The sequence below is a fragment of the Bacteroides mucinivorans genome (assembly GCF_034654355.2).
Taxonomy (GTDB): Bacteria; Bacteroidota; Bacteroidia; order Bacteroidales; family Bacteroidaceae; genus Bacteroides; species Bacteroides nordii.
Map to the genome: position 1 here is coordinate 4,556,047 of NZ_CP178179.1, position 922,746 is coordinate 5,478,792.

At 40.6% G+C, this 922,746-nt stretch carries 621 protein-coding genes, 9 tRNA genes, 15 pseudogenes and 1 riboswitch (2 of these 646 cut by a window edge); of the genes and pseudogenes, 322 read left to right on the forward strand and 323 right to left on the reverse strand.

From position 1 onward, the window contains the following. A protein-coding gene (locus VCM39_RS17540; RefSeq protein ID WP_322932781.1) for a fimbrial protein crosses the window boundary here: on the forward strand, positions 1-1,290 show its end. 1,524 nt of this gene lie to the left of the window's left edge; the window shows 1,290 of its 2,814 coding nt (coding positions 1,525-2,814); the start codon falls outside the window, past its left edge; the stop codon is at positions 1,288-1,290. Between the two features lie 22 nt (positions 1,291-1,312). Continuing rightward, entirely contained in the window at positions 1,313-1,576 is a 264-nt protein-coding gene (locus VCM39_RS17545; protein ID WP_322932782.1) for a hypothetical protein, read from the forward strand. A 120-nt stretch (positions 1,577-1,696) separates the two neighbouring features. On the opposite strand, the gene VCM39_RS17550 is transcribed toward VCM39_RS17545, so the two are convergent. Both VCM39_RS17550 and VCM39_RS17555 read right to left on the reverse strand, forming a co-directional pair. Beyond that, on the reverse strand, positions 1,697-3,625 hold the full coding sequence (locus VCM39_RS17550) for a hypothetical protein (RefSeq protein ID WP_322932783.1): 1,929 nt from the start codon (positions 3,623-3,625) through the stop codon (positions 1,697-1,699). A 10-nt stretch (positions 3,626-3,635) separates the two neighbouring features. Beyond that, a complete protein-coding gene (locus VCM39_RS17555; protein ID WP_221649305.1) occupies positions 3,636-5,474 on the reverse strand; it encodes a sensor histidine kinase in 1,839 nt (612 codons plus the stop codon). Positions 5,475-5,624: 150 nt separating this feature from the next. Here VCM39_RS17555 and VCM39_RS17560 point away from each other — a divergent pair, with 150 nt between their 5' ends. From VCM39_RS17560 to VCM39_RS17665, 22 genes are all read left to right on the forward strand, one after another. Then, positions 5,625-6,122, forward strand: coding sequence for a hypothetical protein (locus tag VCM39_RS17560; RefSeq protein ID WP_221649304.1), 498 nt, complete (start codon positions 5,625-5,627; stop codon positions 6,120-6,122). An 88-nt stretch (positions 6,123-6,210) separates the two neighbouring features. Further along, entirely contained in the window at positions 6,211-7,833 is a 1,623-nt protein-coding gene (locus tag VCM39_RS17565) for a flotillin family protein (protein ID WP_221649303.1), read from the forward strand. 102 nt (positions 7,834-7,935) lie between these two features. Beyond that, positions 7,936-8,604: a DUF5715 family protein gene (locus VCM39_RS17570; protein ID WP_322932784.1), complete on the forward strand. Its 669-nt coding sequence runs from the start codon at positions 7,936-7,938 to the stop codon at positions 8,602-8,604. Between the two features lie 278 nt (positions 8,605-8,882). Continuing rightward, on the forward strand, positions 8,883-9,932 hold the full coding sequence (locus VCM39_RS17575; RefSeq protein WP_221649301.1) for a PhoH family protein: 1,050 nt from the start codon (positions 8,883-8,885) through the stop codon (positions 9,930-9,932). Between the two features lie 101 nt (positions 9,933-10,033). Beyond that, a complete protein-coding gene (locus VCM39_RS17580) occupies positions 10,034-10,975 on the forward strand; it encodes a phosphoribosylaminoimidazolesuccinocarboxamide synthase (RefSeq protein ID WP_025866533.1) in 942 nt (313 codons plus the stop codon). Positions 10,976-11,086: 111 nt separating this feature from the next. Further along, complete coding sequence (ubiE, locus tag VCM39_RS17585) at positions 11,087-11,824, forward strand: bifunctional demethylmenaquinone methyltransferase/2-methoxy-6-polyprenyl-1,4-benzoquinol methylase UbiE (protein ID WP_221649300.1); 738 nt, start codon at positions 11,087-11,089, stop codon at positions 11,822-11,824. Positions 11,825-11,909: 85 nt separating this feature from the next. Next, positions 11,910-12,653 carry a shikimate dehydrogenase family protein gene (locus VCM39_RS17590; protein ID WP_002559399.1) on the forward strand — a complete coding sequence of 248 codons (744 nt, stop codon included), beginning with the start codon at positions 11,910-11,912 and terminating at the stop codon, positions 12,651-12,653. 7 nt (positions 12,654-12,660) lie between these two features. Further along, complete coding sequence (locus tag VCM39_RS17595; RefSeq protein ID WP_289293227.1) at positions 12,661-13,623, forward strand: alpha/beta hydrolase; 963 nt, start codon at positions 12,661-12,663, stop codon at positions 13,621-13,623. 42 nt (positions 13,624-13,665) lie between these two features. Next, the gene (locus VCM39_RS17600; protein WP_289293226.1) at positions 13,666-14,586 is read left to right on the forward strand and encodes a TPM domain-containing protein; all 921 of its coding nucleotides are present in this window, start codon (positions 13,666-13,668) and stop codon (positions 14,584-14,586) included. 72 nt (positions 14,587-14,658) lie between these two features. Beyond that, on the forward strand, positions 14,659-15,240 hold the full coding sequence (locus VCM39_RS17605; protein ID WP_221649297.1) for a LemA family protein: 582 nt from the start codon (positions 14,659-14,661) through the stop codon (positions 15,238-15,240). Between the two features lie 310 nt (positions 15,241-15,550). Further along, the gene (locus tag VCM39_RS17610) at positions 15,551-16,717 is read left to right on the forward strand and encodes an AIR synthase related protein (RefSeq protein ID WP_221649296.1); all 1,167 of its coding nucleotides are present in this window, start codon (positions 15,551-15,553) and stop codon (positions 16,715-16,717) included. Positions 16,718-16,819: 102 nt separating this feature from the next. Further along, entirely contained in the window at positions 16,820-17,932 is a 1,113-nt protein-coding gene (prfA, locus tag VCM39_RS17615) for a peptide chain release factor 1 (RefSeq protein ID WP_322932785.1), read from the forward strand. A gap of 106 nt (positions 17,933-18,038) precedes the next feature. Then, positions 18,039-18,872: an orotidine-5'-phosphate decarboxylase gene (gene pyrF, locus VCM39_RS17620; RefSeq protein WP_322932786.1), complete on the forward strand. Its 834-nt coding sequence runs from the start codon at positions 18,039-18,041 to the stop codon at positions 18,870-18,872. Next, positions 18,869-20,098, forward strand: coding sequence for an HD domain-containing protein (locus tag VCM39_RS17625; protein ID WP_221649293.1), 1,230 nt, complete (start codon positions 18,869-18,871; stop codon positions 20,096-20,098). Before pyrF ends, VCM39_RS17625 begins: the two co-directional genes overlap by 4 nt. A gap of 140 nt (positions 20,099-20,238) precedes the next feature. Beyond that, positions 20,239-21,282, forward strand: coding sequence for a UDP-3-O-(3-hydroxymyristoyl)glucosamine N-acyltransferase (gene lpxD / locus VCM39_RS17630; protein WP_221649292.1), 1,044 nt, complete (start codon positions 20,239-20,241; stop codon positions 21,280-21,282). A 3-nt stretch (positions 21,283-21,285) separates the two neighbouring features. After that, positions 21,286-22,671, forward strand: coding sequence for a bifunctional UDP-3-O-[3-hydroxymyristoyl] N-acetylglucosamine deacetylase/3-hydroxyacyl-ACP dehydratase (locus tag VCM39_RS17635; protein WP_221649291.1), 1,386 nt, complete (start codon positions 21,286-21,288; stop codon positions 22,669-22,671). A gap of 76 nt (positions 22,672-22,747) precedes the next feature. Then, positions 22,748-23,515: an acyl-ACP--UDP-N-acetylglucosamine O-acyltransferase gene (gene lpxA / locus VCM39_RS17640; protein WP_221649290.1), complete on the forward strand. Its 768-nt coding sequence runs from the start codon at positions 22,748-22,750 to the stop codon at positions 23,513-23,515. Between the two features lie 137 nt (positions 23,516-23,652). Beyond that, positions 23,653-24,213, forward strand: a complete 561-nt coding sequence (locus VCM39_RS17645) for an IS1096 element passenger TnpR family protein (protein WP_221649289.1) — start codon at positions 23,653-23,655, stop codon at positions 24,211-24,213. A gap of 93 nt (positions 24,214-24,306) precedes the next feature. Next, positions 24,307-25,206: a tRNA (adenosine(37)-N6)-dimethylallyltransferase MiaA gene (miaA, locus tag VCM39_RS17650; RefSeq protein WP_221649288.1), complete on the forward strand. Its 900-nt coding sequence runs from the start codon at positions 24,307-24,309 to the stop codon at positions 25,204-25,206. A 61-nt stretch (positions 25,207-25,267) separates the two neighbouring features. Beyond that, the gene (locus VCM39_RS17655) at positions 25,268-27,310 is read left to right on the forward strand and encodes a sensor histidine kinase (RefSeq protein ID WP_322932787.1); all 2,043 of its coding nucleotides are present in this window, start codon (positions 25,268-25,270) and stop codon (positions 27,308-27,310) included. A gap of 128 nt (positions 27,311-27,438) precedes the next feature. Then, entirely contained in the window at positions 27,439-29,949 is a 2,511-nt protein-coding gene (locus tag VCM39_RS17660) for an AsmA-like C-terminal region-containing protein (RefSeq protein WP_322932788.1), read from the forward strand. Between the two features lie 149 nt (positions 29,950-30,098). Continuing rightward, positions 30,099-30,713, forward strand: coding sequence for an L-threonylcarbamoyladenylate synthase (locus VCM39_RS17665; RefSeq protein WP_196039631.1), 615 nt, complete (start codon positions 30,099-30,101; stop codon positions 30,711-30,713). An 80-nt stretch (positions 30,714-30,793) separates the two neighbouring features. On the opposite strand, the gene nagB is transcribed toward VCM39_RS17665, so the two are convergent. The 5 genes from nagB to VCM39_RS17690 form a co-directional block, all read right to left on the reverse strand. Beyond that, entirely contained in the window at positions 30,794-31,606 is an 813-nt protein-coding gene (gene nagB / locus VCM39_RS17670) for a glucosamine-6-phosphate deaminase (RefSeq protein WP_195349152.1), read from the reverse strand. A 158-nt stretch (positions 31,607-31,764) separates the two neighbouring features. Next, entirely contained in the window at positions 31,765-32,958 is a 1,194-nt protein-coding gene (locus tag VCM39_RS17675) for an FprA family A-type flavoprotein (protein ID WP_221649285.1), read from the reverse strand. A gap of 118 nt (positions 32,959-33,076) precedes the next feature. Continuing rightward, positions 33,077-34,051 carry a TIGR01212 family radical SAM protein gene (locus VCM39_RS17680; protein WP_221649284.1) on the reverse strand — a complete coding sequence of 325 codons (975 nt, stop codon included), beginning with the start codon at positions 34,049-34,051 and terminating at the stop codon, positions 33,077-33,079. A gap of 47 nt (positions 34,052-34,098) precedes the next feature. Then, positions 34,099-34,923 carry a LytTR family DNA-binding domain-containing protein gene (locus tag VCM39_RS17685; RefSeq protein ID WP_221649283.1) on the reverse strand — a complete coding sequence of 275 codons (825 nt, stop codon included), beginning with the start codon at positions 34,921-34,923 and terminating at the stop codon, positions 34,099-34,101. Between the two features lie 9 nt (positions 34,924-34,932). Next, positions 34,933-35,670 (reverse strand): LiaF transmembrane domain-containing protein, encoded by a 738-nt coding sequence (locus VCM39_RS17690; protein ID WP_221649282.1) that lies wholly within the window; start codon positions 35,668-35,670, stop codon positions 34,933-34,935. A gap of 595 nt (positions 35,671-36,265) precedes the next feature. Here VCM39_RS17690 and VCM39_RS17695 point away from each other — a divergent pair. The 3 genes from VCM39_RS17695 (at position 36,266) to VCM39_RS17705 (ending at position 40,709) form a co-directional block, all read left to right on the forward strand. Continuing rightward, positions 36,266-38,476 (forward strand): S9 family peptidase, encoded by a 2,211-nt coding sequence (locus tag VCM39_RS17695; protein WP_289293377.1) that lies wholly within the window; start codon positions 36,266-36,268, stop codon positions 38,474-38,476. A gap of 205 nt (positions 38,477-38,681) precedes the next feature. Beyond that, positions 38,682-39,524 carry a lipoyl synthase gene (gene lipA / locus VCM39_RS17700; protein WP_255585471.1) on the forward strand — a complete coding sequence of 281 codons (843 nt, stop codon included), beginning with the start codon at positions 38,682-38,684 and terminating at the stop codon, positions 39,522-39,524. Between the two features lie 66 nt (positions 39,525-39,590). Then, entirely contained in the window at positions 39,591-40,709 is a 1,119-nt protein-coding gene (locus VCM39_RS17705) for a hypothetical protein (RefSeq protein ID WP_322932790.1), read from the forward strand. Here the strand turns inward: VCM39_RS17705 and VCM39_RS17710 are convergent. From VCM39_RS17710 to VCM39_RS17720, 3 genes are all read right to left on the reverse strand, one after another. After that, positions 40,675-41,379, reverse strand: a complete 705-nt coding sequence (locus tag VCM39_RS17710; RefSeq protein ID WP_221649279.1) for an SAM-dependent methyltransferase — start codon at positions 41,377-41,379, stop codon at positions 40,675-40,677. The genes VCM39_RS17705 and VCM39_RS17710 overlap by 35 nt on opposite strands. Before the next feature lie 133 nt (positions 41,380-41,512). Continuing rightward, positions 41,513-42,520: a gliding motility lipoprotein GldB gene (locus VCM39_RS17715; protein ID WP_221649342.1), complete on the reverse strand. Its 1,008-nt coding sequence runs from the start codon at positions 42,518-42,520 to the stop codon at positions 41,513-41,515. A gap of 24 nt (positions 42,521-42,544) precedes the next feature. Next, entirely contained in the window at positions 42,545-43,402 is an 858-nt protein-coding gene (locus tag VCM39_RS17720; RefSeq protein ID WP_002559373.1) for an enoyl-ACP reductase, read from the reverse strand. Positions 43,403-43,729: 327 nt separating this feature from the next. Between VCM39_RS17720 and VCM39_RS17725 the strand changes: the two genes are divergently transcribed. From VCM39_RS17725 to VCM39_RS17745, 5 genes are all read left to right on the forward strand, one after another. Then, entirely contained in the window at positions 43,730-45,340 is a 1,611-nt protein-coding gene (locus VCM39_RS17725) for a glycoside hydrolase family 28 protein (protein ID WP_221649278.1), read from the forward strand. A gap of 207 nt (positions 45,341-45,547) precedes the next feature. After that, positions 45,548-46,768, forward strand: coding sequence for a DUF4861 domain-containing protein (locus VCM39_RS17730; protein WP_221649277.1), 1,221 nt, complete (start codon positions 45,548-45,550; stop codon positions 46,766-46,768). 114 nt (positions 46,769-46,882) lie between these two features. Beyond that, on the forward strand, positions 46,883-47,569 hold the full coding sequence (locus tag VCM39_RS17735) for a hypothetical protein (protein WP_322932791.1): 687 nt from the start codon (positions 46,883-46,885) through the stop codon (positions 47,567-47,569). Positions 47,570-47,765: 196 nt separating this feature from the next. After that, positions 47,766-49,442, forward strand: coding sequence for a glycoside hydrolase 43 family protein (locus VCM39_RS17740; RefSeq protein ID WP_221649275.1), 1,677 nt, complete (start codon positions 47,766-47,768; stop codon positions 49,440-49,442). Between the two features lie 126 nt (positions 49,443-49,568). Beyond that, positions 49,569-50,222, forward strand: coding sequence for an HAD family hydrolase (locus VCM39_RS17745; protein WP_322932792.1), 654 nt, complete (start codon positions 49,569-49,571; stop codon positions 50,220-50,222). Positions 50,223-50,301: 79 nt separating this feature from the next. On the opposite strand, the gene VCM39_RS17750 is transcribed toward VCM39_RS17745, so the two are convergent. Then, the gene (locus tag VCM39_RS17750; protein WP_322932793.1) at positions 50,302-51,207 is read right to left on the reverse strand and encodes an alpha/beta hydrolase; all 906 of its coding nucleotides are present in this window, start codon (positions 51,205-51,207) and stop codon (positions 50,302-50,304) included. A 159-nt stretch (positions 51,208-51,366) separates the two neighbouring features. On the opposite strand from VCM39_RS17750, the gene VCM39_RS17755 reads away from it, so the two are divergent. From VCM39_RS17755 to VCM39_RS17795, 9 genes are all read left to right on the forward strand, one after another. Further along, a complete protein-coding gene (locus VCM39_RS17755) occupies positions 51,367-52,668 on the forward strand; it encodes an acetylxylan esterase (RefSeq protein ID WP_221649272.1) in 1,302 nt (433 codons plus the stop codon). Positions 52,669-52,826: 158 nt separating this feature from the next. Continuing rightward, positions 52,827-56,114: a TonB-dependent receptor gene (locus VCM39_RS17760; protein WP_322932794.1), complete on the forward strand. Its 3,288-nt coding sequence runs from the start codon at positions 52,827-52,829 to the stop codon at positions 56,112-56,114. Between the two features lie 26 nt (positions 56,115-56,140). After that, positions 56,141-58,210, forward strand: a complete 2,070-nt coding sequence (locus VCM39_RS17765; RefSeq protein ID WP_322932795.1) for a RagB/SusD family nutrient uptake outer membrane protein — start codon at positions 56,141-56,143, stop codon at positions 58,208-58,210. An 11-nt stretch (positions 58,211-58,221) separates the two neighbouring features. Then, entirely contained in the window at positions 58,222-59,946 is a 1,725-nt protein-coding gene (locus tag VCM39_RS17770) for a hypothetical protein (protein ID WP_322932796.1), read from the forward strand. A gap of 88 nt (positions 59,947-60,034) precedes the next feature. Next, complete coding sequence (gene xyl3A, locus VCM39_RS17775) at positions 60,035-62,629, forward strand: xylan 1,4-beta-xylosidase (RefSeq protein ID WP_322932797.1); 2,595 nt, start codon at positions 60,035-60,037, stop codon at positions 62,627-62,629. A 9-nt stretch (positions 62,630-62,638) separates the two neighbouring features. Beyond that, a complete protein-coding gene (locus VCM39_RS17780; RefSeq protein WP_322932798.1) occupies positions 62,639-65,104 on the forward strand; it encodes a glycoside hydrolase family 95 protein in 2,466 nt (821 codons plus the stop codon). Between the two features lie 356 nt (positions 65,105-65,460). Then, positions 65,461-67,947 (forward strand): SEL1-like repeat protein, encoded by a 2,487-nt coding sequence (locus VCM39_RS17785; protein ID WP_322932799.1) that lies wholly within the window; start codon positions 65,461-65,463, stop codon positions 67,945-67,947. 52 nt (positions 67,948-67,999) lie between these two features. Continuing rightward, a complete protein-coding gene (locus VCM39_RS17790; RefSeq protein WP_221649267.1) occupies positions 68,000-69,766 on the forward strand; it encodes an HSP90 family protein in 1,767 nt (588 codons plus the stop codon). A 9-nt stretch (positions 69,767-69,775) separates the two neighbouring features. Next, positions 69,776-70,834, forward strand: coding sequence for a hypothetical protein (locus VCM39_RS17795; RefSeq protein WP_221649266.1), 1,059 nt, complete (start codon positions 69,776-69,778; stop codon positions 70,832-70,834). Between the two features lie 221 nt (positions 70,835-71,055). Here VCM39_RS17795 and VCM39_RS17800 read toward each other — a convergent pair whose 3' ends face one another. Continuing rightward, positions 71,056-72,585, reverse strand: a complete 1,530-nt coding sequence (locus VCM39_RS17800) for a glycoside hydrolase family 28 protein (RefSeq protein WP_221649265.1) — start codon at positions 72,583-72,585, stop codon at positions 71,056-71,058. Between the two features lie 204 nt (positions 72,586-72,789). Here VCM39_RS17800 and VCM39_RS17805 point away from each other — a divergent pair, with 204 nt between their 5' ends. Further along, entirely contained in the window at positions 72,790-77,160 is a 4,371-nt protein-coding gene (locus tag VCM39_RS17805; RefSeq protein WP_322932800.1) for a two-component regulator propeller domain-containing protein, read from the forward strand. Positions 77,161-77,297: 137 nt separating this feature from the next. Continuing rightward, complete coding sequence (gene xyl3A / locus VCM39_RS17810; RefSeq protein WP_322932801.1) at positions 77,298-79,901, forward strand: xylan 1,4-beta-xylosidase; 2,604 nt, start codon at positions 77,298-77,300, stop codon at positions 79,899-79,901. A 361-nt stretch (positions 79,902-80,262) separates the two neighbouring features. Here the strand turns inward: xyl3A (VCM39_RS17810) and VCM39_RS17815 are convergent, their stop codons facing one another. Then, positions 80,263-80,601 carry a hypothetical protein gene (locus tag VCM39_RS17815; RefSeq protein ID WP_322932802.1) on the reverse strand — a complete coding sequence of 113 codons (339 nt, stop codon included), beginning with the start codon at positions 80,599-80,601 and terminating at the stop codon, positions 80,263-80,265. Next, positions 80,598-80,870 (reverse strand): hypothetical protein, encoded by a 273-nt coding sequence (locus VCM39_RS17820; protein WP_221649261.1) that lies wholly within the window; start codon positions 80,868-80,870, stop codon positions 80,598-80,600. The genes VCM39_RS17815 and VCM39_RS17820 overlap by 4 nt, the downstream gene beginning before the upstream one ends. Positions 80,871-81,390: 520 nt before the next feature. Between VCM39_RS17820 and VCM39_RS17825 the strand changes: the two genes are divergently transcribed. Continuing rightward, on the forward strand, positions 81,391-82,299 hold the full coding sequence (locus tag VCM39_RS17825) for an Rpn family recombination-promoting nuclease/putative transposase (protein WP_221649260.1): 909 nt from the start codon (positions 81,391-81,393) through the stop codon (positions 82,297-82,299). Between the two features lie 302 nt (positions 82,300-82,601). On the opposite strand, the gene VCM39_RS17830 is transcribed toward VCM39_RS17825, so the two are convergent. The 8 genes from VCM39_RS17830 to VCM39_RS17865 form a co-directional block, all read right to left on the reverse strand. Further along, positions 82,602-85,931, reverse strand: a complete 3,330-nt coding sequence (locus tag VCM39_RS17830) for a pectinesterase family protein (RefSeq protein WP_322932803.1) — start codon at positions 85,929-85,931, stop codon at positions 82,602-82,604. A gap of 227 nt (positions 85,932-86,158) precedes the next feature. Continuing rightward, a complete protein-coding gene (locus VCM39_RS17835; protein WP_322932804.1) occupies positions 86,159-87,733 on the reverse strand; it encodes a hypothetical protein in 1,575 nt (524 codons plus the stop codon). 21 nt (positions 87,734-87,754) lie between these two features. After that, the gene (locus VCM39_RS17840) at positions 87,755-89,401 is read right to left on the reverse strand and encodes a DUF5123 domain-containing protein (protein WP_322932805.1); all 1,647 of its coding nucleotides are present in this window, start codon (positions 89,399-89,401) and stop codon (positions 87,755-87,757) included. A 20-nt stretch (positions 89,402-89,421) separates the two neighbouring features. Further along, positions 89,422-91,446, reverse strand: coding sequence for a RagB/SusD family nutrient uptake outer membrane protein (locus VCM39_RS17845; RefSeq protein WP_322932806.1), 2,025 nt, complete (start codon positions 91,444-91,446; stop codon positions 89,422-89,424). Positions 91,447-91,458: 12 nt separating this feature from the next. Continuing rightward, positions 91,459-94,659, reverse strand: a complete 3,201-nt coding sequence (locus VCM39_RS17850) for a TonB-dependent receptor (RefSeq protein WP_322932807.1) — start codon at positions 94,657-94,659, stop codon at positions 91,459-91,461. Positions 94,660-94,896: 237 nt separating this feature from the next. Beyond that, positions 94,897-99,387 carry a two-component regulator propeller domain-containing protein gene (locus VCM39_RS17855; RefSeq protein ID WP_407934699.1) on the reverse strand — a complete coding sequence of 1,497 codons (4,491 nt, stop codon included), beginning with the start codon at positions 99,385-99,387 and terminating at the stop codon, positions 94,897-94,899. Between the two features lie 319 nt (positions 99,388-99,706). Beyond that, complete coding sequence (locus VCM39_RS17860; protein WP_221649252.1) at positions 99,707-100,858, reverse strand: dienelactone hydrolase family protein; 1,152 nt, start codon at positions 100,856-100,858, stop codon at positions 99,707-99,709. Between the two features lie 15 nt (positions 100,859-100,873). After that, positions 100,874-102,601, reverse strand: coding sequence for a pectinesterase family protein (locus tag VCM39_RS17865; protein WP_221649251.1), 1,728 nt, complete (start codon positions 102,599-102,601; stop codon positions 100,874-100,876). A gap of 121 nt (positions 102,602-102,722) precedes the next feature. Here VCM39_RS17865 and VCM39_RS17870 point away from each other — a divergent pair, with 121 nt between their 5' ends. Then, on the forward strand, positions 102,723-103,064 hold the full coding sequence (locus tag VCM39_RS17870) for a cupin domain-containing protein (protein WP_221649250.1): 342 nt from the start codon (positions 102,723-102,725) through the stop codon (positions 103,062-103,064). Between the two features lie 307 nt (positions 103,065-103,371). On the opposite strand, the gene VCM39_RS17875 is transcribed toward VCM39_RS17870, so the two are convergent. Together VCM39_RS17875 and VCM39_RS17880 are read right to left on the reverse strand one after the other, a co-directional pair. Next, positions 103,372-104,328 (reverse strand): pectinesterase family protein, encoded by a 957-nt coding sequence (locus VCM39_RS17875; RefSeq protein ID WP_322932809.1) that lies wholly within the window; start codon positions 104,326-104,328, stop codon positions 103,372-103,374. Further along, positions 104,325-105,527 carry a glycoside hydrolase family 105 protein gene (locus VCM39_RS17880; protein WP_289290949.1) on the reverse strand — a complete coding sequence of 401 codons (1,203 nt, stop codon included), beginning with the start codon at positions 105,525-105,527 and terminating at the stop codon, positions 104,325-104,327. The genes VCM39_RS17875 and VCM39_RS17880 overlap by 4 nt, the downstream gene beginning before the upstream one ends. Positions 105,528-105,814: 287 nt before the next feature. Between VCM39_RS17880 and VCM39_RS17885 the strand changes: the two genes are divergently transcribed. The 3 genes and pseudogenes from VCM39_RS17885 to VCM39_RS17895 form a co-directional block, all read left to right on the forward strand. Next, complete coding sequence (locus tag VCM39_RS17885) at positions 105,815-107,329, forward strand: MFS transporter (RefSeq protein WP_221649247.1); 1,515 nt, start codon at positions 105,815-105,817, stop codon at positions 107,327-107,329. A gap of 84 nt (positions 107,330-107,413) precedes the next feature. Continuing rightward, positions 107,414-110,122, forward strand: a pseudogene (locus VCM39_RS17890) (AAA domain-containing protein); the annotation flags it as partial. A gap of 162 nt (positions 110,123-110,284) precedes the next feature. Next, positions 110,285-110,905, forward strand: a pseudogene (locus VCM39_RS17895) (DEAD/DEAH box helicase); the annotation flags it as partial. A 306-nt stretch (positions 110,906-111,211) separates the two neighbouring features. On the opposite strand, the gene VCM39_RS17900 reads toward VCM39_RS17895, so the two are convergent. After that, positions 111,212-112,069, reverse strand: a complete 858-nt coding sequence (locus VCM39_RS17900) for an AraC family transcriptional regulator (protein ID WP_221649245.1) — start codon at positions 112,067-112,069, stop codon at positions 111,212-111,214. A gap of 112 nt (positions 112,070-112,181) precedes the next feature. On the opposite strand from VCM39_RS17900, the gene VCM39_RS17905 reads away from it, so the two are divergent. Then, the gene (locus VCM39_RS17905; RefSeq protein ID WP_322932811.1) at positions 112,182-112,871 is read left to right on the forward strand and encodes an HAD family hydrolase; all 690 of its coding nucleotides are present in this window, start codon (positions 112,182-112,184) and stop codon (positions 112,869-112,871) included. Between the two features lie 89 nt (positions 112,872-112,960). On the opposite strand, the gene tatC is transcribed toward VCM39_RS17905, so the two are convergent. The 4 genes from tatC to VCM39_RS17925 all read right to left on the reverse strand — a co-directional run bounded on the left by tatC (position 112,961) and on the right by VCM39_RS17925 (position 117,782). Further along, positions 112,961-113,746 (reverse strand): twin-arginine translocase subunit TatC, encoded by a 786-nt coding sequence (tatC, locus tag VCM39_RS17910; protein WP_195349371.1) that lies wholly within the window; start codon positions 113,744-113,746, stop codon positions 112,961-112,963. A 2-nt stretch (positions 113,747-113,748) separates the two neighbouring features. Beyond that, the gene (locus VCM39_RS17915; RefSeq protein WP_002559342.1) at positions 113,749-113,979 is read right to left on the reverse strand and encodes a twin-arginine translocase TatA/TatE family subunit; all 231 of its coding nucleotides are present in this window, start codon (positions 113,977-113,979) and stop codon (positions 113,749-113,751) included. Between the two features lie 183 nt (positions 113,980-114,162). Further along, positions 114,163-116,700, reverse strand: coding sequence for a bifunctional UDP-N-acetylmuramoyl-tripeptide:D-alanyl-D-alanine ligase/alanine racemase (locus VCM39_RS17920; protein ID WP_322932812.1), 2,538 nt, complete (start codon positions 116,698-116,700; stop codon positions 114,163-114,165). A gap of 128 nt (positions 116,701-116,828) precedes the next feature. Then, positions 116,829-117,782 (reverse strand): GSCFA domain-containing protein, encoded by a 954-nt coding sequence (locus tag VCM39_RS17925; protein WP_221649242.1) that lies wholly within the window; start codon positions 117,780-117,782, stop codon positions 116,829-116,831. A gap of 240 nt (positions 117,783-118,022) precedes the next feature. On the opposite strand from VCM39_RS17925, the gene VCM39_RS17930 reads away from it, so the two are divergent. Then, a complete protein-coding gene (locus tag VCM39_RS17930) occupies positions 118,023-118,676 on the forward strand; it encodes a DUF4840 domain-containing protein (protein WP_289290936.1) in 654 nt (217 codons plus the stop codon). A gap of 759 nt (positions 118,677-119,435) precedes the next feature. On the opposite strand, the gene VCM39_RS17935 is transcribed toward VCM39_RS17930, so the two are convergent. After that, on the reverse strand, positions 119,436-119,606 hold the full coding sequence (locus tag VCM39_RS17935; protein ID WP_289290935.1) for a hypothetical protein: 171 nt from the start codon (positions 119,604-119,606) through the stop codon (positions 119,436-119,438). A 175-nt stretch (positions 119,607-119,781) separates the two neighbouring features. Here VCM39_RS17935 and dxs point away from each other — a divergent pair, with 175 nt between their 5' ends. The 15 genes from dxs (at position 119,782) to VCM39_RS18010 (ending at position 136,029) form a co-directional block, all read left to right on the forward strand. Next, the gene (dxs, locus tag VCM39_RS17940; protein WP_221649240.1) at positions 119,782-121,743 is read left to right on the forward strand and encodes a 1-deoxy-D-xylulose-5-phosphate synthase; all 1,962 of its coding nucleotides are present in this window, start codon (positions 119,782-119,784) and stop codon (positions 121,741-121,743) included. Further along, positions 121,712-121,882 (forward strand): hypothetical protein, encoded by a 171-nt coding sequence (locus VCM39_RS17945; protein ID WP_221649239.1) that lies wholly within the window; start codon positions 121,712-121,714, stop codon positions 121,880-121,882. Before dxs ends, VCM39_RS17945 begins: the two co-directional genes overlap by 32 nt. A gap of 55 nt (positions 121,883-121,937) precedes the next feature. After that, a complete protein-coding gene (trkA, locus tag VCM39_RS17950; RefSeq protein WP_221649238.1) occupies positions 121,938-123,278 on the forward strand; it encodes a Trk system potassium transporter TrkA in 1,341 nt (446 codons plus the stop codon). Positions 123,279-123,377: 99 nt separating this feature from the next. After that, entirely contained in the window at positions 123,378-124,829 is a 1,452-nt protein-coding gene (locus VCM39_RS17955; RefSeq protein WP_289290931.1) for a TrkH family potassium uptake protein, read from the forward strand. 249 nt (positions 124,830-125,078) lie between these two features. After that, positions 125,079-125,453, forward strand: a complete 375-nt coding sequence (locus VCM39_RS17960) for a hypothetical protein (RefSeq protein ID WP_289290930.1) — start codon at positions 125,079-125,081, stop codon at positions 125,451-125,453. Between the two features lie 148 nt (positions 125,454-125,601). Beyond that, on the forward strand, positions 125,602-125,952 hold the full coding sequence (locus VCM39_RS17965; RefSeq protein ID WP_221649235.1) for an NADH-quinone oxidoreductase subunit A: 351 nt from the start codon (positions 125,602-125,604) through the stop codon (positions 125,950-125,952). After that, positions 125,943-126,530 carry an NADH-quinone oxidoreductase subunit B gene (locus VCM39_RS17970; RefSeq protein WP_002559332.1) on the forward strand — a complete coding sequence of 196 codons (588 nt, stop codon included), beginning with the start codon at positions 125,943-125,945 and terminating at the stop codon, positions 126,528-126,530. Before VCM39_RS17965 ends, VCM39_RS17970 begins: the two co-directional genes overlap by 10 nt. Before the next feature lie 97 nt (positions 126,531-126,627). Beyond that, positions 126,628-128,220: an NADH-quinone oxidoreductase subunit D gene (locus tag VCM39_RS17975; protein ID WP_221649234.1), complete on the forward strand. Its 1,593-nt coding sequence runs from the start codon at positions 126,628-126,630 to the stop codon at positions 128,218-128,220. Positions 128,221-128,357: 137 nt separating this feature from the next. Next, the gene (gene nuoH / locus VCM39_RS17980) at positions 128,358-129,434 is read left to right on the forward strand and encodes an NADH-quinone oxidoreductase subunit NuoH (protein ID WP_002559330.1); all 1,077 of its coding nucleotides are present in this window, start codon (positions 128,358-128,360) and stop codon (positions 129,432-129,434) included. 65 nt (positions 129,435-129,499) lie between these two features. Further along, positions 129,500-129,970, forward strand: a complete 471-nt coding sequence (locus tag VCM39_RS17985; protein ID WP_002559329.1) for a 4Fe-4S binding protein — start codon at positions 129,500-129,502, stop codon at positions 129,968-129,970. 92 nt (positions 129,971-130,062) lie between these two features. Then, positions 130,063-130,575 (forward strand): NADH-quinone oxidoreductase subunit J, encoded by a 513-nt coding sequence (locus VCM39_RS17990; RefSeq protein WP_221649233.1) that lies wholly within the window; start codon positions 130,063-130,065, stop codon positions 130,573-130,575. A gap of 153 nt (positions 130,576-130,728) precedes the next feature. Beyond that, entirely contained in the window at positions 130,729-131,037 is a 309-nt protein-coding gene (nuoK, locus tag VCM39_RS17995; RefSeq protein WP_025818955.1) for an NADH-quinone oxidoreductase subunit NuoK, read from the forward strand. Positions 131,038-131,083: 46 nt separating this feature from the next. Next, a complete protein-coding gene (gene nuoL, locus VCM39_RS18000; protein ID WP_289290921.1) occupies positions 131,084-133,012 on the forward strand; it encodes an NADH-quinone oxidoreductase subunit L in 1,929 nt (642 codons plus the stop codon). Positions 133,013-133,060: 48 nt separating this feature from the next. Then, positions 133,061-134,545 carry a complex I subunit 4 family protein gene (locus VCM39_RS18005; protein WP_289290920.1) on the forward strand — a complete coding sequence of 495 codons (1,485 nt, stop codon included), beginning with the start codon at positions 133,061-133,063 and terminating at the stop codon, positions 134,543-134,545. Between the two features lie 41 nt (positions 134,546-134,586). Beyond that, the gene (locus VCM39_RS18010; protein WP_322932813.1) at positions 134,587-136,029 is read left to right on the forward strand and encodes an NADH-quinone oxidoreductase subunit N; all 1,443 of its coding nucleotides are present in this window, start codon (positions 134,587-134,589) and stop codon (positions 136,027-136,029) included. Positions 136,030-136,236: 207 nt separating this feature from the next. Here VCM39_RS18010 and VCM39_RS18015 read toward each other — a convergent pair whose 3' ends face one another. Further along, positions 136,237-139,053 carry an ATP-binding protein gene (locus VCM39_RS18015; protein ID WP_289290916.1) on the reverse strand — a complete coding sequence of 939 codons (2,817 nt, stop codon included), beginning with the start codon at positions 139,051-139,053 and terminating at the stop codon, positions 136,237-136,239. A gap of 217 nt (positions 139,054-139,270) precedes the next feature. Between VCM39_RS18015 and VCM39_RS18020 the strand changes: the two genes are divergently transcribed. Beyond that, positions 139,271-142,069 carry a TonB-dependent receptor gene (locus VCM39_RS18020; RefSeq protein ID WP_322932814.1) on the forward strand — a complete coding sequence of 933 codons (2,799 nt, stop codon included), beginning with the start codon at positions 139,271-139,273 and terminating at the stop codon, positions 142,067-142,069. Between the two features lie 25 nt (positions 142,070-142,094). Beyond that, complete coding sequence (locus VCM39_RS18025; protein ID WP_322932815.1) at positions 142,095-143,606, forward strand: hypothetical protein; 1,512 nt, start codon at positions 142,095-142,097, stop codon at positions 143,604-143,606. Positions 143,607-143,803: 197 nt separating this feature from the next. On the opposite strand, the gene VCM39_RS18030 is transcribed toward VCM39_RS18025, so the two are convergent. The 14 genes from VCM39_RS18030 to VCM39_RS18095 form a co-directional block, all read right to left on the reverse strand. Then, entirely contained in the window at positions 143,804-145,006 is a 1,203-nt protein-coding gene (locus tag VCM39_RS18030) for an AGE family epimerase/isomerase (RefSeq protein ID WP_322932816.1), read from the reverse strand. 259 nt (positions 145,007-145,265) lie between these two features. Beyond that, the gene (locus tag VCM39_RS18035) at positions 145,266-146,633 is read right to left on the reverse strand and encodes an MFS transporter (protein ID WP_221651471.1); all 1,368 of its coding nucleotides are present in this window, start codon (positions 146,631-146,633) and stop codon (positions 145,266-145,268) included. 110 nt (positions 146,634-146,743) lie between these two features. Beyond that, the gene (locus VCM39_RS18040) at positions 146,744-147,922 is read right to left on the reverse strand and encodes a glycoside hydrolase family 130 protein (RefSeq protein WP_221651470.1); all 1,179 of its coding nucleotides are present in this window, start codon (positions 147,920-147,922) and stop codon (positions 146,744-146,746) included. A 39-nt stretch (positions 147,923-147,961) separates the two neighbouring features. Next, positions 147,962-149,065: a glycoside hydrolase family 26 protein gene (locus VCM39_RS18045; protein ID WP_221651469.1), complete on the reverse strand. Its 1,104-nt coding sequence runs from the start codon at positions 149,063-149,065 to the stop codon at positions 147,962-147,964. Positions 149,066-149,089: 24 nt separating this feature from the next. Continuing rightward, the gene (locus VCM39_RS18050) at positions 149,090-151,390 is read right to left on the reverse strand and encodes a glycoside hydrolase family 3 N-terminal domain-containing protein (RefSeq protein ID WP_322932817.1); all 2,301 of its coding nucleotides are present in this window, start codon (positions 151,388-151,390) and stop codon (positions 149,090-149,092) included. Positions 151,391-151,487: 97 nt separating this feature from the next. Beyond that, positions 151,488-152,864 carry a glycosyl hydrolase gene (locus VCM39_RS18055; protein WP_322932818.1) on the reverse strand — a complete coding sequence of 459 codons (1,377 nt, stop codon included), beginning with the start codon at positions 152,862-152,864 and terminating at the stop codon, positions 151,488-151,490. A 13-nt stretch (positions 152,865-152,877) separates the two neighbouring features. Beyond that, a complete protein-coding gene (locus VCM39_RS18060; RefSeq protein ID WP_322932819.1) occupies positions 152,878-155,166 on the reverse strand; it encodes a hypothetical protein in 2,289 nt (762 codons plus the stop codon). A 26-nt stretch (positions 155,167-155,192) separates the two neighbouring features. Next, on the reverse strand, positions 155,193-156,440 hold the full coding sequence (locus VCM39_RS18065; RefSeq protein WP_221651465.1) for a glycan-binding surface protein: 1,248 nt from the start codon (positions 156,438-156,440) through the stop codon (positions 155,193-155,195). Between the two features lie 20 nt (positions 156,441-156,460). Beyond that, the gene (locus VCM39_RS18070; RefSeq protein ID WP_221651464.1) at positions 156,461-158,146 is read right to left on the reverse strand and encodes a RagB/SusD family nutrient uptake outer membrane protein; all 1,686 of its coding nucleotides are present in this window, start codon (positions 158,144-158,146) and stop codon (positions 156,461-156,463) included. Positions 158,147-158,164: 18 nt separating this feature from the next. Then, a complete protein-coding gene (locus VCM39_RS18075; RefSeq protein WP_322932820.1) occupies positions 158,165-161,350 on the reverse strand; it encodes a TonB-dependent receptor in 3,186 nt (1,061 codons plus the stop codon). 146 nt (positions 161,351-161,496) lie between these two features. After that, positions 161,497-162,768 (reverse strand): acetylxylan esterase, encoded by a 1,272-nt coding sequence (locus VCM39_RS18080; protein ID WP_322932821.1) that lies wholly within the window; start codon positions 162,766-162,768, stop codon positions 161,497-161,499. Continuing rightward, positions 162,765-163,994, reverse strand: coding sequence for a glycoside hydrolase family 27 protein (locus tag VCM39_RS18085; protein WP_221651461.1), 1,230 nt, complete (start codon positions 163,992-163,994; stop codon positions 162,765-162,767). Before VCM39_RS18085 ends, VCM39_RS18080 begins: the two co-directional genes overlap by 4 nt. Before the next feature lie 14 nt (positions 163,995-164,008). After that, entirely contained in the window at positions 164,009-164,998 is a 990-nt protein-coding gene (locus VCM39_RS18090) for a glycoside hydrolase family 5 protein (RefSeq protein WP_289291681.1), read from the reverse strand. Positions 164,999-165,008: 10 nt separating this feature from the next. Beyond that, positions 165,009-166,301 carry a hypothetical protein gene (locus VCM39_RS18095; protein WP_322932822.1) on the reverse strand — a complete coding sequence of 431 codons (1,293 nt, stop codon included), beginning with the start codon at positions 166,299-166,301 and terminating at the stop codon, positions 165,009-165,011. A 186-nt stretch (positions 166,302-166,487) separates the two neighbouring features. Between VCM39_RS18095 and VCM39_RS18100 the strand changes: the two genes are divergently transcribed. Then, a complete protein-coding gene (locus tag VCM39_RS18100) occupies positions 166,488-167,474 on the forward strand; it encodes an aldo/keto reductase (RefSeq protein ID WP_322932823.1) in 987 nt (328 codons plus the stop codon). A 36-nt stretch (positions 167,475-167,510) separates the two neighbouring features. Here VCM39_RS18100 and VCM39_RS18105 read toward each other — a convergent pair whose 3' ends face one another. The 4 genes from VCM39_RS18105 to VCM39_RS18120 all read right to left on the reverse strand — a co-directional run bounded on the left by VCM39_RS18105 (position 167,511) and on the right by VCM39_RS18120 (position 171,677). Then, the gene (locus VCM39_RS18105) at positions 167,511-168,404 is read right to left on the reverse strand and encodes an AraC family transcriptional regulator (RefSeq protein ID WP_289291685.1); all 894 of its coding nucleotides are present in this window, start codon (positions 168,402-168,404) and stop codon (positions 167,511-167,513) included. 27 nt (positions 168,405-168,431) lie between these two features. After that, positions 168,432-169,688: a mechanosensitive ion channel family protein gene (locus tag VCM39_RS18110; protein ID WP_221651456.1), complete on the reverse strand. Its 1,257-nt coding sequence runs from the start codon at positions 169,686-169,688 to the stop codon at positions 168,432-168,434. A 62-nt stretch (positions 169,689-169,750) separates the two neighbouring features. Further along, positions 169,751-170,749, reverse strand: coding sequence for a DUF4435 domain-containing protein (locus tag VCM39_RS18115; protein ID WP_221651455.1), 999 nt, complete (start codon positions 170,747-170,749; stop codon positions 169,751-169,753). A 94-nt stretch (positions 170,750-170,843) separates the two neighbouring features. Beyond that, positions 170,844-171,677: an AAA family ATPase gene (locus tag VCM39_RS18120; RefSeq protein WP_221651454.1), complete on the reverse strand. Its 834-nt coding sequence runs from the start codon at positions 171,675-171,677 to the stop codon at positions 170,844-170,846. Between the two features lie 92 nt (positions 171,678-171,769). Here VCM39_RS18120 and VCM39_RS18125 point away from each other — a divergent pair, with 92 nt between their 5' ends. Next, positions 171,770-172,684: a DMT family transporter gene (locus VCM39_RS18125; RefSeq protein WP_221651472.1), complete on the forward strand. Its 915-nt coding sequence runs from the start codon at positions 171,770-171,772 to the stop codon at positions 172,682-172,684. Between the two features lie 90 nt (positions 172,685-172,774). On the opposite strand, the gene VCM39_RS18130 is transcribed toward VCM39_RS18125, so the two are convergent. The 12 genes and pseudogenes from VCM39_RS18130 to VCM39_RS18185 form a co-directional block, all read right to left on the reverse strand. Next, positions 172,775-174,127: a threonine/serine ThrE exporter family protein gene (locus VCM39_RS18130; protein ID WP_221651453.1), complete on the reverse strand. Its 1,353-nt coding sequence runs from the start codon at positions 174,125-174,127 to the stop codon at positions 172,775-172,777. 113 nt (positions 174,128-174,240) lie between these two features. Beyond that, positions 174,241-175,335, reverse strand: a complete 1,095-nt coding sequence (meaB, locus tag VCM39_RS18135; protein ID WP_221651452.1) for a methylmalonyl Co-A mutase-associated GTPase MeaB — start codon at positions 175,333-175,335, stop codon at positions 174,241-174,243. Between the two features lie 18 nt (positions 175,336-175,353). Next, a complete protein-coding gene (locus VCM39_RS18140; protein WP_195660940.1) occupies positions 175,354-176,421 on the reverse strand; it encodes a DUF1573 domain-containing protein in 1,068 nt (355 codons plus the stop codon). A 270-nt stretch (positions 176,422-176,691) separates the two neighbouring features. Continuing rightward, positions 176,692-182,364: an alpha-2-macroglobulin family protein gene (locus VCM39_RS18145; RefSeq protein WP_322932825.1), complete on the reverse strand. Its 5,673-nt coding sequence runs from the start codon at positions 182,362-182,364 to the stop codon at positions 176,692-176,694. A gap of 141 nt (positions 182,365-182,505) precedes the next feature. Continuing rightward, a complete protein-coding gene (locus VCM39_RS18150) occupies positions 182,506-182,754 on the reverse strand; it encodes a DUF86 domain-containing protein (protein WP_322932826.1) in 249 nt (82 codons plus the stop codon). A 108-nt stretch (positions 182,755-182,862) separates the two neighbouring features. After that, positions 182,863-183,156: a nucleotidyltransferase family protein gene (locus VCM39_RS18155; RefSeq protein WP_221650407.1), complete on the reverse strand. Its 294-nt coding sequence runs from the start codon at positions 183,154-183,156 to the stop codon at positions 182,863-182,865. Positions 183,157-183,256: 100 nt separating this feature from the next. Beyond that, positions 183,257-184,270 (reverse strand): porin, encoded by a 1,014-nt coding sequence (locus VCM39_RS18160; RefSeq protein WP_322932827.1) that lies wholly within the window; start codon positions 184,268-184,270, stop codon positions 183,257-183,259. 91 nt (positions 184,271-184,361) lie between these two features. Further along, on the reverse strand, positions 184,362-184,769 hold the full coding sequence (locus VCM39_RS18165) for a DUF2141 domain-containing protein (RefSeq protein ID WP_322932828.1): 408 nt from the start codon (positions 184,767-184,769) through the stop codon (positions 184,362-184,364). Between the two features lie 12 nt (positions 184,770-184,781). Further along, a pseudogene (locus VCM39_RS18170) lies at positions 184,782-186,723 on the reverse strand (TonB-dependent receptor plug domain-containing protein). A 102-nt stretch (positions 186,724-186,825) separates the two neighbouring features. Continuing rightward, positions 186,826-187,710, reverse strand: coding sequence for a LytTR family transcriptional regulator DNA-binding domain-containing protein (locus VCM39_RS18175; RefSeq protein ID WP_289291699.1), 885 nt, complete (start codon positions 187,708-187,710; stop codon positions 186,826-186,828). Between the two features lie 866 nt (positions 187,711-188,576). Continuing rightward, positions 188,577-190,034, reverse strand: a complete 1,458-nt coding sequence (locus tag VCM39_RS18180; RefSeq protein ID WP_007484065.1) for an aminoacyl-histidine dipeptidase — start codon at positions 190,032-190,034, stop codon at positions 188,577-188,579. Positions 190,035-190,054: 20 nt separating this feature from the next. Then, the gene (locus VCM39_RS18185; protein WP_221650397.1) at positions 190,055-191,041 is read right to left on the reverse strand and encodes a lysylphosphatidylglycerol synthase transmembrane domain-containing protein; all 987 of its coding nucleotides are present in this window, start codon (positions 191,039-191,041) and stop codon (positions 190,055-190,057) included. 70 nt (positions 191,042-191,111) lie between these two features. Between VCM39_RS18185 and rsmA the strand changes: the two genes are divergently transcribed. The 4 genes from rsmA to VCM39_RS18205 all read left to right on the forward strand — a co-directional run bounded on the left by rsmA (position 191,112) and on the right by VCM39_RS18205 (position 196,937). Next, on the forward strand, positions 191,112-191,930 hold the full coding sequence (rsmA, locus tag VCM39_RS18190) for a 16S rRNA (adenine(1518)-N(6)/adenine(1519)-N(6))-dimethyltransferase RsmA (RefSeq protein ID WP_289291704.1): 819 nt from the start codon (positions 191,112-191,114) through the stop codon (positions 191,928-191,930). Then, entirely contained in the window at positions 191,911-193,602 is a 1,692-nt protein-coding gene (locus VCM39_RS18195; protein ID WP_322932830.1) for a phosphoethanolamine transferase, read from the forward strand. The genes rsmA and VCM39_RS18195 overlap by 20 nt, the downstream gene beginning before the upstream one ends. Before the next feature lie 19 nt (positions 193,603-193,621). Beyond that, positions 193,622-194,962 carry a magnesium transporter gene (gene mgtE, locus VCM39_RS18200; protein ID WP_221650394.1) on the forward strand — a complete coding sequence of 447 codons (1,341 nt, stop codon included), beginning with the start codon at positions 193,622-193,624 and terminating at the stop codon, positions 194,960-194,962. 121 nt (positions 194,963-195,083) lie between these two features. Further along, positions 195,084-196,937 (forward strand): DUF349 domain-containing protein, encoded by a 1,854-nt coding sequence (locus VCM39_RS18205; protein ID WP_221650393.1) that lies wholly within the window; start codon positions 195,084-195,086, stop codon positions 196,935-196,937. A 136-nt stretch (positions 196,938-197,073) separates the two neighbouring features. Here VCM39_RS18205 and VCM39_RS18210 read toward each other — a convergent pair. After that, positions 197,074-197,144: transfer RNA gene (locus VCM39_RS18210), tRNA-Gln, on the reverse strand. A 307-nt stretch (positions 197,145-197,451) separates the two neighbouring features. Between VCM39_RS18210 and rsfS the strand changes: the two genes are divergently transcribed. The 3 genes from rsfS to VCM39_RS18225 are packed head-to-tail and all read left to right on the forward strand — an operon-like array spanning position 197,452 to position 200,703. Continuing rightward, positions 197,452-197,811: a ribosome silencing factor gene (gene rsfS, locus VCM39_RS18215; RefSeq protein WP_221650392.1), complete on the forward strand. Its 360-nt coding sequence runs from the start codon at positions 197,452-197,454 to the stop codon at positions 197,809-197,811. 9 nt (positions 197,812-197,820) lie between these two features. Next, on the forward strand, positions 197,821-199,851 hold the full coding sequence (gene ftsH / locus VCM39_RS18220) for an ATP-dependent zinc metalloprotease FtsH (protein WP_221650391.1): 2,031 nt from the start codon (positions 197,821-197,823) through the stop codon (positions 199,849-199,851). 12 nt (positions 199,852-199,863) lie between these two features. After that, positions 199,864-200,703, forward strand: coding sequence for a phosphatidate cytidylyltransferase (locus VCM39_RS18225; protein WP_322932831.1), 840 nt, complete (start codon positions 199,864-199,866; stop codon positions 200,701-200,703). Between the two features lie 76 nt (positions 200,704-200,779). Here the strand turns inward: VCM39_RS18225 and VCM39_RS18230 are convergent, their stop codons facing one another. The 3 genes from VCM39_RS18230 to surE all read right to left on the reverse strand — a co-directional run bounded on the left by VCM39_RS18230 (position 200,780) and on the right by surE (position 203,518). Continuing rightward, positions 200,780-201,523 (reverse strand): NigD-like protein, encoded by a 744-nt coding sequence (locus VCM39_RS18230; protein WP_221650389.1) that lies wholly within the window; start codon positions 201,521-201,523, stop codon positions 200,780-200,782. Positions 201,524-201,614: 91 nt separating this feature from the next. Further along, entirely contained in the window at positions 201,615-202,751 is a 1,137-nt protein-coding gene (gene lpxB / locus VCM39_RS18235; RefSeq protein ID WP_322932832.1) for a lipid-A-disaccharide synthase, read from the reverse strand. After that, positions 202,751-203,518, reverse strand: coding sequence for a 5'/3'-nucleotidase SurE (surE, locus tag VCM39_RS18240; protein ID WP_221650387.1), 768 nt, complete (start codon positions 203,516-203,518; stop codon positions 202,751-202,753). The genes lpxB and surE overlap by 1 nt, the downstream gene beginning before the upstream one ends. Positions 203,519-203,905: 387 nt before the next feature. On the opposite strand from surE, the gene VCM39_RS18245 reads away from it, so the two are divergent. The 5 genes from VCM39_RS18245 (at position 203,906) to VCM39_RS18265 (ending at position 210,089) form a co-directional block, all read left to right on the forward strand. Continuing rightward, the gene (locus VCM39_RS18245) at positions 203,906-204,673 is read left to right on the forward strand and encodes a ParA family protein (RefSeq protein ID WP_002559290.1); all 768 of its coding nucleotides are present in this window, start codon (positions 203,906-203,908) and stop codon (positions 204,671-204,673) included. A 9-nt stretch (positions 204,674-204,682) separates the two neighbouring features. After that, positions 204,683-205,573 (forward strand): ParB/RepB/Spo0J family partition protein, encoded by an 891-nt coding sequence (locus VCM39_RS18250; RefSeq protein WP_002559289.1) that lies wholly within the window; start codon positions 204,683-204,685, stop codon positions 205,571-205,573. Next, complete coding sequence (locus tag VCM39_RS18255; RefSeq protein WP_322932833.1) at positions 205,574-206,449, forward strand: DUF5683 domain-containing protein; 876 nt, start codon at positions 205,574-205,576, stop codon at positions 206,447-206,449. A gap of 26 nt (positions 206,450-206,475) precedes the next feature. Further along, entirely contained in the window at positions 206,476-207,771 is a 1,296-nt protein-coding gene (locus tag VCM39_RS18260; protein ID WP_322932834.1) for a lytic transglycosylase domain-containing protein, read from the forward strand. 68 nt (positions 207,772-207,839) lie between these two features. After that, on the forward strand, positions 207,840-210,089 hold the full coding sequence (locus VCM39_RS18265; protein WP_221650384.1) for a RelA/SpoT family protein: 2,250 nt from the start codon (positions 207,840-207,842) through the stop codon (positions 210,087-210,089). A 43-nt stretch (positions 210,090-210,132) separates the two neighbouring features. Here the strand turns inward: VCM39_RS18265 and VCM39_RS18270 are convergent, their stop codons facing one another. After that, positions 210,133-210,477, reverse strand: a complete 345-nt coding sequence (locus VCM39_RS18270; protein ID WP_002559285.1) for a MerR family transcriptional regulator — start codon at positions 210,475-210,477, stop codon at positions 210,133-210,135. 2 nt (positions 210,478-210,479) lie between these two features. Then, on the reverse strand, positions 210,480-211,448 hold the full coding sequence (locus tag VCM39_RS18275; RefSeq protein WP_221650383.1) for a M23 family metallopeptidase: 969 nt from the start codon (positions 211,446-211,448) through the stop codon (positions 210,480-210,482). Between the two features lie 192 nt (positions 211,449-211,640). Here VCM39_RS18275 and alaS point away from each other — a divergent pair, with 192 nt between their 5' ends. From alaS to VCM39_RS18315, 8 genes are all read left to right on the forward strand, one after another. Further along, entirely contained in the window at positions 211,641-214,259 is a 2,619-nt protein-coding gene (gene alaS, locus VCM39_RS18280) for an alanine--tRNA ligase (RefSeq protein ID WP_221650382.1), read from the forward strand. Between the two features lie 195 nt (positions 214,260-214,454). Next, positions 214,455-216,671, forward strand: a complete 2,217-nt coding sequence (locus VCM39_RS18285; RefSeq protein ID WP_322932835.1) for a GH92 family glycosyl hydrolase — start codon at positions 214,455-214,457, stop codon at positions 216,669-216,671. 16 nt (positions 216,672-216,687) lie between these two features. After that, positions 216,688-217,242, forward strand: coding sequence for an RNA polymerase sigma-70 factor (locus VCM39_RS18290; RefSeq protein WP_002559281.1), 555 nt, complete (start codon positions 216,688-216,690; stop codon positions 217,240-217,242). Between the two features lie 51 nt (positions 217,243-217,293). After that, the gene (locus tag VCM39_RS18295) at positions 217,294-218,292 is read left to right on the forward strand and encodes a FecR family protein (protein ID WP_221650380.1); all 999 of its coding nucleotides are present in this window, start codon (positions 217,294-217,296) and stop codon (positions 218,290-218,292) included. Between the two features lie 67 nt (positions 218,293-218,359). After that, positions 218,360-220,636: a GH92 family glycosyl hydrolase gene (locus VCM39_RS18300; protein WP_322932836.1), complete on the forward strand. Its 2,277-nt coding sequence runs from the start codon at positions 218,360-218,362 to the stop codon at positions 220,634-220,636. Positions 220,637-221,099: 463 nt separating this feature from the next. Next, positions 221,100-224,474, forward strand: a complete 3,375-nt coding sequence (locus tag VCM39_RS18305; protein ID WP_322932837.1) for a SusC/RagA family TonB-linked outer membrane protein — start codon at positions 221,100-221,102, stop codon at positions 224,472-224,474. A gap of 20 nt (positions 224,475-224,494) precedes the next feature. Then, positions 224,495-226,318: a SusD/RagB family nutrient-binding outer membrane lipoprotein gene (locus VCM39_RS18310; RefSeq protein ID WP_322932838.1), complete on the forward strand. Its 1,824-nt coding sequence runs from the start codon at positions 224,495-224,497 to the stop codon at positions 226,316-226,318. Between the two features lie 90 nt (positions 226,319-226,408). Continuing rightward, positions 226,409-230,719, forward strand: coding sequence for an endo-beta-N-acetylglucosaminidase (locus VCM39_RS18315; protein WP_322932839.1), 4,311 nt, complete (start codon positions 226,409-226,411; stop codon positions 230,717-230,719). A gap of 559 nt (positions 230,720-231,278) precedes the next feature. On the opposite strand, the gene VCM39_RS18320 is transcribed toward VCM39_RS18315, so the two are convergent. The 3 genes from VCM39_RS18320 to VCM39_RS18330 form a co-directional block, all read right to left on the reverse strand. Then, positions 231,279-232,100, reverse strand: a complete 822-nt coding sequence (locus VCM39_RS18320) for a hypothetical protein (RefSeq protein ID WP_221650375.1) — start codon at positions 232,098-232,100, stop codon at positions 231,279-231,281. A gap of 19 nt (positions 232,101-232,119) precedes the next feature. Further along, positions 232,120-232,887, reverse strand: coding sequence for a hypothetical protein (locus tag VCM39_RS18325; RefSeq protein ID WP_322932840.1), 768 nt, complete (start codon positions 232,885-232,887; stop codon positions 232,120-232,122). A 61-nt stretch (positions 232,888-232,948) separates the two neighbouring features. Further along, positions 232,949-234,367 carry an ATP-dependent DNA helicase gene (locus tag VCM39_RS18330; RefSeq protein WP_221650373.1) on the reverse strand — a complete coding sequence of 473 codons (1,419 nt, stop codon included), beginning with the start codon at positions 234,365-234,367 and terminating at the stop codon, positions 232,949-232,951. 95 nt (positions 234,368-234,462) lie between these two features. Here VCM39_RS18330 and VCM39_RS18335 point away from each other — a divergent pair, with 95 nt between their 5' ends. From VCM39_RS18335 to VCM39_RS18345, 3 genes are read left to right on the forward strand one after another with little or no spacing between them, the layout of a single operon-like run. Beyond that, positions 234,463-235,149, forward strand: coding sequence for a hypothetical protein (locus VCM39_RS18335; protein ID WP_221650372.1), 687 nt, complete (start codon positions 234,463-234,465; stop codon positions 235,147-235,149). After that, complete coding sequence (locus VCM39_RS18340; RefSeq protein ID WP_322932841.1) at positions 235,112-235,921, forward strand: DUF3822 family protein; 810 nt, start codon at positions 235,112-235,114, stop codon at positions 235,919-235,921. Before VCM39_RS18335 ends, VCM39_RS18340 begins: the two co-directional genes overlap by 38 nt. Beyond that, entirely contained in the window at positions 235,912-236,445 is a 534-nt protein-coding gene (locus VCM39_RS18345; protein WP_221650371.1) for an RsmD family RNA methyltransferase, read from the forward strand. The genes VCM39_RS18340 and VCM39_RS18345 overlap by 10 nt, the downstream gene beginning before the upstream one ends. A 365-nt stretch (positions 236,446-236,810) precedes the next feature. Here VCM39_RS18345 and cls read toward each other — a convergent pair whose 3' ends face one another. From cls to VCM39_RS18360, 3 genes are all read right to left on the reverse strand, one after another. Continuing rightward, a complete protein-coding gene (gene cls / locus VCM39_RS18350) occupies positions 236,811-238,250 on the reverse strand; it encodes a cardiolipin synthase (protein WP_221650370.1) in 1,440 nt (479 codons plus the stop codon). A 335-nt stretch (positions 238,251-238,585) separates the two neighbouring features. Further along, positions 238,586-241,405 carry a TonB-dependent receptor gene (locus VCM39_RS18355; protein WP_322932842.1) on the reverse strand — a complete coding sequence of 940 codons (2,820 nt, stop codon included), beginning with the start codon at positions 241,403-241,405 and terminating at the stop codon, positions 238,586-238,588. A 74-nt stretch (positions 241,406-241,479) separates the two neighbouring features. Next, positions 241,480-241,884, reverse strand: coding sequence for a hypothetical protein (locus VCM39_RS18360; protein WP_002559266.1), 405 nt, complete (start codon positions 241,882-241,884; stop codon positions 241,480-241,482). Between the two features lie 81 nt (positions 241,885-241,965). Here VCM39_RS18360 and aroB point away from each other — a divergent pair, with 81 nt between their 5' ends. Further along, positions 241,966-243,027 carry a 3-dehydroquinate synthase gene (gene aroB / locus VCM39_RS18365; RefSeq protein ID WP_221650367.1) on the forward strand — a complete coding sequence of 354 codons (1,062 nt, stop codon included), beginning with the start codon at positions 241,966-241,968 and terminating at the stop codon, positions 243,025-243,027. A gap of 38 nt (positions 243,028-243,065) precedes the next feature. Here aroB and VCM39_RS18370 read toward each other — a convergent pair whose 3' ends face one another. Continuing rightward, on the reverse strand, positions 243,066-245,753 hold the full coding sequence (locus VCM39_RS18370) for an ATP-binding protein (protein ID WP_221650366.1): 2,688 nt from the start codon (positions 245,751-245,753) through the stop codon (positions 243,066-243,068). A 20-nt stretch (positions 245,754-245,773) separates the two neighbouring features. Next, positions 245,774-246,640, reverse strand: coding sequence for a helix-turn-helix domain-containing protein (locus VCM39_RS18375; RefSeq protein ID WP_221650365.1), 867 nt, complete (start codon positions 246,638-246,640; stop codon positions 245,774-245,776). 289 nt (positions 246,641-246,929) lie between these two features. Between VCM39_RS18375 and VCM39_RS18380 the strand changes: the two genes are divergently transcribed. Continuing rightward, positions 246,930-247,003: transfer RNA gene (locus VCM39_RS18380), tRNA-Pro, on the forward strand. A 149-nt stretch (positions 247,004-247,152) separates the two neighbouring features. Here the strand turns inward: VCM39_RS18380 and VCM39_RS18385 are convergent. From VCM39_RS18385 to VCM39_RS18395, 3 genes are read right to left on the reverse strand one after another with little or no spacing between them, the layout of a single operon-like run. Continuing rightward, positions 247,153-247,620 (reverse strand): DUF4625 domain-containing protein, encoded by a 468-nt coding sequence (locus tag VCM39_RS18385; protein WP_289297177.1) that lies wholly within the window; start codon positions 247,618-247,620, stop codon positions 247,153-247,155. Further along, on the reverse strand, positions 247,617-249,776 hold the full coding sequence (locus VCM39_RS18390; RefSeq protein ID WP_323673978.1) for a TonB-dependent receptor: 2,160 nt from the start codon (positions 249,774-249,776) through the stop codon (positions 247,617-247,619). Before VCM39_RS18390 ends, VCM39_RS18385 begins: the two co-directional genes overlap by 4 nt. A 48-nt stretch (positions 249,777-249,824) precedes the next feature. Continuing rightward, complete coding sequence (locus tag VCM39_RS18395; RefSeq protein ID WP_322932844.1) at positions 249,825-250,154, reverse strand: hypothetical protein; 330 nt, start codon at positions 250,152-250,154, stop codon at positions 249,825-249,827. A gap of 236 nt (positions 250,155-250,390) precedes the next feature. On the opposite strand from VCM39_RS18395, the gene aroA reads away from it, so the two are divergent. From aroA to VCM39_RS18430, 7 genes are all read left to right on the forward strand, one after another. Further along, positions 250,391-251,620 (forward strand): 3-phosphoshikimate 1-carboxyvinyltransferase, encoded by a 1,230-nt coding sequence (aroA, locus tag VCM39_RS18400; protein WP_322932845.1) that lies wholly within the window; start codon positions 250,391-250,393, stop codon positions 251,618-251,620. Positions 251,621-251,728: 108 nt separating this feature from the next. After that, positions 251,729-252,151, forward strand: a complete 423-nt coding sequence (locus VCM39_RS18405; protein WP_195350515.1) for a phospholipase — start codon at positions 251,729-251,731, stop codon at positions 252,149-252,151. Between the two features lie 56 nt (positions 252,152-252,207). Continuing rightward, positions 252,208-252,999 carry a metal ABC transporter permease gene (locus tag VCM39_RS18410; protein WP_007484033.1) on the forward strand — a complete coding sequence of 264 codons (792 nt, stop codon included), beginning with the start codon at positions 252,208-252,210 and terminating at the stop codon, positions 252,997-252,999. Next, entirely contained in the window at positions 252,996-256,088 is a 3,093-nt protein-coding gene (locus tag VCM39_RS18415) for a tetratricopeptide repeat protein (protein ID WP_322932846.1), read from the forward strand. Before VCM39_RS18410 ends, VCM39_RS18415 begins: the two co-directional genes overlap by 4 nt. A 188-nt stretch (positions 256,089-256,276) precedes the next feature. Next, positions 256,277-257,851: a bifunctional response regulator/alkaline phosphatase family protein gene (locus VCM39_RS18420; RefSeq protein WP_322932847.1), complete on the forward strand. Its 1,575-nt coding sequence runs from the start codon at positions 256,277-256,279 to the stop codon at positions 257,849-257,851. Positions 257,852-258,212: 361 nt separating this feature from the next. Then, positions 258,213-258,626, forward strand: coding sequence for a tRNA (adenosine(37)-N6)-threonylcarbamoyltransferase complex ATPase subunit type 1 TsaE (tsaE, locus tag VCM39_RS18425; RefSeq protein ID WP_221650360.1), 414 nt, complete (start codon positions 258,213-258,215; stop codon positions 258,624-258,626). 5 nt (positions 258,627-258,631) lie between these two features. Beyond that, complete coding sequence (locus tag VCM39_RS18430; protein ID WP_002559253.1) at positions 258,632-258,844, forward strand: immunity 17 family protein; 213 nt, start codon at positions 258,632-258,634, stop codon at positions 258,842-258,844. Positions 258,845-259,068: 224 nt separating this feature from the next. Here VCM39_RS18430 and VCM39_RS18435 read toward each other — a convergent pair whose 3' ends face one another. The 7 genes from VCM39_RS18435 to VCM39_RS18465 form a co-directional block, all read right to left on the reverse strand. After that, on the reverse strand, positions 259,069-259,572 hold the full coding sequence (locus VCM39_RS18435) for a hypothetical protein (protein ID WP_289297170.1): 504 nt from the start codon (positions 259,570-259,572) through the stop codon (positions 259,069-259,071). A 530-nt stretch (positions 259,573-260,102) separates the two neighbouring features. Continuing rightward, positions 260,103-261,416 (reverse strand): DUF58 domain-containing protein, encoded by a 1,314-nt coding sequence (locus VCM39_RS18440; RefSeq protein ID WP_322932848.1) that lies wholly within the window; start codon positions 261,414-261,416, stop codon positions 260,103-260,105. Positions 261,417-261,757: 341 nt separating this feature from the next. After that, positions 261,758-262,780, reverse strand: coding sequence for an AAA family ATPase (locus VCM39_RS18445; RefSeq protein WP_407934700.1), 1,023 nt, complete (start codon positions 262,778-262,780; stop codon positions 261,758-261,760). A gap of 19 nt (positions 262,781-262,799) precedes the next feature. After that, complete coding sequence (locus VCM39_RS18450) at positions 262,800-264,125, reverse strand: DUF4350 domain-containing protein (protein ID WP_322932850.1); 1,326 nt, start codon at positions 264,123-264,125, stop codon at positions 262,800-262,802. After that, positions 264,122-264,742, reverse strand: a complete 621-nt coding sequence (locus VCM39_RS18455) for a DUF4129 domain-containing protein (RefSeq protein ID WP_322932851.1) — start codon at positions 264,740-264,742, stop codon at positions 264,122-264,124. The genes VCM39_RS18450 and VCM39_RS18455 overlap by 4 nt, the downstream gene beginning before the upstream one ends. A gap of 10 nt (positions 264,743-264,752) precedes the next feature. After that, positions 264,753-265,688: a hypothetical protein gene (locus tag VCM39_RS18460; protein ID WP_322932852.1), complete on the reverse strand. Its 936-nt coding sequence runs from the start codon at positions 265,686-265,688 to the stop codon at positions 264,753-264,755. Beyond that, positions 265,669-266,631: a stage II sporulation protein M gene (locus VCM39_RS18465; protein WP_195571464.1), complete on the reverse strand. Its 963-nt coding sequence runs from the start codon at positions 266,629-266,631 to the stop codon at positions 265,669-265,671. The genes VCM39_RS18460 and VCM39_RS18465 overlap by 20 nt, the downstream gene beginning before the upstream one ends. A gap of 100 nt (positions 266,632-266,731) precedes the next feature. On the opposite strand from VCM39_RS18465, the gene VCM39_RS18470 reads away from it, so the two are divergent. After that, positions 266,732-267,463, forward strand: a complete 732-nt coding sequence (locus tag VCM39_RS18470; RefSeq protein WP_025867536.1) for an RDD family protein — start codon at positions 266,732-266,734, stop codon at positions 267,461-267,463. Between the two features lie 172 nt (positions 267,464-267,635). Here the strand turns inward: VCM39_RS18470 and VCM39_RS18475 are convergent, their stop codons facing one another. The 3 genes from VCM39_RS18475 to dnaE form a co-directional block, all read right to left on the reverse strand. After that, complete coding sequence (locus tag VCM39_RS18475) at positions 267,636-267,971, reverse strand: hypothetical protein (RefSeq protein ID WP_002559241.1); 336 nt, start codon at positions 267,969-267,971, stop codon at positions 267,636-267,638. 25 nt (positions 267,972-267,996) lie between these two features. Further along, positions 267,997-268,311, reverse strand: a complete 315-nt coding sequence (trxA, locus tag VCM39_RS18480) for a thioredoxin (RefSeq protein ID WP_007484014.1) — start codon at positions 268,309-268,311, stop codon at positions 267,997-267,999. A gap of 72 nt (positions 268,312-268,383) precedes the next feature. Beyond that, complete coding sequence (gene dnaE / locus VCM39_RS18485; RefSeq protein ID WP_323673979.1) at positions 268,384-272,178, reverse strand: DNA polymerase III subunit alpha; 3,795 nt, start codon at positions 272,176-272,178, stop codon at positions 268,384-268,386. A gap of 163 nt (positions 272,179-272,341) precedes the next feature. On the opposite strand from dnaE, the gene VCM39_RS18490 reads away from it, so the two are divergent. The 3 genes from VCM39_RS18490 (at position 272,342) to VCM39_RS18500 (ending at position 274,098) form a co-directional block, all read left to right on the forward strand. After that, positions 272,342-273,028, forward strand: coding sequence for a phosphatidylserine decarboxylase family protein (locus VCM39_RS18490; protein ID WP_002559238.1), 687 nt, complete (start codon positions 272,342-272,344; stop codon positions 273,026-273,028). Between the two features lie 12 nt (positions 273,029-273,040). Further along, complete coding sequence (gene pssA, locus VCM39_RS18495; RefSeq protein WP_322932854.1) at positions 273,041-273,748, forward strand: CDP-diacylglycerol--serine O-phosphatidyltransferase; 708 nt, start codon at positions 273,041-273,043, stop codon at positions 273,746-273,748. Between the two features lie 62 nt (positions 273,749-273,810). Then, positions 273,811-274,098, forward strand: a complete 288-nt coding sequence (locus tag VCM39_RS18500; RefSeq protein ID WP_221650352.1) for a DUF4834 family protein — start codon at positions 273,811-273,813, stop codon at positions 274,096-274,098. A 64-nt stretch (positions 274,099-274,162) separates the two neighbouring features. On the opposite strand, the gene VCM39_RS18505 is transcribed toward VCM39_RS18500, so the two are convergent. Further along, positions 274,163-274,597: a nucleoside deaminase gene (locus VCM39_RS18505; RefSeq protein ID WP_221650351.1), complete on the reverse strand. Its 435-nt coding sequence runs from the start codon at positions 274,595-274,597 to the stop codon at positions 274,163-274,165. Positions 274,598-274,603: 6 nt separating this feature from the next. Continuing rightward, the gene (locus VCM39_RS18510) at positions 274,604-274,837 is read right to left on the reverse strand and encodes a hypothetical protein (RefSeq protein WP_002559234.1); all 234 of its coding nucleotides are present in this window, start codon (positions 274,835-274,837) and stop codon (positions 274,604-274,606) included. Positions 274,838-274,935: 98 nt separating this feature from the next. Between VCM39_RS18510 and VCM39_RS18515 the strand changes: the two genes are divergently transcribed. From VCM39_RS18515 to VCM39_RS18525, 3 genes are read left to right on the forward strand one after another with little or no spacing between them, the layout of a single operon-like run. Then, positions 274,936-275,301 (forward strand): YraN family protein, encoded by a 366-nt coding sequence (locus VCM39_RS18515; protein ID WP_221650350.1) that lies wholly within the window; start codon positions 274,936-274,938, stop codon positions 275,299-275,301. Between the two features lie 4 nt (positions 275,302-275,305). After that, positions 275,306-275,662: an MmcQ/YjbR family DNA-binding protein gene (locus VCM39_RS18520; protein WP_221650349.1), complete on the forward strand. Its 357-nt coding sequence runs from the start codon at positions 275,306-275,308 to the stop codon at positions 275,660-275,662. Next, the gene (locus VCM39_RS18525) at positions 275,646-276,410 is read left to right on the forward strand and encodes a biotin--[acetyl-CoA-carboxylase] ligase (RefSeq protein ID WP_289297160.1); all 765 of its coding nucleotides are present in this window, start codon (positions 275,646-275,648) and stop codon (positions 276,408-276,410) included. Before VCM39_RS18520 ends, VCM39_RS18525 begins: the two co-directional genes overlap by 17 nt. Positions 276,411-276,445: 35 nt before the next feature. On the opposite strand, the gene VCM39_RS18530 is transcribed toward VCM39_RS18525, so the two are convergent. Then, positions 276,446-277,126, reverse strand: a complete 681-nt coding sequence (locus VCM39_RS18530; protein ID WP_221650347.1) for a tetratricopeptide repeat protein — start codon at positions 277,124-277,126, stop codon at positions 276,446-276,448. Positions 277,127-277,264: 138 nt separating this feature from the next. On the opposite strand from VCM39_RS18530, the gene VCM39_RS18535 reads away from it, so the two are divergent. Next, positions 277,265-278,593 carry an MATE family efflux transporter gene (locus tag VCM39_RS18535; RefSeq protein WP_221650346.1) on the forward strand — a complete coding sequence of 443 codons (1,329 nt, stop codon included), beginning with the start codon at positions 277,265-277,267 and terminating at the stop codon, positions 278,591-278,593. Positions 278,594-278,613: 20 nt separating this feature from the next. Here the strand turns inward: VCM39_RS18535 and VCM39_RS18540 are convergent, their stop codons facing one another. Further along, positions 278,614-280,467, reverse strand: a complete 1,854-nt coding sequence (locus tag VCM39_RS18540) for a T9SS type A sorting domain-containing protein (RefSeq protein WP_221650345.1) — start codon at positions 280,465-280,467, stop codon at positions 278,614-278,616. Positions 280,468-281,155: 688 nt separating this feature from the next. Beyond that, the gene (locus VCM39_RS18545) at positions 281,156-282,157 is read right to left on the reverse strand and encodes an IS110 family transposase (RefSeq protein ID WP_322934266.1); all 1,002 of its coding nucleotides are present in this window, start codon (positions 282,155-282,157) and stop codon (positions 281,156-281,158) included. 449 nt (positions 282,158-282,606) lie between these two features. Here VCM39_RS18545 and pyrH point away from each other — a divergent pair, with 449 nt between their 5' ends. Next, a complete protein-coding gene (gene pyrH, locus VCM39_RS18550; protein ID WP_002559227.1) occupies positions 282,607-283,317 on the forward strand; it encodes a UMP kinase in 711 nt (236 codons plus the stop codon). A 106-nt stretch (positions 283,318-283,423) separates the two neighbouring features. Here pyrH and VCM39_RS18555 read toward each other — a convergent pair whose 3' ends face one another. The 4 genes from VCM39_RS18555 to VCM39_RS18570 are packed head-to-tail and all read right to left on the reverse strand — an operon-like array spanning position 283,424 to position 293,296. Next, positions 283,424-287,092, reverse strand: coding sequence for an endo-beta-N-acetylglucosaminidase (locus tag VCM39_RS18555; protein WP_289292455.1), 3,669 nt, complete (start codon positions 287,090-287,092; stop codon positions 283,424-283,426). A 26-nt stretch (positions 287,093-287,118) separates the two neighbouring features. Further along, the gene (locus tag VCM39_RS18560) at positions 287,119-288,099 is read right to left on the reverse strand and encodes a hypothetical protein (protein ID WP_322933938.1); all 981 of its coding nucleotides are present in this window, start codon (positions 288,097-288,099) and stop codon (positions 287,119-287,121) included. Between the two features lie 11 nt (positions 288,100-288,110). Continuing rightward, entirely contained in the window at positions 288,111-289,763 is a 1,653-nt protein-coding gene (locus VCM39_RS18565) for a SusD/RagB family nutrient-binding outer membrane lipoprotein (RefSeq protein ID WP_221650905.1), read from the reverse strand. A gap of 11 nt (positions 289,764-289,774) precedes the next feature. Beyond that, positions 289,775-293,296, reverse strand: a complete 3,522-nt coding sequence (locus VCM39_RS18570) for a SusC/RagA family TonB-linked outer membrane protein (protein ID WP_322933939.1) — start codon at positions 293,294-293,296, stop codon at positions 289,775-289,777. Between the two features lie 733 nt (positions 293,297-294,029). Between VCM39_RS18570 and frr the strand changes: the two genes are divergently transcribed. The 7 genes and pseudogenes from frr to VCM39_RS18605 form a co-directional block, all read left to right on the forward strand. Then, positions 294,030-294,590: a ribosome recycling factor gene (gene frr / locus VCM39_RS18575; RefSeq protein ID WP_002559226.1), complete on the forward strand. Its 561-nt coding sequence runs from the start codon at positions 294,030-294,032 to the stop codon at positions 294,588-294,590. Between the two features lie 103 nt (positions 294,591-294,693). Next, on the forward strand, positions 294,694-295,626 hold the full coding sequence (gene rsgA, locus VCM39_RS18580) for a ribosome small subunit-dependent GTPase A (protein WP_323674041.1): 933 nt from the start codon (positions 294,694-294,696) through the stop codon (positions 295,624-295,626). A gap of 128 nt (positions 295,627-295,754) precedes the next feature. Further along, the gene (locus tag VCM39_RS18585; RefSeq protein ID WP_221650903.1) at positions 295,755-296,834 is read left to right on the forward strand and encodes an efflux RND transporter periplasmic adaptor subunit; all 1,080 of its coding nucleotides are present in this window, start codon (positions 295,755-295,757) and stop codon (positions 296,832-296,834) included. A gap of 12 nt (positions 296,835-296,846) precedes the next feature. Then, positions 296,847-299,924, forward strand: a complete 3,078-nt coding sequence (locus tag VCM39_RS18590; protein ID WP_322933941.1) for an efflux RND transporter permease subunit — start codon at positions 296,847-296,849, stop codon at positions 299,922-299,924. 9 nt (positions 299,925-299,933) lie between these two features. Next, positions 299,934-301,283, forward strand: coding sequence for a TolC family protein (locus VCM39_RS18595; protein WP_289292445.1), 1,350 nt, complete (start codon positions 299,934-299,936; stop codon positions 301,281-301,283). 187 nt (positions 301,284-301,470) lie between these two features. Next, positions 301,471-302,565, forward strand: a complete 1,095-nt coding sequence (gene pelA / locus VCM39_RS18600; RefSeq protein ID WP_322933942.1) for a pectate lyase — start codon at positions 301,471-301,473, stop codon at positions 302,563-302,565. 336 nt (positions 302,566-302,901) lie between these two features. Further along, positions 302,902-304,356, forward strand: a pseudogene (locus VCM39_RS18605) (family 43 glycosylhydrolase); the annotation flags it as partial. Positions 304,357-304,517: 161 nt separating this feature from the next. Here VCM39_RS18605 and VCM39_RS18610 read toward each other — a convergent pair. From VCM39_RS18610 to VCM39_RS18645, 8 genes are all read right to left on the reverse strand, one after another. After that, positions 304,518-306,671 (reverse strand): alpha-N-acetylglucosaminidase, encoded by a 2,154-nt coding sequence (locus VCM39_RS18610; protein WP_322933944.1) that lies wholly within the window; start codon positions 306,669-306,671, stop codon positions 304,518-304,520. Positions 306,672-306,684: 13 nt separating this feature from the next. After that, on the reverse strand, positions 306,685-307,845 hold the full coding sequence (locus VCM39_RS18615) for an acyltransferase (RefSeq protein WP_289292439.1): 1,161 nt from the start codon (positions 307,843-307,845) through the stop codon (positions 306,685-306,687). Positions 307,846-307,949: 104 nt separating this feature from the next. Further along, on the reverse strand, positions 307,950-309,602 hold the full coding sequence (locus tag VCM39_RS18620; protein ID WP_221650896.1) for a fumarate hydratase: 1,653 nt from the start codon (positions 309,600-309,602) through the stop codon (positions 307,950-307,952). An 879-nt stretch (positions 309,603-310,481) separates the two neighbouring features. Next, entirely contained in the window at positions 310,482-312,980 is a 2,499-nt protein-coding gene (galB, locus tag VCM39_RS18625) for a beta-galactosidase GalB (protein ID WP_289292437.1), read from the reverse strand. A 5-nt stretch (positions 312,981-312,985) separates the two neighbouring features. Next, on the reverse strand, positions 312,986-314,977 hold the full coding sequence (locus VCM39_RS18630; protein ID WP_322933945.1) for a family 20 glycosylhydrolase: 1,992 nt from the start codon (positions 314,975-314,977) through the stop codon (positions 312,986-312,988). A 98-nt stretch (positions 314,978-315,075) separates the two neighbouring features. Next, complete coding sequence (locus VCM39_RS18635; RefSeq protein WP_221650894.1) at positions 315,076-317,034, reverse strand: RagB/SusD family nutrient uptake outer membrane protein; 1,959 nt, start codon at positions 317,032-317,034, stop codon at positions 315,076-315,078. Positions 317,035-317,052: 18 nt separating this feature from the next. Continuing rightward, positions 317,053-320,304: a SusC/RagA family TonB-linked outer membrane protein gene (locus VCM39_RS18640; RefSeq protein WP_221650893.1), complete on the reverse strand. Its 3,252-nt coding sequence runs from the start codon at positions 320,302-320,304 to the stop codon at positions 317,053-317,055. Positions 320,305-320,327: 23 nt separating this feature from the next. Further along, positions 320,328-320,816 carry a hypothetical protein gene (locus tag VCM39_RS18645; protein ID WP_221650892.1) on the reverse strand — a complete coding sequence of 163 codons (489 nt, stop codon included), beginning with the start codon at positions 320,814-320,816 and terminating at the stop codon, positions 320,328-320,330. Between the two features lie 299 nt (positions 320,817-321,115). Between VCM39_RS18645 and VCM39_RS18650 the strand changes: the two genes are divergently transcribed. From VCM39_RS18650 to VCM39_RS18660, 3 genes are all read left to right on the forward strand, one after another. After that, the gene (locus VCM39_RS18650; RefSeq protein WP_221650891.1) at positions 321,116-322,177 is read left to right on the forward strand and encodes a hypothetical protein; all 1,062 of its coding nucleotides are present in this window, start codon (positions 321,116-321,118) and stop codon (positions 322,175-322,177) included. Between the two features lie 84 nt (positions 322,178-322,261). Further along, on the forward strand, positions 322,262-324,823 hold the full coding sequence (locus VCM39_RS18655) for a LamG-like jellyroll fold domain-containing protein (RefSeq protein ID WP_322933946.1): 2,562 nt from the start codon (positions 322,262-322,264) through the stop codon (positions 324,821-324,823). A gap of 115 nt (positions 324,824-324,938) precedes the next feature. Continuing rightward, positions 324,939-326,075, forward strand: coding sequence for a glycoside hydrolase family 18 protein (locus VCM39_RS18660; protein WP_322933947.1), 1,137 nt, complete (start codon positions 324,939-324,941; stop codon positions 326,073-326,075). A 17-nt stretch (positions 326,076-326,092) separates the two neighbouring features. Here VCM39_RS18660 and VCM39_RS18665 read toward each other — a convergent pair whose 3' ends face one another. The 11 genes and pseudogenes from VCM39_RS18665 to VCM39_RS18715 all read right to left on the reverse strand — a co-directional run bounded on the left by VCM39_RS18665 (position 326,093) and on the right by VCM39_RS18715 (position 351,424). Beyond that, complete coding sequence (locus tag VCM39_RS18665) at positions 326,093-330,034, reverse strand: two-component regulator propeller domain-containing protein (RefSeq protein WP_322933948.1); 3,942 nt, start codon at positions 330,032-330,034, stop codon at positions 326,093-326,095. A 450-nt stretch (positions 330,035-330,484) separates the two neighbouring features. Next, on the reverse strand, positions 330,485-332,479 hold the full coding sequence (locus VCM39_RS18670; RefSeq protein ID WP_322933949.1) for a family 20 glycosylhydrolase: 1,995 nt from the start codon (positions 332,477-332,479) through the stop codon (positions 330,485-330,487). A gap of 37 nt (positions 332,480-332,516) precedes the next feature. Next, positions 332,517-334,372, reverse strand: a pseudogene (locus VCM39_RS18675) (alpha-L-fucosidase). A 190-nt stretch (positions 334,373-334,562) separates the two neighbouring features. Beyond that, entirely contained in the window at positions 334,563-336,479 is a 1,917-nt protein-coding gene (locus VCM39_RS18680) for a RagB/SusD family nutrient uptake outer membrane protein (protein ID WP_322933952.1), read from the reverse strand. A gap of 16 nt (positions 336,480-336,495) precedes the next feature. Then, entirely contained in the window at positions 336,496-339,759 is a 3,264-nt protein-coding gene (locus VCM39_RS18685; RefSeq protein ID WP_322933953.1) for a TonB-dependent receptor, read from the reverse strand. A 15-nt stretch (positions 339,760-339,774) separates the two neighbouring features. Next, positions 339,775-342,336, reverse strand: a complete 2,562-nt coding sequence (locus tag VCM39_RS18690) for a LamG-like jellyroll fold domain-containing protein (RefSeq protein WP_322933954.1) — start codon at positions 342,334-342,336, stop codon at positions 339,775-339,777. 150 nt (positions 342,337-342,486) lie between these two features. Next, positions 342,487-343,548 (reverse strand): hypothetical protein, encoded by a 1,062-nt coding sequence (locus VCM39_RS18695; protein ID WP_322933955.1) that lies wholly within the window; start codon positions 343,546-343,548, stop codon positions 342,487-342,489. Positions 343,549-343,883: 335 nt separating this feature from the next. Continuing rightward, positions 343,884-344,057 (reverse strand): hypothetical protein, encoded by a 174-nt coding sequence (locus VCM39_RS18700; RefSeq protein WP_322933956.1) that lies wholly within the window; start codon positions 344,055-344,057, stop codon positions 343,884-343,886. After that, a complete protein-coding gene (locus VCM39_RS18705; RefSeq protein WP_322933957.1) occupies positions 344,054-344,560 on the reverse strand; it encodes a hypothetical protein in 507 nt (168 codons plus the stop codon). The genes VCM39_RS18700 and VCM39_RS18705 overlap by 4 nt, the downstream gene beginning before the upstream one ends. 11 nt (positions 344,561-344,571) lie before the next feature. Further along, entirely contained in the window at positions 344,572-350,961 is a 6,390-nt protein-coding gene (locus tag VCM39_RS18710) for an RHS repeat-associated core domain-containing protein (protein WP_322933958.1), read from the reverse strand. 19 nt (positions 350,962-350,980) lie between these two features. Next, on the reverse strand, positions 350,981-351,424 hold the full coding sequence (locus VCM39_RS18715) for a T9SS type A sorting domain-containing protein (RefSeq protein WP_221650882.1): 444 nt from the start codon (positions 351,422-351,424) through the stop codon (positions 350,981-350,983). Positions 351,425-352,886: 1,462 nt separating this feature from the next. On the opposite strand from VCM39_RS18715, the gene VCM39_RS18720 reads away from it, so the two are divergent. Further along, a complete protein-coding gene (locus VCM39_RS18720) occupies positions 352,887-356,852 on the forward strand; it encodes an ATP-binding protein (RefSeq protein ID WP_322933959.1) in 3,966 nt (1,321 codons plus the stop codon). Positions 356,853-356,914: 62 nt separating this feature from the next. Here VCM39_RS18720 and VCM39_RS18725 read toward each other — a convergent pair whose 3' ends face one another. The 11 genes and pseudogenes from VCM39_RS18725 to VCM39_RS18775 all read right to left on the reverse strand — a co-directional run bounded on the left by VCM39_RS18725 (position 356,915) and on the right by VCM39_RS18775 (position 377,766). After that, positions 356,915-358,906 carry a DUF4954 family protein gene (locus tag VCM39_RS18725; RefSeq protein ID WP_289292420.1) on the reverse strand — a complete coding sequence of 664 codons (1,992 nt, stop codon included), beginning with the start codon at positions 358,904-358,906 and terminating at the stop codon, positions 356,915-356,917. A 102-nt stretch (positions 358,907-359,008) separates the two neighbouring features. Further along, the gene (hflX, locus tag VCM39_RS18730; protein WP_321029049.1) at positions 359,009-360,274 is read right to left on the reverse strand and encodes a GTPase HflX; all 1,266 of its coding nucleotides are present in this window, start codon (positions 360,272-360,274) and stop codon (positions 359,009-359,011) included. A 39-nt stretch (positions 360,275-360,313) separates the two neighbouring features. After that, on the reverse strand, positions 360,314-360,850 hold the full coding sequence (locus VCM39_RS18735) for a hypothetical protein (RefSeq protein ID WP_322933960.1): 537 nt from the start codon (positions 360,848-360,850) through the stop codon (positions 360,314-360,316). A gap of 118 nt (positions 360,851-360,968) precedes the next feature. Beyond that, positions 360,969-362,819, reverse strand: a complete 1,851-nt coding sequence (locus VCM39_RS18740; protein ID WP_322933961.1) for a thiol protease/hemagglutinin PrtT — start codon at positions 362,817-362,819, stop codon at positions 360,969-360,971. A 191-nt stretch (positions 362,820-363,010) separates the two neighbouring features. Then, the gene (locus VCM39_RS18745) at positions 363,011-364,456 is read right to left on the reverse strand and encodes a RagB/SusD family nutrient uptake outer membrane protein (RefSeq protein WP_289292413.1); all 1,446 of its coding nucleotides are present in this window, start codon (positions 364,454-364,456) and stop codon (positions 363,011-363,013) included. 21 nt (positions 364,457-364,477) lie between these two features. Further along, the gene (locus VCM39_RS18750) at positions 364,478-367,363 is read right to left on the reverse strand and encodes a TonB-dependent receptor (protein ID WP_322933962.1); all 2,886 of its coding nucleotides are present in this window, start codon (positions 367,361-367,363) and stop codon (positions 364,478-364,480) included. Positions 367,364-368,160: 797 nt separating this feature from the next. Continuing rightward, the gene (locus tag VCM39_RS18755; protein ID WP_322934255.1) at positions 368,161-369,990 is read right to left on the reverse strand and encodes a C10 family peptidase; all 1,830 of its coding nucleotides are present in this window, start codon (positions 369,988-369,990) and stop codon (positions 368,161-368,163) included. 102 nt (positions 369,991-370,092) lie between these two features. Further along, on the reverse strand, positions 370,093-370,878 hold the full coding sequence (locus VCM39_RS18760) for a hypothetical protein (RefSeq protein ID WP_322934256.1): 786 nt from the start codon (positions 370,876-370,878) through the stop codon (positions 370,093-370,095). 44 nt (positions 370,879-370,922) lie between these two features. Then, on the reverse strand, positions 370,923-372,443 hold the full coding sequence (locus tag VCM39_RS18765; protein WP_321029046.1) for a RagB/SusD family nutrient uptake outer membrane protein: 1,521 nt from the start codon (positions 372,441-372,443) through the stop codon (positions 370,923-370,925). 37 nt (positions 372,444-372,480) lie between these two features. Then, positions 372,481-375,435: pseudogene (locus VCM39_RS18770) on the reverse strand (SusC/RagA family TonB-linked outer membrane protein); the annotation flags it as partial. A gap of 1,149 nt (positions 375,436-376,584) precedes the next feature. Next, the gene (locus VCM39_RS18775; RefSeq protein WP_321029045.1) at positions 376,585-377,766 is read right to left on the reverse strand and encodes a site-specific integrase; all 1,182 of its coding nucleotides are present in this window, start codon (positions 377,764-377,766) and stop codon (positions 376,585-376,587) included. A 451-nt stretch (positions 377,767-378,217) separates the two neighbouring features. Between VCM39_RS18775 and VCM39_RS18780 the strand changes: the two genes are divergently transcribed. From VCM39_RS18780 to VCM39_RS18795, 4 genes are all read left to right on the forward strand, one after another. Next, entirely contained in the window at positions 378,218-381,388 is a 3,171-nt protein-coding gene (locus VCM39_RS18780; RefSeq protein WP_321029044.1) for a TonB-dependent receptor, read from the forward strand. A 24-nt stretch (positions 381,389-381,412) separates the two neighbouring features. Beyond that, positions 381,413-383,062 (forward strand): RagB/SusD family nutrient uptake outer membrane protein, encoded by a 1,650-nt coding sequence (locus VCM39_RS18785; RefSeq protein ID WP_322933671.1) that lies wholly within the window; start codon positions 381,413-381,415, stop codon positions 383,060-383,062. 35 nt (positions 383,063-383,097) lie between these two features. Beyond that, positions 383,098-384,018 carry a hypothetical protein gene (locus tag VCM39_RS18790; protein ID WP_321029042.1) on the forward strand — a complete coding sequence of 307 codons (921 nt, stop codon included), beginning with the start codon at positions 383,098-383,100 and terminating at the stop codon, positions 384,016-384,018. 131 nt (positions 384,019-384,149) lie between these two features. Next, positions 384,150-385,985: a thiol protease/hemagglutinin PrtT gene (locus VCM39_RS18795; protein ID WP_322933670.1), complete on the forward strand. Its 1,836-nt coding sequence runs from the start codon at positions 384,150-384,152 to the stop codon at positions 385,983-385,985. A 348-nt stretch (positions 385,986-386,333) separates the two neighbouring features. Here VCM39_RS18795 and VCM39_RS18800 read toward each other — a convergent pair whose 3' ends face one another. The 6 genes from VCM39_RS18800 to VCM39_RS18825 form a co-directional block, all read right to left on the reverse strand. Continuing rightward, positions 386,334-386,843, reverse strand: a complete 510-nt coding sequence (locus tag VCM39_RS18800; protein WP_322933669.1) for a hypothetical protein — start codon at positions 386,841-386,843, stop codon at positions 386,334-386,336. Positions 386,844-387,026: 183 nt separating this feature from the next. Further along, positions 387,027-387,671 (reverse strand): MarC family protein, encoded by a 645-nt coding sequence (locus tag VCM39_RS18805; protein ID WP_002559196.1) that lies wholly within the window; start codon positions 387,669-387,671, stop codon positions 387,027-387,029. A gap of 58 nt (positions 387,672-387,729) precedes the next feature. Continuing rightward, positions 387,730-388,422, reverse strand: a complete 693-nt coding sequence (locus VCM39_RS18810; protein WP_321029039.1) for a YjjG family noncanonical pyrimidine nucleotidase — start codon at positions 388,420-388,422, stop codon at positions 387,730-387,732. Continuing rightward, entirely contained in the window at positions 388,422-389,279 is an 858-nt protein-coding gene (locus tag VCM39_RS18815; protein ID WP_007483952.1) for a hypothetical protein, read from the reverse strand. Before VCM39_RS18815 ends, VCM39_RS18810 begins: the two co-directional genes overlap by 1 nt. 35 nt (positions 389,280-389,314) lie before the next feature. Further along, positions 389,315-389,989 (reverse strand): 16S rRNA (cytidine(1402)-2'-O)-methyltransferase, encoded by a 675-nt coding sequence (rsmI, locus tag VCM39_RS18820; protein WP_322933668.1) that lies wholly within the window; start codon positions 389,987-389,989, stop codon positions 389,315-389,317. Positions 389,990-390,002: 13 nt separating this feature from the next. Further along, positions 390,003-390,578 carry a hypothetical protein gene (locus tag VCM39_RS18825; protein ID WP_322933667.1) on the reverse strand — a complete coding sequence of 192 codons (576 nt, stop codon included), beginning with the start codon at positions 390,576-390,578 and terminating at the stop codon, positions 390,003-390,005. 113 nt (positions 390,579-390,691) lie between these two features. Here VCM39_RS18825 and VCM39_RS18830 point away from each other — a divergent pair, with 113 nt between their 5' ends. The 10 genes from VCM39_RS18830 to VCM39_RS18875 all read left to right on the forward strand — a co-directional run bounded on the left by VCM39_RS18830 (position 390,692) and on the right by VCM39_RS18875 (position 397,944). Beyond that, entirely contained in the window at positions 390,692-391,291 is a 600-nt protein-coding gene (locus VCM39_RS18830; protein WP_002559191.1) for a thymidine kinase, read from the forward strand. A 13-nt stretch (positions 391,292-391,304) separates the two neighbouring features. Continuing rightward, positions 391,305-392,444, forward strand: a complete 1,140-nt coding sequence (locus tag VCM39_RS18835; protein WP_321029036.1) for an AI-2E family transporter — start codon at positions 391,305-391,307, stop codon at positions 392,442-392,444. Positions 392,445-392,537: 93 nt separating this feature from the next. Next, positions 392,538-392,610 (forward strand) — tRNA-Lys (locus tag VCM39_RS18840). Positions 392,611-393,151: 541 nt separating this feature from the next. Beyond that, positions 393,152-393,829 carry a hypothetical protein gene (locus VCM39_RS18845; RefSeq protein ID WP_322933666.1) on the forward strand — a complete coding sequence of 226 codons (678 nt, stop codon included), beginning with the start codon at positions 393,152-393,154 and terminating at the stop codon, positions 393,827-393,829. After that, complete coding sequence (locus VCM39_RS18850; protein ID WP_322933665.1) at positions 393,826-394,206, forward strand: hypothetical protein; 381 nt, start codon at positions 393,826-393,828, stop codon at positions 394,204-394,206. Before VCM39_RS18845 ends, VCM39_RS18850 begins: the two co-directional genes overlap by 4 nt. Then, the gene (locus VCM39_RS18855; RefSeq protein WP_289292611.1) at positions 394,203-394,469 is read left to right on the forward strand and encodes a nucleotidyltransferase domain-containing protein; all 267 of its coding nucleotides are present in this window, start codon (positions 394,203-394,205) and stop codon (positions 394,467-394,469) included. The genes VCM39_RS18850 and VCM39_RS18855 overlap by 4 nt, the downstream gene beginning before the upstream one ends. A gap of 74 nt (positions 394,470-394,543) precedes the next feature. Next, entirely contained in the window at positions 394,544-394,669 is a 126-nt protein-coding gene (locus VCM39_RS18860) for a hypothetical protein (protein WP_289292610.1), read from the forward strand. Between the two features lie 463 nt (positions 394,670-395,132). Further along, positions 395,133-396,074 (forward strand): lysophospholipid acyltransferase family protein, encoded by a 942-nt coding sequence (locus VCM39_RS18865; RefSeq protein WP_289292609.1) that lies wholly within the window; start codon positions 395,133-395,135, stop codon positions 396,072-396,074. Continuing rightward, positions 396,071-397,426, forward strand: coding sequence for an MATE family efflux transporter (locus VCM39_RS18870; protein WP_289292608.1), 1,356 nt, complete (start codon positions 396,071-396,073; stop codon positions 397,424-397,426). The genes VCM39_RS18865 and VCM39_RS18870 overlap by 4 nt, the downstream gene beginning before the upstream one ends. Positions 397,427-397,704: 278 nt before the next feature. Beyond that, on the forward strand, positions 397,705-397,944 hold the full coding sequence (locus VCM39_RS18875) for a hypothetical protein (RefSeq protein WP_002559183.1): 240 nt from the start codon (positions 397,705-397,707) through the stop codon (positions 397,942-397,944). Positions 397,945-398,080: 136 nt separating this feature from the next. On the opposite strand, the gene VCM39_RS18880 is transcribed toward VCM39_RS18875, so the two are convergent. Next, on the reverse strand, positions 398,081-400,498 hold the full coding sequence (locus VCM39_RS18880; RefSeq protein ID WP_322933664.1) for a glycoside hydrolase family 3 N-terminal domain-containing protein: 2,418 nt from the start codon (positions 400,496-400,498) through the stop codon (positions 398,081-398,083). A gap of 188 nt (positions 400,499-400,686) precedes the next feature. After that, on the reverse strand, positions 400,687-401,589 hold the full coding sequence (locus tag VCM39_RS18885) for a mechanosensitive ion channel family protein (RefSeq protein WP_322933663.1): 903 nt from the start codon (positions 401,587-401,589) through the stop codon (positions 400,687-400,689). Positions 401,590-401,725: 136 nt separating this feature from the next. Then, a riboswitch (TPP riboswitch) is annotated at positions 401,726-401,824 on the forward strand. Here VCM39_RS18885 and VCM39_RS18890 point away from each other — a divergent pair. The 3 genes from VCM39_RS18890 (at position 401,822) to VCM39_RS18900 (ending at position 405,344) form a co-directional block, all read left to right on the forward strand. Further along, positions 401,822-404,095 (forward strand): TonB-dependent receptor, encoded by a 2,274-nt coding sequence (locus VCM39_RS18890; RefSeq protein WP_322933662.1) that lies wholly within the window; start codon positions 401,822-401,824, stop codon positions 404,093-404,095. (Overlaps the previous riboswitch by 3 nt.) A gap of 17 nt (positions 404,096-404,112) precedes the next feature. Continuing rightward, positions 404,113-404,679, forward strand: a complete 567-nt coding sequence (gene pnuC, locus VCM39_RS18895; RefSeq protein WP_322933661.1) for a nicotinamide riboside transporter PnuC — start codon at positions 404,113-404,115, stop codon at positions 404,677-404,679. 56 nt (positions 404,680-404,735) lie between these two features. Continuing rightward, entirely contained in the window at positions 404,736-405,344 is a 609-nt protein-coding gene (locus VCM39_RS18900; protein WP_322933660.1) for a thiamine diphosphokinase, read from the forward strand. Positions 405,345-405,668: 324 nt separating this feature from the next. Here VCM39_RS18900 and thrC read toward each other — a convergent pair whose 3' ends face one another. The 3 genes from thrC to thrA form a co-directional block, all read right to left on the reverse strand. Then, positions 405,669-406,970 (reverse strand): threonine synthase, encoded by a 1,302-nt coding sequence (thrC, locus tag VCM39_RS18905; RefSeq protein WP_322933659.1) that lies wholly within the window; start codon positions 406,968-406,970, stop codon positions 405,669-405,671. Positions 406,971-407,126: 156 nt separating this feature from the next. Beyond that, positions 407,127-408,350: a cofactor-independent phosphoglycerate mutase gene (locus VCM39_RS18910; RefSeq protein WP_322933658.1), complete on the reverse strand. Its 1,224-nt coding sequence runs from the start codon at positions 408,348-408,350 to the stop codon at positions 407,127-407,129. Between the two features lie 100 nt (positions 408,351-408,450). Then, positions 408,451-410,886 carry a bifunctional aspartate kinase/homoserine dehydrogenase I gene (gene thrA / locus VCM39_RS18915; protein ID WP_234130624.1) on the reverse strand — a complete coding sequence of 812 codons (2,436 nt, stop codon included), beginning with the start codon at positions 410,884-410,886 and terminating at the stop codon, positions 408,451-408,453. A 394-nt stretch (positions 410,887-411,280) separates the two neighbouring features. Here thrA and VCM39_RS18920 point away from each other — a divergent pair, with 394 nt between their 5' ends. From VCM39_RS18920 to VCM39_RS18945, 6 genes are all read left to right on the forward strand, one after another. Continuing rightward, on the forward strand, positions 411,281-412,318 hold the full coding sequence (locus VCM39_RS18920; protein ID WP_289292602.1) for an asparaginase: 1,038 nt from the start codon (positions 411,281-411,283) through the stop codon (positions 412,316-412,318). 228 nt (positions 412,319-412,546) lie between these two features. Then, entirely contained in the window at positions 412,547-413,914 is a 1,368-nt protein-coding gene (gene radA / locus VCM39_RS18925) for a DNA repair protein RadA (RefSeq protein ID WP_263666178.1), read from the forward strand. Positions 413,915-413,965: 51 nt separating this feature from the next. Then, positions 413,966-414,340: a GxxExxY protein gene (locus tag VCM39_RS18930; RefSeq protein WP_322933657.1), complete on the forward strand. Its 375-nt coding sequence runs from the start codon at positions 413,966-413,968 to the stop codon at positions 414,338-414,340. Between the two features lie 42 nt (positions 414,341-414,382). Further along, on the forward strand, positions 414,383-415,999 hold the full coding sequence (locus tag VCM39_RS18935; RefSeq protein WP_322933656.1) for an NAD(P)/FAD-dependent oxidoreductase: 1,617 nt from the start codon (positions 414,383-414,385) through the stop codon (positions 415,997-415,999). A 17-nt stretch (positions 416,000-416,016) separates the two neighbouring features. Further along, positions 416,017-416,745, forward strand: a complete 729-nt coding sequence (locus VCM39_RS18940; RefSeq protein ID WP_289292599.1) for a hypothetical protein — start codon at positions 416,017-416,019, stop codon at positions 416,743-416,745. Between the two features lie 4 nt (positions 416,746-416,749). Continuing rightward, complete coding sequence (locus tag VCM39_RS18945; RefSeq protein WP_289292598.1) at positions 416,750-417,343, forward strand: response regulator transcription factor; 594 nt, start codon at positions 416,750-416,752, stop codon at positions 417,341-417,343. Here VCM39_RS18945 and VCM39_RS18950 read toward each other — a convergent pair. Next, positions 417,340-418,110, reverse strand: coding sequence for a phosphatase PAP2 family protein (locus tag VCM39_RS18950; protein ID WP_322933655.1), 771 nt, complete (start codon positions 418,108-418,110; stop codon positions 417,340-417,342). The two genes, VCM39_RS18945 and VCM39_RS18950, sit on opposite strands and share 4 nt — an antisense overlap. A gap of 796 nt (positions 418,111-418,906) precedes the next feature. On the opposite strand from VCM39_RS18950, the gene VCM39_RS18955 reads away from it, so the two are divergent. Both VCM39_RS18955 and VCM39_RS18960 read left to right on the forward strand, forming a co-directional pair. Continuing rightward, positions 418,907-420,337: a polysaccharide lyase 6 family protein gene (locus VCM39_RS18955; RefSeq protein WP_322933654.1), complete on the forward strand. Its 1,431-nt coding sequence runs from the start codon at positions 418,907-418,909 to the stop codon at positions 420,335-420,337. Between the two features lie 85 nt (positions 420,338-420,422). Beyond that, positions 420,423-422,837: a TonB-dependent receptor gene (locus VCM39_RS18960; RefSeq protein WP_323674023.1), complete on the forward strand. Its 2,415-nt coding sequence runs from the start codon at positions 420,423-420,425 to the stop codon at positions 422,835-422,837. A 465-nt stretch (positions 422,838-423,302) separates the two neighbouring features. On the opposite strand, the gene VCM39_RS18965 is transcribed toward VCM39_RS18960, so the two are convergent. The 4 genes from VCM39_RS18965 to VCM39_RS18980 form a co-directional block, all read right to left on the reverse strand. Then, positions 423,303-424,298, reverse strand: coding sequence for a hypothetical protein (locus VCM39_RS18965; RefSeq protein WP_323674022.1), 996 nt, complete (start codon positions 424,296-424,298; stop codon positions 423,303-423,305). A 17-nt stretch (positions 424,299-424,315) separates the two neighbouring features. After that, entirely contained in the window at positions 424,316-426,145 is a 1,830-nt protein-coding gene (locus VCM39_RS18970; protein ID WP_221650338.1) for a peptidase U32 family protein, read from the reverse strand. Continuing rightward, positions 426,142-427,059, reverse strand: a complete 918-nt coding sequence (metA, locus tag VCM39_RS18975; RefSeq protein WP_221650337.1) for a homoserine O-acetyltransferase MetA — start codon at positions 427,057-427,059, stop codon at positions 426,142-426,144. Before metA ends, VCM39_RS18970 begins: the two co-directional genes overlap by 4 nt. Before the next feature lie 159 nt (positions 427,060-427,218). Then, the gene (locus tag VCM39_RS18980) at positions 427,219-427,920 is read right to left on the reverse strand and encodes a porin family protein (RefSeq protein WP_007483866.1); all 702 of its coding nucleotides are present in this window, start codon (positions 427,918-427,920) and stop codon (positions 427,219-427,221) included. 153 nt (positions 427,921-428,073) lie between these two features. Here VCM39_RS18980 and VCM39_RS18985 point away from each other — a divergent pair, with 153 nt between their 5' ends. Together VCM39_RS18985 and VCM39_RS18990 are read left to right on the forward strand one after the other, a co-directional pair. Then, positions 428,074-428,244, forward strand: a complete 171-nt coding sequence (locus VCM39_RS18985) for a DUF362 domain-containing protein (protein ID WP_002559159.1) — start codon at positions 428,074-428,076, stop codon at positions 428,242-428,244. A 170-nt stretch (positions 428,245-428,414) separates the two neighbouring features. Next, a complete protein-coding gene (locus VCM39_RS18990; protein WP_322933651.1) occupies positions 428,415-430,688 on the forward strand; it encodes a CotH kinase family protein in 2,274 nt (757 codons plus the stop codon). 128 nt (positions 430,689-430,816) lie between these two features. On the opposite strand, the gene VCM39_RS18995 is transcribed toward VCM39_RS18990, so the two are convergent. From VCM39_RS18995 to VCM39_RS19010, 4 genes are all read right to left on the reverse strand, one after another. Then, positions 430,817-432,010 (reverse strand): pyridoxal phosphate-dependent aminotransferase, encoded by a 1,194-nt coding sequence (locus tag VCM39_RS18995; RefSeq protein ID WP_221650335.1) that lies wholly within the window; start codon positions 432,008-432,010, stop codon positions 430,817-430,819. An 82-nt stretch (positions 432,011-432,092) separates the two neighbouring features. After that, positions 432,093-433,307 carry a bifunctional 3,4-dihydroxy-2-butanone-4-phosphate synthase/GTP cyclohydrolase II gene (locus VCM39_RS19000; RefSeq protein WP_221650334.1) on the reverse strand — a complete coding sequence of 405 codons (1,215 nt, stop codon included), beginning with the start codon at positions 433,305-433,307 and terminating at the stop codon, positions 432,093-432,095. Positions 433,308-433,318: 11 nt separating this feature from the next. Continuing rightward, positions 433,319-435,220, reverse strand: coding sequence for an LptF/LptG family permease (locus VCM39_RS19005; protein ID WP_322933650.1), 1,902 nt, complete (start codon positions 435,218-435,220; stop codon positions 433,319-433,321). Positions 435,221-435,299: 79 nt separating this feature from the next. Continuing rightward, positions 435,300-435,686: an START-like domain-containing protein gene (locus VCM39_RS19010; RefSeq protein ID WP_002559154.1), complete on the reverse strand. Its 387-nt coding sequence runs from the start codon at positions 435,684-435,686 to the stop codon at positions 435,300-435,302. Between the two features lie 223 nt (positions 435,687-435,909). On the opposite strand from VCM39_RS19010, the gene VCM39_RS19015 reads away from it, so the two are divergent. From VCM39_RS19015 to VCM39_RS19040, 6 genes and pseudogenes are all read left to right on the forward strand, one after another. Further along, positions 435,910-435,983 (forward strand) — tRNA-Met (locus VCM39_RS19015). Between the two features lie 340 nt (positions 435,984-436,323). Next, positions 436,324-439,146, forward strand: coding sequence for a TonB-dependent receptor (locus VCM39_RS19020; protein WP_322933649.1), 2,823 nt, complete (start codon positions 436,324-436,326; stop codon positions 439,144-439,146). Positions 439,147-439,207: 61 nt separating this feature from the next. Next, complete coding sequence (locus tag VCM39_RS19025; protein ID WP_122200964.1) at positions 439,208-440,140, forward strand: metallophosphoesterase; 933 nt, start codon at positions 439,208-439,210, stop codon at positions 440,138-440,140. Between the two features lie 514 nt (positions 440,141-440,654). Further along, positions 440,655-441,053 carry a bactofilin family protein gene (locus tag VCM39_RS19030; protein WP_025866819.1) on the forward strand — a complete coding sequence of 133 codons (399 nt, stop codon included), beginning with the start codon at positions 440,655-440,657 and terminating at the stop codon, positions 441,051-441,053. A gap of 33 nt (positions 441,054-441,086) precedes the next feature. Next, a pseudogene (locus VCM39_RS19035) lies at positions 441,087-441,436 on the forward strand (outer membrane beta-barrel protein); the annotation flags it as partial. A 438-nt stretch (positions 441,437-441,874) separates the two neighbouring features. Then, positions 441,875-441,979 (forward strand): annotated as a pseudogene (locus VCM39_RS19040) (restriction endonuclease subunit S); the annotation flags it as partial. On the opposite strand, the gene VCM39_RS19045 reads toward VCM39_RS19040, so the two are convergent. From VCM39_RS19045 to VCM39_RS19070, 6 genes and pseudogenes are all read right to left on the reverse strand, one after another. Then, the gene (locus tag VCM39_RS19045) at positions 441,945-442,697 is read right to left on the reverse strand and encodes a DUF2971 domain-containing protein (protein ID WP_322933648.1); all 753 of its coding nucleotides are present in this window, start codon (positions 442,695-442,697) and stop codon (positions 441,945-441,947) included. The pseudogene VCM39_RS19040 and the gene VCM39_RS19045 sit on opposite strands and share 35 nt — an antisense overlap. Positions 442,698-442,748: 51 nt before the next feature. Further along, positions 442,749-443,927, reverse strand: coding sequence for a restriction endonuclease subunit S (locus VCM39_RS19050; RefSeq protein WP_322933647.1), 1,179 nt, complete (start codon positions 443,925-443,927; stop codon positions 442,749-442,751). Continuing rightward, positions 443,928-444,338 (reverse strand): hypothetical protein, encoded by a 411-nt coding sequence (locus tag VCM39_RS19055; RefSeq protein ID WP_322933646.1) that lies wholly within the window; start codon positions 444,336-444,338, stop codon positions 443,928-443,930. A gap of 4 nt (positions 444,339-444,342) precedes the next feature. Beyond that, positions 444,343-445,974, reverse strand: coding sequence for a class I SAM-dependent DNA methyltransferase (locus VCM39_RS19060; protein ID WP_322933645.1), 1,632 nt, complete (start codon positions 445,972-445,974; stop codon positions 444,343-444,345). A gap of 2 nt (positions 445,975-445,976) precedes the next feature. After that, positions 445,977-449,147, reverse strand: coding sequence for a DEAD/DEAH box helicase family protein (locus tag VCM39_RS19065; protein WP_322933644.1), 3,171 nt, complete (start codon positions 449,145-449,147; stop codon positions 445,977-445,979). 567 nt (positions 449,148-449,714) lie between these two features. After that, positions 449,715-449,970 (reverse strand): annotated as a pseudogene (locus VCM39_RS19070) (Arm DNA-binding domain-containing protein); the annotation flags it as partial. Positions 449,971-450,258: 288 nt separating this feature from the next. Between VCM39_RS19070 and VCM39_RS19075 the strand changes: the two are divergent. The 3 genes from VCM39_RS19075 to VCM39_RS19085 are packed head-to-tail and all read left to right on the forward strand — an operon-like array spanning position 450,259 to position 452,532. Next, entirely contained in the window at positions 450,259-451,251 is a 993-nt protein-coding gene (locus VCM39_RS19075; protein ID WP_322933643.1) for an ATP-binding protein, read from the forward strand. Then, on the forward strand, positions 451,236-451,679 hold the full coding sequence (locus VCM39_RS19080) for an HTH domain-containing protein (protein WP_322933642.1): 444 nt from the start codon (positions 451,236-451,238) through the stop codon (positions 451,677-451,679). Before VCM39_RS19075 ends, VCM39_RS19080 begins: the two co-directional genes overlap by 16 nt. Positions 451,680-451,689: 10 nt before the next feature. Then, positions 451,690-452,532 carry a hypothetical protein gene (locus VCM39_RS19085; RefSeq protein ID WP_322933641.1) on the forward strand — a complete coding sequence of 281 codons (843 nt, stop codon included), beginning with the start codon at positions 451,690-451,692 and terminating at the stop codon, positions 452,530-452,532. Between the two features lie 592 nt (positions 452,533-453,124). On the opposite strand, the gene VCM39_RS19090 is transcribed toward VCM39_RS19085, so the two are convergent. From VCM39_RS19090 to VCM39_RS19185, 20 genes are all read right to left on the reverse strand, one after another. After that, entirely contained in the window at positions 453,125-453,337 is a 213-nt protein-coding gene (locus VCM39_RS19090; RefSeq protein WP_322933639.1) for a hypothetical protein, read from the reverse strand. A 305-nt stretch (positions 453,338-453,642) separates the two neighbouring features. Beyond that, positions 453,643-455,613 (reverse strand): hypothetical protein, encoded by a 1,971-nt coding sequence (locus VCM39_RS19095; protein ID WP_322933638.1) that lies wholly within the window; start codon positions 455,611-455,613, stop codon positions 453,643-453,645. 10 nt (positions 455,614-455,623) lie between these two features. Beyond that, positions 455,624-456,655, reverse strand: coding sequence for a T9SS type A sorting domain-containing protein (locus VCM39_RS19100; protein ID WP_322933637.1), 1,032 nt, complete (start codon positions 456,653-456,655; stop codon positions 455,624-455,626). Next, the gene (locus VCM39_RS19105; protein ID WP_322933636.1) at positions 456,655-458,388 is read right to left on the reverse strand and encodes a hypothetical protein; all 1,734 of its coding nucleotides are present in this window, start codon (positions 458,386-458,388) and stop codon (positions 456,655-456,657) included. The genes VCM39_RS19100 and VCM39_RS19105 overlap by 1 nt, the downstream gene beginning before the upstream one ends. Before the next feature lie 60 nt (positions 458,389-458,448). Next, a complete protein-coding gene (locus VCM39_RS19110) occupies positions 458,449-458,847 on the reverse strand; it encodes a DUF3244 domain-containing protein (RefSeq protein WP_322933635.1) in 399 nt (132 codons plus the stop codon). 141 nt (positions 458,848-458,988) lie between these two features. Next, positions 458,989-460,686, reverse strand: a complete 1,698-nt coding sequence (locus VCM39_RS19115) for a hypothetical protein (RefSeq protein WP_322933634.1) — start codon at positions 460,684-460,686, stop codon at positions 458,989-458,991. A gap of 27 nt (positions 460,687-460,713) precedes the next feature. After that, complete coding sequence (locus tag VCM39_RS19120) at positions 460,714-462,417, reverse strand: T9SS type A sorting domain-containing protein (RefSeq protein WP_322933633.1); 1,704 nt, start codon at positions 462,415-462,417, stop codon at positions 460,714-460,716. A 55-nt stretch (positions 462,418-462,472) separates the two neighbouring features. After that, positions 462,473-463,075 carry a T9SS type A sorting domain-containing protein gene (locus VCM39_RS19125; protein ID WP_221650323.1) on the reverse strand — a complete coding sequence of 201 codons (603 nt, stop codon included), beginning with the start codon at positions 463,073-463,075 and terminating at the stop codon, positions 462,473-462,475. Between the two features lie 740 nt (positions 463,076-463,815). Next, on the reverse strand, positions 463,816-467,556 hold the full coding sequence (locus VCM39_RS19130) for an endo-beta-N-acetylglucosaminidase (protein ID WP_322933632.1): 3,741 nt from the start codon (positions 467,554-467,556) through the stop codon (positions 463,816-463,818). Between the two features lie 69 nt (positions 467,557-467,625). Then, positions 467,626-469,485 carry an Ig-like domain-containing protein gene (locus VCM39_RS19135; RefSeq protein ID WP_322933631.1) on the reverse strand — a complete coding sequence of 620 codons (1,860 nt, stop codon included), beginning with the start codon at positions 469,483-469,485 and terminating at the stop codon, positions 467,626-467,628. A gap of 26 nt (positions 469,486-469,511) precedes the next feature. Then, positions 469,512-471,251, reverse strand: coding sequence for a SusD/RagB family nutrient-binding outer membrane lipoprotein (locus VCM39_RS19140; protein WP_322933630.1), 1,740 nt, complete (start codon positions 471,249-471,251; stop codon positions 469,512-469,514). 14 nt (positions 471,252-471,265) lie between these two features. Next, positions 471,266-474,634 carry a SusC/RagA family TonB-linked outer membrane protein gene (locus VCM39_RS19145; protein WP_322933629.1) on the reverse strand — a complete coding sequence of 1,123 codons (3,369 nt, stop codon included), beginning with the start codon at positions 474,632-474,634 and terminating at the stop codon, positions 471,266-471,268. A gap of 524 nt (positions 474,635-475,158) precedes the next feature. Continuing rightward, complete coding sequence (locus VCM39_RS19150) at positions 475,159-476,598, reverse strand: ATP-binding protein (protein WP_025866810.1); 1,440 nt, start codon at positions 476,596-476,598, stop codon at positions 475,159-475,161. Positions 476,599-476,655: 57 nt separating this feature from the next. Then, entirely contained in the window at positions 476,656-477,783 is a 1,128-nt protein-coding gene (locus tag VCM39_RS19155; RefSeq protein ID WP_025866809.1) for a sensor protein KdpD, read from the reverse strand. A 198-nt stretch (positions 477,784-477,981) separates the two neighbouring features. Beyond that, entirely contained in the window at positions 477,982-478,740 is a 759-nt protein-coding gene (locus tag VCM39_RS19160; protein ID WP_322933628.1) for a hypothetical protein, read from the reverse strand. A gap of 12 nt (positions 478,741-478,752) precedes the next feature. Then, the gene (locus VCM39_RS19165) at positions 478,753-479,322 is read right to left on the reverse strand and encodes a K(+)-transporting ATPase subunit C (RefSeq protein ID WP_025866807.1); all 570 of its coding nucleotides are present in this window, start codon (positions 479,320-479,322) and stop codon (positions 478,753-478,755) included. Between the two features lie 11 nt (positions 479,323-479,333). After that, positions 479,334-481,382, reverse strand: coding sequence for a potassium-transporting ATPase subunit KdpB (kdpB, locus tag VCM39_RS19170; RefSeq protein ID WP_263666094.1), 2,049 nt, complete (start codon positions 481,380-481,382; stop codon positions 479,334-479,336). A gap of 9 nt (positions 481,383-481,391) precedes the next feature. Further along, positions 481,392-483,098: a potassium-transporting ATPase subunit KdpA gene (gene kdpA / locus VCM39_RS19175; protein WP_221650320.1), complete on the reverse strand. Its 1,707-nt coding sequence runs from the start codon at positions 483,096-483,098 to the stop codon at positions 481,392-481,394. Between the two features lie 7 nt (positions 483,099-483,105). Beyond that, complete coding sequence (gene kdpF, locus VCM39_RS19180) at positions 483,106-483,186, reverse strand: K(+)-transporting ATPase subunit F (RefSeq protein ID WP_081504715.1); 81 nt, start codon at positions 483,184-483,186, stop codon at positions 483,106-483,108. 602 nt (positions 483,187-483,788) lie between these two features. Continuing rightward, the gene (locus tag VCM39_RS19185; protein WP_221650343.1) at positions 483,789-485,132 is read right to left on the reverse strand and encodes a sigma-54-dependent transcriptional regulator; all 1,344 of its coding nucleotides are present in this window, start codon (positions 485,130-485,132) and stop codon (positions 483,789-483,791) included. A gap of 274 nt (positions 485,133-485,406) precedes the next feature. On the opposite strand from VCM39_RS19185, the gene VCM39_RS19190 reads away from it, so the two are divergent. From VCM39_RS19190 to VCM39_RS19205, 4 genes and pseudogenes are all read left to right on the forward strand, one after another. Next, positions 485,407-486,735, forward strand: coding sequence for an aspartate kinase (locus tag VCM39_RS19190; protein WP_221650319.1), 1,329 nt, complete (start codon positions 485,407-485,409; stop codon positions 486,733-486,735). An 84-nt stretch (positions 486,736-486,819) separates the two neighbouring features. Beyond that, a pseudogene (locus tag VCM39_RS19195) lies at positions 486,820-488,469 on the forward strand (FAD-dependent oxidoreductase); the annotation flags it as partial. Between the two features lie 87 nt (positions 488,470-488,556). Continuing rightward, positions 488,557-489,279, forward strand: a pseudogene (locus tag VCM39_RS19200) (DsrE/DsrF/DrsH-like family protein); the annotation flags it as partial. Positions 489,280-489,295: 16 nt separating this feature from the next. Continuing rightward, on the forward strand, positions 489,296-489,652 hold the full coding sequence (locus VCM39_RS19205) for a MarR family winged helix-turn-helix transcriptional regulator (RefSeq protein ID WP_289292776.1): 357 nt from the start codon (positions 489,296-489,298) through the stop codon (positions 489,650-489,652). 118 nt (positions 489,653-489,770) lie between these two features. On the opposite strand, the gene VCM39_RS19210 is transcribed toward VCM39_RS19205, so the two are convergent. Next, positions 489,771-491,069 carry a S28 family serine protease gene (locus VCM39_RS19210; RefSeq protein ID WP_322933626.1) on the reverse strand — a complete coding sequence of 433 codons (1,299 nt, stop codon included), beginning with the start codon at positions 491,067-491,069 and terminating at the stop codon, positions 489,771-489,773. Positions 491,070-491,246: 177 nt separating this feature from the next. Between VCM39_RS19210 and VCM39_RS19215 the strand changes: the two genes are divergently transcribed. Beyond that, entirely contained in the window at positions 491,247-491,879 is a 633-nt protein-coding gene (locus tag VCM39_RS19215) for a DUF4136 domain-containing protein (protein WP_251235243.1), read from the forward strand. Positions 491,880-491,897: 18 nt separating this feature from the next. After that, complete coding sequence (locus VCM39_RS19220) at positions 491,898-492,527, forward strand: porin family protein (RefSeq protein ID WP_002559122.1); 630 nt, start codon at positions 491,898-491,900, stop codon at positions 492,525-492,527. A 113-nt stretch (positions 492,528-492,640) separates the two neighbouring features. Here the strand turns inward: VCM39_RS19220 and VCM39_RS19225 are convergent, their stop codons facing one another. Genes VCM39_RS19225 through VCM39_RS19240 form a run of 4 tightly spaced genes read right to left on the reverse strand, consistent with a single transcriptional unit; the run spans position 492,641 to position 500,302 of the window. After that, the gene (locus tag VCM39_RS19225) at positions 492,641-495,643 is read right to left on the reverse strand and encodes a glycoside hydrolase family 3 N-terminal domain-containing protein (protein WP_407934710.1); all 3,003 of its coding nucleotides are present in this window, start codon (positions 495,641-495,643) and stop codon (positions 492,641-492,643) included. 14 nt (positions 495,644-495,657) lie between these two features. Further along, the gene (locus VCM39_RS19230; RefSeq protein ID WP_322933624.1) at positions 495,658-498,672 is read right to left on the reverse strand and encodes a glycoside hydrolase family 3 N-terminal domain-containing protein; all 3,015 of its coding nucleotides are present in this window, start codon (positions 498,670-498,672) and stop codon (positions 495,658-495,660) included. Then, entirely contained in the window at positions 498,669-499,502 is an 834-nt protein-coding gene (locus VCM39_RS19235; protein ID WP_289292792.1) for a bifunctional metallophosphatase/5'-nucleotidase, read from the reverse strand. The genes VCM39_RS19230 and VCM39_RS19235 overlap by 4 nt, the downstream gene beginning before the upstream one ends. Before the next feature lie 32 nt (positions 499,503-499,534). After that, a complete protein-coding gene (locus VCM39_RS19240; RefSeq protein WP_322933622.1) occupies positions 499,535-500,302 on the reverse strand; it encodes a 5'-nucleotidase in 768 nt (255 codons plus the stop codon). Between the two features lie 155 nt (positions 500,303-500,457). Here VCM39_RS19240 and rplS point away from each other — a divergent pair, with 155 nt between their 5' ends. From rplS to VCM39_RS19280, 8 genes are all read left to right on the forward strand, one after another. Continuing rightward, positions 500,458-500,811 (forward strand): 50S ribosomal protein L19, encoded by a 354-nt coding sequence (gene rplS, locus VCM39_RS19245; RefSeq protein ID WP_195348863.1) that lies wholly within the window; start codon positions 500,458-500,460, stop codon positions 500,809-500,811. Between the two features lie 187 nt (positions 500,812-500,998). Beyond that, positions 500,999-501,559 carry an RNA polymerase sigma-70 factor gene (locus VCM39_RS19250; protein ID WP_195348862.1) on the forward strand — a complete coding sequence of 187 codons (561 nt, stop codon included), beginning with the start codon at positions 500,999-501,001 and terminating at the stop codon, positions 501,557-501,559. A gap of 263 nt (positions 501,560-501,822) precedes the next feature. After that, positions 501,823-502,758: a FecR family protein gene (locus VCM39_RS19255; protein ID WP_322933621.1), complete on the forward strand. Its 936-nt coding sequence runs from the start codon at positions 501,823-501,825 to the stop codon at positions 502,756-502,758. 200 nt (positions 502,759-502,958) lie between these two features. Then, positions 502,959-506,456: a SusC/RagA family TonB-linked outer membrane protein gene (locus VCM39_RS19260; RefSeq protein ID WP_322933620.1), complete on the forward strand. Its 3,498-nt coding sequence runs from the start codon at positions 502,959-502,961 to the stop codon at positions 506,454-506,456. Positions 506,457-506,480: 24 nt separating this feature from the next. After that, complete coding sequence (locus VCM39_RS19265) at positions 506,481-508,337, forward strand: SusD/RagB family nutrient-binding outer membrane lipoprotein (protein WP_289292770.1); 1,857 nt, start codon at positions 506,481-506,483, stop codon at positions 508,335-508,337. Between the two features lie 31 nt (positions 508,338-508,368). Continuing rightward, on the forward strand, positions 508,369-512,163 hold the full coding sequence (locus VCM39_RS19270; protein WP_322933619.1) for an endo-beta-N-acetylglucosaminidase: 3,795 nt from the start codon (positions 508,369-508,371) through the stop codon (positions 512,161-512,163). 79 nt (positions 512,164-512,242) lie between these two features. Next, the gene (locus tag VCM39_RS19275) at positions 512,243-513,292 is read left to right on the forward strand and encodes a hypothetical protein (protein ID WP_289292768.1); all 1,050 of its coding nucleotides are present in this window, start codon (positions 512,243-512,245) and stop codon (positions 513,290-513,292) included. 310 nt (positions 513,293-513,602) lie between these two features. Next, the gene (locus tag VCM39_RS19280; protein ID WP_289292767.1) at positions 513,603-515,900 is read left to right on the forward strand and encodes a LamG-like jellyroll fold domain-containing protein; all 2,298 of its coding nucleotides are present in this window, start codon (positions 513,603-513,605) and stop codon (positions 515,898-515,900) included. 667 nt (positions 515,901-516,567) lie between these two features. On the opposite strand, the gene VCM39_RS19285 is transcribed toward VCM39_RS19280, so the two are convergent. Beyond that, positions 516,568-517,545: an ROK family protein gene (locus tag VCM39_RS19285; RefSeq protein WP_002559109.1), complete on the reverse strand. Its 978-nt coding sequence runs from the start codon at positions 517,543-517,545 to the stop codon at positions 516,568-516,570. Between the two features lie 176 nt (positions 517,546-517,721). Between VCM39_RS19285 and VCM39_RS19290 the strand changes: the two genes are divergently transcribed. The 6 genes from VCM39_RS19290 to VCM39_RS19315 all read left to right on the forward strand — a co-directional run bounded on the left by VCM39_RS19290 (position 517,722) and on the right by VCM39_RS19315 (position 525,354). Next, entirely contained in the window at positions 517,722-518,438 is a 717-nt protein-coding gene (locus tag VCM39_RS19290) for an ABC transporter ATP-binding protein (protein ID WP_221650310.1), read from the forward strand. 132 nt (positions 518,439-518,570) lie between these two features. Then, a complete protein-coding gene (locus VCM39_RS19295; RefSeq protein ID WP_221650309.1) occupies positions 518,571-519,830 on the forward strand; it encodes an ABC transporter permease in 1,260 nt (419 codons plus the stop codon). A 154-nt stretch (positions 519,831-519,984) separates the two neighbouring features. Beyond that, positions 519,985-521,229: an ABC transporter permease gene (locus VCM39_RS19300; RefSeq protein ID WP_289292765.1), complete on the forward strand. Its 1,245-nt coding sequence runs from the start codon at positions 519,985-519,987 to the stop codon at positions 521,227-521,229. Positions 521,230-521,293: 64 nt separating this feature from the next. Next, a complete protein-coding gene (locus tag VCM39_RS19305; RefSeq protein WP_289292764.1) occupies positions 521,294-522,397 on the forward strand; it encodes an efflux RND transporter periplasmic adaptor subunit in 1,104 nt (367 codons plus the stop codon). A gap of 18 nt (positions 522,398-522,415) precedes the next feature. Then, positions 522,416-523,729: a TolC family protein gene (locus VCM39_RS19310; protein WP_221650306.1), complete on the forward strand. Its 1,314-nt coding sequence runs from the start codon at positions 522,416-522,418 to the stop codon at positions 523,727-523,729. Between the two features lie 44 nt (positions 523,730-523,773). Beyond that, the gene (locus tag VCM39_RS19315) at positions 523,774-525,354 is read left to right on the forward strand and encodes an ExeM/NucH family extracellular endonuclease (RefSeq protein WP_322933618.1); all 1,581 of its coding nucleotides are present in this window, start codon (positions 523,774-523,776) and stop codon (positions 525,352-525,354) included. A gap of 84 nt (positions 525,355-525,438) precedes the next feature. On the opposite strand, the gene VCM39_RS19320 is transcribed toward VCM39_RS19315, so the two are convergent. Beyond that, positions 525,439-525,939 carry a DUF3836 domain-containing protein gene (locus VCM39_RS19320; RefSeq protein WP_221650305.1) on the reverse strand — a complete coding sequence of 167 codons (501 nt, stop codon included), beginning with the start codon at positions 525,937-525,939 and terminating at the stop codon, positions 525,439-525,441. Positions 525,940-526,201: 262 nt separating this feature from the next. Here VCM39_RS19320 and VCM39_RS19325 point away from each other — a divergent pair, with 262 nt between their 5' ends. Genes VCM39_RS19325 through VCM39_RS19335 form a run of 3 tightly spaced genes read left to right on the forward strand, consistent with a single transcriptional unit; the run spans position 526,202 to position 529,625 of the window. Continuing rightward, positions 526,202-527,629 (forward strand): O-antigen translocase, encoded by a 1,428-nt coding sequence (locus VCM39_RS19325; RefSeq protein WP_322933617.1) that lies wholly within the window; start codon positions 526,202-526,204, stop codon positions 527,627-527,629. 17 nt (positions 527,630-527,646) lie between these two features. After that, entirely contained in the window at positions 527,647-528,531 is an 885-nt protein-coding gene (locus tag VCM39_RS19330) for a glycosyltransferase family 2 protein (protein WP_322933616.1), read from the forward strand. Beyond that, the gene (locus VCM39_RS19335) at positions 528,528-529,625 is read left to right on the forward strand and encodes a hypothetical protein (RefSeq protein WP_322933615.1); all 1,098 of its coding nucleotides are present in this window, start codon (positions 528,528-528,530) and stop codon (positions 529,623-529,625) included. Before VCM39_RS19330 ends, VCM39_RS19335 begins: the two co-directional genes overlap by 4 nt. Before the next feature lie 20 nt (positions 529,626-529,645). On the opposite strand, the gene VCM39_RS19340 is transcribed toward VCM39_RS19335, so the two are convergent. Genes VCM39_RS19340 through VCM39_RS19350 form a run of 3 tightly spaced genes read right to left on the reverse strand, consistent with a single transcriptional unit; the run spans position 529,646 to position 532,102 of the window. Next, entirely contained in the window at positions 529,646-530,746 is a 1,101-nt protein-coding gene (locus VCM39_RS19340; RefSeq protein ID WP_221650339.1) for a DegT/DnrJ/EryC1/StrS family aminotransferase, read from the reverse strand. Further along, complete coding sequence (locus VCM39_RS19345; protein WP_322933613.1) at positions 530,739-531,719, reverse strand: GNAT family N-acetyltransferase; 981 nt, start codon at positions 531,717-531,719, stop codon at positions 530,739-530,741. Before VCM39_RS19345 ends, VCM39_RS19340 begins: the two co-directional genes overlap by 8 nt. Next, positions 531,716-532,102, reverse strand: coding sequence for a sugar 3,4-ketoisomerase (locus tag VCM39_RS19350; protein WP_002559095.1), 387 nt, complete (start codon positions 532,100-532,102; stop codon positions 531,716-531,718). Before VCM39_RS19350 ends, VCM39_RS19345 begins: the two co-directional genes overlap by 4 nt. Before the next feature lie 277 nt (positions 532,103-532,379). On the opposite strand from VCM39_RS19350, the gene VCM39_RS19355 reads away from it, so the two are divergent. After that, on the forward strand, positions 532,380-534,344 hold the full coding sequence (locus VCM39_RS19355; RefSeq protein ID WP_322933612.1) for a biosynthetic peptidoglycan transglycosylase: 1,965 nt from the start codon (positions 532,380-532,382) through the stop codon (positions 534,342-534,344). Between the two features lie 151 nt (positions 534,345-534,495). Here VCM39_RS19355 and VCM39_RS19360 read toward each other — a convergent pair whose 3' ends face one another. The 5 genes from VCM39_RS19360 to VCM39_RS19380 all read right to left on the reverse strand — a co-directional run bounded on the left by VCM39_RS19360 (position 534,496) and on the right by VCM39_RS19380 (position 538,020). Further along, a complete protein-coding gene (locus tag VCM39_RS19360; RefSeq protein WP_322933611.1) occupies positions 534,496-535,704 on the reverse strand; it encodes a hypothetical protein in 1,209 nt (402 codons plus the stop codon). Between the two features lie 10 nt (positions 535,705-535,714). Beyond that, entirely contained in the window at positions 535,715-536,386 is a 672-nt protein-coding gene (locus tag VCM39_RS19365) for a DUF4476 domain-containing protein (RefSeq protein WP_322933610.1), read from the reverse strand. Then, on the reverse strand, positions 536,383-536,712 hold the full coding sequence (gene bamE / locus VCM39_RS19370; protein WP_221650297.1) for an outer membrane protein assembly factor BamE: 330 nt from the start codon (positions 536,710-536,712) through the stop codon (positions 536,383-536,385). The genes VCM39_RS19365 and bamE (VCM39_RS19370) overlap by 4 nt, the downstream gene beginning before the upstream one ends. A 45-nt stretch (positions 536,713-536,757) precedes the next feature. Next, positions 536,758-537,063 carry an outer membrane protein assembly factor BamE gene (gene bamE / locus VCM39_RS19375; protein WP_221650296.1) on the reverse strand — a complete coding sequence of 102 codons (306 nt, stop codon included), beginning with the start codon at positions 537,061-537,063 and terminating at the stop codon, positions 536,758-536,760. Between the two features lie 123 nt (positions 537,064-537,186). Beyond that, entirely contained in the window at positions 537,187-538,020 is an 834-nt protein-coding gene (locus tag VCM39_RS19380; RefSeq protein ID WP_221650295.1) for a S1 RNA-binding domain-containing protein, read from the reverse strand. 274 nt (positions 538,021-538,294) lie between these two features. Between VCM39_RS19380 and VCM39_RS19385 the strand changes: the two genes are divergently transcribed. From VCM39_RS19385 to VCM39_RS19400, 4 genes are all read left to right on the forward strand, one after another. Continuing rightward, the gene (locus tag VCM39_RS19385; RefSeq protein WP_221650294.1) at positions 538,295-539,296 is read left to right on the forward strand and encodes a malate dehydrogenase; all 1,002 of its coding nucleotides are present in this window, start codon (positions 538,295-538,297) and stop codon (positions 539,294-539,296) included. 105 nt (positions 539,297-539,401) lie between these two features. Then, positions 539,402-540,205: a helix-turn-helix domain-containing protein gene (locus VCM39_RS19390; protein ID WP_289292756.1), complete on the forward strand. Its 804-nt coding sequence runs from the start codon at positions 539,402-539,404 to the stop codon at positions 540,203-540,205. Positions 540,206-540,307: 102 nt separating this feature from the next. After that, the gene (locus VCM39_RS19395; RefSeq protein ID WP_025866783.1) at positions 540,308-540,679 is read left to right on the forward strand and encodes a VOC family protein; all 372 of its coding nucleotides are present in this window, start codon (positions 540,308-540,310) and stop codon (positions 540,677-540,679) included. 173 nt (positions 540,680-540,852) lie between these two features. After that, on the forward strand, positions 540,853-542,160 hold the full coding sequence (locus tag VCM39_RS19400) for an MATE family efflux transporter (RefSeq protein WP_322933609.1): 1,308 nt from the start codon (positions 540,853-540,855) through the stop codon (positions 542,158-542,160). Between the two features lie 157 nt (positions 542,161-542,317). Here VCM39_RS19400 and VCM39_RS19405 read toward each other — a convergent pair whose 3' ends face one another. From VCM39_RS19405 to VCM39_RS19415, 3 genes are all read right to left on the reverse strand, one after another. Next, positions 542,318-543,250 carry a DMT family transporter gene (locus VCM39_RS19405; RefSeq protein WP_221650291.1) on the reverse strand — a complete coding sequence of 311 codons (933 nt, stop codon included), beginning with the start codon at positions 543,248-543,250 and terminating at the stop codon, positions 542,318-542,320. Between the two features lie 175 nt (positions 543,251-543,425). Next, on the reverse strand, positions 543,426-544,577 hold the full coding sequence (locus VCM39_RS19410; protein WP_007482973.1) for an ISAs1 family transposase: 1,152 nt from the start codon (positions 544,575-544,577) through the stop codon (positions 543,426-543,428). Between the two features lie 579 nt (positions 544,578-545,156). Beyond that, positions 545,157-546,398 (reverse strand): MFS transporter, encoded by a 1,242-nt coding sequence (locus VCM39_RS19415; RefSeq protein WP_221650290.1) that lies wholly within the window; start codon positions 546,396-546,398, stop codon positions 545,157-545,159. 468 nt (positions 546,399-546,866) lie between these two features. Between VCM39_RS19415 and VCM39_RS19420 the strand changes: the two genes are divergently transcribed. Together VCM39_RS19420 and glsA are read left to right on the forward strand one after the other, a co-directional pair. Further along, entirely contained in the window at positions 546,867-548,303 is a 1,437-nt protein-coding gene (locus VCM39_RS19420; RefSeq protein WP_221650289.1) for a glutamate decarboxylase, read from the forward strand. Positions 548,304-548,494: 191 nt separating this feature from the next. Further along, on the forward strand, positions 548,495-549,457 hold the full coding sequence (gene glsA / locus VCM39_RS19425) for a glutaminase A (protein WP_221650288.1): 963 nt from the start codon (positions 548,495-548,497) through the stop codon (positions 549,455-549,457). Between the two features lie 73 nt (positions 549,458-549,530). Here the strand turns inward: glsA and VCM39_RS19430 are convergent, their stop codons facing one another. Next, a complete protein-coding gene (locus VCM39_RS19430; protein ID WP_221650287.1) occupies positions 549,531-550,304 on the reverse strand; it encodes a potassium channel family protein in 774 nt (257 codons plus the stop codon). A 192-nt stretch (positions 550,305-550,496) separates the two neighbouring features. Between VCM39_RS19430 and gadC the strand changes: the two genes are divergently transcribed. After that, entirely contained in the window at positions 550,497-552,092 is a 1,596-nt protein-coding gene (gadC, locus tag VCM39_RS19435) for a putative glutamine/gamma-aminobutyrate antiporter GadC (RefSeq protein ID WP_221650286.1), read from the forward strand. A gap of 176 nt (positions 552,093-552,268) precedes the next feature. Here gadC and VCM39_RS19440 read toward each other — a convergent pair whose 3' ends face one another. Then, positions 552,269-553,507: a sensor histidine kinase gene (locus tag VCM39_RS19440; RefSeq protein WP_221650285.1), complete on the reverse strand. Its 1,239-nt coding sequence runs from the start codon at positions 553,505-553,507 to the stop codon at positions 552,269-552,271. Between the two features lie 205 nt (positions 553,508-553,712). Here VCM39_RS19440 and VCM39_RS19445 point away from each other — a divergent pair. Both VCM39_RS19445 and VCM39_RS19450 read left to right on the forward strand, forming a co-directional pair. After that, positions 553,713-553,785 (forward strand) — tRNA-Phe (locus tag VCM39_RS19445). 14 nt (positions 553,786-553,799) lie between these two features. After that, positions 553,800-553,872: transfer RNA gene (locus tag VCM39_RS19450), tRNA-Pro, on the forward strand. Between the two features lie 169 nt (positions 553,873-554,041). Here VCM39_RS19450 and fucO read toward each other — a convergent pair. From fucO to VCM39_RS19590, 28 genes are all read right to left on the reverse strand, one after another. After that, complete coding sequence (gene fucO / locus VCM39_RS19455) at positions 554,042-555,196, reverse strand: lactaldehyde reductase (protein ID WP_279209421.1); 1,155 nt, start codon at positions 555,194-555,196, stop codon at positions 554,042-554,044. 9 nt (positions 555,197-555,205) lie between these two features. Further along, a complete protein-coding gene (locus VCM39_RS19460; RefSeq protein WP_322933251.1) occupies positions 555,206-558,472 on the reverse strand; it encodes a DUF4450 domain-containing protein in 3,267 nt (1,088 codons plus the stop codon). A gap of 160 nt (positions 558,473-558,632) precedes the next feature. Then, on the reverse strand, positions 558,633-560,744 hold the full coding sequence (locus VCM39_RS19465; protein ID WP_322933250.1) for a hypothetical protein: 2,112 nt from the start codon (positions 560,742-560,744) through the stop codon (positions 558,633-558,635). 231 nt (positions 560,745-560,975) lie between these two features. Continuing rightward, the gene (locus VCM39_RS19470; protein WP_322933249.1) at positions 560,976-563,057 is read right to left on the reverse strand and encodes a RagB/SusD family nutrient uptake outer membrane protein; all 2,082 of its coding nucleotides are present in this window, start codon (positions 563,055-563,057) and stop codon (positions 560,976-560,978) included. 11 nt (positions 563,058-563,068) lie between these two features. Beyond that, positions 563,069-566,311, reverse strand: coding sequence for a SusC/RagA family TonB-linked outer membrane protein (locus VCM39_RS19475; RefSeq protein ID WP_221650280.1), 3,243 nt, complete (start codon positions 566,309-566,311; stop codon positions 563,069-563,071). Between the two features lie 240 nt (positions 566,312-566,551). Further along, positions 566,552-567,478, reverse strand: a complete 927-nt coding sequence (locus tag VCM39_RS19480; RefSeq protein ID WP_221650279.1) for an AraC family transcriptional regulator — start codon at positions 567,476-567,478, stop codon at positions 566,552-566,554. 543 nt (positions 567,479-568,021) lie between these two features. Further along, the gene (locus VCM39_RS19485; RefSeq protein WP_322933248.1) at positions 568,022-570,868 is read right to left on the reverse strand and encodes a glycoside hydrolase family 2 protein; all 2,847 of its coding nucleotides are present in this window, start codon (positions 570,866-570,868) and stop codon (positions 568,022-568,024) included. A gap of 242 nt (positions 570,869-571,110) precedes the next feature. Next, complete coding sequence (locus VCM39_RS19490) at positions 571,111-574,143, reverse strand: LamG-like jellyroll fold domain-containing protein (RefSeq protein ID WP_322933247.1); 3,033 nt, start codon at positions 574,141-574,143, stop codon at positions 571,111-571,113. A 51-nt stretch (positions 574,144-574,194) separates the two neighbouring features. After that, complete coding sequence (locus VCM39_RS19495) at positions 574,195-575,907, reverse strand: hypothetical protein (RefSeq protein ID WP_221651158.1); 1,713 nt, start codon at positions 575,905-575,907, stop codon at positions 574,195-574,197. Between the two features lie 19 nt (positions 575,908-575,926). Then, the gene (locus tag VCM39_RS19500; RefSeq protein ID WP_322933246.1) at positions 575,927-579,013 is read right to left on the reverse strand and encodes a SusC/RagA family TonB-linked outer membrane protein; all 3,087 of its coding nucleotides are present in this window, start codon (positions 579,011-579,013) and stop codon (positions 575,927-575,929) included. Positions 579,014-579,082: 69 nt separating this feature from the next. Then, positions 579,083-580,705: a fasciclin domain-containing protein gene (locus VCM39_RS19505; protein ID WP_322933245.1), complete on the reverse strand. Its 1,623-nt coding sequence runs from the start codon at positions 580,703-580,705 to the stop codon at positions 579,083-579,085. Positions 580,706-580,716: 11 nt separating this feature from the next. Continuing rightward, on the reverse strand, positions 580,717-582,270 hold the full coding sequence (locus tag VCM39_RS19510; protein WP_221651161.1) for a fasciclin domain-containing protein: 1,554 nt from the start codon (positions 582,268-582,270) through the stop codon (positions 580,717-580,719). Between the two features lie 16 nt (positions 582,271-582,286). Beyond that, entirely contained in the window at positions 582,287-583,771 is a 1,485-nt protein-coding gene (locus tag VCM39_RS19515) for a RagB/SusD family nutrient uptake outer membrane protein (RefSeq protein WP_322933244.1), read from the reverse strand. Positions 583,772-583,787: 16 nt separating this feature from the next. Beyond that, complete coding sequence (locus VCM39_RS19520; protein ID WP_322933243.1) at positions 583,788-587,057, reverse strand: SusC/RagA family TonB-linked outer membrane protein; 3,270 nt, start codon at positions 587,055-587,057, stop codon at positions 583,788-583,790. Positions 587,058-587,073: 16 nt separating this feature from the next. Beyond that, positions 587,074-589,326 (reverse strand): fasciclin domain-containing protein, encoded by a 2,253-nt coding sequence (locus VCM39_RS19525; protein ID WP_322933242.1) that lies wholly within the window; start codon positions 589,324-589,326, stop codon positions 587,074-587,076. A gap of 17 nt (positions 589,327-589,343) precedes the next feature. After that, complete coding sequence (locus VCM39_RS19530; protein ID WP_322933241.1) at positions 589,344-592,259, reverse strand: LamG-like jellyroll fold domain-containing protein; 2,916 nt, start codon at positions 592,257-592,259, stop codon at positions 589,344-589,346. Positions 592,260-592,431: 172 nt separating this feature from the next. After that, positions 592,432-594,429: a T9SS type A sorting domain-containing protein gene (locus VCM39_RS19535; RefSeq protein WP_289292741.1), complete on the reverse strand. Its 1,998-nt coding sequence runs from the start codon at positions 594,427-594,429 to the stop codon at positions 592,432-592,434. 699 nt (positions 594,430-595,128) lie between these two features. Beyond that, positions 595,129-598,131: a LamG-like jellyroll fold domain-containing protein gene (locus VCM39_RS19540; protein ID WP_322933240.1), complete on the reverse strand. Its 3,003-nt coding sequence runs from the start codon at positions 598,129-598,131 to the stop codon at positions 595,129-595,131. Between the two features lie 239 nt (positions 598,132-598,370). Beyond that, complete coding sequence (locus VCM39_RS19545; RefSeq protein ID WP_322933239.1) at positions 598,371-599,669, reverse strand: glycoside hydrolase family 105 protein; 1,299 nt, start codon at positions 599,667-599,669, stop codon at positions 598,371-598,373. Between the two features lie 20 nt (positions 599,670-599,689). Next, complete coding sequence (gene rhaD / locus VCM39_RS19550) at positions 599,690-600,499, reverse strand: rhamnulose-1-phosphate aldolase (protein ID WP_002559058.1); 810 nt, start codon at positions 600,497-600,499, stop codon at positions 599,690-599,692. A 146-nt stretch (positions 600,500-600,645) separates the two neighbouring features. Then, positions 600,646-601,677, reverse strand: a complete 1,032-nt coding sequence (gene rhaT, locus VCM39_RS19555; protein WP_322933238.1) for an L-rhamnose/proton symporter RhaT — start codon at positions 601,675-601,677, stop codon at positions 600,646-600,648. Between the two features lie 128 nt (positions 601,678-601,805). Then, a complete protein-coding gene (locus VCM39_RS19560) occupies positions 601,806-603,065 on the reverse strand; it encodes an L-rhamnose isomerase (protein WP_323674000.1) in 1,260 nt (419 codons plus the stop codon). Next, positions 603,059-604,516, reverse strand: coding sequence for a rhamnulokinase (gene rhaB, locus VCM39_RS19565; protein WP_289292737.1), 1,458 nt, complete (start codon positions 604,514-604,516; stop codon positions 603,059-603,061). The genes VCM39_RS19560 and rhaB overlap by 7 nt, the downstream gene beginning before the upstream one ends. A 15-nt stretch (positions 604,517-604,531) precedes the next feature. Continuing rightward, positions 604,532-605,956, reverse strand: coding sequence for a glycoside hydrolase family 28 protein (locus VCM39_RS19570; RefSeq protein ID WP_322933236.1), 1,425 nt, complete (start codon positions 605,954-605,956; stop codon positions 604,532-604,534). A gap of 96 nt (positions 605,957-606,052) precedes the next feature. Then, the gene (locus tag VCM39_RS19575; RefSeq protein WP_289292735.1) at positions 606,053-607,582 is read right to left on the reverse strand and encodes a glycoside hydrolase family 28 protein; all 1,530 of its coding nucleotides are present in this window, start codon (positions 607,580-607,582) and stop codon (positions 606,053-606,055) included. A 31-nt stretch (positions 607,583-607,613) separates the two neighbouring features. Beyond that, positions 607,614-609,446 (reverse strand): hypothetical protein, encoded by a 1,833-nt coding sequence (locus VCM39_RS19580; RefSeq protein ID WP_322933235.1) that lies wholly within the window; start codon positions 609,444-609,446, stop codon positions 607,614-607,616. After that, positions 609,439-612,192: a glycosyl hydrolase gene (locus VCM39_RS19585; protein ID WP_322933234.1), complete on the reverse strand. Its 2,754-nt coding sequence runs from the start codon at positions 612,190-612,192 to the stop codon at positions 609,439-609,441. Before VCM39_RS19585 ends, VCM39_RS19580 begins: the two co-directional genes overlap by 8 nt. A gap of 87 nt (positions 612,193-612,279) precedes the next feature. Beyond that, a complete protein-coding gene (locus tag VCM39_RS19590) occupies positions 612,280-614,808 on the reverse strand; it encodes a glycoside hydrolase family 88 protein (RefSeq protein WP_322933233.1) in 2,529 nt (842 codons plus the stop codon). A gap of 359 nt (positions 614,809-615,167) precedes the next feature. On the opposite strand from VCM39_RS19590, the gene VCM39_RS19595 reads away from it, so the two are divergent. The 9 genes from VCM39_RS19595 to VCM39_RS19635 all read left to right on the forward strand — a co-directional run bounded on the left by VCM39_RS19595 (position 615,168) and on the right by VCM39_RS19635 (position 623,141). Then, positions 615,168-615,563, forward strand: coding sequence for a hypothetical protein (locus tag VCM39_RS19595; protein WP_255586231.1), 396 nt, complete (start codon positions 615,168-615,170; stop codon positions 615,561-615,563). 65 nt (positions 615,564-615,628) lie between these two features. Beyond that, the gene (locus VCM39_RS19600) at positions 615,629-616,597 is read left to right on the forward strand and encodes a hypothetical protein (protein ID WP_413544812.1); all 969 of its coding nucleotides are present in this window, start codon (positions 615,629-615,631) and stop codon (positions 616,595-616,597) included. Between the two features lie 1,260 nt (positions 616,598-617,857). Continuing rightward, complete coding sequence (locus VCM39_RS19605) at positions 617,858-618,052, forward strand: hypothetical protein (protein WP_195660559.1); 195 nt, start codon at positions 617,858-617,860, stop codon at positions 618,050-618,052. A gap of 383 nt (positions 618,053-618,435) precedes the next feature. Continuing rightward, on the forward strand, positions 618,436-618,909 hold the full coding sequence (argR, locus tag VCM39_RS19610; protein ID WP_221651168.1) for an arginine repressor: 474 nt from the start codon (positions 618,436-618,438) through the stop codon (positions 618,907-618,909). Between the two features lie 36 nt (positions 618,910-618,945). Then, positions 618,946-619,503 (forward strand): GNAT family N-acetyltransferase, encoded by a 558-nt coding sequence (locus VCM39_RS19615; RefSeq protein WP_002559039.1) that lies wholly within the window; start codon positions 618,946-618,948, stop codon positions 619,501-619,503. A gap of 15 nt (positions 619,504-619,518) precedes the next feature. After that, positions 619,519-620,724, forward strand: coding sequence for an argininosuccinate synthase (locus VCM39_RS19620; protein WP_221651169.1), 1,206 nt, complete (start codon positions 619,519-619,521; stop codon positions 620,722-620,724). Between the two features lie 6 nt (positions 620,725-620,730). Further along, positions 620,731-620,943: a PspC domain-containing protein gene (locus tag VCM39_RS19625; RefSeq protein ID WP_221651170.1), complete on the forward strand. Its 213-nt coding sequence runs from the start codon at positions 620,731-620,733 to the stop codon at positions 620,941-620,943. Then, positions 620,936-621,904, forward strand: a complete 969-nt coding sequence (gene argC / locus VCM39_RS19630) for an N-acetyl-gamma-glutamyl-phosphate reductase (RefSeq protein ID WP_221651171.1) — start codon at positions 620,936-620,938, stop codon at positions 621,902-621,904. The genes VCM39_RS19625 and argC overlap by 8 nt, the downstream gene beginning before the upstream one ends. Before the next feature lie 115 nt (positions 621,905-622,019). Next, the gene (locus VCM39_RS19635) at positions 622,020-623,141 is read left to right on the forward strand and encodes an aspartate aminotransferase family protein (protein ID WP_221651172.1); all 1,122 of its coding nucleotides are present in this window, start codon (positions 622,020-622,022) and stop codon (positions 623,139-623,141) included. An 869-nt stretch (positions 623,142-624,010) separates the two neighbouring features. Here the strand turns inward: VCM39_RS19635 and VCM39_RS19640 are convergent. The 10 genes from VCM39_RS19640 to VCM39_RS19685 form a co-directional block, all read right to left on the reverse strand. Continuing rightward, a complete protein-coding gene (locus VCM39_RS19640; RefSeq protein ID WP_122201013.1) occupies positions 624,011-624,637 on the reverse strand; it encodes an RNA polymerase sigma-70 factor in 627 nt (208 codons plus the stop codon). 108 nt (positions 624,638-624,745) lie between these two features. Beyond that, positions 624,746-626,092 (reverse strand): glycosyl hydrolase family 28 protein, encoded by a 1,347-nt coding sequence (locus VCM39_RS19645; RefSeq protein ID WP_322933230.1) that lies wholly within the window; start codon positions 626,090-626,092, stop codon positions 624,746-624,748. Positions 626,093-626,117: 25 nt separating this feature from the next. Then, on the reverse strand, positions 626,118-628,898 hold the full coding sequence (locus VCM39_RS19650) for a glycoside hydrolase family 3 C-terminal domain-containing protein (protein WP_323673999.1): 2,781 nt from the start codon (positions 628,896-628,898) through the stop codon (positions 626,118-626,120). A 105-nt stretch (positions 628,899-629,003) separates the two neighbouring features. Beyond that, positions 629,004-631,316 (reverse strand): glycoside hydrolase family 3 N-terminal domain-containing protein, encoded by a 2,313-nt coding sequence (locus tag VCM39_RS19655; protein WP_322933228.1) that lies wholly within the window; start codon positions 631,314-631,316, stop codon positions 629,004-629,006. A gap of 21 nt (positions 631,317-631,337) precedes the next feature. Further along, on the reverse strand, positions 631,338-632,645 hold the full coding sequence (locus tag VCM39_RS19660) for an FAD-dependent oxidoreductase (RefSeq protein ID WP_322933227.1): 1,308 nt from the start codon (positions 632,643-632,645) through the stop codon (positions 631,338-631,340). A gap of 23 nt (positions 632,646-632,668) precedes the next feature. Beyond that, positions 632,669-634,108, reverse strand: coding sequence for a hypothetical protein (locus VCM39_RS19665; protein WP_122201018.1), 1,440 nt, complete (start codon positions 634,106-634,108; stop codon positions 632,669-632,671). Positions 634,109-634,129: 21 nt separating this feature from the next. Then, the gene (locus tag VCM39_RS19670) at positions 634,130-635,422 is read right to left on the reverse strand and encodes an FAD-dependent oxidoreductase (protein WP_322933226.1); all 1,293 of its coding nucleotides are present in this window, start codon (positions 635,420-635,422) and stop codon (positions 634,130-634,132) included. A gap of 18 nt (positions 635,423-635,440) precedes the next feature. Next, complete coding sequence (locus VCM39_RS19675) at positions 635,441-637,024, reverse strand: RagB/SusD family nutrient uptake outer membrane protein (RefSeq protein ID WP_322933225.1); 1,584 nt, start codon at positions 637,022-637,024, stop codon at positions 635,441-635,443. A 25-nt stretch (positions 637,025-637,049) separates the two neighbouring features. Continuing rightward, positions 637,050-640,280: a TonB-dependent receptor gene (locus VCM39_RS19680; protein ID WP_322933224.1), complete on the reverse strand. Its 3,231-nt coding sequence runs from the start codon at positions 640,278-640,280 to the stop codon at positions 637,050-637,052. Positions 640,281-640,354: 74 nt separating this feature from the next. Next, positions 640,355-641,362: a FecR family protein gene (locus VCM39_RS19685; RefSeq protein WP_182416600.1), complete on the reverse strand. Its 1,008-nt coding sequence runs from the start codon at positions 641,360-641,362 to the stop codon at positions 640,355-640,357. Positions 641,363-641,625: 263 nt separating this feature from the next. Here VCM39_RS19685 and proC point away from each other — a divergent pair, with 263 nt between their 5' ends. From proC to VCM39_RS19715, 6 genes are all read left to right on the forward strand, one after another. Next, a complete protein-coding gene (gene proC / locus VCM39_RS19690; RefSeq protein WP_221650276.1) occupies positions 641,626-642,399 on the forward strand; it encodes a pyrroline-5-carboxylate reductase in 774 nt (257 codons plus the stop codon). Positions 642,400-642,504: 105 nt separating this feature from the next. Continuing rightward, a complete protein-coding gene (locus tag VCM39_RS19695) occupies positions 642,505-643,059 on the forward strand; it encodes a helix-turn-helix domain-containing protein (protein ID WP_195660556.1) in 555 nt (184 codons plus the stop codon). Between the two features lie 7 nt (positions 643,060-643,066). Continuing rightward, positions 643,067-644,722, forward strand: a complete 1,656-nt coding sequence (locus tag VCM39_RS19700) for an AMP-binding protein (RefSeq protein WP_289292721.1) — start codon at positions 643,067-643,069, stop codon at positions 644,720-644,722. Between the two features lie 314 nt (positions 644,723-645,036). Further along, entirely contained in the window at positions 645,037-645,237 is a 201-nt protein-coding gene (locus VCM39_RS19705; protein ID WP_221650274.1) for a DUF2007-related protein, read from the forward strand. 523 nt (positions 645,238-645,760) lie between these two features. Beyond that, the gene (locus VCM39_RS19710) at positions 645,761-646,396 is read left to right on the forward strand and encodes a hypothetical protein (RefSeq protein WP_221650273.1); all 636 of its coding nucleotides are present in this window, start codon (positions 645,761-645,763) and stop codon (positions 646,394-646,396) included. A 26-nt stretch (positions 646,397-646,422) separates the two neighbouring features. Further along, positions 646,423-647,280, forward strand: a complete 858-nt coding sequence (locus VCM39_RS19715) for a thiol-activated cytolysin family protein (RefSeq protein WP_221650272.1) — start codon at positions 646,423-646,425, stop codon at positions 647,278-647,280. A 180-nt stretch (positions 647,281-647,460) separates the two neighbouring features. On the opposite strand, the gene VCM39_RS19720 is transcribed toward VCM39_RS19715, so the two are convergent. The 10 genes from VCM39_RS19720 to prmC form a co-directional block, all read right to left on the reverse strand. Further along, complete coding sequence (locus tag VCM39_RS19720; RefSeq protein ID WP_320935843.1) at positions 647,461-648,393, reverse strand: DUF3137 domain-containing protein; 933 nt, start codon at positions 648,391-648,393, stop codon at positions 647,461-647,463. Between the two features lie 10 nt (positions 648,394-648,403). Beyond that, the gene (locus VCM39_RS19725) at positions 648,404-648,955 is read right to left on the reverse strand and encodes a LemA family protein (RefSeq protein ID WP_323673998.1); all 552 of its coding nucleotides are present in this window, start codon (positions 648,953-648,955) and stop codon (positions 648,404-648,406) included. Between the two features lie 128 nt (positions 648,956-649,083). Then, positions 649,084-649,167: transfer RNA gene (locus VCM39_RS19730), tRNA-Leu, on the reverse strand. Between the two features lie 14 nt (positions 649,168-649,181). Continuing rightward, positions 649,182-649,254, reverse strand: a tRNA-Gly gene (locus VCM39_RS19735). Between the two features lie 517 nt (positions 649,255-649,771). Continuing rightward, positions 649,772-650,221: a hypothetical protein gene (locus tag VCM39_RS19740; RefSeq protein WP_221650264.1), complete on the reverse strand. Its 450-nt coding sequence runs from the start codon at positions 650,219-650,221 to the stop codon at positions 649,772-649,774. 20 nt (positions 650,222-650,241) lie between these two features. After that, a complete protein-coding gene (argH, locus tag VCM39_RS19745) occupies positions 650,242-651,582 on the reverse strand; it encodes an argininosuccinate lyase (protein ID WP_221650263.1) in 1,341 nt (446 codons plus the stop codon). A 173-nt stretch (positions 651,583-651,755) separates the two neighbouring features. Further along, positions 651,756-652,166, reverse strand: a complete 411-nt coding sequence (locus VCM39_RS19750; protein WP_221650262.1) for an SRPBCC family protein — start codon at positions 652,164-652,166, stop codon at positions 651,756-651,758. Between the two features lie 96 nt (positions 652,167-652,262). Continuing rightward, entirely contained in the window at positions 652,263-652,901 is a 639-nt protein-coding gene (gene pyrE / locus VCM39_RS19755) for an orotate phosphoribosyltransferase (protein WP_221650261.1), read from the reverse strand. Between the two features lie 80 nt (positions 652,902-652,981). Beyond that, positions 652,982-653,461 (reverse strand): regulatory protein RecX, encoded by a 480-nt coding sequence (locus tag VCM39_RS19760; RefSeq protein WP_025868077.1) that lies wholly within the window; start codon positions 653,459-653,461, stop codon positions 652,982-652,984. Next, the gene (prmC, locus tag VCM39_RS19765; protein WP_221650260.1) at positions 653,458-654,294 is read right to left on the reverse strand and encodes a peptide chain release factor N(5)-glutamine methyltransferase; all 837 of its coding nucleotides are present in this window, start codon (positions 654,292-654,294) and stop codon (positions 653,458-653,460) included. The genes VCM39_RS19760 and prmC overlap by 4 nt, the downstream gene beginning before the upstream one ends. Before the next feature lie 54 nt (positions 654,295-654,348). Between prmC and ribD the strand changes: the two genes are divergently transcribed. The 8 genes from ribD (at position 654,349) to murI (ending at position 663,204) form a co-directional block, all read left to right on the forward strand. Beyond that, a complete protein-coding gene (gene ribD / locus VCM39_RS19770) occupies positions 654,349-655,389 on the forward strand; it encodes a bifunctional diaminohydroxyphosphoribosylaminopyrimidine deaminase/5-amino-6-(5-phosphoribosylamino)uracil reductase RibD (protein ID WP_221650259.1) in 1,041 nt (346 codons plus the stop codon). Between the two features lie 138 nt (positions 655,390-655,527). Next, complete coding sequence (locus VCM39_RS19775) at positions 655,528-656,934, forward strand: DUF6242 domain-containing protein (protein WP_322933222.1); 1,407 nt, start codon at positions 655,528-655,530, stop codon at positions 656,932-656,934. Positions 656,935-656,999: 65 nt separating this feature from the next. Beyond that, on the forward strand, positions 657,000-657,704 hold the full coding sequence (locus VCM39_RS19780; RefSeq protein ID WP_002558991.1) for a DUF6089 family protein: 705 nt from the start codon (positions 657,000-657,002) through the stop codon (positions 657,702-657,704). Between the two features lie 5 nt (positions 657,705-657,709). Beyond that, the gene (locus VCM39_RS19785; RefSeq protein ID WP_221650257.1) at positions 657,710-658,444 is read left to right on the forward strand and encodes an isoprenyl transferase; all 735 of its coding nucleotides are present in this window, start codon (positions 657,710-657,712) and stop codon (positions 658,442-658,444) included. A 25-nt stretch (positions 658,445-658,469) separates the two neighbouring features. Continuing rightward, positions 658,470-661,118: an outer membrane protein assembly factor gene (locus VCM39_RS19790; protein ID WP_289291052.1), complete on the forward strand. Its 2,649-nt coding sequence runs from the start codon at positions 658,470-658,472 to the stop codon at positions 661,116-661,118. A gap of 26 nt (positions 661,119-661,144) precedes the next feature. Beyond that, positions 661,145-661,660 (forward strand): OmpH family outer membrane protein, encoded by a 516-nt coding sequence (locus tag VCM39_RS19795; protein ID WP_221650255.1) that lies wholly within the window; start codon positions 661,145-661,147, stop codon positions 661,658-661,660. A gap of 56 nt (positions 661,661-661,716) precedes the next feature. Beyond that, the gene (locus tag VCM39_RS19800; RefSeq protein WP_002558987.1) at positions 661,717-662,232 is read left to right on the forward strand and encodes an OmpH family outer membrane protein; all 516 of its coding nucleotides are present in this window, start codon (positions 661,717-661,719) and stop codon (positions 662,230-662,232) included. 129 nt (positions 662,233-662,361) lie between these two features. Further along, on the forward strand, positions 662,362-663,204 hold the full coding sequence (gene murI, locus VCM39_RS19805; protein WP_221650254.1) for a glutamate racemase: 843 nt from the start codon (positions 662,362-662,364) through the stop codon (positions 663,202-663,204). Between the two features lie 88 nt (positions 663,205-663,292). Here the strand turns inward: murI and VCM39_RS19810 are convergent, their stop codons facing one another. Further along, positions 663,293-664,063, reverse strand: coding sequence for a fimbrillin family protein (locus VCM39_RS19810; protein WP_221650253.1), 771 nt, complete (start codon positions 664,061-664,063; stop codon positions 663,293-663,295). A 24-nt stretch (positions 664,064-664,087) separates the two neighbouring features. Continuing rightward, positions 664,088-666,049: a sensor histidine kinase gene (locus tag VCM39_RS19815; RefSeq protein ID WP_221650252.1), complete on the reverse strand. Its 1,962-nt coding sequence runs from the start codon at positions 666,047-666,049 to the stop codon at positions 664,088-664,090. 314 nt (positions 666,050-666,363) lie between these two features. On the opposite strand from VCM39_RS19815, the gene VCM39_RS19820 reads away from it, so the two are divergent. Next, entirely contained in the window at positions 666,364-666,597 is a 234-nt protein-coding gene (locus VCM39_RS19820) for a DUF2007-related protein (RefSeq protein WP_002558983.1), read from the forward strand. Here the strand turns inward: VCM39_RS19820 and VCM39_RS19825 are convergent. After that, positions 666,566-667,717, reverse strand: a complete 1,152-nt coding sequence (locus VCM39_RS19825; protein WP_289291046.1) for a pyridoxal phosphate-dependent aminotransferase — start codon at positions 667,715-667,717, stop codon at positions 666,566-666,568. The two genes, VCM39_RS19820 and VCM39_RS19825, sit on opposite strands and share 32 nt — an antisense overlap. A 188-nt stretch (positions 667,718-667,905) precedes the next feature. Between VCM39_RS19825 and proB the strand changes: the two genes are divergently transcribed. The 3 genes from proB to VCM39_RS19840 are packed head-to-tail and all read left to right on the forward strand — an operon-like array spanning position 667,906 to position 671,245. Then, positions 667,906-668,988 (forward strand): glutamate 5-kinase, encoded by a 1,083-nt coding sequence (gene proB / locus VCM39_RS19830; protein WP_195448772.1) that lies wholly within the window; start codon positions 667,906-667,908, stop codon positions 668,986-668,988. Between the two features lie 16 nt (positions 668,989-669,004). Further along, entirely contained in the window at positions 669,005-670,255 is a 1,251-nt protein-coding gene (locus VCM39_RS19835) for a glutamate-5-semialdehyde dehydrogenase (protein ID WP_322933221.1), read from the forward strand. Between the two features lie 33 nt (positions 670,256-670,288). Next, on the forward strand, positions 670,289-671,245 hold the full coding sequence (locus VCM39_RS19840; RefSeq protein WP_002558979.1) for an acetylornithine carbamoyltransferase: 957 nt from the start codon (positions 670,289-670,291) through the stop codon (positions 671,243-671,245). Positions 671,246-671,347: 102 nt separating this feature from the next. Here VCM39_RS19840 and VCM39_RS19845 read toward each other — a convergent pair whose 3' ends face one another. The 7 genes from VCM39_RS19845 to rpmH form a co-directional block, all read right to left on the reverse strand. Further along, a complete protein-coding gene (locus VCM39_RS19845) occupies positions 671,348-673,513 on the reverse strand; it encodes a pectate lyase (RefSeq protein ID WP_289291042.1) in 2,166 nt (721 codons plus the stop codon). Between the two features lie 219 nt (positions 673,514-673,732). Next, a complete protein-coding gene (locus tag VCM39_RS19850) occupies positions 673,733-674,128 on the reverse strand; it encodes a rhodanese-like domain-containing protein (RefSeq protein ID WP_025867691.1) in 396 nt (131 codons plus the stop codon). 33 nt (positions 674,129-674,161) lie between these two features. Then, positions 674,162-675,307: a 1-acyl-sn-glycerol-3-phosphate acyltransferase gene (locus tag VCM39_RS19855; protein ID WP_221650248.1), complete on the reverse strand. Its 1,146-nt coding sequence runs from the start codon at positions 675,305-675,307 to the stop codon at positions 674,162-674,164. A gap of 6 nt (positions 675,308-675,313) precedes the next feature. After that, the gene (locus tag VCM39_RS19860; protein WP_221650247.1) at positions 675,314-676,300 is read right to left on the reverse strand and encodes a D-alanine--D-alanine ligase; all 987 of its coding nucleotides are present in this window, start codon (positions 676,298-676,300) and stop codon (positions 675,314-675,316) included. Next, the gene (locus VCM39_RS19865) at positions 676,297-677,373 is read right to left on the reverse strand and encodes an RluA family pseudouridine synthase (RefSeq protein ID WP_221650246.1); all 1,077 of its coding nucleotides are present in this window, start codon (positions 677,371-677,373) and stop codon (positions 676,297-676,299) included. The genes VCM39_RS19860 and VCM39_RS19865 overlap by 4 nt, the downstream gene beginning before the upstream one ends. 40 nt (positions 677,374-677,413) lie before the next feature. Further along, positions 677,414-678,052: a PASTA domain-containing protein gene (locus VCM39_RS19870; RefSeq protein WP_221650245.1), complete on the reverse strand. Its 639-nt coding sequence runs from the start codon at positions 678,050-678,052 to the stop codon at positions 677,414-677,416. Positions 678,053-678,470: 418 nt separating this feature from the next. Further along, positions 678,471-678,632 (reverse strand): 50S ribosomal protein L34, encoded by a 162-nt coding sequence (gene rpmH / locus VCM39_RS19875; RefSeq protein ID WP_002558970.1) that lies wholly within the window; start codon positions 678,630-678,632, stop codon positions 678,471-678,473. A 191-nt stretch (positions 678,633-678,823) separates the two neighbouring features. On the opposite strand from rpmH, the gene efp reads away from it, so the two are divergent. Then, entirely contained in the window at positions 678,824-679,390 is a 567-nt protein-coding gene (gene efp, locus VCM39_RS19880; RefSeq protein WP_002558969.1) for an elongation factor P, read from the forward strand. A 137-nt stretch (positions 679,391-679,527) separates the two neighbouring features. Next, positions 679,528-680,925 (forward strand): alkaline phosphatase, encoded by a 1,398-nt coding sequence (locus tag VCM39_RS19885; protein ID WP_221650244.1) that lies wholly within the window; start codon positions 679,528-679,530, stop codon positions 680,923-680,925. 73 nt (positions 680,926-680,998) lie between these two features. Here VCM39_RS19885 and VCM39_RS19890 read toward each other — a convergent pair whose 3' ends face one another. The 3 genes from VCM39_RS19890 to VCM39_RS19900 all read right to left on the reverse strand — a co-directional run bounded on the left by VCM39_RS19890 (position 680,999) and on the right by VCM39_RS19900 (position 682,596). Further along, positions 680,999-681,241, reverse strand: coding sequence for a winged helix-turn-helix domain-containing protein (locus VCM39_RS19890; protein WP_221650243.1), 243 nt, complete (start codon positions 681,239-681,241; stop codon positions 680,999-681,001). 245 nt (positions 681,242-681,486) lie between these two features. Continuing rightward, entirely contained in the window at positions 681,487-682,251 is a 765-nt protein-coding gene (locus VCM39_RS19895) for a UDP-2,3-diacylglucosamine diphosphatase (protein ID WP_221650242.1), read from the reverse strand. A gap of 33 nt (positions 682,252-682,284) precedes the next feature. Beyond that, on the reverse strand, positions 682,285-682,596 hold the full coding sequence (locus VCM39_RS19900) for an iron-sulfur cluster assembly protein (protein WP_221650241.1): 312 nt from the start codon (positions 682,594-682,596) through the stop codon (positions 682,285-682,287). Positions 682,597-682,866: 270 nt separating this feature from the next. On the opposite strand from VCM39_RS19900, the gene VCM39_RS19905 reads away from it, so the two are divergent. The 4 genes from VCM39_RS19905 (at position 682,867) to VCM39_RS19920 (ending at position 687,284) form a co-directional block, all read left to right on the forward strand. Continuing rightward, on the forward strand, positions 682,867-684,381 hold the full coding sequence (locus tag VCM39_RS19905) for a tetratricopeptide repeat protein (RefSeq protein ID WP_322933220.1): 1,515 nt from the start codon (positions 682,867-682,869) through the stop codon (positions 684,379-684,381). A gap of 167 nt (positions 684,382-684,548) precedes the next feature. Further along, the gene (locus VCM39_RS19910) at positions 684,549-684,923 is read left to right on the forward strand and encodes a DUF3244 domain-containing protein (protein ID WP_002558963.1); all 375 of its coding nucleotides are present in this window, start codon (positions 684,549-684,551) and stop codon (positions 684,921-684,923) included. A 54-nt stretch (positions 684,924-684,977) separates the two neighbouring features. After that, complete coding sequence (locus tag VCM39_RS19915; protein WP_322933219.1) at positions 684,978-686,603, forward strand: hypothetical protein; 1,626 nt, start codon at positions 684,978-684,980, stop codon at positions 686,601-686,603. Between the two features lie 237 nt (positions 686,604-686,840). Beyond that, a complete protein-coding gene (locus VCM39_RS19920) occupies positions 686,841-687,284 on the forward strand; it encodes a hypothetical protein (protein WP_002558961.1) in 444 nt (147 codons plus the stop codon). A 50-nt stretch (positions 687,285-687,334) separates the two neighbouring features. On the opposite strand, the gene radC is transcribed toward VCM39_RS19920, so the two are convergent. From radC to VCM39_RS19955, 7 genes and pseudogenes are all read right to left on the reverse strand, one after another. Next, a complete protein-coding gene (gene radC / locus VCM39_RS19925) occupies positions 687,335-688,030 on the reverse strand; it encodes a RadC family protein (RefSeq protein ID WP_322933218.1) in 696 nt (231 codons plus the stop codon). Beyond that, on the reverse strand, positions 688,027-689,016 hold the full coding sequence (locus tag VCM39_RS19930) for a glycosyltransferase (RefSeq protein ID WP_322933217.1): 990 nt from the start codon (positions 689,014-689,016) through the stop codon (positions 688,027-688,029). The genes radC and VCM39_RS19930 overlap by 4 nt, the downstream gene beginning before the upstream one ends. 104 nt (positions 689,017-689,120) lie before the next feature. Further along, complete coding sequence (locus tag VCM39_RS19935) at positions 689,121-690,317, reverse strand: acetate kinase (RefSeq protein ID WP_322933216.1); 1,197 nt, start codon at positions 690,315-690,317, stop codon at positions 689,121-689,123. Positions 690,318-690,336: 19 nt separating this feature from the next. Next, a complete protein-coding gene (gene pta / locus VCM39_RS19940; RefSeq protein ID WP_002558957.1) occupies positions 690,337-691,356 on the reverse strand; it encodes a phosphate acetyltransferase in 1,020 nt (339 codons plus the stop codon). Between the two features lie 133 nt (positions 691,357-691,489). Beyond that, a complete protein-coding gene (locus VCM39_RS19945; RefSeq protein ID WP_322933215.1) occupies positions 691,490-693,040 on the reverse strand; it encodes a hypothetical protein in 1,551 nt (516 codons plus the stop codon). A 59-nt stretch (positions 693,041-693,099) separates the two neighbouring features. Beyond that, positions 693,100-693,388: pseudogene (locus tag VCM39_RS19950) on the reverse strand (DUF4384 domain-containing protein); the annotation flags it as partial. 30 nt (positions 693,389-693,418) lie between these two features. After that, positions 693,419-694,102, reverse strand: coding sequence for a hypothetical protein (locus tag VCM39_RS19955; protein WP_289291020.1), 684 nt, complete (start codon positions 694,100-694,102; stop codon positions 693,419-693,421). Positions 694,103-694,309: 207 nt separating this feature from the next. On the opposite strand from VCM39_RS19955, the gene VCM39_RS19960 reads away from it, so the two are divergent. The 4 genes from VCM39_RS19960 to VCM39_RS19975 are packed head-to-tail and all read left to right on the forward strand — an operon-like array spanning position 694,310 to position 697,335. Continuing rightward, on the forward strand, positions 694,310-694,648 hold the full coding sequence (locus VCM39_RS19960; protein ID WP_002558953.1) for a CidA/LrgA family protein: 339 nt from the start codon (positions 694,310-694,312) through the stop codon (positions 694,646-694,648). Further along, positions 694,645-695,340 carry an LrgB family protein gene (locus tag VCM39_RS19965; protein WP_322933214.1) on the forward strand — a complete coding sequence of 232 codons (696 nt, stop codon included), beginning with the start codon at positions 694,645-694,647 and terminating at the stop codon, positions 695,338-695,340. Before VCM39_RS19960 ends, VCM39_RS19965 begins: the two co-directional genes overlap by 4 nt. Positions 695,341-695,394: 54 nt before the next feature. Further along, a complete protein-coding gene (locus VCM39_RS19970) occupies positions 695,395-696,312 on the forward strand; it encodes a DUF2156 domain-containing protein (protein ID WP_289291015.1) in 918 nt (305 codons plus the stop codon). Positions 696,313-696,321: 9 nt separating this feature from the next. Continuing rightward, on the forward strand, positions 696,322-697,335 hold the full coding sequence (locus VCM39_RS19975; protein WP_322933213.1) for a GNAT family N-acetyltransferase: 1,014 nt from the start codon (positions 696,322-696,324) through the stop codon (positions 697,333-697,335). Between the two features lie 355 nt (positions 697,336-697,690). Here VCM39_RS19975 and VCM39_RS19980 read toward each other — a convergent pair whose 3' ends face one another. From VCM39_RS19980 to folP, 4 genes are all read right to left on the reverse strand, one after another. Beyond that, on the reverse strand, positions 697,691-699,010 hold the full coding sequence (locus tag VCM39_RS19980) for a TldD/PmbA family protein (RefSeq protein ID WP_289291011.1): 1,320 nt from the start codon (positions 699,008-699,010) through the stop codon (positions 697,691-697,693). 111 nt (positions 699,011-699,121) lie between these two features. Further along, a complete protein-coding gene (locus VCM39_RS19985) occupies positions 699,122-700,660 on the reverse strand; it encodes a TldD/PmbA family protein (protein WP_289291009.1) in 1,539 nt (512 codons plus the stop codon). A gap of 16 nt (positions 700,661-700,676) precedes the next feature. Then, the gene (gene cdaA, locus VCM39_RS19990; RefSeq protein ID WP_289291059.1) at positions 700,677-701,441 is read right to left on the reverse strand and encodes a diadenylate cyclase CdaA; all 765 of its coding nucleotides are present in this window, start codon (positions 701,439-701,441) and stop codon (positions 700,677-700,679) included. Between the two features lie 44 nt (positions 701,442-701,485). Then, on the reverse strand, positions 701,486-702,340 hold the full coding sequence (gene folP / locus VCM39_RS19995; protein WP_289291007.1) for a dihydropteroate synthase: 855 nt from the start codon (positions 702,338-702,340) through the stop codon (positions 701,486-701,488). Between the two features lie 220 nt (positions 702,341-702,560). Between folP and VCM39_RS20000 the strand changes: the two genes are divergently transcribed. Continuing rightward, positions 702,561-703,859 (forward strand): UDP-N-acetylmuramoyl-tripeptide--D-alanyl-D-alanine ligase, encoded by a 1,299-nt coding sequence (locus VCM39_RS20000; RefSeq protein ID WP_289291005.1) that lies wholly within the window; start codon positions 702,561-702,563, stop codon positions 703,857-703,859. 4 nt (positions 703,860-703,863) lie between these two features. Here the strand turns inward: VCM39_RS20000 and VCM39_RS20005 are convergent, their stop codons facing one another. Continuing rightward, the gene (locus VCM39_RS20005) at positions 703,864-704,271 is read right to left on the reverse strand and encodes a VanZ family protein (RefSeq protein WP_322933211.1); all 408 of its coding nucleotides are present in this window, start codon (positions 704,269-704,271) and stop codon (positions 703,864-703,866) included. A gap of 103 nt (positions 704,272-704,374) precedes the next feature. Here VCM39_RS20005 and VCM39_RS20010 point away from each other — a divergent pair, with 103 nt between their 5' ends. After that, entirely contained in the window at positions 704,375-705,742 is a 1,368-nt protein-coding gene (locus tag VCM39_RS20010; RefSeq protein ID WP_289291002.1) for a sodium-dependent transporter, read from the forward strand. 6 nt (positions 705,743-705,748) lie between these two features. Next, on the forward strand, positions 705,749-706,654 hold the full coding sequence (locus VCM39_RS20015; RefSeq protein WP_322933210.1) for a helix-hairpin-helix domain-containing protein: 906 nt from the start codon (positions 705,749-705,751) through the stop codon (positions 706,652-706,654). A gap of 181 nt (positions 706,655-706,835) precedes the next feature. Here VCM39_RS20015 and VCM39_RS20020 read toward each other — a convergent pair whose 3' ends face one another. The 3 genes from VCM39_RS20020 to VCM39_RS20030 all read right to left on the reverse strand — a co-directional run bounded on the left by VCM39_RS20020 (position 706,836) and on the right by VCM39_RS20030 (position 710,439). Further along, on the reverse strand, positions 706,836-707,492 hold the full coding sequence (locus VCM39_RS20020) for an ABC transporter ATP-binding protein (protein WP_322933209.1): 657 nt from the start codon (positions 707,490-707,492) through the stop codon (positions 706,836-706,838). Between the two features lie 101 nt (positions 707,493-707,593). Then, the gene (locus tag VCM39_RS20025; RefSeq protein WP_322933208.1) at positions 707,594-708,304 is read right to left on the reverse strand and encodes a tRNA threonylcarbamoyladenosine dehydratase; all 711 of its coding nucleotides are present in this window, start codon (positions 708,302-708,304) and stop codon (positions 707,594-707,596) included. Then, positions 708,304-710,439 (reverse strand): cation:proton antiporter, encoded by a 2,136-nt coding sequence (locus VCM39_RS20030; protein WP_322933207.1) that lies wholly within the window; start codon positions 710,437-710,439, stop codon positions 708,304-708,306. The genes VCM39_RS20025 and VCM39_RS20030 overlap by 1 nt, the downstream gene beginning before the upstream one ends. A 143-nt stretch (positions 710,440-710,582) precedes the next feature. Between VCM39_RS20030 and VCM39_RS20035 the strand changes: the two genes are divergently transcribed. Continuing rightward, a complete protein-coding gene (locus VCM39_RS20035; protein ID WP_221650235.1) occupies positions 710,583-711,593 on the forward strand; it encodes an aspartate-semialdehyde dehydrogenase in 1,011 nt (336 codons plus the stop codon). Positions 711,594-711,691: 98 nt separating this feature from the next. On the opposite strand, the gene VCM39_RS20040 is transcribed toward VCM39_RS20035, so the two are convergent. The 12 genes from VCM39_RS20040 to VCM39_RS20095 form a co-directional block, all read right to left on the reverse strand. Beyond that, positions 711,692-714,151, reverse strand: coding sequence for a phosphodiester glycosidase family protein (locus VCM39_RS20040; protein ID WP_322933206.1), 2,460 nt, complete (start codon positions 714,149-714,151; stop codon positions 711,692-711,694). A gap of 68 nt (positions 714,152-714,219) precedes the next feature. Then, entirely contained in the window at positions 714,220-716,646 is a 2,427-nt protein-coding gene (locus tag VCM39_RS20045; protein WP_322933205.1) for an Ig-like domain-containing protein, read from the reverse strand. A 6-nt stretch (positions 716,647-716,652) separates the two neighbouring features. Beyond that, positions 716,653-717,519: a hypothetical protein gene (locus VCM39_RS20050; RefSeq protein ID WP_221650232.1), complete on the reverse strand. Its 867-nt coding sequence runs from the start codon at positions 717,517-717,519 to the stop codon at positions 716,653-716,655. 30 nt (positions 717,520-717,549) lie between these two features. Continuing rightward, positions 717,550-720,033 carry a phosphodiester glycosidase family protein gene (locus VCM39_RS20055; RefSeq protein WP_322933204.1) on the reverse strand — a complete coding sequence of 828 codons (2,484 nt, stop codon included), beginning with the start codon at positions 720,031-720,033 and terminating at the stop codon, positions 717,550-717,552. A 28-nt stretch (positions 720,034-720,061) separates the two neighbouring features. Then, positions 720,062-722,506 (reverse strand): phosphodiester glycosidase family protein, encoded by a 2,445-nt coding sequence (locus VCM39_RS20060; protein WP_322933203.1) that lies wholly within the window; start codon positions 722,504-722,506, stop codon positions 720,062-720,064. A gap of 62 nt (positions 722,507-722,568) precedes the next feature. Beyond that, positions 722,569-725,004: a phosphodiester glycosidase family protein gene (locus VCM39_RS20065; RefSeq protein WP_322933202.1), complete on the reverse strand. Its 2,436-nt coding sequence runs from the start codon at positions 725,002-725,004 to the stop codon at positions 722,569-722,571. Positions 725,005-725,149: 145 nt separating this feature from the next. After that, the gene (locus VCM39_RS20070) at positions 725,150-726,589 is read right to left on the reverse strand and encodes a T9SS type A sorting domain-containing protein (RefSeq protein ID WP_322933201.1); all 1,440 of its coding nucleotides are present in this window, start codon (positions 726,587-726,589) and stop codon (positions 725,150-725,152) included. A gap of 58 nt (positions 726,590-726,647) precedes the next feature. Next, entirely contained in the window at positions 726,648-729,437 is a 2,790-nt protein-coding gene (locus VCM39_RS20075) for a family 10 glycosylhydrolase (protein ID WP_322933200.1), read from the reverse strand. An 82-nt stretch (positions 729,438-729,519) separates the two neighbouring features. Next, a complete protein-coding gene (locus VCM39_RS20080) occupies positions 729,520-731,178 on the reverse strand; it encodes a PKD domain-containing protein (RefSeq protein ID WP_322933199.1) in 1,659 nt (552 codons plus the stop codon). A gap of 21 nt (positions 731,179-731,199) precedes the next feature. After that, on the reverse strand, positions 731,200-732,045 hold the full coding sequence (locus VCM39_RS20085) for a hypothetical protein (protein ID WP_221650225.1): 846 nt from the start codon (positions 732,043-732,045) through the stop codon (positions 731,200-731,202). Positions 732,046-732,071: 26 nt separating this feature from the next. Beyond that, the gene (locus tag VCM39_RS20090) at positions 732,072-733,727 is read right to left on the reverse strand and encodes a SusD/RagB family nutrient-binding outer membrane lipoprotein (protein ID WP_221650224.1); all 1,656 of its coding nucleotides are present in this window, start codon (positions 733,725-733,727) and stop codon (positions 732,072-732,074) included. Between the two features lie 14 nt (positions 733,728-733,741). After that, positions 733,742-736,762, reverse strand: a complete 3,021-nt coding sequence (locus tag VCM39_RS20095; protein WP_221650223.1) for a SusC/RagA family TonB-linked outer membrane protein — start codon at positions 736,760-736,762, stop codon at positions 733,742-733,744. Positions 736,763-737,251: 489 nt separating this feature from the next. On the opposite strand from VCM39_RS20095, the gene VCM39_RS20100 reads away from it, so the two are divergent. From VCM39_RS20100 to VCM39_RS20260, 33 genes and pseudogenes are all read left to right on the forward strand, one after another. After that, entirely contained in the window at positions 737,252-738,100 is an 849-nt protein-coding gene (locus VCM39_RS20100) for a hypothetical protein (protein ID WP_002558923.1), read from the forward strand. Positions 738,101-738,935: 835 nt separating this feature from the next. After that, entirely contained in the window at positions 738,936-739,850 is a 915-nt protein-coding gene (locus VCM39_RS20105) for a hypothetical protein (protein ID WP_322933198.1), read from the forward strand. Positions 739,851-739,861: 11 nt separating this feature from the next. After that, positions 739,862-743,743: a T9SS type A sorting domain-containing protein gene (locus VCM39_RS20110; protein WP_322933197.1), complete on the forward strand. Its 3,882-nt coding sequence runs from the start codon at positions 739,862-739,864 to the stop codon at positions 743,741-743,743. 298 nt (positions 743,744-744,041) lie between these two features. Continuing rightward, positions 744,042-744,164, forward strand: coding sequence for a hypothetical protein (locus VCM39_RS20115; protein WP_413544813.1), 123 nt, complete (start codon positions 744,042-744,044; stop codon positions 744,162-744,164). Between the two features lie 12 nt (positions 744,165-744,176). Beyond that, complete coding sequence (locus VCM39_RS20120) at positions 744,177-744,590, forward strand: hypothetical protein (protein ID WP_322933196.1); 414 nt, start codon at positions 744,177-744,179, stop codon at positions 744,588-744,590. 872 nt (positions 744,591-745,462) lie between these two features. Next, positions 745,463-746,629 carry a DUF1343 domain-containing protein gene (locus VCM39_RS20125; protein ID WP_322933195.1) on the forward strand — a complete coding sequence of 389 codons (1,167 nt, stop codon included), beginning with the start codon at positions 745,463-745,465 and terminating at the stop codon, positions 746,627-746,629. Between the two features lie 57 nt (positions 746,630-746,686). Continuing rightward, complete coding sequence (locus VCM39_RS20130; protein ID WP_025868141.1) at positions 746,687-748,135, forward strand: sodium:solute symporter; 1,449 nt, start codon at positions 746,687-746,689, stop codon at positions 748,133-748,135. Between the two features lie 37 nt (positions 748,136-748,172). Next, positions 748,173-750,032: a PQQ-binding-like beta-propeller repeat protein gene (locus VCM39_RS20135; protein WP_322933194.1), complete on the forward strand. Its 1,860-nt coding sequence runs from the start codon at positions 748,173-748,175 to the stop codon at positions 750,030-750,032. A gap of 23 nt (positions 750,033-750,055) precedes the next feature. Further along, entirely contained in the window at positions 750,056-751,522 is a 1,467-nt protein-coding gene (locus tag VCM39_RS20140) for a glycosyltransferase family 2 protein (protein WP_221651237.1), read from the forward strand. 8 nt (positions 751,523-751,530) lie between these two features. Then, complete coding sequence (locus VCM39_RS20145; protein WP_322933193.1) at positions 751,531-752,469, forward strand: DUF4922 domain-containing protein; 939 nt, start codon at positions 751,531-751,533, stop codon at positions 752,467-752,469. After that, positions 752,466-753,815, forward strand: a complete 1,350-nt coding sequence (locus VCM39_RS20150; protein ID WP_322933192.1) for a SpoIID/LytB domain-containing protein — start codon at positions 752,466-752,468, stop codon at positions 753,813-753,815. The genes VCM39_RS20145 and VCM39_RS20150 overlap by 4 nt, the downstream gene beginning before the upstream one ends. A 10-nt stretch (positions 753,816-753,825) precedes the next feature. Continuing rightward, positions 753,826-755,133 (forward strand): MFS transporter, encoded by a 1,308-nt coding sequence (locus tag VCM39_RS20155; RefSeq protein WP_289292287.1) that lies wholly within the window; start codon positions 753,826-753,828, stop codon positions 755,131-755,133. Positions 755,134-755,154: 21 nt separating this feature from the next. Further along, positions 755,155-756,393 (forward strand): DUF1343 domain-containing protein, encoded by a 1,239-nt coding sequence (locus tag VCM39_RS20160; RefSeq protein ID WP_263663382.1) that lies wholly within the window; start codon positions 755,155-755,157, stop codon positions 756,391-756,393. A 2-nt stretch (positions 756,394-756,395) separates the two neighbouring features. Continuing rightward, positions 756,396-759,278: an FAD-binding and (Fe-S)-binding domain-containing protein gene (locus tag VCM39_RS20165; protein ID WP_322933191.1), complete on the forward strand. Its 2,883-nt coding sequence runs from the start codon at positions 756,396-756,398 to the stop codon at positions 759,276-759,278. A 36-nt stretch (positions 759,279-759,314) separates the two neighbouring features. Continuing rightward, on the forward strand, positions 759,315-760,478 hold the full coding sequence (locus VCM39_RS20170) for an acyltransferase family protein (RefSeq protein WP_002558896.1): 1,164 nt from the start codon (positions 759,315-759,317) through the stop codon (positions 760,476-760,478). Continuing rightward, positions 760,475-761,311: an ATPase gene (locus tag VCM39_RS20175; RefSeq protein WP_195348708.1), complete on the forward strand. Its 837-nt coding sequence runs from the start codon at positions 760,475-760,477 to the stop codon at positions 761,309-761,311. The genes VCM39_RS20170 and VCM39_RS20175 overlap by 4 nt, the downstream gene beginning before the upstream one ends. A 15-nt stretch (positions 761,312-761,326) precedes the next feature. Beyond that, entirely contained in the window at positions 761,327-762,142 is an 816-nt protein-coding gene (gene murQ, locus VCM39_RS20180; RefSeq protein WP_195449385.1) for an N-acetylmuramic acid 6-phosphate etherase, read from the forward strand. Between the two features lie 206 nt (positions 762,143-762,348). Beyond that, positions 762,349-764,115, forward strand: coding sequence for a serine hydrolase (locus tag VCM39_RS20185; RefSeq protein ID WP_322933190.1), 1,767 nt, complete (start codon positions 762,349-762,351; stop codon positions 764,113-764,115). A gap of 68 nt (positions 764,116-764,183) precedes the next feature. Next, positions 764,184-765,353, forward strand: a complete 1,170-nt coding sequence (locus VCM39_RS20190; RefSeq protein WP_002558892.1) for a T9SS type A sorting domain-containing protein — start codon at positions 764,184-764,186, stop codon at positions 765,351-765,353. A gap of 4 nt (positions 765,354-765,357) precedes the next feature. Then, a complete protein-coding gene (locus tag VCM39_RS20195; RefSeq protein ID WP_195349719.1) occupies positions 765,358-768,924 on the forward strand; it encodes an RHS repeat protein in 3,567 nt (1,188 codons plus the stop codon). Beyond that, a complete protein-coding gene (locus VCM39_RS20200; protein WP_322933189.1) occupies positions 768,921-772,295 on the forward strand; it encodes a DUF6443 domain-containing protein in 3,375 nt (1,124 codons plus the stop codon). The genes VCM39_RS20195 and VCM39_RS20200 overlap by 4 nt, the downstream gene beginning before the upstream one ends. Further along, the gene (locus VCM39_RS20205) at positions 772,252-772,740 is read left to right on the forward strand and encodes a hypothetical protein (protein ID WP_229127753.1); all 489 of its coding nucleotides are present in this window, start codon (positions 772,252-772,254) and stop codon (positions 772,738-772,740) included. Before VCM39_RS20200 ends, VCM39_RS20205 begins: the two co-directional genes overlap by 44 nt. A 205-nt stretch (positions 772,741-772,945) precedes the next feature. Further along, a complete protein-coding gene (locus VCM39_RS20210) occupies positions 772,946-773,263 on the forward strand; it encodes a DUF1493 family protein (RefSeq protein ID WP_223381766.1) in 318 nt (105 codons plus the stop codon). An 89-nt stretch (positions 773,264-773,352) separates the two neighbouring features. Further along, complete coding sequence (locus tag VCM39_RS20215) at positions 773,353-773,772, forward strand: hypothetical protein (protein ID WP_025868332.1); 420 nt, start codon at positions 773,353-773,355, stop codon at positions 773,770-773,772. A 26-nt stretch (positions 773,773-773,798) separates the two neighbouring features. Next, positions 773,799-774,191 carry a hypothetical protein gene (locus tag VCM39_RS20220; protein ID WP_044158618.1) on the forward strand — a complete coding sequence of 131 codons (393 nt, stop codon included), beginning with the start codon at positions 773,799-773,801 and terminating at the stop codon, positions 774,189-774,191. A 10-nt stretch (positions 774,192-774,201) separates the two neighbouring features. Next, a complete protein-coding gene (locus VCM39_RS20225) occupies positions 774,202-774,618 on the forward strand; it encodes a hypothetical protein (protein WP_025868330.1) in 417 nt (138 codons plus the stop codon). A 62-nt stretch (positions 774,619-774,680) separates the two neighbouring features. Next, positions 774,681-775,094, forward strand: coding sequence for a hypothetical protein (locus tag VCM39_RS20230; protein WP_007483576.1), 414 nt, complete (start codon positions 774,681-774,683; stop codon positions 775,092-775,094). 3 nt (positions 775,095-775,097) lie between these two features. Next, complete coding sequence (locus VCM39_RS20235) at positions 775,098-775,514, forward strand: hypothetical protein (protein WP_025868329.1); 417 nt, start codon at positions 775,098-775,100, stop codon at positions 775,512-775,514. Positions 775,515-775,598: 84 nt separating this feature from the next. After that, positions 775,599-775,769, forward strand: a pseudogene (locus tag VCM39_RS20240) (hypothetical protein); the annotation flags it as partial. 352 nt (positions 775,770-776,121) lie between these two features. Further along, a complete protein-coding gene (locus VCM39_RS20245) occupies positions 776,122-776,376 on the forward strand; it encodes a hypothetical protein (RefSeq protein ID WP_223381764.1) in 255 nt (84 codons plus the stop codon). A 21-nt stretch (positions 776,377-776,397) separates the two neighbouring features. Then, on the forward strand, positions 776,398-776,826 hold the full coding sequence (locus tag VCM39_RS20250) for a hypothetical protein (RefSeq protein ID WP_025868370.1): 429 nt from the start codon (positions 776,398-776,400) through the stop codon (positions 776,824-776,826). Positions 776,827-776,978: 152 nt separating this feature from the next. Beyond that, positions 776,979-777,233, forward strand: a complete 255-nt coding sequence (locus tag VCM39_RS20255) for a hypothetical protein (RefSeq protein ID WP_322933188.1) — start codon at positions 776,979-776,981, stop codon at positions 777,231-777,233. Between the two features lie 138 nt (positions 777,234-777,371). Beyond that, the gene (locus VCM39_RS20260; RefSeq protein WP_025867069.1) at positions 777,372-777,800 is read left to right on the forward strand and encodes a hypothetical protein; all 429 of its coding nucleotides are present in this window, start codon (positions 777,372-777,374) and stop codon (positions 777,798-777,800) included. Between the two features lie 187 nt (positions 777,801-777,987). Here VCM39_RS20260 and VCM39_RS20265 read toward each other — a convergent pair whose 3' ends face one another. From VCM39_RS20265 to VCM39_RS20315, 11 genes are all read right to left on the reverse strand, one after another. Beyond that, on the reverse strand, positions 777,988-778,674 hold the full coding sequence (locus tag VCM39_RS20265; protein ID WP_007483570.1) for a Crp/Fnr family transcriptional regulator: 687 nt from the start codon (positions 778,672-778,674) through the stop codon (positions 777,988-777,990). Positions 778,675-778,724: 50 nt separating this feature from the next. Continuing rightward, complete coding sequence (locus VCM39_RS20270) at positions 778,725-779,993, reverse strand: alginate export family protein (RefSeq protein WP_322933187.1); 1,269 nt, start codon at positions 779,991-779,993, stop codon at positions 778,725-778,727. A gap of 6 nt (positions 779,994-779,999) precedes the next feature. Beyond that, entirely contained in the window at positions 780,000-780,791 is a 792-nt protein-coding gene (locus VCM39_RS20275) for a cytochrome c biogenesis protein (protein WP_289292299.1), read from the reverse strand. Continuing rightward, the gene (locus VCM39_RS20280) at positions 780,788-782,029 is read right to left on the reverse strand and encodes a cytochrome c biogenesis protein ResB (protein WP_289292300.1); all 1,242 of its coding nucleotides are present in this window, start codon (positions 782,027-782,029) and stop codon (positions 780,788-780,790) included. The genes VCM39_RS20275 and VCM39_RS20280 overlap by 4 nt, the downstream gene beginning before the upstream one ends. Positions 782,030-782,311: 282 nt before the next feature. Next, a complete protein-coding gene (nrfA, locus tag VCM39_RS20285) occupies positions 782,312-783,790 on the reverse strand; it encodes an ammonia-forming cytochrome c nitrite reductase (RefSeq protein ID WP_221651224.1) in 1,479 nt (492 codons plus the stop codon). A gap of 94 nt (positions 783,791-783,884) precedes the next feature. Then, positions 783,885-784,472 carry a cytochrome c nitrite reductase small subunit gene (gene nrfH / locus VCM39_RS20290; protein ID WP_322933186.1) on the reverse strand — a complete coding sequence of 196 codons (588 nt, stop codon included), beginning with the start codon at positions 784,470-784,472 and terminating at the stop codon, positions 783,885-783,887. A gap of 210 nt (positions 784,473-784,682) precedes the next feature. Next, positions 784,683-785,204, reverse strand: a complete 522-nt coding sequence (locus VCM39_RS20295) for a biotin/lipoyl-containing protein (RefSeq protein WP_322933185.1) — start codon at positions 785,202-785,204, stop codon at positions 784,683-784,685. Between the two features lie 14 nt (positions 785,205-785,218). After that, positions 785,219-786,730: an acetyl-CoA carboxylase biotin carboxylase subunit gene (gene accC, locus VCM39_RS20300; protein WP_322933184.1), complete on the reverse strand. Its 1,512-nt coding sequence runs from the start codon at positions 786,728-786,730 to the stop codon at positions 785,219-785,221. 21 nt (positions 786,731-786,751) lie between these two features. After that, positions 786,752-788,296 (reverse strand): acyl-CoA carboxylase subunit beta, encoded by a 1,545-nt coding sequence (locus VCM39_RS20305; RefSeq protein WP_195348718.1) that lies wholly within the window; start codon positions 788,294-788,296, stop codon positions 786,752-786,754. A 461-nt stretch (positions 788,297-788,757) separates the two neighbouring features. Next, positions 788,758-789,393 (reverse strand): FKBP-type peptidyl-prolyl cis-trans isomerase, encoded by a 636-nt coding sequence (locus VCM39_RS20310; protein WP_221651221.1) that lies wholly within the window; start codon positions 789,391-789,393, stop codon positions 788,758-788,760. A gap of 11 nt (positions 789,394-789,404) precedes the next feature. After that, entirely contained in the window at positions 789,405-790,946 is a 1,542-nt protein-coding gene (locus VCM39_RS20315; protein WP_002558859.1) for a glycine--tRNA ligase, read from the reverse strand. A 183-nt stretch (positions 790,947-791,129) separates the two neighbouring features. Between VCM39_RS20315 and VCM39_RS20320 the strand changes: the two genes are divergently transcribed. The 9 genes and pseudogenes from VCM39_RS20320 to VCM39_RS20360 all read left to right on the forward strand — a co-directional run bounded on the left by VCM39_RS20320 (position 791,130) and on the right by VCM39_RS20360 (position 806,449). Then, a complete protein-coding gene (locus VCM39_RS20320; RefSeq protein WP_221651220.1) occupies positions 791,130-793,781 on the forward strand; it encodes a DNA gyrase/topoisomerase IV subunit A in 2,652 nt (883 codons plus the stop codon). A gap of 116 nt (positions 793,782-793,897) precedes the next feature. Then, positions 793,898-794,761 (forward strand): DUF3316 domain-containing protein, encoded by an 864-nt coding sequence (locus VCM39_RS20325; RefSeq protein ID WP_221651219.1) that lies wholly within the window; start codon positions 793,898-793,900, stop codon positions 794,759-794,761. Between the two features lie 78 nt (positions 794,762-794,839). Further along, a complete protein-coding gene (locus VCM39_RS20330) occupies positions 794,840-795,844 on the forward strand; it encodes a S41 family peptidase (RefSeq protein ID WP_221651218.1) in 1,005 nt (334 codons plus the stop codon). 83 nt (positions 795,845-795,927) lie between these two features. Beyond that, a tRNA-Leu gene (locus VCM39_RS20335) sits at positions 795,928-796,009 on the forward strand. 62 nt (positions 796,010-796,071) lie between these two features. Further along, positions 796,072-796,956 (forward strand): annotated as a pseudogene (locus VCM39_RS20340) (carbohydrate kinase family protein); the annotation flags it as partial. A gap of 461 nt (positions 796,957-797,417) precedes the next feature. Further along, entirely contained in the window at positions 797,418-800,471 is a 3,054-nt protein-coding gene (locus VCM39_RS20345; RefSeq protein WP_221651216.1) for a SusC/RagA family TonB-linked outer membrane protein, read from the forward strand. Positions 800,472-800,584: 113 nt separating this feature from the next. After that, entirely contained in the window at positions 800,585-802,114 is a 1,530-nt protein-coding gene (locus VCM39_RS20350) for a RagB/SusD family nutrient uptake outer membrane protein (RefSeq protein ID WP_221651215.1), read from the forward strand. Between the two features lie 452 nt (positions 802,115-802,566). After that, positions 802,567-804,930 (forward strand): annotated as a pseudogene (locus tag VCM39_RS20355) (glycoside hydrolase family 3 N-terminal domain-containing protein); the annotation flags it as partial. 160 nt (positions 804,931-805,090) lie between these two features. Then, positions 805,091-806,449, forward strand: a complete 1,359-nt coding sequence (locus VCM39_RS20360; protein WP_321028845.1) for a glucoamylase family protein — start codon at positions 805,091-805,093, stop codon at positions 806,447-806,449. Positions 806,450-806,907: 458 nt separating this feature from the next. On the opposite strand, the gene VCM39_RS20365 is transcribed toward VCM39_RS20360, so the two are convergent. Further along, positions 806,908-810,507 carry a hypothetical protein gene (locus tag VCM39_RS20365; protein ID WP_322933183.1) on the reverse strand — a complete coding sequence of 1,200 codons (3,600 nt, stop codon included), beginning with the start codon at positions 810,505-810,507 and terminating at the stop codon, positions 806,908-806,910. Positions 810,508-810,739: 232 nt separating this feature from the next. Between VCM39_RS20365 and VCM39_RS20370 the strand changes: the two genes are divergently transcribed. Next, entirely contained in the window at positions 810,740-811,165 is a 426-nt protein-coding gene (locus VCM39_RS20370; RefSeq protein WP_322933182.1) for a hypothetical protein, read from the forward strand. A gap of 83 nt (positions 811,166-811,248) precedes the next feature. On the opposite strand, the gene VCM39_RS20375 is transcribed toward VCM39_RS20370, so the two are convergent. Next, positions 811,249-813,786: an outer membrane beta-barrel family protein gene (locus VCM39_RS20375; RefSeq protein ID WP_322933181.1), complete on the reverse strand. Its 2,538-nt coding sequence runs from the start codon at positions 813,784-813,786 to the stop codon at positions 811,249-811,251. Between the two features lie 500 nt (positions 813,787-814,286). Here VCM39_RS20375 and VCM39_RS20380 point away from each other — a divergent pair, with 500 nt between their 5' ends. The 6 genes from VCM39_RS20380 to VCM39_RS20405 all read left to right on the forward strand — a co-directional run bounded on the left by VCM39_RS20380 (position 814,287) and on the right by VCM39_RS20405 (position 825,139). Continuing rightward, positions 814,287-815,999 carry an ISL3 family transposase gene (locus tag VCM39_RS20380; RefSeq protein ID WP_322934259.1) on the forward strand — a complete coding sequence of 571 codons (1,713 nt, stop codon included), beginning with the start codon at positions 814,287-814,289 and terminating at the stop codon, positions 815,997-815,999. A gap of 804 nt (positions 816,000-816,803) precedes the next feature. Further along, positions 816,804-819,113, forward strand: coding sequence for a hypothetical protein (locus VCM39_RS20385; protein ID WP_322933839.1), 2,310 nt, complete (start codon positions 816,804-816,806; stop codon positions 819,111-819,113). An 11-nt stretch (positions 819,114-819,124) separates the two neighbouring features. Continuing rightward, positions 819,125-820,312: a DNA/RNA non-specific endonuclease gene (locus VCM39_RS20390; protein WP_321028849.1), complete on the forward strand. Its 1,188-nt coding sequence runs from the start codon at positions 819,125-819,127 to the stop codon at positions 820,310-820,312. A gap of 11 nt (positions 820,313-820,323) precedes the next feature. Next, entirely contained in the window at positions 820,324-821,358 is a 1,035-nt protein-coding gene (locus VCM39_RS20395; RefSeq protein ID WP_322933840.1) for a hypothetical protein, read from the forward strand. 15 nt (positions 821,359-821,373) lie between these two features. Next, entirely contained in the window at positions 821,374-824,118 is a 2,745-nt protein-coding gene (locus VCM39_RS20400) for a carboxypeptidase regulatory-like domain-containing protein (protein WP_221650720.1), read from the forward strand. 28 nt (positions 824,119-824,146) lie between these two features. After that, positions 824,147-825,139: a DUF5689 domain-containing protein gene (locus VCM39_RS20405; RefSeq protein ID WP_322933842.1), complete on the forward strand. Its 993-nt coding sequence runs from the start codon at positions 824,147-824,149 to the stop codon at positions 825,137-825,139. Between the two features lie 182 nt (positions 825,140-825,321). Here VCM39_RS20405 and VCM39_RS20410 read toward each other — a convergent pair whose 3' ends face one another. The 5 genes from VCM39_RS20410 to prfB form a co-directional block, all read right to left on the reverse strand. Beyond that, positions 825,322-826,617 (reverse strand): MgtC/SapB family protein, encoded by a 1,296-nt coding sequence (locus VCM39_RS20410; protein WP_221650722.1) that lies wholly within the window; start codon positions 826,615-826,617, stop codon positions 825,322-825,324. Between the two features lie 50 nt (positions 826,618-826,667). Then, positions 826,668-827,135, reverse strand: coding sequence for a CYTH domain-containing protein (locus tag VCM39_RS20415; RefSeq protein WP_221650723.1), 468 nt, complete (start codon positions 827,133-827,135; stop codon positions 826,668-826,670). A gap of 341 nt (positions 827,136-827,476) precedes the next feature. Next, on the reverse strand, positions 827,477-828,535 hold the full coding sequence (locus VCM39_RS20420; protein ID WP_221650724.1) for a porin: 1,059 nt from the start codon (positions 828,533-828,535) through the stop codon (positions 827,477-827,479). A 141-nt stretch (positions 828,536-828,676) separates the two neighbouring features. Continuing rightward, positions 828,677-828,811, reverse strand: a complete 135-nt coding sequence (locus VCM39_RS20425) for a hypothetical protein (RefSeq protein WP_002558839.1) — start codon at positions 828,809-828,811, stop codon at positions 828,677-828,679. 72 nt (positions 828,812-828,883) lie between these two features. Further along, positions 828,884-830,003, reverse strand: a protein-coding gene (gene prfB / locus VCM39_RS20430; protein WP_221650725.1) for a peptide chain release factor 2 whose coding sequence is annotated in 2 segments (ribosomal slippage) — positions 828,884-829,939 and positions 829,941-830,003 — 1,119 coding nt in all. Because the reading frame shifts where the segments join, the coding sequence is not laid out codon by codon here. Positions 830,004-830,184: 181 nt separating this feature from the next. On the opposite strand from prfB, the gene VCM39_RS20435 reads away from it, so the two are divergent. After that, a complete protein-coding gene (locus VCM39_RS20435) occupies positions 830,185-833,106 on the forward strand; it encodes a M16 family metallopeptidase (RefSeq protein ID WP_322933843.1) in 2,922 nt (973 codons plus the stop codon). 82 nt (positions 833,107-833,188) lie between these two features. Here the strand turns inward: VCM39_RS20435 and VCM39_RS20440 are convergent, their stop codons facing one another. From VCM39_RS20440 to VCM39_RS20460, 5 genes are read right to left on the reverse strand one after another with little or no spacing between them, the layout of a single operon-like run. After that, positions 833,189-835,231 (reverse strand): hypothetical protein, encoded by a 2,043-nt coding sequence (locus VCM39_RS20440; protein ID WP_322933844.1) that lies wholly within the window; start codon positions 835,229-835,231, stop codon positions 833,189-833,191. A gap of 3 nt (positions 835,232-835,234) precedes the next feature. After that, complete coding sequence (locus tag VCM39_RS20445) at positions 835,235-836,515, reverse strand: hypothetical protein (protein ID WP_322933845.1); 1,281 nt, start codon at positions 836,513-836,515, stop codon at positions 835,235-835,237. 40 nt (positions 836,516-836,555) lie between these two features. Next, positions 836,556-837,284 (reverse strand): DUF3823 domain-containing protein, encoded by a 729-nt coding sequence (locus tag VCM39_RS20450; RefSeq protein ID WP_221650729.1) that lies wholly within the window; start codon positions 837,282-837,284, stop codon positions 836,556-836,558. A gap of 33 nt (positions 837,285-837,317) precedes the next feature. Next, positions 837,318-839,093, reverse strand: a complete 1,776-nt coding sequence (locus VCM39_RS20455) for a RagB/SusD family nutrient uptake outer membrane protein (protein WP_221650730.1) — start codon at positions 839,091-839,093, stop codon at positions 837,318-837,320. Positions 839,094-839,106: 13 nt separating this feature from the next. Beyond that, complete coding sequence (locus VCM39_RS20460; RefSeq protein ID WP_221650731.1) at positions 839,107-842,280, reverse strand: SusC/RagA family TonB-linked outer membrane protein; 3,174 nt, start codon at positions 842,278-842,280, stop codon at positions 839,107-839,109. A 214-nt stretch (positions 842,281-842,494) separates the two neighbouring features. Between VCM39_RS20460 and VCM39_RS20465 the strand changes: the two genes are divergently transcribed. The 6 genes from VCM39_RS20465 (at position 842,495) to VCM39_RS20490 (ending at position 854,892) form a co-directional block, all read left to right on the forward strand. Continuing rightward, positions 842,495-843,220 (forward strand): T9SS type A sorting domain-containing protein, encoded by a 726-nt coding sequence (locus VCM39_RS20465; protein WP_221650732.1) that lies wholly within the window; start codon positions 842,495-842,497, stop codon positions 843,218-843,220. Positions 843,221-843,347: 127 nt separating this feature from the next. After that, positions 843,348-846,152 carry a hypothetical protein gene (locus tag VCM39_RS20470; protein WP_221650733.1) on the forward strand — a complete coding sequence of 935 codons (2,805 nt, stop codon included), beginning with the start codon at positions 843,348-843,350 and terminating at the stop codon, positions 846,150-846,152. A gap of 28 nt (positions 846,153-846,180) precedes the next feature. Further along, positions 846,181-848,448, forward strand: coding sequence for a GH92 family glycosyl hydrolase (locus tag VCM39_RS20475; protein WP_221650734.1), 2,268 nt, complete (start codon positions 846,181-846,183; stop codon positions 848,446-848,448). A 95-nt stretch (positions 848,449-848,543) separates the two neighbouring features. Continuing rightward, on the forward strand, positions 848,544-852,593 hold the full coding sequence (locus VCM39_RS20480) for a two-component regulator propeller domain-containing protein (protein ID WP_322933846.1): 4,050 nt from the start codon (positions 848,544-848,546) through the stop codon (positions 852,591-852,593). A gap of 99 nt (positions 852,594-852,692) precedes the next feature. Then, positions 852,693-853,751, forward strand: a complete 1,059-nt coding sequence (locus VCM39_RS20485; protein WP_221650736.1) for a glycoside hydrolase family 130 protein — start codon at positions 852,693-852,695, stop codon at positions 853,749-853,751. A 1-nt stretch (position 853,752) separates the two neighbouring features. Beyond that, positions 853,753-854,892 (forward strand): SGNH/GDSL hydrolase family protein, encoded by a 1,140-nt coding sequence (locus VCM39_RS20490; RefSeq protein ID WP_289291602.1) that lies wholly within the window; start codon positions 853,753-853,755, stop codon positions 854,890-854,892. 65 nt (positions 854,893-854,957) lie between these two features. On the opposite strand, the gene VCM39_RS20495 is transcribed toward VCM39_RS20490, so the two are convergent. Further along, a complete protein-coding gene (locus VCM39_RS20495; protein WP_322933847.1) occupies positions 854,958-856,763 on the reverse strand; it encodes an AMP-dependent synthetase/ligase in 1,806 nt (601 codons plus the stop codon). Positions 856,764-856,852: 89 nt separating this feature from the next. Here VCM39_RS20495 and VCM39_RS20500 point away from each other — a divergent pair, with 89 nt between their 5' ends. After that, positions 856,853-857,920 carry a M20 family metallo-hydrolase gene (locus tag VCM39_RS20500; protein ID WP_289291599.1) on the forward strand — a complete coding sequence of 356 codons (1,068 nt, stop codon included), beginning with the start codon at positions 856,853-856,855 and terminating at the stop codon, positions 857,918-857,920. 181 nt (positions 857,921-858,101) lie between these two features. Further along, positions 858,102-859,229, forward strand: a complete 1,128-nt coding sequence (locus VCM39_RS20505) for an ATP-binding protein (RefSeq protein WP_323674035.1) — start codon at positions 858,102-858,104, stop codon at positions 859,227-859,229. A gap of 3 nt (positions 859,230-859,232) precedes the next feature. Here the strand turns inward: VCM39_RS20505 and VCM39_RS20510 are convergent, their stop codons facing one another. Continuing rightward, positions 859,233-860,360, reverse strand: coding sequence for an aldose epimerase family protein (locus VCM39_RS20510; protein WP_289291621.1), 1,128 nt, complete (start codon positions 860,358-860,360; stop codon positions 859,233-859,235). Positions 860,361-860,373: 13 nt separating this feature from the next. Continuing rightward, positions 860,374-861,846: a glycoside hydrolase family 125 protein gene (locus VCM39_RS20515; protein WP_323674034.1), complete on the reverse strand. Its 1,473-nt coding sequence runs from the start codon at positions 861,844-861,846 to the stop codon at positions 860,374-860,376. A gap of 285 nt (positions 861,847-862,131) precedes the next feature. On the opposite strand from VCM39_RS20515, the gene VCM39_RS20520 reads away from it, so the two are divergent. From VCM39_RS20520 to VCM39_RS20535, 4 genes are read left to right on the forward strand one after another with little or no spacing between them, the layout of a single operon-like run. Beyond that, on the forward strand, positions 862,132-864,195 hold the full coding sequence (locus VCM39_RS20520; RefSeq protein WP_322933851.1) for a beta-L-arabinofuranosidase domain-containing protein: 2,064 nt from the start codon (positions 862,132-862,134) through the stop codon (positions 864,193-864,195). A gap of 26 nt (positions 864,196-864,221) precedes the next feature. Next, complete coding sequence (locus tag VCM39_RS20525; protein WP_322933852.1) at positions 864,222-866,021, forward strand: glycoside hydrolase family 2 protein; 1,800 nt, start codon at positions 864,222-864,224, stop codon at positions 866,019-866,021. A 21-nt stretch (positions 866,022-866,042) separates the two neighbouring features. Next, positions 866,043-867,221, forward strand: a complete 1,179-nt coding sequence (locus VCM39_RS20530) for a glycoside hydrolase family 76 protein (RefSeq protein WP_322933853.1) — start codon at positions 866,043-866,045, stop codon at positions 867,219-867,221. Positions 867,222-867,249: 28 nt separating this feature from the next. Next, positions 867,250-870,864 carry a glycoside hydrolase family 38 C-terminal domain-containing protein gene (locus VCM39_RS20535; protein WP_322933854.1) on the forward strand — a complete coding sequence of 1,205 codons (3,615 nt, stop codon included), beginning with the start codon at positions 867,250-867,252 and terminating at the stop codon, positions 870,862-870,864. 365 nt (positions 870,865-871,229) lie between these two features. Here the strand turns inward: VCM39_RS20535 and VCM39_RS20540 are convergent, their stop codons facing one another. The 4 genes from VCM39_RS20540 to dut are packed head-to-tail and all read right to left on the reverse strand — an operon-like array spanning position 871,230 to position 875,314. Beyond that, positions 871,230-872,543, reverse strand: a complete 1,314-nt coding sequence (locus tag VCM39_RS20540) for a murein hydrolase activator EnvC family protein (RefSeq protein ID WP_221650745.1) — start codon at positions 872,541-872,543, stop codon at positions 871,230-871,232. Then, on the reverse strand, positions 872,540-873,100 hold the full coding sequence (locus tag VCM39_RS20545; protein ID WP_221650746.1) for a DUF4292 domain-containing protein: 561 nt from the start codon (positions 873,098-873,100) through the stop codon (positions 872,540-872,542). The genes VCM39_RS20540 and VCM39_RS20545 overlap by 4 nt, the downstream gene beginning before the upstream one ends. Further along, on the reverse strand, positions 873,097-874,851 hold the full coding sequence (locus tag VCM39_RS20550; RefSeq protein WP_289291593.1) for a tetratricopeptide repeat protein: 1,755 nt from the start codon (positions 874,849-874,851) through the stop codon (positions 873,097-873,099). Before VCM39_RS20550 ends, VCM39_RS20545 begins: the two co-directional genes overlap by 4 nt. 28 nt (positions 874,852-874,879) lie before the next feature. Continuing rightward, the gene (gene dut / locus VCM39_RS20555; RefSeq protein WP_322933855.1) at positions 874,880-875,314 is read right to left on the reverse strand and encodes a dUTP diphosphatase; all 435 of its coding nucleotides are present in this window, start codon (positions 875,312-875,314) and stop codon (positions 874,880-874,882) included. 140 nt (positions 875,315-875,454) lie between these two features. On the opposite strand from dut, the gene VCM39_RS20560 reads away from it, so the two are divergent. After that, positions 875,455-876,783 (forward strand): deoxyguanosinetriphosphate triphosphohydrolase, encoded by a 1,329-nt coding sequence (locus tag VCM39_RS20560; protein ID WP_322933856.1) that lies wholly within the window; start codon positions 875,455-875,457, stop codon positions 876,781-876,783. Here VCM39_RS20560 and VCM39_RS20565 read toward each other — a convergent pair. Beyond that, positions 876,755-877,753: a GNAT family N-acetyltransferase gene (locus VCM39_RS20565; RefSeq protein WP_221650750.1), complete on the reverse strand. Its 999-nt coding sequence runs from the start codon at positions 877,751-877,753 to the stop codon at positions 876,755-876,757. The genes VCM39_RS20560 and VCM39_RS20565 overlap by 29 nt on opposite strands. A gap of 35 nt (positions 877,754-877,788) precedes the next feature. After that, positions 877,789-878,607, reverse strand: coding sequence for a 1-acyl-sn-glycerol-3-phosphate acyltransferase (locus VCM39_RS20570; protein WP_322933857.1), 819 nt, complete (start codon positions 878,605-878,607; stop codon positions 877,789-877,791). A gap of 257 nt (positions 878,608-878,864) precedes the next feature. Between VCM39_RS20570 and VCM39_RS20575 the strand changes: the two genes are divergently transcribed. The 12 genes from VCM39_RS20575 to VCM39_RS20630 all read left to right on the forward strand — a co-directional run bounded on the left by VCM39_RS20575 (position 878,865) and on the right by VCM39_RS20630 (position 894,654). Beyond that, the gene (locus tag VCM39_RS20575; protein WP_002558810.1) at positions 878,865-879,368 is read left to right on the forward strand and encodes an RNA polymerase sigma factor; all 504 of its coding nucleotides are present in this window, start codon (positions 878,865-878,867) and stop codon (positions 879,366-879,368) included. Positions 879,369-879,643: 275 nt separating this feature from the next. Next, positions 879,644-880,423, forward strand: coding sequence for an IclR family transcriptional regulator (locus VCM39_RS20580; RefSeq protein ID WP_221650770.1), 780 nt, complete (start codon positions 879,644-879,646; stop codon positions 880,421-880,423). A 20-nt stretch (positions 880,424-880,443) separates the two neighbouring features. After that, a complete protein-coding gene (locus VCM39_RS20585) occupies positions 880,444-882,219 on the forward strand; it encodes a cytochrome D1 domain-containing protein (protein WP_322933859.1) in 1,776 nt (591 codons plus the stop codon). A gap of 23 nt (positions 882,220-882,242) precedes the next feature. Next, positions 882,243-883,337, forward strand: coding sequence for an endoribonuclease L-PSP (locus VCM39_RS20590; RefSeq protein WP_221650771.1), 1,095 nt, complete (start codon positions 882,243-882,245; stop codon positions 883,335-883,337). 61 nt (positions 883,338-883,398) lie between these two features. After that, complete coding sequence (locus tag VCM39_RS20595; protein WP_322933860.1) at positions 883,399-884,136, forward strand: hypothetical protein; 738 nt, start codon at positions 883,399-883,401, stop codon at positions 884,134-884,136. Between the two features lie 34 nt (positions 884,137-884,170). Further along, complete coding sequence (locus tag VCM39_RS20600) at positions 884,171-888,163, forward strand: SUMF1/EgtB/PvdO family nonheme iron enzyme (protein WP_289291589.1); 3,993 nt, start codon at positions 884,171-884,173, stop codon at positions 888,161-888,163. A gap of 140 nt (positions 888,164-888,303) precedes the next feature. After that, positions 888,304-890,763, forward strand: coding sequence for a cytochrome c biogenesis protein CcsA (gene ccsA, locus VCM39_RS20605; RefSeq protein ID WP_289291587.1), 2,460 nt, complete (start codon positions 888,304-888,306; stop codon positions 890,761-890,763). Positions 890,764-890,800: 37 nt separating this feature from the next. Next, positions 890,801-891,115 carry a hypothetical protein gene (locus VCM39_RS20610; RefSeq protein WP_002558803.1) on the forward strand — a complete coding sequence of 105 codons (315 nt, stop codon included), beginning with the start codon at positions 890,801-890,803 and terminating at the stop codon, positions 891,113-891,115. 31 nt (positions 891,116-891,146) lie between these two features. Beyond that, positions 891,147-892,163, forward strand: a complete 1,017-nt coding sequence (locus VCM39_RS20615) for a dihydroxyacetone kinase subunit DhaK (RefSeq protein ID WP_289291586.1) — start codon at positions 891,147-891,149, stop codon at positions 892,161-892,163. A gap of 12 nt (positions 892,164-892,175) precedes the next feature. Beyond that, a complete protein-coding gene (locus VCM39_RS20620) occupies positions 892,176-892,793 on the forward strand; it encodes a DAK2 domain-containing protein (protein WP_322933861.1) in 618 nt (205 codons plus the stop codon). Positions 892,794-892,827: 34 nt separating this feature from the next. Further along, positions 892,828-893,700: a 3-hydroxy-5-phosphonooxypentane-2,4-dione thiolase gene (lsrF, locus tag VCM39_RS20625; RefSeq protein ID WP_025867106.1), complete on the forward strand. Its 873-nt coding sequence runs from the start codon at positions 892,828-892,830 to the stop codon at positions 893,698-893,700. Between the two features lie 66 nt (positions 893,701-893,766). After that, on the forward strand, positions 893,767-894,654 hold the full coding sequence (locus VCM39_RS20630) for a hypothetical protein (RefSeq protein WP_322933862.1): 888 nt from the start codon (positions 893,767-893,769) through the stop codon (positions 894,652-894,654). 755 nt (positions 894,655-895,409) lie between these two features. Here the strand turns inward: VCM39_RS20630 and VCM39_RS20635 are convergent. The 8 genes from VCM39_RS20635 to VCM39_RS20670 all read right to left on the reverse strand — a co-directional run bounded on the left by VCM39_RS20635 (position 895,410) and on the right by VCM39_RS20670 (position 900,882). Further along, positions 895,410-896,060 (reverse strand): hypothetical protein, encoded by a 651-nt coding sequence (locus VCM39_RS20635; RefSeq protein WP_322933863.1) that lies wholly within the window; start codon positions 896,058-896,060, stop codon positions 895,410-895,412. Continuing rightward, the gene (locus VCM39_RS20640; protein ID WP_322933864.1) at positions 896,038-896,619 is read right to left on the reverse strand and encodes a hypothetical protein; all 582 of its coding nucleotides are present in this window, start codon (positions 896,617-896,619) and stop codon (positions 896,038-896,040) included. The genes VCM39_RS20635 and VCM39_RS20640 overlap by 23 nt, the downstream gene beginning before the upstream one ends. A gap of 242 nt (positions 896,620-896,861) precedes the next feature. After that, the gene (locus VCM39_RS20645) at positions 896,862-897,521 is read right to left on the reverse strand and encodes a hypothetical protein (RefSeq protein WP_221650760.1); all 660 of its coding nucleotides are present in this window, start codon (positions 897,519-897,521) and stop codon (positions 896,862-896,864) included. Between the two features lie 443 nt (positions 897,522-897,964). Further along, complete coding sequence (locus tag VCM39_RS20650) at positions 897,965-898,258, reverse strand: hypothetical protein (RefSeq protein ID WP_221650761.1); 294 nt, start codon at positions 898,256-898,258, stop codon at positions 897,965-897,967. Between the two features lie 172 nt (positions 898,259-898,430). Further along, the gene (locus tag VCM39_RS20655; protein WP_221650762.1) at positions 898,431-898,967 is read right to left on the reverse strand and encodes a hypothetical protein; all 537 of its coding nucleotides are present in this window, start codon (positions 898,965-898,967) and stop codon (positions 898,431-898,433) included. Positions 898,968-898,995: 28 nt separating this feature from the next. After that, positions 898,996-899,259: a hypothetical protein gene (locus VCM39_RS20660; RefSeq protein WP_322933865.1), complete on the reverse strand. Its 264-nt coding sequence runs from the start codon at positions 899,257-899,259 to the stop codon at positions 898,996-898,998. Further along, positions 899,260-899,712: a hypothetical protein gene (locus VCM39_RS20665; RefSeq protein ID WP_322933866.1), complete on the reverse strand. Its 453-nt coding sequence runs from the start codon at positions 899,710-899,712 to the stop codon at positions 899,260-899,262. 147 nt (positions 899,713-899,859) lie between these two features. Beyond that, on the reverse strand, positions 899,860-900,882 hold the full coding sequence (locus VCM39_RS20670) for a FecR family protein (RefSeq protein WP_221650764.1): 1,023 nt from the start codon (positions 900,880-900,882) through the stop codon (positions 899,860-899,862). Between the two features lie 361 nt (positions 900,883-901,243). Between VCM39_RS20670 and VCM39_RS20675 the strand changes: the two genes are divergently transcribed. Further along, complete coding sequence (locus VCM39_RS20675) at positions 901,244-901,807, forward strand: RNA polymerase sigma-70 factor (protein WP_002558789.1); 564 nt, start codon at positions 901,244-901,246, stop codon at positions 901,805-901,807. Here the strand turns inward: VCM39_RS20675 and VCM39_RS20680 are convergent. Beyond that, positions 901,802-902,230 (reverse strand): hypothetical protein, encoded by a 429-nt coding sequence (locus VCM39_RS20680; protein ID WP_322933867.1) that lies wholly within the window; start codon positions 902,228-902,230, stop codon positions 901,802-901,804. The two genes, VCM39_RS20675 and VCM39_RS20680, sit on opposite strands and share 6 nt — an antisense overlap. 133 nt (positions 902,231-902,363) lie before the next feature. After that, positions 902,364-903,404: a hypothetical protein gene (locus VCM39_RS20685; RefSeq protein WP_322933868.1), complete on the reverse strand. Its 1,041-nt coding sequence runs from the start codon at positions 903,402-903,404 to the stop codon at positions 902,364-902,366. Between the two features lie 660 nt (positions 903,405-904,064). On the opposite strand from VCM39_RS20685, the gene VCM39_RS20690 reads away from it, so the two are divergent. From VCM39_RS20690 to VCM39_RS20760, 15 genes are all read left to right on the forward strand, one after another. Then, positions 904,065-904,520, forward strand: a complete 456-nt coding sequence (locus tag VCM39_RS20690) for an HU family DNA-binding protein (RefSeq protein ID WP_321028797.1) — start codon at positions 904,065-904,067, stop codon at positions 904,518-904,520. Between the two features lie 147 nt (positions 904,521-904,667). Next, positions 904,668-905,588, forward strand: a complete 921-nt coding sequence (rsmH, locus tag VCM39_RS20695; protein ID WP_322933869.1) for a 16S rRNA (cytosine(1402)-N(4))-methyltransferase RsmH — start codon at positions 904,668-904,670, stop codon at positions 905,586-905,588. Positions 905,589-905,656: 68 nt separating this feature from the next. After that, positions 905,657-906,019, forward strand: a complete 363-nt coding sequence (locus tag VCM39_RS20700; RefSeq protein WP_221651526.1) for an FtsL-like putative cell division protein — start codon at positions 905,657-905,659, stop codon at positions 906,017-906,019. Between the two features lie 78 nt (positions 906,020-906,097). Next, on the forward strand, positions 906,098-908,197 hold the full coding sequence (locus tag VCM39_RS20705; RefSeq protein ID WP_323674036.1) for a penicillin-binding protein: 2,100 nt from the start codon (positions 906,098-906,100) through the stop codon (positions 908,195-908,197). A gap of 60 nt (positions 908,198-908,257) precedes the next feature. Continuing rightward, on the forward strand, positions 908,258-909,709 hold the full coding sequence (locus VCM39_RS20710) for a UDP-N-acetylmuramoyl-L-alanyl-D-glutamate--2,6-diaminopimelate ligase (protein ID WP_322933871.1): 1,452 nt from the start codon (positions 908,258-908,260) through the stop codon (positions 909,707-909,709). A gap of 77 nt (positions 909,710-909,786) precedes the next feature. After that, positions 909,787-911,055, forward strand: a complete 1,269-nt coding sequence (gene mraY / locus VCM39_RS20715) for a phospho-N-acetylmuramoyl-pentapeptide-transferase (protein ID WP_322933872.1) — start codon at positions 909,787-909,789, stop codon at positions 911,053-911,055. Between the two features lie 170 nt (positions 911,056-911,225). Continuing rightward, positions 911,226-912,560 (forward strand): UDP-N-acetylmuramoyl-L-alanine--D-glutamate ligase, encoded by a 1,335-nt coding sequence (gene murD, locus VCM39_RS20720; RefSeq protein ID WP_221651523.1) that lies wholly within the window; start codon positions 911,226-911,228, stop codon positions 912,558-912,560. A 29-nt stretch (positions 912,561-912,589) separates the two neighbouring features. Continuing rightward, complete coding sequence (locus VCM39_RS20725; RefSeq protein WP_221651522.1) at positions 912,590-913,882, forward strand: FtsW/RodA/SpoVE family cell cycle protein; 1,293 nt, start codon at positions 912,590-912,592, stop codon at positions 913,880-913,882. Positions 913,883-913,955: 73 nt separating this feature from the next. Continuing rightward, positions 913,956-915,068 carry an undecaprenyldiphospho-muramoylpentapeptide beta-N-acetylglucosaminyltransferase gene (gene murG / locus VCM39_RS20730; protein WP_289291558.1) on the forward strand — a complete coding sequence of 371 codons (1,113 nt, stop codon included), beginning with the start codon at positions 913,956-913,958 and terminating at the stop codon, positions 915,066-915,068. Further along, positions 915,065-916,459 (forward strand): UDP-N-acetylmuramate--L-alanine ligase, encoded by a 1,395-nt coding sequence (gene murC, locus VCM39_RS20735; RefSeq protein ID WP_289291556.1) that lies wholly within the window; start codon positions 915,065-915,067, stop codon positions 916,457-916,459. The genes murG and murC overlap by 4 nt, the downstream gene beginning before the upstream one ends. Before the next feature lie 30 nt (positions 916,460-916,489). Continuing rightward, positions 916,490-917,227: a cell division protein FtsQ/DivIB gene (locus VCM39_RS20740; protein ID WP_221651519.1), complete on the forward strand. Its 738-nt coding sequence runs from the start codon at positions 916,490-916,492 to the stop codon at positions 917,225-917,227. 58 nt (positions 917,228-917,285) lie between these two features. Beyond that, positions 917,286-918,719 carry a cell division protein FtsA gene (gene ftsA, locus VCM39_RS20745; protein WP_221651518.1) on the forward strand — a complete coding sequence of 478 codons (1,434 nt, stop codon included), beginning with the start codon at positions 917,286-917,288 and terminating at the stop codon, positions 918,717-918,719. An 81-nt stretch (positions 918,720-918,800) separates the two neighbouring features. After that, positions 918,801-920,114 carry a cell division protein FtsZ gene (gene ftsZ / locus VCM39_RS20750; RefSeq protein ID WP_002558771.1) on the forward strand — a complete coding sequence of 438 codons (1,314 nt, stop codon included), beginning with the start codon at positions 918,801-918,803 and terminating at the stop codon, positions 920,112-920,114. Positions 920,115-920,190: 76 nt separating this feature from the next. Continuing rightward, the gene (locus VCM39_RS20755) at positions 920,191-920,640 is read left to right on the forward strand and encodes a GatB/YqeY domain-containing protein (protein WP_221651516.1); all 450 of its coding nucleotides are present in this window, start codon (positions 920,191-920,193) and stop codon (positions 920,638-920,640) included. Positions 920,641-920,899: 259 nt separating this feature from the next. Then, positions 920,900-922,746, forward strand: partial view of a SusC/RagA family TonB-linked outer membrane protein gene (locus VCM39_RS20760; RefSeq protein ID WP_289291549.1) — the 5' portion only. It continues 1,342 nt past the right edge of the window; only the first 1,847 of its 3,189 coding nucleotides appear in the window; its start codon is at positions 920,900-920,902; the stop codon falls past the right edge of the window.

The window sequence follows — 922,746 nt, forward strand, 5'->3', positions numbered from 1 at the left end:
AACGATGGAAAGACGTATTATTACACAATTTTCATTAACGAGTACTATTATACAGAAGCACCGGCAAAAGCTAACTGGCCTGATAAAAATCATTTATGGAGATATTTTGTGAATCAGGATGATCGTAAATTAATGTTGTTTTTGTCCCCTAAAAATAGCGCTGATAAAGAAAGTAGCTATTCTAAAGCTTCACATATGTTCAGGCAAAGATCTATCCAGACGTATTACAGTACCGAAGTACTAAATAACAATGGAAATGCTTTAGGAATGGAACATGTGAATGAAACGGGAGCACCCGATTGGGGGAATGGTAACAGCAGTGATCGTGGAAACGGATTTTTGAATACTAACAAATACTTCTTTACAACAACAAGTTCTAGAAACAGGACCTGGGAGTACTTTGTGAACTATTCCATATCTGATGACTACAAATATACCTATAAAATGAAAGATGTTGCTGCAATAGCCGAGTGTCTGTCAAGAAACAGAGATGAAAACGGAGATGGCAGAATTGATCTGGACGAATTGAAATGGTATTTGCCAGCAACAGATCAATTAGCATCCATGTTTCTGGGAGCCAAAAGTTTACCATCACCACTATTTGATGACAGATCTGTTAGTAGTGTGACGTATGATGATGGAAATAATCACTATATCACAAGTAATAAACAAAAGATATGGGCGGAAGAAGGATGTTCATTTGGAGGAATAAGCAGCTATGGTTCAAAAAACTACCCTAAATTATTAAGATGTGTCCGCAATTTAGGATTATCCAATGAAGATGCAAAAAGTAAAGTAGTATCTCCGGCCTATACATACAATTCCCAAAATAAGGTTTTCATTATGGACCAATTGACCAGTCAAAACAAAAGAACTGGTAAAACAACGGGGGAATTAGATTTCCATGATAATTTCGATGACATCAACAGACCTTATAAAGCTTTCCAAATGGCAAGTACTTTTATTGGAGGGCGAAATACTGATTGGTACACATTATTTGATATAGGAGTAAATCATTTAAGTAAATGCAAAGATCTCACAGAAGGTGGTCATAAATGGAGAGCTCCCAATCAACGTGAGTTTATGATTATGTTTCTTCAGAATGCAAGTAATGTAATAAATAACAATAATAGAGGATTTACGCGTACCCATTGGAAATATGACGAAAGCAGACATTTTGGACTTAATGGACTTCTTTTATTCTTAGATAATGATGGAAATTATGATAGAACCATACGTTGCGTACGTGATGTGGATGTAAATGCAAACGGAAGTGTTATCAACGATTAATCAAAAATACAATATTATGGAAATGCTTGATATTCTAACACGTGAATCGGAAAACACACAGCAAGTGTATGTGTACGAAGAAAATGGTCACTGGTACGCCTATGAGCGTTCGGCCCAACTCGTCAAGAGGATACTTAAAGGACTTGTAAAAATCAGGCAATTCATCAATAGCACATATGATATTATTCTCGACCGGGTAGAAGTTGATCTAACGACACTTATCGAAAAATGTCCTGTTACTCTATGTTCTGACTCGGAAATAGTGATTGAATGTCCTGAAATATAAGATTATAAAAGAGAGATAACATCCCTTTTTAACAAGAATATATTGTTTGTTTTGTTTGTGTTCCTCACTCCACTTACCAATACCGTCTGAGAAGATAGTGGTAAGTGGGTGGGGATTTTTTTATTTCTGCAACAGAGGGATAATCAAACAAACAGAATTATTTTCCAGACTCACTTCATAACATCCACCAAAATGTTCTGCCAATAGCCGGTTCACCTCATTGGCAATGCTTATTTCCTGTAGCTGCTGCCCGGAGGAAAGTATAGAACCTGTGACACATGTCCGCATATAACTTCCATCTTTTATAGTTTCAATAATCAAAGAAAGTTTACCGGGAGATGTCAGAACTGCATTATTGAAAATCTCCTGCAGACGCACAACATCTATATAAACCGGAAAGGCAACACCCTGAGGAAGTGAAACAGTCAAACGTTCCCGGATACTATCAGGCAGAGTGTCGAGCCAGCTACGGATAACCATTAAAAGATCAACATTTTCTTCTCTGTATTTCATCATCCCGGCCTCAAGTCTCGAGAGATCAAGGATATTGTTAATCAGCTCCATCAATTTAGTAGAAGTCTTATCTATAAATTCGGAAACTCTCTTCCTTTCCTCCATGTCTATTACATTATCAGTAGCCAATGCCATAGAGCCATCCACCACTTCGTTCAACGGACGGCTGATAGCCGTGCTGATAGTGGATAGAAAAAGTTCTTTGGCAACATTGGCTTGCTCTGTTTCTTCTGCCATCCGCCGCATCTCCCTTTCTGATTTATGGAGATGCTTTCTGATGCAATAAGTATGAATAATGAAAATAATGAGGATGATAAAAACAACACCTGTCAAAATAAGGAATACCAGTTGAGTAGTATGCTCAATTTTCTCTTTTTCAAGTAAGAGTAAATCAGCATTATAATCTTTCTTTAATTGCTCTGTCTGTTTATTGAGTGTAGCTATATTGATAGAATCACGGATCATAAAAGCCTGTTTATAAATAACCAAAGCCTCATCTATACGATTTAGCTGGTTAAGCATCAATGCTTTTCTGAAATTCATAGTACTATACATACTTGGAGAAGATTTCTTAAAAATCTCCCGCAATGGTTCTAACTCTGCCAGAGCCTTTTCCAGTTGTCCGGATGCCTGAAAATAATCATAGCGAGCCTGAGAATAGTAGTAATCAAAGGTTCCATAACCAACCATATTATATTTCTCGGCCAAATGCAAATATTTTTCCGCCTGTGATAAGTCTACTTTTGTGTAATAAGATAAATAGGAGATATAAGTCATCATCAACCAACCTCTCAGCCTCGCTTCAGTACCTGGTTCTTTACGAATAATCTGATTCAGATAATTATCTTGTATTTTAATCCATTTAATCCAATTAGGAAAATCATTCAACTCTTCATATGTAGCAATAAGAGATCTGTTTATTTCAATAACATATCCTTCATTAATTTTCAAAGCTGCTTTATATGCTTTCTTTAAGACATCAGCGGCTTCTTCAATTCTATATGTTATACGATAAATATTGGCCATGCATTGATAAGCAAGGGTGATGCCAACAGGATTATTCAGTTTTTTTGCCTCCTGCAACATCTTGTTTGCTTCTTTTTCTTCCAACTCATACTCTGATGTAACCATTAACATATCAACTACACAACGCTTCCCTTCAAACAGTTCTGTATACAGTTTTGCTTTTCGGGCAATCGGCTCCATCATCTTCATCCAACGATTGACCCCTTCCGGATTATAATTATTGTAATCCATAAACATAAATGCAAGATAAGCCCTACAAATATACCGGTCATTTTTCATAGCTTTTGCTTCCTCCAAAAGCCTTTGGATATAATACAATTCAACCAAAGGACTGCTGACTGTCCGTGTTAATTTATTCAGAATTTCAAGACGGGTGGTATCATTAGCCTGAGTTTTACTCAACTGGTGAAGTAATATCATTTTCTCTTTTTCGGAACCGCTTTCAGCATATGACTTTATACAAAAGCCAGCAAACAGCAAGACTAAAAAAATAGTAATCATTGTTTTCATATTAGAATACTTATTGGCGTTCATTATTGAGAGGATGAGTAAAAACAAAGCGGGTACCATCGGTATACGAAGAATCAATCCAGATTTTTCCTCCTATATTTTCAATAATCAACTGACAAATAGAAAGTCCCAACCCAGCACCCTGTACACCTTCGTGCAATTTTTCGAAACGTTCAAATATATGTGGTTGTTTTTCCAATGGAATACCACACCCTGTATCTTCAATAGTAAATATGGCTTCCCGACGTTCTTCATCTTTATCAAGCTTCAACACGATCCGACCTTCCTGCGTAAATTTAGTAGCATTAATAAGAAGGTTAATAAGTACTTGTTGTAAACGTCCGGAATCTGTATAAACATCCAAACTATCCAAAGAAGTCTCGAAACTAATGGCAGCTGAAGTACGCTTCACTTTTTCCACTGTATCAATCACATTTGCACACAGAACCAATACGTCGCAATGTTCAAACGTAAAACGAATATTATCTTCCTTTAATGCTGATAAGTCCGCCACATCATGGAATAACTTCAATAACAATTCGGAATTTTGTTTAATCAGATCACCACATTGTTGGCGGGTTTCATTATCTAATATACTCTCAGAAGCAAGCAAATTAGCAAACCCTACAATAGCGTTCAGAGGGGTACGCAGTTCGTGACTCATATTCGAAAGAAAAAGATTCTTGGATTGAATAGAATATGCTGTCTCCTGCCGGGTTTTCTCTAACTTCTCCCGTGACAGTTCCAGTCGTTTGTTCTTTTTAAGGGATATGTAAACAAGTAAAACAGCAACTATTAAAATAACAAATGAAAATAAAAGAATCCAGGTCAGCATCTTATTATGCATGGCTGCATTTTCTAATTCCATCTGGTCAACCCAATAGGCAACATGCAAAGAATCTATTTGCTGTGAATAATATACCATATTCAATGAATCAGACAAATTGAATGCTCTATCATACATATTACAGGCCTCTTTTCTTGCTCCTAATTTCTCCAACAGAACAGCCTTGTCAATAAGTACATATTTATATTCATTCATATTCCCGTTTTTCAACACCACTGTTACAATAGAATCACAGTATGTGAGAGCCTCTGCATACTCTCCTGATAATTCATAAAAACGAGAAGCAATATTATAATACCACCGATCAAAAGCTACGTCAGCCAACCTCAACTCTTCTACTTGCTTCAAGCTCAAACGGGATTGTTCCAGATTTTTTATGCCAAGATTATAAAAAGCCTGATAACATTTAAGATAAAATATATAATCACCCTTATTTTGCAAATCAACTTTGTCGAGCAATTTGCCGGCCTCAATCAGATAATGCTGTAACTCCTCCATTTTTTCCAAAAGAGTACAGACGTGCATCTGCTGTATTAATAAACGGATTTTTAAATCATCATCATTCAAATCCTGCAACTTTTCTTCAGCCTCCAAGAAAGCTGTATAAGCCTGTTTACTTTCATTGGAATGCATAAAAGTAATGCCCATAGCTTGTATGGCTAATGCTTTTCCCAAATCGGAATTTAAATCACGGGCCAACTTATACATCTGCTGAGCCTTACTCACAGCCAAACCAACTGTTCCTCTTAAACAATTGGCATTGACTTCTATCAATTGAACACGGAACATATTGTCGTAATCTCCGGCATCACGAGTTCGTTTTTCTACTTTTGTACAAAGTTCAATAATACATTCATCCGGAACAGAACTACTATAATTCAGATTTTTACTGGCAAGAGCATAAAGGTGATACAATTCTGCATCATTGGAAACGGGAGTTGCATTCAACAAACAAGTGATAATACTCCCTAATAAGAACGCTAATAAAGATTCCTTCTTCATAAAATAGTACGTGCCTTTATTTTGTTTGCGGTACAATGGAACAAAGATAAATAAAAAAAAATATCATTTTCATTTTTGATTACTATAATTCAGATCAATTTATTTATCTTTGAGGCAACGATACATAATACATTAAATATATTGAACGCCATGAGTAGTAATATTTTTCTAATCATCGCACTTGTCACGACAGGTATTTTCGCCATTCAGTTTATCTTATCCATCTTTTTCGGTGATTTTGATGCTGACGCAGATATTGACACAGACATAGGCAGTGTAGTCTCTTTTAAAGGATTGACCCATTTTGGTATCGGATTCGGATGGTATATGTATCTGCAAAAAAGTACGGATGCTACGGCATATATTATTGGTATACTCGTCGGATTGCTATTCGTATTTGCTGTGTGGTATCTCTATAAAAAAGCCTATCAGTTACAGCAAGACAATCACTCAGAAAAAACGGAACAGCTTGTAGGGCGGGAATGTACTATCTACTTCAGCCGGGGTGAAGGAAAGTATACAGTACAGGTGAACCGTGATGGTGCTATGAGAGAGGTAGATGTTATATCTGAATCAACAAAAAACTACCAAACAGGAGATAAAGTTGTCATTGCTTCTTATAAAGAAGGAACACTTTATATTAGTTGACAATGGACAGTTGACAGTGGACAATGGACAGTGGACAATGAAAATCTCAATAACTCAGAAACTCAAATAACTTAAAAACTCAAATAACATGACTCAGGAAATGATGATTATGGCTGCTATTCTGGTGGCAGTTATCCTACTTACGTTTATCGGAATCCTTTCCCGCTACCGTAAATGTAAAAGTGACGAAGTACTCGTAGTTTACGGAAAAACGGGTAAAGACAAAAGATCGGCAAAACTCTATCATGGTGGTGCTGCCTTCGTATGGCCTATCTTGCAAGGATATGAATTCCTGTCAATGAAGCCAATGCAGATAGACTGCAAACTAACAGGAGCACTATCAGCACAAAATATCCGTGTAGATGTACCAACCACTATTACTGTAGCTATCAGTACTGATCACGAAGTAATGCAGAATGCAGCAGAGCGTATGCTGGGCCTTACAATGGATGATAAACAGAACTTGATTACAGATGTGGTATACGGACAGATGCGTCTGGTTATTGCCGACATGACAATTGAAGAACTGAACTCTGACCGTGACAAATTCTTGTCAAAAGTAAAAGATAACATTGATACTGAACTGCGTAAATTCGGTTTATATCTGATGAATATCAATATCAGTGATATTCGTGATGCAGCCAACTACATTGTCAATCTGGGTAAAGAAGCTGAAAGTAAGGCATTGAACGAAGCACAAGCAAACATCGAAGAGCAGGAAAAACTGGGTGCTATCAAAATTGCAACTCAGATAAAAGAACGCGAAACAAAAGTTGCCGAAACCCGTAAAGACCAGGACATCGCCATTGCCGAAACAAAGAAACTACAGGAAATTTCAGTTGCTAATGCAGACAAAGACCGTATCTCACAAGTAGCAATAGCCAATGCCGAAAAAGAGGCACAGGTGGCAAAAGCGGAAGCAGATAAGAACATACGTATCGAACAGGCAAATACGGAAAAGGAAAGTCGCGTGGCAGAATTAAATTCTGACATGGAAATTAAACAGGCAGAAGCTGCCAAAAAAGCAGCTATCGGGCGAAATGAAGCGCAAAAAGAAGTTGCCAAATCAGACGCAGAACTGGCTGTAACACAAGCTAATGCTGATAGAGAAGCTGGAGAAGCTGCTGCAAGATCAGAAGCTGCCGTGCAAACAGCCCGTGAGACTGCACAGAAAGAAGTGGAAGAAGCCAAAGCTAAAAAGGTGGAATCATCATTGAAAGCTGAAAAAATAGTACCGGCAGAAGTAGCCCGACAAGAAGCTATCCTGCAAGCAGAAGCTGTGGCAGAAAAAATAACCCGCGAAGCAGAGGCTCGCGCTAAAGCTACATTAGCACAAGCAGAAGCAGAAGCAAAAGCCATTCAGATGAAGCTGGAGGCAGAAGCGGAAGGTAAAAAACGTTCGTTGCTGGCAGAAGCAGAAGGTTTCGAAGCCATGGTGCGTGCAGCAGAATCTAACCCGGCTATCGCCATCCAATATAAGATGGTAGACCAGTGGAAAGAAATTGCCGGTGAACAGGTAAAAGCATTTGAACATATGAATCTGGGAAATATCACAGTATTCGACGGAGGAAACGGTAGTACAGGCAATTTCCTTAGTTCGCTGGTGAAAACGGTAGCACCAAGTCTGGGAGTTCTCGATAAACTACCGATTGGAGAAACTATGAAGGGAATTATAAACCCGGATAGCAAAGAAGAAGAAAAGAAAAAGTAATGTGCCAATATAATTAATGTGCCAATGTGCCAATTGGCTGCGCAATGTATGTACAGCTGAATTGGCTATTGGCACATTATTAAATTAGAAATAGAATTTATCATGCGTTTTCATCATTATCCAGTCTATTTATTCTTATTTATAACTCTCATAAGTCTTGCCGGATGCAAGGAAAAAGACAAATCGCTCAAACTAAACGAGCCACGAAATATAAAAGGGGTCATCAGTTATAAACGTTCATTTGGCGATCTGAACGATATTCACCTTAAAGCAGCACAAAGTTTAGGAATTCGCCCGTTAACTTCACGAGAAGAAGCTGAACGAATGAAGGAAAAGCTGGTACATATCAAAAGCAATGACTGCTATACCGTTGATTCACTTACACATTCCATTCCTTTCCTGGTACCACGCGCCAGTGACTTACTTAACACGATAGGAAGCAATTTTCTTGATTCACTCACTGCAAAAGGATTAAACCCAAATCAAATAGTCATTACTTCTGTCCTCCGCACAGAAGATGATGTAAAACGTTTGAGACGCAGAAATATCAACGCATCAAAAAACTCGGCCCATTTCTATGGAACAACATTCGATGTGAGCTGGAAACGCTTCAAAAAAATCGAAGACGAAGACGGACGACCTTTACAGGATGTCAGTGCAGACACATTGAAACTTGTATTGTCGGAAGTTTTGCGCGACCTGAGAAAAAAAGATAAATGCTATATAAAATATGAGCTGAAGCAAGGTTGCTTCCATATCACAACAAGATAATGAGCAAGGCTCACCACAGAGTACACAGAGTTCTATTTATCTGATGAAATGCAGATTAATGCGAATTGACGCAGATTAAAAAAGGTGTTATTCTATCTCTAAAGTCTCTACCTTTGCGAAAATTTGCGTTCATCTGTGTTTTAATCAAATATCGCCTGCCGAACCTCCCCGTGTGGGAAGCACTCGTAACCATACGTTGTAAATTTATTCTGCCAGAACATCTAAAGTATCCAAACCTTTTCACTAAATTTGCGGATATTTTTCTTTAATACAGCTCAATGATAGAAAAACTGATTGTTCTTGAGGATATTGATCCGGTTATTTTTTACGGTGTAAACAACGCCAACATACAGTTAATTAAAGCTTTATATCCAAAGCTACGCATTGTTGCCCGCGGCAATGTTATTAAAGTTCTGGGCGACGAGGAAGAAATGTGTGCCTTCGAAGAAAATATCATCAAACTTGAGAAATATTGTGCCGAATATAACTCATTGAAAGAAGAAGTTATTATCGACATTATCAAAGGAAACGCTCCGCAGGCTGAACAGACGGGAAATGTGATTGTATTCAGTGTAACCGGAAAACCTATTATCCCCCGCAGTGAAAACCAACTGAAATTAGTACAAGGGTTTGCTAAAAACGACATGGTGTTTGCCATCGGTCCCGCTGGGTCGGGAAAAACTTACACAGCGATAGCGCTCGCCGTTCGTGCACTTAAAAATAAAGAAATCAAAAAAATAATCCTCAGCCGCCCTGCCGTAGAAGCCGGTGAAAAATTAGGTTTTCTTCCCGGTGATATGAAGGAGAAGATAGATCCGTATTTGCAACCTCTTTATGATGCCTTGCAAGATATGATTCCTGCCGCAAAGCTAAAAGAATATATGGAACTTAATATCATCCAGATCGCTCCGCTCGCCTTCATGCGCGGACGTACACTGAATGATGCCGTCGTGATTCTGGACGAAGCGCAAAATACGACTACTCAACAGATAAAAATGTTTCTTACCCGTATGGGCATGAACACCAAGATGATTGTGACCGGAGATATGACACAGATCGACCTCCCCACTTCACAAACATCGGGTTTAGTACAGGCACTCCGTATATTGAAAGGGGTTAAAGGGATCAGTTTTGTCGAACTAAACAAAAAAGATATCGTACGCCATAAATTAGTAGAGCGTATTGTAGATGCCTATGAAAGGTTTGACAAAGAAAAAAAGGCGGCAAGAGAAGAACTAAGAGCCACAAGCGAGAATGCAGAGGTAACCGGTAACAAGCCCAAAGCTAAAAAAAATAAGCCCGAGCCCGATACCAAAATCCTCTCGTAAATTAGTCTGACTCCAGTCGTAAATAGTGAATCGTCAACATACCTATAGTTATAATAAAATGATGGTCATGACCGTAGGGAATAAATTGTAAATTAGATAAGATGAAAGCATTAACTAAAACTGAATTCAACTTTCCGGGACAGAAAAGCGTGTATCACGGAAAAGTACGTGATGTTTATAACATCAACGGTGAAAAACTTGTGATGGTAGCTACCGACCGTATTTCGGCCTTTGATGTAGTGCTGCCTGAAGGTATTCCTTACAAAGGGCAAATGCTGAACCAGATTGCTGCCAAATTCCTTGATGCAACAACTGACATCTGCCCGAACTGGAAACTTGCTACTCCTGACCCAATGGTTACGGTAGGTGTACTTTGCGAAGGTTTTCCTGTTGAAATGATTGTACGTGGTTATCTTTGTGGTAGTGCATGGCGTACTTACAAAAGTGGTGTACGCGAAATCTGTGGAGTAAAACTTCCGGATGGAATGCGCGAAAATGAAAAATTCCCGGAACCAATCGTAACTCCTACTACCAAAGCAGAAATGGGATTGCATGACGAGGATATCTCCAAAGAAGAAATCCTGAAACAAGGTCTGGCTACCCCTGAAGAATACGAAATCCTTGAAAAATATACACTGGCACTCTTCAAACGCGGAACAGAAATCGCAGCTGAACGTGGGTTAATACTCGTTGATACGAAGTATGAATTTGGTAAACACAATGGTACTATCTACCTGATGGATGAGATCCACACTCCCGATTCAAGCCGTTATTTCTACTCAGAAGGTTACCAGGAGCGTTTTGAAAAAGGTGAAGCACAAAAACAACTCTCTAAAGAATTCGTACGCGAATGGTTAATGGAGAACGGATTCCAGGGTAAAGACGGACAAAAAGTACCTGAAATGACACCGGAAATCGTACAAAGCATTAGTGACCGCTATATCGAACTTTTCGAAAACATCACCGGAGAAAAATTTGTTAAGGAAGATACGAGCAATATAACAGAACGTATATTTAAGAATGTTTCTACGTTCTTAAAATAGTTGAAAATCGAAAGTTGAAAGTTGAAAATTAGCTGCGCTATTATACTGCATAGCAACTTCCAATTCTCAACTTTCAACTTTCAATTTTTAACTTTCAATTTTCAATTAAATATGAATTACCCCCAGGAACAAATCAAGCCTTACGCCACAGATGGCAAAAAAAGTGAACAGGTAGAACAAATGTTCGACAACATCGCTCCTGCGTATGACATGCTTAATCATACCCTCTCACTGGGCATCGACAAAAGCTGGCGACGTAAAGCGATCAACTGGTTACGTCCTTTCCACCCGCAGCGTATCATGGATGTAGCTACCGGTACTGGTGACTTTGCTATCCTCTCCTGCCGTATGCTCCAGCCCAGGCAGCTTATCGGAACGGATATCTCTGAAGGTATGATGAATGTGGGGCGTGAAAAGGTAAAAAAGGAAGGTCTCGCAGATAAAATATCTTTTGCCCGTGAAGACTGTACCTCCCTCTCGTTCGCTGATAACAGTTTTGACGCTATCACTGTAGCCTTTGGCATTCGTAATTTTGAGGATCTGGATAAAGGACTTTCCGAAATGTGCCGTGTACTCACTCCCGGAGGACACTTGGTGATACTGGAGTTAACAACCCCTGACCGTTTCCCAATGAAACAACTATTTGCTATTTACTCCAAAATTGTCATCCCTGTTTTAGGCAAATTATTTTCTAAAGACAACAGTGCTTACCACTACCTGCCACAAACCATCAAAGTTTTCCCGCAAGGCGAAATCATGACGGACATTATATCGAAAGCAGGATTTAGTCAGGTACAGTTTCGGCGACTGACATTCGGCATCTGTACACTTTATACAGCAACCAAATAATATACCAATGCGCTACTACAAATAACAAAAAAAGATGTGGCACACAGTAATTGACACATTGGCATATTAAATAATTATTAATTCTATGCAAAAGTACGGTTTAATTGGTTATCCGTTGAAACATTCGTTCTCTATCGGATATTTCAACGAAAAGTTCCGCTCAGAAGGGGTTGATGCTGAGTATGTGAATTTCGAAATCCCCAGTATTAATGACTTCATGGAAGTCATTGAAGAAAACCCTAATCTATCAGGATTAAACGTAACAATTCCCTACAAAGAACAAGTGATTCCGTTTCTGGATTCTTTGGATCCGGACACTGCCAAAATCGGTGCAGTAAACGTTATCAAAATAATCCGCCAGCCCAAAGGTAAAGTTAAGTTGGTTGGCTATAACTCCGATATTATTGGTTTTACACAGTCTATACAACCGTTATTACTTCCTTCACACAAGAAAGCTTTGCTTCTGGGTACAGGTGGTGCATCCAAAGCTGTATTTCACGGACTAAAAAATCTGGGTATTGAAAGTGTATTCGTTTCGCGTACACACAAACCGGGTATGTTGACTTATGAAGAGCTAACCCCTGAAGTTATGGCCGAATATACAGTTATCGTTAACTGTACTCCTGTAGGCATGTATCCCAAAGTTGATTTTTGTCCCAACATTCCTTACGAATATCTCACACCAAACCATTTACTCTACGATTTGTTATATAATCCAAACGTTACGCTTTTCATGAAAAAAGGAGAAGAGCGGGGCGCTATTACAAAAAACGGATTAGAAATGCTCCTTCTGCAAGCATTTGCAGCCTGGGAGATATGGCATAAGTAATTATTATATGAGGAAGGAAACAAAAAAGAACTGGATAATAGGTGCAATTATTTTTTTGCTGGTGCTTACTGGTTGTACTGTCGGTGGAAGTTATTATATGCTTAACTTCTCATTAACCCCCAATGCAAAGATACGCGCCAAAGATGCCGATTCATACGAGTACATGTACTCTAACTACCCCTTCCTGCGCCCCTGGGTGGACAGTCTTAACAAGGTAAATGCCCTGAGAGATACATTCATCCTAAATCCCGAAGGGATACGGTTACATGCATATTATATTGCAGCTCCCAAACCAACAAAGAAAACAGCTGTTATTGTACATGGCTATACCGATAATGCCATACGTATGTTTATGATTGGTTATCTGTATAATCATGACCTGCAATTTAACACTCTTCTGCCGGACTTACAACATCAGGGCGAGAGCAGTGGTCCTGCCATACAGATGGGCTGGAAAGACCGGCTCGATGTAATGCAATGGATGCACGTAGCTAATCATATTTATGGCGATAGTACACAAATGGTAGTTCATGGCATTTCAATGGGTGGTGCCACCACTATGATGGTGGCCGGAGAAGAACAACCGGAGTTCGTACGATGCTTTGTCGAGGATTGTGGCTATACCAGCGTATGGGATGAATTTTCACACGAATTGAAATCATCATTCCACCTGCCCAAATTCCCTTTGATGTACACTACAAGCTGGCTTTGCGCACAAAAATACGGATGGAACTTTAAAGAAGCATCTTCACTGAAACAAGTAGAAAAAGCAGAACTTCCCATGTTCTTTATACACGGTGATAAAGATACTTATGTACCCACATGGATGGTTTATCCTCTTTATGAAGCAAAAGCGGATCCAAAAGAGCTTTGGATCGTCCCGGGAGCTACACATGCTGTCTCTTATAAAGAGAACAAAACAGAATACACGAACCGGGTAAAAAACTTCGTTGACAAATATATCGAATAAAAGAGAATAGTAGCTATATTTGTGGCAATAATAAAGACCATTATGAAGCAAATACTCACTTTTATACTTCTTACGCTGTTCTATCTGCCCTTGCAAGCACAAGAAAAGATATACACAGTAGACAACATCCCCAAAGTACATTTACAGAATAAATTTCAATATGTATGCAATCCTGCCGGTATCTTGTCACAAGCCGCATGTGACAGTATTGATCGTATGCTTTACAATCTGGAAGAAACGACAGGTATAGAGACGGTAGTTGCCGTAGTACCTTCCATCGGTTCGGAAGATTGTTTTGAGTTCGCTCACCAACTACTCAATAAATGGGGAGTCGGGAAAAAAGGAAAGAATAACGGATTGGTTATTCTCTTAGTGACCGACCAACGTTGCATACAATTCTATACTGGTTATGGGCTGGAAGGCGATTTGCCGGATGCAATCTGCAAACGAATACAAACGAAATCAATGATTCCTTATCTGAAAGTAGAGAACTGGAACGAAGGGATGGTGAATGGTGTACGCGCTGTGTGCCAACGCCTTGATGGTTCAATGGAAAATGAGAATACCTCCGACGAAAATGAGATTTCCGGACTGGCAATCCTATTGGCAATCATAGGTTTCATCGGAGTAGCATCCGTCATCAGTATACTGGCCATAAGAGCAAGTACCCGTTGTCCTCAGTGCGGGAAACATAAATTACAACGTACAGGCAGTACACTGATATCCAGACGCAATGGAGTAAAAGTAGAAGATGTAATATATACCTGCCGTAACTGCGGGTACACAGTGGTACGCCGTCAGCAGTCATACGACAATGACTATCACGGAGGAGGCAGAGGTGGCGGAGGTCCGTTCATCGGCGGTTTCGGAGGCGGTAGCTTCAGTGGCGGTGGAGGCGGTTTCAGTGGAGGCAGCTTCGGTGGTGGAATGGGTGGCGGCGGCGGAGCCGGCTCACGTTTTTAATACTTTGTGTTCCCCTATAGAGAGCAAGAGATAGAAATAAAAAATGAAAATACAATAATAACAAAGAAAAAAATGAAGAAATCAATTATCATTATCATTGCAGTAGTGGCAGTTATCGTTATATGGGCTGTCAGTATGTACAACGGATTGGTTACAATGGACGAGAACGTAAATAGCCAGTGGGCAAATGTAGAAACACAGTATCAACGCCGTGCCGACCTCATCCCCAACCTGGTAAACACTGTAAAAGGATACGCTTCGCACGAGAAAGAAACACTTGAAGGTGTAGTAGAAGCACGTAGTAAAGCTACTCAGATGCAGGTCAATGCAAGTGATCTTACTCCCGAAAAATTAGCAGCATATCAGAAAGCACAGGGAGCAGTAACTTCAGCATTAGGCAAATTACTTGCTATTACAGAAAACTATCCTGATTTGAAAGCCAATCAAAACTTTCTTGAACTTCAAGCCCAACTGGAAGGCACTGAAAATCGCATCAATGTAGCACGTACTAATTTCAACAATGCAGCACAGGCATATAATACAGCTATCCGCCGTTTCCCAAAAAGCTTGTTTGCAGGTATGTTTGGTTTCGATAAACATGTTTATTTTGAAGCAGCCGAAGGTACTGAAGCAGCTCCGGAAGTGAAATTTTGAATTAAAAAGAGTTAGTTGCTGAAAGAACGGGAAGCTATAGAGTAGCTTTATTAAGTCAGACAGCAATTCGATTAAAACGCAGATTAACGCCAATTATCGCAGATTGAAAGTTTATCTTTTTGCGAGAATCAGCGTTAATCTGTGTTTTATTGTAATCTCTTATTTCTACCTGCTAACACCCCAAAAACGACCTGTTAAATATGACTTGTGTTCCGGTTAACTGATTAACTGGTCAACTTGTTAACTTATTAACTTGTCCGTACAAAAAAAAAGCCGTACTTTTGCCGCCGTATACAAAATCCTATAACTCATGAGTAATCAACGATACATGATGCGGGGCGTTAGCGCATCAAAAGAAGATGTGCACAATGCCATCAAAAACATTGACAAAGGTATCTTTCCTCAGGCATTCTGTAAAATTATTCCTGATATCCTGGGAGGAGACCCGGAGTATTGTAACATTATGCATGCCGACGGTGCCGGAACGAAATCTTCTCTGGCTTATATGTACTGGAAAGAGACAGGTGATCTCTCCGTATGGAAAGGCATTGCACAGGACGCACTGATTATGAATATCGACGACCTACTTTGTGTAGGAGCTGTTGATAATATTCTCGTATCATCTACCATCGGACGTAATAAACTTCTCATTCCCGGAGAAGTTATTTCTGCAATCATCAACGGTACAGATGAGTTACTTGCCGAGCTCCGTGAAATGGGGGTAGGTGTATATGCAACAGGTGGTGAAACCGCCGATGTGGGTGATCTTGTACGTACTATCATTGTAGACAGTACTGTCACCTGCCGCATGAAACGTTCCGATGTTATTGATAATGCCAATATCCGTCCGGGTGATGTAATTGTAGGCCTCGCCTCTTACGGACAGGCTACTTACGAAAAAGAATATAACGGGGGTATGGGTAGCAATGGATTGACCAGTGCCCGCCATGATGTGTTCTCCAAATACCTGGCAGAAAAATATCCTGAGAGTTATGATGCAGGTGTTCCCGAAGAGCTTGTTTATTCAGGTGGACTGAAGCTGACAGACGAAGTGGCAGGTTCTCCTGTTAATGCCGGAAAGTTAGTTCTTTCTCCCACCCGCACATATGCTCCGGTTGTGAAAAAGTTGTTGGATGCTTTACGTCCCGATATCCATGGTATGGTACATTGTTCGGGTGGTGCACAAACCAAAGTGCTGCACTTTGTTGATCAGGTACGTGTAATAAAAGACAATCTATTCCCTGTTCCTCCCCTGTTTAAGACTATCCAGGAACAAAGCGGAACAGACTGGGCAGAGATGTATAAAGTATTCAATATGGGTCATCGCCTTGAAGTATATATCTCTTCCGAACATGCCGCAGAGGTGATTGCCATCAGCGAATCGTTCGGTATCCCGGCACAGATTGTAGGACGTATTGAAGAGAGTGATAAAAAAGAACTGATAATAAAGAGTGAATTCGGAGAATTCAGATATTAAATAATGTGCCAATATGCTGATGTGCCAATGTGCCAATTACTATGCAGCACATGCGCAGCCAATTGGCACATTGGCATATTAGCATATTGAATAATTATTTTTATGACAGATAACAATAACATATTAGAGAAACTAGACGGCCTCGTAGCCCGTTTTGAGGAAGTATCTACCCTCATCACCGACCCGGCAGTGATTGCCGATCAGAAGCGTTATGTAAAACTAACCAAAGAATATAAAGAACTTGACGACCTGATGAAGGCCCGCAAGGAATATATACAGACCCTGGCCAATATCGACGAAGCCAAAGATATACTTTCTAATGAATCGGATGCTGAAATGCGTGAAATGGCTAAAGAAGAGCTGGATAAGAGTCAGGAGCGTCTGCCCGAATTGGAGGAGGAAATCAAACTATTGCTTGTACCTGCCGATCCGCAAGACAGTAAGAATGCCATCCTTGAAATTCGTGGTGGTACGGGTGGTGATGAAGCTGCAATTTTCGCAGGTGATCTTTTCCGTATGTATGCCAAGTTCTGTGAAACTAAGGGTTGGAAATTAGAAGTATCCAGTGCCAATGAAGGAGCTGCAGGTGGATATAAAGAAATTATTTGTAGCATTACGGGAGATAATGTATACGGAACTATGAAATACGAGTCCGGTGTACATCGGGTACAACGTGTACCTGCTACCGAAACACAAGGACGTGTACATACCTCTGCTGCTTCTGTAGCTGTACTTCCCGAAGCCGAAGAGTTTGATGTTGTTATCAACGAAGGAGAAATTAAATGGGACACTTTCCGTTCCGGTGGAGCCGGCGGTCAGAACGTAAATAAGGTTGAATCCGGTGTTCGCTTGCGTTATATCTGGAAAAATCCAAATACAGGCGTGGCCGAAGAGATACTTATTGAATGTACTGAAACCCGTGACCAACCCAAAAACAAAGAACGTGCCCTTGCCCGTCTGCGCACATTTATCTATGATAAAGAGCACCAAAAGTATGTTGACGACATTGCCTCCAAACGTAAGACAATGGTTTCTACAGGTGACCGTTCTGCCAAAATCCGTACTTACAACTATCCGCAAGGCCGCATTACCGATCACCGTATCAACTATACCATCTATAATCTGGCTGCTTTCATGGACGGAGATATCCAGGAGTGCATCGATAAATTGACGGTAGCAGAGAATACAGAACGACTTAAAGAAAGCGAACTTTAGCAAATAGTGAGTAGCGATTAGTGAGTAGTGATAAGTGGCTGCGCTATTACACTGCATAGCACTAATCACTACTCACTAATCATTAACCCTTAATCCCCATTTCAAAATGAACAAATTAGAATTATTTGAGAACATTAAACGTAAGAAATCATTCCTCTGCGTTGGTCTCGACACAGATATCAAGAAAATACCTGAACATCTTCTCAAAGAAGAAGATCCTATCTTCGCTTTTAATAAAGCAATAATTGACGCAACTGCCGACCTGTGTATTGCTTACAAACCCAATTTAGCTTTCTATGAGAGCATGGGTGTAAAAGGTTGGATTGCCTTTGAGAAAACAGTAAAATACATCAAAGAAAATTATCCGGACCAATTCATCATTGCAGATGCAAAACGTGGTGATATCGGTAATACATCTGCTATGTATGCCCGTACATTTTTTGAAAAACTGAACATAGACTCTGTCACAGTAGCCCCATATATGGGTGAAGATAGCGTAACACCATTTCTCACTTACGAAGGCAAATGGGTAATCCTTCTCGCTCTTACCAGTAACAAGGGTTCACATGACTTTCAGCTGACAGAAGATCCCAATGGTGAGCGTCTCTTCGAAAAAGTGCTGCGTAAATCACAAGAATGGGCCAATGACGAACAAATGATGTATGTAGTAGGTGCTACTCAAGGACGTGCTTTTGAAGACATTCGCAAAATCGTTCCCAACCACTTCCTGCTTGTACCAGGCGTAGGAGCACAAGGCGGTTCACTCGAAGAAGTATGTAAATATGGTATGAACAGTAGCTGCGGGCTAATCGTAAATTCTTCCCGTGGTATTATCTATGTAGATAAAACAGAAAAATTTGCAGAAGCCGCAAGAAAAGCAGCACAGGAAGTACAAATGCAAATGGAAAAAGAGCTGAAAAGAGTGATCACTCCCTTATGACTTACGAAAGAAAGATAATAAACGATCCTGTATTTGGATTTATCAACATACCGAAGGGGCTTCTGTACGATATCGTACGGCATCCCCTTTTACAACGTTTAACCCGTATTAAACAGGTAGGTTTGTCGTCCGTGGTATATCCCGGAGCACAGCATACTCGCTTCCAACATTCATTAGGTGCTTTCCATCTGATGAGCGAAGCTATCATGCAGCTTGCTTCTAAAGGAAACTTTATCTTTGACAGTGAAGCCGAAGCTGTACAAGCAGCTATCCTGTTACACGATATCGGTCATGGTCCTTTCTCACATGTACTCGAAGACACCATCGTGAAGGATGTGTCTCACGAAGAGATTTCCCTCATGCTTATGGAACGCATGAACAAGGAAATGAACGGACAACTCAGCCTTGCCATCCAGATATTCAAAGACGAATATCCCAAACGTTTCCTTCACCAACTTGTCAGTGGACAACTCGATATGGACCGTCTGGACTATCTGCGTCGTGACAGTTTCTATACCGGCGTCACAGAAGGGAATATCGGTTCAGCCCGTATCATCAAGATGCTTGATGTGGCCGATGACCACCTCGTTGTTGAATCCAAAGGCATCTACTCGATCGAAAACTTTCTTACAGCCCGTCGTTTGATGTACTGGCAAGTATATCTGCATAAAACCTCAGTTGCCTATGAGCGGATGCTTATCAGTACCTTATTGCGTGCTAAGGAACTTGCCAGCCAGGGAGTAGAGTTATTCGCCTCACCAGCGTTTCATTTCTTTTTGTACAACAATATCAGTCCCGATACATTTCGTAATGATCCTGAATGTCTGGAGAATTTTATCCAGTTGGACGACAATGACATCTGGACCTCTCTTAAAGTATGGAGTAATCATCCGGATAAAGTGCTCTCCACACTTAGCCTTGGAATGATCAACCGCAATATTTTCAAAGTTGAAATTTCTCCTGACCCCATTAGCGAAGAACGAAAAAAAGAATTAACTTTGCAAATAAGCCAGCAACTAGACATCTCACTTTCCGAAGCGAACTATTTTGTTTCTACCCCCAGCATCGAAAAGAATATGTACGAACCGGCAGATGACAGTATTGATATCATTTATAAGGACGGCACTATCAAAAATATAGCCGAAGCATCGGATATGTTGAATATCTCATTGCTCTCCAAAAAGGTAAAGAAATACTATATCTGCTACCATCGTTTGCATAAGTAGGTATAAAATATTCATTAAAGAGTAAGGAAATATAAAAAAAAAGTCCGTTATTTGTGCTCTGATAGAGATATACGTGCAAATGTAGCCTCTATTTGATATATTAAAAACGGAAAAAAATCATATAATAATAGAGTAAAGACATGGAGTTCTCGGCTAAGCAAATTGCAGCATTTATCCAAGGTGAAATTATAGGAGATGAAAACGCAACCGTACATACGTTCGCTAAAATAGAAGAAGGAATACCCGGAGCGATTTCATTTCTGTCCAATCCGAAATATACATCTTATATATATGAGACACAATCCAGTATTGTACTGGTGAACAAAGATTTTGAACCGGAACATGATATAAAGACCACACTAATCAAAGTGGATAACGCCTATGAAAGTCTTGCTAAATTGCTCAATCTCTATGAAATGAGTAAACCAAAGAAGCATGGTATTGATTCACTGGCATTTGTTTCTCCAAGTGCCCATATCGGCGAAAATGTATATATCGGAGCATTTGCCTACATTGGCGAGAATGCCATTATCGGAGACAATACCTTAATCTATCCACATACTTATATAGGTGATGGTGTGAAAATAGGCACCAATTGTACCCTTTATTCGAATGTAAATGTATACCATGATTGCCATATCGGTAACGAATGTGTTCTGCATTCCGGTGCGGTTATTGGTGCAGATGGTTTCGGTTTCGCCCCCACCCCGCAAGGGTATGAAAAAATCCCTCAGATCGGAATTGTAATCCTTGAAGACAAAGTAGATATAGGTGCCAATACCTGTGTAGATCGCGCCACAATGGGAGCTACCGTAATACATAGCGGTGTTAAGCTGGACAATCTGATACAAGTAGCTCATAATGACGAAATAGGTTCTCACACTGTAATGGCAGCTCAAGTGGGCATTGCCGGATCCACAAAGATAGGAGAATGGTGTATGTTTGGCGGACAAGTAGGTATCGCAGGACACATCAAGATAGGTGACAAAGTGAACCTTGGCGCACAATCGGGTGTACCGGGAGATATCAAAGCCGGTAGCCTGCTGATAGGTACTCCTCCTGTAGAACCAAAGCAGTACTTCAAGTCATTCATCATACAAAAAAAATTGCCAGAACTGCAGAAAGAAGTAAATAGTCTGCGTAAAGAGCTTGACGAACTAAAACAACAACTATTAAATAAGTAACCAATGCTGAAACAAAAAACTCTGAAAGATAGCTTTTCACTGAGAGGAAAAGGTCTTCACACTGGTCTTGACCTGACTGTAACGTTTAATCCTGCCCCCGATAATCACGGGTATAAAATACAACGTATTGATTTAGAAGGACATCCCACCATCGACGCTGTAGCAGACAACGTAACAGAAACAACCCGCGGTACTGTATTGTCTAAGAATGGAGTAAAAGTAAGCACCGTTGAACATGGAATGGCAGCACTCTACGCCTTAGGCATCGACAACTGCCTCATTCAGGTAAATGGTCCGGAGTTCCCTATTCTGGACGGTAGTGCACAATATTACGTACAAGAAATTGAAAGAGTCGGAACAGAAGAACAAAGTGCTGTAAAAGACTTTTATATCATTAAATCAAAAATTGAATTCCGTGATGAAGAAACCGGCTCATCCATTATTGTATTGCCAGACGAAAACTTCAGTCTGAATGTACTGGTTTCTTATGATTCCACTATCATTCCTAATCAGTTTGCTACACTGGAAGACATGGCCAAGTTCAAAGACGAAGTAGCTGCCAGCCGTACTTTCGTATTTGTTCGCGAAATCGAACCGCTTCTCTCGGCCGGACTAATTAAAGGTGGTGACCTGGACAATGCTATCGTTATTTACGAACGTAAGATGTCACAGGAAAACTATGATAAACTGGCAGACGTAATGGGAGTTCCCCACATGGATGCCGAACAACTGGGATACATTAATCACAAACCATTGGTATGGGCTAATGAATGTGCCCGTCACAAACTCTTGGATGTTATTGGTGATCTTGCCCTCATCGGCAAACCTATTAAAGGCCGTATCATAGCTACCCGTCCGGGACATACCATCAACAATAAGTTCGCCCGCCAGATGCGTAAAGAAATTCGCTTGCACGAAATACAGGCCCCCATATACAATTGTGACGAAGAACCGATCATGGACGTAAATCGTATCCGCGAACTACTTCCTCATCGTTATCCGTTCCAGTTAGTAGATAAGGTTATCGAGATCGGCGCTAACTATATCGTAGGTATCAAGAACGTCACTTCCAACGAACCATTTTTTCAAGGCCACTTCCCCGAAGAACCTGTAATGCCGGGTGTTCTTCAGATAGAAGCAATGGCGCAAATTGGCGGTCTTCTTGTGCTCAACTCTGTAGACGAACCGAACCGTTACTCTACCTATTTCATGAAAATAGATGGCGTGAAATTCCGTCAGAAAGTAGTACCCGGTGATACCCTTATCTTCCGTGTAGAATTACTTGCTCCTATTCGTCGTGGTATCTCTACAATGAAGGGGTACGCATTTGTGGGTGAAAAAGTAGTATGCGAAGCGGAATTTATGGCTCAAATAGTAAAAAACAAATAATTACTGAATTGAAACCAGGAGTTGAAATACTATTTGTTTCAACTCTCAACTTTCAACTCTCAACTCTCAACTAATTATGATAAGTCCCTTAGCGTATATTCATCCCGAGGCTAAGATCGGGGAAAACGTAGAGATTGGTCCTTTTGTTTACATTGACAAAAATGTGGTCATTGGTAATAACAATACCGTTATGCCCAATGCCAACATTCTATACGGTTCTCGAATCGGTAACGGAAATACCATTTTTCCGGGTGCTGTGATTGGTGCTATCCCACAGGATCTCAAGTTTCGTGGTGAAGAAACCACAGCCGAAATTGGTGATAACAATATCATTCGTGAGAATGTAACAGTCAATCGCGGTACTGCAGCCAAAGGTAAAACAATAGTAGGTAATAATAACCTGCTAATGGAAGGAGTACATGTAGCACATGATGCTATTATTGGCAATGGCTGCATCATCGGCAACTCTACGAAAATGGCAGGAGAAATCATTATTGATGACAACGCAATTATCAGTGGTGCCGTGTTGATGCATCAATTTTGCCGTGTAGGCGGATATGTAATGATACAAGGAGGAAGCCGTTTCAGTAAAGATATCCCTCCTTACATTATTGCCGGACGTGAACCAATTACTTATAGTGGCATTAATATCATCGGCCTGCGCCGTCGTGGTTTTAGCAACGAAGTAATAGAAAACATTCACAATGCCTACCGCATCATTTACCAAAGCGGACTGAATATCACAGACGCATTGGCAAAAATAGAGACAGATGTTCCAATGAGCCCGGAAATTGAATACATCGTAGGCTTTATTCGTAATTCAGAACGTGGAATTATAAAATAAGTTATAAGGTTATGATATTATAAAATGATGGAGTTATAGAACCATTATATACATTATATTCACTATAATAATTATAGCACTATAACTTTATAACATCATAACCCGATAACATTAAAACTCTATAACTTTATAACATTATGATATACAGATTTACAATCATATCTGATGAAGTAGATAATTTTATCAGAGAAATACAGATTGATCCGGAAGCAACATTTTATGACTTCCATGAAGCAATACTAAAATCAACAGGTTACACCAATGACCAGATGACCTCATTCTTCCTTTGTGACGACGATTGGGAGAAAGAAAAAGAAATCACTTTGGAGGAGATGGACGACAATCCTGAGATGGATAGCTGGGTAATGAAAGATACTACTCTGAGCGAGCTAATTGAAGATGAGAAGCAAAAATTGCTGTATGTATTTGACTACATGACAGAACGTTGTTTCTTTATCGAACTATCAGAAATCATTACCGGTAAAGATATGCAAGGTGCCAAATGTACTAAAAAGTCCGGAGAAGCTCCTAAACAAATTATGGACTTTGAGGAAATGACTGCCAGTACTGGTTCACTCGATCTGGACGAAAACTTTTATGGCGATCAGGATTTTGATCTGGAAGACTTTGATGCCGATGGTTTTGACATGGGTGGCGGTGCAGCAGATGCAGGAACATTTGAAGAAGAAAAACTTTAATCAATTGACAATTGATAGTTGACAATTGACAGTTAGTAGCTGTACACTGCATAGTAACTGTCAATTGTCAACTATCAACTTTCAACTAAAATAATGACTGCTCTTATAGTCCTCATAGGCCCTACCGGCGTTGGAAAAACAGAACTTAGTCTCCGGTTGGCGGAACACTTCCACACGTGTATTGTTTCTGCTGACTCAAGACAACTCTATGCCGATTTAAAGATAGGTACAGCAGCTCCTACCTCAGATCAACTCAATCGTGTACCTCATTATCTGGTAGGCACTTTAAAACTGACTGATTATTACAGTGCCGCCCGTTATGAAGAAGAAGCATTAGCCACACTCGACAATCTATTCCGCCAATATGATACTGTCATCCTTACCGGAGGCTCTATGATGTACATAGACGCTATCTGTAAAGGTATTGACGACATCCCCACTGTAGATACAGAAACCCGCGAACTGATGTTACAGAGGTATGAAACAGAAGGGCTCGAAAAGCTCTGTGCTGAACTAAAACTATTAGACCCCGAATATTACAGGATAGTAGACCTAAAGAATCCTAAACGCGTGATTCATGCGCTCGAGATCTGTTACATGACAGGGAAAACCTATACATCTTTTCGTACGCAACAAAAAAAACAACGTCCTTTTCGCATTATCAAGATAGGACTAACCCGTGACCGTGCCGAACTTTACGACCGTATCAACCGCAGGGTAGATATCATGATAGAAGAAGGATTGCTTGAAGAAGCCCGAAGCGTATATCCCTACCGTACTCTCAACTCACTCAACACCGTGGGATACAAAGAAATGTTCAATTATCTGGATGGTACCTGGGAACTACCTTTTGCCATCGAAAAGATAAAACAAAATTCGCGTATCTACTCACGCAAACAAATGACATGGTTCAAGCGGGACGAAGAGATACAATGGTTTCACCCTGAACAGGAAACTGAAATACTGGATTATATCAACACAAAAATACAATAAGAAACAAGTATTCAAAAAGATTCTTAGATTCCTTTTTAACACAGACTTAAATACATTTATTATGAAGAGATTAATACTTCTTTGTCTCAGTATCCTCTTGCTTTTCACCGTTCATGCACAAAATAAAGAACAGCAACAGTATGATTCCATCATGACTATCATGAAAGACAAATCTATTCCTCTGTTAGAACGATATTACATGACCGGAGATATAGAGTACCTTTCGCGTGAGCATCAGATTGAAATAATGAAACAGCTAATTCCGGAAGCAAAAAATCTGGAAGATAAAGCTGTTGTAACGCGTTTATATTCCATTATCTCTCTCTTCAGAACCCAGTTGAGTCATATGGAAATTGCTAAAAATTATCTGGACAGTGCATTTATTTATGACGGAAAATTCGCCAACAATAATATCTCCGGCATGATGCATTTTGTTGCAGGTAATTATTATATGGCACAAACAGATTTTGTAGAAGCTCAAAAGAATTATTATAAGGCTGCTGAATATTTTAATAAGAATGAGCAAAAGCCAAGTATCCTGACAGATGTATATTATGATTTGTCTACAATCTACATCCTGTGGAGAGATGAAAAAGGATTAACCGAATTGATGAAAGATATGGAGCACTCTCCTGTTGATTTCCCCTTTCAGCATATTTTAAAACTAACTGTACAATCACAGTATTATTATGCGCATTACATAAACACGGAAAACACAGCTTATTTAGATTCTGCTGCTATCTACAACAATCTGGCATTCGATATTTACAACACAACAGATAATCCGTACGATGTAGGATACCAAATTGCCGATAATTATCTCTCGCAAGCACTTATTTATTGTTTACAAGGGAAAATAGCAGAAGCACAAAAATGTTTGGCCACAGGACAAAAGCTTATAAATCCAAAGTTATTAGATTCAGACGCCCGGATCCTTTTTATTTCGGGGACTATCTCTTTCTATCTAAAAGATTATCCAAAGGCAGAAAAGAACTTATTGGCAGGATTACAAAAGTTAGAGACGCTGAGTGAAGAGAAGAAAATTAATTATGATGAATCCATCAGTTCTTCCTATCAAATATTAGCTCAAATATATGAGGAACAGAAACTTTATGATAAAGCACTGGCAGCAGAGCGTAAATCCATTGATTATGCCACTCGTTTAAACGATAAAAATAATCGCAAAGAAATAAACACACTGCGTGTGAAGTATAATTTGGATCAAGCTGAACGTAGTGTGAAACAGCTTTCAGTACTCAATGAACAAAGAAAACGTGTCAACCTGCTTGCAATAGGAATGATAATACTGGCATTAATCACTATTATCCTGTTAGTGATTCGTCATCGTTCACGTCAAAAGATGAATGCTCATTTATTGCAAATTGCAGAACTAAAACAACAGGAAGCAGATTTAATGATCGAACTCCAAAAATCCAAACTGGAAGAAAAAGAAAACGAGTTTCAAACCATTCTCAATGAATCCAAACAACGTCATGTACAATCTTATCTTGAAGGTCTGGAGGCAGAACGGGAACGACTGGCAACCGAACTTCACGATGATGTATGTAACAATCTTATGGCGCTTGAAATACAAATACGGGCACAGTATAAAGAGCAAGAGGGTGCAACACCAACGATAGTAGAGACGCTGACAGAAATTCGCAATCGGGTCCGTACAGTTTCACATGAACTGATGCCTCCCACATTCCAATATGCAACACTGGACGAAATGCTGGAAGATTTCATAACTCACCTCAATCTGCCTGAAAAAACAAAAGCTGAGTACCGATCAACTCCGGGCACGGATTGGAACAATATCCCTTCAGAGATTGGTTTTGAATTCTACAGAATAACCCAGGAAGCTATTAACAATGCAATAAAATACGCTTCGGCCCACAAAATATCAGTAGAACTGAAACTTGAAGATCATCAACTCTCTATTACAATAGAAGATGACGGTAAAGGATTCGATACTGAAAAGAAAACAAAAGGAATCGGGTTGCATACCATAGCACAGCGTATCCAATCTATCAAGGGTACGTTTGAATTGACATCTCACACAGGCGTCGGTACGAAGATAGTAGCAAAAATCTCGCTTGCATAGATACAATACAGTTTTTCTCCATCTCAAATTTATCAGTCTGTGACTTAAATTCATAAGTCACAGACTGATAAATGAAAAAAAATCAGTAGCTTTGCTATCTCAATACGTTTAATCAAAAACCTGCAAATATGAAAAAAGGTCTGAAAATTACAGCAATCACATTAGGAGTACTCCTGCTGCTGATGCTTATTCTTCCTTTTGCTTTCCGCGGTAAGATAGAAAGCATAGTAAAAACAGAAGGAAATAAAATGCTTAATGCACAGTTTGATTTCCGTAGTCTGGATATTAGTCTGTTTCGTAATTTCCCCAAGGCATCAGTTACTCTTAATGATTTCTGGTTGCGCGGTGTTGGTGAATTTGAAAAAGACACTCTCGTACAAGCGGGTGAAGTAACAGCCGCTATCAACCTTTTCTCTCTTTTCGGAGATAGCGGTTATGACATTTCTAAAGTACAGATAACAGACACCCGGCTACACGCCATTGTACTTGCAGATGGCCGGCCCAATTGGGACGTAATGAAGCCCGATAGTACAGTTACCGATACCGCAGAAGAGCCAAGCAGTTCTCCGTTTAAGATACAACTTCAACAGTTTGTCATCAAAAATATGAATCTCATATACGATGACCGTCAGGCAAATATGTATGCAGATATCCGTAATCTGAATGCACTTTGCTCCGGAGACCTGGGAAGCGATCGTACAACCTTACAATTGGAAGCAGAAACGGAAGCGCTTACCTATAAGATGAACGGCATCCCCTTCCTTTCTAATGCCAATATTTATGCGAAAATGGATGTAGATGCCGATCTTGCCAACAATAAATATACATTGAAAGAGAATGAATTCCGGTTGAATGCCATCAAAGCAGGTATCGATGGTTGGGTAGCCCTGAAAGATCCTGCCATAGATATGGACCTCAAACTGAACACCAACGAAGTAGGGTTCAAAGAAATTCTATCTCTGATCCCTGCTATTTATGCCAAAGATTTTGAAGGCTTAAAGACAGAGGGTATTGCCACACTTTCTGCCGACATAAAAGGTACGATGGTAGGTGACAGCATTGTACCCCAGTTCAATGTAGCAATGACAGTGAAAGACGCCCTGTTCCGTTATCCTTCTCTCCCGGCAGGTGTAGATCAGATTAACATCAATGCAGAAATTAAAAATCCGGGAGGAGCTATTGACCTCACCACAGTGAGTATTCGCCCGTTTAGTTTCCGACTTGCCGGAAACCCATTCAGTGTGACAGCCGAGATAAAAACACCGATCAGTGATCCGGACTTTCATGCCGAAGCAAAAGGAGTACTCAATCTGGGCATGATCAAACAGGTATACCCATTGGAGGATATGGAACTAAACGGTACTATCAATGCAGACATGCAGCTCGCCGGAAAAATGTCGTACATCGAAAAAGAACAGTATGAACGTGTACAGGCTTCCGGAACAATCGGACTCACCTCAATGAAACTGAAGATGAAGGATATGCCGGATATAGATATCCACAAGTCACTCTTTACTTTCACTCCCAAGTACCTGCAACTAAGCGAAACAACTGTCAATATCGGTAAGAACGATCTGACTGCTGATAGCCGTTTTGAAAACTATCTGGGTTACGCACTGAAAGGAACAACATTGAAAGGGACGCTCAATATCCGCTCCAATCATCTTAACCTGAATGATTTCATGACAGCCACAGCAGATACCGTTACACAGGTGACAACTGCTCCGGCAGATAGTATAAGTGGTATCATTGAAGTGCCCCGTAATATTGATTTCCAAATGGATGCCAATCTGAAAGAGGTACTGTTTGATAAGATGGCTTTCACTAATATGAACGGAAAGTTGGTCGTTAAAGACGGGAAAGTGGATATGAAGAATCTTTCTATGAACACGATGGGTGGCAATGTGGTTATGAACGGCTATTACTCTACGGCTGATGTTAAAAAGCCGGAAATGAATGCAGGATTCAAACTCAATGGATTGAACTTTGCCCAGACATACAAAGAGCTTGATATGGTGCAACAACTCGCACCTATCTTCGAAAATCTAAAAGGAAACTTCTCCGGTAGTATGAAGGTACAAACCATCCTGGATGCCGCTATGAGTCCTGTACTCGAAACAATGCAGGGTAACGGAAGCCTTTCTACCAAAGACCTCAGTCTGAGCGGAGTAAAGGTGATTGACCAAATAGCCGAAGCCGTGAATAAACCGGATTTGAAGGAGATGAAGGTTAAAGATATGACGTTGGATTTCACCATCAAAGACGGACGAGTGGCAACACAGCCATTTGACATCAAACTGGGCGACTATGTAATGAACCTCTCCGGAAGTACAGGATTGGATCAGACAATAGACTATTCTGGTAAAATCAAACTGCCCGCTTCTGCAGGTGACCTTGCCAAGTTAACAACACTCGACCTGAAAATCGGAGGATCGTTTACTTCACCCAAAGTGTCTATTGACACTAAGAGTATGGCAAACCAGGCGGTAGAAGCCGTAGCTGATAAAGCAATCAGTGAGTTAGGAAAGAAATTGGGTCTGGACTCTGCCGCCACAAATAATAAAGAGGACCTGAAAGAGGCAGTAAAAGAAAAAGCTGCCGAAAAGGCACTGGACTTTTTAAAGAAAAAACTAAAATAGTGGTTAGTGATTAGTGATTAGTGGTTAGTGATTAGTGATTAGTGCCATGCGGTGTAGTGACATAACTCACTAATCACCATTGATTCTTCCACTATTCACTTATCACTAATCACTAATCACTTATCACTAATCACTAACCACTACTTATCATGCTTCTGAAACTTTACGAAAAGAATAATAATCCACAGGACCTGCAACAGGTGGTGGATATTTTGAATGATGGCGGCCTCATCATCTATCCTACCGATACGATGTATGCAATTGGTTGTCATGGATTGAAAGAGCGTGCCATTGAACGTATTTGCCGTATCAAAGAGATTGATCCACGTAAGAATAATCTTTCTATTATCTGTTATGATCTGAGTAGCATCAGTGAATACGCGAAAGTTGATAATAATACGTTCAAACTGATGAAACGTAATTTACCCGGACCATTCACCTTTATTCTGAACGGAACAAACCGGCTTCCCAAGATCTTTCGAAACAGGAAAGAAGTAGGTATTCGTATGCCGGATAACAATATCATTCGTGAGATAGCCCGCCTGCTTGATGCACCGATTATGACAACGACTCTACCGCACGAAGCACATGAAGACCTGGAATATGCAACAGATCCGGAACTGATAGATGAAAAGTTCGGAGAGATAGTAGACCTCGTGATTGACGGAGGAATAGGAGGAATAGAACCGTCAACAGTAGTTAGTTGTACAGAAGGAAGTCCGGAAATAATCCGGCAGGCCAAAGGAATACTGGAAGAGAATTAAAGCTGGAATACTAAAAATTAAAGCTGCGCAGTGGATAAATAATTCCTACTGCGCAGCTTTTAATTTTTAACTTCTAAATCTTATTTAATCAAAGATTTTGCATCCAGATGATCGGCTTCGATATCTTTAAAGTAGCGATATGTTCCTACTTTCAGTTCTTCTGTAGCAGCATCGTCACAAACGATGATACCTTTCTCATGCATCTGTAATGCACTGATTGTCCACATCTGAGTGATAGCTCCCTCTACTGCGTGATACAACGCACGAGCTTTGTTATGACCATTCACGATAATCATTACTTCTTTTGCAGACAATACAGTCCCTACACCTACCGTCAAAGCAGTCTTAGGCACTTTATTGATATCGTTGTCAAAGAAGCGTGAATTAGCAATGATTGTATCTGTAGTCAACGTTTTCTGACGGGTACGTGAAGTCAGTGATGATCCCGGCTCATTGAATGCAATATGTCCGTCCGGTCCGATACCACCCATAAAAAGATCTATACCACCATATGACTTTATTTTCTCTTCATAACGGGCACATTCAGCATCCAGGTCAGCAGCGTTTCCATTAAGGATATTCGTGTTTTCAGGTTTGATATCAATATGACTGAAGAAATTATTCCACATGAAAGAGTAGTAACTTTCCGGATGTTCTTTCGGCAATCCTACATATTCGTCCATATTGAAAGTGACTACATTCTCAAAAGAAACAATACCTTTCTTATTCAAATCAATAAGTCCTTTGTACATACCCAGAGGAGAAGAACCTGTAGGACATCCCAATACGAATGGTTTCTCTGCTGTAGGATTGGCTGCCTTAATTTTAGCGGCAACATAATGTGCTGCCCATGAAGAAACGGACTGATAGTCCGGCTGAATAATTAATCTCATAAGTTTATATTTTTAATCGGTTAGTAATAATGTTATAGGGTTATGGAGTTACAGGATTGCAGGGTGGTAAATAGACAGAAGGGTTAAATTGCTAATTTATAACTCTACAACTCCATAACCTTATAGCCTTACAACTTTATAACTCTATAATTCCTCCCTTAGTTCTTCTTTAAACGTTCCGCCATTGCCCGTGCCAGATTTTCACACTGCGCGTAGGTAATGTCTCTCATTGCCTGTTTCATCTCTACCGGATCTCCCACTACTTCAAACTTGCTCTTTTCAGCAAATTCAGCCATACGCTTCACGGCAGCACCTGCCCAGGTAAAAGAACCAAACAGACCAAGATAACGCCCTTTCAGCTCGCGTATCAATATCTTCGAAAGTAAAGACTCTATTTCCGGGAATATCTGGTTACTATATGTCGGTGAACCAATGATTAATCCTTTATATTTAAAGATATCTGCCAGAATATAAGACGCATTGGTCTTGCTTACGTTATGCATCACGATATTTTTAATACCTTGTGCCGATAGTTCCGCAGCAATAGCTTCGGCCATTTGCTCGGTATTGCCGTACATACTTCCATAAGCAATGACCACACCCTCATCGGCATCATAACGACTCAGCTTATCATAAACACCTATTACCTTCGGAATGTTATCAGTCCACACCGGACCATGAGTAGAGCAAATTACAGAGATAGGCAGTCCGCCCAGTTTTTGCAAAGCCTTTTGTACGGGGTTACCATATTTTCCCACTATATTAGAATAGTAACGCACCATTTCATCCCAATAATGATCCGTATTAATACGGGTATCAAGGAAGCCACCGTCCAAGGTACCAAAGCAACCAAATCCATCTCCGGAGAAAAGAATACCATCTGTTTCGTCAAAAGTCATCATTGTCTCCGGCCAATGCACCATTGGAGTGAGATAAAAACGAAGTTTGTGTTTTCCAAGCGCAAGGAAGTCACCATCTTTCACCAGATATTGTTCACCTGTTACCCCATAGAAGCCCTCAATCATGCCGAAGGTTTGCTTATTGCCTACAATTACGATATCAGGATAATGTTGTTTGATCAGCCGGATGGAGCCCGAATGGTCCGGTTCCATATGATTTATAATTAAGTAGTTAATAGGACGGTCACCAATTACTTGCTTTATTTTATGAAGAAAAACCTCAAAATAGCAGATATCTACTGTATCGACCAAAGCTACCATTTCATCATCAATCAGATAAGAGTTATATGAAACTCCGTATGGCAGCGGCCACATCCCCTCAAAGAGATGTTTGTTACGGTCGTTTACTCCTACATAGTGGACGTTTCCTTTAATTCTTGTTTTCTGTTCCATCTTAAAATTAATGTTTAATGATTAACGATTAATGATTAACGATTAATGATCAATGTTTAATGATCAATGGGCTGTACTATTATGTACATGGCATTGATCATCAAACATTAATCATTATTTATCGATCATTATTCATTCTGTCCTGCAAAGATACTTTTTTTTTCGTAACTCCGTATCTCTTGCCTTGATATGCCCCCCTTTCTTTCATTCTTTTTTGAACTCGGGCTGTAAATTCATAATTTTTTAATCCCCAGTCGGGAGCTATTAGTAATTCACGGGGAGATTGTGAGACGAAGCGCTCTATGACAAGATCGGGACGCAGATGTTCTACATAATCTATTACAAGATCTATATATTCGTTCACATCATTAAAAAGGTGGAAATCAGAAGGGTTTTGTTCATATTCGTGAGCCATACGCGTACCACGGATCAACTGTAGCTGATGCATTTTCAAAGTGGTAAGCGGTAATTCCGAAAGCACGCCGGCTTGCGCCACAATAGCATCATGAGACTCTCCCGGGAGTCCTAAAATCACATGCCCGCCAGTAAGAATACCACAACCGGCTGTACGTTGTACCGCCTCCACAGTAGTGGCATAAGTATGCCCCCGGTTGATGCGCCTCAGCGTTTCATCACAAGTAGTTTCAATGCCGTACTCCACAAGAAGAAAAGTCTGGCGGTTGAGTGTTTCAAGATAACGAAGAAGATCCTCCGGCATACAATCCGGACGAGTGCCGATGACAAGTCCTACCACCCCGTCAACACTCAGTGCCTCTTCATATTTCCGCTTTAAACTTTCGAGTCCGGCATAAGTGTTGGTGTATGCTTGGAAATAGGCAAGGTATTTCATCGAAGGATATTTATGGGCAAAGAACTGTTTCCCCTCTTCTAACTGTACGGAAACCGTTTTTTCGGTCCGGCAGTATTCCGGATTAAACGTTTGATTGTTGCAATACGTGCAACCTCCCTGCCCCTTGGTTCCATCCCGATTGGGGCAGGTAAAACCGGCATTCAGGGATATTTTCTGTACTTTATAAGGGAAATAACGCCTCAGAAACTGCGGAAATTCGTTGTATAAAGGTTGCTCAGTCATATGCTTCGTTGCTTAGAGAGAACAAACATAAGAAAATCCAGGGAATACTACAAGTCTAATCGTGTTTTCAGCAGCTTATAACCGGAAAGGCTCACCCGGAGTTTATCTCCGTTCTTTAGCAGCAATCTGTAAGTCTCTTTCCCGAAAAGTTCTACACGTAGTATTTGCGTCACGTTTACGATGGTAGATCGATGTACCCGTACGAATTGGGTTGCAGGCAGATGTTTTTCAAGATACTTCATTGTCAGCTCCTTTACGAACTGCCCTTCAGGAGTAAATAATGTGACATAATCTCCACACGCCTGAACATAAATTAAGTCATTCGTTGCAACCAGATGAATACGCGCTCCATCCTTTACTGTGATGCGATCCAGATACTCTTCCACTGATTGAGAAGAAGTGTCCGCAGCTTCTTCTTCATTTTGCCGGTCTTCAACTTCCGCTATTTCCTCGGCAGGAAGACGAAGTGCCTGCAAGGAGTAATATTTGTACCACATCATTACATTCGTCCAGCACAATGCACCAACCAGTACCCGGAACGGCAGAGTATCGGCAAAAGGCAAATAAGAACTTCCGGCCATCGTCTCGATCCATCCCTGCAAAGCAAATCCGCCAGCCAGCCAAAAGAGTATCGCCAATACGGATACTATTATTTCTGTTTGCACCGATGATACAAAACCGATAACAAACCATGATAAATAAGCCAAGCCACAAAACAGTCCTACTGAAACCGCTCCGTCCACAAGTGCAGACAATAAGCCAACACCGGCATAAGCTGTCAACAGCCATGCCTGTACCCCTATTGCAACTAATACCATCAATAAAACAGGTATCCATCGTCGGGAAGATTCCATTATAGGATGTGCTTGCATCTTCGTTTATCAGCCTTTAATTTCTACTCCTCCGAAAGAGACATTTCCCATTACTACAAGGCTGCGGCTTTGGTCTATATTTACTCCCGGAATACGTTTATCTTCGCAACCTCCCAGAAAAGCATTGGCTTGTAAATCAACCCGCCAGTCGAGAGGCACATAAATTTCTATCCCACCAAAATTACATTCTACTTCAATGTAGGTTTCCCCTTCGGATATATTCGTACGCCGCAAGTCGAGCACAGTCCCACCAAAAGTATTACGGATCGTTGCCCCCTTGAATACCTCATCAAGCACTACCTGCTTTACGCCTCCGAATACATTGTCCGAGCGCACAAAACCATCGGCCGAACTAGTCTGCTTATTACCAAAAGTCTGTTCGCCCCGCGTTTTCCACTCTTTATGACGATTGGGACGATAAAAGAAGAAGATGCCCAAACATACCAATACAACAGGCCAAAGCACTGCACTCGCATTGACGGGCATCCAGGGCAACCACCCCAGACGGGGCATAATGAAACAAAGACCAACCACAAACAAGATCAATCCGGTGAACATCTGACGGCGAAGAATCGAATAGGCACCCAACACAATCAAAAGCATCGGCCAGGATACAACGATACGAAATAAATCATTGGGAATAAATCCCAGATTACGACCCAACAGCATAATTCCGGAGACTATAAAAATGCTGGCCACCAATTGCCTGCCCGTCAATCCCGAAGGAGATGTAGATTTCTTTTCCATAATTCTATTTTCTATTTTAATTCGATGATACGTTTTCGAGCTTTACTATTTGATGTTGCAAAGATAAACTGTTCAGGGACTTTCGGGAACACTTTACCGTTTATTTCCGTCCCAAAATCGATGAATACAGGAGTATATCCGGCGAAACAGGGAAATAAAGAAAGAAATCTGCTCCTCGTTCAGCCAATCTGTTAGGGGAGAATGACAAGATTCACTCGTTCCGGCATACACTCAGCGACGTTCGTTGGTTAGGTCACCGGTGAAGGTTCCCTCTCTCACCGGGGAACATTGTTTTAGATGTACATGTAAAGCTACCCCACATGCACATGTCGTACTGCTCCACATGTACATGTCGTACTGCTTTACATGTACATCTAAAACAAAGAAGCACTACGACCTTCGATACATTCGATTACAACTAACCGGACGAAACCTCTAACAGAACACCAATATGCCTTACTATAATAAAATCTGTAAAAGGGAATTAATAAAGATAACGAGTACTGGCGAACGATAGATAAAAAAGTATCCTTTCTTTGACGAATTTCAGTTTATTACTAACTTTGCAGGAATAAGAAGCAAAAACTAAGAAATAATGAAAAAGATAACCCTTACCCTTCTACTTTTCCTTGCTTGCGTGGCAGGTATGGCACAAGGTAGTAAAAAACTCGACCTGAAGGATATAACTTCCGGTAAATATCGTCCGGCAAGCATTCGGAACGTAGTCCCAATGCCCGACGGTGAGCACTACACACAGATGAATGACGAAGGTACCCAAATCACCAAATACTCTTTCAAAACAGGAGAACCTGTAGAAGTAATCTTCGACGTGGCCAAAGCCCGCGAGTGTGATTTCAAACACTTTGACAGTTATCAGTTTTCTCCGGATGGGTCCAAACTGCTTATCGCAACTGAAACAACGCCCATTTACAGGCGTTCATATACAGCCGTACATTACTTATATCCCTTGAAACGTAATGATAAAGGGGTAACGACAAACAACATTATTGAACGGCTTTCTGACGGGGGCCCTCAACAAGCCCCCGTTTTTTCTCCTGACGGAACAATGATTGCTTTTGTACGGGATAACAACATCTTTCTGGTAAAAACACTCTATGGAAACAGTGAGAGCCAGGTGACGGAAGACGGCAAACAGAATGCAGTACTCAATGGCATTCCCGACTGGGTATATGAAGAAGAGTTCGGATTTAACCGGGCACTCGAATTCAGTGCCGACAACTCAATGCTGGCTTTTATCCGTTTTGATGAAACGGAAGTTCCTTCGTACCAGTTCCCACTCTTTGCCGGAGAATCACCGCACATCAACGGGCTGGAAGATTATCCGGGAGAATACACTTACAAATATCCGAAAGCCGGATATCCGAACTCCAAGGTAGAAGTACGTACTTTCGATATCAAATCAAAAGTAACCCGCACGATGAAGTTGCCATTGGATGCCGACGGATACATCCCTCGTATCCGTTTCACGCAAGACCCTAACAAGCTTGCCATCATGACGCTGAACCGTCATCAGAATCGTTTCGACATGTACTTTGCCGATCCGCGTTCAACTGTTTGCAAACTGGCATTGCGCGATGAATCACCCTATTATATCAGCGAAAACGTATTCGACAATATTCAGTTCTACCCCGAAAACTTCAGTTTCCTCAGCGATAAAGACGGATACCCGCACCTCTATTGGTACAGCATGGGAGGGAACTTGGTAAAGCAAGTGACTAAAGGTGCTCATGAAGTAGAATCGTTTCTGGGATATGACGAGGCCGATGGTAGTTTCTACTTCATCAGCAACGAAGAAAGCCCTATGCAACAAGCTGTTTACAAAATAGACCGTAAAGGTAAAAAGACCAAGCTGTCTCAAAAAGCAGGTATGAACAGTGCTTTGTTCAGCCCCACAATGAAATACTACATCAATACATACACCAACCTTGACACTCCGGCTGTTATCACCCTGAATGACAACGAAGGTAAGACGCTGAAAACATTGGAAGCCAACAATGCACTTAAACAAAAACTGGCACAAGTAGCACTTCCCAAGAAAGAATTCTTCAAGTTTAAGACTTCCCAGGGAGTAGAATTAAACGGCTGGATGATGAAACCGGCAGACTTCTCTGCATCCAAAAAGTATCCGGTACTGATGTATCAGTACAGCGGTCCGGGATCACAACAGGTGTTGGATAACTTCGCCATCAGCTGGGAAACCTATATGGCAAGTTTAGGTTACATCGTTGCTTGTGTAGATGGACGTGGTACCGGTGGACGTGGTACAGAATTTCAAAAAAGTACTTACCTGAACCTGGGTGTAAAAGAGGCCAAAGATCAGGTGGAAGCAGCCAAATATCTAGGTACACTCCCTTATGTGGATAAAAACCGCATTGGCATCTGGGGCTGGAGTTACGGCGGATACATGGCAATAATGAGTATGAGCGAAGGAACTCCGGTATTCAAAGCAGGGGTAGCTGTGGCTGCACCAACCGACTGGAAATTCTATGATACCATCTATACAGAACGCTTTATGCGCACGCCAAAGGAAAACGCAGAAGGATACAAAGCTGCATCTGCTTTCACACGTGCCGATAAACTACACGGTAATCTCCTATTGGTACATGGTATGGCAGATGATAATGTTCATTTCCAGAATTGTGCCGAATATGCCGAACATCTGGTACAACTGGATAAACAATTCGACATGCAGGTTTACACCAATCGTAATCATGGTATTTATGGTGGCAATACCCGCCAACACTTGTACACGAAACTGACCAATTTCTTTTTAAATAACCTATAAAGTAATGAATTATGAGGGTGTCAAAAGCCGGATCAAGCTATCAATATGTAACTTTAGAAACACAGATTAACGCAGATCAGCGCAGATTTAACTTAATCTTTGCGTAAATTAGCGTTAATCCGCGTTCTAATAATGGCTGATTTTACTCTTGACACACCTTCCTAATTCATAAATCATAACTCTCAAACCATAAATCATACATCCAATGAGAAAGCCCGAATGGCTGAAGATAAATATCGGTGCCAATGCACGTTACACAGAAACAAAGCGTATTGTAGAAAGTCACTGTTTGCACACCATTTGTAGCAGTGGCCGTTGTCCGAACATGGGAGAATGCTGGGGAAAAGGTACAGCTACTTTTATGATAGCCGGTGACATCTGCACCCGTAGTTGTAAGTTCTGCAATACACAAACCGGTCGCCCGCTCCCGCTGGATGTCAACGAACCAACGCATGTAGCAGAATCCATCGCACTAATGAAGTTATCGCATGCCGTAGTAACCTCCGTGGATCGTGACGACCTCCCCGACCTTGGAGCTGCCCACTGGGTACGTACCATCACCGAAATAAAAAGAATAAACCCGGAAACAACTCTTGAAGTACTGATACCCGATTTTCAGGGACGGATGGAATTAATAGATCCTATTATTTCGGCGCATCCGGAAATCATTTCACACAATATGGAAACCGTACGACGTATCAGTCCGTTGGTACGCAGTGCAGCCAACTATGATACCAGCCTTAAAGTTATCCACCGGATAGCCAGTAGTAACACTACCGCAAAAAGTGGCATCATGGCAGGGTTGGGAGAAACTCCGGCAGAAGTAGAAGAACTCATGGATGACCTTTTGGCGGCCGGATGTAAAATTCTCACCATCGGACAATACCTGCAACCCAGCCATCGGCACTATCCGGTAGCAGAATACGTCACTCCCGAACAATTTGCCGCATATAAGAAAATCGGACTGGAGAAAGGCTTTGAGCAGGTAGAAAGCGCTCCGCTCGTACGTTCTTCCTATCATGCGGAAAAACATGTGAGCAAATTTTAACTTTCAACCCTCAACTTTAAGCCATATTAGTTTGTTTTATAGGAAACAGACAAAATGTATACTAAAATGAGTCATAAAGGAATATTGTCTTCCGCATTTAACATGTCATTGGGATACATCCCCGTTATCATTTCCATAGTTTTATGCGAATTTATAACGCAAGACACTGCAATCTATATCGGAACAGGTATCGGATTACTTTATTCGTATTGTTCAATGCATCGTAAGGGAGTGCGGATTCCTAACTTTATCCTTTACATTTCTACAGCCACCCTGGTATTACTAACCATAGCAGCGTTAATTCCAGGTGACTATGTTCCTCCCGGCGCTCTGCCAATGACAGTGGAGGTAAGCATTCTTATCCCGATGCTGATTCTTTACCTGCATAAAAAAAGATTCATCAATTATTTCTTGAAAAAGAAAGAGATTTGTTCCAAACGTCTGTTTGCCCAAGGTGCAGAATCAGCCATTGTATCTGCACACATCGTATTGATACTGGGAGTGTTACACTTTATCGCCATTAGTCTGGGAATATTTTTCGTACACCCTCTTGAAAATCCGGCAAAGTGGATCATATTCAATCTCCTTCCTCCCGCCATTTTTGTTTTGGCTATTATCTTCAACCAGATCAGCATCCATTACTTCAATAAGTTGATGGCGCATACCGAATACGTACCCATTGTCAATACTCAGGGAGATGTGATAGGGAAGAGTCCGGCGCTGGAAGCTCTTAATAATAAAAATAGCTATATCAATCCGGTGATACGTATCGCAGTGGCCTCGCACGGAAAACTATTTCTTTGTGAACGCCCTCAAACAGCTACGTTGGATAGAGGTAAAATGGATATTCCAATGGAATGTTACCTCGGCTTCGGAGAATCACTTGCCGAAGGTTGTCGAAGAATTTTACACAATACCTTTCCTGGTATCAACGGATTGAAACCGACATTCAGCATCATGTATCACTTTGAAAATACCGTGACCAACAGGCTCGTCTATCTTTTTGTTCTTGATATAGAAGATGACTCTATCCTTTGCAATCCGCAATTTAAAGGTGGAAAGCTTTGGCAGTTCCAGCAGATAGAACAAAATTTAGAACGTAACTTCTTCAGTAAATGCTTTGAAGAAGAGTACGAACACTTGAAAGATATTATTGGTATAAGAGAAAAATACAGGGAATTTTAGATAGTTCGGGAACCTTTCCTTTCCATTCTTTCACTGTTTTTGTGCGAATGTATTCGCCTTCACAAGTTATATTGGCAGCAATGCAAAGCCGTGTCTGCGGACGACAGTTCTGCAAAATATCTTCAACCATTTTGTTATTGCGATAAGGCGTCTCAATAAAAAGCTGCGTCTGGTGCTCAGCATAGACACGTTGCTCAAGCATCTTTATTTTCTTTACGCGTTCGGTTGGTTCGATAGGTAAATAGCCATGGAATGCAAAACTTTGTCCATTAAAACCAGAAGCCATCACAGAAAGTATAATCGAGGAAGGTCCTACCAACGGAACTACTTTCAGATTCTTGCGCTGAGCAATGGCAACAACATCCGCCCCCGGATCTGCGACAGCCGGACAACCAGCTTCCGAAATCACTCCCATAGAAGCTCCCCCAATCAACGGTTTCAGATAGCCGGAAATGTCTTCAGGAGAAGTATGCTTATTCAACGTATAAAATGTCAGAGTATCAATATCAATCTCCCGGTCTACTTTCTTCAGAAAGCGACGCGCCGAACGAATATCTTCAACGATAAAATGACGGATATCAAGAATGATTTCTTTATTATAAGAAGGCAATACGGACTCGATAGTAGTATCACCCAAAGTTACAGGAATGAGATAAAGAGCAGTTTCCATGAGAAATAATGAATTAAATAATGTGCCAATATGCTAATATGCCAATGTGCCAATTGGCTGCGCTATATTTAACGAAAATATGCCGAATGGTAATTGGCACATTGGCATATTGACATATTGGCACATTATTCTATTATTTATAACCTGATTCTTGTAGCATACGATGATAGTCAGTAGTCTCCAGCAATTGCTGTAAGCTGACATCTTTATGCTTTTTCATATACGAAGAAACAATACATGTACCCATCCAGGTACCAATCAATGCCGGAGCATTCTCACCAAAGAAGGCAGTAAACGGTGCAGGTTTCATATACTTACGCACTATCATCGGATCACGTGCATAGAGATGCTGATTTGCCAGCATATACTCCCATACATTCCTTTCGTTCTCCTTGCACCACTTTTCTTCTGCATCGCCATAGCCCATAGCCTCACCTGTAGAACGATATCCCAGTATTTTTTGCACTGCATAATTTATCTTACCAGAATGCAACATCATATCGAGCAGACAACTTCCTTCCTGAAAAGGAAAAGGATACTTACTCATCAGATAGAATACAAAACAATCGGGCACAATGCGGTCAGGTCGCATAGAACGGCACTGATAATCGTAATAAAAACGTTTATATAAAGGATAATCCTCCCCCATATACTTATCCAGACTAATGCCAAGTAAAGTATCCGAAAGAACTACCGATTCATTGAATGCCGAAATTTGTGAATAGACATTTGGGATTTTGATATCGGGAACCTCTTTCTTCAGTCTTTCAAAACCTTTGGTCAACCCTTTCTCTACATCTTCCAGATCAGGGAAACGAGCTTCCACATCTGCCATCAGTCGAAGCAAAGTAGTATCCGAATAAAAAGTCCGAAGCCGCAAAGAAATGGTATCATCATTAACCTGCCCCAACCCAAGAACCTCTTCAATCAAAATCTTGGTAGGCTGACGGTACTCCATATTCATTTTTTGCAGAGCGGAGAAACTATTGGAACGCACATACTCGTTCAGCAGCTTATCATAGCGAACTATGGAAATCCCATTCTCCTCATTATGCAATAGCGTATTCTCCCCCGTACCCATCCGACAGGCTACGGCGAATACACATAATATAATAAAGAGAAGAGGATTTCTTAGTCTTATCATTTTTATAACTTATAATGCTTCTTATCCGTAAATGATATTTCCTTCTTCATCTTTATACTCATCGAGTCCCTTCTCATAAGTAGCCATTGCACGAAGACTCATACCTACACTGGAGAAACCACCATCGTGATAGAGATTTTGCATAGTCACTTTACGAGTAAGATCAGAGAACATTACGATACAGTAGTCAGCACATTCATCAGCAGTAGCATTACCCAATGGAGACATACGATTAGAGAAATCGAAAAGTTTATCCATTCCCTTCACACCCGAACCTGCTGTAGTAAATGTGGGTGACTGGGAAATAGTATTTACACGCACACTATGTTCACGCCCGTAAATATAGCCAAAACTACGGGCGATAGACTCAAGCAGTGCCTTTGCATCCGCCATGTCATTATAACCATAGAATGTACGCTGAGCAGCCACATAACTCAAAGCAAGAATTGAACCATAATCTGCAATAGCGTTCAACTTTTTGGCAGCCTGAATCATTTTATGGAAAGAAACAGCTGATATATCCAACGTTTTCTCCAGCATTCCATAATCAAGATCATCATAAGTACGTTTTTTACGTACATTAGGAGACATGCCTATAGAATGAAGAACAAAATCAATCTGACCGTGCAACACATCCATAGAAGTTTTAAATACATTCTGCAAATCTTCTACACTGGTAGCATCAGCAGGGATAACTTCACAGTTCAATTTTTCGGCCAGAGCGTTTACTTCGCCCATACGTATGGCCATAGGAGTATTTGATAATGTAATAGTTGCACCTTCTTCTACGGCTTTCTCTGCTACCTTCCAGGCAATAGACTGGTCGTTCAGAGCACCGAAGATAATACCTCTTTTTCCTTTCAACAAATTGTAACTCATACCTTTTAAATAGTTAAATTAGGTTGCAAATATAGGAACTTTCTGCATAAAAACACGAGAAGTGTGCAAAGAAAAGCCGAAAATGACAAAAAATCCACCTAAACCAACAGATTGTACACATCTAACGGGATTATCGACTCTATATTTGCACCAGATAATTAAGAGGTTTTTTCATAATATTTATTTAAGGTTAGAATTAGGTTAACATGAATCTTATTATCCATTCCGGTAGATCGCTCGGGAGAGTAGTCTGCCAAAGGATAATAAACCTCTTCGGTTATCAAGTGAAGACAACCCTTAGTATTAATCCATAGAAAGATAATTTAAATGAACACATTAACGAAAAAGCTCCTGCTGTTAACAGCTATATGCCTCCCCCTCTCACAAGGGAATCGGACATGCGCTCAAGAAGGAAATGTAATTGACAACAGTATTTATAAGGATCTCCCTTTTGATATGCCTATTGTAGAGCAACCTGCATTTCCGGACTATACAATAAGCATTGTTGCATTCGGAGCTAAAAATGACGGGAAATTTCTAAACACAAAGGCCATCAATGAAGCAATTAAAGCTGTCAATGCCAAAGGCGGAGGTAAAGTTGTCATTCCGGAGGGATTGTGGCTAACGGGTCCTATCGAACTTCTGAGTAATGTAAACTTATATACAGAACGTAATGCAATGATTCTTTTCACAGATGACTTTGATGCATACCCTATAATAGAAACCTCCTTTGAAGGATTGGAAACACGGCGTTGCCAATCTCCCATCTCGGCACGCAATGCAGAAAACATAGCTATCACAGGATATGGAACATTCGACGGATCGGGAGATAGCTGGAGACCGGTTAAAAGAGACAAACTTACTGCTTCTCAATGGAGTAAGCTTGTCAAATCGGGTGGTGTAACGGACGCAGCCGAAAAGATATGGTATCCAACAGCCGGTGCATTGAAGGGTGCCTTAGCGTGTAAAGACTTCAATGTTCCCGAAGGGATAAACACTGATGAGGAATGGAATGAAATCCGTCCCTGGTTACGCCCGGTACTACTCAATATTGTAAAAAGTAAGAAAGTGTTGCTGGAAGGCGTTACATTCAAGAACTCTCCCAGCTGGTGTCTACATCCATTATCATGCGAACATATCACAATCAATAATGTAAAAGTATTCAATCCCTGGTATTCTCAGAACGGAGATGCACTTGATCTGGAATCCTGTAAGAATGCTCTTATCATCAACAGTCTGTTTGATGCCGGAGATGATGCGATCTGTATCAAATCCGGAAAAGATGAGGACGGTCGCCGCCGCGGAGAACCTTGCCAGAATGTATTAGTAAAAAACAATACAGTACTACACGGGCATGGTGGTTTCGTAGTGGGAAGTGAAATGTCTGGAGGTGTAAAAAATATATACGTAACAGATTGTACTTTCCTAGGTACAGACGTAGGTCTTCGTTTCAAAAGTACCCGTGGGCGTGGTGGAGTAGTAGAAGGAATTTACATCAATAATATTAACATGATTAACATTCCGAATGAACCATTGCTTTTCGATTTGTTCTATGGTGGTAAGGGGCCGGGAGAAGAAACAGAAGAAGAACGTGCAGCAAATACGAAAACAGATTTGCCACCCGTAACCGAAGAGACTCCTGCATTCAAAGATATCCATATTACAAATATTAATTGTAAAGGCTCCGGGCGTGCCATGTTTTTCAATGGGTTACCCGAAATGCCTATCCAGAATATAACAGTGAAAAATGTTGTAATTACAGATGCTGCCGAAGGCGCTGTTATCAGCCAGGCAGATGGCGTGACTTTAGACAACATCTACATCGAAACGCAAAGTAACGGGCCCACACTCCAAATAAAAAATGCAAAGAACATTCGGATAGATGGTAAACTACATAAGCAGGTAGGTGCTCAGGGCACCAATCTAACCCTAAAGTAAAACCACATTTACATAGATTAGATCAAAGCAGACAGTCCTTTTATCATCACTAACAGGGCTGTCTGCTTTTTTTAGCTTACATTTGCAGAGGAGTTCGCCACAGTAAAACTGAGTTTCTATTATTAACAACCAGGCAATTCTCTGTACAACTCTGTGATAAACAAACGACATTGACATTCACTCAACAATAAAACAATAAAGAAAAACATGAAAAGAAACCTTTTTACCGCTTTATTATTTCTATGTTCCTGCCCGTTAGTAGTTCTGGCACAGAGCAATGAAAAGACAATCACAGTAGAAGTGAGTAACCCCTGGAAACAGGCAAAATCTGATGAACCGGTAGTAATCAACCTAAAGGATATCAACCCCGGATTTCGCATTAAATCAGCAACAGTAATAGATGGTACTACAGAAATACCATCACAACTGGATGACCTGAATGGAGATCGCCGCGCAGATGAACTTGCATTTGTTATCGATTTGCCTGCCAAAGGTAAGAGAACACTGAAAATCACCCTGTCATCAGAAAAAAGTAATAAACAATACGAACCACGTGTATATGCAGAAATGATGGTAAGTGATAAAAAAGGAAAGCATGTTCCTGTTCATTCCGTGACCATCCCGGGTACTGCCAACATCTATAACCAGATGCACCACCATGGTCCTGCATTTGAATCGGAACTGGTAGCCTACCGTTTATACTTTGACCATAAACAAACCGTAGATATCTACGGAAAATTCAATAAAGGCTTTGAGATTAAAGAATCACAGTTTTATCCTACCGATGAACAATTGGCACGTGGTTTTGGTGATGATGTACTACGTGTAAGCGGTAGTTGCGGCGTAGGTGCACTAAAGGGTTGGAATGGAAAAAAAGCACTGCACATAGAACCTGTAAGTACACTCACAGAGAGTATCATTGCTTACGGTCCTGTCCGTACTATTGCTGAAATAAAAGTAACCGATTGGCAATATCAAGGTTCTGAATTGAATATGACTACCCGTTATACCCTCTATGCCGGGCACCGCGACATGAAGGTAGAAGCTCTTTTTGAAGAACCTCTGAAGGATGAAATATTCTGCACCGGTGTACAAGACATTGAAGGTTCCGTATCTTATTCTGATCATAAGGGGCTTATCGGTTGCTGGGGTACAGACTGGCCCGTAAATGATACTGTAAAATATGCAAAAGAAACTGTAGGGTTAGCTACTTGCATACCACAGAAATATGTAGTAAAAGAAGTGAAAGACAAACCCAACTATCTCTATACCCTAACAGCCAAAGGAGATAACCATTTCTCATATCACACCACATTTACTTCAATGAAAGAAACATTCGGCTACAAAACTCCGGAAGCATGGTTCGCCTATATTCGTGAGTGGAAAGAAGGGTTGGAACATCCTTGTGTGATCAAAATAAAGCAATAAAAACAAATATTACACCCTATTCGAACAAATATTACCCATTGCGAGAGGTAATACTTCATACTTTTGTACAGTAATAAACAAAGAACATTATTGTATAACTTAAAAATTATTATTATGAAGAAACAATTACTTCTCGCAATGGCTTTCGTAGCTGGCGTATTTACAGCGAATGCACAGGAATGGAATTTCAGTAATTTCACAGCTGGTGATTTTGCAGAAACGACTACTGTTGAAGGACTAACAATTCATGCATCTTCTGCAAAAAAAGTATCAATTGATGGTAGCAACAAAACGTTTGATGACTATACTTTTACCCAACGTTTAAAATTCGGAGGAACAGGTAGTTTCGATGCAGAAACGGGTGAAGCTGTCGATAGAGTATTATCATTCCCAGTAAGTGGAAATGCAACTATTACTATAATAGGTACACATGCATCCAGCTCTGGAGATCCGCGTAACCTCATGGTAACAGCAGGTGGTAAAGAAAATGAAGTAGGTTCAATGGAAGTTCTTCCTGGGGGAGACCTTGTAAAAAAGGTAATTTCTTATACAGGAGAAGCAACAACTATCTACATCTTTTCGGCAAGTAGTGGAATAAACTTGTATCTTCTTTCTGTAAAAGAAGATGGAGGAGGAGATCCTACTGGCATTTCGTCTGCAGAGACTAATAAACAAGTAATCGCTACAGAATATTATAATGTTCTTGGTATGAGACTGAGCGAACCTGCCAAAGGTTTGAACATTATCAAAAAGATTATGGATGATGGTTCTTCAGAAACAACCAAAGCATACATGGAATAAGTTTCTATTCAAAAATATAACTGCAAGTGCCCTTACCTGTTTAAATGCAAGTAGGGGCATTTTAGTATCTAATTATTCCACATTAATGCACAATAAATCCTCCAAAGCAATCGATTATTCATCACTGCTTTCATCTGGAAGACTTATATTTGTAACCAAGAATTCTATAACATAACTAAATAATAAAAAACAATCCATGAAAAGATTAGCACAGACCTTAGGCCTCTGCCTATTAATGACAACCCCGGCCATAGCACAGAAAAGTTATGTGTCCGAAGTATGGGTTGCAGACCAGGGAAACGGAACATATAAAAATCCAATCCTTTATGCCGATTATTCCGATCCGGATGCCTGCCGTGTAGGAGATGATTTCTATATGACTTCATCCAGCTTCAACTGCCTCCCCGGCCTGCAAATTCTTCATTCAAAGGATCTTGTAAACTGGAACATCATAGGTGCTGCTGTTCCTTACGCCCTCCCTCCCATCGAAACTCCCGAACATCCGGAACATGGCAATCGTGTATGGGCACCAGCCATCCGCCATCATAACGGAGAATTCTATATCTTTTGGGGAGATCCTGATCAAGGTGCATTCATGGTGAAAGCACGTGATCCGAAAGGCCCTTGGAGCGAACCAGTACTTGTAAAAGCAGGAAAAGGTATCATCGACACTTGCCCTTTATGGGATGAAGACGGTAAGGTATACCTCGTACACGCCTATGCAGGAAGTCGTGCCGGACTAAAAAGCGTCATTGCTATCTGTGAACTGAATGCAGATGCTACCAAGGCCATCACACAGTCAAGAATTGTATTTGACGGACATGAAGCCCACGAAACCTGTGAAGGACCTAAATTCTACAAACGAGGTGATTACTATTATATATTCCATCCGGCAGGTGGTGTACCAACAGGTTGGCAGGTTGTTCTTCGTTCTAAAAATGTCTACGGTCCATATGAGTGGAAAACAGTATTAGCACAAGGTAATACTCCGGTCAATGGTCCTCATCAGGGAGCATGGGTAGATACTCCAACGGGAGAAGACTGGTTCCTGCATTTTCAGGATGTAGGTGCATACGGTCGTATCGTACATCTTCAACCGATGAAATGGATAAACGACTGGCCAGTAATCGGTAATGATACAGACGGAGATGGTTGTGGCGAACCCGTACTAACCTATAAAAAACCAAATGTCGGTAAAACCTATCCTATCTGTACACCACAAGAAAGTGACGAATTTAATGAATACACACTTTCTCCACAATGGCAATGGCATGCCAATATCAATGAAAAATGGGCATACTATGCAGGTGATCATGGGTATGTACGTCTTTATTCTTATCCGGTAGTGAATGAGTATAAAAACCTTTGGGATGTAGCCAACTTACTACTACAGAAAACTCCTTCAAATAACTTCACTGCAACAATGAAGCTGACTTTCAAGCCTACAACCAAATACAAAGGTGAACGTACCGGACTTGTAGTTATGGGTCTGGATTATGCCGGATTAATTCTTGAAAACACGGATAAAGGGCTTGTGCTCTCACAGTTAAGTTGCAAGAAAGCAGATAAAGGAACACCGGAAGAAGTAAATGAAGCTATTGATTTACAAAACAACACAGTATATCTGAGAGTTAAATTCAGCAGTGACGGTAAGAAAATCGGTAAAAGTGAAGGTGGACATGACCTTATAGTAATGTGCGACTTCAGTTATAGCACCGATGGTAAAAAATTCCAGAAATTAGGAAAACCATTCCAAGCCAGAGAGGGCAAATGGATCGGAGCTAAAATAGGAACATTCTGCACCCGTCCTGCCTTGGTAACGAATGACGGTGGCTGGGCGGATGTTGACTGGTTCCGTATCACAAAGAGATGAAACGGGAAGCTTTAGAACTATAATAACTGTTTCAAGTAAATGCATTTATGCCTCTGCAAAAAGAAACTATTGCAGGGGCATATTTGTTTTCCTACATTTGCAGAACGATTACTAAAATAAAGAGAAATGAAGAAACTTGTTATATTCGATTTAGACGGAACACTACTAAATACGATCGCCGATCTGGCAAACAGTACGAACCATGCACTTAAAAAATTGGGATATCCTATACATAAAATAGAAGAATACAACTTCATGGTAGGTAACGGAATTAACAAACTCTTTGAGCGTGCCTTACCGGAAGGAGAAAAAACAGAAGAAAATGTACTCCGTGTACGCCAGGAATTCGTACCCTATTATGACAAACACAATGCGGATGAGAGCAAACCATACCCCGGAATTGCAGTCTTATTAGAAGCACTACAGACCCAAGGGATACAGTTGGCAGTTGCGTCCAATAAATATCAGGCAGCTACAGAGAAGCTCGTAGCCCATTATTTTCCAAACATCCGGTTCGTAGCTGTACTGGGACAACGGGATGGAGTGAAAGTAAAACCGGATCCAACAATTGTGGAAGATATCTTGCGAATAGCAAACGTTGAAAAAAAAGAAGTTCTCTATGTCGGAGATTCGGGCGTAGATATGCAGACTGCCATCAATGCAGGAGTCACCTCTTGTGGAGTTACCTGGGGATTTCGTCCACGTACAGAATTGGAAGGCTTCCACCCGGATTACATTATAGACACAGCGGAAGTAGTGAAATCAATGATTAGTGATTAATGATTAGCGGTTAGTGATTAGTGATTAGTGCTATGCAGCGTGATTATAACGCAGCCTGCTAATCACTTATCACTTATCACTAACCGCTAATCACTCCCTCCAGCCATTTCTCAACCAGTATGGGCCATTGATTAGTTGTCCCCGGATTATTACGTAAAGCGATACTATGCCCTCCTTCCGGAAAAACATGCAGAGTTGTTTTCTTTATATCCACTCGTTTCAATGCAGTATAGTAGAGAATGCTGTTGAGAGAAGAAACAGACCGATCATCAGTAGCATGTACAATAAAAGCCGGTGGAGTCTGATTTGTCACACGTTCATCACAAGAAAACTGATGCAACAATTCCGGTGACGGGTCCCTTCCCAAGAGATTATCCCGACTTCCTTTATGAGCCATTTCCCTCATTGAAATCACAGGAGAAATAAGTATCGTAAAGTCAGGACGGAAAGACTCTTTATCCAATGCATCTCCTCCAGCCCCCCAATCTTCTGAAAATGTAGAAAGACAAGCCGAAAGATGCCCTCCTGCCGAACACCCCATTACTCCTACCTTATCGACATCAATACCATAATCTGCCGCATGAAAACGAATGTACCTCATTGCACGTTGTGCATCTTCCAAAGGAGCCTGATAACTCACTATCACATCCGGTGATTGCGGCATACGATGATTGAGAACAAAAGCAGTAACCCCAAACGTATTGAACCATTTAGCCAACTGCCATCCACTAATCTGATAAGCCAGACGTGCATATCCTCCACCTGGAATAATTAATACGGCAGTCTTCTTATTTTCTGCTTTCGAAGGTTCAAAAACATACACTCCAGGTGTACCTACCTGATATACCCGTTCATTAGCAATACTATCTTTCACAGTAATACCTTTATTGTTTGGCATGTTATTATTCCATATAGGATAAAAAGTCTGTGCAACACCTATTTGAAACATTCCTGCCAATAACCAAAAGCATAAGCCTCTTTTCATTTCATTTATACGATTAATAAACTCAGAGTGACAAAGATAGTATAGCTTTTTTATTTCAAGGTAGAATAATTGGTACATATACTCGTAAAAAGAAACATTATTTCTACAAAAAGCTACGCAAACTCCATTAACTTTGTTTCAACATTTAATAATTGTATCATGAACCAGAAAAGCATACTACTCATTCTTACTTTATTGTACTGTCACGTAGCATCTTTCGCTCAAAAGACAAATATCAAAGACTATGTCCATATCGAGATTACTCCCGATCACGACGATTGGACATACCGTACAGGCGAACAGGCATCATTTACTATTCGAGTTATACGTGGAAACATAATGCTCAAAAACATTCCACTCACCTATGAAATAGGTCCCGAAAAACTTCCTCCTAACCAAACAGGAAGTAGCGATCTGAAGAATGGTAGCTTTAAAGTGAAAGCCGGTACAATGAAAACGCCCGGTTTCATCACTTGTCTTTGCCGTACAAAGGTAGATGGTATTATCTACTCCAACTATGTAAATATAGGGTTTAGCCCAGAAAAGCTACAAGCAACCACTACACTTCCCGAAGATTTCACCAAGTTCTGGGAACGTGCCAAAGCAGAAACAGCCAGCATACCGATGGAGCCTCTAATTACTCTGTTACCCGAACAATGTACTCCGGAAATAAATGTATACCATATCCGTTTACAACACTATCAGAAAGGAAGTTATCTTTATGGTATCCTCTGTATACCTAAAAAGTCAGGTAGATACCCGGCTGTTCTCCGTGTACCGGGAGCCGGAGTAAAGAAACAACCGGCAGAAATGAAACTTGCAGAAAAAGGAATGATCACCCTTGCCATCGGTATCCATGGCATTCCGCAAACACTACCGGATAACCTGTATGCCGATCTGAGTAAAGGTGCATTAAACAACTATGCCTTCTATAATCTCGATAGTAAAGATCACTATTACTATCGTCGCGTATATACCGGCTGCATACGTGCGCTCGATTTTCTGTGTAGCCTGCCCGAATATGATGGGGAGAACTTAGGTGTCATCGGTGGAAGTCAGGGCGGTGCATTGGCAATGGTTACTGCCGGATTAGACTCCCGAATAAAGGCACTCGTAGCTTTCTATCCTGCTCTTTGTGATGTGACCGGTTATCTTCATGGGCGTGCGGGAGGATGGCCAGCCATGTTTGCCCCTCAAAATCAGGTATTGAACAATAAACCCGAAAAGATTGAAACGTCCCGTTACTATGATGTCGTCAATTTCGCACGCTTTATTCAGGCACCCGGATATTATTCGTGGGGGTATAATGACCCGACCTGTCCTCCTACTTCCACTTTCTCTGCCTACAATGTCATCACTGCTCCCAAGCAGTTGTTCATTGCTCACGATACAGGTCACTGGCGTACAAAAGAGCAGGACATAGTGACCAATAATTGGTTCTGTAAACAGCTGATTAAGTAGTACTTTTCGTCTTAAAACAAAAAATACCACCCTAAAAACAAATATTGCACATCTCATAGTTCACATCCGTATACTTTTGTAGCGATCAATTAACACTCTACATGGGTGTAACTAAGAAAAACAATCATTTTAATAAACTAAAAGTAAACATGCAAAGAATGTCTAACCAAGTGAAAAACATGCGAATCGTGCTGCTTATGTTATTTGCAGCTCTATCGCTCAGCGTTTCCGCGCAAACGATTACTCTCAAAGGTAATGTGAAAGATGCGACCGGTGAACCTATAATCGGTGCTTCTGTCGTAGAAAAAGGAAATACCACGAACGGTACCATTACCGACTTGGATGGTAATTTCAGCCTAAAAGTTCCTTCCAAAGCTAATGTTATCATATCTTACATAGGTATGAAAACTCAAGATGTTGCAGTCAAAGGACAAAATTCAATTAATGTGATATTGTATGATGACGCCCAATCCCTTGATGAAGTGGTAGTTATCGGCTACGGAAGTGTTAAGAAAAAAGATTTAACTGGTTCTGTCAGTACCGTACAAGGTAGTGAACTTGCCAAGATTCCTGTAAGTTCTGCAGCACAAGCATTAACCGGTCGTCTGGCTGGTGTACAAATTACAACATCAGACGGTTCTCCCGATGCAGAAATGATTATCCGCGTACGCGGTGGGGGTTCAATCACCGGAGATAACTCTCCTTTGTACATCGTAGACGGATTCCCTGTATCGAGTATTAGTGACGTAGCTCCGGGAGATATTCAAGACATCACAGTACTAAAAGATGCTTCTTCAACTGCCATCTATGGTTCACAAGGTGCAAACGGTGTAGTATTAATTACAACCAAAAGTGCAAAAGGAGGAAAGACTCAAGTTTCTTATAATGGATACATTCAAGGCAAAAAGCTATTAAGAAAAATCGATGTAATGAATCCTTACGAATTCGTAATGTTCAACTACGAAAAAGCTGCTATGAGAAACAGTATTTCAAGTTTTGAGAAACGTTTTGGAGCGTTTGGAGACCTTGACCTTTATAAATACCAAGAAGCAGCCGATTATCAAGATGAAATGTTCGGTCATCCCGACTTATCACAATCGCACAATATCAGTATAACTGGTGGCAATGACAAAACTAAATTCTCATTAAGCGGTACTTACATTAATGATGGTAGTTTGATGAAAGACAACGGTTATAACCGTTTTAATCTGAATTTCAAGTTAAATCACGAAATTACCAAAGGTTTAAAACTTGATTTCGGTACGCGTATATCTGACACTACTGTTAAAGGCGTAGGTACAGGTGGTGGTACTTATAAGATCCGTTCTTACGATGCTTTGATGAAAGCACCAGTTAACGGTTTCTATGATTTCACAGATGTAGATACAAGTGACATGAGTGACGAAGAGCTCGAACAATACCAAAATGATACAATGACTTTACAAGAAAAAGTAGATCAATATTGGAGAAGAAAACAAGAACGACGTTTCAACTTTACAGGAGGCGTAACTTGGAATATTCTGAAAGGTCTTACTTACCGTCTTGAAGGAGGATATGATTATACATTTTTCCAACAAAAAGACTGGTATGGTGCAAAAAGTAGTAAAGCTATTCAGGATGGTAATAAGTTGCCAATGGGCGAATGGAATAAAAAAGACACTTATAAATACCGTATTACCAATACAATAAACTGGAAACATTCGTTCAATCAAATACATGACGTTGATTTAATGGTCGGACAAGAAATTGTAGTAAGTAATAACGAATCTAACACCATGGTCGGAAAATATTTCCAAAGCGAAATTACTCCAGAGAAAATGTTTGCAAGTATGGCATCCAATTCTGGTGAGACAGGTTCAAGAACTATCAGTAGTACATTGGGACAACCTGATAAAACAGCTTCTTTCTTCGGTCGTTTAAATTATGGCTATAAAGACAGATATTTAGCAACTGTTACTGTACGTGCGGATGGTTCCAGCAAATTCATAAGAGGCAATCGTTGGGGTATATTTCCCGCTGCCGCCCTCGCATGGCGAATTAGTCAAGAGGAATTTATGGAACCAACCCAAAATTGGTTATCGAACTTAAAGCTTCGCTTCAGCTATGGGCAAGCTGGAAACAACCGTATTGGTAGTGGTATGTACGAAACACTTTATAAGGCATATTCATCATCCAAATATTATGGAGCCGGAGGTTACCTAAATCCTCACTACACGCTTGCCAATTCGCAAATGGCCAATCCTAACCTGAAATGGGAAACGACAATCACACGAAATGGCGGTTTAGATTTTGGATTTTTACACGAACGGATATCAGGTACACTGGATTTCTATTGGAATACAACAAAAGATTTGTTAGTTGAGAGACAAATTGTAGCTCCGGGATACTCCAGCGTACAAGAAAACATAGGCCAAACTTCAAATCGTGGTGTCGAACTAAGTTTAAATGCAACCATTATTCAAACAAAAGACTTCATGTTATCTGCCAATTTCAATATTGGTATCAACAGAAACAAGGTTGACAAATTAGCCGGTACAAACGAAATGTCTTACAACTCAGGTGGTTTTTCATCAGATACCAAAGAACAAGACGATTATCGCGTAATAGTAGGTGAGCCATTAGGATTGGTTTATGGTTTCGTTTATGATGGAATTTATGGAGTAGATGATTTCGTGACCTACACTGATGCAAATGGTAGAACTCAATTCCAGTTCGATAATAAAGGTAATTTTATACTAAAAGAAGGAATACCTAACAATAGTTATCTATCTGGATCAAATGCTGGAGTACGTCCCGGCGCTATGAAACTAAAAGATCTTGATAAAAGCGGTGACATAGACAAAAATGATCGTCAGATCATTGGTCGTACTGCTCCTAAACATACAGGTGGTTTTGGTCTTAATGCAACTTGGAAAGGTTTAGATTTATCAGTTATGTTTAACTGGGTATACGGTAATCAGATCTATAATATGGACAAAATTGCAAGTACACAATCCTACCGAACAACTTACGCCAATCTACGTGAATATATGGGCGCTGGTTCTGCCTGGACATACTTAGATCGTACATCGGGTGAAATAGTAACTGATTATGAAACATTAAAATCGATGAATGAAAACAAAAGTTACTGGTCTCCTTTGACAATTCCGGACGGAAATCCATTAGTTACTTCATGGGCTATAGAGGACGGTTCCTATCTACGTTTGCAAAACCTAACATTAGGATATACCTTACCTAAAGAATGGACAAAAAAATTTGCTTGTAGTCAATTACGTCTTTATTGTACATTAAATAATGTATGGACTTGGACCAACTATAGCGGATATGACCCAGAAGTCAATTCTTCTATCCGTAATAGTAAAACAAGTGGTATTACTCCAGGTGCTGATTATTCAGCCTATCCTAAGGCTTTCTCGTGGACAGCGGGTGTTAACATTACATTCTAATCATTTTCAATTAACATTATTATAAAATGAAAAAGCGACTATTATATATTGCAGCTATAATAAGTACAATGTTCCTGAGTACTTCATGCAACGACTTCCTTGATACGGAAACTCTATCAAATGATTCCCAAGAGTATCTGTGTTCAAACCCTACGGACGCCCGTAAAATGGTTAACCATATTTATTCATTCTTCTGTGAAGATACATATACCTCCCGTATGTCTAACGCCTGGATGCAGAATACCGACGTCGAGATGTTCTTTGTTAGCAAAGCACAAGCGATTGCTCATAATGACCGTCGTGGTATTTGGGCATTAAACGCCGGAGATTTTAATGACATCAAAAATTGTTGGGAGCACAACTACAATGCTATTGACTTCGCCAATCAAGTAATAGAAGGAATAGAGGCCAGTGACATGTATAAAAATGGAAATGCAGAAATGAGTCAATTATTGGGTGAAGCTTATTGTTTGCGTGCCTATCGTTATTTTCTGCTTTGTAATTTTTGGGCAGATGTCCCCTTCTCCATCACTCCTTCTAAATATGGAGAAAACAACAATACCCCTCGTGTAGACAAGAATATTATTTATTCTCATATCATTCAGGATCTTATTAATGTAGAAGGTTCAATGAAATGGGCAGATAAACTCGAGAATGGTGTAGAACTAATGAACCGTGAGTTTGCTATGGGCTTTATAGCTAAATTAGCAATGTTCCGTGCCGGATATTCTATGCAAGTAGACGGTACTATGAGCCGTTGTACTATAGATGGCCAAATCACTCCTGTTACCTATACAGACGAAAATGGCGTTAAACAGACTGCAAGTGCCAGTGATGATTTCTATAAGTTGGCACAAGCCTATTGCCGCAAATTAATCAAAGAAAAGGACCGTGCTCTGACTAATGATTTCAAAAGTATCTTTTATAATCAAATAAACTCATCCAGCAGTGCTAATGGTGATGTTCTTTACGAAAATGGTTTTGTTCAGAATGGTGGTGGCGATGTTGCTTGGTGTATAGGTGTTACCGTAACAGGAGGTAGTAAAGGTACAACAACTATTCAAGTAGGCCTTTCTCCTAAATATGCTTGTTCATTCGATAAAGAAGACCAACGTCTTGCAGTAACTTGCGCTAATTATAAATTCTTAGGAGATAATACGCAAAATGCATGTGATCCTACTGGTATTACTATTGGTAAATGGTGTCGTATGGATATGACTACCTCTAGTGCAACTAAAAATACAGGGGTTAACTGGCCAGTACTTCGTTATGCAGATGTACTGTTATTACTTGCCGAAGCTGACAACGAAATTAACAATGGGCCGACAGACGAAGCTAAGCAAATGTTGAAACGGGTACGCGAACGTGCATTTGCAAATGCAGAAAGTAAATCTCAGAAAGTTGACGAGTACATTAATCAACTAACATCCTACAACGATTTCAAGCAGGCGATCATAAACGAACGTGCATGGGAACTTGGAGGTGAATGTATCCGTAAATTCGACCTTATACGTTGGAATGAATACGCTAAAGCAGCTGTACAGACTATTGAATGGATGATTGAAGAAGGGAAGAACGCCCAACAATTGGAAGAAGCTAACGGAGAATTTATATACAACAAAGATTTGGAAATAGCAGATACTGGTGTGGCCAACTCCCTTTACTTTCAATTCGAGAATGGAATGTTAAAGTTTGACAATGATATCTTCACGGCACGTGATGCAAAAGTTGAACCTTATAAGAGCGCAGAAACAATCAAGGATGACGAGATTAAATCAGGATTTACCAGTGCAAAAGATAAAATGTATCGTATAGATTTTGCTAAAAAGTTTATCTCTTCATCATCTACTGACCCAACAACTAATAAACCTTACGGACAAGACGAAAATGGTAATGACATAAAAAAAGGTACGGTATTAGAAAGTGCATTGTATAGTTTCTATGGGATTACCGATGGAGTATTAATCAATGGAACAGAAGATCTTTCTTCTTTGGTGAACAAACCGGCTCCTTACGTTATGCCTATCCCTTCATCTAAGGTTTCTAACAGTGCAGGAGTTTTGTCTAACGATGGATATGGAATCCGTAATAAATAAAAAAGAACGATATGAAAGCGATTAAATATTTCAAATATATTGTATTAAGTCTGCTCATTGGAGCAGGCTTAGCAAGCTGTAACGATGATGATCTGGGAACGACTCCCCGCCTATTCAGACCTGTGGCCACTATTGAATCACAAAATAATAATATAGTTGTTACCTGGGATAATATAAAAGGTGCCTCCTCCTATGAAATCATACTCTTTAAAATGACAGGAGAAAACGAAGACGGTACATTGGTCGGCACGAAATATGACGAAGCCACTACTTCTACTTCTCCTTATACTTTCGAAGGAGTAGAATGGGATGAGAAGTATGGTGTTAAGATCAAAGCTATCGGTTCAGAACTCCAATCTGAATATTATGAGACAAAAGCAATCAGTGTAGTATACCCTACAAAATTAGTTAGTATCCGTACAATTGATATTGCTGCCCTACCTACCTGGTCAAGTGGGGGAAATCAAATTACAGCGCTAGAAATCACTCCAACAGAAATTGAAGGTGAACCAATCATCGTTTCTATTACCGACGAAGAATATGCTTCCGGACAAAAGGTTATTTACGGTTTGAAACCCAATACTGCCTATACCTTAACAGCATATTCGGGAGAAGAACTGATTAGAGCCAACTATGAAGGAAAATTGAACTTTACCACTCGAGAATCCGAAAATTTCGATGAGAAATATGGAGAAGGAATGTATATAGACTTACGCGGTTATGATGATCCTAACATTCTAATTTCAGAAGAAGTGAAAGCAAAATTAGATGAAACAGAAGGATTGACCGTTGTTCTTCAAGGAGGATACCAATACAAAACAAGTAGTGATACTCCGCTAAAATTCAAAAAATCAGTTAACTTCATTACTGGTTTATCTCTCGAAGGTAATGCGATTATTGTACAAAGTGGAGCAATGCAATCAGAAAGTGGAGCGAATATAGCAAAACTTTCATTCACCGATATTGACTTCATTAGTGATAAAGCAAACGAATTACCTATAGCTGAATGGACAGATAAAGGGTTTGGAGGCCGACAAGTATATAATGTAAACGGTAGTAAATCGATGGTAGGAGAACTCACCTTCAAAAACTGTCGCATTGAAGGATATCGTGCTATTGCACGTCTCCAAGGTGAAGATGGTATAAACAGAGTATTATTTAACAGTTGCATCATCAATGGTATTGGTGACCAAGCCGTTGTCACGACCAACAATAAAGCTGCTGCCACAATGGATGAAATTGATTTTATTAACTGTACTATTACCAATATCGTACAATTATGCGACTTACGTTCTAGCAAGAATTCACCTACACTGACTGTTAGCGATTGTACATTTTGTTATGCTCCGGTAGACAGAACTGATAAAGCAGACTGGGCCCTGTTCCGTATGGGAAGCAATACCGTTTCTTTAATCGTCGAAAATACAGTATTCGGACCTTCGATGCAGGCAACAGCAGCAGATGGTTCTGTAATTACTCCGTACGTTGCAGGTAAAGGCTCTATCTTCCTTAATGGAACAGATGGAACAGCCGGAGTAAAAAACTCTTATCGTACAAATTTTGAATGGACTAAAGTAGGAGATAAAGCTCTAACTTATCCTTTAGATGGGCTTATTACCATAGCTACAGACGAAAAAGGTTTATTCACTGCCCCAACCGCGGAAGAAGAAAACTATATGTTTAATTTCACCTTTGATGGTATATCCTCATCAGGAGCCCTCAAATGGAGAAAATAGAATTTAAGTACCCGTAACAAGAAAGGGAGTAGATTGGTGATCTACTCCCTTTCTTCTTTATCACCTAAATTTATAGAAAAAACAAATCATGAAATATACATTTACTCATATTTTACGAACAGCAACATTAACTATCATTATTGGTTTAACCGCCACTACCTATTCCCAATTACCTTATCAAGATCCCAATTTGACTCCTGAACAAAGAGCTACCGACCTATTACAACGTCTCACTATAGAAGAAAAGGTATCATTAATGCAAAACAACTCACCTGGCATTCTCCGGTTAGGAATTAAACCATACGAATGGTGGAATGAAGCCTTACATGGTGTAGCACGTGCCGGGCTGGCTACCGTCTTCCCGCAAACCATCGGTATGGCAGCATCTTTTGACGATACACTTATTTATGAGGTTTTTAATGCTATATCTGATGAGGCAAGAGCCAAAAATAGACACTTCAACACATTAGGACAGTACAAACGCTATCAAGGACTAACTATGTGGACGCCTAATATTAATATTTTTCGTGACCCACGTTGGGGACGCGGGCAAGAAACTTATGGTGAAGATCCTTATCTGACAAGCCGCATGGGAGTAGCTGTAGTAAAAGGTCTACAAGGTCCAGATAGCGCCCGTTATAATAAGTTACATGCTTGTGCGAAACATTTCGCCGTTCATTCTGGTCCAGAATGGAACCGGCATAGTTTCAATGCCGAAAATATCATTCCAAGAGATCTATGGGAAACCTATCTTCCGGCATTCAAAACATTAGTACAGGAAGCTGACGTTAAAGAAGTGATGTGTGCTTACAATCGTTTTGAAGGAGATCCTTGTTGTGGCAGTAATCGCCTGCTGACACAAATTTTACGTAACGAATGGGGATTCAAAGGGATTGTCGTATCTGATTGTGGGGCCATATCAGACTTTTGGGGAACAAAAAAACACAACACTCACCCAGATGCTGCGCATGCATCCGCTGAAGCCGTGTTAAATGGAACTGATCTGGAATGCGGAAGCAATTACCGAAAGCTTACAGAGGCCATAAAAGCCGGAATTATTTCTGAAAAACAAATAAGCGTTTCTGTAAAACGATTGTTGAAAGCCCGTTTTGAACTTGGAGAAATGGAAAATATTCATCCATGGACACTTCCTTATAGTATTGTCGACAGCCCTAAGCACCGGTGTTTGGCATTAAAAATGGCTCATGAAACGATGACACTCCTACAAAACAAAGGAAATGTTCTACCACTTGACAAACAGGCCCGAATAGCAATAATCGGGCCTAATGCAAACGACTCAGTAATGCAATGGGGTAATTATAATGGAACACCATCGCATACAAGTACTCTGTTATCTGCATTTCGAAAGAGACTACCAATTTCCCATCTTATTTATGAACCGGTATGTGGACTAACTGACAGTATTACTTACAACAGTTTATTTGATCAATGTAGTTACAATGGAAAACACGGATTCTTAGCCTCTTATTGGAACAATCCAGATTTTGAAGGAGAAGCAAATGCTATCACTCAACTCTCTACACCATTCCGTTTCACTACTTTAGGAGCTACAGCATTTGCACCCGGAATAAAGTTAACAGAATTCAGTAGTTGTTATCAAACAGTGTTCCGTCCTCAAAAATCGGGAAATGTGATTTTCCGTTTTCAAACGAACGGAAATATCCGAGTAAGTATTAACGGAGAAGAAGTCATTAAAACTGGTAATATTAAGAATCCGAAAAATCTATATACTCTACAAACCGAAGCCGGGAAAAGCTATAAAATCAAAATTGATTTTAAGCAAGTAAAAGATGAAACTTATTTCAACTTCGACTTAGTTGAAGGACTTCCTCTCAATATAAGCAACACACTCGAAAAACTCAAGGATATTGATATTATAATCTTTGCAGGAGGTATCTCCCCATCATTGGAGGGTGAGGAGATGAATGTATCTGCCACCGGATTCAAAGGAGGTGATCGAACAGATATCGAATTTCCAGCTGTCCAACGTAAAGTATTAGCAGCCTTAAAAGAAGCTGGTAAAAAAGTTATACTTGTCAATTTTTCCGGCTCAGCTATGGCACTAACTCCAGAAACAAAAAGTTGTGATGCTATCTTACAAGCATGGTATCCGGGTGAGGAAGGTGGAACGGCTATTGTAAATGTACTTTTCGGTGATTATAATCCCGCCGGACGACTTCCTATCACATTCTATAAAAGTATCGATCAACTTCCAGACTTTGAAAACTATTCAATGAAAGGACGTACCTACCGTTATATGCAGGAAGAACCTCTTTTTCCTTTCGGTTACGGACTCAGTTATACTACCTTTGCCTTCGGTAAAATCCATATAAACAAAAATAGCCTTTCTGCCGGAGAAAAGGTTACACTCCATATACCTATTAAAAACATTGGCGATAGAGATGGAGTAGAAGTGGTACAAATCTATATTCAAAGACAAGCCGACAAAGAAGGTCCAGTGAAAACACTACGTGCATTCAAAAGAGTAGAAATACCCAAAGGAAAAACGCAGGAGGTAAAGATAGAGCTACCATATGTAGCTTTTGAATGGTTCGATCCAACTACCAATACAATGCGTCCTATTCAAGGAGAGTACAATATATTATATGGAAATAGTTCCAGAATGAAAGATTTACAATCTGCTAAAATACAAATACAGTAAGAAAGAAATATGAGAAATTTAATGATTACTTGCTTTATTGTTCTAACAGCTAACAATATACAAGCACAAGACAAACATCTGAAACTATGGTATGATCGCCCTGCTACCCAATGGGTGGAGGCTCTGCCATTAGGAAACGGACGGATCGGAGCCATGGTTTATGGTGACGTGTTACACGAAGAGTTTCAATTGAATGAAGAGAGTATATGGGGAGGCTCTCCTTACAACAATGTCAATCCAAAAGCGAAGGAAGCTCTGCCTCGAATTCGTCAATTGATATTCGAAGGTCGAAATAAAGAAGCACAAGAAATGTGTGGACATGCTATCTGTTCACAAACAGCCAATGGAATGCCTTACCAAACTGTAGGTTCATTACATCTTGATTTTGAAGGAGTTAATAATTATTCCGATTATTACCGTGAACTCGACATAGAGAAAGCAATAGTCACTACGAGATTTACCTCTGAAGGAGTAACTTATACCCGAGAGGCTTTCACTTCTTTTCCCGATCAACTACTTATTATTCGCCTGACAGCTTCCCAAAAAAGAAAAATCTCTTTTACAGCACGATACAATACTCCGTATGGCAAGGATATAATACGAAATGTATCTTCCCGAAAAGAACTTCAGTTGCATGGAAAAGCCAATGACCACGAGGGTATTGAAGGAAAAGTACGTTTTAGTACTTTAACACGAGTCGAACATAACGGTGGATACACAGAGACTATTGCCGACACTCTGTTACGAATAAGTAATGCCAACAGCGTAACATTGTATGTATCTATAGGAACAAATTTTATAAATTACAACGATGTATCCGGCAATGCTTTAAAAACAGCACAGAATTATTTGAAAAATGCTGGAAAGAATTATCAAAAAGCCAAAGAAACTCATTGCTCTACTTACAGAAAATGGTTCAACCGTGTTTCACTTGACTTAGGTAGCAATGCACAATCTTTTAAACCGACTGATGTACGAGTGCGGGAGTTTACTTCCACATTTGATCCTCAGCTGGCAGCTCTTTATTTTCAATTCGGGCGCTATCTTCTGATATGTAGCTCCCAGCCCGGCGGACAAGCTGCTAACCTTCAAGGTATCTGGAACTATCAATTACGTGCTCCGTGGGATGGAAAATATACTACCGATATCAATGTGGAAATGAACTATTGGCCGGCAGAATCCACTAACTTACCAGAAATGCACGAACCCTTCCTGCAACTCATAAAAGAAGTAGCCGAAAAAGGTAAACAGAGTGCCGCCATGTATGGTTGCCGTGGATGGACACTTCACCATAACACAGATATCTGGCGATCAACTGGTTCGGTAGACGGCCCGGGATATGGCATCTGGCCTACTTGTAATAGTTGGTTCTGCCAACATTTATGGGACCACTATCTGTTCTCCGGCAATCGCGATTATCTCACAGAAATATATCCTCTCATGCGTAGTGCTTGTGAATTCTATCTTGATTTCTTAATACGTGACCCCAAAAACAACTGGTTAGTAGTATCTCCTTCCTACTCTCCGGAGAATCGTCCAGTAGTGAACGGTAAACGTGATTTTACAATAGTGGCCGGAGCCACTATGGATAATCAGATGGTAAACGACCTCTTCCGTAATACTCTGGAAGCAGCTTCTCTGATAGGTGAATCTTCAGCTTTTATAGATAGCCTGCAAACCGTAATCCAAAATCTGGCTCCCATGCAAGTAGGACGCTGGGGGCAATTACAAGAATGGATGGAAGATTGGGATAATCCTCAAGATCGCCATCGTCATACTTCACATCTATGGGGATTATACCCGGGACGTCAGATTACTCCTCGCACACCTATCCTCTTCGAAGCTGCTAAACGTACGCTTGAAGGACGTGGAGATCATTCCACTGGCTGGTCTATGGGATGGAAAGTCTGTTTTTGGGCAAGACTCCTCGACGGAAATCATGCCTACAAACTAATTACCGAACAACTTCATCCTACTACTGACGAGAAAGGACAAAACGGAGGAACTTACCCTAATCTTTTTGATGCCCATCCTCCTTTCCAAATTGATGGGAACTTCGGTTGTACAGCCGGTATATCCGAAATGTTTGTACAAAGCCATGCAGGTAGTGTGCACCTGCTACCCGCATTACCCGATGTATGGAAAAAAGGAAGTATAACAGGGCTTCGCTGCCGTGGCGGATTCACAATAGATGAATTGAACTGGGAGGATAACCAATTGCAATCCGTTCGAATCACTTCATCTATAGGAGGAACACTGCGTATCTGCACGACTACTCCATTAATATTCAACGGAGAAAAGCTTGAGGTGACTCAAACTCCGGAATGTGATAATCCACTGTTGAAAAGTCAGCCAATACGCCGTCCGCTAATTGCAGTCAATGCTCCAATCAATACAACCACATTGAATAAAAACTATATATATGATATAAAAACAGTAGCCGGGAAAAGCTACCTATTAAGAAAAGCAAAATAATAAAGTAGATTATAAGGATAACTGCGGACAAGCCAACCATATAAAAAATCAACTCATCTTTGTGTGACAATAAAACAAGCATTACAGTTATAACTTGAATTCACTCTTTTCTGTGAGTTGTTTTTACAAACACTTCTCATCCTCCGTTTTTTTGATATGAATATCAAAAACGGAGGATAAGATAACCTCTGATTTAGTCCTATTTACAACCAATCCGCAACTACCCAATAGATCCGTCTGCTACTTCATTTCTCAACATACAAGTCAGCCAAACAAAATATTATATCCTCTTCTTTGCCCTAATCCCATAATATTTGTACATTGCGACGACTAAAAACCTCAAAGACCCAATTATTATGGAAATGAATAAAGAAAATTTCGAAAAACTACTCAACCAGATCAAAGCATCCGGAAAGCCTGCTACCGAATGGTTTGGCAAATATACACACGATATATTAATGCATCCCGATAATTGGTGGGAAGCTCTTGCTGTATGTGAATATGCATTAGATAGTAAAGAAAATGAGAAACAAATAGCCGAATTCTTTCACCACATATTTCAGGCCTATGATTGTAATGTAGAGGCAGACCTGAACGACGAAGAATACGCATTCTGGTGGGAAAAGGTACAGGAAACTTGTGACCGTGTAGGTGAGTTTGCAGGTGTAGGACTTGTGCAGAAAGGCTCGCAATATGCCGAAGCACGTTATGGCCTGCGCGATACCAGTAAGTTAGTAGCTTATTACGAAAAAGCTGCTGATATGGGAGACGAGAATGCACAAGCCACTTTTGCCTTTTGGAAATATATGGGTTATTACTGCGAAGCGGACAAAGCTGAAGGTGAACGCCGTTTTGCCACTCTTACCACTCCCGAAGGACTGCATTGGAAGAAATTCTACGAAGCTTGCATCGAGAATTGTGCCGGACATGAAGAAAAAGCATGGGAACTCCGCCAAGAGTTACTGAAGGAACTGCCTGAAGGAGATAAAATGCGTGCCAATATATATGCTATTATTGGCGATGAACTTGATAATGACGAAACAAAAGTTGCCGAGCAAGCTGAGTACTATAAAAAAGCATTAGCTGTAGTACCTAATTTCTATGTTCAGAAAAATCTGGGTACACTCTATTTTAGGAATCCGGAATTAGGAAAAACACAGGAACAAGCTTTCGAGTTATGGGAGGGTGCATGGAAAGCCGGCGTATGGTCAGCAGCCAACTTTTTGGGATATTACTATCAGGAAGAGCCCTGGTTAGATATCCCAAAAGCTATTGAATGGCTGGAAAAAGGAATGCTTTATTGTGAACCGTATTGTGCATATGAACTTGCATTAATCTACCTCTATAATGATGAGTATCAGGATATAGAACGTGGATTATACTGTCTCGAACGATGTGTGGAAGATAATTACATACAGGGAATTGAAAGTCTCGCCATGGTTTACTTTAATGGAGAACTGGTGGAAGAGGATATCGAACGTGCTCACGAACTATTACTGAAAGCTACCGAACTGAATTCCGGAAGTGCTGCATACCGCATCGGATGGATGTATGAACGTGGTATCCTCTCAGAAAATCCTGACTATGAAAAAGCTCTGGAATATTATGAAAAGTCCGCTGCATTGGAAAACAATGATGGATATTGCAGGGCCGCTCTCTATCTGGCAAACGGTTATGCCGGAATAACAGATAAAGCTAAATCCAAAGAGTATTATGAAAAAGCAGCAGCACAAGGTTCTCCTTATGCACTTGTGGAATTAGGTTTCCTCCAGGAGAATGAACAGAACTATGAACAGGCATTCGAATTATTCAATAAAGCTGCCGAACAGGAATATCCTTATGGCATGTACCGTGTGGGCTACTACCTGAGTGAAGGAATAAAAGGTGACGCCCAACCCGAAGAGGGGGCAGCCTGGTACCTCAAAGCTGCCGAAGCCGGTGATACAGATGCTATGTTTGCTATAGGGCGTTGTTATAAAAACGGATATGGTGTGGAAGAAGATCCCGACAAAGCACTCGCCTGGTATCAGAAAGGAGAAGAAAAAGAAGAGCCCCGCTGTATCACAGAACTGGGATTAGCATATGAAAACGGTTACGGTGTAGAAGAAAACCCGCATAAAGCAGTGGAATACATGACCAAAGCCGCCGGACTAAACTATGGGTATGCCCAGTTCAAAATGGGCGATTATTATTTCTATGGTTACGGTCCCTGCCTGGAAGATAACAAACAAGCAGTAGAATGGTACGAAAAAGCAATTGCCAACGGCAATGCACTTGCTATGCTCCGTCTAGGAGAATATTACCTTTACGATTATGACAAGCTAAATGAAAGTGAAAAAGCATTCACCTATTTCAAGCAGGCGGCAGAACAGGAATTCTATAATGAAGGAATGGGTATTTGCTATGAAATGGGCATCGGAGTAGAAGAAAACGAAACGGAGGCCTTCAAGTACTACACCCTTGCCGCAAACAATGGTAATACAATGAGTATGTATCGTACCGGCCTCTGCCATTATAATGGTGTAGGTGTTAAACAAAACCTTCAGGAAGCCTTCCGTTGGTTCAATGACGCCGCCGGAAATGAAAACATTCATGCCTGTTACTATGTAGGTAAAATGCTAATGTATGGCGAAGGATGTACTCCCAATGCAGAAAACGGCTTGCAATGGTTGCAGAAGGCAGCAGAAGCCGGTAGTGACAAAGCCCAGTTTGAGTTGGGAAATGCTTACCTGAGTGGAAATGGTGTAGAAGAGAACGATGAGATCGCCATGGAATGGTTTGAAAAAGCCGCTGAGAACGGAAACGAAAAAGCATTAAAAATAACAGGAAGAAGAAAAAGATGATGAGATTTATGAAGTATGACTTGACTTATAAATCCCATAAATCCTAAAAATCATGGAGAACGAAAATAATAATCTATTCCAGGTCAATCTAAAGGGGATGATTGCCCTGCTATCGGAACATATCTATAGTAACCCCAACACATTTGTCCGCGAACTGCTTCAAAACTGCGTAGATGCTATCACCGCCCTGCACAATATTGACGAAAATTATTCCGGACGTATTGATGTATATCTCAATGACGACGGCTCATTAACTTTCCAGGACAACGGTATCGGACTGAAAGAAGAAGAGGTATACCGCTTTCTGACCGTTATCGGTGAAAGCTCCAAACGAGAGACTCCCGATGCCGACGATTACATTGGTCGTTTTGGTATCGGTTTGCTATCATGTTTCGTAGTAACCAATGAGATTACAGTAGAAAGTCGTTCGGCAATGGGCAAACAAGCCGTTCGCTGGTGTGGAAAAGTAGATGGGACCTATCAGACAACCCTTCCCGCTGAGGAATGGCCTATCGGTTCACGTGTCATTCTGATCCCGAAAAAAGAATGGAGCCATCTCTTTGAGTACGAAACTTTCAAAAAGATTCTTCAAAACTACGGAGAAGTACTGCCCCACCCTATTTATCTGCATAATCAAGGTAAAGAAGAGTTGGTAAACACCCCTGCTCCCGTCTGGCTGGATCCCAAAGCCACTCGTAAAGAACTTCTTGATCACGGAACCAAAGTATTTCAGTCATCTGCTCTCGACGTCTTCCACATTCATACAGAAAATGGTAAAGTGAACGGAGTACTCTATATACTTCCGTTTCGTACCCAGTTCTCTGTACGCAACTCCCATAAAGTCTATTTAAAACGTATGCTGTTGAGCGAAGATGATTGTAACCTATTACCTCCCTGGGCTTTCTTTATCCGTTGCCTCATCAATGCCGACGGCCTGTTGTCTACCGCTTCAAGAGAGTCTTTTGTCAGTAATGACCAGCTAAAAGATGCACGTAAAGAGATAGGCAACGCCATTAAAGAATATCTGAAAGGACTGATAGAAAACAACCGGGAAATGTTCAACAAGATTCTCGACGTACACTACTTTCATATTAAAGCAATTGCAGCGGAAGACAATGAACTTCTCCGGCTATTTATAGACTACCTACCGTTTGAAACAAGCAAAGGAATGCGCAACTTCGGAAATATTCGTTCTACGGACAACGTTATCCGTTACACCCGTAATCTTGAAGATTTTCGTCAGGTTCGTCGTATTGCAGGTTCGCAAGGTTGGTTGGTCATCAATGCGGCCTATACCTTTGACGAGACATTGCTGAAGAAATCGGCCCGTCTCTTCCCCGAACTGACTCTGGAAGAAGTCTCTCCCGCCCGTTTGCTCGAACAGTTCGCAGAAGTAGAGGCCAGTGCAGAACATATCGATTTTGAAAAGAAAGCCAGCGAGTTATTGAAGCCCTTCGGATGCATCTGCCGTTTAAAGCACTTCACTCCGGCCGATACTCCTGTTATCTTCGTTGCCGAAGAGAAAGAAACCGGTACAAAAGCGGCTAATAATCCGCTGGCAGCCGTATTAGGTGCTATTAACGCGCAAAAACAAACTCCTCCGACGCTGACATTCAATGCCGACAATGAAATGGTACAAACGTTACTGAAAATCAAAGGAGACAACAAACTGTTTCAGCATATCATACATATACTTTACGTACAGGCATTGTTACAAGGCCGCTATCCGGTAAATAGCGAAGAGATGACCCTCTTCAACCATTCACTCAGTGAGCTTATGACTACTAAAATGAATGACTTTATAAACTTCCTAAATTGAGAAAGCATTATGAAATACACCCTCGAAATACAAAAAAGATTACTACAAGTAGAAAATGGTAACCTGTCTCCTCACGAGAAAGTCCTTTTATTGAAAGAAGCTATCCGCATAGCCGATGAGAATGATGATCCACAGTGGGCAGTAGAGATGCGTCTGGACTTGATTTACGAACTGAATCTGCTCTCTCAGGCCGAAGAAGAGATAGCCGTATTCTCCCGTATACTGGACGATTACGAAAACAATAAAGATCTTATCTCTGAAAATGATATCCTTTGGAAATATAAGTGGATATGCGGAGCAGCTTTCGACATACCTGAGGTATCCCAATCACAGATAGATGCTATACTCGAAGATTTTAAAATCCGCACGTTGCGCAACGGATATTCGGCCCGTGCGTACTATCACCTGTTATTCCTGCACTACAACAGAATGCGGCAGTATGATCTGGCTAAAGAATATGCAGACAAAATGCTAAGCGAAAAGTTAGATGATATGATGTGCGAAGCTTGTGAACTGAATCTCCTGTTAGATTACTATCTGGAAACCGGACAATTTGATGAAGCCTATCATCGTGCACAACCGCTTATCAATAAACAAGTCACTTGTTACGAAGCTAATTTAAGAGCATTTCTGAAACTCGCTTATTATGCACAGAAAGCCGGAAAACCAGAAATAGCTTCCGATATGTGTGCCCGTGCAGAAGAGGCATTGGCAGGGCGCGAAAAAGACGAATACCTGCTACTTTACATCGGACAATTTATTACCTATAACTTCATGGTCAATCCGCAACGTGGCTGGGAGTATGCCGAACGTTGTATTCCCTGGAGTCTGAGAACAAGTAAATACAAGAAGTACCGTTTTGGTTGTGACATGACCGAAGCCCTGAAATATGAATCACGCCCGGAAGTAAAGCTGGAGTTACCGGAAGAATTCCCGCTTTATAATGATAGTGGGATATATAATGTAGAAGAATTGCGTACTTATTTCTATAACCAGGCAAAAGAGCTGGCACAACAATATGACGCACGCAATGGGAATAAAGGACATATGGAAAGGTTAGAATATTAATTTAATAATGTGGCAATATGCCAATTGGTATATCGGCATATTGCCACATTATTCACTAAGTAATCGTTCAAAATTATATGATACTATTATTGAAACGCAGAAATTCGCAGATTCACGCAAAGAATATCATCGCTCAAGTATAGCGCAGCTATTTAATCTGCGATCATTTGCGTTTTAATAAAATGCTGCCATAGTATGAATAAAATTTGAAGTAGTACTTATCAATTATTCACCTCATTGTACCCTTTCAAAACTTCACTATCTGATTCTTTCAGAAATTCCTTTACCAATTGCATCCCAAAGCAATTATTAACAACAGTATTCTTCACCTGTTCCAATTCAATTACCGACTGTCCGGGAAGAGATTTCTTTGAACGAACATCGTTCAACATAACCCCGTCACACAGTCTGAATCGAAATGAAGGACCCTTCTTTACTGTAAAATCCACATTATAGAAACGAAGATTCGTAGCCATCTCCGCCTCAAACCCTTCTTCCGCTTCCATATTTATATTCGAGAATGATAGTTCATCTATCGGCATTTCTTCAATACCCTTCACATATCCTACCCGTTTGATACCCGAACCCGTAATATTGCTCAAATGTATATTACGGAATACGGGAGTACGTTCGCTTACAGGTTCCGGCTTGGAATGTTTATCATAAAACAGATCAAAGATAAACGCATTACGCGAAATATTCTTCATCACAATATTGTCTACCCTGATATCTTCTACCACTCCACCACGTCCACGCGAAGCTTTCAAACGGATTCCGGCATCTGTTCCGTCAAAAATACAATTCGATATCACGACCTTTTTCACTCCACCGGACATCTCACTGCCGATAACAACCCCGCCATGCCCGGAGAGCATAATACAGTTGGTAATAGTCAGATTTTCACAAGGTCTTCCGTACTTACGTCCATCTGCATCGCGTCCCGATTTAATGGTAATACAATCATCTCCCACACTAATAAAACAATCAGAGATACGTACATTGCTGCAAGAGGTAGGATTGATACCGTCCGTATTGGGGCCTTTTGGGTTTGCCGAAGGATTTTTGATAGTCACCCCGTGTACTGTGATATTATCACAAAATGCGGGGTTGATAGTCCAGAAAGGAGAATTAATAATTTTCACATTCTCAATCACAATATTAGTACATTCAAAAAACTGGATGAAAGGAGGACGAAACATACGTCGTTCCAATGACGGCTTATAATACTCGGAAACCTCCAGGTCTTTATTAGCATCCACCCACATTTGTTGTAACTTTGTCAGAGAAGGCAGTTTACCGCCATTTTCTTTCAGTGTTTTCTTCGTATCACTTTCCCACGACCACCATTTGAATCCGTTCCCATCGAGCGTCCCTCTCCCGGTAATGGTGAGATTATCTGCACCGTCAGCATAAATCAAAGGAGACAGGGTATTCATCACCGTACCTTCCCAACGAATCCGTACAAACGGAAGATAATCCTCAAAATGATCGGAGAAACGAAGTGTTGCCCCCGATTCTATATTCAGTGTGATATTGCTTTTCATACGTATGGTGGCAGTAAGATATGTACCTGCCGGAAAATAGATTGTTCCACCTCCCTCTGCAGCCGCCTGCTCGATGGATTTATTAATCAAATCCGTACAAGGTTTCACACCGGTGAGGTCAGCCCCCAACTGTTTCATATCAAAAGTACGGGCGCCAGCCATGACAGTAACCCACAACAACAAGATACAAATAGATAATTGTTTCATTGACATACAAGTATTTCTTCATTGGTTTCGCACACAAAGATATGCGCTTATTTTCCCTGTAAGGAGGAATATCCGTGCAACATAGAGGAGACAAGGTGGAAAAAACGTGCAAAAGGTCGTATTTTTCGGTTAATGCGTCTCTCCACCTTCTTTATATAATACGTTTTCACTATTTTTGCTCAATTCATTTCAATCTGTAATAGTATGAAAAAGCACCTGTTATTTTTCTCGTTTCTGATAATCCTCTTCCCACTGACAGCCCAGCCACTCTGTCAGATAGAATACTTCACCGCAAATAACGGATTATCGCAGGGTGTAATCACCGCCATACTACAAGATCAGAAAGGTTTTATGTGGTTCAGTACCTGGAACGGACTGGATAAGTTCGACGGTTACAGCTTCAGGAATTACAAAGCATTTCCGGGAGACGGCTGTATGCTAACCAACAATCGTATCGTCTTTATCACCGAAAGTAAATACGGTAATATCTGGTGCCAGACTTATGATGGGCACATTTTTTTGTTCGATACCAAAGAAGAAAAGTTTATTGACGTATTGCAATCTATTGAGGAAGAAACCAAACATATAAACCTCGTCAAACAATTTTACGTATTATCTAAGGGGGTAACCTGGGTGGTGTGTGACAAGGGATTCAATTTTAGAATAGTAGAAGAGGAACTCTATAAAGAAAAAAGCAACAAAGCAGTGACACTTTACAGTCCTTTCAATCAGGGATTGAAAGGAGAAAACGTTTTCAGCATCTATCAGGATGCCGACGGAGACGAATGGATACTGACCGATAAGGGGGTATCCGTGGTTGGTAGAAAAAAAGCAGACAGTGATTTTCCATTCAACTTTATTAAGGAGGTAAACGGACGGATATATCTGGCCTCTACATCAGGTAAATTGGCTGTCTATGATTCTAAAACGGAAAAAGTGAAGTTTACGGATATCCCCTATTCCCTGCAAACAGTATACGCCCTGACTCCTATCGGAGCCAATACGCTTGCACTTGCCACAGATAACGGACTGATTCTGTTTGATACTCAAGAGAAACAGTTCAGCCAGATCAATCTACAAACACCCACACAACCCTCCAACACTGCACTGTCCGTTTATAAAGACCATACAGGAGAACTTTGGATATTCTCAATAACTCCGGGCATTATACGCATCAATCCCGCTAACGGTGAAAAACAACATCTCGCTACTCCACCGAATGAAGTCGTAAAACACGGACGTGCCAATCGTAATGTTCTTTTCGAGGACCGGGCAGGAGTACTATGGCTCATTCCATACAAGGGAAACTTCAGTTATTACGACCGGAAGACCCAACAACTGAAACCGTTTTATACCGCTCCAGGCGATTCACAATCTGCTTTTACTCCGAACATTCGTTACTACCATGCCGACCGGCAAGGAAACCTCTGGTTTGCCGACACACGGGGGGTGGAACGCATGTCCTTTTTCCCACATTCCTACCAACAAAGCCCCATCGACTTTGGAACAGAAATCCGGTCTTTCCTGTTAGACAGCCGAAAGCGCCTTTGGGTTGCATCGAAAAACAATCACATTCGCGTCTATTCTCCCGAAGGAGAACTACTGGGCTTCGTTTCTCCACAGGGAATTATCAGTCCCAACAAAGTACCATTCTTCAGTAGCGCCTATTGTATGATAGAAGACAAAGACGGAATCATCTGGATCGGAACCAAAGAGGAAGGATTGTTCCGCCTGAAAGCAACCTCCGGAGAACGCTTCACCGTACAACAATTTGTTCATCAACAAGAAGATAAATACAGTTTGAGTAATAACAGTATCTACTCAGTTTATCAGGATAGCCGGGGACGCATCTGGATCGGATGTTTCGGAGGAGGTATCAATCTGCTGACAGAATCACAGAGTGGCGAAATCCGTTTTATCCATAGTAACAATGAACTGAAAAACTTCCCCGGAAGCCATTTTATGAAAGTACGCTGCATCACCGAAGCTCCGGGAGGCATTATCATGGCAGGAACGACCGAAGGATTACTCACTTTCTCTAACAACTTCGAGCAGCCGGAAGAAATTAAATTCTACCGGAACGTACGGATACCGGGTACAGCTACCAGTCTGGGAAGTAATGATGTGATGAATATATACACCGATAGCCGAAAGACAACCTATATAGCAACCTTCACCGGAGGGGTCAGCAAAGCACTTTCTTCCAATCTACTCAGTGACAACATTGAGTTCAAGACTTATACCATCAGAGACGGGCTGGCATCGGACCTTGTACTTTCTATGATAGAAGATCAACAAAAAAATCTTTGGATTGTCTCTGAAAATGCTTTGTCAAGATTCAATCCGGAGCAAGAAACCTTTGAAAATTATGGAAGTAACTTCCTTCAACAAGAGTTCAACTTCTCGGAAGGTGTTCCTGTAACCAATGTCCGGCAGCAACTGGTATTCGGTTCAGACAAAGGTATCATCGAAATACATCCACAGGAAATAAAGAAAAACGATTATGTCCCTTCCATCGTTTTCACCGGTTTGAAAATACAAGGCAGTCAGTCACCTACCGGCATTGACGATCTGGAAGAACTACTCCTGACACCCTCGCAGAGGAATGTTACCTTTCAGTTTGCAGCACTCGATTATGTAGCTCCTCAAGAGATACACTACGCCTATCGGCTGGAAGGGTTGGAGACGGAATGGAATGATGCCGACAAAAACCGTTCGGCAAGTTACATCAATCTGCCGGCAGGAGAATACCGCCTGCAAGTACGTTCTACCAATAGTGACGGCGTATGGGTAAACAATGTACGTACATTAAGCGTAAAAGTATTGCCTACCTTCTGGGAAACTCCCTGGGCGTGGGTACTCTACATTGTGTTATTCATCGCATTTACCAGTACCATTGTTTACATTCTTTTTTATATCTACCGCCTGCGCCATCAGGTAGATATCGAGCAACAACTTTCGGATATCAAACTCCGGTTCTTCACCGATATATCGCATGAACTACGTACGCCTCTCACCCTCATAGCCAGTCCGGTAACGGAAGTTCTGGAAAACGAACCACTCTCACCAACAGCACGGGGACACCTTACACTCGTACATAAAAACACAGAACGCATGCTCCGTCTGGTCAATCAGATACTGGACTTCCGTAAGATACAGAACAAGAAGATGAAATTACTGGTAGAAGAGAGTGACCTCATCCCGCTTTTACAGAAAGTCATGGAGAGCTTCCGGCTGATTGCCGAAGAAAAACAAATTAAGTACCGAATGGATACCCATATTGAAGAATTGCATATGTGGGTAGACCGTGATAAATTTGAAAAGATATTCTTCAACCTGCTATCTAACGCTTTTAAATATACGCCTGCCGGAAAGTCTGTCATCGTCCGCGTCATTGCAGATAAAGAAAATGTAACCCTGTCCGTAGTAGACGAAGGAATTGGTATTGATCCCAACAAACAAAAATCACTGTTTCAACGATTCGAGACATTGGCACGCTACAACATACTACAGCCCTCATCGGGCATCGGACTATCCTTAGTCAGAGAACTGGTCGAACTGCATCACGGAACAATCGAAGTAGACAGTCAGCCGGATAAAGGAAGCCGGTTCAGTGTAAAGCTACCTCTACGTCGCGAAATATTCGAACAAGATCCTCAGGTAGAATTCATCCTTGAAGACAGTAATTTTTCAACTCCATGCGAAGCGTTACCGGAGCAGCCCACAGAGCCGGAAACGGTTTCTCCGCCTGAGGGAAGTATACCGGATGACAGCGAATCTCTTTCTATCCTCATTGTAGAAGACAACCGGGAACTACGCACTTTCCTGCGGAATATCCTCATAGAAAAATACACCGTAATAGAAGCTACCAATGGGCAGGAAGGCTTTGAACGTGCACTGCAAACCGTACCGGATATCATCATCAGCGATGTCATGATGCCGGTTATGGACGGACTTGATATGGTAAAGAAGATAAAGGCTAACCGGGATATCTGTCATATTCCAATGATTCTATTATCTGCCAAATCATCTTTGGACGACCGCATTGCAGGACTTGAACAAGGCATTGACGACTATATAACGAAGCCATTCAGTGCCACCTATCTCAAAACCCGTATCACATCGCTGCTTCAGCAGCGGCAGTTACTACAAGAGATATACCTGAATAATCTTTCGAAAGAAAAGAGACTACCGGACAAAAACGAATTACTCCCGACACAGCCGCAAGTAACACCTTTCGACGAGCAGTTCATGCAACAGGTAATGCAGTATATAGAAGAACAGATGGATAACTCGGAACTGACCATAGATGATTTTGCTAATAAATTGTTGCTAAGCAGAACCGTATTTTACCGCAAACTGAAATCAATCGTAGGACTGACTCCGGTAGATTTCATTCGTGACATACGTATCAAGCGGGCGGCACAACTCATTGACAGTGGCGAGTTCAATGTATCGCAAGTGGCCTACATGACAGGATTCAGTGATCCGAAATACTTTAGTAAATGTTTCAAAAAACAAATGGGAGTGACTCCAACCGAATATAAGGACAAACAGAAAGTAACGGTTGCATAAGTAGAAAATGGTGGTTACACTTCGTCTGTCCCCCTTTTCTACCAGATATTCCCCCGCTATACGGCCAAAAGCGCGTACTATTGCAAAAGAATATAAACCCTATTACATAAAGTTCATTTAAAACAAAGTAACAGATTATGAAACACCCATTTACCGGCGGCCGTGCCGGAAGAACAGTGGCAATAATCATAGGTATTGGTTTTACTACCCTCCTATCTGCACAGTTGCCTTATCAGAATTCCAACCTGACTCCCGAGCAGAGAGCTACCGACCTTCTACAACGCCTTACTCTTGAAGAAAAAGCATCACTCATGCAAAATGCTTCACCCGCTATTCCCCGGTTAGGAATAAGGCCTTATGAATGGTGGAACGAAGCCCTTCACGGAGTGGCACGTGCCGGACTGGCAACTGTATTTCCGCAAACCATTGGTATGGCAGCCTCATTCAATGACTCATTATTATATAAAGTATTTAATGCTGTATCTGATGAAGCCAGAGCTAAAAACCGGGCCTTCAACGACCGGGAACAGTACAAGCGTTATCAGGGACTGACAATGTGGACGCCCAATGTCAATATCTTCCGTGATCCTCGTTGGGGACGTGGACAAGAGACGTATGGAGAAGACCCCTATCTGGCAAGCCGCATGGGGGTAGCGGTAGTGAAAGGATTGCAAGGTCCGGACACAGCCCGTTATGATAAGCTGCATGCCTGTGCCAAGCACTTTGCCGTACACTCCGGCCCTGAATGGAACCGCCACAGCTTCAATGCCGAAAATATAGCACCACGCGACTTATGGGAAACCTATCTGCCCGCATTCAAAGTACTGGTACAGGAAGCTGATGTAAAAGAGGTCATGTGTGCCTACAATCGTTTTGAAGGCGATCCTTGTTGTGGCAGTAATCGTCTACTGACACAGATACTCCGCAATGACTGGGGCTTTAAAGGTATCATTGTATCCGATTGTGGAGCCATCTCCGACTTTTTCGGGAAGAAGAAACACAATACCCATCCCGATGCTCCCCACGCCTCAGCCGATGCTGTTCTGAACGGAACGGATCTGGAATGTGGCGGCAATTACCGGACACTACCCGAAGCGGTCAAGGCAGGACTTATCAGCGAAGAACAAATAAACACCTCTGTCAAACGATTGCTGAAAGCCCGTTTCGAACTGGGTGAGATGGAAACAGACAATCACCCGTGGGCCCTCCCTTATAGTGTGGTAGATTGTCCCGAACACCGTAAGCTTGCCCTGCAAATGGCACGCGAAACGATGACTCTCCTGCAAAACAAAGACAATCTGTTGCCTCTGGATAAGAAAGTCAAAGTAGCCGTAATAGGTCCGAACGCCAACGACTCAGTAATGCAATGGGGTAATTACAACGGAGTACCTTCAAAAACAGCGACACTACTCTCGGCAATACAAGCCAAATTACCCGCTTCGCAAATCTACTATGAACAAGTATGTGGTCTGACGGACGACATCACACTCAGTAGCTTGTTCAATCAATGCAGTGATGACGGCAAACCCGGATTTTCTGCCAGTTACTGGAACAATAAGGAATTCAAAGGCACTCCCGATGCAACTGCTCAACTCTCCACTCCTTTCCGCTTTACCACCTTGGGAGCCACTGCATTTGCTCCGGGAATAGAACTAACCGGTTTTACTTCCCGCTATCATACCGTTTTCCGTCCTGTTAAGTCGGGAAGTGCCATTTTCCGTGTTCAGACCAACGGCAACATTAAAGCATCCGTGAACGGAGAAGAAGTACTGGACCAGACCAATATCAAGAACCCCGAAAACTTATATACCCTGCAAGTAGAAGCCGGCCAAAGCTATGACATCGACCTGCAATTCACACAAATAAAAGACGGTGCTTACTTCAACTTCGACTTGGTAGAAGAGACTCCCCTAAACCTGAATGCCACACTTGCCCGGTTGAAAGATGCCGACGTGGTCATTTTTGCCGGAGGCATATCACCTCTGCTCGAAGGAGAAGAGATGAAGGTATCGGCACCGGGATTCAAAGGAGGAGACCGTACAGATATTGAATTGCCCGCTGCACAACGCAATGTACTGGCTGCATTAAAAAAAGCAGGTAAGAAGATTGTATTTGTCAACTTCTCCGGTTCGGCTATGGCACTGGCCCCCGAAGCCGGGAACTGTGATGCCATTCTGCAAGCCTGGTATCCGGGACAGGCAGGTGGAACTGCAGTTGCCGATGTATTATTCGGAGACTATAACCCTGCCGGACGATTGCCAATCACCTTCTACAAACATACGGAACAGTTACCCGATTTTGAGGATTACTCTATGCAAGGACGCACTTACCGGTATATGAAAGAAACTCCTCTCTTCCCATTTGGATACGGACTAAGTTATACTACTTTCTCTTATGGTAAAGCCCAAGCAGATAAAAATCTACTGAGCAAAGGAGATAAACTGAACCTCAGCATCCCTGTTAAAAACACCGGGAAGAGAAACGGAGAAGAGATCGTGCAGGTGTATATCCGTCGCCCGGCAGACAAGGAAGGCCCGGTAAAAACACTTCGTGCTTTCAAAAGAGTAGAAATAGCCCAAGGGAAAACAGAAAATGTAATGATAGAATTGCCTTATTCGGCTTTTGAATGGTTTGATGCTACCACCAACACCATGCATCCGCTCAGTGGAGTGTATGAGATACTATACGGTAGCAGTTCCAAAGCAGAAGATTTGCATTCCTTACAGGTACGTATACAATAAAATAGCTACTACCATAAATAAAAAGCCAAACGAGGATGTGTCTGATTTTTGAAGTACACTGTATCAGCACATCCTTTTGTTTTCCACAACACCCTCAATCTCAAATTATCAAAACAGGCATTATCTTCTCTATGGGAAATACCCGAAGAACTCTCTTACTACATTCCACAAGTTACAATTCAGTCTTTATAGCATTGATTAACAAGCCATTGAAAACATGCATTCTTTGTATTACAAAAGTACGTACTTAAGTATGTGTTAAATGTACACTTTTATACCCTAAAAGTACGTACTTTATGTATACAAAAGTGTACACTTTTGCATCGACAAAAGCAGAAGTTAAAATTTCCCGTTAACAATGTTAATGAGAAACGATTCTTTTTCCCCGTTTCTTTATCCATATATAAAGCCATTTTAATGGTTTATACTTAAAAAGTCTCTTTGATACAATGGATTTTGCAACAGTTAATTTAGTAACAGTTTCTTTCCCGTATTTTTCTTCATCTGCCCTGGCAAGTTCTAAGGCCGAACATAGCAGACAATAGCCACATTTCAGATTTAAGAAAGAAAGGTCTTTCCAATCTTCCTCAGAGTCTATTTCTTCATAGTAGACTCTCAAGAAATCATAAACATTCCCGGACTTTTCCATATCTGTTTTCATCAGACAGGGACAATCATGAATATCGGAAATCCATTTCATGGCATCTGATATATAGTGGAATGTTTCTTGTCTGAGTTGTCTATCCGTTCAAACAGTTCATGCAGACACATGATGCGAACCGCTTCTTTATCTGCTATTTTACAACACTCTATTTCAGATATTTTTACTCGGAGATTCCGGATTGTTTCATCCTGTCGCTCAATACGTATCCACATCATGGCGATGACAGGCAATAACATAAAGTATAATAGAATAGCTACTATGCCAACGATGTGAAGTTCTCCCGATAAAGAAAAGCTGTGCCTCATATTGTTTGTTTTTAAAGTTAGAAATGGGCACAAAAAAAACGTGCCACACCCAATATTAGCCAACCAGAGGTACAGCAACGAACCACGATACGCCTATATACTGAATGGGCACGCATATTGTTCGTTAAACAACATACATATCCCATTTCAGTTTGAGCGTATCGTTTTGAAAGTTGCTGTTTTCTGGTTGATACCAAACTGAATACTAATAAAAAAGTGATACTTAAATTAAGTATCACTGCAAATATAGCGAAAAGAAAATATACTGCAATAATAAAGAAGTATTTATGTGAGAGTTTTGAATATACTTCACCACAGAGTCTCATGTCGTTTTTTATTAGAAATTGTGGTTCTGTGTTCCCCTGTGGTAAATTTGTAATGGATTTGTTGTAGTGAGTTCAATACATTATTTCTCAAAAGCGATCTGAATTTTGATACGGTTATCCTGAATAAGATTACTTTCATCCACATTATCTAAAAAAAAGTCGTAGCTTTGCAATAACTTAAAAAACAGAATGATATGGTACAGCCGGACAAATACATACGGTTTGATTGGGCAATAAAGAGACTCCTCCGCCAAAAAGCCAACTTTGGTGTGTTAGAAGGTTTTTTAACCGTTTTATTGGGCGAAGAGGTGAAAATCATCGAGTTACTGGAAAGCGAAAGCAATCAGCAGACCAGTGATGATAAATTCAACCGTGTAGACATCAAAGCACGTAACAGCAAGGATGAGATTATCATTGTAGAGATTCAAAACACCCGTGAGCTCTATTATCTGGAACGCATTCTCTATGGAGTAGCAAAAGCGATCACAGAACATATCTCCCTTGGCGAACGCTATTATGAGGTGAAAAAGATTTATTCCATCAGCATCTTGTACTTCGACATCGGTAAAGGAAACGATTATCTGTACCACGGTCAGAACATCTTCACTGGAGTGCATACAGGAGACCGCCTTGAGGTGACCACTAAAGAGAAAGATGCCTTAGTACATAAGCTGCCTGCCGAAGTCTTTCCGGAATACTTCCTGATTCGTGTAAATGAATTCAATAAAGTAGCCGTCACTCCTTTGGAAGAGTGGATTGAATATCTGAAAACAGGATGTATCCGTGCCGATACCAAAGCTCCCGGTCTGGAAGAGGCTCGTGAAAAACTGATCTACTACAATATGTCTAAGGAAGAACGACATGCTTATGATGAACATCTGAGTGCCATGATGATACAAAATGACGTATTGGATGGGGCAAAACTGGAAGGACTCATAGAAGGGCGTGTAGAAGGACGTGTAGAAGGACGTATGGAAGGACGTGTAGAAGGGCGTATGGAAGGGTGTATGGATATGGCACGTAATTTAAAGAAATTAGGAGTCTCTACAGCTATTATCATGGAAAGTTCCGGGTTGTCAGAGCAAGAAATAGAAAAATTATAACCAATATAAAGCTGCCTTTTTACTATAAAGAAGGCGTATACAAATAACAGGTTCTTTTATTCTTCTGATTTAAGATTTGCAAGTGCTCAACTCAATAGTTACAGACTTGAGCACTTGCGAAAGTTAAGAGCCTGTTTAAATTTTCTTCAAATAGGATTTTTCAGCTTCTTTTGAGTTTATTTCCGGTCTATTTTTCCGTTTTTAGTCGTCACATAGCCCGCTATGCTCCTCGTAAAAACGAAAAAATATCCTCAAAAATAACTCTCAAAAGAATGCTGAACAAAATTTAAACAGGCTCTAAGTTATTTATTAAATATTTTCTCAGTATTCACACTGCCGTCGCTCTTATAATGCCGAACGATAGTAATCCCCTTGACCGGAGCCTGTATTTTCAAACCTTCTACTGTGTAATATTCGGTTCTGATAATATCAGTACCTACTAATGTATCTTCAATACCTACACCCGAAGAAGACACACCGCTCAGACCTCCGTATTCATTGACAGCCTGAACTGTATATTTAGCTATCGGATCGTAATCATAGGACGTTTCTGTGGTGAAACAAATAACATTGCCATCTTTGGATATTGCATAACAAATGGCAAAAGGAACAGCCTCCCAGGTTATTTTACCATTCGTAATCTTCACTACCGGAGCTGCACAAGCTTCGGTTCTCAAAACCGGTTGCCATGCATCTTCACCGGTCAGTATGTTCTTCACTGTATATTGGGCAGCTTCTTCGGCAGTCAATACAGCTTTGGAATAACCTTCTACTTTCTTGTCACCATCCATATAATAATAGTAAGTATTGCGGTTGCTCAGGTCTACCGGATTTCCATTCTTATCCATTGTGTTGTATTCGGCCCAGAGAGCAGGAAGTCCCCCCATTGTCTGATACCAGCCGGTTGCAGGGATAGACACTTCGGCGATAGTATTGATAAAAACAGTTTTCGGATTATTATGCCAGGGACGACCCAGCCAGATGGAATAAGTAGAAGGATCACTGACACGGTCAGTAGTAATCTTATTATTCATAAATACATATCCCCACTTTGTAGATGCACCATGGCTGGGTGCTACAATGTATCCACCTGCCGGACGGACAATATTCAGAATACAATCGTCAAAGTATGCATCACCACCTCCATAAATAAAGTCGACAGCACCTTCTATGAAGCAGTTCTTCAGGTAATGGCGATGTGCATTATTCTTAGTTGAAGTAAGATAAGTATCCTGATAACTCAGAAGTCTGCATTTGTTTAAGATAATACGGTCATTGTTGGTGTACAAAGCCAATGCCTGCGGACCTCCGTTCTTTTCAACACCCCAGGAATTCTCTAAAGTAATATTCTCAAAATAACAATCGGCAGCCTGACAGACTACGGTAGCACCGTCGGCTACTCCATAAGTGGGAATCGAAGGATCTGATGTACCCCCACAAAGGCGATCATCTGAGATGATAACCTCATCGGCAGTCTGGCCAATAAAATGTAAGTACGGTTTTGAATCCGGAATATTAACGTGTCCCTTGTAAGTACCCTTCTTTATAAAAATCAGGTAAGGTTTCACTTGTCCGGCAGGCGCTGCATCGATCGCTTCCTGTACAGTAGTATAATCACCTGTACCATCTTGTGCGATAACAACATCAAAGATACGTGCCTCCGGCTGAATACGTTCCATAGTTGTGAAAGTCAGTGTGCAACCTTTGAAAACATTGCCATGTTTGTCAGTCACTGCACCTTCGGGCATAGTGAATGTATAAGTGGTATTATAATCCAGCGCACTGTAAGGAAAAACAACTGTTTTACCACTGAATGTTCCTTTCAGAACTTCACCTCCTAAAGTACAATCACCCGTACCTGCCTGGACTCTCTTGTCAAAGGTCAGAATGATAGATCCTCCGGCCGACACACCTGTATCGTTTTTCTGCGGAATGGAAGCTACCAATACCGGAGGTGTAGGATCGATGATACCGTCCTCGTCTCCCGTTACAAAAACATCTGTTATACAGGTTCCGTCAAGACCGGAAGGAGTACCTACAATAGCAGATGTCACATCGGGACGGAAACGAACATACACTTTTTCTTTTCCATCGCACTCTGAAGGTAAATTAAAATGACCCGTATACCAAGACTTCGCTGCTTCAAGGGTGATAGTTCCCAAACGAGTGTAGGTAACACCATCTACAGAATACTCGACATTCTGAACAGAAAAAGCGTTGTAGTTGCAACCCATTGTTGCCGATACTTTCACGTTGCTGTAACCCAATGTCTTAAATGATACTTCATAATAATACAATTCACTCAAAGGCAACGGGGCATTTTCGGTCACTGTATTTACACGCAACGCTTTCCAGCAGACAGCACAATACATATCGTTGTAAGGACCATTGGCGACTCCCTTCGGCAACCAGCTTGAAGTCGTTTTATCTTCTTTGTGCAAAGAGAGTAAACCGGCATTTTCCGTATCACTCTTATAGTCGGCAGGACGTTCGCTGCCCGGTTCATCCTGATACATATCCCACCCCACTATAAAGTCACAGGCACTGAACTTAGCAGTAACATTCTGATCCTGATGCATGGTAATTGTACGAACTTTAGCAGTAGAATTGTCTTCCCAGTTCAGAAAAGTAAAAATCGGATTATTTATAGCTGTCAAAGAAATCTCGGTTCCTTCTTCATACATCATTTTACCATTAATCTCAGTACCGGCCGGAGAGATTGTAACCAGATTAGTATTTGCTCCGCCTTCGAGATTCACATTCAGTGAATAAGTATTCGTTTTGCTATAATTTGCAATCAAAACAGTATTCTTCTCTATCCTGAAGTTATAAGGATTGGAATCGGATATAATAGTTCCTTCTGTATCTGCCCAATGCAGAAAATGATAACCAAAGTTCTCTGTTGCAAAAGCCGTAATAGCCGTACCTTCATCATAACGTTCGGCAATCGGGTTTAAAGTGACCTGTCCTGCATTCACATCAGAAAGTGATAGTGCGCAAGTATAAGACTCTACATCCTCTGCCTCTCCGGAAACAATACCTTCCAACAGAATGCCGGTCAAGCCAATTGTTTTGTTATTGGCCAAAGTGTAGACAGAAATTGAAATATCAAAGGCCCCTTCTTTTACCTCATATCCCTTGATGTCATAAGACAATTCAGTATAAGGAATGTCTTGTCCGCTACGCCCCAGTGTGGTGACATCAGCCAATGTGGTAACATTATCTCCGTTCGCACACCTGATAATTAAATTACCTCCGCTCGTACCAAAGCGGCAAGCCGCAAAACTGATTCTTGTCGGTGTGAAAGTGAGTCCTTTCTTAGGTATTACAGTAAACGTCACATCATCCGAACCATCTGTAGCCGCAGTACCATGTTGTTCTCCCGGTCTGATTTGAGAGAATGTCAGGTTCCCGGATGTCCCTGTGGATGGCATGGAGAGGTTGCTACCTAATTTAAAAGAGGTGGCAGAGAATATATTATCGTGAGAGACAGTAGCAGAAGTTTCATTGGCCGGACCACTTGTAAAAGGCCATACAGCTGTCAGAGTGACTTCATCTGCTCTTAACCCTATTGGGATACAGAACAAACAGCTTAAAAGAACAAAAGCTTTCAATAGGAATACTCTTTTCATGATTTTCATTTTTTAGTTAAACAAAAGTTTGATTATCAGACACAAAATTAAGTTCTTCCTATAACCCGCAGGGGGACAATTGTACGCAAATGGAGGAAAATACGACACCAATGAATAAAAAAGATCCGGACTCATCCCAAGCCCGGACCTTACACATGCAAAAGTTAGCTGATCAAGCTATTACTTTAGTTAAACACGGTTTTACTGAACCACAAACTTTTTACTTTCTATTCATTGACTTTATTCTGCTTTTCGGTAATATCACTAACCAGACTATTCATATAAACTTCAAGATTAGTGTATCCTTCTTTACTCAAAGTCTTTGCGTTACCATCAGAAGTATTATTCGGATCCAATCCGTTTTTAGTCTCCCATACATCGGGCATACCATCCCCATCCGAATCTTTCAACTCATCGGCTGTCACACCTCCGTCAGACAATGTAGGCCAGGGACTGGTTGCCCCTTCAGGCATTACGTCCGAAGGTAAATCGATCAAACCGGGAGCGTCGGCAGCACCTTCGGTCACAGTTCCGGTATAGGTGGCAGTTCCTTCCTTAGTCTCTTTTGCGATACGTTCGTCGATGATGTCTCTTTGTTTTGAACATCCGGCATACGCCAGTACCAGGTCAAATGCCTGTTTTGCAGTATGTGTGGTAATCACATCAGCATCAAGCGGGAGTGTTAGGCGAATCGTGTCACGGGTTACCGCAGTGAACAGTCCGTCATTTCTTGAATCGTCAATCTGCTCATACATACCTTTTGTCCAGTTGTCGTTGGTCACCTCATCCGTACCTTCCATCACGTTTCCGTCTACATAATATTTCCCCCATACATGCAGCATCGGGGCAAATGCCGGATAGGTAGCCACATATTCCGCAGTACGGATACCAACTCCGGCAATACGATAGCGAACCGCCTTTTTGACAGGAGTGGCAGGACCCGGTTTATAGTAGTTGTTTACAATATTCACCTTCATACCTTCGCCGCCATAGCATCCGTTGCCTGCCCAGTTATAAATCACATTGTTTCTCATATCCATGTGTTCACGTTCCTGAGTAAACGGGCGCGGGCCAAGGCGTGGCGCACGGCTCTCATGATGTGCCAGCAAGTTATGATGGTAGGAAGCGCCGGCACCACCCCAGTTACCACCATATCCGTGTTTACCTTTTCCATGACCGGCTGTACGCAGGCTCTCGGAAATGATACACCATTGAACAGTCAGATTCTCACCTCCGTATACGGAACAGCACTCATCTACCGACCAACTGATGGAACAATGATCTACAATGACATTTTTGTTTTCCATACCTCCCAGTCCATCGGGTTCACCGCCTCCTTCATTACCTACGCGAAAACGCAGATAACGGAGAATGACGTTACTGGCTTTGATCGTCACCGGATAGGTAGCAATACAGATCCCCTGTCCCGGAGCTGTCTGACCGGCAATGGTCAGATCTCCGTTAGTGATATTCAGATCACTTGTCAGGAAGATCGTTCCGGCTACGTCAAACACAATGGTTCTTGCACCACTTTGCGAGATTGCATAACGCAACGTTCCCGCCTTTGTACCGTCTTCCAAAGTGGTCACATGATACACTTTTCCTCCCCGTCCGCCAGTGGTCATCCGTCCGAATCCTTCGGCACCCGGAAAGGCACAGGGATTTCCGGTAGGTTCCGGTTCAGGCTCTGGTTCAGGGATTACTACTCCTGTAGGAGGATTAAAAAACTGTTCTGTTTCGGAGCATCCTCCCAATAGGAACGGGAGGAATGCACACAAGTATATAAAATTCATTTTATTCATAACGTATCTGTTATTTTAGATTTAATTAGACTTGTTCCATCTGGGATCTCCTGCCACCCCTTCACCGGGGAATTTAACACCGGGTTTAAAATGGAAATCACCATTGACAGGATCGGTAAACAGATCCTCCGCCGTACCGGAGAAGGTATTGATATTGGCAAACGGACGACTTGTATTCAACTTCACTTCGGAAGTGAGGTAACAAGTGGCAAAATCCAAATATTTGTAATTACTATATCCGCAACCCAGTTCTGTGTTTTTATTAGGACCGGCAATGATCAGATTGGTCACAGCTATCTCCGTAGGTTGTGTCTGAAAACGGAAGAAATTGCTGGCTCCGAACTCGTTATTGTAGATGGTGCATTTATCAAATGTTATATCGTCCACTACACCCCTCGCATCAATCAATGAACCCATCTCTATAAATGTACAGTTGGAGACGGTTACAGTCCCGAGATCTGCCGGATTAGCAACAATCAGTGCATAACCATTGTTGGATACGTGGTCGATGATACAATTATTGAATACTACAGCGTCCAGTTTTACCCCCGATGTTGTGCAACGTACCACTGAACGATTATAATTGGATATATTACATCCTGTGAAGCTGACCGTCTTAAACTGATTAGCACCAAAACTGAAAAGATAGTTACTCAGTTCACCATCTAAGGCAAGCTTATCAAACGAAACGGATTGTACAATCTCATTCAAGGATACAGCCCCTAATTTCAATAAAGGTAATTCGCCTGTTGCCGAAAGTGTACCCGCAAACGCCAGATTCTCAATACCACCCGGAATGATAATACCGTCAGGATCGCTCTCGCTTTCTTTTATACCGATATAGTTATAAGTTTGTCCACCTTCAAAGATTAAAGTCAGACTGGTTGCACCTTCTTCTGCACATCTTCTTAATTCAGCATTAATCGGAGTATCGGGCATAATAGTAAGAACCACTGAATTGGGAATACCGGAAGTACGGAAGGAGACTTCTCCACGCTTGTTCTCTCCGTTGAATGCATAAACAGTATAAGGAGTACCACCTTTCAAACCTCCCAGAACGTACATACCTGCACTCAAATCGACTCCTGCTTCCTGCAGATTGATACGTCGTTCTGTCTCCATTATCAGTTCACCTGTACTGCTATTCCTCTCCCAAATTACAAATTCCGTCAGCTCATTAACCGGAGTCCAATAAAGAGTTACTTTGTCAATCTCCGGAACATTACTTGTGAATATCTGTTCTTTGGGAGTTTCAAAGAAAAAACTTACATAGCCCGATTCAACCAACGCTCTACTGATTGCTTTCATACGAACGGAATACTTGGTTACTCCTTTCAGATTATTAAACCAAGTACGGTATTCTACTTTCGTCTGGTTAGAATCATCCGAATAGACAGTCAGCGTATCAGCTAAAATCGTATCGGTACGCACAATGTGATTAAACTGCAAACTATCTTCACTAAACTCGAATATATATACGGAAGCATTCACTACCTTGTTGTAACTGATCTCGACAGCAGTTGCCTTTACTGATTTACTTTCAAATGCCAACGGACGAAACAGTCGGTCGTGACTCGAATCTATACCCCAATCATTGATCTCGTCATCACAACTCACCATAAGAGTGCATGACAAGAGAGCGAACAGCAGACTTATTATATTTTTCATATTCATTCTTCTTAAAATAATTAATAACCGTAAGAATTGCTCACATGGCCCTTACTTTCATAAACATCCTGATTATAGATAGCAAACAAATGTCTGTTATTACATTTACCGTTACCCATTGTCTTGGTCACCATGATATCGCGGATATCCGCGCCGTATTGGAGCTGGCTGTAGAAAGAAGAGTAGTCATAGTTTGCCATCAAACCGGATGCTGCACATAATACACTGACATATGCACCCAGATGGGCTGTGGGTTTCTTCTCACTGTATTGATGACGTCCCGATCCCCATTGAACCTCCGTATAAATGCTCTCATCGGGATTACCAGGTAATTCTTTGTAAAACTCAATCGACTTATAATCTATAAACTCGGGCAATGCAGGATCTTCATATTTATAGTAGACGCTTGTGGGAATATCGCCCGGATTAAAATTCTTATCAAAAATGGTAAATGGCTGAGTACCGTCCATCATCAGGCAAAGCGTTTGCTTCATCTCTTCAATCTTTTCATCCAGTATTCCCCAACGGATCAAATCCATTTTACGTACTGCTTCTCCTCCAAATTCCCATGCACGCTCATTTACAATGGCATTGAAAAAGTTAGTATCATATTGTTTGATTTTAGGAGAACCTGCACCAAATGCACGTTCGCGTACCTGTTCCAGTGCTTCGCGGGCACTGATATGAGCTACTTCACTTTTAGACTCAGGACCATAGAGTTCATTCCGTGCCTCGGCATACATCAGCAGAATGTCCGGATAGCGCATGATAATCCAGTTAATACCATTGCCAAGACGGTTGGTTGCCGTACTTAGAAGCGATTTCCAGCCGTCTGATGTCCAGAAGAAGTTCCATTTATTGAGTGACATATTGAGCATATCACCTTTGATGGTTTCTTTCGTATCATTGTTGGGATAAGAGGCCCAGGTCACTGCATAGTCTCTGCGCAAATCATCCCGGTCAAATGAATAAAAGTAATAGGCATGTGAAGAGACATAATTTCCGCCCATACTACGACCATTTGTATATTTGGTATTGGTACCCATACCGTACCCCATCAGGTTACCGATGTCACCAACCTGTCCCATCCCCATGGCTACTTCAAACAGGTTTTCATTATAACTGTTCAAATCTAAGTGGCATACTGTTTTCCAGATATCTCCATAATCAGGATCAAGTTTATGAGGGTTATCTGCACTGCCTATAACACTAGCACATGCCTGCTCGGCTATCTCATAATATTTTTTCCAGTCTTTGCGGCGTCCTGTATAGTAACCGTTCAAATCGGCAATTCTTGGATGATGCTCTACGTTTGCATCCGAGAACTGATTGGCATCACGTACAGACCATCCTCCGGCAAACAAAGCGACACGTGCCAGCAAACCTTGAGCAAAGCCTTTCGTAACGCGTTCACTGGTATAACCATCCTGCCCCATCCACGGCAGGTATTCGGCTGCTTCCTGCAGATCTTCTATAATCTTGTCATAAATAACATCGCGATCTGTCTTTCCAATGTACACATTAGACAAGTCGGAATTCGCCGTTTGTTCCTTATAAGGAACATCTCCCCAATAACGAACCAGCTCAAAATAGGCCAATGCACGCAATGTCAATGCCTCTCCCAGATAAACCTGCATTGCCTTCTTTTCAGTCTCCATCAACGGGGAATTACGAATGCCTTCAACAGCAGTAGCAGCCAACTCTGCCATACGGAAACCATCCGTCCAGCGGCAACGATATTCATAGATATCACACCAGAAGTGTTGGAATCCGGTTTCTCCGGAGTTGTAACCGGTCTCGGCAAATCCTCTATACCCTTCGATATCCGAATATCCCTGCCAGTTGATAGACATACGTCCTTTATATAAATTATCGCTGGCGAGCGTAGCATATACTCCCATCAATGCGGCTTCCGTCATAGACTTTGTGGTATATACGGTTTCGGGGCTCAATACAGAAGGAGATTCTGTATTCAGATAATCCTCGCATGAGCTGAATAAAAGCACCACACACAGGAATAAAGTATATATATTAATTCTTTTCATGGTTTGTTTAAATTAAAATGTGACATTAAGACCAAAAATATAACTATGACATTTCGGATAAGCTGAGATATCCTTACCGGGAGTCAGATTGTTGCCGGAAGTACTGACCTCTGGATCTTGCCCGCTGTAAGCAGTCCACGTTTTCAGGTTATTGGCCGTAAAATAAACACGAAGATTCTGTACGGCGAACTTTTGAGTGAACAGTTTGGGTAATGTATAACCGATTGTCAGGTTACTGAAACGGAGGAAAGAACCATCTTCTACCGCCCAGTCTGTAATTATGGTAGAATTAGTAAGCGGATGCCAGATACGTGCATTCTGATTCAACTCCATCAGACGTTGCGGATTGGCATCATTTCCATAATAAATGTTTTTGCCGGTTTCGGGATCAACTGTAAGGAATCGGTTTTCCATAGACATAATTGAACTTAGATTCTGGTACTTCTTACTTCCGGCATAGGTTGTATAATCAATCTTACCGGCATTAAGAATATCATTACCATATACCCAGTTGAACATGGCAGAAAGGTCGAATCCTTTCCAAGTTGCATTCAGGCTGAAGCCACCGGTATGTTTTGGTAATGCATTACCAATCACCTGACGGTCGTTCTCAGCAGTAATCTTTTTATCGCCATCAAGGTCTTTCAATTTGATATGACCGGGACCGTAATACTTTTCACCTCGTGACATCAGGTCGTAGCAGTCTACCACTCCCGGATTAATCTCCCATGATTTAGTAACCTCATTGAAAGTAAAATCATCAAATCCATACATACCCTCTGCCACATATCCATAGATCAATCCGAGCTGTCTGCCCACGATAACGCGGTAGTCGTCTTTACCTATATCGGCCGTATTGGATGAAACGATCATTTCGTTATTTCCGTCCAATGCATCTACACGATTTTTATTGAAAGAGATATTGAAGTTGGCACTCAGGCTAAAATTCCGGGTCTCGATAATTGTTCCGTTCACAGTTAATTCCAGACCTTTATTAGTAGTCTGGCCAAGATTCTGGTACTGGCTTTCATAACCGGAATGTGAAGGCAACGGTACTTTCAGGATCAAATCTTTGGTAATGTCTTTATAGAAATCCAAAGTCACATTCAGCCGGTTGTTGAAAAATCCCAGGTCGAAACCTAAATTAGAAGAATACTTGGTTTCCCAGGTCAAGTTCTCATTACGAAGTACCGTTGAAGTCTTTAATGAGCCGGTTGATTCTTCTCCCGGATAATAAATCTTATTGGCAGATGTTTCAAAAGCATAATTCTGACGCCAGTAAGAGCCTACACGGGCATTACCGGCAAGACCATAACTTAAACGAAGTTTCAAGTTACTCAACCAGTCCTGGGTGGGCTCCATAAAGTCCTCTTCGGAGATTCTCCATGCCAAAGCGGTTCCTGGAAAAAATCCCCACTTTTTGCCGGGGGAAAATACGTTGGTACCATCTTCACGGGCAGTGACCGTAATATAATAACGGTCGTTGTAAGAATAGTTGGCACGCCCAAAGAAAGAACTGGTACGGGCCGGTTCATTGATTGTGGTATAGGTAGGTTGTTCCTTACCCATATTCCACATAGCCAGAATATCTTGTGCTGTAAAATCATTTGGATAGAACATAGACTTTATACTCATATCTATCTTCTGGCTATGGTTAAGTTCGGTACCAAGCAATGCGTCAAAGCGGTGTTTCTTTTTCTTTAGTTTGTATTCCAAAGTTGCAGTACCTCCATAGCTGTTCCCCTTCATCGTTGAACGATTGGCTACCGGCATACCACCGTTATTCTTAGCCTCTCCGGTATTGTTGGTGTAGATGTCATCCGTATCATCATACATATAGGTATAAGAACCTTGTGCACGGAACCTCAACCCCTTTATGATATCCCAGTTGAAAGCAGCATTATATACATTGGAGAAGCGGTTCTGCTTTTTGTAGTTATTCACAATATTATAATAGGGGTCATTCAGGTCGGTCAGGTCTTCCGAATTATAGATATCCCCTCCCATGTCATCTTCGGATAGTGCGCTTAAAGTACCGATCGGTGCATATTTCACAATGTTGCGCAAGCGGTTTCCGGTAGATACTTTCGGACCGTCAATCGTAGTCTTGGACAAGCGCATGCCCAACTCTACAGATAGTTTTTTACCTATATTCTTATTGATTTTTGCGTTTACATTGTCACGAGAAAAGTTAGAGGTCTTCATGATATACGATTCATCATCGTGAACATAACTTACACTATATTTCAGATCTTCCGTACCCCCTTTGATGCTTACATTATAATTCTGTTTGACACCGGTATTACCGAACATTACATCCTGCCAGTCGGTACCTGCTTTAGAAAGATAAATATCAATGTCCTCCCACCGGCCGAAACGGCCAAACCATCCGGCACTTGCACTCGGATCCAGTTCACGCTGATAGAATACATATTCATAAGGTGAAAGCATGTCGTTCATATTATACACATTGCTGAATCCGACCGAAGCGCCAAACTGGATTTCCGTTTTACCGGCTTTCCCGCTTTTGGTTGTCACCAGCACAACACCATTTGCTCCTTTAGCTCCATAGATGGCTGTTGAAGAAGCATCCTTCAAAACATCAATTGTTTCAATATCGGTAGGAGAAATATCATTGATATTTTCCACCTGAAATCCATCGACTATAAAAAGAGGTGAGTTATCCTGCGTAACAGAACCACCACCACGCACAAGTATTTTGATTTCGGCATCCGGAGATCCTTCGGTAGTGGTTACATTTACACCGGCAAGGCGTCCGGTGATAGCTGATGCGGCAGAGGTTACAGGAATATCTTTCAATGTTTTTTCACCTACCGAAGCAATTGAACCTGTCAAATCTCCTCGTTTACTTGTACCGTAACCGATAACAACCACTTCATCCAATGCCTGGGCATCATCACGAAGTACTATTTTCAATACCTTTCCGGCCACTGCATCTACCTCGTGGGTAGTCATACCAATGTAAGATATAACCAGTTTTTTCCCCTTCCCGGAAACATTCAAAGAGAAATTACCATCCAAATCAGTAATGGTACCATTGCTCGTTTTTCCCTTTTCAACAACGGAAGCACCAATGACCGGTTCTCCGTCCGAATCGGTCACAATTCCTTTTACAGAAATGCCTTGTGCTAAAACTCCCAGAGGGATTATCAACAGCATAGCCAACAGCCATGCTAATCGTCTGTTTTTCATTTTGTAAGACTTTTGTTTCATGTTAACAATACTAAAGTTGATTATGGGGCAAAGTTCTGTAATTTAGGACTCTTAATAGGGTAATATTTAGTTGAAAAGGGGAACTATTTCGACTGCTATGCACAAAAAAAGAGGGTGCAACACAAAATGTTACATCCTCCATATTGGTAAACCAGTAAAAAAACAATTTATCCACCTCCTCTCGTTTCGGAGGAAATTAGATTAGTTACCTAACAATTAATTATACTTTTTCCCAAGATTGTCTCTATACTCGGTTGGTGTCATACCAAGTTTAGACTTAAAGCATTTACTGAAATAGCGCGGATCATTAATACCTACCATATAGGAAATCTGCGTCATATTGAACTCACCTGTTTCTATCAATTGAGCGGCACGGTTGATGCGCATCTCTTTTATAAACTCAATCGGAGCCAGGCCCGTCAATGTCTTCAGTTTTTTGAAGAAAACAGAACGGCTGACTGCAACTTCTCGCACCAGATCATCCACCACCAGATCACCATTATCCATATTTGCTTCCATAAGTTCAACCAGTTTATCCATAAACTTACGGTCGTTGGGAGACATATCCGGAAGCTTTTCTTCCTCCGTAGCAGCTTCTTCTGAGGTTGATAAAGAAGAAACATGCGTATTATTCATCAGATTGTCTCTATAAAGACTTTGCAGTTTCCGACGCTGGGAAAGCAGATTCTCAACACGTGCCTTCAGATAAGTAGCACTGAAAGGCTTCGTTATATAATCGTCTGCACCATACTCCAACCCTTCCAACTTACTTTCGATAGAAGTCTTAGCCGTCAGCAAAACAATAGGAATGTGACTGGTAGTCATATCGGCACGCAATTCTTTAGTCATTTCGATACCGTCTTTCTCGGGCATCATAACATCGCTGATAATAATATCCGGCACAAACTTGAGTGCTTTACTCCAACCCTCCATGCCATCTGCAGCTTCTACCACCCGATACATTGAGGAGAAAATAGTACGCAGGAATGCACGCAGCTCCTGATTATCTTCTACCAGCAACATTACTTCCTTATTGGAGCTTTCCTCCGGCTCTTCATCCTGCATCCCGGTTTCCGGATTTACAATCGGAATAACGGAAGCCGTTGCATCCATCACAGGGACAGGAATAGTCATGGATGTAGTAGTAACAGCATCTTCGAGAATAAATTCAACCGTTTCGTCATAATGTTCCTTTCCTTTGAGGAAATCTACCTTGAAACAACTACCTTCACCCAGTTTGCTATCAACAGAAATAACAGCTTTATGCATCTCTACCAACTCTTTCACTAATGAAAGGCCGATGCCGGTACTTGCCTGATTGAACAGATTTTTATCTACCAGGTTTTCAAAACGAACAAAGAGAGATTTCTTCTTATTCTCAGCAATACCAATGCCCTGATCCTGTACTCCTACAGAAACAGTTCCTTCATCTTCATGAATAAACACACGGATCAATTTTCCGCCCGGTGTGTATTTAAAAGCATTGGAAAGCAGGTTAAAGACGATCTTCTCCAATTTATCTTCATCTACCCAAAGGTAAAGTTCATCCTTTTCTGTTTCAAACAGGAAATCAATGTTGTGCTCCTCGGCCAGTGATTCAAAATTATCCATCACCTTACGTACGAAAGCTACTATATTGACACGCTGTACCTGCATCTTCATCTTCTTATTCTGAATCTTCCGGAAGTCAAGAATCTGATTAACCAGGTGAAGCATACGATTCGTGTTACGCTCTACAACTACCAACTGTTCGCGGGCATCTTCCGGTAATTTAGAATTCTTCAATACATACTCTACAGGGCCGGCAATAAGTGTCAGCGGAGTACGAAGTTCGTGAGATATATTGGTAAAGAAACGCAGCTTAATATCCGAAACCTGCTGTTCTACAGACACTTCATGCTTCAACCGGTAAATGGTAAAGAGGATATAAACAGCCACAAAGATCACAAGCAGAATAAACAATACATAAAGGAAATAGGCCAGTGGGGTTTCCCAGAATGACGGCAGTACTACGATGTCGAGAAACCGGGTATTGTCCACCCACACACCGTCACTATTGGTAGAACGTACTTTAAATGTATAGTGTCCCTTCGGCAAGTTAGTATAGGTGGCATTGCGTAGCCGGTCGGCATACGTCCACTGATTTTCAAAACCTTCAAGAATATAGGCATACTGAATATTCTGCGGATTCGTATAATCGAGTGCTGCATACTGAATGGCAAAAATATTTTCTTTATGAGAAAGTACCAGTTCTTTGGTATCGTCCAAGCCTACCTTCAATACTGATCCTTCGCCCGGAACAATGTCCTGATTGGCTATCACCAACTTAGATAATACAATAGGAGGTACAAAGCTACTCTTATTGATAGAATCGGGAGCGAACATGAAAATACCATTACTGGCACCAAAAAGCATATCCCCCATGGAAGTTACTGCTGAAGCTGCTTCACTGAAACGTACACGGAAAGTAATACTACGGTCGTCATAATTCTCAAAACGCTCTTCACCGGGAATGAATTTACTGATTCCATTCTCTGTACTCATCCATAAATTCTGCTTCTTATCCTCACGAATGGAAAGCAACACATCAGAAGGTAGCCCATCAAGTACGGAATAAGATTTGAACACTCCGTTTCCATCTTTATCAATAGAAAGAAGTTTATTGAGACCTCCTCCAAAAGTAGCAAGGTAAAGCTCCTTCTTCTTTGTGGCAATAATCCAGTGCACATCATTATTACTCAAGCTCTTTGCGTCATTCGGATTACGAGAGAAGTGATGGAACTGAATCTCTTCGGGAGTTTTAAAATTCTCATCAAAGGCAACTGCCCCGGCTGTGGTTCCCACCCAGAGATACCCATTGTTGTCCGATGTAATGAAACGGGTTTTATAGCAAAGGTCAATCGGATATCCTTTCAGGTTATTACGGTGATTGACAAAAATAGTATTGCCGGCTTTATCTTTTGATATATAGTTAATTCCGTTGGCAAAGGTTGCTACCCAGATTCTCCCGTTATGATCCTCGTAAACGCAATACACATTATCATTACTCAGACTATACATATCATCTTCATCATACTGATAACGGGATAATTTGTAAGATAATCCATTGGGTGCAACCGGCTCGGCACGTACCAATCCATCACCCTTTGTAGCAATCCAGAGTATTCCTTTCGAATCCTGAGTTATATCATAGACCGTACCTTTCATTGGTACACCGGAAAGTGAAACATTACCTGCTTCGGTCAGGAAACCCATATATTTATGGTTTTCATCATACACTCGAAGACGCCCATCTTTCAATCCAACCCATATATTTTTATGCTTATCCTCACATAGTGCACGTACTTCATTGCTTAATGATTCATAACTATGCTCTTCGGGAGTCAGCATACTAAACTGAACTGAACGAAAAGTAACCTTTTCCAATCCCTTTGAATGAGTACAAATCCACAAATTGCCCTGCTTGTCCGAAAAAGTAGAGTGAATTTTATTGGAGAAACGCCAGTCGCTACTTCCTAACTCATCATAAAAAGGCACAAGGCTCTGTTCCTTACGGTCGTAAAAAGAGAAGCCTCCACCATAGGGATGCACCCAAAGGTATCCGTTAGTATCTTCGTGAATATGAAAAGAAGGGCGCGAACGGTCGGCAGCAGTAGGCTCTACACGCATCTGCTCCCGTTTTAAGATCCCGGTAGTCGGATTGAAATGAACTACTACTCCGGGTTCTTCCTGCTCAAACCATACTTCGGAAGATTTATCTACATAAGCCGAAATAATAGGTGCGGAAGGCAAATTACGACAAGTAATATGGGAATAATGTATGTGTTCTTTGGTTTTCAAATTGTAGGTAAAGAAACCATCAGTAGAAGTGGCTATAACGACCTTATCTCCTCCTACCGCACTGATAGCAGCAATACGCGAACGAGTAGGAAGTTCAAGTAACTCAAACTGACCGTTCTTTTTCTGGTAACGCCACACGCGCCCCCTATCCGAACCAAAACAAATCTCCGCATCATCCTCCTGTACAGCATAGAATGCCTGTTTGGGATCAGAAAACCGTTCTTTAGTCTCTACAAAATAGGAAACCGGATTTTTCTCTCCCGGACGAATTAGCCCTAAGCCATTATCCGTCAGTATCCATTCATTATTGTTAGCATCCTGATATACTTTAAAAACTTTTGTAGCAGGGAAAAGACCGGATTTTGCCGAATAAATGTCAGTAGAGAGATGGTTTGTCCCAGCAGGAGTAGTCACACGGATGGCACCATCATTCTCGGTAAGCAACCAAACGGTCCCGCAAGGAAGTACAGTGATGGTATTTACATTGGAAGTACTACCCGGTTGGCCGGCAGCAGGCACTTGTTCGAAAGTCTCCGTACGCGGATCAAAACGATGAGCACGGTTATCATAAGTCAGCAACCACAAAAAACCGCTGGGGTCTTCGTACATTCGGTCGACACGATTGTTAGTCAGGCTGATAAAACTTCCCTGGCGTGCTTTATAAGTCTTAAAAGAGTATCCATTAAAGCGGTTTATTCCATCCCAGGTAGAAAACCAGAGATTCCCTTTATGATCTTGTAAAATGCTCATTACAGTGTTCTGAGACAGACCGTCCTCCGAAGAATAATGGGTGAAGAAACAGCTACGCTGGGCATCAGTCGCCAGCGCGATACTCAAAAATGCTATCAGAAATAAGATTCTTCTCATCATTTTATAAACTTCCATGCTGTAAAGATACAAATTAAACCGAATTTCACTGTGTTTTTGTATCCTTTTTAACAAGGTATTAGCATGAAAAGGAATAGATAATATGGTAAGCTACAAGCTAAAGTTTGTTAGTTTAGGGTTTATTTTATACTGGCTAAGATCCAAAGGTTATTATCAGTGTGCCATAGATTGTCCGGTGTTGTACTTTGTCTTTCTCAGAAAGTAACGTTTCCTTTCCCGGTGTGCAGTCTTGTTTTACATGTACATCTAAAACAATAACACTATTTAATAGAAGACTGATTAAAATCTAAGCAGGAATTTAATTTGTAAGTTGCTTATTAAAGAATGCCAGTATCTCCTCCTGCATCTCTTTACTACAGAAGTGAGGTAAATCCCATAGTCTGGTAATCAGTTTATCATCGGCTGACTGGTTCTTCCAAACCCGGTGCAACTGTGCATAAGCATCTTCTACAGCCGGAACCGGGAAGAGTTTATCCTTCCGTCCGTTAAAAAAAAGCATCGCTTTGGGACAGGCTATAGAAGCAATGTGAGGATAATCCAGATAACGCCTTAATCCGGGAAGTACATTGGCATAATTGGAATCTCCTTTACCACGCCCATAGTCAGGAGAAAGTTGATACTCCGTCGTAGTAAGCCAACAAACAGCCGCTCCGGCTTTTATTTTATCAGACAGAGCCGAAAGCATCCAGGATCGATAGGCACCCATCGAGAATCCCATACAACCGATTCGATTGGCATCTACTTCTCCCAAAGAAGCCAGAAAATCTGTGGTATAGATATCTTCATAAGAAATAAATCCACTCCAGCTACGCCCCAACATCTCAAAGCTACAAGCCAATGCCTGCTGACTTTCATAACGTACGCCTTCCTTGCGCCCGCGTTCTCCCCAGAAAAGGGCATCAATGGAAATCACCACATAGCCTTTGGAAGCCAGGTAATCACCTACATACTGATCATCATAACATTGATGTACCCATTTGTCAGCGTCCGACAACACAAGAGAATCGACACCGAAAGGACGAATCATTTTCTCTTTTCCAATGGAGAAATGCGCTCCGTGGTCGTGGAGTAATACAATGGCAGGAAAAGGTCCTTCCCCCTCAGGTACCAATAAATAGGCAGGTACACGAGAATAGGCAGAAAGATTGAAACAAATCTTACGGGCTTCATATCCGGAACGATACTCTATAGACACTACCTCCATATTATATTCGCTGGCAACAGGAGGTGGAGTCAACATGGCATCCAATACAGTAGCACGAGCGGTTTTCCGCCAAATGGAAAAATCCTTCAACGGACTATTTCCCCAAGCCATAGGATAGGTAAGCTCCTGTTTTATCTGATCGAGGAAAACAGGATACTCTTTCTCTATTTCATAAGAAGACACCTCTTGTGCCGTACTTGCTAATGAAACAAAGATCAATAAGCAAAAGCAGATTCGTTTCAACATTCGCATTTACTTTTATTATCGCACTACTTTTACCAACGCATTTCCATTCTTTACCGGATTCCATCCATCTTCTCCAACTAAGATTTCTTCTATCTGGTATCCTTTCAGTTTTTTAAGCTGATGGGAGAAAGTGGCACGAGCCTTTGGATTGGCGCCCTCTCCAAAGCTCTCATATTCGGCATAGAATACCGTTTTCTCTGCATCCTTTTTCCCCCAGTTATGCCATCCGGCAGGTTGTATGTGTTTGCCTAAATTGCAACGAATAAATACTGCCTGTGCATAGGGACGCCATGGACGGGAAAGATAAACACCTTTCACACCATCATCGGCAGTGAGCGTACAGTCATAGAACACATAGCCATACTTCTTTCCTGCCTCCGTAGAAGGGGCTGTAACATACCCATCTCTCTTGCTATGAATATGGCAACGATTGAAGACAGCAGTAGACCAGCCAAATATGAAATCGACAGAACCTTCTATATAACAGTCTTCATAATACTGACGACTGTTTTTTCCGTATGTATAAAGGGTATCCTGGAAACCAAGAAACCGGCAGTTTTTAAAAAAGATCCGATCAGCAGAAACAAAACAAGCTACGGCTTGCCCAACAGGTCCGGCAGTATTTTCAAAGGTGATGTTCTCTGCATAAAAATCAGGAGCATAAATATAGCAGGTAGATGATCCGGAAGTTCCTTTGGTCTCTCCGAAAACATTCTTCTTATTGGCATAATCATCATAAGAAATCACAGCACCTTCCTGTCCTATCAGTGAAATATTAATCTTACTCTCGGGTACTACGACCTTTTCTTTGTATATACCTTTGCGAACAAGAATAGTAGTACGCACATCCTTACGGAAATCAGGCACTGCATCTATAGCCTCCTGGATAGTGAAGAAATCACCACTGCCATCCTGCGCCACCACATAATTGTAATGACGGACATACTTTGCCAGTTCAGGAACTACTTTTGCAATGGCATCTACCGCCAAACCAGCTACTACACGTCCCCCATATACATTGAGATGCGTATTATCTTCACGTCCTTTCGGGAAAGCCGGTACTTTATCGGGAGATACCCACATGAATAGTTTTTTAGATTCTACCGGTCCCAATCCCTGCACCAGATCATGAGTAATCTTATTCATGTCAATGAAAGGCACTCCCAACTCTTTTGCCACATTGCGGGGAGACTCAAGATAGGCACCATGTGTATCAAATAAAGTATCACCTTCCTGAACCGGTTCTGTTTCTCCGGCATCGTGACGTGTATCCTTGGCTATACTTTCATCCAACGGACGGACAAAATTACGGCGTACAATTGCATTGCAAAGGATGGGTATTCCTCCTTTAGCCCGAGTTTCATTTACAAAACGGCGCAGATTAGCGTCAAAAGTTGTTCCTGGTACAGTGTGCCGATCCTCTTTGGGCTTTTCATCGTTATGTCCGAACTGAATAATAACATAATCGCCTTTATTCACCTGGGAAATCACTTTGTCCCAACGCCCTTCATCAATAAAGCTTTTAGAACTGCGTCCGTTTACCGCATGATTGTCAATACGTACTTCTTGACTGAAGAATCCGGGTAGCATCATCCCCCACCCACGTTCCGGATTACCACCTGTGATATTTTTGTTAGCCATTGTAGAGTCGCCTATCATAAATATGGTAAGCACTGGTTTATCTGCTCTGAAGGCAGATAGAAGAAAAAATAAACTCAATAGAGCTACCAGTTTCTTTTTCATTTTTGTCGAACTTATTTATATTGTTGTGCAAACTTACAGAGTTTTTAATTGAATGGCGTATAAAAACCGTTGTTTTAGGTGGAATAATTGTATATTTGGACAGGTTTTTAAAATTTGAAGTATGAAAACAAGAAGTAAAACATTCATTTTAGAAAAGGAAAAAGTATGGGAACCGGCAGGCGAAGGGGTTGTTCGCCAAATTATGGGATACGACGGACAAGTAATGCTGGTAAAGGTAAAGTTTGAAACGGGAGCTATAGGAACACCGCATACTCACTATCATACTCAGACTACATACGTGGCAAGTGGTAAATTTGAATTCACCGTAAATGGTGAAAAACAGATAGTAGAAACCGGAGACGGTGTTTATATTGAACCTGATGCAGAACACGGATGCGTTTGTCTGGAAGCCGGAATACTGATTGACTGCTTCAGTCCAATGCGGGCAGACTTCTTAAAATAAAAAGAAATAGAGGGTGCACAGGGAAACTGGTACACCCTCTTCTGCAAAGAACATCATCCCCGTAAGTCATCACGACTTTACTGCGGAGGGGAGACTTCTCTTTTATTCTATAATTACCATTTTTTGATTTTCCACCAATACGGAATTGTATGGGTATAAGAGTAAGAATCTGTTTTCTATGTTTCTTATAGTTATCAAAAAGGTAACAATGGATTCTCATACCACCATCGGATACAAATCTATGGGAGATATCGTTCTATGTTGTGTAGAAACTGATTAATTATGTGGAAATATTGTGTTCTTTCAACTATTTATACGGATACCAATTGCTACTATCGGTGAAAATATTCTCAATAGTGTAACGCAAAGCTTCTTTAGGGGTCAATTGTTTTGCCCACTTCACTCTCCCGGCGGTTATAGCGCCCTCACCGGTATTTCCAAACTCAGCATAACGGGCTGTCTTTTCATTTGCTTCATTGCGCCAATTGTCCCACCCTTCAGGACGGATATGACTTCCAAACTCACAATTGAGGAAAGTAGTAGATGCGTATGGACGCCAGGGACGCCCCAAATACACTTTAGTTACTCCGGGAGCAGCGGTCAGTTTACAACTTTTGAATACATAACCGAACGCTACATTTTCAGGAGTAGAAGCTGCTGTTATATAAGAATTTCGCTTACTATGGATAGTGCAACGCTCAAAGAGAGCCGTAGCAGGACCAAAGATAAAATCGGTAGTTCCTTCTATGTAGCAACTGGTAAACAGCAAACGCGCCCCTTCTCTGCCGGTATATATCGTATCCTGATTTCCCAGAAAACGGCAATGGATAAACATCAACCTGTCACCTTCTGTATGTAGCGCTACCGCTTGCCCAAGCGGAGCCGCATTATTCTCAATGGTCAGGTTCTTGAAAGTAATGTCATTTCCTTCTACCTTAATAGTATAAGTACGAAAAGTACCCATCTTATTAATATTGGCATGATCATCATACGTAATAATAGTACCCTCGGCACTCTCACCTACCAGTTGTACATTCTTAACCCACGAAGGAATAACCAGCTTTTCTTTATAAACCCCATCCTTTATATATATAGTAACGGTGTAATCCATAAAAGCACGAACAGCCTCCACCGCCTCCTGAATAGTACGATATTCTCCGGTACCATCACGTGCCACTACAATCGTATCTTGTTTCTGCTGTGCTTGTACCGTTCCGATACAAGCCAACAGCAGCAACAGACTTACTCTCACTAACCTTCTCATTGTTTCTTCTGCAAACGTTCATACTCAAGACTCGCCATAATGAATGGCCCTACAGCTTTCGGGTCATTATCACGAATCGTCTCATTAATATAATAATCATAATCTCCCGAACGATAGTTCTTTCCACCCAGTCCGGCAACGGCACAAGCTTTCGTTATAGTCACCAAACCGTCATTGTCTACTTCAATAAAGTTATCCAGAATACCTTTATACCCCTTCAATGCCACATCCAAATAAGACTGATCAATATATCCCATACGTACCGCTTTAAATAAAGCATATACAAACATAGTTGAGCAGGAAGATTCAAGATAATTTCCTTTCTCGCCACTCTTGTCGAGCACCTGATACCACAATCCGGTTTTCGGATCCTGAATTCGTTTCACCTGAGTTGCTATATTATTAAGAATGACAAGCATTGAATCACGTCCTGCTTCATGTTTCGGAATAAAGTCGAGTGCGTCTACAAAAGCCATCGCATACCATCCCATAGCACGTCCCCAGCTATGTTTAGATTGTCCTGTTACGGGATCGGCCCAACGTTCTTTGCGACTCACATCACAAGCATGGCGATACAACCCATTCTGCGGATCATAAGTGTGACGGGCTACAGTAATAAACTGATTCACTACATCTGCATAATCCTTCACCTGATTGTTGCGAAAAGCATATTCTGCGTAAAAAGGAGAAGCCATGTAGATACCATCAAGCCACATCTGATTGGGATAAATCTTTTTATGCCAGAAACCACCATCCTCATTGCGTGGATGCGTGTCAAGCTGACTACGCAACAAATCAATTGCTTTCTTATACTTCTCATCTTTAGACTCTTCATAAATACGGAAAAGGAATTTCCCGGAATTCAGACGGTCAATATTGTATTCTTGCAATTTATAAGTAACAATGCTACCATCATTATGAATCATCGTATCAGCATATGCCAGTGCATAATCAACTATTTTTTTATCACCATATGTATCATATACATCAAGCATTGCCTGAAGCTCCAGTCCATGACAGTAGTCCCATTTCAGTTTAGGCTGAAAATCAAGTTGCCAGGATTCGGGACAACGAATCATCTCCGACTCCGTCATTCGAACGGACCAAGGCAGTTTATCACTTACTTTCTGAGCAGACAGAGAAACAGAACAGAGCAAAGTTCCCAGGACAAAAATTTTACAAATCGAATTCTTCTTCATTCTCATTTTGGTTATCGGTAATTAGATTTATTCCTTGAATGGGACAAAGATAGCGAGTCTTTTTTTATACGGTGTGTAGATTTCGATTCAAATAGTGTATTTATAAGTTTTCGTGCGCGCAAACATTAAATTCGTGTGCGATAACGTAGTTTTTTAGCGTTTTTGGACAATTTTGGTAGTATTCAGACAAAATTTACAGCAAAAGAGACAATAAATATGTTGATTTACATCAAATAATGTGTATTTTTGACCCCAGAATCAGAACTAATAATTTTAAATCATTTATCATGAGTACAATTCAAAATGCGATGGGTAAAATGACAAACTACAGATGGACCATCTGCGCTATGTTATTTTTCGCGACAACAGTTAACTACCTCGACCGTCAGGTGCTATCGCTGACGTGGGATGAATTTATCAAACCTGAATTCCACTGGGACGAATCACATTACGGTACTATTACCTCTGTATTTTCCATTGTATATGCAATCTGCATGTTGTTTGCAGGACGTTTCGTTGATTGGATGGGAACAAAGAAAGGTTTCCTTTGGGCTATCGGTGTATGGTCACTAGGTGCATGTCTTCATGCAGTCTGCGGTATAGTAACTGAGCATGTAGTGGGTCTTCACAGTGCTGCAGAACTGGCTGCTGCAACAGGTACTGTTGTAGTTACTATTGCTACTGTCAGTATGTATTGCTTCCTGGCTGCCCGCTGCGTATTAGCACTCGGTGAAGCCGGTAACTTCCCGGCAGCTATTAAAGTAACAGCTGAATACTTCCCTAAGAAGGACCGCGCTTATGCAACTTCTATCTTTAACGCCGGTGCTTCTATCGGTGCGTTGATTGCTCCGTTAACCATTCCTGTTCTTGCCAAATTCTGGGGTTGGGAAATGGCATTTATTGTTATTGGTGCCCTCGGTTTCATCTGGATGGGTTTCTGGGTGTTCATGTATACTCCTCCCGCAAAGAGCAAACACGTGAACAAAGCTGAGTTGGAATACATCGAACAGGACAAACACGAAGTAGGTGGCACTTATGTAGAGGAAAAGAACGAAAAGAAGATGAAATTCTGGCAGTGTTTCAGTTACAAACAGACTTGGGCATTCGCTTTCGGTAAGTTTATGACAGACGGCGTATGGTGGTTCTTCCTCTTCTGGACTCCTTCTTATCTGTTCACACAGTTCGGCATTAAGACTTCAAGCGGTCTGGGGATGGGATTGATTTTCACGCTGTATGCAATCACCATGTTATCTATCTATGGAGGTAAACTTCCTACTATCTTTATTAATAAAACAGGTATGAATCCGTATGCAGCCCGTATGAAAGCGATGCTGATTTTCGCATTCTTCCCGCTGGTGGTATTGCTGGCTCAACCGCTGGGTACTATTTCTCCATGGCTTCCTGTTATTATGATCGGTATAGGTGGTGCTGCTCACCAGTCCTGGTCGGCAAATATCTTCTCTACCGTAAGTGATATGTTCCCCAAAACAGCTATTGCAAGTATTACCGGTATCGGTGGTATGGCCGGTGGTTTCGGTTCTATGATCCTTCAGAAAGTAGCAGGTAACTTATTTGTATATGCTTCCGGTTCAACAATAGTAGACGGAAATGAAGTGGAAATGACTCCTGACTTACTGGCCCAGGGTGCACAGTTCGTACGTCCGGCTATGGAATTTATGGGATTCTCGGGTAAACCAGCTGGTTATTTCATTATCTTCTGCGTTTGTGCAGTAGCTTACCTCATTGGCTGGATTGTAATGAAAGCACTGGTTCCGAAATACAAACCTATCGTACTGGAATAATCTTTCACACACAAAATTTATAAATAGCAAAGAGCTGTATCAACGAATGGTTGATGCAGCTCTTTTTTTCCTTATCTTTGCCCCATGGAAAAAGAGGAAATCACAGAGTCTTTCGACATCCTGCTTACTGCTTGTCGTACTCAGGACGACAAACTTGGCGTAGCTTATAAGCAAATGCGCGACCTGCTCGAGCGTCTTTGTCGCAGCCAGATGCCAAACGAAAGTCTGCAAATGACCGATCTATCTGCACGGATTAGTTTCGTAGCAGCACGTACCGAATTATCCGTTGTAGAACAGAACCGTCTGCATACCTTCCGTCTCACCTCAAATGCCGTATTAAACCGAAGAGAAGAACCCAAACGAGAGAAACTACTACGTGATGTAAAAACTCTTGCCTTTTTCTTGAAGAAACTCTCCGGAACTGATATCCCCGAAACATTGTACCGGCTACTCCCTAAAGCAGATGCTACTTATATCGTTGCTCCACCGGCTCACAAACGAGTAGAAAGAATGCGGGTTTGTTTTCAATATTCGGATGAATTCTTTTTGTATGTCAATCCGCTGGATAGTATTGCGGACGAGCCACTGCGAGTGCACTACAATATTCCACAAATAAATGAAGAGTTTGCAGAGACCTGTAAACTTCTCTGGCGACATGCACAAATCAATCTGCTCGATGTAGCCATCGACAAGGAAGGAATACTCACTCCCTCTTTCATCGTTCTTGAACCGGATTATCTGATAGATATCAGCTCGTTGGCAGAATGCTTTCGCGACTACGGGCACCATCCTGCCAACTATCTGCTGGCCCGTTTGCAGCCTATAGAGAATGCACGTCCTCTACTCCTGGGAAATATTGCCAACCTCTTTCTGGACGAATGGATCCATGCGGATGGAGAAGTGGACTATCTTTCGTGTATGCAGAAAGCTTTCCGCCGTTACCCTATCGAACTGGCAGCTTGTGCCGATTTACAGGATAAGGAAAAAGAGCGACAGTTCTTTGACGATTGCAAAAAACATTTTGAACATATCCGGGAGATAGTAACCGATACTTTCCATGCCCCCGGTTATGAAATGGATAAGACAGATGCCGTACTGGAACCTTCTTATATTTGCGAAGCATTGGGGTTACAGGGACGTCTGGACTACATGCAGCGGGATATGTCATCATTCATCGAAATGAAATCCGGAAAAGGTGACGAATACAGTATCCGTAACAAGGTAGAGCCCAAAGAAAATAATAAGGTACAGATGCTTCTCTACCAGGCAGTACTCCAATATTCGATGAAAATGGATCACCACCGGGTAAGAGCTTATCTGCTATATACGCGTTATCCGCTACTTTATCCTGCCCGCCCGTCATGGGCAATGGTACGCCGAGTTATCGATTTGCGCAATCGCATTGTAGCCGACGAATATGGTATCCAGCTACGCAACAGTCCGGAATATACAGCCGAAAAGTTACAGTCAATCAATGCCAAAACACTAAATGAACGAGGACTTCAGGGACGTTTCTGGGAACAATTCCTTCGTCCTTCCATTGACATATTTGCCCAGCGCCTCGCTACACTCTCCTCTTTGGAACAGGCCTATTTTTACACAATCTACAACTTCATCACCAAAGAACTATATACCTCCAAATCGGGTGATGTAGATTATGAAGGCCGCACAGGAGCTGCTGCTTTATGGCTTTCAACACTAGCAGAAAAATGTGAGGCCGGAGAAATTCTATATGACCTTCGTATTAAAGAAAACCATGCCGCCGATGAGCACAAAGCGAGTATTATCCTATCCAGAGGAGACATTCGGGAAGAAGCCTTACCTAATTTCCGCCAGGGTGATGCCATCGTTTTATATGAACGCAACACGGATACAGACAACGTCACCAACAAAATGGTATTCAAAGCCAACATAGAATCTCTCACCGAAAATGAAATACACATCCGGCTGAGAGCTACTCAGCAAAACACTTCCGTTCTTCCTCATGAAAGTCTGTATGCCATTGAGCATGACACAATGGATACTACTTTCCGGAGCATGTATCAGGGATTGTCTGCTTTTGCATCGGCCACCCAAAAGCGCAGAGATTTACTGCTTGCCCAGCGCCTTCCCGCTTTCGATGAAACTTTTTCCACCCGTATTTCTACTGCACCGGATGACTTCAGCCGTATTGCCCTTAAAGCACAGGCAGCACAGGATTACTTTCTGCTGATAGGACCTCCGGGTACGGGAAAAACCTCTTGTGCCCTAAAAAAAATGGTGGAGACTTTCTATCAGGAAGAAAATACGCAAATTCTCCTCCTGTCATATACCAATCGTGCCGTAGACGAAATCTGTAAATCCCTCTCTTCTATAAAGCCTGAGGTAGATTTTATCCGTGTTGGTAGTGAACTCTCCTGTGACGAAGCCTATCGCAACCACCTGATAGAAAATGAACTTGCCCTCTGCAGCCGCCGCTCTGAAGTGGTGGAGAGAATCACCCGTTGCCGGATATTCGTAGGTACAGTAGCCTCTATCTCCGGCAAACCGGAATTGTTCAGACTAAAAACTTTTGATGTAGCCATTATTGACGAAGCCACTCAAATACTTGAACCACAGTTATTAGGCATCCTCTGTGCACGTAGCACAACAGGCAACGATGCCATTGGCAAATTCATCCTTATCGGAGACCATAAGCAGCTGCCGGCCGTAGTTCTTCAACGAGAAGAGCAGTCAGAAGTACATAACGAACAGTTACGTGCCATCGGGTTGACAAATCTCAAAGATTCTCTCTTTGAGCGTCTTTACCGAACCGTTAGAGAATTGACAATGGACAGTGGACAATTGACAGTGAACAGTGGACAGTGGACAGTGGACAGTGGCTATGCAGCATGCAAACAGCGCAGCAACTGTCCACTGTCAATTGTCAACTGTCAACTGCCTAACTGTCAACTGTCCACTGTCAATTGTCAATTCTCCTTCGACATGCTCTGCCGGCAAGGACGTATGCACCCGGAAGTAGCTCTCTTTGCCAATCGTACTTTCTACGAAGGACGTCTGCTCCCTGTAGGACTCCCTCACCAACAGGAAAATTCACCAGCCATTACCCGCCTTGCTTTTTATCCCTCTGAGCCGGAGCCTGCTGGTGCTTCAGCCAAAATAAATCATTCCGAGGCACGTATTGCAGCCCGTTTGGCTCTGACAATCTATCAAAGAGAAGGAACAGAAAACTTTAATACGACACGTACTTTGGGGATTATCACCCCCTATCGTAGTCAGATAGCGCTTATCAAACAAGAAATAGCCCGGCTGAACATCCCTGCGCTCAATGAAATATTGATTGATACCGTAGAACGGTTTCAGGGAAGTGAACGGGATATTATTATTTATTCATTCTGCGTTAACTACCCTTATCAGCTCAGATTCCTCTCAAATCTGACAGAAGATAATGGAATATTAATAGACCGTAAACTGAACGTAGCCATGACCCGTGCCCGAAAACAAATGTTTATCACCGGAGTTCCTAATCTACTGAAACTAAACCCGATCTACCTAAGCTTAATAAAACTGGCAAATGAACAAGTTTGTTTTAAATAACGTTTGCAATCATTAGCCTTTATTTTTTCTTTATGCGGTTTATTAACACCTAAATAGCGAACAAACCGCTATATTTGCGCTACGTTTTTTTCATAGAGATTTAGATTTAAGGTTAGAAGAATTGCGGAAGTCGTGAGACTTCCCTTTTTTTCGCTTTAACGTTTACTGCCACCAAGAATTCAATCTATATTGAATTCGCTTCAATCTAGGCAAGTAAACAAGAAAAGCCCCTTCGAGAGAAGAGGCTTTTTATGCTTCCTGCAGAGAGAAGTATGCCAGATGGCATTTATCATCCATTCGGATAGGCTATTCTACCGGTATACATATTTCCGTCAATAACTCTTCCGGAGGAGTCGATTCCGGACTATTCAGATAGGATTCATACCCACGTGAATTGCTGACTGTATAGCCACCCTGTGGTATCCAATGCCCATAAATGGTGTCATACACAGCACCCAAATTAGCATAAGGCCCTTTGTAGCGAAATACCAGGTACTTCCCTCCCGAAATCTCTTTCACGCCGATCTCTCCTTTGGGCTGCACAGGTGAGGGTACAGTAAAACAGACATCCGTCCGTAGATTCTTCGGCTCGGTCACCTTCGGATCATCATGGTAGATACAAATATATTCCATATAGCGGGTATCTATTTTCTCTTCACTCACATAAGCATATAGTTTCTTCCATGCTTCGCAATATGCCAAAGCCATATACGCTCCTGTCAATCGGACATAAATTACCTGTTTCGGTTGCTGTTCGCGTACCTCCATTGTCACATCCAGTGCCAGGTTTATTTCTAATGGTTTCATAATAACGTGGTCTTTATTGTTTCTATACTCATTGGGTGAAATACCATAGAACTGCTTAAAGATTTTCGACAACGAAGAAGGAGAACCATAACCTATCTGATAAGCAATATCACTCACAGACATTGTACTGTAACGTAGTAACCGGGCTGCAGTCTCGATCCTTGTGCGTACAATAAATGCTCCTAACGGTTCATGCAAAAACGCTTTCATAATACGGTGGAAATGATAGGGTGAGAAATGGGAAATTTCGGCCAGTTTTTCCAGGTCAATCTCTTCACCCAAATGATTGTTAATGTACTCCACCACAATGTTGACACATCTGTGATACTCTTCGGTTGTTGATGTTCTTTGCTCCATATTCTTTGATTATTTCACACTGCAAAGATAGACGTACTTATCAAAGGAATCTTTTCCAATCTTGCTAATTTAGAAGATTATTATGTACTTTTGCCATAAACATACAAAAAAGATGAAAGATATAGAGATTATAGCATTCGACGCTGACGACACACTATGGAGCAACGAACCTTTCTTCCAGGAGATTGAACGGAAATTTGCCAATTTATTAAGTATATACAAAGACACAAAAGAAATTTCTGCCGAACTATTCAAAACAGAAATGAATAACCTGGAAAGTTATGGCTATGGAGCAAAAGGATTTACGCTGTCGATGATAGAAACTGCCCTACGTATCAGTAATCACAAAGTATCAGCCGAAATAATAAACGAGATCCTGTCTTTGGGCAAGTCGCTGCTCAATATGCCGATAGAATTATTGCCAGGAGTAGAAGAAACCCTCCGAACATTAAAACAAAGCAATCGCTACCGGTTAATAGTAGCTACCAAAGGAGACCTGCTCGACCAGCAACGGAAACTGCAACGTTCAGGGCTGGCTTCTTATTTCGATTATGTAGAAATCATGTCGGACAAAACTGAAAAAGAATATACTAAGTTAATAAATACACTGCAAGTAACCCCCGAAAAATTCATGATGATAGGTAACTCCCTAAAATCAGATATCCACCCGGTATTAGCCATTGGCGGATACGCGGTGCATGTACCGTTTGAGGTGATGTGGCAACACGAAGTTGTAGAAAACTTCGAGCATCCCAGACTCCGAAAGGTAAAAAGGATGGGGGAGATAGTGAACAGTGATTAGTAATTAGTGATTAGTGAGCAGTGATTAGTGATTAGTGATTAGTGAGCTGCGCTATGATCCGCATGGCACTAATCACTAATCACTGCTCACTAATCACTCTTTTTGTCCTTAATCATCAAGATACTCATTTCATAAAGCAGATAGAGAGGAATAGCCACAACGCTTAATGTAAACGGATCACCTGTAGGAGTAATGATGGCAGCAGCTATTACAATCACAACAATTGCATGCCGACGATATTTCCGGAGAAATGTTTTATTGACAAGCCCCAACAGTGATAGCAACCATGTGACCAAAGGCAATTCAAATGCCAGTCCCATACAGAGTACCAGCATCATAAAATTGTCTATATAAGAATTTAATGAGATTACATTTTCGATCTCCGCACTAAGCTGATAGGTAGAAAGAAAACGAAGTGTAAGCGGATAAACCATAAAGTATCCCAGCAATACACCTAGAAAAAACATAACTGTACCTATACTAAGCGCTTTCCTCACTCCACGCCTCTCTTTGGGATAAAGCGCCGGATTGATAAAACGCCATATTTCAAAGAAGATATAGGGCATAGCAGTCACTACCGACATCCAGAAGGCGGTAGACATATGTATAAAGAAAGGAGCTGCCAAATTGATATTTACCAGCTTTACTTGAAATTCCTGCGTAAAAAAGTCATCCGTCAGGTCAAACTTCTCGCCAATATACCTCAACAGATCATAGAACACGAAGTCATTGTGGCAAGGAGCCAGCACTACGCTGTCAAACAAATAAGGCATAGCGATGAAATATCCCACCGCCAACACAAACCAGACTCCAATGACACGAAACAACACCCGGCGCAGTTCATCCAGATGGTCCCAGAAAGTCATTTCAGCCATGGTTATTTCTTATCCTTGTCCGTTGTTTTAGCCGGTTCGTCAATCTCGTCCTTCGCTTTATTGATTTCATCTTTCGCTTCATTCACACCGTCTTTGAAGCTTTTCACACCTTTGCCAAGGCCACGCATCAGCTCAGGTATCTTCTTTCCACCAAAAAGTAACAGAATTACGAGTGCAATAATAATCCATTCGGAACCACTGGGCAGGAAGCCTAATAATAACAAGTTTATCATAAGATATATAGTATATATAAGTTTTTCGGGACAAATATAGTGATTTCACCACAGAGGACAAAACCTTTAACTCCTTTATGGAGTTAAAGAAAAGGAAGAAGGGAAAAGAGTGGAGAGGGGAAAAGTGCCATGTGGCATAATAGCGCAGCCTCTTTCCTTCTCCCCTCTCCATTCTCCATTCTCTTATTCCTGATAATACACCCTCTTCACCCGCGTAGAGATGCTTGTGAGGATTTCATAAGGAATAGTATCCAATGTATCCGAAAGCACAGTTATAGGCAGTTCATCACCAAAGATAATGGCTGCATCCCCCTCCTGGCAATCGATACCGGTTACATCAATCATACAGACATCCATGCAAATATTACCTACATAAGGAGCTTTCTTCCCATTCACCATACAATAAGCATGTCCACACCCTAAATGACGGTTCAACCCGTCTGCATAACCGATTGGAATAGCAGCAATACGCGAAGCCCGGGTCAGATGTCCTTTCCGGCTATATCCCACCGTATCTTCTGCAGGCACATCCCGTATCTGCAGAATAGTAGTTTTAAGCGTACTGACATTATTTATAATAGAGTTATCAATCGGGCTGACTCCATAAAGTCCTATACCCAACCGAACCATATCAAATTGTGCATCAGGAAAACGTTCTATTCCTGCCGTATTGCAGATATGTCTCAGGATTTTATGCGGAAAAGCAGCCTGCAGCTCTTTGGAAGCCCGTTCGAATATCTCAATCTGCCCACGTGTAAAAACATCGAACTGAGGAGAATCACTCCCTACAAAATGGGAGAATACCGAACGCGGAATCAGCGCATTCTGATTCTTCAACCGACGTATCAGCACAGGCACTTCTTCTTCGGAGAAACCCAAACGATGCATGCCCGTATCAAGTTTGATATGTACCGGGAAGTTTGTAATGCCTTCTTTCTCCGCCGCTTTTACCAGCGCATCGAGCAAGTGGAAGTTATAAACTTCGGGCTCGAGCTTGTAATCAAACATTGTCTTGAATGCAGTCAATTCCGGATCCATAATCATAATAGAAGAAGTAATACCCGCTTTACGCAGTTCCGCTCCTTCATCGGCCACGGCCACGGCCAAGTAATCCACCTGGTGTTCCTGCAATGTTTTGGCTATCTCATAAGAACCGGCTCCATAGGCCGAAGCCTTAACCATACATACCATTTTCGTTGCAGGCTGAAGCATAGAGCGATAATGGTTCAGATTGGCTACCATGGCTCCTAAATTTACCTCCAGTATTGTTTCGTGTACTTTCAGCTCCAACCTGTCAGAAACAAGATCAAAATTGAATGTACGTGAACCTTTAATCAGTATCACCTCATCATGCAGATTCTGAAACACATCCGACTCCATCAACTCTTCCGTAGTATGGAAGAAATACTTCTCTATCTCAAAACGGGCAGCACTGGAAAATATCTCCGGTCCCACGCCTATTATTTTGTCAATGCCACGGCTTTGTACCAATTGAGCTACTTTGCGATAGAGAGTAGTGGTACTTTGTCCGGTCTCTAATATATCCGACAAGATGAGCGTACGTTTCATCCCTTTTCCTTTTACTTCAGAACGCCTTACTAAGAAGTCAAGAGCAATATCAAGTGATGCCAGATCAGAATTATAACTATCATTGATAAGTACACATCCATGTTTCCCCTCTTTCACTTCAAGACGCATAGCCACAGGTTCGAGCCGCACCATTCGTTCTGTGATCTGATCGGCAGGCATCATCAGATAAAGGCAGGCAGCAAGGCAATTCAGTGAGTTTTCAATAGAAGCATCATCTATAAAGGGGATACAGAAAGTATTATCCATCTCCAGATAACGATAAGAAATAACTGTATGATCTTCCTTTTTCAGTATCCTGCTTATATACAAAGGACGTTCTGCATCCCGGCAGCTCCATGCTATCTCACGGGCAGTGAGCATTGACTTGCTCACACAATTGCTTATCAGCTCATTGTCGGCATTGTAAATTACGACATCACAATTTTTAAAAAGGCTCAGTTTTTCCATACACTTCTCCTGCAAAGAAAAGAAGTTCTCCTGATGTGCCCCGCCAATATTGGTCAGGATGCCAATAGTTGGCTTTATCATATTCTGTAAAGCACGCATCTCTCCCATCTCAGAGATACCAGCCTCAAAAATTGCCAATTCAGCTTCTTCATTCATCTGCCATACGGAGAGAGGAACGCCAATCTGAGAATTATAACTACGAGGCGAACGTACAATCACCCGATCCGGACTCAACAATTGATGCAACCACTCCTTTACAATCGTTTTTCCATTACTTCCGGTAATACCGATAACCGGTATCTGAAACCGTTCACGATGTAGTTCCGCCAGCTTCTGAAGAGCCTTCAGAGGATTACTGACGATTAGAAAATTGACAGCTGACAGTTGACAATTGACAGTTGCTGCGTTGCCCGCATGCTGCATAGCAATTGTCAATTGTCCATTGTCAACTGTCAATTCATTAAACTCTTCCTGAGTAACAACAAAATTTCGTACACCACGTTCATAAAGATCAGGAATATAGCGTGCTCCTTTATTTCGTTTGGTAGTCAGGGCAAAAAAAAGAGTTTCTTCGGGGAAGCTGAGAGAGCGACTGTCAGTCAACAGCCAGTCAATAGTTGCTTCAAGAGTACCCACCCTGCGGGCACCTATACATTCGGTTATAGTTTCAATCGTATACAACATAATAATTATTCAATTTAATAATGTGCTAATATGACAATGGCCAATTGGCTGCGCTATATTTTCCGAAGACATGCCGAATGGTACATTGGCATATTGGCACATTGTCATATTAGCACATTATTCCTACATTATTCAAACTCTAAGTACGGGTATTTTCGGTTAAGTCGTTCTATTTTTAACACAATTTGTCCTAAAAATCTTTTATGTTCCTCTGAGCCCGGATGAAGGGGGCGGTGTGCCTGCGCTTTGCGGATACTTTCACATTCTTCCATAATCTTTTTTGTTTCGTCAGAGAAGAAAGCTTCGGAAAAACGCTCCCACAAATAACGGATAGCCACGGGAGACGGATGCAACATGTCATCGGCATAAAAGCGATAGTCGCGAAGCTCGTCAAGTACAATCTCATAAGAAGGAAAATAGAAAACGAACTCAGGGAAAAGAGTTTGTAGTTGTTCGGTAGCCAGCAACAGGGTGGCTTTACTAATCTGATTGGCATGCATACCATCCCGTATATGCCGGATGGGACTAACAGTAAGAAGTACCTTCAAGCCGGGATTCTGTTCCCGAAGTTCACGAAGCAAGCATGTATATTCATTCACGATCTCTTCAACTGTAAGCTTTCGGCGTACAAATAACTTTTCCGGCTGTTTATGGCAGTTTGATACAATGCGCTTATCTTCTCCCTGTTCATACACCCAGGCTGTTCCCCAGGTGAGCAGCAGCCAATCGACATTCTTTATTCGGGCATGAGCCTGTTGCAAGCGCGTATTGATATTCTGTAATACATCATTCGGCGATGCCGCCGAAAATGCTCCGTGATGCATCGCACTATGCCAGCAGTCGCGAAAGAAAAATAAATCGGAAGTCGCATATGTTTTTCCCGAAAGTATTTGTCTTAATGCCTCCGAGACAGATAATGGGTTATATAGTATCCCAAAAGGGTTGATATCACAACGAAAGAAATTATCTTTCAGCAAATTGCCGATATTCTCTGCAAAACAGGACCCTAACAGTAATAATTGCCGGGCATGAGTGATAGGTGGCAATCCTTTGGGTAATTCAACGAGGGTGGTAAAGTTCATAATAATATGCCAATTGAATAATATGCTAATGTGCCAATTGGCTGCGCTGTATTTTACGAAACCACACCAAATGATAATTGGCACATTATTAATACGGCGAAAATATAGAAAAACTCCGAAACAGAGAAGAGGCAAATAAGTTTTTTAGCCGATAAGGTGCAGTATTTCTTCAAAACCAACATTTATATAATCGTACGTACACCTTAATTTATTGAAATAATAATCTAATTTTTTATCCAAATGAAAATCGTAAATAACTCGAAAAGCATAAGAGTAAACCATCTCCTGAGAGTAACCAATTATAGCAAAACTGTTATTGCCGCTCTGACATTGACATTCGGTATAACAACATTTACTGCCTGCAGTAACGACGGAGATACGCCCGAGGTGATATCCGTAAAGGATGTAGAAGGTAACTATGTGGGTAAAGCAAGCATTACATTCATTGAATCGAGCACTTCGCCAACCCCAATTCCCCAAATAGAAGTGGAGGCCACGCTCAAAGAAGATACAATCTACTTCGGAAAATTCCCGACTGATGTCTTGATAACCAGCATTGTGGGAGAAGAGAAAGCACCCGATATCATTGAACTCGCAGGTGATATCAGCTATAAAGTAGGCTACAAACCGGCATTCAATGAAGGTTACACGCAAATATTGCAGACTTTAGATCCTAAACCTCTGATATTTACAATCGAAATTCCTTCTGAAGAAGAAGGCCAACCGGATGTTATGGAAATAGAAGCAACGATTTCTGCTACGGACAAAGGAGTATTCACCTATCAGGGCAAGACACTGAAATTCAAATTGATAGTTGAAAATGCTAAACTCAATGGAGAACCTTGCGAGGGTATCTCAGTGGAAGATATAGTATTCGAAATGAATAAGAAATAGGATTCTTCGTCAATTTAATTAAAAACAGAACCTTAATGGACTGATGAGCCGACCTTGTTAACCCTAAATGTAATGTCAGGATGGAATTAATAAATGTTTCAAAAAAATGCAGTTATACTGTCTTTTTATTCTTATATAACTGATTTTCATGACACCTTTATTCTAATTATTGCTATAACTGGAGAATAAACTGCATAACAATATTAATTATTATGCGTGTTCCGTTGTATAATCTTTCTCTTTTGGATAGTTATGCACATTTAATCGGCATGTTATCCTGATTTTCCCGGTATGATAAGTTCGGTTTCTCTACGAGGAACAATCCGAACCTCGTAGAGAAACGCCCCGAGACTCTACGAGAAAAAAATAAAACCGTCTTAAATAACGTTTTCCGACGCTAACTGACGAGTAAATTCGCTCCAATCTAAACTATTAAAAGTATAATCAAAAAATTCATAAAGCTATATTATGTAATGAATATCCCAAGAAATAAGATATTTTCATCATGTAATCCTCCGTAAACCGTACAATGGGAATAATCAAAGCCGGAAATGACGAAGATTTTTATCACTTGTGAGAAACCGTCCCTTAATTAGAGGATTACAGAGAATCAGAAATATCACTTTGTCAAATTGTAAATAGGCATGCACTGTATTTTTCCAACATTCAGAACCATACAAAAATAAATCTTTCAACTAAATTGCCAAAGAACCACAAATAGCATAGAAAAAGGATTGCCGAAAAGTAAAGTCCCCGCCCCTACCAGATAGAGGTCAATAAATAATTCAACTCATATTCTTTTATACCTCTTTCAATAACATGACTGGTATCATACCAAAGTATTCTGTTCTGATCGGAACGAAGGGGTATGTAAAAATCCCGTTTGGAATCTTGTATAAAAGAGCACGCTAAGCCTGTTTCGTTTTTCATGTCATTTTATTGTTTCTATTTGTAAAAGAGCTGTATTACAAGAGTATATTTGCAGAAATCTCCGGCACGTATTTACAATAATTTATACAAAAATACATCATTTCTGCTTTTTCCAATTAAAAAAGAACGTCTTTCCTTTTCTTTTCGTATTTTTGCATATCAATTCAGTCAGAACATGAAAAATGAACCCACATATAACTTGCTAAACGCCCTGAATACTCCCGAAGATTTGCGACGGCTCACGCCTGAACAATTGCCTGAGGTATGTGACGAACTAAGGCAAGACATTATCAAAGAAGTTTCCTGCAACCCGGGCCATTTTGCCGCCAGCCTGGGAGTGGTGGAGCTCACGGTGGCTCTGCATTATGTATTCAATACACCTTATGACCGCATCGTTTGGGATGTGGGGCATCAGGCTTACGGACACAAAATTCTCACCGGACGCCGCGACACCTTCTCCACCAACCGGAAACTGGGAGGCATCCGTCCCTTCCCATCGCCCGAAGAGAGCGAATATGATACGTTTACTTGTGGGCATGCCTCAAACTCCATTTCGGCTGCGTTGGGTATGGCAGTGGCAGCCATGAAAAAAGGAGAACTGGGCCGCCACGTAGTAGCTGTCATCGGCGATGGTTCAATGAGTGGCGGACTGGCTTTTGAAGGGCTCAACAATGCATCGGCTACCCCAAACAACCTGCTTATCATACTGAATGATAACGACATGGCTATTGACCGTAGCGTAGGTGGAATGAAACAATACCTGTTCAACCTGACCACCTCCAACCGCTACAATCAATTACGGTTCAAAATCTCACGCCTGCTTTTCAAAATAGGACTGCTGAACGAAGATCGTCGGAAAGCACTCATCCGCCTGGGAAATAGCCTAAAATCACTTGTTGCCCAGCAACAAAATATTTTTGAAGGGATGAATATCCGTTATTTCGGTCCGGTGGACGGACATGATGTGAAAAATATTGCCCGCATCCTACGAGATATCAAAGATATGCAAGGACCTAAAGTACTCCACCTGCACACCCTGAAAGGGAAAGGATTCGAACCGGCAGAAAAGCATCCGGGTATCTGGCATGCACCCGGTAAGTTTAATCCGAAAACAGGAGAACGCCTGGTTGCCGACACAAACGGATTACCGCCACTCTTCCAGGATGTCTTCGGACATACCCTGATTGAGCTAGCACAGCAAAATCCACGCATCGTAGGAGTTACTCCTGCCATGCCTACAGGATGTTCCATGAACTACATGATGGAGCAGATGCCGGACCGTGCATTCGATGTCGGTATAGCCGAAGGACATGCCGTGACCTTCTCCGGCGGAATGGCAAAGGACGGCATGCTGCCTTTCTGTAATATCTACTCCTCTTTTATGCAACGGGCTTATGACAATGTAATTCATGATGTAGCTATTCAGAAACTGCCGGTGGTGCTGTGTCTCGACCGCGCCGGTCTGGTAGGCGAAGACGGCCCAACGCATCACGGTATGTTCGATCTGGCGTATATGCGTCCGATACCCAACCTGACTGTAGCGTCGCCCATGAACGAACACGAATTACGCAGACTGATGTATACCGCCCAACTGCCCAATAAAGGCCCATTCGTGATACGATATCCACGCGGACGAGGAGTATTGGTAGACTGGAAATGTCCATTGGAGGAAATTCCTGTAGGACGTGGAAGGAAACTGAAAGAAGGAAACGACTTGGCTGTCATCACCATTGGCCCCATAGGCAACACAGCCGCCAAAGCCATAGCGCGGGTAGAGAAAGAACAACCCGGAAGAAGCATCGCTCACTATGACCTGCGTTTTCTTAAGCCACTGGATGAAGAGCTACTTCATGAAATAGGGAAACAATTCAGACACATCGTGACCATAGAAGACGGAATCAGAGCCGGAGGTATGGGCAGTGCGGTGTTGGAGTTTATGGCAGATCACGAATACACTCCCGAAATACGACGCATAGGTATACAAGATCATTTCGTAGAACATGGAACAGTTGCACAGTTGTATGCACTCTGCGGATTGGATGAAGAAGGAATAGTGAAGGAGTTAGAGAAGGGAGAAGTAGAAAAAATGAAAAAGTGGGAGAAAGATGACAAAGAAAGAAGCTATCAAGCTGTTTGAAGAGAAAAAGGTACGTGCCATGATGGAATATAAAGTAAGTGCTGGAAATAAATTAAAACGCAGATTAACGCAAATTTTCGCAGACGGTAAGGCTACGCTATATTTGAGAAAAGATATTCTTTGCGTTAATCTGAGTTAATCTGAGTTTCAAGACTTGTTTAATACTTAGAACAAAAAAACAGCAATAAGTAGAAATGAAAATAATCATAGCCGGTGCCGGTAATGTAGGCACACACCTCGCCAAATTATTATCCCGCGAGAAGCAGGATATCATATTGATGGACGACGACGAAGAGAAACTCAGCGCGTTGAGTAATAACTTTGACCTCATGACTGTCACCGCCTCCCCTTCTTCCATCTCGGGACTGAAAGAGGTAGGAGTAAAGGAAGCCGATCTGTTTGTAGCTGTCACCCCGGACGAGAGCCGGAACATGACAGCCTGTATGCTGGCTCATAACCTGGGAGCGCTGAAAACAGTAGCCCGCATTGATAACTACGAATACTTGTTGCCCAAAAACAAAGAGTTTTTCAAGAAACTGGGCGTAGACTCATTGATTTACCCCGAAATGCTGGCAGCCAAAGAAATAGTATCATCTATGAGAATGAGCTGGGTGCGCCAGTGGTGGGAGTTCTGTGGCGGAGCGCTCATCTTGATCGGTGCCAAGATGCGTGAAAAGGCCGAAATTCTGAATATACCGCTTCATCAGTTGGGTGGCCCCACAATTCCTTATCACGTGGTTGCCATCAAACGAGGTACGGATACAATCATCCCCCGGGGAGATGATGTTATTAAACTGAATGACATCGTCTATTTCACTACTACCCGTAAATACATTCCCTACATACGTAAGATAGCGGGTAAGGAAGATTACGCCGATGTGCGTAATGTAATGATTATGGGTGGAAGCCGTATTGCCGTACGTACAGCCCAATATGTGCCGGATTACATGCAAGTGAAAATCGTAGATAATGATATCAGTCGTTGTAACCGACTCACAGAATTGCTGGACGACCGTACCATGATTATCAACGGAGACGGACGCGACATGGATCTGCTTATCGAAGAAGGATTAAAAAACACAGAGGCTTTCGTAGCACTGACCGGAAATTCGGAAACGAATATTCTGGCTTGTCTGGCAGCTAAACGTATGGGTGTTGACAAAACAGTAGCAGAGGTAGAGAACATCGACTATATCGGTATGGCAGAGAGCCTGGATATCGGTACAGTCATCAATAAAAAGATGATTGCCGCCAGCCATATCTATCAAATGATGCTGGACGCAGATGTCAGTAATGTAAAATGCCTTACATTTGCCAACGCAGATGTAGCTGAATTTACAGTTAAAGCTGGTTCTAAAATAACCAAACATCTCATCAAAGATTTAGGATTGCCCAAAGGAACCACCATTGGAGGTATGATCCGTAACGGGGAAGGTATATTAGTGACCGGTGACACACAAGTAAATGCAGGAGATCACGTAGTGGTGTTCTGCTTGAGTATGATGATAAAGAAAATCGAGAAATACTTTAATTAATGGACAGTTGACAATTGACAATTGACAGTTACTATGCAGGATGATAACGCAGTAAACTATTAATTGTCAACTGTCAATTGTCAACTGTCAACTAAAGAAATGATTAATTCAAAAATGATATATCGCATCATAGGGTTTCTGTTATTAATAGAGACTGCTATGTTGTTGTGCTGCGGAGGAGTGTCATTGCTCTATCGGGAAGACGATCTGCCAAGCTTCCTGCAATCGGCAGGTATTACGGCATGTGTAGGATTTCTGTTGCTTCTTATCGGACGGGGAGCAGAAAAACGTCTGGGACGTCGTGACGGATATGTCATTGTCAGTGTAGCCTGGGTAGCTTTTTCACTTTTCGGCATGTTGCCATTTTATCTGAGTAGCTATATACCCTCTGTTACAAATGCTTTCTTTGAAACGATGTCCGGTTTCAGCAGCACAGGAGCAACCATACTGAATGACATCGAGCGCCTGCCACACGGACTTCTTTTCTGGCGTAGCATGACGCAGTGGATCGGAGGATTGGGAATCGTATTTTTTACAATCGCCGTACTTCCCATTTTCGGAGTAGGCGGTATTCAGGTATTTGCAGCCGAAGCCAGTGGCCCCACACACGATAAGGTACATCCGCGTATTGGTATCACAGCCAAATGGATCTGGAGTATTTATGCCGGACTGACAGGGGCACTTATCATTTTGCTGATGCTGGGAGGTATGGATGTGTTCGACAGTATTTGCCATGCATTTGCTACTACGGGAACAGGCGGTTTCTCCACCAAACAAGCCAGCATTGAATATTATCATTCTCCTTATATAGAATATGTAATCTCTATATTCATGTTTGTATCGGGGATAAACTTCACCTTATTATTATTGTTTGTCAACGGTAAATTCAGGAAGTTTATTCATGATGCCGAATTAAAATGGTATCTCTGGTCGGTCATAGGCTTTACCGCTTTCATCGCAATAGTACTTTATTATAATAGTTCAATGGGAGTTGAAGAGGCTTTTCGTAAGTCGCTTTTTCAGGTAGCCTCCCTGCACACTTCTACCGGCTTTGCAACAGCAGACTATATGACATGGCCTTCTGTGCTGTGGGGCACACTAACCGTTATTATGATTATAGGAGCTTGCGCAGGAAGTACTACAGGAGGAATGAAATGTATCCGTTTATTGATATTGGCTAAGATATCCAGAAATGAATTCAAACATATTACACATCCCAATGCAGTGCTTCCGGTGCGTGTAAACAAACAAGTGATATCACCTTCCATACGCTCCACGGTACTGGCATTTTCTTTCTTGTATGCAGTGCTGATTGTTGTCGGCACTCTGGCAATGATGGGCATGGGAGTAGGTTTATTAGAGTCATTGGGATGTACTATATCGAGTCTGGGAAACATGGGGCCGGGCCTCGGTCTGTGTGGCCCTGCTTATTCGTGGAATGAACTGCCCGACATGGGAAAATGGTTAATGTCATTCTTTATGTTACTTGGACGACTCGAATTGTTCACCGTATTATTATTGTTTAGTTCGGATTTCTGGAAAAAGAATTAGAACCTGTTCATATCAGTGAACCAACGTCGCGCTATGTTCTCATGGTACACGAATAAAACGGATAACAACAGAACTTTTTATTTATTGGTTATCAAAGAGAAAGAATATCTTATCTGTTATCATCCATTTATTCATCTTATCCGTGTGCCATAGAAATTTGTAGTGAGTTAAAAAAACCTTTTTTGTCATGCGGAGATTGCAAAAAGAATGAATTTAAATCCTATATTTGCAGCCGTTTAAGGAAGAAACATGAAACAAAGCTTAAAATATGGTATATTTTTAATATTTGCTTTGCTACTCCATTCAGCTATGATGGATGTAACAAAGGAGATTGCTATACCTGATATTCACAGCTACGAAGAATGTTCCATTTCACAGGCCCGTCCCGTGCGAAATGCTATTGAAAAAATTTATCATTTCTATTCTGTACTTTCCTGCGAAATGGGTTATAGCGACCTTTCACACGTGCCTACCGATAAAAATTTTATCAGGCTGACTGTACGCCAGTGTGAATACAAAGGTCTTATTCCTCCCGATTGTATCTATTCATCGCATCAATATACGCACAATCCTGCAGACCCGATAGTGTTCTACATATACGGGCAGAGGAAAATCTTAATTTAGTTTTACCTCCGGATTACACAGGTACGCAATGTCATTGTGCAATGTATTCTATTTCACTTATCTGTGTCAGTCTGCGTAATCTACGGTGAATTTCACCTTCCGTTTAGTTTCAGAAAAACGTTTCTCAATCTAAATATATACTTGGATTATGAATTTTACATTGTTAGTTGTTGTTTTGCTAACGGCAATTGCATTTGTCGGCGTGGTTATAGCTCTATCAAGAGCCATATCTCCACGGTCATATAATGCACAAAAGTTCGAAGCTTATGAATGTGGTATTCCTACACGTGGAAAATCATGGATGCAATTCCGTGTGGGTTACTACCTGTTTGCTATCCTGTTTCTGATGTTCGACGTAGAAACAGTATTCCTCTTTCCATGGGCTGTAGTAGTACGCGACATGGGCGTACAGGCACTCGTAAGCGTCATCTTCTTTTTAGTAATATTAGTGCTGGGACTTGCTTATGCCTGGCGGAAAGGAGCTTTGGAATGGAAATAACCAAAAAACCAAAAATAAAATCTATCCCGTATGAGGAATTTATCGACAACGAATCGTTGGAGAAGCTGGTTCAGGAACTCAATGCAGGCGGAGCAAACGTCTTCGTGGGAGTGTTGGACGACCTCATCAACTGGGGACGCAGCAACTCGCTGTGGCCACTTACTTTCGCAACCAGTTGTTGTGGTATCGAATTCATGGCACTGGGTGCCGCGCGTTATGACATGGCCCGTTTCGGGTTTGAAGTAGCCCGTGCCAGTCCGCGTCAGGCAGATATGATCATGGTATGTGGTACTATCACAAACAAAATGGCACCGGTACTGAAACGTCTGTACGATCAGATGGCAGATCCGAAATACGTGATTGCCGTAGGTGGATGTGCCGTTAGCGGCGGACCATTTAAGAAGTCTTATCATGTACTGAACGGAGTTGACAAAATCTTACCGGTAGATGTGTATATTCCCGGATGTCCGCCCCGCCCTGAAGCTTTTTATTATGGCATGATGCAGTTGCAGCGCAAGGTGAAGATTGAAAAATTCTTCGGCGGAACAAATAGAAAGGAAAAGAGAAACAGTGAGTAGTGGTTAATGATTAGTGATTAGTACCATGCGGCGTATATTCATTCACTAATCACTACTCACTTATCATTAATCACTTATCACTAATCACTAATATAGTATGCAAGAAATTAAATATATTGAACCCGCAGCGTTGCGTAAAGAAATGACACGCTTGCGAAACGAACGGAAAATGGATTTCCTCGAGAGCCTCACCGGTATGGACTGGGGAGAGCCTAATGAAGGTGATGCATCGGACGCAATCCGTGGATTGGGAGTGGTCTACCATCTGGAATCTACAACAACCGGAGAACGCATCACTATAAAAACATCTACTCTCAACCGGGAAAATCCGGAAATTCCTTCTGTATGTGATCTTTGGAAAGCAGCAGAGATGAATGAACGTGAGGTGTACGATTTCTTTGGTATTGTCTTTTCAGGTCATCCAGACATGAGACGTCTTTTCCTGCGTAATGACTGGATAGGCTATCCGTTACGCAAGGATAATGATCCGGAAAAGGACAATCCGCTCTGCATGACAAACGAGGACACCATTGATACTACAACAGAAATAGAACTAAACCCGGACGGAACGATTAAAAACAAAGAAACCATTCTCTTTGGAGACGAAGAGTATGTAGTAAACATCGGCCCACAGCACCCGGCAACACATGGTGTACTCCGTTTTCGCGTATCACTGGAAGGTGAAATTATCCACAAGATAGATGCCAACTGTGGTTACATCCACCGGGGTATCGAAAAAATGAACGAAAGCCTCACCTATCCGCAGACACTGGCGTTAACGGATCGTCTCGACTATTTAGGAGCACATCAGAACCGACATGCCCTGTGTATGTGTATTGAGAAGGCAATGGGGATCGAAGTAAGTGATCGTGTGAAATACATCCGCACCATTATGGACGAATTGCAACGCATTGACTCTCACTTGTTGTTTTACGCCTGCCTATGTATGGACCTGGGGGCACTGACTGCTTTCTTCTACGGTTTTCGCGACAGAGAAAAGATACTGGATATTTTTGAGGAGACCTGTGGCGGCCGACTAATTATGAACTACAACACCATTGGTGGTGTACAGGCCGATCTGCATCCGAATTTCGTAAAACGGGTAAAAGAATTCATTCCTTATATGAGAGGGATCATTCACGAATATCATGACGTATTTACAGGCAATATAATCGCTCAAAGCCGCTTGAAAGGTGTAGGTGTATTGAGTCGCGAAGATGCAATTTCATTTGGTGCTACCGGTGGTACGGGACGTGCCAGCGGATGGGCTTGTGATGTTCGTAAACGTATCCCTTACGGAGTATATGACAAAGTAGATTTCAAAGAAATTGTCTATACGGAAGGCGATTCTTTTGCCCGCTACATGGTACGTATGGATGAGATCATGGAAAGTCTTAACATCATAGAGCAATTGATTGACAACATCCCCGAAGGTCCTTTCCAGGAGAAGATGAAACCAATCATCCGTGTCCCCGAAGGTTCATACTATGCTGCTGTAGAGGGGAGCCGTGGTGAGTTCGGTGTTTATCTTGAAAGCCGGGGAGACAAAACTCCTTACCGTCTGCACTATCGCTCAACAGGATTGCCATTGGTAAGTGTAGTCGATACCATCTGCCGTGGAGCAAAGATAGCCGACCTGATTGCTATCGGAGGAACATTGGATTATGTGGTACCGGATATTGACAGATAAAGAAATTTACGATTGGACGATTTACAATTTACGATTTGGCTGTGCAAAAACGGGAAGAGTAAATGGTAAATGGAAAAATCGTAAACAAAGAGTGTTTTAAATCGTAAATCGTAAATCGTCAAATTGTAACTATAAATATGTTTGACTTTAGTATTGTAACAAACTGGATACACCAAATGCTGACTTCTGTCATGTCGGAAGGGTGGGCTGTATTCATCGAATGTGTGGCAATAGGGGTATGCATCATACTGATGTATGCGGTATTGGCCATTGTACTTATATATATGGAACGCAAGGTGTGCGGATTCTTCCAATGCCGTCTTGGTCCGATGCGTGTAGGTCCCTGGGGCTCTATACAAGTAATATGCGACGTGTTGAAAATGCTCACCAAAGAAATTTTCAATCCGAAAGGAGCAGACCAGTTTCTCTATAATCTGGCTCCGTTCATGGTGATTATCGCCTCTTTCCTCACCTTTGCATGTTTACCTATCAATAAAGGTATGGAGGTACTCAACTTTAATGTGGGCGTATTCTTCCTGTTGGCAGCTTCAAGTGTAGGCGTGGTAGGTATCCTGCTTGCCGGATGGGGCTCCAACAATAAATTCTCTCTTATCGGAGCAATGCGTAGCGGTGCACAAATCATCAGTTACGAACTCTCCGTAGGATTGAGCATCCTGACAATGGTAGTACTGATGGGTACAATGCAATTCTCTGAAATAGTAGAAAGCCAGGCCAATGGCTGGTTCATTTTCAAAGGACACATTCCGGCAGTAATTGCATTTATCATCTATCTGATTGCCGGTAATGCCGAATGTAACCGTGGTCCATTTGACCTTCCCGAAGCGGAAAGTGAATTGACGGCTGGTTATCATACAGAATATTCGGGTATGCACTTCGGATTCTTCTATCTGGCAGAATACCTGAATCTCTTTATCGTATCGGCTGTAGCTGCTACTATCTTCCTCGGAGGATGGATGCCGTTGCACATTTCAGGACTGGACGGATTTAATGCAGTAATGGATTATATACCGGGATTTATCTGGTTTTTCGCAAAGGCATTCTTTGTAGTATTCCTACTGATGTGGGTGAAATGGACTTTCCCGCGTCTGCGTATCGACCAGATTCTGGCATTGGAATGGAAATACCTGGTACCTATCTCATTATTGAACCTGCTACTAATGGTATTAATCGTAGTCTTTGGCCTCCACTTCTAGTGCTTCCCGCACGGGGAGGTGCGCCAAGCGATAAGAGCAATAAGTTAAATAAGAACTATAGAAGAATGAAAAAAGAAGAATATACATATTTAGGAGGTCTGTTTAATGGTATCGGCACGCTGCTGACCGGTATGAAGACCACTATGAAGGTGTACTTCCGCAAGAAGATTACAGAGCAATATCCGGAAAACCGGAAGGAGCTGAAGATGTTCGACCGTTTTCGCGGCACACTGAATATGCCACATAACGAAAACAATGAACATCATTGTATAGCCTGCGGATTGTGTCAGAACGCCTGCCCGAACGATACGATAAGTATCACTACCGAAACAATCGAAACAGCAGAGGGCAAAAAGAAAAAAATACTTGCCAAATACGAATACGACCTCGGTGCATGCATGTTTTGCCAGCTTTGTGTAAACGCTTGTCCACATGATGCTATTACGTTCGACCAGAACTTTGAACATGCCGTATTTGATCGTTCGAAGCTTGTCCTACAGCTAAATCACGAAGGCAGTAAAGTAATAAGTAAATAACGATTAACGTTTAGTAATTAGTGATTAGCAAGTTGCGGTATCTTCTCACTTCCTTATTAATCACTTATCACTGAACACTAAACACTAAATTCATGGAATTTACACTTGAAACAGTAGTATTCTACTTTCTGGCCGTATTCATCTCAGTGATGTGTATCATGACGGTGACAACACAACGCATCGTGCGTTCGGCCACTTACCTGCTTTTCGTACTATTTGGTACGGCAGGTATCTATTTTCTGCTGGGATACACATTCCTGGCTTCGGTGCAGATAATGGTTTATGCCGGCGGTATTGTGGTACTCTATGTATTCTCCATCCTGCTAACCAGTGGAGAAGGCGACCGTGCCGAAAAGCTGAAACGAAGTAAACTCGTAGCCGGATTGGGGACAACAGTAGTAGGAGCAATCATTGTGCTGTTTATTACACTTAGCCACCGCTTTGTATCTGTAGGCAATCCTGAACCTGTAGAGATAACAATCAAAACAATAGGACATGCATTGCTATCAGGAGACAAGTACGGATATATTCTACCATTCGAAGCAGTCAGTATCCTATTATTGGCCTGCATCGTGGGTGGATTGTTAATTGCACGTAAAAGATAAAAAGATTGACGATTGGACGATTGACGATTAGACAATTGAAGTAAGCCCTTCATAGCCTCGTAAATCAGAGGTAGTTTCAATCGTAAATAGTAAATCGTAAATCAAAGTAATCTCAATCGTAAATAGTAAATCGTAAAATCGTAAATAGATATGATGATACACATGGAATATTATCTGGTGGTTTCAACCATCATGATGTTTGCAGGAATTTACGGATTCTTTACACGCCGCAACACGTTGGCTATACTGATATCCGTAGAACTAATGCTGAATGCAACAGATATCAACTTCGCTGTATTCAACCGTTTCCTTTTTCCGGATGGTCTGGAAGGATATTTCTTCGCACTGTTCTCTATTGCTATCTCAGCCGCAGAAACAGCAGTCGCTATCGCGATCATGATCAATATCTACCGTAATATCCGAAGTATCCAGGTGAAGAAACTGGATGATATGAAATGGTAAGAGGGAGAACTTTTAATTTTTAATCTTCAATTTTTAATTTAATCAAATGGAATATACAATATTAATACTTCTCCTGCCTTTCCTCTCTTTCCTGTTATTAGGAATCGGAGGTAAATGGATGACACATCGCACAGCGGGTATCATTGGCACTACTGTGCTGGGAGTGGTAGCTGTGCTGTCATACGTCACTGCAGTGCAATACTTCTCGGCTCCACGCCTGGAAGATGGTACGTTTGCTACATGGATACCTTATAACGTTGAATGGCTTCCTTTCACAGAAACACTGACATTCAATCTGGGAATTTTGCTCGATCCTATTTCAGTAATGATGCTCATTGTCATCTCTACTGTATCACTGATGGTACACATCTACTCCTTCGGCTACATGAAAGGAGAAAAAGGATTCCAGCGTTATTATGCCTTTCTGAGCCTGTTTACCATGTCAATGCTGGGTCTGGTAGTAGCTACCAACATTTTCCAGATGTATCTGTTCTGGGAGCTGGTAGGTGTTTCTTCTTATCTGCTCATAGGTTTCTACTATACCAAACCAGCAGCTATTGCAGCAAGTAAAAAAGCATTTATCGTTACCCGCTTTGCCGATCTGGGCTTCCTGATTGGTATCCTTATCTACGGATATTATGGAGGTACATTCGGTTTCACTCCCGACACGGTTTCACTGATCAGCGGAGGAGCTTCCATGCTGCCTTTAGCACTGGGACTGATGTTTGTGGGTGGTGCCGGTAAGAGTGCCATGTTCCCGTTACATATCTGGTTGCCGGATGCGATGGAAGGCCCAACACCTGTATCCGCCCTGATTCACGCTGCAACCATGGTGGTAGCCGGAGTATATCTGGTGGCACGTATGTTCCCATTATTCATTGCCTATGCACCGGATGTATTGCACTGGATAGCTTACGTAGGTGCATTCACTGCATTTTATGCAGCGAGCGTAGCTTGTGTGCAGAGCGACATCAAGCGCGTACTTGCTTTTTCTACTATCTCACAGATAGGATTTATGATTGTTGCCCTCGGAGTTTGTACTTCTGCCGATCCGCATCATGGAGGGCTGGGTTACATGGCTTCTATGTTCCACCTGTTCACACATGCTATGTTTAAAGCATTGCTGTTCCTCGGTGCAGGTAGCATTATCCATGCGGTACATTCCAACGAAATGTCGGCTATGGGCGGATTGCGCAAATATATGCCTGTGACGCATATCACATTCCTGATTGCATGTCTGGCCATTGCCGGTATCCCTCCTTTCTCCGGTTTCTTCTCTAAAGATGAGATTCTGGCAGCCTGCTTCGCTTTCAGCCCGGTTATGGGTTGGATTATGACTGTGATTGCGGCAATGACAGCGTTTTACATGTTCCGCCTTTACTACGGTATTTTCTGGGGCGGCGAGGCGCCGAACCGGGTTTCGTCAAGCGATGATAGCCACCACACTCCACATGGAACCGGAGGAGTTCACCCTCATGAGAGTCCGTTGGCTATGACTATCCCTTTGATATTCCTGGCACTTGTCACCTGTGGAGCAGGATTCATTCCTTTCGGACATTTTATCTCGTCCAACGGGGAATCCTATACCATCCATCTGGATTGGACGGTGGCAGGAACAAGTATTGTTGTTGCCCTTTTGTCTATCGCACTTGCCACATTTATGTACAAAGGCAAGAGCCAGCCGCTTGCCGACAGTTTACAACACCGCTTTTCCGGTCTGTGGACAGCTGCTTATCATCGCTTCTACATTGATGATGTGTATCAGTTCGTCACTCACCGGATTATTTTCCGTTGCATCAGCAAACCCATTGCCTGGTTTGACCGTCATGTGATAGATGGTACATTCAATTTCATCGCCTGGGCTGCCAATGCAGCAAGTGATTCGATCCGTGGCTTACAAAGTGGTCAGGTACAACAGTATGCTTACGTATTCCTTTGTGGAGCACTTGCACTTATCCTGTTGCTTATTCTCTGAGAGTAATTTCAATCGTAAATAGTAAATCGTTAAATTGTAAATATAAAGATGAATTTCTTATCAATTTTCGTACTAATTCCCCTTCTGATGCTGTTTGCTCTCTGGCTCAGCCGTAGCATCGCGCAGATACGCACGGTAATGGTAGTCGGCTCTTCGGCACTGTTGATTTCGGCCATTGCGTTAACAGTAGGGTATTTGCAGGCACGCGCCGGTGGAGATACCTCCGAGATGCTTTTCCGGGCCGACACAGTCTGGTATGCGCCCCTTCACATAGCTTATTCCGTGGGTGTCGATGGTATCTCCGTAGCTATGTTGCTACTTTCGGCTGTCATCGTATTTACCGGTACATTCGCCTCCTGGCGTTTGCAGCCACTTACCAAAGAATACTTTCTGTGGTTCACCTTGTTGTCTATGGGTGTATTCGGGTTCTTTATCTCAATAGACCTGTTCACAATGTTCATGTTCTATGAAATAGCACTTATTCCGATGTACCTGCTTATTGGTGTATGGGGATCGGGACGCAAAGAATATGCAGCCATGAAGCTGACGCTGATGCTGATGGGCGGTTCTGCCTTTCTGTTGATAGGTATTTTAGGCATCTTCTTCGGATCAGGTGGAACAACAATGAATATCCTTGAGATAGCACAGTTACACAATATCCCCTTCTCACAACAATGTATCTGGTTCCCGCTTACGTTCCTCGGATTTGGTGTACTGGGAGCTCTTTTCCCGTTCCATACATGGAGTCCCGACGGTCATGCTTCGGCACCGACAGCTGTATCTATGCTCCACGCTGGAGTTTTGATGAAACTGGGAGGTTACGGTTGTTTCCGTATTGCCATGTATCTGATGCCGGAAGCTGCCAACGAACTAAGCTGGATATTCCTGATTCTGACGGGTATCTCTGTTGTGTATGGTGCATTCTCAGCTTGTGTTCAGACAGACCTGAAATACATCAATGCCTACTCTTCCGTAAGCCACTGCGGCCTGGTGCTTTTCGCTATCCTGATGATGAATCAGACAGCCTGCACAGGTGCTGTACTCCAGATGCTTTCACACGGATTGATGACAGCCCTGTTCTTTGCTCTTATCGGTATGATTTACGGACGTACCCACACACGTGACGTCCGCGAGTTGAGCGGGTTAATGAAAGTAATGCCGTTTCTTTCGGTATGTTATGTTATTGCCGGTCTTGCCAATCTGGGACTCCCGGGGCTAAGTGGCTTCGTGGCCGAGATGACTATCTTTGTTGGCTCTTTCCAAAATGCCGGTGTATTCTATCGCACCATGACAATCATTGCTTGTACAAGTATTGTTATCACGGCAGTATACATTCTGCGTCTCGTAGGTAAAATACTCTACGGAACCTGTACCAACAAACATCATCTGGCGTTGACAGATGCTACCTGGGATGAACGCTTCGCAGTGATCTGCCTCATCATTAGTGTAGCAGGTCTGGGATTGGCTCCGTTCTGGATAAGTGATATGATATCCGGCAGTGTTCTGCCTGTAGTATCCAACTTAATCCCGTGATCTCTCTTTAATTTTTAATTATTAATTTAGATTTGATAGAAATGGATTATTCACAATTTCTATATATGAAAGAGGAGTTATCACTGATAGCAGTTATCCTCATTGTATTCCTGGCCGACTTGTTTATGGATCCGGAAAAGCGAAATACTCCCGGACATGCACGTTTTGCAACTCTGCTTCCTATCGCGTTGCTGATCATTCATACGGTTATCAACCTGGTACCTGCAGCCGATAATGCGGAAGCTTTTGGCGGAATGTATCAATATACGCCGATGCAAACCATCATCAAAGCAGTGCTTAACATCGGCACGATTATCGTATTCTTCATGGCTGCCGAATGGCTGAAGCTGGAAGATACAGCAATCAAACGCGGTGAATTTTATATCATGACACTCTCCACTTTATTAGGTATGTATCTCATGATATCTGCCGGACACTTCCTGATGTTCTTCATCGGCCTGGAAACAGCCAGTATTCCGATGGCAGCACTGGTTGCCTTCGACAAATACCGTCACCACTCTGCCGAGGCTGGTGCCAAATACATTTTGACAGCCTTATTTTCAAGCGCTTTATTGCTGTTTGGCTTATCGATGATTTATGGTACTTGCGGTACTCTTTACTTCAACGACCTGCCTGCACACATTGATGGTAATATGTTGCAGGTAATGGCATTTGTATTCTTCTTTTCCGGTATGGGATTCAAACTCTCTCTGGTTCCTTTCCATCTCTGGACGGCAGACGTATACGAAGGTGCACCGAGTGTGGTAACAGCCTATTTAAGTGTAATCTCGAAAGGTTCGGCGGCCTTCGTACTTCTCACAGTACTGATTAAGGTATTTGCCCCGATGATAGCAGACTGGCAAGAGGTTCTTTACTGGATCACAATTGTATCTATTACAATAGCTAACCTGTTTGCGATCCGCCAGCAGAACCTGAAACGTCTGATGGCATTTTCCAGTATCTCTCAGGCAGGATATATTATGCTGGGTGTGATTGGTGGTACAGCTTCCGGAATGTCTTCACTCGTATACTACGTATTGGTTTACGCAGTAGCCAATTTAGGCGTATTCGCAGTGATTACTATTGTAGCACTCCGCAGCCAAAGATTTACGCTCGAAGATTATGCAGGACTTTATAAGACAAACCCGAAACTGGCATTCATCATGACCTTGTCTCTATTCTCATTGGCAGGCATTCCACCGTTTGCGGGATTCTTCTCTAAATTCTTCATCTTCATGTCAGCATTCCAGGCAGGTTTCCATCTGTTGGTGTTCATAGCGCTGATCAACACTGTAATTTCATTATATTATTACCTGTTGATAGTGAAAGCCATGTACATTACTCCTTCAGACAATCCTGCACCGACATTCCGCAGTGACAACTGTACAAGAATAGGTTTGGCACTTTGTGTATTGGGTATTGTAGGCTTAGGTATTGCAAGTGTAGTTTACCAGACAATAGATAAGTTCGCATTCGGACTGTAAAGGCCGGATGATCATCTTTCAAAGCAGAATATCAGAAGCCTGAGAAAGTTATCAACATATAACTTCTAAACGCAGATTACACAGATGGTCGCAAATTAAATCTAAGTTTTGCGATAATCTGTGTAATCTGCGTTTTTTAATGCAACCGTCATTCCGTGTAAGTGTAACCATCACTTCGGGGTAAGTGCCGATAGCTTCAAGCTGTCCTTACACTATCGGCAATATAAACCAGAAACAGGAACCTTTACCCGGTTCAGACTCCACTCCTATCTCACCATGCAACTGATCTATAATACTCCGGCAAATAGAAAGCCCCAAACCGGTACCATGAACAAATGAATTCAGCTTCACAAAACGATCAAAAATCTGTACCCGGTATTCTTCTTCTATCCCAATACCGGTATCAGATACATAAAAACGAATTCTGCTATCTTCCAATTGTTCATATCCCACTTTAATAGTCCCTTCCGAAGTAAACTTAGCTGCATTATTCACAAAGTTAGAGATAACCTGGTGCAGACGATTACGATCACTCATAATATAACATTCCGGCAAATGTTTATCAAATACCAGCTTTACTGTTCCGGTGGTCTTTCCTTTCATACTACGTACAATGTCCTCACATAATAAGTTTACATTCACCTCTGTAATGGTAAATTCAAAAGTACCAGCTTCTATCTTCGACAAATCAAGGATATCCGAAATCAACTGCAACAATAATTCATTGTTCTCTTCAACAATACCTATGTACTGTTTACGTTCTTCCACATCCTCAGTCTCTACCAGTAATCCGGAGAAACCCACAATAGCATTCAGCGGAGTACGTATTTCATGGCTCATATTGGCAAGGAAAGCACTTTTCAAATGGTCAGCTTCTTCTGCCTTTTCTTTGGCATCAATCAATTTGACCTCAATCTCTTTCATTTCCGTGATATCGTAATTGATACCTATTATCTCTATCAATCCTTCTTCGGGAGCATAATGAGACATCATAATGTTCATACGCACCCAATTCCATTCAGAAAACTCCGGAGCTTTAGAATCCAACATTTCTTCTGCTGTCTTATGCACGCGGACTTCACTACGAAAACTTTTACTGCGTCCTTCTATTACCTCCTGATAGAAATTAAGAATCTGCTTTCTATCATCCGGATGTATTTTACTATATACGCCCACAATGTCTGTCAAGGGAGTATCTTCTTCCTCTCCCATATTCTTAAACCACTGCTTTATAGCATACCCTTGCTTATCAAGAAGATTAAGCTTCGCATAGCCCACTTTTGCATAGTCAGAAATCAAAAGGAAGAAGTTTTCAAAGTCCTGTATCTTTTTAATAGCATCCAGTTGCTCGGTATTATCCATATTCAAGAATATATACCCGAGAAACTTACCATCCTTGCCAAAGAACTTACTGACCTTGGTATAGAGAGCTATATATCCTTTTCTTTCAGATTCATAATATTCTCGTATGCTGGTAAACGTATAATTCATACGAAAATCCAGCTTTTCTTCACTGCGCATCCTTTCTCTGATTTCATCCGATATATTCGGATTATCAAATACATTAACGCCCAATACATCTGCTTTGTCACGAACTCCGAATATTTCCATGTCTTTATTGTTAATATCAATCATGAAACCATTCTGATCATAGATTTCTATACCAACAGGTATATTAGCAAAAACTATACTCAAGAGTTTTTCACTACGATCCAGTGCCTTGTGTGCCTGTTCAGTCTCTGTTATATCAACAAAAAGTGCCACTATCTCATCTTTTTCTGGAGAATAAACAATACAACGGCTATTTTTACCGGACACAGGAAAAGAGACCTCTAATTCTTTATAACCGTTCCCATCTATAATATCAGCAATGTAGTTCAACTTATGCTGATAGTTGGTATGCAGTTCACTGGCATATTTTCCTATATAATCAGTGTTCGGAATCCCCATCAGATCAGTACACATCTGATTCGTATCAGTGACCAGATAATCTACCGGTTTACCGTCAACACCACGCACAATACTTATATGAATATATCCGATAGGCATATAATGAAACAAATTATGCATGAAAGCCTGCTCGTGTTTAGCCTCATCCCGTGCATTACGCAGTTCGGTACAAATACTAATTATATTGGCCAATGAAGAGAGCCACTGGCAATCGTCATTGCTCCACACGCGAATACGCTTGACTAAGTCTATCCCCAGATATCCACGTATTCTTTCACCAGATTTAAGAGGAACAACCAGTAATGATTTAATATTCTGCCGGCTAAGAATATCAAATTCAGCCGGAGCTTCTTCCTTCAGGTCTTCAACAGAATTAAGGACAATTGGCTGCCCGGAAAGAATTCTCTCCGTCCACCATGGAAGTTGCTGAGCCGGGATATTCTGCAAAATATCAATTTCCGGTTTTACTCCTTCTGCCAGGACCTCAAAAATGCAACTATGATGTTTACACTCCTCGTCGTACTCAAAGATATAGGCACGATCTCCCTGGAAAAACTGAAGTATATCATTCAATATATTATTGATACCAGGCGTAGCATCTGTTTCCTGAATAAAATAATAGAGTGACTGAGATATAGAGTTTTGCCTGGCCAGTTGCTCATTAGTACGTATGGCAAGTCGTACCGCCAAGTCTTTTTCTGCCCCTTCTACCTGACGAATATAACCAAAGGCAATTAACTCACCAGTCTCATTCATTTTCTTAGAACCCAGATGTGAATGAATCCAGATTTCCTTTCCATCAATAAGAAAAGGATAGGTCTGATCATATGCATCAATATACGACAAAGAGATAAACTCACGTTTCGTGCGTTCATAATAATCCTGCCGGATCAGACGAGAAAACGAATTAAAACTTATTTCATCGTTTTCCAGTTTAAGTAAATCGCAAATATACTCAGAACAACGAAAAGTTCTGGTAGTAAAATTGGCCTCCCACCAGCCTATTTGTGCTAAAAAAGTAAGCTCACGCAAACGGTCGTAATCGTCGCATTGAAAGTTTGTAGAAACGGGCATATTATACAATTATCTATATCCGGCAAAAGTAATTAATTAATTATATATTATAGCACTAAAAGTATTTTTTTGCATACAACATTCTCGTATATCGAAAAACCCATAAAGACACCTGATTGTAACAGAAGTGCAAACCAATTGTATTTCAAGTGTATTACCCATGTAATCCCTTCTCCGCAACTTTGCAACGTCAAAAGAAATACATCAATTAATGAATATGAAAAAAGCATTTAGAACAGCAATTTCGTTCTTCTTTTTACTCACCGCACTGGCTTTTGCAGCACAAGCAGGTAACATTCACGGTACAATCACAGACCGAACTACAAACGAGCCACTGACCGGAGCAACCATACAACTTTCAGGGACCACACTCGGAACTGTTGCCGACATAGACGGCAAATACCAATTCAACAATCTCAAGAGTGGTGTATATACACTCGAAATAAGATATATAGGTTATAAAGACATCATACAGAAAGAGATAAAGGTCACCAATGCACCACTCATACTTAATTTTGAGATGGAGTCTGATGCACAGACGTTGAATGACGTCACCGTTGTGGCACGCATGAAAAGAAATACCGATGTAGCAATGATGACCGACCAACGCCGAAGCCTGGTAGTACAAAGCGGAGTATCGGCCCAGCAAATCAGTAAAACACAAGACAAAGACGCTTCGGAAGTTATCAAGCGGGTACCGGGTGTATCCATTATCGATGAGAAGTTTGTTATGGTACGCGGACTCTCGCAGAGATATAATAATGTATGGATAAACGGAGGGGCTGTGCCCAGTTCGGAAGCCGATTCACGTGCTTTCTCATTCGACATTATTCCCAGTTCACAACTTGACAACATGGTGATCGTGAAAAGTCCTGCACCGGAATATCCCTCGGACTTCACAGGAGGTTTTATTCTGATCAATACCAAAGATATGCCAAGTGAAAACAGCTTTAACCTCTCTGTGGGTGCGGCAGTAAATGACAATACCCATTTCAAGGATTTCTACTATAATAAGGGAAGCAAAACCGATCTGCTTGGTTTCGACAACGGGCTACGTTCACTACAAGGAGGTATCGACAAAATAATGAATACTTTCGATGGTAAGGCCGTGGACCTGATGAATAACGGATTGAACAATGACTGGACCGTAAAAAGCAAAAAGCCCCTGCCCGATTTGAAACTAAATACTTCCTACAGCCACATCTGGGATACGGAAAGCGGACGTAAATACGGTCTATTGGTTACACTGAACTATAGTAACACCTATAAAACTTACAAGGATATGGAGAATTCCCTGTTCGGAGCTTATGACGTAACTCACGACCACTCAGTATATCTACGCAGAAGCATAGACAACCAATACAATAACGACGTGCGCCTCGGAGCCATGGCAAATCTTACTTTCCAACCCAAAGACAGCCGTCATCATTTTGAATTCAAGAACATTTTCAACCAGCTTGGCAAGAGTCGGTACACCACCCGCGAAGGTATAGATGCACAAAGCAATAATGAACGGAGCATGGAATATTACTACTCCAGCCGGACTACCTACAATGGGCAATTCACCGGGAAACATACCTTTGACAACGGCAAACTGGATTGGAGTACCGGATATGCATACGCCAACCGTAATATGCCCGACCGTCGCCGCATCCTGTTGAATGATGAACTTGAAAAGGACAGGATAGGGCTAACCAGTGGTTCGGATATCAGCCGTGAGTTCTACAAGCTGGACGAACACATTGCTTCGGCCAACATCAACTATCAGCACGAATATTCTTTCGGTACATTCAATCCGACACTGAAAGCCGGTGCTTACAGCGAATACCGCACACGTGAGTTTACCACCCGCCGCTTCTATTATAACTGGAATCAGGCAAGCAACACACTTCCGGCTGACTTTCGCTATATGGATATGATAAATACCGTATTACGTCCGGAGAATTATGGTTTAGACAAACTTCACCTCTTTGAAGAACCCAACAAGCTGAACGATTACAGTGGAAATAATATCCTGGCAGCCGGATACATAGGGGCTAATCTGCCTTTGGGAGCTTTCAATATTTACGCGGGAGTACGTTATGAGTACAATCAAATGGAATTGATCAGCAATACCCGCTCTACAGCCAAAAGCCCCCAAAGCAAATACTATACCAATAATGACCTGTTCCCCTCTCTGAACATCAGCTATGAGCTAACGGAAAAGCAACAATTGCGTCTGGCTTACGGAAAGTCTGTCAACCGTGCCGAATTCCGTGAAGTTTCCAGTTCCGTATATTATGACTTCGATCTGGCAAGTCCGGTAGAAGGAAACCCGGACTTAAAATCTGCGTATATTCAGAATATAGACTTCCGTTATGAGTATTATCCTTCCGGCGGAGAGGTGATCTCAGTAGCACTTTTCTACAAGAACTTCCAGAATCCGATAGAGTGGACTTACACCGTAAACGGAGGAACAGACCTCACCTATTCTTATAAGAATGCCAAAGCAGCCAACAACTATGGTATCGAACTTGATATCCGTAAGAACCTCGGCTTTATCGGCCTGAAAGATTTAAGCTGGACTTTCAACGGAGCATGGATCAAAAGTAAGGTAGAATTCGACAAGAACAGCATTGAGCTTGACCGCCCCATGCAGGGACAATCTCCTTACCTCATCAATACAGGCCTTTTCTATCAGAATGAAAAGCTGGGACTGAATGCTGCCGTACTTTACAACCGTATCGGAAAACGCATTATCGGAGTAGGCCGCAGTGTAGGAAGTGCCGGAAGTGAAAACACCAACAACTTACCCAATTCCTATGAGATGCCACGCAACACGATAGACCTTTCTCTAAGTAAGAAGTTCGGCCGCTGGGAAGTGAAAGCCGGTGTACGCGATCTGCTTGCCGAAAAAGTTTACTTCAAACAGGTATCGGAGGTACGCAAAGGTGACGTGAAGTCCGAACATGAAGAGATCACCCGCGCTTATCAGCCCGGAAGAAATATTAATCTGAGTATTAGTTTTAATCTATAATTCATCACTTAAACAAAGAATGACAATGAAAAAGAGTATGTTTGCAGCCCTTTGCCTCTCATCTATATTGGCACTTGGCACCATAACAAGTTGTAGCGATAACGAAAGTGCTCCTTCTTACTTTATCGATCCGAATGAAGACACCAACATTAAAGATCTGAAAGTACTCTTCGGCAATAATGAGGGTGCACAACAATGGGAAGTGAAACAGAACGTACACATCACCAAAGGTACGTATCTCATGAAAGGCTGGTGTTACATCACTGACGGAGTAACGGTAACCATTGACCCGGGTACGGTAATCCGTGGCGACAAGAGTACAAAAGCCGCTTTGATTGTAGAGCGTGGTGGTAAACTGATTGCCGAAGGTACAGCCCAAGAACCGATTGTAATGACTTCCATGATGAAAAAAGGTCTCCGTCGCCCGGGTGACTGGGGTGGACTCATCATTTGCGGAAAAGCAAATAACAATCAGAAAGAGCAGCAAATAGAAGGTGGCCCCAGAACCAAACATGGAGGCAATGACGATAACGATAACTCCGGTATCTTCAAATATATCCGTGTAGAGTTTGCCGGTTTCCCTTTTGAAAAGGATAAGGAAATCAACGGTATCACTTTCGGTTCGGTAGGTAAAGGTACGGTAGTAGACCACCTGCAGGTTTCCTATTCTAATGACGATTCTTTTGAATGGTTCGGCGGAAGCGTAGACTGCAAGCACCTGATTGCTTACAAAGGCTGGGACGACGATTTTGATACAGACAATGGATTCTCCGGAAACGTACAATTCTGCCTGGGCGTGCGTGACCCGAAAATTGCAGACGTATCACAGAGTAACGGATTTGAGTCGGATAACTGTGCTGACGGTAATATCGCAGCCACCCCTACCACAACAGCTGTATTCAGTAATGTTACCTTTGTAGGCCCGGCCACAAAACTCAACGCTGATTTCCAGAATACTTCGGACTACATCAATGCCGGTGATCTCTACCCCAATAACAACTCCGGTCTTGGTAAATTCCAGTCGGCTATGCAGATACGTCGCAGCAGTAACCTGAATTGCGTTAATTCCGTAGCCATCGGCTGGCCTATCGGACTGATCATTGACGGTGAAAAAGGGAATACGGTTGAATCGGCCAAAGAAGGGAAGATCGTATTGCAAAACATCTATCTGGCTTTGGGCAAGAACTCGGTTGTGGGTACGGATGCTAACAAGAAGTACGAAGATGTACTTGGTACATACAGTGACGGTAAGATTACTTACGACGAAACAAAACCATCTTATTCCAGTACTTTCTTCAAAGCACAGAAAGGAAATACAGTGTTTGAAAACGAAGACGATCTGAAACTAACCGACACGAAAAACGTAGGACAGAAGTATGCACCAACAAGCGAAAGCCCACTGCTGGGTAAAGCTTCGTTCGATGCCGTACCCAATGCTACTCAACTGGAAAAGGTTACTTATATCGGTGCTTTCTCCGCACAAGACAACTGGATGGATAACTGGACCAACTTTGATCCGGAAAATACAGACTATTAGTGCTTCCCGCACGGGGAGGTACGCCAGGCGATGAGACTATTTAAATATTAGATAGATAGGATTGCCCGGTGTAGGGAGTTGTTTTACATGTACATGTAAAGCAGTACGACATGTACATGTGGGACAGTACAACATGTACATGTGGAGCAGCTTTACATGTACATGTAAAACAACTCCGCATGCCGGGCAACAAACCATTACTCTACGAGGCAAAGCCTCATCAGTACTTCCATACACATACGCCCGTTATGATAAGGGCATTTCCAGAAACCGGCTTTATCGTCTTCGCGGTTCACTGTGCCATCGGCACGGATACTCCAATACCATTCACCATTCTCCCGGTCTATGAGATACTTCCTGATAAAATCCCAGCAGGCAATGGCCTTTTGCAAAGCCCCCTTATCATTGAAATGCTGGAAAAGGTTCATATAGCCAACCACTGTCTCAGCTTGTACCCACCAATGACGGTCGGCATCTACCCGGTAAGTATCGGGATTCTTTTCATAAATCATCCCTCCTTCCGAAGTAAACCCTTCAGAAGCTGCTATCGCTATTTGTTTCACAATCGGTTCTACCTTTGCCAGCAAGTCTTTGTCGCCCAGCTCCAATGCGGCCTCATGAATAAGCCAGGAAGCTTCAATATCATGACCGTAAGAAACAATCCGGTATTTACTATTCCAGTCATCATCAAAAAAGAGTTGCAGGTGACCTGTTTCCCGATTTAGTATTTTATCGGTAAAAATCAGGATAAGATTATACAGTTGATTTTTCAGTCGTTCATCTTTCCACACCCGGTAAAGGTTGGTATAGGGTTCGAGAATATGAAGATGAGTGTTCATCGTTTTACGCTCATTGGCATCTTTCTCGCTGAGACGCATGTCTTCTATTTCATCCCACTCGCGGGTGAGGGCTTCACAATAACCATTTTTCACAGCGTCAAAGCTATGCGCTTCAATGCTCTCAAAGAGGCGTACGGCATAGTCAAGAGCTTCCTTATCTTCGGTAGCGCGATTATATTCACTCAGCCCATAAATAGCAAAGCCGAGGGCATAAATCTGTTTCTTTGTATCGAGCGGCGCTCCTTTGCAGTCAAGACTCCAATAAATACCACCAAACTCTTTATCGTAAAAGTGGTGAATAATGTACTCTTTGGCACGGGTGGCCATAGCAAGGTATTCTTCTTTTTTCAACAAACGATATGCGGCGGAGTAAGTCCACAAAATGCGGGCATTAAGGATAGCTCCTTTCTCTGCTTCGGGCACCCGTTGTTCCATGCCGGTGATACGCCCGTAGAAACCACCGTTCTCTTCGTCCACCATTCGGTTCATCCAATAGGGCAGGATATTGGTAGTAAGTACCTCCTGCACCTCTTGCTTCAAAGTTGATATAGATTGATTCATATTTGTATGATTTTGAGTGTATTTCACCACAGAGGACACAGAGGACACAGAGCTTTAAATCTTTATTGAAACGCAGATGAACGCAGATTTTCGCAAAGGGAAATAACGATAAAATAAAGAACTACAGTTTTTTAATCTGCGTTCATCTGCGATCATCCGCGTTTCATCAGAGAAAATAATATCTCTGCGCCCTCCGTGTCCTCTGTGGTGAACTGATTCATTTCGGATCAGGTTTGAATTACTGATTCGTATTACTTTTTTAATTCCGTTTTCTCTCCAGTTCTACCGTGATGTCTTTCATCTTCTTCTCACTCAACGGATACATACTGATAAATAGTACACTCAGCACTGTACCTATTGCCGGCAGGAAGCTCAGGAACATTTTAATGCCATGAATCGCTTCGGCACTCTGTACAGCATTGGCCTTGAAACCAAAATAAGCAAGTAACCAACCGGTGATAGCACTACCGATTGCCCAACCGAATTTCTGGCTCATGGAGGAGGAAGAGAATATCAGTCCGGTAGCCCGATTGCCGGTTCTCAACTCAGAATAATCGGCACAGTCGGCGTACATAGACCATAACAGTGGGAAAATGCTTCCGGCACAAATACTAATCAGTATCTGGAAAACGAATATCAGTGCAATGTCTCCCTTTCCAAACCAATAGAAGATGATGCTCAGTACAGTAGCAATCACCATGGCACCCATGTAGGTAGCTTTCTTACCAATACGGTTGCTGAGTGGAGCAGCAAGGACTACCCCTACGATATTGGCAACCTGGCCTACTGCCAGATAAAGCCCACTTAACACAAACGAGACTCCGAAGAAGGAAACAGTAGCATAATCTTCCTCCACAATGAAGTACTTGAAATAGTAAACCGTGGCCCCGTCGCGAACAGAGTTGAAGATCAATGCAGCAATACCTGCACCGAGCAGAATCCACCAGGGTTTATTGTGAAGCAAATCTTTCACATCTTCCTTCAACGGGCTTTGCGCTTCCTTGATAGGTTTCACCCTTTCGCGCGTCAATGCGAAACAGCCATAGAACAGTATCGTACACATGACTGCTATGACTATCACACTCATCATCCAGCCGTGTTGCTCACTGTGTCCCTGGCTAAAGTAATTCACCATCGGCATAAACAGCAACAGAGCTATGAAGCTGCCGATATAGGCAAATGTCATGCGATAAGTAGACAGTGTATTCCGCTCCTTCGGATCAGGACTCATCACTCCCAACAATGAAGCATAAGGCACATTGATAGCAGAATAAATCATCATCATCAGCGAATAAGTGACATAGGCGTATATCAATTTGCCGGTATCACTCAGATCGGGAGTAGTGAACGTCAGTATGCCAATCAGCCCGAAAGGAATGGCAAGAAACAGCAGATAAGGACGGAACTTTCCCCAACGGGAATGAGTACGGTCAGCAATGATTCCCACGATCGGATCGAAAGCCGAATCCCAGGCACGGGTAATGAGAAACATAGTACCGACCACAGCAGCCGGAAGTCCGAAGACATCCGTATAGAATATCATCAGGTAAGAGCCAAACAGTTTCCAGAACATGGACGAAGCCATATCACCGAAACCATAGCCTATTTTTTCTTTAAGTTTTATCATGGTAGAAAAAGAGTAATTAGTGATGAGTGAGTAGTGATTAGTGATAAGCAATTAGTGAGTAGTGATTAGTAGGCTGCGCAATTATACCGCATGGCACTAATCACTCATCACTACTCACTAATCACTATTTTCTTGTTTTTCTCTATCATCCTCTTCAGCGTCTCCACCGAAGCAGAAGAAAAAAAGCCATCCTGCGGTGTATGCAGGCAGTAGTCCACCAACTTATCAATGGTAGATGTAGCTACATGCATACGGGTATCCGAAGAGGCATAATAGATAAACACCGTTCCATCTTCATCAGCAATCCAGCCGTTACTGAACAATACATTCGATACATCACCGATACGCTCTTCACCCTCCGGAGCCATAAAATATCCGGCAGGGGCGGCAATCAGCTTCGTCGGATCTTTCAGATCAGTCATATACATATATAATACATAACGCAATCCGGCAGCACATCCGCGAACCCCATGAGCCAAATGTAACCAGCCTTGCGGGGTCTTTATCGGGTGCGGTCCCTCTCCATTCTTCACCTCTTTAATAGTATGATAATAGCGTTTGTCTATAATAACTTCTTCTTTCACCTCGGCATGCGTCATGTCATCTACCAATGCCCAACCGATACCGCCACCACTTCCGGCATCAATAAATCCATCTTGCGGACGGGTATAAAGTGCATATTTCCCCTCAACGAACTCCGGATGCAACACAACATTACGCTGCTGGCTCTTTGTTTTCAGATCCGGAAGGCGTTCCCAGTTCTTCAAGTCCTTGGTACGGGCGATACCGGCTGTAGCCGTTGCCGACGACAAATCTCCTGCCGGAGCATTATCGTCAGGTCGTTCGGCACAGAAGATACCATATATCCAACCGTCCTCATGAGCGGTAAGGCGCATATCATAAACGTTCGTTGCCGGAACAACATCTTCAGGCATCGTCACCGGATAATCCCAGAAACGGAAATTATCTACTCCGTTAGGACTCTCTGCAACGGCAAAGAACGATTTACGGTCAGCACCTTCCACACGTACCATCAACAGATACTTTCCGTTCCATTTGATGGCACCGGCATTCATGGTTGCATTCATGCCGATACGCTCCATCAGATAAGGATTCGTCTTCTCATCCAGATCATAACGCCAGAATACCGGCGTATGGGCAGCAGTCAGCACAGGATGTTCATAACGGGTAATAATACCATTTCCACCTTTCATCGGATTGTTTTTGCGGGCGAGGAATTCCTCATGTTCGGCCAGCAAGGTAGCAATTTTGTCTTTAAATAGGCTCATAATCGAAGTCTTTTCTGTTTTATAATTTAGTTTGATAGTTTATTTCGTAACGTACAGTCCATTCACATCACCAACAAAAAGAGTGTTGGGAGCCTGGTAGAATTTCACAAAATCCGCTGCGGATATTTGTCCGGGATAAGGAGCATAATAATGATTATCCCGTTCACGAGCATTACGCCACACCAGTACATAGCTGATTGGATATTTGCTGATAACCGGCATCAGCGTCTTCGTCCACCATGTAGAATCAGGAATTGTTTCAAAACCAGTTTCGGTGATAGCAATAGGTTTATTGTGTACTCTACCTACTTCTGTCAGAATAGCCAGTGATTTGTCCAGTGTCTCCATATACTTCTGACGATCGAACTGATACGTATCAAAACCGATAAGGTCGATGATTTCATCCCCCGGGTAACGCTCCAGATACTCGGTACTATCATTGGGTTCCGAACCGGGAGAATAGGCATAAAGCAGGTTATTAACACCTTTCTCCTGCATACGGTCATAAGTCATCTTCCACAAAGCTTTATACTGGCTGGTTGTGCAAAGATTCTGCCCCCACCAGAACCAACTCCCGGTATGTTCATGCCACGGACGGAAAAGCACAGGAACTTTCGTGCCATCTGCCCTGGTAAGAGAATTCATAAAAGCGGCTACTTTATCGAGCCAGCCAAGAAACATCTCATGATTCACACCACCGGGAAGGATAGAAGCTACTACCGTAGTATCGCTCACATCCCAGGAGTCTTTACCGGTCAACGGATTGTCAAGATGCCAACTGAGAGAACTCATACCACCCCGGTTATATTGTGCAATGATTTCATTCTTCACTCTCTCAAAAGAAACATTATCCAGATTTCTGTCTCCCCCCAGTTCGATGCGTCCGAGATCGAAGGACATCACAGCAGGATAATCACCACAAACACTTTTTACATCACTGCGATCCGGATCATCCTCCCAGCCGATACCATACACCGGATCATCATGATGCCCGAACATAAATCCTTGTGCAGGTATGCGTTTCAGGTTCTCCAACAGAGCTTCCGTTTCCTGGGTTCGTTCCATTTTCTTTTTGTTTGTATCACACGATGTTATGCCCAAAGCTAAGACCATCGTAGCAATTAAAAGGTTTCTCTTTTTCATATCGGTTCGTATCATTCGTTTCTGTTATTTTACTGTAAAGGTCTCTTTCAGTAACACTTCATCGGCAGAGGAAGGTCCTGCCATCACTATAAACTCGCCAGGCTCCACTCCCCATTTCATCTTCTTATCGTAAAAAGCCAGTTTATCGGGTGTTATAATAAAGTTCACTACTTTACTCTCACCTGCTTTTAATGCAATACGGGCAAAGTCTTTCAACTCCTTCACCGGACGGGTGACACAACTATAAGTATCACGAATGTAAAGCTGTACAATCTCCACTCCGTCACGGTCTCCTGTATTTGTCACCTTCAGGCTGACACCTACACTGCCGTCTTTGCTGATTTCTGTCTCCGTCAGTTTCAGATCTTCATACTTATACGTAGTGTACGATAAGCCGTGTCCGAACGGGTAAAGCGGTGTACTTGGCTGATAGGCTGCATAAGGATGGAAATATTGAGACGGTTTGTGATTATAAATCATTTGTAACTGTCCTACACTCTGCGGGATGGTGATTGCCAGTTTTGCCGAAGGATTCACCTTTCCATACAATATTTCGGCAACAGCTTGTCCACCATACATCCCCGGTGCCCATGCCTCAACAATAGCAGGCAGATGTGTGGCCGCCCATTGTACCCCAAGCGGACGCCCATTGACAAGTACAAGAATAGTCGGCTTGCCCGAAGCAGCCACTTTCTCTATCAACTCATTTTGTAAACCTACCAGACTGATATCCGAACGGTCTGTATCTTCTCCGTCTGTCCGTTCTGTCCACCGGAAGCGCATCATATATTCTCCGGCTACTACAATGTTCAAATCTGCATTCCGGGCACGTGCAGCGGCTTCAGCTACTTTCTTCGGATCCATATTACGTGGATCCCAACCCTGATCTACAAAGTCAAACTTCACACCGGGAGCCACCTGTTGCAAGCCTTCAAGAATGGTCGTTACATTCTCCGGCTTCTCAGGAGCACTCCAATCACCTAGAATATTCTGGTCATCGGCATTGATGCCAGTCACCAATACCCGTTTATATTTGAAAGCATCCAGAGGCAGGATACCTTCATTCTTCAATAACACAATGCCATTACGGGCAGCCTCCAAAGCAGTCTGGCGATGCTCGGGACAAAGCCGGATCTTCATACTCTGCTCTTCATCAGCATACGGATTTTCAAAAAGTCCGAGACGGAACTTTACTTCGAGGATACGACGCACTGATTCATCAATACGCGATTCCGGAATTCGGCCTTCTTTTACCAGTTCCGTTACCATCTCGTTCCAATGAATGCCGTGCATGTGCATATCCATACCGGCCATGATAGATTGATAGAAGGCTTCCTTTAAATTGGGAGCAGTAGCATGCAGATCGTGAATATGTTCAATGTCCATCCAATCGCTCACCACAAATCCGGGGAATTTCCATTCACCCCGAAGTACCTCTGTCATCAGCCATTCATTTTCGTGGCAAGGTATGCCGTTGAGTTCATTGTGAGCTGTCATCAGTGACATGGCTCCCGCATCCACTCCTGCTTTGAAGGGAGGGAAGAACACCTCGCGCAGGGTACGTTCCGAAAGATCGGTTGGCGATCCGTTTGTTCCGTTTATAGGCTGACTCCCTCCTACAAAGTGTTTGATACAAGCCAGCACATCTTCCGGGCTGTCCAGGTTCTGCTGATATCCCTTTACAGTCTGTACCCCTATCTGTGTAACGAGATACGGGTCTTCACCATACGTCTCTCCTACCCGCCCCCAACGGGCATCACGTGCTACTTCCACATTGGGATTGAATGTCCAGTGCATATTCATGGCTCGCATTTCCTTTGCCGTTTCCCGGGCTATGCGACGTGCCATTACCGTATCAAACGAACAGGCGAGATTAATATTGGTGGGATACACCGTATTATCCGGTGCATTGGCATTGCCATGGATAGCATCGATACCAAAAATAACGGGTATTTGCAAACGGCTCTTCATGGCAAATGACTGAAGATAATTGGCTTCTTTCAATGTCAACACATGAAGAAAAGAGCCTATCAATCCTTGTCCGGTCCACTCTTCTATATCCTTTTCCGTAAATCCGGGATAGAAAGCATTGGCCGTATTATTCTTCAAGTCCTCCTCTTTCATCACCGCGCTGTTGGCTTTGATATGTTCCACGCCTACAAACTGATTCATCTGGCCTACCTTCTCTTCCAACGTCATACGACTCAGCAAATCTTCCACCCGGTCTTTCACAGGTGCCGAAGGATCTTTATATACTTCTCCTTTCCCGCCGGAGCAAGAACTGAGTATCATTCCTATTGCTATTGTCATTATAATATTTCTCATAATTTTATCTTTTGTTCTTCCCACACGAAGAGGTACCATTGCTTCCCGGTGCTTCTATTCCCACCGCCTGGCGCACTTCCCCGTACGGGAAGCACCGCTATTTCATGGATGGGATATTTTCTCTTGTGATGACATATGTCTGGTTCATAGCATCCTGCCACCATGCATCATCGGCATGCTGTATCGCGGCTCCTTCACCATCATACCATGGCATGAAGTACAACCATCGTGCTCCTGCATCCCATTGTGCAGATAGTTTTGCCATAGAAGCATTGTTATCCATATAGGCACCGCATTCGCTCAATGTTATCATTTTACTGCCATACTGTTCCGCCAAAGCAGTGTATCCAGCTACGGCATCAGTGGCTTCTTTTCCATAGAGGTCACGCCCGATAATGTCTACATATGAATCACCCGGATACCATGCCTGGTCACCACTTTCGCTGGTCCATACCCAAATTAAATTGTTCAGTCCTTGTGCCTGGAAGGTATCAAACATAGCCACCCATAGTTTTTTGAACGAACCGGCATCTTTTCCCCACCAGAACCAGCCACCGGCAGCCTCGTGGAAAGGACGCCAGATAACAGGTATACCAGCTTCCTGCAACAGTTTCAGATGGGTAACAACTTTGGCCAGATCATCGGCAAATACTTTATTCTCCCAAGTGCCTTCAACCGTGGCGTTGGCTGCGTCAAAATGATTGTTTGCACTGTTAAAGCTGTAAGATATCTCATCAGCCCCCGTATCTGCATTCTGCGGATCGGAAGTAGGAACATTCCAATGCCACATCGCAGCTACCAGTCCACCCGCATCCCACCAGTCCTTAACGACGGAAATATCCGAATAGTCAATCCAGTTGGAAGGTGATGCATATAAGTGGATATAGTCAAAGCAATTCATTGCCGGATATTTACCGGTCAGAGTATGTACCCGTTCGGCCTGTCCGATATTCCAGTTTACATTAGCCATAGTAGCAGACAAGGTCTTCTTTCCGTAGTTCTCTAACAAAAAATCATATACCTTCTGCGCTGCCGGCAAAGCATTCGGAGTACACAGGGTAGTTACAATCGTTGGATTGGCTACAGTTGTGAAGTTAATAACAGCTTCGGTAGCCCCCACTTTTGTAGGGCCTATGATAACCCCTTCGGGAATTACCAGTTTATAGTTCTTTCCCTTTTCCAGTCCTGTGGCTTGAACGGTCACCTTACTGAGTGAAGCAGACACGCTGGTGATAGTAGCACCTTCCAAGGTCACCCGGCTATGTTCTGCCGAAGGGGAAAATACATTCTGATTGTAAGTTAATTCAAAGGTGATGTTACCCTCCGGCAGATCAATACTTCCATTTGCAGGAGTACTACTGACCATTCGGGCAGGTTCCAGTGTGGCAATCACCGGTTCTTCGATATCGTTGCAGGCCGTTGCCAGATACATTCCGGCAACAGAAAGTAATAGGACATATAATAACTTTTTCATACTCTTAGCTTATTTACTTAAGTTCGACTTTGGTCAGTGTGTAGTTACATCCCGAAATGATCAATCCATTGGTGGTCAGCTCGGCCAACATCGCATCATCGATTATAAATTCATGACCGGTAGCATCAGCAGCTAAATCCACCATCTTTAGATCGGGCCAACCAGCTGTATTCTTTTTCAATCCCACTTGCCAGTAAGTGACTGATGGTTCGAGGTCTTTAATACTAACAACCAGCGTTTTTCCAACTTTCGCATTGACAAACAAGGAAGCATCCATTTGTACCGAACCGCTCCAGCCTCCCATCACCTGCTCTCCTTGCCAAAGAGTTTCAGTAGCCGAGGCTCCACCTCCGGTAGTGATAACAGAAATCTTACTGATAATGGCCTGCTGACCGGTAATGATCATTCCTTTTCCATAAGCCCCGGTCTGGCAGATTGCCAACATGGCAGCATCCATTGAGAAGGTAAAGTCCCGATCATCCGGAGTAAAATCTACGCATCCCCATTCATTAGGAATCACCTCACCCAAAGCAGGAAATGCAACCCAGTTACCGTTCATTACCTTTAGTTGCGGAGCAGTACCGGTAGGAGTAAAATAAATCTTAACCTTAGCACCGGCCGACAGGCTTGCAAAGACACTTGTCTCCAGTGAAACATTTTCTCCCCAGCTCGTTCCTAAATCTACAGCTCCTTCAAAAACAACGGTTTCTATTGTACCCGAACCTACAACATCCATAGTATAGGAAATTTCTCCATTGGAAGAAATAAGCGTAATTGTAGTCTTACCGCCTGCATTATTAGGAATAAGCATGTAAAGAGTGGAAGCTTGCAGAATATACTGTGTGTTATTACCATTTACACGGACATTGGTTAGTTTGTCACCATTTTCTATCTCAACCGGCAGGATACTTCCGGCAGTGATTTTTGTTTCTGTATCGGGCAATATAGGAATATAGCAGAATATCGGTTTAGTCACCTCCAATGAAGCACAGATCACTGTTTCGCTATTTTTCATCGTCAGTATCACTTCACCGCTTGCAGCATCTACCGGCACGTTCACTTTCAACTGATCAGTGTCTGTTGAAGTCACTTCAACTGTTTTGTCACCACTGAAGGTGACAGAAGCCACCAAATTCAAATTCTTACCTTGCAACACGACCTCATTACCGGCAGCTACAGGAGCTGGATTATAAGCCTGTACCTCAGGTTTCAATGTAGAAATGACTACCGGAGCAGACACATTACCACTTGCCGTATTCAATACCAGTTCACCACTGACTGCCATTTCGGGCATGAGAACTTTTATCTCTGTTGCTGTCACAGATTGGGGCTTTACTGCTGTTTCCACACCCGGGAAAGTAACTGTAGTGGTCAGCTCCATATTCACACCTTTAACAGTAATCACATCCCCGGCTTTCAAATCGGTTGCAGGACTTACGACCAACTCTGCCGGAACAGCTACTCCGATGTTGGCAATAGCTACTTTTACACCAGAAGGAGCAATCATCGAGATAGCACCATCAGTAACACCTTCGGGTAATGTGAATGAGAGTTCATCTTCATTTATTTCAAATTCCACCGGAGTATCATCAGATAATACAACAGAAGTTAGCAAGTCAATGTCCTTCACAGTTACTTTGATTTGTGTACCCGGCTTTACATCAGTCAGATTCAGCACACTCTCCACAGACGGCAGTACCACCTGTAATTCTTCCTCTGATTCCAGTTCAACAGGAATTGTTGCATTATCTGCCAGAGTAATAATACCGGTTTGTGCTTCACGAGGCACCACTACCACAATCTTCTCCCGTTCATGTGTGATGAACTCATCAGCGCCTACCTCTACGTCTTTAGCAAAAATCACCCGTTTCATCAGATTGAGATATTCACCTTCAATTGTCAACTCATCGCCAGGCTTTACCGGAGAAGGAGATATTGAGGAGATGGAAATGGGCTCTGTATAGGAAAGTTGTGATTTAGAAACAAGTTCCACTCCTCCGACTCCCTTCAGTCTCACATAACCCACTACAGCATTCTGAGGAATCACAACTTTGATATGCTGATTATCGACTACTTCGATATCTGTAATTTCTATATTATCGGGTAACACCACGCTCGTGACACGATCCAGGTTCCTGCCGATAAAAGTTAACTTACTACCACGCAGGGCTGGACTGGGCCCGAAAGCCTCCAATAGTATGGCACCGGACTCATCATCATCGTTGTTGCATGCCGTGAAAGTCACAGAAAGAACAATGAGCGCCACCCATATCATTTGATTGAATATTCTATTGAGTTTCATATCTTTCATATTTATAATTAAATTTATCATTCGGCTTCTACAACACGAACATTATCAATGTAAAAGGTCGGGGTACATTCTGTTCCGGCTACACCGCCTTTACCTACAAACAGGGTGATTCCTGAATAATGACCGGCTGCTTTCACGCCTACTTCCGCTCCGTCTCCATTATACTTAAAGTCACTCATCGGAATGGTTACCGTAGTCCAACCATTAGTAGTATAAGAGCCGGTAGCAGTCCAAGGCATCCACAATGCACGCGGATAGGTAGCATCAGACATATAAGCATTATTAGGATTCCCTCCTGTAGCACCACCCTCCTGCCAGTTCAGCCACACTTCATCGGCACCGGTAAATATAATCTGAAAGGCCGCAGCCGACCATACGTCCGGAATATTAACCTCAAACTTCAACACATATTTATCCAAAGTGCCTGCATTGAAGAAATCAGAATCAGTAGTACGGTACGTCCAGCGTTCATAACCAAAGTTACTGTCATCCCAGGTGTCATCACTCATCTTACCTTTGAAAATCAGATACTGCCCGCTAATACCCTCTTCGGTACCATAACCTGCACCGGCATGCCAACCATGATTGTAACCACCGTCAGGGAAGAGAGTGTCAAAGTCAAGAATAATATTACGATTGTCACGAAAGTTAAGAGAACTCTCGCCAGTACCATATACTGAAGTTACTCTAACAGGACCAGGTTGTGCACCGGCAGGTACTTTTACGGCAATATTGTTCACATCATGACTGACTATTTCACCATCTACATCTCCTGTAAAAGTAACCTTCAACGGATTAGCATCCTCATTGACAAAATACAATCCCTGGATATAGGCGATATCACCTTCGGCGACATATTCACAGGTCATCGATTTAACCGACGGGACAGGAACTTTCGTCTCAAATGAATAGTAACACGAATCATTATTAGTATACAGTTTTATCAAATCCTGCTTTTCACCCGGAATACCGGAAGGGATACTAACGATAATGGCATTATCCGTAACAAAATTCGGATTTAGCTTGACCTTCTGATCATTGAAGTAAATGGCATTTACACCACCCAAATGTTCACCGATAATGGCAATGCGATCGCCCAGATAAGCACTCGTCAATAAAGAGTCTGAAACTGCAGCATCGCAAGGACGGATGTATCTCACCAAGGGAGCACCACCGTTCGCACCCCTTCCATCATCATCAGAGCATGCACCGAAAAAGGTTAGCGTTAATACTGCAAGAGCAATGTTGAATATATACTTATTCATAATCTTCTTAAACTTAGAGGTTAAAATTGATAATCTACAGGGTCCCGGGTAATGGAAGGAGTCTTGGTTATTGTCTCCGCCGGAACAGGTAATACCAGATTACCGGCACCGATTGTTATCTTTGCTATATCCGGATTGATATAGAAGATAGAACCTTTACCTCTTGGATCATCATTCGGATTGAGAGAAGTGAAACCGCCATGGTAAGCGCCCACAGCATTGCGTTCCTGCCAGGTAAACTGACCATTGGAAACATACTGACGCTGGCGTTCCATGCCATTCAGGTAAGCAAGCGCCTTATTCATGTCACGATACGCAATACGCTTTACATCAAAGAAGTTTATACTTTCAAGGGCAAACTCCACGCGACGCTCTTTTATCAGTTCATCATAGGTTATGGTTGTTTTTTCCCAGGGAAGTCCGGCACGCAAACGAATCTGTTTGAATACATCCAGTGCCAACACATCGTTTGTAGAAGAACCGGCACCAATACATGCTTCTACATAACAAAGATAGATATCGGCCAGACGCAACAGATAAATGTTATTTCCGGCATCCTGATTGGAAGCTCCGGCCAAACCGCCACAGTCGTCATTCGCACCTATTACATATTTTCGGACATGGGCCAGCATTTCGTTGGACGACTCTGTACTCTCATCTTCGGAGAAGTTGCTGTACGTATAACCGCCACCACCCAGATTTCCATACTGATCGCCATTGCGCATGTAAGTATAGTAACGGCGAAGATCACCAGTTTCAAATGTTTCCTGCAAACTCAGTGTAGGACCTTTACCTGATCCCCAGGAAGATCCTAAAGTAATCAAAGCATTACGGGAGAGGGATACATTGCGACTGTTACCGTAACCATATCCGTCATTCGTACACTGAATGGCAAACAAAGACTCTGAGCTATTGTTTCCTGCAGGATAAAACAGTGTTGATAAATCTCCGTAAAGACTAAATCCGCTCTTGTTTATCACTTCGGCTGCATACGCTTTAGCCTTCGCAAAATTATCGGCAGATGCACCGTCAGACAAGTGAGACGCCATTGTGAGGTGTAACTTTGCCAACATTCCGATAGCAGTATATCCGGAGCAACGCCCTGCCTGAAACGGAGAAGCCGGAAGATTATCCTTAGCAAATTCCAGATCCTGACGAATGAATTCATAAACGCTTGCCTGTTTATTACGGATCACCTGATCACCGGAAATGTTATTGTCGGTAATGATAGGCACATCCTGCCAATATTCAGTGAGCAGATAGTAAGCAATACCGCGAATACAACGTGCTTCGCCAAGCGCACGATTAATGATCGTTTCAGAAATCCCATTCGTGCGGGCTGCATCCGGCATGCCATTGATGATGTTATTGCAGTAAGAAACAACACGGAAAAGGCCATTCCAACCTTGTGTCAGATAAGTGTTACCATTCTGGAAAGTCATATAATAGAACTGTCCTTCCTGGTCAAATGTATAAAAAAGATCACCTGCCAATTCATCACCTGCCATCCACATAAAGTTCATATGGAAGTCTTGCCAGACAAAAGCACTGTAAAGAGAAGCTGTATTTGCATTGATTGCAGCCTCCGATGTATAATAAGTTTCCAGCACCTGTTCGCTTTCAGGTACAATAGTCAGGAAATCAGCACAAGACGATGTCACCGCTAACAGAGACGACAGACAAATTGTTTTAAATATATTTTTCATATTCGATAATCCTTTAAGTTAGAACGTAATGTTTGCACCCAATGTATATACACGTGGCGAAGGATAACGACCCATATCCACATTGGACAGGCCTACCTGCTGGTTGTATGAACCTATTTCCGGATCAAGACCGGAATATCCGGTAAAGGTGTACACGTTTTGCGCATTAAAATAGAGTTTACAGTTTACCATTCCAATCTTCTTCAGCCAGACTTGAGGGAAATTATAAGCCAATGAAATATTCTGGATACGCAGATAACTACCATCTTCAATCCAACGGTCACTCATACGATTATTACCATTAATATCATTTCCGCTCCAACGGGGAAGGGAAGAAGTTCCATTGATGAGATAACAATTATCAGCATTCTCCACATCGGTATTGATACCGTCATAATAACCCAGTCTTGCACGGTTGAGCACAGTAGCTGACTGATTGTCCCACTGTGACATCAACCCTTCTGTTTTTACACGAACATAGTTAAGAATATCCCCACCTACCGCTCCGGTCAGTCCGATACCAAGTTCCCAGTTCTTGTATGTAAAGGTATTGGTAAAGCCAAATGTAAAATCAGGATTCGGATCACCGATAATAGTCTGGTCATATTCGTTGATAACACCGTCGGGTACACCATTCGGACCACTGATATCTTTAAACTTCACGTCTCCGACCCATGCACCGGTTGTACGGTGTACACCTACTCCTTCGGGCAAGGCATGGGTACGCAGTTCCTCGGCATTTTCAAACAGTCCGTCTGTAAGGTATCCATAAAATACACCGATAGGCTGTCCTACCTTAATCATAGAAACGGTCTGGAAACCGGCATACCAATCCAGTTTACCATAAATGGTGGTACCCAGTTCATCCAATTCTTTCACCTTATTGCGATTGATAGAAACAGTGAGGTTTGAATGCCAGTTGAAATCTTTTGTAGCAATATTGTGTGTGTTCAAAGAGATATCAATACCTTTATTGTCAACCTTTCCTATATTCATAAAAGGTGTTTGGATATCCGTCCATCCGGAACCTCCCAAAACGGGAGACACAGAAGGTTGCAACAACAAATCTTTGGTTGTCTTATAATAAGCATCCACAGTCAGATCAATCCTCCCGTTGAATAATCCCAAGTCGATACCCGCATTATATTGTACAGAAGCTTCCCACTTTAAATCCGGATTTGCATTGTTTGCCATGCGGTATGCCGTACCAAAAGCAGAAGGAAAAGCTACCATGGTAGACCCATATCGGTACGTTCCGATATTATCACTACCCACCTGGCCATATCCCAAACGAAACTTCAGATTGGATAGCCATTTCTGAGTCCCTTTCATAAAGTCCTCTCCTGTCACACGCCAGGCTGCCGCAAATGAAGGAAAATATCCCCAACGGTTATTAATTCCGAATTTAGAAGAGGCATCGGCACGTAAAGTTGCAGTCAATAAATAGCGGTCGGCATAATTGTAATTGGCACGTCCGAAAGCGGAAACTTTCGTGGCAGCGTCTTTCCAACCACTATTGGAAGTGAATACACCATCAGCACCGATTACATGAATATCATTAGATGACAATTGATTCTTTTGCAACTGTGTACCTTCCCAAGAAGATTTGGAGGATTCCATACCTGCCATAAAGTTGATATTGTGTTTACCGAAACTCTGATTGTAAGTAGCATATCCCTTCCATATCCAATAAAGACTATGTTCTTCACGTTGCATAATCATGATATCGGTATTCTTTAACTGACCATATTCGTAGCTGGGTTTGAAACCTTTGTTCAGATTATTGGAACCATCAATACCAAACTCGGTACGGAAATTGACATATTTGTTAAAGGTGATCAAAGCATAGGCATTCCCCATGAAGCGTTCACGTAACAGGGTGTTAATCTGGTCGTTTGTCAAAGCAACCGGATTGTAAATAGATGAACCGTTTACTGATTCGGGGCCGGCATAATTGCCATCAAAATCATACACCGGAACAGACGGAGACATTAAAGCAGCCTGCATCACCACCCCATTGATACCATCGTTGTTAATAATTGACTCATTGGTACGAGAGTAAGAAAAAGAGCCACCCATCTTAATATATTTATTGAATTCACTATCCAGGGTCATACGGCCGGTATAGCGTTCAAAGTTTGAATTAAGCAGCATACCGTCTTGTCCCATATAACCAACAGAAAATGCATATTGAGTTTTGTCAGTACCACCGTTCAAAGAAAGATTATGACTATGCATCCAGGCATTACTCGTTACGGCATCTTGCCAGTCAGTACCTTTGCCCAGTAAAGAAGGGTCCAGATAGGCCACATCCACATTAGGTAATACACCTTCTTCATAAAGTTGCTTTTGATAGGTTCCGAATTCACGAAGATCCATCATATCAATTTTCCCGGTACGTTGCTGAAGTGCCGCATATCCATCATAAGTGATATTCGTACGTCCCTTATTCCCACGTTTTGTAGTGATAATAACAACACCATTGGCACCGGAAGTTCCATAAATTGCCGTAGCCGAAGCATCTTTCAATACAGACATGGAGACAATATCACTTGGAGAGATAGAAGCCAGGGGATTTACTACATTCTGTCCGTTGGAGCCACCCGACCATTCAAATCCGGCAGTAGAGGTACCTTCACCACTCATCGGTATGCCATCAATAATGTAAAGAGGTTCATTAGTGCCGTTGATGGAGCTTGCACCACGGATACGAATGGAATTGGCCGCCCCCGGAGCACCGGAATTGGCTGCAACCTGCACACCGGCGACGCGTCCTTGAAGCATCTGGTCTACATTGGTTACAATAGATTCTTTCAGCTTATCACCTGAAAGGTTGGCTACGGAACCGGTCAGATCACTTTTCTTCATCGTACCATAGCCTACTACCACTACTTCGTCCAGCATTTCCGAATCTTCCTTCAACGCCACGGTTACCGACTTTTGACCGGATTGTAATGTAACTTCTTGCGTCTTATAACCAATACTGGAGAATACAAGAATTTTCTTTCCCTCAGGAACATTCACACTAAACCGACCATCAAGGTCGGCAATAGCACCTACCGTAGTGCCTTTCACCAAAATATTGGCCCCGATCAGAGGAGAACCGTCATTCGCATCAGTCACGATACCGGTAACGGTGGTTTGTTGGGCCGTCACATAGCTACTCATCAGGAGTGCTATCAGAAACAACATAATGTTCTTCATATCAACACATAGATTTAAATAAATGATTTACATTTTTACGTTAGCAAAGGTAGGAGCAAGTGGTAAAAGAGACAAGTACAATATTATCATATACTAATACAATTCTACCACTTATAATCTTTACACTCTTTGTTTAGAGCAGACTCTTACTTTCTACTCCTTTTACGCATCTGTTTTTCAAAGAAGTCCATCTTTGTTTTCCACCAACTTTCAGGTGTATTGTGCCCGTTCAAAGGATAAATATGGTACTCTTTCTCAGTTGATATACGGTTGTAACCGGAGAAGTTTGTATGTGGCGGACAAACTTCATCCTGAAGGCCAACGCCCATAATAACCGGACACTTTATCCAACCGGCAAGGTTCTTTATATCAAAATAAGACAAAAGCTGATACAATTTTGCATCACTTATCCCCATCTCTTTCTGCTTTTGAAGAACAGGTTCTGCCGGCCAATGAACAATCTTGAAGTAATCGGGATAGTCAGAAAGAAAAGGAATGGTAGGAGCAATGGCACAAAAACGATCATCGAGAGCAGCAGCGGCAAGAGTAAATGCTCCACCTTGACTACCTCCTTCGGCAAAGATATAGTCAGTATTCACTTCAGAACGGCTGGTAACGAAATCAATGGCACGAATTAAATCCATAAAGGCACCCCGATAATAATAATTTTCTTTGGAATCCAGTCCATAGGTTATCCAGTCGCCATAGGTATTGACCGGTTCTTGCAACCCTTGCCCACGGGTGGACAATACAAATTCTACATAACCGGAAGTACCACCGGGAACCCAGGGTTTTGAGCCATATCCCATATAAGAGATAATAGCCGGATATTTCCCTTTCTTTGCAGGAGTAGAATAAAAACCGGATATCTCAACACCACCCAACGATTTCATTTTCACCCGATAGAGCCTGCGCTCTGTATTGGAAGAATCAGGAATCAAAGTTAACTGATATTCGGGGACTATCTCCGCCAAATCCGCTTTCGCCTTTTCCCAAAAATCTTTCAAATCGGGTTGATTATCAGGCAGAGAAAGGATACTTTCGGGTTCATATCCAATAGTAAAGTTTTTAATCATCCGTCCATCCTCAGAAAGAGCACAACGATAAAAACCCGGCGCAGGAAGGGTAAACGAAAATGTGATCTCTGTAGAATCTCCCTTCTGTAAAAGAATTGACTGAGAAAGGGCCAAGAGTGGCTGATGCCGGTCTGTAGAAATATCCAACTGTAAAACAGCCGGAAGGGTCACCTCTTTATGGTTAGCAACAACCACCTGAATAACAGGATTGGCTGGCGAATAAAAAACCCAATCATTCGTTTGTTTCACCTCATAATCCAAATTGGGTTTTACCTGATCCGACTGTGCAGATAAAGTTAGTGAATACCCTAACAAACATAAGTTTACTAACCAACTTTTCATTTCTTTGTTTTCTTATTAAGAGTAAGACGATATAATACCACATCATGACCAGGAACAATAACACGCTTCACTTTCCGGGTATTACCTTCGTCCTCTTTTGTCCAAAGATTGCGTATATTATATACTTTAGAGTCAAAATTAGTAAAACGCTTTGCTACCTCATCATACAAATTGAACTTCTGCCAGTCAATGCTATACTCTTGAGAGGTGGTGGTACGATTGAGAATACAGAAAGCCCACTCATCATTCACTAATGGTTTGAACCAGAATTCCAATCCGTTTTCTGAAGCAAACTTCAAGCCTTGAATACCCAGACTGTCCTGATCAAGTGCAATTACTTCCTGATTCATAATAATCTCTTTCGTATCCTGGTTCATGTTACGAATGTCATTCCCAAGGATCAGTGGTGCAGCAAGCATACACCACATGGAAAAGTGAGCACGATCTTCACTAACAGTCTGTCCATTGCCAACCTCCAACATATCAGGATCATTCCAATGTCCCGGACCAGCATACTTGCGAAGTCCATTCTGCATGTCAAGTATCTGAAGTACACCAAAAGCTTTCCAACCCGGATGCTCATCTACACAATCGAAACAATTATAAATATCTCCCGTTGTACGCCAAGAATGTCCGGTTTCGGAAGCCCACTCCCAAGGTTTGCTATGCCCCCACTCACACATGCTGAAGTAAACCGGACGTCCGGCAGCACGAAGTGCATCACGCATCAAGTTATAAGCTCCCACCGGATTAATGTCTTCGGATTCACACCAGTCATATTTCAGATAGTCAATTCCCCATTTAGCGTATTGCAAAGCATCCTGATATTCATGACCGAAGCTACCCGGACGTCCACCACAAGTTTTTCTGCCAGCATCCGAGTAAATACCCAGTTTTAATCCTTTAGAATGTACATAATCAGCGAGTGCCCTGATACCTGATGGAAATTTAACGGGATCTGCCTGAATAAATCCAAGGCTATCACGTTCGCCATGCCAACAATCATCCAGATTCAGATAGATGTATCCGGCATCTCTTAATCCTGTTTCCACCATTGCGTCGGCAATGCCTCTGATTATTTCTTCGTTTATATCACAGGCAAATTTGTTCCAACTGTTCCAGCCCATTGGCGGAGTATCAGCCAATCCTTCAAATTTCTGCGCCTTCACTCCGAAGGGTATACACAACAATGCCGCTAATACAGCGACTAAAGTAATCTTTCTCATAATTTTATGTTTTCTTATTTCGTTAATTTCAATTCGTCACGAATGATCGTACCCCACTCCTTCAGATCACTATCCTTCCAATCTCCTTTAGAAGAGCCGTATTTCTGAATCATAGAACAGGTTTCATCTTTATCGGCTATGGACCAGGCAGCCCAACTGATGCTGTGTTTTTTCATCCACTCCAACCACCTGCCCCACTCTCCGATATTGATGGGGCCATCACCTGTAGCCTCCATTCCGGCACATTCGGATACAAACAAAGGAAGTCCCTTCTTCAAAGCATAATCCGCGCGGTCACGAAGCTCCTGTCTGTGAGTTGATGCATAGAAATGTAGAGTATACATGATATTGGTATAGCCGGTTATAGGATCGTCTGCAGCCAAATGAACGTCCTGGTCCCAATGGGGAGTGCCTATCAGAATAAGTGCTTCCGGATCAATGGTACGAATAGCATGGATAATTTCTGTCGAATAGGCCTTTACATCTATCCAGGAATCTTCAACCGGTTCATTGAATATTTCATAAATCACGTTTGGGATCCCTTTATAACGAGTGGCCATCTGCGTAAAGAATTGTCTGGCTTCTTCGGTACGGATGCTATGACTATGCCAATCTATAATCACATAAATGCCACTGGCAATTGCAGCATCCGCAACCGTAGTAATGCACTGAAGAGCCTGTCCCGGAGAGTGAATGTAAGCACCTTCCGGTTCTACTCCCATAGCTGCCCTCACAAGTGAGCATCCCCAGTCATCATGCAGAAATTGGACGGTAGAAGCATTGTAGAATCGGGGCCACCAATTATGCCAGCCATAACTCACCCCTTTTAATACAATACTTTCGCCTCTTTCATTAACAAGAGAGGTTCCTCGCACTGACAGGCAACCATTCCGTTCCACCACCGTTTTCTTCGTTCCCGATCCCAACTCTCCTATTTCTGTAGCGCATCCTGTTGTAGTAACACTGCCAATCAAAAAGAATAATCCTATTAATAGGTACTTCATAACTTACAGATTATTTTAGTTTTACACTGGCTGCTTTCACAATATCTACTGTGCTATCTGTTGCAAAAACAGAATTCAGTCCTTGTTCTTCTTGTGCCGGATCACCCGTATAGTCATCGCCTTTCTGCCAAAACACACGCTCGGAAGAAGAAGTTGCAAAACCACCCCATGCCCAGAAGTTACATCCGGCAAATAATCCACCGGAAGCATCTTTATCAGAAATCAGACCAAACACATAAGAATAGTACGCATCTCTTGCGCCGGTAGTACTTTCTTTCGAGAACTGAAAACCATCACGGGGGAAACCAAATTCTTCAAGAACCAGCGGTTTTCTGTACTTACGAGCCACTACCAGATGATCATCAATATAAGCTTTGGTCTTGACTTTTGCTGTTTCAAGTTTTTCCTGTAAACTATCTTTAGGTGCCCACCCCCAGTTATAGGGCCAAATATGAATATTCATATAATCGACATTCGGATCAGCATGAATCTGCTCAAACAGAGCCATATCCTGTTCGCACCCCCACATCCCCTCACTACCGGTAGACACCAGATGATTTCTGTCCAATGACTTGAGTTGAGCTGCCACCTGTGCAATCCAGGCAGCAAACAGTATTTTGTTTTCATCAGAAAAAGCACGAGGTTCATTACCTACCTGCCACGACATAATGGTCGGATCATCCACATATTTTATATTCGTATATCTATTGACACGGCTTACCATATCATTCACATAATTGGCAAACAAAACCTTCGCACTATCCGATTGCTGAAACAGTTTCACATATTCCATATAAGCCGGCCATCCATCTACTGCCGGCACAGGTGCTTTACCATAACCTGCCCATTCGAGATACTGTCCATATCCACCACTCCACTCCCAGGAGTTATTCAAATAAAGTACAGCTAACATTTTACGCCTACTCATTTCGGCCAGTAAATAATCAAGTCCGGCTAAAATAGTATCATTATATACTCCGGGAGCTATTTGCAAGGTAGGTTCTACTTTGGCAGTAACACCCCGATTACCGTCAGAGCCCACTAATATACGAAGATTATCTACCCCGATACTTTTCAAAAAATCCAGCTCTTTACGAAGGCGTTGGCGATCTCCTCCCTCACCTTCGGAACCGAGTATCGCTCCATACCAGAAATTAGTACCTACGTAATAATAAGGTGTATCATTACGCATAAACTGCCCGTTTTCTACGCGGACGAAAGGAGAAGAAATGAGGGTCTGTTTTGGAGTACAAGCTCCCAATAAAGTAATAGAAACAACAAAGAACGCAATTTGCTTTAGCATAATTATCAGATTTAAAATGATATTACAAAAATAGTGCAGTTGAAGTTAAGTATCCAGTATTATTTTATCATTTCATTATACTATTTGACTTTTCAGTAAATAGTAAAGTCTTTTTTGCTGCTTTTTTAGTATAAAAACCATATCTTTGTTTACATACTTAGATATGTAAACCTAATAATTACAAATATGATAAACCCTGTTTATTCACCCGACAACGAGAGATACAGTAACGGTATGAAATACCGCCGTTGTGGTAAAAGCGGAATTATGCTCCCGGAAATTTCCCTGGGGCTGTGGCATAACTTCGGAGATGTAGATACATTTGCCAACAGCCAGCGAATGGCACATTATGCTTTCGACAAAGGAATCACTCATTTCGATCTGGCAAATAACTACGGGCCTTCCTATGGCTCGGCAGAAGAAACGTTCGGTGAGATTATGAAAAAATCATTCCTCCCTTACCGGGATGAGCTGTTTATCTCTACGAAAGCCGGACACGATATGTGGCCGGGCCCTTACGGAGAATGGGGATCAAGAAAATATCTGATGGCAAGCCTCAACCAAAGCTTGAAACGTATGAATCTGGATTATGTGGATATTTTCTATTCGCACCGTTATGATCCGGTGACTCCATTGGAAGAAACATTGCAAACATTGGTAGATATTGTCCGCCAAGGAAAGGCTTTGTATGTAGGTATCTCCAAATACCCGAAAGAAGCTGCTGAGTTTGCTTACAAATATCTGGCAGAAAGAGACATACATTGCTTGCTCTATCAAGGAAAATATAACCTGTTCAACCGGGAACCGGAAGAAGAGGGTATCCTTCAACAAGCCAAAGAAAATGGTACCGGATTTATTGCATTCTCTCCCTTAGCACAAGGATTATTGACGAACCGATACATCAATGGCATTCCCGAAGATTCACGAATGGCCCGCGGAGGTTTCCTGAAAAAGGAACAACTCACAGAAGAAGTTTTAAGCAAAATCAAAGTACTGAACAAAATGGCAGAGGAACGAGGACAAACCTTAGCAGAGATGGCTCTGGCATGGGTTCTAAAAGATGATTTAGTAACATCAGTCATCATTGGTGCCAGCTCGGTAGCCCAACTGGAAGATAATCTGAAAGCAATAAGAAATACCTCATTTACAAAGGAAGAATTAAGGAGGTTATAGGATTATGAGGAGGTAGGGTTACAACCCTACCACTTCTCACACGATCTTCTTCTTTTTCCTGTAATTCTCCCGAAACTCCTTAGGAGAGCATGCCTTTTTCTTCTTAAATATCCGGTTAAAATTAGAGAGGTTATTGAATCCGCAATCATAGCAGATCTCGGCTACAGACATGGTAGAGTCTACCAACAAGCGAGCGGCAAACCCAAGACGGATATCAATAATATAATCAGAAAGACTCTTTCCGGTACGAAGTTTGAAAAAGCGGCTAAAAGAAACAGCAGTCATTCCTACCATATCTGCCAGATTATTCAAACGAATCTCCTCTTTATAGTGCTCATTGATATATTCCTGTACCTTCTGTACCCTCCGACTATCAGCATGGACATCGATCTTCGCAAAAGAAGAACTGGACAATGTACGGGATTCCTCCTCAAAGAGAGAAAGCTCATACAGAATAGTCATGAACTTAAGCACAGCATAAAATCCTTGTTTTTCAGAAGCTAATGTATCGAGCATGGAATACACTTTCATAATGGCAGACATAGGGAAGCAGAGTCCTTTTTGCGCACGTTCCAACATCCGGCGAATAGAATCGAACTGATTCTTATTAATGAAGTTTTTAGAGAAAAGATCAGAAGAAAACTGAATAGTTATCTCGCGTATCTCTTTTGAGTTGCATTCGTTTTGCTCCCAGACATGCTCCAGATCCTGCCCGGTAATCAACACCAGATCATAATCGCCAATTACTTCCGCAGAGTCACCTACAATCCTACGTACTCCAGCAGCCTTCTCACAAAAGTTCAGTTCAAATTCGGCATGATTGTGAATAGGGTATGTAAATTCCGTCTTATACCGCTCGGCTATATAAAAACAATCTTTGTCAGAGAGTGGAGTAATCTCACGGATAATATAACTTTGCTGCGCATTCATTGTTGTAAATAGTATTAATCTAAATTCTTAATTATTCCTGCTTAACGCCCTGAAATCTTCTCCTGTAGGATTCTGGAATACATGCAAATCAAATTCCGGAATAATGGCAAGCACATGATCGAACACATCGGCTTGAACGCCCTCGTAAGGAATCCAGGCTTTGATGGACGAGAAGAAATAGAGTTCGAGAGGAATACCTTGTTCGGTGGGTTGCAACTGACGCACCATACATGTAAGATCCTGGTTGACTGCCGGAAGACTTCTCAGATAATTAGTCAGATAGGCACGAAATACACCCAAATTGGTTTGGCGACGGCCATTCACTAACACAGAGTTGTCTATTCCATGTTCTTTGTTATACTCTTCCACTACCTTCTCCGTCTCTTCGATATAGTCTTTCAGCAAACGTATTTTCCGGTATTTTGCCAACATCTCCGGAGTACAAAACTTCACACTGTTCATATCAATCCTGATAGAACGCTTTATACGTCGTCCTCCGGACTCCTGCATACCTCGCCAATTCTGAAAGGAATCACTGACCAAAGCATAGGGAGGAATAGTGGTAATGGTATTATCCCAATTACGTACCTTTACGGTATTCAAAGTTACTTCAATCACCGTTCCGTCGGCCCCATACTTCGGCATTTCAATCCAGTCTCCCACCTTCAGCATATTGTTGGCAGAAAGTTGAATGCCCGAAACGAAGCCCATAATACTGTCTTTGAATACCAACATCAGGACAGCGGCAGAAGCTCCCAGACCGGTAAGCAGCACCATTGGCGATTTATCAATCAGAATACTGACGATAATAATACCACCAATAAAGAAGAGAATGACCTGAACCGTCTGTAACAATCCTTTCAAAGGACGGTCGCGAAACTGCTCACGCTCGCTGTATACATGATAAAGTGCAGAGAGAAGTGCACTGATAAACTTTAAAAAGACTGCAATGATATAAATCATGCAAATACGTAATATAAAAGTCAGCAGACCGGCATTGGATATGGCAAGCGGTAGCAGTATATACAGAATGATAGGTGCCACCAGATGGCTGAGGTAAATCATCACTTTACGATCAAACACAACGTCATCCCATGTGGCCTTTGTTTTTTTCACAAGCCGGGTAACCGTCGTCAAGATAACATGCTTGCAAATGGCATCTCCCAAAAAAGCAATAGCCAAAATGATAACTAAAATAATAGCGCTCGTTAAATCATCAGTCCATGACTCATTAAATCCCCATGACTGGAGAATTTCCTTGATTATACCTGTAATTTTTTCCATTGTTATACTTTATCTGCCGTTATAATAGGGCAACGGCAAAACACCCTGTTTGTTTCACGTCACTACCCTTTCTCCAGGAATTCCCTTACGTCGTCGCGTAACCATTGGTGAAGATACAGTGCTTTGTATGCACTATTCTTCTTCAACATGATTTCTACGTTTATCTGACTGTTCTGATAACAAGTCAGTTCATTACGAAACTGTTCATCATGTTCTGCCAATTTCTTTATCTCCTGCTCCCGCTCTCTGCGAAGAAGCGTACAAACCGGTATCAGAAGTTTCATCACTACATTATCCATTATATGATGCCCTTGAATATAGAGATAAGTTGTTTCTGGAACCAATCCCAACTTTTCCAGTTCGGAACCCAAGGCATCCACCCGACTAATATAATGAGGAAAACGGGTTTGCAGTTCCGATAGTTTGGCAGAGACCGTCCTTTGTAAAGCTTCCAGACATCGTTCAGGATGCCGCAGATTGACGTCCAATAACCGGATATATGTATTAAAATCACTCATAGGAAACGTGTGTGTATCATGCTGCCGATAGAACCAGACGTTCCAAAGAAAAAGAGGATAAGTTATTTGGGAATATCTCCGCATGAAAGCAGCAAAGTCAATCAACGGACGGTCATTCAATGTGGCCTGTACACATACCTCATGCAAACTCTCTGCAAAGCAATGATGATTTTCGATGGCATAGGTATAGGTCTGAAAGATATATCTGTTTCTGTTTATCTTCCGGGAAGTAGCAGTGGCTCCCTGCAAAAGAAAATCATAATCACTATCCACACAGGCGATGAGGCTTTTTCCTAATTCGGCCGTATTCAGAGTATTCATTAGTACCATCTTCTTCCCCTTTGCCAAAGAGGTGGCCGAAGGAAGCATTACCTGAAAATAATATTCATCATTCTCAAACTCCTCAAACAACGTGCGCCAGAAAGGCACGTCGTCATAACTTTCCACATAAGCTACGATTCTCCGGCGTGTGTTCTTGGGATAAAGCTTATGGGCGGCACTAAAGTAAGAGGAAGTCAGATTGTCGCGTAGGGTTTGAGCCATGCCATGTGAGATTTACGATTGGACGATTTACTATTTACGATTGAAATTACTCTGTATTCTCAACTGTCAACTATCAACTGTCAATTGTCAACTGTCAATTGTCAACTACATTCGTTGTAATATCGGTTACTTCGGTGACAGCATCGAGCCAGCCCTCCATAATGAGGGCAGGCGAATGAGTGGTCAGTATTATTTGTACATTGGGGTTCAGTTCACGAATCATAGCGATAAGCTTCTGTTGCCACTCGATGTGGAGCGAGGCTTCCGGTTCATCCATGAAAAGAACATAATGTTCATTGTCCTGCACCAATACAGTCAGCAAGATAACAAGCATCTGTTTTTCGCCGGAAGAGAGTTTATAGGGCAATAAGAGCTCACCATCCTGGTAAAAAGCAATATCATTCCGCCTCCGGTCTATTTTCTTTCGGGTATAGCTGAACAGTTCATCTATCTGATCCTGAAAGCGTTTTTTAGCCAACGATAAAGTAGCTGCCCTTTTCCGTTCATCTTCATCATTACCGGCAAGAAGTTCAATCATTTTATTGCCTATATTCACCTGATAATCCAGATAACGGCGTTGCAAAAGATAGAGCTGCCAGTCAAGTTCAGACTTTACATTCTTATCAGCCATCCGGGCAGTAAAATCACCCATAATAAGAGGGCGGTCATAACTACGGATTACATCATAAGGAATATAAGTAGCTTCGGGATCATCAAAGTAAATATCTACCCCGTCTTTCATTCCGTTCTTCATCTCACCGGAAAGGTCCTCCAGATAACCTACAGAGCGATTTAAGATAGTTGTTTTACCAACACCATTAATGCCGGAAAGGATATTCACGTCAGGGCGCAGGTCCCAGGCAATATTAAATCTTTTCCATAACCCTTTTATTTCAATACGCCGGATATATTTGGCTTGTTTTTCCATGCTATTCTTGCTTTATATCAAGGCAAATATAAACAATTCAAATGATAAATTGGTTACCTTTGCAGCAGTTTTCAATAAAGGTCACTAAAAAGATGAATATCAACAAGAACGTACAAGGACATCTGTTTGCCCTTACTGCCAATGTGATGTGGGGACTAATGGCTCCCATCGGGAAATTTGCTTTGCAAGAGTTTTCTGCTCTTTCGGTCACTACTTTTCGAATGGTGGGGGCAGCTGCCGCTTTCTGGATACTCTCCGTATTTTGTAAGCAGGAATATGTGAATCATAAGGATATGCTCAAAATATTCTTTGCATCCTTGTTTGCATTGGTATTTAATCAGGGAGTTTTCATTTTCGGATTATCACTGACTTCTCCTATTGACGCCTCTATTGTAACTACCACTCTGCCCATCATCACAATGATTGTAGCAGCCATCTACCTGAAAGAACCGGTTACAAACAAGAAAGTATTAGGTATCTTTGTCGGAGCAATGGGAGCATTGATACTCATACTAGGCAGTCAGATTTCAGGAGATACCAATAGCAGTATCTGGGGAGACTTACTCTGTCTGCTGGCACAGCTTAGTTTCTCTATCTATCTAACTGTATTCAAAGGGCTTACCCAGCAATATTCTGCTGTTACCATCAATAAATGGATGTTCATTTATGCTTCTATGTGCTACATCCCATTCTCTTATCAGGATGTGGCAGCAATTGAATGGAGTACAATTTCCGTACCCGCCATCTGGCAGGTTTTATATGTGGTATTGGGGGGAAGTTTCATCGCCTATATCTGCGTAATGACAGCGCAGAAGTTACTCCGCCCTACAGTAGTTAGTATGTACAACTATGTACAGCCAATCATCGCGTCTATCGCGGCAGTAGTCATGGGTATCGGTACCTTTGGCTGGCAAAAAGGAATTGCCATCGGTCTGGTATTTCTGGGTGTATATATCGTGACACAAAGCAAGTCGAGGGCGGATTTGGAGAAGGAAGGAGGATTATAGTGATTAACGATTAGTGATTAGTGATGAGTGATTAGTGGCTGCGCTTTATCACTCATCACTAATCACTAACCACTAATCACTAACCACTCATCACCATTCTATAAACTTCCCCCTCGCCTTTCTCTTTGCCAGTTCTTCTTCCAGGAATTTCTGGCGGTCTTTGGCAATATAACGACGGGCAAAAATGTTAGGGACAGCTACGCCTAAGGCTATGCAAAGAATAATAAGAGCAGAATTGATACCGTTGTAAAAGGCAACTGTTACTTCACCTACTACGCCGTGCATGCCGATGAGTCCCAACAAAGAGCGATACATCAATACACCGGGAATCATAGGGATAACGGAAGGAATGGTCAATACGTGATTGGGAACATGAAACCAATGAACAGCTTTCACGGCAATCAGACTGACTACAAAACTACCCATAAATGAACCGATCACCGGTCCGAAACCTAACTCGAAATTCACAAAATTACGTGTGCACACAGCAATGATACCACCTACGGCTACCACCCAAAGTAAACGACGCTGAATATTGAATATCATAGAGAAACCCATTGCAGCAATTGCAGCAGCAATCGCATATACATAATAAGGATCGTGGGGAATCATACTCAATTCACTGAACTTTTTATCAATACTGACATCCTCCACTACACATAAACGGATAGCAAGAACAATACCGAAAGCCATAGCTCCCACCATCATAGCGGTATTAGCAGCACGCGTGATGCCCACCAGCAGATAATTGTCTATCATATCATCCACAAAATTGATTAACGGAACCCCCGGAACAATAAACAAGGCACAGGCCAAAAGCGGATGATAAGGAGTAGACGAGAGTCCGCTAAACGAAGAAGCATAAGCCAGACAAGTAGAAACAAAAGCCGCGATGGCAATACTCATATATACATTGATACCAAACTCCATGCACCGAGCCCGGACACGGAAACCGATAAAAGCACAAACAGAAGCCAGTAAGAAGGCCATCCAGTCGCAACCAAACAGCTTGCAAAAACCTCCACAAGCAAAACCGGCACCAATGGCTACCAGATAAGGAATGTAATTACGCGGACGGGAGCAGATTTTCTCCAGTTCTTCTTCATACTGATCCAAAGAATAATCATGTTCAATAGCCCGCCAGGATAGTTTACTAACCTCAGAAATGGCAGTCATATTAATACCATGCTTCTCACACTTCTGAAATTTAGAAAAAGAGTGCGCCTCATCACTGACATTCACTACCAGCATTGTATAGCTTACATCAATATGAAGTTTATCTTCCGGCAACCCCAAATAAGCAGCTACACGCTTCATATTGCGTACAATCCGATTTGTATCCGCAGCACTTTCTACCAATAATTTACCAGTACGAAGCAACAAGTCAAGTTTACGCCTCAGCAACAAAGCTTCTTCCTGCTCAATCACATTATTATTCGTCATCTTTGTATATATATAATGATATTATTCTTTTAGGGGCACAAAGGTACAATTTCCTTTTCAAAAAAGCCCCACCCAAGAGTGAAAGATGACAGATAAAAAGTGAATAAATATCCTTATTTTCTCAATTCTTCAAAATAGGTATCCAATAATGTCTTTGCTGCTATAAAAGAGGTCAGATTACCGCCAAGCACTTGTTGTTCTTTTTCATATAGCATCGATTCAATCTTTACATTATGATAAAAGCTATCGCGAAGCTGCTCATTAATACTTTCATACATCCAGTATTTACTCTGCTCATTGCGTCGATATTCAAAGTATCCGTTCGCCTTCACAAAGTCGATGTATTCATAAACCATATCCCATATCTCCTTCACACCTATGTTATAGAAACCGGAATACGTCAAGACCTGTGGTGTCCAGCCAGAGTCGGGAGCCGGGAAAAGATGCAAAGCATTGCGGAATTGGGATGCAGCCAGCTTGGCTTTATCTATATTGCTTCCATCGGCTTTGTTGATGACAATACCGTCCGCCATTTCCATGATACCACGCTTAATGCCCTGAAGTTCATCTCCTGTACCTGCTAACTGAATCAGCAGGAAAAAATCGACCATAGAGTGCACAGCCGTTTCACTCTGCCCCACTCCCACTGTCTCTACAAAAATCTTATCGAAACCGGCGGCTTCACAAAGAATGATCGTTTCACGGGTTTTTCGTGCTACTCCTCCCAATGAACCTGCTGAGGGACTGGGACGAATAAACGAATTGGGATGTACCGATAGTTGTTCCATACGGGTCTTATCCCCTAAAATACTCCCTTTACTACGCTCACTACTCGGGTCGATAGCCAACACAGCCAGCTTACCTCCCTTTTCGAGCACATGCAAACCAAATACATCGATCGAAGTACTCTTTCCGGCACCGGGTACACCACTAATCCCCACCCGAATGGAGTTTCCGGAAAATGGCAAGCACTTTTCTATCACTTCCTGAGCTATAGCCTGATGTTCGGGCTTCACGCTTTCCACCAAGGTCACTGCCTGACTGAGGATCGTTATATTTCCTTGTACAATCCCTTCTACAAACTCTGCTACAGAGCGCTGACGCTTCTTCGGCTTACGCTTCAGATAAGGATTTACCGATGAAGGCTGCTCAATACCTTTGTTGACAACCAGTCCTTTATATTCTTCGCTGTTTTCCGGATGTTCCATGGTAATGATATTTAGGGATTATCGTTTTATATTAATTTCTACTTTCGGTCGCGCCGGGTCATTCGTGATCATCAGAATACGTAAGTGGTGTTTCTTCTTGCCTGTATTCTTTTTATGAATGGTAACCCGCAGCTTGGTACTTGCACCCGGTTGAAGAACCGTCTTTTTCAGGCTCACTCCTACCGAGGAATTGAATACCTGCAATTTACTGATCTGCAAAGGTGCTTTGCCCGTATTTGTAATAACAATATCATGAGAGGCTTTGTTCTTCTTAGCCAACCGCGCACTGAGGTCAATGTTGTCTTCAGACAAGCGGATGGCAGGTGCATTCAGGCTGTCCTGCATGGTCATACCCGAGAAGTCCGGAAGAAGAATAGCCGAAACAGGAATCTCATTCTCCTCGCTCACCTTATCACCGGCAAAACGAGCCAGATAGACAGAAGTCTGTGTCAGGCCAAGATCGGTGAGTTGTTTCGTATCAAGCGTTAGTTTGATCTTTCCTTTCTTTCCTTTCAGAACCACATCCGGCGTTCTTTCCATTTTCAGGTAGGGAGGAAGATGCATCAGTACAGGTTCGTAAGGACGGTCCGACAAATTCACGACACTGAATGTAATGGTCGGTTTTTCTCCCCGGTGTGCATCCGGGAAATCAAATTCGGTACGATCCAAACGGATAGAACCAATAGCATAGGGATGTGTTTTTGCAAAATCCGTAACTTCCTGCACCACTTCACCTACAAATTTCAGATATACCAGACTGGGCTGTGCATTGCTGTAAATACCAATCGTTTTTTCAAAATGACCAAGGGCTTTGGCATCAAAAGTTGCACTGACAGTACCTTTTTCGCCGGGAGCAATCGGCTTTTTCGTCCAATCGGCAACCGAACAGGCACAAGATGTGGTGACATTGGTCAGTACCAATGGCTTATCTCCGGTATTGGTAATGGTATATTCTACAGTTACAGGATGTTTCCATTCTATTTGCCCAAAGTTATGCGTCTCTTTATTGGACGAAAGACGGGGTTGGGCAATGGCAGACAAAGTGATAATAAAAACAGTTAATATAGAGAGTATACTGCGTTTCATGCTTTATATATTATATTTGAAGCACAAATGTAGGAGTTTTCGACGAGATATGGAACGGATTGAAAGGAATATTAATAGTGATTAGCGGTTTAGTGAGTAGTGATTAGTGGGCTGCGCTGTTATAACGATAAAACGCAAATTAACGCAGATTGACGCAAAGACAAGAGATTACGACTCTTTCTCTTCATATTCTTTGCGAAAATCTGTGTTAATCTGCGTTCCAATACAATCAGTATTTTATAATAAGTGCAACCGTCTTCGAATCAGCACTTATTTCACCGTCACTTTCATTGAAGTAGAGTGGGAAACATACTCCGGAGCATAAGCACTCTGGAGCGTTGCCAATCCGGTTTCATACGTTCCGGAACGACTGACACGGTAGCTGTATTCCAATACAAAGACTCCCTTACCCAATCCGTCAAAGAAGAAATTGGTAGATGCATCTTTTATATCGACATAATATCCAAATCCATTGTTCCAACGATAACCGGAAAGTGTTTCTATAGGTTCAAAACAAGCAGCACGCTGATCTTTCAGTTGGATGAAATCCATCGGACGATCCAGGCGAATCGTCAAACGTGAAACAACCTTGTCGCCAACAACAAGTTCCGTACCGGCTGTAACAGGCTGCAACTGACGAACGTTATTCACCAAGCGTTCTACATACAGTTTCTTATCTACATTCAACTCACCACCTTGCTGTTTCACCTGGCTCATATCTTCCTGATATTGTGCATAAACAGCTCCCCAGGCTATTCCGGCATCTCTTTTCTCAACAGTTACTTTACGGGCGTCTACCACTTTCTTATCAGTAAATGTCTTCTTGATATATCCTAATCCGGGAACGGTTGTCTTGGCAGGTGAAAGTGTTTCCAGCACTTCATTGGCAATAATAATACGTACATCTCCCTGACTTTCGAGCAGCTTGGTACCACCTTGCAACAATGCATAAACAGCATCTGCAGTAGTCACCGGAGAATCCCATGCCTGTGTCTGTTTCTGTTTCAAAAGCCAGAGTTTCATTTCCTCTACCGTTGACGAATCGCCGGAAACAAGTTCAAGGGCTTCCATCACCATCACATGTGCCGGGATTTGCAAACCGCCCCATGAATACGGGTTCTCATTGAAAGCAAAGAACATACCCTGTTCATCCGTCTTTGTCAAAAACTCCTTCAAAGAAGCTATGAATTCCAACGCTTCTTTCTTATGTCCGGCCTTCTCCAGAACAATGGCAGCAAGTGCCTTATCGGTCATAGAACGGGTAGTCAGCGTTTCGGCTACTTTTGAAAGGAAGTAATTGTAAGCAGTCTGATTCTCTGCAAGTGGGATCTGCTCACCGGAAATAGCAATAAGGTAGAGATATTTCAATGCTGAAGCAGAAAGCCCTTTCACTTTATCGCCATTCTTCTCTGCCTTACGGATATTTTTATACTCTTCCAGCGCTTCTTTATTGAGGAAGCTGAGAGCAGTACGCTGCATAACCAAAGCATCTCCCTCCAATGGTTTACCAGTCAGCATGGCAAGACGGGCATTCAACTCTACAATATAATTGGTGATATACCGGCTACCATTCATTCCTTTATACCATGCCCAGGAACCGTCGGGCTGCTGAAGTTCCTTCAGACGAGTAAGGGCTGTGATATTATTATTGCGTATATTATTCAGGTCGAATAACGTTGCAATACGCTCTTTCTGCTCTTCTTCGGTTTTCGCTTCCATTACCCAGGGAGACTCGGACAAAAGAATATTCTTCACTTCCTGATTCTTTTGCAGGTTGCTAAGGAATGTTTCTTTCGTTCCACCTTGCAGTTTCCAGCTATCAAACACAGCTTTAATACGCGGCTGTGAGTTCATAATGTACGAAGCTAATGTATTTGCATAATAAGCAGTAGCCCAGGAGATAGCATCACTATTATCGGGCATGCTCAGTGAAGGTAAAGCCTGTATTGCATACCAGGCAGGATTACCGGTGAACTCGATGGTCAGGCGGCGGTCAGTTGCCGACTTACTGTGGTCGTTGAACAAACTGTCGAGTGAGAAAACCCGTGTCTCTTCTCCACGAACAGGCATCGGCACAGTCTCTACCAGATTGGCCTTATTACTGAGTACCGGTAACAGATGCTGTTCACCATCACTGAACGAACCACCGTCAGCAATCATACGGCACCCCAATACATCATACTTATCCGTAACGGTAAACAGGAAATTAACACCGGTAGTGCGTCCGGCTTCTACAGCAAACTTCTGTTTCTGTGTACTGATTATCTTCTCCGTCATCGGATCAAAGAGAATAAAACTGACTGTTCCGGCAAGGTTCTTTCCGGTAAGGTTTGCCACTGAGGCAGCAACAGAGGTCTTATCACCTACACGGACAAAACGGGGCAGATTCGGTGTCAGCATAAACTCTTTGCTGGTCACTGCCGATCCGTCGATCATTCCAGTCAGCATGCCTTTGGTATGGGCATATCCACGGAAGTTCCAGCGGGTAAGGCTTTGTGGCATAGTAAATGAGAAAGAGACTTCGCCCTGCTCATTGGTCCGAAGTTGCGGATAGAAGAAAGCAGTTTCCGCAAAGTTTGTACGCAGTTCTTCCGTAGCCTCGGGAAGAGTTTCTCCCGCTGCTCCTTCTGCCAGTTCTTCTGTGAAAACAACATCAGCTTTATCACTGGCAGCTTCTTTTGATACCATAGACATCATCGGAGCATTTGCTTCGGATTTCGCTAAGCCTCGTATTCTTACGCCACCCCGCCTCGTATTATAGACCGAAAGCAGCTCTTCAATTCCCGAAAAAATAACAATAAACTGATCATATACCATAGGAGCTACCTTCAGGCTCTTATACGGAAACCAATAATTATAAGAGTTCATTCCCCAATACCCATCCATCCAACGGGTAGTAGGTACTGAGAGGTTATAAAATACCTGCAAGCTCTGATCTCCTTTCCATATTTTATCCAACGAAGCATCGTACATGGTAGCTAACATCTCGGCCATGGCCGGCATTCCTTGTGGAGTTTTAATCGTGAGTTTCCACTCTTCCTCCTGACCGGGACGCAGTTTGTCACGGAACACGTCCCACTTCATCGTCAAGGTTTTGTCCGGCAGACGCTTTGTCATTCTCACCGTTTGCTGATTGACTCCACCGTCTTTTACAAAACAGAATGTAGCAGACAATCCATTGCCATACGCCTCTTTATAGGGGAATTCAAAACGTTCTATAGAATCGGACAGGCGCAATATCCTGCTTTCGAGCATTGTATTGCCACTAAATAGATTCATCATGACGTATGCATCTTTCTTTGAAGTACCCAAATAGAATACAGCCGGATGCGCAGCATCAAACGATGTATTCTCGGCATAATACCATACCGGAATATTTACCGGAGGACGTTTGTCAGCAATTGAGAAGAGAATAACTTCTTCTTTATTAGTCACTTCCCGTCCCTGGTCATCTTTTGCAGACATCACTAACAGATATTCTCCCGAAGGCACGGAGGCCCATCCCGGAAGAAGTGTCTCCTTATTGGATACAAAAGTTCCGGTAAAGGCCGGAGTCCCCTTTATCACATCTTCGGATTTTGCACCGTCTGCAACCGGATACAGTTTATAAGTCCCTTCCACACTCACAGGCTGCCCATCAAGATTGGTAGCAATAAAAGTAAGTCGGATGGAATCATCTTTGCATAGCGGATTCTGAATGTTAGCTCCCAATGTCATGGAGCGATTGCCTACACTCACGTTATAAGAGGAGGTCTGTGTTTCTCCTGCCAGATTAGTGACCGTTGCATCTATCCGGAAAACATAATACCCTAAATCCATCTTCTTATCACCTTCCAGCAACACCGGAACAGTGAATTGTCCGTCTTCGTTGAGTAACACGCTCCCCGAAGCAATGGGTTCTACACCCGTCTGTACCCCTCTCCAACCGAAACGTAAGAAACGGGTAACGGTGTAATTTACCGGTAAATCCTGCAACGAAACACCACTAAAGGTTTTAACAGAGCCTTTTACATCCACCTTATCACCCAGGCTGTAAGATCTTGTCAGTTTATCGAAAGTAATATCAAAGGTAGGACGTTTGTACTCTTCCACACGAATCGTTGTTGTACCTTTTTCTGTAGAAAGTGTAAATGTACCGTTCATACAGGCAGCGGGTAATGTAAAATCTGTTGCAAAAGAACCAAACTCATTGGTCCGAAGTTCTCTCCTACCTACTTCCTGTCGGTTGGCATCGGTAAGGGTCAACGTATAAGTACGGTTAGCTAACACATTGGCTGTATCCAGTTGCTGCTCATAAGCAATCCCTTTCACATAAACCGTTTGTCCCGGACGATAGAGTAAACGGTCCGTCAGAAGTGTTACACACTCAGTCGGCTTACCGTCGCCATAATAAGCATAATAGCGACCTCTATAAATACTTTGCAAAGGCATTGCAATATCCTGCCCTTTAGTAGCAGTCAGGTAGTGATATTCGCCTTTATAAGGGAACTTAGCTTTTCCTTCCGCATTGGTAGTGAACTCCGTCAGTTTCTTTTCATCATTGGTATAAAGTGTAATAACAGCTCCTTCAATAGGTTGCCCGCTCATACAGTCGAGGGCTATCACTTCATACTGATCACCCGGCAAACGTAATGTCAATACCTTGAAGCGTGTCACATTCAGTTTGCTTTCACTGTTTTCTCTTGCTTTGCTATCGGGAACAATACGCATCACATAGCTACCTTCTGCGGGAGCTTTGAAGGTGAAAACAGTATCCTGTTCCTGATAGTTTTCGGGACGAAGCAAAGAATAATGTTCTTCTGCCACTAACTTCTTCTCTTGATACAAACGTACAGTAAAACCATCCAAATTCTTATGGTTGACCATCAACTTCATGTCGGCACCGGGATAAGCGACTTCATCAGCACGTACATACAAAGCGGGATTCAGAATCTCCAGTTTCAGATTCTTTAAAGCATTGATACGTTTGTAGCCCGGATACAGCCTGACAGCCTCATCACAAATCTGTAAAGCCATTGCCTGTTGTCCTTTCTCAATAGCATATCTTGCTTTAGCCAAATAAACTTCGGCACAGATATCATGAGCTTTAAACTCAGTCCGTAACTTGTCAAGTCCGGCCAGATAAGGGTCTTGCGTCAACCCTATCAACTTTTGTGGCGCACGGTAGGGAACAAAGGTATTATCGGAGTTACGCCGCCAGTCCAGATAATTGAGCATGGTGAGCACGTAGCCATCATCCATATTAACCCTTTTGTAAGTATCAAGCATCTCCTGATAGATATTCTCAATGCCGGCATTCACAACAGAGTCTTTATCCAGCCCATTTACATTTCTCAATGCATCTACTCCACGACTACCCAACAGATGAAGCATATCGTGGCGATAATATTCGCTGGCATCACCTAACTCTACAAACGGGATATAGATACGTGCGGACGTAGCCAATAACAACTCTTTGTCTTTCAAAGCCTCTGTAGTATGCTGCATCACCTGTTGCACAAACATATTTCCGCTCCATTCACGTATATCAGCAGAAGGAGTTTCATCCACAATATTCGGCCGTTGGAATATCTGCCAGCGGTTACGGGAGGCATAGTCGGAGTAGATACCCGCTATCAACGAATTCAGTACGGCACGGTCCATCGGTTTTTCCGCAGTCTTAGCCCACTGCTCCAGCCCGTTCAGGCTTACATAAAAGCTATCGGGAGTCAGTATCTCGCGGTACTTCATCCGCCACGTGTATGCTTTCAGCATTTGCGGAGAGTTTTTCTCTGTTTCCGCCTTCTTATAAATCTCGTTTGTCAACTGAATAACTGTTTGTGGCAGACTTTTCTGTTCAGCCTGATCCACTTGTTTCCATAATTTGTCAAACGTCTGCGCATTTGCCCAGGGGGCTACTCCTAAAGCAAGCAATACCATCATGCAAATCTGTTTTATTCTCATATGTTCAAAGTTTAAGTCACTTTATATTAGAACAAAGAAACAGAATAAAGTTTAAAGAATGGCACTTTTTAGCTTAAAAAAAATGTAGGGTCTTTTTTAGACTCTACATTTTTATATAATTCTCTATCGTATATTATTGAATTATAGTTCTTCCTTTATAAGCAATATTGTCTCTTTCAAAGGAGGAAGGTGTTTACGTATCACTGTCCAGATAATTTCATAATCAATATTGGCATATTCATGCGAAATAATATTCCGTAAACCAGTCACTTTACGCCAGGGAATCTGCGGATACCGGATAAACAAAGCCTGTCTGGTCTTATCGTCAATGGCTTTTATTGTCTCACCAATAACCTGCAAACGCAAAATACAAGCATCAAGTATTGTCATCCCCCACGGTGTTTGCAAGAAATCATCAATATTCTGAAACTCTTACACCGCTCCTCAATCACTTCAACAGACTCTAATATTTGAGCTAACTTATCCGTAATTTCCTCTTTAAATGTAGATTCCATCCTGTTCTATTCTTTTAAGCAATAAATCACGCAACCCTTTTCGCAAACGAAGCAAATCAACTTTGCAGCCACACAGAGATTCAAGTGCTTCCCGAATATCAAACATCGTGAACGGATCTGCCTCTTCCAACTCTACGAACACATCTAAATCGCTATCCAACCGATGCTCCCCCCGGGCAACAGAACCAAAAATACCGATTGAGCGAATGCCATATTTAGAGGCAAACTTCTCTTTAAATTGCCTAACATCAGCTATATATTCATTTTTAGTTTTCATCATTCATTCTCAACTATTAGTAACATGATGCGTAAAGATACAAACTATTGAATAAATAACAGAATCTTTTGAAAAAAAACAAATAGTTATCCTCCTTCAGTCAAAACCGTACCTGCACCTGAGCCTGTACCAGATCCGAAGGATCGTTATGTTTCGGACTCAAACGAGTATATTGAACCTGAAGACGACACTTCGGATAAAACCAGTATTGTAAACCAGCCATATAATTTGATTGCTTATCTTCTGCAACGACATCCCGGTTTAAATATTCATAAGAAGCAACGGCTTCCACATTACGAATAATCCGGACACATCCCGTAGCATATCCCCCGTTACTTTTCACATCAGCATCTTTGCCTAACATAAACTCCGTACGCAAGCTCGCCTTTTCTCCTGTTAAGAAAGCTCCCACACTCCAGCGGTTGCGCCGGTAGTTTTCACCCGGTTCTATTCCATGAATTGGTGCTCCCGCAACCGAATGCCCCTTACCGATAACAAAGGAAGTACCCACAGTAAGCCACTCTAAAGGGTTCACCGACAGATAACCCACTACATCCTTTTGAGAATTCTTATCTTTTGTGTTTATACCTTGCCCGTTCATCAACGCCACTTTATAAGTCAGCAGTTTTTTAAACAAATCGCCATAAATCATCAAACCGATATCCCGCCCCCCGCTTGCAGAACAAAGAACATCACTTCCATTGATACCAACCAGATAACATGCCGGTAAAGAATAGCAATTTATCAGTTCCACCGTTGTAGGTGATAACTGATTTTCCATGGTATAGGGTGTTTTAAACTGCCCTACGCGAACAGAAAATCCCGGCAGGAACTGATAACTTGTATATAATTCCTGCAGGGAACTGACTGCAAAGTCATACATAAAATAACATGACCAACGTTCTGTAATCTTCCCGTCCGCCATAAAAATAACCCGTTTGATATCAAATGTATTATCCGGATCGGCTGCACTGTTATAGGTATATCCCAACTGGGCATATGCCGATAAGTTAATACGTTCTTTCAGGGTATTCACCACTTTACCCAATGTCTCTTGTGCCACCAGAGAGCAGGAAAATAGAAACATAAATAAAATAAAAAGTGTGTTTCGCATAGCAATTATCTTAATAAAGGCATAAATAGCTTTACTTTTTGTTGTCGGCACAAATATATAAAAAAAACAGAAAGAAAGCTTTGATAATAAACTATTTCAACTGAATCTTCATCATCATATCCTGCCTGAACTCAAAAACGCACTTCTTATAAGCTGGTGCTCCCATTACACCTTCAGCATTATTACTGAAGCCAAACTTCTCCGTCGGACGTCCGAAAGAGCCGGTATCCAATACTCCATTCTCATTCTCATCCTGAAACAATGAAATGGCATACGTACCGGCAGGTAGTCCCTGACAGGGAACGACCATAACCGAATCCTGCACCGGCACTCTGAATCCAAATACAGGTTTCTTCATGAATGACTCCGTAGAGTTGTAAATACCAACATAGAGATACCCTTTCACGTTCTCTACACCTTCTACTTTCAAGGTTAATGTCTGAGCACTACCTATTACACTTGCAAAAACTAAAAATAAGAAAATCAGATTTGTTTTCATAATCACATGTATTTAAAAATTAGAAACATCATAAGCAGCTTTCTTACCTAAGGTGATGAAGACACCGAGATAGAAGAAATGATCACTGGAAGCTCGTAACGGGACACCATCTATTCGTCCGAACTCATTCTTACGGCAAAGTATATTGGTGGCCGAAGCATGTATAATTATCTTCTTAGTAGCCAGAAAAGTAATGCCTAAATCAAGGCTGTTATATGGTTTTGCTTCATCATTCATCAGACCGGGACGATTGGGATTATGATATGGACGCCCACTCGCAATCCCTTCCGTAAGGCCAATAATAGTACGCAGCCTGGGAATAGTATATTTCAATACCAAAGAAGCATTATGGCGGGTGCCATACTGCGGAGTAGTCAGTTCACTGTACTCCAAACATTTGCGTTTAGATAGATTGAAGGAATAAGAAAGATAATACTCAAAGTTTTTTAATAAAGAACGATCTTCAAAATAAAGATCAATTCCTTTACTGTTCCCATATCCGTCCGAAGTGAGACCATCGGGAGTAAAAAGTGTAAGACGATTGTACCTTTTGTAATATACCTCTGCTTTATAGAAACGCCCTGCTGCTTCGTACAAAACTCCTACATTATACTGTTCACAAGCTTCGGAACGCAAAGAAGTCTGTTGTGCCAGATATTTATTATCTGCCGATTGGGTATAACGACCCAACGTAGCTGAGAATACAATCTCATTCCAGGTATAACGAAGTGCCAGACGGGGAGAATAACTTATCTTCCGGTTCAGAGATGTATACTCGGTTCTGAAAGAGAGTTCGGCTTTCAAATTCTCAAACGGATAAAGAGTAGCTGTAACAAATCCGGCTTCTACCGTTGGGGCAATATTCTTTTGAGCGGCAAGAAGCCCGAAAGAATAGCGAGTTCTATATTGGCGAAGGAAAGATTCCACTCCCATATCCAGTTGCAAAAAAGGGCGCAAGCGTTTAGTCAGCTTTGCTTTCAGATGTAGTTCGCTCTGACGTTCGTTCCAATTGTCATCGCTTACAGCAGCTCCCCCTACTTTTCGATCAAAAAAAGAGTAAGCTACTCCGGCAAACCAGTTCCAACCGGAAGACGTTTTCGTACGGATGGTGGCATTCAAATAGACATTGTCTTCTTTCAGGCGGAACAGACGACAGTCTTCACCGGTATAGTTAGAAAAATCTGTCCGGTCATAGCCGGCATATATCTTAAAAATTACATTCTCAGCAGGTAGATAACGAAACTGGGTAGCTCCCGAAAACAGTTCATATGGTTTCTCAAAGTTTACTCTTCCCGGATATACTTTATTATAAAAAGCAAGATTCTGATAATCGAGATTCAAAGCAATAGAGCCTTTTCTAAAAGAGCGATTCCCGCCACCACCTATACCAACAGTAGAAGGGCTCATCCCCACTTTATTAATCGGGCTGTCATCTTTCGTTTCCAAAGGAAGTACAGCCGATAAGGCTTCACCATACTCTTGTGAATGCCCGCCTGTAGAGAGATTGATACCACTGAACATAAAGGGGGAATACCGTCCGCGTGCCGGGGTATTTGTACCGGTAGTGGTATAAGGATTGAGAACGTGCATACCGTCTATATAAGTTTGCGTTTCGTCACTGCTTCCACCGCGTACCAGCAAACGTCCGCTTTCTCCCTGTATTTGTGTACCGGGAAGGGTCTTCAATGCCTGATACAGATTACCGCTTGCTCCTCCCACAGTTACCAGTTCCACAGGTTGCATATTACTCCAACGACTGTTCATTTGGGGAGTTTTGCTTCCTTTTACTACCACTTCATCCAGTGAAACACTATCTGAAAAAGAGGTAAGAAATATTGTGTCTTTTACTGCTACCTGCGACTGCACATGAACAGAAAAGAGAAACAAAGCTACGATTGAGATAAAAAACAGATCTTTCATTTTTTTGCTTGCTAATGTTTTCACCGGCAAACATAAAGGAAAGAACAGAGGGAAAAAAATATCCGGGACAGACAGCCCGGATATGTGATAAATGACCTATTCGTTGTGACGAATTGCTTTGTTTTGTGACGAACGGCTATGCCTCATTCATGTTCTCTATCAGTGTTTTGATCTCTTTGCTATAAGCACGTGAAACGGGTATTTCCTCTTCACAGCCATCGAGCGAAAGACGATATCCCTGCGAGTTTCCACTCACCCGGGACACTGCGTGTAAGTTGACCAGGAATGCACGATGACACTTAATAATAAAAGGATAAACAGCCGTTGCCTCTTCAGCCTGCTTCATTGTCATACGTAGCAGCTTTCTTACCGGTTCATGACTCTTCCGATAAGTTATCTTCACATAATTACCATCCGCCTCTACAAAAAACAAATCGGATGTATTCACTTCCAATACTTCTTTGACACCACCTGCAAAAAGAATCACAGTATCCTCCCGCTCCACTCTTTCAACATTTGCAGTAGCAGCCGATCTCTGAAGATGCAAATTCATTTCTGTAGCTTCTTTGAGATGGAAGGCCAATAGCCGGTTTCGGTTCAGCAAGATAAAAAGTACAGAGGGAAAAAAGCCTATGATCACCGTACAAAGCAGGAAGCTGTAAAAAATATCCAGGCGAAATCCCCAATTGAATACAATGGCGGAATAAAGCCAGTTTCCAATGGCTATAAAAAAGAAAATATATACCTGACTAAGAATATGTTTCCCAACCGTCCAGCGATCATCCTCATAATACGCCGGAAATAACGCAGGGAACAAATAAACCGGAATACAGAGAAACACTGCTGTCACTGCCATATATCCCAATAAGATACCCAATTTATGATGTCCGATACTGCTTATACCAAACGGCTGTAACAAAGCTAATATTAAAAACACAATAACAGATGAGATCACTGCAATCTTCCAGCGCTGATAAAATACAGGATAAGGACTATTAAGGTAATTAAGCAGTTTTTTCATGCGAATATCTTTTATCTACTACAAAGTAAAGCATTTGTTACCATAACTGAAAAGAATCACTCAAAAAACAATCGGAGCGTTTTTGATCACTCCTCAAAGAGTCATAGAATACTATAAACAAGCTCCTACCGATACTATAGTTATCAAAAAAAGAATTATAAATATTCGAAAGAATGAATCAAAGAGCTGAATAAGATCGTCACAATAATCTTAAACCACTGATTTTCAACAAGAATAGGATCACAAAGACAAGGTATACAAAAGTGTACACTTTTAAAGTACAAGGTTGTACACTATAGTCACGCAAAAATGTACATTTATAGAGTGCAAAATTGTACACTCTTGCCTACGAAAGTTATATCGTTAAAATTTTGCATTAACAATGTTAACCTATAGACACACCATAATAGGAATTACATTCAGCCAAGCACAATGTTTGTAAAGATTTATAATATATCAATAATTAATAGAAAGAATAAAATACAACACTTTAATGATAAAAAGACTCAACACGCATCACTATTTACAACAGTCTATATATCAAGATGTTACATTTCAGCATTTTCACTCTACGAGAAACGAGTAAAAACTCTACGAGAAACGACCCATTTCTCGTAGAGTTTCGACCAGATCATCGTAGAGAAACCTAATAAAGATTTATAAAATATGACATTCTTATATAAAAGAGGAACAGCAGCCAATCCTACATTGTAACGAAAAACAAAAAAAGTAACACAATACCTCTCTTACCGCACATAGTAATAGAAGATTGTATTTATTAAACAGATTCTTATTTACTCAAAAAGCCCTGTCCACCAAGTTAAGTGGGCAGGGCTTGTATACTTTGAATGAGTTCTTTTACATATTTACTTCACCGGAGTCTGTTCTAATGTAGCCACCAGGAAGTCATAGAATTTTTGCACAGTAGGAATCAATGCACGTTCGTCCGGAGAGTGCGGTGAACGCAATGTAGGACCAAAGGAAATCATATCCAGTCCCGGAATTATAGCACCAATAATACCACACTCCAATCCGGCATGAATTACTTTCACAGCAGGTTCTACGCCAAACTGTTTCTTATAAGATTCTTTCATTGCATGCAAAATCGGAGAATTTACATTCGGTTGCCAACCGGAATATCCACCTGTCATTGTTACTTTCATTCCGGCCATAGAGAAACAGCATTCAAGACTTGTAGTCAAATACTCTTTCATACTGTCACTTGAGCTACGAGCAAGAATTTTGATATCTGCTTTACCACCACCAATACTAATAATAGCCAGATTAGAAGAAGTTTCTACAGTATCAGGAACGGTAGGAATCATACGGGTTACCCCATTCTGGCAGGCAAAGATAGCATCTACCAGATTATCCTGAATTTCTTCCGGAATCTGCCCCGCAGGCATATCTACCCGTTCGGCCTTGAAACTGATAGGAGTTTCGATAGCAGAAAACTCTTCATTGAAAAGGTCCTCACAATATTTTACCAGGCCTAACAGCTCTTCTTCATTTTCAGCAGGAATAGTAACGATGGCAGAAGCCTCACGCGGAATAGCATTACGCATATTTCCACCCTCCCAGCAAGACAGGCGGGCTTCGTAAGTGGCAATTGCTTCGCGAACAAAACGTACAAGCAACTTATTAGCATTCGCACGTCCCTGATTGATTTCCAGTCCGGAGTGTCCACCGCGTAATCCCTTCAATGTGACCTTGATGGCAATATCACCCTCTTCGGGTTCCACCTCTTTATATTCAAGCGTAGCTGTAACATCCATACCACCTGCACAGCCGATATAGAGTTCGCCCTCATCTTCCGAATCCAGATTTAACAGGATTTCTCCGTTCAACGTTCCCGGCTTAAGTCCGAAAGCACCATACATCCCTGTCTCTTCATCCTTTGTGATAAGAGCTTCCAATGGACCGTGTTTCAAATCTTTGGCTTCCAGAACAGCCATGATAGCAGCTACCCCCAGTCCATTATCGGCACCCAGCGTAGTGCCTTTGGCTTTCACCCAGTCACCGTCTATATAAGTTTCAATAGGATCTTTTTCAAAATCATGTATTGTATCATTATTCTTCTGAGGCACCATGTCCATATGAGCCTGTAAAATTACTCCTTTACGGTTTTCCATACCCGGAGTAGCAGGTTTGCGGATAATAACATTACCAACTTCGTCTACAAATGATTCCAGTCCCAGGCTGTTTCCGAAATTAAGAAGAAACTCAGTTATTCTTTCCATATGTCCCGACGGACGCGGAATCTGAGTTAATGAATAAAAATGCTTCCACACATTCTGTGGAGCTAAAGAGAGGATTGTACTCATAACGAATTAATTTTAGGTTCTTATTTTCGTTGTCTATGAGTTAGTGGTAAAGCCACTAAACCATATATTCCCAACAAAACTACTAAAAAGGTTTGAATTCCGTGTACAATCAAGGCAAATATTCCTGCATCAGTTGCATTTACTCCGTAAAGCATCATCATCGAGATAACAGCAAAATGCCAGGGCCCGGCTCCGTTGGGAGTAGGAACGATAACAGCAAATGTACCGCCTACAAACATAACAAGTGCGGCAAGAATACCTAGATGAGCGGTAAACCCAAAACAATAGAATGTGAGATAAAAGTGAAAAAAATAACAAACCCAAATAAGGATTGTATACAAAATGAAAAGAGGAATATTTTTCACATTCTTCAAAGACATCACTCCTTCCCAAACGTTAAGGACAACTCCTTTTACTTTTTCAAAAAAAGACAACGCTCGCATCAAATAGTAAAGAAGTACTATTACTCCAATAATGCAAAACAAAACGATATAGAACCATACAGATGTCAACAAGTGAACAATGGAAGGAATCTTAGTCCCGGTTTCTTCAAAGAAAGTGAGAAAAACAGGCATCTGTAATAAGAATGTGATACCAGTAATAAAAACGATGCAAATAGTATCAATCAGCCGTTCGGTAACTACCGTACCCAAAGATTTTGCAAACGAGACATTATCATATTTGGCAAGGACACCACAACGGGACACTTCTCCTACCCGAGGTAATATAAGATTGGTAGCATAGGAAATGAAAATAGCATTTACACAGTCGCTCGTTTTCGGAAAAGCTCCCAAAGGTTCCAACGTTTGCTTCCAGCGCCAACCACGAAAGACATGACTGAATACACCAAATGCTAATGAAAAAAGCATCCACCACCAGTTTACGCCATGCCGTAGCACATCACCTGCCTTTGCAAAATCGAAGTCACGATAGACCCAGTACAAGATAAAGCCTCCCAAAACCAGTGGTAAAATAAGTTTCAGAGCCTTTTTTATTAGTTTCTTCATTCTTAATTCTTTATTCTTCAAGTAAAAGAATTACCTTTGTCGACTGCAAAAGTAACTATTTAGTTGATAAATGAAATTAGTAAAGCCTAAAAAGTTTCTCGGACAGCACTTCCTGAAAGACCTTAAAGTGGCACAGGATATTGCCGACACTGTTGATACGTTTCCTACACTTCCTATTCTGGAAGTTGGGCCGGGAATGGGTGTGCTCACACAGTTTCTTGTGAAAAAGGAACGCCCGGTGAAAGTAGTAGAGGTAGATTATGAATCGGTAGCCTATCTGCGCGAAGCTTATCCGTCACTGGAAGACTGTATTATTGAGGACGACTTTCTCAAAATGAATCTGCAACGTGTCTTTAATGGCAACCAGTTCGTGTTAACCGGAAATTATCCTTATAACATATCCAGTCAGATTTTTTTCAAGATGCTCGAAAATAAAGATCTGATACCTTGTTGTACCGGTATGATTCAGAAAGAAGTTGCCGAACGTATTGCAGCAGGGCCGGGAAGCAAGACTTATGGTATTCTCAGCGTATTGATACAAGCATGGTATCGGGTGGAATATCTCTTTACGGTCAGCGAACATGTCTTCAATCCGCCCCCAAAAGTAAAAAGCGCCGTAATACGTATGACACGTAATGAAACAGTTGAACTGGGATGTGACGAAAAACTATTCAAACAAGTAGTAAAAACCACTTTTAATCAACGTAGAAAAACATTACGTAATTCTATTAAACCAATATTAGGCAAAGAATGTCCGCTGACGGAAGATGTTTTATTCAATAAACGGCCGGAACAACTATCGGTACAGCAGTTCATTGACTTGACTAACAGTGTAGAAGAAGCTCTAAAGAGTCACAAGGCAAAGATCGATGTTGACAATATGGAATAAAATAAATAAAGATACACTGGAAAAAGGAAGAATAGGAATCTTATTTTTTATCCTATTCCTTCCTTGCCTGTCCAGCCTGTTCATGTCTGTCGATATACAAAAAGAATTCAGTGACAGGATTGGCTATCTACTTCTATATACACTTGTATTATTGCTTCCTCTTTCTTTTTTGAAGAGCAAAATCTATTTCCTTTTTGAAGGTATTTTCCTATTATTTGCACCAATTGAGATAATGCATCTGAAACTGTTAGGAATGCCGGTTTCGTCCCCATTCATAACCTCCATGCTTCAAACAGACTTCAAAGAGAGCATGGAAGTTCTGTCTTCTTTCAAATTAGAAATTATCATAATGCTGTTAGTATGGGGGATTTACTTTATACAAGTATATAAAATTCCAAACCGCTACTTAGGAACTAAATGGTTTCGCATAGCTTTAATTCCCCTTTTCATCATCTGGAATGTTACTCTGTTTGCAAATACATTCCTGTCATCCCCTTCCGGCAGCACTTTTTCGGGACGTTTGGTAGTCAGTTCGTACCGGGTTGTGCACCAGTATTATAAAATCTTTCCCGTGAACTTGTTCCTATCTTATACCAAGCATCTGAAAGACAACTCGGAGGTCAAGGCCATGAATGAAAGATTAAAGTCGTTTAAATTTGACGTACAAAGTCTGACTCCACCCAATGAAAAAGAAATATATGTTCTGGTTATCGGAGAATCTGCCCGTGCAGACCATTTCTCTATAAATGGCTATGAAAGAAAAACAACTCCACTACTTGAGCATACAGAGAATCTGGTTAGCTTTGGAGATGTACTTTCTACAGCCAATATTACGGTCAGAGCACTTCCATTATTGCTAAGCCGTGCTACTCCGGAATCACCGGAGATAGCATATCAGGAAAAAACACTTCCGGAAGCGTTTAAAGAGTGTGGTTTTTCTATAGCGTGGATTGCCAACCAATCTTTCAATGATCCCTACGTTCTTCGGATTGCTCATAACTCAGACTACCATCACTTTGAATTAGTAGACTACGGTGCCGACAACAATTATGATGAAAAATTATTGCCTCAACTGGATAAAGTACTTGCTTGTAATAAGCAAAAGCAATTTATTATAATTCATACATTGGGCAATCATTTCAAATATAACTACCGACATCCCGAAAACTTTGCAAAGTTCAAACCGGCAATGCCTAAGGATTTTAGTTACAATGAGATTAATAAAGATAAAAAAACAATTGTCACTAATTCATACGACAACTCGGTTCTGTATACTGATTTTATATTATCCGAAATCATAAAAAGGGTACAGCAACAATCATGTATAGCTGCTGTCAGTTACATTTCAGATCATGCAGAAAATCTATATGATGACGGTACCGAAGAATTGATGCATAGTAGCCCAAATCCGAGTCGGAATGAAGTACACGTGCCCTTTATCATATGGCTTTCTGATTGCTATAGAAAACAGTTTCCGGAAATATATGATATATTGAACAGTCACAAAGACAGTCCAATCAGCTCCAATAACTTATTTCACACAATGCTGAAGATTAGTAATATCACCTATCCGGATGAAAAGTCCGATCTCAGCATTACATCCGAAGAGTTTCAGGGAGACAGTATCAGAGAAGTATTAACACCCAATGGAAAAATAGTATATCTTCATTAAATATCAGATATAAATTAAGATGAACGAGGAATACATAGACAACGTCAAACAACTTATTGAGCAAAAAGATGCTAATAAGGTTAAGGAATTTCTTATCAACCTTCATCCGGCTGATATAGCCGAGTTGTGTAATGACCTCAACCCGGAAGAGGCCCGTTTTGTCTACCGGCTGCTCGACAACGAGACCGCTGCCGACGTATTAGTGGAAATGGACGAGGACGTTCGTAAAGAATTCCTCGAAATTCTACCTTCAGAAACAATCGCCAAACGTTTTGTTGATTACATGGATACGGACGATGCCGTAGACCTGATGCGAGAACTTGATGAAGAAAAGCAAGAAGAAGTTCTTTCACATATTGAAGACATAGAACAGGCAGGCGATATCGTCGACCTTTTGAAGTATGACGAAGATACAGCCGGTGGTTTGATGGGAACTGAAATGGTGCTCGTTAACGAAAACTGGAGTATGCCGGAGTGCCTGAAAGAGATGCGTCAGCAAGCAGAAGAACTGGATGAAATCTACTACGTATATGTAATAGACGATGACGAGCGGCTACGTGGTATTTTCCCTTTAAAGAAGATGATCACTTCACCTTCCGTATCAAAAGTGAAACACGTGATGCAGAAAGATCCGATCTCTGTACATGTAGACACACCCATTGACGAAGTTGCCCAAATCATTGAAAAGTATGACCTTGTAGCCATTCCGGTATTAGATAGCATCGGACGACTCGTCGGACAGATCACCGTTGACGACGTAATGGATGAAGTACGTGAACAATCAGAACGTGACTATCAGTTAGCTTCCGGACTTTCACAAGACGTAGAAACAGACGATAACGTTCTTCGTCAAACCACCGCACGTCTTCCCTGGCTACTTATTGGTATGTTGGGCGGTATCGGTAATTCCATGATATTAGGAAACTTCGATGCAACCTTTGCCGCCCACCCTGAAATGGCTCTCTATATCCCACTAATCGGAGGTACGGGAGGAAATGTCGGAACACAATCTTCAGCACTCATCGTGCAGGGATTGGCTAACAGTTCTCTCGATACTAAAAACACTTTTAAGCAAGTTACTAAAGAGGCAATAGTAGCATTAATCAATGCAACAATTATTTCTTTATTAGTATATACATATAATTTCATTCGCTTTGGCGCCATGGCAACCGTTACCTATTCTGTATCTATCAGTTTATTTGCAGTAGTAATGTTTGCTTCTATTTTTGGTACTTTAGTCCCGATGACACTTGAAAAGCTTAAAATAGACCCTGCCATTGCTACAGGACCGTTTATAGCCATCACAAATGACATTATCGGCATGATGCTTTATATGGGAATTACTGTTTTATTGTCCTAAATGAAAGATAAATAAAAAAAAATCAGGCAAAAAAGTATGAAGTAATCGTTTTATTTCATTAATTTGTGACCTAATGTAATAAAGAAGGAGTTAAATCCCCATTTCCTAAAACAAATATACAATGATGGACTCTCATGACACTAACCAACCTTTGAATCCAGGGGAGTTAGAAGAAGAAAAGAAAACAGTTGAGGTTTCTGAAACTATAACAGAAACTCCAGCCGAAGAAACAAATGCTGAAAAACAACCCGAAACAGCTCCTCGGCTAGTAACAAAAGAGGAAGTACTTGCACGGATGAAAGAACTTGCTCAAGATGCAGAAAATGCCAACAAGCAAGAATTGGACAGTTTAAAGCAATCTTTTTATAAGATACATAATGCCGAACAGGAAGCGGCCAGGAAGCTATTTGTTGAAAATGGCGGTTCAGAAGAAGACTACGTACCACAAAGTGATGCGATAGAAGAAGAGTTCAAAAATGTGATGGCTGTTATCAAAGAAAAAAGAGGCGCCCAGATTGCCGAGATGGAAAAGCAGAAAGAAGAAAATCTGCAAATCAAGCTTTCAATCATAGAAGAGCTCAAAGAATTGGTAGAATCGCCTGATGACGCTAACAAATCATATACAGAATTCAAAAAGCTACAACAGCAGTGGAATGAAACCAAATTGGTTCCCCAGGCTAAAGTAAACGAACTCTGGAAGAACTATCAGCTATATGTAGAAAAATTCTATGACATACTGAAGCTTAACAATGAATTCCGCGAATATGATTTCAAGAAAAATCTTGAGATAAAGAATCGTCTTATCGAAGCAGCTGAGAAACTCGCAAACGAAGAAGATGTTGTTTCGGCTTTCCATCAATTACAGAAGTTACACCAGGAATTCCGTGATACAGGTCCTGTAGCAAAAGAACTTCGTGATGAGGTATGGAACCGCTTTAAAACAGCATCTACAGTAGTCAATCGTCGTCATCAACAGCACTTCGAAGCTTTAAAAGAAGCCGAACAACATAATCTGGATCAGAAAACAGTGATTTGTGAAATCGTAGAAGCTATCACATACGACGATTTGAAAACATTCTCAGCCTGGGAAAATAAAACCCAGGAAGTTATTGCTCTGCAAAACAAATGGAAAACAATCGGTTTTGCACCGCAAAAGATGAATGTGAAAATATTCGAACGCTTCCGTCATGCCTGCGATGACTTTTTCAAGAAAAAAGGAGAGTTCTTCAAAGCATTGAAAGAAGGAATGAACGAAAATCTGGAGAAGAAAAAAGCGTTGTGTGAAAAAGCAGAAGCGTTGAAAGACAGTACCGACTGGAAAGCAACAGCCGACGCATTGACCAAATTGCAGAAAGAGTGGAAAACGATCGGACCAGTTTCAAAAAAATACTCAGATGTAGTATGGAAACGTTTTATTTCTGCTTGTGACTATTTCTTTGAACAGAAAAATAAAGCAACTTCTTCACAACGTTCTGTCGAAATAGAGAACATGGAGAAGAAGAAAGACATTATCAACCAGCTAACCGCTATTGACGAATCCATGGATACGGAAGAAGCAGGCAAACAGGTTCGCGAACTGATGAAAGACTGGAACGCCATAGGACACGTGCCATTCAAGGAAAAAGATAAGCTGTACAAACAATACCATACTTTGATTGATCAACTGTTCGAGCGTTTTAATATAAGCGCTTCAAACAAGAAATTGAGTAATTTCAAATCCAACATCAGTAGTATTCAAGGAGGAGGATCACAAACTCTATACAGAGAACGCGAAAAACTGGTTCGCGCATATGAAAATATGAAAAGCGAACTCCAAACTTATGAAAACAATCTTGGTTTCCTGACATCTGCTTCTAAAAAGGGAAATAGCCTGTTAACGGAACTCAATCGAAAAGTAGACAAGTTGAAAGCTGATCTGGAATTGGTTTTGCAGAAAATTAAAGTAATTGATGAATCAATTAAAGAAGAAGAGTAAACAAAAAGCAGTAAAAATATAAAAAATAAAGGGAATGCATCAAAAAACATGAATGATTGCATTCCCTTTATTTTTATATAGGTTTTAGCTTATAAAAAAAACGTGAAACATCTCAAAGATACTTCACGTTTTCTTGTTGGGCTATCTGGACTCGAACCAGAAATGACAGGACCAGAATCTGTAGTGTTACCATTACACCATAGCCCAATACTTATTTTTCAACGGTCAACCTAATTGTTTCTCGTTTGCGGGTGCAAAGATACAAAGAATTTGGAAACTTCAAACAATTCACATATTTTTTTTGCAAAAAATCAATGATGCTCTCCCTATTTTAAAGGATACATCCCTAAAAAACACAAAAAAAGAAGAGTTTTACGACATAACTTTCTTTGATACAAGAATTCAGCGTATATTTGTAACCTATATCATGTTAATATAGCAAGAAACAAAGATAAGAGCTTCCTTGTTATACATAGAGAAGTAAAAACATTGATTATTAAATTTCAACCGATAAATGAACGAGACGAAAATATTAATTGAAAAGATAACAGAAGGAATTCAAGAAAAAAAAGGTAAAAACATCGTTATAGCCGACCTGACAAATATTGGCGATACAATATGTAAATATTTAGTAATTTGTCAAGGTAACTCACCTAGCCAAATAACAGCCATCGTTGATTCAATCAAAGATTTCACCCGAAAAGGTACAGACATCAAGCCATTTGCAATAGATGGCCTGCGAAATGCCGAATGGGTAGCTATGGATTATTCAGATGTGCTGGTACATGTATTCCTGCCTGAAACCAGAAATTTCTACAATCTGGAAAATCTTTGGGCGGATGCCAAGTTAACAACGATCCCCGACATTGACTAATTTTTCAATATGGAAGATAACAACAAGAAACCCAATAAAGTAAATATGCCCAAGTTCAACCTGAACTGGATGTATATGATTATAGCCCTGATGCTCCTGGGCCTTTGGTGGAGTAATCAAGGGGGGACTATAAGCAAACAGATTCCTTACGACGAATTCCAACAATACGTTCGTGAAGGTTATGTCAGTAAAGTAGTAGGATATGACGACAGCTCGGTTGAAGTGTTTATCAAGCCACAGTTCGTAGGCAAGGTATTTAAACAAGATTCAACCCGCGTTGGCAAAAATCCTATGATTACCACTGAAGCTCCCACACGTGAGAGTCTTGGTAATTTCATTGATGCTCAAAAACAAGAAGGCCATTTTGATGGTTCCATAAGCTATGATAAAAAGAACAACATTTTTGGTTCTATCCTGATAAACTTTTTGCCTATCATCTTCCTCATCGGACTCTGGATATTCTTTATGCGCCGAATGAGTGGTGGAGCGAGCGGAGGTAGCGGCGGAGTATTCAATGTAGGAAAATCCAAAGCACAACTTTTTGAAAAAGGTGGTGCCATTAAAATCACATTTAAGGATGTGGCAGGACTTGCCGAAGCCAAACAAGAAGTGGAAGAGATTGTAGAATTCTTGAAACAACCACAGAAATATACTGACCTTGGTGGTAAAATACCTAAAGGTGCATTACTGGTTGGTCCTCCGGGAACAGGAAAAACCCTGCTTGCCAAAGCAGTGGCCGGCGAAGCTAATGTGCCATTCTTCTCTCTGGCAGGTTCAGACTTTGTTGAAATGTTCGTTGGTGTAGGTGCTTCCCGTGTTCGCGACCTCTTTCGTCAGGCAAAAGAGAAAGCTCCTTGTATCATCTTTATTGATGAAATTGACGCAGTAGGGCGTGCCCGTGGTAAAAACCCGGCAATGGGAGGAAACGATGAACGTGAAAATACATTGAATCAGCTCTTAACAGAAATGGACGGTTTTGGTTCTAACAGTGGTGTTATTATCCTTGCCGCTACCAACCGTGTAGACGTATTGGATAAAGCTCTTTTACGTGCCGGACGTTTCGACCGTCAAATCCATGTAGACCTGCCCGATTTAAATGAACGCAAAGAAGTATTTGGCGTACACCTTCGTCCTATTAAAATAGATGATAGTGTAGATGTAGATTTACTGGCTCGTCAGACACCAGGATTCTCAGGAGCAGATATTGCTAATGTATGTAATGAAGCTGCCCTGATTGCAGCCCGCCACGGAAAGAAATTTGTCGGTAAACAAGATTTTCTGGACGCAGTAGACCGTATCATTGGTGGTTTAGAAAAGAAAACAAAAATAACTACCGAAGCCGAACGCCGTTCCATTGCATTACATGAAGCAGGTCATGCTGCCATTTCCTGGCTACTTGAATATGCCAATCCGTTGATTAAGGTAACTATTGTGCCGCGTGGTCGTGCATTAGGCGCTGCCTGGTATTTGCCGGAAGAACGTCAAATCACCACCAAAGAGCAAATGCTTGATGAAATGTGTGCCACTTTGGGTGGACGTGCTGCAGAAGATTTATTCCTTGGAAGAATCTCAACCGGAGCAATGAACGACCTGGAACGTGTCACCAAACAATCATACGGTATGATTGCTTATCTTGGCATGAGTGACAGACTGCCTAATCTGTGTTACTATAACAATGATGAATATTCTTTCAATCGTCCTTATAGTGAAAAGACAGCTGAACTGATTGATGAGGAAGTGAAAAAGATGGTCAATGAACAATACGAACGGGCTAAACAGATTCTATCCGAACATAAAGACGGACACAATCAACTGGCTCAATTGTTGATAGACAAAGAAGTTATCTTTGCGGAGGATGTGGAACGTATCTTTGGTAAACGTCCATGGGCATCACGTTCTGAAGAAATCATGGCAGCTAAAGAAAGTAAAGACGCTGCAGATGCAGAGAAAGCTCTTGAAAAGAAAATAAACGAAGAGAAAGAAGCAAAAAAGGAAGCTGAAGCCTCTGCAGAAGCATCGGCTACCGAATTACAAAATTAAAATCTAAATACGTTGAAAAGCAATTTTATACAAAGAGCGATCACTGGAGTGCTATTTGTAGCCATATTGGTAGGATGTATTCTCTATCACCCATTCAGTTTCGGAGCACTTTTTATAGTAATCAGTGCTCTGACGATACGGGAATTTGGTAGTCTGATCAATCATATAGAAGGTGTCAGTGTCAATAAGAACATTACTATGCTGGGCGGAGCTTATCTATTTTTGGCTATTATGGGATTCTGTATTGATGCATCAGACTCTAAAATATTCCTTCCTTATTTACTTTTGCTTCTCTACATGATGATTAGCGAACTGTATCTGAAAAAGGAAAATCCTGTGCTCAATTGGGCTTTCTCCATGCTGAGCCAACTATACATTGCATTGCCCTTCGCTTTATTGAGTGCATTGGCTTTTCATAATAATCCGGAAGATTCCTCTGTAAGCTACAATCCGATATTGCCGTTATCTATTTTCGTCTTCATCTGGCTGAGTGATACAGGAGCTTATTGTGTAGGCTCATTAATAGGAAAGCATCGTCTTTTCGAACGTATCTCCCCAAAAAAATCGTGGGAAGGTTCTATTGGAGGAGGCATTGTATCAGTAGCTTCATCTTTTGTATTTGCTCATTTCTTCCCTATTATGAGCGTAGCAGAATGGGCGGGACTCGCATTGGTAGTAGTAATTTTTGGTACTTGGGGCGACCTTACGGAGTCATTACTAAAACGTCAGCTTCACATCAAAGACTCCGGTTCTATTCTTCCGGGACATGGTGGAATGTTAGACCGGTTTGATAGCGCCTTGATGGCAATACCTGCAGCAGTAGTTTATCTGTATGCATTGACATGGATTTAAAAAAGATTCATATATAGAAACGGGCCTGTCTCCAACAGCAAAGACAGGCCCGTTTTAATTGAAAGCTAAGTAAATACTATTCTGTCTTACCTGCTTCCAGCGTGTTATAATCAAGGTTCAGAGCTATTTTGGGTACAGACATCGCTTCTTTCACGTTAAACGTCAACTCAACTTCACCATTCACGGATGAATTCAGCTTCAACTTCAATCCCTTCTTTCCTTCAAAGTCCAGAGAGTTCAGATTAAATGAAACGGGCTCATAACCAAACCAACCAGATAGATCGTTATGCGTATTATAGCGATATTCTAAATGGATATATCCATCATCTTCTGCTTTCTCTATTGTATTACGTACCAGACTAACCAGGTGCGGACTATAGACAGGCCTATTCTGTTCGAACACAAGATTCAGATATCCATTAGCAATCCAGATATCACCTTTAAGAATAGAGACCGGATCGTTACCTATCTCTTCTTCATTTTCTGCTGTTAAATCTTCCACCTGCTTCGTTGTAACAGGAAATAGATTCTCTACTTTAACAGCCATGTCATACTCCCCATAATTATCATACAAAGGATTGAAAACAACAAGCATACGTTTACCGTCTACCGGTTTAAATCCATAAACACTTGTTGCAGCCGGCCAAAGACTCCCATAATTATCGGATTCTAAATAATACGTATCACCACTCACGACACGGACCGTAGCCCAGCTCCCTCCACGTTGTCCGATAGAATATCCATCACTCTCATCACATGATTGCAAAGCAGGAATTAATACCAACAACAACACCAAGAAAAAACAATTCAACTTTTTCATATATGTATTCCTTTCTTTTTTGTTTCTATCAGATAAATAAAAAAGCCGGGCATTTACTGCACCGGCTTTAGATTTATTATCAAAAGATAGTTTATTTTTTAAGCAATTTCATCATTTCACGAGCAGCATGCCGGGGAGCTCCGGCTGGCCCAAGACGTTGAGCCATAAATTCATATTCATCCAACATCTTCTGGCGATACTCCTTATCAAACAAAAGTCGTTCCAACTCTATTTTCATATTCTCAACCGTCATTGTATCAGCAACGAGTTCCTTTACCACTTCACGATCGGCTATCAAATTAACAAGAGAGATAAACTTTACTTTCAGAATATGCTTACGCAAAAAGGACACAAACTTGCCGCATGCCAAATAATAACATACCACTTGAGGAATCCGGAAAAGCGCTGTTTCCAATGTTGCTGTACCAGAGGTAACAAGTGCAACATCAGAATGTTGCAAAAGCCGGTAAGTCTGATTAAAAATAATCTTCACCTGTGCATCACCTACATATTGCTGATAATATTCAGGAGCAATAGAAGGAGCTCCCGCCAGCACCAACTGATAACCAGGAAAAGCAGAAGCCGCTTTTAACATACCGGGAAGATTGTCTTTTATCTCTTGCTTCCGACTTCCGGCAAGAAGAGCAATAACCGGTTTATCCTCCAGATTATTGTCACGAATAAAATCTCCAAAATTCTCCGAATGGGAATCACAAAAAGCAGTCACCTCATCTACCGTAGGATTACCAACATAGTGTATCGGATAATTGTGCTTCTTTTCAAAAAACTCAACTTCAAAGGGAAGGATGGAAAAAAGCTCGTCAACATCACGTTTAATGTTCTTTATCCGATATTCCTTCCAAGCCCATATTTTTGGCGAAATATAATAATAAACAGGTATTTGAGTATGAGAGTGAATAAACTTTGCAATATTCAGATTAAAACCGGGATAATCCACTAAAATAACAACATCCGGATTCCAGGATACTATATCTTCTTTACAACGCCTCATATTGGCAAAGATAGTGCGCAGATGCAACAACACAGGAATAAATCCCATATAAGCCAGCTCTTTATAATGCTTCACCATCGTTCCTCCAACAGCAGCCATCAAGTCACCGCCAAAGAAACGAAAATCGGCCTGCGGATCCTCTTCTTTCAATGCAGCCATCAGATGAGAGGCATGCAGATCACCGGAAGCTTCGCCAACAATGAGGTAATATTTCATTATTCAAACCATTTATTCAGTTCATTCATAAACTCATAATCCGTCACATCCACTTTGGTCGGAGTGATGGCAACATAACCATTAGCAAGTGCCCAATGATCATTTTTCTCATTCTCCGGTTCATCATCTGTAAACTCTCCTATCAGCCAGAAGTAATTGCTATCTCCTTTTCGGGGACAAGCTTCCCATTCATTAGTCCATCGCCCCTTAGCCTGTTCACAAACCTTAATTCCCTTAATTTCCTTTGTATCAGGAAAATTCACATTAAGGCAAGTTAATAAAGGTAATCCCTTGTCTAATACTTGAGAGGCTATTTGACGAATATACGGACCTGCAGAGTCAAAATCGGCTCCGGGATCATGACTACAAAGAGAAAAGCCAATAGAAGGAATTCCATTCAGACACCCCTCAATAACAATTCCCATCGTACCGGAATAATGAACATTCGTGGCCGAATTATCACCATGATTAACACCTCCTACCACCAAATCGGGTTTCCGTTCAAGTACTGTATTCCAGGCCAGTTTAATACAATCAGCCGGTGTACCCGAACATTTGTATACGGTCAATCCTACCTCTTTACGAACTAACTGATAATGTACAGGTTGCGTCACAGTAATTGCACATCCACTACCCGAACGGGCAGTATCGGGCGCCATAACTACAATTTCGCCTAACGGACGAAGAAACTTTATAAGTTCACTTATACCTTTTGCCATGACACCATCATCATTAGAGATGAGTATCAAAGGCCGCTTATTTTCCATAATAATCTCCTTAGTCTTTATAATTCAGTACAAAAGTAGCAAAAAGAACGTTTATCACCAACTCTCCCCTTTTTTAAACCTTCATCCAGACTTTGCAGATATTTAGTTATACGCATTCAGAGAAGGTACAGGAGTTATTATTTACTTTCCGGTATAATCATTTGCAGGCGTTTACAAATCTTAATCTTCTGCAAGTGAGTAAAAAAGGGGCCCGTTATTTAATATAAATATGTATATTTGCAGGCCAGGAAAAGGAATACATAAAGATTTCATTGTTCAGTTATTAACAAAACAGATGACTTATCAACAGAATCAGTAAAGTTTCTCTTTTTTCGTAGGTGCTCTGAGTTATTATCACTTATTTCGCAGCCGATAAAATTAGATAATATGGGAAAAATAATTGCTTTGGCCAATCAAAAAGGCGGTGTAGGTAAAACAACGACTACGATTAATCTCGCAGCCTCACTTGCTACACTCGAAAAGAAAGTACTGGTGGTTGACGCAGACCCACAGGCAAATGCTTCATCCGGTCTGGGAGTTGATATTAAGCAATCAGAGTGTACAATCTATGAATGTATTATAGATAGAGCTGATGTACAGGATGCTATCCATGACACAGAAATTGAATCACTGAAAGTCATCTCTTCACATATCAATCTGGTAGGAGCAGAAATAGAAATGCTAAACCTGAAGAACCGCGAAAAGATATTGAAAGAAGTATTAACCCCTTTGAAAGAAGAATATGATTATATATTAATAGACTGTTCGCCTTCATTGGGACTCATCACTATTAACGCACTAACTGCTGCCGATTCTGTAATCATCCCTGTACAGGCCGAATACTTTGCTCTCGAGGGGATTAGTAAATTATTGAATACTATCAAAATTATAAAATCCAAACTAAATCCTGCACTGGAAATAGAAGGATTCTTACTGACAATGTATGACTCACGCCTGCGTCAGGCCAATCAGATTTACGATGAGGTAAAGCGCCATTTCCAGGAATTGGTATTCAAGACCGTAATACAGCGTAATGTCAAACTAAGTGAAGCCCCTAGTTACGGTATACCAACCATCTTATATGATGCAGAATCAACCGGAGCCAAAAACCATATGGCATTAGCACAAGAAATTATCAACAGAAATAGTAAATAAACGAGGTATATGGCAACACAAAGAAGAAATGCATTAGGCCGCGGGCTAGACGCTCTGCTTTCAATGGATGAAGTAAAGACCGAAGGTTCTTCGTCTATTAATGAGATAGAGTTGTCACAAATCTCAGTTAATCCTAATCAGCCACGTCGGGAGTTTGACGAAACGGCGTTACAGGAACTGGCAGATTCTATCTCTGAAATCGGTATTATCCAACCTATCACATTGCGTAAACTTACGGAAGATGAATACCAGATTATTGCTGGAGAACGCCGTTACAGAGCCTCACTTAAAGCGGGGCTAAAAACAATTCCAGCCTATATCCGCACAGCCGATGATGAAAACGTAATGGAAATGGCGCTGATTGAAAATATTCAGCGTGAAGACCTTAACGCAGTAGAAATAGCCCTTGCCTATCAACATTTGCTGGAACAATATGAATTGACTCAGGAACGTCTCAGCGAACGAGTGGGTAAGAAACGTACTACTATTGCCAACTATTTGCGCTTGTTGAAATTACCGGCACCAATTCAGATGGCATTGCAAAACAAACAAATTGACATGGGACATGCCCGCGCATTAATTACGTTGGGAGACCCTAAACTGCAAGTAAAAATATTCGAAGAAATATTGGAGCACGATTACTCCGTACGCAAAGTAGAAGAGATTGTAAAATCACTGAGCGAAGGAGAAACCGTAAAAAGCGGAACACGCAAAATCACACCAAAGCGTTCCAAACTACCCGAAGAATTCAACATGTTAAAGCAACATCTTTCGGGATTCTTCAACACCAAGGTACAGTTGACCTGTTCTGAAAAAGGAAAAGGTAAAATCAGCATCCCTTTCAACAACGAAGAAGATTTGGAACGTATCATGGAAATCTTCGACACGTTAAAGAAGTAAATGACAAGGAAATATAAGATATACAAACCATATATCATCACCCTGCTCCTCTGTTTTCTACAGGTAGCAGGGATTGATGTGTATGCACAAGAACCTGCTAAGGTTACACCACACGACTCCATAACAGTACGTGAAGCACCTAAAGCACGTGCGCGCCGGCACCGCGAAATCAATAGCCCGGCAGAGAAAGATTCTTTGACCGTAAACAGAGCCCTACTCAATAGAGATAGTATCACAGCACTTAAAATAGATAGTATCCCAATGCAGGCGGTAGCTCCTATAGTAGCTGATAGCCTGGATAAGGTTAATAAAAAGAATCTCAAAGAGATAGAAACAACTGTAGTTCTACCTCAACCCAAAGATACCGTACCTCCTACCCTGCCGGAGAAGATATGGACTCCTAATCCGACAAAAGCCACTTGGCTGGCAATCGTTTTCCCCGGAGGAGGACAAATTTACAATCGTAAATTCTGGAAACTTCCCATTATTTATGGAGGATTTGCCGGATGTGCTTATGCACTAAGCTGGAATGGAAAGATGTACAAAGATTACTCGCAAGCTTATCTGGATATCATGGACAGTGACCCAACAACCAACAGTCATCTTGACATTTTGCCTCCTGCAGGTTATTCAGACAGTCAGGCCAAAGAAGTTTTACGAAAACGTAAAGATATGTTCCGTCGCTATCGCGATCTTAGTATATTCGCTTTTATCGGCGTATATCTGATCTCTGTAATCGACGCTTATGTTGATGCAGAATTATCGAATTTTGATATTACCCCGGATCTAAGTCTGCGGGTTGAACCAACAATTATTAACGACCAATTCCGCCCGATGAATAAATCGGTAGGTGTACAATGTAGCTTTAGGTTTTAAAAACAACTGAAGATCAACAACTAAGAATGAAAAAACTAAAAAACTATTACCCCTTTATTCTCTTTTTCCTGTTAGCAAGCACACAGGTAAAAGCACAAAGTGTAGACGTTATTATCAAAGAAAACGGAACCGAACGCCAGGAAAGTATTGACCTTCCCAAAAGTATGACTTATCCGCTTGACAGCCTGCTTAATGACTGGAAAGCTAAAAACTATATCGATTTAGGTAAAGATTGCAGTACTTCTGAAGTGAATCCACTGTTCAGTGATTCCGTATATATTGACCGACTTTCGCGTATCCCTGCCATCATGGAAATGCCGTATAATGAAATTGTACGTAAATTTATTGATATGTATGCAGGACGTCTACGCAATCAAGTTTCTTTTATGCTGAGTGCCTGCAACTTTTACATGCCTATTTTTGAAGAAGCACTCGATGCCTATAACCTTCCACTGGAACTCAAATATCTGCCTATTATTGAATCAGCCTTAAATCCTTCTGCCGTATCCCGTGCGGGGGCTTCTGGCTTATGGCAATTTATGCTGGCTACAGGTAAGATGTATGGACTCGAGTCAAATAGCCTTGTGGACGAACGCCGTGACCCGATTAAGGCAACCTGGGCGGCAGCACGTTATCTGAAAGAGTTATACGCCATATATGGTGACTGGAACCTTGTTATTGCCGCTTATAATTGCGGCCCGGGAACTATTAACAAGGCTATACGCCGCGCAAACGGAAAAACAGATTATTGGGATATATACAATCTCCTACCCAAAGAGACTCGCGGATATGTACCGGCTTTTATTGCAGCCAATTATGTAATGACCTACTACTGCGATCATAATATTTGCCCAATGGAAACAAATATTCCTGCCAGTACAGATACGATTCAAGTAAATAAGAATTTGCACTTTGAACAGATCGCAGACATCTGCGGAGTTAGTATCGAACAGATCAAAAGTCTTAATCCCCAATATAAAAAGAACATAATTCCGGGAGATAGCAAATCCTACACGCTTCGCCTACCACAAAGCCACATCAGTATATTTATTGATCAGCAAGATACTATTTATGCTCACCGGGCTGATGAGTTATTCAGAAACCGGAAAACGATTGCTATCAATGATAATACTCCACCGAGTAATACAAGGGCAAAAGCTTCTGCCGGAAAAGGAACACCCACCTATCACAAAATAAAAAGTGGGGAAACACTGGGAACCATTGCAGCTAAATATGGAGTTCGCGTAAAAGACATTCAAAACTGGAATGGACTACGAAATACCAAGATTGCGGCTGGAAAACAACTGAAAATATACAAATAAATACATCTTTGCTTGCATCGAGTTGAAAATTGCTTATTTTTGCAGAAAGCAATGAAAAGATGACATTTATGGATACTAATATACCCCCAAAAGAACTGGCAGAAGAAGAGATGATCGATCAGGCGTTTCAGGAATTACTGAACGATTATCTTGCAACCAAGCATCGTAAACGTGTTGAGATTATAACAAAAGCATTCAATTTTGCCAATCAGGCACATAAAGGTATTAAACGCCGTTCCGGTGAGCCTTATATTATGCACCCGATAGCAGTTGCCAAAATTGTATGCAACGAGATAGGTTTAGGTTCAACTTCTATCTGTGCAGCCTTACTTCATGATGTCGTAGAGGATACAGATTATACAGTAGAAGACATTGAGAACATCTTTGGCCCTAAGATTGCACAAATTGTAGACGGACTTACCAAAATATCCGGTGGTATCTTTGGCGATCGTGCATCGGCTCAGGCAGAAAACTTTAAGAAGCTATTGCTCACTATGTCGGACGATATTCGTGTAATCCTTATTAAGATTGCCGATCGTCTGCACAATATGCGTACACTGGGCTCCATGTTACCCAACAAGCAATATAAAATTGCAGGAGAAACACTTTACATCTATGCCCCTTTAGCCAATCGCCTGGGATTGTATAAAATAAAAACAGAACTGGAGAACCTCAGTTTCAAGTATGAACATCCTGAAGAATATCTGGAAATTGAAGAAAAGTTAAATGCCACTGCTGCCGAGCGAGACAAGGTATTCAACGACTTTACCGCGCCTATCCGGGAGCAACTGGATAAAATGGGATTAAAATATCGCATACTGGCACGCGTCAAATCCATTTATTCTATATGGAATAAGATGCAAACCAAGCATGTACCTTTTGAAGAAATATATGACCTGCTCGCTGTACGTATAATCTTTGAACCCAGAAATCCGGAAGAAGAGCTAAATGACTGTTTTGATATATACGTATCTATCTCCAAAATATACAAGCCTCATCCTGACCGCCTGCGCGACTGGGTAAGTCACCCTAAAGCCAATGGATATCAGGCACTGCATGTTACCCTGATGGGCAACAACGGACAATGGATTGAAGTCCAGATTCGTAGTGAGCGCATGAATGACGTTGCGGAACAAGGATTTGCCGCTCATTGGAAATACAAAGACGGAGGTGGTAGTGAAGACGAGGGAGAACTTGAGAAATGGTTGAAAACCATCAAGGAAATACTGGATGATCCTCAACCGGACGCTATTGACTTTCTGGATACAATCAAACTTAACCTGTTTGCTTCTGAAATATTTGTATTCACACCAAAAGGTGAACTCAAAACTATGCCTCAGAATTCTACTGCACTGGATTTTGCTTTCTCATTGCATACAGACATTGGCAGTCACTGTATCGGTGCAAAAGTAAATCACAAGCTGGTCCCTTTGAGCCACAAACTACAAAGTGGTGACCAGGTGGAGATTCTAACGTCCAAATCACAACGTGTACAACCCCAATGGGAGATATTTGCCACCACGGCGCGAGCTCGTGCCAAAATAGCAGCTATTCTACGTAAGGAACGGAAAATTAACCAGAAAGAAGGAGAAGAGCTTCTTAACGAATTTCTTAAAAAAGAGGAAATCCGCCCGGATAATGTAATCATTGCAAAGTTATCCAAATTGCATAACATGAAGGATGAGGAAGAACTCTTTGTAGCCATAGGGAACAAAAGTATTATTCTGGGAGATGCTGACAGGAATGAATTAAAAGAAAAGCAAAGTAGTAACTGGAAAAAATACCTGACTTTCTCTTTTGGGGGAGGTAATAAAGAAAAACAACCGGAAGAGAAAGAGGTACAGGAAAAAGAAGCTATCAATCCAAAACAGATATTGAAGCTTACCGAAGAAGCGTTACAGAAGCAATATATCATAGCAGAATGCTGTCATCCTATTCCGGGAGACGATGTCCTGGGATATATAGACGAAAATGACCGCGTCATCATCCACAAGCGCCAATGTCCGGTGGCAGCCAAACTGAAAAGTAGTTACGGCAACCGTATTATTGCCACTGCGTGGGATACACACAAAGTACTCTCTTTCCTTGTGTATATTTATATCAAAGGTATAGATAGTATGGGACTTTTAAACGAAATCACTCAAGTCATTTCACGACAACTCAACGTAAACATTCGTAAGCTGGATATAGAAACCAATGACGGCATCTTTGAAGGGAAAGTACAACTCTATGTACACGATGTAGATGATGTTAAAGCGATCTGTGACAACCTGCGAAAAATTCAGAATATTAAATCTGTAACGCGTGTAGAGAACTAGAAATATTAAAAATCGAATGATAAGTTAAAGAACCGGACAACGTTTATCGTTCGTCCAGTTCTTTTTTTATAGACAGTAATTCTTCTCTGATATCTTTCAGGCGATTGACTATTTCGAAGTTACGAATGGTAGCCTCTCCATTATCTTTTAATTTCTGACGTGCACCAGGCAGAGTCATTCCTTTCTCCTTTACCAAATGATAAATTAGCGCAATAGTATCCACATCTTCCTTACGGTACTGACGTACCCCCCGCCCACTTGTCTTAGGCGCAATCTGAGGAAATTCTTTCTCCCAAAAACGAAGCAAAGACTGATTTACATCAAACATCTCTGCAACCTCAGCGATCGAATAATATAACTTAAAATTCTTATCTGTATTAATGCCCATCTTTAGTCAAATACTTTACCGTGGTTAGCGGCCAATTGAATCATCTTATCATAATCTTCCGCACTCAAATCCATAAAATAATAATTCACCGGATTCATCACCTGCCCTTTAAAGTGTACTTCATAATGCAAATGAGGTCCCGTGCTTTTACCTGTACTCCCTACTCCGGCAATAACTTCACCACGTACTACCTTTTTTCCAAGTTTCGTTCTGTATTCTCTGAGATGAGCATACCGTGTGCGATATCCAAAGCCATGGTCTATTTCAATCGTATTACCATACCCAGTCTCCCACCCCATCTTAACAACCACTCCATCTCCGGTAGCATACACATCTGTCCCGGGATTGGCAGAGAAATCCATACCGGCATGGAACTTAGCAGTACCATAAATAGGGTCAATACGTGTTCCGTATCCGGAAGCCGTCTTCTTTAAGTCTTTATTCGAAATCGGCTGAATGGCCGGCATACATCTAAGCATTTCATCCTGATTTTTGCACATTGCCACTACATCATCAAACGATTTAGACTGGATATATAATTGTTTAGTAAGTAAATCTAATTTTTGTGTAGTATTCACAACCAATTTAGAATTTACCATATCCATCAGCGCTTCATAACGATTAGTACCGCCATATCCCGCTTTACGAATAGCCGGAGACACCGGATCAGCTTGTAAAATAACACGATATAAGTTATCATCACGCTGCTGTACATCCTGCAATACTCCCAGCGCATCATCCAGCCGACGAGAAAGCACATTGTATTGTGCCTGTAAACGACTGTTTTCCATCCTCAGCTCTTTTTCGGAAGGAGAACCGAAAATGAGCAACAGTACAATAAAACTACCGGCTCCCAGTCCCATACCGATAAAAAGACGACGGAGAATACTCAATGCCCGTTGCCGGACAGTAGGATAAATTCGGTCGTAGGTCTGTGTTCGCGGATTATAGATGTAGTAAACTTTGCGCATCTTAGGAAATATTTCGATGGTTAATGGGGCAAAAATAATAAAAACAAGCTATCTTTGCACTGTTTTTTAAGTTTTTATATTTTTGAGTTCTTTACTTTTTAAGTTATTAAGATCTTCAAAGAACTCTTTCCATACATTCAGTATAAACTTAAAAACTTGAAGTCTGAAAAACTAACAAAGCTAAAAAGATATATGTTGACTGCAAAAGAGACCAGAGATTCATTCAAGAATTTCTTTGAGTCGAAAGGACATCAGATTGTTCCATCGGCTCCAATGGTGATTAAAGATGATCCAACCCTCATGTTCACCAATGCGGGGATGAATCAGTTTAAAGATATTATTTTAGGTAACCACCCGGCAAAATACCACAGAGTTGCGGACTCACAGAAATGTCTTCGCGTAAGCGGAAAGCACAATGATCTTGAAGAGGTGGGACATGACACATACCATCACACCATGTTTGAGATGCTGGGTAACTGGTCATTTGGTGATTATTTCAAAAAAGAAGCCATCAGTTGGGCATGGGAATATTTGGTAGATGTATTGAAACTGAATCCGGAATATTTGTATGCTACAGTATTTGAAGGTAGCCCCGAAGAGGGACTGGAACGGGACAACGAAGCTGCTTCTTACTGGGAACAATTCCTTCCGAAAGACCACATCATCAACGGCAACAAACATGATAACTTCTGGGAAATGGGTGACACCGGTCCTTGCGGTCCTTGTTCAGAGATTCACATAGACCTTCGCCCGGCAGAAGAACGTGCTAAGATTTCCGGTCGTGACCTTGTTAATCATGACCATCCTCAAGTAATCGAGATCTGGAATCTTGTGTTTATGCAATATAATCGTAAAGCCGATGGCAGCCTCGAAGCACTTCCTGCCAAAGTTATTGATACAGGTATGGGCTTTGAACGTCTCTGCATGGCATTACAAGGCAAAACATCCAACTATGATACGGACGTATTCCAGCCAATGATCAAAGCTATTGCACAGATGGCTGGTGTTGAATATGGAAAAGATAAACAACAAGATGTGGCGATGCGTGTTATTGCCGACCACATTCGTACGATAGCCTTTTCTATTACAGATGGCCAATTGCCGTCAAATGCAAAAGCCGGTTATGTAATCCGCCGCATTCTACGCCGTGCTGTTCGTTACGGATATACTTTCCTCGGACAAAAACAGGCATTTATGTACAAACTCCTTCCGGTATTAATCGAAAATATGGGTGAGGCTTATCCGGAATTGATTGCACAAAAAGGATTAATTGAAAAAGTTATCAAGGAAGAAGAAGAAGCCTTCCTGCGTACTTTGGAAACAGGTATCCGTCTGCTTGACAAGACTATGGCCGATGCCAAAGCAAGCGGAAAGACAGAAATCAGCGGAAAAGATGCTTTTACTCTATACGATACATTCGGTTTCCCTCTTGACCTTACAGAATTAATTCTCCGTGAGAATAATATGACTGTGAACATCGAAGAATTTGATGCCGAAATGCAACAGCAAAAACAACGTGCCCGTAATGCTGCCGCAGTAGAGACAGGTGACTGGATTATCCTGAAAGAAGGAACCAGTGAGTTCGTTGGTTATGATTATACTGAATATGAAGTATCAATCCTCCGTTATCGCCAGATCAAACAAAAAAATCAGACCCTCTATCAGATCGTACTTGACAGTACTCCTTTCTATGCCGAAAGTGGTGGTCAGGTAGGTGACACCGGCGTATTGGTAAGTGAATTTGAGACGATAGAGATTATTGATACTAAAAAGGAAAATAACCTGCCCATCCATTTCACCAAGAAACTACCGGAACATCTGGAAGCTCCTATGATGGCGTGCGTAGATACAGATAAACGTGCTGCCTGTGCAGCCAATCACTCTGCCACCCACTTGCTGGACGAAGCACTGCGCGAAGTTTTAGGTGAACATGTAGAACAAAAAGGATCATTGGTAACACCTGAATCTCTACGTTTCGACTTCTCTCATTTCCAAAAAGTAACAGATGAAGAAATGCGTCGGGTAGAACACCTTGTGAATGCCAAAATACGTGCCAATATTCCTCTCAAAGAATATCGCAACATTCCTATTGAAGAAGCTAAAGAGCTGGGTGCTATTGCTTTATTTGGTGAGAAGTACGGTGACAGAGTTCGTGTTATCCAATTCGGATCATCGATCGAATTTTGTGGTGGTATACATGTTGCCGCTACCGGAAGCATTGGTATGATAAAGATCATTTCTGAAAGTTCTGTCGCTGCTGGAGTACGCCGTATTGAAGCTTATACAGGTGCAAGAGTGGAAGAAATGCTGGATACCATACAAGATACACTGAATGATCTTAGAGCTCTTTTCAATAATACTCCCGATCTGGGTATCGCAATCCGCAAGTATATTGATGAAAATGCCGGATTAAAGAAGCAGTTGGAAGACTTTATGAAAGAAAAAGAGGCCTCGGTAAAAGAACGCCTACTAAAGAACGTACAAGAAATCAATGGTTTCAAAGTCATTAGATTCTGTGCTCCCATACCTGCTGAAACAGTGAAAAACATTGCTTTCCAGCTCCGTGGAGAGATTACAGAAAACCTATTCTTCGTAGCTGGTACTCTTGATCATGAAAAACCAATGCTAACAGTCATGATCAGTGATAATCTTGTAGCCAGCGGATTGAAAGCCGGAAATCTGGTGAAAGAAGCTGCTAAACTGATTCAAGGTGGCGGTGGTGGACAACCTCACTTTGCAACTGCCGGTGGTAAGAATCCGGACGGATTAAATGCGGCAGTGGAAAAAGTGCTGGAATTAGCTGGAATTTAAATCTAAAAATCAAATAAAAAGTAAGGGGTGTACCAACAAATCGAATGGTACACCCCTCTTTTTTTCTCTTTATATCCTCCAAACAGGAAAAATCCTCTATTTATTAACTACAAAGTTCTAACTTTATGTCACTTATTCATCTTATATTTTTTAAATTTGTGCTTTGAAACGATGTTAATCACTAACACCCATTGTATGAAAGCACTCTATACACCTCTCCTCCTTGTATTAATCCTCACAGCTTGCACTTCTTCTCAAGAAAAAGCATCTACAGACTACACCCAATATGTCAATCCTTTCATTGGTACTGATTTCACTGGCAACACATATCCCGGGGCACAAGCTCCGTTTGGCATGGTTCAACTCAGCCCGGATAACGGACTTCCCGGATGGGACCGCATATCGGGGTACTTTTATCCGGATAGTACCATTGCCGGTTTCAGTCACACTCACTTATCAGGCACAGGTGCCGGTGATTTGTATGATATTTCTTTTATGCCTGTCACCCTGCCTTATAAAGAAGCAGAAGCCCCATTAGGAATACACTCTAAATTCTCTCATAACGATGAATCGGCAACAGCCGGCTATTATCAGGTATTATTAAAAGACTACAACATCAATGTAGAGCTTACTGCTACCGAACGTTGCGGTATTCAGCGTTATACCTTTCCCGAAGCCAAAGCCACTATCTTCCTCAATCTGAAAAAAGCTATGAACTGGGACTCTACCAATGATACCCAGGTTGAAATAGTGGACTCTGTCACGATACAAGGTTATCGTTTTTCCGACGGATGGGCACGTGACCAACATATTTATTTCCGTACCCGTTTTTCAAAGCCTTTCACATCTGTACAAATAGACACTACTGCTATTGTAAAAGATGGTAATCATATCGGAACAGCCACTATAGCTCGTTTTGACTTTGACACACAGAAAGGTGAACAAATCATCGTCAGTACAGCGATTTCCGGTGTAAGTGCGAAAGGAGCGGCTAAAAATTTATTATCAGAAGTGCCCGATGACAACTTTGACAAATACCGCAATCTTACCCACGATAACTGGAACAGGCAACTTTCTAAAATTGAGATAGTAAGTAATAGCACCGATGATAAAGTAAACTTCTATACAGCACTTTATCATTCGATGATCGCTCCTACTATTTACAGTGATGTAGACGGGACTTATTACGGCCCGGATAAAAAAACTCACAAGACCGACGGATGGGTAAATTACAGTACCTTTTCTCTATGGGACACTTTCCGCGCAGCACATCCTCTTTTTACCTATACCGAACCGGAACGTGCTAACGACATGGTAAAATCTTTCATTGCTTTCTACGAGCAAAACAAACGCTTACCGGTATGGAATTTCTATGGAAGTGAAACAGACATGATGATTGGTTATCATGCCGTGCCCGTTATCGTTGATGCTTATTTGAAAGGAATAACAGATGTGGACCCGGAAAAAGCGTTGGAGGCCTGTATAGCTACTGCCAACATTGACAATTATCGGGGTATCGGGGTATATAAAAAATTAGGTTATGTCCCCTATAATATTGCAGACAGCTACAATGCAGAAAACTGGTCTTTATCTAAAACACTGGAATATGCATATGATGACTACTGTATTGCCAAAATGGCAGAAAAGATGGGCAAAAAGGAGATCGCTGACGAATTCTACAAACGTTCTCTAAACTATAAAAACCTGTACAACCCTGCAACTTCTTTCATGCAACCCAAAGATGATAAAGGAAACTTTATCAAAAACTTCTCACCAAACGAATATACCCCGCATATCTGCGAGAGTAACGGATGGCAATACTTCTGGTCTGTACAACAGGATGTCGACGGACTTATCACCCTTACCGGTGGTAAAGAGCGTTTTGCTCAAAAGCTGGATAGCATGTTCACTTATCATCCTTCAGCAGATGATGAACTGCCTATATTCAGTACCGGTATGATCGGTCAGTATGCGCATGGCAACGAACCCAGCCATCACGTTATTTATCTGTATAATGCTGTAGAACAGCCCTGGAAAACTCAACAATACGCAGCCAAAGTGATGCATGAGCTTTATCAGAACTCTCCTGCCGGACTTTGTGGAAACGAAGACTGTGGGCAAATGTCCGCCTGGTATGTGTTCAGTGCAATGGGATTCTATCCGGTAGATCCTGTTTCCGGAAAATACGAAATTGGTACTCCTCTTTTTCCGGAAATGCAGATGCACCTGTCAAACGGTAATACATTTACAGTACTCGCTCCCACTGTCAGTAAAGAGAATATTTATATACAAGCTGCCAAACTTGACGGTAAACCTCATAATAAAAGTTACATCACCCACGAACAGATCATGGAAGGTGCAACTCTTGAATTTGAAATGGGTAATACCCCCGGTCCGGTATGGTATAAGTAACCTAAAAATACTATGAATGAAGGACGATTTTGATATCACTTACAAAGCTCTTTTTCGTAAGTACTATCCCAATCTGCTCTTCTACGCTACACGTCTGGTAGGTGAAGAGGAAGCAGAAGATGTAGTACAAGATGTCTTTGTAGAACTTTGGAAACGCAGAGATTCCATGGAGATAGGGGAACAAATACAAGCATTCCTCTATCGGGCTGTATATACCCGTTCGCTCAATGTATTAAAGCATCGAAACATTGAAAGCGGATATATTGCAATAGTAGAAGAAATTAACCAGAAACGTGTTGAATTCTATCAACCGGATAATAACGAAGTAATCCGGCGAATAGAAGACCGTGAATTAAGAAAAGAAATTTATGATGCAATTAATGAACTCCCTGACAAATGCAAAGAGGTATTCAAGCTGAGCTATTTGCACGATATGAAAAACAGGGAAATAGCAGATGCAATGGGCGTCTCGCTACGTACAATAGAAGCACACATGTACAAAGCACTAAAATATCTACGCGGACGCCTGGATCATCTAATATTCTTATTCATCTTATTTTTTCTAAGATAAGTAAGTGTTTTTATTGATTGAGTTGTTCCTATTTATATAATGAAAGAAAAAATGAATAATCTCAGCGAAGAAGTAATAGCTAAGTTCCTAATGGGAAAATGTACCGAAGAGGAACTTATTCAGGTTAATCTCTGGATAAAAGAATCAGATGAGAATGCACGTAAGCTATTCCGGATGGAAGAAATATACCATCTGGGCCGAGAAAACCATGCTTCTGACAAAAGGAAGATGGATCTGGCTGAAAAGAAATTATATAAGAGACTGACCGAGGAAGAGAGAAAACAAAACAAGGTATTACGAATTCAGCACTGGATGAAATATGCAGCTATTATCACCCTTATCCTACTAACTGGTACGGGAGCAGGCTACTGGATTTACAACAGTGACCTGAACAGCAATCTGGTAATAGTTGCAGCATCCGATGGAAATGTAGAAGAAATACAACTACCGGATGGTACAAAAGTATGGCTGAATCAATCGGCCACATTAAAATATCCCCGGACATTCTCTGCAAAGGAACGAAATGTCTACCTGGAAGGTGAAGCTTACTTTGAAGTAACCAAGAATCGGGCAAAACCATTTATTGTACAAAGTGAAGCCATGAGAGTCAGAGTATTGGGAACCACTTTCAATTTCAAATGTAACAAAGCATGTACATCAGCCGAAGCAACATTGATTGAAGGTGAAATTGAAGTAAAAGGAAACAATGACGAAGGAATGGTTATTCTTTCTCCGGGACAGAAGGCCGAACTAAACAGAGCTACAAAACGGTTAATTGTAAAACAGGTAGACAGCAAACTGGATGCAGTATGGCATGACAATCTGATACCTTTTGAGAAAGCAGATATTTACGGCATTGTAAAAACGCTGGAACGTTTCTATGACGTAAAAATCATTCTGGCCCCCGATATAAAAATAGACAACACATACTCGGGTGTATTAAAAAGAAAAGACAGCATAGAGTCTGTCTTAAACTCATTAAAGAATTCAATTCCAATTGACTATAAGATTGTAGGGAACAATATATTTATATCAGCTCAAAGTAAATAGAAAAAAATCAATTATTATCTTTGCCCTAATTTTAATACACATCATAAAACACTAAATTCATAGTATTATGAAGAGACTTATTTTATTAATCTGTGCTATAAGTAGCACACTCTTTATTCAGGCAAAAGACTGGACACAATATGTCAATCCCCTGATGGGGACTCAGTCCAGCTATGAACTGTCAACCGGGAATACCTATCCTGCCATATCCCGGCCCTGGGGAATGAACTTCTGGACTCCTCAAACCGGTAAGATGGGTAACGGATGGCAGTACGTTTATACAGCCAATAAAATTCGTGGTTTCAAACAAACTCATCAACCCAGTCCATGGATTAACGACTATGGCCAGTTTTCTATCATGCCCGTTGTTGGCAAGCCGGAGTTTGATGAAGAAAAACGTGCCAGCTGGTTTTCACATAAGGGAGAAGTAGCCCGTCCGCACTATTATAAAGTATACCTTGCCGAACATGACGTTGTTACTGAGATGACTCCAACGGAGCGTGCGGTTCTTTTCCGCTTCACCTTCCCGGAGAATGAACACTCCTACATTGTTGTAGATGCTTTCGACAAAGGTTCATACATAAAAGTATTACCTGAACAAAACAAAGTTATTGGTTATACAACCCGTAACAGTGGCGGTGTTCCTCAGAATTTCAAAAATTATTTCGTTATCGAATTCGATAAACCTTTCACATACAAGGCTACCTTTGCCAATCAATCTCTAAACGAAAATGTACTTGAACAAACGGCAGACCACACAGGAGCTGTCATTGGTTTCAAAACCCAAAAAGGAGAAATTGTGCACGCCCGTATAGCTTCTTCATTTATCAGTCCGGAACAAGCGATGTTAAATCTGCAAGAGCTCGGTAACGACAGCTTCAATGCGCTTGTGCAAAAGGGTAAAGATGCCTGGAACGAAGTTTTGGGTAAAATAGAAGTGGAAGGTGGAGATCTCGACCAGTACCGCACATTCTATTCATGCCTCTATCGTTCACTTCTTTTCCCACGTAAATTCTACGAGTTGGATGCCAATGGTAATCCTGTTCACTACAGCCCATACAACGGTGAAGTACTACCGGGCTATATGTATACGGATACTGGATTTTGGGATACATTCCGTTGCCTGTTTCCCTTTCTTAACCTAATGTATCCATCCATGAATAAAGAGATGCAGGAAGGTCTTATCAATACATATAAAGAAAGTGGCTTCTTCCCCGAATGGGCAAGTCCGGGACACAGGGGTTGCATGATTGGAAACAATTCCGCTTCGGTGCTCGTAGATGCATATATGAAAGGTGTAAAGGTAGATGATGTAAAAACATTGTACGAGGGACTCATACACGGTACCGAAAATGTTCATCCCCAAATATCATCCACAGGCCGCCTGGGACACGAATATTACAACAAACTGGGATATGTGCCCTACGATGTAAAGATCAATGAGAACACGGCCCGTACACTGGAATATGCATACAATGACTGGTGTATTTACCAGCTTGCCAAAACACTAAACCGTCCTAAGAAGGAACAAAAGCTTTTTGCACAGCGTGCCATGAACTACCGTAACGTGTTCGACAAAGAATCCAATCTGATGCGCGGACGCAATAAAAATGGTCAGTTCCAATCTCCTTTCTCACCACTGAAATGGGGAGATGCATTCACCGAAGGCAATAGCTGGCACTACTCCTGGTCTGTATTTCACGATCCGCAAGGATTAATAGACCTTATGGGAGGTGAAACATCATTTGTCAACATGCTGGATTCCGTGTTTGCCGTTCCTCCCTTGTTTGATGAAAGCTATTATGGACAAGTGATTCACGAAATACGTGAAATGACAGTTATGAATATGGGTAACTATGCACATGGCAATCAACCCATTCAGCATATGATCTATCTATATAACTATGCCGGACAACCCTGGAAAGCCCAATACTGGTTGCGCCAGGTTATGAATCGCATGTACACTCCCGGTCCTGACGGTTATTGCGGAGATGAAGACAACGGACAGACATCGGCATGGTATGTGTTCTCTGCATTAGGCTTCTATCCTGTATGTCCCGGGACAGACGAATATGTACTTGGCGCACCGTTATTCAAGAAAGCAACTCTCCATCTGGAGAATGGCAACAATCTGGTAATTGATGCCCCTGACAACAATAATGATAATATATATATAGAATCACTCCTGTTTGATGGTACTGACTATACAAAGAATTACCTGAAGCATGGAGATATACTCAAAGGTGGAGTCATAAAATGCAATATGGGCAGTCAACCCAATTTGCAAAGAGGTACGCAACCTGCTGATTTCCCTTACTCCTTCTCAAAAGAGAAAAAGAATTAATAACTCATCCGAACTAAAACTATCGGTCCACGTGTAATATCACAGCGATAGTTTCTATTCACTCCCTTTACTCTCAAACGTTTTATGACGCTTGCAGGTAAAGGGAGTGATTCGCATTATACCTTATTGTTGTTTCAATGCTTTGAGAATTTTGTTTCATCGTATTGAAACAACTTTCTCAACCTATTGAGAAAAGTTTCTCAACCTATTGAAACAAAATTCTCAGACTAATGAAACAGAATGAAACAATGCAAGACCAAACGTATCTCCCGTTAGGAAAAGCCATATTATATAAGTTCTGACAGCCGGAGACCCCATATCCGGACAAAAACAAAGTTTATTTTAAAAAAACACAGATTTACAGTAAGTGTTATTTTCGTCATTATTGTTTCATATATAAACGGGGATAATAATACCTCTAAGGATTAAGATATAACAATTGTATAACCATTAAATTTTTTGTATGAAAAGCAATCATTCTTTTCGAAGCTCCAAATTATGCCGAGCTTTATTGATTCTTTTACTCATGGTAGTTCCGGTGCAATGGAGCATGGCTCAGTTGAACCTTAATACACCTCATACTACCTTAAAAAGCATTATTCAACAGATCCAGGCACAGTCAAAGTTTCAGTTCTTTTATGACGATAAACTGTCTGATATTTCAGTAGAACCGTTGTCATTAAAAAACGCAGCTGTAGAAGATGTTTTGAACCTGGTACTGAAAGGGAAAAATATTACTTTCAAAATTGAAGACAATATTATCTATCTTTCTGAGAAAAAGGATCAGAACAACAAAGAACAACAAACCGGAAAAGAAAAAAACATCAGCGGACAGGTCGTTGACGAATCCGGTGAACCACTGATCGGGGTGAATGTACTGGTAAAAGGAACCACAAACGGAGTAATTACAGATTTTGATGGAAATTACGCATTAGTAACCAATGAAGTAAACCCCGTTATCACATTTTCTTATATTGGATATAAGTCACAGGAGATCCCGTTCAAAGGACAGAATATAATCAACCTGACCCTGCAAAGCGACACCCAGATTATTGATGAGGTAGTAGTGACCGCTTTGGGCATCAAACGTGAAAAAAAGATGCTTGGGTACGCCGTTCAAGACGTAAAAGGGGATGCGCTGACATCTACCGGAGATGCTCAGGTAGCCAATGCCCTGCAAGGGAAAGTAGCCGGATTATCTATCAACTCATCTACAACAGGTCTTGGCGGCTCTGCCAAAATCACCATCCGTGGTAACTCTTCTTTAGCAGACAACAACCAACCTCTCTGGATTGTAGATGGTGTACCTTTCACCGAAGAAAGTTATTCGGGTGCTTCAATGTATGGTGGAGTAGACCGTGGTAGCACTTCATTCGACATCAACCCTGAAGACATTGAATCCATTTCCGTATTAAAAGGACCAAATGCAGCAGCCCTCTATGGGTCGCGTGCCGGTAATGGTGTGATCCTGGTTACAACCAAAAAGGGAACAAGAAAAGACGGATTTGGTGTCAATTATTCCGGAACTTTCACATGGACGCAGGTTGCTGATGAGCTGGAACGCCAAAAGAAATACGGACAAGGAAATAATGGTGAATATTCACCTCAATCGATATATAGCTTCGGTTCTGAATTGGACGGAAGTTTAAAGACAGCATGGAATGGTGCAGAAATACCCTATTTGAACTATGGCAGTAAAATGAAAGACTACTTCAACACCGGTTTTTCACAAAACCACAGCGTAGCCATTGGAAACATGAAAGAGGATGCACACTTCCGTACCTCCTTCGGATATTCAAATGCGGATGGTATGTTCACCGGAGAATCTTTGCGCAAAATCAATATCGATCTGAATGCAGGTATGAAAATGAACAAATATCTGTCAATGGATGCCAAAGTTTCACTGTCAAACACGAAAGCAGAAAACCGTCCGACTTATGGTGCATACGGAGAAGTTTCGCAATTGCTCCTTGTACCCAATAACATACGCCTTTCTGACTTGTCACAATACTCAACCCCCGAAAAGTTTCATGTGAACTGGACTCCTCCTACCACTGAGTACCTGAATCCATATTACGTGAACAAACAGCGTCAGAATCAGGATGAACGCTGGCGCGCATTCGGTTTCTATAACCTGAAACTGAACTTTACAGATTGGTTGTATCTCTCTGCAAAATACGCATTTGACTATTATCGTACCCGCATTGTAGAATCGGATCTTTCCAACGGTACGAAATATAATACAATGCAGGAAATAGAAGAAGACCGCCTGACTCGTCAGGAAGAGAATCACTTTGAATCGAATGCAGAATTTCTACTGATTGGAAACAATAAATTCGGTGAAAAATTCCAGCTTAATTACATGGCGGGTGCCAACTTTATGTACAGTGACCAGAATATATACGGTGGTGATGTAGAAAATATGACCTACAAGAACCAATGGTACTGGAACTTTGCCAATAATATCAACAACGTAACAGAAAACGGTTGGCGCAGAGCTACCAATTCTGTATTCGGTTCTGTACAGATGGCTTACAATGAGTATGTATCTCTGGATATTACAGCCCGTAATGACTGGTCATCAACATTGCCAAAGGATAATAATTCTTACTTCTATCCCTCCTTCAATCTGGGATTTGTTGCATCCGACTTTGTCCGTACACATTGGAATAAAATGCCCGAATGGATAACTTTCGCCAAAGTACGCCTTTCAGCAGCTAAGGTAGGTAAAGACGCTCCTCCATACGCAATTTATAACCGATGGGAAGGTGGATATCTGAAAGGACAGGCTACAAAACCGGAATTATCATCGACCAAGGCCAACAACAATCTGAGACCTGAAACATCCTGGTCTTACGAAGCCGGGTTAGATATGAAATTCTTAAATAATCGTTTAGGATTCGACTTTACCTATTATTATACCCGAACTACTGACCAGATTATGACGATTCCGGAAGCTGCTCCCTGGAAGCTCCGCTGGATCAATTCCGGATTAATCGTCAATAAAGGTGTCGAAGCCATGATCTATGCGACTCCTGTACAAACAAAAGATTTCACATTCAATCTGAACGTAAATCTTTCTCACAACACATCGACTGTAAAGGAACTGAATGAAAAGAAAAAGCATATCTATTTTGAAGGCGATCAATTCATGCCTGTATATGTGGGTGCAGTAGAAGGAGGCAAATTAGGCGATATCTATGCCAAGCGAATGTATAAAAGAGACGAAAACGGTCAGATAATAATGAAGAACGGAGTACCTGTATTTACAACAGATGAGCAGTACAGCCTCGACCATCCGATTGGTAACATACAGCCGGACTTACTAATGTCTGTAACTCCCAGCTTCACTTATAAAGGCTTCACCCTGTCGGCTTTATTCGACATGAAATTCGGAGGAGATGTGGTTTCCGTATCCGAAGCAATCGCTACCAGCCATGGTATTTCCAAACGTACGGAACAAAGAGGCGAACTACTATTGCCGGGAGTGAATGAAGATGGTACTGTCAACACACAAAGAATTGATGCCCAACTATTTTATCAGGCAGTAGGCGGACGTCAGCAGGCTGTTGCAGAAGAATTTGTTTATGATGCATCTTTCATTCGTCTGAAAGAAATTTCGTTCGGATACTCTTTCCCAAGCCTGCTTTTAAGAAAAACGCCTGTTTCCAGTCTGAGAGTATCATTCGTTGGACGAAATCTGGCATATCTGATGAAACATACCCCCGGAACAAGCCCGGAAGGTGGATATGACACAAGTATGTTCTCACAGGCACTTGATTTCTCATCACTGCCCTACTCACGTACTTTTGGTTTCAGTATCAATGTTGGTTTCTAAAATTCTAAAAACAAATAGTTATGTTACAATATAAATCCAAATTAAAGAAGTTACTCATCGCTTCTATACTTTTCCCGGTATTAACAGGTTGTCACGACTTCTCTGACTTAAATCAGGATCTGTACAATCCTCCTTACGTGGAAGGACAAGAACAGCCAGACCCGGATCCCGAACCAGAACCGGAGGGAAAATATGCAGACTTAAATATTAACTATAAAATATCAGACGAAGATATCCAGCAGTTAAAAGAAGGACAGGCCAATGCAGGAACAATTTTCAGTTCATTGACCTATGAAGGCTGTTACAACGACTATCAGATCACAACCAACCTGACACATGATATGTACAGCGGATACATAGCCAACAATAATCCTAACTTCAGGTTTAACTCACCAAACTATGCTTATACAGATGGCTGGTCGGCAAAACGTTGGGATCATTTTTATGCGGACAGAACCGTACGTGAATACTCTCATCTACTGAAAACTTTTAAATTCGTAGACTACGAAAAATATAAAAACGCATTTTATATTACACGTATATACTGGGCATTTCTGGCATCTATGCAAACTGACACCTATGGAGATATTCCTTTGTCGGCCTATGTACAGGCCAAAGTGGTAGAAGGAGATGTCCCCTATGATACTCAGGAAAAAGCATACGATATTATATTCCGTTTATTGGAACAGGCAGTAGACAGTATTGTACCCAATGCATGTGCATTCAAATTCAACCCAGCCGACGATAAATGTTATAGCGGGGACGAAGAAAAATGGCTACGTTTTGCCAATACCCTACGTTTACGCCTGGCACTCCGTATCTCTAACGTAGATCCCGAAAGAGCCCGTCAGGAAGGAGAAGCTGCCATGAGCAACTCATGGGGATTGATGCAAAGTGATGCCGACAATATGCACACTGTTCCACGCCATGCACCGGTTGAACAAGGAGGAATCAATGACGGTGGTCAGGAGAATGTTCTGGCAATGTGCAGTTTTGCATACAATGGAGACTGTGTTTTGGCTAAAGATCTGGAACTGGGATACAAAGAACAAAGTTCCGGAGGTACCAAATATGTTGTCATTGATATGGCAACCGGTCCGCAGGAAAAGGTAATAGATCCGCGTTGTGCAATATCATGGTGGAGACCAACACCCCTGGATGAACTGAAGAACAATATGGAGCGGCCTTTTGATGACTTCACAGGATGTGAAATCGGAAGCTATGATATCAGCCATACAGAAACCGTAGCAAAATACAGTGTTACCCGTACAGATATAAAGAACTCAAAAGTACTTGATCCTCTGAAATGGTTCAGTTATGCACGTGAATCAGTGTGGTTGAGCTATGCCGAACAACAATTCCTGTTGGCAGAAGCCTCCCTGAGAAACTGGTCGGGTGCCAGCAAATCACCTCAACAGTATTTTGAAGACGGCATACGGGCATCTATGAATTATTACAAAATATCATCTGCCGATACAGAAAGTTATATTAATGGTCTTAAAATTTACGGAAGCGATGTAGAGAACCCATTTACGACCAACAACAAAGAAGGTATGCTGGAGCAGATTATCACTCAAAAATGGTTAGCAGTTTTCCCTAATGGCAATGAAGGATGGGCAGAGTTTCGCAGAACAGACTACCCACGTCTTAGAAACATTCTGAACAACAACTCCGAAGATGTACCTACCGGGAAGTTTATAAAGAGAGTCCTATATCCATATAGTGAAAAAGACAATCCCAATAAGCCGGAAAGTAAAAATAAGCAATCGACACGGGTATGGTGGGATATTGCCGATACTAACAACGACAGAGGGGAAAGAATGACTCCCAATAACTTTCGCTAATAAATAAAAAAAGTCCTGCTTTGCTATTAGGTAAGGCAAAGCAGGAAACAAATAATCAATACCTATTATTAATTTCTTAATTTAAGTATTATGAGCACCAAAAGATTACTCTCTGCATTAATCATGCTATTTGCAGTATTTTGTGTAGCCGTGGCACAACAACCGTATGGTGGATGTTGGCATCCGGATAATATTAAAGACTGGTCACCGGAAAAAGATCCGGATGCCAAGTTCAACCGCAGCACAGTACCTTTGCAACCACGATTCCTCGATGCCTCCATCAAAGCAAATGCCAACCAGCATGCAGAAGGAAAAGTTGCAGCTTGTCTGACAATGAATCCGATGTGTAGCCAGACTCCGTCACAGGGAGCCGATAACTTCATTGGTTATAACCCAACTTATTGGCAATACATGGACCTGCTTATCTGGTGGGGTGGTTCTGCAGGTGAAGGTATCATCATTCCTCCATCAGCACCTGTTACTGACATAGCACACTTAAATGGTGTCAAAGTGTTGGGACAGTTATTCTTCCCTCCCGGAGCATTCGGAGGACAAGTTGAATGGGTAAAACAAATGTTAACTAACGAAGGTGGTACATATCCATACGCTAAGAAGATGTATGAAATTGCTGCTTACTATGGTTTCGATGGTTGGTTTGTCAATGAAGAAACCGGCGGCGGTAATTCTTCTGAGTGGACTGCATGGGTTGATTACTTCAATCAATGTGCCCAGGAAGGCGGTCATCCGGAAATGGAAATTCAATGGTATGACTGTGGAACTTCAATCGGAGGCTATGGAGATATGATGAAATTACATAATACATCTTATTTCTTGAATTACGGTAGCCCTTCAAGCAGCAACATATCTTCACAGATGGCAGCTATGGAAGGATTAGGTTTCTCTAAAGAAGAGTGTTTCGGCAAACTGTATTTTGGTATTGAAGTAGCACAAGGTGGTATGAACGGAAATGCCAGTTATTTCAAGAATCTTTTCCCGGCAGATAAACATAATGGTTCCATAGACCTTTTCAATCCGGAAGAGCCTATCTGGAAAGAAGTCGTAAAAGATTATCTGGGAACAGCAGATGCTTGCGGTACAAAAGCATATACGGCTATGAATAAAGTATTCAGTAATGAATCTCGCTACTGGACCAATGAGCAACATGACCCCTCCAATACAGCCGCACGTGATGGTGGTTACTTCCCGGGATTTGCAAATGCACTTATCGAACGTTCTACTATTCAGAATTTACCGTTCATAACTTCATTCAGTGCCGGTTTAGGAAAACACCGCTTCGTTAACGGAGAGAAAAAGGGAACACAAGACTGGTACCATCGGGGTATGCAGGATATCATGCCAACATGGAGATGGTGGGTAGACGTAGCAGCGGATCGTAAAAGCGACCTTGCTTTCTCATTGAACTGGGATGATGCCTACAATATGGGAACAAGTATCAATGTTAAAGGTACCTTAGCTGCGAATGTTGATTACCTGACCCGCCTGTATAAAACAAAATTATCAATATCCAATGGCGATAAATTGCAGCTCGTATTCAAAGGCGCAACGGCCTCAACGATACAAGTAAAACTTGGGGTTGCAGAAAACAACAACGAATTTACTACATTCAACTTAGGATCAGCCACAACATCCAACGGTTGGAATGTGGCTACAGTAGACCTTTCGTCACTGGCAGGAAAGACTGTTTCAGTTATCGCATTGAACTTTAAATCTGCTACCCAACAAGCTTACGAACTGACATTAGGACAATTAGGTATCTTGCCAGCAAACTATGCACCGGCTTCAACCCAAATATCCAATCTTACTATATTGAATGAACTGACACAAGATGGTGGTGACATTCGTGCCGTATGGGATGCCTCAACTTCCAAAGATGTACACCATTACAATGTATACATGACTCGTAACGGAGAGAAGAAGTTGGTTGGTCAAACTCGTAACGAAGGATTCTATATTTCTAAGTTTGCACGCACTTCCATCGAAGAAAAAAGTGTTACAGTAGCAGTAACAGCTGTAACGAATGACCTTAAAGAAGGCAATGAAATAACTACAATTGTTGAGTATCCTGCTCTGGATAAGCCGGTAGTAAGCCTGAAGGCAAGCAAAACATTGTTAAACGCGGGCGAAGAGATTACAATTACAGCCAATGCCACTAACTTCCCGGAATCTTATCAATGGACTATTCCTGAAAACACAGAAAAAGTATCTCAGGAAGATAATACGCTAACACTGAAATTTAATAAAGAAGGCATATACAACATCACTGTAGCAGTCAGCAATAGTGAAGGAACAACCGAGAAAACCGTTCAGAATCTGATTGAAGTGTCAGACGCCAAAGCGGGAGCATTAAGTATTATTTCGGTTGGCAAAACAATTCATTCTGCCAGCGGTTCGCTTCCTCCGGAAGATCCTACAAACTTGATTGACGGAGTAGAAGTACCTGGTAGTACCAGAGATAAATGGTGTATTGGTGGCAAGAAAGAACATTGGGTAATTATCGACCTTGAAAAGTCCTACCAGATTTACCGTTTCCGTATATTCGACTGTGGACATAAAGAAAATTATTCTGACAACTTCAAGAACTTCAGGATTTGGGTAAGTAATGATGCTGAAACATGGACCGAACCGGTAGTAGACGAAAAGGGACGTCCTGAGAACACTAAAGATGATTACATTGCACCAATAGTAGGGCGTTATGTAAAATTCATGCCTTACGATGAGGATGCCCCAATCACAATACGTATATGGGAATTCGAAGTATTCGGTCTTGAAGGTGGTCCGCTCTTCTCTTTGCCGGCAGATAAGACAATAGATATCAATACCACTGAAGATATAGAGATAAAATATGATTTGAACGGAGACGAAGAAACAGATAACTTTGGCGTAAAAGTATCCTCAGACAACGAAGATATTGCAGCTATAAGCGACTTCAATGTAAACAAAGCAACTCAGACAGTTACCTTTAAACTTACTGCCAAGAAAATGGGTGCAACAAACCTCTCTGTGAAAATGACAAATGGTGAATGGGAAAACGAAAAGATATGCAAAGTTGAAGTAGAGGATCCGGCATATACCAATGTATTATCCGGAAAAACAGCTTCGGCATCATACTGGTATTACGGTTCAACCTGGCAAAGTGCAGATACACCAGTATTAACAGACAATGATCTTTCAACAACATGGGATGCTTTGTGTTACACAAGTGGCGAGAATGTAATTATCACATTTGACTGTGGTGAAATATATAACTTCGCAAAAGTAGCCTTTAAAGCACAGCAGATAGCCTCAGCTATAAAAGTGTATATTGGACTCAAGAACTCGGATGATTCTTATGAATTAGCTGCAAACTACACTCCTACCAGTGAGGTTTCAAGTGTAATGACAAACGATATGTTCGGAAGATATCTGAAATTGGTTGTAACCGCACCAGCGTATGCTTATTTCAAAGTAGCAGAAATAGAAGCTTATGGCAAGTTGTATGAAGGTGAATTACCGGAAGAACCTATCTTTGCATCCATCAATATAAATTCTGGTTTCAATGTAGACGTAGTGGCAGAAGCAACTCCTGTATCCGGTCTGTTCAGCGATGGACTCGATGATCAGGGATGGATTCTCTACGGAGCAAACGTACAGGACGAAGGCTCATTACCCGCTAATGGTGCCGTTACATCTAAAAATGGTATTGAATACCAGCTGGCAGATTATACACAAAATAATGCAACACTCTTAAAAGAAGCAAATAGTGCAACATTAGAGTTTGAAACGGAACAAAGAGCCAACAGTCTTTACTTCTTGGGTATTAGTGCCAATGGTACATCTACAGTATCAGTGACAGCGAACTACACAGACGGTACATCGGCATCAGCAGGTAGTATTACTATCGGTGACTGGTTCGGAAGTAATGAATCTACAGTGGGTGTTTATGGTTTGGGACGTGTTGGTACAGGTATTACATCGGAAGCAACTGCCGATAAGATTGATACCCGTTATCAGTTCCGTTTATTCGAATGTCCGGTTCAGGTAGATCCTACTAAGAAAGTTCAATCAGTAACATTAAATAAAGTAAGCGGAGGATATCCTGCAATTTTCGCTATTGCTAAAAAGGAGATACCAGTAGGTACAGGTGTTGAAAACAACACCGAATCGGGCAAAAATGGTTTGAACATTTATCCGACTCCTGTACGTAATGGAGAAACTTTATATGTTGAATCTGCTGATGCAAGATCAATTCAATTAGTAACCATGCAAGGTGCAGTATTGTTGCAGAAACAAGCAACAGAAAATGTAACAGAACTCCCGATAAACGGAATTGCACAGGGTATTTACCTATTGATAGTAACTGGCAATGATGGTAGCCAAACAGCTAAAGTGGTCGTCAAATAACCTTGATTGATTCTTTAAAAAAAATCATTTTTAGTAAAGAGACTGTTTCATGCGTTGAAGCAGTCTCTTTTGATTTCTCCTTGCTACTTTATTCTTATTTTTGATAGTTTAAACATAATATATCATTCACTATGAAAATACTTTATGCCATCGTATCTGTCACATGTTTTATTTTTAGCGCATGTACACCCTCTTGCTCTTCTGATGTTTCTTCACCGGATGGAAAGATCAGGTTATGATTCAGTCTGACTAATGACAAACAAATGACCTATCAGGTTACTGTTAATGACACTCTGGAAATTATCATGGCTAAAGGAGGAGGACAGGCCATAACATTTATACCTGCTTTATAAATTCAACCTGTAAAATAAGTAGTATTTCAAATTTAGTTCATACTATGTGACAGCGTTTTATTGAAACGCAAATGATCACAGATTTTCGCAGATTAAATGGCTGCGCTATACTTGAGAGATGATATGCTTTGCGTGGATCTGCGATAATCTGCGTTTCAATAATAGTATCATATAATTTTGAACGATTACTTATAAAAAAAATTCTCTTATAAGTCTTCGAGATATATTTTATATCCCCTATACACTCTGGTACCTACCGGACATTCCACAGTACATTGAGATGTCACATCTTCATACAATTGCAAAGCATTCGTATCAGTACTACGTGTTTCCGGTTCTTCCCTTATAGATGTCGTAAATTGATATTCCTTATCATCAAATATAAAAGAGAAGCCCATTTTTTCTTTGTCATTCACCATTATCAATTTCCAGCTATAGCTACCGATAGCGGGAGTTTCTTTAAAATTTTCATGATAAACACGAAGTAGCCCTTCATCCCTCCATGTTTCAAATTTCCCAGACACCAATTCAAAGCCACCATTAATTGCAACCGGAAAAGTCTCTTTCATTCCATCGGCTATTTCAACTTTTTTTTCATCCGTCACCTCTCCATTGACAATGATTCCTTGAGCATTCACTACCATCCTCTTTCCATACTCTCTGACTTTAACTTTCAGTACAGCAGTCTTACCATCGCCATCAGAAATGATTATCGTTGCTTCACCCAATGTTTTAGGAGTAATTTGTAATCTCTTGTACTTCTCAGAAACAGTCATTACAACAGCAACAACTGCTTCATTCGTATTACCGGCTATTGAATAATCTCCGTTCCCACCATCAATGCCAATAATTTCCCCCTCAGGTTTTATTGGATAAAGACTTACAGAAGAAATCAAATTAGCACATGTTCCAGTCTGATATATAGGAGCATCACCTGTAAAAAAAACAATATCACGTTTATCATCACTACACGAAGCTATACTCAAGCCCAACATAGCTAACAATAGAATAGTATAAATGTATTTCATCTTTATATAAAGGGTTTAGTTAGTCATTAACAGCTAAACGTACTTTCTGGGCACGTTGTACTAATTTTATAGCAGGATAATCTGCTCTATACCGGTCAGTAACATCTTCCACCAAATAAAATGGAATCCGGTTTTCTGTGCGGGTGACCTCTTGAAATCCGGTTTCACTATACATTACCATATAATGAATGTTTTTCCCATCAAAAGTCAAATCATAATATTCATGATCACACGTAAAAGTACCTTCTTCCATCTTTCCATCCGGTGTACAGACTGTCAGTTTTCCTTTTTTCTTTTCTGAATAAGTTAAACGATAATAACCACCCTTTCTCAGAAAAACATCATCATAAAGATGCTCGACAATAAGCAAACTATCTTCCTTACTCACCCCTTCTATATGATTCAGCTCTCCACTCCATACATCCAATGTACGTACCGAAGTTCCTACAGTGACGGGAATATATATTTTATCACCTTTCTCACTGGATACAGTCACAACCGCCTTCCCTTGTTTTAAAGGATATACTGATAAATAAGAGTAAGATGCGCCTTCCGGAATTACCTTTTCTGCCTTAACAACAGCCTCATCACTGGAAACTACTGTCCAATCGCCACCGTCCTTTACTTCTAAAGCTTCAAGACTAAGAATTCCCAAATCCAGACTTGCACAAGGTTGATAACCGGAAATCACTTGTCCGCCCAATGGCCGAAGAACCTGAAACTTCTCATCATCCTGACAAGAGACCAAAAGGAGGGAACAGAGAAAGAGTAATAGTTTTGTCTTCATAAAAGTTATAGTTTTAGTTATTTACAAACAAAAGTAATTGTTTCGTCTGTAAATCGTACAATCAAACAATTTGTTCTTTCGGGTAATTAACTAAATACAACGTTTGGGTGGCACGCGTAAAAGCAGTGTAAAGCCAACGAAAATAATCAGGTGTCAAATACTCATCCGTCATATATCCCTGATCTAAAAACACATTCTGCCATTGGCCACCCTGCGCTTTATGACAAGTAATTGCATAAGCATACTTCACCTGCAAAGCATTATAATGTGGATCCATCTTCATTTTCTTCATACGGTCACGTTTGACAGGAATATCCGCGTAATCTTCAAGAACACTGTAGAATAAACGGTCATTCTCTGTTTTCGGTAAAGCCGGAGCATCCGAATGGAGGGTATCCAACAACAAATTTGCTTCCAGCTCAAAATCCTCATGGTCCGGAAAGGTCAACACGACTTCTGCAAAACGAAAATCATACAATTCGCGCGTACGACGTACACGACGAACAACAGCAATCTCTCCATTTGCTATAAAATCCATTTCCTTACTTTTTTCCGTCCAATAATAGTTATTCCTGGCTATCATAAGCATATCACCGGTATTCAACTCATCCTCCCGATACAATATCTGTGCCCTTATACCTTTATTATATATATTAGCCCGTTTATTGGAACGGCAAACGACAATCGTTTCATCCATACCATCCCGTTCATAACAAGCAGTAAGCGTATCGATCAGCTCTCCCCCCGGAACCGTCCTTATATCAGCAAAACCCGAAATCCGGATTTTAGGAAGAGAATTACATTCATCTTTCGCTATTAATTCACGGAGACGGGTGGCATTCCATAAAATACCGGAATCCTGTACCTGTCTCACTACTTGTGTCAAATCCACCTCTCGCACTTCAAGGCCATATCCTTTCAATGCATTTGTGAAAAGTGCCGGACTTTGCTCTTCTCCTACAGGAGGAAGCTGGGCCGTATCTCCCATCAATAACAAACGACAACCTGTACCAGAGTAAACAAACTGTATCAGGTCGTCCAGTAAACGTCCTGTACCAAACATAGCTCCTGACAACCCTTCATTAGAAATCATAGAAGCCTCATCTACTATAAATAAAGTATGTGTAGCAAGATTGTCATTCACAGAGAAATTACTTATTTCATTCGAAAAAGACTGTTGCCTGTATATCTTTTTATGAATTGTAAACGCAGGGTGTCCTGCATAAGCAGAAAATACTTTAGCAGCTCGTCCTGTAGGAGCCAATAAAACTGATTTTTGCTGTAACTTATCCATTGTTCTCACCAATGCTCCCACCAATGAAGTTTTACCAGTTCCGGCATACCCACGAAGTACAAACACGGCATCATTGGTCTGAGAAAGCAGAAACTCTGAAAGAGATTTTACAGCTATTTCTTGTTCAAAAGTTGGTTCATAAGGAAAATTTTCCTTAATTTGCCTTTCTAAATAGTTATTTATCATTTTTGTACGAGAAAAAAGTTCCCGGAACTATAGAATTTAGATTTATTTATTTTAATTTTGCGATGCGAATATAACAACTAAAAAACATATTTATCATGAAAACAGTATTTAATATCGTATTAGGTCTGTGTGCGCTTGCTTTGATCTATATCTGCTATTCGAGCATCATGGGGCCTATCAACTTTGAAGAAGCTAAGAAGCAAAGAGATCAGGCAGTTATTGCACGCTTGATCGACATTCGTAAAGCACAGATGGAATTTCGTAATCTAAACAAAGGTCAGTATACTGCCAGCTTTGATACATTGATTGACTTTGTAAAGAACAAGAAACTTCCTTTCCTTTATAAAGTTGGTGAGTTGACAGATAAGCAGTTAGACGATGGTATGACAGAGAAAAAAGCAATGGCTATCATCAACAAAGCTAAGAAAACAGGTAATTACAGCGAAGTTGAAAAGATGGGGCTTACAAACTTTAAGCGTGATACAATGTGGGTAGCCGTATTGGATACAATCTATCCGAGAGGTTTCAACGCTGATTCAATGAGATACATTCCTTTTGGAAATGGCGCTCAGTTTGAAATGGCGATCAAGAATGATACAGCTAAATCAGGTGCTCCGATCTTTATGTTTGAAGTAAAGGCTCCATACGATACTTATCTGAATGGTCTTGACAGACAAGAAATTGCTAACTTGAAAGATCTTCAGACTAAGTTAGGTAAATACTGTGGTTTAATGGTAGGTTCTATTGAAAGTCCTAATAACGGTGCCGGAAACTGGGAATAATAAAATAGACTATAGTAAATCGGAACAATATACATTATCCATCCGTCTGAGTACGGATGGATTTTCTTTTTCTATCTATAATCCGATTTACGAAAGTTCACTCTCTTTTTTTGAAAAAGAGATCACCCCTTCATTGTCTCTCACAGCGAATCTAAAGCAAGTCTTTCGTGAAACGGAGTTATTAACCCTACCTTACAAACGGATTAATATCCTGATGGCAGGCAATCGTTTTACTCCTGTTCCTTCAGAGCTTTTCGACAACGAACAAACAGAAACACTGTTTTATCACAATCATCCTAAAAAGGAAAATGAAACAGTGCTCTATAATGTTTTACCAAGAAATAATATAACAATTATTTTCGGAATGGATAAAAGTGCTTTTCTATTCCTTAAAGAGCAATATCCCGAAGCACGATTTTATTCACAAGCCAGTCCATTGAGTGAGTACTTTTCAACCAAAAGCCGGTTGGGCAATAGTAAAAAAATGTATGTATCCTTGCGTAAAGATGCTATTGATTTGTTTTGTTATGAACGTGGACATCTGTTACTGGTTAACTCCTTTGAATGTAAACGTACTTCCGATCGCATTTATTATTTACTTTATGCCTGGAAACAGCTGGATTTTAATCAGGAACGGGATGAACTTCATCTTACCGGTATTCTGGCAGATAAAGAAATACTAATAAAAGAATTACGAAAATACATTCTTCAGACATTCATAATGAGTCCTGAAACTAATATTGATATGCAAGCCCTATTAACATGCGAGTAATCAGCGGAATATATAAAAGAAGAAGATTTGACGTACCACGTACGTTCAAGGCACGCCCCACAACAGACTTTGCTAAAGAGAATTTATTCAATGTACTATCCAATTACATTGATTTTGAAGAAGGAATAACTGCTCTCGACTTGTTTGCCGGAACAGGCAGTATCAGTATAGAATTAGTATCACGGGGATGTGACCGGGTGATCAGTATAGAGAAGGATCGTGATCATCATTCCTTTATCTGCAAAATAATGCAAGAAGTGCAGACAGATAAATGTATCCCCATCCGTGGTGACGTATTTAAATTCATCAACGGAGCACGAGAACAGTTTGATTTTATCTTCGCCGACCCCCCTTATGATTTGAAAGAGCTGGAAACCATACCCGAATTGATATTTAAGAATAATCTTCTGAAAGAAGGAGGGTTATTTGTATTGGAACATGGTAAACAGAACAACTTTGAGGATAATCCGCATTTTATAGAAAGAAGAGTATACGGAAGCGTAAACTTCTCTTTTTTCAGATAAAAGCAAAATAAAGTTTTAAGGCGATAAGGTTATACAGTAAAAAGAAGGTTTGTACGACAAATGCATAGTTGTCAAAAAAGTAATTACACGTTTTTTTAAAGAATACATGTAAGATTAGGACAGGGACACTTAATCCGATGTAACATCCTGATTTATAGCGAATATAATCCTATACTTTAATGATCGGTAAGACTGTACACTTATCCGAGTGTTAATTGTACACTTTTGTCATACAAGAGTGTACAATCTTGACATACTAAAGTGTACACTCTTACAAAACAGCCCTCTAATGGTTAAAAAGACAATTAACAATATTAACAAACGATACATTTGTCGGATGAGCCTAAAAGAAGAGACAGTGTATATTAAAGTAAGGGAGCAAGCAATCGCACTACTGACTCTAATGCTTTCTGAGGCCAAGGACGTTTCACCCAGTTTTTAAGGAATACCTGAGTACTTTCTCTTTGATCAGTCATGAATATCTCCTTCATCTGTAAAGCAGTCTCCATATCATACATAAAAGCATTTACCTCAAAATTATGTTCAAAACTACGAAAATCCAGATTGGTAGATCCAACCGTAGAAAGCATATCATCTGACACCATTAATTTAGAATGTAAAAAACCTTTTTTATAGAAGTAGACTTTTACTCCCGCCTGAAGCACATCTGCCAAATAAGAGCGAGATCCTAAATGGGTAATCCGGTTATCAGCATGCTCAGGTAACATCAAGCGGACATCTACGCCGGACAATGCAGCTGTTTGCATAGCTGCCAATATTTGCTCGGTAGGAAGAAAATACGGAGTCTGCATATAGAAATACCTTTTTGCACCCGAAATGGCCATCGTCAATCCTTGCATAATCTCTTTCCAAGGACCCACAGGCTCACTCGTCACAATCTGTACCAATGAGTCACCATATGAATCTATTTTCGGAAAATACCGGGAGGCAGTAATAAGCGTACGATCCACAAAATACCAATCGAGCAAAAAGGCACTTTGTAAGCCATGCACAGCTTTTCCCTGAAGCATTATGTGAGTATCCCGCCAAATTCCCCAGGACAATCCCCGCATATAACGCTCGGCCAAATTCATACCTCCGACAAAGCCGACCACACCGTCAATGACTACTATTTTCCGATGATTCCGATAGTTCACTCTGCTCGTAAATAACGGGAACCGTACTTTCAGGAAACTACGCACTTCAATACCAGCCTCTCTCATCACTTCAAAAAAAGTATGCGGTACATGCCAGCATCCCACATCATCATATATCACCCGTACTTCCACTCCGGCACGCGCCTTTTCTATCAGTACATCTCTCACCAAACGTCCGATTGAATCATCTTCAAAAATGTAATACTCCATATGAATGTGCCGCCGAGCCTTCTGCAACTCGCGCAACAGAGCCTGGAGTTTAGAATATCCGCCGGTAAATACCTCCACCCGGTTTCCTTCAAAAGGAAGAGCCTGATTGGTATGTTGAAACAATTTAATGAGACGATCATACTCAGCTGGTAATATAGAGGGATCCTGTGCCAGATATTCTGCCATCGGCTTTTTCAGAAGCCGTCCATAACTTTTCTTTCCAATGATACGTTCACGGCGTTGACTACGCCCGAAGAAGAAATAAAAAACCAGACCTACGATAGGAAGGAACATCAAGACCAATATCCAGGCCATAGTCTTTACCGGGTTACGATTGTCGAGTATTACAACAATAATCGTACCGATAATGGCTCCGAAATAAACAATATCGAAAGCCACTGTTGCTATTTGGCTGAATATAAGATTCCAATCAATCATAGTAGCAAATGTAGAGAAAAGGATTGGTATATCAAAGTATATGATTCATTAGATTAGATTCAACTAAGACTTCGGGAATGGAAGCTATAATCAAACAGATAAGAAGCCATAAAGGAACGATGTACGAGATGTGCATGTCGTACTGTATGAGATGCACATGTTGAGCAGCTCCACATGTGCATCTGGTACTGCACGAGATGCACATCTCGTACATCGTTCCTCACTGGGGAAAGGAGGACATCTTGAAAAGAAAAACTGGCATTGTATAGAGAAAAAAGGTTCATGGTCCTATAATAGGACCATGAACCTTTTTTCTCTATACAATTACTGTGAACTTAGAAACGGGGGCGCCCTCCACCATAGCCTCCGCCATGACCTCTGCCACCACCAGGTCCCATACCCGGACCACGCCGTCCGGCAGCTTTACCACCAAGTGTATTGAACCGGTAAACAAAGTGCACCATAAAATAACTGCCCAATGTATTGTATTCCGTATCACTCATCTGTGTTTCACTGATAGAACGGCTTAAGTTACTTTGCTGTTTCAATATATCGTATATTTTAAACCGAAGCGTTGCTGAATTATTCTTAAGAAAGTTCTTAGAGATTTGTGCATTCCAGATAAGCTCGTTGTCATTGAATCCTCCGGTATATCCATCCTTAAAACGGCAATTAATATCAGTTGAGATATGAATTTCCCAAGGAAGATTTATATTGGTATCCCCTCCCACATAGTAATCAAATGTTTCACGATTACTATTCTCTTGCTTGCTGTTGCGCACCAGATTGTAATTAACCGATCCATTGAGTGACACATCAAAAAGATCGGAACGATAACTACCATTCAAACGCTGTCCGGCTCCAAAGTTGTGTGTAGTACTTAGCTCCTGATTCGCATCTTTACTTTTTCCCACAGTAGTATAGCTGACTGCATCACTAAAACGGGCATTCGTATTGGTAGATATAATAAACTTTTTATTCTTCAATGGAGTATTAAACGAAAAATATCCCCGGGTATTCCAGTTACCATTCACATTTTCTTTCCTATAAGTACGAGCACCAGTCTGAGGATCATATGTCATCTTGTTAGCCACAGAATTAAGCGTATTAGAATAAGATAAATTAAGATTAAAACTACGCATTGTTTCCGGAGTGAACTTATTATAGTACAACATAAAGTTATTGCTGAATGAAGGTTTTAAGTTCGGGTTACCATAGCGTAAATTCATCGGATCGGTGATATCAATTACTTCCTGCAAATCTTCGATATCAGGAGTATTACTCCGACCGCGATAACGGAATGTGAGCACATGCTGTTTTGTGAACATATAACGGAACATAACAGAAGGAGCCCAATTCAGCACATCTTGCTGAGGTAAATGTTTGTCTGAATTTGGGCCGATAGTTGTTTCACTCAATGAAGATTGGGGAGTAAGCCCAACACCGGCACTATACATCATTTTCGGATGAATACCACGCAGCGAGATATTGGCAGTATGTGTATCATAAAAGTTTTCTACACGGGTACTCAAGTTGTTATCATATCCCCGTTCCAGATACTCCGGATAGGGATAAACATTAATACTATCATAAACTAAAGATTGGGCCAACTGTTTGCGATGAGAGAATTCATACCGAAACTGTAGGAAGTGATTCTTAAATACAGGTTCGGTATAAGAAGCAGATACACTCCAGTTACGACTGTCACTCGTACGATTCGTATATCGGGCAATATCTGAAACACTATCCAGTTCAAAGAATTCTGTACGCGATTCTGAGTAGCTGTCCGTTTCGCCATCGCTATAACCAAAGCGAGCGCCTACATACAGGTTTCTTCCTTTATTGTTTAAGCGACGAAACATCATCAAACTTCCATTCAGTGAATAGTTATCGCTATGTGAAGAGGAAGAAGCTATCTTAGCGTTCACCGGATCATGTACATTGTTCCAAGTGTCCGACCCTGAAGCACTTTCCGAATCAGTTTTAGAATAGCTCGCATTAGGACGAAAGATAATAGTGGTCAATGTATCCGGACGCCATTCCAGACGAAAGTCAGCACGTACATCATGACGTTTACGTCGGGAAGTATTTTCGCTGGCACCATATGAAGACTGCTCTCCAAGGAATGTTTCCGTAGATGTCTTCCGACGAGCATCGTTATCAGAGTAACCATACTGCACATTACCTCCCACCTGTACCTTCTTCGTATCTTTAGCAAAATTAATACCCAACGAACGTGCAGTAGTAATACCCGAACCGGCATTCCCTCCGCTCAGTCCCGCACCGGCATCGCCAAATTCAGAAAATCCTTTGTTATTCGTATTATTGGCCGAACCAATGATAGAGATACTTGCATCATCTTTGAACCGGCTGACCATTGCTCCTGCTTCATAACGTTCTTCGCTACCATAACCGGCTATAAGGTTTCCAATCCAACCTTTTTTCATTCCTTTCTTTACGGTAAGGTCAAGTACGGCTTCTTCTTCACCATCATCAATTCCGGTAATACGAGCCATATCACTCTTCTTGTCATAAGCTTTCACCTTTTCAACCATATTAGCGGGTAGATTCTTCATAGAGACACTTGGATCATCCGAGAAAAATTCTTTCCCATCCACCATGATCTTCTTAATTTCTTTACCATTAAGAGTAATCTTACCATCTTTATCCACTTCAGCCCCCGGTATCTTCTTGACCAGTTCTTCCAACATAGCTCCTTCTGCCACACGATAGGCCGAAGCATTATATTCGGTAGTATCTGCTTTCACTACCACAGGAGGAGCTTCTGCCGTAATGACAGCTTCGCTCAACATCACTGCATCGGGATGCAACGTGATAGTACCCACATTCTTTGCTGGTGCCTTATCCGATAGCTGGAGAGGAAGTTCCTGAGTAATAAATCCAATGTAAGAGATTCTCAATACATACTTTCCGGCTTTCACCTTGGGTAATGTGAAAGCACCCTGTTTCTGTGTAGTAATGCCCGCTGCCTGAGTACTATCAGGTAGAGCAAGTAATTGAACCGTTGCCATCTCGACAGGTTCTTTCGTGTCTTCTTCAATCACACGTCCGGAGACGGTGATATTTTTGTTTTGTGCAAATGAGGAGAGGGTACATAGCAGCAACAGTACCATCCAGATAGATAATTTTTTCATCAGCCTATGCGTTTGTAATAATAACAATTGCTTTTTTGACAATTGGCAACGCAAAAGGTTTAATGAGACTACAATTATCTTTTAAATATTTTATCTACCATTGCCTTTTTCATCCCGAATTCAAGGCAAAGAACATTCATAATGAGGAAAGTCAAAAAGGAAGAAGTATCTACCGTTATTAAGTCTCCGGTAGCTACCCGATAAAGCATTCCGCCAAAAACAAACAATACGGTAAGAAAGATAGCATTACGTGTAGCTGAGTTACGTATTTGCTCCGTCTCACGACTCTCACTTTTGGATAAAGCAAAAATAATCATCAATGCACCCACTATCATCAGGAGCTTAGTACATTCCTTGTAAAACAGAAGATTAGTATCAGTCACTTTTCCCATCATCACGAGAATAAAAGGGATAAAAAGAGCGAAGACCAGGATTACATATCCCAGAGGACGGCAATAGACAGGTAGTAATGCTTTCATTGATTTGACGTTTTAATGAGACAAAAGTAAGCAAAAAAAGATATTTTATATACTTTTGCAGTAGAAAAAGCAAATTGAATTATGAGTAAGCAAGAAGTTATCCTATGTAAGAATCTGGAGTTGAGTCTTGGTCAGGCCATAGAAAGGTGCCCGTACGACCGCCTGTTCATCCTGACTGATGAACATACTCACCGACTTTGTATGCCTCAAATGAAGGAAGTATCTTATCTGAAAGATGCAATCGAAATAACAATTGGAGCGGGTGATATACACAAAACGCTGGAGACCCTGGCTTCCGTATGGCAAGTGCTGAGTGATAAGGGAGCTACCCGGCATTCGCTGCTCATTAATTTAGGGGGAGGAATGATAACAGACCTGGGAGGTTTTGCCGCCGCCACTTTCAAGAGAGGATTTGCCTACATTAATGTTCCTACTACATTATTAGCGATGGTAGATGCATCTGTTGGAGGGAAAACCGGGATTAACTTCAACGGACTAAAAAACGAAGTTGGCGTATTTGCTCCTGCAAACTGCGTACTGGTCGAAACAGAATTCCTTCGGAGCCTGGACACTCAAAACTTTTTCTCCGGCTATGCGGAGATGTTGAAACACGGACTCATCAGCAATACAGCTCACTGGACAGAATTGCTCAATTTTAATACAGAAAGTATTGATTACAGCTATCTGAAACAGCTTGTAGGACAATCTGTACAGGTAAAAGAGAATATTGTTGAACAAGATCCCTTTGAACATGGTATACGTAAAGCATTGAACCTGGGACACACCGTAGGACACGCATTTGAAAGTCTGGCACTCGCAGAAAACCGTCCTGTTCTTCACGGATATGCTGTGGCATGGGGAATTGTCTGCGAACTGTATCTGTCACACCTTAAAGCCGGATTTCCCAAAGACAAGATGCGACAAACCATACAGTTTATAAAGGAGAACTATGGCATTTTCGCTTTCGACTGTAAACAATACGAACAACTTTACGCTTTCATGTTACACGATAAAAAGAACAAAGCGGGAGTAATTAACTTTACTTTGCTGAAAGATATCGGAGATATCAGCATTAACCAAACTGCTGATAAAGATCTGATCTTTGAGATGTTCGATTTCTATCGGGAATGTATGGGAATATAAATTTAATGTATAAGTAAGTTTGCAGTAGTTTACTCTCTCTACTGCAAATTTACCTCTTGATAGGGTATTGTAAACCAGAAAGTGGCCCCCTTACCCTCTTTTGATTCAACTCCAATTTCACCTCCCATACATTTCACAATCGTTTCACCTATTGAGAGTCCCAGTCCAATACCCTGAACAAAACTATTCAGTTTCACAAAGCGTCCGAATATCTTTTTTTGATATTCTTTCGGGATGCCATGTCCGGTATCAGTGACGTAAAAACGAAGCATACCATTATCTAACCGGGAAAAACCAAAATGCACACTTCCTTCAGCAGTGAACTTAATCGCATTGGAGATTAAATTATTCAATACCTGTATCAGCCTGTTACGATCTGCATTAACATAACACTCGGCATGCTGGTCATCAAATTTCAATGATAAATGAGCAGTATTAGCTTTCGGACGAAAAGCTCTTTCCAACTCTCTCATCATGTCATCCAGATAGACATTAGAAGTTACAAGTTCCAATGCTCCTGCCTCAATCTTCGACAGATCAATAATATCATTAACCAATTGAAGCAACAATTGATTATTGTGCTCTATGATACGTAAATACTCCTTACGTTCTTTCTCCGTTTGAACGGTATCGAGTATGCTGGAAAATCCAATAATAGCATTTAACGGAGTACGTATTTCATGGCTTATATTAGCAATAAATGCCGACTTAAGCCGGTTTGCCTCTTCAGCTTTTTCCTTTGCAACAATGAGTTCTTGCTCCATCTTCTTTCTGTCAGTAATAACCAAAACAGAACCGATAAGAGCAAGTGGTTGCCCCTCTTTATCCACCTCATCAACTACAGCCCACGTTTCTACCCAGTCATAGTCTCCTTTTGAAGCTGCAAAAACGCGAAACTGTTCATTCACTTTTTCTCTTTTACCATCCTTCAGTTCCTGAAACAACTTCTTCACACGTTTTATATCCTCACTATGAATACTTTTCATAATTTGTGAAACAGGAACAGCAAAAGCTCCTTCTTTCACAACAAATCTTTCATCGTCTTCAATTAGCTTACTTTTATCAAACCAAACATTATCCTCCTTCAAGCTCCATTTCCAAGGAGTAATATCAGCAATACCAAGTGCCATAGACAATTTATGATTAATCGTTCGTAAGGATTGGCGTGTATGAATTAGTTCTGTAGTATCCATGCAGAAAACATTAACCACTTCCGGAAGATTGGAAACCATAACAAGTACATCATAGTTATGCCCATTCATCGCATGCATTGAAAAAGATACTGGTTTTTGTTCCCGATCGGCCATCCCCATATATTCTTTTAGTTTGGCAAAAACCTCTGAACTATTCAATACACTCCCCCGTTTGTTTAAAGCATCTTCTTTCTTATAAAAATGTCTTTCAAAACTTGGATTAACGTCGCTAATTACATAATCATCAACTTTCCCATCTTCTCCTTTTATCAATCTGCACCTCAGATAAAGAACAGGCATGTCATTGAACAAATTATTGTAATTGCTCATCAGCTGAATCTGCTTTGATTGCATTTTACGAATATTACTCAGAAAATAGATACGTACTAATAAGATAATTATTCCAAAAAGTACACACAGCAATATAGTAGCCAAGATATATTTATTCTTCTCGATAAAACTCACAGGCTTGTAATAAAAAAACGTGTTCGGAGGGCAAAGGTCAGGATATAAATTAGCTCTAAGCAATTCTTCATAATTGAAAACCGGCCCGGCATAAACCTTCGTTGCAGGTATATCAGATGCCTTTACTCCACTTAATATCTTATGACTAATATTGGCTATGGCTTTGCTGATATCTTTCGACAAAGAAAAATAACCGCCTAACAAACCAGTCTGCCCAATCATATCAGTCAATGTAAATATCGGTTGTGCAGAATATTGATTTATCCTCTTATAGGTACGTGGTAACAACGCCACATCAGCGGAAGACGAATCATAGTTTTCCCATGCCGAATATAATATTCCCGTATTTTTATCAGCTTGTTTGAGAGAATCAATTACCTCTTTTATATTTTCCTGTCCTTCAGTAAAAAAGCGTAATCGCAAATCCGGAAAATATTTCACCACAGTTTCTGCTACCTCCTGCCGATTTTGAACACTAAACCATCTACGATCTGATATAAAGATCAGCTTATTCATATTCGGTATCTGCTGATACATCAAATCAATTGTTTCTTTTACATAAAACGGTGCATAAACTAAAGTTATATTACGCCCTTTTATAATATTTCGTATTGGTATTTGTTCTTCACGGGTTATAGATGTCTTCTGCAAATAAGCATCAACAGGACCGATGTAGTTTTTCTCTGTAAACAAAATAACCGGTGTATCTTTCCACCGCTCCTCCAACTCTTTATGAATCAGGGCCCATGTATTCCCCCCCATAATAATAATAAGTCTCGGATTACTGTTTTCATATTTAGCAAACAAATCCCTTCGGATTGTATCCATCCGTTGTTCATCATATATCCGCATCAAATTAAGGTTTTCAGATGCTATAGTCATACCTTTATATTCGACAGGCAATTTATATATAAGTTCACTAATAATGTGATTGCTTAAAGGCGAAAGAGCCGAATTAGCATTGATAAAAAGGATACATTCCTCTTTCACAAGCGAACCTACCGCAAATGAATTGAGGAGGAAGAAGTGTAGAAGTACAATTGTATATACAAATCTTCGTTTTAACATAAAATTATCTCTTGTTTGTTTCATTTCTGCATTCTATACTCTAAAAGTGACATTCCGGTATGTTTCCTGAAAAAACGTCCCAGTGACGACTGATTTGCAAAATTTGTCTTAATAGCAATTTGCTGAATATTTAAAGTTGAATTCTTAAGCAAAGCTTTAATCTCTAAAACCATATACTCAATTATCCAATCTTTAGCCGTTTTCCCGCTCACTTCTTTAATAACCGCTGACAGGTATTTAGAAGTTATGCATAGTTTATCAGCATAAAAAGCCACCTCTCTATTCTCCTTATAATATAACATAATCAGTTTAAAGAACTGATTAGCCAATTCTTCTTTACGGGCATCCGGCTTTGTTCCTCCCATCAATAAGGAACTATCAAGATAGGTATTATACAAATCAAGATAAAAGAACCTCAACAAATGTATCAATGCCTCTCTCCGATAGGCAAACTGTTCCCGCTTTACCCGATCAGAAATTAAGTTAAAATAGCCATAAAAGCCAGCAACCTCACGTTCATTTAAAGGAAACCAGAAATGGCTTCTCATATACACAAAAAAATGAGGAGAAAAACGGCGCATCCCACTTAGAATATCATCATAAAAAGTGGACGAAAGATTGAGAGTAAGCGTTAAAAAGTCATCACTAATATCTGTACATGAAATAAGTTGCCCCGGAAAAAAAACAGCCAATTGATTTTCAGACAATAAATGTTCATTATCATGTATATTAATACGTGCGCTGCCCTTCAAACAAAAAACGATCAGCCCTATCTGGGTATAAGAGGGATAAGTAGTCAAAGGAAGATATTTCAAATTTCTACAAATTCTGAATTCTTCACCAAAAGCATTAATCTCTAATATCTCTTTTTTTATTTTGTTTGTCATTTGCCGATTATGTATTAATGCACAAAAATATAATATAACCAACTTTTATATAGCAAAGACAGGAATCTTGGTATTATATTACAGAAAAAAAGTCCATGCTATTTAGATTCTTTCATAAACAAACTGGAGCCCTTTAAAGTTTTATAAAGAAACATACTACAGTTTTTTTAGCAACTCCTTTATACTTTAGCAATTGACTCATTTTCAACACACAATAGACTTGAAATAAAATAATTTATTCGATTCCCTTGCTATTTCAAAATAAAGCACTACTTTTGCATCCGCAATTCGGGATGTAGCTCAGCCCGGTAGAGTACGCGTCTGGGGGGCGTGTGGTCGCAAGTTCGAATCTTGTCATCCCGACTGAATTGAAAAAAAGGTTAGTAATTTTATGATTACTAACCTTTTTTATTTAGGCTATTGTATCCGGAAGTGCACTATATAATCTTTGTATATATAACATTCTTTTTAATAAGGAACAGTGCAACTTTCAAACAATTGCTTTTTTCAGACTACTCGTCATGATCTTCGTCTGCCGTTGTACTAAGTACTATATTACGGGCAATATAAGTTTCATTGCCTGCTGCATCCGTACAATATACCATTAAATGATAATCTCCCGGAGTTGCATCTGCAGGAATTACTATATCGTGATGATGAATATGTACATTCTTCTTGTTGGAAACGTCATACGAACGGTTAAAAACAAATGGAATTCCTCCTTCTGCTCTGGTTCTTCCATGCGAATGATGATCAAAATTATTATGGATATCTATTTTATAGGATTTCAACATAATGTTATCCGAAAGATCCATTTCAAAGTGTACTCCTTTTTTCGAACCAATCAATAAAGCTTGTCCCTCAGCAGGCTCATGAAGGTCAATCACCGGTTTGGTTGTATCACTATCTTCCTTATCACAAGAAAAAAATGCAAGAACAGAGATAACTAATATAGCTGTGAAATAAATTTTTGTTTTCATTTTAATAACTGTTTAATGGGTACTTTAATTAATAATTGAAAGTTTCTTCCCGGTTCAGGAATTTCCATCTTCCGGTAAAAACTAAGATGATTGTAATAACGGGTATCGAATATATTCCGGGCAGTCAGAGTTATTTCTACCTTCGTCCCTCCTCCTATCGGAAAATTCAGAATTCCTCCAAGGTGAAACAAGTTAGCTCCCGGAGTGCGGTCTTCATTACGATCTACACGGTTTTGTGAAGCAATAGATTGCCACTCGGCATAAACTGTAAATAGGTTCTTCTGCCAGGTTAGTACGTTACGCATAGAAGCAGGAGGTGAAAAACTAAGTGGTATATGCTCGTCACAATTATAAGTATAAACATACTCACCGGAAAAACGATAATTCAACCGACGCAGGAAATCGATACTAAACGATGCTTCTATCCCTGCAAACAGAGCTTCTGCACCTGTATACCGATAAATTTGCCCGGCATGGGGTAATACAGACCATTCACCGGTGGGATGTAGAAAGATATAATTACTGAACCAACTCACATATGGGGAAACAGACACGGATAGTCCTTTTCGTTCAAAAAGATAAGAAGTATCCAGTTGCCATCCCTGTTCGGAAGCAAGCAAAGCATCTCCCTGTTCATGACGGAAAGTACCATGATGTACTCCATTAGAGGCAAGCTCATTGGCTCCGGGCAAACGAAAGCTACGCCCTAAATTCACTTTTACCAAATGCGCCGGTAGCGGGCTCCACACAACTCCCAACGAAAGAGAATAGTCTCCGAAACGACGATCTACCTTATGACTATTCCAGCGATAAAAATTCACTTGCTCACTATTATACCCCTGACCTTCCAGATAAGTAGCCAGGTAGTTATCTTCATGAGCCGAAATATGAATTGTACCATAATCATAACGTATTCCTCCCGAAACAGAAAAGGAATTATTCGGACGATAGGTAGTGAGCCATAGCAATCCGGTAGAGAAACGATGATATTCCGGCAACAAAAAAGAGTATCCGGAAATACTGTTCTGCTGATATTGACTATCCCAGCCAGCAGTATGTTCCCAGGAAGAAGAACCGAACAAACGCAGCTTAACCGAAGAGCTAAAAGTATGAAGCATAAAAGCTAATTCTTTATCAGGATCTTTTTCCGGCAGAGGCTGTGTTCCATAATGTGTATGAAAAGCACTCCACTCTTCCCGATGATTGTTCTGATAACCGAAATCGCCGGATAGCAGTATACTTTCCCAAGCATACTGCTGATGGGTGGTAAACTTCAAATGATTCACTTGGCTAAAAGGCAACTCAATATTACGACTATCCCCATCATCCTGCAGACGGGAAATATCGGGTATACCATGTGCTCCGGGAAAAAAACCATTCTTCTGAAACACATTACTAACCGCATAATCAGACTTGTAGTCCTTGTGATGATACTGAGTAAAGAAACTGACATTGCGTTCAAACCCAGCTGTATTCTTTAGTTTCCGTCCATACAACGGCATCTTTTGAGTGAGATAAATCACTGTATCTGCCGGCACACGATAATCTCCGAAATGTTGCTCAGAATAACGCATTTTCGTAAACCATGCATTCTTCCTGAATCCTAACATAACAGAACCTCCTACCGTTCCATTAACCGACTTTCCCAAAAGTGCCGCTTCACCAAAGAATTGATTAGTCAAGGGAACAACAGCAGGTGTTATATCGATCACTCCCCCCATAGCATCACTTCCGTAAAGAAGTGAAGAAGGGCCTTTCAGTACATTAACGGCATCCACGTTGAAAGCATCCAATTCCAATCCATGGTCTGCACCCCATTGTTGCCCTTCCTGTTTCACACCATTTTCCAATACTACAATCCGGTTAAATCCCATCCCCCGGATCATTGGTTTAGAGGTGCCTACACCGATGTCCATTGCCTGTACACCAGGAATATTGGCCATCGCCTGCATAAGATTACCTGTAAAATTCTTCCGCAAAAAGTCTTTGTTCGCAACATCTACCGTAAGTGCAGTCTTTTTCATCTGATGTTGTTGATACGACTCCGTAACCACCACTTCAGACAAAGACACACTCTTGATTGAATCGGACTTTTGCGCATGGACAGCCAGGGCAAAGCATAGCCCTAACACGCCCGAAATAATTCCGATACGCATCATTTACAATTTATTGTTTATAATACTGTGAAAAGATTATATAGATAATTATGCCATCGGAGGTGCACGCAAATAATGTGAATAAGAAAGCGTATAAGCTATCTTTTCGGGGTAAGTAACACGTTCATAGGAAATGAGCGGTAATATAAGAGTAAAATCAAATGATATGGCTTCCGTAAAAAGAGAAAAAGAAAATTGACAGATAAGACAGTCATCACAAGCATTATGAGAATGGTGAGAATGATGAGTGTCCGAACAAGAAGAAGATACAGCATTATCTTCTCCGTGATGATGGAGTGCCTTCACCACAAAGAAAGGCATGAATGTTGCAAGCAACAACCATGAAATGCAGACTCTTTTTCTAATATTCCTCTTCACCGGGTCTTTGTTTTTAAGTTGATAAGTTATAGGGTTATAAATACATCAATAAGGGAATGTCGCAAAGGTATGTATCCACCTCTATATATGCAACTATATTGTATATCTTTTCATAAAACAGACCTTATTTTACCAATAGATAGGTATATTAATACATCTACTACCCTGATAGTTGAATTATGCAAAAATAAATCCTTATTTTTGCACATATATTAATCACTATTCAAATTATGACCATGCGTTACAAACTATCAGCTCCCTCTGTAATGAGGACCACTATACAACTCCCTGCCTCCAAAAGTATCAGTAACCGTGCACTCATCATTAATGCACTGGCCCAGGGGACAACTCCTCCATGCAATTTGTCCGACTGCGATGATACATTAGTAATGATCAAAGCACTGGCAGAAAATAACGAAACCATAGACATCATGGCTGCCGGAACGGCGATGCGTTTTCTTACCGCATACCTAAGTACTGTACAAGGCACACATATTCTCACCGGAACGGAGCGGATGCAACAACGCCCGATACAAATACTGGTCAATGCACTCCGTGAACTGGGTGCACAAATAGAATATGCCGGTAAGGAAGGTTTTCCTCCTTTACGTATTCATGGAACTGAACTAAAAGGCAACGAACTAACCCTGAAAGGCAATGTCAGTTCACAGTATATTTCCGCCTTGCTGATGATCGGTCCGGTTCTGAGAAACGGATTACGCCTGCATCTTACCGGTGAAATCATCTCTCTCCCGTACATCAACCTTACATTACAACTGATGAAAGAGTTTGGTGCAAAAGCCGCATGGACTTCGGAAAACAGTATCGAGGTAGCTCCGAAATCCTATACTCCGGTATCCTTTATGGTAGAGAGTGACTGGAGTGCCGCTTCCTACTGGTATCAGATAGCCGCCTTGTCCGAGCAGGCAGAAATTGAACTCATCGGTTTGTTCCGTAACAGTTATCAGGGAGACAGTCGCGGAGCCGAAGTATTTTCACGGCTGGGCATAACAACTGAATTTACTCATGAAGGTGTACTTCTCAAAAAGAGCAACAGACTTGTCGAGCAGCTAAATGAAGACTTCGTTGATATCCCCGACCTGGCGCAAACCTTTGCTGTGACCTGTTGCCTGCTCGACATTCCATTCCGATTCACAGGATTGCAAAGTCTCAAGATAAAAGAGACCGACCGTATCTTTGCGCTAAAAGCAGAACTCCGAAAATTGGGATACATACTCCAGGATGCACAAGACAGTATATTGATTTGGGACGGTGAACGCTGCCAACCCGAAGCACAGCCCGTAATACAAACTTATGAAGATCATCGTATGGCAATGGCTTTTGCTCCGGCAGCACTGCGTTTTCCGGAAATGTACATTGCAGAGCCACAGGTTGTTTCCAAATCTTATCCTGCTTATTGGGAGAATCTGAAACAAGCAGGTTTCCAAATAGAAAATAAAGAATGAAACATTACAAGGTTACCTCAATTTCTCATTTCTCTATAATCTGTGTTAATCTGTATCCTCTGTGGTAAATAAATCAGTACCTTTGCACAAAATGAGAGATTTAGAATTATGTGGATACTGATCGTAAGTCTGTTGCTACTCACCCTCGTAGCATTAATTGCCGGACACATCCGCAACAGAAGGTTGCAGAAAAAGATAGAAAACGGAGAGTTGGAAAGCTTTCCCGAAGTGAAAGAAGCAGACATAGAATGTTGCGGACAACATGAAGTCTGCGAAAAAGACAGTTTGCTGGCTGCCGTCAGTAAGGAGATAGAATATTATGATGATGAGGAACTGGATCAATTCATTGGCCGGGCACCGGAAACATACACGGAGGAGGAAATGGAAATGTTTCGTGATGTATTCTATACGATGCAGGAAACAGATGTAGCCGGTTGGGTTCGTAGCCTGCAACTAAGAGGTATCAACCTTCCCGATAATCTGAAAGACGAGGTATTCCTTATCATCGGAGAACGGAGAATGCATCCCTGATTATAATAAGTAGTACCTTTCTGCCGTTATTAATAATTAGTAAGTTAAGTATCTGAATGGATCTGTTACAATATACCTTTTTTCAGCATGCCCTCCTGGGTAGCCTGTTGGCCAGCATAGCCTGCGGTATTATCGGCACTTACATAGTGACGCGCCGGCTGGTGTTTATCAGCGGAGGAATTACACATGCTTCATTCGGCGGTATCGGCCTGGGTTTATTTGCAGGTATATCGCCCATTCTTTCGGCTGCCGTGTTTTCGGTATTATCAGCTTTCGGAGTTGAGTGGCTCAGTAAGCGAAAAGATATGCGTGAAGATTCTGCCATTGCAGTATTCTGGACACTCGGAATGGCATTAGGTATTATGTTCAGTTTTCTTTCACCCGGATTTGCACCGGATTTATCAGCCTATCTGTTTGGTAATATTCTGACTATCACAAGAGGGGACTTGCTAATGCTGGGATTACTGGCTATAGTACTTATCATCTTCTTCTGCCTGTTCATCCATCCTATTATCTATGTAGCATTCGACCGTGAATTTGCCCGCTCCCAGGGAATTCCCGTAGCAGTATTTGAGTATTTGCTGATGATGTTCATAGCACTGACAATTGTTTCTTGCCTGCGCATGGTTGGTATTGTATTGGCTATCTCATTACTTACTATTCCACAAATGACAGCCAATCTGTTCACTTATAGTTTTAAACGGATTATCTGGTTATCTATCGGTATCGGCTTTTTGGGATGTCTGGGTGGGCTGTTCGTTTCTTATCACTGGAAAGTACCTTCGGGAGCCTCTATCATATTTGTATCTATCCTTATTTATGCCGTATGCAAAGTGATAAAAAGATGAATAATATGAATAATGTGCCAATGTACCAATGTGACAATGTGCCAATTGGCTGCGCTATGATCCGTAAGGTAATGGGCTGCGCTATGATTTGCAAGGTAATTAGCACATTAGCACATTGGCACATTGGCACATTATTTATCATTGGCATATTATTTACCGGCTGTTCTACCAAGAAGAACACAGCGGGAAGCCGTTTTTATCATGCAATGACTACCCGGTATAACGTATACTTTAACGGAAACGAAGCATACAAATCGGGATGCAAAGCTATTGAACAGGGCAACAAGGACAACTATATGGAGATGATCCCACTCTATCCTATTGGCAATAAATCAACTGTGGGAACCGGCAGTGGTGATTTTGAACGGGCTATAGAAAAATCCCAGAAGGCTATCGCAGTACATTCCATCAAACGGAAGCCTCAACGAAAACAGGGCAAACGCTACACGGAAGAGTACAAACAATGGCTGGCACGCCGGGAATTCAACCCTTTTCTGCACAAGGCCTGGATGTTAATGGGGAAAGCACAGTTTCAGAAAGGAGACTTTCCCGAAGCAGCTGCAACATTCTCATACATTGCGCGCCTATACACCGGTCAACCCAAGATTACAGTAGAAGCACGTATCTGGCTTGCCCAGTGCTATACACAGATGGGATGGTATTATGATGCAGAAGATGTTCTTCTAAAAGTAAATAACGACAGTCTACCCTATACCCTCGCTCCTGCCTATTCACGAACATACGGGCATTATCTGCTGGGTAGCCAACGCTACCGGGAAGCGATCCCGCATCTGCTTACTACCATTAAAAATGAAAAGAATAAGCGGCAGAAGGCGCGCCAATACTATCTCCTGGGACAAGTATACCAGCTTCTGCAAGATCCCGCCAAAGCCTATCAGGCTTACGGAAAGGTTATCAAATTGAGCCCTCCCTACGAAATGGAGCTAAATGCACGTATCCGCCAAACAGAGGCCTTCCCGGCCGGGGAGGTGCGCCAGGCGGCGGAAATAAAGAAGGCGACGGATAAGCTGAGACGGATGACACGGAGTGATAAGAATAAGGATTATCTGGATCAGATTTATTATGCACTGGGGAATATTTACCTGGCGGCGGGGGATACGGTGCAGGCGATTAAGGAATATGACTTAGGAGTAGAGAAGAGTACACGCGGAGGGGTGGAGAAAGGGATTCTACAACTCACGCTGGGCAATCTCTGCTGGGAGATGGGGCGGTATGTGGAAGCACAAACGGCTTACTCCGACGCTATCGGGTTGTTGGAGAAGACGCATACGCAATATGAAGAGATCACGAAACGTTCTGAAATACTGGACGAACTGGTGCCCTACTCTACGGCTGTGGAGTTGCAGGATAGCCTGCAACATCTGGCATCACTGGATAGTGCCGCACGGATGGTGGTGATCGACACATTGATAGCCCGTGTCATCCGGAAAGAAGAGGAGGCGAAACGGCTGGCAAAAGAAGCCGAACGGGATGCACTGCGTGAGTCTATTGCTGCCGAAAACGCCGCCAATGCCCCACAGCAACCTATTACAACGCAACCTACAATACCTACGGGAGATGACTCCTGGTATTTCTATAATTCGCAAGCAGTAACACAAGGTAAAGCTGACTTCCAACGGCTGTGGGGACGACGTAAACTGGAAGATAACTGGCGGCGGAGAAACAAAACAGTGGTTGCCCTGGACGATTTCGAACCGGTCAACTACGATGAAGCGGCGCTTCCCGCGCAGGAAGATACGATAAGCAATGAAGAGGGCTCTCAGATATCCACGGAGGGAGATGCGGCAGGCAATAAAGAGAATGATTCTCAGCTTCCTGCTGATACGACTTCTACCGCTGCTATCGATGAAAAGAATCCGATCTTCTACCTGCAACAGATTCCGTTGACGGAGGAAGCAATGGCTGCCTCTAACGAAATCTTGTCAGACGGTCTGTTCAACATGGGAATGATATTCAAAGACAGAATGGAGAACTTCCCTCGCGCTGAGCATTCCCTCGGACGGTTGATTCATAACTTCCCGGACTTCGGCCAACTGGATGTGGCATACTATAATCTTTATCTCATGCTGGGACGTATGGATCGCATGGCAGATGCCAACCTATATAAACAGGAACTTATAGACCGTTTCCCGGATAGTAAGTATGCCAAGATGCTCGCCGATCCTGACTTTGCCTACATCGCCGTACATGGCAAGCACCTGGAAGATTCGCTTTATGCCAATACTTATAAGGAATACATGGCAGGCAATTACAAACAGGTAGTGGCCAATGCGGAATACTCTTTCAACAAATATCCAATGGGGCAGCATCGTCCGAAATTTATGTTCCTGCATGCCGTAAGTGCCTTGCAGGTAGGGAATCAGAAGCAATTCCTGGCCGAGCTGAAAGAGCTTGTGCAACAGTATCCGGAAAATGAGATCACCGATCTTGCCGCCCACATCCTGAAAGGGGTACAGGAAGGGCGTCTGCTGGCAGAAGGCAGTATCTCCTTTGGTAGTATCTGGTCGCGCAGAAGTGCGGAAGACCTGGCAGACAGTACGCGTATAGCCGGAATGGACAGTACGCATGTCTTTACTGCCGAACGTAATACACCTTACTTATTCATACTGGCCTACGAAGAAGGAAAAGTAAACGAGAACCAACTGCTTTACGAAGTAGCCCGTTACAACTTCTCATCCTTCATGGTGAAGAACTTTGACCTCTCCTTCTCCCACGACCGGGGTATCGGACGACTCGTCATCAGTTCATTTGCCAACTATGAGGAGGCACAGTATTACCAACGTCAGCTTTACGCTGACCCACATATGAACGAACGTCTCAGTGGAATGCGGGCCGTCCTTATCTCACAAGCCAATTATGAACTGTTGAACCAATTCTATAGTTTCGACGATTATGATGTGTTCTATAAGAAGACATTCGATCCTTATCCGACGGAAGAAGAAGTACCCATCGATGGAAGTACACTGGATGAACCCTTACTGAACCTTCCACCCGTCGATGAAACCACCCCGGCAGAAGAAGATGAAGGTGAAGAGATACAACAATCCCCCGGCACCAACTACTTCTAGGCGGCGCTTCCCGGCGCTTCCCGCGCGGGGAGGTTCGACAGGCGATGGTGGCCATATGATAGTGTTTATCGCTTGACGTACCTCCCCGTGCAGGAAGCACCGACAGGCGATGGTGGCAGAATAATAATAGCAATAATAATTGCGCAGCCAAATAGTAAATAGTAAATAGCTAAATAGTAAATATCAAGATGAAGAATGACCGATTACTCTGGGTAGACGACGAGATAGACCTTCTCCGTCCCCATATCCTTTTCCTCGAGTCGAAAGGCTACGAGGTACATACCGTCAGTAACGGACAGGATGCCCTCGACCGTTGCCGTGAAACGGACTATGATCTCATCTTCCTTGATGAGAATATGCCCGGCATCAGTGGCCTTGAAACGCTGGCACAGATCAAAGATATCTCTCCGACCGTACCTGTTATCATGATAACCAAAAGCGAAGAAGAAGATATCATGGATATGGCTATCGGTAGCAAGATAGCCGATTACCTGATCAAACCCGTCAACCCCAATCAGATACTTCTTTCGTTAAAGAAGAATCTGCACCGCCGTGACATTGTTTCCGAAGTAGCGCAAACAGCCTATCAGCAGAACTTCGGTAAGATAGGTATGCAGATCAATGACTCTCTCACTGCCGATGATTGGGTGGAGCTTTATCGCCGCCTCGTATACTGGGAGCTGGAACTGGAAGCCAGTGACAGCCCTATGAGCGAAATGCTTTCCATGCAGAAAACGGAAGCAAACACGGCCTTTACCAAGTTCATCAAGAAAAACTATATCGACTGGATGAAAACGATGGATCCCACACGCAAAGGAAATGCTGTGCAGGAAGCTCCCATGATGAGTCCGGACTTGATGAAACGTACCATCTTTCCTCTGCTGGATCAGGGGGAGAAAGTGTTTTTCCTTGTGTTGGACAACTTCCGCTATGATCAGTGGCGCGTAGTTGCCAGTGAGCTATCCGAGCTTTTTACTTTCGAGGAACAGCTCTATTTCAGTATCCTGCCCACTGCCACGCAGTATGCCCGTAATGCTATCTTCTCCGGATTGATGCCGGATCAGATCGCACGCATGTTTCCCGACCTGTGGGTGGACGAGGATGAGGAGGAAAGTAAAAACCTCAACGAGGCTCCGCTGATACAGACTTGTTTCGACCGTTTCCGTCGGCAGCACACCTTTTCTTATCATAAGATAAACGATGCGTCTGCCGGAGAACGTCTTGTGGGTCAACTTCCACAACTGATGCAGAATGACTTGAATGTGGTAGTATTCAACTTTATAGACATGTTAAGTCACACACGTACGGAGAGTAAAATGATACGTGAACTGGCTTCGACAGAGGCTGCATACCGTAGTCTTACACTATCCTGGTTCCGCCATTCGCCGGTACGCGACCTGCTTAAAGAACTGGCAGCACGAAAGGTGCGTGTAGTTGTCACCACGGACCACGGTAGCATCCGCGTAGACAATCCGATCAAAGTACAGGCCAATAACGGAGAGATTAATACGAATCTGCGTTATAAGCTATCACGGAATATGTCCTATAACCCGAAACAGGTATTTGAGATCAGCCGCCCGGCAGATGCTTTGCTGCCATCACCTAACGTCAGCACGAAGTACATCTTTGCCAGTGGACACGACTTCCTGGCCTATCCGAACAACTTCAACTACTATGTGTCATATTACACCAATACCTTCCAGCACGGAGGTATCTCCATGGAAGAAATGATCATCCCCCTCATCACCCTAAAACCCAAATAGCGCTTCCCGCGCGGGGAGGTGCGCCAGGCGGTGCTTCCCGGTGCTTCCCGATGCTTCCCACATGGGGAGGTTCGCCAAGCGGTGCTTCCCGCACGGGGAGGTTCGACAGGCGGTGATAGCAGTAAGAGAAGAGTAAGTAGTCAAATAGTAAATAGTACAGCGCAGCCAAATAGTAAATAGTAAATCGTCAAATAGTAAATAGTATAGCGCAGCCATTTAATCTGCGAAAATCTGCGATCATTTGCGTTTCAACAGAATGTTGTCATAATATAGACTAAATCTGAAGTCCTGCTTAGTACAGCGCAGCCAAATAGTAAATAGTAAATAGTAAATCGTCAAATAGTAAATCATCAATAACTTTATGGAAATAAAAATTGAATCATTAGATCAGATACACGAAGCCGCCCGCGAGTTCATTACTGCGATGGGTGATAATACCGTGTTTGCCCTCTACGGAAAGATGGGAGCAGGAAAAACAACCTTTGTAAAAGCTCTTTGTGAGGAATTGGGTGTTTCGGATGTGATTACTTCCCCTACATTTGCTATTGTCAACGAATATCGTTCGGATGAGAACGGAGAACTGATTTATCATTTCGACTTCTACCGTATCAAGAAGCTGAGTGAAGTATATGATATGGGTTACGAGGATTACTTTTATAGTGGTGCCCTCTGTTTTATCGAATGGCCGGAACTGGTGGAAGAGCTTCTGCCGGGCGATGCTGTAAAGGTGACGATAGAAGAACTGGAAGACGGCAGCCGGAAAATTATTCTTTAATACCGATGACACCGCATTATTTTATTCTGGGACTGTTTGCCCTTGCAGGCATCCTTTCATTGCTTGCCGCAGTGCTCAACTGGGGATGGTTCTTTACCGCACACAATGCCCAGGCTGTAGTACGACGGATAGGACGCTCCCGTGCACGACTTGTGTACGGAGCACTCGGATTGCTACTGATCGGGATGGCCATCTACTTCTTCCGGTCACTGAGATAATCAGAGGAGAATTTGCCACAGGAGTAGTACCGGGCTTTAGGAAGTGGCAGTAGATCGAAAACAGAGATGGCAGTAGATAAAAAAAGCAGATAAACGTAGATTTCCATCTATAAGAAGATGATTTTAGCATATTGCATCCTCGTCTCTTATCTTCGGAAATCTACGTTTATCTGCTTTTTAATAATCCCACCTCGTGAAGCTCAGCGTCACATTCCGGCAAGCTATTATACCGAAGGATCCTCCCCTTCGCCTTCACCGCCTTCGGAGCCGCTACCACCGGACGAAATCCCCTTTGCCTTGCGGTAATCGGTCAGTGAGGCATAGTTTACACCTTCTTCCAGCACACCTCCGTTCTGATATTTGAGTTGCTGGATAATGTTCTGTCTGAACTCTTTGGAGGGAGTGAACAGGATACGGGGATTTTTAATCATCACCCCGGCATTAAAATCGTTGATATTTTCCACTCCATCACTTTTGAAGGTAATGCGCAGTGTCCCAAGGTCACCTACTTTTACGGTATGGCCCTGCAAGAGCTGTTCGCTGGCATATTTCCCTAATAAATCCAGCGCAGCTTCCATTTCGATGGGAGCAGTACTGGTGTTCTCTGTGGCCGAACGGGTCATTGCTTTAACACTTTGTGCTTCCCGAGTTTGAGGGACAGCATACCACTTTTTAGGTACATCCGGCTTTGCTGGATTTCCCTTCTTCACAAGATTGAATTTCTGCATAACTTGTCTGCTTTTTAATTGTTTATAATGTCTGTGCGGCATATTAAATGGCACAGTTGTTCTGCTTTCAGAAATACACTGATGTCATACTTTATGACACCAATAATGTCAGACTTTATGATATCAATAATATCGTGCTTAGTGACACCGTTAATGTCATGTTCAGTGACATCAGTATGTCATGCTCAGTGACATCAGTAATGTCATACCCGGTGACATCAGTAATGTCATACCCGGTGACATCAGTGTGTCATAACAGGTGACATCAGTGTGTCATAACGGGTGACATCAAGGAACTATTTATCGTAGGCGTAAGTGCATTAGTTTCAGATACATACGTATATCATATCTGATAATTACAGAGGCGTCTTGATCAGTGACATATGTGTATCATTTCCGATAATAGGGATAAATCTTAAAGGAAGACAGACGAAGGTTATGTCAATCGCAAATATAACGATTCTTTTAATAAGATTAAGATTTCTTCCTATTTGTTTTCCTGTTTTTTCAATCTTTTTCTGTGGAGTGTCTTAAATAAGTTGCCTGGATTTCATCTCTAAATATTTATTGAGCACATCAATAGATAACTTATCGGGGGTAGTGAGTACGGAATAGATGCCGTTCTGTTTTAACGTAGTAACAATGAGACGCTTCTCATACGCAAACTTTTCGGCAATAACTTGCCGGTAATACCCTTCGGTATCTACCGGTTTCTTCGAGATATACTCTTTCAGATCAGCATCTTCAAAAAACACTACCAGCAAACGATGCTGCCGGGAAAGCTGCTGCAAATAAGCCAATTGACGGTTCATACTGCCAAGACTGCCGAAGTTGGTATAGAGCACCAACAGGCTCCGTTTGTTTACATGTTTGGCCAAATGCACACAAAGGGCCGAGAAGTCCGTTTCTCCAAACGTCGTCTCCTGTGCATACAAACTTTCAAGCAAGGTCTGCATCTGCCCCGCCTGTTTGGAGGCAGGAACAAACGTATCGAAATGCTCATTAAAAGTAACCAGTCCGGCTTTATCATCCTTGCGCATGGCAACATAAGAGAGCACAAGAGAGGCATTGATAGCATAATCCAGCAATGTCACTCCCTGAAAGGCTTGCTGCATGACGCGTCCCTTATCAATCACATTGTATATCTGCTGCGAACGCTCGTCCTGGTATACATTCACCATCAGTTGATGCCGCCGGGCACTGGCTTTCCAGTTGATAGTACGGTAATCGTCCCCTTTCACATACTCTTTTATCTGCTCAAATTCAGTCTGATGTCCTACTCTCCGGATCTTCTTGATACCCAATTCCGTAAGATTATCGCTCATAGCAAGCAGTTCATAACGATGAAGCATCAGATAAGAAGGATATACTTTTATCTTCTGCTGTTTACCGCAGGACAGACGACGCTCTATCAACCCCAGGCGGGTAGAGGCAAACACACGAATCATTCCGAAATCATATACACCGCGATGGTTGGGACGCAGATAGTAAACAATCGTTTTTGCCTGTCCGCTATCAAGGGAAAGCTTGAAACAAATATCACGCTGCTGAAAGATCACAGGCACTTCATCTATTACCGACAGATGGACCGGGAACGGATAACGGCTCTCCACTCTTAATTTAACCTCATTGTTATCACCATTAGAAAAGCGGTCGGTACACGCGCGGGAAGCCTCGATACCCTTCGTACGATAAAGAAGAAAAACGTCTGCCACCACTGCCAGAGCAAGCAAAAGCAATGTTATCTGTCCCAACAGGAACAAAGAACCAAACAGGTATCCTCCGCATAGCAACAGAATAACAAGAATGGAAAACATATAAAAGCGACGAGATAGGAATAACATAGGGAACTACGATTTTTAATTGAAAATTGAAAGTTGAAAATTGAAAGTGAGCTGCGCTGTTATGCTGTATGATGACTTTAAAGTGTTAATGATTTAGTTTAGGGGTGAAAGATTACTTAGTTGAAAGCTTATTTAGTTGAAAATTGGAAGTTGAAAATTGAAAGTGAGCTGCGCTGTTATGCTGTATAATGACTTTAAACTATCAACAATTTAGTTTAGGGTTGAAAGCTGAGAGCTTATAAAGCCGAAGGCTAAAGGCTAAAGAAAACTACTATGCAGCATAACAGCGCAGCTCACTGTCAATTGTCAATTGTCAACTGTCAATTAAATAAGCTGTCAGCTTATTTCGGAACTTCCACCTTATCAATAAGTCGTTGCGTTACTTTGACCGGAGAGTAGCCCTCCATTTCCGCTTCGGCCGTCAGGATAAGACGATGCTGAAGCACGTAGGGAGCAACAAATTTAATATCTTCCGGGGTTACGAAGTCACGTCCTTGCAACAGAGCATAGGCTTTGGAAGATTGTAACATAGCCACCGAAGCACGAGGCGAAGCTCCTAAATAAACGGCTTTACTGGTGCGGGTCTGCTGTACAATAAGAGCGATATACTGCAACAATGTACGATCTACAAATACCCGATCCATCAGGCGACGAAGTGTAAGAAGTTCATCACGGGTAATTACCGCACGGATATCTTCCAACTTCACTAAGGTGGCATTTGTATGATGACGTTCCAAGATATCGACTTCCTCTTCCAAGGATGGATAATCCATGGTTATCTTCATCAGAAAGCGGTCCAGTTGGGCTTCGGGAAGCTTATACGTTCCTTCCTGCTCCACAGGGTTCTGGGTGGCGAGGATCGTGTAAAGTTCTCCCATCCGGTAAGTAGTGCCGTCAATACTCACCTGACGCTCTTCCATCACTTCAAAGAGGGCGGATTGCGTCTTGGCAGGAGCACGGTTTATTTCGTCCACAAGTATCATATCGGCAAACACAGGGCCGCGATGAAAATCGAACTCATTTGTTTTCATGTTGAAAACTGTAGTCCCCAACACATCACTCGGCATAAGGTCAGGAGTGAACTGAATGCGGCTAAAGTCAGCATCAATCAGGCGGGCGGTCAGGCGGGCAAGCAATGTTTTTGCTACACCGGGCACTCCTTCTATCAGTACATGCCCATTGGCAAGAATGGCTGTAAGTACCAAGTCTACAGTATGTTCCTGCCCCACTATGACAGAAGCAATCTGTGACTTAAGAGCTTCTATTTTCTCTCCAAAAAGAGTCAGATCAGTACGTGGAGCCTCGCTCTGTACTTCTTCCGAAGGAAGGGCAGGAGGTGTAACTTCTGCTAAAGGTTCATTCATATCATTCATAATCTATCTGTTATATCCGATTCAATATTTCATTCATACCATCTATATAGTCTTTCATCTCTTGTTCCCAAGCTTCCCGCTCTCCCCGGACAATGGGGCGAAGTCTGGCAAACAGTTTGGCAATCTTCTCCTCTTCCAATCCCGTCTTGCCCGCTATCTTGCGGCAAAGGACCGTATCATTGCTATCATCTTCTATGTCTATCTGTATTTCGCGCCGCAAGGCCTCAGCAAAATAAGTGAACTTCTTACGAACGAGGTCGCCATGCTCTTTCTTCTGGAAATAGAGTGTACCGATCAACTCGGTAAACTCCAACGTCTTATTCTCCGGCTGGCGGATAACAGGTATCGGCCTTTGACGCCGCCGTGCAGTGAATATCATAAAAAGCAGAATGGTAAACATGGTAAGGTACAATCCCCAGCGAAGAGCCGTCTGAGACAGGAAATACCGGAACGGCGATTGCTGTTCATATTCAGCTTTGGTATAGGCTTCCGTGCGATACAAAGGCAAGTCTTTTGCCAAAGAAAGCAGACGGAAAATATAAGCGGCATTGTTTCCATCCAGCATCCCGTAGTTGGTAAACAGCAAGGGAGTGGAAATAAGAATGATTTCTCCCTTTCCCACCGGCCGACGAATAGCTACCGGACCACAGGGTAGATTGACAGCCAATCGTGCTGAATCCTGTGATTGAGGCAAAGAATCTTTCAACGCTTTCCGTATCTCGTCATTAAGAGACAAAGTGATCGAATCTCCAGTCCTGGACGCAGCACTGCACTCTCTTCTCACCAACGGGATGGAAAGTGAATCGTACTCTGTGAAGTATACATTGCAGAGATGGGAATAAAACTCAAACTTCGCTTCCGGGTAAGGATTCACAGAGTCAGGCAACCAATAAAGTGTATCACGGCGATTGAACTCACTGACGGACTTTTTCAGTTCGGACGGACGGAACCAGGTGTACGTCATATCATATCCCAATGTGTCCGACAAAGAGAAAGCAGTAGCTGCCAGTATCACCTTGTTTCCTCTCTCGGCAAGACTCATGATTGCCTTCCTGTCGGTTTTTGTAAAGCGGAAGTTCTGGGCCACAGCAAGTATTGCCAGTGGTTCGCCTGTCGTATCATTCGCGAAGTTATAGAAAGTCCAGTCATTGCAGTAATAGTCTTTAGGCCAGGAGTCAGCCACCACATCATCAAAAATGGCACATCCGAAAGGTTGATAGTCGTTCTGGCTGAAAGTAGGATTCCAGACAAACTTCTTGGGCAAATTGTATTCTACCAGAAACATTATTGCCAGAAGGACGACTATAATAAGAGTAAACCAATGGCTGGTTTTCATGACATGCCTCCTTTCATGATTTCTCTCTGCAAAGTCTGCATCTCATGAAAAAGTACTTCGGTTGCCTCAAAATTACCATACCGCACCCGGAGGAAACGGTTGGTCAGTTCGCGAAAAGGAGTCCGCAATGCATTTGCCTTTAATTCATAAGTATATTCCGTCGGAGTTTTATAAGGTTGCCAATCTATCTTTTCAGCATCACTCAATTGTTTCAGTGTCTGCAGGTAAAGCAAGCGCACCGCTTCCCGGTACTCATTGTGCAACATAGCTGCACTTATCTCCTTCTCAAAATCGATCCCGTAAATGGTGTCTTCTTCGACATGATAGGCCAACTTCTTTCCCGAACGCATAAAGAGTTCCGGACGTTTTTTGTATAGGAACCAGATCAACAACAGTACTATAAGTATAAATAAGCCCGCCAGCACAATCTCAGTATACTGCTCGGCAAACTTACTTCCAAATATTTTCTGCAACAGCTTCCCTAACCACAAATTAAGCCACCCGATCAGATCGACCTCGGGGGTCTGTAATTCACGGTTATAGTCGTACTCAGAACCACTTTGCCAAATAGCAACGGTTGCGGTATCATAAACTAAAGTATCGGCAGGTGCAGTCATCCAAAGAAAATCAGAGCTTGTCGAAGTTATCAATATCCTCTTCTACAGAAACACTATCCACCACTTCCGAAGCATGGCCATACTGATAGGCCAGACCAATAAGTGAGAAGATCATTGACAAATAGGTACCAAAGGTCTGCAAAATACCCAACAGATAAAGGAAAAAGCTATAGAGTGGAGATACAGTAACTACATTGCCCCCTTCACTCATGGCAAAGAAATATTTCACGATCGTAGCCACATACCAGGGTAACATAGTAATACCTTGCAGAATACTGGCAATGAAACTCATAATCAACATAATGAGAAAGACTCCTCCCCAAGTGGCAAACCCTAAACGAAACGTCTTTTGGAAAGCTGTTACGATACTCACGTTTTCAAACAGATAGATCGCAGCAAACAGTCCCATGGGAATGCCACAAGCTATCAACAAAGGGATCGTGATAATCAAAGTAAATGGAGTCAATACAACCAGCCCTATTATTATTGCCAAAGTAACAAGGTACAACATGAAAAAGAATAAAGTCAGCTTCAGCATCCTGCCCATATTCTTCATCAGTAAAGGACGCAAGACAGAAAGAGTAATACCTTCGAGGCGTTCTTCGCGCTCATTATAAGTCCTCATCAATGTATAAACCAGTGCGGTAAGCAGAATCACACCAATCATATAACAAAGAATGGTCAATCCGTAATTTACCCAAAACATCGCCCCGAATATAGCAAACGGATTACTGCTACCAGCTTGTATGTTGGAGGAAAGACTCATGGTGCTGCCCATCAAACCATTCAAACTTAATGCCTGCACAAGGCATAAAGGCAATAGAAGGTAAGTTGTAAACTTAAACAAAGGCTTCCAGTTCTCCTTTATAAAATCGAACGAGGCGTTCATCTTCTCTCCAAAGGTACGCTTCGCATACAATACAATTCTAGCTTTCTGTGACTCCATATGACTTTCTGTTTGGTAAATAAATATAATAAAATATGATAAATGCAAGTGAAAGAAGAATAATACCTAACCTCAACACTGTAGGGAACTCGGTATGACGGGTGAGAAACCCTTCAATAAACCCCGCCATAATAAACACAGGAACTGTACCTATCACTATTTTCAATCCCCGCTTCGCACCACGGCGGAAAGACTCTGCACGGGAGTAAGTCCCCGGAAAAAGCCAGCCATTTCCCAAAGCCAACCCAGCAGCTCCCGCCACGATAATAGCCCATATTTCAAGCGTTCCATGCAGCCAGATTGCAAGCATGGATTCGGCCAACAACCCTTCTCCATAAAAGAAAGTCTGAAAAGCTCCCAACATGATTCCATTGGAAAGAAGCATGTAGCCGGTACCGAAACTTGTGAGCAAACCCATAGCAAAGCAGTTGAAAGATACCATGATATTGTTCAGCGTAATACCCAGAAACATCGGCATCTCTTCCGAACCATTATATACTGCCATCGGCTGACCGTTGGCAATGTTTTCAAGTGTCATATCTACATAGCCATTACCCAGTATCAGCCGTACAAAATCCGGATCGTTCCAGGCAGAGATAATACCGATAACCACACTGGCAGCAAAGATAAGAAAAGACACCAACAGCTCCTTACGGGCATCGTGCATAGTCTGAGGCACTTCGCGCGTCCAGAAAGTAATGATACGCGTCCACTTCTCCCGTTTATTACGGTAGATCACATTGTGGAGGGCTGAAGCCAGATTATTAAGATAAATAGTGATACGCGAAGAAGGATAATGTGTCTGGGCAAAAGCCAGATCGGCAGTCAGTTCCGTATATGCGTCGGCAAGCCGGTCCGGATTAAGCTTGTCAGCTTTCTCCACAACCTTCTCTGTCTCTTTCCATTTTTCAATGTTCCGGCGGATAAACGTAACTTCTTTCATTGTTTAGGGGAGTCCGGATAGAAGTTTTGTCCGAATCCGAAGCAAAAGTAAGAGAAATATGATATATTTGCAACGGAATCACAAAAATGTTTAAAAAGAAATGGCAGAATCCACCATTATTACAGGACAGTTCGTACGCATCAGCCAAACGCCTGCGAGTCTTGGCGAGCGTATGCTTGCTCTGCTGATCGATTATACCTTTTTATTTATATATGCAGTAGGGCTTAGCCTCACGTTAGCTTACCTCAATGTACATGCCTTTTCCGGTTTCTCCGTTTTCTTCTTTTTCCTGATTATCTATGCGCCGATTCTTACTTATTCGCTCCTTTGTGAAATATTCAATCGTGGGCAGAGTTTAGGAAAGCGGCTTCTCAATATACGGGTAGTCAAGGCGGATGGATCAACACCAAGCCTTAGTTCTTATTTACTCCGGTGGTTACTATTCCCCATAGACTTACCGATTACAGGAGGTTTAGGGGTCATTTTCATTCTGCTCACCAAGAATCACCAACGTCTGGGCGACCTTGCCGCCGGCACTATGGTAATAAAAGAAAAGAACTACCGGAAAATACAAGTCAGCCTTGACGAATATGATTATCTGACCAAAGGTTATCACCCGGTGTATGTATCGGCCGCCGACTTATCTCTGGAACAGGTCAATGTAATAACCAAAACACTGGCATCGGGCAAAAAAGACCGCCCGCGTCGTGTCAGGTTACTGGCAGAAAAAGTTCGCTCCCTGTTATCCATTAAGCAAACGGAAGGGAACGACGAGAAATTCCTGCAAACATTATTGAGAGATTACCAGTATTATGCACTGGAAGAAATATAACTCCACAAGTAAACTCAGCCATCATAAAAACGCAGATTAACGCAAATATATCGCAAAGATCAAGTTCTGATCTGCGATAATTTGCGTTAATCTGCGTTTCCTTCTAAAGTTATCTGGTAATAGCTTTATCAGAACTTTAACGGGGTTTCACTGTAGAAAATCCGGAGACGAATTACTCCACTTGTCCCAGAGAGTTTCCATATTCCATTTCTCCCTGAACTACAAACAGCATTTCTTCAGGATCAAATTCACCCATTTCATCCTTTTTAGCCTCCTTCACGATGTAGTCCACCACCTTTTCCAAATCAATGTCAATAAAGCCATCTTCATCGGGTTGTGCATCCAGAATACCACTTTCTGAGTAATATTCATCAATCAGATCAAGAAAATAGTAAAGCTCATCATCCGAGAACTTTTCCTTCAATTCCTGAGGCAAATAATTTTTGATGAACTCGATGGTCTTTTCGTCATCGGCATCAGCGAGTAAAAAATCGTCTTCCAGTCCCATAATCTTAATTTGTTAAGTTGAAAGCTTATAATAAGTTCTTCACTTTCTCTACAAAAACAGGTTTGCCCACAGCACCTACCTGCTTATCCACAATTTCTCCGTTCTTAAAGAAAAGAACAGTAGGAATATTGCGAATACCATATTCTGCGGCCATGTCACTATTTTCATCGACATCACATTTGCCGATAATGACCTGTCCTTCAAACTCTGTTGCCAATTCGTCGATGATAGGACCTACCATCTTACAAGGACCACACCAAGGGGCCCAAAAGTCAACAACAACCGGTTTCCCTTCTGCAAGAATTTCCTTATAGTTGCTGTCAGTAATTGCTAAAGCCATAATTTTAAAAGTTAATAGTTAGAAATTGGTAGCCGGAAGTTTATAGCCTCCAATGCTACGGTGCAAATATACTTAATTTATCCGAAACTCAAGTTCGGGTCGTTCTTTTAAATAGGAGATTAATTCTTTCCCTACAGATAGTTTTACCGGACGGGATATCAAATCAACATGCATCTTTTCATCCCTGTCTGTCACTTTAAAATAGAGCTCGGTATTCCCGGGATGATCTTTCGTCAGTGAAGACAGTTCGGCAATCATAGCTGAATTCAAAACAGACAACGGTATCAGAATTGTTATCTTTTCAACCAGTTTCTCCTTCACATCAGGGAGTAGTTCCATGGAAGTGATTTTAATATCCAATTCCTCGGGACGCCACTGTTTGGGTTGGCAACGGGCTTTAATGAAAAGGAAAGTTCCTTCACCCAGATACCCCTGATAGGTAACCCAGTCATTCCCCCAAAACGGCAACTCTGCCGAACCGGAGTAATCTTCTATCTTGGCAATACCATATGGATTACCATTCTTACTGATCCCTCTACGCACACTGGTCACTATTCCTCCCATTGTTATCTCACGCCCGGCGAGTGCTGACTTATCTTCAAGCTCAGCCATATGTGTATTACAAACATGATCGAGCACAATAGCATATTCGTCCAGCGGATGTGCAGAAAGATAAATGCCTACCAGGTCTCTTTCCCTGTTCAAACGTTCCAAATCTCCCCAACGTTCAGCAGGAAGAATTTCAGGAGTAGCAATATCAATCACGTTTTCTCCTCCAAACAGTGAATTCACCGCTGCAGCCTTATCTGCCTGATAACGGTTACCATAACGCATCAGCGTTTCAAGGAATACTTCTCCTTTTGAATTTACAGCAAAAAACTGCTCACGCTTCAGCTCAGGAAAACTATCAAATCCACCCGACAATGCCAGGCACTCCATATTCTTCTTATTGCAAGCATTCAGATTGACACGCTGTACAAAATCGAAAATGCCCTTAAACGGACCGTTTGTCCGGCGCTCTTCGATTATACTTTGTACAGCCGACTCTCCTACTCCTTTCACGGCTCCTAATCCAAAGCGAATATCACCCTGCTTGTTTACCGTAAATTTGAGATTACTTTCGTTCACATCCGGACCAAGTACCTGTATTCCCATCGCCTTACACTCATCCATCAGCTTTGTGATATCAGTAATGTTAGACAAACTTCGGCTCATAACGGCAGCCATATACTCCGAAGGATAGTTCGCCTTCAAATAAGCAGTCTGATAAGCCACCCATGAATAACAGGTAGCATGCGATTTATTAAACGCATACGAAGCAAACTTCTCCCAGTCGGTCCAGATCTTCTCAAGCACCTTTGGGTCATGTCCGTTTTTCCGTCCGCCCTCAATAAACTTCGGCTTCATATGATCCAACTTATCACGCAACTTTTTACCCATCGCTTTACGCAATGCATCGGACTCACCGCGGGTAAAGTCGGCCAGCAAACGAGACAAGAGCATCACCTGTTCCTGATACACAGTAATACCATAAGTATCCTTCAGGTATTTCTCCATAACAGGAATGTCATATTCAATCGGCTTACGCCCATGTTTACGGTCGATAAAATCAGGAATATAATCCATTGGACCCGGTCGATAAAGAGCATTCATGGCAATCAGGTCCTCAAAAGTAGAAGGTTGCAACTCACGTAGATATTTCTGCATCCCCGCAGATTCAAACTGGAACGTACCGATGGTTCGTCCGTCACTATATAATTTATAAGTAGCAGGATCCTCAATAGAAATCGTATCAATGTCCAGTTCAAAATTTCTACTTAACCGGATATTCTCAACAGCTTCCTTAATAATAGATAAAGTCTTCAATCCAAGGAAGTCCATCTTAATCAATCCGGTATCTTCAATCACCGAACCTTCATACTGGGTTACGAGCATCTTCTCGCCCGTTTCCTTATCATCGGCGGTACTTACCGGTACCCAATCGGTGATATCATCACGACAGATGATCGTACCACAAGCATGTACTCCCGTACCGCGCACATTACCCTCCAGCATTAAAGCATACTTCAAGGTATCACGTACCAACGGATCAGGCGACGCCTCGGCTGCTTGCAGTTCGGGTACATAATCGATAGCATTACGCAGGTTTAATTTCTTTTCAGGGATTTTATCGGGAACGAGCTTTGCCAGACGGTCCGATTCGGACAAAGGCAGTTTCTGAACGCGCGCTACATCTTTAATTGCCAGCTTTGTGGCCATCGTACCATATGTAATGATATGTGCCACCTTCTCATGCCCATACTTTTCTGTTACCCACCGAAGTACTTCGCCACGACCGTCATCGTCAAAGTCAATATCAATATCCGGCAGTGAAATACGATCCGGATTCAGAAAACGTTCAAACAGCAAGTCATACCGGATCGGGTCAATCTTCGTAATCTGCAAACAATATGCTACAGCCGAACCGGCAGCCGATCCACGTCCCGGACCAATAGAGACTCCCATACTGCGTCCTGCTGCAATAAAGTCCTGTACAATCAAGAAGTAACCCGGAAAACCCATCGTCTTCATAATATGCAACTCAAACACAAGCCGCTCTTTTATCTCCGGGCTTAAAGGATCTCCATAGAATTTCTTCGCTCCGTCAAATGTCAGCTTCTTCAGATAATCCGCTTCAAGCTTAATACGATACAATTTGTCGTACCCACCTAATCGCTTTATCTTATCCAGGGCCGCGTCTTCACTCAGTACTACATTTCCATTTTCGTCCTGCGTAAATTCGTCGAAAAGATCTTTCTCTGTATATTTCTGCCGATACCCTTCTTCCGTTCCGAACTCTTCGGGAATGGCAAAAGTGGGCATGATAGGAGCATGGTCAATGGAGTAGTACTCCACTTTATCGAGAATCTCAAGCGTATTACTCAAAGCCTCAGGAACATCAGCAAAGAGCTCATTCATCTCTTCACGCGTTTTCATCCATTCTTGTTTGGTGTAAAGCATACGCTTCGGATCATCCAGATCTTTACCCGTACTCAAACAAATAAGACGGTCATGTGCTTCCGCATGTGCTTCCTCCACGAAATGAACGTCGTTAGAGCAAATCAGCTTAACATTATACTTTTTAGAATATTCGATGAGGTGACTGTTTACATTCACCTGCAATGGATACGCTTCATGATTGGCGCGAGGAACAGTAGCCTTGTGTCGTTGAAGTTCCAGATAATAATCTTCTCCAAAGAGGTTCTTGTACCATTGGATGGCTTCCTCGGCCTCATCCAGCAAACCCTGCGTTATCTTTTTAGGCACTTCGCCACCCAAACAGGCTGAGCACACAATCAAGCCTTCGTGATATTTCTCCAGCTCATTCCGGTCGGTACGCGGACGCATATAATATCCGTTAGTCCAGGCATGTGATACCAGCTTTATAAGATTATGATAACCTTTTTCATTCTTCGCCAGTACTATTAAGTGGTAACCGCTCTGATCCGGCTTTCCCTCTTTTTTATCCATAGTACGACGAGCCACATACATCTCACAGCCAATGACGGGCTTAAACAGTTTTGCTTCGGCTTCAGCTATTTTAGCTTTACAAGCAGCAATTTCCGCTTCTTTATCTTCGCATTCCACTTTACCGGATTCGATGGCAGCAATACGTTTTTTCTGCTCTTTTATCTCTCCCTTTGGTCCACCATTTTTCTTATTGACATAGTTAGTAAATTCCTTGATACCGAACATATTTCCATGATCGGTTACGGCAATTCCCTTCATCCCATTTTTCATGGCTTTATCTACCAAAGCACTGACGCTGGCCTGACCATCTAAAAGAGAATATTGGGTATGAACATGTAAGTGAACGAAATCCTGCATAATGAATAGGTTGATGATTTTAAGCCATAAAATTACAATCTCTGGGGTTACTAACAAAAATAATGCCCAAAAAGTTATCAACATTTGTATTTCTATGCTCATTTACTTGCTGGATTTTTAAATTAACTATATTTTTGCAGACAATTATCATTAAACAGTGCACATGGGCAGACTAAAGAAATTAAAAAAAATACGTATTCACCGTGAAGGTACTCATATTCTGTGGGGAGGTATCATCTTTCTACTGTTAATTAATGCGGCTCTTTACTGGGGAATAGACTGTAAAATACCATTTTATCTGGTGGCTTTGGCCAGTATCATTGTCTACGGATTGATGGTAAACTTCTTCCGTTGTCCAAAGCGTCTTTTCGGAGGAGAAACCGAGAAGATTGTTGTTGCGCCGGCTGATGGAAAGATTGTGGTTATTGAAGAGGTAGACGAACACGAATACTTCCATGACCGTCGTCTCATGATATCTATCTTCATGAGTGTACTGAATGTACATGCCAACTGGTATCCGGTGGATGGAACCGTAAAGAAGGTAGCCCATCACAATGGCAAGTTCTTGAAAGCCTGGTTGCCAAAAGCCAGTACAGAGAACGAACGTTCAACGGTAGTTATTGAAACTCCGGAAGGAGTGGAAATTATGGCACGCCAAATTGCCGGAGCATTAGCCCGCCGTATCGTCACTTACGCAGAAGTAGGTGAAGAATGCTATATTGACGAACATATGGGATTTATCAAATTTGGTTCCCGTGTAGATGTATATCTCCCATTGGGCACAGAAGTTTGTGTTACTATGGGACAATTAACCACCGGTAACCAGACGGTTATCGCCAAACTGAAATAAAAAACTGTCACAATGACAAATGCCCTAAAGAACTATATACCCAATACAGTAACCTGCCTGAACCTTTTTTCCGGTTGTATTGCCTCTGTCATGGCTTTCGAAGCACGTTATGACCTGGCTCTTACTTTTATTATATTAAGTGCTGTTTTTGATTTCTTTGATGGCATGTTGGCACGTACTCTCAATGCACACTCTCCTATCGGAAAAGACCTTGATTCGCTTGCCGATGATATAAGCTTTGGTGTAGCCCCTTCATTCGTTATCTTTTCACTATTAAGAGAAATGCACTATCCGGCAAATATCGAAGTGATTGCTCCCTATCTGCCATATGCTGCTTTTCTTATCTCTGTTTTTTCAGGCTTACGATTGGCTAAATTCAATAACGATACTCGCCAAACCAGCTCTTTTATTGGCTTGCCGGTTCCGGCTAATGCATTATTCTGGGGTGCTTTGATTTATGGTGCCCATGACTTTCTGGTATCCGAAAGTTGCCATCCTGTATATATCCTGCTATTAGTCATGCTTTTTTCATGGCTATTGGTATCAGAGATTCCCATGTTCTCTCTCAAATTCAAGAGTTTATCCTGGAAAGACAATAAAGTTAGTTTTATCTTTTTAATCGTATGCATTCCCTTGTTGGTCTTCTTAGGCATCAGTGGATTTGCGGCAATCATCTTGTGGTATATCATACTTTCACTTTTTACAAGAAAAAATAGATAAACATTCCTTTTGGCACGTTTGTTGTACTATCAGTTTCAAACAACGTATAAAACTAATAGCTCATGTTTAATCTTCTTGGATTCTTTTTTATTCTAATAATAGCCGTCCTCGTTATTGGCGTTTCAATTGTAGGAAGTATCTTGCGAGCCCTTTTTGGCTTCGGACGTCGTTCTACATCCAGCACACGTACTTATACCACTACGAACGAAAGACAGCAACAACAAAACTCCCAAAGAAGAGAACAAGAGGAGGAAAGCGTAACAGAAGATGATTTTCAACCCCGGAGACACAAAAAGATATTCGCTAAAGATGAGGGGGAATACGTTGATTTTGAAGAAATAAAGGAATAATGTGCTAATATGCCAATGTGCCAATTACCATGCGGATGATAGCGCAGCATAATTGGCATATTATTCACCTTTTTGCCGCAAAGAACTCTTTCATCAAAGCAGCACATTCATCGGCCAATACACCTTTTACCACTATTGTCTTGGGATGCAATGCTTGTGCAGCATACTTTTGATAACCACGTTTCTCATCTTCTGCTCCGAAAACAAGTTTTCCTGTCTGTGCCCAGGCAATGGCTCCGGCACACATGACGCATGGTTCCACTGTAACATATAACGTACATTCATTCAGATATTTACCACCAAGAACATTGGCAGCAGCAGTGATTGCCTGCATTTCGGCATGGGCAGTTACATCATTCAGGGTTTCAGTGAGGTTGTGAGCACGACCAATAATCCGCTCTTTACAAACAACCACAGCCCCCACAGGCACTTCACCTCTGTCGGCAGCCTTTTGCGCCTCTATGAGCGCTTGTTTCATAAAATAAGTATCGTCCAGCATAGGGTTTCAACGCCTCATATCGTGTTCACCAAAAAGAGTAGGATAATCCTCCTCCATATTTTTATGAATAAACATGAGAATCGTCTCACGAAGCCAACGTGATTTATTCGTTATCTTATATTTCTCCAGATAACGATCCACAATCAATTGTTCATCTTCGCTTAGTAAAATGCTCATTCGCCGCTCACGTTTAGTGAGTTCAACATGCATCTTAAGGCCTTTTTTAGCTCTCTTTCCCATATTCTCTGCAAAATTACTTTTACTTCTGTAAAAACAAAGAATAAAAAGAGTATTTTTGCATATTAACTGCCAAATTCCGAATTTTAACTGCTAAATCTATGGCTTCACACAATGAATTAGGAAAAGCCGGAGAAGATGCCGCTGTGGCCTATCTGGAAAAGAATGAGTATATCATTCGTCATCGTAACTGGCGAAAAGGACATCTTGAACTTGACATTGTGGCAGCCAAAGACAATGAACTTATTGTAGTGGAAGTTAAGACCCGTAGTGATGCAAATATCATGCAACCCGAAGAGGCCGTTACTGTGCAGAAAATCAAGCATACCGTAAAAGCGGCAGATACTTATATCAGGATTTTTCAGCTTGATGTACCGGTACGTTTCGATATTATCACAGTTGTAGGAAAAGCAGGAGATTTTAAAATAGAACATATAAAAGAGGCGTTTTATCCGCCCATATTTTGAGCGTATGAATGTAGAAAAAGCAAGAGAATATTGTATAAGCAAGAAAGGAGTAACAGAATGTTTACCTTTTGATGATGTATCACTCGTAATGAAAGTGATGGATAAAATGTTTGCTCTGATCGATCTGGAGGGAACTAATAGTATTTCTCTAAAGTGTGACCCGGAATATGCAATCGAGCTTCGTGAGCGTTATTCTGCAGTTAATGGGGCTTATCATTTTAATAAGAAATACTGGAACAGTGTCTGCTTTGACCAGGATGCAGACGATCGTCTGATAGAACATCTGATAGACCATTCTTACGAAGAAGTTTTAAAAAAGTTTACCAAAAAATTGCGTGCCGAATATGATGCACTTCCCTGAATCATTTCCCGTGTCTCTGATTTATCTGGAAGAGACAGAGTCAACTAATAAATACCTGAATGAGATCTGTAACAAACAGTGTGTCGGAGAGTTGACAACTGTTACCACAGACTTCCAAACCTCGGGGAGAGGACAACGTGGGAATAGCTGGGAATCTGAGAGGGGACAAAACCTTATGTTCAGCTTTGTACTCTATCCTGCCTTCCTGAAAGCCCGCAAACAATTCCTGCTCTCCCAGATTATCTCTTTGGCCATCAAAGAAGAGCTGGACACACATGTTTCTGATGTCTCCATCAAATGGCCGAACGATATTTACTGGAAAGATAAGAAGATTTGCGGCATGCTTATCGAGAATGATCTGACAGGAACTCATATCAGCCGGAGCATTGCGGGTATTGGAATCAATATCAACCAGGAAGCATTTACCAGTCCGGCTCCCAACCCGGTATCTTTAAAACAAATCACAGGACAATCTTACAGCCCTGAACAGATATTAGCTTCTACCATGAGACGGATAAAAGACTACTATGCGTTACTGCAAACAGAGAACGAAAGTGTAAACACTCTCATAGCCGACCGATATGCCGGATCTCTTTTCCGTAAAGATGGATTTCACCGATACACCGATGCCAATGGAAAGTTTCTGGCCCGCCTTCTACGTGTAGAACCGGACGGACGGCTTATTCTTGAAGATCAGATCGGAACGGAACGAACCTATCTATTCAAAGAGGTACAATATGACATATAATAAGCTGCTAACAAGAATCTCTCTGCCCGCTCCGCTTACTTCATTTCAACTTCCAGTTTCCTTATTTTCTCCAGCGTTTTCATAACCTCTGTTGATGGAAACTGGCGGACTACGTTCTGCAGATATTCTTTCGCCTTACCATATCTTTCAGTCATAAGCCGGCTCAACCCATCCTTGTAACGAGCATACTGCATACGGGTGGGAGAATTAATTTTCTTATAATCACGTATCAACTGCTGCTTCTCCTGTTCAGCTTTCAGATAATAATAATTACCGACAAAGATATTAGCAGCCAGATTATTTGCATCCAGCGAGAGCACTTTCTGATAGGTCTGTAAAGCCTCTTCTTCTTTCCCTCTGCATACTTCTGTCTCTGCACAAGTCAAAAGCCACTTTATATCATTAGGGAACTTTTGAAGAAGCTCTTTACAAAACAAATAAGCCTTATCGTAGTTTCGTGCATTTTTATAATGAAGCGTCAACTCCTGAGCCATTTTAGCACTGACATTGCTATTCTTGTCTACACTTGTCCAATAAAACATCTCAGACTTATCAGCATTAAGTTGAATAGCCTGACGGAACAAGCTGACAGCCTGCTCCCATTGTTCGGCAGCCATCGCTTCCGAAACCTTCTGCAACACATCTCCGGCAACCTGTGCCGAAAGTGCAAACGGAAAAGAAATCAAAAAAGTAAAAAGTAAAGTTAAGGCTCTCATTTCATTAATACTTATTTAGTTAAGCACCTTGCAAAGATAACGTTTTATTCTCATTTTGTAAGTACGAACCAATTAAATAGAGTTATTGTTCAGTTAAATTTCATGATATATATTTTTTAATCTAACTTTGTCTTCAGAATGAGCAAAAAGAGATCGATCAATAACGGAAACAGGCGCATCCTTGAGATTGCGATACCCTCTATCATTTCCAATATTACAGTCCCATTGCTGGGATTGATTGACGTCACGATTGTGGGGCATCTGGGGGCACCTGCTTATATCGGAGCGATTGCGGTAGGTGGTCTGCTGTTCAATATCATTTATTGGATTTTTGGGTTTCTGCGCATGGGTACAAGCGGAATGACCTCACAAGCTTACGGAAAGCGAGATCTGGACGAAGTAACCCGTCTGTTACTACGTTCTGTTGGTGTAGGGTTATTTATCGCCTTTTGCCTGTTATTACTTCAATATCCCATCCAGAAAACGGCCTTTACCTTTATTAAAACCAGTCGGGAGGTACAAGAACTCGCTACTCTCTATTTTCGTATCTGCATATGGGGAGCACCTGCCATGCTCGGACTTTATGGCTTCGCCGGATGGTTTATCGGCATGCAGAACTCCCGATTTCCTATGTATATCGCCATTACGCAAAACATAGTAAATATTGTAGCCAGCCTAAGTTTTGTTTACCTGCTGAAGATGAAAGTGGAAGGTGTTGCCCTTGGTACTCTCATTGCCCAATATGCCGGTTTCTTCATGGCACTTCTGTTATGGATATATTATTATAAACCGTTGCGAAAACGTATCACTTTAAAAGGAATCTGGCAAGGGCAGGCAATGTCCCGTTTTTTTTCTGTAAACCGGGACATATTCTTTCGTACACTCTGCCTGGTGATTGTCACCATCTATTTCACCTCGGCCGGAGCAGCACAAGGTGAAATTGTACTTGCTGTAAACACGCTTCTGATGCAGTTATTCACCCTCTTTTCCTATATTATGGATGGATTTGCCTATGCCGGAGAAGCATTGGCCGGTAAATACATTGGTGCCCGTAACCGGATAGCACTACATCAGACAGTACGCCAATTGTTCAATTGGGGTATAGGACTTTCAGTTGTCTTTACGCTACTCTATGCTATCGGAGGCAAGTCTTTTCTCGAACTACTTACCAATGAGCCTACAGTGATCGACGAAGCAGGCAACTATTTCTATTGGGTACTTGCCATCCCTCTGGCTGGTTTCTCCGCTTTTTTGTGGGATGGTATCTTTATCGGAGCCACAGCCACCCGGCAAATGCTTGCCTCGATGCTTGTGGCTTCCGTAAGTTTCTTCGTTACCTATTATGTTTTCCACGCCCAAATGGGAAATCATGCTCTATGGCTGGCTTTTCTGGTCTACCTTTTCCTCCGGGGAGTTATACAGGCGTTTTTGTCGAAAAAGATTCTGAATAATATCCCGGATACTTAACCACACATGCTCCGGAGCCCTTATTCTACATAAACTTTCGTAGTATAATCCGCCCCACCTTTTATCTGAACATTTACCACATAGACACCTGAAGTCAACACATGGCTCTTGACAACCTCCCCGGTAGTGACGGCAAATGATTGCAACTGCGTACCATTTACATTATATATATTCACGTGCCCCATATCCTCCGAAGAAATCACCACTCTTCCTTTTTCTGCCGATACACGTGGTTGCTGTTCACCGTTTTTTGCGATAGTTATCCCTGTAGCTTTCTTACGAGCTGCCAACTGCGCATCGTAAAGTGACTGCGGCTGCAAACCTTTTTTCTTTTGTCCTTCTATGTATCCGGTAGTATATACACTCGTATTACGGTATTTACGGATAGTATTTGCCGTACAACCAATCGCATAGTTCTGTCCGGTAGGTACTTTATCCAGATAAATCATCCCCTGTTGCACATCGCAATTCCAGAATACACTGTTGGTTCCTCCCCAACCATGTCCGCTACCCATATTATCACGTAGGAACATGCCTATTTTACCTGCATTATTTTTCACCGTACCTACTTCTTTCCAGTTGTCAAACAAAATTCCCTGCGACCAAAGCCGGTGTCCTTCGGAAGATGCCAATGAAAGCTCCGAACGGAAATTCTGAACTACGATACCACTTACTGTAGCACACCCATTAGACAGATAATGATGGCGTCCGTTACGTCCATAGCAGTTTTTAAGCAGTACTAATTGGGAACGATGATACGTTTCAAAATTATAATAAGTCCCTCCGGTACACAATCCCGACGGGTCGATAGAGTAACAATCTTCTATCGTACTACGTGTAGTAGAAGTTATTTTAATTCCTGCATGGATGAATCCGGTCAGTGATACTCCCTTCACCCAACTGTTTTCCAATGAACTCATGTAAATACAGTTCTGATCGGCATTAACTTTAGAACTACTCGGTGTGCGTTCAAAAGAGATATGCAGATTCTCTATACCTATATTATGACGTATGGTTGTAGCATTATTTATCTTATAAATATAAGCTTGTGAATACGTCTTGTCAAGTGTATAAAACAGCGGAGCATCCAGTGTGATGGTATTCCCTTCCACCTTCGTCACATAGCGGTGATAGGACATATCTACGTCCTTTGCCTTCCATTTCATAGAAGCATCGGTGTTCCGGTTCGAATTTCCACCATACCACACAGCCTCCAGCCAGGCTTCCGTTGTAGGGTACTTCACGCAAATAAGATCGCCTGGTTTGTATGCACTTGCATCTGCCACTTCCAAACTATAATCTCCCGGCATCACTTTCTCCGTGGTAACATTCGTACGGTTGCTTCCCGAACCATTCCCCCAGTTATGTGCCGAACTGTTTCCCATCAATATCAATCGTTTCGCTTTCTCTTTGGCATTTCTTCCAAAAAGCACTGTAGAGTCTGTCGTTGCATAACAGTTGCCTTCACCGCGTAAGATCACTCCGGGATAAGTCATATTAATCGTTCCGTCTACATTATATCGTCCCGCTTTAAGTAGCACTACCCCACGTATACCATTTCCATCGGGTGTATAAGCCCCTACCTTATTAATAGCAGCCTGTATGTGTGCCGTATTATCTGCTGAAGCATCCGGAAGAGGGCTAATGGTCTCTGTCCGGTCGGGCAAATCGATCACCGGAATAGGTTCCCCGTTCTTATAACCCGCCTGACTGAAATCTGGCAAAACAAACCCGTCGGCATCCCGCACATAGGTAAGCGAACCATCATCGCTCATCTTCAATAGTTTTGACTGCCAGGGTTCCTGAGCTTGAAGTACTCCTGTACACAATGTAAAGGCAATTCCTAAAGAAAGTAATTTTGTATTGTTTCTCATAATAATTAATATTTCGACCTCTGCAAAGAAAGGTAATATCTCCTATATTGCTTTGCAGCATTATTCCAAATACTATTAAGATTATCTCAAAATTATCGGTGAGATTAATTTAAATAATTTGCTGATACGCCAATACATCAATGCCTTTCAACGCTACAACGATACCAATTGTATATTGACATAGTAGTATATTGGCAGATTATCCATCAATTTTGAGTAAAGCGCCATCTACCATTGCCATCTATTTCTTTCTCTGGTATTGATAAAGTTCTATCTCATAGAGTAACGTATTGATCCCCGGTATGTAACGTTGTTTTAGATGTACATGTAAAGCAGTACGAGATGTGCATGTCGTGCAGCTCCACATGTGCATGTCATACCGCTTTAGATGTACATGTAAAACAATACTGCCCACAGGGAAAAGGAACGTTCCTTTCTGAGAAAGACAAAGTGCAATACCGGGGAAGGATAACGATACTGCTTCGAGGGACTTCCGATATCAAAAAGATACGCCCGATAACATTCACTACCTAATAGGGTTTTAAGTGCATTTCACCACAGAGGACGCAGAGAACACGGAGTTTTAAATCTTTAATGAAACGCGGAATTCTAAGACCTGCGCAAATATTTGTGCAAGAAAAAACAGTTAAATAAGTTAAATGGGTTGCTATCTAGTGTAGCAGCCTGTTTAACTTTTATATGTATTCAACTCCACAAACGGCGTTCCTCTTTTGACAACTGCAAACATTCTACATATCAATTTAAACTTCACAGCATTCAATACCACTCCAAAAGCTTTTCCCTGCATTGTCTTACGAATATAATATTCTTTCAATTCCTTGTCCCATACAATTGCAGACTTTGCAGCTTGCGAAAGGTCCGCTTTCAAGAGTTTTGCCCCTATATGGGAAACTCTGGTGGCCCCCTTGACTGAGGTTCCCGAAGTATGTTCAAAGGGGGCAATGCCCAAGTAACAGGCATACTGTCTTGCCGTTTCAAACGCTTCAAAGTTATTTGTGTGTATGAGGGTGGAAATGGCATTGACACTTCCAATCCCCTTTATGCCGGTCAGCAATTCATAATTTTTTGCAATAGCCGGATCTTTTCCGACCAGTGCAATCATTTCTTCTTCCACAGTTTTAATTTCTCCTTCCAACACATCCACCATATTTTGAGCGCGTAGCAGAGTACTTGTTCTGGGACGTTCCTTGTTGTCAGTCAACAAGGCCTTATATTCAGCCTGCTGTGTGACAAAGCGCTTCCTCTCAGCCGACAAGTCCTGCAAACGAAGTACGGTACTTCCTGAAAGTTTAGAATAGGTAAGTTCTTCCCGATGAAGATAGGTGAAATAGGCAATCCCTTCGGCATCCACCTTGTCGTTTTTGCCACGAACCAGACCTAATGAACGTTTCAGATGCAAAGGGTTAAACGTACAGTAATCGATCTGGTGTTTTTCCAAATAAAGCCGCAAATCAAAACTGTAAGTGCCTGTATGCTCCAGACCGACAACGATCTGGTCAAGTGCTGCCTTTTTCTTTTTAAGCCAGGATAGTAAGGTATCATATCCTTCCTTGCTGTTGGATAACTGTTTGTAATTCTCAGTGTCCGCATGTTTCTTTGCAGAGTCATAAATAACCACATCCAATGTTTTTTTGGATACATCAATGCCGATAAACCAATTCTTTTTCATAATTTTGTTGCACCATTATTGTTAACCATAGGTTGAACTCACTAAATCCTTTAATAGGCTAACGACCTAAAATTCTAATTGGGACGATTCAACTGAAAAGGAAAGCAGGACTAATTCTGCGTATAGGACTTCTGCCTAGATAACGCAATAGGTCACCTGCTTTCCTTGGTTAACTTGTTTTAACTACAAAGATAATATTTCAACCTCTATTTATTATGATGCAAATCTAAAGGATTAACGCAGATTAAAAGACTGTGGATCTTTATTATCTATTTGTTTCTCTTTGCGAAAATCTGCGTTCATCTGCGTTTCAATAAATCATCGCTTAGTGTACCTCCCCGTGCGGGAAGTACTCATGTCTATTCAGATCCGAATCAAATAGTATACTAATCTGCATGATTATGGCAAAATAATCATGTATATTTGCGCAAACTAATTATAAGAACAATATGGCAAAATACAAAAGAATCCTGTTGAAGCTCAGTGGTGAGAGCCTGATGGGAGAAAAAAAGAGTGGAATCGACGAGAAAAGACTCGCCGAATATGCAGCACAGATAAAAGAAATTCATGAACAAGGTGTACAAATAGGCATCGTCATAGGTGGTGGAAACTTCTTCCGTGGGCTCACAGGAGCCGGCAAAGGTTTCGACCGTGTAAAAGGCGATCAAATGGGTATGCTGGCAACAGTTATGAATAGCCTTGCCCTTAGCTCAGCCCTCGTTGCCGCCGGTGAAAAGGCCCGCGTACTGACAGCTATCCGCATGGAGCCTATCGGCGAATTCTATAGCAAGTGGAAGGCGATTGAATATATGGAAGCCGGTGAAATCGTTATCATGTCTGCCGGAACAGGAAATCCGTTCTTCACAACCGATACCGGTTCTTCTCTGCGCGGCATCGAAATAGAAGCCGACGTAATGTTGAAAGGTACCCGTGTAGACGGGATATACACCGCTGATCCGGAAAAAGATCCTACTGCTACAAAATTCGATGATATCACTTATGATGAAGTGTTGAAACGTGGCTTGAAGGTGATGGACCTCACGGCTACTTGCATGTGCAAGGAAAATAATCTCCCGATTGTAGTATTCGATATGGATACAGCAGGAAATCTGAAAAAAGTAATCAACGGAGAAGAAATTGGCACGGTGGTACACAATTGACAATATATGTATAAACAAGATAGAAAAGAGGATGTATCCGAAAATTGGACACATCCTCTTATTCTTTACTTATACAAACATGTATATAACTTCTTCTTGAAGATGTTTATTCTTTAACTACCTTGAATGACTTCACATCTTTACCGCCTTTGGTTACTCGTACGTAATACATACCTTGTTCACCTACGGAAAGTTGTTTTATATCACCCATAACAGCATCAACACCTAATGTTTTCACAAGTTGCCCTGCGCTCGTATAAACATATACAACATAATTTCCGCTTTCTGCAAAAACCAGATTAATTACGTCTTTAAATGGATTCGGATACATTCTAAGTTGTACGGTTCCGGTCTCTTCTATACCTGACCCGCCAGTACCAATAACCACACAATCAGAAACAGCCGTTGTTACTTTTCCATATACATTTTCCAATGTAACCTGTGCATCATAAGTACCATCTGTAGCATAAGAAACCTTAGCTGTACCGGCTTCGTCATTTTGCTCTTTCATTGTAGCACCATTCAAATTCCATGTAGTAGCAGAGGTTATCTCCATTACACCAGTTCTGAAAGGAACTCCTGTAGACATTTGAGGAGCGGTAACAGGAACATCGTTGTCGACTTTTTCGATCGTTTTTACAGTAGTTACAGCACCTTTATAAGTACCTTCGGAACCAAAGTTTTCAAAATAGCCTTCTTCGTCAGGATCCGTTTCAAAATTGAAATAGCCCACTAAACCAGCCGGTAATTCATCAATATCAGGATCAAAACCATTCATTGCAGCTACTACTTCATCGTCTGTAACAGCACGATTATAGAACTGGATTTCATCTAAAGAACCAACAAATCCACTACGGCTTGCAGCACTACCTCCGAAACGAGGAGTACCCTTTCCCTCATAAGAGTGTGGGCCTGTGTATTGATCTACTAATTTACCATTAAAATACATTTTAGTTGTATTCCCATTGACACTGAATGCAATATGTGCCCATTTATTAGGAATTACTTTATAGTCTTCTGCTATAGTTCCTTTATTACCTGCATTCCCAAGCAGACGAACCCATATATAATTTTCGGGAGCAATGTCTACCCATACATCTCCCCAAGCATTTTTAGGCCAACCATCTGCATAGTTGCGTTGGCTATACAAAGCTGTTCCTTCAGAAGCGGGTTGTACGTTTTCATCTATTTTCATCCAAAAAGCAATCGTAAACGGGGTCTTATTACAGAGTTCTATCGGAAGAGTAAATGATTGCACATCTGTCAAATGAAGACCTCTTGAAACGGTACCGTCACGTTTTACACCTTCGTAACTGAAAGTTACATCTTCATTTACGGCAGCAACCTTCTTATCAACGTTCAAACCGGTCAATTCATTGATACCCCCTGTTTCCTCAGGGGTAACCTGAACGAAACCGCGATACATAGTTGCTACACCACCAATCGTAACTTCCATATCATAGAAACCAACTTCATTCAAAGAAGTAGTAAACTCTGTAACATCAGCAAATGTACCGGCATCGGTTGCATCCGTAGCTTTCTTCAATTTGAATGTAGCAGGAGCATGAGTTACATCATAGAATTTAACTGTAAATTCCTGACCTGGTTTTATAATCTCTTTATCTATAGTGATTGTCTCAATAGGATCTACTACACGTTCCATCTTTTCGGACCAAACGATAGCACTACGTTCTCCTGCCGGATTGACTGCACAGATACCAACTTGTACCGTTTTGTCTTCAAGAGCAGACGGAGCACCAACAATATAAGCAGCCCATGAAGTAGTTGCAGTACACAAAATAGGTTCTGAACTTTCATTCTCGCGTACATAAACTTCGTAATACCAAGCATTTACATCATCATTGTAAACTGGAGTACCTTCAGCTTCATTGATATCCTTATCACCACAACGCCAAATAACTTTCACATCACTTGAATTGAAATGTCCGCCCAATACTTCTGCATGAGTAATGGTAATATCAGCAGGTGTCATTGTCAGAGCTGGATCAATAATAGACATTTCACCCAACAATAATTCATAACTAGGAGTAGTATTCTGTATGTCCAATGCAATACATGCAATCTTATCACCCGCATTCACACCTACTTCGCTAAGCTTAACTTTGGCAGTAAACCACTCACCAACTTTCGCTACGTCCGGTAATGAATAGGAAACAAAATTATTTTCACTACCCGTTTTAGAGAAACAAAGTGCTAATTTAGGACTTGTACCGCCATTTACCATTTTATAAGTTACACTGACTTCACAACCATCGGTGACATCCAATTCCGTTTTGAAAAGACGAACTTTAGAATTTGCCGTAGCACCATGGATTTTCAATGCAGAACCACCATACCATGCATCGTCAAATGTGAAATTCAGATTAATAGCATCTGCAGGAACCGAAGTAGCTTCAGTCCACGAATTAGTGATCCACCATCTCCATGTCGGTAAGAAGTCTTGCATACCGATATTATACCATTTATTACCGAATGTTGTCACACCTTCATTCTTAAAGAAAGTACCATTACCTAAGTTGAAACGAGTCACAAACGGAAGAGTATTCAACGTACTCTGAGCATTTACAAACGCTGCGATACCATGGAAACCTTCCAGGTCGGCTTTGCCAAAGCCACGGCGTTCATTGTTTATATTCGGACAAATAGCAGGATTACGTTTGCCTCCGGAGAAGAACATCTCAAGTTTTTCCTGATATAAATTCTGGATAGCTAAATCTGAGGTTCCGTTTTCTGTAGAGGCCTGATGGATTACATTATCATCATGAGCACCCCATAACCCGATAGAGAATGGCTGATCTTTCAGTAGTACCCAGTTTCCATCTGCACCTGCATTGTTATGCAAACCTCGTCCTTGAATATCCATACCCGCATATACATCATAAGTATTGCGTTGCAGTTTTTGAGCTGTAGCCAAAGAGGTAGCCAATTTATTCGGATTCCAGTTGTAGTTCAAGAAGTAAGCATCTGTAACAGCCTTCCCATCTTTTGAGAACCACTCATCGTTTCTGTCACTTAATTGGTCTGTCCAGGACACATATCCGTCATTTGTCTGAGATTCATACCAAATCACTTTAAAATGCCAGTCTATTTCTGTAGCAGCATCATGACAGGCTGCAAAAAAGCCTTTCAAATTATCAGCCAAAGGTTGTCCCAGCCCCCCTTCAGGATTAACACCTACTCCATCGAGTCCATAGAATTTCAATATCTGAACGAATTTCTTGGCATACTTAAATTCACTCCCCTCCTTCTTAACCAGTTTTTGTAATTCCGGACTTACAGAACCCTCAAAGAATATTAAACAACCCGTCATTACCCCATTTTTATGAGCAACGTCATTGAATACTCCCGGAACACGAATCCAACCATTGGACCAGTTACCATGATAATCCAGATATTGCCACATACTGAAATTATCAGCATTAAAATTGTAACGCGGCAACGGCCCCCATACTTTAGAGTTCTCCCCAACAGGACACCACCATAAAACCTTGCGTTCGTCACCTCTTGTGGGGACAACCTGAGTCTTGTCATTCTTTATACGAGCCTTAGGACGTACACGTGAAACAAAAAAGTTTTCATCAATATATCCCGACTTATCACTGAAAGGTTTTCCTGGCTCCCATGTATCAAGCATTTCACTCCAACTTGCACCCATATCCACCGCATAGTCCAGTGTATAGGCTGGAGCAGTCTGCGCATTAGCTTCTATAAATAAAGAAGCTAAAATACTTGCAAAAAGTACCTTTTTTTTCATTGCATCATTTTTTAATGGTTAATAATTTATTTAATAGCTTTTGTCAGCTCTTTTTCAATAGCCTGAAATACATAAATCCCCGAACGTCTCATCGTAAATCTCCATTTACCTTCATTTGCAGGAGTTTTAGCCTCATCCAGTACCAGTGTATAAATGTGTGTATCCGGATCAAAAAACTCGTTACTTAATGTACGTGTTTCCTTTTTGGTGGTAATAGGAGAAATAATTGAAATTTTATCTTCCTTCTCCTTCACTTGATCTAACTTGAAAAACACTTTGTATTTACCATCAGCATCGGCTGTAATAGGGGCATCATCCAGAAATCCTTTTTTAATAAATTCAAAAGTTGTAAGTTCTTCCTTTAAACCAAACTCCCAGCGTTCAATAAAAAGTTTCCAGGTTCCATCCGATAGGAAATCCTTAGGTAGTTGTATCTGTAAATTCTGAATGACTGCAGGCAATTTTTCATCATCAGCACCAGTCGCCACTTTCACCTGCCGGAAGTCTTGTGATACAAAAACCAGCGAATCGACAGATTGTCCCGACCAACCGCTTGCCTTAATATTCAGAAGATCTGCATAGGTATCTACATCAATTTCCTTATCTGCTAATAATACACAGTTGATTTTCCCTACATTTTCTTCTTCTTTATCACGACGTACAATTAGATCCCATTCGCCTACACTCCATTCATCCGTACGGGATGTTGTTATAAATACATGTTCAGGATCATAATTTAACTCACCCTCGGCAACATCCAATATTTCCGGATAGCTCCAATTCATATACATATTTACGCCATCTTTACGTAGCAGGATTTTATCAACTGGCTGGATACCGGGGAGATAAACCTTAAATGCGACTTCCTGGCCAATAACCACTTCACTTTTCTCTATTTTAAAATCTGAAACTAAATTAGCCGCTGAATAAGATACTTCTGTATTGTCATTACACGAAAACAAAAATATACTTACAATCACACTTACTATAACAATATATTTTTTCATAATTATATTAATTAAAAATTAGCAATATCTGTATCCCACCATAAACGGGTTGATTGTTGATCAGGACCATTTAATACCGGTATAGCAGAGGTTTCAATGTCCGCTTTATTTTCACTATCTCCTCCCACAGCATATGGAATACGAAGTATCCCAACCAAAGGATCGATACTTCCATCACCGTCAGCGAACGAACCTTTCACCGGTGCAATCATATGAGGATACCCCGTACGTCTCATATCGGCCCATGCAACAGCCGACATCGGGAAAAGAGCAATCCATTTTTGAGTGATGATCTTTTCAAGCATGACCTCTTTGGAGTCGTTGTTACTCCATTTATTGCAAACATTCATAACTCCTTCTGCATTGTTCCGCAAATCGTAATAATCTCTGTAATCTGCTGATATTACACTCTCTGAAACGATGTATTGATCGTATTTATCACTAAATCCAAATTCTTTAAAACTGGTTCTGACACCTTCGTTATAGAAGTGTTCAGGAGTACCTCCCATTGCCCAACCCCTCAATGCACCTTCAGCACGCAAAAAGTACACTTCGGAAACTTTAAATATTTCCAATGGCTTCTGAGAGAAGTTGGTAGAGAGTTTAGAAAAAGACAAGTAAGTAGGAGATGTATTCGGGTCTTCGGTTAAGGATCCGTTTCTCATAGATAAATAATCAGAATTTGTATCTAATACTTTACGTCCGGATATATCATAGATATCAGCTGAGTTTTTTGAAAAAAACTCTTCTAACATCGGATGTCCTGTACGCTTTAATATATTATGCAAATTCGCGTTCAAACGACTATCTACCCAGTTACTGGATATCTTAAATAAAGGATGTCTGTCCAAATACAGTTTATATACATCAAGCGCTATATCATTATCCGAAGCTTCCAAAACGCCTGATTTAATAGCTTCTTCTGCTATTCTTTGAGCCTTATCCGGAGCTGCTTTTACCATATTCATAGCCATCCGTAAGCGCAAGGAGTTTGCAAACTTTATCCAGTTATCTACTTTACCACCCGCAATTTTATCCATGGATGAAATCGTTCTATCCAATTCAGCATCAGGATTCTTTTTGTACTCAAACAAAATGTCAATATCGCGTTGCAAGTCCAAGAAAATGGAGTCGTAAATGTCTTCAACCGAATTGTATGTCAAAGGATGCTCTTCTTTTAATACTTTATAATCATTGTATGGAAAAGGACCATGCACTCCTGAATACAAATGGGCTTCGTAGGAATATAGAATATTGGCTATTGCACCAAGAGGTTCAGCTTTCAACGTTTTTGCAGAAGCCATTACAGGTACTACTTGTTGAGCAACCCAAGTCATGTTTGCTTTAGGGCCAGAAGCAAAATCGTCATTTATTACATAAGTAGATTTGATACGACCCTGAAAATTATGCGGCAAGCACATATACCCACAATAATTATCCATATGCAGGTTAAATTGATATTGGTACTTGTGTTCACGTTTATCAATCAGAAGCTCTTGAGCAGTAATAAGTAACCCGGCAGCGGTGGAAATACTTGAGACCGAATCCGTAGCATGCTCCATCGTAGAATTAGACTTCAAGTTGTCAACTACACCATCATAACATCCTGTTAATACCCAACCGGATATTACTGAAAATAATATTATCTTATTTAAATATTTCATATCTTTATTTATTAAAATGAAGCCTTTAAATTAATACCGAAGCTCCGTGTTGTAGGCAGACTGAAACAGTCAATTCCACCAAATCCGTTACTTGTAGAAACAGATACATCCGGATCAACTGGTGATTTTTTATAAATGAAAAATAAATTACGCCCTACAACAGAGACAGACAGATTTTTACCATTACCAAACAGACTACGGAATGTATATCCCATTGAAAGTTCACGCAGACGTAAGTTAGTTGCATCATAAGTATACTCGGATAATGCAGCCAGTCCACCACCTATTGTTTGATAATAATCTTGTGCTGATGCTATTTGACCATCACCCATAATTATACCAGGAACGGCTTGTTGTACAATATTACCATCAACAATAGATTCTTTCATATATACAATTCCCCGGTCGCGAGCATCACCAGATCGCTTAGAGACCCCGTAGTAATCAAGTTTGGCCTCTGTTAAAGACACGATCTTGCCACCGACCTTACCATCAATCAAGAAATAAAGTGAGAAGTCCTTATAATTGAAAGTATTGTTCCATCCAAAATTTACTTTAGAGTTTGCATTCCCAATATAGGTACTACAATCATTAGTAATCACAGGAGCGCCATATCGGTCAGTTATGATCTTACCATTCTGATCACGTTTTATGGTATTAGCATATAAATCACCATATGGACGACCCTTCCGATAAATAATCTTAAGACCGGATTCCTGTCCTAAGTCAATCGTAATATCCTTATCATTACCATAAGTTTGTAAGATTTCATTATCATTATATGAAATATTAAAACCTGTTTTCCAGGACCAGTCCTGGTTTATCATCCAATAGTAATTAGTAGTAAATTCAAAGCCACGATTACGAACACGTCCGCTATTTATCGGTCTTGAACCTGCCGTTGCCGATGACACTGTTAAATATTGATTGTGCATAATACTATTATAGAGAGTCAGATCCCAGTCCCATGCATTATTGAAAAAACGTCCTTCGAATCCCAACTCTGTAGATGTCACGGTTTCTGGTCTTGGATCCTCAAATCGTGTAAACTTTTTCGCCCCATATCCTCCTGTATTAAAGTCATAAGGTAGCTCATCAAATAAAACATTTGGAATAGAATTACCGACCTGACTGTATGATAGACGAACCTTTAATAAATTCACCTTATCACTCGTAAACTTAAAAACGTCATTTAACAGGACGTTTCCACCCAGTGCATAATAAGCATAGCTAGGCGATGTGCCATAAGGTACAAACTGCTGAAATGCTTGCGACCAGTCATTACGAACACTAAAATCAACATAGGCCATCTGTTTATAACCAACAGAAGCCGTTGCATATACAGAATGCTCCCAATTTTTAGATTTATTCAATTCGTTCTTATATAGAGATGGGTTCTTGATATTTTGAGGATCGTAAACATTCGGAATAGCTGTTGTATCTCCCATCGTATAATATAAGGACAACTTCCGATTGTTGATTTCCTGCATACTTCCACCAACATTTACAGACAGATCAAAGTCTTTTATACTTTTCGCATATGAGATTAACCCGTCAATAAATATCTGTGTATCAGTCTGTCTATCTGTATAATAAACTGAATTATAGAAGTTTTTACCTCTCGTACCGTGATATGTCTCCCCTTCATTACGGACATTATTCACATCATAATTCATACGAGCCTGTGCAGACAACCCCTCCATGATATTCACTTTTGCAGAAATAGAAGTATAAAAACGATCCAGATATGCTGTGTTAATGATACGATTAGCAGTCCAATATGGAGAGTTACCGTTTTCTTCCGTTTGCCAAGGCCATACCTGGATAGGACCTTCTCCCGTTTTACGAGGAGTTTTTGTCCCTGTTGAGTTTGTATACCAATTTTCTGAGTTTAATGCATATAATGCTCCATAGGTTTCTTGATTATCTTTAAAATAGCGAATATCCGCATTACGTGGCATCAAATACAAATTATACAATGGATTACCAAAGTATCCCGAAGAAGGTTTATTCTTGGATTCCTGTTTTACGTAATTTGCAGAAAAGCTAAGTTCCAATTTGTCTTTAAATAATTTAAAATTATTTCTAAAAGAAAAGATGTGTCTGGAAAAAGTATTATTAGGCATCATTCCTTTAGCTTGTGTATTTCCATAAGAAAAGTAACTTTGGGAAATTGCATTTCCTCCCGTTATTGAAATTGTATTATTAAAATTCGTTCCCGTCTTCAGGAAATTCCCAATATTGCTTTGCGCACTGTTGCGTGCATAAGGAATATCTTCTAAAGTTCGATCAGAAAGGCGACCAATAGCCCCTCCCCAAGAGGTGGTAGTTAATCGTCTTGAATAAGTTGGATTTATTATCTGACTGCCGTTCGCAAAATAACCATTTGTGAAATATTCAACTCCTGCTCCATAATTATCCTGAAATTCCGGAGTAACCAAAGGAGTCTCAAACAAAGAACTACTGGATACATCAACAGATACTTTTCCTTCATAGCCTTTTTTAGTTGTAATCAGTAGTACACCATTTGCGGCACGGCTACCATACAAGGCTGCAGCATTTGCTCCTTTTAAAACATTAATACTCTGGATATCATCCGGGTTGATATTAGATAAACCATCACCACCGTCATGTCCGCCACCATAAGCAATATTGCCCTCAATCTGTCCTTGATTATGGTCGGCCATAGGAATACCATCTAATACAATCAATGGAGAATTGGTTCCTAAAATAGAAGCATTACCACGTAATAGAATTTTAGATGAACCACCCGCTCCTGTTGAATTAGGAGTGATCACCAATCCTGCTGTTTTACCTTGCAGTGCATTTATAAAATTTGCATCTTTTGCGCGTGTCAACTCTTTACCGTCTACCTTTTGAGTTGCATATGTCAGTGATTTAGCAGCACGTTCAATTCCCATAGCAGTAACTACCACCTCATTTAGCATTTGGGTATCTTCTTCCATTACGATATCGAAAGATTTAGTATTGGCAACAGGAAGACTTATTTTCCGATAACCGATATAGGAAATTTCTAATACTGCATTGTTATTAGCCACTTCAATAGAATAATCTCCGTTTATGTCGGTAATAGTCCCGTTAGCGGTACCTTTAATCAAGACACTTACACCAATTAGTGGTTCTCCGTGTGTATCGGAGATATGTCCTTTGATAACACGTTTGTTCTGCGTTACAGTATTTACAGTTTCCCCTTTATTTGTAAATAGTACTAAATACTTGTCACGAATAGAATAAGAGGCACCTGAATTCTTTAATAAACGTGTCATCACAACTGATAGCTTTTCATGAGAAGCTCTGATTGTGACCATCTGATCAGGATTTACATCTTTTGTATTATAGACAACAGAAAGAGAGGCTTGATGCCCGATTTCAGTTAAAACCTTACTCAATGAAGCATTTGTAAAGTCTAAATTCAATAATACATCTTGTGCAGAAGCGCTCAACACTGTTGGAGCCAGAAGAAAAAGGAATAATAGCAAGATTCGGCTCTTGCCCTTTGTAATTTTTTTCATTTCATATTCTTTTAACGTTAACAATTCCTAGAATTATCTCAATATCAAACTTCGGTATAGAAAATAGTTTGTGTGTAATCTATAATTCTTTATCAAATTACATATTAATAATTTAAACGTTTTATATAATACAATCCATTTAATAAACTTACTAAAGAAAAAGAAAAAAAAATCATTTAATTACATTCCATCATTTTCAACGAGATGATAGGACACTTCAGCTTAACTATTTCGATTATCCAACATACTTTATTGACAACCTATGTCTTAATTATATATTCTTTGGTAAGAAACAAACAAACTTATATCCACTCATTTCGTATACTTTGGGGAATCTATATCTATATTACCTAATAGACATAAATCCCGTATCGTGCACTTAAAACATCCGGATGTTTTCCTAAAGAACATGGGGATGTTGTACATAAAAACATCCCCATGTTTTATATAACAACATGCGGATGTTATTGAAAGAGAAGTCTTATATAAAGATGAACAAGAAGCTATGGTACAACCTGGTACATCCATATATTGTTGTACTACAAAAAGCTACGAAATAGCCTGGGTATAAACACCAACCAGTTACCGATCAAACAAGGCTGATTTTTCTGCCTTTTTCATTATTTATAACTAACAGCCTGCTTTCTCTTTCCATTATTGTTGCAGATAAGCAAAAAATAATCTACTTTTGTTCTTCATTCAGTAAATAGTAAACTATATAAAGCAAAAGAATATGATAGACGTAAAGACTTGTATCAACGATTCACAAGAGAAAATGGATATGGCCATTATGTACCTGGAAGAGGCACTGGCTCACATCCGCGCCGGTAAAGCAAGTACCAGATTGCTGGATGGAATCCGTGTAGATTCTTATGGAAGCATGGTACCTATTAGTAATGTAGCTGCCGTAACCACTCCGGATGCACGTAGCATTACTATCAAACCGTGGGATAAAGGTATGTTCCGTATCATTGAAAAAGCAATTATTGACTCTGATTTAGGCATTATGCCCGAGAACAATGGTGAGATCATCCGTATCGGTATCCCTCCTTTGACAGAGGAACGTCGTAAGCAACTGGCAAAGCAGTGTAAAGCTGAAGGTGAGACAGCTAAAGTAAGCGTACGTAATGCCCGCCGTGACGGTATTGACACACTGAAGAAAGCCCTGAAAGAAGGTCTTGCAGAGGATGAACAGAAGAATGCAGAAGCCAAACTGCAGAAAATCCATGATAAGTATATCAAGCAGATTGATGATATGCTGGCTGAAAAGGACAAAGAAATTATGACAGTGTAAATTAGTAGTTAAGTAATCAAGTAGTTAAGTAGTAAGTAGCAGATGTTTCTGTTTGTATCCTACTTAACTACTTGACTACTCACTACTTGACTACTAAAGAATGATGAGAGGACTGGTAATAAAGAATACAGGGAGCTGGTATCAGGTAAAAACTGATGACGGGCAGTTTATCGAATGCAAGATAAAGGGAAATTTCCGTCTGAAAGGAATACGTAGCACCAATCCTGTTGCTGTGGGCGATCGTGTTCAAATCATACTAAATCAGGAGGGTACTGCTTTTATCAGCGAAATAGAAGACAGAAAGAACTACATCGTTCGCCGTTCCTCCAATCTTTCTAAACAATCTCACATCCTTGCTGCCAATCTCGACCAGTGTATGTTAGTGGTGACGGTGAATTACCCCGAAACATCCACAATCTTCATCGACCGTTTTCTTGCCTCGGCAGAAGCCTATCGTGTACCGGTAAAGCTGATATTCAATAAAGTAGACGCTTACAATGAAGATGAACTGCATTATCTGGACAGCCTCATCAACCTCTATACAAATATCGGTTACCCCTGTTTCAAAATCTCAGCTAAAAAGGGAGAAGGAATTGATATCATCAAAGAAGAGCTGAAAGGACGGATTACTCTATTTTCCGGGCATTCGGGAGTGGGGAAATCAACTCTGATCAATGCCATACTCCCGGAACAGGAAGTAAAAACCGCTGAAATATCTGCATATCACAATAAGGGAATGCATACTACTACTTTCTCCGAAATGTTTGCTGTAGAAGACGGAGGCTATATCATCGACACTCCGGGTATCAAAGGATTCGGAACCTTCGACATGGAAGAAGAAGAAATAGGACATTATTTCCCGGAAATATTCAAATTTTCTGCTGACTGCAAATACAACAACTGTACTCACAGGCACGAACCCGGCTGCGCAGTCCGGCAAGCCGTAGAGCAACATTACATCAGCGAATCACGTTACACCTCTTATCTGAATATGCTCGAAGATAAAGAAGAGGGAAAATACCGTGCCGCCTATTGATTTATTAACTCTTTTTCACTCACTGCGTATTAAACTATCTTCCCAATCGCCTGTCTAAATTAAGACGTTATATACTATACTTAACAGGTACACAACACCACACCGCGTACCTATAATATAAAACATACATGGACAAGAGGATTAAATGGGGTATTATCATCATCGTAGGCGCCGGATTGATAGGAGGTGGCATCTACTCGCAAATGCCTAAACAAAACGCCGAACTGGCAGCAGCCGACAAAGTAACCCAAAATCAAAAGGGAGGTAAAAAGATTCTGAATGTAAATGCACGGATTATAAAGCCGCAATTGCTTACAGATGAAATACGCATCAGCGGTAGCCTGCTACCCGATGAAGAGGTTGACCTTTCATTTGAAACATCGGGAAAGATTGTAGAAATCAACTTTGAAGAAGGCAGTGCCGTAAAAAAAGGCCAACTATTGGCTAAAGTAAACGACCGGCAACTGCAAGCACAACTACAGCGCCTTGTCTCCCAACTGAAGCTGGCAGAAGACCGTGTATTCCGCCAGAATGCCCTGTTGGAAAGAGATGCTGTCAGCAAAGAAGCTTACGAACAGGTAAAAACAGAACTTGCCACACTGAATGCCGATATAGATATTGTCAAAGCAAACATAGCACTGACAGAACTTCGTGCCCCGTTTGACGGCGTTATCGGTCTGCGACAAGTCAGCGTAGGAGCCTATGCCTCTCCCAGTACCATTGTAGCCAAACTAACCAAGATATCTCCGTTGAAAGTAGAGTTTGCAGTACCAGAGCGATATGCCGGGCAAGTAAAAAAAGGAGCAAACCTGACCTTCCACCTCGAAGGGCAACTTGACGGGTTCGATGCCAAAGTATATGCCACCGAGTCAAAAATCAGTGAGATGCACTCACTAACCATACGTGCACTCTACCCCAACAGTAGTGGTAGTGTACTTCCCGGTCGTTATGTAAGTGTTCATTTGAAGAAAGAAGAGATTCCCAACGCAATTGCAGTACCTTCGGAAGCGATTGTCCCCGAAATGGGAAAGGACAAAATATACCTTTACAGAAACGGAAAAGCACAACCGGTAGAGATCTCCACCGGCATACGTACCGAAGCTGAAGTACAGGTACTAAGAGGTCTGCAAGTAGGCGATACTATTATAACTTCGGGAACACTGCAACTTCGTACAGCACTACCTGTCACTCTTGATAACATTGATTAAACCAGCCGCCTTATGAATATATCCGAATTAAGCATACGCCGGCCGGTATTATCGACGGTACTGACAATCATTATCCTCCTCTTCGGGTTCATCGGATACAGCTATCTTGGTGTACGCGAATATCCGTCGGTGGATAATCCCATTATATCGGTATCCTGCTCCTACCCCGGTGCAAACGCTGATGTTATTGAAAATCAGATCACAGAACCACTGGAACAGAATATCAACGGTATTCCCGGTATTCGCTCTCTGTCGAGTGTCAGCCAGCAGGGACAATGTCGTATTACGGTAGAGTTTGAGCTTTCCGTCGATCTGGAAACAGCGGCCAATGATGTGCGTGACAAAGTATCACGTGCCCAGCGCTATTTGCCCCGCGATTGTGATCCTCCTACGGTATCAAAAGCCGATGCCGATGCCATGCCTATCCTTATGGTAGCCCTCCAGAGCGAAAGACGTTCGCTACTGGAACTGAGTGAAATAGCCGACCTTACCGTAAAGGAACAGCTTCAGACAATTGCCGATGTAAGTAGCGTATCTATCTGGGGTGAAAAACGTTACTCCATGCGTTTGTGGCTGGACCCTATCAAAATGTCCGGTTATGGTATCACGCCTATCGATATAAAGAATGCAGTGGACAAAGAGAATGTGGAATTGCCTTCGGGTAGTATCGAAGGAAACACCATAGAACTGACGATTCGTACGCTGGGTTTGATGCATACGGCAGAAGAGTTCAACGACCTCATTATTAAAGAGGACAATAATCAGATTGTTCGTTTCAGTGATATTGGTCGCGCCGAATTGGGTCCGGCAGACATCAAAAGTTACATGAAAATGAACGGAGTCCCCATGGTTGGTGTAGTTGTCATCCCCCAACCGGGTGCTAACCATATCAAGATTGCCGATGCAGTGTACGACCGTATGGAAAGAATGCAAAAAGATCTTCCGGAGGATGTGCACTACAACTATGGATTCGATAATACCAAATTTATCCGTGCTTCCATCAATGAAGTAAAACAAACAGTGTACGAAGCATTTGTACTGGTTATCATCATCATTTTCCTTTTCCTGCGCGACTGGCGCGTGACACTCGTACCGTGTATTGTGATCCCCGTTTCACTGATTGGCGCATTCTTCGTCATGTACCTGGCGGGATTCTCTATCAACGTGCTTTCGATGCTTGCGGTAGTTCTGTCGGTGGGGCTTGTGGTGGATGATGCAATTGTTATGACCGAAAACATTTATGTCCGGATTGAACAGGGTATGGCACCGAAAGAGGCAGGAATCGAAGGAGCCAAAGAAATTTTCTTTGCCGTTATCTCCACTACGATTACGCTGGTAGCCGTATTCTTCCCTATTGTGTTCATGGATGGTATGACAGGACGGCTCTTCCGGGAGTTCAGTCTGGTTATTTCAGGATCGGTTATTATATCTTCTTTTGCAGCATTGACTTTCACACCGATGCTTGCTACCAAACTGCTGATAAAGCGTGAAAAGCAGAACTGGTTTTACAGAAAAACAGAACCATTCTTTGAAGGAATGAATCGCCTATATAGCCGTTCGCTGGCAGCATTTCTGCGGAAACGCTGGTTGGCATTACCCGTTATCGCCGTTACTATCGGAATCATTGTATTCTTATGGGACTATATTCCTGCAGAAATGGCACCGCTGGAAGACCGTTCTCAAATCAGTATCAATACACGTGGAGCAGAAGGTGTAACCTATGAATATATACGAGATTATACAGAGGACATCAACGACCTTGTCGATTCCATTATTCCCGATGCAGAATCCGTAACTGCCCGTGTTTCAAGTGGTAGCGGTAACGTACGTATCACACTGAAAGATATGAAGGACCGTAACTACTCACAGATGGACGTAGCCGAAAACCTGTCTAAAGCAGTACAGAAAAAGACCATGGCACGCTCGTTTGTGCAGCAGTCTTCTTCTTTCGGAGGACGACGCGGAGGTATGCCTGTACAATATGTATTGCAAGCTACCAATCTGGAAAAACTTCAGGAAGTACTGCCGAAGTTTATGGCAAAAGTATACGAAAACCCGGTATTCCAGATGGCCGATGTCGACCTGAAATTCAGTAAACCCGAAGCACGTATCAATATCAATCGTGATAAAGCCAGCATTATGGGAGTCAGTACCCGCAACATTGCCCAAACCCTGCAATATGGATTGAGCGGACAGCGTATGGGCTACTTCTATATGAATGGGAAGCAATACGAGATTTTAGGTGAGATCAATCGTCAGCAACGTAATAAACCTGCGGACCTGAAAGCCATCTATGTACGCAGCGACAACGGAGACATGGTACAGCTTGACAATCTGATAGAATTGACAAACGGTATCGCTCCTCCGAAACTCTACCGCTATAACCGTTTCGTATCGGCTACGGTTTCTGCCGGACTGGCAGATGGTAAGACTATCGGACAAGGACTGGACGAAATGGATAAAATAGCCAAAGAGACGCTGGACGATTCGTTCCGTACGGCACTGACCGGAGATTCAAAAGAATATCGCGAAAGTTCATCAAGCCTGATGTTCGCCTTCGTTCTGGCTATCTTCCTGATTTATCTGATCCTGGCCGCCCAGTTTGAAAGTTTCAAAGACCCATTGATCGTGATGCTGACAGTACCGCTCGCCATTGCCGGTGCCCTGATCTTCATGTACTTCGGTGGAATAACAATGAACATTTTCAGCCAGATTGGTATTATTATGCTTATCGGACTGGTAGCAAAGAATGGTATCCTTATTGTGGAGTTTGCCAATCAGAAACAAGAAAGCGGCGAAGACAAGATGAGTGCCATCAAAGACGCTTCTCTGCAACGTCTGCGCCCTATCCTGATGACAAGTGCATCTACCATATTGGGACTTATTCCACTTGCTTTTGCTACCAGTGAAGGTTGTAACCAGCGTATTGCCATGGGTACGGCAGTAGTAGGCGGAATGCTTATCTCTACGCTGATGACGATGTACATCGTACCGGCCATATACAGTTATATTTCAACGAACCGGAGACTCACGCCTGTCCTTTCCAAAAGCGAGGAAGACGAAACAGCTCCAACGACGCCCCATAATTAAGTAAGAAAGATGGATAAGAAGAAACTTTTAATCTCCCTACTCGCTCTCTGTACCTGCTCTCCCTTCCTTGGAAGAGGTTTCGGAGGTGAGGTATCAGCACAAGAGGTCTATACTTTGAAGTCCTGTCTGGAAAAGGGATTACAAAACAACTATTCACTACGTATCATTCATAACGAAGAACAGGTGAGTAAGAATAATGCTACCCCGGGGAATGCCGGTTATCTGCCTACTCTCGACTTCTCAGCCGGATATAAAGGTACGGTGGACAACACGCAGACCAAAGTACGCGAAAGCGGAGAAACGATCAAAGAAAACGGTGTATTTGACCAGACAATCAACGTGGGACTCAATCTCAACTGGACTATCTTTGACGGATTCAACATCCAGGCAAACTATAAGATATTGAAAGAGCTGGAACGCCAAGGTGAGACCAATACACGTATTGCCATTGAAGATTTCATAGCGAGCCTTGCCGCCGAATACTATAACTACGTTCAGCAAAAGATTCGTCTGGCCAATCTGCATTATGCCGTGAAACTTTCCAAGGAACGGTTACGCATTGTAGAAGAACGTTATCACATCGGAAACTTCTCCCGACTGGACTATCAGCAAGCCAAAGTAGACTTCAACGCAGATAGTGCCAAGTATATGAAACAGCAGGAGCTATTGCATACCTCACGTATCAATCTGAATGAACTAATGGCAAATGCCAATGTAGACCAGCCGCTCTCTATCGTAGATTCTATTATCAGAGTCAACGCCAACTTAAACTTTGAAGAATTATGGGATGCGACTCTGGCTACCAATGCCTCTTTGCTAAAAGCTGATCAGAATACTACGATAGCCCAACTGGACTATAAGAAGATAAACTCCCGCAACTATCCGTATCTGAAACTAAATACCGGCTATGGATATACGCTCAATAAGTATGATATAGCTGCCAATAGTCAACGTGGTAATCTGGGATTCAATGGTGGGTTGACTGTAGGTTTCAATATATTCGATGGCAATCGCCGCCGGGAAAAAAGAAATGCAAGTATTGCCATTAAGAATGCCCGTTTGCAACGTCAGGAAGTGGAGCAGGCCCTACGGGCTGACATCAGTAACCTATGGCAGGCCTATCGCAATAATCTCAAAATGCTGAATCTGGAACGTCAGAATCTTGTTGCAGCCAAAGAGAATCACGAAATTGCCATGGAACGTTATATGCTTGGAGACCTTGCAGGTATCGAGATGCGCGAAGCCCAGAAAAGCTTACTTGATGCCGAAGAACGTATCCTCTCTGCCGAATATGATACCAAACTTTGCGAAATCTCGCTGTTACAGATTAGTGGTAAAGTATTGAAATATCTGAATTAGTGATAAGTGAGTAGTGATAAGTGATTAGCTGGCTGCGCAATTATACCGCATGGTACTAATCACTTATCACTACTCACTCATCACTAATTATCAATTTTCCCCCTATATAAAACAATTTTTACCGTCCCTTTCTTCCACTTTCCGCTACCTTTGCCTCCATACAATAAGTTTTAAACAATAACAAACCATGAAGAAATTAGTATTGATGGCTTTGTCATGTTTCTGCCTGACAAGCCTTTCTGCCCAAACGGACAATAATTACAAAGAAAAGCATCCTTATAAAGACTGGGTAAAAATTGCACCGCAGTTTGATGACGCTTTCTTCAAAACGCCGGAAGCCACCCGCATTGCCGACAATGTATTGCTCTATCAACAAACTACCGGAGGATGGCCCAAAAACATTTACATGGCTGCCGAATTAAACAAAAAAGAACGCGCAGAGGCACTCAAAATGAAAGAAAATGTAAATTTGAGTACCATTGACAATAAAGCTACCATTACAGAGATTAATTACCTGGCCCGTACCTATTTAGCTACTCAGGACGAGAAATATAAAGACGCTGTACTCCACGGATTGCAGTACCTTTTTGAAGCACAATACGAAAACGGAGGATGGCCACAGTTTTACCCCCGTTCCAAAGGATATTACATTCACATCACGTACAATGATGATGCAATGATCAATGTAATGAAACTCCTGAGAGACATTACTAAAAAGAAAGCTCCTTATACCTTCCTACCCGATTCTATTATTCAAAAAGCCCAGGTAGCTTTAGACAAAGGAGTGGATTGCATTTTGAAAACCCAGGTAAAACAAAATGGAAAATTAACCGTATGGTGTGCACAGCACGACCGCGAAACACTTGCTCCTGCCAAAGCACGTGCCTATGAACTCCCATCACTGAGTGGACAAGAATCTGATGACATCGTATTGTTCCTTATGTCGCTCTCTAAACCTTCACCGGAGGTGGTCACATGTGTTGAAGCAGCAGTAGAATGGTTCAAAGAGTCGGAAATAAAAGGATTGAAAAAAGAATACTTTACTAATGAAGAGGGTAAAAAAGACTACCGGATGGTTCCTTGTACAGACTGTGCCCCTTTATGGGCACGTTTCTATGAGTTAGATACCAACCGTCCTTTCTTTTGTGACCGTGACGGGATCAAAAAATATGATATCTCGGAGATTGGGCACGAACGCCGCAACGGATACAGTTGGTACAATAACGGTGGATTGAAAGTATTAAAGAAATACGAGGAGTGGAAGGAGAAATTGCAGAAATAATACTGCCTTTCAGTTAAGCCTCAAGATAACCGTTCCCATTGTTTGCAATAACACCTTGTAAGTTGTAAGCAATGGGAACGGTTATTAAATAACAGAGCTATTTTCCTCCACCAAGGTATGAAATGAACAATATCTCCAATCCTTCTATTTACGATGGAGGGTTATTTATTTCTTTGTATGAGACAAATGAGCACAAAATAGACAGGATTGTATCATTAAGCAGCAAGCAAATGAATTACTTTTGCCTATCGTTTAATAATTCAAAATACAAATCCTTTAAATCAAACAAACCGTATGACACAACTCCCCTCATCAAAACTTGTTTGGAGAAACACATTGCCAGGTCTCTTTTCCCTCTTATTAATCTTCTTGTCGAACTCCCATCTTAGTGCACAAGAGTATCCAAAGCTGATTCTGCCGGGCGATTATCCCGATCCATCTATCATGCGCGATGGTGACGATTATTATATGACACATTCTCCCTTTACTTATAAACCGGGACTACTCATCTGGCACTCGAAAGACTTGCTGAACTGGGAACCGATAGTCCGTGCCCTACCCGACTTTGAGGGTTCGGCATGGGCCACCGATCTGCTTAAATACAAAGATACCTACTATGTATACTATCCTTCGGCAGGTACAAACTGGGTGATCTGGGCAAAAGATATCAAAGGTCCTTGGAGTACCCCCGTCGACTTGAAAGTTAGTGGAATCGACCCGGGACATATAGCCGATGAAAACGGCAATCGGTATCTGTATGTGGACAATGGAGCAGTCATCCGCCTCACAGACGATGGGTTGGCCACCATTGGTGAGAAAAGGAAAGTGTATGACGGTTGGAAATATCCTGACTCATGGGAAACGGAGTGTATGTGTCTGGAAGCTCCGAAGTTGAACTATCACAATGGTTACTACTACCTTACTTCGGCACAAGGAGGAACTGCCGGTCCTGCAACGAGCCACATGGTTGTTTCTGCCCGGTCAAAGAACATTACCGGTCCCTGGGAAAACTCCCCATACAACCCCATCGTGCATACATATAGCGCGGCAGACGATTGGTGGTCTAAGGGACACGGTACGCTGGTGGATGACGTTAATGGCAATTGGTGGATATTCTATCATGCTTATGCCAAAGACTATCACACATTAGGGCGGTCTACCCTGATGGAACCTATCGAATGGACAGCAGACGGATGGTTTCGTACCAAACAGACCGTTACACCGATAGTGACACGGCAGCAGATAAAGCACGGCATGGAACTTTCGGACAACTTTAAAAACCCAGAATTAGGTCTACAATGGACTTTCTGGAAAGAGTATGCCCCGCAGGCAGTTTCGATTGAACGGGGTACACTGTGGCTGAATGCCAATGGAGAGACGCCTGCCAATGGACGTACCTTGTTGGTGAACGTAGGAAATAAACAGTATGAAGCGCAAGTGGAAATCAAAGTAGGCAAAGCGAATACAGCCGGACTAATTTTATTCTACAACGAAAAGGCTTATGCCGGAGTCGCTTCCGACGGAATAAAGTTCACTCTCTATCTCAATGCGGAAAAGAAACTGGAACTTCCCAATACATTGGGCAAGCACTTTATCGCCAGAATACGAAATCAAGGCAATCGTGTAACCATCGCTGTTAGCAAGAACGGGAAAAAATGGATTTCGCTAATAGACAATTTGGATGTATCTGCTCTGAACCATAACAATCAAGGGGGATTCTGCTCCCTACGCGTGGCACTTCTCTCTACCGGAGAAGGCAGAGCCGGCTTCAGCCGTTTCCGCTATCGTGACAATTTTTTGTAAGAGCAAGAAGTGAGTTACTTTACAACGGATGAAGGTAGTACATTGATATTATGTAGTCATCCCTTAAAAGTATATTTCAGCGAAACATCTCCTGCAATGAGTGCTTCGCTGATTAAAAATACCGACTATTTATCCATGTAGAAAAGGAACTAAAAGCAATCCCCAAGAACTTGTTTCGCAGTATCCACACAGCCTCCTTCCGGTTCAGCTTGATACGGATTCGTTCTTTTTACCCAAGCTTCTTCCACTGCGTAGAAATCTGTTTCCGGAATCGTTTCCCCTTCCATCTTACGGGAAAGATTATCAAAGTATAGCTTCCAACGCACATAATAGAAATCTTTCAGCAGACCGTTCCACTCCTTATGTGCATAATCCCGAAGACCTCCCCTTTCGGCAGCATTCCGGTTTCCCCAAGTGGTAACCTGTACACGGGCATTCCATTCGTACAACGCTTTCTCTTCAGGAGTAACACCCAAAGCACGAGCGCTGTTAATCCATCCTCCCAACCGAAACTCTGCACGAGTACCCAACAATTGATCCTGCAACAGTATCAGATTCAGGAATTTCTGAGAAGCCATTGCAAAAAGTTCTTTATCACCTGCACGATAAGCAGCCGTAACCGCTTTCTGCATCAGCCTTCCTTTCTCAGCAATAGCCTGACGAACAACATCTACCAAATCGTACTCAAAGTTAGTATTCCCTCTATACCGGTCGGCCACAGAAACCATCAGACGGACAGCCTCTATCACCTCTTGCGGGTCATAATAATCTTTCATTTCCGACCAACTGGAGACCTGATAAACATCCAATCCCGGACGGGCACAGAACACCGACTCATGTGTTCCTTGCTGGGTCAGCTCCTTCGGAGCATTATAGATAGAATTTGCCAGCTTGCCCCAGGCCAATTGCAGAGCCGGTTCGTCTTTACCATAACGTGCTTTAACATATCCTTTCAACCAGTCTTCTTTCGTAAAACGCTCCGGACGCCAAGGCAACTCCATCAACAGTTCGTACATCACAGGATTGTTTTCTATCCCTTCGGGTGTCATGCCTACTCCTTTCAGAGTAGCGCAGGCCCGGAGATTTTCTTTCGCTAAGTAGTAGTTATCGATCACGTTGTCCATCTTCCCATGTAATCCGACATTGGCACCATAATTCAGTAACATACAATATACCCAATTATGCTTTCCATATCCATCTTTACGATACCACTCTGATTCCGGGTCACCCCATTGCGGCCGGCACTCACTTGTGAGATCAAGTATTAATAAATCTCCGGTATCCAAATTCTTAATCATATCAGGACGAGGATTTGCCTGCCACGCTTGAATCACCCAGACAGCTTTCGGATTCGCCTTCTTCATGGCTTTCATTACAGCTTTACCTACAGCATCCAAATTAACACCGTCCGTATTCCCCCCCTCATGGAAAGGATCCATTGAATAGTAGTTTGCCTTGCCATATAGTTTTTCCAGCTCTTTGTAATAGAGTGATGATATCTCTTCAAAACGCGAATCGTCAGGTTGAAGAAAAGCAGGGCGACGATAACCACACCACACACCGGGATCGGAAACATTCAAACCTAACTTTGCTTTTGCATTGTGAGGCACCATTCCACAATATCCCGGCAGGACGGGTTCTATCCCATACTCATGCATTCGTTTCAGAATTTTCTTCTGAAGTGACACCTGCTGTGTATACCAATGATCCGGATTCGGGCCACCCCATCCTTCAAGATTATTCATCAGCCACCAGGCAAAGAAGCCCGGTCCTGAGATGAACTCATTTATCTCCGTCTTGTTATATCCCAGTTTCTGAAGCACATTATACCATACTGTTTCCGTTCCGGTGATCGCCAAAGGAAGATTGATACCGTGCAATGCCATCCAGTCAATCTCTTTCTCCCACCGTTCCCAGTCCCAGAATGCCATGGAATAGGAGTATGTACAATAATTCAGATCATAACGCCACGGTAATTTCGTCTCATGGCGCTCTTTCTTCATTACAGGAGGAAGAACATCCGGCAGTGTAGCTGTCATCCCGTTCCATGAAAGATGAATACCGGCATAATACTTCAGATACCAGTTCAGCCCGGTTGCTATGCTGACAAAGTTATTTCCCCGAATCACCACCCGGCTACCTTTCTGGTCAAGTTCAAAGAAGTCGGTATCAGACTTCACCTCTTCAATAATAAACTTCTTTGAAGCTCCTCTATCGATACGCTCTAATAAGCCTGAGATGGGAGAAGCTGAGACGATGGTTGTAATCACAGCTAACAGCAATACTACACCAATCCGTTTCATTGTATTCTATAAATTAACCGACAATGTATTTCGCACCTTTACTAAAATACCGATAAATCATCGCTACAAAGAGCCATGAGATACAGAATGCCACCACGGCAGCGAGTGGAATCTGGATACTTATAGGAACGTTCAGGGCTCTCATAAGAAGTACGGAAGGTCCGGTCAGGAAGTAATGAACCATATAGATACCAAAGCCACAAAGTGTAAGATTGGCCAAAGCTTTCCGTACACGTTCCGAACGAATCTCCGCTTTCTTTGCCAGCATAAACACAGGAATCGTCATCATCACCACATTGATAGAACAGTAGGTGAAGAAGAGTTCGTACATTTCGGGCGTACATTCCGGCAATGCAGAGATATGGCGGAAACCAAAGAATGTAATAACATAGCCAACAATAAACATCGGGATGCCGATAGCCAATGTCTTACTCAAAGACCAATCAAGATTTCTCAGATAATGTCCCAGTAACAGATAACCATTGAATCCGGCAAAGGCATAGAGCATGCCAAAGGAATTCCAGGAACAAGTACCCCACAGATATTGAGCTACAAACTGATTGTAGTAAGGCAAGAATAGCGTGATTCCCCATACCAACAGAAACCAGAGTTTGGCACGTTCGGATGCCTTCTCCACCCAGGCTGAGAAAATGGGCATATAAAGATAAAGTCCGATCAGCAGATAGATATACCACATGTGTACAGCCAGAATAGAGAAATTGAAAGGTATCTCCAATATATATTGAACAGCCACAGAGAGCGACTGACGCATTACATCTTCTCCGGCATAAGGGAAGAAATCAAGTACAACCTGAGGGCTAAGTCCTAACAGCCCGGTCACCCACGGAAAAATATTGTAAATAACCGACCAGATAAGGAAAGGGAACAGCACACGCGGAATACGCTTCTTATAAAATACAGAGGCATCGCCACGTACCGGTAACAGCAAAGCGCCGGTAATCATAACAAATAAAGGAACACACGGTCGTAACGCCGCACCATAAACAGCTCCCCAGAATTTGATTTCATCAATATTGGGAGCGTCGCCCGGATAAAAATTGAAAGGGTCCGTGCAATGGCAGCAGACCACGGTAAACATGGCTATCAGTCTTACGACATCCAGCCAGACAATGTGATTCTTTTGTTGCAGTAGTTCAGTCGGTGCTTGTTTCATGATATGTATAAGGTGTTAAATTATAAAAAGGGCACCTGTACTAATCTAAAATACAGATGCCCAAAAAGTTACTCAAATGTTACAGATGATACATAGTCGCGGCATTACTTACCTTCGCAACTACCACCTGCACAACGCGGTTTAATCTGTTTGAAAAAGTCATTGCCTTTATCATCTACCAGAATGAATGCCGGGAAGTTTTCTACTTCAATCTTCCAGATAGCTTCCATACCCAGTTCGGGATATTCCACACATTCAATGCTCTTGATATTGTTCTGAGCAAGGATAGCTGCAGGGCCACCGATAGAACCCAGATAGAAACCGCCATACTTCTTACAAGCATCAGTCACCTGCTGGCTACGATTACCCTTGGCAAGCATAATCATACTTCCACCGTGACTCTGGAACAACTCTACATACGAGTCCATACGTCCGGCAGTAGTGGGGCCCATAGAGCCACAGGCCATTCCCTGAGGAGTCTTGGCAGGACCGGCATAGTAAATCGGATGATCCTTAATATACTGAGGCAGATCCTCACCACGGTCCAAACGTTCTTTCAGCTTAGCATGAGCGATATCACGACCTACGATAATTGTTCCGTTAAGTGACAGGCGGGTAGATACCGGATACTTAGTGAGTTCTTTCAGAATCTCCTGCATCGGACGGTTCAGATCAATCTTAACCGCATCGCCTTCACCTGTATTGCGGAGCTCAACAGGAATCAGGCTACCCGGATTTTCATCCAGTTTCTCAATCCAGATACCATCTTTATTGATCTTACATTTAATATTACGATCGGCAGAACAAGATACGCCAAGACCTACCGGACAGGAAGCACCATGACGGGGCAAACGGATGATACGTACATCATGTGCCAGGTATTTACCGCCGAACTGTGCACCAAGTCCTATGCGCTGAGCCTCAGCCAGTACTTCTTTTTCCAGTTCGATATCACGGAAAGCACGACCGTACTCATTTCCGGTAGTAGGCAGTTCGTCATAATAATGTGTAGAAGCCAGCTTCACGGTCAGCAGATTCTTCTCAGCCGAAGTACCCCCAATCACGAATGCAATGTGATAAGGAGGACAGGCAGCTGTGCCCAACGTCTTCATCTTCTCCACAAGGAAAGGAACCAGCGTACCCGGATTCAGGATCGCTTTTGTTTCCTGATATAAATAAGTTTTATTGGCAGACCCACCTCCTTTGGTCACACAAAGGAATCTGTACTCCATGCCTTCTGTTGCCTCAATATCGATTTGGGCAGGCAGGTTACATTTTGTATTCACCTCATCGTACATGTTCAAAGGAGCATTCTGAGAGTAACGCAGGTTCTCTTCGGTATACGTTTTGTAAACACCGAGTGAGAGTGCTTCTTCGTCACAATAGCCAGTCCATACCTGCTGTCCTTTTTCACCATGCACGATAGCCGTACCGGTATCCTGGCAGAAAGGCAATACACCTTTAGCTGCAACTTCTGCATTACGCAGGAAAGTGAGTGCTACGTATTTGTCGTTATCACTTGCTTCGGGATCGCTCAGAATCTTTGCCACCTGCTCGTTGTGCGAACGGCGCAACATGAACGATACATCACGGAAAGCTGTATTAGCCATAGCCGTGAGCCCCTCTTTCTCTACTTTCAGAATCGGATTTCCTTCAAACTCGCTTACCGATACATAGTCTTTGGTAAGCAGATAATACTCAGTCTTATCTTCTCCATGTTCAAACATGGGTTGATACTTAAACGGAGGTGTTGCCATATCTTTACTTTTTATTACGTAATGTTAGTTAGTGAGGCAAAGGTAATAATAGTTTTCCGAAGTACAGAAAATGGAGGGCTAAAAAAGATAAACAGAAAAAGGCGGTTACCGGGAGAATCTTGTCAAGAGCAGATTTATTGATTCTTAACTGAAAAGAGGACATTTCGGGAGAAAATGGCTGTTACATTGCAACACAATAGCATTTGCATCGCAACATACCGGGAAATGCATCGTAACATAGTAACAAACGAACCGTTACATGCCGAGATATTTTCGGTAAGTACCGGGAAGAATTGTAGAAAACACCCTACTCACAAACGTTCTATTGGCTATATACATAAAAATAAGGAGAAAGCTTAGACTTCCTCCTTATATGTGTAGTTTAACTGAATCTACTTTATAGTTACAGTGACAAAGATACGATATAAAATGTAAAAGTCAAGTTTCCGAAAGTTTATTTTAGGCGAATGGCTCTTATTACTTTCCACAAGACTATAGAAAAATTGACTAATCCTATCAAAATTACAATAGAAAATTCGATATACTGCTCTTTTGCTGGATGAAAAAATATATATAAGAGCGTAAACAAGCATACATATGCTATGGAATATACAAAGAAAAGAATTAAGAATAGTATATTATAAACTTTGTTCTCCCAAAACAGCCGCAAGACGCACAATGCCAATGCAATGGCTGCCGACACAACAACCTCCATCATCCCCATGCCTCTACACAGCAAGAGTAATAAAGCTTGAATCATCCAGTATATAGCCCATATTCGTTCCATAATCAATCTTTGCTAACTTTCATAAATCGCGCTAATTTAATAAGAATAAACGTATATTTACTAATTGGCCCCAAATTAATCAACAAGATTTTCTATCGGCTTTCAATCACAAGAGTAGCTTTCTTCAATCCTTTACCGGTAACTTCCAATACAATTTTCCCTGCATTATCCGAAGATTGCACTATTGCTGTCATCATGCCATTGAAAGCATGCATCTGAGGCAAGTGAAACAAATCCAGACAAGCGGGATCTCCATTGGCTCCTGCACGATAAGTACCTGCACCTTTTACTTTAAAGTTTAACAGATGCCCCGCACCAGGACAAAGGCTACCCTCTTTATCAACAATCCGCACAGTTACAAAAGACAAATCTTTTCCGTCAGCCTGAATTTCTTTCCTGTCGGGAATCAACTCAATATGGTGGGGCACGCCAGCAGTATGTATCTCTTTCTCAGCGACTGCCTTCCCATCCTTATCATAAGCCACAACCTTTATCGTACCCGGCTCGTAACGGGTATCCATCCACATTAACCGATAACGTTTCTGACGTTTGAATTCACGCATAGAAACAGAGTCTTCGCTATTGAATAAGGTGACACTCATGTCTTTGGTACGCTTACCCTGACTTTTACCATTAATAAACAGTTCGGCCGAAGGATAATTGGTATAAACAAAAACCGGAGTTACTTCTCCTTCACGCCCTTTCCAATTCCAATGCGGAAGAATATGTAATGTTTCTTTCTCCCCATTCCAATGGCTGCGATATAAATAATAACGATCTTTAGGTAAACCGGCAAGATCTACTATACCAAACAAAGAAGAGTGGCTGGGCCAATCGGTATAGTAAGGAGTAGGTTCACCTAAATAATCAAAACCAGTCCATACAAATTCACCAATACAATAAGGTAAATCTTCGTGCTGAATGAAATCATCTTCGGGCAGATTGGACCAGGCACAGAATTCTACATCGTAAGAAGAGGCTTGATGATCATCATACTTCTTCATATCCTGACGTACTACCGGGAATTTATAAACTCCCCGGGAACTAACCGTAGAAGCCGTTTCACTACCAAGTATTATTTGTTGCGGTAGCTTTGCATAATTTATCTGATATCTGTGCGGACGATAATTAAAACCGGGAATATCCAAAACAGCAGCCATATTGTTTTTTATAACCACATCCGGTGCATCCATTCCCATAGTTACCGGACGTGTAGGGTCTTCCCGATGGCATATATCCTGTAAATAACGGGTTATTTTTGCTCCTAACTCCGCATTGCTCCACTGCTCGGTAACTTCATTTCCGATGCACCACATAACAATACTCGGATTGTTCCGAAACTGGTGTAACAAGTTAATCATGTCTTTTTCCGACCATTCTTTAAAATTCTGATGATAACCGTTCACACATTTAGCCTCCATCCACTCATCGAAGGTTTCAGCCATCACCATCATCCCCATTTCATCACAAGCTTTTATCAATTCGGGCGCAGGCATATTATGAGAAGTACGAATGGCATTACAACCCATTTCTTTCATAATACGAATCTGCCGACGAATAGCTGCATCGTTTACAGCACCACCCAATGGCCCTGAATCATGATGTATGCAAACTCCTTTAAAATAAGTCTTCTCACCATTCAGAAAGAATCCTTTATCGGGGATAAACTCGAGTGAACGAATACCAAAAGTAGTTACATGTTCATCTAACAATGTTTGCCCGGAATATATCCTGGAATATGCTTTATATAAATCAGGAGTATCAGGCGACCATAGTAAAGGTGATTTCACTATGAAATTCTGTTCGAAAACATTCTCATCACCATATTCTAATAACTTTTCTCCATGATCTATTATCCTGCCATCCTTATCCTTGATTTCTGTAATAATACGATATCCTACTGAGTTTGGCATGCCTGCATCCAATCTCGTTTTCAAATTCACTTTGGCAAAATCTTTATTTACTACCGGAGTAGCCAATTGTGTCCCCCATACCGGAATGTGTACCGGATTATTTATCCGTAAATGCACATTACGATACAAGCCTGCTCCCGGATACCACCGGGAAGATTCCGGCTTATTTTCCAAACGGACTGCTAATGTATTAACGACCTTTTCTTTTAAATAAGGAGTTACATCTAAATAAAAAGAGTTATAACCATAGGGCCAGTATCCGACCTTATTACCGTTAACATAGACCTGAGCATGGCTCATGGCACCGTCAAAAATCAAAGTAGCTTTTTTATCTTTCGTAAATTCAGGAACTTCAAATTTCAGGCGATACCATCCTGTACCTACAAACGGTAATCCTCCTGTCCGTCCGGCATGTGCCATCTCAGTTTCCTGTCCATCCTGCACAATCGCGACCTTCTGCAGGTCATTATTCCTATCGAAAGGACCATAGATAGCCCAATCATGGGGGATTGTAACCGTTTGCCACGAAGTATCATCACAATTGGCAGCACTAAAACCAGCATTGTCTTCACGGGTAAACTTCCAGCCCTTCTCTAAATAATGTTCTGTGCGAACCTGTGCTTCTGCATACCAAAGCTGCACAATTAAAATAAGTAGTAGATTTATTCTTTTCATCATAAGAGTTACTCTTTACAATAGTTATAAACTTTAAAATTACTAATATGGCTCCTGAACTTCCCAGCCTTTTCCAGTGGAAACACAAGCGTCCGGTAATACTCTAATGAATCTTTTCCCTGGTTATAATAATTCATTTGAATATTCATATGATCTATTACTTTGCCATTCACTTTTAACGTAGTAGAACAACTGTCTCCACTGATCTGTATATGATCATTCTCTCCGTCACGAACTTTATATCTGAACGTATTCAAATAGCCATCGCGTGCAAACCCTAATAATCCACAGATCGGATCGGACAAATAAAAAACAGCATTAGGTGAGCGGAACAGTTCTGTTCCTTCTGTTTCATTCATTGATTGAAGGTCAAAAGAAACTGTATAATTATAACCAATCTCAGTCAGCCCGATCGCAGAACCAGGAGTTATCTCTTCTGTTTCATATACCAATGACGTCCCATCTCCCACCCGTGCCAGTTGATTCACTCCGGGTGCTTCACTCAGTATTTTGCGCTTTTTATTGAAATCGGCAAAAGATAAAGATGCCTGATCCCTTGTCCACGTTTTTACTGATAGCGTTTGCATGGCAGGAAATATCCGATGATGAATATCTTTAATAGAAATCCCATTCCCAACATGGTCATTCCATAAAGCAAACATTCCCCCAAGAATAGCCGGATTGTCCTCAGCCAAAGCTTCTCCTCCAATCTGTCCAGGGGTCCATTCTTCATACAACTGCTTCAAATTCAAATAGTCATGGTAATAAGGAGCACCCGGAACAATATATAACAATCTGTCCGGAATACTAATCAGCTGATATCCCTCTGCAATCATGTCTTTGGGGTTGGCAAAACCAATGGACCAGTTACTCATGATAACGTTTTCCGACTTAACCGGGGTTTCTCCTTTGGCATGTGTCAATGCTCCCCATAGACAGGCTTGTTTACCATAACTTTCTACCAGACGAATGTAATGATCGGTAAAATACCGGAATTTTTCCACCACTTTCCGGTCTTCATTAGAATATTCATCCGTACCGATGTGGACACGTTTTCCACAAAACACCGGATCATCTCCTTCCAGATATTCTTTGAAAAGTCCGTCTAAAAAATCATAGGTTTTAGACGAAAAAAGATCCAGATGATCCATCCCATATTTCTCACTACCTATTTCGGGCATATATTGAGAGAAACATAATGAATGTGCAGGTACATCGATCTCCGGAATTATTTCAATTCCATAATTCACAGCCCACTTCTGAAACTCCCGAAACTCAGCCTTTGTATAAAAGCCATCAAAAGCAGTCAAACCCGGATAGGTATCGGACTCCAGTCGGAAAGCAGCATATGTCTTACCCCAGTTATGATCAAAATATTGCTTAAATCCATTATCATTCAAATGAATTTGTAGCGTATTCATTTTATAATAGGACATCACTTTCACCAGATCATTCAGATAAGACATCGGAATAAACTTACGTCCGCAATCGAGCATAAAGCCACGGATAGATGAGTCGGGATAGTCGCGGATAACTCCTCTTGGGATTCGCTGATTATCATTCTGTTCTGCGAGTTGTAATAGTGTACGGGTTCCCCAATAGATACCGATAGCCTCAGGTGCAGATATCACTACACGATCTGATAAAACAATCGAATATCCCTCTTTACCTAAATGTTTATCAGGATGTAATACGATTTCAATATCACCAACCCGGGATGCTCCGGAGACAATCTGTAACTTTCGATTAAACATTTTATAATAATCATCAGATAATTGCTGTGCAATACGTACTAAATCCGGCTGCTTCTGATTATACACAATTCTCGAACCTTCATCGAATGTAAAATAGCCTTTCTTTACCGTCCATTCCTTTAGTTCAGGAATAACAAATGGCTTATCTGTAACTTTTGCTATGCAGAAATCGCATAACAAGCAAAACATAATTAACAGAATATTTCTCAATGTATCAAGCATGGTTCTCTTTCTTTTAATCTTCATCTCAAAACTGTAATTCATTAATAAACAGAGCCTCAGGGGCATTACATTCTGTGCCGAAGAGACTCCATTAAAATATTTACTTCCACAAAAGAAATCTATTAATCATAGTCATATTCATCATTACCTGCAGCCACGCCAGCACTCTTATAAGGCCATCCAGGACTCTGATAAATAGTAGATGTAGAAGCATCTGAGTTTTGAGATGTCATAATAATTTCACTTACAGGTACGGGATCCAAATAATGTGCTTTCGGGAAGTTATAACCGCCATAAGCTTTATCCGAAATATATCTTCGGTGAGGACAAATACGTGCACCATCACTTTCCGGACTAACAACACCTGCTTTGTTTAACTCAGACAGGACATAACGAGTATAAAACTGATCCCAAAGATTGAAACCCCTCATCACATACCCTTCATTATCATCCATTGGATTTTTATTTCCTTTCGCATTCATCATATCCAAAGCTCTCCAACGGCGTAAATCATCCAAACGGAATCCTTCGGCAATAAATTCACATCTACGTTCACGACGGATGTTATACAAGGTCTTATCTATCAATATCCCTTTAGACCACACAGCCAAATCATTCTCTTTATCCAAGTCGGTATGATCGATTGTATATTGATAATTAACATTTACCTTTGCCCGAGTTCGCAAAGCTTCCCAAAAAGTTTTACAATAAGAATCTAATGCATTATGTCTTTCGTAATAAGCTTCCATATAAATCAGATAAGCTTCTGCCAAACGAAATATTGGAGTATCCGTAATTCCTTTGGAAAATTCATTGGCCTGCTCTGGATTCGTAACATGATACTTACGAATTTCATACCCCGTGGGAGAACCTGTTTCAGTAGTGTTAAGGATACGTGGTATCCCCAGATAAGATGCAGCAACATTATCGTAAGCTTCCACATTCAAATCACCAGGTTTATTAACGGATACTACCAAACGCTCATCACGATCTATCATCTCCGTTACAATAGAAGTATCTCTACGTTCTTCCACATATTCATCTGAAGCATAAATTGGTAATCCATCTTTCATTAAGAAAGAGTTCACTAATGCTTGTGTATATCCACAATTATTAGAACCGGCAGCCAATAGTTTTGGTACACTGTGAGCTACCGCCCCAACAGCATATTTTTTCACCAATATCATTTCTGAAAGCTTCTCCGTGCCGGTAGAATTGAATAAAGCCTCATAATTATCGGAGAGCGTTCTACCCTCTGAAGCTTTTTGCGCATATTCAATAGCTAAATCAAAAAAATACTCAATTTCTTTTTCAGCACTGCCACTCTTAAAAGCAAAATCAGGATGTGCTTTCGCGCCAAACCATTTAGGATTACCAGGGACAAACACTGTATTCGCATGGTACTTCTCCCACGTAGCCTCAAACAATGCCACACGTGCCAACATCAATTGGGCGCAAGCTCTATTCAAACGATTCATCTGAGGAGCAGCTGGTTGTAATAATCCACATGCAGTAATTAAATCATCGATAGCAAAACGTGCTACTTCATTACGAGGTTGCCGTATACTAACCAACTTCAATTCTTCTTCATTATCACTTGGAACTTTATTTATAATCGGAGCATCGCCAAAGGATTTCAGTAATCTGAAATGCTCATAAGCCCTAAAGAAATAGAATTCACCCAGATAATGATTAATATCGGCTTCTGGCCCACTTATTACACCAGCTTTCATTCGTTCCTCTATCAAAGCAATAAAGTAATTAATTTCACGGAGATCCCCAAATTTCCATTCACTATTTTCCAAATCAGGTGTAACTCTACTGCCTGGATAAAAATTAGAATCCGACCATCCTCCACACTGATTGTCGCTATTGTTGTCTACAGTAAATAATCCATCTTTCTGGGGTTCATTATTTCCCGGAAAAAGCTCATAAAAGTTATTTGCAGCATCCCGCAAATCAGTGGAAGTATTGAAATAAGTAACCGAAGAACCAAAATCCAGCGGGGTACGTTGCAAAAAGTCATCGCAGGAAGAAAGCAACCCCATTGTAACCAATACTATTATTATATTTTTTTTCATTTCTATAATCCTCATTATTTAGAATGTTGCAGATAAACCAATTGAATATGTACGGAACATTGGATAAGTCATACCCGGCCCCCAAGTTGCCGATGACAATCCGATAGCTTCCGGATCATAAATACGCAAAGGAGAGAATGTCAGAAGATTTTCACCAGATACATAAACACGAAGTTTCTTAATAATTTTGCTCACCCTCAGATTTTGAGGTAAAGTATAACCAATAGTAACATTCTTCAAACGCAAGTATGCCCCATTTTGAAGATAATAATCATTCACCTGATTGTTTGCAGCATCCGTCCGGGGACGAGCGTAATAAGCATCCAGATTCTCACCAAAATAGTTATCTGCATACCTGAAATAATCCATATGTTCTTTGGCTATTGGACGGTCATAGGCATCTCCTATACCATCAAAGTTACTAGCTGTAAAATACAAATCTCTTTTACCGATACCCTGCCAGAACATACTGAAGTCGATAAATTTCCACACCAATGAACCACGAAATCCATATTGATATCTGGGAGTAGAATTACCAATCACATCTAAGTCGCCACGATTATCCCAAGTATTAGAACCATTGTCAATTTTGCCATCATTATTCAAGTCCTCATACATAAAGTCACCACCTCCCCATACTTTAGAAAAAGCGCTTTGGTCGTGTCCGGCTGCAATCCATTCATTCATTTCATCATCATTCTTAGCAATACCGTGCACCCGATATCCATAAATATCACCAAAATGTTTACCTGTAAAAAACTTACCTTCTTTCAATGGTTTATCGGCAGAATCATACTTCAGTATCTTTTCAGTATAGTCACTCACCGAAGCGCTAATCTCATAACTCCAATCGGAATTAATACGATCACGCCAAGCTATTTCAAGCTCCCATCCTGTAGTACGAAATTCAGCATTGTTTGTATCAGGCACCTCTGCTCCAAAAACATTAGGCAACGCTTTGGCAGGACCAACCATCTCCTCCGTAGTACGTTGGTACCAGTCAAAAGATGCACTCAAACGATTTGACAATAACGCGATATCAAGACCTAAGTCTATCGTTTTAACTGTTTCCCATGTTATACTGGTAGAAAATGGCTTCGGTGCAAGAATACTCCCTATTTGAGAACCATCAAAAGTATATGAGGGAGTCCCAGTTTCTACATGTTCAAAATATGGATATATATTTTTTGTATTCTGATTACCCAAAGAGCCATACGATGCTCTAAGTTTCAACATATCAAATCCTTTATCTCTCAAGTTTTCAAAAAAGTTCTCCTGAGCAATATTCCATCCGGCCGAAAAAGAGGGAAAGTATCCCCAACGTTGATTCGAAGGAAAACGGGAAGCAGCATCCGTACGGAAGTTTGCTTCCAATAGATAGCGGTCATTCCATGAGTAATTAATACGAGCAAATATACCGAGAGTAGCCCAATCGCCTTTACTATTGTAACCAATAAGATTACTTTCACCAGAAGTTGACGGAAGAAATGGAGTATCATCAAGAATAACTCCCGTGCTTCCCACGGCTACTTTGTTAGTTTTATAGTATTCAAGTTGTGTACCCAGCAACACTTTAAAATAATGTTTACCAAACTTTTTCTCATAATCCGTTCTGGCATTTGCATTATAATAAGTTATATGCGTATTCTGCTCCTCATACCAACGGTCTCCAGCAGCCGGTTGTATATCAAAACCACCATCTTTGACCTTATAGTCTCCACTACTAAGTCCCTTGAAAACAGGTATATATCTTTCCTCTCCGTTAGGTAATACTTCTTGTAATTGTTTAATCTGACGAGTATAAGTAGGTGTTTCAATACGGTTAGAAAAGTCAACGTATATTTTCCAGTCCTTTACCGGTTCAATAGTTAACTTAAACTGGTTGTAGAATAATTGATTATTAGAAACCTGCTGCCCTCCATCACGCAACGCCGGAACAAAAGAATATGCATTATAATCACCGTTTGGCATAGTTAGCGGAGTTGTAGGAAACAGTTTACTTAGATTTCTAAAAAACAAATCATTCATAGCAGAAGGTTTGTCAGTAGTTTCAGACGTCAAACGTGTATTCCATGCAAATGAAATTTTATCATTGATTGTGAAGTTAAAGTTACCATTCACAGAAAGTGTATTATACTCATCTTTCATATAGTTATATAAACCGTTTTGTTGGTAATATCGTCCCGAAACATAGTATGTCAACTTATCATTGCCACCACTTAAATTCACATTATGTTCCTGAGAGTAAGATATTTTTTTCAGGTAAACATCATACCAATTTGTATTGGCCCATGTTCCACTTTCCCATTCCCAATCATCCATAATCGTTTCACCACGAGGTCCTGTACCCCATTCTATATGTTTATCATTACCATCTTTATCATACATCTTTTGTCCTTGCTGATAAGCTAAAATCTTGTCCAGCATACCCTGTCCAAAAAGAGCACCGCCACCAGCATTCTGATTAGCATCGTTAGAAACCAATGCGTGTGTATATGAATCGACCATATGAGGAGTATTCAACGGATTTTGCATACGGATATTTCCGCTATAAGTGACAGCAAGCCCTTTCTTACCTTTCTTTGTAGTAACCAAAAGTACACCGAACGGAGCACGTGAACCATAAATAGAAGCAGCGGCTGCATCTTTCAACACTGAAATATTCTCAATATCATTCGGATTTACCAGAGACAAATCACCTTCAATACCATCAATCAACACCAAAGGATCTCCTTTGGACGATGTCCCTACTGTACCCGTACCACGAATATTTATATTCATTTTTTGTCCGGGGGCTCCTCCATTATCATTCGTAATACTCAAACCTGCTACAGCTCCTTGCAAGCCAGAGACGACATTGGTTATCGGGCGTGCATCCAGTACTTTTACATCAACACTTTTCACTGCACCTGTCAGATTCTCTTTCTTCTGCGTACCGAATCCAACTATAACCACTTCATCAATCATCTTTGAGTCTTCAACCAATTTAATACGCAAACTGTTTTTATCTCCTACTGATACTTCTTGTTGGGCATATCCGATAAAAGAAAAAATAAGATTGGATTTTCTACTTGGTACTTTAATCGTAAAATTACCATCTATATCAGTTATTGTACCTGTTGTACCATCCTTTAGAGTAACATTTACACCCGGAAGCCCCATATTCTCACTGTCGACTACTATCCCTGTGATTTTTAATTCTTGTGCAAAAACTGTTGTTGCACAAAACATTAAGCAACACAAAAATAATTTAATAAATAGACTTTTCATTTTGACATAATATTAGATGATGTTTAATAATTTCCCTTCTGAAAAATGACATACTTCTTCACACAGGAAGAGTCACCTGTTGTAAAATAGATATAAGCGCGACGATCCTTAACACTCGTATTTACTTTTACGCTTGAAGTTGTAGTAGAATTACCTCCCCCAAAAGTAGGTTGCGGATTTGCGAGCCAGGTTATTGAACCTGTTGCTGCCCATGCTTTTTGCTTTGAGAGCTTCCAGCTTGCATTGGATGTAATATGGAATATAAAATCAAAAGCCTCTTTATCCAACACAATTGAATCTCCTGTTTTTTGAAGAATCTTTTTAGAACGAAGTAGGGTATCGACATCCAAATTAGTTCTGTCAAGAGGATAAGCTTTGAGAACGACACCTGACGCATCTTTGACTTCAATCTCCATGGTAATTTCTTTTTTAGAATTAGAGTCATCATCGCAAGCCCAGAAAAAAAGAAATAGCATTGCAAAAAATAGTGGAATAATAAATTTGTTCTTCATAATAATTAAAATTAAGTTCACTTCAAATTTGGGAACAAAAGTATGCAGACACTCTTCTTTCGACATCAGACAACGTCTAAAATATATCATAAATCATATATAATGCTCTAAAAGCTAAAAACAAACAATATAATAACAATACCTAACCACATGTTTTATCAGATTTAGCAAATTTCTGACTTCTTTGAGACAATAACGGAGTTCACCCCACGAAACGATTCGGATATTTGCATCCAGAAAAGACAATGATAAACTGTCTTTTTTATAAACCGATTTATTAACCATATTATTTTTTTATTATGAAGAAGATTACATTATTTTCAATGCTAATTTCATTAGCTATCACTAACGCTACATTTGCTCAAGAAAATGTAGACGTAACTCCTGCTAAATTTGTATTTGCTAATCAGGAAGTAGGACCTTTTGTATATGATGGAGTGGCAGAGGCAGAGTATACTACTAATGCAACAGCTAAAAATCCTGTTTATAAAAGTGATGCAGGTGGTTATACCTACCTGATGGGATGGGGAAAGTTTAATGTCAAAAACGGTATAGATCAAGGAAATACTCCTTATATGCGTACTATGAGTAACATTATAGACTTAGGAGGAGAAGTAGGTAAAGTACTGTGTTTTAAAGGGCATGCATGTACGGACGAAGTATTTAAATACGGTATTAAACCGAATGCAAGCCAACTTGTTGGTGATATAGAATGGCCAGCCATGGCACTCTTTTTAGGATATAAAATGAGTGGTGCTAATTATCAAAATAAAGAATATAAAGCACGTTTATCCATAACATGGAGAATTTGTCTCCCGGCAGACGATTATTCAGATGATTCTAAAGCATTTGCAATACGAATGAATGATTATAGTATCAATACCAAACCATTTAATAACTATGGTGACGAATTACTTGCTTATACCTATGAAACGGAAGATGCTGATACATGGTGTACACAAGAAGGGGATTTCACTTTCAATGGTGATGATGAACAAGTGCCCCTCCTCATCAAATTCTCATTCGATAAATTTGTAACTACGAGTGCTTTATTAATTAAAGAAATCAAAATAACAATCAACCCCACCGGAGAGCCCGTCACAGTAGCACACAAAACATTAACGATGAATCCAGCACCAACTGCTATTCAAAATCAAACAGTTTCTTCATACAATTATTCTGTAACTGGTAATAACCTATACATTGGTAATCTGTCTGGTGAAAAGATTACAGTATATAATACTTTAGGAGCAATGATTACTTCATTTACTGCTACGCAATCTACCGAAAATATCTTATTAAAAGATAACGGTATCTTTATCGTGCAAGTAGGTAATGAAAGATTTAAAGTATCTAAGTAAAAACTAAAATTAAAAGAAGTTCGTCAATTCTAAATTCCGGATTGGCGAACTTTTTTCATAATAAACTATATAAAAAAAATGCTTATGAAACGACACATCTTGTTTTTCTTTCTATTATCAAGCGCCGTATCCTCTTTTGCACAAATAGAGAATTATGCGTTCAAATTTACGGATTCAGGAAGTATCAATTGCGGTTCTATCACTTCATTAAATAATAAAGATACATACACCCTTCAGTGTTGGATATCTCCTTCAGTATGGACACAAGGAGCCTGCATCTGGAAACGAGGTACTGAAACAGAGTTTATGGGATTGAAATTGGGAAATGAAGGAACCCTTATCTACAAGGCAGGAAATCAAGAATTGCCAATCACATCAGAAGCACTTAAAACTAATGTCTGGACTCAGATTACAATTATGCAATCACAGGAAGGGATCAATGTATGGATCAATAATATGAAAGTAATTTCCAATACAACGGCTATGAACATTCCCGCCAGTGAAGCAGATGTAGAAATTGGGCACAATTATACAGGACGCATCGATGAAATACGTTTCTGGAATACCAATATTGATACCAACTATCTCTTATGGCAAAACACGGTGAATTCTTTCCATCCTAATTATCAAAATCTGGTAGCATATTATAAAGGAGATCAAAAAAACTGTATACAAAAACTATATGATTATACCAATGTCCATCATGGTAAACTAAATGCAGGAGTTACCCGGGAAAAGGTGACAGACAATCCATATTTTGAATACAAAATATTAACCGCATACACCAATATTACACGTTTTTTTGATCGTAATATCCAAAAAGAAAATTACCTGATGGCTAATGATATTATCATCTTAGGTATTGAAACAAACAACAAAGGAGAAGCCTATTTATCTACCCCTAACAACCATGCAACAATTATCAATGGAACATATCTGAAAGATTTCAAGGAACACTCTGGTGTATTGTCTCTACAAGGAGAAGGTGCACAAATAAATGCTGGTCTAAGGGCCTTACACCCAGAAGACGGATGGTACAAAAAGAAAAATCAATATTCCCTCTTAACATGGATTTATCTTGAAAAATGGACCCAAGGTGCTTATTTATTCCGTAAAGAACGTTCTGCAACGGAAGGTTTTTCTGTACGCTTGGGAAATGAGGAGAAGCATGAGTTAATTGTCAGGTTGAACGGAACAGATTATATTTGGAAAGATTTAGGAACAACAAGTAAACCCTATCTCAAAACCGGCGAATGGATGCATATCGGTATAAGTACCTCAACTGCAAGTGCTACCAGTGCTGTTCCGGGAAGAGAAAAGCAATTATTCAGGGTAGGTTTTAATGGAAAATCTCGTTTTCCTGACGAAGGGCCATCAATAATTCTCGATTCTGATCTATCAATTTACAGCGATGTTCCCCTAATTATCGGAGAAAATTTAAATGCCAAACTAGATCAGACCACCGTATGGCATCGGGAATGCAGCTCTGATTATATGAAAAAAGAGATGGAAGAAGGAATGGCAATGCCTTCCATCGGAGGCTATATTGATGAAGTATATGCAGCCTGTGCCACGACCTACTATCAATATGATGATCCGGAATGGTTAGGATATGACTCCTTCTCAACGGACGAATTCATAAAAATTATGCGTTCCGCTTTCGAAGGAAGAACCGGCTATACCATGAGACTGGGTATCTCAGGACATGATAATTGGCAAAACACGTTAGGAGACGCTGCTAAACGTGAAAAAATGGCCAATCAGATAAAAGAGATAGTAGATGCCACCAAAGTAGATGGAGTAGAGACGGATATGGAATGGGCTTACTCTAATCCGGGAGTAACCAATTATTCTAATCTCATCGCTTTATTAAAAGAGAAAATGCCGGATAAAATTGTTTCATCTTCACCTCATGCCGTAGCTTATAACTTAAACCAAAATGCGATTGATGCTGCTAATAGATTCTCATTCCAGGTATATACCAACAGGCAGTTCTTCACAATGGATGGATTCAAAAGTGCATATAATGGTATTAAAAATAAATATCCTAAGAATAAAATTGTACTCTCTTATGGTGCAACTACTTCAACAGGAAGTGCCAGTGGAGTAGAAAATGGCTATAGAAGTGTCATCGGTTATGATCCCCGTCCGGACGTCACAAGTATAACAACTCCCGATGGAAATAATTATCTGGTATGTAGTGTCAACCAGGTAAAAGAACGAGCTCAATTTGTTATAGACAACAATTTGCCAGGACTAATGTACTGGGATATGGGGAATGACTTAGCGGCAACAAACGAATTATCACTATGTCGTGCCGTAAATTTTGTAATGGCATCCAATGTAGATTACCTCTATACAGATGAGAATATGCCAACTGGAGTAGAAGCAGTGCACCAAAGCAACAAACAGCACATTATTTATCCTAATCCGGTAAGTGATTACTTCACCTGTACATTGCCTAATGATGAACGAATTGTGAACTTGTCTATTTATACACCCGAAGGAAAGCTCATCACGCAAAAATCATATTCGGAGGAAAACTCTGTAACGCAAAACTGCCAACAATTGGAACGCGGCATTTATATAATCTCGGTTTTGAATAGTAAGGGAAGAAGATATTCTCAGAACCTCATAAAGAGGTAGGATAACAACGTCTTTTTTCTAAATAGAATTAACAGTAGTCAAAGAAATAGTAATTCGGGTCATTACTGTTAATTCTTTTTTCATACATTTAAAACTCTATCAATATACAACTACCATGAAAAGAATCATCCTGTTACTTATGTATGCATTCATTGCAGGAAGAGTAATGAATGCCCAATCTTCACAGCCTCAATTACCCGATTTTATCCACACAACTTATTCAGTAGGAGGATCATTGCATAACACAAAAGAAATAGAATGCTCAGATTATGATACATTTCAGTTTATTTACCTTATGGCTGCTCCACAATGGAATGAAATAGATTTCGATGTATCAATGGATAGCATATATCAACATGCTAACTTATTTGAGTATGAAAAGGCACCTTATGGGATGCCTCTTGTTCCTCAAATGATCAATACCGCTCATGAAAAAGGAACCAGAGTATTACTTTCTTTTGCAGGAGAAGGTTTTAATGCGATTGTTGAGAATACTTCCAGGCGAAAAAAGTTTATCAATTATATGATACGGCTAATAGATAAACACAATTATGATGGAATTGAGATAGACTGGGAAACCGGAGTGGAATTAGGCTTGCATGCGATCTTTATACATGAAATTCGCACTGAACTAAACAAACTGTCAATCCTCAAAAATAAATACTATTACTTAACCACCGCCCTTCACTATTTCCAGCGATATGATCAAAAGTTAGCAAATAAGGTCAGTAAAGATGTGGACTGGATTAATATTATGACTTATGATATGGGAGGAGGCATATGGGGAAACACTGCCACTCATAATACTCCGTTAGCAGAGATCAAAACATCATTAGAACATTGGAAAGTGTTCAGCCCGAAACAATTATGTATCGGACTCGCAAACTATGGTTTCCGATACAAAAACATTATGCCTGGGCAGAAGATAGAAGGTAAATTAAATCAGTATGGTCAATACTTCAGCTACAACGATTTTCTACCTCTTCTCAATCAAGGATGGAAAGAAGAATATGACAAGACCGAACAGGTATCCTATTACTTCTCTCCTGATCGAAAAGAATTCATCACAATGGAAAACCCGTCTACAATCTTAGAAAAGATTAAATGGATTACCCGACAAGGTTACAGAGGAGTATTCTGGTGGGAGTTTCACTACGATTTCATACTACCGGATGATTCTGCTACTAAGGGTAAACATCATTTAATCGATATCGTTTCCGGTTATCTCAAACCAAAATCATCCGTTCAATAATAACTTAACACGATAAATTATCTCTTCTCCTTTCCCTCCTGAGCATTCTGGCGAAATTGAGAAGGGGTAACCCCTTTTGCCTGTTTGAATACCGAACTGAAATAACGCTGATAACTGAAACCTGCTTGTTCGGAAATCTCTGTTATACTCAGATCGGTGTTCAGTAGCAAATCAATAGCTTTGTCTATCCTGAACTTGTTGATATAGTCATTCACCCCCATATCAGTTAATACCCTTACTTTATTATACAAACTTGCCCGACTCATTGCCATATTATCAGTCAAGAACTTCACATCTAATTCCGGATTATCGATATTATCACAAATCAACTTATTCAATTTCAACAAGAATCGTTCATCTACGTTACTAATAGTACTCTCTTGGGCAGTTGGTAATAATGAACTGTCTCTATAACGCAGTTTTATCTTTTCCCGGTTTTTAAGAATATTCTTCAATACGGTTACAAGTAGTTCTGTTTCAAATGGTTTTGGTAAGTATGCATCAGCCCCCATCTTATATCCCAGCATATTACTTTCCGTATCATTTCTCGCAGTTAGTAAAACGATTGGTATATGACTAATATCCAAATCATTTTTAACTGTTTGGCACAATTCAAATCCATCCATTTTAGGCATCATAACGTCGCTAACAATAATATCCGGCATGCGGTTTCTGATCACTTCCATTGCTTCACAACCATCCATTGCCGCATAAACATGTAGAAAATGTTCTTGCAGAATTTCCTGAAGAAACTTATTCATATCCAGGTTATCTTCAACAATAAGCACGGAATATTTTTTTGCACCAGATGTCTCCGGTTCTGATTTTACAGGATCTTCCAAATGCAACAACTCATTCAGATAGGGTTTAGGTTGACAATTAATTACGGTTGTCATCCCCTGCAAACATGGCAAATCGAAATAAAATGTAGCTCCCGGAGCTTCACCGTTATCAAATGCACCAATTCTTCCCTTATGCATTTCTATTAATACTTTTGAATAAGAAAGTCCGATTCCGCTACCACTCCGCTCAAAATTCCCCCGGTAGAAACGGGTAAATAATTTATTTGAATCAACATCTTTCAAGCCAATACCCTGATCACTTACTGCGACTCTCACCATTTGTTCCTCACGTAAGAAACAAGTGGAAATAGTAACTAATGTATCCGGAACACTATATTTAAGAGCATTCATTAATAAATTAGACAAGACGATCTCACATTTCGTCCGGTCAAAAGATACTTCAGATATATCATTGTCAAAATGATAATCTATACGGATATTTTTTGCAGAAAACTCATTCAGGAAATCATTTCCAATATCATTGATCCATTGATTCAGATTATGAGATTCAAGTCGTAAAGAATCTTGTCCGACTTCCATCCTACGCACATCCAGAACCATATTAATCATCTCTTTCATTTGGCGGGCACATTTAAAAATCCCAAACAGTTCTCGCTTTAAATCGGGATTACCTATATTTTCTCGTTCTAAAATTCTTTTCAGAGGGGCATAGACCAATGTCAAAGGTGTCCGCAATTCATGACTCACATTGATAAGAAAGCGTATTTTCTCTTCATCAACTTCCTTTTCATGTTCTTTCATTTTCCATTTCAACTGGTTTTTATTTTTGCGGATAATCATATAAGCAATAAAAATGACTAAGAAAATACCACATAAAACACATCCGCCAATAAACCAGCCGGTTTTCCATATTGGTGGAATAACCGATATATGTAGTATGGACACCGGGGTACTCCAACTACCATTTTGAGAACTGCACGATACCATAATAGTATAGTCACCCGGCGATAGAGATACTAAGTTCAAAGAATGATTATAACTTTCAACATACTGATTATTAATTCCTATAATATTGTACTTAAATATTTTCTTTCTGAAAACATCTGTCTCCTTAGTATCCAGTTTTATTTCTATGGAGTTGGTATTCCAAGGTACAGTGATGGAATTTTCATCGCTTCTATTTACTTCACTCAAGCGGGATACTCCATTGACTACAACATCCACCAGTCTCACAACCGGAAGAACATCTGACTCAAAAACTATATCCTCATTAATACAAATCAGACCATTATTCCCTCCTAAATACAAAGTATTACTATCAGACTTATACAAAGTCATAGGAAACAGTTCATTAGGATAAGCACCATCCGATTCACCCAAAATAATAAACTTATTCTCAACCGGGAAATAACAAAACAGCATATTCTGTGCCCCCACCCAAAGACGCCCCCGATCATCATAACGCAAAGAAGAGACACTGTGAAATAAAGCTGTCTCTATTTTTTTCATCGTATGGTCTGAGAGATCAAACTGATACAGCCCCTCGTATGTACCTATCCAAATAATATCTTTCCCATTATAAGCTGCAGATACCAGATTTAAACTTCCATGATTATCATATACAACTTCTGATTTACCAGTATTACAGTCAAGCTTTAAAATATGATATTGTCCAAGAAGGTAAGCAATCGAATCACCGGTTGTTATCTTCTGAAGTAGTTTGCGATAGTAAATATCAACATTATCGGTAGTAGAAAAAGTTTTTGAAAGCTTATCATAAATATAAATATCCTTTCCTAATATCAGGATCTTATCCTGCATACATTGATCTAAATACACGGAACTTCCAGCAAGGCATTCTTCGGCATTTATAACTGGGTCAACAAGAAGAAACGGAGTTAACTGACTTGTCTTCTTATTAAATAAATAAAGTCCCTTTCCAAAGAGAGAAACAAGCAACTCATTTTGAGAATAACCAGTAATGGAAACAACCTTATTAGAATAAGTTCCCAGATGATGAGTAAACTTCCGCACATTGGGGTTATAAGAGTTAATCCCTCCCCCATCTGTACCAATCCATAATGTTTTATCAGTATCTTCAAATAAACTAACTACAACTTCATTACTCAAACCATAAGGTACATTTAACGGAACATTTTTATAAGTCCGGATAAAAACTTCCTTAATCCTTAATAAGCCTCCTCTGATACTTCCAGCCCAAAGAGTATTATCAGCATCATTGTATAAACATAAAATAGAGTTTTCCGGTAAAGAATAGGAATTACCTGGTTCCTCCCTTATAACCTCTATTTCTCCATTTTCCTGATTGTATATATTAATTCCACCACCATCTGTAGCTACCCAGATTTTTCCATCACGCTCAATTATATCTAAAATAATATCATTGGTTAACTTGGAGTTGTTTTGTTTTATATGGAGCACTTGTTGCCCTTCAAAGTTAAAGCAGAATAATCCTTGTTCATATGGTGACAACCAAAGTTGTCCACACTTATCAACATAAATAGCTGTTATATCTTTTTTCTTAATAAATGAAATTTCTTCCAGCATTTGCTTTTCTGTATCATAGACATAAATTCCATCATATCGGCTGGCAAGTATCAATTTATTATTCGTCCATCTCAAGATATGGTTATATTCTATTTGAGGTAGATTGTTTCGTAAAACAAGTTTTTCAAGTTGTTTTGTTTTATATCGATAAAAATATGACTCACCAAACCCTCCAAATATGATTCCGTCGGCATCACAATGAAAGGAATACACTGGAACAGATTTATTATCTAATAAAACCGGGATAAAATTATCATATTCTCTATCATAAATAACCAATCCTTTAGATGTTCCAATCCATATGTTATAACAGGCGTCCTCGGCAATAAAATTAATATAATTATCCGGCAAAGAATTAGCAGATCCCTGATGATAATAACTAATCAATTCATATTGAGTAAACTTATTGAGTCCATTTTTCGTACCGATCCAAATTGTACCATTATGATCATTCAATATACACAAAACCGTTGACTGTGACAATCCTTGTTCAGTAGATATCTGCTTAAAGCAGTAATCTTTAAAGTTACCTTGCGCTTTACAGAAATAGCAAAGCAACAATAAAATCAATGCCAGGATATATTTCATACGTCCAGTAATAACCATAAAAATCTAACAATTAAGTATATATAAAACCGGGAGTTATTTAGATGTCAAAGATACAGAAAATAAATATCATAAAAGCATCTTATAAAATCTAATATATATATTTAAATAATATCATATACTAAAATTTATCCGTAAATAGAGTCTGATCTCAATAAAGCAAATCATTCATCATTGGAAGTATAATATCAAACTAACTACAATATACGACCAAAAACATATAAAGGAGAAAAAGTGTACTTTCTCCTTTATATGTTCCAGCTATGAATCTATTTCATTATAAAAAAGTGACGATATACAATCTTACTGTTTAGGCCTCGGTAAACAATTAATTTATCAAATTAAGATAATAACCCCGTATATATCAAATACAAGTACATAAGAAATATAATACTACTAATAATATACATTCAAGTTCTTTATTATATAACTTTACTCTTTACAATAATTATAGACTTTCAAATTCTCTACCCGGCTCTTAAAATGTCCGGCTTCTTCCAACGGGAAAACCAACGTGCGGAAATACAACATAGAATCCTTCCCACAGCTAAAGTAACGCATCTTCGGCTCCAGCTGGTCAATCAATTTCCCATCTATCTTAAGAGTCGTTGTACGAGATGTGCCTTCTATCTGAACATTTATCTTTTCGCCCTCCCGAATCTTATATCTGAAAGTATCCAGGTAACCATCGCGTGCAAAACCCAAAAATCCATTGATCGGATCGGCCAGATAAAAAACTGCATCCGGCGAACGGAAAAGTACAGTACCCGATGCTTCTTTCTGACCTGTCAAATCAAAATTCACCGTGTAACCATATCCTATTTCCTGTATCTGATTCTTACTACCCGCCGGAACATCCGTTTTCCGGTAAACCAAAGAACCCGGTTTGCCTACCCTACCCAACAGATTCACTCCCGGTGCTTCACTCAATGCAGCACGAGTCTCATTAAAAGTGCTATAAGGTATAGTCGTGTTTTTGCCTGTCCACATTTTCACAGCCAAGGTCTGTAATGCCGGGAAGGTACGATAATGAATATCTTTCACCGTTATGCCATTACCCACAAGATCATTCCACAAAGCGAACATACCACCCAAGATAGACGGATGTCTCTCTTCAAATCTCTCATTTCGGCCTATTTTAGCCGGTGTCCACTCTTTGTATAACTTTTCTTCGTCCAGATAATCATGATAGTAAAAAGCACCCGGTACAATATAGACATCCCAATCGTACATACTCACCAATTGGTATCCTTCCGCAATCATTTCCTGAGGATTAGCAAAACCAGGATTCCATAAACTCATGACCACCTGATCTGCCTTGACCGGAGTACTACCTTTTGCATGAGTCAATGCCCCCCATACACAAGCCTGCTTGCCATATTGCTCTACCAGACGAATATAGTGATCTGTAAACTCTCGAAACTTCTCAACCAATTCGGGTGTTTCATTGGAATATTCATCCGTACCCACATGTACTCGTTTACCACAGAATACTGGCTCGTCACCCTCCAAATATTCTTTAAACAGGGTGTCTATAAACGGATAGGTCTCCGGTGAGAACAGATCCAGATGATCCATACCATACTTCTTACTTCCTATTTCGGGCTTATAACGTGAAAACGCCAAAGAATGTGCCGGGACATCGATCTCCGGAATAATTTCAATCCCCAGTGCCATTGCCTGTTTCTGCAAATCGATAAATTCTTTCTTGGTATAAAAACCGTCATAGGCCGTCAATCCGGGATACGTATCCGATTCCAACCGAAAAGCCGAATAAGCATTCGTAAAGTCATCATCGAAGAATTTTTTGTGTCCGTTATCATTCAAATGAATTTGCAGGGTATTCATCTTGTAGTAAGACATGATTTTAACCAAATCCTGCAAATAAGACAAAGGAATAAACTTACGTGCACAGTCTATCATGAACCCACGAAGGGGGTAGTCGGGATAATCCCGGATCTGCCCTTTAGGCAAACGATAATTATCATCTTGTTCTGTAATTTGTAACAAAGTACGAGTTCCCCAGTATATGCCTTCAGACTGAGGAGCCGATAAAAGCACTTTATCGGTTATTTTAATAGAGTAACCCTCTTTTGCCAGTTGTTTATCCGGCTTCAATGTCAATGCAATATCACCGGCTTTTGCCCTATCGGCCACGATTTCCGGTCTCCACTGAAACATTCTGAAGCAATCGTCGGCCATCAGTCCGGCAATACGAAGTAACTCCGGTTGTCCGGCATCGTACACAATTCTTGTATGGCTCCCTAAAGTCATATATCCTCCGGATGCTTTCCATTCTTTCAACTCCGGAATTACAAAGGGTTTCTTCTCTCCAGGAGCGGCCATCAATGCAACACTCATTAAGGAACAAAGTAACAACAATGCCCCTCTTCTTTTATAGATAATACTCAATATAAAGTTTCTCATCCTACTATTTTTAATCATTAAACAAAAAGTAATATTCCTATTTAGTCAGAATACCAATCTCTCCGATAGTAACCAATTGTTTACCATCAATTTCCGTCAGTGGTTCCAGCTTTAAGAAACGGGCAGATTGCTTCTGCCAATGAACAAACTGAGGCAAAGGATTATGCATAATATTACTAAACTCTCCACTTACGTCGCACTTCGTCCATTGCTTTCCGTCTTGGCTCAGATATACATTATATGTATAAATGGTTCCGGACAAATCGTCTCCCAATACCGGAGCATATGAGAACCCGGTGATCTCTATCACTTTTCCACAATCAATAACCAGCGGTTCCTGCGTTTCACTTCTATAGAAAGTTTCCCGTTTTCCATCTACCGCTTTCGCCATTTCCGGATTATCCCCGATCATTCTCAATCCGTTTACATCCGAAAGATTCATGTTTGCCTTTTGTCCATCCAATGGACGGGCATAATAGACTCCCACATTTGACAAACAAAAATCATTACGCGAAGCGGTAACCGTCAATCTCAAACGGGTAGCATGTACATCCGCGAAACGGAGCAATCGTTTATATCCCACAGTTGTTCCTTCACCCAGCAATTTCCATTCTCCATTCTCTTCTGCCTCTACCTTAAAACCTTCTATGCGCTGTCCTCTGGCGATGTCTTCCTGTAACATCAATACATTTATACATGCATCCGGAGCTAATTCGTAAATCCGTTCGCTACCCGGTTTACCTTGCCACAATTGTTCCTTGTCCGCTATAAAGTTTTGTGCAAATGTTTCTGCCAGATAATCGGAAAGTTGTTTGATACGCTGGACATCCACTTCATGTAGCAAACCCCGTGTATCCGGAGGTATATTAAGTAACAATACAGAGTTATATCCCACAGATTGAAAATAAATATCCACTAATTTATCCAATGATTTCACCTGACTATCCTGTTCGGTATGATAGAACCATCCCGGACGAATAGATACATCTACTTCAGAAGGATACCAGAATAGTTCGGAAGCTTTGGCAACCAATGCACGGCCATAATATCCAACTCTTGATTTACTTTCTCAGAACGGAGATATATACCCGGCACTAAAGCAGTTGCTCCCCATTCAGTCTCACGACCGAATCCTTTTTCATTTCCTACCCAACGTACATCATCGCCCATAATAGCCATCACAGCATGAGGTTGTAACCGGGTAATCGTCTGATAATATGCATCCCAATCATATTCTTGTTTCTTCCCATTCGGTCCCTCCGCACAAGCTCCGTCAAACCAGACTTCATGGATTTCTCCATAATTACTCAACAATTCTGTTAATTGCCGGATAAAGTATTCATTATATTTAGGAGAATCCCCATAACAATCGGCATGTCTGTCCCAAGGTGACAGGTAAACACCAAATTTCAGTCCATACTTGTCGCAAGCATTACGCAATTCACGCACCACATCTCCTTTTCCATCTCTCCAGGGAGAAGAAGCAACAGAGTATGTTGTAGTAGCCGTGGGCCACAAACAAAATCCATCATGATGTTTGGCTGTCAGAATAGCCATTTTAAAACCAGCATCTTTCAAAGCTTTCGCCCATTGTTCTGCGTTCAATTCTGTCGGATTGAATACCACAGGATCTTCTTTTCCATCTCCCCACTCACGACCGGTAAAGGTGTTCACTCCAAAATGCAGGAAGGCCGTCAGTTCCATCTGTTGCCATGCTAATTGTTGTGGAGAAGGGACAAGTCGGGAGGCCATATCCATCTTTTCTTCCGTTGTAGCTTTTTCAGGAAAAGTCACATGTTTCACATAATAAGTTTCTTTGGAGCCGCAGCCGGTTATAAGAAATACACATGCGGTCCATGCCAGCAACTGTTGTATAATCAATCTTTTTATCATACATTTATATTCTTAAAAAGAAGTGGTGGACAATATACGATTATCTCATCATTTACTGCCCACCACTTTCAAGATTTATTTATAAAGACCTATCGAAAGACTTTATCTAATCAATTAGGACCAGAAGAAAAAGACAAAGAAGGTATTTTAGAATCTGTCAGGGGCCAGATTCTAAAGCCTCTCTCTATTCTTAATAACCCGGATTCTGATTTCCTATATTAACATCGTCATTTGTACTCAATTCACCTTGAGGAATAGGAAGCAGTTGATTACGTACCAGATAAGTGTTCCAATCTTCCTGCCCATCATTCGGATACCAATACTCTCTCCAATCTGATTTATAGTTATTCGCTACACCATGCTCATAGCAAGCCTTGGTTATTTCATGGTTGTTGTTCCGTTCAAGGATTTTCTGTCTCCACGCGATACCACGACGACGCGTATCTGTAAATCCGTCATACTCAGCAGCCAATTCAAAAAGGCGTTCGTGGAATATTTTCTCCCGAATCTGTTCTGACGTCAGGAGGTTGTCCCAATCCTTCGGATATATGCTGACCTTACTTCCCGAATGACGGGCACGATATAACACCTTATTTACCAATGAGATTGCGGTACCTTTATTTCCCAATTCATTCTCTACATCGGCCATAAGCAACAGAAAGTCAGCATAACGATATACATACAAATTATTATTAGCATAACGTCCGGTGCAATCGGTAGTAAAATATTTATAAAAATAAGGCCAGTCATTAATATTCCAGTCAGCTGGCCCTTTCGTCTTTGCAAAATTAGCTTTCAAAGTAGAATCGAGTTCAGCAATTGCCGGATTACGAGGATCGGCATAGGGTCCGCCAATCCGATAATCAATAGAATCGATAACTGTAAATTTCTTTTCAACAATAGGCACTTTTATTTTTATAGGGCGACCTGCAATAATCGTATCTCTCATTTCCCAACCCACGGTATCTTTCACATTTTTCGTAACCAGCGGATAAGCAGAAGTATATTCCCCCGCAGGTACACCGTTTTCATATTTCTCGTAGAGAGAAGTAAATGTAATTTTCAGGCGTGGATCATCCTGGTAAGTACCATGTGCCCAATCATAAAATGACTTATTAGGTTGAGAACGTCCCCAAGTTTCACCCGGTGAACAGTTTTGCGGAGAAAAAGTCCAGTGCAATGAGTTGTAACCGACATTCTCAGAAGTATTACCGGTAGCATCAACTACAAAAACAAATTCTTTAGAGAAAGGTACTCGTTTACCTCCAAAAAGTGTTTTCATGCTTGCTTCCAGTTCAAATCCTCCCTTTTCAATCACCAGGTCGCCATACTCTTTTGCTTTTGTGAAATAGCTCTGGCTACTCTGCATTTCTGGCCAGGCGTTTTTCAATTCACCATTAGCCCATACATCTCCCTGCTCAGCAGCCCATGCATTACATCCCAATATCCAATACAATTTGGTAAGATATGCGTAAGCCGAATACTTACTGGGAGCTGTAGGAGTGCCACTGGCCAAACTACTCGTCTCACTTAAGTCAGCGGCAGCTTCCGTCCAGTCTGTTGCAATCTGATCAATCACTTGCTGGCGTGAAGCACGTGGAAGAGCAATGTTACTGCTGGTAGACGGTTCCAGACGCAAAGGTACCCCTCCGTAAAAAGCTAACAGATTATAGTAACAAACCGCTCGCATAAACTTTGCCTGTGCCACCATATTGGGTTTAGTTGTCCAGTTGCCGGACTCACTATCATTACAACTATTAATAAATATATTGCAATTGGTAATAGCCTTATACAAAGCTCCCCATACTAAATCATTAAACTCATTAGCCACCGGAATAAGGCCTGCTGTATATTGACAACGATTGTCCGAGGTTTTATAAGATGTCCAGCATAAACCGGAAGCTTCCGTATTGACTTCCGGTATCAACTGAGCAAACCCTCCTTGGGTAGCCATCGTACCATAGATGCCGTTTAATGCCAATTGTGCGGCAGACTCACTCTCATAAACCACTTTCGAGTTAAGCGTATATTTCGGATCTTCGTCCAAGCAGGAACTAAACAGACTTACAAAAAACAATATATATACTATACTATAAAACTTTCTCATAATCAGATCTTCTTTTTTAGAATGAAACATTAAGACCGAAGATAAACGAACGAGTATGAGGATAAGAGCTCAAGTCTATCCCCGGGCGTGTTCCGTCAAAGGCAAAAGTATTCACTTCAGGATCATAACCGGAATAATTGTTAATACAGAACAAATTCTTTGCCGATGCAAAAACCCCTATATTTGAGAAGCGGATTTTCTTAACCCAGTTTTTAGGCAAATCATACCCTAAAGTGATATCCGTGCAACGAAGGAAACTACCATCTTCTACATAGCTGTCAAATACAACTTGCGGAACAGTTGAGTTAGGCGATGTCGTAGTACGACTATAATTAGCTGCTCCGTTCCAGGGATTCTCTTCATGGTACATATTACGATAGGACTCGGCCAGAACCATACCGTTGGATTGAGAAGGGAAATTATAATAACGTGCATTAGCATTCAAAATATCATTACCATAGACCCCGTTAAATGCCAATGACAGTGTCAAAGATTTCCACGTAAAGCTGGTTTGGATTCCATACGTAAAGTCCGGATTCGGATTACCTATAATCGTTTTATCCTTTTCATCGATTTTTTTATCCCCATTGCGATCTACAAACTTTAAATTACCAGCTCCCAATGTACCTACCGAGTTGGTCACTTGTGACAGGTAGGGATCATTCTCCTGAATAATTCCGTCCGTCTGATAGCCATAAAATAATCCGGGCGCATGGTCTGCCACAAAAATATTGGCCTCATGGAAATGATTTCCCAAAGAAGCGCCCAGATAGGCCTTCCACATACGAGAACTACCATCATCATTTACCCCCCACTGCTCTTCAGGCAAACCAAAGTCGAGAATCTTCCCTCTGTTAAATGAAATATTTCCGGAAAGTGACCAAGTAAAGGTACGATTACGAATAATATCACCATTCAAAGAAACCTCAATACCTTTATTGCGAAGTTTACCTTGATTAACAGTCATACTTTTATATCCGGTAGAGGGTGGAAGATCTCGTTGAATCAAAAGATTACTGGTTGTTTTAGAATATACATCTACACTACCGCTGATCCGGCTATCCAAAAAAGCAAAATCCATACCGATATTATAAGAAGCGGTAGTTTCCCACTTCAGACCTTCATTAGCTAACTTGTTCACGATCAAACCGATCAGTTTCGTCCCGTCTCCTGAAGCCGATTGAGCCGGTTTGCCGTCATCACCCAAAGAAGCATAGGGAGCAAACGTACTATAAGAGCTAATAGACTGAGATCCGGTCTTACCATAACCGGCACGGATCTTCAATTGATTCAGCCAACTCACATCGTGCATGAATTTTTCCTGCTCCATACGCCACGCCACAGTAGCAGCAGGGAAATAGGCCCAACGGTTACCTTCTTTAAACTTACTGGAACCGTCGGCACGGATAGAAGCTGTCAGCAAATAGCGTCCGTTGAGAAAAGAAAGATTAGCGCGTCCCAGTGCAGACAGCAATTGGTAGTCATCCTGTAGCGGCTGTTTATATTCTTTATTACCAGCAAGATGTAATCCGTTAGAACGAAGGTCAAAAACGTTAAATTTATTACCTACCACTACTTTACTCAAAGAAGTATAAGCATCATATGTCACACCTGCTGTAGCATTGATAGAAACAATATCTTTCACTTCGTGATTAAACTGCAGCATATTCTCTACTGTATAGTTGCTTCGATCAAAGGAAGATTGGGTCACATATCCGTGCTGTATAGAACCTTCATACAAAGGCAGTCCATACCAGCGGTCACGATCTTGCAAGCTTATATTCCCCCCCGCACGTAAGTTGTAACTTAACCACTTAACGATGTTCCAGCTTAAGTCAATAGAACCACGGAATGTCTTCTCGGTTGTTTTATCATCAAATTCGTCTACCCAGGTCCACACGGTAGCACGAGAAGCTATATCTGTAATCTGATCCAGCTCCTCCTGTGATTTATTATATGGAGCTGAGGACAATGCAACGCCGGAAACAGCTCCTGTAGCACCACCTACGGAATTACCGCCAGCCATCATATCATTATCCTTAATAGACCCATTCAATGATATAGCCAGTTTTATTTTTTTAGATAAATCGGCATTTAAGTTTAAGCGGAAGTCTCCTTGTTTCAGACCGGTTCCTTGCACCAGCCCTTCAATATCCTTATAAGAGGCAGAGGCAAAATAGGTTACTTTATCGGTACCTCCATTCAAGGTTACTGCATAATTCTGCGAGAAGGAGGTACTATAAATTTCCTTTTGCCAGTCTATCTGCTGTAACCGGCTCCACGGTTCATTCAATTTAGAGTCTTCACCATTCTTACGCCACACATCATTATTTTCATCGATAAAATACTTATAATAATCATTCCACACTGTTTCACCGGTCACTTTATCAACCTTCCACAGTCCTTCATTAGGAGAAACACCTCCACGAATCAGCGAATAAACAGCATAATCATGCAGGTTCATCATTTCCAGCAAGTTACTGGCATCCGTTATTGTAAAATTGGCAGAGACATTCACCGACGTTTTTCCCGATTTACCCTTCTTTGTGGTAATCAGGATAACTCCATTTGCACCACGCGAACCATAAATAGCTGTTGCCGAAGCATCCTTCAACACCTCAATGCTCTCTATATCATTGGGATTCAAGGAGCTCAATGCATTGGTAGCAATGGCGATATTATCATCGCCGGTAGAAGCAAACTCACCCGTAGAAGCTTGGGGAATATTATCAATCACATACAAAGGCTGGTTATCGCCTCGTAAAGAGTTGGCACCACGAATCGTAACAGAGCTGGCTGCACCCGGAGCATCGACAGAAGTGCCTACACTCAAACCGGCTATTTTACCTTGTAACATATTGTCTATGGAAGCCACTTTACTGGCCTCATTTTCATTGGGACGGTAAGAACCGATAGCACCGGTCAGATCACTCTTCTTCATCTGTCCATATCCCACCACCACTACTTCGTCCAGCATTTCGGAATCTTCTTTCAGAATTATATCGAACACTGTTTTTTTACCTACTTTAATAGTCTGTGTCTGATATCCTATAAAGCGGAACTCCAAAGTTGACTTGTCTGACGGAACCGAGATACTAAAATTACCATCAATATCCGTCACAGTACCATTAGCAGTCTCTTTAACTAACACACTTGCACCCGGTATTCCATACCCATCCTCTCCCTTGACGGTTCCTTTGATCATGATCTGAGCAAAAGAAACAGTAGAAAAGAGCAATACACATAGTAATGTTACTACACGCAGTTGTCTATTTTTCATAAGTATTCTATTTAATTATTTATATAGCTTGATTGATTCACTCTTATTCCCGTCATTCACGCAAATCAAATAAACTCCCTTTGGCAGTTCGCCCCATTCAATAGTGGTTTCTTTCTGCTTCAATATTTCTTGCCGACATAAAACACCACTGTCATTATAAATACTGCATACGGCATGTGATATTCCATCGGCAAGTACAACGACAAAACCCATATCATCACCCGAACGCATAATGCTACACAAACTTGAAGTGCTATTTTTAAGTTGCTGAATGCCCACTACCGGCCCTGTCTTCACCTGAGTTATCAAAGTATCTACGTTAGAAGCGATAATGTCATTCTGTGCCCGTATTAAGCTCTTATAATCACTCACACGCAGGTCATTGGCCATATCAAAATACATCGTGCCCAAACACCTATTATCGAGAATAAAGTTCTGTTTGCGTTTCACCTGATTCACGCCATTGAAATAATATCTGTCCATCCATATATTCAGGTCAGGATCATAATTATCGTCATTCATACCTAACTTCTCAAAAAGATCCTTGTATCCGGCTTCTGAGCCGTCCACCAACAAAACACCATAGGAAAGCACTAATTTATCTTTCGGGTATCCGTAATCGATAAAATGTTTATAAGCAGCTTCATAATAATCCCACGTATACGTACTGGTTTGAGGACCATATAACTGCATTGTAAAATAATCAATTCCCGGATCGGTTAACAGGCTCTTATCCAAAGTATATGAATAATCGTGTTGGGAAACAGAGAATATTTTGTCATCCTCTCCTGCCATCACCTCATCTATCAGCCTACGGATCACTGGATTCAAGATATTATAATAATGCCATTCAAGATCGACATCAATACCATCAAAATAAGGTAGTAATTTCTTTGCATCGGCAATCAAACGGTCTACATTTTCTTTCTTATTCAGTACGCCGCTCCACTTATCACCCTCGGGATAGATAAGTCCCATCCGTATCTTCATACCACGATGGTTGGCGTAATAATCTTTCATGAAATCAATCATCCCCGTAAAGCTTTGCGAGTCTTTTCCGATATGATCCGGATCATCGCCCTTCCAATAAGCATTCAGGAAGATATTGTTCCACTCACCTACATTCAATTTATAAGGATTAGTAGCATCATTCTCCACACTACCAGCACGGCCAGAGCCCCACACCATCCATTCATCCATTTTGCCGTCAAGGTTTTTACCCAATACAACCGGCGTTCCTTCCAGTGCAGGTATAGCGGAAATATTCATGCCATTTCCACTCAGTTTAACACCGCTTAAACCATTAAAAATAGTGTAATCAACTCCGATTTGAATAAGATTGAATGAGAGGCGCGTATTAGTAATATCCGCCACAACACTTGGAGAAAAATACACAGATAAATAATGCCATTTCCCTATCTCGACTTTATTACTCAAGGTTCCGACAGTTCCATTAAGATCTACTACAATATCTTTCGTTGCTTCATTGCCCAGCCGTACTTCAATACATTCAGTGTCAGACTTACGCTTGGAAAACAACAAAGCCCCTTCTGTCCAATTATCAATATAAATCCAACCTTCCAGTGTACCTACGCCTACAAGTTCGCGTCCAAATCCAGTTCCCGAACTATAAAACAAATCCCCATCCGCAGCTGTCATTCCGGCACCAGCTCCTTGAAAATCCATTATACCCTTTCGTCCTTCAAACTCTTCCAAATATCCTACATTGACCGCTTCTGCAGAATTATCCGCATATTCTGTTTTTAAAGAACCGTCTTTCTGAACCTTTGCGGTCAGTATGATCAAATCATTTGTCATAAGAAACATATCACGATCAATATTGGGGCGGTCTATGAAACGAATAAGATTAGTATAACCGGTAGATACACGATAACGGAATTCGGCATTATCAGTAACCGGTACTCTACTTACAGAATGAAATGTTCCATGATATGCCAGTTTGTAATCCACCAGATTTTCACACAAATCCTGATCACCTTTCCAATAAGCAACCAGTGATTCATAATTAGGATTGAACTTATTCAATGTATTCCGCCAATAGAGTTCTTTCTGTCCCAACGCTTTGTTCCAGATACGAATTTCATCCAATTCTCCCTTAAATCCTTTTCCTATAAAACCAGCTCGTTCGGAAGCAACCGTTAAGGTGGCGGGCAATGTTCCCGATATGGCATCCGAATAATCTACATTATTAATATATACTTTAACCATTCCGCTGGCCACACAAACAGAAACTTGTGCCCACTGACCTAAAGAGAAAGTATAACTATTTAACGTTACACTTTGTTTGCCCGAAGTCACAACCAGTTTTCCAGCTGCATCAAGATGTAAGGAGAGATTATCCTGATAAAACAGTTGTGCGTTGGCCGACAAAGCTTCAGGTTTAATCCATGCCTGAAAAGTTACTTCAGAGCTATTATTTAATTCTTTGATAACGGAGGTTTCCACATAGCCAGTACCTTCAGCATTTTTTAATGCATAATTTACAGTCTGAGCCGAAACGGTCAATGCTGATACACCACACAGCAGACCTACGAAAAAAGAAAGAGATTTCTTCATGCTTGACTAATATATAAAGATGAGTTAAAGATTAACAAAAGAAAGAGGTATTTATCGAGTTAAGAAAGTCAGGAGCATTCTTCACTGAGATACTCCCACTTTCTTTTCAAAAGAGTATGTATATTTTTTAATACACAACTATCACTTCAATTAATAAATCACTTTACGAGTCATATCACCGGTTTTCACAATATAAGCACCTCTTTCGTTTACAGGAATAGTAGTCACAGTAGCATTAGGAAATACCTTTTCAATCAATTGTCCGGCAACAGTGTACACTTCAATCGGAGCAGTAGCATCTATTACAGATATGCCATTATCGTTTGCAAAAACAATCACGTTATCTTCATATTTAGTATATGAAATACCTGTCGGAGCGTCGGTCCAGTCAACAGCATCTATCTTTAATTGTCCCCCCAAAGTAGCCTCCGTAATCCTTTCTATTTTCAAATCATCAAACATCAGGATAGATTGGTTAGCAATTGTTCCACCAAGTCCTAATTTAATTAAAAGAGGAGTAAAATCATAGTCAGCAGCTGAATTCGAAGTGATTTCTACTTCAAACTGATAATTTGTCCAATAGCTATTAAAATCTTTTATTGCAGATAAATGGAAATTACCATCAGTATTTGTACCACCTAAAAATGGTTTATTATCCCACCAAGAAGTTCCAAAATAACAATTAATATCTACTGTGTTAGTAATATCTTCATTTAAAACAACACGCATAGGGATAGATATCCTATACATTCCTATAGGCAGATCTTTTTGAGAAACGACATATACATTAGGGGCACTCATGCTTTCAGCATTCTTTACAGCGCGAGCGTCTGTTGCAGTAGATGCATTCCCCTGATAAATCATAATATTACCTAATTTTCCACCATCTACAATTTGGAACGCATGATAAAAAGCTTCCAGATTAGCTTTCTGACCGGCAGTCATATCTTTATAAGCAATATCTCCTGCTCCTGTCCAATTAGCAACAGAGAAGCCGCCTTCTAGATTATCCGCCCACCGAAATCCTTTACCAAGAGCGTCATCTCCTTTAAAGTTTCCTCCTATAGCTGATGACTCTCTAATAAATAAACCATCAGCGCTGCCCTTCGCCAATTTGTCAAACGACCAATTTTTAGGACTAACATCGACCTGTGCCATTACACCTGTTGCTACAAATAAACCTGCAGCCACCATAAGTAATACTTTTTTCATAATACATTAATTTTTATGTTAAACAATAAATATAAGTAAGCAGTAAATCTGCTATCTTTAAACTTTTATTCCACTCTCCTTTTAATAAGAGAAAGAAATTTTATACCTCCGGCAGTAAACGATAGATAAAAGGAAGAAAAGACCATTTCATAATGTACATCTTCTTATAGATCAAGTTTACCAAAGGATGCGATTGCTTTAAATAAGATTCTTTAATTAATCGCATTGCAAATGTATGCGCTTTATATTATCTTCATGTTTTAAATAGCTCAAACTTTTTTTCAAATTTGTCCAATACAAACAATTCCGGACGATTTGAAACATTATGGGACAAATTAGAACATTATGCGAATCAGCAGTTGGTTATTGAGTTCAAAGCTGATCAAGTAATGAATCAGTTCACCATAGAGGGCACAGAGTTTTAGATTTTTATTGAAACGCAGGAACCATCGCTTGGCGTACCTCACCGTGCGGGAAGCACTCAAAGCAGTTTCTAAACAGATAATCATTTTAAAGATATTTTAATTGTATCTTTCAATAGAGGTTTTTCTTTGCAAATGATATAATCACTCGGGAGAATTGTTATCTCCTTTTTCGTCTCTTTAAGAAAAGAAATATCAAATGATACGAAAACAATCTCATCGGCTTCGATTTGATATATATTCTGCTCAATTTGTTTAGTTCTCCGACTAGTCTGCTTCTTACTACGATGCATAAATCGAACATTATTTACAATAAAACCATCGTTTTTTAGAATTTTAAAAGAATCCGTATGCAGTACACCATTACTTGTATTAAAATTATATTTCAAAAATATAGTATATTGACTTGGATTTTTCATCTGATAGCCTAAAGCTACCAAACTAAATTCGCCACATTCTGAATTCAATTTTAATGAATCAATTCCGTTAATTTTTATAGGAGTAGCTAAATCTCCATGATAAAACACATCCATACAAGAATAACAAAATATCATTACTAAAATAAAAACTATTTTTTTTATTATCTTCAATCTGCTTTTAATTACCACCAATATTTTGTATCCGCTTGTGTTTCAAAGAAATTTTGTATACCAATAAGGGTTCCATGTCTAACAACAGAATTTAGTCCATGCATAAAATAATTCAAAAGAAAAGCATCTCCCATAGAACGGGATTGCCATAAATGGTGGAGTTCATGTGAATACAAATTATTTAAATTCGAGTTACCAATAATAGCATGAGCACCAAATCCAGTATCCCAAATCTTGGGTGAATAAAAGTGATCAACGCCTCCACCACTATAATTTAATGACAAGTTCTTCCAGTCAAAACTAGCATTTCCACCAAATGCCAAATTTATCAACCCAAAAGCATTTGTTGCAATATTCCCTATATTATTCTGCCATTGCAATAACTTTTGTCCTTTCCCTATAGTCAAGTTAACAGGTCCAACTCCTAAAGAGACTTTTGAAAAAGGATTATCCCCTTGTGCCCAGTTTTTACCTATCGAACGTCCCACTGTCCCTATCATCTCATAACCTAATTTCCCCGACAACTGCCCAATATTTGATGTAGAGCCAAAACCTTTTACCATTCCCAAGCCTCCGGTAGCAGTCCAAGCGCCAGAAGCCATACCTACGAGACCGGACTTCCACGCTCCGTCCCAACCACCACCTGAAAGGGCATTTATTCCAATATTTATTGAGCCACTATTCAACATCGTACTAACCAAACCTGCCGTCTTTGTTGGAACACTCACACCAGCTGCCATTGTTGTCATACCTGTAGCACCTATCGCTGCCGAAAAACCATATCCAAGTGTAGCACCAATCACGCCACCAGCTATAGCACCTTTCCAACAATCCGGTTTCCAATTCCAAAATGCAGCCGTATGAGACTGAATAGATGCTCCTACATAAGCCCCTACCACTGCACCTATTATCACCGGAACAAACCACGCAATCTCTCCCGTTTGGTCCCTATACATCAATGGATTATTCAAGCAATAGCTATAACGATTAAAACTTTGGCTATTTTCCAGCATCTGCACATATGGATCCGGGCTCAAAAAACGACCTAATAATGGATCGTATAAACGAGCGTTCATATTTATCAATCCGAATATAGATAAATGCTCATGCCCAGTGTAACCACGATTTAGAAATAATGATGGCTCACTTCCGGGAGCATATACAGATTGAGTTTCAGGATTACATAAACGCCCCCAAGCATCATAACTCAATTCTTGCACCACATTTCCAGAAGAATTTGTTATGTGCGTAATACTTCCCAAATAATCACGACAAATATAGTAAATATTCCAAGAACCATTCTCCTTTACATAAACCGCTGGAGCGGAATATGCATCCCCACCGATATACAATAAACTTTTGGAGTCATCTTTTTCATAACAACCTCCTAAATAATAGCGATATTGTTGGTTAATGCTACTCGGGGCTATTGTCATTTTTACACGATTTCCATTTGCCTTATAAACAAATGTAGCCGTAGTATTATTCTCAGTAATTGTTACCGGTCGTCTAAAAGAATTATAAATAACATTTTGGTTACTTTTTGGAACTAAATAACCGGTATAAGAAACGAACTCGGTGATAGCATATGGCTTTGAAGTATTCGTATATTTTAGGTCACCAATTCCCACTATTTTGATTACATTACCTTTCGAATCATAATGATTCTGCATATTTTCAAAATCAACCAAACGGTTCAAATTATCATAGTCAAAATGCTCTGTTTTATTACGAATTGCGTCCGTACGAGTAAATAAATAACCATACCGCGCATTAAACAAATATTTTGAATGCCGTATAGAGCCCACTTGACGTTCTGTAGGAAACCCGTAATTGTCATATTTATAAGTACGAGTTAATGGCCCGGTTGAAACAATTGTAGGTTTTCCCAACTCATTTTCACTTGCTAATTTCCATATCGAAGTTGTACCCAATTTTATTTCTGTCAGATAACCATTCATATAAATACGATTTTCCTCCATTACAGAACTATCATCAGACGTTTCATAGATGATTTTTGAGAGGTTATCATCAGTATTATAGGTATAAGTACGTTTCAACCAAACACTATCCGGAGCATATTCTATCTCAGTAGCAATTCGCCCAAATTTATCATAAGTATAATACTTTGATGTCCCATTAGTCGAAATCTCCTTTTCCAGGAATTTCGTTATAACATTATATTTACATATAGTTTCAAATTCGGGACGTTTTACTCTTAAAATGCGTCCATCCAATGTAGAACTAGATAATTTTGTTTTACCATTAGCATCCGTCTCTCTTATATCTCTTTGATTACCACTAACGTTTTCTGAGTAACTTTGCGTACCTGCACTCGGGTCTATAAGTTTGGTCCGCCGCCCATAGGTATCATACTCAAAAGAAGTAACAACATCTCCCGGAGCTATTATTTTCTTAGGTTGCCTATCCGGCCGATATTCATAGGTAATTGTCCCTCCCAGATCGGAAACGGCTGTCAATAATCCACTCTTATCGTAAGTTCGGGTAGTAGCCATTCCCCTTGTATCAGTAGTAATCACTTGATTCCCTGAATAATCGGTAGTACTTATTCCACCAGAAGCTTCTGTTACGGATATCGTACGGTCATAATTATCATAACTATAAGTAGTCCATAGTGAGGGTTGAACTTTAAATGGTTGAGAAACCCTTTTCACACGTCCATATTCATCATATTCGGTAGCCGTATATTGCCAGCTTCCATCAAACCGCTGGTTCCCACTCCATACTTCCCGGTTCAAAGCATCATAATACGTCTCCTTTTTAGGTTGTCCAACTGTTATTTCTGTCACAGAGTATATTCCCATTGAAGGGCTCCATGAATAAGTTACATCCTTTTTTATATCATAACGTGTCGCGGAACTACGATTAAATAACCGAACCTGTGATAAATGGGTTGCACTATAGCTATAATGAAAAATATTAGATAGAAAATCTGTCATGGAACTAACTCTTCCCCACTCATCATAATCATAGCGAGTAGTCCGTCCTAACATATCAGTCTCCGTCTCAATATCTCGATTCAGATAATACGTATACGTACTTCCTTGAAACGCCGTACTTGTATATGGTGCACTCATCTCTGTAAGTACATTATTATACTCATTATAGGTCCACCGTATCTCTTCTGTCTTATTACCGTTCGTTTTAGTAATCTTACTCTCAGGTAGCACAGTACCTGATTTATAAATAATTTCTTCCGATTGAGTCCAGGAAGTTCCATCACGGTTATCCGTTACAGTCTTTAAAAGAGGAAGTCCAATCCAATAGTGTTCGGTTGTGACCAGATTCTGATAAGTTTGTACTACATTCGTTTGTATTACATTTGAAGTCTGTACATCCGTATAAGCAGTTACTTCGGATACAGGATTACTATATCCATCGTAGCTGTATGTTTTTGTAACAGTCGTATTTTTCAGTAAGTTTTTAACAGAAACCCTAACCGGTCTGACTGTAGCTTTTTTATTAGCGGTAACTCCCACATAATAGACATTATTAGTTTCTACTGTAGGGGTAATCTCTCTTACCGGTACTCCGAACCTCAAAGGATCATACGTTTGGGAAGAAACTACTCGGTTACGTAATTTATCATACGCTTCCATATTTTTCATTCCGGTAAAACCTAATCCCTGACGATGAAAAATAGCCTCTTTATAAGTGTACGACAGATTACTTATCAATGAACCGTTGAGTAAGGTTTCCCGCGAAGCTGTTACCCACAAAGGACCGTTGAAATCAGTATATGGGAAAGTAGCTTCCGTACCTTTTACATAAAACCCAAAAGGGCTTCCGTATTCACGTCCATTCAAACGCTGATAATAGTTACGATGTACCACCCCGAAACTATTAACCATACCCGTCAGTAAATATTGTTTCGCCCCATTAATCATACTATTTACTTTCACCAACCTCGGCCCTTTCACAGCTAATAAAAAATTATAATAATTGGACGTAGCAACAGAAGAGGGCACAATATAACTATCCTTGGGAATACCCACAAAAGTAAGTCCGATTGAAAAGGAACCATTTTTATTAAGCCAGGCATCTACACTTGCAGCCGTATTGGCCGATTCATGCCTTATCAAATCGACCAAGCCGTCAGCATCCACATCTTGTAATGCATAGTGCTCATCTGTCCGGTATTCCATAAGTTCTTGTTGGGTTTTAACCAAACCACTACCGGTAGAAAGATAAGTATCCCATACTGTCCCATTATGATAGGGTATCGTTGTCGCCACTCGATAAGCAGCACCATGTTTAGGACATTCACCATTAACGAGAGGCTTTCTGCAATTGACGCATTCATTGACATATCCTATGGGATAATGGCACTGCGGACATACATCACTATTCGGATAATGCCAAAGGCATGCCGGGCAGTATTCGGAAGTTTTTGTCAAAACATCCAGATTTCCCCACTCATCATAGGATTTAACCGGAGTAACAACAAAATCCACTTTGCCATCCCCATTCACATCGCCAAGCATTAAGTTTCTATTTCGTAATTTATTAATATTCAAATCCGGATATGTGAATAGTTTATTCAATGAATAGGCTCCATTGGTTATTTTAAAACTATAAACATCCATTCCACTTTCATGCAAATGGCAGAGATCGGTTTTTCCGTCTCCATCCACATCCATTGGAATAACCATATCCTTTTTAACATTAAAATTAAAAACATGAGCATTGAAAAGGGTTCGTCGACCGGATAAATCAAATAGCATGCACTTTGAATCCAACTCTTTCTCGAGGGGATGGTACATAGACACTGCCAACACTTCAATTTTCCCGTCCCCATTATAATCACCCGGCAGATAGGTTTTAGGCCAAAAACTCTTATTATTTATATGCGTTACAGCATCGCTGGTAAATGTAAAAGTAGACTCCAGACTCATGGAATTTTTTAAATCCGGCTTATAGGTTTTTATCGTAACCACATCCCGGTCGTCAACCAAAGTGTTGTTAATCTTCAAGATTTCATCGCCGGATTTTCCATCCACATCTGCCGACAATAACGCCTGAAAACCATCCTCAGCCAAAAGCTTGGTAGGCGAAGGAGCAACACTACCCAGATTTTGGTAAACCAACAATTCCTGCTCCGGAGCAAATTCAGAAAAATAGTAATATACAGAATGTTGAAAAGTACTGCTCGGCTTATAATAAGAAGAACAAGGGCTCTTATCCGGATAGACTATTAAGGCGTCGTCATCGGAACCGTAATCAAATTTTCCTTTATTTACTATTACTGATACGGATTCATCATAATGCATCATTAATCCGACTTCCTGCTTCTGAAGCTTTTCCGTTGTATTATCACTATATCCATAGTAGAACTTCAATGGATTCAGATGCCCTCTTCCAATCCCAGTCAATAATGACACTCTATCCGTCTGATAAGTAAAAGAATATTCATCAACAAAATCTCCCTTATCCCAGCATTTTATTTTATCGAGCAAACATGACAACTTAAACTCCATACCATTCTGATAACCGGATATAATATCAGCACGTGATTTATAAATAAAATCCATCTCTGTGATAGACATATCAAATGAAGAATGGATTCCGGAATAGATTTTCGTTATATAGCTATGATTGTCAATCGTTTCATATTCGTAGGTATTATAATTTCCCAAAGCATCTTCAAATCGTGTAATAGGAAAAGATATATTACTGGTATTGCTATACATGGCTTTACTCCCATCCGGATATTCTACGGTAAAAGAGTTTATAGTATTTCCGGACACATCGGCCTTTATACGCATATTTCCACGTTCCGGCTCATAAGTATTTACCTGCCCTGCCACCGGAAGTAATCTCATGCCATCCAAAACAAATGCATCATTTGTATTAAATGTCATAAGTTCAGTCACTCCATCATAATAAATGCTCTTATCAATCCGGGTAATAGATGATAAGCCATTAATACTCCAACCATATCCCAATACATTATTTCCTCCCTGACTATTGTAAGCTATGGAAATTTCCGGATTAAAGCCATTCCGTATAGGAGTAATTTCAATAGGAACATTGTAAGTAATAGCTCCTGTAGACGCTACTTCAGAAGTAAAAGGTATCTCACCTACCGTATATTTAGTATCGACAGTTACAGAAGTAGGAATATGAGCATGCGTTTCCTCCGCCAATAAAGGGGTAACCATTTCAGTTTTGAAGGTATTATTTGCATCTGTATTCCGGACCGGATGTTCAATGCGAATAATAGAATCCGGAACAATAGAACTGAGGCTATCTACAGTAATTCGCCAATGTTTAGACTGTGAACCGATACTATAAGTCTGAGCATTTATATGAGAAACGAAACAAAAACTTAGAATCCCAAAGACGTAACAAGGGTATAAAAATGTATTTTTCACTTTCATAATATTGAGATATTAAAGGCTATTCTTTGATAATTTTCCACGCAGACTGCATCTGTCCGAAAACCAGCTTCATGATATATACACCCGGAATGAATTCCCGCATAGAGATCACTGTTTCCGTTGTACGAACTGTTTCTTTCAACAACAGTTTCCCCTGCATATCATAAAGTTGTAATGTGCCGACACCCGGTTCCGGTAATCCGGACAAGCTAACAGTTAAATCTGTTATTACAGGAGTTGGATAAACACGAATATTCTCTCTGGATAGTTTATTTTCCCAAGTATCATTCTCTAAAGAATCATTTTCGATAAAAGGAGAAAAAGATCGGGAAGTTACCAAAAGACGAGAAACCCGGTTACCGGCACTGTCATAAGAATACTGTAACTGCACAGTTTGTGCAGAAACATTTGTTCCAACAGCAATAGTTGCTGAAAATAACAAGAAAAGGAAAAAAGTTTTCATAGCATGTAGTATTAATAATGTTAACTCAAAAAGGTATTATCTAATTAAGGTTCTTTATGTTGGGCAATAATACGAAATCAAAAATATTCCGATGTTTCAAATCATTCAACTTTTTTCTAAAATCATTCTTTAAAGGATATTCAGGACAATCTCGGGCATATTTAAACAATTTGAAACATCAAAATAAAAATAAATATGATTCAATAGGAGTATAATATTCTATTTCCAGAGTAATATACGGAATTAAAAATCGATATTCACAAAATACTCATATTTCCAAGGATTCGGCAAACCGATGCAGTAGAATGTAGAACGGTAGTTTACTCCGATTCCGAAAAGCTTGCAGAAATTTCCATAAATATGAAGTAGAGTACCGATTGCATATTTTTTATAACTTAGTTCCTATATGAGAAAAAGATTCCTCAAAAACGACATGGCATATTTTCGGTTCATAAATCACTAATAACCAATACTTTTAAAAAAAATATTTATAAATATTATAAAAGTGTACACTTAAGCATGTGTTAATGGCGCTTCTATTAGATGCTAAAAGTATACACTTATACATACTAAGATTGGTTTCTTTGCCAATTTAGTTGAAAGATTTATTCTTGTACGGTTCTGAGTATTGTACGATAGAAATATACAGTACATGCCTACTTACAATTTGACAAAGTGACATTCCTGATCCTCTGGAATCCTCTAATTACGAGAAGGTTTCTCACAGGTGATAAAAATCTTCGGCATTTCCGATTTTGATTATTCCTATTGTACGATTTTCGGAGAATTATATAACAAAAGCATCTCGTTTTTTCGATCTTCATTACACAATTCAATATCATCAGTTTATTTGATTATACTTTTAATAGTTAAAAATGGAGCGAATTTAGCTATCAGTTAGCGTCCAAAATGTTTTTTAAGGCGGTTTTTATTTTTTCTCGTAGAGTCTCGAATCGTTTCTCTACGAGGTTCGAGTCGTTCCTCGTAGAGAAACCGAACTTATCATACCGGGGAAATTAGGATAACATTCCGGCTGAATGTGCATAGTTATCCAAACAAAGAAAGATTATACGACAGAATGTGCATAATAATTTATATTATTATGCAGTTTATTCTCCAGTTACAGCAATAATTAGAATAAAGGTGTCATAAAAATCAATCATATCGAAACAAAAAGACAGGATAACTGCATTTCTCAAAACCTTTATTAATTTCATCAGGATAGTACATTCAATACACCAACATCAGTTCATTAGGATTACGCTTTCAACTAAATTGATGAAGAACGCTAATAGTATATACTTTGGCATGCTTCAAATATAGAGTTAAAGATATGAGTTAACAATATTAATAACAATACAACAACATTATCTTGTAATTAAAAACTCATTATTATCTTGCACTTTTTGTTTATCTGTTACATTTGTTTTAATTTTGTCCAGACAAATTTGAAAAACCTATTATGAGAAACTATATAAATGTACTAACCAGCTTATGCCGGTTCGTCGGATGTATTCTACTAATACAATGCACCGTTTCTCCTTCATACGCTTTCCCTGACTATTATTTTAAACAATTATCTTTGAAAGAAGGTCTTTCACAGACAACAGTCAATTGTATACTCAAAGATTACAAAGGAATAATCTGGATAGGAACCCGAATGGGCCTAAACCGTTTCGATCAATACGAACTTAAAAATTACTTTTACGATTCGTATTCTCTCAAATCTCTACCAGACAATGATATCTGCTTTCTCAAAGAAGACTCCCAACTCAACCTATGGATAGGAACCCAAGAAGGACTATCGCTATATAACCGGGGAGAAGATAATTTCACTCTATTATATTATAACAATGCTCCGGTACAGGCAAAAGCCGCCTGTTTGTTAGATACTGGAGTTCTATTTGCCGGAACAGGCCTTTGGATATATAGTTATGCCGATCAGCAGTTGCACAGCCTCCCTGTTGTTAATAATGGAAAAGCTATCAGTGACTATTTTACATATATCAAACCCTGGAAAGAAAACATATACATAGTAGGAACACAATGGAAAGGGGTCTATCTATATCATGCAGACAGTCACCAACTAACTCCTTTTGCCCCATGCCAGGAACAACATATCAGTTCCTATTTTCTGGATGAACACAAAAATCTATGGTTATCGCCCTATGGCAAAGGAATTGTATGTTATGACGTAAATGGTCATGAAATCGGCCGCTATTCAACACGAAATTCGGAGTTGTGCAACGATATCATATTAGATATGCTTACTTATAAAGATGAGTTGTGGATAGCTACTGATGGAGGTGGAATTGCACGTTTTCATCTTGCCACCAACACTTTCCGTACAATTGAATACCAGACTGGAAACAGTAACTCACTTCCAGCAAATTCTATAAAGAGTCTATATGTGGATCATTCACAGAATTTATGGGCAGGTACTATCCGAAGTGGACTTCTAAACATCCGTGAAGTATATATGCACACTTTTCAGGATGCACCATTAAACAATATTTATGGACTAAGCAATAAAACTGCTTTATGCTTGTATGAAGAGGATAATTTCATGTATGTAGGAACGGACGGCGGTGGCATTAACCGCTTGAATCAGACAGAAAACACATTCATGCATTATCCTGCCTGCAGCAAAGAGAAAGTAGTATCGATAGCAGGATATAGCCAGCAAGAGTTAGTTGTTTCTTTTTTCGGAAAAGGGCTTTATTTTTTCAATAAAATGACAGGAGTTTGCCGTCCATGTAACTTTATGGACCAAAATCTTAGAGAGCAAATCAATTCTACAGGAATAGGCATCAACATACATCAATTTTCTCCGGACAAATACTACATACTGGCAGAACAGGTATATATCTATAACCTAAAAACAGCCCAGCTTATTCCTCTCCAGATGGAGGGCATAAGAAAAGATACAGATACTCCTATCAGTAATCTGAAAGTGATTGCCTCAACCGACTCGGTAGCTTATCTATGCGGAGTCAAGAATATTTTCAGAGTGGACAATCGGACTCAAACTTTATTCCCAATTTATTATACCAATGTAAACGTCACCATCAATGGGGTATGCAACGATCCTCAAGGGGATTTTTGGATGGCAACCAATCGGGGACTAATGAAATACAACCAGAAAAATAAATCGGTCGACAAGATAGAGACTTCTTTATTCAGTGAAGCAAGAACAGCCATTTACGACCCTACAGGAAGAATATGGGTAGGTGCTCGCAACATGCTGTTTGCTTATTCAATATCAGAGAAGCGATTCACTATTTTTGATGAAAACGATGGTGCTTTAGCCAATGAATACATGTACACCAATAGCCCGATATCCCAGTCGGGAGATATTTATCTATGTGGAGCGAACGGTTTGTTACGTATCTGCAAAGGCTATCCGTTTAAAGACAGTAACACCCCTACCATAAAACTAATGGATGTGGAACTGAACGGAGCAATCATTACAAATCAGGTTTCGGAAACAGGCGAACTGACTATACCCTATCACTATACATCACTTATCATAAAATTAATAAGGAACGAAGAAGATGTATTTCGACGGAGAATATACAGGTTTCACATTTCAGGTCTGGCACGTGATATTGAATCGTATGCACCTTCGTTGGCACTTTATTCGCTCCCTCCCGGCCATTATGAAGTGTCTGTTTCATGTAGCAACCGAAATGGTAGCTGGACAACAACGACGCCGATACTCAGCTTAAAGATCCCTACCCCCTGGTGGCAAAGTCCCTATCTTAAACTGTTATTAATTGTCTTTTTTATAGCTATCTGCATTTGTTATGTTATTTATTACAACCGTAAAAAAGAACGAAAATTGCAATGGAAACTAAAAGAACATAAACAGAATATGAATGAGGAAAAAATACGTTTCCTCATCAATATGAGTCATGAGTTACGGACTCCTCTTATGCTTATATATGCTCCACTCAAACGCGTGTTAAGTAAAGACATAATAACCGACAACAAATTGAAAGAACAGCTGGAAAGCATATGTAAACAAGTTCGAAGAATGAAAAATCTAATAGAAATGGTATTAGATGTACGCCGTATAGAAATGGGACAAAATGTATTACATCTTTCTACTGTCCCTTTCAACAAATGGCTGAAAGACATTGCCGATAGCTTTACAGACGAATTCACCAATAAAGGAGTACAACTGATATACAATCTGGATAGCCTGATTACTGATTGGACATTTGATACAAACAAGTGCGAAATGATCGTATCCAATCTACTGGTGAATGCTTTGAAATTTACTCCGGAAGGAAGTACAGTCGTCTTAACAACGCGAAAAGAAAAAGGATATATATGTATTTCGGTAACCGATGAAGGTATCGGACTGGATGAAGAAGATATGAAACATCTTTTTGTACGTTTCTATCAAGGAAAGAAATCTAAAGAAGGAAGTGGTATCGGATTATCTTATGTAAAAGTCTTAGTAAAATTACAAGGAGGTAAAATTAATGCATATAACAACGAAAAAGCGGGAGCAACTTTCTATTTCGAACTACCGGAAAGAGAAAGTGAGAAAGCCTTAGAACAATCTATAAACATATCACTCAACGATATACTACGCTTTCCCGAGAGAGAAAAGCAAGAAACGAACAAGGAAGAAGAACCGTTCGACGCAAAGAATTACTCTATACTAATAGTAGAAGATAATATAGAGCTATGTAATTTCCTCAAAGAGGCCATGAAAGAATATTTCCAGAACACATATACAGCTAACAATGGAAAAGATGCATTTAAGATTGCCACACAGAAATTGCCTGATATCATTGTGAGTGATATCATGATGCAAGGAGGAGACGGATTAGAACTTTGTCAGCAAATCAAAAGAACAGAAAGTACATGTTTCATTCCTGTTATTCTACTCACTGCCCGAACGGATATCGAAAGTACAGCTTTCGGATACAAATCGGGTGCCGATATTTATCTGACAAAACCATTTGAGGTAGAAGAGTTAGTTGTAATAGTACATAACCTATTAAAAAACAGAAAAATACTGCAAAAGCACTATCGTAATCACTCCAATGGCATATCAATAGAAGGAAAAGAACCAAGCAATGCAGATGAACAATTTTTATTCAAATTAAATGGTATTATTATAGAAAATCTAAACAATCCAGATTTAGATGTAGACTTCATTGCTGAAAGAATGGGAATGGCGCGAACCACACTTTATAACAGACTAAAAGCTCTGAACTATATGGGTATCAATGATTGCATCAATAACTTCCGCATAGAAAAAGCAATACAAATGTTACGCGAAACAAATTGCAATATGCTTGAAATATCAGAAGCGGTAGGATTTAGCAGTCAACGTTATTTCAGTACATTCTTTAAAAAAATGGTAGGTTGCACACCTACCAAATACAGAGAAGAAAATCTTCAAAAATAAGTATCTTTCAATATCTATCATCACAGAATACTCTGTGGTGATAGATATCCTATTTTCGTCTTTTACCCCAACTGCCCGATACGATTTATCAATTCATCGCCCAAAGCATTCTTATCATCAATATGTTGCAATACAGCGGTTACAAACGGATTACTCTCAAAATCACCACGCACCTGTTCAAAGTCAAGTTTCATTTCATCATCAGAGCCATCGGCACCAAAGCCAGTCATTGAAGACAGGGAAAACTCCTTGCGTGCATCACTATAGACCATACGATCCAGCCCGATAACAGCTTCTTTCCAGGAACGTACAATATCAATAATATCTTTAGCAGTAATCGTTTCGGGATCGAGTCCGTAAAACTCCTGTATCTTACCATACGCCCACGTCCACTCGTAGGTATAGTAATTATTATGCATCTCAGAGAAACAGGCATTGATTTCTTTCAGACGATTGATTTCTCCACTCTCAATGCCACACATCAGTTTCTCTATCTCACTCTTCGGAGCAATTAATCCGGAAATATCCACCCATTCGCCCGTACCTATTTCAGTATCCGGTTTCAAGCGTTCACGAATATCTTCATTGCTTTGGAAGTTAATACCTTCGAGGCGTTTAATAATAGAGTTACCCAAAAATTTATGAATAGCTATCTCATAAAAACGAATACCACTGTTAAGCGAAGAATTCTTTATTTTAGCACTTTGGTAAGAGTATGTCTCCGAAGTTTCACCCGATACACGCTTCAAATCTTTCAGAATAGTACGTCCTGCAAACATCTTCTGAATGGTATAAGGACTCAATAGATTATAGTTAATATAATCCAGCTTGTTCGGATCCTTTCGTTTATCACGCTTCGGCCATTTCTGAGCGTCACGAATGGTTCCTACACTACGCAAATTAACTCCAGGGACAAGGAAAGTGGTATTCTGTTGTTCTATCAGATAAGAGAACGGCAGATTAGATGTATCCGCATGATTCACGTGACGCCCCATTACCAAAGAGAAAGCTCCTACACGCGCCGGCCAGAGAATATAAGAATCAGAAGTTGTTTTCGCGCCCCGTTCCATTGTTCCCTGATGGATAGGACCTAATTTGTACATATGATTACTTTGATTAGAGCCTGAACCAGCATTCATGAATGAAAACATACCGGCAATCAGTAAAGTTGATTTATGATGTGTCACCGTATAAGGTCCGGCAAAAATAGCACATGCTTCACCGTTTTCTCCCTGACAATTACTGAAAAACAAAGAGTCCGAAGCCGAATAATTATGTCCCAGTCTACAAGCTTGTCCTATAAAACAACGGGTCAACATCGTTCCGTCATCAATATGCGAACCGGAAGAAACAATGAAATCGTCACAAATGACTCCATGCCCGATGTGCACCGGAGCAATTGCATTACTATTAATACTGCCATTTGACAAACGACAAGTCCCGCATATATGACAGCAATCTCCTATCCGCACATTTTTAATAGAACCGGTATTGAGTATCATGACCCGATTTCCGATTGTTCCGACAGTAGAAGCATGCTTATTGGAATAATAATCGGTAATTTCCTTCATACGACTGATAAGTTCCGGGCGATGACGGTACAGAGCCAGAATATAGGCCTGATGTGCCGAAAGTTTGTCATTGATCAGTACTTCCCGTCCACCGGTTTCATTCAATACGGCAACTTCTACTCCATTACCAAAAGTGGTACGACCATCTACAAGAATAATATCAACATTCTCAATAAATGCATCGTCTCCGATTTCATAGTTCGCAATGTAGTTCTGAATGTTTTCAATACAGCAGTTATCTCCTACTGTTACGTTGTGCAAGGTGACATGCCGTAGCCCGGAATGTTTCTTAATTCCACCCGGCAAAATAAACTCCGACTGGAAAACTCCGAGTTTTACCTCGCCTGAGAAGCGGGTATGGTGCACATACTCGGTAGTAAAGTCCTTGGCCACAGAGATTTTTCCCCAATCATCAGCCAGACACGACTGGCTCTTCAACTGAAGCACTTCGTCTTCAGTCAATCTTCTGTAATCTTTTCCCATAAATAAAATAATTTGCCAATTTGCTAATATACCAATGTGCCAATACCTTTCGGTGGCATAGCGCAACCAATTGGCACATTGGCATATTGGTACATCGAATAATTATTCTTCCTCTTCTTCCTCGTAAGTCTGATAAAGAAAATCATTATAGGGATACTTCTGTACGTGTAGTTCTTTTACGCGTTTATAAACAACACTCTTCAGTTCTTCTATGTTGATTCGTTCGCGGGCGGAAATAAAGAGGCAATTATCCTCCATTTTAGCCATCCACGTCTTCATCAGTTCTTCGAGTGTTAAGTTTTCCTTTGTTTTGGGGGTAAGGTCGTCAGCCGCTTTCTCTATATAAGTATAAGCGTCTATTTTATTAAAAATTAATATCATTGGTTTTCCGGCACCACCGATATCAGCCAGTGTTTTGTTCACCACTTCAATCTGTTCTTCAAAACCGGGATGAGAAATATCTACAACATGTAGTAGCAGGTCGGCTTCACGCACCTCGTCGAGGGTAGATTTGAAAGAGTCTACGAGGTCTGTGGGCAACTTACGAATAAATCCTACAGTATCGGACAACAAAAAAGGCAGATTTTCTATAATCACCTTACGCACTGTAGTATCGAGCGTAGCGAAAAGCTTATTCTCTGCAAATACTTCGCTCTTGGCCAAAAGGTTCATGATAGTTGACTTTCCTACATTAGTATATCCTACAAGAGCTACACGGATCATACGCCCACGGTTCTTACGTTGCGTAGATTTCTGTTTATCAATCTCAGCCAAACGCTCTTTAAGCAATGACATACGATTGAGGATAATACGGCGGTCCATTTCAAGCTGCGTTTCACCTGGTCCACGAAGTCCTACCGAACCTCCTTTACCACTACCCGAACCTGAACCACCACCCTGACGTTCAAGGTGAGTCCACAAACGTTGCAAACGAGGCAACATGTATTTATACTGCGCCAGTTCCACCTGTGTTTTAGCATTGGCAGTCTGGGCACGCATAGCGAATATATCGAGAATGAGCGAAGTACGATCTAATATCTTAATCTTCAGCTCCGCTTCAATATTACGTATCTGTTTGGCAGAAAGTTCATCATCAAAGATAACCATTCCTACTTCCCGTTCGTTTTCTTCTTCGTTTAGGATATATTCCTTTATCTCTTCCAGTTTTCCTTTTCCCACATAAGTTACAGAATTGGCTGTCGGTAACTTCTGGGTAAACTTTTTCACAACTTCCGCCCCAGCCGTCTCGGCAAGGAATTCCAGTTCGTCAAGGTATTCTTTCGTCTTACGTTCATCCTGCGTCTGCGTGATAAGTCCTACGAGTACCGCTGTTTCGACCTGAGCTTCGGAGATTATAAATTCTTTCATTCTTTATTCTTATCTATAATAATGTGCGCAAATATATAGTTATTTTTGCAGAAAGCCTTGTTCTATAAGTTTATTTAATTCAGAAACAATGTTTTTATAATCTGCCCGGCGTCCACACTCATGCCATTCGGTTAAAGGATATTTATCATGAATATGTGTCATCAATTCCTCCATAGAGGGTGCACTGGCCAATTGACTATACTCCTCGTATGTATAGGAAAGAAAGACGACATTCCGGTTAATACCTCTATTGTCCAGCCAATAGCCTTTTTCCAGAAGTGTAGGTAAACACAGTTTGTCACCAATACGAAGGTCACGCGGGTGCGGATAAGAAACAATAGTGGTACGGGCATCATTCATGATAACCGGAACCAGGTGTGAGTAGTCCTCCCTCGTTTTATAAATATACACAGGAGGAGAGCTTATAGAGGGCGCTCCACCTTTAGGAGAAGTCGTTGTAACTATTATCTGGCTATCCATGTTTTGATTTTTTTGTGGTTGAATACCCGGAGTACGGCAAGCACCTGCCAACAACACAATACACATACATCCTGATAAATAAAGGCTTTGTTTCATACAACTGATTTCACGATTTTAAACAAAAATAGTAATAAAAAGCAAAACCGGCAAGTGAGAATGCCATTTATCTCAAACTTGCCGGTTCAGTATAATCAGAAGTACGCTCTTAAAACAATCACTTTATTACAAATTTATTACTACCAACTCCTTCTGTAGTAATAGCTCTCAAAATATATATACCCGGAATATAATCTTTACAAGACAGGCTAAATTCCATATTTCCATGGCATTCTGCCCCTTCCAACAAATGTCCTTGCATATCATAAATCATCAGTCTGGTCATTGCGACAGAGGATTTCACTATGATTCGATCATCCCTATATATAACTGTAACGGGTACTATATTATCTTGTTCAACATGATTTATTCCTGTCAGATCTTCTTTGACAAGAATCTCCGTAGAGACTTCGCTTCCTCCTTTTACGCTTTCCCACTCAAAATCATTCTGATTATCTCTGGCTCTGTACACCATCCTGATCCGATCGCCTCCAACAAGTGTCTCAGTAATTTTACAAGAAAAAATAACTCCATTACCTGATATTTGCCCTGCTGCATTCATCGCACTCAGGTCAATATTTTTAGAATCCGATATAAGTTGTTTCACCTTTCCCTGTTTATCTACCAAAGCCAAAGCTACGATTCCGGAAAAGTCACGAAGACCGGCATTCGTTATAAATCCAGCTTTCACCTTAAACGAAGTGTTAAGACGAAAATCAGTCTCTGTAGTTGTCAATCCGGCAAAAGCTTCTCCGGAACTTGTTGTTCCATCAAAAAAATATAGCAAATCACGATAACCGGAACCGGATTCGGCTTTCTTTATGCCGACTACAGCATCCTGCCCTATCGAAAATCCTCCCCCTGAATTACCTCCGATACCCTGCTGATCGGGCTCCAAAGTAGATAATAAATAATATCCATTGGCCATGCCGCCCCATCCCCAATTAACATGATATCTATTAGCCTTGTAACCATCAAAAACGAACTGATGTCCTTCTCTTTTGGAATTACTGCCACCATAGATCACAAGCCGTCCCTCGTCCAACTCTTGTTTCAATAAAGCGTCCCACTCATCATCCGTATACCACTCCCGTTGCAATACAGCCATACTTTTATCATATTTCATATACTCTATCATCCCCCTGGCTGCTATCAAAGTAAAGGCTCCACTTCCATTTGGCGCATATTCCATCTGCGACAACACCCCACAGTGATACATCAATGTTGCTACAGCATCAGCTTGCGTTCCTACATACTTTCCTATCTCATATACATTCAACATTTTATCCCACTGATATGGAACATTATAGGTTACAGATAACTGACTTCCATATCTGGAAGGAGTATAAGTACATGTCCCGCCGCTTCCCTGATCCGGCCAACGATTGTATTTCATTACAATAGCCAGTGCAGTTGCAACACAACCTGTAGGAGTAGAACTTCCGGATATTTTGGGGCATAAGTTATTATAAGGAGCATTCTGATTCCAAAGAGCTGTATTCAATAAAACCTCTTTTTCTGCATCATCAGCCAAAGTCCCGCGTTGCAATTGTTCCCAAAGTTTCATAACCGATTCAGACGGAGTTATATGCTGTTCTCTGGCCCAGTTAATCTGTTCACGGTAATATTGCATCCACCCCTGTAGATTGGAAGGCATATTTTCTACTTCAAATTCTCCGGCATCACTATAAGCCAGTACAGGAGATGCTACATCATCACCCGCAATAATGATAAAACCTCCTTCCGGTATACGATTAAAAACATGAAAGGCTGGTGATGAGGTCGTTGCACGTGTTTGTACATCCTCACCATCCCAGACATACTCCAGTTGCATACTACCACCTGCCCGGGTAGTTTCGTGAATTCCAAAGAAGTTACGAGCCAGTTGTTCTGCTTTTGACACAGGCACATTGTCTGCCCATGATAAAGAGAAAGTGAATAAAAAGAGCCAGAATAGATTACGTTTCATAAACACTTTATTTTGAGAGTGGTTTGTAACGCCACAAATATAATACATTAATTTATTTAAGCAGAATATCAATCCTATATACTTTTGCATTAGGTAAGGAAAAATAGAGGTCATTCTTTCACAAGAACGACCTCCCAAAACACTTTATTTATAATTATAGCCACCTTATTATATATGGCTAGAATTCCAACTTAATTATACTCCGGATTTTGCTGAATATTTGTGTTAGCATCTATTTCAGCTTGTGGTATCGGCATAATGGTACGATAATCATTCCAGTTAACTGTCACCAAGTCAGTTGCATTCAAGAAATGATTTCCACCTTTACGGGTGATTTCGATACCTTGACGAAGTACATCATATAAACGGTGTCCTTCTAATACCAACTCTTTACGACGCTCTTTCATTATCAAATCCAAGGTAGCTGTAGTTTTTACAGTTGCAGAATTAGCACGACTCTGAATCTTATATAAGTAATCGTCTGCCAATGTCTGATCCGGAGCAGATTTCTTCAATGCAGCTTCAGCACCAATTAAATAGATATCAGATAAACGAATGACACGTACATTATTAACAGCTACTGAGCCTGCACGTCCCGGATATTTATTAATAGTACGTTTCGTGCCATTTTTATCCGTAACCAATAAACCTAAACGCACATCATTAGGATCCTCATTCAACAAATCAAGAAAATCCTTAGTGGCCACAACAGCTCCGTACTCAGAAGGAGCAACCACAGCTCCCCAAAGTTCACGGCCTCCTGCATAAGTGGTACTGGATAAAGCCAAATCAAAAATAGACTCACTCGTTTCTTCCAGTTTCCACGAATCTACATAATCTGAATTTTTAATCAGTTCATAAGGCCCATTCTCCACTACGTCTTTCGCATAGCCATAAGCAGCTTCATAATCACCTTTATAAAGATTGACACGAGCCAACAATGCTTTTACAGCCCATCTATTAAAGTGACCGTAATTTTTGTTCTCATCAATAAAGCTCAATGCATCTGTTAAATCCTCTAATACAGCTGCATACCCTTGAGCTACAGTCTGACGCGCAGGAAGTTCTGCAGCAGTTAATACCTCCTTCACAACCGGAACTCCCAAAGAAGCGCCATTATCTTTCAGATAAGGAGCTCCGTAAGTTATCAATAAGTTAAAATGGGCCAATGCACGGATGGCTAAGGCTTCGCCTTTTGAATTCTTAACCACATCAGACATTGGAACCTCTCCTTTATCTATTGCTTCCAGTAATACATTGACACGGTTGATAACTGCATAAGGAGGAAACCAAAGATCGTCGGGAGCATTATTCTGACGATACGTGTATCGATAGTATTGTTCTGTACGATCACTTGTTTTGTTCGTCTGCGTATCGTCTCCTCCTACTTCTGCACGTGCTATAAAATCAACTCCATAATAATAATAGCTGGTGTTATCTTTATCAGATACGCTTATCAATCCTGCATAGGCTCCATTCAAAGCTGTTTTTGTATCCTCTGCAGTAGTAATGGCTCCATCACTAACCAAAGAATCAGAAGGTAATGTAGTAAGGTATCCATCACAGGAAGTGAGGCATACGGAAGTCGCTACAATGACCGTCGTAAAGATTGATTGTATATTCAATTTTTTCATCATTTTCGTTTTTTGCATTAATAATTATAATCCAATTTCAATACCGAATGTCACACTTCTCAAAGTAGGAAATGCAAATGTCGGAATACCATCAATCGGTTGCTCCGGATCTACATTTTTATAAGAAGTCCATGTCAGCAAGTTACTTCCCGACACAAACAGACGTACATTTTCCATTTGTGCTTTGCGGGTCCATCTTGAAGGAAGTGTGTAGGAGAGACTCAAACTCTTCAAACGAAGATAATTAAGATCTTTCATAAAACGTGAACTTCCATAATTACCGTACTGATAGTTATTGATACGTCTTGGAACATCCGTTTTATCACCGGGCTTTTGCCATCTGTCTAACTGATCAATAGAAGAGTTATAGAAAATTGTATAACCATCTGTATCAGTAATACTTGTTCTCATTGTATCGAATACCTTTCCTCCGAGTGAGAAGTTAAAGAGCATATTCAATTCAAGTCCATTCCAAGAGAAACTATTTCTCCATCCACCGGTAAGTTTCGGATCGGGTTTACCTATAATAACACGCTGAGCTTTAGCGGGATCCGTAGTCAATTCTTTATTCAAACTACCATCAGCATTTTTCGTATTCAGCACCCATAATTCTTCACCTGTTTGCGGATCTACACCTGCCCATTCACGGCTCCACCAGGAATAATAAGATTCGCCTTCGCGCAGTATACTCGTACCATCAATAATATCTTTACCTTCATACAATTTGGAGATTTTGTTACTGTTGTGTGATAGAGCAAGCCCGGAAGTCCATTTCACAGATGTATCTTTGAAGATATCTACGTTGATGTCCACCTCAACACCTTTGTTGGTCATCTCACCCACATTTTTCAGCATCGTTTTAAATCCAACGACCATAGAAGTAGGTACATCTTGCAACAAATCGGTTGTCTTACGTGAGTAATAGTCAAAACTCACACTTACCCGATCAAAGAAACGACCATCAAAACCAATATTAAAGTTTTTATTCTTTTCCCATGACAAATCCGGATTGGGAACAGATACAGGAGCAGAACCGGCAATATCCTGGTAGTTATAACCGTAACCATACAAACTCAGATGTTCATACAGAGAATTGGGTAATGTTCCATTAATACCATAAGAAGCACGTACTTTCAAGTCATTAATCTGATGTATGTCCTTCATAAATTTCTCTTGCGTTAATCTCCATGCTGCAGATACAGACCAGAAGTCAGCCCAACGATTGTTGGCACCCAACCGGGAACTTCCATCACGACGATAGTTTGCCGAAACATAATACTTATTATCATAGTCGTAGTTGACACGTGATAATAAAGACAACAAATGGTCTTCTGTATAATAAGCCATACCTTCTGCCGGAGTAGAAGCATTAACAGACTCAGGCAATTTATCATGAGGATAACCGGTAGAAGCTGCTCTAACCGCTTCCTTTTTGCGATCATCTACATCCCAACCCACAAGTACATCAAGATTGTGTTTTTCTTTGAATGTTTTAGCGTAATTCAATGTAGTTGAAGAATATACATTATGATACTGATACGGATAAGTTGCTCCAAGTCCATTTAGCAACTGTCCATTATTAGAATTTACCGGCCAATAAGTTATAGATGTATTATTAACATAGTCATAACTTACAGTTTCTTTAAGAATTAGTCCATCAATAATTTCGTAAGATGCCCATAAACTATTAAAGCTTCTGAATACTTTCGACTGATTTTTATCCAGGTTAATATCTTCTACAGGGTGCGTATGCGGAAAGACTTGCTGTAAAACCGGATGCAGATAATAATTCCCGTTTTCATCATATATAGGCATATTAGGGGTACAAATGAAGCTCTGCAAAAAGAAAGGATTAGCATAAGCAGTACCTTCGCTTGTTACCGAAGAATTCTGTTTAGACAAAGAAATGTTAGCTCCCATCTGCAATTTGTTATCAGCCGATTTGTGAGTTGCATTTACACGTCCGATAAATCCGTCTATAGATGAAGTTTTGGATTTTCCATCTTCTTTTTTGTATGCCAAAGAGGCAAAGAATGAATTACGCTCGTCTCCACCTTGTGCCGAGAATTCATAATTTTGTGAGGAACCATGTTTACGGAAAAAAGCATCTTCCCAATCTACGTTATAATTAGAATCTGCATAAAAGTCAGCATATTCCTGAGCATAAGCTCTTGCCTCTTCATCCGAAGCCGGACCGTTATAGTTTCCATTTTCATCGGGTATACCGTACAGAGTAGCCTCATTATAACATGCTTCATATGTTAACTCATGACGTTGCTGTCCATTCACATTCTTTCTGTTTTTCATTGCCCAATCAGAGAATCCCCAATTCGCTTTGAAGTTAATTCTTGTTTTACCCACTTTACCATGCTTGGTAGTAATCAAAATAACTCCATTAGCTGCACGTGAACCATACAATGAAGCAGCTGCAGCATCCTTTAACACAGTAATATTTTCAATATCACTCGGATTAATAGAAGCCATTACATTAAATGCTTTAGAGTCACCACCTACAGCTGACACAGCAATATCACCAGAAACGACAGGAACTCCATCTATTACATACAACGGATCATTAGAAGCATTCATTGAACCCGTACCACGAACTCTGATTTGTAAACCAGCTCCCGGCTGACCACTTGTTGAGTTCACCGTAAGTCCCGGGGTTGATCCTGCTAATGCCTCTTCGAATGAAGTTACAGGAATATCTTTTAATACTTTATCTCCACTTACCGTAGAAGCAGCTCCCGTAAATGATGATTTTTTTGTAGTACCATAAGCAACTACCATTACTTCGTCAATCATCTGTGAATCAGACTTAAGTATAACTCTCAGATTCGGTTTAATAGCCACCTCTTGCGTCTGCATTCCGATGTAAGAAATTTGCAAAGTCTTTGCAGAACTAAACATCTTTATAATATTATAATTATCAGTATGTTATGATTACTTGTGTGAACTTTGCGTTATAGTATTCATGCTATATTATTGCTTGAAAATCAATTATATATATATTGTCGTGAAAAAATATAAGTATATATGAGATACCAGTTTGAGATTTAAATATGAGTTTAATCAATTAGTAATCAGATGGAAATAACTCATGCAAGCAATAATTTGAAATACTATTTCCTTGCTTTGCAATTAACAATCTCCAATAATGTCAATCATTATTGCAGTTGTGAAATTATTTTACGATAAAAGATATTAAGAAAAGATGTTATAATGACATTGATTAAATATGTAATAATATATTATCGAATTAACACCTTTATAATTGCCTTATGATGTGTGTATAAAATATACCGATATTTAATCTACGAGACAAGAATCACAAGCATGATAAAATGTTAACTTGAAATTGCAATTACATTGATTATTACTACTTTTACCCAGTAGTTTATTATAGCATTTGGGATTCAATCATCCATTATAGCAAACATAAGGGACAGCTAAGCTTTGATCAGCCCCTTGTGTTTGTTATAATATATGTTCCGGCTTAGTTACTTTTATTGATTATGGAAATATATTTCTACTAATTCATAAATGATGTTTTATGGTCCGTCTACATTCATGTAATTGGATGACAGGACATGGTATGGGTTGTTAACTTCTCCATAGAGTTTTCTCTTGATAAAGAAAACGCGGATACCGATAAAATGAAATACTCTCAAAATTCCGAATGGAATCCAAACAAGTTTTTATTCTGTTTACTTTATTATTACCTTAGCACTACTCATTCCAGCAGATGTGACAACTTGTACAATATATGTCCCACCAATACAATCGGAATATGATAATGTATAATCTACACTTTCAATCCCCTTCTTTTTTTTGATTATTCGCCCCTTCATGTCAACTAAAGAAAACTCAAGGATAGGTATTGGAGATTTTATATAAATAGTTTTAGCCATGTCATTTGCAACAGCAATAAGATTTACATCTGAAAAATCAACGTTTTCAATCACAGAAACAGGCAACTCTTTTACTATAATTTCTGTTATCGTGTCTCTATCCCCTCGTACTCTCTTCCATTCATTCCCATCTTGACTTTTATACATCATCCAAATCCGATCGCCCTCTTCAGGAATATTAGCTATTGAACATGAAAATACATTTCCGCTTCCATAGCCTATCTTTAAACCATTCACAGAAACTTCACGAGTAATGAATTCTTTTATGTTCCCATGCTTATCGACTAAAGCCAAAACAATCGCGCCAGAAAAATTGCGTATACCATAATTTATATAAAAACCGGCTTTTACAGTAAATCTAACTCGAGGGATAAAATTCGTCTCTGTAGTCGTCAGCCCGGAAAACATTTCACCAGATTCCGTAAATCCAGACATAAAAGCTAAATTATCACAATAACCGGATCCCTCTTCGCTTTTTTTTACTCCTATAACAGCATCCTGTCCTACAGTGAACCCTCCTCCTGTATTACCTCCTACTCCCTGAGAATCAGGATCCAGTGCCGACAGTGAATAATAACCATTCGCTGTGCCACCCCATCCCCAATTGACGTGGTAATCATTCTGTTTATAACCATCTAACACAAACTGGTGTCCTTCCTCTTTGTTATTACTACCACCATATATGACAAGACGTCCTGCGTTAAGTTCCTTCTTTAAAAGACCATTCCACTCCGCTTCCGTGTACCATTCACGAGATTGCAAAGTCATACTTTTATCATATCTCATATACCGAACCATTCCACTCATTGCCGTTAGGGTTAGAGCTCCGCTTGATCGGGGAGTATAGTCCATCTCCGAGAATACCCCACAGTGATACATTAGTTGTGAAACAGCTTCTGCCTGATCAGCCGAATAATTTCCTTTTTCATATTTATTCAACATATTATCCCAATCATAAACAATGTTATAAGTAGCAGAAAGAGTCTGTCTATATTGTTTCGTTGTATACTGAAAAGTCATTCCGCTTCCTTGATCAGGCCATCGATTATATTTCATGACAATAGCCAGGGCTGTTGCAACGCAACCGGTTGGGGCCTGTGTGCCGTTTATAGTCGGACACAACAAATTATAAGGTGCAGTCTGATCCCACAAAGCGGTTTCAATCAATACCTCTTCCGAATTCTTTGCTGAATCTATTTCATCCCTTAATCTTTCCCAAGCCCAAATCGTTTCTTCATCAGAAACAATATTTTCCTCACGTGCCCAATTAATTTGCTCGCGATAATATGCCATCCATGATCTTAGATTATCCGGCATATTTTCTACATGGAAACTGTTGACGTAACTATAGGCCAATATTGGTTTTATTATATCATCTCCAGAAACAATAACAAACCCATTACCACCAACTTTATTAAATACATAATAAGCCGGAGAGTCATTCGTTCGAGTATACATATCTTCACCTGTCCAAATCAAACTTACATCTATTCCATTAGTCCTTGTTTGTGTATCGGCATCGGTCAAAACAAATTTGGCTATTTTCTCTGCTGTTATCACATCGACATTTTTTGCAAAAAAAGAAAATGGAATACAACAGAACACTAAAAATAAAAAACATTTCATAACTCTTTATTTTTCTAATAATGAAAACTGTGATTATTTATAGAGACAAAAGTCCTCCTACATAAAATGTAAGAGGACCTTAATATTATTCTAAATAATCACTTACCATATAAACGAGTCATCTTTCCAACCGAAATTGCCGGCATCTACATAATAATAATGGCTAAAATATGCCGTTTTCGTAGTTTCTACAAAAGAAGAATAATTAATATCCGGATCCAAATATAAAGATACCATATTGTAAGTAGGATGAATATATCCAGTTACAAAATCATATAAACCATTAGAATTCAATCCGCCAGACAATGAAATACTACCATTTTCAGCAACAGAAAATTTGTAATCATAACCTTCGGCAAACAATTCCGGAAATTTATATTTGTCAAATCCTTCCGCTTTATATAATTCTTGTGGCCACGAACCAAATAATCCGGATGTAAAAGTTCCAGTTGCAAAAAGTTGCCAATTATAATCTTTATTTATTGTCAAAGTGAATGTTCTGATTTTTCCCTGAATCGGATTTTCCGGAACGTTTAATTTTATAGAGTAATCTTCTCCAACAGCTAATTTTGTTCTATCAAAAGACACTTTTATAGCAGCTTCATAAGCACCATCAGCAAATTCCACATTAGTAGGAACTGTAAATAATCCACTAACATCCTCCTTCACCAACGGAATGGTTGCTGCCCCAGTAGAATTAGCACGGAGCAGCAATACTTCGAATTCTTCCGGATCATCCGTACCAAATGTATAATTAGCAGAGGCCTCATTAAAAGCGACCTCTGTATTAGTCGCATTGTATATAGTACCATCTGTTGCATTTTGATCACATGCGATCAAAAAGAGCATTATAAAACCAATAGCACCAAAATATTTTATTTTTCTCATAATTTCATACTTTAAAAATCTCTTATATTAAATATAATATCTCATTATCTAGGATTTTGATCGGCTATATTTATATTGGTGTTGCCATCAAACTCTTTTTGAGGAATCAAAGTAACGAACAGGTTGTCGCCAGGTTTCAATGCTTTCTTAGAAGGATGATTGGTTCCATTATAATTACGATCATAACCTAAATTTAATCGGCAAAGATCAAAAGCACGTCCCATACCTTCACTCCATAGTTCTACACGGCGTTGGAATAATATCTCATCCATTAAGGTCATAAATGCTCCGTGAGTATCCGTATTGTAAGTTGCTGCATTAGTGCGGGCTTCCAATACAGCACCATAATTGGTATCACGCTTATCTCCCAATTCTTTCAACAAATTACGGGCAGTCGGGTAATCATTTTGCCGACATGCAGCTTCGGCTGCGATTAATACCAACTCTTCCGCACGCAAATAAATAACATCTCCCAAATAAGTTGAGAAATCAGAGTAGCGGAATTTAACTTGACCATAAGGATAATATTTAGAAGTTTCCGGATCTTCCCACCAAGTTCTTTTACGGATGTCAGTATCTGGAATCACTTTCCAAAGCCATGCATCAATACACTGTTGAGCTATTTTACCATAACCACCCTCCGGATCCATATGTGACAAAAATGCTCCGTAAGGTCCGGTCTGGTCAGCTATAACCTGGAATCCCCACATAATACTCGGAGCTTTACAATTATTAAACTGGCCAAGATCTGTCATAGAAGCAACTCGGGTCAATCCAGGCTTTTCAAGAGCGGCATTCGCATATTTGGCAGCCGCCACCCAGTCCTCCTGAACTTGAGCAGCCCGTGCCCATAAACCATAAGTAACATAGAGATCGACATTCGTCGGATTCGCCTGTGCTATACCGGCGGCCTCAAACAAATCAACCGCTGTCTGATAATCATTGTTAATTCTTTCAAAAACATTCTCAACAGTTCCACGAGGTTGTCCTACAGTATTAGCAGAAGTAGCCTCCGTATAAATAGGTACTCCCGGGGTCTGTTTATTTACTGGATAATTTCCTTTACAGAAAAAATTGTATAAACAAAAATAAGCAAAGCCTCTGACTGTATATGCTTGTGCCAATACAGACTGCCCTTTGGCACCAAATGATTTCAACTGATCGGCAGCGTCAATTACATAGTTTACTTGTGAGATTATGGTATAATAAAAATTCCATTGAGCATATTGACGACCACTGGAAGTTGTCCAGTCACCATCTGTCGAGAATGAATAATCATAGAAAAACCAACCTTGTCCCTGATTAGCCATTAAATGATCCTCCCCTTGAATATCTTTAACCAGTGTCATCGCCATAAGACCGGGATTTTCATGGCTCCAATTGTCAGACCAACCATTAATAAATAAACTTCGATAAACTCCGTTCATAGCCACCTGTGCAGCATCGGCATTCCCAAAAATAAGACTTCCGGACACTTTATCCGTAGGATTTGTATCAAGCGCGTCACTACAAGAGCTAAACGAGCAAATCCCCACTAAAGTCAATATATATAATATTTTTTTCATCTTTGACATTTTTATAGTTTCAATCATTTGATTTACATTAGAATTTCACATCAACACTAAAAGAAATAGTACGCGAAGGAGTGTAAACATATGTAGTACCGCCAGTCATACTATATTGAGGATCCATGCCCTTTAAATGTGTAAATACATATAAATTATCAGCAGTTACTGCAAATCGCAAATTCTGAAAACCAATTCTTTTAATAACTTTTACAGGAAGTGAATACCCCAATGTAATATTCTTAATGGAGAAATAAGAAGCATCAATCAGCATATCATCTGTCGAAGCATAATTTTTACCAATTTGATAACGCGGTATATCTGTTACATCTCCCGGTTTCTTCCATGCCCTTTCCAAGTTGATATGTTTAGCTTGTCCTGCGTAATAAAAACTCATAAGATTTTGATAAACACCATCAATCATCTCTCCACCAATAGAGTAATTGGTTGCAATTGACAGATCAAAACCTTTATATTGTAATTGCGTACTAATAGATCCAAATAAATCCGGAATTCTATTACCGGCAACAACGCGAGAAGCTTGAGCATAAGTTTCATTTGTAGTGATATAAGGTTCAACTGTATTACCTTTACTATCAACCGTAGCCCAATAAAGTTGATCACCCGTCATCGGATCAACACCTGCTGAACGAGAAACATAATAAGAATAGATAGGCTCACCTTCACGAATTATCTGACTACCGCTAAGTATGTCTTTTCCGTCATCCGTCAATTTCAACACTTTGTTTTTTAATGTGGAAGCCATAACCGTCAAATCCCACTGAAAGTCATTGGTTTTCATTAAACGTCCTGTAATACTCGCTTCAAAGCCACTATTTCTCATGCTACCCGAATTTCTGTAATATCCCTCAAAACCGGATGACATCGGAAGAGGATAGTAAAGTAACATGTCTGTAGTTTTACGTGTATACCATTCGAGGCCCACCTGCAATCTTTGATTCCAAAAAGCAGCTTCCACACCAATATTAAAATTATGATTATTTTCCCAAGAAACTTCTTTATTGGCCACAGAACTTACAATTGCCCCCGACTCACTACCATTAGAATAGCTTAAGTCGTAAAGAGACTGCCATGCATAAAAATTACTATAGCCATCGGCATCCAAAAGTCCATCATTACCTTGCACACCATAACTTGCTTTTACAGAAAGATTATTCAACCAAGTGAAATCTTTCATGAACTCTTCCTCTGAGATACGATAATTAGCACCAACTGACCAAAAATCTCCCCAGCGATTATCTTTATAGAAACGTGAAGAGCCATCACGGCGATAACTACCGGACAGATAATATTTATCCGCATAATTATAGTTTATACGTCCAAAATATGACTCAATACGATACTGTTTACTTGCCCCACTTGTGCTGTAAACAGTTGAAGCAGCATCCAATTCATAAAGCCCTCCAAAAGGGAAACCGGTTTTTGTTCCACTTAAAGTATTACTCTCATATGCATACCATTCGTGAGCAACTAAAATATCAAAATTATGCTTATCAAAACCTCTGTTGTATGTTAGTATCTGATTGAATGTATATCCTAACGAATTAGAGTTCTGCTTAATAGCGCGCCCTTTGGAAGTAGCCGCATTCCCAAAAAACGGATTATAATAAACCAAAGCATTTGCATTGTAGTAATCAAGACCAAAATTAAGTGATAATTTAAGACCTTGAGTCCATCCATTCTTTAAATCACCAAAATCTAAATGAGTACGTGCTGACAAGTTATCTGCAACTGTACTGTATTTATCATCATATAATGTAGCGACAGAGTTAAAGTTCTGCTGCTGTCCGGTAGGACGGTTATCACCATAGTCAAACTGTTTATTTCCGTCGGCATCCAAAATAAATGCTCCACCGTTAGTCTTATCTCTCTGATACACGGGAAAAATAGGTCCCATAAGAGAAGCTGAGTACCATACATTACTTGAAGAGCTTGTAGCAGTTGCTGCGGTATTAGATATGTTACGTGCAAAATTTGCCCCCAAACCTGCACTTAACCATTCGACAGGTTTAGTTTCAATATTAGTTCTCCCTGAATAACGTTGGAAGTTTGTTGTTTTTAATATCCCATCTTCATTTACATATCCCAGTGAGAACATATATTGTGTTTTTTCCGTACCTCCGTTCAAATTGAAAGTATATTCATGACGCAATGCATTATTGCGAGTTACCTCATCCATCCAATCGTCTTCCCACATTAAGGTAGCATCATTACGTATTTTACCTGTATTAATATCAATCAAATCAGAAATAGCATAATTAAAAGGATTATATTGTTCTTTTTCTCCAAATATTTTAGTCGCACCAGAAGCCATTTCTTGCAAAGCAGCCATTCCCGCTTGTCCAGATGGAATTCCATCCGCTATTTGTTGATTGTAAAAAGCCGAATATAAAGCTTCAACATATTGTTTGGAATCCATTGTTTCATATCTGGGGAGCGACCGACTCGATAAGCCGACAGAAGCTTTGAAATTAACTTCCGTCTTACCTTTTACACCTTTTTTGGTTGTTATCATAATAACTCCATTCGCTCCACGTGAACCATATAATGCAGCAGCAGAAGCATCCTTCAAAATAGTAATATTTTCGATATCATCAGGACTAATAGCCGCTATAGAACCATCATACGGTATACCATCCACTACATAAAGAGGGGTTTTACTGGCATTGATTGATCCCATACCACGAATATAAATAGAAGACGAAGAACCCGGCTGTCCACTACCCGTTGTTGCTTGAACACCTGGTGCTAATCCGTCAATTGCTTTCGTCACATTGGACATCTGGCGTTTTTTTAATTCACCCGATTTTACTGTTGCGGCAGAACCGGTAAATGATGTTTTTTTTGTAGTACCGTAAGCTACTACCATCACTTCATCAATTACCTGTGCGTCAGATTTTAATATAACTTTTACAGTCGGTTTAATAACTACCTCCTGTGTTTGCATACCAATAAACGAAATCTGCAAAGTCTTTGCAGAACTTAATACAGCTTAACTGATTTATAATAAGGGTATTGTGTATATATTTAGGACTTGGCTTTATGGATATAAATACATGTATATATTTCTGATAATCAGACACATATATAGATAGAACATTATTCGTTATTAAATAATATCGATACTCAGTTTATCATCAAATTATAAGCTTAATAAATTGATATACAAGTATAAATATTCTGTAGTAAATATTATATGAGATACTAATATAGTACTTTACAGTTATTAAATTCACTCAAAGTTAATTTTGATTATGATCATAATGTATTTATTAGCAACAAATTATAAAGGAATCACTATAATACAAGTTTTTTGTTCATGTGAAAGCCATGTAAAATTTTATCTTATTTTTCAAGTTGCATTATTCATCAGCTAATCCCTAAACGAATAACTCTAATTCTGATTGAAGTATTCTTCTTGATTTTGTTACTTTTTATTAAATATGTATATAATAAAATTTTGGTAATGGTTGTTCTCTTGAAAAACAATGTTGCAAAATACAGTTTGGAAAAACTGCTATTTATTTAATAAAGTATTCCGGCTCACTTATAGATTAACAATGTTAATCCATATTTCGAAGTGTATTTTACAAAATAGTAAACTATGCATTGTTATATGATAAAACAATGCATAGTTATGTATAGAAAAGTACGTATTTTATAATGCTTTAAATACGTACTTTTGATGTTAATATAATATATACTTTCAAGACGCTGATAATTAATCATATAGACATCTTTTATATATTATAGATTGTACCATTCCACTCCATTTAATTAAATTCAAAATAGAAAATAAATATCATTTTGATAAGCCTCTCGTGTTGAAAAGAAACAATACATATACAAAGTTGAAATACTTTTTGCACAAAGATCCATCTATACAGCATAGCTTCCTCTATAAAGAAGTTTTTGATTCTCAGAGAATGAGATCTTTTCGTAGAGAGTCGTAACGTTTCTCACAGAGAAATTGTACTGTGTTGTGAACGTTTAATTATTAAAACGGTAATATTTATCTTTGCACAAATGTCCATTGGCTTTTCATAGTAAATGAACACCTATTGTGTTTCAGGAATGGCAATCTTTACTTAAGAATATCATCTTAACGTCCTATTATATCTCACAATGGGGAACGTTTTGAGCTTTTGGCTTTTTCCAAATCTCTCACAATGGTCATATCCATAACATTTGTATAAACTTGGGTGGTCTTGACGCTTTTGTGACCCAGTAATTTCTGGACTGTTGTAATATTTACTCCATTGTATATCAACAAAGTAGCATTCGTATGTCTGGCTGTATGAAAAGATACCTTTTTGTTTATCCCTGCCAGTCTTGATATAATAAGTAATTCCTTATTCACATTTGAATTATCTCTGAGTTTAAAAAAATCAGAAAGATTATCCTGATATTTATTTAGAATCTGAAGTCCTTTACCTTTAAATAACAGATATAAAGGAAGCCGTACTTCTATACGGGTTTTGATTGTCTTATATATAAGCCAGGTATCTTTTTGTATTTTTACAATGTTTTCAGCAGTCAAATTTACAAAATCAGAATACCTCATTCCGGCATAACAACAAAACAGAAAAGCGTCTTTTGTTTTTTCCAATCGCACATACTTATCTCCCAAGTCTAATTTTTCTATCTTATAAAGCTCATCTGGTGATAAATGAGTATGCTTATTTTCCACGCTCTTTATTTTATATTTTCTGAAAGCGTACTTTTGTATCTCCATATATTCCTTATTTATAGCTACATTAATATGCCGCTTCAAATGTTTCATGTGTTTAGCTATTGTATTCACATGGTATCCTTTACTTTGCAAATACTGGTCAAAAGAAGATATAAATTCGAAAGTTAATTCTGTGAAGGAGATGTCCTTTTTGTACTTTCTCAATAGTTCAAGCGTCGAAAGATGATTCTGTTTAGTACTTTCTTTCAATCTGGAGTTTAGAATTTCTTTACGAAAAAAAGCCAGGAAAGATTCTTCTTCTCCTTGTGAGGTTACTAATGCATCTTTTAAGGCATCCAATGTTATTGATTTTTTCTGTTGCCACATACCTAACTCTTTTTTCTCAATTTCAGCCATGTATTCATAAATCATTCGATTAAGCGCATCTGCATTCGGATGATTCCGGACTCTTCTCCTTTTGGCATCCCATTGATCTGGTTTTAAATAAACCTTAGTTGAGAAGTATTTTTTCTTTCTATTCAGATAAGCTTCTATCTGAACTAATGCCATTCCCCTTTTATTTAGGTTTTTCTTTCTGTTAAACACTAAATTGTAGATAATTTTTTCCATAAATTTGATTTTGTATTAATACTATAAACAAATAAGACGTATATATGTGCAATATAAGAACTGAATAAGTTTTAATATCTGCTAAAAGCTTGCGAAGCCAGTTAGATATTATCCATAGTCGTTTAAAAAAAATGTGGAATTTTTGTTTATAAAGCTTTCTCTTAGATCAAAAAGGATATTTTTTAGCTAAAATTAGTGGTAAATAACAGAAAATACACAGTTGGAATGTACTTTTTGTCAACACAACATGTTAGCATCAGGTATGCTATTTAGGTTTTTTAATCCATGATTATATGCTGTTAAGCATTATTTTACACCTTTTGATAACAAATTGTTATTAACACATGGTTTTTTTACAAAAACAATTGCTCGTTTCATATTTATTAATATATTTGCATTTTGTTAGAGTAAAGAAACAATTAATGTAAAGTTAAACTTTAAGAGAGAATTTATGAAAAGAAAATTAATGCTGTTATTGACCTGTCTTTTTGTAGGCATAGGTCTAGTAACTGCCCAAACTCAGAAGATTACAGGTGTTGTAATTTCTGAAGAAGATGGGCAACCAGTTGTTGGAGCCTCTGTATTAGTAAAAGGTACCAATTTGGGTACCATCACTGATGTAGATGGTAATTTTACTTTGTCGAGCGTACCAAGTTCTGCAAAGACTTTGCAAATTTCTTACATCGGAATGCAGACGCAAGAGGTGGCTATTAAACCGAATCTGAGAGTTATACTTAAGTCCGATTCACAGATGATTGACGAAGTAATGGTAGTAGCATATGGTACGGCGAAAAAGTCATCATTTACCGGATCTGCATCTACTGTGAAAGCTGATAAACTGGCGGAACGTTCTGTTTCAAATGTTACGAATGCATTGGCTGGTCAGGTTTCCGGAGTACAAACCACTTCAAGTAATGGTCAACCGGGTAGTGCTGCAACTGTTCGTATCCGTGGTATTGGTTCTATGAGTGCAAGTAACTCTCCATTGTATGTAGTAGATGGAATTCCTTTTGACGGGAGTATTTCTTCTATCAATCCACAAGATATCGAAAGCATGACTGTACTGAAAGATGCTGCTGCAAATGCGATCTATGGTGCGCGTGGTGCTAACGGTGTTATTTTGATTACAACTAAAAAGGCTGATTCCAAGGAAGCGGTTATTACAGTAGATGCCAAATGGGGTTCTAACCGCCGGGCGGTTCCTAATTATGATGTAATGAGTGACCCGGCTATGTACTATGAAACAATGTATCGTGCGTTGTACAATTCAAAAGTATATAATGGTGGTAGTGCAACTGAAGGCTATGCACATGCTGATGCTGCATTGCTTGATGATAAAAATGGTGGTTTGGGCTATTTAGTATATACCGTTCCAGATGGAGAAAAACTGATTGGTACAAACTTTAAGCTTAACCCGAATGCGACTTTGGGTTATTCGGATGGAAAGTATTATTATAAACCGGATGATTGGTACGATGAAGCTTTCGGCAATTCAAACCTTCGTCAGGAATACAATGTATCTGTTGCAGGAGCATCGGATAAGTTGAATTATTATATGTCTGCTGGTTATCTGGATGATTCCGGTATTATCCCAGGTTCAGGTTTTACTCGTTTCACAGGACGTGCAAAAGCAGATTATCAGGCAAAAAAATGGTTGAAAGTAGGTGCTAATGTAGCATATACCTATTATAATATACAGTCACCTTCCGGACAGACTACATGGGGATCAAGTGGTAACTTGTTCCAGCTTTCCAATATGATTGCTCCTATTTATCCCGTATATGTACGTAACGCGGATGGAAGCATCCAGGTAGATCATCGTGGATTAACTGTTTATGACTTTGGTTCTTCTACCAATTTTGTGCGTCCAAGTATGTCTGGTAATCCATTGGGGACACTGGATCTGGATAAGCAAAATGCTTATACTGACGTAATAAACAGCAAATGGTATGCAATATTAACTCCGATCGAGGGCTTATCTATCACGGCTAATATTGGTGCAAACGTACGTAACCAGCGTAGTAACGAGTTATCAAATCCGTTCTATGGTTCAAGTGTAAGTAGTGGCGGAGCTGTTTATGTGGCTCATTATCGTGAATTTGCAATCAACCAACAGTATTTGGCATCTTATAAGAGAACTTTTGCCGATCTGCACAACTTTGACGTTTTGGTGGGTTATGAATCATACAATCTGAAACTTCAGGAGTTACAAGGTAGTAATACTAAAATCTATAATCCGACTATCGGCGAACTGAATAATGCAATTGCATCTCCTCCGCGTGTAGCTTCTTTCACCAATGAGTATACCACCATGGGTTATCTGGCTCGTGTTCAATATGATTATGATGAAAAGTACTTTGTTAGTGCTTCTTATCGTCGTGATGCTTCTTCTCGTTTCCACCCGGACAACCGTTGGGGTAACTTTGGTAGCGTGGGTCTTGCATGGCTCATCAATAAAGAGAACTTTATGAGTAATGTGAGCTGGATAGATATGCTGAAATTTAAGGCAAGTTATGGTATCCAGGGTAATGATAATTTAGGAAATTACTATGCATATGCTGATCAATATTCTGTAACCAATAGTAATGGAGATTTTGCTGTTTCATTCAGTTATAAAGGAAATAAAGACATTACCTGGGAAACTTCGTATGCATTCAATACCGGTTTTGATTTCGAATTTTTTGGTAACCGCTTGAATGGTACGGTAGAATATTTTAATCGTAAAACAGTTGACTTACTCTACAATCAGCCAGTACCTATCTCTATGGGATATGCTACAATTCCGATGAACGTAGGTTCTATTGTTAATCAAGGTATTGAAGTTGATTTGAATGGAGTTCTTTATAAAAATAATAATATAGAGTGGCTTGCTAACATCAATGCAACTCATTACAAAAACAAGATAACTGATCTTGCCGAGTCTGCTAAAAGAAACGGTGGTATAAAATACAGTAATGCTATTTATCGTGTTGGCGGTTCTTTATACAACTCCTATTTACCCGTATATGCAGGTGTAGATCCTAAAGATGGCCAGGCATTGTATTATATAGATCCTGATAATGGTGACTATACAACAACGAATGACTATTCAAAAGCAAAACAATCTGACTTAGGAAGCACTTTAGCTAAAGTATATGGCGGTTTTGGTACGCAATTGAATGCTTATGGTGTAGATTTCTCTGTTCAGTTCTCTTATCAGCTTGGCGGTAAATTGTACGATGGAACTTACGAGGCATTGATGCATCGTGGTGACATGGCAGGAACAAACTTCCACAAGGATGTATTGAAGGCATGGACGCCGGAAAATCCAAATTCAAACTATCCACGTCTCTGTGCTTCAGATAATACCAATCAAAAACAATCGTCAAGATTCCTGACCAGCTCGGATTATTTAAGTCTGAATAGCGTAATGTTAGGATATACTTTCCCTAAACGTTGGTTGAACACATTGGGCGTTTCAAGTTTACGTCTGTATGTTGCCGGCGAGAATTTAGCTGTTATCTCCGGAAGAAAAGGTCTTGATCCACGTCAATATTGGGGCTTAGGTAGTTCTACTACTTCTGGTAGTTTTAATTATTCAGCTTTGAGAACTATTTCCGGTGGTATTACTTTGAAATTCTAATGTTAATAACTAAACAATGAAATTATGAAAATGACAAATAAATATTTAGTCCTTATCTTAGGAGGTACAATGATCGCGTCCTGTGCTGATCTTGATACTATCCCCGAAGGCGGAACATTTACAACTGAACAAAAACAGGAAGTTGTTGAAATGATTCCCGAACGCTTGCAAGCCGATGTAACCGGTATGTTTTCAAGTATAGCAGCAGCCTACAAAAATGTGTTCACTTCTGCACGTGATGATGACTTTGGTTATCCGGCAGTATGTCTTTCTCAGGATTTGAACGGACCGGATATGGTGGCAAGCAACTCGGACTATAACTGGTTTAGCACATGTAGCGAGTTTTCTGATCGTAGTGATACATATGCCAACCCTTATATGCGCTGGGCTTTGTTCTACAATCAAATAAAGCAGGCAAATGATATATTGAAATCTATTCCTGCTGACACTGAGAATACAACATTGCTCCGCTACAAAGCACAAGCTAAAGCAGTCCGTGCATTCGACTACTTATGTTTAGTTCCTTATTTCCAATTTAAATATAAAGGGAATGAAGATAAACCAACAGTTCCATTGGTAACCGATGTTATGGAAGGAGACCCTTCCAGCAACCCACGTGCAACTGCAGAGGCTGCCTACAAGTTAATCATGGATGATTTAACGGATGCTATTAATATCTTAAAGAATCTGAACTATACCCGTTCTTCAAAATCAGAAGTGGATTTGAATGTTGCTTACGGTCTTCGTGCACGTGCTAATTTATATATGGAGAATTGGGCTGACGCTGCATCTGATGCGAAAGAAGCTATGAAAGGTTACACTCCTTACAGCCGTGAGGATGTTTCAAAGCCTGCATTTATTGATCACAAAGATCCCAACTGGATATGGGCAGCTATTATAACAGAAACCAATATTGCCCGTCAGCTCACGAGCTGGCCGGGAGCATACAGTTCTTTCTCGGCCAAAGGTTATGCTACCGGACAGGGATGCTATAAAGCTATTAACAACTTGTTGTACAGAAAAATATCACATACTGATGTACGTAAAGGCTGGTGGGTAGACGAAAATCTACACTCAGATAATCTGGCCAGTTTGAACTGGGGAGATGCTATTGGCGATGAAATAGCTACGCTGGCTATTCCGGATGTAAAAGTTCCGTTCATCCCTTATACTAATGTAAAGTTTGCACAATACGGTGGAGTAGGTAATGACAAGAATGCCGGCGACTGGTGTATGATGCGTTATGAAGAGATGTTACTGATTCAGGCAGAGGCTACAGCCATGGCAGGAGACCTGCCCGGAGGTAAAACAATTCTGGAGAATTTTGTAAAGGCTGAGCGTGACCCTAATTATGTATGTACTGCTGCAGATGCAACTGCTTTCCAGAATGAAGTTTGGTTTCAGCGCCGTGTAGAGCTTTGGGGTGAAGGATTCTCTATGGCTGATATCATGCGTTTAGGCAAGAATATTGTACGTGTCAGCAGTGCAGTAACTACAAACTTTCCCAATAACTTTGCATTCAATATGGCATCTAATGACGGTTGGTTGCTGATGCGTATACCACAAGACGAGACTAACAGTAATGCTGGTATTCCTTTGTCTGCGAATAATAATGACGGCCGTCAACCTCAGCCAGGAGAAGGTACCGGATTGAAAGATGGCGTAACAGACTGATAATAATCATCGATTTTTTAATAACGTAGAAGAATATGAAAAAATATATCAAAATAGCAATATTCGGAGTTCTATCTTGGGCTCTTGGTGCTTGCTCTGACAGTGTAGAGAGAGACCCGTCTCCAACGGTAAGTCCGGACTGTGTTGGCGCATATTTCTCTGAAACCAATACTTATAATTATGAACTTGATCCGGCTATAACGTCAATAACCCTGACAGTAGGTCGTGACAAGTCGGATGCAGCAGTTACCGTGCCGGTGAAAGTTATATCTAATTCAGACAATATTTTTGTAATCCCTGAATCTGTTTCTTTTGCTGCCGGTGAATCTGAAACAACGTTGGAAGTAACTTTCCCGAATGCAGAAATGGGAACAGAATACAGCTTTGAAATAACTTTTGATTCTGAATATATTAACCCGTATAAGGGAGCAAGTTTATCCAGAACTGTTATGCAGCGCATCAAATGGGAAAGCATTGGCATGGGAGTTTATGTTGATGGTACCGTTTCAACATTCTTTGGAGTAAGCCCTATGGCAGTAGGACTTGAAATAGAAAAGGCCGATTTGGGTAGTTCAATAAAATACCGTTTCTATAATGCTTATGCACCTGCAGAGTTCTATATTAGTAAAGATCCTGTTATCTATGATGGATATCCTTATAACGAAACTTTCTTAGGGGATCGTTTGTTTGTACTGACATCAACGATTGACGGAGTATCTATGCAAGTTGCAAAAACGGGCTTGGATCTGAATTATGGAGAAATGGTTATCGGAAGTGTTTACGGAAACTTGTCGAATGACATAAAAACCTATCCATTAGGTACAATTACAGACGACGTAATAACATTCCCACTCAATTCTCTTTTCATTCAGGATAATGATGGGGCATCTCCGGCCAGTAAGAATGAAACAAAGCTCTACCTCAGTATTGATGCTTATAAAGCAAGTCTTCAATAACAAAAGAAGCTATATTATAGCTGAGCTTTGATAGAATGAAATCCCCTTGCTCCAAGAAAAAGTAAGGGGATTTTTTATTTAAAAATTGAACGTTGTCAGATATTGCAACCATTTTATTAAAAAATATATTTATGAAACGTAATCTGTTTTGGCTTTTTTTATTTTTCTCCTCTTTTTTGTGGGGAGATAATGTTACAATATCACAGGCAGAACAATTGGCCCGAAATTTCTTTGGAGGCCGGACAACAACTCGTTCTGCAGAAACAGGTCTGGAATATGTATGGAATGGCGAAGATGTACAAACGCGTACCAATACCGCCCCTGCTTTCTATGTTTTTAATCGTACTTCCGAAGGAGGTTTTATTATTATTGCGGGCGACGATGCAGTAACTCCGGTATTGGCGTATAGTTATACCGGAAAGTTTGCAGTAGAAAATATGCCTTCCAGCCTGCGAGACTGGATGGGGTATTATCGTGAACAAATCAATTGGGCCAAAGAGCAAGATATTGCGCCTTCCAAATCAATTACAGCCCTTTGGGATCAGTTGCAGCGGGGAACACTTTCAGATGATACAGAGGGAGAAGTATTGTTATCAACAGCCCTTTGGAATCAGGATGCTCCTTATAATAAGTTGTGTCCTAATATAGATAATGTAGTTGCCCCTACGGGTTGCGTAGCAACAGCTTTAGCTATTACAATGAAATACAATCGCTGGCCCGATCAGGGAAGTGGAGCAACCTGTACATATACTACACGGACTTATCAAAGAACTCTTTCTGTCACTTATGACAAGGTTTATGCCTGGGACGATATGCCCGATGTTTACCTGGAAGGTAGATATACAGCAACGCAAGCCAATGCGGTAGGACGGTTGATGTATCATTGCGGCGTGCTCTCCCAAATGAACTATACTCCACAAGAGAGCGGAGCTTACACCCCGATAGCTGCCCGGGGAATGGTAGACTATATGAAATATGATAAAAGTCTGGCTGTATTAGAACGGGAATGGTATACCAGTGATGAGTGGGATGAAATTTTGAAAAATGAGTTGAATGCCGGACGCCTTGTCATCTATGGAGGTAGTAACGCGAAACAGGAAGGACACCAATTTGTTTTCGATGGATATAGAGCTGATAGATATCATGTCAATTGGGGATGGGGCGGCATGGCTAATGGGTACTATTTATTGTCTACCCTGGAACCCGACCAACAAGGCATCGGAGGAAATACAGGGGGAGGATTCTCCATTGGTCAAAATGCAATCGTTGGTATAAAAAAAGCTGAAACCGGTTCAAGTTACCGTGATATGTTAGCTTTCTTCAAAGGTACTTCAGGGGGAGTTGCTTATTCAGGACTATCTACTACAGAAACAGACTTCCTTCCGGGAACAACTTTTGATGTAACTGCTGCATTCATAGCAAATTATGGTATTCGTAATTTCACAGGAGTAGCAGCTTTAGCACTGGTCGATAAAGCTGGAAATGTGAAGGAATTTATATCTAATGAGTATACATTTTCCAAACTGGAAGCAATGAATAGTAACGGAAGTATATCGGGTTCCGGAATCGGACTTCGTTGTACTATTACTCAAACTCCTGAACCGGGGGATCGAATCTGGTTAATGTATAAGGCCAATGATGTCAATACCTGGGATAAAGTGAAAGGCGGACGAGATGTAACTACTGAAATCATTGTCAGAAAAGAGGCAACTGGATTGAATAGTATAGAACAGGATAACACACCGGATATTATTGTTTTGAATAACAATAATCAAATTACCGTAAAATCTTCTGTGACAATGAAAATACTTACAGTCTATGATATGGAAGGACGTTTGTTGGAAACGATAGAATGTCCTCAACTAAAAGAATTTACTTTCTCCTGCGAGAGTTATACTCCTGGTATTTATATACTAAAGGTTCTTACTACAGAAGGAGTTATCAGTAATAAATTCATAAAGAAATGATACATCATTAAGAAGAATACTTATTGAAGTATTGCAAACCGGTAAATCGGGCATCTACTGCTTTCGTATTTACCGGTTTTTCTCGTAATATTACTCAACATATTTATAGCATAAAAGTAACCTTCCCGATGTATATGGTGGTTTATCTACCTCTTTGACAGTTTATGGATTTGATCTCAACATCAATACAGCTTTTTCCATCGGAGGCTATGTATATGATAGTGGTTATACTTCATTGATGGAGGGGGGACAAGAAGGATCGAACTGGTCAACTGACATTTTTGCAAGATGGACTCCGGAAAACAAACAGGCTACTCTCGTTACCCATTATTGCAGATATCCGATTTATCAACCAAGTTTATTAAAAAAATCAGTCTTTAGAATTGGCATCTGCCCATCATATAACGTATGTTTTAATCCCCAATAATATCCTTTCATATATTCCATAATAGTTTCATTTTTAATATCATATGAATTAATAAAACGAATTCTATCTTTCACCCAAGAATCTACATTAAGGAAAGATAGCCATAATCCGTCTAAATCATAAGATGACACCACGTTACCAGTACCACGATCTATATGATACACTACATAATATACTTTTTCTATCTTAGCATACTCCAATAAATGTTCTATAACTTCATTTATTGCATCTTGATATCCCTTTTCATAATCAGTAAGTGGAACTATTGGCTTTTCAGGAAAAGTATCCTTTGGCAAACAACCCTCGCATGGAAGAATGGGAGTTGGATCCGGATCAAGAGAAGAAAATACTTCTAATCGATTTATAGACTCATCGCAAGAGAAGAAAATAAACAACAAACAGCCACTAATGAAATAAAATAATGTTTTCATAATAATTGATTTTTTAAAATAAGTACTATATCTTAATTAAATGATAATATCATTGAAACGCAGATTATCGCAAATTCACACCTCCAATACAGCAAGCCATCTAATCTGCGATCATTCACGTGGCAATAAAAAGCTACCATAGTATAAATTAAATATGAAGTACTACTTATATAATTATTTTCCCTACATCATTCCCTCTTTCAATATCCCGACTAAAATAGGTCTTAATCCACTGACAAAACACTCCACAGCAATCACCATCAGGATAAGTCCCATTAAACGCATCATTACATTATTACCCGTTTCACCCAAAACCTTAACCAAGCGGGTTGAAGCACGAAGAATAAGAAAAGTAATAAAGTAAATCAATGCAATCATCCCTATCAGAACACTTTTCATTTCGATAGTGTGAGAGTCCTCCATCAGCACAATGGCATTGGCAATAGCACCCGGTCCACACAACATCGGAATAGCTAAAGGGGTAATCGAAATATCATCGGCATAAGTTTTGATCTCTTCGTCTTTCAACTTCATAGGCGTATAGCGTGCCTGCAACATATCAAAACCAATTTTAAAGATAATGACTCCACCAGCAATACGGAATCCATTGGTAGAGATACCAAAAAATTTAAAAAGGAGTTGCCCTGCAAACACAAAAACCATTAGGGTAAGAAAAGATACAATCGTTGCACGTCGCACAATTGCACGCCGCTCTTTATCCGTCATTCCATGTGTCATCGTCAGAAATACAGGCATCGTACCCAAAGGATTTGTCAACGTAAAAAAGGAGGTAAAACACAGTAAAGCAAAAGGCAAAAGAGTTTCCATAACAGTTGTATCTTTATACGTTATTTTTCAACGCAAAAGTACGACTTATCTATAAATACTACAATATTTCCAACAAATCTTTCAGGTCTTGCAGTTGATAAGTAGGCTGGAAAGAAAATTCGGTACGGCCGGAAACATTGTAAAAGGCCTGGTGCATCCCTACCCCATTGGCCCCTACGATATCGGCATCCCAACTATCCCCGATCATCAATGATTCACGCAACTCTGATTGAGTAGCCGAAAGTGCAAAATGAAAGATCTGAGAAGCTGGTTTTAAAAGTCCAATGTCATCTGAAAGAATTACTTTTTTAAAATAAGATTCAATTCCCCCGGAACACATTTTACGATATTGAAGTTCGCGAAAGCCATTGGACAAAATATAGAGATTATAGCGCGAAGCCAGTTTATCAAGCACCTCCTTCGCATGAGGCATCAACCGCCTTTTAGTTGGGATAACGGCAAAAAAGTCATCTGAATATGCTTTCGCTAAAGCAGAATCGCCAGCGCCCACTGCCTCAAGGGGATACAGAAAGCGCTGACGATTGAGTTCCTCTTTTGTGATCTGACCGTTACCATATTCCATCCACAATTCTATATTACGCCGTTGATAAAGCGAATAGAAATGCTCAAAGGAATCAAAGAAAGCATCCAGCTTATACTTATAATACATCTCTTCGAATGTATCATGTGCATTTGCCGAAAATGCCCAAAGTGTATCGTCTAAATCAAAAAAGAGATTTTTATACTTCATTATTTAACCTGGATAACTAAATATCTGGATACACTCCAAAATTCTTTTGGATTTGTAATCTTCAAAGTCAGTTGTCCCTTATCATCTTTTACCAATTCATAAGAACCGGCAGGATGAGTAGTTAATAACTCTGCACGTTTTGAATATAATTTAATTTCTTTAGTGGTACGGATATCAATCTGAGTAAAATAATCCTTATTGAAATCTGCATTTTTCAATACATCACCACTTTGAAGAATTTTCTGAGACTTCAATTCTGACTTCGTACCAAATACAAACCATGCAGCATTGATTGCTTTATCCTGTTCTGCCACAGTCTTAGCTTTTGCTTCATTTTCAGCAGCAAGAGACTCTTTGTCAGCAGCAAGGCCACTAACAGCAGCATCCAATTCCTGAATACGGATATTTTTAGAAGCAAGTTCAGCCTGTAATTCTTCGATACGTTGTTGTTTGGCAACCAGCTCCTGAGTTAAAGACTCAACCGCTTTCTTCAGCTGAGCAGAATTGTTCTTACTGCTCTTCAACATAGCCTGCAATTTAGCAATCTGAGCTTTGTTCTCTTCCATTTGTTTAGTAATAAATTCAATATCAGAAGCAATCTGCTGTTTTGCAGATGATGAATTTTCTGTTATTGTGCCACGCTGCAAGTCTACACGGCTCTCAGCATCGTTTATCTGGCGGAAACCTTCCTGAATTTCATTAAATGTTCCCATCATTTCGTCCAACTCGGCATTACGCTGTGTCAGCTCTATCAATAAAGAATCATTTTCAGCTTTAAGGTCTTTACTACCACCTTTAAAGCCATCACACGAAGCCAACATGGCCGCGCATACAATTAAAACTGCTAACTTTTTCATACGTTTACGTTTTTACGTTTTTTAAATGAAGTTATTTAATCGTCTATTCCTGCAATTACAATTACTATCTCACCACGGGGATCAGTCTCGGTAAAATGCTCGATCAGTTCAGTCAAATTACCACGAACAGTCTCTTCGTGGACTTTAGAAATCTCCCGGGACACACTGCCCTGACGTTCCGGACCAAAATATTCCGCAAACTGTGTCAGTGTTTTCAACAAACGATGGGGAGATTCATAAAACACCATCGTACGGCGTTCCTCTACAAGAGACTTTAGCTTCGTCATACGTCCCTTTTTTGGGGGGAGAAAGCCTTCAAAACAAAACTTCTCGTTAGGCAATCCTGAAGCTACCAATGCCGGAACAAAAGCTGTTGCTCCTGGCAAACATTGTACTTCAATACCATTACGCACACATTCACGTACCACAAGAAACCCCGGATCAGAAATACCAGGCGTACCAGCATCCGAAATCAAAGCCACCGTTTCACCAGCCTTTATTCTATTAACAACGCTCTCTACCGTTTTATGTTCATTAAACTTGTGATGAGATTGCATTGCATTCTTTATTTCAAAATGTTTCAGCAATATTCCGGAAGTACGTGTATCCTCAGCCAGAATGAGGTCAACCTCCTTCAGTATCCGGATAGCCCGAAAGGTCATATCCTCCAGATTTCCTACCGGCGTGGGTACTACGTATAATTTTCCCATATTCATTATCGGATTAATTAAAATACTTTTTGAGAAGTTCCTGAAAATCAATCATAGCCTCATTCTCTTCATCCACATTTATCTTTGATAACAAAAAAGCAATGGCAGCATCCAAAGAACTCATCTCAGAGATCTGCTCTATAACCCGATTCATCTGTTCACTATCACCATTAAATAATTCACGCGAAAAGCGGAAAGAATCATTCAAACTAATAGATCGCCGTAAATCCGTCACCGGTCTGATACGCTCTCCCAATATAGATCCTGCAGAAACAATATTTATTGTCTCCTGCACCTCTATTGGGGCTTGAGACTCTACTACTTGTAAAGCCTCTTTTTCTTCTTCCACCTCTTCGAGAACAGTTTCTTCTACTTCTTTTTCTGTTAGAATGGGTTGAATGATCTCTTCTTCAACAGGCTTCTGTACAGTATCCAGCTCTGTCAACATTTGATCCAACCTATCACGCATTTGCAGAACATTCCGCTTCAGCACTTCGCGTAAGGTCCCATTAGGCTCACGTTCGAAAGCCTCCATCAGGTACTTTAGCTCCTGGATATCCAATTCTATGTTGGTCAATAGTGCTTGCATACTCTTCTTGTTTACCTTTTTGTAGATGCCGCAAATGTAGAAATAAATAATGAAAAAACATCAGAAAGCGAACAAAAGTGTTATTTTTGCAACCAAATATAACACACTAAATCATGGTATTATTTTCAGAAGATCACATACAGGAAACCAGAAGAAGAGGAAGAATAGAAGTTATTTGCGGCTCTATGTTTTCGGGAAAAACAGAGGAGTTAATACGTCGTCTCAAACGTGCTAAGTTTGCTCGCCAACGTGTAGAAATTTTCAAACCTTCTATTGATGTGCGTTATTCCGAAGCCGATGTCGTTTCACATGACAGTAACGCAATCTCCTCTACTCCTATTGATTCGTCAGCCAGTATATTATTATTCACATCTGAGATTGATGTAGTAGGTATAGATGAAGCACAGTTTTTCGACAGCAGTCTGATCGATGTATGTAATCAACTGGCAAATAATGGGATAAGAGTAATCATTGCCGGGCTGGATATGGATTTTAAGGGCAATCCTTTTGGGCCAATGCCCGGACTGTGTGCCATAGCCGATGAAGTTTCAAAAGTACACGCCATTTGCGTTAAGTGCGGCCAATTGGCTTCCTTTTCACATCGAACTGTAAAAAACGACAAGCAAGTAATGTTGGGAGAAACAGCCGAGTATGAGCCCTTGTGCCGCGAGTGCTATTTGCGTGCTTTAGAAGAAGATAAAGAAAAAGGATAAAAGATCAATAAATATGGAAAGGAAGAAAATAACATTCGACAGCTTTATACGTGGTTCAATCTGTTGTATTCTTATTGTTGGAGTATTAATGCTGGTCGAAAGGCTGAGCGGAGTATTGTTACCTTTCTTTTTGGCATGGCTCATTGCCTATATGATTTATCCGCTGGTTAAACTCTTCCAATACAGGTTACGTTTAAAAAGCCGGGTACTTTCTATCTTTTGTGCGTTATTCTCCATTACAGTAGTTGGAGTTACCGCTTTTTACTTTCTGGTACCTCCACTGTTAGAAGAATTTGGAAAGGTGAAGGATCTTTTGGTTATTTACTTCACCCACGGTATAGCCGACAATTCAAATGTACCGAAAAGCCTTGCTGATTTTATTCAGGAAAATATAGATATGAATGCCTTGAGCCGTATTCTCAGCGAAGAAAACATAGTTAATGCTGTAAAAAGTACAGTGCCTAAGCTTTGGATGTTATTATCTGAATCTATAAACTTCTTATTCAGCATTCTGGCGTCTTTTATAATCTTATTATATGTAGTATTTATCCTATTGGATTACGAGTCAATTGCCGAAGGCTGGATACACTTGTTACCTGCCAAATATCGTACTTTCACTACTAATCTGATTAAAGATGTTCAGAATGGCATGAATACTTATTTCCGTGGACAGGCTCTCGTCGCTCTCTGTGTAGGTATATTATTCAGTATCGGTTTTCTCATTATAGATTTTCCAATGGCTATCGGATTAGGGTTATTTATTGGTGCATTAAATATGGTGCCTTATCTTCAGATTATTGGTTTCCTGCCTACTATTATGTTAGCTATTCTTAAAGCGGCTGACACCGGACAGAATTTCTGGATCATCATTGCCTCAGCCTCAGCTGTCTTTATTGTTGTTCAAATTATCCAGGATACATTGATTGTCCCCAAAATTATGGGAAAAATAACCGGATTAAATCCAGCTATTATTTTACTCTCACTTTCTATTTGGGGATCATTGATGGGAATGTTAGGTATGATTATAGCACTCCCATTAACAACATTGATGCTCTCCTATTATCAACGTTTCATTATTAACAGAGAAAGGATAAGTGATTCAAACCTGGAATACACTGAGGATCAGCAACGTGGAGGAAAAGATAAAAAATAGTACAAACTTTTTTATAGCTTTTACTTGCAAATATAAAAAAAGTCACTACCTTTGCACCCGCAATCAGGAAATAACTGATTTGCAATAAGGATTGATTCGCTAGCTCAGCAGGTAGAGCACAACACTTTTAATGTTGGGGTCCTGGGTTCGAGCCCCAGGCGGATCACTGAAAACAGAAGAAGAATCAAGCAAATCCCTGATAATCAGACATTATCAGGGATTTCTTTTTTCTGGCAGGTAGCAGAAAATAGCCGTTTCAAGCATATTATCGGTGGATAAATCGTGGGACTAAAATTTAATTGAACAATCTCCAGACTGTATGCAACTGCGAACATAATTCATACATAAAGTATTTACGGTATCTGAAACCAATAATCTACCCTACAGAACAAATATATCACAATAGAAAGAACCTATTCCAACAGGCAAAACAAAGATTTAACAAACTATTCAACTACAAACGAGAACTAAACCAAATCTTTTGAATACTACAATGCCATGAAGAACGGAAGTGTCTCCAATCAACTCAACATCCAGGAACGGCAAATTTCCGACGCAAGAAGAAAAACAGATATACAGGAGTTAATTAGACTGTTTCACAAATAATTGTTACTTTTGCGGATGGTGGTGTTATGTTATTCTTACTGTATATTGCATATCTTAGATAACTTATTGCACCAGTCTCGAAATTATGTATATTTTTCAACATGAGCATAAATACAGAAGTTAAAAGAAAATTATGGGCCTCCTCAGGAGGATACTGTGGCAAACCAGATTGTCATGCAGACCTATTCCCATTTTTTGAAAGTGGAGAAATAACAAATATAGAAGAGCTTGCACATATTATAGGACAAAGAAAAAATGGACCAAGAGGCAAATATAATTTACCAATAAGCCAACGGGATGAATTTGAAAATATAATACTCTTATGTCCAACTTGCCACACAACTATTGACAAAAAACCACAGTTATTCCCTAGCGATACTATAAAACAATGGAAAAAGAACCATATGGAAAGTATTAAAAATCTTTTCCATGCACCCAAATTTGATTCACGAGAAGAAGCAGCAAAATACCTAAGACTATTATTCGCAGAGAATAAGGCAATATTTGACAGGTATGGCCCTCACTCTGAAAATGCGAAAACGAAGCAGATGGAAACCGAATTAATGTGGGAAAAGCTATCGATACAAAAGTTATTACCAAATAATAGAAAAATAGAGTCAACAGTTGAACAGAATCAAGAACTTTTAAGCGATAATGAATTCAGCTTATTTATAGAATTTAAATTGCATAGAGCAGGTTTTGAGTACAATAAAATTTCCGGAGATGTAAACTCTACAGTTCCGACCTTTCCAATTGACTTTGAAAATATATTTCAATGAGAGAAAAAAACATAGAAAAAGTCGCTCCATCAAGTAAAACCTTTTTTAAGAATGGTATGAATGGGCATTCAGCAGTAAGATGTATTACTGATTTAGGAAACAACATGTATCTAATAAGCAGAACCGACAATAAACCAGATATTAAGGTTTTAGTAGCTGATATCTACATTGCAGGCGAAGCTGATATACTTGAAATCAGTTCTAATTTGCATGATATAGATTGTATTGTCCTAATTGGATTTTATAATCGGTATTCAAATGAAGCCAAAGAATTGGCCAAATCAATGAATGTAGGTTTATTTAACTATAGAGAGTTCTTTGGAGCTATCCATTATAGCGGCAATGCTTTTATTGATTATATACGAAAGGAAAGATGATTAAATTAAGTATCCCCCCTCAAAAACACTTTGACCACTACCTTTTTGGATCGGTTTTATACTCAGAGAATCCGTCTGATATTGATATTGCAATAATCTATGACAAAAAATTTATTAGCCCACAAGACGCTATTCAATATCGGCACAAATTGATTGAAAATCTGTCTAAGTCTACACCGCTAGAAATTGACACAATCCTTCTTTCAAAAGAAGAAGAAATTGAAGTTGAATTTCTATCAAATGCTAAACATCAAAAGATTTAAAACTACCTATAACACGCGGTTTGTCGGCAATCTCGGGCAGAATATTACATAAAGTATGTATGGGGCAATAGGGTATGCTTTCTGAGATTCCCGAATTACCCAATACCGAATTTCGTGGAAGTAATATTGTTTGGTTAAGAGATGGTTCTGTAAGTGGCTCTCTTGATTTCTTTTCATTAGCAGGAACAGAGGCCTTTTAAAACCTGATGAAATGCAGTATGTTTGAGTGAGAACTCTCTCTGTCGTTTACAAGTTCTGTTATACTCCGTATCCTAATCAAACAAGATACAGAGTATAGTAGTAGAAGTGTAATCACTAAAAAAGACTAAAAAAGGTACTTCGGAATTTGGTCGTCACAGAAACAATGCCCAACTTTGCACCGCAAAACAAGAATAAACATATAATTCCTCATCGGAGGGCATTATGTACAACTATAGTGCCGGATAAGATGAATGGTAGAAAAATCATTCATTTTATCCGGCACTTTCTTTATCAAAGAACGAGCCAGAGTGGAAATTAAATATTGAAAAGATATGGAAATAGTAAATAAAAAAAAGACAAAGCTAGCAAAACCAGATTTTGTATTTATCAAAATAGTGGTCGTGGAAACACTAAATCCTGCTCCATACCACTTTATGTATAACCATCTAAATATATAGAATTATGAATATCTTGTACTCAACGGTATATCTGATCTGCTATGTGATATCCTTACTTCCCTTCTGGGCCTTATATCGGATATCCGACATTTTTTACGTTCTACTCTACCATCTTCTTAAATACAAGAGAAAAATCGTTCGTAACAATCTTTGTATATCTTTTCCTCATAAGGATAAGCACGAAATTCTTACTATAGAAAAAGAGTTCTATGCCTTTCTATGCGATCAGTTTGTTGAGACTATCAAGCTATGCTCCATTTCAGAGAAAAGAATAAGTAAACGTATGCTCTTTGAAGGACTCCCTGAAATGGTAAATGAACTGAAAAATGAAAACAAGAATTTCGCTTTTCTCTATATGGGTCATTATGGCAACTGGGAATGGTTATCACTACTTGCAACCCAAGTTCATAAACAAAACTCACAGATATTCAACGGATATATCTATTATCCATTGAAAAACAAGGTGTTTGATAAGATACTCCTAAAACTACGGAGTCGGTTGGGTGGGAAAAATATCACAATAAAAGAAACTATCCACCGAATCATTGAATTAAAAGAAAATTCCCGAAAAGCAATAATTGCTTTTGTATCCGATCAGGCGCCACTATGGAGTGGAAAGTACCATTGGAGTAACTTCTTCCAGTGGGAAACCCCGGTAGTTACCGGTGCCGAACAAATGGGAAAACATGTGGACGCACTCATCTTTTATGCAGAGATGGAGCGCATCAAAAGGGGATATTACCGATGCAAAATCAGTCGTATGATAGACGACATACAGCAATATGCTGACTATGAAGTAACCGACTTATTTATGAGCAAACTGGAACAATCCATACATAAAGCTCCATCATACTGGTTGTGGACACATGACAGATGGATACGTACCCGGGAAGAAATTATGGTCTGGTACAAAAGAATTATACATAAAAAAGAAAACGTTCGATGAAAAAGTTAAATCTGACACAAGGTAACGTACCTAAAGTACTATTACAATTTGCAGTACCTTTTCTAATAGCAAATATATTACAGGCACTCTATGGAGGGGCCGATCTCTTTGTTGTGGGCCAATATGATAATTCGGCAAGTGTAGCAGCCGTAGCTATCGGCAGTCAGGTAATGCAGACCATTACGGGAATTATCCTCGGCATTACAACAGGCACTACTGTACTGATCGCTATAGCAACCGGCTCAAAAGACAACCGGCAGGTAGCTTCCACAATCGGGTCATCTGTGTGGTTATTCTCAATTATAGGAATTGTACTAACCCTGGTAATGACACTTTACCACAGTCAGATAACCGAATGGATGCATACTCCACCCGAAGCGATGTCTGATACGAAAAGTTATATTCTGGTCTGCTCAACCGGCATTCTGTTTATTGTGGGATACAACGTTGTATGTGGTATCCTACGTGGTTTAGGCGATTCAAAAACTCCACTTTATTTCGTAGCATTGGCGTGTGTTATCAATATTGTTCTCGACTTTATATTAGTCGGATATTTCCATCTTGGAGCTACTGGAGCAGCCATTGCCACCGTAACGGCACAAGGAGTCAGTTTTACCACTGCACTTTGGTTCCTTTACCGAAGAGGGTTTCATTTTGAGTTTACACGACGCGATATCCGTCTAAACAGAAGTTTATCGAAGAGAGCTCTGACGCTAGGGGCTCCCATTGCATTGCAGGATGCCCTCATCAATATCTCATTCCTATTAATTACTGTTATCGTAAATCAAATGGGTGTTATTGCATCTGCATCTCTGGGTGTTGTCGAAAAAATCATCGTATTCGCAATGTTACCTCCAATGGCCATATCATCTGCAGTGGCAACGATGACAGCACAAAATTATGGTGCCGGACTTGTACAGAGAATGAATCAATGTCTTCTCTCCGGGATAGGGTTCGCTCTTATCTTCGGAGTTACAGTTTGCCTATATTCGCAATTCCTGCCAGAAACACTTACGGTATTTTTCACCAAAGACCCTATGGTAGTAGCAATGGCTGCTGAGTATCTGAAGGGATATAGTATCGACTGCGTCATCGTTAGTTTCGTGTTCTGTATCAATTCTTACTTCAGCGGACAAGGAAACTCAATATTCCCTATGATTCATAGTTTGATAGCCACTTTTCTGTTTCGTATCCCACTCTCATACTGGTTCAGTCAAATAGATAGTTCCTCATTATATATTATGGGATTTGCACCACCTATATCAACAGTTGTGTCTTTACTGATATGCATCTGGTATTTGAGATATACGAAAAACAGACGTTTGAAAGAAGGTATAATAACAACCATTTAACCAACTTTATTAACAGCTTATCCAAGTTATTCACAACCTAACTCATTATTATTGTTCATAAAGTATGAATAACAGATAAAAGAATCGGATAATCAACAAATTACCCTGTTAATAACTTTGTTTAAATACCTATTTTCTCCCTGTAATAATCCGTGAGAATAGCACATATGAGACCGATGAATCAACCCATTTACCTGGTGATACATTACCCCCGATGAACTGAACTTTCTTCATTGCTGGTATGTTATAACAATATAAACATTAAAAACATTGCGGTTATGGAAAAATATCTAATTCACAGTAACGAGCTACACCTGATTGATAAAGCAAAAATCCATCAGGCTGTAGAAAAGATGGTAGAGTCTCTCGACATGGCAGCAGGGTCAACTTCTTGTTTCGACTTGTACAAAGTAGTGGAAACCTATTTTACAGACCTGGATAAACGGAAAAAGATGAACCATCTCCTGGGTATCACAGATACAGCCGAAGAGATAGAAGAAGAATTTGGAGTATGCTAACTTAATAAAAAATATCAGTACATATAAAGAAAAAGAGTCTTTAAAAAACTTTATACACTCAATAAAAAACAGCGTCACGAAGATTGCCATAATCTTCGTGACGTTGTTTTTTCATATCCTATATCATCCGTTTTTATTACTCGATGAGCGTAAACTTCTTTTTAAGACGGATATCTTCCGAGCTGGCTCCCACGCGTACTTCAAATGTACCCGGTTCAACTGTCCACTCCATATTCCGGTCAAGTAATTCCAAATCCGCGGGTTTCAGGGTGAAATGCATACGTTTCGTTTCATTGGGTTGCAATAAAACACGTTGGAAACCACGCAAACGCGAATCATAGGTCACTACACTACTAACCAAATCACGTACATAAAGCTGCGCCACTTCCTCTCCTGCATATTTCCCTGTGTTGGTAACATCAAAAGAGACCTGTACTTCACCCTGTGTCCCTTTGGCAGGAGCTGTCACTTCAAGATTACTGTAAGCAAAAGTTGTATAGCTAAGTCCATAACCGAAAGGATACAAAGCCCCCAGTACCCGTGTACTTCCGCTACCATTGGGACCAGATGAAGGTTGAGTACCATGCGATCCTTTCTTAAACGGAAAGTTTAATTCAATCTGTCCCACTGATTTCGGAAAAGTAACGGTCAGTTTACCTCCCGGATTATAATCACCAAACAGCGTTTCTGCAATAATCTTCCCACCCTGGAAACTCGGGAACCAGGTCTCAAGGATAGCCGGTAAATTCTGATTTTCCCAATTGATAGTAAGTGGCTGACCATTGACAAGCACCAGTACTATCGGTTTTCCTGTGGCATGTAGTGCTTGCAGAAGTTCACGTTGACGTCCGGGTAGCTCAAGTGAAGTACGAGAGCGGCTCTCTCCTACACGGTATTCGTCTTCACCCATCACGGCAATGATCACATCGGCAGACTGTGCTTCCGCAACAGCCTTATCCATATCTGCCACTTCCTCTGCTGTAAGCACTGCTGGCAACACTTCACTTGCAGGCCATTCCTTATCTATTATATTACAACCTTTTGAGTAGACAACTTCCGCATCTCCTTTCAAATAGTCTTTGATACCCTGAAGTACAGTAATAGTTGACAAACCGTTCGGACCATAGCGGCTAATCATAAAGTTATCTTCATCTGCCAGCGGTCCGGTAACCAATACTTTCTTTATCTTTTTCTTATTTAACGGTAACAGTTGTCCGTCGTTTTTAAGCAGGACCAAAGACTGACGTTGCATCTCCCTTACAAAGTCCAAATGCTTATCTGCACCTGCCATTTCATCTGCCTCTTTCGGATTATCCCGGTAAGGAGCATCAAATAATCCCAGACGAAACTTCACTGCCAACACTTCACTCACACGTTTGTCAATCGTCGCCATTGATATCTTGTTTTCTGCCAGCAAACGACGAATTGGCAAGATGAAATCAGCCGGAGGTGTAAAATGAGTGCGCACATTCAATCCCGCTTCCAACACCTGTCGTACAGCTTCGTCATAATCTTCGGCTACCTGATGTTTGGTATGAACAAATTCCACTGCCTGACTATCGCTCACCACGTATCCGTCAAAGCCATATTCTTCACGTAATAACTTTGTCAGGAAATAGTAACTTGAAGTCACCGGCTCCCCATTCCAATCATTATAACTACTCATCACCCCCATCGGATGCGATTGTTGTATCACATGTTTAAAAGGATACAGATAAATTTCGTGCAACTCACGGGGAGTTACATGAGGGTCGGTCCGGCAGTTTCCATCCCTACCACCTTTAGGACTACTGTATACAGCAAAGTGTTTCAGAGTAGCTGCCACTCCTTGTGACTGAATGCCATCTACCATTTGCACGCCCAGTTCGCCAATAAGATAAGGATCTTCTCCATAACATTCCAGTGTACGCCCCCATCTCGGATCACGCACCACATCAAGAATAGGCGCATATACATTGGTATATCCTAATACGCGAGCTTCTTTACCCACAATTTCTCCCGCTTCACGTACCAGTTCTGCATTCCAGGTACTTCCAATTGCTATCGGAGCCGGAAGCGGTGTTGCTTTTGTATGATTAAGTCCATGAATACCCTCATTAGAGAAATCAACAGGAATACCCAGACGCGTCTCTTCAATAAACCAACGTTGGGTTTCATTGATAGCCTTTACATGATTGGAGAAAGGAACAATAAGATGGGGTACCCGTTTGGCACCTCTTCCTACTCCGTTGAGTTGCTCATCGATATTAGCAATACCATCTTTCCAGATAGCTTCTTTCCAGGCAGGAGTAGGCAAAGAGTCTTTCAGAACGCGCCCAAAGCCATAAAGTGTAGCAAGCTGACAACTTTTCTCTTCTACCGTCATCTGTGAAAGTAAATCCTTTACTCGTTTTTCAACAGGTTGCGAAGGGTCTTCAAAGATATCTTTCACACCATTCTTATTAAAATCAATCCACCCTTTTTTATAGATTGATTTGGAGGACGACTGTGCAGAAACAACTGAAACACACTGCCCAGCCCAAGCAATGCATACTAAAAGAAGTAATTTTTTCATATATCATTATATAAGAGTTTGACCGCCTGCAAGGCGGATAGGCTGCAAATATAATAATTAATTCCAATTCACCTATAATCAAGATATTACATTTTGTGTGCGCCCACACATGTTATAAAGCAACAAACGGTGAACAAACTGCGTTATCCACAGATATTCACCGTTCATGGTTTTATCGTTCACTATCTTTAGTTTCCCTGATGTACAGTAAGTTGCGGGAATGGAAAATTGATGCCCTTTTCGTTGAAGGTGTTATAAATAGCCTTATTGATATCAAAGTAAACGCCCCAATAATCAGAGGTTTTCACCCATACACGGATCACAATATTGACACTGCTTGCATCCAGTGCATGAAGAGCAATAAAAGGCTCCGGAGTATCCAATATACGATTGTCGGCAGCCAGTACTTCACGTACCACACGGTCTACTTTATCATAATCTTCACCATAATCCACACCAACGACCCATTCCACACGGCGGGTTTCCTGTGTATTATAATTCGTCACTACACCACTGCTCAACGCACCATTCGGTACGTAAACCAATTTATTATCTCCCGTAGTCAGAATGGTATGAAATATCTGTATTTCTCTGACAGTCCCCGAGAAGTTCTGACTCTCAATCCAGTCACCCACCTTATAGGGTTTAAATAACAAAATCACCAGTCCCCCTGCAAAGTTCTGAAGATTACCGGATAATGCCATACCGATAGCCACACCGGCAGAGGCCAGTAACGCTGCAAATGAGGTAGTTTCTACACCCAATGCACCAACAACTGAAATAATCAGAAGTATCGTCAACAGAATATTTACAAGACTCTTGACAAATGTCTTGATACTTACATCTACATGCCGCTTGTCCATCATCCGGGCAGCCAATTTGTTCAGCATCGATACAAGGAAGCGTCCTACGATAAAAACAAGCACCGCTTTCAGGATACTTCCGCCGGCACGCACACCGGCATCTATGAGCTGTTGAGTAATAAGAGATATTTTATCTAGACCGTCAGCATTAGCAATAGCCTGGTCCAGATTATTGGCGGCAACCTGCAGAGAATCGGTTACAGCCTGAGTAATTTGTAATAATAGCATAATTAGTTTCTTATTTTGAGTAAATAATCCAGGTTTGTAATTTCAATCATAACAAGTTACAAAGTTACTTTGTTTTAAGTAAATATAAAAGTTTTTTTTGCTTTCCTCATCCGAAAGCACTAATTTTGCCAACGATTTCACAATACAGGGGTGCCTTAACATGACGGGCTGAGAACATACCCATAGAACCTGAACCGGGTAATGCCGGCGTAGAGAACGAATAAATTACACAATGAAAAAGAATCTATTAGCTGTTGCCTTTCTAATGGCAGCCAGCATCAACATCTTTGCACAAACGAGCGCCAAAGATAGTTTAAGAGTAGTCAACCTGCAAGAGGTACAGGTAGTATCCACCCGTGCCACTTCTAAAACTCCGGTGGCATACAGTAATATTTCTAAAAAAGAGATCCGAAAACAGAACTTCGGACTTGACCTGCCTTTTCTGTTAACGACCACCCCATCGGTACTTACCACATCGGATGCCGGAAGCGGAGTAGGCTATACCAGCATTCGTGTACGCGGTACAGACGCCACGCGTATCAATATTACAGCCAACGGCATTCCTATGAACGATGCAGAGAGCCATTCCATCTTTTGGGTGAATACCCCCGACCTGGCTTCTTCACTCGAAGATATGCAAATCCAGCGCGGAGCAGGCACATCGACTAATGGCGCCGGAGCATTTGGCGCAAGTATCAATTTGCGTACAGCCGGCATTCCTTCCAAAGCATACGCCGAGGTTTCCGGTTCTTACGGATCATTCAATACACATAAGGAGACGGTTAGCGTAGGTTCCGGGTTGATAGGCAATCATTGGGCCTTTGATGCACGCGTGTCGAATATACAGAGTGACGGATATCGCGACCGTGCCACATCAGATTTGAAGTCGTACTTCCTGCAAGGAGGATATTACGGTGAAAATACGACCCTGAAGTTTATCACTTTTGGTGGCAAAGAGAAAACTTATCATGCCTGGGACGGTATCAGCCGGAAACAATTGGAGACTGACCGTACCTATAACCCAAACGGGGCCATCAAAGACGACAACCTGAACAAAGGAAACACCATAGGATTTTATGACGACCAGACGGATAATTATAATCAGACGAACTATCAGCTAATATTCAATCACCTGTTTTCTTCCGAATGGAATCTGAACATTGCCCTGCATTACACAGATGGTTTCGGATATTACCAGGAGTATAAGAATGGACGGACACTGGAAGAGTACGGACTAAAACCATTCTACCTTCCCGGAAACACAGAAGCGCAAACTAAGACCAATCTGGTACGCCAAAAGCTCGTAGACAGCGGCTTTGGTGGCGGCGTATTTTCTGTTGATTATAAAAACGAGAAGCTAAATGCCTCTCTGGGTGGAGGCTTGAATCGTTATAGTAACGATCATTATGGCAAAGTAATCTGGGTAAAGAATTATACTGAAGCGCTGAATCCGGATCACGAATACTATCGCAACAATGGTAGTAAGACAGACGGAAACATCTATGCCAAAGCCAATTATCAAATAGCCGGAGGATTGCATGCTTATGCTGACCTGCAATATCGTTACATCAATTACAAGATAACGGGAGACAATGATAAATGGGATTGGACTGCAGAACCCGGACATCTCCAACGCCTGAACGTAAACGAGCACTTCAGTTTCTTCAATCCTAAAGCCGGCTTATTCTGGCAATTCAACCCATACCACAGCGCTTACGCTTCTTTTGCCGTAGCCCAGAAAGAACCTACACGTAATAACTATACCGACGGACTATTCGAAAAACTTCCCCGTCCGGAAAAGATGTTAGATTATGAATTAGGATATACTTTCCGCAACAGTTGGTTCACTGCCGGAGTGAACCTGTATTATATGGACTATACCGACCAACTGGTACTAAATGGAAAAGTAAACGATATCGGTGAAGCAATGGCAGAAAATGTCAAAGACAGTTACCGCATGGGAATAGAGCTCTCTTTAGGCGCCCGTATCACCGACTGGCTACGCTGGGACATCAACGGGACATGGAGTAAAAACCGCATTAAGAATTACACCGGTTATGTGAGTGACTATGATGACAACTGGGATGAACTTTATACTCAAACAGCTATTTATGCGGGGGATACTCCCATTTCTTTTTCTCCTTCGTTTATGGGAAACAGCCTGATCGGTTTTAATTATAAAGGTTTCGACGCATCCTTGCAATCACAATACGTCAGCCGTCAGTATCTCGACAATTTCGGTTTAGAGGAGAACTCACTCGATCCATCTTTCGTGAGTCATCTTAGTTTAGCTTACAGTTTCAAACTGCCTTCTGTTAAACAAATCACTGTCGGTGCCACTATCTACAACCTCTTTAACACGAAGTACGAAACCAACGGATACTCACAGAATGCTGCTGTTTATGAAGGAGGAGATAAGAATCAAAAAGCTGCCCTCTCTTACGACCCACGTTTTTATCCGATGGCAGGAACTAATGTACTGGCACACATAGCAATTAGATTTTAAATAAACCAAGTACAACCATGAACTACCTCGAAATCATTGGTACCCTCATTGGGCTGCTCTATCTTTGGTTAGAATACCGGGCGAGTATTTATCTGTGGATAGCAGGTATCATAATGCCTGCCATCTATGTTTTTGTGTATTACAGAGCCGGACTATACGCCGATTTTGGTATCAATATCTATTATCTTCTCGCAGCGGTTTATGGCTGGCTGGTATGGAAGTACGGCAATAAGGCACACGAAAAAGCAGAGTTACCCATCACTCATATTCCGTTAAAGTATCTTCCTGCTCTGATGGCTGTATTCATTATCACCTTCATAGGTATCGCTTTGATACTGATTAACTTTACCGACAGTAATGTTCCCTGGCTCGACTCATTTACTACCGCACTGAGTATCATCGGCATGTGGATGCTTGCCCGTAAATATGTAGAACAATGGTGGGCATGGATACTGGTAGACGTGGTATGCTGCGGCCTCTATATCTACAAAGATTTGTATTTCACCTCCGGACTCTACGGACTTTATTCAATAATCGCTATCTTTGGCTTCCTCAAATGGAAAAAAATGATGCCTAAACCATAACTCCGGCAGAAATAAGTACGGAATGCGTTTTACATCTCTCTTATTTACAAATGAATATGACAACAGAAGCAGTTATTCTCGGCAATGGTGATTACCCCTCACATCCATATCCACTGAATGTATTATCACAAGCTCCATACGTAGTTTGCTGTGACGGCGCTGCCAACGAGTACATTCGCCGGGGTTTTCGCCCGGATGCTATTATCGGAGACGGCGATTCGCTCTCTCCCGAGAATCGGGAACGGTTTGCCGGAATCTTCCACCATGTGAAGGATCAGGAGACAAATGACCAGACCAAAGCCATCCGTTTTTTGCAGGCACAAGGAAAACGGCAGATCGCCATTGTAGGAGCTACAGGCAAGCGTGAAGATCACACGTTGGGTAACATCAGCCTGTTAATGGACTACATGCAGGAAGGGCTTCAGGTGCAAATGATAACAGATCATGGTATTTTTATCCCTGCCTGTAACACACAGGTATTCACTTCGCAACCGGGACAACAGGTTTCTATTTTCAACTTCGGAGCAACGGGATTACAGGGAGAAGGGTTAGCCTATCCGCTAAGCGATTTCAGTAATTGGTGGCAGGGTACCTTAAATGAAACCACCGAATATGAATTTTGTATTCATGCAACAGGAAAATACCTTGTATTTATAAACTTCTGAGTGCTTCCCGCACGGGGAAGTACGACGAGCGATGATTGCAGGTTGTTGTGTAATATTACTTCCTGCGTACTATCCGAAGTGCCAAAAAGAGAACCTGTAATATGCTGACTATCAATATATAAATAGAACAACTTTCTCCTCGGAGCCGAGCAGCTTTCTCCTCGGTGCCGAAGGGGTTCCTCCCCGGAGCCGAGCCCCCTCTTCCCCGGAGCCGAGCAAGACACGCGACTCCGGGGGAGTATCTAATGTAAAACAATATAACTTTATTGAAGGCTTTCCTTGAATCTCACTCAGGTACTTTTCATGCATCCGGCATCTTTGTTTTTAAAGAGCAAGCAGATAATTCTTGAAATCAGCAAATTCTTTTGTCATCGGCAAACTCTTCTTCTCACCTTTCATGAAGGCTTGCAGCTTAGCAGGAATCTCTACTTTATCTCCAACAATTCCTTCTACCGTATCCAGGAACTTAGCCGGATGTGCTGTTTCAAGAAACACACCGGTTTCTCCGGGCTTCAGCCCCTCTTCGAGGGCACGATAACCACAGGCTCCATGCGGATCGAGTAGGTAATGAGTATCTTCATACGTTTTCTTTACCGTTTCACGAATTTGTTCATCGGTATAAGTTGTCCCGGTTATCTCAGCCGAAATGGCAGCATGCGAACCACCATAAAGATCGAGCACACGGGCAAAGTTACTCGGATCGCCCACATCCATGGCATTTGCAATAGTGGCAACAGATGGACGCGGATTATACTTACCCGTTTGCAGATACTGGTAGAAAATATCATTCTTATTATTAGCAGCGATAAAGCGTTTCACGGGTAACCCCATCTTTTTGCCAAAGAGTCCGGCTGTGATATTGCCAAAGTTACCACTGGGCACACAGATCACGGCATTATCCGCCTTTCCGGCTTTCTTCAATTGTGCATAAGCGTAGAAATAATAGAACGCCTGAGGCAGAAAACGAGCCACATTAATAGAGTTGGCACTGGTCAGTTGCATATGTTCATTCAGTTCCTTATCCATAAAGGCAGACTTCACAAGCGCCTGGCAATCATCAAAAGTACCATCCACTTCGAGAGCGGTAATATTCTGTCCTAAGGTAGTAAACTGCTTTTCCTGTATTTCACTGACTTTCCCTTTGGGATAAAGCACATAGACATGAATACCGTCCACTCCGAGGAAACCATTGGCAACCGCACTACCGGTATCACCGGAAGTAGCCACAAGTACATTCACCTGCTTTTTGCCCTCTTTACGGATAAAGTAACCCAGCAAACGTGCCATGAAGCGGCCACCTACATCTTTAAAGGCAAGCGTAGGACCGTGGAACAATTCGAGTGAATAGATATTATCTTTCACATGTACCAACGGCACATCAAAGTTCAATGTATCATAAACAATCAGTTTCAATGTATCTGCCGGAACGTCTTCTCCAAAGAAAGCATCGGCTACACGATAGGCTATCTCCTGAAAAGTAAGCGTATCAATGGTGTCATAAAACTCCTGAGGCAGTGGTTTAATCATTTCGGGCATAAAGAGCCCTTTATCGGCAGCCAAGCCCTTCACTACGGCTTCTTCAAGAGTAGCAACAGGAGCCTGGCGGTTAGTGCTGTAATATTTCATAAGTGGTATTTTAAATTTGGTTTATACTGAGTTAGTGATGAGTGATTAGTGATAAGTGATTAGTGCTGTGCAGCGTCAGTGCCATTGCGCAAGCCCACTGTCAATTGTCAACTGTCAACTGTCAATTGTCAACTGTCAACTGTCAACTGTCAATTGTCAACTCTTCACGGGTAGTGCCATAAATTCGTTAATAAATTCATCTGCCTTCATCAGTCCGTACACCCCGTCACAAGCGGCCACTTCGTCATAGGTCTGTACTTCGTCCGGTGTAATGCCCGGATACCAGATAAGAAACGGAATAGGTTCGTTGGTATGGGTACGAAGTTCGCAAGGGGTAGGATGATCGGGCAATACAGCAATGGCTACCGGTTCGTCCCAATCCTTCACAGCTTCATAGATAGGGCCAACAGCACGGCTATCCAGGTTTTCAATTGTAAGAAGTTTCAACGGAATATCTCCTTCATGCCCCGCCTCATCACTGGCTTCGATATGGAGATAGACGAAGTCATCCGTCTTCAATGCTTCCAGTGCAGCTGCCACTTTGTTTTCATAATTCGTATTATAGAGTCCGGTTGCTCCTTCCACCGCAATGCGGCGAAGTCCGGCATAGTATCCGATTCCATTTATCAGATCGACCGCCGAAATAACAGCTCCTCTTTTCACCTGAGGGAAAGTATCGGAAAAAGTATCCATTTGCGGACGGTATCCCGGGCTCCAGGGCCAGATACTATTGGCAGGGTCTTTGCCTTCGGCCATACGTTTCAGATTCAGCGGATGATTCTTCAGCAACTCCTGCGATTTTAAGATCAGTTCATTAATAAGATCTGCTGTCTCCCGGGCTTCCGGCACTAACGGTTTCACCATCAATGGGCGAAAAGGCTTTAAAGGTACGTCATGAGGCGGCGTACAATCCAGCTGTTTATTTCCGTCTTTGATGACCAACAGATGACGATATTGAACACCGGTATGGAAACGTACGCGATCATTACCTAAATGTTCCTGCAGATATTGAATCAGCACATCGGCTTCTTCAGTAGAAATATGTCCGGCGGAATGATTTTTTATATTATCCCCTTCAATACAGATGATATTGCAACGCACCGCCATCTCTCCCGGTTGAAGTTCCACACCGATACTTGCTGCCTCGAGCGGACCGCGTCCTTCATATACCTTCGGAAGATCATATCCCAATACCGACATATTGGCTACTTCACTGCCAGGATGAAAACCATCCGCTACAGTCTTCAACCGTCCATTACGCCCCATACGGGCGAGTTTATCCATATAAGGCGTTTTTGCATATTGCAGGAGCGTCTTGTCTCCCAATGACTTTACAGGCCAGTCGGCCATGCCGTCACCTAATATAATGATATGCTTCATTTTCTTAATTGACAATTGGCAGTGGACAATTGACAATTAACAAACCAACTGCAACAAAGCGCAGCAACTGTCAATTGTCAATTGTCAACTGTCCACTAAATTAAACGTTCGCTATACTCATAATATCCGCAAAGACTCCCGCTGCCGTCACACCTGCACCGGCACCATATCCCTGAATCATCATCGGATACTCTTTATAACGCTCTGTAGTAAGCAGGATAATATTGTTACTGCCTTCCAGTCCGTAGAACGGATGATTGGCCCCTACTTCCTGTAAGCCCACAGAAGCCTTCCCGTTTTCGAGCGTAGCAACAAAGCGCCAGTGTTTATTTTCTTTCTCCAATACCTGACGACGGGCTTCAAAGTCTGCATCCAGACTCGGAACACGCTTCCAGAAATCATCCAACGATCCTTCAAAGAAATCATTCGGGACAAAAAGATTCTTCTCTACATCTTCCTGCTCCAGTCTATACCCGGCTTCGCGTGCTAAGATCACTAACTTACGGATTACATCTTTACCACTCAGGTCGATACGTGGATCCGGTTCGGAATAACGCTCTTCCTGTGCCATCTTTATCGTACGGCTAAATGGGATATCAGCACTGATCTTATTGAATATATAGTTCAGCGTACCACTCAGTACAGCTTCAATCTTTAATATCTTGTCGCCACTATGAATCAGGTCATTGATTGTATTGATGATAGGAAGTCCTGCCCCTACGTTCGTCTCAAACAGATATTTCACACCACGCTGACGGGCTATCTGCTTCAATTCGCGATAGTTCTCGTATTTGGAGGAAGCAGCAATCTTATTGGCAGCCACTACCGACACATTGTGCAGCAACAGATCTTTATAAAGCGAGGCTACATCCGGACTGGCAGTACAATCCACAAATACAGAATTGAAAATATTCATGCCGATAATCTCATCACGAAGAGACTCAAGCGTACTTTCGGTACCTTTCGCTTCCAACTCTTCCCGGTAATTAGCCAGGTCAAAACCCTGACGGCTGAACATGGCTTTCGTAGCGTCAGCAATACCTACCACATGGAGTTTCAAACCGTTTTCTACTTTCAGCTTTTCCTGCTGACAGCGGATCTGCTCTATCAGACTACCTCCTACCGTACCAATACCACAGATAAAGAGATTCAGCACCTGATATTCGGACAGGAAGAATGAATCATGAATCACATTCAATGATTTGCGCAATGATTTGGAGTCAACTACAAATGAAATATTTGTCTCCGAAGCTCCCTGTGCACAAGCTATCACATTAATACCATTACGTCCCAATGTACCGAACAATTTACCGGCAATACCCGGTGTGTGTTTCATGTTCTCACCCACAATTGCTACAGTAGCCAGATTTTTCTCTGCCTGAATAGGAGATATTTCACCCATTTCTATCTCTTTGGCGAACTCCTCATTCAACACCTCACAAGCCAGATCGGCGTCGGCATTACGTACACCGATAGAAGTACTGTTCTCAGAAGAGGCCTGAGATACAAGAAATACGCTGATACCATTCTTTGCCAGAGCCTTAAAGATACGATAGTTAACACCAATAACACCCACCATACCAAGACCTTGCACAGTAATCAGGCTGGTGTCATTGATAGAAGAAATACCTTTAATCGCTTTCGTCTGCGGATCGGAAACCTCCTGTTTGATAACCGTGCCCGTACCTTCGGGATTGAATGTATTCTTTATTAATATAGGTATATTCTTATGACAAACCGGGTAAATAGTAGGCGGATATACCACTTTGGCACCGAAGTTACAAAGTTCGGTAGCCTCCACATAACTCAGTTCGTTGATAGTATAAGCGGTAGAAATCACACGTGGATCGGCTGTCATGAATCCATCTACATCGGTCCATATCTCCAGGCTATCAGCATCCAGAGCAGCAGCAATGATGGCCGCTGTATAATCCGAACCACCCCGTCCAAGGTTAGTAACATCCCCCGTCACCTTGTCCGATGAAATGAATCCCGGTACCAGCGATACTTGCGGAATCACCCGGAAAGCTTCTTTCACCAATTGGTGCGTCAGTTCGGTGTCAAGTGTGTGTTTGGAATGTTTTCTTTCTGTCTTTATAAAAGTGCGCGAGTCAAACCATTGGGCACCTTCAATCAGCTGCGCTACAATGATAGAAGAGAGGCGCTCGCCATAACTTACAATGGTATCCGATGTTTTTGCAGAAAGGTCTTTTATCAGATAAATACCCTGAAAAATATCTTTCAGCTCATTAAGCAGTTCACCTACCTGACGTTGCAACGAAGCCTGATATTCACCTGCGGGAACCACTTCTTTAATCATCTCCACGTGGCGATAAACAATTTCGCGGAACTCACCTTCGTAGGCCGAATCACCTACAGCGGCCATTTTAGAGGTATTAATCAACTTATCGGTAATGCCGCCCAATGCGGAAACAACTACAATAACCGGTTCTCCGGCCGACTCTACTATTCTCTTTACGCTTAAAATGCTGTTCACGGAACCTACGGATGTTCCGCCGAATTTCATTACTTTCATGCAGATACTTTATATTTTCAATGCTTCCTTTTCCGGAAACAATGGTTTATTTACAACTAAAATACTAAATTTGAATTTGCTTACTTCCTGTAAGCGTGATTCACGTAGAAACACAAATACTATCCCTCAACCCCTAAGGGTCATGGTGCACATGGATGTGACTGTATGCGGATAGTACTTCATCATAGTCATTGTTTCTCGTTACTATTTGATAAGATGTCGCAAAAGTAACAATAAAAACATTCAATCTATCACTTTTTGCGATAATTTTCTAATAAAAAGATTTTCTCTGTGGAGCAGTGGCAAATTAGCGCGTTGCACTTTTCTGACATTTTGTTATAAAATATAAGATATATAATTATCTTTGCAGTATTCAATTGCATAAAATACGCTTATGAACCCTTCAAATACTTCCGTATTGTTAATATACACCGGTGGCACGATTGGAATGATAGAAAATGCCGAAACCGGAGCATTGGAGAACTTCAACTTTGAACAGTTGCAGAAGCACGTCCCCGAACTTCAGAAATCAAACTGCAGCATTGATTCTTACCAGTTTGATCCTCCAATGGATTCATCGGACATGGAACCCGAAGCATGGCGGAAGTTAGTACGGATCATTTACGATACATACGATCAGTATAATGGTTTTGTTATCCTGCATGGTACGGACACAATGGCTTTCACAGCCTCAGCATTGAGCTTCATGCTCGAGGGACTAAGTAAACCGGTCATTCTCACAGGATCACAACTGCCTATCGGGGTGCTGCGTACGGATGGTAAGGAAAATCTGATGACGAGTATAGAAATAGCTGCTGCTCAGGACAAACATGGTAATCCGCTTGTCCCTGAAGTATGTATCTTCTTTGAAAATCATCTGATGCGGGGCAATCGTACTACCAAAATGAATGCTGAAAACTTCAATGCTTTCCGTTCTTTCAACTATCCGATACTGGCAGAAGTGGGAATACATATCAAATACAATTATTCTGTTATCCATACCATTCAGGAGAAACAGGAACTGAAACCACATTATTTGCTCGACACCAACATTGCCGTATTAAAACTCTTTCCCGGCATACATGAGAATGTAGTAGCAGCCACACTTACCATCGACGGATTAAGAGCCGTGGTATTAGAGACCTATGGTTCGGGCAATGCGCCCCGTAAGCAATGGTTCCTCCGCCTACTGCGTGAAGCAAGTGCACGAGGAATTGTGATAGTCAACGTCACTCAATGCAGTGCCGGAACAGTGGAAATGGAGCGATATGAAACCGGTTATCATTTGTTGGAATCGGGCATTGTCAGCGGATACGACAGTACCACTGAATCCGCTGTCACCAAACTGATGTTCTTACTGGGACACGGATACAGCCCCGAAGAAGTGCGGGAACAAATGGCACGCCCCATAGCGGGGGAGATTACATTATAATTCACCACCGTTTTCACCACAGAGGACGCAAAGGACACAGAGCTTTAAGTATTGGAATCATTAGTCCCTAACCGTTAAGATTTTAATTACTCTGTGTCCTTTGCGTCCTCTGTGGTGAAAACAATGGTGAATTTATGACTAATATTAAATAAAACTCTGTGAGACTCTGCGTTACTCTGTGGTGAATTTACTACTTTTGTCCATCTTATAAAGTAAAGGACAAAAAGAATGGCCAAAGAAAAAACCGTATATGTATGCAGCAATTGTGGACAGGACTCTCCCAAATGGGTAGGAAAATGTCCTTCGTGTGGCGAATGGAACACGTATGTAGAAGAGATAGTCCGGAAAGAACCGACAAACCGCCGCCCCGTATCGGGCATAGAAACAGCCAAAGCCAAACCTATTACTTTAAATGAAATAGAAGCAGATGACGAGCCACGTATCGACATGCACGACGAAGAGTTAAACCGTGTATTAGGGGGTGGTCTTGTCCCGGGTTCACTGGTACTGATAGGTGGTGAACCGGGCATCGGGAAATCGACTCTTGTACTTCAAACAGTACTGCGTATGCCCGAAAGACGTGTCCTTTATATCTCCGGCGAAGAGAGCGCCCGGCAATTAAAATTACGTGCCGATCGCCTGACAACTGCTTCCAGTGATTGCCTCATCGTGTGTGAAACCTCTCTGGAGCAGATCTATGTACATATCAAAAATACCAATCCCGATTTAGTCATCATAGACTCTATACAAACCATTTCTACAGAGAATATCGAATCTTCTCCCGGTAGCATTGCACAGGTACGTGAATGTTCGGCATCCATTCTCCGTTTTGCCAAAGAAACACATACGCCGGTACTGCTTATCGGACATATCAACAAGGAAGGCAGTATTGCCGGACCAAAGGTACTGGAACATATCGTAGATGCCGTACTTCAGTTTGAAGGCGATCAGCATTATATGTATCGTATCCTGCGAAGTATTAAAAACCGCTTTGGAAGTACAGCAGAACTGGGTATTTATGAAATGCGGCAAGACGGGCTCCGACAAGTCAGTAACCCGTCGGAATTGCTCCTTTCGCAAGACCACGAAGGTATGAGCGGTGTAGCTATTGCCTCTGCCATCGAAGGGGTACGCCCATTTTTGATTGAAACACAGGCATTGGTCAGCTCTGCCGTATATGGTAACCCGCAACGCTCTGCCACAGGTTTCGATCTTCGCCGTATGAATATGCTGTTGGCTGTACTCGAAAAACGGGTAGGCTTTAAACTGGCACAAAAAGACGTATTTCTCAACATTGCCGGAGGACTGAAAGTGAATGATCCCGCCATTGATCTTGCCGTTATCAGCGCTATCCTCTCCTCCAACATGGATGCATCTATCGAACCGGAAGTTTGCATGGCCGGTGAGATCGGACTATCCGGTGAAATACGCCCGGTAAACCGGATCGAACAACGCATCGGTGAAGCAGAAAAGTTAGGATTTAAACGCATCCTGTTACCTAAGCATAATCTGCAAGGAATTGATACAAAGAAAATAAAGATAGAGTTGGTACCGGTAAGGAAGGTGGAAGAAGCATTCAGGACACTATTCGGATGATTCACCACAGAGGACACAGAGGGCACAGAGTTCAATTTAGAAAACAAAGAAATGGAAGATATTAATATACTCACTAATAAGGTTCTTGGTCTTGCTTTTGAAGTACACACACAATTAGGGGCGGGATTATTGGAAAGTACATATGAAACCTGTCTATATCACGAACTTATAGAAACAAATATACAAGTAGAAAGACAAAAAAAGCTGCCAATCATTTACAAGGGCATCAAACTGGACACCGACTACAGGATAGACTTATTAATTGATAAGCGGCTTATTATAGAGTTGAAAAGTGTAGAGGCATTACAGCCTGTACACTCAGCTCAAATATTAACATATATGAAGCTTAGTAATCTCAAATATGGATTATTACTGAACTTCAATGTACCAAGGCTCAAAAATGACATTAAGCGTTTTATATTATAAACTAATTAAACTCTGTGACCTCTGCGTCCTCTGTGGTGAATCATGATACAAGAATACCAGTTACGTCTACTCCCCGAAACAGCTGCCAACGAGCAGCGATTAAAGGAATATTTATCAAAAGAAAAAGGATTAAGTTTTAAGAATATTACTGCTACACGTATTCTGAAACGAAGTATTGATGCGCGGCAACGTACTATTTTTATCAATCTGAAGGTACGGGCCTATATTAATGAAATGCCTGCGGATGATGAATACGAACGAACCGTATATAATAATGTGGAAGGCAAGCCACAGGTTATTATAGTGGGTGCAGGTCCTGGCGGACTATTTGCAGCTCTGAGACTTATTGAATCAGGGCTTCGCCCCATTGTGGTAGAGCGTGGAAAAGATGTACGCGAACGTAAAAAAGATCTCGCACTGATAAGCCGGGAACACGCTGTAAATCCGGAATCAAATTATAGTTTCGGAGAAGGAGGTGCAGGAGCCTATTCTGACGGAAAACTTTATACCCGAAGTAAAAAACGGGGAAATGTAGACAAAATACTAAATGTATTCTGCCAGCATGGAGCTTCTACTGCAATTCTTGCCGACGCACATCCGCATATCGGTACAGACAAACTGCCACGAGTCATTGAAAACATGCGTAATACCATTATCAATTGTGGAGGTGAAGTGCATTTTGAGACACGAATGGATGCACTGATCATCGAGAACGAGGAGGTAAAAGGTATTGAAACAAATACAGGAAAAACATTTCTCGGTCCGGTAATACTGGCTACAGGACATTCGGCACGTGATGTATATCGCTGGCTGGCAACCAACAACGTAACGCTTGAGGCAAAAGGAATAGCCGTTGGTGTCCGTCTGGAGCATCCTGCAGAATTGATAGACCAGATACAGTATCACAATAAAAACGGTCGGGGAAAGTACTTGCCTGCTGCCGAATATAGCTTCGTAACACAGGTAGAAGGACGAGGTGTATACAGTTTCTGTATGTGTCCCGGCGGCTTTATCGTTCCTGCTGCCAGCGGCCCCGAACAGGTGGTAGTCAACGGAATGTCTCCTTCCAACCGTGGTTCACGATGGAGTAATTCGGGGATGGTGGTAGAGGTACAACCGGAGGACTTAGACAATGGACAGTGGACAATGGACAATGGACAGTTGGCTGCGCAGTCCAATTGTCAATTCTCAACTGTCAAATCTCAACTCCTAAAAGTGTTATATTTTCAGGAAGAACTGGAACGGCAAGCCTGGTTACAAGGTGGGATGAGGCAAACGGCTCCGGCACAACGCATGGTGGACTTTACACGAAAGAAACTGAGCTATGATTTACCGGACTCCTCCTATAGTCCGGGATTGATATCTTCCCCCTTACACTTCTGGATGCCGGAGTTTATCAGTAAACGCTTGTCACAAGGCTTTCAGCAATTCGGACGGATGAGTCACGGTTTTCTTACCAACGAAGCAGTAATGATCGGAGTAGAAACGCGTACTTCTTCTCCTGTGCGTATTGTACGCGATAAAGATACGCTGCAGCATGTAACAGTCCGCGGCTTATTCCCTTGCGGTGAAGGAGCAGGATATGCGGGAGGAATTGTATCTGCGGGAGTTGACGGAGAACGTTGTGCAGAAGCAGTTGCAAACTATTTAAATCATTAATTCAATAATTGAGAGTTATGAAGAACATTATTTTTTCTCTAACTATAGGAGTAATTCTCCTATTTAAATCAGTATCATTCAATTGTTATGCACAAGCCGATACCACCTTTCTATCTAAAAATGGAAACAGAAAGGTATATATCGAAAACAACAGAAAATCAGAAGCTTTCCAAAAATTACTCGACCCCACAATTCAAGAAAAAGCCTATCCGGAACTGAGACAATACAGACTGGAAGAACTGAAAGAAAGCGAGAAGATATTAAAACAGGCTCATCCACAAACTATTACAAAACATAATTTATATGAACTGCCGGAAGATTGGATCGCTCTTCATTCTTATAAAGGGAAATACTATGTTTATTCTCCATGCCAAATAGAGACTCCTACAAACCGGTGGCTCACAGATTCTTGCCTTTACTATAAATACCTGGACGGTCCTTTTCCTGTAATCATTAAATCAGTGGAAAAGAAATCTGCTAATCTATATGATATAAAATTATGGAATGTCATTCAACATCCGGATAACAGTCTGGCTTTGGATGAATTGCAGATCCACATCATTGATGAGAAAAGAAAAATTTCTATTTGGGAATATAAAAGTTATCAAGGTGAGTCAACCTACGAACTGCTAATACCAAGGAAATCAGCACAGTATTTCGATTTAATCGTTTGTGACTGCCAAGACTTAGATAGTGAATTTGATTTTGATTCCATAGATCTTCCAAACCTTATTTTATCTCATTAAACCTATGAACCACAAACCTGAAATCGCTATCGTTGAAGCGAATACACTTACAGCACTCGGTCTGAAAATGATATTGGAAGAGATTATTCCAATGGCAATTATACGTACTTTCCATAGTTTTGGTGAGCTGACGGATGACACTCCCGACATGTATGCGCACTATTTTATAGGCGCACAAGTATATGTGGAGCACAATGCTTTTTTTCTACCCCGGAAAAAGAAAACAATTGTTCTGGCAGGAGAAAGCCACTCTCTCCAGCTATCTGCCGTACGCGTACTGAATATTTATCAATCAGAAGAGCAGTTGGTGAAAGATATTCTGAAACTTCACCAACATGCTCATCACGACGGACATCCGGCTGAGGCCATACCACCAATGCCAGTTATTGAACATGAATTGTCTGCACGGGAGATTGAAGTGCTTGTATTGATAACCAAAGGTCTCATCAATAAAGAGATAGCTGATAAACTAAATATCAGTCTGACCACTGTTATCACCCATCGGAAAAATATTACGGAGAAACTGGGTATCAAATCTGTCTCCGGGCTAACAATTTATGCCGTAATGAACGGCTATGTAGAGGCTGACCGGATTTAAAAAAGTACAACGATCATACCACCGTATTCCTTTGAAAAATGATTGTAATAAGGAGAAGCAGCCAGATTTACTCTACTCTTTTTCTTATCCAACCCAAACAATTTCTTTTCAAAAGGCAGGAGCCAGTATCCAATCCGTGCACTTAATATACCAATTCCTGCACCGGCCAGAACATCATTGCACCAATGTCGTTCATTATAAAGTCGCAGGAAGGCTACCCCACAGGCAATAGTATATGCACCTATACCATAAAGCGGAGAGGAATCTTTATACTCCATCCGAACCAACTCAGCTCCCATAAAAACGGTGGCAGTATGTCCCGAAGGAAAGGAATTAAAAGCTGTTCCGTCCGGACGTTGTTCATCTACCGCCCACTTCACCGCATTAACCATAATCCCCATAGCTGCATAAGAAGTGGTAGTAATCAATACACGGTCCACATAACTGTGCTTAGCCTTTGCCCCCAGCAGACTTAATCCGAAGTTCGCAATAACGGGTACATATTGTATATAATCATCGGCATGAAAATAGCGTCCATTGCGCCATCCGGCAATGTCATCACGCACCTCCCTGTTCAGAGATTTCAACCAGGGATTGGCTACTCCAAGTGCCCCTACAGTGATGAGTGAAGCAGGTAGTATTAATTGTGAAGGACGGAAGGAATGGCCCCGTTCAGTGATTTTCAGAGAGTCTGTCGAAGCCGTTTGTGCCCACAACTGAAACGGGCATAGTAATATTATAAGAAGAAAAAGCAATTTGATTTTCATCTTTTATTGTTGTAAATAAAATGAATACTGAATGTTAACTGTCGCTGTGCATTTCTGTCTCAGAAACACAACAGGTACACATCCGCTTCAGCCTTTACAACTTCAAAAAAGAGGAAAGCAAAACAAGATCCGCCCCATTGCATTCCCCCGGTCATATAAAAATTCTTGGTCGTTTTTTCTATAAGAGAAATGCAAATGAGTTATTTCTAACTGTTATATGTCGTTTGATCTTATTTATACCATAGGCAATACTGTTTTAGAAGGGATTAATAAAAAAAGTGTGTTCCCGACACTATCCAGACTATAGTTAGGTACGACCAAGTAACCTATGACCGACTGAATATATCGATGGAACACACCCTGTTTCAGGGCGCATCCACAAAGCATATTCTTTCGGTCCGTTAAAATTGGTCGTTTCACTATAGAAAGAATGACAATGCAAACACTCCGTATCTTGTTTTTTTTATCTTTAAATAAAGACTCTACTTTATTTAATGTTTATCGAAAGACAAAAATAAGAATATCTTTCTTTATAGACAAACTTTATTTGCATAATCCTTATAAACCAGATACAGGAGTAAGTCCCCCTATTTTCAGATTCGCATATACTCCCAATGCATATTCTGTTATTTCAATATATATTCGGAATATTTCGTCTAAATTCCGCAATAACCCCTTACCTCATATGTATAACAAACAAATATTGAGTTATATCTTACAGAAAGCGATATAATATTGCAAGCTTGCAGCCAGAGAGTTTTGTACCTTAGCATCCTAAAATTATAGATTGATTATTATGAGAAAATTATTGTTACTGCTAGTAATTCTGAGTTGTAACCCTCTTCTGGCAAAAAAGTACTATTTCACCCCCGGGGAGAGTGAATCTTTGAAAAGGATATTAAGTGAAGGGAAACTACTCCCTGGTGACGAAGTCATTCTTAAAGACGGAGTTTTCAAAAATCTGCAGAAAGTGCTCTTCCAGGCAAAAGGAACTGTACAGGATTCAATAAAACTGAAAGCCGAGCACCCCGGAAAAACAATCATATCGGGTGCATTGGATTTTAAAGTCTATGGCGAATATCTGCAAATAGAAGGTTTGTGTTTTCTGAAAGCATGGGCATTGGCTTTCAATATGATTGATTTTCAGAAAGAAGCAGGGAAGTATGCTTCACACTGTCGTTTCACCAATTGCGTGATTGATGACTGTAACGATCCGGACAAGAGTGAACAGCCTGCAACAAACGGACAGCAACCCGCTTCCGTGAGCGAATACTGGCTCGGACTCCGAGGCGAAAACAACCGGGTAGACCATTGTTACTTTGCCAACAAACGAATTGGCGGATTGGTACTGCAAGTATGGCTCGATGAAGATAATCATCTGAATAATCACCAGATAGATCACAACCTGTTCGGTATGCGTAAACCCTATGGTGGAAACGGTGCCGAGATCATTCGCATCGGGCATTCATGGTCTTCTCAACTGGAATCACGTACCGTTGTAGAAAACAATGTATTTCTGCACTGCGACGGAGAGAGTGAAATCATTTCGGTAAAATCGTGTCATAATGTACTCCGTCGAAATCTGTTTTATGAGTCAAGAGGAGGTTTGGTATGCCGGCACGGTCATTACAATGTGCTTGAATCCAACACCTTTATCGGTAATAATATAAAAGGTACAGTAGGAATCCGCATTATCAACCAAGGACATACAGTATATGATAACTACATGAGTAAACTGAATGGTTTCGGTCTGTTGGTACGCATTGGCATCTTTGAGAAACCTACTGCCGATACAGACATAAAAAAAGAACCGTTGACCTCTTACCACCGGGTAGAAAATGTAGATATCGCCTATAACCATTTTATCAACTGCCGGGTGTTGGAATTCGGTTCGGGTAAAGGAGATAAAGCTCCCCGTAACCTACGTTTTGCCAACAATACCATCTACAACTCAACTCCGAATGTGAGAGTCTTTCAACCGGAAGAGGTTATGCCGGGCATTACTTTCCTGGATAATACTTATTATTTTGAAAATAAAGAGCCAATCGGGCTACCCGGATTTATGGAAGGTAAAATACCAGATACCCTCTTAACTTTAGAGAATGAAAAAGTAGAAAAATCTATCAACGGAATAGGTCCGGTGTGGTATGCGCCCAATACTGCTGAGATAACTTATATAAGGAATAAAGCGCTTCCCGGAGTTACGGCAAGCGATGTTAATTATTAAAACACAGATAATTTGCATAATCCTAATAAATGAGGATTGTGTAACTGATAAGTTTCCCGTTCCTTTGCAAGCAAAATAATATATGATGAAAAGAAACAGTATTCTAATTGCTCTAACTCTCTTGACGGCAAGTACCGTATGGGCCGAAGAAGTACCTAAAGACACGATTAAAGTAGTAGACGTAGAAGAGGTGCTCGTTATTGCATCACCCAAAGAAAACCGCAAACTCCGCGAATTGCCTACAGCCAGTACCCTCCTGTCACAACACGATATGCAAGCCAATCAGGTAACTAATCTGAAAGGTCTGACAGCACTGGTCCCTAATCTGTTTATCCCCGACTATGGTTCAAGGTTGACATCAGCCATTTATATCCGTGGTATCGGTTCACGCATCAACACTCCTTCAGTGGGACTTTATGTAGATAATGTTCCTTATATAGACAAATCAGCCTTCGACTTCAACTATGCGGATATTGAACGTATCGATGTACTTCGTGGGCCTCAGGGAACACTGTACGGACGTAACACCATGGGAGGACTTATCCGCGTACACACTAAATCGCCATTCAGCTATCAGGGTACAGACCTTAGACTGAGTGCCGGGACATATGGTAATTATAACGCATCAGTAACTCACTATCACCGTATGTCTGAGCAATTTGCTTTCTCAGTCGGAGGATTTTACGAACATGCAGACGGTTTTTTCAAAAACTCTGCTCTCAACAATAAGAAAATAGACCGTAGTAACGCCGGAGGCGGACGTATCCGCAGTATCTATTTACCAACAGAAAACCTGAAACTCGACTTTAATGTAAATTATGAATATAGCGATCAAGGCGGATATCCATATTTCTATACAGGAAAAGTTAACGAAGAAGAAAGGAAAAAAGATACCCGTAAAGATAAAATCGGACTGATTTCATATAATGACGAAAGTAGTTACTATCGCAGCCTGCTGAATGCAAGTGTCAATATCGAATATCAGGCACAGAACTTCATCTTAAGTGCAGTAACAGGCTATCAACATCTTAAGGACCGGATGTTTCTTGATCAGGATTTTACAGAAAAAGATATTTTTAATCTGGAACAGAAACAGAAGTTAAATACCATTTCCGAAGAGATTGTACTCAAATCCAAGCCAGGTAGAAGATGGCAATGGGCAACCGGAGCTTTCGGTTTTTACCAATGGTTACACACCAGTGGTCCTGTACTGTTTAAACGGCAAGGCGTGGAAGAAATGATCGAAGATAAAGCCAACGAGAACTTCCCTAATTCACCTATGGCCCCAAGCATGAAAATGACGATTAATAATGAAACACTAAACATAGGAGGAAGTTTTGATACGCCCTCTTTGAGTGGAGCCATCTATCATCAGTCTACTTTCAATGATCTTTTTGTAAAAGGGTTGTCAGCTACTGTCGGGTTACGTCTGGACTATGAAAAAACATCTATGAAATACCGTTCTATCAGTGAACCAATCGATTTCGACTTCAGTATTTCGATGCAACGTCCTCCGCTTAACCTTTCAGACCAGCACATGAAAGCACCTTCCACGTTCATTGGAGAGTTAAGCAATGACTATTTGCAATTATTGCCTAAGTTCGCTCTTCAATATGAATGGAAAAAAGGAAATAGTGTATATGCTACTGTTTCACGAGGATATCGTTCGGGAGGATATAATATCCAGATGTTCTCTGACCTGGCTCAGACCGAGTTCCAAAGAAACATGATGTATACGGTCAAAGAGAATGAAAAAATAGATGATCCTCAATATGGGGCAATGATAGACAAAATGATTGATGGAATGATACCTGAAGCAGTCGATGTAAAGGCAGCTACCAGTTACAAACCGGAATACTCATGGAACTATGAAGCCGGTGCACACCTTACTTTATTGGAAAGTCGTTTATGGGCCGACCTTGCAGCTTTCTATATGGATACCCGTGACCAGCAAGTAGCTAAATTCTCGGAAAACGGATTCGGACGTATAACGATTAATGCCGGCAAGAGCCGGAGCTATGGTGCAGAAGCTGCCATACGCGCTGCTATTACCGATGCGCTCGGATTGAATGTGAGTTATGGATATACCTACGCCACATTTACAGATTATGTGACCGAAAAAAAGCAAGGGAAGGAAAAAGTAGATGTTTCTTATAATGGCAATTATGTCCCCTTTGTCCCCAAACATACCCTCAGCGTAGGTGCACAATATATCTTCCGTATCGCCCCACACCACTGGCTGGATCGCGTACAGATAAATGCAAACTACAATGCTGCCGGACGTATCTACTGGACAGAAGAGAATAATGTCAGTCAGGCATTTTACGGAACTCTGAACGGACGTGTCAGCCTGGAAAAAGGGAATGGTGCCATTGCATTCTGGGTACGTAATGCATTGGACAAAGAATATCAGGCATTTTATTTTGAATCAATGGGCAATGGATTTATGCAAAAAGGACGTCCCATGCAACTGGGAGTAGATGTACGTTGCCGCTTCTAAAACACAATCGTAATCGTCTAAAAACCAGCGTTTATAAGAGTGTACACTTTTGTTATACAAGAATGTACACTCTTGTCATACTAAAATGTACATTCCTGCTATACTAAAGTGTACACTCTTGCATTCCTTCATTTTACTTGCAAAAAAAATCATTACATCAAGATTATCTGAAATACGCTGTTCATTCTCTGTGTTGTCACATCTTATATCCGGTCGATATATATGTCGTAGAGAAACGTAGTGAAACTCTACGAGAAAAAACGAGACCACATAGTACATTGATACACAACCATTTAACAATCCATAAATTTGTCTACTATTTTCACTATCAAAATCTATTTTCTTTCTATTTTCAAAGCCTTGTAAGCTATCTGAAATAATTACAAGGGAAACAGCCATAAGAAGATAAATCAAGAAGCAGCAGTGTAACCAATCAGTATGTTACCATATTACCACGCTGGCACATTATTCGTTTATAGCTCCACAATGCGGACAGACTCCCTTCTCCCGTAATTTCCCGCCACAACGTCCACACCGGTATTTATACCCGCTACTTTTATGCAGTTTTTTCGCAAACAGCCACACAAAGCAGAAAAGAAAAAGATAACCGATATAAATGTGTGTAGTCAGAATAAAAAAGAAATAACAGAAAATACAGCAAGAAGTCAATCCAAGCAAATAGAAGACAGCGGCAGCCGAAGTCAGTTGCCGGAACAGATCATCGAGCACTGCCAGAAAGACAATAAGAAAAATCCAGATGCTCAACAGGAACACCGACAAAACAAGCGGTACCTTAAAAGGTGAAAGTGTAGGATTAAAATAAAAATGTTGCCATGTATCAGGTACAAAGACCTGCATCGACTCATAAATTGTGGCACTAAACGCCATCAACAGACAAAGAAAAAGCGGATAAATACTATCAATGTCATTGAAATAAACCATCTGTAGTTGCTTCCGCCGAAAAGCACGAAAAAGATAAACACCCACGAACAAGGCAAAGACAATCACAAAATAAGAGGCATGGGTATCACTGAACAAATAAATAAACTGAGATATACTATCGGTAGGTACAAAAGACTTTATCAATTCCGTTTCACGCATCCATCCCTGGATTTCCTGTGAATGGGCCAGTTTTACCCATATACTATCCACGCTGTCTGCCGGATGAACAGCGAACTCTGCTACTACAACACGGTCTCCCCGGTGAAGACTGACAAAAGAATCCTTCACAGGCAAACGTTCCAAAACAACAGAATCTGTTTGTACTTCCAGATTCGTGTTATAGGTATAATGCCGTTCAAATAAATAAGTAAGAGAATCCTTCGCCCTATCGCTCATTCCTTCGGCAGAAAGATCGGGACGGGGATAATGGCAGGCTGCAAACAAAAAAAGAGTCATCACAGAGTAGCACAAAGCAACACAAAGCTTCCTGAAATTGCTCTTCGTGTTACCATGATTCATTCTATGATACCTTGTTTTCATAATGCGGCACTCACTTTCATCTGACAAATCTTACAATCAAATGATAGCCGGAAACGTTTTCCATCCGTCCCTACCAAGTAATAAGGTTCTTTATAGGGCGAGCGTTCACGCTGGTGAACAGGACACCAACCCATACTATAACGCAAGCAATGTTTGCAAAACATAAGGACAGCCTCTTCCACCGCCTGTTTCTCATAAGCAGGCGCAATATCTTTCACACCATGATCCTGATAGAAAGAAGCAGCACGGGTGTTCATCACATTGCCTAAATAAGAAAGCGTCTGTTGCGGATAAGCGTGTGTGGTTGGTTTTAAGACAGCCAGTTCACGATGAAATGTCATTCTGCGGACAGCTATCAGTTTATCGACCACCTGCCTGCGCAGATCGGAAAGTACAGAGGCCGGAATAAACCAATTCCCGGTAAAGTCAATATCTATCCGCATTGCCTCAAAGGGAGTATTTCCCAGTTTGGATAGCTGGTTTTTGAGATTATCCTCCTGGGGGGTACGGGCAAGTTCCTTATCACGAGGCAATGTAAGCGTCACACTATTATCATCTTCATCTGTCATAGTAAGGGAGAACCCAAAGTTATTCTCCGCCAGCAAAATAGAAACGGCAATCTTTCTTTCAGAAGATTTACGGGCAAGCACGCGTTCGAACTCCTGATCAAAATTACGATACAATACAGTCCGGGGTTTAATACGGGGCATCTCCTGCGGATACAGCTTATTGCCATCAACGCGATTGATACGAAATCCTTGTAAACGCCCCTGTTCATCAATGTAACAAACGCCATCACCGTTATTAAAAGATTTCAGCCCGGCCACCGTAAGATAGTTTCCACGAGTCTCTTTCATCGTACCCATTTCTTCTCCTAACGACTTGGGAGTATCAAAAGAAAAAATCTCTTTACTCCGACCCTTCAAAAAATAATGCGTAAAACCACGGCTAAAGCTCTTATCCAACTGAGGTTTAAACTCAAAACGACAGGAACCGGAAGAGGCACGGACATACTCTTTACGCCGGGTGAAAATGGTATCCAGTTTCTGACGATAGGCAGCAGTAACATTTTTCACATAAGAGACATCCTTCAACCGTCCTTCAATTTTCAAAGAAGTGACTCCGGCATCCAGCAATGCCTCCAGTTCCTCGCTTTGGTTAAGGTCTTTCAGCGAAAGTAAATGCTTATCTTTCACAATTGTCTTACCATCAGCATCGACCAGGCTAAAAGGCAAACGGCAGAATTGCGCACACTCGCCACGATTGGCACTCCGGCCAAAACAGGCTTGACTAACATAACACTGACCACTATAACTGACGCACAAAGCACCATGTACAAAGACTTCAAGCGCCGTGTCAGGGCAGGCTTCGTGTATTTTACTTATCTCCCGCAAAGAAAGTTCACGGGCAAGTACTACCTGACGGAATCCCGTATCGGCAAGAAACTTAACTTTATCCGCCGTCCGGTTATCCATCTGTGTACTGGCATGCAACGGGATAGGCGGCAAATTTAATTGCGTGATCGCCATATCTTGTACGATCAACGCATCCACTCCTATCCGATACAATTCTCCTATCATCTCTTCTGTCTCTTTCAACTCTTCTTCTTTCAGAATTGTGTTGACAGTGACATAGATACGTGCATTGTACAGATGCGCATGCTCTACAAGGGCAGCAATATCATCCAACGAGTTGACAGCAGCAGCACGGGCACCAAACTTTGGTGCACCAATATATACAGCATCCGCTCCGTGGTTAATAGCTTCTATTCCACATTCCAGATTCTTAGCCGGAGCCAGAAGTTCTATTTTACGCTGCTTTATCATTTAATATCATTAATATCGTAAGGAGTTTCTTGATAAACAAAGTAGTTCAACCAGTTTGAAAATAACAAATTGGCATGAGCACGCCAACGCACAACAGGCCCCTTCTCCGGATCATCGTCTATATAATAATTACGCGGCACATCAATCGGCAGTCCTTTTGCCAGATCCCGCCTATACTCCGTATCAAGCGTTAACGGAGAATATTCCGAATGCCCGGTTACAAAGAATTCGCGCCCTCCACGAGCCATTACCATATATACTCCTGATTCATCCGATTCGGAAAGCAATGTCAATTCAGATACTTTAAGAATATCCTCTTTACGCACTTCCGTATGACGGCTGTGAGGAACATAAAAAGTATCATCAAATCCACGGAAGATAGCTTGCAACGGATCGAGGGTACGGTGCTCGAAGATACCGAACATCTTTTTATCTAAAGCATATTTAGGAACACCGTAATGGTGATACAAACCAGCCTGAGCCGCCCAGCAAATATAAAGCGTCGAAGTGACATGCGTACGTGCCCAATCGAAGATTTCCATTATCTCATCCCAATAACTGACTTCTTCAAAGTCCATCTGCTCCACCGGAGCACCGGTAATAATCATACCATCATACTTCTCGCCACGCATTTTATCAAAGTCCGTATAAAAGGTCTTCATATGTTCGACAGGCGTATTCTTGGATGTATGACTCTTTATTTTCATAAACGAGATTTCCACCTGGAGTGGTGTATTGGACAACAGACGCACCAGATCAGTCTCTGTGGTTATTTTCAATGGCATCAGGTTCAGAATTACAATCCGCAACGGACGTATATCCTGTTGTGTCGCACGCGAGTTGTCAATCACAAAGATATTTTCTTCCTTCAGCAATTCTATCGCAGGTAGCTTATCAGGTAAATTTAATGGCATGAGGGTATTTACTATTTACGATTTAACGATTTACGATTGCCATTCGGCAAATTCTTTGCAAAAATAACGATTTCACCACAGAGTAGCACAGAGTTTCACGGAGAAATATGTTCAAAAAGGATAAAACTCTGTGAAACTCAGTGCTACTCTGTGGCGAACTTATTCGAAGTAGAAAGTCAATACGATCATCCGGGACTTTACTTTATCCAGAGATTCGGTGAACTTCATTAATGATTTATCAGTAAGATCAGGGCGCTTTTTCTCCAGCAGGTTGGCTAATCCGAAGCAGAATTTCAACTCTGGTATCAGCTTAAAAAAAGGAAGATATAAGTCACAGCCAAGGCCGACTTCGATATAACAATCAAAAGGCTTCACCAACAGCGGACGGGCATTTTTTACACTCAAATCAAAGGTAGGACTAAGGCCAAGCATCGCATAAGGACGATAGTTATTGAAGCGTTCGGCGCTGAATTTCATATCAATAGGGAATGCAAGGTAAGCCGATTTTACATTTTGAGAAACCGTTTCACCACTTGTCTGCTCACGGAATACCACTCTCTTATCACCAAAATGAAGCGTGGGAATCAGGCGGAGCGCCATGTATTTATTCAAATATAATTCTCCTAACACACCGACCGAAAATCCCGGAGAGTATTCGGGTACATCAGCAAACCAGACCTGCCCGTCCTCGGTGACATAACCATTGTTTACAAACTTAAGATCCTGCATATGGATACCTGCCAGAAAACCATAATGCCAGATCCGCTGGTCAATATACGGGCGGTTCTGTACCTTACGCTTTTGGGCAGAGGCACCTGCCACCAACAGCGAAACTATGAGAAGTAACACGATTCGTTTCACAATAATAAAAACGATTTTATAGTTAAATTATTGTTTCGCTTATTTAGAAGCGGTACAAATTAAAGGATTTTAATCAAGATTGAGATCAACTAATGAATAAAACGTGTATTTTTGCCCAATAAATTAGTACTAATAATTTAAATTTTAAAGAAAATGGCTTACGTAATTAGTGACGATTGTATTGCTTGCGGAACTTGTATTGACGAGTGTCCGGTAGAAGCTATCTCTGAAGGCGATATCTACTCTATTAACCCGGATGTATGTACAGACTGTGGCACTTGTGCTGATGTTTGTCCTTCTGAAGCAATTCACCCGGCTGAATAATACAATCAGACAAAAGAACTGTGAAAGCTGCTTTTCCATTTCAGGGAAGCAGCTTTTTTTATTGATACGCACATCCGCAGAAGAAAAAAGAACCACCAGCTAAGTGTTTTCCTCCCATCCGCTGTTTTATCTATATAAAGAACCTTTTATTACCTAATAACATCAATATCATGAGAAAATTACTACTACTCTCATTACTCCTTTCTTCTTCTGTCTGTGCCCAACGGGCAGACAATTACAAACCCGATAATAAAAATGTGGTTTTCACTGAGACAAATCTTCCTATCGTATTCATCAATACACAAGGACAAATAATTGATCGGGACAACCGGATTACTGCCAAAATGAAAATAATAGATAACGGTGAAGGTGAACTGAATTACATGGATACCATTGCCCACCCCAACCAGAAAGCGGACTATACCGGGTATATAGATTTAAAATATCGTGGCAACTCTTCTTTTACCAACTCCGATAAGAAGCCGTATGCCATCCGCGCATTAGACAAACCATTGGAAGATGGTGGCAAAAAGCAAAAAGTATCTATGCTTGGCATGGGCAAAGACAATGACTGGGCACTATTGGCGCCATATGCAGACAAAAGTATGATCAGAGACGTGTTTGCCTTCACCCTGGCAAGACCTTTTTTTGAATATGTACCTACCGGAAAATACTGTGAAATGATCATGGACGGTACTTATTACGGAGTGTTTATTTTATCTGAAAGAGTAAGGAAAGGTAAATTTCGTTTAGATCTGCCGGATCCGGGTGATAGTGATGATGCTCTGACAGGAGGCTACCACATGGAAGTAGACAGGGATGACGAACCGGTTTATTACTCTAAGCATACTCCGGTCAATTCAAAAGGAACTCCTATTTATGGAAAGAAAATCTCTTTCCAATATAAAAACATGGATCAGGATGAGTTTAGTAAAGCACAATTAAACTATATCCATGGATACATTGACGCTTTTGAAAACAGTCTGGCTGCCACCGATTATAAGAATCCGGAAACCGGATATAGAAAATATATCGACGTCACATCTTTTATAGATTATATGTTGTCAACAGAATTTTGCCACAACGTAGATGGTTATCGCCTGAGCACTAACCTATATAAATACAGAGACAGCAAAGACCCTAAATTCAAAACATCTTTATGGGATATGAATTTAGGGTTTGGTAATGCAGACTATAGTGAAGGCTGGAGATCGGATACATGGGCATACAACTTCAATGATGTATCACCGGGTGACAATCAGTTAGTCCCGTTCTGGTGGTATAAGTTACTCAAAGACGATTCTTTTATGAAAGAGGTAAAAGAACGCTGGGAACTGTATCGTGAAACGAGCTATTCCGACGAACACATCGAACAAACCATTGATTCATTGACTGCATTATTAAATGCCAAAGGAGCACAAGGACGTAATTCACAAGCCTGGCCAAGATGGGGAAGATACGTATGGCCCAACAAGTACGTAGCAAAATCTTATGATGATGAAATATCTTATCTGAAAAGCTGGATAAACGAACGGCTGATTTTCATGGACAGAGCTTTTCTTGGAAAAGAACCCGAAACGCCGGAATATACTCAGCTGGTCGTTAGTTCAGGATTCAATGAAGATGTTATAGCAGAAGCACTTCCTGCCGTCAGTTATTCTACAACCTCTCTCGATAATCAAGGCTGGATTTATTATTCTTCGGCAGTTCAGGAACAAGGATCATTGCCTGCTGACGGTACTATTATTTCCAATACCGGTGTCAAATACCAGCTTGCTGCATATGACAAGAAAAATGCCGCCGTATTAAAAGAAGAGGCTGCAATAACCCTGCATTTTGAGGGTACTCCACAAACTGAAGCTCTGCATCTCCTATCAACCTGTACAGACGGTAGTTCCTTAATAGACGTAACCGTATATTATACAGATGCTACTCATTCCAATACCCAGACTGTTTCGGTAGGTGACTGGTTCAGTGATGATCCCACAGGCAAGGCTGTATACAATCTGGACAGGATTGCCCTGACCGGTGACAAGCTGGACGGACGCCGCAGATTCTGTATGTTTGAACAGAAAATAGCTACTAACAAAAATAAAGTAATAGCATCTCTGAAAATCGAAAATGCAGGAAACGGGCATCCAAGTATATTTGCCGTCACAAAAGAAGGAAAAGAGTCAGGTGGAACTGTGGGAATCGGCAATACCGTTTGCAGCAATACAGCAAGTGTATACCCCAACCCTATTACCAACGGTGAGGCATTAACCATTGAAACAATCTCAGGTTCATCTATCCGATTGACTACAATGCAAGGAGCTACCCTAATACAGTTAAAAGCAACAGATAATGTTATAAAATTGCCAGTCAATAACCTTTCTCAAGGTATATATCTATTAACCATCACCAATAATGCAGGTAAACAAATCTTCAAAATAATAATGAAATAAAGTCAGCCCCTCCTGAGTGATAAAATAAAAACAACCTGTATCAATCCAGAACCCAATGTTCTGTACCGATACAGGTTACTCTATCTTTTGTACTTATCAACCGAATGATAAACATCCGGAATCACCTATTATTTCAGTTTTGCCAATGCTTCCTTAATACGACGAATAGATTCAACAATATTTTCGTCACTTGTAGCATAGCTCATACGAATACACTCAGGAGCACCAAAAGAAGCACCACCCACACAAGCTACATGAGCAACTTCCAATAAGTACATAGCCAAGTCGTCAGAATCAGCAATAGTACGTTCGCCATCTGATTTACCAAAGAAGTAGTCACATTTCGGGAACAAGTAGAAAGCACCTTCAGGAACATTCACTTCAAAGCCCGGAACTTCCTTCGCCAACTTCACAATAAGGTCGCGACGACGTTCGAATGCTTTACGCATCTCTTCTACCGGAGCCTGAGAACCTGTATAAGCAGCTTCAGCAGCTTTCTGAGATACAGAACAAGGTCCTGACGTATATTGTCCCTGCAGTTTATTGCAAGCTTTCACAAGCCATTCCGGTCCGGCTATAAAACCGATTCTCCATCCTGTCATTGCATAAGCTTTTGATACACCATTTACGATTACGGTACGTTCCTTCATTTCAGGGAACTGAGCAATACTCTGATGTTTGCCAATATAATTGATATGTTCGTAGATTTCGTCAGCAATAACAATTACCTGCGGATGTTTAGCCAATACAGCAGCCAATCCGGCAAGTTCTTCCTTGCTATAAACCGAACCTGTAGGGTTAGACGGTGAGCAAAGAATCAAAGCTTTGGTCTTCGGAGTAATAGCCGCTTCAAGCTGTGCAGGAGTAATCTTGAAATCCTGCTCTATACCGGCAGTAACGATAACCGGAGTACCTTCAGCCAACTTCACCATCTCAGGATAGCTAACCCAATAAGGAGCAGGTACAATCACCTCATCACCCGGATTTACCAATACGAGAACTGCATTACACACAGATTGTTTTGCACCATTAGCACAAGATATCTGAGCGGCTGTATATTCCAGACCATTCTCTTTCTTCAACTTCTCTACAATAGCGTTACGCAATGCCGGATAACCCGGAACAGGAGAATAACGTGAGAAATTATCATCTACAGCTTTCTTTGCAGCTTCTTTGATATGATCGGGAGTATTGAAATCGGGTTCTCCCACACTCAGATTAATTACATCAACGCCTTGTGCTTTGAGTTCGTTACTCTTCTGCGACATAGCAAGTGTTGCCGACGGCGACAAGCTGTTCAAACGGTCTGATAACTGATTCATTTTGTATCTATTTTATTATTGTTGATTGAAAATCGCTGCAAAATAAGCTAAAATATTTGATATATGAAAGCAAATCTCCATTTTACTTGTTAAAATGCAGCGTATGTCCCATACGTTCTTTCTTTGTTTTCAGATATCGTTCATTGTAAGGATTAGGAACTGTTTCAATGGGTACATTTTCTACAATTTCAAGCCCATACGCTTCAAGTCCCACACGCTTTATGGGATTATTAGTCATCAGACGCATTTTATGAACACCCAGTTCACGCAAAATATGCGCTCCAACACCATAATCACGTTCATCGGGATCAAAGCCAAGATGGATATTAGCGTCTACCGTATCATACCCTTCTTCCTGAAGTTTGTAAGCTTCCATCTTATGCATCAATCCAATGCCTCTCCCTTCCTGATTCATATAAACAACCACTCCTTTGCCGGCAGCATCAATCATCTCCAGAGCTTTATGCAACTGTTCTCCACAGTCACAGCGACAAGAGCCAAAAATATCTCCTGTCATACAAGATGAATGCACGCGTACAAGAATAGGTTCATCTTCACTCCAGGTGCCTTTAAAGATGGCAACGTGTTCCATTCCGTTTGATTTCTGTCGGAAAGGAATCAGGCGGAAATTTCCATATTGAGTAGGCATATTAACTTCTACCCCTTTCTCCACAAGCGATTCCATGTGCACACGATAAGCTATCAGATCCTTAATAGATATGATTTTGAGTCCGAATCGTTTAGCCACTTCCATCAACTGCGGCAAGCGTGCCATAGTGCCGTCTTCATTGATAATCTCAATCAGAGCAGCAGCAGGATAAAGCCCTGCCAACTTAGCAAGATCCACACTTGCTTCCGTATGTCCGGCACGGCGAAGCACACCACGCGAACGGGCACGCAACGGATTGACATGTCCCGGACGACCAAGATCGGTAGGCTTGGTATTAGGATCGGCCAACGCACGAATCGTAGCAGCACGATCATGCATAGACACTCCCGTAGTACAACCCGGCAACAAATCAACAGTTACAGTGAAAGGAGTCTCATAAATAGAAGTATTAGCAGCCACCTGCATATCCAACTCCAGTTCTGCACAACGCTCTTCTGTTATAGGTGCACATAACACACCACGTCCGTGTGTCATCATGAAATTCACTTTCTCCGGAGTTATCTTTTCGGCTGCGATGATAAAATCACCCTCATTTTCACGATCCTCATCGTCTACTACGATTACGAAATTACCTTCTTTAAAGTCGGCAATAGCCTCATCAATCGTATTCAATCTTATTTCTTCCATACTATATCATGCTATAAATTATTATTCTCATTAATTATAAACTGAACACTTTCATTGTTCTTTATAATCCGTTCTATATCCCGGGCAAGGCGTATACGGAAAATCCAGATACGGAAGTAGAAAAACAATCCTATCGGAACAATGATTCCTGCCAACAGATTCAACCAGTAAACATGGAACGGACGTACGTGCGCCGTTACAGGTATCACCGGATAGTTATTCAAAGCGGTCAGCAAAGTGAAGGACTTAGAATTTGATAATTCTTCAACTAACGTTTCAAGGTGTTCATTGATAACTTTTATATCATCATCGTCACCAGTAGTCATCCAAAGCTTAAAATAATTAGGTGCCTTTTTCAACTGACGTTTACTTATATAGGTACGGCACTCTGCCGTAAGAGCTGTCAACTCAGATGAAATCCGCGTATAATCCGGGTCGTGAATGATCACCTCCTTCTTGAATAAGTGCCGTACGCTACGAATTCCCACAATACGCTTGAACCACGCAACGTAAGCATCGCCATTCAGCACAACAGAGTCATTATTGGATTTGTAGGTAAGAAAAGCCCCAAGCGGAGCCAAAATAGAGGAACTGAGCCACATCCCCATCCATACAACCCACTTCCCGTCACGTGCCATCTTGAACCCGCTATTATCTATCACATAATAAATAATAAACACCAATACGGATACAATGACAGGCATACCCAGTCCACCTTTACGAATGATACCTCCAAGTGGTGCACCGATGAAAAAGAACAGCAGGCAAGAGAGAGAAATTGTTATTTTCTTATGCCATTCGGTCCTGTGTCTGCGTATCTGGTAATCATTCCCATCCATCGTATAGGTCTTAAAGCTGTAATCTCCCTGCAAGCTTTCAGCACGGCTTGTAGCCGAAGAAAGGATTTTCTGCTTCTGCATCAAAGTAGCAGCTTCAAAGAGGCTGTCCACATTGTATAAGCTCATATTAGCCCTTTCTATTTTAAGTGTATCCTCTTTGGAAAGTCCTGTCGGCCGACTGTAAACGCCCCCGATAACTTCCTTATAATACTGCCGCCCGATGCTGTCGCCCACATATTTCATGGAGTCAATAGAAGCCTGCAATGTCTGCATACTTTTGGTGGTCGCCTGATTGCTCATGATACTTGCGTCGGCCATATTAAAATCCGAGTCAAATTCAATAATCGTATGTTTTTCCCGGAAAGATTCACGCCGGTAAGGTACATTTTGTGCCTTTACATTCTGACTCTTCAGATTTTCAAACAGTTCTCCACTATAAAGATGCAGGTGTAGATGTTGCTTGTCGGCAGTCATTTCCATACGCCCCGAATCCGCATAAATGATATGTGCATTCTCTGCGCCATCTTTAAAATTATAGATCAACACATCATACAACATACCGGTTTTGCGATCCTTCTTACCTACTTTAAGGTTATAATCGGGAATTTCCGAATAGAAGACACCCTCCGGAATATCCAGTTCCGGTGACTTCTGTTTCATCGAAATCAACAACGTCCCCAGCTTTCCCTGGGCAATAGGACCAATAACATTCTGAAAATAAAAGGAGATAGCGCAAATAATACAGACAAGTATAATGAGAGGACGCATAATCTTAAGCAAAGAAATGCCCGCCGCTTTCATGGCGAGCAACTCATAACGTTCTCCAAAATTTCCGAAAGTAATAAGTGATGCCAATAGTACGGCCAATGGAAGTGACAAAGGCACCAGAGTCAATGCCGAATAAAAGAAGAACTGAGCCATCACACTCATCTCCAACCCTTTTCCGACAAGCTCATCCACATATCTCCACAGAAACTGCATCATGAAGATGAAGAGACAAATGAAGAATGTGCCGACAAAGAGTAGCAAAAAACTCTTTACAATAAATATATCTAATCTTTTTATGCGTAGCATCTTACTATTCGTTTCGTACGATTGAGATGCAAAATTAGCACAAAAAAAGGAGTGCAGAAAGTTTTTAGTTGAAAGTTAACTAAAAACCACAAGTTCTTCTCAATTTATTTACCTGAGACTCCCACAGTTCCTTCATATCATCTACCTCATCAGGTTCGGCAAAATCAACGATCTCCAACACAAAATCTCCTGTGAGTTCATTATAATTCATCTTTATTTCAAAATAATCCCGCTCGTTTTCGTCGTCCAACCAGCGGAAACGTATAAAAGAATAAGCACGTATAGCTATAATTTCAGCGTCTCGTTGTTCTGTTTTTCCCCAATGAAACTCCACGATTTTATCATTTGACACAACTTTGTCCGCAAACCAGTCCTCCAGACCGGTCGGTGTGCTGATTGCCGACCAAAGAATATTTTTAGAGGTCGCATTCAAAAGATATTCTAAACGAATTTTCTCTCTTTTCATAGTTACATTTACTTAATTTGTGTGTGCCAAGATAAATACTTTTTTCTAATTACACAGTATAAATCAAACACTTTATTTCTTTATGCTTTCATTTCTCAGTCCCAATGTACCAATTTATCGCAGATTACATATGGGTTTCTAATAGAAAAAACAGAAAAAAACGACAAATGTTTTGGAGTTTTAAAAAAAGTATCTATCTTTGCACCCGCAATCGAGAAACGATGGCGGGATAGCTCAGCTGGTTAGAGCGCATGATTCATAATCATGAGGTCCCCGGTTCAATCCCGGGTCCCGCTACTACAGAAAATAGCGTTTGGGAGGCTTCCACTCTTGGGCGCTTTTTTATTTCACTACATTCCTCTTCTTTTTTTTCATTATTAATCCACAGAGTTATTAACAAGGTTATCAACAGGTGTACTATAAAGTTATCAACAGGGTAACGAATTTATATACAACAAATTAACTTCACGCCACATACTGCCCGTAATTATTAACTCACAATATATAAACAACCAACTTCAGATAACACCGACACACAAACGAAACATATTTGTTACCGCATCTTCAATATCCAGCAAAGAAAATGAAATATGATCCCCCTACTTTTGCGGTATATTATTAACGCATACTAACAAATATGAAACGACTCGTTAAATTAGTCTCATTGATTCTCTTATTTTTAAACATGAGCAGCAATACTTTCGCCGAAGAGAAAGTAAATGTAGTCAAGCAAGGAACAATCCGCGGACGAATCATCGATGCTTCCAAACAAACACTCCCCGGAGCATCTATCTATATTGAAAACTTACGCACGGGAGTAACAAGTGACGTCAATGGATATTACACATTTTCCAATCTGAATCCAGGCACCTACACCATAAAAATCAGTTACGTCGGCTACTCACCGGTAGAGATGAAAATTACGATTCCTGCCGGAAGGACTTTGGAAAAAGATGTTGTACTCAACGAAGGATTAGAGCTACAAGAGGTAGTAGTAGGAGGCGCTTTTCAAGGGCAACGCCGGGCTATTAACTCACAAAAAAACAGCTTGGGTATCACCAACGTTGTTTCTGCCGATCAGGTGGGGAAATTCCCCGACTCAAACATCGGAGACGCACTTAAACGTATCTCAGGTATTAATGTACAATATGATCAGGGCGAAGCTCGTTTCGGACAAGTTCGCGGAACCTCTGCTGATTTAAGCTCGGTCACGATCAATGGTAATCGTATTCCTTCCGCCGAAGGCGATACACGTAATGTACAGTTAGACCTTATCCCGGCGGATATGATACAAACCATTGAAGTAAATAAAGTAGTAACCCCGGATATGGATGGAGATGCCATTGGCGGATCGATCAACCTGGTTACCAAGAACTCTCCTTACAAACGTACAATCACTGCTACTGCCGGAAGCGGATATAACTGGATCAGTGAAAAAGCCCAACTCAACCTGGGTTTTACCTATGGTGATCGTTTTTTCAATGATAAACTGGGTGTCATGCTTTCTGCTTCCTATCAAAATGCTCCCTCAGGATCTGATGATGTAGAATTTGTTTGGGATACAGATTCAAAAGGAACAATCTGCCTGACTGATTACCAGATTCGCCAATACTACGTAACCCGTGAGCGCCAAAGTTACTCGGCAGCATTCGACTGGGATATAAACGCAAATCATAAGTTATTCTTCAAAGGAATATTCAACAATCGCAATGACTGGGAAAACCGGTATCGCCTTACTCTGAAAGATTTGAACAAAGATGTTAATAAGAAGAAAGAAGGCGCAGTTGCCGACAACAAGGCCTCTGTACGCCTACAGACAAAGGCTGGAAGTCCAAACAACCGTAACGCCCGCCTCGAGCGTCAGCGTACGATGGATTTCACTCTCGGTGGCGAACATCTTTTCGGCAAGTTATCCATGGACTGGAATGCCTCTTATGCCCGTGCCTCAGAAGAGCGTCCCAACGAACGCTACCTGGGATATGAACTAAAGAAACAGAATTTCGACATAGACCTGAGCGATATAAGAAGACCCTATGCTTCAGCACAAGCCGGTTCGACGCTTATACTTAATAATGATTTCTCCCTGCAAGAACTTACAGAGCAGCAGGAAGATATTGTAGAGAAAGATCTTAAGTTTTCAATGAATTTCAAACTACCATTAGTGAAAGGATTCTATAGTAATCAGTTGCGATTCGGAGCCAAAGTAGTAGACAAGAGTAAAGACAAAGATCTGGAGTTTTATGATTATGAGCCAGTGGACGAAAAGGCTTTTAATTCAAATAGTTTTTCCAATACCAGCGAACAAAACAGAAATGGATATATGCCCGGAGAAAAATACAAAGCAGGGACATTTATCAGTAAAGAATATGTGGGAGGGCTCGACCTGAACAACAGCAGCCTGTTTAATAAAACAGAAAATCTGGAAGAGCTGGCAGGCGAATACAAAGCACGTGAAACAGTTACCGCCGGCTACCTTCGTTTCGACCAGAACTTCGGTAAGAAACTTAGTGCAATGGTAGGTTTGCGTCTGGAAAATACCCATTTGAAATACAACGGACGCAAACTGACACTGAACGACGATGGCGATCCGGAATCATTGACTGTTACCCCGGATGTAAAAGACAGCTACCTGAACGTTTTACCTTCCGTCTTATTGAAGTACAACGTCAGTGAAGATTTCAAGATTCGCGGTTCATTCACCGAAACACTTTCGCGCCCCAAATACTCAGCATTGATACCGAATGTAAATATCAACAACAAAGACAACGAATTGACACTTGGTAATCCGGAATTAAAACCGACCACTTCGTTCAACTTCGATCTGAGTGCAGATTATTATTTCAAAAGTGTAGGACTTGTCAGTATTGGTATATATTACAAAGACATCAATGACTTCATCGTAACCCAGACAGTCAGAGGATATGAGTATGAAGGCAATTCTTATGATAAATTCATGCAACCCCGCAATGCAGGAGATGCCAATTTGTTAGGTGTAGAAGTAGGCTACCAACGGGATTTCGGTTTCATCGCTCCCGCCTTAAAGTGTGTTGGATTCTACGGAACCTATACCTATACACATAGCAAGGTGAACAACTTCAACTTCACCGGACGTGAAAACGAAAAAGACCTGAAACTGCCCGGATCACCGGAACATACAGCCAATGCATCTCTCTACTTTGAAAAAGGAGGACTCAACGTACGCTTATCTTACAATTTCGCATCCGATTTTATTGATGAAATGGGTGAAAGCGCTTTCTACGACCGTTATTATGATAAAGTAAACTACATGGATGTAAACGCCAGTTATACTTTTGGTAAAAAACTGAGAACAACTTTTTATGCCGAGGCTAACAATCTGCTAAACCAACCTCTGCGTTATTACCAGGGAATATCAGAACGCACCATGCAATCAGAACATTATGGTGTAAAGGTAAATGCAGGAGTCAAAATAAATTTCTAAATCTCTATAAAAAGACGCAAAGCAAGTATCTATTAATAATCAAAAAGGAACAATTTATAAAATGAAAACAAAAAGCCTTCTCGTTCTTCTGTTTATCACAATCTGTACAATAGGATATGCACAAAAGAGCGACTATTCCATCTTCGATAAAAAATTCAATTTCTATATTGCCAATGATCTGGGACGAAACGGATATTATGACCAAAAGCCAATTGCCGAACTAATGGGAACAATGGCAGAAGAAATCGGTCCTGAGTTCGTTGTTGCCACCGGAGATATTCACCATTTCGAAGGTGTACGCAGCGTCAATGACCCTCTATGGATGACAAATTACGAATTAATCTATTCGCATCCGGAGTTAATGATCGACTGGTTTCCTGTATTGGGAAATCATGAATATCGCGGTAATACCCAAGCCGTACTTGACTATAGTAATATAAGCCGCCGCTGGTCCATGCCTGCCCGCTACTACACCAAGGTATTCAATGAAGAAGGTACAACCGTCCGCGTCGTTTGGTTGGATACTGCCCCCATCATTAATAAATACCGCAATGAAAAAGAGACTTATCCGGATGCCTGCAAGCAAAACAGAGAAAAACAGCTCGCCTGGGTAGACTCAGTACTGACCGCAGCCAAAGAAGACTGGGTAGTTGTAGTAGGACACCATCCTATCTACGCCGAAACTCCCAAAGATACCAGTGAACGAGACGACCTGCAAAAATATCTGGATCCCATCCTGAGAAAACATCATGTAGATATGTATATCTGCGGACACATTCATAACTTCCAGCATATCCGCGTATCAGGAAGCGATATTGACTACGTTGTCAATTCAGCCGGCTCACTGGCACGTAAAGTAAAACCGATCGAAGGAACACTGTTCTGTAGTCCGGAACCTGGTTTTTCTGTCTGTTCTATTGATAAAAAAGAATTCAACCTGCGTATGATCGATAAAAAGGGGAACGTACTTCATACAATAACCCGAAAGAAATAAATTCTACTCTTATAAAAAACACACAACTCAAGGGTACTCCATTCGTGATGAAAGGAGTACTCTTTTTATTTAAACTCAATTATAGGAAATTCAAAAATAACCGTTATCTTTGCACCTCCAAACAAGAGAATCTTTCTTTTTTCTCCCTATCCCATTCTTTATCCACAAAGTTATGAACAATGTTATCAACAGGTAGACGCTAAAATTATCAACAAGTTAATATCCTCATTATCAAACAATTGGATTCTTTACGCATCATTTATCATAATTACATATTCACAAACCCACAAACAGATTCATACCACCGCCCTTTCAAATACCTGGTAATTTTAAAAGAGCTAAAAATCTTTTCCAATTGAGATATTATCAATCAAAACATAAATGCTCTTCAATATATCCCTACACATTCCAAATAAAAATAATATTAATATTTATTATTTTACTATTTTTGCAATATCATTCGATATTTAAGCAAATAAACAATATATAGCATAAACATTAATATAAAATCGTCATGTTTGGAAAAAAGAAAGATGAAAAAAATTCCCAGATACAGTCTGAGCCCCTGAAACTGACAACTATAGCTATGGGGACAGTTATAAAAGGCACAGTTGATGTAGAAGGAAGTTTAAGAGTAGATGGTACTATAGAAGGAAACGTTTCCTGTCACAAAACCATGATATTGGGTCCACAAGGAACAATCATAGGAAATGTAACCTCTGTTTCTGCAATATTACATGGTATCCTGAAAGGAGATATACATACGGAAGAAGAATTAGTGTTGAAATCAGGATGTTCAATGAAAGGAGATATTTACACTTGCAAGTTAGAAATAGAACCGAAAGCACTCTTTAACGGTGCTTGTAAAACAATGGAAGAAAATATACAGCCACAAGGACAATCACTTGAATAATCCCAGATCAATCTGACTTCATAATCATAAGATCGGCTTGCACCAGATGTAACCTTTTTCTTTCCTAAGGATAAAGTCACCGGATTAGATGTAAACGCAAATTTCCACTATGTATTTAACTTTAAAGAAGATGGCCAGGAGTTTTCCGTTTATCCCCTTGCCGGCATCGGTATGCAAAACAATTTTTATAAAAAAACAATGTTGAAATAAAAGGGAAAGAGATTGAAATAGATCGAAGCAACTCTACTAAATTTGCTTTCAATCTGGGAGGAGGAATCACTCTTCCACTTTCCGAACACAGTTATTTGAATGCCGAAGCCAAATTTATGTTTGCCAAAGATGATAACGTAGTAATCATGTTGGGTTACGGATATAAATTCTAAAAACGTAATCATGTAGTCAAAATGTAACGGGAATTATCCTAAATCCTGAATAATTCCCGTTTGGTATATAAACCACTTTACCATCGAAAAATACAATAAATCTATAAAGACATCACCGTACTTAATTATTAATTCGCAAAGTTATCAACAACGTTACCAACAGGTTATTCTAAAGTTATTAACAGCCTAAAACCTTCATTATCATATATTTGAAATCCATATACACAGTTTATCATAATTACAGATTCACAGACCTACCAACATACTCACCTCACTGCCCTTTCAGATACTTGATAGTCTTAAAAGGAATACCATCTTTATTGTATAGCCGAAGTATATAAATCTCTTGATTAAGTTCTTTCAAATCATCCCAATTGGTTATCTGGAAGCGGACAACGCTATGCGTTATCCGTAGAAGCACTTGATTCTTTTCCTGTTCCAATTATTCCACTGCATGAACAAAAACGAATTGGCGAAATATTTTCTGCATTAGATAAAAAGATTGAGCTTAACCGTGCAATAAATCAGAATTTAGCGGCTTGATAAATTCTGGTTGTAGTCTAAAGGCATCGGCATCTACACGCATTTGATAAAGATTGATGTGTGGGTTAAGTTTCTTACGGACAAACTGAATTATTTTTTCTTTCTCTTGCTCATCTATGTTGACACCAAAATAAATCGACTCAAAACATTCTCCTTTCAACGGCATATAATGGTGTATCTCTCGCCAATCCCATGTTTCCTTAGGATGTTTTGCCTGTTGAGGAGTAAATACTGCATACATAGGACTTGGTTTTGGTATGACTAATCTTACTTCTTGTTCATATTCCCAATCCTTTGCTTTTGTTCCCCATTGGTAACTACATCTATCATAAGTGTTATTATATGCGTTTGGACGCTCTATTATATCCTGATATTGAACATCTATAACAAGTGGTTCAAGATATATTGTACCAAACATCGGTGGAACAGATTCCATCACTTTGTCTATGTCAAGTCCTATACAAACACCTTTGTGATTATAGCAATAGTGACTCCACATGAGTAATGAATCATTAACTTTAGACAAACTGCATAACCATGTGTCGTTACGCAAATTAAGAGCGTCATTTTCTTCTCTTTCTATCCACCACTCCTTGGGTATCCATCCTTGGAGTTTAGTATCAGGTACATTCGAATAGTCAATTAATTTAGGATGACAATCAAAAGGATCATTCAATTGAGAAGCATTGGTAAATTGGAGATTCTGATTTCCAATCATACACTTTGCACCAATTATATCCAAATATTTATAGAGAATGCGAGACATTTTTTATTCTATCGCTATTTGTCCATTCATTAACAATGGTAAGAGTTTGTCACGTTGTTTTATTAGTAGAGTTATTTCTTGCGTATTTTTCTTAATCAGCTTCATTATGGGGCTGATTTTGTCACAATATAATGATATGACTTCTTCATTTGCAATACATAACATAGTACTCTCTATATCAGAAGTAATAATTGATTTGAAAACAGAACCGCTCCCTTTTGCTTTGAGATTATCAATAAGTTGGGCGGTCAAAAAGTACAAATATTCATATTTTCCTGTTTTTGCCCTTAGAGCGTAACAGGACTGATTCATAGCCATTGGTGTTCCTACTATAACTAATTTTCCAATAGATCCTCTTGCCGTTATAATTACAGTATTTTCTTCAAATAGAGAAGAAGAACAATGTTTCAAACCAATTTCGGTAATTGTATCTGCTGTATGTAATTGGAACATTGAGCCATCATAATCAGTTGGACCAAAGAAAGGTATATGTCCGCAATCCCAATATTCATTAATCTGTTTGCTTGGTGTTCCGCCACTTAAAATATCAGCAATTAAACAAATGTTATTAGAATTCCATTTTTCTGGTATCTCACGTTTCAACTTATCATTCCAAACCATCTTTCCACCACTTGACTTGTATGGCTTACCCTCTTCGTTTGGAAAGTCAAACTGTACAAACCAGTAATCGTATAGTTGCTTGGCAAGGGCTTCTAAATTCTGATTTATCGCACGATTAAGTTCTATTTTACGGTTAATATTTGACAATACTGACGCTATACGTTTTTGGCAAGTTATATCTTTATGAAATGGGACAATCAAAGAATGAACAATATTTCTATCAAGAGATGGGACCACACTACTTTCTTTTGCGAACATTTTATCCAAATGTAGATTCTTAAGAAAGTAGTACAAATATTGGGGATTATTTCCTTTGAAATCTTTTACAAACAAGGCGGTATTATGCGCCCAAGTAGCCTGTTCATAATAATGCACTTTCCCAACACTGCCACTTCGTCCTACTGTAATACAGGGATAATTACTACGTGCTGTGTTATGATAACCAATAATACCATTTGAACCAGCAACAATCACATCTCCCATTTTCATTTGAGAAGAAGGCAAATCATATCCCCTTTGTAACTCCAAAATTTCCCCCAACTTATATTTTCTCAATTTCATTTACTGTATTGCTTTATGAATATAATCTTGAATCAGAAACAGATTCATCTCGATCTCTTTACGCTTAGTCAATAGCTGATTAAGATACGCTTTTTGTTTCGCTTTTTCTTGTGCGGCTATAATATGGTCAATTCTTGCTCCTCCTACAAAAGGATATACAGTATCAACTTTCATCTGTACATCTTCAATTTGGCTGTCTAATTCTACAAGTTGCTGCTGATATTTTCGCTGTGCTTCTACTATGTCCAAATTATTTGCCGCCACAAACACATCAAGCAAGTGGCGAATAGCTTTAATCTGTTCCTGTGCATCTTTCGATGAGCTGCGAGCAACACTTAGCGCAACAATTACAGCAATTGCACTAATTATAGGGCTTAATAGTGTAGCCCATTGGATTAAATCGTTAAGCATAGAACTATTGGTTAATTTTCAATGTCTTCAACTGTGCTATTATCTCCTTTTCAAGCCGGTGGCTTTCTGCGAATTGTTCTGAGAGCGTCTTTTCGTAGCCTGCCATACGCTTATTGAACTCCTCTTCAGTAATATCGACATACTCAATCTTGATGTCAAAATACTGCCCGGCTGAAAAGCTATATCCTTTCTCCACTACTTCTGCATAGGCAGGAGTAACAGAGAATTGGTCTGTCGCTTTTTCGTTTCGGAAAGTATCTACAATCTGTGCGATCTCATAGAGACGAAGATTGGTCTTTTGGTTCTTTCCAATTTTTACGGTTTCACCGAGTTTGCTTGCATCGATAAACACGGGCTTTTCGGTCTTATTTTTATCAATGAAAACTACGCTAACATTCGTACCCGTATTAGCGAATACGTTACTCGGCATGCTTACTACGCCTTTCAGTATTTTGTTATCCACAAGATGTTTGCGGATTTTGAACGCAATACCATTTTTGGCTGTAATGAATCCGGTAGGCACAACAATAGCTCCTTTACCTGTTTCTTTCAGACTGTAAAGCAAGTGTTGGAAGAAGCACAAATAAATTTCCATGCCTTTCTTATCCTTATTGGGTATGTTGGGAATGCCCGCAAAGAAACGCCCACGATAATGGTCGGCTTTGAGGTCGGAATGGTACTCGGAGAAATCGAGCTTGAAAGGTGGGTTGCTGACGATATAGTCAAACTTACGAAGTTTGTGTCCTTCTTTGTGATATGGGTGCTTCAGCGTATTTCCTTGTATGACATGTGTCAGAGAATGGCTCATACTGTTCAATATAAGATTTAGCATTAACATAGTCGAAGACTTGTCACTAATATCCTGTGTGAACACCGTGCAGTTTTGTTCTCCAATTTGATGGGCGAGGGCAATAACAAGCGTACCCGTCCCTGCCGAGGGATCGTAGCAAGTCACACTCTTTACGTCCTCATTCTCATTAACGAGCAATTGAGCCATGATAGAGGCAATGGCGTGAGGCGTATAGTATTCAGCATAATTGCCACCACCGTTGGAGTTGTAGTCCTTAATGAGGTATTCGAAAATGGTGGAGAAGAAATCATACCCGGCAGCAAAAGCCGCTTCAAAAGAGAAACTTGCCACATCGCCGATTAACGATTTGCAAAAGCCGTTTTTCTTGGCAGAACCTCCTGTTATCACTTCCGAAAGCGGTTTCATAATGGAAATACGGGTTTCGTCCTCGTTGAGAATGTAAAAAATCTCCTCATTGGTGTCAGCGATAGCCTCCAACGTCGCATCAAATAAAGACGCAAAATTATCCTCATTCTGACGTTTAGCGAGATACGGAATAAGATGTTCTTTTTTCAATACAATAGTATCAAGCATCATGTCGCACATTTCCTCATATTTATCATCGGATAGTTGCTCCAACGCCTCATAAACATCTTCTGCATCAACAAGTTCGGGTAGTATGCGTTTTGCCTCATAAATAAATTTATCATTGAGAAACTTATATAGAAAAGTTTCTACGATAACCGTATATTCATTTCCGCTGTTACCAAGACCAATATTATTTGTTGTGCTTTTCAGACGGTCGATAAGTTCTTTGGTCTGTTGCTTTATAATGTCAATACTCATAATCAGTATATAGTTTGATATTCTTTGAAAATAACGTCACTAACATATTTACGAGCCGGGCGCTCCGTAGAAATCTGCGCATCCTTAAAACGGCGGGTGACGTAAGTTAATATGTTTTTGGTAAAGTAAGCCGGTGTTTCAACAATCGCCTCGTTGTGGAAGAAAGCATCGTCTACATCTTCTTTTATGAGGAGCAAGACAGCCGTAACCTGCTCTTTCTTTTTTGTCCAAGCATAGGTGCGAGGTTCGGTATGCTCTTGTTCTTCTCTGTCGGCTCGTTCGGCCAAACGTTTTTCGATACGCACGAACTTGGTATCGCCATTATAGGCAATCGCCCGCAACGCATCACGCTCGTTCATTTGTCGAATGCGTTTTAGTATGCTGTTAATATTTTGGACACGGTCGTGCATATTAAACTCACTTTCCGATTCCATTTCCTTCTTCTTGAAAAGTGCGAGGAAGTCAGCAAGAATAGAACGATATTCTGGGTCATCGGGATCGACACAAGCATTTAATTGGTTACGTGTGTGAGCTACTGACTGTTTATATTGCTCTTGAAGTTCAAGTTCTTCTTCGCCTTTTTTGTAAAACGAGAAGTGTATGTTCTCCAAAGTGGCATTCAGCAGTTGCTTAACGCTTTCACGGTCGTTCGAGTTCTGCTCATATGAAAGAAGATCGAGACGATTGCGCGTCGCTTTGATAAAATTTGATATTTCGGGTATATCGACAATCTTTTTCGCTTCCGGACTTTCCTGTGAGATTAGCATATTCTGCATACTGCGCAGGATTTCCAAACTTTTGTTGATGGTACGGACGGTGGCAAGGTCATCTACCAAATTGAGCTGGCGAGAAAATATTTGAGGATTGGTCAAGTCGTAGTCAGCCAAAGTTGTTTTAGCATCTGCAACATTTTTCATTGCTTCCTCAATGGTAACAAACAGCTTATCTATAGAAGAGATACTTTCTTGACCGACCTCCTTTTTAAGTTCTTCTTGGTAGTCCTTTTTCGTCTTACTATATTCCTCCTCGATATTTGCAAAATCCACAACATGTCCAAACTTCATTGCCTTATACGGACGATTGACGCGCGTAAGTGTTTGCAGTAGATTATGCTCCTTGACCATACGATGCAAATATAACTTCTTCAATCGCGGAGCATCAAAGCCTGTTTGTAGCATTTGAAATACGATGAGTAAATCAACTTTTCCGTCTTTAAATAAGTCAATCCATTTGGAACGAGCAGATTTAGAATTTCCATAACTGTCAAACAAAATAAGGGCGGCACGGTAACGTCCTTTTCGAGGCACAGTCTTCTTGACCTCAATTTCATTAGCCGAGATACTGCGGTAGATTATTTGCCCATCCTCGCCCGTATAATTATCAAGTTCCGAGTCATCGGCATAGTTTTTCAGAAACAGCTGATACATCATTATTGCTTGTTCTTTGCTGTTGCATACAGCAAGTGCCCCCAATGAAGGGTCGGAATACTTGCTTCGAAACTCCTGCAAATCGTTAATTATGTAGTCGAGTAACGGATGTACATAGTTTTCGTGGGCATAGACATCGACTTCTTTAACAGTTTGCTTTTTTACCCTTATGCTGTTAAGGGCTTCTTTCATTGTTATCTTAAAGTTCGATCCGATATCTTCGCGTATGAGCCGAAGCGTGTAGCCATCTGCAATAGAAGCATTGTAATAATATGTATGAATATAATCACCAAAAATATCTTTAGTGTTATATCCTTCGCCGATTATGGGTGTACCTGTCAATGCTATTTTGATTGCATTCTCATCGCTCGCAATCAAATTTTTTAAAAAACTACCTTTGGGGTTATAATTACGGTGTGCCTCGTCAATAAAATAAATGCGTTTTACCTTGACGTTATACGCATTTTTGGCGAGTGCTCGGCTGTCCTTAGAGAACTTTTGGATATTGACAACGGTTATTTCCAATTTTCCGTCTTGGTTTTGGGTAGTTACACCATCTTTTATAAGATTAGCAAAGTCCTCCTTACTTTGAATAGGATTTACTTTAAGTCCTCTGCGGACAAACTCTTTTTGTGCCTGCTCTAAAAGATCAATACGGTCTACAATAAAGAAGAATTGCGGAACTATGCCTTGACAAGAATAATAATCGGTCAGGTATTTGACATTGAAATATGCAAGCGCAGTCTTTCCGCTACCTTGAGTATGCCAAATAATACCCTTACGCTCCTCCTTATCAAGATGGCGTTCAATCGCTTTTGTTGCGAACACTTGAGGATAGCGCATAATGTGCTTTTGTAATCCGTTGGGATGATCTACATAGGCTATTCCATAGCGCAAGAAAAAGTAAAAACGCTCAAAACTAAACAGGCTCTCACAAATTCGTTTGGTCGGTGTTTCTACTTTGCAGTTCGTTTTGTACTCACTATTGTTTTTATATTGAGGCACATTGTTGTCACGCAGCAATATTTCTTCATCCTTGGCAGATACCTGGTTATATCTTTTCTGAATAGGGAAACTGCTTTGCCCTTCCTCACGAAAGCAATTATAAAGGGTATTGGTTTTGCCAATAGTGGCATAATATGCACCTTGTTTGAGTTGTTCATCATATTCCATGTCATTGCTAAATACCATAATTTGTGTGATATTCAAATAACGACGGAAACAAGGATTGGCAAACCTCGTCTTCATACGGCTACGCTCGGCATCGATCCCTTCATGATTATTCTCCTTTTTTACTTCAATAAAAGCAAGCGGCAAACCATTGATGAAAATGGTAATGTCTGGGCGGAAATTGTCACTTGCCAAATCGCCACAAGTCATTTCTGTTGCCACTTGGAATGTGTTGTTACGAATGAAGTTCGTGGAAGAAGACAAGTCTATTATTTTGTTCGTGGTGTCAAGCAGTATTTCTTTGTAGAACTGCCTACCGAGATCATCGTTATTAAGTGACTTCTGAATGCGATGAAGCATAGCGTCTGCGTCTTCTTGTGTAGATAGAGGATTCAGACGTAAATAGGTTTCCGAAAACGGTTTTAACAAAATGTTTGTAAGAGTATCTGATTCTACTTTAGGAACGTGTACGTATTTAGTAGACAGTCCCTTTTGAGATATATATTTATACCCCATTCCTATAAGATGGATGAGAGTGGGGAATTTTACTCTGCTATCTTCACTAAATGCACCCATTGCTTTTTCGTATTATTAAAGCAAAACACCTTCACTATCTTTGCGAGGCTGACCAAAGCCTATTAGACTGTGAAGATATATTGTTGTTAATATTTTATTTCAGGTCATTAACGCATTATTTAGCAAATGCAAAGTTAGCACTTTTTATTGAGTTCTATTGCGTATTTGAGAATTGAGTTTATAAAAATCGTTGCAGAACGATATAAATATCAGGTTCAATATTTTAGTTTTAACGGCTTTTTGATATGTCATCACGCTTACCAACAGCTATAAAACTTGCAATCCGCAAATAATGAAACAAAAAATGTCGTTTTCTCTTTTCGTCCGTATATTATCCTTGTCTAACAGTGCCTTGTGCAGCCTTTCAGCCCCAAGTGAACCAATATTAAGGACAAAAACGGTTATTGTCTTGAGATTGTAAATCTCCACACAGCATTTTTTCGATATGAGATTGGTGCACTTTATCTCGTAATCTCTCAAAACTTCGCTCTTGTAGAGAGCCTTTATCTCTGCCCTAAATGTTGAAGCAGGAATCCCGAATAATTAATATATTTTCTACTCGCTCATAGCGGTTTTACTATATCCGTTTGTCCTCATCTGTTTTTGATAATATCGGTTTACTGCTACTTGGATTTTATCAACGACAATGTTGATACTCTGCGTTTCAACACTTTTATCTGAAGCACGATTGTTTTTACGTCCCACAAGCGTAGGAAAAATCTATCTTACAGCAGAACTATTTTATCTCTCCGTCTACTGTAAGGCGATATATCAAAGGTAGGTTGCCGTTGGGCTTTTTCACATAGAATAATACTTTGAATATGCTTCACATAACTCAACTCTTTTTGAAATTACAAAATTAAATTATAGTGAGTTATCAACAACTAAGCAAATTTGCACAAAACACAGAAAAAAGAGATACTTAAAAAAAGTTCCATTCCACACGATAATGAAGTGGCAACTGAAATTTTGCGCTGTTTAGCTTATAAACAGTTTCAGATGGCTTAACGCTTTTCGCAAATTTGCGATTCTGTTAGGTGTTTATTTTATCCTTGTAAGTTTCTAATATTTTTTTGCTACAAAAAAAATATTGTCTAACTTTGTATTTGAAATGACGAAAGAAGAACTTGTAACACGGCTACGTGACATAGAATGGGACGATTTCGAAGTCAAAGCTGCAAAATCAGAATTGCCGAAGAATATCTGGGAAACCGTAAGTGCTTTCTCAAATTGCTCCGGCGGTTGGATTGTGCTTGGTGTGAAGCAGTTTGATAAGTCTTTTGAGATTAGCGGTGTTGACAATATCGAGAAACTTGAACAGGATTTCTTTGGGACACTACGTTCCAAGAAATTCAATGTTCCTCTTTTTGCAACACTTCATCGTTATGAGATTGACAGTAAGAATATCATAGCCTTTTATATGCCGTCATCAGAGGTCAAGCCTGTTTATTTTGGTTCCCTCGAAAACACCTTTATCCGCATGGGTAGCGGTGACCAAAGAGCAACACAACAGGAAATAATGTCAATGATTCGTGACCAGTCTTTTGGTATCCAGTCGCAGAAATCCATACCTGATACCAACATTGATATGCTCAATCGTGATGCACTGGCTGATTTTAGAGGTGAGGTACGTCATTGGGGATTAGTTTCACATCTTGACAGCGTAAGTGATGAAGAATTTTGTAAAGGAGTAGGCATTACCGACCATTTCGGACAACTTACCTTTGGTGGCTTAATAATGCTTGGAAAGAATCCATATACCTTTAATTTTGTCCCGACATTCTGTGCTGACTATGTTGAGATACCCGGTGTAGGTGTAGAGGCGATGACGAATAATTACACATACCACATACCTGAACAACAAAATCTTTGGGAAGCCAGCCGGGTTATTCTTCGCCGCCTCCGTACTCTTGTCAATACGCCAATGGTTGGCATCAACGAGCGCGGACAATCTGTCGAGGATTTTCTGAATACAACATCCTGCGTGAGGCAATGGCAAATCAAATGGCCCATGCCGACCATTTCAGTCCTCGCCGCAGTTGTATTCATGTTTTCGATGACCGGATTGAGTTCCTTAATCCTGGAGGTATGCCGATGCCGTTGAATGTGATGGAAAATTCGTTTGAGTCGCAGCCACGCAATCCGGTAATCGCAAAGCTATTCCGGCTTGCACACTTGTCAGAAAACCTTGGTTATGGACTCCGCAAGCTCAAACGTTGGCAGGAAATAACCGGTCGTCCAATGCATATTGAAACGACAATTAATTCCGTAAAAGTTACTTTCGATTTCCAGACCCGTGAATCGGAGACGAGCGATGTCGCTAAAAGTGTCGCTATAAACTTGACGGAACGCCAGCAACAAATCATAACTCTAATCAGCAAAAATCCACAGACAACTAGAGCCGAGATTGCCTTTACCATTGGTGTTTCTGCAAAAACAATTGAACGTGAACTCGCCACCCTATCCGAAATAGTCCGCTATGTCGGTTCCAAAAAAGGAGGGCATTGGGAAATTATAACTTATGGTAACTAATCAATGTATTATGGAAACAATAATTATTATATCAATAATTTGTCTTACGCTGATAGCATTAGCGGGTTGTGTACTGTCTTACTTCCGGATAAAATCAAAGCAGTCAACAAGTACAATCTCATACATATTTTGGGGAAGTGTTATCCTCAGTGTTTCAATAGCCATATATTCTCATTATTATTATGATAATGAAAAGGTTTTAGATTTCTTCTCTTTGGCCTCTGCAATTATTTCGATAATTCTCGCTATTATAACAATTGTCTATTCTTTTTATACGAACAGTAGGTCTAACGGGCAAATTGAGATACTTAATAAAGCTGCCCAAGATGTTCAACGGGCAAGTCAATCGTATGCAGAAAGTGCTGACAGCTTGGAAGCTAATATTGTTAAGATTATTAGCACGATTAATCGTGTTGAAGCAAAAACTGATAGAATTTTAATACATTCATTATCCGAAGGTTCAAAAGCGACAAATGATATAGATCCTAATGATATCCATAATAATTTTGATATCAGAAAATATATACAAACCTTTGTGGCTATTTCATCTCCTTTAGGTATCATCGCAATGTATGCCTGCATTTTGTCTCATGAAAGAATGATGCCATTTCACATATCCTTATTATCTTCTGATGCAGACAATACAATGTATTGTGCAGGATTCTTAATCGCTACGACAGGCACAGGTATAGTTAATTCTACAATCGATTTTAACACAGGAATGATTACTGTTATTAATTATGTTAATGTAGTGAAGTCTGATATTGAAGAATGGATGAAATCGCAACCTCAACAAGGATCCTTGCATGACCTTAAAGAAAAAATTGATGCTTATTTTTCGCAACAGAAATAATTTTTCAACCAAAATAGGTAGATGATTCCATAGACAGTTATTCCTTTCTGCCTCGTGAAATAGATATATTCTTTCTGTCGTTGTATCTCCACTTCTTCGGGAGTCATTTGTAATATCGCAAATCTTAAAGTCAGGCTTATCCCTTTGACTGTATAGATGTAGATTAAAAAGTTTAACATCTAAAGACATTTACGGTATGATTTGACAAGTGCCGCAAAGTTTGTTTCATTCAATGACGATTACTTTAGCTTGATTTTCCATGTGAATTTTAGTTTTTTCCTCTTTGAGGTGGGAGGAAGAATAGTAGTAGCTATCATTCTCTTCAAAAAGGATATCAATGGAGGACAAAATGAAGAAGATTATATGATAAAAATGGGCTGACAATTAATGCCAACCCTTCTCTAAAATGTACAGATTAACTTGTAAGCATCAAAAACATTACCTATCTTTGTCTAGAGAGATATTTGAAATTATGCAAAACAACGCAATGGGTAGTTGGACTTTCACTACTATATCGTTACCTGTACCTTTTAACAAATAGTTTTAATAGCTGATTTTCAAAAGATTAAAATGAACTACTTTGTTTTATTACTTAAAAGCTATAACTTTCATAAGCAGAAGCAAATCCATCCTCTTCAATTCTTCCACATACAATCTTTAAGCCCGATTGTTCTTGAATCTCTCTTCCAACAAGCGATATCTCTGAAAACCGGCTATTAATCGGCAAAGATTCCGTATCGTTCTTTTGTGCAAAGAGAGTACAACTAAGACTAATTAACAGCAGCATAATAATTCGTGCTTTCATACACTATTTCCTCTTTTAAAAATTTAGTACTGGAAAAAAACGGTCGATCCCCCGCATCCATTCACATTTTGTCATCATCTTCCATGTATCACAAAAATAGTTATTTTTTTTCATTCTTTTACCTTTTTAGTTCAAAACGTACAGCCGTATGTACTATTCTTTCTAAAATGACATCTGCAAACATTTAATAATACATTGATTGAAAATATTTATAATTAAAGAGTCACTGAAAAGAATATTCTTCTTCCAATGACTCTCCGTTCACATAAAATCTCCCTCAAGAATCTACAAGAACTTATATATTATTACCTAAAAAATTTAAAATTATGAGTTTTATTATAAATATCACATACAGATAACACGTAAAACCCTTTATTCAAACCATTCACATTAATTTCATTATTCTCCATACCAGTATCTAATGTAACATCTTTTTGCATAGAAAAATCATCTACTTTATAAATACTATAAGACTGAATCAACTGTTTTTCTTTAAGCCTCATATTAGTAGAATGAATCTTTATGTAATTGTCATAAAGAGAAAAATCCATCCGAAACATTGGAGGTTCTAAAGCTGACACTGTTAAAATTTCACTCTTAACACTTCCATTATCATTATAAGCAATTATAGTAAATTGTGAAGAGAACTCTTTATCAACAGTTGCTGTAAAATAACCTTTTTTAAAATCTTTTATTTCATATTTTTGAGGATAGGTTTCTCCTTCATCCAGTTGTTCTACTATAATTTTATTAGTGCCTTCTAAATCATTTATTGCAATTTTAATAGTTCTGGCATATTCATCTACAGAGCTGTAAGTAGTAGGCATAATTTTCACAAATTGCATTTTGGGCTTCTGAGGTAGAAAGTCTAAAACATAGTATTTGGATAGACCGGAAAATATCACATAATCAAAATATGGTTCATAACCATACTGTGATATCCTACATCTTAAATATCCATCATAAGTACGTGCATAGTCATCCACATTCTTAAAATCCAAACTTGCCATATCAACATGTAAAGGTATTTCATATGGAGTACGTAGTTCATATAAAACATCCCATGTACCATCTTTTTTTAGAAAACTAATATTCCACCCGGCTTTACCTGTACTACCATCTACACTTAAATTGGGATGATATGGTTGGCAATATTCATATAGAAAACTCTTTGCTGCCTCTCTATCATTATCGTCTAAAGTAGCATAAAGCAAAGGAGCTTCATTAATATTTTGTGAGTTGACGACTTGCATCTTGCCTAAATTATTCATTTTTATTTCTCCTTGATATGGAATAACCTCACCTGTTGAGGAAGATAATTCCCCACTTCCTCCCCCGCCACCTACAGCTCTGAAAGGTACCCACTTTAACCCATAATTAAATAAATCCGTATAATTATCTGATATATTACGAACTACACTACCTCGCCCTATTTGATAAGATAATATTTCCGTTAATCTTTTAGTTGAATCCGGAATAAAATAATTCAACGACACACCTTTTACCCACGGATCAGGTGCATATAATTTTAATTTGTTACCATAATCAATATTTATGTCCAATGAACCTTGAGTACCCTTTTTGTAAGCTTCATATACATCTGATGTTCCTACACTGTTTGCTATAATTTGTTCGAAAGGAGTCAACGTCTTTCCACTAAAATCTAATGTTTTTCTAATAGGATCACCATAATTTTTGCTGCAAAATCCCAAAAAGTGTGCTATATCTCTGAGTGCTATAGTTACAAAATCATATTTATCAGTAGACTGAGGATACAAAGAAAAAGAGAAATCATCTATCCTATTTTTATTATACGTAATAGTTCCATCTCCTCCCTCTATCCATTTTGCATTTGCAAATTTCGGATCTAAGAATTGTGGTCCAAACCTTTCACCCATATACACCCCTTTTATACGTGTATTTAAAACTAATTCATTGTAATCATCTATAGTTCCTTTAGCAGTAACCTCCGACAATGGATTAGAACTTGAAAAAATATTGCCAACTTTTGCCGTTATTCTTATCGGCAATGCGGTTGGAGTCTGTTCCTCCCATATCTTACAAGCGTATTCAAATGCACCTTTCATTTCATTAGTCCAATCCCCTTCATAGGTAACTATGAACTTCGTGCCACCTCCGATTCTCCTTACAGCCGGTACATCCGAACAAATTCCCAAATATTCATCAAGAACGTATGGATATGTGGTATTTGTAGTTGTTTGGGTAAAACTACACAAAGCATAACCCAAAAACAAAATCAATAACATTTTCTTCATACACTATTTTTTAGTTGATTAAAAATTTCCGAGCAATAACTCTCTTATTCACTGTAATATGAACAATATAAATACCCTTTTTAAATTCCGGAATGTATATACTCTGAGTATCTGTTTGTAATTGTTTTACTATAGTTCCGTCAAGTTTCAATATCATGATTTCTTTTAGACCCAATAATCCCTTAAAACACAAAGTTTGTTCTATTGTATCATAATATACATTAATAACATCCTCACTCTGAACATTTATAGATGTCACTAATTCCACCCATTTCTCATATTCTTTCAATAGTTCAGGATCATTCACACATTTATACATCCGTATCGTATCCCGAGATGTTACGAAACCATAATCATTCTCAGCTTTCAATATGTAATAATCGTCCCAGCCAATAATCATATCATCAAAAAACATATTTTTAACTCCTGCATCTATTTCGACTTTCTCATTAGGGTAATAGTATGATGTAGAAATATATGGATTTCCTTCTTCTCCCCACTTAATAATATATTTTTTTTCACGTGAAGAAGTAAAATAAAAGTTCAATATTGGATTGGTAAATTGGTACCATGTCCAATCAAATCCGTCGCACTCTAAAGTTGCATTTTTCAATACCGGCATTGATGGTAGCAAATTTAATCGTATGGGAAAACAATCGATAACGTTACCTGCAATATCTTGAGAAACAATATTTCCCTTAAAATAAACAGAAGAATCATTTTCAAAAACATAATGTTTTAAACCATATTCAATATCACTCTTTAAATCTTGTATATTCAATTCCTTTATTGAAAAAGAGAAAGATCCATAATGTCCATCTTGCTCTTTTATATTATACCCCCCCGCCTTACTATCCAATTGAAGCACCCATCTACCACAAAGACTACCATCACTTAAAGAAAATGTACATACATCTTCTTCGAAGAGAACACCATCTCTTTGAATAGTAGCTCCTGTTCTAAAACTTCCGTAAATTTTAGACTGAGAATAGGTATTGTTAAAAGAACAAACCACAATTAATATTAAAATAATTAACCGCATTACATCTTCATATATTTAATTGTTTTGAAGCAGATACTATTACTATCATAAAATTGAAGTATATAAATATCCTTATCAAGTTTATTTAAACTATCTATCTCCTTAACTTGCATAACATACTTACCTTCTTTCGTGAATACTTTTATAAAAGAAACATTCATAAACTCACGAGACACTTGTGAGTTTTTTGTCAAATTATATTCCGCAAAAGAGCTACTAATTAAATTCTCCAAAGTAATAATAACCTCATCCTCTCCATACTGATTTTCAACACTAAGAATAACCCATGCATAATCAAAAGTATTTATGCCACTCCTATGCACATGTGCAACATAAGGTTCTTCAACTATCTCTATCTCCAAAAAAGGAGAATAATCTTCTTTAACTCCAACACTTAAATAATCTTTGCCGACATAATGGACTGCAAAATCAATACTATAAGTCGTATTTGTTTCATTTATAGTCTTCACAATTTCACTATAAGAAATAATTTTAGGCTTCAGTTCCAATGTTATATTATACAAAGCAATCGTTTCCTCTCCATTAATTATACATTTAAATGTGATCAAACCGTTTATATCACCATCGACGTTTATGGCATACTTATTAATGTCTTCAACAGCCGGAATTGTAAAAGTAGCAGCATTAGATGTAGCTACTACATCTTCACCTCCATCTTTTAAGGGAAGAGTATAAGTCCATTGAGATTGACTAATTGAATATCCTGAATAATTTTCCACTTTAAAGTTATTACTTTCATAAGCTGAAGCAATTCCATTATCACTTAGATTTTGACCAACTATTTTAATATGAGATTGTTCCCGTATATTCCATCCAATAGCATGTAGTACCTCCAACGTCCGATCGTCAACTCGCAAAAATTTCTCTCCACTTTGTAAATCATAAGACATTAAAGAATTCTTATCGCTAAAATATTGCAAAGAGCGATATGGTTCAAAGCCTGTCGAAGGAGCGTAAAGTTGATATGCAGCATCATTTTTTAATGCATAAACCGCCCCGGAATTAGACAAACAGAAATCTTTTAACTCTTGATTCTCTCTTTTGGTATTAGGAACATCCTCTAACCTTTTAGTTGGAGTAAAAATCAACTTATCAAAAATAGAATACCCATCAGTAGAATAAAATGTAATTCCTCGTGATCCTCCCCTGTCTCTTACACTTGACCCAAAGCCTATTACATGTGCTATACTTCTAAATATAGCATAAGTAAGATTATTAGTTCCGGGTTTGATTTTATTACTATAACCACAATCCCATGTTGTATATTTATTAATATGTATAGTAGCATCTAAATCATCCACATTGACACTCAGTCCCAAATACTTAGCCAAACATTGAGGATAAAAAGTCTTATTTTCCTTATCAGTCCAATATAGGACGTCAGTACCAATATCATAGTCTTCAGCAATATCCTCATATTCGAAATACAGAACAATCGTTGCATTATTATCCAAATAGCTTTGCCAATTACTAACAGCCACGTCAATGCAGATCCGCATACTATCTGGCATATTTGATGATGTATTAGCAATAATCTTGCCCCTACGTTCACTACTAAGTCTTTCAGACTTAGGTAAAATAGTTTCTACTGTATTAGGATCAGTACCAACAGCAAACTTATCAAAAAAAGTAAATACCTCTGTTTGTTGTGCATTTAATAACTCAACAAATATAAGTAATACAGAAATAAGTAAATAAAAATGTTTTTTCATAAAGCTTTATCTTATAATATGTATATCTGAAAAACAATAACTTTCCTAAAAAAGAATTATTTACTTCACTTCAAATGATCCATAAATATGTCCTCCATACGAATTTGTTAGTTCTAACAAATAGACTCCAGAAGAGTAAGCCTCAACAGAAATGCTATATTTCTCGGGATTATTAATCAGAAGAGAATGAGAATATATAGTCTGATTAGCTTTGGAAATAGCTATCGAGACATCGCCTGCTGCTTCCAGAAACTCGAGAGAAATAATGGAATTTTCCAAAGATGCAGTTACAGGTATAAAAGGTACAGAACGATTGTCTTTATCTATATCATCATCACCTTTCCAATGTCCAGAAAAAGAAATTTGCTCCCATAATGAGATAAACCCACCATCATTCTCTTGTGCAATAATTGTACAACTAAAACAAACTAATAAAAATAGAATAATTCGTGCTTTCATCTTTTGCTTTTTTTCATGTTTTTGTTGTACAAAAGTAGAAAATTGGTTTCAACAAACAAAAAATAAGACATGGACTAAAAAACGGACTATACACATCTATTAATCAATAACATAAAAAGAAAACATTCTAATACAGGTGGACTATTTAGACTTATGATTTCGATATTTTTGCAAAAAAGTTTCTATTGAATCTTCTTTTACTAATTCTAAACGCTCCTTTAAGCGCGATTTTGCTTTAAATATTGTATGTTCATCTTTACTATCAAAAAGAATCATTAATTCTTTAGTCGTAAATCCTAAAAACAGAAATGTTAGAAGTTTAATATCATGTTTGGTTAATTGATTATATTCACTCTTCAATTTGATTAGAGAATCATTACAAAGACAATTCACTAAATTAAATATTTTATCCCACTCCTTAGGTGTTAATTTTTCTACAAGTACCTCCCCATTCTTTAACATCTTAACCAATATGGTAATATCCATTTTATTACGTAACTCTTCATTTTCTGTAGTCAACACTTCTATTTTTCGGGATAATTCTTTTACTTCACAATCAACATGGGCATTCGTTTCCCCCCGCTGTTGCTTATACATTTCAATTTCATTCTGAAAAAAGATTATTTTCTTATTATTCTTTTCTATTACTTTTCTGGTTTGTATTACTTCTAATTTTACACGCCCATATCTAACATAGAAAAAATACACTATCCCGGAAAATAAAATCACAACAATCAGATAAATAATATGTAAGACCCTCTTCTCTAATTTACCCCGTAACACTTCGGTTTCAAATTCTTCCTTTTGGTATTTAGCCTGAAGCTGTACCAACGCTTCTCGCTTTCTATCATTTTCAGCCATATATAATAAAGAATCTGACCGTTCTTTCAAAATAAGAGCATGTTGATAATCATGATCTGCCTTAGCCAACTCTGCCAAACACCCATAAGCTTCGGAAGCAGTAAATAGATTATCACTATTCAAACAAAGTTTTAAATACTTCGTTGCATCTTGTTTATGTCCCATTAATTGATATAAACGCCCTAAGGACATATAATGAAGTACAAGTCTATCTTTATTAGGTTCTTCATCGAGAATCCTCAGAAAAATTTCTTCAGCTCTGGAATATTGTTTTTCAAAACAATACATTTTTCCAAGTATTTTAAAAGCACTAATTTTCAACCGAATTGGATTATTTGTTAGTAAGTGCAAACTCGTCATTGTATATTGATAGACACTATCCATCTCCTGTTTTAAGAAAAAAGAACGTGCCATCATTTGATAAGTATAGGCTGCCCCTAATGTATCTTTTGCCTGGTAATAATAAGAAATAGCTTGACGACAACAATAAATAGCCTCATTATAGAATGATTGTTCTTTATTTAAAACTGACATATCTGTAAACATCAATCCCATTATCTTATACTCTTTCGTATCCTTCAAAACTCGCCGGACTTCCCAATAGACTTTCATAGCCCGCGTAGTTTCCCGTTTTCCTTGAAGTACACGTCCATAATAGTACAATGCTTTACCATATTTACTTTTATCCTTTTTCTTCTTGAAATAATCTATGGCAAAAGTAATAGAAGAGTCAGCAGACAAATCCATATAATTCTTATCACGTGCCTGAGTCAGTAACAACACATAATCTGCACGTTCCTGACCTGACAACTTATCGGGATAAGATATTTTCCTTAATAGATTTAATGCACTATCAGGGTATACTTCCATACACTGCTCCGCTTGCCGAAGAGTTACTATGACCTCTTCTGGTGCAGAGGAACAAGCAACGAAAACTGCAATGAGAAAAGAAAAAAAGAAAATGCAATTATATTTCATTCACAAAAAGGATTAAAAGTGAAGGTCTTACGGACAGATCTTCTTCGTTACTACTTTTCCATCTGAATAGGTAATTGTCATGATATAGACTCCTCTCGATAGATGATTAACATCCTCATAATTTTCTGTTTGAAGGAGAGGCCTTCCTTGTATATCCCTTACTTCAACTTGTAAAATGCTTGATTCTGCTGTGACCTCTATGATCGGATCGGGATTCATCTGGCTTGGAATTTCTACCGTATAATGCGCTTTTCCTATTTTATTTTTTAATTCCAGATCAACCCAGGCCTTTCCGTCCTTATGAATATATTCAAAATGCAATTTAATACTATACAACTCGTCGTAGGAGTGAGAATTAACAAGGATACCAAACTCTTCAGATTGTTCAACATACAGATAATCAGCACCCGTGTAAAATGCTACTACATCAAGACTATAAAAGTTTGTCCCGGGATTCGGAGTTATAGCATCTACTTTTACCGATACAAAAGTAGGTTCAGTAGCAAAATACACATAGAATGTTTCAGACTTCTTTTTCCCATCGGCAGTAGTAGCAGTCAAACTGATCTTACCCTTAATATCTGCATTAATATTCTTATTATACTTCGTTACATCATCTATCTCATCTATACTGAAATCAGAAGAATCTCCTGTTTTGATAGTGACAAAATTCATTTCGTTATCCAGCAGCTCATACTTCCACGCATAATTCGTTATACTCCCCGAAGTGGTTTCGGCATAAAAATTATAGCTTTGAGAAGAAGAAGCAATACCCGTATCATCAATGCCTTCCGCTATTATTTTTAAGTCGCTTTCAGGTTCTTTCCAGCCAATTGTTCTGAGAACTCCCAATACGATCTCATCTATTTGCTGAATCTTATCTCCTGTCCTGGTATTGTATGACATCAAGTCACCATCAAAATATAGATAATTCAAGTAATTATAACGTTGGAACCTGCGAGAAGTATACAACCTGAAGCTTTCATTAGCAGACGTTTTACAATAAACACGCTCTTCCGACACAAATGAAGAAAGTTCCTGGCTTGCAACTCCATTATTCGGCATTTCATTCAGACGGACATTATTGGAGTCAACAATCAGATTATCAAAAGGAGAGAAACATCCCTCTATAGAGAAAATAATGCCATGTGACACATCATTTACAACCGATGAACCAAAGCCTAACGAGATGGCAATGGCACGTAACATGGCTGTTGTGAAATTCTTCTTATCCACAGCCTTTCCGTTAAAACTATACTCCCAATCCGTGTCTTCATTAATCAGGATAATAGCATCCTCGTCATATACACGTTCGTCATCAGTTAAGAAATTCTGGTAGTAACTGTTGGGATATGTTATTTTCGCATCGGGGAATGAAGTATATCTCACCTGAGCCTGAAAATCGGCAGCTTCTGCTCCCAACTCTTTTTTCTCAAACTTCAAAACTACATTTTCAGGAATATATAACTTTTCTTCCCAGAGTAGTGCGGCGGCCTTTATACAATGCTGCATTTCATCATCTATTCCGGCTCCACATATTACTTTAATCACTCCTCCAAAATCACTACTCAAACGTTCTGTTCGAGGCAAACAAGGTTTCATGATTTGCGATCCCCACGGAGTAGTATTCATATGTCCTTCGAATACTAAAATTGTATCTTGCTGAGCCATAGTTAAACCTATACTCTGTAGTGTCAACAAACCAACCAAAACTAACAAACATTTTTTCATAGTTTTAAATATTAGAAGAAATAAACAATATTCAGTACCAGAACAATAAATGTCCTCATCGACAAATCTTCCTCGTTACTACTTTTCCATCTGAATAGGTAATCGTTACGATATACATTCCTCTCGATAGACGATTAATATTCTCATAATTTTCAGTGTGAAGAACAAGCCTTCCTTGCATATCCCTTACTTCAACCTGTGAAATACTTGATTCCATTGTTACTTCTTCTATGGAATCAGGTTTCATCTGATTGGGAATTTCAACTGTATAAGACGTTGTTCCCACATTGTTCTTTAATTCTAAAACGACCCAGACTCTTCCACCCTTGTAAATATTTTCAAAGTGAAGATGAACGATGTACGGTTCTTGATAAGAACGCGATCTAATTACAATGCTGAACTCTTCATAGAGTTCTGCATAAAGAGATTCAGCACCACGAAATTCGGCTGTTAGGTCAAGATTATAAAAATTTGATCCGGGAATTGGAGTGATGGCATCTACAGTCACGGAGATAAAGACTGGTTTATCTGTCTCTTCCAAAGCAGTTGACCGAAATTCCTCTAATGTATTTAAATCACCTTTCATGTCACGGGACATCACAAAGCTTGTGCCCTGCAGTGTCAACAAACAAACCAAAATCAATAAATATTTTTTCATAGCTTTAAATATTAGTAAATAAGGAAACTCTATCACAACGATAACAGAAGCAGTTTGCTTCACTCCCAGACATCAATCATAAGTATATCCTCCTAATATTCCTATGATACAGAATAGCATAACATGAAAGTTACAACATAAGGCAATCCTATAATTATACCTCACTCGTAACTAAGTAAGATATCAAACTTTACAAAAGTAATAAAAATTAAAGGGAACGAGTCTTTTATCTTTGAATAATATGTAACTTTTTAAGTTAGAACAAACAGAATAGTATAAGTTTCAAAGAGTTTCAAGCCGTTGAGAAAAAATTCTCAATATATAGAGAAGAAATTCTCAACGTATTGAGAAAAGATTCTCAATGCATTGAAACTATTTTCTCAATACATTGAAACAAACTGTATCATGCTTTCAACCGAATAACAAACCGACTACCTTTGCCCAGTCTGCATGCCGCCATGTGCTTCTACAAAAACTTTAGAGATACAAAAAATCGACATATATCTAAATTTAACGATAGATATATGCCGATCTTATTAGCGATGATTCAAGAAAAATTTCTCAGTGCCCTCAAAAGAACACCTCTCCCGTCATTATATTAGGGATAGCTTTAACTCATTGATTTTTTTATTATTAAAAAGTAAAAAGAGAGGAGCAACCATACATGATTTTTCCAAATCATATATCAGCAACACTCCTCTCCTATTAAATACAGACCCATACAAGGTCAGGTCCTTATATTATTTTTTAATCACTTTCAGTGCTTTCAAGATTTTAGCATCCTGTTTGATATTAATGAAATAGATACCAGCAGCACCATTTACTGTCAAATGAATATCTCCACCATTGGCAACTGTAGTTTCTTTGGCTTCAATCATCTTTCCGGTAGCATCAAATACTTCTATAGAATACGTACCTTCATTAGCAAAGCGAACATTCAACTCATTTACAAATGGGTTCGGATAAGCATTGTAGGCTATGCCTAATTCACTGTCTGAAATACCAACACCTTTCGTTACTGTTACCGAACGATAAGTTTTGGATACTGATCCCCAACCATTTTCTAACGTCAATGTAGCATTAAACTCTCCCTCTGACGGATAAGCAGCAACAACATTACCAGATTCACCGGTTCCGGTTACTGCACCTTTTATCTGAGCCTCTTCCAACTTCCAAGTCGGTTTAGTCTCAACCTTAAAGATACTGCCAGAAATGAATGGGGCTCCGGTTCCATAAGTAATGTCTACCGGGACATATTGATTAACGCCTTGAGAAACTGTCTTAATTTCAGTCATATAACCTTTTAGGTTCTTGTTGCTTCCCGTACTGAAAATTTCATTATTTTCATTCGGTTCCGTTTCAAAGTCCCAATAACCAATCAACGATTCAGGAATCGTAGTCAGATGTTCCATTGATTTTTTCACTTCATCTGCCGTCAAACCTTTGTTGTATAATTGGAATTCGTCCAAATAGCCGTCAAATCCTGCTCTGTTGGCAGCAATACCTCCAACCATAATTGTATAAGCATTCTTCCAGTCCTTAACATTCGTTATACCACCGCCTGAATTAATCAATTTTCCATTAACGTATAAAGATACATCACGACCGTTTTTATAATCTACTACAAGAGCCAAATGATACCACTGATTGGGGACAAAAGAAAAGTCCTCTGTAATAATTTTAGTCTCTGTACCAGCACCAGATTCCCTTTTCTTCAAGCTAAAGTCTAACTTATTATCTTCTGTTCGTATATGAGTCCAAAGCCATCCCCAGTCACTATCAGGCCAGCGATCCTCGGCAGCACGTATATTCAAAAGATGTGTGCCGTTACTAACATGGTTGAATACAGCCGGTTTGAACCAGAAAGCAATTGTAAACGGTGATTGGCTGGTAAAATTCAACTGATCGGCAGGAACTCCAAAAGCAATCTCATTTAATCTCAAACCACGTGAAACATATCCGTCTGCATTACGTCCGGTATATTTGTATGTTACCTCTTCACCTGTTGATATTGAGATAGCATCTTCGCTATCATTGGCTGTCAATGTCTTAATTTCAGGCATAGCACCCACTTCTTCTGATGAAATCTGAATCAAAGCCTGATGTAACTGTACATTTTCTCCAGAAGTAACACGAAGATCATAAATGCCGATATTAGAAAGAGAAGTCTCAAGAGAGATAGAGCTCGGGAAACTTTTTTCGACAGCACCTGTCTGAGCATTCAGTATTTCCCATTTATCAGCCGGAGCATGAGTCGGGTCAATATATCTAATGGTAAACTGCTCATTGGCCTTAATAACCGGTTTGTCTATTTCGAGCCCTTCTACTGTTTCATTTTCGGGAGTATTCAACCATTCGGTCCATGCTATTCCTGATTCGCTCTTACCATCTAAAGCAACTGCTGAAACTCCAATTTTTACTTTCTTAGCACCAGCTACATCAAACGGAGCACTCACTACATAAGCAGCCCATGAAGTAGTAGCCGTACACATTACAGGCTCTCCACCCTCCTGCTGCATATAAATCTTATAGAACCAAGTATTCACATCGTCGTTATAAACAGGTGCTTCAGGATGAGCAGCATCACGGTCTTTCATTTTGAAGAATACCTTGAAATCTAATCCTTTATAATTGGTAGTCAACAGTTTTTCACCAGTAATAGTCGGTTGATTCGGAGTTACAGCCGCAGAACGGGTCAATGAGATCTCTCCAATCAATACCTTAAAATCGGCTGATGTATCCGTAAATCTCAAAGCAAGCATAGCAAGTGTTTTATCATTCAATCTCAAATTAGTAGGCAGTGTACCTACTTTAATTGTTTTCTCAATCCATTCCTTGCTCGAAGAAATATTATTGGCAACAGCAGCAGAAACTTCTGTTTGTTCAGCTCCTTCTGCCGAACAAGCTACAGCCATTGAACCTGTACCGCTTAGCACTTTATAACGCACAGTCAATACATCACCGCTTTTCAACGAATATTTTGTTTTAAACAGATGCAGATATTCAGTATCTGTCTCTCCTGAAACAGAAAGACATGAACCACCAAACCAGGCATCATCCCAAGTAAACTCAGCTTTCAACCCTTTAGTCGGTACATCTTTTTCAGGATCTCTCCCCATAAAGCTGGAAGTAAACCACCATCTCCAAGTAGGCAAATAGTCTTGAATACCGATGTTGTACCATTCATTATTGAATGTAGTCTCACCATTTACTTTAAAGAAAGTTCCATTTCCCAAATTAAAATAGGTAACAAAAGGTTCTGCAGCTAAATTATCAGACCCTAATACACTACGAGCTGTAATGAATTTAGAGAATCCATGGAAATCTGTTGCAGTGGTAGAATGTCTAAGAATATTTTTAATAGCTAAATTATTTACCGGATTATAAGTAGAGCCTGTAAACACATTCTCACTTATCTGCTGATATGTTCTTTGTTTGGTCAACGGACTGGAACCCAATTCGCCTCTACCTTCAAAAATCATATTCATATTGTGAGCTCCCCAAATACCAACAGAAATTTCGGCGTCTTTTAAAGCATTCCAGTCGGCTACAGATCTACCTTGGAAATCCATACCTCCATATACATCGTAAGAAGAACGTCCTTCAAAACTTTTAGCTGTAGACTGAGAAGTAGACAAACCTGCTGCACCCCAATTATAATTCATAAAATACGCATCAGATGTAGGATTGCCGTTCCAGTGAAACCAATCTTTATTTGATGAACTAAGGGCGTCTGTACCACCTAAAGAACCTCCACTGGCCATCAAAGAATACCAAGCATTGGTAAAAGAAGGCCAGTTAGCTTCTTCACGTTTTGCAAAACTTTGAGACAATAATGTTTTTAATCCATCAGCAGTCAGACCACTACCCATACTAAATTCCGAATTATAGCCAATACCATCAATACCATAATAGCGCAAAAATTTCAACAGTTTATCTGCGCCACCATCAATCATGGCTTTCATGGTCTGTCCGTGTCCTTTATCGGTAGCAGTAATCGTTGAAGCCCAAGGCACAGAAGCCAATGTAGATGTCCTCACACCATTCTTGTGACAAACATCGGTAAAAGCACCAGCCATACGAATCATAGGAGCAGTCCAGTTACCATAGATATCCACATAACTCCACATACTGAACACTTCCGAATCAAAGAAATAAGAAGGAAGTGATTTCCATCCGCCACCATCAGCTGTACCGATTGGACACCACCACAACAATTTTCTATCCGGAGTCATATTCGGATCAACCTGTGTAGCAGAGTTTTCGAAACGTTCTTTCGGTTTCACGCGAGAAATAAAGAATTCTTCATCTTCAGCAGCATCCGAAAATAAAGGACTCCCCGGTTGCCAATTGGAATAGGCTTCATAAAAAGGAACACTCTTGCTCTCATTCACATACATCGGATGTGATGGAACTTGGGCGAACGCTGCACCACTCATCAATAGGCAGGCCCCCACACAATAATGTCTGATTTTTTCCATAAATATAAAATAATTAGATTACGTTCCGGAGCAAAAGTACCCCGGAACAAAAAAGATATTAAAAATAAATTATATGTTAACAATGCCGCTAATAGTAGCCTGTTTACTTGGAATTCCAACTTTAAGGTTAAATATCAACTTACCTCCTTCGATTTTTAATGTACCGCTTAATAAATTGACAGTTGCCCCAGTTGCATTATAAAGTACTTGTCCAGACAAGTCTTTTCCGATCGTATAGGTATGATCCTGTGATAGATTTATAGCCCGGTCAAAAGTGAAACTCAAATAATTTGTATAGTTTTCAACAGCCAGCTCTTCATCAATATAAACATCAAGTTTGCTTTTCGTTTCCTGATAATATACAAATTTATTGCCAAGAGATACATTATAAATTTCAATGTCGGCAGCATCTATCACCTCAATCGTTTTCTTAGCTTTCACTGTATTGCCCTTATCATCAGTTATTGTAGCCGTAATAGTAGCATTTCCAGCGCCAACCGTACTTACCACTCCCTTATCATCAACAGTGGCAATCTGCACATTAGAAGAAGCCCAAACAATCTTATTATCCGGAACAGAACTTACATTTGCCTTAATTGTAGTTGTAAATTTGGCAGATTCACCCACGTAGTAAGAACTGGCAACACTATTACTAAATTCAATAGAAGAAACCTTTAACAAAACTGTAAAACGGCATTTAGCACTCTTATCTCTTGCCGTAGCAATAATATCCACTGCACCCGGCGACTTGAACACAACATGACCATCATTTCCTACTGTTGCAATACTCTCATCAGATGATCTCCACTCAATAGGCCAGTAGTCTGTAATACCGAAAGGTGCCACCTCAACTTCGGAAAGCAAATCATAAAAAAGCACATCTTCAATTGTATATTGCTCAGTAAGCATCGCCACAGACTCTACGTAATAGTCATTTTTATCATATACTTCGCAATTTGCCGTCACCTTCCGTCCTTCTGCTTCCACAGTTACCACAGCATTTCCCGGCACTCCTCCGGAAGTCACTACAACGAGAAATTCATTCTTTTTTTCCGGATTCATTTCGTACTTATTCACAACCAGACCTTCACCTGAGGTGGTTACTTTAAAATCTAAATCCGCAATAGTCTTATCATCATCCGGATATGCCCGATAATATACAACAATCGTATCTTTTCCTTTCTTATCATTATTAATAGTAAACTTAAAGCTGCTTTGATCTATTTCCGTAATATCCGCACCGGTGAAATCTGCCAACGACAAATACAACTTCACTTTTACATACACCTTACATTCTATAGTGGCATTTCCCAGCTTGGCAGTTACGACCACAGGCTCATCTTGTTGAATATTTTGCGGATGAATACCTAATTTATAAGTACCTTCCTGAGTTGTTTCTTGTAACTTACTTACATTATCTACCAACAAAACAGATTCATCTGAAGAAATAAATTCCAATGGATAAAGTTTCATTAAGTCGGGATCGATATTTAGCACCAACGAATCAGAAATAGTACTTGGATTGATATAATACGCTTCCTGTTCAAAAGAGAATTCCGGATTGTTCGGTCCATTACGATCTGTCACCGACACAACAGCCAATAAATAACGTCCGTCTTGAAGAGTTGCTTTAATCTTTGCCTCTCCTTTTTGGCGTCCTGTAACTACACCTTCTTCATCCATCGTAATCACATTTCCCTCAACGCCTTCTTCCGGTGTCTCTTCTACTATAGTCCAAACTACTGATCCGGAGAAAGTCTCTCCACCATCAGCAAGTACCTGGAACTGATAAGAGTCATTCGGGTGCAATGTTACCGTAGTCTTTGACATCCTGACATATGCCACATCGTCGTCTTTACAGCCTATCAAACTTAAGCAGGCAACGAACAACGTCAATATATTATAAAACACAAATTTCTTAGTCATCATAAAATCTTTTAATTAACAGTTAGCAATTAGAAATTTTTCGGGATGATACGATTATTCTTATCCCGTCCTTCTGTTTGTATATCCCACCACACACGTGTTCCAGCAGTATTAGCTCCTCCAAGTGCAGCTTCAATGTACGGAATATTCACTTGTTCATTTGAAGTACTTTCTCCAAACGGTATACGACGTATCTGCAATTCATTATCAAATGACTGATCCGGCCAATTCCTCGGGACTCCGTTTACTTCTGCAACAACCGGAAATAATCGGGGATATCCTGTACGGCGGAATGTAGTCCATGCTTCAGCAGATTGGGGGAAGTTAGCAATGTATTTCTGAGTAATGATTTTCTCCAACTTCACTTCATCAGAATCACTCTCATCCCATTTTACTCCAACCTGAACACCACGGGTCTGATCAGTTTCACTAAATTCAGGCTGATAATAATCCTTATAAATAATTTTTGTGTTGGCAGACGTCTGTTTAAGATAAGCATCGGCCTCACCTGCCAATCCGTTCTCTGCAAAGACTTGCCTAATACCTTTCTCATAAAAGTCCTTAGCACTGGTACCTCCTACGTTCCAATTTCTCAACTTAGCTTCAGCGAGTAAAAAATAAATTTCAGTCACTTTGAAAAAATTACGCGGCATATATTTAACCTGGAATTTTGAATATGCTTTATATCCATTTTCTGCCGGAGCAGGATCAACAGAACATCCTTGTCGCATCCCTACACACTCTTTTGCAACATCCAAAACTTTCTTTCCTGTTGTTTTAGAGTTAATAACTGCTCCGTTTTTAGAAAACCATACTTCCAATAACGGATTATTGTAACGCTTCATAATGTTCTCTAAAGAAGCTCCCAAGCGCGAATCTTCCCACTCCGAACTAATTTTATGTAACGGATGCTGATAAGTATTGCCATCATCTACAGGTAATCCAAAATCTTCAGTAATCAAACCCAGTTCGTCAGTAACAGCACTTTCTGCAATAGTCTGTGCTTCTCCAGGATTGACCTTAACCATGTTCAATGCCATCCTGAACCGTATTGAATTGGCCAATCTTACCCAATTCTTCCAATCTCCTTTAGAATAACCATTTTTTTCCCCTTCCACACGTTTCAACATCTCAGCAGAAGGTTTACTTTCTTTCAATATCGTAATCGCTTCATTCAAATCACTAAAAATGGCCTTATACGTCTCTTCACATGATATATATTCAAGCGGATTAGTCTCTTTCAAATTACGGTAATCATTATATGGAATCGCACCAAAGAAATCAACCAGTTCGTGCATACTGTATGCATATAAAATTTGAGCTATCGCTTTCCATTCTGGTTTCCCATGACTTTCACCAAAGAAATAAGCATGGTATAACTGAGGAAATAATTTCTGGCTCTCACCAAGAGGACCACCATAATAGCCATTCGGATAATCATATGTATGGTATAAAGGTTGTCCAAAGTCGAATTTACTTTTTGACACCGTACAATAGCCTGCAAATACATCTATATTGGTGTTGCGCTGATATTGATATTTATGCTCTCTAAAGTCAATAACATATTCCATTGCCTGACGCAACTCACCTTCCAATATTTCATCGGAAACATCCCCTTTGTCAATTCCATCATCTCCTGAAGTTCCATTCTGCTTTTCGTCAATAACTTGCCAATCAGGATAATCAAAAGCGTCTCCGCAGCTTCCAATAGATAAAGAAGTGACTCCCAATAAACCGCCAAGGAAAATTGATTTATATATTTTTTTCATAATCAAATTATCAATTAATAGGTTAATTTTATATTTAATCCAAAACTACGAGTTGTTGGTAGTGTAAAGGAATCCACTCCACCAAAAGCATTAGCAGCCGTAGCGGAGATATCCGGGTCGACCGGAGAATCTTTATACAAAAATCCAACATTACGTGCTATCAAAGACAGGGTTAAATGCTTCGAAGAGCCTAACAAATCATAGAATGTGTATCCTAAGGATATTTCACGAAGTCTCACATTTGTTCCATTATAGATACAGTCTAAATGTGCTCCTCCAACTGTTTCATAATAGTTACGAGCTGTAATTTGCTGGCCATCAGGTAAAGTTACCATACCATTGTTTGCTAAACGTGCCTCCGCACTTCTTTCAGACAAACCGGCAAAATCCATCTCTGCCTGAGTTAGTGAAATCACTTTTCCACCAACCTTTCCATCAAGTAAAAAATAGAGAGAGAAATCTTTATAACTAAAAGTATTATTCCATCCGAAATTAAATTTTGCATTAGAATTACCAAGATAACGATTATATTCACTTGTCAATACGGGTTTACCATCCTGGATTTTAATTTTGCCATTATTATCATATACAAAACCTTTTCCATATAAATCTCCATAAGAACCACCTTTCACAAATTTAGTCTGAATCTCAACCCCACTCGCACTCATAATACAGTCGTCAGTTGTACCATCCAAAGCTGTATATGTTTCCAATATTTTATTATCATTATACGATAAATTCACACCGGTAGTCCATCTAAAATCCTTAGTAGAAATAGCATTGTAACTGGCAGTAAACTCTATACCACGATTTCTTGTTTTACCTGAATTTATCGGTTTTATCTGTCCCGAAGCCGTAGTAATTCTCATAAATTGATTTTCCATGGTACTTTGATATACAGTTACATCAAAATTCAATTTATTACTAAATAAAGTAGCGTCCAAACCTACCTCAAAAGCACGTGTTGTTTCCGGTTTCGGATTATCAAAAGTCGGATTTCTTGCCCCTATATTACCTGTCAAAGGATTAACAAATTGTGCTGCATAAAATTCTGCCGGAATGGAGTTACCTACTACACTATAGGATGCTCTCAATTTCATTGCATCCACCTTAGGCATTTCAAAAGGTAACAACTCTTTCAACAAAAGATTACCACCGACTGAATAGTAAGGAAAACTTTTATATTTACCGGCATCTGCAAATTGCTGAAACGCTTTTGCCCAATCATTACGGAAACTGACATCAATATATCCCTTATCCCAAAATCCGACCTGAGCTGTTGCAAAAATTGCAGTTTCCCAATTAGTAGTAGGAGTTAAGTCTTGACCACTCAACAATGAGCCTTTATATCCCTCTTTATTAGAGCCTAAAGCTCCGGGTATAGGATAAGGTATATTAGGAGAAACGTATGTATTATCATTTGTTTTAGTCATATAAATAGAATGATCCTTAATACGTTTGAAGCTGGTACCAGCTGTTGCATTAAATGTGATTTTGTCTTTAAACTTATCTGCATAAGTCAATAAATAATCGGAATAAATTTCACGATGAGAGCTTCTAGCCCCCCAATAAGTAGCACCCAATGTTTGATTCTTAGCTACACGAATAGTAGCTAATTCAAGTACTGTATTTTCATCATGAGTTTTATCCAAACTTACACGTCCCTGAGCCGACAAGGTTTCCAAAATCTGATATTTAGCAGTAAAAGAAGCCATAATACGATCACGGAAAGCTTCATCGGAAATCGCATCTAACATAAAATAAGGATTATTTATATAAGCATTATTTACCCATGGGAAATTTTGCACAGCAGTTCCCGCTAAATTAGGATTCACTACATCATTTTCTTCATTTGGATTAAGAGCCTCATTATACACCAACGGATCATCTTTACCCGCAATATACGTTCTATTCTTATCAAAATATCGTAAATCGATAGCATTAGGAGTAAGATACAATCCTGGTAACGCACCTTTAGCTTTACCTATAACGGGACGATTTATCGTTTTCTGAGTGATGTAGTTCAAAGATAAATCCAATTTCAATTTATCATTCAGCAAGTTATAACTTTGTTTAAAGAGAAGATTATGTCTCACAAATTTATTCTTATCCATCAGACCTTTCTGTACGGTATTTCCATAAGAAAAATAAGTGCTGGAATGTTCTGTTCCTCCATTCAATGAAATCGAGTTATTATAAGTCTGCCCTGTATTAAAAAAATCAGTTACATTATTTCTTGGATTCTTTGTCAAATAAGGAAACATAGCCAACTGATCATCTGTTATATCCGATAGTTTATTGCCCCAAGCATTATAACGTACTTCACTACCAACAATTTCCGGAGCAAATGTATCTTGTTGCTTCGGATACACCAGTGGTGTCTCCAAAGTTATATTACTGGAAAAATCAACTTTAACCTTGCCTTCACGTCCGCTCTTAGTAGTGATAATAATAACACCGTTATTAGCAGCACTACCATATAACGCAGCAGCGTTAGGCCCTTTCAAGATAGATATATTCGCAATATCATCCGGATTAATAGTAGAAAGCAAGTCACCATCATCACGAGAAGCAGCCATAAGAATTTCTTGAGACTGACTGGACATTCCATTTGACATCGGAATACCATCTAAAACGATTAGAGGTTGGTTATTACCCAAAATAGAACTTTGACCACGAAGTGTTATCTTGGAGGCACCACCACCAGCTCCTGATGAATTAGGCGTAATTGTTAAACCAGCGCTCTTCCCTTGTAACGAATTTACAAAATTCACATCCTTAGCACGCGTAAGCTCTTTACCTCCAATTTGCTGAGTTGCATAAGTCAGAGACTCGGATTTACGTTCGATACCCATTGCAGTAATAACAACTTCTCCTAATTGCTGCGAATCTTCTTTCATTACTACATTAAAAGACTTAGTCCCTGCTACAGATAATGTAATTGTCTTGTAACCTATATAACTGAATTCCAATATAGGTTTATCGCCTGTTACTTCAAGCGTATAATTACCGTTCAAATCTGTAATAGTACCAATCGTAGTACCTTGTATTTTAACACTCACACCAATAAGAGGTTCGCCTGTCTCATCAGATATTGCACCTTTTATAGAACGTTTATCTTGCTGTAGAGCAATTTGTGGAGTACTTTTATCCTTGGAAGAATACAAAACAAGATAGTCATCTTTTACTGTATAAACCGTATTTGTGTTTTTCAGCAAACTAACCATAACAGAAGCTAATCTCTCTTTGTTAACTTTTACCGAAATAATTTTGTCAGGGTTAATATCTTTCGTATTATACACAATACGGAGTGAGGTCTGCCTACCAATTTCATTCAAAACCTGACTTAGAGGAGCATTCGAAAAGTCTAAACTGACTCTCATCTCTTTTTGCTCAGTTGCACTCAAAAAAAATGGGATAATTAGAAATAAGAGTAATAGCAAGAATTTAATCTCGCCCTTTGATTTTTTTTTCATTTATCATTCTTTTAAAATTAACAAAATAATAGTTATCTTCATTTGTATATACAGATCTTGCAATAATACCCTCTCAGCTGTATTAAATACATTTATTTATGTTTTTCAACTGTTATAATATACATAAGTCCATTATTCATTATATAATACAATTTAGTACTAAAAGCTACTAAATAGTAATTGAAAAAAAAATATGGATTCTTTTATTAAATTAAGCCACCAAGAAATCTTCAAAAGCAGAAAATAGATCTATTACTCCTAAATAGAATTAAAGATGTGTTATATTAAGCTGAGTTACCTTAAGGAACGAGTCTTTTATCTTTGAATAGTATGTAACCTTTTAAGTTAGAACAAACAGAATAGAATAGTATAAATTTCAAAGAGTTTCAATGCATTGAAACATTTTTCTCAATGCATTGAAACAAGTTGTATCATGCTTTCAACCGAATAACAAACCGGCTACCTTTACCCAGTTCACTCTCTACAGTCAACGTGCCGCCATGTGCTTCTACGAAATCCTTAGAGATGGAGAGTCCCAGGCCGCTGCCTTGCACTTTAGTGCCGGGTACACGAAAATAGCGGTCAAAAATGCTCTGATGATAACGAGGATCGATACCTTTACCAAAATCCTGTACATAAAGCTCTATCTGGTCACCTTCTTGCTGAGCACCAATAACCACACGTCCGTTCTCTCTTGAATAACGAATGGCATTACTTAGCAGATTGGTAAGTACCCAGGCTATTTTTTCACTATCTACAAACAATTTGCCGATCTTCTCTTCCGGATATTCCACTTCAATCTGTATATTGAACTTATCGGCCTGAACCTGATTGGCCTTGATAGCATATTCAATCAGTTCAATGGGCTTCGTGATCTTAGGCATCATCTGGAGTTTTCCGGCTTCTACCTGAGTCATATTCAGCAGTTCGCCGGTAATCTCCAACAGGCGCTGGCTACTGTCTTTAATGCTCTTAGACAGCTGTTCCTGCTCTTCATTCAACGTACCCACACGTTTATCTTCCAGTAGTTGAAGGCTCATCATGATAGCAGAAATAGGAGTCTTCAACTCATGGGAAATGGTAGAGATAAATGTGGTTTTAGCTGAATCCAGCTCTTTAAATTCGGTGATATTCTTCAGAAGGATAACATCGCCCAACTTATGAGGTTCGTCTTTATCGGCATTGGTATTGTTGATAGGGATATAGGCAGCCTTGAAATAGCTCTCTTTATTATCTGCATAAATTTTCAATGGTTCTTTCTTATCGCCGGGGCTAACGAGTTCGCGAATCAAGCGACGGAGAAGGTCATTCTTCAAAGAAAGCTCTTCGGCAGATTGGCGGATCACGTTTTCTCTTTTCAAATTGAGCACATTCAGTGCCTCGTTGTTGATGAAAAGAATTTCACGCTCGGTATTCAATCCGATAATAGGCTCATTGATACTATTGACAATGGCTTCCAGAAACTTTTTGGCTGAAAGGATATCGGCAAGCGTACTGGCCCGATACTCGGTGAGACGTTCTGCCATACGATTAAAACTATCAGCAACTTCCCTGAATTCTTCACTGCTTTTCATATCAAGGCGCTTTTCGTAGTTATGATTGGCTATTTCAAGAATACCTTGTTTAAGCTCAAGAATAGGTCTACTAATGGAACGCGGTAACCAAAAAAGCAGAACCAGACCTGTGAGTACACAAATACCTCCTGTAACAGAGATCCATAATAAAGCCCGTTCGAGGGCAGGCAGTGCAGCAGGACTGTCGGGGTCCGTAGCAGTCAGTAGCTGTAGGTTGACAACAGATAGAGTTACCAATAAAATAATCATTCCGGCCAGTATCCCGATTCCGAAAAGCAATTTCGTTTTTATATTCATGATTTAAAGAAGTTTTTTAGTTTGTGAGTTCGTGAGTTCTTTAGTTTACTTACAAACTCATTCCACTGCAAGTATAATCAAATCTACGTTTGCTTGTGCCAGATTTGCCAAAAACTTTTTATAGGCGAACACTGCACAAAGGGCATTCGAGACACGTAAGCGGGGGCTTCCCATACAGATAGTTGTTATCTGCCTCTCACGACACGTCCGGACAATGCTTCCAAGTACATCCTTCGACTGTACCTGAACAACTTCTCCCCCCAACTCAGCTACCAATTTAAAATGATTTAATAAATGACGTTGGCTGGCAAGATCTATCCGGTCCATACTCTCACGGGGCGTCTGCACATAAAGGGCAACAAAGGTGGTATTGTAACGGGTGGCCAGACGGGCTGCTTTACGGATAATACGCCGGGGCGTCTTTTCATGGCTGCTAATACAAGCCATAAACTTTTCATGCCGGACACCCATACTCATTACAACTTCGTTCTCTACTTTTTTTTCTACACGCAACGCTACCTCTTTCAGAGCGAGTTCGCGTAACTGAAGGATATTCTCCGTTTTAAAGAAGTTATTCAAAGCTACCTGAATTTTATCCGGACGATATATCTTTCCGGCTTTCAAACGGGTTATCAGTTCCTCGGCGGTAAGGTCGATATTCACCACTTCATCTGCCTCTTGTAACACACTATCGGGAACACGTTCTTTTATTTCGATGCCGCAAATGTCCTGCACTTCTTCGTTTACACTCTCGATATGCTGAATGTTGATGGCAGAGATTACATTAATGCCCTCATCAAGCAGTGTCAGTACATCCTGCCAACGTTTCTCGTTCAAACTACCTTCAACATTGGTATGTGCCAACTCATCTACAATCACGATTTCCGGGTGGATACGGATGATGGTTTCAAGGTCCATCTCTTCCAGTTCTTTCCCTTTATAAAAAATCTTCCGCCGCGGAATCAGCGGCAAGCCCTCTATGAGTGCCTCTGTCCCGGCACGCCCATGTGTTTCGATGTATCCTATCTGCACATCTACCCCGTTATCGAGTAAATCATGTGCTTCCTGAAGCATACGATAGCTCTTACCTACACCGGCAATCATCCCGATATAGACTTTAAATTTTCCCCGGCGTGACTTCTTTATCAGATCCAGGAAATGCTGTACACTCTCTTCTCTATCCATACTTCTATATATCTATTTTTCAACCCCATAAAGCTGTGTCAAAAGTCTAAAAAAGCTATCAAGCTGCAATTCAATAACGCGGATTAACGCAAATTATCGCAGATTTAATTTAATCTTTGCGTTAATTTGCGTTTTAATAATAACGAGTTTTACTTTTTACACATCCTCAAGATACTAATTAGTTATGCCAGAGTTTAGTTAAGGTTTTAAAGTAATGCCGAAAACCAAATGGGCATCTTCCATACGTGGATTCCAGATGGCTTGTGCAAAAACCGGCAGGGAAAACCGATCACTAAACCGGATGGCAGTTGTTCCTTTCAAAGCAATATTGGTCACTGCAAAACCATTGCAATTGTACTGAGGAGCAGTGTAGGGAACAATGCCACACGTTACATTCAGATCTACTGTCTTCACACTGAACGGATAGTTGAGTTCCATATAAGAGGAATAATTCTGTTTCATTTCTCCCCGGTCATTCTCCTTTTTATCCTGTCCGGCAAACATCGTGTACCAGGCAATTGAAAGCGGAAACTTTTCAACCGGCAGCGTATAAGCCAATCCTGCTTCAAAGTGATGTGCTGTTTCATGGCTTTTGAATTTAAAATAATTACCCGTCCCTTGCCCGGGCCACCAAAGGTCTGCCACTGAAAGGGTCAGTCCTGTACTTCCAAAAGCATAAGCAGCGGTCAGGTCTATTTCTTTATTCGCTCTTCCTTCTGAGGCCTGACAACCATCGAAATCGGTTGATCCCCAGGCCGTCAATGAAAAGCCACCGATAGTAAAGCCTAAGGTTGGCTGGATACTGGCTCCGGTCTGATACATTCCACGCCATACATATGAACTGACTAAGTCGCCCTGTACGGTAAATTCCTGTGCCTGTGTGTTGGTGGTTGCCATTAAGCAACCAACTACAGCTACCAATGAACCTAAAAATACTTTCTTACTAAAAACCTTCATATACTACAATGTTTATTTTGCTTTTTCCAAAGCAATGTTCAGTTTCAATACATTCACTTTCTCTGTTCCAAAAAGTCCTAATAAGGGCTTTTCTATCGTTTTGTCGACAATCTCTTTTACCTGTTCCTCATGCATCCCACGTGCCTGTGCCACTCTTTTCACCTGTACATAAGCACAAGTAGGGGTGATATCCGGATCGAGTCCCGATCCACTGGCAGTTACCATCTCGGCAGGAACCTCACTACGGTTCAAGTAGGGATGATGAACGAGGAAGGTATCAATGCGGGCTTCCAGTTCTGCCAGATATTCGGGATTCGTAGGCCCTTTGTTACTACCGGAAGAACTCGTAGCGTCATAGCCATCTCCGGCACAGGAAGGACGACCCCAGAAATAAATATCTTTTGTGAAATTCTGCCCCACATTGGCAGCACCGACCACCTTACCATCCAATGTTGCCACTTCGGCATTTCCTTTATTCGGTCCTGCCACCTGTGCAAAAAGCCAAAGAATAAGGACATAAAACACTGCAAAGAATACGCAGAACGCAAGCGTTATTTTAAATGATTTCAATAAAGTTTTCATCGTCATATTATTTAAAAGAATAAACTTACTACCAAATCGATCAACTTAATCCCGATGAAAGGTACAATTACCCCTCCCAATCCGTATATCAGCAGATTACGGCGAAGCAGTGCACTGGCACCTATCGGTTTGTACTGTACTCCCTTCAAAGCAAGTGGAATCAGGATCGGAATAATGATAGCATTGAAAATTACAGCCGACAGAATAGCACTCTCCGGACTATGCAAGCCCATGATATTGAGCGCTGCCAACTCGGGGATAGCCACCATAAACAAAGCAGGTACAATTGCAAAGTATTTGGCTACGTCGTTGGCTATCGAGAATGTGGTCAGTGTACCGCGTGTCATCAGTAGCTGTTTACCGATCTCCACAATCTCAATCAGCTTGGTAGGATCATTGTCAAGGTCTACCATATTACCGGCTTCTTTGGCTGCCTGTGTGCCACTATTCATTGCTACGCCCACATTGGCTTGTGCCAGTGCAGGAGCATCATTCGTTCCGTCGCCCATCATCGCCACCAGTTTGCCGGCTTCCTGTTCTCTCCGGATGTATTCCATTTTATCCTCCGGTTTGGCTTCGGCTATGAAATCGTCTACTCCCGCCTTTTCTGCAATATATTTGGCAGTCAGCGGATTATCTCCGGTCACCATAACGGTTTTCACTCCCATCTTACGCAGGCGTTCAAAACGCTCCTGAATGCCCGGTTTGATGATGTCCTGCAACTCTATCACCCCGGTAACCTGCTGATTGACGCATACCACCAGCGGTGTACCCCCATTGCCGGAAATAGCTGCAATAGTCTCTTCCACTTCCTTTGGAAAGGTGTTCCCGGCCTTTTCTACAATCCGGCGGATAGCGTCAAATGCCCCTTTGCGAATCTGGGTACCATCGGACAGATCAACGCCCGAACATTTCGTTTCGGCAGTAAACTTAATCATGCGCGCGCCGGTTGTGTTCAGGTTCCGCATTCGCATCCCCGACTCACGTCCCAATTCTACAATCGATTTACCTTCGGGAGTTTCATCGGACAGAGAGGCCAGCAGGCAGGCTTCTACAAAACTACGTTCGTCTACTCCCGGTGCCGTATGGAATTTGGTCGCTTTACGGTTACCAATGGTTATCGTACCTGTTTTATCCAATAGCAGCGTATCAATGTCTCCGGCTGTCTCAACGGCTTTACCGGATTTAGTAATTACGTTGGCACGCAACGCACGGTCCATACCGGCAATGCCAATGGCAGAAAGTAATCCTCCGATAGTGGTCGGAATGAGGCAGACAAACAGTGAAAGAATGGCAGCAATAGAAATGGTTGTACCCGGATGATCAATGTTAGTATAATCGGCAAAAGGAATCAGCGTGATACAAACAATCACGAATACCAGCGTAAAACCTGCCAGCAAGATAGTCAGGGCAATTTCATTCGGTGTTTTCTTTCGGCTGGCACCTTCTACGAGGGCAATCATCTTATCAAGAAAACTCTCACCCGGTTGCTGAGTCACCAATACTTTAATGTTATCCGAGAGTACCTTCGTTCCACCCGTCACCGAGCTTTTGTCTCCTCCGGCTTCTCTGATAACGGGTGCTGACTCTCCCGTTATAGCACTCTCGTCGATGGAAGCTAATCCTTCAATTATCTCACCGTCGGCAGGAATCGTATCTCCGGCTTCACAAACAAAGATATCTCCTTTCTTTAGCTTTGAACTGCTCACGGTCTGAAGTTTATCACCTGTCATCAATTTTGCAGGAGTCTCTTCGCGCGTCTTACGCAAACTATCTGCCTGTGCTTTGCCCCGTGCTTCGGCAATGGCCTCGGCAAAATTGGCAAACAGCAAAGTGGCAAACAGAATAACGAATACCAGCAGATTGTATCCGAATGAACCGTAATGATCTCTGTTTAGGGAGAGGATGGTAACCACCAGCATAATAACCGTTACTATCTCCACTGTAAACATAATCGGATTCATCATCATCGTTCGTGGATTCAACTTCACGAATGATTGCTTTAAACTCTCTATGACTTGCTCCTTTTGAAATAAAGAAGCCGATTTATTCTTTTTCATACTCTTTACTTATAGACTAAAATGTTCAGCAATCGTACTCAAGGCGTGTACCGGGAAGAATGACAAAGCAGCGACGATAAAAATAACTGCAAACGTCATGACGCCGAAAGTTGCTGTATCTGTTTTCAATGTGCCGGCGCTCTCGGGGATAAACTTCTTCTGAGCCAGCAAACCTGCAATAGCTACTTGCCCGATGATAGGAATGAAGCGACTGAGAATAAGTACAATACCGCAGGAATAGTTCCAGAAATAAGTATTATCACCCAAGCCTTCAAAACCGGAACCGTTGTTGGCAGCCGAAGAGGTAAACTCATAAAGTTGTTCGCTCAGCCCATGGAAACTGGGGTTATTGAGCCAGCCTCCTTCACTCGCCACAAAATCCGGATGATGTGCATATAGATAGCTGGACAGAGCTGTACCAACAAGAATCACAAACGGATGGAGTAGTGCCACAATGGTAGCTATTTTCATTTCACGGGCCTCTACCTTCTTTCCCAGAAATTCCGGTGTACGTCCCACCATTAATCCGCTGATAAATACAGCTATTATGATAAAGGTGTAATAGTTCATCCATCCCACACCAACACCACCAAACCAAGTGTTTATCTGCATGTTCAGCATCTCGATCAACCCACTAAGCGGCATAGTAGAGTCGTGCATACTATTTACCGATCCGTTGGAAGTCACCGTAGTTGTCACGCTCCACAGAGCACCGGAGGCTGAGCCGATACGTACTTCTTTTCCTTCCATAGCTCCACCGGACTGGGCAATTCCCATTTCGTCGATACGCGGATTACCACCCATTTCCTGGCTTACGTTGATAAAGACTCCTACCAGATAGGCTGCCAACATAACTCCAAATATGCTATATGCCAGTTTCTTACGTTTAATGTAGAATCCGAAGGCAAAGACCATTGCCATAGGAATAATCAGGATAGACCAGCATTCTACCACATTGCTCAGGAAAGTAGGATTCTCCAGGGGATGTGAAGAGTTGACTCCAAAATACCCTCCCCCATTCGTACCCAGTTGTTTGATCGGTACGATAGCTGCCGTAGGCCCTTGCGAAACCATTTGCTCCTGTCCTTCCAGCGTGGTTACTTTCATCTTACCGTCAAATCCCATCGGCGTACCCTGTAAGATAAGGATAAAGCCCACAATCAATGAAAGCGGCAACAGGATACGTGTACAACTCACTACCAACAGTTGCCAGAAATTACCAATTGTTTTCGTGGTTTTAGCAGCCATCGCCTTCATCATGCCCGCCATAGCAGCCATACCGGTTGCAGCAGTTATAAACTGGAAGAGCATAATTACGAACAACTGCGTAAAGTAAGTCAGCCCGCTTTCGCCGCTATAGTGCTGCAAGTTGCAGTTGACCATAAAACTAATACAGGTATTGAATGCCTGATCGGGTGTTTGCGGCCCGTTCCCATCGGGATTTAAAGGAAGCCACCCCTGAGAAATCAAAAGCACCATTCCCCAGAAGAACCAGAATGCATTCAGAATCAATAATGATTTGAGGAATTGTTTCCAGTTCATCTCTTCCTGCGGACGGATGCCGCATACTTTATAAATTATTCTCTCAACAGGAGCCATGAAGTCCGACCAGGTCTTCTCTCCTTTATAAACCTTAGCGATGTACTTTCCTAACGGATAGGCAAGTACCACCATCAGGATCACCTGTAAAACTACACCTAAAATTTCTGTATTCATTGCTTCATTAAAATTTTTCCGGTTTGATGAGTACGTACATCAGATAACCGAAGATTGCGATACCTATCACAAATAGTATTGTATACATAAATCTAATTCTCCCTTTCTTTAAATCTTCTCAAACCAATCCACACATTTCCAAAAGAGCCAGAAGCAGGCAAAGCCGCTCAAGAGGCAGAAAATAAATGATACTGTAATTCCCATGTTTTTACCTTGTTTTAATTGTTACTAATTATTTTTACCTGATTTACTGTGTGCCAATTGCGTGCCAAAAGCGGAAAGAAAGTAATAAAACAATAAGTATCAACAGATTACATCACAAAGCATTTAAAAGAAGAAACAGCGCTACCCTTCCATTTTGAAAAGGATTGCACTGTTTTGAAAGAATGGAAAGCGTTGTTCCATTAAAGGGTTCGTCAGGGATGTCGTAAACAAACCTATCGAAGCTCGTAGAGGAGCGTTGTTTTACATGTACATGTAAAGCTGTACGACATGTGCATGTCGTGCTGCTCCACATGTGCATGTCGTGCTGCGATACATGTACATGTAAAACAACGTTCTCCGGTGAGAAAAACAACACTCCTCTACGAGATAAGGAAAGTATCCCGGTGAGTAAACACACGAAGGAAGGTGAGAGTAATATGCCATGCCAACGCAGTCCTATTGGCACATTAGCATATTGCCACACTATTATAGTTTATATTCCTCGATTTTACGATACAACGTGGTAAGTCCTATTTTAAGCAGACGCGCCGCTTCTGTTTTGTTCCCTTTGGTATACTCCAACACACGGGCAATATGCCTGCGCTCCATGGCAGATAATTCAAAACTCCCCGGTACAGCCTCGTCAGACTGCTCATAATGACAATTCTGTATTTCCAGCGGAAGGTCGCATACCTCCAGGCACTCTCCATCACATACAATGAGGCTACGCTCTATCACGTTACGCAGTTCGCGTATATTTCCCTTCCACATTTGCTGGCAGAGTGCTGCAAGATATGCCGGAGACATCCCGGTCACCGGATGGGAGAGCTTTTCGGAGAAACTACGCACAAAAGCCTCAGCAAGAATCCTGATATCTCCCGCTCTTTCGCGAAGGGATGGCAAGTGTACCTGGAAAACCGAAAGACGATAGAATAAATCTTCCCGAAAACGTCCGGCAGCAATTTCCTCCGGTAAATTCCGGTTAGTGGCAGCAATGATCCGGACATTCACCCGGGTGGGTTTCGTATCACCAATCTTTATATATTCGCCGGTTTCGAGAATACGGAGTAACTTGGCCTGTAATTCAAAAGCCATCTCCCCCATTTCATCCAAAAAAATAGTTCCGTTGTTTGCCTCTTCAAAAAGCCCCTTCTTATCTTTCAATGCCCCGGTGAATGATCCGGCCCTATGACCAAACATTTCACTTTCCAGCAAGTCTTTGCTGAACGAAGAACAATTGACGGCCACGAAGTTCTGCTTGCCCCGCTTACTGTTATAATGTATAGCTTGTGCAAAAACTTCTTTGCCTGTTCCTGTTTCTCCGGTCAACAATACCGGCACATCAGTCACAGAAACCTTCCGGGCCAACTGTACAGCCTCTTTCAACGGTTTCGATTCACCCAGAATAGACTCGAAGGAGTACATCTGTCCCACCTTCTTTTCCAGTTTTTCAAGGCGAACATTCATGCGTGCTTTCTCCACAGCCCTGCTGATAAGAGGGATAATCTTATTGTTATCATCTCCTTTGGTGATATAATCGAATGCCCCATTTTTGATGGCCTGTACGCCATCCGGGATATTTCCATGAGCAGTCAACAGGATTACCTCCGTATTGGGAGCCGCCTTTTTAATAGCTACTACCAAGTCCACACCATTCCCATCGGGAAGAAATACATCACACAAAGCTACATCGGGGGAGTGAAGTTCCAGTTGCTTTAAAGCCGATTTGCAGTCTCCGGCCTGGCACACTTCATAACCTTCTAATTCCATCATTCGCGCCAACAGGCTACGAATCTGGGTTTCATCATCGATAATAAGAATCTTACTCATGATTTCATAAGAGCGGTAAAAACAGGGTGCGCAAATATACAGCTTTTCAACAGACTGCCAAAGATTTTGGTATGCCATTTGATTTTTTATATGTGAGAAGCAGAGTGGAGAAAGACTTACAAATAGCTCCGAAGCACTTGTAAAGGCATTTGGAGGATATAACTCCCGAAACCGGAACCTTCCGCTCCCCTTTCATTTTGATAAAAACGAACTGAAATGAAATGGTACTTCCCAAACGTATAACTAATAATACAATCACTTAAAAACAAAAACAATGAAAGTCTGTAAATTTGGTGGAACCTCTATCGGTTCTGTAGAAAGAATGAAAAATGTGGCCAACCTGATCAGTGATAATGACCCTAAGATCGTTGTACTATCGGCAACCGCCGGTACAACCAATCATCTGGAGGAGATAGCTTCCCACCTATTCAACCGCGAAATAGACGAAGCACACGACGAAATAACCAGACTTGAATTCAAGTTTATAGATTTCGCCAACGAACTGTTGGAGGATGATTGCATCAAGCAGGAAGCCATAGATTATATCCTGGACCGATTCCGCAGACTCTGGAAGTCTATCCGGGATACATTCACCTCTGCCGACGAGAAAGAAATTGTAGCACAAGGCGAACTTATCAGCACTGCACTGATGAGTTTCTACCTCAAAGAGCAGAAGCGGCACAATGTACTCCTTTCTGCCTTCGACTTTATGCGTACGGGACCTGAAGGAGAACCCGATCTTGAATATATCAGCCAGCATTTGCAAGAGGCACTACAGCATAATAAGGGTATTTCACTCTTCATCACCCAGGGATTTATCTGCAAGAATGCTTATAATGAGACGGATAACCTGAAACGAGGTGGCAGTGACTATACCGCTTCGCTTATCGGGGCAGCTATCAACGCCGAAGAAATTCAGATATGGACAGACATTGACGGCATGCACAACAACGACCCGCGCATCATAAAAAACACCACGCCTGTGAAGAAACTGAGTTTTGAAGAAGCAGAACGCCTGGCTTATTTCGGAGCAAAAATACTCCATCCTTTTTGTATCGCTCCGGCCCGGGAGAAGAATATACCGGTACGTCTTCTCAACGCCATGGAGCCACAGGCAGAAGGCACGCTTATATCAAAAGCACAAGACGATAATATCATTAAAGCCATTGCCGCCAAAGACTCTGTTTTTCATATCAAATTCGAATCAAACAACCTGCTGCGCCCATACCTGTTCATCAGCAAAGTATTCAGTACTTTTGCCAAATACAGAACTCCGCTCTGCCTGCTCACTTCCTCCAATACCGCTATTTCCATCGCCACCGACACCAATGAGGCTCTCACGCACATCATTCGTGAACTGTCAGCGTATGCCACAGCGTACCTGGAAGATCACATGTCGATTGTTTCTGTCGTAGGTAATATGAAATGGCAGTTCACCGGGTTTGAAGCACGGATCATGGAAGCCCTGAAAGATATTCCATTGCGTATGATTTCATACGGCAGTACCAACAACGATGTATCTGTAGTAGTGAAAGCCGTTGATAAACAGAAAGCCCTGCAAGCCCTCAATGATGCATTATTCGCTCCCGGATACGCAAAATAGACTTTTTTTCCAACCATCGGTGAACTTTATCTATTTCTTTTGCGTTATTATTTCCAAAGGAAACTATTTACAAGAAAAAGAAACATGAAGATTATTATCATCGGAGGCGTAGCAGGAGGAGCAACCACTGCTGCCCGAATCAGAAGAATGGACGAGACAGCAGAGATTATTCTCCTTGAAAAAGGAAAGTACATATCCTATGCCAACTGTGGACTACCCTATTATATAGGAGGGGTAATCGCCGAACGGGAGAAACTCTTTGTGCAAACCCCGGAGGCTTTTTCCGTACGTTTTCGTGTAGACGTACGTACAGAGAACGAGGTCATTTTCATTGACCGGAAAAGAAAGACCGTAACCGTGCGCCTCAGTAGTGAAGACACGTACGAAGAGAGTTACGACAAACTATTAATCTCTACCGGAGCTACTCCCGTTAAACCTCCATTGCCGGGCATTGACTCTGAGGGAATTTTCACGCTACGCAATGTGAAAGATACGGACCGGATAAAAGAGTATGCCAACCAGCATGCTCCCCGGAGAGCCGTAGTAATCGGTGCCGGATTCATCGGACTGGAAATGGCAGAAAACCTGCATGCACTGGGAGCCAAAGTATCTATTGTAGAAATGGCCAACCAGGTGATGACTCCCATAGACTTCTCTATGGCATCACTCGTACATCAACACCTGATGGATAAAGGGGTAAACTTGTATCTGGAACAGGCAGTAGCTTCTTTTGAGAAGGCAGGCAGAGAGATAAAGGTTGTTTTCAAAGACGGACAGTCCATACCCGCAGATATTGTAATACTCTCCATCGGGGTACGCCCGGAAACAACACTGGCACGTGCTGCCGGACTGACTATCGGAGAAGCCGGAGGTATCTCGGTCAATGACTACCTGCAAACTTCGGACGAATCGATTTATGCGATCGGAGATGCCATTGAATATCGCCACCCGATAACCGGGAAACCCTGGTTGAACTATCTCGCCGGTCCTGCCAACAGACAGGGACGCATTGTTGCTGACAATATATTAGGAGCCAAAATCAGTTATGAGGGTGCTATCGGCACTTCTATCGCCAAAGTTTTCGATCTGACCGTAGCCACTACCGGCTTACCGGGCAAACGGTTGAGGCAAGCTGAAATAGCCTATGCTTCCTCTACTACCCACTCGTCTTCGCATGCAAGTTATTATCCGGACGCTACGCAGATGAGTATTAAGATTACATTCGATAAGGAAACAGGAAAACTATACGGTGCACAGATTGTGGGTTATGACGGAGTGGACAAACGCATCGATGAATTTGCCCTGGTCATCAAGCATCAAGGCACCATCTACGACCTGATGAAACTGGAACAGGCCTATGCTCCTCCTTTCTCATCCGCCAAAGACCCGGTAGCCATTGCCGGTTACGTTGCAGAAGATATCCTGACAGGAACCGTAAAACCGGTTTACTGGCGTGACCTGCGTGACATTCGCCTGGAACATGAGTTTCTGCTGGATGTACGTACACCAGATGAATTCTCTCTGGGTTCATTGCCGGGAGCTATCAACATCCCACTAGACGAGATACGCGACCGCATGGATGAAATACCCAAAGATAAGCCGGTCTATGTGTTCTGCGCTGTAGGGCTGAGAGGCTATCTTGCCTATCGTATACTCGTTCAACACGGATACGATAAAGTCCGCAATCTGTCCGGCGGATTGAAAATATACAAGGCGGCCACTGCCCCGATTATCAGGAATGAGGGGTATGATACTCCTGCCAGTATGGAAGAGAGTGCAACACCCGTGTCCATTCAGGAAGAACCAGCCGCTCCTTCGCGTACCGTTCAGGTAGATGCCTGTGGTATGCAATGCCCCGGTCCTATTCTGAAAATGAAAAAGACAATGGATACGCTTGTACCGGGCGAGCGGGTACAAGTAACCTCCACTGATCCCGGCTTTGCCCGCGATGCAGCCGCCTGGTGCAACTCCACCGGAAACAAGCTGATATCCAAAGAGAGTGCTGCCGGAAAATCAATCATCGTTATCGAGAAAGAAGAGCCCAAAGCTTGTAGCATGGTGACATCCTGTGAAGGTAAAGGGAAAACATTTATCATGTTCAGTGACGATCTTGACAAGGCATTGGCTACCTTTGTACTGGCGAACGGTGCGGCAGCAACAGGACAGAAGGTAACTATATTCTTCACTTTCTGGGGACTGAATGTTATCAAGCGTCTCAGCAAGCCTAAAGTAGAAAAAGATATCTTCGGAAAGATGTTTGGCATGATGCTGCCTTCGAGTTCCCTGAAGCTGAAATTGTCTAAAATGAGCATGGGTGGTATAGGCGGCAAAATGATGCGCTACATTATGCACAGTAAAGGTATCGACTCGCTGGAATCTCTTCGTCGTCAGGCATTGGAAAATGGTGTGGAGTTTATTGCCTGCCAGATGTCAATGGATGTAATGGGCGTGAAGAAAGAAGAATTGCTGGATGAAGTTACAATTGGCGGCGTAGCCACCTACATGGAGCGTGCAGACAATGCTAACATCAACTTGTTTATATAAGTAAGAACATAAGAGTATGAAAACAATATGCATGATGCGCGATCTTTATAAAGCTTTAGCGGAGTTTGAAGCGCAATTTGAGAAAGAATATGACCTGTCGCTCAATGAAGCGATGATACTATGTGCCTTGCAGGAGGTAAAGGAAGAAATGACTTCTACTGCCCTCTCTGCCCGTACAGGTATGGCTGCTTCACACACATCCAAAGTTATCAGAGCAGTGGAAGAGAAGGGATTGATAAAAAGAGCCTTAGGAAAGACTGACAAAAGGCAAATGTATTTCAGCCTGACCCCGGAAGGGAAAGAACGGCTGAAAGAACTCAACCTTGAAAAGGTAGAGGTGCCGGAGAGGCTGAGGGGAGTGATTAGTGAATAGTGAGTAGTGATTAGTAGGCTGCGCTATCATTCTGCATAGTCAACTGTCAATTGTCAACTGTCAACTGTCAACTAAATAAGCACAGCCCACTAATCACTAATCACTAAACCGCTAATCACTACTCACTAATCCCCTCCTCTATCTGCGCCATCGCCCGAACCCTCATCGCTTCGGGTAATGTACTGATACGTGCCAGGTGGCTTCCCCCGGGCTGCACAAATACATGGATATTCTTTTTCCCTTTCAGCCAGGTGACACCGGCTGCCGTCCATGGGTCATTCTGACCATAGATAAATATCATCTTCGGATCATTCTGCTTCAAGAACTTCACAATCTTCCGTCCCAGCCGCTTATCAAATTTCATGTCTCCCAATTCCTCCGGAAGCATCAACCGGTGCAGATAGTTCTTACTGCTTTTGATAGAAAGATATTTCTCAAACGGCTTTATATCATAGCCATAATAGCCCAATTCACGTGCAGCCTGCACAAAGAAGGATACGTTAGGACTGTCCTTTGTGAAATAAGAAGGTTCACTGATCTCCAGAAAATGCCGGAATACCTCATCGTCCGTAGCCGTTACGGAAGGAATAGTACTCACTTCTGTCCCCCACTGCCACAACGCAAAGGAATATTCGAGCACACAATAATCATAAATCTCCTCCAACGGTGCACGGAATACATATTTCTTTTCAGCACAATACTTCTCAAAACGAGGCAGTAACGTACTTTTACGTTTCAACACTTCCAACTGGAAGTCTTCTATCGTCTTTCTCTCTTCTGCCGTAGATACCTGCCGTAAAAACGGTTCATGCCTTCCGTCTTCCACCCCATAACAAAGCGGAGCGACATAGGGTACCGAAACGTCTACATCATCGGGGAAGAATGCACGATATAATAAAGATGTCTGTCCGCCTTTGCTGATACCGGTACTTATCCACTTCCCTGGATACAACGTTTTAAAAGCGGTAGTCACTGCATGCAAATCTTCTGCAGAGTTCTCAGCAGTCAGATATTTCCAGTCCCGAGGTTGCGGGGTAGACTCCAGAAAATAGCGGTGTTCCACAAATATCATATTGGCATTGAACAGCCGTGATAACTCCTCACGATACCCCGGACGCAACGCATAAGCAGCACCATAACCTTCGGTAACAATCACCGTTGGACGATCAAACCCGACATGTGCCACAATGACACGTTGATCGAACGAACCTTTTTCGGGACGACGATGATCCAGTGGTTGTGAGAAATACGCAACATATTTTTCAACAAATTCAGTAGTTTCCAATGGCTTCACACTATCCACGGAAGTTATGTTTTCTACTTTTCTTTGTAACTCTGTCTGTGCCGATAAATGGGTGGACAGGACAAAAAGTAAGAAAGCCAAAAGTGCTGCGTAGCAGCGGGGTAACGGTCTCATATGTATTCAGTTTTTAATTTCGTACAAAGATAGCCCCTCTAACAAAAAAGTCGGCCCATACTTTAACATTTTAACATTCACCTTTGCGAACCTTTTATAAAAGAAGTTGTTGTTTCTATCAAAAGCCTAAGGTACCAGGGCAGGATTTTTTTATTTAACCTAAACATTATAAAAGATATGAAGAGATTAATTCCTATTTTATTAGCGGTCTTTGCATTCGCTGCTTGCGAAAAAGACCCTGACATGGACAAATTGGACAATGATTATTTGGTGTATACCAACTACGACAAGAAGGCTAACTTCAAAGAGTTCACCACTTACTATTTGCCGGACAAAATTCTTGTAATCAGCGACAAAGAAGAACCAGAATATCTGGAAGGTGAAGCTGCACAAGAAATTCTTGCTGCTTATAAGAGCAATATGGATAACAGAGGCTACACGATGGCTGCTTCTAAAGAAGATGCTGACCTGGGTGTACAGGTAAGTTATATTAAGAGTACCTATTTCTTCACCGATTACGGACAACCAGAATGGTGGTGGGGATATCCAGGATACTGGGGCTCAGGCTACTGGGGTAACTGGGGTGGCGGATGGTATTATCCGTATGCTATAAACTATAGCTACAGTACCAACTCGTTCATTTCTGAGATTGTAAATCTGAATGCACCGGAAGGACCGAAAGAAAAGATTCCTGTTCTGTGGACAAGTTACATGACCGGACTGGTATATTCCAGCAGTATGAACAAGGCACTTGCCGTAAAAGGTGTTAACCAGGCATTTGCACAATCACCCTATCTTACTAACAAATAATAAATAATCAGAACCGTTATGAAGACAATAAAATATATTTCATTGAGAGTGCTGGCTATAGCAGCTTTGGCTCTCGTCTTTGCCATGCCGGCAAAGGCACAATTATCAGATAATGGATACGCTAATATCGACTGGCAGTTCAATGTGCCATTGAGCAATGGATTTGCCGATGATGCCAGCGGTTGGGGTATGAACTTTGAAGGTGGTTATTTTGTAACTCCCAATTTAGGTCTCGGACTCTTCCTCAACTATCATAGCAACCATGAATATGTAGGTCGCGAAACTTTCCCGGTAAACGGTGGTAGTATGACCAGCGATCAGCAACATACTATTTTCCAGATGCCTTTTGGTGCTGCTGCACGTTATCAGTTCAACCGTGGCGGAGCATGGCAACCTTACGTTGGTGTAAAACTGGGTACTGAATATGCAAAAGTACGTTCTAACTATAATGTCTTTGAATCCAGAGATGAAAACTGGGGATTCTACGTTTCACCGGAAGTCGGATTAAACGTTTACCCATGGGCTTACGGTCCGGGCTTACACCTTGCACTGTATTATAGTTACGGAACAAACAAAGCTGATAAGGTATTGACTTATAGCGTTGACAAACTGAACAACTTCGGTTTTCGCGTCGGTCTTTCCTTCTAAAATAGTGATTAGTGATTAATGATTAGTGATTAGTGGCATGCGCTGTGAGTGCGCAGCCTGCTAATCACTTATCACTTATCATTAATCACTAATCATTTATCACTAATCACTTATCATTTTTTTAACGCCTCATACATCGCTTCCTGTATTTGTCCACGTATGTCCAATTGCATCAGCTTACGGTTTGTGGCATCAGGATACGTACGATTACTGAGAAAGACATATACTAAATCATTTTCCGGATCCACCCAGGCACATGTTCCTGTAAATCCGGTATGACCATAAACAGAGGCGGGAGCCGATTCAGAACAAGGACTCTTGTCGGGTGATTTTGCATCCGGCTTGTCAAACCCTAATCCACGGCGGCTGATTTTGGATACTTCCGTAGTAAACAACTGACACGTTTCGTTACTCAGATAACGGCGTCCGTTCAACTCTCCTCCATTCAACAGCATCTGATAGATAGAAGCTACTTCACGGGCATTTGAAAACAATCCTGCATTTCCGGAAACGCCTCCCTGGAAAGCTGCTGACTCATCGTGTACAAATCCTTGTAACACACATTTACGAAGGAATTTATCATTGGCAGAAGGCACAATCTGAGCTTTCGGGATACGCCGTAAAGGAAGATATAAAGTACGCTCCAATCCCATCGGTTCGTAAAATTCACGTGCCAGGTATTCATCCATCGGCATACCAGCCAACTGTTCAGCCAGGAAACGAAGAAGAATAAACCCAACATCACTGTAACGGTACTGCTTAGCCCCCAAAGGAGCTTCAATAATCTTCTCTTGTAGCACTTTTATAAACGACTTATTGAGCCAAAGGCTATCGCATATCTGCAAAGTGTAATTGGCATTCCGGGTTCGGGACAGTGTCTCCGGCTTGAAATGAAAGTTCGGATTGGCCCAGGTGGTAGCTCCCAGTCGTAACGGATGCAACGCATCTTTACGGGCGGAGAACAGACGGCCTTTATAACTCTCCTTATCAATAGCCTCCGGATAGAGTACAATTCCGGCAGGCAGTCCGGACTGATGTAACAACAGTTCACGAATGGTCATATCTTTCTTATTCGTACGTTGCAACCACGGCAGGTAGTCAGATAATTTATCAGAAAGGTTAAAACGTCCTTTATCGTACAATTTCATTAAAGCCAGCAACGTTCCGGTCGTTTTAGAAAGAGAAGCCAGATCATACAGATCTGTAGGCCGCACCAGCGTACTTCCTTTACCTGCATGTGTTCCAAAAGAGTGATCGTACATCGTCTTTCCGTCTTTCAGAATCACAATCTGACATCCGGGATAAGCTCCTTCCTGGATACCCCGTTTAGCGATGGAATCAATACGCCTCAAGGCAATGGAAGACATTCCATACTCTTCCGGATTGAAATGCGTCGGCGTATGCGGAGTTATTGTAACTCCGGCACCGGTTGGAAACAGCCCTCCTAAGCTGGCGGAAAGTCGTCCATCGGCAGAAGCACGGGCGAAGAGTACATCAGCAACCTGTTGCTGTACATCGTGACCGGCAGAATGTGCCAACACTACGGATTGGGCGGCTGACACGGCACGATGTATCTGTAGCATCATCTTTCCGGGAGTGAAAAAGACATAGATTGCCGGAGCCGCTTTTTTATCAGCTGCCAAGGCAGCAAAAAAAGGTTGAAAAGGTGCCAGCCGCTGTTCGGCAACAGCCACAATAACACGGCGGTACTTCGAGAGAGAATCTCTCAGAACCTTTCCCTGTGCCTCCGTCATCTCTTTGCGAAGACGAAAGCGCACAAGGGATGTATGTTTCTCCAACTGTTTGGCAAGGACATCCGTCTCTCCCGCATCGCCTACCTCCAGCAGAGCCATAGGTGGCGTTTCTTTGTCGGAATGAAGAGGAAGTATATTTCCTTTGTTATTCAGTACTGTTATAGCAGCCAGATTCAAACGCCGGATAAGGTCACGCGTCTGAGGTGTATTGATACGACTTCCTAATCCGGAAAGTTGAATGGTCGGTTTTCTCTTTAAACCAAGAATGTATTTATAAGTAAGTACCTTCCGGCACTTACGATCTATATCTTCACGGGATAACTCACCACGATCTACAGCCTCAACGACTGCCGCAACCTCTGTTTTCAGATTTCTCGGAGCAAGTACCATATCATTACCCGCCTTCAATGCCTGCAAACTGACACTGGCATTACCGGACACCCCTCTCATGGCAAGTGCATCGGTAAAAATGAGACCTTTAAAAGCCAGTTCTTCCGTAAGCAAACCGTACACCACATTGCGCGAAAGAGAAGAAGGCAACCCTCCCAAAGGTTCAATAACAGGTACTTGGAGATGCCCTACCATCATCCCGCTCAATCCAGCACGTATGGCTTCTTTGAAAGGATACAATTCCACGCTGTCCAACCGTTCGCGAGTGAAGGGCAGTACAGGCAATGCTTTATGAGAGTCGACGTCCGTATCTCCATGTCCCGGAAAGTGTTTACAAACAGAAAGCACTCCTCCTCCTTCCAGTCCGGTGGCATAAGCAATCACTTTATCAGCCACACGTACGGGATCTTCACCAAAAGAACGATTGTTGATAACCGGATTTTTAGGGTTGACATTCACATCGGCCACAGGAGCAAAGTTAACCTGTACTCCCAGTTCATGGCATTGACGAGCCATCTCACGACCGTATTCATAGATAAGGCGATTGTCTTGTATGCACCCTAATACCATATTGCGTGGGAAAAGCGGCGTGCCGCGAAGGCGCATCGCAAGTCCCCATTCACCATCAAAAGTAATCATCAACGGCAAGCGTGCCATTCGTTGCGCCTGATTGGTGAGGATGGCCTGTGTCTGCATCTTACCGCCGGAAAACAAAAGTCCTCCTACCTTATAAGTATCCACAGCATCACGCAGTAACGCCTGATTGTGTTTTGTATCGACCGGAGCAATGGTATAAATAAAAAGCTGACCGATCTTCTCTTTCAGACTCAGACGGTTCATCACCGAATCGACCCATTGCCGGCAACGCGCATCTTGTTCCGCTTTATAAAGCAGGAGAGGTTGTACATCGTTCTGTCCATATATTGCTTTTCCGAAACATAAAAGCAGAAGAATTATCAGGTATTTTCTCATATTCATCATTGGCATCATTCATTATCGCCAGGCAAGTCTTTGGTATCCGGCAAAGAATCATAAATAGCTTGCTGTATGTTCTGGCGTATCTTCATATTGTTAAGTTTAGTATTCCACTGATCGGGGCAAACACGGTTACTCAGAAAAACGTAGATCAATCGTTCTTCGGGATCTACCCAGACACAAGTCCCTGTAGAGCCGGTATGCCCATAAACCCGGGCAGGCGTCCCAGAAGCACAATTACTGGCTTTCACATCCCGGTAGTTCGGCTTATCAAATCCCAATCCGCGATGGCTGAGAACGGATGTGTATGTGGTAAACAGGCGAACGGTAGCCTCATCCAGATAGCGATGTCCCTTCCACTCTCCATCATTGAGCAACATCTGATATACAGCTGCCACCTCTCCGGCTGTGGAAAATAATCCTGCATTACCGGCAATACCACCCAGGCAAGCAGCCGTTTCATCCTGCACATAACCGCAAAGGTCTTGCCTCCGCAGGTAATCGTTGGCAGCTGTTGGCATCACTTCCGATCGATCATAGTGAGTAAGCGGCGTAAACAAGGTACGTTCCAATCCCATCGGACGATAGAATTCCTTATTCAGAAACTCATTTATAGGCTGTTTTGTTATTGCCTCAACCACCTGCTGAAGTACGACGAAACCGACATCACTATATACATAGCGTTTCTGTCCCATTTCCGAACGGGCTATTGATTGCTGAACCGTACTCTTAAATGCTTTATTCAGCCACATACCTTCGGCCATATGCAACGTATGTGTTGTTGTCTGCTTCGGAGATATTAACCCTTTCTTAAACTTAAAGTCCGAACAGGCATAAGTATATTCCCCAATACGTGTGTGATGCCACTCATCTGCGAATCCTTGTGTAAAAGGCCCCGTAACGGTGTTCTCATCTATTGCCTCCCGATAGAATCGGATGTAAGGCAATAATCCGGACTCATGTAACAGAAGATCACGAATCGTTATATTCTTTTTGTTGGATGAGCGCAACCAGGGCAACCAGGCAGATGCCTTATCCGTAAGTTTCAGCTTTCCCTGATCATAAAGCTTCATCACAGCGAGTAAAGTAGCGGTGGTCTTAGTCAGCGAAGCAAGATCAAAAAGATCAGTGGGGCGCACCGCAGTCTTATCTGTATCAGAATGACTACCAAAACAACGATTGTAAACAGGAATACCATCTTTCATCACCACCACCTGACAACCCGGGAAAGCTCCGGCAGCTAATCCTGCATTGACAAGCGAATCAACACGGTGCAACCTGTATCCTTTCATACCGCAATCTTCGGGTTGTACCACAGGCTTCATTCCCGGAACAATATCACTCCCCTCACCTATTGCAAACAGATGCCCGATACGCATAGACAACCGTCCCCCGGCAGGAGCTTTGGCAAAACAAACGTCTGCAACATGTCGCTGAAGATCTTCCTCGGACGAATGTGCTAACACAACAGCAGCGGTACGTTCCAACATCGCCCGGATTGGGAACATCGCCCGGTAAGAAGTGAAAAAGACACAGGTAACAGGTACCTGCAAATCCAATGTATTCAGAAGTGGGGCACATGCAGCCAATTCTTCTTTCTCCATTGTAACAGAGATAACGACACGACGAAAACGTTTCAAGTCATTAGTGATCCGGTGCCACTCTTCCTCTGTCATATCTTTTGTGATCCGAAAACATTCCACCGGCGATGTATACTGAACAAAGCGGTCGATAAAGGGTTGATCGGACTTTTCCCTACCTACACTCAGAATGGCCGTAGGCTGATCGGCCGGCAAAGGAATTGTAGTAAAATTATTGCGTAATACGGTCACTCCCGCAAAGCGCAATTTGCCCGCAAGCGCTTGTGCTTCGACTGTATGAATGCGCCCATTCAATCCATCTGCAGAGATTCTGTTTTCTTTATCCAATCCTAACAGATACTTATAAGTCAATATCTTACGGCATTTGGTTTCAACCTCATCCACACTCAAATCTCCCCGGTCAATAGCTACCAGCACCGTCTCAAATGCTTGTTCTATATCTCTACCCACGAGTACCATATCATTACCCGCCCGTAGCGCTTTGACTGTAACATCACGTTCACCGGATACAGCTTTCATAGCCAACGCATCAGTAAACACCAATCCGCGAAAGCCCAGTTCTCCTTTTAAAACATTTGTCACAACGCTTCGTGACAAAGAAGCAGCAGTCAATCTGTCCGGTTCCAATTCAGGTACCCGCAGATGCCCCACCATGATACCTCCCAATCCGGCACGAATCACCTCACGAAAAGGTAACAACTCAATGCTATCCAACCGGGCACGGTTATAATACACGGTTGGCAATGCTTTATGAGAATCTACATCCGTATCCCCATGCCCCGGGAAATGCTTACTGACAGACAGTATACCACCACTTTCCAGACCACGGGCATAAGCTAATGCCCGCTCGGCTACAGCCTTCGGATCACCTCCAAACGAGCGTATGTTAATTACCGGATTCTCCGGGTTGGTATTCACATCTGCGTCCGGAGCAAAATTAACGTGGACACCCAGCTCGCGAAGCTCACGGGCCACCTCATGTCCATATTCTTCTATCAGTGAATTGTTTGTTATACAGCCCAATGCTGCGTTTTTAGGAAAAAGAGGTGTATCCTGTAATCGCATGGCAAGCCCCCATTCCCCATCAAAGGTTATCATTAGAGGAATCTCTGTTTCCTGCTGTGCAAGGTTAGTCAGTCTCACCTGCCCGCCGGCTTCTCCACCGGAAAAGAGTAATCCGCCTACTTTATATTTCTTTGCCAGCTGGCGTACCAGCTTTTCGTTCTTTTTGCTCCATTCCGGACTTAGTGTATAAACAAATGTCTGACCGATCTTTTCTTTCAGACTCATCCCCGAAAGTATCTTGTCCACCCACTCCCGACATGCATCGTCTTCCTGCCGGGGAAGCAGACAGGGTACTTGTTGTGCCATCAGAGACGCTACTGCCACCAACAACACAACAAGTATACCTATCATTTTCCTCATCGTTCAAATGTCAAATCTATCTTTCCCACAAAAATACCGTTTTTCCCTGTATGAGATACTGGTACACTCTCTCCGTCCAGATTCACGAAAACAGTCGGTTCCTGCATGAAAGTATGTGAATGTCCGCCCAGTACCACATCAATATTGCGGGTTTGATGCACCAACATTTCATCTTCTTTTATTCCCATATGCGAAAGACAGACAACAGCATCACATCCTTCTACTTCTTTCAATTTGGCAGCAATTTCATTGGCCACGGTCACAGGATCCTGAAAGGTTACTCCTTCATATTTATCCGCCTGCACCAGTCCTTCCATTTTTGCACCAAGGCCGAATACACCTATCTTCAAACCATCACGTTCCAATATAACATATGGTTTTACAAGCCCTTCAAGCACTGTTCCTTCCACCCCATAATTGGCACATACTATCGGGAAATCTGCCATCTTGAACAAACGCGCCATATTCTCCAACCCAAAGTCGAACTCATGATTGCCAATGGTGGCAGCGTCGTACTTCATGAGATTCAACATTTCGACCTCTACCTCACCTTTAAAAAGATTGTAGTAAGGAGTACCCTGCGAAAAGTCTCCACAGTCGAACACCAATACATTCGGATTGTCTTTACGAAACTGGTCAAGCATGGTGGCACGACGTACAAACCCACCCATTCCGGCATATTTATCGGCTGCATGTATATCTATCGGTTCTATGCGGCTATGTGTATCACTGGTTTGCAACAAAGTGAGTGTCTTTGTCTGTTGCGCAAATCCCGGAAGGAGCACACACAGGAAAAACAATATAGTGGCTGATATCTGATATCTTTTCATCTTCTCATAATTTGGTAATTCGTTATTCATAATTATTTCACCGTAATTCTTCCTTCTATACGTGAAGTGATCTTTTTACCGGCTTTAGTCTGCTGCTCTACATAATTCATAAACAGCCCGCGTAAAGTAGCACCGGGAGGACAATCTCTTTTTTCGGCCTTTGCCAACGGCCCCATTCCGTCATTCCCATCTGCCAGATAGTCAATAGTAGCTACCGTATACAGTTTATTATCATCGATTGGCTTACCACCAATAGTACCATCAAGTAATTTACCGTCTTTAGTGATTTCAAGACGTACTCCGCTTACTCCCTCACCTTTACAGGCCGCTATGGCAGCAAACAGTTCTTTCAATACGCTTCCCTTTAGTGTCACTACACACAACGAATTCTCAAAAGGCAATATCTCATAAATGTTTCCACAGGTTATTTCTCCTTCAGAAAGTATATTCCGCAAACCACCCATATTCATCAGTCCCATATCGGCAGGTTTACCCAATACTTGCGTAGCAGCCCCTTTCAGTACATCTGCTACCAGATTGGAAAGCAAACTTTCCGGTCCTCCCTTTTCCATTGTCATTTCACTTGTACCTACTACACGATACATCATGCTGTCTACCGATACCTTGTAAGGAGCTAACAGCGCCACAGCCTCTGCATCAGGATGTGTATCCCAGACCGAATCAATTGTAATCATACTTCCTTCGGTATTCACCAGTTTATAAGGTGACTGACATGAAGAAAGCATCAGGAGTACCATCAGAGCCACTCCGGAAAAGAGCTTTGCATAAGTTTGTTTCATATCTTGTTTTTTTAATCGTGCTACAAATATAGATAAAAATGTTGGTAGTGTGCTAAATAATTCGTTACTTTGCACCGCTTTCGCGCAATCGCTGTCAGGAGAGAGTTGCCTGATATGTTGCGTTGTAACGATAAAACAATTTAATAACAAGAACAATGGATTTCATTAAAATTGCAGAAGAAGCATTTGCTACCGGTAAACAACACCCAAGCTTCAAAGCAGGTGACACAGTAACTGTAGCATATCGTATTATCGAAGGTAACAAAGAACGTGTACAGTTGTACCGTGGTGTTGTTATCAAAATCTCTGGTCACGGAGACAAGAAACGTTTTACAGTACGTAAAATGTCAGGAACTGTAGGTGTAGAAAGAATTTTCCCGATTGAATCACCGGCTATTGATAGCATCGAAGTGAACAAGGTAGGTAAAGTTCGTCGCGCTAAATTGTACTACCTGCGTGCACTTACTGGTAAAAAAGCAAGAATCAAAGAAAAAAGAGTTAACGGTTAATTCCGAGACCCTTCGATTCGAGATAAAAAAGAGAGAATTCCACAAGGAATTTTCTCTTTTTTATTATGTCCATTTCCCACCTGCCATAAAACTACAATCCATACTTTTTAAGCTTTTTTTGGGCTAATCCTATCACTCATCTGTTATTTTCACTACATTTGCCCACTATTAAGATTTTACCCTGAATATGAATAAAAACTCAGAGCTGGCCGCCTTCAACAAATTATTTTCCGACTACAAAGAGCGATTCGTTCGCTTTGCATATACGTACGTGCGGGATCAGGCTGTTGCTGAGGACTTTGTTATCGATTCTCTTATTTATTACTGGGAAAACCGCCACCGATTGGACGAAAACACGAATGTACCGGCTTATGTACTAACCACAATCAAACACAAGTGCCTGAATTACCTGCAACATATCCGCCTGCACGAAGAGGTGGCCGAAAACATGGTAAATCATGCACAATGGGAACTACAAACCCGTATCGCTACATTGCAAGCCTGCGAACCTTATGAGCTTTTCACAGCAGAGGCTGAGGAAATAGTGAACCGCACCCTTGAAAGCCTACCCGAACGTACCCGCCAGATTTTTATCATGAGCCGAATGCAGAATATGACCTATCAAGAGATAGCCAGTCAACTTGACATTACAGCCAAAGGAGTCGAGTTTCACATTGCTAAAGCACTAAAAGAATTGCGTATCAGTTTGAAAGACTACATGCCAGTCTTTATCTATCTGTTTTTATAGAAAACAAATTGCTGATAAAATCAGCATCCTCGGAAACACCATTCAAAACGTATGTACATTAGGGATTTATAAAGAAATTCTTCTGCCCCTGTGCTGTCAAATCGGCTATATTCTATATAGCATGAATGGGTAGACGCTCTTTTCTTTCTCTTGTACTTCAATGTTATTAAAAGTTAAATAGGTGAGAGTTGCACTATGCATCCCTCTCACTTAGCTGCTGTATTATCGTAACGGCTCATAATGCCTTTAAACAAAAAAAGAATATGAATAAAGAACTATTATATACTTTCTTTCAAGGAAAAACCACGCTGAATGAAGAGGTGCGTATACGAGAGTGGATGGAATCTTCTCCGGAAAACTATCGCACTTTCTTAGAAGAGAGAAAACTATTTGATACCATGATACTGCTTGCTGACGAAAAACGTCTGTTGTCCAAACGTAACCAGTTTAAGCTGTTAGTAAGCACATGGGGCAAAGAAATAGGCAAGATCGCTGCCGTGGCTATTATCACCCTTGTAATGACGCTTACCAGCCAATACATATTCAACAATGAAGATATGATGCCCCTGCAAAAACTCAGTGTACCGGCAGGACAGCGCATCAATATAGAATTGGCAGACGGTACGGTGGTATGGCTGAATTCACGAACCAGCATTCAATATCCCGCAGTATTCAACGGGAAAGAACGTAAAGTAAGTATTAACGGAGAAGCCTACTTCGAAGTAGCACACAACAGGAAGCAACCTTTTATTGTAGAAACTCCCAAAGGGCAGGTTGAAGTAACCGGAACAAAGTTTTATGTAGAAGCTTATTCTGATAACAATGATTTTGTGACTTCACTGATAGAAGGTTCCGTCAATGTTACTAAAGACGATAAATTGATCACACTACGCCCTTCTCAGATGGCCTATCTCCAGGATGGAAATCTCCGGATAAAAGAGATAGAGGATTATAATGTATACAGGTGGCGCGAAGGATTGATGTGTTTCAAAGACAAGACCTTTGCCGAGATTATGGAGAAATTTGAAAGACACTATGGAGTAACAATCAAGATAGAAAATAAAGAAGTACTTAATTACCGTTGCAGCGGTAAATTCCGCTATTCCGATGGTATTTCATATGCTCTGCGGGTTTTGCAAAAAGACGTAAAGTTCAAATTCCACAGAGATGAGAACAGCGATATTATTCACATAAAATAAAAAGGAGAACCAGCCTATGATGTAGAAATTGCCTAATCCCCCAAAAGGAGGATACCGACAGGTCCTTCACCACACTGCCGGAATCCCTTTGAATCAACACAGTAGAAACCATATTAAATCAATGCAAAGATATGAATAAAAAGTCTATAATGGATTTTTTATCTTTTGATGAAAAACAAATTAACCATCTTCTTAAGATTATGAAAGTAGCACTTCTATTAATCTGGATTTCCATATTTTCACTCAATGCCAAAGAAGGGTATTCACAAAGCGCCCGGATTTCGTATTCAGCACGAAATACCCCTATTGAAAATATATTGAATGAGATAGAGAAACAAACAGAGTATTTATTTATTATAAACTCGCACGTTGACATTGATAAGAAAGTGTCAATTAACGCCAAAGAAATTCCTGTTTCTAAAGTTCTGGATGATTTATTTAAGGGTACAAACATCCATTACCTAATGGAGGGTTCACACATCATTCTTTCCAACAAAGTAGGAGAAACAAAAACAGACGGAATCAATCAGGATGATAAAAGAGTAACCATTTCCGGTAAAGTGACCGACAGTACAGGGGAGCCTCTAATTGGTGTCAACATCACCCTCAAAGGGACGAATGAGGGAGTAATCAGTGACATCGACGGCAACTATTCTATCCGCATTCCGGAACTTTCCGGAGAACTGACCTTCTCGTATATCGGGTATAAGACAACGACTGTCGCTATCCGGAAGAATATGATAAACGTCACTTTAGCCGAAGACACAGAGGTTCTGGATGAAGTAGTCGTTACCGCACTTGGTATCGAAAAGAAAGCATCCTCACTTACTTATGCCACTCAAAAAGTAAACGGAGATGAGTTGACACGCGCTAAAGACGCCAACTTCATCAATGCTTTGCAGGGAAAAACCGCTGGTCTGGTAATCACACCAAACTCTACCGGTGCCGGTGGCTCTTCAAAATTGCTCCTTCGTGGTAATGCATCTATCTTAGGAAACAACCAACCGTTGATCATCCTGGATGGAGTACCTATGGCAGACCGCAGTACCGCACAGATTGAGGATGCTTTGTTGTCCGGTGGTAATAGTACGGACGGAGGGGATGGTTTATCAAACATCAATCCGGATGATATCGCTGATATTAACATCCTGAAAGGTGCGAACGCAGCTGCATTATACGGTTCAAAAGCTGCCAATGGAGTTCTTATCATCACAACCAAGAAAGGTCAGGAAGGACGTACTTCGGTGGATGTATCAAGCAGTATGTTATTTGAAACCCCACTGGTAACTCCTAAGTTTCAAAATACATACGGTGCAAATGCTGAGTTTTATGATGATACCAGCCTGAATCCAAATGAAGCAATCAATAAGCGTCGTTTGAACATGTATTCATGGGGAGATCGCATAGGCCGTATGTCACAAACGGCTCTAAACGAAATACCCTATGCACGTAATAACGCTGTAGATAATATTAGTTCATTCCTTCAAACCGGTACTAACTTCAATAATTCTATTTCCGTATCTTCCGGAGCAAAGAATTCAACTTCTTACTTCTCTTATGGTAATACAACCTCGAAAGGAATGATACCTCAGAATAAGTTTGAACGGCACAATATCACATTACGCCAAACTGTAAACCTGCTGGACAATCATGTCGAGGTCAGTTTTTCAGGAAGCTATATACACCAGACTTCTAAAAACCGTCCGGGTTCAGGTATATATGCCAATCCTTTATATGACCTGTATCTGATGCCTCGTAATGCAGATATCTCTTACTTCAAAGATCACTCTGAAACATACGGTCAATTGTACTACGTCAGAGAAATAAACGGAAAGTACCCCAAAGCCAATGCCGAAGGGCCTATACAACAATGGCCCTGGTTAGACAATGAGAACCGGAACTCACCCTATTGGTATGCCAACCGCCTGCAAAAGGAGAATGTCCGTGAACGCGCATTTGCTACAATCGGGCTAAAAGTAAACATCATTGATGGCCTGACCGCATTGGCCCGTTGCAAGATAGACAGGACCAAAGATACGAACGAAACAAAAACCTATCAAGGTACCAACGCCAAAAACGTGTACAACTCCATACACGAATATAACAAAGCAACCAGTGACCAGATCTTTGCAGACTTTCTGGTTAGCTACAACAAGAAAGTAGGTGATTTTGATCTATCAGCCAATGTAGGAGGAAGTACACTGAAAGAAGATTTCACTTCATTCGGATTCAATTACTGGATGGCAGATTCAACGAGTACACCGAATGTCTTCGATCCGAGCAATATTATCACAACCAAGCATGACGGAGCCAATGTACCGACCAGCAAATCGAAAGACCAGAATTGGGAAAATGCAGTGTATGCGACAGCATCAATCGGCTATAAAGACATGGCATTCATTGATGCTTCTGTCCGCACTGACTGGGCACGTGTATATACTCAGTTCTCAGCCTTAGGAACTCCCAACCATTATACCTACTACAGTGTGGGTGGTAATGCATTACTGAATTCCATATTCGGTATACAAAGTGATGTACTCAACTATTCTAAAGTGCGTATATCCTACAGTGAAGTAGGAAACTCAATACCCAATTTGAGTTATGGAGGTATGTCCAAAAACTGGGGTTCGCAAATCACGGAAGCCTCCGGTTATCGCACCTTCTATAACCCATTGCCAGAGACCATGCGTTCTACAGAACTCGGAGTAGAAGCCCGCTTTTTAAACAACACCATTGACTTTGACCTTACGTTTTACAATACGATCATGTTGAATCAGTGGTTGCCTAAATCAGCGGCTACAGGAGGACAAATACCTCTGAACTCCGGTAAAATCAGAAACCGCGGATTTGAAACGACTTTAGCTTATAATTTTTCAAGACTCAACGGAAAGTTCATCTGGCGTACAGCATTCAATTATTCATTCAATAAGAATGTGATTCTTAAAACTTACGGAGAGAACTTAAATAAAGTGATGGAGACGACCCCTGTATATACCGGTGGGTTGAAGATCCGCTATGAAGTAGGTAAACCATACGGCGAATTGTACGGAAGAACATTTGCCTACGGATCAGACGGGAAAATAAAAACAGATGTCAATGGTGCTCCCATGATCAGTTCTAAGTACGACTGCTATCTGGGAAATGCCAACTCCCCGCATCATCTGGGTTGGAGTAACTCACTCAATTACAAAAACTTCTCTTTTTACTTCCTGATTGACGGTAAAATAGGTGGTACGGTTATCTCTTATACGGAAGCAAGATTGGACGCATACGGACTCTCGGAAAGAAGCGGAAAAGCACGTGACGCAGGTGTCACTTATCTGTCCAAATCCTCAGTAGGAGGGCAGCTTGTTATGAAGCCTGTTCAGGGAGTTGTCATGCCCGACGGACAAATAGCACCAGCCAAAGGTTACTACCAGGCTATCGGTCTTGGTGAACCGGCTTTAAGTGAATATGCTTACTCGGCTACCAACTTCCGTTTACGGGAAGTTTCATTTGGTTACACCTTCCGTAAATTGTTTAAGTTACCTATCGACTTAAGTGCTTCTCTGGTAGCACGAAATCTGTTCTTCTTATACAAAGATGCTCCGGTTGACCCCGATGTATCCGTATCCACAGCCAATAGTTACGGTGGTATTGAAGCATTCTCATTACCTACTACCCGCAGTTACGGCCTAAACTTAAAATTATCATTCTAACCACCTCTTCAAATTATTAGAGATATGATGAAAAACAAGAAATCTATATTATTCTCTTTCCTCTTAACGATGACATTAACAGCATGTTATGACTCATTGTTAGACTATGACGGAAATGCCTCAATCATCAACAGAGAAGACGGTACTTCTTCGAGTACAGGAATCTTAGCCAATGCAGAGCTTGCTTCCGAATTTCTCCGGACAGCACAGATGAGGGTTCTTGACTCACGAGAGCACAAATATCAGTATCAACGTAGCTTTATCAGTGATGACTATGCTGGTTATATGTCTGTTCCTCATAGTTTTGACGGACGCTTGAAATCGTCTCTATCTTTCTATGCGGATTTTGCCAGTGGTCCTACCGCAAATATGCAATGGGTAGCCCAGCAGGTTGTACCGGTAATGCGTTCTTCCGATACCCTTAAAATAGCTCCTTTAGGTGCATTTGCATCTATACTATTTTCTGATGAAGCGGTTCAGTATACCAATGTACACGGACCGATGCCGCTGAAAGATTACAAAGAACTGAAAGAAGACCATCCGCTGACTTACGAAAAACAAAGCGAAGTATACTCTCAGATATTCCGTGATCTGATTAAAGCCGATTCCATACTGGAAGTTTATCAGGAAGCCCCTACCAACAATATTGACGCTCTTATCGAGAAAACGGATATGGTGACCGAACAAACCTCTGCCAGTGCTATTGTCAAAATGTGGCGGAAATATGCTAATTCCCTCATTCTGCGTATGGCCATGACTACTGTTAATGTGGAAGGATATACCTGTATGGTCAACGGAGTCCCCAAAACGGCCCGCCAACTGGGAGAAGAAGCTGTTCAGCGTGGAGTTCTGGAAGCTGGTGATAAAACGATCGGATTGATTTGCGGAAGCGGAACAGATGTTGGATATCATCCTTTGTACAAGATAGCTAATAGCTGGGTAGACTCTCGCCTCAACGCAAGTTACCACAATATCTTAGTACGAACCCAGCACCCGATTCTCGAATTCTGGTTCGCTAAAAATGGCGGAGATATAAAAAATCAAGAGCAAAAAACATTGAAAAAAGAAACTGAATATGTCAGTATTCGTTCAGGAATCACATTGGATGTAGCCGGTGTAACCTCACAAAACTATCAATACTACTCCAAATTCAACCTGAATTTTGCAGGCGAGAAACTGGCATTATTCAAAACGGAAGAAGCGCTCTTCCTACGTGCAGAAGGTGCTCTGCGAGGTTGGAGTATGGGAGGTTCGGCACAATCATTCTATGAAGCCGGAATCAAAGAATTCTTCGATAAACACTCTATGTCGGGCAGATATGATGAATATATGGCCTGGAGAGGCATGGGAGATCAGACGGTCTCTTCCACCCTGAAAAACGAAGCTATTTATCGTGACTGGTATGATGCAGACAATAATCTGCCATTATGGTCAGGGTACTATCAGCTCAACAATGCATGGTACTTCCCTGCTAACGCTGACAACAATCCCTATTACCATAATCCGGATGAGGATAAAGAACAGGCATTGCAGAAAATCATTACCCAGAAGTGGATTACGCTGTTCCCAATGTCACTGGTTGCCTGGACCGACTATCGCCGTACCGGATATCCGTTGCTCATCCCTGCCTGTCCTTATGCTTACGGATACTCTGACGGCTCATTGGAAGAACCGCGTTTTAACTGGATAACAGGAGAAATCTTAACCGAAGGAGTTACTGTCCGGAGAATACCTTACAATTCCAGTGATTCGGAAATTGTAGAAGAAGTAGAACTCACCGCAAAAGAAGCGCTCAACTCTGAGACAACCGGTATCAGTATGGACGATTGGCAGGGAACACGCCTGTGGTGGGATGTAGCAAACAGAAAAAAATTACAATAAATCTTTATTAATTCACTAAATCCTAATAGTTATGATGAAATTCAGAAACCTATTTGCATCGATTGGCCTATTGGCATCTATCGGTACGATGGCTCAGAGTATTCCAACACACGACATGTACGTGGACTTCGGAATAACAGACAAGAACAAGATGATTGAAGCTCTTGACAAATGGACACCCGGCAGTTCTTTCAGTGACGATCCGGCATATATGGATGATAATTTCTTTATCTCACGTGTTCCCTTGAAAGAACGTTTCTGGAACAATGAAACAAAAGCTAATAAAGATCTTACAGATGCAAATAACAAAAATCTTTGCTGGTGGGCTCCTATCGGTGAAATGACCAAAAAGTGGGGGCCACTTCCCCGTTACAATTTTGAAGCAGACAACTTCAATATGTGGCAATACATCAACATCCATGGTAACTGGTCTAACTCCTGGTTCCGTGTACCGGGTGCATTCAATGACGTAGCTCACAAAAATGGTGTGAAAACAGGATGCCTCTATTTCATAGACTGGGCTGCTTCGGTAACCGAAAGCAGTGAGGCCGGAAAGTTCCTCGGACAACTTTGCGCCAAAGACGGAAGCGGTAACTTTAAATATGCCCGCAAACTGATCCAGTTCCTGAAATATTATGGTATAGATGGTATCGGCATCAACCCCGAAGGATATTGGTCTTCTACACTGAACGAAAACTTCTCTTCTTTCCTGGCAGAGTGTCATAAAGTAGCGAGAGAAGAAAACTGGCCGTTCCACGTAGACTGGTACGCTTTCGTTTCCAATTCCGGTGGTCTTTCAGATAACGGATGTAGCCTTGGAATCGGTGAAAACGATAAATGGTTCCAGAAAAACGGAGAACCTGTTACAGATGTATTCTTCCTGAACTATAACTGGGGAGAAAACCAACTGATAAAATCAGCAGAAGCAGCCAAAACATTGGGCCGTAGTACTTTCGATGTATATGCAGGTTTCGACCAGCAAGGACGTGGTTACGGTTTAAGATGGTCAGCATTGATGAGACAACCTGTTTCAGTAGTAGTATGGGGAGCACACGACCGTAGCCAGTTGTATGCCAGCTCTACAGAAGGAGGTACTTCCGACTTAGCCATTCAGAAAGAGTATCAGACCAAACAGGAACTGCTGTTTACCGGTGGTACACGTAATGTTCTGAATACCCCGCCTGTAACTGATGCACAAGTAACAGCCAACTTAAGCCAATTAAAAAACTGGCACGGATATTCTAAAGCTGTTATTGAAGAGAGTGCGCTGACAGAAACTCCTTTCTTTACACGTTTCAACTTAGGTAACGGTATGTTCTTCAAGAAAGACGGAGTAACTACCTTCGATCATAAATGGTACAACATCGGTATACAAGACATGCTGCCAACCTGGCGCTGGTGGATTGACAATGGTGACGGCCAGACAGTTCCTACCGATGCTATTCAGTGTGATTTCACTTTTGACGATGCATGGTTCGCAGGTTCCTGCCTGAAAATACATGGTGCTACTGCACATTCTGATATCCGTTTGTTCCGTACAAAATTCAATGTAGTATCCGGAGAGGATAAATTCTCCCTAACATTCAAAGTCAACAGCGGAACTGATCCTAAAATGAAATTGATGGTATCCAAAGAAGGCCATGCCAATACGTTTGCTTATTATACTATTCCGGCAGAAGGTATCGCACAAGGCGAATGGACAACCATCACTGTCAACGCATCCGAATTAGATTTACAAGCCAATGATGTTATCGGATGTATCGGATTATCTGTAGCCGGTACTGATAGCAATTATGAAACACTGTTGGGTGAACTCTCATTCGTTCCTTCAGACTTTAACAAAACACCGGTACGTCCGACTATCGCCGCAACGAAAGTAATGAAACGCGTATATAACCGTGCAGATTTCAAAATTACATTTAACTCTGCATTCACCGGTGACAGAAAACCAGAATATGAAGGATGCCCGATCTACAATGAAGAAGTAAACACTTCTTATTTCGAGATTTACGTGAAACAAAAAGATGTTACTCCATTCGTAGTGACTACTACCACTTCATGGGCTGCCTATGTTGTAGATGCTCCACTTAAAAACACAACAGATCCGACTTTCCAGGTTGGTGTACGTGCTATCGGTCTGGATGGTAAAAAGGCTTCGCCAATTGTATGGAGTGATGCTCTTGAAAGTGATCTTGCAATTATTGAAACCATCAATATCGACAAGGATATCATCAAACCGGGAGAAGAATTCACTATCGGATTTGAAGATCCTAATCATGCCGTATCTAAGTTCCAGATATACAATTCACTGACAGGAGCAGAAGTTAGCTCCAATGATGTGGCCGCCTTATCTTTCACAACTTCACTACCCGAAGAAGGTACCTATGATGTTAAAGTAACCAGTGAAGGCAAAGAGAATATGACCCGTGGCTTGCTCCTTATCTCTAAAGAAGAAACAGGACGGTTACCGGAAGTAACTAATATCCTTGCAGACAATACTGAACCCAAAGCCGATACTCCGGTGAAACTCACGGCAGAGATCAACGAAGGTGTAACCTACAATGATGCCGACTGTAATGTATCACAAGCACTTTATATGAAAGAGCCTTACCAATTGACCGTAAACAGTGGTGTACTCAGCAATTATCAAACGACATCATTCGGACTGTGGTTCAAGGTTGAGAAGTTTGAGCATGCATCTTTAGGTACTCTTCTGATGACCAAAGTGAACAGAAACTATTCTGGTACATGGACAGAACAGGTATGGGGTGAGATGTGGACAGCCATCCGTCCTTTTGACTACAGCAAATATGCAAATGTAGAAAATGAACTGTCTGTATCTGTAGATGCTCCTCCTGCAGGTACTGCTAACTATGAGCACAATGCTGAAGTAGATGGTATTACGACAGGATATTCACTGACTCCGGGAGTTTGGTATCATGTTTGTGTGGTTAAGAATGGTAAAAATGTGAAGATGTATCTGAATGGCAAGAAGGTGTTGGATGTAACATCCAGAGGTAGAGGTCCAAAAGACTGGCAAGGTGCTAACTTCTATGTAGGCGGCAACATGACCAACCTCGCCAGCTTCACCGGATGGGTAGACGAAGTACAGATCTGGGACAAGGCTCTTACTGATGCCGAAGTACAGCAGTCAATGAAGGGATATAGAATTGCTCCTACCGGTCTACAGGGATACTTCACTTTTGAAGAGACTCAGACCGATGACGATGGTAATACATATTTCCCCAATAAGGGTAAGAACTCCACACTGGTGAAAGGTGCTTATATGACAATCAGTTCTGTAGTCGATAAGAAAACAATCGATACTCCGCAGAATCAGTTATCTACCGCATTGGGTGTTCCGTCAATCACCGGTGTAAGAAAAGTTACTTTTGAATCAGCCAAATGGATTTTAGAGGGTGCATCTTTCACTCAGGATAGCAACACATCTGCTACGGCTTCTTATGCTAAAGAGGGTGAATTCCCGGTTAGTCTGACACTGACCAATTCCTGGGGAACTACAACCAAAACGATCAACGACTATATTGTAGTAAAAGGTGGTGTAGGTATCAAAAACGAGGTAGTAGAAGATCTGAGCATTTATCCGAATCCGTTCATGGAATATGCCAATATCATGTTCTCACAGGAAGGTAAGTATGACGTAAGAGTATGCGATACACAAGGTAAACTGATTACAGCCAAACAATATCATGCTGACAACAATGAGGTTTGCAAATTGAGTTTCGATGCTCCGAAGGGTGTGTACTATGTGATAATTTCAAGAGACGGTAAATGTGTCCGTTCATTCAAAGTAATAAAAGAATAATACCACCGATGTAACAGAAAGGGTGTGTCGTAACCCACACACCCTCTCCTTTCATTTTTTGAATCTGAAAATAACGAATATGAAACATCTTACATTAAGATTACTGTTCTACTTGGCACTCCCGTTGTTATGGGGTTGTAGTGACGACGACAACAGCCTTTCAGGACCGTCCACCAACGGTAGTCTGATAGAATTTAATCCTACGGAAAACTACAAAGGTAGTTATGAGGTTCCTATTCAGGAATCCGGAGCCTTGCTGTTTATCAAAGTAGACGGTGTACAGCAAAGTGACGAATTCATTGTACGCAAAGCCGAAAATAACGAAGATTTGTACCTGGACTGGGGATATAAATATGCAGGAATTATCGGAGACGAATTAGGATATTACCAACGTACCTACCGTTCAGACACCATTATGGTGGGGCTCGGATTCAAAGATAACTGGACAGTAGGAGAATACGACCTGCTGTTGGTACGTGGTGATACTTACCAGAAACTGGATCGGTTTAAATTCTGCGTACTCAAAGATATCACAGTAGATCTGTCTCAGAAAGCAGCAGGTGTCATTAGAGTAGCAGCAGATGGCTGGCTCGATATTGCCACTTACGGTTCTATTGATTCACTGGAGTTTGTCAACAAAGCCACGGGTGAGATCATAGAAAGTATAGCCTCTACGTATAAAGCCGATGATGCAGAAGAATATCTGCCTATCAAGTTCTCGTATGAGAAATACCCGACAGGAGAATATGAAATGTACATCAAACGCTGGGATTACGGTTTCCGCCAGAAGATATGCGAATTTGATCTCTTCCAGTATGCATTTGTAAACTCCGATCCGATTGTGAAGGCAGAAGACGGAAATTACTATATACAATTCTACGTTTCTGATTTCGACGAAACGCGGGATACATATGCTATAGTAGATATCCCCGATCAGTCTTATTATTATGATGATGGTAAACTATCTAAGGCAAACTGGGATCCGGAAACGATGATTTACCGACTTAAACTCGACGATGCCAACTGGTTTGGTCGTAAGAAAGACGGTATTTCGTTCACAATGCAGCTAAGCATAAAAGGATTAGATATTACTGTGACCGGTCATAACAAACTACAGTTAAGCGAGTAATACTTTATTACAGACGCAAGGACACACAATTTGCAGAGAAAAATCCCCTACACTTCTGCAAAATGTGATGTCCTTGTTTTTTTTACACTTTCCACTAGGGAGACTTCCGGCTCATCTGCTTTAAAGATATAGGGGACGAAAACGTCGTCTGGTTTGTATAATCTATAAATTTAAAAGTATGATGAAAAACAATCGCATTCAATCCTCCATCCGGGATCCGGCAATTCTTTCCGTCTCAACGCGAAGTACACCATCCGGCAGTTTCGCAAACCATTCAACAGAATAAAAAAATCAAATACATATTATTACTATGAATAAAAATACTCTTTTCACATTATTAGTTCTCTTATTAACTTCATTTATCAGCGTAAATGCAAGTGAGAATAAAGCAATAGATATCCCGGCTGCTGTATGGCAGAGTAATAAATTAACTGCATATCGTCTTGAAGTTCTCGACAACTTGCTTGGCGAACGCGGTACCACCGACGAGCGCATAGGTAAATCTTTCACAATAGCAGCATGGGTTAATCTCAGAGCACTGCCTGCAGGAGGTATGTCTTATATCATGGGACATGGTGCCCAGGGACATTTCAACCAAAATGGAAGTCTGATACTTATGGCCAACAAAGATGGAGACTTCTATGTAAAAGGTAATAAAAAAGAATATTCATTAACCGAAAAAGTAAATGTTGGTGAGTGGATCTACCTCACTGTTGCCTACGATTATGACAATAACAGTATCACAGCCTACAAAAACGGAGAAATACTTGGAGCTACCGTTGAATTAGGAGATAGTAAACTGGAAATATTCGCAGATGATCCATGTATCTTCTATGTAGGCGGAAGTCTGTACGATGGTTTCTGTGATGAATTTCAGTTCTATAATAAAGCACTGACACAAGAAGAAGCCGCCCAGGCCATGATTGATGCCTCTACCGTAAACAGTATCACCGCACTCTACAATCTGAATGAGGAAGTAGACGGCACTACCGGAGCATTTGCCAATCAGATAGAGGGAGACAAAGCGAATATCAACGCAGTATACAATAAAATATCCGGTACAACAAAATGGCAAGGAGAGGGAGAATTCCCATATACTACCAGTACTCCCACATCTCCTACTCTGGTAGACGGACGTGCTTTCGCCATAACTCTGGAGCAACCTGCTACCGGCGGTTCTTTCGAGATCCGGAAAGACGGAGCGGCCATTACTTCCGGCGATAAATTTGAGAATGGCACTGTACTGAGCATTGTAGCAACTCCCGATGCTGGTTATCAGGTAAGTTCTATCCTGGTGAACGGTATGGCTATCGAAGGCACAGAGTTTACTGTATCAGTAACAACAAACGTTACTATTGAATTCACCGAAGCGGAAGTTGAATATTGTACTCCTACTTTCTCAAAAGGGCGCGAAGTGGGACACATCACATCGGCAACTACTACCGGAGCTGTCGCCAATCTGAATTACACAGACACAGGTACCGGAAATTATGATAACTACAACAAAATCGTAGACCGCTCTATGGCAGTCAGAACCGGACAAACGATTGAAGTAACTGTGCAGGCACAAAACGGCCGCTGGGGAGTTGAACGTATTTTCGTTGACTTGAATGGAGACGGCCAGTTCGGTGTCGACGAAATGATTATCAAATACGGAGATACAAGCAACAGTAATAATAATCTGAATAATGTTGTTGCAAGTTTCACTATACCGGAAGATTTCTCTGCAAAGAAAACATTGATGCGTGTACTCTTCACCGACGGTGATACTCAAGGTGGAGACAATGCATGTGGTACATATGTAGACGGTGGATTCTACGACTTTGAGATGCGCATAGTAGATGCAGCCTACGCAGTTACTTATGCCAATGCAACCCCGGATCTGGGTGCAATCAATGTAAAAGCAGGAGAAAACGCTATTAGTAGCGGTGACGAAATAGAAGCAGGCACCGAACTGACAATTGAAGTGGCTCCTAACGAAAATGTAAAGATTGCTTCTTTCACTATCAACGACGAAAACCGGTTGAGTGATTTGAAAAACAATACACTAAAGATTACTGCTACCAATTCTATTGATATCAAAGTATCATTCAAGAGCACGCAGTATACATTCAACATGGTAAATGTTACTCCAAACTCAGGTTCAGTAGCTGCCAAAAATTATGATACCCAGGCAGAAATTTCTGATGGAGATAAAATCAATGAAGGCGATTTCATCACCATCACCCTCACCCCTAACAAAGGAGAGAAAGTGATTGGTCTGAAAAACAATGAAGAGGCTGTCGACCTGAATAATGAAGTAGATGATTATGGCAACTATATGGAGTATTCATTCGAAGCGAAAGGGGATGTCAGCATCGAAGCTACATTCAGCAAACTGGTAGGAATCACATCTGCCAATGCCGACCTCACTGCTTACTATGACGCAGCAAGCCAAACATTGAATATCGGAGATAATGCAACAGCCGTTATTTATGATCTGGCAGGGAATGCAGTTATGAACGTTAGCGAAAAACAAAAGAAGCTGGCTGGTCTGAATAGCGGATGCTACATTGTTAAAGTAGAAGCATCCAATATAACAAAAGCATTTAAGGTAATAAAGAGGTAAATAGGTTTAAACCGGGAGTTCCCGGAGTTCAATTGAAGTAGAGAATGTATATTAACACTGTACATTTTCTACTTCTTTTTTTTAATGGCTAAACGATATATGTCAATATCCAATAAACTGTGTTATATTGATATGCCTCCCGTATCAATAGTATTTGTAATCATTCATAAATAAACTACCACTATATCTAACTCGCATTTCGTTAACATCGTTAATACGTTTTTTTAACGTTTAAAATTCACTTTACCAAAGTGTACAATTAAGCAGCACAAGAATGTACAAATTAGCAGGACAAAAGTGTACAATTAACACTCACTATAATGTACACTTTTGTCAGCCTTTAAATTCGAAAGCTTTATTCATTATCAACCAGTCAATTACATTAAAAGCAAAGACTCACATTTTATCTTTTGTTTCCTTTTATAAAAGTCTTGTTATTACTTTTTCGACAACTATATATTGACCTAATAAATCATTGGGATGTCTGTTCCTTTCTGATTTCCTAAAAAATAACGGAGGGGAACAAAACCTAATTATCTCTCGGTTCATTCTATATTCCACAGGAGTTTTCCGAATAAATCCATGTGCAGAAACCAGAAGCCCCGAATGAACAACTGGTTCATCCGGGGCTTCATTACCTTTATAAATAATTAATGGGACACGCTTATTACATATCTTTCAGTTCCCAAGCCAATGCACTGGCACCCAATACAGCAGCATCAGAATCTTTCAGTTCGGAAACCAACAATTTGGTTTTTCCTTTATAGATATTAAGCAGGTTATCTTCCATGGCTTTGTGGATCGGCTTCATAATGTAATCACCCGATTTTGCCAGACCACCAAACAATACAATCGCTTCCGGACTGGAGAACGCTATGAAATCTGCCAGTGCTTCACCAAGCAAAGTACCCGTGAATTCAAAAATTTCCTGTGCCAGTTTATCACCTTGCACTGCTGCATCATATACATCCTTAGAAGTAATGTTTTCAGCAGAAATATTACGCAAAAGGCTTGCATCTGTACGGGCAGCCAACAATTCACGTGCTGTACGAGCCACACCTGTAGCCGAACAGTAAGTCTCCAGACAGCCTTTACGACCACAACCGCACATACGTCCTGTACCACGACGAACAATCACATGGCCCAGTTCACCGGCAAAGCCGTCATGACCATAAACCATCTGTCCGTTGATTACGATACCGCTACCTACACCTGTTCCCAACGTAATCATGATAAAATCTTTCATACCACGGGCAGCACCATATGTCATTTCACCTACAGCTGCTGCATTCGCATCATTGGTTAATGCAGTAGGAATGCCAAGACGTTCTTCAAACATTGCAGCCAGAGGGATAATGCCCTTCCAGGGCAAGTTTGGAGCAAACTCAATTGTTCCGCTATAATAATTTCCATTAGGAGCACCGATACCGATACCTTTTATTTTTTCAACCCCGCCCTGTGAGATGATAAGTGGAAGAAGGTTTTTGCACACTTCGTCTACATACTCTTCTACTGTAGAATAGGCCTGAGTTTTCACCGAGCCACTTGCTATAATAGTTCCACGTGCGTCTACAATACCAAAGACAGAGTTTGTTCCGCCTATGTCAATACCCACTACATAGGGCTTTTCCATGTTTGAATTCATGATAGTTCGTTTAAAAGGGTTAGCTTATTAAATATTTATTGCACACAAATTACGTAAAGAAGATTGATTCGGCAAAATGTTTTTGAAAAAAAGTTCACTCTGTTTGCAACTTTTCGTATCTTACGTGCGTCTAATAGATGAAATTATAAGAAAATAAAAACTAAACAAAGGAAATTGTGATATACCTTAAAGACATTAACAAGACCTACTACAACGGAGCACCTCTCCATGTACTCAAAGGTATCAACCTCGATATCAAACGGGGTGAGTTTGTATCCATCATGGGGGCATCGGGCTCTGGAAAATCCACCTTACTAAATATACTGGGCATTCTGGACAATTATGATACCGGCGAATATTACCTGAACAATGTATTGATAAAGAACCTCAGCGAAACGAAAGCTGCAGAATACAGAAACCGGATGATCGGGTTTATTTTCCAATCTTTCAATCTGATTTCTTTTAAAAATGCAGTGGAAAATGTAGCCCTCCCGTTATTCTACCAGGGAGTGGGACGTAAAAAACGGAACGCTTTAGCACTGGAATATCTCGACAAACTGGGACTGAAAGACTGGGCACATCACATGCCAAACGAAATGAGCGGTGGGCAAAAACAACGTGTGGCAATAGCACGGGCACTAATCACCCAGCCACAGATAATCCTTGCCGATGAACCCACCGGAGCATTGGATAGTAAGACTTCCGTTGAAGTGATGCAAATCCTGAAAGACCTTCACAAAACAGGAATGACTATCGTAGTAGTGACCCACGAAAGCGGTGTGGCCAACCAGACCGACAAAATAATCCATATCAAAGACGGAATTATCGAAAAGATTGAGGAGAATCTAGACCACGATGCATCGCCTTTCGGACAACACGGAATAATGAAGTAAAGATATTTACGATTGGACGATTGACAATTTACGATTGAAAAATCTTTGTAAATCATAAAGCCAAGGGACAGTCGTAAATACAAAAGTAATTTCAATCGTCTAATTGTAAATCGTTAAATCGTAAATAAAATCATGTTTGACATTTGGCAAGAAATATACGGTACCATCAAGCGGAATAAACTTCGTACCTTCCTCACCGGATTTGCTGTGGCATGGGGAATTTTTATGCTTATCGTGCTGTTAGGAGCAGGCAACGGATTAATACATGCCTTTGAGCAATCGTCTTCGGAAAGGGCGCTGAATTCCATAAAAATATATCCGGGGTGGACAACCAAATCATACGAAGGACTAAAAGAGGGACGAAATATCCGGCTGGACAACAAAGACCTGGATGTGACAAAACAACAATTTCAGGAAAACGTAATCAGCGTCGGTGCAACTCTGTATCAGAGTAGTGCCAACCTCAGCTTTGGCAAAGAGTATGTCAATCTGAGTCTTACAGGTGTATTTCCCAACTTCCCGGAAGTGGAAACTGTAAAACTGTCCGAAGGAAGGTTTATCAACGAAATGGATATACAACAACGCAGAAAAGTTGTTGTTCTTAACGTCAAGACAGCCGATATACTCTTCGGGAAAACCCATACAAACCCCATCGGGCAAAATGTGAAGACCGGAGGTATCGTCTATCAGGTGATAGGACTATACAAAGATCAGGGAGACAATAGCTCAAGCGATGCCTATATCCCTTTTACTACCCTTCAGATTATTTATAATAAAGGTGATAAACTAAACAACATTGTGTTTACCACCAAAAATCTGAAATCAATAGAAGACAACGAAGCCTTTGAAACACAATACCGTAAAGTGCTAGGAGCAAATCACCGCTTTGATCCCACAGATAACAGTGCTATCTGGATATGGAATCGGTTTACCAATTATCTGCGGAACATGGGTGCAATGAATATGCTTCGGATTGCCATCTGGGTAATAGGTATCTTTACGTTGCTAAGTGGCATTGTGGGGGTATCAAACATTATGCTGATTACCGTAAAAGAACGTACCCACGAATTCGGCATCCGCAAGGCCTTAGGAGCCAAACCGGGATCTATCTTATGGCTTATCATCGTAGAGAGTATCGCTATAACAACTTTCTTCGGATACATAGGTATGGTAGCGGGCATTGCCGTAACAGAATGGATGAACAGTGCTTTCGGAAACCAGCAAATGGACAACGGCATGTGGTCGGAGACAGTATTCTCTAACCCGACAGTGGACCTGAGCATTGCCATACAAGCAACTCTGACGCTGGTAGTTGCAGGAACACTGGCAGGATTTTTTCCCGCACGCAAAGCGGTTAGTATCAGCCCGATTGAGGCACTGAGAGCGGATTAATAATATTTACGACTGGACGATTTACAATTTACGATTAAAGGTTCTTCGTAACTTAACGGAAATTCGAGATAAACAAATGAGGTATGAGAGAAACAGAATATTCTTTTGTCGTTTAGCTCATACCAAATAATATAGCACTTAGTAAATAATAAAGATGCGAATAGACATGGACACGTGTGAGGAAATCCTCATCACGATAACAAGAAACAAAACCCGAAGCCTGCTTACGGCATTCGGTGTATTCTGGGGTATTTTCATGCTTGTGGCACTCATTGGTGGCGGACAGGGTATGCAAAATGCAATGCAAGTACAATTTGAGGGGTTTGCTACCAACTCGGGATTTGCCTGGCCCCAACGTACAGGTGAGGCTTACAAAGGATTTAGTAAAGGCCGTTGGTGGAGTATGAACATCGATGATATTGAACGGATACGTGAAAATGTAGAAGGCATCGAGCTTATTACTCCTTCCATTGCCCGCTGGGGGGCTAAATCCGTGCACGAGGACAAAAAGTTCGACTGTATCGTAAAAGGTCTGCACCCCGAATATGAAAATATCGAAGCACAGGATATCGCACTCGGACGATTTATAAACGATGTGGATATCCGTGAGGCACGCAAAGTGTGCGTCATCGGAAAGCGTGTATACGAAAGCCTGTTCACCCCGGGAACTGACCCGCTGGGGAAATACATACGTGTAGACGGAATTTACTACCGTGTCATCGGCATGTCGGCAGCAGAAGGAAATATCAATATTCAAGGACAGTCGTCAGAATCGGTTATACTACCCTTCACCACCATGCAACGGGCCTATAATCTGGGACGTAACATAGAGCTGGCCTGCTTTACAGTGAAACCCGGACTGAAAGTGACCGATATACAACCGGAAGTAGAACGTATCATTAAAGAAGCACACTTCATATCGCCGGACGACAAACAAGCAATCATGGTACTGAACACAGAAGCCATGTTTTCAATGATGGACAACTTGTTCACGGGAATACGCATTCTTATCTGGATGGTGGGACTGGGTACACTGCTGGCAGGAGCAATCGGGGTATCGAATATTATGATGGTGACTGTCCGCGAACGTACAACCGAAATTGGAATTCGCCGTGCCATTGGTGCACGCCCCAAAGATATTCTCCAGCAGATTCTCTCCGAAAGCATGGTACTGACCACTGTAGCCGGAATGATGGGAATTTCATTTGCCGTGCTGGTGCTTCAGGTTATGGATCTGACGATTACCAGTGACAGCGGAAGGTCTTTCGGCTTTCAGGTGACATTCGGCTTAGCCGTAGGTACTTGCCTGCTACTTGTCACGCTGGGCATGCTGGCAGGACTGGCACCTGCTTACCGGGCAATGGCTATAAAACCGATAGAGGCTATCAGGGACGAATAACAGATACGTGGGCCAAAGAAAAGTGAAAAACAAGAATAAAATAAAAATCAAAAATAAAACTAAAATGAAAAAGTTTCTGAAAATTACATTGCTGGTACTCCTGGCAGCCGGTATTATAGGGACATTTGTATTCCTGTGGATGAAATCAAGACCAAAAGTTGTTGTATACGAAACCGTAACAGCAGAGGTGGCCGACCTTCAAAAAACAACCGTAGCTACGGGAAAAGTAGAACCACGCGATGAAATTCTTATCAAACCCCAGATCTCCGGTATCATTGACGAAGTGTATAAAGAAGCCGGACAAAGTATCCGCAAAGGTGAAGTGATTGCCAAAGTAAAGGTAATCCCGGAACTGGGACAGGTAAACTCCGCCGAAAGTCGTGTGCGCCTGGCGGAAATAAATGAGAAGCAGGCACAAACAGACTTTGACCGTATTGAGAAACTATTCAAAGACAAGCTGATCAGCCGAGAAGACTTTGAGAAAAGCGAAGTAGCACTGAAACAAAGCCATGTGGAAGTGCAAACAGCCAAAGATGCTCTCGAAATCATCAAGGAAGGCATTACCAAAAACAGTGCTTCACTTTCCAGTACACTGATTCGCTCTACAATAGACGGACTGATCCTGGATGTTCCGGTAAAGGCCGGTAATTCGGTTATCATGAGTAATACGTTCAATGACGGAACGACTATTGCTACGGTGGCCAACATGAATGACCTGATCTTTAAAGGCAAGATAGACGAAACAGAAGTAGGCCGTATCCACGAAGGTATGCCCGTAAAACTGACTATCGGTGCATTGCAGAACCTGACATTCGATGCTATACTGGAATACATTTCACCAAAAGGTGTGGAAGAAAACGGAGCCAATCAGTTTGAGATAAAAGCAGCGGTAGTCGTTCCGGATAGTGTACAGATCCGTTCGGGCTACTCGGCCAACGCAGAGATTGTGCTTCAACGTGCCCAGCAGGCATTGGCGGTGCCCGAAAGCGTGATCGAATTCAGTGGTGACTCTACATTTGTATATATAATGACAGATTCCGTACCAGAACAGAAATTCCAGCGCAAACCGGTTATAGCCGGCATGAGTGATGGTATCAAGATTGAAATTAAAAGTGGTGTAACAGCCAAAGACAAAATCCGTGGAGCGGAAAAGAAAGATAAGAAGTAAAATCAATAACAGGAAATTATGAAAAAAGGACTTATTATATTCTCTCTTGCCACACTCTATGCCACCAGTCAGGCTCAAGAAGGGTGGACGCTACGCCAATGTATCGACTATGCCATCGAGCACAATATAGAAATTCAGCAAACAGCTAATGCTGCCGAACAAAGTGCTATAGAGGCAAATACGGCAAAGTGGGCAAGGTTACCGAATTTGAGTGGCTCGGCAGGTCAGAGCTGGAGCTGGGGACGTTCGGCTTCACCGGTAGACAATACGTATAGTGACATCAATAGTGGTAGTACACAATTCGGTCTTAGTACCAATGTCCCACTATTTACCGGACTGCAACTACCCAATCAGTATGCCCTTAGCAAACTGAATTTCAAAGCTGCTATTGAAGATCTGAATAAGGCAAAAGAGGATGTTGCTATTAATGTGACCTCTTCTTATCTACAGGTTTTATTTAATATGGAACTCAATAAAGTAGCAGCCAGCCAGGTTGAACTCAGTAAAGAACAATGCAAACGTATTACCCGCCTGGCCGAAGTAGGAAAAGCGTCGGCAGCTGAAGTAGCTGAAGCTAAAGCACGGGTAGCACAAGATGAAATGAGTTTAGTACAAGCTGAAAACAATTACCAATTGGCTTTACTGAATTTGAGCCAATTGCTGGAACTGTCTACTCCCAAAGGATTTTCACTCGCACAACCAGATACTCTTGTAGATTTCGCCCCGCTGACCCCACCGGATGATATATATACAGAAGCATTGAGTAATAAACCGGGTATCCGGGCTGCACAACTTCGCTTGGAAGGTAGTGAAAAGAGTATACGCATCGCACAAAGTAACTACTACCCACAACTTTCTTTCGGAGCGAATTTGGGAACGAATTTCTATACACTAAACGGATCTGCCGAGCACAGTTTCGGATCTCAGTTGAAAAACAATCTGAATAAAGGCATCGGATTCAATCTGAGTATACCACTGTTTAACCGCTTGGCTACCCGTAACCGCGTTCGCAGTGCCCGACTACAGCAAACCAATCTCGCCCTGAAACTTGATAACACTAAAAAGGTGCTTTACAAAGAGATTCAACAGGCATGGTACAACGCTATAGCTGCCGAAAGCAAATTCAACAGTAGTACAGCGGCCGTCGCAGCCAACGAAGAGTCTTTCCGCCTGATGAGCGAAAAGTTCGATAACGGGAAAGCTACTTTCGTTGAATACAACGAAGCCAAACAGAATCTGACAAAATCGCTGTCGGACAAGATACAGGCAAAATATGATTATCTGTTCCGTACCAAGATTCTCGACTTCTACAAAGGAAAGGCTATTGAGTAACCAATAATATCAGTATCTTTGCTTCATAAACAAAAAAGCTGTCTATGAAGCAAAGGTTACTCCTATTACTGATTTTCCTGCCGACCGCTCTGCTTGGTCAACAAAAGATTATCTTCCCTGATGATTTTAATACAGGCCTGAATGGAAAGGATGTAACCATTACCAATCCGCTCATTATCACAGATACCCGGCAATTAAGTTCTAATGGTATATTGGTTTTAGCCGCCGAACGCATACAGTCCGCCACAGAAGAACATGAACCGGGGGAAGAAATGTATGCTCAATGGCAAAAAGAGTTCCCTAAGCGCATACTATCCCTTAAAGTAGATAAAACAGCTTTTTACCGTACCGGACAACAAACCACCAACCTCACGGGAACAGTATCTGTCAATAACGGCACTTATACAATCATCCCCAAAATGGCTCCTTCCTTCGTAGGTAATGAGCGTACCACTCACCCCCGGAAAGTAACAGCACCACACAACCTGAAAATCGCCAGCTTCAACCTGAACTTCTACATTGCTAATTCGTCATTGTGGAATCCGGACTACGGTGCAGCCAACCTGAATGAGTTCACACGCCAGCGTACTAAAATACTTGCAGCTCTCAAAGCAATAAATGCAGACATATACGCACTCTGCGAAGTTGGTGAAGGAAAAACGGCCGTGCAGGATATTGTGAAAGGATTGAATGACATAGCCGGAACAAACCGGTATGCTTATACAGACAATGGGGATACGAAAGAAAGTACGTATACTAAAAATGTATTTGTTTACAACACGGATAAGGTAGAATCTTATAAAGAAGTCCTCACCATTGGTTCATACCTCAAACTCCGTCATGTAGCACAGGCCTTCAATCTGAAAGAAAACCAGGAAAGGCTGATTATCTCATTGAATCATTTTAAGTCGAAATCGTCTGGTAGCGGCACCGATGCCGATCAATATGACGGACAGGGGAAATCAAATAATCAACGGAAAGCAGAAGCCTACACATTGGTTAACGAGCTGAATGCACTAACCAATTATTACGAAGACCCGGATATACTGATACTGGGAGATCTGAATGCATACTCCAAAGAAGACCCGATACGGATACTTACAAATACTTCTTTAGTGAACTTGCTGGAGCATTTCTCTCCGCAGGATTATAGCTATGCCTACAATGGAGCTATCGGCTATCTGGATCACTCCATAGCCTCTGCCAGCATGAGCAAGCAGGTAGTAGATGCAGCGCCCTGGCATATCAATGCAGATGAACAAAGTAAATTTGGTTATAAAAATGCCATAAACTATTCGCCGGATCCCTATCGCTGTTCTGACCATGACCCTATCATTACCACTTTAATGCTGGACCGTGCTACGGGCATTTATACTCCGGGGAACGGATATAAAAACAGAATTCAGATATCCGGCAACCCACATGACGGATATCTCACTCTGCAAAGCGAACGTATAGACAAAGTAGAAATACTTAGCATCAGCGGACAAGTGCTTTTCACAAATACACCTGCCGTAGCAGGTAATTATTTCATTCTACCAACCGGCGGACTCATGGGTGGTTTTTATATCATTCGTGTTTACTGCAATAATTATTGCATTACAGATAAAATTGTACTTCCATAAAAGAAAGTATACACTGAAAAACGAAGCTCCGCGTTACCAAGAAAGTAACGCGGAGCTTCGTTTTTATTTTTATTACAAATATTTTTAATAAGCAAATGCTATCAGATTTGAATTATAGTCAACTCTGTTTACCACATTCATAGTCCAGTCACTCTCCGATTTATTCCACTTATAGTTCATATAGGCAACCGGCATGTTTTGTTCATTCAACTCATAAACCGTCTTCTCTACTGAATCAATATATGCTTTGCGACTCTCATTCCAACGTGCATATTCCATTGTGATTTCATTATTGGTGTACAAATAAGTAATCTTAAAATACGGAGTCCATTTATCATGACTGCCATCCCATTTAAATGCCTCTTTTGCAGTCATTCTATTCTGATCATCATAAGAAAAATCATATTTCATATGACGATAAAGCGAACCATCCATACGATAGATAACCTTCGACGTAACTAAGTCACCCTCTTTAACTTCATTCGTTACAAAGTTCGTATCCTGTGCTTTTAACTCTGCATTTACAACACCTGTAATTGTCATCACTACTAAAACAATCATTCTGAAAAATACTGTAGTCTTCATAATCGTATATTTTTTATTAGTTAAATTTTTTCCTGTTTATATATTAGACGTATTGACTTATTCAAAGGTTGCATCACTTTCTGTTTTTTTTCGTTTTTTATTTGATGACCGCCTTCGTAATATATAAATGCAAGAGGTGTGCCAGAATAATAAAACACTGATAACCAACAGTATAAAGTAAATCCTTAGTGTACGAAAATGAACACATGTACGCTTATATGCGGACAGTGTACTATTTTTAATTATCTTTGCCTATTGTTTTATGGAACAACAAAAAGAATATAGAAGTATCGTAAAAGCTACAGCCCTCTTCGGAGGCGTACAGGCTTTTCAGGTTCTGCTTACTTTGGTACGTACCAAAGTGGTGGCATTGCTTCTTGGTGTAGACGGTGTAGGCCTGTTAGGAATGTTCAACAATGCCATAAGCATGGTACAAAGTATAACGGGGTTAGGTATCAATCAGGGAGGTGTCAAAAGCCTCTCCTCTGCCGAAGATCCCCGTAAAGCTGCACAAATAGCAACTCTAATCCGGCAAATGAGCTTATATGCCGGCTTACTCGGTGCAGTGGTGGTGCTTGCACTTTCTCCCTGGCTATCACAATGGAGTTTCGGAACGCGAGACTTCACAGGAGCATATATGTGGCTCGCCTGTACCATCTTATTTGACACGCTAGCCAAAGGAGAACTCGCCATATTTCAAGGATTCCGACGCCTCCGTATTCTGGCACAAGCCAATCTATTGGGTGCATCCGCAGGACTTCTTATCTCACTACCTATTTACTATATATGGAGAACAGACGGTGTTGTGGTTGCTATTATACTCTCTTCCATTTGTGGTTACTTTGCTACACTGCTGTTCCGCAACAAACAAAAGGTGCCACCTTTATCTGTTCGTCAGGAAGGTAAAAGTATCATCACAATCGGAGCCATGCTTACCATCAGCGGTTTTGCCAGTACATTGGTCAGCTATCTATTCAATATCTACCTTAGAAGTCACGGTGGATTGGAAGATGTGGGTATCTACCAGTCCGGGTTCGGACTGATAGACAAATACATCGGGCTTATCTTTGTGGCAATGAGTACCGACTACTACCCCCGACTGGCAGCCGTTCATAATCAAAACACAAAGCTCAGTTCCATAATGAATCAGCAGACCATAGTATCACTGCTGATACTGTGTCCGGTTATCACAATCTTTCTGCCAACAGCACCTCTGATTGTCCGCCTGCTACTGACCAAATCGTTCCTACCGGTCATTCCTTTTCTGTCATGGGCCATATTAGGTATGATTTTTAAAGTGGTTTCTACCAGTATGGGATATATACTTATCGTTAAAGGAGCACACCGGTTATTTCTTGGTACCGAATTATTTTCATGGAGCACTATACTAATAACCAATATCATAGGATATACTTTATGGGGAATTGAAGGAATAGGCATTGCTTTTTTATTCAGTTATGTCTGCTATCTGGCAATAGTGGGAATTACCTGCAGAAAAATCTTCAAGATTGTATTTAACCGGGAAGTATTATACCTATTTCTCTTTACCAGTACATTAGCTATAGCCAGTTTTATTTCTGTACGCTATCTGGTACCTGTCAGTCCTTGGTACGGCTATGCAATATGTATGTTATTAATCACATTCTCCTTATGGATTGCCATAAAAAGACTATGGCAGCATATTAAATAAATTACTATTTTTGCATAATGAAGCCATTACTAAGTATAATCATTCCTTTTTATGGAACGGCAAATAAAAAAATGCTGGAACGTTGTATTACTTCCATCCGCAATCAGGGTATGGAAACAGAGGACTACGAAATACTCATTGAGGATGATAATGGCAAAGGATTGGGTGGAGCGCGTAATATTGGTATTGGTAAAGCCCGGGGAGAATATCTGTTATTTATAGATGCGGATGACTATCTATTTTCGGAAATGCTGCCACAATGTATGGCTCTGCTAACACAACATCCGGATATGATATCTTTTGGATTTCAACAAGTATCACACTCCAATGAAGCAGTTAGAAGTAAAGAAGAAGTTACATTTAAAACCTACCCGACAGGAGCTGCATTTATGAATGAACATAATTTCATGGGTACAGCCTGGAGGCATCTTTTTCTAAGAGAATGGCTTCTCAAACATCGGCTTGTATTCCCTGAAAATGCCTATCACGAAGACGAAGCATTCGTGGCCAAAGCCTATTTCCATGCCGGAACTACTATCATAACAAACTTGACAGTATATGCCTATTATCAGTGCCCCCATTCTATTTTGCACAAGCAGGATGTAACCAACCGTACTCAACGGATACAGAATTTCCGGCAAATACTGACAGATCTGAAAAACTATCTGAAAGAGACAGCTGCAGAAGCTTCTTCACAGCAACAACAGGCGCTACAAAGGAGAATTCATTTCCTCACGATTGACTATATATTACAATTAATACACAACCATTATCCACTTTTGGGATATCCTGCGGCTCTAAAAGAATTAAAAAAACATCAGTTTCTTCCATTACCAAATGAAAAATACTCATGGAAATACTCTGTAGCCCGAATACCCCTCAATCTTTTTGCACTGTTATGAAAATACTACTTCTTGGTGAATTCAGCAATATCCATTGGACCTTAGCAGAAGGACTCCGCACATTAGGACATGAAGTGTGTGTTGTCTCAGACGGTAACCACTGGAAAAATTATAAACGGGATATCTCTCTGTTGCGCCCAACAAATGGTAAAATAGATGGAGTCAAATATCTGGCAAAGGTTTTATTATTGCTTCCTAAATTAAAGGGATATGATATCGTACAAATCGTTAATCCCTGTTTTCTGCATCTGAAACCGGAAAAGAGCCTGCCCATCTATCGTTTTTTACGGAAACATAATAAGAAGATATTCTTAGGTGCCTTTGGTACAGACCATTACTACGTAAAAACCTGTATGGAAACGAATGTCTTTAAATATTCTGATTTCAAATCTCAGGACAAATTCAGAGACACGCCTGTCAACCGTAAAATAATAAAAGAATGCCTGTACGGCGGAACAGCACGTGCCAACAAAGAAATAGCTCAAACCTGCAATGGCATCATAGCCTGCCTATGGGAGTATTATGTATCTTACACTTCATACTTCCCGGATAAATTAACGTTCATCCCACTCCCGATTGACTATTCTGACATTGTTAGCCGGGTACGGCCCGAACCCGAAAAAGTGAACTTTTTTATCGGTATTCAATCTGCACGAAGTGATATCAAAGGAACAGATATTATGTATCCCGTTCTCAAGGAAGTACAACAAAGATATCCGGACCTATGTTATATTACAGAAGCTATCGATACTCCCTATGATACCTATCAACGGTTAATGGATGACGCCGACGTACAATTAGATCAGTTATATTCATATACTCCTTCTATGAACTCTTTGTTAGCTATGGCAAAAGGGATTATCGTTGTGGGAGGTGGAGAAGAAGAAAATTATGAAATAATAAACGAGAAAGAACTACGTCCTATTATTAACGTATATCCTTCCGAAGAAGATATTTTCCGGAAACTGGAATTCATCGTGCAACATAAAGAACAGATTCCAATACTATCAGCACAAAGCATTGAATACGTAAGAAAGCATCATGACTATGTAAAAGTGGCACAACAGTATGCAGACTTTTGGGAAACACATTAATCCCCAGAATACGAACAGATTTATTCAAACTTATTGATTGCCGCAATCACATAGGCCACTTCTTCAACCGTCATCAGGGGAGACATGGGCAAGCTCAATTCTTCACGATGTATTTGCTCCGTCACCGGCAATGAAAGAGCAGCATATTCAGTCAAGGCCTCTTGTTTGTGCGGAGGAATCGGATAATGTATCTGTGTTTGTATTCCTTCCTCCGCAAGGAAAGTCTGCAACCTGTCACGGCAAGATGAAAAGATAGGGAAAATATGAAATACATGCTGCTGCCAGTCATCGACTCGTGGCAAGGTTAATTGCGTATTCTGAATATGCGTCATGTATTGAGAGGCAATCAGGCGACGACGTTCATTGTCAGCATCGAGACGCGACAGTTTCAGACGCAATACGGCGGCCTGAAGTTCATCCAGGCGACTGTTTATACCTTTATAAAGGTGGACATACTTTGCAGAAGAGCCATAATTGGCGATAGAACGGACCATCGCAGCAAGCGACTCATCATTGGTAGTCACTGCACCACCATCTCCCAGTGCACCCAGGTTCTTCGCCGGATAGAAACTGAATCCGGCTGCATCTCCAAGGCTACCGGTACGTTTCCCATTATAAATGGCACCATGAGCTTGTGCCGCATCCTCCACAACTTTGAGATTATGACGTCTTGCTATATCTTTAATGGGCTGCATATCAGCACATCTTCCGTATAGATGCACAGGAAGTATAGCTTTGGTTCGGGAGCTAATCAGGGATTCTATTTTTTCGGGAGCTATATTACATGACAACAAAGAAGGTTCACAGAAAACCGGCTTCATTCCGGCACGGATCACCGCTAATATAGAGGCAATGTAAGTATTGGCAGGAACAATCACCTCATCACCGGGCTGCATTTCTCCCAACTCGCAGTAAGCCATAAAGATAAGAGTCAATGCATCCAATCCGTTACCTACACCTACACAGCAGGTTGTACCACAATAATCAGCAAAAGCCTCTTCAAAAAGATGGTTTTCTTCTCCCTGTAAATACCAACCGGAACGAACCACACGAAGCATAACATCCGACATCTCCGGTTCGAAAGAATCGCTAATACGCTGTAAATCGAAATATTTAATCATCATCCACAGAGTCTAAACAAAGTTCATATGTATCATACATGACCGCACGTCCACCAAATCCTTCTTTCTGGAATATTAATCCCTCATTCAGATAACGTCCTCCATCTTCTACAGAAACTCCAAAATCAAAATAACGTTTCTCTGTATAAATTTGGTTTATCAGGCAGTCAAACAAAAGATCAAGTGCTCCCATATCCCGCCCTCTATCAGTAGAAGCAATATACTGGACATGAGCTACTTCACCAGAGATATACATCACACATCCTCCTACCGTTTCGTTTTTATCGAGTACCCGATAAAGTTTTATTTCTTCCGGGAACAGACGATTAAGGCGTACAATCTCCTCTAACGAATGTACCGGTAATCGATCATGACGTTGTTGCAGATTATGCTCCAGAATAGGCCAGAAAGCACTAAAAGCGTCATCCTGGCAAATGCTTAATCCACTCATATGTGCAAGCTTCAGTTTTCGACGCCGAAGTGTGCTGAAAGGACAGCCTCCACCAGGCATTACAACCGAAGAGATCTTCCGCTCTGTCAGTCGGGCATTCAAGCGAAACAGGGCATACAAATCCTCTTCAGCAGGATATTTATGATATATAAAAGGAATAGTACGATAAACAATCCGCTTTATTCCGGAGGTTTCTTTCAGGTAACGGCACAAAAGATAAAATGCCTCCAGTACTACACTCGCACTTGCCTGATAAGCAAGAACGAACCCGCCATATGTCAAGCCGCCATGCGTACAGTAAGTATCACCCTCCATATTTCCCGGTAATAAAGCGAGCAATCGCCCTCCTTTATAAAACAGCAGAGAATAATCGGTGAAACGATCGGCATGATAATCCATATAATCACGCATAAACAAAAACGTACCGTTTCTGGAGGCAGCCACAAAACTATCCCAAACTATCTTTTGGTCCGATGTATAACGGACAACGCTCAACTGTAAGTCTCGGATAGCAAGTGTCATTTCTTTATATATTCCAGGAATTCGTCGTATGAATTAATATAATTATCAAGGCAGTAGGGATGAGAAGCCAGAACAAGAACAACAGCATCCGGTGAAAAATTACTCATAACCTTCCACATTCCCGGCGGAATTAACAAGCCTTCGGAAGGAGAAGACAGATGATAGTGTTTACGTCCCGTTATATCTTCTGTCCAGATATCAAAACTACCGCTGACAGCCACAAGATATTCGGACAGCTCCGTATTGGCATGTTGTCCACGTTCCTGTCCTTCGGGTACATTATGTATCCAGAACACACGTTCAACAGGAAAAGGTATATCCTGTCCTACCTCAAGAAGGGTCAGACTCCCCCGTTTATCTGTAAATGTCTTTAAACGTTCCATAACTATATAGAATAACGATATTTAGCGGATATTATTATAAGTGGTACTTCAAATTTAATTCATACTATGCCAGTGTTTTATTGAAACGCAAATGATCGCAGATTTTCGCAGATTAGATGGCTTGCTACACTTAAGGGACAATATTCTTTGCGTAAATTTACGATAATCTGCGTTTCAATGATACGATCATTTAATTAGGATACAGTACTTACGAATAATAGTTTATAGTTAACTTTGCAGCCAGAAAATCAAGCTCTAACAAGAAGGGAGAAAGTTTATGCAAAGGTATCAACAAATTGCATTAAAGTCAACAGTAGTCATCGGATGTATTATCATCATTGGCCTGACAGGGTTGTATCTGAGCCGTAACAAGATTATAAGACACTTGGTTGAGCAACGCCTCCAACAGGTAGAACAGGCATATGAATTGCAAATTCAATATGAAGATATACACCTGAACGGTTTTAATGAAATAGTGTTAAATGATTTTTCTATTGTTCCCAAAGGTCAGGATACCCTTCTCCATTTACAATCAGCAAATATTCGGCTCCGGTTTCAGACCATGATTACTAAAAAGATCGAGATAAATGATATAAAGGTAGATGGTCTATATATCCATTTCATCAAAAAGGACTCCACAGCAAATTATGATTGGCTTTTTATGCAAAGACACCCGAAAGTACAACAGTTGAAGCATGCCAAAAAGGAAGATTACGCACAAAAAGCCAACAGGCTTCTAAATCTGATTTTCGGCTTTCTGCCGGCCAATGGTGAATTAAACCGAGTTTGTGTTACAGAGCAAAAGGATAACAATTTCGTCACAATCACTTTCCCCTCACTTCAAATCAATAATAACCATTTCCATTCTGTGATAAAAGTACGTGAAGATACTCTTATCCAGTATTGGATTACTCATGGGGAACTCAACCACCATACACGTACACTACAAATTGAAATGTATCCAAAAGAAGGACAAGCGATTTCACTTCCATCTATTTCCCGACGATTTGATGCAAAGGCTGGCTTTGACACTTTATCTTGCAGCTTAACACAAAGCAATGATAATCGGGTGCTCTCACTCAGTGGCCGGGCAAAAGTCAGCGGGCTGACTGTTTATCATAAAGCGCTCTCGCCGGAAATCATCAACTTAAACCAGGGACAGTTATCTTATCAAATCAACATTTCCGGACAAGCCATAGAGTTGGATAGTATGACTACCGTCACATTCAACAAATTAGATTTCCACCCATACGTACGGATAGAAAAACAAGAAGAAAATTGGCATTTCACAGCTTCAGTAAACAAAACCTGGTTTCCTGCTGATGATTTATTCAGCTCACTTCCCAAAGGATTATTCAGTAACCTCAAGGGCATCAAAACAAGTGGTAACCTTGCCTATCGCTTTCTCTTGGATATAAATTTCGCTTCACCGGATAGTCTGAAATTTGAGTCAGAACTGAAAGAGAAAGATTTTCGTATATTGGAATATGGAGCTACCAATTTAAGAAAGATGTCCGATGAATTCGAGTATACAGCTTACGAAAATGGTCTGCCGGTACGTACATTTCCTGTCGGCCCCTCTTGGGAACATTTCACCCCATTAAACGAAATATCGCCTCTATTGCAGATGTCAGTTTTACAAAGTGAGGACGGGGCTTTTTACTATCATCGCGGTTTTTTGCCTGATGCGATGCGCGAAGCACTGATACACGATTTAAAAGTAAAACGTTTTGCACGGGGAGGTAGTACAATAAGTATGCAATTGGTCAAGAACGTATTTCTTACCAGAAATAAAAACTTTGCTCGAAAATTGGAAGAAGCCCTTATTGTGTGGTTAATAGAAACACAAAGGCTGACATCCAAAGAACGGATGTATGAGGTTTATTTAAACATAGTTGAATGGGGGCCAATGGTATATGGTATACATGAAGCTGCCGCTTTTTACTTTAGTAAACGTCCGTCACAACTGACGACAGAGGAAAGTATTTTTCTGGCTTCCATTATTCCGAAGCCAAAACATTTTCGCAACTCTTTCACTACAGATATGAAACTAAAAGAGAACCTGGAGGAGTATTACCGACTTATCGCCGGACGATTAGCAAAGAAAGGTTTAATAAGTGAATCTGAAGCTGCAGGAATCCAACCGGACATTCAATTGACGGGTCCCGCCAAAGATATAATAAAAGCCTACTCTTCAGAAAAAGAAGAAGAGGAAAATGAGACGGACGACAGCTATGAATAAACAGCTAAAAACAGTTATGCACTTCCCAAACAAATCATAAAACTCCTCTTTCCCTTATTTATATAGAAAAAGAGGAGTTTTTTAATTATCTATTTCCGGAATTACCAATCGTCCCTTTATAATCCCTGATTGATAAGAACTTCCCAATAATTTATCTTCTTGAACTACTTCCCCGTTCAGAAGAGCTGGAAGAAGAACTTCTGCTACTTGAAGATGAACTGGAGGAAGAAGAACTACGTCCGGACTGACCACTGGAAACCGAACTACGACGACTATTACTTGGGGAAGTCGTTTCCCGGTTAGTTGAAGAACTACTTCTGCGGCTACTGTTTCCGGAGTTTGTACTACTGTGGCTTGTACTGCTATTTACCCTGCTACTGCTGCCTGAAGTATTATTATCTCTTCTACTACCTGATGTACTTTCACGATTTGAAGATGAAGAACTACTACTTGGCCGCGTAGTAGGCCGAGAGGTAGAACTTGGCTTCGTTTCAGAATTTCCCGGACGGGTTGACGTCCCCGGAGTAGTACTTGGACGAGTTGTACCGGTACTCGGACGGGTAGTTGTACCGGTGCTTGGACGGGTAGTTGTACCAGTGCTTGGACGGGTAGTTGTACCAGTACTCGGACGGGTAGTTGTACCAGTGCTTGGACGGGTAGTTGTACCAGTGCTCGGACGGGTAGTTGTACCAGTGCTTGGACGGGTAGTTGTACCAGTACTTGGACGAGTTCCGGGTCTGGAAGAAGGCCTTGTACTTGTATTCGGACGAATATTCACCGATCCGAAGTCCGAACGACGATTAGTATGGTACACCCGATCATTTCTCACACTATAGTTTCCTCGATAATAACTATGGTTATAGCGCCCACGATAATAACTTACATTATGAAAATGTGTCCGGTAATGTCCTCCGGAATAACTACGATAATGAGGTGGTTTTGGGAAGTAGAAGTGGTTATGGTTCGTATATGTGATATACACACGGAAGTTCCACCCACCTGTATTAGCATATATCGGACGATAAAAATAATCGAGTCCCAGGAACCTACGATACTGTGAGTCACTCAACACCCAACGCAAATCGTCATTACGCACATCCAGATAATTGTAATAATCATCCAGTGCCCATTCGTATCCGCGTATTACATCGTCCATCAAATAGCGAATGGAATAGATAAAATCAAAATTGATTTCATAGACATCATTATACTGTTGCGTATTCAGGTTTAGTTCATACGCCATCTTATCAGTCAGGAAGCGCGTCTCTTTGCGTACCCTGCTATTACTCATAGCCGCCATACTCATACTGCTCATGGCAGTTATCCCGATGGCAAATAATAGTATAATCAATCGTTTCATAATCGGTATATTATTTTATATTATTACTTTGGTGATATCTTTTTATAAAGTCATTTACTTCTTTCTTATCCGAACTAAATGTCAGTTTGTCCAGTGCCCGGAAGAAGTTTGCTTTATCAGCAATTCTCGGATATATCTTTATAAGGAATGGTTTTCTTTCGCTATCAAACCTGCAAAATTCCAACAAGCGGATACACTGATCGGTAGTAAAATAAGAACTCATTAAAGCATTGTCGAATAAAGCATTGCGGTCGGATTCAAAAGGTTGATTTCTCAATGAATTTATAAACTGTTCAAAGGAATCATCGCTCATTACCGGCTCCCATGGATTAAAATCGTCCGGTCTATGTCCAGGTCGGTCAGGCCTGTGCCCCGGATAATTTGTACCTTCAATAACAATCTCTTTCACTCTCATGCTTGAACAATAAACACGTTCATCCAGCAATAAGTTTTCTCTGTTAAACCGTTCTCCGCGACGGGCAGCATACACCTGTACACGGTAACTGCCTCCGTCCAGGTTGGCAACAAAGCAACTGAATGTAGGTTTACATACCTGCCGTCCATCAATAAACACAACCACTTGTTCCCGAGGACTTTCAATAGAAATGCCATTCAGAGAAAAAGCTTTTACTGAAACCACTGCCAGCAGAAAACAAAAACCAAGTATCAATTTACGTATCATATCTTTTCTATTTTATTTTTATCTGTCCGGGTATGGCAATCACTCTCTTTCTCCAAGTAAGATTTCATTTCCGTCACCCTCCCGTCTACAAAATATACCTTAACTACAGACCAACCGGAAAACACGAACACCCGAAACTCCCACTCCTCCCCTTTGTCATTAAAAGTCCTGTAAGAAGGTGAGCCAAGTACATCTGTTACCTGTTCCAGCGTCATCCCTTTACGAATACTCAGTAACTGTTCGTTTGTAAAGCCTGCTTGAGAAGAGATGCAGCTGCCAAGCAATATCATCATCAACAAGATGCCAAAAGTATGTATCTTTTTCATAATCTGTATTGTTTAAGTGAAACTTTTCTCTTGAAAACATATATTTTAATGTATATGTGGTACCGGCACCGGATGTGTGTACACTTCCCGGACAAATGTATTCATGCCTGATACCCTTCCTTCATCAAACGTAATCACGGTTATTTTAGTTTCTCCCCCAATAACAGACAGACTGTGATACTCCCATTCTTCCATTCCTCTGTCAAAACGACGGTAATCCGGTGTGCCGAAAATCTTTGAGATCTCCTGCCTGCTCATTCCTTCCTGTACTTTCATGATCTTGTTCATAGAACCGCAACCAGCACTTATCACCAGAAGCAACAACATCAATAAAACATGTATCTTTTTCATACCCTATACATTTAAGTAATTCAACTTTTGTGTTTTCTTATACCACAAAAATAGGGTGAGAAAACTCCCCACCCTAATGATTATCTATATTCGTGTATAGGGATTCCCCTATCATGGTTAGGATTATACCAACCGGATTCCATCTTCCTCCAAAACGATCAGGCGTTTCTTGTATAAGTCGCCAACAGCTTTTTTGAAAGTCTTCTTACTCACTTCAAAGGTTTCGTAGATATCTTCTGCAGGGCTTTTATCCGTCAACAAAATCCTACCTCCTTTATCCTTTATATATTGGAACAATGCTTGTGAGAAATCATCTACTTTCCCGAACCCCGGTTTCTGAAGTATCAAATCTATTTTCCCATCCTCGCGAACCTGTTTCACATAAGCCTTCAGTTCCATTCCTGTTTTCAAAGGCTGAAATATTTCGCTGTCATAAAGTAAACCACCAAACTTATTCTCAATAATAGCTTTAAACCCAAGATCTGTTTTTTGCCAGATAAGAATATTAACTTCTTCTCCCGGCTGATACTCTGCTTTCTCTTTGGAAAGATAACGATCTACTTTTGCGGAAGCTACAATGCGATAACTTTCATCATCGAGATGAGCATGGATAATGTATTTATTACCTACCTGCATTTTCATCTTCTGTTCACTGAAAGGCACAAACAAGTCTTTCATCAATCCCCAATTGAGAAATGCGCCAAACTGATTAATCCATGCCACTTCCAGACAAGCAAACTCCCCCACCTGCACCAATGGAGTCAATGTGGTAGCAATCAGTCTTTCTTCATTATCGAGATAGAGAAATACATTCAATACATCTCCTATTTGACAATTTTCGGGTACATAACGAGTAGGCAGCAAAATTTCACCTTCCTCGCCTCCGTCAAGATACATTCCGAAATCGACCTCTTTTACAACCTCAAGCTGGTTGAATTTTCCTAATTCAATGCGCATAATATTCCAGTAGTTAAAATTTATTGGTTAATAGTTAGAATCTATACAACATATTTTCGTAGTCAGAGTCAGATTAAAGGATTTCAAGCTGTCAGTAACTAAATTCCAACTATTATTTTTCGCAAAGATAGTTTATTTAAACGATATCCCTTTCTTCGATATAACTTTTCATTATCAGCCAGAACTTTTTTCAATGAACATTCTGGCGATTAAGTCGTTATATTTGTAGCGTGAACATAAAAACCGCCTATTCATTTATAAAAAATATAAGATTATGGAATTCTTAACCAACGAGAAATTAACGATTGTAGGAGCTGCCGGAATGATTGGCTCAAATATGGCCCAAACTGCCATGATGATGAAACTTACCCCTAACATCTGCCTGTATGACCCGTATGCACCCGCACTGGAAGGTGTAGCCGAAGAGTTATATCACTGTGGATTTGAAAATGTCAACCTCACCTATACTTCTGACATCAAGGAAGCACTGACGGGAGCAGCTTACGTCGTTTCATCCGGTGGTGCTGCCCGTAAAGCTGGTATGACACGTGAAGATCTTTTAAAGGGAAATGCAGAGATTGCCGCCCAATTTGGTAAAGATATCCGCCAATACTGCCCTAACGTGAAACATGTGGTAGTAGTGTTCAATCCGGCAGATATTACAGGATTGATCACGTTGCTTTATTCCGGTCTGAAACCCTCACAGGTATCTACACTTGCAGCATTGGATAGCACCCGTCTGCAAAACGAATTGGTAAAGTTCTTCAAAATACCTGCTTCCAAGATACAAAATTGTCGTACCTACGGTGGGCATGGCGAACAAATGGCAGTATTTGCATCCACTACTACCGTAGATGGTGATACATTGACCAACTGGATTGGTACTACCCACCTGCCCCAAACAGAATGGGAGGCTATCAAACAACGTGTTATTCAGGGTGGTAAGCACATCATCGACCTGCGAGGACGTTCTTCTTTCCAAAGCCCGGCCTATCTTTCTATTGAAATGATCGCTGCAGCTATGGGAGGACAACCTTTCCGCTGGCCAGCCGGCACGTATGTATCCGACGGAAAATTCAACCATATCATGATGGCAATGGAAACGTCTATCACGAAAGATGGTGTCAGCTATAAAGAAGTACAGGGTACTCCTACCGAACAGCAAGAACTGGAAAACAGTTATAAACATCTGTGCAAACTGCGTGATGAGGTCATTGAAATGGGGATTATCCCGGCAATAAAAGATTGGCACAGCCTGAACCCTAATATCAAGTAGGCTTATTTTCTCAAAAGGATTGAATGTCTCTTTTTTACAATCAGAAGAAAAAGCAAAGAAGTATTTTTGCACGTTCTGCATTTATAAAATATCTTTGCTCACAGTATGGAAACATTCAGCCTCATTAAGCCTTGTGCCGCACTAACTCCGTTTATCAAGTATTACTGGATATTACGGATTGATATCTCCGCACCCGTCACGGAACGAACCATTCCTGTCGGGTGCGTTCATTTAACTTTCCATCGGGGTAAACAACTGTTTTCGTCTACCACCCGGCAACTACAGCCACAGGCTTTCATCTGCGGACAATCTAATACTTACGTCGATGTGGCCTCTACCGGAAATATTGATATGATCACTGTTGTATTTCAGCCTTATACACCGAAACTCTTTTTCCGGTTACCTGTCAGAGAAACATATGGAATGAATGTTTCAATAGAAGATATCGGAGACATCGCATTGGCAGACCTGGCTAAACGAGTCGCAGAGACACCGGATGATACACAATGTATAGAACTAATAGAGTACTTTCTGCTCCAACGCTTCTATTCTTCCGCTGAATATAACATAAAGAGAATAGGGGCTACCATACAAGAAATAAACCAGTGTCCCCAACCTGCCATTCACAGTCTGGCCCAGACAGCCTGCCTCAGCGATAAGCAGTTTAACAGGGTCTTCCATGAATATGTAGGCACTACACCCAAAGAGTTTATCCGTATTGTCCGTTTACAACGGGCTTTGTACACATTGCAAACACAGCCGGACATCAATTTTGCCCAACTGGCCTATGAATGCGGATATTATGACCAATCCCATCTTATTAAAGAATTTAAAGCTTTTTCCGGTTATACGCCGGGAGAGTATCTGGCACTTTGTGCACCTTACTCCGATTACTTCTCTACACTCTAAAAGATAGAATGTCCTTTTTTTCCTATCATACGCCGACTGCCGTTCCTACTTTTGCAGTGTCTTTGCAAAGCAAATTAATTAATCATTAAAAAACAGAAGACTATGAGTAAGTTGATTTCATTTTTTGAGATTCCGGCAAGCGACTTCAACCGGGCGGTAAAGTTCTACGAGACAATCTTTGGCATCAAGATGCCGGTAGCAGAGTGTGAAACAGAAAAGATGGCATTCTTTGTTGAAGAAGGTGAAGAACAGAGTGTGGGAGCGATCTCTTATGCAGAAGGATTCAATCCCTCGGAACACGGGGTTCTGATTCACTTCAATTGTGAAAATATAGAGCTTATGACAACAGCAATCACACGTAACGGTGGGAAAATAATCATCCCAAAGACAAAAATCGAAGCCGAAGGACGAGGCTGGTTCGCCGTTTTTGCCGATTGTGAAGGAAATCGCATCGGATTGTATGCCGGAAAATAAGTTTTTTACTATCTTTGCCATATCATCAATTTAAGAAATATCAGTTTGTCTAACTCATGAAATGGCAAATTTGCAGATAGCTACGCTTCGGATGAAATAATAGAGAGTTATTTATTCATTCCGTGGGGATGACTTTTCAGTCATCCTCCTAACGTGTTATTTGCAATTAAATCATGAATTTTACTTATAAACAAATTTGGCTCATCAACTTTCCTGTGATGATGAGCTTACTGATGGAACAACTCATCAATCTTACCGACACTATTTTCCTGGGGCATGTGGGCGAAGTCGAATTGGGTGCCTCGGCACTGGCAGGAATGTATTACATCGCAATCTATATGCTCGGCTTCGGCTTCAGCCTGGGACTGCAAGTGATGATTGCACGAAGAAACGGAGAAGGGAATCTCCAGAAAACAGGGGAAACATTCTGGCAAGGAATGTTCTTTCTGATTACACTGTCGATACTGACATTCACATTCTCCAAACTCTTTTCCCCGGTACTGCTACGGACAGTGATTTCGTCAGACCAGATTTATCTGGCCGTTATCCAATACATAAGTTGGCGGGATTATAGTTTTTTATCCGTATTTCCCATACTGGCATACAGGGCATTTTATGTAGGGATTACAAAAACAAGAGTGTTGACGGTTAACTCCATTCTGTTAGTGACAACGAATACACTGCTCAACTATCTGCTCATCTTCGGCGTAGGTGGATTCCCTCGTCTTGGAATAGCAGGAGCTGCTATAGCCTCATCGGTAGCCTCATCGGTAGCACTGATCTATCTGGTGACATATACACACTTTAAGGTAGATAAAAAGAAATATGGCTGGAGATGTTCGTTCAATTTCCCGTTACTCAGACAGTTGTTTCAGATTTCAAGCTGGACAATGATCCGGTCATTCTTCTGTATTGCTCCGTGGTTTCTGTTTTTCATAGCCATCGAGCATTTAGGAGAAAGGCAACTCGCAGCAGGAAATGTAGTAAGGAGTGTCTCAGTAATCCTGTTCGTTATTGTCAACTCATTCGCCACAACCGGGATCTCACTGGTCAGCAATCTGATCGGAGCAGGACAAACGGAAAGTGTAATGCCGGTATGCTGGAAAACGGTAAAGCTGAGTTATGCGGTAGGAACTCCGTTTATACTCGTAGCAATACTGATGTCCAATCAGATTTTAGGGATTTATACAAACAGTAAAGAGGTAGTTGAAACAGCCATCCCACCATTCCTGCTGATGTTATCTACCTATTTTCTTGCCACGCCAGCCTATACATATTGCAATGCAATCATTGGAACCGGAAAGACAAAAACAGCCTTTATTTTCCAAATGATAACAATTACCATTTATCTCGGATATCTGTATGGATTAGCTTCCAGTGAGTTACCATTAGTGATCTACTGGACGGCGGAACAATTGTATGTACTATTACTATTAGGATTGGCCTTGAATTATTTGAAAAAAGGAAGCTGGAAACGATAAGTGTTTCAAAGCAAGTATCCAAGAACATTGCCTCTACATGGCAGAGGCAATGTCTCTATATAATAAAGACATTATCCCATACAATAAAGGCATAGTCTGCGTGCAGGTTATATATCTACTGCATGCAGGTTACGCCTATCCTGAATATACTCTATTACTACTTATTTACCGGCGTAGCCATAGGTGTACTTTTATCTTTACTTTCAGCCACCTCTACCAGATAAACTCCAACACAGATAAAGAGAATTGCAAAAGTCTGAGTCCAGCTAAAACGATCTTGTCCCAGAATCAAAGAAGCAATAGTAGCCACAATCAATATCAAATAACCATAAATGGCAACCACCGTTGTTTTCAGATATTTCAAGCCGATAGGCAACAGCATGTAACTGATTGTGGTAGGGAATATTAGTACAAACATCAATACGGCAAACGGTAACCAATGGAAAGGTAACGAAAATACAGGAGCATCGAACCCTGTAATCATTGATACAATAAGACCGGATACTGCCGAACCGCTAAAAGTATACTTCAACATTGTAATAGGACCTACAGCAGAAAGAATGCGCTTACTCATCACCAGATAAATGGCATAAACCACAGAACTGAACAGACACAACATATTACCGACAAAAGCATCCGAAGCAAGATCATCACTCCGTTGTGTAAGGATACAAACCAATGCACCGACAAGAGCAATGGATATGCCCACTATTTTCGAACCGGTTGCCTTCTCGTGATAAAAGAAAATCATAATGAGAAACACCCAGATAGGCTGAAGACTCGTGAAAATGGAACTCGACACAGGAGTCGTTTTACTAAGACCAATCAGATAAAGAAACATAAAGCCATAGAGCCCTAATGCTCCCAATAAGAATAATAACCATTTATCCTTACGGGAGGTCTTTTCTTCGGGTGGAGCAAACCAGCCAATAATCCAGAAAGCGACTGCAGCAAAGGTACAGCGGATCGTAGCTCCGGTAAGCGGACTCATCCACAAAGGAAGTAGATATTTAAGGGCATTCATATTTAACCCACTGAATACTTTTGATATAGCCATGTACAGATTGGCTTCCAGTTTCTTATTCTTCATACTTATTGTTTTAGGTGCTTGTGCTTCCCGCACGGGGAGGCTCGGCAAGCGATGTTAGTTATTATATCGTTTTACGCTAAATGTTGTCTGGCATTACTATCTATCTCTTTCTCCGGTATCGATAAAGCTATATCTCGTAGAGTAACGTAGGAAGCCTCGGTACAGGGCCGACGCATTAAAATGCGCTGTCCTGTAAAAGTGTTGACAGGTATTTTTCATCCCATCCTGCTTTCAGCCTTTTGAGATTCATGCTTCCTTTTGTGACTTTATCATTCTTCAAAATGGTGAGCGCCATTTTTGTAACTGCCGAGAAATTTCTTGCTGCATTCTGCACTTTCTTGCTGTAGTCTTCCCTGAAGGTAACATCCAGTTGCCAATGCAGATTGTTTTCAATGGACCAATGCTGCCTAATGGCATTGGCTATTTCCTCCGGGTTAGTATTTTCAAGTGAAGTTATATAATACCTCGTTTCTTCAGTACGTTCCCCCGTTGCCAAAATTATCCTTTCGGATTTCATGCCCACTATTGACCTCAATCCCGCAAATTTGTCCTTAAACATCGGCTCCATGACCGGACCATAACTGACTACAGTACAGACTCTTGTTTCAAGCCTGCCATGTCCTGTACTTTCGCTGGTATGCCGGGTAACCCTATTGAGAATCACATTTCTGTTTTCATACCCATCAATTATTTTCTTGGCTAATTCATAACTGCTCTTTTGATTTTTCTTTAAAGCTATTATATAGTTTGAATTCCGTTCAATAATGGCTTTTGTTATTTCCAACTGACAGCCCATGGCATCAATAGTGACGATACAATCATCCAGATCCAAGGCATGGATTAGCAGAGGAACAGCTGTGATTTCATTACTTTTATCATCCACTTTTACCTGACCCAGAGAAATACCGTTAGCTGCAGACCATGCTGAAACCATCCAGAGCTTAAAGCCTTCTTTGCCGGTAGTATGTTCATCATTACATTTGCTAGGACCACGCATTAGTTTTCCATCGATGGCTACAACACCTTTAATCTCCTGACACACTTGTTTCACCCAATTGCGGAAAATCAACTCAAAATAGGATGGTTTTATAATGCTGAAGAAACGATTAAAAGTATCATGGCTGGGGATAACTTCTAAATCGGGTATTCTACTTTTAAAAAAATCGAATTTAGCATGGCCAAATTCTTCAATCTCATTCCAAGACTGAGCACCACAGATGACAGCAGCAATGGATACATATATGATCGTTTCCATTTTATGTAACTTTTTACGATCCATCCGAGGGTCCTCTATTTGCTTACAAATGTCAATTATACCTATTTTCATGTCAATTACTGTTTAATATTACCATGTAAATATACGAAATATAAACGAAATAAAATAATACTAAATAATTAATATTCAATTAAATAACAATAAGAAAAGTACATATGCAATAGTAAATTATTTAATGCGTCGGCCCTGAGCCTCGGTATGTAACGTTGTTTTAGATGTACATGTAAAGCAGTACGACATGTGCATGTGGGACAGTACGACATGTGCATCTCATGCAGCTTTACATGTACATGTAAAACAAAACTGTGCACCGGGAAAAGGAACGCTCCTTTCTGAGAAAAACAAAGTACAACACCGGGCAAAAGGGTCGATACCGTTTAGGGGTACTTCCGCTACCGAAAAGATATGCCCATAATCTTCGTTACGAATCAGTTCACCACAGAGGACACAGAGGGCACAGAGATATTATTTTCTCTGATGAGACGCGGATGAACGCAGATTAAAAAACTGTAGTTCTTTATTTTATCGTTATTTTCCTTTGCGAGAATCTGCGTTCACCTGCGTTTCAATGAAGATTTAAAACTCTGCGCCCTCTGTGTACTCTGTGGTAAAATACCATACGGTTTTAAGCTATTTCAAACCATCATCAAACAGGAATGTATTCCGCTTACGATAGGCCCATATTAGTGCTACAATCGTTATAACAAGATTAAATACAAACGCAAACTGCTGAGATTTAATATGGAATACTGTTGACTGAAAGAAATCTATAATAAACGGACAAAGCAAAATTGCCAGATAATTCATCATCATCACAAAAGCCAGTGCCAGCGTTGCTTTCTTCGGAATAGCAGTATGAGTGGTTTTATCATATATAACAGGTTGTATCACCCCATATCCTAACCCTACAAGAATACATCCCGGAGCTATCACCCACTCTTTGGGCGACAACCAGATAAGTGCCAATCCAACGGCGATGCACAATAAACTGTAAAACTTCGTCTTCTCACGAAAAAGTCCCACTATCTGATTCAAAAAGAAACCCGGAGCCATAATAGCCAGAAAGAACAGCGAAATCATAATACCAGAATTACCACTTGAAAAATGATATTCCTCCATCAGGAAAGGAAGATTAAAAGTAACAATAAGCGCCAGATAAGTAGCAAGCCCATAGAACAGCATCACCTGCAAAAGATATTTCACATTTATACCCCGCTTATATTTTGCTACTTCAGGATCAACCGCCGTATCGGCCTCCTTCTCTTCCGTATTAGTTATTGAAGCAGCCCCTTCCTCACTAATCATACTACGCTTGAGATAAACGGACAGCACCAACGAAGCCAATGGGAGCAGGTATACCACAAATGGCAAATGCCAGTTCACCTCTGCCAGATAACCGGTGACAGCTGTAGCTATCACTAACGTAAAATTCGTAATAGCAGAACTAAATCCGAACTGCTTCACCCGATAAGGACCTGTGAAATATTTAGAAATAAGCCCCGTGCTAAGGGGGATAATCATTCCCGAGCCTACCCCAAGCATGGCACTGATAGCAATAAGTTGCCACATTTCACTGGCAAGCAGATAAAGAATACCACTCAGGGCAAAAATAGCAAGCCCCACTTGCAGCAAACGAATAAAATTAACTCGCTCCGTCAGTTTTCCCGCCAGAATAATAAAAGGAATGATCAGCAGAGAAGGCAAAGATGAAAGCATCTGAACATCAAGCTCCGTGGAATGAGGAAAGATGACAGACAATTTTCCAAGGATAGGGCTAACGGCCAAGCCAGGTAGAGCATTCAGAGCAGATATAGACCAAATGCCGATAAGGGTGATAAGGGGAATGGTGCCCCGTCCTGTTTGTATTCTCATATTCTCTTTAATATTTGGGGTTTAGATTTGACAACAACAACGCATCCCCCCAGAAAGTTCAGTGCTTCCCGCACGGGGAGGTTTCGGCAGGCGGTGCTTCCCGTACGGGGAAGTTCGCCAGGCGATGATAGCCTTGAAATGCAGATTAACGCAGATTGCTACAAAGGAAAACAAAAATAAGAGAAAGAATAACCGGATTTTAATCTGCGATAATTGGCGTTAATCTGTGTTTCATCAGAGATTTAAAACTCCGTGTTCTCAGTGTCCTCTGTGGTGAATTTACCTCATTATTCATTCTTTATACAGTTAGAGTATCGCCTGCCGAAACCTCCCCGTGCGGGAAGCACGAAGCACAATAAACGCAAAATAATGTAAAATGGCTAAACTTTAAAAATCCCATACTGTTGTTGTGGAAAATTCGACGGGGAAACTCCCCATCGCCTAAACCTAACTAAAAACAATCGTAAAATGGAAGATTTAAATTTCAGAAAAGGTGATGCCAAGACAGATGTATTTGGTTCAAACAGAATGTTGCAACCCTCTCCGGTAGAGAAAATCCCCGACGGCCCCACAACTCCTGAGATTGCCTATCAGATGGTGAAAGATGAGACATTTGCACAGACTCAACCCCGGTTGAACCTGGCTACTTTCGTCACCACTTATATGGATGAATATGCCACTAAGCTGATGAACGAAGCAATCAACATCAACTATATTGATGAAACAGAATATCCGCGTATCGCTGTCATGAACGGAAAATGTATCAACATCATGGCCAACTTGTGGAATACTCCTGAAAAAGAGGACTGGAAAACAGGTGCGTTAGCTATCGGTTCTTCCGAAGCTTGTATGCTTGGTGGTGTTGCCGCATGGTTGCGTTGGCGCAAAAAACGTCAGGCACAAGGTAAACCGGTAGACAAACCAAACTTCGTTATCTCAACCGGATTCCAGGTAGTATGGGAAAAATTCGCCCAACTGTGGCAGATTGAAATGCGTGAAGTACCTTTGACACTGGAAAAAACAACCCTCGATCCGGAAGAAGCACTGAAGATGTGCGACGAGAACACCATTTGTATCGTTCCTATCCAAGGCGTTACATGGACAGGACTGAATGACGACGTAGAAGCTCTTGACAAAGCACTCGATGCTTACAATGCCAAGACCGGATATGACATTCCTATCCACGTAGATGCCGCCAGTGGTGGTTTTATCCTTCCATTCCTGTATCCCGAAGTAAAATGGGACTTCCGTTTGAAATGGGTACTTTCTATCAGTACTTCCGGTCATAAATTCGGTCTGGTTTATCCGGGTCTTGGTTGGGTTTGCTGGAAAGGTAAAGAATATCTCCCCGAAGAAATGTCTTTCAGTGTAAACTACTTAGGTGCAAACATCACACAGGTAGGTTTGAACTTCTCCCGTCCTGCTGCTCAGATTTTAGGACAGTACTATCAATTTATCCGTCTGGGATTCCAGGGATACAAAGAAGTGCAATACAACTCACTGACCATTGCTAAATACCTCCATAGTGAAATAGCCAAGATGATGCCATTCGTGAACTACTCAGAAGATGTAGTGAACCCACTGTTTATCTGGTACATGAAACCGGAATATGCAAAGGATGCTAAGTGGACACTATATGATTTGCAGGATAAGCTGGCTCAGAGTGGCTGGATGGTTCCGGCATACACATTGCCTACTAAGTTAGAGAATTACGTCGTTATGCGTATCGTTGTCCGTCAGGGATTCAGCCGAGACATGGCCGATATGTTATTGGGCGATATCAAAAATGCAATTACCGAACTGGAGAAACTGGAATATCCTACTACTACCCGCATTGCTCAAGACAAGAACCTGCCCGTAGCAACAAAGGTATTCAACCATACCGGTAAACCACAAAGTAAATAAAGACATTTACGATTAGACGATGTAATAATTGACGATTAGACGATTGACAATGTACGATTGAAGAATCTCCGGAAATCACAATGAGAGTAATTTCAATTGTAAATCGTAAATTGTCTAATCGTAAATTATTCAAATCATCTAATCGTAAATTCTTCAATTGTCTAATCGTAAATCATAAAGCTTTTTATTTTATGAATAAGATTTCTATATCCCAAATAAAAGAAGTGGTACAGCAAGCCTACGAACAGGTGAAAGGAAATACAGACGGGAAGAATGCCGATTATATACCTTATCTGGCTAATATCGACAAAAACCTGTTTGGTATTAGCATCTGCCTGCTGAATGGCCAAAAGATTACCGTCGGTGATTACAATTACCGTTTCGGTATCGAATCAGTATCCAAAGTTCACACTGCCATTCTGATTCTTCGTCAATATGGAGCTCAGAAAGTGTTGGACATGATTGGTGCTGATGCAACCGGACTACCATTCAACTCTATCATCGCCATCCTTCTGGAAAACGATCATCCTTCTACTCCATTGGTAAACGCCGGAGCAATCTCCGCCTGCTCCATGGTGCAACCGGTAGGTGATGCTACTCAGAAGTGGAATGCAATTGTGGAGAATATAACAGACCTTTGTGGTTCGGCTCCTCAATTAATTGACGAGTTATACAAGTCCGAATCTGCAACGAACTTCAACAACCGCTCTATTGCATGGTTATTGAAGAATTACAATCGCATCTATGATGATCCCGAAATGTCACTCGACCTGTATACACGCCAGTGTTCACTGGGAGTTACAGCAGAAATGCTGTCTGTTGCTGCCGGTACGGTGGCCAACAGCGGTGTGAATCCTGTGACTAAAAAACAAGTACTCGATGCCAGTCTGGCTCCGAAAATTACCTCTATGATTGCTTCCGTAGGTTTCTACGAACATACGGGCGACTGGATGTATACTTCCGGTATTCCAGCAAAGACCGGTGTAGGCGGTGGCGTCATGGGTGTATTCCCAGGCGTAATGGGTATTTCCGCATTTGCTCCTCCTCTTGATGGTTCGGGCAACTCCGTAAAGGCACAATTAGCTATCAAATATATAATGAATAAGCTGGGGTTGAATGTGTTCAACGGCGAGCAAGTTACTGTAGTTGAATAAAAGTTCTGTCCTTTTTTTGTAGGGGTTACTGCCTGTATAGGTAGTAGCCCCTTTTCTTTGAAGGAAATAATCCTCAAGATTCAGCTGTATTATCAGATCCAACGGATTGTGGTGCGGTTACTACTTTTCCATTATCTTCCATCTGCTGATAATACTCTTCTTTCTCCTTATTCTTTTTCTGGATGAGACTTGTGACGTATACAGTGAATATAGGAAACATCATCATACCCAATGCCGCCAGTAATACGGAGAGTACCCGGCCGGTAGCCGTTACCGCTATAATGTTGGACCCAACTGTAGTTACATCCATAAATGCCCACCAGAGCGCATCACCATAACCCGTTACCAGTGGGTTTACTTTATGCTCCATCACAAAAAAAGCCAGGCTGGCAAAATAAACCGTAGCCAGCAACATCGTCAGATAGGAGACAAAAAGGCTGGATGCTTTATTGTAAGTCAGCCATCCCACAACAATCGCCATTGCATATCCGCCACGTACCAAAGGAATAAAACGAAGCATATAAGTAATTTCAGGTGAGAAGGTCCACCCCATATAAGCTATAATATTCTGATAAGGAATAGCTACCAGCAAGAAGAGGAAATGGGTACTAAAATAGCGCAATTTATCTTTGGCAAGAAAGAGTTCGAGAATGAAATCGAACAGAAACAAGATACATATCCACAACTGCACCTTCATATACAGTGATTGGGTATAAAAAGGGATACCTTTGAACGTATCCACAGAGATACTGATGACTAGAAAAAGAGATAATAATAGTATAATGACATGCAAAATGCCATATATTCCCCTTCTTCGCAACGCAAAATCGGAAAGTGCTGTCTTCATATAAATGCTATTTTTTTAGGTGATTATACATCTTTATTATACAAGTATAGGAAACAACACAAGTACAAGCTTTGTTTACTGGCCCGTGTATGTTAATTAACCAAGTTTGACAGTCTCCTCCGAAAACATCTCTCCCTGAATGTTGTTATAAAACAGACTTAAAAATATTTTTCACTTATAAAACCTTAACTTATGGCAAATATTAAACAAGTAGCAAAACTGGGGGTATTCACCCTGGCTATTATGAATGTAACGGCAGTCGTCTCCCTGCGTGGACTTCCTGCTGAGGCCGTATATGGTATGAGCTCGGCCTTTTACTATCTTTTCGCAGCCATCGTTTTTTTAATCCCGACTTCACTCGTTGCAGCCGAACTGGCTGCCATGTTTCAGGATAAACAAGGTGGTGTATTCCGCTGGGTAGGCGAGGCCTACGGCAAAAAATTCGGTTTCCTGGCCATTTGGGTACAATGGATTGAAAGTACAATCTGGTATCCTACCGTTTTGACATTCGGTGCCGTTTCCATCGCTTTCATCGGAATGAACGATACCCACGACATGTCACTGGCAAGCAACAAGTATTACACACTGGCCGTTGTGCTTATCATCTACTGGCTTGCTACCTTCATCTCCCTCAAAGGTATGGGATGGGTAGGTAAAGTTGCCAAAGTCGGCGGTATGGTTGGAACCATCATCCCGGCAGCCCTATTGATTATTCTGGGCATTGTTTATCTGGCAACCGGAGGAGTATCCAACCTCGATTTCCATAGTAGTTTCTTCCCCGACTTTACTAAATTTGATAACGTAGTGCTCGCAGCAAGTATCTTCCTCTTTTATGCCGGTATGGAAATGGGCGGTATCCACGTAAAAGATGTGGAAAACCCCTCTAAGAATTATCCGAAAGCCGTATTTATCGGTGCATTGATTACAGTACTGATTTTCGTATTAGGTACTTTTGCACTGGGCGTTATCATCCCGGCCAAAGATATCAGCCTGACACAAAGCTTACTGGTAGGTTTCGATAATTACTTCAGATATATCCATGCTTCCTGGTTGTCACCGATCATCGCTATTGCATTGGCATTCGGTGTACTTGCAGGTGTACTGACCTGGGTTGCAGGTCCGTCAAAAGGTATCTTTGCCGTAGGTAAGGCCGGCTATATGCCTCCTTTCTTCCAGAAAACCAATAAGATGGGTGTACAGAAAAACATCCTGTTCGTACAAGGTATCGCTGTTACAGTACTGAGCCTTCTCTTCGTTGTTATGCCTTCTGTACAAAGTTTCTATCAGATTCTGTCTCAGTTGACAGTTATACTTTATCTGGTCATGTATCTGCTTATGTTCTCTGGCGCTATCTATCTGCGTTACAATATGAAGAAAGCCAACCGTCCGTTCCGTATCGGTAAAAAAGGAAATGGCCTGATGTGGTTTGTGGGTGGCCTCGGTTTCTGTGGTTCATTGCTCGCATTTATATTGAGCTTTATCCCACCCAGCCAGATTTCTACAGGTAGCAATACCGTATGGTTCACCGTTCTTATTGTAGGTGCAATCGTCGTAGTTATAGCTCCGTTCATTATCTACGCTTCAAAGAAACCGTCATGGGTTGACCCGAATACCAGCTTCGAACCTTTCCACTGGGAAGAACAGGCTAAACCGGAAGTAGCAACAGCTACAGCAACAACAACCGCCGCCACTGCAACTACCGCAACAGCTAAACCTGCTCCGGCATCCGGTACAGCAACACCGACTTCCGGCACTGCTGCAAATGACGAAAGTACTCCTAAAACTTAAAAGGATATTTGTATAATGAATGAGGGATATACCGGGAATTATTTCCGGTATATCCCTCATTCATTTATCTATAAACAGGAAAGCTGTCTTCTGTTACCGGGATACGATACGAAGAACTTAGCCTACCTAGTGCCTGTATCCTCTGAAAGTAGGAAAAGAAGCAAATGTTATCAGATTCAAGATTCTGAAGTCAATGGCAAAACAAACCAGAAAGTAGATCCTTCACCCTGCTGTGACCGGACTCCTATTTTACCACCTAATTTCTCTACTACAGTTTGTGAAAGCGTCAATCCCAATCCGGTTCCCGGGACCTCCCGATCCAGCTTGGTAAAACGGCTGAATATCTTACTCTGTTCTTCAGAAGAAATTCCAATTCCGGAATCCCGTACGTAGCAATACAGTTCTTTTCCATCTCTCACCCGACAACCAAAACAAATCTCTCCCTTTTGGGTAAACTTCATTGCATTTGTCAACAGATTCATAAATACCTGCATAATACGCTGCCGCTCTGAATATATGGTCAGTTCTGCCAGATCAGCCTCACACACCAACATAACTTCGGGCTTCTCTACCAGCCGGATATTAAATAAAGCATATAATTCTCTTAACAGATCATTAGCATTAAATTCCGAATAATGAAAATCAAAACTCCCGGCTTCAATCTGCGAAAGATCAAGAATATCGGAAATCAACTGCAACAAACGGTCACTATTCTGATTAATGATATCAGTATACATATTCTTTTCTTCCTCACTTGATGCTGTAGCCAGTAAACTGGAAAAGCCTACAATAGCATTCATCGGCGTACGGATCTCATGGCTCATATTGGCAATAAATGCGTTCTTTAACTTATCACATGAGCGCGAATTCTCCTGTTCGAGCTGCAACAACCGCTGTGTATTCCTGAGTTCACTGATATCATAAACAGTCAATAACATCAGTTCTTCATCATTTGTATTCAAATAATTTCCTGATACATGTACGTCACATGGAATAATCTGCTTATTATTCTGACTCACTATCTGCATAGATGCCTCAAAGCGATCAAAATTCTCCCTTTTATAAAAAGCTCTGCCAATAGCAACCCGCACTCCACAAACCTTACAACATGCATGGGTACCACATTCCCCCGATTCTACTGCATTCTTACAGTGAAGCAAATCTCCCACCCGCTTTATACTTTTATCTTCTTCGATACCATTCAGCGAGTAATAGTTTGTCTTCTGTACAACAAAATCCTTACCTATCAGTAAAAGATAAGCGTTCACATTCCGGAAAATCAAATCTTCTTTCTGCCGTTCTCTACTGTTTTCTCTCTCTCTCCGACAGACTTTTTTCTGTCCTTGCTGATATTTGACTGTAATAAAGATACCATAAACTAAAAAAAATCCGGCAGTAATATAAGGTATTAGCATGTTATGTTTGCAATGTCTGTTTATTATAATCTTGTCTTATTTGAGCGTAAAAATATAAAATATCTCAATCCTTTTTTATTTTGCAGGATATTTATTTGCAGTACCCTAAAACAAAATAGTCAGAAATGTAAAAAACCTGCATTTTTTTCTTGAAGTTATTGCAGTATTAAAAAATATACCTATCTTTGCACCCGCAAACAAGAAAGGTGCCATAGCTCAGTTGGTAGAGCAAAGGACTGAAAATCCTTGTGTCCCCGGTTCGATTCCTGGTGGCACCACTTTTAGTAAGCAGCGGAATGTAGCGCAGTTGGTAGCGCACTACGTTCGGGACGTAGGGGTCGGGCGTTCGAGTCGCCTCATTCCGACTAATTAGTAGATAAGCCACTCTTTATGAGTGGCTTATCTGTTTTTAGGAAAAATTATCAGAAGTACATTGGGATGGCTATCAAAAGCAGTTAGCTTCGCTTCACAAAACAAAACATCCGAACTGCATATGTGCATATCCGGATGTCCGTACTAAACTAACAATCAACTTTAAAATGCTTTGCGATAGAGTGCTTCAATATCTTCTACAGAAGTAGGACGTGGATTCCCCCCCGTACATACATCATTAAAAGCCGCTACGGCTAAAGCCGGGATATCTTCTTCTTTCACATTGATTTCATGCAATTTCTGAGGAATATTAATACTAAGAGAAAGGGCTTTTACAGCTTCAATAGCAGCTTTTACGCCCTCCGCTTCGGTCATACCTTCCGTATCTACCCCCATCGCTTCTGCAATCCGGATATATTTTGATGCTGCCGGAGATTCTGCGTTATATTCCATTACATAAGGTAAAAGCAAAGCGTTGGCTACACCATGCGGAGTGTCATAAAAAGCACCTAACGGATGAGCCATAGAATGAACAATGCCCAGACCTACATTAGAAAATCCCATACCGGCAATATATTGTGCCTGCGACATAGCCTCACGGGCGGCAGTATCTTTTCCGTTATCTACGGCAGCTTTCAGATTCTGAGCAATCATTTCAATAGCTTTCAGCTCAAACATATCACTCATTGCCCAAGCCCCCGGAGTAATATAACTTTCAATAGCATGAGTCAATGCATCCATTCCGGTAGCAGCTGTCAACCCCTTCGGCATAGAGTACATCAATTCCGGGTCAACAATGGCAACAGCGGGAATGTCATTAGGATCAACACATACCATCTTCTTTTTGGCTTCTTCATCGATAATCACATAATTAATGGTTACCTCAGCAGCCGTTCCGGCAGTGGTAGGCAATGCAAAGGTAGGCACAGCCTTGTGTTTTGTGTCGGCAACACCTTCCAGAGATTTTACATCGGCAAACTCCGGATTATTCACCACAATACCAATACCTTTAGCAGTATCAATAGAAGAGCCACCACCCAGAGCTACAATAAAGTCGGCTCCGGAAGCCTTATAAGCCTTCACACCATTCTGCACATTGGCAATAGTCGGGTTTGCTTTAACGTCACTGTAGAGTTCATAAGGAATGTTGTTAGCTTCAAACACTTTGATAACCTCAGCAGCCACACCAAATTTAATAAGATCTTTGTCTGTGACAAAGAAAGCTTTTCTGAATCCACGACGGGCAGCCTCTACAGCGATCACACTGCGGCAGCCGGCTCCGAAATAGGATGTTTCATTTAATACAATACGGTTCATAATTTCATTTTATTTTTGTAAGGTGATTCCCATTATTCCGATGACAACATCGTTTGACAACGTCTCCAGCGTCAGGCTCTTTAACTCTTTATGCGGATCGAGCAACATATCAAGTAGTACTCCGGCACCTCCGTCGATAGGCCGGCCGTAAACCCCTGTAATATTCAAGTCCTTTTCAAGATTATTACTAACCAGTCCCGATTTGAAATGCAAACGATACGGACGAGGCGTTTGAAGACAAAAAGCAATCCCGTCTACATAGAAGTCCTGTTCGATAGGACACCAGTTGTCCGGATTTATAAGCTCCAACACTTCTGAAGTGCCATCTGCATAATGTACACGAATAACACCATTGGCAATGTGGCACTGCATATGATTGGTACTTCCTGCCAACAGCAGATAAGCATGGGATGCTTTTCCGGTGAGCGGTATAGTCAGACTATCAGGATAATTGTCCCATAAAGAGGTAAAAGCGATATTCTTTCCTTCGGCAGGAGTACGAAAAGGAACCCCCAAACTGGTAGATAACAATCCGTCACGAACCTGCGCCCGCATACCTGAGTCATCAATATCAGCAGTCAGTGTAGGGTGGCACCACTCACCTATCCCCTGTTTGGGGAGCTGTAAGGTAGTATAAGGAGAACGCGGAGAAAGATATTCATTCCGATATATATCTGTAACCGATGCATTGAATACCATCTCCATGTTAACCGGTTCACAAACCCCAGTCTTCACCCGGGTAAATGAAGGTACAACCGATACATCCTCTTGCTTTATATTCACATCAACAGGTTGCCACCATTGCATTTGCCCTTGTTGTACATGTACAAAGAATGTATGATGTCCTGACCGGCCAGATACTTTTCCTTTCAATACACTCTTATCAATAGAAGACGTTGTAAATACTCCCTGCGGATCATACAGTTTATCAAAAACAACTCCTTTCAAAGCAGGTAAAGCCAAGTCCTGGTCGGGAAGCAGTTCTGACCTACCTTCGAAAATAGAACAAAGGGTATCTCCTCCCCAAACAATCTCAATGACTGCATTCCGAACAGTTGCAGGAGTCGTCACAGCTATCACCGGATGTCCGGAAGCTGCTTCTATAAATTCCCATTTAACAGATAGTCCGTTTACCTTTACGGATTCTATATTCTCCCAAGGGGCATTCACCTGTAAAGTTACCGCCAACGGAGTTGCAAAATGTTGCTCAATCTTATAAATATCCTTCGTCCCCTTACGCCGGAAGCTGTAAGCAATATCCGGAGTAGAGAGAGCTGCCTTCTCCCAATCCATAGGAAAACCGGGACGGATCAAAATCCGCCCATTCATTGCATCAGGCAAGATGCCAAACAAGCCTTGAATCAGCAAGCGGGAAGCAACTCCAATCGGATCACCGAAATCGCGGTAACACTCTCCACGTGCAGCATCATAAAAGCTGATCTGTCCGAAATTGCCGGGACTATCTCCCAAATACATACCATCAAGTACGGAACTCTTCATCAGTTTATATCCCGCTTCGGCACGGCCCGCCTGAAAATAAGCCAATGCAGTATGCATTACCTCAGCAAAAGCCACATTGTTAATACTCCATGAATAAGGCAACCAATTTGTGGTTGAAACCGTTGCATACCCTTCGTCGTTCAGTCCTTCGCCACGAACCGGTATATGGGGGATTTCCGTATCTACATAACGTGTCGCCTGGTAGGCCTGAAAAGGATCCGCCACCTCACTGTCGAGTGCATGATAGATGGTCCATACCCCCGCAGACTGATGCAAACGACGATGTCCCATGAAATCCTGATATTCGGCCCAATGACCTTTATCAGATAACCAGAGACGGTCATTGAGGGCTTTCAGTATTTTCTCTGCTTCGGCACGGTAAGGTGCAGGATTCTCTCCTATCTTCTCTGCGATAAGGGCAGCCAGTTTATTAGCCCTGTAATTGTAGGCTGATGAATGAGTGACAGCACCACTGTTATAGTACAGCGCATCGCTGGCCCAAATACAGGCATATGCATCATAAAGCCCGTCATTATCGGGATCGTAATTCAGTTTTTCCCACGCCAGATGACGAACAAGTACCGGCCACATCTGACGGGCGTATGTAACATCCCCTGTCCAGTTAAAGTGCCAGAGGAGTTCATCAATATAGCACAGATTCATGTCATAGTGATGCATCTGATCATTCTTGCGGGGATTACGACAAATATATCCATTACTATATTGAGGAGTTCCCCAACGCTTTTCAGACCGTGCCAGATTCAGTACAGAATCCTGAGCCGGATGAGGGATCGTATTCGGGACTTCAGTTACCTGACTGGCAGCATACGCATCGAAGTGCGTCCGGGCACGATCATGCCAGCCAAGCACGTCTCCGGTATAAGCAGCACGCCAGCCACTAAGTGGCATACGCCATCCCACGGCACCGTGCAGCCATACTTCACCGTCCCAGATACCATCGGCAGCTACGGCAAGCGCTCCTCCCAATGTATTAAGATAGGCATCTGGTGTTTCCACATGAATACGGGAAGCCAGTGTAGCACGTGCCTGTTCGGCGGCATCATACAAGCGATGGCCCTCTTTCTTATCCAGTAGTTGCAGAGAAAAGTCTTCAAATAATAAATAACTCGTACCATTCTTCAAACGGATATCATGACATTGCATCTGTTGAGGATCGGCAGGTGCCTCAAAGCTATCCGCCGGATCGGCTCCCATGTCCCCATTACGGTTCAACCGCCGTGCTTTTATCTCAGAAATAAGGACGGTGAGCACAGCTCCGGAAGGAAACCCGGAAGGTTCTATCTTCCAGATAGCTCCATCAGCCTCCGGCAGAGCCAGTGCAGCAATACGAAGTTCTCCTTTCCCCCAATTCGGATCTGTAAGATGATACGTCCGGCGTCCAGGGGTGTAACGTGCCTCACAATAAGCCACAGAATCCAGCATCACTGAGTAATCAGCAGGTATAGAAAGTCTGAAACGGATGTTTTTACTATTTCGCTTATCATAGGTAGCAAACACAGGACGGTCACTTGTTTCCAAACGAAAAGCAGAAGAGCTACCATAGAGTGCACGAGTATAACGATTCTTACCGTTCACACAAACAAAATCGTCCCCTTCGGGACGGTACTGCAGGCTGCGGGCAGCCCCACGCTTATGATCATTATAAGAAGTTGATTCAATAAAGTCGCCTATTCGTTTCACCGTCCCCTGTGCCTTAACACAACCAGACGACAAACCGAAAAAGACCAACAGTATAAAAGATAAGTATCGAAGCATGAAAGTAGTGATTAGTGAGTAGTGATAAGTGATTAGTGAGTAGTGAGTAGTGATGAGTGATAAGTGAGTAGCGATTGGTGAGTAGTGATAAGTGGTTAGTAGGCTGCGCTGTCATCCCGCACGGCACTAATCACTTATCACTACTCACTAATCACTATTTCTACGGCATTGGCTTCAGTCCTTCCCAACGTACATTCCACGTTCCGTCCTTCGGGAAGCCCGGATTCTCTGTCTGGCAACCATCCCAACCGGCACACATCATAGCCACTGCGGTCAACAAGCCACCATTTCCCGGCAGATAAACCCGCAAACGGCCATCCTGATAATTGTGTCCATTTACCAAATACGTATTGGTACGTTTATCCATCAGTAAAGCACCTACTGCTTTTTCCGGTTCACCCAGGCGGACAGCATTCATAGCCGTCATAGGATAGTCCCATCCCCAGGTCTTACCCCAGTTCCAGTTGTCCCATATCCAGTGCAGAGTATTTTTCATATAGTCATCGCGAATCAGCTTATTCATCGGCAAAATACCCACAGCACCCAGCACCGCCATGTGGTCAGAAGTAAAACGAATATCTTTGTAAGTATCAGTTGCTGTTTCGGCAGCCAAATACAACTTATCTTCATTATAGGCTAATGGAGAAAGTTTATCAATCATTTCATCCCACTCCAGATTACGTTTTTCGCCGGCACGTTCACGCCATTTCTGCGCTGTCTCCATAGCAAAATGCCAATATGATAACTCAAAAGGAGGATTTACTGTTTCGGCAGCCCGAAGTGTTTCTTGTGCCGGAATGGCTCCTTTCAATACAAAACGGCCTTCCAATTCATCATATGTAGCAAAGGAATACATAAACTGAGCAGTCTCCTGTACGAGTCGGTTGTATTTCTTTATCACTTCATCCGACGGATTATTACGATACAATAATTCGGCCAGATAAATAAAGTGCGGTTGTTGCCAAATCAGGAAACTACCTACTTTAGACGGTGCTTCTGTCCCACTCGGATCGGTCATCTTCATCCAGCGTACTCCATCGAAACCTTGTCTGCGAGCTATTTCACGGGCAACAGGTTCTACTGTTTCATACCAACCCAATGTACGATCAAGCAATTCTGCACGGTTCCACAATGCAAACTGAGCCTGATGCCACCAGATCATTTCGAGATGAAACTTACCAAACCAGGAGTTGTAAGTCAGTCCGGTCTCTTGTGGAGGAGTTGTTCCGGCACATTGGATAGCAAGAAGATATTGACTCAATACCACACGGCGTTCCAATTCCTTGGCACGGGTATCCGTACAGGCAGAAAAGTCAACTGCCGCACCATTTTTCCAGAAAGCAGTCCAATATTCAGCAGCCTTCTGTTCGGTTTGTACTGCAGTTGCAGTCTCCGTAGAGGCTCCTTCCGGTGTGAAGGCACAAGTAAAAGCCAATGTATCTTCTTCGGGAGTAAGCACAAAGTAATTTTTATCCTTTTCGCCAAAGAGAGCTTTACCTTCCCAGCGAATCGTAACATAATAAGTGGTAGCATCCAACGTGCGCTTCAGTACAACCTGTTGCCCGTCCTGGCTAACAATAGTGGTAGAATGTCTCTCATTGGCATCCCACTTACAGGCATCATCACAATGTCCGCCTGTCGGATACGGAAAACGGAAGTTCACAGCCGGATGTGCAGCAGAACGAACAATGGCTGCCAGCATATCTGCTTCGGGATGACAAGCCGTTTGTACTTCAACGGGAGTCCCATTTAACTTGAAGTTACTATTGATAGTTCCTTTCCAGAGATCAAGTGTCTGTTTCACATCTGTAATCTGCGAAAGTGAGGAAGAGTCGCGTCCAAAATCAAAACCTACCATCCCTAAATGAAGACGATGTGGATTCACACGAAACCAGTTGGCTGCTTCTTTCTGACGTCCAGCTTCATTGAACTGTACGGAATAAGGTTCCATGCGGCCACGGCCAAAATCATAATCTTTCAGTGTTTCTTCATGTTTATAACCTTCCGGGTTGGTAAACTCATGCCAACCCCATTGGCTTTGTGTACCTAAAGGCACGCCTTTTGTATAGAGTTCCGGATATGTTTGCAAGCCGGTAGCATCTACAGTATATGCAAATTCACCGTTTCCAACTGATAGGGAAGCAAGAGAATCAAAAGCTGTTACCTGGGGAGAATTGCGATTAACAAGTGCCTCACGGTCAATGGGCGTTTGCTTCTTCGAACCGCAGCTTACCAATGTCAATGCAAGCAAAGAATAAAACAGTTTTTTCATGGTATTTAATATAGTTGATAAAAATTCAGGATGTTGATGAGTACAAAGATAGAGGTTTCTATAGGATTTTTCTCTGCACAGATTGGCAGAAAGACTAAGAGATTTGCTTTACTGATCATCCAAAGACACCTATAAAGAATCTATCGGAGAAAAAAATCCTCTGCCACCGAAATAGTTTGGCGACAGAGGATCTGATTTATTGTGAATTTAAATCACAAAAGAAAGAATTGATTATTTATATCCGGGATGTTGTGTCAGATTCGGATTGTCAACCAGTGGGTGACCGGCAGACTTAGCTGCAAAAGGCAACAATTCTGAACAGTTTTCCTTATAGCCATAGTAAAGACCGTCACTACCGTCAGCAGCTTCAATCCAGTCGGGATATTTACCGCCGTTTTCTGCGGATCCTGTAGGTTTCTGATAAATGATCTTACCAATTTGCAGTGCATTGAAACCTTTGCCAAAGCCTACAGCCTTACGGGCATTACCATTGAATGTACTGGTATAGGCTTCGAACATATTAACCGGGTACCATTTATCGCCTGCATTAACAGCAATACCATGTGCACGAACTATTTCAGCCAGTTTAGTCTGGAAAGCATCATATTCAGCTTTATTTGTAGGTACAGCTTTTGCTACTGCAATTTCGTTATCATCGGTCAAATCAATATAATCAATTGCCAGGAAAGTATCACCATAAGTCTGTGCATCTTTATGGAACTTATACAAACGATATACCGATACATCAGCATATTTGTTCTTACGATCTGAAAGGTCTTTCATCGCTTGCTTTGTTGCTGCCAATTCTTTGGCGATGCGGCCCATACGGATCAAATCTGTACGAAGTGAAAGTTCTCCGCCAAATTCCCATTTACGTTCCTGAGCCAAAGCATCCTCGAATTCCTGCGGATCAGTAGGTATCGGCAGTGACCCTACACCGGCACGATCGCGAATCTCTTTTAAAGCATCTTTGGCAGGCTGAGTCGGAGCACCATTCAGATAGTTCTGAGTTTCAGCATACATCAGCAATACATCAGCATAACGTATAATAGGGATATTTACATTACGTTTGTTTGCATCAGATTCCGGTGCCACACACCAGGGGATACGGAATTTACCCGACATGATACAAGAGTAAGTAGTACCTACATCCACCCAGGTATCATTACTTGCACCACCTTCCAGAAAATAAATACTGTAAGAAGTACAGGTCACATCCCGGCGGGTATCGCCTTCTTCAAAAGACAAATAGTAAGTAGGCAAAATGAATTGCATCGCTTTACGCGAACCATACGTACCACCTCTGGTACCCGGATGTGCATACAAACCAAACTTTGAATTCGTCGTTGCCCCATACTGTGCCAAACTCCAAAGAATCTCTTTATTCAGACTGGTGAATTTTCGCTGACAGTAATTATACCATAAATTCTGAAAGCCACTCATTCCACCTTCTGCCTGAACCAGTGAGTTCTGTCCATGCTCTATGATATCGTTACAAGCTTTGTCGGCTATCTGATAAAGTTCACGCACACGAGCTTCATCACTACGACGGGAAACTTTCAATGTAGCCGGATCATTCGTTTCAAGATTCCAACGCAATGAATAACCTCCGGCATAAAGAGCCACACGTGCCAACAGTGCCAAAGTGCTCTGTTTGGTTAAACGTTCGGTAGTAGCAAAACCACTTTCTTCGAACCAGGGCATATAATTTGCAGCAGTCTGCAAGTCTGATACGATACGATCATAAATGATATCACGAGACGTACGTTTAGGATAGAAGGTCGATTCGTCATCCGGATCCATATCTTCCAGAGGTTGCCAGTTTGCGGGAACATCACCATAAATGCTAATCAGATTAAGATAGGCAAAAGCACGCAGTGCAAGAGCTTCCCCCAACAGGGAGTTACGCTTGGTAGTCTCCGGCATCATGTTCAGATTCTTAATGGCAATATTAGTTGCCTCAATAGCACCGTACTCTTCATTGTAAAGCGTAGTTACGGTATAAGGAGAGGTTGAATCATAAAACCAGTTACAAATATTGTATTTTCCGTTGTTAGTAGTACCGTCCTCACTGGAGTGAGTTACAGTTTCACCTGCCATCAACTGATAGACCATCTCTGTAGGAATAATACCACGATAACAACCTGTCACGAATAATTCGGCAGCTTCCTCATTCTTAAATACAGTTTCAGAATCGGCTGATGTATAAGAAGGCATTTCGAGCCAGTCCGCACATGACGTCATTCCCATGGAAAGTGCCACTACAGACAAAATGACTAATTTCTTTTTTGTATTGAATAATCTCTTTTTCATAATGCGTAAGTTTAGAATGTTAAGTTAAGACCAATGACATAACTTCTTGAACGTGGATAAGTAGAACTATCATATCCCGGTGTACAAACAACCTGATCATTAGCTGCAGAAACCTCTGGGTCATAACCGGAGTAACCGGTAATCGTTGCCAGATTATTGGCTGTGAAATAAAGACGCGCGTTAGAAATCATAAACTTCTTCAGCCATACCTTGGGCAATGTATAGCCCAGTGTCACTTGTGCAATACGCAAGTAAGAACCGTCTTCCACATAGTAAGAAGAAGGATAAGTGATATAACCGGAATTTGTTTTACCTAAATTCCATGTTGCAGAAGCCTCATTCGGATTCAGTTCTTTGTAACGCTCTAAAGTAGTGGCCTGTTTACCTGTCTGCGGATCGATCATGCGATAGTAGTGATCGCCAAATTCAGTAGGTACATTCTGGAAAGCAGCATAAGGGCTCATACTGTGTTTAGTAGCATTGTAAACATCATTACCAATAGAGAATTTCATGAAAACACTCAAGTCAAATCCACGATAACTAAAGGTATTATTGAATCCTCCGATACAGTCAGGGGTACCATTACCAATCTTAGTCTCCTTTTTAGTGAACTGAGGGTTACCGTCTTTATCCACATCATTCGCAGCAAACTTGATATCACCCGGTTGCGGTGTTCCCTTTTCAGGTCTGACAACACCATCTTTCAGCGCTAATTTACCGTCTGTACCCTGAACAAAATCATCTGTCGTATAAACACCATCATAAATATAGCCATACATATCACCTAAACTATCACCTACTTTTGCATAATAGTTCACCATACCCGAACGGTTACTGCCTACAGAGAAGGTTTTGCTCTCGATTCCATTTTCCAAAGAAAGAACCTTTGAGCGGTTGAAAGCCAGGTTCAAATCACTGGTCCAACGGAAATCTTTGGTCTGTATATTCACTGTATTGATTGAAACCTCCCAACCGCGGTTACGTATCTTACCAATGTTTTGGAATTGATTCTTATAACCGGTTGAAGAAGGGATCACACTCTTCAATAACAGGTTGTCTACTTGGTTGTTATACCATTCAGCAGTAATATTCAAGCGACTATTGAAGAAGGATAAGTCCAGACCAATATTAGTAGAACGCATAGTCTCCCATTTCAATTTCTTATTTCCCAGAGTTTCATCTACAATATAAACAGGAGACCCCACTATATTATTCATCGGATAATCAGACTCTTTGAAAGAGGTAACATACATATAGTCACTGATATTACAGTTACCTGTCGTACCATAACCTACACGCAACTTAAAGCTATTGACAACATCTGCCACTTTATTATCTTTCCAGAAACTTTCTTCTGAAATACGCCATGCTCCGGAAACCGAAGGGAATATTCCCCATTTGTTACCTTTTGCAAATCTGGAAGAACCGTCACCACGGACCGTACCTGTCAACAGATAACGCTCATCAAAGGAGTAATTTACACGTGCAAAAGCAGAAACAACGCCATTACGCGAGTGGCTTACCGATTTTGATTTTACGGTAGCATTATCAATCTTATCCAACCCAAAGATATTAGGATAAGGGAACTTGGTAAGTTCCATTTCATTTCCTTCAGATTCAGAATAAGTTACTTCATGTCCCAACAATACATTTACTTTATGTTTTTTAGCAAATGTCTGGCTGTAGTTCAAGGTGTTGGTGATTTGCCATTTATAAGATTCTTTGTTTTCAATACTACCATTCATACCTGTATTCTGATCCATCAGATATGAAGTAGAGTTTTCATCAGCAAAAGAAGTCGATTTAGAATTTGTCCAGGTATAACTACCGGCTGTACGCCAGGTAAAGTATTTCAGAATATCTATTTCAAGACCTGCATTAACGGTATAAATACGAGAACGTTTGTTAGAAGTGGAAGCCTCATTTTGTACAAGCGGATTGGCTGTATCGAAACTGGCATCTAAAGCAGAAAAGTCCGGATAAGTCTGTGTATGCAGTAATTCATCCTGAGTAAAGAGTGTACCACCAATAATCGGTTGAAGCAACACATTCTTCATACCAGAATAAGCGCCACCGCCATCAACTGAGTTATTGGAAAACATAGTATTTACATCCACACGTACACCTTTATAAAGCTCTGAATTTACTTTAGCGCGAAAAGAGCTTTTCTTCATACCGTGATTGGCCAGCAAACCATCCTGCCCGTTGAAGTTGTAACTCAACATTACCTGAGTTTTTTCTGTACCGGCGGTAACATTTACATTGTGAGATTGAGTTAGAGCAGAACCACCGAAAACTTCATCTTGCCAATCAAGCGTAGAAGCTCCGGCATAACGGTCACTGATACGACTATAAGCACCTGTATAAAAATCAGGAGCATCTACACCTAAACTATTATCGAAAACATTACTGTAGTTAGCCAATCCACCCTGAAGTGCAGCCAACTCATACTGATATTTTGTAAACTGTTCAGCATTAGACATCATATCCAGTTTTTTGGAAAGTTTGTCAAATGAGAAGTAAGTATTATATGTTACCTGTGTCTTACCTTTTTTACCCGATTTTGTTGTAATCAAAATAATACCATTAGAGCCACGCGCACCATAGATTGCTGTAGAAGAAGCATCTTTCAAAATGTCGATATTCTCAATATCATTGACGTCAATGTTTGTAAGAGCATCTTCCATCTCAAAACCATCAACAATATAAAGTGGTTTGGTACTCTGTGTAATGGATGTTCCGCCACGTACTGTAATTTCAACTTTTGCACCTGGTGCACCACCTGCAGTAACAATATTAACACCGGCTGCCTTACCCTGTAGAGCTTGTGCTGCAGTCATTGCAGGTACAGCTGCCAAATCTCCTGCTGAAACAGAAGAGGTAGCTCCCGTAAGATCTCTACGTTTTACTTTCGCATAACCGATAGCCACTACTTCGTCCAGCATCACACTGGATTCTTTTAATGTAATGTCAAAATGAGTTTTACTACCGATTAATACAGTCTGATTGTCATAGCCTACAAATGAAACAACCAACTCCTTGGCAGAAGCAGGTACCGAGAGTTTAAAATTACCATCAATATCGGTAATCGTACCGACAGAATTGTTGCCTTTCACAGTCACAGAAGCACCAATCACCACGTCCATCGCATCGCGAACCGTACCGGTAATTGTCTTGTTCTGAGCAAAAATGCTTAGAGGGTAGCTTATTAACAGAAGCATCAATAAGCAGAAGTTTTTGCGTAAGATTCTCATAGATTATTAATATATAATTTGATAATAAATAAATTCAAGTTTAACAAAGCATGCTCCGTTATCGAACACAGGTTTTGTGTCTGCAAATATAAGGGGTCTCATAATCTACAGATATGCAACTTTTGACAGAAACACTCTCATTTTTGATTTTCTTTAAGAAAAGATGCGCTTTTTAAGCCATAAAACAGCAGAAAAAGAGACAGTTAATAATCATTCTGATTTTCAACTGTCCTTTTTGATTTAATCGATTTCCTCTTCTGAAATATCCGTTTCGCGTCCAAAAGAGCGATATTCTAATGGAGTAAAACCTGTACGTTTTTTGAATAGTGAGAAGAAATGCTCAGTAGATTTATAGTCGAGCATAAAAGAAATTTCTTTAACTGATTGGGAGGTTCCCACCAGCAGTTGTTTTGCTTTGCGTAATTTCAATTCCTGGAAGTATTTTGCCGGGGCATAGCCCGTATAGTCTTTAAACACCTTACGGAACCATGAATAGCTAATATTCAGTTTCATAGCCAGTTCTTCCGGATCAATATCCTTAAAGACATTTTCATTCATAATAATTTTAGCTTGTTCAATCTTCTGGTCTACATCCCCTACCTCAAAAATCTTATTCTTCGAAATAGAAAGGATCATCCCAAGCATATGCATTACAATACCCGAAAGATACTGTTGAGCTGAAATCTTATCCTGCTCTGCAATCTCCAATGCACGGGAGAAGAGCGAAACCAACTCTTCATTTAATCCAACTTCAAGAACTTGATTGTCTTTAGATAGAAACCCCTCCCCAAACAAGTTATTAACTACCGGGCCTTCAAAACCAATATAATATTCATTCCAGCCGGTTTGCTGATAAGGGTGATACGTATGCCATTGTCCCGGGAAAAGCACCATCAAACGTCCTTTACAAACCTGCTTTTCGGGGGTTGTTTCCGAAGTAAATAAGCCTCGTCCTTTTGTTATATATACTATTTGATATTCGCGCAGAATACGACCTTTGCTGGTATTAAAAAAATAACCGGAAGGATGATTTTTCAATGGATAAGGGGAGTCCGGCAAAATAGACTGAAAGCCAACAGTATTGACCCACAAACCAAACTTGCGATCCATATCATTTACTATCAGATACTTGAATTCAACTCCTAAATCGTTATAATTCTTAGTCATACGTACCCTATCATAATATATAAATAGTAAGAAACAACAGACAAAGATAAAAATAATCTTCTAAAAACACTACTATTTAATTCAGAAATGAAAAAAATTGAATCCATTGATGTGAGCTGGTTACAAAACGATCAATAAAATATAGCTTTATTATCTATTTTTCATTAACACAATTAACACTATTCTTTAACTATAGATTTTACACATGCAAAAGTGTACACTTTTGTATACATAAAGTACGTACTTTTATCATACAAAAGTGTACATTTAACACATACTTAAGTACGTACTTTTATAACATAAAGAATACACTTTATTAATCTACTGTTTTTCAATAATATAAACAGAAATAAATCTAATTTTAAAAGAAGAAAAGGCGTGGTGAGCGTATACAATGTATGAGAGATAATGCTTATTTCGATAACTAATATAAATCTGATATAAAGTATCGGATCTGATTTTCATTGTAATTAGTACGTTCTAAACTATTCTCAAAGTATTATACCCATTGGTACCTTATACCAATGGGTACAACTTTCAATACTACATAAAGTCAAAAAACAATCTGATGCTTAGTCCTTCATCTCCTTTTTTAATACGTACAATTCCCGGCTGGCTGTGTGGGCCATGCTGTGATATCGGTTTAAATGAACGGATAGCGGGAATATCTAATAAGAAAGAGATGTCTCCGGAAGGAAAATCGGGCATCGTATTAATCCCATCCTGCCTACCGAAAGGCTCTTGTGGAGTAAACATACGAAGAAAGAGTCCATCGGTAGAAGAATAAACCGTAAAAGGGGCAATGCGACTCTGCACTGTAGCCCAATAAAAATTAGCGTGATATCCTTTAAACTCCGGATAAACCAGATTCTCAAAACTCTCTCCGGTTATCGTGTTGTTATACTCTTTTTGCCAAATAGCATAATTGGTTCCTTTCACCCGGTTCTTCCATACGCGATAGGGACCACGTCCAAACCAGCGCATCCCCGTACAGGCTGTCTCAGGATAAGAAAAGGTCAGACCAAGATTCAATACAGCCTCATCCATAAAAGCATCATCAAATCCGCCCCCGCCGGAAGCACGATTGAGCAATACAGCATCCATAGATAACAGGCCGGAAGCCGAAAGGCGCCATTGTATAGAGTCAACTCCCCCCCGGTAATAAGCACAGAACACCGCATCGCTTCCCTCCAAACGAGTGGAATAACGAACTAATTCCATTTTCATACCTACCGGAAGAGGGCCATTGGTTAATGGAACTTCGATATGTGTGTGTTCTTTTACCACCTTGGCAATAGTGGCATTACTCTTCCGAAAAGAAACAGCAATCCCATTACTACTTAATGTCACCAGCGAATCACACTGACTTAAAGAAGCCATATTCTTATTAGCAGTTAGGAAGGAAGGCATTTCACGTTTCAAATACTCATCGGCATAACGCACAGGCCATGTCCAGTTACAAAGGCTCTTACCATCCGGTCCGAAAGCTTCCAATTCCAACACATCTGCCTCCCAAAAGCAGGAAGGCAACTGCATGTGTGCATATCCGGTTTCACCGGGGGCAAGAGATGGCAAACGAACTTCTCCGCTATCAATGCAACAGACATCAACCTCCTTTTGCAAGGGTGAAGGATAACGATGAAGACGGTAATTCATCCGGCAATCACGGAGATTAGTATATAAATAGGTATTGGTGATAGCAAATTCTCCGCGAAAAGAAGGAGTGATATAAAATTGCCGGAACTGAATGGGAGCCCAGACTTCGCGTACTGTATACACACTTCCTTCCCGCTCACGATAAGGTCCAACAATCCCATCGGGAGCATTGAACCGATCAGAATCCAATCGTCCGCCCTGATCTGTCCGACGGACAGCTTCATCGGAAAATGCCCACATAAAGCCACCGGCAAAAAGAGGATGAGAAGTATAGTTAGCCCAAAAATCTTCTAGTCCGGCTCCATGTCCCTGATCGTACTGACCATGCATAAATTCGGTAGGCATAAAGACATTATAGCCATTAGTAAAACGGGCTACGCCGGTGAGATACGCCGGATAGTGATGTGTATCCAGTCCGCTAAAATCGGCCCAGGGATGAATTACATGCCGTTGCTGAGGATCATAATCCGAGAAATGTTTATCAAGAGCAGAATTCCAGCCTCCTTCGTTCCCATTACTCCAAAGCACAATAGAAGGATGATTTACGTCACGGATAATCATCTCCTGTTGTAAACGTTTGCCTACATTTTCATCATAAGCATTTTGCCAGCCAGCCAATTCATCAATAACAAAAAGTCCCAACGAATCACAAGCATCCAGGAAATGTGTATCAGGCGGATAGTGAGAACGGACAGCATTCATATTCATCTCTTTCAATAACAAAGCATCCTGCACGCTAATCTCTTTATTCGTAGTGCGTCCACCATCCGGGTGGAAAGAGTGACGGTTGATACCTTTCATTACAATCTTCACACCATTGACATAAATTCCGTCCCGGGGACGAAACTCTACCGTACGAAACCCGATGCGTTCCTGATGTTGATGTAATAGTTGCCCGCTCCGATTGAGCAGTTTTAATTTAAGAAGATAAAGATTCGGAGATTCAGGGGTCCAGGGAAGAATATTCTCCCATTGAGTATCCAACCGATAAAGAGTAGCACTATCTGTCAGTTGGAAAGAATGTTCTTTGAGCAATTCGCCACTCTTTAGATTCTCAACAGTTGCTAATAAACAATAACCGGATTTTGCTCCTGACAAATAGACATCCGCCAACAAATGTCCATCACACAAAGCATTCACTGCAACCCGATCGATATGTTCCTTTGGTTTTATTTCAAGCCATACCGGACGATAGATACCGCCAAACAGCCACCAGTCAGCTTTACGTTCGGCAGCATTTACCGATTTATTGGCAGAATGCTTACTGACGCGTACTTCCAACCGGTTCTTACCTCCAAAATTCAGAAGCCTGGTTATATCATAGGAGAAACGATAAAAACCTCCTTGATGAACCGGTCCTGCTACACAATCGTTCACCAGAACTTCAGTATCAGTCATTACCCCATCAAAAACGATTTGCACTGTCTGTCCGGTGTATTCCTTCGGTACTTTAAAAGAGTGTCGGTAAATTCCGGTTTCCATACTCGGATTCTTTACCCCTTTTTCCTTGTACCACCGTCCATAGGTATAAGTACCAAACCCCTGTAATTCCCATTGTGAGGGTACTTCGATCTTACTCCACCGACGGCTATTATTCCCATCGGAACAATAGAAATCCCACGTCACGGTGTGATTCAATCCCGTACCGGAAAGATAGCGGCGATGTGTAGATGTAGACTGGGCAAAGACCACCTGAAAGAGAAAAATAAACCAGAAAGCTAATATATACTTCATCTCAAATAGGAAAATTAACAGTGTAAATCAGTTTATTACAGAAAGCACAGAATTTCAATTGTTTTAAACTCTGTATAGAACAATTGAAATTCTGTGTTTTTGTATAGCACAAAGATAAGACAGAAAAGGCGGAAACAACGGGGATTTTATTTATTTATTAATCAAAAGGAGAGAATCTTATCCGTTGTCATCCGTCCTCTATCTGCCTCATCCGTGTACCATAGAAAACAAATCAAATGTTATTACTTTAATAGTTTCTTCACAAACTTCGTTGTTCCTGCTTCCACTACAATAAGATAAGTACCTTTGGGCAAACTGTCCAATCCGCTGATGTACAGTACTGCTCCTCCGTCTACCACATAGGCAGTGCGGTGAACAAGTGTACCCGCAGAAGAGTACATCGAAACTGTAGTACATCCGGATATCTCTGCCGGGAATTCAACCGTTATTTCATCCTTGAAATAAAGCGGATAAATGTTCAGATCAGAGTGGAATGCCGTTTCTCCCGAGATGCCGGTTGGCTTATTAAGCTCATAACGTTCCTTTGCTTTGGCGGCACTCATGGCTCCTCCATAGACGTGAAGCTCATCAATTGCCCCAGTAAAGGGAGTATTGAAGTTCACATTACAGTTACCGATAACAAACAACTCCGACTCTGAAATATCACCGGTTTTGTCAGTCACCTCACCTTGGAAAACTCCATTAATATACATTTTCAATGTTTTGGTTTCACCATCACGGACACAGACTATGTGGTTCCACTCACCATTGAAATATTGAGTAGCAGGAATGTCGAGATTGGATTTCGTAACATCATCGTCAATACCAAAGGTAAGATTTCCATTCTTGTACTGTAATCCGACCCATTTCCCAGTAGCACCGGTCGAAGCATTCTTCGCATGGCTACCTTTGTGGAACAGATACCAGTCTACACCATTGTCTCCGTTGGAACGGAACCACAGTTCAATACTAAAATCCCCGGTGCCCAGTTGTAATTGATCGTAAGAGGGTTGTTCCATTCTACGGGTTGCAGGAGTTGCGGGCAGCTCCAATGCCTGTTGGCGGACCCCACTTATCCATGTGGGAACAAAACCTACTGCCTCTGCTTTTCCATACACCGAATTGACAGCAGATGTACCGGTTGTTTCATCAAATGAGAAATAGGCTAATTCATTCAATATCACCGGAGCTTTCACTTTAATCGTTCCGGAGAGAGTAGCTACGGTAAGTCCGCCAACACTCTCTATGGTATACACATACGTGCCTGTTGCCTGGGGAGTTCCTTCAATCGTGAAAAGACATTCTTCCTTGTCCACGACAACGGTAAGCCCTTCCGGCAGTCCTGCTATTTTTACATCTTCCGCATTCTTCCATGAATATGAAATCGGTGAAATCGCTTCACCCAGGTCTATCGACTGGTTCAGATAACCGATGCCCTTCTTCGCGAATGAAGCATTTTCCGTATCCTGATCTCCCAGGTAGTAACCCAGATGAGGAGGTTGGTTATAAGCCACATTTTGCCAGGCTATTCCCATGCGATAAACAGGGTCGTGCATCAAAGTGGTTATCTTATATTCAGTAGGAATAATAGTGGTAAAGACCAACAGATCGGAGCAAGTCTTTGAATCCCATAGGATAATTTCTTCACGCCAATCCCCCAATATGTCAGCACTCAAATTGGGAGTGGCTTTGGTAGAGTTGCAGGAAGCGGCATTGCTGTAATCGGACAAAGTAATCATACGGTTCGCTTTCGTGCCATTCCATTTATCAATCTTAACTCCATCCAACAGTTCGTCCTGCAAATCACCGTCCCAATACACCCTGAAGTTAACGGAAGGGCGGTTCTTACTGGCTATGATATTCCCTTTGCAATCGTATACATTACCATTGGCAGTCGACCACATTTCAAACCCACGGTGAGCAGGATCTATATCCGCAGCAATCCCACGCCCGACGTCCGTTCCGGTTTTCTCGCCAAATATAATCTCGCCTGTTGCGGCAGAGTGCACCTCATACCCATAAGCAGCCGTTTTTTCTTCATGAGGTGAAAAGACTTCCAACCCATCCAAATCGGGATCCAAATCGGACAAGTGAATAGCATCTCCATGTCCTAAACCGGTACGATACAACGTTTTCCCATCCTGATCGATGACACACGCTCCGTAAACGATCTCGTCACATCCGTCTCCATCTACATCTGCTACCGACAGATTGTGGTTTCCCTGTCCATAAGCTCCCGAACCGGATACTTTAGAATCATGAGCCCATCTCATTGTCAGTTTTGTTCCGTCAAAATCATAAGCGGCCAGTGCTGTACGTGCATAATATCCACGGCACATCACTAAACTTGGTTTTACTCCGTCAAGGTATGCCACACATGCTAGATAACGTTCTGAACGATTACCATATCCATCCCCCCAATCATTAATGTTTCCACGAAGAGGACTGTAAGCAATGGTCGAAATCTCCGTTCCTGTCTGTCCGTTAAAAACAGTCAGATACTCAGAGCCATCCACCACAATTCCTGCTTTACTACCGGAAGAGCGGTAGTCGGCATTGGGATCATCGCTCCCCATTATTACAGATTTTCCCTGCCCATCAATAGTTCCCGGCGCCGTTTTACAGGCAATTTCGGCTTTACCATCACCATCAAAGTCATACACCATGAATTGAGTGTAATGGGCTCCAGCACGTATATTCTTACCAAGATCAATCCTCCACATGAAAGTTCCGTCCAACTTATAGCAATCCAGATAAACATTGCCTGTGTATCCATAGAAAGAATTATCGCGTGAGTTGGTCGGATCCCATTTCACTATAATCTCATATTCCCCGTCTCCGTCAACATCACCCACGCTACAATCATTCGGAGTGTAAGTATATTCCTGCCCATCCGGATAAGTTTCACGCGTTTTATCTTTATCCGTTTGAACAACGTCATAAGGTAAAGTCACTCCACCTCCCGGACGTTTTAGAGGAATTCTTTTATATTGTTCCGCCCAGACGGACACTTCTTTTGTGATTTCGGTCTCTGTACCATCCAGTACCCCTTTAAGCATATAGCGAGAAGCTACAGTACCGTCTTTATCTACATAATTGGTTGTAGTTACCACAGGAATAGTCGTGATTTTGACTCCATCCCGATAGATGTCAAAGCCCAATTTTCTGGCATCAGTAACTAAACTACGCCAAGACAGAAACACTCCGTCGGAACATTTTACGGCAACTACTCCTCTATCCAATTTTTCCTGAGCCTGCCCCCACAGAGGTATCATGATACCTCTAAGAAGCAAAAAACATAATACTATACTTATTTTTTCATTTGATTACTTATTCAGCTTCAAATCATATCTAATAAACCAGTTCTCATCAGAAGTCTCTAAGTTACTACCCACAGAAGTAGCTGTGACATATTTTTCAGCAACTTTATCTGCCCATATCTTACGCGCCTTATCTCCCCAGCGCCTTGCCGAACGCAACATCGTATAGTAAGTACGTGCTTCACCGGCAGACTCTAACCTCGACTCTTCAACCAGCAATGAATCTACCATCCAATGGGCATACTCCGGCTCAACGATCACCTCGTTGGTTTCTTCGTCTTCACCTAAAATCCATTCACCCAAAGCCGGAGCCGCAATACGTCCACGAACTCCCTGACAGTTCAACTGGCTCTCTTTACCGACACATTGATACAGGCAAACAGGATAGTCAGAGAACGGGGGTGAAAATGTATTAGTAGCTTTATTATAGAGCGAACCGAAATTCTGTCGGGCAGAAGACTGACCATTAAGGAACTGTAATGCTTCACGATAGCGTCCCAATCCGGCACAGGCCTCGGCCAGCCACAGATGGATATCAGCAGCTTTGTAATAACATAAAGGCACATCATTACGATAAATATAATCACTGGTAGTATGAGCTCCTAAGAATTTATAAAAAATCAGTCCTTCCGTACTTTCTTTATAGGATTTATTAATTCCTCTATTTTTCTGATCATTAGCACCACTTATTTCCCACCGGGTTACAGCTGTCACAGCCGGACGCAAATAATATTTATTTGGATAAGTATTAGAAAAGTACTCAATCACCCGATTCGTTTGTTTTTTACTATAATCATAGAAAGCCACAGAAATATGATCCTGACGATTATAGGTTGTTGTTGAGAACAATTGACTCCAGGAACCCTCGTACTTCGACTTATTCAATGTAAAACTAGCCTCTTGTTCTCCACCGGTACGAATAATACTAACACAGTTATCCCATACTTTCTGATAATAAACAGCATTTTCGTCTGCTGAGTTTTCCTTCTTTGTTTTATACAAATAAAGCTCAGCTAACAAACACTCGGGAGTAGGGCAAATACGGTTCCACTCCAAAGACTCGGGAGAATCACCCTGTCCCGGATACAACACGGTAGACCAACGTATATCTCCTTTCCCATTAATACCATTCATTCCATTTTCAACCAAACTGATACACTTATCTATCAACTGATCGAATTTAAGTACGGGATATTGTGACAAGTCCTGATAAGTAGCCAAAGGATCATCTAAATAGACGGCTTCACCATATATTTTAGCAAGCATCAGATAAGCCCATGCTTTATATCGTAACGCACCACCAATAATACCTTTATAATCACTGTCAGATAACACAGTAGGATATTGTTCTCTGTATTCAAATACATGTTTAAGATAATCATTACTATTCATGATAAGAGCGTAAAATCCTTTGGGATCAGCCAATTCATTATCAGTAAACGGAGTTTGTAAATCTTTGTAATTATAAACATCCCACATATCTATTGAAGCATTGGTAGTAGGTTCCAGCAGGTCTCCCCTCAATCCTTCCAAAAACATGGCTTGGTCTACTACATCTTGTACACAAGCAGCCAGCCCCATGTAGCCTGTATATAGCTCATAAGAAGTTCCTATATAGTCTTTTTCCAGCAATGCATCATCAGTATTCGGAGTGAAAAAATCATCACAACCCGTCAACAAAGGAAACAATAATGCCAAGAAATATATTCTTTTTTTCATAACTTACCTTTATATAATTTTAGAATTGAACCTTAAAACCGAATTTTACTGTACGCGGATTTGCTACCTTTCCATAATCAAAACCACGCATCGAACTATCATAAGAATACATCGTTTCCGGATCTAATCCCAGATAGTCGGTAGCTGTAAACAGATTCTCAGCAGCAACAAACACAGTAGTGCCAGCAAACAATTTAAATTTATAACTTACCATCAGTTCTTTTAATTTTAAATAAGAAGCATCTTCAATCCAACGATCAGAAAAACGATTATTCTCCATCGGATCACCATAAACAGCACGAGGCATATCGGTGATCTGCCCTTCGGCCATCCAACGACGGTTAACAGAAGTCAACTGATTAGAAAAGTCGGACATAGACTCCATAGAACGCCTTACAGCATTGTACATTTTATTACCCTTACTATAGCCGAACGTGAGTGACAGTTGTATCCCCTTATATTCCACAGAAGTAAAGAAACTACCATAAAAATCGGGAAGTGCGCTTCCTAAATTAACACGATCATCCTTATCTATTTTTCCATCATTATTCTGATCTACAAAGTGCATATCGCCCGCAGCGAAAGGTACACCAATCGCATTAGTCAATGCCTTTCCGTCCTTTCCTGCTGCTTCTGCCGCAGCATCAGTAGCAAATACACCAGCTGTCTGATACCCATAAAAAGAGTACAAAGGTTGACCAACCTTGGAAACCACAGCTGAGCCGTCACTCATAGAAAGAACAATCTCACTTTCCCCTCCCAATGATTTCACTTCATTTTTACAAGTAGAAAGTGTTCCGCCTATATACCATTTAAAATCACGATTCTGTATCAATCCTATTTGTGCCCCAATTTCAAAACCTTGATTCACAACTTCTCCCATATTACGATACATATAATTCGAACCATATACAGACGAAATCTCTACCGGCATAATCAAATCCGAACTTTTACTATTGAAGTAGTCTACAGTCAACATCACGCGATTATTGAACATGGCAAGATCCAAACCGACATTGAATGTATTAGTTAACTCCGGAGTGATTTTCGTATTGGGGACTCCCGCACGTACCAACCCTGATAATCCTTTGAATACACGGTTTAAATAATAATACTCTCCGATAGTAGAAGCAAAACGGCTATTTCCGGTCATGACATATTCAGCACGTACATTCAGATTATCCAGTTGTGGCATATTTTTTAATAATGAATTACTCACACTCCATGCTACATTTACAGCCGGATAAACCTGTATACGAGAAGCGTCGGCACCTACAGATGATGAACCGTCAGCTGAGAGATTAACACCTGCAAACAACTGATGATTATAATTATACTTAGCAGAAACATGATAATTCATCCAGTTCCATTTATTTATATAACCATAATATGAACGTCCGATGGTCTGCACATTATTCAATGTTTTATAATAGTCATTTGCAGTATTCCATCCCGAACCAGCGTTGTAATCAATACTATTCATTGCAATTTGGGCACCTGCCGCTGCAGAAACTGTATGCATACTTGCCAGTACTTTCTGATAGCCCAGTTCAAGGGCATAATAAGTATTTAGAGTCGTTCCTTCCGCCGAACGTATCGTATTCTCTGCCAAGCGGTTTTCTAACGGCATAATAGTAGTAATACTTACACCCGGAACGAAAGCATCTTCTTGTGCCAGATTATAATTTAAACCAAAATTGGCTTTCAAGTTCCAATTATCATTTATAGTATATAATAAACCGGCATTCATCAATACATCATAAGCGTGCTGTTTCATCTCCACATCATTGACAACAGAAAGCGGATTACTTACACTATTGTTTTCTATCAGATTACCATCAGCATCACGAATGGAAGCAAAATCCGGCAACAGGTTATTCTTACTGTCTTTATTATAAGGAGAGAATAAAGGACCCTTGCGCAAAGCTGTTAATATCGGATTCGTTTCTGATATCATTCCCTGTTCTGCCACTCGGTTGTTTGTATATCCGAATGAAATCGTCGAAAATAATTTCACATTTTTACTAAGATTCACATCGGCATTCATACGAGCATAGTATTTGGTCGAGTTTGTCTCCTCTACCACTCCTTGCTTATTTTTCACGCCGATAGAGAAATCATATTTAGCGATTGCATCACCACCTTTGATTTTTAACACATTATCTGTGACAAAAGCATTCCGATAAATCAAATCTTGCCAGTCAGTATTATTATTATAGAGATAATTGTAATAATAACCCGGATCTTCTTTTAAAAAAGGAAAAGCCGCCAATGCATCAGACATATCTTCATATTTTGTCAAAGCTATATTCCCCATCAGACTCTTGTAATCGTTTACTCCTAAAACCGGTAGTGTAGCATTATTCCATGAAAGTCCGTATTGCCCTATAAATTCGACTTTTGTATCAAGATCCGCAGCTTTATCTGTTTCGATCATAATAACCCCATTTGATCCCAATGAGCCATATAAAGCGGCATCTGCCCCTTTCAGAACCGTAATATTCTCAATATCCTGTACATTCACTACACTGAAAATATTCTTAGAGTATCCACCAATAACCCCAGATTCGTTCATATCGGGCATGTAAGGTATACCATTTATTACAATCAATGGAGAAGAGTTGGCTACCATCGTATTAGCACCCCGTAACTTGAAATAGTTTCCTTCACTATTCTGCCCCCCTTTTGAAATAAGTTCTATTCCGGGAATGTTACGAAATCCTTGTTCTACATCTGTTATAGCTAAGTTAAGTTCACTTTTACTAACCGACGTAAGATTGGTTTGTTTCACATTTTGTTTTACCAAGCCCACAGAGGGTAGTGTAACTTTATCGGCGTATCCTTTCATATCGTCCGGTATCAATACAATACGTAGCTCTGCACGTCCTGCTATAGGTTCTTCTTTCGTATAAAAGCCCGGACACCATACGGATATAGTAGCTTTAGCAGACACATTATTAACAATAAATCGTCCGATACTATCACAAGTAACCGTCTCATCCATACCCGATAACGTAATCACCGCATCGGATAAAGGCTGATTACCATAGGAACTGACCACTGTACCCGAGATTTTCATTCCACCTTTTTGTGCTTTCAAATTCATAAAGCAAAAGGTAGAAAGAAATATTATCAATATTATTTTATAGTTATTCATTATTCTAATGCTATAGGATTAATAATTATTTGCCGAAGGCTTCAAAGCCCAATGGTAAATGCGCAATTTCTTACTGTCTCCTTTGTAGAATTCCACACGGATACGGAAGGAGCTCATACCTTCACCTTCTATTTTTACAGTGCCAACCGGACCACCAAGTCCATCCCATTTCACAACTTTATCTCCATATAAGTCAGCTGTTGTCTCATTTACACGGTCAAAATTCCATGGAGTAGATGAAACGATAGAGAGATTAGAACCTATCAATTTCATATTAGCATCTGGTGAAGGGCTTTTCCCATCGGTATTACCATCAAAATAAACATTGACATACGGGTGCCCACTACTATGAAATCCCATATATAGGTCATACTCACCACAAGGAACTTGCATCACTCTCGCTTTATAAGGATCGTTCTCTTTTTCTCTATATCGTTCCAGTGGAGGAAACTCAGCCCAGAAAGGAGAAGCATCTTCGTCACCATTTAAATCCAAGATATAATAGTTTGACAGAATTTCAGGTTTGGGAGTCGCAGAATCTTCAAAAATAGCAATCTTAGTCGTATTCATAAAACTATAATACATTTTCTGTTCCTCTTCCGTAAGATATTCATAATAATGCACTAACGACTTGATGCGTGTCAGAATATAGTTAGTTGGTATCTTTACATTCGTCATTTTATACATAATACCATTACTCAACTCTTCCATACTACTTTCATCTATTTTTTGAACAGTAGTACGCCAAATCCTATTAAAAGAAGATTTTATATCTATGGTACTAAAATTTTTCAATTCTCCGGTATAGAATGCAGCTTCTTTAATCCACGTCATAGCCGTAGCCGAGTCCAGTGCTGTCAATGTTTTTCCCATAGCCGTATATTGTATCTTCAATTTATCGAAGCAGTCTTTCATCACATTGTTATCCGGTAAGAAAAGAGTAAACTGTTTAAATTCCGAGTTGAACTCCGCTTTCTCAAACAGCGGATTGTACACATAGAAGACAGAGTCATACACAGTATTACCAGTTATATCTACCCCAGTAGGAATAGAGTTTACTTTATCAAAACGCATTTCATTATTCTTCATGACAGAATCACGAAATATAGAATACTCATCCGGAAGATTCTTTATGTAATCGAACATATTAATTTTTGATTTCATTAATTCGTCAATCACATGAACAACCCCGTTCTTCAAACGATAGGAACGTTGTACTTTAGACTTGTTAACGTAGGTATCTTCCCCCTGTTTAGTTATTTGAAGGTATACCCCATTCAGTGTAGGAATACGCAAACCATTTTTCAAATCACTCTGCAGAAAAGGCAAATAATTAATATGATACTCCATTCTTAGAGTGTCCTTAGAGTCAATTCCCGAAGCAGTCATTGCAGCGTTATCTACTACCCAAAAAGTAAGTTGTTGTTGCTCCTTGGTTAGCTCTTTGTCAAGACCACATGCTTTAAGTTGATTGTAAAATTCACTATATTCAGGATTACCGTCAAAAAACTCCCTCAAAGTTTCATCCAAAATTTCTTCTGATAATTTATTACTCCCATGATAATATTCATCCCATTTATCCGAACAAGAAATAAAAATCAGGGTAAGCAATGCACATATAGATAAGATATACTTATTCATAATTCCTCCTTTTAATTAATTGGTTCAAATATCAAACAATCCAAATAAGAGTAATAATCATCACCCGCCATAAAACGTACTGTATGAGGTACCGATTCAGTAAACTCCACCTCTCCTACGGTTGTGGTAATCATCTCACTTTTGGAGGTACTATTTCCCCAGGTAGTAACCTGTGCTCCCACATATTCGCCGTCAACGATAACCGACCATCGTCCTTCTTTAGTTTTGAGAGCCTGATTGTAATGTACCAGAGATATTTTATATTTACCAGCAATGATCATCGGACATTCCATCTGTATCCAACCATATTTTCCAAGATTCAGAAACATACAATCGTGATTGGAAGCTTTATACATTGCTTCATTTTTATTAGCCAGATGATAAGTATAGTTACTACCATATCCACCAGAAAGTTTATAACAGTTCAATGTATCATATGCCAGACTACGAGTATATGTTTCAGATTGATTTTCTAATTGATACTTCTCACATACACCTGCCAGCTCCGGATAATCGGTCAAATCCCAAGTGACTTTAGTTGCTTTCGGTTCTGTAATTTCCATCATCCCATCTACCACATGAATGACTCCATTCTTACAATTCAGATTTTTTCGAGTGACACTGATACCCTTCTTTGTTTCTTCATTATAGTTCAGAAAAAACATCTCATTTACCAATCTCATACTGATAAGGGTATTAGATGCCATCATGGAAACATTTTTCGATGTATTATTATCTATATCAGTATTCATATCGGCAAATGAATAAGCAGAATTTGCAATATGATAACCTACATATCGATTTACCTTATTGGCTGGATCAGTATAATTAGTATTTGTTTCACCCAAATAAGCAGCCAACGATGCCACACTATTTATACCGGCTTCCGTAAACACATCATCCGGTACAGCAAAAAGAGTGTAACGGTACTTTACACCATTCATATAAATACTACTCAATAGCTTGTCATAACCTGTTTTATCGAGTAAATCAAGCATTAAAGCATAATTTTCATCCAGATTATCAACAATAGTACCCGTCACAGGTGTTAAAACACTTTCCAAAAGATGAATCACTGCATTGGTGGCTGTAATATTCAACTCCTTGATACGTGCTTCACCATTAATATAGAATGCCTGAAACCCACCTTCACGCATTTCCAGACTTAAATAATCTCCACTTGCTGTAGAATCCGGAAACATACCATCAGGAAAATCCGAAGTTGTATATTGTTTAGAAGCTATCGTATGATAACGAACCAGATTAGAAGCTTCCTCCATATCCAGCTCCCGTACCGAACTTTTTCCTTTTGCCTGAAGATATTTGTACATCGCTTCATTATCAGGTACAAAGCAAGTATAATCCATATTCAGATTCACTGTATTAAACAGTCCGGTATACTTCAATAAATCTACCCATGAGGAATATACATCCTCGTTGGCTTCCATAAAACTGGCAGCGGGCATTTTATCTGTATCTTTGAACACCTGATCGGCATACGGGTCGGAACAAGCCCCCCACATAAGAGTAAATGCCGCCGCTAATAGAATTACTACGCGTTTCATATTGTCCTTCTTTTTTTTAATTACTGATACTTTCATAATATTCACTTTGTACTAACAATGGGTTTTTCTGTAACTCAGACTCTGAGAACGGCATATACCATGACCCTTCGTTGGACAACGTAGCTCGTCCCAATGATTGCGACGTGGCAGCCACAGCTTTCAGAGCTTGTTCTATGAATAAGTTTTTATACCGTACATCTGATAACTGTTGGCTTCTTAAACCGATACGTAACATATCAAACCAGTTTTTACCTTCAGCAAAGAACTCTTTCTGCCGCTCTACCAATAAATATTCCAACATGGTTAACCTGTCTTCACTTAATGTCATTTTTTCCAAACCGGCACGTTGACGAGTTTTATCTATAAGTTCGCCCGCCATTTCATAATTATCCTGCATAATCAGTGCTTCTGCTTTCATTAAATAGACATCAGCTAAACGATAAACCAAATAATTCTGATCATTTTCTGAGGCAACACGCGCCGTAGCATTATCTACCCCAAGATACTTCCAAATATAACCAGCCTCATTATATGAATAATTCAATCCACGAGATTCATTCTCGTTTTGTTCAAAAAGATTAGTCATATAATCGGATACTTTGTAATATCCGTCAGTACCTGCTTTAAACCAAGTCAGGAAACTATTCGTTTGACTCTTCGGGTTACTATATTGTATTTCAAAAATTCCTTCATTACTATTTCCCGGATAATAATTCAAAAAGCCATCACCAATCAGCCCTACACGTCCGGAATTAATTACTGAATTACAATACTTTATACAGTTTTCATAATCACCTAACCAAAGATACATATCAGCAAGCAGAGCCTGAATTCCCCAGCGGGTGGCACGCCCTTTCGTATTGATAGGATTATCATTATCTACTTCAGGAAAAAACTCCTTTGCATTAGGCAAATATTCTTCCAAATCAGCCATACATGATTTTAAAATAGTAACGCCATCCTCCTTTGGCATTATATAAGGAGCACTATCATCTACATACGGCTCCGTAACAAAAGGGGCATCTTTAAATGTACGAACGATGTAAAAATAAGCAAGTGTCCGCTGAAAGAAAGCCTCTGCCATAAACGAACGACACATATTCATATCGAAAGACGGGTCTTTATCTACTACATCCGGTGCATATTTAATAACCGCATTAGCCATAGCAATAGCTGCATAAGGTTTACTCCAATCGGCCAATCCATTTGTAGGCAAAATATCGAAAGCACGTAACTTCACCGCTGCTTTCTGTAAATCCGAACCAGAAGTAGACCAAAAAGAGAGCCCATTCCCCCTACCTTCTCCCCAAAGCAGGAAGGTTTCTACCGAGCTTCTCAAATTAATATACCCGGAAGCAAGAACCGCTTCCACTTCTTCTTTGGTTTCCCAATATTCAAAGCTACTCTGATTATTTTCCGGTAATACAGTCAGATAATCTTCACACGATATTTGGGATAACGTGGTTAGAAGTAGCAAAATATAATAACTTATCTTTTTCATTTCCTTCTTTTGTGAATTAGAATCTCAAATTCAAACCAAATGCAAAACGCATAGCCTTCGGAGTATTATTACTATCAATAGCTACCTGTGCTGCAGAACCATCTTCCGGGTTCTTCAGGTTTATTTCCGGATCCTGTCCGGTATATTTCGTCCAGACAAAAAGGTCATAACCTGTTGCATAAATCTCAAGCTTATTGATACCTAATGGTCTCATCCATTTTTCAGGGAACTGATATTTTAAAGTAATGGTCTTCAACCGAAGAAAAGAAGCATCCTCCACAAAGCGATCGGATCCTAAATAATTGTATCCTTTATCATACAATGCCCGTGGAATATCAGTATCGTCTCCTTCACTACGCCAACGGCGTAATACAGCTACACTCTGGTTGTTTTTACCATACATATTTTCCATATTAATGCGTGACTCATTAATAACCTTTTGACCTGCACGCCCATGAAATGCTGCTACTAAACTCAACTTTTTATAACGGAGCGTAAAATTCAAGCCACCAGTCAACGTAGGATTACTATTGCCCAGATAAACGATATCGTTCTCATCAATTACCCCATCACCGTTCACATCTTCGTATTTAGCGTCACCCGGATATACTTTTTGATCACCATTTTTTACAACTACCGGTGCCCCATTTATATCCATGATCTGCTGCCCACTTTTATCTACCGCATAAGTCTGTTCTACATTTTGGTACACACCTTTATAACGATATCCATAGAATGAACCTAAAGGATCGCCCATTAACACGCGATATGCATATTTTTTATTACCGAAAGTGTAAGTTTCATCACTTTGATTTTCTGGAAGTTCCAAAACTTTATTCTTATTTTGTGAGATATTGAATCCGAAATTGAATCCCCAGTCTGTTGTACGAACAGCAGCTACATCAATATTAAATTCCCAACCTCTATTCTCCATTTTACCAGAGTTATACCAGGCCACAGTAGACAGACCTGTTGAACTGGGCACTTTAATTTTCTTTTGCAACATATCATCTGTCACCTTCGTATATAACTCTACAGCAAAAGTTATTCTATCTGAGAAAAGCCCTACATCTACTCCAATATTATTTGAAGTAATTGTTTCATATTTTAAATGTGTCAAATCCGGACTCTCTGGCTTCACGGCGCTCATATCTCCATAACCAGGTGTGACAGCCGAAAATTTGCCGATATAAGGTGATGTTCCGGTAGGAGCATTACCCGATTGTCCCCAGCTATAACGTAGTTTTATTAATGAGATAAATCCTAATCTTTGGATAAACTCCTCATCACCTAAATGCCACGCGACACCAAATGTGGGAAATCCCCCCCAACGTCCACTGGCATCCATTGCCGAACTTGCTTCCCAACGGTATCCCGCATTAAACATATATTTCTCCTTAAAGATATACTGTCCGTTAAGAGTTAAGCCCATATCTCTATTAATCGTTTTTCCAGAACCTCCTTTAGCTGTAGTAGAACCTGCAATAGGAGAAGTTATACCAGAAGAAGCTGTATTTGCCGATCGGCTACTATATGTACTCGTTGTCTGATCTGATGTCTGAAAAATACCACTAAGCAACAATTTATGATCATCATTAATAGACTGATTATAAACCAGACGATTTTCCGTAGTCAAATAAAGAAGGTCTTTACCGATGTCATAATTCAATGCAGATGATTCATGCTCATAAGCAACCCCTGTTACGCTTTGCGGAAGGAAACGATTTATTTTTGTGAACTGTCCGTTAAAACCAACTGTACCAAAATAGTCTAAACTTTTAAAAGGCTTAGCATGAAGAACGAAAGTCATACGGCTATTTGTAGCAATCGTTCTGTTCTGTGCCTCATTCGCCATTGCTACGGGGTTGTATACCTTATCATTTGAAAAGGTCATACCAAACGATTCATATGGAGTAAAATACTCACCCGTACGTTGTCCGTCTGCTCCGATCACATAAGGACTCATATTAGGCATCTTAGTTAAAGCGTGTCCACGAATCGAAGCTTTCTTCAATTCATCTGTATCATCTACGTAATTGGCATCCGTCACTCCACGTGTGAAACTGTATTGCAATGCAATATCAAGTTTATCTGAAAAACGATAATCTGTATTAAACGACGCATTAAAACGTTCATAACCTGTACCTATTGTAGTACCCTCCTGATTCAGATACCCAAGTGATAAACGATAATTCGCTTTGTCACCCCCACCCGACACAGAAAAAGAATTATCAGAAATAAAACCAGTCTGGGTAATTTCATCCAGCCAGTTCGTGTTTTGATTATACTCATCAAAATACTGCCAATCCGGATCAAACCCAATTTCTTTCGTATTATAAAGCAGCTTAAGGTACTCCTGAGATTTGGCTGCGCTCGACCCCAAATCAGACACAGTATTATAAACAGCATCCTGAATCATGGATATATACTGGTTAGCATTCAGCATAGGGATTCCGGAGCGTTCCTTACTGAATTCATACTTTGTATTAAAATTAAACTGCAACCGTCCTTTACTACCTCTCTTTGTCTTTATGATCAAAACGCCATTTGCACCTTTTGATCCCCAAACAGCTGTAGCCGCCGCATCTTTTAGAACTTCAATAGATTCAATATCAGCCGGAGAGATATTCAACAAAGACCCATAATCATCAGAATTTGCAGAAGCAAAACTAAAATCATCTGAAATATCAACAGGTAAAGGTACACCATCTACAACGAACAAAGGTTCATTGGAAGCATTTAAAGAAGCTGTACCACGAATACGAATTGAACTTCCGGAACCAGGGTCAGCACCCGTAAGAATATCCACATTAGCCATGGCACCCTGTAGAGCTTCTGTTACAGAAGTTACCGGTGCGGTTTCCAAACCACCAAGAGTAAGTTTCTGAGTAGCAGAAATCATTTCTCTGGCAGATTGTCCCATAGAATTTCGTTCTATCTTTTTAGCAGTAACCTCCACTGTCTCTAACGCCATGCCTTCTTCATCTAACGTGATATTAATCACTTTCTGGCCCGTATATTTTATGGTTTGTGTTTTATAACCAATAAAAGAGAATACAATAGACAGATCTTTTTGATCAGGTATCGACAAACGGTAATTACCATTTACATCGGCAATGCTACCACCTAAAGAACGATTAGATGCATTTGCAACATATACGTTAGCTCCCACCAAGGGTTCATTAAAAACTTTATCCATCACCGTACCTATCAACACATGTTGTGCCATAACCATCTGCGCACATGCTAACAATAATAGTAGGATTATATTGCGATTTCTTTTCATCTTTCTTTATTCTATATTAATTCAATAAATCCAATACGCCGTCTATTACATAAGCTGCACCATCAGCATAGATATAAGGAAAATAAGAAGTCACATTTACTTCATTTCCTTTGCTGTCTCTTAGTTTCATCGAGCCATCCGCTTTATTAATAAGCGTAATTGTTATATTTTCTTTCTTACCATTCACTGTTTTAGTGCCAAATGTAGTTAAGACTTTCTCTGTATTTTTACCTGTAGTTGCAAACGGATAATCAACCAAGCCACTGGCTGACATATCGACAAAAAGACTTTTTACAAACATATCTCTCTCCTCCTGAGAAGCCTGTCGATCAAATTTAGGATCACTCCCTATAAGATCTGCCAAAACAGATGCCTGCGTTGATACAAATACAATAAAACGATTGCCTTGCAGGAAATTAAAAGCCGGTTCCGTATCATCTACTGAGGCCATGCCCAAATATATACCGAAACCCGAATAATCATTTGTGCCTTTAATCTGTTTTACACGATCTTTAAAATTACTCTGGTCAGCTATTAACGAGGTAGTTCCTTTATCACCTTTCAATGCATACGCATTTCCCATGTTATAACTCTTGATTAGCTCTATTTCCGCTACAGAAACCTCATTTTCAAATCTTTCTGAATTCCAGGTAGCTGAAGAATATATTTTATTCCCCTTACGATAGAGATATTCATAATCATTATAAGTTGAATATATCATTTCTGTTTCTCCCTTTTGAGCCATAATACCATCCGCAATATGTGCACCGGCAATGGCTTTCGCCTGAGAAGTTGTAGCATTGCTCATTGTCCCATCGGTACTGTTAGCTACTTGTACCTGCTCATCAGTAATGATATACGGATTTCCTTTCAAATACTGAATGTAATCACCATTATATTCACTACCCAATAACATTTCATCGGTCGGGAAAAACACATCAAAGTCTTTATCCAGTGATTTACTAAATATATCAAAAAGAGACCCTTTCTGACATAGTAATGCAAACACGTTGTAGTCTTTATTGCAAAGCGCCGGTGCAATAGGTGTTTCAAATACTTCGGGAGTTATCACATTATCTTTCATTCCTCCTAAAATACCATTTGAACATACTTTCACATCAGTAGGCATTGCTAATTGGTGATCATCCCAGATGTCATTATTGACAATATAACTTCCCAAAGCATAAGCTCCAATCATACCACCACCATATCTGATAGCATGCTCATTCATAAAATGATAGAGCGGTACAAAATTCACTTCCTCTAATGAACTAAATGAAGCAGACCAATATTTCTGAAAGAATTGATTAATAGATTTATTATCAGGAGCAAGTACTGCATATGAAACACTTGTCAAATAATTCATTTGAGCATAATCCGGTGTAGATAAATTGTAAAAGTTCGTCCATTCACATGCAATAGGTGGTAATATGTTGTGTGAATGTACAAATAGAGAATCCCCATTACCATAATCTCTTGTTGCATCTTCATCATACTGATAAACCACAAAACGATCGTACATCTTGGCAAACTGTGTATAATCTGAATTTTCTTTATTCATCTCTGCATAAATCGTTTCCAGAGGTTCAATCACTTGATTTACTGCATACAAGTAACCATTATCCGTCACCACTTCATCCCCGATAACAGATGCATTAGCCACATTAAAGCTTCCGATTCCACCAGTATAAACCGATCCCGGAAACATTGTTTCATAATCTTCTTTCTGGGATGCACTAATACTGCTCAAAGAATATTCCGAGATGATCGGAATAAAACGTTCCTTATGCATTATTTTACGTACAACGTCATTGTTCGCACGATCCACTACCGTAGAAATAGCATCACGGCTCTTTGTCCTGAATTTAAAGTAATAACCAGGCTTCTGTATTTCATTATCTACACCATTCGGATTATAAAACAGAAAATCACGTTTGCTATAAGAATAATACACCAGATGATATCCTACTAATTTATTCAGTTCCACTTCCGGAATATCATCTATTGAGCTATAGTTGTGTTTTGACAGATAGGCAGTAAAAGCCTCATCAGTAGGTGCCATAACAGTCACAATACCTTTCCCTTTTACAAGATCAGCATAACTACTTCGCTCTACAGCTCTCATGAAAGTAGAGAATGTCCCCTTATCTTTCATTACTTCATAAGCATTCCCTTTCAACCAGTCAGGAATTTCATAGTACTTATCCATTTCCGACTGGCATGCCGCCAGCGAACAAAAGAAAAGACCTATCAGAAAGTATTTCTTCATCTTATTCTCTAATTATATTATTTCACAATTTTACCAACCAATATCCTCCGGTCAATTTTCAACGTATAAACATAGTATCCTTTAGGCAGAAAACCGACATTAGCCACATGTGCTATACCTCCTTGAAGTGTTACTTGTGCCTGATAAACGGTTTGCCCGGCAGTATTCATCACAGACACCTGTGCTGTCAAATCTTCGGTACCCATTACAGGTATGTAGAAATCATCCGCAAAAGGCATCGGATAGGCGTATCCTGTCTTTGAGGTAGTTATATCCTCAATATGAGTACTTGTACCTTGTTTATAATGATCACTTACCTCTTCAGCTGTTAACGCTTCATTATAGATAGTTAATTCATCCATTAATCCTTGAAAGCCATTTTCATAAGCTGTGTTACAATTGCCTATTGCCATCCTCTCAATAGTGCCAATATCTCCAGTTTTATCAGCACCAGAAGCTACTAATACACCATTAGCATACATTTTTAATTGCTTTTCTTCCACATCGCGTACACAAACTAAATGTACCCATTCATTATTAAAATATTTAGTTGTCGCTCCGGTCACATTGATATCTGTCTTCGTTACATCATCGTCAACAGCCCAAGTCAAACGATCATTCTTACTATTCTTCTGATACTGAATACCAAACCATTTACCAGTAGCTCCCTCATAACTATTAGTAGCGTGACTTCCCTTATGGAGCAAATACCAATCGACAGATCCACCTGCAGATTTAAACCACAATTCAATGGAAAATGACTCATTACCCAAAGTCAATGCATCATAATGTTCCTGTACAAAAGCAGCATTCGCTTTATCAAACTGCGCAGCATTATTTTGGATACCTTTCACCCATAGTGGAGTGAAATCTTTGGCAGTAGCATTTTCACCATACATATTTTCAAGTATAGTACCTTCTGTTTCATTGAAAGAATAATAAGCAACTTTACCACGCTCAGGTTTTGTTCCGGTTGTAAAACTCCACACATCTCCTTTACAATCCCCTAACAGATTTTTTGCATCTACGCGCCAATAATAAGTAGTGGCAGCCTCTACGTTAACCGTTACTACATTTGCAGTAGATGCTGTCAACACAACATCCATATTCTCTACAGATTTTCCTAAATATACTGTATACGAAAGAGCTCCTGCCCAAGCACCTGTTTTGTTCTCCCATGAAAGGCGAACAGATGTATAATCGGTAATAGTAGTTTCGTTTCCCGGTATCGGATTAACAGAAGCAATTGGAGGTGCAGGAATACCACGTGTAGCAAATTCCTGGGTGGAAGTATATAATGATTCCTTCTCCCCGTTTACTGTTTTTAGGCGAATGTAATAATTGGTATTAGGAGCTAAGGACTCCAATTTATGAGTAGTTGTGCCGGGGTCTAAAGAAATTGAAGTAAAATCTTTATTATCGATGGAATACTCAAGAATTACTGAAGTAGACTCTGGTGCATTGTTCACCCACTTAAATGAAAGATAGTCTGTGCTCAAAGAAGTCAATTGCAAATTAGTAGGATATTTAACATATGGCATTGGTGTTGTAATACTATTAACATAATTCTCAATATTCAAATATCCATTTTCAGCCATTAACAAAGCATCATTCGGGTTATTTTTATCCAATCCATTGGCATCTTCCCAAACATCGGGCATACCATCATTATCGGTATCCAACATTTTTTCACCGTCAAAAATATTTCCAACCCCATTGGGAAGCCCCAACTCTGATTCTCCACTAAGTAAAGCACCTTTAGTTCCTAATGATAGAAGTTCGTCAATCATATAATTATCAGCTTCATCACGTACTGGTAAAGATGCTCCTACCCTATTAATAATCCAATCATAAGCCTCAGCCGCTGTTGTTTCTCCTTCGATAACAGGATGTTTTTCTGGTATCGTTGTAACTACTACTTTCTCACCATCGACTAATTTTCTTCTATCATAGTCCGAATAATCAAATTCATCAAGCGATTTTACAAAAGTAACATTCTCACTTTCCGGATTGGACGCATCACGGCGATAATCTTCTTCGGTGGCCTCATATCCATTAAGTATCCCATCCTTATTGTAATCAATCATATTACCTTTTTGGTAAACCTGGAAAGCTGTTTTTGCACGCGTAAAAGCCTTAGTACCTTCAACCGGACCTTTAATAAAGTAATTATTAGTAATAACTCCCCATGAAGAAGCTTCCGTATCTCCTAAAATATAGGCACCACCTTCTCCCCAATTATAAACCACATTATTGACAAACTGATTCAACCCTTTTACTTTAGGATTACGAGTTTTATTATCAATATAAAGATTACGATACAAAGTAACTCCCCCATTTGTTTGGATAAGACCTCCGCATGCATGTACCATAATTCCTTGCCCAATGATAGAATTCTGAATAGTAATATTATAAGGCTCAAAACCTTTACTATCCCAGTTTATTGAGAAGTTCTCATCCAATCCCCATGTAGCAGATACATGATCAAATATCATATTACCACCATTAGCAATGCCAGCAGCATCGGCTCCACTGGTACCACCAATGCCCATTCGTATACGCAAATAACGAACAATGATATTCTCGGCAGCAGAAAAGGAAACTCCATTACCATAAACCACCACTCCTTCTCCTGGAGCCGTTTGTCCGGCAATTGTAAGATTCTTTGAAAATACCAGACGAGATTTCAGTTTTATCACTCCTGCCACATCAAATACGATAATGCGATTGGGTTGACTTACAGCATCACGTAAGGAACCTTTACCTGAATCATCAAGATTGGTTACATGGTATATTTCCGGAGATTCACTGGCTCTTGCCCCTTTGGCAAAACGTCCATAGCCTTCAGCACCAGGAAAGGCCAACTGTTGTGCATACATTGTTCCCATACAAAGAGGGAAGAGCAATGTGATAACAAGTCTCTTATATAACATAGTTTTATCAATAATTATTTGAAGAATAATACGCAGGAAAGAAATAACATGTTTCTCATTAGTACGTAATAATATTTCCAAGGTTACAAAAAATAAGTATCAGAAATAAGAATAAAAAGAGGAGACGGTTCTATTTTCACAACCGCCTCTCTTTACCCTTTAAACAAAAGACTTATAACACAATCTTTTTAACAACTATACCTTTATTTGTTTTCACTTTTACAAGATACATTCCATTTTTCATTGCATTTACCGGAATAAGTGTCGAATCGGAGTTTGCAACCGGCATACCTTGGTTGTTTAATACTGTCACATATTCAATCCCTGTACCATTCACTACAATATTACCATCTTGTACATAAACAGATACTTCGTTAGCAACTTCAGAAGCTTCAATACCTGTACCGGACCCGGAACCACTTGCTGTCAATACTATTTTATAACCCATAACCGGAACTTCTACGGCATCGTCGCCTTCACCTTCTGTTTTTGTACCTGATTGGTATTCTACCTTTTCAGCAGTAAAAGTCAAGCTGGCCGGAAATCCCTGATACTCGATCTTATATGTGTCGTCAGCCGGATTAACGGCAGCATCCAAAATAGTAAATGTATCACCGTTCTTCACATCTAAAGACTCAGCTGCTTTCACTACAATTGTATTGCCATTGAATGTAGCAGTACTATTGGTAGTCAATTTATCATAACTTGTTACTGAAGATATCTCAAACTCAACCACACCATCATTCTTCACTGTCAATGGAGATTTCTGAGTACCATTATTAATATCAGCCAACATCAGTTCTCCGATACCCATATAGCCAACCTCAAGCTTACCACCTTCGACAACAATACCTCCGACAAGGCGTCCATTACCACCTCCTACTGCATTTGAATAAATAGTCATTGCAGCAGGTCCTTTCGTTACTCTATCAAGTGCCACACCAGTTTCGGTAATAGGGATGTTTATGTAAGCACAACCTTTATTTATAAACAAACCTTTAAATACAGCCGACGGTTTCTCATTCACACCTGTAAAAGTATAAGTACCTGTACCCATTTTTATTAAGCGAACCCAGTTGTAAGCCTTTGCTCCTGGATCAAAAATTGTAACCGGAAGTGTCACATCCGTATTAGAATATCCCAATGCATAAGTAATATCCGGAGAATTAGAATTCTTCACATATCCACCTAGCCAAGCACCTTCTTCTGCATTCAATTCACCAATTGCATAACAACGGTTACCACTGCCACTTGTAAAGCCAGCTCCCTCCAACAAAGTAACTTTCGTATTTACAAAAGTAGAATCCACTCCATACAAATCTCCACTAAAGTCTCCTGCCGCAATAAAATCATCAAATTTCTTTGTAGAGTTCAAAAATAGAGCTCTATAAGAAGGTGCAAGAGCAGCATCATGATTCGCCCCAACCAATAATTCACCTTCAAAACCATCCAGACCTACCATATTGGTTTTTCCTGCAAAGTCTTCGGTAAAACCGACACGTTCACCACCTGAATTAATAGTCAATTTCCCTTTACCAGAAAACTCATTTAACAAATATACATAGCGTCCAGCTGTTATACTTCCCGTCTTTTCCTCTGGTACAATAATAGGAGCAGCAGAATATTTAAGAGTATTCTTATTATCACTCATAGCTAAACCTATTGTACCACCTTCAAGTGAAACTTTACTTCCAAAAGCATTAGGAGAGTCAGCTTTATCCATAATAACACGTCCGTTGCGTACAACAGTACCACCCTTTAATTCATTTAAAATATTTAAAACAAAGTCTCCTGTACCTTCTTTCAAAAGCATACCTTCACCCACTATTTTATCAGTAGTCTTTTCTGCCTGATAAGAAATAGAGTAATTCTTATCTCCACTAACTTTTATATCGGCTACTTCCATTTCACCATTCAACTTAATAGACTCTGTTGCTACAGAATTCCCTTCTTCATCAGTAAATTTTCCACTACCATTAAAAATAGCCGTAGAACCATTATCCCATCCGTTAGGAAGGAGAAAGCCACCTCCGTAATCTTTTCCCCACTCTGACGATGAAACTCCCCAAACACCTGTCCCATACGAATTTTGCCAAACAAGTTCCTGCGCATTGACAATTGATACAGACGCTACTAAAAGCGCTACACTAAGAAAAGTATTCTTTCTCATAGTTTTTAAATTATTAGTTTAACAATAGCTCAATATTAGTTATATTGATACCGCTACAAAAATACGCAGTTATCGAACACGGCACCATGTAAATTTTGGCTGAATTGATACAAAAATTGATTTTTATGATTTAAAATTAAGAAGGAAGATATCAAACCACTCAAAATTCCTAAAACTTCTTAATGAGTTTTCAGCAACAACAAAAACCGTTTTATACAGGAATAGATAGTTCTAATACAGATTAGTATGAAAGTTGTGCTTCCAGCACGGGAGAAAGAGAAAGTTGTATCCACCAGCTATTTTGCAACATCCCCTCACACCATGATAAAACATCCATATGCAGGAGATACATAGCATGAGGGGAGGAAAATAAAAGTAAACGGCATCAGAAATAGAATGATTGTTAATCTATAGGGTATACTTTGTTTTATACCGGAGTACATTTTATACCTTAAAACACCGGATATCCTAAAGATACAGTCTACTTTCCTACAGAATATTGTCTTATTTGTTTTTGAGTACCTCCCGTACGGGAAGACACAATAAGCAATGATTGTTATTGAAACGTAAGATCAATATGGATTTTCGTAAAAAGTAACACAAATTATATACCCTTCGAATTATCATTCTACTTTAAATCTTTATCGGAGATTCCGATTCCGGTAAAAATAACCCGAGTAAATCAATAAGTAAAACATCTTATTTTTTCAAAGCTGTTTTACTCATTATACCTGTAGAAGTTTCTACAGATACAACATAAATACCACCAGCCAATTCATTCAACTCACCGATATAAGCTGTACCATTATCAGCTTTTACTTCACGGGATAATGCCAGCCGACCAGAAGCGTCATATAGGCACACCTTTACCAAAACCTCTTCTTGCGGAACTACTACATAGAAGTGATTGAAGAACGGAGAAGGATAAATGCCCAGCTCACCGTTTGTAGCGAGTTCCTGGTTAATACCGGTAGGAATACCTGCTGTATTTCCTGTTTCAAACAGATTGGCAGCTTCCTCTGCTATCAAAGTTCCACGGAACAGCTTTAGTTCGTCTAATGTTCCGGCAAACGGTTCATTGAGGTTTTCCATCACATTACCAAAAACAATACCCACTTCAGAATTCATATAAGCACGATTGGAATCTCTTTTTCCCAAGAGTTTGCCATCACAATAAGCAATCAATGCCTGATCTTCATGGCTACGTACAAATACTAAATGATGCCACTCATTATTAAAGATATTTTTGAATACATCACCTGATGCCAACTTTACCTCATGCTTTGTTCCATTCTGACTAACTGCAAAGTAAAGTTCATTGTTACGTATTTCCGCACCACACCATCTTGCCTTGCCTTTACTATCTTTAAATGTACCTTTATGGAATAAGAATCCTTTTCCATCTACGGGACAAAAACCGTCAGACTTCACCCACATAGATACAGAGAACGAAGCTGCCGGGTCTGCCGTGCCACTACCTCCTTCAAATTTCATTCCTTCATAATAGGGTACGGAGATACAAGAGCCAGTCACCACGTTTTCCAACAAAAGTCCCTGTTCATTTTTTCCTGCTACGTAAGTTGGCTCCAGTTCAACCAATTCGGCATCTTTTGCTCCGGTAACATCTGCAGAATTCTTTAATGTCCCATCTAATGACAAGTACATGATCGGTTCTTTTGCATCCAATGTCTGAGTCGTGAAACTCCAAATTGCACCTATTGTTACTTCGTTTTTCACATTAAGAGCATCAACACGCCAATAATAAGTCTTTGAAGGATCAGCTTTCAATGTAAATGAAGCAGCTTCCTGTGCTTCTGCACCAGAGATACATTCCAATTTATTCTTGTCTGTGCCGACATATACCTTATAAGTAGTAACACCATTATCAGGATGCGTTTCGTTCTTCCAGGAAAGTGTGATATCTTTCGAAGCATTAAAAGAAAGGATAGCATCTATCTCCGGAGACGGTTCAATACATTGATCAGGTGCTACAAGCAAACGTTTTGTTGTTATCTCCAACACATCGGAATATACTGACTCCATTGTAGCATTATAAGCTTTAAGACGGAACGCATACAGTACGCCCGGTGTCAGATCTGAAACAGTATGAGAAGTAGTATTAGCCGGTAATTTTGCCACTTCGACGAAAGTACCCTGCGTGTCACGTTGCTCCAATATATAGCCCTCTTCTTCATCTGAATAATCTTTCCATGAAAGTGTAATAGTAGTATGATCCGCTGTCGCTTCCATCGTTGAAGGACATGCCAGAAAAGGCATCGGTGCATCAATACTATTAATGTAATTTTCAATATTGGCATAACCGTTAGCTGCAATCTTCATAGCGTCTGTCGGGTCATTCTTGTCGAGACCATTCTGTTCTTCCCAAGCATCAGGTATACCGTCATTATCGGTATCCGGGAGTTTTTCACCTCTCAAGATTTCACCCGGGCCACGGGTTGGCAATGACATTTCCGTATCTATTATCTGCCCCTTAATACCTAAAGACGTCAATTCATCAATCATATATGCATCTACTTTGTCACGTACAGGAAGGGTTGCTCCGACGTTACCAACAATCCAATGATAAGCTTCTTCAGCGGTCATTTTAGCACCAATTACCGGATGTTTCTCTGAGGGTTCATCCAAAAATGTAGGTGTAAGTTGCTGACCTCCTTCAGGAATAGCACTATCCGGCTGATAACGGTTACAATCCTCACGTGTCAGTAAACGTCCATCCAATTTACCATCTCTGTTATTGTCAAAGTAATTACCTGCAAAATAAGTTACAAAAGCAGGTTTGGCACGTGTAAAAGGGACAGTCGGCTTAAAAGACTGGGTAACGGGATTTTCAGGAGTCCCTCCATTATAACGTACCAGATAGCGTTCACTCTTACCTTCAATAAAATAATTATTCTGAATATCCGCAAGTGAAGCCGCGTCTGTATCACCCATAATATAAGCGCCACCATCGCCCCAGTTATAGATTACATTATTGACGAACTGGTTAAGCCCTTTCACTTTATTATTACGTGTTTTGTTATCAATATAAAGGTTACGGAAAAGTGTAATACCATTCTCATCAGAGGTCTGCATCAAGCCACCGCAAGAGTGGTCCCACAACCCCTGACCCATAATTGAGTTCTGAATAGTGATATTACGGGGCTGATCATCCGGACGTTTAGAGTCACCATTGATGGAGAAACATTCATCAGTACCCCAGGTCACCGACAAATGATCAAAAATCATATTTGAACCAAAAGCAACTCCAGCTGCATCTACATATCCACCCGGAGATTCCTCATAACCATAACGTACTCGCAGATAACGGCAGATAATATTATCTGCTCCCGAAAAAGAGACACGATTTCCATAGATCACAATACCATTTCCGGGAGCTGTCTGAGCTGCAATAGTCAAATTCTTAGCAAAAGGAATAACTGATTTGGCATGGATTACACCCGACACATCGAAAACCACAATTCGATTAGGTTGGCTCACTGCATCACGCAAAGAACCTTCACCCGAATCATTCAGGTTAGTCACGTGGTAAACTTCGCCATAACGACCACCAACAGCATAACGGCCAAATCCTTCTGCACCGGGAAAAGCTAATTGTGGTTCGGTAACAGACTGTGCCGCCACAGGCAAGAGAGGAAAAAGAGCCAAAGCAAAGGCTCCCACGATTGAAGTAAAGTTTTTCATATTATTATATATTAAATGACGAGGCAAAAATAGGCAATGAGAGAAAAGAGCATATTATTGTTTTTGGCACTTTAGATATAAATTTTGATTATCACCACACAGACACTAAATTCAAAACCAAAACAACACAATAAACAATAATAAATAAATACAATATTACCCCCTTCCTACAAGTATATCATACTTATAAAAAGAGGGTAATAAATAAAAAACAAAGAACTATATATTTAAAATATATATTACTTTTTTAATACTATTTTATCATACTGTTCTTCTGCCTTTATTTCAGTATATTTCGGTGCATCAATCATTTCAATCAGCGCACGAAGTACGGGGCCTTCTCCCATCGGATCATTCTCTTGAGTTGGACGATTGTAATAATAAGAGACAGAAGGCATAATACCTGTACCTACACAAATTGCAGTTACATCCCCCTCATCCGTTATCTTCTTCATCATACCTTTCAATCCCTGCTCTGCTACATAAATAAAGTCAGGATGTAACCAACCTTCTTTTACACCACGGGCAATACCAAAAACAAACATGGCTGTCCCAGTGATCTCTTCGTAAGAATCTTCTTTATCAAGTAGCTGATGCCACAAACCATTTTTCCCCTGATAGCGGGCAACACCACTAGCCTGTTGGCGGAAATTCTCAATAACCGCCTCCCGCATCGGATGATCTTTCGGCATCATACTAAGCAAATCGGCCTGTGCCATAAACACCCACCCATTGGCACGACTCCAGTGAGCAACACCATGTTCCTTGTTATCGGTATGGTAACAATGATAATAGATATTCTTTTCCGGACACCACAAATAACGGGTATAGTTCAGCACCTGATTGGCAGCATCATTAAAATACTTTTCATCACCAGTCATTTTCCCCATACGGGCCAGGAAAGAGATAGCCATGAAAGCATCATCTGCCCAAATTGTATTGACGTGCGGCCAAAGACGGGCAATCGTTCCATCTACCAGGCGAGGCTCGGCATAATTCAAATGATCTGCCGTTTCATTCACATAGTTAAGAAAAGCCTCGTTAGGGTGACGCATCTGTAAATCAATCAAACTGGCACCCATCGGCCCATTATCATCCAAACGTTTAGCACGGAAAATCATATGCCAGCTTAGCTTGCGAATTGCATTCCAACCTCCTTCTTTGAAAGCCTGATCATACTGGCGACGGAAAAAGTCAAGATTACCTTCATTGAAGACAAAATTCATATTCTTCAATACGTACTTGTCATACTTCTGATCACCTACTTTATCGGCAAGTTCCATCAATGCGATATTAGTAACCCCATTCGTGTAGTGCCAATTATTGTATTTACAAGCCACTTTCACATCCATTGACAGAGGAAGTTTCTTCACTGATTTATAAACCTCTCCAGTCTTAGTGTTCTTAAATTCGTACGTAGTACTATTAAGTATCCGATCGGCAATTTTCACTGCAGCCTCTCTTGCCGTCATTTTAGTCTGAGCGGAAAGAGAAATAGTACACAAGAAAAGAGCACAAGATATAAAGATTCGTTTCATGGATATAACTGCTTTGATGATTATTTAGGTAAATTGAACGCTGTTGTCATTTCACGCATTTGTTCCTGACTCATACCATCGGGAACAAAGCCCATATTGCGTGCATTAATATAGATCTGAGCCGATTTACTTAATACATCAATCTGATCAAACGCATCCATAATATCTTCACCAACCGCACAGGCACCATGTTTTTCCCACATCACTACATCATAGTCATCTAATTCTTTGATGGTGGCTTCAGCCAACGCTACAGAGCTTGGCAATGCATAAGGAATAATGCCGAGACCACGCGGACAGAAAGCCTTTGTTTCGGGTATCATACTCCAAAGCAGATTGGTCAGCACGTCCTTCTTCAGGAAAGGTTCATGATGCGTCATAGCAATTAGCTCAATAGGATGCGTATGAAGAGATGCCTTATAGGTAGATCCTTTACTAATCAAATAATTGTGCATACACAAATGTGACGGAAGTTCCGAAGTCGGTTGTACAGGTTGGTCGGCTATAATGACATAGCTGGCACAATCATCGAGAATACGAATGACAGAACCGTGCTCCATTGGCCAACGAGCCAAATCACGCATACGCTTGTTGGTTCCTTTACAATAAAAATAGCACCCCTTCAAATAAGGAAGTACAGTACCAATAGCCTTCACTTCACTAATAGGAGCCAGAGCGCGGATTTCATCATCTACAAATTCTGTAATATTCACTACAATATTACCACCATTACGTTCGGCCCATCCTTTTTGCCAGAGGTATCCGGCTACCTCAGCGGCTTTGTTCACTTCATTTGTAAGAGCCGGACGATTTTCTAAAATTGATTTCATCTTTATTATTTACGATTTAACGATTTACGATTGAAAAAACAAAATGATTTACGATTTGACGATTTACGATTTGACGATTGAAGTTACCTGATTTATTATTGGTTACAGACATTTTTCAATCGTAAATAGTAAAATCGCAAATTCCTTTAGGTTTGTGCCATAGCAACCACTATAATGGAAGAGATGAGTATCACCAACCCTAAAATCAATGTTCCGATTGTTGAACTGCTTGCCCCTTTCCATTCTTTGAGAATAATCCCCCAAACGTTACTGAAAGTAACATTTAAAGACATCAGGATACTCCAGGAGAATGCCAGCAAAACAGGACTATCTGTCAGAAAACTCTTTCCCATTTCCAAACCAAAGAACTGAGAATACCATAGTACTCCAGCCAACGCACAAAATAACAAATTATTAATCAGCTGACCTCCTTTAACAGAGAAATATTCTTTACCCGTTTTATTTTTAATATTCTGTTGAATACAATATACAGCATTTGTACAAAAGCCACCCAAAGTAACAAGGAAAATAACAGGCAATCCTGCATACAGAGCTTCTACACCACCGGTAAGAGCCGCTTCTTTGATAGGAATTCCCGCATCCAGCCCGAGAGCAAAACAAGCACTCATTACACCTGCCAACAAAGCAACCAGCAGACCTTTTGTTAATGCAAAGTCCTTTACAGCCGCTTTTTTCTCTTCCTCAGTCATATTTTTGGAACGCAAACTACCGGCATAACCGATTACTGCAATACCGGCTAATGTAATACATACACCGATAAGTAACATCAGTCCATCACCATGAAACAAATCCTTTCCGGCAAAAATAGCAGGGAAAAGAGTACCGAAGCCGGCACAAGTCCCTAACGCAATACTCTGCCCGAGAGCTACACCAAGATAACGCATACTAAGTCCGAACGTAAGTCCTCCAACACCCCACAATACTCCGTAGATAATAGCAGGAAGAGCTCCTCCTGAGCCCCATAACTCAATCAGGCTACTCCCCTCAGGAACAGCCAGCAAAGCCCCTAACAAAGGAAATACAAGCCATGCAAAAATCCCCTGCACCAGCCAAAAACTTTCCCAAGACCAGTTTTTTACTTTATTTATAGGCACATACGAGCTACTTTGTCCGAAGCTTCCAATAGCAATAATAATGAGTCCTATCAGTGTATTCATGTATATTAGTGATTAGTTGATTAGTGATTAGTGATTAGCGATAAATAAGTGACGAGTGGTAAGTGATAAGTGATAAGTAACAGCGAAGCCCGCTAATCACTCATCACTTACCACTAACCACTAATTCACTACACCCCTCTTTTTGAAGTTACTTCTACCTCATATTTCTCTATTTCTGCGATAAAATCTTCACCTACAGGAACATTATTCTTCAAGCAGAACATATCCCAAACAGCATTCCACGGAAGTGATTTCGATTCTTCGAGCAGAGCAAGACGCTGGAATAATTTATCGTCAGCTTCGTATTCGCGAAGTTTAGCAATCGGTTCAAGTAAACCTTGCAGAAAACATTTCTGTGTGGCACGGCTACCAATAACATATGCTCCGATACGGTTAATGCTGGCATCAAAGTAGTCCAGACCGATATGTACACGATCAAGTGCATTGCAACGTACAACTTCTTTTGCCAGATCCAGTGTTTCATCGTTCATGATAGTCACATGATCACTATCCCAACGAACAGGACGACTAACATGCAACATAATTTCGGGTGTATAAAGCAACAAAGACGAAATCTTGTCGGCTACACTCTCAGTAGGATGGAAATGACCCGTATCCAGTGTTACCATTTTATTACGACTTGCCCCGTAACCAATATAGAAGTCATTAGAACCTACTGTATAACTTTCCAGACCAATACCAAATACTTTTGATTCAATACAGTCCTTCATATGCTTATAATCAATGGCAAAAATCTGATCCAAAGAATCTTTCAACAATTCACGATAACGTAAACGGTTCACAGTGATATCTTTACTACCATCGTGTACCCACAGGTTCATAATACAAGGATCACCCTGACGTTTACCCATCTCCTCAGCTATAGCACGACAACGTTTAGTATGCTCTATCCAGAAGTCACGAATTTCTTTATTCGGATTTGACAAGGAAAGGTTTCCACTTTTTGGATGAGAGAAAGAGGTGGAATTGAAATCCAATTTCATTCCGTGTTCTGCTCCCCACTGTATCCAACTTTCAAAATGTTTCGGTTCTACCTGATCACGGTCCACAAACTGTCCTCCAAAATCGCCATAAATTTCGTGCAGATTCAGACGATGTGTACCAGGTATATATGAAGCAGCTTTCAGAATATCTTGTCTAACTTCCTCTATATTACGTGCTTTACCCGGATAATTACCAGTAGCCTGGATACCTCCGCTCAATGATCCGTTTGACTCGAAGCCAGCCACATCATCTGCCTGCCAGCAATGCAAAGACAATGAAATTTTCTGTAAATCTTCAAGAGCTTTATTAGTATCAACACCCACAGCCGCATAGCGTTCAACGGCTACGTCATAAGCTTTTTTAATCAATTCTTCTTTCATGATATTATATGTTTAAAGTGAATATAAGCCGTATCCCAATTCTCTGATTTTTGCGGTTGATAAGTTTTCAAAGGAATAGAGTTGTGAATAAGTTGTCGCATTCCTTTTATATCTTCCGCCTCACCTGCTGTCATAGCCTGTATCATAACATTTCCAATGGCAGTAGCTTCCGAAGGACCGGCTATAACCGGAATGCCGATTGCATTGGCAGTAAACTGGTTCAATAGTTCATTCCGGCTTCCTCCGCCGATTACATGAAGCGTCTCTATCGGCATAGGAGACAAATTACATAGATTCTCCAATACCTGACGATAGCGAAGCGCCAGACTCTCAAAAATACAACGTACAATTTGTCCGCGTGTTTCTGGTACAGGCTGATTGGTTTCTGCACAGTACCGGCAAATCGCCTCCTGCATATCAGCAGGGTTGGCAAAACAAGCGTCATCCGGATTAATCAGACTACGGAAAGGTTCAGCTTCCTCGGCTTCAGCTATCAATTCCGGATAAGAAATATTTTCCCAACCTGTACGACAACGCTCGAGTAGCCACATACCACATATGTTTTTCAACAGACGAATCGTACCTGCTACTCCACCTTCATTGGTGAAGTTCAAGCGTTCTGTCTCTTCTGTGATTACCGGAGCATCCGTTTCTACTCCCATAAGTGACCACGTGCCGCTACTTAAATAAGCAAAATTACGATTCAGTGCCGGAACGGCAGCTACAGCAGAAGCAGTATCATGTCCTGCTACAGCGATAACCGGAATAGCTCCCAGCCCGGTAAGCTTCTGTATCTCTTTTGTCAACACTCCTACTTGTTCACCCGGATAAACGAAACGTCCGAAATGTTCTTCAGTCAGTCCGACCACTTCCAACAATTCCGGCTCTAACTTCCGGGTTTGGGCATTGACCAGCTGTGCCGTACTGGCAATAGTGTATTCTGTCACCATTTCGCCTGTCAACATATAACTCAAAGCATCCGGAATAAATAATATTTTATCGGCAACAGCCAATGCACTGTCACTATTGCCGCGTAGCGTATCAAGTTGAAACAGAGAATTAAAATTCATCACTTGAATACCTGTCAAGCCATACACCCGGCTGCGGGGAACGCGGGTAAAGAGAGCTTCTGGTGCTCCGTCCGTATGAGGGTCACGATAAGCATAGGGTTGACGCAACAAATGTCCATCTTTACCTACACAGACAAAATCAACACCCCAGGTATCAATGCCAATGGAAGTAATAGATACATTCCGTTTCGCTACCAATTTCAGTCCATCTATAACCGACTGATAAAGAGCATAAATATCCCAATAATAATGTCCTCTTACTTCAATAAGCTGATTGGGAAAACGATTTATCTCTTCCAGCTCCAATCCCTTATCCGAAAAAGAGCCTAAAATAGTACGTCCGCTGGTAGCCCCCAGATCGACCGCAAAAAAATAGTTCTTCATGTCTGTATTACGTGTTTATTTTGTGATATCTACATTCTTGTTATGTTCAAGTTTCAGTTTACTTTTAGCATTTACAGAAAAGTTATTCACCTTCCAGTCTTTTGCCCATGAAATGGTTCCTGCATTCTCCCCACTGAAATGTACATTATCAAAGTTAAATCCATCAATTGTACTATTCTCTATACCGGACACCTTGATACAGGTTTGTGCGTTGGTAGCAGTTACATTTATAAAATGTACATTACGGAATTTGGGGGTTCCTTGTTTAGGATCTACCGGAGTCAACATCTTAATCCAGTGTGCCGGAACACTTTTTTCATCGTAACCTTCAGGCAACTTTGAAGTACTATAAGCCGGATGCCAGTTCAGATCGACCACAAACGGATCGCGTACTCCAATCATTTCAATGTTGCAAAGATAGATGTCTTCTATTACACCGCCACGCTGACAGGTACTCTTGAAACGTAATCCATATTTTGTGCCCATACCTGTCATATTATAAGCCACAATGTTGCTGATACCACCCGAAGTTTCACTACCACAAGTAAATAATCCGTCTCCATGTCCGGCAATGCAATCACGAATCACGACGTAACGGCAAGGACGATTCACCCGTAGACCATCACTGTCACGGCCTGCTTTCAGACAAAAATTATCATCATTGCAATTGATATTCGAGTTTTGTACCAATATATATTCTGAAGAATCGATGTCTATACCATCTGTACTGGGACCACGACCTTCAATATTATTACTAATAATAATTCCGTCGACAGTAACATACTTACTATACAAAATGTGTAAGCTCCAGAAACCCGGCTGATAAAGCACTATGTTTTCTACTGTTACATTCTCACATTCGGCGATAAGAATACCCCGCGGACGTTCACAATCATAGTCAACAATCCAGCGTAATCCTTTCGGATCGTATTCTTTCCGCATCGAACGATACTTGTCCCAGAAAACTTTGCCGCGACCGTTAATTACTCCATCACCGGAAATCGCAGCATTCTTCTTACCTATTATATTAACCAATGCCGAAGGCCAGTTCATTTCTACACCGGCCACACGTGTATCTATTTTCTTATAATCATTAATGTCCTGCGAACCGATAAGCGTAGTTCCTTTGGGGATATTAAAATTGACATTATTACCAACAAAGAGAGCACCGGTCAGATAAATTCCCGGACTAAAAGTAACAATACCTCCTCCTGCCTGCTCAGCAGCGTCAATCGCTTTCTGAATAGCAGCGGTATTCATTTCCAATGCATCTCCTTTGGCACCGTAATCGGCTACGTTATAAATGGTTTGTTGTACAGGAAAAGTCTTAGCACCAACCTCCTTCATCCAAGGGAAATCAGGGATATTGGCAGTTTGTGCTGTAACGGTGAAACTTATAACAGACAGGAATACTCCTATCAGGCAAGTCAGGTTCTTCATGGTATACATTCAATTATTGTGAGTAATACTTTTAATGATACAAAAATAGGGGATTCCTCCCCTATTTGCGCTGCACATTTTGATATAAAGGGTGTCTTATTTGACAATTTGGCTCACCCCCTCACAAAAGCGGGTAATGAACTTTTCACCTTCTTTATTATGTATTGTCACATTCTTCAAAGTAATATTGCGACTATAGATAAATTCGGCTCCTATCTGAGAAGTAATATCCAGATTCTCAAGCGTTATACCATCAATTGGCATCTCTGGTATACCATTAAAAAACAGCGCCCGGCGTGCATTGGAACATACCAGATTCGAAATATGAATATTACGAAAACAAGGAGTAGTATCGTCTATCGGTAACGGGTCAACTTTTGCAGGAATCTTCTCACCGCTCTCTAATACTTCAACAGCAGACTTACCTCCATAGTAAAGATTGAAAGTCACAGGTTCCGTCGGGATATCCATCATAGAAACATTACGTATCCAGATATTCTCAACAACTCCCCCGCGTCCCCGCTTACTCTTGAAACGCAGTCCGACATCCGTCCCCAAAAACTGACAATTACTAACGGAAACATTACGTACTCCACCACTCATCTCGCTGCCTACAACAAAACCACCATGTCCTTTAAATACCGTACAGCCATCTACTACAACGTTCTCACAAGGACGGGCGCGACGACGTCCGTCTTCATCCTTTCCACTTTTCAAACAGATACCATCATCTCCTACATCAAATGTGGAATTCACAATCAACGCATTTTTACAGGATTCCAAATCAAGCCCGTCACCATTCTGAGCATAACTCGGGTTACGCACCTGTATATCCTCTACCAAAACATTCTCACACATCAGAGGGTGTAGATTCCATGCCGGAGAATTTTGAAAGATCACCCCCTGAAACCAGACATTTTTACACTCTATCAGACTTACCATCACCGGACGCAGGAAATGACGTACGCTCTGCCACTCTTCCTCCGTCTTTAAATTCTGAGGAACATTCATATTGCTGATAGTATCTCCTTTAAGTGTTTGCGGATATGGAAACCAATAAGTAGGACGCTTATAAACCCCACCCCGGGCAATGGTTTGTTTCCAGACACTTTCTGTCACTTTCTCACGTTTCAAAGGACGCCAGTAATGACCGTTTCCATCTATTGCTCCTTGTCCGGTAATAGCCACATTAGTCAGATTACGTCCTGAAACAGGTGACTGACAACGGCGGGTGTCTAATCCTTCAAACACCGTTTCTACCAACGGATAAAGTTCAACATCCGGAGAGAAAAGAATCACAGCTCCTTTCTCAATATGAAGATTAATATTACTTTTCAAAACAATCGGTCCGGTCAGCCAGATACCGGCAGGTACTATCAGACGTCCACCTCCTTTGGCAGAAAGTGCATCTATCGCTTTAGCAAATGCTTCCGTACAGAGGTCCACCCCATTACCAACAGCACCAAAGTCCTTCAAAGAAACCTTGCGGTCAGGAAACTGAGGTGCTTTCACTTCAGGCATAGCAAAAGGGAGATCTTTATAAATTTCCTTATACTTATAGGTCTGTGCCAAAAGCGGCAAAGCCACCCATACACAAAGAAACAACATAATTGAAATTCGCTTCATTCGGTAGTATTTTTATTATATAACAAAACTTTTATTCTCCAAGATAATAAGATGGTACTGGTGCCTGCGGATATCCCATACTGCGATGAGCCACATAGCTACGATAGAGTGGATCCTGCATAAGCGTAATACGACGATCCTTTGCCGGAATAACAGTATGGTAAATGCGTAACTCCCCCGGAAGTGCAGTAATTAACTCTTCACGCCAATCTCCTTCCATATCGGCCATCATCAGAATATCTCCCTCAATACCTCTGGTCAGATCTTCACCTTTCCACTTCCAGATACTCTGTTTCTTACCATTGGAAGAAGAGCCTGCTCCCCAACGATTATCATCGCCACGAAAGGTTTCACGAAGCAGATCGGCATCCCACCAGATCCAATTACGACAGCCCGGAATCTCTTCACGGGTCACATTCAGTTTCTTTCCGTCTGAAGTCAACAAATACTTATCAGTACTCCCTCCTTTGCGGTCTTCACTGGCAAAGCACTCTAAACCGGGATATTCCGGATCAAAATCGGTTACCATACCATCACCTACGTGGTAAGTTGTATGCCCAATGTCCCATATTAATTCTCCGGTACGGGCACTCACAACAGATACCCCACGTCCATCTTCTTTTTTGGGTTCACTCACCATGAATACCTGTAATCCTTCCATATCCGGATGTAATTTACACAAATAGGCCTTATCGCTATGTCCTAATCCCGATGACCAGAGTAAAGTCCCATTATCATCAAGCATACAAGAACCCAACAGTATCTCATCACGCCCATCACCGTCTACATCTCCCGTCACCATACTATGAGCTCCCATACTACGCACAACCGGATTTTCTTCGTCTCCATCCCAACGCCACATACGTTGCAGCTTGCCATCTTTTAATTGCCAGGCGTCTACCACCATCAACTTATAAGTACCACGGGCAGCGAGTATACAAGGCGTTTTCCCATCCAGATAAGCCACTCCCATCTGGTTACGGTTCTGTCGGATCAGATTGCCATAACGATCATTCCGCTCGGGCCAGTCTACACGATCAATTTCTTTGCCAGTCATTCCATCCAGCACAGACAGATATTCACTACCACCACAAACACGTCCTTTCTCATTTTTTACAAAATCAGAACCGGCTGTTTTTATAGCAATTTCAGCTTTACCATCCCCATTAAAATCATAAACAATAAAAGGAGAATACCAGATACCAGGCTCAATACCAGGGCCCATATCGTAGGTCCAAAGCCAGGTACCATCATTCAGATAGGCAGATATCTTATACGTTTTTCCGGTAGTATCTCCCGGCATACCCGGATCTACATTGGTTTCAGGTGTACGGATAATGTAATCATAAGCGCCATCGCCATTCAAATCGGCTAAAGCAATTTTACCAGCCTTCGCATTATCTTTCAGCCGGATAGAAGTATAATTAGTACATTTCCCAGCTTCAACCTCTACTCTTTCGGATGCAACAGGTGTAAGCCCTTTTACCACGGGTACTACCCAATAAACCGCCTTTTCCTGTACAGGAGCATTATCAATAAAGTCGCAGGTTTGCATCACAGGTTTGTTAGTGAGACGGCGTTTCTTGCCATTTACTTCCCGATAAACATGAAAGGCGGTAGCAGGAGTATCTGTATTCAATAGCCGCCAACTAAGGTAAACCCCTTTCCCGTCCCGGGAAGGAGCGACATAAAGTCCGCGATTCAAATGTTCCGTAATCCGCTCTTTAGCAAAACCCTCCACCAGTGGTTTGGGCTCATGCCGCGGATCAAGTATCTCATACATATATTGCCGCTCGCGAGGGTCCTGTGCATAAACAGCAACTACAGCAGACAAGAAAAATATCAAAGCAAAATATTTATTCATAATAAAAAGTCCCTTTCTTCATTGGAATTACTTTCACCGGGCCAATCAATCCACTTGGCACAGGTTCCCAGCCTCCATATCCAGTTTTTTTATAATCCAGACTTACAATATTGGCATCTTTAAAAATACGCCAGGGTATTTCTTTCCGGTCCATATCCGCAATGCGGTTGGCAGGTAAATTAGTCACTTCTACCTCCAGGATATTTTCACCGGGACAAAGATATTTACCTACCAGGCAACGATAAGGAACTGACCACAATGTGGCAACGTCCTTTCCATTAATACGAATACGAGCGCTCTCACGCACATCACCCAAATCGAGCCTCCATTCAGGAATCGAAAGATCGTTCAGATTAAATTTGAATGAATAAGAGGCTGTTCCCATTGTATTCTTTACTTCTGCTACCGGAAGTTCAGTCCATGAACCCAACGTTACCGAATCAGGAGCAGCCGAAACAGCCGGAATGCTTTCTACGAAGCGAAAACCCCATTTACCCGTCAAAGTCAATCCATCGGCTTTTGGCTCGTAATATCCCCATGCAGAAGCCTGTACATCGGCATTCGTAAACGTTTTCAGCAGGATTGATTCTCCGGATGCTACCTGTAAATACACCTCCGTACATCCATTCTTCTGACGCAAAAGGGCCTTTCCACTCTCTCCGTTCACAGGATTATAGATCAGGGCAGATGTAGCCTGAACTCCCAAAGGTATCCATCCTTCCGTATCTTCTCCTTTCAAGGCAGAAATAAAATAATGATATCCATCTTCGTTTGTACGACGGATACAACTCAAACCATAAGTTGTCTTCATCCTTTCGGGTTGTACACCTGTTTCCGCCAATGTGCGGTCATAATCCGTTCCAAACAAAATACGCCCTTTACGCAATTTGTCTTTTTGTGCCATCAATTTCTTAAAAGCAGCACGACGTTCATTCAACCGGGCATATCCGGGAACATCTTCCGGATATTGCTCCAGAAACACAATAGTAGCTCCCTCATCTGCCAAACGGAATAATTTGGCAAGTACATCATCCGGCATCAGTTTCGCGCCCGGAATGAGTAACGCCCGATACACGGTACCTCCGGAGGTAACTAATTTCCCACCCATACAAGTAAGACTGCGTATGAAGTTATCGGAAATATAATCCAAATCATAACCTGCATTATAAATACGATGAACTGCATCGATAAAACGGGGCGCACGCTTTGCCATTTTATGAATATCAAACATCAAGAGACGTCCGTCCTGCTCCTGCCACATATCATATACAGGCAGATATACCAGAAAATCATTATCAGGTTTCCCCATCTGCAGAAAACTCTGACAACGGGTTATATAATCAAAAAATGCCGGAGCATCCCGCCAGATATTATTTGTAGGACTCATATCAACGGAAGCATAGAACTTCCATCCCGGCCATACAGCCTCAACAGGCGAATAAGTGGTCCCATGAAAATAGGTGTGATTTACCCCTGAGATAAACATCAGATCAATATCCGGCTTACACTGAGAAAGTGACGTACGAAAATGTTCCGTCAGCCAGGTAAATGTTTCAGACGAAGTAAATGGTTTACCGGCAATATGAGCAGCCGAAGAAGCATATTTCAGCATCGACAAGTCTGAATCGTTAGGACGTGTTAATGAATCACGGCGTAAACCACGGATTCCAAAATCAGAAATACCGAAGCCCTCGCATTCGGGAACATCTACAGTGGTATACAGATCTATCAGATTACCAGGTGAGCCATGTGCCTGATTACGTGTTTTGGAGCCGTGTGAATATGCCCATTCTGTCCATTGCCGGGTAAAGTTCTCTAAAAGTAATTCGGCAATCGTCTCCCGGTAGTCAGAAATAATCCGGGAAACCATATCCGTACGTTTATCCGACAAGAATTCCGGAAGATGCTCTTCCAGTTTATATCCGCGCCGTGCAGCAAATTCGTCAAAAAGATTCTCAGTCCAATCCGCCTTATATACTTCGTAAGAATCATTGAAGAAGTTATGCGGATAAGGTGCTCCTGATGCTTCAAAGGCACGTTCAAAACGATTCAGATAATTTTTCACAGCCCGGCCGGACAAATGATCCATCACGTATCCCTCTCCTCCGGGAGCAGCGCGCTTCACTTTCTGGAATGTCTTTCCGCAAAAGGCAGCTATCAATTGCCAGTTTCCTTTGGGAGCTTTCCATTGCAAAATACCGTCTTTCACTTTAGACGTCAGGTTTATGCATTTCCCTTTATCAGAAAAAGCCATCAAACGGCTTAGCTTAGCATAGGCACGTTGCTTCTCGTCAGCAACTTCTATTTTCTCTTTCAGTTGTTCACCACCCTGCAATGTATATTCCGATACGAAAAGCTTGCAGGCAGCGTCTTCTATGGTTACCTCCGGGCCTCCGAAAGGCCACCCGGTACCGGTATTCATATCAATCTGCATACCCAGGCGATTCGCTTCACCCTCAGTATATTGCAGCATCTCCATCCAGTGAGAAGAAAGAAATGGAATATCATTTTCATCATTTCCTTTTACTCCATAGATAGGAGTTATCTCCATCGTTCCCATTCCCGCTTTCGCATAAGCATTCAGATTATGAGTCAGATTTTCTTTATCTACGGCGCTTCCCATCCACCACCAACGGGCAGCAGGTTTCGATTCAGTGGTTATCTCCGGCCAACTTATTGTTTGTGCCGCTGCAAAAGGGCACAATAACCAAGCCAGTAACACTATTCTTATTTTTTTATCCATCATCCTAAGTAATGCATCACAATTAAATGATTATTTAGCGGGGTATTATTTATACTAATTTTAAATCAGTACTCATCTTATTTTTATCACCTACTCTCCCAGTTCGATACATCCCATGACAAAAGGGCCCGTAGCTTTGGCATCGTTATCACGCATTTTCTCTCCGATATAATATTCAAAGCTACCATCCCGGTACGGATGTCCTCCCAGACCACCTACCTGGCAACAACGCGTCAGCGTAAGTGTACCATCAGGATTCTCAATAAGCAGTTTGTCTTTCAATCCCTTAAAAGCTTTCTCCGCTACCTCTCTGTATTTCGCATCAATATACCCTTTATTTACCGCTTTTGCATAAGCATACATACACTGTGAAGTTACAGATGCTTCCGGGAAATTGCCTTCACGCTTCGGCTGATCAATCACCTGGTACCACAAGCCGGCCTTATCCTGGTATTTAGGAAGCGTATCGGCAAGCCCTTGTATCCAGCTTATCATATCGGCACGTCCGGGATGATTCTCCGGAATATAGTCCAGAGCATCCACCAAAGCCATAAACCACCAGCCGATACTGCGCCCCCAGAAGTTAGGTGAATGTCCCGTTTCCGGATCTGCCCAACGCTGGCTTTTACTCTCGTCCCAAGCATGATGATACAAACCCGTTTTAGCATCATAAGTATGCTTGTGACAAAGTGTAAATTGTTTCACTGCCTCATCTATCCACATCGGTTGATTGAACTCCGCCCCATATTGTGCCAGAAAAGGTGAAGCCATATACAAACCATCCAACCATATTTGGTGCTGATAAATCAATTTATGCCAATATGCACCCTCCAGTGTACGGGGATGGTTCTTCAACTGTTTTATTAAAAGGTCCATTGCCATTTTATACTTTTCCTTACCTGTCTCACGATAAAGATCAAATAGCACTTTACCCGAATTAATGTAATCAAGATTATAAGTAGACACATCATACAGATGGATTTGCCCTGTTTCATTTATCAGCGAATCCGCCCATGCCTCTACATAATCAAAATAGCGTTTCTCGCCTGTCTGTTTCCACATTCTTAGCATAGCGCAACAACCTACTCCCTGTGCATAGCCAAAAAACAAACGCTTTCCATGATCCAGTTGATAAGCCTTCGGGAACCGGCGCATCTCAGAATCAGCAAACCAGCGGGCATACGTATCCGGAGCAAAATGATCCGTACGGAAAGGTACGGCCGGGAAACCGGCTTTATTATAAAGATTCACACGGAAAAAGTTTCCGTAACCATAACGCACGGCTGTAGGCTGAGGAACCTCAGGAGCATAGAGTTCTACCTTATTCCCCTGGATCATTGCCGTTGCCGGATAAAAACGAGCATCTGGACCTGAAATAAAGAAACCTTTTACAGGGGTATCATCAGGGGTCTGCAATCCACTTTCTGCATAATCAAAAGTAAGTGTAACTTTTCCCTCTTTCACTTTCATATTCTTATAAAGCGGACCGGAATAAGCCCCCTTTTTACCATATTGTTTAGCCAAAGCCCAAGCTGCCAGACGTTCCCCTGTCACCTTTTTATTACGCGGATGAATATCGGTAGAATCAGCAGCATCTGTAATTACCGCCATACCCACATTGCGCAAACCACTCTGCCAGGTATTCAATTGTGCTTCACGAATGCCAGCAGGTTGTTTATAATGTGGAGCAATCTGCACAAAATAAAAAGGCATATCGGCCTGTCCCCATTCCTTACGCCAACTATTAATAAGGTTTGTAAATACCTCCTGATACTTTTCATAACGAATGGAATTAGATTCTCCCTGATACCAGATATTCCCTTTTATTGTATAACCCAGAATCGGAGCAATCATACCATTCCACAAGGTAGCCGGTACTTTACATTTATCTTTTTCACGTTTCACATTTTGCACGGCAAAATCTTCCAGAACATCAGAATATAATGGGTTATTTTTCATAACCTCCATCTTCGTCCATGACTCAGCATGTGTACCTCCCCAGGTAGACTGGATCAACCCAACCGGTATTTGCAATTCTTTATAAAGTTTACGCCCGAATGTGAATCCAACAGCCGAGAAATCTTTTAAATTCTCCGGATTACAAATCACCCACTGCCCCACACAATCCTCTTTTTCATCCTCAGGCGCAAGTTGGTGCTCTACATGAAAAAGTCGAATAGAAGGATAATCAGCATCTTTCATTTCTTCTGCTTCATTTATCATCCCCGTTTTCCATTTAACTTTAGGATCACGTGCCACCGGAAATTCCATATTAGACTGTCCCGTACAAAGCCATACTTCACCTATTAATATATTATGTATGGTAATCGTGTTTTCTCCTTTCACAATCAGTGTCTGATTATCCATCACACCAGGAGTTTTCAACTGTAGTTCCCAACGTCCGTCAGCAGGTGTCTGCACCGTATAATTTCTTTTATCCCAGGAAGGAGAAACAGTCACCTGTTCACCCGGACGGGCTTTTCCCCAGATATTCACCTGAGTTTTTTGTTGCAACACCATATTGTCTGAGAAAATAGAAGGAAGCGTTACTTTACCTTGTACCGGAAACGAAACAACATATAAGAATAGAAGTATAAAGTACCAAAACTGCTTTTTCATGTGCTTTTGATAGTTTAAGAAAATTAATGGATTTATTGATGATGCAAAAATAGGCAGAATCATCCAAAGTATTGATCTGTTTTTTGACTGTAATCTTAACCTTTTTGTCGTTTCATCTCAAAAATTACTTGTCCGTAGAATATCTCTACTACATATTCATTTTTCTATAAATCAACCGATAGGCTTTATTTAAAATACAAAAAAAGTTAAAGGCCATAAGAAATCTAAGTAAATAAAGTTACCTTTGAAAAATCCTTAAAACAAATGCTATGATTAAGGTGGTTTTACATAAAATAATTTATTGGAGTATAATATTAATCCCAATACTCCGAGCAAATTCTTTGTTTGCCCAAGTTCCAGTGATATCAATTCCTCAACCGGCAGAAATAGGTCGTTTCGATAACTTCCACCAAACTTCTCCCCAAAAGACACCTGGCATATCATCTTCCTGTGATGCCTTGATTCAAAGGCAAAATGAGGCCATCATACGTGAGGTAAAAGAAAACGAACGTAGAAGAGCAGCCATCAACCGCAAATATGCTATTCAGAAATACATGAAATCCAACTCGATCCCTTTACCGGATTTTTCCTCAGTTCCCGGTTCAGAATGTTTTCAAAGTGCCCGTGAAGAGATACTTGAAATGCTTGAAGGCAAAAAGGAGATGAGTCTGAAAAGAGCCGTATTCGTGACGGAAAACGCTTTTTTCGGGAATAAAATGAAATATAAGAGTTTGATGCAGCCATTCAGAATCTAAAACACATTTGTCTGCTGAAAATGCAGGAAGAAAAATTAGATAAGAATGACGGGTTAGCAAAATTAATGATGATCTTTCGTATTCTGTCGGAAGTTATCGAAGTCAAAGAACCCGGTAGTGAAAAAACAATCATTCATCACCCGATGAAATATGACTTTGAAGATTATCGCGCAGATGTTAACACCAGTAATTACATGGTATCAAAGCTTTTAGCCCAAAATACAGGACAGTGCCATTCCATGCCTTTATTGTTTTTGATTCTTGCCGAAGAGTTGGAAATAGAAGCTTTCTGGTGTTTTTCACCGAGCCACTCTTTTATAAAATTCCAAGACAAGCAAAACCGTTGGTATAATATAGAGCTAACTCAAGGTGCTGTTGTCACAGATGATTTCTATATGAATAGCGGTTTCATTAAATCCAAAGCTATACAGACAGGTATTTATCTGAATCCACGGACTATGAAACAGACTATTGCCCATATTCTCAATGACTTGTCTGCTTATTACATTTCCCGTTATGGCTATGATCATTTTATAGAAGAAAACAGCAATTTAGTTTTGCGCTATTCTCCTTCTGATTTAACGGCTTATCAACATTATGCAAACATCTGTACTGTACAAGCTCTATATGTTATTAATAATTCGGCCAATGCGGGGTATAGTAGAGATCTTGTAGAACCTCGTGCTGTAAGTTTTGGAAATTATTTGCGAAGTACCTACTCATTGTCACCATTGAGAGAACAATATGGTTACATAAAAGGAAATTTCCACCAATTTGGAGGAAATGAAAAAATATCAGGCTTTGCTACACTAAGCAATAATTCCGATAAAACAAGTTACGGTTTTAGTTATACAAAAACCACAACAATTGTTAAGAGTTACAAGAAAAATTTCCAGGGTTTAAGAGTACCTGATAAGACAAGAAAGGAAACTACTACTCATTATATGATTGTGTCTAGAGATAAAAACAATAATGTCTCTTTTCAGACATATAATAGTGAAGAAGAATACAGAAACGCAACCTCCAATTGGTAGATTATGAAAAGATATGAAACAAATAAGATACTCGGATTGATAACAATATGTATTAATGTACTGTTGTTTTTCAAATCTCTCTATTTGCATTTTGCATATAATTTCACTGACAAATTGTTTTTGTTTATGTATCCGAATTGGGTCTTATTGATAAACGCTTTGCTTGGGATTATTGGAGCTTATATAGCACTACTTCTATTCAAGAATATGATTGGAATTAAATTGTTTTTGATTGTAACATTAGTATTGTGGTTTATTTCTTTATCGAATTATTTTCTCTCAATGTATTGGAAAAAGTAGCAAGTTTGTGCTTTGGTCTGCCCAAAACTGATTGAATAGTTTAAATCCCGTTGGTCTAAAAGTGGCTAACCGGATTTTTTACTGTATTTTAGGAATACGCCTGCAGGACAGGCAGCATGGTCTTCTATTCCTACCCATGGAGGAAGAAACCCTACAGGATATCTACAAAACCTTCCTGGCTAAAGAACCGGGTCATCCGTATAAGAAACTTCTGTACCAACGGAACAGTGTAATGTTAGGGCTGATGGTCTTCTAGGGATTAGACAGCGGTGATCTGGAACGATTGACGGTCAAAGACATCAACCTGAGGGAAGGCATTGTTTACATTGCAACATCGAAGAATAATGCGGCAAAAACGCTCAGACTGAAATCTGTTCAGATACTCTCTATTAACCACTACATGACCCATACAAGGCTCAGCTGAATAAAAAACAGGAAACTACAGAACGGTTCTTTATCAAAAGCAAAGTCAATGACCTGGTATCAACTCTTGTAACCAGGCTTAAACAACAGCATCCTGAAATCCGCAATCCAAGGCACATCCGTTCGTCGGTCATTATGAACTGGCTGAAGAAGTACCACATCCGTCAGGTGCAATACATGGCCGGGCATAAAAGGGTTTGTTCCACCGAACGTTACAAGCGGGAGGACCTGCACGATTGGACATTGCAACTTCAAAAGTACCATCCGATCAGACAAATCGGCCATACAATCTGACAAACTCCTGCTTTTTTCTTTCAAATGAAATCAATTGAAAAGAAAAAATCTTATCTTTGAAAGTCAGAGAGAGTTAACGGGTTATGTTTTCATATCGAAAGACAGATTAAGAAAAATACGTTTTGATATCAACTCCACATGGGGATGCTCCCCATATTCATTTAGAAATCTTTAAAAATAGAAAAATGCAATACCAGGAACTCATCGTATATACCCTCAATAAATTTAATAAGATCAAAAAACATGAAAGCTATTTATAATAACATGAAATTTATAATCAAAAATGATTTTCCAGAAATAGGTACATATTTATATGTTTTTGAAAAAGGTAAATGCATTGCGGATTACTTACAGGACGACAGTTTATCATGTAAAGAATTTGCACTAGAAAAATATGGAGTTCCTATGGATATTTGGCAAGAAAATGAAGACGATTAAAATCCAAGATATTTTCCACTCAATCAAACAGGCTTTATTTTGCACTCAAAATCATTTTTGTTTTATGTTAAGATGTGTTTCAATGACACCTTTTGTTTTTCGGTCGGGATTTTTTTTGATTTGACGACACATCGTATATATCCCTAATCAATAATTCAATAAAATTGAAAATATAGAAGCTGTTTCCAAGAAGCCTAAGACAACTTTGCAATCTTCTATATTAGTTATATCGCTATACTCCCCCCTCCCTTCCAGTGTTTATTAAAACCATTTTTGAATAAATTCTGCTTTCATGTATAAAAAGAATAAAAAAGTTTGGTTTTATGCATCAAATCTCCAAAATATTGCATACTTTTGCGCCATTCTTAGAATAATTATACAAGATGAAAAAGAAAGCAAACCGATTAGATGCTATTAAAATGATTATCTCGAGCAAAGAGGTAGGGTCACAGGAAGAACTTCTGCAAGCACTTGCCGCTGAAGGTTTTGAATTGACTCAGGCTACTCTTTCTCGCGACCTGAAACAATTAAAGGTAGCCAAGGCAGCCAGCATGAATGGTAAATATGTGTATGTATTGCCCAATGACATCATGTATAAACGCGTAGGTGACCAAAGTGCCACTGAGATGTTAATGAACAATGGTTTCATTTCCCTACAGTTCTCTGGCAATATTGCTGTTATCAAAACACGTCCCGGATATGCCAGCAGTATGGCTTATGACATTGATAACCGTGAGTTCGGAGATATTTTAGGTACCATTGCAGGAGATGATACTATCATGTTAGTACTGCGTGAAGGAGCTGAACCTAAAATGGTGCAGAACTTTTTGTCGCTCATCTTCCCGAATATACAATAATCATATAACAATATACTCGACACACGAATTAAAGAAATGGAGACTCAAAAAATAGATGTGATGGTAGCCGACGCCTCACATGAGGTTTACGTTGACACTATTTTGGAGACAATTAAAAACGCAGCGAAAGTGCGCGGAACAGGGATTGCAGAACGTACACATGAATATGTTGCTACCAAAATGAAGGAAGGCAAAGCTATTATCGCCCTTGAAGGAGAAAAATTTGCAGGCTTTACTTATATTGAGTCATGGGGTAACAAACAATATGTAGCAACGTCAGGCCTTATTGTACATCCCGACTACCGTGGATTGGGACTGGCAAAACGTATCAAACAAGCCTCTTTCAAACTGGCTCGCTTACGTTGGCCATGGGCTAAGATATTCAGTCTGACCAGCGGTGCTGCTGTAATGAAAATGAATACAGAACTTGGTTATGTACCTGTAACATTCAATGAGCTGACTGATGATGAATCATTTTGGCGCGGTTGCGAAGGTTGTATCAATCATGACATACTGGTGGCAAAAAACCGTAAGTTCTGCATCTGTACAGCTATGCTTTACGACCCCGAAAAACATAAAGAAGATATTATATAAATAAGGAGATATATCATGGAACAGAAAAAGAAAGTGGTAGTTGCATTCAGCGGAGGATTGGATACCTCATATACTGTAATGTACCTGGCCAAAGAAAAAGGCTATGAAGTATATGCAGCATGTGCCAATACAGGAGGTTTCAGTGACGAACAACTGAAACAGAATGAAGAAAACGCCTATAAATTGGGTGCTGTGAAATATGTTACACTCGACGTAACACAAGAGTACTACGAAAAGAGCTTAAAATACATGATATTCGGAAATGTATTGCGTAATGGTACTTATCCCATCTCTGTCAGTTCAGAGCGTATTTTCCAGGCACTTGCCATTGCCCGTTATGCAAATGAAATCGGTGCGGATGCTATCGCTCATGGTTCTACCGGAGCCGGAAACGATCAGATTCGTTTTGATATGACTTTCCTGGTACTTGCACCGGGTGTGGAAATCATTACACTAACCCGTGATATGGCATTGAGCCGTCAGGAAGAGATTGACTATCTGAACAAAAATGGTTTCAGTGCCGATTTTACAAAACTCAAATACTCTTATAACGTAGGCCTATGGGGAACCTCCATCTGTGGTGGTGAGATACTGGATTCTGCACAAGGATTGCCCGAAACAGCTTACCTGAAGCAAGTTGAAAAAGAAGGTAGCGAACAGTTACGCCTTGAATTCAAACAAGGAGAACTTCATGCCGTAAACGGAGAAGTATTTGAAGACAAGATTGCCGCTATTCAGAAAGTGGAAGAAATTGGTGCCGCTTATGGTATTGGACGTGACATGCACGTTGGCGACACAATCATCGGTATTAAAGGCCGTGTTGGTTTTGAAGCTGCCGCTCCTATGCTGATCATCGGTGCTCATCGTTTCCTTGAAAAATATACATTGAGCAAATGGCAACAATACTGGAAAGATCAGGTAGCCAACTGGTATGGCATGTTCCTTCATGAAAGCCAGTATCTGGAACCTGTGATGAGAGATATTGAAGCTATGCTACAGGAATCACAACGCAATGTGAACGGTACGGCTATCCTTGAACTCCGTCCGCTCTCTTTCTCTACCATCGGAGTAGAATCTGAAGATGATCTTGTAAAAACAAAGTTTGGTGAGTACGGTGAAATGCAAAAAGGCTGGACAGCCGAAGATGCAAAAGGTTTCATAAAAGTAACTTCCACCCCACTACGCGTTTATTACGCAAACCATAAGGACGAAGAAATTTAGTCCCTGATGAGTAACGAACGTAAACTTACACGCTCACGTAGTGATAGAATGCTTGCAGGTGTTTGCGGCGGGTTGGCCCAATTCTTCGGATTGGATACCTCTCTCGTACGCATCGCCTATGCTATATTAACAATATTCACCGCATTTGCCGGTGTCCCTGTATATATTTTAATGTGGATTATCATTCCCGAAGAAAAAAACAGATATTCAAATGATTAAAGTAGGAATAATAGGCGGAGCCGGATATACCGCAGGTGAATTAATACGCCTGCTTCTGAATCATCCTGAAGCCGAAATTGTATTCATTAATAGTAGTAGTAACGCCGGAAATAAAATAACCGACGTACACGAAGGACTTTACGGAGAGTGCGATCTGACTTTTACAGACGAACTTCCATTGGATGACATTGATGTACTTTTCTTTTGCACTGCTCATGGCGATACCAAAAAATTTATAGAGAGCCACAACCTCCCGGAAGAATTGAAAATCATCGATCTCTCTATGGATTATCGCATTGCTTCTCCGGATCATGACTTTATCTACGGATTACCCGAACTGAATCGGCGCGCCACTTGTTCTGCCAAGCATGTAGCCAATCCCGGCTGTTTCGCAACTTGCATTCAGTTAGGACTGCTTCCACTTGCCAAACATTTGATGCTGAATGACGACATCATGGTGAATGCCATAACCGGAAGCACAGGAGCCGGAGTAAAACCCGGTGCAACCAGCCATTTCAGTTGGCGCAATAACAATATGAGCGTATACAAGGCTTTTGATCATCAGCATGTGCCTGAAATCAAACAGTCACTGAAGCAGCTGCAAAATAGTTTTGCATCAGAGATAGATTTCATCCCTTACCGGGGAGATTTTCCACGCGGCATCTTCACTACAATTGTCGTAAAAACAAAAGTTGCTCTGGAAGAGATCGTACGCATGTATGAGGAGTATTATGCCAAAGACTCTTTTGTGCACATCGTAGAAAAGAATATCGATTTGAAGCAGGTTGTCAACACCAACAAGTGTCTGATACATCTGGAGAAACACGGTGATAAGCTACTCATCATCTCCTGTATCGACAACTTACTGAAAGGTGCCAGTGGGCAAGCTGTCCACAACATGAATCTAATGTTTAATCTCGAAGAAACGGTAGGTCTCCGACTAAAACCATCGGCCTTTTAGATTGACGATTGGACGATTTACAATTAGACGATTGGGGTTACTTCAATTGTAAATCGTAAATCAATAAAAGTAACTTCAATCGTAAATTGTAAATCGTAAAATTGTAAATATCATGATGAATTTATTCGATGTATATCCTCTTTTCGATATAAATATAGTCAAAGGAAAAGGCTGCCATGTATGGGACGAAAACGGTACAGAATATCTCGACCTTTATGGGGGGCATGCCGTTATTTCCATCGGGCATGCTCATCCGCACTATGTTGAAATGATTAGCAATCAGGTTGCAAAACTTGGCTTCTATTCAAACTCAGTGATCAACAAGCTACAACAAGAAGTAGCAGCACGTTTGGGAAAGACTTCAGGTTATGATGATTATTCGCTTTTCCTTATTAATAGTGGAGCAGAAGCGAATGAAAATGCCCTTAAACTGGCTTCATTTCACAATGGAAGAACAAAAGTAATCTCTTTCAGCAAAGCTTTTCACGGACGTACTTCATTAGCAGTAGAAGCTACGGACAATCCAAAAATCATTGCTCCAATCAATGCCAATGAACATGTAACCTATCTCCCATTGAATGATACGGAAGCAATGAAAGCCGAACTGGCTAAAGGTGACGTTTGTGCCGTTATTATCGAAGGTATCCAGGGAGTAGGCGGAATCAAGCTACCTACTACAGAATTCATGCAGGAACTTCGCAAAGCATGTACCGAGAATGGTACGATACTTATTCTGGATGAAATTCAAAGTGGCTATGGACGTAGCGGTAAATTCTTTGCTCATCAATATACAGGTATCAAACCCGATATCATTACTGTAGCCAAAGGTATTGCCAATGGTTTTCCTATGGCAGGAGTACTTATCAGCCCGATGTTTACACCGGTTTACGGTATGTTAGGTACCACTTTCGGAGGTAACCACCTTGCTTGTGCCGCTGCACTTGCCGTATTGGATGTTATAGAACAAGAACAACTGATAGAAAATGCTGCTACAGTAGGTACTTATCTGATAGAAGAGTTAAAGAAGTTCCCGCAAATTAAAGAAGTACGCGGTGAAGGATTAATGATTGGTATGGAATTTGAAACTCCGATCAAAGAACTACGTACAAAATTGCTGAAAGAACAAAAAGTATTCACTGGGGTAAGTGGTACAAATGTTATTCGCCTCCTGCCACCTCTCTGCCTCAGTATGGAAGAAGCAACAGAGTTTCTAAATCGATTAAAAAAGATACTTTAGTACTTTACGTTACTAACGTACCCCAAAAGCGCTTTTAGAAAAATAGTTTCTTACGATATCAAAACAATTATTTAGCCGTATTGAAAAAAATCAATACGGCTAAATAATTTTAACCGCCCAAGGCTACTCCATCCTTTTTTTTATTACAAAGCAACACCTCTCTTTCTCTTTCATTTTATTTCTTTTGTCACATCTTATAAACTTCAACAAGTTTCTCTACGATAATCACTTCGTTTCTCGTAGAGTTTCGACCCGATCTCCGTAGAGAAACGGGGCGATTCTCGTAGAGAAAAAAAGCAAAAAAGATAACACACTGGTTATCAGACTCTTGATTCAATATCAAAATGTTATATATTTTCAATATCAAAACTTTCTTCTCATCTACTTATTCAGCATTTATATATATCTGAAATCACAACAAATTTCAAATTCTTTTGGTATATACTCCCTACCATAAGACTGTTGCTTGTGAATTTACCATATGTTACTATCCCTTTAAAAACCTTGCGCACAAAAATACGCTGATTATGACCAACCTACAAAGGTACACCATCAATAAAATCTACCTTTGCGCATTTACCAAGTAATGCTTTCTTGCTAAAGATAGCCAAAGGAAGAATCATATCTCTTTCCAATTCCACAAAGCGATTCTAAGATAACCGGTTTAGGGTTTAAATTTTCAGGCGAGAAATACGAAATGAATGAAAAAATGAAGAGCAAATTCCATCAGAAAATGAAATTTGCTCTCCAGTAAAATATAAAAGTAGGACATTTACTGAATATTCCGAATTACTTCCGACTGAAATACCTGTAGCACTTGGGATAAAGGTTATTCCAGCAGCATCAAGACGAATGTACAATTCATAAAATCAGTTATAAGGCCCAATGAGCCATGCAATAACAATAATATAGACATCGAACGAATACTCGTCTTTGAAACATTCAGAAAATTTTCGCATTGCTTTCGATATGTGTTTTTCAACTGCTGTAGTCGATATCTGTAGCTTTTCGGCTATTTCCCGGTTCTTAAGTCCCTCGAAGCGACTCAATATAAACACTTCCCGGCAGCGTTCAGGCAATTGGTCCACAACCTGAGTAATCTTTTCTTTCAACTCTTCGTACAGTAGTTTGTGTTCCACTTCCAATCCGAAATCTATATGATACAGCCTTTCTTCACCTTCGGCAAAGGACTGATACTCTATCTCGTATCTCTGAATAACCTGTTCGTGCTTAATATGATTCAGGCAACCATTACGTACCATAGCAAACAAGAATGAAGAAACGGAAACAGAAAGGACGGAAACGGAAGAATGCTTTTCCCATAAAACAGCAAAACAATCCTGAACAATATCCTGTACTACTTCTGTATCCTGAATATATCGCCTACCAAAGCCTGTCAACCTCTGATAATATCGTTTAAAAATATATTCAAATGCATCCTTATTCCCGCAACTGATTGCTTTTATCAATGTTTTTTCATCATTATACACATCCATATGACAAACTACCTGTCCATTGCCTCACAAGCCGATTAGTGGTTAAACAAATTAATGTACAAAATTAGCATATTAATTCATAAAACCAACTCCCATAGAAAAGAAATTCTATTCAAACCTTACATCAGCTTCTCTAAGGTCAAAAATAGGATCGGAGGTATCCGAAATAGTTCTACCTTTGTACTTTAATCCCGAGAATACAACGTTTTTAATACTACCGGTAGAGTTCTTCTGAATAAGGATTGGTACATTTTCACCATTGGTATATTCCAAATTCTCGAAGCGAACACCATCAATGGACCCGCCACCACTGCCCCACTCACCATAAGCCGGACGAAGCTCCATCCAAATAAGATGTTCAAAGGCCGATTCCATACGAATATCCTTATAAAGGACATCGAAAATAGTGGAATTGCCACATTGATGAATAGACATGATACCACGATACCACTTATGATCGCTCGACTCTTTACGAATCACATCCATATTTTCAAAACGGATATGGCGCAGATAGGCTCCATCCAGTTCCCAACCGATCTCCATACAATTACCGAGATTACCTCCCCAAAGTACAGAGTTCTTTACTGTAATGTTCTCCACATTGCCCGAAAAACCAAACTTATTGGTCTTAATCGCAATGCAGTCGTCTTCATTCCGGATAAATACATCATTCACTTCTACATTGGATGAGCCTACCAAGTCGATACCATCCGAATAGACATCAGATCCAAGAATCTTCATATTATCTATTTTAACGCCATCACACTCAAAGAAAGAACTGCACCAACCTGTCCGGCTCATAATCAAGGGGCCATTAATCTCTACATTCTTACACTTTTCGACACGTATAGCCTTCTGCGCCAAACGCCCATCAATCACTCCATATCCTAAGATACGAATATTTTGCTTACCATTAGCATAAATAAAACCAGTGATCACCGCTCCCTCTTCCAGAAAGATAGTAACATCATCCTGATCAAATGTGGGATTGACCGTATGAGTGCCTTTGGTATAACGGATCGTGTTAGCCGGTAAATTATTCCATTCCTTCGGAGCCTTTCCATCTACAAAAAGATAAATCGGATTCTCGTAGTCTTCATTAATCGTAATAGCAGCCTTACAAGGTTTCACATCAAGCAGAGTTACTTTATTTCCTTTCACTTCACACTGAATGCCAAGAGATGCCGGCTTTACTTCTACCTTATTAATGGTACTCGCAGCAAATTTAAATTCAAGATCTACTTTCTCTTGTGCCATCACGATCCGTGCATATTTACCTAAATCGACCGCATTGACCTTAAAATCTTTATCCTGTTTCAATACGGTTCTGTTAGTCGAAGGATCATCCGTTCCCGAACCATCATCGTCCGAGCTACATCCTGCGTTCAAGACCAGAAAGAGAGCCAAAAAGAACTGAGCAACTAAATTCAAACTCATCATACTACTTTTTTTCATGGTAATTAAATATATAAATAGTTTTTTACTGTTTTATCCCCTTTACTTTCACCTCGGCAACCGAAGCTTCGCCTTCCGTCACCAAAATGCGTATATCACTCACTGTTTTCAAATCCAAAGGATAATAAACCACCTCTCCGGTACGATCAGCAATTCCTTTGTAGACTGTCAGAAACTGTCCGCCTCCACTGGATGCCTGAATTTCAAAACCGGCAGCAGGAGTTTTCCAGCAAATTCCTATTCTATCCGGACCGGCATTAGAATCCATCGGTATGTTAATATAATCTCCCTTTTTACCTGTCCAGTAAGTTTCCATATTACTATCTAATATCGGTAAAAGTGCCTCATTAGGAATAATCTTTTTCTGAATATTCAATTCATTGTAAGGCAACACCATAAACGGCTTCTCTAAACGTATATCTTCAGAAGAAGCTCCAATCATCACCTTAAATTCACCGGACTCTACGACCCAGTCATTCTTCAGGTTCAATAGCTCCAGATCGGCAGGAGTAACCATGAAAGAGATTTCTTTGCTTTCACCCGGTTTCAGATGAACGCGTTCAAACCCGCGCAAGTTTTTCTCATAAGTAGTTACGCTGCTCTGCACATCACGTATGTAGAGTTGTACTACTTCATCTCCAGCCTTGCTGCCTGTATTAGTTACCCGACAACGGACAACCAGACTTTGTTCAGGCGTTATCTTTTCCGAAGAGAATGTTAAATCGGAATACTTGAAAGTAGTGTAACTCAAGCCATATCCAAACGGATAAAGTGCACCATTCACCCGGCTCATGTTTCCTGTAAGCCCTGTTTTGTTTCCACCGTCCACCTGTGAAGAGGGTTTGTGAGGAAAATTAAAAGGTATCTGCCCAACAGTTCTCGGAAAGGTAACCGTCAGTTTGCCCCCGGGATTGTAATCGCCAAACAGAATGTCGGCAAGTGCTTTTCCTCCTTGCGAACCCGGATACCATGCTTCAACAATTGCCGGGACATGTTTATCCGCCCAATTCACCGACAGGGGACGCCCATTGACAAGGACCAATACTACCGGTTTGCCACTCTTCACTACTTCTTGCAACAAGCGTAACTGGTGCCCGGGAAGTTCCAGACTGGTACGCGATTTATTTTCGCCACAAGTACGGTTATTGCCTCCAAGTACCACAACAGCCACATCACTTTTACGTGCATTGTCTACTGCTATTTGAATCTCTTTCATTTCTTCCGTATCCGGTTCGGAAGGAAGTATTTCCGATTCCGGCCAGTTTTTGTCAACCAATTCGCAACCTTTGGTATAGAGTATTTGTGCTGTGTTTCCTACTTTATCCTGAATACCTTGCAGCACGGTAGTTACTTCTACTGCCAATGGCCCGTAATGTGTCAATGCATAGCTGGCATCATCTGCATTCGGCCCGCAGACACTAATCGTTTTAATGGTTTCTTTCGACAAAGGTAACAGGCAGTCTGCATTCTTTAAAAGCACGACTGACTCACGGGAAGCCTGCAAAGCCACTGCCTGATTTTCCATGCTGTTCACTTCTACATCGGCTTGTTTCAAATCGGTCTGATAAGGAGCATCAAACAAGCCTACCATGAATTTTACGCGCAGAATATCACGTACGCGCTCGTCAATGGTCTCCATGCTGATAGCTCCTTCGGCTATCAGTTCACGTAAAGGAAGTACATATGAATCGGGAGAGCGGAACGTGCAACGCACATTTAATCCAGCTTGTACTGCCTGCAACACAGCTTCTTTCATATCGGCAGCCGTACCATGTTTAGAATACAGATATTCTACTGCATCACTATCAGATACTACATATCCCCTGAACCTCATTTCTCTACGCAACCGAGTCATCAGCCAGTAATAACTTCCCTGTATCGGGAAACCGTCATAATCATTGTAAGAACTCATTACACCCAGTATACCGGCTTCTTTTATAACTCTTTTCCAAGGATATACATGGATATTTTCCACTTCGCGAGGAGACATCTGAGGATCTACACGAGCCATGCCTTCGCGAGCACCTTTATTATTACTATAAGCTATAAAGTGCTTGGCAGTAGCGGCCACCTGATAATCTTTCTGTAACCCACGAGCCATCTCAACACCCAGTTCCGCCACTAAATAAGGGCTCTCGCCGTATACTTCCTCATAACGTCCCCAACGCTGATCACGCCCTACGTCAAGAATAGGAGCATACACATTGGTATACCCTAAAAGTCGCGCTTCACGACCGGTAATATAGCCTACCTTATGAATCAATTCCCTGTTCCAGGTATGTCCTAATCCCAACTGAGTGGGAAAATTAGTAGCTTTAAAACTCTCTACTCCCCGAATGCCCTCGTTCGTAAAATCCACCGGAATACCCAGACGTGTCTCTTCAATAAAGAAACGTTGCACCTCGTTCAAAGCCCAGGCATGCAGGGAGGCCGGCCAGACAAAAGGATTGTCCGATGGCGGCAACCCCCACTGTTGAAAACCATTCAGATGTTCATCGATAGCTCCCATTCCATCTTTCCATAGTTTCTTCTTCCATTCCGGAGTGGGCAGATCATCGGCCAATACACGTTTATATCCGTACAGAGTAACCATTTGGCATGTCTTCTCTTCTACGTTCATTTGCGACAGTAGATCTTCTATACGTTGTTCCAAAGGTGCATTCGGATTCTCATAGATATCCATTACACCGTTTTTATTAAAATCAATCCACCCTTTTTTATAAATAACATTTCGGGGGAGTTTATAAGTCATCAAATCTTTGGCAGCAGGTACATTCCGTTTTTGGCTACTCAAGGTGCCAACCATCAGTCCCGAGAAAATTACAAATACTGTCAATCGGATATATTTCATAAATCTGAAGTAAATAGGTTATTATTTAAAGTACAAATCAGCAAACCGGATATATTGAGTCTATTCATAAGAGGGTATGACTTCAATCTTTACTTTTTTAAGCTGTCCTTCGTCTGAAGAACCACCCAGCATTATCTCGAACTCACCGGGTTCAACCACCTTTTTCATTTCCCGGTTATAATAAGCCAGTTTATCGGGAGTTATCATAAAAGAGACCTCTCTTTTTTCTCCCGGCTTCAGACTAACCCTCGCAAAGTCTTTCAACTCACGAACCGGACGTGTGGGAGAACTATATAAATCACGAATATACAGTTGAACAACTTCTGTACCTTCCACCTTACCAATATTACTGACTTCAACAGATACCTTAACAGAATCGCCGGGCTGTAACCGCTGTTTAACAACACTCAAATGGTCGTAAGCAAAAGTAGTATAGCTCAATCCGTGTCCGAAAGGATACAAAGGAGTACTTTCACCATCTTTATATTTCTGAAAATACTGCGATGGTTTATGATTGTAAATCATCTGCAACTGTCCCACAGAACGAGGCATAGTAACAGGCAGTTTACCGGAAGGATTCACTTTACCTATAATCACATTGGCAACCGCTTCTCCTCCCATCGAGCCGGGTTCCCATGCCTGAAGAATAGCCGGAACTGTATTCACCAGTGAAGTAACTGTCAGCGGACGGCCTCCTACCAATACGACAACAACAGGAATTCCGACAGCCTCAATCCGGTGAACCAATGCCTCTTGCATACCTAACAGATCCAAGGTTTGACGGTCTACATTTTCTCCCATCGTCTTACGTTTATCATACCGTAACGGATTCTCACCAAGCACTACAATAGCCAAATCAGAATGCTTTGCCATCTCTCCCGCTTTCTCCAACAAAGTGGAATCCACTGTCCGAACATCATCACCCAAATTTAGAAAATTCAACTTAGAAGCAGGAATCACCTTTTGGAGTCCTTCATAAACAGTCACAATATTTTCTTTGGGCTGAGCAAAAGTCCAATCTCCTAAAATAGCATCACTGTCTGCATTGGGCCCTGTCACAAGAATATTCTTATACTTTGAGACATCCACCGGAAGTATACCCTCATTTTTCAATAACACAATAGATTGTTCTGCCATTTGAAGCGCTGTGGATTTATGAGCTCCGAACAGGGTTTTCAAGCTGTTTTTGTGATGAACCATCGCGTTCTCAAACAAACCCAGACGAAATTTAGCTTCGAGAATCTTTCGGCAAGCCTCATCGATCCGTTCTTCCGGAATGCGCCCGGCCTTTACCAATTCAATCATCTTTTCCATGAATCCCGGCCCGTGCATGTGCATATCCATACCAGCAATGACACTCTCATAATAAGCTTCTTTGAGTGAGGGAGTATAATGATGGCTCGAGTAAATACGTTCCATATCCATCCAATCGCTGACCATAAAACCTTTAAACCCGAATTCATTACGGAGAATATCAGTCATCAACCATTTATTGGCATGGCAAGGGATACCATTCAGCTCGTTATGAGCAGCCATTACCGTAAAAACCTGCGCCTCATCAATCAATGCCTGATAAGGAGGTAAATAAACCTCACGCAATGTATGTTCCGAAGCATCCATAGGAGCAGCATTCAATCCGTTTACAGGTTCTCCTCCGGCAACCAAATGTTTCCCACAAGCCAGAACTTTATCTTCTCCATTCAAATCATCGGTTTGAAGCCCCTGCACGGTTGCCACTCCCATTTTAGAGATCAAATAGGTATCTTCGCCGAATGTTTCACCAATTCTTCCCCACCGTGGATCACGAGCAACTTCCACGTTCGGTGCAAAAGCCCAATGAGCTCCGGTAGCTCTTATCTCCAAAGCTGTTTCACGGGCAGCTTTCTTCACTAATTCCGGATTGAAAGTGGAAGCTTGTCCAATCGGAGTGGGATAAATAGTAGCTCCTTCGCACAAACCATTTCCATGAATGGCATCGATACCTATTAATAACGGAATCTGTAGACGGCTCTTCATGGCCAATGTTTGCAGATAATTAACTTCATCTGCCGAAACAACATGGAGATAAGAACCCACAAGTCCCTGCTCCGTCAGTTTTTGTAATCCGTCAATGGAAAGTGTTTTATACGTAGCGTTGGCATCATCATTTTTCCCGACTTTCCCTTTATATCTGAGTTCCGTATTTTTTATATGTTCTATTCCTACATATTGGCACATCTGTCCCACTTTCTCTTCCAGACTCATTCGGCTGAGTAAATCCTCAACCCGTTGTTCCACCGGAAAAGAGGGATTCTTGTAAAGCGGAGTTTTACCACTCTTTGCACAAACGGTAGTAACACTCAGTAAAGTTCCTATGATTAAAGCTAAACGCATATAGTTCCTGTTTTTCTGGTTTTAAATATTTTGTCCTTCTTCTTTCAATCTGTATCGAAGCAAAGAGATATCCATCGCATGTACATCCTTCGTCTTTGTCTTCAATAATAATCCGGTAGCCATACCTGCTGCCTCACCGGTAACCAAGCATGCCGGCATCGTTCCCAATGACTCACAGATATCTGCATCTGCGGAAACAGCCTGCCCGGCAACCAATAAATTTCGTAATCCTACCGGAGTAAGGATACGATAGGGTATTCTGTACCCTATTTCATCATCAAACGATTTGCGTAAATTGAAATCCTCTTTTGTATAAATATAATCTCCCATAATACGGGACAAGACCGGAAGTTCCAGTTGCGTACCACTATTTATCAGAACAGCAGCAGCAAATGTCTCCGGAAAATATTCTTTTAAAGCTTGTAACACTTGTTGTGCAATAGCTCTTCCACGAACCAATCCTTTCGAATAGGAGTCCGGCTCAGCCGGATCTATCTCATACACCGAACCGGCTCTGAACTTCACAATGGAAGAGTGCATCAGTTGATTTTCAAAATGCGATTCTTTTAGAAGCGGATATTTACCGGAATACACCAACTGCCTTACGATTTCGGCAGTAGCCCTCGGACGTTTCCGGAAGTGATAGTTGTAACTGTAAAAATCGACATTGCCAAGTAAAAAACAAAAACCTGCCTCCACGTTATCACCCGTTTTTAGTAACCGGGCACCAGACCTGGTGGCTATACCTGCATTACCTGTACAATCAACAAAAAACTCGGCTTTATATTCTGTCAGTCCGGTATGATTGGCTACAAGTAATGATTCAATCTCTTTATCCGTCTTATTTTTTACCTCCACAACGCGCGAACCCAAAAGCAATTCTACTCCTGCTTCGACCAGCATCTCATCGTACGCCCGTTTCAAAGCCTCTGCATCTACAGGCAATGCCTCTGATTGTTCCGGTTTCGGGTGATATATCTCTTTGCACGAAACCCTGAATACCTTTTCTGCTATGCCTCCGTAAGATGTCTTATCCTTGCCTGAAAATGGTGTCCACGTCGGGATTAATCCCGACGTGCCTATTCCTCCTAAAACATGAGTTGCCTCTATCAGCAGCGTTCTGGCTCCTTCACGTGCCGCCGCTATGGCAGCAGCACATCCGGAAGCCCCTCCACCGATGACAATCACTTCCCAACCGGACTTCTCGTGATTACCATACCGGGGCTTTCTTCCTGATTCCTGTCTTTCTAATGCTTCAGCAAAAGTAGTTCCACTCAGAACGAATCCACCTAAAAGACCCATGCTTTTTACAAACTTCCTTCTATCCATTTTTCTACCTCAAAAAGACTTTCTTACAGAATCACACGTTTATTTACAACGCGACCATCTTTCTGCACAACATTCAGAATATAAGCTCCTTTATCCGACAACTGAAGTTCTTTAATATTCGCAGCATTCCGTACTTCGATTCCACTTTGAACCTGATAAACTCTTACTTTATCTACAAATTCGGAGAAAATCACTTTACGTGAAGCCGGATCAGTGGTTACAAATAATTCCTGTTTATCAATCGTATTATTGACAACGCCCACAAGCTTTGTGCTCGTCAAAGCATAACCATACAAACCATTCGGAGATAAGAAATAAACATTGAAACCTGTTGCATTTTTCCAGACTGCAACACCGGTTGTACCATTGTTATAATCATCACCCATTGTAGCTGTCCTAAACACTTCAATCGGATTCGTCCAACTTGTTACATCGATAATTACCCCTTGAGCGTCACTCATTCCTTTTTGTGCAACCCCAAAATCAACCATCGCAAGATACCTGTGACCATTGAATTCAAATGGATAAGCCGAGTTTCCTGAACCAAATCTCATGTCATTCAGTTGTATTCCTTGCTCCAGAACGTTATAAGACCAGCCTTTTGATGTTGCATCATGTTTGAATACGCGCAAAAAATTACCTTCATCTCTGGAACGTTCAATGTAAGTACCTTCATCAAATCCGGCATAAAAACGTCCATATCCGCCAAATTTAGGGTCAAGTGCTCCATATATATCACTTCCTTCTTCCGGCAGGCTATTCTGAAAAGCAACAACCAACGGATTAGGATCAACCACTCCATCGGTTATCGTCCATTCATAACAACGCTCTCGTAAATTATCAATACCGGTGAGAAACTTCCCGGACTGGCTCGTCCCACTAAAAGTAAAACTATCCCCCATACGAAAAGCATTTGTTTTGGCTGTTCCCATGGTTGCTTCCTGTTTCACCGGATCAAAAGACAAAAACAATTCAGGATTTGCATTGGCATTCGTATATTTATAAACTTTAAATGGTACAGTTCCTGCCATATCAACCCATTTTTCATTGGTCTTGTCCCATTTCTGCGAACGTGCATCAGTAGTCATATTCGATACAAAAACGGCACCATCCGATGAAACAGCAATGTCATTAATTACAAAGAGCCCTCCTGTTACGACCTCTTTTCCGTCACTCCCCTTTAAGCTCAATTTAGATACAAATTCACCAGTAGTCGCATCTAAACGACACACAAAATTGCCACCCATAGTACTATTACGTACAGGGATATACAAATCATTCCCATATACAGCAACGCCACGCATGCTATTATCAGAAAAAAGAGCAGGCCAACCATCGGAAGGAAAAGTGACATCAGATACTTCAAAAAGTTTTTTAGATGTAAAATCGTCTTTACTTTGTGCACTCAAACTTAGGCTGCAAGCTGCTGCCAATACCAAAAAAGAAGTAATTTTAGTTTTCATAATATATAATATTAAAATGGTTTATAAAAAATATTGTCCTGCCTGTTTCAACCGATCTCTTAGCCGATCGGTATCGATCTGATGTACATCGTGAGGACCTTTAATATACAGATATGCAGCAGCTCCGGCAGCTTCGCCCATTACCAAACAATTAGTCATCACCCGTATACTGCCATATACCATTGGATCGGAAGAGACACAGCGCCCAGCTACCAATAAGTTCTTAAGTCCTTTGGGAGTAAGAATACGGTAAGGTATTCCATGAGATTCTCCCTTTTTATAATGGACACTTTCCGAACCCGGAATATGAACATCTACATAATAGCTGTTACGCCCAATTTCATCCTTAAATTGCCGACGTTCTTTAAAATCGCTTAATGTCAGGATGTAATCTCCTATGATCCTACGCCCTTCACGCACCCCCAGCAATTGAGCCGTATTGTTCACAAAAGCATGTCCAAATGCTTGCGGATAATACTCTTTAAGCGCTTCTACATATTGGTTTGCCATTTCACGCCCCTGAAGCATAGCAACACTGAGCTCCCTATCGTTCAAAGTATCAATCGATATGTGTCCGGCATTAAACTGTACTACTCCCGGTCCTACAGGATTCTGGCATAAATGATCGTCTTTAATCAAGGGATACTTATCATCCTTCACCATCTGGTGTACAGGGCTATTCTTATTATCGCCATGCAGACGAATCCCAGTCGAATAATAATACATATCCACACCCGCCAGTGAAAAACAATGGGTAGCCGATTGTATCGTATGATCTTCATTGCCTACCTTGTAAGTAGCTCCGGCCCATGCCGCGAGATCTCCATCGCCTGTACAGTCAATATAAACTTTGGCTTTATAAGCAGTAAGTCCCTCTTTAGATGCCAATAACAGAAAATCAACCTCTTCCCGGTTTTTCATTTCGACTCCTGCTAAACGGGTAAAAAACAGAATCTCAGTTCCCGACTCTTTTACAAACCGATCGTAAACCAACTTTAATTGTTCCGGATTAATATCAACCCAACTCATCGCATTTTCCGACTCGTGAGGAACTCCCTTTCGGGCTTCGGTAAAGACTTTTTCTGCAATTCCACGGTATATAATCTTCTCACCATCCGAGAAGTAGCACCATGCAGGTACCATCCCGGCTGTCCCCATACCTCCCAATACACCGGTTGCTTCAACCAATAGTGTCTTGGCGCCGTCGCGTGCAGCAGCAATGGCTGCTGCACATCCGGCGGGTCCACCACCAATAATGATTATATCGTACGAATCGTTTAAGTCAATTACCTTCTTTAAGGTATATTGCTTCATGATTCAATTCCTTATTGCTTAATTATAGCCTTCATTTTGAGGGAAATTTTCAGGTCCCATATTAATAACCTCCGCCTCCGGAATCGGCCATCTCACGAAATGTGGATTCTTAGGTAAGTTTACTCTTCCGGCAATGGAAGTGGAAATACGAGGGTCGCCTGCATATTTCTTCACCTGATCGATCAGAATGCCATGACGTTTCAGGAAATACCAGCGTTGCCCTTCCAATGCCAATTCACGTGCCTGTTCATCAATCACATCCTGCATCGTTACCGTTCCGGTGAATTCCGGATTACCAGCACGCATCCATGTCTTGTTGAAATATTTTTTAGCCAAATCGTTATTCCCCATACGAACCGCTGCTTCTGTTGCCAAAATATACGTTTCAGCCAGACGGTAAACAATAATATCCTTATAAGAATACTGTTCAGTGGTACTACGTGTCCAAACATCTCCATACTTGGTACATCCCGGACACAGGTTCTTATCTACGGATCCGCCAGTCGTCATTGTTATATATTCACCCGGTTTCACACCGCGGATCGTCTTATTTGTCGAGTTTTTGTACTGATGAATATAAAAAGCCTTGTATCTCTTATCTACCGTTTTATCTTTATACAATGAGAAAAGATAAGGACTCGGATAACAACGTCCCCAACCGTATGACCAGTTTTCAACACAACAGTATTCATCTCCTCCGAAAGTGGTACGATAGGGTGCTATGAACCAGCAAGCATAAAAATGTCCCTTAATTGCTCCGTTATCCGCAAGATTATTACCTCCCGGATTACGACTCCATTGTTGTACAAGCAAAGCTTCACTATGATTCAGGTTATCTCCATTAAATATTTTATCAATATCTACCAGTTCATAACCAGCTCCGGAAGTTTCGATAGCCTCAATCTGGTCGAGCACTGTCTGCCAATCTTCATTCCAAAGTGCAACGTCAGCCATAATATGACGGGCGGCAGCTTGATTAAATCGTCCTATATCTTTTGGTTTCCACTCCAGATATTTGATAGCAAATTCCAAATCTTCATACAAAAGTGTAAAAACCTCTTCTTTGGCAGCCGGTTTAAACTCACGCTTATCGTTCACATTCTCCGGAGTAGTAGAAGAAGTATTCAACCAAATACGGTCAAACGTACGATATAACAGGAAATAAGACTGAGCTCTATAAGCTTTAGCCTGTGCAACCAGATTATTCAGCACATCTGTTTCCGGTAGCTTCTTTGCTGCTTCTATAATGTCATTACACTTACCGATAATGCCGTACATACCCTTCCACATATCAGCCGGTTGAGCAGCAGAGGGTTTCAGATAAGTAGGATCATACGCACCATAAAAGTTACCAGTACCTCCATTGGTCACGCTCAGATCGGTAGCACGTCTCAATGCAAGATTAATTGAACCTTCATTTTGATCCTGATATTTACGATCCAATGCATATAGGGACGTTACAGCCAGGCTTAATCCATCCTCTGTCTCAAATACATATTGAGTCGTATATCGAGTCTGGCTCTCTTCTTCCAGAAAATCACAAGCTGTAAAGCCGAGCGTAACCAAACTTGCTATTAATATTTTTGATAAAGTTGTTTTCATCTTCAATGGATTTATATGTTTTTTCTTAGAATGAAAGGTTCACACCAAACAGCAATGTTCTCGGTTCGGGATAACTACCGGTATTCACTTCCGGGCTATAGCTCTGAACTTTTGTCTTAGTCCACAAATTATTGGCAGAAAAATATACCCGCAATTTCTGCACATAGAACTTCCGGCTGATATCCAAAGGCAGGGTGTAACCTACTGTCAGATTTCTCAGACGAATGTAACTTGCATCCTGATAACCCAAAGAAGTGATGTAGGCCGGAACTTGTGTATAGTTTGGAGCAGGAGTCGTATTCGAAGGATTTTCCAGAGTCCAATAATCGCGTTTGATTCCGTTTCGCTTACCAGACAAATCACCTCCCTGTTCCCAACTCGTCAAATAGGTATTGTTTATCACTCCACCATGGGATACATAGAAATCCACACTTAAATCTACCCCATAGGCGTTCAAAGACGTCCCGAAAGAAGAAATCCATTTTGGGTCACGCTGTAACACAACCCGGTCTGCTTCTGTAAGGCTACCATTTTTATCCGTATCTGCTACTCTCACCATACCCGGCTGCGCGTTAGGCATGTGTGAGTTTTCAATATCATCACCCGTCTGCCATATTCCATCAAATTTATAATCATAATACACATTCATCGGTTTACCAATAAACCATTTTGAAGTAACATCGTCCAACGGTTTTCCATCTTCGTCCGTCTCTCCGGTAATCTTCACAATTTTATTCCGATTGGCAGAAATAGAATAGTTCAACGCCCAGGTCAGTATCTTATTACGGATCGGATAACCGGTAATAGAAAATTCCACCCCTTTGTTCTCTACTTCACCCAAATTCATCAATTGACTTGAGTATCCTAAACTCTGGCTAATTTTACGCTTTACAAGCAAATCCGTTGTTTTCGTTTGATATACTTCCAACGTACCACTAATACGTTCTTTGAAAAATCCAAAGTCAAGTCCGATATTAGTAGAAGTAGTAGTTTCCCATTTCAAATCCGGATTCCATAGTTCATCGCCCGGCAGGAAACCTACCTGGACATTATTCTCACCACCAAATTCATTCATGTGTGCCTGCGTCAGTCCCAAAGTAGAATAAGGATCAATAGCCTGGTTTCCCACCTGTCCCCAAGATGCTCTGAGTTTTAAGTTCGATACCCAATCTACACGCTTCATAAAACTCTCTTCGCCAAGTCTCCAGGAGGCTGCAAAAGAAGGGAAATAACCATATTTATTATTCTTTCCAAATACAGATGAACCATCCACACGTAAAGCAGCAGAAAAAATATAGCGGTCCATCAGCGTATAGTTCACACGTCCTAAATAAGAAAGAAGCTTTCTCTCGGAAATACCACGAATCGGAGTATTAAAATTCACTGCCGATGAAAGAGCATTATACCCTTTTTCATCACTCGAAAACCCCATAGCTGTTTGTTCCGTTTCTGTTGTCTTCATGGCGTTTACACTCTGCATCAATGTTATGCCAAGACGGTGTATCTTATTGAATTCCTTATTATAATTCAAGATGTTCTCAAACAAAAATTCTGTTCTCAATTTTGTTTTTACGGTTGCTTTGCCGTTAGTATCCCTACCTGTAGTGTGATCCCGATATAAATAACTACCTGTATTTTCATTCCGGTACGTCATACTCCCATTGGCACGGTATGTCAGACCCGGTATGATTTCCCAATCCACATAAAGGTTAGTAAGGAAATTATCTGTTTTCAAATCGTTAATGGCACGATTCATATTCCAAAGCGGATTATAATGATTTTCACCTGCATCTGTTACATCCATACGCAATGAGCCATCATCCTTATAAACTTTTGCTAATGGAGGCATCGTAATAAAACGGTTGAATGTGCCATCGGCACTTTCTGTTTTCGAATGTGAATAGAAAAGATTGGCACCCAAACTCAAGGTCTTAAATATCTTATGGTCTACATTCAATCGACCGGTGATACGGTTGTAACCTGAGTTCATTACCATACCCGATTGGTCGTAATATCCTAAAGAGAAAGCCATTTTAGATTTTTCATTACCACTACGTATCGTGATGTCATGCTTTTGCTGCATAGCCGACTTAATCATCAAATCTTCCCAATCCACCCATTCACCAGACTGCATTACATCGCGCATCGTTTCACTGAAACAGTCTTCATCATTATAATTATCTGTCCCATTTGCATTTTTCCATGCTTCCCTGCGGTAAGTAGCCCACTCATCACCATTATAGAAATCAAAATTACGATGAATATTCTGACTACCAATATAGAAGTTATAGTCTACACGCGGTTTTCCATCTACGCCCCTCTTTGTGGTAATTAATATAACACCATTGGCAGCACGAGCACCATAAATAGATTGTGAAGAAGCATCTTTCAATACTTCCAGAGAAGCAATATCACTTGAATTTATCTCATCAATTGACTGCATCGGAACACCATCGACTATATAAAGAGGAGCATTATCACCTGATAAAGAACGGCGTCCACGAATATAGATATTTGAGCTACCACCCGGTTTTGCATTCGTCATATTTACCTGTATACCGGCAGCTTTACCTCTCAACATTTCGGCCATAGTAGTAGTTGGAGTTGCATTCAAATCGTCGGCACTTACTGAAGCTATGGCACCGGTCAAGTCACTCTTCCGTTGTACACCATATCCTACAACAATCACTTCATCCAGTTTCCTGGTATCTTCATACAATCTTACATTCAACGATTTAGCATCTGTAGCTTTTATTTGTGCCGAAGTATATCCTATATATGAAATATCAATCATTCCCCCTTCAGGAACCGTCATAGAAAAGTTACCATCCAAATCTGTTGTTGTACCGATATTGGATGCCTTATTTATAACAGTAGCTCCAATGATAGGTTCTCCATTTTCATCCATTACTATACCCCGAACTTTTACCTGTCCTTTGGAGTGCGCATTCTGCTGCTTGACAGATTTGCTTACATACACGTTTTTACCATCTATACGATAAGCACAATCCATATTCTTAAATAAAAGATCTAAAACCTTATCAATAGACTGATTTTTCACATCTATAGTTACATGTTTCTTTACATTCAGCTCATTAGTCGGGATTACAAAAGAGTAGCCTGCGTTCTTTGTTATTTCATTTAGAACAGCCGAAATAGGCTTGTCAACCATCTTTAATGTTACTCCTGTACCGGTTTGAGCCATAGCTAAACCTATTACATAGAGAAACACTAATAAACATAGTAATTTTCTCATAAATATTAAACTTTTAATTAACGCTATTTTTATCTATAATCCCTCAACGCTTCCCCGGGTAAATGAATGTAGGATTAATATATTTCTATTTGATTATCTTTCTTTTTTATATGTAGTATCGCATCTTCTTTCATTTTATCTAAAATCTGGTCAATCGTCTCGCTGTTGACAAATGTCAGATAATATCTCCTGGATTTCAGTGCCTCCGTCTTAATCGTTATATTGACGTTAAAGCGACGTTCCAGTTTTTTAGCAATTTCCCAAAGCGGTTCGTCACAGAATGCCAATATTCCATCGTGCCATGATAAATGTGAATCAATTTCAAAACGTTCCTTCTTTGCCTGCTTCTTCACCGTATTAATAATCAGGCGTTCGCCCGGAACTAAATTAGTGGATTGCGATGCAAACAGACAGGTGACGGAGACAGAACCTCGCAACAATTCAACAGTTGAAATACTATCTTCTTTAAATGATTTCACATTGAATACCGTTCCATGAACCATTACGGCCATCTTTTCATTTTTCACGATGAAAGGAAGCTCTTTATTTTTAGTAACGTCAAACATTCCTTCACCTTCTACATATACAGTACGTGTTTCTCTGCCGAAGGAACGGTCATAGCGCAAAGTAGAACCTGCATTCAACCAAACAACCGAACTATCCGGCAGTAATATTCTGGACTGCGAACCTCTTGGTACAAAAAACTCCGATTGCGTAAATAAAGCGTCATCCTGCCGGGATAACTCATATATGCCCCAAAAAACAGCCGTACTGAACAAACCCAATAAAAAAATTGCAGCATATGGAAGTAACCTTTTCCCGATAGAATATATTTTTTTTGTTTTCGGCATATCAAAAGCTTGCATATGCAATCTACCGGACAAACGATTCCATTTATTATCTATATACGAAGTATTCTGATTAGAGACAAACCATTCTTCTTCCCACTCCCGGAATAGCTGCATATTTTGCTCTTCTTTACGAAGAAAACCAAACAGTTCTTTCTCCTCTTCCGGAAGTAAGTTGCCTTCAAAATACTTAAATGCAAGACGGCGCATATAATCAGTTTCTTGTTCTTTCATAATGTTATTTGTTATAATTGAGACAATCTCATTGATATTTACCCAACCTCAAATACGAAAAAAAATAAAATTATTTTCAACTACGACTCACTATTTCATTCATTCCATCAGCCATTTCACTAATTAGTAACTTATTACGGGAGATAAAATCATTAAATATCAAGCTATTTCCCACCAAAGTTAATAAAATACATGCCTTATTTATTAATATTTTCACTTTTTACATTTACCTTTGTCTCCAACGTACTAAATAACATCAAATTATGAAAGTAGCTATCATTGGTGCAGGAAATATGGGTTCTGCCATTGCACGTGGCTTAGCCCAGGGATATCTGATTCAAGGACACGAAATTATTGTTTCTAATCCAAGTAATGGAAAACTGGAGAAGCTAAAAGCCGACTTTCCCAATATTAAAACAACAAACGATAACATAGATGCAGCGGCTAATGCCGATATCGTAATTGTTGCAGTAAAGCCTTGGCTGATAGAAGAAATACTCAATCCACTCCGCTTGAAACGTACACAGATACTTGTTTCATTAGCTGCCGGGATCTGTTTTGACGATCTGGCACATTTTTGTGGCGAACCGGAGATGCCCATCTTCCGTGTCATTCCTAATACCGCTATAGCCGAACGTGCCAGTATGACGTTGATCTCTGCGCGGAACGCTTCGGATAAACAGAAAAAAATATTAACGGATATATTCAACGAAATGGGATTGACAATGATTATACCGGAAAGTAAAATAGCAGCGGCTACAGCTCTCACTTCATGTGGCATTGCATACGTGCTTAAGTATGTACAAGCCGCTATGCAGGCAGGTATTGAAATGGGAATCGCCCCGAAAGATGCTATGAAAATGGTAGCACAATCTTTGGAAGGAGCAGCAGAGTTGTTGCTAAATAAAGAAACACATCCCAGTGTTGAAATAGATAAAGTAACCACTCCCGGCGGGATCACCATTAAAGGAATTAACGAACTGGAACATGCCGGATTCACCTCTGCGGTGATTAAGGCGATGAAGGCATCGAAATAATGTTCAATGATGAATTGTCATTTTTTTTAGAACTTATAAAAATAATTACTGCAAACATTAAAACCGCCAAGCTAAATATTACATTAACAATTAAACATTAAATACATGGACGACCAAATCAGACAAATTGCCGAACGATTGCGCGGATTGCGTGACGTATTGGAACTTACCTCAGAAGATATCGCCCGCGATTGTGATATCTCCGCAGAAGAATATCGCCTGGCAGAAACAGGACAATACGACATCTCAGTAGGTATGCTACAAAAAATCGCACATAAATATGGTATCTCTCTGGATGCACTTATGTTTGGCGAAGAACCTAAAATGAGTAGTTACTTTCTGACCCGTGCCGGAAAAGGAATAAGTATTGAACGCACCAAAGCCTATAAATACCAGTCTTTAGCTGCCGGATTCATAAATCGCAGTGCCGACCCGTTTATTGTAACGGCTGAGCCAAAACCAGACGATGAACCGATACATTACAACAGTCATAGCGGACAGGAATTCAATTTAGTACTCGAAGGCCGTATGTTGGTCAACATCGAAGGTAAAGATCTGATACTGAACGAAGGTGACAGTCTCTATTTCAACGCTAAACTCCCACATGGCATGAAAGCACTTGACGGAAAGCCAGTGCGTTTCCTCGCCGTTATCATGTAATATTATTATGGTAGAAAGATTTTTATCACAGACAACATTCTCTTCGCAGGAAGATTTTATCAAAAACTTAAAAATCAACGTACCCGAAAATTTCAATTTCGGGTATGATGTAGTAGATACCTGGGCTGCCGAACAACCGGATAAGCCCGCACTGCTGTGGACGAACGATAAGGGTGAACATATCCAGTTCACATTTGCTGACATGAAACGTTATACAGACATGACAGCCTCTTATTTCCAATCACTCGGCATCGGCCGTGGGGATATGGTAATGCTTATCCTGAAACGCCGTTATGAATTCTGGTTCAGCATCATCGCCCTGCACAAACTGGGTGCTACGGTTATTCCCGCCACTCATCTGCTGACAAAGAAAGATATTGTATACCGCTGTAATGCCGCAGACATCAAAATGATTGTTGCTGCCGGTGAAGAAGAGATCACGAAACATATTATTGAAGCAATACCCGAGTGCCCTTCTGTACATAAACTGGTAAGCGTAGGTCCTGAGATGCCGGAAGGATTTGAAAACTTCCACAAAGGCATTGAATCTGCCACTCCATTTGTCAAACCGGAACATCCGAATACAAATGATGACATCTCACTGATGTACTTCACTTCGGGTACTACCGGTGAACCGAAAATGGTAGCACACGACTTTACCTACCCACTGGGACATATCGTAACAGGTAGTTTCTGGCATAATCTCACGGAAAACAGCCTCCATCTCACCATTGCGGATACAGGTTGGGGAAAAGCGGTATGGGGAAAACTTTACGGACAATGGATTGCCGGAGCAAACATCTTCGTATATGACCATGAGAAATTTACTCCGGGTGATATCTTGACAAAGATACAGGATTATCATGTCACTTCACTCTGTGCCCCTCCAACAATTTTCCGTTTCCTGATTCATGAGGATCTGACCAAGTATGATCTCTCCTCACTACAATACTGTACGATTGCAGGCGAAGCACTGAACCCGGCCGTATTTGATACTTTCAAAAAGCTGACAGGAATCAAATTGATGGAAGGTTTCGGACAGACTGAAACCACTTTGACTGTAGCCACTTTCCCCTGGATGGAACCCAAACCGGGAAGTATGGGTGTGCCCAACCCACAATATGATGTTGATCTCATAGATAATGAGGGCCGTTCTGTGGAAGCAGGTGAACAAGGGCAAATCATCATTCGTACTACCCAGGGAAAGCCATTAGGACTGTTTAAAGAGTATTACCGGGATGCAGACCGTACACACGAAGCTTGGAATAATGGTATTTATTATACAGGAGATGTAGCCTGGAAAGATGAAGACGGTTATCTTTGGTTCGTAGGGCGTGCAGATGATGTGATCAAAAGCTCCGGTTACCGGATCGGCCCGTTTGAGGTGGAAAGTGCTTTGATGACACACCCTGCTGTTATTGAGTGCGCTATCACTGGAGTACCCGATGAGATTCGTGGTCAAGTGGTAAAAGCTACCATCGTTCTGTCTAAGGAATATAAAGCACAAGCAGGTGAAGCATTAATAAAAGAGCTTCAAAACCATGTCAAAAAGGTTACTGCACCTTATAAATATCCACGTGTCATTGAATTCGTCGATGAACTGCCCAAAACTATCAGCGGAAAGATACGCCGCGTGGAAATTCGTAAGAACGATGAAAAATAAGATACATTAATAGATAAGCGTTCTAAAACACAGATTAGCATTGACTCTTCGTAAATTTATTCCTCATTCAGGCATTTACTCCACGAAGACCAGTGCTAATTTGCATTTTATATTCCGGGGCATTGTTTTGTTCATTTTCCGAAACTCTAATCATCCACAATGACGGAAATGGAAAAGAAACGTTAATTGTATCAGTTTATATCATGCCTGCTAACGTTTGCAACAAATCTTATAAAGATTGAACGATAAGTTATAATCCATATTAGAAACATGCTCTATATTTGCAATATCAAATACAATAAAAACCAAAACTAATGATTACAAGTAGAAAGATTTCCCAAATTGATGTTTTTGCCGGTAGCCCATGGGAAGTTGCCAGCGTAAAAAGACTTCTGAATGCAGCTTACATTGAAGTTTCAATAAAAGATAAAGGTACTAACCGTATTTTACTATCCGTACCTTGTGAGTTTTATACAGCCGCTATGCGTGTTATAGAAAGCAGAAAGATTTCATAGGTTTTCAAAATATACCAGATTAAGATTAAGTTAGATTGGAGCCGGCCCGATGCGAAATCGGAACCGGCTTTTTTATTATTATCTTTCTTCAGATTTGTTATCTTTGTATCTTTATAATAAAGTGTAGTACAAGCTCAGTACAAATTAACAATGTTAACGAGTAAATCCAAACATCCTTTTTCTATGAAATAAAAGTACGTACTCTTCAGGCATAAAAGTACGTACTCTTAAACAGTAAAAATACGTACTTAACACACACTTAAATACGTACTTTTATAAACTGAAAATATCACATTATTCAATGCATACTCTTTATCCCATAATTGATATAGAAAAGTCTTCTTCTACCTTCTGCTTTCACAAGTGGTACACAACCTGAAACCATAATAAAATATAAATATGAACAATACCGGAACAGGATTGTCTATTATCATTATATTTGCAGAGTAAATTACTATACTCTGCAAAAGAGTATCACTAAATATAGACAATCTTAACTATCACATAAACAATACATAATATAATGAAAAAGCTCCTGAAAAAGAATGCTTCTTACACTGTAAGTATAAGTATAGTCCAAAACCCTTTTAAGTTGATAAAGAATAAAATGCTCTATTTCACATTATTAATAGGAGCACTTGCTTTTACATCTTGTACTAACAATGATCCACAACCCGAGCCACCAGCTCCTACCGGGGAATTATATACTTTAAAATACAAATCGCAAGAAATACTGGAGCTAAAACAAATGAAAACAGAACAGGAAGTACAGAATCTCCCTGTCGAAGAATCAAGTAAGTATTTTGGAAAACGTTTATCACTCACTAGCCCAACCGAATTGCAATTAAAAGATGATTCTCTCTTCATCATCAAAAACTACGGAATCACTGAAAAATATAAAATGAAATCCCACAATAATGAAGTATTTCTTTATAATGACCTATCGGACACATGGGAGTATTGCGGAACAAGAGAAGATAAAAACAGTTTTACACTTAACATAGGTTTCTATATTCAGGAAAGAGTAAACAACCAACGAACTTTGTATGCCATCGGACAGGAGTATTCACTAAAATCTTTTTCCGACTTAATGGAATATATAGGTAAAGACGGGCTATCATCTGTTATCTGGTTGAAGCAGCAAATTGTTTTTGAATAAATATAAATCTATAAAAGCAACGAAAGATGAAAACAAAAATAAGATATGCCATATTGCTTCTTTTAGTGATTCAAACCGGTTATGCACAAGAAGCGAGTAACTTTACCGTAAAGGCTCCCGACAAAACATTTATAGGAGCCATATTAGAGCCCGGCAGTATCAACAGTGATGCACATCAATTTCTGGATGTTTCCCTCAATCCTATTACAATCAGTTATAGCCTTCCAATGAAAAGTCAGGAAATAACACCGGATTATGACAATATGATGAAAGCGATCCGGGAAAGATTGCAACAAAACAATGTCTTGAAACCAAACTATCAATTCAACAGTTCAATTGACGAAATAAAATCTTATGAAGAATTAGCCATCTATTTCGGACAGAAAATCAATCCGTCCCTTTTCTTCGGTACTTCACGCCAGAAGCAGAAAAAGACAATTGTTGTATTAAGTATCAGTCAAAGTTTCTTTTCTGTAGACATGGACTTTCCTGAATCGCTAAGTGACGATCCTACTGTGCTTGAGCAAAAAGACAAACTTATTTATGTCAGTTCTATTCAGTTTGGCCGTAAAGCAGTCGCAATCATCGAATCGGATTTTGATTCTCAAACAGTAAAAGCAGCGATTAAAGATATTATCAGTAAGACAGAAAACGATGAAGCAAGTATACTTGGCGAAAGTATGGCTGTCATTGCAAATGCCACTGTAAGATGTATGACTATAGGCAATGATAATATGGAAGAAACTGATCCGGACAATCCATTAAAAAATCTGATAAACTACCTGAACAAAAAAATGACACCGGAAGATTTTGGTATGCCCATTACCTTCTCAGCCGCTTATCTAAAAGATAATTCGGTATTTGTCAATAAATTCACAAAATAATATTTCTGAATTAGTACGCAACAATCTTTTGATCGAAACGCAGATAAACGCGGATTCTCGCAAAGAATCAATGACAAAGTTATCTGATCTGTGAAAATTTGAGTTAATCTGCGTTTCAACTATTATAGAAAGGTTACAATAATACATTCAGAGAGATGGACCTCTTTTTTTAATAGGCTTCTATTCTTTACTCCAAATACGAGTATTCAGATTGAGATCATCAACAATTGAGATTAGTGCACTAATTGTCTCTATTTCAGCACTGAGAGATTGTATATTAGTAATAGGATTCCATATACTGGCCTCAAAATGATTCTTAGAATCCGGGATAGCAATCAGAATGGTGGAGTCCCGGAAACTAATGGTAACTCCTTGCCCGAATTTACGATCCAGCTCCAGCAAACGCTCCATCATGGAAGGTGTAATAAGATAGCGGGCTTCAACCTGATCGGTAGAGTAAACATCAAATGTATTCTCAAAATCTGGATTTTCCATCTTAACCCTTGACTCCCCAAACCTTAGTTTAAAAAAACAATCCCGAAGAATCGTTGTCTTTCCTTTAAAGTCTTTATGAAAATCGGCCATAAACAGAAACCCTCTGAAAATATTCACATAGTATTGCCGCGTCTGCCCTTTAGCTCCCACCTGCGTCCTTCTTTCTTCGGCACGTACCTCTGCACAAAGAAATTCGGTTTTATCCACATACCCATGAATCAAATCTTCGGTATGATAGCGATCCGGAGCACAAGGGAATAGTCCACAGTTAGAAAACACCTCTTCATTAATCCCCTCATTGGGAGAATATGTGGCATTATCACAAAATGCACCAATCACCCGGGCAATCACTTCGTTTTTATAGTGCAAAGAAAAATCCTTCGATTTACTATTTACACAAGCATAATAGATGAGAGCAGAGACAACTCCAACAAATAATAAAAGGATTACCGGATAGCCGGATAGAATTAATAATATCCCCCCAGCAATAAAAAAGAGAATGCCTCCCCACAATCCCGCTTTATGACCTTGAGATTTAAGTTCCCGGCGTTTATCTTCCAAAGCCTGCAAAACAGAAGGTAATTCCTGCGACAATGATTCAAAGCGTGACTGTCCCATAGTAAGCCCTTTATGAATTAAGTAATTCTTTTACATCAGGAGTAATACGTTCCGATCCCTGAATAGCCCATACCCCTTTACGGTTAAACCCAAAGACACCAGCCAATAAGTTAGATGGGAAGGTCTGCACTGCATTATTATAATCAGTGACACAGGCATTATATGTACGCCTTGCAGCAGCCAGTTGCTCTTCAGTTTCATTAATAGAACGCTGTAATTGCATAAAATTACCAGAAGCCTTTAGTTCCGGATAACTCTCCGCTATTGCCAATAAACCGGTATGGGCATGAGTGAAAATATCGTCCAGATTTGCTTTTTCACTATTTGAAAGAGCAACATAAGATTTGCTCCTCATTTCGGCCAGTTTTGTAAATACTCCCTCCTCATATTTAGCATACTGCCGAACCGTTGCTACCAAATTAGGAATAAGATCATATCTCTTCTTCAACATAACGTCAATCGTAGCAAAAGCATTTTCCGCTTGGTTCTTTTTCCTCACAAGGGAGTTATAAACAACTCCAACAAAAATAATCAGAAGTACAAGAATAATCACTATGACCATAAACTAATAGTAACGGCATCCTTTTGCCGGAATTAAACTCAATTGCCATGAAATAGATTGAATTCCCAATAGTAAAACAAAAAAAGCTCTGTAAATTTCTTACAGAGCTTTTTCACAAAGAACACTCGTACTCGAAGCGGGACTTGAACCCGCACAGCCGCAATGGCCAAAGGATTTTAAGTCCTTCGTGTCTACCATTCCACCATTCGAGCATCCTTTCAAAGAGAGCGGAAAACGAGACTCGAACTCGCGACCCTAACCTTGGCAAGGTTATGCTCTACCAACTGAGCTATTTCCGCGTTTTTTCAACGAGTGCAAAGATACAGAGTTTCCTTGTTTCTGCCAAATATTTTTAAAGGAAAGTTTATAAATGAAAGATACAAAGTTCATCCGGAGGATACGTAGTTATCAAAAAAGTAATTATAGGAATCTTTTAAGAAAGAAGAAAAGCATCAAACAAAAAGCCCGTTTATATGTAATCAATTGATCTACAATGACATATCTCTCTTATTTTAAATATGACCAAAGTGTACACTTTGGCATATGTTAATTGTACACTTCAGTCATACCAAAGTGTACAATCCTGATATGCTAAAGTGTACAATCCTGTAAAACGAAACCGGAGTGTTAAAATTAGAATTAACATCCTTAACAAATTACCTGTTTTTAGGATGAACCTAATACTAAGAGGAGATTAACGTATGAATTATGTATACCTAATCAGTATTAAAGAAGGTACAATCAATTCATTACCCAAAAGCAGTCATACTTTTATATAACAGCAAGAGTTACTGAAAAAAGAGAAATATCCGTTATTTAATTACGAACTTGCAATGTAGTACCGCTCACAATCACATTGTATCGTTTCAGATACTCTTTTCCTTCTCCTTCTACCGGAGCTCCACTGCTACTCAGATTATACTTTGTTTTGCATTTGGGACAGATAGCAGTGCCCAGTCCATCATCCTGTACATCTATTGAAACATTACGACTGGCCTCCACCGGACAGGCTGCATCAAAAGCAGTGTAATCATACCCCTGAGAATAGATAGATTGCCCAATTATCAGACCTGCATATCCAACAGGAATACCGTTTACATTTTTTGCTTTCTTTATAAATTGCCCAGGGATAGCCAATTTAGAATACTCACCCTGTACCAGATCGCACGAGAAATAGAACGAAACATCCGGGATAGTTGATTTATAGGAGTCGTCACAAGCAACGACACCTATAAATAGCAATATGACAAGAAATAATCTACGCATCTATATTCTCCTTTCTTTAATTAACGGGCAAGTAAAGCTTTCTCTGCTTCTTCCATTCCGCGGAAATTAAACTCTTCTACCACCTTCTGCATCAAAGCAGAGATTTCCGCATTGCATAGATTACCAATACTTCCCTCATGCGTATGATGTACCTGTTTGCTATGTGAGAAATTTCCAGCTTCAATATCAAGTCCCACCTTTTTATAAGCATCCCGGAAAGGCATTCCCTCACGAGCCAGACGATTCACCTCTTCCACGCTAAAAATAAACAGATATTTATCATCATCAAGAATATGTTCATTCACCTTGATTTCATTCATAATATAAGTAGTCATCTGCAAGCAGTCCTTCAGTTCCTGGAAAGCAGGCAAAAAGACTTCCTTAATAATCTGAAGATCACGAAAATATCCTGAAGGCAGGTTATTAGCTATCATCATGATTTGTTGTGGAAGTGACTGAAGTTTGTTACACTTGGCACGAGTTAACTCAAAGACATCCGGATTTTTCTTATGTGGCATAATACTGGAACCTGTGGTACAGTCGTCCGGCAACTTCACAAAACCAAAGTTCTGGCTATTGAACATACAAGCATCAAAGGCAAGTTTAGAAATAGTCCCTGCAATAGTAGCAAGTGCAAAGGCAACATTACGTTCCAGCTTACCACGCCCCATCTGGGCATATACCACATTATAATTAAGAGAATCGAAGCCCAACAAACGAGTAGTCATGGTACGATCCAACGGAAAAGAAGAACCATACCCCGCAGCTGAACCTAATGGATTGCGGTTACACATCTTAAAAGCTGCCTGTAGAAAAAGCATATCATCTACCAGGCTTTCGGCATAAGCACCAAACCAAAGTCCAAAAGAAGAAGGCATAGCAATCTGCAAGTGAGTATAACCAGGCATCAACACCTCTTTATATCTTTCACTCTGAAGAATAAGTACATCAAACAGCTGTTCCACTGCTTCGGCCACCTCTTTCAATTGTGTACGGGTAAAAAGTTTTAAATCAAGAAGTACCTGATCATTGCGAGAACGGCCGCTATGTATTTTCTTACCAACATCACCCAAACGCCGGGTCAACATCAACTCTACCTGAGAGTGCACGTCTTCTACTCCATCTTCTATTACGAACTCTCCCCGTTCCGCTTCTGCATAGATATTTTTCAGTTCTGCCAACAACAGAGTCAGCTCCTCTTTTGTCAATAAACCGATGCTTTCGAGCATAGTGATATGAGCCATGGACCCCATCACATCATGTTTAGCAAGATAAAGGTCCATCTCACGATCACGTCCAACAGTGAAACGTTCTATCTCTTTATTTACCTGAACGGATTTCTCCCAAAGTTTCTGTGCCATACTATTTAGTAGTTAGTAGTAAGTAATTAGTAGTCAAGTAGTAAGTAGTCAAGTAGTAAGTAGTGTAGATACTTTTAATAATCAAAGCAAAAGGAGAAAAGAGCAAATGAAACATTTCTACTTAACTACTTACTACTTGACTACTTACTACTTAACCTCTTACTACTACCCCATTAATATTGAATCATTGCCAACATATCCACCATTTTCTCCAATCCTTCCTGAAGCGGTTTCTGCACCATGGCTTTCATAAAAGGATTTAGTTCCATACCGATAGTAACCTTCAGCTTACACTCTTCATCAGTTGTTGCAACAAGCTGAATCCAGAGATTGAAAGGTAGCGGAGAGTTAGTGGTCTCAAACTTAATACATTTACTTGGCTCACGTTCCACAATCTTCAATGTCAACTGCCCAACAGGAGCCACACTGAAACTCAAGGTATCAGAATCAAAACTTATATCCTTCACCTTATCTTCCGGCAAACGATCTTTTAAGGCCTCCAGATTGCTAAGATCGGACAATTTCTCATAAACCCGCTCCTGGCTGTAAGGTATCACTTTTACAGTACTTTCAAATTTAGTCATCTTATTTTCATTCTTATAAAGACAAAAAAAGAACTATCCGAACAAAATCTGTCCGAATGGCTCTCCTTTAAATCCATCTATAATTAAATATCTTTGTTACTTTCCAGCGTCCCAATGTGCAGGGTCTTTACGCCATTCGTTCAAAGTCGCAATATCCGTATCCTCAATATAACCGGTTTGAAGTGCAACTTCAAGTACAGCTTCGTAGTTTGTCAAAGTCACTAAAGGCACTTTTGCATCCTTGAACGCTTTCTCTGCGACAGGGAAACCATACGTATAAGCAGCAATCATACCTATTACTTCACAGCCATCCCGACGAATTGCTTCTACTGCCTTCAAACTACTACCACCGGTGGAAATCAAATCTTCTACAACGACAACCTTCATTCCGGGACGAAGTTCTCCTTCAATTAAGTTTTCTAATCCATGATCTTTCGGGGTAGAACGAACATACACGAACGGAAGATTCAATGCATCAGCCACCAACGCTCCCTGAGGGATCGCTCCTGTAGCAACACCAGCAATGGCATCTACCTGCCCGAATCGTTCTAATATCAGACGAGTGGTTTCAATCTTCACAAAATTACGAAGAGACGGATAGGAAAGAGTTTTACGGTTATCACAGTAAAACGGTGATTTCCATCCGGAAGCCCATGTAAAAGGATTGGCTGGTTGAAGCTTAATCGCTTTAATCTTCAGTAACTTCTCAGCAAATAATCTCTCTAAGTTTTTCATAACTAAACTAACTTGATAATTATAGAGTGCAAAAATACAGAAATAGAACGAAACAAGAAAGAAGATTCCGGTTATTTTTTTTAATCGTCCTGTGCTTCATCATCCGACACCTCTATGCAGCACTTGATATCTTTCATTTCAAAGCCACGACTCATAGCAAAACGAATTAGTTTTCCATTTAATTCGTATTCATCTTTCCCGCGAACACTCTTACGTTTGGAAGCAAGTAAATCACGCAGCACTGCAAGATATTCTTCCTGATCGATCTCATTCAAATGACGCCAAGCCACATCGGACGGTATTTTTTTCATATATAAGCCCTGTCCTATTTTCATCTTTCCCCATTTGGCAAAGCGAAATTTATCACCAATAAAAGCACGGCAATAACGCTCATCATCAATGTATTTTTCAGCTTCGAGACGGGCAAGTATGCGCTCTATGGCATCGTAGGCAATACCCCACTTTTGTAATTTATCACTCACTTCTGCCCGGCAATGTTCTGCGGCAGAGCAATAGGCAGCTACACGGTTTAGCGCCTCTTCTTCGGTCATTGTATTCATTTATGCGTAGTTACAATTCTATCGTTTCCTGATATATCTTTTATAATACAAGGATGACAATACCCTAAATCAGTAAGCATACAGACGATTTCGCAACCGTATGCACGGTTTATTTCAAAGTAAAGTTTTCCTCCGGGGTTCAACAATTGTCTTCCCAACACAGCAATCCGGCGATAAAAGCGTAATGGATCATTATCGGGCACAAACAAGGCAAGCTCCGGTTCCCAATCAAGTACATTAGGCTCCATGTCTACCTTTTCAGATTCGGTCACATAGGGAGGATTACTAACAATAATATCAAAACGTTGCCTAGAATCTGTCTCTGCCAATACATCTTTTCGCTCAAAAGAAACGGCTGAACCCAGAACTTCATTGTTTCGCCGGGCTACAGCAAGTGCTTCTTCCGAAATATCCCAGGCTGTCACTTTAGCTTGTGAAATGGCAAGAGACAAAGAGATAGCAATACACCCACTTCCCGTACCAATATCCAATATCCGGGGAGCATCATTCAAATTCTCTCTAACAACAAGTTCCACTAATTCTTCTGTCTCCGGACGGGGAATAAGTACCCCCGGTGCTACGTAGAAAGAGCGTCCCAGAAAGATTGCCATTTTCCGTATATATTGTATCGGCTCATTTTTTCGTAAACGCTGCAGAATGTTTTCCAGTTCGTACTGTTTGCTTTCGGATAAATTAATATCTTTGCCCAGATAAATGTCGAGTGCATCCATACCCAACAGATCACACCAAATCATCATCGTCAGGCTTTTCAGTTCCTGAGGAGGATAAATATCTTGTAATACCTGACGGATATAAGTAGAAACCCGGTTCATGTCTATCTGTTTTTGGGATGCAAAAGTACAAATATTATAGTAAAAGGCTGAAAAATGGAAGAAGAAAAATACATGCGGCGCTGTATTGAACTGGCACAAAATGGTTTATGTAATGTGTCTCCCAATCCAATGGTAGGAGCTGTAATTGTATGTGACGGGCAAATTATAGGCGAGGGGTATCACATTCGCTGCGGACAGGCACACGCCGAAGTAAATGCAATTCATTCGGTAAAAGACGAGTCTTTGTTAAAACGTTCTACTATTTATGTTAGTCTGGAACCATGCTCCCACTATGGAAAAACACCTCCATGCGCCGATCTTATTATAGAGAAACAGATTCCACGTATCGTTATTGGCTGCCAGGACCCTTTTTCAAAAGTAGCCGGACAAGGAATACAAAAATTACGTAATGCCGGAAGAGAAGTAACTGTAGGAATACTCGAAAATGAATGTCGTCATCTGATACGCAGGTTTATTGTATTCAATACGCTCCACCGTCCTTACATCACCCTCAAATGGGCAGAATCAGTAGATGGATTTATTGACATAAACCGCACAGACGGACAACCGGTAATACTTTCAACTCCACACACTGCCTTGTTAGTACATAAAAAAAGAAGTGAATCGGATGCTATCATGGTAGGTACACACACGGCGCAGCTCGACAATCCTTCATTAACAGTACGCAACTGGTACGGCAAGAATCCGGTACGGGTAGTATTGGACAGAAATCTATCACTTCCCTCTGACCTGCACCTTTTTGATGGTAGTGTTCCGACACTCGTTTTTACATCCCAAAAACATCCGGAACAGAAAAACATAGAATATATCGTACTCGATTATGAAAAAGAATTATTGCCACAGATAATGAACGCCCTCTATCATCGTGGTTTACAATCAATATTAGTAGAAGGAGGTGCACAATTACTCCAATCGTTTATTGATAATAACCTATGGGACGAGGCATTTATAGAAGAAGCCAAGGTTACGTTAGATTCGGGTGTTAAAGCACCTGAAATAAGAAATAAAATTAGTTATTCCGATAAAAAACATTTTGGAGTAAAAATAAAGCACTACACGAACAAAAATGTGTAAATTGGCTCTATTCAGAGGGTTTTCTATCGATAAAAAGCCTGTTATTATCTATAATTTTATATAAAACTTCCCCACAATGTTCTATATCGGAAAAAATGTTCCTATTTTTGCAACTTGTAAATAAACACAATCTTTCAAATGAGAATTAAGTTTTTATCAGTAATTGTGAGTTTCTTGCTTGTGTCATTTGCCATGAGCTCTTGTCTTGGCGATGACGATCCTATTGAGTATAGCCCGAATGCACTTCTACAGGCATTTGAACTTGACAAGGTTTTGGGAGTTAATTATCAATTCACAATTGATCAGCTTACCGGAGAAATATACAATCAGGATTCATTGCCGGTAGGTTCAGATACGATTATTGATAGAATCCTGATAAAGACCATGACAGTAGCAGGTTTTGTTACTATCAGAAACTCAGCAAATACAGAAGACTCCATATTTAATATAGCAGACTCTGTAAATCTGGTAGGAACAGTGGAAAAACCTTTCAGATTTAAAGTATGGGCACCGGACATGGAACATACGAAAGAGTATGCACTATCAGTGCGTGTACATCAGCAACAACCGGATTCTCTGAATTGGGGCAAAGGCCCAATAGGTACTAATTTTGCACCTCAGATAAAAGGTAAACAGAAATCTATCATTTTCAATAACCAGATTTATGTTTATGGACCAAGTTCTTCTTCTGTATACTACACAACCCTATCCTATGGACAACTTGGAACAGATGGAACATGGAATTCAGCCCCAATCAACGGGTTGCCTTCAACAAACCTTACTTCAATCGTAAACTTCAACAGTACACTTTATGCAACAACTATTGCTGATAAGAAGGTATATAGTTCTAATGATGGTATAAATTGGGAAGAAGCACCTGCATTTGGAGATAACACCGTGGTTCTGATTGCTCCAATCGGAAACAGTCTGACAGGAATCAAAACTTTGAACAATGAAGATATGTTCTGTACAACAACAGATGGAAGTAATTGGACCGAAGAAGGTGTTGTTCCAAAAAATTTCCCACGTGATAACATCTCAGTTACGAGCTTTCAAAATATAACCGGTGTACCTAATATTATGATAGTAGGTAATATTCCGGAAGAAAATAAAACGGAGAATGATACAGCAACAGTCGCATGGGGATATATGCAAGGACAGGAATGGGCCGCTTTGGATGACTCCTCATACCCTTGTCCGTTACTAAAAGACCCTTCCATTATGTATTATGGAGGTGCTTTCTATATCTTTGGCAGAGACTTCAAAACTTTCTATAAATCCGAAGCCGGCATTGTATGGAAGGAAGTGACAAGGATGTTTATGTTCCCAACAGATCAAATCATTGAGATTAAAGACGAAGAGGGTAACATACAGACTGAACATAACTATGGTTTTAGAGGTGAAGAATCAGACTACTCAATGGTAGTAGACGAAAATAACTTTATCTGGATTATGCGTAGTTATGACGGAATGCCGGGTGCAATAATACCTAGCGGAGATGTATGGAGAGGTAAATTGAATCGTTTAGGGTTTGCAAGGCAATAAGCGAAATACAATTTTAAAGTTAATCAGCCGTTCTATTAATGGAATAACCAAGTAATAAGACGATTATGGCATTTACTAAAAGAACGCTGATACTATGTATATTGTTACTCTCACTACCGCTTCTCGGTCTGTATGCACAGGACGAAGAAGAATATAAGATGGAATTGGGAGGAGGTTTAGGTGGTAGTTTTTACATGGGTGATGCCAACTACACTACTCCATTTAAGAACATAGGAATAGCCGGAGGGTTCATGGCAAGATATATAATGAACCCACGAATGGCCATAAAGGCAAACTTAATGGCAGGAAGAATATCCGGCAATACGAAGAATTTTAAAAATAAGTATCCCGACAACGGAGAAGCAAGTTTTAAACGTACAATCTTCGATTTAGGGGCACAATTTGAATATAACTTTCTGGGATATGGGACCGGATATGGCTATAGAGGTGAACACAGATTTACTCCTTATATATTAGGAGGAATGGGATTTACCTTTGCCCCGGCACCTGCAGAAGGAGTATTTACCGTAAATTTCCCGGTAGGAATAGGAGTGAAATATAAAATAGCTCCACGAATAAATATCGGATGCGAATTTACGATGCGGTTCAGCTTGAGTGACAAGTTAGACGTTACGAACAAAGAAGGGCTGCAGTTAAATGATCCATATCGGATTAAAGGAAAGGGATGGAAAAACAAAGATAGTTATTCATATACCGTCTTTTTTGTGACATACGACCTTTTCTCCAGATGTAAAGAATGCAACAATTAAAAAAGATGTCCTATAAAGAGCAAATAGATTTTAGCCGGATACCGCAGCATGTAGCGATTATCATGGACGGTAACGGAAGATGGGCCAAGCAACGTGGACGTGAACGTAGCTTTGGACACCAGGCTGGTGCAGAAACTGTACATATTATAGCAGAAGAAGCCGCCAGGTTGGGTATTAAATATCTGACTTTGTACACCTTTTCCACAGAAAACTGGAATCGTCCTTCGGATGAGATAGCGGCACTAATGAGTCTTCTGTTCGATTCTATCGAGGAAGAAACATTTATGAAAAATAACATCAGTTTCCGTATTGTAGGTGATATCGATAAATTGCCCGAAAATGTACGGACACGATTGGATGCTTGTGTAAAACATACTTCACATAACACTGGAATGGCTCTGGTACTGGCTCTCAGTTATTCATCCCGTTGGGAAATAACAGAAGCTGCACGACAAATAGCAATACAAGTTCAAAAAGGGGAATTGGTTCCTGAAGAAATTACTGACCATTGTCTTGAAGCACATCTGACTACTAACTTTATGCCCGATCCGGATTTACTGATCCGTACGGGAGGCGAGATACGGTTAAGCAATTATCTGTTATGGCAGTGTGCTTACTCCGAACTTTATTTCTGTGATACTTTCTGGCCCGATTTTAGGGAGGAAGAATTGAGAAAGGCTATTAGTGACTACCAGAAACGGGAACGTCGCTTCGGCAAAACCAGTGAACAAATCAGTTAACTCAAAACTTATAATTATAACATAAATGCATTATCGTATTTCCTTCATACTCGTAACGTTTATCTGTCTGTTTGGGTTTGCACTGGCAGGCAGGGCACAAGATGCTAACACAGACGAATCTTCCAAACCTGTTATTTTATATTCAGGGACACCCAAAAAATATGAGATAGCCGACATTAAAGTCGAAGGTGTTAAAAACTACGAGGACTATGTACTTATTGGTCTCTCGGGGTTATCGGTAGGTCAATCCATTTCTGTGCCAGGTGATGAGATTACAAGTGCTATCAAGCGCTATTGGCGTCATGGTCTATTTTCGAATGTTAAGATTACAGCCGAAAAAATAGAAGACGGTAAGGTATGGTTGAAAATCAGTTTGACTCAACGTCCCCGTATTTCAGAAATACGTTATCATGGCGTAAAAAAATCAGAACGGCAAGATCTGGAAACAAGACTGGGATTGGTAAAAGGCAGCCAGATTACTCCAAACTTAGTAGACCGTGCTAAAACACTGATCAAACGTTATTTTGATGATAAAGGTTTCAAAAATGCAGAAATTATCATCTCTCAGAAAGACGATATTTCCAATGAGAATCAAGTGATTGTTGACGTAAATATCGATAAGAAAGAAAAAATTAAAGTACACGAAATAACAATCGTAGGTAACAAAGCAATTAAGACCTCGAAGTTGAAGCGTGTAATGAAAAAAACAAATGAGAAGGGTAAATTGCTGAATTTATTCCGTACTAAGAAGTTCATCAACGAGAAATATGAAGAAGACAAGCAACTGATTATAGATAAATATAACGAATTAGGTTACCGTGATGCAGTGATCGTTACTGATAGTGTAACACCCTACGACGACAAGACCGTCAATGTGTATATGGAGATAGATGAAGGAGACAAATATTACCTTCGCAATGTGACTTGGGTGGGAAATACCCTCTATCCATCAGAACAGTTGAATTACCTTCTCCGAATGAAAAAAGGGGATGTATATAATCAGAAGTTATTAAATGAGCGTTTGTCTACTGATGAAGATGCTATTGGTAATCTATATTATAACAATGGTTACCTCTTCTATAATCTTGATCCGGTAGAAATCAACATTGACGGTGACTCTATCGACCTCGAAATGAGAATTTATGAAGGCAGACAGGCTACCATCAATAAGATTAAGATTAACGGTAATGACCGTCTATATGAAAACGTAGTTCGTCGTGAACTTCGTACACGCCCGGGACAATTGTTCAGTCGTGATGACCTGATGCGTTCTATGCGTGAAATACAGCAGATGGGACACTTCGATGCAGAAAATATCCACCCGGATATTCAACCCGATCCGATGAACGGTACGGTTGATATTGCTTACGACCTTGTTTCCAAAGCAAATGACCAGGTAGAATTCTCTGCCGGTTGGGGTCAAACAGGTATTATTGGTAAGTTGAGCCTGAAGTTCACTAACTTCTCATTGGCTAACCTGTTGCACCCGGGAGATAACTACCGCGGTATCCTTCCGCAGGGAGATGGACAAACACTGACCGTCAGCGGACAGACAAATGCAAAATATTATCAGTCATATAGTATTTCATTCTTTGACCCATGGTTTGGAGGCAAGCGCCCCAATTCATTCTCAATATCTGCTTTCTATTCAAGACAAACAGATATTAGTAGCCGCTATTATAATGACAGTTACTATAACAACTACTACAATAGTATGTATAGTGGTTATGGCGGTTATGGTATGTACAATTATGGTAACTACAATAATTACGAAAATTATTATGACCCTGATAAGTCAATCCAAATGTGGGGACTTTCTGTAGGTTGGGGTAAACGCTTGAAATGGCCGGATGACTACTTTACTCTCTCTGCAGAACTGGCATACCAACGTTATATATTGAAAGACTGGCAATATTTCCCGGTAACAAACGGAAAATGTAATAACATCAGTTTAAACCTTACACTGGCTCGTAGTTCTATAGATAACCCATTGTTCCCACGTCAAGGTTCCGAGTTCTCACTGTCGGCACAAATTACACCGCCGTACTCGCTGTTTGACGGAAGAGACTATAAAGGATATTACACTTCTACCGGAAGTATCACTCAGGACAACAGAAATAAACTGTATAACTGGGTTGAATACCATAAATGGAAATTCAAAGCTAAAACTTACACAGCTTTGATGGACTATCAGGCTCATCCGAAATGTCTGGTTCTTATGAGCCGCATTGAATTCGGTTTGTTAGGTCACTATAATAAATATAAGAAATCGCCATTCGAAACGTTTGATGTAGGTGGTGACGGTATGACAGGATATTCAAGTTACGCCACAGAAAGCGTTGCATTACGTGGATACGAAAACAGTTCTTTGACTCCTTATGGTAGAGAAGGTTATGCGTACACTCGCCTGGGCATTGAATTAAGATATCCATTGATGCTGGAAACAAGTACTAATATTTATGTGTTAGGTTTCTTGGAAGCCGGTAATGCATGGAATGATATCAATAAGTTCAATCCGTTTGATTTGAAACGTTCTGCCGGTGTCGGTGTACGTATCTTCCTTCCAATGATTGGTATGATGGGTATCGACTGGGCATACGGTTTCGATAAAGTATTCGGTAGCAGCAGTGCCGGTGGTAGTCATTTCCACTTTGTACTGGGCCAGGAATTCTAAATTGTTTCATTAAAAAACTAAACGTTATGAAGAAGTCTGTTCTATTTATCATGATGCTGTTTACTATTAGTTTAACAGCCAGTGCACAAAAATTTGCTCTGATTGATATGGAATATATCTTGAAGAACATTCCCGCTTACGAGCGCGCTAACGAACAGTTGAACCAGTCCTCTAAAAAATGGCAAAGCGAAGTAGAAGCGCTTGCCCAAGAGGCTCAAACGCTGTATAAGAATTATCAATCGGAAACAGTCTTCCTTTCTGAAGAGCAAAAGACTAAGAAAGAAGAGGAAATTGTAGCTAAAGAGAAGGAGGCAGCCGAACTAAAACGTAAATATTTCGGTCCGGAAGGTGAGCTGTTTAAAAAGAGAGAGAGTTTGATGAAACCCATTCAAGACGAAATATACAATGCAGTGAAGGAACTTGCTGAACAAAAAAGCTATTCTGTTGTAGTAGACAGAGCATCAGCAACAAGTATTATTTTTGCTTCTCCACGTATTGATATAAGTAATGAAGTGCTGGCAAAGTTAGGATATTCAAATTAATTTCATACATTTGCAAGCGATAACCCAAAGTAATCATTCAAATAAATAATAAAACTATGCTAAAGAAAATTGCACTTTTAATTATGCTGGTACTCCCGATGGGCGTATTCGCACAATCAACACTCAAGTTCGGTCATATGACTTCGACCGAAATTATTCCTACTATGCCTGAATACACAAAAGCTCTTTCAGAGTTACAGGCTTTGGAAAAAAATTATACTGATGAAATTCAAAGAACTCAGGAAGAGTTCAGTAAGAAATATCAGGAATTCCAACAGGCAATAGCTAAAGATTCTCTTCCGCAAAATATTGCAGAAAGAAGACAAAAAGAATTGCAGGATATGGCTGAAAGACAACAGCAATTCCAACAGGAGGCAGAACAAGGTATGCAGAAAGCACAGCAAGAAAAGATGACTCCTATCTACAAAAAACTGGATGATGCAATCAAAGCTGTAGGTGCTGCAGAAGGTGTTATTTATATCTTTGACTTGGCTCGTACTCCAATTCCTTACGTAGGTGCTCAGAGCATAGATCTTACTGCTAAGGTAAAAGCACAACTCGGAATTAAATAAGATAATAATATGTTGTAAGCAACAACCTAAAGTATAAAAACGAGCTACAAGCAGCAAGTTACCGGCTATTCTGATTAACCGAATGCCAATTGTAATTTGTAGCTTGTAGCTCGTAATTTTTTTACCATTATGAAACAGAAGCTTTCGCAAACACCCGGTCCTATCGGTGTATTCGATTCAGGTTATGGAGGATTGACTATCCTGAGTAAAATAAGAGAAACTCTGCCGCAATACGATTATATATATCTGGGCGACAACGCTCGTACCCCCTATGGTACCCGTTCATTTGAGATTGTCTATGAATTCACCCTTCAGGCTGTTAATAAATTATTTGAGATGGGATGCCACTTGGTCATCTTAGCTTGTAATACAGCCTCAGCGAAAGCGTTGCGAACGATACAAATGAATGATCTTCCACACCTTGACCCTCAACGAAGAGTACTTGGTGTGATCCGCCCAACAGTAGAATGTATCGGTAGCATCACCCATAGCCGCCATGTGGGGGTATTGGCTACGGCAGGTACTATCAAATCAGAATCTTATCCAATGGAGATACATAAGTTGTTTCCCGACATCTATGTCAGTGGAGAAGCCTGCCCAATGTGGGTTCCGCTAGTCGAGAATAACGAAGCACAAAGTTCTGGAGCCGATTACTTTATCCAAAAATATATCGATACTCTATTAAGTAAGGATCAGCAAATTGATACTGTAATATTAGGTTGCACACACTATCCGTTATTATTACCCAAAATAAAACATTTTATGCCTGCCGGGATAGAGATTGTTTCACAGGGAGAATATGTTGCCGGAAGCTTAAAAGACTATCTGCATCGCCATCCGGAAATAGCAGCTAAATGTACACAGGGCGGTAAATGTACCTTCTGTACAACAGAAGCCGAAGAGAAATTTATCGAATCGGCATCGGCATTTCTGAATGAAGATATAACTGTCAGACGAGTAGTATTAGAGTAAGAAAATATCTATCACATAATAAGCCCTCTCTGCATCATTAAAGGATATGCAAAGAGGGCTTATTTATTTTATTTGTTACCGATACAATCTACAATGGAATTGAACCATCATAAATAGTGATATCAACCCGGGTACCTCTGACTACGGCCTTATAGCTTTCTCCGGAATTTAATTGAACAGCTTCGCCAACCGTAGCAGTATAGGTCACGCCATTACTCAATCGTACCTGAAAAGGAGTCCCTTTCTCAATCCTTTGAGGTAAAAGATTAAGAGCTTGTTTCACCCCATTATCAAAACGATTAAATGCAGTATACTTTTTCTCATCCAATGTAATGATAGAACCATCTTTTAAATTCTGTACTCCCTTGTTCTTTATTAAAGCACTAACCTCAATATCTCCCTGATAAGAACGTCCATCCCCATCCAATACCTCTACAATTAGAGGAGCCATCACACGCTTAAACTGAAGACAAACTTGTTGTTGTCCGGCTACAGCTTTTGCCTTTCCAAACAGATAGTCATTTGTTCCTCCTTCCAATGCACGCGTTTCATTACTCGCCACAGCCTCTGGCAGACGAGGGTAATGAGCATAAAAAAAGACCTCACTCTTTTTGCTGAATTCCCCCCATGAACGAGTATCCTTTTTAAGATCGAACACAGTAAATTTATCATCCAACTCAGTACGCATCGAAATCACGTCAATGGAAGTACTACTACTGGCACGCGATAGGGTTTCATCACCAATAACAACGCTGGTGAATTTAATTGTCTGTCCATCTGTCTGTTCAGTCGTTTCGTCTTGTTGACAACTCCATAAACAGCCCAATACTAAACTCATAAAAAGTACTTTTGTTCTCATCTGTCAGGGTATTATATATTAAAATTAAGAATACGGTATCACAAATACAAAGCGACACCCTTCTTTGTATTCCGGATCAATAGTCAGGCTACCATTCAGTTTTTCCGCAATTCCCCGGCAAATTGAAAGCCCTAAACCTGTACCTTGTGAATAGCTATCAATCTTCGTAAATCTGTCGAAAACCCACTCCTGCTTACCCAAAGGGACACCAGGTCCGGTATCAGTTACAGCAAAACATATTTTCTGTTTCTTCTTCATCACAGTATATGTCAGTGTTATACTGCCATGAGCTGTAAACTTTGCCGCATTATGCAACAAATTGATTAAAACCTGCATTATACGTTCAGGGTTACTTTTAACTATTAACTGATCATGTTCAGAATGAAAAAGTAGTTTCACGCCCTCCTGTACATCTCTACGAACACTCTCCAGACTCTGTTTACAGCAATCATTAATATTGGTCAACACATCTGCAGGCATGCTATCCGTTTTATCCAAATCTGATAATTCTAAAACATCCGTGACCAGGCGAAGTAAATTATGACTATTCGCCTCAATAATAGAGGCATATACTTTAGTATCCGGATCATCCCGATAGCGATCTCCCAGTATTTGAGAAAATCCTACAATTGAATTTAACGGTGTACGAATCTCATGACTCATACTCTGTATAAATAATGTCTTCATCTGGCTGGCATCTTCCGCAGCATTCTTTGCTTTTCTCAACTCCTCTTCTGAATGCAACAATCGTTTATTCAATCTGTTTTCTCTATATAGAAAAATAAACACAAAGATCAATAAAGCCGCCAATGAAATAATGAGAATCTGCTTGTTATACAATTCTTTCTTCTGCGCCTGAAGCATCAACTCCTTTTTTTCTGAATTCAGTTTTTCCATATTAACCAGAGTCGCAAATTCACTGATGGACTGTTCTTCATTACTCTGTCTGGCAGAATCTTCCAACTGAATATATTTAGACAGATAATCAGCTGCCAGGTCTTTTCTTCCCATAGCCTGATAGATTTCTCCCTTCATACGATAATGTCCGCTACGCAATGCATGTTCATTAAGACGTAATTCCTCTTTTATCAGTGCGTCTGCAGATTCTAAAGCTTTCTGATATTGCCCGATCTGCTTATAATAGAAGAATTCATTCTCATAATAAAGCTTCTTATTGATATCCAGTTTTTTATCATCTGTAATCAATTTCTCTACTTCCTGCAGTATTTTCCAAGCTCTTTCCGTATCAGATATAGCAATATAATAATGTATATAACCCAATTTTCCGAGAAGGATATGCACACTCGCATTAGCCGTAGCCTCAGCTTTTTTCAGCATTTCAAGTGCCTGAGGTAATTTATTCTGCTCAATATAATATTTTGCAACTTCAGTATAAGAAGGTGAAAGATTATAATTATCAACATGATAAGTTTCAGTCAGTTCAATTCCCTTCAAACAATATTCAAAAGCCAAGCTTTTCAAATTCTTTATTTCATAGATTTGATATAAGCTGTTATAACAGTAAAGTAGTCCGATTTTACTATCCTTGATTTGGGCATCTTTTAACATTTCCTGAGCTTCATAGAGAGCTATATTAGTCTTTCCGGTTTTAAGATAATGCAATATCAAACGATTGTTCCAAACAAAATAATAATATTTAAGTTGATTTGTTTTTTCAGCAAAGTCCTTCACTATATTCGTATAATGAATAATACTGTCTACATTATTTCCTTGAAAATAGTAGTAGTCTAATTTAAGCGCTAAAGCAACAGCCTGCATCCGTAAATCACCTCTCTCCTCCGACATCTGATATAACGTATCAGCCATATGAAGAACTTTCAAATTACTAACATTCTCCTGGCAATGCTGAAAATATGAGTAGAGTGTGCTATCTACATTAAACTCCTTTTCTTCTTGCGCATAAACCGTACTGCAAAGAACAAAAGAAATAACAAATGACATTCTTCGGAGGATTGTAGTTCTCATGATTATGTATTGATTAATGACCTGGCTGCAGATTGCAAATATACATCTATTTTTAACGTCCGGATTACAAATTGATTATTTTATTCAAATAATTGTCTACTTTATCCTATATATATAAGTCAAAATAAAGCAGATCACCATTTTATAAATGCAAACTATTCACGAACATTCTTTCCGCTCCTCTTGAATTTTACCATGTCTCCCCAAAGAGACATAATTCATTAAAACCCGCTATTTTTTTACCTCACCATGCGTTTTTTCAGAAATTATCGTGTACATTTGTGAAAGTATAAACACCTTATACCTCAGAAATTATGAAAGAAGAAGATAACAGCCGTCTGATCGAAGTGTTTTCCGGTTCAAGATGGGAAGCAGAACTTATCAAAGGATTGCTCGAAAGCAATGAAATAGATGCCGCCTTAAAAGACGGCCTCATAACAACAATAGCGCCTTATATCAGTCCCACAGTATCCGTTATGGTAAAAGAGGATAACTATGAGCCTGCTATGGAAATTATCAGAAGCCGCGAGAAAGCAGAAAACGATTAAGGCGATCGAGTGCCTCGCGAATATTCTCCAGTGAGTTGGCATACGAAAAACGTACGTAGCCCTCTCCTCCTGTGCCGAAGTCAACTCCCGGTGTAATACCTACATGTGCTTGCTCTAAAACTTCAAAAGCAAATTTATAAGAATCTTTTGTAAACTTACGGGCATCAGCAAATATGTAAAAAGCACCTTTGGGCTCAACACGGATACCAAATCCCATCTCACGAAGACGTTGAATCATATAACGTCGACGTTCGTCATACGTTGCCCGCATCTGTTCCACATCCGGAGCAGCATAACGAAGCGCAGCGATACCTGCTTGTTGAGCAATACTTGGGGCACAGATAAAAAGATTCTGCTGCAATTTTTGCAATGCTTTCATACACGATTTAGGTGCAATCACATATCCAAGTCGTAATCCTGTCATAGCAAAACGTTTAGAAAAGCCATTCAACACAAAAGCCTGATCAGTAAACTCCAGAATACTGCGGGCACGTCCTTCATAAACCAATCCATGATAAATTTCATCTGAAATGACCGGAACACCCAATGAAGCTATTTCTTTAAGAAACTTATCCTCCAACAATAACCCGGTAGGATTCATTGGTGAATTAATAAAAATAGCTGCCGTGCGAGTAGTGATAAACTTTTTGATATCCTCGATATTATACTGCAACCCATTTTCTTCGCGAAGTGGCACCAATACTGGTTTTGCCTGTGCAGCCAATACAAAATTACGATAACAGGCATATCCCGGATTCGAAAGAACCACCTCGCTATCCGGCCGACAAAGCAACAACAATACCAACAGAATTGCCGGTGAAGAGCCGGAAGTCACCACAATACAGTCGGGATCTACCTTCACACCATATTCCCGATAATGAAAATCAGCGATTTCGCGTCTTAATTCAGGGTCACCTAAAGAATGGGTGTAATGTGTTAAATGAGAATCATATGCTTTTTTTGCCGCTTCCGCTACACAGGCAGGCACGTCAAAATCCGGTTCACCTACCTCAAGATGGATAATATCGATGCCCTGTTTCTGTAATTCATTAGCTCGCTCTAATACATCCATGACGATAAACGAGGTCATTTGTTCAACCTGAGGGTTAGTCTGTTTCATTGGTTTATCTGTTTTTTCGGGGTACAAAGATACGATTTTTACAGTATGAATGTTACCAGTGAAAAAGACTTTATTTTATAGCACTTCCGGTTTTGTATACATATTCTTATTTATCCGTAAAAACAAGTACCTATAACTATCATATCGATAAAAAGTTCTATATTTGTACTTCCAAATCGTTAGTAAAAATGAAACAAGAGTTTACAAGAATTGCCGTAAAGGTAGGAAGTAATGTACTGACGCGTCGGGATGGAACATTAGACGTAACACGTATGTCGGCCCTTGTCGATCAGATAGCGGAATTACATAAAGCTGGTGTTGAAGTGATCCTTATCTCTTCGGGTGCCGTAGCTTCCGGACGCAGCGAAATACGAACCATAAAGAAACTCGACAGCGTAGACCAGCGTCAATTATTCTCTGCTGTAGGACAGGCTAAGTTAATCAATCGTTATTACGAACTTTTCCGTGATCATGCCATACCTGTGGGACAGGTACTGACAACCAAAGAAAGTTTTGGTACCCGCCGACATTATCTGAACCAGAAAAACTGCATGACTGTAATGCTTGAAAACGGAGTAATCCCCATTGTCAATGAAAATGATACCATCTCCGTCACCGAGTTAATGTTTACCGATAATGATGAATTGTCTGGCCTTATCGCTTCAATGATGGATACACAAGCTCTTATTATACTAAGCAATATAGATGGTATATATAATGGTTCACCTACAGATCCATCTTCCTCCGTCATCCGTGAAATAGGACATGGAAAAGATTTGTCCAACTATATACAAGCGAGCAAATCGAGTTTTGGAAGAGGTGGAATGTTAACCAAAACCAATATTGCCCGTAAAGTAGCAGATGAAGGGATTACCGTAATCATAGCCAATGGAAAACGGGATAATATTCTTGTAGATTTATTACAACACCCTAAGGAAACCCTCTGTACACGCTTCACTCCGTCGAAAGAGCCTGTTTCAAGCGTAAAAAAATGGATCGCCCACAGTGAAGGATTCGCCAAAGGAGAGATACATATTAATGAGCAAGCCACAGAAGTATTGGCTTCGGATAAAGCTGTAAGTATTCTTCCCATTGGTATAATAAAAATCGAAGGTGAATTTGAGAAAGACGATATTGTACGTATTTTCAACTTCGAAGGAGTACCAGTGGGAGTAGGTAAAGCAAATTGTGACTCAGCACAAGCACGAGAGGCGATGGGCAAACATGGTAAGAAAGCAGTGGTACATTATGATTATTTGTATATAGAATAATATGACTTTTAAGAATATGAAGTTAAACGAAACATTTATTGCCGTACAAGCAGCCAGCCGAAAGTTGGCACTACTGAGCGATGAGACAATTAATCAGATATTGAATGCAGTAGCTGACGCAGCCATTGCCGAAACTCCTTTCATTCTAAGTGAAAACGCAAAAGATCTTGCACGAATGGACAAGACAAATCCGAAGTATGATCGTCTGAAACTCACTACAGAACGCCTGGAAGGAATTGCCGCAGACATTCGTAATGTAGCTACCCTCCCCTCGCCCTTAGGACGAGTACTGAAAGAGACAGTCCGTCCAAACGGAATGAAACTCACTAAAGTCAGTGTCCCTTTCGGTGTTATCGGCATCATTTATGAAGCACGCCCCAACGTGAGTTTCGATGTATTTTCTCTCTGTCTTAAAAGTGGCAATGCCTGTATTTTAAAAGGAGGCAGCGATGCAGACAGTTCCAATCAGGCAATCATAAGCGTTATCCACAAAGTATTAAAACAATTCAACGTAGATACGCATATAGTAGAGCTTCTTCCTGCTGACAGGGAGGCAACCACCGAGCTACTTCATGCAACAGGTTATGTAGATCTCATTATCCCACGCGGAAGTAGTAATCTGATAAACTTTGTACGCGAAAATGCAACAATCCCCGTCATCGAGACAGGAGCTGGAATCTGCCACACCTATTTTGACGAATACGGTGATACAACCAAAGGTGCAGCTATCATCAATAATGCAAAAACACGCCGCGTAAGTGTGTGTAATGCACTCGACTGTGTTATTATTCATGAAAAACGTTTGAATGACTTACCAGCTATCTGCAAGAAATTACAGAATAGTAATGTTACTATTTATGCCGATCCTCAGGCCTATCATGCTTTGGAAGGACATTATCCGGAACATCTGTTAAAGCAAGCTACAACAGAGAGTTTTGGTACGGAATTCCTGGATTATAAAATGGCTATAAAGACCGTGAAAAGCTTTGAAGATGCTTTGGGACATATCGTAGAGTACAGTTCCAGACACAGCGAAAGTATCGTTACAGAAAATAAAGAACGCGCTACCTTATTTTGTAAGATGGTAGATGCCGCTTGTGTATATGCCAATGTGTCCACAGCTTTCACAGATGGTGCACAATTCGGACTGGGAGCAGAAATAGGTATCAGCACACAGAAACTCCACGCACGTGGTCCTATGGCACTTGAAGAAATCACCTCTTATAAATGGATGATCGAGGGAGATGGACAGACGAGAGAAAATTAAAGATTAATAACTAATAATTAAAAACAGACAGGTATGAAGAAATTTACTTGCGTGCAAGACATAGGTGATTTAAAATCAGCCCTTGCCGAAGCATTTGAAATAAAAAAAGACCGCTTTAAATATGTAGAACTGGGAAGAAACAAAACATTAATGATGATTTTCTTCAATTCCAGTCTGCGAACCCGTCTTAGTACACAAAAGGCTGCACTGAATCTGGGCATGAATGTAATGGTTCTCGATATTAACCAGGGAGCCTGGAAACTGGAAACAGAACGTGGTGTCATTATGGATGGTGATAAACCGGAACATATTTTAGAAGCAATCCCGGTTATGGGCTGCTACTGCGACATTATAGGAGTACGGTCGTTTGCCCGCTTTGAGAATCGTGATTACGACTATGAAGAAGTAATCATCAACCAGTTTATCAAATATTCGGGACGTCCTGTATTCTCAATGGAAGCAGCTACACGCCATCCGCTACAAAGTTTTGCCGATCTGATCACAATCGAAGAATATAAGAAAAAGCCTCGCCCGAAAGTAGTTATGACATGGGCTCCGCATCCACGCCCATTGCCGCAGGCTGTACCCAACTCATTTGCGGAATGGATGAACGCAACTGATTATGATTTCGTGATCACTCACCCCGAAGGTTATGAACTTGATCCTAAATTTGTTGGACATGCCAAAGTAGAATATGACCAGATGAAAGCCTTTGAAGGAGCAGATTTCATCTATGCCAAGAATTGGGCTGGCTATACAGGTGATAATTATGGTCAGATATTGAGTACCGACCGCAACTGGACAGTTAGTGACCGCCAAATGGCAGTTACAAACAATGCATATTTTATGCACTGCCTGCCTGTACGCCGAAATATGATTGTAACAGATGATGTAATTGAAAGCCCTCAGTCTATTGTAATCCCGGAAGCAGCCAACCGTGAAATATCAGCAACAGTGGTACTAAAAAGATTACTTGAAGGATTGGAATAGAACCTATCGAGATATATTAAGAGCCAAAGCTCCGGTTATCCTACAAAGACAACCGGAGCTTTTTTCATTAACACCTAATCTTACCTTTTTACTCAAACATCATTAGAAAAAAAACTTCTTACCATTTCTAATATAGAAAGTCCCTTTCTGTGGATTTCTGACAACTCTACCTGAAAGATCATAAATAATGCCATCTTCATTTACAGCATCATTCAAAGCTTCATTAATACCGGTTGGATTTGAAGAAGTCAGGTTGATATAGAAAAGGTTATTTGAATCTGCTTTAGTAAGTTCATGGGAACCTGCATTAAGCACATATGTAATGATATTACCAGAAGTACTCACTACTTTTATATCATCTATTTTAATATTCGGTGTACTTCCTTCTGCAAATACCAGGGTCAAAGTCATTTCTTCTTCTATCGTAAACTTCACAGAAGTAGCACTTTCCAATTTCAAACACCAGGTATAAACCGTACCATTTACAGTCGCTGTACCCTTGTCTTTAGAGTAACTACCAGTTACCGAATAGAATGAATTTGAGGGCTTTTTATCAGCAGTAAAATAACATGTATAATCACCATCTACAGGAGGAACCGGAGGTGTAGGGGGAACCGGAGTAGTACCACCACCAGAGGTATCACCAAAAATTCCTACTAAACTGGTAGTATAATTGGTTATCGCCGTTTTCAATGCAGTATTCACGTCAGAAGAAGTATCGTCTACAGTATTATCAAAAGCCCATTCAAAATCACCGTGTTGCATACGTCCTGCGCCATACTGTCCGGTAACAATACCAGGCACATCGGTTGCTGCATCGGCTGTATAGGTATACATCTTACTCTTATCCGTATCAAAGTTATTATAAGAAGTACCACCGGACAAAGTTACATAAGAAGCAGGGACAACCTCATCACGAGTTTCTGCTTCGTAGCAATCAAAACTTGTTGCAGATTGCTTGTGAGTAACAAGTTTGAAATTAGAAGATTTCTCAGCATAAACATTTCCGAAAGCTTTGATCATTCCACCACTTTCTCCGGAGAAAGTTCCATTCTTTACTCCATTAACAATATCTGTTCCCTGCAAAGAAATCAGCATCGGCTTATTGGCATTACGATAATAATTGCTTTCTACAAATACATTGGAACCTGTAGTAGCTCCTACCCCATATTTCGCAATTCCGTCAAAATAATTGTTATACACATGTACGGTCATTGTACGTACGCGAGGATGACGTGAATCGGAATGGTCAAACCAATTATGATGGTAACTAATAAAATTCTCTCCACTTTCAGACTTCATCCCACAAAGAGACATTTTTCCCGAATCCCAAAAATGATTATAGGAGAAAGTCATATATTTTGAATTGGTCTTACAGTCCAGAGAACCATCACCTTTTGCCTGGTCAGCAGCACTCCCTGTCTTTCCATAGAAAAAGTCAATGTTATGTATCCAGCAATTGCTATTATCCGTATCCAAAGACAAACAGTCATCCATGCAAAGCATGATAGCCAGATTTCTAACCTCAACACTCTTGCAGTTTCTCAGCAAAATACCAAAACCACGTATTGTAGCATCATCTCCTATACCTTCAAGTGTAATATTCATTTCACTATCAGCATTCTTTCCTTTAATTTGTAATCCTTCTGCACTACTGGAAAAGTAATCCATATCAGCAGCTTCGATTGTTCCTATAATACGAACAACCAAAGGAGTAGTATCATATCCTTTCTGACGCGCATCAATAATTGCTTGAAGTCCGGTGAATGTTTCAACTTTTCCTTTACTATCCGTAACAACATCGCAGGTCACTGTTTTGGCAGTTTTAGATGTCACATAAAGAACCTTTGCATTCTCTTTCAGTGTACCATCGTCCTTATATGCCCCTACCCCTGAATAATTAAAGTGGGCAAACCCTGCACGGTCATGGGCTTTCACTGCAAATGAGGAAGATTCTACTGCTATATCCATTTCGGTACCATCCTCATCAACGGGTACAACCTTAAACATATATTCTCCTGCAGTAATACCCAACGCATCTGCACGGCCATACGTACCATAATTACGAACCAGTTCTGTATCAAGTTTTATATAAGAGCCATTAACAGATTTATAATAAACATGATAAGTAGAAGCACCGTCTACCAGATTCCAAGTTACATAACCTGATTCAAACCATCCGCCGGTCTCTTTAATAGAAACGGCAGCCGAAGAAACAATCGATACCAATAAGGTAAACACAGACAAAAGTAGAGTCTTGATTTTCATAGTCTCATATTTCATATTATTATTAGAAAAAGTGTCAGTTTGACGACTGCAAGATTACGGAGAATTAAACCAGTGAATGTGGAATAATAAACTTTTTATGTAGAAAAAACGGTTCGGATGACTTATCTAATAAAGATAGGTCATCCGAACCGCTATAAAAAGACAATAACTATGTCATTATTCAATTACATAGCCAACTTTCTTAATAGAACAGGAGAATTAATGTTCTATTTCTTTTGCTTCCTGCTGCCAAGCATTAAATCCTTTATCAAGCTCATAGACTTTATAGCCTCGCTTACTTAAAATTTCTGCTGCTTTCTTGCTCCTTTTCCCGCTACGGCAATAAAGAGCCACCGGTCTTTCTTTCTGAAGCGTAGAATCAGCCATAGCAGCAAATGAATCATCCAGAACATTGATATTTACCGCTCCCGGGATATGTCCTTCCGAGTACTCGGCCAACGTACGAACATCCAAACGCTGTACATCATCCGCTTTAATAAAAGAATCAAAATCTGCGACCGATAGTGATTTGAAATCAGCTTTCGGTTGCTGACAAGAGAATAAAGTGGAAATCAAAAGGAAAAAACCTGCAAATAGTTGACTCATCTTTGACATTGTTATACTATTAAAAAACAAATATTATTTTCATTAAAGAGCAGACAAGTAGTTAGTCAACGGATTGGCATACATCAACAATAACTTCTCACGCAGAAATGGAACATCCTTATTGGGAATGTCAATCTTACCCAACTGTTGCTCAATATAGTTTTCAAAATGTAATTTCTCTTCCTGCGTATAATGACTGACAAATTCACAAGTACCCGATAATAAATCGTGTGCCACATAGTTTCCCGAATAAATACGATAATTACTATGAATGCGTTTATCTATCACAGAAGAGATATGCGAAAACAATTCCGGCTTTGGTAAACTACGATCAAGCTGCTCTAAAACATCATTAATACAAGCACCTGCCTGAAAATGTACTTTCCCTTTATAACCAAACAACCCGGTCTGCATATTTCTTAAATCATCCTGCGTTGTTTTCTTATATCCCTCAATATCTCTCTTCAACTGAAATTCCTGAGCCTTAAGAAAATCACAGGGATCATACTCATACGAAATGGCAATCGGAGCGATATTTATTTCCATCAGCCGGTCAATGGTATCTCCTTCGCCTCCCATAGCCAACATTTTCAATACACTATCCTGTGTACGGTCATTAGAATCTTTGGCACGTCCTTCACGTTGAGCAATCCAGATGGACTGATCCTTCTCCATAATCGTATAGTGCATATAGCGTGACATGCGGGCAGATGATTCTAACATTTGCCGCATAGTCAATGCACGCTGTACTATAAACGACTTATTAACACGAACCAGTTTCTTAATCCACGGATAAATCAACAGATTATCCCCGATAGCTATCTCTACGGTATCCATACCTTGATCTACCAGCAAGATAGAAAGAAAACCCGAATCAAGTATAATATCCCGGTGATTGGATATATAAGTATAAGCTTTATTTTTATCCGGCAATGCCGTATGATCCAAACTCAGACCATCGGTAAAGTCTTTTGCTATCTTCCATAAAATACCATAGCAGAAAGTTTTCTGAAAATCCAGTTTTGTTTTACAGGCACGCATCTTCTGTGCCAGTATTTCAAAAGGCACATTCGGAATGGCATCACAAGCAGCTTTTTGAAATGCCGGATCAGCAATTAGTTCCTCAAATATTTGAGGAAGTTCATCGTCATTGTAAGGACGTATTTCATCAAACTCTATTGTATCCATAAGCAGCTATAAGTTATGAGAAAACTTATTCTCTATTATATCAGTCATTACTTCTTTTATATCCAGTCCGGCAGCACGTACTTGCTGAGGAATAAAGCTGGTAGTCGTCATACCCGGAGTCGTGTTAACCTCCAGCAGGTTTATCTTATCACCTGCTGTTATGATATAATCTACACGAATAATGCCGGAACAACCCAGAATATCGTAGATAGCCGAAGTCAGAGTTTGTACGCGACGCGTGAGATCATCAGAAATACGGGCAGGAGTAATTTCATCTACCTGACCGTTGTATTTAGCATCGTAGTCAAAGAACTCATTGTCGGTAACTACTTCCGTTATAGGGAACACCACTGATTTCTCTTTTGTTTTATAGCAACCGCAAGTAATCTCCGTACCATCCATAAAGGCCTCAACAAGTACTTCCTGCGCTTCATTGAATGCTTTAGCAATAGCCGGCTGTATCTGTTCACGCGTTTTAACCTTTGTTACTCCAAAACTGGAACCACCCAGACTGGGCTTGATGAAACAAGGTAACCCAATTTTCTCAACAACATCTTCATCCGAGACAGACTGCCCCTGACGGAGCAGCAGAGATTCTGAAATACGAACCCCAAAAGCCTTGAGATATTGGTTACAAGTGAATTTGTCATAGGTGATAGCAGCCGCCAATACTCCACAACAAGAGTATGGAATACGCAGCATATCGAAATATCCCTGCAGACGACCGTCTTCCCCCGGAGTACCGTGAATGGTGATGTAGGCAAAGTCAAACTTCACTTTCTCCGTACCATTTACAAAACTAAAATCATTGCGATCTACAGGTGCTTTCTTTCCGTCGGGCAATTGTACTTCCCAACGGAGTCCTTCTATCTCAACGATATACAAATTGTACTTCTCCTTATCTATAAAGGAATATATTCCCTGTGCACTACGCAGAGATACATAAAATTCGGAGGTATACCCTCCTGCTATGATAGCAATTGTGCGTTTCATTCTAATTCTCTATTACTTATATAGCCTCTCCACTTCTCTATCAGTTGGGCCATGTCGTCAGGCAACTCTGAGGTAAAGTTCATCTCCTCCCCTGTGACAGGATGAACAAACCCCAGTGTCATGGCATGCAAAGCCTGCCGCGGACAAGTGTCAAAGCAGTTGTTTACAAATTGTTTGTATTTACTAAAATGAGTACCCTTCAGAATCTCATGCCCCCCATAACGCTCGTCATTAAACAATATATGACCGATATGCTTCATGTGGACTCTGATCTGATGGGTTCGTCCGGTTTCGAGTACACACTCCACCAGAGTGACATACCCCAAACGTTCAAGCACCTTGTAATGAGTTACAGCATGCTTTCCAACCGTTGGATCAGACATTACAGCCATCTGCATTCTATCTTTCGGATTACGGGCAAGGTTACCAATAATAGTACCCTCGTCTTGTTCTACAATTCCCCATACCAGTGCACGATATTTACGTTTGGTTGTTTTATTAAAGAATTGTATTCCCAAATTGGTTTTTGCATCCGGTGTTTTAGCTATAACCAATAATCCGGAAGTATCTTTATCTATACGATGTACAAGACCTACATGCGGGTCATTGGCATCATAGTCCGGATTATCTTTCATATGCCATGCCAAAGCATTCACCAATGTTCCATGATAGTTCCCATGCCCCGGATGCACCACCAGGCCAGGAGGTTTATTTACCACCATCAGGTATTTATCTTCATAGACAATATTAAGAGGAATATCTTCGGGAATTATCTCATTCTCATAACGCGGACGATCCATCATGACCGTTATCACGTCAAGCGGCTTCACCTTATAACTGCTCTTTACCGGTTTGCCGTTGACCATCACAAATCCGTCAGCAGCAGCTTTCTGAATACGGTTACGCGAAGCATTAACAATACGCTCAAACAGATACTTATCGACTCTCATCAAAGCCTGTCCCTTGTCTACTACAACCCTAAAGTGTTCGTAAAGCTGGGCATCGGCTTCCTCGCCAACAGGTTCTATATCATCAATATCAGTTTCAATATCGTCCGGCAATTCCTCTATCATACAGTTCGCTCTCTTTTCTATAACAAGTAGGTAAATTTACTTAAAACCAGGAGTCATCTGCCGACACATCCGTAGTTCCTGCAGCATCCTCTACTATCTCAAGAGAATCACTATCCTGAACCAGCGTCTCTCCATCGCCCACCAATAATGTCAATATAGCTCCCACCGGAACTTTATCGCCCATGTTCAATTGACGCCCTTTATACTTCACACCATACACCCAGTCTTTTTCTCCTGAAATCAATTCACTCTCGGATAGTTTAAATCCGGCAGCCAATATCTTGGCCTGCGCCTGACGCACAGAGCTATTATCAGCAACATCCGGAACAAGACGTAAAGGAACGTCCAATGTATTTATAGTCAAATAAACAGTTCTTCCTTCCTTCACCTTCTGCCCGGCAGATGGGTTTAATTCCAGAATACTCCCGGCAGGTTTGTTTTTCACATAGCTGGAATCCGAGACCACGCATACCAAACCATGATTACGAAAAAGCATTTCTGCCTCTCCTACTGTCATGCCTTTGACATCCGGCACCACGACAGCTTCACCATGACGAGTATAAACATCCAGCCATTTCAACACTCCAAATAACAGCAGAATGACCACTGCCATCATAGCTATCAGGTTTAACCAAAAGTACTTATTGGTCTTGAATGAAAAAAATTCCTTTATCGTCATAAATCTTAGCCGTTAATCCGGGTCAAAGATACAATTTTAAGTACATAGTAGCACAGAGTTTTACAGAGTTTTTAGTTTTCTGATGCCAATAGGATGCAATTAAACCACATAATAACATTTGCAACTCATTACTACATAGATTCTTTCGTATAGCTTGACATACACAGATACATAGAAAGCCATAACAGAACGATGTACGAGATGCACATCTCGTACTGCGCGACATGCACATCTCGTGCTGCTCCACATGTACATCTGGTAATGTACGAGATGCACATGTCGTACATTGTATCCCACCGAACAAAGGGGACTTCCCCATAGAAGAAAGTGAGCTCCCATTAGGGGACAAAAAAAAGAAGTAAAGACAATGCCTTTACTTCCCCAATTTCTTTTTGTACAGCTATGTGGCTAAAGAGCCTTATGCTTTTACTCCGTTGTATTCGTCAGAAACAGTCAGTTTCTTACGACCTTTTGCACGACGGGCAGCCAATACTCTACGACCGTTAGCTGATGCCATTCTCTCACGGAAACCGTGTTTGTTTTTTCTCTTTCTGTTAGAGGGTTGAAATGTTCTTTTCATTATTATATCTTGTTTTATTGTTATTATTCTACGTAATCGGGCTGCAAAAATAGGCACTTTTTTTAAATAAACCAAGAGATAACTCATTTTTAGTCAAAAGATTTTGTGTTTTTTGCCGATTTAGATTACTTTTGCACTCGGAAATATCAGTCGATAACTCAATAACATTATAATAATAAAGGATATCAAGTATGATTAATGCTCAAGACATCAAGAACGGAACCTGCATCCGTATGGACGGAAAACTCTATTTCTGCATTGAATTTCTTCATGTAAAGCCTGGAAAAGGTAACACTTTTATGCGTACCAAGCTGAAAGATGTAGTAAGCGGTTATGTTCTCGAACGCCGTTTCAACATCGGTGAAAAGCTGGAAGATGTACGTGTAGAACGTCGCCCTTACCAGTTTTTATATAAAGAAGGGGAAGATTATATCTTCATGAATCAGGAAACTTTTGACCAGCACCCTATCGCTCACGATTTGATCAACGGTGTTGATTTTCTGCTTGAAGGAGCCGTATTAGATGTTGTATCTGACGCCTCTACAGAAACCGTACTTTATGCAGATATGCCCATTAAAGTTCAGATGAAAGTTACTTATACAGAACCGGGCATGAAAGGTGATACAGCCACTAACACACTGAAACCTGCTACAGTAGAATCAGGTGCTACAGTACGTGTTCCATTGTTTATTAACGAAGGTGAAACAATTGAAATCGACACACGTGACGGTTCTTATGTAGGACGCGTGAAAGCATAACAAAAATATTTCATTTACACAACAAACGGTAAACCAATTGCAAGATAACCGCAATTAGTTTACCGTTTGTTATGTTTATCCCCTGCTTAATCATTATATTTGCCTATCAAATAAAAACCTTTTTAATTTATAACAAAATGAAGCGATTAATGTATGTATTATGCTTTGTCCTGATATCCGTCGTTGCACACGGGCAAGCAAAGTATGTGTTCTATTTCATAGGAGATGGAATGGGCGTAAATCAGGTAAACGGTACGGAAATGTATCGTGCAGAATTACAAAACGGACGCATCGGTGTAGAGCCATTACTTTTTACACAATTCCCGGTAGGTACTATGGCCAGTACTTTTTCCGCTACGAATTCAGTAACCGACTCATCAGCCGCCGGTACAGCTCTGGCTACAGGTTCTAAGACCTACAACGGTGCTATCGGAATGGATGATCAAAAGAATCCTCTACAAACCGTAGCAGAGAAGGCCAAGAAGGCTGGTAAAAGAGTAGGAGTTGCTACCAGTGTAAGCGTAGACCATGCCACTCCGGCTGCTTTCTATGCACATCAACCCAACCGCAGTATGTACTATGAAATTGCAACAGATCTGCCCAAAGCTGATTTTGACTTTTATGCAGGATCGGGGTTCCTAAAACCAACTACAACTGCTGATAAGAAAGAGGCACCCAGTATTTTCCCTATGTTCGAAGAAGCAGGTTACACACTGGCACGTGGCTACAATGACTTTAAAGCAAAAGCTCCTCAAGCAAAAAAAATGATCTTAATTCAGGAGGAAGGTGCTGATGTTTCATCTCTGCCCTATGCCATCGATCGTAAAGAAGGAGATCTTACGCTGGCTCAAATTACAGAGAGCGCAATTGAGTTTCTTACCAAAGAGAAAAATAAAGGCTTTTTCTTGATGGTCGAAGGTGGAAAAATAGACTGGAGTTGCCACGCCAACGATGCTGCTACCACATTCAATGAAGTGATTGATATGGACGAAGCAATCAAAGTAGCTTACGAGTTCTACAAAAAACATCCCAAAGAAACACTTATCGTAGTAACAGCGGATCATGAGACAGGTGGTATAGCTCTTGGTACCGGTAAATACGCACTAAACCTGCAAGCGCTTCAATATCAGAAAAACTCAGCAGATGTACTTTCTACACAAATTAGCAAACTAAGAAAAGCTAAAAACAACAAAGTATCTTGGGAAGATATGAAATCGTTCCTGGCAGAAAACATGGGATTCTGGAAAGAAATACCTATTTCCTGGGAACAAGAAAAGAAATTGCGTGACGAATACGAAAAGTCATTTGTAAAGAACAAGGTGGTGTTCGAAGAAAGTTTATATTCGAAGAGCGAACCAATGGCTGCACGCGCCAAGGAAGTGATGGATGAAATCGCAATGATCAACTGGGCCAGCGGTAGCCACTCAGCCGGTTATGTTCCGGTATTCGCCATTGGAGCAGGTTCACAACTTTTCGGAGGGAAAATAGATAATATTGAAATTCCAAAACGGATAGCAAAAGCCGGAAGATATTAATAAAACAAAAGTCCTCTGTTCAAAGTTAGAGGACTTTTGTTTTTTATACACTGATAAGGTATAACACACTATATTATCCAAAAGAAAATTCATATCTACTACTTTGTTCAGATATGACCATATTGTCTCCCCTTAGTTCAACGCTTATCTTTTTATCTCTTGCCAGCCATCCTAAAATAAACGCGAAACTTTCCCGATCAATTCTCATGTGAGCGGAAGACAACTTACCAAACAACTCTTTAGTATTAATCTCACGGGTTTCCCTCAATATGCGTCCAATCTTAGTCAACGCACTATTAAAATCTTGCTCGTTCATAGTTCTCCGTTTTTAAGTTAAACAATATATTATTCTATCGCAGAATCTATAAATAACAAATAAATCTTCTTCGATTTATTTGAACAGAACCTCCCTTATTAAAAACAAATATAGCATTTTAAATTAAAAAATAAAACTTTTACGCCTTATTTTCACACAATCCATAAGTAAAAAAAGCTTTTCATTAACAAATGCCACATTCCCTTATCTATAAAAACGTAACTAAAAGAAAAATAAACGAAGCATTATAATTGTGTCTCCCCCTCAATATAATTTTCCAAAAACAAGTTCTCACCATCAAATACAGCATACGAGAAGTAATTAATCCAATCCCCTAAAATCAGTATACGAGCGGTAGCACTAAGCATCAGGTCAAGTTCTATATGCCGATGTCCATAAAGAAAATAATTTATATTGGGATGACTTTTGAGATATTCTTTTGTATAAAGTACCAAATGTTCTTTATCTTCACCCATATAATCTGGCTCTTTCCCATCCTCACGCTTCATTCGGCTATGTTTTGCCCAAGTTAGCCCCAAGTCGATACTCCATCTCGGATGAATCATCGAGAAAAGGAACTGTAATGTCTCATTATGAAACATTGCACGCAAGAACTTGAACTTTTTATCCGGATCTCCCAAGCCATCTCCATGAGCAAGATAAAACTCCTTTCCATAGATTTCAGTGGTCAGTGGTTTTCGATGAATAATAGCCCCACACTCCTTAGTCAGATAATCCCCACACCAGATATCGTGATTACCAGTAAAGAAATGCACTTCCACTCCCATATCTGTCAACTCTGAGAGCTTTCCCAAAAAACGAGTATATCCTTTGGGAACAACCAGTTTAAACTCATACCAGAAGTCAAACATATCTCCCAACAAATAGATAGCAGCAGCCTTATGCTTGATACTATCCAGGAAATTCACTAACCGTCGCTCCTGTGTACGACCGTGCTCAATAGCACGAGAGCCCAAATGAGCATCAGAAAGGAAATAAACGTTTTTCATAAAGTAGATGTTTTTATATTCAGTGTTTTTATACTAAAGAAATCCCAACTCCAGTTTTGCTTCTTCACTCATCATATCCTTATCCCATTCCGGCTCAAAAACCAAATTGATGATAGTTGAGGTCACTCCTTCTATCGATTCTACCCGTTGCCGGACATCTTCCATAATAAAATCGGCTGCCGGACAGTTAGGTGCAGTCAGTGTCATATCAATAGCCACCTCACCTGTTTCAGATACATCTATTTTATAAATAAGTCCCAAATCATATATATTGACCGGAATTTCCGGATCAAATACAGTCTTGAGCATGTCTACTATTTTTTCTTCTATTTCAAACTTTGTCATAGTTGAGAGTTTTATTGATTACTTACACAAAAATAATGCTTTTCTATATAGAAAGGTTTATAGTGTCCCTCTTTTTATGTACTTTTGTTAATTATGAAGTACAAACCGTCTAAATACTCGCTTATTGAAGGACTACTTCTCTTGTTTTTGTTAGTGGCCTGCCAGCAAGATAATAAATACCTTACTCTATTGTCACAAGCAGACTCGATCATACACACACGTCCAGACAGTGCATTATCTCTACTTAGTTCAATCAAGAGACCTCAAAAAATGGAAATAGAGAACAGAGCCAGATTTGCTCTACTTTTAACACAAGCTGAACATAAAAATTGGATACCACACACCAACGACTCCTTAATCCAGATAGCGGTAGACTATTATAAAAACAGAAATAATAAAGAACAAAAAGTGAAAGCCTATTATTATTTAGGATGTGTCTACGATGATATGGGAGATATTGTTGGAGCAATAGACGCTTATTTAAAAGCATTGAATGTATCTCCCTCTCCAAACAGTTATTCAGAAATGAAAACTATGATTTATGAAAACTTGGCAGATTGTTATCGCAGCCAAGGTTTCTATGACAAAGCGATGGAGATGTATCGTATTTCTTACAAAACAAACATCAACCACAATGAAGAAAAGAATATACTTTTCTCTTTACAAGGAATTGGAGAAGTATTTATGTATCAACATCAATGGGATAGCGCAGCTTATTATTACAATGAAATCATAGAAAAATCACGTGCACTCGGTGACTCATCCTGGATATCTATTGGAATTAGTAACCTTGCACATATTTATTACAATCAGAAGAAATATTCAGAAGCCTATCACACAGTTCTAAAATCTATTCACAATAATAATGAAAATAATGAGAATGAAATAACCAACAAGTACATTTTACTTGGCGATATCTTAATCCAACTGGGGCAATATGATTCAGCTCGTTACTATCTATCGCTTAGCAGTACTAAAGAAGATCCTTTTCTACGAGCTTCCAGACATTTCTCATTATATGAACTTGAAAAAAAATGTGGAAAATATAAAGAAGCAACACAATACATTGATACATACACAACCTTATATGATTCCCTTCGAGAAGGAAAGAACAAAGAAGAAATTGCAAAGTTAATAAACAGCTATACAATAGAAAGATACAAAAAAGAAATTTCCGAAAAACAGAAACGTCAAACCAGAATCTCTATTTCCTTTTCTATTCTCATAATTATTTCAATTTTATTCATTTTCTTGATGATCGATAGGTATCGGAAACAAGAATATATTGGCTTACAGAAATCTTTAATGAAAAAAAGAGGAGAGATAATGAAGATGCAGGAGGAACTGAATAACATGGATGTGAACCATTCACCAAACTCTATACAAGAGAAAGAGAACAAACAAAATATTCTAAAACAATTACAAAAAGAGAAATTTTATTATAGTATCCAATTATTTCAAAAGACTCCCTATTACAAAATCATACAAGAACTAAAACAAAAAAGAAGAATTGAAGAAAAAGTCTTCACCTCAGGAGAACGTGAACTTCTATGGGATTGCATTTATCAGATTTTCTCAGATACAATGTCAGATCTGAAAGCACAATGTCCTGAATTGACTAGAGAAGATTTATTATATTGCATCTTATACCTATTAGGATATCCCAATTCAATCATTATAATTTGCACTGGAACCAATACAAATGCCTTAAAGTCCCGAAAAAATCGATTAAAAAACAAAATGAGTAAAGAACTATATTTATTTATCTTTGATGCCGATAAATAACTGCCAGACTGCATATTAGACTTCTAAAAATTTCTATATTACTTTTCTATTACCTTAATACATTCGCAGATAAGACAATTATGACCTAATTGTTACCAAAAAAAATATGCTTTTTCCGGCAAAATTTAGTCCTTTACCCCAAAATTAACCCCGTAAAATATAAACTTATGAAAACTAAATTTTTATTATTATTTTTCATTACTCTGGCTATTTCAGGAATAGTATTAGGAGAGACCCTAAACAAAGGAATAAGGATTGAGTTAAAACATCATCTCAGAAAAGATCATCGCTCTGTTATTGAGCAACCATTTCAAGTCTTTTTAAACACCCCTCTTATAAGTATAGAGCAAGATCCTTCTTTATCGGATGAGTTGTTCTACACTGTAAGAATCAAAGATGTAAACACTGGCAAAATTATGGAGACATTGACAACCGCCGGAACTACATATATTAACATAAGCAATTTGATTCCAGCAGAATATAACATAGAGATTGATTTAGAATCCATGTTATTATATGGAACCTTTGTAATACAAAAATAATAGCATTTTTTCACACAGCCTTAAATATAAAAATTTAACTTTAAAAAAAACATCATGAAAAGCAACTTAAAAAAATTATCAACATTGTTGATTCTACTAATGATTGTATCATGTTACAATGACAGATTTGATACAATAGACTATTCGTTATCAGTCGAAGACAATAATAATGAACTCAAAAAAGAGGTTAATCTAAGAAGTCAATTTTCATTGGCTTTAGCTAAGGTCTTTGCTGAAAGTAAAGATGTGAGAGAACTTATAAAAAAGGAAGCTTTAAAGCAGTTTGATTATGATTACGATGTTTTATACATGTTAGTCAAAGATAAAAAAATAGGAAATAATAAAACATTGGAAGAACTTTTATTAAAATATATGAATAAAGAAAACCTCCTTATTCTAATACAAGAAATTCCAACTTTGACTATATTCGTACCTTCTCTTCCTGAAGAATCCTTTTCTGCAGAAAAATGGGATATTAAACAGGAAATACCTTTTGTTGCATATAAAAACGAGGATAATACAATATCATACGTGAATAGTGCAGGAATAGTTAATACTTTTGAGGAAGATGAAATTCCAGTATTCCCTATTGTAGTAATAAAGCCATCAGAAAGAATTGTTTTGCAAAAAGGGACTCGAAATTCAAATTCGTCAACAGTACTACATGCTGAGAATGGAATCAATTTTGTGTTTGAATTCGATGAATTTGATAACGTTACATCACCACAAATTAAAACCAGAACATCTACAACAACAATTCCCGATCTTTTCAAAAAAATTTATGACGCTAAAAAGTTTTCTGATCAAAATGATATTTGGCAAAGAGATTACATTTACTATAATATTTCAAAAAAAGACGGAAAAGGCGTATTCCAAAAAAACATTTCTGAGTGCATCTATTCTCTTGAATTATTAGGAGATCCCAATAATATGTTTAGACTAATAGCAGATCAGGAAGGAGACCCTCACTATTCTGAAACAGAGTCATTGAGACCGGGATCAGGATCGTCTAGGCCGAAGCCAAAATCAAGAAGTGAAGACTACCATAGAACACAAGCCGGTTTTTGGTATGGAGGAAACTTTGAGTTTTTAGTAAAAACTTATATTAGCAACAAACAACTGAGTTCTAATGAAATTATTAAAGCAGTATCTATCCCCCCACTGCATTTGTTTGATCTAGCCATAGAACGAAACGGACGGAGACCTGCAAAGGTAGTGGGAATTAATAAGATGAAAAAGTATTATTTACCTACTCCAATACCTATTTTCGATTGGAATATAGAAAACTATTCTACATCTATTAAAATATCTATTGAAGAAAAAGATAATCAAGAGACATCTATGAAAACATCAGAAACAACAAGTACATTTGCTACAAATTTTGAATTTAATGCAGGCTTTAAAGATATAGTCAAAGTAGGTGCTAAAGTTTCTACATCCACAACGCTAAAAGTTTCTACTGTAGTAACAACATATTTGAATAGCGATCAACTAGGAGATGTCATAATCAATTTTGGAGATGACATTGTAGTAAAAGACGAAATGGAAATTATTAATTCCCTTGTCGAGTACGATCAAAATGGAGTAAGGAAAACCACTGACTCTTACGGACCCGTATTAAATCCTAGATATAATTCTGGATATTATAGATTGGGAATCCTTCCTTTACCACAATACTAATCTAAATTATTGAGGGTGTGCATTCTATGTTTCTACGCAAGAAAAACTTTGTTTTTGCGTAGAAACATAGAATGCACACCCTCATAATCCCATATTCATGCTTATCTTTCACTTTTCTATAAAAAATTAAAAATCTTCTCTCCTTATCGTAAGGAAAGATACTAAAATAGAACACTTTTTCATATAAGAATTGAATGTAGATACTTTTTTTGAAATTTCATTATAAAATAAACGATTATGAATGCAACAATAAAGCTATTAGGTTATATTCTAATTTCACTTTTTCTCTTTTTATCATGTAGCAAGGATGACGAAAAAGAGATTATAGAAGAGAATTATGAAATGAATATAAAAGTGGAATATACTAAATGGTCAGAGTCATATCCGGATGAAGGTTCTAAAATATATATATATTTTAATCGCCAAATGGAGGATTTCACTGCCATGAGGTATGATGCAGATGGCGTATATTATTCTGATGATAAAATTATTGGACCAGACAAAACGGATATCGCAGACAAAAATGGATTAGCGGTTATTGATTTTAAAGATCATTTAAATATGAAATTCTCATTAGCAGTCGAAAGCAGGCATACAAAATTAAGAGCGTTTATGTATTTTGAAAAGTATGTTTTTGCAAAAGAACACACCTTTAGCTTTTTCAAGTCAACCTTTGAATAGCGACTGATATAAAAAAGAAATCTATCCATCCCATATATTTCTGTTACTTTTTATATCATCCCCTCATCTGCGAAACTATAGTATTTGCCATCACAAACAATCACATGGTCTATCAATTTAATATCTATGGATTTGGCAGCATTGAATATTCGCTGTGTCAGTACCTGGTCTTCCTGACTGGGATGAATATTACCCGATGGGTGGTTATGAACAACGGCAATCTGGGTAGCACGTTGCAACAATGCTTCCCGAAGAATAGACCGCACATCCACAAACGTTCCGGCGATACCTCCTGTACTAATCCGGACAGAACCAATTACTTTGTTTCCCTGATTTATCAGCAATACCCAGAACTCCTCGAGCGCAAGATCACACATCAACGGATGAAATACCTCATAGATATCTTTAGAACAACGAATCACGGCCCGTTCTTTTATTTCCTGTAACCTGCGCCGTTTGCCAAGCTCCAGAGCAGCCATAACAGTAATACTTTTGGCCGGTCCAAATCCTTTAAAACGAGAATAATCACGCACTTCCCAACGAGCAAGTTCATTCAAATCGTTGTGGCAGGAAACAAGTATCCGCCGCATCAGTTCAACAGCACTCTCTTCTGTATTTCCCGATCCGATAAGGATAGCCAATAACTCTGCATCACTCAGTGCATCAGCTCCCTTTGCCATCATCTTTTCACGTGGACGGTCTTCTTTGGCCCACTGACAAATAGTAAGTTTTTGCGGCTCTTTCATTTATAGAAGTTTTTCCGAAATGCTTCGAACTCACCACGTTTCAAGATACAACGCTGCCACCAGGCTCTCCAAAAGCCGGTCCCATAGCCAATGAGTTGTATAAAGGAGGCGACAACCGAATAAATGCCAATACGGAAACTACGGTTCTGAACAGTAGAATCCATACAGACCAATAAAGCATAAAGAACAATAGGCAGCAGACTAAATAGGCAAAACGGAGTACCAATAAGCAGTATTACTACTCCCAAAGTAAACACAGCAGGAAGCAAATGTACCAGTTTCAATGATTCCGGATATTTTTTATAAAGATTGATACGGGCAATACCCGAATTATGTACTTGCTTGAAGAATTTCCTCAAATCCGTACGCCGCTTATGATATACCCAGGCACCCGGAAAGAGTCTGCAACGGTATCCTTCTTTAAAGATACGGATACTAAAATCAATATCCTCACCAAACCGCATTTTAGAAAAGCCACCTAAAGCCTGGTATACCTCCCGTCTCACTCCCATATTAAAGCTGCGCGGATAGAACTTGTCCATCTTCTTTTTCCCGCCGCGAATACCTCCGGTAGTAAAGAAAGAGGTCATAGAATAGTTAATCGCTTTCTGAATATCCGTAAAGGAGTCATGAGCACGATCGGGACCTCCGAAAGCATCTGCCGGAGCTGTCTTTAATTCCGCTTCTATTGCATCCAGGTACCCTTCAGGAAGAATACAATCAGAATCTAATATTATCAGATACTCACCCCGACTTCGTTCTGCCCCATAGTTGCGGGTTTGCCCCGGACCGGAATTCGTTTTTTGGTAATATTTCAAATCAAGGACAGCCTTATATTTCTCAGCCACTTCCAGACATGGTATGGTAGACCCATCTTCTACTACTATCACCTCAAAATCTTTGAAACTTTGATCCGCAAGACTTTGCAACAGTTCATCGACCTCATCGGGACGATTGTATACGGGTATAATAACGGAGTATCTCATAGTTATTGTTTTATCTATATTGCAAAGATACATCATTATTTTAATAAAAACGGGGCTACTCCTAATTAGGATAGCCCCGCTCTGTATATTATCTGTTTTACAGATTATTTACCCACAACAGTCATTGTGTCAGACGCAATCAGCAACTCTTCATCCGTAGGAATAACTACTACCTTTACCTTTGAATCATCTGTAGAAATGATAGCTTCTTCACCACGTACTTTGTTCTTTTCGGCATCTATCTTCACACCCATGAATTCGAGCCCTTCACATACACCGGCACGACAACTTGCCTGGTTTTCACCGACACCACCTGTGAAAAGAATAACATCTACACCACCCAAAGCTGCAGCATAAGCACCAATATATTTCTTAATGCGATAGAAATACATATTCTCCGCCAGAATTGCTTTCGGATTTCCTTCAGCTACGGCAGCTTCCAGTTCACGCATATCACTTGATACGCCAGAGATACCGAGTACTCCGCTCTTCTTGTTGAGCAGATTAGAAACACCTGTCGTAGTCAAACCTTCTTTGTCCATAATGAAAGCCACTGCACCGGCATCAATATCACCGCTACGTGTGCCCATCATCAAACCTTCCAATGGAGTAAGTCCCATCGTAGTATCGATACATTTGCCATCCTTGATAGCAGCAATAGAACCACCATTACCGATATGGCAGGTAATGAGTTTCAAGCCCTCTGCTTTAATACCTAAGTATTCACATACACGCTGTGAAACATAACGATGAGAAGTTCCGTGGAAGCCATAACGGCGTACACCATATTTCTCGTACAGTTCGTAGGGTACAGCATAAAGATATGCGTAATCCGGCATTGTCTGATGGAAAGCCGTATCAAATACACCTACCTGAGGAATATTAGGAAGGATAGCTGAGACAGCATTTACACCTTTCAGATTAGCAGGATTGTGAAGCGGAGCCAAATCATTACAAGCAACAAAAGCTTCCAATACGTCTTTGTCCAGCAATACAGACTTGCTGAAACGTTCGCCTCCATGTACCATACGATGACCTACCGCATCAATTTCATCCAAAGACTTAATCGCACCATATTCCGGGCTAACCAAAGTATTAAGAATGAATTCTACTCCAACTGTATGTTCGGGAATATCTTTTTCAAGTATTTTCTTCTCTCCGTTCGGCAAAGTAAGTTTCAGGAATGAACCTTTCAAACCTATCTTTTCGATACCACCTTGTGCAATCACTTCTTTGCTGTCCATGTCGAACAGCTTGTATTTAATGGATGAACTTCCACAGTTCAATACTAATATTTTCATTTTGACTTCGATTTTAAAATTATTTCGCCTTCTTGGCAGCAATAGCCTGATTAGCAGTAATAGCAATCATTCTGTAAACATCTTCAATAGAACAACCGCGTGAAAGATCATTCACCGGACGGGCAATACCCTGAAGAATCGGTCCTACTGCATCAGCATGTCCCAAACGCTGAACCAGTTTATAAGAAATATTACCCACTTCGAGGCTTGGTACTATCAGCACATTAGCTTCACCTGCAACCGGAGATCCCGGTGCTTTACTTGCACCCACTGAAGGAACCAGAGCGGCATCCGCCTGCATTTCACCATCAATATTTAGCTCTGGCGCCATTTCTTTAGCCAATCTTGTTGCTTCTACCACTTTGTCTACTACCTCATGCTTTGCAGAACCTTTGGTTGAAAAGCTTAACATAGCTACCTTCGGATCTTCAATTCCGGCAACAGCCTGTGCTGTACGAGCTGTACAAACTGCAATCTGAGCCAGCTGAGCAGCATCGGGAACCGGAGTTACAGCAACGTCTCCCATTACAAGCAGACCATTCTGTCCACACTCAGGTGCATGTGTCAACATCAACATTGCACCAGACACAGTAGTGATGCCCGGGCTTGTTTTAATAATCTGAAGAGCAGGACGAAGCACATCACCTGTTGTATTACGTGCACCGGCCAACTGACCATCAGCATCTCCGTTTTTAATGATAAGACATCCCAAATACAATGGGTTGAGTACCAATTTACGGGCTTCTTCAATAGTCATGCCTTTTTTCTTCCGAAGCTCACACAACAATTGTGCATATTCTTCTTGTTTCGCATGATTTTCCGGGTCAATAATGGTTGCCTTACTGATATTTCCCAATCCCCACTTAGCAGCAGCCTCATGAATTTCATCCGGATTACCCAGAAGAATAAGGTCAGCAACTTCATCTGTCAAAATCTGATTGGCAGCTTTCAGAGTACGTTCTTCTGTACCTTCAGGAAGAACAATGCGTTGACGATCCGCTTTCGCACGTGCAACAATAGAGTTAATTAAATTGAGCATAGATATTTAATTTTATGTATAATTCTGGTAGTAGGTGTTATTCACGCCGCAAAAGTACACAATTTTGCAATATCTACATTGCAAAACGGGGCGTTTTTACGCCCCGAAGATACAATTATTATAATATTTAACACTAACGAATGATTTGCGGAGATACTTCCTTAAACTGTTCCATACACATTCCGATAGAAGCACCAATATAAGTAGGATCACAAATCAAGTATTTGGCACCATCGTCCAGCACCACATAATCACCGGGAATTTCCTCTGTAAAACGGACTGCTGAAGCAATATGATTGGGATAATCGAGTAAAATAGCATCTAAGCCTAACAAATCTTTCACTAAAGTAGAATACAAGATAGCACGGTCTTCACAGTCACAAGCCGGATAAAAAAAGTTTTCGTCCAGAAAGAAAGGTTTCTCATAACCAAATTGTGCCCCATCGGTCTGATATTCAAAACCTGTCTGCACAAACTCTATGAGTATATTAGCAGCCTCTCGCTGAGATTTACCTTTGATAGCTTCTTTCAGAGGAGGATACAGAGTTGCTTTTAACTCTTCACTCATGGGAGTGTGATAATATACCGACACATCACACTGCGGATAGCTCTTATAAAATTCTATCAGGTTCTTATTAACCACCGTCTCCACTTTTACCGAACCGGATTTAGGAGATATGGCTTCTGCATATTCAACCATATTAAACTCAGGCGCCGCATCGATAGAAAGAGAAACATAATTCTTTGCATTCGCAAAATCCTGCTTATAGGTATAAACTCCCATCGGGCCATTCTGCTTTTCCGCATCAAAGACATAATACTTGGTACCCTCCAATATTATATAAGGTATACCATATAATGCTGCGGCAGGTGCTACCATCAGTTTCAGTTTTTCGTTAATTTTGGAAAGGCGTACTTTATATCCCGATTTATTCAGAATAAACATTTGCAGAAAAGCAATATCATCTTTCTGCTGTTCACCATAAAGCTGTTCGCCAAGCTTCTTAGTAAACAACAAATACCCCCAGTCACTTATCTTCTTCTCTTCACGCAGAGTCATGCAATCCTTTATCAATTGTTCATGATCCGCTTTACAAAGCTGGCTCCAAGCATCGGCAACATCTGCTTCCCGATTCCCTGCCAATGCAAGATTTTCAATTGCACCAGTTGCCACATTAAAGAAAGAACCATAAAAATCAACAGGCGTACGACGTACAGGAGTCTCTGATTCCGGTACCACCGGAATATCTATTTTCACGGGAAGATAGGGCCGTCCCGGAATATATACTCCAGGTACAGGTTTATCCGTAATAGATGGTAAAGCGGGTTTCTTTATCTCAACCGGTTTCCCTTCAAGAGTAGGCCTTTCCATTCCCGGTATTCTTGGAGGAGCCGGTTTAATTTCAATGGGTGCTTGTGACCGTTTGCCATCAAACACCGGTTGTTTGACGGGTTCAGGACGTACCGGCGCTTCTACAGCATCAAATGCCTCAAACTTAGTCCACGCTTCTCTAAGAAAAGTATCAAAGTCGGCATCCGCCTTATTTTTAAAATCATTAAACTCTTTCTGTTGCTGCTTTTGAAAACTTTCAAATTCCTTTTCAAAGTCAACATCTTGCGCCATTGCCACCGGAACAGCCAATAGCCCAATCACAAAAGGAAAAATACACTTCATCTTATTCATCTGCGTATTATTTTTAGTAACCAGCGACTCATTATTATCCTACTTAATCAACATCATCTCATAGAAAGCACACTCATCTGCGAGTATGCCTCATGAAACTCTTGCCCGTCATTCTGAGTTATCTGCCCGAAAACCGATCAGACGTTTTCCATCACCCCAGCTTTCTGTAAAGCAGCTTTCTTGGCTTCCATAAAAGCGCGCTCCTCAGCTTGCTTCAAAGTGATCTCTTCACTGACCTGCCAACGCCCCTGTACCCCCTTTCACCTTAACAATGTCCTGGGCACAAAGGCTTCCGGCAGATATCAACAATAAAATAGCTATAACTCCGAGTAGCCTATTTATTCTCATTCAAATCTTTCCCTTTTTAATAATCGATCCTTAATACCCTAACTTATCCAGTTCTTTGGCCAGGTCTTCCGACTTCTTTGCCAATTCGGCACGTACTGCACTAATCGCAGCCTTATTCGCAGATTCCAGGCTATACCCAAGTGTTACCATCACCTCTACATTTTTGTTTTCAAGCGTTCTATACACTTCTACCAATGGCGTGATACGTCCCAAAGTAGCCGAAATCACACTTTTACTGGCAGCAACTACACTTGAAAGACTGGCAGCTTCTTCCTGTCCCATATCATCATTGGCCACTTTTGCCTCAATCAGCTGAGACACTTTTGTTTGAATCTGCCCCGCAAGTTCTATTTTGGCAGCATTGGTTGCCTGCAAAACAGCAGAAGACTGATTACCACCAATAGCTCTTGAAGAAGCAACATACCAGAACGGAGTTCCGTCCGGAGTCATTTCTGCCTGCTTCTGCCATGCATCCTCTATCTGCTTATCTAATGGCAATTTCCCAATTGGAGTTTTAAACCCTTCTTTTGTTAATTTCTTAGCTTCTTTACGTGCATCTTTAAGTGCCTTTTTTTTCAGTTCATTGTTTAAAACTTTCTCTTGTTTTGCCATTGTTTTGTAGTCTTTCTTGGTAGCCTTTTCTTGTGCAAAGGTATTTACAGATAACATCAGGGCAAAAACCGTGAAAACGCTGATTAGCAAGTTCTTCTTCATATTCGTCTTGTTTTAGTAGTTAATATTCGTTTTTTAAATCGGACATTGATATTTGCAAAAATATATATATTTTCCTTTCTATTCCTTTTTTCATTGTTTTTTTTCATACAATTGAATGGTTAAAATAATTTCTTCACGGAAAACAGTGACAACTCTCCTACTTATTTCATAACTTTGCACCGTTTTCAAATTCAATAGGTATAAAATATGATACGTCAGTGTGCCATTTTATTTGGCTGTTTGGCTTTGGGTGAATTGATTGTTTTTCTCACGGGAATTAAGCTCCCGTCCAGCATCATAGGAATGTTGTTGCTCACCCTGTTTCTGAAATTAGGTTGGATCAAGTTGCATTGGGTGCAAGGTATGTCCGACTTCTTAGTTGCTAATCTGGGATTCTTCTTTATTCCACCAGGAGTTGCCCTTATGCTCTATTTTGACATCATTGAGGCACAATTCTGGCCGATAGTAGTTGCAACCCTTATCAGTACCATCCTGGTGCTTGTTGTCACCGGATGGGTTCACCAATTAACACGTAAAATCAAATGAATTATTTAGAAAATGAATTCTTCCTGTTGGCTATCACCTTCGGGATTTACTTCTTTGCCAAGTTACTGCAGAAGAAGACGGGATTTCTTTTGCTGAATCCTATTCTACTCACTATAGCCGTCCTTATCATTTTTCTGAAAATAGCCCATATCAGTTATGAAACTTACAATGAAGGCGGCCATCTGATTGAATTCTGGCTTAAACCGGCAGTAGTAGCGCTGGGGGTACCTCTGTATTTACAGTTGGAAACAATCAAAAAACAATTGCTCCCCATATTATTATCACAGTTGGCTGGCTGTTTTGTCGGAGTTGTTTCCGTTGTACTGATAGCCAAACTAATGGGAGCTTCACAAGAAGTTATTCTCTCTCTGGCTCCGAAATCCGTAACTACTCCTATTGCCATGGAAGTAACTAAAACCTTAGGAGGTATTCCTTCGCTGACAGCAGCAGTAGTAGTCTGTGTCGGATTACTGGGGGCCATACTCGGATTCAAAACAATGAAACTGATGCATGTAGGTAGTCCGATAGCCCAGGGATTATCCATGGGAACCGCCGCTCATGCGGTAGGAACCTCCACTGCGATGGATATCAGCAGTAAATATGGAGCATATGCCAGTCTGGGATTGACATTAAACGGAATATTCACTGCATCATTAACTCCAACAATTCTCCGATTATTAGGTCTTCTCTAACAAAAACGTCCTCTATTTGTTATATTATTAAGCGAAAAGCAAAATAAATTTTATATGATAGATTTTAAGGATATTACTATCCAGGATAAGGATACCATTACATCTTACACGATGAACAGTAGTCGCCGTAATTGCGACCTTTCTTTTTCCAACCTTTGCAGTTGGAGATTTCTGTATAACACACAGTTCGCCATCATTGACGATTTCCTGGCATTCAAATTCTGGGTTGGAGACGAACTGGCCTATATGATGCCTGTCGGAAAAGGAAATCTGAAAAAGGTACTGGACCTGCTCATTGAAGACGCAAATCAGGAAGGACAACCGTTCTGCATGCTGGGTGTGTGTGCATGTATGAGAGAAGAACTTGAGGAGATCATGCCGGGACAGTTTACATTTACTGCTGACAGGGACTATGCAGATTATATCTACCTGCACACCGATCTGGCTACGCTAAAAGGAAAAAAATTCCAGTCTAAGCGAAACCACATCAATAAATTCCGGAATACATACGGTAACTATGAATATACCCCTATCACCTCCGATCGTATTCAGGAATGTTTAGATCTGGAAGCCGAATGGTGTAAAGTGAATAACTGTGACCAACAGGAAGGTACCGGCAATGAACGCCGTGCCCTGATTTATGCATTAAATCATTTCGAAGACCTGGGGCTAACAGGTGGAATACTTCACGTCGACGGCAAGATTGTTGCATTTACTTTCGGGATGCCTATCAACAAAGAGACTTTCGGTATACATGTAGAAAAAGCTGATACAACAATTGACGGGGCTTATGCCATGATCAACTATGAATTTGCCAATCACATCCCCGAACAATATATCTACATTAACCGCGAAGAGGATCTGGGTATTGAAGGCCTGCGAAAAGCCAAACTATCCTACCAGCCCGTTACTATTCTGGAGAAGTATATGGCATGCTTTAAAGAACATCCCCTGGAAATGATTAAATGGTAAGATAAAGAGATGACCAAACAACAGATAAAAGCTTTATGGAAGCTTTGTTTTGACGATAGCGATGCGTTCATCGATATGTATTTTCGCCTGCGTTATAATGACGAAGTAAATATCGCTATAGAAAGTGGCAAAGAAGTAGTCTCTGCACTTCAGATGATACCCTATCCTATGACTTTTTGTGGCGAACAAATCCAGACCTCATATATCTCCGGTGCTTGTACCCATCCCGATTTCCGGGGAAACGGAGTCATGCGTGAGTTACTTTCACAGGCATTTGCACGCATGAGGTATAATCGCGTTGTTCTTAGTACACTGATCCCTGCAGAGCCCTGGTTGTTTGATTATTATGCGCGTATGGGGTATATGCCTGTATTTCGTTATTCGGAAAAAAAAATATCACAATGGGACATAAGTCCTGTGCCGGATATCTTCATAACGAAATTAGCAGATGCCAATGAAGAAGCATATCAATATCTCGACAAAAAAATGTCTGAGCGCTCTTGCTGTATTCAGCATACTTTTAGTGACTTTAAAGTAATTTTCGCAGATTTGCTTATCAGTAAAGGCACATTCTATATAGCTACCGTTCAGGAACAGATAGCAGGCATAGCCGTTGTTTATCCGAATGGTAATGGATTACAAATAAATGAATTGCTGACAGAAAACGGCGAAATTGAAAAAGCATTGCTCTATCATATCCGGCAGGAAGCAGGCACCGACGCTATTACAATGATTACTCCCCCTATGGCTGCCGAAGAACAATATCCCCTCGGCATGGCACGTATCATTGATGCCAGAACTATTTTACAGTTCCATGCGGCCTTGCATCCGGAAATTGAAATGAACATAAAGCTAACAGACGAACAATTGGCTATAAATAATGGCTACTACTACCTTTACAAAGGAAAATGTAAATTCAGTAAAGAACGGTTGTTAGGTAGCCACCGACAATTGACCATCGGAGAACTATGCGAAAAGCTCTTCTCTCCATTGCAACCTTATATGAGTTTAATGTTGAATTAACAGCTATTATGCAAAGCGTTATTTACTAATCCTTTAGTACTCTTCTTTAGATTTAAGAACACAAAACATCCGGATGTTATTATACAAAACACCCGAATGTTTTAATTTACAACATGGGGATGTTTTCACTGACAACACCCGGATGTTGTTGATTCTTTCCATTTGATTTATGACAAGCAGAAATAGGGTAGTCTGATTGCATGATAAGTATTGACTTACACACTTAAAGTAGTGAACATAGTAGTGAGTATATAAAAGAGAGCATCCTGCACACCTCCCAGCTTTTGTCATTAAAACGCCAAGAAATAGTGTACAGGATGCAGGTGTGTTTCGGAAAGATTTGTATAAGATTAATTTAGAGTCCGCTAAAGTCTACACCTTCAAAAACCAGCGACGGAATACGCCAGGATGAAGACAATCGCGGATCGTTTCCTGTTTCGGACAACGACGACCAGAGAGTCAACATATTACCAGTCACATTCATTTCGGATACAGGCTGTGTCAGTTTCCCATTTTCAATAAGGAACCCTTCGATACCATACGAAAAGTCTCCTGTAGAACTGTTACAGTTACCACCATTAAAACCTGTCACAAGAATTCCATGATCTACTCCGGCTACCAGCCCGTCGAGATCCTTTAAGCCCGTTTGCATGACCAGAATAGAGGGTGAGTTAATAGTTGGAGAAACTCCCATCTTTCTGGCATTATAGGTATCAATAAAATAAGTTTTCAACACTCCATTCTCAAAAACCGGACGTCGCTCTGTTGCTACACCTTCACTATCAAAATAGCGGGCACCGGATGCTTGCAGCAGATGAGGTTCGTCTATTAATGTCATCTTATCGGCCAGTACTTTTTCATTCAGTTTATCCAGCAAGAAAGAATTTTTCTGCTGAAGAGAAGATCCATAAAGAGCATCCACCAAAGGACTAAGTAGCTGACTGACATTCATTGGATCTACCACCATCGTATATTTACCGGATTTCGCCTTTCTTTGCCCGACCTTACGCAATACACGTTCCAGGGCTTTCTGCCCGATGCCTGCTTTTACCAGTTTATCAAAATAGAGTGATGATTCATACCAGCCAGCCGAAGGGCGCGCCTCTCCTTCACCCTTTATTGCAACCTCGGCATAAAGAGAATACCAGCTTGACTTTGTTTCTCCTTCAAAACCATTACTGGTGATCCGGTATCCAAAATTATCTCCATCGCTATAAGAAGAACTGACAGAAATAATGCGGTCATCTTTGCCCAGTGCCTCTTCGGCAACAGCTTTTGCCAATGCTACTTTATCATCGGGGCGAATGGAAGAGAATTTTGCATCCAACAACTTCAAATCCGGACTTCCTCCTTTATAATAGCGGGAAGCATCCGGCAATACACGTGCCTCATCCTTTGCCAGATAACGGGTAGAGTCAATGCCATTCTTTATAAATGTTTCAAGTTCTTTCTTATCCAGCCGATTGGTAGAATAGGTTCCATAGCGTCCGTCTACATATAAGAAAATGGTCAGGCCATTTTCCGAAGCCTGCTGTAAACGGTCCATTTTGGCATCACGCAACTCAAAAGAAGAGTTTGATCCGGCATAAAGATTCACTTTTGCTTGCTGGCAACCATTCTTCAAGGCATAATCCATTGCCCATTGTGCCAGTTTTTTATTGCTATCTGAAATCATAAGAGTTGAAAGTTGAGAGTCGAAAACCGGGAATCAAACATATACCTTACCACATTCCCCGAAGTTTCAACTTTAATTTTTAATTTCTAATTTTTAGTTCTCACTGTTTCCTCAGTTTTCTCCTCCAACGGTCAGTTTACTAACCAACGCCGAAGGCATACCACAAGTCACCGGACAAGATTGTCCATCCTTTCCGCAAGTCCAGGTACCATTATCAATCTTGTCATTATTAGCCACCATAGTAATATCTGCCAATGCTTTCGGACCATTACCGATGATATTGATATCTTTAATGGGTTGTGTCAGTTTACCATCCTCAATCAGATAACCCGATTTCACAAAGAAAGTAAAATCACCTGCCCCAATCTGCACCTGTCCGTTTGTAAACTGATCGACAAAAATACCCTGTTTTACGGAAGCTATAATATCTTCCTCTTTCATATTGCCGGGTTCCATATACGTAGCACGCATACGGGGAATCGGCATATTCCGGAAGGTTTCGCGTCGTCCGTTTCCGGTTGGAGCAATACCATAATGTTTGGCACTGATACGGTCGTGCATATAGCTGGTTAAAACCCCTTCTTTAACGAGGTATGTTTTCTGTCCTTCCACTCCCTCGTCATCAAAGTTCACAGATCCACGGTTGAAAGGAATAGTACCGTCATCTATTACAGAAATATGTTCATTGCACACTTTCTTATTCAACTGATCGGAGAAAATAGAGACATTCTTACGATTGAAATCTGCTTCAAATGCATGTCCGATAGCCTCGTGTAACAGGATACCGGAACCTCCCGCACCCATCACCACAGGCATCTCTCCTCCTTTAGGCTTGATAGCTCTAAAAAGAATGGCTGTATTGTCCACAGCTTCGCGTGCCAGAATATCAACCAAGTCATCAGACAGAAACTCAAACCCTTTACGATAGGCTCGGGCAGCATAACTGTTTTCCATCTTTCCGTTTTCCTCCATAATACAGACTGCACCAAGCGTCACCATAGGCCGATAATCATAATACATCACGCCTTCACTATTACAGAAAAGAATATGTGATGTTGAATCACTTTGATTGGCCATTACTTTGGACACACGCTTATCCAATGCGAATATCTTGTCATTCAGCTTTTGAAGATAAGGCATCTTATCTTTCAAACTGATTTCCTCCCAAGGAGTAGTAATCGGATAGTAGTTTTTCTTCAATGTTTTTTCTGCCAGACGTACAGGACCGGATTTCTTCTTGCCGGATGCAATACGTGCAGCCGTACGTGCAGCATTCAACATATCGTCAAGCGTCACATTTTCCACATAGGCATAACCGGTTTGATCACCTGCAAGCACACGCACTCCCATACCAAAGTCTATATAGGAGTTACAGCTATTCACCGCCCCGTCTTTCAAACTGATTACATTGGTGAAGGTATGTTCAAAAAAGAGATCAGCATAATCTCCTCCTTTTTCAAGGGCTGCTGCCAATACTTTCTTCATATCTTCTTCGCTCACACCAAAATGGTTCATTGCCTGCGAAAGCGCTGCCTTCTGGTCAGCTCCTCCCAAAGCTCCCTTCACCGAAGGGATAGCCAACGCCGAGCCTGCAGCCAACGAACCTAATAATGCCATGCCTCCTGTTCTTATAAAATTTCGTCTGTCCATAATATATCTATTATTTTTAGGATTTCTTCGTTAATAAACTTTCCAGTTCTTCTGCACTCAAACGAAGGTAGAACTGCCCGCGATAAGCAACAGAAATCGACCCGGTCTCCTCTGATACGATAATAGCATGCGCATCCGACTCCTGCGATATCCCCATTGCAGCACGATGACGAAGCCCCAGTTCTTTGGGTATATCCAGATTGTGAGATACCGGCAGAATGCATCCGGCAGCTTTAATGCGCTTTTTACTTATTACCATCGCACCATCATGCAAAGGACTGTTTTTGAAAAAAATATTTTCTATCAAACGCTGATTTACATCCGCATTAATAATTTCTCCGGTACGTACTACCCCATCCAAAGGAACATTGTGTTCAATCACAATCAGGGCGCCTACCTTTTGTTTACCCATACTGATACATGCCATTACTACCGGCATGATATCTTCATGTTCTAATGACTCTTTTTTATTCCCGGTAAAAAAACGTGCCAGAGCATTGACATGCTGATGTGAACCAAGCGTAAGCAGGAAACGGCGTATCTCATCCTGAAAAAGTATAATCAGAGCCAGTACACCGACATTCATCAAAGTATTAAAAATAGAACCCAGCAGTTTCATTTCAAGCACCTGAGTTACTACCAGCCACATCAGGATCAGCACAAGAATACCTGTGAACACTTTGATAGAACCCGAAGCTTTCATCAATTTGTAGACATAGTACAAAAGGAAAGCCACCAACAGAATGTCAATAAAATCTTTGATACCAAACTCAAAGAACATACCGGCAGCCATGGCTATTATTTGATATTCACCCATATAAACATTTACAATTTATAACTAACAATTTTCTCCACCATCCTTACCGCTTCCACTGCTTCACGCACATCATGTACCCGTAGGATATTGGCTCCTTTCATTAAGGCAACCGTATCCAATACAGCCGTTCCGTTCAGAGCGTCTTGCGGTGTGCCTCCAAGCAAACGATAAATCATTGACTTTCTTGAAACACCCACTAATAAAGGCAGTTCGAAAACACTGAACTCTTCAAGATGTGCCATCAGTTCATAATTATGCTCCAGCGTCTTACCAAAGCCAAATCCCGGATCAAGAATGATGTCCTTCACACCCAAGTCACGCAACTGTTGCACCTTCATGGCGAAATACATAAACACCTCTTTAAGTAAATCGTCATAATGTGGTTCAGATTGCATATTTTGAGGCGTACCTTGCATATGCATCATGATATAAGGCACTCCCAACCGGGCAACAGTTTCAAACATTTTCGGGTCCATCTCTCCGGCTGCAATGTCATTGATGATAGCAACACCATATTCCTTTACACATTGTTCTGCCACATCAGCCCGAAACGTATCTACAGAAACTACAGCGTCCGGATGATTACGAACCACAATTTCCAGTCCTGTCCGTAAACGACGCATCTCTTCTTCGGCAGAGATGTTTTCCGCGTTAGGGCGGGAAGAGTAAGCACCAATATCAATTATAGAAGCACCTTCGGCCAATATTTGTTGTGCACGTCCGGCAATATCTGCCTCAGTTTGCATCCGGCTTCCGGCATAAAAAGAATCAGGAGTAACATTCAGAATACCCATCACTTGTGGGACAGAGAGATCGAGCAGTTGCCCGTTGACATTCAAATATCTATGCGCTAATGAGTTCATTAATCTCGTTTTTCGGTTAGATTATTGCAAATGTAGAGAAAAAAAGCAAGTAACCGCTTATTATCATAAGAAATTGTACCGGATACGGTATTCTCTTAGCGCTCATTAAGAAAGAATCTTATCAAATAAAGAGAAAGGGAAGAGATTTCCAGTTATTCTTTTCACACGATTCAAGATTATACTCTATCTTTGCTGCCGTCTTTATAACTATAGAAAGAATATGGAACTCTCTGCTCTCTACCAGATATTTCTGGAATGTAATACAGTAACTACGGATAGCCGCAATTGCCCTAAAGGCTCTATGTTCATTGCCCTCAAAGGTGATTCATTCAATGGGAATGCTTTCGCCACACAAGCTATTAACGATGGGTGCGCATATGCGATTGTTGACGAAGCAGCTCATGTAGTGAAAGGTGATAAACGCTACATCCTTGTAAACAGCTGCATCGAAACGTTACAACAGCTGGCCAACTATCACCGCAAACAATTGGGTACCCGAATTATCGGTATCACCGGAACTAACGGAAAAACAACCACGAAAGAATTAATCTCAGCCGTGTTGTCACAATCCTATAATGTTCTTTATACGCAAGGCAATTTAAACAACCACATCGGAGTACCTGTTACCCTTCTTCGCCTGAAAGCAGAACATGATCTTGCGGTCATCGAAATGGGCGCCAGTCATCCGGGAGAAATTAAATTCTTAGCAGAAATAGTCGAGCCGGATTACGGCATCATTACTAACGTGGCTAAAGCACACCTCGAGGGTTTCGGCTCATTTGAAGGAGTTATAAAAACCAAAGGAGAACTGTATGATTTTCTACGTAAAAAAGAGGGTTCAACTATCTTTATTCACCACGACAATCCATATCTTATGAATATTTCTTCCGGACTGAATCAAATACCTTACGGAAGTGACGAATCACTCTATGTCAATGGTCATGTGACAGGGAACTCGCCTTACCTTACCTTTGAATGGAAAGCAGGAAAGAGCGGTGAAAATTATGAAGTAGAAACCCAGCTGATAGGAGAATATAATTTCCCTAACGCTTTGGCTGCTGTTACTATCGGACGCTTCTTTGAAGTTGAACCGCAAAAAATAAATAAAGCACTCACTGAATATGCTCCGCAAAACAATCGTTCGCAGTTGAAAAAAACAGCCGAGAACACGCTGATTATCGATGCTTATAATGCCAATCCTACAAGTATGATGGCAGCACTGGAGAACTTTAATAAAATGACGGTTGCGCATAAGATGTTAATCCTGGGAGATATGCGCGAACTGGGAGCTGAAAGTGCAGCTGAGCACCAAAAGATAGTAGACTTCATTAAAGCATGCGAGTTTGAGAAAGTCATATTTGTTGGAAGCCTGTTTGCTGCAGCCGAACATTCATACCAGACATACTCCAACGCCCAAGAACTCATACAGGCATTACAAGCCGATAAACCTAAAGATTATACTATCTTAATAAAGGGATCTAACGGAATAAAACTTAGTTCAGTAGTAGATTATTTATAATCTGCTACTGTTTTCCTCTTATTGTTTGTTTCAACATCCGGGGGCGTACCCAATAGTAACCGATAAGACTGGCAAAAATTGCCCCCAAAGAATTGGCTGTAAAGTCTAACCAATCTCCTCCACGATAGGTTGTACAATACTCTTGTAACAACTCTACACAACCGCTAAACAATACCGGGCAAACGAAAGCACCTACCCATGCATGCCACATTGGAGAATCTCCTTTTCTGTGAGTACGCAAAAACTCCAGCCACAACATGCCGGACATACCGAAATACATACAAAAATGAACAATTTTATCTATATTAGGTATTTTACTTAACTCTGTTGAAGGTGGTCTGAAAAACGACAGATAGATAACTACCAGAATTATTAACAGAGAAACCGGGTATTTCTTAATATAATAAAGCATATCTAAATAAATTACAGATGTTGGGCAAATATAAGGAACATTTCTTATATTTGCATGTTTAAGTAAGATAAATATATCGAATTGTAAGATAAATAAAGCTTTTATGACTAAAAATGACAGAGCGAACTTTGGCAGTAAGTTAGGGGTGATTCTTGCCTCTGCAGGATCAGCCGTAGGACTGGGTAATATATGGAGGTTTCCATACGAAACCGGTAATCATGGCGGTGCCGCTTTTATCATTATTTATCTGGGTTGTATTTTTCTTCTGGGACTTCCGATCATGGTATCCGAATTCCTTATTGGACGCCATTCTCGTTCAAACACCGCCAGAGCTTATCAAAAGCTGGCTCCCGGTACGCATTGGCGTTGGGTAGGACGTATGGGAGTACTTGCCGGTTTCCTTATTCTCAGTTATTATTCGGTAGTAGCCGGATGGACCCTCGAATATATTTTCGAAGCATTAGCCAATGGCTTCTCAGGTAAGACTCCGGACGAATTTATTTCTTCATTTCAGACATTCTCAAGCAATCCATGGCGACCGGCGATTTGGCTGATCCTATTTCTACTCGGTACTCATTTTATTATCGTGAAAGGTGTAGAGAAGGGGATAGAGAAATCTTCTAAGATAATGATGCCTATGCTGTTTATTATCATCCTCATATTAGTAGTATGTTCTGTATCTTTGCCAGGCGCAAGCAGAGGTATTGAGTTTCTACTTAAACCAGATTTCAGCAAGGTAGACGGAAATGTATTCTTAAGCGCAATGGGACAAGCCTTTTTCTCACTTAGCCTGGGGATGGGATGTCTTTGTACTTATGCTTCCTATTTCAGTAAAAAGACCAATTTAACTAAGACAGCCTTCAGCGTAGGGATTATTGATACAATTGTAGCGGTACTTGCAGGATTCATCATCTTCCCGGCTGCTTTCTCTGTGGGTATTCAGCCGGATGCAGGTCCAAGCCTCATCTTTATTACCCTGCCTAATGTGTTCCAGCAGGCATTCAGTGGAGTACCGTTATTGGCGTATATATTCTCTGTGATGTTTTATGTACTGCTGGCAGTGGCTGCTCTTACTTCTACTATCTCTTTGCATGAAGTTGTTACAGCTTACTTGCACGAAGAGTTTAAGTTTACTCGCCACCGGGCAGCATTATTTGTTACAGGAGGGTGTATCTTCCTCGGTATACTCTGCTCCCTGTCACTTGGAGTAACAAAGGGTATCACAGTTTTCGGATTAGGAATGTTCGACCTGTTTGATTTTGTAACCGCAAAAATCATGTTACCGCTGGGCGGATTGTGTATTTCAATATTTACCGGATGGTACCTGGACAAGAAAATTGTCTGGAGCGAGATTACAAACAACGGTACACTAAAAGTTCCCGTTTATAAACTTATCATTTTCATTTTGAAATATATTGCACCAATAGCAATTTCCTGTATCTTTATCAATGAGTTAGGATTACTTAAATAATATGATATGTGGAAAGACTTTTTCTACTTTTCACGTACAGAACGGCAGGGTATTATAATCCTTGCCGTTTTGATTATTATGGTCGGTATAGTTTCATGGTTTATACCACCAAGAGAAATCTCGAAAATTGAAGATAACCAAAAGTTCGAAAAAGAGTATGCCCATTTTATGGCATCGCTGAAAGAAAGAGAACAACAAAGAGAAACAAGTTACAAAAGCCACCAGTACAAAAAACGAGAAGTAATACTCGCTTCTTTCGATCCTAATACGGCAGACTCTATTACTTTTCTTAACCTGGGACTTCCGCCATGGATGGCAAAGAATATTCTGAAATACCGTACCAAAGGAGGACGCTTCCGTAAACAGAGTGACTTCCAAAAAGTATATGGATTGACAGAAAAGCAATACACAACTCTCGAACCTTATATATCCATAGCAGATATACCGAAAGAGCAGGATACAATTCGACTGTTTAGTCAACAGGAACCACGGGATACTCTACAATATTACAAATATCCAAGTGGAACAACAATCAGCTTAAACCAGGCTGACACCACTGAATTAAAAAAAATCCCGGGTATAGGAAGCGCCATTGCCCGTATGATTGTAGGATATAGGAAAAAGCTGGGAGGATTCTACCAAATAGAGCAGTTGCAAGATATTCATCTGGATACGGATAAACTACATGAATGGTTGTTTGTCAACAAGAATGAGACCCAACAGATAAACCTGAATAAAGCAGGTATTGAAAGACTTAAAGCACATCCCTACATTAATTTTTATCAAGCAAAGGTTATTGTTGAGTATCGCAAGAAAAAAGGAGAAATAGAGAGTCTGAGCCAATTAAAGCTCTATGATGAATTTTCTGAAAAAGATTTTGAACGAATATCACCCTATGTCAGCTTTCATTAAAATAAAAAAGATGCATCCTTATCACACTAGATAAGAATGCATCACACACAAACAAAACAAACACTCTACCTACCATCTTCACAGACTTCTGTAGAGAAGCGATATAAAGATACGGCTAATTGATTAATATTAATAACCAATCAGCCATATGGTATCATTTTTTAGATTTTCCTCCTTCGTATTAACACTTATTAATTATACCGTCTATCATATGAACAGTACGGTCTGTAATCTGAGCTAACCCTTCATCATGTGTTACGATCACAAATGTCTGCCCCAGACGATCACGAAGTTCAAAGAACAATTGATGTAATTCTTCCTTATTATGCGTATCCAGGCTACCTGAAGGCTCATCAGCTAATATTACTGCCGGATTATTGATAAGAGCACGGGCTACAGCGACCCGTTGTTTTTCTCCACCGGAGAGTTCATTGGGTTTATGGGAAGCACGCTCTGCCAATCCCATAAAGTTTAATATCTCTAATGCATGCGCTGTGGCTTCCTTGGAAGATACCCCGGCTATCAACGCGGGAATCATAATATTTTCTAATGCCGTAAACTCAGGAAGCAACTGATGAAACTGAAAAACAAAGCCGATATGCTTATTACGAAAAGCAGAAAGCTCTTTTTCCTTCATTTTACTGACATTCGTACCATCGATATAGATATGACCGGCATCCGGTTCATCAAGCGTACCCATAATCTGCAACAGAGTAGTTTTACCAGCACCACTTGGTCCGACAATACTCACAACTTCTCCTTTATTTATCTCCAGATCAATACCTTTAAGAACCTGTAAAGAGCCGAAACTTTTAGTAATTCCTTCTAATTTTATCATATAATAATGTGCTAATGTGGCAATATGCCAATGTGCCAATTGGTATGTTGCTATAGTGCAGCCAATTGGCACATTGGCATATCAGCACATTGAATAATTATTCATAATCGTTTTATAACATACTCTGCCAGATAGCAACCAAAAACGGCAGGCATATAACTCACCGTACCACAAGTTGACTTCTTATTCATTTCATCATCAGTCAGCAACACAGCGTTAGGATCCGCTTGTTCCGTACTAAATACTACCGGCACTTTTCGTTTAACTCCCATCTTCTGCAAACGTTTCCGGACAGCTTTACTCAATCCGCAATGATAGGTATCCCAAAGGTCGGCAAAACGAACTTGAGTTATATCACTTTTTGCCCCGGCTCCCATACTGGATACAATCTTAATACGGCGTTGCAAAGCATGATAAATGAGATAGCATTTAGGGCTCAACGTATCTATGGCATCAACAATAAAATCATATTGGGCAGCATCCAGCAGTTCCGGGATATTTTCATCTTTCAGAAAAACGGGTAACACTTTTAAATCCAGTTCCGGATTAATATCTTTAAATCTGGCTTCCAATATATTGGCTTTAGGCATTCCCAGGGTAGAATGCAAAGCCGGTAACTGACGATTTAGATTGGTAGGCTGAACCGTATCAGCATCTACAATCGTCATTCGCCCCACTCCGGCACGGCAAATCATTTCTGCTGCATAAGCACCTACTCCACCCAAACCGACTACAAGTACATGGGCATTACACAACCGCTCCATCTTCTCTTCACCTAACAAGAGTGCTGTTCTTTGCTTCCAGTTTTCCATCAACTTTTCTTAAACCATTTATAAAACCACTTACCTACCTTTTCATAATGCTGCGACTCATTACTACCGCGTGGATTTGAGAAAGAAATAGCTTCCTGAGGCTCTCCCAACTGATCCGGATATAAAATAATAAGGCTGTTATTTGAGAAATATTTCCCAAGTTGGGCCGGTAGTTTTTCAAAAGCCGGATCATAAGAGATAGATCCCCGGCGAGCACTGACTATAACCAGTAAATGATCATAATTCACTTGACCGGTAAGCAATAGCAAGTCTCCCCAATCGTCCAGACGGGAGAAATCTGTCATGGTCAATCCATATTTCTTTTTCACCAATTGCTGTAAGTATCTCAACGTCTGTTCATTCGCAAAGAAGTGCGCACGACATCCCAGGATGTTTGCCATGCGACAAAAATGTTCCACCCACTTCTGAAATCCGGCTTCGTACTCCGCCTTCGGAGGGACAGCAATAATAATACGCCGAAGCGTATTAACCGGCATAAGGAACTTGGCTATCATTACTTCCCTATGTAACCCCTTCAACAAACTATCTGCCAGATTACCAAAGAAAGAGTCTACAATATTGACCTTACGATGCAATCCGATTACCACATCAGTCACTTCATATTCTTTTGCTGTATGGATAATACCGGAGGCAATATTAAGATCATACCGGCTCACCTGTGACAAAGGCACATCCGCTGATGCAGCTATCATAGCAGCACGTTCCAAATTTCTTTTACCACACAACTCCAAACGTTCCGAACTACTGTTATCATTAATCACATTCAACGCCAGCAAATTATTTTTTTGTTTAGAATCGCGGATCAGCAAAGACAAGTTTATCAAATCATCAATAGTATCCGGATTTGCCACCGGAATCAGAATCTTCTCAGGTGTCTCCTTTTTACTATTTTCCGTATCCAACTGTGCTTCATGCATAGCGAGCTTACGAGCAGCCCGTTCAGTAGCAAACGAGCTGATGATGCAAGTGAACAGAATTAATACAATAGTACCATTCAACACATCCTCATTCAATAATCGCTCGCCACTGGGCAAAATAATATTATAGCCCACAAGTACGGCTGCCAGCGTAGCTGCCGCCTGTGCATTGCTAAGCCCAAACATCAACTCTCTCTCGATAGCTTTCATCTTATAGATTTTCTGAGTAAGCCACGAAGCAATCCACTTACTCGCCAATGCAACAGTAGTCATTACTACTGCCACTTTTAAAGCGTCACCATGTCCAAAGAGAATTTTAATATCAATCAACATTCCCACTCCAATCAGGAAGTATGGAATAAACAAAGCATTACCCACAAACTCTAGATGATTCATTAACGGAGATACATGGGGAATAAGACGATTTAAGACCAATCCGGCAAGAAATGCTCCCAAAATACCTTCCATTCCTACAAACTCCATCAATCCGGCTCCCAGGAAAACCATTGCCAGAACAAAAATAAACTGCATCACATTGTCGTCGTACTTTCGAAAGAACCAACGTCCGATACGAGGAAAAAAGAAGATAATAAGAAAACCCAGGAAAATAACTTTAACTACCAGCCACAACCAGAACATCTCCGAAGACTCACCTTTAAACAATCCACCAATAACCGCCAGCACCAACAAAGTCAATGTATCGGTAACCGCTGTTCCTCCAACGGCAATACTTACACTTCGATGACGTGATACTCCGTAACGAATCACAATAGGATAAGCCACAAGCGTATGGGAAGCATACATACTGGCGAGTAACACAGAGGTAATGAACCCATATTTCAATACCGTCATGTTAGTGATAAACCCCAGTGCCATAGGAATGACAAATGCCAACAGCCCTAATACCACAGCTTTACCACGATTCTGTTTAAAGTCCCCCATGTTCATTTCGAGCCCGGCCAGAAACATTATGTAATAGAGACCTACTTTTCCAAAAAGTTCAAAACTACTATCGCGTGCCAGAATATTGAATCCATGTTCACCAATCACCACACCAGCCAGAATCATTCCGATTATATGTGGAATACGAAGCCGGCCCAACACCATAGGAGCAAACAATATGATAAGAAGTACAAGGAGAAATATCCATGTAGGATCTGTTATAGGTAGGTTTAAATTAAAATCGGGCCACTGCATATATCTAAGTTTTACGTTTTCTCTGCAAAATAACAAAAAAGTTATCAATTATATGCCAGAATGTTATAATTTTGCAGTCAATTATTTGCTATTCGGAAGAATAGTAAGCGAAATACAATATTCAATTAAAACAAAAGAAAAAGATGAAAGTAGCTATTGTTGGCGTAAGCGGAGCCGTAGGACAAGAGTTCCTGCGCGTGCTTGATGAGAGAAATTTCCCGTTGGACGAGTTGGTTTTATTCGGTTCTAAACGTAGTGCCGGCAGCAAATACACCTTCCGCGGTAAACAGATCGAGGTCAAACTCTTGCAACACAACGATGACTTTAAAGGGGTAGATATCGCTTTCACATCGGCTGGCGCAGGTACGTCCAAAGAATTTGCAGAAACTATTACTAAATATGGTGCTGTGATGATTGACAATTCCAGTGCTTTCCGTATGGATAATGATGTGCCTTTGGTAGTTCCTGAAGTAAACGGAGCTGATGCCAAAGACCGTCCACGGGGCATTATAGCTAACCCTAACTGTACAACGATCCAGATGGTAGTTGCACTGAAAGCCATCGAACAGCTTTCACATATAAAAACTGTACATGTGTCTACTTATCAGGCAGCCAGTGGAGCCGGTGCAGCAGCCATGGACGAACTTTACGAACAATACCGTCAGATCCTTGCAAATGAACCTGTCACCGTAGAAAAGTTTGCTTATCAACTGGCGTTTAATCTAATTCCTCAGGTTGACGTATTTACTGAGAATGGATATACAAAAGAAGAGATGAAAATGTATAATGAAACACGTAAAATCATGCACTCGGACATAAAGGTTAGTGCAACTTGTGTACGTGTTCCGGCATTGAGAGCTCACTCTGAAAGTATCTGGATAGAAACAGAACGTCCTGTATCTGTAGAAGAAGCACGCGAGGCTTTTGCTAAAGGTGAAGGGCTTGTCCTTCAGGATAATCCAGCAGAAAAAGAATACCCGATGCCGCTATTCCTTGCTGGTAAAGACCCTGTGTACGTAGGCCGTATCCGTAAAGATTTAACCAATGATTGCGGATTGACATTCTGGATTGTAGGCGATCAGATAAAAAAAGGTGCGGCACTGAATGCTGTACAAATTGCAGAATATCTGATCAAAGAAAAGAATATTGGATAATTTACAATAGGAATAAACAAAGCCGTCTGAGAACTATTTCTGAGACGGCTTTTTCATTTACACATATTTAATCTAACACCTATATATTTTTTCTTTTGTCACTTCTTTACAATAAATTTGTGCACCTCTCTTTTTCCATCAATAGTCACCGACAAACAATAGATTCCATCATTCAAAGAATACAAAGGAATATTATACGTATATTCTCCGGCAAGCTGGCGATTCATAAGATAGTTCATAATATTCTTTCCATCGACAGTCCACAAAGCAATAGAAGCAGTTCCAACTTTAGATAAAGAATAGTGTAAAACAGCCTCATCCTGCCAATTTAGTAACTTCGAAAAAGATTTATCAACAGTAGTTCCGGAAATTCCAACCTCTGAGAAAGATGGATAATAGGCTTTCAAATCTTTGAAAGAAATCTTTGTATCACTGAGAGTTATACCTGGCTTTAAATAAAATTTCATACCGGTTAGGGCCAAAGGATATTCAATCAGATCAAGCGGTATATTACCATCCATAAAAGATATGTAATAGGTAGAATCTTTCCTGACAACAGGTATCAACTTCGTTTTCAAAAAACTTGTTTTTGTATTTGATGCAAAATCAAGGTAGAGTTCTTTAATCAAATCATCTCTCACGAACATCCGGAAAGAGACCGAGTCAGGTAAACTATAAAAAATTACAGGCTTATTAAACTCAATGGAAGCAGAACGTCCGGTTTTGACATCAAATATCATATTGATACCATCCTCCCAACCATTGGGTAATGCGGTATTTTCATACCTCAAATTAGAAAAGGTTCCGGAAGTTTTTATTGGCCACGATGCTAAGTCAGCAAAGGTCTCATGTATTCTTTCCTTACCAGCTATCTCAACTTTCACATTTACATGTACACTCAACTCATCTAAAGTTCCGTGAAGTTCTGTCTCGCCATTAGCTATACCCTTTATCACTCCATCCTGTACCAGACAGCAATCAGGATTAGAGGAACTCCAGGTAAATGCTCCCGGATCTAATTGATAAACCTGTTTCCCTGATTTTGCATCAATCCTGATAGGGAATTCACGTATCCCATCTATCAAAATATTCTGCGGATAGGCCTGAACATCTGAGACTGGAGATACAAAAACATTCAAAACCGCTTTTTTACCATCCTTGGTGGCTATAATCTGACCTTTTGTCGCATTCAGGCTCGCATGGAATACATCATCTGCGTCTACATATCCCAAGTCCTCAGGTACACATTGATAAGTAAATCCTTGAACTCCCTTTTCCAACATTTTATCATGTTCATTAAAAGACAGAAGTGTAAGTGGATTCAACGAGACTGCCGTAGTATAAAGACTGGGGGTTATGAACGCATAAGAAGCAACAACCTCTTCCTCAGGTGCAGTTGATACAACCAGCAAAGCATCGGCTACCGGACGAATGCTACCACGCATCGGATAATTCAGCATTTCATGATCAACAGCTATCGTTGCAGAACCTCCACTATCGAAGTTTACTACATTCCACGAACCATGGGCCAACATCCAATTAGCAATATCAATACAATTTACTCCCGGACTGGCAGAAGTTCCTCCTTCAACCGTTACAACATAAACTGTTTTGCCGTCTTTTGACATTCCGGCCATCACCCGGGCAGAGACCTCATATTCGCGCCCGTTTTCGAAATCATTATATTCACCTTCATGTAATTTTCCTTCATAAGCAATACTGGGATAACCATGAAAACCAGCTACAATATTTTTTATTGGTTCGCCAAACTTACCTTTCACAAATTTCTGTGAAATAAAGATTATATCACCCGGAGTGACTTTTCCCTCGAAGCTCTGAATACTTTCGTTCCGTGCATAAATCACACATTCCGTTTGTGACGTTTGCAATGGAGCATCTGATACTTCTAAGACTTCACACTTTATATCATCACCATTTACCGTCCACCCACCCAATGGTTTGACCTTGATATATTTTCCAGGTTCTGTCAGCGTTCTACTATTCAAGTGATTAAGTAACACACAGTTTCCTGAAATAAATGTAGCAGCAGAGTTATAATAATCAATTTTCACAATACTGCCATCTTTTAAAATAACATTTGAGTTCAGAGACGGGTAAAATACTGCCGCTGTTTTATCTTCCGAAACAGCAAAGATAGAGCGTCCCCAACCTACTCCATAAGGTATCTCACCATTACTAACATTAACTCCGATACATACACCTGCTTCATAAACGAAGAAATCATGGTTGAATGCAGCACAAACGCGATGTCCGGGATAAGTGTGGGCTTTAGACATACTCATAACAGTCTCTCTGGGTACATCCGGAACCTTATTGTTCGATTGTACCTGCTCAATCTTCGTATAAGGATTCGTCAGATCTATGGTTGTGACCCACATTAGTATAGGTTTATCCCGATAGGCTATTTTGGTATATTGCACTCCCGCTCCCAAGCTATAATGCTCCAGTGTATCCGGAGTTCCCCATACCGGTTCTTGTGCTTCCAAGGTATTACAGAATGCCAATAGTAGTATATATAAAAGAATCTTTCTCTTCATACTTAATGATTTTTTATCAAATTAAGTAACGGCCGGCCTATTTGCCAGCCGTTATTAAAAAATCAGTATCAATCTCTCAAAACTATTTTCTGCGAAACGCTACTTCCTGATTCCAAATTAGCCTTTATCACATAAATACCTTTGGTCAATCCACCAACATCCATCCGGGATGAAGCCACTTTCGATAATAGTTCTCCCGACAATGAATAAAGCTCCATAGATACAACCTTGTCACTGTTTGCCACAATTTCATTAGTTCCGGCAATATAGCGGAAAGAGAATCCTGAAACGATTTTAGCCTCTATAGATGTCAAAGTATTATCATATACTAAAACATTATCCACATAAATTGTTCCTGTTTTTGTCAGAGGTTGTGCTTTCTGCTTTATTTTCAGTCCGGTAAGTTCATAAGTTTTCTTTGCAGGAAGGGTTCCCAAAGATACTTCTACAAATGCCCAGTCACAAAATGTAAGATCGGTAAGCTTGATCTCCTGAATATCTCCATCAGAAGAAGACAGTTGTAACCAAACCTCATTACCGGTCAGATCACCCAAAACATGCATACCAATTGCTTTAGTGGCATCAACCTGAAATCCTGAAGTTGTTTGATAACATGCTATACCGTCTGCTGCATCTACTGCAAAATTATATGTAAACGCACCAGAAGAAGAGCCAAACAATACTTTAGAGGTATTCCGGGAAGTACTGGCCGACGTAATGCCCGTACTGCCATCTGCGAAATAAGTAAATGTTCCGGCAGTTTCCATATCCAAGCCAACCGTTCTATCTGTTACTTTCACATCTACAGCTTTAAAAGTATAATCTATCGGTTCAACAATATCAATACCATCAACATCAATCATATTTCTGTCAACAACAACACGATACGTTTCATTTTCTGTTAATCCTTCGGAAAGAGTGAACGCCAAAGAACCATAAGGTGCACTGACAGAATTTACTTTTATAGAACGAGGAACTTTAGATAACTCTTCACCTTTTGAATTATAGATTTTAACAGCATCTCTGACCAATGTAGAATTCAATTTATTATCAAATCTGAACTCAAATGGAGCACTTTTACCATAGTTAACGCATTCTACCCCAGGAGTCGGATAACAACCCAATAGTTTCAATCTATTACGATCTTTAGTGAGGAAACTGAATACAAAATCTTTTTCCATTGCCATATTACCAGGGTGTTTCAGGCTTTTATCCAGTTTCACTGTATACAAAGTAGAAATATCATACGGTTTATCCGGTGCAAAGATCATCCGATGTTGACTATCTTCAAATGTAATTGTCCCTTTTACATTCGGAGTAATGGAAAATGCTTGTATTGCAGATTCTGTATCTACATCCCAATTAAACTCAAAAACGATCTTCGAACTACACTCTACAAGTTCGCCTTCTTCTACTTTAGGAGAATAGCTAACCACTTCGGGAGGGGTCAAGCGCTGCATATCTAAACGCGCATCTAAATAACTGACCTCTCCAGCTTTTACTTCCAAGTCATACGTTTTATCAAAATACTTATCAGCAGTCACTTTTACTGTATACTTTCCAGGGAGTAGCTGCTTAAACACAAATACCCCATTATCAATATCATCCGTTGTATATGTAAGATTTCCGGGGTTAACCGTAACAACTGCTTTATTCAAGGCTAATAGCTCATCTTTTGAGTTCCTGATTTTCACATGGCTTCCCAAATCTTTATTTCGGCTATCATGAACACTACCTACAATATTTCCCGTAGTAAGAAGGGCTTCCGCCTTAAATATTTCACAAAAAGATTTATAAAAATTCCACGCCTCTAACCATTTATAATCTATATTCATCAAACGCCGGGTTTCAGGTATGTAATCATGCATAGAACCTTCCGATATACATCCGGGGACGGTCAATCCTCTCAAAACGCCGTACCCGTTACTCCACCCCATTACCTGAGCTGCAAATGTTTTATCACCACGTACAGTATAATCAGAAGCCCAACAATTTACTTCGTTTGCATAAAGATTCTTAGCGATAACAGTACTAATCTCGCGGCTACGATCTGAATGAGGAGTAGGTGTAGGATATGTATGATTATCATCCGGATCCACACCTGCATAAAGCTGAAGAACATAGTTTGTAACTCCGGCATTACTATGAATAGAAAGCATATAATCCGCATTACATTCATTTGCTTCTCTTACAATCTGAGTTAAAGGCAGATCATCGGCTGTTGTATTTGTTGTACGACTAATGTATACATCAGCCTTCGCACTTTTCAACAGTTCAACTAACTGTACTCCTTTATCCAAATTAGACTGTGACTCCCAAAAGCCATTTACATCACCCGGTCCATAAGGACCAACCGGAATGTTCCGGTCATCACTATCAAATCCACCATGCCCCGGATTTACATAAATTGTGATTCCTGACAAATCCTGTGCGTATGTTCCACTTGTTTTTAATAATAACAAGCCTATAAAAAGAATATAATATATTTGCTTCATAGCGGCCTATTTTTTTAATTCTAATACTATAATTTCACCCTCCAAAGTATTGTAGGCTATCTTACCACTTTTCCAATTAGTAGTTGGATACATTGCTATCTCTGTAAAAAGGGACAATACTTGTCTTTGTTTCCCATCGGCAGATACCATTACAACAGATGACTCTGTTATATAATCTCCATTATCTTTATCAGCCATACCTACGATTTTATGATCGTCATACCATACAGGAGCATTCAGATAGCCTATCTCAGAAAGAATCTTCCCATTCAAATCACAGATATAAGTTCCTTTTCCGGTTGCAGTAAATAAAATTTTAGTTTTATCGGGAGATAAAGATCCCCACAAATATCGGCTCCCTTTTGATAATGGCTCAAGCACTTTACGATCTCCATTGCGTTCAACAATCAACTGAAGCTTCTCTGTATAAGCATTTATGCTCTCCGTCTCCTGAAATTCCAGCCCCATACGAACTTTATTCAATTCAGATTGAAGACGCACAGGAGAATTCATACAATTCTTCGACTGCAACAATTGACGATCATAACACATCAAAGTATTCTGCCGGTGCATATTTTCTCTTTCCACCGACCTATAATAGATCTTATCATTATTCTGACTGAAATCCGGAGAATACCCTGCACCCTCAGCATCCGTAATCATCAGAGAAGTTTTATTATTCAGTTTATACAGATACAAACCCTTATAATTCTCAGACGTATACAACAATTCAGAACCATCCGAATTAAACACCGGATAAAAAGCCGGTACTTTTTTCTCCACAGTAATTCGTTGTACTACCGAAACCATTTGTGCTTCGGCCCAGGTGACATTACAAATTAACAATATCCATATACAAATACTCTTCTTCATAATATTCTATTTAAAATTGTACTAACCCAACTAATATTTCATAAACTTAAATACAGAAACCTCTGCTCCCTTATAAACCTTCAGCAGATAAATTCCTTTATTCACTCCAGAGTCATCCAACCTGATTTTGCCAGTCTGAAGGCGACCCAGTTTTTTCATTTTTACTACCATACCTGAAACTGAATATATCTCATAACTCACAGGTAACTCTTTATCCATACTAAATGACAAATAAGTTCCATCAACATCCGTCAAAAGGCTTATCTCATTATCTCCTATCCTATTAGGTATAATACCATCTCCTTGTTCTTCATAAATCAACGAAAACTCTTTCAACTCGAAAGCATACTCAGCTCCAACAGTGTGTCCGGAAGCATTAAGAGTTACCTTTATTGAATTAAATTTGAGTGGCCAAATAGCCATATCCGTAGGATCATCAACAAGATCTGCCAGAGATAAATAAATCACATTATCCTCATTTACCTTAAAATCGGAAAATTCTTTTACTACAGAGTGAGATAAATTATTAGGAACAAGATCCAGAACAATCTTATTCAAAGGTAATTCGTGAGGATTGAATACAATCTTCAGAGCCTTAGGCAAACTATAAAGATTCATTTTTTTTGCCAATGTGAAATAAGGAGTACGAGTAGACGAATATTTATAAGCAATATTCAATGTGCTTGTACCACTCATTGAAATATCTTTTAGATTGGAAGTTAACTTAAGCGAAGGATCCGTAAAACTAATAGCAGGTAATGAGGAGGCAGAAGGTATTTCAACATTCACTTTTAATGTTCCCTGATAATCATTCATTGAACCCGTAACCATAGAGGAACCATTGGCTACAGCAGTTAAAACACCTTTGTTGACTTTACAAATATTCTCATCTTCAACTCTCCAATCCAAAGCATTATGATCTATCAAGACTTTATTTCCTTCCAAAGTCGTTTCTACTTCAATCGGATAATGAATCTTAGAATCCAGAAGTACAGAGTCCAAACGAATAGAAAAATCCTTCACTTCTTTTACATAAACAGTCTGAGAAACTTCTAACCTTCCATAATGAGCAGTCAAAGTACCAGAAACAGCATCTCCTGAAACCACAAAATTACCTGCCTCATCAATATGCCCAAGATTTGGAGAACAGGAGAAGGTAACACCCTCAAGATTATCAGTAAGCAATCTGTCATACTGATTATACCCCATTATTTGGGGTTTAATTATACCATATTTAGGTAATTCAAACTTATAATCTGAAAAACGTAGACGGGTAATATCCTGAGATTCCTGAGATAAATCTACAACCAACCAACCGTTACCTACAGGTCGTTCTTTACCATCAGCCGGACGGTTAGCTACTTTATTGTTTACTATTATTTCCGAAGAACCTCCACCGTCAAGTCCAATGGCATCTGCGGCCCCCCAATGTTTCAAAATATCACAAACTTCCGTAGTCGTCAACCCAATAGAAGCTGATGTCTTACCATCCGCAACAAGCAGATACACCCAACGTTTGTCTTTAGAAGCTCCAACAGCTGTACGCGGATATGGAACCGCATTATAGTTTTCAGTAGTATTACGTTCTGTAAGTACTCCGTCGTACATTAATGCTGTATTGCCACCTATCATTTGCTCAATCTCCGGATAAGTTCCAAAATTCACACAACGTATCCCCATATTAATAGTGATTTCCTGTCCCTCTTTCAATTTACATAAAAAAGCCCGGGATTGCTCACTTGTACCAGAAAGTACGTATTCATCAGCAGCAATCGGATTACTTCCTCTGTTTTCTATCATTTTTCCGACAATGCACTTTACTGGTTTATTCACTCTCCACTTTTCACCAGATTTCAAACTTAAATATACCTCAGTACGTTCTACTCCAAACATCTCACTGAAATTTTCATCTTGACGTGTTTTCTCTCCTGCAAACCGATTATAAAAAGTTAAATCACAAGCAGAGCAATCTGCACGAGGAATATTAACATGCTGAAATTTATAAGTTCCGGCATCCCCGGCGTCAACCTTACCCTCAAACTCCATATGATCGAAAACCGGAACATTATTCACGTCTATGGTAGCAAATCCCCACCAGGCATCCCGGGGTTCACGTTGTATTTCACCATCTTTAATACTACCTCCACGAGGAGCTCCCAAAGGAAACTCATGATGATCAGTTACATTAAAAAAATCACCATTTATACCACAATATGCTTTATGTCTCTCATAAGTCATACGCTCACAAGCATGCGTTACAAGTTCTGTCCCCGGTATGCTATCATTGGCCAGAAAAGTTTCAATCTTATTGTATGGATTATGCATATCCAGTTTAAGGATATAGGTGTAAGCAGGTATATCAGGAATATAAATTGAAGTATAAATAGCTCCCGGACCAACAACTTTACACTCAAGAGTATCTATATAATGAGGTTTCTCATTGATCGTTATATAACCTCCGGCATACACATATTGTCCTAAGAGTAAAGGTAATGCCAATAAAAACTTTTTCATTTTCATACTATTTTTATATGTTACATGATTAGTTATGTATAATCAACTTAACCGTATCTGTTTTACCACCAACTAACACTTTCACCAAATAAGTACCATTAGCTAAATTGTTTATCGGTAAAACAAGATTCCTTCCATCACTCATTTTGTAATCTTCAGATGCAACCATCATTCCGGTACTTGTATAAATTCTTAAACTGACATCTGTTTTTTTATCCAGATTAACATTCAAACAAGCTTCTTTTTTTGCCGGATTAGGATAAATGGATAACCAGGAAAGAGTTTTCAGTTCGGGGAAACCAACCGTAATATAGTCATATACCATAACCATTTCTTTGATCTGAATTTTATTATGCCCTACAGGATTATCAGAAGTAAATGCAAACCTCATCGAATGAAAATGTATAGGATATCCGACTTTGTCATTTACATCTGTTAAGATATCTGAGGCTGGTATTACAATTTCACGATCTTCATCTTTCGAAATATCAGTAAATTCATACGGAGTATAAGCAGATTTATCGTTTGTCCGTAAGGAGAAAGTAACTTTACTCAAACCTGCTTTTCCCGGATTCAATATTATACGCACAGATGTTGGCAAACTATATAAACAAAAATCATTCGTCAATTCTATAAACGGAGAACGTCCGGCAGAGTAGTCATACTCTATTCCATCAGGTAATAATTTTATATTCTTCAAATTAGAGGTACTTTTTACACTCCAGGAAGGAGTAGACAAAACGGGCATCTCCAGAATTGGTTGAGAAGGTATTTCCACTTTAACCTTCTGTTTGCATGAGAACTCTCCCAATGTTCCATGAATATACGTCACTCCATTGGATAATCCTTTTAATACCCCTTCAGTTACTGAGCAAACTGAAGGATCTTCAACTTCCCATTGTAATAATTCCGGTGCCACAAACAACGTTTTATTTTCTACTTCTGCCAATAATTCAATATGATATGTAGAAATATTATTGAGTAAAACAGAATCCAATCTCAACTTAAATGAAGACTCAACTAATGAGACCGGCCTTGAGGTCTTCACCCCTTTATACTCTGCGGATAATATTCCAGTACCGGTTTTTTCCGCACCAATAAAATTACCTTCTGCAGTTATATATCCTATCTCCGGAGTACATGAAAATGAAACATTCTGAAGGTCCTTGCTCAACAAATCACCGTATCTATTATAAGCATATACAGCAAGTTTTAAAAAGCCGCACGTCGGTAGTGTATAAGACACTGGTGCAAAAGCGAGCGAAGCAATCTCCTGGTCTTCAGGGGCATTCGACACAACTAACATCCCATTACCGACAGGGCGTACAGCACCATCAGAAGGGGAGTTTTTAACTTCTCCATTAACATACATAACAGAAGAGCCTCCGCCATCCAGATTAACAGCATTCCATGCTCCAATTCCTTTAAAAATATCTCCAAATTCAAAGAGAGTTACTCCACGTGAAGAAGTTTGCCGGCCATCAACCTCAACTAAATAAACAATCGTACTATCTTTTGAAAATCCGATACCGGTACGAGGATTTGCTGATTCATCTCCTTCATATCGTTGCCCATTTTTCAAGAGAATGTGATCGCTTCCTCCCATCAATTCTTTGAAGTCGTCCAATGTTCCCGGATTACTTCTCAAATCCGTTTTAAGGTTGATTGTCAATTCATCTCCGACTTTCAATTCTTTTAAGAAATCAGATGATACTCCTCTTCCATGTAGTACAGCCTTTCCCTCTGGAATAGGGCTAAAACCGTGATTTTCTATTATTTCTTCCGCAATACAAGTTATTTCCTTATTTGCCGAGAAAAAAAAGGTTTCACCGTTTTTAGGGGTTATAATAACTTTTGTACCTCCCTCAATCCCACTGGTATATGTACCATAGGCATTAGTATAAAGGGTTAATAAATCGGTCACTTGTGGTTCCCACTCTAAACGTTGCATATTTACTGTATGCAGCCGGGTTGCTCTATTACCACTTTTTACTGTTCCGGAAAAGTCTATCCTATCAATATAAGGACGATTATTTTTATCTAAAACAAATGCAGCTCTTCCTACAGGATTAGTAACACATTCATTATTAATGAACTGTCCGCTACGAGGTATACCTATCTCAACAGGATCTATATAAAAATAAAAATCACCATTAGTAGCTGCAAAAACATTATGTCCCGGAGCCGACTTTCGTATAGCCATTTGAGTCGGACGCTCAGTCGCAACAGCACTATCTCCTCCCAAACAGGTTTCTAACTTTACGTTGGGATTTCTAAGATTAACTTCCAGTACATGGATTTTTAAAGGAAATTCCGGTAAATCAATATAAACATATTCTGTTCCAGGTCCAACTTGATGCTTATAAATCAGTGTATCAATTCGATATGGTTTATCATTTATCGTAATATACTCTTGGGCAAGTGAATATTGCCCAAGAAGTAATAAAAATAATGTAAACAAAACTCTATTCATGTCAGTCACATTTATTAGTTTAAAAGTAATTTAATCATTACCTCAAGTATATGAATATACTATTATTTTATTATGAGCTTCATCGTTTCGTTACTACCATCATCCATACAAACTTTTATCAGATAAATGCCAGAAGTCATATTACTCACAGGTAGTTCCAACAAATTACAAGTAGAATTATCAGCTAATATTACATTTAGTAATCTTCCCTCAGGACTAAAGATCGAAGCACTCGTTATATGTATATCCTCATTCTTCAATGCCACATATGCACGGCCATCAGCTGTCGGGTTAGGATATATAACTAATGAAGAAAGCAACTTTAATGAAGAGAGGCCTACTGAAATCTGGTCATAAATAAGTTCCATATTTCTGATATAGATAGTGTTCTCACCAGCCAGATTTCCCGAAGCAACTAAAGGAAACTTGATTGAGCTGAAATGAATAGGGAAAGAAGCATGTTCCGGCTCTTTTGCAAACCAGTCTTTCATTGCCAAAAGTATCTCTGTATCTTGATTCTTTACGAGCTCATTCGTATATTCATAAATAGAATTAGAAGACGACAAGTTCTCTCTACCAGAAATAATAACTTTTGCAACAGCTGCATTTCCCGGATTAATCATAAAACGAATTGCATTGGGTAAGCTATAAAGGTCAAAAGTTTTTGCAAGTTCAATAAAAGGCGAACGGCCAGATGAATATGTATACCGAATTCCACCTGAAAGTAATTCGATATTCTTTATATTCGTACTTGCTTTTACTGTCCATTCATCATTTATCAGCGGAAGTAATGAAAGTGAATACTTCTCCGGGATTTGCACCTTCACTTTTAACGCACATTTCAGATCATCAAGTGTACCACGAATAATCGTTTCTCCATTTTTAAGTCCGGTAACAATTCCATCATTAATCGAACAAATCGTTGGATTATCAATGCTCCATTCCAATGCATAAGGTGCCAAAGGATATTCTTTATCTCCTACACGTGCATTCAGTTCAATTGGATAACCGGTGTATCCATCAATTATCACTGAATCTAAACGAAGAGAAATTTCTTCTTCTTTTAAATATTTGATATGGATTGACGTTTCTAGTTGATTCCATTTGACTTTTAGTATACCATCACGACTTCCATTAGCAAAAAAAGAGCCGTCCTCTCTTACAGTACCTACTTCTTTTTCACAGCTATAAATTACATCTTTCAAACCTAAATTTATAAGTGTTCCATACTGATTATAGCCATAAATAACAGGTGTATATGATCCATATCCCGGTAACATCACAGTTTTCTCATAAGGAAGAATTTCTGCAATTACATCATCACTTACTGACAAATCCACAGCAAATATACCATTAGAAACTGCACGTTCATGACCATCACTTGGTGTATTCATCAAACCGAACTTATTCAGATACATGCCACTGGACCCACCACCATCAAGATTTAAAGCGGTAGTTGCACCTGCACTCTTCATTATATCTGCCAAATGTTTTGTTGTCAATCCGGTAGAAAAAGACGAACGCCCATCTACCACACAAAAGTATACTTTCTTCCCATCAGCAGAATATCCTATGGCAGTACGAGGATGTCTTTCAGCCCAATCATTGTCCTGTACAACACCATCTTTTAAAATTATTCTATCACCTCCCACCATGGCTGTTAGTTGAGAAGCACTTCCGGCTGTTTTGTTTACACCAATAAAAAGAGTAAGTTCATCACCTTCTACCAAAGACTTTAATGCTCCAGCAACAGTTCCATGACCAGATAAAACAGCATGTCCTGCCGGTATTTGCATATTACCTTTTCCATCAACCACTTTAACCACCTTCACTTTTAAATCCTTATTCACTGTCCAGGCCATAGTAGGTTCCAACTGCACAAGCACTTCTACTCCATAGGCATTGGTACGCGTATAATTGCCATTTAATGTATTATACAAGATTAACTGGTTTTCGCCTCTTCCTACATTTACACCATTTATTGGGTATACTTTTTCACCTATTGAACAAGTAGAATTCGCAAAAAGCATGTTATCAATTATAACATCTTTACCAGAAAAGGCGATATGTGGAGTCTGAGCAGGAGTTCGTCCCATCTGTCCTTCGACGATACTTCCATGAATCGGATATCCGACATCTCCTGAAGTAGCAAAAAAGTCTGCATTCGTTCCTCCGAAATATACCTTACCTTCTTTACTTTTTCGCTGAGCCATAGAGCTGATGCCTTCACAGGTAATCAAAGAATCTTTTCCATGAACAGCTTCAAAAGAGATATAGGGATTTGTTGCATCGACTTCCAGAAAAAATGTACGAAGTTTCACACTTGATGTGTAATAATGCATAGCTGTATAATAAGAGCCTGGTCCGACTTTAAAATGGCTCAATGTATCGGCCTGGTACTCCGTTCCTCCAATTGTAACAGTGGTTTGTGCCAGAGAAATGCTGCAATAATTTGAGAGGAAAAATAAAGATAAAAATAGTGCTGATAATGTTTTCATAATTTTATTTTTCAAGCTAAAGAATAAGAAATAAAAAGAGCTGTATCTATTTATATATCCGCATTAAAAAGACGGCATATTCTTACAGATACAGCTCGGTATTTCAGAATGCTCTCATCCGAAATGAGATATTCAAAATGCAATATTATTCAACAACAACTTTCGTATTCAAAATATTGCCAGCATTCTTAGCTTTCAAAACATAAATACCCGGCAATGCCTTAATTGAAGTAGTATTTGTTCTTTCTACCACTTTCTGTCCAATCAGATTATAGAGTTCAATGTCAGCTGTTTCTGAAAGTACCACTTCTCCTTTAGACGAAATTACTTGCAGTGTTGACATAAATCCATTCTGTATACCTACTGAAGGATGAGCTCTATTTATATTTTCTCTTGTACCAAAATCATAGGCAACAGCTCCACCACGATTACAATAAATAACAATACGTGCAATACCAGTATCTTCATTTACTACTACACGGGGAAGCACTGTTCGTTCCGGATTAGAAATATTTCCTAATCCCTTCTGCGGCAAGTCATAGACTAACTTCATAGAAGAGAACTCCATCGCCTCATTCAAGGAAACCAAACGTAATCCTGTTTGAATTGCATCAAGCTGATTTGAAATACTATAAATAGCATAATTAACCCCTCCTAATGAAAATTCTGCGACACCATTATTACCGGCACTCATTGGTTGAATAGCTTTTCTTGCTTCCTCATCAGTGATACTTGCAAAACTATCGGCAATCGTTCCATCCATATTATAAAGGGTTGCATAGGCAGTAAAAGCATCCATATAGAAAAGATTTTCATCAACCGGACAAACGCGTGTACCATAATTATTTGATGCTGCCGTTGGATAATATTCCTGAATAAAAATCTGATCTGATTCTTCCTGAGGTTGAAGTTTACCGCCAACATAACGCCATTTCAATACAGTTTTTCCATACAATTCATCGCCATTAGAAGTAGCAGAAAGAATATATCCATCGCCATTCACAACATCACCATAAACACCACAATAGTCGAAACGTCCTTCAAGTCCTTCAACTGTTGTACTCAAGATATTTTTCACGCTACCATCTTCCAGGTTTACAGCCCAACATTCTGCCGGTGAAACTCCAATATTAGTTGTCATTCTCCATAACAAAACATTACCTGCTGCATCCACCTGAATATCATTCGCCTGGAATCCGGAAATATCATCAACTTCATTCCCATCTTTATCTATAGTTTTACCACGATACCAGATGTCTTTTGATACCTGGACCGATTTTATATGCTCACCAGTCAAAGCATTATAAACTTCTACATGAATATCATTATCAGCAACTCTGTTTGAAATCAGCATTTTACTCCCGTCAGCAGAAATTGCCATACCACGAGAATTAGCTCCGATTATTCCATAGTTCTGATTTCCTAATGCAGTATACCATCCCCACAATGGGTATACAGCCATAGTCTGACCATTTACATCTACATCTGTGTAAGTAGCATCATCTTTACCAATTTGAGGACCATCCTGGGCATTCAAAGAAATACCGCCCAACAACATAGCTGCTCCAAGTAATAACTTTTTCATAATACATTTTTTTAAATTAAACATTTGAGTAGAAATACTATATCCTTTTTACTAAGAATCAATTCAATAACTTTAAAGTCCATAATTGTCCATTCAAGTCAACTCTCAACAAATAAACCCCTTTAGGCAAATCACCCAATTCCAAAGAAATTTCAGCTGTATTGTCTATTTCTTGATTCTGACAAAAGACTTTTCGTTCATTTCCCACAATATCAAAAAGGGAGGCTGAAAGAGTGCCACCATTAATACCGGCATTTATTTTCAATATTTGGTGAGTTCCCATACCTATTACACTGACTTTCTTTATATCCTGTTCTGAAGTAATGGACGTTGCTCCTCCCCAATGAAATTTCACAACTGGCGACCATTCAGTCTGCCCATCTTTATATTTAGCTCTTACCCTTGTATAATAGGTACCTACAGCAAGTGTTCCAAAGTCTGTCCGGTATTCAAAGGCTCCTGTTGTCTTTGATGTAGTTCCCCGAACCGGGAAAGTTACTTCCTTCGACAAGTGTGCCTGAAAACCGGTCGCATAGATATTATCCTTCCATTCTATGACCATCGACTCTCCAGATAAAGATCCTTCATTTACGGGCGAAACAATTATAGGAATATCCGGGTAAACCATTTCAGTCGTGAAAGTCACAACTGCAGTTTCCACCTCTTCGCCATCCTGAAGAGCTTTGATCTTAACATAATAAGTCGTAACAGGTAACAGAGTTCCTACAGGAATTTTTAACGAGTTCTTCCCCACAACCTTCTCTGAATATACAATCACTTTATCCGTAAAAGTATAAGCAGATGCCACAAGGACAGTATATTCCATGTCAGATTTACCGAATGTACTCCACGAAACAACCGGAGTTAGTTCAATATTAGTACTCCCCATTGACGGACTTGTTACTGAGAAAGTCATAGGTGTAAACTGACGGATTTCGGATATTGCATCTTTATGTCCTGCCTTATGAGATACTACTCTCCAATAATAAGTTTTTCCAGACTCAAGTATTGCTATTTTATCTGTAAACAGCTCATTCGTAACAACATCTTTACTACTATGCAACACAGAGAACTCCTGATCTTCAGCAATCTGCAGAGTATACCAATCAGCAGATACAGGTTCCCATTTAAATCTGAATGGAGCCATTATCTGATCACCGGATACCGGATATATCAAATTTGCAGCTACTCCTTCTACTTGCTCTTTATCAATCAAAATCGGCGTATATTCATTTCCATACCTATCAAAAACTGCTACAGCAAAAGTTACAGTATTCAAATCTATACTTTCAGGAATTTCAAAAGAATTCGTATATGAAACCCCAAGTAAATAACGTGACGAATTAAATGCATCCAAATCTGTAACTTTGTCCTTGGGAACTGCATATACAGTATAACGTACATTTTTATTTGAAGAATTCCACTGTAATATTCTCTCATTCAGAGTTATCGAAGAGACTGAAGATACAGAAGACGCATTCTTCCAATCAATAGCTGGTACCAATGCCTTTTCCGTAAAGCAATAATTCTTCAAATAAGGCATTACGCCTTTTACATTATATATATACTTAGTAGAATAGAATACGCTTCCGGGAGCTCCATCAAGCGTACTAAGTCTGTTACGCTCTATTTGCAGTCCAATTTCCTCCGGTCCGAAAGATGCACGTGTCTGCACTGTATTCATTTGATTATTCTGTTCCCAAATGCCTCTCTCCATAGCAGAAAGAGTACTTAGAGAAACTTTCTCCTCACCTATTTTTACAATATCCTCCACTACCGAACGCGTATAAGATGAAGATTGAATTCCACTAATAGAATGACTACTGTAAAAATGCTTTTTAAAACGGAAAGCTAACTCAGACCACCACGGACAAAGTACATCATAGTCTTGTCCCACTGCTGTTGTAGTCCAATAAAGTTGTGGAGAAATATAATCAACTGTACCTTCCTTTAACCATGCTACCGGATCACAATATATCTCTTCATACATATTTCCACCGGTAATACCCTGTGGTAACACAATACCCTCTTTTTGAGCAACATCATTATTCGTTGTCCATATTCCAAACGGAGAAACTCCAAACGTTACATATGGCTTCTCTTTTTGAATCATATTATACACAGAAGCCACCATTTTATTAATATTTTCTCTTCTCCAATCCCCTAAAGACATATCCTCCGGTTTATACTTTTGCTGAGCATCTGCATCCAGATCTACAGGTGTACCACCATAAGCATAAAAATAATCATCAAATACAACGCCATCGACATCGTAATTTGTTACAACCTCGCGCACTATATCTGTAATCCGTTGTCGAACTTCAGGCAAAGCAGGGTTCATAATAGCATTATACTTACCATCTTGTACGGGATAAGTAAGTATCCATTCCGGGTGAGTTACACGATAGTCACCAGCTTGCCCATCCCAATAGGTTGATGCTGTAGAGAATCGGTAAGGGTTCATCCATGCGTGCACTTCTATACCACGTTTATGAGCTTCTTCCACTACAAATGCCAAAGGATCATAACCAGGATCTTTTCCTCGTTCTGAGACTAAATCACTTGACCATGGCTCATAAGAAGACTTATACATTGCATCGCATCTGCTTCTAACTTGAAAGAAGACAGCATTTATATTCACTGACGCTAAATTGTCTAAAATCCGGATCATTTGATCTTTCTGGGCTTTTATTTGTGCTGAATTCCCTGTTTCAGTTATTTTCGTCGAAGGCCAATCCAATGACCAGACTGTCGCCAGCCAGGTAGCACGCATTTCTCTTTTAGGAGTTTGTGCATATCCCGATATTAAAAATAAACTAAGAAATAATATAGAGTATAAATGCTTCATATATATATAAATTTAGAATATTATAAAAGTGTACCAGAGTATACACCGGAATATATCTCCGGTACACATTCTTTCTCAATTATCAGAATAACTTTGATTTTTTATGGTTGATAGCTACTCCATAGATTTCGACACCTTCTATCACTGTTTCAACTTTATAGGTACCTCCATCGAGATAGCAACGCATCAATCCGGATTTAACAGATGAAGTCGGATCTGCACGGTATCCGAAGTAAACAGAACCATCCTCGGGATCTAATACCATCTGGCAGATATCAATATACTCACCAGAGCCACCTTCACTGTCAGATACAAGTTCTTTAATAAGATAATTCTTTATTGAATTTTGCAGAGCTGTCTGTCCTGCCGATTCATTTGGAATTGCAGACATCGGAATTGCATAAATTCCACTAGTAGCTCCTTCACGGACAGCAAAGAATACCATCTGACGCAATTCATCAATTGCCAATGATTTAATAAATAATCCTCCTGCTGTCATACCATTTGAAGGTACATTTGAACTTCCAATATCTGAGTCTTTGAAACGGAAAATACCCGGATTATTAAATGTTTTAGGCCACCACCAAGTACCATCACTTGTTTTAGTAAACGAAGCATTCATTGCTCCATAATCATATCCATTTTTATAATAACCCAATTTGTCATTTTGTAAAAAATAATCATATTTACTATTTGTCACATCCAATAATAAATTTCTTTCCGATAGAGCCAATCTACGAATACCCGTATTTCTGTCCGTATAATAAAGCATCTTTTGATTTTCATCAATATATCCGAAATGAGGATCATTAAAAGCTGTTTTTTGATTATTAGTCAACATCGTTTCGACTGAGGCACCATCTTTAGAGATCACAGAAATCTTTCCATCACCCAAATTTCCATCAACATCATCCACATAACCTATCTGTTTTCCTGCATCCAGTACAAATAACAAAGAATCTGAAAATAATAAGTTATAAGGATGTTGGCCGGACTTCACCCCTAAGTCAAAAGAAGAAATTTTAATATTATCAGGAGCATCATGAACTAATTTCAAGGCTTGTATATTTCCTTTTTTAACAGCATAATAAAGAGTCTTTACTTCTTCTGTATAACCAACAGGAACTTTAATAACCCCCTCTTGTAATGTACGTCCGCCAAGTTTAGTTTTCAGCACTATTTTTTGTGATCCTACATTTAAAAATTTCAGCTTACCAGGATTTTCTTTATTAGATGTATTTACAGGAGTTGAATTCTCATCTACTGTCCCTTCCGGAAAAATCCATTGATATTCCACTTCTTTGTTATCTGGATTCGGTAAAACGACAGACAATTCTATAAATGTCTTATTTACTTCACATATTTCATCTTCCATAGCACTAATAGAGACAGTAGGAGCTATGTCATTGATAAGTAATCTATAATTTCTTTGTCCCTCTCCTTCCACTTTTAACGTGACAGTATAAGTACCAGCTACTGTATATTTGTACTGAGGATTTTCTTCATTAGATACAACAGTACCATCTCCAAATTCCCAAACACAATTTCCTTTAGCAGATGACGTATTAGTAAATTGTATTACGGAGCCAACCAAATAATCCAATTTATATTCGTTTCCTGCTACTTCATATTTAAAATCGACTTTCTCACTAGGAAAATCTTCGATTTTAGGATCATTCTCTACACATGCATAAGAAAGCATCAAAAGAGATAACATCAATATATATGGTAATTTCTTCATAAATTTATAAGAGTATTAAGGTTAGTTCAATGTTAGTTCTTTCTTCTCCGAGACACCTACATTTCCCTGCTTATCAAAGACTTTATAAGCAGCATTTAGAATGTAGCTTTTAGTATACTCTAAGTCATAAGTAAGTGTACTTATATTGTAGATTAACTTTTCGAAGGGAATAGCATCGTATTTAGCTTTAACAACTTCTTTATACTCATCTTTTATCCAATATTCCATTTCTTGCTTATTGTCGTTAAAAACAGAGTCCGTATAACTTTTAAACTCTTCAGAATTGGACATATCCAAATTCAACATTAGCATTCTTAAATCTGAATATTTTTCTTTCTTTTCTAACTCTACATATAAATCACGCTGAAAAGCTGTAGCAAAAGTATCAGGGAATAGTTTATTAAATCTCTCTTGATCGAATTCTTCTACATTTTTCCATTCAACAGTTTTCAATGTGTTACTTGTAGGAAATACATCATTTACAACATAAGCTCTTTTATCTGCATTCCAATATTCTTCTTGAAACTCATATGTGGCTTTTTCTTGAAATACATGTGCAATGTTACTTACATCTACACTCTTGGTAAAAACAAATGTAACATTTGGGCAAGTGGCTTGCATCGAAATATGTTCTTCTTCATCATACCATACTTCCATATGATCTATAGCTACTCCTTCATTATTATAAAATTGTGCGGTAAAAGCAACCGTATTTCCTGCATTTACTGTACTAGAGGGTATCTCCCAATAAGTATGTGAAGTTCTCTGTCCAATACGAGCCCAATCATTGATAAGATCATGCTTTTCACACCCACTTACCCAAAACGTTAAGAAGGCAAATATTATCAGTATATTCTTATTTTTCATATATGTAACTCCTTTACTACACTTAATTATTTATGAGCACCATTATAAATCCCCCATATCATAGGCTTTTTCAACCATTCCGGATTCTTATAAGCTCCTAAACGCTCTAATTCCAAACGACTATATTTTTCTTCTGTTTCCGGATCATAATTCAAACGTTGTACCCAGACATCTGCTAATGTTCCATCCGGATTATAGTCTATGCACCAATAAGGTTCATACAAATTATATGGACGTTTCAGATTTGGATAAATTACAACTCCGTCATATGTAACATTATTCTTGCTATTACTATAGTTATAGCGACGCATATCAGTCCAAATTTCCGGCTGTAGGTACATACATACATATTTCTGCCGCATAATATGTCCAATATTAAAACCTATTTCAGGAAGGTAATCGACATTTTTCAAATACTTTTCTGTATATTTTGTATTACAATTGAAGCGTTCAAAACTTTTTTCCACCGCTTTTATAGTCCATTCTCTTGCACCAGTCTTATCTCCTCTCCAATACAAAGCTTCAGCCTTTATCAGCATCAATTCTTCAGTCAGAAATAAAGGTACATAACCATCATTTTTAGTATATGGATTTACAGTCAGATCTTGCGAACTCATCGGAGTAGTGCAATATAAATCGGGATAATGACTTTCTTTAGCAGAAGCATCCATACCAATATTACAATCCAAATAGCGGAAAATCGTTCTTCCGTCAGCACCTTTTCGGGGTTTCATAAGAGCCTCCATACGCGGATCTTTAGCATAACCTTTTATCGGATTTGGTGAAGCTTCAATGCCAAACATGTCTACCATCAAATATTTCGACGGAATTGTTTTATCTAAATCGTTCGAACGGCTTTCCCAACCTCCGATTTTGGGTTTTGCAGGTCCCCATGGGCAGTTAGCTTCACCTACTCCACCATCAAACTTGTAATTTGGTTCTTCCCAATCTTCCAAAGCAGCATTTACAGAATTTATTATCTGGTCACATGTATTTTGTGTATTATCCCAGTTAGGTAATTTACGCAACAAAATACGTGCTTTCAGTGCATATGTAAATTGTCTCCATTTTTTCAAATCACCAGAAAAAATCCGATCCATACTTTTGGTTATGGAGATATTTGCCGGACTATTTACAATACTTGGATCATTATACTGTGCCAACAAATCCTCAACCTCACTTAGCATCCATTCATAAATAGATTCTTGAGTGTCATAAGTCACATGATCTGTATATGCTGTAGTACGTGGCATATCACCAAAAACATCTGTAGTAAGTTGAGTAGACATCAAACGAATTGTTCGTCCGATAAGCGGGAAGTTGGTATACCCCGCTTCTTTAGCAGAAGCCAGCATTTCATTCAGATTCACCCCTATATCATAATAATGTCTGCGCCATTGAGGATGGCGATTCATTGAAAGAAATTCCCATCCCCCCTTATATGCGGTAGAATTTACCTGAGCCTTCCCTCCTGTAGTAAAAGCCTGAGCTAAATACATATTATATTCTGCATGATCATAGTTAGTCTGAGCAGCATAGAATGTTAATACTGGTAAAATGAGTTCAGGAGTGACTGTCGTAATATTATCCTTACTTCGATTAACATTCAGATAATCTTCACAGCTTACCAAAGCAATAGAGATAAGCAATAAGGCATATATAAAATTATTTTTTCTTCTCATAAATCTTATACTATTTAAAATGTTGCATTAATTGAAAAATTAAAACTACGTGTACTAGGTACTTTAAAATCATCAATACCCGTATTACCTGTCCCTCCAGCTTTACCTGCACTAATTTGCGGATCACATCCTGTATATTTTGTCAACAACAAAAGGTTACGTCCTGTAATAGAAAACTGTAAACCTTTAACAAACGACTTCTTAAGTAACGGCGTAAAATCATATCCTAAAGTCACATAGCTCAGTCGCACATAAGAACCGTCTTCAAGAAAATTCGAACTTACATTTCCAAATTTCTCACTTAACACAGTTTGAGTTAATAAAATGGGCTTTGTATTCTCTACATAAGTACCATCTGCCTGTTTTACCATACCTTTAACTACAACTTCCCGATTACGATATTTTTCAACAAAACGACTTTGTCCACTTGAAAAGAGTGAGCGTTCTGTCATATTTGCCACCGTTCCGCCTTTACGTGTATCTACCAAAAAAGAAAGAGTAAAATTTTTCCAGTTCAGATTTGATGAAATACCTAATAAAAAATCAGGTTCACGATTTCCAATTAAATTGCCTTTTGCAGGGCTAATAACCGGGTATCCTTCTTCATCACAAACAATCTGACCATCCGGAGTTCGTTCATAATCTTTACCAGAAACGCCTATCGTAGGTCCATGCAGATATGCCACAGGAAAAAGATCACTAAACTGTTTCCCTTGAATTTCAGTTATATCATCAGGTAACCCTTTAACCCGTCCGCGATTAAGTCCAAAGTTCAGATTTGCATTCCAAAAGAAATCTCTGGTACGTATTATTTCTTGATTCAATTGTAATTCTACTCCCTGATTCTCAATATATCCCTCATTACGAATTTGAAGTATAGTACCTTTTGTTGGAGATACTCTTACATTTACAATCTGATTATCCACTGTGGTATTGTAATACGCTATATCCAACTTCGTTTTATCATTAAAAAAGCGTAAATCCAAACCAATTTCCCATGAACTAGCCATTTCCGGATCCAACCAAACAGCACGACTTTTAGCCGGATCAACTCCATATCCACCATCCGGGAAAGAAGCCTTTTGAATAAATCTCTTATCAAAAGCATAAGGATTAGTATCTTTACCTACCTTTGCCCAGTTACCACGTATTTTTCCATAACTAAACGTTTCGCTTGAAATCTTAAATAATTCTGTAAAAATAAAACCTCCCGTTACTGAAGGATAGAAATATGAAGTTTCACTTAATGTTGAAGAATAATCCTGCCTGGCTGTAGCACTAACGTGAGCAATACCTTTATAATCCAAACGAATTTCGCCAAAATAACCCAACATGCGTTTCAAAGAATGAGATAATGAGGTGTTTTTTCCCAGTTCGAGAGCTGGTAGATTCGAGATACTCTCAAATCCTGGTATCTGAAATCCAGCCCCACCAAATGCAGACTCCGTTCCTTTTCTTTCTTTTAATTCATATCCAGCCAAAAAGTTCAAATTAAAATCTTTAGGAAGCTCTAACTTATATGTAGCCAACGCCTGTACCGTTAATAATTGGGAACGACTTTGAGAATAGTTATATTCACCAAACTTGGCTAAATCAATATTCTCCGGATTACTAAAATCTGATTTATCAAAAAGAGGGGCAGTTATAGATTCGGAGGTATAATGATTTTCATCAAAGCTAACTCTACCACTTAATTCAAGTCCTTTGACCGGATTCCAAACAATATTTCCCATTATAATATTACGGGCTGCATTATTTTCTCCCTGATCCATATAACGGCTCCACAGTGGGCTCAAAGGAATCTTCACAATCTCATCATCTGTCAATCCATCAAATGGATGTAACCAATTAGGTGTACCATTAGGTTTTATATAATCACGTATATCATTATTTATAGGCCAATTATATACAGTAGAGAGCACATCACCTGCCCCTCTCGATTTAGTTCTTATTATATTACCAGATAGTGAGGCCTTTAAATGCTTAGAAATCTCATATGTACCCTTCAATAAAAAATTCAACCGATCTTGATAATCATTAGGTACAACTCCATCTGTCATCGAATAACTGGCTGAAGCATAAGCAGTAAATTTATCCGTACCACCCGATAAGCTCACATCATATTTCTGAGAAAGCCCCATCTGAAAAAAGTTAGAAACATTATCATAAATTGTCTCTCCAGGTTGAACCATAGGTCCCCATCCTCCTGTTATGTCAACTTTCTCTGATAATACTCCTTTCACCCCTGGTACATAAGTCGTCTGCAATTTAGGTAGATGAAACACATTCTCGACCTGTACACTTGCATTGGCGTTAACCGTTATTTTTCCTTCTTTACCATTTTTTGTGGTAATCATTATAACACCATTAGCTGCCTCCTGCCCATACAAAGCTGAAGCCGCAGCCCCTTTCAAAACCGTCATATTCTCAATATCAGCAGGATTGATTTGCGAAGCAACACCTGCTCCAGAGACAGCTATGCCATCAATAATCAAAAGTGGCTCATTATTTTGTGTACCATTAATAGAGGAAATTCCACGAATTTGTATTTGAGATTCAGCATTAGGCGATCCACCTGAAGTACTTACACTTAATCCTGAGATCTTACCTTGCAACGTATTTACAAAGTTTGTATTAGCACCTCCCATGATTTCCTTCGAATCCAAGCTTTGTACTGCATAATTAAGTTTTTTCTTTTCCGCCTTTACTCCCATTGCCGTCACGACAACTTCATCAACCATTATTGAAGAAGGTTTCATGACAACATTTATCACAGACTGTTTACCTGCCTTCACTTCATGTGTTTCCATTCCAACATAAGAAAACACCAAAGTCGAATTGTCAGGTGCCTTAATTGAATAATTTCCATCAATATCAGTAATTGTACCCAGACTGGCATTCCCTTTAACAACAACAGATGCCCCAATGACCGGCATTCCATCTTCAGAGGAAGTCACCACTCCAGTAATCGTATGCTGTGAATATGCAGCCACAGCAGAGAAGAAAAAGAGTAGAACTAATAACTGTTTTTTCATAATATAATCTATTAATAATTTTATTTAGCTCTATCCAACGCAAGCATATGGATTTGAACATTAGAATAAATTTTCACTTAAATCAGTAAAAAAAGCATTCTTTTCTGATTACAGAAACAGATACCCCATTACCTTATCATATATGCTTTTATACTCTATAAAAGACTACGATTTAATTAGTTATAAAACTGGGGTCTTCAAACAAGAATTACAAGAAGGAAAATGTCTAACAAATATCATCTTTAAGGTTTCTTTGTATCAGACAAGATTTCTTATTTAAAGATCTCAACTTTTTATTACCTCTAATACATATGCTAAGTTCTATCAGAACTATATGATATATGCTTTGCAGTATTTCATTGCATGAGCATAAATGTACTTTCGTGATTCTCGCGGATTTAGTTTGGCGCTAAAGAAAATCTTGTTGAAGAATGAAAGATATAGCAAAAAAGGTTATATATTTGTAACCAAATCAAAAAAGAATACGGAATGAAACTTATCGCAGAAAGTGGTTCTACAAGAACTGAGTGGGCTCTTGTTGAAGATAATCATCTCGTACAGAGAGCTTTTACGGAAGGACTGAATCCTTTTTTCCAGACCAGAAGAGAAATAAGCAGAAGTGTAAGACTCGGTTTGCCAGAGTCCTTCTTTAAAAAGAAGTTGGATCAGGTATATTATTATGGCGCCGGATGTACATCTTATGAGAAGAAAAACATATTGGGTGCCTCTCTGGTAGCACAATTCAAGACTCCTATTCAAGTTGAAAGCGATTTGTTGGCAGCTGCACGCGGTTTGTTTAAATGCGAAGCTGGTATTGCCTGCATCTTAGGAACTGGTTCCAATTCATGTTTCTACGATGGTAAAATCGTTGTTAAAAATGTGAAAGCCGCAGGTTACATATTAGGTGACGAGGGAAGCGGTGCCGTGTTAGGAAAACTTTTTCTGGCTGACGTTCTTAAAGGATTAGCTCCTAAATATATTGCAACAGACTTTTATGATAAGTTTCGTATAACTGCAAATGACGCTATGGAATCTGTCTATAATTTACCATTTCCGAATCGATTCCTCGCTACTATATCTTATTTCTTAGCAGATTATCTAGACAATGACTATGTTTATAGCTTGTTAACCAATAATTTGAAAAACTTTTTTATCCGTAGTGTGTGTCAGTATGATTATAAAAGTTACCCTATTCGTTTTGTTGGTTCAGTAGCATACAGCTACTCCGAAATATTAAGAGAAGTCGCTCGTGGCTTTGGAGTAGAACTTGATATTATTGAAGAAACCCCAATGACTGGATTAATAGAATTCCACTCTTTAAATATAGAAGAACCATAGGATAAATACCGCGCACAGTTCATTGTTTCTATTTATGTTTCATGAGAATGTAATGCGTCGCCCATATTATTGTGAATTAATAAATATAAATCGAAATAAATGCAAATTAATGTTCTTGATATTAAAACTATTCTTATCTTTGCTATGAAGTAATTCTCAAGGAATTCTCTCGGCCTTTGTTTAATGATAACATTGCCTCTTAAAACAATTAATAAAAAGTTAACCATACTTATAAATAGGAAAAGGCTAAGTTCTGATAGAACTTGGTATAAATAAAAACTCCACCTAATTTCACAGAGCTTCCAAATTTTCCACAATCCGTAAGTAGTAGTATATTTAAACACAATGTTTTAAGCTTAACAACAAAAAACAAAAAAAGCCTTTTAAATACAATAATTACAGAAACGGTAACTTACAATAAACCATACAAACAATCTCAAACCAACAAAAGAAAACTAACAACACACAAAGAACTAAAAAGCAACAGATTACCACATCGCCCCTCCATTTACACCTCCCCGACAATCCAATAAAGCGATACACAGCCAAAACAATTCATAAAAATCCAACCAGAAAATACTTCTCCCCTCAAAAGCCACAATTCCGAATGTTTAATATTAATAACTATAAAACAAAATAAGTTAATTTAATTCCTAAATATTTGTTTCTAAAAATAAATTAATGAATATTTGAGGGAATAAAATAAGCATAAGTAGCAGAAACAGTTCTTCCGATAGACGGAAATACTTCTTTTCAGTACCCTATTTTAAGAAAAGTACTAAGCTCAATATATAATATATAGAACACCATTATTAACCTTTAATTTTTTAAAATCATGAGAAAGTTTTTTCTGCTTTTGCTACTTTACTTATGTCAGCAAACTTACTCACAAGAAGTGAATGTTGTATCAGTAAAACAATTACCAGGTACAGATGTTGGTAAAGCTTACCATCCTAAGTTCAGCCCTACAGGTGAATACTTACTATTTACCTCTGATAATTATTCCGGGCTTAAAAAGTACGACTTAAAAAACGGAAAAGTAACCGTAGTAACTAAAGCGCCCAATGCCGGATATAATGTTCAGATCAGTACCGATGGAAATAATATTTTCTATCGTGAACAATCACTGAATAAAAGGAATATGAGAGAAACAGCTCTAAAGAAGATAGACCTGACAAATAAAAAAGAAAGTCAGTTAATATCGCCAACACGTAGCTTCCAGCTTCATAAAGCCATCGATGGGAATATTCTATATGTCAAAGACAACCGGTTGTCATCAAAAAGAGTATACGGAGAAAAGATAAAAACAACTCCGGACGTAGTCAACATCGAGAACCGCCAATTAATATTGTATCATAACGGAGAACGCACAGAACTCTCTCCCAATGGTAAAAACTACAGCTATCTTTGGCCTTCCATATCTCCGGATGGCAGAAAAATACTGTATAAAGTAGCCGGAAAAGGCACATTCATATCCAATATAGACGGCTCCAATCCAATACGTATAGCTAACCTAAATGCACCTGTATGGTTAGGTAATGAATGGATTGTAGGTATGAACGATAATGACAACGGAGAACGTATACTATCTTCAACCATCGAGGTTGTATCCGCAGACGGACAAAAACACAAAACACTTAGTGATCCTTCTATTATCGCAATGTATCCGGCCGTTTCTACCGATAACTCATCCATCGTTTTCAATACAGATAACGGTGATATTTACCTCATGCAAATTACCATTAAATAGAGATTTTAATTATGAAAACACTGAAATACATAATCATAGTTGGCCTATGTTTACTGTGCACAGGCCTCAATGCCAAAGACCTTACAGGCGTAAGAATCTATATCAATCCAGGTCATGGAGGTTTTGATGCAGCCAACGACCGGAATGTTGTCACTATTCCCTATGGAGCCAATAATCCAAAAGGTTTCTGGGAATCTTCCAGCAGTTTAACAAAAGGATTAGCTCTACGCGATATGCTCGAAGCCCATGGAGCAACCGTTATGATGTCAAGAACCGAAAACAGGGACGAAGACGATCGTAACCTCACTGAAATAGCAGAAGAAGCATCGGCAAATGACATGGACGCCTTCTTATCTATCCACAGCAATGCTGTAGGGGTAAATCAAGGAACCAATTATCTTTTACTGCTATATCGCGGAACAGATGACGAGCCAGATCCCGCACTTAGTAAACCAATGGCACAGACATGCTGGACCAGAATGTACGATAACCCATTAACCAACTGGACCTACTATAGTGCTACCAATATGAATGTTCGTGGCGACTTTTCATTTTATGGTTATCATCTGGGAGTTCTAAGAAACAATACAGTACCAGGCTTCCTTTCCGAAGGTGAATTCCATGACTATTTACCCGAAACTCACCGCTTGCTTAACGAAGATTACCGCAAACTGGAATCGGCACGTTTCTTTCGCTATTTTTGTGACTATTTCGAAGCAGAGCAAGACTCTAAAGGTATTCTGGCCGGACTCGTAAAAAGTTCCAACGAGCGTATCAACAATCCGCTATATCTTTATAAGGCCGGAACAAACGATCAATGGTTGCCCATAAACAAAGCTCAGGTAGAGTTATTCGACAATAAAGGCAACAGCATAGGTTCTTATCAAACCGATGAATGCTATAATGGATTCTATGCTTTCTTTAATTTGGAACCAGGGAAATACAAAATCAAAATAACAGCAGAAAACTATGAAACTGCCGAAATAGACGCAGAAGTAAAAGCTGGCGAGACAACTTCCCTAATCACACAAATTGAAAACAAAACAGTAATCATAGAAAAAGAGATCCCTGCGGATTATCCGGACCCCAACCAGGAAGCAGGTGCTATAGCAATGCCATTTTATCAAATCCAGGAAACCGCTACAAATACATTCGAATGGCTTAAAAATAAGGATATCCGCAAAAGTATTTTACACGACAATAAGCTATACATTCTAACAACAGAGCCCAATATTTATGTAGGAAACCCAACTACAGGCGAATTAATTGGTGAGCTAAAACTCACCGGTATCGAAAGTGGTATTCTGCCAATAAGCGACATCGCATTCTCTGCTGATGGCTACTTAATGGCTTGTAATAAGAATGTTGTAAAACTACCAGCCGATGATCAGAAATTCAAAGTATATACCTGGGATGATGACGAATCAGAGCCTAAATTATTCTTTGAAACAACCCAACAGGGAAATTTCTCAGAATCCACTATCGGAGAGACATTTGCCATCAGCGGTCCACGCTGGAAATGTAAAATTTACACTCCGGCAGTTACTACTGGAAGTTCCAGACAAATCCGAATTGTAGGATATCTGATTGACGAAGAAACCCCTAACATCATTGGTTATAAATACATGATGGATGGTAGCTATACCGAGGCACTTTGGGGAGAAGCCATTACATTTACTCCTTCTCCTCTCGGCACCGACCGCTTCATTGCAGACAGCGAAGTATTATTACCAACTGAATTTGGTTTCGACTGGACAATCGCCGACCGTAATCCGCTAATCAACCACGGAGCAATAAATGAAAGTTTACTTTCACCACAAGCCAAAGGTGCTAACTTCTTCCGTTACGCACAACACTCATTTATGATATCTCCCAACTGCGATAACAATTTAAACCATCCATGTGCCGTTTTATTCGACATAACAGAGGGGCTGGATAAAGCAACCCAAATATCCGACGTACTGACCGGTAGCAATTCAAGTGAAAGTTCCGAACCTTACATGATGACAACAGGTACAGTAAACGGATACGATATGAATCTATACCTGTATACCCAAAATACGGGAATAACCCAATTCCAAACAGTTACAACAGATGCTACTGCAAATATCTACGCCTCCGCACTAAAGATGGAAAGCACAGAACAGCAACATAAGTTCAGCTTCCTGCTCAATGAAGACGCCACCGAAGTAGCCATTGAATTCACCAGTGGAGACAAGGTTTTGAAATCATACAGTGCAGGTGCTTTATCTAAAGGAAATAACCAGGTTTCAATAGCAAAAACAGAAATACCTTTGGGTAAGGATATACATTGGCAAGTGAAAGCAACAGCCAAAAGTGTGGCCCGTCCGATAAAAATGACCGGAGACGAAGAGACACTGAAATTTTACAATGCCTACGGAGTTGCCATAGACAATAACCCCGAAAGCCCCTACTTTGGACGCATATATGTAGCAAGTAGCAAACCGGGAACTTCCGGCAATCGTGCCACAGGACAAGGTATTTACATCATGGATCCACAATTCAAAGACATTACCGGTCAGGCCAATAAAGCTTACGACGGTGGCATTGAGTGGAGTAGCAGTAACAGTCCATTCCGTTTAGTAGTAGCACCGGATAGCAGAGTATTCATGTGTGATTTCAGCGATACCCATTCCGGTATCTACATAATGGACCCTGCCAAACCAACTGACAATTTCGTCAGCCTATTCGATGGGTTGACCAGAGATGCCAATGGCCTCGCCAGTAACTCTTCCAACGAAGCAGTACACGGTTCTTCTTCCTCTTGTTATGTAACTGGCACAGGTGAAAATACAATACTGTATACATTCGACGAAGATTATAAAGTAGATGGAAAAGCCGGAAACATTCTGCAGTACAACATTGGAACAGCAACAAACTGGGCGGAAGCTCCAAGTGTTGCCTTCAATAATGCGGCCACAGGCGGATATCAACTGAATATGAACTCTACAATCCTACCGGACGGACGCGGTGGATGGTGGATTTCCCAATACCGGGCAGCAGACGAAGCCAATGTTCCTTCGTTAATCCATTACAATGGTACTACAATAGACTTTGTATCAGGCAAGATAGATCCTACTATCATTGAAAATTCCCGGAATGGCGGTATGGCCATCAGCCTCGACGGAACCCGCATTGCCATGGGATGTAACAATGAAATTAAGATATTAGGAATCACTTATAGCGAAGAGGGAGTACCTTCCATCAAAAGGCTTCATTCAATCAAACCCGGACTGGGAGCCAACTCCAACAGCCTTGCTTTTGACTGGGCCGGTAATGTATATCTGATTTCCAACTCCGGCGAACGCCTTGGCATGTGGACTCTTCCAAAAGCTGATAACACAGCTATTACACCAGCCCCATCTTCTCAAACAATCTCCAACGAAATCGGAACAGTTACCAATCTCAAAGCAGCGATAACCACCGAAGGCGTATCATTAACATGGGAAGCTCCGGCAGGTTCCGTAGACACTCCCGAATACAACGTATATCGTGGAGAAGAACTACTGGCCACCCTCACAGAGACAAGTTATACGGATGAGAATGTGGTGAGCGGCACATATTCATACAGCGTAACAGCCGTCTTCGGAAACTACGAAACAGCCAAAGCAACTACTTCTATAGTGATAACAGGCATAGAAGAGCCAGCCACAACTGCAACCTCTATTTATCCAAATCCTACCGATGGACCAGTTAATATAGAATCCGAAGAAGCCATTCATACCATCCAGGTGTATGACATGAACGGCCGCATTGTTCTGAATATGAATAATCTGAATACGAATAAAGAAACGATTAGCCTCTATGAACAGGCAAGTGGAATTTACATAATCAAGGTGAATAACACGATCAATCGAATCATTCGTAAGTAAATCAAGCACGAAACCGGTTATCACGGTTTCTATAGATTAATAGCAACAAGTTGACAGGAGGCTGGGGGAACAAATATTTCGAACAGCCTCCTGTTTGCTTATCAAACAAACTCAAAAACACTCTACAAATTATGGTGACTTATATAAAACGGATTCTCAATCATATCACAGCATAATAAATACTCCAATAATGAGTAATTTATCAAACCGATATATAGACAATACGAAAAAACAACAACGAGATGACAGCCCCAATAATACACATAAACAAAAATGATATAGAATTAATCAATATGCAATGATAAAATATATAAAGAACGGCAATATATTTGCCATAGCTGGTATCAATTGTTATGCACATGATTGTAATTGTGCCGAAGCCAAAAGAAAAACAATCTATTCACCCAAATATAAAATATAGGAGAAAAGAATTATGAGTTATGATTTAATGGTATTTGAAAAGGAGAAAGCTCCCTCAAAACAAAAGGATTTTCTTGATTGGTATGAGAAAGAAACAGAATGGACCGAAGATCACGGGTATAATGACCCTACTGTATCGTCGCCCGCACTACAAGAATGGTATCGTGAAATGATACAAACATTCCCAAACATGAACGGACCCGATGCTCCTACTAACGAACAACTGGACGAGGACGAAGACTTAGAGTCACACCTCACAGACTATGCCATAGGACGTAATGTCATTTATGCCGCTTTCAGTTGGTCTACAACAGAAGAAGCGTACGAGCTTACAAAACGGCTGGCACAAAAACATGGCGTAGGTTTCTTTGACGTCAGCGGAACCAATGGAGATATTTTTCTGCCGGATGGAAGCCTAATGAAATAAATACGAAAACGATAAGAGAAAAAACTATCCCATATATAAAGTTTACTTCATACACAAAGGTGCATTTTTAACATTTCGTTAAAAATGCACCTTTCATCACATTACAATAATAATTACAAACACAATTATTCTTCATCTATTATATTCATTCCGATTTTACCCTAATAAATATATCTTTAAACCACTTTTTATTTATTCAGATAAATGGCATATAAAATTCGAGGCAAATATTTATAATTATTTTTCAAAACAGAAAAACACATAAAAGGTTAAAAGAGGGAATGAAAAACAAAGAAATATAACAACAAAAACAACAGAAAACAACCCACTGATTATCAAACAGTTAAATATTGCATTTTTTCCTCTACGAGGAACAACCCAAAACTCTACGAGAAACACTCAATTCCTCGTAGAGTTTCGAACGTTTTCTCTACGACAAACAGTCCGAAAATTTATAAGACATTACATTTTTCCATAAACACCCAAGAAGAGGATTCATTTCATTGTAACAAATTATCACCCACCATAACAAGCATTTTTTTTAAACTGATTCCTCTAAAACAAAAGTGTACACTTTATACACGCAAGAATGTACACTTTCGCAATACAATAATGTACACTCTTATCATACAAAAGTGTACATTCTTGTAATCGTCCTATATTCAACAAAGTACAGAGATAAAATACAGCCTTCTCATTCCATTGCCCCATCCAATAAATATGTTTACATTCTACTAAAATATGCTTTAAAACGCGAGATCGTCGATTTGCAAATTATTGATTATAATTCCAAAAATATAAAAATATATGTTTCTAATATTAAAACATATATTATCTTTGCAGATAAAGAACTCTCCCTTATATAATATATTATGAAAAAGATTCTATTTATAGTCATTTTAGCGTTCATCACTCTCCACTGCCAGGCAAAACAAAGCCGGGTGATTGTAGGTGCAGAACAAACGAATGACTATTTACCTATATTAAAGAATAAGAGAATTGCTGTTTTTTCAAATCACACCGGTATGGTGGGAAATAAGCACCTGCTGGATGTATTATTAGAGAATAAGATAAATGTAGTTGCAATTTTCTCTCCGGAACATGGTTTTCGTGGTAATGCAGATGCAGGAGAGCATGTTTCAAGTTCGGTAGATCAAAAGACAGGGGTACCTATTCTCTCGTTATATGATGGCCAATTGGGTAAACCAAGTGAGGAATCCATGCGCAAATTCGATTTGCTGATAGTCGATATACAAGATGTAGGTTTACGATTTTACACGTATTATGCCTCTATGGTACGCCTGATGGATGCCTGCGCGGAGTATAACCGTAAAATGCTGATTCTGGACCGTCCCAATCCAAACGGGCATTATGTAGACGGTCCTATTTTAGATATGAAATATAAATCGGGAGTTGGCTGGCTTCCTATCCCGGTAGTACATGGGATGACTTTGGGAGAATTAGCACTCATGGTTAATGGTGAACGCTGGTTGCCGGCTTCCCGTATCTGTGACGTTACAGTAATAAAATGCAAAAACTATACCCACCAGACAATGTATCAGCTGCCTATCCCTCCCTCTCCTAACCTACCCAATATGAAAGCAGTATACCTCTACCCGTCTATTTGCTATTTTGAAGCAACTCCCGTCAGCGTAGGAAGAGGCACACAACTGCCTTTTCAGGTATACGGTCACCCCAATATGACAGGATACAATTACAGCTTTACGCCACATAGCACATCAGGAGCCAAAAGCCCTCCCCAACTTGGCAGGCTTTGCCACGGTGTGAATTTAAGTGAGTTAAGTGAGGAAGAAATAAGAAAAAAAGGAGTAGATTTGAGTTACCTTATTGACGCTTACCGAAACCTGAATATGGATGATTACTTTTTCCGCCCATTCTTTGAACGACTGATAGGTACGGATTATGTTCGTAAAATGATCGTAAAAGGAAAAGATGCCGATGAGATTAAAGCAATGTGGAAAGAAGACGTAGAAAAGTTTAAAGTACAACGCAGACCTTACCTTTTATATGAAGAATAGCCGTTTCTCTCTGTTTTTTATCTTAAATTGTTAAACTATAAAAATGTAAATTGCCCCATGAGTCCAATTGCCATCTTAATCACTATTGCAGCCTATTTCGTTATCCTGTTCACAATCTCATACATTGCAGGCAGAAAAGCCGATAATGAAGGTTTCTTTGTAGGGAATCGTAAATCAACCTGGTATGTAGTAGCATTTGCCATGATTGGTTCGAGTATATCAGGAGTTACATTTGTGTCGGTACCGGGCATGGTTGCTGCAAGCGGATTCTCTTATTTACAGATGGTACTTGGTTTTGTTGCAGGACAAATTATTATAGCCTTTGTTTTGATACCGCTTTTCTACCGGATGAATTTAGTATCCATCTATGAGTATCTTGAAAACCGATTTGGAATTTCTTCTTATAAGACAGGTGCATGGTTCTTTTTTATTTCAAAAATGCTGGGAGCAGCCGTAAGATTATTCCTTGTTTGCCTCACACTACAACTACTTGTTTTTGAGCCTTTCCATCTCCCGTTCATACTGAATGTGATTATCACCGTAGCTCTTGTTTGGCTCTATACTTTCCGTGGAGGAGTAAAGTCATTAATTTGGACAGATTCATTAAAAACATTTTGTCTGGTAGTATCTGTAGTACTATGTATATATTACATTGCCTCCGATCTTAACCTGGGTTTCGGAAGTATGATTGCTACTATATCCGAAAATGACTTCTCACGCATGTTTTTCTTTGATGACGTGAACGACAAACGTTATTTCTTCAAGCAATTTTTGGCAGGAGTATTCACCATGATTGCCATGACAGGACTGGATCAGGACATGATGCAGCGAAACCTAAGCTGCAAGAATTTCAAAGATTCACAAAAAAACATGATCACCAGTGGTATCTCTCAATTCTTCGTCATCTTACTATTCCTTATGTTGGGAGTATTGCTCTATATATTCACAGCCCGGCAAGGCATTGAAAATCCGGAGAAGAGTGATGAGTTATTCCCGATGATAGCTACCGGTGACTATTTTCCTGCCATCGTAGGAGTTCTGTTTATCATCGGTCTGATTTCAGCAGCCTATTCTGCAGCCGGTTCGGCACTGACCGCCCTGACTACCTCATTTACAGTAGATATATTAGGTGCTAAAAATAAAGCGGAAAATGAACTGGTAAAGATACGTAAACGTGTGCACATCGGTATGGCAATAACGATGGGGGTTGTTATCTTTGTATTCAATCTGTTGAATAACACAAGCGTGATTGATGCCGTTTATATTCTTGCCAGCTATACTTACGGCCCCATCCTGGGACTTTTCGCCTTTGGCATTTTCACCAAAAAACAGGTTCGCGACAAGTATATTCCCTGGGTAGCCATTGCCTCCCCCATTCTGTGCTTCATATTACAGAAAAACTCAGAGAGATGGTTCAACGGGTATCAGTTCAGCTATGAATTGCTGATATTCAATGCACTATTTACTTTTATCGGACTCTGCCTGCTCATAAAAAAGAGCAAATAACAAATTATTTTAATCCAAAACAAAAAAACACACTCAGATGAACAGAAAAGTATATACCTGTATCGCATTCCTATTTGTAGTGTACACTACAATTCAGGCGCAGGTAGGAGAGCATTTTCGTTTCGCTCTTCTCACAGATATTCATGTCACGAATAAGGGGACAGCCTTTGAAGATCTCCAAAACTCCATCAATCAAGTGAACAAGACACAAGGAATTGATTTTGTACTGGTAACCGGAGATATAACCGAAGAAGGGGATCGCGCCTCTATGAAAAAAGTAAAAACAGCTCTCGGGCAACTAAAGGTGAAATATTACATCATTCCCGGAAACCATGAAACGAAATGGAGTGAAAGCGGCGTGACCGACTTCGGACATATCTTTGGCGGAGAGCGTTTTAAATTTGAACACAAAGGCTTTCTCTTTTTAGGATTCAACTCCGGCCCGTTAATGCGCATGGCAGACGGACATGTAGTGCCTCAGGACATTACATGGTTGAAAGACGAACTGAAAAAGGCAGGAAAAGAAAAGCCCGTATTTTTAGTTACCCACTATCCGCTGTTAAAAGGAGATGTGGACAATTGGTATGACGTAACCGATGCAGTGCGCCCCTTTAACATCCGTGCGTTCATGGGTGGGCATTATCACAAAAATCAGTTTTTCTCTTATGACGGTATTCCGGGAATTATCAACCGTTCCAATCTGCGGGGAAAAGATCCGGTAGGCGGATACAGTGTCTATGAAATAACTCCCGATTCTGTATTCGTTTATGAACAGAAAATTGGTGAACAACCTAAAAAGTGGTACGTACTCTCTTTAACAAAATCGTACTACGATGCGAAAGGAGCAACAGACAAGTATCCCGATTTCTCTGTCAACAAAGAATATCCACAGGTAAAAGAAAAATGGCTCGTACAAACGGGTGTGGGTATCTATTGTTCACCGGTCACAGAGAAAGAACAGGTTTTCGTTGGCGATGACATGGGCATCTTAACCGCCTACAGCCTGAAAAAAGGGAAAAAGCTCTGGAGTTTCCACTCCGGCAACCGTATTGTTGGTACTCCTGCCGCAGCCGATGGTATCGTTGTATTTGGCTCTGCAGATAAACATATTTACGGTTTGAAAGCTGAAGACGGAACATTACTCTGGAAAATAGAAGCCGGAGAACCGGTGCTGGGAGCTGTAACGATAGACAACGGAATAGCCTACATAGGTGCCAGTGATCATACCTTCCGTGCCATTGACATCAGGACCGGGAAACTCATATGGGCATATACAGGTGTAAAAGGCTATATAGAAACCCGTCCACTCGTTGAAGGTGACAAAGTGATCTTTGGTGCATGGGACAATACACTCTATGCTTTGAGTAAAAAAGAAGGTAAAGAGTTATGGAAATGGACGGGCGGGCTGACCCGCATGCACTTCTCTCCTGCGGCAGTATGGCCGGTAGCAGCAAATGGCAAAGTTTTCATTACCGATCCTCAACGTGCCATGACCGCCATTGACTTAGAAACCGGAGAAACCGTATGGCGTACTTTCCAGTCCACCGTACGCGAAACAATCGGTCTATCTGCCGATAAAGAACGGATATACAGTAAAACAATGAATGACAGCATTGTCTGTTTTTCAACGAAAGGCGATAAACCGGATCAATTGTGGAGTTCCAACGTCGGTTTTGGCTATGAGCATGCCCCTTCCATGCAAGTAGAAAAAGACGGAGTGATGTTTGGCAGCACCAAAGGAGGACTTATCTTTGCACTGGAACCACTGACAGGCAAGATACTATGGAAGCATAAAGTAGGCAACTCGCTTATCAGTACGGTTGTTCCTATCAACCGCCACCAGGTGTTATTCACCGCAACCGGAGGCGAAACCGGATTATTGGAATGGAAAGAATAAAAATAATAATAAAGAACTAAGATATGAAAACTACAATCAATTGCTTTATCCCTTTTGCAAATGCAGCGCAAGCTGAAAAAACAGTTCAGAGCTTACAAAGTTCCGATCTGATAAAGAAAATCTATCTGCTCACAACAGAAACGACAGCCACCCCCCTTCCGGGTTGTGAAATATTAACCGTGTCTGCACTTAATGCCAGTGCAACAATGCGCGCTGTTGCTGCACATTCCGATGCGGACTATACCCTGCTTTATACCAAATATACAACACTGTCACCAGGTATGTTCGCCTTCGAACGTATGATCCATATTGCCGAAGACAGCAATGCAGGTATGGTGTATGCCGATCATTATCAGGTGGCGGAAGGTGTTCAAAAGAATGCACCGGTGATAGACTATCAGCCGGGGAGCCTCCGTGATGACTTCAACTTCGGTTCGGTGTTACTATACAAAGCCAGTGCATTGAAAGAAGCAGTGAGTCGTATGAAAGCTGATTATCAGTTTGCCGGACTGTATGATCTACGCCTGAAATTGTCACAAAAGGAAGCATTGGTTCACATTAACGAATACCTGTACTCCGAAGTGGAAAACGATACCCGCAAAAGTGGTGAAAAAATATTCGACTATGTAGACCCTAAAAACCGGGCACTACAAATAGAGATGGAACAAGCCTGTACAGAACATCTGAAAGAGATAGGTGGCTATCTGGCTCCCGAATTCAAAAAAATCGAATTCAGTGCCGGTAATTTTGAATATGAAGCTTCTGTCATTATCCCGGTACGCAACCGTATCCGTACGATTAAAGATGCCATACGATCGGTATTAAATCAAAAAGCTGAGTTCAAATTCAACCTCATCATCATCGACAATCACTCTACCGACGGAACGACAGATGCTATTCGTGAATTTACCTCCGACGAGCGCCTCATCCACATCGTCCCCGAACGGAATGATTTGGGTATAGGCGGTTGCTGGAATTTGGGTGTACATCATGAGAAATGTGGCAAGTTTGCCGTACAGCTGGACAGTGACGATGTGTATAAAGATGAAAATACCCTGACAACAATGGTGCAGGCATTCTATGAACAGAATTGTGCAATGGTGGTAGGTACATACATGATGACGGACTTCAATATGAACAGGATCGCCCCGGGCATTATCGATCATAAAGAATGGACTCCCGAGAACGGACGTAACAATGCTTTACGCATCAACGGTTTGGGTGCTCCACGCGCATTCTATACCCCGGTATTACGCGAAATCAAAGTTCCTAACACCAGTTATGGGGAAGATTATGCCTTAGGATTGAACTTCTCCCGCCAATACCAGATAGGACGTGTGTACGATGTAGTCTATCTGTGTCGCCGTTGGGATGACAACTCGGATGCAGCACTGGATGTAGTGAAAATGAACGGGCACAATTTGTATAAAGACCGTATTCGTACCTGGGAATTACAAGCCCGTATAGCAATGAATCGTCGTCAAATGTAATAATAGGGATGGATACAAAATTAAAAATAGAAAAATTATTCAGTGACCAGCTCTCTTCATGGGAGCTGGCAAAAAACAATTATACAGCACTAAGCCGGGTCAAAGTAAAAGAACTGGATGTGAACGGTACGCACTATAAAGTACAGTTTAATCCTGCACGCATCGTTTCTTCGGCAGCTAAAGTGGATACAAAATCTATACAGGAACGAAAATGCTTCCTTTGTCCCGCCAATCTACCGGCTGTACAAAGAGGGCTTCCGTTCAAAGAGAATTACCAGATACTGGTCAATCCGTTTCCTATCTTTCCGAAACATCTGACTGTACCGGCTTTAGAGCATGTGGACCAGCGTATTAAAAATCGCTTTGGCGACATGCTGGACTTAGCAACTTATGCCCAGGACTATGTAGTTTTCTACAACGGTCCCAAATGCGGAGCATCCGCCCCCGACCATGTGCACTTCCAGGCAGGAAACAAAGGTTTTCTCCCTCTTGAACAAGAGTGGAAAAATAAGAAGGCCGGTAAAATTGTGACTTACCAAACAGCTACACTATCTTATCTGGACGATGCCCCCCGTAATACATTGGTCTTGGAAGCAACCAACCGGGAAGATGCCATCACCCTATTCAATATAGTATACAACGCCATGGAACAGAAACCGGGTGAGGAAGAGCCAATGATGAATCTGCTTACCTGGGTTGAAGGCGGACAATGGGTAGTCTGCATTTTCCCGCGTTCCAAACACCGTCCTTCCTGCTACACAGCCGAAGGAGATGCCAATATTCTTATCAGTCCGGCATCCGTAGATATGGGAGGAGTATTCATCACCCCACTGGAAAAAGATTTTGAGAAACTAACGGCAACAGATATTGCGGCAATCCTCGGAGAAGTCTGCCTCAGTACAGACGAATTTCACAAATTAAGACAACGCATAAAAGAACAGTTATGAAAGAGCCTAAAGTACATGTAGGTATCCTGTCCGGACAAAAGATAGAATTCACCCTATTGAATACCTATCGCATGAACGGTGAAGAAGTAAGTGGGAAACAAACCGCTCTTTTCGATGACGGAAAAATCCTTTGGAGAAACCATCATTATGAAGAACTACTGTTTGAACCTCTGTACGAGGCTACAGACTCTTTCGAATTGCAGGATGTCACCATCGGTATCAATTTTCACTGGGAACGAAAAGAAAACCAACGTTTCCAGGGAGCCCTGAAAATTATCATAGAAAACAATACCCTCACCGGTATCAACCGCGTAAACGTAGAAGATTATTTAGTCAGTGTCATCTCCTCGGAAATGAGTGCCAACGCTTCTCTGGAATTACTGAAAGCACATGCAGTGATTTCACGCAGCTGGCTACTTAATAAATTGACAATTGACAGTGGACAATTGACAGTGGACAGTGGACAATTGACAGTTACTATGCAGCATGATAGCGCAGCCAATTGTCAATTGTCAACTGTCAACTGTCAACTAATAAAGTGGTACGATCAGGAAGACCATACTCACTTTGATGTGTGTGCCGACGATCATTGCCAGCGTTATCAGGGAATCACCCGTGCATCTACCGAAATCGTGAAGGAAGCCATTCATGCTACCCGCGGACAAGTGCTGACCTATAACGGACAAATTTGCGATGCCCGCTTCTCTAAATGCTGCGGAGGCGCTTTCGAAGAGTTCCAATATTGCTGGGAAGATGTGAAACATCCTTATCTCGTCAAACAACGGGATAGCAAGACAACGGCTCTCCTACCCGATCTTCGCATGGAAGCAGAAGCAGAAAAGTGGATACGAAACTCTCCGGAAGCTTTCTGCAATACGACAGAAAATAAGATACTCAGCCAGGTGCTAAACAATTACGATCAGGAAACTACTGATTTTTATCGCTGGAAAGTAGAATACACGCAAGAAGAATTAGCGGCACTTATCTTCAAACGTTCCGGCATTGATTATGGACAGATAATCGACTTAATTCCTGTTGAACGCGGAACGTCTGCCCGAATCGTAAAACTTAAAATCATTGGTACAAAGAAAACAATGACCATTGGCAAGGAGCTTGAAATCAGAAGGACATTGTCACCTTCTCATCTGTACAGTTCGGCATTTGTCATTGATAAAACAGATATAAAAGATACTATTCCGGGCAAATTCATTCTCACCGGTGCCGGCTGGGGGCATGGTGTAGGTCTTTGTCAGATTGGTGCCGCAGTAATGGGTGAGCAGGGATATACTTATGACACAATTCTGCTACATTATTATATTGGAGCTGCTATTGAAAAACGATATTAAAACAATCATTATGAAAAATAAGAAACTATCACCGTGGGCATGGATACCAACACTTTATTTTGCACAAGGACTGCCTTATGTAGCCGTAATGACTATCTCAGTTATTATGTACAAAAAGTTAGGTATCTCTAATACAGATATTGCTCTATATACCAGTTGGCTATACCTTCCCTGGGTAATCAAACCTTTCTGGAGTCCCTTTATTGACTTATTAAAAACAAAACGTTGGTGGGTAGTGACCATGCAGATTCTCGTAGGAGCCGGACTGGCCGGAATAGCCTTTACTATTCCCATGCCCAATTTCTTTCAGATAACTCTCGCTATATTCTGGTTAGTGGCTTTCAGCTCGGCAACACACGACATAGCCGCCGACGGATTTTATATGCTGGCTTTAAGCGTACGAGACCAGGCCATGTATGTCGGAATACGAAGCACTTTTTACCGCATTGCCACTATAGCAGGGCAGGGACTTCTGGTTGTACTGGCAGGAGAACTGGAAAAACGGACTTCTACTATAGCCATGGCATGGAGTATCACATTTTATATTCTTGCGGGATTATTTATTGCATTCTATTTGTATCACAGCTATATCCTTCCACATCCTTCCGCTGATAAACCAGCAGTAGGCAATGTCACGGCAAGTAATATATTCAAAGAGTTCTTTGCTACTTTTACTTCTTTCTTTAAAAAGCCACAAGCAGGTGTTGCCATACTCTTTATGTTATTCTACCGTTTGCCTGAAGCCCAATTAGTAAAACTCATCAATCCTTTTTTGCTGGACCCTATTGAAAAAGGAGGTTTAGGATTGAGCACGGCCGAAGTGGGTTGGGTATATGGTACTATCGGTATTATCGGACTTACCCTCGGAGGAATCATTGGAGGAATCTGTGCAGCCAAAGGAGGATTACAGAAATGGCTATGGCCCATGGCATGGAGCATCTCCCTGACTTGTATTACATTTGTCTATCTCGGATATTTCCAACCACAAGACCTTCTTACCATTAACATTTGTGTATTTATAGAGCAGTTTGGTTATGGATTTGGATTTACAGCCTATATGCTTTACCTGATTTATTATTCGGACGGCGAACACAAGACGGCACATTATGCCATTTGTACTGCTTTCATGGCACTGGGTATGATGTTACCAGGCATGATGGCCGGTTGGTTACAGGAACATATCGGTTACGAGAAATTCTTTATCTGGGTAATGATTTGTTGTGCAGCAACCATTGCTGTTTGCGCATTTATAAAGATTGACCCTAATTACGGTAAAAAAGAAGAAGTTACAGAAACAGAAACCCCCGAAAAACAATAACGATTCGAAACAGAAAAACTTATGAACAAATTTCGATTTATTATTCTTAGCACTTGTTGCCTGCTGGCCCTCACCACACAGGCACAGAAAATCAAAATTAAGACGGGCATTGAAGTTCTGAAAGAACAGAACTTCAAATGCCTCGAAGGTAAACGTGTGGGACTGATCACCAATCCTACCGGTGTAGACAACCAGCTGAAATCTACGATTGACATTCTTCACGAAGCCCCCAATGTGAATCTGGTAGCATTATATGGCCCCGAACATGGTGTACGGGGCGATGTCCATGCCGGAGATAAAGTCGATAATTCAGCCGATTCCTCTACCGGACTGCCCGTCTATTCTCTTTATGGGAAAACACGCAAACCCACTCCGGAAATGCTGAAAGACATCGACGTGCTTGTATACGACATACAGGATATCGGCTGCCGCTCTTTCACCTATATCAGTACTATGGGGGTAGCTATGGAAGCTGCTGCCGAAAATGGAAAGGAATTTATCGTACTTGACCGCCCCAATCCGGTAGGAGGGGAAAAAATTGAAGGTAACCTGACAGAAGAGGGATACATTTCTTTTGTTAGTCAATTTAAGATTCCGTACCTTTACGGACTCACTTGTGGTGAGTTGGCCCTGATGCTGAACGGTGAAAAGATGTTAGGCAAGCAGTGCAACCTGCACGTGGTGAAAATGAAAGGCTGGAAACGTAAAATGGATTATGTTCAAACAGGTTTACAATGGATTCCTTCCTCTCCGCACATCCCGCATCCGCACTCTGCCTTCTTCTATCCTGTATCGGGAATACTTGGAGAACTCGGTTATATGTCTATCGGAGTGGGCTATACTATTCCGTTTCAGATGTTTGCTGCTCCTTGGGTGAAAGCTGAAGAACTGGCAGATAATCTGAATAAGTTGCAGTTGCCCGGAGTCATCTTCCGCCCGATACATCTTAAACCGTTCTATTCTGTAGGCAAAGGCGAACATCTGCAAGGCGTACAAGTGCATATCATGGACTATCGGAAAGCTGCGTTGAGTGAGATACAATTCCTTGTCATGCAGGAAGTAGCCACTCTCTATCCGGAACATGCTATATTTGACCATGCAGATAAAGGACGTTTTGACATGTTTGATAAAGTAAGTGGTTCAAACGAAATACGCGAACGGTTCAGTAAACGTAATCGCTGGGAAGACATCCGCGACTATTGGTATAAAGACGTGGATAGTTTCCGCCAACTGTCAAAGAAATATTATTTATACAAGTAGAAATGAATAAAGGAAGTAAGCACTTGGCATTTTTGCAGGAGATTTCACAATTCATCCCGCAAGAAAGAATTTATACTGACGAACTTCGCCGGTTGGCATGGGGAACGGATGCAGGTTTTTATCGCCTCATTCCCCAAATTGTAATCCGCTCCGCCAATGAGCAGGAGGTTTCGGATTTATTATGTGCGGCAACCCGTCATCTGTTGCCGGTAACTTTCCGTGCAGCGGGGACCAGTTTATCAGGGCAAGCCATCAGTGACTCTATCCTTATAGTGGCAGGAAAACACTGGGAGAAATACAGTATTTCCTCCGATTACGAACAAATAACCCTCCAGCCCGGTATTATCGGACAACGTGTTAATGAACTGTTACAGCCCTTCGGACGTAAGTTTGCTCCCGACCCGGCCTCTGTAAAAAGTGCCATGGTCGGCGGTATCGTAATGAACAATGCTTCGGGTATGAATTGTGGTACACATGCCAATAGTGACAAAATGTTATTGTCGGCACGTATTGTATTTGTGGACGGAACGATACTGGATACCGGCAGTGATATCAGCAAACAAGAGTTCCTGTTGAGACATGCCGGATTCATTACACAAATTCAGACACTACGCGACCTGATTCGTACAGATGAAGAGTTGAGCGCACGCATTCGTTACAAATACTCTATTAAAAACGTCACCGGATTAAATCTACTACCGTTCATCGCCTTCGATGACCCGTTTGATATTATCACACATTTAATGGTAGGTTCGGAAGGTACATTGGCTTTCCTCTCAGAGGTAACTATGAAAACGGAGTATGATTATCCTCACAAAGCCAGTGCAATGCTCTATTTCAGCGACATCAAAGAAGCATGCCGGGCGGTAGTGGCAATGAAGAAACTCACCAACGAAAAAGGTGAATGGATTGTGAAAGGTGCCGAACTGCTTGATTGGAAATCTCTGGCATCCGTCAACGATTCGACTGGTGAGGGACTAACAGCTGTACTTACAGAAACTAAAGCACATAGCAAAGAAGAACTTGCTCAAAACATAACTGCCATAGAAGAGACTTTAGCATCCTTCAATACTTATATACCGGTTCGTTTTACAGATAAACCGGAAGAATACTCCAAATACTGGGCCATTCGTTCGGGGATCTTCCCCTCTGTGGGAGGAACCCGTCAACCGGGAACAACCTGCCTCATCGAGGACGTAGCCTTCCACATAGAAGACTTACCCGAGGCAACAGCTGAGTTACAGCTACTCATTGCACGCCATGGATATGATGACGCCTGTATTTACGGACATGCCCTCGAAGGCAACTATCATTTCATTATTAATCAGTCTTTCAGTACCGATGCCGAAGTAAAACGCTACGAAGAACTAATGAATGATGTCAAAACATTAGTGGTGGATAAATACGACGGTTCACTAAAGGCCGAACACGGTACGGGACGTAATATGGCACCGTTCGTAAAATACGAATGGGGTGAGAAAGCCTATGAGATTATGAAAGCGGTAAAAGCGCTTTTCGATCCGCAAAATCTGTTAAACCCCGGTGTTATCTTTAATGATGACCCACTGTGCCATATCAAAAACTTCAAGCCGTTACCACTCACGAATCCACATGTAGACAAATGCATCGAGTGTGGTTTTTGTGAAGTCAATTGCCTGACTTGTGGTTTTACCCTTTCTTCACGTCAACGCATTGTATTACGCCGTGAGATATCCAGGCTGAAACAAAACGGTAATGATCCCGAACGCCTCGCCACTCTACAAAAACAATACCGCTACCCCGGAAACCAGACTTGCGCCGGAGACGGCCTTTGTTCAATGTCCTGTCCCATGGGTATCAACACAGGTGACCTGACGCACGACATCCGTCAGGAAGAGCTTCCGCAAAATAGCTTTGGCTATTCTGTAGGAAACTTTGCCGCCAATCATTTTGCCGGTATAAAAAGTTGCCTGCGTCCGATGTTAACCCTCGCAAATGCAGCCCATTCCGTATTAGGAACTTCTGCTATGACCACCCTCACCAAAGGAATGCACAATGTCTTGGGTATCCCACAATGGACTCCGGCTATGCCCAAAAGCTATAAGAGAAGGGAGAAGGGAGAGGGGAGAATGGAGAAGAAAAAAAATATGCAGGGTAACAGCACAGCCAATTTTCAATTTTCAACTTTCAACTTTCAACTAAATAAGGTTGTTTATTTTCCCAGTTGTATCAACCAGACAATGGGGTTACCCGGTAAATCACGTGAAAGCCAACCTCTCGTAGATAAGATGTTATCCCTCCTGCAAAAAGCGGGTTACGAAGTCATCTTTCCTAAAGATATGGAAAAACTGTGTTGCGGTACGATTTGGGAGAGCAAAGGCATGCCGGATATTGCCGACCGAAAATCAGCAGAGCTGGAAGCTTCTTTATGGGAGGCTTCTGAAAATGGAAAATATCCGGTATTGTGCGACCAAAGCCCTTGCCTTCATCGTATGCGTGAAACCATAAAGAAAATGAAGCTATATGAACCAGCAGAATTCATCTATATCTTTTTACGTGATAAACTGGAATTCACCCCCATCAACCGTCCGGTAGCTGTTCATATCACTTGCTCTATGCGTAGAATGGGATTGGCAGACACCCTGCTTTCCCTGGCACGGCTCTGTTCCACACAAGTCGTCATACCCGAAGAGGTAGGTTGTTGCGGTTTTGCCGGAGACAAAGGTTTTACTCATCCGGAAGTCAATAGTTATGCTTTACGCAAGTTGCGTCCGCAATTGGAAAAAGCAGGAATACAAACCGGATATTCCAATAGTCGTACCTGCGAAATTGGCCTTACTACCAACACAGGTATTGCCTATGTGTCTATCGCCTATCTGGTAGACGAATGTACTAAAGCCCGTTAACCCCAAATATAAACTTAACACATAAAACCATTAGAAATGAATAAAACAACCAGCAAACGTCTCTTAGCCCTCGACATATTAAGAGGTATCACCATAGCAGGAATGATTATGGTGAACAATCCCGGTTCGTGGTCATACGTCTACGCCCCGTTAGGACACGCTAAATGGAATGGTTTAACACCAACCGATCTTGTATTCCCTTTTTTCATGTTTATCATGGGAATATCCACTTATATTTCCCTGCGGAAGTATAACTTTGAATTCAGTCACTCAGCCGCCCTAAAGATTCTTAAACGCACCATTGTCATCTTTGCCATTGGTCTGGGCATTGCCTGGTTCTCTATGTTTTGCCGCACCTGGAATTCTCTTTCCGGTGAAGAAATCTCTTTTTTATCACGACTTGGGCAATCAGTCTGGACTTTCGATCATATCCGTATTTTAGGAGTGATGCAACGCTTAGCACTATGCTATGGCGCAACTGCTATTATCGCTTTAACGATGAAGCACAAATATATCCCCTATCTGATTGTAACTTTATTGGTAGGTTATTTTATCCTGCTTATCACTGGTAATGGGTTCGAATATAACGACACGAACATACTTTCCGTCGTTGACCGTGCAGTGCTTGGAGAAGCACATATGTACAAGGATAATGGCATCGATCCCGAAGGACTGTTAAGTACTATCCCGGCCATTGCACACGTGCTGATAGGTTTCTGCGTTGGCAAACTGCTAATGGAAGTAAAGGACATCAACGAAAAACTCGAACGCCTGTTCCTTATCGGAACAATTCTTACTTTTTTAGGATTCCTGCTCAGCTACGGCTGTCCGATCAATAAGAAAATATGGTCACCTACTTTCGCCATTGTCACTTGTGGACTGGGCTCCAGTTTCCTGGCACTACTTATTTGGATTATCGATGTAAAAGGCTATAAATCGTGGAGCCGGTTCTTTGAATCGTTTGGTGTAAATCCACTCTTTATCTATGTACTGGCAGCTGTACTTTCTATTTTATTGGGGAACATACGAGTCACATTGGACGGAGCAACAACCAGCCTGCATGGTTACATTTATAGCGGTATTCTTCAGCCTTTATTGGGCGATTACCCCGGTTCATTAGCATTCGCCCTTCTATTTGTGATACTCAACTGGAGTATCGGTTACCTATTGTATAAGAAAAAAATATATATAAAGATATGATATTAATAGCAGATAGTGGTTCTACAAAGACCGATTGGTGCGTTGTAGGACAAGGACAACTCGTCCGACAGATAGTTACGAAAGGTATGAATCCTTTCTTTCAATCAGAGGAAGAAATAGGGAATGAGATAGCTACTGCACTACTCCCCCATCTGGAAACCAATGCGCTCGACGCTGTTTATTTTTATGGAGCAGGATGTGTGCCGGACAAGGTGCCAATGATGCACAATGCACTCTCTCTCCATCTGAATGTCAAGAATGGCATTGAAGTCAATACGGATATGCTGGCCGTGACCCGTAGTTTGTGTGGACACAAACCGGGCATCGCCTGTATTTTAGGAACCGGTTCGAACTCCTGTTTCTATGACGGCGAAAAGATTGTGAACAATGTTTCCCCGTTAGGATTCATTTTGGGAGACGAAGGCAGTGGTGCTGTATTAGGAAAACTTCTGGTAGGCGACATTCTGAAAAACCAGATGACACCGGAATTGAAAGAAAAGTTTATGAAAAAAACCGGCCTGACACCTCCCGAAATTATCGACCGCGTATATCGTCAGCCGTTCCCAAACCGTTTCCTGGCAAGCCTTTCTCCGTTTCTGGCAGAGAACATTCACGAGCCATCTGTGCATACACTCGTTCTTGGCAGTTTCAAGGCTTTCCTGAAACGTAACGTGATGCAGTATGATTATCAGAATTATCCGGCACATTTTATCGGCTCCGTTGCCTACCATTATCAGGAGGTATTACACGAAGCCGCCCAAGAACTGGGAGTACAAATAGGAGTTATCGTCAAAAGCCCCATGCAAGGTCTGATGACATTTCATAATTCATAAATCATAATTTACCCAATGTTTATCAAAATATCAGAGCAACCTTCGCTCTACAACGATTTAGAGAAAAAGTCTATCCGGGAAATACTGGAAGACATCAATACGGAAGACCAAAAAGTAGCCCTTGCCACACAAAAGGCCATTCCGCAAATAGAGAAACTGGTAAGCCAGATCGTGCCTCGCATGAAGCAGGGAGGACGTATATTTTATATGGGTGCCGGAACAAGCGGGCGCCTGGGAGTACTTGACGCTTCGGAAATACCTCCAACTTTCGGTATGCCTCCCACATTGGTCATCGGGCTGATTGCCGGTGGGGACACAGCCCTTCGTAACCCTGTAGAGAATGCCGAAGATAATACGACCCGTGGCTGGGAAGAATTGATGGAACATAACATCAATGATAAGGACACGGTTATCGGTATTGCTGCGTCGGGTACCACTCCTTACGTCATCGGAGCCATGCATGCTGCGCGCAAACACGGGATTCTAACCGGATGCATCACCAGTAACCCCGATTCACCCATGGCAGCAGAAGCCGATGTTCCTATTGAGATGATTGTAGGGCCGGAATATGTGACAGGAAGTTCACGTATGAAATCGGGTACAGGACAAAAAATGATCCTGAACATGATCACTACCTCTGTAATGATCCAGCTGGGACGTGTGAAAGGTAACAAAATGGTTAACATGCAGCTCAGCAATCAGAAATTAGTAGATCGTGGCACGCGTATGATCGTTGAAGAGCTTGGGTTGGATTATGATCAGGCAAAAGCCCTGTTGCTGATGCATGGTTCGGTAAAAAAAGCCGTAGACGCTTACAAAGCGGGACAATAAACAAAACTCAGTTCACCACAGAGGCCACCAAGTTTCATAGAGTATTACTTTTATCTGATAAAACGCGGATTTATGCGAATTAACGCAGAATAAAAGACGGTAATTCCTTCTTTTACATCTGTTTCTTTTTGCGAAAATCCGGATAAATCCGCGTTTCAATAATACCATACTTATCTTATCCAACTTTATCTAAACTACGTATTCATATGAAAACATCCTTCCTAATATTGAGCCTATTCTTTCTCTCTTTCCAGGCCTTGGGACAACCGTTACAACGCGTAGCTCCCGAACAAACAGGCATGAACTCCCGTCAACTTACATATGCTGATAAAGCTATTGAAACAGCTATAAACAACAAAGAAATTCCCGGTGCTGTACTTGCCGTCGTACGCCATGGCAAATTGGCTTATCTGAAAGCCTATGGAAATAAGCAACTGCTCCCTGATACAGAGCAGATGGATGTCAATACCGTATTTGACATGGCTTCCGTGAGCAAAGCCATGTCAACCGCCATCAGTGCTATGATTCTCATTGAACGCGGTCAACTCCGGCTTACAGACCGTGTCAGTCTCTATATTCCGGGATTCTCCGAAGATATCCGTATCACCGACCTCATGACACACACTTCCGGACTCCCACCTTATGCTCCGGTTAAGGAATTAACGGCTAAATATGGCGCTCCGAATCCTAAAGGGCTCATAGAATACATTTCCGGTTGCAAAACTAATTTTAAGCCGGGAACAGACTTCCAATACAGCTGCCTCAACTATATTGCCCTGCAACATATCATTGAAACAGTCAGTGGACAAAGCCTGCGTGATTTTGCAAAAACACATATTTTTGATCCGTTGGGTATGCAACATACCGATTATTGTCCTACCGGAGAAACATTGGAACGGTGTGCTCCTACCGAAAAGCAAAAGGACGGCAGTATTCTCAAAGGAATTGTTCACGATCCGTTGGCACGTATCATGAACGCAGGTGTCTCGGGTAATGCAGGTGTTTTCTCCGATGCCAATGACCTGGCTATACTCGCTGCAATGTTACTCAACAACGGAGAATATAACGGACATCGTATCCTCAGTCCATTAGGAGTAAAAACAATGAGAAGTATTCCCCGGCATATCCCCGGTCTGGGACGCGCATTAGGATGGGATCTCTTTTCTCCGTATGCATCTAATAACGGTGATTTATTTGGACCAAACACCTACGGACATACAGGATATACAGGTACTTCCATCACCATTGATCCCGACAATGACACTGCCGTTATTCTGCTGACCAACAGCGTACATCCGAATGACAAAGGTAAAGCAACCCGGCTTCGTTCACTGGTAGCCAACGCAGTTGCTGCTTCTATCTACCCTACCGAGCGGACATATACTGAACATTACTACAAACGCTTTCTCGAATTTGAAGATGAGCCGGCCATCAGCCCCAAAGATATCGTCATGCTGGGCAATAGCCTCACCGAAGGTGGCAAAGACTGGGGAGTACGACTAAAAAAGAAACATGTACGTAACCGGGGCATCATCGGAGACGAAGCAATGGGTGTATACGACCGTCTGCACCAGATTCTCCCCGGGCATCCGGCAAAGCTCTTTTTATTGATAGGCATCAATGATGTATCACATGATCTCACAGCAGACAGTGTCGTGACTCTTATTACTCTCCTGATAGACAGAATACAGAGAGAATCACCCGATACCAAACTATATCTGCAAAGCCTGCTCCCTATCAATGAATCCGTATGTAAATACAAAACGATGATCGGTAAAACAGACATCGTACCGGAAATTAACCGAAAACTGGAAACGCTCGCTACTTCCCGGAAAATACCATTTATCAACTTATTCCCTCTCTTTGCAGAAAAGGGAACAAATATTCTACGAAAGGAACTGACGACAGACGGATTACATCTGACGGAAGAAGGGTATCAGATATGGAGTAGGAAGTTGAAGAAATATCTTTAAGACAAAGACTTTCGGTCCCTTCCTCCCCCATCGTAACAGCACACAAATAACCTTTATAACAATATCCTATGAAACACAGTTTACTGTTCTTTTTATGCCTTTGGAGAATGATCGATTTATATTCTCAATGCAGTCTCACTTCTGAACTTAATAAATTCAGAGTCAATGACACCATTGTCAAACAGCAAATAGAATATAAGGCTCCTGGCCGGTCAGGCAAAGATGTACTTTGGGATTTCGGAAAATTATCTCCGATAAACAAGAAGTATACGCTCATTTATTCCGCCCGAAAAGGGGTTGATTCTATGATTGTAGGGCGAGAACACCATACCCGCTATTATTATGATTGGCAAAAGGATTCGGTATGGTTATGGGGATTTGAAAATTCAACTACTCAAATCGAAAACTCTAAACCTGAACTTCTTTTGCAGCTTCCCATGCATTATGGAGACAAAGTTCAAGGCTATTATCAGGGAGAAGGGAAATATTGCGGACGGTTACACATCTCTACGGTGGGACGAAATACGACCGAAGCCGATGCATATGGAATGATTATCTTACCCGGAAAAGATACTCTAAAGCACGTGCTACGGATAAAAATGACCAAATTAATCAGTGAAACGATTTCTCCCCTAAAGGTTCTATCCGAAAACATGAATACCCCGACTTACCGGATTCTGCCGGAAGATTCCATCGACAATATTATAAGACAGAACGAACGTACCATTATTGTAGAAACCTATCAATGGTACGCTTCAGGATATCGCTATCCCATCTTCGAAACAATACGTACCGGCCATCTGTCTGATAGTTTAAAAACAGCATATTTTTCTACGGCATTCTTCTACCCACCGGGCAAACACATGTATCTGCAAAGTGATACCGCCAATCTGGATTTACAGAAAAAAATACTGGCAGATACCGTCCATAAGAATGAGAAAGACGATCATAAAAGTCAAGACAACTCAAACGACTTACCTTTAGACTTTTCATACAATGTCTATCCCACCCCTGTGCAAACAGAATTAACTTTTGAATTCTATCTCTCTGACTATGCAGCTATTTCTTATAGATTGTACAACATAGCAGGCCAACAGCTTACTCATTATACCGTAAAAAATTACCCCGGAGGAGTATATCAACATTACATCGATATGGATAAATATCCCAAAGGAGAGTATATCCTGCAAATCTGTGTGAATGAAAAAGTATTCAGTGAAAAAATAATAAAAGGATAATACTATGAAAAAGATAGTGGCTTTATTAAAACAGAAGATTGTGTTGGTAGGAATTTTATCTTGTATTTCTCTCTTCTTGTCAGCACAAAGTGAGCCTATTCCGGTTATCACCAGACCGTCAGCCGAAGCGCAAACATTGGAAAAGTTTGGAGAAATACCAACCGACCTTTATACAGGAAGAGTAAATATTGACATACCATTATTGGATATTTCAGAATATGATATTACCATCCCTATAAAAATAAACTATTTCGGAGGCGGAATCAAAGTAATGGAAGAAGACGGACCAATAGGTTTAGGATGGAATCTTAGCGTTGGTGGAGCCATTTCCAGAAATATTTGTGGATTGCCGGATGAAATGTATGACCAGACTAACAAAATAGTAGGTTATGACAAACTCAACACTCCCCTTTTTCCATATATCCCGGGCACTGATGATAGAAAAAGTTTTGTAGAACTGATTAAGGAAAGAGAATTTAATTATAACCCTGCCGATCAATATCGTTCAGATGGAAGTTATTGTAAAATCGGTTACATGAGTAGTATTTATGGCGAACAGTATGACCAAGGTCATTTTGATACAGCACAAGATACATATAGTTTCAATTTCATGGGAATATCGGGAGTATTCGTCATTGATGAAAATAAAGATTATATCATTCAAAGTGATTATAATATTTCGATTGAGCGTTCATCAAATGGTGATTTTAGTATTTCGGATGCTAACGGATATGTTTATAGATTTACAAAGAGAGAGATATCAACTTTTCAATATACTTCTATTCAGCCAAGCACTAATCGGAGAGAATCATTTCGTTGTCCTTCTGCCTGGTGGCTAACTTCCATCACGACTCCGGCAAAAAATGTTATAGAATTCTATTATCGTACTTTGGAGAACATTGAATGTACTATTACAGATTATCCAATAATAGATTCTGAATTCCAAAAAATGCATTTTAACGAAGATTGTAATGAAGTCTATGAGTGGATCAGAAAAGTTTCCACAATTCCATTTCCTACTAAAATTTCCGACAAAGTATTACTAAGTTCCATTGTTACCAAAAACAGCTTGATTCGTTTTGAATACGAAGGGGATAGTTGCCACTCGCAACTAAAAAAGATTATCTATATACCCAATAAATTAGACGAAAATAGTATTTATAAAACAATTAACTTTTATCGTTCCTGTTTCAATACTGATGACGGCAGTTACCGTACAAAATTAGACAGTTTACAAATTATAGGAGAAGACACTTCTATCATCCAAACTTATAAATTAGCATATACAACAGATGAACTATTCAATAAAAACATTCGGGAAAGAGATCATTGGGGATATTGGGTACCCAATGGTGGCTTATATCCTTCTCATGTAAATTACTTTAGTAAACGCTATTATTATGGTGAATCAAGTAGACATTCATTTCCCGATGGTGCGACAATCGGTATGTTACAAAGCATAACTTATCCAACAGGAGGAAAAACAGAGCTTTTGTGGGAGCCCAATACTTTCTCTAAATTGGGATTAGCCGCCCAGCAAACAGATGCATCAGATAACTCTTTCTTTGAAACATTAGAAAACTATCGTGACACTATTGCACACCATCTTACGCTAAGAGGAAAAAAGAGCAACTATATATTGGAAACATCTTGCAACATAGGTACTCCTCAATCTATATATATAGATTTCACACAATATTATCCAGCAAACATACTAGGAGACGAAGATCCAGCAAGTTATAACACCTGTATTGAAGGATGGTTGTCTAATGATACAATATATAATTCAACCCATTTACCATATCTGGAGATAACCTTTCCGGATAACAACAGACAAATCATCCGCATAAATAAAAACAACTTTAACCGTACTATTCCAATATTTGTTTCCCAAAGTGGCAGATATACATTTAAGCTAAAAAATCCAGGAACAGAATGGTCTGGGCACAGACCTGATTTATGTGGTATTTTTTATGATATTTTCGATGGTCCCGACTGTACTGATTGTGGGAAAATAGATATTAAGTATTTCACTCTCCGTACTCCTATTGCAGCAGATACATATCCAACAGGAGGATGTAGAATAAAAATAATTAAAAATATATCAGGCAATGATACAATCGTCCGACTATATAATTATTCGGAAGATGGTAGAGATCCGACATCCCCCAGTAGCGGAGTACTGACATATATGCCCAGATATGGTTCTATTATTAGCAAAGCTTATCAGCCAGAACAACCATTAGACTTTAATGGTAATTCACTCTGCCGCCTATGGTGTGAAGCTGAAACTTCCATAATAAGTTTAAGTTCACATGGTATCCCCACCACACTAAACGGAGGAAGCCACATCGAATATTCTAAAGTTACAGAAAATATCATTCGGAACGGACACCTAAATGCCTTAGATCCGGCAAGAGCCGACAGACATGAAATTATATATGAATATGTAACATCTGCAGATCATTTAGACTGTGCAGATATTGATGAGACACAATATGGGCCTTATGTCAGAGCCGACATGCTCAAACTTACTTCCAAAAGATATAAAAGAGGATATCTAAAAAGAAAAACGGAACACACAGATGAAAAAAAAGTAACAGAATATTCATATGATATACAAGAGAAAGAAAAGACTTCTGTAATTACGGGTTCATTATTTATAGTCGGAGACTATACCGAACAGAAATTTGTAAGTTCTAAATGTCCTGAATACGGAAAAATTCACATGTATAAAGATTATGGAATTGTCAAATACAGAGTTATTCCTTACAATAAACATATTAATGAAATAAAAGCAACAGGAGATATTACTAGTAATTATCAAAAATATACTTATGCAGACAAATTATACAGTACTAATATAATGGCAAACGCTCCTTTATCATATTCTACAATAGATTCACAAGGAGACACAGTTACCCAATATTATACATATACCCGAAAAAACAAAATACATACCTGTATTTCTATAAAACAAGGGAGGATTACGGATGCATACCGAAACGAATATAACGATAAAAGCCAACTTACAGCCAAATACATAGCAAAATTAAATCCGGGCAATCTTCCTCTTGCCTCCTCCTATAAGTTAGGTAATTGGCAATTTATAACCGAAAACCAGAATCCGGCATTATACCAATTGACCAACGTCCTTACGGAAAGTTACCAATATGATCGTGACAGGCTGGTTCAGGTTACAGATGAGACCTCAGGTATATCCACCGTCTACCTCTGGGCCTACAACGGTACACATCCCGTAGCAGAAATCAGAAATGCCACATTTGCCAACGTAGTGCAAAGTTTAGGTGGCGATTATATGGTGAATCAATTATACAATTCGTATACCCCTAATATGAATGTGGTAAATAATCTAAGAAACGTACTTATAAATAGCCAGGTAACCACAATGACCTTCAAATTATTGGTAGGAGTAACCTCCATCACAGACCCCAGAGGTATCAAAACATCTTACGAATATGACTCTTTCGGAAATCTCAAGAACATACGGGATCTTAATAATCGACTGCTTCAGACCATTCAAGTTCATTATATCGGCGAATATTTATGAAAACAAGCATCTTATTATCAGGAATTTTTTTATTACCACTATTTATCGTACATGCACAATCCGGTGGTAATCAAAACTACATCTCCATACATACAAAAATGAATGCAGAGGGCACAACAGAACAGGTGTCTATTCAATATTTCGACGGCATGGGACGCCCTGTGCAACAAGTTCAGAAAAATCATACGCCATCCGGTAAAGATTTAGTTACCAACATCGACTATGATTATTGCGGACGGGTATCAAAAGAATGGCTGCCGACTCCTGTTGAAAACAGCCAGGAATATATCAAACCCGGAAACTTTGCCACACTGTCAAAAGCCTATTATCAGGATGGACGGCCCTATAAGGAAAACCTTTATTCCTCCCGTTACAGATATGATTATCTGGAAGGGATACAGGTACCCGGTGACGATATGGACAAGCACCACAGCAAACTGAAACATACAGCCAACACCGCGAACCAAGTCAGAAAATATATAGTGAATGCACAAAACCGTCTTGAAAATGCCGGATACTATCCTCCAAAAACACTCGAATGTTTTCTCACAACCGATGAAGATGGAAAAGAATCCCAAATATTCAAAGATAAAAACGGACGCATCATCCTGCAGACATCCGGAGGGGATGTGAATACCTATCACGTTTATAATTCATTGGGACAGCCGTGCTACATACTTCCTCCTATGATTTCGGATGTACTGAATGCAGGTGAAGTCAGTGATGACCATGTATTGTTAAAACAATACGCATTCATTTATAAATATGACGACTTAGGGAATTGCATATACAAACGCTTACCCGGATGCGAACCGATATACACGGTATACGATAAAGCCGGGCAATTGGTTTTCAGCCAGGATGGTAACCAACGGAAAAAGCATTTGTGGACAGCAAGCAATTATGACATTTTCGGCAGACTGATTTATATGGGACAATATGAAGCCGAAATGAGCTTGGAAGAAGCTATTATGGAATTTGGAAACTCACCGGTTACCGATTCATTTATCACAACTAATGCGATGGGATATTCAAATACTCCTTTCAACCTGCAATCCGACAAGATGCTAACTGTGAATTACTATGATGACTATCGTTTTCTGGAACTGCTACCGCCTGCACAAAGAGATTCATTATCTTACAAACAGAAAGAAGGTTACGGAACAGCATTCACATCAAACAGTTCTTCTTCCGGTTCAAAACCGAACGCCAAAGGCCTTCTTACAGGCACACGCACTTATCTATTGGATGGAAGTGGAAAATATACTATTCAGGCATTCTATTATGATGAAAAAGACAACATCATACAGACTCGCCAAAGCAATCATTTGGGCGGGTATACAACGGCATACCACAGAGTAGATTTCAGAGGGAAACCTATAAATGTGCTTAAAGAGAGTTCCATTTCCGGCAACAGATACGGCAATGTGTCCGAACTTTATTCATATACATATGACCAGGCAGAGAGACGTCTCACTACAAGCTACCGGCTAAATGGTAATCCTGCCATCACTTTGTCCGAAAATGAATACGACGAATTAGGACGACTACAAACAACATACAGACATAATCGGACAGACACAGTTTGTTACAAATACAATATACGGAACTGGATAACCCAAATAAGAAGCGGTTCATTTGAGGAGAATATTTATTACAATCAACCTGTTTATAGTTCGGAACTGGCAAAGCCTTGTTATAACGGAAATATATCCAGCAACACATGGACTTACAACGGAAAGAAAAATGGTTATATCTATTTTTATGATGCACTGAACCGACTAACATCAAACTATTGTTATCTGGATGGACTATTTATGGATGCCGGACAATTATCTGAGTCATTCAAATACGATAAACATGGAAATATAAAAGAGGTAACGAGATTTGGCGAAGACGATGTTATCGACCTGCTGACATTATCCTATCATGGTAATCAACTAAAGAAAGTCACAGATGGCTGGGGTTCCGGTAACCTGTACAATCAAAAAGAGTATCAGGATAAGGCAAACGAAACTGAAGAATTCGCTTATGATGCCAATGGAAACATGGTGAAAGACCTGGATCGTAACATCGTTACCGTTCGCTATAATATACTAAACTTGCCTGACACGGTCCAATTTAAAAATGGTAATCAGATAATCAGCTCGTATGATGCTTCCGGCAGGAGATTAAGTACCCGAAACTTCACGCTTGCTACTCCGGTAGTTGTACCTATCGGAGAAACCCGTAAATGGGAATATGATCTGGATGTAATAGACGAAACCGGCACATTTTACGTTGATAATATAGAATACGACTTTAATGGCTGTGACCCGGGAGTATATATGCTGGGAAAAGTGTTCAATCCTGAAGGATATGCTACAAGGATTAACTCAACTTCTCTTCTGCCCGATTACCATTATTATCGTAAAGATCATTTAGGTAATAACCGGGAAGTATGGCGTGCCGCATACAAAGACTATAGAGGGACGATAGTCCCGGCTACCACTGTACAACGTATTCAGTACTACCCGAGCGGTCTGCCTTGGGCAGAAGGAACAGGAAGAGACGTTCAAAACCGTAAATATAACGGTAAAGAGTTCATTGAAATGCATGGATATGATACATACGATTATGTGGCTCGTGGTATGTATCCGGCGATTATGAGTTTCACCTCAGTAGATCCACATGCTGAGAATTATTACCACCTTAGTCCATATGTATATTGTGGAGGAAATCCCATAAGCAGAATCGACCCGTACGGAATGGACTATTGGAGTACAAGCGATCCGGTGGAAATAGAACGGTTCTGGAATTCTCTATTTTCGCCTCTTGTAAACATGCTACAATATTATTCTAATTCATTCAATTTTTCATCCTGGGATCATCTTACAGATGCAGAGTTCACAGACAGACTGACTTTTAATGACGAGAATGAGACATTTTATTTTAGCTATAGTAAAATCATTAATGGCGAAATTAATGTTATAGGAATATCTATTAGAGCTACAAATGTAAACCAAGGAAATGCCTGGACCCAATATGGACTTCCCGCTTCCGGAAGGATAGAACAAACCAATACTGTATACGATTTATTAACAGGACGTTTTATAAGGAAAGCAGGTATAGAAATGGCTAAAGAGGCTATTTTTCCAGGTGGTTCGCCTACTAGTACTTTTGGTATAAGATCCGGGAAAAAGTCTACGAAAGGAATGCCACATGGTGATGGTGGAAGAGCATTAAAGAAAGCAGAAAAACGTATTAAGGAGTTACAAGAGAAGATGAAAACGGCTCCTGCTAAAGAAAGAAAAGAAATTCAAAAAAAGATAGATAATATTAGAGAAGATGCCCAAAGAAAAGATAAAGGTGAAACCCATTGGAATAAATAAACAAAACATAAAGAATAATATGGAAAAAACAGGCTTAATACCCAACAAATCATATGAGAATTTTATTCTTGGAGATGATATTACTAATTATTTGCATTTGCCCCATCATGTGGAATTTTATGATCATTCTAAAATAGATCATGATTCTTATTTTTTCGATAATGTCAATTTTTATATATGGGTTAAAAATGGTAAAATTGAAACAATTAAATGTGATAAAGAATGTTATTGGAAAGGCAAAAATTTGATAAATATGTTTTATGAGGAATTCTTGATATTAATAGATTATCAGCAACCTAGCGATGAAGACATCATATACGTTCCAATAAACAGAGATAGAGGACAAAATCAGAAAGTGTATACTTTTGATTATTTAGGATTAATGATCTGGGTATGGAGAAAAAAAATCAGAACAGTATTAATCTACAATTATGAAGATGAATGATGGTTTAACACTTATTTTAAAGCAGAATTTCGATTGTAATCTCGACTGTGATAAATATAATTAGCTTCAATAGAATTGTAATAAATTTGTTCCTTATTTAGATTGAGAATAGCTATTACTACCGCATCATTTAATTTAGAAAAGGAGTTTAGAGCAAATACTTGATTTGAAAATAATGATTACAAACAATTTAATAAAAAAAATAATGAACAAAGATGATATTTGGAGACAAATTATTCAGTTTGTCAAAGAAGAACGGTGGGATGACGAATATACTCCTGAAACAGATCTCGTAAAAGATTTGAAACTCAACGGAGATGATGCTTACGAATTTATCTACTTATTTAGCAAGAAATTCAATGTAAGCATTACCGAATTTAAATTCGAAGAGTATTTCTATCCTGAAGGAGATCGTATACTTCTAAAAGTATTAAACTTAATTCTAAAACAAAAGAAAAAAGTCAAGAAAAAAATAACTCTCAGAGATTTAGAAAGGAGTGTGAAAGAAGGAAAATTGGTTTGAGATTATCTTTAAAATACTTATGAAAAAGATAATTTAAACTTTAACAATCATAATGGAAAGTTATACTGAAGCATCAAGTCAAATATAGTATGAAGAAAAAAAGTTTGCAGAATCTGTTTCTTATAAGTTTATTTTTCCTTTTTAACAGATGCAATAACTCGAAACCTACATCTCAAGATTTTATTGGAACATGGGTCTCAGAAGATGGAGGAGAGATCATATTTAAAGAAGATAGTACATGTATCGTCAAAGGAATATATGCGAAACAGATCAATCCATTTTCAGAAGGAAAAGTATCATTATCTGGTGAAGGGCAGTGGCGAATCCGAACTAAAGACAGTAATGGATATGATCAATATAATATAGCTATTTATCTAAAAGGAGTAATTTATTTCTCGTTATTCATTTCTGGGGAAGGACTATTAGACAACAGACCTCCATGGTATTTATTTGATTATATCGGTGATCCAGATGAGCTTAATTTATATAAGTTTACAAAATCAAAATAAGAAATGAAGAAAAAAGTTTATTCAATCTGGCATTTGTATGTTTATGCTTCCTTTTTAACGGATGCAATAGCCCTAAACCTACATTTCAAGATTTTATTGGAACATGGGTTTCTGAAGACGGAGGAGAGATCATATTAAGAAGCGATAGTACCTGCGTGTTAAAAAATATACATGATACTTATATTGACATTATTTCAGATGACAAACCACTCAACTATGAAGGGAAGTGGATTTTGAGAGAAAAGGATGATTTAGAATATGATAAATATAATATAAGAATCGAAAAACAGGGAACATTTTTAATAATCTTCTACATTTCAGGAGAAAGATTATTTGGATATGCTTCTCCATGGTATTTATTCCAATATATCGGAGATCCGGATGAGCTTAATCTATATAAGTTTACAAAACTAAAATAAAAGAAATAGAATGAGATATTCTTATCGTAAATATGCTATTTTGATAGCCATAATTTCGGCTACCCTTGGTGTTATAATTGCTTTCGTGTATTTTTTAAACTCCTTCCATTTATTGGAAGCCAAACCTATCCTCCTATCACAAGAATATCGAGGATATACAGAAAATAACCATTCCGGAAAAACAGAGTATGATTATATTGAGACCATTAATTTCTATTATATAGGAGGAGGAGTCACAAATAATGATTGCATCCAAGTTCGGAAGCAAAATAATACAACTAAAAAAGAAATTATTCTTGGTACTTTTGAAAAGTACAAAATTTTAGTCAGTTATTGTTTTAATGGTGATAGTTTAACTCTTACTTTAAAACATAATTTCGACTGTAATTCCGATTATGACACGTATGTAATAAATATAAATGAATGATGGGGCTATGCCCAAAACAAACCAAGCTTTTATTTGAACTGAAATATTTAAATCAAAATAATATGAAACAAAAAAAACTATTTAATATTATTTCTATAAGTTTATTCTTCCTACTCAATGGATGCAGTAACCCTAAGCCCACATTTCAAGATTTTATTGGAACATGGGTTTCTGAAGATGGAGCCGAAATTACATTACAAAAAGACAGTACATGTATATATAAAAATATTCCTATTGAATATATAGAGATATCCATAGATAAAGATTCTCTTAATAATACAGGAAAATGGTATTTGAAAAAAGACGATTTAGGATATAACGGATATTACATAGATATCAGACAAAAAGAGACTCCATATATGACCCTATATATATCAGGAGGAGGACTATTGGACAATACCCCTCCTTGGTTCTTATTTCAATATATCGGAGATCCAGATGAGCTTAATTTATATAAGTTCACAAAATCAAAGTAAGAAATGAAGATAAAAAGTTTATTTAATCTGTTTTTCATTAGTTTATTTTTCCTACTTAATGGATGTAATAACCCTAAACCCACATTTCAGGATTTTATTGGAACATGGGTTTCTGAAGATGGAGGAGAAATCATATTAAGAAGTGATAGTACTTGTGTGTGTAAAAACATACGCGATAACTATATTAATATATTTTCAGAAAAAAAGCCACTCAATTATGAAGGAAAATGGATTTTAAGAGAAAAGGATGATTTAGAATATGATAAATATAATATAAGAATTGAAAAGCAGGGAACGTTTTTAATAATTTTCTACATTTCAGGAGAAAGATTATTTGGATATGCTTCTCCTTGGTATCTGTTTCGATATATTGGAGATCCAGATGAGCTTAATTTATATAAGTTCACAAAGATCAAATAAAGAGAGATATGAAGTCAGTACTGCCCAAGCGGTCAGCCTTGGGCAGAAGGAACAGGAAGAGACGTTCAAAACCGTAAATATAACGGTAAAGAGTTCATTGAAATGCATGGATATGATACATACGATTATGTGGCACGTGGCATGTATCCGGCGATTATGAGTTTCACGTCAGTGGATCCACATGCTGAGAATTATTACAACCTTAGTCCATACGTATATTATGGTGGGAATCCTATAAGCAGGATTGATCCATAGTACAAGCGACCCGGTAGAAATAGAGCGGTTTTGGAATTCTTTATTTTCGCCTCTTGTAAACATGCTACAATATTATTCTAATTCATTCAATTTCTCATCCTGGGATCATCTCACAGATGCAGAGTTCACAGACAGACTGACTTTTAATGACGAGAATGAGACATTTTATTTTAACTATAGTAAAATCATTAATGGCGAAATTAATGTTATAGGAATATCTGTTAGAGCTACAAATGTAAACTAAGGAAATGCCTGGACCCAATATGGACTTCCCGCTTCCGGAAGGATAGAACAAACCAATACTATATACGATTTATTAACGGGACGTTTTATAAGGAAAGCAGGTATAGAAATGGCTAAAGAGGCTATTTTTCCAGGTGGTTCGCCTACCAGTACTTTTGGTATAAGATCCGGGAAAAAGTTTACGAAAGGAATGCCACATGGTGATGGTGGAAGAGCATTAAAGAAAGCAGAAAAACGTATTAAGGAGTTACAAGAGAAGATGAAAACGGCTCCTGCTAAAGAAAAAAAGAGGATACAAAAAAAGATAGACAGGATACGTAAAGATGCCCATGACAAAAACAATGGTGAAACTCACTGGAATTAACAACAAAACATTTTAGACAACATGAAGAAAAAAGGTTTAATCCCCAATAAATCATACGATATTTTTGTTTTAGGAGATAATATTTCTAACTATTTACATTTACCTCATCGCATCGATTTTTATGATGACGATCCATATATATGCCATGATACTTATTATTTTGATAATTTCAATTTTGAAGTGTGGGTTGAAAATGGTAAAATAGAGACTATTTGCTGTGATATAGAGTGTTATTGGCAGGATAAAAACTTAATAAAGATGTTCTATAAAGAGTTCTTGACTCTTATTAATTACCAGCAGTCTGATAGTGATGATTTCGTATATGTTCCCATAAGTAGAGATAGGGGACAAAACCAAAGAGTTCATTACTTTGACAACTTGGGACTAACATTATGGGTATGGAGAGAGAAAATAAGAACAATATTAATTTACAACTACAAAGATGAATAATAGAGAACCTTTGCAAGGAAGTTAGAGCTACAAATGTAAACCAAGGAAATGCCTGAACCCAATATGGACTTCCCGCTTCCGGAAGGATAGAACAAACCAATACTGTATACGATTTATTAACAGGACGTTTTATAAGGAAAGCAGGTATAGAAATGGCTAAAGAGGCTATTTTTCCAGATGGCTCGCCTAATAGTACTTTGGGTATAAGATCCGGAAAAAAGTCTACGAAAGGAATGCCACATGGTGATGGTGGAAGAGCATTAAAGAAAGCAGAAAAACGTATTAAGGAGTTACAAAAAAAGATGAAAACGGCTCCTGCTAAAGAGAGAAAGAAGATCCAGAAAAAGATAAATGACATTAGAGGTGCTGCTCTAAAGAAAGATAAAGGTGAAACCCATTGGAACTAATTTTAATAACCATCAAGTTCACTCTTTTAGCATGCTGTCTTCTAACAATATATAAAAAAGACAAATGAGAGAATTAACAGAGTCAGGAAACACTACCAGCAACTGACTCGCATAAAATAACGAAATAAATTCATTAATATGGCAGAAGCAGGATTAATACCTAACAAATCTTATGAAATTTTTGTGTTAGGAGACAGCATTTCTAACTATTTACATTTACCTCACAAGATAGAGTCTTACGATGATCCATACATATATTATGACACCTATTATTTCGATAATTTCAATTTTAAAGTTTGGGTTGAAAATGGCAAAATTGAAACAATTAAATGTGATAAAAAGTGTTATTGGAAAGGCAAAAATTTGATAAATATGTTTTATGAAGACTTCTTGATGTTAATAGATTATCAGCAACCTGACAATGCAGATATCTTATACGTACCTGTTAGCAAAAATAGAGGACAAAATCAAAAGGTATATGATTTTGACAATTTAGGACTAATGATATGGGTATGGAGAAAGAAAATTGTAAATATATTAATTTCTAATTATGAAGATGAACCATAGAAGGCTTTAAAGTATAAAAATAAAAATCTTTAGAATTAATAACAAAAGCAGAAATAACAACATGGAAAAGACAGGCTTAATACCCAACAAATCATATGAGAATTTTATTCTTGGAGATGATATTACTAATTATTTGCATTTCGTGAAGAAAAAATTCATTAATCTAACATTTACATACTTTATCACATCAAATATACTCCTTCAATCCTTGCATATTCAACAAGGTAACCTCTCTCTTATCCACAGAGATCAATCCCTCTTTTATCATCTTATTGATCTCTTTTGACAGGGCAGGACGGGTTACTCCTAAATAATCTGCCAGTTGTACCTGATTATGCTCCAACAAAGCGATACCATCAGAGGTGCGATGCTCCATGAGATAATAAACGAAACGACTGCGAAGGTTCTTATAAGAGAGGATACGCAAACGGGTAACGGTACATTTATTGCAGTTGCCTGTCACACAAAGAAAACTATGGAGTAACTGTGGCACGGAACTTATCAGTTTGAAAACCGAAGTACGGGTAGCCATAAGAAGAATAGAATCTTTACTTACGGTAAAGGTGGCAGGCAGAATATTGTTTTCGCCAAACAGATGCGGAGTAGCAAAGGCGCGGGGTGCGATGATCTCTTCTACCTTTACCAGATTGCCGGCTACATCGATGATATTAACCTCCAGCTCGCCTTTCAGCAGCACATACAAATGATTGCAACGCGTATCTTGTTGCAGCACCACCTCTTTACGGGATACCTTGTACAATGTAAATTCAAGTTCGTCCATTAGACGATGTTTTACATTCACATCTAAGTCCCGGAAAAGAGGTATCTGCCACAGCAGTTGTTTATACTCATCTGTAAAATCGATTTTTACCACAGTACTTCTCTTTGGTTTGTGACAAAAATAGCTCTTTTTCCGTTACAGTCCTACCATTTAGCAAAGAAAATACGTGGGTTGATATTGAGAGAGACCCATCCCCAGTCTTGCCAGGCATCATGGTTACCGCCTTTCACCACATCCATGTATTTCGTCCCGAGCATGGTTGAGTAACCAACCGTCAGTTTCACATCCTTCATCACTGTGTAATCTACCTGCAGGTCGAACTCTGATCCGAGACTACGTCCTTCATCTCCCTCTACTGTTACGTCATAAGTAGTAGAAAAGTGATGATAATTCAGTGACAGGGCCCAACGGGAAGTGGGTTTAAAGTCAACACTCAGCTGCTTGTCCCACAAACCTTTATTGTAAGCAGAAGCATAGAAGTAATCCATACCACCATAAAACTTATGATGAGTGCCATAAAGCGGATCGAATGTAGAGGCCTTACTACTTTCCGGATCACCGCTCAGATAATCGGTCAATATGCTGACGGACCATTGCTGATTGATTTTATATCCCGCTTTCACACCGAACATATAGGCTGAGACCTTTTTCACCTCATCGCCCACTTTCCTTTTACCAAACTGATAGTAAGCACTTCCGTTTAACGTCCAGTTACCTGGAGTATAGGTGAGATAAGTTCCGGTGGTAGGCATATAATTCGTTTTTCCTTTTTCGGGCGTTCCGGTCTCATAGCCTACATTCATGAAAAGCAAAGAGGCATTGAAATTCTTAGCCCACTGACCGTTATACCATAAAGTCTGCATGGTTTTATAAGGCTGTGCTTTAGAAGGATCATAATAGTTGCCACCTATCGTTTTTTCATCATTCTGATTGAAAGCGAGGACAAGGTGCATTTTGTGTTTCCCGGCTTCGTATCCCAACTTCAATGCATCATGAAAACGTCCTGCCACATTCCAATCGAGACTACCCAGTAAACGTTCATCATCATATACCAATGACTGGCGTCCCAACTGTGCGAAGACACCTTTCCCCAAATCCAGCTTTGCCCATGCCTCATGAAGAATAAAACGTCCGTTCTTATCAATCTGAGGGTCTTGTCCCCACACACCTACATGTTGGGCAGAAAGCTTCATTTGCAGACGATCCCGCTTGTATCCAAGTGAAAAACGGGCACGATTGTTTATAAAAAAGGCAGGTAACTGTCCGTCGGCACGCGGACTAAGTACGCCATTGCGATATTCACCGCGGGCACGCAGTTGTGCATCAATACTAAACTCGTTCTTCTCTTCCTGTGCGCAGACAACAGAAGAGCACAGTACCAATCCGGTTAAAATAATAGCAGTCAGTTTCATACAATATTAGTTTAAATTATAAGTATGTACACTCGTTCCTTGTGCCGAAGGCAGATAATTGATGCCATACCAACACATTTGAAGTAAAAGAAAACAAACCAATAATCCGGCGAGTGCCTTGCGATGGCTCCTGCGTTGATGAAGCCGGAAGTGAATATAACAGAGGTAACCTATCCATGTGGCAGCTGCCCACGTCTCTTTTGGGTCCCAACTCCAGTAGTGTCCCCATGCCTCTTTAGCCCACAAAGCACCGAAAAGCATCCCCAGGGTCATAAACGAGAGCCCCACATACACCAGATCATCACAAAGTTCCATTTCCCGTTCGGCTGCCGGTTTCTTCTTTATCCATAACAGATAAACTGCCATTACCGTGGCTGCCCCAAGCATGGCATAAGCAAACATATATACGATGACATGCGGTGCAAACCAGGGACTTTGCAAAGCAGGCATCAGTGTCTTATTATGAATTTCAGGCTTAAAAAGATTGACACAGATAAACACCAGTGACAATACAAAGCTGAAACTGAGTATCCACTTATAGCGCCAGCGAACATAAGTGATGATACCTGCCAATGGTAAGAAAAAGGAATACCACAAACGGGTCTCCCCCATTGTACGCATGGGTGGACGCTCCAATGAAATCCACATCCCAAGGATAAAGGCAAAAAAGACAAGCAATCCTGCCAATGTAGGTCCCAGTACCCAACCCATTGACTTACCTTTCCAGGCAGTGAGAGCTCCAAAGCCCCAAAGACAAAGAGACACAGCAGCAAACCATCCGAAAAGATCCCAACTCATACTTTCTCCTCCTTTCTTTTGTGTGACAATACAAACATACAGACAGCACCGGCTATCATCATCCATATGCCCGTATAAACCACAGGCAACCAGGGATCACTAACCAACTCGAACACGCTGATATCACTCCAACGTCCTTTCGACTCGTCATAACTCAATTGATATATTTTCCAGCCCTCTATTTCAAAAGGTCGATTTACTTCAATCGTGGCTTCTGCCTTTTCTCCGGATTGTGTATAAACGGTTACTTCGGATGCAAAACGTTTCGGTTCGCGTTCGGGCATAATAAGACTTACTTTCTGATTCAAGCGAAGCGCTTTGTACGGAAACATAAAGCTACCGCAACTCACCCACCCTTCACGCTGCTCACCACTCATTGTATTTTGAGCTTTCACGTAGATTGCACACGCTGCCCCCATTGAATGAAACTCTACAAACCGAACGGTGTCTTCGGTAGCTACACTGGCCGCCATGGGCAACTTTTCCGTTACCTCAATTTCCCAATCCTGCAATTCTCCTTTGCTGAAATCATCTTCTATCAGCACATTCACCGGTTGTCCTGCCGGAAGTGCTTTTCCCGATTCATTGTCTATCAACATAAGTTTGGGTGGATATTCATCAATAGTGAAATCATGCAGTTCTATCGCCAATGGCAATTCCAGCATCTCTTTTTGTTTATTAAACGCCCGCCATTCTGCCTTACCCGTTTGAGTAGTCATTTCAAGCCGTTGCATATCGGCACTTCCCAACACAGCACCGGTCAGAGCTAAAAATAATCCGAGATGATTAAACAGAAAAGGAATATCACGTACTTTAAAGTGATGGATCCGCCGGAGAATGACCATCCCCAGCAATGTAACAAACCAAAAGAAGAGTAATACAAAAGAGCAAGCGGAAAGCATCTGCGAGAATCCCAGCCAACCTTCAATTCCTGTAACGGCAACTTCCGGACGGTACTGACGGGTAAACCCCATAATAACCGTTATCACCACTAAAGAAATCATAGCGCTGACAGCTGCCTGATAACTGCTCATCCAACGAACAAAGTAGTACTTACGAAAGAAAATATACAATACAAGTAACAGAAGTACATAGACTACTCCCGCATAAATATTCACCGGCCAGGCGAGCAAAGAAAGCGTACACTTTCCGAGCGCTACCTGCCAGAGAGTACCCACAAGAAAGAGCCCACCGCAAACAGCAAACCCTTCTTTATATCCCCATGGTTTTTGCCACATCTTTTTTAAGTTGAAAGTTGAGAGTTAAAAGTTGAAAGTTACTATGCAGTATGAATATACTGCTGATTAATATTTATTGAAACGCAAATAAACGCAGATTTTCGCGAATTAGATTGCTGCATTATGCTTGAAAACAATATTCCTTACAGAAAACCTGCGTTTATTTGCGTTTCAATAATAACCTGCTAAATAAGCATTTAATTGTAATGTATTACTTAGTTAAAAGTTAGTTATTATACAGTGGAGAGTCAGTTACTTACACTACGTAGCAACCTTCAACTCTCAACTAATTAAGCGCCCGTTAGCCTTTGCCTCTTTCAGCCATTGCGGAACAACTTCTTTCAGGAATTTATCTTTATTCTCATGTTCTTTCTTCATGTCAAGACCGATGTATTCCTGTGCTTTGGCCTTGGTAGAAATATCCGGCATTGGTACTTCACCTGTAAATCCATTATTGGCCAAAACCTTAGAAATAGCTAAACGCGCCTGCAAAGCTTTGTCCAAGCCATGACCCAGAATACGTTGAATTTCCTGTGGAGCATGGAAAGAGCCCCCGTGTGAAGCGACTCCAAAGTCCCATCTCCATTGTGCCTGACGAATCAGCTTCAGTGCCTCCTGCATCTGCAGGTCTGTAGCCCCCTTATCCCATGCAAACTTAGCTTCGATATGAGCTTTTGCCAATTCTTGTTCCAGACGGTTACGGATTTCATTTGCTTTACGCTGACGGTCGTATACATTATTACGAAGTGTTTCTTCACTCTCGCGATGACACACCTGACAAGTACGATCAATCATCGCTAACGGGCTTTGTATATGATGATCGCTGAACTTCATTCCCCCTTCACTCTTATACGGCATATGGCAATCAGCACATGATACGCCACGTTGTGCATGGATACCCATCTGAGAAATCTCATAGTCGGGATGTTGTGCTTTGAGGATACGTGCTTTGCTCAGCGCGTGTGTATAATCGGCAAAATCAGCCTCATCATAGTATGCCTCCATATCTTCCACTGTGAAGCCTTTGTCCCAGGGGAAAGTCAGATACTTACCGTCACCCTTGAAGTAATATTCCACATGGCACTGTGCACATACCAATGAACGCATCTCCTGCGGGGTAGCCTTATCAATGTCTTTTCCTTGACGGGCAAATGCCTCACGCAACGCCGGACGGCTGATGTGTAGCTTCATATTCTCCGGTTCATGACAATCGGCACAACCAATGGGATTTACAATCTCATTGCCAAAAGCAGCCCACTTGTTATTGTAAAAAGAGTCAACACCAAGCGCTTCCATCATACGGGGTACATCCGGGCTTTTACAAGTCCAGCAAGTAGAAGGCTGCGGACCACTGTGAGGATCCATCGGGGCACCGGTACGAAGACTTCGGGTGATGTCTTCAATGGCATGCATATGTCCACGTGGAGTTGTATAATCTTTAGAGAAAGCATATCCAGCCCAAAGAACCACCATTTCAGGACGTTTTTCAAGTACATCTACTGCTTCACTACCATTAAATTCGCTTTCAAAATCAGTCTGCGCAGTTTGTTTCCATGTGTCGTATTGCCGGGGATAATTCTCTCCGAAAACCTCATTACGAGCCTCGATACCTTTAATCTCTACCCGTTTGTTATTGAATACACTGACTATCTCTGCCCGGCGTTCCATTAATGAAGAGACCACCAGTCCCAAAACGAATACAACAACCATTGCTCCACCAAACAACAGCCATCCTTGCCATGCCTTTAATTTCTTTTCCATATTGATAATGTGCTAATGTGCCAATAAGCCAAATGTACCAATGCTATTCATACAGCAATTGAAAACAGGATAATTGACAGATCTATTTATGAATTTATTTATTTATCATTTTACGAAGCCATTCCGGCACTGGCGATTCCGGATAAGGAACCAGTGCATCCGAGGTAGTAGAAAGGCTGTTTTGCCCATGTGCCACATCACGATGACAATCCCAGCAGGCCTTTCCTTCTCCTACCTGAGACATCATATAATTGATACGCCCGGTAGACACAAACTCGGTATTGAGCTGTGTATGACAACGGATACAATTGTTCATGATTACTTCTGCACTTTCATCATTTGCTTTTATTACCTGATGCTCGCCACGAGTGAGAAACACCGCAACATGACGCATACCATCCATGCCCTTGAACGCCCACTTTTTTATCGGATTCTCATGAGGTACATGACAATCATTACACGTAGCATCCCGTCCGTGAGAACTGTGCATCCAAGTAGCATAATAGGGTCCCATGATATGGCAATTGACGCAAGCGGCCGGGTCGTCGCCCAGATAGGTATGCGCCCGGAGCATATACAAGAAAAACAACCCTCCCCCGATAATCAGACCGGACAAGGCAATGGCTACCATCTTCCAGCGCCTGGAAGGAAGTAGCCAATGAATAATCTCTTTTATTTTCATAAGACACTAAATATTAAGTATACTACCGGCCGGTTAACAGAACCCATATTCTCTTTACTTGTGCAAAGGAGCAAAATAAAAGCTAATAAATGTGTAATCTACATTACATATGAAAGAAATTATTTTTAATAATGTACCAATATACTAATTTGCCAATATGCTGCGCTGTACTGCCGAAAGGCATTGGCACATTAGCATATTGGCACATTATTACTCAATCACCATAATACGGTCGTTCAACCCTACTTTTGCCGTATCTTCTACAAAGATCTCTTTGACTATACCGTCCGTTAGCGAACGGATTTCGTTTTCCATCTTCATAGCTACCAGTACGCAAAGCGGGTCTCCTCGCTGCACTACATCTCCCTTCTTTACATATGTTTTCAATATCACTCCGGGCATTGGCGCCTGAACTACTTGACGCCCCACAGATTCGGCAGTATTACGGGAATTGTGTATCTTTTCCATTTCGCCTTTCAGTTCTATCTGATAAAGTTCTCCTTTGTTCATGATAGTATATGTAGAATTGGAAGACGAAATCTGCACTCCATGAGAATGATGATCAATGATTATAGAATGAATGGAATCACCGCCAAGGTTATAATCCACCTCATACACTTTTCCATTGACAGCTATTTTCTTCACAGGGCCATCTTCAAGAATCTCAACTTTATACTCATTGTCGGGCATATCCAGAAGCCGGGCATAATAGGTTGCTAATGTTGTACTCATAATCTCTGATGTTTTTAATAGTTATTGGCAGTCATCTGCAGTTTACCATAATATTTCCAAAGGGATTCTCCTACTACCGGAAGAGTAGTAGCCCTCGACGCTGCCTCTTTTTCCTTCTCAAAATGCTTCAGCGCAGCTGCAATTACAGCTACGGTAGGATCGGTATTCTGACGCCGTTTCAAATCTTCCTTGTCAAACCGAGTATCAATAAACGTAGTATCATACTCCCCTTTCAGAAAAGCGGCATTCTTCAAGACACGCTGATGGAACGGAATGGTGGTTTTAATACCCAGTATCTTATACTCCCGCAAAGCACGGGCCATATTTGATATGGCAGAAGTACGGTTTCTTCCCCAGCAACAGAGCTTGGCAATCATCGGATCATAATGCAATGACACCTCAAATCCGGCATAGGCGGCACTATCCAGGCGAACGTTACGTCCTTCGGGAGCTTCACGTACCGTAATGACTCCCGGCGACGGCATAAAGTTATTTTCCGGGTCTTCGGCATAAATACGACATTCGATGGCCGCACCTCTAAACTCAATATCTTCCTGATGATAAGGCAAGCGATTGCCGGCAGCAACAAGAATCATATCACGTACAAGATCAACACCGGTACATTCTTCCGTTACCGGATGTTCTACCTGAAGCCGGGTATTCATTTCAAGAAAATAGAAGTTCTGGTCTTTATCCATCATAAACTCCAAAGTCCCGGCACTGTAATATCCTATTTTCCTGCAAGCCTCTACAGCCACCTTCAACATCCGTTTCCGCGTCTCCTCTTTCACAAAAGGAGAAGGAGACTCTTCTATTACCTTTTGGTTTCGTCGTTGGATGGAGCATTCACGTTCATACAGATGAATTACATTCCCATATTTATCACCCAATATCTGCACTTCGATATGATGGGGATTTTCGATATACTTCTCTATATAAACCGCATCGTTTCCAAATGAAGTTCCGGCTTCGGATTGGGACAGACGAAGAGCCATCTCAACCTCTTCTTCGGAACGCACCAGTCGCATTCCCTTTCCGCCACCACCTGCCAATGCTTTCAGCATAATCGGATAACCGACTTCTGCTGCTACCTTTTTAGCTTCGGCAATGCCCTGAACCGGCTGTTCTGTGCCCGGAACAATGGGTAGGCCAGCTTCTCTCATGATCTTCCGCGCCTCCGTCTTAATACCCATCCGGGCAATTATATCAGCACTCGGACCAATAAAAATCACTCCTTCTTCCTCACAACGACGGGCAAAATCAGCATTCTCCGACAAGAAACCATAGCCCGGATGAATGGCAGCCCCAGTCTTTTTGGCTATTTCCAGAATCTTTTCCGGTTTCAAATAAGAGGTATCCTCCGGTGAATCAGAAATGCAATAGGCTTCTTCGGCGTAACGCACATGCAACGCTCCACGGTCTACCCGTGTGTAAATCGCTACCGTAGCAATATTCATCACCCGGCAGGTACGGAAAATACGCATAGCAATCTCACCACGGTTGGCTACTAATATTTTTTTTATCATAATATGTTTCCTCCTACAATATTAAAGCGGTAAATTAGAATGCTTTTTGGGTGGATTGGACTGGCGTTTATTAGCTAACATCTCAAAACTACGGATCAACCGCATACGAGTAATAGCCGGATCAATCACTTCATCCACATAACCGAGTTCGGCAGCCCGATAAGGATTTGCAAATTTCTCGCGATATTCAGTCTGAAGCTCTTTTCGTTTCTCTTCAGGATCTCCTGCTTTGTCTATTTCTTTACGGAACAGAATATTCACAGCCCCATCCGGCCCCATCACGGCAATCTCGGCCGTAGGAAAAGCAAAGTTCACATCTCCCCGGATATGTTTGGAGCTCATTACATCATAGGCACCACCATAAGCTTTGCGTGTGATAACCGTCACCTTAGGTACGGTAGCCTCACAATAAGCATATAGCAACTTGGCACCGTTACGAATAATGCCACCATATTCCTGGTCAACTCCCGGCAAGAAACCCGGTACGTCCACCAAAGTCAGTAGCGGAATATTGAAAGCATCGCAGAAGCGGACAAAACGAGCCGCCTTGACAGAAGCATCAATATCCAATGTACCGGCAAGTACCAGCGGTTGGTTAGCCACCACTCCCACAGTTTTCCCATTCAGACGAATATAACCAATGACAATATTCGCCGCATACTCTGCCTGAAGTTCAAAGAAACTATTGTCATCGGCTACTGCCTCGATCATCTCCTTTATATTATAGGGTTGATTCGGATTGGTAGGTACCAGCATAGAAAGCTCTGGTGTGAGCCGCGTGGGCGAATCGGAAGTAGCAACAAATGGAGGTTCTTCCATATTATTTCCGGGCAGGAAGGAGATTAATTCACGAATATAATTGATACATTCAATATCATTTTCAGCAGCCAGATGTGCTACACCGGATATAGAAGTATGTACAGCAGCTCCACCCAATTCTTCTTTACTCACCTCTTCCTGTGTCACACTCCTCACTACGTCCGGTCCGGTAATGAACATATAACCGGAATTCTTCACCATCAGGATAAAATCGGTCAGAGCCGGAGAATACACAGCACCACCGGCACATGGGCCCATGATGGCACTGATTTGCGGTATTACCCCCGATGCCATCGAGTTACGAAGAAATATTTCAGCATATCCGGCCAGCGAACGAACCCCTTCCTGAATACGGGCACCCCCGGAATCATTGAGCCCGATTATCGGGGCACCCATCTGCATGGCCATATCCATCACCTTGCAGATCTTTTTGGCATACGTCTCCGAAAGTGCCCCTCCGAACACTGTGAAGTCCTGGGCAAAAACATAAACCAGTCGTTTGCCTATCATACCGTAACCGGTAACTACCCCATCCCCTGGTATCTTCTGTTTCTCCATACCAAAGTCGGTACAACGATGCGTCACAAGTTTATCAAGTTCGATAAACGATCCTTTCTCCAAAAGTAAATCAATACGTTCACGGGCTGTCAGCTTTCCTACTGAGTGTTGTTTCTCAATTCGGGCATCTCCGCCGCCGTTCTCAGCTTTTCTGTTTAATTCTTCCAGATGGTTGATGAGTTCTTTCATGGGCATTCATATTTAAGTACGATATAAAAATAGAAATAATTACAGTGAATACATGTAATGCAGATTACATCAAGGGTGTATTCTATTAAATACAACATACTACTCCTAAGAAAAGTTAGGAAATATGCCGTAAAACATCTATCACTAATTTTCTTTCACTATAACCCTTTTTTATCAAATCAGAACAAGACTCTATGCTGTACAGATTTGAGTTACGAAGCCACACTGAACCTTATCATTAAAAATCGGACAAATAACACTCTATAGTAAACTCTTTCCAATTAAGAGAAATCAAAAATTCACCGTTTTTTCCTACAGTCGTCCTGAAGTAAGGTATGACAAGTATGATTACCTGTTTCCATAAAAACTCTTCTATAAAAGCCTAAAGCTTCGTTTATCAACAAAAAAAACCTGTCCCTCATCACTATGAGAAACAGGCTACTTCCTTTATATATAGAAATCTATTCTTCTACAGCCAAGGTCGACAGCGAATTCGAACTACGATTTTCGATACTATACAACTGCATATCAAAAATCAATGTGGAATACCCTAAAATGCTACCACTACCACTGGAACCATAACCATAGTTCCAAGGTATGTAAACTAACCTTCGCTCTCCTACTTTCATACGCTGAAGCATCTCAGTCCAACCAGTAATTACACCTGTTACTTTGAATTTCTTCGGAGAGTCAAAGGCTGTAGGGTTTGCACCTTTGAATCCATCAAATCGGTCTCCGATAATTAAAGTACCTTTATAATACATATATACACTATCTGTATAAAAAGGTTGCATATCTTGAGAAACATATCCTTCGATAACCTCATCCAGATTTGTCGGATTCGGATTTAACTTTGGATCATTCGTTATCGGTTTCAGCTCCTTATAAAAGATACAGGCACCCGGAGCAGACATAAGATGAATGCTATCCAATCCACCATGATCGGCCTCCGTAGTATAAACATTATACAAAGAGTCGATAAACGCCTCATTTCGTGCCTGCCAATTATCATATCTGCTCACTTCTTTCGTTTCTTCACAAGAAGTAAAGACAAGTGCCAGCAATAGGATTGGTAATAAATAGATTTTCTTATTCATTCGTCAAGGATTTATTGTAAAGTTTTCAAAAGCGAAGTGATGCTTACTCTGTCAGCAATGATATTGTTCAATTCAGAGATCGCTACACGTTCCTGCTGCATGGTATCGCGATTACGCAAAGTCACACAGTTATCTTCCAGCGTTTGATGGTCAACCGTTACACAATATGGAGTACCAATGGCATCCTGACGACGATAACGTTTTCCGATACTGTCTTTCTCGTCATACTGACAATGGAAGTGGAACTTAAGACTATCAATAATCTCGCGGGCCTTTTCGGGCAGTCCGTCTTTCTTTATCAAAGGCATTACGGCCAACTTCACCGGAGCAAGAGCTGCAGGAAGTTTCAATACCACGCGGCTTTCACCGTTTTCGAGTTGCTCTTCGCAATAAGCAGCACTCATGATACTGAGGAACATACGATCCACACCGATAGAAGTTTCGATAACGTACGGAGTGTATGACTCATTTAGTTCAGGATCGAAGTATTTGATACTCTTTCCGGAGAATTTCTCATGCTGGCTAAGGTCGAAATTAGTACGTGAATGTATACCTTCTACTTCTTTGAAACCAAACGGCATAAGGAATTCGATATCTGTAGCGGCATTAGCGTAGTGAGCCAGCTTATCATGGTCGTGGAAACGATAATGATCATCGCCGAAACCAAGTGCTTTATGCCATTTCAAACGCATTTCTTTCCATTTTGGGAACCACTCCAGTTCAGTACCCGGCTTTACAAAGAACTGCATCTCCATCTGTTCGAATTCGCGCATGCGGAAAATGAACTGACGGGCTACGATCTCATTACGGAAAGCTTTACCAATCTGTGCAATACCAAAAGGTATTTTCATACGACCGGTTTTCTGTACATTGAGGTAGTTCACGAAAATACCTTGTGCTGTTTCCGGACGAAGGTATATTTTCATTGCACCTTCCGAAGTAGATCCCATATCAGTAGAGAACATCAGGTTGAACTGACGGACTTCTGTCCAGTTCTTAGTACCGGAAATAGGACAAACGATTTCTTCGTCAATAATTATCTGACGGAGTTCGTCAAGATTACCATCGTTTAATGCTTTTGCAAAACGGGTATGAAGCGCATCACGCTTAGCCTGATGTTCAAGGACACGGCCATTTGTACTGCGGAACTGTGCCTCATCAAAAGCATCACCAAACTTTTTAGCAGCCTTAGCTACTTCTTTATTCATTTTATCGTCGTACTTAGCCAATTGGTCTTCGATAAGTACGTCTGCACGATAGCGTTTTTTAGAATCTTTGTTATCAATCAACGGGTCATTGAATGCATCAACGTGTCCGGAAGCCTTCCAGATAGTGGGGTGCATAAAGATTGCAGAGTCAATGCCGACAATATTCTCGTGCAGCAATACCATGCTGTCCCACCAGTATTTCTTAATATTATTTTTGAGTTCAACTCCCATCTGGCCGTAGTCGTATACAGCTCCCAGTCCGTCGTAAATATCACTTGAAGGAAATACAAAACCATACTCTTTGCAATGTGATACCAATTTCTTAAAAACGTCTTCTTGTGCCATTGTTTTATTTACAATTTAATCATTTACAATTTACGATTCCGATATCTGCCTGTAAATCACACTCGGAAATAATTCGCAAAGTAAATGATTTTTTTGGAGAAAATTCGTATTTTTGCGTGCACATCGTTCTATAATGATGTAAAAAAGATAATTTGTTGTTAAAACAAGAGGAATATTAACCATATGAGTGACGAAATCAACGAGATAACGGAAGAACATTCAGACTATAAGCCGGCGGACTCCCACAACGAAAGCGTAAAACATCAACTCACAGGTATGTACCAGAACTGGTTTCTGGACTATGCTTCGTATGTTATTCTGGAACGTGCCGTCCCCCATATCAATGATGGACTGAAGCCTGTACAACGCCGTATACTACACTCCATGAGGAGACTGGATGACGGACGTTACAACAAAGTGGCAAACATCGTGGGACATACCATGCAGTTTCACCCACACGGAGATGCTTCTATCGGAGATGCACTGGTACAGCTGGGGCAAAAAGATTTGCTAGTGGATTGTCAGGGTAACTGGGGTAACATTCTCACCGGTGATGGTGCAGCTGCTCCACGTTATATCGAAGCCCGTCTCTCTAAATTCGCACTCGACGTAGTATTCAACCCAAAAACAACGGAATGGAAGTTGTCTTACGACGGACGAAACAAAGAACCTATTACTTTACCTGTTAAATTTCCGCTACTATTGGCACAGGGAGTAGAAGGTATCGCAGTAGGACTTTCTTCTAAAATATTGCCACACAACTTCAATGAATTGTGTGACGCATCTATCAGTTATCTGCATGGAGAAAGCTTTAAACTCTACCCGGACTTTCAAACAGGAGGCTCTATAGACGTATCCAAGTATAATGACGGCGAACGGGGTGGTTCTGTGAAGATACGTGCCAAAATCAATAAGATTGATAACAAAACATTAGCGATTACGGAAATTCCTTATGGAAGAACCACTACAACAGTAATCGATTCCATTCTGAAAGCCGTAGATAAAGGGAAAATCAAAGTACGCAAAGTAGATGATAACACTTCTGCCAACGTAGAGATATTGGTACACCTGGCAGCAGGAACTTCATCGGACAAAACCATTGATGCGTTGTATGCTTTTACCGATTGTGAAGTAAGCATATCACCCAACTGCTGTGTAATCGATGATAATAAACCACACTTTCTGGCTATCAGTGATGTACTAAGAAAGTCGGCGGACAATACACTCGACCTTCTTCGTCAGGAGCTTGAAATACACAAAGGTGAGTTACAGGAAAGCCTCCACTTTGCTTCACTCGAAAAGATATTTATTGAAGAACGTATTTATAAGGATAAAGAGTTTGAACAATCCAAAGATATGGATGCTGCGTGCGAACATATTGATAACCGATTAACTCCTTTCTATCCGCAATTCGTACGGGAAGTAACCAAGGAAGACATCCTGAAACTGATGGAAATCAAAATGGGACGTATCCTAAAGTTCAACTCAGACAAAGCAGAGGAAAATATTGCTAAGATGAAATCGGAGATTGCCGAAATAGACAATCATCTGGCCAATATCGTGGAATACACTATTAGCTGGTACCAGATGTTGAAAGAAAAATATGGTAAGAATTTCCCTCGCCGTACAGAACTACGTAACTTTGATACCATCGAAGCAACCAAAGTGGTGGAAGCTAACGAAAAGCTATACATCAACCGAGAAGAAGGATTTATCGGCACAGCACTAAAGAAGGATGAATTCGTAGCCTGCTGTTCGGATATAGACGACGTAATCATCTTCTACAGAGATGGTAAATATATGATCACTCCTGTAGCCGACAAAAAGTTCGTAGGTAAAAACATACTGTATGTCAATGTATTCAAGAAGAATGATAAACGAACGATCTATAATGTAACTTACCGCGACGGAAAAGAGGGAACAACCTATATAAAACGTTTTGCTGTAACCTCCATCGTACGGGATCGCGAATATGACGTAACACAAGGTACTCCCGAATCACGGATCACTTATTTCAGCGCAAACCCTAACGGAGAAGCCGAGATCATAAAAGTAACGTTGAAACCGAACCCACGCGTACGTCGCATCATCTTCGAACGGGATTTCAGCGAGATTGGTATTAAGAGTCGCCAGGCACAGGGAGTTATTCTGACTCGTCTGCCGGTACACAAGATAGCCTTAAAGCAACGCGGAGGTTCTACGCTTGGGGGACGTAAAGTCTGGTTCGACCGGGATGTACTACGCCTCAACTATGACGGACGAGGTGAATATCTGGGAGAGTTCCAGAGCGACGACTCTATCCTGGTAGTTCTCAATACAGGCGAGTTCTATACAACAAACTTCGATGTGAGCAACCATTACGAAAACAATGTAAGTATCGTTGAGAAGTTTGATTCCAACAAAGTTTGGACAGCCGTATTATACGACGCTGATCAGCAGAACTATCCATATCTGAAACGTTTCTGCTTTGAAAGTGCCTCCCGCAAACAAAATTATCTGGGAGAAAATAAAGCGAATCAACTGATTCTGTTGACTGATGAATATTATCCACGTCTGGAAGTCATCTTTAGCGGTCATGACAGTTTCCGAGATCCGATGGTGATAGATGCCGATGAATTTATAGCTGTCAAAGGCTTTAAGGCAAAAGGTAAACGTATCACTACTTATACGGTAGAAACGATCAACGAACTGGAACCGACACGCTTCCCTGAACCTCCCGCCCCTAAAGAAGAAGAGGAGACAGAGGAGGAAAAAGAGATTCTCGATCCGGATCACGGCAAAAGTGAAGGGGATATTCTGGACGAGATGACTGGACAGATGAAGCTGTTTGAATAATGGAAAATTGAAAGTTGAAAGTTGAAAATGAGGGCAACTGCATTATACCTTGTCATAAAACCGGTTCCCATTTTCAACTTTCCATTTTCAATTTTCAACTAAATAAAGGTTTGTCAATGAAAAAGAAGATACTGTTAAAGATTGGTCTAACCGGATATTGTCTGCTGGCTCTCTGCCATGGACTGTATGCTCAGGTAGATTCGTTGCAAGCCAACCGCTATGTGACCCGTGCCACTATGTACGGAATAGGTTATACCAATATATTCGACACCTATCTGTCGCCACAGGAATATAAAGGTATCGACTTTCGTATCTCACGGGAAACAATGCGTATGACTAAGTTACTTAATGGAAAAGTATCCGTACAAAACTTTTTTCAGGCAAACATTGGATATACACATAACCGGGTAGATAACAATAATACCTTTGCCGGATTAGTGAATTGGAATTATGGATTGCATTACCAATTCCGTATCACAGAAAACTTTAAACTGCTGGCAGGTGCTTTGGCAGACATTAACGGAGGGTTTGTATACAATCTGCGCAATACCAATAACCCGGCATCAGCACGGGCATTTCTCAATCTCGACGCTTCCGGCATGGCAATCTGGCATGCTAAAATAAAAAATTATCCACTCACATTTCGCTATCAAGTCAATGTGCCGGTAATAGGAGTTATGTTTTCACCTCACTACGGTCAATCTTATTACGAAATATTCACATTGGGTAATTCCAGCGGAGTAGTACAATTTACTTCACTACACAACCAACCCTCCATGAGACAAATGTTATCCATAGACTTCCCGATTCGCTATGCAAAGATGCGCTTCAGTTATATAGCAGATTTACAGCAATCGGATGTTAATGATATCCGGACACATACATATTCACACGTATTCATGGTAGGATTCGTAAAAGACCTGTATCTGATCCGTAACAAAAACGGAACACCATTGCCGGCTTCAATAAGAGCGTATTAAAGGGAGAATGGAAAGGGGAGAAGTACTATGCAGAGTGATAGCGTAGACAATTGTAATTTGTAAATTGTAAATGGAAAGATGAGAAACTGGTGGATTAAAGTTGTGCTTATATTCTGTTGCCTGAGTGGGTTAACCGCCTGCATCGGGGAAGAAGAGTACACCAATGACCCAGCAGGAAACTTTGAACAACTCTGGAAAATCATCGACGAGCGATATTGCTTTCTGGACTATAAAGGCATAGACTGGAAAAAAATCGGAGAAAGGAAACGTAAATTTATTGAGCCGGAAATGGATGACCGGGATCTCTTTCAGGTACTCAGCGATATGTTGTACGAACTCCAGGACGGACATGTCAACTTAACCTCTACTGACAATCAGACACACTTTGACTTCTGGCTTGACTCACCACGCAATTTCAGTGAAGCAACGATAGAAAGCAACTATTATCTGGGGCAAAACTATCAACAGACAGCCGGTTTCAAATATAAAATACTGAACGATAAAATAGGTTATATCTATTATGAAAAATTTTCCGAAGGTATTGATAATAATGATTTAGACAGGGTTTTCTCTTATCTTTCTAACTGCAAAGGACTCATTATTGATGTCCGCCAAAATTCCGGAGGGAATGCAACAAACTCAGCAAAAATAGCTTCGAGATTTACAGAAAAGAAAATACTAACAGGGTATATCTGTCATAAAACAGGTCCAGGACACAATGACTTCTCAAAACCATATGCTATCTATCTGGAACCTGCCAAAGGTATTCGCTGGCAAAAGAAAGTAGCCGTACTCACCAATCGGCATTCATACAGTGCTACCAACGATTTCGTAAATCATATGAGATGTCTTCCTAATGTAACAATCGTAGGTGATAAAACCGGAGGAGGATCAGGCATGCCTTTTTCATCCGAACTCCCTAATGGCTGGACGATCCGTTTTTCTGCCAGCCCGCACTTTGACAAAAACATGAACCACATTGAGTGGGGAATTGATCCGGATGTAAAAGTAGATATAAACTACAAAGATGAAGTCAATGGACTCGATACGATTATAGAAGAAGCACGGAAATTACTAAAATAAACACTTTTATTCATCTTTCGTTTGGCAAAACAAAAAATATATCTATCTTTGCACCGCTAAAGAAAAAATTAGTCACGGATTTTGCGGCTGTGGCGTAATTGGTAGCCGCGCCAGACTTAGGATCTGGTGTCTCGCGACGTGGGGGTTCGAGTCCCTTCAGCCGCACAAACACTAAAAAGCCTTCAAGAACTACTCTTGAAGGCTTTTTCATTTAACCAAAGATTAAAATGAAGAAACATACTCTTTGTTGCATCGGACACATCACTTTAGATAAGGTAGTAACACCTCAATCCACGGTATTCATGCCAGGAGGAACTGCTTATTACTGTTCATATGCTATCCGACATCTGAACGATGTTGATTATAAATTGGTTACTGCAGTAGGAGACAGTGAGCTGAACGTTATAGACAAAATGCGTGATGCCGGTATTGATGTAACCACCCTTCCCAGCAAATATTCCGTTTACTTCGAAAACATATATGGCGAAAATCAGGATGAACGTACCCAAAGAGTACTCGCCAAAGCAGATCCATTCACCGTACAACAACTTGAGAACATCGAAGCGGATATTTTTCATCTGGGGTCTTTGCTGGCTGATGATTTTTCGATAGATGTCATCAAACATCTTGCCGGTAAAGGGCTGGTTGCTATTGATTCTCAAGGATACCTGCGTGAGGTACGCGATACACACGTCTATCCGGTGGATTGGGCCAATAAAAGGGAAGCACTGAAATACGTACATTTCCTGAAAGTAAATGAACACGAAATGGAAGTATTAACCGGATATGACAATGTAACAGAAGCTGCCCACAGACTCCACGAATGGGGAGTAAAAGAAGTTCTGCTCACATTTGGTAGCATGGGTTCGGTTATCTTCGACGGAAAAACCTTTTATCAGATTCCGGCATACAAGCCAAATGTAGTGACAGATGCCACCGGATGCGGCGATACATATACAATTGGCTACCTGTACCAGCGGGTTGCAGGAGCAAGTATCGAAGAAGCCGGACGCTTTGCCGCAGCAATGTCTACACTGAAAATAGAAAAATCAGGTCCATTCTGCGGAAATGAAGAAAACATATTGCAATGTATGAAGCATGCAAAAGAGGTGCTTCCCGCACAGGGAAGTACGCCAAGCGGTGATTACTATTCGAACGGATTTGAGTGTATTTCACCACAGAGTAACACAGAGTTCCACAGAGTTTAAATCTTTGATGAAACGCGGATTAACGCAGATTTTCACAAAGGGAAACAAATATATGATAAAGAACTACAGTCTTTTAATCTGCGTTCATTTGTGTTAATCCGCGTTTCAATCAGAGAAATACTACTCTGTGGAACTCTGTGTTACTCTGTGGTGAGTTTTGCTCATTCCGATCAGATTCAAGCCATCTCACCTTCCCCATCTTCGTCCTCTTTCCCACTGTTAAAAATCACGATTAACACTCTTATCCTAATCTTTTTTACTACTTGTTTGTTCACTTTAATATTTTCGTCGCCACTTAATGTGACAATAAGGCCCAAGAGAGTATTCTAATAAAGTAGTTCATGTAAATAGTAAAATTTAACGCAATGAGACCTAGACCTTTACAACATCTTCCTGAAGAGAAGAGAACCTCCTGGCTAAGGAATATCCTTGCCATAGCCTGTCTGTTACTGACTTCGTCATCTCTGTTTTCCCAAACAAGAACAGTGACAGGTACAGTAACCGACGCGCTGAATGAACCCCTGATCGGGGCATCAGTACTGATACAAGGTACTTCCACCGGAACGGTCACTGACCTGGATGGAAATTATTCTATTTCTGTCACTCCGGATAATGTACTTGAATTTTCATACGTAGGTATGCAGAAACAGACGATTCCTGTGGGACTGCAAACGGTAATCAACGTTGTGATGAAAGACGACTCACAGATGCTGGGTGAGACCGTAGTCATAGGATACGGTAGTGCTAAAAAACGCGACCTTACCGGTTCTATTACCAATATAAAAGGTGAAGAAATTGCTAACAAGCCTGCTACTAACCCACTGTCTTCTCTGCAAGGAAAGATTGCCGGTGTACAGATTATCAATAACGGACGCGCCGGTGATGATCCTGAAATACGTATCCGCGGAACGAATTCTATCAACGGCTACAAACCTTTGTATATTGTAGACGGACTCTTCAACGACAATATAAACTTCCTTAATCCGGAAGATATTGAATCAATGGAGGTATTGAAAGACCCTTCTTCATTAGCCATATTCGGTGTACGTGGTGCGAACGGTGTAATCATTATCACCACTAAAAAAGCAAAAGAAGGACAAACCAGAGTAAATATCAATACTTCTTTCGGTTGGAAATCAGTTGTGGACAAAATAGCAATGACCAATGCTGACCAGTTTAAAGAATTATATAATGAACAGCTGACCAATGAAGAGACTGCTCTTTTTGACTTCAGCAACTGGAACGCTAATACAGACTGGCAAGACGAAATTTTCCAGAACGGATTCATTACCAATAACAATATCAGCATTACAGGTGCTTCCGAGAAGCATAGCTTCTATCTGGGTGTAGGCTATTCCCATGAACAGGGTAACATCAAGCATGAGAAGTTCAGCAAAGTGACCATCAATGCAAGTAACGAGTACAAGCTGACAGACTTTTTCAAGGTTGGTTTCCAACTGAACGGCGCACGTATCTTACCCGCCGATGCCAAACAGGTATTGGGCGCTATACGTACCACACCGGTTGCACCTGTATACAATACAGAGTATGGCCTTTACACAGCTTTGCCGGAATTTCAGAAAGCACAGATGAACAACCCGATGGTGGATGTAGATCTGAAAGCCAATACTACCAAAGCTGAAAACTACCGTGCTTCGGGCAGTATATATGGTGAAATTGATTTCCTGAAACATTTCACAGCCCGTGCCACATTCTCTATGGATTATGCTTCGGACAACGGACGAACTTACACACCAATTATCAAAGTATATGACCCTACCGTGCAGGGTAATGTTTCAACTTTGGGAACTGGAAAGACAGAGGTGAGCCAGTTCAAACAGAACGAAACAAAAGTACAGAGCGATTACGTACTGACGTATACCAATAGTTTCGCTGACGGTGCACATAATCTGACAGCCACTGCCGGTTTTACTACCTATTACAATTCACTGAGCAGACTGGATGGCGCCCGCAAACAAGGAGTGGGACTCGTTATCCCCAACGATCCGGACAAATGGTTTGTCAGTATCGGAGATGCAGCCACTGCCACCAATGGTAGTACGCAATGGGAACGAACAACCGTATCCATGCTGGCACGTGTCATCTACAATTACAAAGGGAAATACCTGTTCAACGGTTCGTTCCGTCGGGATGGCTCCTCCGCCTTTTCATATACAGGCAACCAATGGCAAAATTTCTACTCGGTAGGTGCAGGCTGGCTAATGAGTGAAGAAGAGTTTATGAAAGATATCAGTTGGCTGGACATGCTGAAACTGAAGGGTTCATGGGGTACATTGGGTAATCAGAATCTGAGTACCGCCTATCCGGCCGAACCGCTACTGAAAAATGCATATTCGGCTATATTCGGTAAACCGTCCATCATCTATCCGGGATACCAACTGGCATATTTGCCTAACCCCAATCTCCGCTGGGAAAAGGTGGAAGCCTGGGAAGTGGGATTCGAAACGAATATGCTCCGCAACCGGTTACATCTGGAAGGAGTATTCTATAAAAAGAATACGAAAGATTTGCTTGCAGAAGTTCCGGGTATCTCCGGTACTATCCCGGGCATCGGTAATCTGGGAGAAATCAGAAACAGTGGTGTAGAACTGGCAGCAACCTGGCGTGATCAGATCGGGGATTGGGGATATTCAGTAAGTGCAAACCTGACTACGATCAGCAACAAAGTAAAAAGTCTGGTACAGGAAGGATATTCTATCATCGCCGGAGATAAGAGCCAAAGTTATACAATGGCCGGTTATCCGATAGGTTACTTCTACGGTTACAAGGTAGATGGCGTGTACCAGTCACCGGAAGATATAGCCTCCTCTCCTACCAATACCTTGGCCACCGTAACTCCGGGTGATTTGAAGTTCAAGGATGTGAACGGTGATGGCAAGATTACCCCGGAAGACCGTACCATGATTGGCGATCCGACGCCGGACGTCACCTACGGTATTTCTTTAGGAGTATCTTACAAGAACTGGGACCTCAGCGTCGAAATGATGGGACAAGGGGGCAATCAGATATACCGTACCTGGGATAACTATACCTTTGCTCAATTCAACTATATGGCCCAACGACTCGACCGTTGGCATGGAGAAGGCACATCAAACAGCCAGCCATTGCTGAATACGAAGCATTCCATTAACCGCGAAAATTCGGAATACTACGTTGAAAGCGGACGTTTCTTCCGTATCCGTAACCTGCAACTGGCGTATACTTTTGATAAAGCGTTAATTGCCAAAGCACGCATGCAGGCGCTGAAGGTATACTTCAATGTTCAGAACCTGAAAACATGGAAGCATAATACCGGATATACACCGGAATTAGGCGGTTCCGCCATTGCTTTCGGAGTAGATAACGGTAGTTATCCTGTGCCCGCCGTTTACACTTTCGGCATCAACTTAACCTTTTGAGAATGGAAAATTGAAAGTTGAAAGTTGAAAGTGAGCTGCGCTATCAGGCTGCATAGCAACTGTCAATTGTCAACTGTCAATTGTCAATTAAATAATAATCAAAGAAAGCAATTATGAAACTATATATTTATATATTATCCTTGTCATTAGTTATCGGGGCGATGACACTGACAAGTTGTAACGACTTTTTAGATCGTAGTCCACAAGGACAATTTACAGAAGACGACGATCCGAACGCATTGGTAAATGGCAAGATTTACAACGTTTACACCATGATGCGTAACTTTAACATAACTGCAGGGACACCGGCATTCGCCATCCATAGTTTCCGAAGTGAAGATGCCCAAAAAGGCAGTATAAGCAGTGATGGTTCGGACATTGCAGAAATGTACGACGATTTCATCTACACACCTACCAATGGTTTATTGGGTGGATACTGGAGTCAGAATTACGCAATCATCTTCCAGTGCAATGACATCCTTACCTCTATTGAAGAGAGTGAAGCGAGCGGCAAGCTGACGGAAGAAGATCTCCGTAATCGCGGAGAAGCGATGTTCTTCCGTGCCTACTGCTACTTTAACCTGGTACGTGCTTTCGGTGAAGTTCCTCTGATCACTTTTAAAGTGAATGATTCTTCGGAGGCAAATGTGCCCAAAACCACCGCAGAGAATCTTTACAAACAAATAGATAAGGATCTTGCCGGAGCCGAAAAGCTACTGCCGGAACAGTGGACAACAGAATACTTAGGTCGTCTTACTTGGGGTGCTGCCCGTTCGCTCCATGCACGTACGTTCATGATGCGCAATAATTGGGACAGCCTTTATGTAGCCGCCAACGATGTCATGTCAAGCGGACTTTATAATCTGAATACTCCCTACGAGAAGATATTTACAGACGAAGGTGAGAATAACAGTGGTTCTATTTTCGAACTACAATGTACAGCTACAGCAGCAATGCCTGCCAGCGATGTAATAGGTAGCCAGTTTTGTGAAGTACAGGGAGTGCGTGGCGCAAGTCAATGGGATCTTGGCTGGGGATTCAATATGGCAACTGAAGAGTTGTATAATGCCTATGAAGCGGGAGACCCACGTAGAGACGCAACCCTTCTCTACTTCCGTAAGAACGAGACAGATCCGATCACTCCTGAAAATACAAATACCCCTTACAATGAATCGCCTGTATCTCAGGCTATGGGACGCGCCTTTAACAAGAAAGCGTATACAGACCCGGCCTTACGACGTGAATATACCAATAAAGGTTTTTGGGTAAATATCCGGCTTATCCGTTATGCAGACGTAGTGCTAATGGCGGCCGAAGCTGCCAATGAGTTGGGAAAGACCGGAGAAGCCAATGCCGATCTTGAGATGGTACGGGCACGGGCACGTGGCAATAATCCGAATATTCTTCCAAAGATAGAATCGATGGATCAGACTGTACTTCGTGACGCCATCCGGCACGAACGACGGGTAGAGCTTGGAATGGAATTCGACCGTTTCTATGATCTCGTACGATGGGGCATTGCTTCTGATGTGCTTCATGCAGCAGGAAAGCTGAATTATCAGCCCAAGAATGCACTATTACCGTTACCACAAACGGAAATAGATAAATCGAAAGGAGTATTGGTACAAAATCCTGACTATTAATGACATCAATTAATTTAGTGTAAAGTCCATGAAATCTTAAAATAGAGGGAGAATAGAGAAGAAAGAGGCAAGCTGTATCAGCACACCGAAGGGTATAAACCCAACCTATGATAATCTCCTATCATTCATAGACTTACGCCCATAAAAAGTTCTACCTTTAAAGGGATATAGATACATAAATAAGGCAGCTTTAGTGACATGCTGATGTCACCTTCAATGACATCACGATGTCATGGGTGGTGACATCCCTGATGTTACTGGTGGTGACATCACGATGTCATGGGTGGTGACATCACGATGTCACTGAAGGGTACATCAGCATGTCATATATGGCGACGCTAAAAACAGTTATAAATATCAACACTTCTATGCCATATACAGTGATATCCGGATAGGATAAAAGAAGATATTATCAGCCTGTCAGTTCAAATCAATTATAAATAAAAACAAATATGAGTAAAGTAATTAAGAAACTAAGTATTCTGTTTGCAATTGTCCTGAGTGGTACAATCAGCGTTCAGGCACAAAAGTCTCCACAAGACATGAATCGTTTCATCGATGCATTGATGAAGAAAATGACTGTGGACGAAAAGATTGGCCAGCTCAACCTTCCCGTGACCGGTGATATTACCACCGGACAGGCCAAGAGCAGCGACATCGCCGGGAAAATAAAACGGGGTGAAGTAGGCGGACTCTTCAACCTGAAAGGAGTAGAAAAAATCCGCGACGTACAGAAACTTGCCGTAGAGAATTCCCGACTCGGTATTCCTCTGTTATTCGGCATGGATGTCATTCATGGATATGAAACAATCTTCCCCATCCCACTGGGCTTATCATGCACGTGGGATATGAAGGCCATTGAAGAATCGGCCCGTATCGCTGCTGTCGAAGCAAGTGCAGACGGTATCTCATGGACTTTCAGCCCTATGGTAGATATCAGCCGTGATCCGCGTTGGGGACGAGTATCCGAAGGTTCCGGCGAAGACCCGTTCCTCGGTTCACTCATTGCCCGGGCCATGGTAAACGGGTATCAGGGAAAAGAGCCGTCAAGCCAGCTGAAACGTAATGATGAAATTATGGCTTGCGTCAAGCACTTTGCACTTTATGGAGCAGGAGAAGGCGGACGGGATTACAATACGGTTGATATGAGCCGCCAACGGATGTATAACGAATACTTCCCTCCCTTTGAAGCCGCCATTGAAGCAGGAGTAGGCAGTGTGATGGCTTCGTTCAATGAAGTAGACGGAGTACCCGCCACAGCCAATAAGTGGTTAATGACAGATGTTCTTCGCGGTCAGTGGGGATTCGGTGGATTTGTAGTAACTGACTATACCGGAATTTCCGAAATGATCGATCATGGTATCGGTGATCTCCAAACCGTTTCAGCCCGTGCCATCAATGCCGGAGTAGATATGGATATGGTGAGTGACGGTTTTGTCAGTACACTGAAAAAGTCGATTCAGGAAGGGAAGGTTTCTATGATGACCCTAAATACCGCCTGTCGTCGTATTCTGGAAGCCAAATATAAACTGGGATTATTTGATGATCCGTATAAATATTGTGATCCGAAACGTCCGGCACGCGACATATTCACCCGCTCACACCGGGATGCCGCCCGCCGCATTGCTTCAGAAAGCTTTGTGCTCTTGAAAAATGACAATCAGACTCTCCCCCTGAAAGCAACCGGAACGATTGCCGTTATCGGCCCGTTGGCAGACACCCGGACAAATATGCCGGGTACATGGAGTGTAGCAGCCGTACTGGACCGTTCACCATCACTCATTGAAGGACTCCGCGAAATGGTAGGCCGGATGGACGAAATGCCGCTCAACCAGCCGAATGAACCGTGGTATATTCCTCTGATGGAAAACGGAGCTGACATCAATCTACTGTATGCCAAGGGTAGCAATCTGATCAGTGATGCTGCTTACGAAGAACGCGCTACCATGTTTGGCCGTTCTTTAAACCGTGACAACCGTACGGATGCCGAACTGCTAAAAGAAGCAATAGCAACGGCCAACAAAGCAGACGTTATTGTGGCCGCTTTGGGAGAATCCTCTGAGATGAGTGGCGAGAGCAGTAGCCGTACCAATCTGGATCTGCCGGATGTACAACAAACGTTATTGAAAGCATTGGTCGCCACCGGTAAGCCGGTCGTATTAGTACTGTTCACAGGCCGTCCGCTGGTTCTGAACTGGGAACAAGCCAACGTACCTGCCATCCTCAATGTATGGTTTGGTGGAAGTGAAGCTGCTTATGCAATTGGTGATGTGCTGTTTGGTCGCGTTAACCCCAGTGGCAAACTGACCATGAGCTTTCCGCAAAATGTAGGACAAATACCTTTGTACTATGCTCACAAAAATACAGGACGTCCATTACATGACGGTAAATGGTTCGAGAAATTCCGCAGTAATTACCTTGATGTAACGAACGAACCGCTTTATCCATTTGGTTTCGGGCTCTCTTATACCACTTTTGCATACAGCGATATCAGTTTGAGCCAGACCAGTATGAATATGCAGGGAGTTCTGACAGCTTCCGTAAACGTTACCAATACCGGAGCATTCCCCGGCGGAGAAGTTGTGCAGCTCTACATCCGTGACCTTGTGGGTAGTACGACCCGCCCGGTAAAAGAATTGAAAGGATTTGAAAGAATCTATCTCCAGCCCGGCCAGACACGTACTGTTACTTTCAAGATAGCACCCGAAATGCTGAAATTCTATAACTACGACCTGCAATATGTGGTAGAACCCGGAGACTTCAGCATAATGATAGGGCCTAATAGCAGAGATGTACAAACGGCGAGCGTTCGTTTAATTGACAGTTGACAGTTGACAATTGACAGTTGCTATGCAGCATGATTGCGCAGCCAGTATACAGCGCAGCAACTGTCAATTGTCAACTGTCAACTATCAACTAAACAAGGTTTCACGCTGCACAGCAACTTTCAATTTTCAACTTTCAATTAACAAAGACATGAAACATATCTCTTTTTATACACTCTTCTGTTGCCTCTTACTGGTAACAGGGGCGTGTCAGAACAATAAAAAATCAGGTGATAAGAAAGACGCTTCTCTCACCGACAGTCTGGCTACAGACGCATTGCTGGACACAGTTCAGCGACGTACCTTTCTCTATTTCTGGGAGGGAGCCGAGCCCAACAGTGGTCTTGCTCCCGAACGTATCCATATGGACGGTAAGTATCCCGCCGGTGGACCGGACGTTGTTACTTCCGGCGGTAGTGGTTTTGGTATTATGGCCATCCTGGCAGGTATAGACCGTGGCTACGTTTCACGCACAGACGGATTGGCACGTATGGAGAAAATAGTTTCCTTCCTTGAACGTGCCGACCGCTTCAAAGGTGCCTATCCGCACTGGTGGCAGGGTGAAACAGGAAAGGTGAAACCCTTCGGACAAAAAGATAATGGCGGGGATCTGGTAGAAACAGCATTCCTCATGCAAGGGCTACTTGCAGTACATCAGTATTATATAGACGGAACTCCGCAGGAAAAAGTGTTGGCACAAAGAATTGATAAACTCTGGCGGGAGGTAGACTGGAACTGGTACCGTAAAGGAGGACAGAACGTGCTCTATTGGCACTGGAGTCCGGAATACGGTTGGGACATGGACTTCCCCGTTCATGGCTATAACGAATGCCTCATAATGTACATACTTGCCGCAGCATCACCCACTCACGGTGTTCCTGCCGCTGTATATCACGAAGGATGGGCACAGAACGGAGCCATTGTATCTCCGCACAAAGTAGAAGGCATTGACCTTCATCTGCGCTATCAGGGAACCGAAGCCGGACCGCTCTTCTGGGCGCAATATTCCTTCCTGGGGCTTGATCCCGTAGGACTGAAAGACGAGTACTGCCCAAGTTATTTCAATGAAATGCGTAACCTTACGCTTGTCAACCGCGCTTACTGCATCCGCAATCCAAAGCATTACAAAGGATTTGGTCCGGACTGCTGGGGACTGACCGCCAGTTATTCGGTAAATGGTTATGCCGCCCACTCCCCCAATGAACGGGAAGATTTAGGAGTCATCTCTCCTACTGCCGCCCTGTCATCCATTGTATATACACCGGAGTATTCTTTGCAGGTAATGCAACATCTCTATAACATGGGAGACAAAGTGTTTGGCCCTTACGGTTTTTATGATGCATTCAGCGAAACCGATAACTGGTACCCGCAGCGCTATCTTGCTATAGATCAAGGACCAATAGCAGTAATGATTGAAAACTACCGGACCGGATTATTATGGAAACTTTTCATGAGTCATCCGGATGTTCAGGCAGGATTGAAAAAGTTAGGATTCAACAAGCCGGCTTAAAAAAAGAAAAGGTATAGCCGTTACTTCGTTCATCAGTTTTGAATGTATTTCACTACAGAGTAACACGGAGTTCCACAGAGTTTAAATCTTTATTGAAACGCAGATGAACGCAGACTTTCGCAAAGGGAAACAAATCTAAGATAAAGAAATACAGTCTTTTAATCTGTGTTAATCCGCGTTTTATCAGAGAAATAGTACTCTGTGGAACTCTGTGATACTCTGTGGTAAGTTTTGCTCATTTCTATTCAGGTATGAATATAAAAGGGTACTTCCGGGATGAACAGGAAGTACCCTTTTGCCTAAATACAATCAGGCCATCTGGTAGAGATGAAATATAGCAGCCTGATTGTGGAAATTACGGCTTGTCACAAGAAGTAATTTCAGAAACAAACAATATATCCAAAGGAGGAGGCCATCTTCTTTCAACTAAAAATGACCTCTCCATTTATTAAAATGAATTACTCGGTTGGTTCAATAGTAATAGTAAACTTCGCACTCTTCTGAGTACCATAAACATAATCAACAGCTGCTTCAACTTCTACAGTTACAGGCTTAGTCAGATTGATGTTTTTCTTCAATGAGAATTTACCACCAGCAATATTGAAATATTCCTTAGCAGACAATGTCTGATCCGTAGTACCTACTTTACCATCCTTAACGATGTAACGAACGCGGTCTGTTTCAGGGAAAGTTACTTGTCCTGTTTCTGAAGCAGGCGTAGTTCCTGTTACCATAGCATATACGGTCTTACCGTAAGTTACAATCGCACCTTTTGTGATAACATCTGTTCCAAATCGATCCTTCAAGTTAAGAGCAGTAGCAACATCCAGCGTATTGCCAAGAAGAATATCAGCCTTCTTATATGTCAGATCCTTTGAAGAAATCTGCTCGCTCAACGGATAATACATCTTGATACTGAATTCTTCGGATGCAGCTACATTCGATGCAATTTTCGCAGAAAGTTTAACTTTGAATTCTGACAAATCAACGTATTCAGTAAATTCAATATTGCCGTCAGCATCCAATGTCACACCTGTAGGAATGTCTCTTGCATCAATGGTACGGTCGCCATTCAAATCTTTAGTCGGAACTAACTCATAGATATAGTCTACATCATTTGAATAGTAGAAGTAACCAATGCTCAATTCATTATTGATAAGATATGCAGCATCACCGGCCGGTTTATCATATTCCAAGAAATAAGTCTTGGCATCCGTCCAACGTACTTCCTGATGTTTCAACAAGTCAGCAGCTGTAGGATAAGACAGGTTCAAAGTAGCAGTCAGTGTAATATCACCATAAAGATCAGTATGGTAAATCGTACTCATTACATAAGTCTTACGCTCTGCATTGGCAGGCAAAGTAACTGTTATCTTATCAGCATCAACATCGAAGTTAAATGTAGGTTGAGCAGCAGTTGCAAGAGCATTACCCACTTTATGTTCAATCTTAGCAGAAGCCAGATTCTTGATAGCATCTAAAATCTCTTGTGCAGTAGCACCGGCTATAAGTTGATCTGTAAAGTTATTAGCTTTATTAGCCTTGATGATAAAGGTTTGCGCCGCGTTAGAAGCATTATCAGACCACATAAATGCACCGTTTTTCTCAGTAAATGCATTAGAAGACCCTGTTTGAAGATCCTTTTTAGCAATTGATCCATAAGCAATAGTAGCACCTTCTGTATTATTGGTCACAGTATAAGTTACCTCGAATTGCTTATTAGGTACACTTTGTGTATTAACTCCAAATACGTTGTTATCCACCAGTTTAACCTTGAGTTCATTACCTACATTATTAATGTTCACTGATTTCAATTTAACAGCAGCTTTTGTTACTTCAAATCCTTTAGCCGTTAATTCAGCCTTAATTGCGTTCACGTCAGCTGAAGCTGTAGAAGCCAACACCACCCATCTGCTTTCTGCTGTACAATAGATAGAGTATACTTCCAGATTCTGAGTAAATCCACATTCAGCCAGCGTCAACGGTCTGTTTCCATCCGTATAGTTTACTTTAAACAGACTAACAGGTTTCTCTTCAACATCTGTATATGCTATCTCTTTTGCTGAAGGAGAAAGAGCATAAGTTCCGTTAGTGATACCCTTAACACGAAGATTAAAGTAATCAGTTGTAACGTCATTTACAGGTCTACTGTTCGGTTCTTCTTCCGTACCATATTCCTTAGATGTAGCAAGTTTCAAAGCAACCGGATAAAGATTATCAACTAAAGCATCACTCACTTTAGCCTTAATTACAATTGTACCTGCATTGGTTCCGACTTTAACACCACCAGCAACAATTTTCAATGAGCTTTCGCTTGTAGCTCTTGTTTCCAATGCATCTTCCTGATAGAATGAGAAGATCTCAGGTTTAGCAAGTGCTAATTTAACAAGATCCGCCACTTTTTCAGCAGGAGCAATACGGAATGTCATTTCTACTGTACCATTTACGCCATTAATAGTATAGGCAGGAACAATGGTAGTACCGTTTGCATCTTTATACTGAGGAACAAATACAATACTTTGGATACGTTCCAATACAGAATTCAACTCCTGGTCTATCTTATCAACCTTGCCTGTTACATCAGAAATTGCAGCCTCAATAGCAGCTTTGATAACGGCACTGTTCTCCAGAGTTGCCTGAATCTTATTAGCAATAGCCTGATCAATAGTACCAGGGCCCGTCTTTGCAAGAGCATCCGTAATCAAATTACTAACTGTAACCTCAAGATCATTCAATTGCTTAATCAAACCGGACTCTTCATTACCTACAGTTTCCTTCAAAGAAGAGAAGTTTTGCTTTAATTCGTCGTAGTCAGATTTATCAAATACATCAAGCCCTTCCAATGTTTCAATACGTCCGGCAAGTTCAGCATCTGCCTGTGCATATTCGCTCTGCAGACTACTTACAGCAGCTGCTATATCAGTAGCAATTTTTGTAGTAATAGCAGTATTCAATGTAGAATTGGCCTCATCAATGTATTTCTTTACAGCTCCTACTTCTGTTCCAAGCCCATCAAGTCTATCCTCAATGCCGGTAATCGTCCCCTGAATACTACCGATTGTACTCAAAGCACCATCAATTGCTGTTTTATTAGCTGCAATATCAGCCTTCACAGCATTAAGATCTGTAGCCGGTTGATTTTCCAGTTTAGTAATACGCTCTTTCAATGCAGTAATATCTGTTTCCAGCTTACCGATCTGAACATCCATCTGTCCTTTAGCTGTTTCTAAAGCAGCAATTCTACCTGCCAGTTCACCTTTCACAGCAGCCAGATTAGCAGCGGTTTCTGTTTTAAGAGCATCGGTAACAGCTGTCATTTCCGACTTCACCTTTTCGATATCAGCGGCTACGGTAGCAGCATCAGCTTTCTTTGCAAGATCTTCCTGCAATTTAGTTATGCTTTTCTGAATCGGATCAAGTGCAGCTGCTATTTTTGTATCAACCCCAGCAACACTTTTCTTTAACTCGTCGATAGCTGTTGACAATGCAGCAACTGTAGTTTGGTCAGCCTTACCTGCCAACACAGTATTCAGACTCTCAACCGTATTTTCCAGTTTACTGATTCTGGTAGCAAAATCCGAATCTTGGCTCTGCAATTTCTCTATCGTCTTTTTCAACTCGTCAATCACCGACTTGTCAACCTTATTTGCCTTCAAATCATTAACGGCAGTTTCCAAAGAAGCCAAAGCAGCTACTTTATTAGCCAAATCAGTACATTTCTCATTCAGCTCTTTAATAGCCGCCTGATAAGTAGCCTGATCCACCTTCCCATTCACCAGACTGGTGAGAGTCTTATCTGCTTCTTTCAATGCTTCAATGTTGGTCTTAATCTCAGCAATAGCAGCTTCCATCTTAGCATTTGCGACACTCAGATTGCCATTGGCATCCTTCAGTGATTGCAATTGAGATGCTAAATCTGAAATAGAAATAGACTTCAGAGCATCAACCTGTTCTTGCAGCTTGTTGATGTCATCGTCGTAATCCTTGCATCCAACGAAATTCGTAGATGTAAAAATTAGCGTTCCTAAGAGCGCTACAGTTACAAACTTTTTTCTCATAAGTTAAAAAATTACATTAATAATATATTATTAAACACTAAGTTTCGTATATGACGCTATTGTGTAAATTCTTCCCAAACAGCTACTCATCAATCATTTAAAAGTTGGACGACATGTATTATCAATGCCGTTTTTTTAGTAATTTAGCCGTAGCATAGCCCTATTACGGCGCAAATATCAAACATTTATTTGATATAACAAAACAATTAATTGATTATTTTTTTAATATAGTATGGATATAATTGATAGATTACAAGAAATAATAAACTACTCAGATCTGAATGTATCTTCTTTTGCGAAAAAGATAGGCGTTGTAGATCAAACAATTAGAGGAATAGTTGTACAAAGAAGAAATAAGCCGGGATTTGATATTTTGGCCAAGATACTTCAAACATTTACTTGGATCGATGCAGAATGGTTAATAACCGGAAAAGGAGAGATGATCAAGCAAAAAACAACTACGAAAACCGAAAACAGTCCATCATTAGCGGAATTAATTCAATATCTACGGGAGAAGGATTTAAAAATCGAACGGTTGATAGAAGAAAAGACGGAGTTGAAAGTAAAATTTGAAATGGCAAAAAAAATAAATATACAGAAAGAAGAACAGACCCATACTCCGTGTATGCCACAAAATAAGATGAGTCAGGATATGTAATTACTACCTGATTCTATCAGAAGGATTGTACCGTATAACAGAAATGCCTGCATTTTTCGAAAAAATGCAGGCATTTCTGTTATTCAATTTGCCCCACCTTGACCACCGCCGCCGTCACCACCTTTTACATCATCGTTCTCAATGGTACGGGCAGCCTTTTTCACACTGGCTTTCAGCTCACCAATCCGGTAACTTATACTCATACCAAAACGTTGACGGGAATAACGGTAAGCACTCTCCTGCCAGAAGTTATCTCCGTTCACCATATTTTTATTCGTCATGTATTTCTTAAAGAAATTTCCGGCGAAAGCACTCACTGTCAGACGCTTCTCCTTAAGAAAAGAGCGGTTTACACTAATACTGTAGTCATAATAACTACTTCCCTTGCCTTGCAAAGAAACATAAGGAGTACTTCCCATTACGTTTATACTCAGCCGGATCTCCAGCGGCAATGTTTGCTGTACTCCACCATATGCAAATAAATTCCATCCGCTATTCTTCAATCCCTGAGAAGGGCTCTCCATGCGTGAATAATTTCCCCACAGATTCATATAAACACGCGTTTTAGGCGAAGCATTCCAGTTAACATAACCACTTAATCCAAGATTACTATTCTTACCCGAATTCTGATAAGTAGAATAAAGTACCTCCTTGCCTGTATGTTCTTTCAATCCAGGAATATCATTATCATTCATCAGAGTTGTTATCCGCTCTATACCATTATTGTTAAACGAATAGTTTAGTGCCATATTAATATTAAACTTCTGCGTAAAATTACTATAACTAATATTAAAAGAATGACTCTTTTCGCTTTCCAACGATGGATTTCCCTGACTTATATAAGATGGATTAGCATCATTCAAATACGGATTCAAGTACCAGATACTTGGTCGCCAGATACGCATATTATAACCTGCACGGACATTCGACATTTCTGTAATTTTAAAACCCAAACTTGCCGAAGGTATAAAATCATCAAAATTCACATTAAAACTCTCTTCCGGCTTTTCTGTATATTTCACATCCTGCATAGTACGTTCATAACGTATACCGGCCCTGCCCGAAAACTTCTTCACCTTAATAGCATACCCGGCATATGCGGCCAGTATATCATTCAGATGTTTGTAGTGACTACTGCGGTCCGCATCATATTCACCTACCTTGTCATAACGGTTATTATCACTTTTATTATTGCGAATAATATATTTCGCACCTGTTTCAAGCGTATGTATTTTGGCTATCGGAGTCGTATAATCTGCTTGAAAAGCATGCTCCGAACTATTCTGCTTTTCATCAGAGCTATGTCCGTCAAGAACAGTATTCACATAATCTTCCCAATCGGGTTCAACATGATTAATGGTATAGCCTAATTTTGAATTAGAGGTACGAGGGCGCGTACTCACTTTATAAGATAAGGTGAACATACGCTCCTTTACCTTTTTTGATGTACGCTGATAATCGACATTCCCACGGATAGAATACCACGAACCATCACTTTCACTATCGTTCTTGTATGAATAATAAATACTTTCCGAAGAAGCCGGATCAGCATTTCTCATTATTGATTCGTTATATCCATTGCTATCATTATTGCCTCCATACATGCCAAATCCCATTGTTACCAAACGCAGAGTATCTATCTCATAACTTGCCTCCAGGTTACCACTCTGAAAATTGCCTTTTCCCTTGTTGGAGCCATCAGACAAAATTACCGTCTCCTTATTGGTAGACCCCTGTTTCTGCCGCTGAGTAGAACTTGAATAGCTACGAGGATTATTGTTAGCACTATAATTATAACGTGCAGAAAGGGTCAGCTTCTCCTTTTTTATAGTAGTGTACAAGCTTCCACCACCTCCCGTATTACTTACATTACCGCTAAAAGTTGCCGTATATCCTTTAAATCCACTCCCTCCTATCGTTACGATATTAAGAATACCGCCTACTCCTTCAGCATCATATTTCGCACCGGGATTTGTTATTACTTCAATATGTTTGATCGTATTGGCCGGCATACTTTTAAGAACATCCACGGGGTTGTCACTCATCATGTTATCCGGTTTCCCATTCACATGGATCTTAAAGCTGCTACTACCATTCACTTTAATGTTATCCTCGCCATCCACCGTCACCAAAGGTACTTTACGAAGCATTTCCAGTACTGTATTGGTTTTAGAGTCCGGATCATCCTGCACATTATACTCTATTTTATCTATATCAGCTTTTACCAACGGTTTCTGTGCAACGATCTCAACGCCCCCCAGTTCATTGGTGGCTTCCGAAGTGTACAAAGTGCCTAAATCAATAATCTTCTCATTCACTTTCACCTCAAAATCTTTAATCACAGTACTTTTTCCTATAGAGGTAATTGTAATCGTATGGATACCCGGCGCAGCATTAATCTTTTCCTGAAACTTTCCCTGCATATCGGTAACTGCCATCTTCACTGCATTATCCGGCTGCGATTTTTTCACAATCCTAATGGTAGCATAGGGTTCACCTTCCAGAGTTAAAGAGTCAAGAAGTACACCTTTTAGTGTATAAGAAGGAGATGTCGTGTTTTGTGCATAGACTGCATTTGATACAATAAAGAGCATCAATAATGGTAGTAAGTTGCTTTTCATGTTATTGTCGGTTCTAATTTATAGTTTACTAAGACAGATGTCATAGTCTTTATTTACAGTGTTGCGACAAAAATAGGTAGTTTATTTCCTCTTACGAAACATTCGGAGTTAAGAAAGTAAAAAGAGAGCCGAAAAGATATCAAAGAATACATCTTTAGAAAATAACTGATATACAAGAAACCGGAACTTATAAAGTAAATCAGAAGATTCGATTAAAAAACTTGCCATAAAGCACTGATAATCAACAACTACAAGAATGTACACTTTTATCATGTAAGAATGTACACTTTTGCATATCAAGATTGGTTCTTCTTCAATTTAGTTGAACCGTGTTTGATAAGTCACTTTTGCAAAGTAGGCTCTATGGGATTCAAAATCATCAACGCTCATTCTTTTATCAGTTTAATGCTCTGTTCACTGATAATAACTGATCTCCTAAAAGAGTTAGGTTTTCCGGCATTTTTGTTATCTTTATATCGCCAAACACAAAGAATCAAGGAATGCCCGATAAACCTAACGGTAACAAAGTTACGATAAAAACCTCATTAAACAATGGCTTGTGTTCAACCCTATTCCATAAAAACAATAGTTTTTCTTTTATTTACGAATCATCCGACCTTTCCATTGAAGATGTAGGGTATGAAGGTAATACGATAGTTCTATATGCCAAAGGTTCAAAGCGGAGTGCGGTATGCCCTTATTGTGGGGGTGAAAGTCATCATGTTCATAGTCGATACACTAGAACAATAAATGATTTGTCCATACTTGGCAAGAAGGTTGTTTTGATCTTGGAATCGCGCAAGTTCTTCTGCAAAAATGCAGATTGCCCCCAAAAGACATTTGCCGAACAACCCGGCAATGAAGTCTTCCGCTACCGCAGGCGTACACGCCGATTAGAGTTAACTGTCATTCGTAATGGTCTTATGATGTCTTCCCGAACCATCAGTAAACTACTTTCGTATTGTGGCGTAGATCTAAGTTCATCAACAATACTGCGTTGCCTACATCAGCTCTGCCCTCCTGATAACAAAGAGATTGAACAAGTTGGAGTTGACGATTGGGCTTGGCGCAAAGGCGTGTCATATGGCAGCATCGTTATCGATTTATTAAATAAGTATCCGGTTGATTTGTTGGGTGACCGTGAAGCGAAAAGTTTCCTCGAATGGATGGAAGAACACCCATGTGTAAATGTCGTCAGCAGAGACAGGGCTACCGGTTATAGTTCGGCCATTGCGTCTACCGGACGGCATGTTGTGGAGGTTGCAGACAAATTCCATCTTATTAAAAACATACACGAATGTATGGACAAGCTCCTAAGCGGGCATTATGCAGCATACTGCAATAAAATCAGGGAGAAAGAATCCATGGACGATTGCCTTTTACAGCCAAAACAGACTGCCATGATCCATATACCTCCAAAGAAAGCGAAAGCAGACTCCCGCATGACAAAGTTTAAAGAGGTGAAAGAACTGCAGCTCAAGGGATTCAACCCCTTTGCCATTTCTAAAAAGTTGGGAATAGCCCGCCCGACTGCACTCAAATTCTGCAGAATGCAAGAACTTGCTCCGCGAAACAGCAAAGCCAGGACCGATTACCATTTGTATGACAAGCACATTGAAGACGGGGTTGTAAATGGAACACCCCTGAGTACCCTTTATGCCCAGATTTGCAACATGGGCTTCAAAGGAAGTCTGGCCCCATTCTATGCCCACTACAGATACTTGAGTGATGGACACAGGGGATTTAGATCCAAATATTTCAAACCCAACCGAAGAGTGAAACAGACCGACGAAAGGTCAAGGATATTACCTCTCAAGCGGATATCTATTATCACTGCCAAATCAATCTATCAAGGAAATATGAATAAGTCGGAAGAAGAACTGATTGAGACATTGTATCAATTCGATTGGTTTAGACAAATGCATGAAGCAGCCAAATCCTTTTATTGTATTATTACAGGCACAGAAACATATGAACTAATAAGATGGATGAAAAAATATTGGAATACAGAGATACAAACGCTTAAAACATTTATACTGGGAATAAGGAAAGATTATAAAGCCGTCAAAAATACAATCAAGTATAACATTACCAATGGGATTACCGAGGGCTTTGTTAACAAACTAAAGGCAGTGAAGCGAACTATGTATGGAAGGGCAGGATTAGAGTTGCTAAGAATTAAGATGGTGATGGAACATGTCTTTTTCAACTAAATTGAAGAAGAACCTCAAGATTGTACACTCTTGTCATACAAAAGTGTACAATCTTATATAGTTAAATTGAACTTTAAAAAATCCGCTTCACCTCAGTAGTACTCTTTAATTACACAAAAAGAAAATTCTCTCCCAACCCGAAGCTGCCAATGTAAAACATTACAAACATCCGATCTATTTGCCATAGAGAATCGCCCCGATCTCCGTAGAGTTTCGAGCTGTTTCTCGTAGAGTTTCGACTCGTTTCTCGTAGAGAAAAAACGCGTTTTTTCACTCCATTGATTATCAATTGTTTAAGAGAAAGACTCTTTGTTACATTTTTTCATTAGCAAATAATATACATTCTCACACATTAATTCTTTTTCAAATTCTCAAATAATAACAATCATTAATCAGTTTCCGTATTAGTATTACTTATATATTATCAATCTGGGATGAAAACTCCAACTGAGCATTGTAAGTTTTTTATCAAAGATATACGGACTCCTGAGAACAATAAATAAAATCAATGTAGGTCAAGTAAAATTAAAGCAATAAGTATTTTTAAAGTTTTTCTAAACAATTAAAACTGTAATTTGTTATTTAATTTAAAAATGAAAGTAATTAAAGGAGGTAAACAGCTATCAATTTGACATATTCATGTAAGCTTTTCCGCGGTTAATGGCAAAAATTTAACCAAAATGTAATATAAAATAAGATAGCTAAGCTTTGTTTATTCAGCTCAATAATATATCTTTGTTTGCTTTACGGCGAAAATTCAAATTAAAAACGCCTACAATATTAACTTTTATTTATTAAACATCAATGAAGAATCTAAATTTTCTGAAGTTGTTTTTTGGAACAATGCTCTTAATTGCCACAACGGCCTTTGTGAGCTGTGTTGACGATAATGACGACACCGAGGCTCCTTATCTGGAAGTCTCTCCAACAAATCTGATTTTTACTACAGACGGTACTCCTGCCGAAGGCAGCCAATCATCTTTCGAGATTTCGACCAATCGCCATTGGACAGCAACTGTGAAAGATGACAAATCCTGGGTAACTCTTTCTGCAACTGAAGGAGATGGTTCTGCAACGATTCAAGTTAGTATCCCGGAAAATATCAATGACGAAGCAAGCGTTGAAATCCAGATTTCCAATAAAGTAGGTCCATTGATGACAGAAACGGTGAAGATCAAGAGTGGAACAATCGCACCAACTACTTTTATCTATACAGAAACCTTTGGAACAACAGCACCAAAATCAAGCCCATATCCATTTGTTGATAGCTTCAATGATTGGGTAAAATCCGGAGATGGTTCTGCGAATGTAGACTATACAGGACCAGGAGCTTCCGTTCGTCAGTCAGGTAAATTAAGTGCAGGCTACGAAGGTGCATCCGGAGCAGACAAATTATTCTTTGGAAGTAATTCCAGCTTTACTATTAATAAAATAGCTTTAGCTACCGGACAAACCAACCTGAGATTAACTTTTGGGGGTAGCTACTCTAAGAACACCAGCGGTGTATACGACAACGAATTCAAACAGGATAAATTCCACTTCTACTTAAGTGCTGATGGTACTACCTGGAGTGATGCCGTTTCATACACATTCAAGCAAGCTGATGAATACTGGGTATTTGCTACAGCCGATTTCACATTGAAGAATGCTACATCTACATTATATATTAAATTTATGGCCGATGAAGCGTCTGTGTTCGCTATTGACGACCCGACCTTAACAACTGGCAACGGTGGACAAATTGTTGATCTTGAAGGAGGCGATACCCCCCCTACACCGACCAACGCTATCTATACAGAAACCTTTGGAACAACAGCGCCAAAATCAAGTCCATATCCATTCGTTGATAGCTTCAATGATTGGGTAAAATCCGGAGATGGTTCTGCAAATGTTGATTACACAGGTCCAGGAGCTTCTGTTCGTCAGTCAGGTAAATTAAGCGCAGGCTACGAAGGTGCATCCGGAGCAGACAAATTATTCTTTGGAAGTAATGCCAACTTTACTATTAATAAAATAGCTTTAGCTACCGGACAAACCAACCTGAGATTAACTTTTGGGGGTAGTTACTCTAAAAATACCGGCGGTGTATACGACAATGAATTCAAACAGGATAAATTCCACTTCTACTTAAGTGCCGATGGTACTACCTGGAGTGATGCCATTTCATACACATTCAAACAAGCTGATGAATACTGGGTATTTGCTACAGCAGATTTCACATTGAAGAATGCTACATCTACATTATATATCAAATTTATGGCCGATGAAGCTTCTGTATTCTCTATTGACGACCCGACTTTAACAACCGGTAATGGCGGGCAAATTGTTGATCTTACAGGAGGAGGTACAAACACCCCGACTATTGTTTCGGTATCTCCAACATCTCTAACATTCCCTTCAACCGGTGGTTCCAAAGATATTCAGGTAAATGTCAGCAATGCAGGAAATAATACTCTCTCCGTCAACGTTCCAAGTGGCATATTGTCGGCTACAGTCGATAATACTAAAGTTACAGTACACGCTGATCCAAATACTACTCAAAGTGTAATCAACCAAAAATTGACAATTACCCTCACCAATGGTAATAGTGTTGAAGTTCCCGTTACTGTTTTAGCTCCGGGAGACGGCTCTACTTTTGATGTTACATTGACTGCTGACGAAATAGCAACCATGTCTAACAGTGCCTATGCACCTTTTAGTTACAGTAACAGTTTCGGAGCTTGGAGTGGCAAATGCGCCATCACAGCTTCCGGAACAGATGCTCCATTCCTGCAGATTAACTTTAACAGCGATGAAGCCAAAACAGCTTTCAACTCACACATTCAGGTTCCGCAACAAGCCGGTATAGTACAAAAGGTTGTTATTACAACATCTGCCAAGACATTCTTCCCACGTTATATTTTACTTTGTGAAACCGGATACTCCTATGCTGCCGGAACTACTCAGGCAAGTTTAGATGGTGCCGCAAAAGCTAAGAGTAATGTTTCAACAGATAAAGGTAGTACTTTTACACTGGAAAATCTTGAGGGACTGAATCTGTCACAATTTAGTATTTTCCCTGGTGGTGGTGCAGTATATATTAGTTCTATTACTATTACCTATAAAAGACAATAGTATACTTATCCATGCTAAAAAACAATAGAATAATAATTAATATCCTCTTATTCACAATTTTACCATTGTGGATAGGAGGATGTAACAGCGATGACCCGGAAGTAGTACAGCAACCTAATGAAGCCTATTGGAAAGTATCTTCAACAGTTAGCTCTACCGAAGGCTCATCGGCAATCATCATAACTGGTACAACAGGTACCGAATGGGATGCCGAAATCATCGAAGGGAATGGTTGGTGTGCCTTCAGTAGCAGAGACTATACCAATTCAGCTAAAAGTGGTACAGTAAATGAAGGGCTTAACGTACTGTATGTCTACTATAAAGCCAATACCGGAAACGAGCAACGTGAAGCCAAAATCTCTTTCCGCTTTGCGGGAGGAGAAGCACAGACTTTCACCTTGGTACAACTTGCCGAATCGCAACAAAATTTACCGCCGTTCGGAGCTTGGGCAGAACTGCCGGCACCTAAGGAGAATGCGAATTATCAATACGTCACACATTACGGACCACTAAGCAACGATAAAAAGGTTCGTAATTACTCTATCTGCTTCGATAAGACAAAGAAAGCTGCGTTATGGGTTGCCTATCCGATACACAATGCCTATCTGACAGGATCCGGCAGTCGCACAGATGCATGGGCTTTTGATCCTATCATTCCTATGGCTTATCAGGCAAACTGTGTAGACAAATCATACAGAGGATCCTATGATCGTGGACACCAGTTACCATCTGCAGATCGTTTGGCAACTGATGAATTGAATGCTCAAACTTTCTATATGTCAAATATGACTCCACAGCTGAATCGTCTCAACCAAGACATGTGGGCAAAGCTCGAAGCCAGGGTTCGTGGAAACAAATGCTCCGATACTTTATATGTAGTAACCGGTGCCATTTTTAATTCCAATGCAACCACATTTGACGGAGCCGGCAATGTAGTATCGCTTCCCACGAACTACTATAAAGTTCTGTTGCGTACCAAAAGTGGTTCGACAGGTAAGGCTATCAAGGATTGTTCGGACAGTGAACTTATCTCTATCGGATTCTGGGTGGAACAAAAATCTTATGGTAATATTGAACCTCCCCGGTCTATTTGTACATCAGTAGCAGATATTGAAGCAAAAACAGGTTTTACGTTTTTCCCACAAGTATCAGCAACTGTAAAACAACAAAACAACCCTACACAGTGGGGAATCAACTAATATTCTGACGTATGAAAAAACTATTAATTCCTTCAATTTTCTTTGTGTTACTGATCTCGTTCAGTTTCGCACAGAAGCCTTATAAAGTAGTTTTCTACAACATCGAGAATTTCTTTGACACGATCAACGATCCTGAAGTTCTGGATGACGAGTTTACTCCCGAAGGACCTAAAAAATGGAATACAGCCAAATATAACAAGAAGCTCAGTAATATCGAACGGGTGCTTTTTGACATCGCTGCCATTGATAAGAATTATCCGGTTGTAATTGGTGTTTCAGAAGTAGAAACCCGTGGCGTATTAGAGGATATTATCGCTACTCCTAAGCTTGCTCCGGGTAACTACCGAATCGCACACTTCGATTCTCCCGAAGCACGTGGAGTGGATGTAGCATTCCTGTATCGTCCTGACGTATTTAAAATAGAAGGGCAGTATCCGGTGAAAACAGTCATTCCTTCGTTGCCCAACTTCAAGACGCGTGATATTCTCACCATGTGGGGAACCATCGAAGATGAACCGTTCTTCTTTATGGTAGCACACTGGCCGTCGCGTCTGGGAGGCAAAGAAGCTTCCGAATTCAAACGGATTGCGGTAGGAGAACAGATGCGTAGCATTGCAGACTCAGTGTTGAGAGTTAATCCGGCCACAAAAGTGATAGCAATGGGCGACTTTAATGATGATCCTACAGACAAGAGTATTGCACAAGGGTTGGGAGCAAAATTCAAATTAAAAGACCTCAAAGAAGGAGACCTCTATGATCCTTATGCCGATATGCTTAAAGCAGGATTTGGAACATTGGCTTATGGCGATGCATGGAACATTTTCGATAATATCGTAGTGACAGAGAATCTTGCCACAGGTTCTACCGGCAAACTTAAACTTCAAAAGGCTCCCGGTTCTAAATTCTATGGCAATATTTTCAAACAAAGTTACATGATACAAAAAGAGGGGCAGTTTAAAGGATATCCATTGCGCACGTATGTAGGCAATAATTTCCAGGGTGGTTATAGCGACCACTTCCCCGTATATATCTATATAGGTAAATAAAAATCTTTAATATTTATGAGAATAAAAACATTCCTAATTATGGTATTATCTTTGCTATCACTAACCGCTTTTGCGCAGTATGGTGGTATCAAGGGTAAGGTCGTTTCCCGTACTACACGTGCGGCTATTGATGGTGTAAAGGTCACCTTGACACCGGGAGACGTGACGACAAAAACCGATGCTACAGGTAATTTTGAGATTGAAAATTTAGCAAAAGGTGAATACTCTCTTACCTTTGAAGCTGCAGAGTTCGAATCACTCACCATCGCGGTTCGCGTAGACAAGATGATAAGAGATATCAATAATGTAGTGATGGTTCCCGATAACGTTACTCCGATGATGGATGATGCCATCTTTACAGAGTTCGATACCGAAACACTTGAAGATGCACAATCATTGCCTTCGTCATTGTCGGCATCAAAAGATGTCTTCAACAACATTGCATCTTATAAATTCAGTGAAATGCGGTTCAATGTCCGCGGTTACGACTCTCAATATTCGGACGTTTACATGAACGGAATCCAGCTCAATGATGCAATGACAGGATATACTCCATGGTCATTGTGGAGTGGTCTGAATGACGCAACACGTAACCAGGAGATAACTTCCGGACTAAAGATGGGGGACATGGGGATCGGTGGTATTGCCGGTACGACTAATATTAATACCCGCCCTTCACAGATGCGTAAAGGCTTGCGCGCAAGTGTAGTAAATGGTAACTCCATGTACCGTTTCCGCGGGATGGTAACCTATTCATCGGGGCAGCAGGACAATGGCTGGTCCTATGCCTTCTCCGTATCAACCCGTCAGGGAGGTAATTCTTATGTGAACGGCGTTTACTACAATGCTTTCGGATACTTTGCTTCTGTTGAGAAACAATTTAATCCTCAACACCGTCTTGGATTAACCATCCTGGGTGCCCCTACAGAACGTGGAGCACAACAAGCATCCACTCAGGAAGCCTATGACCTGGTAGGAAACAATTACTACAATCCTAACTGGGGGTGGCAGGATGGTAAACGTCGCAATGCACGCGTACGTAATTATCACGAGCCCATTACAATGCTTAATTACACATTTGATATTAATGATCGTTCGCAATTAAACGTTGCCAGTTCACTCCGATTTGGTCAGAATGGTTATTCTGCATTAACCTGGTACGGCGGTCCGGACCCACGTCCCGACTACTACCGTTATCTGCCAAGTTTTTATAATGGTACAGAAGTAGGTGCATGGCTCGACGAAGCATGGCGTACCAATACAGACAATATTCGCCACATCAATTGGGACCAATTGTACGACATTAACCGCAACCAGCCGGAAAACTCATTGTATGGTTCCGGACGCCGTGCCATCAACATGATTGAAGAACGCCATACCGATCAGTTGGACTGGAATTTCTACACACAGTTCTCTCACATTCTCCGTAATAGCTCTAAAATTAATGGTGGAGTGAACTTACGCCGTAACCGCACCGAATATTACAGCGAAGTAAAAGATTTGTTAGGCGGTGATTATTGGGTAGATGTGGATAAGTTTGCAGAACGCGACATGGGCGGTCTCAACCCTATTCCTTATCAGAATGATATGGATTACTACGAGCAACACGGACATGCACGTGCTGCCAAAGAAGGTGATAAATATAGCTACGACTATTACGGAAACAACCTCACTGCACGTGCCTGGGCAATGTATGAAACGAGCTTCAGAGGTCTTGGTATAAACCTTGGTGGTGAGATCGGGCATTCTACTTTGTGGCGTCATGGTTTATGGAAAAAAGGATTGTTCCCCAATGACTCACAGGGTGACTCTAAAAAGCTGAACTATCTGACCTATAAGCTGAAAGCCAACTTCAATTATAAATTCTCGGCAGCTCATTCCATTGACGCCAGCATTATTTATATGCAGGATGCTCCGGCATTCCAGTCGGCATTCGTGTCTCCCCGTACACGTAATTCAGTTACTCCGGGCATCTCAGCAGAAAAAGTATTTGGTGTAGATGCATCTTACAACTTCCGTTGGGGTGATTTTAAAGCACGCGTATCAGGCTATTATACAAAATTCATGGATCAGTCGAAAGTTATTTCCTACTATGACGATGTAGAAGCTACTTTCTCCAACTTTGCCATGAGCGGTATCGATAAGCAGCATTTCGGTTTGGAAGTTGCGGCTTCTATACCTCTGTATGCCGGATTGGCTCTGAACGGTGCTATAAGCTGGGGACAGTTTACTTACGACTCCAACCCCGATTATGTACAGATTCAGGATAACAGTGGAGAAATTAAAAATGAGGGTAAAGTTTACTGGAAGAATTTCCGTGTAGAAAGTACTCCTCAGACAGCAATGAATATTGGCTTGTCTTATCGTAGCCGTAACAACATTTATGCTTCCGTTGATATGAACTACTATAATAATATGTATCTGTCTATGAGTCCACTCTATCGTACAGATGCAGTATTATCACGTAACATGTCAGCAGAAGATATCCGTGAGTTGCGCCATCAGGAGAAATTCAATTCAGCTTGCGTATTCAATGCAAGTGTAGGTAAGAACTGGTACATTAACCGTGCGTACACACTTGGATTCAGCCTGGAAGTAAAGAACCTGCTCAACAACCAAAATATTAAGACCGGTGGATACGAACAGATTCGTTTGCTCAAGAACAAAGATGAGAACTATCAGACTTATCAACCGTTCGACTCGAAATATTTCTATATGTTCGGTACGACCTATTATATGAATATTTATTTCCGCTTCTAAATGACGTAACGAATAAAAAATGAAAGCTATGAACAAAATAGTAAAAATATGTATGATTGCAGTAGTCGTGTTGAGTTTCACAGGCTGCTACAATGACTTTGACGATCCTGCTCCTGCAAAAGTATGGACGAAAGAGGATTTTTCTAATGAGAAGATTATTTCTATCAAGGATTTCAAGCAACTGTTCTATGATGTATATGGCAGTGGTGAAACAAGCCTGGCCAAAACGCTTGAAATAACAGAAGATTATGTAATACATGGAAAAGTAATCTCAAGCGATCAGGCTGGTAACGTTTACAAATCAGTATATATTTACGATGAAGAATCCGAATCAGCCATCGAACTCAAACTGATGGTCAGTAACTATGTGTTCTATCATCCGGGACAAGAGATTTTTGTAAAAACCAAAGGATTGGCCATTGGTAGTTACCGCTATATGTTGAGTGTAGGAGGAATGCCTACCGCTACTGATATCGCCAAAGGTTATGCAAACCGTAATCTGGAAACACAGCTTCTGGTCAATGCACACATTTTCCCGGGAGCCTTGGGAGAATTAACTGCAGCAGACACACTGGTGGTTAATGCAGAAGATTATAAGACTAAGCTTACGGATGCTGCCTTAGGACGTCTGGTGCGTTTTGAAGGTTTGGAATATAAAGCCGGCACTTTTGATGGTGATACATATCCTCAGTTTCTGGAGGTTACCTATCCGGGAGGACAAACAGAGGCTGTTTATACCAATAAATTCTATGAGAGTGAAGGCTTGACACCCACTTATGCTTATAGCTACAATAATCAACGTTATTACGGTTCATCCTGGTTCTCTTTTGGAGGAACTTCGACCTCATCGGGTAACTACATTGTACGCGTAAGCGGTTATGCCAACTTCGCACTTCAACCGTTGCCCCAAAATGGTAAAAAAGGAGATATCACAGCAATTTATACAAAATATTCGGCCAAAAAGGGTAATTACATTAAATATCAGTTATTGGTTAATAGTATGAATGATATTAAGTTTTGAATCAAACTCACCACAGAGTAACACCGAGTTCCACAGAGTACTATTTATCTGATTTACAATAAGAAACTCGACAAAATTCTGTGTGACTCTATGGTGAAATCGATTCAAAACCATCATAAAAAAAAGTCCGAATGATGTTAAAAGCTTCATCCGGACTTTCTTATCATAAAAAGATCAATCGGTTACAAGAAATAGAATATTAATAATACCACCGCATTTACCGCTATCACACAACCGAATCCTCCTAATATCCAGGGACGCAGTTTACTCCCCTTCCCGGAAAAGAACAATGCGTAGCACATATTAACCATAATATTACTCACAATTGCCTGCATACTACAAGCTGTGATCACCAACGCAGCGACAGTACCTGTACTTTGCAATAAGTTCAGAATAAAAGGAGTAATATCACTAAAGCCCGAAATAAACGACAAAAGGTTTAACCCTCCCGTACCTGCATAAATCAATGTATAGTGCGTAAGAACGGTAAACACAACAAACAGCACAGCGAAAATCAATGCTACTTTAAACTCCAACGGATTGCTACCGTCTTCATCCTCATCCACATTTTCAGTAACATCTGTTTTCTTCCTTCGCGAATGAACAAACCATGCAACAGCTGCCGCAGTCAATGCCATGATAAGGAGGTAAGGATAAATATCCAGAAATATCTCACGACTAAAAATAAAGATCAGTATCATAAACCGCAAAAACATCATGCTAACTGCCAGCAACATAGCAGCAACATATTCCGTAGCCTGACCGGAATGTATATTACGACTTTTACGCGCTAAAACAGAGATAGTGGCAGTACTGCTATAAAGACCACCTACAATACCGGAAACCAACACACCGGACTCACGAAACACATAACGTTTCAGCAAATAAGACAGATATGAAATGCCGGAAACAACCACAGTAGCCAGCCATATGGAATAAGGAGTCAGGTTGATATCCGGGATAATATTCTCATCAGGCAACATGGGCAAAATGATACCACTAATAGCCAGAAACTTGGCAAGGGTAATCATTTCATCGTTCTTCATACGCTGGGCGAATTCGGTGAAAGTATGTTTCAATTCCGTCAGTAATAATACGGTAACAACAACCATTACATAAAACCACGAAGGCTGCGTATCAACTATCGGAGCAATGCAATAGGTGATCAAAGCAATTATGATGGTAGTCACACCAAATACGTGGAACTGAGATTGCTTAACATAATAGTTCAAACCAAGCAAGATACCCAGTATCAAACCTCCTCCCATAAACAAACGCATATCTGCCTTATCAAGAATGTAGAGTAAATATCCCAATATACCAATAAAGGTAAAGGTACGGTCAGTACCAAAAAGAGTCGTCTCCCCTTCTCGTTTTAAACTGATTTTACGTTGGGAAAGGCCGATAAGAAGAGAAAACAAAGTCACCAGAATAAAAGTGACCAGTTCACGCGGAAGATAGTTATATAATTGCTCCATACAGTGTCCTTTTAATAATAAGAACAAATATACAGATTATTTTGTTAGCGTTACCAGGTTGTGTATGGTTTCTTCATCAACTGTGAATTATAGTAACGAACATCTCCTGTTACTTCCTGTCCGATAAAAGAAGGTTTCACAAAAGCCTCATCTTCAGCATTGAGTTCCACCTCTGCAACAATAAGTCCTTCGTTTTCACCATAAAACTCATCGACTTCAAAAATATGCTCACCACTACGAACCAGATAGCGGGTTTTATCAATTACCCCCGGTTCACAAAGTTTCATTAATTCTTCTGCCTCATGCAAAGGCAGCTCTTTCTCCCATTCATAACGACTGGTACCGGATTCATTAGAAGCCCCTTTGATAGTAAGATACCCTCTGCCATTACGAATTCGTACACGTACCGTCCGTCCACGGGCACTGCTTATATACCCCTGTACAATACGACTTTGCTCAAAAGCCTGTGATTTAAAATCTCCGATAACGAGAAACTTACGTTCTATCTCCTGTGCCATGCCGCAAAGATAGAAATAAAAGTCATAAGGTGATAGAGTTATAGGATTATAAGATTACAGAGTGGTAGGGTCATAGAGTGGTAAGGTTATAATTATATCTAAAAGTTATTTGTCAAAATCGCAACTATCTTTTCGGCATTCTCCAGTTTAAAACAGCAATAAAAGTCAGAGACATTCTTCCCTTTATCTAAAATGCTGATTTTCAACCATTAGCTTATTTATATCTTATCAATAAAACATGCACTTTATACTGTCAGAAAATAGTATTTTAAGGGTGAGTTAAATACGTACTTATTACACACAAAAGTACGTACTCTAAACAGATAAGAGTACGTACTTCTCTAAAACCGCGTCATAAATTCGATAACTAACTTATCTTGCTCCGAATCTTTAGGAATGCCCCCCTTTTTGTAGAAATACTTTTCATAGTTCAATCGGATATCGGCAACGAAAGCCTTGGAAAAGCTAAAAGTAAGCCCGCCGGTAAGACGCTTACGGGCATAATCCGTAACGGGAAGGCGACGGGTTGTTTCGTCCATTCCAAGTCCGTTACTATGGTCGTTCATCATATCATAGCGTACGAGAAACGACATTTTATGAAAGAATTTGTGCAATGGCAGATCATAATTTACAAAGCTATTAACAGCATGTACATCATCAAAAGAGCTGTGACCATACTTCTTATATAGATATTCGGCTTCAATGTGGAAATTGTCTGTTTCATAATAGATACCGATATCATACATATTAATACGTATAGCCTCCGGTTTAATCATCTGTGTACTTAAAGTAAGATTCCAGCCTTTAGCAAACCATAATTGTCCTTTTAGGGAGTAGTTCAACGTCTTCTGCCACTCTTTTTGATTAGTAAGTCCCGAACCATTGAATAAACCTCCTTCAAGAATAAAAGGCATTGCAGCATTTTTTCGAGTATAGGCCAACGTAGCGCCTACATCACGCACATCTCCTACCTGCTTGGCAATAAAAGAACGATTTGCAAAATACTGCTGATGGGGAGAGCGATGGGCATCAATCGTAAAAGGAACACGCATCTGCCCGATTGTAAAATCAAGGTGTTTCACCGGGAAGATACGGGTATAGGCATCCAGCATGCGGATAGTACCTTGATCTGATAAGTCAATTTCTGCTTTGTAAGCAACAATAGGAAGTACATTGCCCGTAAGACTGAAACGTGCATTACGCACCTGGAAACGGCTTTCATCCGTAGCTGTCTGATACTCATACTTAGCACGAACAGTACCATGGATGGCTGGCAAATAGTCATGCAGTTCCATTTTTTCTTTATTCAGCTTCTTGCCATCCACTACTTCTTCATTCACTTGTCCAAAAGCCATTGTAGCAAGCAATAAACCAGCTATGGCTGTAGTCAGTTTCCTCATTCCGGTCAAAATCTTTATTTTGCCGCAAAGGTATCTGCATAGAGGTACATCGTTATGACAAATGAGCTACAAAGCTGTTACAAAAAAGAATTCATCACAAATTACGCAGAAAACCATCTACATAATCTGTGATGAATAAAATCATCCTAAGAAAGAAAAGCCAATTAACATGGCCAATGCCAGAATAACGAGTCCCACCGAAATTATCTTAATGACCCGCTTGGCTTGTTCTTCTTCCTTTTTTGTGTGTGTTACTTTTTTCTTATTCTTACCCATATGTTTTTAGCTTTAAAGTTCAACGCTAACAAAGCTAAGAATAATTATTCAATCCAACGAAGGATAAGGAGATTAATTTTGTTCTTCTGATGAAAACTCCATCAAATAGGCTTTGATAAAATCCTCAATCTTCCCATCCATCACACCATTTACGTCAGAAGTCTGATAATTAGTACGATGATCCTTCACACGCCGATCATCAAACACATAACTCCGTATCTGTGATCCCCATTCAATTTTCTTCTTTCCGGCCTCTACTTTTGCTTGTTCCGCCAGGCGATGCTGCAATTCTCTGTCATACAAAATAGAACGTAACTGACGCATCGCATTCTCTTTATTTTTAGGCTGGTCACGTGTTTCGGTGTTTTCGATAAGAATTTCTTCTTCCTCACCAGTATAAGGATCTTTAAACTGATAACGTAAACGAACTCCCGATTCTACCTTATTCACATTCTGACCACCGGCTCCACCCGAGCGGAAAGTATCCCATGAAATACGTGCCTGCTCGATGTTAACCTCAATACTATCGTCCACAAGCGGAGTAACAAAAACCGAGGCAAACGAAGTCATTCGCTTCCCCTGGGCATTGTATGGCGAAACACGCACCAGACGATGTACTCCATTTTCACCTTTCAGATAGCCGTAAGAATAATCACCTTCTATCTGAATTGTACAAGTTTTAATACCTGCCTCATCGCCTTCCTGCAAGGTAGAAATAGTTGCTTTATAACCATTCGTTTCGGCATAGCGCAGGTACATACGCATCAGCATAGATGCCCAGTCCTGACTCTCCGTACCACCAGCTCCGGAATTTATTTTCAAAACACAGCTCATCTGATCGGCTTCGCCACGGAGCATATTTCTTAATTCCAGATTCTCTACAGCTTCCAGTGCTTTGGCATAACCCTCATCCACTTCTGCTTCGGTGACAAGTTCGTCTTTATAAAAATCAAAAGCCAGTTCCAGTTCATCGCTCAGTGTCTTGACTGTATTATAGTCTGCGATCCACTTCTGCAAGTCCTTCACCTTCTTCATTTGTGCTTCGGCACGTTTCTGATCATCCCAGAAACCCGGAGCTTGTGTTCTTAATTGTTCTTCTTCGACCTGAATTTTCTTTCCGTCGATGTCAAAGATACCTCCTCAGCGCATCAGTGCGCTCTTTCACGTCTTTAAGTTGTTCAATAGTAATCATTTGATTTACAATTTATTCCCTATGGTCATGACCATTATCTAATCTTTATCGCATAGGTACGTTAACGATTTACAATTTACGATTGAAATTACTTTATTCAATCATTTTATCTGTCTCAAGGGGACAAAGATACGCAAAAATCCGCTACCTTTGCTTTTGTAACTAAATTGTTATCATTGATATGAATAAACTACTAAAACTATCCTGCCTGTCGCTATTTCTCTTAATAGTGGCAAGTGTAAGCGGCGCTACGTCCAAAGACTACCGCTATGAGACAGTACCCAACGATCCGTTGAAGGCACGCATTTACACACTGGACAACGGGCTGAAGGTCTACATGACCGTTAACAAAGAAGAACCACGTATACAAACTTTTATTGCTGTACGTGTAGGTGGAAAGAATGATCCCGCAGAAACCACCGGACTGGCTCACTACTTCGAACACCTGATGTTTAAGGGTTCACAAAAGTTCGGCACACAGAATTATGCGGCCGAAAAACCTTTGCTCGACCAGATTGAGCAACAGTTTGAGATATATCGCAAAACAACCGATGAAACTGAGCGTACAGCCATTTACCATAAGATAGACAGCTTATCATACGAGGCATCCAAATTTGCCATTCCTAATGAATATGACAAACTAATGGCTGCTATCGGAGCTACAGGAACCAATGCCTACACCGGATTCGATATGACTGTTTACGTAGACGATATCCCTGCCAACCAAGTAGACAACTGGGCTAAAATACAGGCAGACCGCTTTGAGAACTGCGTCATTCGCGGCTTCCATACAGAATTGGAAACAGTGTACGAGGAAAAGAATATGTCACTGACCAAAGATCCGCGTAAGGTATACGAAACTGTATTGTCTGCCCTCTTCCCACACCACCCTTACGGTACACAAACCGTGCTGGGTACACAGGAAGACCTGAAGAACCCTTCTATCACCAACATCAAAAACTACCACAAACAATGGTATGTGCCCAACAATATGGCAATCTGCCTTTCCGGTGACTTTGAGCCGGACCAGATGATTGCTACTATCGATCAATACTTCGGGCATCTAAAACCCAATAATAACTTGCCGAAACTGAATTTGCCGAAAGAGTCACCCATCACCGCCCCTATTGTTCGTGAAGTACTGGGTCCGGATGCCGAAAGCCTGACACTGGCATGGAGATTCCCGGGAGCTGCCAGCAAAGAATACGAGATCCTACAGGTCGTTTCACAAATCCTGTACAACGGTAAAGCCGGTCTTATAGACCTCGATCTCAACCAGCAACAGAAAGTGTTACAGGCCTATGGCTACCCACTGGACATGGCAGATTACTCGGCTTTAATGCTGCAAGGCCGTCCCAAACAAGGACAGACATTGGATGATGTAAAGAACCTGTTGCTTGAAGAAATCAAGAAGCTACGTGCAGGAGATTTTGACGAAAAGATGCTGCAAGCCAATATCAATAACTTCAAACTTTACCAGGTTCAACAACTGGAAAGTAACAAGGGACGTGCAGACATGTTCGTAAACTCGTTCATTAACGGTACCAACTGGGCAGATGAAGTAACCGCTATCGACCGCCTTGCCAAACTCACCAAAGAGGACATTGTAACCTTCGTCAATAAATATCTGACCGATCAGAACTATGCCGTTATTTATAAGAAGCAAGGACAGAATCCGAATGAGAAGAAAATGACAAAACCAGCCATCACTCCGATTGTGATGAACCGTGACGTTGCCAGTGACTTCCTGAAGGAGATACAAAACAGTAATGTAAAGCCCATTGAGCCTGTATTCCTTGATTTTAAGAAAGACCTCAGCCAACTGAAAGCTAAATCGGGCATTCCTGTACTATACAAACAGAACACAAGTAATGACCTGTTCCAGTTGATTTATGTATTCGACATGGGTAACAACAACGATAAAGCCCTCGGTACCGCTTTCGATTACATTGATTATCTGGGAACCTCCGATATGACACCCGAACAGGTGAAAAGCGAATTCTATCGCCTGGCATGTAACTTCCGCGTATCTCCGGGTAACGAACGTACCTATGTTGTACTTTCGGGCCTCAATGAGAATATGCCTGAGGCAATGAAATTGTTTGAGAAACTGATGGCGGATGCACAGGTAAATAAAGAAGCTTATACCAATATGGTAGCCGACATTCTGAAATCACGCAAAGATGCCAAACTGAATCAGATGCAGAACTTCCGCCGACTGATGAACTATGGTATGTATGGTCCTAAATCTCCTGCTACCAATATACTTACAGAAGCCGAACTTCAAAACATGGATCCGCATGAACTGACAGACCGCATTCATAATCAGAACAGTTACAAACATCGCATTATGTACTACGGTCCAACAAGTGAGAAGGAACTGTTAGCCATTATCAACAAAAACCACCAGGCTCCCAAAAAGTTAAAAGAGATCCCTGTTGGGATGGAATTCCCACGTCTGGAAACGCCGGTAACAAAAGTGCTTATCTCCCCTTATGAGGCAAAACAGATTTATATGACTCAGCTTTCCAATCGTGGTGAAAAATTTGATCCTATGATTGAACCCTCACGCCAAATGTACAATGAATACTTTGGTGGTGGTATGAACTCCATCGTATTCCAGGAAATGCGTGAGAGCCGCGGGCTTGCATACTCTGCATGGGCCGGACTCAACCGTCCGTCTTATTTGAAGTATCCATATCTGCTCCAGACTCAGATAGCCACACAGAATGATAAAATGATTGATGCTATCAAGATTTTCAATGATATTATCGATAACATGCCGGAGTCTGAAGCTGCTTTCCAGCTCGCCAAAGAAGCACTTATCGCCCGTCTGCGCACAGAACGTATCACTAAGAGTGACATCATATGGTCATACATTAATGCACAAGACCTGGGACAAAATGTAGATAGCCGTATCAAGCTGTATAATGATGCACAAAACATGACACTGAAAGATGTTATCAACTTTCAGAATAAATGGGTCAAAGGACGCACCTATACATACTGTATCCTCGGTGACAAAAAAGAGTTGGATATGGAAAAGCTAAAAGAAGTGGGACCAGTTGAGGAACTTACACAAGAAGAGATTTTTGGATATTAAAGAATAGATATGAAAAATAAAGATGCACCCCACAAGTTGGAAAATAAACTTTAGGGGTGCATTTTTTATATTGAGGCACACATTAATATATGGTTCTTATCTCATTTTCCTGTACGCCAATTTCCTTCGTTTCATTGAGTAAATTACCAGTTACAATAACTGTTTCACCGTTATTATGGTGTATATTCAGCTTTTTACCCCGAATACATAAACCATCTACCCCGGATGTAGTCTTGAACAAATTCACAACATGGGGTTCTCCCTTTTGATAAAAATAATTATTTTTCAATAAAACAAAATCAATAATAGAAGCCATTCCGAATATAGAAGGCCTCACTCCACTAGGTTTACCGTTCCGATAAGTTTCAGCAAAAACCGAATTGGTCAACACGATATCCCGAATATTTGCTTCTAACAAATTCCGGGCAAGAGTAACCTTATTTTTTTCTATCAATCCATATACCGTATAATTCATATCCGGATATTTTGCCGCGTCAAATCCGGCAAATGGTTGTTCAATATCATAGTATTTATAGAAAAGTCCTAACATACTCTCATAATAATCATCCGAAAGTTCATCCAGATACAATCCGGTAGTAATCTGAACCGGAAAGCTATCTCTCCCCTTAAACTGATTAAGATGTTGGACAGGTAGTGCCTGAGGACTATCCCAAAACCAATTCAGACATTGTGAGAACAGACTCTGATATTTATTTTTCCAATCACTGGCATCTACTTCCTTACCAAGTACATCAGCAATTTGAGCCATACATTTGATATCTATGAGTCCTGCAACTACAAACTCTATATCCTTTTCATTTTCAGGTGTCATACCTAAATAAATCCAACGAGGATTCTTTATCCTCCAGTCCAAATAACGGGACAGAGCCGGATAAACTTCTTCCAACGATCTGACATCTCCCGTCAACTGATATAAGACCCAGGCCGTTTCTGCCTTCTTGGAGGGAAGACTTTCACCGCCTAACATACCTTCATCATCAACCAATGAAAGCATACCTTTCAATGCACTCCAGGAAATAGAGGGATTAATATACCCATATAACTGCATCCCGACAAAAGATTCCCATGCAGCCGAGAAAGGAGAACTCTTATGACCATGATCCCATAAAGAAGGCTTTCCTGCCACAAGCTGATAATAAGGATAAACTGCCGGATCGGGGCACAATACAGACTGTGCCAGAAACACCCATGCTTTATAGTAGGTAGCTTTTACTTGTTCCGGAGTAACTCCTTTTACATCAATGGAACGTAATGAGAAATCCACTGGCTGAGGTACCTGCGAAAGATATGTATCCCAGTACTTTTCCTGTTTTTTATAAGCATCTAACGCCTTCTCCTTTTTCAATGGAGCCAATACACGGGTAAGCATTTTCCCGGAAGATTCCTCCGGCAAAGCAAAAGAAATACTCCAAACCATATCGGGAACTGTTGTCATTTCTATTGCCCACCATTTGGCTTTAGTCGCATCCTTCACCCTATTTTTCTTAGCTTTCAAATCATCATAACTTCCATAATAAGTAATTCCTCTAAACAACCCATTAGAAGCTATAACATATTTAAAATCAGGATGTTCTATAGTTAAATAAGATTTTTGATAATCAATCTTACCCGGTATACTCCCTGCAAGAACAATACGGGTGTTTGAACGAAAACGAACGCTCCTCACAAGCGTGTTCTCGTCATAGAAAAAGTCAGTCCCTTCCACATATACATTTTGCGGATAAGTAGCACTAAATGGTAATGCATGAGGCATCCACTGTGTCTGGTACGTCAATGCTTCGCTGTATCCTCCGCCAGTATCGGTCAATAATAGCAGCAGTTTTTTTACTTCTCTTCCAAAACGATTTCCTTTATCATTATTGTTCGTACTCAAATAAGCAACGTTTAAAGGTAAAGAAGAAGCATTACTATAAACGACAGGAGTAATTTCATCCGGATTTTTATCAAAATCATAAGGGTTAATTACAATTCTCGAACCTTCGATACTCAGATCGCGACGTTGAAAAGCCCCTTCTTCCATCAAGTCTGTACTTTTAGGAGGTTGTGCTCCTACAACCAAAAACGGAAAAAAGAGAGCTATTATTAAACTAAAATTCTTTTTCATATTTTATATGACAACTGCATTACACATTGTTTTATTACAAATCGATTCTTTTTTCTTCTTCTCCATGCGAGTAAGTAAATTTCGGGCTACAAAGTAGGATGCCCCTTGTAAAATAGTGACCAAAGGCAATGTTATTTTCAAAGCAGCATCTTCTGAAATGAATTTAGCAATAAGTATAAACAACCCGCATCCGATGAGACGTCCGGCATAAAGTCCCCATTCATGATTGCAAATATAGGTATATTCATTTCTCTTTTCAATACCCGAAACAAAGTCAATTACCCGCAATTGTATAGGGAAATAAGCTATATCAAACATTGGGCGGGCCACTACCAGGCATAGTAAGAATATTACTACAGAAAGTGTATTGAACAAAAGCGAATTAGTTACCGCTCCGATGATAAACAAAGCTAATGAAACAAAAAGAATATGCAAACGTTGTTCCGGCTTTGCATTCCGCCCGATAATATACATCAAAAAAGCTGTAACTAACGCACAAACACTTTGAATTGGACCAAGTGCACCTTCTTCCCCAATAAACTTGAATATCAATATAGAAGGAGCCGTTACAATAAATCCCTGAACTAATCCTTTCAACACAGCCATCAACAGCATTCTATTCCATAAATTGTCAAATTTGAAATAGAGAAATCTCGGACTATCCGGTTTTTCATATTTCCCTTTTGTAAGAATCAACACCGAAGCAATTATGGTCAATCCAATAATAAAATAAGATATGACCTGATAGGCAAATGAGCGAACATTGCTTAGCCCGACATACTTATGCGTGATATACACAATAATAGTACTAATGATAATAGGCATAACTACCCCCGCAAAAGTATTGAAAAAAGCTTCTGTTCCATAATAATAATTCCGGTTCCCGTCAGTAGTACTAACCAACACCAAATAATCTCTGTTAGCCCAAAAGAAGCCGAAAGACAACCCCATGATAAGTCCTGCTATACCAATGCCCCCTGTTGTCAGTTCAGGCAAAGAAGTCATATACAACATCGATATACCACCCAGCAACATACCAAAAGAATATAACCAGCCCGGAGCTATCTTTCGGAGTAAAAAACCATTGAAAATAAAAGTGATAGGAACACCTGTATAAACCATCAGCTGATACAAAACAACTCTTGCCATATCAGCAGACTGCCCCATGATATATGCTGCCTGAAATATTTCTATAACCGGTAGCACAAATGCATAAATAGCTGCCGTAGCCAACAGAACTTTTGTATTCAATGGTTGTGATTTGAATAAATTAATATCCTTCATACAATCTTTCTTAAGTATTTAACAATAAGCAAGAGGAAAACTAAGGCACCGTAATTTCCGCCACTTCTGTATAATTATACGCATTACTCGGATTTTTCGTTTGAACTCCAACCCTCATATAATATTTTTTCCCGGATTCAAGTTCTACTCTTACAGTCTGTTCTACTCCCAGATCAGATTCATTTAACTTAATTCGCTTACTCAAATCATTAATAAATCCCCCTGTATTCATCCCCCCGACATATTTTGTCTTATCTGAGATGAACAGACGAGTAGTAGAAAGTGCATAAAAATTTTCATCTGTACTACCTTCCGGACGAGTTGCTTTAAATTTCACAACAAGCTCCATACCTTCCAAAGCATATTCCCAATCAATATGTATAAAAGGTATTACTTCAAAAGTAAAATCGGGATAATCACCTTTCTCCAACGAGAATTGCTGAGGTTCAGGAGTGACAAAAGCTCCCTGAACGGGTTGGACCTCATAAAGAGAACCCGCATACCCGAAGGCATACTCCCAATTGAAAGAGCCATCTGTTTTTCCCCAGAAATACTCCGGCTGGATATTGTCCTGATACTCCCAGCTTAATTCGGTCCACTTGATTTTGAAACCATTCGGTTGTTCAGTCTGAATACCCTTACCTGTTGTTTTATCAATAACAACACCTCTAAACTTAGCATTCGGTCCGTCATAGTTATCCACATCACATGACGTAAACAACACACACAATAACACAGTATATATACTATAAAATGATATTCTTTTCATAATCGGTCTTTTTTATTTTTATAATTAAATTCATTAGTAACCATAATTCTGGACCAACTTGGGATTCTTCTTTATTTCATCTGCCGAAATAGAATTATAATAGTATTTTTTTAAGAATAGCAAATCATTGGTTCCAACAAAATCAACTTTATATTTCCACTTATTAGTACGAGTATCAAGCATTGGGAAAAGTCCACGGGGACGGAATAATTCCCCCATCACCTGATCAAAAATCCGCCAACGGCGATAGTTCCAATAAATTTTATTTTCAAAAACAAACTCACAAATATATTGTCTGCGCACCTCTCCGATGGTTATATCTGAAACGGGTAATTCCTGTAAACCAGCACGGGTACGTATATCATTAACCAAAGGTTGAGCAATCTCCGGATGTCCCAGTTCTACCTGAGCCTCAGCAGCTATCAACAGAATTTCTGCATATCTGATAACGGTCCATGGCTGGTCACTGTCAAATTCAGTAAGACTATGTTTTTTAGAGTCGTCAATCATTTTTTTCTGAAACATAGAAGTAGGTGTCTTATTGTCTTCACCCATACCGTACTTCCCACGATATTTGGCAGAAGTCTGTTCTTTACCACTTGCATTAATCTCACCATACTTCACATCGATCAATTCTCCCTGAAATGTAGATCCCGGCACAATCACCGATCCCAATAAACGTGCATCCCGACCAGCAAACAAATCTTCACGATTATCAAACTCTCCCGGTATATAACTGCCGGCAGGGGTATTAAAGGCACCCGAAGTACCATCCAGATATTCAAACTGTTCCACTAAATCAAGAGTCGGACAACTATTCGGATTACTTTGACCTCCCCAAGGCAAACGATCCACATCAAAACGGTAAACCAAATCAGGATAAGAATATGAACGACTCATAATGACCTCTTTATTTTTATCCGGCTCCACATTCAGGAATATTTTTCTGAAGTTTTCACTTAAATCATTCGTGTCAAATGACCGCGCCAATTCGTACTTTTCTGATTTAATAATTTCATTTGCTGCCTGATAAGCTATTTCATAATATCTGTCAGCTTCAGATGCAGGAATCCCGCAAACCATTTTTCCGGTATTTTCATCTTCCAAAACCAAATCATTATATTTAGCGATACTTGCTGCATAAATAGCAACTTGTGACTTCAATGCATATACCACAGCCTTATTAATTCGTCCTTGAGGATTGTTTTCCGGAATATTCAACTCGAGTGCCTTATCCAAATCAGCCAAAATATAATCCCAAGTCTCCTGTTCACTATTACGTGGAATTTCAAGTGAAGAAATACTGGAAGGACCTGAATATTCCAACACTTTGTCGATATAAGGAAGGCCCCCAAAACGTTTAGCCATCGCAAAATAATACCAAGCCCTGATGGCATATCCTTCTGCCTGATAACCATCCACTTTATCGGCAGTCATTCCGGCAGAGTATTTATTCAGATTCTCTATATATTTACATACATTTCTGATCACTGTATAATTCCACCAGGAATTACCTGAATTACCACTCAGATTAGCACCATCATCTTGTTTACGATTACGTGCAAAACCAGTAATTGTCTCCAATTCTTCAAACTTATAATTAGTATTGTTAAAGCCCCCACGTTGATCAAAACGATAATCTTCAATAGGCAAATCAATGTATAACCTTGTAAGTGCTGTCTTCACACCTGACTCATTAGCATATACATCCTCATCTGTGACAATATTAGATGGTTTCAAATCCAGATAATCACTACAAGCAGTTGCACATAGCCATATCAATATACTATATAATAAAACTTTTTTCATGATTTATTGCTTTTTAGAAAGTTAGGTTCAATCCGATATTAAAATTCTGAGAAGTTGGATAAACATATCCCCAGTTCGTATCACTACCTGTTTCAGGGTTATCAACATCCCAACCGGGATATTCCGGATCCATATTCTTCAATTTAGAGAATGTCAACAGATTAAAGCCATTGGCAAAGATACGGGCATGTGACACACCTGCCTTACGAGTCAATCTTTGAGGGATAGTATAACCGATCTCCACGCTTTTCAGTCTCAAATAGCTTGCATCCATAATACGCCAGGTATCATCCCGGTAATTGAAAGAATATGAATTATCCCGGTAACGGGGATAAGTTCCTGCAATCCAATTACCGGATTCATCCTGTCTCCACCGATCGGTATGAAATTTCAAAGCTCCGGCAGATCCGTCAAATGCATAAGGTGTTTTAAGGAATTCGCTATATACTACATTCTTTTTACCTGCACCCATGAAATGTAGATTTATATCAAAATTATTCCATTCCAGATTAATTGTAAATCCATATTGAATTTTCGGATAACCTTTATGGAAGAAAGGATAAATATCTTCTCCATCCACATAACCATCACCATTCAGATCTGTATGATAAAAGTCTCCCGGTGTCAATATTGAATTCTGAAAGGTACCTTCTTCGTTGGGCAAAGCAGAAATATCCATACCGGGTGTTATAACACCTCCCCATTCCATAGCCCACCAAAGACCACTATTACGATTATTCACATTCTCTCTCCAATTACGATAAGAGCTGGATGAAGGAGCACGCTCGGTATATATATTCTTTGTATTGGAATACATAAAATTTCCGGTAAAATCATACTTTACACTTCCGATTTTATTACTATGGGTAAGAGTTATCTCCCAACCTGAAGTACGTGTACTATTTAAATTCTCTTGTGGCAAATCCATACCTGTCACACCCGGTATAGAAGCATTTCTTCGGGCAGGTATACCAGTCCTGTTTCTGACAAAAGTTTCCACAGTTCCTCCAAATAATCCATTCCACATGTCCCAGTCAAGTCCGAAATTCATCAGTTTATTTTCAATCCAGGTTAATTTCGGATTTGTTGCACCCCTGTCAGAAATAGCATTCATCTTATCGTTTCCAAAATAATAGTAACCGCTGGGGTAGGTATAGCCAGACACCCATTGATAAGCAGCTACCCCATCATCAGCTGTAACTCCGTAAGAAGCTCTCAGCTTCAAATTATCAATAAATGATAAAGCTTTTATAGATTTAAAGAAGGATTCTTCCGACAAACGCCAGCCAACGGAACCACCAGGAAATAATCCAAATTGCCCACTTCCTGTATACATAGAAGAACCATCGTAACGAAAAGCAAGTTCTAACAAATATCTTTCCGCAAAGTTATAATTCAACCGCCCCACATAGCCTTGCCTCCTGATGATATCAGGAAATGAGGCACCTATCACCTGTGTCTTGTCATTATTGCCAGCAGCCAGTTCGTCCAGATCAAATGTATAATAACGTTGAGCTCCCTGATACTCTGTTCTATTCTGCGACTGTTCAAAAAGTCCAAGAACATCAATAGTATGCTGTCCAAACTGTCTTTTATAATTTACAGATAGTTGTAAACCATTAGTAGTTGCCCAATGCACATCCTGCACCAATGTACTGGGTGACATATAAGTTTTGGGAATATATTGTTCATCTTTGTATGTATATAAAGTATATGCAGGATTCCATCCTTTATAAAGAGCATTATAACGACTATAGTTATACATAAACTTAGCACTTAGCCCTTTTACAAAAGGTATGTCCCAATTGAGAGAGGTCTGAATAGAAGTACGATCTGATTTGTTCTTTTTATATCCGCCTCCATTTTCCGAATCAGAGTTAATTACAGGATTCAATTCAGCTCCCATATATGCCGGATAGTCAGGATTACCATTTGCATATATACTTGTCAACGGTTCATTCGTTTCACGATTTACCGGAGGAGTAAACCACATCCATTTTATCTGGTTCCATGCATCCTGAAAAGGTGCATTTTTCTCATCTTTAATATATCCGATATTTACATTAGCCGTTAACCCATAACCTAATTTCGCAGTCAGATTTGTCCGAAAATTAAAACGTTCATAATCCATTGATCCGGATTTAAACATACCTTCCTCATTAAAGTAACTCCCATTAATAAAATAGTTCACTTCCTGATTTTTTCCCACACTGCCGGAAACACCTATAGTATGATTGGTCTGGGGTACAAAATCTTTAATATATTGGCTATATAAATCAAAATCCGGTGTATTTCTAAATAACTCCAACTGTTCTGGCGTATAGGTTCCTTTCGGATTAGCATATCGGGCTAATCCTACTTCATTAATCATAGAAGCCCATTCAAATGCGTTCATCATTTCCGGTAAATCGGTTTGATGAGACCACCCATAGGTCCCGGAATATTCTATCTTAGCCTTCCCGGTGGTTTTCCCATTTTTAGTTGTAATCAGGAGTACACCATTACCGGCCCGCATTCCGTATACAGCAGCAGATGCATCTTTCAATGCCGACACACTCTCTATTTCGTTGGCAGATAGTCGGTTGAAAGTTGCCATATCACTTACTACCCCATCAATAACAACCAACGGTTCTCCCATTCCACGTATATCAATATGTGATTTAAAAGCACCTGGTTCGCTTGAATTAGTTATCACTTTTACACCAGCCATTTTTCCTGCTATATTCTGTTGCAGATTGCTGTTGGTAGAAGTAATAATCTGACTGTTATTTACTGAGGAAACAGCTCCGGTTAAAGTAGCTTTCTTTTGTGTCCCATATCCTACAACCACAAGTTCATCCAATGAATGGATATCTTCTGTCATTTCCACCAGCAACTCTTTATTATCTCCGACCACAACATCACAATCACGATATCCAATATAAGAGAACCGGAGTGTAGTTTTTGCAGAGGGTACCCGCAATAGGAAATGCCCGTCCATATCAGTAACCGTACCTATATTCTTGTCACCTTTTACCGTTACTGACACTCCTATCAACAGTTCACCTTCGGGAGATGTTACTGTCCCTTTAACGGTAACGGCATTTTGAGCCTGTACTAAGGCCACACCACATAAAAAACAAAAGATAAAAAGTAATCTGAGGAAAAGAATACCTCTGATGTAGTAATTAGACTTCAGGTAATACATAATAGTAGATTTTAATTAGTAATACGATTAATTGAGGCACAAATATAAGAACCATTCAATACTTTAAAGTATGTTTATTTAGCAAACGAGTATACAGCGCAATAATATCTGAAATAAAGATTTAGCATAACAATATGAAAAAATAACAGACCTGTGCAATAACCCCAATCTCCTATATTTGCCACACATTTATTAATCATTTAATTCAATGCGTATGAAAACTTTAAATTTACTACTTACAACCGGAGTACTTCTGGCAAGCTCGTTCATCATTAGTGTAAATGCACAGACTCAGCCTATTAGCCTGGACCCCAAAGAATGGTCGGAAGGCAAGAACATGGACATTTATGAAGAAGAAGGTAATTTAGTACTCGAAGTCTGGACCGCAGCCGAACCAGCCTGGCAAGAAACGTATATCCGTATTATAGACCTGGATCTGGAAAAATACCCTAATTTCAGTATTACGACCGAAGGAGATGAAGGCGCACAATGGAATGTTAAAATAGCTGCCCCCGATCTTCCGGATCAGGCCTCTCTACTTACTGGTTCTACAGCAGGTGGTGGTGACTCTTCTGAATTTGGAGAATTCAACTTCGAGGGGACCATACCTTCTATTTTAGGAGAAGACAGTGGAGAAGTTTCTTTTGAACTTTATCTATGGGTAATCGGACAAGGACAAAGATTAGTAATCAGTGATCTACATTTTTACGGAGACGGCGGAACCGGTTTAAATCAAGCATTCAATCCTACGACACTGATTAATAAACCCGGAGGATTTGTATTGAATAATGTAGAAAATAAAGCTATTACAATTTTTAGTTCGACCGGGGCTATAATAAAAAGTATGATATCGGCTAATAGCAAACAAGATATAGATCTTCCGACAGGGTTATATCTCGTTAAAATCGGGGAGAAAACAACAAAAGTAATTGTTAATTAAAATTCAGAATATGATTATCTGTAATCACGCATATTAACCGACTAAAAACTATAAATAAGAACAGGCTATATATATGATGCAGATAATCATAAATTTGTAAATTCTTAATCCTCATAATGAAAATACCATGAAGAAACAAGTATTATCTTCTCTATTCATTTTATTTCTACCGTTCTGTATTTGTGCACAAATACCTGACACGGAACAACTCCGTGAATCGGATAAGAATCAAAGCAGAGATTTAAGTATCCCGGGATCACGATTAGTTCTAAATCCTTTTGCTTTTTATAATGCAACTCCCTCAACTACTCCATCTGATTTTTCAAACCATCCCTCACTTCCGCTAAACATCGGTTATCTTAGTACGGAACGTATCGGCGAACGGCGTATAGATAATGCTTTATTCCTATATCGATACAAAGGGCAATCGTCTGCTTCTACTTTAGAAACCGGCTGGCAAGCCGATCTAACCAGCACAGTAAAGTGGTACCCTGAGAATGGTTCTAAATTAGAGATTATCGAAGAAGGACTCAAGATGAGTGTAAACAGTAACGCAAATCCTTCCTATAAATCACTAACTACCACCAATCGTATTTCTATTGATCTGGATAAGACTCCAATACTCACTTTATACATGCCACAAGCTTCCGGAAAATGGTCTCTAAAAATTAGAAACACCCAAAATGAAGAAGTTACCCTTCGAACGGATGCATCCGGTACAGGAACCTTTGAATACGATTTACGCGAACTTACTACCTGGAAAGGTAATCAAAGAATCTCTTTCAACTTATGGGCTATCGGTTTAAATTCTTACTTTGTACTCAGTGACATGCGATTCATTGGCATAAACGGCGAAGAGGCCTGTGAAGAAGCAGTCTCTTATTCAACCGAATGGTTACCCAATGAACTACCCTTTAAAGCCACTTATTCCGATGAAACCACTCTCACCGGAACCGACTTCTTCTACGACAAGAACACCATCGCCCGACAAATTAAATTTAATCCGTCAAACAATAATAGTTCTTTTATACTTGCTGGTTATTACGCAGGTAAAGATATATCAGTAACCAATGACATTCTGAAAACCAATAATGGTACATTCTCATTTGCCGTAAAATCTGATGTATTTTCTCCTTCCGAAATCATCTTCTACAAAAGTAAAATTGAATTAAAATCTCAAATAAACGGTTCACCCAATCCTGGATATGGCCCTTATTGGGCTGTAAAATTCAATATTAATTCACTTCAAAAGAATGAGTTAAGAACAGCTGTCGCTTTCTCATATAGTAACGACAAAGAAGATTCCTCTACTATAACCAATCGCATCAATGCTCCGTTTAATGGGGATAATATGCAAACTCAATATATCGAACGTAAGATGTTTTGGAACAACTTCCTAAAAAAGGTTCCCTGCCCTTCAAACTTCTCTATCGAAACTGTAGATAATTATGGTATAACAGCCGAACAAGTCAGAAGAGATTATTACAACGCCTGGGTATTCGTAGCTCAAAATGTCCTTGAACCAGATCCGGTACACTTTCCTTATCCACAAGTAGTAACAGGTAAGGGATCCATGTGGGACGAATCGGACGATCGGGCTCCTTATAGTGCCACTTGGGAGAGTTTCTTTGGCATACAGTTCTATGCTTTCATTGACCCGGAAACGGCTTGGGACGCTTTTGAAGGACTCATGTCACTCACTGACAAAGATGGGGTAATAGGGGGTGAAAGTCTTCCGTCCAGAAAAGCCCAAACAGCCTGGATACTTTATCAAACCACCCAAGACAAAGAACGTCTTGAAAAAATATATGCTCCATTAGAAAGATATCTAAACTGGCGACTGATTTACCCACATTGGATATATAATTCATATCCGGATAAAAATAAGAAAGATGCGGAATTTGCCTTCTCTGCTATTATTGATATTGATTATATGATCAAAATTAGTGAAATAATCCGTGATGAGCAAACAGCAAATGAATGGAGAATCAAACAGAAAGAATTCTATAATCAGTGTTTACCCTGGTTCTGGCGTACACCAACAACTTTTCCTTCACAGTATTACGATCTTTCCACACAAGGCAGATCTGAAGGGCATCCATATTGGGTAACATCCGGTCTGCACATGAATTTGCTTTCGGGAGATTATCTCGAAAGTTTATATTCACTTTTTTCTTTCAATTTCAATCCGAAAAAGAATTTTGGAGGTTCGGGTATGGGATTTCCCAAATATCCTGATGTAAGCTATACATTATACGGATTACTTGAACATCAAAAAACGAAAAAAGCCGAGAATGTAATCGATGCCTGTATCCGGGATATCTGCCGTTCCGGAGGATGGTTCTCCGAACAGTATGAAACAACTGATACACCTTATCCGACAGGAGTACGCCCCTCTCTATTTGGTGCCAGTATGATAATTGACTTCGTAATGATCAAAAATGGTTTTCGATACGATATGGGAGTACCTTATATCCAGAATCTATTCCGAAAAGCAGCTACAATCAGCGGTATCCGTTACGGAAACGACGTACTTAATATAGAATGTGATACAGAAGGAAATTATTCCGTCAGTGGAAGCTATATAAATACTCCCCGGATCATCCGGACAAATTATGGAGAATCAGTTCCCGTCTACAAAGACGGGAACCCAAGTCAGATAAAAGTAAACAATGTGAATGATGAAATAATGAAAATATCCAATAATTACACATCCAGTCCGTTTGTTAGCATATATGTTCCACTAAATCAAATCTACTCGCTTTACCTATATGATTTGAAAGGCAGTTTGCAAGCAATTCTCGCCAATCAAAAAGTATCTACAGAAAGCGAAAAAAGATACTATTTAAACAATTATCACCCACAACCTTACTTAATCTGCCTGCACCTTCCTGGAGAAGTATATTCTAATAAAGTAATCGTTACTCATTAAATTAGCCATCCAAAAATACCGAGACATCATGAACAAGCCAGCCCTTCTTTATATAGCCTCTTACCTTTTTACAATACTATTATCCGGTTGTTCTTCCGAAAGTACTAAGACTCCGGTAGATTATGTAAACCCATACATGGGTAACATCAGTCATCTGTTAGTACCAACCTATCCGACCGTACATCTGCCCAATAGTATGTTAAGAGTATATCCTGAAAGAGCCAATTATACCTCCGAATTGATTAAAGGTCTGCCTATTGCCGTTACAAGTCATAGAGGAAGTTCCGTGTTCAACCTCAATCCATTTCAAGGGAATGAATCCGACGCCTGTTCTGAAGTCTATTACTCATACGATCAAGAAAAAATAACTCCTTACCGTTACACTGTTTTTCTTGATAAAAATAAAATCAACGTTGATTATGCACCCTCACACCGGTCAGCCATTTATACCATACAATTTGAAGAAAGCCGGAAAGAAGCTAATTTTATTTTATTGAATGTAGGCAACGGAAAGCTAACGTTCAATGAAGAAGGTCATATAGAAGGGTATCAGATAATTGATAATAGCCAAACCAAAATATACCTATATTTAGAGACAGAACAAAAGCCTCACTCTACCGGGTTCCTATCCGGCACATCCGTCTATTATGGAGCAAGCAGTATCAACGGTGAAAATAAATCTGCTGTTCTGAAATATAATAAAGAAACACAAACCATAAATATCAGATATGGAATTTCTTTTATTAGCAGCGAACAAGCTAAAAGCAATCTAAGAAAAGAAATCAGAACCTTTGATGTTAATCAGGTAGCCGAAAAAGGAAAGGATATCTGGAATAAGGCTTTAAGTAGTATCTCTGTAAAGGGAGGAAATGAAAACGATAAAATAGTTTTCTATACCTCCCTATACAGAGTATACGAGCGAATGATCAATATATCGGAAGAAGGAAAATATTACAGTGCATTCGACCATCAAATACATAACGATGAGGGAATTCCTTTCTATACGGACGATTGGATCTGGGATACTTATCGGGCTGCCCACCCATTACGTATTCTGATAGATCCGGAAGCGGAACAGGCAATGATTCACTCTTATCTCCGTATGGCCGAGCAATCCCCAGAATTCTGGTTACCTACATTTCCGGAAATCACAGGTGATAGCCACCGGATGAATGGAAATCATGGAGTAATCGTTCTCTGGGATGCATACATTAAAGGACTTACTAATTTTGACCTGGAAACTGCCTATAAAACCAGCAAAGGGGCATTAACCGAAAAGACCCTTCTACCTTGGCAAAAAGCACCTTACACAGAATTAGACACATTCTACAGGACCAAAGGATACTACCCGGCTTTACATCCGAACCAAGAAGAGACGGTAGCACAAGTTTCCCCTACTGAAAAGCGACAGGCAGTAGCCGTCACTTTAGGTACCTGCTATGACGATTGGTGCTTATCACAAATAGCGAAGAAATTAAATTTTGACGATGATTATAACTACTTCTTAAATGCTTCCTACAACTACCGGAATCTATTTAATGAAGAGACTTCTTTTTTCCATCCGAAGGACAAAGATGGTAATTTCATCATGCCGTTTGATTATCGGTATGCAGGAGGACAAGGAGGAAGAGAATATTATGATGAAAATAACGGATGGATTTATCGTTGGGATGTTGCTCATCGTATTTCCGACCTGATCACATTAATGGGAGGAAAAGAGCAGTTTATCCGCAATCTTGACGACTTATTCACAGAACCACTTGGAATGGAAAAATTTCTGTTTTATCATCAATTTCCGGATCATACAGGTAATGTTGGTCAATTTTCCATGGCAAATGAACCTTCGCTCCACATCCCTTATCTGTATAATTATGCCGGTAAGCCCTGGATGACCCAAAAGCGTATCAGACAGTTGCTCAAACAATGGTTCAGAAATGACTTGATGGGAATTCCCGGTGATGAAGACGGAGGAGGTTTATCAGCCTTTGTTGTATTCTCGTCTATGGGATTTTATCCGGTAACGCCGGGAATTCCTGTTTACAATATCGGAAGCCCGTTATTTCAGTCTATAAAAATAGATTTAAAAAATGGAAAGACTTTCGAAATAGAAGCTCTCAATAATTCTGAAGAAAACAAATATATTCAATCGGCTACTTTAAACGGTAAAAAGTGGAATAAGGCTTGGTTCAGCCATGACGAAATAAAAAATGGTGGAAAATTAATTCTTATAATGGGGAACAGAGCAAACCCGGAATGGGGGAGCTCTTCTGAGTCCGTTCCTCCTTCCGGCGAATAGGTTCCATTATGATTTTTTAATACCATTGCTGTTTTTTTAAGACATGGAATCAGGCCAGATCGTATAACTTTGTCCAATTAAGACAGAAAAACACCATGCAGAAAGTATTATATCTACTTACTTTATTACTCATTACCGTATATACATATGCCGATGTCTCTCCGGTCGTCATAAACAGGTTAACCAATAATGAAGGCTTATCTAACAGTTCGGTGAATGTAATCTACCAGGATTCCAACAATTTAATGTGGTTTGGGACATGGGATGGCTTGAATTTATATAATAGCCGTGAATTCAAAACCTTCAAACCCAACCCCAATGTTCCTGGCAATATTACTAATAATATAATCAGAGATATCATTGAAACAACCAAAGGTAAGCTATGGATCACTACAGATAACGGGATCAATCTATACACTCCGGAAGCTATGCGGTTTCAATCTTTCTTCTATGATAACAAAGAAAATACCATCTTTAAAGAACGCTCTTTTTTAATCTGTAAAAACAGCCACAATAAAGTTATAGCTTCAGTATACAACACTGGATTATATTATTTTGATGAAGAACTGTCGGATTTCATCCTTATAAGAAACTTAAAAGAAACCTCCTTGAAAAAGCTATTTTTTGATAAGGATGATAATTTATGGCTATTCACTGACAACAATTCATTATACAGAGTCAATCTAGACTGGAGTAAAAACAAGCCTGATATAAAAGATATAAAACCGGTCATCTTAAGCCAGTCATCCCATGATGTTTTTTACAATCTATACACAAATCAGATATGGGAACAAAATGAAAACAGACATATCAATATCTATGATATACCGACTGAAACAAAAATAACGGAAATACCTTTCTCTAAAGTCATCTCTTCTATTATTTTTGAAAAGACCGGCTATATCATCGGTACAGCCAATGGCTTATTTTCCATCCAGGCCCCAAACCATGAAATAACAACTCTTATAGAAGATATCCCTGTTTTTTCTATTTATAAGGGGACACAAGATATACTATGGGTGGGTACAGACGGACAAGGTGTTATTATGCTCACACCAAAGAATAATCGGTTCACATCCTATTCATTAAAGAATTCATCTATTTATGGACTCAGTCCGGTACGCTGTTTTTGGGAAAATCAAAACAAACAATTATTCATTGGTACCAAAGGCTCTGGCCTATATATCTTTCAAGATGATACTACCGAAAATCTTTTTGCACAATTTACGACCAATAATGGTCTGATCAACAACTCCGTCTATGCGTTAGCAGGAAAGGAAAATGACATATGCTGGATAGGAACAGATGGCAAAGGGCTAAATTATTGGGATTATAAAACAAAAAAATTGTATACTCTGAAAATGAATGAGAAACTTGATATCATTTCCGTTTACGCCATTTATATTCAGAATGATCATACACTATGGATAGGTACGAATGGATTCGGACTCTATAAATTAACTATAAACCGATCAAAAACTCCCTATGAGGTCACAGAATATAAACAATTCATCTATCAGGATCATAATAAGAAAGGGCTTAGTAACAATGTTATTTTCTCCATTATTCCTGATGATCATAACGGTTTATGGATTGGTACCCGGGGAGGAGGACTCAATTATCTGGACACACATACCTATACTTTTACCACCTATCGCTTTTCAGAAAAAGAAATGTCCTCCATCAGCAACAATGATATCATCACTTTATATAAAGATCCTGATCATCAGCTATGGATAGGAACCAGCCTCGGACTTAATCTCATGCAAAAAGACGAAAAGGGAACGATATCTTTCAAACATTACACCGAAAAAGATGGTATGCCCAATAATACGATACATGGCATACAAGCAGACAATGATGGTAATATATGGATCAGCACAAACAAAGGATTAGGCAAATTATCCAAAAATAACGATAAAATCATTTCTTACTATCAAAACGACGGACTACAAAACAACGAGTTTTCTGATGGTGCATCCTATAAGTCTTCCTACACTAACAACTTGTTTTTCGGCGGTATTAATGGATACAATAAATTTGATCCTCAAAGTATTCCTGAAGCCACTTTCTCTCCCCGGCTTAATTTCGATAATTTCCTTATTAATAATGAGAATGCTGACATCCGTAAATTTACTAAAAAGATCAATGGAAAAAAAATGATTGTGCTCAACCATACTGAAAATCTGATAGGGTTTAAATTTACTCCGATCGATTACATATCAGGTATGAAATGTGAAATAGAATATAAACTTGCACCTTATGAAAAGAACTGGATACAAATGGGGACTTCACAGCTAATTGTACTCAATAAATTACCATCGGACGACTACATATTAAAAATCAGATTTAACAATGCCAATAAAATCTGGTCAGAGGATATCTATGAAATCCCGATCCGTATACTTCCACCATGGTGGCTGAGTAAATGGGCTTATCTTTTCTATTTTCTTACATCCATCAGTATTCTATTTGTTATCTATTCAGTAGTTAAAAATAGAATCCAAATGAAACATACATTAGAATTAAGCAATTTGGAGAAGACTAAAACGGAAGAAATTCATCAAGCCAAACTTAGGTTCTTCACAAATATAGCACACGAATTCAGTAACTCGTTAACTTTGATTCTCGTTCCTTCGGAGCAATTACTAAAAATAAGAAATTTGGAACCGGAGGCTAAGAGATATGTTAGAACAATACACTCTAATGCCGGACGAATGCAAAAACTCATTCAGGAACTGATTGAATTTCGTAAAGCAGAAACTGGTTTTTTAGAGTTGCAAACTGAAATTGTTGATATACATGAATTTGTAAAATACATAACTGATTATTTCACAAATACCGCAGCACAAAAAAACATACAGTTTTCAATTCAGATACAAGATGATACCAACACATGGATCACTGATCGTAGTTGCTTTGAAAAGATCGTATTCAATATTATATCCAATGCTTTTAAATACACCCCAATAAATGGATATATCCATTTATCTATCAGTCAAATTAATGAACATCTTATCCTTCAAATCAAAAATAATGGGAAAGGAATTAAGAAAGAAGATATTCATCTCATATTCAACAGATTCAAGATACTTGATCAGTTTGAAAAACAAATGGCTCAAGGAGAAAACAGGAATGGAATTGGATTGGCACTCTGCAAAGCTTTAACTGATCTTTTGAAAGGTACAATTGAAGTGGAAAGTGAACTAAATGATTATACTCAATTCACCATATCTCTTCCGGCATTGGAACTCACAAACAAACAACCGGTCTCAATGCCTCCATTGGTAACAGAAGAACCGCCCATAAATACAGAGTATACAGACATTACAGAATTGACAGATACAGATACTAACAACATGTCTCAAACAGTAATCCTAATTGTAGAAGACGATAAAGAAATCAGTAGTTTATTATATGGCTTATTGAAACATAAATATAGCTTATTGTTTGCTTCTAATGGGAAAGAAGGCGTAGAAATGGTAGAAAAGAACAGTATCCATTTAATTATCAGTGACATCATAATGCCGGAAATGAATGGGATTGAATTTGTCAATCACTTAAAGAGTAAAAACACAACCGCCAACATACCAGTAATTTTTCTCTCCTCCAGAACCTCTATTGATAATCAAATTGAAGGATTACAAACCGGAGCAGATGCTTATGTAGGAAAACCTTTTAATTCAATGCTTCTTGAAACAACCATTGACCGTCTTCTCACAAGCCGCAGAAGCTTAAAAGATTTCTATGCTTCTCCTTTATCAGCTATTGAAAAAATTGAAGGAAAAACTGTTCATAAAGAAGAAAAAGAATTTATCCTGAAACTAACCAGGATTGTTTCTGAGAATATAGACAACGAAAACCTATCAATCGAAATGCTTTCCAATGAAATGGGAATCAGTAAAATAATGCTCTACCGTAAACTGAAAGAGATAAAAGAAGAAACCCCCACTGAATTCATCCGGAAAATAAGAATGAATCAGGTAGAGAAATTATTGAAGATGACCAACAAGACAATACAGGAAATAATGTTTGATTGTGGTTTTAATAATAAAGCGTACTTTTATCATGAGTTCAGCAAGCAATTTAATCTTACTCCTGGAGAATATAGAAAAAAACATGGTTCAAAAGCTATGAATGAATAAGCATCATACTCTTTTGTAATCCTACGATACCAGGTTTTCCGATAAGCGGCGTTTCTTTGTTTTGATTTTTAATTTTATCATAAAAAAACATACTAAGAAATGAGAAAGACAGATTTAGCTTATCGCTCAGAACTGAATCCACTGATTAAACCACAGGATTTAGCCCCTATGATACCGGGTATGGAAATAGCTTGTATTTTCAACCCGGGAGTATTTAGATTTAATAACAAAACCTGCTTGTTACTACGTGTTGCCGAAAGGCCAATTCAAACAGACGGAGAAATATCCACTATCATCAGAAACTCCAACGGACAATTTGAAAAAATAACCTTCAGAAAAAGTGATCCGGACCTTGATGCTAAAGACCCGCGCGTAATACGTTATAAGGGCCAGGATTATCTCACCACATTGTCTTACCAACGATTATTATTCAGCGATGACAATATTCATTTCTATGAAGATATAAACTACCCTCCCATTTTTGGTGAAGGCCAACTGGAGAGTTTTGGAATCGAAGATTGCCGTGTATCATATATCGATGGTAAGTTCAATCTAACCTATTCTGCCATATCCCCGGTAGCCGTCGGTATCGGTTTAATGCAAACCACAGACTGGCAACATTTCGATCGTAAAGGTCTGATATTCCCTCCTCATAATAAAGATTGTGCTTTTTTTGAAGAAAAAATCAATGGCACACATTATGCCTTGCATCGTCCCAGTTGCCATGAATTAGGAGGAAATTATATTTGGATAGCGCAATCTCCCGACTTGGTTCATTGGGGGCAGCATAAATGTATTGCATTAACCCGCCCGGGTATGTGGGACGAAGCAAGAATTGGTGCCGGTGCATCCCCTATAAAGACTCCTGAAGGATGGTTGGTTATCTACCACGGAGCAACCTATGATAACAGATACTGTCTTGGTGCCATGCTGCTCGATCTAAACGATCCTTCTGTTGTTCTTTCACGTTCTATTCATCCAATCATGGAACCATTAGAGCCTTACGAGAAAACAGGTTTCTTCGGCGAAGTCATTTTCTCAAACGGACATTATTTGGAGAGAGATACCATACACCTTTACTACGGTGCCAGCGACGAGATCATTTGTTATGCCCGAATGTCAGTCACAGAAATCGTAAACAATCTCAAATGTAATTAATATGAATTTCAATAAAGCACGTACACTTTACTTTCACAATCTATTGATGGTATTTTACTTCTACCTATCCTCAGCCACCGTAACTGCTCAAGATACGGCCATCATGCGAGATGAGTGGTATCAAAGAAGTATAAAAAATACTTATACAACTGCACCGATACAAGAGATATTCAAAAGAGCTGAAGCAAACAAGAAGTTAACTGTTGGAGTAATAGGCGGATCGATAACTGCAGGAGCAAACGCATCCGATTTTCAGCAAACAGCCTATGCTCCTTTGGTTGTTCAATGGTTTCGTAAGAAGTTTCCTCAAACTGAAATACATTTTATGAATGCAGGAATAGGAGCTACTAACTCACTTTTTGGTGTACACAGAGCCGACGAAGATTTACTGTCATGCAAACCCGACATTGTTATTATAGAATTTAGTGTCAACGATCAAGGCGAGTCAAGAACAAAAGCCAGCTATGAAGGACTTATACGTAAGATTCTGAAATCAGAAAACAAACCTGCCATACTTGCATTAGGACTAATGGATATGCAAGGAAACTCATGGCAGAAATATCACTTAGAGGTCTGTAATCATTATCACATTCCGTATATCAGCTATCGTGATGCTTTATATCCTGAAATACAGAATGGTAATATGGTATGGAGTGAAATTTCCTCAGATGAAGTACACCCAAATGACAGGGGACATCAAATCATCAGTAATTTAATCACTCATTTTTTAGAGGAGATATTCAACGAGAAAACTCTACCGGTTCCACTTACCCTGAATAGATATGAACAAGCCTGTATATATCCGTTTACTCATATCGACAACCCGGATTGGGAACTGACCTCAAGAGGATGGCGCACTACTCATAAAGGTAAACCACTGAAATTTACAGTCAAAGCCTCCATAATCACAATTATGTTTGAGAAAACAATCAATTCTCAAAAAGCTGCAAATGTATATGTTACTCTTGATAATGGTAAACGGCAAAAGCTCAGTACATTCTTTAAAGATGGCTGGGGAAATTATATGTATCCGGAAATTATCTTGGACTCAGATAAGAGTGAAAGTCATATTATAAGTTTTGAATACGATGACAAAAGCGGTAAAGAATTCATTCTTCATAACATCCAAATCGTTCCATAGATAAAATTAAAATCCCACTTCAGGATTTTAATCTGATAGTGGGATTCTCTTTTTATGATTGCTAATTACTCCTCGTACATCTTATCTATCATCTCTTTGTAGTTTTTGGCTACCACCGGACGTTTTAGTTTCAATGTATTTGTCAACTCACCCTTTTCCATACTGAACGGTTCGGGCAAGAGTGTAAAGCGTTTTATCTGTTCATAATTAGCAAATTGTTGCTGCAAGGTATCAATACGGGCACGGAACAATCCTACAATCTTAGGATGCTGCAACAATTCTTCCATATCCTTATATTCAATACCTTTCTCTTTGGCGTAGTCTTTCACAAAGCCATATACCGGAACAATCAACGCAGATACAAACTTACGCTGATCGGCAATAATAGCAATCTGATCGATATAACGGTCAATGACCAATTTCGTTTCAAGAGCTTGCGGAGCAATGTACTTACCATTGGATGTCTTGAACAAATCTTTGATACGCTCCGTCAGGTACAGTTGCCCGTTCTTAAAGTATCCGGCGTCACCCGTATGGAACCAACCATCAGCATCAATGGTAGCTGCGGTAGCCTCCGCCTTCTTATAATATCCTTTAGTGATAGTCTTTCCACGCAACAGAATCTCATTATCTTCTCCTATCTTCACTTCTACATCCGGCATCACCTGGCCTACCGAACCAATATCATAACCTGTTTTGGAAGTACAAGAGACGGTAGCCGTAGATTCTGTCAATCCATAACCTACCAGCATATCAATACCCACAGAATGAACGAACTCACAAATTTCATCGGGTACCGCTGCACCGGCAGTCGGAAAGAAATTACCATTTTCAATACCAATCGTTTTCTTCAGCAATGAATAAATTGTTTTCTCGTAAAACTTATATTTCAAATGAAGCATTAACGGCGGAGTCTTTCCCTGACGTACATAGTCAATATTGTGTATTCTGCCAACACGGATAGCATCCATCATCAATGTTTTTTTGATACCTGTCGTCTCGGCAATCTTTTCTTGTACACCCGCATACACCTTCTCCCAGAAACGGGGAACGCTACACATCAATGTGGGGCGGATCTCCTTAATTGTCATCTGAATATCGGCAGGACGAAGGTTAACACAAATCTGTACCCCCTTATAGATGCAAAGATAACTCCATGCTTTCTCAAACACATGAGTCAACGGCAGAAAGTTCATAGAAATGTCTTCATCCGTCATGTCCACCAGGCGAATATCATGAATCCGGAAAGCTTCAAGGAAACAAGAGTGATGCAGCATTACACCTTTCGGCTCGCCCGTTGTACCGGAAGTATAGAGAATATTAGCCAAGTCATCTTCTGAAGCACGTGAAGTTCGCTCTTCCACCACATCATTATGGGGTAATCCTTCACCCATTGCCAAAAACTCATCAAAATAAATAGACGACACATCACGGGGATCTTTCACCACATCACGGTCGAAAATAATAATCTGCTGTAACGACGGACAGAAGCCAAATATGCTAAAGGCAGCATCATACTGAAACTGTTCGCCCACAAACAAGAAACGTATCTGTGCATCATTAATAATGTATTGCGCCTGTGCCGGAGAACTGGTGGCGTAAAGCGGAACAGTCACTGCACGGTTAGCAAATGCTGCAAAATCCACATAAAGACATTCGGGCTTGTTTTGCGAAAAAATACCGATATTTTCTTCTTCCTCTACACCAAGTGCAACAAGAGAATTTGCGGCTTGTTTTACGGTTTTTGAAAACTGATTCCAGGAAATAGGAATCCATTGTGCAGTCTGGTAATCACGGTATCGAAGAGCTGTCTTATCGCCATACTTTTGGGCTTGGCGATGAACTAAGACAGATAAATGATGTTCAATCATATCTATTTGTTGTTAGTAAATATAGGGCAAAGATATTAGTTTTATTTGAAACTATCGCCTTTTTCAATAATTATCAGTAAGTTTGCACCATGAAATATGACGTATCTTATCTGACAACGGAGGCCGTAAGCCTGCTTAAGTCGCTTATAGCCATCCCCTCAATCAGCCGTGAAGAAACTCAGGCTGCTGACTATCTGCAAAATTACATTGAAGCAGAAGGCATGACTACCGGACGTAAGGGCAACAACGTTTGGTGTCTTAGCCCGATGTTTGATTTAAAGAAACCCACTATTCTGCTCAACTCGCACATTGATACCGTAAAGCCCGTAAACGGCTGGCGCAAAGATCCTTTCACTCCGAGAGAAGAAAACGGAAAGCTCTACGGACTAGGTAGCAATGATGCCGGTGCCAGTGTAGTAACGTTATTACAGGTGTTCCTGCAACTATGTAGAACAGAGCAATCATACAATCTTATTTACCTTGCCTCCTGCGAAGAAGAGGTATCCGGTAAGGAAGGGATCGAGAGTGTTTTGAAAGGTCTTCCTCCCATTTCGTTTGCTATTGTGGGCGAACCCACCGAAATGCAACCTGCCATCGCCGAAAAAGGTCTTATGGTACTGGATGTCACTGCCACCGGAAAAGCAGGCCATGCGGCCCGCAACGAAGGTGACAATGCTATTTACAAAGTACTGGATGACATTGCCTGGTTTCGCGACTACCGTTTCAAGAAGGAGTCTCCTTTGTTAGGTCCGGTCAAGATGAGTGTTACAGTGATCAATGCCGGCACACAGCACAATGTGATTCCGGACCGCTGTACATTTGTAGTAGATGTGCGAAGCAATGAGTTATACTCTAACGAAGAACTGTTTGCTGAAATACAAAAGCATATTAGCTGTAAGGCTGAAGCACGTTCCTTCCGTCTGAACTCCTCACGTATCGAAGAGAAACATCCTTTTGTTCAAAAGGCCATCAAATTGGGGCGTTCACCTTTTGGTTCCCCTACTCTTTCAGATCAGGCACTGATGCCGTTTCCATCTGTTAAAATAGGGCCGGGACGTTCATCCCGTTCACATACAGCAGACGAATATGTGATGTTAAAGGAGATGGAAGAGGCAATAGGGCTATATCTGGAATTGCTGGATGGATTAAGTCTTTAAATATCAGTTAGATTTGGATAAAGATATACTCTTTATATATGCAAATGATATTTACTTGAGGTGTTTTTCATTCTTTAATTCTAATGAAAAATGAATAAAGGAAGAGAAAAGGTTGCGTATCCAAAAACTTATTACGTATTTTGCGTTACACAAAATGTGTAACGTAAAACATGTAATTATGATGAAACCGAATAATCCCTTTTTAGTTTACGGCTATCATAGCCCGGCATACTTTTGCGACAGAGAGACTGAAACTCAAAAGATCATATCGGCTTTGAACAATGAGCGAAACCTTACCCTCATTGCTCCCCGACGCATGGGTAAAACCGGTCTTATCAAAAATGTGTTTCACAATATGGCAGAGCAGGAAAAAAAAATATTCTGCTTTTATATGGACATCTACTCTACCCGTGACTTAAAAGCATTCGTCCAATTATTGGCAAAGACAGTGCTGGGAGAGTTGGATACATTGTCACAGAGTGCACTCAGAAAGCTGATGTCTTTCTTTAAAAGTTGCCGCCCGGTAATCAGTGCAGATGAGAGGACCGGAACACCAACCGTAACACTCGATTTTCTACCGGAACAATCAGAGCAAACATTAAAAGAGATATTCGACTATATAAAAGACTCCGGGAAACGTTGTTATCTTGCCATTGATGAGTTTCAGCAGATAACAGAATATCCGGAAAAGGAAGTAGAAGCACTGTTACGATCTTACATTCAGTTTATACCTAATGTACATTTCATTTTTTCCGGTAGTAAGAAGCATGTCATGGAGGAAATGTTCACTTCGGGCAAGCGACCTTTCTACCAAAGTACTCAAATGATGGTCCTGAAAGAGATTCCGGAAGAAACTTATTATCAGTTTGCTTCGAGATTCTTCGAAAAAGCAGAAAGAGAACTCCCGAAAGAGATATTTTCTTACATTTATGATCTGGAAGACGGACATACCTGGTATATACAAACAATTCTGAACAGGCTCTACGAAACAAGCTATAAAACTATTAATAAGGAGAGGGTAGACCAAACTGTGAGTAATATTCTGGAAGAGCAAGAATCAGTATATCAAAATAATCTGGTATTACTAACCAACAATCAAGTAAATCTGTTGAAAGCCGTTGCCATGGAGGGCTGTGCGCAAAGTGTCAATTCAAGCGAATTTATTAAGAAATACAACCTGAAAGCACCCAGTAGCGTAAATGTAGCCTTGAAATCGTTACTCAACAAAGAATTGTTGTATAAGACCTCAAAAGGCTACATCGTTTACGACCGCTTTATGGGTAAATGGCTGAAGAGCGAGATTATCTGATCGCTATTTATCTACTGAGAATTTAAAGATACAATGACTATTGTATTTCTCGCCGGGACGTAGTACTGCCGAAGGCCATTCGGGTTTATTCGGAGTATCCGGATACTTCTGTGTTTCAAGACAAACGGAAGCACGTTGATTGTATACAATCCCTTTCTTACCTTTCACTGTCCCATCCAGGAAGTTACCAGCATAAACCTGTATACCGGGCTCGTTAGTATAAACATCCAGGATGATACCCGTCTTTGGAGATTGAAGGGTAGCACACTTGCGGGTAATATCCCCTTTTGTATTCAATACCCAGTTATGATCATAACCGTTTCCATTCTTTAACTGCACAAAATCAAAGTTGTTGATCCGGGTCCCTACGGCAACCGGCGAACGAAAATCCATTGGAGTATCTTCTACCGGAACAATCTCGCCGGAGGTCATAAAGGTACTATCCACCGGGGTATAGTAATCGGCATCAATCGTAAGCAAATGTTCCGCATTGCTGCCAGCATCTCCATCCAGATTGAAATAAGAATGGTTGGTCATGTTAACGATAGTAGGCTTATCCGTTTCTGCCTCGTAGCGAATATCAATGGCATTATCATCCGTCAATGTCATCAGCACCTTGCAGGTAATATTACCGGGAAATCCTTCTTCACCATCTTTGGCAAGATAGGTCAGCTCAAGCTCCTGCGGACCAATCTGCCGGGCATCATATACTTGGTACTGGAATCCCTTTGGACCGCCATGCAAGCAATGTCCGTAGTTGTTGCGAGGCAGAATATATTCCACACTATCCAACATGAATCGTCCCTGATTGATACGATTGGCATAACGCCCGATAGAAGCTCCGAAGTCCGAAGGTATCGTAATATAATCCTGTATCGAATCAAACCCAAGAACTACATCCCGCATAATTCCCTCTTTATCGGGTACCATAACAGAAACAATACGTCCGCCGAAATTCGTCACACATACTTCCATGTTGTTAGCATTGCGAAGTACATACAAATCAGTCTTTTTACCATCCACTTCGGTTTGGAAATTGCTCTGCAATAAACCGGATCCGGTTGTTTTCTCATTAGTGGCACAACCTGCCAACAAAAGGGCACAAAGTGTCCACACTGAAATTTTCTTCATCATTCTTCCTTAATTATTCTATACTGTTTAATAGGTCTGTTTTCCCCTCATTCACAAGTTTAAGAATCAACTCTCCCAAAAGAGTATTCTGCCAGGCAAACCAGGCACGGGTAAAGTTCTTCGGATCATCCTTATGAAATGATTCATGCATAAAACCTGTACCCGCATCAGTATTCATCAACATCTTGATACAACTCTTTATTTCTGCATCATTCTTACTTGTGAAAGCTTTCATCATAATACTCATCGGCCATATCATATCGTAACCAATATGAGGGCCACCTATACCCACACCTGCCTTACCTTTAAAGAAATAAGGATTATCCTCACTCCACACAAAACGACGGGTATTTTGATAAACAGGATCATTCACATTGACATCTCCCAGATAAGGCATAGCTATCAGGCTGGGTACATTGGCATCGTCCATCAACAGGTGATTACCAAATCCATCTACTTCAAAGGCATATATCTTACCATATTTAGGGTGCTTATAGACTGCATATTTCTTTAGAGCTGCTTCCACTTCGTTGGCAAGATCTTTGCATTCTTTTGCCAATTCCGGCTTCTTATTGACCGTTTGCAATATCTCGGCTGCCTTACGAAGCGAAGATACAGCAAAGAAATTGGAAGGTACAAGGAATTGCAGTGTGGTAGCATCATCAGAGGGACGGAAGGCAGAAGCAATCAGCCCTACCGGCTTCACCGGATTTCCCAGCCCGTTATTGGTCATCGTATCTAATGCACGATTCGTTTTACGTTCAAACTTGTAAGGACCAACTCCATCTTTACGTTGCTGTTCTTTGAAAGTACGCAGGATGTTGGTGATAGCCTGTATCCACTCTTCATCGAAAATACTGGCATCACCCGTTACCTGCCAGTAGTGATAAGCCAAACGTAAAGGATAGCACAACGAATCTATTTCCCATTTACGTTCGTGTAATTCAGGTTTCATATCAGTAAGGTCACTCATCCAGCGTCCACCTACGGGACCATCATTAAAAGCATTGGCATAAGGATCCATCATAATACACTTGAACTGGCGGTTGATGACACCGGCAAGCATACGTTTCAACTCAGGATCGGAGTTGGCAAGCTGTACGTAAGGCCATACTTGTGCACCGGAATCGCGCAACCACATGGCATGAATATCACCTGTATAAACAAAGGTGTCGGGTTTACCATCTTCGCCTTCACGAAAATGTACAGTAGTATCGAGCGTATTCGGAAAGCAGTTGGTAAACATCCAGGCAAGCCGGGCATTTTTCAGAAGTTTCTGTAAACGGATAATTTCATTTTCTACTGCCTGAGAACGGAAAAGACGTTCAGCCGGTTTAGGACGGTTGTCTTTCTGAATAGCGTCTGTTGCACAGACATGTTCAGACAAATTGTTTCCGGATGCAAATGCAAAAGCCGGAGAGGCCAAAAGTAAAGTAGCTGTAACCGTACAGCTGCCAATCAGTTTCATCGAGTGTTTTAGTGTCATAATCTGTAATTAAAGTTAGTTATTTATTCAATCCTGTAAAACAGAAAAGTAATGACTATGGCATTTCATAGCAATACGTATCTTTTATATATTACAAAGAAAGGCCTTTTCGGGCAAATACAAAAGCGCTTAAATGGTAAATACGTAGCAAAAAAGTATCCTATTCTGCCAAAAGAGTAACAAGAAATGCCATTGGGCAATATCTGCGATTTATTGAATGATTTATTTCATACATTTGTCTTCGTTTTCTTGCATATTTGTATAACGAAACCTATAAAGAAAAACATGAATACCGTCACAAGACTTACACAATTTTTCATCGGTGCATTGATTTTGGCAGGCACACTAATATCATGCGTATCCAAAGAAACGCGACAAGAAGAAATCTCCATGAAGGACCGGCCGGACTATACACAGACAAATGTGAATTATATCGGAAACCGTTCTCCATTGAAATCCTCAAACTTTATAAAGCTTCCGGTAGGAAGTATTCAACCGGAGGGATGGGTAAAGAAGTATCTGGAATTACAGAAAAACGGTCTGACCGGACATTTAGGAGAAATCAGTGCCTGGCTGGGTAAAGAAAATAATGCCTGGCTCACCAATGGAGGCGATCATGGTTGGGAGGAGGTCCCCTATTGGCTGAAAGGATATGGCAACCTGGCCTATATCCTGAAAGATCAAAAAATGATTGATGAAACCCGGATATGGATCGAGGGAGCCTTTGACAGCCAACAAGCCAATGGATTCTTCGGCCCGGCAAACACAAAGAACGGCAAGCCGGAACTTTGGGCACAGATGATAATGCTCTGGTGTTTACAATCTTATTACGAATATACACAGGACGAAAGGGTGATCAGCCTCATGACTAATTACTTTAAATGGCAACTGGCTTTGCCGGATGATCAGTTTCTGGAAGATTACTGGGAAAACAGTAGAGGAGGAGATAACTTATTAAGTGTCTACTGGCTATATAACCGTACCGGAGAGAGCTTCCTGCTGGAACTTGCTGAAAAAATTCATAGAAATACGGCTGACTGGACACGTCCATCCACCTTACCAAACTGGCATAATGTAAATGTTGCACAATGTTTTCGCGAACCGGCAAGCTACTACGTATTAAGTGGTGACTCCGCCTTTTTACAAGCCTCTTACAATGCGCACAATCTGATTCGCCGTACTTTCGGACAAGTTCCGGGAGGTATGTTCGGAGCCGATGAAAACGCACGCATGGGCTATATCGATCCCCGGCAAGGAGTAGAAACTTGTGGAATGGTAGAGCAAATGGCTTCTGATGAAATAATGCTTTGCATCACAGGTGACCCTTTCTGGGCTGAACATTGTGAAGAAGTGGCTTTCAACACATACCCGGCCGCTGTAATGCCTGATTTTAAGGCATTACGATATCTCACTTGTCCGAATCATACAGTCAGTGATGCCCAAAATCATCATCCGGGTATTGATAATAGCGGACCTTTTCTTGCCATGAACCCATTCAGCAGCCGTTGCTGTCAGCACAATCATGCACAAGGCTGGCCTTACTACAGTGAATATCTTGTATTGGCAACCCCTGATAACGGTGCCGCCATTGGGTTGTATGCAGCTTGTAAAGCAACTCTAAAAGTGGCCAATGGCCAGGAAATAACGATCGATGAACAAACAAACTATCCGTTTGGAGAAGAGATTGATTTTACTGTCAATACGTCAAAAGAAACTAAATTCCCACTCTATCTGCGCATACCTTCATGGAGTAATCAAGCAGAAGTTGCAATTAATGGGAAGAAAGTAAATATTGATCCGACTCCGGGGAAATATGTATGTATCAACCGTATTTGGAAAGACGGAGACAAAGTAAACCTAAAGCTACCGATGCAACTCGCGATACGTACCTGGCAGGCAAATAAGAACAGCGTCAGTGTAAATTATGGTCCTCTTACCCTATCACTGAAAATAGATGAAGAGTATGTTAAGAAAGACAGCCGCGCTACCGCAATATACGACTCCCGCTGGCAGGAAGGGGCAGATTCGGAGAAATGGCCTTCCTATGAAATATTCTCGAAAAGTCCGTGGAACTACGCACTGGTGCTTGATTCTAAAGATCCTTTGAAGAACTTCAAAGTCATACATAAAGAATGGCCGTCGGATGACTTTCCGTTTACAACCGCCAGTGTCCCACTGGAAGTAAAAGCAACCGGCCGTCAAGTACCTTCCTGGACATTAGACAAATACGGACTTTGTGGTGTACTGCCTGAGATAGATGCTCCTAAAGCCGCCAAAGAAGAGATAACACTTATACCAATGGGCGCTGCCCGGTTAAGAATCTCTGCTTTCCCAAACCTAAAAGAGTAAAACCCTAATAAACTAACAAAAAGACCATGAACAAACTTTGGATAGCAGCATTGCTGCTTCTTATGAACACTTACAGTGGATTTAGTAATAATACGCCACGTCCGGAGTATCCTCGTCCGCAATTTGAACGAGCCGAATGGATTAATCTGAACGGAACCTGGACTTTCCAGTTCGACTTCGGTAACTCCGGCAAAGACCGCCAATTACAACAATCCGAAAGATTTGCACAGAACATTACAGTCCCTTTCTGTCCCGAAAGCAAACTATCCGGCGTGGAACATACGGACTTTATCAATCAAATGTGGTATCAGAAGCAAATCTCCGTCCCCGCAAACTGGGATGGAAAGAAAATATTCCTCAACTTCGGTGCTGTAGATTATCAGGCTGAAATATTTATCGATGGCCAGTTCATCGGGCGGCACTTTGGCGGAAGTTCTTCATTCAGTATAGATCTGACCCGTTTCGTAAAACCCGGACAGAACCACAATCTGATTGTATTCGTGAAAGACGATCAACGCTCGGGGTTGCAGACAATAGGTAAACAATGTAATAATTTTCAGTCCGGTGGGTGTTCCTATACCCGTGTCACCGGAATCTGGCAGACAGTATGGCTGGAAGCCGTAGCTCCGGCAGGATTGAAAACAGCAGTTATCCGACCGGATATTGACCAAAAGCAACTCATCATAGAACCAGAATTCTACAACGAGTCCAATGGAACCCTGGAGGTGACCCTTATGGACGGACAAAAGGCAGTAGGCAAAAAGACAGTAACCTGTGCCAATAGTGCTACTATCGTTCTACCCATAAAAAACATGAAGTTATGGACTCCTGAAACCCCTTATTTATATGATATTATTTATCGTGTTAAGGACGTACAAGGCAATCTCATCGATGAAGTAAAGTCTTATGCAGGCATGCGCAAAGTACATACTGCCAACGGACTCTTTTACCTAAACAATGAACCTTACTACCAGCGTCTTGTACTCGACCAGGGATATTACCCCGAGGGAATATGGACTGCACCGACAGATGAAGCACTAAAACATGACATCCAACTGGGAAAAGAAGCCGGTTTCAACGGTGCGCGCTTACATCAGAAGGTTTTTGAAGAAAGATATTTCTACTGGGCAGACAAGTTAGGTTACATCACCTGGGGAGAATCGGCAAGTTGGGGTGCGGACGTGAACAATGAACTGGCTGTACGCAATTTTATCGGCGAATGGAGTGAAGTAGTTGTACGCGACCGTAATCACCCGTCACTGGTTACGTGGACTCCTTTTAACGAGACCTGGGGTGGTGGTCCCGATACGTATGTACGATTGATTCAGGATATATATCACATCACAAAAGCCATTGACCCTACCCGCCCAGTAAACGATGCCAGTGGTGACAATCATGTGCTGACAGATATCTGGAGCGTGCACAACTATACACAAGAGAAAGAGAAACTGATTGATGAACTGAAAATGGTAGAGGGACAAGAGCCTTATCGCAATGCAAGGGACAAAAAATATCTGGCTGTATATGAAGGACAACCCTATATGCTGGATGAATTTGGCGGTATTGGCTGGATGGCAGCCAAGGACCGCAACAATTCATGGGGCTACGGTGGAATGCCTGCCGATGAAGAGGCCTTCTACGAGCGTCTTGAAGGACAGATCGATGCCTTGATTGCTTCAAAACATGTATGCGGTTTCTGCTATACACAGCTGACAGACGTGGAACAGGAGAAGAATGGCGTTTACTACTACGACCGTCGCCCCAAAATGGATATGAAACGCATCAAAGCTATTTTTGAGAAAATACCCAGCAGACCTGCTAAATAAAACTGACTTATACTTACTGATATGAAAAATAGATTCGGACCTATACTTCTATTGGCATCAGCTCTGCTGGTGCCAACCGGACTTTCGGCACAACTGGGCGGGAAGTTATACCAGCAACGTGCTGACTCCTTGTTACAAAACATCCTCACCCGTTATGAGGTGAAAGAACACGGGTTGCTCATGGAGACATACCCCAGAAACTCCAAACAGGAAATTACCTATACAGCCAATACAGGATCTACTGTTCATCAGCAGGAAGTATCTTTCTTATGGCCCTACTCGGCCATGGTATCGGGATGCGTGTCTTTATACAAAACTTCCGGCAATAAGAAGTATAAGAAGTTAATGGATAAACAGATCAAACCCGGTCTTGACCTCTATTGGGATACCACCCGGGAGCCACATTGTTATCAATCCTATCCGGCTTTTGCCGGCCAGAACGACCGATACTATGACGATAACGACTGGGTAGCCATCGACTTCTGTGATTACTACGAACAGACCCGTAACAAAGAATATCTGAACAAGGCCATTGCCCTGCATAAGTACATTTACTCCGGCTGGTCAAACGATCTTGGAGGGGGTATCTACTGGTGTGAACAAAAAAAGGAATCGAAAAACACCTGTTCTAATGCTCCGGCCACCGTATTGTGTATGAAACTGTACAAACTGACCAAAGATAAAAAGTATCTGGAACAAGCCAAAGAAACGTATCAATGGACACGCGACAATCTTTGCGATCCATCCGACCACGTATATTGGGACAACAAGAATCTGGAAGGTAAGATCGGCTATGCTAAGTTTACATATAATAGCGGACAAATGATACAAGCCGGTGTACTGCTTTACCAGGCCACCGGAGACAAACGTTATTTACAGGAAGCACAACAAACGGCAGAAGGTTCTTACCATTTTTTCCTGAAACCACAGCCCACTGTGAAAGGAGAAATGAGATTCTATCCCTCCAGCCCCTGGTTCAACGTTATCTTATTCCGCGGACTGAAAGCACTCTATCTTGTTGACCGGAACGACACTTATGTGAAGGCCATGATTGACAACGTAGATTACGCATGGAGATATACACGTGACGAAAACGGATTACTCAACAGAGACTGGTCCGGCAACAAAAAAGATCAGTTCAAGAGCTTGCTGGAAAACTCCTGTATGATTGAGCTCTATTCGGAGATTAGCGAATTATAGGAATATATAAATCATAAAACAGACAGAAATGAAGAAACACATCGTTGCACTGGCATCGACTTTACTATTATGCAGTGGCTCCTATAGCCAAAATACGCAACCGGAGAAAAAGTCCAAAGCCTACATGGTTGCAGATGCACATCTGGACACTCAATGGAACTGGGATGTCCAAACGACTATTAAACAGTATGTATGGAATACTATTAGCCAGAACTTACTTCTACTAAAGCAGTATCCTGACTATATCTTCAACTTTGAAGGGGGAGTCAAGTATGCATGGATGAAAGAATATTATCCGGCTCAATACGAAGAAATGAAAAAATATATCCGGGAAGGACGCTGGCACGTGAGTGGCTCCAGTTGGGAAGCTAACGATGCTTTGGTGCCCTCAACCGAATCTGCGATTCGTAACGTCATGCTGGGACAGGAATATTACCGGAATGAATTTGGAGTGGAAAGTACAGATATCTTCCTACCGGACTGTTTCGGCTTCGGATGGACACTGCCTACCATTGCAGCTCATTGCGGACTCATCGGGTTCTCATCACAAAAGCTGGACTGGCGTAACAAGCCTTTCTACGGAAAAAGCAAACACCCCTTTACCATCGGATTGTGGCAGGGAATTGATGGTTCTTCCGTCATGCTGGCTCACGGATACGATTATGGCAAAAGATGGAACGATGAGGATTTATCGGAGAACAAGGAACTGTTAGGACTGACCACACGTACCCCACTCAATATGGTGTACCGTTATTACGGCACAGGAGATATTGGCGGATCACCCACATTGGGTTCCGTACGTTCTGTTGAAAAGGGAATAAAAGGAAACGGGCCACTCGAAATCATCAGTGCTACAAGCGACCAGATGTTTAAAGACTTCCAACCTTATAAGGATTATCCGGAATTGCCTGTATTCAACGGAGAGTTACTGATGGACGTACATGGAACAGGCTGCTATACTTCACAAGCAGCCATGAAACTGTACAACCGGCAGAATGAGCTTTTGGGAGATGCAGCAGAAAGAGCAGCCGTAGCCGCCGAATGGCTCAACAAAGCTGCATATCCCGGAGCAACTCTAACAGATGCCTGGAAACGTTTCATCTATCATCAGTTCCATGACGACCTCACCGGAACAAGTATTCCACGTGCCTACGAGTTTTCGTGGAATGACGAGTTAATCTCACTCAAACAATTTTCCGGCGTACTTACCTCTTCCATTCGTTCAATAGCCGGAGACATGGATACACAGGTAAAGGGCATTCCGGTAATACTCTATAATGCATTAGGATTCCCGGTACAGGACATAGCAGAAGTAGAACTGGAATTGCCCACAGCCCCCAAAGGTGTCACAGTATATGACAACAACGGTAAAAAGGTGGCATCACAGTTACTATCCTACACAAACGGAAAAGCACATCTGTTGATAGAAGCAACAGTACCGGCTACCGGCTACGCAGTGTACGATGTACGTACTTCCGGCACGGCAAATCGCTTTGCTGCAACAACAAGTAACACACTCGAGAATTCCATCTATAAAATCACATTGGATGAAAAAGGTGATATCACCTCGCTTCTCGACAAGACGCAGAACAAAGAGTTGGTAAAACAGGGTAAAGCCATCCGACTGGCCCTCTTCACCCAAAATAAATCATACCACTGGCCAGCCTGGGAAGTACTAAAAGAAACAATAGACCGGGAACCAATCTCTATCACGGATAATGTGAAAATATCATTGGTAGAAAACGGAGAACTACGTAAAGCAATCTGCATTGAAAAGACACACGGAGAATCGGTGTTTAAGCAATACATCCGGCTCTATGAAGGAAATCGTGCCGATCGGATCGATTTCTACAATGAAATAGACTGGCAATCAACCAATGCCTTGCTAAAGGCCGAATTCCCTCTGAATATAGAGAATACGGAAGCAACTTATGACTTAGGAATCGGAAGCGTTAAACGTGGAAATAATACCGATATCGCTTACGAGGTATATGCACAATACTGGGCCGACCTGACCAACCAGGACAACAGCTATGGTGTATCGATATTGAATGACAGCAAATATGGCTGGGACAAGCCCAACAACCATACGCTCCGTTTAACGCTGCTCCATACTCCGGAAACGAGTCGGAACTACGCTTATCAGGACAAACAGGACTACGGACATCACAACTTCACGTATAGCCTTGTAGGGCATTCCGGTAAGCTGGATCATGCATCCACCGTAGAGAAGGCAGAACTTATGAACCAACGCCTGAAAGCATTCCAGACTACAAGGCACAAAGGTACACTGGGCAAAGAGTTCTCTTTTGCAACCTCAGACAACCACAACGTAATTATCAAAGCACTCAAGAAAGCAGAAAGCTCAGATGAATATGTAGTGCGCGTGTATGAAACCGGAGGTGAAAAGTCACAGCAAGCTACTTTGTCATTCGCAGGTGATATACTCAATGCGAATGAAGCTGACGGAACAGAAAAAACAATTGGTGCTGCCAGTTTCAATGGAAACAAACTGCAAGTCACTATTAAGCCCTATTCTGTCAAGACATTCAAAGTGCGTTTGAAAGGTGCTGCACAACCTGCATCTGAACCGGAATATGTGAACCTGCCACTAAATTATGACCGCAAATGCGCCTCATTTAATGAATTCCGCGGAGAAGCGAATTTTGAGTCCGGATACTCATACGCTGCAGAACTACTACCGGATTCCATATTCGCAGATCAAATTCCGTTCCGCCTGGGAGAGAAAGAGACATTCAACGGCATGACCTGCAAAGGAGATACGATCTATCTGCCCGACGGACATAAATATACTCATTTATACTTCCTGGCTGCTGCAACGGATGATGATTATACAGCTACATTCTGCTGCGGGAAAAACAAAGCGGAAATCACCGTTCCTTCTTACACCGGTTTCATCGGACAATGGGGACATACCAATCATACCAAAGGGTATCTAAAAGATGCCGAGATAGCTTATGTAGGTACACACCGTCACGCTCCGGGTGAAGATCAGGCATACGAGTTTACGTATATGTTTAAATTCGGTATCGATATTCCCAAAGGCGCAGTAAGCTTTATCCTGCCAAAGAATGACAAGATTGTGCTCTTTGCCGCTACACTGGCCAAAGAAGAACAGCCTGCTGTGAACACTGCATCACAGCTATTCCGTACAGCCATCAAAGAAGAAGCCGGCAAGAAATTATCTACACAGGAAAGTCCGAAAGAAAACTTGCTGAAAACTGCGAAGATCATATCTTATTCAGGCTATATGAACAACCGTGAAAAACCGGAATGCATGATTGATGGAAATAAGGATACCAAATGGTGTGATACAGGTATGACTCCGAACTATGTGGATTTTGATTTAGGAGAGGCACAAGACATCAGTGGCTGGAAACTTGTGAATGCAGGTGAAGAGAGTCACACATATGTTACGAAAGGGTGTTTCCTGCAAGGAAAGAATAATCTGAATGAAGAATGGAAAACACTGGACAGGCTCAACAATAATAAGCGTAATGTTGTTTCACGACAACTGTCAGAACCTGTTAAAGTACGTTACATCCGCTTAATGGTAACCAATCCGACGCAAGACGATGAAGGGAAAGACACCCGCATTTACGGATTTGAAGTTTATAAATAGAAAGCCCTCTTAGAGATCCTTATATAGGAACAGGCTTTTATATATTTCGCCGGTTATCTCGTTATCGAGACTAACCGGCGAAACGGGTTTATAGAGAGTCAGCCGACTACCGGAAACACAAATATGGCTCCTCTTGAAACAAGGAAGCCAGAAGAAAGACGCTAAAAGGAGTAGCAAGGGAGACATAATCCGGTAAGGTCGTAGAGGAACAAGAGATGACTCGTAAGGGAGCGTTGTTTTACATGTACATGTGGGACAGTACGACATGTGCATGTCGTGCAGCTTTACATGTACATGTAAAACAATGCTTCCCACCAGAGAAAGGAGGTTTACATTACTAAGAGAGGAATCGTCAACGGCAGGCATCATCTGTTCAGCCAAGGTTCAGGATTTAATTTGTCTTTCTCTTTACGCAATTGGAAGTGCAATACAGTACGCCCATTGTCGGAGGCATCAGAAAATACCTGCCCGATAGCCTGCTTCGTACTAACCGTATCTCCCGACTTAACAGATGCGGAAGAGAGATTACAATATACAGAGATATAATTGCCATGGCGAATTAACACATTGAACAACCCATTGAGTTGGAAAACGGCCGCAACTTTACCATCAAAAATAGCACGAGCCTGCGCACCGGGCTTTCCTTGAATATCAATACCCTTATTATCGAGTTTAACATTGCGTAATCCCTCAACGGCATATTGTCCATAATGGCTGGTAATAATATAAGGACCCGAAATCGGCATAGGTAGCTTACCACGATTACTGACAAAGTTGCCGGATAACTCACGGTCCGCTTTACTCATACTATAAGCTTCCAGAGGTTCCGCTTTTTTCTTTGTCTCCGTTCCGGAAGAAGTTGATGTTGATTTACCTTCCTTAGCTTCTGACTTTTTACGAGCCTCTGCTTCGCGACGCGCTTCTTCGGCTGCACGCTTACGGGCACGTTCTATTTCCTCGGCTATCAACTTATCAATCCGGGCATTGAGTTGATTGGCTTCACGTCTCTTTTTATTTATTTCGCTTTGTAACCCTTTCTGCTTCTTTTGCAGATTAGCCACCATTTCACGCTTCTGCTTTTCCTGATCTTCAAGTTTCTGCTTCTCTCCTTCGCGTTCTTTCAACAGATTTTCTTTGGCAGTCTTTACCTGCAGCAGCTCTGCTCTTTTCTTCTTGATCTGTTCCTGTTTTTTCAGAATTTCTTCGCCCTGAAGCCGTTGATAAGTAGCATACTCACGCACATAACGAAGACGGCGATACGTCTGTCCCAGGCTCTTGGCCGAAAAAATAAACATCAGTTTTTCTTCTATCGATTTATTACGATAGAGGTATTGGACGGAAGATTCATATTTCTTTTTCTTATCCTGTAAGTCACGCTGAAGTGTACGAAGCTGTCGCTCAAGGACAGACAATTCGCGTTGAAGAGCCTCCACGTCATTATTTATGGCAAGGATATATCGCTTGCGTTCTTCAATCTGCCCCGTTAATGAAGCAAGACTATTAAGTTGGCTTCCTACGTCTTTCTTTGTATTCTTCAACAATGATTCAGTGTCAGCAATCTGCTTTTGCAATTCGCCGCGTTTACTTTCCAGCTCTTTAATCAATCTGCTACTCTGAGCAGAAAGCGGAATGACCAGAAACAGAATACATGTTAATCCTACAAAGATACGTTTCATCATAACTTAGTCAGCATATTTAATAGTTCTTCAAGTGGCACCTGGGTGTATCTGTCCGAGACTTCGGTAGGTGTCATTGCAAATTCTTTGGACGAGAAATCATATAATCTCACTTTTGCTCTTTCCAGTGAAGGTATGCCCAACTCCTTGCCACTCAACTCGGCTTTCCCTTCCGGGCGTGAAGCACTCAGAAGTAACTTCTCCAATTTAGAGAACCGGGCGTCCTTAGGCAGAATATCATCCAACTCTTTCCGGGAAGCCCTGACATAGCGCTTATTCATCCGATCGATAAGTAATACTTCGTCGGGAGTTATCTCCAACCGGGCTATTTCCGTACGGAGAATAGGCATCAGAATGGAAAGCTGCACACGTTCGCCTCCTTTCATTTTCATTGTTCCCCCCGTCGTTATACTCCCATCAGAGCCGGAGGGTATAGTTAACTGCAGTTTGGATGATAGGTAACAAGGCTCGGCGACAGGCACGTTTGAAGTTATATTCTTTGTGCTTTTACAGCCTGCAAGCATTACTACCAGTAACAATAAATAGAATACGTTTCTCATTCTGCAATGTATTTCTTCTTCTTAATTTTCTCTTTCAGCGTTTTCGATTCACTCCCCATATCAAGAGCCTCTTGCCAATATTTTAATGCGCCATCCACATCACCGGTCATATAATAGATATCTCCGCAATGTTCTACTATCACATCACTTTTCTCCCCATCGCTTTTCATGGCATCATCAATGTAGATACGAGCCTCAGCATAGTTCCCTTTCTCAAAAAGTATCCAGGCATATGTATCAAGATAAGTGGCGTTGCCGGGATCGGCTTTCACCGTCTTATAACTCATTTCCTCAGCCTTATCGAGTTCCCGGCGTTCTACAGACAGATAATAGGCATAATTGTTCAATGCACCAATATTAGACGGATTGTAAACCAATGCAGAATCATACGCATTGTATGCCTCCGTCATCATCGCTTTTTTATGGTAAACATCGCCCATGATAGAATAGAAGTCAGATAAGACTTCTTTCTTACTCTCATTTGTAGCGTTTGCCAAAGCTTTCTGACAAATAGCAAGTACCTCATCATTACGCTCCGCCTGGCTATAGCCAATAGCGAGATAGAAATAGAACTCAAGTGCTTCGGGAGTAGCCTCTACACCAGGTTCACAGATTTTAATGACCTGTTCAAAATCATTCTTCTGCACAGCTACTTCAAGGAGCATCAGACGGGCAGCTTTATTGGCCGGATCAATCTGGACCACACGCTCCAATACCGGAATCGAAGCTTCCTTCATGTTCTTTGCCCAAAGATATTGTGAATAGAGCATAGGAATCTGATCATCATCCGGGTCCTGCTGCAGGATACGGTCAAAAAGCGAAATCACCTTCGTACTGTCTGCTGTAGCCTGTTCATTTTGGGCAATCACCTGGCGCATTACATTCAGTTTCGTATCTGCAGGTACCTTTTTGTTCATCAGCAAAGAGTCCAGTTGCTGTTTATACAAATCCTGTTGGCCGGTTTGTTCATAATAGGAAGCCAGTGAAAAATGGGCCATCACATTGTCCGGCTCCGTAGCAAGTACCTTCTGATAAATATCGTATGCCTCCTGCTTTTTACCATTCTGCATATACACATCTCCCAGGATTACTTGATAACGCATATCCATAGGATATTCCTTCACCAGGTTCTCAATCTCCCGAAAAGCACTTTTGTCGTCTTTCATCTGCAGATAAATACGGAATTTCTCCATTGTGAGTTGCTCATTCTTCCCCATTATCTCTTCCAGACGATCTAACGTTCCGATCACTTTACCATAATCCTCTTGCTGATTATACAAATCAAGCAAAGCAAACAACGATTCTCTTTTTCCCGGAAAACGGGTAGCCATCATCTCAAGCAATCCTATTGCTTTCTCTTTCTCATTCTGTTGTTGATAAAGGCTGGCAAGTGCCTGGCTATACCAATAATTATCCGGTGCGCTTTCCACCGCAGCCTCCAAAGCAGCCTGGCCTTGTGGCACTTGCTTCAAAAACATATAATACTGCGAAATCTCATAAAGGGCCGAAGCTGCCTGCGGATTAATGGTCAGACAATGTTTCAGCAAATCAAATGCAGCATCATACTCCTTTTTAGTTTTCAATCGCGTTGCTTCGAGGAAAAAGTAGTCATATTTACGCTGTTGCTCGTCCGAGAGGGTAACTAACTGCCGGGCAGGCTTAACAGCACCCGCCTTTCCTACTCGTTGTGAAGAACCGCAAGAAGCAAGTATCAGTATCAACACCCCAAGGAGTAATAATTTTATTTTCATTCGTAATTCGTAATTTGTAGTTCGTAATCTATCCCCTTCCCGTATGCCCGAAGCCACCTGCACCACGCTCCGTATCATTCAGTATTTCCACTTCCTGCCAAACAGCCTGTTCATGATGGGCTATCACCATCTGTGCAATCCGTTCTCCGTCTTCAATAACAAATGGTTCGGTCGAAAGATTAATCAAAATCACACAGATCTCTCCCCGGTAGTCGGCATCAATCGTTCCCGGAGAATTTAAAACAGTAATCCCTTTCTTTAAAGCCAGACCGCTACGCGGACGAACTTGTGCCTCAAATCCCGGAGGAAGTGCAATATATAATCCGGTAGGAACCAGACAGCGTTGCATAGGGGCCAGAGTCATTGAGTCCGAAAGATTAGCACGAATATCCAGTCCGGCAGAGAGTTCAGTAGCATATGCCGGAAGCGGATGCTTTGATTTATTGATAACTTGTACGTTCATATTCAGTCTGTTTACTATTTAACGGGCGAAAATACATAAATTGTATCGAATTTCCGTACATTTGCAGTTAAATAATGTGCGAATATGGGAACTATGTACTCCCAAATCGTAAATTGTAAATAGCTAAATCATAAATACCCATGATGGATTGGAGGAAATTAATCTCAGCAAAGCGCTTTGGGATGGAAGAGTTTCATGAAGAAAGACAGGAAAACCGTTCGGAATTTCAAAGAGACTATGATCGGCTCATTTTCTCAGCTCCCTTCCGCCGCTTACAGAATAAGACACAGGTATTTCCACTACCGGGTAGTATCTTTGTGCACAATCGGCTCACCCATAGTCTGGAGGTTTCGTGCGTTGGCAGGTCACTGGGTAACGATGTTTCAAAGGCAATACTCTCCCGACAACCGGAATTACAGGACTCTTTCCTACCCGAAATCGGATCCATTGTTTCTGCCGCCTGTCTTGCTCACGATTTGGGTAATCCTCCGTTCGGTCATTCCGGTGAAAAGGCTATCTCCACTTTCTTTTCCGAAGGTAAAGGACAGTTCTTAAAAGATCAACTCCTCCCGGTGGAATGGGATGATTTGACACATTTTGAAGGAAATGCAAACGCTTTCCGGCTCCTTACACATCAATTTGAAGGACGCCGTAAAGGTGGATTTGCCATGACCTATTCTACGCTTGCTTCCATCGTCAAATACCCCTTTTCATCAAGTCTGGCAGGTAAAAAATCCAAATTTGGATTCTTTATCAGTGAAGAAAAAGGATTCCAGCGTATTGCTACTGAACTTGGATTAATTCAACTGAGTGAACAACCTCTGAAATATGCCCGTCATCCGCTGGTCTACCTTGTTGAGGCAGCCGATGATATTTGCTATCAAATGATGGACATTGAAGATGCCCACAAACTAAAAATTCTAACCACCGGGGAGACGAAAGAACTACTGCTGGCTTATTTTAATGAAGAACGACAGGCACATATCCGAAGAACATTCAGCATCGTCAGTGATACAAACGAACAAATTGCCTATCTACGTTCTTCGGTCATAGGATTACTGATAAAAGAATGTACAAGAATATTCCTGGAACATGAAGCAGACATTCTTGCCGGTAACTTCACCGATCCACTGATTAAAAAAATTTCCGAACGCCCCGCACAGGCCTACAAGCGTTGTTCTGAGGTCTCTTTTAACAAGATCTACCGTTCTCGGGATGTGCTTGATATAGAATTAGCAGGTTTTCAGGTTATCAGCACCCTGCTGGAACTCATGGTCGATGCCGTAACCTCCCCCAACAAAGCTTATTCACAGCTTCTTATCAATCGCGTATCGGGTCAGTACAACATAAAAGCGCCTGCACTCTATGAAAGAATACAGGCGGTACTTGATTATATTTCGGGAATGACTGATGTCTTTGCGCTGGACCTCTACCGCAAAATCAACGGCAACAGTCTTCCTGCGGTGTAAATACTTTATTGACGCCCGAGGTTAACTTACAGTCTTCCGGATGACTTTCGATGAATGATTGGATATGACGCATACGCTTATCCTCAAGAATTTCGTCAACAGCTATCAGAATGCCGGTTTCTTCAACATCTCCAAATTCATAATTAATAGCTGTACCAAACATACGCATTGTAGGGCTTAAACTCATATAGGCATTTACCAATGGAGGAATATTATAGCCTAACTTACGAATCTCACTATTCAGAATCTTGTAATCATCTTTAAATGATTTCTCATAGAATATAGTAGCCAAATCTTTCTCCTCAGTCTCCATTTTCAACGGATTCAACGGAGTGATTAACCCATCTTTATCGCCAAAGTGCTTTTTCAGGAAGTAAAGAATCATATCACGACCCTGACGGTGATAACTGGGATACATCGTTACTTTACCAAAGAAGTATTTCACATTTGGCATCACAACAGTCAACGCTCCCAATCCGTCCCACAAATTATCCAAAGCAAATAAGCCTTTGCTTCCTGCGCGGGTAGACTGATATTCAAGGGTTACGAATGATCGTCCCAGCTCAATTGTAGTAGGCAAATACTCTTTAACAAACTGCTCAGAGAAGTTGAACATATGGGAAGTAGCCAGTATCGGAGCCCCCTTTTCATCAAAACGTACATCTGTACCCAGCAAATAACGGTACCCACCCAGAATCTCCTCCGCTTCCGGATTCCATACAATCAGTTGTTTGTAAGGATTCTCCATTGTATCGTATTCATCGATATCCATAGACAACCCGGTACCTCCTCCTGCTGCACGAAAAGCAATTTCACGCAAACGGCCAATCTCTTTCATTACATTTGGAGAATCTTGTGAAGTAGTAATATAAATATGATTATTACTTTTATTCGTCATGCGCAACCGCTTATCCTCCGTAAGTTCCGCCTTTAGCAGTTCTTTGCTTATCGGTTCAATAATCTCTTCCATATTCCTCGTTAGTGTAGTTGTTCTTTTTCTCTTTATCACAGTTTATATACGATATCCTTAACATACTCCGCCCACTGTGCAGGGGTTTTAGATTTATCAAATGTCTGCCAGGGAATTGGTTTACCGAAAGTGACTGTAAATGTCTTATGACGGTTTTTAAACATTTCATCTGCCAGATAAAGCATAGCTATATTAAATTTTATTCCCAGTGTTTTACAGATATTTGCCAGATTATAAAAGAAATCAGAGTTACGCCCACCAAAATGTACAGGTATTACATCTCTTTGCGCCTGCACACTTTTAACAATAAATGTCTTCTTCCATTCCAAATCCCGGATAATGCCATTCTGTCGTCTTGAGCAGAGTCCTGCCGGAAACATAATTAACTGGTCATCTGATTTAAATCCAGCCTCTACCATTTTCGGAAAATCTTTCGCCTGTTTTCCTGTCTTATTAATAGGAATACAAAGAGGAGCCAGTCCACGCAGGTTCATCAGCAAATCATTTACCAGATATTTCACTTTCCCATTATAGTGTTTACCAAGAACATAGCCTAATGCTACACCATCTTGTCCTCCTAGCGGATGATTGGACACAAATGTATATAAACCATCTTCCGGTAAATTCTCTTCCCCCCTTACTTCCACTTTGGCGTCAAGAAAATCCAAGGAAGCTTCCAGAAAGTCTACTCCTAATTTATCCTTCGACTCACGTAGAAAAACATTAATTTCTTCCTGATGAACAATCCTTTTCAGATAAGAAACTACAAATTTAGGGATATACTTATAATGCTTCGGAGCTTTTGTCCGAAGAATCTTATCGATATCTATTAAAAACAAAGAGTCGTCAGTCATTCGTTATAGATAAAATGATTGTGCAAAATTAATTGTTCTTTTCTATTAATTGCAATAATTTGGCAGAAAATGCAGGATTTAGGTTTCTGACGAGAAAAAAGAACACCTGAAAACTATCATATACCACCTAAAAACTATCAATTGATAGTTTTTAGGTGAAAGAAAGACGAATTCACCCCTGTCTCAATCATCAAAACGCCGTAAACTTGCAACATCGAAACAACAACGATATATTCACAATTTAAAAAGCAACGTTTATGAAAAGTTTAAGCTTCAAAAAAGATTTGATAGGAGTTCAGGATGAACTACTTCGTTTCGCATACAAACTAACAACCGACCGAGAAGAAGCCAATGATTTGTTGCAGGAAACCTCATTAAAAGCATTAGACAATGAGGATAAATATATGCCAGATACTAATTTTAAAGGATGGATGTATACCATCATGCGAAATATCTTTATCAACAATTACCGTAAAGTCGTTCGCGACCAGACATTTGTTGATCAGACAGACAACCTTTATCATTTGAGTCTCCCGCAAGAATCAGGTTTTGAGAGCACAGAAAGCTCTTACGACTTAAAAGAGATGCACCGCATTGTCAATTCACTGCCCAAAGAATATAAGGTTCCATTCTCTATGCATGTTTCCGGTTTCAAATATCGTGAGATAGCAGAGAAATTACATCTTCCACTTGGTACTGTGAAGAGTCGTATCTTCTTCACCCGCCAGAAATTACAGGAAGAATTGAAAGATTTCAGATAACCTAAGCCGACACTATATAATTGTCGATTTCCATATAAAATTTAGTGCAGATTTTTAGTTGTGTTCACAGTAGAAGCAAGTAGGAGAAACTCCTTCTTGCTTCTTTTTTTATACTCAAATTCAAAGAAAGCTCCTAATAAAACTCCACAGAATATACTCCATAACATATTTAACTTTTTTTCAGCCACTTGTTATCAAGCTTATCCGAATGTTTCCTTATATTTGGACAACAAATTTGAAACATTGTTCCAAATATGGAAAAAGCAGAAGAATATATGGAAAAAGCAGAAGAGAACTACAAAGTCCCAAACCTTGAAAAAGGAATTGCGATTCTTGAGTACCTATCGCTTTATTCCTTAGGAAGAACACTACAAGCAATCAAATCAGAACTTGATATTTCGCAAACGACCGCCTACCGTATTTTAAATACTTTAGTCCGGTTAGGATACCTTATATATAATGAAGACACAAAACATTATAAATTATCCCGCAAATTATTATCACTTGGATTTAAATCATTAAATGAACATAATTTGCTGGAGGTAGTCCTGCCACATTTACGTAATTTGCGGGATCTAGTAAAAGAGACAGCCTGTTTCGGAGTGTTAGGAGACCAGAAAGGCATTTTCATAGAACAAGCTCAAGGACATCACACTTTCCGGTTTGTTCTATCACCCGGTAAACCCTTTGAACTACATTGTTCGGCACCGGGAAAGGCTATCATGGCTTATCTCCCCTGTAATGTTCGTGACTATTATCTGTCACAAATGGAGTTTACACGCTATAATGCACGTACTATTACTACTCCTGAGGCATATATGGATGAGCTGGAAAAAGTACGAAAGTTAGGCTACGCCATGGACAATGAAGAAGAATTAAGCGGAGTACTCTGCATAGGTGCCCCTATTTTCAATTACACAAGTTATCCATGCGGAGCTATTTGGATATCTGGCCCCAAAGACCGCTTATCTAAGGATGTAGTGCGTAATTCAGTTGAATGTATAAAAGATGCCGCACAAACTATCTCCAAAGAATTAGGATACAATCAGTCTTAAAAACATAAAACATACATACTATGAATACCCCCAAACAAATATTAAAAAAAACATTAGCCACCGCATTCTTCTGTGGTTGTGCTTCCTTCGTTCTGGCGGGGACTCCCCCATTTTTCCCTACAGACATTACCTTAAATTCCAAAGGTGAGATTCTTATTGTAGAAAAGGGGACAAGCCGAATCAGTTTCTTTTCGCCGGACGGTAAAACTTTACTTCGCACCATTCCTGTTGAAGAAACCCCAACTGGCATCCTTCTGGATACCAATAAAGTATATGTCACTACCAGTGCAGCCACCGGACATTTGCAAATTTTATCATTGGAATCAGGACAAAAAGAAGCTACCATTCTAACAGGTTCCGGTGCATGTTCTCCTATTTTCGGGCCTGACAAAAAACATATATATGTATGTAATCAATTCCAGAACACTGTATCAGAAATTGATCCGATAAATCATACGGTTGTACGTTCGGTTAATGTGTTGCGTGAACCTAAATCAGCACAGTTCAGCAAGGATGGCAAATATCTGTTTGTTACCAATTACTTGCCATCTCAACGGGCAGATCTCGACTATGTGGCAGCTTGTGTTTCCGTCATCAGAATGGATGATTTTACCAAAGTAAAAGACATCAAACTGGCCAACGGTAGTAATGCTTTACGTGGTATTTGTATTACACCGGACGGTAAATATATATATGTATCCCATAATTTAGGACGTTTTACAGTTCCCACATCACAATTGCAACAAGGATGGATGAATACCAGTGCCTTCAGCATTATAGATGTGGAAAAACAGGAATTCCTCGGCGCAATTGTAGTCGACGAACCAGAACGTGGAGCAGCAGGTATCTGGAGCATTGCCTGCAATGACGAGTCACTCTTCATCACTCACTCCGGAACACATGAAATCAGCGTTATCGACCATAAAGCCATGCTGAAGAAATTTTTAAGCTATCCTGATAAAGCTATGCTGGATTATGACCTGAGATTTCTGTATGGTCTGCGTAAACGTATCCCACTGAAAGGCAATGGTCCGCGCAAAATGATAATGGAGAACGGAAAACTCTATATTCCCACTTACTTCGCTGACATCCTGAATATCGTAGATACCCAAACAACTGAAATTACCTCGGTTAATCTGAATCCGGACCGGGAAGAGAGTATAGAAAACAAGGGAGAACGCTATTTTAATGATGCCTCTCATTGTTTCCAAAACTGGCAAAGTTGTAATGGTTGCCATCCGGGAGATGCCCGTACAGATGGTATGAACTGGGATTTAATGAATGATGGAGTAGGTAACTCTAAAAACTGCAAAAGTCTTTTATTCAGTCATCCCACCCCTCCAAGCATGATATCAGGCATACGCGAAACAGCAGAATGGGCGGTACGTGCAGGTTTTAAATTCATACAGTTCTTTGATATAACCGAAGAAGATGCCGTATGTGTGGATGCTTATCTGAAATCTCTCCAACCTGTACCAAGCCCCTATCTGGTAAATGGAGAGTTATCCGACCTGGCCAAAGAAGGAAGAAAGGTATTTGAAAAACTAAAATGCACAGAGTGCCACAGTGGTCCATATTATACAGACCTGAAAATGCACCGTATCGGTGAGGATATTGAGTTCGAAAAAGGTTGGGATACCCCTACCCTACGTGAAGTCTGGCGCACAGCCCCCTATCTTTTTGACGGACGTGCAGCCACGATGGAAGATGTATTTAAGGTACATAAACACGGTATTGAGAAAAAGGTTTCTCAAAAAGAGATTAAAGCGCTAACAGAATACGTAAATTCCTTATAAAAAACAAGACACCATTGGAAAACATGAATTATTGTGATAAAATAAAATATAGCATATATACCACCGAAATTGCTGATTTCGGAACAATGGCAGATACTTTGTTAGCACAGTTACCTCAAAACGAGCACATATTCAGACTAATATTTTTCGGCACACCGACAGATAACAACGAATATGTAATTCGTCGTAACATTTTAAGTGACAAAATACAACAACGTTATACCCAGAAGTTACCTGTATTAAGTTATGTATCCCAACCTGCTTTGGATGGCGGACTTACAATGGAAGTACATAGTTATCAGGCAGATGAGAATGATCATATCACGTATCATCCCAATAAAGGTTTTCCTTACATCACATTGGAAAATGCTGATGGACGTTTTCTCTTTGCAGGAGGCTTTCATAGTGATGTGTTGAATTTCAATACCCAACAACAATCCGTTGAAGTTTTCCGGTTAGCAAGTGAAGTTTTGCATAAGGAAAATTTTCCCATTGAAAATATCATCCGCCAATGGAACTACATTGAACAAATTACAGGATTTGATGGTGCCGATCAACACTACCAGATGTTCAATAATGTGCGTAGCAACTTCTACAACCAGGCTACCTGGAGTTTGGGTTATCCGGCTGCTACAGGTATCGGGAGTAATCTAGGGGGTGTTTTGGTAGATATTGATGCCGCTGTATTTACCCGTCCGGAATGTTTTGCCACTCCTATTGATAATAAATTACAGGTAGCAGCTCATGCCTATTCACCACAAGTACTGGAAACGGCTCATCAGCAAAAATCAACACCAAAGTTTGAACGTGCCAAAAGTATGACGTTTGATGACAGACAACTCATTTATATATCCGGTACAGCCGCAATCCGGGGAGAAGAAAGTCTGGCCGGAGTAGGTCTTGAAAGACAACTCCACATCACTATGGAAAACATAGCCCAACTAACAGGAGACGCACATTTAAAGTTATTGCGTGTGTACCTGAAAAACAAGTCACATTACCAGGAAGCATATAAGCTGCTGAATGACTATCAACTGAATATACCTATTTCTTATATGTGTGCAGATGTATGTAGGGATGAATTGCTAATTGAAATTGAAGGTATTGCCATAAAATAAGACACTGCCTCATCACAATAAATAAAAGAGGAGAAATTACTAACCAAATAAATAAATGAAAATGAAGAAAAGACTTAGAAATTCAGTAACCCTAGGAGTTGTTTTACTCTCAATGGTAGCATGCACAGGCAAAACGTCTACATCAGAGTCAGCTTGCAGTGCCAACGGACAATGTTCCGAACAATGTAAAAATGAATGTAATCAAAATAACTGTAAAAATAAAAAAGAAATGACTTATTCTAAGAAGTACACAAATGCCGATTTTTACAAAGACGGCAAATTCCAGCAAGAAGCTGCTATGGAAGCAATGAAAGACATGTTCGCATTCTATGATGTTCCTTTCACCGAATTAATGGTCAAAGACATGTGGGTTACAGACTTCGGACTAGGAGATTTTGAGAACGTAGGTATGGGTGGTATTTTCTGGGTTAACAACGCAGAACAAAGATACTTTGCACATGCTATCTATCTGCTGCCTGGACAAATGATTCCGGAACATGCTCATGTAGCTACTACATATCCTGCTAAACACGAATCCTGGATGGTTGAAAAAGGATGGGTCTATAACTTCTCTGAAGTAGGAGATGAGACTCCGAATGCCCCTGCAATCCCAGCCACTCATGGTCCTATCAAGAGTAAGAATTTCGTTGTACAAAAGGTAGGCGAAGTACTTCCGTTGAAAGCTTTGACAACCTTCCACTTCCTGATGGCTGGTCCCGAAGGTGCAATTGTTTCAGAATGGGCTACTTACCATGACAATGCCGGTCTTCGTTTTTCGAATTCTAAAGCTGCATTATAATAGTAGAAAAGCATAATACCTTAGAATCAACCTTATGAACAAAATATTGTTAATAACACTCTGTTTCTTATCAGCTTCCGCCTCGGCATTTGCCGGGCCGAAGCCTAAGAAAGCAGAGACATGGATTGATGCTTCAGTAAAAGCCAAATCCGAATTGCGTACGCAACTACAAAAAGCAGGAATGCCAGTCATATCCAAATGGATTAAAGTCAATGACAAGGCAGAGCCTTTTGTTGTGGACTTGAAGAATTGCGATAAGCTGATACTGGTTACCTCCGGTGGTCCTGACGGTAGCAGCTATGATCATGCAGTATGGGGGAATGCCCGCCTGATTGCAGCCGACGGTTCTTCTGTATGGTTGGACCAGACTCCGTTTGAATATGGCGTAGCCGGCTGGGATAAACCAAGAATGAACATCAACGCAAATGGCAAACCCATCCGGATTGCCGGAAAAGCTTATGAGCACGGTGTATTCTGCCATGCTAACGGCACATTGGTCTATCCTGTGAAAGGTAAATACGTACGTTTTGAAGCAGAAGTTGGTATTGACGATGACTCAAGAACGGGTAGTGTATATTTTCAGGCATTGAATATATTGCCTAAAGACATCGCCAATCAGCTGGCAGAAAAATACCCGAATCAGATCGGGATGCTAAGCAGTCAGATGGACGGACTGGATACTTGGTTAATCACCCCCGATGCCTCTGTTGAGAAACAAATTGTAGATGCTTTGGCTGGTAAGATAAAAGATGCTTCTTACTTCAAGAACATCATACGGCAAATAGCAACCGAACAAGACGTAAATACACAGATATACAAATACCTCGAGATATTTGAAAAAATGCAAAATGTATACGAGGTACAGAATGAATTGGAGTGGCTGAATATAAATGCAATCAAACTGGCATTCGCTGATATGAAACAACAGCAAGGGTTTGATGTAGCCAAATACCAGCCTTTGCTCGACGAACTAATAAGCCTTTCTCAAAAAGGTTTCGACGGCATTTATAAAGGCGACACACAAGCATTGTCCAATGCCCGCAAAGCATTGAAAAACAAGCAAGCCATTCTGCTTGGTAACCCTTTACTCAATGGCGACAAAATTGTTGCTACTCGTTTCAAACTGGGTTCAAAGGCACATACAGCTATGGCTCCGGATTTAGGCACACAATCTAATAACTGGAGTAATCAGGAATCTGCACGCCGTAGTGGATTTAATGCTGAAATAGTAGAATTGTCTAACCTGCGTGGTGACATTCAGATGCGTCAAATATACAAACCACAGAACTCATCCTCTATCGCAGACCTTAAAATGCATTGGGATGGCGACCGGGTTATGTTTACTGCAACCATGCCCGACAATCGGTGGAATATATATGAAGTAAAGCTGGACGGTACCGGTCACAGAATGCTAATAGAAAATGAAGAACCGGATCTGGAATTCTACGACGGTACATATCTACCTGACGGGCGTATGATAGCAACTTCTAATATTGGTTATCAAGGTGTACCTTGTGTCAGTGGTTCTGATCCTGTAGGTAATATGGTGCTTTATGATCCCAAAACCAAAAACATGCGTCGCCTTACATTTGACCAGGATGCCAACTGGAATCCGGTTATCATGAATAATGGTAGAGTAATGTATACTCGTTGGGAATATACCGACCTGATGCACTACTATTCCCGCTTTGTAATGCATATGAACCCGGACGGAACAGAACAAAAAGCCCTGTTTGGAAGCGGTTGTGCTTTCCCTAACAGTACATTCGATATTCAACCTCTGCCTAATCATGCGTCTGCTTTTGTAGGTATTATTTCCGGTCACCACGGTGTTGCCCGCTCCGGCCGTTTAATTTTGTTTGACCCAACCAAAGCCCGCAAAGGCACTGCCGGTATGCTTCAGGAAATTCCATATCGGAACCGTCCGATAGTAGAATTGGTTAAAGATGAATTAGTAAACGGCGTATGGCCACAATTCATCAAACCTACTCCATTGAATGACAAATATTATCTGGTAGCCGCCAAGCTGAACCCACAAGATTTATGGGGTATTTATCTGGTGGATGTATTTGATAACGTAACTTGTCTGATGAAACAGGAAGGCGAAGGATACATCAGTCCGATTGTTGTGCGTAAGACAACTACTCCTCCGGCTATACCTGACAGGGTAAAACTGAATGAAAAAGAAGCAACTGTATTTATCCAGGATATATACGAAGGTGAAGGATTGCGTAATGTACCTCGTGGTACTGTAAAAGAACTCCGTCTGCATGCTTATGAGTATGCATATCTGAAAACTGTTTCGGATCATAACTGGCATGGTATCCAGAGCGGATGGGACATTAAACGTCAACTCGGAACAGTTCCTGTGGAAGAAGACGGTTCTGTTATCTTCAAAATACCAGCCAATACGCCAATCTCCATCCAGCCGATTGATAAAGACGGAGCTGCTATACAGCTGATGCGTAGTTGGTTGACCGGACAACCGGGTGAAGTTGTCTCCTGTATCGGGTGTCACGAAGATCAGAACCAGATTCCTGTGCCTAAGCGTGTAATTGCATCTCAACGTGCACCACACTCTATAAAAGCACCAGAAGGTGGTGTCCGTTCATTTACATTCGATCTTGAAGTACAGCCGATTCTCGACCGTGCTTGTATTGCCTGTCATAACGGCGAAAAAGCATTCGACCTCCGTGCCGGTGCAAAAGACGAACGTGGATATGGTCCTTCTTATCTGAATCTACATCCGTATGTTCATCGTCAGGGTCCGGAAGCTGATATGGCAGTTCTTCAACCCTATGAATATCATGCCAATACCAGCGAATTAATCCGTATCCTTAAAAAGGGACATGCAAATGTGAAGCTGACTGACAAAGAATGGAGAACATTGTATACATGGATTGATTACAATGCACCGGATAAGGGTTACTTCAATGCTAATAAGATCAAAGATTTCCCATATCAGGGTTTTGACCAGATTGAACGCCGTACAGAACTCACCAACAAATATGGCAACGGTATGGGAGTAAACTGGAAGAAAGAGATTGCTGACTATGCAACCTATCTGAAAGGTAAAGGAGAAATTACTCCGGTCCTTCCGGCAGCAACAGCTCCTGTAAAAGAGAAGAATGTAAAAGTGAAAAACTGGCCTTTCGATGCCAACGCAATCAAAGCGATGCTGGCAAACGAAAAGGAAACACGCAAAGAAGTTGTATTGGCTCCCGGAGTTAAACTCACCTTCGTTCGTATTCCTGCCGGAGAATTCGCTATGGGTAGCTGGAACGGATCTGCTGATAATCGTCCGGTATCTAAAGTAAAAATTGCAAAACCATTCTGGATGGGTGAAGTAGAAATCACCAATGAACAATACAATGTCATTTTCCCCGACCACGACAGTCGTTATGTAGACCAGTTATGGAAAGACCATGTACATTTCGGTTACCCTGCCAACCAGCCGGAACAACCTGTTATCCGTGTTAGTTATGAAGATGCTATGGCGTATTGTAAACAACTGAGCGAAAAGACCGGCCTCAACATCACCCTCCCCACAGAGGCACAATGGGAATGGGCGTGTCGTGCAGGAAGTGATTCTGATTTCTGGTATGGTAATAGCAATACGGATTTTGGTAAATTGGAGAACTTTGCAGACGAAAGTTGCAATAAAATGGCTGTAAGTGGCGTTAATCCACAACCAATGTCTAAGAATTCATACTGGTACAAATATTACTCTTATCTGCCTAAAGAGGAGAGTGTCAATGACGGAGCAATGAACCAGGTTGATTCTAAAAATTACCAGGCCAATCCATTTGGATTATATAGCATGCACGGAAATATAGCAGAATGGACCCGTTCGGATTACATACCTTATCCTTACACCGAAAAGGTAAAGAATCCTTCGGAATTCAAAGTAGTACGTGGTGGTTCTTATATTGAACGTCCTAAAGTCTCAACTTCTTATGCCCGTAAAGCCTACTACCCGCATCAGCGAGTATTCAATGTAGGATTCCGCGTAATTATTGAAGACTAATTAAACAGTTGACAGTGGACAATTGACAATTGACAGTGAGCAGGCCAACTGCCCACTGTCTACCGTCAACTCTTCATTGTCAATTGTCAACTATCAGCTGCCAACTGTTATCAATTGTCAACTCTAAAAGTGATTTTCCTATGAAAGTAAATTTCCACAAGCCCTTCTCTTCTTATGTAACAACCATTGTGTTGTTACTGATTTATGCTGTTGCACTCGCTGCCGCTACTTTCATTGAAAAATACCATGGCACTGCAACAGCCAAAACGGTCATCTACTATTCGCCTCTGTTCTTTTTGCTTCAATTATTGATGGTTATCAATTTTGTAGCAATTGTTATCAAGCGCCAATATCTTAAAAGCCGGAAATGGGGTATGTTAGTCACTCATTTTGCTTTTATCATCATTTTCCTGGGTGCTTTTACCTCTTTCCTTTTCAGTGAAGAAGGTATCCTTCATCTTCGCGAAGGAGAAACGAGCAACCAAATCGCCGTTCGCTCCGCCGATAATAACACAAGTATCCACACCTTACCCTTCTCTGTGGAACTAAAGAAATTTACGTTGACCCGCTATCCGGGTTCTTCCAGTCCCTCTTCCTATGAAAGTGAAGTTGTAGTACATGTGGACGGTGAAACACGTCCCGAACGAATATTTATGAACAATGTGTTAGATGTAAAGGGCTACCGGTTCTTTCAGGCATCTTATGATCCGGACGAACAAGGTACGATTCTCTCTGTCAACCGGGATGTTGCAGGACGCAACATCACTTACACAGGGTATCTTTTGCTTGTCATCGGACTGGTTCTATGCTTTATTGGCAAGAATACCCGATTCATGTCATTGAGCCGTCGGTTAAAAGAATTACATACTGCAACTAAGATAATAGCCTGTCTGCTCTTCTTTATGCCCTTTCCTTCTGAAAGCAGAGCAAACGAGAATAACTCCCCAATGATGGATATCGTACAGAAACATAAAATTTCTCCTGCACATGCCGAAGTTTTTGGTTCTTTACCAATCCAGTCAAATAGTGGGCGTACCATGCCAATCAACACTTTTTCTTCCCAAATACTCCGAAAGCTACATAAATCGGATAAAATCGGAGGTTTAAACTCTGACCAATTCCTTATCAGTTTACTGGTGATGCCAGATGTATGGATGCGCATACCATTTATTGCCGTATCCAATCCAGAGTTAGCAAGTTATTATAATCTGCCTGCCAAACAATGTGCATACGCGGAAGTGTTTGACAATAACGGCTACTACAAGTTACAGGAGAAGCTGGAAGAAGCATATAACAAAATGCCTAACCAACGTACCCGATTCGACAAAGATTTGATGAAATTGGATGAACAGATCAACATCTTCCACCAGCTTATCAACCGTCAGATGCTGAATCTCTTTCCAAAAGAAGATGATCCCAACCATAAGTGGTATGCTCCCGGAGATGACCTTTCGGCTTTTACAGGAAAGGACTCCATGTTCGTAGCCCGTATTATGGACTGGTATCTGGAAGAGGTACAGGAAGGTCTGAAAAGTAACGACTGGACAAAGGCCAACGAAGTTGCCGGCATGATCAGTACTTACCAGCAAGCCAAAAACAAAACACTCGACATCAGCCCTAAAAAGATACAGTCTGAACTGAAATATAATAAGATGGATGTATTTCGCTATTGTAAAATCGGTTATCTTATTTTGGGTGGTCTGCTGCTCATCTTTACATTCATCGTACAGTTTCAGCAGAAACGCTGGATAAAGTCTATGGTCTGGATATTGGGGATTCTGGTGCTTATCGTGTTCCATTATCACATGTACGGTATGGGAATGCGGTGGTATATTGGCGGATATGCTCCCTGGAGCAATTCATACGAGACAATGGTATATGTGGCCTGGGCTACGGTTCTTGCCGGTCTACTGTTTGTACGCCGCAATACAATTACTTTAGCACTGGCTACCTTGTTCGGTGGTATCATTCTTTTTGTATCCGGTCTGAACTGGATGGATCCGGAAATAAGTCCCTTAGTTCCGGTACTTAAATCTCCCTGGCTAATGTTCCATGTTGCCATTATTGTAGCTGCCTATGGTTTCTTCGGCGTCAGTTGCCTGATGGGATTAACCAATATGGTTTTGATGATCTTCGCCGGCAAGAAACGAACGAGTCAGCTGATTATTCGTATCAAAGAGTTAAGTATCATCAATGAAATGTCATTGCTGGTAGCGCTGGCTTTGATGACGATCGGTACTTTCCTGGGGGCCGTCTGGGCAAATGAATCCTGGGGACGCTACTGGGGATGGGATCCTAAAGAAACCTGGGCACTGATTACTATGGTTGTTTATGCCATTGTCACCCACCTGCACCTGATAAAACGTTGTAATACCCTTTGGTTATTCAATGTCGCTTCAGTCATCGCATTTTCATCCGTATTAATGACCTTCTTCGGAGTCAACTATTTCCTTAGCGGAATGCACTCATATGGACAGAACGACAATGTAAACAATATATTGATCTACCTGTACTTTGCCTCAATTGTTATTATTGTATTAGCATTTTTCTCTTACAGGAGTTGGAAAAAGAATCCTGAGTTAAATCCGAACAAGTCATAAACCAATAGTTATTATAAACACTTAAAACGAATAAATTATGAGAACATTCAACCACGTAGGTATCGTCACTACCGAACACAAAGAAGGCGCCTTCTTTAATGAAGGGCTCAGCGTATGGCTGACAGACTATAGCAAAAGTCCTAACAGAATCGAGTTTCTTAAATTCGAAGAAGGCAGTTGTATGCCCGAATTGGTACAAAAGCAAGGTCACATTGCCTATACAGTACCCTCTCTGGAAGAAGAGCTAAAAGGTAAGAAGGTTATTTTTGGCCCTGCCGTATGCGATGAACACCTCACTATTGCTTTCATAGAAGAAGAGGGTATTTCTATCGAACTAATGGAAATTAAATAAAAACTAATCTCAAAATAAGGAGGAAAACATCATGTCAGACATCAAAACTAAATTTATCAACAACCCCGAACAAATTACTCCCGAATTGTTGGAAGGCTATGTAATGGCTTATGCCGATCAAGTAAAACTGGGAGGTGAAAATATTGTAGTACGTGCCCATGCAAAGGACGAAAGTAAAGTAGCTATTGTCACCTTAGGTGGCTCCGGTCATGAACCAGCATTGAGTGGTTTCGTTGGCGAAGGTATGCTGGATTGTTCTGTAGTAGGAGATATTTTTGCAGCTCCCGGTGCACAACGTGTATTCCAGGCATTGCAGCTGATGAAACGTGAAGCAGGTATATTACTGGTCGTATTGAATCACTCCGGTGATATAATGAGTGCAAACATGGCTTGCCAGTTGGCAGAACGTGTAGGAATCAAAGTAAAACAAATATTGACACATGATGACATCAGTGCCGGAATTGATGCCAACACAGAAGATCGTCGTGGGCTGGCCGGTTGTGTTCCTTTGTATAAAATATTAGGAGCAGCAGCAGAAGAAGGCAAGTCATTAGACGAGCTTATCGAAATCGGCGAACGATATAACAATAAGGTAGCCACACTTGCTGTAGCTATGCGTTCTTGTACCCATCCTCAGAATGGCGCAACAATCACGGATCTGCCTGCCGGTATCATGGAGATAGGAATGGGCCAACACGGCGAAGGTGGTGGCGGTCAAAAACCGCTTGTATCAGCCGATGCTACAGCTGCCGAAATGGTAGACCTGCTTTGCCAGCAGCTCAAACCCAAAGCCGGAGATAAAATGATGCTTATCATCAACGGTGTAGGTGCCACTACTCACATGGAACTGAATATCATATTCCGCAAAGCTTATAAGGAACTGGAAGCACGTGGTCTGCAAGTAGTTGTAAGCCGTATACAGGAGATATTGACCGTACAGGAACAAGCAGGTTTCCAAATGATTATGGGTATCCTGGACGAAGATCATATCGACTATTTGAAGAACAAACGTGCTAACGCACCTTACTGGACAACTATTGGCAAATAAAAGCAAAAGAAAATGACACAACTGACTATTGATAACTTCAAAACAATGCTCACCACAGCTTTAGCAAATATCAAAGCACGTGAAGATGAGTTTTCCAAGCTGGATGCCGTTATTGGTGACGGTGACCACGGACAAGCGATCGTAACAGCCATGAGCGCTATTGTTGCCACTGCCGAGAAAGGGACTGAATTTAAAACGATGCTGAACGACATGGGATTCGATGTTATGTTACAAGTAAGCGGTTCAACCAGTACTTTACTGGGAGCTTTCTTCCTTGGCATGAGTGATCATGTAAGTGGCACACAATTGGATGCGGCTGCTGTAAAAGCCATGTTTGCCGGCGGACTTACTAACGTACAAAAGCAGACTAAAGCTCAGAAAGGTGATAAAACAATGATGGATGCCCTGATACCTGCTGTCGAAGCTATTCAGAATTGCCCTTCAGACGATATCAAAGAATTGATAAATGCAGGAGCCGAAGCAGCTTTGGCGGGTGCTGAGTCCACAATTGAACTTAAAGCTAATTTCGGACGTGCACGCAACTATGGTGAACGGTCTATAGGCTATATGGATAGCGGCGCTGCTTCCTGGAGTTGTATGTTCGCTTCATTCTCAGAAGCTATAAAGTAAAAATGTATTTCGAATAAATATCAAATATAAAGAAATGGCAGATTTAGATGATTTAAGAGAAGGTGCAAATTTTGGTTTAGACATTGCATCTCAACAACAACACTTTCACGTGAAAGGTGCAGAAAATGCAGCATGGGGTATGAAAGACCGTTTATCACGTATCTTTAACCCCCAAACAGGTAAATCCGTTATGTTGGCTTGCGACCACGGTTTTATCATGGGGCCTACTTCAGGACTCGAACGTATTGACTTGAATATAGTCCCGTTAATGGAATATGCAGACTGCCTGATGTGTACACGAGGCATTTTACAGTCGGTTATCCCTGCTAATACAAAAACTCCTATCTGTCTGCGCTCTGATGCCGGTACTTCCATCCTTACTGATCTGAACGACAATGTACTGATTGATGTAGAAGACGCTATCCGTATGAACGTATCAGCCATGGCTGTTATGTTGGCTATTGGTGACGAAGCACACGAAGCAAAAACCGTAGCCAATTTGTATAAAGCTGTAGACAAAGCAAGTCGTTACAATATTCCCGTGATGGGGGTAACAGCCGTAGGTAAACAAATGGCACGCGATGCCCGTTATTTTGGCTTAGCATCCCGCATCTGTGCTGAGAACGGTGCCAACATCGTAAAGACCTACTATTGCGAGGGATTTGAGAAAGTGGCAGCAGCTTGTCCGGTTCCTGTAGTTATTGCCGGTGGTAAGAAACTCCCCGAGAAAGAAGCACTTGAGTTATGTTATAACGCGATTAACGATGGTGCTGCCGGGGTAGATATGGGACGCAATGTATTCCAAAGTGAATCGCCTGCGGCTATGATCCAGGCTGTACATGCTGTAGTGCATGACGGATTGACTCCGGAACAAGGTTTTGAAATGTTCCAGGATTTATCTAAATAATCAACTAATTGAGAATTGGGAATCGATCAAATCAGGTTCCCAATTTTCAATTAACACACATACATTATGAAGAGAATATTATTTTTTCTATGTTTTACTCTCCCACTCTTCCTTAATATCTCCGGAAAAAACAAAGCTGAGAAATTATTATTAGGTGGTTCGGGATGGAATAAGATCGTCATTATAGACAAAGATTCAAAACAAATAGAGTGGGAACATCCTTTACAGAAAGGTTGGGAATGTAACTCTGTAGCTGCGACTCCGGACGGAAATATTTTATTTTCCTACGCCAAAGGTGCCAAAGTAATCAACCGGGATCATAAGGAGATCTGGAATATTACAGCACCTGAAGGTTGTGAAATGCAAACTGCCCGCGTGTTATCCAACGGTAATTACCTGTTAGCTTGGACAGGACATCCGGCTGTCATTATGGAAGTGAGCCCGAAGGGTAAAATTCTCTCCCGTACAGAATATGAAACAGGGATTGACCGCGCCCACTCTCAGTTTCGCCAACTGAATAAAAACAAGCGTGGAAATTACCTCATTCCTCTCATATCTACCTCTGAAGTACGTGAAATTTCTCCTTCCGGCAAACTAATCAACTCTTTCAAAGTAGAAGGTACACCCTTCACTACATTAGAGTCAACTGATGGTAACTATTGGATTGCTTGTGGTGACGGGCATGCCTTAATCGAAGCCAATCCGAATAACGGTCAAATCATCCGGCGTTATAATGAGAATGATATCAAAGGAGTCCGGCTTTTCTTCACAGCCGGTCTTTGTAAAAGTGCTGATGATAACCTTTATATATGCAACTGGCAAGGGCACAGCCATGACGCCAATGCAGCAAACAGTCCTCAACTTTTCGAAATAAACCAAAAAGGAGAAGTGATCTGGAGCCTAAACGACAATCAAACATTTGGAATGATATCAGCAGTCAGTACGATAAACTGACCCTATACAACAGAATGACTATAAACTCCCCGAAATATTAAATAAAAGGGGAGCTTATAGTTATCACATCAGCTACAAAAAACATACAAAATCAGGTTGAAAATTTTGTAATTCAATATATCCTCCAGGTAATCCCATTCACGGTTAGCAATGAATATTCCATATGCTCTACTTCCTATACAAACGGCTTTAACTGTAACTTTATGAGAAAATATATTCCTACTCGAAAGTAAGCATATCACCAAATTCAAAAATATTTTCTTAATCTCAAAGTTCTTAGTAACTTGTCATATTTATCATTGCCCGTTATACCTTTGGAGTAGTTCTTAATATCTCATTTTTATATAGTACGTAAAGAGACGAAATTAATACAAACAAATAATGGTTTCTTCATAAATCATTTATTTTCAACAGGAATTTTAGTTATCCATATATAAAAAGATTCCTGATGTACTTCCATAAAGTTTAGTATTTTAATAATTATGAAATGATTTCACTTCCATTCGGAGATATCCAAATTTCCACAACATAACAGTATTCAAACTATATTTCAAAGGTTCTGTTCAACAAAAACATAAGTTGTAAAGCTATAAAAATCACCAGATATTTTTAGATACCTATATCAAAATGTTTTCTATCTTCATAGTCTGTAGCATTTAGTCTATCCACATAATATAAAGCTAGATGCAATCAACCTTTTAAACAACCTCAAAACTTCTTCTTACACCCCCAATTATCCAATCTTTAGTGATCCCTCAATACTGCCTCAAATACTTTCGATAATATTCTTGAGGAATATCTGCTTTAATCCCCCATCCCTCTGCATATTCATTATGAATAATATGTTTAACAGCATACGACTCAGCTTTTTTAAACTTAAAATGATCTGTTTTAGTATTCCATACAATATGAGTTATGAGATTAGAAATACTATCAAACTTTGAACGCGAATTAGTACCTGCAAAAGAGTCTAATGACAAAGTAAAAATTAAAGAATCATTTGGATAAATAGTCGTATTTTCAGCACTAAATGATACATTTTCAGAAAACAAGGGTAGAGAGTCTCCATTAATAAGGTAACAAGTCACTGAATTACGATCTTGGTTCATTTGATCTTTATCAAAAGGAATTTTTCCTAAGACTATAGTATCTATACCATGATTTACCACTCTACAATTAAAAAAGAGATACCCATATCCTGTCACTAAAGTTGTATCTTTTTCTGAAACAAGCATAAATGCATTTTCTATTTCTAATTTTTGGCCTTCTTTTATTGATAAATTATTGCAATTACAAGCCATCAATACCAATAATAGAATCCATACTATATTATTTACGTTCTTTCTTCTCATAATATCTTTACTCGTATCACACAATTCAGTTTTACCATTTACCACTATAGACATATTGAATTCTTTTATTTACATAAAGATATTGCCAAATGCAGTAAGGATGAGTGGCCAAATCATTCGCAAAAAATCTCCGTGGGTCAACACAACGAAAAGTAAAGTACTTTCTTGTCTTTTTAAACAGACGATTCGTATATAAGCCGTCACAGAAGAAACAAGCTCCCTTATAAAAGAAAATATTTTTATGCCATCCATAATTAAACTGTTGACTACCAACAGGAACATTTTCAATTACAATTGACGCACTATCCCTACTCATTTTCTGTACAAGAAAAGAAAAATTATTTTCCACATACCTTCCCGTTTTCTCCATATAAAATTCATTTGTAAGCTTTATAACAGAATCAAGCAATATATTCAGTTCATTATCTACTTCATAAACCCTAAACTTCATAGTTATAGAATCTTCAGACACATAAGGTCGAAAACGAACAAATTCTTCTTCCTTTGTTGACGAAATTACTTCATACCTATCTGCAATATTATAATAATCTGTACTTCGACAAGCGCACAGCATAACCAATATAATCAATAAACAATAAGTATTCTTTTTCATTGAGCGAACTTTAAAAACATAATCTTAATGAATTACTTACATGGATAATATCTCCTTCATTTAATATTCTTGTTTTCCCTTTAAAATATAAAATAGTTCGTTGAAATATAATTAATTACATTTTTTCATTAGCCCTACATTTAAAATTAATTATTGCAAAATTGAACAATTTTTATCATAATAAATACCAGTATTTTCTCAAATTCTAGCATTAAAGTACCTATATTATGAATACTATTGAACTATTCCTCATCACAATACGGAACCCACTCTTTCAGACCTTCCACATTAATAATTGTTGAATAAGAGTTTACCTTGACGATAAAAAACAAATCAACAAACCGTGCTTTTCTATTAACAAAATCAACATCTATATCAAGCGGAAAACGTTTTTCTTCAGTGTTTAATAATTTAATTCTTAAAGCTTCTCCATCTACAAATATACATTTATATAAGTATTTATCATTGGTTGTATCAATATAGTATGGAGAAATTCTCCCTGTTGCAGAAAAAATAGCTATTCCTTTTGATAAATTTAGATTCAAGTTGAAAACTTCCTTGATGTATTTTTCAACTTGTTTTGATACAGGTAAGTAGTAAATAGAATCTTTATTAAGGTTATTTGCAAAGGGCATGCTCTTTGCAACATTTTCACTACAATTAATTGCTACATTATCAATATCTAAAGGAATAAAAAAAGAGATACTTGTATAATCAATTGGAATTGAATATGATTGGTTATTGATTCTTTTTATTTTTTGATTATAAGAATAGATAATTTCATCTTTGAGAAATCTTGTCACATAATATCCCTTTATATTAACCAAGGAATCTACAGTCTGAGAAAATCCGTTAAAAGTGATGCCAATAAAGGCAAATAAACAAATAAGTAGCTTATCCATAAATTATTATTTTTTAGTCCATAACCATCCAACTGCATCGCCTGTTGATCTTGGCAAATCTCGTTTTTTAAATATTATTTTTGTGAATTTATCACTCATACTTGGGTAATTATGTGATATAGTAGTACTCCCCCCCTATTTGATTTGTAACAAGAATTGATGACACTATATCCATTACAGAAGATTACTATGTTCTCCTCCCCATTCACTCTATATCGGGGACTACACTACTACAAATTTACCGTTACCAGATGTAATGCCATATAATAAAGAGTAAATCCTAATGAAAGACAGACTAACTCTTCATTGTATATAAAATTGGGACATACAGAGATAGTAAAGCCTATATTAAAGCTAAAGAGGCATAATTGAAACGGCCCAATAAACATCGCGACTTCTATTTCACCACAATATATATCCAATCAGGTATATAGTAAACTAAATTATTTTATATAAAGTGTATTCATCATAGCATCCGAGTAATATTCAACTTTTGTGTTCGCACACTCTTTTTTCACTAGAATTGCTACTTGCTCACCTTCTTCATCTAGTGTTTTAATCCTTTCCGAATCTGAATATTGATTAAAAAATTCAGACTCATATTTTGTCAACCATTTTTTGAGCTTATCTATTAAAGCTGGACTAAGATTTAATGACTCAGGAAGTATATATCCTCCATTGTATTTGTCTCTAATCCCAGTCCCACTAAAATAACCATCAATTATTATATATTCCATAACGTTTATAATTATTTAATAAGGTCTAAAGAAACGATGATCTATTACCCCCTTCTTGTTTACTCCTATTTCATAAACTCCATTTCTGCCATTCATACTTCCACTTAATCTATAGACACTAATTGCTTTAGTAGATAAAATTGCATTATCAAAGCTATATGGAAACAGGAACTTATTTAAATTCTTTTATTTTCGTGAGCTCTCCACTTTCATCGTAATATTTCCATTCACCGTATTCAAAAACAAAATCAGAATCAGCACTCTCATCCCAAAGTAAAACACCTTCAGATTTTTTATTACCATTCGGATGGAAAGAAATACTATAACAACGATACGGACATATCCCTTGTGCGTGATGTTCTAAAGGAATCTGATATGTATTTTTTTGAAAATCGCTCTGCATCATTAGTAAGTGTCCGTAATCACCAAAAATATACCAGATACCAGTTTCTATATCATTTTTATACTCCCCCATACTTACAAGTTCATTTCTTACCGTATTAAACATCTTGTATATACCATTCTTTTTACCTTTATGATAATATGTTTCAGTACGAAAATGCTCATTAACATTCTCTTTCCAAAAACCTTCTTTTTGGCCTTCATTATTAACTTGGTTAATCTCATTAACATATCCTTTTTGTGCAACAGCATCAAAATAGGATAAGAAAAAAAACGCTACAAATAAAATCAAAAAATTAATTTTCATATTTCTACAATGTAATAAATACCTACGTCTATACCAGGAGTTCCCGGATCGGTTTTTCTATAGTAGTAGTGGTTCCCCAAAATAAATAAACGTTCCCATCCGTATCCGTTACACGAAATCCTAAAGTAGAGGTTCCTGTAGGAAGAATTACTTCAAATCTAATTCCCGTATAAGGTACCGGAACTAATGTTATTCCTTCATTTTGGGACTTTCGAAGATAAAGACAACCCGACTTACCCTTTAATCTATAATAATATTTATCAGATTGAGTATCAATCTCATTATTAAGCATTCATAAACGATTATAGGGGGTATAAGTATTAGCAAAATCAAAATTTGTAAGTTTCCCAAATGGGACTCGCTCATACTCATTATAATAATAACCGGATAATTGCCTAAAATCATCATGACCTCTAATCTCTCGTACAATCTGAAAATCAGAACTCAGCGACCAGCCCAATCCTGTATAAGCACTTTCTTCTTTTGCCTTAAATCCTCCGGCATGATAGCTAATTACAAGCGGCAAACTACTCTCACGGCCTTTCAGCTCAAAAAGAGGAATTTCTATCCGGGGAACACCTGTATTATAATCTACCGGGAAATTAATACACTTGGCTAAACTCGCAGCTTCTGGAGCAGGAGGAGATTTTACCGGATAACTGAATTGTGAAGGAACACCTTGAGCCAATAAAGGGGATACAAATGATCCTAATAGGATAATACAAAATAAATAATGGCTTTTCATAAGCGCTAAATTTAAAATTAACCATTGTAAAAATAGGCAATTTTTAACAAAATGATTATCTGCATTATCTCAAATATTATCAATAAAGTATCTATTTCAAGAATATAAAAACTCATCGCCCTCCGGCGATGAGCATCTATAATAATCTCAATACAAATCTACTATTACTCTCTCCCTCGTAAACGTTCCGTCAGCCTGTTGCACCGGTTCTTCCATTCTCCACTTCATAGTAACCGATTTACCCAAATAATCGAGAATCTGATAGAGCGTTTCGTTCCTGAAAGTAGCCCTATATTTATACTCTTTCCCCGATATATTATTAAATTGGATATCAATATTAAAATGCCGTGACAATCTCTTCAACATATCAGGTAAAGGAGTATCCCTAAATATCAGCTTACCGTCTTTCCAGGCTATCTTCTCAAATACATCAACCTCAGATTTTACATATTGCGACGCCTTTTTGTCATAAAGCAGACGTTCACCCGGCTGTAAAGACTCAGCTTCCTCATATCCGGGTATAAGTATATTTACATGTCCGGATTCCAGCACTGTCTCAACATAACCTTCATTTTCATAGGAGCTGACATTAAAACGGGTCCCGGTTACAAACACACGCACTCCCGAAGGGGTATTAACATAAAAAGGATGCTCTTTATCAGATTGTACTTCAAAATATGCTTCGCCTTGCAAATCCACCTCGCGTATATTTTTGCTAAAGATAACCGGATAACGAAGGGTACTCCCCGAGTTTAGCCAAACGACCGAATTATCAGGCAATTCATAACGCACCACAGAACCTGTAGAAGCTGTTATACTCGCATATTGTATTTTTTCATCCGACGATTCATTAAAATACAAATACCCTAATATCACAGAGGAGAGAAATAAGGGCAAAGCCAGAAATGCAGCATACCGGATCAATTGGTGCTGCAATCTTTTATTCTTCTTTCTTCTTATCTGATTTTGAGTTTTCCCAAAAGCAGTTTGTACATCAATCGTTTCCATCTCTCTGATGTCATCTCCCAAAGCCAATGCCATCCGAAGGTCCTGAAATAGTCTTCGGTGCTCCTCCGACTCATTCAACAGGACCTCCACCTTCTTTTGCTCAGCTTCAGTGCATAAGCCTTTACAATAGCGAAAAAATAAATCTGAATCTTTATATTCCATTTGTTTTTAAGTTATCTTTTTCGTTTTTCAACTATTACCGGATAAATTATAATCGGGTAAATCGTTGGTCCGCTTAAACTATCTACTATTTGGGATGCCAATTTACTCTATTCTTGTCGAATAATTAATAAAAACATAAAACTAATTTTCTCTAAGAATCATAAAATCATAAATATATATCCCACGGCTTTTCAATGTATACTCACCTTATCTATATTACAATTAAAACCACCTCCAAAGGACAACTCCTCTTCTATTTTTGAAAAAACAGTCCTAATCAGTACCTTTACAAAGCACTATTTACTATTTTTGTGACGACTTTGGCTATGATACAATAATAAATACCCTAACAGCAGATGCAATGAGAATACGCCTTCGCGAAAGTAATAACGAGAAAGAATTCAGAAAGCTGTATGAAGAATACTATGCTCCTTTCTGTCTGTATGCGAAGAGATTCATAAATGATATGACAGTCTGTGAAGACCTCGTTTCCGACGTATTTGTTTCCCTCTGGGATAAACGGGATTCAATCGAATTAAAAAAAGAGACAGCAACCGCATATCTGAAAATATGCGTGCGCAACAGTTGCCTCAACCACCTGAAACACATGGAATATGAATGGAACTACAATGAGTTCTGTCAAAAGCAGTCTCCCATCTATGCCACAGAGACAGACAGTGTATATACTTTGAACGAACTTTATGATATGCTATACAAAACACTGCAACGCCTTCCCGAAAACTACCGCATTGTATTTATCAAAAGCTTCTTTGAAGGTAAAACGCATGCCGAAATTGCACAAGATATGAATCTTAGTGTAAAATCGATCAATCGATATAAACAGAAAACAATGGAATTACTCAGAGAAGAACTCAAAGAGTATCTGCCTGTATTGCTTCTAATAATATTACAGCACAGATTATAATCTATGTTTTACAATTTTCTTTTTATCAAGATATTTTTGATTATAAAATTTCTCATTTGTTTTTATATTAATCAAACTATCCCGACTATACAAAAAATGCATATCAGATATGTCAGGAACATTATATCCTTCAACATCTGTAGGATAAACAATAAGTTCATTATCAATTAATACATACTTAATTATCATTGAACGACCTATCCCTCCATAACGTTTCCAATATTCCAAAATTGAATCATTTCTTAAAATAATAGATTTCACATCACTCTCCACGATTTTTTTCCTGATTTCATTTTCACTATAAATATCTGAATCAATAGAAGGTATAAACCTATATACCTGAGTATCAAAACTAATTTTACATGACACAATAACAAATGCAATAAGCATTAATGATACGAAAAGAAATAAATTCTGTTTCATGGTAAAAGTTCATATATAGGTATTAAATCGTAAATTCTGCTCCCACAAAATTATAAAATATCCATAGCATCAGATACAGAAAGGGCTATATCTGTAACCTCCAATTATTTATATTCTTTCTGCTACATTTAAACTACATCAGTAAACTATCACGAAGAAACACATACTCCTTCTCTCCAATTTTATAAAGACATGGCATAGTTTCAGGGAGATTTATATGAATCTTTCGATTTAAAACTTTTGTATCTAAATTAATACTATCCAGAGGAGGTATATAATACAATGAATCACGCAACAATGAATATATCTTCAGGGGATATTCACAATAAGAGACGCCATCAAATCTTAAAGGATCACATTTCAAAATTAAATTTATAGGAGCTCCTGTTTTACCCTCCTGTTCCGGAGAAAAGGGAGGAACATTATAAATCCCAGGGAAAACATCCAGAAGATCAATCTCAGAAACAGAAAATTCAAACGGCTGATTACCATTCTTAAGTAAAAAACGACTCTCAATATTTGAAGATAAATCTAAATAGAAAGAAGAATCAGATTTATTGTAAATCTCAATATACAAATATATTTCCAATAAATCAGAAAAAAGAGATACTGAGTTATCCTTACCACAAATCCGAACATACGAGATAGTCATATCCACTAAAGGATCTACTTTCACGTCCTCTAAACAACGAAAATTACGTATAGCTTCTATATCGTAATAACTCTCTAGTTCTCTTTTTCGGGTAAACATACTTTTATCACACGACTTACATTTAAAAAAATACCATGTAAAATTACTATATTGAGCCCCTTCTAAATATGGCCATATTTTATCTACTATTTTACCAGGCAATTTTGGTTTACCCTGCAAATAAAACAAAAAATATTTACCATTATATTCTATAATATCAGTTGGTTCTCGATCTTCAATTGATTCAGGGATAAAAGATCCATCTCCAATTATTACATAAGAATAAAAATCAGAATACGTAAGTCCTACAATCTGTGTAAATTGAGATAATGAATCAGTGTTAGCCAAATGTTTTAAATGATCTAATAACTCTTCATCTATTTTATTAGGATTTATATTTACCTGGCAACTGCTCAATAATATCACAATGAATATACAACTTCTACTTATAATGTTTTGATACATCCAAATTACTTTATTCATAAACAATTTCACTACAAAAAAACAACAATCCAAACAAGGTCCTCAGCTTCTGTCTATTCGTAGTCCTATTTTTCTTTCTAACAAGATAATACAAAAAAATAAATAAAAACTTTTCATAAACACCATATTCATAATTATCAATTGTAAAAATAAGCAATTCTTAACAATACTACTATCAGTATTCTCTCAAATATTATCAATAAAATATCTATATACAAAACGATAACCATTACTAAAAAAAAATAACACAAAACATTACTGTAACCTATCATCCTCCCTTATAATATCACATACAGATACTCAATTCAACCATCCTTTATTATATAAATCAAAAATAAAGAGTTCATTCCTTTTAAACACCCTTCTTCTCTATAAATTCATTCATTATGAGAGCTATATAAAACAATATACTTTAGACCTCCTAAAGCAGCTATTCTTTATTTGCATATCTACTGACTTTAGCATATCTTTACTACATAATTTAAGACTAAAAACATCCCCATGTTTTCTACCAAAACACCCGGATGTTCTTATATAAAACATCCGCATGTTTTTATTCAGAACATCCGGATGTTTTAATAATAGATATCACAAGACAAGTATACAAGAACACAGTAATCTTGTACATAAAAACATTATTATCAATAATATAAAAAGTATATGTCTATCAACTATGTAGTAACCAAAAAGGTGGATAAAACGAAGGGAGAAGTAAAAGTACGTTATTATGCTACCACAAGGGCTATGCAAAAAAAGCCTGTTGACAGTTCACAGATTGCAATGCAGCTAGCCGAAAGAAGTTCTCTGCAAGATGGAGATGTAATGTCGGTGCTGACACAGCTATCGGGGATCATCGCCGGACACTTGCACGAAGGCAGGACAGTAAGTATTGACGGATTGGGAAATTTCTTCCCGACCATTAGTAGTGAAGGAGTAGAAAAGCCGGAAGAGTGTACAGCTGATAAAGTGTGGGTAGCACGTATCGGATTCAAAGCGGCTCCTGCTTTTTTAAAAAAGGTACGAATAAAAACCAAATTCCTCAGTATCCAATTGCAGGAAGGAAGAAAAGCAGCTGCTAAAAAGAAGAAAGCAGCAGAAGCGGGTAATGAGAAGTGAACATAAAAATAACAGGGAAAAAGAGAACGAAGAAGCATTTAACAATCTGTTGAAAACTTTATTTCACATTTTCTATCTGAGAGGTTCTTTTTTCTTTGAGAAATACGTATTTTTGCCGACACTTGCTTATATAATAAGGTGAAACAGATGAAGAAAGAACAAGAGGAATTGACATATCACGTACCGGTATTACTAGAAGAAAGCGTAGACGGAATGAATATTCGCCCCGGTGGAACGTATGTAGACGTTACTTTCGGTGGTGGCGGACATTCACGGGAGATACTTTCACGTTTAGAAAAAGACGGACGTTTACTGGGGTTTGACCAGGACGAGGATGCCGAACGGAACATTGTCAATGACCCACATTTCACATTTGTACGAAGTAACTTTCGCTATTTGCATAATTTTCTTCGCTATCATGAAATAGAAAAAGTGGATGCTATACTGGCAGATTTAGGGGTATCATCTCATCACTTTGATGACAGCGAACGAGGATTTTCATTTCGCTTTGACGGAGCACTGGATATGCGTATGAACAAGCGGGCAGGACTCACAGCTGCTGATGTTTTAAATACCTATGATGAAGAACGATTAGCAGATCTTTTTTATCTGTACGGAGAATTAAAAAACAGTCGTAAACTGGCATCGGTTATAGTAAAATCCCGTGCTTCCGGACAGATTAAGACAATAGGTGAGTTTCTGGAAATCATCAAACCGCTATTTGGACGTGAACGGGAAAAGAAGGAATTAGCCAAAGTATTTCAGGCACTCCGTATAGAAGTTAACCAGGAAATGGAAGCATTGAAAGAGATGTTGCTGGCAGCAACGGAAGCACTAAAACCGGGTGGAAGATTAGTAGTAATCACTTATCATTCGTTGGAAGACCGAATGGTAAAAAACATCATGAAAACCGGTAATGTTGAGGGCAAAGCAACACAAGATTTTTTTGGAAATCTGCAAACTCCATTCAAACTGGTAAACAATAAAGTGATTGTCCCGAATGAGGAAGAGATAGAACGTAATCCGAGATCACGAAGTGCCAAACTAAGGATAGCGGAAAAAAAATAAAAGAGAAGCTTGTTAGTAAATTGAGACCAGACTTTCTAAAAGATAAGTCAACTAAAATAGAGACAACGATGGAAGAAGAAAAGATAACAAAAGAAGAGCCGAAAGGAGGGAAAAAGAAAAAAAGAGCCTCCCTGAAAAGTATTCTTGGAGGAGATATTCTGGCAACAGACTTTTTCCGCCGCCAAACGAAGCTGCTGGTACTTATCATGGTATTTATCATCTTCTATATCCATAACCGATATGCCAGCCAGCAACAACAGATTGAAATAGACCGGCTTAAAAAAGAGCTTATCGACATAAAATATGATGCACTGACACGTAGTTCGGAGTTGATGGAAAAAAGCCGCCAATCACGTATCGAAGAGTATATCTCGACTAAAGAAAGTGATTTGCAGACTTCGACCAATCCACCGTATGAAATCAAAAAATAAAAAACACAGAGAACAGGTAACTTTAAATAGTAAATCGTTAAACAGTTAATAGTCTTGGCAGTTAATAAAAAAAACATAATGACCCGTTACTTCTTCGTCATCCTCATCATGGGGTTGGTGGGAGTAGCAATTGTTGTAAAGGCAGGCATTACCATGTTTGCCGAACGACAATACTGGCAGGATGTAGCAGACCGTTTTGTAAAGGAGAATGTAACCGTAAAACCGAACCGGGGTAATATTATCTCATCCGACGGTAAATTAATGGCAAGTTCACTGCCGGAATATCGCATCTACATGGACTTTAAAGCTGGAGCTCCTGCTAAAATAGACTCATTAAAAAAACACATGAATGAGATCTGCGAAGGATTACACCAGATATTTCCAGACAAAAGTGCTGCCGAGTTTAAAGCGCATCTTCAAAAGGGAATAAAAAAAGGAAGCCGGAACTACCTGCTCTATCCCAAACGAATCTCTTACATTCAATACAAAGAAGCCAAACGCCTGCCTGTTTTTAACATGAACAAATATAAAGGCGGATTTCATGAACTGGCATACAACCAACGCAAGAAACCATTCGGTTCTCTGGCAGCTCGTACCTTAGGGGATCTTTACGCTGACACAGCACAAGGTGCAAAGAATGGAATTGAACTGGCTTTTGATACATTGCTCAAAGGACGGGACGGAATCACACACCGTCAGAAGGTAATGAACAAATACCTTAACATCGTAGACATTCCTCCCATAGATGGTTGTGATCTTATTGCCACCATTGATGTAGGAATGCAGGATATTTGCGAAAAGGCACTGGTGGACAAACTGAAAGAGTTAAATGCCAGTGTAGGCGTTGTTGCATTGATGGAGGTTTCAACAGGAGAAGTCAAAGCGATAGTCAACATGATGAAAGCTGCAGACGGTAACTATTACGAAATGCGTAACAATGCTATCAGTGACATGCTTGAGCCGGGATCCACTTTCAAGACTGCTTCCATTATGGTAGCTTTGGAAGACGGACACATCACTCCGGACTATGAAGTAGATACGGGAAACGGTATCAAAATGATGTATGGACGTGCAATGAGAGACTGGAACTGGCATCGTGGCGGATACGGAAGAATCAATGTAACACGTATTCTTGAAGTATCATCCAACGTGGGCACTTCAAGCATTATAGATCAATTCTATCATGACAAACCACAAAAGTTTGTAGATGGACTGAAACGTATGAGCATTGACCAACCCCTACATTTACAGATATCAGGAGAAGGTAAGCCAAATATCAAAGGGCCCAAAGAACGCTATTTTGCAAAAACAACTCTTCCCTGGATGAGTATTGGTTATGAAACTCAGGTACCACCCATGAATATCCTGACGTTCTATAATGCCATTGCAAATAATGGTGTTATGGTACGCCCCAAATTTGTAAGAGCAGCTGTGAAGGATGGAGAAGTAGTAAAAGAGTTTCCAACGGAGGTGATTAATCCGAAAATTTGTTCAGACAATACATTGAAGCAGATACAAGAGATTTTGTACAAAGTTGTTCATCAGGGATTGGCAGGACCGGCAGGTAGTAAGCAGTTTGCCGTTTCGGGAAAAACAGGTACGGCACAGATCTCACAAGGTGCTGCCGGATATAAGACCGGAAGAACAAATTATCTGGTTAGTTTCTGCGGATATTTTCCTTCGGAGGCTCCGAAATACAGCTGTATTGTTTCGATTCAGAAACCCGGGTTACCAGCTTCGGGAGGTTTGATGGCAGGTAGTGTATTTGGCAAAATTGCAGAAAGAGTATATGCAAAAGACCTGCGTTTGCCTTTGACAAATGCCATCGACACAAATAGCGTAGTCATTCCCGACGTAAAAGCCGGAGAGATGAATGATGCCAAACGGGTACTGGATGAACTAAGCATACAAAGCCAAAGCAAATTTGACTTAAAGAGTGGCAAAGAAACCTGGGGAAGTACACATGCAGCTCCCAAAAGTGTTATTCTGGAAAGCAGAGACCTCATGCGGGATTTTGTACCCAGCGTTATAGGCATGGGGGCAAAAGACGCTGTTTATTTGCTTGAAAGCAGAGGAGTGAAAGTAAACCTGGTAGGTGTAGGCAAGGTGAAAAGCCAGTCGATAGCTAACGGAACGAGAGTAAAGAAGGGACAAACAATAACACTCGTACTGCATTAGAGAGATGGAAGTGAAGATTTTGAATAAGTAGTACGTGTCAACCGAATATAAAAAAAGAAGATGAAGTTAAATGAATTATTAAAGGCTATTCAACCGATACAAGTTATCGGAGCTTCGGACATAGAAATAACAGGAGTCAACATTGATTCCAGACAAGTGGAGGCAGGCCATTTATTTATGGCTATGCGTGGTACACAGGCAGACGGGCATGCATATATTCCCGCAGCAATTGAAAAAGGAGCCATAGCTGTGCTTTGTGAAGATATGCCTGAACATCCGGAAGAAGGTATCACCTATATACAAGTGAAAGACAGCGAAGACGCAACCGGTAAAGTTGCCACTACTTTCTTTGGAGATCCTACTTCAAAAGTGGAATTGGTGGGTGTAACCGGAACAAACGGAAAAACAACAATCGCTACCTTATTATATAATACATTCCGTTATTTCAGATATAAAGTAGGACTCATCTCAACTGTATGTAACTATATTGATGATGAAGCAATTCCGACTGAGCATACCACTCCTGACCCTATCACACTAAACCTATTGCTGGGAAGAATGGCTGATGAAGGCTGTAAATATGTTTTCATGGAGGTAAGTTCCCACTCCATTGCTCAGAAACGTATCAGTGGTTTAAAGTTTGCAGGAGGTATCTTCACCAACCTGACCCGCGACCATCTGGATTATCATAAGACAGTAGAAAACTATCTGAAAGCAAAGAAAAAATTCTTTGATGACCTACCCAAGAGTGCATTCTGTCTTACTAACCTGGATGATAAAAACGGGCTGGTAATGACGCAGAACACACGTTCGAAGGTGTACACCTACTCTCTGAGAAGTTTGAGTGACTTCAAAGGCAGAGTGTTGGAATCACACTTTGAAGGAATGTTGCTTGATTTCAATAACCATGAATTGATGGTACAATTCATAGGCAAATTCAATGCTTCCAATCTTCTGGCTGTATTTGGTGCAGCAGTGTTGCTTGGTAAGAAAGAAGAAGACGTACTGGTAGCACTCAGTACACTTCATCCGGTAGCCGGACGCTTTGATGCCATTCGTTCGCCACAGGGATATACAGCGATTGTTGATTATGCACATACTCCGGATGCTCTGATAAATGTGCTGAATGCCATTCATGGAGTACTCGAAGGAAAAGGAAAAGTGATTACCGTAGTAGGTGCCGGAGGTAACCGTGACAAAGGCAAGCGTCCTATTATGGCCAAAGAAGCTGCCAAAGCAAGTGATCGCGTTGTCATCACATCGGATAACCCTCGTTTTGAAGAACCTCAGGACATCATAAATGATATGTTAGCTGGTCTGGACACAGAGGACAGAAAGAAAACAATCAGTATTACAGACCGTAAAGAGGCTATTCGCACCGCTTGTATGCTGGCCGAAAAAGGAGATGTAATTCTCGTTGCCGGAAAAGGGCACGAGAACTATCAGGAGATAAAAGGAGTGAAACATCACTTTGATGATAAAGAGATACTGAAAGAAATGTTTAATGATTAGTGATTAATGATTAGTGCTATGCAGCCTGACAGCACAGCCGACTAATCGTTTATCACTAATCCCTTATCACTAAAATCATGTTATACTATCTATTTGAGTGGCTACATAAGTTAAACTTCCCCGGGGCGGGAATGTTTGGATATACATCTTTCCGTGCATTGATGGCTATCATTCTGGCACTGCTGATTTCAAGTATCTGGGGTGACAAGTTTATCAACTTGCTGAAACGAAAGCAAATCACGGAAACACAGCGTGATGCTAAAATCGATCCTTTTGGCGTCAACAAAGTAGGTGTGCCCAGCATGGGAGGAGTTATCATCATTGTAGCCATTTTGATACCTTGCCTGTTGCTAGGAAAATTACACAATATCTACATGATATTGATGCTCATTACCACTATATGGCTGGGATCACTGGGATTTGCCGATGACTATATCAAAATATTCAAAAAAGACAAAGAAGGATTACACGGTAAGTTTAAAATTATCGGTCAGGTAGGATTAGGGCTGATTGTCGGATTAACCTTATACCTCAGCCCGGATGTGGTAATTCGTGAAAACATCGAAGTACAAACTCCCGGACGTGAAATGGAGGTTATACATGGAACGAATGATCTTAAGTCTACTCAGACTACCATTCCATTCTTTAAAAGCAATAACCTTGACTATGCCGATCTGGTAGCTTTTATGGGTGATCATGCTCAAACAGCCGGTTGGATATTGTTCGTTATCATCACCATCTTTGTGGTGACAGCCGTATCCAACGGAGCCAACCTGAATGACGGTATGGACGGTATGGCTGCGGGTAACTCCGCCATTATCGGATTAACACTGGGAATACTCGCATATGTATCGAGCCATATTGAATTCGCGGGATACCTGAACATCATGTATATCCCCGGATCGGAAGAACTGGTAATCTTCATCTGTGCATTTATCGGTGCACTGATAGGATTCTTATGGTACAATGCATATCCGGCACAAGTATTTATGGGAGATACGGGTAGCTTGACAATTGGCGGCATTATCGCCGTATTTGCCATCATCATACACAAAGAATTACTGATCCCGATTCTTTGTGGTGTGTTCCTGGTTGAAAACCTGTCGGTAATTCTGCAACGTGCTTATTATAAAGTTGGTAAACTCAAAGGAGTGAAACAACGTCTTTTTAAACGTACGCCTATACACGACCATTTCCGTACATCAATGAATCAGATAGAAGACGGATGCCGGGTAGTGTTTACAAAACCGGACAATCTGTTTCACGAATCAAAAATCACAGTTCGCTTTTGGATTGTAACAATTGTCCTGGCAGCCATAACGATTATTACATTAAAGATAAGATAAATAAAGATTCAATGCGTCAATATGCCAATGTGCCGATTAAGAAAAGCCAATGGAGTAATGAAGCATGCCCCCCAAAGATAACAAAGAGAATTAACCGGATTATTAACCACTAAAGTTTGTGCACTGCCATTGGTGCATTAGCATATTGGCCTATTAGCACATTATTGAGAATGAAAAGAGTTGTAATTTTAGGAGCAGGTGAAAGCGGCGCAGGTGCTGCCGTATTAGCCAAGGTAAAAGGGTTCGAGACGTTTGTATCAGATATGTCCGCCATTAAGGACAAATACAAGAAACAACTCGACAGCCACGGTATTGCCTGGGAAGAAGGCCATCATACCGAAGAATTGATTCTGAACGCCGACGAGGTGGTAAAAAGCCCGGGGATTCCGAATGACGCTCCATTGATTCTGAAACTAAAGGCACAAGGCACGCCGATTATATCGGAAATAGAATTTGCCGGACGCTATACGGATGCAAAGATGGTTTGTATCACCGGGTCAAACGGAAAAACAACAACAACCAGCCTCATTTACCACATTTTTAAAAGTGCAGGACTAAATGTGGGACTGGCAGGAAATATAGGAAAAAGCCTGGCTTTGCAAGTAGCAGAAGGCAAGCATGATTATTATGTAATCGAACTAAGTTCATTTCAACTGGACAACATGTACGAATTTCGTGCAAACATCGCTGTCCTGATGAATATTACGCCGGATCATCTGGATCGTTACGATCACTGTATGCAAAATTATATTGATGCAAAATTCCGTATTACTCAAAACCAAACTCAGGACGATGCTTTCATTTTCTGGAATGACGATCCTATCATCAAACGAGAACTGGAAAAGCATGGCCTAAAGGCACACTTATACCCATTCGCAGCAGTAAAAGAGGATGGAGCAATTGCCTATGTAGAGGATAATGAGGTAAAAATCACAGAGCCAATTGCGTTCAACATGGAACAAGAGAAGTTGGCACTGACCGGACAACATAATCTCTATAATTCACTGGCAGCAGGTATCTCGGCCAATCTTGCCGGTATTACCAAAGAAGATATCCGCAAAGCATTGTCGGATTTTAAAGGTGTGGAACACCGTTTAGAGAAAGTAGCCCGTGTAGGTGGTATTGATTTTATCAATGACTCCAAAGCTACCAATGTAAACTCCTGTTGGTATGCTCTGCAAAGTATGACAACCAAAACAGTACTTATACTTGGTGGTAAGGATAAAGGAAATGACTATACAGAAATAGAAGATCTGGTACGCGAGAAATGTTCGGCATTGGTGTATCTGGGACTGCACAATGAAAAGCTACATGCTTTTTTCGACCGGTTCGGATTACCGGTAGCCGATGTACAGACCGGCATGAAAGACGCAGTAGAAGCTGCATATAAACTGGCTAAAAAAGGTGAAACCGTACTGTTAAGTCCTTGTTGTGCCTCCTTCGATCTCTTCAAGAGTTACGAAGATCGTGGCGACCAGTTCAAAGAGTACGTTCGCGCCCTCTAATTTTTAATCTTTAATTTTTAAATTAAACAGTGGATCTATTAAAGAACATATTCAAGGGCGATAAGGTAATCTGGATTATCTTTCTCTGCCTCTGCCTCATCTCAATCATTGAGGTGTTTTCGGCAGCCAGCACCCTGACGTATAAGAGCGGGGACCACTGGGGACCGATCACACAGCATTCTATCATCCTGATGGTGGGGGCCGTTGTTGTAGTGTTGATGCACAATATCCCTTATAAATGGTTTCAGGTATTTCCTGTTTTCCTATATCCTGTCTCTGTTGTACTGCTGGCTTTCGTTACGCTGATGGGTGTTATCACAGGCGATCGCGTCAATGGTGCAGCACGTTGGATGTCGTTCATGGGATTACAGTTCCAGCCATCGGAACTGGCAAAGATGGCTGTGGTTATTGCAGTTTCTTTTATTCTATCCAAAAGACAGGATGACGAAGGAGCCAATCCGAAGGCATTCAAATACATCATGATTATCACCGGGCTTGTTTGCCTGTTGATTGCTCCGGAAAACCTTTCAACAGCAATGTTACTATTCGGAGTTGTATTTCTGATGATGTTTATCGGACGGGTAGCAGCACGGAAACTACTTCTTTTAATAGGTTCATTGGGATTGGTAGGTATAATAGGTGTCGTGTTTCTGCTGGCGATTCCAAAGGATTCGGATATTCCTTTCCTACACCGTTTTGACACATGGAAAAGTCGTATCACCAACTTCACAGAGAAAGAGGAAGTACCGGCTGCTAAGTTTGATATAGACAAAGATGCCCAGATAGCGCATGCCCGTATTGCTATTGCAACAAGTAATTTTGTTGGTAAAGCACCTGGTAACTCTATTCAACGCGACTTTTTAAGTCAGGCATTCTCTGATTTTATATTTGCCATCATTATAGAAGAGCTTGGCCTGGTGGGAGGAGCTTTCGTAGTTTGCCTCTATATCTGGCTACTGGTACGTGCCGGACGTATAGCCCAAAAATGTGAACGAACATTCCCGGCTTTTCTGGTAATGGGCATAGCACTCATGTTGGTATCGCAGGCGATTTTAAATATGATGGTAGCCGTTGGTTTATTCCCGGTGACAGGTCAGCCTCTGCCACTCATCAGTAAAGGAGGAACTTCAACTTTAATAAATTGTGCCTATATCGGTATGATACTGAGTGTAAGTCGTTATACTGCGTATCTTGAAGAGCAGAAAGAACGTGATGCACAACTACAGATGCAGATAGCAGCAGAAACAACCGAGGCTCAGATAGTTGCAGAACCTACAGCACAGGTATTGAATAGTGATGCAGAGTTTGAGAAAGAAAAATAGTTGAGAGTTACAGGTCGTTGCGTCCCGATATCCTATGATATCCGCAATCAGTAGTTCACTAAAATAATGTATAATGGAAAAAGAGCTTAGAATTATCATCAGTGGCGGTGGCACAGGAGGACATATCTTTCCGGCTGTATCCATCGCCAATGCCATAAAAGAGCAATGTCCTGATGCTAAAATATTATTCGTTGGTGCTGAAGGCCGAATGGAAATGCAACGTGTACCTGATGCTGGTTATGAGATTATCGGACTGCCGGTTGCCGGATTCGACCGCAAACGTCTGTGGAAGAACTTCGCTGTACTCATTAAACTGGCGCGTAGTCAATGGAAAGCAAAAAGTATCATTAAGAAGTTTCGCCCTCAGGTAGCAGTAGGCGTTGGTGGCTATGCCAGCGGACCAACTCTGAAGATGGCTGGTATGATGGGAGTTCCAACTCTGATACAAGAACAAAATTCTTATGCAGGAGTAACCAATAAGTTATTAGCAAAGAAAGCATGTAAAATATGTGTGGCGTATGATGGTATGGAAAAATTCTTTCCGGCAGCTAAAATACTGATGACAGGAAACCCGGTTCGCCAAAACCTGTTCACCAATAATCAGAGCCGGGAAGAGGCCATACAGGCTTTCGGACTCAGTCCGGAAAAGAAAACAATACTGATCTTGGGAGGTAGCCTTGGCGCACGTACCATTAATAATACGCTGATAGCAGGGTTACAAACCATAAAAGAAACAAGCGGCATTCAATTCATCTGGCAAACAGGAAAAATATATTATCAACAAGTAATGGAAGCTGTTAAGGCAGCAGGAGAAATTCCGAATCTGTATGTAGCAGACTTTATTAAAGACATGGCCACAGCTTATTCAGCAGCCGATTTAGTGATTTCCCGGGCTGGTGCGGGTTCTATATCAGAGTTCTGTCTGCTGAACAAACCGGTTATTCTGGTTCCTTCGCCTAATGTAGCTGAAGACCATCAGACTAAAAATGCATTGGCCCTAGTCAATAAGCAGGCTGCTATATATGTAAAAGATGTAGAAGCAGAAGAGAAACTGTTGTCCGTAGCATTAGAAACAATTACCAATGCTACGAAATTAAAAGATTTAAGTGAGAATATAGCAAAGTTAGCATTGCCGGACTCTGCTACTATCATAGCAAAAGAAGTGATAAAATTAGCACAACAATGAATATCGAAACTATAAAATCAGTCTATTTTGTTGGTGCCGGTGGCATCGGAATGAGTGCACTTGTACGCTACTTTCTTTCCAAAGGAAAATTTGTAGCCGGTTATGACCGTACTCCCAGCGAACTAACTGAGTGCCTTATTGCCGAAGGTGCACAAATACACTACGAAGAAGATGCAGACCTGATTCCCGAAGTATGTAAAGACAAGGAAAGTACCCTCGTCGTACTGACACCCGCCGTACCACAGGAACATGCCGAACTGGTTTATTTCCGTAACAACGGTTTTGAAATACAGAAACGCGCTCAAGTACTGGGAACCATTACACACTCCAGTAAAGGGCTTTGCGTAGCCGGGACCCATGGAAAGACAACTACTTCGACGATGACTGCACATTTGTTACACCAGTCACATGTGGGCTGTACAGCTTTCCTAGGAGGTATTTCCAAAAATTATGGAACTAACCTGCTACTTTCGAAGACAAGCCCGTACACTGTAATCGAAGCGGATGAATTTGACCGTTCCTTCCACTGGCTATCTCCGTTCATGTCTGTCATCACATCTACGGATCCCGATCATCTGGATATCTACGGAACAGCAGAAGCATACCTTGAAAGTTTTGAGCACTACACCACGCTTATTCAGCCAGGTGGTGCATTGATTATTCGCAAAGGTATTTCGCTGCAACCTCAGGTACAGCAAGGAGTGAAAGTATATACTTATTCGCGCGACGAAGGTGATTTCCATGCTGAAAATATCCGTATCGGAAACGGTGAGATTTTCATTGACTTTGTGGGACCGGATGTACGTATCAACGATATCCAACTGGGGGTACCCATAAGTATCAACATTGAAAATGGAGTGGCTGCCATGGCACTTGCTCACCTGAATGGTGTTACTAATGAGGAAATTAAACAAGGTATGGCGAGTTTCCATGGGGTGGACCGTCGTTTCGATTTCAAAATCAAAAACGATCGCGTAGTCTTTCTGAGTGATTATGCTCATCATCCGTCAGAGATCAAACAGAGTGTGCTGTCTATCCGCGAATTGTATAAAGACAAAAAGATTACAGCTATTTTTCAACCTCATCTATATACACGTACGCGTGATTTTTATAAAGATTTTGCAAGTAGTTTATCCCTCTTGGACGAAGTAATTCTGGTAGATATCTACCCGGCGCGTGAACAACCCATACCGGGAGTAACCAGCCAACTGATTTACGATAATCTCCGTCCCGGTATTGAAAAATGTATGTGTAAAAAAGAAGAAATACTGAATATCCTGGAAAACAAGAATATAGAAGTATTAATCACTCTTGGAGCTGGTGACATAGACAACTATGTTCCATCTATTACAGAAAAATTAAATACAAGATTGAACAAACCTCAATCATAAATTGTAAATCGTATAATTGTAAATGTCATTATGCTGAAACGGATTCTTTTATCCCTCGTCCTGTTGCTCGTCACTGCCTATCTATGTATAGCCGTGACAGTATTCAACCGTAAACCGGCCAACCAGGTTTGTCGTGACATGGAATTAATTATCAAGGACACGGTTTATGCCGGTTTCGTAACCAAAGACGAAGTAGCCGGAATACTACAAAAGAAAGGAATCTACCCCGTAGGAAAGAAAATGGAACGTATCCAGACTAAAACCCTGGAACGGGAACTGGATAAACACCCGCTTATTGACGAAACAGAATGCTATAAAACTCCCAGTGGCAAACTCTGCGTAGAAGTTAAACAGCGTATTCCAATCCTCCGTATCATGAGCAATAATGGCGAGAACTATTACGTAGATAACAAAGGAACCATCATGCCCCCCGAAGCCAAATGCGTAGCTCGCCGGACAATTGTAACCGGAAATGTAGAAAAGTCGTTTGCAATGAGGGATTTATATAAGTTTGGTGTATTTTTGCAGAACAATCCGTTCTGGGATGCTCAGATAGAACAAATTCATGTACTACCCGGCAAGGATATTGAATTGGTACCACGGGTAGGTGATCATATTGTCTATCTTGGAAAACTGGAACACTTTGAAGATAAGCTGGATCGCCTGAAAACATTCTATAGGAAAGCCTTGAACGAGGTGGGATGGAATAAATATTCACGCATCAGTCTGGAGTTCAGTAACCAGATTATCTGCACCAAGCATCAATGATGAATGCCTGCGCGCAGCCAATTGTAAATTGTAAATTGTAAAATCGTAAATAAGAAATATGGCAACAACAGAATTTATCGCCGCTATTGAACTGGGTTCATCAAAGGTTACCGGCATTGCCGGAAGAAAGAACAGTGACGGAAGTATGCAGGTGTTGGCTTATGCCAAAGAAGATTCCTCTTCGTTCATCCGAAAAGGAATTATCTATAATCTGGATAAGACAGCCCAAAGCCTTACATCCATCATTAACAAGTTGGAAGGCGATCTGAAAAACTCAATCGCCAAGGTATATGTAGGTATCGGCGGACAATCACTCCGTACCGTACGGAATGTCGTAAGCCGTGATCTGAACGAAGAAACAATCATCTCGCAAGAGTTAGTGGATGCTATCTGCGATGAGAATCTGGAAATTCCGTTGGTAGACATGGATATATTGGATGTTGCCCCACAGGAATATAAGATCGGGAACAACCTGCAAGCAGATCCTGTAGGAGTGGCCGGTAGCCATATAGAGGGGCGTTTCCTGAATATCGTAGCACGGGCTTCGATCAAAAAGAATCTGGAACGCTGTTTCGAACAGGCTAAAATAGAAATAGCCGACCTGCTTATCTCTCCATTAGTAACTGCCAATGCCGTACTAAGCGAAAGTGAGCGCCGTTCCGGTTGTGCACTTATCGACTTCGGAGCTGACACCACTACAATCTCTGTTTATAAAAATAATATTCTTCGTTTCCTCACTGTATTGCCATTAGGTGGAAACAGCATTACACGTGACATTACTTCCATGCAGATGGAAGAGGAAGAAGCCGAACGCCTGAAAACAACTTTCGGGAATGTAATGTACGAGGAAGAAGAGAGTGAAGAAGCTGCTACCTGCCAACTCGAGGACGGAAGTCGTACAGTCGAGTTACAAGCATTAAACAACATTATCGAAGCGCGGGCAGAAGAAATCATCACAAATGTATGGAATCAAATTCAGTTATCAGGCTACGATGACAAATTATTGTCCGGCATTATCATCACCGGTGGAGCCGCTAATCTGAAAAATCTGGATACTATGCTTCGCAAAAGGAGTAAGATTGAAAAGATACGAACTGCCAGAAGTATCCGCAATACGATACAGACAGACAGCAATCTGATAAAGAAAGACGGCACACAAAATACATTATTCGGTTTGCTTTTTGAAGGGAAAGAGAACTGCTGTCTGGTAGAAGCACGTCCCGTAACTCATTCGCAACCTGTCATAACCGAACCGGTCAATATGTTCGAAGAAGATGAAGCACTGAAAGAACAGGAAGCTGCCGCCCGCGAAGCAAAGAAGAAAAAAGATGAAGAAGATAAACGACGCCGGGACGAAGACAGACGTCGTAAAGAAGAAGAAAAACGTAAGAAAGAAGAGGCACGAAAGAAGAAAAAAGAGGGTCCCAGTTGGTTTGAAAAGACTTTCAATAAGATTTCTAACGAGATCTTCTCGGATGACGATATGAAATAATAGTAAATTGTAAATAGAAAACGTACCTTAGTGTCAATATCAGATAATGGTCATGACCATAGGGAATAAATAATAAATATCATGACGGACGAGATAGTACAATTCGATTTCCCGACAGATTCGCCAAAGATCATCAAAGTAATTGGTGTAGGCGGTGGTGGCGGTAACGCCGTAAACCACATGTACAGGGAGGGTATACATGACGTAACATTCGTTCTCTGTAATACAGATAATCAGGCATTGGCAGAATCGCCCGTGCCGGTGAAACTACAATTAGGTCGTAACATTACGGAAGGTCTGGGAGCAGGTAACCGCCCCGACCGGGCACGTGATGCAGCCGAAGAAAGTATCGAAGACATCAAGACCCTACTGAATGATGGTACCAAAATGGTATTTATCACTGCCGGAATGGGAGGGGGAACAGGAACCGGTGCTGCTCCTGTTATAGCCCGTATCGCCAAGGAGATGGATATCCTGACTGTAGGTATCGTAACTATCCCTTTCATCTTCGAAGGAGAAAAGAAAATCATCCAGGCATTGGATGGTGTAGAGCGTATCGCCCAACATGTAGATGCTCTGTTGGTTATCAACAATGAACGCCTGAGAGAAATCTATTCAGACCTTACTTTTATGAATGCGTTCGGAAAAGCGGATGATACACTTTCTATCGCAGCCAAAAGTATAGCTGAAATTATCACCATGCGTGGTACGGTAAATCTGGACTTCGCAGATGTGAAAACGATCTTGAAAGATGGTGGCGTAGCCATTATGAGTACTGGTTTCGGAGAGGGTGAAAATCGTGTGACAAAGGCCATCGATGATGCCCTGCACTCACCGCTACTGAACAACAACGATATCTTCAACGCAAAGAAGGTCATGCTGAATGTTTCTTTCTGTCCTAACTCAGAACTGATGATGGAAGAAATGAACGAAATTCACGAGTTCATGAGCAAATTCCGTGAAGGAGTAGAAGTAATCTGGGGTGTGGCTATGGACAATTCACTGGATAAGAAAGTAAAAATAACCGTACTTGCTACCGGATTTGGTGTAGAAGACGTGCCAGGTATGGACAGTGTGCTCGAGAAACGCAGTCAAGAAGAAGAAGAACGCCAACTCCAACTGGAAGAAGAGAAGGAGAAAAACAAAGAACGTATTCGCAAAGCATATGGCGAAAGTGCCAGCAGCATTGGAAGTAAAAATATTCGTAAACGTCGTCATATCTATATTTTCAGTGCTGAAGATCTGGATAATGACGATATCATTGCAATGGTAGAAGATTCACCAACCTACCAACGTGATAAAACTACTCTTGGCAAAATCAGAGCAAAGGCAGCTTTGGAAGAAGAGATCGCAACGGAAGAAGCCGTGGACGAAAGCGGACTAATCACTTTTTGAATTGAGAGTTGAAAATTAAAGAAATAAGAGTTTTTTTTAATTGTAAATTGTAAATCGCTAAATTGTAAATATAGTTATGGATTTATTCGAAAAAGTCAGCGAAGACATCAAAAACGCAATGAAGGCTAAAGATAAAGTAGCCCTTGAAACACTGAGAAATGTAAAGAAATTCTTTCTGGAAGCCAAAACAGCTCCGGGAGCAAATGATATTCTGACAGATGATGCTGCTTTAAAGATCATCCAGAAACTGGTTAAACAGGGAAAAGACTCTGCAGAAATTTACATCGGACAAGGACGTCAGGACCTGGCAGACGGTGAATTGGCGCAAGTAAAGGTTATGGAAGCCTATCTACCTAAACAGATGACGCCAGAAGAACTGGAGGCAGCGCTAAAAGAAATCATTGCAGAAACAGGTGCTACAAGTGGTAAAGATATGGGTAAAGTAATGGGAGTTGCCTCCAAAAAACTTGCCGGACTGGCGGAAGGCCGCGCTATATCTACTAAAGTGAAAGAGTTACTCGGTTAATTCTTCAATATACAGAGGAATTCTCTACGAGATAACCGAAGTAAATACCAGCACTTAAAAAGATGTCCCGGAAAGAGAATATTGCTCTCTTTCCGGGACTTCTTTTATAATATTCAACAAATTTATATTTAATTTACACAAGATTAAAATCCAAAAATCAAAACTAAAAATAACAACAACAAGGCTGAAAGCGCAAAAAGAAATAAAAGATTACATTGCAAACACTAAAACCTAAGTATTAATCTTAATTCAAACACGTATGAAAAATGTATTACGCTACATCTTTCTTGTATTATGTACTTGCTTCACTCTACAAGTACACGCACAAGGAAGTATCGAAGTTACTGGTCAGGTGGTTGATGCCGATCAGGAAGGTTTACCCGGTGCAAATATCCTTATTAAAGGAACAACAGTAGGAACTACGACCGATGTGGAGGGTAACTACAAACTTACCGTTACTAATCCCGGTCAAGCCGTGTTAGTATTCTCTTTTATAGGCCTTGACTCGAAAGAAGTGGCCGTGAAAAATCAACGCAGAATTAATGTCACTCTTGAATCATCTGCTGTCGAACTGGAAGAAGTCGTAAAAATCGGATATGCTACTGTTAAACGGAAAGACCTGACAGGTTCGGTGTCTTCAGTAAAAGCCAGTGAGCTGGCAGCTGTGCCCATTTCAGATGTAACCCAGGCATTAAGTGGTAAAGTGGCCGGTGTACAGGTAATCCGCTCACAAGGTTCACCCGATGCTGATGTATCTATAAAAGTACGTGGAGGTACATCGATTACACAAAGTAACGAACCTCTTTATATTATTGACGGTTTCCCCTCGGAAGACGGATTGAAAGGAATCGAAGCCAATGATATTGAGTCAATTGACATCCTGAAAGATGCTTCGTCGACAGCCATTTATGGAGCAAGAGGAGCAAATGGTGTGGTTCTGGTAACAACGAAAGGCGGTAAACAGGACAAATTGAGTATCAGTTACGACATGTATATAGGATTCAAAAAAGTAAATAAGAAGTACGACCTCCTGGATGTAGAGGATTTCGTAAAATTAGACTACGAACGTTACATCGATCAGCCGGATAAAATGCGTGATGTGATCATTCCAACTTATGGAAATTTCGATGAATACAACCAGTTATATGGAAACCGATCCGGTATCGACTGGCAGAAAGAGGTTTTTGAAAACCACTCTGCTATCAGCCAACAGCATAAATTCACAATCAGCGGAGGGAGTAAAACCTCAAAGTATCTCTTCTCTTATACACGCAATGATGACAAAGGTATCTGGTATGGCAGTGGGCTAAAGCGCGATAACTTCCGTATGAAGATCAACCAGGTAGCATCCGAATGGCTTAACCTATCGGCCAATGCAAGTTATATTGACGAAACAACAGAAGGGCTGGGAAGTCTCCAGGAAGGTGGAGCATTCAGCCGCATGCAACATGTGATACAATACCGTCCTACTATCGGCAAAAACGGCAGTGACAATGACTTACTTATCAATGATGACGATCCGGTATTGCTACTCGAAGGTGCAAGCCCCATGCAAAGCCCGATTGCTTCTATCGAAAGCGAATCTATAGAAAAACGAAACCGCATCCTGAATATCAATGGAGATGCTGAAATCAAATTCAATAAAGAATGGTCTTATCGCGGAACGGTTGGTATCCGTAAGCGGATGCGCAACGAAGATGTGTTTTATTCGGAACGTTCAAAGCAGGCAAAGAATGCCGGGGCTCCTTTTGGATGGAAAAAATCAACGGACGAAGAGAGTTTTATGTATAATAATGTGTTGACCTATAATAAATCATTTAACATCAATCATCAACTCGATCTGGTAGGTGGTCAGGAATTTATCTCTTTCAAATCAAAATACTTAAAGACAGGGGCAACTAATTTCCCCGACAAGAACTTCGGTCTGAATGATATGTCGTTAGGGGCTTCACCCGATATTGTACAGACGATCAACCAGGAAGAGCGTATGCTATCATACTTCTTTCGTGCCAACTATAACCTGAAACAAAGGTATCTTTTCGCAGCTTCCATCCGCGCAGATGGTTCATCCAAATTCGGAGCAAACAACAAATGGGGCTATTTCCC

Bases quoted from the DNA above. Each gene is read 5' to 3' on its own strand.
- VCM39_RS18750 (WP_322933962.1), bottom strand. From the start codon at position 367,363: ATGTTTAGTTCTGCAAAGACTTTGCAAATTTCTTACATCGGAATGCAG.
- VCM39_RS20685 (WP_322933868.1), bottom strand. From the start codon at position 903,404: ATGAATAAAGTAATTTGGATGTATCAAAACATTATAAGTAGAAGTTGT.
- VCM39_RS17915 (WP_002559342.1), bottom strand. From the start codon at position 113,979: ATGATAAACTTGTTATTATTAGGCTTCCTGCCCAGTGGTTCCGAATGG.
- VCM39_RS20675 (WP_002558789.1), top strand. From the start codon at position 901,244: ATGAGAATACGCCTTCGCGAAAGTAATAACGAGAAAGAATTCAGAAAG.
- VCM39_RS20435 (WP_322933843.1), top strand. From the start codon at position 830,185: ATGAATAAACTACTAAAACTATCCTGCCTGTCGCTATTTCTCTTAATA.
- VCM39_RS17885 (WP_221649247.1), top strand. From the start codon at position 105,815: ATGAGTACAATTCAAAATGCGATGGGTAAAATGACAAACTACAGATGG.
- VCM39_RS20485 (WP_221650736.1), top strand. From the start codon at position 852,693: ATGAGAAAGACAGATTTAGCTTATCGCTCAGAACTGAATCCACTGATT.
- VCM39_RS18505 (WP_221650351.1), bottom strand. From the start codon at position 274,597: ATGCTGGACGATACTTATTTTATGAAACAAGCGCTCATAGAGGCGCAA.
- rhaD (WP_002559058.1), bottom strand. From the start codon at position 600,499: ATGAAATCAATTTTAGAAAATCGTCCGGCTCTTACAAATGAAGTGAAC.
- VCM39_RS18735 (WP_322933960.1), bottom strand. From the start codon at position 360,850: ATGAAACAAAGCCTTTATTTATCAGGATGTATGTGTATTGTGTTGTTG.
- VCM39_RS19655 (WP_322933228.1), bottom strand. From the start codon at position 631,316: ATGCGTTTAGCTTTAATCATAGGAACTTTACTGAGTGTTACTACCGTT.
- VCM39_RS20740 (WP_221651519.1), top strand. From the start codon at position 916,490: ATGCTGAAACGGATTCTTTTATCCCTCGTCCTGTTGCTCGTCACTGCC.
- VCM39_RS18900 (WP_322933660.1), top strand. From the start codon at position 404,736: ATGACAACAGAAGCAGTTATTCTCGGCAATGGTGATTACCCCTCACAT.
- VCM39_RS17985 (WP_002559329.1), top strand. From the start codon at position 129,500: ATGAAAAAAGAAGAATATACATATTTAGGAGGTCTGTTTAATGGTATC.
- VCM39_RS19885 (WP_221650244.1), top strand. From the start codon at position 679,528: ATGAAGCGATTAATGTATGTATTATGCTTTGTCCTGATATCCGTCGTT.
- nuoK (WP_025818955.1), top strand. From the start codon at position 130,729: ATGATACACATGGAATATTATCTGGTGGTTTCAACCATCATGATGTTT.
- VCM39_RS20525 (WP_322933852.1), top strand. From the start codon at position 864,222: ATGAACAAACTTTGGATAGCAGCATTGCTGCTTCTTATGAACACTTAC.
- VCM39_RS19790 (WP_289291052.1), top strand. From the start codon at position 658,470: ATGCATTATCGTATTTCCTTCATACTCGTAACGTTTATCTGTCTGTTT.
- VCM39_RS20295 (WP_322933185.1), bottom strand. From the start codon at position 785,204: ATGAGTACAACATTAGCAACCTATTATGCCCGGCTTCTGGATATGCCC.
- VCM39_RS19960 (WP_002558953.1), top strand. From the start codon at position 694,310: ATGATACGTCAGTGTGCCATTTTATTTGGCTGTTTGGCTTTGGGTGAA.
- VCM39_RS18050 (WP_322932817.1), bottom strand. From the start codon at position 151,390: ATGAGAAATATTATAATGACAATAGCAATAGGAATGATACTCAGTTCT.
- rpmH (WP_002558970.1), bottom strand. From the start codon at position 678,632: ATGAAAAGAACATTTCAACCCTCTAACAGAAAGAGAAAAAACAAACAC.
- VCM39_RS19125 (WP_221650323.1), bottom strand. From the start codon at position 463,075: ATGAAAAAATATTTATTGATTTTGGTTTGTTTGTTGACACTGCAGGGC.
- VCM39_RS20630 (WP_322933862.1), top strand. From the start codon at position 893,767: ATGAAGAGAATATTATTTTTTCTATGTTTTACTCTCCCACTCTTCCTT.
- VCM39_RS19815 (WP_221650252.1), bottom strand. From the start codon at position 666,049: ATGAGAACTACAATCCTCCGAAGAATGTCATTTGTTATTTCTTTTGTT.
- VCM39_RS19590 (WP_322933233.1), bottom strand. From the start codon at position 614,808: ATGAAAAAGCAGTTTTGGTACTTTATACTTCTATTCTTATATGTTGTT.
- VCM39_RS18390 (WP_323673978.1), bottom strand. From the start codon at position 249,776: ATGCGTATCGGAATTATTTCGGGCGTGTTAGGGCTATGCTTTGCCCTG.
- VCM39_RS18660 (WP_322933947.1), top strand. From the start codon at position 324,939: ATGAAAAGAATCATCCTGTTACTTATGTATGCATTCATTGCAGGAAGA.
- VCM39_RS19000 (WP_221650334.1), bottom strand. From the start codon at position 433,307: ATGGAAGAAATAAGATTGAATACGATTGATGAGGCTATTGCCGACTTT.
- VCM39_RS17860 (WP_221649252.1), bottom strand. From the start codon at position 100,858: ATGTTGAAACGAATCTGCTTTTGCTTATTGATCTTTGTTTCATTAGCA.
- VCM39_RS20085 (WP_221650225.1), bottom strand. From the start codon at position 732,045: ATGAAAAATAAGAATATACTGATAATATTTGCCTTCTTAACGTTTTGG.
- VCM39_RS18205 (WP_221650393.1), top strand. From the start codon at position 195,084: ATGATGGACTCTCATGACACTAACCAACCTTTGAATCCAGGGGAGTTA.
- VCM39_RS19500 (WP_322933246.1), bottom strand. From the start codon at position 579,013: ATGAATTTGAAAGCACAAAAAGGTGGAATGAAAATCTCGGGTACAGTG.
- VCM39_RS19475 (WP_221650280.1), bottom strand. From the start codon at position 566,311: ATGAGAATCTTACGCAAAAACTTCTGCTTATTGATGCTTCTGTTAATA.
- pyrF (WP_322932786.1), top strand. From the start codon at position 18,039: ATGAACAAATTAGAATTATTTGAGAACATTAAACGTAAGAAATCATTC.
- VCM39_RS17835 (WP_322932804.1), bottom strand. From the start codon at position 87,733: ATGAATAAAATGAATTTTATATACTTGTGTGCATTCCTCCCGTTCCTA.
- VCM39_RS19535 (WP_289292741.1), bottom strand. From the start codon at position 594,429: ATGAGAAAGAATACTTTTCTTAGTGTAGCGCTTTTAGTAGCGTCTGTA.
- trxA (WP_007484014.1), bottom strand. From the start codon at position 268,311: ATGGCTTTAGCAATTACTGACAGCAACTATAAGGAAATTCTTGCAGAA.
- VCM39_RS19460 (WP_322933251.1), bottom strand. From the start codon at position 558,472: ATGCTTCGATACTTATCTTTTATACTGTTGGTCTTTTTCGGTTTGTCG.
- VCM39_RS17930 (WP_289290936.1), top strand. From the start codon at position 118,023: ATGAAAATCGTAAATAACTCGAAAAGCATAAGAGTAAACCATCTCCTG.
- VCM39_RS17580 (WP_025866533.1), top strand. From the start codon at position 10,034: ATGAAAGCATTAACTAAAACTGAATTCAACTTTCCGGGACAGAAAAGC.
- VCM39_RS19255 (WP_322933621.1), top strand. From the start codon at position 501,823: ATGAATAAAGAACTATTATATACTTTCTTTCAAGGAAAAACCACGCTG.
- VCM39_RS18160 (WP_322932827.1), bottom strand. From the start codon at position 184,270: ATGCGAAACACACTTTTTATTTTATTTATGTTTCTATTTTCCTGCTCT.
- kdpF (WP_081504715.1), bottom strand. From the start codon at position 483,186: ATGTATACAATACTATTTGTGATAGGTATCGCAATCTTCGGTTATCTG.
- VCM39_RS17720 (WP_002559373.1), bottom strand. From the start codon at position 43,402: ATGAGTTACAATTTGTTGAAAGGAAAAAGAGGTATTATCTTCGGTGCT.
- VCM39_RS20130 (WP_025868141.1), top strand. From the start codon at position 746,687: ATGAGTCCAATTGCCATCTTAATCACTATTGCAGCCTATTTCGTTATC.
- nrfH (WP_322933186.1), bottom strand. From the start codon at position 784,472: ATGAAAATAAAAGAGATTATTCATTGGCTACTTCCTTCCAGGCGCTGG.
- VCM39_RS19365 (WP_322933610.1), bottom strand. From the start codon at position 536,386: ATGATACGTAAATTGATACTTGGTTTTTGTTTTCTGCTGGCAGTGGTT.
- VCM39_RS19845 (WP_289291042.1), bottom strand. From the start codon at position 673,513: ATGAAAATCAAGACTCTACTTTTGTCTGTGTTTACCTTATTGGTATCG.
- VCM39_RS20185 (WP_322933190.1), top strand. From the start codon at position 762,349: ATGAAAACATCCTTCCTAATATTGAGCCTATTCTTTCTCTCTTTCCAG.
- VCM39_RS17730 (WP_221649277.1), top strand. From the start codon at position 45,548: ATGAAAAGAAACCTTTTTACCGCTTTATTATTTCTATGTTCCTGCCCG.
- VCM39_RS20390 (WP_321028849.1), top strand. From the start codon at position 819,125: ATGCTAAAAAACAATAGAATAATAATTAATATCCTCTTATTCACAATT.
- murQ (WP_195449385.1), top strand. From the start codon at position 761,327: ATGTTTATCAAAATATCAGAGCAACCTTCGCTCTACAACGATTTAGAG.
- VCM39_RS19350 (WP_002559095.1), bottom strand. From the start codon at position 532,102: ATGGAACGTTTAAAGACATTTACAGATAAACGGGGGAGTCTGACCCTT.
- VCM39_RS18875 (WP_002559183.1), top strand. From the start codon at position 397,705: ATGGAAAAATATCTAATTCACAGTAACGAGCTACACCTGATTGATAAA.
- VCM39_RS18535 (WP_221650346.1), top strand. From the start codon at position 277,265: ATGAGCAAAAAGAGATCGATCAATAACGGAAACAGGCGCATCCTTGAG.
- VCM39_RS20045 (WP_322933205.1), bottom strand. From the start codon at position 716,646: ATGAAGCAAATATATTATATTCTTTTTATAGGCTTGTTATTATTAAAA.
- hflX (WP_321029049.1), bottom strand. From the start codon at position 360,274: ATGAAAGAATTTATAATCTCCGAAGCTCAGGTCGAAACAGCGGTACTC.
- VCM39_RS18130 (WP_221651453.1), bottom strand. From the start codon at position 174,127: ATGACGAATAATAATGTGATTGAGCAGGAAGAAGCTTTGTTGCTGAGG.
- VCM39_RS20450 (WP_221650729.1), bottom strand. From the start codon at position 837,284: ATGAAAAGAATATCATTTTATAGTATATATACTGTGTTATTGTGTGTG.
- VCM39_RS17965 (WP_221649235.1), top strand. From the start codon at position 125,602: ATGAATTTTACATTGTTAGTTGTTGTTTTGCTAACGGCAATTGCATTT.
- VCM39_RS20305 (WP_195348718.1), bottom strand. From the start codon at position 788,296: ATGAAAGAACTCATCAACCATCTGGAAGAATTAAACAGAAAAGCTGAG.
- VCM39_RS18570 (WP_322933939.1), bottom strand. From the start codon at position 293,296: ATGAAAAAAATTACAAAGGGCAAGAGCCGAATCTTGCTATTATTCCTT.
- VCM39_RS20205 (WP_229127753.1), top strand. From the start codon at position 772,252: ATGCCCAAAGAAAAGATAAAGGTGAAACCCATTGGAATAAATAAACAA.
- VCM39_RS18405 (WP_195350515.1), top strand. From the start codon at position 251,729: ATGTGGATACTGATCGTAAGTCTGTTGCTACTCACCCTCGTAGCATTA.
- VCM39_RS19185 (WP_221650343.1), bottom strand. From the start codon at position 485,132: ATGAGTAAGATTCTTATTATCGATGATGAAACCCAGATTCGTAGCCTG.
- VCM39_RS20615 (WP_289291586.1), top strand. From the start codon at position 891,147: ATGTCAGACATCAAAACTAAATTTATCAACAACCCCGAACAAATTACT.
- VCM39_RS19005 (WP_322933650.1), bottom strand. From the start codon at position 435,220: ATGCTACGCATAAAAAGATTAGATATATTTATTGTAAAGAGTTTTTTG.
- VCM39_RS20610 (WP_002558803.1), top strand. From the start codon at position 890,801: ATGAGAACATTCAACCACGTAGGTATCGTCACTACCGAACACAAAGAA.
- VCM39_RS19520 (WP_322933243.1), bottom strand. From the start codon at position 587,057: ATGAAAAGAAATCGCAATATAATCCTACTATTATTGTTAGCATGTGCG.
- VCM39_RS19905 (WP_322933220.1), top strand. From the start codon at position 682,867: ATGGAAATAGAGAACAGAGCCAGATTTGCTCTACTTTTAACACAAGCT.
- pta (WP_002558957.1), bottom strand. From the start codon at position 691,356: ATGCTCAATTTAATTAACTCTATTGTTGCACGTGCGAAAGCGGATCGT.
- VCM39_RS19215 (WP_251235243.1), top strand. From the start codon at position 491,247: ATGAAGAGATTAATTCCTATTTTATTAGCGGTCTTTGCATTCGCTGCT.
- VCM39_RS17645 (WP_221649289.1), top strand. From the start codon at position 23,653: ATGATATACAGATTTACAATCATATCTGATGAAGTAGATAATTTTATC.
- VCM39_RS18165 (WP_322932828.1), bottom strand. From the start codon at position 184,769: ATGAAAACAAATCTGATTTTCTTATTTTTAGTTTTTGCAAGTGTAATA.
- VCM39_RS20055 (WP_322933204.1), bottom strand. From the start codon at position 720,033: ATGAAAAAGTTTTTATTGGCATTACCTTTACTCTTAGGACAATATGTG.
- lpxB (WP_322932832.1), bottom strand. From the start codon at position 202,751: ATGAAATATTACCTCATTGTTGGCGAAGCTTCCGGTGATCTGCATGCC.
- VCM39_RS17625 (WP_221649293.1), top strand. From the start codon at position 18,869: ATGACTTACGAAAGAAAGATAATAAACGATCCTGTATTTGGATTTATC.
- VCM39_RS19635 (WP_221651172.1), top strand. From the start codon at position 622,020: ATGAATTTATTCGATGTATATCCTCTTTTCGATATAAATATAGTCAAA.
- fucO (WP_279209421.1), bottom strand. From the start codon at position 555,196: ATGAACCGTATTGTATTAAATGAAACATCCTATTTCGGAGCCGGCTGC.
- VCM39_RS20195 (WP_195349719.1), top strand. From the start codon at position 765,358: ATGAAAAAGATAGTGGCTTTATTAAAACAGAAGATTGTGTTGGTAGGA.
- VCM39_RS19335 (WP_322933615.1), top strand. From the start codon at position 528,528: ATGAAAATACTACTTCTTGGTGAATTCAGCAATATCCATTGGACCTTA.
- VCM39_RS20655 (WP_221650762.1), bottom strand. From the start codon at position 898,967: ATGAAAATTAATTTTTTGATTTTATTTGTAGCGTTTTTTTTCTTATCC.
- VCM39_RS19320 (WP_221650305.1), bottom strand. From the start codon at position 525,939: ATGAAGACTACAGTATTTTTCAGAATGATTGTTTTAGTAGTGATGACA.
- VCM39_RS18070 (WP_221651464.1), bottom strand. From the start codon at position 158,146: ATGAAAAATATATTTAAAACAATTTGTCTGTCGTCTCTGTTAGCGGTG.
- VCM39_RS20170 (WP_002558896.1), top strand. From the start codon at position 759,315: ATGAATAAAACAACCAGCAAACGTCTCTTAGCCCTCGACATATTAAGA.
- VCM39_RS20255 (WP_322933188.1), top strand. From the start codon at position 776,979: ATGGCTAAAGAGGCTATTTTTCCAGATGGCTCGCCTAATAGTACTTTG.
- ftsA (WP_221651518.1), top strand. From the start codon at position 917,286: ATGGCAACAACAGAATTTATCGCCGCTATTGAACTGGGTTCATCAAAG.
- VCM39_RS19530 (WP_322933241.1), bottom strand. From the start codon at position 592,259: ATGTTATATAAGAGACTTGTTATCACATTGCTCTTCCCTCTTTGTATG.
- VCM39_RS20135 (WP_322933194.1), top strand. From the start codon at position 748,173: ATGAACAGAAAAGTATATACCTGTATCGCATTCCTATTTGTAGTGTAC.
- VCM39_RS18795 (WP_322933670.1), top strand. From the start codon at position 384,150: ATGAAACGTAATCTGTTTTGGCTTTTTTTATTTTTCTCCTCTTTTTTG.
- VCM39_RS19800 (WP_002558987.1), top strand. From the start codon at position 661,717: ATGCTAAAGAAAATTGCACTTTTAATTATGCTGGTACTCCCGATGGGC.
- VCM39_RS18095 (WP_322932822.1), bottom strand. From the start codon at position 166,301: ATGCTAAAGCAAATTGCGTTCTTTGTTGTTTCTATTACTTTATTGGGA.
- VCM39_RS19085 (WP_322933641.1), top strand. From the start codon at position 451,690: ATGGAAACAATAATTATTATATCAATAATTTGTCTTACGCTGATAGCA.
- VCM39_RS18680 (WP_322933952.1), bottom strand. From the start codon at position 336,479: ATGAGAAAGTTTTATAGTATAGTATATATATTGTTTTTTGTAAGTCTG.
- VCM39_RS18140 (WP_195660940.1), bottom strand. From the start codon at position 176,421: ATGAAACGCAGTATACTCTCTATATTAACTGTTTTTATTATCACTTTG.
- lipA (WP_255585471.1), top strand. From the start codon at position 38,682: ATGAGAAAGCCCGAATGGCTGAAGATAAATATCGGTGCCAATGCACGT.
- VCM39_RS19645 (WP_322933230.1), bottom strand. From the start codon at position 626,092: ATGAAAAAAAGTAGTATGATGAGTTTGAATTTAGTTGCTCAGTTCTTT.
- VCM39_RS18090 (WP_289291681.1), bottom strand. From the start codon at position 164,998: ATGAAGTACCTATTAATAGGATTATTCTTTTTGATTGGCAGTGTTACT.
- VCM39_RS19205 (WP_289292776.1), top strand. From the start codon at position 489,296: ATGAAAACAATATGCATGATGCGCGATCTTTATAAAGCTTTAGCGGAG.
- VCM39_RS18375 (WP_221650365.1), bottom strand. From the start codon at position 246,640: ATGACAAACAAAATAAAAAAAGAGATATTAGAGATTAATGCTTTTGGT.
- VCM39_RS19105 (WP_322933636.1), bottom strand. From the start codon at position 458,388: ATGAAAAAACATTTTTATTTACTTATTTCTGTATTACTTATATTTGTT.
- VCM39_RS20035 (WP_221650235.1), top strand. From the start codon at position 710,583: ATGAAAGTAGCTATTGTTGGCGTAAGCGGAGCCGTAGGACAAGAGTTC.
- VCM39_RS19965 (WP_322933214.1), top strand. From the start codon at position 694,645: ATGAATTATTTAGAAAATGAATTCTTCCTGTTGGCTATCACCTTCGGG.
- VCM39_RS18530 (WP_221650347.1), bottom strand. From the start codon at position 277,126: ATGAGAGCCTTAACTTTACTTTTTACTTTTTTGATTTCTTTTCCGTTT.
- VCM39_RS17975 (WP_221649234.1), top strand. From the start codon at position 126,628: ATGCAAGAAATTAAATATATTGAACCCGCAGCGTTGCGTAAAGAAATG.
- VCM39_RS20350 (WP_221651215.1), top strand. From the start codon at position 800,585: ATGAAACTATATATTTATATATTATCCTTGTCATTAGTTATCGGGGCG.
- VCM39_RS18145 (WP_322932825.1), bottom strand. From the start codon at position 182,364: ATGAGAATAAAACAGATTTGCATGATGGTATTGCTTGCTTTAGGAGTA.
- ribD (WP_221650259.1), top strand. From the start codon at position 654,349: ATGGAAGAAGAAAAATACATGCGGCGCTGTATTGAACTGGCACAAAAT.
- VCM39_RS18455 (WP_322932851.1), bottom strand. From the start codon at position 264,742: ATGACTGCACCTGCCGATACTTTAGTTTATGATACCGCAACCGTTGCT.
- VCM39_RS17865 (WP_221649251.1), bottom strand. From the start codon at position 102,601: ATGAAAAAGAAACTGGTAGCTCTATTGAGTTTATTTTTTCTTCTATCT.
- VCM39_RS20005 (WP_322933211.1), bottom strand. From the start codon at position 704,271: ATGCTTTATTATATTAAGAAATACCCGGTTTCTCTGTTAATAATTCTG.
- VCM39_RS20120 (WP_322933196.1), top strand. From the start codon at position 744,177: ATGAGTTATGATTTAATGGTATTTGAAAAGGAGAAAGCTCCCTCAAAA.
- VCM39_RS17840 (WP_322932805.1), bottom strand. From the start codon at position 89,401: ATGAAAAATATAATAAGTCTGCTGTTCGCTCTCTTGTCATGCACTCTT.
- VCM39_RS19900 (WP_221650241.1), bottom strand. From the start codon at position 682,596: ATGACAAAGTTTGAAATAGAAGAAAAAATAGTAGACATGCTCAAGACT.
- VCM39_RS19760 (WP_025868077.1), bottom strand. From the start codon at position 653,461: ATGAATACAATGACCGAAGAAGAGGCGCTAAACCGTGTAGCTGCCTAT.
- VCM39_RS18105 (WP_289291685.1), bottom strand. From the start codon at position 168,404: ATGAATGCGCAGCAAAGTTATATTATCCGTGAGATTACTCCACTCTCT.
- VCM39_RS20065 (WP_322933202.1), bottom strand. From the start codon at position 725,004: ATGAAAACATTATCAGCACTATTTTTATCTTTATTTTTCCTCTCAAAT.
- VCM39_RS18010 (WP_322932813.1), top strand. From the start codon at position 134,587: ATGGATTATTCACAATTTCTATATATGAAAGAGGAGTTATCACTGATA.
- VCM39_RS18030 (WP_322932816.1), bottom strand. From the start codon at position 145,006: ATGAATCAATCTATATCAACTTTGAAGCAAGAGGTGCAGGAGGTACTT.
- VCM39_RS19795 (WP_221650255.1), top strand. From the start codon at position 661,145: ATGAAGAAGTCTGTTCTATTTATCATGATGCTGTTTACTATTAGTTTA.
- VCM39_RS18630 (WP_322933945.1), bottom strand. From the start codon at position 314,977: ATGAAGATTAAAAGAAAGAGAACCATGCTTGATACATTGAGAAATATT.
- VCM39_RS18020 (WP_322932814.1), top strand. From the start codon at position 139,271: ATGAAAAAAGCATTTAGAACAGCAATTTCGTTCTTCTTTTTACTCACC.
- VCM39_RS19890 (WP_221650243.1), bottom strand. From the start codon at position 681,241: ATGAACGAGCAAGATTTTAATAGTGCGTTGACTAAGATTGGACGCATA.
- VCM39_RS20360 (WP_321028845.1), top strand. From the start codon at position 805,091: ATGAAACATATCTCTTTTTATACACTCTTCTGTTGCCTCTTACTGGTA.
- VCM39_RS18510 (WP_002559234.1), bottom strand. From the start codon at position 274,837: ATGGGAAAGAGAGCTAAAAAAGGCCTTAAGATGCATGTTGAACTCACT.
- VCM39_RS17790 (WP_221649267.1), top strand. From the start codon at position 68,000: ATGGAGAACGAAAATAATAATCTATTCCAGGTCAATCTAAAGGGGATG.
- VCM39_RS18025 (WP_322932815.1), top strand. From the start codon at position 142,095: ATGAAAAAGAGTATGTTTGCAGCCCTTTGCCTCTCATCTATATTGGCA.
- VCM39_RS18540 (WP_221650345.1), bottom strand. From the start codon at position 280,467: ATGAGAAACAATACAAAATTACTTTCTTTAGGAATTGCCTTTACATTG.
- VCM39_RS18430 (WP_002559253.1), top strand. From the start codon at position 258,632: ATGACACCGCATTATTTTATTCTGGGACTGTTTGCCCTTGCAGGCATC.
- VCM39_RS18745 (WP_289292413.1), bottom strand. From the start codon at position 364,456: ATGATGAAAAAATTGAATATACAATCAATCTTTACGACGGTCATTGTA.
- VCM39_RS20370 (WP_322933182.1), top strand. From the start codon at position 810,740: ATGGATATAATTGATAGATTACAAGAAATAATAAACTACTCAGATCTG.
- VCM39_RS19145 (WP_322933629.1), bottom strand. From the start codon at position 474,634: ATGAGAGTCAGTTTAGACTTTTCGAATGCTCCTCTAAGTCAGGTTTTG.
- VCM39_RS20200 (WP_322933189.1), top strand. From the start codon at position 768,921: ATGAAAACAAGCATCTTATTATCAGGAATTTTTTTATTACCACTATTT.
- lpxA (WP_221649290.1), top strand. From the start codon at position 22,748: ATGATAAGTCCCTTAGCGTATATTCATCCCGAGGCTAAGATCGGGGAA.
- VCM39_RS17970 (WP_002559332.1), top strand. From the start codon at position 125,943: ATGGAAATAACCAAAAAACCAAAAATAAAATCTATCCCGTATGAGGAA.
- tatC (WP_195349371.1), bottom strand. From the start codon at position 113,746: ATGGCTGAAATGACTTTCTGGGACCATCTGGATGAACTGCGCCGGGTG.
- VCM39_RS17570 (WP_322932784.1), top strand. From the start codon at position 7,936: ATGCGTTTTCATCATTATCCAGTCTATTTATTCTTATTTATAACTCTC.
- VCM39_RS18320 (WP_221650375.1), bottom strand. From the start codon at position 232,100: ATGAAATACATTTATACTATTCTATTGTTAGCTATGTTGGGCTTGAGT.
- VCM39_RS19650 (WP_323673999.1), bottom strand. From the start codon at position 628,898: ATGGTTGGCACCTTGAGTAGCCAAAAACGGAATGTACCTGCTGCCAAA.
- bamE (WP_221650297.1), bottom strand. From the start codon at position 536,712: ATGAAAAAGATACATACTTTTGGCATCTTGTTGATGATGATATTGCTT.
- VCM39_RS18650 (WP_221650891.1), top strand. From the start codon at position 321,116: ATGAAGAAGATTACATTATTTTCAATGCTAATTTCATTAGCTATCACT.
- mgtE (WP_221650394.1), top strand. From the start codon at position 193,622: ATGAACGAGGAATACATAGACAACGTCAAACAACTTATTGAGCAAAAA.
- VCM39_RS18800 (WP_322933669.1), bottom strand. From the start codon at position 386,843: ATGAAAACATTATTTTATTTCATTAGTGGCTGTTTGTTGTTTATTTTC.
- VCM39_RS17545 (WP_322932782.1), top strand. From the start codon at position 1,313: ATGCTTGATATTCTAACACGTGAATCGGAAAACACACAGCAAGTGTAT.
- VCM39_RS20100 (WP_002558923.1), top strand. From the start codon at position 737,252: ATGAAACTTATCGCAGAAAGTGGTTCTACAAGAACTGAGTGGGCTCTT.
- VCM39_RS18965 (WP_323674022.1), bottom strand. From the start codon at position 424,298: ATGAATCATGGTAACACGAAGAGCAATTTCAGGAAGCTTTGTGTTGCT.
- VCM39_RS19315 (WP_322933618.1), top strand. From the start codon at position 523,774: ATGAAGCAAAGGTTACTCCTATTACTGATTTTCCTGCCGACCGCTCTG.
- VCM39_RS18765 (WP_321029046.1), bottom strand. From the start codon at position 372,443: ATGAAAAAAATATTATATATATTGACTTTAGTGGGGATTTGCTCGTTT.
- VCM39_RS18040 (WP_221651470.1), bottom strand. From the start codon at position 147,922: ATGAGCCTATTTAAAGACAAAATTGCTACCTTGCTGGCCGAACATGAG.
- VCM39_RS20590 (WP_221650771.1), top strand. From the start codon at position 882,243: ATGAATTATTGTGATAAAATAAAATATAGCATATATACCACCGAAATT.
- VCM39_RS20680 (WP_322933867.1), bottom strand. From the start codon at position 902,230: ATGAAACAGAATTTATTTCTTTTCGTATCATTAATGCTTATTGCATTT.
- VCM39_RS20375 (WP_322933181.1), bottom strand. From the start codon at position 813,786: ATGAAAAGCAACTTACTACCATTATTGATGCTCTTTATTGTATCAAAT.
- VCM39_RS18910 (WP_322933658.1), bottom strand. From the start codon at position 408,350: ATGAAGCATATCATTATATTAGGTGACGGCATGGCCGACTGGCCTGTA.
- VCM39_RS20380 (WP_322934259.1), top strand. From the start codon at position 814,287: ATGCCCGATAAACCTAACGGTAACAAAGTTACGATAAAAACCTCATTA.
- VCM39_RS19155 (WP_025866809.1), bottom strand. From the start codon at position 477,783: ATGGATAGAGAAGAGAGTGTACAGCATTTCCTGGATCTGATAAAGAAG.
- VCM39_RS20025 (WP_322933208.1), bottom strand. From the start codon at position 708,304: ATGGAAAACTGGAAGCAAAGAACAGCACTCTTGTTAGGTGAAGAGAAG.
- cls (WP_221650370.1), bottom strand. From the start codon at position 238,250: ATGATTGATTGGAATCTTATATTCAGCCAAATAGCAACAGTGGCTTTC.
- VCM39_RS18500 (WP_221650352.1), top strand. From the start codon at position 273,811: ATGTTTAATCTTCTTGGATTCTTTTTTATTCTAATAATAGCCGTCCTC.
- VCM39_RS18920 (WP_289292602.1), top strand. From the start codon at position 411,281: ATGAACCCTTCAAATACTTCCGTATTGTTAATATACACCGGTGGCACG.
- VCM39_RS17795 (WP_221649266.1), top strand. From the start codon at position 69,776: ATGAAATACACCCTCGAAATACAAAAAAGATTACTACAAGTAGAAAAT.
- VCM39_RS20550 (WP_289291593.1), bottom strand. From the start codon at position 874,851: ATGAAAATAAAATTATTACTCCTTGGGGTGTTGATACTGATACTTGCT.
- VCM39_RS18610 (WP_322933944.1), bottom strand. From the start codon at position 306,671: ATGAAACGGATTGGTGTAGTATTGCTGTTAGCTGTGATTACAACCATC.
- VCM39_RS20560 (WP_322933856.1), top strand. From the start codon at position 875,455: ATGATGGATTGGAGGAAATTAATCTCAGCAAAGCGCTTTGGGATGGAA.
- ccsA (WP_289291587.1), top strand. From the start codon at position 888,304: ATGAAAGTAAATTTCCACAAGCCCTTCTCTTCTTATGTAACAACCATT.
- VCM39_RS18690 (WP_322933954.1), bottom strand. From the start codon at position 342,336: ATGAAGAAATCTCTTTCTTTTTTCGTAGGTCTGCTGTGTGGTGTATCA.
- VCM39_RS17725 (WP_221649278.1), top strand. From the start codon at position 43,730: ATGAACACATTAACGAAAAAGCTCCTGCTGTTAACAGCTATATGCCTC.
- VCM39_RS20145 (WP_322933193.1), top strand. From the start codon at position 751,531: ATGGATACAAAATTAAAAATAGAAAAATTATTCAGTGACCAGCTCTCT.
- VCM39_RS20015 (WP_322933210.1), top strand. From the start codon at position 705,749: ATGTGGAAAGACTTTTTCTACTTTTCACGTACAGAACGGCAGGGTATT.
- VCM39_RS19410 (WP_007482973.1), bottom strand. From the start codon at position 544,577: ATGAAAATAGGTATAATTGACATTTGTAAGCAAATAGAGGACCCTCGG.
- VCM39_RS17770 (WP_322932796.1), top strand. From the start codon at position 58,222: ATGAAAGCGATTAAATATTTCAAATATATTGTATTAAGTCTGCTCATT.
- VCM39_RS19665 (WP_122201018.1), bottom strand. From the start codon at position 634,108: ATGAAAACTAAAATTACTTCTTTTTTGGTATTGGCAGCAGCTTGCAGC.
- VCM39_RS19720 (WP_320935843.1), bottom strand. From the start codon at position 648,393: ATGGGACAGTCACGCTTTGAATCATTGTCGCAGGAATTACCTTCTGTT.
- VCM39_RS17560 (WP_221649304.1), top strand. From the start codon at position 5,625: ATGAGTAGTAATATTTTTCTAATCATCGCACTTGTCACGACAGGTATT.
- VCM39_RS20425 (WP_002558839.1), bottom strand. From the start codon at position 828,811: ATGGGTAAGAATAAGAAAAAAGTAACACACACAAAAAAGGAAGAAGAA.
- VCM39_RS20165 (WP_322933191.1), top strand. From the start codon at position 756,396: ATGAATAAAGGAAGTAAGCACTTGGCATTTTTGCAGGAGATTTCACAA.
- VCM39_RS17750 (WP_322932793.1), bottom strand. From the start codon at position 51,207: ATGAAAAGAGGCTTATGCTTTTGGTTATTGGCAGGAATGTTTCAAATA.
- dxs (WP_221649240.1), top strand. From the start codon at position 119,782: ATGAAAAATGAACCCACATATAACTTGCTAAACGCCCTGAATACTCCC.
- VCM39_RS19325 (WP_322933617.1), top strand. From the start codon at position 526,202: ATGGAACAACAAAAAGAATATAGAAGTATCGTAAAAGCTACAGCCCTC.
- bamE (WP_221650296.1), bottom strand. From the start codon at position 537,063: ATGAAAAAGATACATGTTTTATTGATGTTGTTGCTTCTGGTGATAAGT.
- VCM39_RS18940 (WP_289292599.1), top strand. From the start codon at position 416,017: ATGAAGAACATTATTTTTTCTCTAACTATAGGAGTAATTCTCCTATTT.
- VCM39_RS18825 (WP_322933667.1), bottom strand. From the start codon at position 390,578: ATGCAAGCACTATTGACCAACATAGAATTGGATATCCAGGAGCTAAAG.
- VCM39_RS20270 (WP_322933187.1), bottom strand. From the start codon at position 779,993: ATGAAACTGACTGCTATTATTTTAACCGGATTGGTACTGTGCTCTTCT.
- murC (WP_289291556.1), top strand. From the start codon at position 915,065: ATGAATATCGAAACTATAAAATCAGTCTATTTTGTTGGTGCCGGTGGC.
- VCM39_RS18645 (WP_221650892.1), bottom strand. From the start codon at position 320,816: ATGAAGAACAAATTTATTATTCCACTATTTTTTGCAATGCTATTTCTT.
- VCM39_RS20230 (WP_007483576.1), top strand. From the start codon at position 774,681: ATGAAACAAAAAAAACTATTTAATATTATTTCTATAAGTTTATTCTTC.
- VCM39_RS17695 (WP_289293377.1), top strand. From the start codon at position 36,266: ATGAAAAAGATAACCCTTACCCTTCTACTTTTCCTTGCTTGCGTGGCA.
- VCM39_RS18880 (WP_322933664.1), bottom strand. From the start codon at position 400,498: ATGAAAAAATTACTTCTTTTAGTATGCATTGCTTGGGCTGGGCAGTGT.
- VCM39_RS17805 (WP_322932800.1), top strand. From the start codon at position 72,790: ATGAAAAAGCACCTGTTATTTTTCTCGTTTCTGATAATCCTCTTCCCA.
- kdpB (WP_263666094.1), bottom strand. From the start codon at position 481,382: ATGAAAAAGAATAAATCGGCTTCTTTATTTCAAAAGGAGCAAGTCATA.
- VCM39_RS18155 (WP_221650407.1), bottom strand. From the start codon at position 183,156: ATGAAAACTAAAAATGAATATATAGCTGATGTTAGGCAATTTAAAGAG.
- VCM39_RS18890 (WP_322933662.1), top strand. From the start codon at position 401,822: ATGAAAAAGAATCTATTAGCTGTTGCCTTTCTAATGGCAGCCAGCATC.
- VCM39_RS18695 (WP_322933955.1), bottom strand. From the start codon at position 343,548: ATGAAAAAAGTATTACTTATGGTGGCTGCAGGTTTATTTGTAGCAACA.
- VCM39_RS18330 (WP_221650373.1), bottom strand. From the start codon at position 234,367: ATGATAAATAACTATTTAGAAAGGCAAATTAAGGAAAATTTTCCTTAT.
- VCM39_RS17685 (WP_221649283.1), bottom strand. From the start codon at position 34,923: ATGCAAGCACATCCTATAATGGAATCTTCCCGACGATGGATACCTGTT.
- VCM39_RS17960 (WP_289290930.1), top strand. From the start codon at position 125,079: ATGAAACAAAGCTTAAAATATGGTATATTTTTAATATTTGCTTTGCTA.
- VCM39_RS19860 (WP_221650247.1), bottom strand. From the start codon at position 676,300: ATGAAACGCACAATTGCTATCATAGCAGGAGGGTATACCTCCGAATTT.
- VCM39_RS18960 (WP_323674023.1), top strand. From the start codon at position 420,423: ATGAAAAGAAACAGTATTCTAATTGCTCTAACTCTCTTGACGGCAAGT.
- VCM39_RS18790 (WP_321029042.1), top strand. From the start codon at position 383,098: ATGAAAAAATATATCAAAATAGCAATATTCGGAGTTCTATCTTGGGCT.
- VCM39_RS20565 (WP_221650750.1), bottom strand. From the start codon at position 877,753: ATGGAAGAGATTATTGAACCGATAAGCAAAGAACTGCTAAAGGCGGAA.
- VCM39_RS19440 (WP_221650285.1), bottom strand. From the start codon at position 553,507: ATGCTAATACCTTATATTACTGCCGGATTTTTTTTAGTTTATGGTATC.
- VCM39_RS20075 (WP_322933200.1), bottom strand. From the start codon at position 729,437: ATGAAGCATTTATACTCTATATTATTTCTTAGTTTATTTTTAATATCG.
- VCM39_RS19570 (WP_322933236.1), bottom strand. From the start codon at position 605,956: ATGAAGAACCTGACTTGCCTGATAGGAGTATTCCTGTCTGTTATAAGT.
- VCM39_RS18295 (WP_221650380.1), top strand. From the start codon at position 217,294: ATGAATAATCTCAGCGAAGAAGTAATAGCTAAGTTCCTAATGGGAAAA.
- VCM39_RS18590 (WP_322933941.1), top strand. From the start codon at position 296,847: ATGAATATATCCGAATTAAGCATACGCCGGCCGGTATTATCGACGGTA.
- pnuC (WP_322933661.1), top strand. From the start codon at position 404,113: ATGAACTACCTCGAAATCATTGGTACCCTCATTGGGCTGCTCTATCTT.
- VCM39_RS19980 (WP_289291011.1), bottom strand. From the start codon at position 699,010: ATGATTTCAGATAGCAATAAAAAACTGGCACAATGGGCAATGGATTAT.
- VCM39_RS20225 (WP_025868330.1), top strand. From the start codon at position 774,202: ATGAGATATTCTTATCGTAAATATGCTATTTTGATAGCCATAATTTCG.
- VCM39_RS18005 (WP_289290920.1), top strand. From the start codon at position 133,061: ATGAATTTCTTATCAATTTTCGTACTAATTCCCCTTCTGATGCTGTTT.
- kdpA (WP_221650320.1), bottom strand. From the start codon at position 483,098: ATGAATACAGAAATTTTAGGTGTAGTTTTACAGGTGATCCTGATGGTG.
- VCM39_RS20030 (WP_322933207.1), bottom strand. From the start codon at position 710,439: ATGCAGTGGCCCGATTTTAATTTAAACCTACCTATAACAGATCCTACA.
- xyl3A (WP_322932797.1), top strand. From the start codon at position 60,035: ATGAAATATACATTTACTCATATTTTACGAACAGCAACATTAACTATC.
- VCM39_RS19405 (WP_221650291.1), bottom strand. From the start codon at position 543,250: ATGAAGAATAAGAAACTGGAAGCCAATCTGTACATGGCTATATCAAAA.
- glsA (WP_221650288.1), top strand. From the start codon at position 548,495: ATGAATAAGATTTCTATATCCCAAATAAAAGAAGTGGTACAGCAAGCC.
- VCM39_RS20500 (WP_289291599.1), top strand. From the start codon at position 856,853: ATGAAATATGACGTATCTTATCTGACAACGGAGGCCGTAAGCCTGCTT.
- VCM39_RS20155 (WP_289292287.1), top strand. From the start codon at position 753,826: ATGAAAAATAAGAAACTATCACCGTGGGCATGGATACCAACACTTTAT.
- VCM39_RS18885 (WP_322933663.1), bottom strand. From the start codon at position 401,589: ATGCTATTATTACAAATTACTCAGGCTGTAACCGATTCTCTGCAGGTT.
- VCM39_RS20570 (WP_322933857.1), bottom strand. From the start codon at position 878,607: ATGACTGACGACTCTTTGTTTTTAATAGATATCGATAAGATTCTTCGG.
- VCM39_RS19895 (WP_221650242.1), bottom strand. From the start codon at position 682,251: ATGAAAAACGTTTATTTCCTTTCTGATGCTCATTTGGGCTCTCGTGCT.
- surE (WP_221650387.1), bottom strand. From the start codon at position 203,518: ATGGAAAATAAGCGGCCTTTGATACTCATCTCTAATGATGATGGTGTC.
- VCM39_RS18035 (WP_221651471.1), bottom strand. From the start codon at position 146,633: ATGATAAAACTTAAAGAAAAAATAGGCTATGGTTTCGGTGATATGGCT.
- VCM39_RS18310 (WP_322932838.1), top strand. From the start codon at position 224,495: ATGTTACAATATAAATCCAAATTAAAGAAGTTACTCATCGCTTCTATA.
- VCM39_RS19340 (WP_221650339.1), bottom strand. From the start codon at position 530,746: ATGATTAAATATTTCGATTTACAGCGTATTAGCGATTCTTTCGAACCG.
- murI (WP_221650254.1), top strand. From the start codon at position 662,362: ATGAAACAGAAGCTTTCGCAAACACCCGGTCCTATCGGTGTATTCGAT.
- VCM39_RS18115 (WP_221651455.1), bottom strand. From the start codon at position 170,749: ATGGCTCAAACCCTACGCGACAATCTGACTTCCTCTTACTTTAGTGCC.
- cdaA (WP_289291059.1), bottom strand. From the start codon at position 701,441: ATGTTCTTTGAGTTTGGTATCAAAGATTTTATTGACATTCTGTTGGTG.
- VCM39_RS19750 (WP_221650262.1), bottom strand. From the start codon at position 652,166: ATGACTAAATTTGAAAGTACTGTAAAAGTGATACCTTACAGCCAGGAG.
- thrA (WP_234130624.1), bottom strand. From the start codon at position 410,886: ATGAAAGTAATGAAATTCGGCGGAACATCCGTAGGTTCCGTGAACAGC.
- VCM39_RS17600 (WP_289293226.1), top strand. From the start codon at position 13,666: ATGAAGCAAATACTCACTTTTATACTTCTTACGCTGTTCTATCTGCCC.
- VCM39_RS18655 (WP_322933946.1), top strand. From the start codon at position 322,262: ATGAAACGACACATCTTGTTTTTCTTTCTATTATCAAGCGCCGTATCC.
- VCM39_RS19295 (WP_221650309.1), top strand. From the start codon at position 518,571: ATGTTTGACATTTGGCAAGAAATATACGGTACCATCAAGCGGAATAAA.
- VCM39_RS19230 (WP_322933624.1), bottom strand. From the start codon at position 498,672: ATGAGGAAAATGATAGGTATACTTGTTGTGTTGTTGGTGGCAGTAGCG.
- VCM39_RS20325 (WP_221651219.1), top strand. From the start codon at position 793,898: ATGAAAAAGAAGATACTGTTAAAGATTGGTCTAACCGGATATTGTCTG.
- VCM39_RS18410 (WP_007484033.1), top strand. From the start codon at position 252,208: ATGGATCTGTTACAATATACCTTTTTTCAGCATGCCCTCCTGGGTAGC.
- VCM39_RS20215 (WP_025868332.1), top strand. From the start codon at position 773,353: ATGAAGAAAAAAAGTTTGCAGAATCTGTTTCTTATAAGTTTATTTTTC.
- VCM39_RS18370 (WP_221650366.1), bottom strand. From the start codon at position 245,753: ATGTTAAAACGAAGATTTGTATATACAATTGTACTTCTACACTTCTTC.
- VCM39_RS17550 (WP_322932783.1), bottom strand. From the start codon at position 3,625: ATGAAAACAATGATTACTATTTTTTTAGTCTTGCTGTTTGCTGGCTTT.
- VCM39_RS19920 (WP_002558961.1), top strand. From the start codon at position 686,841: ATGAATGCAACAATAAAGCTATTAGGTTATATTCTAATTTCACTTTTT.
- pssA (WP_322932854.1), top strand. From the start codon at position 273,041: ATGACAAATGCCCTAAAGAACTATATACCCAATACAGTAACCTGCCTG.
- mraY (WP_322933872.1), top strand. From the start codon at position 909,787: ATGTTATACTATCTATTTGAGTGGCTACATAAGTTAAACTTCCCCGGG.
- VCM39_RS17655 (WP_322932787.1), top strand. From the start codon at position 25,268: ATGAAGAGATTAATACTTCTTTGTCTCAGTATCCTCTTGCTTTTCACC.
- VCM39_RS18855 (WP_289292611.1), top strand. From the start codon at position 394,203: ATGATTAAATTAAGTATCCCCCCTCAAAAACACTTTGACCACTACCTT.
- VCM39_RS19225 (WP_407934710.1), bottom strand. From the start codon at position 495,643: ATGAGAAAATACCTGATAATTCTTCTGCTTTTATGTTTCGGAAAAGCA.
- nrfA (WP_221651224.1), bottom strand. From the start codon at position 783,790: ATGGAAAAGAAATTAAAGGCATGGCAAGGATGGCTGTTGTTTGGTGGA.
- argC (WP_221651171.1), top strand. From the start codon at position 620,936: ATGATTAAAGTAGGAATAATAGGCGGAGCCGGATATACCGCAGGTGAA.
- alaS (WP_221650382.1), top strand. From the start codon at position 211,641: ATGTTGACTGCAAAAGAGACCAGAGATTCATTCAAGAATTTCTTTGAG.
- rhaB (WP_289292737.1), bottom strand. From the start codon at position 604,516: ATGAAGAACTATTTTTTTGCGGTCGATCTGGGGGCTACCAGCGGACGT.
- VCM39_RS17870 (WP_221649250.1), top strand. From the start codon at position 102,723: ATGAAAACAAGAAGTAAAACATTCATTTTAGAAAAGGAAAAAGTATGG.
- VCM39_RS20410 (WP_221650722.1), bottom strand. From the start codon at position 826,617: ATGGAGCAATTATATAACTATCTTCCGCGTGAACTGGTCACTTTTATT.
- VCM39_RS17990 (WP_221649233.1), top strand. From the start codon at position 130,063: ATGGAATTTACACTTGAAACAGTAGTATTCTACTTTCTGGCCGTATTC.
- VCM39_RS20670 (WP_221650764.1), bottom strand. From the start codon at position 900,882: ATGGAATATAAAGATTCAGATTTATTTTTTCGCTATTGTAAAGGCTTA.
- VCM39_RS18250 (WP_002559289.1), top strand. From the start codon at position 204,683: ATGGCAACACAAAGAAGAAATGCATTAGGCCGCGGGCTAGACGCTCTG.
- VCM39_RS19055 (WP_322933646.1), bottom strand. From the start codon at position 444,338: ATGCTTAACGATTTAATCCAATGGGCTACACTATTAAGCCCTATAATT.
- VCM39_RS17575 (WP_221649301.1), top strand. From the start codon at position 8,883: ATGATAGAAAAACTGATTGTTCTTGAGGATATTGATCCGGTTATTTTT.
- lsrF (WP_025867106.1), top strand. From the start codon at position 892,828: ATGGCAGATTTAGATGATTTAAGAGAAGGTGCAAATTTTGGTTTAGAC.
- VCM39_RS19675 (WP_322933225.1), bottom strand. From the start codon at position 637,024: ATGAAAACAACTTTATCAAAAATATTAATAGCAAGTTTGGTTACGCTC.
- VCM39_RS19700 (WP_289292721.1), top strand. From the start codon at position 643,067: ATGGTAGAAAGATTTTTATCACAGACAACATTCTCTTCGCAGGAAGAT.
- VCM39_RS20480 (WP_322933846.1), top strand. From the start codon at position 848,544: ATGCAGAAAGTATTATATCTACTTACTTTATTACTCATTACCGTATAT.
- VCM39_RS18830 (WP_002559191.1), top strand. From the start codon at position 390,692: ATGGTATTATTTTCAGAAGATCACATACAGGAAACCAGAAGAAGAGGA.
- gadC (WP_221650286.1), top strand. From the start codon at position 550,497: ATGGCAAATATTAAACAAGTAGCAAAACTGGGGGTATTCACCCTGGCT.
- VCM39_RS20455 (WP_221650730.1), bottom strand. From the start codon at position 839,093: ATGAAAAAAGTTTTATTATATAGTATATTGATATGGCTATGTGCAACT.
- VCM39_RS18490 (WP_002559238.1), top strand. From the start codon at position 272,342: ATGGGCAGACTAAAGAAATTAAAAAAAATACGTATTCACCGTGAAGGT.
- VCM39_RS20535 (WP_322933854.1), top strand. From the start codon at position 867,250: ATGAAGAAACACATCGTTGCACTGGCATCGACTTTACTATTATGCAGT.
- VCM39_RS19305 (WP_289292764.1), top strand. From the start codon at position 521,294: ATGAAAAAGTTTCTGAAAATTACATTGCTGGTACTCCTGGCAGCCGGT.
- VCM39_RS19120 (WP_322933633.1), bottom strand. From the start codon at position 462,417: ATGAAAAAATGTTTGTTAGTTTTGGTTGGTTTGTTGACACTACAGAGT.
- VCM39_RS18470 (WP_025867536.1), top strand. From the start codon at position 266,732: ATGGCAGAATCCACCATTATTACAGGACAGTTCGTACGCATCAGCCAA.
- VCM39_RS19930 (WP_322933217.1), bottom strand. From the start codon at position 689,016: ATGAGATACTCCGTTATTATACCCGTATACAATCGTCCCGATGAGGTC.
- VCM39_RS20395 (WP_322933840.1), top strand. From the start codon at position 820,324: ATGAAAAAACTATTAATTCCTTCAATTTTCTTTGTGTTACTGATCTCG.
- VCM39_RS20635 (WP_322933863.1), bottom strand. From the start codon at position 896,060: ATGTCTATAGTGGTAAATGGTAAAACTGAATTGTGTGATACGAGTAAA.
- VCM39_RS19935 (WP_322933216.1), bottom strand. From the start codon at position 690,317: ATGAAAATATTAGTATTGAACTGTGGAAGTTCATCCATTAAATACAAG.
- VCM39_RS18260 (WP_322932834.1), top strand. From the start codon at position 206,476: ATGAAAAAACTAAAAAACTATTACCCCTTTATTCTCTTTTTCCTGTTA.
- VCM39_RS19270 (WP_322933619.1), top strand. From the start codon at position 508,369: ATGATGAAATTCAGAAACCTATTTGCATCGATTGGCCTATTGGCATCT.
- VCM39_RS18175 (WP_289291699.1), bottom strand. From the start codon at position 187,710: ATGAAAAAACTGCTTAATTACCTTAATAGTCCTTATCCTGTATTTTAT.
- VCM39_RS18865 (WP_289292609.1), top strand. From the start codon at position 395,133: ATGAATATCTTGTACTCAACGGTATATCTGATCTGCTATGTGATATCC.
- dut (WP_322933855.1), bottom strand. From the start codon at position 875,314: ATGAACGTACAAGTTATCAATAAATCAAAGCATCCGCTTCCGGCATAT.
- VCM39_RS20235 (WP_025868329.1), top strand. From the start codon at position 775,098: ATGAAGATAAAAAGTTTATTTAATCTGTTTTTCATTAGTTTATTTTTC.
- VCM39_RS18870 (WP_289292608.1), top strand. From the start codon at position 396,071: ATGAAAAAGTTAAATCTGACACAAGGTAACGTACCTAAAGTACTATTA.
- rhaT (WP_322933238.1), bottom strand. From the start codon at position 601,677: ATGAATACACTGATAGGACTCATTATTATTGCTATTGGAAGCTTCGGA.
- VCM39_RS19080 (WP_322933642.1), top strand. From the start codon at position 451,236: ATGCCGATGCCGTTGAATGTGATGGAAAATTCGTTTGAGTCGCAGCCA.
- rsmI (WP_322933668.1), bottom strand. From the start codon at position 389,989: ATGGGAAAATTATACGTAGTACCCACGCCGGTAGGAAATCTGGAGGAT.
- VCM39_RS18445 (WP_407934700.1), bottom strand. From the start codon at position 262,780: ATGAATGAACCTTTAGCAGAAGTTACACCTCCTGCCCTTCCTTCGGAA.
- VCM39_RS18255 (WP_322932833.1), top strand. From the start codon at position 205,574: ATGACAAGGAAATATAAGATATACAAACCATATATCATCACCCTGCTC.
- VCM39_RS18420 (WP_322932847.1), top strand. From the start codon at position 256,277: ATGAAGAATGACCGATTACTCTGGGTAGACGACGAGATAGACCTTCTC.
- VCM39_RS17945 (WP_221649239.1), top strand. From the start codon at position 121,712: ATGACAAAGAAAGAAGCTATCAAGCTGTTTGAAGAGAAAAAGGTACGT.
- VCM39_RS17765 (WP_322932795.1), top strand. From the start codon at position 56,141: ATGAAAAAGCGACTATTATATATTGCAGCTATAATAAGTACAATGTTC.
- VCM39_RS20280 (WP_289292300.1), bottom strand. From the start codon at position 782,029: ATGTGGCAAAAACCATGGGGATATAAAGAAGGGTTTGCTGTTTGCGGT.
- pyrE (WP_221650261.1), bottom strand. From the start codon at position 652,901: ATGAAAAACTTAGAGAGATTATTTGCTGAGAAGTTACTGAAGATTAAA.
- VCM39_RS20520 (WP_322933851.1), top strand. From the start codon at position 862,132: ATGAATACCGTCACAAGACTTACACAATTTTTCATCGGTGCATTGATT.
- VCM39_RS20545 (WP_221650746.1), bottom strand. From the start codon at position 873,100: ATGAGAAACGTATTCTATTTATTGTTACTGGTAGTAATGCTTGCAGGC.
- VCM39_RS18075 (WP_322932820.1), bottom strand. From the start codon at position 161,350: ATGAAGAACATTATGTTGTTTCTGATAGCACTCCTGATGAGTAGCTAT.
- VCM39_RS18265 (WP_221650384.1), top strand. From the start codon at position 207,840: ATGGATACTAATATACCCCCAAAAGAACTGGCAGAAGAAGAGATGATC.
- VCM39_RS19060 (WP_322933645.1), bottom strand. From the start codon at position 445,974: ATGAGTATTGACATTATAAAGCAACAGACCAAAGAACTTATCGACCGT.
- VCM39_RS19710 (WP_221650273.1), top strand. From the start codon at position 645,761: ATGAAAAAGCTCCTGAAAAAGAATGCTTCTTACACTGTAAGTATAAGT.
- VCM39_RS20495 (WP_322933847.1), bottom strand. From the start codon at position 856,763: ATGATTGAACATCATTTATCTGTCTTAGTTCATCGCCAAGCCCAAAAG.
- VCM39_RS20640 (WP_322933864.1), bottom strand. From the start codon at position 896,619: ATGAAAAAGAATACTTATTGTTTATTGATTATATTGGTTATGCTGTGC.
- VCM39_RS18475 (WP_002559241.1), bottom strand. From the start codon at position 267,971: ATGGGACTGGAAGACGATTTTTTACTCGCTGATGCCGATGACGAAAAG.
- lpxD (WP_221649292.1), top strand. From the start codon at position 20,239: ATGGAGTTCTCGGCTAAGCAAATTGCAGCATTTATCCAAGGTGAAATT.
- VCM39_RS20755 (WP_221651516.1), top strand. From the start codon at position 920,191: ATGGATTTATTCGAAAAAGTCAGCGAAGACATCAAAAACGCAATGAAG.
- VCM39_RS19705 (WP_221650274.1), top strand. From the start codon at position 645,037: ATGATTACAAGTAGAAAGATTTCCCAAATTGATGTTTTTGCCGGTAGC.
- VCM39_RS17740 (WP_221649275.1), top strand. From the start codon at position 47,766: ATGAAAAGATTAGCACAGACCTTAGGCCTCTGCCTATTAATGACAACC.
- VCM39_RS20575 (WP_002558810.1), top strand. From the start codon at position 878,865: ATGAAAAGTTTAAGCTTCAAAAAAGATTTGATAGGAGTTCAGGATGAA.
- VCM39_RS19775 (WP_322933222.1), top strand. From the start codon at position 655,528: ATGAGAATTAAGTTTTTATCAGTAATTGTGAGTTTCTTGCTTGTGTCA.
- VCM39_RS18850 (WP_322933665.1), top strand. From the start codon at position 393,826: ATGAGAGAAAAAAACATAGAAAAAGTCGCTCCATCAAGTAAAACCTTT.
- VCM39_RS17680 (WP_221649284.1), bottom strand. From the start codon at position 34,051: ATGACTGAGCAACCTTTATACAACGAATTTCCGCAGTTTCTGAGGCGT.
- murG (WP_289291558.1), top strand. From the start codon at position 913,956: ATGGAAAAAGAGCTTAGAATTATCATCAGTGGCGGTGGCACAGGAGGA.
- VCM39_RS18045 (WP_221651469.1), bottom strand. From the start codon at position 149,065: ATGAAAAAGAGAAACCTTTTAATTGCTACGATGGTCTTAGCTTTGGGC.
- VCM39_RS19390 (WP_289292756.1), top strand. From the start codon at position 539,402: ATGGAAACATTCAGCCTCATTAAGCCTTGTGCCGCACTAACTCCGTTT.
- VCM39_RS19310 (WP_221650306.1), top strand. From the start codon at position 522,416: ATGAAAAAAGGACTTATTATATTCTCTCTTGCCACACTCTATGCCACC.
- VCM39_RS18305 (WP_322932837.1), top strand. From the start codon at position 221,100: ATGAAAAGCAATCATTCTTTTCGAAGCTCCAAATTATGCCGAGCTTTA.
- VCM39_RS20080 (WP_322933199.1), bottom strand. From the start codon at position 731,178: ATGAAGAAATTACCATATATATTGATGTTATCTCTTTTGATGCTTTCT.
- VCM39_RS18080 (WP_322932821.1), bottom strand. From the start codon at position 162,768: ATGAAAAGTTGGTTAGTAAACTTATGTTTGTTAGGGTATTCACTAACT.
- VCM39_RS17925 (WP_221649242.1), bottom strand. From the start codon at position 117,782: ATGAACTTTACCACCCTCGTTGAATTACCCAAAGGATTGCCACCTATC.
- VCM39_RS17855 (WP_407934699.1), bottom strand. From the start codon at position 99,387: ATGAGAAGAATCTTATTTCTGATAGCATTTTTGAGTATCGCGCTGGCG.
- VCM39_RS20490 (WP_289291602.1), top strand. From the start codon at position 853,753: ATGAATTTCAATAAAGCACGTACACTTTACTTTCACAATCTATTGATG.
- xyl3A (WP_322932801.1), top strand. From the start codon at position 77,298: ATGAAACACCCATTTACCGGCGGCCGTGCCGGAAGAACAGTGGCAATA.
- VCM39_RS18845 (WP_322933666.1), top strand. From the start codon at position 393,152: ATGAGCATAAATACAGAAGTTAAAAGAAAATTATGGGCCTCCTCAGGA.
- VCM39_RS18335 (WP_221650372.1), top strand. From the start codon at position 234,463: ATGAAAACAGTATTTAATATCGTATTAGGTCTGTGTGCGCTTGCTTTG.
- VCM39_RS18685 (WP_322933953.1), bottom strand. From the start codon at position 339,759: ATGAAAAATAGACAACTGCGTGTAGTAACATTACTATGTGTATTGCTC.
- VCM39_RS20400 (WP_221650720.1), top strand. From the start codon at position 821,374: ATGAGAATAAAAACATTCCTAATTATGGTATTATCTTTGCTATCACTA.
- VCM39_RS20465 (WP_221650732.1), top strand. From the start codon at position 842,495: ATGAAAACTTTAAATTTACTACTTACAACCGGAGTACTTCTGGCAAGC.
- VCM39_RS20440 (WP_322933844.1), bottom strand. From the start codon at position 835,231: ATGAAAAAGAATTTTAGTTTAATAATAGCTCTCTTTTTTCCGTTTTTG.
- VCM39_RS18195 (WP_322932830.1), top strand. From the start codon at position 191,911: ATGTTGACAATATGGAATAAAATAAATAAAGATACACTGGAAAAAGGA.
- VCM39_RS18955 (WP_322933654.1), top strand. From the start codon at position 418,907: ATGAGAAAATTATTGTTACTGCTAGTAATTCTGAGTTGTAACCCTCTT.
- aroB (WP_221650367.1), top strand. From the start codon at position 241,966: ATGAGTAAGCAAGAAGTTATCCTATGTAAGAATCTGGAGTTGAGTCTT.
- VCM39_RS20645 (WP_221650760.1), bottom strand. From the start codon at position 897,521: ATGGATAAGCTACTTATTTGTTTATTTGCCTTTATTGGCATCACTTTT.
- VCM39_RS20660 (WP_322933865.1), bottom strand. From the start codon at position 899,259: ATGCTTAATAATGAGATTGATACTCAATCTGATAAATATTATTATAGA.
- VCM39_RS19210 (WP_322933626.1), bottom strand. From the start codon at position 491,069: ATGAGACCGTTACCCCGCTGCTACGCAGCACTTTTGGCTTTCTTACTT.
- VCM39_RS19025 (WP_122200964.1), top strand. From the start codon at position 439,208: ATGAAAACAAAAAGCCTTCTCGTTCTTCTGTTTATCACAATCTGTACA.
- VCM39_RS18460 (WP_322932852.1), bottom strand. From the start codon at position 265,688: ATGGAGTCACAGAAAGCTAGAATTGTATTGTATGCGAAGCGTACCTTT.
- VCM39_RS18300 (WP_322932836.1), top strand. From the start codon at position 218,360: ATGAAGAGACTTATTTTATTAATCTGTGCTATAAGTAGCACACTCTTT.
- VCM39_RS19945 (WP_322933215.1), bottom strand. From the start codon at position 693,040: ATGAATAAGATGAAGTGTATTTTTCCTTTTGTGATTGGGCTATTGGCT.
- murD (WP_221651523.1), top strand. From the start codon at position 911,226: ATGAAAAGAGTTGTAATTTTAGGAGCAGGTGAAAGCGGCGCAGGTGCT.
- VCM39_RS18565 (WP_221650905.1), bottom strand. From the start codon at position 289,763: ATGAAATATTTAAATAAGATAATATTATTTTCAGTAATATCCGGTTGG.
- VCM39_RS19420 (WP_221650289.1), top strand. From the start codon at position 546,867: ATGGAAGATTTAAATTTCAGAAAAGGTGATGCCAAGACAGATGTATTT.
- VCM39_RS19870 (WP_221650245.1), bottom strand. From the start codon at position 678,052: ATGACGATAAAGGAATTTTTTTCATTCAAGACCAATAAGTACTTTTGG.
- VCM39_RS20710 (WP_322933871.1), top strand. From the start codon at position 908,258: ATGAAGTTAAATGAATTATTAAAGGCTATTCAACCGATACAAGTTATC.
- VCM39_RS18635 (WP_221650894.1), bottom strand. From the start codon at position 317,034: ATGAAAAAAAATATAATAATAGTATTGGTTACAATGGGGTTGCTTTCT.
- VCM39_RS18385 (WP_289297177.1), bottom strand. From the start codon at position 247,620: ATGAAAACAAAAATTTATTTCACAGCTATATTAGTTATCTCTGTTCTT.
- VCM39_RS17880 (WP_289290949.1), bottom strand. From the start codon at position 105,527: ATGAAGAAGAATTCGATTTGTAAAATTTTTGTCCTGGGAACTTTGCTC.
- VCM39_RS18700 (WP_322933956.1), bottom strand. From the start codon at position 344,057: ATGATTATCTGTTTAGAAACTGCTTTGAGTGCTTCCCGCACGGTGAGG.
- VCM39_RS19400 (WP_322933609.1), top strand. From the start codon at position 540,853: ATGAATTTTACTTATAAACAAATTTGGCTCATCAACTTTCCTGTGATG.
- VCM39_RS17825 (WP_221649260.1), top strand. From the start codon at position 81,391: ATGGTACAGCCGGACAAATACATACGGTTTGATTGGGCAATAAAGAGA.
- VCM39_RS20115 (WP_413544813.1), top strand. From the start codon at position 744,042: ATGATAAAATATATAAAGAACGGCAATATATTTGCCATAGCTGGTATC.
- VCM39_RS17905 (WP_322932811.1), top strand. From the start codon at position 112,182: ATGAAAGATATAGAGATTATAGCATTCGACGCTGACGACACACTATGG.
- VCM39_RS20150 (WP_322933192.1), top strand. From the start codon at position 752,466: ATGAAAGAGCCTAAAGTACATGTAGGTATCCTGTCCGGACAAAAGATA.
- VCM39_RS19045 (WP_322933648.1), bottom strand. From the start codon at position 442,697: ATGATTGGAAATCAGAATCTCCAATTTACCAATGCTTCTCAATTGAAT.
- VCM39_RS18355 (WP_322932842.1), bottom strand. From the start codon at position 241,405: ATGAAAAAATTATCTATCTGGATGGTACTGTTGCTGCTATGTACCCTC.
- VCM39_RS20190 (WP_002558892.1), top strand. From the start codon at position 764,184: ATGAAACACAGTTTACTGTTCTTTTTATGCCTTTGGAGAATGATCGAT.
- VCM39_RS20690 (WP_321028797.1), top strand. From the start codon at position 904,065: ATGTCTATCAACTATGTAGTAACCAAAAAGGTGGATAAAACGAAGGGA.
- efp (WP_002558969.1), top strand. From the start codon at position 678,824: ATGATTAATGCTCAAGACATCAAGAACGGAACCTGCATCCGTATGGAC.
- VCM39_RS20700 (WP_221651526.1), top strand. From the start codon at position 905,657: ATGGAAGAAGAAAAGATAACAAAAGAAGAGCCGAAAGGAGGGAAAAAG.
- galB (WP_289292437.1), bottom strand. From the start codon at position 312,980: ATGATGAAAAGAATAAATCTACTACTTATTTTAATTGTGCAGCTTTGG.
- VCM39_RS17745 (WP_322932792.1), top strand. From the start codon at position 49,569: ATGAAGAAACTTGTTATATTCGATTTAGACGGAACACTACTAAATACG.
- VCM39_RS18670 (WP_322933949.1), bottom strand. From the start codon at position 332,479: ATGAGAAACTTTATATTGAGTATTATCTATAAAAGAAGAGGGGCATTG.
- VCM39_RS20050 (WP_221650232.1), bottom strand. From the start codon at position 717,519: ATGAAGAAGAGTATTTGTATATGGATATTGTTAATTTGTAATGTCACC.
- VCM39_RS19780 (WP_002558991.1), top strand. From the start codon at position 657,000: ATGGCATTTACTAAAAGAACGCTGATACTATGTATATTGTTACTCTCA.
- nagB (WP_195349152.1), bottom strand. From the start codon at position 31,606: ATGAGATTAATTATTCAGCCGGACTATCAGTCCGTTTCTTCATGGGCA.
- VCM39_RS18725 (WP_289292420.1), bottom strand. From the start codon at position 358,906: ATGGGAAAAGATTACAGAAGATTGACTGAAGACGAAGTGCTTCAGTTG.
- VCM39_RS19030 (WP_025866819.1), top strand. From the start codon at position 440,655: ATGTTTGGAAAAAAGAAAGATGAAAAAAATTCCCAGATACAGTCTGAG.
- argR (WP_221651168.1), top strand. From the start codon at position 618,436: ATGAAAAAGAAAGCAAACCGATTAGATGCTATTAAAATGATTATCTCG.
- VCM39_RS18015 (WP_289290916.1), bottom strand. From the start codon at position 139,053: ATGCCCGTTTCTACAAACTTTCAATGCGACGATTACGACCGTTTGCGT.
- VCM39_RS17595 (WP_289293227.1), top strand. From the start codon at position 12,661: ATGAGGAAGGAAACAAAAAAGAACTGGATAATAGGTGCAATTATTTTT.
- rplS (WP_195348863.1), top strand. From the start codon at position 500,458: ATGGATTTCATTAAAATTGCAGAAGAAGCATTTGCTACCGGTAAACAA.
- nuoL (WP_289290921.1), top strand. From the start codon at position 131,084: ATGGAATATACAATATTAATACTTCTCCTGCCTTTCCTCTCTTTCCTG.
- VCM39_RS18620 (WP_221650896.1), bottom strand. From the start codon at position 309,602: ATGGCAACACCTCCGTTTAAGTATCAACCCATGTTTGAACATGGAGAA.
- VCM39_RS19300 (WP_289292765.1), top strand. From the start codon at position 519,985: ATGCGAATAGACATGGACACGTGTGAGGAAATCCTCATCACGATAACA.
- VCM39_RS18970 (WP_221650338.1), bottom strand. From the start codon at position 426,145: ATGATAAAGCAGCGTAAAATAGAACTTCTGGCTCCGGCTAAGAATCTG.
- VCM39_RS17665 (WP_196039631.1), top strand. From the start codon at position 30,099: ATGCTTCTGAAACTTTACGAAAAGAATAATAATCCACAGGACCTGCAA.
- VCM39_RS18100 (WP_322932823.1), top strand. From the start codon at position 166,488: ATGATAAACCCTGTTTATTCACCCGACAACGAGAGATACAGTAACGGT.
- VCM39_RS19685 (WP_182416600.1), bottom strand. From the start codon at position 641,362: ATGAAAGAACAAGAAACTGATTATATGCGCCGTCTTGCATTTAAGTAT.
- folP (WP_289291007.1), bottom strand. From the start codon at position 702,340: ATGAACTCATTAGCGCATAGATATTTGAATGTCAACGGGCAACTGCTC.
- VCM39_RS19695 (WP_195660556.1), top strand. From the start codon at position 642,505: ATGGACGACCAAATCAGACAAATTGCCGAACGATTGCGCGGATTGCGT.
- VCM39_RS19975 (WP_322933213.1), top strand. From the start codon at position 696,322: ATGACCAAACAACAGATAAAAGCTTTATGGAAGCTTTGTTTTGACGAT.
- nuoH (WP_002559330.1), top strand. From the start codon at position 128,358: ATGTTTGACTTTAGTATTGTAACAAACTGGATACACCAAATGCTGACT.
- VCM39_RS17830 (WP_322932803.1), bottom strand. From the start codon at position 85,931: ATGAAAAGAGTATTCCTATTGAAAGCTTTTGTTCTTTTAAGCTGTTTG.
- VCM39_RS20095 (WP_221650223.1), bottom strand. From the start codon at position 736,762: ATGAAAAAACAGTTATTAGTTCTACTCTTTTTCTTCTCTGCTGTGGCT.
- VCM39_RS19415 (WP_221650290.1), bottom strand. From the start codon at position 546,398: ATGAGAATACAAACAGGACGGGGCACCATTCCCCTTATCACCCTTATC.
- VCM39_RS17760 (WP_322932794.1), top strand. From the start codon at position 52,827: ATGTCTAACCAAGTGAAAAACATGCGAATCGTGCTGCTTATGTTATTT.
- VCM39_RS20385 (WP_322933839.1), top strand. From the start codon at position 816,804: ATGAAGAATCTAAATTTTCTGAAGTTGTTTTTTGGAACAATGCTCTTA.
- VCM39_RS19355 (WP_322933612.1), top strand. From the start codon at position 532,380: ATGCAAAGGTATCAACAAATTGCATTAAAGTCAACAGTAGTCATCGGA.
- VCM39_RS19065 (WP_322933644.1), bottom strand. From the start codon at position 449,147: ATGGGTGCATTTAGTGAAGATAGCAGAGTAAAATTCCCCACTCTCATC.
- VCM39_RS19165 (WP_025866807.1), bottom strand. From the start codon at position 479,322: ATGAAAACTTTATTGAAATCATTTAAAATAACGCTTGCGTTCTGCGTA.
- VCM39_RS19135 (WP_322933631.1), bottom strand. From the start codon at position 469,485: ATGATGACTAAGAAATTTGTGTTTTATAATATATTGACGTTGTTCGTT.
- VCM39_RS19680 (WP_322933224.1), bottom strand. From the start codon at position 640,280: ATGAGAAAATTACTATGTTTATTAGTGTTTCTCTATGTAATAGGTTTA.
- VCM39_RS19285 (WP_002559109.1), bottom strand. From the start codon at position 517,545: ATGAATTCAAACATGGAAAAGCCCTATGTAGTGGGTATTGACATAGGC.
- VCM39_RS18815 (WP_007483952.1), bottom strand. From the start codon at position 389,279: ATGAAAAAGTTAGCAGTTTTAATTGTATGCGCGGCCATGTTGGCTTCG.
- VCM39_RS19090 (WP_322933639.1), bottom strand. From the start codon at position 453,337: ATGAAAGCACGAATTATTATGCTGCTGTTAATTAGTCTTAGTTGTACT.
- VCM39_RS19380 (WP_221650295.1), bottom strand. From the start codon at position 538,020: ATGCGCATTGAATTAGGAAAATTCAACCAGCTTGAGGTTGTAAAAGAG.
- VCM39_RS20105 (WP_322933198.1), top strand. From the start codon at position 738,936: ATGAGAAAGTTTTTTCTGCTTTTGCTACTTTACTTATGTCAGCAAACT.
- VCM39_RS19625 (WP_221651170.1), top strand. From the start codon at position 620,731: ATGAGTAACGAACGTAAACTTACACGCTCACGTAGTGATAGAATGCTT.
- VCM39_RS17590 (WP_002559399.1), top strand. From the start codon at position 11,910: ATGCAAAAGTACGGTTTAATTGGTTATCCGTTGAAACATTCGTTCTCT.
- VCM39_RS20090 (WP_221650224.1), bottom strand. From the start codon at position 733,727: ATGAGAAGAAAAAATAATTTTATATATGCCTTATTGCTTATCTCTATT.
- VCM39_RS20505 (WP_323674035.1), top strand. From the start codon at position 858,102: ATGAAACCGAATAATCCCTTTTTAGTTTACGGCTATCATAGCCCGGCA.
- VCM39_RS20530 (WP_322933853.1), top strand. From the start codon at position 866,043: ATGAAAAATAGATTCGGACCTATACTTCTATTGGCATCAGCTCTGCTG.
- VCM39_RS19545 (WP_322933239.1), bottom strand. From the start codon at position 599,669: ATGAAACGAATCTTTATATCTTGTGCTCTTTTCTTGTGTACTATTTCT.
- VCM39_RS17635 (WP_221649291.1), top strand. From the start codon at position 21,286: ATGCTGAAACAAAAAACTCTGAAAGATAGCTTTTCACTGAGAGGAAAA.
- VCM39_RS19785 (WP_221650257.1), top strand. From the start codon at position 657,710: ATGTCCTATAAAGAGCAAATAGATTTTAGCCGGATACCGCAGCATGTA.
- VCM39_RS19725 (WP_323673998.1), bottom strand. From the start codon at position 648,955: ATGGTCATAGTGATTATTCTTGTACTTCTGATTATTTTTGTTGGAGTT.
- VCM39_RS19910 (WP_002558963.1), top strand. From the start codon at position 684,549: ATGAAAACTAAATTTTTATTATTATTTTTCATTACTCTGGCTATTTCA.
- VCM39_RS19010 (WP_002559154.1), bottom strand. From the start codon at position 435,686: ATGAAAAGAGAGAAAATTCGTTTAGAATATCTTTTGAATGCGACCTCT.
- VCM39_RS18715 (WP_221650882.1), bottom strand. From the start codon at position 351,424: ATGAAAACTTTTTTCCTTTTCTTGTTATTTTCAGCAACTATTGCTGTT.
- VCM39_RS20125 (WP_322933195.1), top strand. From the start codon at position 745,463: ATGAAAAAGATTCTATTTATAGTCATTTTAGCGTTCATCACTCTCCAC.
- VCM39_RS17785 (WP_322932799.1), top strand. From the start codon at position 65,461: ATGGAAATGAATAAAGAAAATTTCGAAAAACTACTCAACCAGATCAAA.
- VCM39_RS18860 (WP_289292610.1), top strand. From the start codon at position 394,544: ATGCTTTCTGAGATTCCCGAATTACCCAATACCGAATTTCGTGGAAGT.
- VCM39_RS18935 (WP_322933656.1), top strand. From the start codon at position 414,383: ATGATACAAGAATACCAGTTACGTCTACTCCCCGAAACAGCTGCCAAC.
- VCM39_RS20420 (WP_221650724.1), bottom strand. From the start codon at position 828,535: ATGAGGAAACTGACTACAGCCATAGCTGGTTTATTGCTTGCTACAATG.
- VCM39_RS20345 (WP_221651216.1), top strand. From the start codon at position 797,418: ATGAGACCTAGACCTTTACAACATCTTCCTGAAGAGAAGAGAACCTCC.
- VCM39_RS17955 (WP_289290931.1), top strand. From the start codon at position 123,378: ATGATTAATTCAAAAATGATATATCGCATCATAGGGTTTCTGTTATTA.
- VCM39_RS18435 (WP_289297170.1), bottom strand. From the start codon at position 259,572: ATGCAGAAATTCAATCTTGTGAAGAAGGGAAATCCAGCAAAGCCGGAT.
- radA (WP_263666178.1), top strand. From the start codon at position 412,547: ATGGCCAAAGAAAAAACCGTATATGTATGCAGCAATTGTGGACAGGAC.
- VCM39_RS19100 (WP_322933637.1), bottom strand. From the start codon at position 456,655: ATGCGGTTAATTATTTTAATATTAATTGTGGTTTGTTCTTTTAACAAT.
- VCM39_RS20445 (WP_322933845.1), bottom strand. From the start codon at position 836,515: ATGAAGGATATTAATTTATTCAAATCACAACCATTGAATACAAAAGTT.
- VCM39_RS20320 (WP_221651220.1), top strand. From the start codon at position 791,130: ATGAGTGACGAAATCAACGAGATAACGGAAGAACATTCAGACTATAAG.
- VCM39_RS18465 (WP_195571464.1), bottom strand. From the start codon at position 266,631: ATGAAAGAAGTTACGTTTATCCGCCGGAACATTGAAAAATGGAAAGAG.
- VCM39_RS18710 (WP_322933958.1), bottom strand. From the start codon at position 350,961: ATGAAAGTGAAAAATACATTTTTATACCCTTGTTACGTCTTTGGGATT.
- VCM39_RS19480 (WP_221650279.1), bottom strand. From the start codon at position 567,478: ATGACTAAGAATTATAACGATTTAGGAGTTGAATTCAAGTATCTGATA.
- VCM39_RS17935 (WP_289290935.1), bottom strand. From the start codon at position 119,606: ATGAAAAACGAAACAGGCTTAGCGTGCTCTTTTATACAAGATTCCAAA.
- radC (WP_322933218.1), bottom strand. From the start codon at position 688,030: ATGAAAGAGCCGCAAAAACTTACTATTTGTCAGTGGGCCAAAGAAGAC.
- VCM39_RS19600 (WP_413544812.1), top strand. From the start codon at position 615,629: ATGATGATCTTTCGTATTCTGTCGGAAGTTATCGAAGTCAAAGAACCC.
- VCM39_RS18995 (WP_221650335.1), bottom strand. From the start codon at position 432,010: ATGAATCAGTTATCAGACCGTTTGAACAGCTTGTCGCCGTCGGCAACA.
- VCM39_RS19820 (WP_002558983.1), top strand. From the start codon at position 666,364: ATGAAAGAAGAAGATAACAGCCGTCTGATCGAAGTGTTTTCCGGTTCA.
- VCM39_RS20540 (WP_221650745.1), bottom strand. From the start codon at position 872,543: ATGATGAAACGTATCTTTGTAGGATTAACATGTATTCTGTTTCTGGTC.
- VCM39_RS18275 (WP_221650383.1), bottom strand. From the start codon at position 211,448: ATGCGCAAAGTTTACTACATCTATAATCCGCGAACACAGACCTACGAC.
- VCM39_RS19740 (WP_221650264.1), bottom strand. From the start codon at position 650,221: ATGCGTAGATTATTTCTTGTCATATTGCTATTTATAGGTGTCGTTGCT.
- VCM39_RS18545 (WP_322934266.1), bottom strand. From the start codon at position 282,157: ATGAAAAAGAATTGGTTTATCGGCATTGATGTATCCAAAAAAACATTG.
- VCM39_RS19825 (WP_289291046.1), bottom strand. From the start codon at position 667,717: ATGAAACAGACTAACCCTCAGGTTGAACAAATGACCTCGTTTATCGTC.
- VCM39_RS20000 (WP_289291005.1), top strand. From the start codon at position 702,561: ATGGAACTCTCTGCTCTCTACCAGATATTTCTGGAATGTAATACAGTA.
- rsmH (WP_322933869.1), top strand. From the start codon at position 904,668: ATGAAGAAAGAACAAGAGGAATTGACATATCACGTACCGGTATTACTA.
- VCM39_RS19840 (WP_002558979.1), top strand. From the start codon at position 670,289: ATGAAGAAATTTACTTGCGTGCAAGACATAGGTGATTTAAAATCAGCC.
- VCM39_RS18805 (WP_002559196.1), bottom strand. From the start codon at position 387,671: ATGGAAACTCTTTTGCCTTTTGCTTTACTGTGTTTTACCTCCTTTTTT.
- VCM39_RS20650 (WP_221650761.1), bottom strand. From the start codon at position 898,258: ATGGAATATATAATAATTGATGGTTATTTTAGTGGGACTGGGATTAGA.
- VCM39_RS17800 (WP_221649265.1), bottom strand. From the start codon at position 72,585: ATGAAACAATTATCTATTTGTATCTTGTTGTTGTGGGTTACTGTCATG.
- VCM39_RS18065 (WP_221651465.1), bottom strand. From the start codon at position 156,440: ATGAATAAGTATATATTCAACATTGCTCTTGCAGTATTAACGCTAACC.
- VCM39_RS18120 (WP_221651454.1), bottom strand. From the start codon at position 171,677: ATGGAAAAACAAGCCAAATATATCCGGCGTATTGAAATAAAAGGGTTA.
- aroA (WP_322932845.1), top strand. From the start codon at position 250,391: ATGCGTTACAAACTATCAGCTCCCTCTGTAATGAGGACCACTATACAA.
- VCM39_RS20620 (WP_322933861.1), top strand. From the start codon at position 892,176: ATGACACAACTGACTATTGATAACTTCAAAACAATGCTCACCACAGCT.
- VCM39_RS20460 (WP_221650731.1), bottom strand. From the start codon at position 842,280: ATGTATTACCTGAAGTCTAATTACTACATCAGAGGTATTCTTTTCCTC.
- VCM39_RS19430 (WP_221650287.1), bottom strand. From the start codon at position 550,304: ATGAAGACAGCACTTTCCGATTTTGCGTTGCGAAGAAGGGGAATATAT.
- VCM39_RS17850 (WP_322932807.1), bottom strand. From the start codon at position 94,659: ATGAAAAACAGACGATTAGCATGGCTGTTGGCTATGCTGTTGATAATC.
- VCM39_RS19050 (WP_322933647.1), bottom strand. From the start codon at position 443,927: ATGAAATTGAGAAAATATAAGTTGGGGGAAATTTTGGAGTTACAAAGG.
- VCM39_RS17780 (WP_322932798.1), top strand. From the start codon at position 62,639: ATGAGAAATTTAATGATTACTTGCTTTATTGTTCTAACAGCTAACAAT.
- VCM39_RS20330 (WP_221651218.1), top strand. From the start codon at position 794,840: ATGAGAAACTGGTGGATTAAAGTTGTGCTTATATTCTGTTGCCTGAGT.
- VCM39_RS20415 (WP_221650723.1), bottom strand. From the start codon at position 827,135: ATGGCACAGGAGATAGAACGTAAGTTTCTCGTTATCGGAGATTTTAAA.
- VCM39_RS18520 (WP_221650349.1), top strand. From the start codon at position 275,306: ATGAATGTAGAAAAAGCAAGAGAATATTGTATAAGCAAGAAAGGAGTA.
- VCM39_RS18290 (WP_002559281.1), top strand. From the start codon at position 216,688: ATGAAGGACGATTTTGATATCACTTACAAAGCTCTTTTTCGTAAGTAC.
- VCM39_RS18185 (WP_221650397.1), bottom strand. From the start codon at position 191,041: ATGAAGAAACTAATAAAAAAGGCTCTGAAACTTATTTTACCACTGGTT.
- VCM39_RS19850 (WP_025867691.1), bottom strand. From the start codon at position 674,128: ATGTCAAAGATGAGTCAACTATTTGCAGGTTTTTTCCTTTTGATTTCC.
- VCM39_RS20515 (WP_323674034.1), bottom strand. From the start codon at position 861,846: ATGACACTAAAACACTCGATGAAACTGATTGGCAGCTGTACGGTTACA.
- VCM39_RS19110 (WP_322933635.1), bottom strand. From the start codon at position 458,847: ATGAAAGCACGAATTATTCTATTTTTATTAGTTTGTTTTAGTTGTACA.
- VCM39_RS18245 (WP_002559290.1), top strand. From the start codon at position 203,906: ATGGGAAAAATAATTGCTTTGGCCAATCAAAAAGGCGGTGTAGGTAAA.
- VCM39_RS20020 (WP_322933209.1), bottom strand. From the start codon at position 707,492: ATGATAAAATTAGAAGGAATTACTAAAAGTTTCGGCTCTTTACAGGTT.
- VCM39_RS20595 (WP_322933860.1), top strand. From the start codon at position 883,399: ATGAAGAAAAGACTTAGAAATTCAGTAACCCTAGGAGTTGTTTTACTC.
- VCM39_RS19490 (WP_322933247.1), bottom strand. From the start codon at position 574,143: ATGATACCTCTGTGGGGGCAGGCTCAGGAAAAATTGGATAGAGGAGTA.
- VCM39_RS18990 (WP_322933651.1), top strand. From the start codon at position 428,415: ATGAGAAAATTACTACTACTCTCATTACTCCTTTCTTCTTCTGTCTGT.
- VCM39_RS18285 (WP_322932835.1), top strand. From the start codon at position 214,455: ATGAAAGCACTCTATACACCTCTCCTCCTTGTATTAATCCTCACAGCT.
- VCM39_RS19585 (WP_322933234.1), bottom strand. From the start codon at position 612,192: ATGATGGATAAAAAAATAAGAATAGTGTTACTGGCTTGGTTATTGTGC.
- VCM39_RS17875 (WP_322932809.1), bottom strand. From the start codon at position 104,328: ATGAGAAGGTTAGTGAGAGTAAGTCTGTTGCTGCTGTTGGCTTGTATC.
- rsgA (WP_323674041.1), top strand. From the start codon at position 294,694: ATGAGAGGACTGGTAATAAAGAATACAGGGAGCTGGTATCAGGTAAAA.
- VCM39_RS17710 (WP_221649279.1), bottom strand. From the start codon at position 41,379: ATGGAAACTGCTCTTTATCTCATTCCTGTAACTTTGGGTGATACTACT.
- VCM39_RS19345 (WP_322933613.1), bottom strand. From the start codon at position 531,719: ATGACACTTGCTATCCGAGACTTACAGTTGAGCGTTGTCCGTTATACA.
- VCM39_RS17705 (WP_322932790.1), top strand. From the start codon at position 39,591: ATGAGTCATAAAGGAATATTGTCTTCCGCATTTAACATGTCATTGGGA.
- meaB (WP_221651452.1), bottom strand. From the start codon at position 175,335: ATGGAACATCCGGAAAACAGCGAAGAATATAAAGGACTGGTTGTCAAC.
- VCM39_RS20210 (WP_223381766.1), top strand. From the start codon at position 772,946: ATGAACAAAGATGATATTTGGAGACAAATTATTCAGTTTGTCAAAGAA.
- VCM39_RS19670 (WP_322933226.1), bottom strand. From the start codon at position 635,422: ATGAAGCAATATACCTTAAAGAAGGTAATTGACTTAAACGATTCGTAC.
- VCM39_RS20705 (WP_323674036.1), top strand. From the start codon at position 906,098: ATGACCCGTTACTTCTTCGTCATCCTCATCATGGGGTTGGTGGGAGTA.
- VCM39_RS20405 (WP_322933842.1), top strand. From the start codon at position 824,147: ATGAACAAAATAGTAAAAATATGTATGATTGCAGTAGTCGTGTTGAGT.
- frr (WP_002559226.1), top strand. From the start codon at position 294,030: ATGATAGACGTAAAGACTTGTATCAACGATTCACAAGAGAAAATGGAT.
- VCM39_RS20070 (WP_322933201.1), bottom strand. From the start codon at position 726,589: ATGAAAAAGTTATTACTTGGAGCAGCTATGTTGTTGGGCGGTATTTCT.
- VCM39_RS20245 (WP_223381764.1), top strand. From the start codon at position 776,122: ATGGCTAAAGAGGCTATTTTTCCAGGTGGTTCGCCTACCAGTACTTTT.
- VCM39_RS18615 (WP_289292439.1), bottom strand. From the start codon at position 307,845: ATGAAACAAGCACCGACTGAACTACTGCAACAAAAGAATCACATTGTC.
- VCM39_RS18525 (WP_289297160.1), top strand. From the start codon at position 275,646: ATGATGCACTTCCCTGAATCATTTCCCGTGTCTCTGATTTATCTGGAA.
- VCM39_RS19915 (WP_322933219.1), top strand. From the start codon at position 684,978: ATGAAAAGCAACTTAAAAAAATTATCAACATTGTTGATTCTACTAATG.
- VCM39_RS19190 (WP_221650319.1), top strand. From the start codon at position 485,407: ATGAAAGTCTGTAAATTTGGTGGAACCTCTATCGGTTCTGTAGAAAGA.
- VCM39_RS19470 (WP_322933249.1), bottom strand. From the start codon at position 563,057: ATGAAAAAGAGATTATTCAATACAAAAAAGAAATTAGTCATTTTGTCT.
- ubiE (WP_221649300.1), top strand. From the start codon at position 11,087: ATGAATTACCCCCAGGAACAAATCAAGCCTTACGCCACAGATGGCAAA.
- VCM39_RS19160 (WP_322933628.1), bottom strand. From the start codon at position 478,740: ATGAAGGTTTTTAGTAAGAAAGTATTTTTAGGTTCATTGGTAGCTGTA.
- VCM39_RS19855 (WP_221650248.1), bottom strand. From the start codon at position 675,307: ATGGATACAATAGAGTTTGATGAAATACGTCCTTACAATGACGATGAA.
- VCM39_RS18810 (WP_321029039.1), bottom strand. From the start codon at position 388,422: ATGAAGTATAAAAATCTCTTTTTTGATTTAGACGATACACTTTGGGCA.
- VCM39_RS20010 (WP_289291002.1), top strand. From the start codon at position 704,375: ATGACTAAAAATGACAGAGCGAACTTTGGCAGTAAGTTAGGGGTGATT.
- VCM39_RS19620 (WP_221651169.1), top strand. From the start codon at position 619,519: ATGGAACAGAAAAAGAAAGTGGTAGTTGCATTCAGCGGAGGATTGGAT.
- VCM39_RS18315 (WP_322932839.1), top strand. From the start codon at position 226,409: ATGAGCACCAAAAGATTACTCTCTGCATTAATCATGCTATTTGCAGTA.
- VCM39_RS18555 (WP_289292455.1), bottom strand. From the start codon at position 287,092: ATGAAAAAAAAGGTACTTTTTGCAAGTATTTTAGCTTCTTTATTTATA.
- VCM39_RS18450 (WP_322932850.1), bottom strand. From the start codon at position 264,125: ATGAAAACCAGCCATTGGTTTACTCTTATTATAGTCGTCCTTCTGGCA.
- VCM39_RS19495 (WP_221651158.1), bottom strand. From the start codon at position 575,907: ATGAAAAAAAGAATATATTTCTTGGCATTATTGTTTCCTTTGTTGACG.
- VCM39_RS20250 (WP_025868370.1), top strand. From the start codon at position 776,398: ATGAAGAAAAAAGGTTTAATCCCCAATAAATCATACGATATTTTTGTT.
- VCM39_RS18360 (WP_002559266.1), bottom strand. From the start codon at position 241,884: ATGAAAGCATTACTACCTGTCTATTGCCGTCCTCTGGGATATGTAATC.
- rsfS (WP_221650392.1), top strand. From the start codon at position 197,452: ATGAACGAGACGAAAATATTAATTGAAAAGATAACAGAAGGAATTCAA.
- ftsZ (WP_002558771.1), top strand. From the start codon at position 918,801: ATGACGGACGAGATAGTACAATTCGATTTCCCGACAGATTCGCCAAAG.
- prmC (WP_221650260.1), bottom strand. From the start codon at position 654,294: ATGAACCGGGTTTCTACTTATATCCGTCAGGTATTACAAGATATTTAT.
- VCM39_RS19330 (WP_322933616.1), top strand. From the start codon at position 527,647: ATGAAGCCATTACTAAGTATAATCATTCCTTTTTATGGAACGGCAAAT.
- proC (WP_221650276.1), top strand. From the start codon at position 641,626: ATGAAAGTAGCTATCATTGGTGCAGGAAATATGGGTTCTGCCATTGCA.
- metA (WP_221650337.1), bottom strand. From the start codon at position 427,059: ATGCCATTAAATTTACCTGATAAGCTACCTGCGATAGAATTGCTGAAG.
- VCM39_RS20310 (WP_221651221.1), bottom strand. From the start codon at position 789,393: ATGAATAAGAAAATCTATTTATTACCAATCCTATTGCTGGCACTTGTC.
- VCM39_RS18740 (WP_322933961.1), bottom strand. From the start codon at position 362,819: ATGAAACGTAATCTATTCTGGCTCTTTTTATTCACTTTCTCTTTATCA.
- VCM39_RS19220 (WP_002559122.1), top strand. From the start codon at position 491,898: ATGAAGACAATAAAATATATTTCATTGAGAGTGCTGGCTATAGCAGCT.
- VCM39_RS19505 (WP_322933245.1), bottom strand. From the start codon at position 580,705: ATGAATAAGTATATCTTATCTATATGTGCATTGCTTACCCTGATTTTT.
- VCM39_RS20585 (WP_322933859.1), top strand. From the start codon at position 880,444: ATGAATACCCCCAAACAAATATTAAAAAAAACATTAGCCACCGCATTC.
- VCM39_RS17555 (WP_221649305.1), bottom strand. From the start codon at position 5,474: ATGAAGAAGGAATCTTTATTAGCGTTCTTATTAGGGAGTATTATCACT.
- VCM39_RS17690 (WP_221649282.1), bottom strand. From the start codon at position 35,670: ATGGAAAAGAAATCTACATCTCCTTCGGGATTGACGGGCAGGCAATTG.
- VCM39_RS19250 (WP_195348862.1), top strand. From the start codon at position 500,999: ATGAATAAAAACTCAGAGCTGGCCGCCTTCAACAAATTATTTTCCGAC.
- VCM39_RS18595 (WP_289292445.1), top strand. From the start codon at position 299,934: ATGGATAAGAAGAAACTTTTAATCTCCCTACTCGCTCTCTGTACCTGC.
- VCM39_RS17675 (WP_221649285.1), bottom strand. From the start codon at position 32,958: ATGGAACAGAAAACAAGAATTAAAGGAAACGTCCACTATGTAGGAGTA.
- VCM39_RS19280 (WP_289292767.1), top strand. From the start codon at position 513,603: ATGAATAAAAATACTCTTTTCACATTATTAGTTCTCTTATTAACTTCA.
- tsaE (WP_221650360.1), top strand. From the start codon at position 258,213: ATGGAAATAAAAATTGAATCATTAGATCAGATACACGAAGCCGCCCGC.
- VCM39_RS18665 (WP_322933948.1), bottom strand. From the start codon at position 330,034: ATGAAATATATCCTGGCATTGATTTTATTGTTGCTTTGCTATTTCTGT.
- VCM39_RS19575 (WP_289292735.1), bottom strand. From the start codon at position 607,582: ATGAAGCGAATTTCAATTATGTTGTTTCTTTGTGTATGGGTGGCTTTG.
- VCM39_RS17845 (WP_322932806.1), bottom strand. From the start codon at position 91,446: ATGAAAAGAATTAATATATATACTTTATTCCTGTGTGTGGTGCTTTTA.
- VCM39_RS20160 (WP_263663382.1), top strand. From the start codon at position 755,155: ATGAACAAATTTCGATTTATTATTCTTAGCACTTGTTGCCTGCTGGCC.
- VCM39_RS19240 (WP_322933622.1), bottom strand. From the start codon at position 500,302: ATGAAACAAACTTATGCAAAGCTCTTTTCCGGAGTGGCTCTGATGGTA.
- VCM39_RS18780 (WP_321029044.1), top strand. From the start codon at position 378,218: ATGAAAAGAAAATTAATGCTGTTATTGACCTGTCTTTTTGTAGGCATA.
- VCM39_RS17565 (WP_221649303.1), top strand. From the start codon at position 6,211: ATGACTCAGGAAATGATGATTATGGCTGCTATTCTGGTGGCAGTTATC.
- VCM39_RS18760 (WP_322934256.1), bottom strand. From the start codon at position 370,878: ATGAGAAAAATAAAATATTTTGGTGCTATTGGTTTTATAATGCTCTTT.
- VCM39_RS18345 (WP_221650371.1), top strand. From the start codon at position 235,912: ATGCGAGTAATCAGCGGAATATATAAAAGAAGAAGATTTGACGTACCA.
- VCM39_RS19525 (WP_322933242.1), bottom strand. From the start codon at position 589,326: ATGAAGAAATACTTTCTGATAGGTCTTTTCTTTTGTTCGCTGGCGGCA.
- VCM39_RS17605 (WP_221649297.1), top strand. From the start codon at position 14,659: ATGAAGAAATCAATTATCATTATCATTGCAGTAGTGGCAGTTATCGTT.
- VCM39_RS18835 (WP_321029036.1), top strand. From the start codon at position 391,305: ATGGAAAGGAAGAAAATAACATTCGACAGCTTTATACGTGGTTCAATC.
- VCM39_RS20110 (WP_322933197.1), top strand. From the start codon at position 739,862: ATGAAAACACTGAAATACATAATCATAGTTGGCCTATGTTTACTGTGC.
- prfA (WP_322932785.1), top strand. From the start codon at position 16,820: ATGACAGATAACAATAACATATTAGAGAAACTAGACGGCCTCGTAGCC.
- VCM39_RS19265 (WP_289292770.1), top strand. From the start codon at position 506,481: ATGATGAAAAACAAGAAATCTATATTATTCTCTTTCCTCTTAACGATG.
- argH (WP_221650263.1), bottom strand. From the start codon at position 651,582: ATGGCACAGAAACTTTGGGAGAAATCCGTTCAGGTAAATAAAGAGATA.
- VCM39_RS20275 (WP_289292299.1), bottom strand. From the start codon at position 780,791: ATGAGTTGGGATCTTTTCGGATGGTTTGCTGCTGTGTCTCTTTGTCTT.
- VCM39_RS17660 (WP_322932788.1), top strand. From the start codon at position 27,439: ATGAAAAAAGGTCTGAAAATTACAGCAATCACATTAGGAGTACTCCTG.
- VCM39_RS18985 (WP_002559159.1), top strand. From the start codon at position 428,074: ATGGCTTACGTAATTAGTGACGATTGTATTGCTTGCGGAACTTGTATT.
- VCM39_RS19235 (WP_289292792.1), bottom strand. From the start codon at position 499,502: ATGAAAAGATATCAGATATCAGCCACTATATTGTTTTTCCTGTGTGTG.
- VCM39_RS18930 (WP_322933657.1), top strand. From the start codon at position 413,966: ATGGAAGATATTAATATACTCACTAATAAGGTTCTTGGTCTTGCTTTT.
- VCM39_RS18150 (WP_322932826.1), bottom strand. From the start codon at position 182,754: ATGACAATACTTGATGCTTGTATTTTGCGTTTGCAGGTTATTGGTGAG.
- VCM39_RS19515 (WP_322933244.1), bottom strand. From the start codon at position 583,771: ATGAAAAAGATAAGTTATTATATTTTGCTACTTCTAACCACGTTATCC.
- proB (WP_195448772.1), top strand. From the start codon at position 667,906: ATGAAACAAGAGTTTACAAGAATTGCCGTAAAGGTAGGAAGTAATGTA.
- VCM39_RS19385 (WP_221650294.1), top strand. From the start codon at position 538,295: ATGGAATTCTTAACCAACGAGAAATTAACGATTGTAGGAGCTGCCGGA.
- VCM39_RS20600 (WP_289291589.1), top strand. From the start codon at position 884,171: ATGAACAAAATATTGTTAATAACACTCTGTTTCTTATCAGCTTCCGCC.
- VCM39_RS17815 (WP_322932802.1), bottom strand. From the start codon at position 80,601: ATGAAATGGATTTCCGATATTCATGATTGTCCCTGTCTGATGAAAACA.
- VCM39_RS20365 (WP_322933183.1), bottom strand. From the start codon at position 810,507: ATGAGAAAAAAGTTTGTAACTGTAGCGCTCTTAGGAACGCTAATTTTT.
- VCM39_RS17820 (WP_221649261.1), bottom strand. From the start codon at position 80,870: ATGAGGCACAGCTTTTCTTTATCGGGAGAACTTCACATCGTTGGCATA.
- VCM39_RS18110 (WP_221651456.1), bottom strand. From the start codon at position 169,688: ATGGAAAAAATTACAGGTATAATCAAGGAAATTCTCCAGTCATGGGGA.
- VCM39_RS18325 (WP_322932840.1), bottom strand. From the start codon at position 232,887: ATGAAGACAAAACTATTACTCTTTCTCTGTTCCCTCCTTTTGGTCTCT.
- VCM39_RS20060 (WP_322933203.1), bottom strand. From the start codon at position 722,506: ATGAATAGAGTTTTGTTTACATTATTTTTATTACTTCTTGGGCAATAT.
- VCM39_RS18415 (WP_322932846.1), top strand. From the start codon at position 252,996: ATGAATAATATGAATAATGTGCCAATGTACCAATGTGACAATGTGCCA.
- VCM39_RS19615 (WP_002559039.1), top strand. From the start codon at position 618,946: ATGGAGACTCAAAAAATAGATGTGATGGTAGCCGACGCCTCACATGAG.
- VCM39_RS19485 (WP_322933248.1), bottom strand. From the start codon at position 570,868: ATGAAGTATATATTAGCTTTCTGGTTTATTTTTCTCTTTCAGGTGGTC.
- VCM39_RS20665 (WP_322933866.1), bottom strand. From the start codon at position 899,712: ATGAAAAGCCATTATTTATTTTGTATTATCCTATTAGGATCATTTGTA.
- VCM39_RS19150 (WP_025866810.1), bottom strand. From the start codon at position 476,598: ATGAATATAAAAACGAAATTGCTTTTCGGAATCGGGATACTGGCCGGA.
- VCM39_RS20315 (WP_002558859.1), bottom strand. From the start codon at position 790,946: ATGGCACAAGAAGACGTTTTTAAGAAATTGGTATCACATTGCAAAGAG.
- VCM39_RS18270 (WP_002559285.1), bottom strand. From the start codon at position 210,477: ATGGGCATTAATACAGATAAGAATTTTAAGTTATATTATTCGATCGCT.
- VCM39_RS20580 (WP_221650770.1), top strand. From the start codon at position 879,644: ATGGAAAAAGCAGAAGAGAACTACAAAGTCCCAAACCTTGAAAAAGGA.
- VCM39_RS18950 (WP_322933655.1), bottom strand. From the start codon at position 418,110: ATGAAAATCAAATTGCTTTTTCTTCTTATAATATTACTATGCCCGTTT.
- VCM39_RS18230 (WP_221650389.1), bottom strand. From the start codon at position 201,523: ATGAAAAAGTTGAATTGTTTTTTCTTGGTGTTGTTGTTGGTATTAATT.
- VCM39_RS18640 (WP_221650893.1), bottom strand. From the start codon at position 320,304: ATGAAAAGTCTATTTATTAAATTATTTTTGTGTTGCTTAATGTTTTGT.
- VCM39_RS20040 (WP_322933206.1), bottom strand. From the start codon at position 714,151: ATGAAGAGAAAGATTCTTTTATATATACTACTATTGGCATTCTGTAAT.
- thrC (WP_322933659.1), bottom strand. From the start codon at position 406,970: ATGAAATATTACAGCACTAACCGCCAGGCTCCTGTTGCTACTCTTGAA.
- VCM39_RS18775 (WP_321029045.1), bottom strand. From the start codon at position 377,766: ATGGAAAAAATTATCTACAATTTAGTGTTTAACAGAAAGAAAAACCTA.
- VCM39_RS18755 (WP_322934255.1), bottom strand. From the start codon at position 369,990: ATGAAATGTTTTTTATTTTTAGTGTTCTGTTGTATTCCATTTTCTTTT.
- VCM39_RS18180 (WP_007484065.1), bottom strand. From the start codon at position 190,034: ATGAGTACAATCCTCTCTTTAGCTCCACAGAATGTGTGGAAGCATTTT.
- ftsH (WP_221650391.1), top strand. From the start codon at position 197,821: ATGGAAGATAACAACAAGAAACCCAATAAAGTAAATATGCCCAAGTTC.
- VCM39_RS18560 (WP_322933938.1), bottom strand. From the start codon at position 288,099: ATGAAAAAATATATTGTTATAGTAAGTGTGATTGTAAGTATATTTTTG.
- trkA (WP_221649238.1), top strand. From the start codon at position 121,938: ATGAAAATAATCATAGCCGGTGCCGGTAATGTAGGCACACACCTCGCC.
- VCM39_RS20475 (WP_221650734.1), top strand. From the start codon at position 846,181: ATGAACAAGCCAGCCCTTCTTTATATAGCCTCTTACCTTTTTACAATA.
- VCM39_RS19075 (WP_322933643.1), top strand. From the start codon at position 450,259: ATGACGAAAGAAGAACTTGTAACACGGCTACGTGACATAGAATGGGAC.
- VCM39_RS19970 (WP_289291015.1), top strand. From the start codon at position 695,395: ATGATAGATTTTAAGGATATTACTATCCAGGATAAGGATACCATTACA.
- miaA (WP_221649288.1), top strand. From the start codon at position 24,307: ATGACTGCTCTTATAGTCCTCATAGGCCCTACCGGCGTTGGAAAAACA.
- VCM39_RS18125 (WP_221651472.1), top strand. From the start codon at position 171,770: ATGAATATCAACAAGAACGTACAAGGACATCTGTTTGCCCTTACTGCC.
- VCM39_RS19140 (WP_322933630.1), bottom strand. From the start codon at position 471,251: ATGAAAAAAATATATAAATCAATTTTCCTTGGCGGTTTATTGGGAGTC.
- dnaE (WP_323673979.1), bottom strand. From the start codon at position 272,178: ATGCAGGATTTCGTTCACTTACATGTTCATACCCAATATTCTCTTTTA.
- VCM39_RS20510 (WP_289291621.1), bottom strand. From the start codon at position 860,360: ATGAAGAAAATTTCAGTGTGGACACTTTGTGCCCTTTTGTTGGCAGGT.
- VCM39_RS18585 (WP_221650903.1), top strand. From the start codon at position 295,755: ATGGACAAGAGGATTAAATGGGGTATTATCATCATCGTAGGCGCCGGA.
- VCM39_RS19260 (WP_322933620.1), top strand. From the start codon at position 502,959: ATGAAAGTAGCACTTCTATTAATCTGGATTTCCATATTTTCACTCAAT.
- VCM39_RS19395 (WP_025866783.1), top strand. From the start codon at position 540,308: ATGAGTAAGTTGATTTCATTTTTTGAGATTCCGGCAAGCGACTTCAAC.
- VCM39_RS17755 (WP_221649272.1), top strand. From the start codon at position 51,367: ATGAACCAGAAAAGCATACTACTCATTCTTACTTTATTGTACTGTCAC.
- VCM39_RS18785 (WP_322933671.1), top strand. From the start codon at position 381,413: ATGAAAATGACAAATAAATATTTAGTCCTTATCTTAGGAGGTACAATG.
- VCM39_RS19095 (WP_322933638.1), bottom strand. From the start codon at position 455,613: ATGAAGAAAATGTTATTGATTTTGTTTTTGGGTTATGCTTTGTGTAGT.
- VCM39_RS20140 (WP_221651237.1), top strand. From the start codon at position 750,056: ATGAAAACTACAATCAATTGCTTTATCCCTTTTGCAAATGCAGCGCAA.
- VCM39_RS18085 (WP_221651461.1), bottom strand. From the start codon at position 163,994: ATGAGAAAGATTACTTTAGTCGCTGTATTAGCGGCATTGTTGTGTATA.
- VCM39_RS19540 (WP_322933240.1), bottom strand. From the start codon at position 598,131: ATGAAAAACTTTACTTCAATCGTGGGAGCCTTTGCTTTGGCTCTTTTT.
- VCM39_RS19130 (WP_322933632.1), bottom strand. From the start codon at position 467,556: ATGGAAAAAATCAGACATTATTGTGTGGGGGCCTGCCTATTGATGAGT.
- VCM39_RS19465 (WP_322933250.1), bottom strand. From the start codon at position 560,744: ATGAAAAAACTGTTTTATTCTTTGCTTGCATTGACATTGGTAAGCTGC.
- VCM39_RS17920 (WP_322932812.1), bottom strand. From the start codon at position 116,700: ATGTTGTATACGATTGAAACTATAACCGAATGTATAGGTGCCCGCAGG.
- VCM39_RS19510 (WP_221651161.1), bottom strand. From the start codon at position 582,270: ATGAAACGCGTAGTAATTCTATTAGCGGCGGCATTTACTCTTATGTGG.
- VCM39_RS19640 (WP_122201013.1), bottom strand. From the start codon at position 624,637: ATGGATGTGTATAATGATGAAAAAACATTGATAAAAGCAATCAGTTGC.
- VCM39_RS19835 (WP_322933221.1), top strand. From the start codon at position 669,005: ATGAAGTTAAACGAAACATTTATTGCCGTACAAGCAGCCAGCCGAAAG.
- VCM39_RS20260 (WP_025867069.1), top strand. From the start codon at position 777,372: ATGGCAGAAGCAGGATTAATACCTAACAAATCTTATGAAATTTTTGTG.
- VCM39_RS19580 (WP_322933235.1), bottom strand. From the start codon at position 609,446: ATGAATAAATATTTTGCTTTGATATTTTTCTTGTCTGCTGTAGTTGCT.
- VCM39_RS17735 (WP_322932791.1), top strand. From the start codon at position 46,883: ATGAAGAAACAATTACTTCTCGCAATGGCTTTCGTAGCTGGCGTATTT.
- VCM39_RS17610 (WP_221649296.1), top strand. From the start codon at position 15,551: ATGAGTAATCAACGATACATGATGCGGGGCGTTAGCGCATCAAAAGAA.
- VCM39_RS19955 (WP_289291020.1), bottom strand. From the start codon at position 694,102: ATGAAGAAGAACTTGCTAATCAGCGTTTTCACGGTTTTTGCCCTGATG.
- VCM39_RS19020 (WP_322933649.1), top strand. From the start codon at position 436,324: ATGAAACGACTCGTTAAATTAGTCTCATTGATTCTCTTATTTTTAAAC.
- rsmA (WP_289291704.1), top strand. From the start codon at position 191,112: ATGAAATTAGTAAAGCCTAAAAAGTTTCTCGGACAGCACTTCCTGAAA.
- VCM39_RS18055 (WP_322932818.1), bottom strand. From the start codon at position 152,864: ATGAAAAAGTTATTATATGTCCTATTACTTTCTGTTGCCGGAATGTAT.
- VCM39_RS18515 (WP_221650350.1), top strand. From the start codon at position 274,936: ATGGCTTCACACAATGAATTAGGAAAAGCCGGAGAAGATGCCGCTGTG.
- VCM39_RS19115 (WP_322933634.1), bottom strand. From the start codon at position 460,686: ATGAAATATAATTGCATTTTCTTTTTTTCTTTTCTCATTGCAGTTTTC.
- VCM39_RS18945 (WP_289292598.1), top strand. From the start codon at position 416,750: ATGAACCACAAACCTGAAATCGCTATCGTTGAAGCGAATACACTTACA.
- VCM39_RS19360 (WP_322933611.1), bottom strand. From the start codon at position 535,704: ATGAAACGATTGATTATACTATTATTTGCCATCGGGATAACTGCCATG.
- VCM39_RS18060 (WP_322932819.1), bottom strand. From the start codon at position 155,166: ATGAAACTCAATAGAATATTCAATCAAATGATATGGGTGGCGCTCATT.
- pelA (WP_322933942.1), top strand. From the start codon at position 301,471: ATGAAGAAATTAGTATTGATGGCTTTGTCATGTTTCTGCCTGACAAGC.
- VCM39_RS19660 (WP_322933227.1), bottom strand. From the start codon at position 632,645: ATGGATAGAAGGAAGTTTGTAAAAAGCATGGGTCTTTTAGGTGGATTC.
- VCM39_RS20470 (WP_221650733.1), top strand. From the start codon at position 843,348: ATGAAGAAACAAGTATTATCTTCTCTATTCATTTTATTTCTACCGTTC.
- VCM39_RS17900 (WP_221649245.1), bottom strand. From the start codon at position 112,069: ATGGAGCAAAGAACATCAACAACCGAAGAGTATCACAGATGTGTCAAC.
- VCM39_RS19275 (WP_289292768.1), top strand. From the start codon at position 512,243: ATGAAACATCTTACATTAAGATTACTGTTCTACTTGGCACTCCCGTTG.
- VCM39_RS20175 (WP_195348708.1), top strand. From the start codon at position 760,475: ATGATATTAATAGCAGATAGTGGTTCTACAAAGACCGATTGGTGCGTT.
- VCM39_RS19985 (WP_289291009.1), bottom strand. From the start codon at position 700,660: ATGGACAGACGAAATTTTATAAGAACAGGAGGCATGGCATTATTAGGT.
- VCM39_RS19715 (WP_221650272.1), top strand. From the start codon at position 646,423: ATGAAAACAAAAATAAGATATGCCATATTGCTTCTTTTAGTGATTCAA.
- VCM39_RS19865 (WP_221650246.1), bottom strand. From the start codon at position 677,373: ATGATAGAGGAATTGCCGGACGATATTGAAACTGATATTGATGATATA.
- VCM39_RS19810 (WP_221650253.1), bottom strand. From the start codon at position 664,063: ATGAGAACAAAAGTACTTTTTATGAGTTTAGTATTGGGCTGTTTATGG.
- VCM39_RS19605 (WP_195660559.1), top strand. From the start codon at position 617,858: ATGAAAGCTATTTATAATAACATGAAATTTATAATCAAAAATGATTTT.
- pyrH (WP_002559227.1), top strand. From the start codon at position 282,607: ATGGCAAAATACAAAAGAATCCTGTTGAAGCTCAGTGGTGAGAGCCTG.
- accC (WP_322933184.1), bottom strand. From the start codon at position 786,730: ATGATAAAAAAAATATTAGTAGCCAACCGTGGTGAGATTGCTATGCGT.
- VCM39_RS18440 (WP_322932848.1), bottom strand. From the start codon at position 261,416: ATGTTATTCCTATCTCGTCGCTTTTATATGTTTTCCATTCTTGTTATT.
- VCM39_RS18720 (WP_322933959.1), top strand. From the start codon at position 352,887: ATGAGAAACTATATAAATGTACTAACCAGCTTATGCCGGTTCGTCGGA.